General features: G+C 52.1%; 676 protein-coding genes, 3 tRNA genes, 3 rRNA genes, 17 pseudogenes and 4 riboswitches (2 of these 703 cut by a window edge). Of the genes and pseudogenes, 526 read left to right on the forward strand and 173 right to left on the reverse strand.

Annotated elements, in window-relative coordinates; all coding sequences use genetic code 11:
- The 4 genes from cysK to ACKGJP_RS05895 form a co-directional block, all read left to right on the forward strand.
- Positions 1 to 897 carry the 3' portion of a cysteine synthase A gene (gene cysK, locus ACKGJP_RS05880; protein WP_409344752.1) on the forward strand. Its footprint begins 24 nt before the window's first position, so only the last 897 of its 921 coding nucleotides appear in the window; the start codon falls outside the window, past its left edge; it ends in the stop codon at positions 895 to 897.
- Between the two features lie 285 nt (positions 898 to 1,182).
- Positions 1,183 to 2,091 carry an ABC transporter permease gene (locus ACKGJP_RS05885; RefSeq protein ID WP_409344753.1) on the forward strand — a complete coding sequence of 303 codons (909 nt, stop codon included), beginning with the start codon at positions 1,183 to 1,185 and terminating at the stop codon, positions 2,089 to 2,091.
- Between the two features lies 1 nt (position 2,092).
- Positions 2,093 to 2,968 (forward strand): carbohydrate ABC transporter permease, encoded by an 876-nt coding sequence (locus ACKGJP_RS05890; protein WP_409344754.1) that lies wholly within the window; start codon positions 2,093 to 2,095, stop codon positions 2,966 to 2,968.
- Positions 2,969 to 3,017: 49 nt separating this feature from the next.
- Positions 3,018 to 4,568, forward strand: a complete 1,551-nt coding sequence (locus tag ACKGJP_RS05895; protein ID WP_409344755.1) for an extracellular solute-binding protein — start codon at positions 3,018 to 3,020, stop codon at positions 4,566 to 4,568.
- Positions 4,569 to 4,900: 332 nt separating this feature from the next.
- Here the strand turns inward: ACKGJP_RS05895 and ACKGJP_RS05900 are convergent, their stop codons facing one another.
- From ACKGJP_RS05900 to ACKGJP_RS05910, 3 genes are all read right to left on the reverse strand, one after another.
- Positions 4,901 to 7,240 (reverse strand): AraC family transcriptional regulator, encoded by a 2,340-nt coding sequence (locus tag ACKGJP_RS05900; protein WP_409344756.1) that lies wholly within the window; start codon positions 7,238 to 7,240, stop codon positions 4,901 to 4,903.
- A gap of 212 nt (positions 7,241 to 7,452) precedes the next feature.
- Positions 7,453 to 7,728: a MoaD/ThiS family protein gene (locus ACKGJP_RS05905; RefSeq protein WP_409344757.1), complete on the reverse strand. Its 276-nt coding sequence runs from the start codon at positions 7,726 to 7,728 to the stop codon at positions 7,453 to 7,455.
- 1 nt (position 7,729) lies between these two features.
- The gene (locus tag ACKGJP_RS05910) at positions 7,730 to 8,830 is read right to left on the reverse strand and encodes a WD40/YVTN/BNR-like repeat-containing protein (protein ID WP_409344758.1); all 1,101 of its coding nucleotides are present in this window, start codon (positions 8,828 to 8,830) and stop codon (positions 7,730 to 7,732) included.
- Between the two features lie 373 nt (positions 8,831 to 9,203).
- On the opposite strand from ACKGJP_RS05910, the gene ACKGJP_RS05915 reads away from it, so the two are divergent.
- The 28 genes from ACKGJP_RS05915 (at position 9,204) to ACKGJP_RS06050 (ending at position 47,535) form a co-directional block, all read left to right on the forward strand.
- Positions 9,204 to 10,364, forward strand: a complete 1,161-nt coding sequence (locus ACKGJP_RS05915; protein WP_409344759.1) for a DUF4062 domain-containing protein — start codon at positions 9,204 to 9,206, stop codon at positions 10,362 to 10,364.
- Positions 10,357 to 10,554, forward strand: a complete 198-nt coding sequence (locus ACKGJP_RS05920) for a hypothetical protein (RefSeq protein WP_409344760.1) — start codon at positions 10,357 to 10,359, stop codon at positions 10,552 to 10,554. Before ACKGJP_RS05915 ends, ACKGJP_RS05920 begins: the two co-directional genes overlap by 8 nt.
- Before the next feature lie 180 nt (positions 10,555 to 10,734).
- Entirely contained in the window at positions 10,735 to 11,607 is an 873-nt protein-coding gene (locus tag ACKGJP_RS05925; RefSeq protein WP_409344761.1) for a polysaccharide deacetylase family protein, read from the forward strand.
- 71 nt (positions 11,608 to 11,678) lie between these two features.
- Positions 11,679 to 12,251, forward strand: coding sequence for an RNA polymerase sigma factor (locus tag ACKGJP_RS05930; RefSeq protein ID WP_409344762.1), 573 nt, complete (start codon positions 11,679 to 11,681; stop codon positions 12,249 to 12,251).
- Positions 12,248 to 13,765, forward strand: a complete 1,518-nt coding sequence (locus ACKGJP_RS05935) for a DUF4179 domain-containing protein (RefSeq protein WP_409344763.1) — start codon at positions 12,248 to 12,250, stop codon at positions 13,763 to 13,765. The genes ACKGJP_RS05930 and ACKGJP_RS05935 overlap by 4 nt, the downstream gene beginning before the upstream one ends.
- A 478-nt stretch (positions 13,766 to 14,243) precedes the next feature.
- The gene (locus ACKGJP_RS05940) at positions 14,244 to 21,611 is read left to right on the forward strand and encodes a lamin tail domain-containing protein (protein ID WP_409344764.1); all 7,368 of its coding nucleotides are present in this window, start codon (positions 14,244 to 14,246) and stop codon (positions 21,609 to 21,611) included.
- 602 nt (positions 21,612 to 22,213) lie between these two features.
- Positions 22,214 to 23,932, forward strand: coding sequence for an endonuclease MutS2 (locus ACKGJP_RS05945; RefSeq protein WP_409344765.1), 1,719 nt, complete (start codon positions 22,214 to 22,216; stop codon positions 23,930 to 23,932).
- A 146-nt stretch (positions 23,933 to 24,078) separates the two neighbouring features.
- Entirely contained in the window at positions 24,079 to 24,267 is a 189-nt protein-coding gene (locus ACKGJP_RS05950; RefSeq protein WP_409344766.1) for a hypothetical protein, read from the forward strand.
- Between the two features lie 145 nt (positions 24,268 to 24,412).
- Positions 24,413 to 28,114 (forward strand): Npt1/Npt2 family nucleotide transporter, encoded by a 3,702-nt coding sequence (locus tag ACKGJP_RS05955; RefSeq protein ID WP_409344767.1) that lies wholly within the window; start codon positions 24,413 to 24,415, stop codon positions 28,112 to 28,114.
- A gap of 200 nt (positions 28,115 to 28,314) precedes the next feature.
- Positions 28,315 to 29,472 carry an N-acetylglucosamine-6-phosphate deacetylase gene (gene nagA, locus ACKGJP_RS05960; RefSeq protein ID WP_409344768.1) on the forward strand — a complete coding sequence of 386 codons (1,158 nt, stop codon included), beginning with the start codon at positions 28,315 to 28,317 and terminating at the stop codon, positions 29,470 to 29,472.
- Positions 29,473 to 29,667: 195 nt separating this feature from the next.
- Positions 29,668 to 30,159: an Lrp/AsnC family transcriptional regulator gene (locus tag ACKGJP_RS05965; RefSeq protein ID WP_409344769.1), complete on the forward strand. Its 492-nt coding sequence runs from the start codon at positions 29,668 to 29,670 to the stop codon at positions 30,157 to 30,159.
- Between the two features lie 15 nt (positions 30,160 to 30,174).
- Positions 30,175 to 31,356, forward strand: coding sequence for an aminotransferase class I/II-fold pyridoxal phosphate-dependent enzyme (locus ACKGJP_RS05970; protein ID WP_409344770.1), 1,182 nt, complete (start codon positions 30,175 to 30,177; stop codon positions 31,354 to 31,356).
- A 299-nt stretch (positions 31,357 to 31,655) separates the two neighbouring features.
- A complete protein-coding gene (locus tag ACKGJP_RS05975; protein WP_409344771.1) occupies positions 31,656 to 31,937 on the forward strand; it encodes an aspartyl-phosphate phosphatase Spo0E family protein in 282 nt (93 codons plus the stop codon).
- A 253-nt stretch (positions 31,938 to 32,190) separates the two neighbouring features.
- Positions 32,191 to 32,745: a hypothetical protein gene (locus ACKGJP_RS05980; RefSeq protein ID WP_409344772.1), complete on the forward strand. Its 555-nt coding sequence runs from the start codon at positions 32,191 to 32,193 to the stop codon at positions 32,743 to 32,745.
- A gap of 154 nt (positions 32,746 to 32,899) precedes the next feature.
- Positions 32,900 to 33,092: riboswitch (cobalamin riboswitch) on the forward strand.
- A 213-nt stretch (positions 33,093 to 33,305) separates the two neighbouring features.
- Positions 33,306 to 34,355: an ABC transporter substrate-binding protein gene (locus ACKGJP_RS05985; RefSeq protein WP_409344773.1), complete on the forward strand. Its 1,050-nt coding sequence runs from the start codon at positions 33,306 to 33,308 to the stop codon at positions 34,353 to 34,355.
- Between the two features lie 14 nt (positions 34,356 to 34,369).
- The gene (locus tag ACKGJP_RS05990; protein ID WP_409344774.1) at positions 34,370 to 35,404 is read left to right on the forward strand and encodes a FecCD family ABC transporter permease; all 1,035 of its coding nucleotides are present in this window, start codon (positions 34,370 to 34,372) and stop codon (positions 35,402 to 35,404) included.
- A 25-nt stretch (positions 35,405 to 35,429) separates the two neighbouring features.
- Positions 35,430 to 36,212, forward strand: a complete 783-nt coding sequence (locus ACKGJP_RS05995) for an ABC transporter ATP-binding protein (RefSeq protein ID WP_409344775.1) — start codon at positions 35,430 to 35,432, stop codon at positions 36,210 to 36,212.
- Positions 36,213 to 36,337: 125 nt separating this feature from the next.
- The gene (gene cobT / locus ACKGJP_RS06000; RefSeq protein WP_409347084.1) at positions 36,338 to 37,384 is read left to right on the forward strand and encodes a nicotinate-nucleotide--dimethylbenzimidazole phosphoribosyltransferase; all 1,047 of its coding nucleotides are present in this window, start codon (positions 36,338 to 36,340) and stop codon (positions 37,382 to 37,384) included.
- Positions 37,385 to 37,425: 41 nt separating this feature from the next.
- Entirely contained in the window at positions 37,426 to 37,989 is a 564-nt protein-coding gene (gene cobU / locus ACKGJP_RS06005) for a bifunctional adenosylcobinamide kinase/adenosylcobinamide-phosphate guanylyltransferase (RefSeq protein ID WP_409344776.1), read from the forward strand.
- Between the two features lie 50 nt (positions 37,990 to 38,039).
- A complete protein-coding gene (cbiB, locus tag ACKGJP_RS06010; protein ID WP_409344777.1) occupies positions 38,040 to 39,026 on the forward strand; it encodes an adenosylcobinamide-phosphate synthase CbiB in 987 nt (328 codons plus the stop codon).
- Positions 39,005 to 39,856: an adenosylcobinamide-GDP ribazoletransferase gene (cobS, locus tag ACKGJP_RS06015; protein WP_409344778.1), complete on the forward strand. Its 852-nt coding sequence runs from the start codon at positions 39,005 to 39,007 to the stop codon at positions 39,854 to 39,856. Before cbiB ends, cobS begins: the two co-directional genes overlap by 22 nt.
- 23 nt (positions 39,857 to 39,879) lie before the next feature.
- The gene (cobD, locus tag ACKGJP_RS06020; protein ID WP_409344779.1) at positions 39,880 to 40,962 is read left to right on the forward strand and encodes a threonine-phosphate decarboxylase CobD; all 1,083 of its coding nucleotides are present in this window, start codon (positions 39,880 to 39,882) and stop codon (positions 40,960 to 40,962) included.
- A gap of 120 nt (positions 40,963 to 41,082) precedes the next feature.
- Positions 41,083 to 42,711 (forward strand): cobyric acid synthase, encoded by a 1,629-nt coding sequence (locus tag ACKGJP_RS06025; RefSeq protein WP_409344780.1) that lies wholly within the window; start codon positions 41,083 to 41,085, stop codon positions 42,709 to 42,711.
- Positions 42,712 to 42,967: 256 nt separating this feature from the next.
- Positions 42,968 to 43,534 (forward strand): cob(I)yrinic acid a,c-diamide adenosyltransferase, encoded by a 567-nt coding sequence (locus ACKGJP_RS06030; RefSeq protein WP_409344781.1) that lies wholly within the window; start codon positions 42,968 to 42,970, stop codon positions 43,532 to 43,534.
- Positions 43,534 to 44,625 carry an RluA family pseudouridine synthase gene (locus ACKGJP_RS06035; protein WP_409344782.1) on the forward strand — a complete coding sequence of 364 codons (1,092 nt, stop codon included), beginning with the start codon at positions 43,534 to 43,536 and terminating at the stop codon, positions 44,623 to 44,625. The genes ACKGJP_RS06030 and ACKGJP_RS06035 overlap by 1 nt, the downstream gene beginning before the upstream one ends.
- Positions 44,626 to 44,704: 79 nt before the next feature.
- Positions 44,705 to 45,067: a Spx/MgsR family RNA polymerase-binding regulatory protein gene (locus tag ACKGJP_RS06040; protein ID WP_409347085.1), complete on the forward strand. Its 363-nt coding sequence runs from the start codon at positions 44,705 to 44,707 to the stop codon at positions 45,065 to 45,067.
- Positions 45,068 to 45,256: 189 nt separating this feature from the next.
- Positions 45,257 to 46,267, forward strand: a complete 1,011-nt coding sequence (locus tag ACKGJP_RS06045) for a site-2 protease family protein (protein ID WP_409344783.1) — start codon at positions 45,257 to 45,259, stop codon at positions 46,265 to 46,267.
- A gap of 80 nt (positions 46,268 to 46,347) precedes the next feature.
- Positions 46,348 to 47,535, forward strand: a complete 1,188-nt coding sequence (locus tag ACKGJP_RS06050) for an aminotransferase class I/II-fold pyridoxal phosphate-dependent enzyme (protein ID WP_409344784.1) — start codon at positions 46,348 to 46,350, stop codon at positions 47,533 to 47,535.
- Positions 47,536 to 48,179: 644 nt separating this feature from the next.
- On the opposite strand, the pseudogene ACKGJP_RS06055 reads toward ACKGJP_RS06050, so the two are convergent.
- Positions 48,180 to 49,094 (reverse strand): annotated as a pseudogene (locus ACKGJP_RS06055) (phosphotransferase family protein).
- Positions 49,095 to 49,281: 187 nt separating this feature from the next.
- Between ACKGJP_RS06055 and ACKGJP_RS06060 the strand changes: the two are divergent.
- The 8 genes and pseudogenes from ACKGJP_RS06060 to ACKGJP_RS06095 all read left to right on the forward strand — a co-directional run bounded on the left by ACKGJP_RS06060 (position 49,282) and on the right by ACKGJP_RS06095 (position 60,577).
- Positions 49,282 to 49,491, forward strand: coding sequence for a hypothetical protein (locus ACKGJP_RS06060; protein WP_409344785.1), 210 nt, complete (start codon positions 49,282 to 49,284; stop codon positions 49,489 to 49,491).
- A 167-nt stretch (positions 49,492 to 49,658) separates the two neighbouring features.
- On the forward strand, positions 49,659 to 50,417 hold the full coding sequence (gene map / locus ACKGJP_RS06065) for a type I methionyl aminopeptidase (protein ID WP_409344786.1): 759 nt from the start codon (positions 49,659 to 49,661) through the stop codon (positions 50,415 to 50,417).
- 142 nt (positions 50,418 to 50,559) lie between these two features.
- Positions 50,560 to 51,120, forward strand: a pseudogene (locus ACKGJP_RS06070) (5'-3' exonuclease); the annotation flags it as partial.
- 338 nt (positions 51,121 to 51,458) lie between these two features.
- Entirely contained in the window at positions 51,459 to 52,859 is a 1,401-nt protein-coding gene (locus ACKGJP_RS06075) for a hypothetical protein (protein ID WP_409344787.1), read from the forward strand.
- Entirely contained in the window at positions 52,825 to 56,217 is a 3,393-nt protein-coding gene (locus ACKGJP_RS06080) for a hypothetical protein (protein WP_409344788.1), read from the forward strand. Before ACKGJP_RS06075 ends, ACKGJP_RS06080 begins: the two co-directional genes overlap by 35 nt.
- On the forward strand, positions 56,195 to 58,009 hold the full coding sequence (locus ACKGJP_RS06085; protein WP_409344789.1) for a hypothetical protein: 1,815 nt from the start codon (positions 56,195 to 56,197) through the stop codon (positions 58,007 to 58,009). Before ACKGJP_RS06080 ends, ACKGJP_RS06085 begins: the two co-directional genes overlap by 23 nt.
- Position 58,010: 1 nt before the next feature.
- A complete protein-coding gene (locus ACKGJP_RS06090; RefSeq protein WP_409344790.1) occupies positions 58,011 to 59,633 on the forward strand; it encodes a deoxyribonuclease IV in 1,623 nt (540 codons plus the stop codon).
- Between the two features lie 74 nt (positions 59,634 to 59,707).
- Complete coding sequence (locus tag ACKGJP_RS06095) at positions 59,708 to 60,577, forward strand: 5'-3' exonuclease H3TH domain-containing protein (protein WP_409344791.1); 870 nt, start codon at positions 59,708 to 59,710, stop codon at positions 60,575 to 60,577.
- 264 nt (positions 60,578 to 60,841) lie between these two features.
- Here the strand turns inward: ACKGJP_RS06095 and ACKGJP_RS06100 are convergent, their stop codons facing one another.
- The 3 genes and pseudogenes from ACKGJP_RS06100 to ACKGJP_RS06110 form a co-directional block, all read right to left on the reverse strand.
- Positions 60,842 to 61,066, reverse strand: coding sequence for a DUF5348 domain-containing protein (locus tag ACKGJP_RS06100; protein ID WP_409344792.1), 225 nt, complete (start codon positions 61,064 to 61,066; stop codon positions 60,842 to 60,844).
- On the reverse strand, positions 61,063 to 61,863 hold the full coding sequence (locus ACKGJP_RS06105) for an ExeA family protein (RefSeq protein WP_409344793.1): 801 nt from the start codon (positions 61,861 to 61,863) through the stop codon (positions 61,063 to 61,065). Before ACKGJP_RS06105 ends, ACKGJP_RS06100 begins: the two co-directional genes overlap by 4 nt.
- Positions 61,856 to 62,173: pseudogene (locus ACKGJP_RS06110) on the reverse strand (transposase); the annotation flags it as partial. The gene ACKGJP_RS06105 and the pseudogene ACKGJP_RS06110, both read right to left, overlap by 8 nt.
- Before the next feature lie 210 nt (positions 62,174 to 62,383).
- Between ACKGJP_RS06110 and istA the strand changes: the two are divergent.
- The 16 genes and pseudogenes from istA (at position 62,384) to ACKGJP_RS06190 (ending at position 80,169) form a co-directional block, all read left to right on the forward strand.
- Positions 62,384 to 63,268 carry an IS21 family transposase gene (gene istA / locus ACKGJP_RS06115; RefSeq protein ID WP_409347086.1) on the forward strand — a complete coding sequence of 295 codons (885 nt, stop codon included), beginning with the start codon at positions 62,384 to 62,386 and terminating at the stop codon, positions 63,266 to 63,268.
- Positions 63,219 to 63,985: pseudogene (locus ACKGJP_RS06120) on the forward strand (transposase); the annotation flags it as partial. The gene istA and the pseudogene ACKGJP_RS06120, both read left to right, overlap by 50 nt.
- A 579-nt stretch (positions 63,986 to 64,564) precedes the next feature.
- A pseudogene (locus tag ACKGJP_RS06125) lies at positions 64,565 to 64,669 on the forward strand (IS3 family transposase); the annotation flags it as partial.
- Positions 64,670 to 65,811: 1,142 nt separating this feature from the next.
- Positions 65,812 to 66,087, forward strand: a complete 276-nt coding sequence (locus ACKGJP_RS06130) for a PqqD family protein (RefSeq protein WP_409344794.1) — start codon at positions 65,812 to 65,814, stop codon at positions 66,085 to 66,087.
- A 98-nt stretch (positions 66,088 to 66,185) separates the two neighbouring features.
- Positions 66,186 to 66,512 carry a lasso peptide biosynthesis B2 protein gene (locus tag ACKGJP_RS06135; RefSeq protein WP_409344795.1) on the forward strand — a complete coding sequence of 109 codons (327 nt, stop codon included), beginning with the start codon at positions 66,186 to 66,188 and terminating at the stop codon, positions 66,510 to 66,512.
- Positions 66,509 to 68,314 carry an asparagine synthetase B family protein gene (locus ACKGJP_RS06140; RefSeq protein WP_409344796.1) on the forward strand — a complete coding sequence of 602 codons (1,806 nt, stop codon included), beginning with the start codon at positions 66,509 to 66,511 and terminating at the stop codon, positions 68,312 to 68,314. The genes ACKGJP_RS06135 and ACKGJP_RS06140 overlap by 4 nt, the downstream gene beginning before the upstream one ends.
- A 69-nt stretch (positions 68,315 to 68,383) precedes the next feature.
- The gene (locus ACKGJP_RS06145) at positions 68,384 to 68,608 is read left to right on the forward strand and encodes a hypothetical protein (protein ID WP_409344797.1); all 225 of its coding nucleotides are present in this window, start codon (positions 68,384 to 68,386) and stop codon (positions 68,606 to 68,608) included.
- Between the two features lie 52 nt (positions 68,609 to 68,660).
- Positions 68,661 to 68,888 carry a hypothetical protein gene (locus ACKGJP_RS06150; RefSeq protein ID WP_409344798.1) on the forward strand — a complete coding sequence of 76 codons (228 nt, stop codon included), beginning with the start codon at positions 68,661 to 68,663 and terminating at the stop codon, positions 68,886 to 68,888.
- Between the two features lie 442 nt (positions 68,889 to 69,330).
- Complete coding sequence (locus ACKGJP_RS06155; RefSeq protein ID WP_409344799.1) at positions 69,331 to 69,786, forward strand: hypothetical protein; 456 nt, start codon at positions 69,331 to 69,333, stop codon at positions 69,784 to 69,786.
- Positions 69,783 to 70,187: a MauE/DoxX family redox-associated membrane protein gene (locus tag ACKGJP_RS06160; RefSeq protein ID WP_409344800.1), complete on the forward strand. Its 405-nt coding sequence runs from the start codon at positions 69,783 to 69,785 to the stop codon at positions 70,185 to 70,187. The genes ACKGJP_RS06155 and ACKGJP_RS06160 overlap by 4 nt, the downstream gene beginning before the upstream one ends.
- 18 nt (positions 70,188 to 70,205) lie before the next feature.
- Positions 70,206 to 70,715: a MauE/DoxX family redox-associated membrane protein gene (locus ACKGJP_RS06165; RefSeq protein WP_409344801.1), complete on the forward strand. Its 510-nt coding sequence runs from the start codon at positions 70,206 to 70,208 to the stop codon at positions 70,713 to 70,715.
- A 23-nt stretch (positions 70,716 to 70,738) separates the two neighbouring features.
- Entirely contained in the window at positions 70,739 to 71,308 is a 570-nt protein-coding gene (locus ACKGJP_RS06170) for a TlpA family protein disulfide reductase (protein ID WP_409344802.1), read from the forward strand.
- Positions 71,298 to 73,118, forward strand: coding sequence for an ABC transporter ATP-binding protein (locus ACKGJP_RS06175; RefSeq protein ID WP_409344803.1), 1,821 nt, complete (start codon positions 71,298 to 71,300; stop codon positions 73,116 to 73,118). Before ACKGJP_RS06170 ends, ACKGJP_RS06175 begins: the two co-directional genes overlap by 11 nt.
- 457 nt (positions 73,119 to 73,575) lie before the next feature.
- A complete protein-coding gene (locus tag ACKGJP_RS06180) occupies positions 73,576 to 74,349 on the forward strand; it encodes an ABC transporter ATP-binding protein (protein ID WP_409344804.1) in 774 nt (257 codons plus the stop codon).
- Positions 74,342 to 76,972 carry an FtsX-like permease family protein gene (locus ACKGJP_RS06185; protein ID WP_409344805.1) on the forward strand — a complete coding sequence of 877 codons (2,631 nt, stop codon included), beginning with the start codon at positions 74,342 to 74,344 and terminating at the stop codon, positions 76,970 to 76,972. Before ACKGJP_RS06180 ends, ACKGJP_RS06185 begins: the two co-directional genes overlap by 8 nt.
- Positions 76,973 to 78,897: 1,925 nt before the next feature.
- Entirely contained in the window at positions 78,898 to 80,169 is a 1,272-nt protein-coding gene (locus ACKGJP_RS06190) for an IS110 family transposase (RefSeq protein ID WP_409344806.1), read from the forward strand.
- A gap of 462 nt (positions 80,170 to 80,631) precedes the next feature.
- Here ACKGJP_RS06190 and ACKGJP_RS06195 read toward each other — a convergent pair whose 3' ends face one another.
- From ACKGJP_RS06195 to ACKGJP_RS06205, 3 genes are all read right to left on the reverse strand, one after another.
- The gene (locus ACKGJP_RS06195) at positions 80,632 to 80,913 is read right to left on the reverse strand and encodes a hypothetical protein (RefSeq protein WP_409344807.1); all 282 of its coding nucleotides are present in this window, start codon (positions 80,911 to 80,913) and stop codon (positions 80,632 to 80,634) included.
- 508 nt (positions 80,914 to 81,421) lie between these two features.
- Positions 81,422 to 81,829, reverse strand: coding sequence for a hypothetical protein (locus ACKGJP_RS06200; RefSeq protein ID WP_409344808.1), 408 nt, complete (start codon positions 81,827 to 81,829; stop codon positions 81,422 to 81,424).
- Positions 81,830 to 81,928: 99 nt separating this feature from the next.
- Positions 81,929 to 82,198 carry a hypothetical protein gene (locus ACKGJP_RS06205; protein WP_409344809.1) on the reverse strand — a complete coding sequence of 90 codons (270 nt, stop codon included), beginning with the start codon at positions 82,196 to 82,198 and terminating at the stop codon, positions 81,929 to 81,931.
- A 342-nt stretch (positions 82,199 to 82,540) separates the two neighbouring features.
- On the opposite strand from ACKGJP_RS06205, the gene ACKGJP_RS06210 reads away from it, so the two are divergent.
- The 16 genes and pseudogenes from ACKGJP_RS06210 to ACKGJP_RS06285 all read left to right on the forward strand — a co-directional run bounded on the left by ACKGJP_RS06210 (position 82,541) and on the right by ACKGJP_RS06285 (position 104,177).
- Positions 82,541 to 83,092: a hypothetical protein gene (locus ACKGJP_RS06210; protein WP_409344810.1), complete on the forward strand. Its 552-nt coding sequence runs from the start codon at positions 82,541 to 82,543 to the stop codon at positions 83,090 to 83,092.
- Positions 83,093 to 83,365: 273 nt separating this feature from the next.
- Positions 83,366 to 84,120 (forward strand): annotated as a pseudogene (locus tag ACKGJP_RS06215) (M56 family metallopeptidase); the annotation flags it as partial.
- A 36-nt stretch (positions 84,121 to 84,156) separates the two neighbouring features.
- Positions 84,157 to 84,834 carry a hypothetical protein gene (locus ACKGJP_RS06220; RefSeq protein ID WP_409347359.1) on the forward strand — a complete coding sequence of 226 codons (678 nt, stop codon included), beginning with the start codon at positions 84,157 to 84,159 and terminating at the stop codon, positions 84,832 to 84,834.
- 520 nt (positions 84,835 to 85,354) lie between these two features.
- A pseudogene (locus ACKGJP_RS06225) lies at positions 85,355 to 85,939 on the forward strand (IS110 family transposase); the annotation flags it as partial.
- Between the two features lie 385 nt (positions 85,940 to 86,324).
- Positions 86,325 to 87,947, forward strand: a complete 1,623-nt coding sequence (locus ACKGJP_RS06230) for a restriction endonuclease subunit S (RefSeq protein WP_409344811.1) — start codon at positions 86,325 to 86,327, stop codon at positions 87,945 to 87,947.
- Positions 87,948 to 88,073: 126 nt separating this feature from the next.
- On the forward strand, positions 88,074 to 90,494 hold the full coding sequence (locus ACKGJP_RS06235) for an N-6 DNA methylase (protein ID WP_409344812.1): 2,421 nt from the start codon (positions 88,074 to 88,076) through the stop codon (positions 90,492 to 90,494).
- Positions 90,487 to 91,986 (forward strand): N-6 DNA methylase, encoded by a 1,500-nt coding sequence (locus ACKGJP_RS06240; protein ID WP_409344813.1) that lies wholly within the window; start codon positions 90,487 to 90,489, stop codon positions 91,984 to 91,986. The genes ACKGJP_RS06235 and ACKGJP_RS06240 overlap by 8 nt, the downstream gene beginning before the upstream one ends.
- A complete protein-coding gene (locus ACKGJP_RS06245) occupies positions 91,979 to 93,139 on the forward strand; it encodes a restriction endonuclease subunit S (protein ID WP_409344814.1) in 1,161 nt (386 codons plus the stop codon). The genes ACKGJP_RS06240 and ACKGJP_RS06245 overlap by 8 nt, the downstream gene beginning before the upstream one ends.
- 50 nt (positions 93,140 to 93,189) lie before the next feature.
- The gene (locus ACKGJP_RS06250; protein ID WP_409344815.1) at positions 93,190 to 96,099 is read left to right on the forward strand and encodes a type I restriction endonuclease subunit R; all 2,910 of its coding nucleotides are present in this window, start codon (positions 93,190 to 93,192) and stop codon (positions 96,097 to 96,099) included.
- 215 nt (positions 96,100 to 96,314) lie between these two features.
- Complete coding sequence (locus ACKGJP_RS06255; RefSeq protein ID WP_409344816.1) at positions 96,315 to 97,325, forward strand: macro domain-containing protein; 1,011 nt, start codon at positions 96,315 to 96,317, stop codon at positions 97,323 to 97,325.
- Between the two features lie 4 nt (positions 97,326 to 97,329).
- Positions 97,330 to 98,604 (forward strand): DUF262 domain-containing protein, encoded by a 1,275-nt coding sequence (locus tag ACKGJP_RS06260; protein ID WP_409344817.1) that lies wholly within the window; start codon positions 97,330 to 97,332, stop codon positions 98,602 to 98,604.
- Positions 98,601 to 100,439 (forward strand): DUF262 domain-containing protein, encoded by a 1,839-nt coding sequence (locus tag ACKGJP_RS06265; RefSeq protein ID WP_409344818.1) that lies wholly within the window; start codon positions 98,601 to 98,603, stop codon positions 100,437 to 100,439. Before ACKGJP_RS06260 ends, ACKGJP_RS06265 begins: the two co-directional genes overlap by 4 nt.
- 79 nt (positions 100,440 to 100,518) lie before the next feature.
- On the forward strand, positions 100,519 to 101,172 hold the full coding sequence (locus ACKGJP_RS06270; RefSeq protein WP_409344819.1) for a vWA domain-containing protein: 654 nt from the start codon (positions 100,519 to 100,521) through the stop codon (positions 101,170 to 101,172).
- 356 nt (positions 101,173 to 101,528) lie between these two features.
- Positions 101,529 to 101,891 carry a hypothetical protein gene (locus tag ACKGJP_RS06275; RefSeq protein ID WP_409344820.1) on the forward strand — a complete coding sequence of 121 codons (363 nt, stop codon included), beginning with the start codon at positions 101,529 to 101,531 and terminating at the stop codon, positions 101,889 to 101,891.
- Between the two features lie 10 nt (positions 101,892 to 101,901).
- On the forward strand, positions 101,902 to 102,909 hold the full coding sequence (gene ltrA, locus ACKGJP_RS06280) for a group II intron reverse transcriptase/maturase (protein WP_409344821.1): 1,008 nt from the start codon (positions 101,902 to 101,904) through the stop codon (positions 102,907 to 102,909).
- A 140-nt stretch (positions 102,910 to 103,049) separates the two neighbouring features.
- Positions 103,050 to 104,177, forward strand: coding sequence for a hypothetical protein (locus ACKGJP_RS06285; protein WP_409344822.1), 1,128 nt, complete (start codon positions 103,050 to 103,052; stop codon positions 104,175 to 104,177).
- A 261-nt stretch (positions 104,178 to 104,438) separates the two neighbouring features.
- Here the strand turns inward: ACKGJP_RS06285 and ACKGJP_RS06290 are convergent, their stop codons facing one another.
- Complete coding sequence (locus ACKGJP_RS06290; protein ID WP_409344823.1) at positions 104,439 to 104,633, reverse strand: hypothetical protein; 195 nt, start codon at positions 104,631 to 104,633, stop codon at positions 104,439 to 104,441.
- A 93-nt stretch (positions 104,634 to 104,726) separates the two neighbouring features.
- Between ACKGJP_RS06290 and ACKGJP_RS06295 the strand changes: the two genes are divergently transcribed.
- The 4 genes and pseudogenes from ACKGJP_RS06295 to ACKGJP_RS06310 all read left to right on the forward strand — a co-directional run bounded on the left by ACKGJP_RS06295 (position 104,727) and on the right by ACKGJP_RS06310 (position 108,820).
- Positions 104,727 to 105,887 carry a hypothetical protein gene (locus ACKGJP_RS06295; RefSeq protein WP_409344824.1) on the forward strand — a complete coding sequence of 387 codons (1,161 nt, stop codon included), beginning with the start codon at positions 104,727 to 104,729 and terminating at the stop codon, positions 105,885 to 105,887.
- 10 nt (positions 105,888 to 105,897) lie between these two features.
- On the forward strand, positions 105,898 to 107,685 hold the full coding sequence (locus ACKGJP_RS06300; RefSeq protein ID WP_409344825.1) for a hypothetical protein: 1,788 nt from the start codon (positions 105,898 to 105,900) through the stop codon (positions 107,683 to 107,685).
- A gap of 133 nt (positions 107,686 to 107,818) precedes the next feature.
- Positions 107,819 to 108,107, forward strand: a pseudogene (locus ACKGJP_RS06305) (IS5/IS1182 family transposase); the annotation flags it as partial.
- A 590-nt stretch (positions 108,108 to 108,697) separates the two neighbouring features.
- The gene (locus ACKGJP_RS06310; RefSeq protein WP_409344826.1) at positions 108,698 to 108,820 is read left to right on the forward strand and encodes a sigma factor-like helix-turn-helix DNA-binding protein; all 123 of its coding nucleotides are present in this window, start codon (positions 108,698 to 108,700) and stop codon (positions 108,818 to 108,820) included.
- Between the two features lie 652 nt (positions 108,821 to 109,472).
- Here ACKGJP_RS06310 and ACKGJP_RS06315 read toward each other — a convergent pair.
- The gene (locus ACKGJP_RS06315) at positions 109,473 to 109,649 is read right to left on the reverse strand and encodes a hypothetical protein (RefSeq protein WP_409344827.1); all 177 of its coding nucleotides are present in this window, start codon (positions 109,647 to 109,649) and stop codon (positions 109,473 to 109,475) included.
- Between the two features lie 97 nt (positions 109,650 to 109,746).
- Here ACKGJP_RS06315 and ACKGJP_RS06320 point away from each other — a divergent pair, with 97 nt between their 5' ends.
- Positions 109,747 to 109,941 carry a hypothetical protein gene (locus ACKGJP_RS06320; protein ID WP_409344828.1) on the forward strand — a complete coding sequence of 65 codons (195 nt, stop codon included), beginning with the start codon at positions 109,747 to 109,749 and terminating at the stop codon, positions 109,939 to 109,941.
- A 188-nt stretch (positions 109,942 to 110,129) separates the two neighbouring features.
- Here the strand turns inward: ACKGJP_RS06320 and ACKGJP_RS06325 are convergent, their stop codons facing one another.
- Complete coding sequence (locus tag ACKGJP_RS06325) at positions 110,130 to 110,459, reverse strand: helix-turn-helix domain-containing protein (protein ID WP_409344829.1); 330 nt, start codon at positions 110,457 to 110,459, stop codon at positions 110,130 to 110,132.
- Between the two features lie 306 nt (positions 110,460 to 110,765).
- Between ACKGJP_RS06325 and ACKGJP_RS06330 the strand changes: the two genes are divergently transcribed.
- The 7 genes and pseudogenes from ACKGJP_RS06330 (at position 110,766) to ACKGJP_RS06360 (ending at position 118,548) form a co-directional block, all read left to right on the forward strand.
- Entirely contained in the window at positions 110,766 to 111,254 is a 489-nt protein-coding gene (locus ACKGJP_RS06330) for an AsnC family protein (RefSeq protein WP_409344830.1), read from the forward strand.
- A gap of 90 nt (positions 111,255 to 111,344) precedes the next feature.
- Positions 111,345 to 111,824: a hypothetical protein gene (locus tag ACKGJP_RS06335; RefSeq protein ID WP_409344831.1), complete on the forward strand. Its 480-nt coding sequence runs from the start codon at positions 111,345 to 111,347 to the stop codon at positions 111,822 to 111,824.
- Positions 111,825 to 112,658: 834 nt separating this feature from the next.
- Complete coding sequence (locus ACKGJP_RS06340; RefSeq protein WP_409344832.1) at positions 112,659 to 113,012, forward strand: hypothetical protein; 354 nt, start codon at positions 112,659 to 112,661, stop codon at positions 113,010 to 113,012.
- A 646-nt stretch (positions 113,013 to 113,658) separates the two neighbouring features.
- A pseudogene (locus ACKGJP_RS06345) lies at positions 113,659 to 113,955 on the forward strand (5'-3' exonuclease H3TH domain-containing protein); the annotation flags it as partial.
- A 363-nt stretch (positions 113,956 to 114,318) separates the two neighbouring features.
- Positions 114,319 to 115,023: pseudogene (locus ACKGJP_RS06350) on the forward strand (SDR family NAD(P)-dependent oxidoreductase); the annotation flags it as partial.
- 158 nt (positions 115,024 to 115,181) lie between these two features.
- Positions 115,182 to 117,071 carry a family 20 glycosylhydrolase gene (locus ACKGJP_RS06355; RefSeq protein ID WP_409344833.1) on the forward strand — a complete coding sequence of 630 codons (1,890 nt, stop codon included), beginning with the start codon at positions 115,182 to 115,184 and terminating at the stop codon, positions 117,069 to 117,071.
- Between the two features lie 37 nt (positions 117,072 to 117,108).
- Complete coding sequence (locus ACKGJP_RS06360; protein ID WP_409344834.1) at positions 117,109 to 118,548, forward strand: N,N-dimethylformamidase beta subunit family domain-containing protein; 1,440 nt, start codon at positions 117,109 to 117,111, stop codon at positions 118,546 to 118,548.
- 548 nt (positions 118,549 to 119,096) lie between these two features.
- On the opposite strand, the gene ACKGJP_RS06365 is transcribed toward ACKGJP_RS06360, so the two are convergent.
- Positions 119,097 to 121,352 carry an AraC family transcriptional regulator gene (locus ACKGJP_RS06365; protein ID WP_409344835.1) on the reverse strand — a complete coding sequence of 752 codons (2,256 nt, stop codon included), beginning with the start codon at positions 121,350 to 121,352 and terminating at the stop codon, positions 119,097 to 119,099.
- 239 nt (positions 121,353 to 121,591) lie between these two features.
- Here ACKGJP_RS06365 and ACKGJP_RS06370 point away from each other — a divergent pair, with 239 nt between their 5' ends.
- The 10 genes from ACKGJP_RS06370 (at position 121,592) to ACKGJP_RS06415 (ending at position 139,343) form a co-directional block, all read left to right on the forward strand.
- A complete protein-coding gene (locus ACKGJP_RS06370) occupies positions 121,592 to 122,515 on the forward strand; it encodes an ABC transporter permease (protein ID WP_409344836.1) in 924 nt (307 codons plus the stop codon).
- 227 nt (positions 122,516 to 122,742) lie between these two features.
- Complete coding sequence (locus tag ACKGJP_RS06375; protein ID WP_409344837.1) at positions 122,743 to 123,420, forward strand: carbohydrate ABC transporter permease; 678 nt, start codon at positions 122,743 to 122,745, stop codon at positions 123,418 to 123,420.
- A gap of 61 nt (positions 123,421 to 123,481) precedes the next feature.
- Complete coding sequence (locus tag ACKGJP_RS06380) at positions 123,482 to 125,020, forward strand: ABC transporter substrate-binding protein (protein WP_409344838.1); 1,539 nt, start codon at positions 123,482 to 123,484, stop codon at positions 125,018 to 125,020.
- A 48-nt stretch (positions 125,021 to 125,068) separates the two neighbouring features.
- Entirely contained in the window at positions 125,069 to 131,248 is a 6,180-nt protein-coding gene (locus ACKGJP_RS06385) for an S-layer homology domain-containing protein (RefSeq protein WP_409344839.1), read from the forward strand.
- 164 nt (positions 131,249 to 131,412) lie between these two features.
- Positions 131,413 to 132,972, forward strand: a complete 1,560-nt coding sequence (locus ACKGJP_RS06390; protein WP_409344840.1) for a right-handed parallel beta-helix repeat-containing protein — start codon at positions 131,413 to 131,415, stop codon at positions 132,970 to 132,972.
- On the forward strand, positions 132,953 to 134,080 hold the full coding sequence (locus tag ACKGJP_RS06395) for a discoidin domain-containing protein (protein WP_409344841.1): 1,128 nt from the start codon (positions 132,953 to 132,955) through the stop codon (positions 134,078 to 134,080). Before ACKGJP_RS06390 ends, ACKGJP_RS06395 begins: the two co-directional genes overlap by 20 nt.
- 217 nt (positions 134,081 to 134,297) lie before the next feature.
- Positions 134,298 to 135,446, forward strand: a complete 1,149-nt coding sequence (locus ACKGJP_RS06400; protein WP_409344842.1) for a Gfo/Idh/MocA family protein — start codon at positions 134,298 to 134,300, stop codon at positions 135,444 to 135,446.
- A gap of 15 nt (positions 135,447 to 135,461) precedes the next feature.
- A complete protein-coding gene (locus ACKGJP_RS06405; RefSeq protein WP_409344843.1) occupies positions 135,462 to 137,195 on the forward strand; it encodes a dihydroxy-acid dehydratase in 1,734 nt (577 codons plus the stop codon).
- 45 nt (positions 137,196 to 137,240) lie between these two features.
- Complete coding sequence (locus ACKGJP_RS06410; protein WP_409344844.1) at positions 137,241 to 138,404, forward strand: M20 family metallopeptidase; 1,164 nt, start codon at positions 137,241 to 137,243, stop codon at positions 138,402 to 138,404.
- Between the two features lie 123 nt (positions 138,405 to 138,527).
- Positions 138,528 to 139,343, forward strand: coding sequence for a DUF2935 domain-containing protein (locus ACKGJP_RS06415; RefSeq protein WP_409344845.1), 816 nt, complete (start codon positions 138,528 to 138,530; stop codon positions 139,341 to 139,343).
- 129 nt (positions 139,344 to 139,472) lie between these two features.
- On the opposite strand, the gene ACKGJP_RS06420 is transcribed toward ACKGJP_RS06415, so the two are convergent.
- Positions 139,473 to 139,841, reverse strand: coding sequence for a DUF4180 domain-containing protein (locus ACKGJP_RS06420; protein WP_409344846.1), 369 nt, complete (start codon positions 139,839 to 139,841; stop codon positions 139,473 to 139,475).
- Between the two features lie 150 nt (positions 139,842 to 139,991).
- On the opposite strand from ACKGJP_RS06420, the gene ACKGJP_RS06425 reads away from it, so the two are divergent.
- The 10 genes from ACKGJP_RS06425 (at position 139,992) to ACKGJP_RS06470 (ending at position 150,316) form a co-directional block, all read left to right on the forward strand.
- Entirely contained in the window at positions 139,992 to 140,621 is a 630-nt protein-coding gene (locus ACKGJP_RS06425) for a YhcN/YlaJ family sporulation lipoprotein (RefSeq protein ID WP_409344847.1), read from the forward strand.
- Positions 140,622 to 141,310: 689 nt separating this feature from the next.
- Positions 141,311 to 142,851 (forward strand): 16S ribosomal RNA (locus tag ACKGJP_RS06430).
- Positions 142,852 to 143,027: 176 nt separating this feature from the next.
- A 23S ribosomal RNA gene (locus tag ACKGJP_RS06435) occupies positions 143,028 to 145,946 on the forward strand.
- A gap of 169 nt (positions 145,947 to 146,115) precedes the next feature.
- Positions 146,116 to 146,192: transfer RNA gene (locus tag ACKGJP_RS06440), tRNA-Met, on the forward strand.
- Positions 146,193 to 146,195: 3 nt separating this feature from the next.
- Positions 146,196 to 146,312, forward strand: a 5S ribosomal RNA gene (gene rrf, locus ACKGJP_RS06445).
- Together the 16S, 23S and 5S rRNA genes with 1 tRNA gene alongside form the textbook arrangement of a ribosomal RNA operon.
- A gap of 388 nt (positions 146,313 to 146,700) precedes the next feature.
- Entirely contained in the window at positions 146,701 to 147,999 is a 1,299-nt protein-coding gene (locus ACKGJP_RS06450) for a M20/M25/M40 family metallo-hydrolase (protein ID WP_409344848.1), read from the forward strand.
- Positions 148,000 to 148,054: 55 nt separating this feature from the next.
- Entirely contained in the window at positions 148,055 to 148,438 is a 384-nt protein-coding gene (locus ACKGJP_RS06455) for a RidA family protein (RefSeq protein WP_409344849.1), read from the forward strand.
- Positions 148,439 to 148,459: 21 nt separating this feature from the next.
- Positions 148,460 to 149,212 carry an SDR family NAD(P)-dependent oxidoreductase gene (locus ACKGJP_RS06460; RefSeq protein ID WP_409344850.1) on the forward strand — a complete coding sequence of 251 codons (753 nt, stop codon included), beginning with the start codon at positions 148,460 to 148,462 and terminating at the stop codon, positions 149,210 to 149,212.
- A 34-nt stretch (positions 149,213 to 149,246) separates the two neighbouring features.
- Positions 149,247 to 149,711, forward strand: a complete 465-nt coding sequence (locus ACKGJP_RS06465) for an alanine racemase (protein ID WP_409344851.1) — start codon at positions 149,247 to 149,249, stop codon at positions 149,709 to 149,711.
- Positions 149,712 to 149,821: 110 nt separating this feature from the next.
- Complete coding sequence (locus ACKGJP_RS06470) at positions 149,822 to 150,316, forward strand: hypothetical protein (RefSeq protein WP_409344852.1); 495 nt, start codon at positions 149,822 to 149,824, stop codon at positions 150,314 to 150,316.
- Between the two features lie 74 nt (positions 150,317 to 150,390).
- Here ACKGJP_RS06470 and ACKGJP_RS06475 read toward each other — a convergent pair whose 3' ends face one another.
- The 5 genes from ACKGJP_RS06475 to ACKGJP_RS06495 form a co-directional block, all read right to left on the reverse strand.
- Entirely contained in the window at positions 150,391 to 151,950 is a 1,560-nt protein-coding gene (locus tag ACKGJP_RS06475) for an MDR family MFS transporter (RefSeq protein WP_409347087.1), read from the reverse strand.
- Between the two features lie 107 nt (positions 151,951 to 152,057).
- Positions 152,058 to 152,537: a MarR family transcriptional regulator gene (locus ACKGJP_RS06480; protein WP_409344853.1), complete on the reverse strand. Its 480-nt coding sequence runs from the start codon at positions 152,535 to 152,537 to the stop codon at positions 152,058 to 152,060.
- Positions 152,538 to 152,765: 228 nt separating this feature from the next.
- Positions 152,766 to 153,899, reverse strand: coding sequence for an alanine dehydrogenase (gene ald / locus ACKGJP_RS06485; protein WP_409344854.1), 1,134 nt, complete (start codon positions 153,897 to 153,899; stop codon positions 152,766 to 152,768).
- Positions 153,900 to 154,052: 153 nt separating this feature from the next.
- Positions 154,053 to 154,967: an iron-hydroxamate ABC transporter substrate-binding protein gene (locus ACKGJP_RS06490; RefSeq protein ID WP_409344855.1), complete on the reverse strand. Its 915-nt coding sequence runs from the start codon at positions 154,965 to 154,967 to the stop codon at positions 154,053 to 154,055.
- Between the two features lie 181 nt (positions 154,968 to 155,148).
- Positions 155,149 to 156,390 carry a PucR family transcriptional regulator gene (locus ACKGJP_RS06495; RefSeq protein ID WP_409344856.1) on the reverse strand — a complete coding sequence of 414 codons (1,242 nt, stop codon included), beginning with the start codon at positions 156,388 to 156,390 and terminating at the stop codon, positions 155,149 to 155,151.
- 252 nt (positions 156,391 to 156,642) lie between these two features.
- Between ACKGJP_RS06495 and ilvD the strand changes: the two genes are divergently transcribed.
- Positions 156,643 to 158,313 (forward strand): dihydroxy-acid dehydratase, encoded by a 1,671-nt coding sequence (ilvD, locus tag ACKGJP_RS06500; protein WP_409347088.1) that lies wholly within the window; start codon positions 156,643 to 156,645, stop codon positions 158,311 to 158,313.
- 241 nt (positions 158,314 to 158,554) lie between these two features.
- Here ilvD and ACKGJP_RS06505 read toward each other — a convergent pair whose 3' ends face one another.
- From ACKGJP_RS06505 to ACKGJP_RS06520, 4 genes are all read right to left on the reverse strand, one after another.
- The gene (locus ACKGJP_RS06505; protein WP_409344857.1) at positions 158,555 to 159,445 is read right to left on the reverse strand and encodes a manganese catalase family protein; all 891 of its coding nucleotides are present in this window, start codon (positions 159,443 to 159,445) and stop codon (positions 158,555 to 158,557) included.
- 42 nt (positions 159,446 to 159,487) lie between these two features.
- Positions 159,488 to 159,703: a YuzF family protein gene (locus ACKGJP_RS06510; RefSeq protein WP_409344858.1), complete on the reverse strand. Its 216-nt coding sequence runs from the start codon at positions 159,701 to 159,703 to the stop codon at positions 159,488 to 159,490.
- A gap of 155 nt (positions 159,704 to 159,858) precedes the next feature.
- The gene (locus ACKGJP_RS06515; RefSeq protein ID WP_409344859.1) at positions 159,859 to 161,502 is read right to left on the reverse strand and encodes an S-layer homology domain-containing protein; all 1,644 of its coding nucleotides are present in this window, start codon (positions 161,500 to 161,502) and stop codon (positions 159,859 to 159,861) included.
- 15 nt (positions 161,503 to 161,517) lie between these two features.
- Positions 161,518 to 163,551, reverse strand: a complete 2,034-nt coding sequence (locus tag ACKGJP_RS06520) for a choice-of-anchor I family protein (protein ID WP_409344860.1) — start codon at positions 163,549 to 163,551, stop codon at positions 161,518 to 161,520.
- Positions 163,552 to 163,708: 157 nt separating this feature from the next.
- On the opposite strand from ACKGJP_RS06520, the gene ACKGJP_RS06525 reads away from it, so the two are divergent.
- Both ACKGJP_RS06525 and ACKGJP_RS06530 read left to right on the forward strand, forming a co-directional pair.
- Entirely contained in the window at positions 163,709 to 165,022 is a 1,314-nt protein-coding gene (locus tag ACKGJP_RS06525; RefSeq protein WP_409344861.1) for a phytoene desaturase family protein, read from the forward strand.
- Between the two features lie 53 nt (positions 165,023 to 165,075).
- Positions 165,076 to 165,945, forward strand: coding sequence for an RNA polymerase sigma-70 factor (locus ACKGJP_RS06530; protein ID WP_409347089.1), 870 nt, complete (start codon positions 165,076 to 165,078; stop codon positions 165,943 to 165,945).
- A 304-nt stretch (positions 165,946 to 166,249) separates the two neighbouring features.
- On the opposite strand, the gene ACKGJP_RS06535 is transcribed toward ACKGJP_RS06530, so the two are convergent.
- Together ACKGJP_RS06535 and ACKGJP_RS06540 are read right to left on the reverse strand one after the other, a co-directional pair.
- Positions 166,250 to 166,558, reverse strand: a complete 309-nt coding sequence (locus ACKGJP_RS06535) for a hypothetical protein (RefSeq protein ID WP_409344862.1) — start codon at positions 166,556 to 166,558, stop codon at positions 166,250 to 166,252.
- Positions 166,559 to 166,742: 184 nt separating this feature from the next.
- Positions 166,743 to 167,042, reverse strand: coding sequence for a DUF3055 domain-containing protein (locus ACKGJP_RS06540; RefSeq protein ID WP_409347090.1), 300 nt, complete (start codon positions 167,040 to 167,042; stop codon positions 166,743 to 166,745).
- A 371-nt stretch (positions 167,043 to 167,413) separates the two neighbouring features.
- On the opposite strand from ACKGJP_RS06540, the gene ACKGJP_RS06545 reads away from it, so the two are divergent.
- Complete coding sequence (locus ACKGJP_RS06545; protein WP_409344863.1) at positions 167,414 to 168,415, forward strand: HRDC domain-containing protein; 1,002 nt, start codon at positions 167,414 to 167,416, stop codon at positions 168,413 to 168,415.
- 144 nt (positions 168,416 to 168,559) lie between these two features.
- Here ACKGJP_RS06545 and corA (ACKGJP_RS06550) read toward each other — a convergent pair whose 3' ends face one another.
- A complete protein-coding gene (corA, locus tag ACKGJP_RS06550; RefSeq protein WP_409344864.1) occupies positions 168,560 to 169,495 on the reverse strand; it encodes a magnesium/cobalt transporter CorA in 936 nt (311 codons plus the stop codon).
- Positions 169,496 to 169,903: 408 nt separating this feature from the next.
- Positions 169,904 to 170,027, forward strand: a riboswitch (SAM riboswitch).
- A gap of 174 nt (positions 170,028 to 170,201) precedes the next feature.
- Here corA (ACKGJP_RS06550) and metA point away from each other — a divergent pair.
- The 14 genes from metA to ACKGJP_RS06620 all read left to right on the forward strand — a co-directional run bounded on the left by metA (position 170,202) and on the right by ACKGJP_RS06620 (position 184,223).
- Complete coding sequence (gene metA, locus ACKGJP_RS06555; RefSeq protein ID WP_409344865.1) at positions 170,202 to 171,119, forward strand: homoserine O-succinyltransferase; 918 nt, start codon at positions 170,202 to 170,204, stop codon at positions 171,117 to 171,119.
- 161 nt (positions 171,120 to 171,280) lie between these two features.
- Complete coding sequence (locus ACKGJP_RS06560; protein ID WP_409344866.1) at positions 171,281 to 172,435, forward strand: PLP-dependent transferase; 1,155 nt, start codon at positions 171,281 to 171,283, stop codon at positions 172,433 to 172,435.
- 320 nt (positions 172,436 to 172,755) lie between these two features.
- Positions 172,756 to 174,120, forward strand: coding sequence for an EAL domain-containing protein (locus tag ACKGJP_RS06565; RefSeq protein ID WP_409344867.1), 1,365 nt, complete (start codon positions 172,756 to 172,758; stop codon positions 174,118 to 174,120).
- 14 nt (positions 174,121 to 174,134) lie between these two features.
- The gene (locus tag ACKGJP_RS06570; RefSeq protein ID WP_409344868.1) at positions 174,135 to 175,076 is read left to right on the forward strand and encodes a helix-turn-helix transcriptional regulator; all 942 of its coding nucleotides are present in this window, start codon (positions 174,135 to 174,137) and stop codon (positions 175,074 to 175,076) included.
- 60 nt (positions 175,077 to 175,136) lie between these two features.
- Positions 175,137 to 175,679, forward strand: a complete 543-nt coding sequence (locus ACKGJP_RS06575) for a DinB family protein (RefSeq protein ID WP_409344869.1) — start codon at positions 175,137 to 175,139, stop codon at positions 175,677 to 175,679.
- 162 nt (positions 175,680 to 175,841) lie between these two features.
- On the forward strand, positions 175,842 to 176,975 hold the full coding sequence (gene mqnC / locus ACKGJP_RS06580) for a cyclic dehypoxanthinyl futalosine synthase (RefSeq protein ID WP_409344870.1): 1,134 nt from the start codon (positions 175,842 to 175,844) through the stop codon (positions 176,973 to 176,975).
- 146 nt (positions 176,976 to 177,121) lie between these two features.
- Entirely contained in the window at positions 177,122 to 177,379 is a 258-nt protein-coding gene (locus ACKGJP_RS06585; RefSeq protein ID WP_409344871.1) for a hypothetical protein, read from the forward strand.
- A gap of 116 nt (positions 177,380 to 177,495) precedes the next feature.
- Positions 177,496 to 177,939, forward strand: a complete 444-nt coding sequence (locus ACKGJP_RS06590; protein WP_409344872.1) for an OsmC family protein — start codon at positions 177,496 to 177,498, stop codon at positions 177,937 to 177,939.
- A gap of 303 nt (positions 177,940 to 178,242) precedes the next feature.
- On the forward strand, positions 178,243 to 179,793 hold the full coding sequence (locus tag ACKGJP_RS06595) for a helix-turn-helix domain-containing protein (RefSeq protein ID WP_409344873.1): 1,551 nt from the start codon (positions 178,243 to 178,245) through the stop codon (positions 179,791 to 179,793).
- Positions 179,794 to 179,906: 113 nt separating this feature from the next.
- Entirely contained in the window at positions 179,907 to 180,470 is a 564-nt protein-coding gene (locus ACKGJP_RS06600) for a nitroreductase (RefSeq protein ID WP_409344874.1), read from the forward strand.
- A 67-nt stretch (positions 180,471 to 180,537) separates the two neighbouring features.
- Positions 180,538 to 181,491 (forward strand): ABC transporter permease, encoded by a 954-nt coding sequence (locus ACKGJP_RS06605; protein WP_409344875.1) that lies wholly within the window; start codon positions 180,538 to 180,540, stop codon positions 181,489 to 181,491.
- Entirely contained in the window at positions 181,481 to 182,431 is a 951-nt protein-coding gene (locus tag ACKGJP_RS06610) for an iron chelate uptake ABC transporter family permease subunit (protein WP_409344876.1), read from the forward strand. The genes ACKGJP_RS06605 and ACKGJP_RS06610 overlap by 11 nt, the downstream gene beginning before the upstream one ends.
- Positions 182,425 to 183,183, forward strand: coding sequence for an ABC transporter ATP-binding protein (locus tag ACKGJP_RS06615; protein ID WP_409344877.1), 759 nt, complete (start codon positions 182,425 to 182,427; stop codon positions 183,181 to 183,183). The genes ACKGJP_RS06610 and ACKGJP_RS06615 overlap by 7 nt, the downstream gene beginning before the upstream one ends.
- Positions 183,184 to 183,233: 50 nt before the next feature.
- A complete protein-coding gene (locus ACKGJP_RS06620; protein WP_409344878.1) occupies positions 183,234 to 184,223 on the forward strand; it encodes a siderophore ABC transporter substrate-binding protein in 990 nt (329 codons plus the stop codon).
- A gap of 164 nt (positions 184,224 to 184,387) precedes the next feature.
- On the opposite strand, the gene ACKGJP_RS06625 is transcribed toward ACKGJP_RS06620, so the two are convergent.
- A complete protein-coding gene (locus ACKGJP_RS06625) occupies positions 184,388 to 185,167 on the reverse strand; it encodes a Cof-type HAD-IIB family hydrolase (RefSeq protein ID WP_409344879.1) in 780 nt (259 codons plus the stop codon).
- Between the two features lie 224 nt (positions 185,168 to 185,391).
- On the opposite strand from ACKGJP_RS06625, the gene ytxC reads away from it, so the two are divergent.
- The 6 genes from ytxC (at position 185,392) to ACKGJP_RS06655 (ending at position 193,054) form a co-directional block, all read left to right on the forward strand.
- Entirely contained in the window at positions 185,392 to 186,312 is a 921-nt protein-coding gene (ytxC, locus tag ACKGJP_RS06630; protein ID WP_409344880.1) for a sporulation protein YtxC, read from the forward strand.
- A 406-nt stretch (positions 186,313 to 186,718) separates the two neighbouring features.
- On the forward strand, positions 186,719 to 188,671 hold the full coding sequence (thrS, locus tag ACKGJP_RS06635) for a threonine--tRNA ligase (RefSeq protein ID WP_409344881.1): 1,953 nt from the start codon (positions 186,719 to 186,721) through the stop codon (positions 188,669 to 188,671).
- A gap of 331 nt (positions 188,672 to 189,002) precedes the next feature.
- On the forward strand, positions 189,003 to 190,934 hold the full coding sequence (thrS, locus tag ACKGJP_RS06640; protein WP_409344882.1) for a threonine--tRNA ligase: 1,932 nt from the start codon (positions 189,003 to 189,005) through the stop codon (positions 190,932 to 190,934).
- A 122-nt stretch (positions 190,935 to 191,056) separates the two neighbouring features.
- Positions 191,057 to 191,821 (forward strand): 3D domain-containing protein, encoded by a 765-nt coding sequence (locus ACKGJP_RS06645; protein WP_409344883.1) that lies wholly within the window; start codon positions 191,057 to 191,059, stop codon positions 191,819 to 191,821.
- 239 nt (positions 191,822 to 192,060) lie between these two features.
- Positions 192,061 to 192,192, forward strand: coding sequence for a hypothetical protein (locus ACKGJP_RS06650; protein ID WP_409344884.1), 132 nt, complete (start codon positions 192,061 to 192,063; stop codon positions 192,190 to 192,192).
- A 484-nt stretch (positions 192,193 to 192,676) separates the two neighbouring features.
- Positions 192,677 to 193,054: a hypothetical protein gene (locus tag ACKGJP_RS06655; protein ID WP_409344885.1), complete on the forward strand. Its 378-nt coding sequence runs from the start codon at positions 192,677 to 192,679 to the stop codon at positions 193,052 to 193,054.
- 210 nt (positions 193,055 to 193,264) lie between these two features.
- On the opposite strand, the gene ACKGJP_RS06660 is transcribed toward ACKGJP_RS06655, so the two are convergent.
- Positions 193,265 to 194,545, reverse strand: a complete 1,281-nt coding sequence (locus ACKGJP_RS06660) for an ammonium transporter (protein WP_409344886.1) — start codon at positions 194,543 to 194,545, stop codon at positions 193,265 to 193,267.
- Between the two features lie 292 nt (positions 194,546 to 194,837).
- On the opposite strand from ACKGJP_RS06660, the gene liaF reads away from it, so the two are divergent.
- Genes liaF through ACKGJP_RS06675 form a run of 3 tightly spaced genes read left to right on the forward strand, consistent with a single transcriptional unit; the run spans position 194,838 to position 197,554 of the window.
- The gene (gene liaF, locus ACKGJP_RS06665; RefSeq protein WP_409344887.1) at positions 194,838 to 195,833 is read left to right on the forward strand and encodes a cell wall-active antibiotics response protein LiaF; all 996 of its coding nucleotides are present in this window, start codon (positions 194,838 to 194,840) and stop codon (positions 195,831 to 195,833) included.
- Positions 195,834 to 195,843: 10 nt separating this feature from the next.
- Positions 195,844 to 196,869: a HAMP domain-containing sensor histidine kinase gene (locus ACKGJP_RS06670; protein WP_409344888.1), complete on the forward strand. Its 1,026-nt coding sequence runs from the start codon at positions 195,844 to 195,846 to the stop codon at positions 196,867 to 196,869.
- Positions 196,870 to 196,897: 28 nt separating this feature from the next.
- Positions 196,898 to 197,554, forward strand: a complete 657-nt coding sequence (locus ACKGJP_RS06675) for a response regulator (protein WP_409344889.1) — start codon at positions 196,898 to 196,900, stop codon at positions 197,552 to 197,554.
- 64 nt (positions 197,555 to 197,618) lie between these two features.
- Here ACKGJP_RS06675 and ACKGJP_RS06680 read toward each other — a convergent pair whose 3' ends face one another.
- Positions 197,619 to 198,089, reverse strand: coding sequence for a hypothetical protein (locus tag ACKGJP_RS06680; protein WP_409344890.1), 471 nt, complete (start codon positions 198,087 to 198,089; stop codon positions 197,619 to 197,621).
- 206 nt (positions 198,090 to 198,295) lie between these two features.
- Here ACKGJP_RS06680 and ACKGJP_RS06685 point away from each other — a divergent pair, with 206 nt between their 5' ends.
- From ACKGJP_RS06685 to aroF, 7 genes are all read left to right on the forward strand, one after another.
- The gene (locus ACKGJP_RS06685) at positions 198,296 to 198,709 is read left to right on the forward strand and encodes a YugN family protein (RefSeq protein WP_409344891.1); all 414 of its coding nucleotides are present in this window, start codon (positions 198,296 to 198,298) and stop codon (positions 198,707 to 198,709) included.
- A 183-nt stretch (positions 198,710 to 198,892) separates the two neighbouring features.
- Positions 198,893 to 200,491, forward strand: coding sequence for a S1C family serine protease (locus ACKGJP_RS06690; RefSeq protein ID WP_409344892.1), 1,599 nt, complete (start codon positions 198,893 to 198,895; stop codon positions 200,489 to 200,491).
- A gap of 213 nt (positions 200,492 to 200,704) precedes the next feature.
- The gene (locus ACKGJP_RS06695) at positions 200,705 to 201,397 is read left to right on the forward strand and encodes a response regulator transcription factor (RefSeq protein ID WP_409344893.1); all 693 of its coding nucleotides are present in this window, start codon (positions 200,705 to 200,707) and stop codon (positions 201,395 to 201,397) included.
- 1 nt (position 201,398) lies between these two features.
- Complete coding sequence (locus tag ACKGJP_RS06700; protein WP_409344894.1) at positions 201,399 to 202,877, forward strand: sensor histidine kinase; 1,479 nt, start codon at positions 201,399 to 201,401, stop codon at positions 202,875 to 202,877.
- A 46-nt stretch (positions 202,878 to 202,923) separates the two neighbouring features.
- Positions 202,924 to 203,868, forward strand: coding sequence for a 4-hydroxy-3-methylbut-2-enyl diphosphate reductase (locus ACKGJP_RS06705; RefSeq protein ID WP_409344895.1), 945 nt, complete (start codon positions 202,924 to 202,926; stop codon positions 203,866 to 203,868).
- A 126-nt stretch (positions 203,869 to 203,994) separates the two neighbouring features.
- Positions 203,995 to 204,588, forward strand: coding sequence for a DUF2062 domain-containing protein (locus tag ACKGJP_RS06710; RefSeq protein WP_409344896.1), 594 nt, complete (start codon positions 203,995 to 203,997; stop codon positions 204,586 to 204,588).
- 170 nt (positions 204,589 to 204,758) lie between these two features.
- Positions 204,759 to 205,817 carry a 3-deoxy-7-phosphoheptulonate synthase gene (gene aroF / locus ACKGJP_RS06715; protein ID WP_409344897.1) on the forward strand — a complete coding sequence of 353 codons (1,059 nt, stop codon included), beginning with the start codon at positions 204,759 to 204,761 and terminating at the stop codon, positions 205,815 to 205,817.
- A gap of 40 nt (positions 205,818 to 205,857) precedes the next feature.
- Here the strand turns inward: aroF and ACKGJP_RS06720 are convergent, their stop codons facing one another.
- On the reverse strand, positions 205,858 to 207,021 hold the full coding sequence (locus ACKGJP_RS06720) for an endospore germination permease (RefSeq protein ID WP_409344898.1): 1,164 nt from the start codon (positions 207,019 to 207,021) through the stop codon (positions 205,858 to 205,860).
- Positions 207,022 to 207,126: 105 nt separating this feature from the next.
- Here ACKGJP_RS06720 and ACKGJP_RS06725 point away from each other — a divergent pair, with 105 nt between their 5' ends.
- The 4 genes from ACKGJP_RS06725 to ACKGJP_RS06740 are packed head-to-tail and all read left to right on the forward strand — an operon-like array spanning position 207,127 to position 211,327.
- On the forward strand, positions 207,127 to 208,719 hold the full coding sequence (locus ACKGJP_RS06725) for a spore germination protein (RefSeq protein ID WP_409344899.1): 1,593 nt from the start codon (positions 207,127 to 207,129) through the stop codon (positions 208,717 to 208,719).
- Between the two features lie 59 nt (positions 208,720 to 208,778).
- The gene (locus ACKGJP_RS06730; RefSeq protein ID WP_409344900.1) at positions 208,779 to 209,981 is read left to right on the forward strand and encodes a Ger(x)C family spore germination protein; all 1,203 of its coding nucleotides are present in this window, start codon (positions 208,779 to 208,781) and stop codon (positions 209,979 to 209,981) included.
- Positions 209,982 to 209,987: 6 nt separating this feature from the next.
- Entirely contained in the window at positions 209,988 to 210,221 is a 234-nt protein-coding gene (locus tag ACKGJP_RS06735) for a hypothetical protein (RefSeq protein WP_409344901.1), read from the forward strand.
- Entirely contained in the window at positions 210,218 to 211,327 is a 1,110-nt protein-coding gene (locus tag ACKGJP_RS06740; protein ID WP_409344902.1) for an endospore germination permease, read from the forward strand. The genes ACKGJP_RS06735 and ACKGJP_RS06740 overlap by 4 nt, the downstream gene beginning before the upstream one ends.
- 81 nt (positions 211,328 to 211,408) lie before the next feature.
- On the opposite strand, the gene ACKGJP_RS06745 is transcribed toward ACKGJP_RS06740, so the two are convergent.
- Complete coding sequence (locus tag ACKGJP_RS06745; RefSeq protein ID WP_409344903.1) at positions 211,409 to 212,923, reverse strand: HEAT repeat domain-containing protein; 1,515 nt, start codon at positions 212,921 to 212,923, stop codon at positions 211,409 to 211,411.
- A 340-nt stretch (positions 212,924 to 213,263) separates the two neighbouring features.
- Between ACKGJP_RS06745 and glnA the strand changes: the two genes are divergently transcribed.
- The 3 genes from glnA to ACKGJP_RS06760 all read left to right on the forward strand — a co-directional run bounded on the left by glnA (position 213,264) and on the right by ACKGJP_RS06760 (position 216,681).
- Positions 213,264 to 214,688: a type I glutamate--ammonia ligase gene (gene glnA, locus ACKGJP_RS06750; protein WP_409344904.1), complete on the forward strand. Its 1,425-nt coding sequence runs from the start codon at positions 213,264 to 213,266 to the stop codon at positions 214,686 to 214,688.
- Positions 214,689 to 214,946: 258 nt separating this feature from the next.
- Positions 214,947 to 215,222 carry a helix-turn-helix domain-containing protein gene (locus ACKGJP_RS06755; RefSeq protein ID WP_409344905.1) on the forward strand — a complete coding sequence of 92 codons (276 nt, stop codon included), beginning with the start codon at positions 214,947 to 214,949 and terminating at the stop codon, positions 215,220 to 215,222.
- A gap of 214 nt (positions 215,223 to 215,436) precedes the next feature.
- Positions 215,437 to 216,681 (forward strand): Gfo/Idh/MocA family protein, encoded by a 1,245-nt coding sequence (locus ACKGJP_RS06760; protein WP_409344906.1) that lies wholly within the window; start codon positions 215,437 to 215,439, stop codon positions 216,679 to 216,681.
- Between the two features lie 296 nt (positions 216,682 to 216,977).
- Here ACKGJP_RS06760 and thpR read toward each other — a convergent pair whose 3' ends face one another.
- The 3 genes from thpR to ACKGJP_RS06775 form a co-directional block, all read right to left on the reverse strand.
- Positions 216,978 to 217,682 (reverse strand): RNA 2',3'-cyclic phosphodiesterase, encoded by a 705-nt coding sequence (gene thpR, locus ACKGJP_RS06765; protein WP_409344907.1) that lies wholly within the window; start codon positions 217,680 to 217,682, stop codon positions 216,978 to 216,980.
- A 261-nt stretch (positions 217,683 to 217,943) separates the two neighbouring features.
- Positions 217,944 to 218,894 (reverse strand): glucosamine-6-phosphate isomerase, encoded by a 951-nt coding sequence (locus tag ACKGJP_RS06770; protein ID WP_409344908.1) that lies wholly within the window; start codon positions 218,892 to 218,894, stop codon positions 217,944 to 217,946.
- A 39-nt stretch (positions 218,895 to 218,933) separates the two neighbouring features.
- Positions 218,934 to 219,644: a PIG-L deacetylase family protein gene (locus ACKGJP_RS06775; protein WP_409344909.1), complete on the reverse strand. Its 711-nt coding sequence runs from the start codon at positions 219,642 to 219,644 to the stop codon at positions 218,934 to 218,936.
- Positions 219,645 to 219,814: 170 nt separating this feature from the next.
- Here ACKGJP_RS06775 and ACKGJP_RS06780 point away from each other — a divergent pair, with 170 nt between their 5' ends.
- The 9 genes and pseudogenes from ACKGJP_RS06780 (at position 219,815) to ACKGJP_RS06820 (ending at position 236,693) form a co-directional block, all read left to right on the forward strand.
- On the forward strand, positions 219,815 to 220,708 hold the full coding sequence (locus ACKGJP_RS06780) for a helix-turn-helix domain-containing protein (RefSeq protein WP_409344910.1): 894 nt from the start codon (positions 219,815 to 219,817) through the stop codon (positions 220,706 to 220,708).
- A gap of 171 nt (positions 220,709 to 220,879) precedes the next feature.
- Positions 220,880 to 221,968 carry a 3-phosphoserine/phosphohydroxythreonine transaminase gene (gene serC, locus ACKGJP_RS06785; RefSeq protein WP_409344911.1) on the forward strand — a complete coding sequence of 363 codons (1,089 nt, stop codon included), beginning with the start codon at positions 220,880 to 220,882 and terminating at the stop codon, positions 221,966 to 221,968.
- A 444-nt stretch (positions 221,969 to 222,412) separates the two neighbouring features.
- Positions 222,413 to 223,005: pseudogene (locus tag ACKGJP_RS06790) on the forward strand (metal ABC transporter permease); the annotation flags it as partial.
- Between the two features lie 200 nt (positions 223,006 to 223,205).
- Positions 223,206 to 224,813 (forward strand): response regulator, encoded by a 1,608-nt coding sequence (locus ACKGJP_RS06795; RefSeq protein ID WP_409344912.1) that lies wholly within the window; start codon positions 223,206 to 223,208, stop codon positions 224,811 to 224,813.
- Positions 224,810 to 226,540: a histidine kinase gene (locus ACKGJP_RS06800; RefSeq protein ID WP_409344913.1), complete on the forward strand. Its 1,731-nt coding sequence runs from the start codon at positions 224,810 to 224,812 to the stop codon at positions 226,538 to 226,540. Before ACKGJP_RS06795 ends, ACKGJP_RS06800 begins: the two co-directional genes overlap by 4 nt.
- An 81-nt stretch (positions 226,541 to 226,621) precedes the next feature.
- On the forward strand, positions 226,622 to 227,632 hold the full coding sequence (locus ACKGJP_RS06805; protein ID WP_409344914.1) for an ABC transporter permease: 1,011 nt from the start codon (positions 226,622 to 226,624) through the stop codon (positions 227,630 to 227,632).
- Positions 227,633 to 227,731: 99 nt separating this feature from the next.
- Complete coding sequence (locus ACKGJP_RS06810) at positions 227,732 to 228,535, forward strand: carbohydrate ABC transporter permease (RefSeq protein ID WP_409344915.1); 804 nt, start codon at positions 227,732 to 227,734, stop codon at positions 228,533 to 228,535.
- Positions 228,536 to 228,771: 236 nt separating this feature from the next.
- Complete coding sequence (locus ACKGJP_RS06815) at positions 228,772 to 230,697, forward strand: hypothetical protein (RefSeq protein ID WP_409344916.1); 1,926 nt, start codon at positions 228,772 to 228,774, stop codon at positions 230,695 to 230,697.
- A 92-nt stretch (positions 230,698 to 230,789) separates the two neighbouring features.
- On the forward strand, positions 230,790 to 236,693 hold the full coding sequence (locus tag ACKGJP_RS06820; RefSeq protein WP_409344917.1) for an Ig-like domain-containing protein: 5,904 nt from the start codon (positions 230,790 to 230,792) through the stop codon (positions 236,691 to 236,693).
- A gap of 257 nt (positions 236,694 to 236,950) precedes the next feature.
- Here ACKGJP_RS06820 and ACKGJP_RS06825 read toward each other — a convergent pair whose 3' ends face one another.
- On the reverse strand, positions 236,951 to 239,278 hold the full coding sequence (locus tag ACKGJP_RS06825) for a TIM-barrel domain-containing protein (RefSeq protein WP_409344918.1): 2,328 nt from the start codon (positions 239,276 to 239,278) through the stop codon (positions 236,951 to 236,953).
- A gap of 168 nt (positions 239,279 to 239,446) precedes the next feature.
- On the opposite strand from ACKGJP_RS06825, the gene ACKGJP_RS06830 reads away from it, so the two are divergent.
- Positions 239,447 to 242,368: a TIM-barrel domain-containing protein gene (locus tag ACKGJP_RS06830; RefSeq protein ID WP_409344919.1), complete on the forward strand. Its 2,922-nt coding sequence runs from the start codon at positions 239,447 to 239,449 to the stop codon at positions 242,366 to 242,368.
- A 144-nt stretch (positions 242,369 to 242,512) separates the two neighbouring features.
- Here ACKGJP_RS06830 and ACKGJP_RS06835 read toward each other — a convergent pair whose 3' ends face one another.
- From ACKGJP_RS06835 to ACKGJP_RS06860, 6 genes are all read right to left on the reverse strand, one after another.
- Positions 242,513 to 242,947, reverse strand: a complete 435-nt coding sequence (locus ACKGJP_RS06835; RefSeq protein ID WP_409344920.1) for a sugar phosphate isomerase/epimerase family protein — start codon at positions 242,945 to 242,947, stop codon at positions 242,513 to 242,515.
- Positions 242,948 to 243,316: 369 nt separating this feature from the next.
- The gene (locus ACKGJP_RS06840; RefSeq protein ID WP_409347091.1) at positions 243,317 to 243,529 is read right to left on the reverse strand and encodes a transposase; all 213 of its coding nucleotides are present in this window, start codon (positions 243,527 to 243,529) and stop codon (positions 243,317 to 243,319) included.
- A gap of 386 nt (positions 243,530 to 243,915) precedes the next feature.
- A complete protein-coding gene (locus ACKGJP_RS06845) occupies positions 243,916 to 244,089 on the reverse strand; it encodes a hypothetical protein (protein ID WP_409344921.1) in 174 nt (57 codons plus the stop codon).
- A gap of 393 nt (positions 244,090 to 244,482) precedes the next feature.
- On the reverse strand, positions 244,483 to 245,367 hold the full coding sequence (locus ACKGJP_RS06850; protein ID WP_409344922.1) for a carbohydrate ABC transporter permease: 885 nt from the start codon (positions 245,365 to 245,367) through the stop codon (positions 244,483 to 244,485).
- Positions 245,368 to 245,478: 111 nt separating this feature from the next.
- Complete coding sequence (locus ACKGJP_RS06855; protein ID WP_409344923.1) at positions 245,479 to 246,375, reverse strand: ABC transporter permease; 897 nt, start codon at positions 246,373 to 246,375, stop codon at positions 245,479 to 245,481.
- A gap of 49 nt (positions 246,376 to 246,424) precedes the next feature.
- Positions 246,425 to 248,134 (reverse strand): extracellular solute-binding protein, encoded by a 1,710-nt coding sequence (locus ACKGJP_RS06860; protein WP_409344924.1) that lies wholly within the window; start codon positions 248,132 to 248,134, stop codon positions 246,425 to 246,427.
- A gap of 276 nt (positions 248,135 to 248,410) precedes the next feature.
- On the opposite strand from ACKGJP_RS06860, the gene ACKGJP_RS06865 reads away from it, so the two are divergent.
- The 18 genes from ACKGJP_RS06865 (at position 248,411) to ACKGJP_RS06950 (ending at position 276,674) form a co-directional block, all read left to right on the forward strand.
- Positions 248,411 to 250,633, forward strand: coding sequence for a helix-turn-helix domain-containing protein (locus ACKGJP_RS06865; protein ID WP_409344925.1), 2,223 nt, complete (start codon positions 248,411 to 248,413; stop codon positions 250,631 to 250,633).
- Positions 250,634 to 251,938: 1,305 nt separating this feature from the next.
- A complete protein-coding gene (locus ACKGJP_RS06870; RefSeq protein ID WP_409344926.1) occupies positions 251,939 to 252,997 on the forward strand; it encodes a Gfo/Idh/MocA family protein in 1,059 nt (352 codons plus the stop codon).
- A complete protein-coding gene (locus tag ACKGJP_RS06875) occupies positions 252,994 to 253,851 on the forward strand; it encodes a sugar phosphate isomerase/epimerase family protein (RefSeq protein ID WP_409344927.1) in 858 nt (285 codons plus the stop codon). Before ACKGJP_RS06870 ends, ACKGJP_RS06875 begins: the two co-directional genes overlap by 4 nt.
- Positions 253,852 to 254,142: 291 nt before the next feature.
- A complete protein-coding gene (locus ACKGJP_RS06880) occupies positions 254,143 to 255,006 on the forward strand; it encodes an ABC transporter permease (protein ID WP_409347092.1) in 864 nt (287 codons plus the stop codon).
- 11 nt (positions 255,007 to 255,017) lie between these two features.
- Complete coding sequence (locus tag ACKGJP_RS06885; RefSeq protein ID WP_409344928.1) at positions 255,018 to 255,920, forward strand: carbohydrate ABC transporter permease; 903 nt, start codon at positions 255,018 to 255,020, stop codon at positions 255,918 to 255,920.
- A 26-nt stretch (positions 255,921 to 255,946) separates the two neighbouring features.
- Entirely contained in the window at positions 255,947 to 257,608 is a 1,662-nt protein-coding gene (locus ACKGJP_RS06890) for an extracellular solute-binding protein (protein WP_409344929.1), read from the forward strand.
- Between the two features lie 39 nt (positions 257,609 to 257,647).
- Positions 257,648 to 259,861: a helix-turn-helix transcriptional regulator gene (locus tag ACKGJP_RS06895; protein WP_409344930.1), complete on the forward strand. Its 2,214-nt coding sequence runs from the start codon at positions 257,648 to 257,650 to the stop codon at positions 259,859 to 259,861.
- 43 nt (positions 259,862 to 259,904) lie between these two features.
- On the forward strand, positions 259,905 to 260,396 hold the full coding sequence (locus tag ACKGJP_RS06900) for an S-layer homology domain-containing protein (protein ID WP_409344931.1): 492 nt from the start codon (positions 259,905 to 259,907) through the stop codon (positions 260,394 to 260,396).
- A 262-nt stretch (positions 260,397 to 260,658) separates the two neighbouring features.
- A complete protein-coding gene (locus ACKGJP_RS06905; RefSeq protein ID WP_409344932.1) occupies positions 260,659 to 260,805 on the forward strand; it encodes a hypothetical protein in 147 nt (48 codons plus the stop codon).
- A 63-nt stretch (positions 260,806 to 260,868) separates the two neighbouring features.
- Positions 260,869 to 261,879, forward strand: a complete 1,011-nt coding sequence (locus ACKGJP_RS06910; RefSeq protein WP_409344933.1) for a DUF4432 family protein — start codon at positions 260,869 to 260,871, stop codon at positions 261,877 to 261,879.
- A gap of 109 nt (positions 261,880 to 261,988) precedes the next feature.
- Positions 261,989 to 262,570, forward strand: coding sequence for a DNA-3-methyladenine glycosylase I (locus ACKGJP_RS06915; RefSeq protein ID WP_409344934.1), 582 nt, complete (start codon positions 261,989 to 261,991; stop codon positions 262,568 to 262,570).
- Positions 262,571 to 262,646: 76 nt separating this feature from the next.
- Positions 262,647 to 262,851: riboswitch (cobalamin riboswitch) on the forward strand.
- Between the two features lie 218 nt (positions 262,852 to 263,069).
- Entirely contained in the window at positions 263,070 to 265,352 is a 2,283-nt protein-coding gene (gene metE / locus ACKGJP_RS06920) for a 5-methyltetrahydropteroyltriglutamate--homocysteine S-methyltransferase (protein ID WP_409344935.1), read from the forward strand.
- Between the two features lie 365 nt (positions 265,353 to 265,717).
- Positions 265,718 to 268,000 (forward strand): ribonucleoside-diphosphate reductase subunit alpha, encoded by a 2,283-nt coding sequence (locus ACKGJP_RS06925; RefSeq protein ID WP_409344936.1) that lies wholly within the window; start codon positions 265,718 to 265,720, stop codon positions 267,998 to 268,000.
- A 609-nt stretch (positions 268,001 to 268,609) separates the two neighbouring features.
- Positions 268,610 to 269,668, forward strand: a complete 1,059-nt coding sequence (locus ACKGJP_RS06930) for a ribonucleotide-diphosphate reductase subunit beta (protein ID WP_113029931.1) — start codon at positions 268,610 to 268,612, stop codon at positions 269,666 to 269,668.
- 187 nt (positions 269,669 to 269,855) lie between these two features.
- Positions 269,856 to 271,139, forward strand: a complete 1,284-nt coding sequence (locus ACKGJP_RS06935; protein ID WP_409344937.1) for a hypothetical protein — start codon at positions 269,856 to 269,858, stop codon at positions 271,137 to 271,139.
- Positions 271,140 to 271,162: 23 nt separating this feature from the next.
- On the forward strand, positions 271,163 to 272,143 hold the full coding sequence (locus tag ACKGJP_RS06940; protein ID WP_409344938.1) for a 2-hydroxyacid dehydrogenase: 981 nt from the start codon (positions 271,163 to 271,165) through the stop codon (positions 272,141 to 272,143).
- Positions 272,144 to 272,724: 581 nt separating this feature from the next.
- Positions 272,725 to 275,160 (forward strand): RNA polymerase recycling motor HelD, encoded by a 2,436-nt coding sequence (gene helD / locus ACKGJP_RS06945; RefSeq protein WP_409344939.1) that lies wholly within the window; start codon positions 272,725 to 272,727, stop codon positions 275,158 to 275,160.
- 17 nt (positions 275,161 to 275,177) lie between these two features.
- On the forward strand, positions 275,178 to 276,674 hold the full coding sequence (locus ACKGJP_RS06950) for a DHA2 family efflux MFS transporter permease subunit (protein ID WP_409344940.1): 1,497 nt from the start codon (positions 275,178 to 275,180) through the stop codon (positions 276,672 to 276,674).
- A 152-nt stretch (positions 276,675 to 276,826) separates the two neighbouring features.
- Here the strand turns inward: ACKGJP_RS06950 and ACKGJP_RS06955 are convergent, their stop codons facing one another.
- Complete coding sequence (locus tag ACKGJP_RS06955) at positions 276,827 to 277,684, reverse strand: AraC family transcriptional regulator (protein ID WP_409344941.1); 858 nt, start codon at positions 277,682 to 277,684, stop codon at positions 276,827 to 276,829.
- A 151-nt stretch (positions 277,685 to 277,835) separates the two neighbouring features.
- Here ACKGJP_RS06955 and melA point away from each other — a divergent pair, with 151 nt between their 5' ends.
- From melA to ACKGJP_RS06970, 3 genes are all read left to right on the forward strand, one after another.
- Positions 277,836 to 279,161: an alpha-galactosidase gene (melA, locus tag ACKGJP_RS06960; protein WP_409344942.1), complete on the forward strand. Its 1,326-nt coding sequence runs from the start codon at positions 277,836 to 277,838 to the stop codon at positions 279,159 to 279,161.
- 448 nt (positions 279,162 to 279,609) lie between these two features.
- Entirely contained in the window at positions 279,610 to 280,140 is a 531-nt protein-coding gene (locus ACKGJP_RS06965) for a hypothetical protein (RefSeq protein WP_409344943.1), read from the forward strand.
- A gap of 50 nt (positions 280,141 to 280,190) precedes the next feature.
- Positions 280,191 to 280,727 (forward strand): GNAT family N-acetyltransferase, encoded by a 537-nt coding sequence (locus tag ACKGJP_RS06970; RefSeq protein WP_409344944.1) that lies wholly within the window; start codon positions 280,191 to 280,193, stop codon positions 280,725 to 280,727.
- Between the two features lie 91 nt (positions 280,728 to 280,818).
- Here the strand turns inward: ACKGJP_RS06970 and ACKGJP_RS06975 are convergent, their stop codons facing one another.
- Positions 280,819 to 285,294, reverse strand: a complete 4,476-nt coding sequence (locus ACKGJP_RS06975) for an AAA family ATPase (protein ID WP_409344945.1) — start codon at positions 285,292 to 285,294, stop codon at positions 280,819 to 280,821.
- 576 nt (positions 285,295 to 285,870) lie between these two features.
- Here ACKGJP_RS06975 and ACKGJP_RS06980 point away from each other — a divergent pair.
- Positions 285,871 to 285,946 (forward strand) — tRNA-Phe (locus ACKGJP_RS06980).
- A 345-nt stretch (positions 285,947 to 286,291) separates the two neighbouring features.
- Here the strand turns inward: ACKGJP_RS06980 and ACKGJP_RS06985 are convergent.
- Positions 286,292 to 286,477, reverse strand: a complete 186-nt coding sequence (locus ACKGJP_RS06985) for a hypothetical protein (RefSeq protein ID WP_409344946.1) — start codon at positions 286,475 to 286,477, stop codon at positions 286,292 to 286,294.
- Positions 286,478 to 286,996: 519 nt separating this feature from the next.
- On the opposite strand from ACKGJP_RS06985, the gene ACKGJP_RS06990 reads away from it, so the two are divergent.
- From ACKGJP_RS06990 to ACKGJP_RS07005, 4 genes are all read left to right on the forward strand, one after another.
- Positions 286,997 to 287,095: an ATP-binding protein gene (locus ACKGJP_RS06990; RefSeq protein ID WP_409344947.1), complete on the forward strand. Its 99-nt coding sequence runs from the start codon at positions 286,997 to 286,999 to the stop codon at positions 287,093 to 287,095.
- A 483-nt stretch (positions 287,096 to 287,578) separates the two neighbouring features.
- Positions 287,579 to 287,725, forward strand: a complete 147-nt coding sequence (locus ACKGJP_RS06995; RefSeq protein ID WP_409344948.1) for a hypothetical protein — start codon at positions 287,579 to 287,581, stop codon at positions 287,723 to 287,725.
- Between the two features lie 412 nt (positions 287,726 to 288,137).
- Positions 288,138 to 293,939 carry an S-layer homology domain-containing protein gene (locus tag ACKGJP_RS07000; RefSeq protein WP_409344949.1) on the forward strand — a complete coding sequence of 1,934 codons (5,802 nt, stop codon included), beginning with the start codon at positions 288,138 to 288,140 and terminating at the stop codon, positions 293,937 to 293,939.
- A 226-nt stretch (positions 293,940 to 294,165) separates the two neighbouring features.
- On the forward strand, positions 294,166 to 294,771 hold the full coding sequence (locus ACKGJP_RS07005) for a TetR/AcrR family transcriptional regulator (RefSeq protein WP_409344950.1): 606 nt from the start codon (positions 294,166 to 294,168) through the stop codon (positions 294,769 to 294,771).
- A 65-nt stretch (positions 294,772 to 294,836) separates the two neighbouring features.
- On the opposite strand, the gene ACKGJP_RS07010 is transcribed toward ACKGJP_RS07005, so the two are convergent.
- The 3 genes from ACKGJP_RS07010 to ACKGJP_RS07020 all read right to left on the reverse strand — a co-directional run bounded on the left by ACKGJP_RS07010 (position 294,837) and on the right by ACKGJP_RS07020 (position 295,641).
- The gene (locus ACKGJP_RS07010; RefSeq protein WP_409347360.1) at positions 294,837 to 295,196 is read right to left on the reverse strand and encodes a hypothetical protein; all 360 of its coding nucleotides are present in this window, start codon (positions 295,194 to 295,196) and stop codon (positions 294,837 to 294,839) included.
- Positions 295,135 to 295,275, reverse strand: coding sequence for a CapA family protein (locus tag ACKGJP_RS07015; RefSeq protein ID WP_409347093.1), 141 nt, complete (start codon positions 295,273 to 295,275; stop codon positions 295,135 to 295,137). The genes ACKGJP_RS07010 and ACKGJP_RS07015 overlap by 62 nt, the downstream gene beginning before the upstream one ends.
- A gap of 93 nt (positions 295,276 to 295,368) precedes the next feature.
- The gene (locus tag ACKGJP_RS07020; RefSeq protein WP_409344951.1) at positions 295,369 to 295,641 is read right to left on the reverse strand and encodes a GNAT family N-acetyltransferase; all 273 of its coding nucleotides are present in this window, start codon (positions 295,639 to 295,641) and stop codon (positions 295,369 to 295,371) included.
- 250 nt (positions 295,642 to 295,891) lie between these two features.
- Between ACKGJP_RS07020 and ACKGJP_RS07025 the strand changes: the two genes are divergently transcribed.
- Positions 295,892 to 296,683, forward strand: coding sequence for a pirin family protein (locus ACKGJP_RS07025; protein ID WP_409344952.1), 792 nt, complete (start codon positions 295,892 to 295,894; stop codon positions 296,681 to 296,683).
- Positions 296,684 to 296,829: 146 nt separating this feature from the next.
- Here the strand turns inward: ACKGJP_RS07025 and ACKGJP_RS07030 are convergent, their stop codons facing one another.
- On the reverse strand, positions 296,830 to 298,236 hold the full coding sequence (locus tag ACKGJP_RS07030; protein ID WP_409344953.1) for an MFS transporter: 1,407 nt from the start codon (positions 298,234 to 298,236) through the stop codon (positions 296,830 to 296,832).
- A 192-nt stretch (positions 298,237 to 298,428) separates the two neighbouring features.
- On the opposite strand from ACKGJP_RS07030, the gene ACKGJP_RS07035 reads away from it, so the two are divergent.
- Positions 298,429 to 299,397: an AraC family transcriptional regulator N-terminal domain-containing protein gene (locus tag ACKGJP_RS07035; protein WP_409344954.1), complete on the forward strand. Its 969-nt coding sequence runs from the start codon at positions 298,429 to 298,431 to the stop codon at positions 299,395 to 299,397.
- Positions 299,398 to 299,569: 172 nt separating this feature from the next.
- Here the strand turns inward: ACKGJP_RS07035 and ACKGJP_RS07040 are convergent, their stop codons facing one another.
- Positions 299,570 to 300,916 (reverse strand): DUF5050 domain-containing protein, encoded by a 1,347-nt coding sequence (locus ACKGJP_RS07040; RefSeq protein ID WP_409344955.1) that lies wholly within the window; start codon positions 300,914 to 300,916, stop codon positions 299,570 to 299,572.
- A 199-nt stretch (positions 300,917 to 301,115) separates the two neighbouring features.
- Here ACKGJP_RS07040 and argC point away from each other — a divergent pair, with 199 nt between their 5' ends.
- The 5 genes from argC (at position 301,116) to ACKGJP_RS07065 (ending at position 306,289) form a co-directional block, all read left to right on the forward strand.
- On the forward strand, positions 301,116 to 302,084 hold the full coding sequence (argC, locus tag ACKGJP_RS07045) for an N-acetyl-gamma-glutamyl-phosphate reductase (protein ID WP_409344956.1): 969 nt from the start codon (positions 301,116 to 301,118) through the stop codon (positions 302,082 to 302,084).
- Positions 302,085 to 302,711: 627 nt separating this feature from the next.
- A complete protein-coding gene (locus ACKGJP_RS07050; protein ID WP_409344957.1) occupies positions 302,712 to 304,169 on the forward strand; it encodes a PLP-dependent aminotransferase family protein in 1,458 nt (485 codons plus the stop codon).
- Positions 304,170 to 304,274: 105 nt separating this feature from the next.
- Complete coding sequence (locus ACKGJP_RS07055) at positions 304,275 to 305,210, forward strand: DMT family transporter (protein WP_409347094.1); 936 nt, start codon at positions 304,275 to 304,277, stop codon at positions 305,208 to 305,210.
- Positions 305,211 to 305,364: 154 nt separating this feature from the next.
- A complete protein-coding gene (locus ACKGJP_RS07060; RefSeq protein WP_409344958.1) occupies positions 305,365 to 305,838 on the forward strand; it encodes an NUDIX hydrolase in 474 nt (157 codons plus the stop codon).
- Positions 305,839 to 305,884: 46 nt separating this feature from the next.
- Positions 305,885 to 306,289 (forward strand): NUDIX hydrolase, encoded by a 405-nt coding sequence (locus ACKGJP_RS07065; RefSeq protein ID WP_409344959.1) that lies wholly within the window; start codon positions 305,885 to 305,887, stop codon positions 306,287 to 306,289.
- Positions 306,290 to 306,772: 483 nt separating this feature from the next.
- On the opposite strand, the gene ACKGJP_RS07070 is transcribed toward ACKGJP_RS07065, so the two are convergent.
- Positions 306,773 to 306,919, reverse strand: coding sequence for an S-layer homology domain-containing protein (locus ACKGJP_RS07070; RefSeq protein ID WP_409344960.1), 147 nt, complete (start codon positions 306,917 to 306,919; stop codon positions 306,773 to 306,775).
- Positions 306,920 to 307,183: 264 nt separating this feature from the next.
- Between ACKGJP_RS07070 and ACKGJP_RS07075 the strand changes: the two genes are divergently transcribed.
- The 6 genes from ACKGJP_RS07075 to ACKGJP_RS07100 all read left to right on the forward strand — a co-directional run bounded on the left by ACKGJP_RS07075 (position 307,184) and on the right by ACKGJP_RS07100 (position 315,249).
- On the forward strand, positions 307,184 to 308,152 hold the full coding sequence (locus ACKGJP_RS07075; RefSeq protein ID WP_409344961.1) for an ABC transporter permease: 969 nt from the start codon (positions 307,184 to 307,186) through the stop codon (positions 308,150 to 308,152).
- A gap of 25 nt (positions 308,153 to 308,177) precedes the next feature.
- Complete coding sequence (locus ACKGJP_RS07080) at positions 308,178 to 309,056, forward strand: carbohydrate ABC transporter permease (RefSeq protein WP_409344962.1); 879 nt, start codon at positions 308,178 to 308,180, stop codon at positions 309,054 to 309,056.
- 88 nt (positions 309,057 to 309,144) lie between these two features.
- On the forward strand, positions 309,145 to 310,746 hold the full coding sequence (locus ACKGJP_RS07085) for an extracellular solute-binding protein (protein WP_409344963.1): 1,602 nt from the start codon (positions 309,145 to 309,147) through the stop codon (positions 310,744 to 310,746).
- Between the two features lie 76 nt (positions 310,747 to 310,822).
- A complete protein-coding gene (locus ACKGJP_RS07090) occupies positions 310,823 to 312,712 on the forward strand; it encodes a hypothetical protein (protein WP_409344964.1) in 1,890 nt (629 codons plus the stop codon).
- Positions 312,709 to 313,758, forward strand: coding sequence for an alpha/beta hydrolase family protein (locus ACKGJP_RS07095; protein ID WP_409344965.1), 1,050 nt, complete (start codon positions 312,709 to 312,711; stop codon positions 313,756 to 313,758). The genes ACKGJP_RS07090 and ACKGJP_RS07095 overlap by 4 nt, the downstream gene beginning before the upstream one ends.
- A gap of 54 nt (positions 313,759 to 313,812) precedes the next feature.
- Complete coding sequence (locus tag ACKGJP_RS07100) at positions 313,813 to 315,249, forward strand: extracellular solute-binding protein (protein WP_409344966.1); 1,437 nt, start codon at positions 313,813 to 313,815, stop codon at positions 315,247 to 315,249.
- Between the two features lie 127 nt (positions 315,250 to 315,376).
- On the opposite strand, the gene ACKGJP_RS07105 is transcribed toward ACKGJP_RS07100, so the two are convergent.
- The gene (locus tag ACKGJP_RS07105; protein ID WP_409344967.1) at positions 315,377 to 315,856 is read right to left on the reverse strand and encodes a MarR family winged helix-turn-helix transcriptional regulator; all 480 of its coding nucleotides are present in this window, start codon (positions 315,854 to 315,856) and stop codon (positions 315,377 to 315,379) included.
- 273 nt (positions 315,857 to 316,129) lie between these two features.
- Here ACKGJP_RS07105 and ACKGJP_RS07110 point away from each other — a divergent pair, with 273 nt between their 5' ends.
- The 12 genes and pseudogenes from ACKGJP_RS07110 to ACKGJP_RS07165 all read left to right on the forward strand — a co-directional run bounded on the left by ACKGJP_RS07110 (position 316,130) and on the right by ACKGJP_RS07165 (position 340,651).
- Positions 316,130 to 317,503, forward strand: a complete 1,374-nt coding sequence (locus ACKGJP_RS07110; RefSeq protein WP_409344968.1) for an MFS transporter — start codon at positions 316,130 to 316,132, stop codon at positions 317,501 to 317,503.
- Positions 317,504 to 317,616: 113 nt separating this feature from the next.
- Complete coding sequence (locus tag ACKGJP_RS07115) at positions 317,617 to 319,077, forward strand: MDR family MFS transporter (RefSeq protein WP_409344969.1); 1,461 nt, start codon at positions 317,617 to 317,619, stop codon at positions 319,075 to 319,077.
- Positions 319,078 to 319,252: 175 nt separating this feature from the next.
- Positions 319,253 to 320,254, forward strand: coding sequence for a LacI family DNA-binding transcriptional regulator (locus ACKGJP_RS07120; protein ID WP_409344970.1), 1,002 nt, complete (start codon positions 319,253 to 319,255; stop codon positions 320,252 to 320,254).
- 183 nt (positions 320,255 to 320,437) lie between these two features.
- Entirely contained in the window at positions 320,438 to 321,277 is an 840-nt protein-coding gene (locus ACKGJP_RS07125; RefSeq protein ID WP_409344971.1) for a phytanoyl-CoA dioxygenase family protein, read from the forward strand.
- A gap of 219 nt (positions 321,278 to 321,496) precedes the next feature.
- Entirely contained in the window at positions 321,497 to 323,803 is a 2,307-nt protein-coding gene (locus ACKGJP_RS07130) for a helix-turn-helix domain-containing protein (protein ID WP_409344972.1), read from the forward strand.
- A gap of 180 nt (positions 323,804 to 323,983) precedes the next feature.
- On the forward strand, positions 323,984 to 324,967 hold the full coding sequence (locus ACKGJP_RS07135; protein ID WP_409344973.1) for an ABC transporter permease: 984 nt from the start codon (positions 323,984 to 323,986) through the stop codon (positions 324,965 to 324,967).
- A 2-nt stretch (positions 324,968 to 324,969) separates the two neighbouring features.
- Positions 324,970 to 325,899: a carbohydrate ABC transporter permease gene (locus ACKGJP_RS07140; protein ID WP_409344974.1), complete on the forward strand. Its 930-nt coding sequence runs from the start codon at positions 324,970 to 324,972 to the stop codon at positions 325,897 to 325,899.
- Between the two features lie 139 nt (positions 325,900 to 326,038).
- Entirely contained in the window at positions 326,039 to 327,640 is a 1,602-nt protein-coding gene (locus ACKGJP_RS07145) for an extracellular solute-binding protein (protein ID WP_409344975.1), read from the forward strand.
- Positions 327,641 to 327,733: 93 nt separating this feature from the next.
- Positions 327,734 to 329,473 carry a hypothetical protein gene (locus tag ACKGJP_RS07150; protein WP_409344976.1) on the forward strand — a complete coding sequence of 580 codons (1,740 nt, stop codon included), beginning with the start codon at positions 327,734 to 327,736 and terminating at the stop codon, positions 329,471 to 329,473.
- 530 nt (positions 329,474 to 330,003) lie between these two features.
- Positions 330,004 to 334,626: pseudogene (locus tag ACKGJP_RS07155) on the forward strand (DNRLRE domain-containing protein); the annotation flags it as partial.
- A 243-nt stretch (positions 334,627 to 334,869) separates the two neighbouring features.
- Positions 334,870 to 335,451 (forward strand): annotated as a pseudogene (locus tag ACKGJP_RS07160) (chitinase N-terminal domain-containing protein); the annotation flags it as partial.
- A gap of 31 nt (positions 335,452 to 335,482) precedes the next feature.
- Entirely contained in the window at positions 335,483 to 340,651 is a 5,169-nt protein-coding gene (locus ACKGJP_RS07165; protein WP_409344977.1) for a DNRLRE domain-containing protein, read from the forward strand.
- 141 nt (positions 340,652 to 340,792) lie between these two features.
- Here the strand turns inward: ACKGJP_RS07165 and ACKGJP_RS07170 are convergent, their stop codons facing one another.
- The gene (locus tag ACKGJP_RS07170; RefSeq protein WP_409344978.1) at positions 340,793 to 341,605 is read right to left on the reverse strand and encodes a helix-turn-helix domain-containing protein; all 813 of its coding nucleotides are present in this window, start codon (positions 341,603 to 341,605) and stop codon (positions 340,793 to 340,795) included.
- 187 nt (positions 341,606 to 341,792) lie between these two features.
- Here ACKGJP_RS07170 and ACKGJP_RS07175 point away from each other — a divergent pair, with 187 nt between their 5' ends.
- The gene (locus tag ACKGJP_RS07175) at positions 341,793 to 343,097 is read left to right on the forward strand and encodes an FAD-dependent oxidoreductase (RefSeq protein ID WP_409344979.1); all 1,305 of its coding nucleotides are present in this window, start codon (positions 341,793 to 341,795) and stop codon (positions 343,095 to 343,097) included.
- A 343-nt stretch (positions 343,098 to 343,440) separates the two neighbouring features.
- On the opposite strand, the gene ACKGJP_RS07180 is transcribed toward ACKGJP_RS07175, so the two are convergent.
- On the reverse strand, positions 343,441 to 344,154 hold the full coding sequence (locus tag ACKGJP_RS07180; RefSeq protein WP_409344980.1) for a response regulator transcription factor: 714 nt from the start codon (positions 344,152 to 344,154) through the stop codon (positions 343,441 to 343,443).
- A 220-nt stretch (positions 344,155 to 344,374) separates the two neighbouring features.
- Between ACKGJP_RS07180 and trmL the strand changes: the two genes are divergently transcribed.
- The 5 genes from trmL (at position 344,375) to ACKGJP_RS07205 (ending at position 347,723) form a co-directional block, all read left to right on the forward strand.
- Positions 344,375 to 344,839 (forward strand): tRNA (uridine(34)/cytosine(34)/5-carboxymethylaminomethyluridine(34)-2'-O)-methyltransferase TrmL, encoded by a 465-nt coding sequence (trmL, locus tag ACKGJP_RS07185; protein WP_409344981.1) that lies wholly within the window; start codon positions 344,375 to 344,377, stop codon positions 344,837 to 344,839.
- A 158-nt stretch (positions 344,840 to 344,997) separates the two neighbouring features.
- Positions 344,998 to 345,258 carry an AbrB/MazE/SpoVT family DNA-binding domain-containing protein gene (locus tag ACKGJP_RS07190; protein WP_409344982.1) on the forward strand — a complete coding sequence of 87 codons (261 nt, stop codon included), beginning with the start codon at positions 344,998 to 345,000 and terminating at the stop codon, positions 345,256 to 345,258.
- A 68-nt stretch (positions 345,259 to 345,326) separates the two neighbouring features.
- Entirely contained in the window at positions 345,327 to 346,067 is a 741-nt protein-coding gene (locus ACKGJP_RS07195) for an ATP-binding cassette domain-containing protein (protein WP_409344983.1), read from the forward strand.
- The gene (locus tag ACKGJP_RS07200) at positions 346,064 to 346,807 is read left to right on the forward strand and encodes an ABC transporter permease (protein WP_409344984.1); all 744 of its coding nucleotides are present in this window, start codon (positions 346,064 to 346,066) and stop codon (positions 346,805 to 346,807) included. Before ACKGJP_RS07195 ends, ACKGJP_RS07200 begins: the two co-directional genes overlap by 4 nt.
- 148 nt (positions 346,808 to 346,955) lie before the next feature.
- The gene (locus ACKGJP_RS07205) at positions 346,956 to 347,723 is read left to right on the forward strand and encodes a stalk domain-containing protein (RefSeq protein WP_409344985.1); all 768 of its coding nucleotides are present in this window, start codon (positions 346,956 to 346,958) and stop codon (positions 347,721 to 347,723) included.
- Between the two features lie 336 nt (positions 347,724 to 348,059).
- Here the strand turns inward: ACKGJP_RS07205 and ACKGJP_RS07210 are convergent, their stop codons facing one another.
- Complete coding sequence (locus tag ACKGJP_RS07210) at positions 348,060 to 349,133, reverse strand: phosphodiester glycosidase family protein (RefSeq protein ID WP_409344986.1); 1,074 nt, start codon at positions 349,131 to 349,133, stop codon at positions 348,060 to 348,062.
- Complete coding sequence (locus tag ACKGJP_RS07215) at positions 349,130 to 349,576, reverse strand: hypothetical protein (RefSeq protein WP_409344987.1); 447 nt, start codon at positions 349,574 to 349,576, stop codon at positions 349,130 to 349,132. Before ACKGJP_RS07215 ends, ACKGJP_RS07210 begins: the two co-directional genes overlap by 4 nt.
- Positions 349,577 to 349,892: 316 nt before the next feature.
- On the opposite strand from ACKGJP_RS07215, the gene ACKGJP_RS07220 reads away from it, so the two are divergent.
- Positions 349,893 to 351,131, forward strand: coding sequence for an MFS transporter (locus ACKGJP_RS07220; RefSeq protein WP_409344988.1), 1,239 nt, complete (start codon positions 349,893 to 349,895; stop codon positions 351,129 to 351,131).
- Between the two features lie 54 nt (positions 351,132 to 351,185).
- On the opposite strand, the gene ACKGJP_RS07225 is transcribed toward ACKGJP_RS07220, so the two are convergent.
- The gene (locus tag ACKGJP_RS07225; RefSeq protein WP_409344989.1) at positions 351,186 to 352,025 is read right to left on the reverse strand and encodes a metallophosphoesterase family protein; all 840 of its coding nucleotides are present in this window, start codon (positions 352,023 to 352,025) and stop codon (positions 351,186 to 351,188) included.
- 191 nt (positions 352,026 to 352,216) lie between these two features.
- Here ACKGJP_RS07225 and ACKGJP_RS07230 point away from each other — a divergent pair, with 191 nt between their 5' ends.
- The 3 genes from ACKGJP_RS07230 to ACKGJP_RS07240 all read left to right on the forward strand — a co-directional run bounded on the left by ACKGJP_RS07230 (position 352,217) and on the right by ACKGJP_RS07240 (position 356,810).
- The gene (locus tag ACKGJP_RS07230; RefSeq protein ID WP_409344990.1) at positions 352,217 to 354,721 is read left to right on the forward strand and encodes an O-antigen ligase family protein; all 2,505 of its coding nucleotides are present in this window, start codon (positions 352,217 to 352,219) and stop codon (positions 354,719 to 354,721) included.
- Between the two features lie 142 nt (positions 354,722 to 354,863).
- Positions 354,864 to 355,823 carry an acetylxylan esterase gene (locus ACKGJP_RS07235; RefSeq protein ID WP_409344991.1) on the forward strand — a complete coding sequence of 320 codons (960 nt, stop codon included), beginning with the start codon at positions 354,864 to 354,866 and terminating at the stop codon, positions 355,821 to 355,823.
- A 222-nt stretch (positions 355,824 to 356,045) separates the two neighbouring features.
- Positions 356,046 to 356,810, forward strand: coding sequence for a sulfite exporter TauE/SafE family protein (locus ACKGJP_RS07240; RefSeq protein ID WP_409344992.1), 765 nt, complete (start codon positions 356,046 to 356,048; stop codon positions 356,808 to 356,810).
- Positions 356,811 to 356,897: 87 nt separating this feature from the next.
- Here ACKGJP_RS07240 and ACKGJP_RS07245 read toward each other — a convergent pair whose 3' ends face one another.
- The 3 genes from ACKGJP_RS07245 to ACKGJP_RS07255 form a co-directional block, all read right to left on the reverse strand.
- A complete protein-coding gene (locus ACKGJP_RS07245; protein WP_409344993.1) occupies positions 356,898 to 358,850 on the reverse strand; it encodes a collagen-like protein in 1,953 nt (650 codons plus the stop codon).
- 36 nt (positions 358,851 to 358,886) lie between these two features.
- A complete protein-coding gene (locus ACKGJP_RS07250) occupies positions 358,887 to 361,268 on the reverse strand; it encodes an invasin domain 3-containing protein (protein ID WP_409344994.1) in 2,382 nt (793 codons plus the stop codon).
- Between the two features lie 270 nt (positions 361,269 to 361,538).
- Positions 361,539 to 362,357, reverse strand: a complete 819-nt coding sequence (locus tag ACKGJP_RS07255) for an AraC family transcriptional regulator (protein ID WP_409344995.1) — start codon at positions 362,355 to 362,357, stop codon at positions 361,539 to 361,541.
- Positions 362,358 to 362,486: 129 nt separating this feature from the next.
- Between ACKGJP_RS07255 and ACKGJP_RS07260 the strand changes: the two genes are divergently transcribed.
- Positions 362,487 to 363,758 carry an alpha-L-fucosidase gene (locus tag ACKGJP_RS07260; protein ID WP_409344996.1) on the forward strand — a complete coding sequence of 424 codons (1,272 nt, stop codon included), beginning with the start codon at positions 362,487 to 362,489 and terminating at the stop codon, positions 363,756 to 363,758.
- 184 nt (positions 363,759 to 363,942) lie between these two features.
- Positions 363,943 to 364,878, forward strand: a complete 936-nt coding sequence (locus ACKGJP_RS07265) for an NAD(P)/FAD-dependent oxidoreductase (RefSeq protein ID WP_409344997.1) — start codon at positions 363,943 to 363,945, stop codon at positions 364,876 to 364,878.
- 63 nt (positions 364,879 to 364,941) lie between these two features.
- On the opposite strand, the gene ACKGJP_RS07270 is transcribed toward ACKGJP_RS07265, so the two are convergent.
- On the reverse strand, positions 364,942 to 366,135 hold the full coding sequence (locus ACKGJP_RS07270) for an MFS transporter (RefSeq protein WP_409344998.1): 1,194 nt from the start codon (positions 366,133 to 366,135) through the stop codon (positions 364,942 to 364,944).
- Between the two features lie 292 nt (positions 366,136 to 366,427).
- Here ACKGJP_RS07270 and ACKGJP_RS07275 point away from each other — a divergent pair, with 292 nt between their 5' ends.
- The 4 genes from ACKGJP_RS07275 (at position 366,428) to ACKGJP_RS07290 (ending at position 368,897) form a co-directional block, all read left to right on the forward strand.
- The gene (locus ACKGJP_RS07275) at positions 366,428 to 366,784 is read left to right on the forward strand and encodes a hypothetical protein (protein WP_409344999.1); all 357 of its coding nucleotides are present in this window, start codon (positions 366,428 to 366,430) and stop codon (positions 366,782 to 366,784) included.
- 122 nt (positions 366,785 to 366,906) lie between these two features.
- Positions 366,907 to 367,191: a hypothetical protein gene (locus ACKGJP_RS07280; RefSeq protein ID WP_409345000.1), complete on the forward strand. Its 285-nt coding sequence runs from the start codon at positions 366,907 to 366,909 to the stop codon at positions 367,189 to 367,191.
- Between the two features lie 133 nt (positions 367,192 to 367,324).
- The gene (locus tag ACKGJP_RS07285) at positions 367,325 to 367,813 is read left to right on the forward strand and encodes an NUDIX domain-containing protein (RefSeq protein ID WP_409345001.1); all 489 of its coding nucleotides are present in this window, start codon (positions 367,325 to 367,327) and stop codon (positions 367,811 to 367,813) included.
- Between the two features lie 181 nt (positions 367,814 to 367,994).
- Positions 367,995 to 368,897, forward strand: a complete 903-nt coding sequence (locus ACKGJP_RS07290; RefSeq protein ID WP_409345002.1) for an NAD(P)/FAD-dependent oxidoreductase — start codon at positions 367,995 to 367,997, stop codon at positions 368,895 to 368,897.
- A 1,078-nt stretch (positions 368,898 to 369,975) separates the two neighbouring features.
- On the opposite strand, the gene ACKGJP_RS07295 is transcribed toward ACKGJP_RS07290, so the two are convergent.
- Together ACKGJP_RS07295 and ACKGJP_RS07300 are read right to left on the reverse strand one after the other, a co-directional pair.
- Positions 369,976 to 370,104, reverse strand: coding sequence for a hypothetical protein (locus ACKGJP_RS07295; protein WP_409345003.1), 129 nt, complete (start codon positions 370,102 to 370,104; stop codon positions 369,976 to 369,978).
- A gap of 166 nt (positions 370,105 to 370,270) precedes the next feature.
- Positions 370,271 to 371,155, reverse strand: a complete 885-nt coding sequence (locus ACKGJP_RS07300) for a helix-turn-helix domain-containing protein (RefSeq protein WP_409345004.1) — start codon at positions 371,153 to 371,155, stop codon at positions 370,271 to 370,273.
- A gap of 135 nt (positions 371,156 to 371,290) precedes the next feature.
- Here ACKGJP_RS07300 and ACKGJP_RS07305 point away from each other — a divergent pair, with 135 nt between their 5' ends.
- Together ACKGJP_RS07305 and ACKGJP_RS07310 are read left to right on the forward strand one after the other, a co-directional pair.
- A complete protein-coding gene (locus ACKGJP_RS07305; RefSeq protein ID WP_409345005.1) occupies positions 371,291 to 372,298 on the forward strand; it encodes a Gfo/Idh/MocA family protein in 1,008 nt (335 codons plus the stop codon).
- Entirely contained in the window at positions 372,295 to 373,281 is a 987-nt protein-coding gene (locus ACKGJP_RS07310) for a Gfo/Idh/MocA family protein (RefSeq protein WP_409345006.1), read from the forward strand. Before ACKGJP_RS07305 ends, ACKGJP_RS07310 begins: the two co-directional genes overlap by 4 nt.
- Positions 373,282 to 373,314: 33 nt before the next feature.
- Here ACKGJP_RS07310 and ACKGJP_RS07315 read toward each other — a convergent pair whose 3' ends face one another.
- On the reverse strand, positions 373,315 to 374,418 hold the full coding sequence (locus tag ACKGJP_RS07315) for a polysaccharide deacetylase family protein (RefSeq protein WP_409345007.1): 1,104 nt from the start codon (positions 374,416 to 374,418) through the stop codon (positions 373,315 to 373,317).
- Between the two features lie 162 nt (positions 374,419 to 374,580).
- Positions 374,581 to 375,288 (reverse strand): DUF2161 domain-containing phosphodiesterase, encoded by a 708-nt coding sequence (locus ACKGJP_RS07320; protein WP_409345008.1) that lies wholly within the window; start codon positions 375,286 to 375,288, stop codon positions 374,581 to 374,583.
- Positions 375,289 to 375,654: 366 nt separating this feature from the next.
- Here ACKGJP_RS07320 and ACKGJP_RS07325 point away from each other — a divergent pair, with 366 nt between their 5' ends.
- On the forward strand, positions 375,655 to 377,550 hold the full coding sequence (locus tag ACKGJP_RS07325) for a PrkA family serine protein kinase (RefSeq protein WP_409345009.1): 1,896 nt from the start codon (positions 375,655 to 375,657) through the stop codon (positions 377,548 to 377,550).
- A 191-nt stretch (positions 377,551 to 377,741) separates the two neighbouring features.
- Here the strand turns inward: ACKGJP_RS07325 and ACKGJP_RS07330 are convergent, their stop codons facing one another.
- The 4 genes from ACKGJP_RS07330 to ACKGJP_RS07345 all read right to left on the reverse strand — a co-directional run bounded on the left by ACKGJP_RS07330 (position 377,742) and on the right by ACKGJP_RS07345 (position 382,761).
- Positions 377,742 to 378,635, reverse strand: a complete 894-nt coding sequence (locus ACKGJP_RS07330) for a helix-turn-helix domain-containing protein (protein WP_409345010.1) — start codon at positions 378,633 to 378,635, stop codon at positions 377,742 to 377,744.
- Between the two features lie 777 nt (positions 378,636 to 379,412).
- A complete protein-coding gene (locus ACKGJP_RS07335; RefSeq protein WP_409345011.1) occupies positions 379,413 to 380,624 on the reverse strand; it encodes an ROK family protein in 1,212 nt (403 codons plus the stop codon).
- Between the two features lie 49 nt (positions 380,625 to 380,673).
- The gene (locus tag ACKGJP_RS07340; protein WP_409345012.1) at positions 380,674 to 381,987 is read right to left on the reverse strand and encodes a M20/M25/M40 family metallo-hydrolase; all 1,314 of its coding nucleotides are present in this window, start codon (positions 381,985 to 381,987) and stop codon (positions 380,674 to 380,676) included.
- A 24-nt stretch (positions 381,988 to 382,011) separates the two neighbouring features.
- A complete protein-coding gene (locus ACKGJP_RS07345) occupies positions 382,012 to 382,761 on the reverse strand; it encodes an SDR family NAD(P)-dependent oxidoreductase (protein ID WP_409345013.1) in 750 nt (249 codons plus the stop codon).
- Between the two features lie 297 nt (positions 382,762 to 383,058).
- Here ACKGJP_RS07345 and ACKGJP_RS07350 point away from each other — a divergent pair, with 297 nt between their 5' ends.
- Entirely contained in the window at positions 383,059 to 384,582 is a 1,524-nt protein-coding gene (locus ACKGJP_RS07350) for a DHA2 family efflux MFS transporter permease subunit (RefSeq protein WP_409345014.1), read from the forward strand.
- Between the two features lie 200 nt (positions 384,583 to 384,782).
- On the opposite strand, the gene ACKGJP_RS07355 is transcribed toward ACKGJP_RS07350, so the two are convergent.
- The gene (locus ACKGJP_RS07355) at positions 384,783 to 386,108 is read right to left on the reverse strand and encodes a Gfo/Idh/MocA family protein (protein ID WP_409345015.1); all 1,326 of its coding nucleotides are present in this window, start codon (positions 386,106 to 386,108) and stop codon (positions 384,783 to 384,785) included.
- A gap of 253 nt (positions 386,109 to 386,361) precedes the next feature.
- Between ACKGJP_RS07355 and ACKGJP_RS07360 the strand changes: the two genes are divergently transcribed.
- Positions 386,362 to 386,757 (forward strand): carbohydrate binding domain-containing protein, encoded by a 396-nt coding sequence (locus tag ACKGJP_RS07360; protein ID WP_409347095.1) that lies wholly within the window; start codon positions 386,362 to 386,364, stop codon positions 386,755 to 386,757.
- Positions 386,758 to 387,322: 565 nt separating this feature from the next.
- Here the strand turns inward: ACKGJP_RS07360 and ACKGJP_RS07365 are convergent.
- The gene (locus ACKGJP_RS07365) at positions 387,323 to 389,662 is read right to left on the reverse strand and encodes a helix-turn-helix domain-containing protein (RefSeq protein ID WP_409345016.1); all 2,340 of its coding nucleotides are present in this window, start codon (positions 389,660 to 389,662) and stop codon (positions 387,323 to 387,325) included.
- A 166-nt stretch (positions 389,663 to 389,828) separates the two neighbouring features.
- Here ACKGJP_RS07365 and ACKGJP_RS07370 point away from each other — a divergent pair, with 166 nt between their 5' ends.
- From ACKGJP_RS07370 to ACKGJP_RS07390, 5 genes are all read left to right on the forward strand, one after another.
- Complete coding sequence (locus ACKGJP_RS07370) at positions 389,829 to 391,508, forward strand: extracellular solute-binding protein (protein WP_409345017.1); 1,680 nt, start codon at positions 389,829 to 389,831, stop codon at positions 391,506 to 391,508.
- Between the two features lie 104 nt (positions 391,509 to 391,612).
- Positions 391,613 to 392,470, forward strand: coding sequence for an ABC transporter permease (locus ACKGJP_RS07375; protein WP_409347096.1), 858 nt, complete (start codon positions 391,613 to 391,615; stop codon positions 392,468 to 392,470).
- 41 nt (positions 392,471 to 392,511) lie between these two features.
- Entirely contained in the window at positions 392,512 to 393,390 is an 879-nt protein-coding gene (locus tag ACKGJP_RS07380) for a carbohydrate ABC transporter permease (protein WP_409345018.1), read from the forward strand.
- A gap of 31 nt (positions 393,391 to 393,421) precedes the next feature.
- Entirely contained in the window at positions 393,422 to 395,377 is a 1,956-nt protein-coding gene (locus ACKGJP_RS07385; RefSeq protein WP_409345019.1) for a family 10 glycosylhydrolase, read from the forward strand.
- A gap of 116 nt (positions 395,378 to 395,493) precedes the next feature.
- Positions 395,494 to 397,419, forward strand: a complete 1,926-nt coding sequence (locus tag ACKGJP_RS07390; RefSeq protein ID WP_409345020.1) for a family 10 glycosylhydrolase — start codon at positions 395,494 to 395,496, stop codon at positions 397,417 to 397,419.
- A gap of 421 nt (positions 397,420 to 397,840) precedes the next feature.
- Here ACKGJP_RS07390 and ACKGJP_RS07395 read toward each other — a convergent pair whose 3' ends face one another.
- The 3 genes from ACKGJP_RS07395 to ACKGJP_RS07405 form a co-directional block, all read right to left on the reverse strand.
- On the reverse strand, positions 397,841 to 398,725 hold the full coding sequence (locus ACKGJP_RS07395) for a carbohydrate ABC transporter permease (protein ID WP_409345021.1): 885 nt from the start codon (positions 398,723 to 398,725) through the stop codon (positions 397,841 to 397,843).
- Between the two features lie 15 nt (positions 398,726 to 398,740).
- Positions 398,741 to 399,637: an ABC transporter permease gene (locus tag ACKGJP_RS07400; protein WP_409345022.1), complete on the reverse strand. Its 897-nt coding sequence runs from the start codon at positions 399,635 to 399,637 to the stop codon at positions 398,741 to 398,743.
- A gap of 66 nt (positions 399,638 to 399,703) precedes the next feature.
- Positions 399,704 to 401,371 carry an extracellular solute-binding protein gene (locus tag ACKGJP_RS07405; protein WP_409345023.1) on the reverse strand — a complete coding sequence of 556 codons (1,668 nt, stop codon included), beginning with the start codon at positions 401,369 to 401,371 and terminating at the stop codon, positions 399,704 to 399,706.
- A gap of 289 nt (positions 401,372 to 401,660) precedes the next feature.
- On the opposite strand from ACKGJP_RS07405, the gene ACKGJP_RS07410 reads away from it, so the two are divergent.
- The 9 genes from ACKGJP_RS07410 to rocF all read left to right on the forward strand — a co-directional run bounded on the left by ACKGJP_RS07410 (position 401,661) and on the right by rocF (position 415,484).
- Complete coding sequence (locus tag ACKGJP_RS07410) at positions 401,661 to 403,895, forward strand: helix-turn-helix domain-containing protein (protein WP_409345024.1); 2,235 nt, start codon at positions 401,661 to 401,663, stop codon at positions 403,893 to 403,895.
- A gap of 43 nt (positions 403,896 to 403,938) precedes the next feature.
- Positions 403,939 to 404,247 (forward strand): hypothetical protein, encoded by a 309-nt coding sequence (locus ACKGJP_RS07415; RefSeq protein WP_409345025.1) that lies wholly within the window; start codon positions 403,939 to 403,941, stop codon positions 404,245 to 404,247.
- Between the two features lie 96 nt (positions 404,248 to 404,343).
- Entirely contained in the window at positions 404,344 to 405,354 is a 1,011-nt protein-coding gene (locus tag ACKGJP_RS07420; RefSeq protein WP_409345026.1) for a hypothetical protein, read from the forward strand.
- Positions 405,355 to 405,440: 86 nt separating this feature from the next.
- Complete coding sequence (locus ACKGJP_RS07425) at positions 405,441 to 406,400, forward strand: alpha/beta fold hydrolase (protein ID WP_409345027.1); 960 nt, start codon at positions 405,441 to 405,443, stop codon at positions 406,398 to 406,400.
- Positions 406,401 to 406,815: 415 nt separating this feature from the next.
- A complete protein-coding gene (locus tag ACKGJP_RS07430; RefSeq protein ID WP_409345028.1) occupies positions 406,816 to 410,715 on the forward strand; it encodes a DUF4838 domain-containing protein in 3,900 nt (1,299 codons plus the stop codon).
- Positions 410,716 to 410,803: 88 nt separating this feature from the next.
- Positions 410,804 to 411,751 (forward strand): carbon-nitrogen hydrolase family protein, encoded by a 948-nt coding sequence (locus tag ACKGJP_RS07435; protein WP_409345029.1) that lies wholly within the window; start codon positions 410,804 to 410,806, stop codon positions 411,749 to 411,751.
- 354 nt (positions 411,752 to 412,105) lie between these two features.
- Positions 412,106 to 413,095, forward strand: coding sequence for a lipoate--protein ligase (locus ACKGJP_RS07440; protein ID WP_409345030.1), 990 nt, complete (start codon positions 412,106 to 412,108; stop codon positions 413,093 to 413,095).
- Positions 413,096 to 413,329: 234 nt separating this feature from the next.
- Entirely contained in the window at positions 413,330 to 414,523 is a 1,194-nt protein-coding gene (locus ACKGJP_RS07445) for an ornithine--oxo-acid transaminase (protein WP_409345031.1), read from the forward strand.
- A gap of 46 nt (positions 414,524 to 414,569) precedes the next feature.
- On the forward strand, positions 414,570 to 415,484 hold the full coding sequence (gene rocF / locus ACKGJP_RS07450; RefSeq protein WP_409345032.1) for an arginase: 915 nt from the start codon (positions 414,570 to 414,572) through the stop codon (positions 415,482 to 415,484).
- A gap of 275 nt (positions 415,485 to 415,759) precedes the next feature.
- Here the strand turns inward: rocF and ACKGJP_RS07455 are convergent, their stop codons facing one another.
- Positions 415,760 to 417,283, reverse strand: coding sequence for a sulfatase (locus tag ACKGJP_RS07455; RefSeq protein ID WP_409345033.1), 1,524 nt, complete (start codon positions 417,281 to 417,283; stop codon positions 415,760 to 415,762).
- A gap of 226 nt (positions 417,284 to 417,509) precedes the next feature.
- On the opposite strand from ACKGJP_RS07455, the gene ACKGJP_RS07460 reads away from it, so the two are divergent.
- Positions 417,510 to 418,466: an AraC family transcriptional regulator gene (locus ACKGJP_RS07460; RefSeq protein ID WP_409345034.1), complete on the forward strand. Its 957-nt coding sequence runs from the start codon at positions 417,510 to 417,512 to the stop codon at positions 418,464 to 418,466.
- 1,482 nt (positions 418,467 to 419,948) lie between these two features.
- On the opposite strand, the gene ACKGJP_RS07465 is transcribed toward ACKGJP_RS07460, so the two are convergent.
- A complete protein-coding gene (locus ACKGJP_RS07465) occupies positions 419,949 to 420,089 on the reverse strand; it encodes a YqzM family protein (protein WP_409345035.1) in 141 nt (46 codons plus the stop codon).
- A gap of 378 nt (positions 420,090 to 420,467) precedes the next feature.
- On the opposite strand from ACKGJP_RS07465, the gene trxA reads away from it, so the two are divergent.
- The gene (gene trxA, locus ACKGJP_RS07470; RefSeq protein WP_409345036.1) at positions 420,468 to 420,779 is read left to right on the forward strand and encodes a thioredoxin; all 312 of its coding nucleotides are present in this window, start codon (positions 420,468 to 420,470) and stop codon (positions 420,777 to 420,779) included.
- 235 nt (positions 420,780 to 421,014) lie between these two features.
- Entirely contained in the window at positions 421,015 to 422,934 is a 1,920-nt protein-coding gene (uvrC, locus tag ACKGJP_RS07475) for an excinuclease ABC subunit UvrC (protein WP_409347097.1), read from the forward strand.
- Here uvrC and ACKGJP_RS07480 read toward each other — a convergent pair.
- On the reverse strand, positions 422,864 to 424,501 hold the full coding sequence (locus tag ACKGJP_RS07480) for a CPBP family intramembrane glutamic endopeptidase (protein WP_409345037.1): 1,638 nt from the start codon (positions 424,499 to 424,501) through the stop codon (positions 422,864 to 422,866). The genes uvrC and ACKGJP_RS07480 overlap by 71 nt on opposite strands.
- Before the next feature lie 366 nt (positions 424,502 to 424,867).
- Positions 424,868 to 425,038: riboswitch (cyclic di-AMP (ydaO/yuaA leader) on the forward strand.
- A gap of 119 nt (positions 425,039 to 425,157) precedes the next feature.
- Between ACKGJP_RS07480 and ACKGJP_RS07485 the strand changes: the two genes are divergently transcribed.
- The 5 genes from ACKGJP_RS07485 (at position 425,158) to ACKGJP_RS07505 (ending at position 429,884) form a co-directional block, all read left to right on the forward strand.
- Positions 425,158 to 426,513 carry a TrkH family potassium uptake protein gene (locus ACKGJP_RS07485; protein ID WP_409345038.1) on the forward strand — a complete coding sequence of 452 codons (1,356 nt, stop codon included), beginning with the start codon at positions 425,158 to 425,160 and terminating at the stop codon, positions 426,511 to 426,513.
- A 12-nt stretch (positions 426,514 to 426,525) separates the two neighbouring features.
- Positions 426,526 to 427,188 (forward strand): potassium channel family protein, encoded by a 663-nt coding sequence (locus ACKGJP_RS07490; RefSeq protein WP_409345039.1) that lies wholly within the window; start codon positions 426,526 to 426,528, stop codon positions 427,186 to 427,188.
- An 18-nt stretch (positions 427,189 to 427,206) separates the two neighbouring features.
- Entirely contained in the window at positions 427,207 to 428,475 is a 1,269-nt protein-coding gene (locus ACKGJP_RS07495) for a cation:proton antiporter (RefSeq protein ID WP_409345040.1), read from the forward strand.
- A 239-nt stretch (positions 428,476 to 428,714) separates the two neighbouring features.
- Positions 428,715 to 429,092, forward strand: a complete 378-nt coding sequence (locus tag ACKGJP_RS07500) for a VOC family protein (RefSeq protein ID WP_409345041.1) — start codon at positions 428,715 to 428,717, stop codon at positions 429,090 to 429,092.
- Positions 429,093 to 429,128: 36 nt separating this feature from the next.
- Entirely contained in the window at positions 429,129 to 429,884 is a 756-nt protein-coding gene (locus tag ACKGJP_RS07505; RefSeq protein WP_409345042.1) for a class I SAM-dependent methyltransferase, read from the forward strand.
- A 277-nt stretch (positions 429,885 to 430,161) separates the two neighbouring features.
- On the opposite strand, the gene ACKGJP_RS07510 is transcribed toward ACKGJP_RS07505, so the two are convergent.
- The 3 genes from ACKGJP_RS07510 to ACKGJP_RS07520 all read right to left on the reverse strand — a co-directional run bounded on the left by ACKGJP_RS07510 (position 430,162) and on the right by ACKGJP_RS07520 (position 431,440).
- Positions 430,162 to 430,458, reverse strand: coding sequence for a BTAD domain-containing putative transcriptional regulator (locus tag ACKGJP_RS07510; RefSeq protein WP_409347098.1), 297 nt, complete (start codon positions 430,456 to 430,458; stop codon positions 430,162 to 430,164).
- A gap of 354 nt (positions 430,459 to 430,812) precedes the next feature.
- A complete protein-coding gene (locus tag ACKGJP_RS07515; RefSeq protein ID WP_409345043.1) occupies positions 430,813 to 431,013 on the reverse strand; it encodes a CDGSH iron-sulfur domain-containing protein in 201 nt (66 codons plus the stop codon).
- Positions 431,006 to 431,440: a DoxX family protein gene (locus tag ACKGJP_RS07520; RefSeq protein WP_409345044.1), complete on the reverse strand. Its 435-nt coding sequence runs from the start codon at positions 431,438 to 431,440 to the stop codon at positions 431,006 to 431,008. Before ACKGJP_RS07520 ends, ACKGJP_RS07515 begins: the two co-directional genes overlap by 8 nt.
- A 143-nt stretch (positions 431,441 to 431,583) precedes the next feature.
- Between ACKGJP_RS07520 and ACKGJP_RS07525 the strand changes: the two genes are divergently transcribed.
- Entirely contained in the window at positions 431,584 to 432,045 is a 462-nt protein-coding gene (locus ACKGJP_RS07525; RefSeq protein ID WP_409345045.1) for a MarR family winged helix-turn-helix transcriptional regulator, read from the forward strand.
- A gap of 63 nt (positions 432,046 to 432,108) precedes the next feature.
- On the opposite strand, the gene ACKGJP_RS07530 is transcribed toward ACKGJP_RS07525, so the two are convergent.
- Entirely contained in the window at positions 432,109 to 432,945 is an 837-nt protein-coding gene (locus tag ACKGJP_RS07530; protein ID WP_409345046.1) for an AraC family transcriptional regulator, read from the reverse strand.
- 228 nt (positions 432,946 to 433,173) lie between these two features.
- On the opposite strand from ACKGJP_RS07530, the gene ACKGJP_RS07535 reads away from it, so the two are divergent.
- The 13 genes from ACKGJP_RS07535 to ACKGJP_RS07595 all read left to right on the forward strand — a co-directional run bounded on the left by ACKGJP_RS07535 (position 433,174) and on the right by ACKGJP_RS07595 (position 450,587).
- The gene (locus ACKGJP_RS07535; protein ID WP_409345047.1) at positions 433,174 to 434,460 is read left to right on the forward strand and encodes a Gfo/Idh/MocA family protein; all 1,287 of its coding nucleotides are present in this window, start codon (positions 433,174 to 433,176) and stop codon (positions 434,458 to 434,460) included.
- Between the two features lie 110 nt (positions 434,461 to 434,570).
- The gene (locus ACKGJP_RS07540; protein ID WP_409345048.1) at positions 434,571 to 435,554 is read left to right on the forward strand and encodes a LacI family DNA-binding transcriptional regulator; all 984 of its coding nucleotides are present in this window, start codon (positions 434,571 to 434,573) and stop codon (positions 435,552 to 435,554) included.
- Positions 435,555 to 435,701: 147 nt separating this feature from the next.
- Positions 435,702 to 437,039 carry an ABC transporter substrate-binding protein gene (locus tag ACKGJP_RS07545; protein ID WP_409345049.1) on the forward strand — a complete coding sequence of 446 codons (1,338 nt, stop codon included), beginning with the start codon at positions 435,702 to 435,704 and terminating at the stop codon, positions 437,037 to 437,039.
- A 124-nt stretch (positions 437,040 to 437,163) separates the two neighbouring features.
- A complete protein-coding gene (locus tag ACKGJP_RS07550) occupies positions 437,164 to 438,042 on the forward strand; it encodes a carbohydrate ABC transporter permease (protein ID WP_409345050.1) in 879 nt (292 codons plus the stop codon).
- Entirely contained in the window at positions 438,035 to 438,865 is an 831-nt protein-coding gene (locus ACKGJP_RS07555; protein ID WP_409345051.1) for a carbohydrate ABC transporter permease, read from the forward strand. The genes ACKGJP_RS07550 and ACKGJP_RS07555 overlap by 8 nt, the downstream gene beginning before the upstream one ends.
- Before the next feature lie 5 nt (positions 438,866 to 438,870).
- Positions 438,871 to 440,157, forward strand: coding sequence for a Gfo/Idh/MocA family protein (locus tag ACKGJP_RS07560; protein WP_409345052.1), 1,287 nt, complete (start codon positions 438,871 to 438,873; stop codon positions 440,155 to 440,157).
- An 11-nt stretch (positions 440,158 to 440,168) separates the two neighbouring features.
- Complete coding sequence (locus ACKGJP_RS07565) at positions 440,169 to 442,001, forward strand: amylo-alpha-1,6-glucosidase (RefSeq protein ID WP_409345053.1); 1,833 nt, start codon at positions 440,169 to 440,171, stop codon at positions 441,999 to 442,001.
- A gap of 205 nt (positions 442,002 to 442,206) precedes the next feature.
- The gene (locus ACKGJP_RS07570; protein ID WP_409345054.1) at positions 442,207 to 444,072 is read left to right on the forward strand and encodes a hypothetical protein; all 1,866 of its coding nucleotides are present in this window, start codon (positions 442,207 to 442,209) and stop codon (positions 444,070 to 444,072) included.
- Between the two features lie 69 nt (positions 444,073 to 444,141).
- Positions 444,142 to 446,166 carry a right-handed parallel beta-helix repeat-containing protein gene (locus ACKGJP_RS07575; RefSeq protein WP_409345055.1) on the forward strand — a complete coding sequence of 675 codons (2,025 nt, stop codon included), beginning with the start codon at positions 444,142 to 444,144 and terminating at the stop codon, positions 446,164 to 446,166.
- Positions 446,167 to 446,214: 48 nt separating this feature from the next.
- Complete coding sequence (locus ACKGJP_RS07580; protein WP_409345056.1) at positions 446,215 to 447,267, forward strand: alpha/beta hydrolase family protein; 1,053 nt, start codon at positions 446,215 to 446,217, stop codon at positions 447,265 to 447,267.
- A 51-nt stretch (positions 447,268 to 447,318) separates the two neighbouring features.
- Positions 447,319 to 448,863, forward strand: a complete 1,545-nt coding sequence (locus tag ACKGJP_RS07585) for an FAD-dependent oxidoreductase (protein ID WP_409345057.1) — start codon at positions 447,319 to 447,321, stop codon at positions 448,861 to 448,863.
- A gap of 121 nt (positions 448,864 to 448,984) precedes the next feature.
- Entirely contained in the window at positions 448,985 to 449,590 is a 606-nt protein-coding gene (locus ACKGJP_RS07590) for a pentapeptide repeat-containing protein (protein ID WP_409345058.1), read from the forward strand.
- Positions 449,591 to 449,867: 277 nt separating this feature from the next.
- Positions 449,868 to 450,587 (forward strand): hypothetical protein, encoded by a 720-nt coding sequence (locus ACKGJP_RS07595; protein ID WP_409345059.1) that lies wholly within the window; start codon positions 449,868 to 449,870, stop codon positions 450,585 to 450,587.
- 23 nt (positions 450,588 to 450,610) lie between these two features.
- Here the strand turns inward: ACKGJP_RS07595 and ACKGJP_RS07600 are convergent, their stop codons facing one another.
- A complete protein-coding gene (locus ACKGJP_RS07600; protein ID WP_409345060.1) occupies positions 450,611 to 452,698 on the reverse strand; it encodes a LuxR C-terminal-related transcriptional regulator in 2,088 nt (695 codons plus the stop codon).
- A gap of 127 nt (positions 452,699 to 452,825) precedes the next feature.
- Between ACKGJP_RS07600 and ilvB the strand changes: the two genes are divergently transcribed.
- Both ilvB and ilvN read left to right on the forward strand, forming a co-directional pair.
- Positions 452,826 to 454,565 (forward strand): biosynthetic-type acetolactate synthase large subunit, encoded by a 1,740-nt coding sequence (gene ilvB, locus ACKGJP_RS07605; RefSeq protein WP_409347099.1) that lies wholly within the window; start codon positions 452,826 to 452,828, stop codon positions 454,563 to 454,565.
- A 3-nt stretch (positions 454,566 to 454,568) separates the two neighbouring features.
- Positions 454,569 to 455,048, forward strand: a complete 480-nt coding sequence (gene ilvN / locus ACKGJP_RS07610; RefSeq protein WP_409345061.1) for an acetolactate synthase small subunit — start codon at positions 454,569 to 454,571, stop codon at positions 455,046 to 455,048.
- An 8-nt stretch (positions 455,049 to 455,056) separates the two neighbouring features.
- Here ilvN and ACKGJP_RS07615 read toward each other — a convergent pair whose 3' ends face one another.
- A complete protein-coding gene (locus ACKGJP_RS07615) occupies positions 455,057 to 455,956 on the reverse strand; it encodes a LysR substrate-binding domain-containing protein (protein WP_409345062.1) in 900 nt (299 codons plus the stop codon).
- A 468-nt stretch (positions 455,957 to 456,424) separates the two neighbouring features.
- On the opposite strand from ACKGJP_RS07615, the gene ACKGJP_RS07620 reads away from it, so the two are divergent.
- The 3 genes from ACKGJP_RS07620 to sdhB are packed head-to-tail and all read left to right on the forward strand — an operon-like array spanning position 456,425 to position 459,622.
- The gene (locus tag ACKGJP_RS07620) at positions 456,425 to 457,081 is read left to right on the forward strand and encodes a succinate dehydrogenase cytochrome b558 subunit (protein WP_409345063.1); all 657 of its coding nucleotides are present in this window, start codon (positions 456,425 to 456,427) and stop codon (positions 457,079 to 457,081) included.
- A gap of 13 nt (positions 457,082 to 457,094) precedes the next feature.
- On the forward strand, positions 457,095 to 458,855 hold the full coding sequence (gene sdhA / locus ACKGJP_RS07625) for a succinate dehydrogenase flavoprotein subunit (RefSeq protein ID WP_409345064.1): 1,761 nt from the start codon (positions 457,095 to 457,097) through the stop codon (positions 458,853 to 458,855).
- Positions 458,856 to 458,857: 2 nt separating this feature from the next.
- Positions 458,858 to 459,622, forward strand: coding sequence for a succinate dehydrogenase iron-sulfur subunit (gene sdhB, locus ACKGJP_RS07630; protein ID WP_409345065.1), 765 nt, complete (start codon positions 458,858 to 458,860; stop codon positions 459,620 to 459,622).
- A gap of 502 nt (positions 459,623 to 460,124) precedes the next feature.
- Here sdhB and ACKGJP_RS07635 read toward each other — a convergent pair.
- The gene (locus ACKGJP_RS07635) at positions 460,125 to 460,784 is read right to left on the reverse strand and encodes a hypothetical protein (RefSeq protein ID WP_409345066.1); all 660 of its coding nucleotides are present in this window, start codon (positions 460,782 to 460,784) and stop codon (positions 460,125 to 460,127) included.
- 152 nt (positions 460,785 to 460,936) lie between these two features.
- Between ACKGJP_RS07635 and ACKGJP_RS07640 the strand changes: the two genes are divergently transcribed.
- The 4 genes from ACKGJP_RS07640 to ACKGJP_RS07655 all read left to right on the forward strand — a co-directional run bounded on the left by ACKGJP_RS07640 (position 460,937) and on the right by ACKGJP_RS07655 (position 465,573).
- On the forward strand, positions 460,937 to 462,289 hold the full coding sequence (locus tag ACKGJP_RS07640) for an N-acyl-D-glucosamine 2-epimerase (protein WP_409345067.1): 1,353 nt from the start codon (positions 460,937 to 460,939) through the stop codon (positions 462,287 to 462,289).
- A gap of 361 nt (positions 462,290 to 462,650) precedes the next feature.
- A complete protein-coding gene (locus tag ACKGJP_RS07645; protein WP_409345068.1) occupies positions 462,651 to 463,604 on the forward strand; it encodes a hypothetical protein in 954 nt (317 codons plus the stop codon).
- Positions 463,601 to 464,707, forward strand: coding sequence for a hypothetical protein (locus ACKGJP_RS07650; protein ID WP_409345069.1), 1,107 nt, complete (start codon positions 463,601 to 463,603; stop codon positions 464,705 to 464,707). Before ACKGJP_RS07645 ends, ACKGJP_RS07650 begins: the two co-directional genes overlap by 4 nt.
- A gap of 203 nt (positions 464,708 to 464,910) precedes the next feature.
- Positions 464,911 to 465,573: a YheC/YheD family protein gene (locus ACKGJP_RS07655; protein WP_409345070.1), complete on the forward strand. Its 663-nt coding sequence runs from the start codon at positions 464,911 to 464,913 to the stop codon at positions 465,571 to 465,573.
- Between the two features lie 14 nt (positions 465,574 to 465,587).
- On the opposite strand, the gene ACKGJP_RS07660 is transcribed toward ACKGJP_RS07655, so the two are convergent.
- Positions 465,588 to 466,478 (reverse strand): EamA family transporter, encoded by an 891-nt coding sequence (locus tag ACKGJP_RS07660; RefSeq protein ID WP_409345071.1) that lies wholly within the window; start codon positions 466,476 to 466,478, stop codon positions 465,588 to 465,590.
- A gap of 127 nt (positions 466,479 to 466,605) precedes the next feature.
- Between ACKGJP_RS07660 and ACKGJP_RS07665 the strand changes: the two genes are divergently transcribed.
- From ACKGJP_RS07665 to ACKGJP_RS07675, 3 genes are all read left to right on the forward strand, one after another.
- On the forward strand, positions 466,606 to 468,594 hold the full coding sequence (locus ACKGJP_RS07665; protein WP_409345072.1) for a glycosyltransferase: 1,989 nt from the start codon (positions 466,606 to 466,608) through the stop codon (positions 468,592 to 468,594).
- A 112-nt stretch (positions 468,595 to 468,706) separates the two neighbouring features.
- Positions 468,707 to 469,783 carry a Gfo/Idh/MocA family protein gene (locus ACKGJP_RS07670; protein WP_409345073.1) on the forward strand — a complete coding sequence of 359 codons (1,077 nt, stop codon included), beginning with the start codon at positions 468,707 to 468,709 and terminating at the stop codon, positions 469,781 to 469,783.
- A 357-nt stretch (positions 469,784 to 470,140) separates the two neighbouring features.
- Positions 470,141 to 471,331, forward strand: coding sequence for an IS256 family transposase (locus tag ACKGJP_RS07675; protein ID WP_409345074.1), 1,191 nt, complete (start codon positions 470,141 to 470,143; stop codon positions 471,329 to 471,331).
- A 671-nt stretch (positions 471,332 to 472,002) separates the two neighbouring features.
- Here ACKGJP_RS07675 and ACKGJP_RS07680 read toward each other — a convergent pair.
- Positions 472,003 to 472,875: a carbohydrate ABC transporter permease gene (locus tag ACKGJP_RS07680; protein ID WP_409345075.1), complete on the reverse strand. Its 873-nt coding sequence runs from the start codon at positions 472,873 to 472,875 to the stop codon at positions 472,003 to 472,005.
- Positions 472,876 to 472,890: 15 nt separating this feature from the next.
- Positions 472,891 to 473,841, reverse strand: a complete 951-nt coding sequence (locus tag ACKGJP_RS07685; RefSeq protein ID WP_409345076.1) for an ABC transporter permease — start codon at positions 473,839 to 473,841, stop codon at positions 472,891 to 472,893.
- A gap of 144 nt (positions 473,842 to 473,985) precedes the next feature.
- Between ACKGJP_RS07685 and ACKGJP_RS07690 the strand changes: the two genes are divergently transcribed.
- From ACKGJP_RS07690 to ACKGJP_RS07700, 3 genes are all read left to right on the forward strand, one after another.
- Positions 473,986 to 475,821, forward strand: coding sequence for a sensor histidine kinase (locus tag ACKGJP_RS07690; protein WP_409345077.1), 1,836 nt, complete (start codon positions 473,986 to 473,988; stop codon positions 475,819 to 475,821).
- Positions 475,802 to 477,418, forward strand: a complete 1,617-nt coding sequence (locus ACKGJP_RS07695) for a response regulator (protein ID WP_409345078.1) — start codon at positions 475,802 to 475,804, stop codon at positions 477,416 to 477,418. The genes ACKGJP_RS07690 and ACKGJP_RS07695 overlap by 20 nt, the downstream gene beginning before the upstream one ends.
- 99 nt (positions 477,419 to 477,517) lie before the next feature.
- Positions 477,518 to 479,203 (forward strand): ABC transporter substrate-binding protein, encoded by a 1,686-nt coding sequence (locus ACKGJP_RS07700; protein ID WP_409345079.1) that lies wholly within the window; start codon positions 477,518 to 477,520, stop codon positions 479,201 to 479,203.
- Positions 479,204 to 479,375: 172 nt separating this feature from the next.
- Here ACKGJP_RS07700 and ACKGJP_RS07705 read toward each other — a convergent pair whose 3' ends face one another.
- Positions 479,376 to 480,320: a cation diffusion facilitator family transporter gene (locus ACKGJP_RS07705; RefSeq protein WP_409345080.1), complete on the reverse strand. Its 945-nt coding sequence runs from the start codon at positions 480,318 to 480,320 to the stop codon at positions 479,376 to 479,378.
- Between the two features lie 217 nt (positions 480,321 to 480,537).
- On the opposite strand from ACKGJP_RS07705, the gene corA (ACKGJP_RS07710) reads away from it, so the two are divergent.
- Positions 480,538 to 481,488 (forward strand): magnesium/cobalt transporter CorA, encoded by a 951-nt coding sequence (gene corA / locus ACKGJP_RS07710; protein WP_409345081.1) that lies wholly within the window; start codon positions 480,538 to 480,540, stop codon positions 481,486 to 481,488.
- Positions 481,489 to 482,346: 858 nt separating this feature from the next.
- Here corA (ACKGJP_RS07710) and ACKGJP_RS07715 read toward each other — a convergent pair.
- Positions 482,347 to 483,630: an IS110 family transposase gene (locus ACKGJP_RS07715; RefSeq protein WP_409342688.1), complete on the reverse strand. Its 1,284-nt coding sequence runs from the start codon at positions 483,628 to 483,630 to the stop codon at positions 482,347 to 482,349.
- Between the two features lie 789 nt (positions 483,631 to 484,419).
- Here ACKGJP_RS07715 and ACKGJP_RS07720 point away from each other — a divergent pair.
- The 13 genes from ACKGJP_RS07720 (at position 484,420) to ACKGJP_RS07780 (ending at position 507,153) form a co-directional block, all read left to right on the forward strand.
- On the forward strand, positions 484,420 to 485,409 hold the full coding sequence (locus ACKGJP_RS07720; RefSeq protein WP_409345082.1) for a Gfo/Idh/MocA family oxidoreductase: 990 nt from the start codon (positions 484,420 to 484,422) through the stop codon (positions 485,407 to 485,409).
- An 89-nt stretch (positions 485,410 to 485,498) separates the two neighbouring features.
- A complete protein-coding gene (locus ACKGJP_RS07725) occupies positions 485,499 to 486,338 on the forward strand; it encodes an HpcH/HpaI aldolase family protein (RefSeq protein WP_409345083.1) in 840 nt (279 codons plus the stop codon).
- Positions 486,335 to 487,117 (forward strand): SDR family NAD(P)-dependent oxidoreductase, encoded by a 783-nt coding sequence (locus ACKGJP_RS07730; protein WP_409345084.1) that lies wholly within the window; start codon positions 486,335 to 486,337, stop codon positions 487,115 to 487,117. The genes ACKGJP_RS07725 and ACKGJP_RS07730 overlap by 4 nt, the downstream gene beginning before the upstream one ends.
- A gap of 30 nt (positions 487,118 to 487,147) precedes the next feature.
- Complete coding sequence (locus ACKGJP_RS07735) at positions 487,148 to 487,918, forward strand: SDR family oxidoreductase (protein WP_409345085.1); 771 nt, start codon at positions 487,148 to 487,150, stop codon at positions 487,916 to 487,918.
- An 18-nt stretch (positions 487,919 to 487,936) separates the two neighbouring features.
- Complete coding sequence (locus ACKGJP_RS07740; RefSeq protein WP_409345086.1) at positions 487,937 to 488,866, forward strand: aldo/keto reductase; 930 nt, start codon at positions 487,937 to 487,939, stop codon at positions 488,864 to 488,866.
- 61 nt (positions 488,867 to 488,927) lie between these two features.
- Positions 488,928 to 491,228 (forward strand): helix-turn-helix domain-containing protein, encoded by a 2,301-nt coding sequence (locus tag ACKGJP_RS07745; protein ID WP_409345087.1) that lies wholly within the window; start codon positions 488,928 to 488,930, stop codon positions 491,226 to 491,228.
- A gap of 136 nt (positions 491,229 to 491,364) precedes the next feature.
- Positions 491,365 to 492,246 (forward strand): carbohydrate ABC transporter permease, encoded by an 882-nt coding sequence (locus ACKGJP_RS07750; RefSeq protein ID WP_409345088.1) that lies wholly within the window; start codon positions 491,365 to 491,367, stop codon positions 492,244 to 492,246.
- 17 nt (positions 492,247 to 492,263) lie between these two features.
- Positions 492,264 to 493,091 carry a carbohydrate ABC transporter permease gene (locus tag ACKGJP_RS07755; protein ID WP_409345089.1) on the forward strand — a complete coding sequence of 276 codons (828 nt, stop codon included), beginning with the start codon at positions 492,264 to 492,266 and terminating at the stop codon, positions 493,089 to 493,091.
- 34 nt (positions 493,092 to 493,125) lie between these two features.
- Positions 493,126 to 494,277: an N-acetylglucosamine-6-phosphate deacetylase gene (locus tag ACKGJP_RS07760; RefSeq protein WP_409345090.1), complete on the forward strand. Its 1,152-nt coding sequence runs from the start codon at positions 493,126 to 493,128 to the stop codon at positions 494,275 to 494,277.
- Positions 494,278 to 495,052: 775 nt separating this feature from the next.
- Positions 495,053 to 496,480: an ABC transporter substrate-binding protein gene (locus ACKGJP_RS07765; protein WP_409345091.1), complete on the forward strand. Its 1,428-nt coding sequence runs from the start codon at positions 495,053 to 495,055 to the stop codon at positions 496,478 to 496,480.
- Positions 496,481 to 496,937: 457 nt separating this feature from the next.
- Positions 496,938 to 497,729 (forward strand): IclR family transcriptional regulator, encoded by a 792-nt coding sequence (locus ACKGJP_RS07770; protein ID WP_409345092.1) that lies wholly within the window; start codon positions 496,938 to 496,940, stop codon positions 497,727 to 497,729.
- 656 nt (positions 497,730 to 498,385) lie between these two features.
- On the forward strand, positions 498,386 to 504,619 hold the full coding sequence (locus tag ACKGJP_RS07775) for a glycerophosphodiester phosphodiesterase family protein (RefSeq protein ID WP_409345093.1): 6,234 nt from the start codon (positions 498,386 to 498,388) through the stop codon (positions 504,617 to 504,619).
- A gap of 1,142 nt (positions 504,620 to 505,761) precedes the next feature.
- Entirely contained in the window at positions 505,762 to 507,153 is a 1,392-nt protein-coding gene (locus ACKGJP_RS07780; protein WP_409345094.1) for a sulfatase, read from the forward strand.
- A gap of 548 nt (positions 507,154 to 507,701) precedes the next feature.
- Here ACKGJP_RS07780 and ACKGJP_RS07785 read toward each other — a convergent pair.
- Positions 507,702 to 507,833: pseudogene (locus tag ACKGJP_RS07785) on the reverse strand (GDSL family lipase); the annotation flags it as partial.
- A 5-nt stretch (positions 507,834 to 507,838) separates the two neighbouring features.
- On the opposite strand from ACKGJP_RS07785, the pseudogene ACKGJP_RS07790 reads away from it, so the two are divergent.
- A pseudogene (locus ACKGJP_RS07790) lies at positions 507,839 to 507,955 on the forward strand (GDSL family lipase); the annotation flags it as partial.
- A gap of 152 nt (positions 507,956 to 508,107) precedes the next feature.
- Here the strand turns inward: ACKGJP_RS07790 and ACKGJP_RS07795 are convergent.
- Positions 508,108 to 508,983: a helix-turn-helix domain-containing protein gene (locus ACKGJP_RS07795; RefSeq protein WP_409345095.1), complete on the reverse strand. Its 876-nt coding sequence runs from the start codon at positions 508,981 to 508,983 to the stop codon at positions 508,108 to 508,110.
- A gap of 240 nt (positions 508,984 to 509,223) precedes the next feature.
- Between ACKGJP_RS07795 and ACKGJP_RS07800 the strand changes: the two genes are divergently transcribed.
- From ACKGJP_RS07800 to ACKGJP_RS07875, 16 genes and pseudogenes are all read left to right on the forward strand, one after another.
- Entirely contained in the window at positions 509,224 to 513,537 is a 4,314-nt protein-coding gene (locus ACKGJP_RS07800) for a DUF4838 domain-containing protein (protein WP_409345096.1), read from the forward strand.
- Positions 513,538 to 513,653: 116 nt separating this feature from the next.
- Positions 513,654 to 514,283 carry a transposase gene (locus tag ACKGJP_RS07805; RefSeq protein ID WP_409347100.1) on the forward strand — a complete coding sequence of 210 codons (630 nt, stop codon included), beginning with the start codon at positions 513,654 to 513,656 and terminating at the stop codon, positions 514,281 to 514,283.
- 233 nt (positions 514,284 to 514,516) lie between these two features.
- Positions 514,517 to 514,699, forward strand: a pseudogene (locus ACKGJP_RS07810) (TatD family hydrolase); the annotation flags it as partial.
- 402 nt (positions 514,700 to 515,101) lie between these two features.
- On the forward strand, positions 515,102 to 516,415 hold the full coding sequence (locus ACKGJP_RS07815; RefSeq protein WP_409345097.1) for a Gfo/Idh/MocA family protein: 1,314 nt from the start codon (positions 515,102 to 515,104) through the stop codon (positions 516,413 to 516,415).
- Between the two features lie 512 nt (positions 516,416 to 516,927).
- Complete coding sequence (locus ACKGJP_RS07820; RefSeq protein ID WP_409345098.1) at positions 516,928 to 517,932, forward strand: LacI family DNA-binding transcriptional regulator; 1,005 nt, start codon at positions 516,928 to 516,930, stop codon at positions 517,930 to 517,932.
- A 310-nt stretch (positions 517,933 to 518,242) separates the two neighbouring features.
- Complete coding sequence (locus ACKGJP_RS07825; RefSeq protein ID WP_409345099.1) at positions 518,243 to 519,565, forward strand: ABC transporter substrate-binding protein; 1,323 nt, start codon at positions 518,243 to 518,245, stop codon at positions 519,563 to 519,565.
- Between the two features lie 107 nt (positions 519,566 to 519,672).
- Entirely contained in the window at positions 519,673 to 520,551 is an 879-nt protein-coding gene (locus ACKGJP_RS07830) for a carbohydrate ABC transporter permease (RefSeq protein WP_409345100.1), read from the forward strand.
- Complete coding sequence (locus tag ACKGJP_RS07835; protein ID WP_409345101.1) at positions 520,544 to 521,374, forward strand: carbohydrate ABC transporter permease; 831 nt, start codon at positions 520,544 to 520,546, stop codon at positions 521,372 to 521,374. Before ACKGJP_RS07830 ends, ACKGJP_RS07835 begins: the two co-directional genes overlap by 8 nt.
- Positions 521,375 to 521,666: 292 nt before the next feature.
- Complete coding sequence (locus tag ACKGJP_RS07840) at positions 521,667 to 521,894, forward strand: hypothetical protein (protein WP_409345102.1); 228 nt, start codon at positions 521,667 to 521,669, stop codon at positions 521,892 to 521,894.
- Between the two features lie 537 nt (positions 521,895 to 522,431).
- Entirely contained in the window at positions 522,432 to 523,553 is a 1,122-nt protein-coding gene (locus tag ACKGJP_RS07845) for an N-acetylmuramoyl-L-alanine amidase (protein WP_409345103.1), read from the forward strand.
- A 91-nt stretch (positions 523,554 to 523,644) separates the two neighbouring features.
- On the forward strand, positions 523,645 to 524,223 hold the full coding sequence (locus ACKGJP_RS07850) for an RNA polymerase sigma factor (RefSeq protein ID WP_409345104.1): 579 nt from the start codon (positions 523,645 to 523,647) through the stop codon (positions 524,221 to 524,223).
- On the forward strand, positions 524,220 to 525,116 hold the full coding sequence (locus ACKGJP_RS07855) for a DUF4367 domain-containing protein (protein WP_409345105.1): 897 nt from the start codon (positions 524,220 to 524,222) through the stop codon (positions 525,114 to 525,116). The genes ACKGJP_RS07850 and ACKGJP_RS07855 overlap by 4 nt, the downstream gene beginning before the upstream one ends.
- Positions 525,117 to 525,131: 15 nt before the next feature.
- Positions 525,132 to 525,539: a hypothetical protein gene (locus ACKGJP_RS07860; protein ID WP_409345106.1), complete on the forward strand. Its 408-nt coding sequence runs from the start codon at positions 525,132 to 525,134 to the stop codon at positions 525,537 to 525,539.
- Positions 525,540 to 525,714: 175 nt separating this feature from the next.
- Complete coding sequence (locus ACKGJP_RS07865; protein WP_409345107.1) at positions 525,715 to 526,806, forward strand: AI-2E family transporter; 1,092 nt, start codon at positions 525,715 to 525,717, stop codon at positions 526,804 to 526,806.
- Positions 526,807 to 526,866: 60 nt separating this feature from the next.
- A complete protein-coding gene (locus ACKGJP_RS07870) occupies positions 526,867 to 527,046 on the forward strand; it encodes a hypothetical protein (protein WP_409345108.1) in 180 nt (59 codons plus the stop codon).
- A gap of 68 nt (positions 527,047 to 527,114) precedes the next feature.
- On the forward strand, positions 527,115 to 527,705 hold the full coding sequence (locus ACKGJP_RS07875; RefSeq protein WP_409345109.1) for a DedA family protein: 591 nt from the start codon (positions 527,115 to 527,117) through the stop codon (positions 527,703 to 527,705).
- Positions 527,706 to 528,002: 297 nt separating this feature from the next.
- On the opposite strand, the gene ACKGJP_RS07880 is transcribed toward ACKGJP_RS07875, so the two are convergent.
- Positions 528,003 to 529,046 (reverse strand): SIS domain-containing protein, encoded by a 1,044-nt coding sequence (locus tag ACKGJP_RS07880; protein ID WP_409345110.1) that lies wholly within the window; start codon positions 529,044 to 529,046, stop codon positions 528,003 to 528,005.
- A 340-nt stretch (positions 529,047 to 529,386) separates the two neighbouring features.
- Between ACKGJP_RS07880 and ACKGJP_RS07885 the strand changes: the two genes are divergently transcribed.
- On the forward strand, positions 529,387 to 529,839 hold the full coding sequence (locus ACKGJP_RS07885) for a MarR family winged helix-turn-helix transcriptional regulator (protein ID WP_409345111.1): 453 nt from the start codon (positions 529,387 to 529,389) through the stop codon (positions 529,837 to 529,839).
- A 3-nt stretch (positions 529,840 to 529,842) separates the two neighbouring features.
- Positions 529,843 to 533,022 carry an MMPL family transporter gene (locus ACKGJP_RS07890; protein ID WP_409345112.1) on the forward strand — a complete coding sequence of 1,060 codons (3,180 nt, stop codon included), beginning with the start codon at positions 529,843 to 529,845 and terminating at the stop codon, positions 533,020 to 533,022.
- A gap of 169 nt (positions 533,023 to 533,191) precedes the next feature.
- On the opposite strand, the gene ACKGJP_RS07895 is transcribed toward ACKGJP_RS07890, so the two are convergent.
- Both ACKGJP_RS07895 and ACKGJP_RS07900 read right to left on the reverse strand, forming a co-directional pair.
- On the reverse strand, positions 533,192 to 534,298 hold the full coding sequence (locus tag ACKGJP_RS07895) for a Gfo/Idh/MocA family protein (protein ID WP_409345113.1): 1,107 nt from the start codon (positions 534,296 to 534,298) through the stop codon (positions 533,192 to 533,194).
- Complete coding sequence (locus tag ACKGJP_RS07900; RefSeq protein ID WP_409345114.1) at positions 534,295 to 535,377, reverse strand: Gfo/Idh/MocA family protein; 1,083 nt, start codon at positions 535,375 to 535,377, stop codon at positions 534,295 to 534,297. The genes ACKGJP_RS07895 and ACKGJP_RS07900 overlap by 4 nt, the downstream gene beginning before the upstream one ends.
- Before the next feature lie 526 nt (positions 535,378 to 535,903).
- Between ACKGJP_RS07900 and ACKGJP_RS07905 the strand changes: the two genes are divergently transcribed.
- The 11 genes from ACKGJP_RS07905 to ACKGJP_RS07955 all read left to right on the forward strand — a co-directional run bounded on the left by ACKGJP_RS07905 (position 535,904) and on the right by ACKGJP_RS07955 (position 552,311).
- Entirely contained in the window at positions 535,904 to 537,085 is a 1,182-nt protein-coding gene (locus ACKGJP_RS07905) for a bis-aminopropyl spermidine synthase family protein (protein ID WP_409345115.1), read from the forward strand.
- Positions 537,086 to 537,183: 98 nt separating this feature from the next.
- Positions 537,184 to 538,221 carry a M14 family zinc carboxypeptidase gene (locus ACKGJP_RS07910; protein WP_409345116.1) on the forward strand — a complete coding sequence of 346 codons (1,038 nt, stop codon included), beginning with the start codon at positions 537,184 to 537,186 and terminating at the stop codon, positions 538,219 to 538,221.
- A 131-nt stretch (positions 538,222 to 538,352) separates the two neighbouring features.
- Entirely contained in the window at positions 538,353 to 540,752 is a 2,400-nt protein-coding gene (locus tag ACKGJP_RS07915; RefSeq protein WP_409345117.1) for an AraC family transcriptional regulator, read from the forward strand.
- Positions 540,753 to 540,941: 189 nt separating this feature from the next.
- Positions 540,942 to 542,573 (forward strand): ABC transporter substrate-binding protein, encoded by a 1,632-nt coding sequence (locus ACKGJP_RS07920; RefSeq protein ID WP_409345118.1) that lies wholly within the window; start codon positions 540,942 to 540,944, stop codon positions 542,571 to 542,573.
- Positions 542,574 to 542,597: 24 nt separating this feature from the next.
- Positions 542,598 to 543,596, forward strand: a complete 999-nt coding sequence (locus ACKGJP_RS07925) for an ABC transporter permease (RefSeq protein WP_409345119.1) — start codon at positions 542,598 to 542,600, stop codon at positions 543,594 to 543,596.
- 14 nt (positions 543,597 to 543,610) lie between these two features.
- Entirely contained in the window at positions 543,611 to 544,492 is an 882-nt protein-coding gene (locus ACKGJP_RS07930) for a carbohydrate ABC transporter permease (RefSeq protein ID WP_409345120.1), read from the forward strand.
- Between the two features lie 55 nt (positions 544,493 to 544,547).
- The gene (locus ACKGJP_RS07935) at positions 544,548 to 548,741 is read left to right on the forward strand and encodes a heparinase II/III family protein (RefSeq protein WP_409345121.1); all 4,194 of its coding nucleotides are present in this window, start codon (positions 544,548 to 544,550) and stop codon (positions 548,739 to 548,741) included.
- 272 nt (positions 548,742 to 549,013) lie between these two features.
- Entirely contained in the window at positions 549,014 to 549,397 is a 384-nt protein-coding gene (locus ACKGJP_RS07940) for a response regulator (protein WP_409345122.1), read from the forward strand.
- Between the two features lie 198 nt (positions 549,398 to 549,595).
- Positions 549,596 to 550,732 (forward strand): DUF3900 domain-containing protein, encoded by a 1,137-nt coding sequence (locus ACKGJP_RS07945; protein ID WP_409345123.1) that lies wholly within the window; start codon positions 549,596 to 549,598, stop codon positions 550,730 to 550,732.
- A 186-nt stretch (positions 550,733 to 550,918) separates the two neighbouring features.
- Positions 550,919 to 551,077 carry a hypothetical protein gene (locus ACKGJP_RS07950; RefSeq protein WP_409345124.1) on the forward strand — a complete coding sequence of 53 codons (159 nt, stop codon included), beginning with the start codon at positions 550,919 to 550,921 and terminating at the stop codon, positions 551,075 to 551,077.
- Between the two features lie 301 nt (positions 551,078 to 551,378).
- Positions 551,379 to 552,311: an Rpn family recombination-promoting nuclease/putative transposase gene (locus ACKGJP_RS07955; protein WP_409345125.1), complete on the forward strand. Its 933-nt coding sequence runs from the start codon at positions 551,379 to 551,381 to the stop codon at positions 552,309 to 552,311.
- Between the two features lie 105 nt (positions 552,312 to 552,416).
- Here ACKGJP_RS07955 and ACKGJP_RS07960 read toward each other — a convergent pair whose 3' ends face one another.
- Together ACKGJP_RS07960 and yhbH are read right to left on the reverse strand one after the other, a co-directional pair.
- Positions 552,417 to 553,838: a SpoVR family protein gene (locus ACKGJP_RS07960; protein ID WP_409345126.1), complete on the reverse strand. Its 1,422-nt coding sequence runs from the start codon at positions 553,836 to 553,838 to the stop codon at positions 552,417 to 552,419.
- Between the two features lie 9 nt (positions 553,839 to 553,847).
- Complete coding sequence (yhbH, locus tag ACKGJP_RS07965; protein ID WP_409345127.1) at positions 553,848 to 554,996, reverse strand: sporulation protein YhbH; 1,149 nt, start codon at positions 554,994 to 554,996, stop codon at positions 553,848 to 553,850.
- 531 nt (positions 554,997 to 555,527) lie between these two features.
- On the opposite strand from yhbH, the gene ACKGJP_RS07970 reads away from it, so the two are divergent.
- The 5 genes from ACKGJP_RS07970 (at position 555,528) to ACKGJP_RS07990 (ending at position 564,175) form a co-directional block, all read left to right on the forward strand.
- Positions 555,528 to 556,697 carry an exonuclease SbcCD subunit D gene (locus ACKGJP_RS07970; RefSeq protein WP_409345128.1) on the forward strand — a complete coding sequence of 390 codons (1,170 nt, stop codon included), beginning with the start codon at positions 555,528 to 555,530 and terminating at the stop codon, positions 556,695 to 556,697.
- Entirely contained in the window at positions 556,694 to 559,786 is a 3,093-nt protein-coding gene (locus ACKGJP_RS07975; protein WP_409345129.1) for an AAA family ATPase, read from the forward strand. The genes ACKGJP_RS07970 and ACKGJP_RS07975 overlap by 4 nt, the downstream gene beginning before the upstream one ends.
- A 201-nt stretch (positions 559,787 to 559,987) precedes the next feature.
- Complete coding sequence (locus ACKGJP_RS07980) at positions 559,988 to 560,407, forward strand: ester cyclase (RefSeq protein ID WP_409345130.1); 420 nt, start codon at positions 559,988 to 559,990, stop codon at positions 560,405 to 560,407.
- A 912-nt stretch (positions 560,408 to 561,319) separates the two neighbouring features.
- A complete protein-coding gene (locus tag ACKGJP_RS07985; RefSeq protein WP_409345131.1) occupies positions 561,320 to 562,585 on the forward strand; it encodes an ABC transporter substrate-binding protein in 1,266 nt (421 codons plus the stop codon).
- Between the two features lie 54 nt (positions 562,586 to 562,639).
- A complete protein-coding gene (locus tag ACKGJP_RS07990; RefSeq protein ID WP_409345132.1) occupies positions 562,640 to 564,175 on the forward strand; it encodes an N-acyl-D-amino-acid deacylase family protein in 1,536 nt (511 codons plus the stop codon).
- Positions 564,176 to 564,270: 95 nt separating this feature from the next.
- Here the strand turns inward: ACKGJP_RS07990 and ACKGJP_RS07995 are convergent, their stop codons facing one another.
- The gene (locus ACKGJP_RS07995; protein ID WP_409345133.1) at positions 564,271 to 565,062 is read right to left on the reverse strand and encodes an IclR family transcriptional regulator; all 792 of its coding nucleotides are present in this window, start codon (positions 565,060 to 565,062) and stop codon (positions 564,271 to 564,273) included.
- A gap of 92 nt (positions 565,063 to 565,154) precedes the next feature.
- Here ACKGJP_RS07995 and ACKGJP_RS08000 point away from each other — a divergent pair, with 92 nt between their 5' ends.
- The 20 genes from ACKGJP_RS08000 to ACKGJP_RS08095 all read left to right on the forward strand — a co-directional run bounded on the left by ACKGJP_RS08000 (position 565,155) and on the right by ACKGJP_RS08095 (position 590,289).
- Positions 565,155 to 566,435: an ABC transporter substrate-binding protein gene (locus ACKGJP_RS08000; protein WP_409345134.1), complete on the forward strand. Its 1,281-nt coding sequence runs from the start codon at positions 565,155 to 565,157 to the stop codon at positions 566,433 to 566,435.
- A 23-nt stretch (positions 566,436 to 566,458) separates the two neighbouring features.
- Entirely contained in the window at positions 566,459 to 567,337 is an 879-nt protein-coding gene (locus tag ACKGJP_RS08005) for a carbohydrate ABC transporter permease (RefSeq protein ID WP_409345135.1), read from the forward strand.
- A complete protein-coding gene (locus tag ACKGJP_RS08010) occupies positions 567,334 to 568,170 on the forward strand; it encodes a carbohydrate ABC transporter permease (protein ID WP_409345136.1) in 837 nt (278 codons plus the stop codon). Before ACKGJP_RS08005 ends, ACKGJP_RS08010 begins: the two co-directional genes overlap by 4 nt.
- Positions 568,171 to 568,194: 24 nt before the next feature.
- Complete coding sequence (locus ACKGJP_RS08015) at positions 568,195 to 569,034, forward strand: amidohydrolase family protein (protein ID WP_409345137.1); 840 nt, start codon at positions 568,195 to 568,197, stop codon at positions 569,032 to 569,034.
- A gap of 16 nt (positions 569,035 to 569,050) precedes the next feature.
- Entirely contained in the window at positions 569,051 to 569,821 is a 771-nt protein-coding gene (locus ACKGJP_RS08020) for an SDR family NAD(P)-dependent oxidoreductase (RefSeq protein ID WP_409345138.1), read from the forward strand.
- 20 nt (positions 569,822 to 569,841) lie between these two features.
- Entirely contained in the window at positions 569,842 to 570,939 is a 1,098-nt protein-coding gene (locus tag ACKGJP_RS08025; protein ID WP_409345139.1) for an alanine racemase, read from the forward strand.
- Positions 570,940 to 570,961: 22 nt separating this feature from the next.
- Positions 570,962 to 571,429, forward strand: coding sequence for a RidA family protein (locus ACKGJP_RS08030; RefSeq protein WP_409345140.1), 468 nt, complete (start codon positions 570,962 to 570,964; stop codon positions 571,427 to 571,429).
- Between the two features lie 21 nt (positions 571,430 to 571,450).
- On the forward strand, positions 571,451 to 571,927 hold the full coding sequence (locus tag ACKGJP_RS08035) for a GNAT family N-acetyltransferase (RefSeq protein ID WP_409345141.1): 477 nt from the start codon (positions 571,451 to 571,453) through the stop codon (positions 571,925 to 571,927).
- Between the two features lie 92 nt (positions 571,928 to 572,019).
- The gene (locus tag ACKGJP_RS08040; RefSeq protein ID WP_409345142.1) at positions 572,020 to 572,946 is read left to right on the forward strand and encodes a U32 family peptidase; all 927 of its coding nucleotides are present in this window, start codon (positions 572,020 to 572,022) and stop codon (positions 572,944 to 572,946) included.
- A 19-nt stretch (positions 572,947 to 572,965) separates the two neighbouring features.
- On the forward strand, positions 572,966 to 574,429 hold the full coding sequence (gucD, locus tag ACKGJP_RS08045) for an alpha-ketoglutaric semialdehyde dehydrogenase GucD (protein WP_409345143.1): 1,464 nt from the start codon (positions 572,966 to 572,968) through the stop codon (positions 574,427 to 574,429).
- A 32-nt stretch (positions 574,430 to 574,461) separates the two neighbouring features.
- Entirely contained in the window at positions 574,462 to 575,208 is a 747-nt protein-coding gene (locus ACKGJP_RS08050) for an SDR family NAD(P)-dependent oxidoreductase (RefSeq protein WP_409345144.1), read from the forward strand.
- 11 nt (positions 575,209 to 575,219) lie between these two features.
- Positions 575,220 to 576,680 (forward strand): NAD-dependent malic enzyme, encoded by a 1,461-nt coding sequence (locus ACKGJP_RS08055; RefSeq protein ID WP_409345145.1) that lies wholly within the window; start codon positions 575,220 to 575,222, stop codon positions 576,678 to 576,680.
- Positions 576,681 to 577,168: 488 nt separating this feature from the next.
- Positions 577,169 to 582,124 carry an immunoglobulin-like domain-containing protein gene (locus ACKGJP_RS08060; protein WP_409345146.1) on the forward strand — a complete coding sequence of 1,652 codons (4,956 nt, stop codon included), beginning with the start codon at positions 577,169 to 577,171 and terminating at the stop codon, positions 582,122 to 582,124.
- Positions 582,125 to 582,394: 270 nt separating this feature from the next.
- Entirely contained in the window at positions 582,395 to 584,017 is a 1,623-nt protein-coding gene (locus tag ACKGJP_RS08065; RefSeq protein WP_409345147.1) for an extracellular solute-binding protein, read from the forward strand.
- 76 nt (positions 584,018 to 584,093) lie between these two features.
- Entirely contained in the window at positions 584,094 to 585,005 is a 912-nt protein-coding gene (locus ACKGJP_RS08070) for an ABC transporter permease (RefSeq protein ID WP_409345148.1), read from the forward strand.
- Positions 584,999 to 585,868 (forward strand): carbohydrate ABC transporter permease, encoded by an 870-nt coding sequence (locus ACKGJP_RS08075; RefSeq protein ID WP_409345149.1) that lies wholly within the window; start codon positions 584,999 to 585,001, stop codon positions 585,866 to 585,868. Before ACKGJP_RS08070 ends, ACKGJP_RS08075 begins: the two co-directional genes overlap by 7 nt.
- A gap of 88 nt (positions 585,869 to 585,956) precedes the next feature.
- Positions 585,957 to 588,233, forward strand: coding sequence for a helix-turn-helix transcriptional regulator (locus ACKGJP_RS08080; protein WP_409345150.1), 2,277 nt, complete (start codon positions 585,957 to 585,959; stop codon positions 588,231 to 588,233).
- A gap of 454 nt (positions 588,234 to 588,687) precedes the next feature.
- A complete protein-coding gene (locus ACKGJP_RS08085; RefSeq protein ID WP_409345151.1) occupies positions 588,688 to 588,837 on the forward strand; it encodes a hypothetical protein in 150 nt (49 codons plus the stop codon).
- A gap of 25 nt (positions 588,838 to 588,862) precedes the next feature.
- Complete coding sequence (locus tag ACKGJP_RS08090; RefSeq protein ID WP_409345152.1) at positions 588,863 to 589,636, forward strand: MerR family transcriptional regulator; 774 nt, start codon at positions 588,863 to 588,865, stop codon at positions 589,634 to 589,636.
- Positions 589,630 to 590,289, forward strand: a complete 660-nt coding sequence (locus ACKGJP_RS08095; protein ID WP_409347101.1) for a GAP family protein — start codon at positions 589,630 to 589,632, stop codon at positions 590,287 to 590,289. Before ACKGJP_RS08090 ends, ACKGJP_RS08095 begins: the two co-directional genes overlap by 7 nt.
- Positions 590,290 to 590,697: 408 nt before the next feature.
- On the opposite strand, the gene ACKGJP_RS08100 is transcribed toward ACKGJP_RS08095, so the two are convergent.
- The 6 genes from ACKGJP_RS08100 to ACKGJP_RS08125 form a co-directional block, all read right to left on the reverse strand.
- Positions 590,698 to 593,073, reverse strand: coding sequence for a DUF4838 domain-containing protein (locus ACKGJP_RS08100; RefSeq protein ID WP_409345153.1), 2,376 nt, complete (start codon positions 593,071 to 593,073; stop codon positions 590,698 to 590,700).
- A 41-nt stretch (positions 593,074 to 593,114) separates the two neighbouring features.
- On the reverse strand, positions 593,115 to 593,735 hold the full coding sequence (locus tag ACKGJP_RS08105; RefSeq protein WP_409345154.1) for an SGNH/GDSL hydrolase family protein: 621 nt from the start codon (positions 593,733 to 593,735) through the stop codon (positions 593,115 to 593,117).
- 151 nt (positions 593,736 to 593,886) lie between these two features.
- Positions 593,887 to 595,452 carry an extracellular solute-binding protein gene (locus ACKGJP_RS08110; protein WP_409345155.1) on the reverse strand — a complete coding sequence of 522 codons (1,566 nt, stop codon included), beginning with the start codon at positions 595,450 to 595,452 and terminating at the stop codon, positions 593,887 to 593,889.
- A gap of 42 nt (positions 595,453 to 595,494) precedes the next feature.
- Positions 595,495 to 596,376, reverse strand: coding sequence for a carbohydrate ABC transporter permease (locus tag ACKGJP_RS08115; RefSeq protein ID WP_409345156.1), 882 nt, complete (start codon positions 596,374 to 596,376; stop codon positions 595,495 to 595,497).
- 27 nt (positions 596,377 to 596,403) lie between these two features.
- Positions 596,404 to 597,342 (reverse strand): ABC transporter permease, encoded by a 939-nt coding sequence (locus ACKGJP_RS08120; protein ID WP_409347102.1) that lies wholly within the window; start codon positions 597,340 to 597,342, stop codon positions 596,404 to 596,406.
- Positions 597,343 to 597,584: 242 nt separating this feature from the next.
- Complete coding sequence (locus ACKGJP_RS08125; RefSeq protein ID WP_409345157.1) at positions 597,585 to 599,912, reverse strand: AraC family transcriptional regulator; 2,328 nt, start codon at positions 599,910 to 599,912, stop codon at positions 597,585 to 597,587.
- 377 nt (positions 599,913 to 600,289) lie between these two features.
- Between ACKGJP_RS08125 and ACKGJP_RS08130 the strand changes: the two genes are divergently transcribed.
- The 9 genes from ACKGJP_RS08130 to ACKGJP_RS08170 all read left to right on the forward strand — a co-directional run bounded on the left by ACKGJP_RS08130 (position 600,290) and on the right by ACKGJP_RS08170 (position 614,829).
- The gene (locus tag ACKGJP_RS08130; protein WP_409345158.1) at positions 600,290 to 600,856 is read left to right on the forward strand and encodes a histidine phosphatase family protein; all 567 of its coding nucleotides are present in this window, start codon (positions 600,290 to 600,292) and stop codon (positions 600,854 to 600,856) included.
- 315 nt (positions 600,857 to 601,171) lie between these two features.
- Entirely contained in the window at positions 601,172 to 601,864 is a 693-nt protein-coding gene (locus tag ACKGJP_RS08135; RefSeq protein WP_409345159.1) for a DUF3888 domain-containing protein, read from the forward strand.
- Positions 601,865 to 603,101: 1,237 nt separating this feature from the next.
- Complete coding sequence (locus tag ACKGJP_RS08140) at positions 603,102 to 603,959, forward strand: ABC transporter permease (protein ID WP_409345160.1); 858 nt, start codon at positions 603,102 to 603,104, stop codon at positions 603,957 to 603,959.
- 23 nt (positions 603,960 to 603,982) lie between these two features.
- A complete protein-coding gene (locus tag ACKGJP_RS08145) occupies positions 603,983 to 604,867 on the forward strand; it encodes a carbohydrate ABC transporter permease (protein ID WP_409345161.1) in 885 nt (294 codons plus the stop codon).
- A 26-nt stretch (positions 604,868 to 604,893) separates the two neighbouring features.
- The gene (locus ACKGJP_RS08150) at positions 604,894 to 606,504 is read left to right on the forward strand and encodes an extracellular solute-binding protein (protein ID WP_409345162.1); all 1,611 of its coding nucleotides are present in this window, start codon (positions 604,894 to 604,896) and stop codon (positions 606,502 to 606,504) included.
- 74 nt (positions 606,505 to 606,578) lie between these two features.
- Complete coding sequence (locus ACKGJP_RS08155) at positions 606,579 to 608,789, forward strand: helix-turn-helix domain-containing protein (RefSeq protein ID WP_409345163.1); 2,211 nt, start codon at positions 606,579 to 606,581, stop codon at positions 608,787 to 608,789.
- Positions 608,790 to 608,819: 30 nt separating this feature from the next.
- The gene (locus ACKGJP_RS08160) at positions 608,820 to 609,656 is read left to right on the forward strand and encodes a hypothetical protein (RefSeq protein ID WP_409345164.1); all 837 of its coding nucleotides are present in this window, start codon (positions 608,820 to 608,822) and stop codon (positions 609,654 to 609,656) included.
- Positions 609,657 to 609,678: 22 nt separating this feature from the next.
- Positions 609,679 to 614,253 carry a carbohydrate binding domain-containing protein gene (locus tag ACKGJP_RS08165; RefSeq protein ID WP_409345165.1) on the forward strand — a complete coding sequence of 1,525 codons (4,575 nt, stop codon included), beginning with the start codon at positions 609,679 to 609,681 and terminating at the stop codon, positions 614,251 to 614,253.
- 402 nt (positions 614,254 to 614,655) lie between these two features.
- Complete coding sequence (locus ACKGJP_RS08170) at positions 614,656 to 614,829, forward strand: amidase family protein (RefSeq protein WP_409347103.1); 174 nt, start codon at positions 614,656 to 614,658, stop codon at positions 614,827 to 614,829.
- Positions 614,830 to 615,628: 799 nt separating this feature from the next.
- On the opposite strand, the gene ACKGJP_RS08175 is transcribed toward ACKGJP_RS08170, so the two are convergent.
- Positions 615,629 to 616,522, reverse strand: a complete 894-nt coding sequence (locus ACKGJP_RS08175) for a helix-turn-helix domain-containing protein (protein WP_409345166.1) — start codon at positions 616,520 to 616,522, stop codon at positions 615,629 to 615,631.
- A 93-nt stretch (positions 616,523 to 616,615) separates the two neighbouring features.
- On the opposite strand from ACKGJP_RS08175, the gene ACKGJP_RS08180 reads away from it, so the two are divergent.
- The 9 genes from ACKGJP_RS08180 (at position 616,616) to ACKGJP_RS08220 (ending at position 630,767) form a co-directional block, all read left to right on the forward strand.
- A complete protein-coding gene (locus ACKGJP_RS08180) occupies positions 616,616 to 617,719 on the forward strand; it encodes a Gfo/Idh/MocA family protein (RefSeq protein ID WP_409345167.1) in 1,104 nt (367 codons plus the stop codon).
- A gap of 193 nt (positions 617,720 to 617,912) precedes the next feature.
- On the forward strand, positions 617,913 to 618,740 hold the full coding sequence (locus ACKGJP_RS08185; RefSeq protein ID WP_409345168.1) for an AraC family transcriptional regulator: 828 nt from the start codon (positions 617,913 to 617,915) through the stop codon (positions 618,738 to 618,740).
- Positions 618,741 to 618,978: 238 nt separating this feature from the next.
- Complete coding sequence (locus ACKGJP_RS08190) at positions 618,979 to 619,200, forward strand: hypothetical protein (RefSeq protein ID WP_409345169.1); 222 nt, start codon at positions 618,979 to 618,981, stop codon at positions 619,198 to 619,200.
- Between the two features lie 14 nt (positions 619,201 to 619,214).
- On the forward strand, positions 619,215 to 619,691 hold the full coding sequence (locus tag ACKGJP_RS08195) for a glycosyl hydrolase family 28-related protein (RefSeq protein ID WP_409345170.1): 477 nt from the start codon (positions 619,215 to 619,217) through the stop codon (positions 619,689 to 619,691).
- Between the two features lie 29 nt (positions 619,692 to 619,720).
- The gene (locus tag ACKGJP_RS08200; protein ID WP_409345171.1) at positions 619,721 to 621,283 is read left to right on the forward strand and encodes a glycosyl hydrolase family 28-related protein; all 1,563 of its coding nucleotides are present in this window, start codon (positions 619,721 to 619,723) and stop codon (positions 621,281 to 621,283) included.
- Between the two features lie 28 nt (positions 621,284 to 621,311).
- Positions 621,312 to 625,988 (forward strand): S-layer homology domain-containing protein, encoded by a 4,677-nt coding sequence (locus ACKGJP_RS08205; RefSeq protein ID WP_409345172.1) that lies wholly within the window; start codon positions 621,312 to 621,314, stop codon positions 625,986 to 625,988.
- An 82-nt stretch (positions 625,989 to 626,070) separates the two neighbouring features.
- Positions 626,071 to 627,720 carry a hypothetical protein gene (locus ACKGJP_RS08210; RefSeq protein ID WP_409345173.1) on the forward strand — a complete coding sequence of 550 codons (1,650 nt, stop codon included), beginning with the start codon at positions 626,071 to 626,073 and terminating at the stop codon, positions 627,718 to 627,720.
- 172 nt (positions 627,721 to 627,892) lie between these two features.
- The gene (locus tag ACKGJP_RS08215) at positions 627,893 to 629,005 is read left to right on the forward strand and encodes a response regulator (RefSeq protein WP_409345174.1); all 1,113 of its coding nucleotides are present in this window, start codon (positions 627,893 to 627,895) and stop codon (positions 629,003 to 629,005) included.
- Between the two features lie 13 nt (positions 629,006 to 629,018).
- On the forward strand, positions 629,019 to 630,767 hold the full coding sequence (locus ACKGJP_RS08220; RefSeq protein ID WP_409345175.1) for a sensor histidine kinase: 1,749 nt from the start codon (positions 629,019 to 629,021) through the stop codon (positions 630,765 to 630,767).
- Between the two features lie 188 nt (positions 630,768 to 630,955).
- Here the strand turns inward: ACKGJP_RS08220 and ACKGJP_RS08225 are convergent, their stop codons facing one another.
- Positions 630,956 to 631,156: a hypothetical protein gene (locus ACKGJP_RS08225; protein ID WP_409345176.1), complete on the reverse strand. Its 201-nt coding sequence runs from the start codon at positions 631,154 to 631,156 to the stop codon at positions 630,956 to 630,958.
- Here ACKGJP_RS08225 and ACKGJP_RS08230 point away from each other — a divergent pair.
- The 6 genes from ACKGJP_RS08230 to ACKGJP_RS08255 all read left to right on the forward strand — a co-directional run bounded on the left by ACKGJP_RS08230 (position 631,143) and on the right by ACKGJP_RS08255 (position 638,146).
- On the forward strand, positions 631,143 to 632,624 hold the full coding sequence (locus ACKGJP_RS08230; protein WP_409345177.1) for an extracellular solute-binding protein: 1,482 nt from the start codon (positions 631,143 to 631,145) through the stop codon (positions 632,622 to 632,624). The two genes, ACKGJP_RS08225 and ACKGJP_RS08230, sit on opposite strands and share 14 nt — an antisense overlap.
- 69 nt (positions 632,625 to 632,693) lie before the next feature.
- The gene (locus tag ACKGJP_RS08235) at positions 632,694 to 633,647 is read left to right on the forward strand and encodes an ABC transporter permease (protein ID WP_409345178.1); all 954 of its coding nucleotides are present in this window, start codon (positions 632,694 to 632,696) and stop codon (positions 633,645 to 633,647) included.
- An 18-nt stretch (positions 633,648 to 633,665) separates the two neighbouring features.
- Entirely contained in the window at positions 633,666 to 634,547 is an 882-nt protein-coding gene (locus ACKGJP_RS08240; protein WP_409345179.1) for a carbohydrate ABC transporter permease, read from the forward strand.
- 233 nt (positions 634,548 to 634,780) lie between these two features.
- Positions 634,781 to 636,769, forward strand: coding sequence for a hypothetical protein (locus tag ACKGJP_RS08245; protein WP_409345180.1), 1,989 nt, complete (start codon positions 634,781 to 634,783; stop codon positions 636,767 to 636,769).
- Between the two features lie 27 nt (positions 636,770 to 636,796).
- Positions 636,797 to 636,922, forward strand: a complete 126-nt coding sequence (locus ACKGJP_RS08250) for a hypothetical protein (RefSeq protein WP_409345181.1) — start codon at positions 636,797 to 636,799, stop codon at positions 636,920 to 636,922.
- Positions 636,923 to 637,696: 774 nt separating this feature from the next.
- A complete protein-coding gene (locus ACKGJP_RS08255; RefSeq protein ID WP_409345182.1) occupies positions 637,697 to 638,146 on the forward strand; it encodes a hypothetical protein in 450 nt (149 codons plus the stop codon).
- A 116-nt stretch (positions 638,147 to 638,262) separates the two neighbouring features.
- On the opposite strand, the gene ACKGJP_RS08260 is transcribed toward ACKGJP_RS08255, so the two are convergent.
- Positions 638,263 to 638,412 (reverse strand): LysR family transcriptional regulator, encoded by a 150-nt coding sequence (locus ACKGJP_RS08260; RefSeq protein WP_409345183.1) that lies wholly within the window; start codon positions 638,410 to 638,412, stop codon positions 638,263 to 638,265.
- 116 nt (positions 638,413 to 638,528) lie between these two features.
- On the opposite strand from ACKGJP_RS08260, the gene aroC reads away from it, so the two are divergent.
- The 7 genes from aroC (at position 638,529) to ACKGJP_RS08295 (ending at position 647,475) form a co-directional block, all read left to right on the forward strand.
- Positions 638,529 to 639,587, forward strand: a complete 1,059-nt coding sequence (aroC, locus tag ACKGJP_RS08265; RefSeq protein ID WP_409345184.1) for a chorismate synthase — start codon at positions 638,529 to 638,531, stop codon at positions 639,585 to 639,587.
- Positions 639,588 to 639,843: 256 nt separating this feature from the next.
- Entirely contained in the window at positions 639,844 to 640,548 is a 705-nt protein-coding gene (locus ACKGJP_RS08270) for a TetR family transcriptional regulator (protein ID WP_409345185.1), read from the forward strand.
- Between the two features lie 258 nt (positions 640,549 to 640,806).
- A complete protein-coding gene (locus ACKGJP_RS08275) occupies positions 640,807 to 642,546 on the forward strand; it encodes an ABC transporter ATP-binding protein (protein WP_409345186.1) in 1,740 nt (579 codons plus the stop codon).
- Positions 642,543 to 644,303: an ABC transporter ATP-binding protein gene (locus tag ACKGJP_RS08280; RefSeq protein ID WP_409345187.1), complete on the forward strand. Its 1,761-nt coding sequence runs from the start codon at positions 642,543 to 642,545 to the stop codon at positions 644,301 to 644,303. The genes ACKGJP_RS08275 and ACKGJP_RS08280 overlap by 4 nt, the downstream gene beginning before the upstream one ends.
- A 462-nt stretch (positions 644,304 to 644,765) precedes the next feature.
- Positions 644,766 to 645,716 (forward strand): metal-dependent hydrolase, encoded by a 951-nt coding sequence (locus ACKGJP_RS08285; RefSeq protein ID WP_409345188.1) that lies wholly within the window; start codon positions 644,766 to 644,768, stop codon positions 645,714 to 645,716.
- A 267-nt stretch (positions 645,717 to 645,983) separates the two neighbouring features.
- A complete protein-coding gene (locus ACKGJP_RS08290) occupies positions 645,984 to 646,826 on the forward strand; it encodes a tyrosine-type recombinase/integrase (protein WP_409345189.1) in 843 nt (280 codons plus the stop codon).
- Positions 646,827 to 646,977: 151 nt separating this feature from the next.
- The gene (locus tag ACKGJP_RS08295; RefSeq protein ID WP_409345190.1) at positions 646,978 to 647,475 is read left to right on the forward strand and encodes a hypothetical protein; all 498 of its coding nucleotides are present in this window, start codon (positions 646,978 to 646,980) and stop codon (positions 647,473 to 647,475) included.
- A 379-nt stretch (positions 647,476 to 647,854) separates the two neighbouring features.
- On the opposite strand, the gene ACKGJP_RS08300 is transcribed toward ACKGJP_RS08295, so the two are convergent.
- Entirely contained in the window at positions 647,855 to 648,454 is a 600-nt protein-coding gene (locus ACKGJP_RS08300) for a transposase (RefSeq protein WP_409345191.1), read from the reverse strand.
- A gap of 232 nt (positions 648,455 to 648,686) precedes the next feature.
- Positions 648,687 to 649,025: a transposase gene (locus tag ACKGJP_RS08305; protein WP_409345192.1), complete on the reverse strand. Its 339-nt coding sequence runs from the start codon at positions 649,023 to 649,025 to the stop codon at positions 648,687 to 648,689.
- Between the two features lie 315 nt (positions 649,026 to 649,340).
- Between ACKGJP_RS08305 and ACKGJP_RS08310 the strand changes: the two genes are divergently transcribed.
- The 3 genes from ACKGJP_RS08310 to ACKGJP_RS08320 all read left to right on the forward strand — a co-directional run bounded on the left by ACKGJP_RS08310 (position 649,341) and on the right by ACKGJP_RS08320 (position 651,909).
- A complete protein-coding gene (locus ACKGJP_RS08310; protein WP_409345193.1) occupies positions 649,341 to 649,898 on the forward strand; it encodes a hypothetical protein in 558 nt (185 codons plus the stop codon).
- On the forward strand, positions 649,858 to 651,048 hold the full coding sequence (locus ACKGJP_RS08315) for an IS256 family transposase (protein WP_409345074.1): 1,191 nt from the start codon (positions 649,858 to 649,860) through the stop codon (positions 651,046 to 651,048). Before ACKGJP_RS08310 ends, ACKGJP_RS08315 begins: the two co-directional genes overlap by 41 nt.
- A gap of 381 nt (positions 651,049 to 651,429) precedes the next feature.
- Positions 651,430 to 651,909: a hypothetical protein gene (locus ACKGJP_RS08320; protein WP_409345194.1), complete on the forward strand. Its 480-nt coding sequence runs from the start codon at positions 651,430 to 651,432 to the stop codon at positions 651,907 to 651,909.
- Between the two features lie 546 nt (positions 651,910 to 652,455).
- Here the strand turns inward: ACKGJP_RS08320 and ACKGJP_RS08325 are convergent.
- Positions 652,456 to 654,528, reverse strand: a complete 2,073-nt coding sequence (locus ACKGJP_RS08325; protein WP_409345195.1) for a hypothetical protein — start codon at positions 654,526 to 654,528, stop codon at positions 652,456 to 652,458.
- A gap of 283 nt (positions 654,529 to 654,811) precedes the next feature.
- Between ACKGJP_RS08325 and ACKGJP_RS08330 the strand changes: the two genes are divergently transcribed.
- The 6 genes from ACKGJP_RS08330 (at position 654,812) to ACKGJP_RS08355 (ending at position 667,670) form a co-directional block, all read left to right on the forward strand.
- Positions 654,812 to 656,440 (forward strand): ABC transporter substrate-binding protein, encoded by a 1,629-nt coding sequence (locus tag ACKGJP_RS08330; RefSeq protein WP_409345196.1) that lies wholly within the window; start codon positions 654,812 to 654,814, stop codon positions 656,438 to 656,440.
- 93 nt (positions 656,441 to 656,533) lie between these two features.
- Positions 656,534 to 658,822 (forward strand): AraC family transcriptional regulator, encoded by a 2,289-nt coding sequence (locus ACKGJP_RS08335; protein ID WP_409345197.1) that lies wholly within the window; start codon positions 656,534 to 656,536, stop codon positions 658,820 to 658,822.
- Between the two features lie 89 nt (positions 658,823 to 658,911).
- On the forward strand, positions 658,912 to 659,796 hold the full coding sequence (locus tag ACKGJP_RS08340) for an ABC transporter permease (RefSeq protein WP_409347104.1): 885 nt from the start codon (positions 658,912 to 658,914) through the stop codon (positions 659,794 to 659,796).
- Between the two features lie 24 nt (positions 659,797 to 659,820).
- Positions 659,821 to 660,714 (forward strand): carbohydrate ABC transporter permease, encoded by an 894-nt coding sequence (locus ACKGJP_RS08345; protein WP_409345198.1) that lies wholly within the window; start codon positions 659,821 to 659,823, stop codon positions 660,712 to 660,714.
- A gap of 264 nt (positions 660,715 to 660,978) precedes the next feature.
- The gene (locus ACKGJP_RS08350) at positions 660,979 to 667,038 is read left to right on the forward strand and encodes an S-layer homology domain-containing protein (RefSeq protein WP_409345199.1); all 6,060 of its coding nucleotides are present in this window, start codon (positions 660,979 to 660,981) and stop codon (positions 667,036 to 667,038) included.
- 209 nt (positions 667,039 to 667,247) lie between these two features.
- Positions 667,248 to 667,670 (forward strand): DoxX family protein, encoded by a 423-nt coding sequence (locus ACKGJP_RS08355; RefSeq protein ID WP_409345200.1) that lies wholly within the window; start codon positions 667,248 to 667,250, stop codon positions 667,668 to 667,670.
- Between the two features lie 294 nt (positions 667,671 to 667,964).
- Here ACKGJP_RS08355 and ACKGJP_RS08360 read toward each other — a convergent pair whose 3' ends face one another.
- From ACKGJP_RS08360 to ACKGJP_RS08380, 5 genes are all read right to left on the reverse strand, one after another.
- Entirely contained in the window at positions 667,965 to 669,524 is a 1,560-nt protein-coding gene (locus ACKGJP_RS08360) for a response regulator (protein ID WP_409345201.1), read from the reverse strand.
- Positions 669,521 to 671,185, reverse strand: coding sequence for a sensor histidine kinase (locus tag ACKGJP_RS08365; protein WP_409345202.1), 1,665 nt, complete (start codon positions 671,183 to 671,185; stop codon positions 669,521 to 669,523). The genes ACKGJP_RS08360 and ACKGJP_RS08365 overlap by 4 nt, the downstream gene beginning before the upstream one ends.
- An 86-nt stretch (positions 671,186 to 671,271) precedes the next feature.
- The gene (locus ACKGJP_RS08370) at positions 671,272 to 672,159 is read right to left on the reverse strand and encodes a carbohydrate ABC transporter permease (protein WP_409345203.1); all 888 of its coding nucleotides are present in this window, start codon (positions 672,157 to 672,159) and stop codon (positions 671,272 to 671,274) included.
- Between the two features lie 17 nt (positions 672,160 to 672,176).
- Positions 672,177 to 673,118 carry an ABC transporter permease gene (locus tag ACKGJP_RS08375; RefSeq protein WP_409345204.1) on the reverse strand — a complete coding sequence of 314 codons (942 nt, stop codon included), beginning with the start codon at positions 673,116 to 673,118 and terminating at the stop codon, positions 672,177 to 672,179.
- A 40-nt stretch (positions 673,119 to 673,158) separates the two neighbouring features.
- The gene (locus tag ACKGJP_RS08380) at positions 673,159 to 674,694 is read right to left on the reverse strand and encodes an ABC transporter substrate-binding protein (RefSeq protein ID WP_409345205.1); all 1,536 of its coding nucleotides are present in this window, start codon (positions 674,692 to 674,694) and stop codon (positions 673,159 to 673,161) included.
- Positions 674,695 to 674,899: 205 nt separating this feature from the next.
- Between ACKGJP_RS08380 and ACKGJP_RS08385 the strand changes: the two genes are divergently transcribed.
- From ACKGJP_RS08385 to ACKGJP_RS08420, 8 genes are all read left to right on the forward strand, one after another.
- Positions 674,900 to 675,646, forward strand: a complete 747-nt coding sequence (locus ACKGJP_RS08385) for a sugar phosphate isomerase/epimerase family protein (RefSeq protein WP_409345206.1) — start codon at positions 674,900 to 674,902, stop codon at positions 675,644 to 675,646.
- 241 nt (positions 675,647 to 675,887) lie between these two features.
- Positions 675,888 to 676,049: a hypothetical protein gene (locus ACKGJP_RS08390; RefSeq protein ID WP_409345207.1), complete on the forward strand. Its 162-nt coding sequence runs from the start codon at positions 675,888 to 675,890 to the stop codon at positions 676,047 to 676,049.
- A gap of 552 nt (positions 676,050 to 676,601) precedes the next feature.
- Positions 676,602 to 677,126 carry a hypothetical protein gene (locus ACKGJP_RS08395; RefSeq protein WP_409345208.1) on the forward strand — a complete coding sequence of 175 codons (525 nt, stop codon included), beginning with the start codon at positions 676,602 to 676,604 and terminating at the stop codon, positions 677,124 to 677,126.
- A 309-nt stretch (positions 677,127 to 677,435) separates the two neighbouring features.
- Positions 677,436 to 678,572 carry a response regulator gene (locus tag ACKGJP_RS08400; RefSeq protein WP_409345209.1) on the forward strand — a complete coding sequence of 379 codons (1,137 nt, stop codon included), beginning with the start codon at positions 677,436 to 677,438 and terminating at the stop codon, positions 678,570 to 678,572.
- Between the two features lie 8 nt (positions 678,573 to 678,580).
- Positions 678,581 to 681,634 (forward strand): ATP-binding protein, encoded by a 3,054-nt coding sequence (locus tag ACKGJP_RS08405; RefSeq protein WP_409345210.1) that lies wholly within the window; start codon positions 678,581 to 678,583, stop codon positions 681,632 to 681,634.
- Between the two features lie 332 nt (positions 681,635 to 681,966).
- Positions 681,967 to 688,254, forward strand: coding sequence for an Ig-like domain-containing protein (locus ACKGJP_RS08410; protein ID WP_409345211.1), 6,288 nt, complete (start codon positions 681,967 to 681,969; stop codon positions 688,252 to 688,254).
- Between the two features lie 570 nt (positions 688,255 to 688,824).
- Positions 688,825 to 689,385, forward strand: a complete 561-nt coding sequence (locus ACKGJP_RS08415) for a hypothetical protein (protein ID WP_409345212.1) — start codon at positions 688,825 to 688,827, stop codon at positions 689,383 to 689,385.
- Positions 689,386 to 689,634: 249 nt separating this feature from the next.
- On the forward strand, positions 689,635 to 690,450 hold the full coding sequence (locus ACKGJP_RS08420; protein WP_409345213.1) for a glycosyltransferase family 2 protein: 816 nt from the start codon (positions 689,635 to 689,637) through the stop codon (positions 690,448 to 690,450).
- Between the two features lie 370 nt (positions 690,451 to 690,820).
- Here ACKGJP_RS08420 and ACKGJP_RS08425 read toward each other — a convergent pair whose 3' ends face one another.
- Together ACKGJP_RS08425 and ACKGJP_RS08430 are read right to left on the reverse strand one after the other, a co-directional pair.
- Positions 690,821 to 693,652, reverse strand: a complete 2,832-nt coding sequence (locus tag ACKGJP_RS08425; protein WP_409345214.1) for an HAD family hydrolase — start codon at positions 693,650 to 693,652, stop codon at positions 690,821 to 690,823.
- A 208-nt stretch (positions 693,653 to 693,860) separates the two neighbouring features.
- Entirely contained in the window at positions 693,861 to 694,367 is a 507-nt protein-coding gene (locus ACKGJP_RS08430) for a hypothetical protein (protein ID WP_409345215.1), read from the reverse strand.
- 247 nt (positions 694,368 to 694,614) lie between these two features.
- Between ACKGJP_RS08430 and ACKGJP_RS08435 the strand changes: the two genes are divergently transcribed.
- The 3 genes from ACKGJP_RS08435 (at position 694,615) to ACKGJP_RS08445 (ending at position 697,169) form a co-directional block, all read left to right on the forward strand.
- Positions 694,615 to 694,917, forward strand: a complete 303-nt coding sequence (locus ACKGJP_RS08435) for a hypothetical protein (RefSeq protein WP_409345216.1) — start codon at positions 694,615 to 694,617, stop codon at positions 694,915 to 694,917.
- Positions 694,914 to 695,282 carry a DUF423 domain-containing protein gene (locus ACKGJP_RS08440; RefSeq protein ID WP_409345217.1) on the forward strand — a complete coding sequence of 123 codons (369 nt, stop codon included), beginning with the start codon at positions 694,914 to 694,916 and terminating at the stop codon, positions 695,280 to 695,282. Before ACKGJP_RS08435 ends, ACKGJP_RS08440 begins: the two co-directional genes overlap by 4 nt.
- A 126-nt stretch (positions 695,283 to 695,408) precedes the next feature.
- Positions 695,409 to 697,169: a putative bifunctional diguanylate cyclase/phosphodiesterase gene (locus ACKGJP_RS08445; protein ID WP_409345218.1), complete on the forward strand. Its 1,761-nt coding sequence runs from the start codon at positions 695,409 to 695,411 to the stop codon at positions 697,167 to 697,169.
- 97 nt (positions 697,170 to 697,266) lie between these two features.
- Here the strand turns inward: ACKGJP_RS08445 and ACKGJP_RS08450 are convergent, their stop codons facing one another.
- Positions 697,267 to 697,806 (reverse strand): hypothetical protein, encoded by a 540-nt coding sequence (locus ACKGJP_RS08450; RefSeq protein ID WP_409345219.1) that lies wholly within the window; start codon positions 697,804 to 697,806, stop codon positions 697,267 to 697,269.
- A 300-nt stretch (positions 697,807 to 698,106) separates the two neighbouring features.
- Here ACKGJP_RS08450 and ACKGJP_RS08455 point away from each other — a divergent pair, with 300 nt between their 5' ends.
- The 9 genes from ACKGJP_RS08455 to ACKGJP_RS08495 all read left to right on the forward strand — a co-directional run bounded on the left by ACKGJP_RS08455 (position 698,107) and on the right by ACKGJP_RS08495 (position 707,064).
- A complete protein-coding gene (locus ACKGJP_RS08455) occupies positions 698,107 to 698,409 on the forward strand; it encodes a YunC family protein (RefSeq protein WP_409345220.1) in 303 nt (100 codons plus the stop codon).
- A gap of 163 nt (positions 698,410 to 698,572) precedes the next feature.
- Positions 698,573 to 699,430 carry an EamA family transporter gene (locus ACKGJP_RS08460; RefSeq protein WP_409345221.1) on the forward strand — a complete coding sequence of 286 codons (858 nt, stop codon included), beginning with the start codon at positions 698,573 to 698,575 and terminating at the stop codon, positions 699,428 to 699,430.
- 37 nt (positions 699,431 to 699,467) lie between these two features.
- The gene (locus ACKGJP_RS08465) at positions 699,468 to 700,304 is read left to right on the forward strand and encodes an alkaline phosphatase family protein (RefSeq protein WP_409345222.1); all 837 of its coding nucleotides are present in this window, start codon (positions 699,468 to 699,470) and stop codon (positions 700,302 to 700,304) included.
- A gap of 317 nt (positions 700,305 to 700,621) precedes the next feature.
- Positions 700,622 to 701,296, forward strand: a complete 675-nt coding sequence (locus ACKGJP_RS08470) for a chromate transporter (RefSeq protein WP_409345223.1) — start codon at positions 700,622 to 700,624, stop codon at positions 701,294 to 701,296.
- A gap of 32 nt (positions 701,297 to 701,328) precedes the next feature.
- The gene (locus tag ACKGJP_RS08475) at positions 701,329 to 701,865 is read left to right on the forward strand and encodes a chromate transporter (protein ID WP_409345224.1); all 537 of its coding nucleotides are present in this window, start codon (positions 701,329 to 701,331) and stop codon (positions 701,863 to 701,865) included.
- 180 nt (positions 701,866 to 702,045) lie between these two features.
- A complete protein-coding gene (locus ACKGJP_RS08480; RefSeq protein ID WP_409345225.1) occupies positions 702,046 to 703,269 on the forward strand; it encodes an ROK family protein in 1,224 nt (407 codons plus the stop codon).
- Positions 703,270 to 703,403: 134 nt separating this feature from the next.
- Positions 703,404 to 704,594, forward strand: a complete 1,191-nt coding sequence (gene purT, locus ACKGJP_RS08485) for a formate-dependent phosphoribosylglycinamide formyltransferase (protein WP_409345226.1) — start codon at positions 703,404 to 703,406, stop codon at positions 704,592 to 704,594.
- A gap of 360 nt (positions 704,595 to 704,954) precedes the next feature.
- Entirely contained in the window at positions 704,955 to 705,590 is a 636-nt protein-coding gene (locus tag ACKGJP_RS08490) for an SGNH/GDSL hydrolase family protein (protein ID WP_409345227.1), read from the forward strand.
- Positions 705,591 to 705,669: 79 nt separating this feature from the next.
- Positions 705,670 to 707,064 carry a sialate O-acetylesterase gene (locus tag ACKGJP_RS08495; protein WP_409345228.1) on the forward strand — a complete coding sequence of 465 codons (1,395 nt, stop codon included), beginning with the start codon at positions 705,670 to 705,672 and terminating at the stop codon, positions 707,062 to 707,064.
- A gap of 656 nt (positions 707,065 to 707,720) precedes the next feature.
- Here the strand turns inward: ACKGJP_RS08495 and mtnA are convergent.
- Positions 707,721 to 708,797 (reverse strand): S-methyl-5-thioribose-1-phosphate isomerase, encoded by a 1,077-nt coding sequence (gene mtnA / locus ACKGJP_RS08500; RefSeq protein WP_409345229.1) that lies wholly within the window; start codon positions 708,795 to 708,797, stop codon positions 707,721 to 707,723.
- Positions 708,798 to 708,851: 54 nt separating this feature from the next.
- Positions 708,852 to 710,054, reverse strand: coding sequence for an S-methyl-5-thioribose kinase (gene mtnK / locus ACKGJP_RS08505; protein ID WP_409345230.1), 1,203 nt, complete (start codon positions 710,052 to 710,054; stop codon positions 708,852 to 708,854).
- 274 nt (positions 710,055 to 710,328) lie between these two features.
- On the opposite strand from mtnK, the gene ACKGJP_RS08510 reads away from it, so the two are divergent.
- From ACKGJP_RS08510 to ACKGJP_RS08565, 12 genes are all read left to right on the forward strand, one after another.
- A complete protein-coding gene (locus ACKGJP_RS08510; RefSeq protein ID WP_409345231.1) occupies positions 710,329 to 710,511 on the forward strand; it encodes a hypothetical protein in 183 nt (60 codons plus the stop codon).
- 52 nt (positions 710,512 to 710,563) lie between these two features.
- Entirely contained in the window at positions 710,564 to 712,285 is a 1,722-nt protein-coding gene (locus tag ACKGJP_RS08515; protein WP_409345232.1) for an alkaline phosphatase, read from the forward strand.
- Positions 712,286 to 712,424: 139 nt separating this feature from the next.
- Positions 712,425 to 713,138, forward strand: coding sequence for an ABC transporter ATP-binding protein (locus ACKGJP_RS08520; RefSeq protein WP_409345233.1), 714 nt, complete (start codon positions 712,425 to 712,427; stop codon positions 713,136 to 713,138).
- A gap of 45 nt (positions 713,139 to 713,183) precedes the next feature.
- Positions 713,184 to 714,392 (forward strand): ABC transporter permease, encoded by a 1,209-nt coding sequence (locus ACKGJP_RS08525; protein ID WP_409345234.1) that lies wholly within the window; start codon positions 713,184 to 713,186, stop codon positions 714,390 to 714,392.
- Between the two features lie 10 nt (positions 714,393 to 714,402).
- The gene (locus tag ACKGJP_RS08530) at positions 714,403 to 715,224 is read left to right on the forward strand and encodes a hypothetical protein (protein ID WP_409345235.1); all 822 of its coding nucleotides are present in this window, start codon (positions 714,403 to 714,405) and stop codon (positions 715,222 to 715,224) included.
- 305 nt (positions 715,225 to 715,529) lie between these two features.
- Positions 715,530 to 716,123 carry a DUF1802 family protein gene (locus ACKGJP_RS08535; protein ID WP_409345236.1) on the forward strand — a complete coding sequence of 198 codons (594 nt, stop codon included), beginning with the start codon at positions 715,530 to 715,532 and terminating at the stop codon, positions 716,121 to 716,123.
- 268 nt (positions 716,124 to 716,391) lie between these two features.
- Positions 716,392 to 717,180 (forward strand): Fe-S cluster assembly ATPase SufC, encoded by a 789-nt coding sequence (gene sufC, locus ACKGJP_RS08540; RefSeq protein ID WP_409345237.1) that lies wholly within the window; start codon positions 716,392 to 716,394, stop codon positions 717,178 to 717,180.
- Between the two features lie 174 nt (positions 717,181 to 717,354).
- A complete protein-coding gene (sufD, locus tag ACKGJP_RS08545; protein WP_409345238.1) occupies positions 717,355 to 718,656 on the forward strand; it encodes a Fe-S cluster assembly protein SufD in 1,302 nt (433 codons plus the stop codon).
- Positions 718,653 to 719,876: a cysteine desulfurase gene (locus tag ACKGJP_RS08550; protein WP_409345239.1), complete on the forward strand. Its 1,224-nt coding sequence runs from the start codon at positions 718,653 to 718,655 to the stop codon at positions 719,874 to 719,876. Before sufD ends, ACKGJP_RS08550 begins: the two co-directional genes overlap by 4 nt.
- Positions 719,863 to 720,285: a Fe-S cluster assembly sulfur transfer protein SufU gene (gene sufU, locus ACKGJP_RS08555; protein ID WP_409345240.1), complete on the forward strand. Its 423-nt coding sequence runs from the start codon at positions 719,863 to 719,865 to the stop codon at positions 720,283 to 720,285. The genes ACKGJP_RS08550 and sufU overlap by 14 nt, the downstream gene beginning before the upstream one ends.
- Before the next feature lie 507 nt (positions 720,286 to 720,792).
- Positions 720,793 to 722,190, forward strand: coding sequence for a Fe-S cluster assembly protein SufB (sufB, locus tag ACKGJP_RS08560; protein ID WP_409345241.1), 1,398 nt, complete (start codon positions 720,793 to 720,795; stop codon positions 722,188 to 722,190).
- A gap of 934 nt (positions 722,191 to 723,124) precedes the next feature.
- Positions 723,125 to 723,259: a hypothetical protein gene (locus ACKGJP_RS08565; RefSeq protein ID WP_409345242.1), complete on the forward strand. Its 135-nt coding sequence runs from the start codon at positions 723,125 to 723,127 to the stop codon at positions 723,257 to 723,259.
- Positions 723,260 to 723,290: 31 nt separating this feature from the next.
- On the opposite strand, the gene ACKGJP_RS08570 is transcribed toward ACKGJP_RS08565, so the two are convergent.
- Positions 723,291 to 725,582: a helix-turn-helix domain-containing protein gene (locus ACKGJP_RS08570; protein ID WP_409345243.1), complete on the reverse strand. Its 2,292-nt coding sequence runs from the start codon at positions 725,580 to 725,582 to the stop codon at positions 723,291 to 723,293.
- Positions 725,583 to 725,943: 361 nt separating this feature from the next.
- Here ACKGJP_RS08570 and ACKGJP_RS08575 point away from each other — a divergent pair, with 361 nt between their 5' ends.
- The 5 genes from ACKGJP_RS08575 (at position 725,944) to ACKGJP_RS08595 (ending at position 737,248) form a co-directional block, all read left to right on the forward strand.
- Positions 725,944 to 727,575 (forward strand): extracellular solute-binding protein, encoded by a 1,632-nt coding sequence (locus ACKGJP_RS08575; RefSeq protein ID WP_409345244.1) that lies wholly within the window; start codon positions 725,944 to 725,946, stop codon positions 727,573 to 727,575.
- 20 nt (positions 727,576 to 727,595) lie between these two features.
- On the forward strand, positions 727,596 to 734,228 hold the full coding sequence (locus ACKGJP_RS08580) for a lamin tail domain-containing protein (protein ID WP_409345245.1): 6,633 nt from the start codon (positions 727,596 to 727,598) through the stop codon (positions 734,226 to 734,228).
- Between the two features lie 114 nt (positions 734,229 to 734,342).
- The gene (locus ACKGJP_RS08585; protein ID WP_409345246.1) at positions 734,343 to 735,479 is read left to right on the forward strand and encodes a HupE/UreJ family protein; all 1,137 of its coding nucleotides are present in this window, start codon (positions 734,343 to 734,345) and stop codon (positions 735,477 to 735,479) included.
- Between the two features lie 439 nt (positions 735,480 to 735,918).
- Positions 735,919 to 736,056, forward strand: coding sequence for a hypothetical protein (locus ACKGJP_RS08590; RefSeq protein ID WP_409345247.1), 138 nt, complete (start codon positions 735,919 to 735,921; stop codon positions 736,054 to 736,056).
- A gap of 403 nt (positions 736,057 to 736,459) precedes the next feature.
- Positions 736,460 to 737,248, forward strand: a complete 789-nt coding sequence (locus tag ACKGJP_RS08595) for an alpha/beta hydrolase (RefSeq protein WP_409345248.1) — start codon at positions 736,460 to 736,462, stop codon at positions 737,246 to 737,248.
- 120 nt (positions 737,249 to 737,368) lie between these two features.
- Here ACKGJP_RS08595 and ACKGJP_RS08600 read toward each other — a convergent pair whose 3' ends face one another.
- Together ACKGJP_RS08600 and ACKGJP_RS08605 are read right to left on the reverse strand one after the other, a co-directional pair.
- Positions 737,369 to 738,472 carry a ThiF family adenylyltransferase gene (locus tag ACKGJP_RS08600; protein ID WP_409345249.1) on the reverse strand — a complete coding sequence of 368 codons (1,104 nt, stop codon included), beginning with the start codon at positions 738,470 to 738,472 and terminating at the stop codon, positions 737,369 to 737,371.
- Positions 738,469 to 739,302: a molybdenum cofactor biosynthesis protein gene (locus tag ACKGJP_RS08605; protein WP_409345250.1), complete on the reverse strand. Its 834-nt coding sequence runs from the start codon at positions 739,300 to 739,302 to the stop codon at positions 738,469 to 738,471. The genes ACKGJP_RS08600 and ACKGJP_RS08605 overlap by 4 nt, the downstream gene beginning before the upstream one ends.
- 415 nt (positions 739,303 to 739,717) lie before the next feature.
- Between ACKGJP_RS08605 and ACKGJP_RS08610 the strand changes: the two genes are divergently transcribed.
- From ACKGJP_RS08610 to ytvI (ACKGJP_RS08645), 8 genes are all read left to right on the forward strand, one after another.
- Entirely contained in the window at positions 739,718 to 740,110 is a 393-nt protein-coding gene (locus ACKGJP_RS08610) for a molybdopterin-dependent oxidoreductase (protein ID WP_409345251.1), read from the forward strand.
- A 43-nt stretch (positions 740,111 to 740,153) separates the two neighbouring features.
- The gene (locus tag ACKGJP_RS08615) at positions 740,154 to 741,590 is read left to right on the forward strand and encodes a bifunctional metallophosphatase/5'-nucleotidase (RefSeq protein WP_409345252.1); all 1,437 of its coding nucleotides are present in this window, start codon (positions 740,154 to 740,156) and stop codon (positions 741,588 to 741,590) included.
- A gap of 153 nt (positions 741,591 to 741,743) precedes the next feature.
- Entirely contained in the window at positions 741,744 to 742,553 is an 810-nt protein-coding gene (locus ACKGJP_RS08620; protein WP_409345253.1) for an undecaprenyl-diphosphate phosphatase, read from the forward strand.
- A gap of 215 nt (positions 742,554 to 742,768) precedes the next feature.
- Positions 742,769 to 743,872: an HD-GYP domain-containing protein gene (locus ACKGJP_RS08625; protein ID WP_409345254.1), complete on the forward strand. Its 1,104-nt coding sequence runs from the start codon at positions 742,769 to 742,771 to the stop codon at positions 743,870 to 743,872.
- Between the two features lie 222 nt (positions 743,873 to 744,094).
- Positions 744,095 to 746,296 carry an MMPL family transporter gene (locus ACKGJP_RS08630; RefSeq protein ID WP_409345255.1) on the forward strand — a complete coding sequence of 734 codons (2,202 nt, stop codon included), beginning with the start codon at positions 744,095 to 744,097 and terminating at the stop codon, positions 746,294 to 746,296.
- Between the two features lie 137 nt (positions 746,297 to 746,433).
- The gene (yfkAB, locus tag ACKGJP_RS08635) at positions 746,434 to 747,585 is read left to right on the forward strand and encodes a radical SAM/CxCxxxxC motif protein YfkAB (RefSeq protein WP_409345256.1); all 1,152 of its coding nucleotides are present in this window, start codon (positions 746,434 to 746,436) and stop codon (positions 747,583 to 747,585) included.
- A 34-nt stretch (positions 747,586 to 747,619) separates the two neighbouring features.
- Positions 747,620 to 748,948, forward strand: coding sequence for a hemolysin family protein (locus ACKGJP_RS08640; protein ID WP_409345257.1), 1,329 nt, complete (start codon positions 747,620 to 747,622; stop codon positions 748,946 to 748,948).
- 59 nt (positions 748,949 to 749,007) lie between these two features.
- Positions 749,008 to 750,057 (forward strand): sporulation integral membrane protein YtvI, encoded by a 1,050-nt coding sequence (gene ytvI / locus ACKGJP_RS08645; RefSeq protein WP_409345258.1) that lies wholly within the window; start codon positions 749,008 to 749,010, stop codon positions 750,055 to 750,057.
- A gap of 281 nt (positions 750,058 to 750,338) precedes the next feature.
- Here ytvI (ACKGJP_RS08645) and ACKGJP_RS08650 read toward each other — a convergent pair whose 3' ends face one another.
- From ACKGJP_RS08650 to ACKGJP_RS08665, 4 genes are all read right to left on the reverse strand, one after another.
- Complete coding sequence (locus tag ACKGJP_RS08650; RefSeq protein WP_409345259.1) at positions 750,339 to 751,256, reverse strand: exopolyphosphatase; 918 nt, start codon at positions 751,254 to 751,256, stop codon at positions 750,339 to 750,341.
- Positions 751,257 to 751,403: 147 nt separating this feature from the next.
- A complete protein-coding gene (locus ACKGJP_RS08655; RefSeq protein ID WP_409345260.1) occupies positions 751,404 to 752,204 on the reverse strand; it encodes a peptidylprolyl isomerase in 801 nt (266 codons plus the stop codon).
- Positions 752,205 to 752,382: 178 nt separating this feature from the next.
- Positions 752,383 to 753,129 carry a DUF3600 domain-containing protein gene (locus ACKGJP_RS08660; RefSeq protein WP_409345261.1) on the reverse strand — a complete coding sequence of 249 codons (747 nt, stop codon included), beginning with the start codon at positions 753,127 to 753,129 and terminating at the stop codon, positions 752,383 to 752,385.
- On the reverse strand, positions 753,119 to 753,694 hold the full coding sequence (locus ACKGJP_RS08665; protein WP_409345262.1) for a sigma-70 family RNA polymerase sigma factor: 576 nt from the start codon (positions 753,692 to 753,694) through the stop codon (positions 753,119 to 753,121). Before ACKGJP_RS08665 ends, ACKGJP_RS08660 begins: the two co-directional genes overlap by 11 nt.
- 204 nt (positions 753,695 to 753,898) lie before the next feature.
- On the opposite strand from ACKGJP_RS08665, the gene ACKGJP_RS08670 reads away from it, so the two are divergent.
- Positions 753,899 to 754,351 carry a GNAT family N-acetyltransferase gene (locus ACKGJP_RS08670; RefSeq protein WP_409345263.1) on the forward strand — a complete coding sequence of 151 codons (453 nt, stop codon included), beginning with the start codon at positions 753,899 to 753,901 and terminating at the stop codon, positions 754,349 to 754,351.
- 325 nt (positions 754,352 to 754,676) lie between these two features.
- Here ACKGJP_RS08670 and ACKGJP_RS08675 read toward each other — a convergent pair whose 3' ends face one another.
- Both ACKGJP_RS08675 and ACKGJP_RS08680 read right to left on the reverse strand, forming a co-directional pair.
- Positions 754,677 to 755,942: a Glu/Leu/Phe/Val family dehydrogenase gene (locus ACKGJP_RS08675; RefSeq protein WP_409345264.1), complete on the reverse strand. Its 1,266-nt coding sequence runs from the start codon at positions 755,940 to 755,942 to the stop codon at positions 754,677 to 754,679.
- A gap of 377 nt (positions 755,943 to 756,319) precedes the next feature.
- Positions 756,320 to 757,111 carry an IclR family transcriptional regulator gene (locus ACKGJP_RS08680; RefSeq protein ID WP_409345265.1) on the reverse strand — a complete coding sequence of 264 codons (792 nt, stop codon included), beginning with the start codon at positions 757,109 to 757,111 and terminating at the stop codon, positions 756,320 to 756,322.
- 307 nt (positions 757,112 to 757,418) lie between these two features.
- Here ACKGJP_RS08680 and ACKGJP_RS08685 point away from each other — a divergent pair, with 307 nt between their 5' ends.
- The 6 genes from ACKGJP_RS08685 (at position 757,419) to ACKGJP_RS08710 (ending at position 767,967) form a co-directional block, all read left to right on the forward strand.
- The gene (locus tag ACKGJP_RS08685; protein WP_409345266.1) at positions 757,419 to 758,258 is read left to right on the forward strand and encodes an amidohydrolase family protein; all 840 of its coding nucleotides are present in this window, start codon (positions 757,419 to 757,421) and stop codon (positions 758,256 to 758,258) included.
- A 333-nt stretch (positions 758,259 to 758,591) separates the two neighbouring features.
- Complete coding sequence (locus ACKGJP_RS08690) at positions 758,592 to 761,678, forward strand: heparinase II/III family protein (protein WP_409345267.1); 3,087 nt, start codon at positions 758,592 to 758,594, stop codon at positions 761,676 to 761,678.
- Positions 761,679 to 761,782: 104 nt separating this feature from the next.
- Entirely contained in the window at positions 761,783 to 764,050 is a 2,268-nt protein-coding gene (locus tag ACKGJP_RS08695) for a helix-turn-helix domain-containing protein (protein ID WP_409345268.1), read from the forward strand.
- Positions 764,051 to 764,306: 256 nt separating this feature from the next.
- Entirely contained in the window at positions 764,307 to 765,920 is a 1,614-nt protein-coding gene (locus ACKGJP_RS08700) for a hypothetical protein (RefSeq protein WP_409345269.1), read from the forward strand.
- Positions 765,921 to 766,165: 245 nt separating this feature from the next.
- Positions 766,166 to 767,065: an ABC transporter permease gene (locus tag ACKGJP_RS08705; RefSeq protein ID WP_409345270.1), complete on the forward strand. Its 900-nt coding sequence runs from the start codon at positions 766,166 to 766,168 to the stop codon at positions 767,063 to 767,065.
- A 29-nt stretch (positions 767,066 to 767,094) separates the two neighbouring features.
- Positions 767,095 to 767,967 carry a carbohydrate ABC transporter permease gene (locus ACKGJP_RS08710; protein WP_409345271.1) on the forward strand — a complete coding sequence of 291 codons (873 nt, stop codon included), beginning with the start codon at positions 767,095 to 767,097 and terminating at the stop codon, positions 767,965 to 767,967.
- 115 nt (positions 767,968 to 768,082) lie between these two features.
- Here ACKGJP_RS08710 and ACKGJP_RS08715 read toward each other — a convergent pair whose 3' ends face one another.
- The gene (locus ACKGJP_RS08715; protein WP_409345272.1) at positions 768,083 to 768,544 is read right to left on the reverse strand and encodes an Lrp/AsnC family transcriptional regulator; all 462 of its coding nucleotides are present in this window, start codon (positions 768,542 to 768,544) and stop codon (positions 768,083 to 768,085) included.
- A 172-nt stretch (positions 768,545 to 768,716) separates the two neighbouring features.
- Here ACKGJP_RS08715 and ACKGJP_RS08720 point away from each other — a divergent pair, with 172 nt between their 5' ends.
- The 13 genes from ACKGJP_RS08720 (at position 768,717) to ACKGJP_RS08780 (ending at position 777,900) form a co-directional block, all read left to right on the forward strand.
- Entirely contained in the window at positions 768,717 to 769,868 is a 1,152-nt protein-coding gene (locus tag ACKGJP_RS08720) for a serine hydrolase domain-containing protein (RefSeq protein ID WP_409345273.1), read from the forward strand.
- A gap of 73 nt (positions 769,869 to 769,941) precedes the next feature.
- A complete protein-coding gene (locus ACKGJP_RS08725; RefSeq protein WP_409345274.1) occupies positions 769,942 to 771,174 on the forward strand; it encodes an MFS transporter in 1,233 nt (410 codons plus the stop codon).
- Positions 771,175 to 771,463: 289 nt separating this feature from the next.
- Positions 771,464 to 772,258, forward strand: a complete 795-nt coding sequence (locus ACKGJP_RS08730; RefSeq protein WP_409345275.1) for an S-layer homology domain-containing protein — start codon at positions 771,464 to 771,466, stop codon at positions 772,256 to 772,258.
- A 171-nt stretch (positions 772,259 to 772,429) separates the two neighbouring features.
- Positions 772,430 to 772,720 (forward strand): hypothetical protein, encoded by a 291-nt coding sequence (locus ACKGJP_RS08735; protein ID WP_409345276.1) that lies wholly within the window; start codon positions 772,430 to 772,432, stop codon positions 772,718 to 772,720.
- 49 nt (positions 772,721 to 772,769) lie between these two features.
- On the forward strand, positions 772,770 to 773,171 hold the full coding sequence (locus tag ACKGJP_RS08740; protein ID WP_409345277.1) for a hypothetical protein: 402 nt from the start codon (positions 772,770 to 772,772) through the stop codon (positions 773,169 to 773,171).
- 69 nt (positions 773,172 to 773,240) lie between these two features.
- Entirely contained in the window at positions 773,241 to 774,200 is a 960-nt protein-coding gene (locus ACKGJP_RS08745) for a hypothetical protein (protein ID WP_409345278.1), read from the forward strand.
- Between the two features lie 393 nt (positions 774,201 to 774,593).
- Positions 774,594 to 775,079, forward strand: a complete 486-nt coding sequence (locus tag ACKGJP_RS08750) for an SMI1/KNR4 family protein (protein WP_409345279.1) — start codon at positions 774,594 to 774,596, stop codon at positions 775,077 to 775,079.
- Positions 775,080 to 775,282: 203 nt separating this feature from the next.
- Positions 775,283 to 775,540 carry a hypothetical protein gene (locus ACKGJP_RS08755; RefSeq protein WP_409345280.1) on the forward strand — a complete coding sequence of 86 codons (258 nt, stop codon included), beginning with the start codon at positions 775,283 to 775,285 and terminating at the stop codon, positions 775,538 to 775,540.
- 226 nt (positions 775,541 to 775,766) lie between these two features.
- A complete protein-coding gene (locus tag ACKGJP_RS08760) occupies positions 775,767 to 776,141 on the forward strand; it encodes a hypothetical protein (RefSeq protein WP_409345281.1) in 375 nt (124 codons plus the stop codon).
- Between the two features lie 148 nt (positions 776,142 to 776,289).
- On the forward strand, positions 776,290 to 776,601 hold the full coding sequence (locus tag ACKGJP_RS08765; RefSeq protein ID WP_409345282.1) for a hypothetical protein: 312 nt from the start codon (positions 776,290 to 776,292) through the stop codon (positions 776,599 to 776,601).
- 185 nt (positions 776,602 to 776,786) lie between these two features.
- Positions 776,787 to 777,026, forward strand: coding sequence for a helix-turn-helix domain-containing protein (locus ACKGJP_RS08770; protein ID WP_409345283.1), 240 nt, complete (start codon positions 776,787 to 776,789; stop codon positions 777,024 to 777,026).
- Between the two features lie 5 nt (positions 777,027 to 777,031).
- On the forward strand, positions 777,032 to 777,547 hold the full coding sequence (gene def, locus ACKGJP_RS08775; RefSeq protein ID WP_409345284.1) for a peptide deformylase: 516 nt from the start codon (positions 777,032 to 777,034) through the stop codon (positions 777,545 to 777,547).
- Between the two features lie 194 nt (positions 777,548 to 777,741).
- The gene (locus ACKGJP_RS08780) at positions 777,742 to 777,900 is read left to right on the forward strand and encodes a hypothetical protein (protein WP_409345285.1); all 159 of its coding nucleotides are present in this window, start codon (positions 777,742 to 777,744) and stop codon (positions 777,898 to 777,900) included.
- A gap of 226 nt (positions 777,901 to 778,126) precedes the next feature.
- Here the strand turns inward: ACKGJP_RS08780 and ACKGJP_RS08785 are convergent, their stop codons facing one another.
- The 7 genes from ACKGJP_RS08785 to ACKGJP_RS08815 form a co-directional block, all read right to left on the reverse strand.
- A complete protein-coding gene (locus ACKGJP_RS08785) occupies positions 778,127 to 779,257 on the reverse strand; it encodes a YheC/YheD family protein (protein WP_409345286.1) in 1,131 nt (376 codons plus the stop codon).
- 15 nt (positions 779,258 to 779,272) lie between these two features.
- Positions 779,273 to 780,451 carry a YheC/YheD family protein gene (locus ACKGJP_RS08790; RefSeq protein WP_409345287.1) on the reverse strand — a complete coding sequence of 393 codons (1,179 nt, stop codon included), beginning with the start codon at positions 780,449 to 780,451 and terminating at the stop codon, positions 779,273 to 779,275.
- The gene (locus ACKGJP_RS08795) at positions 780,452 to 781,819 is read right to left on the reverse strand and encodes a YheC/YheD family protein (protein WP_409345288.1); all 1,368 of its coding nucleotides are present in this window, start codon (positions 781,817 to 781,819) and stop codon (positions 780,452 to 780,454) included.
- Positions 781,820 to 781,839: 20 nt separating this feature from the next.
- Positions 781,840 to 782,988, reverse strand: a complete 1,149-nt coding sequence (locus ACKGJP_RS08800) for a YheC/YheD family protein (RefSeq protein WP_409345289.1) — start codon at positions 782,986 to 782,988, stop codon at positions 781,840 to 781,842.
- Positions 782,989 to 783,095: 107 nt separating this feature from the next.
- The gene (locus tag ACKGJP_RS08805) at positions 783,096 to 784,478 is read right to left on the reverse strand and encodes a YheC/YheD family protein (protein WP_409345290.1); all 1,383 of its coding nucleotides are present in this window, start codon (positions 784,476 to 784,478) and stop codon (positions 783,096 to 783,098) included.
- A 301-nt stretch (positions 784,479 to 784,779) separates the two neighbouring features.
- Positions 784,780 to 785,253, reverse strand: coding sequence for a hypothetical protein (locus tag ACKGJP_RS08810; RefSeq protein ID WP_409345291.1), 474 nt, complete (start codon positions 785,251 to 785,253; stop codon positions 784,780 to 784,782).
- Between the two features lie 59 nt (positions 785,254 to 785,312).
- Positions 785,313 to 785,726, reverse strand: a complete 414-nt coding sequence (locus ACKGJP_RS08815; protein WP_409345292.1) for a hypothetical protein — start codon at positions 785,724 to 785,726, stop codon at positions 785,313 to 785,315.
- A gap of 166 nt (positions 785,727 to 785,892) precedes the next feature.
- Between ACKGJP_RS08815 and ACKGJP_RS08820 the strand changes: the two genes are divergently transcribed.
- Complete coding sequence (locus ACKGJP_RS08820) at positions 785,893 to 786,183, forward strand: hypothetical protein (RefSeq protein WP_409345293.1); 291 nt, start codon at positions 785,893 to 785,895, stop codon at positions 786,181 to 786,183.
- Positions 786,184 to 786,858: 675 nt separating this feature from the next.
- Positions 786,859 to 788,214, forward strand: coding sequence for a DRTGG domain-containing protein (locus ACKGJP_RS08825; protein ID WP_409345294.1), 1,356 nt, complete (start codon positions 786,859 to 786,861; stop codon positions 788,212 to 788,214).
- Positions 788,215 to 788,376: 162 nt separating this feature from the next.
- Here ACKGJP_RS08825 and ACKGJP_RS08830 read toward each other — a convergent pair whose 3' ends face one another.
- The 5 genes from ACKGJP_RS08830 to ACKGJP_RS08850 form a co-directional block, all read right to left on the reverse strand.
- Positions 788,377 to 788,670, reverse strand: coding sequence for a YtpI family protein (locus tag ACKGJP_RS08830; protein ID WP_409345295.1), 294 nt, complete (start codon positions 788,668 to 788,670; stop codon positions 788,377 to 788,379).
- Positions 788,671 to 788,725: 55 nt separating this feature from the next.
- Positions 788,726 to 789,220, reverse strand: coding sequence for a hypothetical protein (locus ACKGJP_RS08835; protein ID WP_409345296.1), 495 nt, complete (start codon positions 789,218 to 789,220; stop codon positions 788,726 to 788,728).
- Positions 789,217 to 789,549 (reverse strand): YtrH family sporulation protein, encoded by a 333-nt coding sequence (locus tag ACKGJP_RS08840; RefSeq protein ID WP_409345297.1) that lies wholly within the window; start codon positions 789,547 to 789,549, stop codon positions 789,217 to 789,219. The genes ACKGJP_RS08835 and ACKGJP_RS08840 overlap by 4 nt, the downstream gene beginning before the upstream one ends.
- A 722-nt stretch (positions 789,550 to 790,271) precedes the next feature.
- Positions 790,272 to 791,174: a DMT family transporter gene (locus ACKGJP_RS08845; protein ID WP_409345298.1), complete on the reverse strand. Its 903-nt coding sequence runs from the start codon at positions 791,172 to 791,174 to the stop codon at positions 790,272 to 790,274.
- 151 nt (positions 791,175 to 791,325) lie between these two features.
- Positions 791,326 to 792,363 carry a metallophosphoesterase family protein gene (locus ACKGJP_RS08850; RefSeq protein ID WP_409345299.1) on the reverse strand — a complete coding sequence of 346 codons (1,038 nt, stop codon included), beginning with the start codon at positions 792,361 to 792,363 and terminating at the stop codon, positions 791,326 to 791,328.
- Positions 792,364 to 792,876: 513 nt separating this feature from the next.
- Between ACKGJP_RS08850 and ACKGJP_RS08855 the strand changes: the two genes are divergently transcribed.
- The 7 genes from ACKGJP_RS08855 to ACKGJP_RS08885 all read left to right on the forward strand — a co-directional run bounded on the left by ACKGJP_RS08855 (position 792,877) and on the right by ACKGJP_RS08885 (position 802,897).
- Positions 792,877 to 796,833 carry a DNA polymerase III subunit alpha gene (locus tag ACKGJP_RS08855; RefSeq protein ID WP_409345300.1) on the forward strand — a complete coding sequence of 1,319 codons (3,957 nt, stop codon included), beginning with the start codon at positions 792,877 to 792,879 and terminating at the stop codon, positions 796,831 to 796,833.
- 862 nt (positions 796,834 to 797,695) lie between these two features.
- Positions 797,696 to 797,884: a glutamate decarboxylase gene (locus tag ACKGJP_RS08860; protein ID WP_113036195.1), complete on the forward strand. Its 189-nt coding sequence runs from the start codon at positions 797,696 to 797,698 to the stop codon at positions 797,882 to 797,884.
- An 89-nt stretch (positions 797,885 to 797,973) separates the two neighbouring features.
- Entirely contained in the window at positions 797,974 to 798,834 is an 861-nt protein-coding gene (gene accD, locus ACKGJP_RS08865) for an acetyl-CoA carboxylase, carboxyltransferase subunit beta (protein ID WP_409345301.1), read from the forward strand.
- Positions 798,824 to 799,789, forward strand: a complete 966-nt coding sequence (locus ACKGJP_RS08870; protein WP_409345302.1) for an acetyl-CoA carboxylase carboxyltransferase subunit alpha — start codon at positions 798,824 to 798,826, stop codon at positions 799,787 to 799,789. Before accD ends, ACKGJP_RS08870 begins: the two co-directional genes overlap by 11 nt.
- Positions 799,790 to 799,961: 172 nt before the next feature.
- Complete coding sequence (pyk, locus tag ACKGJP_RS08875; RefSeq protein WP_409345303.1) at positions 799,962 to 801,716, forward strand: pyruvate kinase; 1,755 nt, start codon at positions 799,962 to 799,964, stop codon at positions 801,714 to 801,716.
- A gap of 140 nt (positions 801,717 to 801,856) precedes the next feature.
- Positions 801,857 to 802,372, forward strand: coding sequence for an acyl-CoA thioesterase (locus tag ACKGJP_RS08880; protein WP_409345304.1), 516 nt, complete (start codon positions 801,857 to 801,859; stop codon positions 802,370 to 802,372).
- Between the two features lie 129 nt (positions 802,373 to 802,501).
- Positions 802,502 to 802,897 carry an FxsA family protein gene (locus ACKGJP_RS08885; protein WP_409345305.1) on the forward strand — a complete coding sequence of 132 codons (396 nt, stop codon included), beginning with the start codon at positions 802,502 to 802,504 and terminating at the stop codon, positions 802,895 to 802,897.
- A gap of 126 nt (positions 802,898 to 803,023) precedes the next feature.
- On the opposite strand, the gene ACKGJP_RS08890 is transcribed toward ACKGJP_RS08885, so the two are convergent.
- Positions 803,024 to 803,947 carry a DNA-3-methyladenine glycosylase family protein gene (locus ACKGJP_RS08890; protein ID WP_409345306.1) on the reverse strand — a complete coding sequence of 308 codons (924 nt, stop codon included), beginning with the start codon at positions 803,945 to 803,947 and terminating at the stop codon, positions 803,024 to 803,026.
- A gap of 138 nt (positions 803,948 to 804,085) precedes the next feature.
- On the opposite strand from ACKGJP_RS08890, the gene ACKGJP_RS08895 reads away from it, so the two are divergent.
- Positions 804,086 to 804,661 (forward strand): bifunctional transcriptional activator/DNA repair enzyme AdaA, encoded by a 576-nt coding sequence (locus ACKGJP_RS08895; protein WP_409345307.1) that lies wholly within the window; start codon positions 804,086 to 804,088, stop codon positions 804,659 to 804,661.
- A 1-nt stretch (position 804,662) separates the two neighbouring features.
- The gene (locus tag ACKGJP_RS08900) at positions 804,663 to 805,178 is read left to right on the forward strand and encodes a methylated-DNA--[protein]-cysteine S-methyltransferase (protein WP_409345308.1); all 516 of its coding nucleotides are present in this window, start codon (positions 804,663 to 804,665) and stop codon (positions 805,176 to 805,178) included.
- Positions 805,179 to 805,217: 39 nt separating this feature from the next.
- Here ACKGJP_RS08900 and ytvI (ACKGJP_RS08905) read toward each other — a convergent pair whose 3' ends face one another.
- Positions 805,218 to 806,339 carry a sporulation integral membrane protein YtvI gene (ytvI, locus tag ACKGJP_RS08905; RefSeq protein ID WP_409345309.1) on the reverse strand — a complete coding sequence of 374 codons (1,122 nt, stop codon included), beginning with the start codon at positions 806,337 to 806,339 and terminating at the stop codon, positions 805,218 to 805,220.
- 241 nt (positions 806,340 to 806,580) lie between these two features.
- Between ytvI (ACKGJP_RS08905) and ppk1 the strand changes: the two genes are divergently transcribed.
- Entirely contained in the window at positions 806,581 to 808,677 is a 2,097-nt protein-coding gene (ppk1, locus tag ACKGJP_RS08910) for a polyphosphate kinase 1 (RefSeq protein WP_409345310.1), read from the forward strand.
- On the opposite strand, the gene ACKGJP_RS08915 is transcribed toward ppk1, so the two are convergent.
- Complete coding sequence (locus ACKGJP_RS08915; RefSeq protein WP_409345311.1) at positions 808,643 to 810,181, reverse strand: Ppx/GppA family phosphatase; 1,539 nt, start codon at positions 810,179 to 810,181, stop codon at positions 808,643 to 808,645. The genes ppk1 and ACKGJP_RS08915 overlap by 35 nt on opposite strands.
- Positions 810,182 to 810,762: 581 nt before the next feature.
- Here ACKGJP_RS08915 and citZ point away from each other — a divergent pair.
- The 3 genes from citZ to mdh all read left to right on the forward strand — a co-directional run bounded on the left by citZ (position 810,763) and on the right by mdh (position 814,328).
- Positions 810,763 to 811,875, forward strand: a complete 1,113-nt coding sequence (citZ, locus tag ACKGJP_RS08920; protein ID WP_409345312.1) for a citrate synthase — start codon at positions 810,763 to 810,765, stop codon at positions 811,873 to 811,875.
- Positions 811,876 to 812,066: 191 nt separating this feature from the next.
- Positions 812,067 to 813,362: an NADP-dependent isocitrate dehydrogenase gene (icd, locus tag ACKGJP_RS08925; RefSeq protein WP_409345313.1), complete on the forward strand. Its 1,296-nt coding sequence runs from the start codon at positions 812,067 to 812,069 to the stop codon at positions 813,360 to 813,362.
- 24 nt (positions 813,363 to 813,386) lie between these two features.
- Positions 813,387 to 814,328, forward strand: a complete 942-nt coding sequence (mdh, locus tag ACKGJP_RS08930; protein ID WP_409345314.1) for a malate dehydrogenase — start codon at positions 813,387 to 813,389, stop codon at positions 814,326 to 814,328.
- A 292-nt stretch (positions 814,329 to 814,620) separates the two neighbouring features.
- Here mdh and ACKGJP_RS08935 read toward each other — a convergent pair whose 3' ends face one another.
- Positions 814,621 to 816,231, reverse strand: a complete 1,611-nt coding sequence (locus ACKGJP_RS08935) for a response regulator (protein ID WP_409345315.1) — start codon at positions 816,229 to 816,231, stop codon at positions 814,621 to 814,623.
- On the reverse strand, positions 816,212 to 818,020 hold the full coding sequence (locus ACKGJP_RS08940) for a sensor histidine kinase (RefSeq protein WP_409345316.1): 1,809 nt from the start codon (positions 818,018 to 818,020) through the stop codon (positions 816,212 to 816,214). The genes ACKGJP_RS08935 and ACKGJP_RS08940 overlap by 20 nt, the downstream gene beginning before the upstream one ends.
- Positions 818,021 to 818,201: 181 nt before the next feature.
- Here ACKGJP_RS08940 and ACKGJP_RS08945 point away from each other — a divergent pair, with 181 nt between their 5' ends.
- The 3 genes from ACKGJP_RS08945 to ACKGJP_RS08955 all read left to right on the forward strand — a co-directional run bounded on the left by ACKGJP_RS08945 (position 818,202) and on the right by ACKGJP_RS08955 (position 821,338).
- Positions 818,202 to 819,086, forward strand: coding sequence for a carbohydrate ABC transporter permease (locus ACKGJP_RS08945; protein ID WP_409345317.1), 885 nt, complete (start codon positions 818,202 to 818,204; stop codon positions 819,084 to 819,086).
- Complete coding sequence (locus ACKGJP_RS08950) at positions 819,086 to 819,922, forward strand: carbohydrate ABC transporter permease (protein WP_409347105.1); 837 nt, start codon at positions 819,086 to 819,088, stop codon at positions 819,920 to 819,922. Before ACKGJP_RS08945 ends, ACKGJP_RS08950 begins: the two co-directional genes overlap by 1 nt.
- A gap of 117 nt (positions 819,923 to 820,039) precedes the next feature.
- The gene (locus tag ACKGJP_RS08955; RefSeq protein ID WP_409345318.1) at positions 820,040 to 821,338 is read left to right on the forward strand and encodes an ABC transporter substrate-binding protein; all 1,299 of its coding nucleotides are present in this window, start codon (positions 820,040 to 820,042) and stop codon (positions 821,336 to 821,338) included.
- 157 nt (positions 821,339 to 821,495) lie between these two features.
- On the opposite strand, the gene ACKGJP_RS08960 is transcribed toward ACKGJP_RS08955, so the two are convergent.
- Both ACKGJP_RS08960 and ACKGJP_RS08965 read right to left on the reverse strand, forming a co-directional pair.
- Positions 821,496 to 822,830: an FAD-dependent oxidoreductase gene (locus ACKGJP_RS08960; protein ID WP_409345319.1), complete on the reverse strand. Its 1,335-nt coding sequence runs from the start codon at positions 822,828 to 822,830 to the stop codon at positions 821,496 to 821,498.
- A gap of 28 nt (positions 822,831 to 822,858) precedes the next feature.
- Positions 822,859 to 823,398 carry a peroxiredoxin gene (locus ACKGJP_RS08965; RefSeq protein WP_409345320.1) on the reverse strand — a complete coding sequence of 180 codons (540 nt, stop codon included), beginning with the start codon at positions 823,396 to 823,398 and terminating at the stop codon, positions 822,859 to 822,861.
- Between the two features lie 275 nt (positions 823,399 to 823,673).
- On the opposite strand from ACKGJP_RS08965, the gene ACKGJP_RS08970 reads away from it, so the two are divergent.
- Together ACKGJP_RS08970 and ACKGJP_RS08975 are read left to right on the forward strand one after the other, a co-directional pair.
- Complete coding sequence (locus ACKGJP_RS08970; RefSeq protein ID WP_409347106.1) at positions 823,674 to 824,225, forward strand: DedA family protein; 552 nt, start codon at positions 823,674 to 823,676, stop codon at positions 824,223 to 824,225.
- 126 nt (positions 824,226 to 824,351) lie between these two features.
- Positions 824,352 to 824,774 (forward strand): hypothetical protein, encoded by a 423-nt coding sequence (locus tag ACKGJP_RS08975; protein WP_409345321.1) that lies wholly within the window; start codon positions 824,352 to 824,354, stop codon positions 824,772 to 824,774.
- 105 nt (positions 824,775 to 824,879) lie between these two features.
- On the opposite strand, the gene yfbR is transcribed toward ACKGJP_RS08975, so the two are convergent.
- Together yfbR and ACKGJP_RS08985 are read right to left on the reverse strand one after the other, a co-directional pair.
- On the reverse strand, positions 824,880 to 825,497 hold the full coding sequence (yfbR, locus tag ACKGJP_RS08980) for a 5'-deoxynucleotidase (protein ID WP_409345322.1): 618 nt from the start codon (positions 825,495 to 825,497) through the stop codon (positions 824,880 to 824,882).
- 85 nt (positions 825,498 to 825,582) lie between these two features.
- Positions 825,583 to 826,785 (reverse strand): polysaccharide deacetylase family protein, encoded by a 1,203-nt coding sequence (locus tag ACKGJP_RS08985; protein WP_409345323.1) that lies wholly within the window; start codon positions 826,783 to 826,785, stop codon positions 825,583 to 825,585.
- Positions 826,786 to 827,107: 322 nt separating this feature from the next.
- On the opposite strand from ACKGJP_RS08985, the gene ACKGJP_RS08990 reads away from it, so the two are divergent.
- The 5 genes from ACKGJP_RS08990 to ACKGJP_RS09010 all read left to right on the forward strand — a co-directional run bounded on the left by ACKGJP_RS08990 (position 827,108) and on the right by ACKGJP_RS09010 (position 834,401).
- A complete protein-coding gene (locus ACKGJP_RS08990) occupies positions 827,108 to 828,649 on the forward strand; it encodes a fumarate hydratase (RefSeq protein WP_409345324.1) in 1,542 nt (513 codons plus the stop codon).
- Between the two features lie 112 nt (positions 828,650 to 828,761).
- Entirely contained in the window at positions 828,762 to 829,652 is an 891-nt protein-coding gene (locus ACKGJP_RS08995) for a bile acid:sodium symporter family protein (protein WP_409345325.1), read from the forward strand.
- Between the two features lie 210 nt (positions 829,653 to 829,862).
- The gene (gene pnpS / locus ACKGJP_RS09000) at positions 829,863 to 831,659 is read left to right on the forward strand and encodes a two-component system histidine kinase PnpS (protein ID WP_409345326.1); all 1,797 of its coding nucleotides are present in this window, start codon (positions 829,863 to 829,865) and stop codon (positions 831,657 to 831,659) included.
- Between the two features lie 62 nt (positions 831,660 to 831,721).
- Positions 831,722 to 832,438, forward strand: coding sequence for a response regulator transcription factor (locus ACKGJP_RS09005; protein WP_409345327.1), 717 nt, complete (start codon positions 831,722 to 831,724; stop codon positions 832,436 to 832,438).
- A gap of 289 nt (positions 832,439 to 832,727) precedes the next feature.
- Positions 832,728 to 834,401: a DUF4855 domain-containing protein gene (locus ACKGJP_RS09010; protein ID WP_409345328.1), complete on the forward strand. Its 1,674-nt coding sequence runs from the start codon at positions 832,728 to 832,730 to the stop codon at positions 834,399 to 834,401.
- 96 nt (positions 834,402 to 834,497) lie between these two features.
- On the opposite strand, the gene ACKGJP_RS09015 is transcribed toward ACKGJP_RS09010, so the two are convergent.
- Positions 834,498 to 835,643 carry an alpha-hydroxy-acid oxidizing protein gene (locus tag ACKGJP_RS09015; RefSeq protein ID WP_409345329.1) on the reverse strand — a complete coding sequence of 382 codons (1,146 nt, stop codon included), beginning with the start codon at positions 835,641 to 835,643 and terminating at the stop codon, positions 834,498 to 834,500.
- Between the two features lie 248 nt (positions 835,644 to 835,891).
- On the opposite strand from ACKGJP_RS09015, the gene ACKGJP_RS09020 reads away from it, so the two are divergent.
- Positions 835,892 to 836,728, forward strand: a complete 837-nt coding sequence (locus ACKGJP_RS09020; protein WP_409347107.1) for a DUF92 domain-containing protein — start codon at positions 835,892 to 835,894, stop codon at positions 836,726 to 836,728.
- A 246-nt stretch (positions 836,729 to 836,974) separates the two neighbouring features.
- On the opposite strand, the gene ACKGJP_RS09025 is transcribed toward ACKGJP_RS09020, so the two are convergent.
- Positions 836,975 to 837,847, reverse strand: coding sequence for a helix-turn-helix domain-containing protein (locus ACKGJP_RS09025; RefSeq protein WP_409345330.1), 873 nt, complete (start codon positions 837,845 to 837,847; stop codon positions 836,975 to 836,977).
- A gap of 146 nt (positions 837,848 to 837,993) precedes the next feature.
- Between ACKGJP_RS09025 and ACKGJP_RS09030 the strand changes: the two genes are divergently transcribed.
- The 3 genes from ACKGJP_RS09030 (at position 837,994) to ACKGJP_RS09040 (ending at position 840,819) form a co-directional block, all read left to right on the forward strand.
- Entirely contained in the window at positions 837,994 to 839,076 is a 1,083-nt protein-coding gene (locus ACKGJP_RS09030) for a Gfo/Idh/MocA family protein (RefSeq protein ID WP_409345331.1), read from the forward strand.
- Between the two features lie 155 nt (positions 839,077 to 839,231).
- Positions 839,232 to 839,786 carry a sigma-70 family RNA polymerase sigma factor gene (locus ACKGJP_RS09035; protein WP_409345332.1) on the forward strand — a complete coding sequence of 185 codons (555 nt, stop codon included), beginning with the start codon at positions 839,232 to 839,234 and terminating at the stop codon, positions 839,784 to 839,786.
- Positions 839,779 to 840,819 carry a DUF5643 domain-containing protein gene (locus ACKGJP_RS09040; protein WP_409345333.1) on the forward strand — a complete coding sequence of 347 codons (1,041 nt, stop codon included), beginning with the start codon at positions 839,779 to 839,781 and terminating at the stop codon, positions 840,817 to 840,819. The genes ACKGJP_RS09035 and ACKGJP_RS09040 overlap by 8 nt, the downstream gene beginning before the upstream one ends.
- Positions 840,820 to 841,598: 779 nt before the next feature.
- Here the strand turns inward: ACKGJP_RS09040 and ACKGJP_RS09045 are convergent.
- The 4 genes from ACKGJP_RS09045 to ACKGJP_RS09060 all read right to left on the reverse strand — a co-directional run bounded on the left by ACKGJP_RS09045 (position 841,599) and on the right by ACKGJP_RS09060 (position 848,539).
- On the reverse strand, positions 841,599 to 844,529 hold the full coding sequence (locus ACKGJP_RS09045; RefSeq protein WP_409345334.1) for a DEAD/DEAH box helicase: 2,931 nt from the start codon (positions 844,527 to 844,529) through the stop codon (positions 841,599 to 841,601).
- Positions 844,526 to 846,085 (reverse strand): SWIM zinc finger domain-containing protein, encoded by a 1,560-nt coding sequence (locus tag ACKGJP_RS09050; protein WP_409345335.1) that lies wholly within the window; start codon positions 846,083 to 846,085, stop codon positions 844,526 to 844,528. The genes ACKGJP_RS09045 and ACKGJP_RS09050 overlap by 4 nt, the downstream gene beginning before the upstream one ends.
- Positions 846,086 to 846,386: 301 nt before the next feature.
- A complete protein-coding gene (locus ACKGJP_RS09055; RefSeq protein WP_409345336.1) occupies positions 846,387 to 846,524 on the reverse strand; it encodes a hypothetical protein in 138 nt (45 codons plus the stop codon).
- Positions 846,521 to 848,539 carry a methyl-accepting chemotaxis protein gene (locus ACKGJP_RS09060; protein ID WP_409345337.1) on the reverse strand — a complete coding sequence of 673 codons (2,019 nt, stop codon included), beginning with the start codon at positions 848,537 to 848,539 and terminating at the stop codon, positions 846,521 to 846,523. Before ACKGJP_RS09060 ends, ACKGJP_RS09055 begins: the two co-directional genes overlap by 4 nt.
- 311 nt (positions 848,540 to 848,850) lie before the next feature.
- Here ACKGJP_RS09060 and ACKGJP_RS09065 point away from each other — a divergent pair, with 311 nt between their 5' ends.
- From ACKGJP_RS09065 to ACKGJP_RS09090, 6 genes are all read left to right on the forward strand, one after another.
- Positions 848,851 to 849,774 carry a phosphate ABC transporter substrate-binding protein gene (locus ACKGJP_RS09065; protein ID WP_409345338.1) on the forward strand — a complete coding sequence of 308 codons (924 nt, stop codon included), beginning with the start codon at positions 848,851 to 848,853 and terminating at the stop codon, positions 849,772 to 849,774.
- A 446-nt stretch (positions 849,775 to 850,220) separates the two neighbouring features.
- The gene (gene pstC / locus ACKGJP_RS09070; RefSeq protein WP_409347108.1) at positions 850,221 to 851,150 is read left to right on the forward strand and encodes a phosphate ABC transporter permease subunit PstC; all 930 of its coding nucleotides are present in this window, start codon (positions 850,221 to 850,223) and stop codon (positions 851,148 to 851,150) included.
- Complete coding sequence (gene pstA / locus ACKGJP_RS09075; RefSeq protein WP_409345339.1) at positions 851,147 to 852,007, forward strand: phosphate ABC transporter permease PstA; 861 nt, start codon at positions 851,147 to 851,149, stop codon at positions 852,005 to 852,007. Before pstC ends, pstA begins: the two co-directional genes overlap by 4 nt.
- Before the next feature lie 2 nt (positions 852,008 to 852,009).
- Complete coding sequence (gene pstB, locus ACKGJP_RS09080) at positions 852,010 to 852,768, forward strand: phosphate ABC transporter ATP-binding protein PstB (protein WP_409345340.1); 759 nt, start codon at positions 852,010 to 852,012, stop codon at positions 852,766 to 852,768.
- Positions 852,769 to 852,819: 51 nt separating this feature from the next.
- Positions 852,820 to 853,479 (forward strand): phosphate signaling complex protein PhoU, encoded by a 660-nt coding sequence (gene phoU / locus ACKGJP_RS09085; RefSeq protein ID WP_409345341.1) that lies wholly within the window; start codon positions 852,820 to 852,822, stop codon positions 853,477 to 853,479.
- A 35-nt stretch (positions 853,480 to 853,514) separates the two neighbouring features.
- The gene (locus tag ACKGJP_RS09090; RefSeq protein ID WP_409345342.1) at positions 853,515 to 855,302 is read left to right on the forward strand and encodes a GGDEF domain-containing protein; all 1,788 of its coding nucleotides are present in this window, start codon (positions 853,515 to 853,517) and stop codon (positions 855,300 to 855,302) included.
- Positions 855,303 to 855,373: 71 nt separating this feature from the next.
- On the opposite strand, the gene ACKGJP_RS09095 is transcribed toward ACKGJP_RS09090, so the two are convergent.
- Positions 855,374 to 855,985: a TetR/AcrR family transcriptional regulator gene (locus ACKGJP_RS09095; RefSeq protein WP_409345343.1), complete on the reverse strand. Its 612-nt coding sequence runs from the start codon at positions 855,983 to 855,985 to the stop codon at positions 855,374 to 855,376.
- 202 nt (positions 855,986 to 856,187) lie between these two features.
- Here ACKGJP_RS09095 and ACKGJP_RS09100 point away from each other — a divergent pair, with 202 nt between their 5' ends.
- Positions 856,188 to 857,663, forward strand: coding sequence for a DHA2 family efflux MFS transporter permease subunit (locus ACKGJP_RS09100; RefSeq protein ID WP_409345344.1), 1,476 nt, complete (start codon positions 856,188 to 856,190; stop codon positions 857,661 to 857,663).
- An 898-nt stretch (positions 857,664 to 858,561) separates the two neighbouring features.
- Here ACKGJP_RS09100 and ACKGJP_RS09105 read toward each other — a convergent pair.
- Positions 858,562 to 859,308, reverse strand: coding sequence for an HAD family hydrolase (locus tag ACKGJP_RS09105; RefSeq protein WP_409345345.1), 747 nt, complete (start codon positions 859,306 to 859,308; stop codon positions 858,562 to 858,564).
- Between the two features lie 340 nt (positions 859,309 to 859,648).
- On the opposite strand from ACKGJP_RS09105, the gene polA reads away from it, so the two are divergent.
- From polA to ACKGJP_RS09130, 5 genes are all read left to right on the forward strand, one after another.
- Positions 859,649 to 862,303, forward strand: coding sequence for a DNA polymerase I (gene polA, locus ACKGJP_RS09110; protein WP_409345346.1), 2,655 nt, complete (start codon positions 859,649 to 859,651; stop codon positions 862,301 to 862,303).
- A 172-nt stretch (positions 862,304 to 862,475) separates the two neighbouring features.
- The gene (gene mutM / locus ACKGJP_RS09115; RefSeq protein WP_409345347.1) at positions 862,476 to 863,342 is read left to right on the forward strand and encodes a DNA-formamidopyrimidine glycosylase; all 867 of its coding nucleotides are present in this window, start codon (positions 862,476 to 862,478) and stop codon (positions 863,340 to 863,342) included.
- 142 nt (positions 863,343 to 863,484) lie between these two features.
- Positions 863,485 to 864,159: a sporulation membrane protein YtaF gene (gene ytaF / locus ACKGJP_RS09120; protein ID WP_409345348.1), complete on the forward strand. Its 675-nt coding sequence runs from the start codon at positions 863,485 to 863,487 to the stop codon at positions 864,157 to 864,159.
- Between the two features lie 22 nt (positions 864,160 to 864,181).
- Entirely contained in the window at positions 864,182 to 864,778 is a 597-nt protein-coding gene (coaE, locus tag ACKGJP_RS09125) for a dephospho-CoA kinase (RefSeq protein WP_409345349.1), read from the forward strand.
- A complete protein-coding gene (locus ACKGJP_RS09130; protein ID WP_409345350.1) occupies positions 864,775 to 865,350 on the forward strand; it encodes a lytic transglycosylase domain-containing protein in 576 nt (191 codons plus the stop codon). The genes coaE and ACKGJP_RS09130 overlap by 4 nt, the downstream gene beginning before the upstream one ends.
- 66 nt (positions 865,351 to 865,416) lie before the next feature.
- Here ACKGJP_RS09130 and ACKGJP_RS09135 read toward each other — a convergent pair whose 3' ends face one another.
- Positions 865,417 to 865,635: a small, acid-soluble spore protein, alpha/beta type gene (locus tag ACKGJP_RS09135; protein WP_409345351.1), complete on the reverse strand. Its 219-nt coding sequence runs from the start codon at positions 865,633 to 865,635 to the stop codon at positions 865,417 to 865,419.
- Between the two features lie 130 nt (positions 865,636 to 865,765).
- Between ACKGJP_RS09135 and nrdR the strand changes: the two genes are divergently transcribed.
- The 11 genes from nrdR to ACKGJP_RS09190 all read left to right on the forward strand — a co-directional run bounded on the left by nrdR (position 865,766) and on the right by ACKGJP_RS09190 (position 876,464).
- The gene (gene nrdR / locus ACKGJP_RS09140; RefSeq protein WP_409345352.1) at positions 865,766 to 866,239 is read left to right on the forward strand and encodes a transcriptional regulator NrdR; all 474 of its coding nucleotides are present in this window, start codon (positions 865,766 to 865,768) and stop codon (positions 866,237 to 866,239) included.
- An 86-nt stretch (positions 866,240 to 866,325) separates the two neighbouring features.
- Positions 866,326 to 866,401: transfer RNA gene (locus ACKGJP_RS09145), tRNA-Ala, on the forward strand.
- Positions 866,402 to 866,800: 399 nt separating this feature from the next.
- Positions 866,801 to 866,914, forward strand: a complete 114-nt coding sequence (locus tag ACKGJP_RS09150) for a sigma factor-like helix-turn-helix DNA-binding protein (protein WP_409345353.1) — start codon at positions 866,801 to 866,803, stop codon at positions 866,912 to 866,914.
- Positions 866,911 to 867,138, forward strand: a complete 228-nt coding sequence (locus ACKGJP_RS09155) for a hypothetical protein (protein ID WP_409345354.1) — start codon at positions 866,911 to 866,913, stop codon at positions 867,136 to 867,138. Before ACKGJP_RS09150 ends, ACKGJP_RS09155 begins: the two co-directional genes overlap by 4 nt.
- A gap of 426 nt (positions 867,139 to 867,564) precedes the next feature.
- Positions 867,565 to 868,710, forward strand: coding sequence for a Gfo/Idh/MocA family protein (locus tag ACKGJP_RS09160; protein WP_409347109.1), 1,146 nt, complete (start codon positions 867,565 to 867,567; stop codon positions 868,708 to 868,710).
- 118 nt (positions 868,711 to 868,828) lie between these two features.
- On the forward strand, positions 868,829 to 869,803 hold the full coding sequence (locus ACKGJP_RS09165) for a Gfo/Idh/MocA family protein (protein ID WP_409345355.1): 975 nt from the start codon (positions 868,829 to 868,831) through the stop codon (positions 869,801 to 869,803).
- Positions 869,804 to 869,842: 39 nt separating this feature from the next.
- Positions 869,843 to 870,694, forward strand: coding sequence for a sugar phosphate isomerase/epimerase family protein (locus ACKGJP_RS09170; RefSeq protein WP_409345356.1), 852 nt, complete (start codon positions 869,843 to 869,845; stop codon positions 870,692 to 870,694).
- Positions 870,695 to 870,759: 65 nt separating this feature from the next.
- The gene (locus ACKGJP_RS09175; RefSeq protein ID WP_409345357.1) at positions 870,760 to 872,376 is read left to right on the forward strand and encodes an extracellular solute-binding protein; all 1,617 of its coding nucleotides are present in this window, start codon (positions 870,760 to 870,762) and stop codon (positions 872,374 to 872,376) included.
- Between the two features lie 100 nt (positions 872,377 to 872,476).
- Positions 872,477 to 873,424 (forward strand): ABC transporter permease, encoded by a 948-nt coding sequence (locus ACKGJP_RS09180; protein WP_409345358.1) that lies wholly within the window; start codon positions 872,477 to 872,479, stop codon positions 873,422 to 873,424.
- 20 nt (positions 873,425 to 873,444) lie between these two features.
- Positions 873,445 to 874,326: a carbohydrate ABC transporter permease gene (locus ACKGJP_RS09185; protein WP_409345359.1), complete on the forward strand. Its 882-nt coding sequence runs from the start codon at positions 873,445 to 873,447 to the stop codon at positions 874,324 to 874,326.
- A gap of 44 nt (positions 874,327 to 874,370) precedes the next feature.
- Positions 874,371 to 876,464 (forward strand): glycosyl hydrolase family 28-related protein, encoded by a 2,094-nt coding sequence (locus ACKGJP_RS09190; protein ID WP_409345360.1) that lies wholly within the window; start codon positions 874,371 to 874,373, stop codon positions 876,462 to 876,464.
- 145 nt (positions 876,465 to 876,609) lie between these two features.
- Here ACKGJP_RS09190 and ACKGJP_RS09195 read toward each other — a convergent pair whose 3' ends face one another.
- Entirely contained in the window at positions 876,610 to 877,647 is a 1,038-nt protein-coding gene (locus ACKGJP_RS09195; protein WP_409345361.1) for a LacI family DNA-binding transcriptional regulator, read from the reverse strand.
- 138 nt (positions 877,648 to 877,785) lie between these two features.
- On the opposite strand from ACKGJP_RS09195, the gene ACKGJP_RS09200 reads away from it, so the two are divergent.
- Both ACKGJP_RS09200 and ACKGJP_RS09205 read left to right on the forward strand, forming a co-directional pair.
- Complete coding sequence (locus ACKGJP_RS09200; RefSeq protein WP_409345362.1) at positions 877,786 to 879,333, forward strand: FAD-dependent oxidoreductase; 1,548 nt, start codon at positions 877,786 to 877,788, stop codon at positions 879,331 to 879,333.
- 194 nt (positions 879,334 to 879,527) lie between these two features.
- Positions 879,528 to 880,256: a helix-turn-helix domain-containing protein gene (locus tag ACKGJP_RS09205; protein WP_409347110.1), complete on the forward strand. Its 729-nt coding sequence runs from the start codon at positions 879,528 to 879,530 to the stop codon at positions 880,254 to 880,256.
- Positions 880,257 to 881,247: 991 nt separating this feature from the next.
- Here the strand turns inward: ACKGJP_RS09205 and ACKGJP_RS09210 are convergent.
- Positions 881,248 to 882,120, reverse strand: coding sequence for a sigma-70 family RNA polymerase sigma factor (locus ACKGJP_RS09210; protein WP_409345363.1), 873 nt, complete (start codon positions 882,118 to 882,120; stop codon positions 881,248 to 881,250).
- A gap of 284 nt (positions 882,121 to 882,404) precedes the next feature.
- On the opposite strand from ACKGJP_RS09210, the gene ACKGJP_RS09215 reads away from it, so the two are divergent.
- Positions 882,405 to 883,046: an NAD(P)H-dependent oxidoreductase gene (locus ACKGJP_RS09215; RefSeq protein WP_409345364.1), complete on the forward strand. Its 642-nt coding sequence runs from the start codon at positions 882,405 to 882,407 to the stop codon at positions 883,044 to 883,046.
- Between the two features lie 136 nt (positions 883,047 to 883,182).
- Here the strand turns inward: ACKGJP_RS09215 and ACKGJP_RS09220 are convergent, their stop codons facing one another.
- The 3 genes from ACKGJP_RS09220 to ACKGJP_RS09230 form a co-directional block, all read right to left on the reverse strand.
- On the reverse strand, positions 883,183 to 883,584 hold the full coding sequence (locus ACKGJP_RS09220; RefSeq protein ID WP_409345365.1) for an ester cyclase: 402 nt from the start codon (positions 883,582 to 883,584) through the stop codon (positions 883,183 to 883,185).
- A gap of 71 nt (positions 883,585 to 883,655) precedes the next feature.
- The gene (locus tag ACKGJP_RS09225) at positions 883,656 to 884,003 is read right to left on the reverse strand and encodes an ester cyclase (protein ID WP_409345366.1); all 348 of its coding nucleotides are present in this window, start codon (positions 884,001 to 884,003) and stop codon (positions 883,656 to 883,658) included.
- 114 nt (positions 884,004 to 884,117) lie between these two features.
- On the reverse strand, positions 884,118 to 884,678 hold the full coding sequence (locus ACKGJP_RS09230) for an NADPH-dependent FMN reductase (RefSeq protein ID WP_409345367.1): 561 nt from the start codon (positions 884,676 to 884,678) through the stop codon (positions 884,118 to 884,120).
- A gap of 188 nt (positions 884,679 to 884,866) precedes the next feature.
- Here ACKGJP_RS09230 and ACKGJP_RS09235 point away from each other — a divergent pair, with 188 nt between their 5' ends.
- The 3 genes from ACKGJP_RS09235 to ACKGJP_RS09245 all read left to right on the forward strand — a co-directional run bounded on the left by ACKGJP_RS09235 (position 884,867) and on the right by ACKGJP_RS09245 (position 887,233).
- Positions 884,867 to 885,652 (forward strand): ArsR/SmtB family transcription factor, encoded by a 786-nt coding sequence (locus ACKGJP_RS09235; protein WP_409345368.1) that lies wholly within the window; start codon positions 884,867 to 884,869, stop codon positions 885,650 to 885,652.
- Positions 885,653 to 885,866: 214 nt separating this feature from the next.
- Positions 885,867 to 886,520 carry a TetR/AcrR family transcriptional regulator gene (locus ACKGJP_RS09240; protein WP_409345369.1) on the forward strand — a complete coding sequence of 218 codons (654 nt, stop codon included), beginning with the start codon at positions 885,867 to 885,869 and terminating at the stop codon, positions 886,518 to 886,520.
- A gap of 68 nt (positions 886,521 to 886,588) precedes the next feature.
- Positions 886,589 to 887,233 (forward strand): formylglycine-generating enzyme family protein, encoded by a 645-nt coding sequence (locus tag ACKGJP_RS09245; protein WP_409347111.1) that lies wholly within the window; start codon positions 886,589 to 886,591, stop codon positions 887,231 to 887,233.
- Positions 887,234 to 887,361: 128 nt separating this feature from the next.
- On the opposite strand, the gene ACKGJP_RS09250 is transcribed toward ACKGJP_RS09245, so the two are convergent.
- Positions 887,362 to 888,249 (reverse strand): fructose bisphosphate aldolase, encoded by an 888-nt coding sequence (locus tag ACKGJP_RS09250; protein ID WP_409345370.1) that lies wholly within the window; start codon positions 888,247 to 888,249, stop codon positions 887,362 to 887,364.
- A gap of 301 nt (positions 888,250 to 888,550) precedes the next feature.
- Here ACKGJP_RS09250 and ACKGJP_RS09255 point away from each other — a divergent pair, with 301 nt between their 5' ends.
- The 10 genes from ACKGJP_RS09255 (at position 888,551) to ACKGJP_RS09300 (ending at position 911,121) form a co-directional block, all read left to right on the forward strand.
- Entirely contained in the window at positions 888,551 to 889,114 is a 564-nt protein-coding gene (locus ACKGJP_RS09255; RefSeq protein ID WP_409345371.1) for a SiaB family protein kinase, read from the forward strand.
- Positions 889,111 to 889,503, forward strand: coding sequence for a DUF1987 domain-containing protein (locus ACKGJP_RS09260; RefSeq protein ID WP_409345372.1), 393 nt, complete (start codon positions 889,111 to 889,113; stop codon positions 889,501 to 889,503). The genes ACKGJP_RS09255 and ACKGJP_RS09260 overlap by 4 nt, the downstream gene beginning before the upstream one ends.
- Positions 889,500 to 891,380, forward strand: a complete 1,881-nt coding sequence (locus ACKGJP_RS09265; RefSeq protein WP_409345373.1) for a SpoIIE family protein phosphatase — start codon at positions 889,500 to 889,502, stop codon at positions 891,378 to 891,380. Before ACKGJP_RS09260 ends, ACKGJP_RS09265 begins: the two co-directional genes overlap by 4 nt.
- On the forward strand, positions 891,377 to 893,011 hold the full coding sequence (locus ACKGJP_RS09270; RefSeq protein WP_409345374.1) for an HD domain-containing phosphohydrolase: 1,635 nt from the start codon (positions 891,377 to 891,379) through the stop codon (positions 893,009 to 893,011). Before ACKGJP_RS09265 ends, ACKGJP_RS09270 begins: the two co-directional genes overlap by 4 nt.
- Before the next feature lie 1,650 nt (positions 893,012 to 894,661).
- A complete protein-coding gene (locus tag ACKGJP_RS09275) occupies positions 894,662 to 903,628 on the forward strand; it encodes an InlB B-repeat-containing protein (protein ID WP_409345375.1) in 8,967 nt (2,988 codons plus the stop codon).
- 732 nt (positions 903,629 to 904,360) lie between these two features.
- The gene (locus tag ACKGJP_RS09280; protein WP_409345376.1) at positions 904,361 to 905,368 is read left to right on the forward strand and encodes an ATP-binding cassette domain-containing protein; all 1,008 of its coding nucleotides are present in this window, start codon (positions 904,361 to 904,363) and stop codon (positions 905,366 to 905,368) included.
- Positions 905,365 to 906,180, forward strand: a complete 816-nt coding sequence (locus ACKGJP_RS09285) for an ABC transporter permease (RefSeq protein ID WP_409345377.1) — start codon at positions 905,365 to 905,367, stop codon at positions 906,178 to 906,180. Before ACKGJP_RS09280 ends, ACKGJP_RS09285 begins: the two co-directional genes overlap by 4 nt.
- A 291-nt stretch (positions 906,181 to 906,471) precedes the next feature.
- Positions 906,472 to 909,150, forward strand: coding sequence for a LuxR C-terminal-related transcriptional regulator (locus ACKGJP_RS09290; RefSeq protein ID WP_409347112.1), 2,679 nt, complete (start codon positions 906,472 to 906,474; stop codon positions 909,148 to 909,150).
- A 110-nt stretch (positions 909,151 to 909,260) separates the two neighbouring features.
- On the forward strand, positions 909,261 to 910,187 hold the full coding sequence (locus tag ACKGJP_RS09295; RefSeq protein WP_409345378.1) for an NAD(P)-dependent alcohol dehydrogenase: 927 nt from the start codon (positions 909,261 to 909,263) through the stop codon (positions 910,185 to 910,187).
- 160 nt (positions 910,188 to 910,347) lie between these two features.
- Positions 910,348 to 911,121, forward strand: a complete 774-nt coding sequence (locus tag ACKGJP_RS09300) for a CAP domain-containing protein (RefSeq protein ID WP_409347113.1) — start codon at positions 910,348 to 910,350, stop codon at positions 911,119 to 911,121.
- A 115-nt stretch (positions 911,122 to 911,236) separates the two neighbouring features.
- Here ACKGJP_RS09300 and ACKGJP_RS09305 read toward each other — a convergent pair whose 3' ends face one another.
- Entirely contained in the window at positions 911,237 to 911,617 is a 381-nt protein-coding gene (locus tag ACKGJP_RS09305; protein WP_409345379.1) for a flavodoxin domain-containing protein, read from the reverse strand.
- A 323-nt stretch (positions 911,618 to 911,940) separates the two neighbouring features.
- Here ACKGJP_RS09305 and ACKGJP_RS09310 point away from each other — a divergent pair, with 323 nt between their 5' ends.
- Together ACKGJP_RS09310 and ACKGJP_RS09315 are read left to right on the forward strand one after the other, a co-directional pair.
- Positions 911,941 to 912,492 (forward strand): MarR family winged helix-turn-helix transcriptional regulator, encoded by a 552-nt coding sequence (locus ACKGJP_RS09310; RefSeq protein ID WP_409345380.1) that lies wholly within the window; start codon positions 911,941 to 911,943, stop codon positions 912,490 to 912,492.
- A gap of 82 nt (positions 912,493 to 912,574) precedes the next feature.
- Positions 912,575 to 913,519, forward strand: a pseudogene (locus tag ACKGJP_RS09315) (MFS transporter); the annotation flags it as partial.
- A 25-nt stretch (positions 913,520 to 913,544) separates the two neighbouring features.
- Here ACKGJP_RS09315 and ACKGJP_RS09320 read toward each other — a convergent pair.
- On the reverse strand, positions 913,545 to 914,597 hold the full coding sequence (locus tag ACKGJP_RS09320) for a serine hydrolase domain-containing protein (protein WP_409347114.1): 1,053 nt from the start codon (positions 914,595 to 914,597) through the stop codon (positions 913,545 to 913,547).
- Between the two features lie 223 nt (positions 914,598 to 914,820).
- Between ACKGJP_RS09320 and ACKGJP_RS09325 the strand changes: the two genes are divergently transcribed.
- Positions 914,821 to 915,333, forward strand: coding sequence for a MerR family DNA-binding transcriptional regulator (locus ACKGJP_RS09325; RefSeq protein WP_409345381.1), 513 nt, complete (start codon positions 914,821 to 914,823; stop codon positions 915,331 to 915,333).
- Between the two features lie 156 nt (positions 915,334 to 915,489).
- Here the strand turns inward: ACKGJP_RS09325 and ACKGJP_RS09330 are convergent, their stop codons facing one another.
- Positions 915,490 to 916,158 carry a TetR/AcrR family transcriptional regulator gene (locus ACKGJP_RS09330; protein WP_409345382.1) on the reverse strand — a complete coding sequence of 223 codons (669 nt, stop codon included), beginning with the start codon at positions 916,156 to 916,158 and terminating at the stop codon, positions 915,490 to 915,492.
- Between the two features lie 280 nt (positions 916,159 to 916,438).
- Here ACKGJP_RS09330 and ACKGJP_RS09335 point away from each other — a divergent pair, with 280 nt between their 5' ends.
- The 3 genes from ACKGJP_RS09335 to ACKGJP_RS09345 are packed head-to-tail and all read left to right on the forward strand — an operon-like array spanning position 916,439 to position 919,477.
- Positions 916,439 to 917,281 carry an SDR family NAD(P)-dependent oxidoreductase gene (locus tag ACKGJP_RS09335; protein ID WP_409345383.1) on the forward strand — a complete coding sequence of 281 codons (843 nt, stop codon included), beginning with the start codon at positions 916,439 to 916,441 and terminating at the stop codon, positions 917,279 to 917,281.
- Positions 917,278 to 918,288 carry a zinc-dependent alcohol dehydrogenase family protein gene (locus tag ACKGJP_RS09340; RefSeq protein ID WP_409345384.1) on the forward strand — a complete coding sequence of 337 codons (1,011 nt, stop codon included), beginning with the start codon at positions 917,278 to 917,280 and terminating at the stop codon, positions 918,286 to 918,288. The genes ACKGJP_RS09335 and ACKGJP_RS09340 overlap by 4 nt, the downstream gene beginning before the upstream one ends.
- Positions 918,289 to 918,322: 34 nt before the next feature.
- A complete protein-coding gene (locus ACKGJP_RS09345) occupies positions 918,323 to 919,477 on the forward strand; it encodes an SMP-30/gluconolactonase/LRE family protein (RefSeq protein ID WP_409345385.1) in 1,155 nt (384 codons plus the stop codon).
- A 139-nt stretch (positions 919,478 to 919,616) separates the two neighbouring features.
- On the opposite strand, the gene ACKGJP_RS09350 is transcribed toward ACKGJP_RS09345, so the two are convergent.
- From ACKGJP_RS09350 to ACKGJP_RS09370, 5 genes are all read right to left on the reverse strand, one after another.
- Positions 919,617 to 920,288: a zf-HC2 domain-containing protein gene (locus ACKGJP_RS09350; protein WP_409345386.1), complete on the reverse strand. Its 672-nt coding sequence runs from the start codon at positions 920,286 to 920,288 to the stop codon at positions 919,617 to 919,619.
- Positions 920,273 to 920,773, reverse strand: a complete 501-nt coding sequence (locus ACKGJP_RS09355) for an RNA polymerase sigma factor (RefSeq protein ID WP_409345387.1) — start codon at positions 920,771 to 920,773, stop codon at positions 920,273 to 920,275. Before ACKGJP_RS09355 ends, ACKGJP_RS09350 begins: the two co-directional genes overlap by 16 nt.
- A gap of 213 nt (positions 920,774 to 920,986) precedes the next feature.
- On the reverse strand, positions 920,987 to 921,262 hold the full coding sequence (locus ACKGJP_RS09360; protein ID WP_409347115.1) for an Ig domain-containing protein: 276 nt from the start codon (positions 921,260 to 921,262) through the stop codon (positions 920,987 to 920,989).
- Between the two features lie 76 nt (positions 921,263 to 921,338).
- A complete protein-coding gene (locus ACKGJP_RS09365) occupies positions 921,339 to 922,061 on the reverse strand; it encodes a hypothetical protein (RefSeq protein WP_409345388.1) in 723 nt (240 codons plus the stop codon).
- 113 nt (positions 922,062 to 922,174) lie between these two features.
- Positions 922,175 to 922,746, reverse strand: partial view of an ATP-binding protein gene (locus ACKGJP_RS09370; protein WP_409345389.1) — the end only. Its footprint extends 847 nt past the window's final position; the window shows 572 of its 1,419 coding nt (coding positions 848-1,419); its start codon lies beyond the right edge, outside the window — the gene reads right to left on this strand; it ends in the stop codon at positions 922,175 to 922,177.

The following is a 922,746-nucleotide window of genomic DNA, read 5'->3' on the forward strand; positions in this document are numbered from 1 at the left end:
ATCACGGAGCTTATCGGCAACACGCCCGCAGTTCGTATCAATAGGCTGGTTGGGCCGGACGATGCGGAAGTGTATGTGAAGCTGGAGTATTTCAATCCCAGCGGCAGCGTGAAAGACCGCGCCGCTTTTAATTTGATCGAACAGGCGGAGAAGGACGGCAAGCTGAAGCCGGGCGCGACGATCATCGAGCCGACGAGCGGCAATACGGGAATCGGTTTGGCCATGAATGCGGCAGCCAAAGGCTACAAGGCTATCCTGATCATGCCGGACAACATGACCAAGGAACGGATCAACATTCTTAAGGCATACGGCGCGGAGGTCGTACTGACGCCGGCGGCGGAACGGATGCCGGGCGCCATTCGCAAAGCGATCGAGCTTCAGCAGCAAATTCCGGGCAGCTTCATCCCGCAGCAATTCGAGAATAAAGCGAATCCGGACATTCACCGCGTAACGACGGCGCTCGAAATCATCGAGCAAACCGAAGGACGGCTTGACGCGTTCGTCGCCACGTCCGGCACGGGCGGAACGATAACGGGAACGGGTGAAGTATTGAGCGAGCGTATTCCCGGCATTCAGATTTTCGTCGTCGAGCCGAAGGGCTCGCCGGTTCTGTCCGGCGGGCAGCCGGGACCGCATAAGCTGGTCGGCACGAGTCCGGGTTTTGTGCCGCAAATTTTGAACACGAGCGTTTATGACGAAATCATCCAGGTTGCGGACGAAGACGCGCTGCAGACAACGCGGGATTTGGCGAGCAAGGAAGGTATTCTAGTCGGTCCATCGGCAGGGGCGGCCGTCTGGACGGCTTTGCAGAAGGCCAAGCTGCTCGGTAAAGGCAAGCGTGTGCTTTGTATCGCGCCGGATACCGGTGAACGGTATTTGAGCATGGACATTTTTTAAGAACGGGCTTCATGGAGAAAACCTCCGGTATCCGCTTTGATGCGGAAGCCGGGGGTTTTGTTTTTGCAGGAGAGACTGCAGGCGGCGGAAAAGGCTTAACGGCGGGCTTTATAAGCGTATTTTGAATAAAAGACGATAGCGGGAAATCGTTTGACCGAAGTGCTATATGCGGAAATCGACGTTAAAAAAATGAACGATTGCCGGAAACGCTTTCCGCTTTTATGCTCGGAATTGTCGACAAGCGAACAGGTCGGCGTGAAACCAAGCATAGAAAGGAAACGCGCTATGAGAGGCAGATTATGGTCAGACTTACTAAGAGATAAATACTTGTTTTTGCTCGCGTTGCCTGGGATCGCTTATTTCATCTTATTTAAGTATTTGCCGATCGGCGGGCTATTGATCGCCTTTCAAAACTACTCGCCTTATTTCGGCATCTTGAAAAGCGAGTGGGTCGGGTTGGCTCATTTCCAGCGTTTTTTCAGCAATGACGATTTCTATATGCTGCTGCGCAATACGCTCGTGATCAACTTGCTTAACCTGACGTTCTTTTTTCCGTTTCCGATCGTGCTGTCGCTGCTGCTCAACGAGCTGAGAAGCATGGCGTTCAAAAGGACCGTACAGTCGATCATTTACATTCCCCATTTTATGTCGTGGGTGCTGATTTCGGGCTTGACGTATTTAATGCTGTCGCAGTCCGAGGGAATGGTCAACAAGCTGCTTGCTTCGCTCGGCCTGGATACGATCGATTTCTTGACGAATTCGAATTATTTCTGGGGCCTGATTACAGGGCAATCGATGTGGAAGGAAGCGGGCTGGGGGACGATCATTTTCCTGGCGGCGATAGCGGGCGTGGACCCGCAGCTGTATGAGGCGGCCCGGATGGACGGGGCGGGGCGGCTTCGCTCGATGTGGCACATAACGCTGCCGGCGATTCGCAACGTGATCATGATTTTGTTCATTTTGCAGCTGGGCTCGATCATGGACACCGGCTTCGAACAAATTTATTTGATGATGAACGGCGCCGTTTCGGAGGTAGCCGACGTGTTCGACACGTATGTGTTCCGCTCCGGCATTCAGCAAGGGCAGTTCAGCTACAGCACGGCGATCGGGTTGTTCAAATCGGTCATCGGCATCGTGCTCGTGACGGGCGCCAACTATTTGGCGAAGCGCTTCGGCCAGGAAGGGGTGTATTAGGATGAAGGAAAGCTTGAGCAGTCGAGCGTTTAATGCGCTCAACATCGCCTTCTTGCTGCTGGTCGGCTCGTGCGCCTTGTTCCCTATCTATTACACGTTCGTTTTATCGTTCACCGATCCGACGGAATACTACCAGAAGCCTTTCATTTTATTTCCTACGATGTGGACGCTGGACGCGTACCGCTACCTGCTGTCGGCCAAAACGTTCATGAGCTCGCTCGGCGTCAGCGGATTTCTGGCGACCGTCGGCACGCTGCTCAGCTTGTTCGTGACGTCGGGACTATCGTATGCATTGTCGCGCAAAAGGCTGCGTTTTCGGCGGGCGTTGATGTTCATGATTATGTTTACGATCCTCTTCACGCCAGGACTCATTCCGGCTTACCTGATCGTACGTCAGTTCGGGCTGATCGATACGATATGGGCGCTGATCGTTCCTGCGATTACGAGCGGCTGGTACGTGCTCCTGATGAAAGGCTTCTTTGACAGCATTCCCGACGGCCTGGAGGAAGCCGCCCGCATCGACGGGGCGAACGAAATCGGCATCTATTTCCGTATCGTGCTGCCGTTGTCGCTGCCCGCGCTCGTGGCATTCGGTTTGTTTTTCGCCGTCGGGTACTGGAACACCTACTTCAGTGCGGTCATGTACATCAACGATTCGCACAAATGGCCGATGCAGGTGCTTCTGCGCAATCTGCTCATCGATCCGATGGCGTCCGCCAGCGACAAAGCCGCCGCGGCGCGGGTAGACAAGCCGATGCCTACGGAAACGCTCAAAATGGCGGCGGTCGTCATCGCGACTGTACCGATCATGCTGGTGTATCCATTCCTTCAAAAGCACTTTGCCAAAGGTGCGATGGTCGGCTCGATCAAGGAATGATCACATATCGCTCTCATTACCGTTCATTTGAAAAGGGAGGAAACAGAAAATGAAGAGAACGAAGAAATCGCTTCAACTGACCCTGGCTTCCGCAGTGTCGCTTTCGCTCGTGCTAACGGCATGCGGAGGCGGCAAAGAAGGTTCCGGCGGAACGGACAATGGCGGAACGTCGTCCAAACCCGATGCGCCCGCCGAAATTTCGATGGCCGTACTCGGTCTCGGGACGGGTGCCGGCTTTCCGGATAGCGACAATCCGCTTCTGAAGGAAATGCAGAAGCGGACGAACACGAATTTGAAGATCGAATGGATTTCGGAAAGCACGTACGACGACAAAATCAACGTGCTGCTCGCATCGGGCAAGCTCCCGGACATGGTGTTCATCGAGAACGCCGATACGGCGCAGGTACGTACGCTGGTCGATCAAGGCGTCTTCTGGGATTTGTCGCCGTTCATCAAGGATTACAAGAACTTGTCCCGGGCCGATCTGAAGGAGACGTGGGAAACGTCCAAAATCAACGGCAAAACCTTCTCGATTCCGCGCTACTACGCCAGCTTCGGGGGCGGCGTGTTCCCGCAGCTGCGCAAGGACTGGCTGGATAAGCTCGGCCTCAAGGTGCCGGAAACGATCGACGATTTCTATAACGTCCTGAAAGCGTTCAAGGAGAAGGATCCGGACGGCAACGGCAAAAACGACACGATCCCGTACGCTGCAAGCGCGGACTATATCGGCTGGGTAACGGCGCTGTTCAATGAAACGGTAGGCTCGTGGAAGCTGAAGCCGGACGGCAAAATTACGCCGGTCATAACGGAGCCGGAATCGCGCGAAGCGCTTGTCTGGATCAAGAAAGCGTACGAGGACGGCCTGTTCCCGAGCGACTTCGCGATTCTGAAGCTGTCGCAGCTCGGCGATCTGGTGAAAAGCGGCAAAGCGGGCGGGGTAGGCTGGTCGATGCCGCAGGCATGGCCGCTTACGGAAGCGGCGCGCAAAACCGATCCGAAAGCGACGATGCTGCCGCTGCCTTACATGATCAGCCCGAAAGGGAATAAGTATACCCACTCCGGCACGCCGTTCTATGGCGAATATTTCATTCCGAAATCCGTTTCGGAAGCGAAGGTGAAGAAGATTCTCGCCTTCATGGATTACGGCTACAGCCAAGAAGGCAACGACCTGGCGTTCTGGGGCGTCAAAGACGTCCACTACAAGGAAGAGGGCGGCAAGAAGGTGCCGACCGAGCAGGCCAAGACGGATAAGGTGGCGGAGAGCGGCGCAACGGCGTTGTGGGCGACGATCGATCCGGAATCGAATATCAAGGTCAACGGCATGCCGGACGACTATTACAAGCTGATGCAAAGCGTGCTCGCGGAACGCAGCAAGGTCCGCATTTACAACCATGGCGAGCGCACGTATTCGCAGGCGAACATTACGCAATTCCCGGATTTTTCCAAGAAAATCGCGGATATGCGCACGAAGGTCATTCTCGGCCAAGAGAAAATCGAGGCGTTTGACGAGCTGGTGGCGAAAATCAAGGCGGATGCGAGCTTCCAGAAAATCATTACGGAGATGAACGATTCGTTCGCGAAGCGTCCGGATCCGAAGTAACGGAATAACTGAGAAATGTGGGCAGCTACGGATCGGGATAACGGCCTCCAGCCTTCCATTGAACTCGCGTTCCTGGATTTGATTTTATGGTAGAACGCGGAGTCAAAGGCGGCCCGTAAACTTTCCAGCCATTATTTCATCTTCCGCCCACGTTGTTTCTACAAGGGGACACGCTAATGATTTACTGGAAATAATAAAAAAATAAGGGCATTCCCGAAGTCGTACCTAGACTTTGCGGGAATGCCTGTTTGTTTGGGGGAGGCTCTTTTAATCGCCTATCTAAGGGAAGACAGGGCATGCCGCGAAACGATCGCGCATAAGGCGTTGCCCCGCTATCCTTGCTTCAGCTCCATCTTTTCCCGGTACTGGCCGGGCGTCATGCCCTCGCCCTTTTTGAAGACGCGGATCAGGTAGGAGGGCTGGTAGCCGAGCTGCTCGGCGATATCGTTCACCTTCAGATCGGTGGTGACGAGCAGCTGCTTGCATCTGTCCAGCCGCTTCTGCGTAACGAGGTCGATAAAGTTGAAGCTGGTCGCCTGTTTGATCGCTTTTCTCAGCTTATAGGGACTCGTCTTGTATTCTTCCGCATACGCCTCGATAGAGACGTCCTGCGCATACTCGGTGTCGATTCGACGGATCACCTGCTCCAGGATGCTCTTCAGCTCCCGGTCGTCCGTATCCGTAATCGTCTGAATGAACGGACGGATCAGCTCATGCTGGAACCAATGGACCATTTCCTCCGGATCGTTGATCTGCAGCAGCCGTTCGTAGAGATGAGCGCCCTCGTACAACACATACGGGTTTTCCTCAGCCCGGAGCACGACGTCGAAAATGCTGCCGAGCAGCTTCATCATCCCTTGATGCACCATTAGCTCGGTGCTGGCGTCGCTTTGGAGCGCGCGCACGAACTCGCGGATATGCTTAACCGCCTCGTCTTCGAGGCCGATGCTGATCGCATGTACGATTTTGCGCTCCAGCTCGTACGGAAAGCGGACTGGCTGGCTGCCCTCCAGCATGAAGTCGTCCATGTCCAGCAGCTGATTGTCCGCATCGGGATCGCGGAACCGGAGCGCGCTGCGCGTTTGTTCCAGCACGCCCGGCGTGTCGACGAGGAAGTCGCTCATTTTGCTGACGACAAGCGTCGTTTTCATCCGCATGACGTTGTTGACCGCCGTGACGAAATCTCCCCCGAACCGGGTTAAATCAAGCTTCAGCTCGGTTTTCGGCTTATCGTTGTCGAGAACGACGAGCAGCTCGATGCAGAGCCCCTGCGCATTGATCAGATGAACCATCGAGTAGTGGGATTCGAACAGCTCCGTCATGATGTTGGAAGCGGCGAACGTGGCGAGCTGCTTGTCCTTGTCCGAGAACGCCGCCTGTGTAGCCGATATACCGTGCAGCTGAGCGACGATGATGGCGAAGGCTTTGCCTTCGATGTCCCAGTCGAGCTGTTTCATTTTGTCCCGAGCGTCGCTTTCCGTCAAGTAGTGCAGGTTTCCTTGCAGCAACTGGAGCAGGAAACGGCCGCGCATCGCCGGCAGCTGCTCCTTCAGCCTGTCCTGGAGCAGCAGCTTCTCCGTCAGCAGATGCTTCCACTCGTTCTCGATAAACTGGATTTCGTCCCCGGAATGGGGCGTTTCTTTAAATGCGTGAAGCAGCTTCGTGAGCCTGCGGATCGGATCGTAAATTTTATTGGAGACGAGCCAGGCGAGCAGCAACGCAACGAGCAAGCCGAAGCTGCTGACCATCACAATCAGCTTGGACATGGCCGTGACGGGCGCCATAATATGCGTAAGCGGCGTCGCCGTGACGTAGGTCCATCCGGCCCCGATGCCCCCAAGCCGCGGAAGCATCCCGTAGGAAAGCGAGAAGCTTTGCCCGTTCCATTCGTATACGGACGTTCGGGCATCGGATCTGTCTTGCTGCCGCAAGTAGCTGCGCAGATCGTTGGCCAGCTTCCTGCCGTTCGAATCCTCGTTCGGAAGCGTCGTAATGAACGAATTGTCGTCGTCGATAAGGAATGCGACTCCGGACTTGGGCGTCAGCTTCTGAACCAGCTGATTGAGCGCGTTCTGATTGATATAGATGACGAAGGCGCCGAACGGCTGGTAGCGGCTGCCGCCCGGAAGCTTGACGACTACGGCCGGTTTAGGCTCATCGGGCTTATCGATCTCGGAGAGTGCGTTCAGCCAGTAGATCGGGGTTCCTTCGGCAAGCAGATCGGCAAAAGCCGAACGATCTTTCCCGGGTTCGATCGTGCGTACGCCGTTCGAGTCGCCGATCAGCTTGTTCGCAGCCTTCAGATATAAGTAAACGCTGTCAATTAACGGGCTCGTTTCCTTCATCAGACGGAGCGTCTTGATCAGATCATTCGTTTGCTGGAACTGCCGGGCAAAATCGAGGCTGGCAAGCGACTCGTCGAATTCGGGGTTAAAGCCGAGCTGCGCGGCGTAAAGCTCCAGCTGCGTCAAATAATCGTCAAGCCGCTGAATCGACTGATGCAGCTGTATTTGATGAGCGCCGTTCACTTCGCCCACGATCCGGTCGTTTCCGGCATAATAAATGACGATACCGATCAGGCTTACCGGCAAACAAGTAATCAGGAGCACCAAAGCCAGGCTTTTACGGAAAAAGGAACCGCGTTTGGTTAGCGTCGGTTTGGGTAATCTCATGGTCGTTTCCATCCTCGCGATTCGTAATCTTGTTTCTATAATAGTGGATTACTGGAGGAAAACCAATTAAAAATAACGAAAGTCACTTTGAAACCGTTGAAAATGATTTGGGTGGCTGAATGCGAACATCATTTTGCTCACATTCCGATCGCAATAGAAAAAGCTTAAGCGAGTGTCTGCGCTTAAGCTTCACCTATCGAATGTTTACTAGTTCAACCGCCGGAAACGGATTGCAGGACGATAAGCCGGTCTCCCTTCTTCAGCGGGATGTCCAAGCTGTCCAGCCAAGCGATGTTGTCGTCGTTGTAGTAAAGGAGCACGTGCTTGCGGGTCTCGCCGGTTTCCGTAAAGAGGTGGATACGGAGCAGCGGGTACGTCTCGAGCAGGACGCGGATCGCATCCTCGAGGGTTTCCGCCTCGATCGTAAAGCTCGCCCGTCCTCCCGTACAGTCTTTCAGCAGGCCGGGCACATTGACGTCAATGTGCATGCTAGTCCTCCACGATCCAAGGCTTCACGCTCATAATGTGGGAAAACTGCCCCGGGAGTCTGTCCCAGCTGACGCCGCGGTCGAGCGAGCAAAATACTTCGCCGGAGGTCGTCCCGAAATAGAGGCCGTACGGTTCGAGCGCATCTACGGACATGGCGTCGCGCAGCACGTTGACATGCCGCTGCTCTTCCGGAAGAGCGTCGCCGATCGGCACCCAAGCGTCGGCGTCCTTCTCCCGCCGCCAGATGAGCAACTTGCCGCCCCGCACGCTGCGCTGCTCGCTGCTCTCAAGCGGAAGAATGAATTGGTCGCTGTTCTTGGCGACGGCGAAAGGAAAGCCGAACAGCCTCGTCTCTCCATCCACAATCAAGCCTTCCTCGATCGGGAACCAGTTGTCTCCCGCATCCGTCGTCATGAACACGCCGCCATGCTCCTGCATGTACAGAACGTCCGGATTATTCGGATCGCACGCCACTTTGTGGGCGCAGAAGCCGATGCTCTCGTCCGGCTGCCCGGTAGGAACGCGGTTCAGTCCTTTGTTGCATACTTTCCATGTCTCGCCGCCGTTATCGCTGCGGAATACGCCGACCGACGACATCGCGACCCATATCCGTTGCGGGTTGCCCGGATCGACAATGATCGTGTGCAGCCCCATGCCGCCGGCGCCCCCGATCCATTCCGGACGGGTCGGATGCTTGGTGAGCGCGTCCAGCTCCCGCCATGTCTCGCCGCGGTCATGGCTGACGAACAGGCCGGCTTCTTCAGCTCCGGCGTAGAACGTATCCGGCTCGGACGGCGAGCCCGGCGCGATCTGCCAGATGCGGTTGAGTGAGAATCCGCTTTCTTCCGTGTAGCGGGGACCGTTTTCGATTTGCCGCCAGCTTGCGCCGAAGTCGTCGCTGACCCTAATCGTCGCGCCGTATGCGGCATGCGAAGTTCCGGCAAACAGGCGGTTGCCGTTCCTGCTGTCTCCCAGCACGCTGTAAACTTCCCACCCGCCGAGGTAAGGGCCGCTCAGCTTCCATTCTCGTCTGCTTTCGTCGCTCTCGTAAACAAACAATCCTTTGTTCGTGCCAACCAGAAGCTTGACGACTTTGGCCATGAATGTGGTCTCCCATTCCATTTGAATTGGTATTATTGTTATATAATACCACGTGTTCGAGTGATTTGGGAATATACGTTCTGTTTTATTGCGGGTTTTCTTTCGCGCTTATTGGTCGGAACCGCTTCGGAGAAGTGCCGCGTTCTCCCTTCGAATCGCTCTTCGCGCAGCTGCAGGCCGTCGCACATGGCGTAGGAGAAAGCGGAAGCGAATGCAGGCTAGGCTAGCGGTTCTCGGCTTTCCCCACGTCCTTTTAGGCGTTTGTCCTTATGGTACAGGCCGGAAGGGGCGTGCTATAATAATGGAACGATTCGCCAATTACGGAAGAGCTGGGAAGCTAGACAACGCAGCAGTACGAGGGAGTGGTTGCCGCTTGGCTTCGCGTGCCAAAATATTCATAAGCTCGGTCGCTCAAGATGAGTTTACAGCGCTCCGCAGAGACGTGTTCGGCAAACTCAAGGAGCTGGGCCACGAGCCGCTCATGTTCGAGGAGAACTTCGGGCCATGGCCTTCGCATGCCGATCCGGTGCGCAAATGCCTGGAAATCGTCGAGGAATCCGACATTTTTCTGCTTTTTATCAAAAACAAAGCGGGCACTTACTTGAAGGCATCCGAGCGCACGGTGACGCACTTGGAGTTTCTGCACGCCAAAAGGCATAAGAAAACGATACTTGTATTTGCGGACAGCGGCATTCTTGCCCACTATTTCAAGGAGGGGCAGAAGGCGATCGGCGATTACGCCGCGATGTTCGAATCGGACCGCAAGCGGCCTCCGCGCTATGCGGAGCTGGTCGACCTGCTGCGCGGCAGCCGGACGCTTCCGGATCACATCGACCCCTACATATGGTTGTTCCTCCACGATCTCGTGCAAAAAGGCGTTTACGTCGAAGGCCTGACGACCGGCGTCGGCGTCGACTGGGCGGCGTACTTCAGCAGCTTGCTCCGGCGGGGCGCCTTGCTGCTGCCGGAGGCGGAAGCGATGGAGCATAACGCGAGAATGGTCGAGCGATATGCGGACTATCACGGTCTGCTGTCCTCCCTTGTCCCGGTAATCGAATGGAGCGGCTTCCGCGATGCGGACAAATTTCTTTCCTACTTGCAGGGCAGGGCGAAGGGCGGGGCGATTGCGGCCCGCTATGCCGATTATACGAGCGAAGAGCTCGGCAGCATGAAGGATTGCTCGGCCGTGACGCTGTACTTGAAGAAGAACGGCGCGATGCATATCGTCGGCAGAACGGCGGCTGCGACGGGCAAAGACGTCATCGACCTCGCGGATCCCGATTCGTACGTCGCCCAGACGCACCATAATCCGGGGCGGGAGCCGATGCTCTTTTTCCGCGAAGACAAGCATATGCTCTATTTTTGCCTGGCGGTGCAGGACTACGTCGTCACGTTTCATTTTCCGGCGGACCGGATGTGGGATGCGCAGAAGTTTTGGCTCTACAATCAGGAAGCCATTCATGCTATAATGGAAAAAAACTTCATGTTGATGGAACTGGTCCAACTGCTGCTGGGAGGGATGAGCCGTGGATAAAGGAACGGTATACGTGATTAAGGACGGACATATGCAGGTCGCCGAAACCGGGAATCAGCCGAAGAACGCGCTCCTGTTCGCCGCCTCGGGCAAAAGCCTGGCGCAAATGGTCCGCGAGCATACGGAGCAGCTCAAGCAGAACAGCGAAATGCTTCGCTCCCGCTTGGCCGCCGCCAGCAAATGGGATTGACCTGCCGATGTCGCTAGGGACAGACACGATAAACCGAGTCGTACGCTTGCCGCGTACGGCTTTTTTGTATGGCCGTTAGAGCAGCGCCTCGGACAATTTTTGCAAAAAGAGTGAACCTTCTTCGTTTCCGGTACGCCTATAAAGGGAACGCGCGTATCCGGGCTTGAGAGGTTAGAAGCAATGAGGATGTATGTGTATGTGATTTATGGCATTCTGTTGATCGGTTTGACGTCTGTCGTCATGGGTTTGGAAGGGAAGAAGGAAGCGGCGGCTCCCGTTTATTATAAGGACAAAGCGTTCGTGCTGCTGTATCATGACGTCCGTCAAACGCTGCCTGCCGGGAAGGCGGGGGCGTCTACCGTAAGCGCGGAGCAGCTCGCCGAACATTTGCGGATGCTGAAAAACCGAGGATTCCGGATCGTCCCGATGGACGAGTTTACGGCATTTATGACCGGCGGCGGCAAACTCCCGCCGAATGCCGTCGTGCTTACGTTCGATGACGGTTACGAATCGTTCTATACGGAGGCGTTTCCGGTACTGAAAGCGTTCGGCGCCCGAGCCTCCAATTTTATCGTCGGCATTTCTTCCGATTTGTTCAACCCGGATGCGGATCCCCATATGACTTGGGAGCAGTTGCGCACGCTGAAGAAGCACGGGATGGGCATATACAGCCATACGTACGATTTGCACCGGATGGTTCGAACGAAGCCAGGCGGTTCTCCGGCGCCTGCGCTGACTGCCGGTATGTTTATGGAGCAAAAAGTTCAGCCGGAATCCGAGGCGGCCCACCGCCGGAGAATATCCAGCGACATCGCGTTCATGGAGAAGCGGCTGGAGCAGGAAACGGGCGCGCATCGTGCGCTGCTGGCGTTTCCGTACGGCGCTTACGACGAAACGGCGCTTGAAGAAGGACGCAATGCGGGGATCGAACTGTTCTTTACGGTAGAGGAAGGGACGAATGCTCCCGGCAGCAGACTCGTTAAACGAATTAACGCCGGAGAGCCTTACATGACCGCAGATATGCTGTGGGATCGGCTCAATGAATTTTTTTGATCAAGCTGCGAAAACTTTGAACCGTTTGCCGGTCTCTTACGCCTATATAGAGAGACGAGGGGGGAAGAAGCGTGGATTTGGAAAACGAAAGGCGCTTGCTGGAGGAAATACGCAGGGGGAACCAGGAATCGTTCCGGACTTTGGTGAACCCGTTGATCGCCAAAGCGTACCGGTCCGCCTTGACGATACTGGGATCGGCGCAGCTGGCGGAGGATGCGGTGCAAAACGCGCTTATCGAGTCGTATTCCATGATTATGAGCGGGAGAGAAATCCGCCATTTTCAAGGATGGTTCAGCCGCGTCATTGCGCACCGGGCGCTCGATACGGCAAGGAAAGAGAAAAATTACAAGTACAGCTTCGATATTCAGGAGCTGGACATTCAAGATACATCGGACTCTCCGCTCGACAACATGCTGAAAAAAGAGCAGTCCGAACGGCTGATCGAATCCGTCATGACCCTGGAGCTGGAGCAGCGGGCGGTCGTGGTGCTGTTTTACTTCCAGGAGCTCAAAATCGAGGAAATAGCCGAGCTGCTGGGCTTGAAAGAAGGAACGGTGAAATCCCGGCTTTACCACGCCAGACTGAAGCTGAGCCGAAGGCTCCATGGCGATATGCAGCCGCAAGCGAGGGAGTTGACGATATGAAACGGGAAGAGCATTTGAAACGCCAAATCGAGCGGACCATGGACCATATACCGGTTCCCGAATCCTTGTACCGCTTTGCCGCCGAAGTACCGGAGCGGTTTGCGAAGGGCGAGACGAGCTGCGAGGCCGCGCCTCTGCCGGCCGTACGCCGGAGGAAGCCGCGCTTCTTGTTCAAAAGCGCTGCGGCCGCAGCGATTCTGCTGTTTTCTTTTGCTGCCGGCGTCAAAATGTCGCCTACCTTCGCCGCGCTGGCCAAGGGGGTTCCCGGCATCGAAATCGCCATGGATTGGCTGAGCCGGGTAAGGGAGCTGGACGGCGTCCAAACGGCGGTGAACCATGGCTACATGCCGATCGAGCCGGTTACGAAGCAGCTTGGAGGGACGACGATCACGATCGGCGACATCTATTTGACAGATGAAGAGCTGCTCTTCAAAACGTTTATGCAGTCGGAAGATTTCGATGTGGCGGACGAGCGGGGTACGGTCCATTTGTTCGTGGCTCCCGAAAATTTGGAGGGGGGCGGCTCGACGACCGCTGCTTCGATCTCGACGACGACGGACGGCAGCGGCAAGCAAGTGCTCCAAGAGACGTATAAATTTCAACTGACGGAAGGCGCGGCCCAATCGTTTTTGACCAAGGGCGAGGCGCTGCGGCTGACGGTGAGAAAGCATACCTGGGACCGCGATTCGAAGCTTTCCGAAACGAAGTCGCTCGGACAGATCGAGGTGCCGATCGAGCCGGGCAAGCTGCTGCATAACCGGGTGCTGGAGCCGAAGCTGTCGCTGTCTTTCGACGATCGGGACTGGAAGGGATTGACTCTGGAGAAGCTGACGATTCAGCCGACGACGATGAATGTCATTCTGAACGGACTAAAGGGATGGAATTACGACTTTCCCAGAGAAGATGAAACGGCTCCGTACTTAGAAGACGATAAAGGGAATGTGTACCGTTACGATCCGTCCGGCCCCGGCCTTATTCTGGAAGAGGGCAAGCTGCAGCTGCCGTTTTCGTCTTCCGTTTTCTTCGATCCGGATGTCCGAACGCTGACTCTGCATATCGGAGAGCTGGTTGTCGGCGAATGGGAACCGAGCGGCCGGTTTGAGGTAGACTTGAACGGCTCTTTTCCGCAACGGGTGTCGTTCAAAGGCCGCGAGCTCGTGATCGCAGGAGCCGACTATGTTCCGGAGGGGTATCTCCGTTTGAAAATCAGCAAGGAGAATCCCGAACAACGTTTCATGGAAGGCGTCGCCTTCGACATTGCCGAAAAAGAGGATTTGACGGCGAGGTTCGAAAATGAAAGTACGGAAGCGTATGACGAATATGTACGAAAGCAGGGTGAAGACAGGGAAACGTTCAACGTGAGCGGATTCGGAAGCGCCGAGGACTATAACCAAAGACCGTACCTCAGCGTCTATATTCCGGCGCCCAAGCTTGACCGGTATACGGTCACCTTGTCTCGCGCAGGCGATACGATCGTCGTCGACAAAGACTACGCGATTCCGTTGAAGCAGTAGCGCGACGGGATGAAGCGACTTAGGCAAGCCTGCCGGCCGCAGTTCGGCATGGCTTTGGCCGCACGCAATCAGCGTGCGGTTTTTTTGTTTTGTCCAGCGATATAAGAGCCTTTGGCGTCGTCTAAATCGCAGTTTTCTTGGACATTTGGGAAAATAGGAGTCTCGAAAGACTTCTAAAGGTCCTCGATAGGCGGTTCTAGTCGGTTACGAGCGAAATAAGAGCCTTTGGCGTCGTCTAAATCGCGGTTTTCTCGGATATTCGGGAAAATAGGAGTCTCCAACGTCTTCTAAAGGTCCTCGATAGGCGGTTCTATCCGAGTGGAGACGGCGGCAAAGGCGTCAACCGTTTTGGAAAGCTCGTCTGCCGACGGTAAGCCCAGTCCCTTCTTTACAAACTCTTCATGTTCCCATAACAATTCCCAAACACTCCTTCATTACGATAATTCCGTATGGAACTCAAGTACAGCAGGAGGATAACATGAAGGGGAACATCAGAAAGATAGCGATTTCCACGGCAGCCGTCATCAGCGTGATGGCAAGCCAATTCAACGGTTTGCTGCCGTCCGCTCCAAAGGCATTCGCGACGTCGGCGCCGGATCTGCTCATTACGGAACTATCGCCGAACAATGCGGGTGCTGACGATTATGAATTTATCGAGCTCTATAACCGTTCCGACCGCGATCTGTCGCTTTCCGGCTATTCGGTTGTTTACCGGGTGCCAGGAACGCCGCCGACGGACAGGCAGCTGACGCTGCCGGCGAAGTCGATCCGCCCGAACGACTCGGTCGTGCTTTGGTACAACAAATCGGCCAAGTCGGCCGCGGACTTCAACGCGCAATACGGCGTGAATTTGCCGGATGACCGGTTAATCCCTTTTACCGCTTCGACGCCTGCCGGTTTTTCGGGCATGGCCAATACAGGGAGCCGTTCCTTCATCGTTAAGGATGCTGCGGGCAACGAGATCGTCTCCGCCGATTATAAAGACGGGGAGACGAACGACAGCGGCATGGACGTCCATTATAAAATGCCGGGCGACGGGTATACGGCAATGGCGAGACTGGCCGTACTTGCTCCTCCAACGCCGGGTACGGTCGATCCCCGCCAGGTGTCCGCCAACTTGCCTCCGGTTATCGCGCACACGCCTCTATCCGGCGGAAGCGCCGATCAGGATGCGCGCATTTTAGCCGATATCGCAAGCGACGACCAGATGCAAGCCAAGCTTTACTTTCGTACGGCTGCGGATATGCAGTACCGTTCGGTCGCGATGACGAGCGTAACCGGCAGTACATACGAGGCCGTGGTGCCGAAGGAGCTGCTGTGGACGCAATCGCTGCAGTATTATATCGAAGCGACGGACAACGCCAACCCGGCGGCTTTCGAGCATACGGCGTCGGCGCCGGTCTCGGCGGCGATTGCTCCGAGCGCGACGGTACCCGACTATAACGCTTTACCCAAACTGCTTGTAACGGAGCTGGTTCCGGACGGTGCCAATGTCGGAGGCTCCGACGCTTATGAGTTTATCGAGGTGTACAACAATACGAACAAACCGGTCCGGATGAACGATTATCAGATTCTGTACCGGTATCCGGCTGCCGACAATAAGGCCGACGTGAAGCTCGACCTGACGGAAGACAAAGTCGTCGGCCCGCAGGAAAGCTTTGTCGTTTGGACGAAGCCGTCCGGCTCGCCTTCGTTGACGCTTGCGGATTTTAATGCGGCCTACGGCACCTCGCTGGACGAGGGACATGTGACGGCCTTGAGCTGGGCCGGCATGCACAATACGCAAGAGCGTACGATCGTGATTGCCGACAAGCTGGGCAACGAGCTGTCGTCCGCGCGGTATTTGGAGTCCGGAGATGCCAAAGAAGTGGCGGAGGGCAAAGGCATTCTCTATAAATATCGGAATGGCGGCACGGCCATGATCAAGCTGGGTACGATGGAATCGGCAACGCCGGGTCGCGTACTGAACGGTCAAGCGCCTGCTGTGCCGGTCGCCGTTCCGGATGCGCCGAACCCGGCTCCGGTCATCGATCATACGCCGATTACGAAGGTTGACGGCGATCGCGACCTGACCGTTTCGGCCCGCGTAACGGACGATGAGCCGGCTGCGCAGGTCAAGCTGTTTTATCGTCTCGATCCCCTGGCAGCCTATAAGTCCGTCGCTATGACGACTAAGGGCGGAGGGGTGTATGAGGGCAGCGTGCCGAAAGCGGAGCTATGGTCGAACGCCTTCTCGTATTATGTGGAAGCGAGAGACGCGGCCAACCGGGTGACGGCGCCCGCGGACGACAGCAAGCCGTTTATCGCGGCTATTACGCATGAGGGCGACCAAGTCGATGCGAATAAGCTGCCCAAGCTGCTGATTACCGAGCTGGTGCCGGATACCGTCAACATAGGCGGCTCCGACGCTTACGAATACATTGAGGTATACAACAACACGAACAAGCCGATCAATATGAAGGATTATCAGATTGTGTACCGTTATCCGGCCGCCGATCAGAAAGCGGACATCCGGATCGACTTGACGGAGAACAAACAAATCGGTCCTCAGGAAAGCTTTGCCGTGTGGACGAAGAACGATAAAAATACGGCTTTGACGGTTGCGGATTTCAATGCCAATTATCAGTCTTCGCTCGATAGCGGGCATTTGACCGGTGCGGCGTGGGACGGGATGGCGAACGGCTCGGAGCGCACCGTAATCATTGCCGACGATTTCGGCAATGAAATCGCGGCTGCCTCTTATAACCAAGGCGCTACAGACGTTGCCGAAAACAAGTCGATCGTCTATAAATACCCGGCCACGGGGAACACGATGGTTAAGGTCGACGCGATGGCGCCTGCGACGCCGGGGGCGGTTCTGAGCGGACAAGTACCGGCCAAGCCGGTTGCGGGCGGGGAGGATGCGGAATCTCCGGTTATTGCGCATGAACCCGTTTCCGCGGTTGCAGCCGGCGCGAAAGCCGTCTTTACGGCGAACGTGACCGACAACGGCAAGGTGGATCGCGTCACGCTGTTTTACAAGCAGGATACAGGCATGCAGTTCGAAACGACGGCGATGAAGGCAAGCCCCGATCAACCAGGCGCGTTTCAGGCGGAGCTGCCGGCCAAGTCGCTTTGGTCCAAGGAGCTGACCTATTACATCGAAGCTTCGGACGGCGTTAATCTGGCCAAAACGGCCGTATCGACTGCCGCCGTTGCGCACGGGGAGACGGATTTCGCGAAGGTGCCGCAGCTCCTCGTTACGGAAATCGTGCCGGACTCCGTCAATGTCGGGGGATCCGACGGTTATGAATTCATTGAGATCTACAATAATACCGATCGCGATTTGAAGCTGGACGATTACAAGCTCCAGTACCGCTACCCTGACGAAGGAGCGGCGGGCGATCTGATCTGGGCGCCCGACACGGAAGGCCTGATTTTGAAATCTCAGAAGACCATGGTCTTCTGGATTATCAACGGCCCTAACGAGAGTAAAACGGTAGCCGATTTCAACGCCAATTACGGAACGAATCTGGTCGCCAACACCGACATCGTGCGGATGCACAATAACGGCATGGCGAACGACAGCCCGCGGGGCATCGTCGTGGCGACCAATATCGGCAAAGAGCTTTCCAAAGGCTTTTATTGGGACGAAAAGATCGACGACACGAAAGAAAACAAAGGCATCTTGTATAAATATCCGGTTGACGGAACGAATAATTTGATCAAAATCAGCAGCGGCACGCAGCCTGCGACACCGGGGAGCGTCCTTGCCGGACAGGTTCCCGCTGCGGCCGTCAAGCTGGCCGACGATACGATTCCGCCGGTCGTGACCGACAAAACCGGGCAAACGGAAGCGGACGAGACGGACAACATCCGGCTGACCGCTGCGGCTCAGGACGATGTCGCGGTCAAAACGGTTACGTTGTACTACAAAGCAAACGATCAAACGGCATTTACGAAGGCTAATCTTCGTCAGGACTACGACGACAAGCTGTACTACTACACGATATATTCGCCGGAGCTTCTCGGCAAGACCGCGATCACGTACTATTACGAGGCTGGAGACGGCACGAACGTTACGAAGAGCGCGACCAAAACGATCGCGATCCGTTCCGACCGCAGCGAGGAGCCGTTAAGGCTGAACGTCAATAAGGATCAGGTCGTAACGGGCGCAACGCTGCTGAAGGGAACTTCATCGCTGACGGCTCCGGAGGCGCTTGAGCTGTATGTGGACGGCGTTAAGCAGACCTCCACGTACGGCGCTCTCGAAAGGGAAGCTTACTTCGCTTTTGAATTGAAGAAGACGAACCTCTTTTTCAAAAACGGCGTGACGATGGGGAACGACATCCTGAAGGTTTATGACGATGAAACCGACCAGTATACGACCTTGTCGGTACCGGTGCAGCCGGAGCGCCTGATCAAAGGGCAGCGCAACGTCATCTCGATCCGTTCGGGAACGAAGGTATCGCCGTTCGATAACGATTCGGAGGAGAACCGCGACGATTTCTATGTGCGGAACGTACGGCTGGTCCTCGCCGACGGTACCGTCGTTAGAGATGCGATATATGCCGACCCGAATAAGGAACTGTCCGTAGGGGACGGAACGGGCGCTATGCCGGTTGTGGATTTCGGCTTTACGATTCCGGACGAGAAATTCAATTCCAAAGCGTATTTGTGGGATACCAAGAACGCGGCCGAGGGCTCTCATACCGTCAAGATCGTCGACCCGACTCAGCAGCCGATCGCGGAGTCCGTTACGAACGTTTACGTCGATAATACGGCTCCCGTAATCATTCCAGGCCTGGTTGAAGGGCGCGAGTATAAGGGACGCCTTGTAATCGACGCGGAGGCGAGCGACGCAATAGCCGGAATCGGCAGCGTAGAAGCGAAGCTTGACGATAAGGCCGTCACGCTGCCGATGCAGACTTCATCTGCGCTGCTGGCGCCGGGCAATCACAAGCTGACCGTCAAGGCAATCGATAAGGCCGGCAACGCTGCGGAGGTTGCGGTAAACTTCCGTGTTGTTGAAGAAATGCCGCACAAGCCGGAGCTCGTTTCTCCTGCAACTGACGAGAAGCTTTCCGGGACTGCCGCCACACTTCAGGTAAAGGTGACGGATCCGACCGGCGATGCGATGGATGTGTCGTTCTATCAGGGCTTTCACTACGATGTGAACGACCGGCCAGGCGTCAAGGCGTTTGCGAACGCCGTAGACCGCGAGCCGCCGCAGCAGCAGCGGCCGGAGGGAGAAGCCGCGTTTACGGATGAAGAGTACCGCAAGGTGCAGGCGCTTGACGGTAATTATTTGGTCAGCGATTCGATGACCCAGTTTCCGTACCAGCGCTTCGAAGTGAAGCTCGACCCGGCTGTGGATGCGACCGATGACGTCGAGCTGGTGTGGAAGGGCAAATCGCTGGAAGGCCGCAAGGTGACGATGTACGCCTGGAATCATAAAGAGGGACGCTGGTCCGTTATCGATCATCGCGTGGCCGGTACCGAAGATTTCACGCTTCAGGGTCATGTGCGGACGGAAGATTTTGCTCGCGAACAGACGATTAACGTCATGATCCAGGATGAAATTCCGAGCAGTCCGGAGCAGTACGACTATACCTTCGTGTGGATGTCGGATACGCAGTATTATTCGGAGAGCTATCCGCACATTTACCGCAAGGAAGTTGACTGGATCAAGGACAACAAAGAAGATTTGAAAATCAAGTACGTCTTTCATACGGGAGATATCGTCGACAAAAGTTATCAGGAGTACCAGTGGGTGAACGCCGACGGCGACATGAAGGTGCTGGACGAGGCGAACATTCCGTACGGCGTGCTTGCCGGAAACCATGACGTTAACCATAAGGACGAGGACTACACGAAATATTCGCAATATTTCGGGGAGGACCGTTTCAAAGACAAGCCGTATTACGGCGGCTCCTACAAAAACAACCGCGGCCACTACGATCTGATTTCGGCCGGGGGCAACGACTTCATAATGCTTTATATGGGCTGGGGCATTACGGACGAGGATTTGGTTTGGATGAACCAAGTGCTGGCCGACCATCCGGACCGGAAGGCGTTCCTGAACTTCCATGAATACCTGCTTGTGTCGGGCAACCGCAGCCCGATCGCCAACCGCATTTACGAGAAAGTGGTGCTGCCGAATCCGAACGTCATCGCGGTGCTCAGTGGTCATTACCATGACAGCGAGATGAAAGCGGACGAGATCGACGACAACGGCGACGGCACGGCGGATCGCACGGTGTATCAGATGCTTGCCGATTACCAGGGCGGCCCGGAAGGCGGACAAGGGTACATGCGTTTGCTCCATTTCGATACCAAGAACAACAAAATTATCGTCAACACGTACTCGCCGTACATGAACGATTACAATTTCTACGATACGGATCAGTATCCGGGAAAAGACGAATTCACGATTAACGTCGACCTTCAGCCAAAGCTGAAGCGCGTAGCTACCGACTATTTTGCGGTAAACGTCTATACCGACACGCTGGTCGGCAAAGCGAAGCAAACGGCTAGCGGCGCCATGGCGTCGGCGAATTGGAGCGGGCTGACGGCGAATAAGGAATATGAATGGTACGCCATAGCGGCAGACGGCTTCGACGGCTCCGCCCGTTCGGATATTTGGAGCTTCCGCAGCGGAAGCGGTAGTTCGAGCGGCGGTTCGAACGGAGGCACAGGCGGAGCAACGGATAGCGGCGCGAAGCAGCCGGATTCGAAGCCTTCGGACAAGGAAGCGGCGATTCGCGTGGACGACAAAGCGGAAATCGCCAAGCTGGACGGGGCGACGAACGGGCGGCATGTCATTAAGCTGGACGCGGAAGTTTCTGCGAATGCCAAAGCGCCGATCACCGTCGAAATCGGGACGTCCGTCCTGAAGCTGGCAGGAGAAAAATCCGTCGACGTCATCTTCCATGCAAACGGCCTATCGATTACGATTCCGGCTAACGCCATTCCGGCCGACAAGCTCGGAGCGGGAACGCTGACGCTGAGCATAGACGCGACGAGCGCGAATGCCCAGGCGCAAACGGATATCGCCAAAGCGGCAAGCCAAGATCCGTCATACCGCCCGACCGGCAGCTATATCGACCTGAAGCTGTTTGCCGGTTCCGAGCTCATTAGCGGCTTCGTCAAGAAAGTGACGGTCGAAATCGGGCTGAGCCAGGATACGCTAAGCGGGTTGAATCTTGATTATGCCGGAGTTTACTATGTGAACGGCGGTCAAGCGGAGTATGTCGGGGGCACGTTCGAAGGCAATAAAGCGATTTTCCAAACGAATCATTTCTCGACCTACGCGGTTATGGAATACGAGAAGCAATTTGCCGACATGGCGGGACAGTGGGCGGAAGGCTATGTCAAAAAGCTGGCGGCCAAGCATATTGCCCAAGGGATGACCGAGCAGGCGTTTGCGCCGAACGAAACGGTTACGCGGGCGCAGTTCGCGACTTTCCTGATGCGTGCGCTAGGTTACCCGCAGTCCCTTGCTTATGCCGGTGAATTCCAGGACGTGAAAGCCGGCAGCTATTACGCGGGATATGTGGCTGAAGCGGTGAAGCTTGGCATTATTCAGAAGGATACGGCATTCCGGCCGGATAGCGACGTCACCCGCGAGGAAGCGGTCGTTATGCTGATGCGCGCCTACGGGCAGCTCGTTCAGCATCCGGCAAATGCGAAAGGAACCGCCTTTGCGGATCAGTCCTCGATATCCGAATGGGCGAAAGAAGCTGTGAGCCTGGCAAAAGCGCTAGGCATTCTGGAGGGAAGAGAAGACGGGGCATTCGCGCCGAAAGCATCGTTAACGCGTGCCGAAACAGCCAAGCTGATCATCGAATTGCTGAAGCAAAAATAACGGATCCATAGCTTGCGGCCCGCAGAGCGTTTCTGCGGGCCGTTTTTGACGGATTGCCTTACATTTCCTTGCATTTTCGGACGGCAGTGGAATGTTTGCCTATAACGATAGTCGCCGCTTGATTTCGATTTGCGGCTTCGGCTAAGATGAACGTAACCACATTAACGGGGGAATTTTGATGTCTGCGTTGGTTCTTAACTAATTCAATTTCATAGGTTGGCGCGGTTTGATCCTGTTTGAAGCGAGACAACGGCTCCTTAGGAGCTGAGGCTGCAAAACGGTTGACGATGCGAATGGCGCGGCAAGGATTGTGTGCCGGCGATTTGAAAATGTTCCGTTTTACCTGCCCTTATTTGTCTATGTCCGATAACGTTCTGCGCCGACGGAAATTAGTTAAGAATAACGGTTCATGACGAAGCCCAGGATATGTCTATCGTGAGCTAGCCGTGCGTTCTTTGCGCACGGCTTTTTCTGTTTTCCGCGGGATAGTTGCGTCCTGCGGAGCGATTGACGTTCCCCCAAACAGGCAGAGGATGAATGCTGTTCATCTTTCTGTCTTTTTTGCGTTCCCCCAAAACTATATCCGTAGAGGAGCATGCAAAGTGAACGAAAATACGATGAAACGTTTGGAATACGACAAAATCAAAGAAAAGCTGGCCGATTACGCCATGTCTTACCTCGGAAAAGCTCATGTTTCGAATATGCACCCGCTCGGCGACATAAAGCGAATCGAGCGGATGCTGAACGAAACGGACGAGGCGCGAACGATCATCGACCACGGGGCAAGCGTGCCGATTCCTTCGCTGGAAGGCTTGGAGCCGGTTATGCAGCTGGTCGGCACCGGATATGTCCTGAGTGAAACCGAGCTTACGCATATAGCCCGGCTGGTCGAAAGCACGGGACAGCTTATGAGGTTTATGGAGAAGCGGGAACCGGTCGCGCCGACGGTGAGCGGCTACGCCAAGTCGCTCCATGAGCTGAAAGGGCTGCGGCAGGAAATCGAGCGGTGCGTCCGTCATGGGCGTGTCGATGATCATGCCAGCAAAGAATTGGCCAAAATCCGCAGCAAAATCGCGATCGCCGAGGAGCGGATCAAGAAAAAGCTGGAAAGCGCGATGAACAAGTACCGCTCCTATTTGCAGGAAACCGTCGTGAGCATGCGGAACGGCCGTTACGTGCTGGCGGTCAAGAAGGAGCATCGCAGACAGGTGGCGGGTACCGTCCTGGACGAATCGGCCAGCGGGCAGACGGTGTTCATGCAGCTGCACGACATCGCCGGCCAGCAGCTGGAGCTGGCGGAGCTCCGCGCCGAGGAGGCGGTGGAGGAGGGCAAAGTGCTCGGCATGCTGACGGGCCTGGTGGAGGATAGCAAGCATGAGCTGGAGGTCAATCTGGAGACGATCGGCCACTACGACTTCCTGTTCGCCAAAGCCAAGCTGGCCAAGACGTACGAAGGACGCAAGGTAGCGCTTAATACGGAGGGACGCATCGCGATCAGAAGCGGAAGACACCCGCTGCTCGGCAGCAAGAGCGTGCCGCTCGATTTCAGGATCGGCGGCGCCTACCGGTCGTTAATCATCACCGGACCGAATACCGGCGGCAAGACGGTCAGCTTGAAAACGATCGGCCTGCTGACGTTGATGGCGCAGTCCGGGCTGCTCGTTCCCGTCGGAGAGAACAGCAAGCTGGCGATTTATACGAACGTGGCAGCCGATATCGGCGACGGGCAAAGTATCGAACAGTCGCTGAGCACGTTTTCGTCGCATATCCGCAATGTGATCGATATTTTGAAGACGGCCGGTCCGTCCACGCTCGTGCTGCTCGACGAGCTCGCGACGGGCACCGATCCGGGCGAAGGCGTCGGATTGTCGATCGCCGTGCTGGAGGAGCTGCACCGGCGCGGGACGACGGTCGTGGCGACGACGCATTATAACGAGATCAAAAATTTCGCGGGACGCACGCCGGGTTTTCAGAACGCGCGAATGGAATTCGACACCGAAACGCTGCAGCCCTTGTACCGGCTGCGGATCGGCGAGGCGGGACAAAGCTACGCCTTCTTCATCGCGCAGAAGCTCGGCATGCCGGAAGCGATCGTCGAACGCTCGCGGCAGATTGCGGACGGCCGGCGGCTGCGAAAAGGGATGCGGATGACGCGCTGCAGCCGTTTGGCGCGGGCGGGAAGCCGGAGGGGGATGAGGCCGACTCGGCCGCAGGCGAGCACGCTATCCTCTCGGACGATGAGCAGGAGGACGGCGAAGCCGGGGAAGGAAGCGCCGAATCGGCGAAAGAAACAGAAACAGAAGCAGGAACCGGAGCTGTAGCCGGAGCTGAGAAAAGCCCCGCTGAACAAGAGTCGCCTGCCGGCAACCGGCCTCTCCGGAAGGGCGACTGCGTCTGGATCCATTCGCTCGGCCGAACGGGCATCGTCTGCGAGCTGCCCGACGCGCGCGGCAATGTGACCTTGCTCGTGCAGAAGCAGCAGGTCAAAGCGAACGTCAAGCGGCTGTCCCTTTACATCGAGAGCAGCAAGCTGTATCCGGGCGAAGATTACGACATGGACATCGTCTTCGAATCGAAGGATGTCCGCAAGAAGCGCAAGTTGCTAAGCCGCAAGCATGTGGAAGGGCTGACGATCGAGAAGCCCGGCGGCAATTAACTCCATCGTAAAGAGGAAAAGAAATTTTTATAGGTACCCGGCAGGATTTAACGGCTCTTTTCGTGAATTGGTATAGCTGTAAGGACATGGGACTGGAGTCCCGTGTCCGGCAATGTCATGTTCACGCGGGAGTCGATCATCGTCCATGAAAGCATCCGTCTTCGAAGCGCCCTTACAAGCCTTCTTGCAAAAATTTGCGGCCGACCGGGAGGAATACGTCAAAGTATTTCTCCTGTTCGGTTATTTGTTCTGCGTCGTATCGGCCTCGACGATCGGCAGAACCGCTGCGGATACCTTGTTTTTGAGCCATTTTGACGCATCGCGGCTGTCCTTCATGTATTTGCCGCAGTCGGCCGCGCTGCTGCTTGCGGGAGTCTTGTATCAGAGGTTCTGCTCCAAGCTGCGTCCGGACCGGCTGAATGTGTCCGTGATCGCTTCGGTATCGGTTCTTGTCGTCGTGACGAGGCTGCTGGCGGGTTTCGGCTTCCAATGGATATATCCGGCTATGTACATCGGGTACGATGTGTTCAATTTTCTCATGATCGTCTGCTTCTGGCAGTTTGCGACGTCCGTCATGGACCAGCGCAAGGCGAAACGGATGATCGGACTCGTCGGAAGCGGCGGGATCGTCGGCGGCATCGTCAGCGGCTTCGGCCTGAAGGCGCTCGTTCATCCGCTCGGGACCCTGAATCTTATATTCGTGTATGCCGCGCTCCAACTGCTCTGCCTAGTCTGGGTGCGCTTGCTCGTGAAGCGGCTTTCCGATCCGGCTGCGGCTTTCGCCGCGGGGGCGAAGCCGAGAGCCCCGGGACAGGCGGGGAGCAAACGGAAACGGGAAGAGACGGGCGGTTTGTTTCGCAGCGCACCGCATCTTAAATATGTCGCAGTCATCGCAGCAACCGTCGTGCTGTCGCTGACGATCATCGATTACCAGTTCAAGGTCGTCATGCGCGGCACGCTGCAAAATGAAGCGTTGGCCGGATTTATGGGCAATTTTTACGGGATATCCGGTATTTTAGCCCTACTCGTGCAGTTGTTCGTCTCCGGTAAAATCATTTCCAGGTTCGGTGTGATGACCGCTTTGCTCCTCTTTCCCGCCGTTCTGTTTGCGGGAGCCTCCGCATTCCTGTTCCTTCCTGCATTGGCCGTTGCCGCGGCCGTCAAGGGAAGCGACAAAGTGGTGGGAGACACCGTTTATTCATCGGTCAGCCAGCTCGTGATGTTCCCGGTTTCACCGGAGCATCGCAGCCGGGCCAAAGGCTTTCTGGACGGCATCGTCCGTAACGGGGCGAAAGGGATCGCAGGCGTCAGCTTGATGATCCTGCCTCCGTTTCTGCAGATTCACCAGTTCAGCTTCATCGTGCTGGGCTTGCTCGCGCTTTGTATCGCTGCTGCGGTTAAGGTCAAGCAACCGTATATGCAGACGCTGCTTTCTTCGCTCCAAACGAGGGAGCTCGATTTTCAGGAGACGGGCGTCGATCTGATGGATGCCGCCAGCCGTAAAGTGCTGACCGATGCGCTGCAGAGTCCGGATCCCATTCAAGCGGCGTATGCGTTAAAAATATTGCAAAGCATCCATGCGTTCGATTTGACGCCTTACGTACCGGGTCTGCTGCGTCATCCGGCGGCCGAGGTTCGCGTAGAGGGCTTAAAATGGATTCAGCGGCACGTGCCGCAGGGGATGGAACCGCATATTGAAGCGGTATGGCAGTCGTTCGATACCGGCGTCAAACCGTACGCCGTACTTGCTATGGCGGCGTACGCCGACGCGGAAAATTTGGAAAGGATCGCCGGCCTGTTGGAAGAGCGGGACGTGAAGGTGAAAGCGGCGGCAATCGCCGGACTAATCAAATATTACGGCATCGAGGGCATGTTCCGCGCTGTCGGGCCGTTTCGCTCCATGTTGGAAAGCGAGCGGGAGAAGGAGCGGATCGAGGTTGCGCTTATTTTCGGCCAAATCGGCATTGCCGGCTTCTATAAGCCTCTCCTCTCGCTTCTGGAGGACCGCTCTCCTCACGTGAGGAATGCCGCGCTGGAATCGGCCGGCTTGCTGCAAGTTCCGGAGCTGGTTCCGGCGATCGTCCCTATGCTGAAGCCGAGCGAAACGCGCGAGCAGGCTGCGCATGCGCTAGCCGGCTATGACGAGAATAAGCTGCTTCCGCTTCTGGAGCCTTATTTCCCGTCGAATGACGAGACGGCCGCTGTCGAGCAAACGGAAGGGGCTGCCGCCCATTTGCCGGGCGTACTGGAGCGTGTCGGGACGCTGCGCGCCTTCGAGCTGTTGATCGGCCGCTACGAACAGGCATCGGCAGACTTGCGTTCCGTCTTTTTAAGCGCCTTGGCGCGCATGTTCCGCCGAGTGAACGGGATCGACCGGGGAGCCGTCGAGCGGCTCGTCCTGCACGAGGCTGACTTGTTTGCCCACTACGCCGAGCAGGGCGAAGGCTTGCAAGGGATAGAAGGGCTTCGTTACGCGAATGAGACGATTCAAACGATCCGCACGCAAACGGTTCGCCGCGCCTTCCAATTGCTCGCGCTTCTCTACGATTCGAAAACCGTTCAAGCCGTTTATGCCGGCTGGGAGGAAGGAGATGCCCGCAGGCAGGCGAATGCGGCCGAAGTGGCGGATCAGCTGCTGCAGGGCGCCGTTCGAACGGAGGTTCTTAAAATGATGGCCTTCGTGCCTGCAGCAGCGCACCAGCCGCCAGCCAAGGCTGTCGATAGCCGCCTGGTCCGGCTGTATGAGCGGGACGGCGAATGGCTGCGAGCGTGCATCGCATACGGCGTTTACGTCTCGCCCGGCAGCGGCGCCTGGCCGGAGATAGCCAAGCGTGTGGAACGGCTGCCGCAAGGAAGCCGGGAGCGGATATGCGAGCAGGTCGAGCAGGTGGTTCTTCTGCGGAATATAGGCATTTTTGCCGGCTTGCAGGGGAAGGATTTGTCGGTCATCGCGTCTTATTTGCAGCAGGTGGATGTGTTAGCGGGAGAAGCCGTCATCCGCGAAATGGAGGAAGGCAGCTCGCTGTATGTGATCCGGGAAGGGAGAGCGGTCGTTTCCAAGGGAGGAACGGCGCTTGGGGCGCTGCAAACCGGCGATTGCTTCGGCGAAATGGCGGTACTGACGCAGAGCGTCCGGACGGCTACCGTACACGCCGAATCGAATTTACGGCTCTGGCGGCTGGAATCCGAAGCGTTCTACGAAATGGCCTTCGACAAGACGGAAATTGCGCTTGAGCTCATGCGGCTCCTATCGCAAAGGCTGCGCAGCGTCAATCAGAAATACGGACGAACGCTAAGCGCCGATATGCCCGGTTATACGGCCGACGGCTCCTATGCGGCAGCCGCAAGGGAGGAAGGGATGGGTGAAGGCGCGAACGCCGGCAACCGCGAACGGCCGACCGGACAAGAAGAGCCGGTGCAAACGAATAGCGGGATATTGCTGCGGCGCATGCTCGTCCTGCAAAAGATCGATCTGTTCGCCCATGCATCGCAGGAAGACGTCATTCGTCTGGCGCATATGGTAGACGAGACGGTGTACGAGTCGGGCGAAACCATTTGCGCCGCGGGCGACGAAGGCGATGCGCTGTTCGGCATTATCGAAGGCGGCGTCCGCGTGCACCGCGGGGAGGAAACGCTCGCGATGCTGGAGGTCGGCGCTTGCTTCGGCGAAATGGCGATCATCGACGACGAGCCGCGTTCCGCCGACTGTACGGCCGAAGGCCGGACGGTATTGCTGAAGCTCACGAAGGAGCAAGTGCTGGGTTTCTGCTTCCGCCATACCGGCGTGCTGAGAAGCATGATGCGCGTACTGGCCGAGCGGCTCAAGGATACGCAGTCGCGCGGCTGAAAGGATCAAAGACCGCCGAAGCGAAGGGGGATCTCCCGCCGCCTCGGCGGTTTTTCCATGTGAAACCCAATCCGCCGTAAATCTGCAGCGAGTGCTTTTCAGGCCGCTTGGCTAAGGGAGACGGCGGATTCTAGAAGTTGTAAGGGCCTGACGCCTTATAGTAGACTGAAAATCACGAAGCACGCTAAGGGGGAAATGAGATGTCCACCATACTTATCAGCAATGTGTTCATAGCCGAAAAAGACCGTACGGCTGAAGCAAGCATACTCGTACGTGACGGACGTATCCGATCCGTGCATATAGGTTCCGATTCGAAGGTTGCGGCGGCGGATGCGGATTCCTTCCTTGACGGCGGAGGTCGACTGCTCATTCCCGGCATGATCGACGTTCACATTCACGGAGCCGACGGCTTTGACATGATGGACGGCACGGTCCGCAGCGTGGAGGCCGTTTCGGAAGCTTGCGCCAGAACGGGCTGCACCTCGTTTCTTGCGACTTCCGTTTCTTCCTCGCTCGAGGATCTGCTTGCCATGATCGGGAACGTAAGCCGTGTCGCCGGCAAAGAACCGGGCGCGCTCATCGCGGGTCTGCATCTGGAAGGCCCGTACTTGAACGTAAAACGCAAGGGTATGCAGAACGAACGGCATTTGCGCCATCCCGACCGCGAAGAAATGGAACGCATCCTCCAGCAAGCCGGTCCGCTAGTCAAAATGGTCACCTTGGCTCCGGAGCTGCCAGGAGGGCTCGACCTGATCCGGATGCTCGCGGAGCGCGGCATTATCGCGGCCGTAGCTCATACGGACGCGACTTACGAGGAGGCGAAGGAAGCTTTCCGCACGGGGGCGAGTCACGTTACGCATTGCTGCAACGGCATGCGCCCGATCCATCATCGCGATCCCGGGCTGGTCGTAGCCGCCTTCGAGGAGCCTCATGTCAGCGTGCAAGCGATCGTCGACGACGTTCATTTGCACCCCGCCATGGTTCGCCTGCTCTATAGGGAGAAGGGCGCAGAGCGGATGGTGCTCATTACGGATGCGCTTCAGGCCATGGGCATGGGCGACGGCGAATACCGTTTCGGCGGGCATGACGTCCGCGTCTCCGGGGGCGTCGCGACGCTGAAAGACGGTACGCTGGCTTCGAGCACGGTGACGATGAACGAAGCGCTCGCCAAAGCGGTGAAAGCGGGCATTCCCCTGCACGATGCCGTTCGAATGGCGACGGAAACGCCTGCCGAGGTGCTGGGCCTTGCGAATAAAGGAAAGCTGGCACCGGGAGCGGATGCGGATCTTGTGCTGCTGAACGAACGATTCGAGGTCGTTTGGACGATGATCGGAGGAAGAATCGCGTTTGCGCGATAATTCGTATGCCGGGAAGCGGCGCATCCGCTTCATGACGCATTATTTGGCGCTCATGAAAGGAAGCGTGCTTCTCGTCCGAATGCCGCATGTTTTCTTTGCACGATCTTGCAATTTGGGTGTATAGTGGAACAAGGAACTCGGTATGCCGCCAACAAACCGGTCCGTATTTCAATAGCCACTGGGAGGTTTTACGAAATGACTGAACTGAAGATGAAAATTCTTGACCTACTCAAGGAAGACGCACGCAGAAGCGCGGATCTGATCGCGACGATGCTGGGCGTGGATCGAGCGGAAGCGGCGGCGGCGATAGCGGAACTCGAACAAGATCACGTCATTGTCAAATATGCGACGGTTGTAAACCAAAGCAAGGTGGACGACGAGAAAGTAACCGCTCTGATCGAAGTGCAAATTACGCCGGAACGCGGACGCGGCTTCGACGCGATTGCGGAACGCGTTTATTTATATCCGGAAGTGAAATCGGTCTATCTGATGTCAGGCGCGTACGACCTGCTCGTCGAAGTGGAAGGCAGAACGTTGAAGGAGGTCGCTTCGTTCGTTTCCAACAAGCTGTCTCCGATCGATCGCGTTCTTTCTACCAAAACGCACTTTATTCTCAAAAAATATAAGCAAGACGGCATCATCTTCGAGGATCACGAAGAAGATCACCGGATGCTCATCACGCCGTAGGGGGGATAAAGGGCCATGGAAAAAACGAAAACCATGCAGGATTACTTATCCCCGCTCGTTCGCGACATTCCGCCTTCGGGGATCCGGAAATATTTCGACTTGGCCAGCGGCAGCAAGGATATCATAACCCTTGGCGTCGGCGAGCCCGATTTCGCAACGCCATGGCACGTCCGCGAGGCGGCGGTTTATTCGCTCGAACGCGGCATGACCAAATACACGTCGAACGCCGGGATGATCGAGCTGCGCGAAGAAATTTGCGGATATTTGAATAATAGCTTCAATGTGGCATACGACCCTGCAAGCGAAGTCATCGTCACGGTCGGCGGCAGCGAAGCGATCGACCTGGCGCTTCGCGCGCTCATCGAGCCTGGCGACGAAATTTTGATTCCCGAGCCGTGCTTCGTGGCGTACTCGCCGATTACGGCGATCAGCGGCGGCGTGCCCGTCGGCATCGAAACGTTCGCCAAGGACGGCTTCAAGCTGACGCCGGAGCTGCTGAAGGCGCATATTACGCCGCGCTCCAAAGTGCTGCTTCTCAGCTACCCGAGCAATCCGACCGGCGGCATCATGACGTACGAGGATATGCTGCCGATCGCGAAGCTGGTCGAGGAGAACGACCTGATCGTCATCTCCGACGAAATATACGCCGAGCTTACTTACGGCCACAAACACGTAAGCTTCGCGGCGATGCCGGGCATGAGAGACCGGACGATACTCGTCAGCGGCTTCGCCAAGGCGTTCGCGATGACGGGCTGGCGTCTCGGCTATGCATGCGGACACCGGGACATCCTGTCGGCCATGCTGAAAATTCATCAATACACGGTCATGTGCGCTCCCGCCATGGCGCAGGTGGCAGCTCTCGAGGCTTTGCGCAACGGCAGAGAAGAGAAAGACCGGATGATGGAGTCTTACAACCAGCGCCGCAGGCTTGTGGTCAAGGGCTTTCGCGACATCGGACTCGAGTGTCATGAACCGGAAGGCGCCTTCTATGCGTTTCCTTCGATCGAATCGACGGGCCTCAGCTCGGACGAATTCGCCCAGCGCCTCATTTTCGAAGCGAAGGTAGCGGTCGTACCCGGACATGTTTTCGGCCGCGGCGGCGAAGGCTTTATCCGCTGCTCGTATGCGTCTTCGGTCAGCCAGCTGACGGAAGCGATCGACAGAATGGGTAATTTTTTGAGGAGGTTGGGCTCGTAATCACGATAGCGCGCAATCGTATCTGCACTTTATAAGAATCATCAAAGACCTGACATCGCCCCCGAAGGGCAGTCAGGTCTTTTTTAATGGATGTGAGAATAAGTAAAAAATAACATTTATCAACAAATATCTACTTGAAATTTTTCGTATAATTGGCTTTTTGACTCATATTCTGGCATTAATTCCGGGAAAATGATAGAATAGTCATAGGACAAGCTAAATTCACATCGAACTTTTGATGGAACTGACGGAATTACGGTTTGCTCGCTCTGTACAAAGTGATTAGGGAGGGGATTGCGATGGCTTTGGTCCAGCATTACGTTACAGGTTCCAAGTATGTTCCTCTCATCCGCGAGAATGACCCTCAGCCGCCCAGCTTGTACAGCAATGCCGCCAAACGAACGCATGAAGCGCTCTTGGAAGAGGAGCTCGACTATCTTCGCCGACAGCTCGAGAAGATGATCCGCCAGGAAAACTCGCTTACGTCCGATGCCGTTGTTGAAATGAGCAGAATGCTTGATAGAAAGATCAACGAGTACAACCAATATATAACGAACATGCGCACGAAGAAAGCCGAATAGGCATAACCGAGAGCCCGCCGCGAGGAAGGGCTTTTTTATTTGCGCAGTCTGCAGCGGTCGCGGCGCACAGGCCGGAATCCTTTCCCCGGAACGTTTGCTATTATTATGCCGGATTATGAACCTGCGGCCGTTCCGGTACGTATGAATAGGTGCCGGGAAGCCAATGCGGGAAGGCTTAGATTGATTGGCGGCAGAAAGCGGTTTTATGCTATTCTAGAGGTACGGAAATTGAGGAGAAGGAGAGCTAACAGAGATGAGAAAGAAATGGCTGACGGGGTTTATGCTGCTTGCCGTTTTGGTTGTGGCGCTTGCCGGGTGCGGCGGCCCTAAGGCGGATGTGATCGTTTTCGTGATGACCAACAACGTGCCGATCGACGGAGATAAAATGGCGGAGGATTTGAAGGCGAAGGTAGGCGAAACGCCGACGACCGACGTTCTGACAAGCCCGATGTTCTCGATGGACAAGCTGTTTGTCGAACTGGCTGCCGGAGACAGCGATCTGTTCGTCGTTCCGAAGGAGCAGTATGAAGCCTTTGCGAAGCAAGGCGGACTTGTGATTCTGGACGAGCTGTTCAAGCCGGAGGACTATCCGGGGGGCGTCGTTGAAGCGCCGGTCGATACGGGCAGCAAGGAGAAGAATCAGGAGCCGAAGCTCGAAAAGCATCTGTATGGCATCCCGATGAACGAGACGAAGTGGTTGAAAGACAGCGGTTACCGCGGCAAGGAAGAAATGTATGCGTTCGTCCACCCTCGTTCGAAGCAAGTTGAGGAGACGAAGGATATTTTGAAAAAACTGTCCGAGAAATAAAGGCCGGAACGTACCCGAAATCCTTGCGGCATGCGAGGAAGCTTAGCGTTTGGGCGGCCTATTCATGAAACAAGCTGTGAAAATAATCGTTGTCACCCACCGGGAAGTGTCCTATAATCGGGGATGAAGATTGGACGCTTGAAAAGCAGTTGAATAGCGATTGTCGCCGATAGGTGCGCAGCAGCCGCATGGTTGCCGCGTTAAAAGGGAAGCCGGTGTAAGTCCGGCACGGTCCCGCCACTGTAATACGGGGACGCCTCACGACGCCACTGTTCGTAACGAATGGGAAGGCGAGGCTGTCAGCAAACCCGTAAGTCAGGAGACCTGCCTATTGGAGCTAGCTTGCGAAATCCTTCGAGGAAAAGGATCCGGCTTAACGGAAAGTCGCTCATGGCTTCAGCAATACGCCATGCCAGTAACTTTATCCCTGTTTTGTCGTTCCCTCTGTCCTGCCGGATGGAGGGTTTTTCGTTTATATGCTCATGAACGTTCGCGCGCATTCAAACGCTTGTCAGGCTCCTCTCGCAATCTAGGAAGCAGAGAAGGGGAGAAATGGCGACATGCAAGAGAATACTCGGGTAACTAAGCAGCAAGAAAACCGCAAACAAGAACGCAAGGGTTGGAATTTCGGAAAAGCCGCCATGACCGTTATGCTTTCCGTCGTTTTGGCGCTGAGCCTGTTCGGCTGCGGCAGCAAGGAAGAGGCCAAAGGGCAGGTCAGCTCGCCAGGCAAGTCCGAAGGAACGTCGCAAAGCCCGTCGCCTAGCGCATCCGTGAAGCCGGCTGCCGCTCAAACGAAATATCCGCTAACGATTAAGGATGCCACGGGAACGGAAGTAACGTTCGAGAAGGCGCCCGAGAAAATCGTTTCGCTCGCGCCGAGCGAAACGGAGGTTCTCTTTTCGGTGGGAGCGGGAGATAAGCTGATCGGCGTCGATAAATTCAGCAACTATCCGGAGCAAGCGAAATCGAAGCCGCAGGTCGGCGACACGAACACGAACCTGGAAACGCTGATCGGCATGGCGCCGGACGTCGTATTCGCGAACTCGATCAACAAGAAGGTCGTGGAGAAAATCCGCGAGCTGAAAATTAAAGTGTTCATGGCCGATCCGAAAACGCTCGACCAAACGATCGCACACATCGAAGAAATCGGCACGATTATGAACAAGCAGGATGAAGCGAAGAAAACGGCGGATAAAATGCGCACCGACAAGCAGAAAATCGTCGATGCCGTAAAAAATGCTCCTAAGAAACGGATTTACATGGAATTTAATCCGGGCTGGACGGTCGGCGACGGCGAGTTTATGGATGAGCTCGTGAAGCTGGCGGGCGGCGAGAACGTAGGCGCAGGCAAATCGGGCTGGTACAAAATCGATTCCGAAGCCATCATCAAGAAAAATCCGGAGATTATCGTATATTCGTCCGGCGGCAACGTGAAGGATACGGTGCTGGAAAGCATTAAGAACCGTCCGGGCTGGGATCAGGTCGACGGCGTCAAAAACAAGAAGCTCGTTCCGATCAATGAAGATATCGTTAGCCGCGTTGGCCCTCGTTTGACGGACGCGCTGCTCGAAATTGCTAAAGCCGCACACCCGGATCTGGTGAAATAACGGTTGGTGAAAAGATGAAAAGAAAGCTGTTTATTTACGGAGGAGCCGCTATTGCGCTCCTCTTGTTTTCCATAGTGGTCAGTTTATCGCTTGGTTCCGCCAACTTGCCCGTAGCCGAGGTGTGGCGTATTTTGCTTCATAAAATTCCCGGCCTGAGCGGGCTGGTGACCCCCGACTGGCAAGCGAGCAGCGAAACGATCATCTTGAAGGTCAGACTGCCGCGGTTAGCGCTCGCCTTCGTTGTTGGCGCAGCGTTGGCCGTTGCGGGAGCCGGCTTTCAGGGCGTGCTTCGCAATCCGCTGGCCGATCCGTATACGCTGGGGGTGGCCACAGGCGCTTCAGTCGGCGCTTCGGTCATTATATTGACAGGAATGCAAACCGCCATGGGACAGTGGACGATACCGCTAGTGGCTTTCGTAACCGGTATGCTTACGCTTATTGTCGTGTTCAGGCTTGCCGGTACGCAAGGAGTCATGCGGCTGGAAACGCTTATTTTGTCGGGCGTCGTCGTGCAGGCGTTTCTCGGGGCTTTCGTTTCGTTCATGGTAACGTTATCCAAAAGCGTCGTGAATGAGATCTTATTCTGGCAAATGGGCAGCGTGGCGATGCGAGGCTGGTCGTATTCCGGCATCGTGCTGCCTTACTTGGTCGTGGGTACGGCGATCCTGCTCTATTTCGGACGTTCGCTGAACTTGCTGGCGCTGGGGGAACGGCAGGCGGCGCATCTGGGAGTCAACGTTTCGCGAACCCGGCTGGTCGTGCTGGTCGTTTCTACGCTGATGACGGCGGCAGCCGTTTCCGTTTCGGGCGTCGTCGCTTTCGTCGGCTTGGTGATTCCACATCTCGTCCGGCTGATCGTCGGACCCGATTACCGGCTGATCATTCCGCTTTCCACAATCGTAGGCTCCGTCTATTTAATATGGGCCGATACGCTGGCGCGTCTCGTGCTCAGTCCGAAGGACATTCCGCTCGGGATCGTGACGGCGCTGCTCGGCGCTCCGTTCTTCGCCTACTTGCTCAGCAGGCAGAAAAAACGGTTAAGCGGATAAGCAGGATACGAAAGGAGGGGAACCGATGATTACGTTTCGCGAGGTGTGTAAATCGTTCGGAGGCCGTTTAGTGCTTGCCGGCGTTAGCTTCGAGGCGAAGCAGGGAGAGATGCTCGGCATTATCGGACCGAACGGCGGCGGCAAATCGACGCTTCTTCGTATCATGTCCGGAGTCGATGAAGTGACGGCGGGCGAGGCGGAGCTGGATGGAAAGCCGGTAGGGCGATACAGCCGCAAGGAATTGGCGCGCTGGCTTGCCGTGCTGCAGCAGGACGCGCTACCGCCGGTAGGATTTACCGTTCGCGAGGTGGTGGAGATGGGGCGCTATCCGTTTCAAAACTGGCTGGGCGAGGACGAGCGCGACGCTGCGGAATCGATCGATCAGATCATAGAGCGGCTGGGGTTGTCCGCGCTGGCGGAGAGAACCCTCGAGCATTTGAGCGGCGGGGAGAGACAGCGGGTGGCGCTAGGCAAAGCGATGGCGCAGGAGCCGAAGCTGCTGCTGCTCGACGAGCCGACGACGTATCTCGATATCGGATATCAGGTGCAAATGATGGACTATATCCGCAGCTGGCAAAAGACGACGGGTTTAACCGTAATTGCCGTGCTGCACGACCTGAACGTGGCGGCGCAATATTGCGACCGTCTGCTGGTCTTGCACGAAGGTGCGGTGGCCGCTCTGGGAGCTCCCGCCGAAGTGCTGGACGCTCCGCTCATCGCCCGCGTGTATGGGACGGAGCCGCTGATCGTGCCGCATCCGGTAAGCGGCGTACCGCAAATTTTGCTGCAATCGAAGCTAATGGCTTAAAATAGAAGCGGGACTATGCTAGAATGTCTTGTCTGCCTGATTCAAGTTGATCGGGAACGTCTATTCGCCCCGTTGACGACAGTAACGTAATGGTTCTCGCGGGGAGTAGCTTGGAGGTATCGATGATGAATATAGAAGAAATGATTGCCCGAATCCGCCCGCTAGACGAGCAGGCGATGGCTGAAGCAGCGAAGCATGCGGATCAATTGACGAAGCCTCCGGGAAGCCTCGGGAGGCTGGAGGCGGTAGCCCGTCAGGCTGCAGGCATTACGGGAGAGAAAATTCCCGCGCTCGATCGTAAAGCGGTCATTGTTATGGCGGGGGATCACGGCGTTTGCGAGGAGGGCGTCAGCGCGTTTCCGGCAGAGGTGACGGGGCTGATGATGATGAATTTCCTGAATGGCGGCGCCGCCGTTAACGTGTTTGCGAGACATGCGGGGGCGGATGTGGTGTGCGTCGACGTGGGCGTCAACGCGGACGTGGAGCATCCACAGCTCGTCTCTAAGAAAGTAAGGCGCGGAACGGCCAATATGGCGCAGGGACCGGCCATGTCGCGGGAAGAGGCGCTGCAGGCGATTCAAGCCGGCTGCGATATTGTCGGCGGATTGGCTGACGAAGGCTATCGCCTATTCGCCACGGGCGAAATGGGCATCGGCAACACGACGCCAAGCTCGGCTATTTTGAGCGTGCTTGCGGGCACGGACGTAGCCGTAGCCGTCGGCAGGGGAACCGGAATCGACGACAAGCGCTGGAATCACAAGCAGGATGTAGTACGCCGGGCTATCGCCGTCAATTCGCCGGACGCAAGCGACCCGCTTGACGTTCTGGCCAAAGTCGGCGGCCTCGAAATCGCCGGGCTTGTCGGCGTTATTCTGGGCGCGGCGGCCAGACGCTGTCCGGTCGTCATCGACGGTTTTATTTCTACGGCGGCCGCGCTAGTGGCAACCCGTCTTGCGCCGCAATCGGCGGCGTACATGATTCCTTCGCATTTGTCGAACGAGCAGGGGCATGCGGCTGCTCTTGAAGCCATCGGTCTTGCCCCGATGATCCAGTTGGATATGCGGCTAGGCGAAGGCACGGGTGCGGCCTTATGCTTTCTTTTGGTGGAAGCGGCTTTGAAAATGATGCGCGAAATGGCAACGTTCGAAAGCGCCGGCATTCCGGGGGCATAAGCGTTGCGGCGAAAAGTCGGGAATTGCCGGGAGGTTTACCTATGCTTGTTTTAATAACGGGAGGCGCGCGCAGCGGCAAAAGCTCGTTTGCGGAGCGCTATGCCGCTCATCTGGGCTCCACAGGCACCTACATTGCAACCTGCCAGCTGTATGACGACGAGATGCGGGACAGGGTGAACATGCATAAGCAGGACCGCGAGGCGAGCGGCTTTCCTTGGACGACGCTGGAGGAGCCTTACGAGCTGCCGGCATTGCTTGACGAGCTGAGCGCCGGCGTCTCCGGAGCGTCTCCGATTGTGCTTGTGGATTGCTTGACGCTTTGGTTGTCCAATTGGCTGCTGTCCGAGGAGAACGAATCCAAGGCCGAGACGACTGCCGCGAAAATGAGGGAGCTCGTTGACGCAGCCGGACGTTTTGACGGGATTTTGCTTATGGTAACGAATGAGGTAGGGAGCGGGATCGTGCCCGAGTACAAGCTTGGCCGGGTGTTTCGGGATTTGGCCGGGCAGTTGAACCGCCGGCTCGCCGAGGTAAGCGATCAAGTGTTCTTGGTCACAGCCGGTATTCCTTTGGAAATCAAAAGCCGGGCGTTCACGTTCGGGTGATCGTCAGTTAAGCAAGCGGATTTATCGAACAAAATGGGGAGTGGCGGCGTGTGCTGTTGTTTGGATGGAATGAAATCGTATGGATGACGGCAGCCGCCATCGCGATCGATTGGCTCGTTGGCGATCCTCGCTGGCCGACGCATCCGGTCATTTGGATCGGCAGGCTGATCAAATGGCTGGAGAAGCGGCTGCGGCGAAGCTCTTCGGACGAAGCCGATATGCCCCCATCCGTCCTTCGCCGGAAAGGCGTCGTTCTTACGGCAACAACCGTAATAGGCTCCGGGGCCGCGATGTGGCTGCTCGTTTGGCTGGGCACTTTGCTGCATCCATGGGCCGGTTACGCGATCAATACCTGGTTTATCTCCACGACGATCGCCATTAAGGGACTGAAAGATGCCGCCTATTTGGTCTATCGCCCGCTGAAGGAAAATCGTCTGGAGGAAGCGCGCAAGTACGTCGGCTATATCGTCGGACGGGATACGGAGAAGCTCGACGAACCGGAAATTACGCGCGCCGCCGTCGAGACGGTTGCGGAAAACATCGTCGACGCCGTCGTATCTCCTTTATGCTTCGCCTTGCTGGGCGGGGCACCGCTGGCGATGGCCTACCGGGCGGCGAATACGCTCGATTCGATGGTCGGGTACAAAAACGACAAATACCGCTACTTCGGCTGGTGTTCCGCCAGGCTGGACGACGTTCTCAACTGGCTGCCCGCCCGTCTTACCGGCGTTTTGCTTACGGTAACGGCCTTTTTTGCGCCCAGGTTAAGTTCCGGACGTGCGTGGCGGGCCGTTCGCACGTTTGCGCGCCAGCATCCGAGCCCGAACAGCGGCATCCCGGAATCCGCGGTTGCCGGGGCGTTAGGCATCGAGCTGGGCGGTCTCAATGTTTACGGCGGCGTCGTCAGCGACCGCGCCCGTATGGGCTGGCCGCTCACGCAGCTGAACCGCGGGCATATCGTCATGACGGTACGGCTTCTGTACGGAGTCAGCTTTTTGTTTATGGGGGGATTGTTGTGCGCGCTGCTGCTCGGATAAAACAATGGCTGCACGCAGCGATCGCTGCCTTTCAGCTGCTGACGAGGCTGCCGCTGCCGATCGCGATCGATTATACGGATGCGGTGTTCCGGCGAAGCGTCGTTTTTTATCCGTTTGTCGGGGCGGTACTCGGATTGCTGCTGGCTGCCGCGGGAACGGGACTTCCTTATGCGCTGCCGGCTTTCCCTGCGGCGGTGCTGCTGCTCGGCATGTGGATCTACGCGACGGGAGCGCTTCATCTGGACGGTTTGATGGATACGGCGGACGGCCTATTCAGCAACCGCTCACGCGAGCAGATGCTGGAGATTATGAAAGACAGCCGCGTCGGCGCAATGGGCGTTGTGGCGGGCGTTTTCGTGCTGCTTCTGAAGCTTTCCCTGCTCGCGGCTCTGCTTGACGGAGATTGGAGACAGGCCGCGCCCTATATATGCTGCGTTCCTTTGTGGAGCCGCGCTTTCCTTGTCGTTTCGATACGATGCTGGCCTTACGCTCGCCAAGGATCGGGCATGGGCTCCTATTATCGGGGCGTGGGGACAAGACATACGGTTGCGGCGCTGCTGGTCGCAGCGGTTCTGACATTCGTCTTCTCTATCGCGGCACAGAGCATGGATACAGCGGCATCGACATGGACAGCGGCGGCTGCGGCTGCGGGGCTCGTCACGCTCGGGTTCGCACTGGTCAGCTTTGCATTCGGCACGCTGCTGAACGGAAGGATGTCCGCCAAGCTGGGCGGGCTGACAGGCGATACGTACGGTGCGGTTAACGAGCTGGTGGAAACGGGGCTGCTGCTCGTTTTGGTTGTTTGCCTACGGCAGGGCTTTGGCATTTAGATGGGAGAAGGGGGCGGCGGCTTATGCTGGAACGATACGGCCATGGCGGCGATTTGCTTACGGCAGCCGAAACATTCGGCATGCAGGCAAACGATTTTCTGGACTACAGCTCGAATATGAATCCGTTCGGCCCGCCGGCGGCGGTAAGAACGATATTTCAGGAGCGGTGGACCGATATCGTCAAATATCCCGATCCTGCCGTCAGGGAGCTTCGCCTCAAAATTGCGGAGCGGTACGGCGTGCCGGTGGAAAGCGTGCTGGCCGGGAACGGTGCGGCGGAGCTCATCGACCTTGTCGTCCGTATGCTTCGTCCGGGTGTAACGGCGCTCGCGCGGCCCTCCTTCGTCGAATATGAGGAAGCGGTGCATAAAGCGGGCGGCGGGATTACGGATATTCCTCTATACGAAGAAAACGGATTCGAACTGTCGCAAGAAGCGCTTTCGGAAGCCGCAAGCCGAGCCGATCTCTTGTTTCTCGGCCATCCGAACAACCCGACGGGACGGCTTATTCCGCAGGCTGTGCTGGAAAGCGCCGTCGGTTCGGGCAAGCGCGTCGTGCTGGACGAGGCGTTTATCGATTTTTGCCCGGAAGAAGAGGACAGGAGCTTTATCCGGCAGGCTGCCGTTTCGGAGAGTCTGTTCGTGATCCGGTCGATGACGAAATTTTTCGCGATTCCGGGAATTCGGCTCGGGTTTATCGTTGCCCATCCCGATTGGATCGCGAAGCTGCGGGCGCTTCAGGTGGCCTGGAGCGTGAATACGCTGGCTCAACTGATCGGCGCGGAAGTGCTGGCTGACCGCGAATACGCGCAGAAGACGCTGGACTGGCTGCAGGCGGAGCGTCCATGGCTTGCTTCTAAGCTCGAATCGCTGGGCGTCCGCACGTATCCGAGCGATACGAACTTTATGCTGCTGCGTTTGCCGAACCCGGAGAGGCTCGATGTGAAGCAGCTGCAGCGGACGCTCGGGGAACGCGGCGTGCTGATTCGCGACGCATCGCGGTTTCAAGGACTTACGTCCGCATACTTGCGCATCGCCATAAGACTTCGCGGCGAAAATGAACGACTTGTTTCGGAGCTGGAGAGGGCGTTCAGCGGAATGCGCTAACAGGAGCTGCCGAATATGCTGTAAGAGGATCATTGCCATGTGAGGCTCCCCGCAAAGTACTTGGAATAAGCTGCGAAGGCTCGCTTCACTTTGTGGGGAACTGAGAGGAGGAGGATCGGTATGGAAACGGAACGCGCCAAGCGCCGCGGTCGGACGCTGATGGTTCAAGGGACGGCTTCGGATGTCGGCAAAAGCATCGTCGTCACCGCGCTCTGCCGAATTTTATTGCAGGATGGACGCAGGGTTGCGCCATTCAAATCGCAGAACATGTCGCTCAACTCCTACGTGACGCCTGACGGCAAAGAAATCGGGCGCGCGCAAGGCATGCAGGCGGATGCGTGCCGCATTGCGGCGACAACCGACATGAATCCGATTCTGCTCAAGCCGACGAAGGAAATGGTCTCGCAGGTCGTCGTCCATGGCAAGCCGCTGCGCGATTACGACGCCAGGACATACCGCGAAAAGTATTTGCCGCAAGCGGAGGGCATCGTCAAGGATGCGCTGGAGCGGCTGCGCAGCGAGTATGACGCGATCGTGATCGAAGGGGCGGGTAGTCCGGCCGAAGTGAATTTGAAGGACCGCGACATCGTCAATATGCGGCTGGCGGGCTGGGCGGATGCGCCGGTTGTGCTGGTGGCCGATATCGACCGGGGCGGCGTCTTCGCTGCGATCGTCGGAACGCTAGACATCTTGGAGCCGGAAGAGCGGGACCGCGTCAAGGGCTTCATCATCAATAAGTTCCGCGGGGATGTCAGCTTGCTGCAGCCGGGTCTGGATTGGCTCGAGCAGCGTACGGGCAAGCCTGTTCTGGGTGTCATTCCTTATTTGCGGGATCTGGGACTCGAGGATGAAGATTCCGCTTCGCTGGACGCCAAGCGGCAGCGCGGCTTGAAGGACGGCAACCGGAAAGCGGCGGCGACGGAAGGCGGACCGGATGCGGATTATACGGAGACGGATGCTTCCGCCGAACGCCTGCTGGACATCGCGGTTATCAGACTGCCGCGGATTTCGAATTTTACCGATTTCGATCCGCTTTTTGACGAGACGGATGCCGTAGTCCGTTACGTTTCTGCACCGGGGCAGCTGGGGAACCCGGATGCGATTATTTTACCGGGCAGCAAGAATACGGTGGAGGATTTGCTCTTTTTGCGCGAAAACGGGCTGGAAGCGGCCATTTTGGCTCATGTACGGCGAGGGGGACGGCTTGTCGGGATTTGCGGAGGCTACCAAATGCTCGGCCGGACGCTATACGACCCCCATCGGGTCGAATCGTCGCACGAGTCGGTAACCGGCCTACGCTTGATTCCAGCGGAGACCACGTTCGCTCAAGACAAAAAAACGGAGCGCGTAACCGGCTTTGCCGACGGCTGGCGGCCGACCGACGAATCGCTGCCTATTGAAGGCTACGAAATTCATATGGGCGAAACGCGCTTCACGGAGCCGGTCAACCATCCGTTTCGGGTGGGCCTGGAGCGTGATTCGGACGCCGAACGATCGCTTCATCCGGAAGGCTGCATATCGGAGGACGGCAAGGTATGGGGCACGTATGTCCACGGCATTTTGCATAACGATGCGCTGCGCAGGGATTGGTTGAACCGGCTTCGCGCAGATAGAGGCTGGGAGCCGCTGGTTTGTTCGCTTTTTTACAGGGAGAAGCGCGATATGGCTTTCGACAGGCTGGCGGATCATGTGCGAAGCCATTTGGATATGCCGCGTATTTATGCGATGATGGCAGAAGGAACGCCGTAGACGAAAAGGAAACGCGAGATCCGAAAGAGCAAGAAACCGAAGAGCGAGCGGCGTTTAGGCAAACTCTCTTAAATGAGCACCAGCAAGCTTTCTGAAGGAAAGCTGCATCGGAAGCATGACCATTCGAAGCAAAAAGCAAGATTCGATGTCGAAGTCGCTTCAGGATAAATCTCGCGATCAAAAGTGACTTTTTAAACGGCTTCTATTCAGGAAGCTTCGCTGGAAGCCGATTATTAACCTTGGGAGGGTGTTGGCTTTGAAAATATATACGAGAACCGGCGATGCCGGCAAAACCGGCATTATTGGCGGCCGTGTGGATAAAGACGACGTTCGGGTGGAGGCCTACGGTACCGTTGACGAACTGAACTGCTTCGTCGGTCAAGCCATGAGCTTTTTGAACCCCGATACGAACGCCGACCTGCTGGAGGATTTGCTGCAAATTCAGCATGAGCTGTTCGACTGCGGCCACGATTTGGCAATCGCCAAAACCGGGATACGCGAATATAAAGTGTCGGCCGAGATGACGACGAATCTGGAGACGCTGATCGACAAGTACGACGCGATGACGCCGGACATTACGAAATTTATTTTGCCCGGGGGTACCTCCGCCTCCGCATCGCTGCACGTTTGCCGAACCGTATGCCGCAGAGCGGAACGCTGTGTCGTGACGCTGGCGCGTACGGGCGATATTAATGAAGACGTCCGCCATTATTTGAACCGGCTGTCCGACTTGTTCTTCACGGTAGCGAGAACGGCCAATCATCGCGAAGGTGTCGCTGATGTGAGCTATGCGCGAAGCAGCGACGTGTTTAGGCGGAAATAATGGATTATTACGCTCCCTTATCCTACCTCGTTCCGGCTGAAGATGACGGGGTGCTGCTGCGAACGATTTTGCAAAACCGGCTCCAGGTTTCCCGCAAGCTTCTGTCCCGGCTCAAGCTGACGGAGCGGGGCATTACCGTGAACGGCGAACGGAAATACATTACGGTTCGCGTTCAAGCGGGAGACCTCGTCGAAGTGAGGATGGAAACGGAAACGTCGGAGGACATTTTGCCTCAGGCTATCCCGATCGATATCATCCATGAGGACGAACATGTATTGATCGTCAACAAACCGGCCGGTATGATCGTTCATCCGACGCATGGCCATTACGTCAACACGCTTGCCAACGCGGTCGTGCATCATTGGAGGGAACGCGGCGAGGACGTCCGGTTTCGGCCGGTCCATAGGCTCGATCAGGAAACGTCCGGGGTGCTGGCCATCGCCAAAAACCCGTATGTCCATCAGCAAATATCCGAACAAATGCAAGAGAACAGCGTCACGAAGGAATATTTGGCACTTGTACACGGCCGCTTAGAGCAAGAGGCGGGAACGATCGAGGGTCCGATCGACAGGGATCCGGCCGCTCCTTACTACCGGATTGTGACGCCGGACGGCTATCCGGCTGTAACGCATTATTGGACTATGGAACGGTATGCTGCCGCCTCGCTCGTCAGACTGCGCCTCGAAACCGGCCGCACGCATCAAATTCGCGTCCATATGCAGCATATCGGCCATCCGCTTCTCGGCGATAAAATGTACGGTCCGGGCGCGAGAGAACATGCCATGGAAGCTGCGGCGAACGAAAACGGCGACCCGGCGGCAATGGACAGCCCGGAAGCTTCCCTAACGCAAACGGGCGAGGCAGGAGTACGCTCGGGCGGCAGATTGGAAGAAGCTGGAGGCAAGTCGAAGGCTGTGTGGACGGACCTCGGCTCTGAGCTGGGACTTGATCGTCATGCCCTGCATGCGTCGATGCTGGCGTTCGTGCACCCCGGGACGAAGCAGTCTGTCACGTATATCGCGGCGCTTCCCGCCGATATGCAGGGGGCTGTCGATCAGTTGCAAAACCGTGCGGAAAGCAGGCTGAAATAGTCGGCCGTACACTTGACATTGGATGACGGATAGCACAAAATGGATAGAGTTTGAAGGGAACGTAAAGGAGCAGTCAGTCATCATGAAATTGAAAATGTACGGATATCCCAAATGCGGAACATGCCGCGACGCGCTGAAATGGCTGCAAAATAAAGGTCATGAGGTCGATATGCACGACCTTTTTCAAGAAGCGCCGCCGGTTTCCGTGCTGAGCGATCTGGTCGAGCGCAGCGGACTGGACGTACAGAAGTTTTTCAATACATCCGGCGAAGTATATAAAGAAATGCAGCTGAAGGACAAAGTGAAGCAAATGCCGCTAGACGAAAAATTGGCGTTGCTCGCTTCGAACGGAAGGCTGATTAAGCGTCCGATTATCGATGACGGAAAGACCGTGACGGTCGGCTTCAAAGCGGCCGATTACGAGAACGTCTGGAGCCGGTAATCGGCCGTTTGTCCAAATGTCAGAAAGTGCAGCTCCGCTGATTGTTCCATTTCTCGGCAAACGTCTGGCATCTAAGACGCCGAATGCGTTTATCCTTGGGGACGGAGTGGAAAGGGTCGATTGAGAAAAGAACGCAATGCAAAAAAGAAGAAGCCCTTTTGGGTGCTTGGTGCCGTAGGCGCCTTTTTTTTGACGAAAATTAAAACGCTTATGCCGCTTATGAAACTCGGTACCGTCGGCGGAGCGGTTATCAGCATGCTGGTTTCCGTCGGGGCTTACGCTTTGATCGCGCCATTCCAACTGGCGGTCGGTTTTGTCATTCTGGTATTGATTCACGAGCTCGGACATGTTTTCGCCGCGCGGCAAAAAGGACTGCCGACCTCGGCGCCGGTCTTCATCCCGCTGATCGGCGCCATCGTCAATATGAAGCGGCATCCCCGTGACGCGGAAACCGAGGCTTATATTGCAATGGGCGGCCCCGTTCTCGGCAGCGTCGGCGCGCTCATTGCCCTGTGGATCGGCTGGCAATGGGACATCCCGCTCTTTATAGCGCTGGCGTATATCGGCATTTTGCTCAATTTGCTCAATCTGCTGCCCATTCAGCCGCTTGACGGCGGGAAAATCGCGATTGCGGTAAGCCGATGGCTTTGGCTGTTCGGCCTCGTTGCGGGCATCGTCGTGATCGTGTGGATGAAGCTCTACTTTTTGTTTTTGTTGTGGGCGTGGTTCGCTTGGGACTTGTACCGCAAATACATAGCCAGCCGAGGCGGCAAAAAAGGCCATTCCACTTGGGCCAGCTTCGAGCTGCCTGCCTCCCATATCGAAGAGAACGGCGGCTTCTTGCCGGGAACGGATCATCGGCGGGATCTCGCCTTTACGACATACTCCGAACTGGATGGCAAGCAGAAGGTAGTGCTTTACTGGGAGCAGATCGGCTTTCGCGGACTTGTGCCGCTCCCCGAGCAGGGGCTCATCACGCAGGCGTTCGTGCATCGGGTTGACCGGCGCAAAAAGGACGGCAAGCTAATGCTGGTCATCCGCGTCCAGGTTGATTACGAATCCTATGAGAACGATGCGTACTACGAGGTCCCTGTGGCGTCGCGGTGGAGATTCGGCTGCGCTTATGCGCTGCTTGCAGGTATTTTGCTGGTGCTTATGTACGTGGTGGCCGGGATCGGCATGCCTCTTGTAAGAGGGTAGACAGTGGCGAAGCAATGGCAATGGGTATAGCAATGACTAAGACTAAGGTGCGGAAACAATAAAGAACGGGAGTGTAAACGATGAAGGTTGTCGAATCGAAGCGTCTGCAGCGGCTGGGCTCGGCCATTTTCTCGGAAATGGCGGGATGGAAGGCCGAGGTGCGGCAGAACGGGATCGACATCATCGATCTTGGCATCGGAAGCCCTGACAAGCCGCCGTCGGAAACGATCGTCAGGGCGCTGGAACAAGCGGTGCGAGTAGGCGCTAACTACGGCTATCCGACTTCCGAGGGCAGCCTCCGTTTCCGCGAGACAGTTGCGCGCTGGTATAAGCACCGATTCTCGGTAGAGCTTGATCCGGAGAGAGAAGTACTGGCGCTGATGGGATCCCAAGACGGGCTTTCCCATTTGGCGTTGTCAATTACCGATCCGGGCGACATTGCGCTTGTGCCGGATCCGGGCTATCCGATCTACGCCGCGAGCCTTGTCATTGCGGGAGTTACCCCGTATATGATGCCGCTGCGCGCGGAGAACGGCTTTTTGCCTAAGCTGGAAGACATTCCTGCGGAGGTAGCGCAGCGCGCGAGGTTTATGATGCTGAATTACCCCGGCAATCCGTTGTCGGCTGTTGCGGATCGCGCATTTTTCGAGCGTGCTGTAGCCTTTGCTCGTAAAAACGACATTCTGATCGTACATGATTCGGCTTATTCCGAAATGGCGTTCGACGGCTATGTGCCCGAAAGCATTTTGCAGGTCGATGGGGCGAATGAAGTCGCAGTCGAATTCCATTCGCTTTCGAAGGCGTTCAATATGGCCGGCTGCCGCCTTGCGTTCATGGTGGGCCACCCCGAGGCGGTCGGGGCGCTGCGTACGCTCAAGTCGCAGATTGACTATGGCGTTTTTCTGGCGGTACAGGAAGCTGGCATTGTCGCGTTAGAAGAAGATATGCGTGCACCGGATGTCGAGTCGAAATCGAAAGTGTACGAGCGCCGCCGGGATATCGTGATCGAGGGCTTGCGCGAGTACGGCTGGGACATTCCGAAGCCTAAAGCGACCATGTTCATATGGGCGCCCATTCCCGAAGGATGGACGTCTCGACAAATTTCCCGGGAAATCCTGTATAAAACGGGCGTAGTCGTCATTCCGGGCGACGCGTTCGGCGCCGAAGGTGAAGGGTACGTGCGCATCGCGCTCGTGCAGGATGAAGAGAAGCTCCGCGAGGCGGTGCGGCGGATCGGGACGTTTTTGCAGGGAAGAAGAAGCCGATAGCGAAGTCAGTCGCTACCGGCTTCTTTTTTGTTTTGGACAAACTCGCGCGTGCGACTTTCCGCGTGGGGAGTAGTGGACTTGGGGAGGGCGAGTTCAGGTAAGCCATTCGACGCTCCGAGAGGTAACATTAACTTTAAGCTGATTCGTGAGCCAAAGGGCAGTCCTGAGAGGTACAAGTGGAGCGAGTTTGGTTCATGAGTTGGAAGCTCTGAGAGGTAACAATAATGGAAGTTGATTCGTGAGCCCAGAGGTAATCCTGAGAGGTAACCATAGAACTAAAGAAGCACCTAAACTACAAACTGGCTCTGAGCGGAAATAGTGAATCTACGTTCACTATTAGTGAACCAAAGTTCACTAACTCCCTGTCCCAAGAACAAAAAAGAAGAAGTAGTGAATCTACGTTCACTATTAGTGAACGTGAAGGTCCAAATAGTACCATATGGTTCACTAAAGGTGGAAAAGGCTCACATTTGCACCGGAATAGTGAACTTAAGTTCACTACTAATGAATCTAAGTTCACTAAACTCAAACAGCTGGTTTTGAGAGAGAGAACATGCATCTCGCACATTGTTAGGTAGAGTATACAAGGCAGAGCTCGGAGGAGCGACGTGGGCCGCTTAACCAATTTAATCCTCAAGCCCGCTTTAACGCTTGTACCACACCGGTATGTGGCTTTCGAAGCATCGATGATCGTCAAGCACCGTGCGAATGCGGGCCATCATCGAATAGAGCTGCGCCGGCACCACCTGGAGCGTCCATATAATCGTTCCGAACATGATTAGTGCCGAGTATAGCGCATACAGCTTCCAAAATGTCTCCGGAACATCCCCGCCAAAATATCCGTCGATTTGCCCGATCGAGAACGGAATGCTGATCTCGCGACTGAAATACGCGATTTTCAGAAAATCGTGATAAGGGTCACCCCAGTCGTAGCGGTTGAAGTCGATCGCAGCCGCATAAGCGCCGTCACGAACGAGCAGATTGCCGGGGTGAAAATCATCATGCTGAAACCGGTTCGGGCGTCCTTACATCAGCGGCAAATGCGCCTCGATAAAGGCAAGAATCGCAGCCTCCTCCGGCAGCCTGACCCCGCAGCTTCGATAATCCGCCAATTGGCGGTTGTACTTGGCAATCCTGTGCGTTGACCAAGCCTCCATTTCCGCCGGGGCTTCCACCTCGTGCATCATAAGAAGTTCGCGCCCGGCTTCCACGCCTACGCGGTACTGTTCGTTATCCGTCATAAGCGGCAGTCTTTCGGAAGCATCCTCGCCCTCGACAAAGCGTAAAACCATGTAGCATAAATCAAGCGCCTCGACCGTACCGAAGGCAATCGGCTCCGAGGTGCGGACACCGAGCCCATGAATGCGGCCTACCGCTTCAAATTCCCGGCGTTTGCGTTCGGCCTGTGTGAAAGGCGCAGTGCGAAGCACGTTAACCGGCCTGTCGCCGCCCTCGTAAACGAGATATTTCCCGTCGAAGGAAAACCCTTTTTGAATCTTGGAAATCTCCCGTGCCCCCCGCAAAACAGGAATATGCTTCAGAACATCGGCTAGAAGCATCTTATCGCTCCTCTCAAATCAGTTTTCCTGTTGGACTATATTCTATCACATGGGTTCCGCCAGACAGGAACTATTCGGGAGAGAGTCAACGCGAGCTTCCCGACACCGTTAGTCTACCGTTGTTTCTAGCGGCCACGTACCCTTTTCTATCAACCTTCATAGAACGATAGAGAAAGGGGGGATTCCGATGTCCAATAGAAATGAGTTCTGCAAATGGATCGGCAAGCCGGTAGGCGTTGCATTGGTGAACGGACAAGGCGTTGCGGGCGTATTGTGCGATATCCGGAACGGCGAGATATTTCTGCTTCAGTTTCTGAACGGCACCCAGTTCGCGACTTTCCATTTTCCGCTGAGACGAGTGCGCACGATTACGCGGTTCCCGAGCTGCAACCGTTAACGGAAGGAAGATTCATCATAAGAAGGAGCAGCCCGGCGTTTACAGCCAGCTGCTTTTTTTTTGCCATGGCAGGAGCCTCCGCTCATCATTTTGCCTTTTCGGTATAAGTGTAATAACATGGGACTTAAACACACGTTCCCGTGATTTTATGAAAACGGAGGTTCCCTATGACCATCGACTCCCCTAAAGATATCGAGGGCTTGAAACGGATCGGCTACATTGTGGCTTTGACGATCGAGGAAATGAAAAAGCATGCGAAACCCGGCATGACGACGAAGGAATTGGACGCGATCGGCGACGAGGTGCTGAGCAAGCACGGAGCGACGGCGGCGCCGCGTAAGCTGTATAAGTTTCCGGGAGCTACTTGCATCAGCTTGAACCATGAGGTGGCGCATGGAATCCCGGGCAAACGCAAGCTGAAGGGCGGCGATCTGATCAATATCGACGTTTCGGCCGAGCTGGACGGCTATTATGCGGACAGCGGACACTCCTTTCAAATCCCCCCGTATGTGGACCGGATCGTCAAGCTTTGCGACGACACGCACCGGACGATGATGCAGGTCATTTCCCAGCTGAGAGCAGGCGTCAAACTGAATCAGGTCGGCAGAATCATTCAGGCCGAAGCGCGTAAGGGCGGCTACCGCGTCATTCAAAATCTGTGCAGTCACGGCATCGGCCGAGCTTTGCATGAAGAGCCCGATCAAATTTTGCCCGTATTCGATCCGAATGACCGCAGAGTTTTGAAGGAAGGACAGGTGCTGACGATCGAGCCTTTCCTATCGACAGGCGCTCATTTTGCCGTAGAACAGCCGGATGGCTGGACGCTTTCCGTACCGGACCGCAGTTTTGCCGCGCAGCACGAGCATACGATCATCATCACCAAAAAAGAGCCGATCATCGTCACTACGACGGCGGCCGGGTTTTAATCTTCTAACGAGCGCCTTGCTAGCCCCGGCTGGCAGGGCACTTCTTTTCCCAGTAAGCCGGATGGCCGGATTATGCTATAATAGAGCCAAATTGACTTTTTGGGAGTTGGAAGAATTGCAATCGAGCGCACCGCAAAGCGTCATGCTTGTCGACGGAATGGCTCTGCTGTTCCGGGCTTACTATGCGTCCGCTTATAGCGGCTATATTAAAAAAACGAGTACCGGCGTGCCGACGAATGCCGTTTACGGCTTCGTCAAGTATTTTTGGGACGCCGTCGAGAAATTCCGGCCCAGCCATGTGGTCTGCTGCTGGGATATGGGAAGCAAGACGTTTCGCACCGAAATGTTCGGCGACTACAAAGGAAACCGCGACGAAGCGCCGGAGGATCTCATTCCCCAGTTCAGTCTGGTGAAGGAAGTGACGGAAAGTCTCGGCGTACCGAACGTCGGCCTTGCCGGTTACGAGGCGGACGACTGCATCGGAACGCTTGCCCGTACATACAGCGAGCATTCGCGGGTACTGATTTTGACCGGCGATCACGATATGCTGCAGCTTGTGGACGATAACACGGATGTTATTATTATGAAAAAAGGCCAAGGCAACTACCAGGTGTACACCCCGGAGACGCTTTTGGAGGAAAAAGGGCTGAGCGCGCAGCAAATCGTCGATCTAAAGGGACTGACCGGCGATACGGCGGGGAACAGGAATGAATTGAGAAATTTTAAATATGCATCCTAAGAAGCAAGTAAAATGGCTATAAATAAGGAAAAGTAAGTTCGAAATAATTTCCCAAAAATTAAATTGGGAAAATAATACTTGACGAGGAATTATAACATCTTTATAGTTTGATTCAGATAGTTGGATAGATTATACTATCGAATTCGTGCCATTGAGTGTCATGAATTTCATAATGTTCCCGTCAGGCGATAGGAATTCTGTTTCATAGGTGAAAGCAAAACATTGCTATTATTAATGTTTTGGTTTGATTTATGTAAATTGAGTTCCTTTTTTATTTACTCAAAAAAGGACGTGATGATCATTTGTTAATTGAAAGTGATAATAAGTTATTTCAACCGATTACAAATGTTCACTACAAAAAAGACCAGAAAAGATACAATTATAGATTTGTGTTAAGCGAAATTAATAATGATACTGATAAATATCCACATCACTCAGATGGCTTTTTAATTGAATTGAAACACTTAAAAACAGGCTATTGTGAATATCACCCTATTTCAGATTTCTTATATGAGGATACTAAGAGAGGGCTTAAACCTGGAACATTGAGGCAGTATGGTCTCGTTGCTGAAAGTTTTCTAAACCATGTATTTATTGATTATGCAGATCACTACCAATTGAATTCCCTAAATGAACTTAGATTTGAACATGCGACTTCATTCTTAAATTACTTATTATTCATTAAGAAGAGAAAAAAGAGTGAAAAGTTAGCTTCAAATCAAGTTGACTCAATTATAAAAAAGAAACAGAGACTAATTAATTTTATACATTATCTTGCAAGAAATTATGAGTTGAAATATATCTCCCTAGACAAATTTACAGTTGAATATAACCAATATGGTATCCAGTATATATTAGCTCCAGTAAAACCTGAAATTGCTAGTGCAAAGGAAGCGATGAGTAAGCCGGGAAGTTATGCCAAGGTGCTGCATGGACTCCCATTCGATAAAATACCACTATTTTTGCGAGATACAATTAAAAGAAAGCCTGAACTAGCTCTTGCTGTGTACTGTGGGATTTTTGGAGGAGTTAGGTTAGGTGAACTTTGCAATACTAGACATCAAGATATCGTTAAATCATTTGGTGATCCATATGGGAAAGCCGGATTTACGATGGATTTATTTAATAAACCATCTATGTATGGGCCAAAGGGGAATATTATTAATCAAGGAAAAGTTAAAAAGCCGCGAGAGCAAAGAGTATTCAATATTAATGGGATGTTAGAATTTTTATATATAAGGCATCTTAAATTATTAACAAAGTGGTATCCAGATGGCAAAATTGATAATTCACATGCTTTGTTTATAAATCAACACGGTAAACCGTTCAATGCCAACACGTTAACAAAAGCTTTTAATGAAGTAAAAGAATATTTTATAAATATTAGACTTCGTTTAAGTGCCGATGAAAGTGATATACAACTTGCTTCTAATCTTGAAAGAAGCAAGTGGGCTTTCCATATTACACGTGGAATGTTCTCAAATATTGTGGCTCGATCGTCTGCGAATCCACTTGATCTAATGTTTGCACGAGGTGATTCATCACTATTATCATGTTTGCCATATATTCAAGGTTCGGGAGTCACGACCGAGAAAATCGAGAATACGTTAAATAGAATCGATCAAAAGTTTATTAAGCTTGGTAGTTTTAAAGTTTTGGAGGGTGGTGATGGTTATGTTAATTCCTTTGAAGGAACTTTCTAAGAAAATTAAGTACATTGACCAAACTATAAAAAAATGGGTCATAGACGAAAGCCTTAGCCCATTTTATATACTATTTAAAGTGTCATTCATCAAAATAGAAAATGAATATTATATAAATGAATCATCTGTAAATGAATTAAATAAGTGGTTGAATGAACATTATACATCAAAAGAAGCCATGGCTAGGCTCAATGTAAGCCAGTTTACTTTAGGGACTGAAAGGTTTGCTAAACACAAATTCTTTTTACTAGGTGTTAACTACTATCCGAAAGTTTTGATAGATCCAATAGCGGAATATGAAACAAAGATTAGAGACGAGTGGGTAAGCGCAAATCAAATAATAAAAATGCTGGGGCATGGTAGCCAAAAATATTTCGAAGAGAATGACAAAGTACAAATTGGTATTAACGTTTATTACAACCCGAATGCTGTTGAGCGAGTTACATCTAAGTATTTCCCTTATATTGATGACGAGTACGTTGAGATTTCTGAAGCGGCTGTTGAGTTAGGAATAAGTACGTATAGAATTAGGTCCATAATGCGTTCAGAGAGCTTAGATTTTAAAGTGCAATCAAAAACAAAACATTTTATTGATAAAGCAACTTTATTACTAGTCAGTAAACAAATAATTGATCGAGATTTATTCATAAACCAGCAAGAATTAACAAACTATTTAGGAATACCAACAACTCAAATTAGATATTTAGTTAGCATCCATGTATTAGAGCAACATCAGATACACACTGGGACTGAAGTACTATATCACAGGAAAGAGATTGACGATTTAAAAGCAAAGCATTTTTATAATACAGAAAAATGGATGAATATATATGATTTTTGTAAGAGTACAAAACTACATTTTGCACCTGTTTACAGCTATATATTAAAATATTTAGATAACACACAATATGAAGAGAATACAATTTATAAGCTAGTAATCGAGTGTGAAGTCGCGAAAAAGTTAAGTTTAGAACTTACTTTTGACGCAAATGCATATTTCACACTAAAAGAAGCTTTACAGTTTAGCGGATTTCGTAGAATTGTAATGGGTACTTTAATTAGGGAAGAGAAAGTATCTGCTACGCCAAACATAAAATATGAATATTTGGTTTTAAAGAGCTCACTAGAAGCAGTGATTGAAAAGTATAATTATTTTAAGAAGAATGGCTACTCAATTGATGACATTACTTCGTTACTTGGTTTTGGTAGGAAAAGAGTATTGAATCTTATTCATTCCAATGAATTTGGGGAAATTTATTATAATTTCAACAATTCTTATGAATTAATACTAGAAAAATCTAAAGTAGATGAATATCTTATTAATTTACAACGAATTAAAGATGAGTATTATAAACAGAATGAGATTAAGGAATTATTTGGTCCGTTTGTTGCGAAGCAATTAGAAAAAAAGTTGTATGGTAACAGTGACCTAACCGTAGTTGAACAATTACCCGGCGAAGAGGCAATGTCAAAATTATACCTAAAAAGTGGGATTCATGATTACATTAAGAATTTGTGGGGGGACCCATATCTCCGAATCAGCACTAATGATCGATATAAAATCAAAACAGCGAGTGATGTGTTTAATTTATCGATATCAGAGGTAAAAGTTGAAGAAAATGTAAAAAGAACTATTAACTTATACCAAAGTTTTTTTGATGAAATGAATTCTAATTCACTAAATAAAGATTGGAGATCACTAGCTCGGCAGTATGCTATTTTATTTCTAAAGTTATTTAAACAAGATTATATCGGGACCAGAGAGGTTGATATTCTTCCTTTAAAGAAAAACTTATCCGATTACATTAGCCACGAAGTTGACCTATTAATTGGTGTATTGAATAATGGCGATATAATTATTTTTAAGCAATTTCTGGATTATTGTGCAAATCAAGATGGTTTCAAATGTGATTACAAAGAATCAAGTTGGTCAGTTATTCATGTGAAAGATAAAAGCCCAGTGGTGAAGATATTACTTCCGGAGTATTACTTGGAGTTAATGAGGTTTGCGATAGAAATGAATAAGCAAAAACATAAAGTGAATGCTATTTCCGATAGTAATTATGCAAGTCACTGGCTATTTTTACTTCTTCATTTCAATGTTGGATGGAGAAAAGGCGATATGCTGAATCTTTTTGCTCCAGACATAAGTAATCTCATAGGAAATGGAGAACAAGTAACCTTTGAGTATTTAAGCTCTAATACCTTAACGTATGCACAGGCTTTACGTATACAAAAACAGTTCCACTACACTGATATGAGAGCACATAAATCACTGAATAGTTCAAGCAAAGGAAACGAGCTTGTCTTTAGTGCTAGACGTTCAAATTTAATATCATTGATTACGGCAATCGTGATATGTAGGCTTCACATGCTTGCAACTGGTAGGGATAAATTAATTAGTTATTCAAATAGGTCGAATGGAGAAATCACATTAGATTCTTTTAGAAAATTTCTGCAACCTGTTCTTTCTAATAAAAGTAATGATGAAATTAAATTAGTAAATTCTACATCAATTACCAATACCTTTTTGACCCACTTGATATATGATAACGGCAATAGTTCATCATCAGACACATCACTTATTTTAGCTCAATCTGCAAGAGCTCATACTCTTAAGGGCAACACAATGATAATGCACTATATTGCACATCTAAAGGATGGTCCATGGCACAAGTTAGTTGTTAGTTTGTGTGAACATGAGTTCTTTGGCGGAAACAAATTGAAAATTTTAGAAATTATGTGCACCCTTAATGGGAATAGGGATCAACTTACATATACTGAGAGAAGTGAAATGCTAGAATTGATGAAACCAATCTTTCCTCGGGTAAGAGATGTTGAAGACTTTGCGGGTTTACTTACGAGTAATTTTTCTCAGGATCATAGTATCGCCGTGAAAATTATTAACAAAGAGATAAACGAGATAGATAAGGATGACTTTACAAGTGTTGTTGTGAAGTTAATCAAAGGAGAAATGCCAGCAAAAATTCGTGATGCCCAGTGTTTGGCAGGTGGTTGTCATCGATGTCCCTTTTCAAATTCTCAAGATTGTAAATCATGTGAATTCGTTATTCCTAGTAATATGATTCTAATAAGTTTAGGTCAAGAACTCAACGAGAGAGCATATAGAATGGCAACAACGACAAGTCTAGGAAGAATCCAAAAAGAAAATATATGGATTTCTAGAATAACGAAATTAATAGGTGAAGCAATGGATGAATTTGGTGAAGAAGCGATTATAGCCTTGATACCGGATTATGATTTCATTATTGAAAAGTTAAAGTTGGCTACAATGAATATGAAAACTTTACAAATAGAAGAGGGGTTAAAAGAAAATGAAAGGACTAGTAGAAAGTGAAAAAATAAAAGACTTCGGTCCTAACAAGGTGTTGGCAAAGTATACTACACGTATTTTTTATGTTAATGATCAACAGTTTTATCGAGAACTTTTTAATCGTAAAGATATTAAATGTAATTTAGTGGATGGGGAATATAAATTAGATTTATGGATTTATCTAAGTATCGATGGAGTGAGGAGAAAAAACAGGAAATATGATTTTAGTAATATAAAGGATGGCCTACTTAAACAAGCATTAAAGGCCTTCACACTTATTCTACTGACTTCCAATAAGCATACATATACCAATAAAAAATTTGTGAAGATCAAGAACTTTTTAGAAAAACAAAGTATAATTAACGAGAAAAATATTGGAAATATTTTTAAAAAGTATTTATTATTTGACCCAGAGACAGGGAAAACAAGATCTGACAATACGCAATATGAGATTGCAATTGCCTGGATAGAGTTCTTAAATTTTGCTCAATTAGAGAATGAATTAAGCGATATTTTAAGTATATCTAAACACATTGTTGAGACTGATTTGCGAAATAAAAACATCAGAAAGCTTCCTAAGTATACAGATGTACTGATATTCGATGAAGCAATTAGGAGACATCGGAAAGTTTGTGATCAGAAATCTGATCTAGGTGATGATGATCATTTAATTCTGTTTTATCCTCTTTTTCTTTGGTGGAGAATAAGTAATATCATTCCAATGAGATCAACTGAGTTCTTGCAACTTAAAAGAAACTGTCTTGATAGGATTGATGGCACAGATGTTCTTCAAATAGAACGAGAAAAAGATCCGAATGAAGTTATTACTCAAATACCTGTCGAGAGTAAGATCCCTATTTCAAATGAATTGGCGAACGACATCGAAAGATATATTAATTTAACAAATTCACTTCATAATCAAAGCGTTAATCAACTCTGTTCTTACTTGAACTATTACCATATTATGAGAAAGTATGGCTTCTGCCGAGTACATAGAAAAACTGTGAATATTGATGAATTAATGTTTAATGATGCCCATATGGCAAAGTTATTTGATGTCTTTTACAAATTAATTGAAGAAGAATATAAAGATTTATTAATACCAGAAATAGAAGATGGTAAATTGCGCTATTTGCCGCTTGATAGGCTTACACTTGGCGACACAAGGCATTTCACCATATACCAACTACGAATGAAGGGGCTTTCAGCACTTACCATTGCAAGACTTGCTGGTCATACTAAAATTGAAACTCAAGAGAAATATTTGCAACACAGTGAGTGGTTCGCTCAATCAGAAGTAAAGGTACTTGAGGAGAGGCTTTTTATGGCCCTAGCGTATATAGAACAGAATATGGATATAAACTTTACTGATTGGTTGGAGTTTGAGGATGGAAAAGCCATCGAAATTAGTTTGAGAAGGAGCAATACCACTAATATTGAGGAATTGCCGGTTGTTGATGAGCTGTGTGGTGTGAAAATAAGATGTCTTGATGACCCTAAAAGCTGTCGTTTTGGAGGGGAGTGCTGCAAATGTACATTCTCTTATGTTTTATATGAAGACTGGAATGATGAAATTCGGCGTTACTTTATTAATAATTCCAATGATTTAAAGAAAAGAATGTTAGAAGTTATCGATTCTTTGCAAATGTTAGCAAAATCAATGAAATTTGATTTTAAAAATTTGACTAGCAAAAGTCCTTGGGAGGAAGCCAGGTTAAAACAGCTTGTACATGAAAAGAAAGCCTTACAGTTTCAACAAGCCGTAATAAATGCTAAATTGCGAAAGTACTCACAATTCATTGAGTTGGAGAATTGATATGACACATAGCAAAAAAATGGATCAACAAGAAATATTGAATTTTTTTCTGGAGTTCAAAAGAACAATACCGTTAAAAATAAACCCTCATATTTTTACAAAATGGCTGTTTGATAAACACCAAATTAAAATTGATCGCAAAACAGTTGTTTCGAAATTACAAAGTGAATTTTCAAATGAAAAAAAGTCGTTTGAGCCCAAAGATTCAAATGAAAGCAATACTAATGTAGAAGTTAGAAATGTTTTATCTCTAATTGAAGAGAATATTAATAAGCCAGAAGAGTTAAGGAAAATAGGAAATCAGCTTCAGCATAGTAATGAATTGCACTATAAAGTTGCAAAGGAGAAGTTAAGTTTAGAGCAAGATAATAAAATCCTTCGAAAGCAATTGGATGAATTAAGAGATACGGTAATGAAGGATAAGAAGCTAATTTCTAAGCTTAATGACAGTGTTGAGGAATATCGCTTAGCATATCAGCAATTGATAGCATTATCTACTAATCCCATTTATTTTGATGCGAAAGAAAATATAGTTAGAATACTAAAAGCCTCTGCTACAGATTTTTATCCTCCGCAATTAAAAGTCATTGAAACGGCTTCTGACAGAAGAGTGGTTCAATCTGACGATAAAAAAATAACAAGTATTGAAAAACTTATTAGTCGAACAAATCGGAATGGAAGTAAAGAAGTCTTAAGTCCTTCTCAAAAAAGTACTTTTAAAAATAACCTTCTCATTGGTGGCGCTTTCGATCAAAAAAACTTGCTTATCAATGCAAAAACATGTCTCAATAATGAATTAGAAGCTGCAATGATTTATTTAAATATTGATTTCATTCGAGGTTTCTCAAGCAAATATCTTAGACAGATCGAATTACTTGATGGTTTCCAATTCATATCAGAGAACTTCAGTGAAAATTTTGAGATTATTTTACACGGTATTATTCATCCATTTAACTTGGCAAATTTGGGTAATAAAGGAATAATAGACGCATCAATAAAAGTACTTAGAAAACAAATCGAGATTGCAGAAGGATACTATTCTGCAAAACAACTCGTTATTCACCCTGGTAGTTATATTAATCTTGGTGAACAGGAAAAAGGTATAAAACGTCTAATAAAGTCATTAAATGAAGTTATAATGCCATCTCAATCAATTACTATCAGTATTGAAATGATGGCAGGCCGCGGTACTGAGCTTGGAAGATCTTTTGATGAAATTGCAAAGATACTTGATGGTGTCGTTAATAATGATAAGTTAAGTGTTTGTTTGGATACCTGTCATCTGTGGGATGCAGGGTACGATATAAAGAATGATTTAAATCAAACATTAACATCTTTTGATAAAATTATTGGAATGGATAAAGTAAAAGTTCTTCACATAAATGATTCAAAGAATAACATTGGCAGTAGAGTAGACAGGCATGCCAATATTGGCGCTGGTTTTATTGGACATAAGGCATTGCATGAATTTTGCAAGCTTGCTAACTTTTCAAAAATACCTAAAATATTAGAAACACCAATGATTGGTACAGACATTGGTTTTAGAAAGGAAAAAGATATCCTGGTGAGTGGAGATTTACCAGAATTTTGGCTGGAAAGTATTGATAAAGGAATTTTGGTATAATACTATTCCAAAAAATATAAAGGTCTGTTATGTTTAGAGTTGTATGTTAATTAATAAATATTATGGAGTGTAAAATGGATAATCAAAATCGTACATTGATTGTAGACGGAATGGCCTTGCTGTTTAGAGCATATTATGCACAATCATTTGGAGGAAGTATACGGAGAACGAGTAGCGGTATCCCCACAAATGCGATTTTTGGTTTCATACACTATTTATTCGATGCAATTAGAGAATTTAAACCTACTCATCTTCTATGCTGCTGGGATTTAGGTAGTTCAACTTTTAGAACAGAAATGTTTGCATCTTATAAAGCTAATAGAGCAGATGCACCAGAAGACTTGATTCCACAGTTTTCTCTTATTAAAGATGTCGTGGATTCGCTAGGAATTCAAAATTTTGGACTCTTGGGTTATGAAGCAGATGATTGTATAGGTACGCTAGCTAATCAAATTAGTTCGGAAACAGAAGTGTTTATTTTAACCGGTGATCACGATATGCTTCAACTAATTACGGATAGAATTTCGGTTATCATCATGAAGAAAGGTAAGTCCAATTATCAGGTCTATACACCTGATGCGTTATGGGAAGAGAAGGAGTTAAATCCTTCTCAAATTATTGACCTTAAGGCATTTATGGGGGACACATCTGATAATTACCCTGGAGTTCGAGGAATTGGCGAAAAAACAGCCCAAAAACTAATAAAAGAATATGGTTCTGTTCAAGGTGTAATAGATAATATCGAACAACTCTCGGTAAATATTAAAACAAAGATTGAAAATGATTTGGACATGCTTTACTTATCGAAAGACTTAGCAACAATTAAAGTGGATGTGCCTATCCAATGTGTATTTGAAAATTGTCATTGGAAGATTAATAAGAGCTCAGCACTTCAAAAATTTGAAGAACTTGAATTCGGTAGTTTAGTAAAATTGATAGGTTAGATTGTAAATAGGGATAAAAAAACCACGAATGTGAATTAATTAACTTTCGTGGTTTTTTTGATATTCAAAAAACGTAACTACTTAGGTCCACGGTCTGGCGCTTAGAAGGAAAAATGACCACGCATGAATAAGTTAATGCCAATTGAGCCATCGTGTTACTGACGCTTCAAATCGTCCAGCAACTGACGACGTCTTTTGTCCAATTGTTGACGGAGATGCTGACCAAAACGGGAAGCGAATTTGTTCTTTCGCTTCCCGTTTCCGTTACATTTCAACCTCGTAGGTATCCCTCTTACGCAAGATGAATCTTGCTCCTCTCGTCACCACATACCAATCGTGATCCAGCTCCATTCGGCAAGGAACCCCCATATCCCCCAGGCGCATCTCGAACCATTCACCGCAATGAAGACCATACGTTTGGCCTCCCAGATGAACGACCCACCGTTCCCCTTCCCGATCATACGTCATTTTTGACCATTTATGCTTCATGGCAGTTCACCTTGGATGACGTGCTTCACCATGTGATCGTCAATAATCCGGCGTTTATGCTGCGCGCCATAGATTAAACTGTGGGTACAAACCTTGTTAATCAGCCGCGCTGAGCCGCTGGAGAAGCGGTAAACTTCATCGACAGCTCCGTCAGAAAAAATGTCATGCTGCGTGCCGGCATACGCCAAATGCCGTTTCACGTATTCTCCGGTTTGAGCCCGGTCATAATGTAGCAGTTTGCATTGTAGATCGATTCGCTGACGGATCGCCGCGTAAGCTTGTAGACGAAGCCGTTCCCAGAGTTCGCTTTGTCCGACCAGGATCAGTGCCATGGGACTTTGCGCATCCATTTTGAAGTTCAGGAGGAACCGCACCTCTTCGAGCATTTCCCGATCCAGCAAGTGGGCTTCGTCCACGACAACAACCGGCAGCAGACGATGAATACCGCGCATGAGTTCAATCTCCCGGTGCAATTGCCGCTTGGCGTCGCCGCGGTAGAACTTCGACTCGCACCCGAGTTGCTCGAGCATCCCTTTGTAAAAGTGGCGAGGCGTTAACTTGGAATCCGACAAATACAAGATTTTGTACTTCGCTGCATCAAGCGCCGACGTAAACCGGCGAATGGTCGTCGTTTTTCCAGTTCCGCAATCGCCGGTGATGACGGCAAAGAGTTGACGTTCCGCAGCGTACTCAAGTCTTCCCAGCGTTTCCTCCAGCATGACCGACGGGTAGAGCTCCTCGGTGGGAATATCCCGCGAAAAAGGGGTTCGGCTGAGCTCGTAAAACGACTCAAACATCGCGGTTCCCCTCTTTCCGAACCGTTCGGTAGGACACGGCGGGAGCCTGCTGTTCATAACGATGCTTTTCATGACGCTTGGCTCCGCGCAGAAGACGCGAGGTGTCCGCCGGTTCTTTCTGCATGTGATCCGGCAGCGACGGGCGCTTTCCGGATCGTTCCCCGATGACTAGCTCGCGGGCCTTCCAAGGCGTGTGTCCCTCGGATTCGATCGTTACTTCCGTGATGTCTGCAGGGTCATAGACCACCTGAACGGTTCGCCCGATGAACAGGATGCCGACCTCATATTTTTTGCCCATAAAGCTGATGCATCCGGCTTTTGAATATTTTAATGCTAGAGAGCCACTGAGTTAATCGTTGAGAGCCACCGTGTTAAAAAATAGAGCCACGATGTTAATTTCGAGAGCCACCCCTGTTTCTATTCGCTAGAATGGAGAGATGTGCCGCTGGAAGCAGCGCACAAATACACAGTGGGAGGTCACAGAATGACCAAGTATCGAGAAATCATCAGGCTAAGCAGCATGGGCTTAAGCCAGCGAAGCATTGCATCTAGTTGCCAGTGTTCGCGAAACACCGTATCAGAGGTGTTGACCCGTGCAAACCAGAAGGAGATTACATGGCCGCTACCAGAAGACTTGCTGGAAGCGGACTTGCAGCTTCTGCTATTCCACGAAAAAGCGCAAGCCTCATCGCATTCAAGGAAGCTACCGGATTGCGAGCATATTCATCGTGAGTTAGCCAAGAGTGGTGTTACCCTTAGCCTGCTTTGGAGCGAATATTGCGAAGTGTGCCGCTTAAATCAGGAGATCCCCTTAAAGTACACCCAATACTGCAATTACTACCGAAAGTATGCTGCCGTTACTAAGGCGACGATGCACATTCAAAGAAAACCAGGTGATCAATTGGAGGTCGACTGGGCCGGTCAGACGGCTCAGATTGTAGATAAGGACACCGGAGAAATCCTTCCTGTCTACGTTTTCGTTGCCGCTTTATCGAGTACCCAGTATGCCTATGTGGAAGGCTTCCTCTCCCAGAATCAAGAGTGCTGGATCGCTGCCCATGTGAACGCATTTAACCACTTCGGCGGAGTCCCCAAAGTCTTAGTGCCAGATAACCTCAAAACGGGTGTGGATAAGGCTTCTTGGTACTCGCCCGTGATCAACAAAACGTACCATGATATGGCAGAGCACCACGGAACTGCCGTTGTACCTGCTCGCGTTCGCAAGCCGAAGGATAAGCCGACTGTAGAAGGAATTGTGGGTAACATCTCAACCTGGATTATCGCCGCGTTACGGAACCAAACCTTCTTCACGCTTTCTGAATTGAACGTAGCCATATCGGACAAGCTGAATAGTTTTAATAGCCTCTACGAAGTCGCAGATCAATGGCATCACAGAGGGAATTGACAAACGCACCATCGGCTATAAGCGCCGCGAAGAAGCGTTACTCCCGGCTCCGCAAGTGATTGCGTCCGTGCCATTGCCGCTGGTGTCTCAGCCTCTTATGCCTTAATGGACAGTTGGTTTACCCATGCCCCGCTCATTAAGGAAATCCTGAATCGTGGACTTCATGTCATCGGCATGATTAAAAATGACAACAAGCGATACCTCGTGAACGGAAGTCAGCTATCCCTGAAAGAGCTGTATTTCGCGGCTCCGCGAGTAGAAGGAAAGAACACCAACATCCTTCGATCGATCCGGACAGAGTTGGTTCCAGGTATCCCTGTCCTCGTGGTGTTTATTCGGCATCGTACGAAAAAGAATGAATGGCTGGCCATTCTCTCAACAGACCTGACCTTAACGGTCGAGAAAGTCATCCAGATCTACTCCACGCGTTGGGACATCGAGGTTTTCTTTAAGTGCGCGAAATCCTTGTTGCGCTTGCAAAAGGAGTTTCAAGGGCTCTCGTATGACTTGCTCGTTAGCCATACGACGATTGTATTTTCCAGGTACATTCTGCTTGCGTGGCAGCATCGGCAAAGCACCGATCAGCGCACACTTGGCGGTTTGTTTTATTTGTTATGCGATGAGGTCAGCACCTTGGACTGGGTGGTAGCCTTAAATCAACTTTTCGATTTAATCAATGAAGTAGCCACAAAGGCAAACAGGAAGTTCTCAAAACTAGGACTGTAACTCCCTCTGTTTCAGTAGCTCCTGGTATTTCGGGCTGGTGCTATGACTCCCCTAATCCGAATGAATGAAAGCATCCTCGTGCGCCTCTGACCTCTTGGTCCATGAGTGCGTCAATCGTGTCAGTACCACTAGCCAGAGAGAGCCGATTGGACAGATGACAGAATATCGCCTGTCGAGACATCCTGTATGGTCGACAAATAATTCATCTCTGTTCGGCCATATGAGAGATAGGTGATATCCGTAAGTAACGCGAGCCCAATCAGTTTACTTTATTGGCCACTTTTCTTTTTGGGCTAAAGAAGAAATCGTCTTCTTTAGCCCAGTTTTGATGGTACAGTCCATTTGGCTCGGTTCACCTAAAAAGTAATCGATTATAAAACAATTTCTTCGATTGCATGACTTACATATTTTTATAATTAGTTTTAATAACTCAAACTTCGCAGCTTGAAATAGGCAGATAAGCCTTAAGATAACTGGGCAAACCTGCGATCCATTGTTGGAGTTGACTTTTAACCATGTTCAGACGCGGGAACGGTTGGGCCCCCCCCCCCCCCCCAAGAATCGTTTTTCGACCACATGAAGGACCACGTAAATAATGGCTGTTTTACATCTTTGCATGAGCTACAACGTGAGAAAAACCGCTACATCCATTATTACTACAACAACCACAGGTAGGTATCAATGGGGATTACAAAGAGGCCCCTTGTTCAATACAGGAATCATCTTTCGTCGGCCGTCTAGATGTTCATTAGCACTCTTTTTTTAAGTGTCCTTGACAAAGGAGCCAGTTCAATTTGTGCCACTGTCCGAACGACTTTTTTCTATTATCTCAAAATGGGTATGTAGAAGTAGCCATCGGTGCCTCGCCTTCACACTTCAAACCCGAACTCTCCTGTTAAAAACGAATATGTGTGTCAAATCCGCGATTGAATTTGGTCTGGCTAGCCTCTTGACTAGTTCAAGATACGCGGGAAACGAAGCTGCGATTTAGTCACCATAGTCCATGGTACCGCATTTATATGTGCAGTCCGTCTTAAAGGTAGATCCGATAAAGGACTGGGCTAAAAAGCTCCCCAAAATGAGCAAGTATGTTTACACCTAATCATTTCCACTAGACAATGATTTTTCATAGAATCAGGAGCACGTGATGTATTCAAACATGCGCTTCCAAGCTTGTCCGCTCGTCGTAAGCTTCCTTCTTCAGAACGCTATGGAACATTCGATATACAAATTTGTCGTAATGACAGTCTTTGGCTTTCTTAGCTACCTGCAATGACACGGAACAGGGGCTGCGAACCTCCCTTGTCTATGAGGATTTTGAATAGGTTGGTTCACTTCTTGAAAAACAACCTGAAGCAAGAACATTGGAAGTGCATCCAGCCTTCTCGAGAGGCCGGGTACCGTTGATGGATATCAAACCAGTAACTGTTTCTGTAATTCTTTTTCAGAGACGAAGGTGTTCCTCAATTTCTTTAGGGTTGAGATGCTGGGACAACTGCATTGATTTTATATAAGAGTGGAGGAATATGGAATGTGGTCGGCAGCGTCCCTGGCATTACAAGGAGCTACCTGAGTGATGTTGTAGGGATTAGATCTCATCAGGTTGAAAAATGATTGTTTTTTGTGAATGTAACAGTCGTAACTAATACCAAAATTATGCTGTCATTATATATTACTAGGTTAAATGCTATTAATAAATAATATAGTTAATAATATACAATAAATATATATTGTAGAAAATAATTGTTTACAAAATGAGTTATTATGGTATATATTCTATTTTGTTATATATTTTACATATTAAGTATAAATAAGGGGTGGTTAATATAAAAAAGGATTACTTAGTTTCTTCTTTTGCTAGATCTTCAATCGATCAAGGTGAGTTCATCATACTCAATATGAAAACTGGTAAATTCTTTGGCTTAGATTCTGTTGGTTCAGATATGTGGAGACTCCTTGAATTAAAGTTTGGTACACAAAAAATAATAGAACAATTGAAGTTAGAATATGATGTACCTGAAGAAACGCTCAATAAAGATATTATGGAATTATTCTTAAAAATGGAAAAAGAGGAGCTAATTTATAGAGTATGATATATTCAGCAAAATGGTCTTTTCAGTTTATAAGAGTGTACTTATCTCTCATATATTTTGATATTATGCTACGAAAAAAAGGTTTCGAATGGTTATTTATGAAGTATACAAAAATCTATAGTAAAAATAATGATGTCACTATTTCTCCAAACAATAATCAGGATGTAATTAAACTATTAATCCTAATAGATAAGATCTGTACAATGTATCCTTTTGAAGCGCAATGCTTACATCGATCATTTTTAGGTTACAGGTATATTAGAAAACAGTTTGGGATACCGGTGGACTTGGTAATTGGAGTTAGAAAGTTTCCGTTCTATGCACATGCATGGTTAAAACTACGAGATAAAAATGTTAATGAATCAGATGAATTTACGAGAGATTTAATAGTAATTTTGTCTTCATCTGAAGGAGAGAAGCGATGAAGTGTTTTATTTGTACCTTTAATTTAAATGGACAAAAAATGGAAACGCATGATTTAAAAAAAATGGAAAATTCGGTTGAGTATGCTGGCACATACTCATTGAAGGTAGATAGTTTTATGGATGAAAACGGAGGGATGGTTGTCTCTTCTCCAAGTCATTTTAATGAAACTACAAAAATATATAAAATTAACAGTTTATGTATAGTTGGTGATATTCGAATTGACAATAGATATGATGTTGTTGAAGTTTTTAAGCTAACCGAATATTGGAAAGTTAAAAGTGATGAAATGATATTTCTACATCTATATGATTTGTATGGAAAAACTTTTCTTTCAAAAATAGTTGGTGAGTATTCATTTGTGATCTGGGATTCAAATCAACAGCATATATTTGCTGCGCGCGATCAAATGGGAATAAAAACACTTTACTGGATTAAAAATAATGATGAAGTTTGTATTGCTAGTGATATAGCCTTATTAAAGGATAAGTTCTCACCATATAATATAAACAAAGAATACTTTTATGAATATTATCTTTGCAATGGCTCCATCGATTCTTTTATTACTCCTTTCAAACAGGTTAATCGGCTGCCAAGTGCAAATTGGATGACAGTAAAAAACGGTGAATTGAAAGTAGAACAGTACTGGGATATTACAGAGAATAATTCAGAAATCTCTTATCCTACAGAGCGACAATATGAAGAACAATTTCTACAACTATTAGAAAAGTCCGTTGAATGTCGACTAGACAAGTCGAGTGAGAATGCGGTGTTAATGAGTGGAGGTTTAGATTCGACTTCTGTATATGCAATAGCTAACTCTCTTCTAAAGAAGAACTATAGCAAGGCAACAGTTTATCCTGTTTGTGGTATTTTTGATAAATACTTAGAGTGTGATGAAAGGGAATATATTACCCCTATTCTTAAGATGCATAATCAAGAAGCTGTCTATCATATTTGTGATGAAAATATTTCTTTCAGAGATTTTCCAGACGATTCACCATGGAGTTACGAACCGTTTGTAAATTCTGCTACATTTGCATTTACAAATTCATTAATTCATAGAGCTAAAATCAGTGGTGCAACTAATATATTAACAGGGTATGGAGGGGATCATGTACTTGGAGGAACCGAATTGGTAATTGCGGATCTTGTTGGGAAATATAGTATAGTGGAGGCGTTAAGACATTCAGCGGATTTTGCAAAAAAATGTAGGTTTTCTGCACTTCATATTTTTTGGAATAGAGGGCTAGCACCGCATTTCAAGCGAGGATTTTACAAAGAAATTATACAAAACCGTAATCAGGAATTTATTCATAAGCTCGATCAAGTGGAATCATTTAATCAAAAGGAATTTATTAGGCAAATTATTGGGACAAGAGCAAGGTTGTATACAGAAAGAGTTATAGCCCCTATTGATGGCGTGAATATACAAAATCCATTTCTTGATCGGAGACTAGTTGAGTATTTATTCCGTATTCCAGGATGGACGCGTTGGGTAGGAGGGAGAACAAAATATATTCTTAGAAAAGCCATGGTGGATTACCTTCCTCCTGAGGTTCTATGGCGAGTCAATAAAACGCGTCATGTACCTCTTACATATAAAGGGATTCAAGATGGTTGGGCTAATTTATATTCAGTGCTAAAAAAAGGAAGAGTTACTGAGTTTGGTTGGATCAATAAAGATGACTGGTTAGATCTATTGCATCGATGGCGTCAAGGCCAAGAGATAAGAGATGACACATATCTATTGGCCGCAATTGAAATATGGTTATACCGTTTGGAGAATCATCTGAATAAATGAAATATCTGTGAAATATCTAATGATGATTATAATTTTGTGTACCTGAGAGAGAAAACCTGGAGGATTAAAATGAAAAAATATGAAGCGCCAATTATTATTGAATATGGAAAGTCAAAGGATCTTATTAAAGGTAACTGTAGTTGGGGAGCAGAAAATTGGACACTAGATTTGACTGATTGGTATCACTATGACTGGTATCATTGTTATATGAATAATTGTGTTGTAGACACTCTTTGTGTTCCATTGGGTCACGGAAATGAAGACACTTGTGCAGTTCATAATGACTGTAATTAAGACTACATCTTCTGGTTAACTGTGAATCAATTATGAAAAGGAGGTGAGAAAAATGAAACAATATGCGACTCCACAATTGGTTGAATATGGTGCGTCAAAAAGCCTCATTAAAGGAAACTGTAATTGGGGTAACGAAAATTTCGCTCTGGATAAATCTGGATACTGGCAGTATGATTGGTATTATTGCTATTTTAAGAATATGTGCCACGTCACGACATTATGTGTTCCACTTGGAGGTGGAAATAATGATGAGTGTTCTGTAGATAGTGACTGCAAATAGTTTAGGAAGGAAGGTTTAGTCAAATGAAAAAGTACATGTCGCCAAAGTTAGTCCAATACGGAAGTTCAAAAGATTTAATTAAGGGAAATTGCAGCTGGGGAACTGAAAACGTTTCATTTGATAAAACTGGGTATTACGAGTATCTCGCTTGGACTTGTATTCCGGGTTACCAAATATGTGATGTACTAGATCATTGCGCTGCTAGCAGGCCAGCCGATGAGTGTGTCGAATACCGGATAGATTGCGTATAGCTTAACTTGTTTTAGATTACAACTAAAACTAAAACTAAAACTAAAACTAAAACTCTCTCTCATGTACACAGTTATTCAATAGCACTTCTTTATTTGGCGGTATAGGATATATACCACCAAATATGAGGGGTGCTTTAATTGTGATTTGCATAGTTGTATTCATACGAAATTACTTGAAGGAAGGCAAATAAATGATCTTCGGTCTGATTATTATTATATCATTAATAGTTAGTTGTATATTATATAACAACCTTAGAAATGAGGTTAGTGAACAGATTAACTTTATAGATAAATTAACGAGTGGTAACGAAGTGAGGAATCGCCTTAGAGAAGCATATACCGGTTATATAATGTGTTTGGATGTAACACATCAACCGAAAACAAGAAAAGAAGTGAAAGATATAATAAGTTTCATGTCATCTATTGAACAAAATTTTTTAGTTTTCGATGGATCCTCAGCATTTCTCGATGATCCTCAATTGGTAGTTGATTTAAAAACTCAAACGCTACCATCGATTATTGCTCTAAAGAATGGTGTAATTATACAACAACCAATAACCCTATCTTACCATTCATTAAGCAATTCACAAATAGTAGATAAAGTTAAAAATTTTGTGGGTTCTACTATAAGAGAGGTTTCAATATGAATATGATTTGGATAAATTGGCTTCTTAGTGCGTTTGTATTTTTAATTTACTATAAAAGTGGTGTTTTAAAACTTAGAAATCCATATGCTTTTGTTCAAATAGTAAACGACTATAAAATATTAAAGTGGAATAAAGTGATATTCGTTGCTCCATTACTTTCGGTAATTGAAGTTTTAGTTGCCTTTTGGATTATAGTGCCACAAACGAGGCTGTTTGGTGTTTTTTTTGGTAGTATATTACAAATCATTTTCATTGGAGTACTTTATAAAAATCTTGGAAGGAAATTTGTTCGAGGTTGTGGTTGTTTTGAGTTGAATGTTCCAAAAGAAATCAAAGTTAAAAACTTATTATTGAATTTCTCATTATTGATCCTTTTAGGAATAATCTTTATAACAAAATAACAAGACGGGAGGGTTTGAATGATTTATTTAGGCTTAATTATGAAATTAACTGTTGCTATTACACTATTGTTTTCGGGGATTGCAAAGACTCTGGATATTAAAACCTCTGCAAGAATTTCTGCTGCAGTTGATATTTTACCTAGAAAGCTAGGATATATATTCGGGTTATTGTTACCAATTATTGAAATTTTACTGGGAATCGCTTTATTGATTGAATTCAAAGTACCATTAGTTTTAAGTCTTGTATTTATAACTTTTGTAGTATTTTTTATTGTAAATCTGAAAATTATGATTAATGGTACGGACTTAGGATGTAACTGCTATGGTAAGGTGCTCTCTGGGAAGATGGGCAAAGGTGGATTGTTTAATAGTATAGTTTTAATATTTTATTGCTTTCTTATTATAATGTTGCCCAATATGAGTATGTCGGACTTTCTATCAGTAGCTACTAGTTTCGAGTCATTTTCAATAGTTTTACCTGTAGTAGGGCTGTTTGTAACGAGTTTGTTGACTAGGGCCATAGATTGAAAATATAAACATGAGGTGATTGGATGTTTTTGGAAGCTAGTCAGATTTCTATTTGGATTATCATCGCAATACAAACTACTTTGATTATAATTTTGATTCGGCAATTAAAACAAACACATCTAAAGAGCATTGGTATTGCACCTGGCTTATCTTTACCGAATTTTGAAGTAAGATCTTTACAAAAAGATAGTAATATCAAGTTAAGCGATATTATAAACATAAACACGACTACAATGTTATGTGTAGTTAGTCCTGGTTGTAAATTCTGCAAAGAGATAATTCCTGAATTGGATAGAGTAGTAGAAATGTACCCGCTGTTTAAAGTTAATATACTCGTGGTAAGTGAAGTTGAAAAAGCTCAAAATATGATCAAAGACTCCCTATCAAAAATATCATCTTATTCAATATCACAAGACATTGCTGTGAACAAAATGAAAATTACATCATTTCCATTCGGTATGCTTGTAGATGATAGGGGGGTCATATTGCGTCGGGAAATTGTAAAAAAGGAAAATATTACAAATTGGTTAATTGATGTTCCTCAATATGCAGAATCTCTTTCAAAAAAAAGGAGCAGAGTTATTGAATACTAAAGATCATAAACAAAATTCATCATTTGCTCTTACTTTACGTAATATATGGAAAATGACGCGAATTATATGGGAGGAACGACCGTTTGTTGCAACGTTTTGGTCGTTAATTTTATTATTATCTACAGGGGTCCCTTCTCTGCAAATTTGGTTGCAAAAATTAATGATAGATTCCATTAATGTTATGAATCAAAATGAGTCGATTTTGTTAAAAGTGATACTATTGGTATCCGCGACTTACCTCCTCAATTTACTTATGATGATAATCAATGTGTTCGAAACATTTTTGGTTTCTCTTATTAATCTTGATGTGAACTATAGATTGAAAAGGGCTATTATTGAAAAATCATTAGAACTTCCACTTACTTATTTTGATCAATCTAGTTTTTATGATCGAGTCCAACTAGCGTTAGAATCAGTTAATCGTAATGGTGTTGAAATAGTTCAGAATGTTTTTAATCTAGTAAGAATTATTATTTCTATTGGATCAATATTTCTTATACTTACATATACTCATTGGACTCTGCCTGTTGTACTTGTATTTTCTGCAGTTCCTGGGGTAGTGTTGCTTTTAATATTTAAGAAAAATAAATATAGAAAAACTGTTGAGACAACACCACTAGGAAGAGAGATGGATTACACATTTAGATTACTAGTAAGACGTGATTCTGCAAAGGAAATCAGGATATTCAATCTAGGTAAGCATTTATTAGAGAAATGGAGAGATCTTTTTTTTCAGGTAAGACACATACAATTAAGACAATCAATTGTAGAAGGTGTTATTGGTGCAACAGGTAACTTGTTTCTTACAATTGCTTCTCTTTCTGTTGCATTAGTTTTAGTCTGGCAAATTAACGCTGGTAAATTAACATTAGGTGATTATGTTGCACTAACCGGAGCGGTTATTACTGTTCAGGGTTTTATCGGTAGCTTTGGAATGACATTAGGTCAAATTTATGAAAAAAGCCTTTACTTAAATAACCTCGATCATTTCTTAAATAAAATTGAAGTTAAAATAGAAAACGGTGGTGAGAGTCCTTTTCCTAAAGGTAATTACTCAAAAATATACATTAATAACCTAACTTTCTCATACCCTGGCCAGGATAGAATTATTCTTGATAATATCTCCCTCGAAATAAAAAAAGGGGAGCGAATTGCAATAGTAGGGGAGAATGGTGCGGGGAAAACGACATTTGTGAATTGTTTGTTAGGTTTGTATCCTACAAATTTAGGACAGATTGTTATTGGCGATACTGCACTAAATAATATTGACAAAAAATCATATCGAGAACATGTGGTTGTTGTGTTTCAGGATTTTGTAAAGTACTTGTATGGTATTAGGGAAAACGTGGGTTTTGGTAATGTAAGTGAGTTAAACAATGATATGAAGATATATTCATCTTTAGAAAAAGCAGGATTGAAAGATGCACTAAGTTTTTTTAAAAATGGAATTGATACCAATCTGGGACTGGAACTTAAGGGAGGGCATGAATTATCCGGAGGTCAATGGCAAAGAATGGCGATAGCTAGGGCGTTTATGAGAGAGGCAGATATTGTAATTCTAGATGAACCTACATCTTCACTTGATCCTTTAGCGGAGTTGGACATTTTTTCTCGATTTCTTGAATTATCGACTGGGAGAACAACAATTATGGTATCACATCGTTTAGGCCCGGCAAGACTTGCAGATAAGATTTTAGTGTTGAAAAATGGAAAGTTAATAGAGAAAGGCAATCATGATGAATTAATGGGTATACATGGTGAATATCGGAATATGTTTCAATCACAGGCAGAATGGTATCAAGCAAAATAATCCTGAATCCGTGAAAGATGTCGCTGGGTTGGTAGGCAAGAAATTTATAGATAGGAATGGCCTGAAGAATGAACCGATGTCAGCGGCTGAGAGTTTAGAAGGGTGGCGCAAACCAGAACTTCACAATTTAGAAATCGTAGCTTCGATTCCCTAGCATTTTGAACCAAACGGGGGCAGCCATATGAGATTCTCAATCACGGTTCGTCCTCGCCAGCGCCTTTGCCTTCGTTTTCGCGGGGTCATCCGACTAGCACCAAATCATTGGTCGTAAACTTGCCTGACGGCAAGCGCTCCAGATTCAAATCCGGATTGAGATCAGCTATGAAAATATTCGCCTTGCGAGGGTGCATACGTTAGTGTCGTCCAATAGATCTCTGCTTCCACGATTGATGTAAGAAGCTACTGTAATTAGTTTTAAGGATTCAGGATATTGATATGGTAAATAAGGGAGAAATATATGGAGACAATACTAAATATACGGTCACTTGAAAAGGTTTTTGGTATTAATGAAACGAAAGTAGCTGCACTAAAATCTATTGATTTTGCTCTTAAAAATAATGAATTTGTAATCATTATGGGACCTAGTGGTTCGGGAAAGTCAACCCTTCTGCATATTATTGGAGGAATGGAGGAACCGACATCCGGAGAAATATATGTTAAGGGAATAAAAATCGATAATTTATCCAAAGAACCTGATGCGACATTTTATCGTAGAAACAATGTAGGCTTTGTATTTCAATCTTTTAACTTGCTTTCTGCTTTATCTTCAGAGGAAAATGTTGGACTTCCTCTTATTTTATCAGGAAAAAGTAAACGTGAAGTGACACAATCAGTTGAAGAAATTTTAAAACTTGTTGGATTATATGATCGACGAAAACACCGTCCAAGCGAACTTTCAGGTGGCCAACAGCAAAGAATAGCAATTGCAAGAGCACTAATTAGTAGGCCTAAAATATTATTAGCAGATGAACCAACAGGAAATCTTGATACTAAGACTACAACCGATATACTCAAACTTTTAATTTCGATGCGTAATAAATTAAATCAATCAATAATTCTCGTTACACATGACCCTATGGTTGCAGCTTATGCTGATCGTGTTGTGTTTTTACGAGATGGAGTTGTAGCAGGTGAATTAGTAAACGACCGATCAAAGGATTTAGCGGAAAATACTCAAATAATACTCGAACAACTTCGTAGGATGTCGGGAGAGGATTTCAACTATGTCTAGTTTGTTGGGAATAACAGTGAAAACCTTGTGGAAGAAAAAGACAAGGACTCTCTTTTCTATTTGTGCATTCACTTTGGGAATTGCTTTGCTCTGTAGCATGTTGATCTTGCAGGAAGTAATGGATAAATCAATAAAGTATCAGATACATAAAAAATATGGCGATACAGATTTAATGGTTGGGTATCGTCAAAGTATTGATAATATAGAATCAGTCAGAAATCCAAAAGCGCTTGATAATATTGCTATACAAAAGATAAAAGAAACGAAAGGGATATTGGAAACAGGGTTGGCATTAGCCAGTCCAGAACAATATAAAAAAAAAGAACAATCATCAGTTAATCTTACCGGAATTCATTACGTTGGTGTAGACAATAGTGAATTAACAAAGTCTATTTATAGTTTTTCTAATTCATTAAGTAGTGATGAGGTTGTACTTTCGGCAAAACTTGCAGAACGTTTACACGCAAAGTTATTTGATTTTGTGGAAATTCCCTTTAGAAACGGGGACAGTTACAACTGGAGAGTATCTGAAATAATTCCCGATAAACAAGGTTTACAAATCGCTTCACCTGAAATTGCTTTGTTTCATTTGGAGACTCTTCAACATTTACTTGAACTTGAGAGTTCGGTCAATCAAGTTATGATAAAGCTAGCTCCCAATATTGATAAAAATAAAATTGCCTATCAATTGACAGCTAGACTAGGGGATGACCTGAGTATCGATCTATTGGATAGTATGGACAAAGAAATAGATAACGCTGCTAGTTTCCAAATTTTTGGATATTGCATGGCGATAATAACATTAGCAACAAGTATCGTATTAGTTCTTAGTAATATTAATAATTCTCTTCATGAAAGAATAATTGAGCTGGCTACAATTAGAACAGTCGGAGGGAGTAAAGGACAACTACAAAGATTAGTTATATATGAGGCATTAGTTCTGGGGTTAATGGGGAGTGTAAGTGGCGTTCTACTCGGTGTTTTCCTAGGTCAAGAACTTTCAAGATTTATTTCCAGAATGTTAAATTTTGAAATGATTATTTTGTCAACCAACTGGTATAAGATATTATCAATAGCATTACTGGGTTTCTTTTTTTTGATTATAATGTCTTTATTTATTGCAGCCAAGACTTTACGAATATCACCCTTAGAGGCCTTTAAAGGTGTACCATCTGTTGATTTGCAGCATGATGGCAAACAGATTATCATGCCATCGATTTGTTTTGGTTTTGGGGTTGTGATATTTATATGCAGTTATTTGTTTAGTACGGATACTGCTGGATTTCTTCGGGTGCTATTTAGTGTATGCGGAGGAGGATTAATAATATTTAGTATATTCAAAGGGAATTTCTTTATAGTAAAGCCATTTTTATCTTTACTTTCCATGATGATGAATAAATATGGGTATAGAGAGACAGTAATTGTGATAAATAATCTAATCTCGGAAAGGAAAAAAAGTTCACTGATAATTACAGTAATAGCTCTTGGGCTAACGCTTTTTGTTCCAATCTCAACACTATTAAATTCTGTGAAAAATGAAATGCAAAAAAATATTGATGAAAAATATGTAACAGAATTCGTTATTTCTAGTTCAAAATTAAATCGTTCAACTCTACCAATTGAACTGATTGAAAATATTGAGCAGATAAATGGTGTGAAAACAGCAATTCCAATGAATCTTTCATATCAACTCAGGCTTAGTAATTATGATTTTAGTCGTAGTGAGAAAAGTTGGATAGAGAGAAATAGTCAAACTGATAGAAACTCAAAATATCAAAAACGGGAATTATTAAATTACGTATTAACAGACCTGAAAAAGCTTAGAGACCTAAACTTAATTCCTGACTTCTCGATTTCTCAGGAAAAGGTCATTGTTATTACAAAACAATACTCGATTGATTTAGGAGTGAAGACAGGGGATCAGATAGAGGTAGATACAGGTTTAGAGAAAACGCTATTGACTATAGGAACAGTTGTTGAAAAGTTACCTGGTTACCCAATTGGAGATCGAATTATTTTAGCTGATTTTAATAATCTAATTCTACAGAATCCGGTTAATCTAACTAACCCTAGGTTGCCTGTTGAAAAAGGAAAAGCAGAAATGTTTTTAGTTAAAATAGATAAACAGCACCGAGACGAAGTCGTAAATGGATTGGAAAAACTGCAACAAAAATATCCAGAAATAAGGTGGGGGGACAAACAAACTTCAGAGATGGAGTTGAGTCGTGACTACTACCAGCGCATAGGTATATTATACGCAGTTATTGGTGTTATACTACTGATTGGTATAATGGGGATGACGAATACACTAAGTTCAAGTATATACTCAAGAAGAAGAGAATATGCAATCCTAAGAGCTATTCATCTGACACCAAAGCAAATGCTAAAAATTGTGATGATACAGAGTCTAGTTTTTTCATTAGTGGCCGTTTTTTTAGGATTGCTGACAGGGTATGTATTGGCATTCTCATTCATACATGCCCTTGAAGCCGACTTTGTTACTCCATGGAGAGGGCAAATCATAAGTATAGTATTGATTTTAGCTTTTTCTCTTATCGTGTCATTACCTATGGGAATAAAATTATCGCGAATGTCGATATCCAAAGCATTAGCATTTGAATAAGTATTTTTAAACTGATGCCTTAAGTGTCAGTGCTCACGTACTTTGTCGGTGAGAGAATCGCCGTTAATGGCGTGAGAATTTGTGCGTCAGGCACCTCACGCCGATCACTCTCAGCTGGCGGAAAACGGTAAGTTAACCTGCCGTCCCTCGTCGCCGTTCCATGTCCGTAAGCACAAGCCAATATGCATAAACATGAAGTATTACCTCCTTGAATTTGGTATTCTTAAAAACAAATTCCTTACTCACCCGTATGGTAGATCTGATAGTGCTCTCCCAGGTGTCATCTGGAATAGACATTTCAGCTTGCAAAGCAGCCTGCTCCTAAAGGTAGTGGAGCCACATCGCTTCTTCTGCTTCCTCTTGGAATTGACGCTGAGCCTCCCAATCGACTTCATCCCAAACAGAATGCTCAGGAGAAGGACTGGAATCACGACGACTAAACAGAGCGGACACAGCGAGTAGAACGTGTCTGATAAGACTGAGTACGATTTGGAACATGCTAGCCCCTCATTTCCTCATAATTGGTATTTCGGCATGTGTCGGAACAATCTGAATAAGCGATAAGAACACAAAAACCGATCCCCATAAAAATCAATGGAATCGGTTCACAATTCATATCACTATTTCATTCGTCCTACGCGGCAGCGTGCCTAGATTCTTACGATGGAACACCCTAAAGGTGCTCTTACCTCCTTTCTTTGATTTTGGGATATGGTAGGTGCAAAATGCAAAAAAGCACCTTTCCCAATGAATGACTGCCAGAAGGCATAAATCACCACAAAAAAAGTTGTGTGTGGTGTCATTCACTCGGAAAAGTGCTTTGTTTACGGAACGGTTCTATGGCGCGTGCGAGAACCTGAAAGATATCAATGATTTACTCCAATATCGTACCATAGCATTCTGTTAGACTCAACCCATCGGATGTGGACGGCCCATCCAGTGAATTCAGACCAGAAAATAATTGGAATATGAAAAACCATCTCTCTCATATACTAGGTATAGAAGTATGAGATTGAAAAATGATGATGATGGATTGAAATCCGACATATCTCTGTTGTAACTGTTTTTAATACAATAGATCTATATTTTAGATGTTTAAAGACTTTTAAATGATTTAGAGAGCCACGGCCCCTTTATATTAGGGGCTTTTTGGGCTATAGAGGCAACAAAAACAGGACAAATGGCAACATTTACAGGAACAAAGGTAACAAAAGAAGGAGTTACCATAACAATTTCAGGAATCAAAAGGTAACAAAAAAAGGAGCAAAGATAACAAGAAGGGGATGGAATTGAAGAAGTATAACAATTTCGGGAAACATGGCCGCCTCCCATACCAACGGTAACAAAAAGGGGACGTGAAATGGCTCGATAACCATCATAGGTAACATTTTCGGGAAAAACTTGATACAAAAGCTGCAAAGGTAACAAAAACAGGGCCGATTAGGGCTCATCTGCAATCAATGGTCGCTCGTTGTTAAATCCCCATCAGGTGTGGCTTGGAAGCAGTGCCATGATGTTCCTTAAATTGTTCCCGATTTTGTTACCTTTGAAAGATCCACTCTGATTTCCTCCTGTTTTTGTTACCTATGTTGTGCGATGATCCATTACCTTCCCGAAGATGTTACCTTTAGCACGCCCCTTTATTCCCCTTTTTGTTACCTTTGTGTAAAAAGAAAATAAAGTATTAGACTGGATGTTAGGATCCGAATAATAAGTATTAGACTGACTCCAATATAAAACCAGCGGGGGTCTTGGACTGGAAAATAAAGTCCTAGACTCACGCTGGTTTATTTAACTAACGTTCCTCGTTAGCATTCCTGTAGATGGATTATTTTCGGCTTTGTAAAAATAAAAGCGCCTCGGTACGATAGGGTTGCGCACAGGGTCATGCCCCAAAAACCTATCATCCAGGAGGACGCTCTACTATGAAGTTTAAATCGCAAGCCAGACAAAATCAACTCATTGAAAACATTACCTCTTCTCATCTCGTCGTCGGGATCGACATCGCTCAGCAGTTACATGTGGCTCGAGCTGTAAACTTCCGCGGTATCATCGTAGGAGAGCCCTTATCGTTTACTAATGACGAAGATGGGTTCTGCAGTCTTCTTCATTGGATTCAAAAGCTGCAAACTGCTTATCACTTAAATTCAGTCATTGTAGGTATGGAGCCGACCGGTCATTACTGGCTAAACGTATCTCGTTGGTTGGCTCGGCGCCATTTTGAAGTTGTCCTTGTTAACCCGCACCTTGTGAAAAAGAACAAAGAAAACCGGGATAACACTCGCTCAAAAAGCGATAAAAAGGATGCTCTTGTCATCGCCGACATGGTGAAAAACGGCTACTACTCGACTAGACGTAACACACCTGAAGCATTTGAAGAACTGCGTGTTCTTCTTTCGAATCGCGATTTTGTGGTTAAACGCCTCGTTAGTACCAAAAACCAAATCCACCGATGGGTGGACGTGGTCTTTCCTGAGTTAAGACAAGTATTCAAGCACATTACTTGTATGGGTGCACTGGCAACGCTACGACTCTTCCCTACTCCGTCAGAGCTTCGAGAAAAGCAACCAGAGGAAGTAGTTCAAGGGTGGAAAACACTCATGAAGCGGCACAGTGGCTTACGAAAGGCTCAGGAACTCATTAGGTTAGCCAATCATTCGGTCGGTGCCAGGCACGCTGCATATGCTTTCCAGCTCCATTTAAAACAATTACTTGCAGAGTATGATCTCGCCTGTGAACAGCTCGAGGTCATAGAAAAGGAGATTCTATCCACATTGAAGTGTATTCCTTTTGCTGAGTCCATGCTTGCTATTAAAGGAATTAGCGCTATTTCTCTAGCTGGTATTCTCGGGGAAGCAGGTGACTTAAGCGGATTTACACATGGGAATGCCTTGCTTCGCCACGCCGGCCTTAACCTCACGGAGGCTAGTTCCGGCAAATGGTCCGGACAGATCGTCATTAGTAAACGCGGCCGTTCACGACTTCGCCGCTTCCTATTTATGGCCACGATGAGCATGGTCATGACAAATCCGGAATTCCAAGCCATGCATTCTTACAATGTTCAGACGAAGAAGCTAAAGAAAATGAGATCCATAATGAAACTATGTAGTAAATTGGCAAGAATCTTAGTAGGTATGGCCCGTAACAGTCAAGCTTATATTCCGCTAAAAACCTTGCCACAGCAAAAGGCAGCCTAGCACGTCACTGATTATTTCATCGAGAATTGGCTTATTCGCAGGAATTCAAAGAAAGCACGGAGTGCCGGATACATTCAACAAAAGGGCTCTGACCCGTTCCGTTAGCAAGACTGGCCTCCACCCCTTGGATAGGTGTAACGAAGGAATGAGAGGGCTCTGACCCGTTGAGACATGGGAGTGAAAACCTCCAGGGGCGGCGTGGAGATGCGTGCAGTATATGGAATAAATTAGGGTGGCGTCAACACCCTCTATTTCCGTACGCCCTCATGTTGCCTAGGTCAAGTCAACGGTCGTCCCCTCTGTCTTTTCTATTTTTAGACAAGGGTGAAATCCTGCGAATAAGCGAGCATTCGTGAGCAAACTAAATCAAAACGAGGGAGTTGAATGTTCACTTATTGGAATGAATCAAAGCACTTTTTATGGATGTTTTCAGCTGAAATTCATCCAACTTTTCTTACGTCGTTACTGCGCGGAAATCTCGAACTTCGTCCCGGCATCCCCGGCGAAAACAATCGAACCTCCCACGGGCAGTTCGACCTGATCCTTGCCTCCGATGACACTGAAATAGATGCATGTTCCCTTCGCATCATAAACGGCGAAGGAGGCGTTCGAGGACATGCTCACCTTAATGATCTTGCCCCCGTCACTGTCGCTTATCGTATACCACTCGGCGTAACCGCTCGACGAAATCGTAACGGACGACTTCTTAGCGACGTTGATGGGCTTCACGGCGTTCTCGTTCACTAAGAGGCTTCCCCCGACATTCAGGTACTCAACGCCGTCCTGCTTAAAAAACGTATAACCTGAGAGATCTCGTCCGTTAATTCTCGAAATTTCAATTCTGAGACGGCCGTATTCGGACCTGTTATTCGCTTATCCAACACGTACCCCGGCAATTGTTTCGACACATTCAATTGGAGAGGGTGCATCATCAAATATACGATCGACGAATACTTCTCATTCAGCGGATAATACTTCTTGCCGTCGCGCTGAGTCCATACTTCCATTGTCTCTGTTGGAATATCTTGGGGCTTTTGCTTTCTTTATTGCACCAACTAATTTAGCCTTTATGCGACCTTGTATCATTTGCGGCCCTCATCCATTAAATTGACTTACTCCATAATTCAACAATTAATCTTCTAATACCTCCCATCAAATCGACGGGATTCAACATAAAAAGAGCCAGTGCATTAGTTGTGGGATCTTGAAATTCGCGTAGGTCTACCCCGATCCGAGCAGCTGAGGAGCGAACCTACGCCATTCTGTTCCTTTCCAATAAGTCCTTACCGTAACGTTGATAAAGCTTTAGGAATCGGTTGTCGATATGCATATGGTTTAAGATCCCCATATAATCAACCCCAGGATCCGAGTGACGGTAATCTTGAGTAATAAAGTAAAGGTTGAAGTAAACATGATCGTCATCGTCCAATCTGCTGATACTGTCGAAAAGACCTTCAACATCGGCTCGGTTCAAGTATCTAAAGGTTTTTCTCTCCTCTATAATATAGAACGGATACGATAGTGTACTTATTGAAATGGTAGTCTGGAAATTCCTCAAATCTTCGGGAATTAAATTAAAGTATTCCTTTGCCGCTCCTTCATCTAGAAGGATGCCTGATATCCAAGTTCGTTTACCGTTGTAAGCTTCAATAATAAACATCTTCCTGCCCCCTCGATACATCATTGGTTTCCACTTGACTTTAGTTGTTATCTGTAATTGAACAGTCAATGAGACAGAAAGTCAAATGCTGATTCACACCTACCCTTCCTCGAACATAACGGAGAACTCCTTGCGTATCGCATCGTAACAGTGATCGCATACCATGATGTTCTTGTCGCCCGTACTGATTAGCTTTGCTTCGATACGATAATCTGTGTCGGGAAGAACCTCGGGCGGCATGAAGCTCGTACTACATACCCTGCAGGAACCGTGGAGCTTCATGTAATCCTCCATGCAAAGTGAACCCATATCATGGGTTAAATGATTGAACAGCATTTCGGCTTCCTTCTGACAAAATACACAACTCATCTACAACGCCTCCAAATTGTTATTGAACGCAAAAAGACCGCATGATCAAGTCAGACCATTCTTTGTGGTCCGCTTATCATGCGGTGCTTCCGCATTTCAACGTGATATTCACTTTAGCTAAATATATCTTAATCGGAGTGAATAGACAAGTAGATCCCCATATGCTTTCAGGAGGGGACTGCATATGGGTAGAAGGGATGATGAGAAGCGATATCGTGGAGAGGGCAATACCGTCTCTCACTTACTATAATTTTGAATGATAATGGATATCTTGATTCCCACTTATGAATTTTTCAATCTCATCACAATCCGTTCGGACATGAACCGCTGCAGGCCGCTGTTATGCCGGGCTCTCCGTTCGTATTCTCGAATACTACCGCCGGCCTGAATCCGGATAAACTGAAGCGGCTTGCCGAGATTTTGGACTGGTTATGCGGGAAGGAAGGATTTTTGCTCACCCATTACGGGCTGGAGGGTAAACATTACACGCGGCAGGGCAATACGATTACGCTGATCCCGTCCGGGATCGAGAACGATATCGTCAAGCAGGGCCGATTTCTCGATATATGGGGCTTTTTTACCCCGATGTCCCCTCAAGTTTTGGGCCTGAAGGTGATCGATCCGCGGATGACGGCAAGGGAGGAGACGATTGCCCGGACGATTGCCGGCATTCCCGTGCATGAAGGCGTCGGAACCACGCTGACGCCGCCGCTAGGCGTAAGCGTCGAAACGATGCGCGACAAGCAGAACGAGCTGCAGGTGCGCATGCTGTTTACGGACAAGTCGGGGAGAAACTGGCCGGAATACCGCAAGGAAATCATGCAAAACTACAACGGCGACGAAATATTCAGACAGTATGAAATCAAAATCCGCGAGGCACACGAAGGCAAATGAGTAGCAATATGGAACGAGGGAAGACATGCGCACGAACTGGTTCAACAGGCTGCTGATATCGTATCTTCCGTTTTTTTGGGCGATCAGTTGACGCTTCTGTCGCTTGCCTATTTGTCGTTGAACGAGATGTCCAAAAGCGCCGTGCGGGCGGCGCTTCGCTATCCAAGATTGACGATTGGATGTTTCGAACGGTTCTGACTAATACGACGATTAAGCGTTCCTATCAACCTGCAAGCCGTTATTACAATCCTTTTGGTTGTATGGATCGGCAAATTGACCGGTGAGCGGTATCGTACGCAATGGCGCTATTTTACTTGGCTTGCTTTAGCTCTACGCCTAGCTCTTCCTGTAGCATGGCAACTGCCACAAGCCGTCGCTGTGCTAACGCTACCAAACATCGTCGATCAGTTTACGCCCAATGCCGGTCCATCTGTTGCAAATATGCCTTTATCGGCGGTAACGTCAACGGAAACTAGCGGATCGGAGTCCGCTTCAAATACGGCTCCTTCCGGTTTTTCGCCGGATATTTTAACTATAGTATCTTGGATATGGCTGCTGGGAGCAGCATGCTATTTATCCTGGCGGCTTATCAATTATCGGCTTACATTGCGAAGTTTAAGGGCCTTCTCGCGACCAGTCGGTCCGCGTGAGCATGCACTAATGTCTGGACTGAAGGCAACAATGGGTTTGAATCGGCGCATCGACCTATATCAATGCCCGCTTGCTAGCAGTCCGATGTTAATCGGCTATATACGGCCTACAATCCTATTGCCTGATACCCGTCTGACAGATGAGCAACTTTCGCTGATCCTACAGCATGAATTGACTCATGCCCAGCGGCGCTCATGACATGGGTTGCTGCCTTGCACTGGTTCAACCCGTTCATCCATTGGATGGTCCGCATGTCTTATGATGATTTGGAAAAAATCTGCGACAGTCGCGTTATAAAACATGCTTATGTTCGCACTCGACAAGTTTATGCCAACACAATCATCCATTACATGAGAAATAAGATAAGTAAAGGTTCGACCTTATCTACTTCTTTCCTAGGAGGGGGCCGCATCATGAAAGAGCGATTTAAGTTGATTTTTCAATATCAACCCCAAAAATCGGCAACCTGGGTTTTCTGTCTCCTTTTGATCATGATCCTTGCCGGGGGTACCTTGGTGTCTTGCCAAAGCCAGTCGATCCAAAGCAATGGTAAAGGCAGTATTGCTAAGCTTTACGCCTTATTCGGTTCATCGGAACAAGATGTGTTGGCATCCTTGTCACTGAATACGGACCAAAATATCGAGAAAACGACTTTAAGCCCCAATAGCGTGGATTACCTGTTGAAGCAACCTGTTCAAGTACATGGCCATTCGAGCCAACTGCAGCTTGGCTTCTACAATAATATTCTCATGGCATTGCAATACCGGTTTGACAACCATAAAGATGCATTTGATGTCAGCAAAGCGCTGAGAGATGAACTGGTTAAACTGCTTGGTCAACCTAGCACAATTGAAGGTCATCCAAACCGGCTGAATACATTGACGGCCTTGCCGACCGGACGAACTTTGCCCGCGGAGTATTTGGAAGAATGGAGCATCACGGTGGAGCCGCAGGTTTTAGCTGATCTACTCGGAAATACAACCCTTTCCGTTAACCTAGAACTGCGACTCTCCTTGCTTGACGAATCCCATGCTTCCGTGTCCGTCCGCTACTCAATGAATCGAAATAGTTTGCAGCCGCCTCGTCCTTGAACGAAAGGTTAAAGTCGTAAGCTTCTTTAGACAAGTTAAATCATGGTTCTCAAACTGCACGGAAATTAAAAGCCAGGAATGTGAGAAGTAGCTGCTCGGTCTGGCCGTAGATTGACTTCAATAAACAGAATGGCAGCCTTGGATGAAAATAAAGTCCTAGGCTGCCCTTTTTATTTGAACTATCCTGCCCTTTAGTTTAATGAAGCTGCCGGGATCGCTCCTTGGCAGCTTCATGGTGGCGATATTGAACAATCGTATCCGTTAGCCACACATGCAGCGCAAGCGCCGCACCACAGATGATGAAAATGGGAGGCGGAATCCGTCAATACTGGTACTACGGCTGGGAGAGGAAGGTCGATAAGCTATGGTGCCTTAGAGCCCATCCGTTAGTCTGACTCCAACGATCACGGTGCATCACAGATTGTCGCTCCCTTTTGGGAAGCACTCATGGGAGATTAATCCTGCTCTGATTGTTGCACCAGCCTCTTGCCTAATAAGCCGTAGAGAGGGCGTATTAAGAATGGAAGTTGTCATTGAACGGGCATGCGGAATGGACATTCACAAGGATACTACTACTGCATGCATCATCACATCCATGGGAAAGGAGATCCAAACGTTTTCAACGAAAACTGTACATTTATTACAACTCATCGATTGGATTAAACAACATGAATGTTCCCACGTTGCAATGGAAAGTACAGGAGTATTTTGGAAACCTATCGTCAACCTGCTCGAAGCGGAAGGAATTGAATTTTTGGTGGTGAATGCCCAGCATATGAAGGCTTTACCTGGACGTAAGACCGATGTCAAAGATTCGGAATGGATTGCTAAGCTTCTCCGTCATGGCTTACTTAAAGCCAGCTTCATTCCCAACCGAAATCAACGAGAACTTCGAGAGCTTGTTCGGTATCGCCGAAGCATCATTGAAGAGAGATCCAGGCAGCACAATCGTATTCAGAAGGTGTTAGAAGGAGCGAACATTAAGCTCGGCTCCGTTGTTTCGGATATTATGGGTGTTTCTTCGCGAGACATGCTTCGTGCCATTGCAGATGGTGAAGATGATCCCGAAAAACTAGCGAGCTTCGCTCGACGCACTCGAAAGAAGATGCCTCGAACTTGCTGAGGGCATTTTAGGAAAATTTACGGGTTGGAGAAAATATATGCAGCGAGCTGGCGGTTCCACTGGCATTGGCAGCCACACTACGAATGGGCATTGCGCGAATCCGGCACGACATCGAATTTCGCCACGACAGGATGGATTAAGGATATATATCAAAGGAAAGCCCGATTTACCACAACGCCAATGTGGATTCGAGCTTTCCTTTAACTGTTTAAATACAACAAGCAATAGACATGAAAAAGTAGATAATAACAGCATATTTAATTTTGGTATTCACATACCAAAATTAAATATCATTTGACATGAATTATCTGCGGTGCTATATTTTATTTATGATAACAGTGAGTTGTTTTGCAAGGGGGTTATAAAGATGCGTAACGACAAGCGGATGAACCATATTTGGAATCGTTATAATGCATTGAGAGGATATACTGCTCAGTCGGAGTTGCCTGTTGCATTGTTTCTTTTGAAAAAGACAAAAGAGGAATTTGTATCAAATTCAAAAAAACCTACTGAGCAGAAAGCTTATGAGGTGATGCTTTCAATTTCGAATAGTTGCGGAATGAAAAATCCATATCCGGATTCAAAGGCGTTTTTTGGTGCTTTTATGGCTATGGATGATGAAGAAATTGATTGGGAAATGGCTCTTGCATCTGCAGATCATAAAGAGATGTTTTATATACCGAAAGTGCTGATTACCGAATTTGAAAAACACTTTAATCCAAACACTAAGACGGTATTGATTCCTGAAGCTGAGAAATTTGTACCTTACCTTACTGAATTAGTAAGCCGACATTCTGATTGCGAATTCTTCATAACTACCATGAATAGCGCGAGTAAAGTTCTTCTCGATGAAATGTTTAAGGAGCATGTGGATGTAATTGTCGAACAGACTAGTATTTATGAGTACGAGTTTTCAGCAAGGAAGTTTGATTTAATTCTGGCGGTACCTGTATTTGGAGCAAGAGAACGCGGCGAAGTTAATGGAGATTTCATTTGTAGGGAATATGAAATGATAGCTGTAGAGAACTTGCTCTTACACTTGAATAGTTCGGGTGTATTAGTAATTGTACTTCCAGCTAGAATAACTTTTGCTGCCGGCTCGGTTAAGGACTTAAGAGATTTTATACAAGGTATGTATAAATTGGAAGAAATAGCTGAGCTACCAACTGGGATATTTGCATCTACCGCTATTAAGACCTATATGTTTACGATCACAACTGGCCGAACAGAAGATGTAATGATTAAAAGGTATGATGCTGATACAAGCAACATCAAAAAAAATGGAATCAATGAGCTGGTTCTCCTTGATGATACGTTTGTTATGCTGGAAGAGCTAAGTGAAATGGGTTATTGGAATGTCGATCATATCTTTGCGATGGTGGATGAAGATTGGCAACGGTATCAGAACTCAAACATAAAAAAAGAAGAGTTAGGTAATATTGCCGAAGTTTTTCGAGGAAAGGCGATCAACAAAAAAGATACTAATGGTAGCATTGGAGTCGTAAATATATCGAATCTAAATGATTTTGACATTGATTATGAGGGCCTTGATCACATCGAAGAGGAAGAACGTAAAGTTGCAAATTACTTACTTAAAAATGGTGATTTATTATTGCCAGCACGGGGAACAGTGATCAGAATAGCAGTTTTCCAAGAACAGAAGTATCCTTGCATCGCGTCATCAAACATTATTGTAATAAGACCGGATGAAAAACTGCTTTTAGGGACGTACTTAAAAGTTTTCTTGGATAGTCCGATGGGGAACAAAGTCTTAGCAGGAAAGCAGCAGGGAACAGTCGTCATCAATATTAGCTATAAAGACTTGAAAGCGCTAGAAGTTCCGTTGCTTAGGGTTGAAGAACAAAAAGTGATCGCAGAAGAATATGAACGGGAGCGTTCCAGATATGTAGAAAGCATTCGTCTTGCTGAGAATAGATGGAATGAAGTAATGGAGCGTCTTCAAAATACTTTTTTGAATGTGAAGCAATAAAATATTTGACTTAGATAACTGTGATGTAATGGAAGAGTTATATAAATAGTCGGTAAAAAGGAAATCGTATGCTGAGACTGACTTCGCGGCGAAAAGTATCAGCCCGGCACCAGGGGAGGAAATTACATGATCGGAGCTATAATTGGCGATATTGTCGGTTCCAGATTTGAATGGGATAATCATCGCTCGAAAAGTTTTGGTTTTTTAACATACAAGTGTTGTTTCACTGACGACTCGGTGATGTCATTAGCGATATGTGATGCGCTTATGAACTGTAAACGTGATTATATAGACTTGGGCGACCAAGCTGTTAAATGCATGCAAGTTATTGGAAGACCCTATCCGAATTGCGGGTATGGAGGGAGATTCTATAAATGGATGTATAGTGATACCCCTGAACCATACAACAGTTTTGGTAATGGTTCTGCAATGAGAGTAAGCGCCTGTGGTTATGTAGCCACTTCCATCGAAGAAGCAAAATTACTTTCACACAAGGTGACAGTTGTAACACATAACCATCCTGAGGGGATAAAAGGCGCTGAAGCTACTGCGGTTGCAGTCTATCTGGCTCGTAGCGGGAAAAATATCTTAGAAATTCGCGATTACATTGATAAGCACTACTACCCCATGAATTTCTCGCTAGATGGAATCCGGGAAACGTATCAATTTAACGAGACTTGCCAAGAAACAGTTCCGCAAGCTCTTGTTGCATTCTTTGAGTCTTCCAATTTTGAAGACGCAATCCGGAACGCTGTCTCAATTGGAGGAGATAGTGATACGTTAGCTGCAATTACTGGAGGTGTGGCAGAAGCCTACTATGGAGTGCCGACACATATAAGGAAACATGCACTGACATTTCTTGATGAGAGGCTTCTGAGGATACTGCTTGAGTTCGAAAATCTGTATCCCGCAAAGATGGAAAAAGTACAGTCTTCAGGGAGCGTCAGCATTAAAGAAGAGTCAACCGGAGCCAAAATAAAAACAGGAGGTAGAGAAGAAATGATCCAATCAGCAATGGATGCTGCTGATGAAGCACTTAAAAACAGTACTTCAGAGCCAGAAGAAACAACAAGCCAAAAGCTATTTTCCCACCTGTTTGAAGCCTGCAACATTTTGCGAGGACCAATTAATCAGGATGAGTATAAAAGCTATGTAACGCCGATTCTCTTTTTTAAACGATTATCAGATGTCTATGATGAAGAAACTCAAGCCGCATTGGAAGAATCCGGGGGCGATGAGGAATTTGCTAATTTTCCAGAAAACCATCGTTTCATTATTCCTGATGGGTGCCATTGGCAGGACGTTCGTGAAGTTAGTGAGAACGTCGGAGTAGCAATAGTCAAGGCAATGAATGGAATTGAACGTGCCAACCCAGATACGCTTAATGGCGTATTTAGCAGCTTTGACGATGCAAACTGGACAGATAAAACAAAGCTGTCGGATGAACGATTGAAAGACCTTGTTGAGCATATGTCAAAAATCAAGGTCGGAAATAGTAACTATTCTGCTGATGTTATGGGCGACAGTTATGAGTTCTTAATTAAAAAATTCGCGGACTTATCAAAGAAGAATGCGGGCGAATTTTATACCCCGCGCTCAATTGTAAAGCTTCTGGTTATGCTCTTGGCACCACAAGTTGGTGAATCTGTATATGATCCTGCAGCTGGAACTGGAGGCATGCTCATTGAAGCTATCCATTATATGAAGGGTGATAAACTCACTTATGGCCGTATCTATGGTCAAGAGAAGAACCTTGCAACTTCGGCCATTGCTAGAATGAATCTTTTTCTTCATGGCGCAAAGGAATTTAAAGTTACTCAAGGCGATACGCTTCGGTCGCCTAATTACCTAGAAGGCGGCAAGCTGAAAACCTTCGATTGTGTCATTGCGAATCCTCCATTTTCTTTGAAGAACTGGGGTGCTGAGCAGTTTAGTTCTGACATCTACGGTCGCAATATATGGGGTTGCCCTACAGATTCTAATGGTGACTTCGCTTGGTTGCAGCACATGGTTAAATCCATGGATCCAAATACCGGACGATGTGCAGTTGTGCTTCCTCAAGGTGTACTGTTCCGTGGCGGAAAAGAAGGCGAGATTCGAAAGCTGCTCGTCGAATCTGATAAGTTGGAATGCATTATTACATTAGTAGGCGGTGTTTTTTATTCAACAGGTGTTTCGGCTAGTATCCTAGTTCTGAATAATAACAAACCGAATAAGCATAAAGGTCGAATATGTATGATTGATGCTTCAAGCATTTATACTCCTCAGCGTGCACAGAACATTATGACTGATAATGATATCCAGAAGGTGTTTGATTACTACACTGATTACAAGGATGTAATCGAACACGTGAAGATCGTCAATTTAGATGATATTCGCGGTAAGGACTATACGCTGGCAATCAACAATTATATTGAAAAGAAAGAAAGAGAGACTGTGTCGCCCGCTGAGGTTCGTAGAGAGTATTATGAAGCTTTTGACGAGATGGTTAAAGCAGAAGATAAAATGATGAAACTTCTCCTGGAAGGAGGATATGTCAATGAGTAAGCGTATCACAATTGAAGAATTGCAGTCCTACCTTTGGAACTCTGCTGTTCTATTACGTACAAATATCGATGCTGGAGCATATAAGCAGTACATATTTCCATTACTTTTCTTCAAGCGTATCAGCGATGTTTATGATGAGGAATGCGAACAAATTCTTGATGAATACGGTGGAGATGAAGAAGCTCTAGAGTGGGAGGAGAATCACCGTTTCATCGTGCCGGAAGGCGCTCACTGGCGTGATGTTCGAGCAGTATCAGAGAATGTTGGAGTTGCAATTGTGAATGCTTTCCGAAAAATCGAAAATGCAAACTCTGACAAACTGCAAGGCGTCTTTGGCGATGGAGCCTGGACAAATAAAAATCGTCTCCCTGATCGGTTACTGAAAGAGTTATTTGAACATTTCAGTACTAAAACACTCTCTATTAAGAACTGCCCGGAGGATGAGCTCGGTCAGGGATATGAGTATCTGATAAAAAAATTTGCTGATGACAGCGGCCACACCGCGCAGGAATTCTATACGAACCGCACGGTGGTACACTTGATGACGGAAATGCTAAAACCCGAATCCGGTGAATCCATATACGACCCTACATGCGGCAGTGCTGGTATGTTGATTTCAGCGATTGCATACTTGAAGGACCAGAAAAAAGAATGGCGTAATGTTGCGGTCTTTGGACAAGAGATTAATGCACTTACATCCGCCATTGGCAAGATGAATCTTTTTCTTCATGGTGTGAAAGACTTTGAAATCGTCAATGGTGATACATTAAAGACACCAGCTTTTATTGAAAAAGATAAGCTGAGACAATTTGATTTAATCCTAGCCAATCCACCCTACTCTATCAGCCAGTGGGATCGCGAATCATTCGCTAGCGATAAATTCGGTCGAAATATCCTTGGCGTACCGCCACAAGGGCGTGCTGATTATGCTTTCTTGCAGCATATAATCAAGAGCCTTAATGAGGAAACTGGTCGCTGTGCAATTCTGTTCCCACACGGCGTGCTATTTAGAAATGAAGAGAGCGCGATGCGCGAAAACCTAATTCGCAATGATATGCTTGAATGCATTATAGGGTTAGGACCAAATCTGTTCTATAACTCTCCGATGGAGGCTTGTATCATTATTTGCCGTATGAAAAAGCAACCAGAACGGCGTGGGCAAGTTCTTTTCATCAATGCAGTCAAGGAAGTTGAACGCAAAAATGCGCAGAGTTTTTTGGAGGAAAAGCACATCCAAAAGATTGCTAAAGCTTACGACGATTATAAAACGGATAGCGATTTCGCTCGTGTTGTAACAATTCAGGAATTGGAAGAAAACAACTTCTCTTTGAGCATTCCGCTGTATGTTAAGCATACGGGTCAGGATATCGAAGTAGATGAGCGATCTCTGCAAGAATGCTATGAGGATTGGAGAACCGCTTCAGAAATAATGAAATTACGCTATATGAAATTAAATGAAATGCTCGGGAAGAAGGTCGGAAGCAATGAGTAAAGTGCTCTTGGGTGATGTTGCGAAAGAACGTAGAGAAACTTGTAAGAGTAGTAAAGATGGGTATCCAATTGTAGGCCTTGAACATCTAACACCAGAAGAAATTACATTGACAGCCTGGGATGAAGGCAAAGAGAATACTTTTTCAAAACTGTTCCGCGAAGGGGATATTCTTTTCGGGCGTCGTAGAGCTTATCTCAAGAAGGCTGCAGTTGCTCCGTTTGATGGTATTTGTTCAGGAGATATCACTGTTATCGAAGCAATGCCAGAAAGTTTACTTCCTGAATTGCTTCCATTCATAATTCAAAACGATGCACTGTTTGATTTCGCCGTAGGTAAGTCGGCTGGATCCCTTTCACCTCGTGTTAAATGGGAGAACCTAATGAATTATGAATTTGAACTGCCAGAGATGGACAAGCAACGTGAGCTGGCGAAGATCCTGTGGGCTATAGACACAACTAAAAAGACTTACCAAAAACTGCTGCAGAAGACAGATGAGTTGGTGAAATCGCAATTTGTCGAGATGCTTGGTGACCCGGTGACGAACCCAATGGGGTGGGAGAAAAAGACCTTACAGGCGCTAATTGATAATGGATGTGTAATATATCATCTGGACGGCAATCATGGAGAATTATACCCACGTTCTGATGAATTTATTAACGAAGGTGTCCCTTACATTGGAGCAAACTGCATTAGCGACGGGCGCATTGAATATCATAACGCCAAGTATCTCACCGAAGAAAGGGCAGATGGGTTTCGTAAAGGCGTTGCCATAAGTGGTGATGTTCTATTTGCTCATAATGCAACCGTTGGGCCTGTCGCTATCCTTGAAACGATATTGCCTAAGGTAATTCTGAGTACGTCTTTGACGGCATATCGTTGTGATTTAGCCTTATTAAATCCATATTATCTGAAAGCATATATGGAAAGCCCGGCCTTTATTACGCAATATGAAGCTGAAATGGGGCAAACGACAAGAAATCAAGTACCAATCACAAAACAACGTAGTTTTCAATTTCTTGTACCCCCGCTCGGCCTCCAAAACCGCTTCGCCGACTTCGTCCGGCAGGCCGACAAATCAAAATTTGAACTAGAAGAAGCCCTTGCAAAACTGGATGCCACCTGCAAAAGAATTATTTCCGAGAACCTTGGATAGACTGGTTTCTTTGAATTTCTTAATTTTGTTGAAGATAGGAGTGACACTAGATGTTTAATGAAGACAACACGATTGAGCAAATGGTACTTACAACGCTCAAAATTAATGGTTGGAAGTATATCCCGGCCGATGAATTGCTACGTGAATACTCTGACGTAATGGTTGAGACTATGGTTAAAGAGGCGCTCATTCGTCTTAATCCTGAAATTGCTGAAGAACCATCTCGCGCAGATGAAGTTATCTATAAACTGCGTACGTTAATATTGACGGTTCAACCACATAATCTGGTAACGCAGAATGAACTGTTCAAGAAGATGGTTTTTGAAGAGAACTCTTACCCGTTCGGCAAAGATGGCCGTATGATTCCCATTCGTTTCTTTGGAACAATGACTAAAGAAGACTTAGCGCTTAACGAATATGTTGTCACAAACCAATGGGTATATCCACAAAAAGAAAATGGTAAAAGGCTTGATATTGTACTTCTGATTAACGGATTTCCTATGGCAATTGGTGAGTTGAAAACGCCCGTTCGTAATTCAATAACATGGTTGGATGCTGCTGGAGACATAACTGCATATGAAAAGAGCATACCAGGCATGTTTGTAACTAACATATTCAATTTTGCTACAGAAGGCAAATGTTACAGATATGGTTCTGTTTGTATGCCAATTGGAATGTGGGGTCCATGGCATACTCCGGATCATAAAAGTGAAGGAAGTCTTGCTGATGTGAAAATCAGTATTGAAGATATGATTACACCTGAAAAGGTCATGGACATTTTTCAGTTCTTTACAGTATTTGCAACAGATAAAAAGTACCGCAAATATAAAGTCATATGCCGTTATCAACAATATGAGGGTGCGAATCTTATTGTGGAACGCGTAAAGGCTGGATACCCAAAACAAGGTCTTATCTGGCATTTTCAAGGTTCTGGTAAATCATTGCTGATGGTTTTTGCAGCACAGAAACTCAGAATGATGCCTGAATTAAACAATCCAACAATAGTTATAGTTGACGACCGAATTGACCTAGAGACGCAGATAACTGCAACATTTAATGCATCAGATATTCCTAATCTCGTCAGCCTTGGTTCAAAGGACGATTTAGAATCCTTTTTTTTAGGGGACCAGAGAAAGATTGCAATTACAACAATCTTTAGATTTGGTGATATTAAAAAGGAACTAAACCCTAGAGACAATATCATTCTTATGGTTGATGAAGCTCATAGAACTCAGGAAGGCGATCTAGGGAGTAAGATGCGACTTGCTCTTCCGAATGCGTTTTTCTTTGGCCTTACAGGTACACCGATTAATCGTATTGATAAAAATACTTTTAATACATTTGGTGCAGTTGAGGATAAGAGTGGATATATGAGCAAGTATTCCTTTTCGGATTCAATCCGTGACAATGCGACACTACCATTGAATTTCGAACCGGTACCAGTTGACCTGCATGTTGATAGAGAAAAGCTCGATGCTGAATTTGAAGCATTAACAGAAAATTTATCTAAAGAAGATAAAGCAGAGTTATCTCGAAGGGTCAACATGAAAGCAATTATGTATGACCGCAAGCGTATTAGAAAGGTATGCGAGCATATATTCAAACATTACCGGGATAAAATTGAACCGAATGGATACAAAGGTCAGGTTGTTTGTTATGACAGAGCGTGCTGTCTTATGTATAAAGAAGAACTTGATAAATTGCTAGGTCCGGATGCAACTACAATTGTTATGGACACAAACAATGACAAGGAAGACAAATATAAAGCATATAGACGTGATAGGGACGCAGAAGGAAAGATTTTAGATAGATTTAGAGAACCTAACGACCCACTGAAGCTTGTTATAGTAACGTCAAAGCTTCTTACTGGTTTTGATGCACCTATATTGCAGGCTATGTATCTTGATAAGCCAATGAAAGATCATAACTTGCTGCAGGCCATCTGTCGTACTAACAGAACCTATGATGAAGGTAAGACACACGGTTTGATTGTTGACTACATAGGTATTTTTGATAATGTAGCAACAGCTTTGGACTTTGATGAATCGAGTATGAAAAAGGTCATTTCGAATATTGAAGAGGTTAAAAAGCAGATCCCTGCACTAATGCGTAAGTGCTTGAGTTATTTCATGGGAGTAGACCGTACAATAGATGGTTGGGAAGGTTTGATTGCTGCACAAGAATGTTTGCCAAATAATAAAATCAAAGACGAATTTGGAGCCGATTATAAAGTGCTCAATAGAGCGTGGGATGCGCTTTCGCCAGATCTATTTCTGAATCCAATGAAATACGATTTTCAATGGCTGACAAGAGTATTCGAATCGGTGAAGCCTACTGATGGAAGAGGCGGGTTGATTTGGGCAGCACTCGGAGCGAAGACATTGGAATTGGTTCACGAGAATCTGCAAGTGGGAGAAGTACATGATGACATGGAAATTCTTACGATGGATGCAGATTTAATCGATGCATTCATTGAAAAACAAAAGGATCTGAGAAAGACAACGATAAAAGTTGAAATTGATTTGGTCGCGAAAATTCGAAAACACAGTAATGATGTTAAATTCGTTAAGTTGGGAGAAAAACTTGAAAATCTCCGTGAGAAACACGAACAAGGGCTCATAACCAGTATTGAGTTTCTAAAACTGCTATTAGAACTTGCGCGGGAAGCGGCAGAAGCTGAAAAAGAAGTAGTGCCTGAGGAAGAATTAGACAAAGGCAAGGCAGCATTGACAGAGCTTTTTGATGGGGTGAGGAATTCAAAGACGCCAATCATAGTCGAGCGAATTGTTAGCGATATAGATGATATCGTTAAGATTGTACGTTTCGATGGTTGGCAGGGTACAACTGCAGGAAAACAGGAAGTGAAGAAAGCTCTTCGGAGTGTTGTCTGGGTCAAATACAAAATTAAAGACAAAGAAGTCTTTGATAAAGCTTATCAGTACATTGAGCAGTATTACTAATGTGGAGAAGTAAAGATAGAGAAAATGTGAACTGCCCTTATTGTGGTGAAACAGATCATTCAGTGATGATCAGTGGTGTTGTTATTGAAAAGGTCGAAAATTAATTGATCCGGCAAATAAGGGGCTGGAAGAATCTGGTGTATCTCAATGTCTTCCGAGTAATAAACATTAATCATCACTGACTGATAATCAAATCATCAGAGGTATTTTAAAATATGCCATTTACCATAGTTAGACAGGACATTACGAAAATAAAAGTTGATGCTATCGTCAATGCGGCGAATACCACGCTCCAGATGGGAGGCGGCGTCTGCGGAGCCATATTCAAAGCCGCGGGAGCATCCGAACTTCAAGTTGCTTGTGATAAACTCACTCCGATTCAGACTGGTGAAGCTGTTATTACTCCAGGGTTTCAGCTTCTGGCGAAGTATGTTATCCATACGGCGGGACCCGTCTACAGTGATGGTAACCACTGCGAAGAGGGACTACTCCGTTCTTGTTATACCAATTCCCTAAAACGCGCCGTGGAAAACAGTTGTGAGAGCATTGCTTTCCCGCTGTTATCAAGCGGTATCTACGGTTACCCGAAAGCGGAAGCTCTCCGAGTTGCCACCTCTGCAATTCAGGACTTCCTTGCCGATCACGATATTGAAGTATCGCTTGTGATGTTCGACAAGGCTGCATTTGATGTGAGCAACAAACTACTCGGTGAGGTCAAGGCATTCATAGACGAAAACTACATAGACGACTATGTTGATTCGCGCCGCCAAAATCAGTTGTTACAGGTCGAGATGGACGCTTTACAGACGGCCGAGGCTGATGCTCCAAAATTTATAATCTTCGAAGAGATGAAGACCGGCGGGCTTGAGGATTTGGTCGGTGATCTTGACGAGCCGTTCGCCCAGACACTTTTGCGACTGATTGACTCCAAGGGCATGACGGATGTTGAGGTTTATAAACGGGCGAACCTCGACCGTAAGCTGTTCTCAAAAATCCGAAACAACAAGGGTTATATGCCAAGCAAGCGTACCGCCATAGCCCTTGCTGTGGCCTTGGAGTTGTCGCTTGATGAAACGGACGACCTTTTAGAGCGAGCGGGGTATGCTCTCTCCAGAAGCCAGAAGTTTGACGTTATTATTCAATATTTTATTAAGAGCTCCAAATACGACATTTTCGAGATTAACGAAGTGCTGTTCAGCTATGACCAGCCACTGTTAGGAGGGTGAAGAGTTGTTTGAACATCCTGAAATTGTATCAGTTGATACGGTTCTTCAACTGAAAAATCTTCATTTGCCTAACTATCAGCGTCCATATAAGTGGAGTGTCAAAAATGTGTCCGCTCTTCTGGATGATCTTGAATTTGCAATAGATCAGACTAACAAATATCCTGATTTCAAGTATCGCGTTGGGACGATTATTCTCCACAACGATGAAACCAACGGAGCGTTTGATATCGTTGATGGGCAACAGCGAATTATTACGCTGGCCCTTATTTGCAAGGCTTTGGATGCATCAGGTAATGTGTCAGTATTAGAGACGAAACTCTCTTCCAAAGTATCAGAAGAGAATATCAGATTTAATTTCTTGGCAATTAGGACTTATTTTGCAGAGAAAAACCCAACTGAAAAAAAGCGTTTTATTGAAGCGGTATCGAGTGTTTTAGAGTTTGTAGTTGTCGCCACGAAAAGTCTCTCCGAAGCATTCCAACTTTTTGACTCGCAGAATACGCGTGGCAGGGCTTTGGCTCCTCATGACTTGTTAAAAGCGTTTCATTTGCGGGAAATGCGCGACCACCCAAATGAAATGAAACACACGGTAGAAAAATGGGAGAGAACAGACCCAAAAGAAATTCATAGTCTGTTTCAAAATTACCTGTTCCCCATTAAACATTGGATTGAAAAAGATAAAGGTCATAGGTTCACATCCGCCGATATTGACGAATTCAAAGGCGTCAGCTTCGATTTACAATACTACTATGCCATGCGAACGGTTAAGGCGATGCCGATATTTCAAATTGACCAGACCTTTGTATCAGGCAAAAACTTTTTTGAATACGTAGAGCATTACCTGAATATGCTTTCGGATGTTAAGGCCGCTGTTTCAAAGGCTGAACTTGACCTTTTCCTGAATGGGGCAGGCGTTGGATTCTCTTATGCCAAACAACTGTTTTTTTGTGTCGTGCTGTACTACTGCGATAGATTCAGGAATCTTGACGACCGTGTTATCAAACGGCTGTACGCTTGGGCTTTTATGGTTCGCTTGCAAATGCAGAAGTTAGGCTTTGATACAGTGCGAAATTACGCCATTGGCGAAAAAGTGGGTGACAAAGAAACTATACCAATATTCTATTTGTTGCAAAAATGTATGAAGGAGTCGGATGTATTAAGAATAATGATTCCTATGTTGTCTTCGGAAGACATAAGATATTCTCCCAGCAACGACGATAAAAACTTTCTTTTAAACGAAGTGCAGAAAATATTGGGTTTGCCGGGAGGTGTTGAATGATGGCGAACAACGTCCGCAACATCAAAATCGTTTTCGCGGGAGGCAAGAATATTTTCAGCGAGAACAAGTACATAATACCGCTTTATCAAAGGGCGTTCGCATGGGAAGATAAAGAAATTGAGCAGTTGATTGATGATATACTAAACTTCGAGACGGACAACTACTATCTTGGTAACCTCATTGTGTTCGAGCGCAAAGACGGCAAGTTTGAGGTTATCGATGGTCAGCAGCGGTTGACGGCTCTATACCTTTTGCTGACCGCACTGGGTATTCAGTTTGAGGGAGATGCTGTCTCTTTCGAATACCGCCCGAAGTCCGATAATACACTGGCGAGGTTGGCAAACATTGATGAGGTCAGCTGGCGTCAAAATGCCGATAGCGGTATACTGTCAGGTTTTGATGTCGTATCAAAGAAGATTCTCGGTAAAGTTGAGGGTTCGTCAAGAACTCTTAAAACTGACGAATTAAAGCGGAGACTGGAAAAGGTCAGCCTTGTGAGAGTAATCGTCCCGCAAAACACCGATCTGAACAAATATTTTGAAATCATGAACAATCGTGGAGAGCAACTGGAGCAGCAAGATATCGTAAAGTCCAGATTGATAGAGATGATAACCGATGGTAAGAAAAGGGATGCTTTTGCTCGAATATGGGACGCTTGCAGTGATATGGAGGGTTATGTGCAAATGCACTTTGACGTAGCCGAGAGAAGGTACTATTTTGGAGAAAACTGGGATTTATACCCCGACGATTCTGATGGGTATTATTTGGTAAGCGGCAAAACCGACAGCACAGCAATGCGTTCAATAAGCGAGATTGCCGATAGTGCAGACGTTACATCAACGAATACACCGCGCCTCGATAAATCAGATGAGGACAATATACGTTTTGAGAGCTTTTTAACATTTCGGCATTTTCTTTTGCACGTATTAAAGCTTTTTGAATTAGAGGAAAATGGAACTGAAGTGGTCGCTAAAAAAGTGTGGAGTGGAGAACTGATTGACGACAAAAAACTCATTCAGCGTTTCGAAGCAGTATTTCCTCGCAAACAGCACGTCGGCGAATCGGTTGAGCGTTTCGGGCTATGCTTGTTGAGATGTAGATTTTTGTTTGATAATTTTATGCTCAAAAGGGAATTTAACGGCGATGATACGGAAGGAAGATGGAGTCTTAAAACACTCAAGGTTTCTTGGAGCAATAGCAAGAAATATGCTAAGAGGCAACCAAAAGCGTATTATGCGGATGTTAATGACTCAATCGCAAGTCGAATGTTGCAATCCATGTTAAGAGTAACATATACATCCCCGCTGGTAATGCATTGGACTACAGAGTTCCTTGCGTGGCTCTATTTTGATATGGATGGTTATGACCCGAACGAACATTCTGAAAAGCTAGAAAACATCGCAAAAGCGGCAGCGCGTGCATATATGAACGATAGCGAGTTCTCCGCAGGACTAATCACTCCGCACATTGTGTTCAATTACTTGGATTACTTGTTGTGGCAAAAAACGAAGCAGGATTTCCAATTTGAATTCCGAAATTCTGTGGAACATTGGTATCCGCAGCATCCCATCGACAGCAATGTCAAATGGGTCGAGCAAGACCTGAATCATTTCGGAAACCTCTGCCTGGTTTCAAGCGGATTAAACTCTAAGTTTTCAAATAATCTGCCACTTGCTAAAAAGGCGAATTTTCGCGATGGGATTGGTAGACAAAGCCTGAAACTAAGGAGGATGGCTGACTCAACCACCGATGCCAACACATGGACGGAAGAAGTGGCAATCGCTCATGGAGAAGAGATGTTGGACTTAATAAGGTCAGCACTTGACTTGGTTTGAATGTCGCTCCTCAAGCGACCTTATACCAATTTAGAAATGTTATCCTTAAGTCATAATAAAACTTGAGGAGGACATTTCAATGAAAAAGGGATTAACTGAGTTAGTATTAATAATTGACAAGAGCGGTTCGATGGGAGGTTTGGAGAAAGACACCATCGGCGGCTATAACTCAATGCTTGCCAAACAACAGGCTGTCGAGGGTGAGTGCCATATTACTACCGTATTATTTGATAACAACTATGAACTGCTCCACGACCGCATCGACATTAAGGCAGTCAGCACGATTACCGAAAAGGAATACTGGGTTGGGGGCTCGACCGCTCTCCTTGACGCAATCGGCAGGACGATACACAAAATCGGCAATGCACAGAAACATACCTCCGACGATTACCGCGCTGAAAAGGTGATGTTCGTCATCATTACGGATGGTGAAGAAAACTCAAGCCGCGAATACTCAGCAGAAAAGATCAAGGCACAAATTGAACGTCAAAGGACAAAGTACGGGTGGGAGTTTATTTTCCTTGGAGCAAATATCGCAACAGTCGAGACCGCCGGGCGTTTCGGCATCTCTGCAGATCGCGCCCAGAACTACCACGCAGACAGTCAAGGCGTTGAACTGAATTTTCGTGTGATGAGCGAAGCGGTTGCAACATTCCGCGAATGCTCCGCAATGCCAGAAGACTGGAACGAAGAAATCCAAAAGGATTATAAAAATCGCGGAGGGCGGAAGTGAATCTTAGACTTGTTTCCGAGAACGGAGTAAAACTATTTTAAATATGAAGATATAGTTTCCAAGAACGGATAATTTCATAAGAACCGCTATCGACCTATTCCCAAGAACAGAAAAATAATAAAATACCGGGAATAACAGACCTGCATAACTAAGCTCTTGTGTTCGGTCTTATTTGTCATTTTATTTTTACAAAAAAACCAGCAAACCCTTGAGTTTGCAGGAGCAAAAGGCACAGGCAAGTGCACTGAACCATGAGCAGCTTAAAGATTTACGATCGATTATCAGAATTTACAAGAGGAATTCCGTTTTGCTAGGATAAACATCAAATGGTTTGTTTGAGGAAGGGCAGCGCTATTATGGATTACTTGGAATTCAAAAACCTGTATATGAAAACGGGAAAATGGAGTCATCAATGGGATCCAGAGACATTGAATAATGAAAGAAAGAAGCTCAATGGCTTATTAAGAAAGCTTAAGAGCCATGCTGTATATCAAGCACTCCCTTTCGATCGATTGAATGAAGAGGAGAAGTGCAAACTTCTATATCATCTTCTTTATCATACTTCAGAGAGAGAAATCATTGCGAATATGCAAAAGAGCGATATTAATCGAGATTACACTCAGTTCATTATGCCATCCACAGAGGACTGGACATCTGAGGAGGAAGGTCATGCAGATGTTAAGATAAGGGAAATGATGTATCGGAACAGAGTGGGATAGGCTGGTACAAATGGCAGTGAAAATGGTCTTAGAGGCGATTTTCGAGGCAGACTTCAAGGATTGCTCGTTTGGATTTCGACCGAAGCGAAGCGCAAAGCAGGCAATTGAGCGGATACACAAGACGGTGAACTACGGGAGAGTGTACTGGGCGGTGGATGTAGACATCACCGGGTACTTTAACAACATCCCGCATGACAAATTGCTCAAACTTGTGGAACAACGCGTGAGTGACCGAAGAATGTTAAAACTTATTCGAAGCTGGCTGAAAGCCGGCGTCATGGAAGAAGGCCTGTTCCATGAAACGGAAATCGGCAGCCCCCAAGGTGGAGTTATCTCCCCATTACTGGCGAACATCTACCTAAACTATCTCGATTCGATATGGGAGAAGCAGTTCTCCCATATCGGCACACTAGTGCGTTATGCTGATGACCTCGTCATTTTGTGTAAACAAAAGACCCATGCTTTTGAAGCCATCCAAGTGCTCAAGGCTGTTTTCAAGAAATTGGAACTGACGATGAACACAGACAAGTCCAAGTTAGTGAACCTATGGTTGGATAAAGAGGGATTCGACTTTCTGGGATTCCATCACCGCCGAATGCGAAGATTACTTAAATCGGGGAAATTCTATGACCTTCGTAGTTTCCCATCATCCAAGAAAGCGATGAAGAAGATGCGAGCCAAAGTGAAGGAAACAACCGCACCCCGCTCAGTACTCTACTGGTCGCCTAAACAAATGGTAGACAAGCTCAATCCCATCATACAAGGCTGGCGGAATTACTATGGTAGCGTAGATCCAGGCATGAGCAATAAGTTCCTGTCAAAAGTGGGCTGGTATATCATCGGCAGATTGACACTGTATTGGAACAAGAAACATAAACGAAATCATTTGCACCCGAGGAAGGTAGCAGAGGTTCTCGGACGTACAGGACTGAAACGAGTTAGTGCTTGGGGTAGTTATATTGCACAAGGTGAAGAACATCGGAAAGCCGTATGCGGGAAAACCGCTCGTACGGTTTGATGAGGGGGGACTGGGGAACCAGCCCTCCACTCTACAACATATAGAAGTGTAGCCTGCATGCTGGCTTCGATTTTCCCATCTAACGGTGTAACATAATTAACCTCACGTCAGAACAGAAAGTCATTCTAGATGTTTTGATTTTGGACTTGCAAGAGGGGAAATTAACAAACTGGAATAATAATATCAATGAGAACCTGGGTGGTAATAATATGTATTTGGATACTATGTTTCAACGGACAATAATTCATAGCTTATTATATGCGAGACGCAAAAAAATTGATAAAATAGCATGCTCAGAAAATATTCTTAATGATTACAACAAATTGATTGATACAATTAATCTTATTCGATTAGACGATTTGCGTTTGGAAAGAAAGTTAGAGCAGACAGAGCTCAATTTGAATTTGATTTTAGACGGAACAAATAGGAACTTCACTAATGATGAAGTAAATTCTGTCAAAAAGATTAATGAATGTTTTCAATGGAAGAAAGAGCGATTTTCTGATTTTAAAAAAGATAGATTAGAAAGGGAGTCATATCTAAAAGAAATTCTTTCTTGTAATCATGATTTCACAAGGAAAATACTTAGCCATTTAGATAGAGATGATGAGGATTTTTTACAACGATATGAAACATATTTAAATTTTCAATATGATATTGAAGACCCTCTTGCAAAAATTACATTAAGGAAGTGGGAGGATCAACTCACAAAACCCAATGAGTATCGACGCGGATATAAGTTTAAATTTCTTGTTCATGCTATAAGCACAGATACTGAAAATGCTCTTCAAAATGCCAAGAGTAAGCAAATCATTTCTACAAGTCTAATTACTGACGAATTTCAAGGGACTTATAAAAAATCGAGAATTGGGTTTGTTTATCAACCTAATAAGAAGAATGTATTGCTCATCAGCAACTCTGATTGCTATGCGAATGCTCTTCATTATACTGAAAAATATGTCAAAGCCGAATATTTCTCTCTTACTTATACACCGCTAGGTGCAGACAGATATTTACATTATAGCGACACTTATGCCTGCAAAACAATGCACATCGAAGAAATTGAAAAAAGATCAAAAGAATTACAGAAATGCGTTGCTGAGGAAATCGATGGGAGTAATGCATATAACGAAATTGTGTTAATTAATGACCCTACTACAAATCCTATTGCAGTCTTTATTATAGAAACAGAAAATTCAAATGAATCAACGGTTGGTCAGGCGGAAGAATTAGCCACAAAATTGAACCTGCCTTTACTAAGAATTTAAGCATTGACATGAGGCATGATTCAATGATCTACCTAATCGAACAGTAGAGCTTAAATTTAACGAGACTAGCGGAACAACGGCAGTGTAAACGGCCCGTTATAGGCTTCCGGTAAAAAACGGCAACGCTGCGGCTCTCGACGGAACCAACGAATATGTTTCACTTCCGACAAGTTTATGTGTCGACAAAGAAGGAGAAAAGTTCCATTTTGTAGAAGTAGTCAACCATATTCAAAAAGAAGCAGAGAACCTTCTATTCTTATGTTAGGTCCAATGTTCAATATCGTTATTAAGTATAATTCGAATGTCTTGCTCAATTAGAAGGCGTTGTCCGTACTGCAAGCCCATATAAAAGCTTTTTTCAATTAAACACTTTTCTCTGTCGGTAAGTGTTGTAAGTGTGTCGGATTCATAAAGGTCAATCATACGTTGGGCCAATTGTGGCAAAGATGTTTGCATATATACTCCTCCAAGTCTTTTTGCTATTGTATGCGCGAAGTACCATTTTATTTAAAAAATTTATATAAAAAAATATCCAAGGGAGAAGAGACGATGTTAGTTGGGCTTAGAAGTGAAATTACACAGAATTCGTTAACGTTGAATAAGTTTTATTATGCATATTGCGAAAAAAACCCGAATACGCTTCACTTTTCGCATGTCTTGGATTGGTCAAATGTTCAGAAATCTTTAGGAGCAATCATTTATAAGCAACTCCAATTTCTAGTTTGCAAAGGAAAACTGCATGAACAAAATTACAAAAGTGATCACACAGGTACGATTTTACCGCTCGATAATTCGATAATAGTCCCGAACGGATATGTATTTCCCATTGATAATTCTGTTCTTAACACATTAGCGTCTTTAATATCTGGAACATTATCGAATGCCGATGTCCAACAAAAGGGCGATTTACTGGCATTAAAGTTCCTTACTGCTACTAAGTCTAGAACAAGTGTATATGGCATGATTACATTTAGTGCAAATCTAAATGGATCCACACAAAATTTTGTTTTTATTACACTTTGTGACCTTGAAAAGGAGTTTGAAAACTTAAGAATTGATGAAAGTAAACAGGAGTTAATATGGGAATTAATAAAAAATACGTTTAAAGAAAAGAATCTGACAAAAGGCTTGTTGTTCCCTTACGTCGATCTTTCATCCACCGACGTGAGCAATTTTGTTCTTTTTGATAAAGATCAAACACTTTACTGGGCCGAAGCGTTTGAATGCAAATCAAAATTCACATCAGCTATTGAAAAAGAAGGGTTCCAAACGATTCTTAGAGAACAGATCTTTAATCATGAAAAGCAAACGGACGAGATTTGGGCAAAGATTGGACAAGAGGTGTTTAACGACGAGAATGGACCAGTTAGGATCGTCACTAAAGATCACATGAAAAAAGTTGTACAAGGAATTAGCAAACAAGAATTTGTAGATGACAAGTTTGATGAACAGTGGAGAGCTATTTTCAAAGATGATGGGTACTCGCTCTCTGTGGAAAACTTACAATCTGAGAAAATGAAATTATCAGTAAAGATGGACAAAGTCGAAATTAATGCTCCTTTGTCTGAAATGCGAAAAATGAAGCAATTCAAACATAACGACAAAGTATATTTAATGATAAGCGGTAATGAATTGGCTAAAGTAAAAGAAATGAACTCAGAAATAAGTGAAATTACTTGGGAAGAGTTTAAAGCACTAGTTGATGAATAAGGGGATTTCAATGAATATTGAGAGCCTAGGGCGTATTATCTCTAAAGCAATTGAGCATGCGGATGCGAGTAATGAAACGGGAACAATTATAACATCTGAGACTTTTGAAATATCAACTTTAACCAGTGATCATGAAGAATTTTATTTTAAGGAATTACAGTGGGATCAAAATCAATCATTTTTTGAATTGAACATAACAGAGGACTCAACGGGGAAGGAGTACCCATATAAGGATTCTGAAAGGGATTTTGTTATTCAAGAACCCTTGTTGTTTTTGTGTGAACAACACGATAGCATTTATAGGCAATTGCTTGAAGAAAAAGATAATGTGATTGATCCATTTCGGCGATTTGAACTGTTAAAAGATATTCATTGCTGCTCGAACTGCATGTTTCAATTTAAATTGATATTTAAAGTAACTAAAGAACAATTGTTACGCAAGTGGTTTGCTGATAAAGGAATCAATTATGCACAAGATATTGATCTTCATTTTTGGTCATCTCTAATCGAGTTTAAGAAACAATTTAATCTTTTGACTTTCATGAAAAAGAAGCCAAAACCTCAACTTCTTCTTTTATTAAGTGAAGATACGTTGAACTCTTCAGGTTTTATTAATTTTGTTGGATTAAATTCAACACAAAACCGAGATAAAATAAAAGACATTGTTGAGAATCTTGTAATTAAGAAAAAAGAACTTGATAAGAACATTGAAAAACAAAATAAGCTTACTAAGAAGAGCGAAGGGATTTTTTATTATCCTCCAGAGTTTTGGCTGGAAGAAAACACACTGGTGCTCTCTTCTTTCTCTGAATCCAAAAAAGAGATTTTTCAAGTACATATCGGCTTTCTAATTTCTCTATGGCAAGTTGTCGCTGACAAAATATTCATCCATGAAAATGGGCTAAAATTTACTTTGGATAGGGAAGTAAAGATACAAACTCAAATGCAATATATCGATCAAGCTTGGAAATTGGATGAACAAGAGCTTGAATTAGAATCAGAACAAGAAGCACAGCAAATGGAGTTTTATGAGAAATGTATTTATTCAAAATATGCAGAGTCCAATTATAAATTATTAAGAACAACTATTATACTTGCTGGAGATGAATCCCTCTTAAGCATTGTTTATAATACGGGAAAGTTAATTCGCTACTATTCTTATCAGTTTGAAAACCTAATGAATGACAAGCTTAAAGAGCAATCTGAGGTTGTTAAATCTCTCGTAAATGCAACACAAGCCTTAAAAAGTAAGTTAATTCAGGGTATCGATGATATTAATAAAAATATGACAAATGTGATTACTGTTTTGTTAGGTATTTTAATCTCCTATGCAACCATCTACGGAAAAACCACATCAGCTAACGGATATGAGTTTATCATCTCAGTTTTTGTTTTATTTTCTCTAGTTTATATACCCATACATAAATATAGGGTTATTCATTGTATAGAGATGGGGAACAAAAACTTGACTGAATTTTATAACGATATTGCAATAATTTATAAAATTTATGATTATGATTTTCAAGATATGATCAAAGTAAAAGAAAGCAACTTGTTAGCAGAGAAAAAACTAAAAAATGCTGCTCTGATTAATTTCCTCATATTCATCGTAATGAGCGTAGTTGTATATCTATTTACAAGAAAATTACTCAATAGCCATTATAAAAACACGGCTTTCAACGGTTATTTACAACTAGATGAATTGTTTTGGATCTATAATTCCTTGCTTTGTGTAACTACAATAGGGCTCATTATCTATTTTGTTTTGCAAAAAAGATCAATTAAAAATCATAAATAACTAGCTAATTAGGCTTGCTGAACAAACAAAAACACAAGTAATAACAAGGATTTGAGTCCTGTTTTGTCGAAGTAAGATACAAGGAAACCGGTAGCCAGTCCGGTAAAAACCGTGCATCTGGAGGACGAAATTCATGTTCCAACGCAGTGAAGGCCAATTGGTTATGCCAGGCGATTTTTTCTTGCCGTTCGGCGGTAAGCTGAGCGAAGACAACCGGTGAGTCTTGCTCGCCGCGATGATTCCGTGGGCGAAGGTCGAAGAGAAGTACGCGAAGGCATTCAAGAAGAGTTTGAAAGGGCAGAAAGCTGTGCCTGTTCGTATCGCACTGGGCGCCCTCATCATTCAAGAACGTTTAGGAACGGAAGGATGACCGTGAGACCTTGCAGCAGATCCTGGAGAACCCCTACGTGCAGTACTTTATGGAAGAATCAAAACGACATTCATTGGCAATTCGATGCGATCTTCCGGGAACTGCGTCTGTTCAACAACAAGATCCAATTGATAGACAAGTGCTTAAACAACACGTTAGCGTCGGATCCGATATCCAAGCCGAATTGGAACGGTACGCTGAGACATTAATGGGCTCCGACATCGTCGAGATGGGTTATGTCCTCGTCATGAAGGGACATGAATTGGCAATCGGCTCTGCATTGCATTCGGCATAATACGGACATAAGGGGAACTTTTATGCAAAAGCAGGGCGTGCTGCGAACATAATAATGGATTTTGTTCTCGTAAAGGACTGGACGAATCGGAAGTCACAGTACTTAACAGCCTAGATGACATCATCAGTGACCTCAATTACTCCCTAGAATGGATGCGATCTGGCCGGCGACCGGGGAACCGCCGGGGGATTGAACGCAGAAGTGTGTATCAAAGAACGGCACTACTAGATCCAGAACTCTTTCCTTCACTGGACTTAGAGCTTCAGGAACGTATTATAACGGATGACGATAAAAGAATAATCGTAGATATGTTGTGGAAGCTTTCCAGTCGAGAACGGTAGTGTTACTTGCTGCACATATCATATGGAATGAGCTATGCAGATATAAGTCGTGAGCTAAAGATCTCTAGAAGCACGGTACAAAAGTTTATTGAGAGAGCAAAAGCGAAGGTCATGGGAAAAGGGGCATAAAAAATGCCCCCAGAGTGTCGAGAAAGTCCTCAGGACTTTTCGGCACTTTAATTTTTATGTGGTGACTCTCATCTTTAAAAAGAAAAATCAATTTAAAACGATCTGAGAGTCAAGTTTTTAGGGCAAAATCAGTTGATTATTGGTAGGCGCAAAAATATGTGAATATTTCGATGTCTTAGAGCCACCATTCCGGTGAGTAGTGAGCCAGCCCTCCGGAAAAAATGAGCCAGCCTTCCGGTGACGGGAACCACCCTACTTCTCAAGAAAAGTCACTTGCATTTTAGAAGAAGATATGGTGCGGGAATCAAGGGCGAGCGTAGCGAGTTCATCTTGACCCTTGAATCCCTTACCAGCCTCAAATCCTATCATTGGTGGTCTTAGCTAAGACCACCTGCCCTCCGGCGAGGACGGGGGTTGGGGCAGAGCCCCAAGAGTCAGTTCCTGGTTTGATATTCATTTTGTCGGTGGCTCTCTGAACCGGAAGGGTGGCTCAAAAATACCGGAGAAGTGGCTCTCACATTCCGGAACGGTGGCTCATTCTGCTCCGGAGTATTCAATATGGGGTTTCTCTACAGCCTGGGGCATAAAAAATGCCCCTTTTGTTTCAATTTTGTTGTGCAAATGTCGTACAGTTGCCAATTAGAGGTGAAGGCTATGCTCGAAATTCGCAATTTTCTCTTACGTACATCATGTTATCAATTGTTCTGATAACCTCACTGTTGTAATCAGTGAGCATTCCGCTACCGATGAGTTCACCATCTTGGTAAATCTCAATTTTATCAAACATGGCAGCCATAAAGTCGTGGTCATAAACTAAGATCTTGGTCATCAATGCATCTCTCCTTTTCAAGGTTTCTTTCTTCGACATGTTTAGAGTGAATTCCTTCCTTATGTCGAATAGTGATTGCGGGAAGGAGGTGTACTAATTGGTGACTTTAGAAGTTTTAATAAACGAAGGCGAGGTTGTGAAACGAGAATGCTCGCAACAAGGTATGACGGGAGTTTATGTAACTGGAGAGAGGTATGAGCTATGGATTGCAAAGAGCATACTGTTCCTCGAAAAATACAAAACTAGCCAGATATTGAAAGAACGTTTACTGAAGCTGCAAAAAGAGCAGTAGGAAATAACGATAGTCATCTGGATACAATGATGGGTATCCTTAAAGCTTTGAAAGAGTCTGAATAATTGTAACGAAGCAAGCACCCTAGTGGTGCTTTTTTATATTGATCAAAAACGCCCCCTACTCCACAAGCAACCCCCTTTTCAATGATTTGAAAAGGGGGTTGCTTGTAAGTTGCCAATCTACAGTTAATGCGAATGATATAACTCTAAAAATTGTAGGAGAATTTCTTTTTCCTCTAGAGTCATGCTATCGATTCTCTTTTGTATCATCACATTCGTAACATCTAGTGTATCTGAGTTAGGGAAAATCATCTTAAAAAATTCTACTAAATTCAGATTCAAAACAGAAACAATTTTATCCAAGTTTTCAACGGAGGGACTTATTTCTCCGCGTTCGATTTTGCCAATATGAGTAGAGTGAAGCCCGCTCAAGTATGCCAGTTCTTCAATAGTATGATTACGGCGCTTCCTTACAGTTCTAATGACATTTCCAACAGATTTTTTCGATATCTCCAAGAGCTACACCTCAAAACAAACATAGCGTAACAGAGATGTACCACCAAGAGATTAAGTGGTATTTGAATATACCAAATTTGGTTTATTTCTGGTATGATATAGTTTATATCAGAGAAGTGGGAAATGTATTTTATGAAAATTTGTGGAGGCAGGTCATGTGCTCCATGGGGCTAGTCCGCACTTAATAGACTTACTCAACAAATACAGGACAATATTATTATTCCAGCAGACCAGGTGAGTGCATTGAATCATGAGGCCCCAGGTACGTGTAAGTTCATAAAATCATAGTGCGGTAGGAGAATGCGCATGAAACCAACCCACCTTGAAACTAACAAGCTGGATTTCTTTTGCATTTATAATAAAGATTTTGACAGCGAACGATTATTCCAAGTAGGCAAGCATGAACGTGTGGAAGTGAAAATCCATAGTGTGCGGTTCGATGAACTCGACAGGCACATTTTAATGACAATCTTGAATAAAGGAGAAAAGGAACTCGGTTACGACGAAGTTAGTTGCCGAATACCAGCCCGGGTATTAATGAATCTGGTAGGACTTCATGAAACAGATCTTTACGAACGGATGCGGAAGTATCTAAGCCTCTGGTTAGAGACATACACGGATCTGGCAGATTCTGAATTCAGTCTTTGCAGCATTCGAACTTTATCAGAAAATAGTAAGCCAGTCGTATTTGAATTGACGTTTCATCATTACAAAGTGCTCCTTAAGTATTTTAATGAGGCTTTTATCGAATTATTAATGAATGGTATAGATGCTGGTCTGCCAAAAGTGCATTAATTCGAGGCCAATGATGCTTTGAGTTGTACTTTCAAATCATTAGGGGCGAACGAGTTGCGCACTTCAGAAAGCTTAATACGAGACGAAGAGGTGAATACGATGCTGCCAGGGGTTTATAAACTGAACTTTTTGGATATTTTTAGCTCAGAATATGCGAAAGAAAATATCGCTGTTGGAGTAAACGAGGAAGTCACCATTACAATTAAAAGCCCAATGGTAACTTTATTGGACAAAGACGTGCTAATAGGTATATTTAATTATGGAGAAAAAACCGATCTAGATGATAACATTGTATGCACAATCAGCGAAGATTTGTTATACAGCCATGTTCCGATTGAGCTTGATGTTTTAGAAGAAGCGTTGGGACGATTGTCTCGTATAAAAATTGAGGTTAATTATTCCTTTAACGGTGAACGCCATCAAATCCTACATAATTTATTTGACGTGCAAGAATCAATAGATGCCGTTGGAGAACTGAAATTTGTTACAATAGGTGTAAGATCTGCAAGTATTATGAAGTGGTTGTTTGCTAATAATTTTATGAAACTAGCAGATGTCAAATGTGGCTAAATGCATTTTCATAGGAGTGGTTTGGTGACTCGATTGAAATGAAAACTTAAGACAATGTTGCTTATGAAATAATACCGTGAGTTACTAAAAATGCGTCTGGATGCGGAAGAAAGTATCAACTCGAGGTGAAGTTTAGCACTGTTCAAACCAATTTATTTGAATCAGAAAAGAAAGCGATTTGCGATCTAGAACGGTTGATGGATATCTATGCAAAATATCATGAGAGTAGCAGCGAGATTGAGCGTTCGGAGATTTATGAGCAAATCAGGGAGAAATACAATTGAGATACTCTAATTTAACCAATGAACTTAACTAATTGGTTCGCATGTCCATTCCGATAACTCCTCGATGTCATGAAAAGCTCCTATCCGTCGTAGGTACTCATGGCCTCCATCTACGCCGACGGCACCACAGCTACAAAACTTACATTCATAAACGAGCGTCGATTCAACGATATTTAGACAGCGTTTGCAGCGGATTTTATTTATTAATATTTGTTTTTTTTCCATATTATCCACCTCGTTCGTATAGATGAAAAGTCCTGAATCAGTGGATTCAGGACTTTTCTATCCATTACGGATATTTAGAAGCATATTCCAAAAGATGCTCATTGCGAGCTTGAATGCTCTCATTGTATAGCATTATTTCAAGTGCAGTCAAGCGATGGAAGAGAATATTTTGATTACTGTGTAAAAGAATAATGGCTTCAAATTCCAAGTGACTGGAGGATATAAAGGTACATTCGCGTAATTCGCAACTTATAGAAAATGGAAATTATTTGAACTGGATAAGAGGATTCCTCTGTTTGATTTAAAGACGAGGGGGTAAAAACTATTGTATAAATCAGTTATTATACAAGACAAATTTCTAGTTATTGTAACTGATGGAGTTTTTGATACGCCTATAATTGAGCTGCCTACAGAAGAGCTTGCTGATAGAGTGGCTTATGAACTACAAACCGCTCGTGATGAAGGTGAACTCTGGGGAGCAGATCAAATCCTCAATGAACGATATGGTGAGAAAGTTATAAATGAAACTAGAGAAGCGCTAAAAAAGGTAAGGTCTATGGATAACGAGGAAAGAGAATTTTATCTTGAAAAAATACGTCGTCGCCACGAAAGGGTTCAAAAAGTTCAACAAGCACGAAGGTGGAAAAGTGTATTAAGTTGGAAGAAAAAGCATAATTAAAAAGCACAATCTATCGGCAAAGGCAGCTTGATTGGTTCTATGAGAATGGAATTAGTTCGCTTTCTTTAATGCATTACTAATGGCTGTTATAGTGTTCATATACGTCTTAGTAAATCCAGTCTAATGGAATCAATAAGCAAAAAATTGAGTGAATGACATGTTATCAAAAGGTAAAGAGCTATTGGAGTATCTAAATAAGGCCGCCGAGCAAGCAAGAAGAGAAGCAAAGCAAGCTAGGGCATCCATTTATTATATTCGCGACAGCATAAGAATTCGTGAAGCGTCGGACGGCCAGAAATTTGAGATTCAGATAGATGATTCAGGAAACCGAACTGAACGGGTCTTACATTGATGAACCGCGACACAGATTCCAGTCGATAAACTAGAAGTGCTATTTGCATCGTAATAAAGCACCGGGAAAATGGGGCTAGTTCTAATCAATCTTCTACGAAAAAGAAGGGTCAGCTTTATTGAAGCTGAGGCATATTGGAGACATTTTATTAGATAGCAGTGATATTTCCCAAAGTTTTTAATTGCTGACTTAAAAAAATGGGAAATCGAAAAAGTTCCCTCTGATTCTTATGGGTACTATTAACATTATGGAAAGGTTAAAAATTAACTTTTCCCAATATTTTTCAAGTTCCCCTCAGACAACTACCCGGGTGTAAAAGGGATCGGCGAAAAAACGGCCGTCAAGCTGCTCAGCGAATTCGAGCATATCGAAGGCATTCTCGAGAATCTGGCCCTGCTGCCGAAGGGCGTAAGGGCTAAAATAGAAGCCGAGCTCGACATGCTCCACTTGTCGCGCGACCTCGCACGTATCCGCTGCGACGTGCCGGTTGCCTGCACGATGGAGGAATGCTTGCTGGACGTGGACCGGAACCGGGTGAGAAGTAAATTCGAAGAACTTGAATTTAAAGGGCTTTTGCAATTATTCAAATAGCTGAACGCAGGACGTGTCCATGATCTTCATGGGCGCGTCTTTTTTTTTATGTCAGAAAGTATATCCTCCGCTGATTGTTCCATTTCCCGGTAAACGCGCTCGTCTTACAGGACGGCGAAGCCGTTTATCCTTGTCCTGAAAATGCACTTATCGAGCATCCTTAAGTCGGCACAACGGGCCGGGTACGCTGGAGAAGCACTAATTTCAGAACTAAAGGTGGCTTTGAGAACTTTCATTTTCCTTGAAACAGAACTCATGCAACGTTTGAGGACTGGTGGTTTGAACTAGTGATAAATAAGATGGAGTCATGGAACGGCAAAGCTTTCAAGACGACTTACAGCATGAGGCGGAGGGAGTAATAGAATGGTACGATTTCGAAACAAAACAGCTTTAGTAACCGGCGGAAGCCGCGGAATCGGTAAGGCGATCGCCGAACGTTTCGCTGCCGAAGGCGCAAAGGTGGCGATCGTCTCCAATTGTGCGGAGGAGTTGAATCTGGCGGAACGGCAATATAAAACCGCGGGTTACGACATGTTGCCCCTACTAGCCGACGTTTCCGATGCCGGCCAAGTCGAGAGAGCCGTCGAACGTACGGTTTCGGAATGGGGCCGAATCGATATTCTTGCCAATAATGCCGGAGTCGCTTGGGAAGAAGATTTCTTGGAGCTAAAGGACGAGAATTGGCGCAAAATGCTGGACATCAATCTGAGCGGCATGTTCTATACCGCACAGCGGGTATCCCGCCAGATGGTCAAGCAGGGGGAGGCGTCATTATCAATATGTCCTCCACCAACGGGATTGTGGGCGAGGCCAAATACGCGCATTATAACGCATCGAAGGGTGGCATTGTTTTGTTGACCAAAACGATGGCGTTGGAGCTGGGAGACCGAGGCATTCGCGTGAATGCGGTTTGTCCGGGTTATATTCGGAGCCCGATGTCCGAAGCGATCGACAGTCCCGAATTTGTAGAAGCGTACATTCGAGCCAAAATCCCGTTAGGCAGAGCGGGAGCGCCTGACGATGTAGCGGGAGTATTCGCTTTCCTTGCTTCCGACGATGCGGCTTTTATAACGGGCACAACCCTTGTAGTCGATGGCGGACAGCTCGCTTTTTAAATTTTTCAGAAAGTATATCGTGGAAGTCACCTAAATCTCGGTAAACGCGCTTGTCCCTAAAAGGACGGCGCAGCCGTTTATCCTTGTGGTTTGACGACGGGAGGCATACAAGTGAACTTGAACTTTATTTTGGAAGATTCCGATTTGGAGCCCGGCATTCGGTTATTTGCTGAGGAATTCCGATTCTCCGTAAGCGAAGAGGGCATGCCTGTTCAAGTAACGCGCAAAAACGAAAATATAATCGTCGTATCGAAATCGGGGGATAAGGCTCACATTCAATACGAGCATAAGCATCAATTTTTCCGGGCGCTCGGATTGCTTTTGGAAAGCTTGCAGCACGAACAGAAATTCCATATAACGGAAACGCCTCAATTCAGCACGAACGGCCCGATGATCGACGTCTCTCAGGGAAATGCGGTACTGCACGTCGAGACGATTAAACGGTTAATCACAAAGATGGCCGCCATGGGACTTAATATGCTGATGCTGTACACCGAGGATAGCTACGAAGTCAAAGAGCAGCCTTACTTCGGCTACATGAGAGGCAGGTATACGCAAGAGGAGATTCGGCAGTGCGACGACTTTGCCCATCTGTTCGGAATCGAGCTTATTCCTTGCATTCAAACCTTAAGCCATTTGAGAGACGTATTGAAATGGGAGTGTTTTGCGGGCATCAAGGATGACGGGGATACGCTGCTCGTGGGAGAAGAGAAAACTTACGCGTTTATCGAGCAGATGATCGTAGCGGCGACGAGTCCCATCCGGTCGAAGCGCATCCATATCGGCATGGATGAAGCTTTGAAGCTGGGTCAGGGGAATTACCTGATCCGAAACGGATTGCGCTCCAAATTCGAAATCATGAACGAACACTTGGCCAGGGTGCTGCAGATCACGGGAAAACTCGGTTTGAAGCCGATGATATGGAGCGATATGTATTTTCGGATGGGGTCCGGGCTGGAGGATAATTACGACCGAAATAGGATCCTGCCTGACAACATTTCGGAGATCATGCCCCAAAATTTGCAATATATTTTCTGGGACTATTACCACTACGATGAGGAATTTTATCTCGATTTTATTCGGAAGCACAAGCAATTCGGTTCCACTCCTATTTTTGCCGGCGGGATTTGGAACTGGAAAGGGTTCTGCTTGAACTATGGCGCAACTTTCGCATCTACCGAAGCGGCCATGGCTGCCTGCAAAAAAGAAGGCGTGAAGGAAATCATCGCTACGCTATGGGGCGACGACGGAACGGAGTGCCATATTTATTCCGCCTTGCTCGGCTTACAGCTGTTCGCGGAACACGGGTATGCGGAACGAGTGGATGAACGCAAATTGAAGCGAAGGTTCGAATTTTGCACAGGCGGCCGTTACGAGGATTTCATGGAGATCCGTCTTGTCGACGAAATTCCCGGCACTTCCGAAGGGAACCGCGAAATGGCGAATCCGTCCCGTTACCTGCTGTGGCAGCAGGCGTTAATGGGATTGTTTGATAAAAATATCGACGGGCTGCCGTTAGCCGAGCATTATGCCAAGTTAGCCATTCAATATGAGCAGGCGACTCAGCGCAATGGAGAATGGGGTCAAGTATTCGAGATTTTACAAAAGCTATGCCGCGTGCTTTCCGTCAAATCGGAGATCGGCTTACGAATTACGCGCGCCTATAAGGCTGGGGATAAAGCGTCTTTGCATGATTTCGCACAGGTGGAGCTGGCTGATCTGATCGGCCGGGTGGAACAATTACGGGAGTGCCATCTGAGCCAGTGGCATCAGTTGTACAAACCGTTCGGCTGGGAGGTCATCGATTTCCGTTACGGCGGGCTTATGGCAAGTCTTAGAACGGCGATCCGGCGACTAAACGATTATGTCGGCGGAAGGATCGATCGTTTGGAAGAGCTTGAACAGGAACGTCTGCCGTATCAAGGACAGGAAGGTATCGTGGACTGCTACTGGTATAAGGGAATGCCGACGGCAAGCAGGCTTGTTCAGTTCGTGGACTAGGACTCTTTCATTACTTAGACATTTGGAGTGAACGTTGATGGAAAACCTTACGGTAAAAGAAAATGCGCTGCCGGGTACGCTGAATTGGCAGCTTACCCAATACGAGTTCGAATATACGGAGAGTCCTCAAGGAACCGAGCTGATCCATGGAGCCCGTTCCGCCGCGATCGAGGGATATGCTTCCCGTACCAGCGTCTACCCGGGAGAACGTATAGATTTCATGGTGAGCACGTCCCCTGCCTGCCCGTTCAGCGTGGATATTTACCGGCTAGGGTATTACGACGGTACCGGAGGGCGACACGTGCTGCATCTCGGTCCGTTTGAAGGAGAAGAACAGCCGGTACCGCCGGAGACGACGGAGCGGCTGCGGGAATGCAAATGGCAGCCAAGCGTAACCCTTCAGATTCCTGATGATTGGGTCAGCGGCGTTTATCTGGCGAAGCTGACTAAGCAAGCATCCTTGCGTGCCCAAAGTTACATGATCTTTGTAGTGAAACAAAGAAGGAAGACGGAAATTCTCGTCCAAGTGAGCGATCTGACGTGGCAGGCTTATAACAAATGGCCCGCCACCAGCTCGCTTTACGATGACGGAGCGAACGCCTGGTTTACCGGCCCCCATGTCCGGGTCGGCTTCGATCGGCCGTACAGCAAATACTTTCAGGTTGTCGACTCGCCTTTATCCTGCGGCTCCGGCGAATTTCTCCTGTGGGAGTTCCCGCTCGCCTACTGGCTGGAAGCGGAAGGCTACGATGTCACGTATTGCTCCAATCTCGATCTTCACGGAGACCCCGGTTTATTGGAAACCTGCCAAGTATTCATTTCCGTAGGACACGATGAATATTGGACAAGGGAAATGTACCAACATGCAACGGCCGCTCGCGATAAGGGAGTCAGCTTGCTCTTTCTTTCAGGGAACGCCGTCTATCATGAAATTATTCCCTATGACGATAACGTCGCAGCCGCCCCGTTCCGTTCATTCGCCCGAAAACAAAGGTTTTGCGACGAGCAACAATTGATGGGAACCGCCTCGTTTGCTTCGGGGTACGGAGACTGGACGGTGGCAAAGCCGGAGCATTGGGTGTTTGCGGGCACAGGCATGAAGGCGGGCGACAGCATTCCCGGTTTGATCGGCTGGGAATATCACGGGTTGCCGGCCAAGGAAATAGCAGGCCTGGAAATATTGGCCCATAGCGATTTGGTAGGGCATCAGCCTGAAGCTCTGGAATGCGCGGATGGCACTCTTCGAGTGGGCGACGGGAAGCATGCGGCCGTCATCTACCCGGGTCCGCGCAATAACTGGGTGTTCAACGCAGGGACGATCTGGTGGGCCGAAGGATTAAGCAATCCGCCCGGTCACATTCCGGCGTCGGGCACGTTCGGCCGGGTGCTGGGACCCGACTCAAGAGTCCAGCAAATGACCCGAAATTTGTTGGCCCGTTGTTTAAGAGCTAACTCGGATAAGCCGGTTGCGGACTAAGAGTGCGCTTGAACGCGCTCGTCTTAGCGCTTATGCCGATGAAGTCTACTATCGATTGATCAATAGCGGGTAGTGAATGACGTTGATAGTATGGATGAAGGCGATCCTGAGGTGATGTCGCTGTTTGTGAATGTGATATGCGGCGGAGAGATGTATCCGGTATATGATAACTATGCTCAAGCTTAGGAATAGTGCGCTTGAACGCGCTCGTCTTAGCGCTTATGCCGATGAAGTCACTCAAGCTTAGGAATGCCGTTTGAAAAAGACGTGACACAGAGCACTGAAGCTGAACAAGAGGGAATGGGTATGGGCTGGAAAGTTTACGGGCCGCCTTTGAAATCGTGTTTCTACCTCGTAATAAGTTCAATGAAACACGATTTCAAGAGCGGTTGAAAGCCTATACCCATTGCCTCGCCCACGCGCGAACGTAGATCTCTACACGTAAGAACACGATTTCAAGAGCGGTTGAAAGCCTATACCCATTGCCTCGCCCACGCGCAAACGTATATTGTACACTAAAGCCGCCGCAAGGCGGTTTTCTTCATTCATCATCCACCCTCATCGCCCTTGAGAAGCTTGGCATTGCTCCTGTATTGAACGGGCGTTACCCCGTAAACCTTTTTAAATAGTGTGAAAAAGTGGCTTCGGCTTAGAAAACCGCAGCTTTCCATAATCGTATTGATCGCTTCGTCCGAGGTTGCGATGAGATCCCTCGCAGACGAAAGCCGAATGTCGTTGATGTAGTCGGTTATCGAGATCAGGCGGTGCTTCTTGAACAGCTTCCCTAAATAGGAAGGAGATAAATTCACCTTTTCGGCAATGGTAACCAAGGATAAGGCCGGATTGGCGTATTCTTTTTGAATAATATGAGTCACGTCATCGAGCAGCTTGATATATTTATTGTCTTTCTTCGACTCCAGTTCAATCGATAGCTTCTCGAACAAATCCGCAAAGTCGGATTGTATCTTTTCCAACGTTTCAATCTTTTGCACCTTGGCAAGATAAATATTGAAATTGAAATTGACGTTGATCGAATGGTTGGCCTCCAGCACTTCGATCGCGTGCCGAATGGACAAAAGCAAGCGAATCAGTACGGAATTCAGAATAGTCAAGCTGTGCTTGGAAGCATATTGGATAATCGCGGACAATGCTGCCTTGGCGTCGTTTAATTGGCCCTGGATCAAGGCGTCAGACATCTTTTTATCTTGGTCTTGGGGATACTTGAAATCGTCTGCAAGGATAGGCAAGTTCTCGTTGAAAATCAGCGATCGATGCCCGAAGACCAAGCGGTAGAAGGAGAGATCCAGCGTTTTCAAATAATGTAGGTTAAGACCGGATAACGGTTCAAAACGTTCGCTGAACGTAACGGTAATCGAAAGATTCAAGTATTGGCTTACATGATCTTGAATTTTAATGAACGAATCCGTTAGCTGCTCATTTGCTGAAGGCAAGTCCGCCGAGCTGTAGCTGATCAAGACAAGTATCTGATCTTCATCCATATCGATGCATTCATGCGTATAAACGCCGGCAAGCAGCTCCGAGACGATATTGATGACGCCGTATTTTAACAAACGGCGATCGGTTATGTTGTATTTGGCGCAAAATTCGGCATAGTTATCGATTTTGATGAGCATGACCAAAAAAGTATCGGAAGGCTTGAGCGCAATATGGTATTTGGTAAACTGCGTCTGAAAAGAGTCGATCGAAACGGAATCGTCCGAAACGACCATTTTCCGCAGAAACTCCTGCTTTTTGGACTGAAAATCATTCCGCTCAAAAATATTGTAGTTCTGAATCACCAATCGCATGGGCAAGTACAGCTTTCGCGAAAAGTAAAGCGATAACGCAATGCTTCCAATAATGAAGCAAGCCACCAGCAAATAGGTTTTTTGTTTCATGTTTTCTATTTCTTTAACGATTTCGGAATACGGGGTAATGCTGATCAATTTCCATCCGAAAACATCGGTAGCAGCAAAGGTCACGAAGGAATCTACGCCGTCGACATCGATTCGAACATTTCCGCTGCTTTCAGCAGAGGCGTTTATCATTTGAATATAGTCTTTGTCTTTTAAATCGCTTTGCAACGGATGGACCGAATCGCTGGACAAAAGAATCCCGTTACGGTCGATCATGAAAATGCGGTTTTTTGTGTCGTCCGAAGAACCGATGCTTTGTCTCAGCCATTCCTCGGATATATTCAGGACGATGGCTTCGCTGACTTTGCCGCTTTGAACCTGAGAATCAAAAAACAGATAGGAATAGACGTAAATGAAATCGCTTGCATTCGATGTTAAATCGGCTAATGGGTTAGGGATTTTTCGAAGGACAATGCTATGCGTTCGATTGTTCTGAATGTCATCCAAAATCGTGAAAATGCCTTTATCGTCAAAGGTGTTACGGTCGAAAACAAAGCCCATGCTGGGTACCGTATGAATGTTATGGCCGTTATAAATATAAATCGATTGCAGGAACGGATAAATGTTTTTGTACAATTCCAATTTCCTTTGATATCTTCTGTAGTCTTCCGAATGGATATCCGAATACAAGAGATCTTGAATGCCTTCGTCAAAAAAGGCGCTGGTCGCAACCGAATTGGCGCTTTTCTCCATGAGACTGATGTTTCTGCTCGTATTTTGGAGGTCCGTTTGTTGCTGGTTATATACCATCTTGAGGGCGAACTTCTCGAATATACGTCCTTGAAAGGAGAATTGAACGAAGATCACCAGAAGCGTGCTCAATAAAAATGGCAGCAGGATCGTTAAAAAAAGCTGGAACGGATTTTTTAAAATGAACTTTTTTATCATAGATGCCCCCCCCCCGATCTAAAGTCTAACCTGAAAAGCGAAGGCGAATCAATCGTCCTAGGCGCATTAAGTGTAAAAACGCTAATTTTAGAACAAAAGTCCGCTTTGAGAACTTCGATTTTACGCGATACAGAACCGATAAAACGTTTTAGAACTGGCGGTTTTGGCATGCAAAACCTACTATGGAGCCAAGGAACGACAAACCTACCTAACACCAGGCGAAAGGAGTATCCCATTCCGTGAAGAAGCAGCAAGGAGTATTACGCACTCAGTCTTATAAGAAGAATATACAATTACTAATTTTGGCACTTCCGGCAATCCTGCTTATCTTTGTCTTCTCGTATATTCCGATGGCTGGCGTCTTTATCGCTTTCAAAAACATCAACTACGAGAAAGGCCTGTTTCACAGTCCGTGGGTCGGATTCGACAACTTCAAATTCTTTTTTACTTCCAACGATGTTTGGCTCGTCGTAAGGAATACGCTTTCCTACAATATCCTGTTTATAGCAGTCGGGACATTGCTTTCCATCGTGTTCGCGATTCTCTTGAACGAAGTCTTAAGCAGAAGATTGGTTAAAGCTTATCAAACGATCTTTTTCTTCCCTTATTTCTTTTCATGGATCATTGTCGCGTATATGACCTATTCCTTTATCGGGCCGTACGGCGTGTTAACCTCATTATTGGAACGGGCAGGGATAAATTTCGATTTCTACACCCAAACCTGGGTTTGGCCCATCCTATTAACCTTAGTGAACATTTGGAAGGGTCTCGGATACATGAGCATCATTTTTTATGCGGGGATCATGGGCATTTCGCAAGAATATTTTGAAGCTGCATCGATTGACGGGGCCACGAAGTTTCAAATGATCCGCAAAATCACGATTCCGCTTTTGATGCCGTTAATCACGATCATGACGCTTCTATCCATCGGCAAAATGTTTTATTCGGATTTCGGCTTGTTCTTCTTCGTTCCGAGGGAGATCGGACAGCTGTACCCCGTCACGCAAGTCATCGACACGTATGTTTATCGCATGCTGAAGGTTTCTGGAGATCTGGGCATGTCCTCCGCCGTAGGATTGTTTCAATCCGCGATGGGCTTCATCGTCGTTCTGCTCAGTAATTTCGTCGTGAAGAAAGTGAATGAAGAAAACAAGTTATTTTAATAAAGCGCAAAGGAAGTAGGCACATGCCGTTCAAGAAAATAGGGCCGCAGGTATTCATCAACCTTTTGTTCCTTTTGTTTAGTCTTGCTTGTATTTTTCCTCTTGTCGCGATTCTCTCAATTTCTTTCAGCAGCGAATCGGACATCATAAAGAACGGGTATCGTTTATTTCCCGCGATGTTTGATTTCTCTGCATACGCTTACATCTTGTATAGGCCTTTGCAGATCTTGAATGCTTTTAAAGTATCGTTATTTGTCAGCTTTTTCGGTACAATTGTTTCTTTGTTGGTTACGGCCGGCATCGCTTATGCGCTGTCGCGCGAAGATTTTAAGCTGAAAAACAAGCTGAGCTTTTACGTTTTTTTCACGATGCTGTTTAATGGAGGCTTGGTCCCGACCTACATGCTGATTAACAATTATCTTCATTTAAGCAACACGATCTGGGTGCTGATTCTTCCTTATTTGGCCGTTCCTTGGTTTATCTTGATTTTAAGGTCCTTCATGCAGAAAATACCGCATAGCATCATCGAATCCTGCATGATGGACGGAGCAAGCGAGTTCAGAATCTTTTTTCAAATCATTCTCCCGCTCGCCAAACCCGGTCTTGCTACGGTTGCGCTTTTTACGCTGCTGCAGTATTGGAACGATTGGTGGCTGAGCCTGCTCTATATCGAGAAGGAAAGTCTCGTGCCTCTGCAATTTATGCTTTACCGGATGATGAATAATATTACGTTTCTTACCAATTCCAGCAATGCGATGCCACCTGGAATGAGAAATGTGGTACTTCCGTCGGAGTCCGCCCGAATGGCGATGGCGATCGTTGCTGCGGGACCCATGCTGCTCGTTTTCCCGTTTTTCCAAAAATATTTCGTTCGGGGGCTTACGGTCGGCGCGGTAAAAGGTTAGCTTAAATATGGGGTAACCCCCAGTTTAAGATAGATGAACATACGAAAGAGGAGGGTTACAAATGTTTAGACATTTGAAATGGACCAAAGCGGGGATCGTCGGTGCGGCCATGGTGCTGCTAGCTTCTTGCGGGACTCCGAAAGACAAGCCGAGCGAGGCGTCGACCAAGCCGACGGCGGACGTATCGCAAAAGCCGGAAGCAAGCTTGCCGGAAGTCAAATTGACCTGGTATTTTCCGGGCAGCTTTCCTCAAGCCGATCAGGAATCGGTTTTTGCCGAAGTGAATAAAAAGCTGAAAGAGAAAATCAATGCCACAGTAGATTTTAAACCGTTAGGCTTCGGCGAATACGATCAGAAGATGCAAGTGGTTATCGCCTCGGGTGCGCCTTACGATATCGCTTTTACGTCCAATTGGCTCAACAACTATAGTCAGAATGTAGCGAAGGGGGCCTTCCTGCCTCTGGATGACTTGCTTGCCCAATATGCGCCGAAATCATTTGCTTCCGTCCCAAAATCGTTCTGGGATGCTGCCAGAGTCAAGGGGAAAATTTACGGATTTGTCAATGAGCAGATTGCCGCAAGGACACCGGCGGTAGTCGTTCCGAAAGAGGAAGCGACGAAATACAAGCTGGATATCCCGGCAATTAGCGGGAAGCTGACTCCGGATACCTTGCCTTTGCTCGAGCCGTACCTACAAAACGTAAGGAAGGACTTTCCGCAAAAAGGCTTTGTGACTTCGCTGGTTCAATTGGACGGGTTATTCTTCAATCTTGAGCCTATTGCAGGGATTCAGATTCCGGGCGCCGTCGATTTCTCGGATTCCACGCTTAAAGTAGTGAACCAGTACGAAACGGATGGAGTCAAAAAGTATGCGGCTCTGATGAGAGAGTGGAATGCCAAAGGGTATTTGAACGCGAACGAACGTATTGCCAAAAAAGCGGATGACGGCACGGATGTCAAGGCCGGCAAGGTTGCCGTAGGGATCGGCGGGTCTTATAAACCGGGCGGTGAAGTGGAGTTATCGGCGGAAGTCGGATACGAAAGACTTCAGTTACCTTCCGGAACGGCGCGTCTGACCACGGGCGGAATCATTGCTACGATGCAAGCCATAAACCGGAATTCCAAAAATCCGGAAAGAGCCATGATGCTGCTTGAACTGCTGAATACGGATAAAGAGCTTTACAATCTATTGAACTTCGGCATTAAAGACAAACACTTCAAAATAGATGCGGACGGATTCATGGTCAAAGAAGGCGATGCGGGCAAAGCATATGCTCCGACTGTGCCTTGGATGTTCGCTACCAATTTCCTTGCTTATGTTGAAAAAGGTATGCCTAAGAATGTATGGGAGGAAACGAAAAAAGTGAATAAGGAAGCTACGCCTTCCAAATTGTTAGGATTTACCTTCGATGCCGAGCCGGTGAAGGCTGAAATCGGGAAAGTCAGCGCACTCTTTGACGAATATTCCAGAGCGATTGATTTAGGGGTCAGTACGGAAGCCAAATATAACGAATTTTTGACCAAACAGAAGGCAGCCGGATCCGACAAGATCATAGCCGAAATGCAGAAGCAGATCGATGCGTGGAAAGCTGCGAAGTAATGGTTGCACTCCCAACCCGAGCGGAATCGGGTTGGGAGTAAATTGGGATTGGAGGAATTGTATCCGATGAAGGGCTATTGCGGGAAAATAAGCAAGGTATTGCTCAGCTTGATGCTTGGCTTTTCCACTTTATTATTGTCCGTTTCCTCGTTTCCGCAAAGTGCTTATGCAGCCGCAACAACTCTTTTCGCCTCTCCTGCCGGGAGCGGAAACGACTGCACGATAGATGCTCCTTGTTCGCTTTCCGATGCTCAAACGAAGGTTCGCACGCTGAATGCGAGCATGACGGGAGACATTATCGTTTATTTGCGCGATGGGACCTACAACTTATCGTCGACCATCGAGCTTACTTCGGCGGATTCCGGGACAGGAGGCTTTCAAGTCATTTATGAAGCCTATCCGGGAGAATCGCCGGTGCTAAGCGGCGGGCAAACCGTCACAGGCTGGAGCTTGCATGACAGCGGGCAGAACATTTACCGTGCTTTCGTCGGCACGGAACTCAATACGCGTCAGCTCTATGTGGACGGGGTTCGGGCGTCGCGAGCCCGAGGCGCCGACAACCCTGCCGGTTTTACGAAAACGTCCACGGGTTATACCGCTCCGGATACTAGCATGTCCGGCTGGGGCAATCAAAGCAACATAGAAATCGTCGGCTTTAACGCATGGAAAAGCTTCCGTTGCCCGGTTTCATCGATATCGGGAACGGCCGTTGCCATGCAAAACCATTGTTGGAACAACTCGCAGTTAAGCGGTACGCCCGGCTTGAACGCGATAGCTTGGATTGAAAATGCCTATGAGCTTCTGGATTCGGAAGGCGAATGGTATTTGGACCGGACAGCCGGATACCTCTACTATAAGCCGCTTGCCGGACAAAATATGGCGACAGCCGTTGCTGTTGCGCCAAAGCTGCAAACGCTGCTTAGCGGAACGGGAACGCTGGATGCGCCGCTTCAAAACGTGCAAATCAAAGGCCTTACGTTCGCCTATGCCACATGGCTGCAGCCGAGCACGAGCGATGGTTACGTACCGCTTCAAGCGGGGTTTACCTACACCGGGTTTCATGCTGCCGCTACCCAAAACTTAACGAAGACCGTTGGTAACGTTACCTTCCATGCAGCCAAATCCGTGCGGCTGGAGCGCAACAGGTTTACCCATCTGGGAGGAGCCGGCCTCGTTTTCGAATACGGAAGCCAGAACAATACGATCATCGGGAACGTTTTCGAAGACATTTCCGCGAGCGCCATCCAGATCGGCGATGTGACGCCAAGCCATGTCAACCCTGCCGACATCAGGGAGCGCAATACCCATAATACCGTTCGGAGCAACTATATTTCGCATGCGGGAGCGGAATATTTCGATTCGCCGGGTATTTTCGGCGGGTATACGAGTTACTCGACCATCACGCACAATGAGGTGGCGAACCTGCCCTATACGGGCATTTCCCAAGGCTGGGGCTGGGGCACCAATTCGTATGCGCAAAACAATCAAATCACGAACAATTACATTCACGATGTGATGAAAGTGCTCGGGGATGGAGGCGGAATCTATACCTTAAGCGCACAGCCGGATTCCACGATTAGCGGCAATCATTTGCAAAGCATGTACGGCTCTTATGGAGGCTGGGGAATTTATCCGGACGAAGGCAGCGCTTATTTTACGATTACGAACAACGTGGTCGAACAAACGGGCAGATGGATTTCGATGTGGACGGGCACGATTCATGACAACATCGTTCGGCATAATTATTCGGATACGTCCAGCATGGCCAATGCATGTACGAATTGCACGGTAATTGACAATACGACGGTAAAGAACGGAAGCTGGCCGGCTGAAGCGCAAACCATCATGAACCAAGCGGGCCTGGAACAAGCTTACTGGGATTTATCGCCGCTTACCCGTCGTCTGGATAGCCCATGGCCGGCATGGGATCAAGACGGAAAGGCAAGCAAGGAATGGACGGCGCCGACGCGAGGTTATGTAAGACTGGCGGACACGGTAAGCAGCGCTAACGCCACTGTCAATGGAAGCGTTTACAAAAATAATGACGTTATTTGGGGACCGCAAACCGTCTTGCAGGGAGAAGCGAAAAGCTATCAGTTCAATTTGAAAGTGCTTAAGGGAGACAGCGTACGGTTTGTCGTTTACGGCGACGGTAACCCTGATTTGAACACGATCAGCTGGAATCCGGTCCTTAAGTTCGATGCCGTTCCCGCAGCTTGCGAATTTATTAAGTTCAATGTTCCGGGACAACTGCAATCCAAAATCAATACAGGCACGAGAGAAATTTTTGTAACGGTACAAGAGGATACGGATCTTACCAATCTGACGCCCGACGCGGAACTATCGGAAGAATGCCGCAGTATTCCCGGTATTGCGGACGCAAGGGATTTCAGTCAGACGGTAACTTACGACCTCCAGGACGATGAAGGCACGTTCAGCAAAACCTGGAAAGTGTTCGTTACCAAAATGTCGGCCGCAACCGGCATTAGAGGGTATAACATCAATCAAGCGATAGGCGATGCCGACAATTGGCTTGCCGATGGAAGCTCCTTGAAGGATGCGCGGGAAGGAAGCATCGCGATAAGCAACGGCTCTGCCGCTTACAAAGGAAGGACGTTCCAAAACGAGCTGCTGGAATTCGAGATGAAATCCGATTCGGCAGGCGGAGTGGAATGGCCGGCGATCAGCATCAGGCAAAAAGCAGCGGATAAAGTGCTGTGGGATCCGGCGAACGAGGGGTATATCCTGGTTTTCAAGCCGGACGTCATCGAGCTGCAAAGATTCAACGGCGGCGTGCGCACGGTATTTTACGGCAACATCGACGGCATCGTAGGGAGCGAGGGACAGTTGCCCAACCATGTATTCGAAATGGGCAAGAAGCACCTGGTGCAGTTCGGTACCCTGAACACGGCGGAGGGTGTAAGACTTGCCGTGTATGTAGACGGCAAGAAGGTTATCGATTATGTCGATAACGGAAGCGGTAAAATTACCTCGGCCGGGTATATGGGGATATACGCCTATTCCGCGCCTGTCACCTTGGGAACGGTACCTGTCGTTCATAACCTCAGTCAGGCAATCGGCGATGCCGGCAACTGGGCTGCCGACGGAAGCTCCGTGAAGGATGCGCGGGAAGGAAGTCTTACGATCAGCAACGGTTCGTCCGCTTATACGGGAAGGACTTTCCAAAACGAGCTGTTGGAGTTCGAGATGAAATCGGATTCGGCAGGCGGAGTGGAATGGCCGGCCGTCAGCATCCGGCAAAAAGCAGCGGATAAAGTGCTGTGGGATCCGGCTAATGAGGGGTATATTTTGGTGTTCAAACCGGACGTCATCGAGCTGCAAAGGTTCAACGGCGGCGTACGCACGGTGTTTTACGGGAACATCGACGGTATGGAAGGAAGCGAAGGGCAGCTGCCCAACCACGTATTCGAAATGGGCAAGAAGCATCTGGTGCAGTTCGGTGCGTTGAACACGGCGGATGGCGTAAGGCTTATCGCGTATGTAGACGGCAAGAAGATTATCGATTATGTCGACAGCGGAAGCGGGAAAATCACTTCTGCCGGCTACATGGGGGTATATGCGTATTCGGCGCCTGTTACCTTGGGAGCGGTGCCGGTCATTCTTAACCTCAATCAAGCAATCGGCGATATCGACAACTGGGCTGTTGACGGAAGCTCCTTGAAGGAAGGGAAGGAAGGGAGCATTTCGATCAGCAATGGCTCCTCCGCTTATAAAGGGAGGACATTCCAAAACGAACTGCTGGAGTTCGATATGAAATCGGATTCGGCAGGCGGAGTGGAATGGCCGGCGATCAGCATCCGGCAAAAAGCAGCGGATAAAGTGCTGTGGGATCCGGCGAACGAAGGGTATATCCTGGTGTTCAAACCTGACGTCATCGAGCTGCAAAGGTTCAATGGCGGCGTGCGCACGGTATTTTACGGCAACATCGACGGCATTGAAGGAAGCGAGGGACAGCTGCCCAACCATGTATTCGAAATGGGCAAGAAGCATCTGGTGCAGTTCAGCGCACTGAACACGGCAGATGGGGTAAGGCTTGTAGCGGTCGTAGACGGCAAAAAAATAATCGATTTTGTCGACAGCGGAAGCGGGAAAATCACTGCAGCCGGTTATATGGGCGTATACGCGTATTCGGCGCCTGTCGTATTGAGCAGCGTGTTTGATACGAACCAAGGAACGGCAGGCCCGACTCCGACTCCAACCCCGACGCCAAAACCGACACCGAGGCCGGGCGAAAATTTGGCATTAAACCAGTCGGCGACCGCGTATTACGCGGACGGAAGCAGAGCCAGCATGTGGTCCGGGTTCGAGGCGGCAAAAGCCGTTGACGGAAACGACGCGACGTTTGCGCTGGCGAATGAGAAACACCTCTGGCAGTTGCAGGTGGATTTGGGCTCCAATCAGATCATTGACCGAATTGTCGTGAAAATGCCTGAGACCCTTTACGCTACCGAGTTCGATATTAAAACGTCGACGGACGGGGCAGCCTTTACAACCGTCAAGCAGGTAACGGGATTCGCCTCGGGAACAAGCGACAATAAAATTGAAAAGACAACGGCCAAGTATGTCCGTGTCGTTGCCGTCAAACCGGATGGTCCTTATCAGACGGGGATCGAAATGGCCGTATCGGAGTTGGAAGTATATAATCCGATTCCAACGCCGACTCCGACGCCAACGCCGACACCGACACCAACGCCGACACCAACGCCGACACCGACACCGACACCGGACCCGACACCGAGTCCGACACCGGACCCGACACCAAGTCCGTCACCGGATCCAACGCCGGACCCGACACCGAGTCAGTCACCAAATCCAACACCGGACCCGACACCGAGTCCGTCACCGGATCCAACGCCGGCTCCGACAACGATGGCCGTTCCCGCTCTGGAACCTGGCGTTGCTGCTGCGGTTAAGCGTGAATGGGAAGCGGCGCTCGTCGGTTTGATTAACGGAAAACCTGAAGGCGAGGATGCCCAAACAACGCAAAGAAGGGCAACAAATGCCGCAGCGATGGCAATCGAGAAGCAATCCGAAATCAAGCTTAACCGTTTTGTGATTGCAGAAGGCGATACGGCCGTATTGGATTTGGATACAAGTCAATTCAATAGCGTATTTGCCGCAATCACAAGTCACGCAGCCGAGGTAAACGCTATATTAGCCAAGCTTGAACCGGGTGCCGAGCCTGCTGCTGTTACGGCAACGCTCGATCTGGGCGAACAGTCCGCCAAGCATGCCGAAATCAGGATTAGCGCGGAATTGGTTCAAAAAGCTAAAGATGCCGGCGTTGCTGCTATCGCCGTCAAGATTAACGGAGTATCGTTAACGATCGATGTGAATCAGCTGCATGGCGATACGACGCTGCGTGTATCCAAGCAAGTGCCGTCCGCTATAACGGATGTTACCCGTCTAAAAGCGGTTTCGGATGTATATGATTTTACATTTACGAACGCTGCGAATGGCAAGGTGACCTTTACGAAGCCAGTCATCGTCAAAATGCCGATTGCAAGCACAGCGGGCGTTGATACCGACTTACTGACGCTTGCCAAAGTGGTTGACGGGAAATTAGCGTTTTACGGCGGCCGGTACAACCCGGCAATGAAATATTTTGAAGCCGAGCGAAGCTCGTTCTCCACCTATGCGGTTGTTGAAAACAAGGTGGCTTTCAACGATACCGCAGGTGTGGAGGCTTGGGCGGGCCAAGCGATCCGAATCGCAGCTGCCAAGGGAATTATCGAAGGCCGCGGAAACGGCAATTATGCGCCCGACGACAAGATAACCCGTGCAGAGTTCGCAGCCATGATCGTAAGGATGTTCCATTTGGAAGACAACACGGCGGCTTCTCCATTCCGCGATGTGAAAGCGGACGACTGGTTTCATTCTACGGTAGCGGCAGCGGCTAAGGCCGGCATTATTAACGGACGTACCGCTGAAACCTTCGCACCCGACGAAACGATCACCCGCGCCGAAATGGCAACCATCGCCGCCAGAGCGCTAATGATTGTCAAGGGCTTTAAGAAAGCAACAGATTCAATTGCGGCACTGCCGCCATTCGATGATGCGGACGAGATTCATGAATCTTTATCCGACGGAGTTGCGTTTGCCTTTAATGAAGGAATCGTCGTCGGATCGGGCGACGGCTTTCAGCCTAACCGCTCGTCTACACGCGCTGAAGCGGCTGTAGTGATTTCAAGATTGTTGACGAAATAAACCCAGCTGCTAGCTCATTTACCCTTCCTCTCCTTACCTGTGCGTACAAGGGGAGGAGGGAAACTGGGCTTATGCATGCGGGCGGATTGAGGACAGACACGGATTTCAAGCGATTACGAATTCATCTCCATGATTCTAAATAGGAATTGGAGGAATAGTGTCCGATGAAGAAAAGATCCGGAACTTTTAGTAGGGTGTTGCTCAGCATCATGCTTGGCTTTTCCGCTTTATTATCGTCTGTTTCCTCATTTCCGCAGCATGCGGCTGCAGCAGCAACATCGCTTTACGCATCGCCGGCGGGCAGCGGAAGCACATGTACCTTGGAAGCTCCTTGTTCGCTTACGGGCGCTCAAGCGAAGGTCCGCACGCTGAATGCGAGCATGACCGGAGACATCATCGTTTATTTGCGCGGCGGTACGTACAACTTGACGTCGACCTTCGAGCTTACTTCGGCGGACTCCGGAACCGGAGGCTTTCAGGTGATTTATGAAGCCTATTCGGGAGAAACGCCGGTTCTCAGCGGCGGGCAGTCGATCGCAAGCTGGAGCTTGTTCGACAGCGGGCAGAACATTTACCGTTCGAATGTCGGCACCGGCTTGAATACGCGGCAGCTTTACGTAAACGGGGTTCGGGCGACGCGAGCGCGAGGCAATGACAATCCGCTTGGTTTCACGAAAACGTCCACGGGTTTTACCGCCCCGAATTCGAGCATGTCCGGCTGGGGAAACAAAAGCAATATCGAGATCGTCGGCTCTCACGCATGGAAAAGCTTCCGCTGCCCGGTTTCCTCGATCTCGGGAACGGCCGTTACCATGCAAAACCATTGCTGGAACAATTCGCAGCTAAGCGGCACGCCAAGCTTGGATTCGATAGCATGGATCGAAAATGCCTACGAGCTTCTGGATTCGGAAGGGGAGTGGTATTTGGACCGGACAGCCGGGTACCTCTACTATAAGCCTTTTGCCGGAGAAAATATGGCGACAGCCGTTGTCGTTGCGCCAACGCTGCAGACGTTACTCAGCGGAACAGGAACGCTGGATGCGCCGCTGCAAAACGTGAAAATCAAAGGCCTTACGTTCGCCTATGCCACATGGCTGCAGCCAAGCACGAGTGACGGCTACGTGCCGCTTCAAGCGGGGTTTACCTACACCGGGTTTCGTGAAGCGGCTAATCAAGATTTAACAAAGACCCTCGGTAACGTTATCTTCCATGCGGCCAAATCCGTAAGGCTGGAGCGCAACAAGTTTATCCATTTAGGCGGAGCCGGCCTCGTTTTCGAGTACGGAAGCCAGAACAATATGATCATCGGAAACGTGTTCGAAGACATATCCGCGAGCGCCATCCAGATCGGCGATGTGATGACTGCCAACCCTGCCGACATCAGGGAGCGCAATTCTCATAACACCGTTCAGAGTAACTACATCACAAATGCGGGAGCAGAATATTTCGATGCGCCGGGCATTTTTGGCGGGTATACGAGCTATTCGACCATTACGCACAACGAGGTGGCGAATCTGCCCTATACGGGCATCTCTCAAGGCTGGGGATGGGGCACCGATTCGTATGCGCAAAACAATCAAATCACGGGCAATTACATTCACGATGTGATGAACATACTCGGGGATGGAGGGGGGATTTACACCCTAAGCGCCCAGCCGGATTCCACGATTAGCGGGAACCATTTGCAAAATATGTACGGCTCCTATGGAGCTATATCCGGATGAAGGCAGCGCCTATTTTACGATAACGGGCAATGTGGTGAGACAAACGGGAAGATGGATATCGATGTGGACGGGTTCGATTCATGACAACATCGTTCAAAATAATTATTCGGATACGGCGGAAATGGCCAATGCGTGTCAGAGCTGTACGGTATCAGGCAATACCGTGGTAACGAATGGCACCTGGCCGGCCGGCGCGCAAACGATTATGAACGATGCCGGAATCGAAGCGGCCTATCAAGATATCAAACCGATAGCCGCACCCAATCAGAATTTGGCCTTGAACAAAACCGCAACCGCGTATTTCTCGAACGGTAGCACGGCGACCATGTTTGCAGGTTATGAGGCGGCAAAGGCCGTTGACGGAAAAGCGTCTACGTATGCGCTGGCGAACGGCCAGCATATTTGGCAGCTGCAAGTGGATTTGGGAGCGGCTCAAAGCATCGGCAGAATTGTCGTGAAAATGCCTGCGAGCCTGTTTGCCACCGCCTTCGATCTGAAAACGTCGACGGACGGGACGAACTTTACAACAGTAAAGCAAGTAACGGGATTCTCTTCCGGAACAAGCGACAATACGATTTCCGTGACAAATGCCAGATATGTCCGAGTCGTTGCCGTCGCGCCGCACGGTCCGAATCAAACCGGGATCGAAATGGCCATATCGGAATTGGAAGTATACGCGCCGGCGCCGAATCAGAATTTGGCCTTCAACCAGGCCGCAACCGCTTATTTTGCTAACGGCAGCACAGCAACGATGTGGTCGGGCTTCGAGGCGCCAAAAGCCGTTGACGGAAACGCCGCCACGTATGCGCTGGCGAACGGTCAACACGTATGGCAGCTGCAAGTGGATTTGGGCTTCATTCAAACTATCGGCAGAATCGTCGTGAAAATGCCGTCGAACCTGTACGCTACAGCATTCGATATCAAAACGTCGACGGACGGGGTAACGTTTACGACCGTCAAGCAAGTAACGGGCTTCGCTTCGGGAACGAGCGACAACACGATTGCTGCGACAAATGCGAGGTATATCCGCGTCGTTGCCGTGTCGCCGAACGGACCGAATCAGACGGGGATCGAAATGGCCATATCGGAATTGGAAGTATACAAATGAACGACTATTACTAGGGCGTGTCTGAAAACCCACTCAGGGTCATCTTTCACCGCCTTTTCGCCCCCTGCTTCGTTCCGTTTGCTTGACGTACCCCCGGTACGCCTTCACAAACGCGCCTTGCATGGAACGAAAATTCGGCAAAATCTGCTCCCCTCGGAGTTTCCAGACACGCCCTAGAGATAAAATAGCTTTACTAGGATGAGAGGAGAAATATCAAATGACCATCAAAGTAGGAATTGCCGGCGTGAGGGGCCTTAGCATGCTGACCGGCTTTAAATCCATTCCGGATACCGAAGTGGTAGCGCTCTGCGATCTGGATGAAGACTATCTTCAGATGCAAGCCAAGAAGCACGATATCCCCCGCACGTATAGAATTTTTGAAGACATGCTCGCCTCGGATATCGATGCCGTGGTCATCTCAACGCCGATGCAGCTGCACGTGCCGCAAACCATTCAAGCGCTCCAAAGCGGCAAGCATGTGATGTGCGAGGTTACGGCCGGCGTAACGATGGATGAGCTTTGGTGGTTGAAAGAAACCGTGGAACAATCCGGGAAGGTTTACATGCTGGCCGAAAACTACTGCTATATTCCGCAAAACCAGCTCATCGGCAGCATGGTCAGGAAGGGAATGTTCGGGGAGATTTATTTCGGCGAAGGCGAATATTTGCACAATACCCGCGAGCTTGCTTATCGGTTCAATCGCCCCGGCGCCGGAGAGAGTGCAACTCCTACGTGGCGCAAATACTGGCAGCTCGGCAAACGCGGCAACTTTTACCCGACGCATAGTTTAGGGCCGGTCATGCAATGGTTTCAGGGCGACCGCATTCGATCCGTCTCCACCTTCGCGACCGGCTGGCATACAGACAAACGCTTTAGACAAGAGGATACGTCCATTACGCTGTGTCAGATGGAAAGCGGGAAGCTGATCAAGCTCCGGATGGACTGCATATCGAACCGTCCGCACAACATGAGCTACTATACGCTTCAAGGGACGAAGGGCAGCTATGAAGCGCCGCGCGGACTCGGGGATCAGCATAAAGTGTACTTTGCCGCGGACGGTGAAAACCCGGATCATGCCGAATGGCGGCCGCTCAGCGACTTTAACGAGTATTTGCCCGAAAGATACAAAAACGTAACCGAGGAGCAAAAATCCGCGGGTCATTGGGGCGGCGATTTCTTCATTGTCGAAGATTTCGTCAACGCCATGAAGGGGCTGCAGAAACCGGCGATCGATGTCTATGACGCCTGCGAATGGACGGCCGTGGCGCTGCTGTCCGAGTTGTCGGTCATGAACGGCGGGCGGACGATGGAAATGCCCGATTTTCGCAAAAATTCCACGTACGGCGAGCAGATCGTCAAATTGTGAGAAAAGGAGAAACCGATGAAATTACGCAGCAGCGAGTGGTTCGAAAACGACAACGCCGAATTGACCTTCCAGCATCGTTCCGCGATGCGGGCGATGGGGCATAATCCCGACACCTTCGTCGGCAAGCCGATTATCGGCATTTTTAACGCTTGGAACGATTTCAACAGCTGTAATTATCCGCATAAGGAATTGGTCGAATACGTCAAAAAGGGCGTGCTGCTTGCGGGCGGTTATCCGATCGAGCTGCATACGATTTCCACGCCGGCCGACTTTATGAAGCCGTCCGACCTGCTGTATCGGAACCTGCTCTCCATGGATCTGGAGGAAAGCATCCGGTCGCAGCCGATTGACGGCGTCGTGCTGCTGTGCGAATGCGACAAAACGGTGCCCGCCCAGCTGATGGCTGCGGCGAGCTGCGACCTGCCGGCCCTGCAATTGGCCGCCGGCCATCGTTCGTCGGGCAGCTTTCGCGGCAAGACGGTCAATTACGGCACGGACCTATGGAAGTATTCGGACGACTATAAAGCCGGACTGCTGTCCGATGAAGAATGGCGGGAGCTGGAGACATCCATCTCCTGCACCTTGGGCGGATGTCCGGTCATGGGATCGGCGTCGACGATGAAAAGCTTGTCCGAGATGCTTGGCATGATGCTTCCCGGCACGTCCAGCATTCCGGCTACCGACGCCAGGCGCAAAATAGCGGCCGAAGCGACCGGTATGCGAATCGTCGAGATGGTGCGGGAAAACCTCACGCCTTCCCGCTTAATGACCGAGCCTGCTTTTCATAACGCGATCAAGCTGCTGGCGGCGATGGGCGGCTCTACGAATGCGGCGATTCATTTGACGGCTATCGCGGGAAGGTTCGGTATCCGGATCCCGATCGAGCGATACGCGGAGCTGACGGAGTCGGTGCCGCTCATCGTCAACCTGCAGCCAAGCGGATCGTACAGCATGGACGATTTCCATCGGGCAGGCGGATTGCAGCGGGTCATCCATAATCTGATGCCGATGCTCAACCAAGATTGCCTGGGCTGTACCGGCGAAACGATCGGGCGCATCTACGGCTCGGAGATGCCGGAATACGAGACGACGGCGGAAGTTATCGCCGCGCTTGGGGCACCGTTCAAGGAGCGTGCCGGCTTGGGCATTTTGAAAGGGAATCTTGCGCCGCAGGGGGCGGTTATTAAGAAGTCCGCCGTCTCTCCTCATTTGGTAAAGCACCGCGGGCAAGCCGTCGTGTTCGAAAGCTACGGGGATATGCTGGCGCGGATCGACAGCGACGAGCTGGAGGTGACGGCGGATCACGTGCTGGTCTTGAAATATTGCGGTCCGGTGGCGATGGGGATGCCCGAGTGGGGCTCCATTCCGATTCCGGCGAAGCTGCTGAAGCAGGGCGTGCGAGATATGGTGCGGATCAGCGACGCGCGGATGAGCGGAACCAGCTACGGTGCGGTTGTTCTGCATGCCGCGCCCGAAGCGGCGGTCGGGGGTCCCCTTGCCATCGTGCAAGAAGGCGACTGGATCGAGCTCGATATCGAGGCTTCGACGATTCGCCTGATGCTGGACGACAGCGAGATCGAAGCCCGGCTGGCAGCCTGGCAGCCGCCGGAAGCGCAGCATAAACGCGGTTATCCGCGTCTGTTCGCCGAGCATACGCTGCAAGCGCCGGAAGGCTGCGACCTGGACGTGCTGCGTCCCGATAACAAGGAGGAAGCCGTCTTCGTCCCGCCGATCGTCGGCAGAGGGTAAGCTGCTTCGTTCATCAACACAGCGGAGAAAGAAGGGGAAGGCACAATGTCGCTTTCGCGGATACTGGAACAGGTGAATGTACGACGCGTCGCAGATGATACGCTCGAGCTCGTCAGGATGGAGAGCGTGACCGGCGACACCCGGCGAATGGCGGACCGTTACGAGCAAATGCTGATGGAAGCCGGCTGCTCGGTGCAGCGCTATGAATGGATACCGGACAATCCGACCTTGGTCGCCGTATACGGGAAGGATAACGGAGGCCCGACGATTTTGTTCAACGGCCATATGGACGTGGTTCCGATCCCCCATGACGCTGCGGAAGAACGGGACGGCCGCGTGTATGGAAGAGGAGCCTGCGACATGAAGGGTTCTCTTGCCTGCGTGCTTGAAGTCTTGCGGTGTTTGCGGGAAACGGGTACCGAGCTGCCGGGACGGCTGCTTATCGTTGCGAACAGCCTGCACGAAAGTCCGGGGGGAAGAGGAGAGGATTTGTACGCTCTCCTGGAACGAGTCCGGATCAAGACGGACGCAGTCGTCGTCATGGAAGGGGCCACAACGGATTGCACGGTAGCCCAGCTCGGATCGGCCACGTTCGAAATCGTGGTTGAGCGGGAGGGGGAGCCTTGCCATCAGCTGTATGCGCCTCCGAATACGCCTCATCCGATCACCGTCGCCTCCGAAGTCATCGGTCTATTGAACCGATGGAATCTGGAACTCCGGAACCACCGGATCGAAGATATCGGGTACGCTTCGTATTTTTTGGGATCGGTCCATAGCGGGCAATTTTATAACCAGCTGCCGAACCGGTCCGTTCTTGTCGGCGTTAGGCGGTATGATCCGCTGCAATCCTACGAGGAAGTGGAAAGCGAGCTTCGGAACGGCTTAAACGAGCTTGCCGGAAGGCTCGGCGGCAGTATCCGTCTCGAGATGAAGAAAGTAAGGGACGGTTACCGCATCGATAAAAACAGCCCGGCAGTAGAGGCGCTTCAGCGTGCGGTAAGAGACGTTAGACAAATCGAGTTCCCGCCGGTCGGCAAACAGGTCGTCACGGACGCCGCAATTTTTGCCAACGCCCTGGGCGTTCCTGCATTATGCCACGGACCGGATCAGCAAACCGCGCATGGAGAAGTGGAATACGTCGAAATCAGAGAGCTAGAATTAACGGTCAAAGTGTATTTGCAATTCATTAAGGAATTTATGGAAATATAATAAGGTAAGATGACGTGTCCAAGCGCAACATTGGGCACGTCTTTTTTCGCATACACTGGCACCCAAGCCCCGGTCTGTACATACGTTGCAATAGCGATAACAGATGAAGGAAGGCAGGGGGTTATGATGGCAACCGCCAAAACGACGCAAGCCGCTCTTTTCGAACACCGGTTTTGGCTCCAGCTGATGGGCGATCATGCCAGGATCATCGCGGATAAGCTGTCCCCGAAGGAAGAGGAAAGCTTTCATGCCGCGCAGCTCTATGTCCAGGCATTCGATGAACTGCTCGACAGCTCCCGCGGTCCGGACGCGGAATCGAATGTTGACGAGCTGAATCAGCAGGCGTATACGATGACGATTCAATTGCGCGCATTCAAGCTGGATTTGCTGGCCAAACGGCTGCTGGGCAAAGTGGAGGCCGGTCTTCCGCCGACGATGCTTAGTCATATGGTGAATGAACTCGAAGAGTACGTCCGCATCCTGCAGGCGCTTTCCGCAGGCAAATCGGTTCCCGTGTTCGATGCGCTTCATCACGACATGCTCTGGTTATCGAGCGCCTCCGGCCACGCCTCCTTCCTGGCAGGTGAAATGGATCCCGTCGAAAAACGGTTGATCAAGCAGTGCCGCCAATTTGAATCCCAATTTCAAGAGCATTATGTGAAGGGGGTCGAGCTTGCCGGTTACACTAGAACGCAGCTTCGGGATTATCCGGCAATGCGGCGGTTCCATCAAGAGATCAACAAGGAGATGAAACGGTTTATCGGCTTGCTTAAGGAGCTGGAGGAATTAGAGCATTCGTCGGAAGCGATCGGCCGCTTAAGTCCGTTGATGCCGGATCACGTGCTGAGGGAGGCTTACTACTACCTGCATAAGCTTGCGATGTTCGAAGCGGTTCCAAAGCCGGACGGCGACCCAACCAAACCGAGAACGGCAACCTAGAAGCCGGAACGAAACGAACGTCAAAGAAGCCCCCTGGGAAGAGGCAGCTTTCGTAATATTAGGTCAACCAGAGATTTCTGGTTGGCCTATTTTTGGGTAAACGTTTGAACTGCTGTTGATTAGTGCGGATTATGCGATGCCGTGCAGAGCTGCAAGCGCAGCCTGTTCGTCTTGTAAGAAAAACACCTGCTTGCCTTGATTGCACTCATAAATAAAATCCTTCAAGCTCTTGCTTTCGTATCCGCCAAAATCGCCGACAATGGCGATCTTTATTTGGTAGTTCGTATACTTTTGCAAAATTTCGCCGGCGAGGCGTGTGCTTAACTGGAAAAACTCCTCCGTAATGTTGGCTTTGCGGATCAGGATTTTATCGCATCCGTCGTTATACCAGACCGAAGCCATCAAATCCAATGCTCCTTGAACATCTGCGATTACGATATCCGGGCTTTCTATAATGGCAACCTTAGAGTTGCCTTGTTGGTTCATGGTTATTTTCATTTTTCTCTCCGCCTTTCTTTTTTTATGGGAAATCTGTTGATTATCTTATTTTACCGGAATTCGGCACCGAACATAAGAGCCCGCGCGGATAATTTGACTTCTCCCGACAGATGCTAATGGTTGATTCTAGAAATGAAGGGAGATCGACAAGTGAACCTGACGCGCGCAGCCGCTCTACTCCTTGCGGGCTGTATCGGGCTGTCCGTTACCGCCTGCGCCGCAAATAAGCCAAGTCGCGATATGGAGAAAAACATGAGGGAGTACGGTACCAAGACGACGAGCGACACTCGGATGCTTGAGACGGATCAACCTCCGCAAAATCGGATCGGGACGTCCGAGCAGACGAACCGTCACAACAATTCGAAGGTCGGGCAGGATCCCCAGCTTGCGGCTCGAATCCGGACGGTAAGCGGGGTGCAGCAGGCTCAGACGGCCGTCACGGACCGCAATGTTTATGTAGCCGTTCAACTGAGCGATACCGGATTAAAGAAAACGCAGCACGGCAATCCGGGCAACAAAGGGAAGCTCGGACCGAACTCCGTTCCCGACAACCGGGACAGTACGGGGCAAGCCTATCAAGGGCTGTCGCTCGATGTCAGTCAGGCGATTACCGATATGGCTAGGGCCGCCTTTCCGGACAAGAGCGTTTTCGTAACCGCGGATCAGGCGTTTTATGAAAAGCTGAATCCGGCGAACGGGCCGATCGTGAACGTCGACGATTTCAACCGGCTTGCGGAGCTCGTCTTCCGGACGAACAATAACTACCGGATGGGCAGGTAACGGAACAACATAAGCATGCCTGAAGCCACCCCGCCGCGGACGGGGTGGCTTTCGTACAAATTTCATGCTTAACCCCTCCCTCCGTCTTCCCTCGGTTTGGCGTTCTTTCCATAGGTCACCTGTAAGAATTCCCAATGTGTTTACCGATTATCCGAACACGCGCATCTCGTCTCCGCTTTGTTACGTTCCGGCAACCGACTGCTTGCTGACGGAGTATGGCTTACGGAAGTGCCGCAGCAATCAATAGATAGGGAGAAGCGTGACGCTGGCCTTGTATGCGGCTTTCTCGCCGTATATAGCACCGCTATATATGGAAACCGGGGCTTACCGTATCGATGGGGCGGATAGGCTATCTTTTGGAAACGAAAAAGAATGTTGAATCATGTCGAAAAAAAGCTTGACCATCTCCTGTTACCGTGCTATTCTAAGGTTCCTGCTTCGGACAACACCTTTTGAAAGAGAGGAAGAGAACGAAGCGAGGAAAAAAGATTTCAAAAAAAGCTTGCAAAAAGATTTGAAACATGATAATCTGTAATTCCGGCCGAGAGAGACAAGCGGTTGGGACGCAAAAGCGAGCAAAACGAATTGTCCTTTGAAAACTGAACAATGAGCGATAAAGCCAGCAAAACAAAGCAACAAATCGCATGAGCAAGTCAATATCGAAATAAAACGAAGCCTTGGCTTCAACTTTTATGGAGAGTTTGATCCTGGCTCAGGACGAACGCTGGCGGCGTGCCTAATACATGCAAGTCGAGCGGATCTTTCCTTCGGGAAAGGTTAGCGGCGGACGGGTGAGTAACACGTAGGCAACCTGCCTGTAAGACCGGGATAACTCACGGAAACGTGTGCTAAGACCGGATAGTTGGTTTCTCCACCTGGAGAGATCAGGAAAGACGGCGCAAGCTGTCACTTACAGATGGGCCTGCGGCGCATTAGCTAGTTGGTGAGGTAACGGCTCACCAAGGCGACGATGCGTAGCCGACCTGAGAGGGTGAACGGCCACACTGGGACTGAGACACGGCCCAGACTCCTACGGGAGGCAGCAGTAGGGAATCTTCGGCAATGGACGAAAGTCTGACCGAGCAACGCCGCGTGAGTGATGAAGGTTTTCGGATCGTAAAACTCTGTTGCCAGGGAAGAAGGGTGAGGAGAGTAACTGCTCTTCATTTGACGGTACCTGAGAAGAAAGCCCCGGCTAACTACGTGCCAGCAGCCGCGGTAATACGTAGGGGGCAAGCGTTGTCCGGAATTATTGGGCGTAAAGCGCGCGCAGGCGGTTGTTTAAGTCTGATGTTTAAACCCAGGGCTCAACCTTGGGTCGCATTGGAAACTGGGCAACTGGAGTGTAGGAGAGGAAAGTGGAATTCCACGTGTAGCGGTGAAATGCGTAGAGATGTGGAGGAACACCAGTGGCGAAGGCGACTTTCTGGCCTATAACTGACGCTGAGGCGCGAAAGCGTGGGGAGCAAACAGGATTAGATACCCTGGTAGTCCACGCCGTAAACGATGCATGCTAGGTGTTAGGGGTTTCGATACCCTTGGTGCCGAAGTAAACACATTAAGCATGCCGCCTGGGGAGTACGCTCGCAAGAGTGAAACTCAAAGGAATTGACGGGGACCCGCACAAGCAGTGGAGTATGTGGTTTAATTCGAAGCAACGCGAAGAACCTTACCAGGTCTTGACATCTGGATGCAAGCGTTAGAGATAGCGCCCTCCTTCGGGACATCCAAGACAGGTGGTGCATGGTTGTCGTCAGCTCGTGTCGTGAGATGTTGGGTTAAGTCCCGCAACGAGCGCAACCCTTGATCTTAGTTGCCAGCATTGAGTTGGGCACTCTAGGATGACTGCCGGTGACAAACCGGAGGAAGGTGGGGATGACGTCAAATCATCATGCCCCTTATGACCTGGGCTACACACGTACTACAATGGCCGGTACAACGGGCTGCGAAACCGCGAGGTGGAGCGAATCCTAAAAAGCCGGTCTCAGTTCGGATTGCAGGCTGCAACTCGCCTGCATGAAGTCGGAATTGCTAGTAATCGCGGATCAGCATGCCGCGGTGAATACGTTCCCGGGTCTTGTACACACCGCCCGTCACACCACGAGAGTTTACAACACCCGAAGTCGGTGAGGTAACCGCAAGGAGCCAGCCGCCGAAGGTGGGGTAGATGATTGGGGTGAAGTCGTAACAAGGTAGCCGTATCGGAAGGTGCGGCTGGATCACCTCCTTTCTATGGAGATCATGATGGCTGTAGGCCGTCGGATCAATAAGCTGGTTTTACTCGCTCATGTTCAGTTTTGAAGGGTCAATTTATTGGCTTTTCAACAGTTTGTTCCTTGAAAACTAGATAGCGAAGCAATGCAAAACATCCTTAGTTTTTTTGTAGCGATCTCGAGAGAGATCATTGGTTAAGCTACTAAGAGCACACGGAGGATGCCTAGGCGCTAGGAGCCGATGAAGGACGTGGCGAACAACGAAATGCCTCGGGGAGCCGTAAGCAGGCGTCGATCCGGGGATGTCCGAATGGGGGAACCCGCACGTGGTAATGCGCGTGTACCATACAGTGAATACATAGCTGTATCGGAGGCATACCCAGGGAACTGAAACATCTAAGTACCTGGAGGAAAAGAAAACAATAGTGATTCCGTCAGTAGCGGCGAGCGAACGCGGATTAGCCCAAACCAAGGAGCTTGCTCCTTGGGGTTGTGGGACGTCAATGTGGGAAAAGTTCGTTAGGTGAAGCGGTCTGGAAAGGCTCGCCATAGCAGGTAACAGCCCTGTAGCTCAAAACGAACGTATCCCTAGACGGATCCCGAGTAGTGCGGGGCACGTGAAACCCCGTATGAATCCGGCAGGACCATCTGCCAAGGCTAAATACTCCCTAGCGACCGATAGCGAAGCAGTACCGTGAGGGAAAGGTGAAAAGAACCGCGGGAGCGGAGTGAAATAGAACCTGAAACCGTGTGCTTACAAGAAGTCAGAGCCCGTTAATGGGTGATGGCGTGCCTTTTGTAGAATGAACCGGCGAGTTACGTTCACGTGCAAGGTTAAGCTGAAGAGGCGGAGCCGCAGCGAAAGCGAGTCTGAATAGGGCGAATGAGTACGTGGTCGTAGACCCGAAACCGTGTGATCTACCCCTGTCCAGGGTGAAGGTGCGGTAACACGCACTGGAGGCCCGAACCCACGAATGTTGAAAAATTCGGGGATGAGGTGGGGGTAGCGGAGAAATTCCAATCGAACTCGGAGATAGCTGGTTCTCCCCGAAATAGCTTTAGGGCTAGCCTCGGAATGAGAGTAGTGGAGGTAAAGCACTGATTGGGTGCGGGGCCCGCCAAGGGTTACCAAGTCCAGTCAAACTCTGAATGCCACATACTTCTGTCCGGGAGTCAGACAGTGAGTGCTAAGATCCATTGTCAAGAGGGAAACAGCCCAGACCATCAGCTAAGGTCCCCAAGTGTGTGTTAAGTGGGAAAGGATGTGGAGTTGCAAAGACAACCAGGATGTTGGCTTAGAAGCAGCCACCATTTAAAGAGTGCGTAATAGCTCACTGGTCGAGTGACTCTGCGCCGAAAATGTAACGGGGCTAAACACGCCACCGAAGCTATGGCTACAGCAGCAATGTTGTTGGGTAGGGGAGCGTTGTGTATAGGTTGAAGGTCGATCGTAAGGACGGCTGGACAGTACACAAGTGAGAATGCCGGTATGAGTAACGAAAAGACAAGTGAGAATCTTGTCCGCCGAAAGCCTAAGGGTTCCTGAGGAAGGCTCGTCCGCTCAGGGTAAGTCGGGACCTAAGGCGAGGCCGAAAGGCGTAGTCGAAGGACAACAGGTTGATATTCCTGTACCACCGTAGCCGTTTGAACGACGGGGTGACGCAGAAGGGCAAGGACGCAGACGGATGGAAGTGTCTGTCCAAGCAGTGAGGCTGATGTGTAGGCAAATCCGCACATCGAAAGGCTGGGCTGTGATGGGGAGGGAAATTTCGAAAGTACCGAAGGTCTTGTACTCATGCTGCCAAGAAAAGCCTCTAGTGAGGCGAAGGTGCCCGTACCGCAAACCGACACAGGTAGGCGAGCAGAGCATGCTAAGGCGCGCGGAAGAACTCTCGTTAAGGAACTCGGCAAAATGACCCCGTAACTTCGGGAGAAGGGGTGCCTCGGTAGGGTGAATAGCCCGAGGGGGCCGCAGTGAAAAGGCCCAAGCGACTGTTTAGCAAAAACACAGGTCTGTGCGAAGCCGCAAGGCGAAGTATACGGGCTGACGCCTGCCCGGTGCTGGAAGGTTAAGGGGAGCGGTTAGGGGCAACCCGAAGCTGTGAACCGAAGCCCCAGTAAACGGCGGCCGTAACTATAACGGTCCTAAGGTAGCGAAATTCCTTGTCAGGTAAATTCTGACCCGCACGAATGGCGTAACGACTTGGGCGCTGTCTCAACGAGAGATCCGGTGAAATTTTAATACCTGTGAAGATGCAGGTTACCCGCGACAAGACGGAAAGACCCCATGGAGCTTTACTGCAGCTTGATATTGGACTTGGGTACGATCTGTACAGGATAGGTGGGAGCCTTAGAAGCATGAGCGCCAGCTTGTGTGGAGGCGACGTTGGGATACCACCCTGATCGTATCTAGGTTCTAACCTACTCCCGTGATCCGGGAGAGGGACCGTGTCAGGCGGGCAGTTTGACTGGGGCGGTCGCCTCCTAAAGCGTAACGGAGGCGCCCCAAGGTTCCCTCAGAATGGTTGGAAATCATTCGAAGAGTGCAAAGGCATAAGGGAGCTTGACTGCGAGACAGACAAGTCGAGCAGGGACGAAAGTCGGGCTTAGTGATCCGGTGGTACCGAATGGAAGGGCCATCGCTCAACGGATAAAAGCTACCCTGGGGATAACAGGCTTATCTCCCCCAAGAGTCCACATCGACGGGGAGGTTTGGCACCTCGATGTCGGCTCATCGCATCCTGGGGCTGAAGTAGGTCCCAAGGGTTGGGCTGTTCGCCCATTAAAGCGGTACGCGAGCTGGGTTCAGAACGTCGTGAGACAGTTCGGTCCCTATCTGTCGCGGGCGCAGGAAATTTGAGAGGAGCTGTCCTTAGTACGAGAGGACCGGGATGGACGTACCGCTGGTGTACCAGTTGTTCCGCCAGGAGCATCGCTGGGTAGCCAAGTACGGACGGGATAAGCGCTGAAAGCATCTAAGCGTGAAGCCCCCCTCAAGATGAGATTTCCCAGTATGTAAGACCCCTTGAAGACGACGAGGTAGATAGGTTCGAGGTGGAAGTGCAGCAATGCATGCAGCTGACGAATACTAATCGGTCGAGGGCTTATCCAACATCTTTACATCGACAGGTGTAAGGACTACGAAGGAACAAGGATGAATAGCAAACACTTCGCATCTAGTTTTCAGGGAGTAAACCTATGCTTGAATGTGACTAGTGCACGGTAGAGCGTAGCAAGACCGCATTTGGCGATGCGGACGACCTGAATAGTTTGATCATTGACGCGGGGTGGAGCAGCCCGGTAGCTCGTCGGGCTCATAACCCGAAGGCCGCAGGTTCAAATCCTGCCCCCGCAACCAACGTTTGGTGATGATGGCGGAGGGGAACCACACGTTCCCATACCGAACACGACCGTTAAGCCCTCCAGCGCCGATTGTACTTGATCCGCAGGGATCTGGGAGAGTAGGACGTTGCCAAGCACAAAAAAGCAACCATCTTAGGATGGTTGCTTTTTTGTGCTTATGAAAGGATTGCAAAATAAGGATAACGAATTATTTGGGGGGTCAGTGTACCCGTTTTCGAACTTGAAGGAGCTGCTATTCCAAATGGAAAGCAGCTCTTCTCTATTCATGAGTCTGCGTGGAGCACATAACAATTGTATACAGGAAATCTTTAGTTCAGCCAATTGACTCTTGTTTTGAATTTTAATTTTTGTGATTACCGCTACCCCTTTCCTCATATGGTAAATGAGAAAAAAAGAGTTCGATTGACAGTAAAGTGGTTTCTTATTACACTGAACTTAGTCCAACATATAAAACTTGTATTGAACGTGTATTTATTTTTGGCGAACCGAAGGGAGAGGTTACAGTGGTACCGCAAGCGGATGCAATCGCCGAGCGCGTTAAACAGTGGGCAGGCGCCAACCGGGAACGGATCGTACGGCAGGTTATCGATTTGATCGAGTTCGATACGGTCAACCAAGTAATTACCGGCAAGGAGGAGCGCTGTCAGCACCATTTGAAAGGCGTACTGGAAGCGCTGGAGATGGAAACCGACTTGTATTCTCCTGAGGAGATCTCCGGCTTTCGGGAGCATCCCGCCTACTTCCCGGGCAAAGATTATACGGACCGGCCGAATGTGATCGGTACAAGGAAGGGAAGCGGTGGGGGAAAGTCGATCATCTTTTCCAGTCATATCGATACGACCGTAGTCGCTCCCGGCTGGAGCCGCTCGCCCTGGGAGCCGTGGATCGATGGAGACAGGCTGTACGGTCTCGGCTCCTTCGATATGAAGGGCGGTCTGGCCGCCTCCATCATGGCGGTGCAATGCCTGAGCGAGCTGGGAATCCGGCTGAGGGGCGATGTGATGATCGAATCCGTCGTAGATGAAGAGTTCGGCGGAGCGAACGGAACGCTGGCCGGCCGCATACGCGGCGGTCATCCGGATGCGGCGATCGTGCCGGAGCCGACGAATCTCGCCGTTTGCCCGGCATCCAAGGGCGGCGCTTTGTGGCGCATTACGTTTCGCGGCACGACGGGGCTTGCGTTCAGCGGAGAGACGATCGTGAATCCGGTTTACGCCGCAAGCGCATTCATGAGCTTCCTCGAAAGGTTCGAGCAAGCAAGGTGCGAGCAGCCGGGGCCGGCGCCTTGGTACGAGAACGACCGATATCTCCCGGTGGTGATTACGCGCGTGGAAGCAGGCGACATGACGGCTCCGCTCTGTGACTCCGGGCCGACGGTATGCCATGTCGACGTATGGATCGAGTGTTACCCGGGCACGGATGAGGAGCAGCTGAAGCAAGAGCTTTTGCAAGCATTTGCGCGGGACGGCGGGGAGAAGATTGTATCGGGACCGTATGCGCCGGAGTTCGGTAAAATGATCCGTTTTTTGCCCGGGTCGGAAATAGCGCCGGATTTTCCGCTTATCGGACAGCTTGCAAACGAGGTGGAACGGGTTACGGGTGAACAAGCGACCGTTCAGGGGGCGCCTTTTGCCTGCGATGCGTTCATGTTTAACCTCCATAGCCCGACGCCGGCGATCATCCTGGGACCCAAGGGTGCCAATGCTCATGCGCCTGACGAATATGCGGAAATTTCTTCGCTGCTCCAGCTTGTGGAAATATATGCCATGACAATGGTGAATTGGTGCGGTACAGAAGAATAACGGAATTAGAATAACGGAGCGGAAAGACTTCATTTGACAAGAGGAGCGATGGGAAATGAGAAAAGCGGTATATACGGAAGGATCGTCGAAGGGCGACGGCCCCTATTCGCAAGGAATCGTATCGGGAGGCTTCGTTTGGGTATCCGGGCAAGGCCCGCTTGATCCGAAGACGGGAGCGGTTGTCGGCGGAACGATCGAAGAGCAGGCAAGGCTTACGATGGATAACATCAAAGGCATAGTGGAAGCGGCGGGCAGTACGATGGACGAGGTCGTCAAAATAACGGTTTATTTAGAGCGGATGAGCGATTTTGCAGCGTTTAATCGCGTGTACCAGGAGTATTTCAGTCAGCCGTTTCCGGCGCGTACGTGCGTGCAGGCGGGGCTGGACGATATTTTGGTGGAGATCGACGCGGTTGCTAAAATTCCGGACAACGCATAAACGGACTAGTGGAGGTTGACTATGAAAAGATTCTCGGGGCAAGTCGTACTAGTAACAGGAGGCAGCAAGGGCATCGGAAGAGCGATCGCGAATCGTTTTGCCTCTGAGGGGGCTAGGCTTGCCGTACTCGATTACGATCGGGAGGAGCTGGCCAAAGCCGAGCTCGAATGGAAGGAAGCCGGCTGCGAATGCGTGACGTTCCCGGTCGACGTTAGCGATCAGGCACAGGTTGAGGGCGCGGTGGAGCAAACGATAAGCGCACTCGGCAAAATCGATGTTCTCGTCAACAACGCGGGAATCGCTTGGGAAGAGCCGTTTCTGGAAATCAAGGCGGACAACTGGCGAAAAATGCTCGACGTCAACCTGAACGGGATGTTTTATGTGGCGCAGCGCGTGGCCGCCGAGATGGTGAAGTCCGGAGGCGGAGCGATTATCAATATGGCTTCCACAAACGGGCTTGTCGGCGAAGCCAAGTATGCGCATTACAACGCTTCCAAGGGCGGGATCGTGCTTCTGACCAAAACGATGGCGCTGGAGCTGGGCGCTCACGGCATTCGCGTCAATGCGGTATGTCCGGGATATATCCAGACACCGATGTCCGAGGCGATTGACAGCCCGGAATTCATAGCGGACTATATCCGCACCAAAATCCCGTTAGGCCGCGTAGGCAAGCCGAAGGACATTGCCGGCGTATTCGCGTTCCTGGCATCCGAGGACGCCGCCTTCATCACAGGCGAAACGATCGTCGTCGACGGCGGTCAGCTGGCGTTCTAGCATTATTGACGTTTACTTAGGAGGACCTACACACATGCGCAAGCAAGAGCTGGACACCCCATATGTCATTATCGATTTGGATAAAACGGAGCGAAACATCGCGGCTATGCAGGAAGTCGCCGACAAATCCGGCATCGGCCTCAGGCCGCACGGAAAGACGCACAAGCTGCCGCCGATCGGCCGCATGCAGATTGAGGCAGGCGCAGTCGGCCTGACCGTCGCGAAGCTTGGAGAGGCCGAAGTGATGGCCGACGCGGGTATACGCGATATCCTGATCGCGTATCCGATCGTCGGCGAAGCGAAGCTCGCGCGGCTCGTTCGCTTGGCGCAGCGCGCCGACGTGACCGTCGCGCTGGACAGCCTCGACGTCGCTGCGCCGATGTCCCGCGCGGCGGAAGCCGCGGGCGTGAGCATCGGCGTCGTCGTCGAGCTGGACAGCGGCTTCGGCCGCGTCGGGCTGTCGCGCAGCTTCCCGGGCTGCGCCTGCGCGGCCTGCTGACGTTCGCCGGCCAGTCATACGACGCCGCCGATGAGGAGGCGCGCCGCGAGGTTGGCCGCGCGGAAGGCCGCGTCGCCGCAGATACGGCTGCACAGCTGCGCGAGCTCGGCTTGCAGGCCGATATCGTCAGCGTCGGCTCCACGCCTTCTTCGCGTTATGCGGCGCAGGTTGCCGGCGTGACGGATATCCGGCCGGGTACGTATGTGTTCGGCGACCTGACGCAGGTTAGCCTTAACGCGCACGCGCTGGAGAGCTGTTCGCTGACCGTTAAAGTAACGGTCGTCAGCCGCCCGGCTCCGCACCGCGCCGTTATCGACGCCGGCACGAAGGTGTTCACAATGGACGGCGACGACTCGCCGATCGGCACAGGCCGCGGATACGTGGTCGGCCGTCCCGGCATTCGCGTCGCCTGGTTTACGGAGGAGCACGGCATGCTGGAGCTGTCGCAGGAGGAGCAGGACCTCGGGCTCGCCGTAGGCGATACGCTGGAGATTATTCCTTGCCACTGCTGTGCCGTCATCAGCATGTTCGACGAAGTGGCGGCCGTACGCGGGGATGAAGTGGAAGCGATATGGCCGGTCGCAGGCCGCGGTAAAGTACGTTAAGAGGCAGGAACGTAAAACCATAAAGGGAGATGCCCCGCCGGCTATCAAGCTGCCCGGGGCATCTCCCTTATGCTTTAATGCATGCTTACTTCCGGCTTCTTCTCCGCTTTGGTATCGGAAAGCTTAATTTTCCCGACGAACAGGCTAAGCACGGCCCCTGCAAGAACGAACACCAATCCGCCGATAAAGACGAGATGCAGCGAATCGACCAAGGCGGTTTTAAGGATCGGCGCCATTTGCTCGATAAACTCCTTCGGCATTTGCTCGAGAGCCTTCGGGTTGAGCAGCATGGAGTACAAACCTTGCGGATCGTTGTGAATGCTGGTCGTAATTTGCTCCTTGAGCGCGCTTGCCTGCTCGGGAAGCTTGTTGACGACGGGAACGAGCTCTTCGTTCAGAAGAGTGCTCGATTTGTGATTCATCATCGCACCGAGAATGGTCATCCCGAACGTTCCGCCGATCGAGCGGAAAAACTGGCTGGACGACGTCACGACGCCTAGATCCGATTTTGGGAAGCTTTCCTGCAGCGCCAAGGTCAAGATCGGCATCACGAGCCCCATACCGAGCCCGATGACAACCATATAGCTGGAAGCAAGCAGCTTCGAAGTGTCGGCTCCCATCGTCGCAAGAAGCACGAACCCTCCTGCCATAACGATCATGCCGATCACCATTTGCGTGCGGACACCGATTTTTTGCACGACTTGGCCGCCGATAATGCTTGCGACGATCATCGTAATCATCATCGGCGTCATGACCGTTCCGGATGCGGACGCGCTTACGCCTACAATGCCTTGCATGAAGAGGGGAACGAACATGATTGCGCCGAACATCCCTACGGCCATCAGGAAGCCGATGCCGTTCATTAAAGTAAAGGTTTTATTTTTGAAGAAGCGTACCGGCAGTATCGGCTCTTCCGCTTTCGTTTCGATGATGACGAAGCCGGTCAGCGAGACGACGGCGATAACGAACAGGCCGATGATTTGCCAGGAGCCCCAGGCGAAATCTTTCCCCCCGAAAGTCAGTGCGAGCAGGAGGCTGACCACCCCGACGATCATCGTAACGATGCCGGGAATGTCAAACTTCACTTTTCCGGAAGCTTTATGCTTTGGAAGTCCCATGGCGATCAGGAAAGTGGCGATAATGCCGACAGGCAGGTTAATGTAGAACACCCAGCGCCAATTGGCCGCGTCGACGATCCATCCGCCGACCTGAGGTCCGATTACGGACGAAAGCCCGAACAAAGCCCCGAACACGCCCTGCCATTTGGCACGCTGCTTGCCCGTAAACAAATCCCCGATAATGATCATCGCCATAGGCATCATGACGCCTCCGCCAAGCCCTTGCAGACCGCGGAACAAAATGAGCTCGGTCATATTCTGAGCCATGCCGCACAGCGCCGACGAGACGATAAAAATAGTAAGGCCCGTCACATAAATAACGCGGCGTCCGATTAAATCCGCCAGTTTCCCCGCAATCGGCACGACGACCGTAGAGGTCAGCATATAAGCTGTCGTAAGCCATGCCATAAGGCCGAGTCCGCCCAGCTCGCCGACGATCCTCGGCATCGCCGTACCGACGATCGTACCGTCGAGGGCGCCGAACAGCATCGCGATAACGAGACCGGTCAGCAGCATGCCTTTGTGCTTAACGACAGACTGTACGTCGACCGCCGCCTTTTCCTGTATCATTTCCAAACCAACCACTCCTTATTTTCTGTGTTTATATAAACGCCAAGCGTATTTTATCGATTTTCTTCGGCGGCCAAGCGGGCTATCTTCTCCAAGCTATTGGTGAACGCCTCCAGCTCGGGCAGATCAAAATGAGCCAAGAGACGCTGCATCATCTCCCGGCGGATTCGCCGGGCTTGCTCGAACGCTTCGCGGCCTTTATCGGTGAGCTGCACCAAAACGACGCGGCGGTCTTTATCGTCGGAGCTGCGCATAACTTGACCCGATTGGACGAGCCTGTCGAGCATGACCGTAATCGCGCTAGGCTTTACTTCCATTTGCTCCGCCAGTCTTGTTAATTTGCAAGGCTCCTGCTCGTTGATCAAGTAAAGCATGTAGAACTGCGGCATGGTCAACTCGAGCTGCTGCTTGGCAAGAAGGCTTTGAAACACGTTGCCGAGAAGACGTTTGGACGTTTCGGTGGCCGTAAGAATGCGGCGCATATACGCATAGATTTCTTCATCCGAAGCCATTCGTACACCTGCTTTCATCATGCCGCTTTCCTATGGCATATAGTTAAATGGTGAAAAATTTAAATAGTATAATAGTTAAATGGTTTAAATAAATAATACGACTGTTAGGCGATGCCGTCAACATGAAAAAATTACGCCTTCCACCAGCGCTTCGGGCGAGCCGCATACCCCACCCGATTGGTTTAGGACCGTGCGAGCAGCAGCAAAAAGGCCTCCCGCAAAGGGAAGCCTCATCATTAGCTTATCGGTTCAGGAAACGGCGAGTTTCTTTTGCCACACATGGTCTACCGGCACATAGTCCGCTTTCAGATCGCGCGCCACCGGCTCGTAAGTAATAAAGCCGTTTGCGGTGTTTACGCCCAGCTTGAGCGCCGCATTGTCCTCAATCGCCTGCAGAACGCCTTTATTGGCGATTTGCAGCGCATAAGGCATCGTGACGTTCGTGAGCGCATAGGTCGACGTAACGGGCACGGCCCCCGGCATGTTGGCGACCGCATAGTGGACGATTCCGTGCTTGACGTAAGTCGGGTTGTCATGCGTCGTTACATGATCGGCCGTCTCCACGATGCCGCCTTGATCGATGGCTACGTCCACGATGACCGAGCCGGGCTTCATCGTTTGCACCATCGCTTCGCTTACAAGCTTCGGCGCCTTCGCACCCGGAATCAAGACGGCTCCTATAACCAGATCCGACTCGGCTACCGCTTGCGCGATATTATGCGGATTGGATACGAGCGTTTGAATGTCTCTGCCGAACCGGTCGTCCAGAACGCGCAGCCTTTCGGGATCGAGGTCGATGACGGTGACGTCCGCGCCAAGCCCGACGGCAATTTGGGCAGCGTTCACGCCTACGACGCCTCCGCCGATTACGGTAACCCGTCCGCGCTTGACCCCGGGAACTCCAGCCAGAAGCAAGCCTTTGCCGCCATGCGGCTTTTCAAGAAACTGGGCGCCGATCTGCGCGGCCATTCGTCCGGCGATTTCGCTCATCGGCACGAGAAGCGGAAGCGTTTTGCCGACGGCTACGGTTTCGTAAGCGATCGCCGTAACCTTCTTCTCGGTCAGCGCTTTAGCGAGCGCTGGCTCGGCCGCCAAATGCAAATACGTAAACAAGACGAGCCCTTCGCGGAAGTAGCCGTATTCCGAAGCCATAGGCTCCTTCACCTTCATCACCATATCGGCAGCGTTCCAAACGTCAGCAGCTTGCTCCAGCAGCTCTGCGCCCGCCTTCTCATAGGCTTCGTCGGCAAAGCCGCTGCCCGTTCCGGCATTTCGTTCTATAAGTACCCGGTGTCCGGCTTTGACGAATGCGCTTGCACCGGCCGGCGTCAAAGCGACGCGGTTTTCATTATTTTTAATTTCCTTCGGTACGCCGATGATCATGTGAAACCCCTCCATGTTTTAGCCCGCTTCGCTTGCGGCGACGCTAATAGCTTTCTAAGAAAAGTATAGAGCATGAAGGGGGACGGCTTCCTCGTGCGTTTCCATGAATTGTCCGGGAACGGTTTGTGTTTTTCTACAAATGAAGAGCAGCCGTCAACCTTGCGTCAGCTTCTCCACGATGAATGCAAGCTGGGCTTCCAGTGAGACCGGATCGTTGTAGTAAGCGCCTTTGGGCTCCAGCTGGTACACGCGCTTGTTCGCTACGGCCGGAAGTCCTTTCCAAATAGAGTTCCCATATACGACCTCCGGATCCGACGTATCCCCCGACCACGGACATGTGAAAATAATATCGCCCGCAAAATCAGGCAAGCTTTCAAGCGAAAGATTCGCCCATCCTTTTCCGCTGTCGATCGCTTCCTTCTGAACCATTTGAGGCGCCTTCAATTGGAATTCGCCATAAATGATTTCGCCGCCTCTGCCGTAGTTATGGCCGAACGCATAAATGCCTTTGGCATACGGATTGAGAATGGACACCGTCTTGCTTCCTACAGCCGCCTCAACCTTCGGCTTCGCTTCTGCGATCTTTTTGTCCCAACTTGCAATCCAGGCATTTGCTTGATCGACGCGATTGGTTATTTTACCGAACTCGAGCAGCTGTTCTTTGAATGTTTTTTTGCCGTAGTCGATCGCCACGGTCGGCGCGACTTTGGCAAGCTGATCAAGGTAGTCGATGCCGTTGAACGTAATAATCAGATCGGGCTTCAGCTCCAAAATTTTCTCAACCGACTTGGTGTCCCCTATGCTTTCGATGCCGTCGGTTTTTCCTTTGAAATACGGGTTTTCCAAAGCTGTAGAGGAAACGCCTACCGGTTTGATTCCAAGCGCCAAAAAATCGCCTACATAGCTGTCTGCCAGAACGACGATGCGCTTCGGATTTTTGGGCATCTGCACTTCGCCGTTAGCCGCCTTATAGGCAACCGTTCCTCCGGAATCGGATGGAGCGGCGCTGGGGGAAGTGCCTTTCTGATCTACGGCGGCGCTGCCGCAAGCGGATACGATCGCCAGCATAATTAGTAATAATGATTATCATTATCAATTATTAGAATATCACGTTTACGTTCAGATGACAAGAGAGCAAGCGAGCGCTAACCAAAGATTGTTTAGGCCGGTTTCCTTTTCGAGCTCACGAAAAAGACCTTCATGCGGAATGAAGGTCCGTCGAATGACTAAGTTTGCACCTTACGCCGGCTTATGACCGAAGCTTTCCGTATTTCTCCGCTTGCAGCTCCAGATAAACGGCTATTTTCTGATCCGCGTCGTCCAAATCGATGCCGCCGATCTCCGATATGCGCTTGAGCCGGTAGGTCAGCGTATTGGTGTGTACGTGCAGGGAGACGGCTGCTTCCTTGGCATTGCTGTCGCAAGCCAAAAACCGCTCCAGCGTTTCCGTCAGACAGCCGTTGTTGTACCGGTCGTACTCGCGAAGCTTCGCGAGCCCTCGATGCTCGAAAGGATGCTTTTCCTTGTGCTGCCAGATGCCGGGCAAATACCGGTAAAGACCAAGCTCGTGATAGACGTGAACGCTTCGCAGCTTATCGAAAAAGGCGGGCTTCATGTCAAGCACCGTCAACGCTTCCCGGTATCCGGCCTCCACGAGCGCATAGCTGCTGTAGAAAGAACCGGCGCCGCCCGTCACCTCCGGTTGTCCCGCCAGACGTTCGCTGAATTGCGCGGTTAGCGCTACGATAAATCCGCCGACGGTCTGTTCGGGGTTCGGCTCCTTCTCCACGCCAAACAACAGGATTAGCCGGTTCCGGTCGACCGCCCGCAGCACGACCCGCGCATTAGGGCGAACCGCCATCATATCGTAAAGCTGCTGCTGGATGTCTCCTACATCCTTGCTGAACTGCATGACGATGACGGTGTAAGCTCCCGGTAGCGCTAACCCGAGCTGTTTGGCTTTATCGCGAATCGTTTCGTGATTATTCAGATGGCCGGTCAGCATTTGCCAGAAAAACTCTTGGCGGCCTTCCTCTTCCTGCCGAGCCAGCATCCGGTGGTGGAGCAGCTTCGTCCGCACCGCGAGAGCCGCTTTGGACAGATGGCCGAGTGCTTCCGCATCGAGCTCACGTTCGTTCTCCATGACCCAAATATAGCCGAGCACATCCTCGTTTTTGCGCACCGCAACCGCCACCCGGCGGCCGAGACCGACATTGTCGATCGGCTCGATCTTGACCGGCTCCGGGCTTTGGAGCAAACGATGCATGATGCCGCCCTGCCAAAGCGATTGAATGACGTGCTCGGGAACGCGTCTTCCCACGATGGTAGCCGTCCGTGCCGGGTCGATCTGGCGGTCGTGCGAGCTGTAGGCCAACAGACGGTGACCGGCGTCCTCGATCGTGATCGGACATTGCAGCACTTCGCTGATCGCATCCGCAAGCGTTTCCAGGCTGTCGAAATGCCCGTCGAAAACATTTTTCCTTCTATTCATCCGTCTCTCTTCTCCGTTCATGTTGACGGTCTTCTACCGAAATTAAAACGCACCGGAGAACGGATTGTCAATCGCTTTTCTGAAGGCGATCTTTAATTCGGCCGAATCCCGGCAAATACAGGGACTGGCTTGCCAAAGAGAGGGATGTGCACTACAATTTAAAGCAGTAAAGTAAACTTCGCTCTCATATTAAATGTGAACGATAACATTTTTCCGCTCAGGAGGGGTATCATGACTACAGCTAAAGGCAAAATGCGCAGCGACATGATCAAAAAAGGCTTCGACCGCGCGCCTCACCGCAGTTTGCTGCGTGCAGCCGGCGTTAAAGAAGAAGATTTCGGCAAACCGTTTATCGCGGTCTGCAACTCGTACATCGATATCGTACCGGGTCACGTTCATCTTCAGGAATTCGGCAAAATCGTCAAAGAAGCGATCCGCGAAGCGGGCGGCGTGCCGTTCGAATTCAACACGATTGGTGTCGACGACGGCATTGCAATGGGTCATATCGGTATGCGTTACTCGCTTCCGAGCCGCGAAATTATCGCCGATTCGCTCGAAACCGTCGTTGCGGCTCACTGGTTCGACGGCATGGTTTGTATCCCGAACTGCGACAAAATTACGCCGGGCATGATGATGGGCGCGCTTCGCGTCAACATTCCGACCGTATTCGTCAGCGGCGGACCGATGAAGGCCGGTAAAGACTCGAACGGCAAATCGATCTCGCTATCGTCCGTGTTCGAGGGAGTAGGCGCATACCAAGCCGGTAAAATCGACGACAAAGGGCTTCTCGAGCTTGAACAATATGGTTGTCCGACATGCGGCTCTTGTTCCGGGATGTTCACCGCCAACTCGATGAACTGTCTGGCCGAAGGACTGGGCCTTGCGCTCCCGGGCAACGGTACGATTCTCGCGATCTGGGAAGAGCGCAAAGAATTCGTTAAGCGCTCCGCCAAGCAGCTGATGGAACTGATCAAAACCGACATCAAGCCCCGCGATATCGTGACGATCGACGCGATCGACAACGCATTCGCGCTGGACATGGCGATGGGCGGGTCGACGAACACCGTTCTGCATACACTGGCTTTGGCGCATGAAGCGGGCTTCGAATACCCGATCGAACGCATCAACGAAGTGGCCAAACGCGTACCGCATCTGGCCAAAATCGCACCGGCCTCCGATTACCATATCGAAGACGTGCATATGGCGGGCGGCGTCAGTGCAATCATCAACGAAGTGCTCAAGAAGCCGGGCGCGATGAACGGCGACTGCATCACCGTAACCGGCAAAACGCTTCGCGAAAACGTAGCGGGCTGCGATATCCTGAATTCCGACGTTATCCGTTCGATCGACAATCCGCACAGTGCGGAAGGCGGTCTTTCGGTCCTGTTCGGCAACTTGGCGCCTAACGGCTCGATCATTAAAGTCGGCGCGGTCGACAAATCCGTCGGCGGCCGTCACGTCGGTCCGGCTATCTGCTTCGACTCGCAAGAGGAAGCGTTGGAAGGTATCGCGAACGGCAAAGTAAAAGAAGGCCACGTCGTCGTTATCCGCTACGAAGGACCGAAGGGCGGACCGGGCATGCCGGAAATGCTTGCGCCAACGTCCCAAATCGTCGGCATGGGCCTCGGAGCCAAAGTCGGTCTGATCACGGACGGCCGTTTCTCCGGCGCATCCCGCGGCATCAGCATCGGCCACATTTCGCCGGAAGCGGCTGAAGGCGGACCGATCGCATTCGTCGAGGACGGCGATATCATCGACCTCGATCTGGCCAACCGCAAGATCGAGCTGCAAATCAGCGACGAAGAGATGGAACGCCGCAAAGCCAACTGGAAAGGCTTTGAGCCGAAGGTAAAAACCGGCTATCTGGCCCGTTATTCGAAGCTTGTCACATCCGCCAGCACGGGCGGCGTTATGAAAGTATAGTCATATGATATACGAAAACTCCCAGACGCAATCAAGCGGCTGGGAGTTTTTTTCAATAGGCAATACCTAAGCGAGCGAGCATAGCATTCAAAATGCTGCACATTTTGCAACATGCGAGCCTCTAATCGGACTGAATGCGGCTAAGTGTTTTACAGCATACAATAATAATCAAAATGCTTCGTTTCTGCTCATTTACAGCCGAATTGTTGTAAAAAATACAGCATTCCGTTTGTATGCGGCTCTACTGACTATAACCAAGCCGCTTGGCGATTTCGGCATAGTGATCCTTCGTGATCCCCGGCGCGAATTCCTCCGGCAGGTCGCTCAAATCCGGAATCGGATGCCCTTGCGGCGCGCCGTATACCACTTGCAGCGGCTGGCCGGTGTCCGGGTTCGTTCCCTTCCAGATCCGATCGATATCCCGGTATTCGGTTTCGCTCCACGTGTATAAAATATTGTCCAGACCCTGTGCGATATACTTGCGCGAACAATCGAAGCAGGAGTTGTCGAGGTTCGGAATCGGCAGCATCTTGGCCAGATCGACGTCGGTGACAATCTCCAGCGCTTTGGCATAGGCGAGTATATGTACCCCGCCGCGAACGAGCAAATAGCCGATCATCTCCCGCGCCGTCGGGTGATCGGTCATTTCGTAAACGCGCATTTTATGCGTGCGCGCGCCTATCTCCAGAAAGAAATTATGCAGCAAATCAAGCGTAAGATTTCCGCTGTTGAATACGTAATCTCCGTTCCATGACTTGCCCATCGAATCGCCGGGCATCGAGGTTTGGGCCGTAGCGATGAAATGGTACGTATTCCTTTTGTTCAGCCCGTTCTGCAGCGGAGTGACGTCGGGCGTTCCGGGAAACGTCGTTTGTGTGGTCAGCAGGTTGATCGTATTCGAGACAAGCTCGACATGGCCGAACTCTTCGGCGGTTATGCTGGCGACAAGGTCGTAAAACGGTTTGAATTTGCTTTTGTTGCGGAAATTGAACGACTGATACATATAGTTGTTGAGCGTGGACATTTCGCCGAAGCGTCCCCCGAGCAGCTCTTGAACCGCTGCGGCAGCGTTGGCGTCCCCGTGGGCGGGGACGGGCAAATCGATCGCCAGCTTATTGATTCGTTTAAACATCGCCTCTCCTCCAGTCCGTTAACGGCTTCCTGCCGGTAGACGTCAGCATGGCGTAACCCAGACGATTTGAGCGGTCCGGATAAAGAACGGCACGCCGCTAACCTCGACGACGATATGATCGGGTGCTGCGCTCTTCAACAGCCCGCGTACGCTGCCGGCGGCGGTTTGCACGACGATTCCGCCTCCGACGGCGCTTTGCAGCGTCTGATAAAGATAAGGCTCGAATGAGCCCGCGGCAGACATCGATGGATTGTACATGTGTAACACGCCCCTTTTCCCAAGGTATCCCCATGCATATATATGAAGAAGCAGGCATGTCTCATGTTGAGAAGTTGCTTGGCGATGCCGCAAGGAGCGGAATGAACGGAAAAGAACCGCCGGAGACTGGATCTCCAGCGATTCTTATCGCAAGCTTAACGGTTTATAAATTCGGCTTTAATCAAAAACCTTCTGACCATTGCGGCGGTTTCCGCGCGCGTCGCCTGTGCCTTTCCTTCGTAGCGCCCTTCGGATTTGCCCTCCGTGACGCCTGCATCGACGATGGCGGCGACTGCATCGCGCGACCAGGCGGATAGCTCGCCGCGGTCTTGGAAAGCCGTCAGCAGCTGCTCCGTCCGGCTGGCGTCGCCTTGCTTGCCGGCGTAGCGCAGCGCACCGCTCATCAGGACGGCCAGCTCTTCGCGGGTGATGGGGGCGTTCGGCCGGAAGGAGCCGTCCTCATAGCCGGAGACGAGTTCCGCCTCGGCCGCTGCGGTTACCGCACCGCTATACCAATCGGCCGCCGCAATATCGCGGAAGGAGCTGCCGCTTTGCTCGGACAGGCCGAGAGCACGGACGATAATGGCGGTGAACTGCGCCCGTGTAATGCCGGTATCGGGCTGGAACGTATCGGCGGTTGCGCCCTGCACGATCAGCTTCGACGCCAGCAGCTCGACGTCGGCCTTGGCCCAGTGGGAGTCCGTGTCGCGAAACGATTTGCGGTTCTCGATGACCGTGTACAGGCTGTTGCCGGTTCGCTTCAGCTGAGCCGTCCATTTGCCGTTCTCCTGCTTGAAGACGGAAGGGACGAAGAGCAGGCTGCCCTTAGGGCCGATCATGACGCCGGTTGCGGCGTTCGGATCGACGACGTTCGGCATAGGAAGCGTCCGGTTGATATATGCGCCGCCGAATTGCACGACCGGCACGGTTTGACCGTTATATACGGCTTCTACGGCGAAATCGACCGCTTCCGCTGCTTGCTTGGCGCCTAGGCCGGCGATAGCGCCGGCCGTGTCGGCATTTTGCTTAGTGTCCGCCTTAGCCAGCTTGATCCGAATTTCGAGCTTATCCGTCGTCGTTTGAAGCTGCTTTGCCAGACTGTCGAGATCGAGCGTTTGCAGCGGCAGCTCGTAGGAGGCAAAGGAGACGGCTAAGTTCAGCTTCGCTTCCTTCACGCTGCTCATTGCCTGCTTAAGCGCCTGAGCGGACACGCTTGCAACCGCAATATCGGCTGATCCCGTATCGGCTGTGACGGTAATGCTGCCGCTATGCTTCAGCGCTGCAAGCAGATCTTCCGATTGCAAGGCCATGCCGGCAACGGTTCGGCCGTCCGGCGTTTGGCTGAGCGCCGGCTTGATCGTAATCGTGCCGCCGTTAACCGTCGCTGCAGGCGATGGCGCGGGCGTCTGGGACGGCGCCGGAGACGGCTGGATCTCCGGCCCGGAACCGGCACCGGCGGTTTTGATGGCGATCGTGAGGGCGGACACATCTGTGCCGGACCCGGTCTGTACGTTCAGCTTTCCTGGTGATGCGGATGCGGGCACGATAAAAGCGAACCGGTAACGGCCGTCGGCATCGGATTTCGCGCTATCGAACACGACGATCGATTGCCGCTCGTCCAAGACGCGAAGGACAATCCATGAAGAAGCGGGGGCGGTACCCGTCACTTTCACGGTTTCTCCGTAAGCCGCCTCTTGACGGTCCGCTTGAATGGACAGCGGAGCGGCGGACGACGTAGCGGGAACTAGAAAAACCGCTAAGATCGAGAGAAGATATAGCATGATAATCGGTTTACGCATTGGTTAGGCACCCCGTCATTTCTGTAAAAGGTTCGGCAGCTTCGCCGGGTCGTTAGTAAGCTCGTCTACGACATACACTTCAACCACGTCGCCGGCGGCTACGTTAAACGACGCTTGCGCCTCTATGGCAGCCTGATCGAAATCGGCGCGCACGGCGGTCAGTCCGATCTGTACGCCGCCTCGAAGCTGCTTGAAGACGGCCGTTTCTTTCCCATAGTGCGCTTCGGAGGACGCTATGCGGGCGGTAAACGTACGCAAGCCCGTAACGCCCGGCTTGACCGTCATGGTCGGAATGCCGTTCTCTTTGGCGCCGATCGTGTACGTTGCAGCGTCTTCCTCCGGGGTTGCGGCATAGCTTCCGGCAACGGTAATCTCATAGGCCGCAAGCGTCCCCGACACTTCATTGGCCGCGAGCAGCATCGGCTTGCCGGTCGGGCTTTTGTCCGCGGAGATGAATTGCAGGCCTTCCGGTCCCAGCTCGTTCTTGGTGTAATCGGATTCTTGGAAGTCCCGGTGGTTGATGTAGGTCACCAAACGCGGAGCAGCCGGATTCGTCACGTTGTAGACGACGATGCCGCTCATGCGCTCCAAGCCGACGAATGCGTACGTTTCGCTGCCGATCCGTCCGATTTTGACGTCTTCTGGTTCAGGGCCTTTGCCGGAGCTCCGGTTGTCGAACTTGACGCTTTCATGATCCGAGTTGAAATAGGCGGGCAGCAGCTGGGCCGTAATCTGCTCGAAGGCATCCCCGCTGTCAAAAACCGGACCCGCTTTGATGTTGTCCGCGTCCCAAATCGAGAACGAGCGGCCTCCGAAGCTGTATAAAGCGTCGTAATAGACAGCGCCAGTCACGTTATAGACGGCGTTCGAAACCTTGAGCCTTCCCAGCTTTTTGTCGTCCGTAAAGGTGCCGTCCGTTTTCATCAGATCGAGCTGCTCTTGCGTAAAGCCTTTAAGTTTGGCGGCATCCAGCTTGATTTTGGAGGCGATATCCTTTACACGCACTTCCTCGCTGTAGCCTTTCCCGCCATCGTTCCAATCCGCACGCGCATCGCCTTCGTTGGCGGTCACGAGATAGGTTTTGCCGCCGCTTTGGTAAAGGGACATGCCGTCCGGCATATAGGCGCCGAGCACCGGCCATGGCTGGATATTGATTTTGCCGTCTTTATCCGAAGCGTCAAAGCCGCTGCCCGTCTGCGAATGGTCCTTGTAGCCAAGCCCGGAAACGCGGGTAAACGTTTTGCTGACCAGATCGAGTTTCGCTATGGCGTTGTTCTCCTGAAGCGTTATGTAGGCCGTGAGGCTGTCCGGCGAAACGGCTATATACTCGGGCTCGAAATCGATTTTCCAGCCTTGTTCCATCGCTTTTCCTTTAGGGAAAATGCGCACGCTGCTATCGATGTCCTCCGCTTTAAGCGCCGAAAAATCGATATCCGTCACCTTGGAAGGATCGGCGAGCACGCTTTGTACGCCTTCCGCAACGTCGATTATGGTTACCGAACCGGGCGGATCGTCGGAATAGGAAGGGTTCGGCTCGCCCTCGTTAGCGACGAGGAGCTGTTTGCCGTCAGGCGTAACGGTGATCATATCCGGATGATAGCCGGCTGGAACGCGGCCGATATAGTCCCCGTTCTTGGTGAAGAAGGCGACAAAGCCGCGATTCGGCTTGGCGGCGGGCACCGCTGCTGCGATGAAGTCCTGCGTCGGATGCGCCGTCACGCTGGTCACGTCGTCGAAGCCGGCATAGACGCTGGAAATAACCGTCTTTTTGACGGGCTTGATCGTTCCCGCGGTCAGGTCGAGTATTTCAATCGCTTTGTCATAGCCGTTTACCAGGAACGCTTTTTTGCTGGCGGCGTCATAGCTGACGATTTCCGCACCCGTTCCTTCTTTTGGGGCTCCTGTGGCATAATGACCGGTTTTTTTCACCGATAGCTCCTGCGTTCCCGGGTAAGCCGGCTGAGCGTCTGCTGCACGAACCGTCTGAGGCGCCAGCATGGCTGCCGTGGAAACGACCAGGACGGCTGCAGCCTTGTTCCATGATTTCACCTGAAATCCTCCCTTGACTTGTCTATTCCGATTTACGATACCAGCGGAGTGTTATCGGGAAATGAACGGCATGTTAAGAAAATATTTAGCCTCGCTGTCACAGCCTGCGCACCCTGATCGTCTTATTAGCGACAAACGGAACGGAGGCGGAACGGATATGAAAAAGGTAGATGCGGCTATAATCGGCGGAGGGCTTGCGGGACTGATTGCAGCGAACGATTTGGCGGAAGCGGGGAAGCGGGTCGTCCTGCTGGAGAAAGCGGGCAGAGTGGGCGGCAGGGCCGTCACGAACGAGAGGAACGGCGCGCGGTTCAACCTTGGGGGGCATGCGTTATACAAAGAAGGGGAGCTAAACGCGATATTGAACGAATACGGCATTCGCCCGGAGGGAGGAAGCCCGCCGGCAAGCGGCTTTGCGATATGGCGGAACCAGGCGGTACCGCTGCCCGGCGATCCGTTCAAGCTGATTTTGTCAAAGCTGATGTCCTGGTCCGGCAAAATGGAGCTTGGCCGCCTTATGCTGGCGCTGGGCAAAATCGACGCCGGGTCCCTGCCGGCCTGCAGCTTGAGGGAATGGGCGGAGAAGGAAGTCCGCGATCCGATGGTTCGCCATCTTTTCTATGCCTTATGCAGGACGGGGACGTATACGTACGATCCCGACCATCAGCTGGCCGGGCCTGCGCTCAAGCAAATGCAGCGGTCGCTGAAAGGCGGAGTGCATTATGCGAACGGAGGCTGGCAGACGATTGCCGACGGGCTGCGGGAGCGGGCTGTCCGCTTGGGCGCAGACGTCCTCTGCGGAAGCGGCGTCGCGGAAATCAGGCATGACGGCGGAGCCGTTCGCGGGCTTACGCTGGCGAATGGGGAAACGCTGGAGGCAGGGCATGTCCTGACGGCCATGTCCCCGGCAGAGGCGTATAGGCTTGTCCGGGGAGTCGAGCATACGGCCCTGCGGCGCTGGAAGGAAGAAGCGCGTCCGGCGCTCGCGGCGTGCTTGGATCTTAGCTTGAAGCGGCTTCCTTCGCCGAATTGCCATTTTGCGATCGGGATCGATCAGCCGGTATTTTTCACGAATCACTCACGGGTGGCAAAGCTTTCCGACGATGGTACAATGGTGGTGCATCTGATCAAATATAACGGAACGGGCGAACAAGATCCCAAAGCCGACGAGCGTCTGCTCGAGCAGACCATGCATCTGCTCCATCCCGGGTGGCAGCGGGAGGTCGTCGCGAGGCAGTATTTGCCGAACATGACGGTCGTGCACGACTATCCGCACATCGGGCGGAACGGTTCTCTGCCGGGACCGGCCGTGCCGGAAATACGAGGGCTGTATGTCGCAGGTGACTGGGCCAGCCACGGCGAACTGCTGGCGGACGCTGCGGCGGCGAGCGGCCGAAGAGCGGCTGCCAGTATCGTGAAGGAACTGGACGCGGCAAGGAGCTTAAGCGTGCAGGGGGCAGCGCTCGTATAGAGGTTCTACTCTGTTTGCATAAGACCAAACGAGGTGTGCGTATGGAAGAGATCATGAAGGCGGAAGAGCTCTATGTAAAATACAAGACGCTGCTGTTTTCGCTTGCTTATCGGATGCTCGGGAGCGTAATGGACGCGGAGGATATCGTGCAGGAGGCGTTCATCGCGTTGAATGGCGCGGCTCCGGAGCACGTTCGGAGCCAGAAGTCGTATTTGTGCAAAATCGTCACAAACCGCTGCCTGGACCGGCTGCGTTCGGCGAGCAAGCAGCGCGAGGTTTATATCGGGCCATGGCTGCCGGAGCCCGTAGTGGGCGGAGAGGAGCCTGACGGCGATCCGGTGCGCCGCTACCTGCGGAAGGAATCCGTATCTACCGCTTATTTGCTTCTGCTGCAGCAGCTGACCTCCGTGGAGCGTGCCGTCTTCCTGCTGCGGGAGGTGATGCAGTATGAGTACGATGAGATCGCGGAAATCGTCGGCAAGAGCTCGACGAACTGCCGGCAAATCTTTCACCGGGCCAAACGCGGACTGGCGAGAACGGACGAGGCGGATAGTCCGCGGATTCGGGAGCAGGCTGCCGGACTGGTCGAGAAGTTCGTAAGCGCGCTGGCCGCAGGCGACGTCGGCATGATGATGCAGGTGCTGGCAGCCGATGCGACGCTGTATTCCGACGGAGGCGGCAAGGTGACGGCTGCCGTTCATCCGATACTCGGCGCCGAACGGGTTATCCGCTTTATGGCCGGCATTTTGGCTAAAGCGCCCGACGATTTCTCGTTTAGACTAACCGAGGTCAACGGCCTCCTGGGCATCGTAACGTATGCGGGCGGTCAACCGGCGGGCGTTCTCTCTTTCGGGACCGAGCGAGAGCGCATAATGGCGGTTTATATCGTCGTCAATCCCGATAAGCTGAGCCATGTCCGCTAAACGCAAAAGAGACCTCCCGATTCGGCTGTAAAGCCGGGTTGAGAGGTCTTTTTTGAATGGGAGAGGCGGATCGCGTTTCAGGGCTAGGAAACCGGTAGCGGTGTGCCTGCCTGAGGCGTTTAGACGACGCTAGAGACCGCTATTTCCGCGAAAATCCGGAAAAACGCGAAAATAAGCGACGCCAAAGGCTCTTATTCGGCTGGAAACTGGCCTCAGGTGCCTACCTGAGGCGAATAGACGACGCTAGAGACCGCTATTTCCGCGTAACTCGGGAAAACGCGAAAATAGATGACGCCAAAGGCTCTTATTCGCCTGCTTCGTCATGCAGGTCGTGATCGCCCGGATGCACGCGGGGCAGGCCGGCGTGAAAATCGCGGTTTTCGTACGTAAATGCGCTTAGCGGGCGCTGGGTATCGCGCCATGGCGTGCTTTTGCCAAGCGATTCACTCACGAGTTCGGAGCCGTAGGGTCCTTCCGGAAATTCCTCCGGAACCAGATCGTTGCGCTGTGATTCCACGGTGGCAAGGTCCGCGGTGGGCTGCTTGTCTTCTTTAAGGAAATCGGACACCGAACTCCCTCCTTTAGGCGGAATAAAATTCATGATCGCTTCCATGGATGCTCGCCGGAGGGACTGCCGCAGCTAAAGAGAAAGCCAGTCCGGACGAGGGGTTACCTCCATTTTACCCGGCTGGGATTCCTTTTATGTACCGCAGGGGGTTCCAAAAAAACAAAGGGAAAGCCTCCGTTCGCACCGGCATTATGAGCGGTACGAATGAAGGCTTTTTTAAGGATTGGACTTAAATATCGGTAAAGTTGACCGTACCGACAACTTGTTCGAGAAAAGAGGTCAATTCAGCCGCTTCTTCTTCCGTGAGCTTGAACACGTACTCCAGGTAGCCTTCTGCAGCCAAATCGTCAGGACCGATGATAGCCGTTTTGCCCATTTGGATATCCGTTACCAGTTGTTTGCCGTAAAACCGGTTCGAAGACGTAATAGCCAAATCAAACCGCTTCATGCTATCGCCGACGAAGGAGACGAAACGCGTCTTGGTTTCCTCGCTCGTATCGTATAAAAAATCAAATTCATTGACGTCCATCGCCTTGCTCACATCCATTCCTTCCATGATACCGTTCAGTTTAACACAAAAGCGGGGCGGTTTGGAAACCGTTTTGCCGAAGGGCAGCATTAAAAAAATGGAATGATGCTTGCCAGTCTATGTATCCTGTGCTACAATTCAGGTAATATCAGGGAACGGGGAAGCACCTCTCTTGCTGCAGCAGGAGGGGTGCTTTTTTTTGTGATTCAGAAGGGGGATGTCCGTATTCGGCTTTCTGGATCATCATGAGATACGGCTCTAGTGTAACAGGAATCGGAGCCTTCTCTTGGTTGCCTGAAACGAGCGTCGGGAATAGCAGCCTGCGCTTGCCATAAAAAAGGGCGTTTCCCGGAAACGCATGAGGAGGAGCAATGATGAACCTTATTTTCATGAACAGCCTGGAAAAGAAAACGGACGAATCCGTCGTCAGCAAGGCGCAGGTGTCAATCAGCGAGCATCAGGGCAGCTGGATGGTCGTCTGGCACGAGCCGAAGGAAGACGGCAGGGGGAAGCAGCAGGTTTGGTACGAGGGAAACGCATGGAACGACATGCTGTCGCAATTCCGGACAAGGCTCCGCGACCAGATCGACCAGGGCTTCGTGCCCTTAATCGATGACGGCCGCGTCAACCGGCGCCAATCCGCTTCCGCCAGAGCGACAGCGATCCTGCATTGCTACAGCGAACGTCACGCCAATGCGGAGCTGTTCGCCAAATTGCGCGACTGGCGTCGGGAGCAGGCTGCGAAGGAGGCGAAAGCGCCGTTCATCATAGCAGGAAACCGGCTCCTCTATATGATCGCGTCTTTCTTTCCGCATACGGAAGAAGAGCTGCTTCAGCTCCCCGGCTTCGGAGGAAACCGCTTGAAGCTGTATGGCGAAGCGATTCTGGCGATCACCGGCACGTTCGACAGGAATACCGGTTTTCCGCTCGACTGGGTGGAAGGAGCGGTGGAGCAGAAGCAGTTGGACGAGTGGCTGGACCGGCAGCAGGAGCTGAAGGATCAGCAGGACGAGCAGAAGCGCCAGACCCGCCGCAAGCTGCTTGAGGGGATCGATCAGGGCGCCACTCTCGACGTACTGGTCGAAAAAACCTCTCTGAGCAGGATGGACTTGGTGGCCGCCATAGAGCAGTTGGATAAGGACGGCTACGATGTCGAGCTGCTCGTGGACCGGGAGCTGAAGATGATGCCGGAGAACGAAAAGATGGAAGCCGAACTGTTGTTCGCCGAGCTGGGCGACCGCTTTCTGAAGCCGGTGCTGCAGCGGCTCTACTCGCCCGAGCGCTTGAACGAGGCCGGAACCGGCGTCTTGTACGAGCGCCTGCGCTTCATTCGTCTGAAGCTCCGCAAAGAGAAGGCGGCCGTTCGCGCTTGACGCTGTATTTCCTTAAGACAAGCCCTGAGCTCCTTACCGATCGAAATACCTTTTAGATCGTCAAGGCGGGCTGCATCATGCCGCAAATACCAAAAAACGCCTCGAACCTTAACGGTCCGAGACGCTGCGCTTATGCCGAAGCTATTATAACCAATCCTTTTTGCGAAACAAGTAAAACATCGAAAGGCCGACGACGATCATGCCGCCGATTACGATAAATTCTCCGCCCGGAAATTCCTTGCCGGGCAAGTAGTCGAAGTTCATTCCGTAGATGCCAGTGATGAACGTCAGCGGCATGAATATCGTCGTCAGCGCGGTAAACACGCGCATGATTTCGTTCGCCCGATTGGACAGGCTAGACTGGTAAGCCTCTCGCAAGTTGCCCATCAGATCCCGGTACGTATCGAAGGTCTCGGCGATTTTTACGGCGTTCTCGTAGATGTCGCCGAAATATTTTTGCAGCTGATTGTTGATCAGCCGGAGTTCTTTCTTGTGCAGCGTGGCGACAAGGTCCTTTTGCGGGCCCAGCACCTTCTTCAGCCATAAAATTTCGCTTCGCAGTCCGATAATTTCGTTCAGATGCGATTTCTTCGTATGCATGAGGATGTCTTCCTCAAGCTTCTCGATCTTGTTCTCGATCCGGTCGCCGACGCTCAAATAATTATCGACGACAAGGTCGACCAGATGGTAAAGGAAGCGGTCCGGGGAATTGACTTCCTCGTCCCACAGAATCGGCTTGAGCGTACGGATTTCATTGATTCTCTGACGCGTAACGGTAATGATGAAATGCTTCCCTAGAAAAATGTTCAGTCCGCGCAGAAAAATTTCCTCGTCGTCAAACCGGATGCTATTGATAACGATAAAATAGTGCGAATCGTACAGTTCGATTTTGGGCCGCTGCTCTTCCTCGCTCAGGCAGTCTTCGACAGCCAGGTCATGCAGGTGAAACAGCGATTGCAGCAGTTCCAAATCCTCGGTAGCCGCATCGATCCAATAAAAGCCGGTTTCCGGCGGTACAAGCGTTTCAGCCACCTCATCGATAATCGTGAACTGGCCGTTCTGAACCAATCGTGCCTTCATGTTCTCACTCTCCTTATTGGCGCAAAAAGGTACAAGGAACCAGCACCCCTTGCAAAAGTTGGCGAGAACAGCCGGCACTTCCTATGTCAACGCATGTCGACAGATGCCGGGTATCCGACTGCTCTCACGAATTGCCCGTATGCGGTTATTGACGCACCCACGGGGTCGGTCTCCGTCCATCCGATCGACACTTCCTTTCTTTCTTGTGATGAATCACTCGAATAGTATACATCTCCGGCATGTTTCCATCAAGATAGGCCTTGCATTCTTAACATAGAGTATGGCACGGCATATCGAAGGGTTCCGGTCCGATCGTTTCCCTGGACCAATTGCTTAGATCAGCCACTTGACGATGACCGCGATTTCCTTTACATTAAAAGCATACCTTTTAATTGAATAATGCAGTTACTCTTATCAAGAGTAGGTTGAGGGACTAGCCCGATGATACCCGGCAACCGACATCCTTGCTTTGCGGCAGGATGCACGGTGCTAATTCTTGCAGGAGCGTTTTACGCTTCCTGACAGATGAGAGAGGACATGTTGCGTTTGCTATGGCCTTTCTCATGCGTGGAGAAAGGTCTTTTTATGTTCTTTCTCCCGCTTTTTAGCCCTCGGAGGCTTTGTTGTCGTTCGGTTTCGCGGTAAACGCGCGGCTTACAGGCGCGATGTTTATCCAAGACTATTTTTACCAAAGGAGTGAAGCTTCATGCCGATCAAAATTCCCGACAATTTGCCCGCCAAGGAAGTGCTGGCGAGCGAGAACATCTTCGTCATGGATGAAAGCGTCGCTTTTCATCAGGACATTCGCCCGCTTCGCATTGCGATTCTGAATTTGATGCCGACGAAGGAAACGACGGAAACGCAAATTTTGCGTTTGCTGGGCAATACGCCTCTCCAGGTCGAATTCGTTCTGCTGCATCCCAAAACGCACACATCCAAAAACACGTCGGCCGAGCACTTGGAGACGTTCTACAAGACGTTCGACGACGTCAAGAACGAACGCTTTGACGGAATGATCATTACCGGAGCGCCGGTGGAGACGCTTGAGTTTGAAGAGGTCAACTACTGGGAAGAACTGAAGCAAATTATGGAATGGAGCAAAACGAACGTGACGTCGACCCTGCACATCTGTTGGGCGGCGCAGGCAGGCTTGTTCCACCACTTCGGCGTACCGAAATATACGCTGGACGAAAAGGTTTTCGGCGTTTTCCCGCATACGGTCAATCAAAGCAATGTGAAGCTGCTCCGCGGCTTCGACGAAATGTTCTTCGTACCGCAATCCCGTCATACGGAGGTTCGCCGCGAGGATATCGAGAAGCTCGAGGGCGTGGACATCTTGTCCGAGTCCGACGAGTCCGGCGTTTATCTGGTCGCCACGAAGGACGGCAAACATATTTTCGTGACCGGTCATTCGGAATACGATCCGCTTACCTTGAAATGGGAGTATGATCGCGACGTCAACAAAGGGATGGAGATCGCGCTGCCGAGAAACTACTTCCCTAAGGATGATCCTTCGAGGCTGCCAAAATCGCAATGGAGAGCGCACGCGAACTTGCTGTTTTCCAACTGGTTGAATTATTATGTATATCAGGAAACGCCTTACGACTGGTCCTGGAACCTGTAAGAAACCGAGAATCGCAAGAAGCGGCAACGTTACGGACGTCCGCTCCAGATCCGCTTGCTTCCGCAAGCGGATCACTTGTAGACATAAATTCTGCTTTCCCGATAGGATTAAAGCGTTCATCTTGCGTTTCAGCCGAAACGATCTGGGAGGATTACTTCTAAATGAAAATTGAAAGCCGTTTGGCGCAGATCGGCTCCGTTTCCGAGCCGGTAACCGGAGCCGTCAGTTTTCCCGTTTATCAAGCAACCGCTTTCCGTCATCCCCAGCTTGGACAAAGCACAGGCTTCGATTACGCGCGGACCAAAAGCCCGACCCGCACGATTCTGGAGCAGGCGATCGCCGACCTCGAGAGCGGGGATGCCGGGTTTGCCTGCAGCTCCGGGATGGCCGCCCTGCAAACGATATTCGCATTGTTCAGCCAAGGCGACCATTTGCTCGTATCGCTCGATCTCTATGGCGGAACTTACCGGCTGCTGGAAAAGATCATGTCCCGTTTCGGCGTGACGGCGACATACGTGGATACGGACGATCTGGATGCGCTGGAGGCTAACCGCCGTCCGTCGACGAAAGCGGTGCTGATCGAGACGCCGACCAATCCGCTGATGATGATTACGGATATCGAGAAAGTTACCGCATGGGCCAAAACGCACGGTCTGCTGACGATCGTCGACAACACGTTGCTGACGCCTTTCCTGCAGCGTCCGATCGAGCTTGGCGCCGATGTGATCATTCACAGCGCGACGAAATATTTGGGCGGCCACAACGATGTGCTCGCCGGTCTGATCGTCACGAAAGGCAAAGAGCTTTCCGAGCAGATGGCTTTCCTGCACAATTCGATCGGTGCGGTGCTCGGTCCGCAGGATTCGTGGCTGCTTATGCGGGGCATGAAAACGCTGGCTCTTCGCATGGAGCGTCACCAGTTCAATGCCACGCAAATCGCGGAGTTTTTGCTTGGTCATCCTATGGTCGCCGAGGTGTTCTACCCCGCGCTGCCGGATCATCCGGGCTACGGCGTGCAGAACCGGCAATCCTCTGGCAATACGGGCATCTTCTCCTTCAAGATGAAGGACGCCCGTACGATCGAGCCGATCTTGCGCCATATCCGGTTAATCGCCTTCGCGGAGAGCCTGGGCGGCGTGGAGTCGCTCATGACCTATCCGGCGGTGCAGACGCATGCGGACATTCCGGAAGACATTCGCCGTGCGGTAGGAGTAGACGACAGATTGCTCCGTTTTTCCGTCGGCATCGAGCACGTGGACGATCTGATTGCGGATTTGACGCAAGCGTTCGACGCGGCAAAAGCGGAGCTTGAATAAGGGATTTCTCTTGGTGCGGCAGTTTTCGAAGCGCGGCGGTGACGTATGCGCTGGGAAGGGTGCCGTACTTCTTTTTATTATTTGAACGACGTTTAAAAAATGAGAAGGATGGGCCCGAAGTCGCTTGTTTTATTCCTTCCCTGTGCTAAACTAGTAGAAAAACGGTGACAGGCCGCGCATAAGGGAGAAATGCTGGGCATTTCCGACTATTTCGCGGCTTTCGTGTAACTTTCCATCATCAGAAGACGGCGGTACGCTGTACGGAATAGGGATGGGCATCACGATTCGGTTAATCTTGCGACTCGGGGAGGCAAATCGGCTTGCTGGATGTAAAGTCTCTGCTTAAATGGAAGAAACGCTTGAAGACGATTACGAAGCTCGCGCTGCCGAGCCGTTCGTTGAAATATTTCCCTCCTGCCTTCACGCTCCGGGATCCCATTTTATCGCTCGTGCATCGGAACCGCTTGAACGGGAACAGATGCGCGCTCTTCTTGTTCCACTTGGAGCAGGCGCCATTCCTAAACGCCGCCTCGGCAGAAGACGAACGCGTCTTTTATTTGAAGCTTCAGGCTCTGTTCGAGCATACCGTACGCCGTTTCTTGCGTGAAGAAGACATCCTCGGGATGAAGTCTCTGCGCGCCGGCGATATTGCGGTGTTCGTCCGTTTTCGCCAAGATGCGGACTATGATCACATTCATTTCGAATTGTCCGCGATGACCCGCAGGCTGGAAGAGACGATGATAAAACAGTCCGGCAGCCATTCTCTTCTCGCTTTTGGTACGGGCGCCGTCCTGATCGACAACGAGACGGTAGACATGCAGGAGGCGATGCTGTCGGCATTCGACCATGCGACGGCAATCGCGACCAAGCGAGTGTCGACCCATTTTGCCCTGCACCGCGAGCTTCTTATGGACATTATCCGGAACGAGTCGATATCCGTCGTGACGCAGCCGATCATGTGCTTGCGAACCGGCGAGGTGTTCGGCTGGGAGCTGCTGTCCCGCGGTCCGAGACATTCGCCGCTGCATGCCCCGACCGATCTGTTTGCGCTCGCTCATGAAGCCAATCAGCTGACCGAGATCGAAGCGCTCGTCATCAAGAAGGCGCTGAACGAAATCGCGGAACGGCACATTCAGGAGCAGGTGTTTATCAACATTACGCCGGTTACGCTTGGCGACCCTCGGCTGCTGGAGCGTATTCTCGAATGGATGCAGGCCTATCCGCAAATCTCGCCGCAGCAGATTATTTTTGAGATAACGGAACGGCAGGCGGTGAACGACTTTACGCAGATGGCGGCGATTGTCGCGGCATACCGCGCGCATGGCTTTCGTTTTGCCGTGGATGACGCCGGGGCGGGCTATTCCAGCCTTCAATCGATAACGGAGCTGACGCCCGATATGATCAAGATCGACCGATCCGTCATCCAAAATATCGACAGCGCCTCCGTGAAGCAAACGCTGCTGCAGGCGCTCGTGTTTTTTGCCAAGGCGGTCAACTGCAGAATTATTGCGGAGGGCGTCGAGCGCGAGGAAGAAGCGAATGTGCTGTTTCGGAATGACGTGCATATGGGCCAAGGCTACTATTTCGCCAGACCGGAGCCGATGCCGAGCGGGGACAGCAGGGAACGCCATTACGCAGGCGCCAAGGAAAAGGTCATCCGTCATTTGCAGGCCAGCAGCGCATAAGCGGACGGTCGCCCATGAACAAAACCGACAGGATGCTCGCGATCGTGCTGGAATTGCAGCGTAAAGGCATGCGGCGTGCGGAGGATTTGGCCGCTGCTTTCGAGACCAGCGTTAGAACGATCTATCGCGATGTTCAAGCTTTGAGCGAAGCGGGAGTCCCCGTCGTGGGCGCCCCGGGTCAGGGCTATTCCTTGATCGAAGGCTATTTTTTGCCGCCGGTTAGCTTTACGACGGATGAAGCGACGGAGCTGCTGCTCGGTCTCGATTTCGTGAAGCGGTATTTGAACGCAGGCCATCCCGGCAAAGGCGAGTCGTCCAAAAGAAAGCTCGAAGCGGTCTTGCCGGAGCCCGTACGCCGGGAGACGGAACGGAATAGAGCCGGTATGAAGCTGCTTGCCGCCGGATTGCCCGAAAGCGTGCCAAGCCAAGCAGAGGAGCTGGCTCTGCTGCGCCGCGCGGTACTGGAAGAACGGCAGGTACGCTTTCGGTATATCGTCCCCCGCGCTGACGGCAAGCGGGAAAGCGTCCGCACGGTGAACCCGTACGGACTGGTCTATGCAAACGGCTCATGGGCGATGCTCGCGTTTTGTCAGCTGCGGCAGGAGCTCCGCCATTTTCGGGTGAATCGCATTAGCGAGTTGACGCTCTTGGATGCAAGATTTACGCGCCCGGCGGACTTTCATTTAAGTACGTACAAGCCGGTTGACGACCGCAGCATGATTGTACGGGTTTTGATGCGTCCCGAGCTGTCCGGTAAGCTGAAGGAAGACAGCTTTTTTTATAAGGAAGCGGTGGAGCCGTCGGCCGAAGGCTTGATCGTTACGCTTCGGGTCCGCAGACACGAGGAAGTGCTGGCCTGGCTGCTCGGCTGGGGGGCCGGGGCGGTTGTGCTGGAGCCCGAGGCGCTGAAGCAGCGGGTTCGTCAAGAAATCGAAAGCATGCTGGAACGCTACTGACATCCTGTTGTCAGTAGCTTTTTTGTATAGTAGGGATCATAAACCGAAAGGAGACTTACTATGACCGATACGAAACAATCGCTGCAACGCCTAGAGGAAATTGCCGAACACTATATTCGGGAGCTAGACCGCTATGACTTGGAGCAGCTTACCCGCCAGCCGAACGAGCAGGAATGGTCGCTCGGACAAATGTACGTCCATTTGATCAACTCGGCGCTGTTCATGCAGCTTCGCCATGTGGAAACATGTCAAAACCAGTTCGAGCCTGGCGCTCGGCATGCGGCCGAGAAAACCGCAGAAGGAGCCGCGGTCTTCGCCCTGGGCGGCTTTCCCCCGATCAAGATTCAAGTGCCGGCTTCCGCAGCGTACACCCCTCCTCAGCCTGAAAGCAAAGAGCAGCTTATTGACGGCATCAGGCAAGTCATTCGCCGCATGGTAGAGCTGGAGCCGGCGCTTGACGCTGTACCCGAGGAGCATAAGGTTCCGCATCCCCGTCTCGGAGCATTGAACGCCAAGGAGTGGTTCGCACTAGTCGGCATGCATTTTCGCCATCACCTTCTGCAAAAGGAGAGGTTGGACGCCTTTCTCGAGCAAGGGAAATAAATCTCTTATATCCGCTGACGAGAATAGGTTAACGATTATGGACTCGGGCTACCGCCTTGTTGGAAGCCTATTCCGGTAATGAAACTCCCGGCCGTTTGTGGTACGATAGCGGTATAGTGTTAATCGCTGCGTTCTGAAACGAAGTAAGGGAGTGGGGAAAGAATGAAACCGATCGACCGCATTTTAAATAAAGCGTTGTCCGGCCGCCGCATCGATGTGGAGGAATGCGTCACGCTGTTCGAGTCCGACCAGATCGAGAAAATAGGCGACACCGCCAACCAGATTATGCTCAAATGGCATCCGGATCCGATTGCGACCTTCGTCGTCGGACGGAACATTAACTATACGAACATTTGCGACGTCTATTGCCGGTTCTGTGCTTTCTACCGGGCGCCGGGCAATAAAGAGGGCTATGTGCTCGACAACGAAACGATTTTCCGCAAAATCCAGGAAACGATCGACGTTGGCGGCACGGAAATTTTGATGCAGGGCGGCACGAATCCGGATTTGCCGTTTACGTACTATACCGATCTGCTCAAAGAAATCAAGAAGCGCTTTACGATTCAAATGCATTCGTTCTCCCCTGCGGAGATTATGAAGATGAAAGAAGTTTCGAACGGTTTGTCGCTGGAGGAAGTCGTCCGTCAAATCCATGAAGCGGGACTGGACTCGCTGCCGGGCGGCGGCGGGGAAATTCTCGACGACCGTACGCGCCGCAAAATCAGCCGGCTCAAGGGCTCGTGGCGCGATTGGATGGATGTCATGCAGACCGCCCACAAAATCGGCATGAGCACGACCGCCACGATGGTCATCGGCTTCGGCGAGTCGTTCGAGGAGCGCGCGCTGCACATGCTCCGCGTCCGCGACGCCCAGGACGACGTGAAGATTCACGGCTACAATACGCCGGGCTTCCTTGCCTTCATCCCATGGACGTTCCAGTCGGAGAACACGAACATGAAGGCCGATCCGGTTTCGCCGGAGGAATATTTGAAGACGCTGGCGATCAGCCGCATCATGCTGGATAACGTACCGAACTTCCAAGCCTCCTGGGTGACGATGGGGCCGGAGGTCGGCAAGCAGACGCTGTCTTACGGCTGCAACGACTTCGGCAGCACAATGATCGAAGAGAACGTCGTATCGGCGGCGGGCACGACGCATAAGGTCAACATCGAGAGCATCCTGCGCCTCATCCGCGAAGCGGGCAAAATCCCGGCGCAGCGCAACACGCGCTACGAAATTTTGCGGGTGTTCGACGAGGAGTCGTCGATCGAGAAAGATTTTGTGATGCAGAACTAGAAGGAATTAGCCTTTTGGATGACAACGCTTGTCTATGATTAATCCGGTCGGGATTAATATGGATAAGCGTTGTTTTTGGTTTGAGTCGGTTAAACAAGCAGGAATGGAGTATTCGCACATGCTGCTCTTGTTCGGAAAAGGCGATCATGATCGTTACGGCAGGAAATCAGAAGGACGATTTGGAAATGAAGAAGTACATAGAATCGATTGGCGGACGCATTATCCATATAGAAGAAGTCGATTCGGAGAGCACGCCTTTCCTGCCCATTCATAGGCGGTTTGGTAAACATTACAAAATCCAATACAGCCGCAACGGGAAAGAGCATGTCGGTTGGTTTCGGGGGGATCGAGCGTTTATTCAGTCACCCGAGCCTTCTAGTAGCGAGAAGTGGATTTTGGATTGAGGACTGGGATGTTCCGTTTCACTTTACCTCCGATTTTCCTTGTCAAAGGATGTCGAACCGCGGAAGAATATGGTATCCTAACACTAGTCCGTTATTAAACTAGAGGAGTGTGTACCATGCCTGTTGAAACATTTAAAGCGTCCGCCCATTTACAGAAGGGGCTCGTGGTCAAGGCGACTTCCAGAAATTTTGAAATGATGATCGATGAGCCGAAAAGCTTGGGAGGAACGGATACGGCGATGAATCCCGTTGAAGCGGTACTCTGCGCACTGGGATCTTGTCAGTCGATCGTGGCTCGGGCTTATGCGAAGAAGTTCAATATCAATCTTGAGGATTTCCGCGTGGAAGTGGAAGGCGATCTGGATACGGACGGCTTCTTGAACAAATCCGACGTGCGTCGCGGGTACTCCGATATTCGCTACACGTTCCATATCAAAACCGATTCGCCTAAAGAGCAAGTCGAAGAATTCATCCAATTCCTGGAGCGGACATGCCCGGTGGGCGATACGATCGCCAACCCGGTCAACCTTACGCTGAACGGCATTGTCATTGAGAAATAATCCATTTCATTCAAATATCTCTTGAAAAGAACCGCCGGATTTCGGCGGTTTTTTCCATTCATAAATTGCCCTTTATCGAAGTAAATCCATCGAGCAAATCCTTTTCGCCAGGCTCTCTATAGAGATTGTCGTACGCAGCGTTGCAGATTTTACAACATTTTAGCGTCAAAAGGGGGTTGGATGAACGATATGTTGTACGTTTTGCAACAAGTTCGAGGAGAAAGGGGGGAAACGATTATTGAGACGGATTATCATTATCATGTATAATTGTAGGGGTCTTCCCAATAGGAGGGAGTAAATCAAATGGATTCGCCTCGACGTTTCGATTGGTTGACACTGCGCTATACGGATACCCATGAACATAAAATCGATAATCGCCAAAGCGTGCACATAGAATCGAGCGAGTACGCCGTATTCGGTTTCGTCCGCAAAGAAAGCGTGAAGGTGACGCTGAAAGACGATCAAGCGCAGCGGGCGGGAAACGCGGCGGCAGGCGAATTGTTTTTCGTTCCGGCAGGCTGCCGATGTTCGATTCAGAACCGGGAGGGACATGCTTCCCACGTCGTGCTGATCCGTTTTCAGTGGGAGGGAGCCTCGGAGCAAGCGCCGGCCGGCAGACCGCTCGGTTACGGTCTTCGCACCTTCAAAATTCCCCATATCCGCAACTGGATACAGGACTTTCTAGCCGACGACGGGAATCGGGAGCCTGCTTATTATTTTCTGCTACAGGCCCATCTCTACGCGATGGCGCACGCATGGGTGTCTGCCGCCGGCAAGCCGAGAAACGCGGTCGAAGATGGCCTGACCGAATATGTGGAACAAATGAAGCAAACGATGCTCACCCGTTATACTACGGCTATGGATATGGAAGAGCTTGCGCGCATGTCCGGCGTTAGCGTCAGCCGTTTTTACCAAGCGTTCCGCACGCATACGGGGCTGACCCCGCATAAATTCATTACGACCGTAAGGCTGAACGAGTCGCTTCGCCTGCTCGCGAGCGCGCCGGATACGATCATGGAGGTTGCGCATGCCGTGGGCTACCCCGACGAGCTTTATTTCAGCAGACTGTTCAAGAAGCATATGGGCATCTCGCCCACCGAATATATCAATTACGCCAAAATCCGGATCGCCAATTTGTCTCCCGTTTTTCAGGGGGATTTGGCCGTGCTCGGCATTACGCCGGTCCTCTCGCTAAAGCGAGGCTGGATGGACGATCCGGAGCCGTATATCAAGCAGATCGAGCTCAGTCAGCCGGAATTGATTATGACCCCGCCCGTGTCGGAAGACGTGCATCGTGCTCTATCCCGAATCGCTCCCGTTTACGTATTCAAATGGAAGGGGAGAGACTGGAAGGAGCGGCTCGCGCTCATCAGCGACAAAATCGGCATTCCGACGGTCGCCGAACGGTGGCTTGCCTATTATGATATCAAAGCGGAGAATGCGCGTTACCATATCCGGAAGCATTTGCGGGACGAACCTTACCTTGTGATCGGAAAACATACGGGCATATACCGCGTCTTCGGCATGCAGGTTAAGAAAATGAGCGATCTGTTCTACGACGAGCTGCAAATCGCGCCCCCCGCCGACGTCAAGCAGCTCGTCTTTCTGGACTCCCCCGCGCTGGACGAAATCGCCAGATTGGCTTGCGACCACGCGATTTTCCTGGTGCCGTACGCCATGACGGAGGAGGAATGCGGCGAGCTGACCGAACAATGGAGAGAGCTCAAGAGGAACCCGCTTGCGAGAATTTGGTTCATCCGATTCGAGGAACCCCTCCTCTATAACCCCTCCATACACGAAAACATGATCGATCAACTCGTGAATCTGCTGATGCACGGCGGCGAGCCTAGCTAGAAAAGTCCATGTCCAAAAAAAGAATGTCCATTCCAGCCCGCGCGAATATGTGTAAAATAGATAAAAGTGATAATGATTATCAATTGCGAAGGGTCTGAATAGGAGGAACTGAAATGGAACTTTCTCAGCTCATGATGGAACGCCGTTCCGTGCATATGTTCGAAAATCGTCCGGTATCCGTCGAGCTTGTCAAAGGCTTGCTGAATACCGCTGTCTGGGTACCGAATCATAAAATGACGCAGCCATGGCGCTTCGTGCTCGTACATGGCGACGGCCGGAAAAAGATCGCCGAGGTCAGCCGCGCGCTCAACGAGAGACGGGAGCGGGATCCGGAGAAGGCCAAGGAAATCGGCCAAAAGTTTTACGATAAGCTGATGGCGGTGCCGATGTTCTTGCTTGTAGTCGTGAAGGAGAACTCTCATCCGGTCGTACGGGAAGAGGATTACGCATCCGCCAGCTGCCTCATTCATAATTTCAGCCTGCTTGCTTGGGAGCAAGGACTCGGTCTCGTCTGGGAAACGTATCCGATGCTGCATGAGCCGTCCTTCCGCGAAGCGCTTGGCATACAGCAAGGGGAAAAAATCGTCGGCAGCCTGCATGTGGGATACCCGGCCAAAGTGCCTTCGGCGCAGCCGAGAATTCCGGCGGAACAGCTGCTTACGGTTATCGAGGCGTAATTTTTTTTGACCAATTAGTGAGAATGATTATCTTTACTATATATAGCCGAACGGATAAGGAAGGCCTATGAAAAAAAGATATTTGATCGCGGCGCTTATTCTCCTGTCCGTCGCATCCTTGTTTATCGGCGTGAAAAACATTTCGCCCCGCGATATGTTTCACTTGAGCGAAGAGCAGATGGATATTTTGACGATCAGCCGCATCCCGCGTTTGATCAGCATCCTCATCGCCGGGGTGAGCATGAGCATTGCGGGTCTCATCATGCAACAGCTGACGCGCAACAAATTCGTATCCCCGTCGACGGCCGGAACGATGGATTCGGCCCGGTTCGGCGTGCTCGTCGCCATGCTCCTATTCACGTCGGCCAGCCCGATGCAGAAGATGATCGTCGCGTTCGTATTCGCGCTCGCCGGCACCTGGCTGTTCATGAAAATATTGGACAAAATCAAGTTCAAGGATACGATTTTCATTCCGTTGGTCGGACTGATGTTCGGCAACGTCGTCGGTTCGATCACGACCTTCTTCGCTTACCGGAAGGACTTGATCCAGAACATTTCATCTTGGCTGCAGGGCGATTTCTCGATGATTCTCAAAGGACGCTACGAGCTGCTGTACATCAGCATTCCGCTCATGATCGTCGCTTACCTGTACGCGAACCGGTTCACGATTGCCGGAATGGGGGAGGATTTCTCCGTCAACCTGGGGCTGAAGTACCGGCAGGTCGTCAATATCGGCCTCGTCATCGTGGCGATGGTAACCGCCGTCGTGCTGCTGACCGTAGGCATGATTCCGTTCCTCGGGCTGATCATCCCGAATATCGTGACGATTTATCAGGGCGACCATCTGAAGAAGAGCTTGGCGCATACGGCGCTGCTCGGGGCGATCTTCGTGCTGGCTTGCGACATTTTTGGCCGCGTGATCATTTTTCCTTACGAGGTTCCGATCGGACTAACCGTAGGCGTATTCGGCAGCGCGATCTTTCTTTATTTGTTGATGAGGAGAAAGGCACATGAATCATAAAGTCAAGCTAAGTCTTCTGGCCGTTCTCGCACTAGCCCTGATCGCCCTGTTCATGTTCATTAACGCCGGAGGAAACTGGAGCTACGTTCTGCCGAAAAGAGGCGTGAAAATTCTCGCAATAGCCGTAACGGGCGCCGCCATCGCCTTCTCGACCGTCGTATTTCAGACGATTACGAACAACCGTATTTTGACGCCCAGCATCATCGGCTTGGACTCGCTGTATATGCTGCTGCAGACATTCATCATTTTTTTCTACGGATCGATGAACATTGCGGTCGTGAACAAGAACTTGAATTTCGTCTTTTCCGTCGGGCTGATGATCGTGTTTGCGCTTCTGCTTTTCAAATGGCTGTTTCGCAGGGAAGGGCAAAACATTTATTACCTGCTGCTCGTCGGCATCATTTTCGGCTCGTTGTTCGGCAGCTTGTCGACGTTCATGGAGGTGCTGATCGATCCGGTCGAATTCCAGGTCGTACAGTCCAAAATGTTCGCCAGCTTCAATAACATCCAGACGGGCCTGCTGAAGATATCGATTGCCGGGCTGCTGCTAACGACTTTGTACTGCTTGAGGTTTATCAAATATTTGAATGTCATTTCGTTAGGAAGAGATCAGGCGACCAATCTGGGCGTTCCTTATGATTATGTAGTAAAAAGGCTGCTGATCGCCGTTGCCGTCTTCATCTCGATCGCTACCGCGCTTGTCGGGCCGATTACGTTCCTCGGCTTGCTGGTCGTGAACGTCGCCTATCAAATGTTCCAGACATACCGGCACGGCATTCTCATCATCGGCTCCATCCTGATTGGCATCATTGCGCTTGTCGGCGGACAGCTCATCGTCGAAAGGATCTTTACTTTCTCGACAACGATCAGCGTCATCATCAATTTTGTCGGCGGCGTGTACTTTCTGTATCTTCTGCTGAAGGAGAGAAAAGCGTGGTAGAGGTCAAGAACGTTTCCAAAACATACGGCGGCAAAAACGTAGTCGATCATGTGAGCTTGAAGGTCGGAAAGGGCAAAATCACCTCCTTCATCGGGCCGAACGGAGCGGGCAAAAGCACGCTGCTCTCGATGATCAGCCGTCTTATTCCGAAGGACAGCGGCGACATCTTTATTGACGGCAAGAACGTTTTCGAAACCAAAAGCCAGGAGCTTGCCAAAACGATCTCGATTCTGAAGCAAACGAATCATATCAATATCCGGCTGTCCGTAAGGGAGCTGGTCAGCTTCGGCCGCTTCCCGTATTCGCAGGGACGGCTCAATGACGAGGACTGGAGACGGGTCGACGAGGCGATCGCTTACATGGATCTGGAATCGATGCAGCACAAGTTCCTCGATCAGCTGAGCGGCGGCCAGAGGCAAAGGGCTTACATAGCCATGGTGCTTGCGCAGGATACCGAATATATTTTGCTCGACGAGCCGTTAAACAATCTCGACATGAAGCATTCGGTGCAAATCATGAAGGTGCTGCGCCGTCTTGTCGACGAGCTGGGCAAAACGATCGTACTCGTGCTGCACGACATCAATTTTGCTTCCTGCTACTCCGACCATATCGTGGCGCTCAAAGACGGGCGTGTCGTCAAGGACGGGCCAACGGAGGAAATCATCGATCCCGACGTCCTGCTGGACATCTACGATATGGATATCCACATCGAAACGGTCGACGACCATAAGATTTGCATTTATTTCACTTGATGAAGCAACGTTTCAGCCTATATCAAAATTTTCTTATGAGGTGAATGGAAATGAAGAAGAAGCTGATGTTACCCGTATTGACTCTGATTGTAGCCCTTGCGACGTCCGCGTGCGGCGCAGGTAAAAGCGAGACGCCGGCGAGCAACGCGGCAGGAAGCCCGAGTCCGTCGGCTGCGGCATCGACCGCCCCTTCTCAAGCGCCTGCCGAAGTGACGATCAAGCATAAGCTTGGCGAAACGAAGGTCAAAACCAATCCGAAGAACGTCGTCGTATTCGACTTCGGCATTCTCGACTCGCTCGACAAGCTGGGCGTAGAAGTCACGGGCGTACCGCAGGCGAACATTCCGCCATACTTGAGCAAATACAAAGAGTCGAAATATAAAAATACAGGCAGCCTAACGGAGCCGGATTTCGAGAAAATCAACGCGCTGAAGCCGGAGCTGATCATCATTTCGGGCAGGCAGCAAACCGCTTACGACGAGCTGAAGAAGATCGCGCCAACCGTCTTCCTGGGCGTCGATACCACCAAGTACATGGATTCTTACACGGAAAACACGAAGATTTTGGGCACGATTTTCGGCAAGGAGAAAGCGGTCGAAGAGGAGCTGGCGAAGGTGTCGGCATCGGTCAAGTCGCTCTCGGACAAAGTAAAAGCGATGAATAAAAACGCGCTGATCGTCCTCGCCAACGAAGGCAGCCTGAGCGCATACGGCGCAGGTTCCCGTTTCGGCATCATCCACGACGTGATCGGCTTTAAGCCGGCCGATGCGAACATCAAGGTGTCCACGCACGGAGATCCGATTTCTCCGGAATACATTTTGGAGAAAAACCCGGATTACCTGTTTGTCGTCGACCGTACGGCGGCCGTAGGCGGCGAATCGAGCGCGAAGAAAACCGTCGAGAACGAGCTCGTGAAGAAAACGAACGCCTTCAAGGACGGACATATCGTGTACCTTGATCCGAACTACTGGTACCTGTCCGGCGGCGGACTCCTTTCCGTAGCGGAAATGGTGAAAGAATTAGATAAAGGCGTGAAGTAACGACGGCATGCAAGCAGCTTACCCGAAGGGTAACAATCATGGGCAGACGTCTAAGCGGACATCGTTCGAGAAAGTAGGAAACGTCGGCGACTGCAACGGACGCATACGAAAAAACTACGCGGCAAGGAAACCCTTGCTGCGCAGTTTTTTTGCTTTTCACAGACCTACGACCCCAGCAATCCTACCAGGTGCAGCCCTTTCCAAATCCCGTCCTCCGAGCTGGATGCGGTAACCAGATTGGCGGCGTTTTTAGCCTCATGAACCGCATTGCCCATCGCGATGCCGACGCCGGCGGATGCCAGCATTTCCACGTCGTTCAAGCCGTCCCCGAACGCAAAGCAATTCTCGTTCCGAATGCCCAGTATGCGAAGCATCTGCTCGATGCCGACCGCTTTCGAGCTATCTGCGGGAAGAACGTCTACCGCAAACTCATGCCAGCGGACGAAGCGAAGCTGCGGGAACGTTTGATCATATAAGGCCTGCTCCTCGCGGTTGATAAACAGATACCCTTGATAAACCGGTTCGTTCCGATGAAACGAAGGATCGACCGGCGGATGCGGCAGATTGATCGCTGCGAAGCTGTTGCGGATGTGCGGGTGTTCGGCGGCGAGCGCTCTGACCTTGCTTTCGTTACAAGTAGCCAGTGCATGGCCGCTTGCGGAAGTAAGGCTCACGAGCTCCTCAAGCGTGCCTGGATCGATCGGATTGGCATAGACCGGCTTCCCGTCATGAACGACATATTGCCCATTGATGGATACGAAGGAATGAATGCCGAGCTCTTCCCTGACCCACTCGAACATGGCAGGCGTCCGGCCCGTTGCTATGGCGGTTGCGATCCCTTTATCCTGAAGGGCCCGAACGGCTTTCTTCGTCGATTCCGGAATTTCGTTCCTGTCGTTCAGCAGCGTGCCGTCAATATCGAAAAAAACGATCTTCTTGTCCATTCGCAGTACCCCCTTTTTTTCTTTTCCCTTTCCTCATCCTAAGCTATGAAATGCTTTTCATGTCAACCTTTAATTTGCCGGACAGGGGGGAGAAGCGACATTTAGAGGACGTGCAGATGGCTCCTTTTTCCGAAGCGGTTCCTTGTATATCTGCTTTTGTTAAACCATATACTTGTAAGGAAACGACTCGCACGACAAATGGCTTTAGCGAGGGGAGTGAGCATATGGACGGGATTACGATAACGGTAATGGCTTCAAAGGAGCATTCGGCAAGTGCGCTTCAAGCCCATGTTGAGCGCCTGCTGAAGGCGTACGCCGGCAAAATCCGCCTAGAAGCGGAGCACTTCGGTGAATTTGCGCAAATCCGCTGCGAGCGTCCGGCGAAAACCGCATGGAACCAGACGTTTCGAACGATCATCCGGGACAAAATCGGCTCGGCAATTGCCGCTTATATTGTGCAGGAAGAGGAACAAGAGCTGCTCCGCAGCATCATTATGGCGGATTTTGCTTATGAGGACGAAGAGGAAATTGCCAAAATCATGCAATACTGCGGGGGCATGATCGGCGCCGAAGACGATCCCGAGCTCACGACCGACCACAGCCGTCAGCGGAGAGAGCAGCTTATCGCCCACGAAATCAGCGGTTTCCTGAAGGAAAGCGGCAAGATTAACGTACATGGCCTTCTTCAATTCCGGCTGCAAAGCTATTTGGAGGAGCTGCGCGAGATCGTTGAATATGCGGTTGACGAATATTTGATGGATAAGCAATATCAGGAATTCATTTCTTTGCTTAAATATTTCGTTTTTATCCAGGATACCAAAATTCCGGAAGCCCACTTGATGCACAAGGGCGGCAACGAATTCGTTATTCTGAATGAACAAATGGTGCCGATTACGGCCGACGACATCGATGAAACGCTGTCCGTGGAATGGCTGGATTCCGACTTTAATTTCGAGGATTTAATCGTTAGCACGCTTATTACGGTTGCGCCGCAGCACATCTATATCCATACGCGCGAGCCGGACGTACCGGTAATCCGGACGATCGTGCAAATATTCGAGGACCGCGCCAAATTATGCAATTATTGCCGGGTTTGCAAGCCGCTGCTTGGCGAACGCAGCAAACAGGATCAGCTGTCCCCTTGACCGGCGCTGCCGGCCTGTTTATAATAGACGTAAATTAACAAGTTAGGCGATTATCGAAGACATGAGTTCGTACGGAACCGGCCCAGAGAAGGAAGCCATGGCTGCAAGCTTCTTACGTAAACCGGACGAATTTACCCCTTTGTAGCCTTGGCTTGGAACGTCGTCGCTCTAAATGAACGTTCATACATTTTGTTGAACGACCATTTGCCGACCGATCAGTACATGCCGACGGGTCATTCCCGATATCGGATGCCTGAGGATTTGCTTGTCTCGTTTCGGCTTCATGCCGGCGGAGAGCGGTCGAAGTAGGGTGGAACCACGAGCTGAACGCACTCGTCCCTAGTGGGAGAGATGCGTTTTTTTTGCGTTCAAAAATAACAATACGTCAAGGGAAGGCTGATCACAAATGGCAGTAAACGTAACATTACCGGATGGCGCGGTACGCGAGTATGCGCAAGGAACCACAATCGAGGATATAGCGGGATCGATCAGCTCCGGGCTGAAGAAAAACGCGATCGCGGGCAAAGTAAACGGCAAGGTGGTCGACCTGAACACGGCGCTGCAGGAAGACGCGAAAGTCGAAATCATCACGCTCGACAGCGAGGACGGGCTTGAAGTATACCGTCACAGCACCGCGCACTTGATGGCGCAGGCCATTAAACGTATTTTCGGCGAGAAAACGGTAAAGCTCGGCATCGGGCCGGTCATCGAGGACGGCTTTTACTACGACATCGATCTGGAGACGCCGCTTTCTTCCGACGACTTGAGCCGCATTGAGAAAGAAATGGAAAAAATTACGCAGGAAAATGTCGCGATTTCCCGCCGAGAGGTTAGCCGTGAAGAAGCGGTACGCATTTTCAGCGAGCTCGAGGATCCGCTTAAGCTGGAGCTCATTCGCGATTTGCCTGCGGATTCGGTTATTACGATTTACGATCAGGGCGAGTTTTTCGACCTGTGCCGGGGGCCGCACTTGCCGTCGACCGGACGGATCAAAGCCTTCAAGCTGCTTAGCGTAGCGGGCGCTTACTGGCGCGGCGACTCCAAGAACAAAATGCTGCAGCGTATTTACGGTACGGCTTTCCCGAAAAAAGCGCAGCTTGACGAGCACCTTCACTTGCTTGAAGAAGCCAAAAAGCGCGATCACCGCAAGCTCGGCAAAGAGCTGAAGACGTTCACGTTCTCCCGCGAGGTCGGGCAAGGACTTCCGCTATGGCTGCCGGCCGGCGCGAAAATCCGCCGTACGATGGAACGCTATATCGTGGACCTGGAGGAAAGACTCGGCTACCAGCACGTGTACACGCCGGTGCTGGCGAACGTCGAGCTGTACAAAATTTCGGGTCACTGGGAGCACTACCAAGAGGATATGTTCCCGAAAATGACGCTGGATAACGAAGAACTCGTACTTCGTCCGATGAACTGTCCTCACCATATGATGGTGTACAAGAGCGAAATGCGCAGCTATCGCGACCTGCCTGTACGGATCGCGGAGCTCGGCACGATGCATCGCTACGAAATGTCCGGCGCTTTGACGGGCCTTCACCGCGTACGGGCAATGACGCTGAACGACGCTCATATTTTCTGCCGTCTGGATCAGATCAAGGAAGAATTCGGCCGCGTCGTCAAGCTGATTCGTCAAGTATACGAGGATTTTGGCATCAAGGAATACCGCTTCCGTCTATCGTACCGCGATCCGAAGGATACGGAAAAATATTTCCAGAACGACGAAATGTGGGAAACCGCACAGCGCATGCTGCGCGAGGTCGTAGAGGAGCTCGACTTGCCGTTCTACGAGGCGGAAGGAGAAGCGGCGTTCTACGGTCCTAAGCTTGACGTCCAGATCAAGACTGCCTTGAAAAAAGAAGAAACGCTGTCCACCGCACAGATCGACTTCCTGCTTCCTGAGCGGTTCCAGCTCGAGTACACCGGCGACGACGGCCAGAAACACCGTCCGGTCGTCATTCACCGCGGCATCATCAGCACGATGGAGCGGATGACCGCTTATTTGCTGGAGAACTTTGCGGGGGCGCTGCCGACCTGGCTGTCGCCCGAGCAGGCGCGCATCATCCCGGTTTCGCCGGCTTTCGAAGCCAAGGCGAACGAGCTTAGAGAGCAGTTGCAGCTTGCGGGTATCCGCGTAGAAGCGGACGTGCGCAACGAGAAGCTCGGCTACAAAATCCGCGAGGCGCAGCTTGAGAAAATCCCGTACATGCTCGTCATCGGCGAGAACGAAGTGACGAACGGCACGTTCTCCGTCCGCAAACGCGGCCAAGGCGATATCGGCGCCCACAGCGTGGAAGCGACCATCGCGATGATCGCGGACGACATCCGCAACAAATCGCAGGATCAGCAAGAAGCATAAGCGATAGCTATAATCAGAGACATGAGTCAGCCTAAGCGCGGTACAGAGAGAGGGGTTCAAGCTGAAAGCCCCTTCCGTCAGCCCGGCCGATTTACCGCTTTGTAGCTTTGATGGGGAACGGCGCATGAGGGCGGTCGGCGAAGGCAGCCGGCGGTCCGCCAGCGTCCAGTATCGATCGACGGCTCATCTCCGTTACCGGATGGCTGAGGATTCGCCGTGCATAACGGCGGGTCGAATCAGGGTGGAACCACGGGTTTAAACGCACTCGTCCCTTACGGGACGGGCTGCGTTTTTTTGTTTTTTACATTTAAAATGATTAGGAGGAATTACTATGGAGAACCAAAATGAGATTAGCGTTATACTGCCGGACAACAGCGTTAAGAAGGTGGCGGCGGGAACGACGCTGGCACAGCTTGCGGAAGCGATCAGCCCGGGGCTGCGCAAGAACGCGGTGGCCGGCAAAACGGACGGAAAGCTTGTCGATTTGAACGCCCCGCTGTATGAAGGCGCGAAGACGGAGATCGTCACGCTCGACAGCGAAGACGGTCTTGCGGTATACCGCCACAGCACGGCTCATCTTTTGGCGCAGGCGCTCAAACGGATATATGGGCAGAAAGCGGTCAAACTCGGCATCGGGCCGGTAATCGAGGACGGTTTTTACTACGACGTCGATCTGGTATCCCCTATATCATCAGACGATTTGAACCGTATCGAGAAGGAGATGGAGCGGATCGCGCAAGAGGATCTGCCTATCCTTCGGCGCGAGGTCAGCCGGCCCGAGGCGGTGCGTATTTTCAGCGAGCTGGAGGATCCGCTTAAGCTGGAGCTTATCCGCGATTTGCCGGAGGAGGCGGTTCTCAGCTTATACGATCAGGGTGAGTTTTTGGACCTGTGCCGCGGGCCTCACTTGCCGTCGACGGGGCGAATCAAAGCGTTCAAACTGTTAAGCGTGGCCGGCGCCTATTGGCGGGGAGATTCGAACAACCGGATGCTTCAGCGCATTTATGGAACGGCGTTCCCGAAAAAATCGCAGCTGGAGGAACATCTGCACCGGCTGGAGGAAGCGAAGAAGCGCGATCACCGGAAGCTTGGCAAAGAGCTCGGTTTGTTCATGTTCTCCGAGGAGGCGCCCGGCATGCCTTTCTATTTGCCTAAGGGCATGATCGTCCGTAACGAGCTGGAGGCTTTCTCCCGGGAGCTGCAGAGCGAGGCCGATTATGAGGAAGTGCGCACGCCGCTCATGATGAACAGGCGGCTATGGGAGCAGTCGGGACACTGGGATCATTATAAAGATAATATGTATTTCACGAATGTGGATGAAGCGGCCTTTGCGCTCAAGCCGATGAACTGCCCGGGCCATATGCTGATCTATAAGAATGACCTTCATTCGTACCGCGAGCTTCCGATTCGCCTCTCCGAGTTCGGTCAGGTGCATCGGCATGAGTTTTCCGGAGCGCTGAACGGGATGATGCGGGTCAGAACGTTTTGCCAGGACGACGCCCATTTGTTTGTCCTCCCCAGTCAAATCGAGGAAGAGATTGCCAAGGTAATCTCCTTGATTGACCGGATGTATAACGTCTTTGGCTTTGAATATCGAATCGAGCTGTCTACGCGTCCGGAGGATTCGATGGGATCGGATGAGCTGTGGGAGCAAGCGGAGACATCTCTGCGGAACGTGCTGGAGTCCCAAGGAATCGCCTACAGACTGAACGAGGGAGATGGCGCCTTCTATGGACCGAAGATCGACTTCCACATTTATGACGCGCTCAAGAGAAGCTGGCAGTGCGGGACGATTCAGCTGGATTTTCAAATGCCGGAAAAATTCGATCTGTCCTATGTAGGGGAAGATAGCCAAAAACATCGTCCCGTCGTCATTCACCGGGCTGTTTACGGGTCTGTCGACCGGTTTATCGGCATTCTGACGGAGCATTATTCGGGTGCTTTCCCGTTATGGCTCTCGCCGGTGCAGGCCGTGGTCGTACCGGTATCCGATGCGCAGGCGGATTACGCGCTCGCGGTGCGAAAGCAGCTGCAAAGGGCCGGCATCCGCGCGGAAGCGGATGTTCGAGGCGAGAAGCTCGGCTACAAAATTCGTGAAGCGCAGCTGCAAAAAGTGCCTTATATGCTCGTTGTCGGCGACAACGAAAGAGATGCCCGCGCCTGTTCGGTAAGGAAACGCGGACAAGGCGACATCGGCGTACAAGGTATCGAAGAGACGATCGAAATGATTTTGCAAGAAATCCGGAGCAAATCGAACGAGTAGATAAAGATATCGGTGCATAACGTTCCGTCCTTTTGGGTACCTTACCTGTTAATATGCCGTTTTTGGCGTATAATCGCATGTCAAACAGGACACCCTCATTGTAGGGGGAGGTAGTCAAAAAGATGATGGAAATGGCTTTTAGTCAGTCAAAATGGATTGGCGTCCTAACGATGTGGATCGCCATGATTTTTGTCGGACCTGTGGAACAAGGGGGCGGACAGGTGCTTGAGCCCGTCTTTCAAACAGCGGAGCATGCTGCAGGATCCGCGCAGCCCTCAATCATTACGCCTATTGCGAAAAAAAATGAAGCGCAAAATGTAAAGCTGGGCCTGGTTGCTTCCGGCAGCATGAAAACGGGTGGTTCGTCAAGCAAACGGCTAGCGGCGGCGGAGCCTGAAGCCGGGCCTCCTGCTGGGCCGGATATAAAGAGTATGGAGGAAAGCGCGATTTTTGCCAATTTGGATAAGCTGCTGGATCGCTTCGATTCCGTTGAGGTCGTTGCTACGGGTTATTCCGCAGGCAAGGAATCGACCGGGAAAACGCCGAGCCATCCGGAATACGGGATCACGTACTCGGGCGTAAAAGTGCGCAAGGATACGTTCTCGACCATTGCAGCCGATCCGAAAGTGTTCCCGCTGGGCACCGTACTCTACATTCCGGGCTACGGCTATGGCGTTGTCGCCGACACCGGAAGCAAAATAAAAGGCAATAAAATCGACTTGTATTTCAAAACGAAGGATCAAGTGTACCAGCAATGGGGCAAAAAGACAGTGCGTGTTTACGTCTTGATCCAGGGCGAAGGCAAAGTGACGGAAGCGATGATGGACCGTCTGAACTCGCTCAAAACGGTAGCCGTCGAGCAGCCCGCTTCCGTCTCTACGAAGTAGCGGTAAGCAGCCCTTTACCTTATCAACAGGTAAGGGGTTTTATTTTGTTGCGTATGAGCGTTCAGGGCGACTGGCACGGTTTGCGGCTAGCACGCGTCGGTCCCAGCGACGCGGCCTATCCTTTACGAGCGGCACTGCGACGCAGACTTCGTTCTCCCTATAGGGAAGGCGGTATTCAAATTATGGAGGGAATAAATTCGCCGCCTCTACAAAAAATAAAGACGTGGAGGTGATAACCAATGGCGAAGAACAAAAAGAATAATAACAACAAATATAACGCCGAGTTTGCGGAGGAAGTCGTTGCGGCAAACAACAAGCAGGCTGCGCAAAACTCGCCGAGCGAAGGCGCAAGCAAAACCTCTAAGAGGTAATCTTCACACATAGGAAACGAAGAGGTTGTCTCGAAAGCCATGAAGTTGGCGGAGAGACGGCCTCTTCGTGCTTTTTAAATGGCGGTAGAACCAAACTGAGGATTTACGGTAAGGATAGTGAACCCAAGTTCACTATTACTGAACCTATCTTCACTATCGGGCTCAAAAACGTGCTTCCATGCGAAATAGTGAAGAAAAACTCACTAATAGTGAACTTCTCGGCCAAATAGTCCCGTTTGCTTCACTATCCGCCCGAAAAAGGCAAGTACAAGTGGAACTACATTCACTCGGGACCTGACCGTCCTTTTTGCGAACATCAAGCAAAGGCAGAAGGTAGGGGAGAGGATTTTCCAATCGGAAGGTACATGTTTATCGCGGTCTTCATCCGAGGCTAATCGCAAAAAATTCTATTCTCAATCCGTCAATTCTGTAGTACACTATCTATGTGTTATAAATCATAACATGTAAAGATAGGTGATCTGTCATGGAAGAAGCGCTATCGAATGAAAAGCCGGTTCCCGCAAGGAAGAAGAAGTTTGCCGACATTTATACGTTTCTTGAAGCCTATATCGCCAAACGGGAGCAGCAAATCGCCGAAATCATGCAGGTGGTCGAGCGTTACGAGAAAAAAAGGATGGTGGAGGAACGGTCCTACCAGTCGATGTCGCCGCTTCGCCGCATTTTTTCCGGGAAGAAGCCGGATCACCATGTCGCAGTAGAGTACATTCATTATGTCAAAAAGCCGCTGGAGCAGGTGAAGAAGCTGCGCGGCGAAATTGACGAGGTGCGCGCCATGCTGCGTAAATCGCAAGCCGGCGAGCCCGTCGAGTTGACTGCAGAGATGGAACGAGAGCTTACATGATAGACCGGTTCAGGAGAACTGGTCTTTTTTTTTGTATGCATTCTCGGCTTAAAGTCAACGTCGAGGGCTCTTCGTTGCGTCATGAAAACAATATCGCGGACCATAATGCAAGCTTCGAGCGGCTTGAGATCTATGTTGCGAGCTGTATTTTTAGCAGAGGCCTATTAAGCTTGCGATTATGACCTGTAAAGGGTGCGGCAGCTCCGAATATCACTTAGTCGGAATGATGAAATCATGCTCTTGACTGTATGCGGGTACGCCATGACTGCCTACATCAAGCCCGATCAGCTCCTCGTCGCGGCTGACGCGGACTTTGGTCACGGCGTTAATCAGCTTAAGGAACCCCCATGTTAGCGCGAATCCCCACACGATGATGACGGACAGCCCTAGAGCTTGAACGCCAAGCAGCTTCCAGCCGCCGCCGTAAAACAATCCGGCATATCCTCGGCCTACACCTTCCGACAGCTCCGGTACGGCAAAAAGCCCCAGGGCAAGCGTGCCGATGCTTCCGCTTACGCCGTGTACGGCAAACGCCCCGACAGGATCGTCGATCCGTTTGGCCTCCAGGAGTTCGGTGGCAAAAACCATCGCGATCCCGCACACCGCTCCGATCAAAATCGCGATTCCGTCCGTCACGAACGCACATCCGGCGGTGATGCCGACAAGTCCGGCCAGCGCTCCGTTGATGACCATCGGCGGATCGGCCTTCCGGTAGCGAAACATCGTAAACAGAATGCACGCCGCGCCGCCTGCGGCCGCGGAAAGCATCGTCGTCACCGCGATGTGGCCGATGGAGGTGTTCGTGGCGCTGAGCGTGCTTCCTGAGTTGAAGCCGAACCAGCCGAACCATAAAATAAAGGCGCCGACGGAAGCGAGCGGCAGGTTGGACGGCGGTACGATATTCGATTGGCCGTCGGCACCGAATTTGCCGATTCTCGGGCCGATGAACAGAGCTGCAGACAATGCCGCAAAGCCACCAAGGCCATGGATGACGGCAGAGCCGGCAAAGTCGATCATCCCGAGTTTACCGAGCCACCCGCCGGCTGCCCAAACCCAATGTCCGGCAACCGGATAAATGAGACCTGTCATTGCAATGGTATACAAGATGTAAGCTTTAAAGCTGATGCGTTCGGCGACTGCGCCCGATACGATCGAAATAACGGCAATGACGAACGCGCATTGGAACAGCCAATAAGTATCGTGTGAAATAGAGAGCGCGATATGCGCCAGATCTCCTGACAGCGCGAAGCCGGAGGTGCCGATGAAACCGCCGGCATCCGCGCCGTACATAAGGGCGAAGCCGAAAAAGTAAAAGACAAGCGCTCCGAACGAGATGTCGACAAATACCTTCATAATAATGCTCACCGCATTTTTTTGCCTGACAAAGCCGGCCTCCAGCAAGGCGAAGCCGCCTTCCATCAGCAGAATCATCGCGGCGGTCAAGACAACCCATACGGTATCCAAACCGGCCGATAGCTGAGTGATATCCATTTCGGTACGTCCTCTCTACATAAGGTGATAAACAGCCCAAAAAGGGTGGTTTAGTACATATTTGTGGTAATCTACGAGCTATTATAAGGATCGTATGAGAACTATGTCAACGATTAATGTGAGGAAAAATAACATTAATGTTATGGATGATGATAACTTTCTTGCTATCCTATCCATTTATCTCCATCGCCTCCGTCTCGAGACCGATAGCATGTTCATCCCGCCGCCTCTTTCATAGACGGCTTTTATTGATTACACTGTAATCAGAACTTCACCGATGGAGGAATTGCTGATGAAATCTTCGTTTATGAGCCGCGCGATGATCGGACTTATGCTCATTGCAATCGGCGTTTTGTTTATGCTGGATCAAATGAACCTGTTCGAGTTTGATTTCGGGTCTCTCTTCTCGACTTATTGGCCGGTCATGGTCATTTTCGTAGGCTTGCACGGCGCGTTCTCAAGCCGGCGTTACACGGAAGGCTGGGGCGGCGGCGGGGTATGGAATGCGTTTATCGTACTGCTCGGCGTTATGTTTCTTTTGGATAATTTGGATATCTTCGATTTTACGTTTCAGATGATATGGCCGGTCGCGATTATTTTCGCGGGACTCAGCTTCCTGTTCGGAAGATCGGGCGGCAGACGGAATTGGAAGGAGCAGCCGCCAAAGGAAAACGGGGATAGCGGCTATAAACCGAATCAAGACGCAATACCGCCGAACTACGATCCGACGTTTACGTACGGCTCCAGTTTCGATAAACAGCAAGCGGCGAACGCAACCGCGGAGAATCCGGGCGCCGCGAACGGCGAAACCAAGCACAACGGCAATCCGAAAAGCCAGTCGTGGGGCTCTCATAACCACGGAAAACATAAGCATTACAAGCAGCATTGGAACTGGAATATGCCCCAGGATTCGATCCAGCGCTCCAGCTTTATCGGCGACGTGCATCTGGGAGTCGATTACTGGGAGCTGAAGCCGACCCAGGTATCGCATTTTATCGGGGACACGATTATCGACTTGACGAAAGCGAGCATTCCTTACGGCGAAACGAACATTGTCATTTCGGCGTTCATAGGCGACGTGAAGGTGTTCGTGCCGAACGACGCGCAAGTGGAGGTACGCGTATCGACGTCCGCGTTCATCGGCGATCTGAACGTGCTGGACCGGTACGAAGGGGGCTTGTTCAAATCGGTGCAGCTGGAAACGCCGTTTTACGCCGATGCGGACAAAAAAATATTCATTAACGTCAGCTCGTTCATCGGCGACGTTAGCGTGAAGAAGATCGGATGAGGCTGCATTTATGATGGATCGGATTAAAAACGCCAAGTGGCGGACGCCCATTTATCATTTTGCCGGCGCTTGCCTGACGCTGGCGCTCGGATTGCTCGGCTGGATGTATTTGCCTCTGCAGGCGATGGCGGAGGACAAACCGCTGCTGCTGCTGGCCCTCTTGTTTGCTCTTCTCCTGATCGGTCCTTCGATCGGGTTTTGGGCGGCTAGGGGCGTTCAGCGCGATGTCGACAGACTCCATTTGGCGATTAAGCAAGCGGGAAAAGGGAATTTGTCGGAGCGTATACCGTCATCCGGAAGCGGCGGATTCGAGCCGATTTTTCGCGACTTCAACGAGATGAGCGAATCGCTTGAGGGACGAATTAAGCTTCTCCGGAAGCTTGGCGAGGAGCATGTCATGATTCAGGCGCAGTCGAATGAAGCCGCTGTGCTGGAAGAGCGGAAACGGCTGGCACGGGATCTGCACGATACGGTAAGCCAGCAGTTGTTTGCCATCCATATGTCGGCCTCTTCGCTTGTCAAGCTTCTTGACGTAAGACCGGAAGCCGTCAAGACGGTCGTGGATCAGCTCGTGACGATGTCCCAGCATGCGCAGAAGCAGATGCGCAGCCTAATCGCCCAGCTGCGTCCGCTCGAGCTCGAAGGGAAAACGCTCCATACGGCGCTGGATCAATGGTTCCCCGTATACTGCTCGCAGAACGAGCTGCAAGGGGAGCTTGATTTGCGGATCAAAGGCAAGCTTTCCGATGCGATCGAACACCAGCTTTTCCTCGTTATTCAGGAAGCGATGGCCAATGTCGTCAAGCATGCGCGCGCACGTCGCGTCTTGCTGCTGCTTCACGACGCAGGACGGCAGATCGTTCTTCAGATCGACGATGACGGCATCGGCTTCGAGCCGGGAGGCGCCGAACGTTCTTCTTACGGTTTATCCACGATGAAGGAGCGTGCTCAGCGACTCGGAGGCGATGCGGAAATCCGCAGCCTGATCGGCAAAGGCACGACCGTTAAAATATCGATCCCGAAATTTGTTTCATAGACGCAGCTTGAAAGGGGAAGCAGCCAGTATGGGAGCGGAAATGAAAGTCATGATCGTCGACGATCACGACATGGTTCGTCTAGGCTTAAAAACGTATTTGCTACTGGAATCGGATATCCGGGTCGTGGGAGAGGCCGCGAACGGAAAAGAAGCCGTCGACTTGCTCGAGCGAAGCGATTTTGAGCAGCCTGACGTTATTTTGATGGATCTGATGATGCCTATCATGAACGGCGTAGAAGCGACCGAGCGCATCGTCGCCAAACGGCCGCAAGTGAAAATCGTTATGCTGACCAGCTTTTTGGAAGAGGAGAAGGTGGTTAAAGCGATTGAAGCGGGAGCGGTCAGCTATGTATTGAAGACCATCTCCTCCGAGCAGCTTGTGCATGTGATTCGCGGTGCCCATCAGGGGATGCCGGTGATGAATTCGGAGGTGTCCCAGGCGTTAACGCGCGGACTCAGGCAGCGCTCCGTTCAGCAGGACGAGGACGAAGGTTTTACGCTTCGGGAGAAAGAAGTGCTGCTTCTTATCGCGGAGGGCAAATCCAATAAGGAAATCGCAGACGAGCTGCACATTAGTATTAAGACCGTCAAAACGCACGTCAGCAACCTGCTGATGAAATGCGAGATGGAGGACCGTACGCAGCTGGCCATATATGCCCATCGCAAAGGGTGGGCGGCGAAGTGAGCCGCTGCAAAATAAACAAGAAGGGAAAGGCTCTGAGTAAACGAGCCGTTCCCTTCTTGCCTTTTTAATCGAACAGTGCCTTTACATCGTATTTTTTCACGAAAGGCTTCAGCTTATGCTTGAACGTAAACAGCAGCGGCTTGCCGTCCGGAGCAAAAATGAGCAAGTACGGCTTGGCGTCCGGCTTTTCCAAAAAGACGAAAACGACGTTCGCCGGGCCTTTGAACCATTGGTTGTCGACCTGGATCGGCGGATTAAGCGGCACCTTCCATACGATGCCTTGCGCAGGATTGATGACTGCGTTCGAAACCAGACCGTCGATCGATTTGAGCCACTTCTCGGCTTCTTTGTATGCCTTTTTCTCCAGAGGAACTTGCTTCACGACTTTGCCCTGCTTGACGTCGAAAAATTCGACATCGTTCGGTCCTTTCGCTTGAGCGTGTGCCGGGAAGCTTCCCAGAACGGTTGCGGCGAGGAAGAGAAGCAGTAAAGAATAAACGATACGACGATGGCGGTTATCTCTTCGATGTCCCAAAAGGACACCTCCTTCGGTTTGGTTTTGAACTGTTCCTTGTGCAGCGCCGAATCGGGTTCCCGCAAAGTGCGCGGTAGCGGTGACGGTCATCTTCCCATTGTGGGGATGCTTTTAGCTTTCCCTTCGTTTGAATCGTTAGCATTGCCACATAAAAACATCCCGCTTGGTTCATCCTAGGGGAAAATGGCAAAGCAAGGAGAGATTCCATGATTCCGTTATCTTCAAAGCTGGAAAATGTAGAGGATGCATTCGTTAACGTTTATGCCTATTTGGGGGACGAACAATTTTCGCTAGGCGGCAACTGGGATTATGATCACGGTTTTTTTGACCGGAACCTGGACGAAGAGCAGAAAGTATGGCTACGGCTGCCTTTTCAAGTGACGCACGGCACGATGGAAGGGGAGAGCGATCAGTCCGACGCGGTCATTAAGTTCGGCCAGCCGTTCGTACTGAAGCATGTCTATAATGAAGGCTTGGACAATAGGGCCGAAGCGAAGGTGCTCGGAGCGCTAGTCGATCAATTTCAGAAACCGGTAGATTCGGACGCGGAAGTCGAACCGGGATGGGTCCGCCAAGCCGAAGATGTGCTTCGGGAAGTCGAAAAGGGGATGCTGCAATAACATTTTTGCAAAAAAGTCGCGATTTTAGCTCCATTTTAACGTTTTTTAAGGTTCATTTAAGGTTAGGCGTGCATGATAGGGACATGAACGATAGCCGCTTGCAAACGATCGGCTGACCCTACTGCCGGCGCCATGCAAACGGGCCTGACAATGACCGGGTCTTAAAATGGAGGAGGAATCATCATGGATCAAAACAAAAAAGATTATAGCGACTTTTTCAAAAATACGAACGATCCGCAGGATCGACATAATGAGCAAGAGCGTGACACGGATATCGAACCAAAGCAGGAGAAGCCGTCCTACTACTATTCCTACGGCCCCTATAAATCGTCGATGCACGAGGAAAAGCAGCCCGAACCGAGAGCTTCCTACCCGGCCGCTTCCGATGCCGGAAGCCAAGTGGAGATGACGCCTCCCCGGCCGATTCGTCCTTTCGGACTTCCGCAGGATCCGTCCTCGGTGCAGCAGCCTACGGCGTCGTGGACAATCAGCACTCCGCCGCGTAAAGGCAGCATGTTCAAATCCGGATTTGCCGCTTTTCTGGCAGGCGCAGTCGTAGTAGGATCGCTAATGTTCGCCTCGGACAAAATGAACTTGTTCAGCGGTGGAGGAGCAAGCGGCGTCATGACGTCGAACGGAAGCGGATCGGGCTCCGCTCCGGCTTCGTCGAATGCAGGCGGTACCAAGAACGTTGCGCTCGATATGGGGCGTCCCGACAATATTTCATCGATCGTTCAAAATGCGAGTCCGGCAGTCGTCAAAATCGAGACGTTCGTCAAAACCCAATCCCGCTCGCGTAGCGGAAGCTCGATCACGGACGACCCGTTCTTCCAATATTTCTTCGGCGACGGCGGCAAGCAGACGCAGCCTAAGTCGAATAGCGGCGGGACGGACAACAAACTGCAGGAAGCCGGCATGGGCTCGGGCTTCATCTTTCAGAAAGAAGGCTATATCCTGACGAATCAGCACGTGGTGGACGGCGCCGATGAAATTCAAGTGACCGTACAAGGCTACGATACCCCGTTCAAAGCGAAGCTGCTCGGCAACAGCTATGACCTTGACCTTGCGGTTCTCAAAATCGAAGGCAACAAAGAATTTCCGATCTTGCCGATGAGCAAGCAGGAAAGCGACGTTAACGTCGGCGACTGGGTCGTTGCGATCGGCAACCCGTACGGCTTCGATCATACGGTTACGGTCGGCGTACTAAGCGCCAAGGAACGTCCGATCAGCATTCCGGACAGCAAAGGAACGCGCGATTATCAGCACTTGCTGCAAACCGACGCATCGATCAATCCGGGCAACTCCGGCGGTCCGCTGCTTAATCTGAACGGCGAAGTGATCGGCATCAATACCGCCGTCAGCTCGCAGGCGCAGGGTATCGGATTCGCCATCCCGACCAAAACGGTGGAAGAAGTGCTCGACAAGCTGATCAAAAACGTAGAAATTCCGAAGACACCGGATCCGTACATCGGCATTACGATGGGCGAAATCGACCAATCGTACTTGAAAGACCTGAAGATCGATTCGACGGACGGCGTTCTCGTCGCGAATGTGGACCTCGGCGGTCCGGCCTACAAAGCGGGTCTCCGCAGCTACGACGTCATCCAATCGATCAACGGCACCGCGGTGAAAAATCCGACGGAGCTGAAAACGAAGGTGCAATCGTTCAAAGTGGGCGATAAAATCACGCTCGGCGTCGTCCGCGACGGCAAGAAGCTGGACCTCGAGGTGACGATCGGCAACCGCAACGATGTGCAGCAGCAGCAGCAAAAAACGCAGTGATCGTTCGGCTGCAACCAGCCGTCATGGGAAGAAGCAGTCAACTCGGCTGCTTCTTTCTTTATGGTATGGGGCTCAATAGGCTCGTCTAGTTGAAGGAGAATCGGCAAACAAAACGAGTGGAGCTTCACCGGAAGGTATTTTATCGGTATTGCGAGACATTTTTTGCTAAAATAGAAGGACAGGCCCTATAAACCATGAAGGATGTGAACGGCATTGCGGGAAAAAATATTGGTGGTAGACGATGACGATAAAATCATTTCGATGCTGCGCCGCAGCCTCGCTTTTGAAGGATATACGGTATTTACGGCGGACAATGGTCAGGAAGGGCTTAAACAGGTGCTGGAGCAGGAGCCCGATTTGATCGTGCTTGACGTTATGATGCCGAAGGTCGACGGCTGGGAAGTCGTGCGGCGGCTGCGCGAAGGCGGAGCGGATACGCCGGTCCTGATGCTGACGGCCAAAGACGAAGTCGGGGACCGGGTGAAGGGGCTCGATCTTGGTGCGGACGATTATTTGGTCAAGCCGTTCGCGCTTGAGGAACTGCTGGCGCGCGTGCGCGTCCTCCTGCGGCGCAAAGCGCAGCGCTCCGAGCAGGCGGCGAGCAATCGGGTTTCTTACGAGGACATCGTCATGGATCTCGATACGCGGGAGGTGTTCCGGAGCGAGAAGCGGGTGGAGCTGACGACGAAGGAATTCGACTTGCTGCATTTGTTTCTGCAAAACCCGAAGCGGGTGCTTTCGCGCGACCTGATTATGGAAAAAATATGGGGTTACGATTACAGCGGCGAATCGAACGTGCTTGAGGTGTACATCGCTCTCATCCGCCAAAAGACGGAGGAATACGGCGGCAAACGCATCATTCAAACGGTGCGCGGCGCGGGATATGTGCTGAGGGGTGATTCATAGCATGTCCATCCGGTTACGGCTGACTTTATGGTATTCGGGCCTTCTTGCGGTAACGCTGCTCGTATTCGGCATCGTTCTGTACGGAGCCCTGAACGTCATGCTGTACAGCAACCAGAGAGATCAAATGAAGAAAATCAGCGATGAAATTCGGCAAAAAATTACGGTTAGCGGGATTACGGTAAACGGTCAGACCCAATACATTGTCAACGGGCTGAACCGTCTCGACCAATTCCGGTATTCCGGCTATTTCGTTCAGGTTTCGGATCAAAACGGCTCTATCGTTAAAAAGATGATCGAATATGAATTCTCGACCGAAGGCGCCGTAAAAGCAGCCCAAAAAGGCCAAGCGCTTGCAGAAAGAATGAAGGTCGAGAACGAATCCATCTACATGTACAATATGCCTTATCCGTTCTCCGATAAACAGAACAACAAGGAAATAACGGTCGTTCTGCAGGTAGCCACTATCGTCAATAATATTGACAATCAGATGAGAATTCTCATGTACGTGCTTGCCGTGCTCTTCTTGATCACGCTTCTGATCGCCGTCACTTTCGGGCTGTTTCTCGCAAGGCAGGCTCTTAGGCCGATCGATACGATTATATCGGCCACCGCCCAAATCGAGAACGGCGCCGATCTCGGCAAGCGCGTCGACTACCACGGCCCGCCGGATGAAATCGGCAAGCTCACTTCTACGATCAACAGCATGCTGGACCGTATCCAGCTGATGTACAACGAGCTGGAGGAGTCGAACCGGACGCAGCGGAGGTTCGTATCCGACGCTTCGCATGAGCTCCGCACGCCGCTTACGACGATTCGAGGCAATGTCGACCTGCTCGAAAAAATGTGGAGACAGCAAGAGAACGCCGCCGCCCAGCTCAGCGACCAGGACAAGCTGGACATGTCGCTTGAAGCGATGCAGGATATTGCCGGAGAAGCGTCGCGTATGAGCCGGCTTGTCAACGACTTGCTTTCGCTTGCCCGGGCCGACGCCGGTTTGCAGTTCGCCAAAGAAACGCTGCCGATGCTGCCGATCGTCGAAACGGTCGTACGCAAAGCAGGCATGCTGCCGAAGTCCGTCGATTTTATCGTCGGTGATTTATCGTCTCTCGAAGGCGCTGCGGTGAACGGCAGCCGTGACTATTTGCAGCAGCTTCTCTTTATTTTCATAGAGAATGCATTCAAGTACACGAAGGAAGGTTATGTCCGCATCGATGCGCTGAAAGGAGCCGACCAGATCGGCATCCGGATCAGCGATACCGGGATCGGAATGGATAAAGAGGAAGTGCCGCATATATTCGAACGCTTCTACCGCGCCGACAAATCCCGGGGACAAACGTCAGGTACGGGGCTCGGCCTTTCCATCGCCAAATGGATCATCGACGAGCACGGGGGCTCGATCGAGGTCGCCACGCGCAAAGACGAAGGAACGACGTTCGTCGTCTGGCTTCCGACGAGTCGCTTTCCCGCGATTATGGAATAAGGTATAATGATGAAAGTACGATTAATTCGTAACGGGGAGGACAGACATGGAAGTCATCAAAATATCACCGCGAGGCTACTGCTATGGGGTTGTCGATGCGATGGCGCTGGCGATGCAGACGGCTAAAAATATTAACCTGCCCCGGCCGGTATATATATTAGGCATGATCGTTCATAATGCGCATGTGACGCAGTTTTTTGAGGAAGAAGGCATCATTACGCTCGACGGGGAAAACCGCCTCGACATTATAGATCAAGTGGATAAAGGCACCGTTATTTTTACCGCTCACGGCGTGTCGCCGGAAGTGCGCAAACGCGCAAGGGACAAAGGCCTGACCGTTGTCGACGCTACATGCCCCGATGTGACTCGGACGCACGATCTCATTCGCGAGAAGGTGGCGGAAGGTTATTATATTATTTATATCGGGAAGAAGGGGCATCCCGAACCCGAAGGCGCTATCGGCATTGCGCCGGATCATGTGCGGCTGATCGAGAGGCTCGAGGAGATCGAGAGCCTGGAGCTGGACACAGAGCGTATTATTATTACGAACCAGACGACGATGAGCCAATGGGACATCCGCCATATTATGAACGCCCTGATCGCCAAATTTCCTACGGCGGAAATCCATAACGAGATTTGCCTGGCTACGCAGGTGCGCCAGGAAGCGGTCGCCGAGCAAGGAAGACAAGCGGATTTGGTGCTTGTGGTCGGCGATCCGCGCAGCAACAACTCCAACCGCCTGGCGCAAGTGTCGGAGCAGATTGCCGGCGTGAGAGCTTACCGGATCGCCGACATCGGCGAGCTTCAGCTGGAATGGCTTAAAGGAATCCGCAAAGTAGCCGTCACCTCGGGAGCATCGACGCCGACGCCGATCACGAAGGAACTGATTACGTTCCTGGAGCAGTACGACCCTGCCGACGAAAACACTTGGGAGATTAAGCGAACCATCAATATGAAGAAGCTGATCCCTTCCGCCAAACAAAAGAGTTGACCCGAATCGGCCCGTTTTCGCCCTACCCTCGCCGCAAAATGCCCGAAGGCAGGTAACGTGACGAGGGTATTCCCGTCGACACTACAAGAACGATTTTGCTATATGCCAGAGGATGGGGTAAGCGATATGGAAAAGCAGCCGAATGAACGCACGGAAGCACGGGCAATGGGCAGCGGCGGGGCGCTTGCCAAAGCGGACAAATCAAAACGCAGGACGCTTCACGTCCGCATAGCGGGCACGCGCCGCTGGTTTAAATTCAAATATTTGATGCTGCTGCGGGCTAAAGGCGGTCCGGCTAAGGTGGCGAAAGGCTTTAGCATCGGGCTGTGGGCGGAAATGTTCACTTTGCCGACTGCCGGCCTTGCCGCGCTGCTGATTTTACCTGTGGTTTATTTAATGCGGGCAAGTCTTCCCGGCGCTTTGATCGGTTTCTTGTTCGGTAAAATCATCTACATTCCCATGTCGTTCCTCAACATGAAGGTTGGAAAATGGCTTGTCCCTAAACATTTCGGAGACTACCTGTATTTTCTGCCCGATAAAGTCGAAAAAATCGTCAAAGGGGCGTTTCAGCTTATTGTCGGAGGGATGGTCGTCGGCGCGGTTCTCGGCGTTGTGGCATATTTCCCGTTGAAATGGCTGCTTGAAGCCTTTACCGCAAGACGCAAAGAAAGACGCAAACGGCGGAAAGCGCAGTTAGTGACGAACGAAAGCAACACATAGAGTAATGGGGAGGCGCCGGCTGAGCGAAATCAGGTGGCGTTTTTTTCCGTTTACAGGCCTCTTGACGGTATGTGCCTTTTCCTGTATAGTTGCTTTAACGATTAAAAGCGTATAAGCGTTGAAGCGAACAAGCGTCGAAGCGCGAATAATAAATCAGGGGAGAGATTATCATGATCGTAGTGACATCCAATAAAGTATCCGAAGAGCGTGTAGCGGAGATTGTACAATATATCGAGAAGCACGGCGTGCAAGCGCATATTTCGAAAGGGGTGGACCGGACGGTCATCGGCATCATCGGCAAGTTCGAACCGACTTTATCGGAACATTTGCGCCAAATGAACGGCGTGGAACAGGTGCTGAAAATCTCGAAGTCTTACAAGCTAGCAAGCCGCGACTTCCATCCGGACAATACGGTGATCAAAATCAAGGACGTGGAGATCGGCGGCGACCAACTGGTTATCATGGGAGGACCTTGCGCGGTGGAGTCGCCTGAGCAGATCGACGAGATCGCTCGCTTGGTCAAGAAGGCCGGCGGCCAAGTTCTGCGGGGCGGGGCGTTCAAACCGAGAACCGGGCCGTACAGCTTCCAGGGCATCGGCGTGGAAGGGCTTGCGATGATGGCCGAAGCGGGCAAGAAGCACGGTCTTCTGACGATTACCGAGGTCATGACGCCGGAATACGTCGATGTGTGTGCGGAGTACGCCGACATTTTGCAGGTCGGCACGCGGAATATGCAGAACTTCGATCTATTGCGCAAGCTGGGCACGATTCAGACGCCGGTTCTGCTGAAGAGAGGGTTCAGCTCCACTTACGACGAATTCCTGAACGCGGCGGAATACATTCTTGCGGGCGGCAATCCGAACGTGATGCTTTGCGAACGCGGTATCCGCACATTCGAAACGTACACGCGTAATACGCTGGACTTGGCGGCGATTCCGGTTCTTCAGGGACTCAGCCATCTGCCGGTTATTTCGGATCCGAGCCACGGCACCGGCCGCCGCGAGCTGGTGGAATCGATGTGCAAAGCGTCCGTCGCCGCCGGGGCTAACGGCCTGATCGTCGAGATGCATACCGATCCGGACAATTCGATGACGGGCGACGGCGTCCAGTCGCTCTTCCCGGATCAATTTGCCAACCTGCTGTCGGATCTCGAGAAGCTGGCGCCGCTATGCGGCAAACGTTTCGACACGCCGAAAGAAACGATTGAGCCGGGCTCTTGGAAAAAGTAAGAAGTAAGCGCGCCGCTCCGCATAACAATCCCGTTCTCCTTCAGGAGAGCGGGTTTTTGTTGTTTCCCCGATATTTCATAATGGCCGCTACAAGCAGAAATGCCGGCAGCGCTAAGCCCAAGCATATCGTGTAGCTCCACCACGTTTTCCAGATGATAAGGTTAAAATAGGCGACATTCGGAATGAAAACGAGCGAACCGACCACGACCATAACGGCAATCGGCAAGGTAAGCGGCTTGACGTCTTTCATGCCGAGCAGCTGCGATGTCCCGAATACGGCTGCATAGAAGCATACGAGAAGCTTGAAAAAGAGCGTAAAAAACCAGATGGAAGCCATGAACACTTCGATGCGCTCGAGGAAATGGCCGATGCTGATTTTCTTCGCCAAAACGTAAGAGGTAAAGATGTTGAGTACCGTCAAACCCGGTCCGAGCACCAGAATGCAGAGAGAAATCGTTATCGCCAGAACCGTGCTGCCAATCAGCATGCCCGTTCGGTACGCGCCGCCGTTTCCTTTGCTGCCGCGGACGTGGGGGAACAGCATCATCAAGATGAAAGATTCGAAGTAATACCCCATCAGCTCCAAGGATCCCCGTATAACGGGATTCCATCCGTTTTTTAACACGGGCTGCATGCGGCGGAAATCGATTTGCGGAGCAAGGAAGAGCACCAGCAAAACAAACAGGAAGATGACCCAAGGGAATATCGTTTCGGCGGCTCGCGCGACCGTAACGATGCCGAAACGGACGCCGATCACGACGGCCAGGAGAAAGAGGATCAGAAACGATTGGATCGGCGTTTCGAGCATAATGTGGGTGGCCATAAAGTCCCCTACCTGCCATAGCACGATCCCGGAATCCACATAGTAAAAAAGTACGAGAACGATCCCCGCAAACGTACCGAGCCAGGAACCGAAGAGCCGGCGGCATATGTCCACAGGCGTCATGCCGGGGAACCGTTTGCCGAGCGCACTGTAGAGGGATACCGCACAAAGTCCGACAGCCATGGCCAATAACGCCGACAGCCAAGCGTCTTGTCTGCTTTCGAAGGCTACATTGGCCGGTACATAAAGAATGGTATCGCCGATGACGAAGAGTGCGGCAAGCATAATAAACTGCCGAGTTGAAATCGTACCGTTTTGCAGCTGAAGCTCCTCCCTCTCATTCTTATGGGTCCGTATCCATTCATGGCTCGATATTCCCACCTCTCAATTTTTTTCCAAAACCGGCTCAGTTATTCCGTTCGCATAATTTGGATGATCGGGGAAAAACTGAGAGGAAGACATTTCGATCGGAGCTGAAGGATCCGTATGCGTTCGTTTCTCCACAAATTGCTGGGCAAGCCTGCGGCATCCGCCAATCCGTCAACCTCGCCCAATCGGCCCCATGCAGCCGCGAGCAGGCCGTTAAGCCGGACGCTCGCGGAAAATATCGCATATATTCGGGAGAATCTTGGCCGCAGCGGCGATCTGACCGTCAGGGAATTCCAAGCGAGCCCGGTGCGGGAGGTCCGGGCCGCGCTGATTTATATGGAGGGGCTGGCCGATAAAGATACGATTCTAGTCCTGCTGGAGTCGCTTCTTATGCGAGTCGCCGGCGGTTTGGAACCGCAGCTAGGCGGAGAGAACGACATAGAAGCCATTTTGGGGCAGCTACCGATAACCAGCGTATCGTACCGAACCGACATCAATGCGATTCTCGACGCCCTTTTATCGGGGAATACCGTTTTTTTGCTTGACGGCTCGCTCGAGGCGGCGGCAATCGGCACGCGGGGAGGGGAACGTCGAAGCGTCTCCGAACCGACCGCGCAATCTGTCGTTCGGGGTCCGCAAGAAGGGTTCACCGAAGACATTCAGACGAATGTCGCCATGGTCAGAAGAAAAATCAAGGATTCGAAGCTGTGGATGGAGACGAGAACGATCGGCCGGGTTACGAAAACGGCTGTGACGATCATGCATATCGAAGGGATCGCAAAAGCGGACCTTCTGAACGAATTGCGGGCCAGACTGGATCGGATCGATATCGACGGCATTCTGGAAAGCAACTATATCGAGGAATTGATCCAAGATTCGACCTTCAGCGTCTTTCCGACCGTTAACAACACGGAGCGTCCCGATGTGGCGGCCGCCGCTCTGCTGGAGGGTAGGGTGGCCATCTTTGTGGACGGAACGCCTTTTGTGCTGCTCGTTCCCGCCTTGTTTACCCAATTCCTGCAAGCTCCCGAGGACTATTATCATCGTTCCGATTTCGGGCTGCTCCGGCTGCTTCGGTATGTAGCTTTGCTGATTTCCTTGCTTGCCCCGTCGCTGTATATCGCACTCACAACCTATCATCAAGAAATGCTGCCTACGACGCTATTGATCAGCTTGGCCGCTCAACGCGAAGGAATCCCGTTTCCGGCTTTTATCGAAGCCTTGATTATGGAAGTGACCTTCGAGTTGCTGCGCGAAGCCGGCATACGCATGCCGAAAGCGATCGGGCCTGCGATTTCCATCGTAGGAGCACTCGTGCTCGGGCAAGCGTCCGTGGAGGCGGGACTTGTTTCTCCGGCCATGGTTATCGTCGTTTCGATTACCGCGATAGCCGGATTTATATTTCCAAGCTTCGAGCTTGGGATTTCGATCAGGATGCTTCGCTTCGCCTTTATGGTGATCGCCGCGTCATTCGGCTTTTTTGGCATTATCGTGGGGATGATCTTGCTCGTGCTTCATATGTGCCACCTGGAATCATTCGGTACTCCGTTCTTGGCTCCGATTGCGCCGATGCGTCTTTCCGATCAGAAGGATACGATTGTCCGCCTTCCTTGGCGGTATATGTATACGCGTCCGAAGATCGTTCAGGAGAACAACGAGACCCGGCAATCCGGGGCTTCGGCAGGTCCGCGGGAAGATCCGCAAGCATAATCGCTTACGGCCGCGGGAATTTAACACAGCGTCAGATCGACAAAGGGGCGATGAACAACATGCGCAAGCTTGCGGTATTGGCCGTCGTCATGGCACTTGGGACGATGCTGTTGGCCGGTTGCTGGAGCCGGAGGGAATTGAACGATATTTCGATTGCGGTAGGCGTAGGGGTCGACAAGCGGGACGGGCAGTACGAGGTTTCCGTGCAAGTCGTCAACCCCCAGGAAATCGCCGCCAAGAGAGGGACGCAGTTCGCACCGGTTACGATGTATCAGGAAACGGGACAAACGATCATGGGAACCTTCCGGCGCATGACGACCCATTCGCCTCGCAAAATTTATTTGGCCCATTTGCGCATCATGGTCATCAGCGAACAATTGGCTAGAGAAGGAATCAAGCCGATTCTCGATTTTTTTTCCAGAGACCATGAATTGCGCACCGATTTTTACGTCGTCGTGGCCAAAAACAATCGTGTAGATCGTGTACTGGCCGTTTTGAGATTGTTGGAAAAAATTCCGGCTACCAATTTGTATAAAATATTGGAAAACTCGGAAAAGTTTTGGTCTCCAACTTCCGGCGTTTTTTTGGACCAGCTGATTTCCGATATGATTACGCCGGGCAGATCGCCGGTGTTATCCGGAGTCGAGGTGGAAGGCGACATCAAGGAGAGTGATAGCCTCTCCAATCTGGACAAAACTCTCGGAAACGCTTTTCTCAAATATTCTTCGATCGGCGTTTTTCGCAAAGACAAGCTGATCGGATGGTTAAACGAAGAGGAGAGCAGAGCATTTAACTTTATCCAGAACAAAGTAAAGCGGAGTGTCGGTGAAATCGCTTGCCCGGGAGGCGGGAAACTGGCCTTGGAACTCATTCGGTCGAAAACGACGATTAAAGCGGTAATGAAGAACGGAAAGCCGGAGATCGAAATCGCGATCCGTTCCGAAGGAAACGTGGCGGAAGTGCAGTGCGACATCGACCTGACCAAGCTCGAAACGATTGCACAGCTTGAGCGGCTCAGCAATCAAAAACTGAAAGCGATGATCGATAAAACGGTACACAGGGTGCAAAAGGAGTACAAAGCGGATATATTCGGCTTCGGAGAAACGATCAACCGCTCTCATCCAAACGTCTGGAAAGAGCATGAATCCGATTGGGAGGAGGCGTTTGCGGCACTGCCGGTCCACGTGAAGGTCGATTTTAAAATTCGACGGACCGGAACGCAGACAAATTCCTATCAGACGGAGATGGACAAAAAGGAGTGACGCGTCATGTTGGCCGTAATTGGTGTGTTGGCGGCGATCGCCCTGCTGACCCTATTCGAATTCCCGTCGCTGGTGCGGCAAAAAAGAAAGAAGGACGCGGCCGTGTTTGCCGTATTCATGGCGGTTGCAGCGGCATTCGGAATCGCCAAGAGCTTGCGGATGCCCGTTCCGAATCCGCTTGAATGGATCAGGTACGTATTCGAACCGGTCGGCGAATACGTATTCGGGTGGCTGCCATGAGCAAGCCCTCCGTAACCGTGCGCCAGTTCACGTTGCTTGTTGCGTTATTCACCATCGGCAGCTCCATCTTGTTCGTGCCGCTTGGCGCAATCCAATCCGCCAAGCAAGATGCATGGATCTCGATTTTGGCGGGAATGGGAGGAAGCTTGGCCGTCATTTGGCTGTATGCGGCTTTGGCTCGTGCCGAACCGCGCCTGACGTTTGTCGAGATGGCCCGCAAGCGTCTTGGCCCGTGGCTGGGTACGGCCGTTTCGCTTCTGTTCATCTTCGTTTCGTTTGCCGGCGGCGCGTGTTCGAATCTTTTTTATGTTGGCAGCTTCGTTGCGACGCAAATCATGCCGGAAACGCCGATCGTCGCCTTGAACTGCCTTTTTGCGGTTGCGGTGGTGGCAGGCTTGCGCCTCGGTCTTGGTACGCTGGCCCGCTCGACGGAGGTTCTGTTTATCTTTTTTGCCGTTTTGTTCGTATTGATGGTCTTGTTCGTTATCCCCGAGATGAAGGGTGCGAAGCTCCGGCCCGTTATGGTGTCGGGCTTCTTGCCGATCGTAAAGGGAGTATTGTCTTATATGAGCTATTCCTCGTTTCCGGTCATTGTGATGCTGATGGTTATCCCGTCGACGGCGATGGAGCCTAAGCGAGTCTGGAAAGCATTTTGGCAGGGGAACCTGCTCGGCGGCATGTTTTTATTCACGTTGACCGTGGTTTGCATCTCGGTGCTGGGCGCGGAGATGACGGGGCAACTGTCTTATCCGAACTATGTGCTCGCGCAAAAAATCAATATCGGCAGCTTCATAACCCGCATCGAGGTGTTCATGGCTACGATCTGGATGATTTCCCTGTTTATCAAGCTCAATCTGTATTTTTATGCGTCTCTGAAAGGGCTCGGGCAACTGCTTAGGCTGCGCGATGACAGCATTCTGATTTATCCCCTCGGCGTTCTTATGGTCGTATGGTCATTGATCATTTATCCCGATACCGTCTATCAGGCGAAGTGGGATGAAAACACGTGGCCTCCCGCTATTTTCACAGTGGGCTTGATTGTTCCGCTGATTGTCCTGATTTCGTCGGCTTTGGCCAAAAAAAAGGCGGGGATGCGGCCGGGATAGCGGTCTCTTAGTTAAAAGAAAAAAACATCCATCCGGCGGCATCTGCTGCGGATGGATGTTTGGCGTTAGAGAACGGCGGCATTACGGATAAAACGTGCTTGCCGGCGTCGTCGTCGGGCACCAGCGGGCGGAGCGCAGGAAGTCCAACAGCGCTTCCGACGATTTCGGCGTGCCGATGTAGTAGAGTGCTTCGGCGGCATGCGCGCGAACGTAACGGTTGTCGTCCTCCAGCGCTTCGATCAGCTGCGGAATTGCGGCTTCCGCTCTGGAGCCCAGCTTGCAAAGCGACAGGCCGGTCATGAACCGTACTTGCGCGTCTTCGTCCTTTAAGCATTTGCCTAGCGCGACGACCGAATCGATACCCGGGTCGCCGATTGTTCCTAGCGCTTCCACGGCGACGCGGCGAATCGCCTCGGACGGACCGTCCAGCAGACGAATAAGGGCAGGCAAGGCGGACGACGCTTTGCTTTGCAATTCACCAAGCGCGAACACGGCGAGCGCAACGGTTTGCTCGTTTTCACTTTGCAGCGCTTCGGTCAAGCCTGCGACTGCTTGCTCGCCTGCGACGGACAGGCCGTAAGCCGCCGTGCGCGCAACGTGCTTGGAGTCGTGGCGCAACGCTTGGAGCAGCGCCGATACGCCGGCTTCGCCCATGCGGGCCAATCCGTAGGCGGCGTTGAGCGCTGCAGGCTCGAACGGCTCCTCCAGCACGGCGGCAAGCGCCGGTACCGCTCCGGCGGCTGCGGCTTTACCGCCAAGCAAGGCCAATTGGTCGGCCGCTTTTGCTTTGGCTTGCTCATCTCCGCTGCGAAGCTGTTCAAGAAGCGCCGCCGTGTCGCCCGTTTCCGCCGTGTATACGGCATGCTCGGATGCCTCGCGGCCGGACAGCCAGTTCCATGAATCCCGCCAAAGCGCCTCATGCGGCACAATCGGCGTACTGAAGGCGGCAGGCGTGACCCATTCGGACTCCCGGTTGTCCCATGTCGGGGCTGCCGGCGTTTGCGTGCGCATGAATTCGAACTTCAGCATATAACGGTCGAGGCCGGCGGTGTTGGCGGTGGAACGGTGCCAAATGTCGTAATGGATGAGGGCGAATGTGCCTGCCGCTCCTTTGGCGGTCGCTTCGCCTTCGGCTTCGTCGGATTTGAACGTGCGCGATTCGTAGTATTGCGTGCCCGGCATGACGCCTGTCGGTCCGAGTTCTTGCGGCGTGTCCTGTGGGAAGTACATGATCATCGCCCACCACGGCCGGATGTTGCGTGTGCGGTTGTAGCCCCAGTAGCTGTCTTTATGCCAGCCGCCCGGTTTCGGCGAATTGTTATAGTGCCCGTGACGATGCGCATGGAGCATGTAGTCCGGACCGAGAACGCTTGTCAATGCGCCTTTCACAACCGGGTGATCGAACACTTTTTGCAGCTCGCGGACACGCGGCAGCAGGTTGTTGCCGGGATTGCCCTCTTTCTGATAGACGTGATTCAATTTTTCCAGCAGCTCATCGTGGAACGCTTTCGAGAAGTCGGTATTTAGAATAAGAAATCCTTCGGTGATGAAACGTCTCATTTGCTCGTCGGTCAATAAACGAAGCGTGTTTTCCATCTTAATTCCTCCAAACATGTTTTGGTTGGATGAAGCTGCTCATTGCTGAACTTACTTCTAATTATAGGGAGAGCGGAGGAAAGTGAAATGAAGGAAACTAACTATGATTTGCACAAAACTAATCTCTATTTTTGGGGTTAAGGTTGTCAAATACAACAAAAAGGTTATAATGCCATAAATTGGTCATAAAATGTCAACATACCTCACATGAGAGTAAAAAATAGCTGACATAAGTATTGACGCCTCTATAACGGACGGATTATAATAAGCTCAAGATAAACAAAACTTGAACAATGATCGTCGAAAGCACGGTGAATGTTCGGAATTAGGAGGAATTATCATGTCTGCACAACACGTATTGAACTTAATCAAGGAAAAAAGCATCGAGTGGGTAGATTTCCGTTTTGTCGATTTGCTGGGCAAAGCGCATCATATTTCCGTACCGGCTGTAGAAGTCGACGAGAGCACGTTCGTTAACGGGGTAGCATTCGACGGATCCTCGATTACAGGCTTCAAAGGTATTGAAGAATCCGACATGGTTATGATGCCGGACACCGAATCCGTATACGTAGACGCCTTCACGCAACATCCGACATTGATCGTTATGTGTAACATCTATACGCCGGACGGCGAACGCTACGACCGCGATCCGCGGGGCATCGCTCAAAAAGCGGAAGAATATATGCAACAAGCAGGCGTAGGTACGGCAGCTTACTTCGCTCCTGAATCCGAATTTTTCATCTTCGACGAAGTTCGTTACGAAACGGGCATCAACAAATCGTACTTCGAAGTCGATTCCGAAGAAGCGTTCTGGAACTCGGGACGTAAAGAAGAAGGCGGCAACCTCGGTTTCAAAGTCGGCCACAAAGGCGGCTATGTTCCGGTTGCTCCGACCGACACGCAGCAAGACATTCGCAGCGAAATGTGCCGCTTGATGATGGAAGCGGGCCTGCGCATCGAGCGTCATCACCACGAAGTGGCGACTGCCGGCCAAGGCGAAATCAACTTCCGTTTCGACACGCTGACGAAAACAGCCGACAACCTGATGAAATACAAATACATCATTCACAACGTAGCTCGCCAGTGGGGCAAAGTGGCAACCTTCATGCCGAAGCCGCTGTTCGGCGACAACGGTAGCGGAATGCACGTTCACTCCTCGATCTTCAACGGCGACGAGCCATTGTTCTACGAAAAAGGCGGTTACGCGAACCTGAGCGAATTGGCTTTGCACTACATCGGCGGTATTTTGTACCACGCTCCGGCCCTGATCGCGATCACGAACCCGAGCACGAACTCCTTCAAACGTCTGGTTCCAGGCTATGAAGCGCCGGTCAACCTCGTGTTCTCCAAAGGCAACCGTTCCGCAGCCGTTCGTATTCCGGTTGCAGCCGTAACGCCTAAAGGCTGCCGCATCGAGTTCCGTACGCCGGACTCCACGGCTAACCCGTACCTCGCGTTCGCTGCCATGCTGATGGCAGGACTTGACGGTATCAAGAAAAAAATCGATCCGCGCAATTTGGGCTACGGGCCGTTCGACAAGAACATCTATGAGCTGTCCCCAGCCGAGCTTTCCGAAATCCGCAGCGTGCCGGCAAGCCTTGACGAAGCGCTTGACGCCCTGCAAGCGGATAGCGAGTTCTTGACTGAAGGCGGCGTGTTCACACCTGACTTCATCAGCAATTATATCGATATTAAGCGTTCCGAAGCTAAAGCGGTATCGATCCGTATTCATCCGCACGAGTATTCGCTTTACTTTGACTGTTAATTGCGCCTCGCATCCAACGTTGTATGCGAACCTCCAGGCCTCCTGGAGGTTTTTTTTGAAAATCTCAGAGGATATGGCTTCGCTGATTGTTCCATTTACCGGTAAACGTGCGGCCTTTGGAGTTGCCGTAAGGCGTTTATCCTTGTTGAATACCGATCAGATAGGTTGTCTGTCACTTGTCCGCACGGATATTTCGACGCGAAACGGATTCTGTCATCAAAGGACGGCGAAGCCGGTTCCGGTTGGGAGGAGAAGCAGTTGATTAATTGGAGTGAAGCAGGTGCATTGCCGAATGAAGCAAGCGAGAATGCGGAGATTACCCCGCAGCTGGCAGCCAAAATCGTAGCCCGCCGTCACGAGCTTGGGTTGACGCAAGCGCAGCTTGCCGAACGCGCAGGCTTGAAGCAAGCCGCGATCGCAAGGCTGGAAAGAAGCGGTGTCATCCCGCGGATCGATACGCTCCAAACGGTGGCGAGGGCGATGGGCTTAAGGCTGGATCTTGTAACGGATGACCATTCGGCTGCTGCCATGTAACCCATGCAGGGCGGACGACGCTTAGCGTTGTCCGCTCTTTTTTGCGTCCAATCTCATATGTCTGTTCCCGTTTCAGCTCGACCGGCAAAGTGGCGTTTTTAAGGATATCAAGAAATGTTTATTTCTCGTTCGGAAGGTTTAAGCTATGATGGAATAGTGTCTTATAAGGAAGAAACAAGCTAACATCCGCGGAAATCAGAAAGGAAGGAAATCGATGGAACCAAGGCAGAAGATTGTAAAATTGGGTGTGATCGGGCTCGGAGGGCGCGGTAGAGGGCTTCTTTCGCTTCTTCTGGAGATGGAGGATGTGGAAATAACGGCTGTCTGCGATCTATATGAGGAGCGGCTGCAGTTGGGAATGGAGCTGGTCGCTCAATCGGGCCGGCCCGCAGCGGAAGCGTATGGAGATTATAAAAAGCTTCTCGCCCGCGAGGATCTGCAAGGCGTCATTATCGCGACGACGTGGATTACGCATGCCGAGATCGCTATTGCGGCTATGAAAGCGGGCAAATACGCCGGTATCGAAGTGGGCGGGGCGGCATCCTTGGAGGAATGCTGGGATCTGGTCCGCACTTCGGAGCAGACCGGAGTGCCTTGCATGCTGCTCGAGAACTGCTGTTACGGCCGCGAAGAGCTCGCGGTGATGAATATGGTGAAGCAAGGGCTGCTGGGCGAGCTGATCCACTGCCAGTGCGGCTACGAGCATGATTTGCGCGACGAAGTGGCGCTTGGCGAACAAAATAAGCATAACCGCTACCGCAATTATTTGCACCGCAATGGCGAGCTTTATCCGATACACGGACTGGGTCCAGTCTCGAAGACATTGAATATCAACAGGGGCAATAGACTCGTGTCCTTGACTTCGATGGCTTCGAAAGCCCGCGGGCTCAAGCAGTGGGCGGCGGAGCAATTCGGAGAGAACGATCCGCTCGCGAAGACGGAATTCGCCCAAGGCGATATCGTAACGACGATGATCAAGTGCGCAGGCGGCGAAACGATACATATTATTCACGACACGACCCTGCCTCGGCCATATTCGAGAGCGGGAAGAGTGCAGGGGACCAAAGGGCTCTGGATGGAAGACAACAACTCGGTTCATATCGAAGGCAGAAGTCCCGCGCATACGTGGGAGTCTTTCGATCCGTACCGCGAGGAGTACGAGCATCCGATCTGGAAAGAGTACTTGAATATGGGGGTTCGCGGCGGGCATGGCGGGATGGATTATTTGGTGCTCCGCTCCTTTGCGGAAAGCGTGATGAACGGGACGCAAACGCCGATAGACGTATACGATACGGCCGTATGGATGGCGATTACGGTATTGTCGGAGGAATCGGTCGCGCTCGGAAGCGCGCCGGTCAGCATACCGGATTTCACCAAAGGCAAATGGATCAGCCGGGAAGAGGCTCCCGTAAGCCGCTATTCGCTGGATGCGATCCGTGACGAGCTGTTTAACCGGTAAAATGCCGCCTTGTTGCGGCATCGCGGCGCAGTTTGTCTCGGCACCGGAAGATCCGGTTCGGCGAAGAGTGAATCTTCGCAAAGTTTTCTTTTGTTTAACGTGCCCGAAACAGGTATAATCATAGGTGGCTTTCGAAAAACTGTCGATCGACTCGGCAGTTTTTTGTTTGAGTGAAACGACTCCTAGGGGTATGGGAAAGGAAATTGCGCCAAAATGAAAAGTAAAGTTTTTATCGTCGTTATGCTTGTTATGCTTGCGATCGCCATGGTTTCTTATACGATTTCCATAGTCCGGAACTACGGGAAAACGAAGCCGCCCGGACAGGAAGCGTCTTCAACGGAGTATGCTTTGAATGATGCGGCCGGTACGGGGGCGGTTTGATTAAGAGGGAAGGTTTCGACGATCTCGTACATCGGTGTTTTGCCGAGATGGCTTACATACAGCACAACATCGGAAGCCTGCCAAGCGAGCGGGCTTTTTGGCGTTTCTATCGACGGTTCAATGTCACGCCGTTCGACCGTCCGCGAAAGCGCGATCGCGTCCTCTTGCCGTGCCAATTCGTCCCGTTCGAGCGGATCCGTTCCGGCATACCGGCGGGCGAGACTGATATGAGGCTTGTAGGCCTTCTCCTCGGCGGCATATCCGGCTTTGGCCAGGGAGATATCGACGGCTTGCTGAAGCTTATGCAGCGCGGACTTGTCTCCCTGCACGCCCGCCCATAAAATTTTCGGAGCGGCCGGAGGCCCGAATGCGCCGAGGCCTTCGAGCGAAAGCGGGAAGGGACGGACGGCTCGAGCCGCCTCGCGCAGCGCGTCCGTAAGCTTGGCGGCTTGCTGCGGCGGAGTGTCGCCCAGAAATTTTAGCGTAATGTGATAGTCGTCGCGGTGAACCCATTTCTGAAATGACAGCCGTGAGCGAAGCGCCTCGCATTTCTCCTGCAAAGCGCGTTTCGTCGTATCCGGTAGCGGCAGCGCGACGAATAAACGTAACATGTCCGGCATAGGAAAGCCTCCTTAAGTAGTTTGCTCCGCAAAGCGAAGTGCCTAGCCAAGCTAATCGTTCATGAGATTGATAGGAACAACAATGAGATAGTGTTGCCCTTGCGAATCGCGAATATTCGGCGGAATGCGAAAAAGCCGCCTATCGAGTCCTTGCGGATTCCTAGGCGGCTATGAATCGATGCTCGTTAAGTAGTTGCTTTTATTGCAGGATGACGCGGAAACATGCCGCCCCTTCGTTGCAAGTGACGTCTCGGATGAAATTCAATTGATTTCCGCAGACAAAGGTCCGGCCAGCTCGTTTAAATAGAACAGTTTGCCGGGGAGAGTCGGCATGAAGGTGGAAGGCAGCCACATATCCGGCCCGTGCCGAAGCGTCGTCCACAATGAAAGTCCCTGCCACTGCATGCCGCGGCCCAGCACGCCGTCGCAGCCGCCGATGATGCGGTCGGATCGGAGAAACAAACCCGGCCCGATCGTATTCGCGTAACAAGGTACCAGCGTCGTCCGGCTCTTGAAGCTCGTAATCGCGTTCTGCTCGACCGTCAGCGGATGCAGCTTCGCGCCGATGCGGCAAGCCTGCTCGCGCCACTGCGCTTCATTCTCGTATTCCTCGGCGAAATGCGGCTCCCAGAAGGCGATATGCAGCATTCGGCCGATGCCGAACACGGTGATCAGCTCCGCTCCCTCCGCTTGGAGCGCAGCGATTTTCTCCGAATAGGTCGGGAGATTGTCTTTGGTGGCAAAATTGCGCTGATTAGCGGGGACGGTAAGCGGTCCGAGCGGACCGTAAAACGCTTGTTCCATGGCATACTGGAACGAGCCGGGATTGTCGGACGGCAGCGTTCTTCCTTCGCTGTCGCTCCATTCGTCCATATTGAAGCCGTGCACATGGGAACAATCGACTTGCCATTGCTGCAGAAAATAAACCGCCCATTTGTACATGCCCATCGGCCCGGCAGGCAAAATGATCGCGAGCTTACGTCCCGCTTCCTTCGCGCCGCGGATTTGCAAAGCGATTTCGTGCCCCATCTTCATATCGAACTCCGGCACCAGCTCGCAGGCGACGGTCTCGAATCGGGGGTGCCAGAAAGACTGCCGCTCGCTTATCGTCTGGGGATCGTTTGCGCAGCAGGCATCGATTTTGCCCAAGTCCCAGCCTCGGGGATAAAATCCTTCCAGCATCGAACCGCCGACCGTTTGCATAAAATTCATCGACCAGTCACTCCTTCTATATAGGCTTTCGACTGCCTGCTAAGGCAGCAGCCGTTCTGTCGTCAATCTCGGCCATGCTTGGCACTGTTTGAATCCTTCGGCATAAGGCTTGCCGCATTGCAGGCCGCGGAACTTGGAGACGGTGCGCACGAAGTCGAGAAAATCGATGCCGTCATGCTCGCGAAGCCATTTGATCTGGCTTTGGTGACAATCGTTCATGCGAATTTTCAGGTCCATGAAGGCTGAAATGTCGACGTATTCGGTCGGCAGGAAGCCGACGCCGGCCAGCGTGTCCATATAAAAAATCGGCGGAACCTTGCCGTAAGAAGGAGAGCTTCCTTCCGCTTCATAATGAGGCACCGAAGCCGCAAAGCTGGCGTCGAATACGGCCTTCGACACTTCCATATGATCCTTCATGTAATCTTCCGGCGGATGCGTAATGATATAGTCGGGCTTCGTGTCGCGGATAACGCCGGCAAGCTTGCGGACGAGCTCGTCATGGTCGCATTTGACCGTCAGATCGGGGATATCGAGACTGATAACCGACGCCCCGATCAGCTTCCCTGCTTCCGCCGCTTCTTGTTTCCGAATCGCTCTCAATTGATCCGGCGGTATGACCGCATGGCCTTTATTGCCGTTCGCCACATGAACCATGGTCACATGATGGCCCTGGGAAGCAAGCTTCGCCAGCGTCCCGCCGCAGCCGATCTCCAGATCGTCGGGATGGCAGCCGACAGCCAGTACATTCATCTTGATCCCCTCCCAATCTTGTACCGGAATTCGCCGCCCGGCACGAATCAAATTTTATTTCCTGTCTTGTGAAGATTGTATTTCAAACCGCCCCGTTTTTCTTTATCATAGAATCCATATCCTTTATCATAACGTCCATGATTGATTCGATAGGAGGCCCGGTCGACGCGATGGCCATGATCCGTTTTCCCAAAACGAAGCTTGCCGAATATCTCACGGTGAAACAAATCGTCTCTTTGCATTATTTTGAATTTTCCAAGGATTTTATTTTTGACGGAGAGAAGCATAACTTCTGGGAGTTCGTTTACGTGGACAAGGGCGAAGTGCAAGTGATCGCGGACAAGGAGATTTATTTGCTGAAGCAAGGGGACATTATTTTTCATAAACCGAACGAGTACCACAACGTATGGGCCAACAAGAAGATCGCGCCGAACGTGATCATCATCTCCTTCGTTTGCCGTTCGCCAGGCATCCGCTTCTTCGAGAACAAAATTTTTTCGCTCAACGCCGACAATCAGCAGCTGCTCGTGCAGATGCTCAAGAACGGCTTTGCCGCTTTCTTCCCTCCGTTCGACGACCCGCGCAACCATACGCTGCGGAGACGGCCCGACGCTCCCGCGGCGGCGGAGCAGCTGCTGCGCATCCATCTGGAGCTGCTGCTCATCCGCTTGCTTGGATACGCCGGCAGTTCCGTCAGCAGCCATCGGCTATCGGGTGCCGCCAAGGAACAAAGCGACAACGACTGCGTGAAACAGATGTGCGCTTTCATGGAACAACACGTCTATCAAAATTTGAGCATCGAGCGGCTCTGCCAGGCGTTTACTATTAGCAGAAGCTACGCTTTTGCGATCTTCAAGGAGAAGACCGGCCAAAGCGTGATGCAGTATTTTCGTACGCTGAAGATCGATCGGGCGAAACGTTTGATCCGGGAGGAGCGGCACAATATCACGGAAATAGCGGAGCTTCTGCAATACAGCAGCGTCCACAGTTTTTCCAGGCAATTCAAATCCGTTGTCGACATGTCGCCCACCGAGTACGCAAGAACGGTCAAAGCCAAGATGTAACGGGAGCGCAGCTTGTCCGGATCGAAACGTTTTGGGAGCAGCTGTACATGCTTGTGTCACAGGTTGGCCGATTTTTGGACAAAAGAGACAAAATAACGCTTTAATCGCTTGAAGCGCCGCAGGAAACTTGCTATCATAGCGATATTACGTACAAGCGAAGGTGGTTTACGAATGACGAAACGGGCATACAATTTCAACGCGGGGCCGGCAGCGCTGCCGCTTGAAGTGTTACAGAAGGCGCAGCAGGAATTCGTCGATTTCAAAGGAATCGGCATGTCGATCATGGAAATTTCCCACCGCAGCAAAGAATACGAGCAAGTGAACGGCGAAACGCAGCAGCTGCTGCTTGAGCTGCTCGGCTTGCCGGCCGGTTATAAAGTGCTCTTCCTGCAAGGCGGAGCGAGCACGCAGTTCGCGATGATCCCGATGAATCTGCTTACGGCGGACAAGGTCGGCGCCTATGTGATGACCGGCAGCTGGGCGGAGAAGGCTTATCAAGAAGCTCAGCTGTTCGGGGAAGTCGTTATCGCCGCCAGCTCGAACGAAAGCGGTTTGCTGAACATCCCGGCGCTAAGCGACATCCGCGTGCCGGATAACGCGGCGTACCTGCATGTGACGTCAAACGAGACGATCGCGGGCACGCAATACCACGAGTTCCCGAATACAGGCGGCGTACCGCTGATCGGCGACATGTCGAGCGATATTTTGTCGCGTTCGTTCGATGCCTCCAAATTCTCGATGATTTATGCGGGCGCGCAAAAAAACCTCGGGCCTTCCGGCGTAACGGTCGTCATCGCGCGTGAAGACTACCTGAAGGATTCGCCTAAGCACGTGCCGACGATGATGCGCTACAGCACGCATCTGAAGAATGATTCGCTTTACAATACGCCGCCGGCGTATTCCGTATATATCGTCAATCTGGTGCTGAAATGGATTAAGGAGAACGGCGGCCTTTCCGTGATGGAGCAGCGCAACCTGGAAAAAACGGCGCTCGTGTACGACACGATCGACGGCAGCGGCGGCTTCTACGAGGGACTGGCTGCGAAGGACAGCCGCTCGATCATGAACATCACCTTCAAGCTGCAAAGCGAAGAGCTGGAGAAGGCGTTCATTAAAGAATCCGAAGCGAACGGCTTCGTCGGCTTGAAGGGCCACCGCAGCGTAGGCCATTTGCGCGCATCGACCTACAATGCCGTACCTTACGATAGCTGCAAGGCGCTCGCCGATTTCATGGCCGATTTCCAAAAGCGGAATGGGTAATGAGATTGGTAGAAGAATGACAAAAAGAGCAGCCGAATCCGGCTCAATGTCATTAAGTTAAGCTCAAGGACAAGACCGGGAATAAAAATGGAATCCGAAACGGCATGGGAAAAAAGCCCTGTGCCGTTTGTTTTTTTGGTGCAAGCAAGGAAAAAGCGTACAGCAAACAAAGCGGATGGAATATCCGCTTAAAAAAATGTTCATGTGAACCGAATTATGCTACTCTGTAGACGAAGTTAACAGCTGATTTCCAGCGGATTTTGCGCGTATTCTTCTGCCCCGGGATGGGTCGAATCGGCAAAATGTTTTTGCGAATCAGCGCTTCAACATTGGGCGGGGTTCATCGTCCCTTGAGCGCAGGAAATGTCTACAAACGTGAACGGCGACCGTGAAGTTGACTTGGTATTGGTGCCGTTTATCCATTTGGGAAATGACTACGTGCCGTCGTTGTTTGCCGTCGGCATTTTGCTGATCAGCTTGTTTGCCAGGCAGGTTGATCTTGACCTCGACTGCGTGCTGTACGGGGAAATCGCCTATGTCGGCTGGGATACGATGGAGATCGGCGGCGTCAATGTAGGGCCGAAGGCCGTATGGGCGCTGGGCCTTACCCTTCTGCTGGTCGTGTGCATCGTCGGGTTGTTTTATAAGCAGTTCAAGCTGTGTGCGTTCGACCCGGCGCTCGCTGCGGCTCTCGGCATACCGGTCCTCCTGTTCCATTACCTGCTGATGGGGCTCGTTTCGATAACGACCGTCGCATCGTTCGAAAGCGTCGGCGTGCTGGTCGTCCCTGCTGCGACGGCTTACCTGCTTACGGATAAGCTCGGCAGATGATCGCGTACAGCATGGTCATCGGCGTTATTTGCTCGACGGCCGGCTATTATGCCGCCGTGCTGCTGGACGCTTCGATCGCAGGCTGCATGATTTCGGTAGCCGGCGCGCTGTTCGTGCTAGCCTTCTTGTTCTCGCCGACCCAAGGCGTCGTCTGGAAGAAAAGACGCCAGCGCCGCAGCGCGCTTGCAGAAGCGGCGGCAATTTAGGCGGCGACGCCGAATAGCGCCTTCACAGTCAGCGGTCGGCTGATTGCGGAGGCGCTTTTTCGTGCAAAGACATTCATTTCCTTGCTCCGGATGTGCTATAGTACAATAGCAGCGAACCTGGATTGCGATGGCGCTTGAGCAAGGCACGGAATACTGTTCTATAAATGAAAGCGCTATCATTATATGAGGGGGATACGCATATGATTACCATTCTTATTGTTGATGATAATCCATCAGATCGAATGGGTATACTTGGTTTGATTGACTGGTCTTCTCTCCAAATCGAAGTGGTTGGGCTTGCTGTTAACGGGTTGGATGGCTACAGACAAGCTGTTGAGAGAAAGCCTGATTTTGTCCTGACGGATGTCTCGATGCCTGTTCTGGATGGAATTAAGATGACGCAGAAGATTAAAGCTGAGCTGCCGGAAACAAAGTTTATTTTTATGAGCTGTTTCGACGACTATGAATATTTAAAAGGCGCGATTGATCTGGAGGTTTATGGCTATATTTTAAAGCCGATCGATTTGCAGGAGTTAACCCAAACCATTGAAAAGGTAAAACATATAAAGCTGATGGAAGCCGAGAAGGAGCAAAACGAACAAAGGCTGAGACAACAGCTTCAAGAAAGCATGCCCCTTCTTCAGGATCAATTAATCCGGGATCTGTTATATGGCAAATTAGAGGATGAACAGGATATAAGGGATCGTATGAAATATCTGGGTATGGATTTTGCGAATAAATATGTTGCGGTGCTCTTTTTGCAACTTGATAATTTTGATGTTTTATATACGGAACTTTCCATAGAAGACAGACAAATGATGATTTACAGTATACAGAAGTGTGTGGAAGAAACGGTTCTACAGGACATTCAGGGCTACGTGACCAATCAACAGCATAACAGTCTGGCGATCATTCTTATGATGCAGGATGCAAACCGTGAGGAAATGCTTACTACCATAATCGATTCAGCCAACAGATGCAAAGAAGCGGTTAATCAAAAAGGCTTGCATATCACGATCGGCATCACAGAGTTTTCCAGCAGCCTGAAGATGCTGCCTGACTTATTCCAAACGGCAGAATATGCGGTAAAATCAAAGTTTTTTGGCAGTGGCAACCGCATTATTATGGCATCAGAAGTAAAGGAGCCCGATACCGGGTTTCAATACAATATACTGGAAATCAAACGGAGTATGGAACGGCTTGTTGAAAGTGGAGAGGAAGAGGGAGTTGCTGCGTTTCTGGATGATTATTATAACACAGCGGTGTTATATCCCGAGACGTATGTAAAAAGCCTGGCATTTTCGATTATCAATGTGGTACAAACGATTTTGATCGAGCGAAATGAAAGCTATGAGAGCGTTTTCGGGTATGATCTGGATGTCTGGAATAAGCTGCAACGGTTTGAAACCATGATGGATATCAAAGGTTGGTTGTTTAGCATGATTAACACCGTCAGAACATTTCTCAACAAAGCGGCAAATGGACGCTACCAGAAGGTAGTGGAGGAAATTAAAGCGATTATCGATAAAGGATACACGGAGATCGACAATGTGAGTCAAATCGTCAGCTCACTCTATATTAGCGCAAGCCATGCCAACTTCATCTTCAAAAGTCAAACCGGGCAAACGATCTTCGATTATTTGATTATGCGAAGAATGGAAGCTGCTAAAGGGATGCTGTTGAATCCCGAGATGAAAATTTATGAGATTGCCGAGAAGTCGGGGTATAAAACGAACTCTTATTTTGCATCTGTATTTAAAGAATATACCGGATTATCACCTAAGCAGTTCAGGGATCGGCACTTATGATAACAAAGCTGATTCGATCGTTTTTACCGACTTCCACGCTGAAAAGCAGAATTTTCAAAAATCTGATTGTATTCACCATGCTTCCCTTTGTGCTGATTGCCGTCATCATTTGTATAAATACGTATCAAGATATTACGAAAAAATATACAGATCATGTGAGAGAGCGTATCAATGAAAGCAGCAACTTCATCAATGAAACACTGGGCAAGTATATTGATAAAAGCAGCTCGATTATTACCAATCAGTATCTGATTACTCATCTTCAAAAAGATTACGGCGATGATCTGGAGCAGATGATCTATTTCATGGACAATATAAACGCGATGATCAGTGAGCCCTTTAGCAGTCATATCAAGAGTCCGTACATCATTCATACTTCCAACCAGTCGTTATATGAAGGCAAGTTTGTCCATGTTACGGAAGGAACAAGCACGAATGAATGGCTCGTCAAAGCCGCGAGCGCACCAGCCACAGAAATTTTGTGGGAGCAACAGCTGACGCTGAAAAACTCGCAAAGGTATGTCACCTTTTATCGTAACATAGTAGACTTTAATATTTCTGTTGGTATTCTGGAAGTGAATATCCCCTATACGGTATTGGAAGCCATCATAAACAATAGCGGGTTTCAGGAGAAAGCATTGATATTTTTAGTGAACGATCAAGGGGATGTCTTGCAATTTACCAACTATTCCAAGGTAATGGTAAACAACGTCCATGACATTACACCTGAACATTTTGTGATGCAAAGCGAAACATTAAAAAACGGGCATACCTTAACCGTAGCTCTCCCCAGAAAAGAAATATATAAGCTAACCTTGACGACCCTGTTGCTATTATCGGTGTTTTTTTTCGTGTATGTAGCGCTTATGCTGCTTGCTTCCCATTTCACCTCCCGGAAAATTACGCAAAGTTTGCAAAGCTTTATTACCCAGATCAAGCAGAAGGACAACCTCCTGCTGAATGAAGATTTGATCGAGATCGAAGGGGATGACGAGGTTGCGATCATCAAACAGAAATTTAAAACCCTCATAAGCAGAATGAATGAGATCTACCAGCATAACAATGCACTGGAAATCGAGCTGCTGCAATCGCGAATCAACCCGCATCTTCTCTATAATTCTTTGTCTGTCATTAAATGGACGGCATCCTGGAACAAAGATCAGAAAACGATTGATATCGTCAATGCCTTAACCAAATATTACAGGACGGCTTTAAATAAAGGGAATCAAATCATTCAAATAAGCGCCGAGCTGGAAATGATCAAGGAATATGTGAAGATTAACGTTCATTCGCATTCTTGCGATTATCGTCTGGAGGTTGAGCTTGAGGAAGGAATAGCCGAGTATTATACGTTTAAGCATTTGCTTCAACCGATTGTAGAAAATGCCATCCTGCATGGACTCAACGGGAAGGAAGAGGACGCAAGAATTACGATTAAGGGATATTGGAAGCAAACGGATATTGTATTCGAGGTTAGCGATAATGGGCGAGGAATGGAGCAGGAAACGATTGTGAATTTGATGAACGATACGTATTCGGCATCGGCAAGCTTTGGCGGGTACGGAATGAGGAATGTAAGGAGACGGCTGCAAGCTTATTATGGCAATAGTTATATCATCCAGATTCAGAGCGGAATTGGCGAAGGGACGAAGGTTTTGGTTCCAATAGCGGCTCTGAATGAACAAGAATTGACGGATCGCAAGAAGAGCGGGACGGCTTCGTTGTGACGAACCTAACCTGCCATGATGCGCCACTGCAACTACGTTGCAGTGGTTTTTTCAGTTTTCAAGCAAATAGTGATAGTTTTCATGAGATTGTTGTCTGGAAACGGTTCCGGCAATTCCATACAATCAGAGTGTGCCGCAAGATACAAGTACACAAGCAAGTACAACAAAGAGAAGGGAGACCTACTTATCGTTATCGACAAAATTATTCGGTACAGGTTTTTATACCTGCTCATTTCGGGGGCATTTATCTGGACAGTTATTTTTTGCTACCTGCCCATGATCGGGATTATCATGTCGTTCCAGGATTTTAACATTTTCAAGGGTTTTTGGGGAAGTCCATTCGTCGGGTTGGAGCATTTTGTGACGATTTTCACGGATCCGATGTTTTTGAAAGCGATTGGCAATACGCTTTGGTACAGCTCGCTTATTCTCGTTCTCGGTTTTCCCCTGCCGATTATACTCGCGTTAATGTTTAACGAGCTGAGAGGGAAATATTTCAAAAGGGTCGTGCAAACGATCAGTTATTTGCCTTATTTTTTGTCCTGGATTTCGGTAGTTGCCCTGTTCTACAGCTTTTTCGAAATGAGCGGTCCCTTTAATGATTTGAAGGTTTACCTCTTCGGAGAGGGAACGGAACGGACGAATATTCTCATGGACCCCGACAACTTTGCAGGTATTCTCTTCGGATCGCATCTCTGGAAAAATGTTGGCTGGTCGTCTGTCATCTTCCTTGCAGCTATTGCCGGAATCGATTCTCAGCTTTACGAGGCGGCCGTAGTGGATGGAGCCAGCAGATGGAAGCAGATTGTTCATATCACGTTACCTGGAATAATGCCAACGGCGATGATTATTTTTATTCTCAATTCCGGCGGCCTCGTTACGGCGAATTTTGAACAGGTTTTCGGATTCCAAAATCTTTACACCGTAGAGCAAACGCAGGTTGTCAATACGTTGGTTTACAAACTGGGTGTGCAGCAAGGGAATTATTCGTTGGCTACAGCTTTTGGCTTGGCGCAAGGCATCGTCTCTTTCCTTATTGTCTATATCGTGAACCGGGTATCCAGGAAAGTAAGCAGTGTTAGTATTTGGTAAAGGAGCAGGATCGTGAGACAGAGCGTAGGCGTTCGAATGTTCAATGTTTATAATATCATGTTCATGATCTTCTTAAGTGTGATTACGATCTATCCCTATTTGAACCAGCTTGCCGTTTCTTTGAATGATGGGGAGGACACGATATTCGGCGGTATTACGTTATTTCCAAGAGTATTCACCTGGGAAAATTATCGTACGGTTTTTACGAATGCGGGTTTTCTTGATTCCTTGATGATTTCTTTTCTCCGAGTCGTCTCGGGAACAGCTTTAGGGATTCTGTTAATAACAGGCGCGGCTTATGCCTTGACGAAAAAAGATCTTCCTGGCAGGAATTTCCTGATTAACTTTCTGATTATCCCGACCTTCATTTCTGGAGGGTTGATCCCAACGTATATGTTGTACCGGTATTTGTATTTGATGAATAATTTTCTTGTTTATGTGATTCCGATGGCTTTTGTTTTTTACTATATGATCATCGTTCGCACCTATTTTCAGTCGATACCGAAAAGCCTGGAAGAGTCAGCGTTAATCGATGGCGCCAATGAAATGCAGATTATGTTTAAAATTATGATTCCGCTTTCAATGCCGGTTATGGCGACGGTGACGTTATGGCTGGCTGTGGCGCACTGGAATGACTGGACGACCTCGCTTTATTTTATAACGAAAAAAAATCTCTACACGCTGCAATTTATTATGTACAAGGTGGTCAAGGAAGCGGAGCTTGTGAATGAAATGGCAAAGGCAAGTGCAATGTCCGGAGGCGGCGCGCAGTCCTTTAAGGTTACCGCAGAATCCGTGAAGGCTGCCACCCTTATTGTGGCAACGCTTCCTATCGTCTTGCTCTATCCCTTTCTGCAGAAATATTTTATCCAAGGTATCATGATTGGCGCCGTTAAAGAGTAGGTTGCGCTGGATATAACACCTCAAGGTGTTTATCATATTTCAGGGCGTGTCTGAATGCTCCGAGGGGAACAGATTTTGCCGAATTTTCGTTCCATGCAAGGCGCGTTTGTGAAGGCGTACCGGGGGTACGTCGAGCAAACGGAACGAAGCAGGGGGCGAAAAGGCGGTGAAAGATGACCCCGAGTGAGTGTTCAGACACGCCCTCAATAAAGGAAATGGAAAGGGGAAGGGGTTCAATGGGTTCTATGAAACGAAGCTTTGCCAAACCGGTTGGTCTGTTTCTTGCTGTCGCCATGATGGGCAGTCTGTTTGCAGGCTGTACGTCAGATGGAAGCAAAAAGGAGGGGTCGCCGTCACCATCAGGTTCATCAACAAGCCCACAAGCATCTGCGCCTGCGGGGTATACGCCTACGAAGGAGCTTCAGCTTACCATCTGGAATACGCAAGGGACGGATGTGCAGGCGGTCGAGAAACCGAAGGAGGATATTCCCGGCGACTGGCTTGCCGCAAAAACAAAGGTGAAAATCAAAGAGTTTTACGGAAATGGCGGGCAGCAGTGGGAACCGAAGCTGACGGCGCTTGTGGCCGGCGGCAATTTGCCGAACCTCGTGCTCACCCAGTCCAAACAAGGACCGGCTCATCATGCCAAGCTGCATGAAGGCAATTTGAACTGGGAGCTGACGCCGGAGATGCTCCAGAAATACGCTCCCGACGTATGGAAGTCGGTTCCGAAATATATTTGGGATTCGATCAAGATAGACGGCAAAATATATGGTGTTCCTTTCAATCTGACAGTGGATAAAGAGATAGATGCGACATTAAGCGATAAATTTGTGGATTCATTCTCGTCGCCGAAAGAGCGCTTGACTTGGTCGGGCAACGGAAGCAGTGGCATGGCCATCAGAGATGATATTCTGAAAAAGCTTGTACCAACGGCAAAGGATTATTCGGAAATTATGAGTCTGATCAAAGCGAATAATGCGCCGATCGGAGACAAGATGATCTTGCCGATCAAATCAACGGCAGAGTACAAGAAGCTGATGTATGACATCCGGGATATGGGGCTTAAAGAAGGGAACAAGCCGGTCTATTCCTTCGGATACGACGGCGGCGATAACTGGTTGGCTCTGTCTGTGCTCGGAGCGGAAATGTTAGGGTATAAAGGCGAGTATTACTATTCGGGGTTTATGAATATCCCGAAGAAGAAGATGGAATTCGGTTATGAGAACCCTGTCATCAAGCAAGCAGGGAGCATCAATAACCAGATGATTAACGATAAGGTCATTGATCCGGAGTCACTGGTGCATAACTCGGAAAAGTTTAAAGAGAAGGTCATGACCGGTCAATATGCGATTATTGTCCCGGCCTGGGTAGGCGGGATTGATAAGGTGAACCAAGAGTTGGAGAAATCCGGGAAAACCTATCATTATGTTCCTTTCTTTACGCAGGTTCCACAGCTTCCGGAATTTCCGGCGTTTAAGGAAGGACCGCCTACGTTCAATGAAACGTTATCGTTATTGAAAACGTTGAAGGAAGATGAAGTCCCGCAGGTGCTGAATTGGATCAACACGCAGTTCACCAAGGAATGGGAAGAGATCAGGTTCTGGGGGACCAAGGAAGCGGCGTTATATACGAAGAACGCCGATGGCACACGGACGTTCAAAGATGAGAACATGCAAAAGCTTTTGGTCGATGGGGATTTGAAGGCGATGGATTGGCGGGACGCGAAAGGCCTGAATTTCAACAATAAGCCTTACTCCGGCGGCACGACAGGTTTCTGGACAGGCATTGTGCATTGGGGGAACTCGGCAAGCGATTATTCTCCGGCGTACCTGAATAACAAAATCAGTTATCAAACATTGTCAAGAGCGATGAGAATTTCTTCAAGCAGCGAGTGGACCAAAGGCTTCGTCTCCGTTCCTAATATCCAGATATGGTCGGCTGAATATGCCAACATTCCGGAAGTGAAGAAGTTTTGGTCGTCGCGCGCATCCTGGGATGATCCGTTCAAGGTTACGCTGACAGCCAAAAATGAAGAAGAGTTCAATAAGAAATGGGATGCGGCGCTAGACAATGCACGGAAAGTCGTAGATATCGATAAAATGCTGGAGGAGCAGACGAAAGTTGCCTTGCCTTTGCTAGAGAAGCGTGCTGCCAAGTAGTGGATAATGGTTCTCAGGAAAGATCGTATTGATCTTTCCTGTTGATTTTCTTAACCCGAGTACAATACGAAATGGGCGGAGGCATAGTAGAAATGAAAAAAATGGTTGCCGCTTTTTTGATGATTGCCTTGCTGCTTTCCTGTATAAGTCCAGGCCTTGCTTTTGCCGCAGGAGAGCCTGTAAGCCTTTCAAACAAAACCAAAACAACCGTTGCGGGATATAATTATGCGCGTTCCAGCGGCGGAATTGTACAAGAAGCTCAATATCTTAGCTTTCGGACCAATCAGTGGGTGGAATATGACGTCGTAGCGCCGACAGCCGGGAATTACAATTTGTTCATGACCGTAGGGATGCCGAGCGACAAGGAGGTTACTGTGCTTGTAAACGGTACCGTTTCGAGTAACGTATACCTTCAGGCAACCGGAAATTATACGCCTACCCAAACAAGATTTGCGGTGACGATGGCACTGAATGCGGGGAACAATACCGTTCGTATTACCAACGTGGTTGGCGGCTATTATCTCGAATCGGTCAGCTTTGCCGCCGACAAGCCGATCACCCTTTCCAATGAAGCCACAACTACCGCCCCGGCCTACCGCTACTCGGATGCCAGCGGCACCATCGTACAAGAAGCCCAATATCTTAGCTTTCAGGGCGGCCAATGGGTCGAGTATGACGTCATAGCGCCAGCAGCCGGCACGTACAATTTGAGGATGAAAGCAGGGTTCCCGTCAGGTCCTGCAAGAAAAGTAACGGTACAGGTGAACGATACCGATCGTTTCGAGAATATTATGCTTGAGCCAAATGGAACTTACGTGCCTGCAGCGGATCGAGTGGTGGCAACCTTGCAACTCAAAGCGGGGCGGAATACCGTCCGTATTGCCAACATGGGCAGCGCCTTTTACTTCGAATCGGTAGGCTTTGAGCCTGTTGATAGCATCACCCTTTCGAATGTTACCAAAACGACTGTTGCGGGATATAAGTACACGCGTTCCAGTGGTGGAATCTCACAAGAAGCCCAATATCTTAACTTCCAGACCGGCCAATGGGTGGAGTACGACGTGATGGCGCCAGCAGATGGAGCTTACAAATTGTTCATGACAGCAGGTGTGCCAAATGCCGAAGGAACCAAAGAAGTCACTGTACTTGTAAACGGTACCAATAGTTATAGCGGATTTCTTGAGCCAACAGGGGGGTATCAGACTACAGCGTCGAGACTTGTCGCAACGACGTTGCTGAAGAAAGGAATCAATACCATTCGCATGACGAATGTGATTGGCGGCTATTATTTTGAATCCGTAAGCTTTGAGCCTGTTGAGCTAATCAACCTTTCCACCAATGCCAAAACCACCGTTGCAGGATATAAGTACGCGCGTTCCAGCGGAGGAATCGTACAAGAAGCCCAATATCTTAGCTTTCGGACCAATCAGTGGGTGGAATATGATGTCGTAGCTCCGACAGCCGGGAAGTACAATTTGCTCATGAAAGTAGGGATGCCAGGTGACAAAGAGGTTGCTGTACTTGTAAACGGTACCACTTCATATAGCGGGCACCTTCAGTCAACCGGAGATTACTTTTCTACAATGACGAGATTTGCGGTAACGATGGAACTGAATGCGGGGATCAATACCATTCGGATTACCAACGTGGTTGGCGGCTATTATCTCGAATCGGTCAGCTTTGTTGCAGACAAGACGATTCCCCTTTCCAATGAAGCCATAACCACCGCTCCGGCAAATCATTACTCCGATTCCAGCGGCGGAATCGTCCAAGAAGCCCAATATCTTAGCTTTCAGGGCGGCCAGTGGGTGGAGTATGACGTCATAGCGCCGGCGGACGGAACGTACAATCTGCTCATGAAAGCAGGGATGCCAGGTTCCGCAAGAAAAGTAACCGTACTGGTGAATGATGCCGATCATTATGAGGGTACGCTTGAGCCAACGGGGGATTACTTTTCTACAATGACAAGACTTGCGGCAACCATGCAACTCAAAGCAGGAAGAAACACCATTCGCATAACCAACGTGATTGGCGGCTATTACTTTGAAACGGTAAGTTTTGAGCCTGTTGAACTCATCAATCTTTCCAATGAAGTGACAACTACCGCCCCGGCAAATCAGTACTCGGATTCCAGCGGCGGAATCGCACAAGAAGCCCAATATCTTAGCTTCCAGACCGGCCAGTGGGTGGAGTACGACGTGATGGTGCCAACGGATGGAAATTACAAATTGTTCATGACAGTAGGTATGCCAAATGCCGAAGGAACGAAAGAAGTCACTGTACTTGTAAACGGTACCAATAGTTATAGCGGATTTCTTGAGCCAACAGGGGATTATCTGACTACAGCGCCGAGACTTGCCGCAACGACGCTGCTGAGGAAGGGTAAAAATACCATTCGCATAACCAACGTGATTGGCGGCTATTCCTTCGAATCGGTAAGCTTTGAGCCTGCTGAGAACCCTGTATACATGAACTTGTATGTCAGTGATAACGGGAATGATACAAATGCGGGCGAGCAGAGCAGTCCTTTTAAAACCTTATCACGCGCCAAGCAGGAAGCAGCTGCATTAAGCAATGCGATGACAGGCGATATTGTCGTTAACATCATGCCTGGTTATTATCAGCTTAGTGAAACGGAACGGTTCGACGAGACGCATAGCGGCAAAAACGGTTTTAACATCGTGTATCGCGGTGTAACTAAAGATTCACCGCCGCTCATTAGCGGAGGTAAGAAGGTAACGGATTGGGAGCAGGTAGATGGTTCCATCTGGAGAGCTAGCCTCGATCAAGAGGAAACGGTAAGAAATTTATATATAGACGGGTTTCCGGCGGTGCGTGCAAGAAGTAAATACACCTATACGTACAACGAGGATTATAAAGTGGCAGGCAGCGCAAATGAAAACGATGGATTTACGACATCTGCCATCAACTTTCCCAAAAATGTAACCCATGCGAACGATATTGAGCTGGTTTGGGATCTGGAATGGGCATCGCAGCGAACGCTTGTCGAGGATATGGCAGTGGAAGGCGATCAGGTCCATTTTATCATGAAGCAGCCTTATTGGTCGGGCAAAAATACACCTGGTACGCATGTTACTACCGTTTCTCGCGGAAAACATTTCTACATTGAAAATGCAAAGGAACTTTTAGATGAGCCGGGTGAGTTTTACTACTCCAAGGATGAAAAGTATATTTATTACTATCCTTACACGGAGCAGAATTTGAATGGCAGTGACATTTTTGTAGGCGACTTGGAGTTCATGTTCCGAATTGAAGGCAGCAGTGCCGCCAATAAAGTTTCCAATCTTGTCTTTGATAATCTTGATATTCGCTATGGTGCCTGGAATGAAGTAAGTACCACAGGGCTAATTCAAGTTCAGGCTGATGCTATTCAGAATATTAACGACAAATCGTCCTTGTTATCAAACTTGATGATGCCTGCGCAGTTTGCTGTGAATAAGGCAACGAATATAAAAATTTTGAACAGCAGCTTTTCCAACCTCGGCTCTGCGGCAATCAGTATGGTAGATGCGGTAAATAACTCTAAAATTGAAGGCAATGTCATCAGAGATGTCAGCGGAAGCGGCATCATCATTGGAACATGGGAACATCAAAATGTGAAGCCGGGAATGGAAACGGTTAAAAACGTGACGATTAAAAATAATGTCATCCGGCGCGCAGCAAACGAATATCGCGGCACGGTAGGGATCAGTGACTATTATGAATATGGCATTAGTATTACGCACAACAGTATTATGGAAATGCCATACACCGGCGTAAGCGTTGGTTGGGGCTGGGGCGCTTATGATTCGAGGACAGCCGGGAACATCAATGTGTCGTATAACTATTTTGAGGATGCCGTGCATTCCTTGAAAGATGGCGCGCATCTGTACACATTGGGGTCCAATCCGGGAAGCGTGATTTCCAATAACTACTTCAAGAAAAGTGGGCCGGGCGCCATGCCATTCGGCGGTGTGTATACTGACTCGGGCAGCGGATATTTCAACATACAAAGCAATGTGTTTCAAGATACGCCAACGATGTGGTTTGTAGGTCTGAATAATACACATGATTTAGTTGCGGATAACAACTATGTAGAAGTAGCAAAGAATATCGTGCTTCGATCGCCTACAAATAAGCTCACGAACACCCACGTAATCAGCAATGGCGAATGGCCTGGGGAAGCGGTAGCCATCATGCAAAATGCCGGCGTGGAAGCGCCATACCAAAACCTGCTTGCTAAAGCGGAGTATCCTTCCTGGATGAGAAGCGTAACGAAAACCGTCCCCAAGCAAGCCTTCAAAAGCAAATACAGTGGAAATACGTGGATGGAAGCAGAGGATTTTATGGAAGGCGGCCAAAATGTCGGCTACTATAAGATCGTCGAGAAGCCTTTTAATAACACCTACAGACCTGACGGCGTTCCGCTTATTGCAAGTCTTCCTCTGGGCAACGGATATGTCGTACACGAAGATTTCGCGGGCGAGTGGCTGAAATACGAGCTAGAAATCGCTCAGGATGGTCTGTATGATTTGGACATTAAGGCATCGCACGCATGGCCGGCTGGTTCTCCTCAACCGGGCGTGAAGGTGTATATTGACGATGTTGAGGTGCTTGCGGCGCCGATTCCGTATGCACAAGATTGGTTTGCGCTTACACGTTATACGTTAGGAAAGGTTAACCTTACTGCAGGTAAGCATACAGCCAAAATAGAGTTTGTAAATAACGGCTTCTATTTTGATGCGTTCCGATTCATTGAAGAGAACGGAGTGGAAATACCTCAAGACGATCCTGATTTTGATGATGGGATTATTCCTGTAACGGGAGTAACGCTCGATAAAACGTCCGAAGTGTTGAATATCGGTGATTCTACTACGATTACAGCTACCGTGAGTCCTAACAATGCCATAAACAAGACAGTGACATTTGCCTCAAGCGACAGCTCGATCGTATCGGTAACCAATACGGTGTATCATGCCGTAGACGGTACGACTACTGTGACGATTAAGGCGAACGGCATCGGGACGGCAACCATCACGGCAACGACGCTGGAGGGATTGAAAACGGCTGTCAGCACGGTGCAAGTGCAGGACCCGGATGCCGTCATGGTTAAATTGGTTGACAGTAATGGCAATCCGTTGAGCGGAGGAACGGTCAAGTATTATGATGGCGGATGGAAAAATGTCGGGGTAACCGATGCTGCCGGCTTCATAAGTATGAGTTTGCCCGATAAAACGTACACGTTCAGCGTATCTTACTTAGGAACTTATAAGGAAATCACACAGAATACAGGTGTTAATGCGACGGTGGTGTTCCAGACCGTCAACACGACAGTCCAGCTTAAGGACAGCTTAGGGAATCCGCTCGACGGCGGAATCGTGAAGTATTATGCCGCCGGATGGAAAGAATTCGGGACGACGGCCGAAGGAACGGCAAGCAAGGAACTGTTGCCGGGCAACTATACGTTTAGCACGTCTTATCTCGGAACCTATAAGGAAATCGTGCAGAACACGAGCTCGGATGCGACAGTAGTGTTCCAGACCGTCAACACGACAGTCCAGTTGAAGGACAGCTTGGAGAATCCACTCGACGGCGGAATCGTGAAGTATTATGCCTCCGGATGGAAAGAATTCGGGACGACGGCTGAAGGAACGGCAAGCAAGGAGTTGCTGCCAGGCAACTACACGTTTAGCACGTCTTATCTCGGGACCTACAAGGAAATCGTGCAGAACACGGGCTCGGATGCGACGGTAGTGTTCCAGACCGTCAACACGGCAGTCCAGTTGAAGGACAGCTTGGGGAATCCGCTCGACGGCGGAATCGTGAAGTATTATGCCGCCGGATGGAAAGACTTCGGGACGACGGCTGGAGGAACGGCAAACAAGGAACTGCTGCCGGGCAACTACACGTTTAGCACGTCTTATCTCGGAACCTATAAGGAAATCGTACAGAACACGGGCTCGGATGCAACGGTTGTATTCCAGACGTCGCAATAACGTAGTCGAACAACTGCCTCTGGAATGCCAGCGAGTCTTTATACCGGTCCGGCCGTGATGATGGCGGGTTTCGCCAAAACTACCTCGATGCTCTCTGGCCAGCGCTATCGCCTTGCAGCAGCTTTGGAACGCAGGAAGCTAAGAAGATTTAGAAGACAAAGTAAAAGCCAACCTCGATACTCGGGTTGGCTTTCTTTGATTATGGACAAAACCGATACGGTCATCGCCGCATCGGTCTGCTGCCGCTGCTTATTACTTCAAGAAAGAACTACGATTTCTACAACGTCTTTCTTCCGTTCATCTTCCTCGGCAATCAGCCGAACTGTACGCATGTTTTGATCGTAACCCCAGCCTTCTCCCTCGACGCCGCAAGAGGCATCGTCCTGATTACTCTTCTCCGCTCGTTCCGGCAGCTTCGCCCCGTTGATTTCCACGCTGACGGGCTTCCTATCCGAATGGATCAGGATGTCGTAGCTGCGTTTCGCCGGCATTCCCTCGTACATTCCGGTTCGCGGACTTATTCGCAGGACGACGGCATTCTGTTGTTGTCGGCATTCGATACGCGTCTCGGCAACGTTCCCCTCCTCATACAGAAAAGTCGTCCCGTCGTCCTCATACAGCGTAAAGTTGCTGTCGCCATGCGGGTAAACATGCACCCCTATACGTTCAACGGACTTCTCTCCAACGTAGTCCATTTCGGGCCATTCGGGGATGATCGCTCCGGCGCGAACGAACAAAGCACCTCCCGCATAAGCGGGAATGTTGCAGGCGACGGTTTGCGGGCCCGTGTACCGCTCCTTCGTCCAATAATCGATCCACTCGCCTTCCGGCAAATAGACTTGGTCCGTAAAAGCGGCGACGAGGAAGGAATCGCCGAACATATACTGTTCGAGCAGGTCGTCAGACTTCGGATCGTTCGGATACGCGAGCGGCATAGCACGGACAATCGGCATTCCCGTACGAGCGGCAACATGCGCTGCGGAATAAATGTACGGCAGAAGGCGATACCGCAACTTCGCGTACATCTTGAACATAGCCAGCATCTTCTTATCCAGCAACCACGGATGGCGCCAGTAGGCCCAGCTATTCACCTGCGACCATGGCTGCAAAAACCCGAAGTGGAGACCGGCCGGAGTAAACACCTCCATATCGCAGCTTGTATTGGCATGTCCGGACAACCCGTGATTCAGCAGCGATACGAGCGGCTTCGGCCCTCCGCCGGTGTCCCCTGCCCAAGTGGCCGCATATTGCTGGATGCCTGCAAATCCGCCTGCCGTATAAATCATCGGTCTGCGTCCCGTCTGCTCCTTAAAGCCGTGATGCATCTGCTTAGCGAGCAAAATCGGATACAGATTGTGCATTTCTTCGTCGATCATTCCATTGCCCCAAAGCCGGTCGGGGTGGTCGAGAACTTGCTGGGCGCCGTCCAGCTTGAACGCGGAAACGCCCTGCCTCACAAACTTGCTTAAATGCGTGTACCACGCCTCGTCGCGCTTCGTGACCCTATCCATATAGATGGGGTGCTGTAGCTTCGTATCTTGTTCATAATCGTCCGGATGCGCTCCTTGGAAGCCGTCTCCCTCCCCGCTCAAGCCGCCATCGACATTTTCTTTCTCCCGGATTAGCTGCTCTTCATGCAAACTCATGTCGTAGTCGGCGCATAGCCACAAACTCATTTTAAAGCCGAGTCGTTCCAATGCGCCGAAGAAAGTGGCAGGTCCGCCGTCCGGCATCCACTGCGGAATCGCAAACCTCTCCGGATGCCAGTTCTTATTCACCGAATAATCGTAATGTTTTTCCATCCAGCCCGGTTCCAGTCCGATCAAGTCGCAAGGGATGCCTTCACGGCGAAAGTTCAGCGCATCGTCGATCATCTCTCTCGCATTGGCCTGTTCATTGCACACGAAAGTAAGGCCGTATGCCCAGATCGGGAGAACCTGCGGCTTGCCGGCGACGGACGTGTAGCTTTGAAGCAGATCGGCAAGCGTTTCCCCCGCGAACAAGAAATAGTCCAGTTCGCCGCGGCCGCCCCAAAATCGCAGCCGATCATTCACCGCGCTGCCGACATCTACGGCGTGTCGCCATGTCGTGTTAATAAGGAGCCCCCATCCTTTGCTGCTCATAAGAAACGGAATCGGAGCATAAGCTTTCACATTCGCCACCCACATGTTCGCCCGATGACCGCGTTTTTGAATTCGTTCACGCGTTTCGTCGCCCAAACCGTACACCCGCTCCTGTTCGGCCAGCAGAAATTCCGCGCCGAACCCCCGCTGCGGATCGGACCACGCCGGTATCGCATGGCGTGTCAGCATTTCGCCTCGTGCATTCATAAGTTCGATGCGGCCGCTGCTTTTCTCCACTCGAAGCTGCGCTCGTTCCGTACGGATGTCCAGCACATCCTCCCGGTCGTTAACCGTACAAACGGCATCCCTTTGCCCGCTATCCAATATGCCGTAACGGATCAGCGCGGGTTCGCGGAAATCGTCGGCCGCACTTAAGCGGATGCGGAACGTATCCGGCGCAACAACTTGAATGCGCATATGCCCGCCGCCTTGCAATGTAATGTTCAGAAATTTATTATCCACGCTTACACCTCTTCTCCGGGTTATGTGCCTGTTTCGGCTTTGCCTTATTGCTTTCCCTGCTTTCGTGGAATTACAATCATTATATATGGGATCGCATACACTTCGTAGGACGATCGATTGCAACCAATAGTCTATCGATGACTGTTTTGGAGAAGGAGGCATAGCGAGTTGTACGCAAAATCGAACGGTATCGTATTTGAAATTGCCAGTGGCGGATATTTGCGCGTAGATTCGGTATCCCCCGGTACGCTGCGGATTCGCCTTCATGAAACGGACGACTTTCCGGAAACCGCCCTCGAACGCTACGGAATCGTCTTACATCGCAGCTCGTGCGACTACGCGCTCGAATACGACGGTCTTACTTGCACAATCCGAACGGACAAAGCGGCGCTTACTGTCGATACGCGAAACGGCTGTCTTTCTTTGTGCAATGAACGCGGCGAAATGCTGACGTGCCAAGCCGAACGCCCCTGGTCCGATGCCGCCCAAGGATTCGGAGCTCATTTCATGCTGGTGGACGGGGAGCGGATATATGGGCTCGGCGATGTGAAGAGAGATCGTATTCAGCACCGGGGACATCGCGCCGAGATGCGGATCGAGAATGTGCACCGCTACGCCCCCGTTCCATTTATGATGAGCAGCCGCCGATGGGGGCTTTTCATAAACACGACTTGGTATCACGAGATCGATATCGGTCATGCGGAGCGCGACTTGTTGACATTCCAAGGGACCGGCGGGATGCTGGACTTCTTCCTGTTTGTCGGCGACTCCTATGCAGAGTTGCTGAATCGCTATACCGACGTGGTCGGAAAGCCGGTATTGCTGCCCGTTTGGGCTTATGGCCTGACTTACGTATGCCACCAACAAGTCAATGCGCGCGAGATGGTGGACGATGCGCTCAATTTCCGCCGGGCGGGTATTCCCTGCGATATGATCGGGCTCGAACCGGGCTGGATGGAAAAAAATAACCATTATTCGGTGGATAAGAACTGGCATCCGGAACGATTTACCCTCCCCCCTTACTCCAAAAAATCCGATACGTTTATCGGCGCGCTGGAAAAGCTCAGCTTTAAGCTTAGCTTATGGCTGACCTGCAGGCATGACTTGAGCATAGAGGAAGAACGTTTGGCGTTGTCGGAGTCGGCTTCGAGCGCAAACCCGACGCTTACCGAAGCGCCCTGGTACGATCATTTGCGGAAGTTTGTCGATCAAGGCGTGAGCGCATTCAAGCTGAGCGGTGCGCCCTTCGGGCTGGAAACGTCCGGACGAAGGTGGGGCAACGGGATGAGCGACGATGAGATGCACAATCTGTATCCGATTTTGTTCGCCAAGCAGCTGCACCTGGGGTATAAAGAGCAGACGGGTCTGCGGTCGATGATCTATATGGCCAACGGGTACACCGGTATGCAAAGATACGCCGCCACATGGGCCGGAACGTCCGAACAGCAGCCGGCTCTCGTCTCCATGCTCAATCACGGAATGTCCGGTCATGTCCATACTACCGACGACATGGACGTCTCTACTCCGGAGGGCATCCACTTCGGTTTTTTGCAGCCGTGGTCGCAGGTGAACAGTTGGGCTTACTGGCGCCATCCTTGCTTGTTGGAACATGACCTGCTGCAAACTTTCCGAACGTATGCCAAATTGCGCTACAGTCTGCTGCCCTACATTTATTCGGCCGCTCACAACGCTGCCCGCACCGGTATGCCGATCCTTCGCGCCATGCCATTGGCATTTCCCGATGATCCGCATTCGGACGAGCTGCTGCATCAGTATATGTTCGGGGATTCGCTTCTCGTAGCCGCATATACCCGTGCCGTTTATTTGCCGGAAGGCGTCTGGATCGACTATTGGACCGGCGCACGGCATAGGGGGCCGAAACAGTTGGAATATGCGGCAGTTGCGCCGGCCGGTGGACCTCTGTTCGTCAAAGCCGGCGCCATCATCCCCGTTTGGCCAGAGCAGAGCCATATCGGGCTGAAGCAGCCGGAGATCATCGGTCTCCACCTGTACCCGTACGGTGAAAGCGAATATGTTCTTATGGAAGACGATGGGGTGACTTACGGGTATTTGGAGCATCGGATCGCCGAAACGAAAATAAGTTGCCGGACGACGGATAAACGAACCACGGTTCAGATCGGTACCCGGAAGGGTCACTATGAGGGAATGCCGTGCAGACGCGGCTACGATGTATACATTCATGTTCCGGCCAAGCCGCTGCAAGTTACGGTAGACGGAAGCTTGGCCGAGGAAACGGTCCATCCGCCGGAAACCGGTTCGGCGCGCAACGGCTGGTATTTTGACCGGTCATCCCGGATCGTTCGCCTCCGACTTGGCGCACAAGAGCATGCGGATAAACTGGAGGACGTGACGATCGAAGTATGCTACGACGCCACTTTTCACCGAGAGAGCCAGGCGAGGCATTTACGTCACGATACACCCGATTCGACCGGAACGAACATGCATTGGGAGACGGAACTGGAAATCGGTCTGGAGACGGGGGATCGCGCCAAGGCGTTTGCGGCGCTCGAGGAATGGTGGGTCGAACGGATCGAGCGGATTCCGAACCTGGACGAAGCACGCGTAAACATGCTTATTATTTGCGGATTGTTCGTTCGCGTCTGCAATCGCCAAGGATGGAACGTACAGACCGTACTCGACGGCGTATACGACGCTTTCGTAAATATACAAACCGTTTTCAAGAAAGAACATGGTTATGACCTCATGCGGCGAGCGGTCCAACAGGTTATCGATTACCGGCGTTCCGCCAAAATGTCCGATATCCACCCGCTGATCAAACAAATAACCGATATCGTGGAAAAAGAGATCGACGGCAATATGACGCTTCACACGATGGCCGATCGGCTGCACGTCAACTCCTCCCACTTGAGCCGGATGTTCAAGAAAGCCGTCGGGCAATCGTTCACCGATTACGTGATGATCCGGAAAATGGAGCGTGCCAAATCGCTGCTCGTCGCAGGCAGCAGCGTCTCGGAAGCGGCATTGCGGCTCGGCTATAAAGATACGAGTCATTTCATTCGGGTGTTTCGCAAATATTGGGGGGTAACTCCCGGCGAATTAAAAATGTAATGAAACCCACAAAGTGAAGCCCTTTCTTCGAAACTGATTCCAATTACTTTGCGGGGGCCCCGAATATATGTGCAAAAAAACCGACACGGTCATCGCCGGGGCGGTTTCCTTGCCGATTCGATGGCTACGCGGAAACGGTGTTCCTTACGCCAGCCCGGCGGCCGCGTATACGTTGCGGTAAGCGTCGGCGGAGCGCCGGAGCAGCTCTTCGCTGGTTTGGGCCGGCGCTTGCCGCGTCAAAAATTCTTGCGCGACCACGCCTTTGTAGCCGATCTGGCTGATCGCCTTCAGGAAGGAGGCGAGATCAATCGCGCCTTCGCCCGGATACAGCCGGTCGTTGTCGAGCACGTCTTCGACCGGGATCGGCTTGGCGTCGTTAATATGCACATGCACGATCTGCTCCGGCTTAAGCGCGAGCAGGTCCTCGACTGTGCCGTCCGTCGTGTACCAATGGTACGCGTCCAAGAGCAGCCCGACGTTCGGCTCGCCGATCGCGGCGATCCAGTCGAGTGTTTCGCCCATCGTCCAGATGAACGGGTTTTTCCAGGCCGCGCAATTGATACGGGCCGACGAATTCAAGGCCGAGACGGATGCCGAAGGCGCCGAGAATTTGCGCGCAGGTCCGCAGCCGCCGTGTGGCGATGGCCATGAAATGCGCCGCCTTGTAGTCGGTCGCAGGCAAAATGTACGTGCAGCAAGCCGTACAGCCTAATTTTGCCGTCACCTCCGCGTCGCGGGCAAATCCGGCGATGTCCGCGAGAAAACGCTCCTCGGACTGCCGCCATTCGACGGACAAGCTGATTGAGCCGATCCGTATGCCATTTTCTGCAAGGAAAGCTTTCGCCCCATCCTCGCCCCGCTCCTCGATCTGAAGCGCGTACGGATGGATGTCGAGCTGATCCGCAAGATGCACGAAATAGCCGTCGAGTACGATACCAAATCAGCGCTTCAACATCGGGGATGAGCCTTGACCTCTTTGGTTTGTTTTTTGGTGAGTGTCAGATGAACGACAATATCAAACTCTCCGCTAGAGGGCAAATGCAAGCCCGAAAGAATACCATTGGAATCCAAATCCTTTACCCGTATGACGTAGTTCCACCCTTTGCGTTCAATATGCGCGAAATTGTTGTAACTTTCATAACCTCTATCTGCGGTAACAATGGTTTCCCTTTGATGGGGGAACGGTCAACCATATCTGCCAGTGCCCTTCCCTCGTTGCACAACCTTCGTGGCTGAACAATGGCATCCACGTAAAGTCTGTTGCACAAGTCATAGGCTGCGTTCAAATGCAGAAGGTTATAGCCTTTCGTGTTCGGTTGACTTTGAAAATAGGTGTCCGTGTCCGCAGAGTCCGTTGCGATATGCAAATCCGAACCGTCAACGGCAAGTAATCGATACCCTCGGTAGTACTTGATATCCGTATACGATTGCGTAAATTCGTGAAACAAGAATTCCACAGCAGACGGCAGGATTTTATTCCTCTGTTGGACAAAAGCAGACGTGGTTGCGGTGTTTACGTCATAGCCCTGCGATTCCAAGAGTTCCTTCTATATGCTGTTGCCGCCCATGGAGATCAGGAGTTGCATAACCGTTTCAAAGGGCAGCTTTTTCTTTCGGGTAAAATCTTTTTCAGGGTTTTTGACATAAGGTGCTAGTGCGGCTGACATTTCTCGTATGAGGGATGTCAGCGTTTCTTTTAGCGAATTCGCGTACTCATTCATTGGCGTAACCTCCTCGTTTTTCCAAGGGGCTTCGCCATACATTTCCATCCGCTTGTCAAGTCCTGTTTTTCTTTTTCGTGCAAAAAAAAGAGCGGGCTATCTTTTCGATAACCTGCTCTTACTCTTGATTTTTGGCCCTTTGCCTTAACTTAATGACATTGGCCATGTGCTCCCTATTTTTGTTAGAGGAGAAAATGCTCGAAGAAATGGAAAATCGAATAATACACGGGGACTGTATGTAAATCATGCCGAAGCTGCCTGATGAAAGCATAGACATGGCTCGAATCCGTCGCACAAAATGTTGTTCTTGATGCAACCAGCCTAAATACCGGACAGCCCGCACGCTTTTGATGCTCCTTGAAATCACCCCCTTTCGTCGGCAAATGCAATCCCTTACCCTTTCACGCTGCCCAGCACGATCCCGCTAATAAAGAAGCGCTGGAGGAACGGATATACGATCAGAACAGGCAACGCGCCAAGCACGAGCTGCGCCGCGCCGAACGTTTTGTTGGATATTTCCTTGAGCAGCTTTTGGTCGCCGACTGCCATAGAAGCCAAATCCTCTTGAACGACCACAGTTTGCAAGTAGCTTTGCAGCGGATACTTTTCGGGCGAGTGCATATAAATAATGCCGTCGAACCACGAATTCCAATGACCGACAATCGCAAAAAGCACAAGCGTCGCCATTGCCGGCATCGAAAGCGGCAAATAAATTTTCCAGAGCACCGTCAAATGGCTCGCCCCGTCGATAAAGGCCGACTCCTCCAACTCCTTCGGCAGCCCGCGGAAAAAGTTGAGCATCAGAATGACACTGAACACCGGCACCGCGTTAGGAATGATCAGCGCCCAGAGCGAGTTCATCAGTCCGGTGCTCTGAACGACCATGTAGGTCGGGATCAAGCCGCCGCCGAACAGGACGGTAAGGAAGAACAGCCATACGTATACGGTTCGCATCCGGAACGCTCCCGTTTCTTTGGATAACGGATAGGCGGCCAGCACGATCATCAGCATATTGACGAAAACGCCGAGCAGCACTCTTTCGACCGAGATGAGCATGGAACGAAGAAACTGCTGCTTGTTCAGCACGTATTCGTAAGCGCTCGTATTGAACTCCACCGGCCACAGCCTGACAAGCCCCGATCCGGCGGCTGAGCTTGAGCTGAACGATATCGCGAGCATTTGCACGAGAGGCAGGAGACATAGAAGCGCCAGCCCCGCTAGAAAGATATAGTTGCAGGTCAGAAACATTTTTCTGGAGAACGACGGTCTCTCTACCATACATTCGTCTCCCCTTCCCCAAGGATAAACGGCTTCGCCGTCCTTTGGGACGCGCGCGTTTACCGTTGAAATATAAGCACTTGATAGGTGAAACATTTAAAATCTTATATTTTAAAAAATCCGGTAATTGGCAAAGCGGTAAGCCAGCCAATACGACAAGCTGATCAAAAGCAGCGAAATGACCGATTTAAACAAGCCTATTGTCGCCGCCAGACTGTACTGCGATTGCTGCAAGCCCATCCGGTATACCATCGTGTCGATAATATCGCCTGTTTCATATACTTGCGGACTGTACAGGATAAATATTTGATCGAACCCGGCATTCAGCACACTTCCGAGACTGAGCGTCAGAAGCAGAACAATGATAGGCCGCATGCCGGGCAGCGTAATATGCCAAGTTTGCCGCAGCCGTCCCGCTCCATCCATCACAGCCGCTTCGTATAAGGACGGATTGATGCTGGTCAGCGCTGCCAGGTAAACAATCGTACTGAAGCCGAACTCCTTCCATTCGTGCGAGATCGCCATGACGAAAGGAAACCAGTTTTTGTTGCCGAGAAAATAAATCGGTTCTACGCCGAACCACGACAGCACTTGATTGACGATCCCTTGCGACGGCGACAAAACATCGATTAAAATACCTCCCGCAATGACCCAGGACAAAAAATGCGGCAAATAAATGAGCGTCTGCACCCCGCGCTTGAACGCCGCTTTTCTTACTTCGTTCAGCAGCAGCGCCGTTGTAATAGGAACGATCTGACCGGCAATGATTTTCATGACCGCGATCACAAGCGTATTCCGAAACACCTTAAACGTATCCGGCAGGCTGAACACATAGGAAAAATTGTCCCATCCGACCCATTCCGAGCCGCGCAGGCCGAGAGTAGGAACGTAATCCTGAAACGCCATCGCGATGCCAGCCATCGGACCGTAATGATAAATGACGAGAATTAACAGTCCCGGCAGGATCATCAGATGCAGGGGCAGCTCTTTTTTGAAATGTCTAATCATAGTTCGATCCTCCGTTCAGGCGGGAAGAAGGGAGACAAGCTCCCTTCCGTCATTTGTTCTTAAACCAGTCGTTGACTTCTTGCGTAATTTCGTCGCCGCCCTGCTTCTTCCATTGTGTGACGAACGAATCGAACGTATCGAGCGAATCGCCCAAAATGATTTTCGTGAACGTCTCCAGCTCCAGCTTGTTGAGGTTCGCCTGTTTTTGCACCATTGCTTGCGTCGGCGTGCCGAAGAATTGGTCGGCCAGGAATTGATTGTTTTTGCCATAGCCGGTAATAATGCTTCCGGAGCCGCCCAAATCGCTGCGGGAAGCCCAGCCCCATAAGCTCATATCGCCCTTTTTAAACTTCTGGATGCTGTCGTATTCCTCGCGCTCTTCCGGAGTAAGCTTGGCCAGTTGATCGGCGGTCGCGGCAGCTCCGCTCTTCAACAGCGATTCCAGATGCACGGAAATTTCCGCATTTTTGAACGATTTGAACATTTTGACCGGTGCGTTCATCCAGTACGAAATTTTCGTGTCTTTGTCATAGTTATACTTCTTGAACAGGTCGTCGGACGAATTCAGGTAGAACAGCTTGATCCATTCCTCCGCCATCTTCAATACCGCTTCCGGATTTTTCGTGCCTTTCTTCACGACCCAGTATCCGTAATTGATATTCAGCGGATGCTGGAGCAGCGCAGGCTTCGCATCAATGGATGGAACCGGATATGGAATCCATTTGGCGTCCTTCGACAAGTTATTGGCAAGTGGCGAAATCCCGTTGTTCATCGTGCCGTAGAACATGCCGATCTGGCTGGCGCCGATGTTTTCGTTCACTTTCCCCATATTTTTGACGCCGAATTCTTTGTCGATCAAGTTCGCTTTGTACATCTCCTGCAGCTTGGCAAGCGCAGTTTTCATTTCCGGCTGGATGCTGCTGTACGCCAACTGGCCGCCCGCATCTTTGATCCACATGCTTTTGTAGGCGTGGAAACCGTTCATTAGCCCAACCGTTTGCCCCAAATCTTTATCGAGCGCATAGCCGAACGTATCGTTCTTGCCGTTACCGTCCGGGTCTTTGGTAGCGAATGCTTCCGCGATAGCGAACACATCCTGCAGCGTTTTCGGCGCGGGCAGGTTGAGCTTCTTCATCCAGTCCTCGCGCACCCACAGAACCGGCACCGATTCTTTCGATACGCCCGTAAATGGAAGTCCCATCAGCTTTCCTTTGATCGTCGCCGATTCTACGACTTCTTTGCCAGCTTCTTCGACCAGCTTCTTGACGTTTTCCGGTGCGTTATTTTTGTACACATTGGTCAAATCTTCGATTAGGCCGGCTTTCTCAAGCTGCACGAGCTGGGTTGGCGTCGCCAGGAAAAAGTCAGGAATGTCGCGCGAAGCGATCATCAAATTCGTTTTTTGCTCCAGCTCCGCAAGCGGCACTTCCCATAACGTTTTGACCGTGACGCCCAATTGATCCTTCAAATAACGCGACCACGCATTGTTGTTCAAATCGTCGCCGCTCGCGTATTTGGCGGAAGCGTTGTACGTGAAATTGACTGTCGTCAGCTCGATCGGCGGATCGTACTTGCCTCCTTTTCCTGCTTCTTCGGATGCTTTCGGTTGAACGCTTTGCCCTGCCGACGGGCGGGTCGTCGGTTTCGACGTCTCCCCAGTTGTTCCCCCTTTGTCCGTACTGCAGCCGGAAATGACAGCCGTCAAGGCTAATGAAGCTATCATTGCCGCTTTGCTGATTGTACTGATGCATTGTTTCATGCCCCTGCACGCTCCTCTTTATAGTTGACCGCTGGCAGCCGCTTGCGTCCGGCACCGCGATACGCTTACAATAACCGATCATCCGCCGCAGCGAAATTCACACTTTCTCACTTCTTGCCCACCGCTTGTGAATGGCTATAATCGAATATTTTCGGATTAATTGCATATTGCCCGCTTGCTGACGGCTTTCGCGCCCTGTGCTACAATGACACTACAGTTTTGGGCGCGTATGCCGCATTCGTTATGAAGGAGATGGCTTGTCTGAAATCACTTCCTATGCCGCTGCACAAAAATTCCTTGTTCACCAAGCTGTTGACCGGCTTTATTACGATTATCGTCCTGCTCGTTTCATTCAATTTCTATTCGTTCTCTTTTTTCAGCCGCAACGTTCAGCACGAAATCATCGGCAACAACGAGCAAAACCTCGCCAACACGGTAGAACGTTACGAAAATCATATCCGGATTATTCAAGGCGTCGTGACCCGGCTGTTTTTCACCGACAGCGTCATTCTGCTGAACGAGCTTGGCAACGGCAGCAAATTCGATCCGGTCAACCAAATTATCGCCGAAATCAAAAACATCATGAACAACGATCTGCTCTTTCTCGATAATATCATCCTGCAATTTCGCAAGAACGAGTTTGTGATAGACAAGAACGGCACCGGCACCGCCGGCATCTATTACGTCAAAAACAATGCCAGCAAAGATTATAGCGTCGATTACTGGAAGGAACAACTGGAATTGAAATTCCCGATGAAAATCGGCAAAACTTCCGAGTTTTTCGACAAGTTCAACGGCCGCAGCAACGGTCTGCTCTTGCCGATTATTTTCAAGAACGAGCTTTACGAGCAGTTGTTTATTGCCGTTATGCTCGATCCGGCCAAGATGCACCAGGCTTTCCGCAACTCCAATCAAAGCCGGTTTTACCTGCTTAACGACGCCGGGACGACGCTGTACGCTTCCGCTGCGGACCATTTGACCCCGCTCCCGCCGCTGCCGGCGGATAAATCGTACGTTCAGCAAGACGATCATTATTATTTCTATAAAAAAGGAAGCTTAACGGGGCTTACTTATTTGGCCGTCATTCCGAACGGCAACATCGCGCAGCAAGTATCACGGATCAATTATATCCTGATCGCCTTGCTTGTTCTGGCCGTCGCGCTCAGCGTCGTCATTTCGGTTATTCTCAGCATCAAATTCAACAGCCCGATCCAGAAAATGATGCACGCCCTTCAGCGCATCCATCCGGTCGGTCCGTTAAGCAGCAATATTCGCGAATACAATTACCTGTACGACAATATTAAACGGATCATCCACGTCAACCGGGAAATCCATACCGACCTCGACCAGAAGAACTACCAACTGAAGCATTTGCGGTATTTGTACAAGCTGAAAAATATTTACCATACGCTCGACTCCGGCGAAGAGATGCAAAAATCGTTTTATTTGATCGTCTTTCATCTGACCATGACGCCGCGATTTTATCAGCTTGTCGCCTTCGAGCAGGACCGTGCCACCTATTTCGTCAAAGAATTTGTCAGCATCGCACTGGACGAAAAATACGCGGATACCGTCACGATGCAGGTCGAGCAGGATCAAATCCTCTCGCTCGTCTTTGACGAGGACGGCGATGCCGAGCGTATGGTCGAGACGCTGCGCGAGCTGAAGCGGGTATTCGATCAGGACAAGGAATATTGCTACTTGACGATCGCCATGCGTCCGACATTATGCACGCTTGCGGAGTTTTCGCAGGCGTATGAGGAAACATCGGCGATGGTCGACAAGCGGAGGCCGAAGCGCGAGACGCAAATTATCGCCGAGCCGCTTGTCGAGCCTGCGGATGCGGGCTTTACCCCGGCCGAGGAGCAGGAGTTTCTCGTGCAGCTGCAAGCGGGCAATCGCGCGAATGTGCTCGACACCGTCTCCCGCATCATGAAGCGGATGGACCGCCGGGAAGCGTCGGCCGGCCAATATGTCAACTTCGCGAAGGAGATCGTCGCCAAGACGGTGAAAGCGCTGATCGCCATGAACCTGGACATCAGCGAAATGCTTGAGCGCCATGTTCCATATCAGCGAATCAAGGAATGTTTTACGCCGGAGGAGTTTGCGGATTTTTGCGAGTGGTTTCTGACGGAAGCGTTGCGGATGATCCAGGACAAGAAGGAAGGCAGCGATCCGGCGATCCGGTTTGTGACGGACTACATGGAAAACCATTGCGGCGAAGACATTTCGCTGGAGATGACGGCCGATAAAATCAACATGTCCGCGAACTATTTCTCGAAATATTTCAAGGAGAAAACCGGGATGAACTTCTCCGACTATTTGACCGAACTGCGCATCCGCAAAGCCAAAGTTTTGCTGGTGGAGTCCGACCATAAAATTCAGCATATCGCCGAACAAGTCGGCTACGTCAATGTCAATTCCTTCATTCGGATGTTCAAGAAGGTGACGGGAACGACGCCCGGAGAGTATAAGCGGCATCATCAGATGGGAAGATAGCGTTAATCTGAATTCGACAGCAAAATCAAAAGCTGACGTCCTGTCTTGGGACGTCAGCTTTTCGTTTACCGTGGTAAACGACTTCCTGACGAAGTGGCTTTAAGCCTCAATTGCGATTGTTTAATGGAAAGACGGTACAGCCCGCAGTCGTACCGTCTTTTCTTTGTCACCTATTGTTCAAACAATAAGCCTTTTGCTACAATAAATATTATATATAATATAAAATTTATTACCTAAACGGGCCTGTATTGTTATCGATATTAAACATACGCGGAGGTAACTATGTTGTATCCCGGCTATGCAGAAAACAAAGATGTCGAACCGCTGAGTCTCCCCCATTTTCCAACCGTTCAGCAAACGGTGGTATGGCGCAATTGGGAGCGGCATATTCTTCCCTACAATCAGCTGCTGGACTTGAGACGAAGGCTTACATGAATATGGCATTCAATTACCGACAATGGTGAATACCACATCTTCGTCGGCGCCCGCCGCGAGGAACTCAACGTTGTCGGGATTATCGGGTATCAGTACGGCCTATATCTGCAGCGCTTCCTCGGTAGAGAACAAGATCATGAGGAAGCCGTCGCGTTTGCCAAATATGTTACTGCACAGTCGCCCAAATATCCAAAAGACCTGCTGAACACGGTACACGAAGCCACCAAACCACGTTAAACGTTCCACTTCTCACTTTTATTGGTTAACTCCTCTTATCCTTGTGCAATTCGGGCGCTATTGATCCTCTGCTAGTTGGGCCATTTCCCATCAGTAATACGGAATCCCTTTCCTTAAGCAATCACGGCGCGATTCGCGTGCAGAGCAAGCCGGGCGAAGGAGCCGCTTTAGCGTGACGCTGTCTTCGACTGAGGACAGGGCTTGATCTTAAGCCCTCCCAGGCGACGATGAGCGGATGCAACGTTACATTACGCGCAGCTATCGGTGCGCACTGTGACGCTGCATGACGGCGATCCGCCGGCATTGCCATATTATCCGGCGGAATATAATCGCTGCGTCAACAATTTTGTACAGGTGCCGACTAGAGCGTGTCTTCAAACCTAATTTAACCATAACAAAATAGAGGCCAGCGATAAAAAGGCCGCAAAAGTACAGGTGAGCTTATCGTAACGAGTAGCTAGTCTACGATAGTGTACCAGATCTACTAAAGCCTTGTCCGGCGCGGAGAAAATATTGCGCAACCGGGCAAATTATGTTTGTGGCCTCCGCTTCGGACGCTCCCTTATGATAGGCAGTAGCTGTCCGGCTTCATGGAGAAGCAGGCAGCCATCAAACATAAGGAGAGTGGGGAGTTTGAAGCTGGTTCGAGTCGGCGTGATCGGTACGGGTTCCATTTCGGCCTGTCATCTGAGCGCTTACCGGAAAAACAGCCGCACAATCATTGCGGCGGTTTGCGATTTGAACGAAGAGCGCGCCCGGAAAGCCGCAGATCAATACGACGTGGAGCAGGTGTATACCGACTACCGCGAGCTGCTGGCCAATCCCGAGATCGATGCCGTCAGTATCTGTACCTGGAACGACACGCATGCGGAAATCGCGATCGCCGCGCTGCAAGCCGGCAAGCATGTGCTTGTGGAAAAGCCGATGTGCCGGACGGTAGAGGAGGCGCTGCGCATGGAAGAAGCGGTGCGCAAGTCCGGCAAGCTGCTGCAGATTGGGTACGTGCGGCGGTTCGATCCGAATGCGCGCATGCTTGAGGAATTTGCCAGGAAGGGCGAATTCGGCGATCTCTATTACGCCAAAGCGACCAGCGTCCGCCGTCTGGGCAATCCCGGCGGATGGTTCGCGGACGTCGAGCGGTCCGGTGGCGGTCCGCTGATCGATATCGGCGTTCACATTATTGATTTGAGTTGGTATTTGATGGGCAAGCCCAAAGCGGTATCCGTCAGTGCCAATACATACCGGAAGCTGGGCAATCGCGCGCATATCCGTAATCTTTCATTCTATAAGGCTGCGGACTACGAGGCTTCGCAGAACACGGTGGAAGATATGGCGAATGCGCTCATCCGCTTCGAGAACGGCGCATCGCTCATGGTCGACGTCAGCTTCTCGCTCCATGCCAAGCAGGACGAGACCGTCTTGAAGCTGTACGGAGACAAGGGGGGATTCGAGGTCGAGCCTAGCGTCGTGATCGTCACCGAGAAGCATGACACGATTTTGAACGTGTTCCCGCAAACGGATCACCCTGGTTTCCAGGGCGAAGCGGCGTTCCAGGGGGAGATCGACCACTTCGTTTCCTGCTTTATCACGGGCGAGCAGCCGCTCAGTCCGGCGTCGGACGGTGTGGAAATGATGAAAATACTATGCGGCATTTACGAATCCGCAGCAAAAGGCGAGGAGGTTCGGCTATGAAGCTCGGGGTAAGCACCTATTGTTTCGCGCAGAACATGCAGACCGGCGCGATGAGCATTCTCGATGCGATCGACTGCATCGCCGACATCGGCGGCGAGCATGTCGAAATTGTGTCTGGCGTCATCGAGCTAGCGAAGACGCCGGAGTTGATTGCCGCGATCAAGAAGCGGGCGTCCGGTCGCGGCCTCCCGCTGTCCAACTATGCGATCGGCGCACAGTTCGCCGGTCTGGACGATGAAGCGTTCGAGCGGGAAATCGCCCGCGTCAAGCGGGAGGTGGACATCGCCGCCGAGCTCGGCGTCAAACGGATGAGGCACGACGTCGCCTCCTCGGCGGATCTTTCGGACCGGCAGTTCGCCTCCGATCTGCCGCGTCTTGTGAAAGCCTGCCGGGAAATCGCCGATTATGCGGCGCCGCTCGGCATTACGACGAGCGTGGAAAACCACGGCTACTATATACAGGCCAGCGCTCGTGTGCGCGAGCTCGTTCAGGAGGTCGGCCGGGACAATTTCCGGACGACGATCGACATCGGCAATTTCGTCTGCGTCGACGAAGAGCCGGTTCAAGGCGTGCGGAACAACATCGCTCTCGCATCAATGGTGCATGTCAAAGACTTTTACCGCAGGCCGGCTGACCTCGACCCCGGCGCAGGCTGGTTCCGCTCCGCGAATGGCACTTATTTACGCGGCGCAATCGTCGGCCACGGGGATCTCGATATTCGCGCCGCTCTGGCGAGCGTAAAGCATTCCGGGTATGACGGCGACTTGTCCATCGAATTTGAGGGGCTGGAGCCTTGCGTACAGGCGACGAAAATGGCGCTCGACAACGCACGGCGGTTTTGGGCGGAAGTTTGAGCCACGCCCGCCCCTGTACCCGAGCCCGAGCCCGCACCCGCATGCGCCAAAGCGCCGCGAACGGCGCCAAATCAAGCGTAAAATCGCCGTAAATACCGGCTCGAAAATATTGCGAAGCCGAGCAAATTATGTTGCTTGCTCCGCTTTGCAAGGCTCCTATATGATTAGCATGCGGACCGGGCCCGGATAACCGCAATCGCCAAGTGAAAGGGGGAGATCGACATCGCAAGCAGTCAGCCGAATAAGCCTTCGCTTTTTCGTTTTCGCGAGAATGTACAGCTTTACTTGATCATGCTTCCTGTTTTGCTGCACATCTTTATTTTTAGCTACATCCCGATGTACGGAGTTGTAATCGCTTTCCAGGATTATTACCCGGGAAAACCGTTTCTCGCGTTCGATGGAAGTGTCCATTGGGTTGGCTTCAAGCATTTCGTCGATTTTTTCAACGGTCCGTATTTCATGAGACTGATGCGCAACACGTTTATCCTGAGCTTCTACTTTTTTGTCTTCGGCTTCTGGGTGCCGATCCTGTTTGCCCTGCTCATGAACGAGCTGAAGAACGGCGTGTTTAAAAAGTTTGTGCAAACGGCAAGTTATTTGCCCCATTTTATATCAAACGTCGTCGTGGCGGGTATGCTGCTGTCCTTCATCAATATGGACGGGGTCGTCAATGCGATCATCAAGATGTTCGGCGGCGCGCCGATTTCGTTCACGACAGAGCCCGGCTATTTTCCGGCGATTTATACGATTACGAGCATATGGAAGTCGTTTGGCTGGAGCAGCATCCTGTATTTATCGGCGATGTCAGCGATCGACCCGAGCTTGTACGAGGCCGCCAAAATGGACGGCGCCAACCGTTTCAAGCAGATGCTCCATGTAACGCTGCCGTCGATTCGGCCGACGATCTTTATTCTGCTGATTTTTGCTGTCGGCAGCCTGCTTTCGGCGAATAGCGAATTTATATTGCTGATTTACAATCCCGCACTCTACGAGACCGCGGACGTCATCGGCACGTACTTGTACCGTGGCGGCTTGCTCGACGGCAATTTCAGCCTCGGCACGGCGGTTGGCTTGCTGATCGCGGTAATCAATTTTACACTGCTGTATATCGCGAACACGCTAAGCCGCAAATACGCCGATTACGCACTGTGGTAAGGAGGGAAACGATGGCCGCCGTGGTCAAAAACCGCATCAGCCAAGGCTCGACCGCAGTCGACGTCATTCTGTACGCGCTTGCGCTCGTGATTTGCATTATCACGCTGTATCCGTTCTATCTGGTTATTATCCTGTCTGTCAGCTCGCCGATGGAAGTAGCGGCTATGAACGTTTTCTGGTATCCGAAGGGCTTTTTTCTCGGGTCATACGAGCTGATTGCGCAAGATGCCAAAATGTGGTGGGCATATTCCAATACGTTAATTTACGTGGTCGTCGGGACGCTGCTGAATTGCCTGATGGCCATATTGGGCGCCTATCCGCTTACTGTTCGCAATTTGAAGGGGCGCAAATGGGTGATCGCTTTTCTCTTGATCCCCATGTATTTCGGAGGCGGGTTAATCCCGAGCTACCTGCTTGTCAATAAGCTGGGACTATATAATACGATGTTCGCGATTATTATTCCCGGTGCGGTCAGCATCTGGAACATCATTCTGGTCAGAACCTATTTTACAACGATACCGGAAGCGATCCGGGAATCGGCCAGCGTGGATGGCGCCTCGCATTGGCAGCTGCTTTTCCGGATTATCGTGCCGATCTCGAAGCCGATTATTGCGGTTATCGCGATCTATACGGTCGTAGGCATTTGGAACAGCTGGTTTGACGCGCTTGTTTATTTGCCGAACGAGAAGCTGCATCCGCTGCAAATGTACTTGTACCGCGTTGTCGTGCAGCAGACGGTAGATTTGAAAACGTTGACGATGGAAGACGCCAAGAACGCGGCTTACGCCATGCTTTCTAACATTCAGTTGAAGTATGCGATTATCGTGTTTACGACGCTACCGGTTATTTTTACGTACCCGTTCTTCCAGAAATATTTCATAAAGGGCGCGCTTCTCGGTTCATTAAAGGAATAACGCCCTAACTTGAGGAGGAAGTCTCTATGAAACAGTGGAAAAAATCGATTTTGCTCTCGCTCGCGACTGTAGTACCGCTTGCCGCCGTTACGGCATGCAGCAACGACAATACGGGCAAAAAAACAGAGCCAAGCGCAAGCGCGGCAGGCTCAAGCTCAAGTGCGCCGTCGCCCGCCAAACAGGCAAGCAAGCTGAAGCTTCTCGGTCCGGCGAACGCGAATAAATTTATCAAATTCGAAGACCGCGACAAATACCCGGTGTGGAAAGAGATTGACAAGCTGCTTGGCGGTGCGGGCTTGCAGCTTGACTACGAACTGGTTCCGCCGGAGCAGTACAACACGGTGATCAAGACGCGGATGGCGTCGGGCAGCAGTCTGCCCGACATCGTGAATATTTCCGCTCTTGATAACACAACGGTGCTTAATCTGGCCAAACAGGGCGTTCTGCTCGACTTGAACCCGCTGATCGAGAAGTACAGCAACGGCAATATTAAAGCGATGTACAACAAGGAGTTTGCCTTCGCCAAGCAAGCGACGACGACTCCAGACGGCAAAATGTACTGGTTCAGCAATCTCCACAAAAAAACGTATCAGGAAAAAGATCCGGCTCCCGTCGCTTTGACGATGATGCTGCGCAAAGACTGGCTCGACAAGCTGAAGCTGCCGGCGCCGACGACGGCCGAGGAATATTTGCAAGCGCTGAAGACGATGCGGGACTCCGATGCGAACGGCAATGGCCAGAAGGACGAAGTGCTCGTATACAACCCAGGCGACTTCACCGGCCCGATCGCCCAGTGGTTCGGACTTGGCACGGATATTACGGCTGTCGATGTGGAAAACAAGAAGATCGTCTCCCCGTGGTATCAGAAAGGGGTTAAAGACTACTTCCTCTATTTGCAGCGGCTCGTGAAGGAAGGTCTTCTTGATACCAGCTTGATCGCCGTGAATGGTGAGCAGATCCAGCAAAAAATGTCGGATAACAAAGTAGCCTCCGTAAGTAGCTATAATATGGAAAGCTGGCTGGAGCCGACGATCAAAGGAGGCGGCGAATTCCTCCCGCTGATGCCGCTTCAGGCCGTAAATGGCATTACTCCTGCCGCCCAACTGGAGCCGCCTTTCCTCGTATGGTCGAAGTACGCGATTACGAAAGACGCCAAAAATGTCGAAGCGGCGATCAAATTTTTCGATGTCGTCTATTCGCGGCAATACTCGGATCTGATGACTTGGGGTATAGAAGGCCAGGCATATAAAAAAGAAGCAAACGGCGTAAAAGTGGGGATCAATAAAGGGTCGGACGAGGAATTGGCAAAATCGGGATATTTCGGGGGGAACAAGCTGCTCGGGGATACGGTTTATCCGCGCGTGCAATTCGCCAATCTGGAGACAGAACTGGCTTCCGCGCCGAAGCATAAGACGGACCACGAACTGAGCATGTTGACATACAAGCCGTATTTCGTCAATATGAATTTTATCTATTTGGCTATTCCGGACGAGAAGGAGCTCGAAGCGAAGACGAAAATTTCGACGAACCTGAACACGTATTCAACCGAGTTGGCTACCAAGCTGGTGTTAGGCCAAAAATCGCTCGACGACTGGGATCAATATATTTCGGAGCTGAAAAAGCTTGGTCTCGATCAGCTTATCGAAATCGATCAGCAGCTGCTTGACCGCTATAATAGCATCAAGTAACCCGAATCCCGGAATCCCCAAGTGAAGGAAGGTGCGCATTTGCGAAACATAAGCTTCAGAAGCAGAACGTTTCGAAAAACGTTTCTTTCCTACACCGCCATCCTGCTGATCCCGATCATCGTGTTCAGCGTTCTGAACGTGCAGCGGAATGTGACGGAACAGAAACGGAAGATGGTTGAGAAGGTTCATGCGGATGCGAAACGGATTGCGGACATCGTGGACAACAAATTAAATGAACTGAAAAACTTGGGCAAAGCGCTCGGCGAAGAAGCGTGGGTCAGCAAGCAGATGTCGAATGCGAATGTGTACGAACGGGAATTCGACTTCACCCGTATGCTCGAAATTCGCAAAAGCTTTCAAAACGCGATTGGCGGCCTGAGCATTCTTTCATTCGGAGCGGTTATGTATCCGGAGAAAAAGCTTGTCTTTACGCCGTGGGGTGAATACGCGGAGGACGTATTTTTTACGTCCGTCGCTTCGTTCGACGAAGCGACGCGGCGGCATTTCGCCGAGTCTTTGCCGCAATACGCCTACTATTCGGTCATGCGGCCGGTCGACATGAGGTTATGGGATAACCCGATACGGGTTATCCCCGTCTTCCAAAGCCTCGAGGTCGTCAACAACCCGCGCGCGGTTCTCCTGTTGTTTATCGACGTCGCGTATTTTGCGGATTATTTGCAGCGCTTCAGCGGCGGCGATTACCGCGAGATCGTCATTTCGGATCGCGATGCGCCCGTTTACCAGTTGAAGCATCCGGCGGCAGGCGAAGTGAATGATTCCGACAAGACGCTCGCAATCTCCGTCCCGTCTCAGGCCAGCAATTGGCAGTATACGGTTACTTACCCAGATAATAAAGTGCTCGGCATGCAAAATTTGCTCGGCTCTCTGCTCGCCATTCTGATTTCCGTCCCGCTAGGAGCGGTTATGGCGTTCTGGCTGGCCAAAATCAGTTACCGGCCGCTGGCGGCTTTGCTGCGCAGTTTGTCCGTCGCCGTGCGCAGCGACGATGCGGGATCGGAATACAAGCTGATCGAGAAATCGTTCGACCGCTTGATGACGGAGAATCACCTGCTCCAGCAAGCCGTCGAGGATTACGAAAGCGCTGCCAGATCGAATCTGCTGATGCGCTTGTTGAAGGGGTATTTTACGGATGTGCAGCATGGGAACGGATTGGATAAATTCGATCTGGGCTATACGGAGGACATGTACTATTGCTCGATGCTGATCAGCTTCCATGCGCATCGCGACATGAACGATTTGGAGGCGATCCGCAAGATCGAGATCGTCACGATCATGGCCGCGGATAAGGCGATGAAGCGCCATCGGCTCCGGCATGAGCTGTTTGAGGTGACGAACGCGGACAAAGCGCTGATTGTCTCGTCCGTTCAGCCTCTTGGCGACGGCGTCATAGAGCGTATCGTTTCCGAGATTGCCGGGCAAATAACGGAGGCATGCGGCTTCCGGCCCGACATTTTCCCCGGAGCGGTCGAAACGGGGCTGGTCGGCATCAGCAAATCGTATTATTCGGCCAATGAAAGCTTGCAGGTAGCGCTCTTCTCGCGCGGGCATCTCCATGCAAGGGAGGAAGAAGCGTATATTCCGGATGTGGATTACTACTACCCGACGGATTGGGAAGTGCAGATGATCAATAACCTGAAGATCGGCAATCTGGACACGCTGACGCATATTTTGGACGAAATCGGCGCGGAAAACCGGAGGCGGCAGCTTCCCGACGCGAGTATGGTGAAGCTGACGACCTTGCTGATGGAAACGATGCTGCGTGTGCTGCACGAGCTGAATATCGACGCGGGCATTTATGCCCGGCAGTTCGAGAGCAGGCTCAAAGCCGGAAACGTCGATGCGATGTGGGATTACATGGCTGAAGTGGGAACGCTGATCTGCGAAAGGGTTCGTTATTCGAACACGCCTTCGACGATGGAGGCCGGCGGCAAGCTGCTGCAATATGTGAACGAGAACTATACAAGCGCGGACGTGTCGCTAAAAAGGCTTGCGGAACTGTTTCACATGTCGGTTTCGGGCGTGTCGAAGCTGTTCAAAGAAGTGACGGGCATCAACTTCTATGACTATTTATGCAGGCTGCGCATGGAAACCGCGAAGGAGCTGCTCCGGGACAAAAACAGCGTCGACGATGTCGCGCGCCGCGTCGGTTACGAAAATGTGTACTCGTTCAAACGGGCTTTCGTCCGCTATGAAGGCATCAAACCTGACGAGTATGCGCAGTTAGGGCAATAAGCGGTTATTAGGGCATTGGGCTGAACATACGGTGGAACGCTGGATGAATCAAAGTATTTCCGGACAAGAGGAAACGGAAGTGCCGGAGTATTCAGACGCAGGGTTGATTGCGGGCTGGAGCAGGGCGGCGATCGCAAAGCTGGAAAAGCTCGGCATTATGAAGGGCTATCCGGATGGCGGTTTTCATCCGCTGCAAACGATGACCCGCGCAGAGGCAATCGTGTCGATGGACCGTATGCTTGCGCAGCTTGAACAGGACTATACGATTGACAAACCGGGGGTATACGATTTCTCGGATATTCAGCATGCGCTCAAATGGAACATCATCGTTACCGTTCCGGGGGTGACGCTTCGAAATGTAACGGTAGAAGGAAATATTGTTCTCGGCGGAGGGGTCAAGGAGAGCGATGGCGATGACATATTGATTTATGTCGGCTATATCGGGGCTTTTTCTGATAGCGCTTCCATCGATCAGAGATTGATGAATTTGGATGATGACGGTTTCGTTATTTTTCCGGAGAAAGAAGCTCTATAGTCGCAACTTCTCCGAGGCTGTCCCAAAAGTTGTTTTTCCATTCTCACGCCAACTAAAAGCGCTATTATAGCACAAGAAAAGCTTCCATACCCAGTTTACCAGTGGTTTTGGAAGCTTTTTTGTGTACATTTTGGGACTGGCCCATTCGACTCTGCCCTTTTGGGACAGCCCCTTCGTTTGGACGTTCGTTTTTCTTGAAATATAAGACTTTATATGTCTCACCTATTACGAAAAATGCGAAAATGAAGGGGAGATCCGGAGATTGGCTATTTTGACGGGCATCAGCTTCTACGATTATTTGTGCCGGCTTGCCGCTCTTTTAATAGGAGAGCAGCAGGCGTTTTTGGAATTACAATTAAACCGTCAACCGGCGCTATTTATGTACTTGTCGCCGCCATCAGCTATGTGACATGATAGAGCGTAGCAAGATCAATGCCAGAATCATACAAAGGGACGGGAGAAGGAGAGACTCATGGGAGAACAAAAACAGGTGCCAGGCTGCAAGCTTACACAGCATACGATGGACGGGCATTGCGTGCTGACGCTGGAAAACGACGCGATTCGCGTCAGTATCGATGTGGATCATGGCGCTCATCTATTCGAAATGACGGATAAGCGCACGAACATCGACGTGATGTACAAAGACCCTAAGGGATTATCTTACGACGTCGGCGGCTGGTACGAGCTGTTTCCGAATGCGGGTACCGGCTGCAGCTACAAGGGGAGCGACGTCCCCGGACACGGCGATGTGCAGCATTTGCCATGGACATTCATGATCGAGCAGGAGAGCGAAGAAGAAATCCGCGTGCATCTGCGGACGGAGAGTAAGGTGCGGCCCTTTGCTTTGGAGAAGACCGTTGCGCTCAAAAAGGGGCAAGCGAGTCTCCATATCGCGGAGAAGATTACCAACCTCAGCGGCGAGGCGGAGCCGTACTTGTGGGGACATCATGTGACGTTCGGAGCCCCGTTCGTGAGTCCCTACAGCCGCATCGATCTTCCGGGCTGCCGCGTATTCGATCAGCCGGATTACCATCCGAATAACAGCAGGCTGCTGTCCGGAGCTTCCGGGACGTTGGACCGTATGCCCGGCAAACGGGGAGAGAAGGTGGATAACACGTATTTTGCGGCGGAGCCCTTCAATGAAATGTTGTTTATCGACGAATTGCAGGAGCATTGGTACAACGTATTTAACGAGCAGGCGGGACTCGGCTTCGCGCTCGCATGGGACGGCGTCGTATTTCCTTACCTCTGGCTGTGGCAGGAGCATCACTCCGAGCAGGAGGAGCCGTTCGGCGGTCAACTGTATGCCATGGCGCTGGAGCCTCAGGCATCCAACGCGCCGACCCTGTCTAAGGCCGTGTCGAAGGGGCAAGCGCCGGTTCTGGAAGCGGGCCAAAGCGCGGAAACGTGGCTGACGGTCGTCATGCACGCGAACCGGGACCGGGTGAAGTCCGTTAACCGGGAAGGCGGCTTGACGTTCTGAGGATACAGGGCGCACTACCGGGCCCGGCCGGCCTTATGGCGGCTTGCTTATGCCGTACCGGATATGCTAGAATGGAACAAATGTTCGCATTATTTTGGGGGGCTATGCAATGACGGAAAGATGCGGCTGGGTCAATGATGATCCGCTTTATATCGAGTACCACGATAAGGAGTGGGGGGTACCCGTTCACGACGACCGGAAGCTGTTCGAGATGATCACCTTGGAGGGGGCGCAGGCGGGGCTGAGCTGGTATACGGTGCTGAAGAAGCGGGAAACGTACCGGCAGGCGTTCGACGGCTTCGATTTCGAGAAGGTGGCCTCCTATGACGAAGCCAAGGCGGCTGAACTGCTGCAGAACGAGGGTATTATCCGCAACAAGCTGAAAGTCGCCTCGGCGATCGGCAACGCCAAGGCGTTCATTCGTGTCCGCGAGGAATTCGGCAGCTTCGACCGCTATATTTGGGGTTTCGTAGGCGGCAAGCCGATCCTTAACCGCTTCCGCGAGCTGAAGGAGGTGCCGGCGCGCACCGATATTTCCGACGCGATGAGCAAGGATCTGCAGAAACGGGGCTTCAAGTTCGTCGGCAGTACGATCTGCTACGCCTTCATGCAAGCGACGGGGATGGTCAACGACCACGTGGAGAGCTGTTTCTGTTACGAACCGGGCGCGGGAGCCGAGGTGTCGGTTTAACGATTCCGGATTTCGGAGCCTAAAAACCAAGTTGCTTAATCGGGAATTTCGCTGTATGATGAAGGGGTCAATTTCATAAGTTCTGTGGGAATAAGGTGCCGCGATGCGTTGCAATACTTCGCCGGCTTAAAAGGGAATCCGGTGCGATACCGGAGCGGTCCCGCCACTGTAACAGAGGAGTTCGCAGCCCAAGCGACAGCCACTGGTCGAAGAGACCGGGAAGGCAGGCTGCGTGCGTCGATTCTGGAGCCAGGAGACCTGCCTGTTCTGACGACACAAGAATACCTACGGGAGATAGGTGGTGTTGGAGACGAGTCCGGTAACGTGTAGATCCGAGGCTTCTTTTCCCCATTTCCTTTATTCGGATTGGGGCGGAGAAGCTTTTATTTCGTGGTCCTGTGCCCCCTGACGGCAATCGGTTCTTAGCATTAGCTATAGGCCGCCGGCATGACAGGGTTCAACCAGGAAACGAAATAATAAATCGGAAGAAGGTTTTCATATGAATAATCACTATGTCATCAGTAATTTGGGATATCCGCGCATCGGCGAGAACCGCGAATGGAAAAAGCTGCTCGAATCGTTCTGGGCGGGCAAAACGGAGGAAGCGGACTTCGAAGCCGAAATGAAAAAAATCCGTCTGCAGCGCCTGCTAAAGCAGCGGGAGTTAGGCGTCGAGCTTATCCCGGTCGGCGATTTCACGCTTTACGATCACGTCCTGGATACGTCGGCGATGTTCGGCCTCGTTCCGTCCCGCTACGGCTATGCCAGCGGCCCGGTATCGCTTGCGGCGTATTTCGCGATGGCCCGCGGCAGCAAGGAAGCGCCCGCATGCGAGATGACGAAATGGTTCAACACGAACTATCACTATATCGTACCGGAGCTGGGCGAAGCGGCGCCGAGGCTGGTCGAGAACAAGCCTCTGGCCGCCTATCTGGAAGCGAAGCGGGAGCTCGGCATCGACGGCAAGCCGGTACTTGTCGGACCGTTTACATTCGTTAAGCTGGCCAAGGGCTATAAGCAAGAGCGGTTCGGCGAGCTGGTCGGTCAGCTCGTTCCGCTGTACGCGCAGGTGCTGCGCGAGCTGGAACAAGCCGGAGCGGGCTGGGTGCAGATCGACGAGCCTTCGCTCGTAACCGACTTGACGGCAGCGGAGCTTGACGTGCTGGAGAGCGCCTATAAGCAGCTCGCTGCTGCGGCTCCGGGACTGAGCATTCTCTTGCAGACGTATTTCGAAGCGGTTTCGGGCTATGATAGAGTGATCGGCCTGCCGGTCCAAGCGATCGGGCTCGATTTCGTCCACGGCCGCGAGGGCAATCTGCGCGCGCTCCGCGAGCACGGCTTCCCTGCGGGCAAAACGCTTGCGGCCGGCGTTATCGACGGACGCAACATCTGGCGCGCCGATCTTGCCGAGAAGCGGCAGCTTCTTGAAGAGCTTGCTGCCGTCGTGCCGGGCGACCGTCTGATCGTGCAGCCTTCGTGCAGCCTACTGCACGTGCCGGTCAGCCTTGCCCGCGAGGGGAAGCTGGAATCGACGCTGCTCGGCGCGCTCGCCTTCGCCGGCGAGAAGCTCGGCGAGCTCGCGCTGCTGGCGCAAGCGGCACGCGGAGACGGCGGCGATGCCACCGCTCAAGCGATTGAGGCAAGCACGCGCGCGGTCGCGGCGCTGAACGCGTCTCCGGCGCGAAGCGGCGGCGGAGCGGTTGACGCGGCGGCTGCCCGGACGAGCCGGGCGGTGCCGTTCGCGGAGCGCCAGCAGCTGCAGCAGGCGCGCTGGCAGCTGCCTTTGCTGCCGACGACGACGATCGGCAGCTTCCCGCAGACCGCCGAGGTGCGTAAAGCCCGGCAGCTGTGGCGCAAAGGCGAATGGACGGAGGCGCAGTACGACGCGTTCGTGCAGGAGCAAATCCGCGTCTGGATCAGCCTGCAGGAGGACATCGGGCTCGACGTGCTTGTGCACGGCGAATTCGAGCGTACGGACATGGTCGAATTTTTCGGCGAGAAGCTGGTCGGCTTTGCGTTTACCCAGAACGGCTGGGTACAGTCGTACGGCTCGCGCTGCGTCAAGCCTCCGGTCATTTTTGGCGACGTCCGATTCAGCGGACCGATGACGGTCAAGGAAACGGTATATGCGCAGTCACTGACAGCCAAGCCGGTGAAAGGCATGCTGACCGGCCCGGTTACGATCCTGAACTGGTCGTTCGTTCGCGACGATATTTCGCGCAAGGATGTCACGTACCAGATCGCGCTTGCGCTCCGCGAGGAGGTTGAGGCGCTGGAGAGCGCCGGCATCGGCATGATTCAGGTCGACGAGCCGGCGCTGCGCGAAGGCTTGCCGCTCAAGAACGCCGACCGCAAATTCTACCTGGATTGGGGCGTGGAATCCTTCCGGCTGGCTACGTCGACCGTGCAGGATACGACGCAAATTCATACGCATATGTGCTATTGCGAGTTCCACGACATGATCGACGCGATTTCGGCGCTCGACGCCGACGTGATCTCGATCGAAACGTCGCGCAGCCACGGCGAGCTTATTTCCGCATTCGAAACGGAAACGTACGACAAAGGAATCGGTCTTGGCGTATATGACATTCACAGCCCGCGCGTACCCGATAAGGCCGAGATGCTCTCGATGATCGAGCGCGCCCTGCGCGTGCTGCCGGGACGGCTGTTCTGGATCAATCCCGACTGCGGCTTGAAGACGCGCGGTCAAGCGGAAACGGTCGCGGCTCTGCGCAACATGGTAGCGGCGGCGAGCGAAGCAAGACTGGAATTGCAACAATAATAATTGACAAAATAAAGTGCAGGCGATAAATATTATTTTTTGTTAAGCATGTATGAATCAAGTGCGCCCCGTAAAGCTAAGGAATCCTTCATGGCCCATTCCTGAATCTTTGCGGGGTTCCTTTCATTGCTGACTTATTCGGGCTTCGGCTTGAAGATTTCCGATTCCCGGCGGCGCTTTATGCGCTGCTTTTCCATCGATATTCAACGATTGCGATGCGGGAATCCGACAAACAATCTCCAAAAAAAACTAGAAGTCAAGCCTTGACTTGTACTATATGTTGATATAAATTTTAATAACGGCATCAAGATGTAGTGAATTACCGATTCATGGGAATGGAAAAGCCGGTTAAGGGGAGATACGTTGTGCAAGTAATTAAACGTAACGGACAAGCAGCCGAGATGGAATTCAGCAAGTTCAAAAAAGTCATCGATTTTGCAATAGAAGGTATCGGACTTAACTCGCTTGAGCTGGAGCAGGCGCTTTTGCCGCAGCTGAAGGACGGGATGCGGACGAAGGAAATCCAGCGTATTTTGATACAGACGGCAGTCGAAAAGGTCACGATTCAGGAGCCGAATTGGGACAAGGTCGCAGCGAAACTTTACATATACGATCTGTATAAAGAAGCTGGCATTAACCGCGACTATAGCAAAAAAAGCTTCGGATACGGCAGCTTCTACAAGCTTCTCAAGCTGTTGACCGACGAAGGCTTGTACGGCGACTATATTTTGAAGGGCTACAAGAAGAAGGAAGTCGACGAGCTGGGCGAGTACATCAAACCGGAACGGGATTACCTGCTGACGTATGTCGGCGTTAAAACGTTAGCCGAACGCTATTGCGTGAAAGGCTTTAATAAAGAAGTGTACGAGCTGCCTCAGGAGGCGTTCATGGGCGTGGCGATGGCGATTGCGCTGGCCGAGAAGCCGGAGGATCGCGTGCACTGGGCGAAGCAGTTCTACGACGTGATGTCGCTGCTTCAAATGACGGAAGCGACGCCGACGATGTCGAACGCGCGCAAGCCGTTCAACCAGCTGTCGAGCTGCTTTATCGGGACGATGGACGACTCGTTGGAATCGATCTTCCATATCGTCGATCTGTTCAGCCAAGTGAGCAAATACGGCGGCGGCATGGGGATTTACATCGGCAAGGTACGGGCGACCAACTCCGACATCCGCGGCTTCAAAGGGACAAGCGGCGGCGTCATTCCGTGGATCCGGATCATCAACGATACGGCAATCGCGTGCAACCAGCTCGGCGTTCGCAACGGAGCGGTCAGCGTAACTCTGGATATTTGGCACCGCGACATTTGGGAGTTCCTGAACCTGAAGACGAACAACGGCGACGAGCGCCGGAAAGCGCACGACATTTTCCCGGCCGTCTCGATCCCAGACGTGTTCATGCGTCAACTCAAGAAAGAAACGCGCGTTCGCGACGGCAAGTTCTACCTGATGTGTCCGCATGAGGTTCGCCGCGTAATGGGCTGGAGCCTGGAAGATTCGTTCGACGAGGCGGAAGGCGAAGAAGGCGAATTTTCGAAGCGCTACTGGGCTTGCGTCGATCATCCCGACATTCCGAAGGAAGAAGTCAATGCGATCGATCTGCTTAAGGCGATCATCAAGTCGGATACGGAAACCGGCACGCCGTTCCAGTTTTTCCGTGACACGGTCAACCGGATGAACCCGAACAAGCACGCGGGACGCATCTACTCCAGCAACCTGTGCATGGAGATCAACCAGAACATGTCCGTCAACAGCGAAGTTACGCGCAAAACGCTGAAGGACAAGGACGGAAACGAATACGTCGTCGAGACGCGCCAATCCGGTGACTTCGTCGTTTGTAACCTCGGGTCGTTGAACCTGGGCCGCACGAATACGGAAGAAACGATCGCGGAGGTCGTGCCGGTCGTCGTACGGATGCTTGACAACGTTATTACGATCAACAACCTGCCGGTCAAGGAAGCGGAAATCACGAACGCCAAATACCGGGCAATCGGTCTCGGCAGCTTCGGCTATCATCACATGCTGGCGATCAACGGCATCAAATGGGAATCGGACGAGCATCTGGAAATGGCCGACCGGATTTATGAGCTCGTCAACTACCATGCGATTAAAGCCAGCTGCGAGCTCGCAAAGGAAAAAGGCTCCTACGCCTTGTTCGAAGGCTCGGAATGGCAGACGGGCGAGTACTTCAAGCGCCGCGACTATACAAGCGACAAATGGCAGGAGCTCGCCGCAGAGGTTTCTGCGAACGGTCTGCGCAACGGCTATCTGATGGCGGTCGCGCCGAACGGCTCGAGCTCCCAGTACGGCGGTTCGACGCAGAGCATCGACCCGATCTACTCGAAGTTCTACATGGACGAGAAGAAAAATCAGGTCATCCCGATCATCGCGCCGGATTTGAACCCGACGACGTTCTGGTTGTACAAGGAAGCGCACAAAATCGACCAAACGTGGAGCATCAAGGCTTGCGCTGCGCGCCAGCGCCATATCGACCAGTCGCAAAGCTTCAACCTGTACATTACGCCGGAAACGAAAGCGACCGAAATCGCCCAAATGTATATTTTGGCATGGACGCTGGGCGTCAAAACGCTGTATTATACGAGAAGCCGCAGCGCTGAAGTGGAAGAGTGCGCAGCTTGCTCGGCGTAACGATTGCGTTGTTGGCGGTGGCGTTACGGTAGAGCGGACAAGGCGATGCAAAGTAGTAGATCAGCAATAAGCAGTCTGCGCTGCAAGTGTAAAGGTAGTCCCCTCCCGCTCAAACATCTTGTTTTGGATTCCTTTCTATTAGAAGCCCTGCGGGGCACGGTAGGAATCCAAAGCCAAAACTCGCCGGGGACCACCTTTACACTCTCCGCTCCGCCTGCAAGCTGATCGAAATGCATCCCTCGCAGCTCTGCCGGTTTAACGCCTGCCCGCACAACAAGCGCGCTCGAACGCCGGAGCAAGAGAAATAAAGAAGTAGAAAAGCAGGGAAACCTGCTTTTTTGCCGCGTCGAGGACGCGGCGGAGTAACCCAAGCACCAACCAGGAGCGTGTCTATCCCAAAGGGATAGACGAAAAGCGGCCCGCCGCACGGAGTCTCATCGAGGAGCTGCCTATCGACATACTGCGTGGTTGCTTGCGGGTGGCCGGAGGGCGGCGAGCCCTTCGGGGTCCTCCCCTTGGGAAGGGGAGGATTTAGGAGGGGTCGGAACTCTTTTAGGGGGATCGAAGCTCTCTTGGAGAATAACCATTTTATTGAAAGAAGGAATTCACGTGTCTTCTCTAACGCAAAAACCGTTATTTAATCCGACTGCCGATACGAGCTACGAAAAACGGATGCTGATCGGCGGCGAAACGACGAATCTGATGATGCTGAGCAACAACAAATACAAATGGTCGTACCCGCTTTACAAAACGATGATGCAAAACTTCTGGATTCCGGAAGAAATTTCGCTGGGTCAAGACAAAATGCATTATGAGCGTCTTGAGCACGACGAGCGCGAAACGTTCAACAAAGTCATTTCGTTCCTGGTCTTTCTGGATTCCCTGCAAACGGTCAACTTGCCGAACATCAACGATTACGTGACATTGCCGGAAGTGAATCTGCTGCTCAACATTCAAACGTACCAAGAAGCGCTCCACTCGCAAAGCTACGGCTACATTTTGGAGAGCATCGTCGGCGCGGAGAAGCAGCAAGAAATTTATGATATTGCCATCAAAGATCCGTTTCTGCTGAAACGGAATAAATATATCGCAGACTGCTACCAAGAGTTCATCGATCACCAAACCGAGGAAGGCTTTGCCAAGGTCATGATGGCGAATTACATTCTCGAAGGCATCTACTTCTATGCAGGCTTTAGCTTCTTCTACAACCTAGCTCGTTTCGGCAAAATGACCGGCGTAGGAACCGAAATCAAGTACATCAACCGCGATGAACTGACGCATTTGGCTCTGTTCCAAAACATGTTCCGCGAGCTGAAAAAAGAGCGTCCGCATATTTTCACCAAGGCGTTGGAGGAAGAACTGCGCGAAATGATGCGTCAGGCCGTTGAGCATGAAGTGGAGTGGGGCGCATATGCGGTAGGCGACCGGATCCAAGGGCTGAGCGCAAGCCTGATCGATCAGTATATCCGTTACCTGTCGAACTTCCGCCTCGATGCGATCGGACTCGATCCGCTCTACCCGGAAATTACGGAGGATCCGCTTCCGTTCATCAAGCAATTCACGAACTTCAACCAGACGAAAACCGACTTTTTCGAGGAAAAGGTTATCAATTACGCCAAAGGCGGCTCCGACCTCGATCTCGACGGCTTGGACGATCTGGATCTGTAATCGCATAAGACTGCTCATGCCCGACACGACAAGCGTGTCGGGCTTTTTCGTGGCGTGAAGGAACGGCAGGCAGATCGTTTACTACTAGGTAAGGACACGCCGGCTATTTTATAGTAGAGTAAGTAGTAGCTTTTAACGGGCGTTCCAGCATCAAAAATAAATTTTGCAATGTACGGAGGTGGCTGCCTTGCATGATCATCCTTCCAAACGTTTGAGCAAATCGTACGGGACAAGCTCGCGGATGCAACCGGACAAACACGTGCAGCAGCAAGGAAACGAACCGCCGCTGCAGCGGGCGCTCGCATACGGCCAGGCGCTTACTTCCGCCCATATCTTACAGCTTCAGCGAAGCGTCGGGAACGCCGCCGCCGCACAGCTGGTCAGATCCCGGCAACCTTCCGCGCCGCCGGATGGGGATGAGGGAGGAGCTGTGCAGCGCAAGGGCATCGCGAGCCATGAGGATCTGCCTGTTCAAAGAGCGGAATCCGAAGAGGAGCGGGAAGGCGGGGAAGCGGAGGAAGAAACGGTCTCGTTGAGTCCGGAAGAAGCGGACATGTTCGAATCGGTCATGAACGAGCTTTCCGACGAGGAGCTGGAGAAGGGCCTTGAGTCGGAACTGGAGGACGAGCAGAAGCTGGATGGTGAGGCGGCCGTTCAAGCAAAGCCGGACCCGAGCGGGGCAACCATACAGATGGTCAAACTGGTATCGTCCATTTCTTCCGAGAAGAATCCTAATCTGGCGCTTGCGGGCAGGCTGGAAAAGAACAATTCCAGAAAACCACGGCTTGTACCCGTGACGCGTTGGAGACGCATCAAGGCCAAATACAAGCAAAGAGGGTACCGCAAATACGCGGCTATATTCCACCAAAACCTGCAGAACGATGCGGGCACGGCCGATCTCGTTCTGTTGCTTCGCGTTAACCGTCGCATCAAGGCCGGTGCCCGGTTGGACAAGCATTACGCCTCGATCGAGAAGAAATCGTCGCAGAAGAGACAGACGGCGCAGACGCGTACGGAGCTTCTTGGAGAAGCCGTAACTTCGATTCGGATGGAAAACTATGCGGGCGGCGATTGCAAAATGCTAATCGGATACGCTTCCGGACCGGGAATCGATCAGCTGTGGGTGAGCCATTCTAAAAAAACGTACTATGTGGTTGAAGCCAAAGGACCGGGAGCCAAGCTCAAGGTGGATCGGTTCGCAACGCGCGGAGCGAAGAAGGGCGGAGGCACGCTCAAGCAAATGTCGCAAGCCTGGATAGAAGACCGTGTTCCCCGCTTGAAAACAAGCTATCCGAACGAATTGCAGCAGTTATTGGACGATTGCAGTCTCAAGGTGCATAACGGGAGACTCGTGGACGATCCGAATGGCAACGGAGCGTACAAGCTCGAAGGGATTGTCATTACGGCCAATTGGAAAGAAGCGCAAGGTGACATCGGATCGAGCTTTTCAAAAGAAACGTACACGTTTTAATCCATGATGAAGGAGTTCGCGAAATGAAACCATACAACATTGTCATGACGGGAAAACTGTATCCGGAGGGGCTTGCCGCGATCGAGGCGCAATGCGAAATCAAACGATGGGACGGTCCGGGACCGATTCCGCGCGGACAGCTGCTCGAGTGGCTGAAGGAAGCGGACGGGCTAGTCAGCTCGGGGGACGTGAAGGTCGACGGGGAGCTGCTGGATGCCGCTCCGAAGCTTCGCGTCATAGCGCAATCTTCCGTTGGGTACGACAATGTGGATGCGGCGGCTTGCACGGAGCGCGGCGTGCCGTTCGGCAATACGCCGGGCGTGCTTGTGGAAACCGTGGCGGATTTGACATTCGGCTTGCTGCTTTCCGCCGCCCGCCGCATTCATGAAGGATGGGAAATGGTGAAACGCGGGGCCTGGGTCAAAGGGGCGGCCGTGCCGTTCGGCGTCGACTTGTACGGCAAAACGGTCGGCATCGTCGGCATGGGCGATATCGGCGGCGCCGTGGCGCGCAGGGCGCAGGCAAGCGGGATGAACGTCATCTACTATAACCGTACGCGACGGAAGGACGAGGAGGCGCTGAAAGCCAGATACGTGCCGTTCGAGGAGCTCCTTGCGGAAGCCGATTTTATCGTTATGCTTGTTCCGCTGTCCCCATCCAGCAGAGGCATGTTCGACCGCGAGCAATTCGCCCGGATGAAATCGACCGCTTATTTCGTCAATGCGTCACGAGGCTTGATCGTGAACACGGACGCGTTATACGATGCCCTCCGGACAGGGCGCATCGCTTACGCCGCGCTTGACGTGACCGACCCGGAGCCTCTCCCGGCAGATCATCCGTTGCTGTCGCTTCCGAATGTTTTGATTACGCCGCATGTAGGGAGTGCAACGGACGAAACGCGCAATCGGATGTCCAATTTGACGGCGGACAACCTGTTGGCGGGACTGGCCGGCAAGCCGATGCCTGCTTGCGTGAATCCGTCGGTGCAAGTGCGGAAGATTTGATATTGAATGGTTGTTGCGACGGAAGGCAAGAACATGCTCCGATAAAAAGGACGACAAGACCTCGTATCAAAGTGCAGTTCGTTACACGCTTGACGTCGTATTCTCTCCAAAACCCGATCAGAAAAGCAATTTCCTGATCGGGTTATTTTTATTTTCCCGATTTTCATATGGGCCCGGAAAGACTGTCTTTCAGCCGACTGCTGCTGAGAGAAAATATAGTTCTTTAATCAGCCGAAGTTAGGGTACCCCTGAAGAAGTTCGAGCACGCGTCTCATCTTACAAAATATCCCATTACAATTCAGAGCCAGTGGACATAAAAAAGATGACCCTGATAAATGCAAGGGTCATCTCTTGGCAGCTTAGCTCCGCGGTGGTGTGTTTAAACCATCCACAATGGGTGACAACAAAAAAAATAAATTGAACACGAATTAACGCTATGATATAATCGATAGCGTAATTGACAAATTTCAATAAGGAGTACATCATTTTTATTCCCACTTTAATTGTACATCTGGAACTTTGATTTGTCAATGCTCTTTTTTATCCCAAATAAAAGGAAAAAGGAGTGTGTTCAGGGAGAGATGGAAGCGAAGGATTGGCGGCAGGAACAGGAGCGGCTGGAATGGGTCAGGAACAAGCTGCAGGCGAGAATCGCCGAACTGGAGCCGGAGGTTGCCGGACTGCGCGATCAGGCTACGGACATCCGCAAGCGGTTTTGGGAAGAAGTTACGATCAACACAAGCACGCACGAAGATTTCGAAGAGACCTTCTACACGATTAACCAGCAGTCCGCGGTATTGGCCGAACGGGAGCGCGGCCACAAGCTGTTGACACAGCAATGGAAAAGCATGAACCGTCTGCTCCCGTCTCCTTATTTCGGACGAATCGACTTTCAAGAGGATGGCCTGGACCTCAACGAGCAAATCTATATCGGCGTATCTTCCTTCGTCGACGAAGACGGATTGAGCTTTCTGATCTATGACTGGCGTACGCCAATCGCGAGCCTGTACTACGACTACTCCCCCGGCCTGGCGTCTTATGTCACGCCGGCCGGACGAATCGAAGGGACGATGGAGCTCAAACGGCAGTTTCAGATTCAAAACGGGCAAATCCGCAACATGTTTGACGCGAGCGAAACGATCGGAGACGAATTGCTGCAGCAAGTGCTTGGCAAAGGTGCGGACTCGCAAATGAAGAGTATCGTGGCAACCATCCAGAAGGAACAAAACGCCATCATCCGCAATGACAAAAGCCGGATGCTTATCGTACAGGGGGCGGCCGGCAGCGGTAAGACCTCCGCGGCACTACAGCGGGTGGCATACTTGCTGTATAAACACCGCCAGACGATCAGGGCCGATCAGATCGTTCTTTTCTCACCGAATCCGATGTTTAACAGTTATATCTCCACCGTCCTTCCAGAGCTTGGTGAAGAGAATATGCAGCAGACGACTTTTCAAGAATATCTCGACTATTGGCTAGGTTCCTCGTTACGGCCGGAGGCTCCCTTTGATCAGATCGAATATGTACTGACCGCACAAGGAACGCCGGGGTATGAGGCTCGTCTTCAGGGGATCGAATATAAAGCTTCCGAGGCTTTCCTGCAAGCCCTGCAGAACTATGGAATGTGGTTGGGACTGGAAGGTATGCGATTCAACGGTATTCGGATTCGGGACCGCGATTTGATTACCGCGGAGCGAATGAGAGCGAAATTTTACGGTTATGACCGTTCCCTGCCATTGCTCAATCGTGTCGTTCTCGTGCAGGAATGGCTGCTGAATGAACTGGCTTCGCTGGAACGCTTGGAACGGGAAGCGCCTTGGGTACAGGAAGAGTTGAATTATCTCGACACCGAGCAGTACGCGGAAGTTTTCGGAATGCTGCATAAAGAGAGGGAAGTATTCGACATTGCGGAACAATACGCCGCAGTTCGCGAGAAAGTGAACAACAAGCGCCGGGAAGATGAAGGCGACTTTGACTTCGCCCGGAGGGAGGAAGATCTGATCCGCCGAAGGATCGTGAAAGAAAGCTTTAAACCGCTACGGAAAAGTGTGAATAAACTCTCGTTTATAGATATCCAAGGCATATATGGCCAATTGTTTGTCGACGAAGCCGCTTATCGGGAGAAAACGAATGGAGCCGTCGTCCCTCCGCTGTGGCCTGAAATATGCAGGCAAACCAAGGAAGCGCTGCTCCGGAACGAGTTATTGTACGAGGATGCGACTCCGTATTTGTATGTAAAAGAACTGATCGAAGGCGTCCGGACGAACACGGAAATCCGGTATGTGTTCGTTGATGAGGGTCAGGATTATTCGCTGTTTCAATATGAATATCTAAAAAAGCTGTTTCCCCGTGCCCGGATGACGGTGCTCGGCGATTTCGGGCAAGCGATCTTCATGCAGGCTACAAGTTTGGACGCATCCGATTCGCCGCTGGTCCGCCTTTTCGGGGAAGCCGAAACAAGCCTTATCCGCCTGGTACGCAGTTATCGTTCAACCAAAGAAATTGTTGAATTTACGAAATCGATGCTTCCAGGCGGGGAGGAAATTGCACCGTTCGAGAGGGGAGGCCAAAAGCCCCTTTTGACGAGACTGGACGGCGGGGAGAAGCGTGATGCGCAAATTCTGGCAGACATCGCGGCGCTCAGGGCCGAGGGCTTCGATTCCATCGCCGTCATTACGAAGACCGCAGCCGAAAGCCGGGAGGCCCATGAATCGTTACGGATTCATGGAGGCGAAGCACTGCAGCTCATTACGAAGGAGACGCAGGGCTTTGAAAAAGGAGTGATGGTCATTCCCGTGTATCTCGCCAAGGGTGTCGAGTTCGATGCGGTCTTGGTCTATGATGCTTCGCCCGAAGCTTACGGCCGGAACAACGAACGCAAGCTTCTTTATACGGCCTGTACGCGGGCCATGCACCGACTTCATCTTTACACGATGGGCGATTGGTCGCCGTTCGTGCAGGCATTGCCTGCAAATTTGTATGACAAAGCAACATTTCATCCATACACCGCTCGATGAGCAGAAAGCAGGGACCAATGTCAGCTCCTACGCAAACAAAACCGAAAACAGCCGGCGGGGACGACTTCTCGTTGAAAGCCATTCTCCCGCCGCTTATGGCGATTATTGTCGGCATGATCATGGTTATTCTGGACAGCACCGTCGTTAATAATGCCATTCCGAAGCTCGTTGAATACTTCGACACCGATCTGAAGACGATCCAATGGACCGTCACCGGTTATACGCTGGCCTTATCCGCCGTTATCCCGCTTGCAGGCTGGATGACCGATAAATTCGGCTCCAAGCAAATTTTCATGATTACGATCGCCCTGTTCACGATCGGCTCCGTGCTGTGCGGCATCGCGCAAACGCCGGAACAGCTTATCATTTACCGCATCATTCAAGGCTTGGGCGGCGGCATGGTGGCTCCGATCGGGATGGCTATGGTGTTCAAACTCGCGCCTCCGGAGCGCCGCGGATCCATCATGGGCGTACTCGGCATCCCGATGCTGGTGGCGCCGGCGTTCGGTCCGGTGCTATCCGGCTGGCTGGTCGATTCTGTCAGCTGGCATTGGATTTTTATCATCAATCTGCCGATCGGCATTCTCGCTTTCATTCTCGGGTATAAATATTTGCCGAAATCCGACCGCCATGCGGCGCCGCATCTGGACGTTATCGGCATGTGCCTCGCGCCGGTCGCTTTCTCCATGCTGGCGTACGGCGTAAGCGAAGGCGGCACCAGCTGGTCCTCCGCTTCGACGATCACGGGCTTGAGCGTCGGCGGCATTGCGCTCATCCTTTTCATCTTCGTGGAACTGGGACAGAAGCAGCCGCTGCTGGAGCTGAAAGTGTTCAAGTCGTCCGACTTTACACGCAGTATCATCTTGACGTGGATCGTACAGCTCGCGCTGTTCGGCGCCATGCTGATCGTGCCGCTGTACCTGCAAGGCGTTATGCACTACACTGCGCTTGAAACGGGCTGGATCCTGATGCCGCAGGCGCTATGCGCGGGAATCGGCATGCCGATCAGCGGCCGGCTGTTCGACAAGATCGGCGCGCGTCCGCTCGCCTTCGCCGGTCTAACCGTCATATCCGTTTCCCTATTCATCTTGTCCGGCATATCGGTTGACACTTCGCTGTGGGTGATCATCCCGTGCATCTGCATCATGGGGCTCGGCATGGGCTTCTCCATGATGCCGCTCAACACGCATGTCCTGAACTCTGCGCCTCGCCGTCTGGTGAGCCGCGTCACGCCGCTGACGGCGGCAGCTCAGCAAGTCGTCGTCTCGTTCGCGGTCGCGGGCTTGACGGGTTATCTGACGTCGCAAATCACTTCCCACGCCGCAAGCGCGGGAGCAAACGCGAATCCGCTGAGCGCCGTCGTCGCGGGTTACGGCGACACGTTCTTCCTGTCCGCGTGCATCGTGACTGCAGGTGTCGCATTGACGCTTCTTCTGCGTAAACCGAAGCTGCAGGGGGAAGACGGAACCGCCGGCGGGGACAATCCGGACCCGGCGATGATGATGGGTCACTAATCGCTAGAAATAAATACATGCGGCATGTAGAAGCTCGATTGGGAAGCCGTTTGCTGGCTGACGGAGGACCATTTCATTGAAGTAACGGGACACAAGAGTTCAATAAAACAGCGGCAGTCTAGGACTATTTTTTTCGTCCAAGGCTGCCGCTCTTACTTGTAGCGAGTCAGTCCAAGATCGGCGCGTTCCGCTTGCTTGCGGTAGTCGCGAGGGGACATGCCTTTCAGCCTGGCGAACATTTTGGAAAAGACGAGCGGGTCGTCGTACCCGACCGAACGCGATATGTCGCCGACGGAGAGCGACACGTTCTCGAGCAGTTCGCAGGCCCGCTCCATCCGGTAGCGAATCAAATACTGCTGAGGCGACTGTTGCGTCTCCTCCTTGAAAATGGCGCATAAATAACTGCGGTTGAGACCGATATAAGCGGCAAGCTCTTCAATGGACATGCGGCGGGAGAAGTTTTTCTCCATAAACGCGATCGCCGCTTTCACGTATAGCTCCCGCGGCTTCGTCTGCGGCTGTGCATGCTCGCCTGCCGCAGCTTCCAACAGACATGACAAAAAGAAATACACGCCCCCGGTCAGCCGCAGCTCCCGGCCACCGGACAGCTTTTTGGCATCTTCCAGCATTTCGAAGCAAGGCAAAATATTTACGTGCCTTGTGAGCGCCATCACCGGCGAATCCGTAGTCAGGTTCGCCTGACGCAAACAGGAAGCCGCCTCCAGGCCGTTGAAACCGACCCAACTGTAATGCCACGGATCGGCGAGATCCGCCTGGTAATAGGTTACCTCGCCCGGGGTGATGAGAAAGATTTGCCCCGCCCGCAGCGTATGCTCCGTGCCGGATGCGCGGAATTTGCCTTGGCCGCTCCTCACATAGTGAATCAAATAATAATCGCGAACCGCCGGGCCGTATGAGTGTCCGGGCGCGCACCGCTCCGAGCCGGAATGGTAATAAACCAAGTCGGCCTTAACTTGATGTTGATAAGGTAGCTCGAGCTTTTGGGCCATCTGCCGCCGCCTCCAATCGTAATTCCGAATCGATCACCTCACATTATGACATATTTATCTCACCCTGGGACATTCTTTTTCCGCACCGTACAGCTATGATGAAGATAGTAGATCGAACCTATTTCCAAATCGTTGCGGGAGGGATTTTCAAATGAAAAAATTTGCGTTTATCGGAGCGGGCAGCTTCGGGTTTACACGAAGTTTGGTGCGGGACATTTTGTCGTTTCCGGCGTTTGCGGACTGTACGATCGCATTGATGGACGTCGATGAGGAACGTCTCGGCTTCATCAAGCAGGCCGTGGACAAAATTGTCGCCGCCGGCAACTACCCGGCGAAGGTGATGGCGACGACCAACCGGGCCGAGGCGCTGCAAGGAGCAGACGGGGTCGTATGCACGATTCTCGCGAACAGCATCGATGTCTGGCGGCATGACATTGAAATTCCGAAAAAGTACGGCGTCGACATCAACGTCGGCGACACGCGCGGGCCGGCCGGCGTGTTCCGTGCGCTGCGTACGATTCCGGTAATGCTGGACATTTGCCGCGATATCGAGAGGATTTGCCCGGACGCGGTGTTCCTCAACTACACGAATCCGATGACGATGCTGTGCAATGCGATGCAAAATTATACGAAGGTGAACGTCTTCGGCCTGTGCCACAGCGTACAGGGGACCGCGGATATGCTGGCGGACTGGATCGGCGCGGAGACAAAAGACATCAGCTATTTGTGCGGCGGCATCAATCACCAGGCTTGGTTTCTCGAGTACAAGTGGAACGGCAAGGACGCCATTCCGCTCATTCGCGAAGCGATTACGAACCGGCCGGAAATTTACAACGCGGAGCTGGTCCGCAACGAGATGTTCCTGCATCTCGACTATTACGTTACCGAGTCGAGCGGGCACAATTCGGAGTATAACGCCTGGTTTCGAAAACGGCCGGATTTGATCGAAACGTACTGCACGCACGGCACGAATTGGAATCCAGGCGTGCATGCGTACATTCTCAACGCATACAAGAGCCGGCAAACGACATGGAAGGACGAAATCGTCAAATGGCTGAACGAAGCGCCGATCGATCTGAATCGCGGTCATGAATACGCAGCAAGCATTTTCAATGCAGTGTTCGGCGACGGCGCGATGTTCAAGTTTTACGGCAATATCCGCAACCGGGGCTATATTACGAATTTGCCGCAGGACGTTTGCGTGGAGGTGCCGGTGCTCGCTTCCAAATACAGTTTCGAGCCTATTCACGTCGGCGCGCTGCCGGGCCAGTTGGCTGCGCTCAACACGGTGAACGCGATCAACGAGCAGCTTGCAGTCGAAGGTTCGATGACCGGCGATCCGCGCAAAGTGTTCCACGCCATCGTGAACGATCCGCTCACTGCCGCGGTGCTGAGCTTGAACGAGATCAAACAGATGGTCGACGAGATGTTTGCCGCCAATCGCGACTATTTGCCGCAATTCAAGCATGTGAACTAATTCGGGCCGCCGCCGGGCATCTTCAGGGATGCCCGGCGGTTTTTGTGACCGGGATAATCAGAAAAAATACGAACCGGATGTAAGTTCGGACATATGGATGGAAAAGAAGAGAAAGATACCTCTTTTTAGGTATGTATGTGCAGACAGAATTGTACTATCATGTCGAAGCAGGGAAACCTAGTACAAAGGAAAGGGGTGACATCCATATGTTTCCACCAAGAAGCGGTCTTAACAATAGAGGCGGTAGAAACCCTCTGCAATTTGTTCTAAACTTGCTTGTGAGCAGCGAGCAATCGAGAACGGCACCTGCTAAATAAGCTTTCGGTATGGGCAAAAGCTGCACCTAAGTCTTTGGACTTTAGGGGCAGCTTTTCTTGTAAATGATCACATTCTTGTGACGAGTAAGAGGTAGAGCAGATTTGCCGCGCAAAGAAAGGGAATCGATCAGATGAGCTTTTATTTTCAAGTCTGCAGCTCAGAGAGCTATCAGGATCAATATCTAATATTTTTGCTAAAGCATTACAAGGAATTGAATCTACCCTATTCTTTCCCGGTCTCGTTAAGCTTTTTGGCAAGCCCCGTACTGCTTCAGAAGGAAGCATTCCTGTGTTTTAACGAAATGGATGAAATTGTCGGGACGTTTAGTTATATTTGTGGAACGGCGGAAAATCAATATGAGGATTCGCATGTTGCACAAATCCAGATTGTTTTCTTCGTGGAGTCTTATCGGCAAGGTCGGCTTTTTCTAAAAAGCTTGCAATATTTGGTGCAATATATTGCGCAACTGCCAGATTCGATTACCGAGCTCCGCTTTTGGGTTCCAAGCTGTCTCCACTTGCATAAACTTCTATCCAAGCTTGCAGTGAGATTCGCTATTTGGGATACAGCACAAGGCGGGATTGAAGAATATCGTGCACAATTCAAGGATTGGCTAACGTTTGCAATGAAATTCCGTCATGATGCGTATTTCACTCCATAGTGTTTGTTTTTTGGATCCGATGATCATCAAGCTCAACAAAAGGATAGGGGGTGGGGCAGCCGATGCTTGCCCAATACCGGAATTGCCAAAGTGATGATGATTATGCACAGTTTACGCTCTATTTTATTTGCAATCGCAAGAATTTTAATCATCAGTTTTCATTGGCGGACGCACTTGTACATGTATTGGAATCGATTCCCAACTCTCGCATTGTATTGATTACGGACAAGATGGGGGTCATGATAGGGTGGGGGCATTATCGCTATATCAATGCCGAGAATGAATTTGATCCTGCTGGTGAAATCGTTTTTGTCAACTCTGTCATCGTCCACCCTTCCTATCACAGCAGCCTTATCTTTGCGGAGGGGTTCCGCCATCTGGTACAACAAATTGCCGCAGAGAATAGTTGCGTCAACTACTTACAATTTTGCGCGCAAATCGACAACGAGTACTTAAACCGATTGTATAGGAAGTTTTCCCGTATTATTGGACAAAGAGAAGGCTACTATGGGATAGAAAATGTTTTTCAAGCGAATTTTGAAGAGCTGCTTCAATATGTAAAGCGGTTTGAAAGACGAGGGGATTGAAATGATCTAGTATACCCAAGCGATATAGGGATGTGATGCAAGGTTACCACATCCTTATATTGATTGGGATTTACTAGAAGTAACGCAGATGTCACGTGCTCTGACCGATCAGTCTAAGTTCCTTGGCCTGTGCTATCGCTTTGGTGCGTCGATTAACCTTTAATTTGGCAAAAATATTTTTCACATGAACCTTCACGGTACCGATGGCGATGATCAGTTGATCGGCTATTTCCTTATTGGACAAACCCGCCGCTAATAATGCAAGCACCTCTAACTCACGATCCGTGAGCGGTTCCTCCATTCGAATAGGCAATGGTTGCGATTTTTCATCTGCACCTGGTTCTGTATAAGCTTGTTCCGTAGAGCTTTGCAGCACGCACATCAAAACTCCTTGAGAGGCCATAGCCAGAACAACAGCCTTGCGATCATCGGAGAACACGCCGCCTGCAAGCTTGTTTTCAAGGTAAAGAACGCCAAGCATAGTGCCATGAATAGTTAAGGGTATGCATAGGACCGATTGAGGCCGCTGCTTCGCCACATACGGGTTATGAATCAGCCAAGTCTCCGCTCCTCCGGTATAATCGATCTCCTCTTGTGTACGAAAGACATATCGGATAATCCCTTCAGGCAAGAGGGAACTGTCAATCATTTCTAAAGGAAACGGGACAGTCTGCGCATCTGAATCCGCATATACCTGAATATAAAGTGCTTCATTGTCGCCCGTCAGCAGTGCGCCCTTACTTGCACCTGCATACTTCATGATGGTATTCAATATTTCTGCAAGAACAGCATCCGTGTCCATCTGATTCGTTATCGCCTGAGTTGTTTTTAGGATCGCCGCGAGATCAACGCTGTCAACGGGATTGGACTCGCTCCTAAATGCAGATGCTCCTGCCGCTTGCTCCGCATCGTTCCGGCCAACCGAAGTTTGTTCTTCGCATTCAATTGTTTGATCAGCATCCTCTTGCTGCCGCCAATGCCCTATCAGCTTCTCCAATTGAATGACCTTCACAGATACTTCCCATTGTTTGTATCCCTCAACAGCCAATTGCATATAAAAGAAAGCCGTTTTTTTCTTGTCGCTTCCCCAATAGTAGCTGGCAGCGAGTTCGCCTGCAAGGCTTGTCACCTGTATATCATTTTGCTCCCTCGCCTCGCGGATGGCTTTGTCATAGAGTGCCTCGGCCTTAATGAATTCGCCGGAGGCACGCGCAAATTCGGCTTGAAGGAGATCGTACCTAGACTGATAATTAGCCGGGCTCCATGCCGCCCATTTTCTAAAACGATGAAGATTGCGATTCAATTTTTTTTTCGTAGTTGACCATTTATGAGATGGTTTATGAGCAGCCAATACGGCAAGTGATTCATAAAAAAGGCATTCGGGCAAATGAGGTAAATGAGTGGCATACGCCTGATAGGACTCCGCTTGCCAAGCCCAGTGGATAGCTTCCTCATACTTACCCAACAAATAGCAAAGCTGAGTCTTATACGTGCTAAATTGAAATAAAGTGGTGGCAGAAGTCTCCTCTTTGCGAATCCGGTTCAAAAACTCCTCTTCTTCAAAGCCGGAGCCGCTGAATGAATCTGGCGCAGCCGTTCGACCTTGAAGGGCGAGAATAAATTGCTGATACAGGTAAAAATTTTGTTTCACGAATTCATCATTTGTTGTATCTAGCACCACCATATAGTCGGCAATCGTTTTGGCTAATTCACTTAGCGATGCTCTCGTGTACAAGGAATTGATATGCGCGCCAATGGCATAACTGGCAAACACATAGTCCCCAGAATCCATGCCGAAATGTAGAGCTTTTACTAAATAAGCGTCCCCTTCGCGGGCATTTCCGGCAAATTGGCAAAGTACTCCACCGAACATCGTATAGGTTTTACTTTTAATTGAACTAATGTTGTAATGCTCGGAAAGCTCCAGACCTACCTTGCTCATTGTGTAGCCCTTATCGACTTTGCCTAAGGCATTCCCCAAAAGCATGCCATATGAGGAATAAACGGCGGCGGAAACAGGCGTGTTTCCATATTTAAGCGATAGCTGAATGGCTCTGCACATCAACAGAAAATAGACCTTCTTATTGGTGAAGAAGGTGGAAGGTGTAATCGCAAAAATCAGATTCATCGCGGCAATTCCATCTCGATCCGACATTTCCTCCAAATGAGCGAGTCTGTGGTATCGATTACGAAGCAAAACTTCAATTCGCATCCCTTCAAGCAGGAGCACAAAGTTTCCTGGATTGGGCGAAATGATAATTTGATGCTCCTTCAGGCATTCCAGGCCGAGAGCAGTTCCTTCCAAATATTTTCCTTGATTGATGTACTGCATAATTCTAATCATTTGCACCCTGCTACGCTCAACCGAACTGCGAGCATGACGGAGCAAGAAATCCATGTCTTGCTCCGAGTGCTTATAATTGCCGCATAAATATTCGCATTCCGCTTTTTGAGCATGCAATTCGAAGCAGAGCTCGAACTTCTTGTCCCAATCATCCGCCGACAGCAGCTCTACCCCTTTTCTAAAATACCCCAACGCAATATCGTAGGCGGAGGAGGCCTTGGCAAGGTTTCCCGCATCCAGATTCAACTTTACGAGCTGTAGGATCTCCTGTACGTCCGCTATTCTTGCAGAGCCCTGATTGAGATGGTTGACAACATCAAAGGAGTTCTCTCCATATCCAGCGGCCTTGCCGTTCATGCATCTGCCTACTCGGAGATGAATAGTCTGTTTCGTTGTATCATCGATTCGGCTGTATATCAGCTTCTGTATGTTATCGTGAGCAAAACGAAACTTATCGGCTTCAACCGCCAAAATGAGCCCTTCGGACTCTATCATTGACCATTCTGGAATCAGATCTTCTATTTCCCGATTCGAAACGAGAGCTATCAAATGCGGGTGGAATATGCTTCCTACACAGGCGGCAATATTAAGCAGCTCTTGCGCATCACCAGAAAGACGGTGCAGCCTGTGCACGATCAAATCATTGATAGCATAGCTCGGTTCCTGCTCGATAATCTGTCCCAGATTCCATTGCCAGTATCGCTTCTCATGGTTGTACAGGAGAATGCCATCGTCCTGCAGGCGGAGCAATATTTGCTTGAAATGAAACAGATTCCCCTGTGATTTATGAAGCAGCAATTCCGTCAAGGAAAGAGTAAGGTCGGCATGGCTATTTAAAGTCTCCATAACGATACGGTTCATTTGCTCCAAGCCCAGCGGTGAAAGACGGATATGACGGACAACGGCTTGATCGGTAATGCTTCCGTCCGTTTCGTATCCCGGCAGCTTGCTCAGGTCTGTTTCCGTATGGCGATAGGCGCAGACAACCATCAAATATTGACATTCCGGATCGCATAGCAAAGCATGAATTAATTGAAGAGAAGAAGAATTAGCCCATTGCAAATCATCGATAAATAGGACGAGAGGATGTTCTTTAGAAGCCAGCGCTTGCACAAATTTGCGAAAAACATAAATGAACCGTTTCTTCGATTCATTGGCTGGAAGCTCTTCCACTGTCGGTGTAACGCCCAATAGCAGTTCGGCTTCAGGAATAATCGCTGTAATGACGTTGGCGTTCGAGCCCAAAGCTTCTTGCAGCTTTCGTTTCCATAGCTCCGACTGATCCTTTCGTTCCCCTAGCAAATGACGCATTAAACCGCGAAATGCCTGAATAATCGGAAGATAAGGGCTTTCTTTTGATAGTTGTTCGAACTTTCCCGTGATATAGAAAAAATCCCGTGAATGCTGTTTTTTACGAAACATCTCATCGATTAAGCTTGTTTTACCGATGCCGGCTTCGCCCGAAACGTAAACCATTTCTGTTGACCCGAAGCAAGCGGAATAAAAGGCCTGCGTTAGCATTGACATTTCATGCTCTCTGCCGTGAAACCTCGGTTCCATGAAGAACGTATCGTGAGAACGTCCTATTTTATCTAAGTCAGCTATCAAAAAACCGGCATTCTGGTAGCGATTATCCGGATTTTTTTCCAATAGCTTCATGACGACCGCTGTTAGATCGTCGGGTAAATGCGTTCCTTGATTCGTCAGTGGCGGGGGGCTTTGCGCTAGATGCATATACACCCATTCGAGCGGATTGTCGGTTAGAAAAGGAAGGCGGTCAGCCAGCATTTCGTAAAAAATAACGCCTAAAGAATATAGATCGCTGCGCTCATCTACAGTTCTTAGCATCCTGCCGGTATGCTCGGGTGAGCAGTAGGGCAAGCCTGCTTCGAAGATGCCATAGCCAGCCGGACGGACATACCCATCATCCGAGCGAGGTACGGCGCAGCCTGAATCGTGCAAGTAAGCCTCATTTCCATTTGAAAGAACACCTATCCGCTCAGGCCGCAAATCGAGATGGACGGTCTGCTGCTGATGAAGTTTCCCGACACAGGTTGCTATCGCTCTGGCAAGTGTGAGAAATACATCCGGCCTCATACTTGTTTGTCCATTCATAAATTCCCTAAGCGTGATGCCAACTTGATGCTCCGGCGTCAAATCAGAGTCATGTATGTCAAGCCCTAAACGGCCGGTTTGACTCTCGATAGGATGGTTTGCTTTCATTTTTGAACACCTCAAACGTATACGATACATCTTATTCTAATTGAAAAGCCGCCCGTATTACAGACGAAAATGACAGAATCCGCCATTCATTTATGTATTGCTGTTCACCGAAGCAGCATCAACCCAGTACACCTATAAGGAAGATTTTAGAACATCATGTATCGGAAGCCTCGTTGTGAAACTTGTTTAGTCGATAACCATTTTATCTCCAGTTATTGACTTCTTATGGTTCTTAACGTAAAATAGGGAAAATTGCATAACACTATAAATGCTTTGATGGAGAAAAGTAATTCAATACCTCCTTACAATGAGGAAACGCCGAAGATTGAGAGCGTTTCTGAGGAAAAGGGATGAATGAAGTTCGCTCCGGAGCAGTCCCTTGAAACCATTTTTGGTAAGTAGAGGTGTACCGGTTTAACCGTTATTTATTAAAGTGAGAGCATTTCTGTTTTTTCACAGGAAGGTTCTAATTTAGGGTGTACCGCGGCTCCTCGTCCCTTTCGGATGAGGGGCTATTTGTATTTTCAAGCAGTATTTTGTGTCGCAGTTTCCATTCCGTCTCGACCACAACAGTAAGGCTCGGTAGCTCAGTTGGTAGAGCATAGGACTGAAAATCCTAGTGTCGGCGGTTCGATTCTGTCCCGAGCCACCACAACATTTTCCTTTGGGGTTGAAGTTATTACGGTGGGGATTACTAGCAGTGGTAAGCGATATCCTGGCGCACAGATCTATTGAACGGAGAATGAGAGCTCAATAATCAACTAAGACGAGGCTGCCGGCACTTATCGGCAGCCTCGTTGTGATAACGGGTAGTAACTTAAAGAAAGCTTATAAAAATGAAGAGTGACCGACAGACAGTTTTTCGTAAGGGTAACGCAGACATTCAATGGTGTTGTTGATTAGCCCTTGCGTTGCGTTTGAAAGGGGGAATCTGCTCACGTCTTCCCGACAAAAACAGAGGGCTGCCATTCGGTAGCCCTCTAACTTCACTTTTCGTTCAACGAATAAATTCGACTGAGGAGTCTCGGGCGGATTCGAGTAAAATCCCATCGTCTGACGTGAATACGAGCGAGATCGGATCCGCCACTTCCAGCAGCAGGCGGCCTGAACCGTCCAGCAGTACGACGCCGTAGTCATCGTTTTCGCCAAGCCGGCATACGAGCCGGTCGTTCAACACTTGCACACCGGCGACCGGCTTTGTCCATACAAGCGGGTCTTCCCCCTTCGGGTCGGCCTGGTATAGTGTGAAATTCCATAATTAATTAGAATTGTTTCATAAATCATTAGACAATTTGTTGACAAAAGAGGGAGTTGAAGAATTTAAAAAACTTACATATCATTGAACGAAATTCTAAAAACATACGGTTTGCTTAACCCTAATCATGCACTGAATGCGTTACTGAATAATAATATCCATCCGGTAACTGGCCCCAGAGTAGATAATTGCAAAGGGCATTTATTCCTTAGAAAGGATCAAATACACATTGATATGTTATTCAATTCTAGGATAGGCAATAAAAGTGAGTAAAGATTCGATTGATTTGTTTTTAAATGAAGTGTGAGTTTTAATTTATTTTATCGTTGGGTTTGGATATTAAACGTCGCAGGCTCGTTCCCAGATGTTCCTGCCGACCTCCAAGAAAAATGGTATTGATGCTAGTATTATTGAAGGAATAATGTTAACCGGAAGAAGGTTTGAAAGATGGGTGTTACCGTTGTTTCAATTAGTGGGCCATCAGGCTCAGGTAAAAGTAGCTTAGTTAAAGCCATTGTTACTCTGCTTCCGAATTCTTGTTCGTAGATTCCCTGAAGATTTATCCAAGTGGGAAAATGCCGGTTTCAATCCAGATGAAACTCCAAAAATGGTCGAGGACCTGAAATCTATTGCCTTTGCCGTATTCACGGCTTTGATTGTCTGGTTTTTGCGTCAATTGTCTCAAGCTTATAAAAATTAGATGAATAGGACGGAAGGCAGCCGACCGGATGGAACGGCTGCTTTTGCTTATCCGCAGGGTAGTTGTCAATAATGAAATAATGCCGGAGCAATCCATACATGAACCGGTAATTAGCTGTTTCCGGTTCTTTTTTCTGTTGTCTTAAATCGATACGAATCGTTCTCTTGACGGGTGGCAATTTTATCCATTACAATACATACTGTTGTGAATGTATTTAAAATTTGAATTTAATATATCAAATTACTCTTTAGCAGGATTCCATCACTCTAATGGAGTTTACTATTTTCATAGAGCGATTCAATTGAGAAAAAAACAAGTTTAAATGGACCGTGGTGCTGGCCGAATTCTATCAACAAACGAAACGGGATTCGGAAATTCAGAACAAGCTTAAGGAGAAGTACAGGGAATGGATTGCGGGGATTGAAGAGTTAATCGTCGTGCTGCAGGAGCAAGGAGCAAGGATGGATTGCCCGTGACCGAGATACCCTTCAGATTGCGATTTTTACGGTTTTATTCGAAGGTACAGACGAGAAGGCGCTTAATTCTAGGAATGGCCAAGCTTATGTCTTGACGACGCGATGTGCAATAGCAGCCCAACCTGGGATGGGGGGATGATGTTTTTTATGCTGCGACGGATAATGAGATCGTTGTATTTTCTCAATCGATTGGCTGTAAGGTAACACCGTTTAAATTAACTCCACTCTTGGAGTAGCGAACATGCCATGATCCTATTTGCCAAATCTTCAAGTCCTGCAACATTGCGTATTGGGGATTCGGCAAAAGGTAAATCCAAGAAATCTCTTTCCAAACGATGGAGGCTCATGCCGATTCCGCTTTTCGGAAAGTTTAGATAGTTAAGGTGTTTTACATGGGGAGGAAAACTGAATAATGAGAAGAACGATAGTATGCGTCTTGATGGTTATGTTTGTTCTTCAGACGGTGTCGATTTCCGTCTGGACGAGGGAAGCTTATGCGGCACCGAGCGGCGGGGGAAGCGGGACGTCGGCCGATCCTTACATCATACTAACGCCTCAGGATTTGTCCGATGTTCGCAGCAATTTGTCCGCACACTACAGGCTGGGGGCGAATATCGATTTGGCGGGCTACGACTTCGACGGATCCGGTCCGGATACCGGAGGATGGATGCCGATCGGTAGCACGAGTAGCACCCCTTTTAAAGGCACGTTGGACGGGAACGGATATGCGATCCGTAACATAACGATCAACCGTCCATTTATACGGGTCGGGCTTTTCGGGGCCATAGGCACTAATGCTCAATTGATGAATGTTCGTTTGCTCGATATCAATGTGACCGGCAGTGGTGCGCCTAGTATCAGTGCGCCTGGCGGCGCCTTGGCGGGCAACCTCTTATCCGGCAGTACGATTCGAAACTCGATTGCAACCGGCAGGATAAGCATGAGCGGGGCTGATGCTGCCGCCGGCGGTCTGGTGGGCATCAACGCAGGCGGTACGATCGAGAATTCGCATGCGGTCGTTCATGTAAGCGGGGCGGCAATGAGGCATGGCGGCTTGGTGGGCACGAATGCCGGCACGATCCGGAACTCCTATGCAGCGGGCAACGTATTCGGGGACCAAGAAGTAGGCGGCTTGGTAGGCTACCACAATTCAGGTTCTATCGAAAATTCATATGCGGCGGGCAATGTAACCGGGATCTCTGGGGTTGGTGGCCTGGTGGGCCGGAATGATACCGGCAACACTTTCCCGGACTCGTACTGGAATATGGAAAATTCCGGCCAATTAACCAGTTACGGTGGAACCGGGGTCACCACGGAGGGCATGAAAGATACGAACACCTTCGCAGGTTGGAATACCTCGATTTGGGGCTTTCGCGACAGGGAAACGTATCCGTATCTGCTTGCGTCTAAGCTCGGAATCGGTGTCAATCCGCTTGCCGGGGCGACGTATAGCCTCCATCCCGGTCAGGATGCGTTGTCGGTGACGGGAAACGTTTATCATGAAACAAACGGGGAACAAGTCGCCGTCAAATATGACATTCGGGACGGCTCGAATGTCACCGTTATTAGTGCAACATATAACGAAACTTCCGACGGCGGCAGCGCTCAAGCGATCAACCGCAGATTGCCGCTGGCCGGATTGAATAACGGAAACTATACATTAATCGTTACTGCTTCGGACGCCCATAACATGGTAGTCGGCGCGATGCTTGCTTTTAAGGTAGATACTGCGATTCTGCCTCCTCCATCGGTCAGCTTAGGGACGAATGGCAACGAGAACTGGTCGCAGTCGGCATCGACGGCGGTGACCGTGAGCGACAGCGGAGGAGGCGTGAACGACTCTACGCTGCAATATGCGTGGTCGGCTGAACTGTCAACCCCGATTGCGGGCTGGACTGCGTTCGCGAGCGGGGATACGCTGACGAAAAGCGGAGCCGAGGGAGATTGGTATCTGCACATTCGGGCGAAGGATGCCGGCGGCAATACGGCGAATGTGGTATCGGGCCGATTCCGTCTGGACAATACGAACCCGGCAATCAGCTTCGGAACGAGCGGCAGCGAGATGTTTGCGCAGTCGGCATCGACAACGGTGACAGTCTCGGATAACAGTAGCGGATCAGGCGTGAACGCATCTGCACTGCAGTATGCCTGGACGACCGACACCGTGACGCCGGGAGCAGGCTGGTTGTCGTTCATGAGCGGAGATACGCTGACGAAAAGCGGAGCCAACGGAGACTGGTACTTGCACATTCGGGCTCAAGACACGGCCGGCAATACCGTGAACGCGCAGTCGAACCGTTTTCGGTTGGATAATACCGCGCCGACGGTCAGCTTCGGAACGAACGGCAGCGAGACGTGGGGGCAGTTGGCATCGACGGCGGTGTCGGTTACGGACAACGGTAGCGGGGTGGATGCAACAACTCAGAAGGAGTATGCGTGGAACGCGGATACCGCGACGCCGGCTTCGGGCTGGACTTCGTTCGCGAACGGGGATACGCTGACGAAAAGCGGAACTGACGGGGATTGGTACTTGCACATTCGAGCTCAAGACAAGACCGGCAACACCGCAAACGCGCGATCGAACCGCTTCCAGCTGGACAATACCGCGCCGACGGTCAACATCGCGATGACAACAGGCGACGGGAACGTATACTCGGACAATACATGGACGAATCAGAACGTCGCCGTGAGCGTAAGCACATCGGATTCGAGCAGCGTAACCCCGTCGCTCACGTACTCGCTCGACGGCGGAGCGACATGGAACCATTATGCTTCGACTATAGAACTGCAAAGCGACAGCGTGTATTCGCTCTCATTCAAAGCCAGCGATCAGGCAGGCAATGAAACGGTCGAACAATGTACGGTGAAGATCAACAAAAGCGGGTTAAAGCTGACGCCTACGCTGGTTAAAGCGGACGGAAACGCCTACACGAGCGGCTCATGGACGAATCAGAACGTCACGTTGAGCGTCTACGCCGAGGCGGGCGCGAGCGGGATTGCTTCACTTACCTATGTACTGAACGGAGGCGCGGCACAGGCATATGCGTCCGGAACGCCGATTACGTTCGATCAGGCAGGAGCACATGCGATAACTTTTCAAGTGACCGATATGGCCGGCAATACACTCTCCGCATCGTTGGCGGTGAACATCGATAAAACGTCGCCATCGGTCACCTTCGGAACGAACGGCAGCGAGACATGGACGAATTCGGCTCAATCAACGGTGATGGTAACGGACAGTGGCAACGGGGTGAACGCCTCCACGCTGCAATATGCGTGGTCGGTCGATACGTCGATTCCGGCAGCAGGCTGGATGTCGTTCATGAGCGGTGATACAGTGACGAAAAGCGGAGCCGACAGGGACTTGTACTTGCACATTCGGGCTCAAGACACGGCCGGCAATACCGTGAACGCGCAGTCGAACCGTTTTCGGTTGGATAATACCGCGCCGACGGTCAGCTTCGGAACGAACGGCAGCGAGACGTGGGGGCAGTTGGCATCGACGGCGGTGTCGGTTACGGACAACGGTAGCGGGGTGGATGCAACAACTCAGAAGGAGTATGCGTGGAACGCGGATACCGCGACGCCGGCTTCGGGCTGGACTTCGTTCGCGAACGGGGATACGCTGACGAAAAGCGGAACTGACGGGGATTGGTACTTGCACATTCGAGCTCAAGACAAGACCGGCAACACCGCAAACGCGCGATCGAACCGCTTCCGGCTGGACAATACCGCGCCGACGGTCAACATCGCGATGACAACAGGCGACGGGAACGTATACTCGGACAATACATGGACGAATCAGAACGTCGCCGTGAGCGTAAGCACATCGGATTCGAGCAGCGTAACCCCGTCGCTCACGTACTCGCTCGACGGCGGAGCGACATGGAACCATTATGCTTCGACTATAGAACTGCAAAGCGACAGCGTGTATTCGCTCTCATTCAAAGCCAGCGATCAGGCAGGCAATGAAACGGTCGAACAATGTACGGTGAAGATCAACAAAAGCGGGTTAAAGCTGACGCCTACGCTGGTTAAAGCGGACGGAAACGCCTACACGAGCGGCTCATGGACGAATCAGAACGTCACGTTGAGCGTCTACGCCGAGGCGGGCGCGAGCGGGATTGCTTCACTTACCTATGTACTGAACGGAGGCGCGGCACAGGCATATGCGTCCGGAACGCCGATTACGTTCGATCAGGCAGGAGCACATGCGATAACTTTTCAAGTGACCGATATGGCCGGCAATACACTCTCCGCATCGTTGGCGGTGAACATCGATAAAACGTCGCCATCGGTCACCTTCGGAACGAACGGCAGCGAGACATGGACGAATTCGGCTCAATCAACGGTGATGGTAACGGACAGTGGCAACGGGGTGAACGCCTCCACGCTGCAATATGCGTGGTCGGTCGATACGTCGACTCCGGCAGCAGGCTGGATGTCGTTCATGAGCGGTGATACAGTGACGAAAAGCGGAGCCGACGGGGACTTGTACTTGCACATTCGGGCGTCGGATGCGGCAGGTAACCAAGTGAATGCGGTGTCGAACCGCTTTCGACTGGACGCATCGGCAGCGGAGTTGAGCGGATTGTCGCTCTCGGCGGGTACGATGAGTCCTGCATTTTCGGGAAATACGATTAGTTACTCGGCTCATGTGTCTAACGGCATATCCGGAATAATGGTTACGCCTATTACCGCAGACACATCAGATGCGGTAACAGTGAGTGTAAACGGCGGCTTACCGCAGACGGTGACGAGCGGTACGAAGAGCGGGACTCTCGCGCTACACGAAGGGGCGAACACGATTACGGTTGCTGTCACTGCTCTGAACGGGGCACAGAATTCGTATACCGTTACCGTGAACCGTGCAGATCGCCAGTCTGACAGTCCGCAATCGGGTACAAACCTTGCCCCCGATTCCATTGATCCCGAGTTTATTCTGGACTCATCAGGCGCAGTGAAGCTGATCGTAGACCCATCAATGATCGATAAAATCACTCAGCCGGATGGCTCCGTCATCGAAATAGTCAAACTCGATGATAGGATGCTGACTCAATCGTCGGAATTGTTGAAAAAAGCCGGCAGGCCGATCTTGACCATTGAAGTGAACGATACTGAACAGGCCGTGAAGGTACCGATTCCCGCTTTTTGGATCTCCTCTGTTGTCAATTCCGTTCCGAATGCAATCATTGAAGTAGAGCTGAGCGGTTCAAGCTTCCAGCTCGTCATCAGTGTTCTTGATCTGGAAGGGTTGGCTGCACAGCTCGGCGTCGAGCTCAAAGACTTGAAGGTGAATGTAACCATAGAGCAGGTGAGCGGACAAGTCAGGAAGGAACTCGAACAAACCGCAGCTTCCCGAGGGGGAAAGGTGATCGGTAGCGCCGTCGATTACAAGGTAACGGTCGAGGCAAACGGGCGATCCGGAGAGGTTCGCGATTTCGGCGGGACGTACATGTCCCGAGCGATTGTGCTGGACGCGGATGATGCGGGTAAGGTTATTATGGCCGTCCTGTACGATCCCGCCACCCGAACGATCTCTTTCGTCCCGTCTGTTCACGCTGTCCGAGTCGATGACACACGGGAAATTTCCATGAGCGTGCCGCATAACAGCATCTACGCCATCGTGGAAGCCGACGGCAAAACGTTCGCCGATCTGATCGGCCACTGGGCGAAAGCGGACGTGGAGCTGCTGGCGTCGAAGCTGATCGTGCAGGGTGTCACAGACAGCCGCTTCGATCCGAATGCCGACGTCACTCGGGCCGAATTCGCCGCACTGCTCGTTCGTGCTCTAGGCCTGTCGATGAACCCGCAAGCGGCAAGCTCGAGCTTTGCGGATGTGGCGACGAGTGCTTGGTACGCGCCTGCGGTGGAAGCGGCGGTGAAAGCCGGACTGGTGGGCGGAACAGCGCCGGACCGCTTTGCGCCGGGCGAGCGGATTACACGCGAACAGATGGCGGTCATGCTTGCCAGAGCGTTGACGGTTACAGGCAAACAAGCGAGCGCGGCAGATCTAGAGAGCGGGCGGCTTGCCAAGTTTGCGGATCGGGCATCGATATCCGTATGGGCGCTGGCATCCGTAGACCAAGCTGTGGCTGCTGGTATCATCAAGGGCATGACTGACGATACTTTTGCGCCGTCGGAATATGCCACCCGGGCTCAGGCGTCCGTCATGCTGAAGCGGTTGCTGCAGCATGTGCAGTTTCTCGATTAATGAGACTAACGGCATCATTCCGCATTCCATACATGCTCTAATTGCCGATGAGGTCAACCCTTGGCTCCGTGTGTGGAGCCAAGTTTTTTTGTATAAGCCCCCTCAGTTCGACTGGGGGCAGGAATACTTATAGCTATGAGTAGTCAATTGAAAGCTGATACAATTGAAGCTGGGAATTCCGTCTTGAGGACCTGCAGTTATCAATTTGTTTACGGTGGTGAAAGCTTTGAAAAAAAATAAATTTCAGCAAAAAAGAGAAGAGACTTTTCAAAAGCTCATTGAAGCGGCGGATACCTGTTTTTTGGAAAAGGGATTCGCAGCGACGACGCTGGGGGATATTGTGGCGCTTACCGGGCATACGAGAGGCGCTTTTTACACTCACTTCAAGAGCAAAGAAGAGATATTCCTCCATATTCTGGACTATCGTCAGCAGCTAAGCGGCGGCTGGACCGAAACTCCGAAACAATATCGTCCCGAAACCACAACGCTTGAAGAAGTCGTCACAATGAGCGTCCTGAAGCTGCAAGAAATGTTGAAGGGAAGTGAAAACTTCAAAAACTGGATCCTCGTTCTGGTCGATTTTTATTTACAGACGAAACACGATCCGGAAATGCGCAACGTTATGAAAAACAAGTACCTAGAGTGGGTTGCCGGTATCGAACGCTTTGTTGATACGTTGAAGGAACAAGGGTGGGTATCGCCGGATAAAGACAATCATCGTATCGCCAAGCAAATACTTGCCTATAACGACGGCTTTTCCGTAAATTCAGTCTTATTTGAAGGTCCCGATCCGAGTTCCTATATTCAAGGCTTGGTCAGGCTGTTATCTTAATTGTAGCCACCTTATTTGGCAAGAATACAAGTTCGATTGCCGATCGCTCACAAAATCAGGAGGGTTCAACAATCCGCGAAGCTGCGGCCCTTTTTGATGCAAACGATTAGGCTTTTGTCGTTGCCCGGCATAAAAGCTCTCGGGCATACGAAGCGCTTGCTCGATCGGCAAAACATTCCTTCCTTCGCGATACATACCCATGTCGGTATGTATTCGACGCCTTTGAGCAGAACGGAACCGCGGGATGATTTTTGAATGTTGAGACGAACGATAACACCGATTAAGGCGTCATCCATGTTGTGCAGCCGAGTGGAAATAAAATTGCCCAGCGAATAGAGCGCGAACCGTTTTCTCCTACGGCCCTCAATATCCTTCACAGTGCGGCAGGCATACCGCCGGCTGAAGCACATGCGGATGTGCGCCAAGAACCAGATCGGCTCCGTGATGAAAAAGGAATCGGACCAGCTCTTTTTGGTGCGCGGGCTGGAGTCCGGTGATATTCATATCCGCAATGGACGCAAACAATGATGTAATCCAAAATGGCGGAAGGCGATTGCCTTCCGCTAAGCATCGTGATAAGGGTGAGACGTTCGGTTCTTACGCTAAAACGTCATGGTATTCCGAGTGACGATCAAACTGACTTTTTGCAAACGGGCAAAGAGGTACGATCTTAAGCTGTTCCTCTCGGGCGTAATCAACGATGCGTTTCACAAGCGCATTCCCGACTTTCTGGCCTCGTAGGCTCTCGGAAACGAACGTATGATCCACGATAATTAGGTTATTTCCGTTCGGTACAAAGTGAATTTCGGCTGTTTTGTCACTTGCTTCACCGACATAAAAAGAGTTCTCGTCTTTTTTGATCTCCAACATAGTCCGTATCTCCTTCGTTCAGTTTTTTTGCATCCAACCACGTATCCCCGAAGTTCGACAATTGATTATACAAGCGTCATTATCGGTGCATACTTAAACCGATTGCATTGTAAGGTTAATCATAATTTGATAATGTGTCCATAGATTGAGGGAATGTGTATCGTTGTTCTATGATCATGTTATCATGCGACAAGAGACACAGGCAACTTTTTGGAAGGATCTAGAGGATTCTTGAGGGAGGATGATTGTGGTGACAATTCGGATTTATTCAGTTGATGAACAAGCTTCTGGACAATTCGATGAAGGTAAGATTGTGGAGCAAAAACCGATCGGGTTTCCCGGGGAAGGGTCAGCCGTTGATCGCGTTGGAACGTTGTTTTACTGGGCGTGGTTTCGCGCAAAGGAAGAGGCAAATCTCCCTATGCACCCCCATCGTGGATTTGAGATCTTGTCCTATTTGCTAGCGGGCTCCGTTCATCATCGGGATACGCTTGGGAATGAGCGATCGATTCAAGCGGGTGGTTTGCAACTTATGCAAACGGGCACCGGGGTTCAGCATGCCGAAAAGTACGGGAAAGAAACCTCCGGGTTTCAAATCTGGTTCGAGCCCTTTATGGGTGAGGCAAACAATACAACGCCAACTTATGCGGATTATGAAGATCGGGATTTTCCTGTTCAAATCCGAAACAAGGCAAGAATCAAAACGATTCTAGGTGCAGGCTCCCCGGTTCGAATGGTAGCTGACGCCCAAATGTGGGATCTTATACTTCCTGCCGGGCAGTCGTTTGAGCATGTGATTCCCGAAGGATATTCTATTGCGGGGCTTGCCGTAGAGGGTGAGTCCACTTGGCAATTTGGGATCGATTCGCATCAAGTAAGCGCCAATGAGTTCACAGTCTGCGAAGCGGAAAACACGCAAACCTTGCAAATAAAGTCCAAGGAACAGGCGGATTCACGGATCATTCTCATTCAAGTCCCTAGCATTCTGCCTTATGCTTCCTATAAAGAAGTTAAAATTCGCTTAGAGTCGAAACGTAAGTAACGAAGGGATACAATAGCAATGCTTAAAAGTCGCGTAGTTGCGGCTTTTTTTTGTTTTAACGATATATGTTCTTGTCAAAAACCAATGACAAGAACATATATCGTTTGCCGATTGAGGAGTATTACGTACATTATACCGGCCCTGTATCAAGAATCAGTTAATACTTGTTTTCGAGCAGGTTGGCGTGCCGGAAGAAAACAGAAAAGCGTCGTAACAAGGGCTGCTGTAATAAATACCACTGATCCCAATATGGAGTTCGATATAGCTTGAGCAAATTGCATCATTGAAGGTTGATCCGTATGAACCGTTACATTAAATACGGTAATGAGAACAGCCAAACCTAACGAGGAACCGCTTTGATGCGCGACATTAATCAGACCCGAAGCTGCACCGTTATCTTGAGGATCCACACCTGAGAGCCCCAGAACGGTAAGTGGTTGGAAAACCATTCCAGCCCCAATGCCCATGATGGTCAAGAGGATGAACATTTGCGGAAAGAACTGAGCTTGCCCGGAGACGATTCGGCTCATCCAGAGTGTACCAATGATGGCAAGTAGCAAACCGGCCATCAGGACTTTCCTATTTCCATAACGTTGCACTAACCCAGGTATTAGATACATCATCCCGAACTGGGCGACTGTAAACGGCAGGAAGGCTAAACCTGCTTCAAGCGAGCTGAAACCAAGGACGTTTTGCAAATATTGAGGGATAAAGAAAAAGAGTGAAAAATTCCCGCATACCATTAGGAACCTTCCAAGATAAGCCCCGGACCGCTGGCGGTTCGCAAACAATCGGAGAGGGATGATCGGCTCAGCCGCTCGAGATTCAATAAGAACGAATGCCGCTAATAAAACAATCCCGGCTGCAAGTGAAATCCATGTTTCGGGTTTCCCCCAACCGTGATCCGCAGCTTGAACAAAGCCGTATACCAACGCGGTCATGCCGATTACGGATGTCATCGCACCCCAAAGATCAAAACGCCCGGTTCTCGTATCAGTTTTCTGTATAAACCTCTTTACCAAATACAGCAAAGCAATCCCAATGGGTACATTGATAAACATCCCGACGCGCCAGGAAATAAAATCAGTGAAAAATCCGCCAAGAAGGAGACCGACACTGCCGCCTCCGGCCGAAACTGCGCTGTACATCGCGATTGCCCTAGCACGTTCCTTGGCCTCTACAAAGCTCGCTGAAAGCAATGCTAGTGCAGCAGGTGTTGCCAAAGCAGCCGCAAAGCCTTGGAATGCACGGGAGACAAGCAAAAATTCGGCTGTCGGCGCCAAACCTGCCAGCATAGAAGCAAGCGAAAATAATCCAATGCCTACACTAAGCATTCTTCTGCGCCCTAAAAGATCCCCTGCCCGGGCACCGAGCAACAAGAAACCGCCGAACGGCAAAATGTAGGCATTTTGGACCCAAGTCAAGCTGGTTGCCGTCATATGCAGCGATCGACCGATTTGAGGTATTGCCGTTACCATAATGGAGGCGTCAAGCACAACGATAAGTTGACATGCGATGATAATGGTTAAAATGATCCATTTTGACTGATGCATAATCATGCTCCTTTCCTTTTTTAAAGATAGTGTTCTGAAGAATATTATGGATGGAATCGGCGGAAAGAAGTAGACCGTTCCTGCTTAAAACTTGCCTAAAACTGCAAGTCGCTGTTTTTTATTTCGTTCAATTGCATTGCAATCTTTTCCAATGGCTTTATAATTTATATAAGGATGGGAGGAATGGAATTCATGCCGGAACAAAGATTGGATAATCACGCTATCATTGGAAAGAGTGTTTCTATTCATAAGAAAGCGCTGGATCAACTCATTGCCATGACGGATCGGATTACCCCCGCAGACGGACGGACACCAACCATTGTTCCGTTTCTTTCCATAGTCAGAAGCAGTCGCGAGACACAGCGAAGTATAGGTGTATTGACTCCTTCTTTTTGCCTGATCCTTCAAGGGACTAAGAGACTTTACCTTGGTCAAGAGATTATTCATTACTCAGCGGGTGATTATTTGGCGTCGCTGATCGATATGCCGGCTTCAGCCCAAGTCATCGGCGCTACGAAAGAATCGCCTTACATGGGGTTGCGCATCGATTTTACGACGCAAGAAATAGCTTCTGTGGCCATGGAGGCACAAATCGTCACGGAGCCAAAAGAGAATGATCTGAGTGCCGGAGCCTTTATCGGAAAAGCGGATGCCGAGCTGCTAGATATATTTTTCCGGTTACTGAAGCTAATCGATAAGCCTAAAGAAGTTCGATTTCTGTCCGAACTGATCAAAAGGGAAATGATTTTTAACTTACTGTCAGGTGATTTTGGGCACTTATTTTTCCAAAAGGTGCTCTTTGATCAAAGAGCGGATGGAGTCGGAAAGGCGATCCATTGGATCAAAGAAAATTACGCACGTTCTTTTACCATTGAGGAACTCGCAAAATCCTGCAACATGAGTACCTCCGGACTGCATCATAAATTCAAAGCGATCACAACAATCGGGCCTTTGCAGTATCAAAAGCAGCTCCGCCTTCAGGAAGCCAGGCGCCTGATGATGAGCGGTCCCATGGGGGCAACGATGGCAGCTATGACAGTAGGCTATGAAAGTCCTTCGCAATTCAATCGGGAATACCGGAGGCTTTTTGGTCTTCCTCCTCTGCAAGATATTAAAGCGCTGCGTAAAACTTCTTACGCTGGGGGATTCGAGGATAGTTAGTGATGGATGTCATCCCGAAGGAACGAGTTAACGGTAATAAAATTTTTCTAACGAATTCTGTAACAAACAGCCATTTTCGCTGCGGCTTTGTGCAGATTCTAACAAATTCTGAAACAACTAAAACGGAGCCACGCGGGTTTGCGTGCTCCGTTTTCTAATTATTTCTGGAATATCACAATAGCTCGAATCGGTTCGCTTCCTTCTTTGTTGTGTAAAAGACGTTGCCATCGATGCTGTCAAACCATGATACAGCATGGTCGGACAGTTTCATCTCGCCCGTCCCGTCTAGCGCGGACGAATATAACGCGTTGTCCTCGTCTTTTACATAGTATACCTTGCTGTCGATAACCCGGAACCAGTTGACGCTCGAGCCCACGATCTTATCACTCTTATTCGTTTTCAGGTTGATTCTGTAAATGTTATTTGCGTCAGAGTTGCTGCGTGAAGCAAGCACGTACACATCGTCTCCGATGACGGCTATGAAAGGAGCAGCGTCACGTCGGACTCCTAACGAGCTACCGCCCGACGTAACAGCGTACATCAGATCCGGGTCGCCAATACCCTTGCGGTTCGCCCCTGCCTGGCCCGATGGCGACAAATACAAGTTGCCGCCTTCGAACGCTGAAGCACCCAGATTGATGATTAATGTTCCGTACGGCGTATCACGGAAATCGAGATACCCTTGATGTAACAGCTGCGCTTTCCCGTCGTCGCCTATTTTTACGAACTCATCGTGACCCATGATACCTCCCCCGAGGTGATAGGTAAACCACAGCGTGTTGTCACGGATTTGAAAGGATACATGCTTTTGCAGCCCTTCGGAGGTTTTGATGGTATAGGAATAAATCTCTTCCTTGTTGGACGGTTGTTGCACGGGAGCTCGATATACATGGTTCGTCGTGTCTGTCGTCTCGACGAAATAATAATACTCCTTGAACAGGGCGATATCGTTCTCCCCGGCATATTCGGGAAGGCCGACCGTTTGCAGCTGCGGGTTATGAGACGCGATGCTAAGGCCGTCGGTATCGTCCCACCGGTAATCCCATCCGAATTCGTCGTGTGCGAAACGCCATGTCAATGGAAAATACGTCACATCCCGGAAGCTTAACAACGGATATTCTTCTTTGGAATTGTCGATCGTCTTGCCGTTGATCGTGACGGCCGATGCGGGAACCTCAGCCGCTAAGGAGGCCGCGTTGCGACGCTCGGACTTGTATGGCACATACGAGGAGGTCACACGGCTTTGCATGATGTTCAAGCCGTCGTCCGGCGACCAATTCGCCTCCAAACCGAGCAGTCTGGTATCGTACCACGTCATCGGAAAATAGGTGATATCGTGATAAACCAGAAGCGGGTATTCGCGGTATTGATTTTCCACCGTATGACCGTTCAGGTTCACAGCAAAATCCGGCAGCGTAACCCTCACGCTCATATCCGCGGCTCGACTGTACCCCGCAGGCGCCAATAAGCTCATGCATAACGAAAAAACGACCGTATATCCGGCCCATTTTTTTCTCATCGTTGCGTCATCCCTCCTCCGTTGATTTAAACGCAGGATCGTGGTGAAAAGTTACAGATCGCCTTCGCTCACCTCCCTCGGGCAAGAAAGTTGATCGGTTATCGTTATAAAATTGCGAATGAAATTTGATTAAAATGAAAGAGTTATGTATAATTATTCATAATATTGAAATTATATGCGTTCATGAGGGGGAGGTTTAATGAAATACAAAGTATTTATCGACGGACAAGAAGGGACGACAGGTTTGAAGATCTTTGAGGATCTGTCAAAACTATCGGACATAGAAGTTCTCCGGATTGACTCCGACAAAAGAAAAAATACGGAAGAACGAAGTAAATTCCTTAGTGAGGCAGATATCGTTTTTCTTTGTCTTCCCGATTCGGCTGCAAAAGAGTCAATTGGGCTTGTGAAAAATGGAAAAACAAGAATCATTAATACCAGCACAACCTTTAGAACGGATAAAAATTGGATTTATGGTCTGCCTGAGTTAAAAAACCAAAGGGAATTCATACGGTCCGCATCGAGAGTCTCCGTTCCAGGTTGTCATGCAACCGGTTTTATTCTTACTATCAGACCACTGATTGAAGCCGGCATTCTTCAAAAAGATTATCCCATTACGTGTTTTTCCGTGACTGGCTATTCCGGAGCTGGAAGAAGCGGGATAGAAGAATATGAGCATTCATCATTACATGCTTCAAGAAAACTCAATGTTCCAAGACATTATGCGTTGCACCACAATCATAAACATATACCTGAGATGTTAATGTATTCAGGGCTTTCATATGAACCGTTATTCACGCCTATTAAAGCTAATTACGCACAAGGACTAGCAATGTCAGTGCCGTTAATTAGTAGGATTTTGCCCAAAAACTCTTCTGCAAAAGATGTGCATGAAGTATTATCAACGTATTTTGAATCAGAGCGTTTTGTTCATGTGATGCCGTACGATTCAGAAGCATACCTTGATGAAGGACATTTCATGATTTCTGAATGCAATCATACGAACCGACTGGAGATTTTTGTTTTTGGACAAAACGACAAGATAACTATTATTTCAAGATACGATAATTTAGGTAAAGGTGCATCAGGTGCTGCAATACAAAATATGAATCTCATGCTTGGATTCGATGAAGGAAATAGTTTGGTGAACGAAATCGGATTACACTAGAAGTTCTCCGCTGACGGATAACGAGAGCTTAATAAACAATAAGGATGAGGCTGCCGGCAAGGATCGGGCAGCCTCGTTACGCTATAGGGGGATATAACGCAACTTTCCAACCACTGGAAGCGTTAAAATTAAGGGCTGTAGCTTGGAAACAATACATTTAGAACGTCGTGTAGGAAGAATAAATGATCTTTAGAGATGGAGGAATCGTTATGGAGACGAAGGATAATCATTCAATTGATAGCACTGTGGAATCAATCAAAAGCTTATCAGAAAAAGATGCGAAGACTTTCTTGAACCTAATATATGCAATTTTGAAAGAAAACGAGATTTCGAGCGAACAATTGATTTCAAATGTATTATCCATTTATGAGAAAAAGATCCCGAGAGTAGTTAGATCAAGACAGGAAAATGAATAATTAATCATCAGTTGCAATAAGACGTTATGCAGAAAAGATATCTGAAGTTGCACTATATATGTATTCCCTGTCTCTCCCAGTACGATTTGAGAAATGTATAAATGGTTACCTTCCCAATTACTTCGGAACCACACCCCGGCAAAAATTCCCGAGGCGTGGTTCTTTCTTTTCCCTCGCTATCTGTGCCATCATGAATTTGGGGGCGATGAACATGTTTAATGACTTTAAGCTCACGGATGACCGACCGCTCTATATCCAGGTGAAAGATTACTTGAAACGTCTGATTATAAAAGGATCCCTGCAAGCCGATCAGAAGCTTCCTTCCACCCGCGAGCTCGGCTTGCTGCTCGCCGTCAGCCGCAACACCGTTATTTCCGCCTACGCCGAGCTGGAGGGAGACGGCTTCGTCTATGCGGTTCAGGGGAAAGGCAGCTATGTTGCTGCAGTTTCCGCTCCGCCCGGCGCAGCCGCCCCATCCTGCGAAATCGATTGGCAATCGCGTATAAACGAATATGCGCGGCAAGCAGTAGAGCTGGACCGGATGAAACGCGGCATTCGAGCAGATAAAAGCGTCATCTCGTTTACCAGCATTGCACCCGACGAGAAGTTGTTCGATCTGGACAATGTAAAGCGCGCTTTTCTAGACCGAATAGCGGAGGAGGGGGGCGTACTGCTGAATTACGGATACGCGAAAGGGTATAAACCGCTTATCGATTATTTACTGAAATATATGGAGCAAAAGGGCGTCGATCTGAGCGGGAAAGATTTGCTGATAACGAACGGCTTCACGGAAGCGTTCGATATCGTGATGTCCGCTTTTCGCAGGAAAGACGGCGGATCGGTCATTTGCGAAAACCCGACCCATTACACCGCCATCAAAAACTTGAGACTGAACGGCTTCGACATTACGGGCATTCCGATGGAGCGTGACGGCATCAATCTGGCCGAGCTAGAACGTGCATTGACGGAACGGGCTTACGATTGTGCATATTTGATCCCGTCCTACCATAATCCTACTGGCATCGTAACGTCCCCTGAGAAAAGACTGGCGATCATGCAGCTTATGGCCCGTCACCGCATCCCAGTCATCGAAGACGGCTTCAACGAGGAACTGCGTTATTCGGGTTCGCATGTATCCCCTTTAATCGCAACGGCCGGACAAGGCAATGGGGTTATTTATATCGGCAGCTTCTCCAAAGTGCTCTTCCCTGGTCTCCGAGTTGGCTGGGTACTGGCGGACCGCCGGCTGATCGATTGCCTGGAAAGCATCAAACGGGCCCGCAGCATTCACACCTCGACGCTTGATCAATCGGTGCTCTTTCAATATCTCTATAATGGCAATCTGGAGAAATATTTGAAAAAAGCCCGTGCTCATTATAAACGAAAATACGAGTGGACGAAGCATTGCTGCAAAATGCACCTCCCTTATAAAAGACTGTCGGGAGACGGAGGCCTGCATCTGTTTGTCGAATTCGACGAGTGTTTCGATACGACGGCACTGCTTAACGAGTGTTCCGGCCAAGGGGTTATTTTTACGCCAGGGGATATGTTTTACACAGACGGGGGAGGAAGGCATACGATGCGGCTCGGATTCTCGAGAGTGCCGGATGATGATATCGGCAAAGGGCTTGAAATTATCGGACGGACGGTCAAACAACACATGAGATAACGAGGTGCGAACATGAAAGTCGGCGTCAGTTGGGGAGGCATATCGTCGGAACGTTACTTAAAGTGTCGAATGCATTTTCGTATTAACTATTTTGGGGAGATTGTAATGAACAACAAAACGACAAGCGGCTGGATCAATGGTTTCCTGGGTGTACTCATCTTCAGCGGCTCGCTGCCCGCAACACGCGTGGCTGTAGTGGATTTTGATCCTTTGTTCCTCACCGTATGCCGCGCCGCCATCGCTGGGGTGCTTGCAGGAGCGCTTCTCCTCGTCTTCCGGCAACAAAGACCTGTTCGAAGCGACATCGTTCCGCTATTGGTGGTAGCACTCGGCGTGGTAGTGGGTTTTCCGCTACTGTCAGCCTTGGCGCTACAGTATGTCACATCCGCGCATGCCATTATGTTCATTGGACTTCTGCCGCTTGCGACGGCAGTTTTCGGGGTACTACGCGGCGGTGAACGCCCTCGATCAATCTTTTGGATCTTCTCAGCTTTAGGCAGCTTCCTTGTGGCAGGATTCGCTCTAACCCAGGGGTTTACATCTTCGCCGGTCGGCGATGCGTTCATGCTGGCTGCTATCATCGTGTGCGGTCTCGGTTACGCTGAAGGGGCGCGGCTCTCACGGAGGCTAGGGGGTTGGCAGGTGATCTCCTGGGCGCTCGTTCTGTCGCTTCCCGTTATGTCACTGCTCTCGTTCTATTACATGCCGGTCTCGTGGGCGGGTATCGGTCGTTCCGCTCTCTTTAGCCTTGCTTATGTCTCCCTGTTCAGCATGCTCATCGGCTTTGTGTTCTGGTATCGTGGTCTTGCCCAGGGCGGCATAGCGGCGGTCGGACAGTTACAACTTCTCCAGCCTTTCCTTGGCTTGCTGCTTGCATCTCTCGTTCTACACGAGCCAATCGGTTGGCCTATATTTACAGTGAATATCGCTGTCGTACTGTGCGTGGCCATCGCACGGCGGTTCACAGTCAACTCCGATATCGAAGTGAAAGGACAAATCTTTCATCAAGGGCGAAAGAAACAGTACACTAATGGGAACTAGAGTTCAACATCCAAGAGAACGAGGCTGCCGAGAAAACGATCGGCAGCCTCGTTATGCTATGGGGCAATTATCATGAATTTATTAGGATTAAATCAGCTATTAAAAAGAGATAAAATGGTATATTTGGATTAACATACTTAGGCGGTGATAGTGTATGGAGCATGAACAACCTAAACATTTCATTGCGGTTTCAGCTTTGGTGAAAAACGAAAAAGACGAAGTCTTATTACTTAGAACTCATTGGCGATCGGATACATGGGAAATGCCGGGAGGGAATGTCGAGACAGGGGAACCGTTAGACGAGGCTGTTCGAAGGGAGTTTCTTGAGGAGACGGGGATTTTAATCCGTCCCCTTGGCATAACAGGGGTGTATTATAATGCGACGAGGCATGTTTTATCAGTAGTGTTTAATGCGGAGTACATCAGCGGCGATATCAAAATTCAACCAGAGGAAATTCTAGAAGCGAGGTATATCCAACTAAACGAATCGAACATTGACCAATACATAACTCGCCCGCAACAAAAGTCTCGTACACTTGATGCTATGAAAGCAAAGTGTTTTGTTCCATATGAAACTTGGGAAGTAAGTCCACAGTATAACTTATTGTCCAGATTACACAATGAATAATGATAATGAAGAACGAGAGCCTTGATGGAAGAATGGGGGCAAAAAGGTGGTTCCTAAGCATATTATTTCTGCGGCAACGATTGTAATAAATGAACGTAACGAAATTCTATTAATAAAAGGCCCTAGGAGAGGGTGGGAAATGCCGGGGGGGCAGGTTGAAGAAGGCGAGTCGCTGAAAGATGCGGCGATTCGGGAAACAAAGGAAGAGAGCGGTTTGGATATAGAGGTGACAAAATTTTGTGGCGTTTTTCAAAATGTAGGTGAGTGTATTTGTAACACTTTATTTTTAGGCAGAGCAGTCGGAGGAGAATTAACAACGACCCCAGAGTCTTTAGAAGTAGGATTTTTTCCATTAGAAGTAGCCTTAGAAATGGTAACCTGGAAAAATTTCAGGCAGAGAATAGAGCTTTGTTTGAATGAAGAACGGCATCCTTTTTATGTTGAATTTTGATAAGTGAATATAAACACCTTTAGGCGCTGAAAGCCGGATAACCCCAATCAGAAAAGCAATTTCCTGATCGGGGTATTTTTATTTTCACGATTATTTTTTTCTTTTCATCGCTTCAATTGCTGCGAATCAGTAGGCGTTTTCTCGGAAACTGAAAGTATTCTTCGAAAACCGTAGAGTAGTTGCAGGTGTATCGGATCTGTTGATTTACCGGTATCGACTGCTGCCTTATGATGACGATGGAAGGAGGGGAGATAGTAATTGTAAACGGTTACAAAATGTCGAGAATAAACGGCTTTGCCGACTTTTTGGCGGTGCGTTTACCGAGAAGTCGAACTATCAGCGGAGGGTATGCTTTCCGAGATTTTCAAAAAGGGACGGTGTGTTCATGGTCAATCGCAGGTGGCAGCGTAGAACGGCTATTTCAATCGTATTCGCAATGGGATTCAGTCTGATACTAAACTTGTTTTCGTTTCAAATCGCGCATTATACGTCGTGATCGACGCCTTGCACGATATGCTTGGCCGCCAGCTTTTTAATAGAAGTTTCGGCCCAATGACCGATGACGTCCGTAAACGGCTTCTCGTACTCCAATACGGCAAAAGTCGAGAAGTGTCCGGTTTCGAAACGCACTCGGCCGTATTTCTCGCCACAAGCAGCTTGTAAAGTCTGAGGCGATTTCCAGCTAATCCTAGCATCCGGCATAGATACAGTCAAGTAGCCTACCAGTTTGTAAGCGCATAATTTTAGTGTTGACACATTCATTCGAGGGAGGTATAGTTGTTTCTAAACTGGTAGGCAACCGGTATGTAACAAGTGATCGACGAAAGCAGGGGGCTCTATAGCACGAGAACGGCTATGAAACGAGTATCGCAAGATCATCAACAGGGGAGGCATATGTCGAATATGAAGGATTTGCTCGTTATGGGGCAAGAAACACGAACGGTTCCCGGACGATGGGAGAAGCTGAAACGGAGAATGTGGCGCGAACGATTCGTGTATTTGCTGCTGCTTCCCGGAGCGCTGTACTATCTCGTCTACAAATATGTTCCGATGGCCGGTCTTATCATCGCCTTTCAGGATTTCAACCCGTTCAACGAAAGCATTTGGGCGAACGAATGGGTAGGTCTTCATTATTTCGCTAGAATTTTCGAGGACGCGGAAGTCGTCAAAGTCATTTGGAATACGCTGCAGATCGCTTTTCTGCAAATTTTCATGGCGTTTCCGATATCGATCGTACTTGCGCTCATGCTTAACGAAGTAAAGAACGGCACGTATAAGCGGATCGTCCAATCGATGGTGTATTTGCCGCATTTTCTGTCGTGGGTCGTAGTCGCCGGTATTTTCGTCGTTTTTCTGCGCGGCGAGGGCTTGATCAACACGTTTCTGGTTCAGGAGCTGAAATGGGATCCCATTCCATTCCTGACCGACCCGGCTTTGTTCAAGCCGGTCATCATTTTGCAGATCATTTGGAAGGAGTCCGGCTGGAGCACCATCATTTTTCTGGCGGCGCTGGCGGGCGTCAATCCTTCGCTTTACGAAGCGGCGGTCATCGACGGGGCGAACCGCTGGCGGCAGCTGTGGCATGTTACGCTTCCGGCGATCCGCAGCGTCATCATTATCCTGTTCATCCTCCGTCTGGGGAATGTGCTGGATACAGGCTTCGAGCAAATTTTCCTCATGCTGAATCCTTTCAATATGGAGTCCGGGAACGTCCTGGATACTTACGTGTACTATAAGGGCATTCAGCAAGGCGACGTCAGCTTCGCAACCGCAGTCGGCATGTTCAAGGGACTGGTCGGACTGGTGCTTGTGGTGCTGGCCAACCGAGCTGCCAAACGGTTCGGCGAGGACGGCTTATACTAGGACGAAAAGGTGTGACACACAGAGGATGAACAATCGATCCGTATCCGAAAAAATAACCGACGGCATCAACGTCGCGCTGCTGCTCGTTATCGCCGCTTCGATGCTGTTTCCTTTCATTCATATTTTTGCCGTATCTTTCTCTTCGCTTAAGGATGTGCTGGAGCGGGACCTGATCATGTGGCCGCGGGAATGGGTGACGGACGCGTACGCGACCATACTGTCATCCAAAAATTTTATCCGTTCCCTTGGCGTCACGGCCTACGTTACGATCGTCGGAACGCTGGTCAACTTATTTTTCACATCGACGATGGCTTACGCGCTTACCCGCAATGCGCTCGGACAACGCACCATGTTGATGCTGATCGTGTTCACGATCTTATTTTCCGCAGGCATGATCCCGACGTATTTAATCGTCAAAGAGACGGGACTCATCAATTCGCTATGGGCATTGATCATTCCGGGGGCGATCAGTTCCTTTAACCTTATCGTCATCCGGCAGTTTTTCCTAAGCATTCCGAACGAGCTGAACGAAGCCGCGCTTATCGACGGCGCCAACGAATTGAGAACGTTTTTCTCGATCATTTTGCCTCTATCCAAGCCTTCGCTCGCCGCATTCAGCCTGTTCTACGCGGTAGGCCACTGGAACACGTACTTTGCCGGCATTCTCTATTTGAGCGATCCCGCCAAATGGCCGATTCAGGTCATCTTAAGGCAGATCGTCATCGTGAACGAGCCGACGGCCGCGCTCGGCCAGGAAGTCATGATGATGATGGAGGAGCCGCCGCCGCCGATTACGATTCAGATGGCCGCGATTTTGCTGGCGACGGTCCCGATTCTGATCGTTTACCCGTTTCTGCAAAAGCATTTTGCCAAGGGGGTGATGCTGGGCTCGGTGAAAGGGTAAAGATCGCCGATAGCGGAATGCGCAGCATGAAGAGCCTAATGACGAACGTTATTGCTTGATGGACGAACATTTACGGAGGGGTGTCGCAATGAATAGGAAAAAACTAGGGATTATGCTTATGGCCGCTTCCATGGCGCTTGCAGCTTGCAGCTCGGGAGGCAAAGACGAGCCCAAATCTTCGCCGGGGGGCGGAAGCAGCGCAGCGCCTTCTCAGAGCCCTGCGGCCAGCAGCAATAAAAAGCATGAAATATCGGGTATTACTTACGTGTTCGGCAATCCTGCGCCGGTGGGCGGACCCGGGCAGAAGGCGCTGAACGAGAAATTCAACGTCGATTACAAAGTGGAGAAAGTGCCGCAGGAAAATTTCGTTGAGAAGCTTACGGCCGTTGTGGCCGGGGGGCAGACGCCGGATATGATCGGCTTCCGTCCGAACGATCTGACTTTGTTCCAGAAATGGGCGAAGCAAGGCGCCTTCCTTCCGATCGACGATGCGACGATCGCCAAATATCCGACGCTTAAAGCGGTGCCGAAGGAAGTATGGGATCAATTCAAAGTGAACGGCAAAATATACGCGATCCCGTCCTGGGCGCCGATCGAAGGCAATTCCTTCATGATCCGCAAGGATTGGCTCGATAAATTGGGGCTGAAGGTGCCGACCAGCTACGAAGAGCTGAAGCAGGTCGCCATAGCCTTTACGAAGAACGACCCGGACAAAAACGGCAAAGACGATACATACGGTCTTGCCATGGGGCAAAATATCAATCCGGATTTTGCGATGGGCCCTTACTGGCAGGCCGGCACGTGGTATCATAAAGATAAAGACGGCAATTTCATTCCCGGCATCATGTCCGAGGGACGCAAGCAGCTCGTCCAATTTTTCGCCGACCTGAACAAAGAGAAAGCGGTTACACCCGATTTCGCGGTACTGAACTGGGCCGATACGAACGCGCAGTTCTACTCCGGCAAAGCCGGCGTATTCCTCGTCGCGCCGCGCGGCATGTCGCAAGCGTACATGGAAGGGCTGTTGAAGCTGAATCCTGGCGCGGAATTCGCCGTATTGGCGCCGTTCAAGCAGCCGGACGGCCATCAAGGCTTTACCGCCGGCACCGGCTATGCGCGCTTTAACGCCCTGAACGCCAAGCTGGCCAAAGATCCGGAGAAATTGAACAAGGTGCTGGAATTGCACGATTTCTCCCGGACCTTCTATCCGTCTGCGCAGCAGAACGCGGCCAACAAAAATTTCGACTTCTTCTACGGCGGCGAGGGAGCCGGCTACAAGATGGAGAACGGCAAGCGCGTCATGTTGAAGCCGCAAGAAGGCCTGGATCCTTCCGTATACTTCCAGGATAATACGAACTGGGTGCCGGCCGGGACGGATCCGGAATTCGATAAGGCGTATACGGAGCCGAAGCTTATCCAGGCAACCAAAGATTTAATGGCGCTTAATAAGGATATGAAGCATTTCTACCCGCCGAATTTCGGCATCATCTCCGAGACGGAAACGACGAAAGGCGCCGAGCTGACCACCTTCATGATGAACGAGCAAACGAAGATGATCGTCGGGCAGCGTCCGATATCCGATTGGGACGCCCTGGTGCAGGAATACCTGAAGCGCGGCGGAGCGCAAATCATCAAAGAAATGAACGACGGCATTAAAGAGCGGGGCTATAAAGACTTGCTTTGGAAATAAGAGAGAAGTCGTATCGGAATCGGTTCGGGCTGGCGGTAAGCAGCCCGAACTTCTTCTCTTTCGGAAAGGGTGGAATATGATGAACAACGGCAATGGCGGGACGTCGTCCCGGTTTCATCGCGTGGGGGTACCCGTGCGTGCGGACGAGACGAGATCGGCCGCGGTTTGCAGGGACAAGTCCGGAAGGGAGCGAATCGTGATCGTCGCGCGCGGATATGCGCTGATCGTCGATCCCGTGTCCGGCGCTTGCCGGCAGCTGGAGTTTGAGGAAGGGAAAAGCGAATATCCGTACGCCGCAATGAGCGGCCGGACCGGTTTGTTTTATACCGGCGCCGGGCCGCTGCTTGCCGTATTGGATCCTTTTCGCGAAACGTTCGTATCCCGGCAGGAGCCGGTTCCCGGGGAAGTCGTATGCGGGTTTGCCTTCGCCGAGGACAAGGACAGGACCGTTTATGCTACGACGTATCCGAGTGTGCAATTGCTACACCAGGATCCGGCATCGGGACAATGGGAAACGCTCGCCCAGCTGGACCCGGCGCAAAAATACGCGATGTCACTTGCAGCCGGCGATGACGGCTGGGTGTACGCGGGAATCGGGACGGCATCGGCGGGCATCGCCGCCTGCCGCGTGTCGGACGGCGCCGTTCTGGCTTTGTGCAAGGAAGATCGCGAGGTGCGAGGAAGCGGGCACGTACACGTCGGCGCAGACGGGGACGTGTACGGCAGGCTACCCGCAGACGATGCGGATATCGGCGACGACGCTTCAGGGCTTCCGGGCGCCCGATGGTTCCGGCTCCGCGGGGGCAAGGCGGAGCCTGTGGAGGAATCGGCCGTTTCCCCTTCCGCGTACCAAGGCTCGGGCTACCGGAAGCTTCACAAGGAGCTGAGCGAGGGCAGACGGATCGCGAGCTACGAGCTCGCGGACGGAGAGCTCGTCATCGAGGAGCCGGACGGCACCCGTACGGCACTCAAGCTGAACTATCTAGGGGGAGGCGCCACGCTGTCGCCGATGGCGATGGGACCGGACGGCAATCTGTACGGCACGTCGAACCACCCGCTTCATCTATATCGTTACGATCCGGCGGAGGACAAGCTGCAAAACTTCGGCGGGAAAATCGTCGAGCGCGGCGGCGGAGGCAACATTTGCGCTTATGCTTCGCAAGGGCCTCTTTTGATTGGCGCGGCTTATGCGGGAGGCATTCTTCATGTGCTGGACACGAGGCTGCCGATGTGCGGCGAGCCGGGCCCGACGCGCAATCCGAGGCTGGTGCATGCGGACGACCGCATTCACAGGCCGCGTTGCGCTCTTGCGCATCCGGACGGCGAACACGTCCTATATGGCGGGTTTCCCGGCTACGGCTCCGTAGGAGGGGGGCTCGGCATATGGCATATCCCTTCGCAGACCGCGAAGCTTTACGAGCACTTGGATGTCGTCCCCTATCAGAGCTCGCTCGGCCTAGCTGCCCTGCGAAACGGCGACGTCATAGGCGGAACAAGCGTCGAAACGCCCGGCGGTGCCGACCCGATCGCGGGGGAGGCGAGGCTGTACCGCTTTTCGTGGACGGATAACCGCGTAACGGAGCGGTGGACGCCGATTCCGGGAGCCAGGGAAATTTCGCTGCTGACGGCGGATGCGAACGATCAAGTCTACGGGATCACCTCGGCTGCGACGCTCTTCGTATTCGATCCGCATGCGGGGACCGTTCTCCGCCGGCAGGACTTGTCCGCTTGGGGATCGATTGTCAGGAACGGCCTGATCCTGACTAGTTTAAGAGGGAAAACGGCAGTGCTCGGCTTGCTTAGTCGCGCATTGTTCACGATCGATCCTGCGACTCTGGAGGCCGAACTGCTTGCCGAGCTGCCGAAGGAAGCGAGCAGCGGAATAGCGGTCCGCGAAAACAGCGTTTATTTCGGCTGCGGTTCCGAATTATGGAAATTTACATGGGAAGAGGGGGAGGAACAATGAAATACGTACTCTCGAGCTTGCATGCGGACAACGTTCCGGGGCTGCTGGACGGAGTGGATACGAGGGAAGCCTGGGAAGCCGAACGCAGTCGAATCATGAGCGAATGGAAACGGTTGCTCGGTAATCCTCCTGTCGAGGGTCTGCACGATAAAAGGGGCAGCGGCGGCGGCTTCGAACGGCTTGCCGAAACGCAAGAGGAGAACCACCGCCGGCTGAAGATCGCTTACGACAGCCTGGACGGCGACCGGATCACGGCCTATCTGCTCCTGCCGAACCGCTCCGGCGTGGAAACGGGCAAGCGTCCCGCCGTTCTTGCTCTTCATCCAACGTCGCCGAACGGGAAGGACGACGTCTCGCTGGCTTCAGGCAGGGAAAACCGGACGTACGGACTGGAGCTTGTGTCGAGAGGCTATGTCGTGCTGGCCCCTGATTCCATCACGGCCGGCGAACGGATTTATCCCGGGGCCGAGGCCTATCAGACGGCGCCGTTCTACGCGCAGTATCCGGAATGGACCGCCGTAGGCAAAATGCTGGCCGATCACATCCGGGCGGTCGACATTTTGGCGTCGCTTCCGGAGGCGGATGGCAGCCGAATCGGCGCCATCGGCCATTCGCTCGGCGGCTACAACGGCTGGTTTCTTGCCGGCGTGGATCCGCGGGTTCGGGCTGTCGTATCGAGCTGCGGCTTCAGCATGTTTGCCGGCGATCCCGATCCGAACCGCTGGGGGCAGCGCGATTGGTTTTCGCATTTTCCGGTTGTAACGGGGATGCTGGGCGAGGGCCGCATTCCGTTCGAATGGCATGAGATCGCCGCGCTTGCCGCACCCGTGCCGCTGTTCATGTGGAGCGGTATCGGCGACCGCATCTTTCCGAATTGGTCGGCGATAGCGGCGGGGATGGCCGACTTGGCCGGCTTGTACCGCTTCTTAGGCCAGGATGAGCGCTTCGAATTTTGGATGGGGCCGGCAGGTCACGATTTTCCCGCGAAGGTACGCCAAATGGCATACGAATTCCTGGACCGGCATTTATTGACAAAGCCCTCCTAACGAGTTGGCAGATATGGTATACTATACAATTATGTGTCACTAGGAGCGGTTTTTGTGTTAAAAAAACGCACAGAATTCGATGATCGTTACCAGAAATTCCGCAGCGAAATCCGCAATCAAATTATCAGCTCCGCGCTGAAGCCCGGAGATTTTCTCCTCTCGGAGGTAAATCTCAGCAAGATGTACAATTTGAGCCGGGATTCCGTACGCAAAGTGCTGGCCGAGCTGGAACTGAGCGGACTCATCGAGAAAATACCCGGCAAAGGAAATATCGTAACCGAAACGGAGCAGTGGAAGGAAGAAACGGTATTAAAGCTCGTTTGCTTCGACGATTCGTACGAGAGATCGACGCTCCTGCAGCTGATCCCGTTATTCGAGAAGGAAAACCCGAGAATTCGCGTGGAATTCTCAACCGTGAACGAAAACGGATACGGCGAATACCTTGCCGATAAATTAAGGGAAGACGAAGCCCAGGATATGATGATCATATCCGACTTGCATTATCGAAAATTCGCGGATGCCAATCTGCTGGACAAGCTGCTCTCAAGCGATCCTTCCGAGTGGGCGCGCCAAAACGACATGTACCCGGAAGCGGTGAGCTTGTTTATGGACGGCGAGCATTTGAAGGCTGTCCCTTTCGTTTTTTCCCCTGTCGTGTATGTCGTCAATAAGAGCCTTGTGCCGGATGCGGATCGCTTATCGATTAACGATTGGACGCAATTGTCCGAATTCGCAGTCGCCCATACGATTAGAGACGAGCACGACACGATTAAACAATACGGCTTCGGGTTCACCATATCCAACAACCGCTGGCCGATGTTCCTCCTGCAAAATGGCGGCGGCATACTCGATGCCGAGAAGCGGTCGCTCTTCGGCAGCAGCGAAACCGTGGAAGCTTTCCGTTTTTGCTTGGATCTCATGTTTAATCGCGAGGCTTCTCCCGCGTCGATCTACGGGGGAACAAGAATCGTGGAAGACCTGTTTATGAAACAAAAGGTTGCGATGATTATCGGCACCTATCATTATATGAATGAATTCGGCGCTCATTTTATGGATTGGGACGTTGTCCCGGTCGTGCCGGGGAACCGTACGAAAGCGACGCTTCTTCTGGGAGGCGCGCTTGCCATTAATGCGGGCAGTCCGAACCTGACGGCGGCCAAGCTGTTCGCACAGTTTCTTACACGTTACGACTCTCAGAAAACGTTTAAAATGAACGGCTGCACGATTCCCATTCTGCGAAAGGTTGCCGAGGATCAAGCGATATTCAATCCGGCGATCCATCCCAAAAATTATCATGCATTCGTCGATATGCTGCCTTATTCGCATGCCATCCAGAATCTCGGCATCGGCCAGCAGGACTTGGACCAAATACAGAAGGAACTCGTTCTGATGTGGATGAAGATGGAGGACCCGGAAGTTTCGGTCAAACGAATCGAAGAACAAATGCTTAACGAAAGGGCGGTAGCTCTTTTAGGAGATCGTTTGATGTAAAGGTCTTGATACTCGAGGAAGCCCCCGCGGCTTCTTGAACGGCTGCCGCTCGGCAGCCGTTTTTTTGCGTTAGCTGGCGTCAATCCCGCGGTTTACCTGATGCGCCTTCGCTTTATCCTCCGCGTCGTTAACTCAAACCGTCCTCGCAAGGATGGGAAAGATCCTTGTCTTCATTCAAAACAACAAGCAGCTGAAGCAGCTGCTTGCGCTGTTCCGGCGAAAGATGCCCCAATAGTGTCTCCGCGATTTCGGTCTGAACGGCAAGGATCCGGCTAATGTTGGCTTGCGCCAATTCCGTAAGCTGGATCAGGGTGGCGCGGCGGTCGGTCGGGTCGGGAGTTCGGACAAGCAGGTTTTCTTTTTCGAGCGCATCCACAAAATCGGTTACGGTGCGGGCTTTAATCCCCAACTTGGCTGCCAATTCGTTCATGCGGATTTTACCCGATTCCGATACGACGGACAGCAGGCGCAAGCGCGGACCCGATATTTGAAAAGGCATGTCGAGCGCGGTAATTTGCTCCTTGAATTCTCTTTGGAGAGCATGGGTGGATCGAACCAATACATGGATCACGTCTATCGCTAAAGGATTATCGGTAAGATCAATCATCGTTGTGGCTCCTTGATATGAAATAGCTTGAAGATGGCGTTGCAAATGCATGCCGGCGCTTTCGTTACTTCCATTATAGCCTGACGAGTCTGCTTAAGCCATCGGCCGTCTTCGAACGCTGCCGCTGCTTACCCGCGAGAATCGCTGCTTGTCAGGATTGTGCTTGACGTTCCGTTAAATGCTGTGTATCCTCAGTAATATATACAGAGTAAACTCACTAAGTGGTAAACTCACTTAATTTCGAACGTCTTGTGTAGAAAGGATGAAGCAAACATGAACGAAACGGCGATCCCCAATAGCGACAAGCTGCTGCGCGTGCTTGTTTTCGCATTGATATTTTCCGTGATGAACGGTACGATGTTTAACGTCGCGCTGCCGGTAATCGGCAAGGAATTCCAGCTTGCGCCATCTCAGTTGAGCTGGATCATGACCGGGTATATGGTTATTTACGCGATCGGCTCGATCGTGTTCGGGAAGCTCGCGGACAAATACCGGCTTAAGGATTTGCTGACGTTCGGACTTCTTCTCTTTGCGGCAGGTTCGATCGTCGGCATGGCTGCTTCCGATTATGGTATGATTATCCTGGGGCGGGTCCTTCAGGCGGCCGGCGCCTCGGTTCTTCCCGCAACGGCAATGATCATTCCGATCCGTTATTTCGCGCCGGAATTAAGGGGGAGGGCGCTCGGGACGTCTGCGATCGGCCTTGCTCTCGGCAGCGCCTTGGGACCGGCGGTCGCAGGATTGATTGCAAGTGTCGGCAGCTGGAGGCTATTATTTCTGTTTTCCTTGCTTTCTTTGGCTACGCTGCCCTATTTTCGCAAATATTTGGACGACGAGAGGGGGAACGCGGGATTTATCGATTATGTCGGCGGCGGACTGCTGGCTGCGTCAGTAGCGCTCTTCCTGCTGGCGATAACGCAGAGCAGCTGGATGCTTTCGGCCGCCGGGCTTGTCCTGATGGGCTTGTTTATCGCCAGGATCCGTACCGCTGCAGATCCGTTTATTCAACCGGCTATATTCCGCAATACAAACTTCACGGTCGGGCTCCTTATGGCCTTTCTTGCGACGGCGATGAACTTCGGCTTAACGTTCATGACGCCGCAATATTTAGCGAAGCTGAACGGCCTTTCACCCGGGAGCATAGGCCTCGTTCTGTTTCCGGCAGCTATCGCCGCCGCAGTAATGGGACGCAGAGGAGGGAGGCTGGCCGACGAACGCGGCAATCCGTTTCTCGTAGCTGTGGCGTCCATCATGATGCTTCTATGCTATGCGCTTCTTTCCACTTATGTCGGGGCGTCGCCGTATTGGATCGCTGTCCTGCTGATAGCGGGCAACGTAGGCCAAACCTTCATGCAGATTGCGATGTCCGGCACGATTTCGCGGACGCTGGCGAAGGAACAGGTTGGGGTAGGCATGGGCCTTTTCTCCATGTTGAATTTTATTTCCGGGGCGGTATCCATGAGTGTCATCGGCAAGGCGCTCGACAATCCTTCTTCTTCCTTGCAGCTCAACGCGTTCGCATGGAAGGAAGGCGCCAATACTTACAGTAATATTTTCGTCGTCCTATGCCTGTTAACCGTTGTGATCGCCGGCGTTTACCGGTTTCAGTTCGGAGCCGCGCGAACAAGGGCCAAAATGGCTCCCTGACTGGTTCAGGGTGAGGACTTCTTGCAGGATTTTCATAATTTTGCGGGAAGCGGGAAACATAAAAGCTAGTAAAAAACGATAATCTCTTATAGATAAAAGGAGAGGAACCGAAAGTGAATACGGCTGCAGCGTCTACCGCTCAAGCTTCACAAGATTTCAGTAACGTGAAGAAACTTCCGATACTGATCTCGCTAATGATCGGGGCTTTTTTCTCGATACTAAATGAAACGCTGTTAAATATTGCTTTCCCGCAACTGATGATCGAGCTGAGCGTATCCGCTTCGACGCTGCAATGGCTCGCAACGGGCTATATGCTTGTCGTCGGCGTGCTGGTGCCCGCCTCGGCTCTGCTGGTGCAATGGTTTACGACGCGTCAAATGTTTCTAGGAGCTATGCTCTTATTCACGGTCGGTACGCTTGTCTGCGGGATCGCGCCGCAATTTTCTTTCTTGCTGGCCGGGCGCTTGCTGCAAGCCGCCGGAACCGGTTTAATGCTGCCGGTCTTGATGAATACGATTCTTGTGCTGTATCCGCCGGAAAAGCGGGGAGCCGCAATGGGGAGCATCGGCCTCGTCATCATGTTCGCCCCGGCGATCGGTCCGACGCTTTCCGGACTTATTCTGGAATCGCTGGAATGGCGTTGGCTGTTTTACCTCGTACTGCCGTTTGCCGTATTTTCCGTCATTTTCGCGTTCCTTTACTTGAAGAACGTGTCGCAGCCGACGAAGCCGAAGGTGGATGTCCTATCGATCGTTTTGTCTACGATCGGTTTCGGCGGTATCGTGTACGGATTCAGCAGCTCGGGTGAAGGACACGGGGGCTGGACGAGTCCGCAGGTATACGGAACCGTTCTGGTCGGAGCGGTCGGCCTGCTGCTGTTCGCCTTGCGTCAATTGCGCTTGAAGGAGCCTCTGATGGATCTCCGGGCGTTCAAGTACCCGATGTTTTCGTTGACGACCGTCCTATTGATCATCTTGATGATGACGCTGTTCTCGGCCATGTCTCTGCTGCCGTTCCTGTTTCAAGGCGCGCTTGGCCTGACGGTGTTCGCTTCCGGGCTTCTGCTGCTGCCGGGCAGCTTGCTGAACGGACTCATTTCCCCGCTCACGGGCAAGCTGTTCGACAAGTTCGGGCCGCGGGCGCTTGTCGTTCCCGGAATGGTTTTCCTGGTCGTCATCATGTGGTTCTTCACGCAAGTGTCCGTGGAAACGACCAAAACGACGTTCGTCATCCTGCACATTTGCATGATGGTTTCCATTTCGATGATTATGATGCCTGCGCAAACAAACGGCTTGAATCAGCTGCCTCCCCGTTATTACCCGCACGGTACGGCGATTTTGAACACGCTGCAGCAGGTTGCGGGCGCAATCGGAGTGGCCTTGTTCATCAGCGTCATGTCCTCGGGACAGCGCAAGTTTCTGGAGCAGTCTTCGGATCCGGCTGCGCCTGCCCAAATGGCGCAGGGAATGGTTGCGGGCGTCCATAACGCCTTCGTAATCGGCTTCGGTCTTGCGATCGTTGCTTTGGTTCTGTCGCTGTTCGTCAAGCGCACGCAATCGCCTGCGAAAGAGTGAGCCAAGTGTTGTAGGAAAAGAGAGGAATTACGCCAGTCCCTAGCTAACCGCGCTAGGGACTTTTTGACATGCCGCTTCCAGATCACACGATGTCAAGAGCGGCTGGACAAATCTTGACATCGTTTGCCTATGAGGCTATCGTTGACCTTACATAGGACAGGCAAGGAGAATGCCGATGGTAACGAGAAACGATGTGGCGAAGCATGCGGGGGTATCCGTTGCGGTCGTATCGTACGTGATGAACAACAAAGACAACGTGAAGGAAGCGACGCGGCAGAAGGTGCTGCGGGCGATCGAGGAGCTCGGGTATAACCCGAATTCGGCGGCGCGAAGCCTCAAGACCAAAAGGACGAGCCAGTTCGGCGTGCTGTTCAACAACCTGGGCAATCCGTTCGAGACGGGCATATCCCTCGGTCTGGAGGAGAGGGCGCGGCAGTTCGGCCAATCGCTTATTTTTCAAACGTATGTGCGATCCGAAGAGGATAAGTTAAGAACGATCTTCATGGGGCGGACGGACGGACTCCTTTTGATGGGCCAGAGTCTGAAGAATGAAACGATCGACCACTTTACCAAAATGGGCGTTCCGATTTATTCGGTTACGGCGCCGGTCAAGTTCCATTCCTCCGTGCGCTGCATCGATATCAACTGGTACGAGGCGATGCTAAAGCTCCTCCTCCATCTGAAGGAGCAAGGGCATGCCCGGATCGGTTTCATGGCGCATTCGGTGCGGGAGCTGCACCATCATGTGCGTTACCTTCATTTCCGGAAGGCGGCGGAGGCGCTGGGACTCGAGTTTCAAGAGGAGTGGCTGCTGCAGGCGGAAGGCAGGCTGGAATCGGCTTATCTTCACATGTCCAACCGGATCAAGGAAACGCCGGACCTGCCCTTTACCGCGATCGTTTGCGCCAACGATCTGATGGGAATCGGCGTGCTGTCGGCCTGCAAGGACAGCGGCTTGTCGGTCCCGAAGGCCATATCGGTGGCCGCTTGCGAAAATATTTTGATGGCGTCCCATACGACGCCGGCTCTAACGACTCTTCATTATCCGCGAAGGGAAATCGGCTTCATGGCGATCGACATGATCATGCAGCAGGTTAACGGCGGCAATAAGCCGGTCGATTGCACGGTCGGCTTCGAACTGATCGTCCGGGATTCGACAGGGGTCGCGAGAGTCTGATAGAAGGCACTCGCACCAAATCAAACAGGCTGCCGTCGTAACGGCAGCCTGCAGGGTAGATGGAAAATAGTTGTTGAAATTAATAATCTACACGTGTAAAATTAAATCAACGAGCAGAGGAAACAAAACCTCGTCCTATTTTTAAATCAAAATCTACACGTGTAAATTTAAGGAGGAAATCGAATGACGGATGCTAAGCTTGATATTCCCTCGCTGGCAAGACAGTTTGAGCAGGACGGGTATTTGCTATTGCAAAATATGCTGTCCGATGTGAAAGTAAAGGAGCTGAATACCGCGATCGACCGGATCGTCGCGGAGGAACCCGAAGCGCTTGCCTACAACGTGTACAACAGCGTCGAAAGAGACCCGTCCATCCTGTCGCTGATCGATCACCCGCAGCTCCTGCCGCTTATGGTCAATCTGATGGGCTACAACATTCAACTGCACATTTCCCATTTGACCGTGCGAAAGCCGAATCCGGACGACGTAAAGACGGCGACGAGCAGCTTCATCAATTGGCATCAGGACGGCCCGCATCCGCAGTTTCCGAAGATCGGCGGTCTTACCGCGACGTATTACATTAAAATCTGTTTTATCCTGAGCGATATGTCCGAGCCGAACCGCGGCAATACGAAAATCATCCCCGGCAGTCACCGCTGGCCCGATTTCCACCCGGTCCAAACTGACGTTAACGTGCCGCTGGAAGGCGAAATGCAGGTGTGCGGCAAACCCGGGGACGTGTTCATTTTCGCTCAAAACTTATGGCATGCCGGCTCCCCGAACCGTTCGGCGGATTTTGAGAGACGCCAGCTATTTATCGGCTACAGCCCGATCTGGATTCGGCCGATCGATTATCACCGGGCTTCTCCCGCATTGCTGGAGGGAGCCGACCCGATCCGGCGCCAGCTGCTGGGCGATATTAGCGCCAACTGCTTCAAATATTACGTTCCCGAAGCCGAGATGGTACCTCTCAAGCAATATTGGCAAGGCGGCGCCGCAGCCGAAAGCGCCTATCAGAAATAAATTTGGCCTTATCCCGGAACCCTTGCCGATCAAGGAAACCAATTCTCTTCTTATCCGTAAATGCCGTCCGAAGCGACGGGATTTGCAGATGGGGAGGGAATTTTTCTCTTTTTTCCCCTATTTTATTGCCTTCATAGAATGATATAGTGAAATACACGGCGCGAAAAGACTTCTTATGTTCAAGGAAAGCTTGCCATAGATTGCTGCGGAGGGGATTCCATGCGGTTCAGTATTTCGGGTAAGGTCATGATTATTTACGGCTCCATCTTCATCGCTATCATATTCTTAACCTTCGGCTTGTCTTATTACGGAACGGTAGGCCGTCTGGAGCAGGATTTGAAAAATACGCACATCGCGCTGCTCAAGCAAATCGACGATAAGATCGAAATCGTGTTCCGCACGACGGAGAAGGACTTGCTCAACCTGTCGCAGGAGCTCGAATACGTTTATTTCATGTATGACAGCTATGAGGACGCTTCTCAAAAATACGCCAATTTCTTCGGGTTATCGAACAAATTGAAGACGATGGTGCATGCGAACGAGCAATTTTCGTCGGTCTTCGTCTATTCGAATGTGAACGGAGACGTCATGACCGATAAAACGTTTCTCCAGCGGAACGAATCCGAGGACAATTGGCTGGCGGATTATATCGACATGGACGGATATTCCAAGTGGATTACGACCCACAAGGTTTGGGACGGGTCCAAAGAGCAGGATGTCGTTACGCTCATTCGCCCGTACCCGCTGATCAGCAGTCCTGGATACAGGAAGGGACTCGTCGCCGTCAACATTACGGAAGACGTTCTGTACCGCATGATTAGCGACGTGTACGATGGCGACCAGCAGAGCGGGCATACCTTTATCATCGACGACAAGGGCGGCATTGTCACGCATGACGATAAATCCCAATTATATAAAAACATGAACGACGTTCCTTACATCAAGCGGATATTGGACGAGAAAGGAAGCGGGCAATTTACGGCCAAGTCGAGCGGGGACAAGCTGTCCGTCTTCTATACGGCATCCGATTACACGGGCTGGCGAATCGTCAGCGTCATCCCGCAAAACCAGCTGTATCAGCCGCTGGAATCGGTCCGCAACCTGATGCTCGCGATTGCGGGCTTTATGATCGTGCTGGCGCTGTCCGTTCTGTTCTACGTGAACCGGCGTACCTTCAAGCCGCTTGACCGGCTGGCAGGCAAAATGTCGGGAACGTTCCGGCCGGCTCAGCCGGGACAAGCATCGGGTCTCGGGTATTTGGAGACGGTGTTCGATCAGATGTTTACGGACCGCGAGCAGCTGGAGAAGCGGGTCCGCGATTCGAAGCCGGTACTGAAATGGCGGATCGTGATGGACATGCTGACGGGCTACCGGACGGATTACGCCTCCGTAAGCAGGCAGCTGGAATTTACGGGGATCCGCTTCCTGCCGGAAATGTTCGTCGTCTGTACGGCCGAGTTCGGCAAGGAAGAGGGCATCAGCCCCAAGGACGAAACGCTTTACGCCTATGCGCTGTGCAATGTGGCGGAGGAAGTGATCGACATGGAACACGCAGGCGTCGCGGTCGATTTGGGATCGGGCTCCGCCGCGATCATTTTCAGCTTTGCGGAGGGCGACGAGGAGCAGAACCATCTTCGGGCACTGGCCATACTCGAGCATATTCTGGACATTATGAAGCGCCAATTCGGGCTTCTCGTGACGGCGGGCGTAGGCAGATGCTACAGGGACCTGAAGGATATCCCCAAATCGTACGACGAATCGCAGCGGGCGCTTCAATACCGCATGGTAGTCGGCAGCCATTCCGTCATTTCCGCCCTGGATCTGATCGGCTCGGACAATCAGGACTACTACCGCATCATCAAGATGACGGACCGGATACTCGAAGCTTTGCGGCAGACGGAACACGGCAAGCTGAATGACTATGTGTCGCTGATGTTCCAAGAAGCGGTCGGCGGCGGCTTGTCGCCGGAATTGATCCGGCAGCTATCCTACGAGCTGGTTATGAAATCGCTGCAGGCGGTCGCGGCCACGGGCATCGATACGGAGGAAACGCTTGCCGGCATGGGCAATCTCCATGAACGGATCAACCGCTGCAACGACTGGCAGGAGGCCGAACGGATCGTGCAAACCGCGCTAGGGGAGATGGCGAGGAAGGTCGAGGACAAGCGCTCGCAGCGGGGCAGCAACAAAGCGATCGAGAAAATGCTCGCCTTCATCGAGGAGCATTACAGGGAAAGCGCATTTTCCCTCGACCGGCTGGCCGACGAATTCGAGTTAAGTCCGACCTATATAAGCAAGCTGTTTAAGGAGCATACGGAGAAAAACTTCATCGACTACCTGATCGAAATCCGGATTAACGCCTCGAAGGAGCTGCTGGCCGACAAGAACCGCAAGATCAACGATATCGCCGAAGGGGTCGGTTATACGAATACGCGGAGCTTTCTGAGGGCGTTCAAGAAATATACGGGAATGACGCCGACGGAATACCGGGACTGGGTGCTCGGCTCGAAAGCCGCGCCGGAGTAGGCGTTCCGGATTTTCTATAACATATAAGTACACCTATCGCAAGAAATGTAACCCGCCGTTTTGCAAGAAAAGACACCTAGCGCATAACGCGTCTCTTTCCACACGGAGCCGGCTTCCCTACAATCAAAATCGTACCACACGACAAGATTGGCACGGCACGATACGAAAGGGTGAGGCGTTATGAAGGGGAGTATCCCGGCAGCGAAGACGGCGGAATGGCAGACCGGGACGCAAGGGGCAAGACAGAGAACGGCCAGGCAAGCGGCTTGGAGAAGAATAACGCGGGATAAACATTTATACTTGATGCTTTTGCCCGTTGTCTGCTTTTATTTTCTATTCAAATACGTTCCGGTCGCCGGAGAGATTATTGCTTTCAAAAATTACAGGTTCGCGGATGGTGTATTCGGCAGCCAGGGGGTCGGCCTCAAGCATTTCCGGATGATTTTCGCCAGCCCGGATTTTTGGAGAATCTTACGAAATACGCTTGTTCTGAACGTATACAGCCTTGTGTTCGGATTTCCCGTACCGATCGTACTTGCGCTTCTCTTAAACGAAGTACGCAGAAACTGGTACAAGCGCATCGTGCAAAATATGCTGTACATCCCCCACTTCATGTCGTGGGCGGTACTCGGCAGCATCGTCGTGGCGGCGCTGTCGCCGAGCACGGGAATCGTCAATCTGGTGCTGAAGAAAATAACGGGCGGAGAAACCGTTTATTTCATGGCCGATTCGTTCTGGTGGCCGGTTGCCTATACGTTGTCGGGCATTTGGCGGGAAGCGGGCTGGGGCACCATTCTGTATTTGGCAGCTATGGCTTCGATCGATCCGCAGCTCTACGAGGCGGCCAAAATGGACGGCGCCGCCAAGCTGCGGCAAATTTGGCACATTACGCTGCCCGGCATACGGGGGACGATCGCCATTCTTCTTATCCTAAGAATGGGACAGATGATGGACGTGGGACTTGAGCAAACGCTCGTTCTCCAGAACAATTCCGTGCTGGACGTAGCGGACGTCATCAGTACTTACGTGTACCGGGTAGGTCTGCAAAACATGAGCTACAGCTATACGACGGCGATCGGCTTATTCCAATCGGTCATCGGCTTGATACTCGTCCTTGGCGTCAACCGGCTCATCCGAGTATCCGGGGAACGGGGGCTGTGGTAACGATGAATAAGACGAATCGAAATCCCCAAACGGAAATGCCGAAAGCCGGCAGGAAGGCCGGACTTTCGCGGGAAAAGGCTTCGCACCGGATCGTTTCGGCAAGCGCTTACATCATACTGGGCTTCTTATCGCTGCTGACTTTGTTTCCTTTCTGGTATGAAATTACGGCATCGTTCAGCAGCAGCAGGGCGATCACGTCGGGCGAAGTTTTCTTATGGCCGATCGAGTTCAATACCGTCGCATACGAACGGCTGTTGGACGACGGACAGCTGCTCAAGGCGATGCGCAACACCGTCCTTGTTACGGTTGTCGGGACTCTGCTTAACATGGTCATGACGATTTTGGCGGCTTATCCGCTGTCCAGACGCAGATTGTTCGGCCGAAGCGGACTGCTCGTGTTCATCACGATTACGATGCTGTTCGTTGCAGGCATGATTCCGAACTTTATTTTGATGAAATCGCTCGGACTGATGAATTCTTACTGGGCCGTTTGGCTGCCTGGCTTGATCAGCACTTATAACATGTTTGTTATGAAAACCTTCATGGAAGGGCTGCCCGAGGAGATCGAAGAGTCTGCGTCGATCGACGGGGCGGGCGATTGGCGGATTTTGCTGCAAATCTTCATGCCGCTATGCAAGCCGATTTTGGCCGCGCTTTCGCTGTTTTATGCCGTCGGCTGGTGGAACAGCTATTTCAACGTCATGCTGTACATTACCAAATCGAGCAAGCTGACCCTCATGGTCAAACTGTATCAGATGGTCAGCAAGGTGGACGACAATCTGCTTAACAATGCGGAGGAGCATATTCTTTTGACTCCGGAGGGCATTAAAGCGGCAGCCGTCGTTATTGCCGTCACGCCGATCCTGTGCGTTTATCCGTTCCTTCAGAAATATTTCGTCAAAGGCGTACTGATTGGCTCCGTCAAGGGCTGAAAGCCGGATATCACAGAGCTTCGGCTCTTGATATAGAGATGTCCGGCGAATAAGAAGCGGAGCGATCGGAGACGGATCCGACGGCACAGCGGCACTTCTTCGCCGGAATAAACGATCAAACATTTAAGGGGATGAAACGATGAAGAAGATGAAACACGCAGGAAAAGCGGCGCTGGCCGCAACGATGGCTATGTCGATGCTTGCCGCATGCGGCGACGGCAATTCTTCCAAGGAGCAGCCGAGCGGCTCGCCGAGCGCTTCCGCAGGAGCGGCAAGCCCAAGCGCCAGTACGGGGCCGAAGAAGGAGATCAGCATTTCGATGTTCGACCGCGGCACGGTGGCGACGGAGGAAGGCACCTACGAGAGCAACCGGTGGACGAAATGGATCAACGAGAAGGCGCCGGTCAACGTCAAATGGGTTCCCGTTGCCCGCAACCAGGCGCAGCCGAAGCTGAACGCCCTCATCGCATCCGGCGAAGCGCCCGATCTGATCTGGGAATACGACCGGAACTACATCAGCCAGCTGGCCAATCAGGGCGCGATTCAGCCGATCGGCGACTACATCAACAAATACAGCACGACGTACAAATCGTATCTGGAGAAGCATCCCGAACTGAAGCCGTACTTGAACTTTAACGGGCAAGTGTATGCGATCTCGTTCGCACGCGAAACGGTCGCCAATCACGGCATGTGGATTCGCAAGGATTGGCTGGATAAGCTGGGCCTTAAAGCGCCGACTACGGTAGAGGAATTGATAGAGGTTGCCCGCAAGTTCAAGGATGGGGATCCGGACGGCAACGGCAAGGCGGATACCGTGCCGATCGCCCTGAGCACCAGCGCCAGCACCATTTACCGTTCATTGTTTTTCACCAGCGAAAACCAGTGGTATGTGGAGGACGGCAAGCTGAAATTCGGCAGAACGCTCGATCGGTTCGCGGATTCGCTGGCTTTCCAGAAGCAGCTCTTTGACGAAGGACTCATCGACAAGGAATATATTACGGATACGAATTTTCAGCGGTCCACGCAGCTGCTGACGACCGGCAAGGCGGGCATTTATTTCGGCAACTGGGACATGGAGACGCAGTATCGCGAGCTGATCAAGAACGATCCGAAGGCGCAAATGGCGCCGCTTGAATCGGTCAGCACCAAGTACGGCAAAAACGGTTTGTACCAAGAGGCGCCGCCAAGCATCTTTACCGCCTTCAACAGCAAGATGAAGGAAGAGCAGATCAAGTCTGCGATTCAGTTTATCGATTGGATGCTGAAGGACGGCTGGACGACGCTCAAATACGGCGAGGAGAATGTTCACTTTAAGATGGTGGACGGCGTCAGACAAAAAACCGACCCGGAGAAGATCAAAAAAGAGCTCGCCTACGCGTTGGAATATCCGATCGTCATGGATTCGGTTATCAAGCCGGAGCAGTTCCCTGCGATGGCGGCCAAGGACGAGTTTTCCCAAAGCTACGCTAAACTGAAAGGGACATCCTTGGAGCTGGCGCTCAAAAACAAATACCGGAGAGATATTCCGTTCAGCCCGGATTTCCCTGAGCTGACTCAATTGATCGCAACCTTCAACCCGATCGCTCAGCAGATCGAAGCGAAGGTGATTACGGGAGGCAAGTCGATGTCGCCGCAGGAAGGGCTGGCCGAATTGCGGAAGGAATGGAAACGGCTTGGCGGGGACAACGTGGAGAAGCTGGCGCAGGAATGGTATGACAAAAATAAAAGCAATTTGAAATAACCGAGCAAAAATCCAAAACCGTTTAAGGGGGGCTTGTTCCGGTGTCCGACCGGGCCCGGAGTAAGCCCCCGCCGGTTTCACAAACGAGGTGCGATGATGACTACCAGCATGACGTACGGAAGCGTTCTGGAGGCGGATTCCCGATGGCTTCCCCGCTTCAAGCAAACGCTCGAGGGAAAGCATCCGAATTACAACGAGGAAATCGGAATGGTTCGCAAGCCGTTTTCGAGTCCCGGGTACCATACGACGATCAAGGAAGCGGACTTCGTTCACCCGATCCGGGAAGCGCTCGACTACGCGCTGGCCATTCTGGACTGCGGCGAAGAGGAGTATCGGGGAAGGGCGTTTGCTGTCCTTCGGAACATCCTGGCGCTTCAGGATCGGGATCCGGCTTCCCCGACATTCGGCATCTGGTCGTGGTTCTGGGAGGAACCGCTCGCCAAGATGTCTCCGCCGGATTGGAATTGGGCCGACTTCATCGGCAAGCGCCTGCTGCTGCTCTTGATCAGGCACGGAAGCTGGCTCCCGGATGACCTGGTCCGGTTGACCGAGCAAGCCGTTCGGAACAGCTGCGAGGCGATCATCAAACGCAATGTCGGGCCGGATTATACGAATATCGCGATCATGGGCGCTTTCGTGACGCTGATTGCAGGGGAGTTCATGGAGGAGCCCGTCTATTCCATTTACGGCTTGGAACGATTGAAACGGTTATATAAGTATTCGATGCAAACGGGGGCGTTTCTGGAATATAACAGCCCTACCTACAGTACGGTGGCCATTCTGGAATTGTCCTCTCTGGCTACCTATACGAGGTCGGAAGAGGCGAGGCGCTTGACGAACGAGCTGCTGGACGCGACCTGGCAAATGGTAGCCGAGCATTTCCATCCCCTGCTGAAGCAGTGGTCGGGTCCGCATGCCCGCTCGTACCATACGTTCCTGGCGCCGATGCATCTTTCGTTCTTGCATATGGCTTGCGGGGGCAAAGTGCCGTTCATGAGCGAGACCGAGTTCGTATACGATCCCGAATGGTACGGTCAAGGCGTGGCATGCCCGCAGCGGCTGTACGGATTGTTTACCGGCATCGGCGAGCGGGAGCTGAGGCAGGACTTGCCGCCGTATCGCGAATTCCGGACACGAACGGCTTATACGTACATGACGCCCGAATATTCGCTCGGGACGTTCAATCATAACGTCATGTGGAATCAGTGCCGGAACTTGCTGGCTTTCTTCCGGGAGGGGGAAGGGCAGAGCGGCTATATGCGGCTTCGGGTCCTGCACGACGGCTACGATTTCTGTTCCGCGGTGTTTAAGGGCGAGCAGAAGAAAGCCTCTGTTCTGTACGGCATCCAGTTTGCGCTGGACGGCGGGGACACGCATGTGAATTTGGACCCGATCCGCGGACGCATAAAGGCTTCCGATTTGCGGATTCGGCTCGAAGTCGGCTTCAATGGGCAAGCGCCCGCCTGGAAGCGGCTCGGCGAGGATGCGTTCCAAACGGCGCTCGGTCAAACGACGTTGTCGGTTCGCGGCTTGTACGGCGCGATGGACGGCTGCGGACCGTTCCGCTGGGAAACGAGCGCTGACGGCGCAAGCGCCTATCTAGATTATGTGCTGTACGAGGGAGAATCGTCGGAAATCGACTTCCATGCGATGGAGGAGGCGCTGTTCGTGTTCGCCCTGACGCTCGCGGAGCAGGACGACGAGCTGTCTGAAGCGCCGCCGGTCATCTTGCGGGAGGATGCGATAGAGGCGTCGCTGATGACGCCGGAAGGGCCGCTCACGCTGACGCTCGCGAAAAAACCGGCCGATCGCGCCGTTCTACTTCACGGCTAGGGGCGGGGCTGCCGGCTAGGGCAACGCGTGACTCCGTTACATAATGGATTTTGGAGGCGCTATTCATCGGGGAATCGTCAAACGGCGGGAGCTAGCGGATTTTGGAGGCGTTATATCTCCAAGTTCAAGTTCCGGCAGGAGGACTTTTCACGAATAAAGCCTTCAAAATCCGCTAATCCTCCGGATATCCAAAGGCGGGAGCAATAACGCCTTGAAAGTCCGTTAATGGATTTTGTGCGTCCCATTTTTGCGCGGAGAAGCGCACTCCAAACATTCGCGGTTTGCTGCAGATTGACCCGCTATGGAGCGCGGCAGCACGCTCCGCCGAGACGAGCGTTACGATTTTGTTGGAAGCAGCCTACCTGTTTTCGAACAGAGCCGCTTTGAATTCGAATGTAAACGCTTACAACAAAGTCGTTAACCAATAAAATAACGAAGGAGGTTCCAGATTGAGTCCACATGCCATTTTTCATCGGTATGCCAGAACGAGAATCGCAGGTCTGCTTTGTTTGGTCTTGGCTTTCACAAGCTTGTTCGGCGGCGTTGCGCATCGCGCCGCCGCAGCGTCTGCCGCAGAGTTCGCGGTACCGTCCGCAGAAACGCAGTCGCCGGTAACGGTTCGCATCTATGCGTCCGACGATGCGTTCGTCAGAGGAGGTTCCCATGCCAACACGAAATTCGGGGCCACAACGCCAACCGCGCTTCAGGTCAAAAACTATTCCGGTACCAATGCGGTCGATAAGCGGGAAGCGTTTATCAAGTTCGACCTAAGCGGTATTCCGGGAGTCATTACGGGCGCAAGCCTCAATCTGTACGGAGCCGTAACCGACGGCGCACAGCCGGGAGGCAAGCCGGTAAGCCTCGCTGTTTACGGCGTGCCTAACGACAATTGGACCGGAACGGAAATCACGTGGAATGCAAGTCCCGCTAAGGGAAATGCGGTTGCCGCTCCCATCGCCATGCTAAACAACAAACCGGCGAACTGGTATGCCGCCGACGTAACGGCATACGTCGCCTCCGAGCAATTGGCCGATCTGACGGCAAGCGTTGCACTTGTCGACGCCAGCCTGGCCAATTGTTTCGTGAGTCTGCACAGCCTCGAGGCAGCCAACAAGCCCTACCTATCGGTCACGTATATGCCTGCAACCCCGGCGGATTCGGAACCTCCCGTCTGGCCGGAGGGGACATCATTGACGGGCGTTCTGACAAGCCCGACTTCCGTGCGGCTGAATTGGTCCCCTGCCCAAGATGCTTCGGGCATATTCTCGTACCGGATCTACGCGAATGGCGTGCTGCTGGGCAGTGTCCCGGGAACGGTCAACAGCTATGAAGCGGTTTCCTTGATTCCGGGCGAGGTGTATGAGTTTCAGGTTGAAGCGGCAGATACCGCTTTACGGTGGTCGACTAACGGCCCGAACGTCCGGGTAACCGTTCCCATAACGGAGCAAAAGCTGTTTCCGACGGACGATACCTATGTCAACGCGGGCGCCAAAGCGGATGTAAATTACGGCAGCGATGCGTCGCTGCTGGTCAAGAAAAACTCCGTCGATCTGACGCGGGAGAGCTTGCTGAAATTCGATCTTGGCTCCGCGATCGAAGATATTGGGTCGGCTGTATTGTACGTCTATGCGGTAACGAATGACGGAGGCGGGACGACGGTGACGAATGAGCTGTTTAGCGCGTCGCCCGAACAATGGACCGAAGCCGCTGCAACCTGGAATACGAAACCGGAGGCCCGCGATTTTTTGCAATCGTTTACGGCGGACCGGACGCCAAAATGGTTTGCGCTCGACGCGACCGCCTATGTCAAGGGGCAGGCCGAAGCCGGGAAAGCTGCAAGCTTCCTGATTAGCCAGAACGTACAGAACGGCATTAACGTGATCATAAACAGCAAAGAAAACGCCGCCAACAAGCCGTATCTGCAAATTGCCAAGTCTAGGATAAATCCTGAAGCTCCCGTGTGGGCCGCTTCTTCACAAGTTACGGTTACGCATGAGGGAGAGGACGAAATCGGCGTAAGCTGGACGCCCGCTACCGGGGCGGATGCGTATAACGTGTATGCCAATGGCGTACTGGCGGGTACGGTAAACGGCAGCACGTACGCCTATACGTTAACCGGTCTGGCGATAGGCAAGCCGTATACGATTAAGCTGGAGGCCGGAAAAGCCGGCAAGTGGAGTACGGACGGTCCGTTCGCCACTGCCGGCACCCGGGAGACGAAGTTCGCTCCGTCCCAGCTCGGCAACGTCTACTTAAGCAGCGAGGAGCTGAGCATGAAGCTCCTGACGGGCAGAACCTCCGTCTCTTGGACGATCAAGGATGTGTGGGGCTCGCAGGTGGCGTCGGGCGTCGCAGTACCCCATAACGGAGAAGCGCTGATCGCGTTTCCGGCATCGCTGCGCGGCTACTTTTCGCTGGAGGCCTCAGCCGTAGCGGCTAACCGCGACCCGATCACACTCCAGACGGCGTTCACCGTCTTGACGCCTTATGACGTTAGCCAAATCGCCGATTCGCCCTTCGGCGTCAATACGCATCTGACTTGGGCCCCCAAAGGGTGGATACCGGACTTGACTGGGCTCATCGCCAAAGCCGGGATCAAGAATGTGAGAGAAGCGTCTGAATGGAACTCCGTGGAGAAACAAAAGGGCGTCTATACCGTTCCCGCATCTCCTGTCGCGGCGGAGTACATGAACGATATGCGGAAGCAATCGCTGGATCAGCTTTGGGTGGCCGCTTACACCAATCCGTTCTATGATTCGAACAGCACGCCCTATACGGATGAAGGCAGAGAAGGCTTTGCCAATCATGCGAAGGCCGTCCTGGACGGCTACAACGGATCGGACTACACATCGCCGGCATATACCCCATTTTTGAAATTTATGGAGGTGTACAACGAATTCAATATCGGCTTCGGCGACCGCGGAACGGGACCGGCCGATTCGAAGCCGGATTATTACTATCCGCTCTTGAAGAAAACGTACGAAACCGTCAAAGCCTCGCATCCGGATACGGTCGTTACCGGCATGTCGACGGCAGGCGTTCCTTTGTCCTGGCTGGAATCCGTCATGAAGCTGGGCGGCCTGAACTATATGGATACGATCGCCATTCATCCGTATGTGTACCCGAAGGACCCCGAGATGATGGTGAAATCGTTCAAGGACGTAAACGATTTGGTTAAAAAATACAACGGCGGGCAAACGAAGCCGCTCTGGATAACGGAGGTCGGCTGGCCGACCCATAACACGCTCTCCGGAGTAAGCGAGAAGAAATCGGCCGACAATTTGGTGCGCGGCTACGTCCTTTCCTTGGCGAACGGCGTTGAGAAAATATACTGGTACGATCTCATGAACGATGGAACGAACAAAGCGCATAACGAGGATAACTTCGGCCTTATTCGCAATAAAGCCGATCAGCTCGGCGCTTATACGCCAAAGCCGGCTTTCACGGCTTACGCCGTGATGATCCGCCAATTGTCGGAAGCCGATTTCGACGCCGACCTTTCTGTGACAGGTTCTTATTATCACTATTTGTTCAAGAAAGGCAGCGAGGATGTTCGCGTCGCCTGGGCGGTAGAGCCGACGCCTGTCGTCATTCGTACGCAAGCGCCGGTCCGTATCGTTGATTTTATGGGCAACGAAACCGTCTATACTCCTGTCCAAGGCAAGATTTATATGACGTTGAACGGCGAAGCGGTCTACATGCACGGACAGATCGAAGGGATCGATAAGGATCAAACGTTCGTGCTGACCGGCGAGGCTTCTCTTGTCCATGAGGACGGCAAGCTGAAGCTGACGGTCGCTAACGCGGCGGACGTTCCTTTGTCGGGTACGCTCGAATTGGGCGGAATGCTCTATCCGTTCGAAGCGGCAGCCGGTTCGGAACAGAGCCTTGCGATCCGCGTTCCCGGATTGGACCGGGAAGGCGTCGTATCGGTTCGCGGCAAGCTTGCTTCCGCAGCCGGCAATCCGCTCGGCATGGTGTATGCGGACGTTCCGTTCCGCAAGCCTTTTACCGTAGACGTAAAGCCGTCTATTTCGTCCACGCCGGGCGAAGCGCCGTCCGTGCAAATCATCGTCGAAAATCACGCGGTCGAAACGCCACTGGTCTTGAGCGGGATCGATTGGTCCGTAGGCGAATTAAGCGGCACGGTCGCGTCCCGAACGATTGCGCCATCCACCGTCTTAACGGAGTCCATCGCGCTGCCGGGCTTTGCGGAAGGAAAGTCTTATCCTCTGGATATCACGGTCGCGTTGGAAGGCTACGATCCCGTTCACATCGTCAGTTCCATCGACTTTAATCGCGTGGCTTACAGAGGGGGAACCGCCGAACCCGTTGCGATCGATCTAGGCTCCGGTACGAACCGGATCAAGGCCGACGCTTACACGGGGCCGGATGATTTAAGCGGAAGCTTCGAGCTGACCTGGGACGAGACGAACTTCTATATGGACGCGGATATTGTAGACGACGTATTCCAGTATCCTTTTGTCGGCCAGGAGAGTTACAAGAATGACGGCATCCAGTTCGGCATGGCGGGAGGGATCCCCGGCAGCGTCACCTACAATTATGAGATCGGAGTCTCGCTTACGGCGCAGGGGCCGCAGATTTACTTCTACAACGCGCCGCAGGGCATCCCGCTCGGCATTCACGACAACGGCGACATCGATCTCAAGGTGACCCGGGACGAAGACCATAAGGTAACGAAGTATCGGTTGAAAATGCCATGGCGAGAGTTCGAGCCGATCTTGCCGGCTGCAGGGAATGCGATCAGCTTCTCGATGCTGGTCAACGAGAACGATGCCGGAAGCCGCGACGGCTACATCGAGTGGGGAAGCGGAATCGGCAGCGCGAAGGATCCGACGAAATACCGGACCATTCTGCTGATGGATGCCGGCGGCAGCGCCGATCATACGCCGCCGGCGACTGTCGCGGTACTGGAAGGCACGGAACGGAACGGCTGGTACGTGACCGGCGTTCAGGCAAGCTTGAGCGCGACGGATGAAGAATCCGGCGTCGCATCGACTTCGTATAGCTTGGACGGCGGGACGACTTGGCTGCCGTACGAGGCGCCTCTGACGTTCGAGCAGGACGGGAGCTACAGCATCGCTTATCGCTCGACCGATCAGGCAGGCAATACGGAAATTGTGCAGACGGCCGCGTTCCGCATCGACCGGACGGCACCGACTGCCTCGATTTCTTACAGCACAACCGCACAAACGAATCAAGCCGTCGTCGCGACGATTACGCCTAGCGAGCCGGTAACGATTACGAACAATGGGGGAGCAAACGCCTTTATGTTCCTGGCGAACGGAAGCTTTACTTTCGAATTCGCCGATGAAGCGGGCAATCCGGGTTCTGCTACAGCGGTCGTGAACAATATCGTTTCAAGTGCAAGCGGGGCGCCGGGCAAGCCTTCGCTTTCCGATGACAACGGTCACGATACGGGCCTTTTGGACGGCAGCTACCAGGTGAAGATGAACCTGTGGTGGGGGAACAACGGCATGATTTACAAGCTGTACGAGAACGACGTTCTGGTCGATACGCAAATGTTAGCCGATCGCTCGCCGAATGCCCAATCGGCCGTCACGTCCATTTCGCATAAGGCCAACGGTACATACCGGTATGTCGCGGAGCTGACGAATGCATTCGGCACGACGCGAAGCGACGTGCTCACCGTACGCGTGACCGATGCGTCCCCGGGTAAACCGGTGCTCTCGAACGACAACTGGGATCGGGACGGGAATTTCAACGTCAGCATGAATTTATGGTGGGGCACCAACGGAAAGACGTACCGGCTGTACGAAAACGGCGTTCTCATCGATGAACAAACGCTCGCAAGCAGCTCGCCTCAATCGCAATCGGCCGTAACGGCCATTCATGGCAAAGCGGCAGGCACGTACGAATACCGATGCGAGCTGGTTAACGAAGCCGGAATCACATCGAGCCAAACGATGATTGTGAAGGTCGTTCTCCCAAACTAAACCGTACGAGGTGAAAAGGATGTTCAAAATCTTGCGATCGAAAACAGCCATCCGTATCTTGGGATTGTCCTTATCGGCAGTGCTGCTGAACAGCCTTATCATACCCGCCGTCCCGCGCTGGAGCGCGGGCACGGCGGCAGCTGCAGCGGATGCCGGGATTGACCAGGCGGCTGAACCTGTTTCCGAATCGAACGGCACGAATCCAATCGCAGAACCGGCGGTGAATCCCGCTCCCGGTTCAACCGTAAATCTAGCCTCCACCCCGGCCGTTACCCAATTGAACCCGATTGAAGATACGTACGTGAACGCCGGGGGCAACGCAAGCAAAAATTTCGGCTCCTCGAACGTGCTTGCCGTCAAGAATTACGATATAGACGTCAACCTGCGCCGGCAGGCGTTTATGAAATACGATCTGAGCTCATTCACGGGCGAGATCGGCTCGGCCAAATTGAAAATTTATGCCGTCGACGGCGAGAATTCGACGATCGGCGTTCAGGCGTACGGCATGGAGGACGATTCCTGGCAAGAAACTGCGGCGACGTGGAACAACAAGCCGGCTTACGAGCACTATTTGGCGGAGCTTAACGTAGGCAAAACCGCAAGCTGGTACGAGATCGACGTGACGGCCTTCGTGAAAAAGCAAAAAGCGCTGGACGGAAAGGCAAGCTTCGCCTTTATCCAGCAGGCGGCCAAAGGCCATGCGGTAACGATCAACAGCAGAGAGAATACCGCAAACCGTCCGTATTTGGAGCTTTCGGCAGAACGCGCAAACGGAAGCGCACCAAGCTGGCCGGCCGGAAGCACGTTTAGCGCATCAAATGCAAGCGCAACGAGCCTGCAGCTGAACTGGACTGCGGCAACGGATCCGGCGGGCGTGACCGGCTATACCGTTTACCGGAACGGCAGCGCCGTCGGAACGGTGGCCGGAACGGCGACCTCTTATACGGTGACGGGACTGCAGGCCGACAGCAGCTATACGTTCAAGGTGGAAGCGGGGAACGCGCCCGACGGGTGGAGCAGTGACGGGCCGTATCTTACGCTGACGATGCCGAATCCGAACCGTACCGTTTTACCGCCGGCCGAAGACACGTACGTGCAAGGCGGAGGGAATCAGAGCAAAAACTTCGGGGCGCAACCCACGCTCTTGATCAAAAATTTCAATGCGGACCAAAACCTGAACCGGCAGGCGTATATGAAGTACGACCTTAGTTTGTTCCCGGGCGAGATCGGTTCGGCCAAATTGAAGATGTATGCCGTCGACGGCGAAAATTCGACCATCGGCGTCCAGGCGTACGGCATGGAGAACGACACCTGGAAGGAGCTAACGGTGACTTGGAACGATAAGCCGGCAATCGACCATTACATGGGCAGCGTCAATGTGGGCAAAACCGCGGCTTGGTACGAATACGACGTGACCGCCTTTGTGAAGCGGCAAGCGGCATTGGACGGAACGGCCAGCTTTGCATTAGTCGAGCAGGCGGCGGCCGGACACGCGGTTTCGGTCAACAGCCGGGAAAATGGGGTGAACCGTCCGTATTTGGAACTCTCGGTCAACCGGGCGAACGGCGGCGCACCGTCATGGCCGGGAGGAAGCGCGATTAGCGTTTCCGATATAACGGAGACGGGCTTGCAGCTGAATTGGTCCTCCGCGGCCGATCCTGCAGGCGTGACCGGTTACACCGTTTATCAGAACGGAAACGTCATCGCGGCGGTCGGCCCGGCGGCAACCTCCCTTGCGGTGACGGGACTGCAGGTCGGCCAGCGCTATACGTTTAAAGTGGAAGCCGGGAACGCCTTGAACCAGTGGAGCAACGACGGTCCGTTCGCGACGGCGGAGACGCCGACGACGAAGCTGATCCAGGTTCGTCCGGGTAACGTATTTACGGATGGCGAACCGATCGGATTCAAGGTGCGCACGGCGAGGCCGGCCGTTACCTGGGCCGTCTATGATTACCAGGGGGCCCTCGTATCGGAGGGAGCGGCGCCATCGGTTCAGAACGAAGCCGCATGGACGGTACCTTTCACGAAATACGGATACTTCATGCTGCAAGTAAAAGCCGAGCTTACGGGAAGCGAGCCCGTTTCGATCAAGTCGCCGTTCGCCGTGATGCCTCCGCTTGACCCGTCCGGAAACGAAGGCTCGCCGTTCGGCATGTCCACGCATCTGCATCGTTTTCCGACAACGATGACCGCCGATATCGTGAACTTAATGAAGGAAGCCGGCATGCGTTTGGTGCGGGGAGGCTTCGAATGGCCGGGCATCGAGAAACAGCCGGGCACCTATACGTTCGGTCCGCAGCCCGACTATTATATGAACATGCTGGATAGCGAGTATTTTGATTTTCTGTACGTATCGGGATACACGAATCCCAACTACGACAATAACAGCACGCCGTATACCGATGCCGGCCGGGAAGCCTTCGCCAATTATATGAAAGCCTATGTGGATCATTACGAGGGCCAGATGGATGCCTTAGAGGTGTACAACGAATTTTACGGCAGCTTCGGGGACCGCGGCAACGGCCCGGCCGATTCGAAGCCCGAATACTACTATCCGCTGCTGAAGAAATCGTACGAGACGATCAAGGCCGCCTACCCCGACCTGCCGGTACTCGGCACATCGACCGTGGGGGATCTGAAATGGATCGAAGACGTGCTCAAGCTCGGCGGCATGTCCTACATGGACGGCTTCTCGATTCATCCTTATTTGTACCCGAATGCGCCGGAAGGATACGACAGCCTGATCGACAACGTGAAAACCTTGATCCGGACGTACAACAACGGCAATTTGAAGCCGATCTGGATCAACGAAACCGGCTGGCCGACGCAGCTGGACGCCCGCGGCGTGGATGAGAAGACGCAAGCGGACTACTTGATTCGCGCTTATGTCGTCGCTCTTGCGAACGGCGTGGAGAAAATCGTTTGGTACGACCTGATCAACGACGGGCTTACCAATGTGAACGAAGACAATTTCGGTCTCCTCCGGAATCCGAACGACAAGCTGGGCAGCCTGACGCCGAAGCCCGCTTATTCGACCTATGCCGCGATGACAAGGAAGCTGAACAATGCGAGTTTCGTCCGTCGGGATGCCACCGATAGCGATATCCGAAGCTACCTTTTCGACAAGAACGGCGAAGACGTACGCGTCTTATGGACGACCAGCCCGTCCGTTCCGGCCGTCATTCGAACCTCGAGTCCGATCCGGATTTCGGACATGATGGGCAATACGCATACGTACGTGCCCGATAACGGCAGCGTCTATGTCACGTTAAGCGGCGAACCGTATTTCGTGGAAGGCGAGCTTACCGCAATCGAAAAGGATGCCACATTCGTTTTGACCGGCCAGTCCGCGCGGGTCGGCGATTCCATGACTTTTGCTTTGAAAACGGACAATGCGTCCTCCTCGGCCTTTACTTATAGCCTGGATGTGGAGGGCGAGCTTTATCCGGTCGTGACGGCAAGCGGGCAGCAAACCGTGCAAACGATCGACGTGTCGAACGCAAACCAGCCGGGCACCCGCCAAATGACGGGCTTTCTGATGAAAGGCAGCGACAAAATCGGTTTACTCCGGAGCTCGGCCAAGGCGCTTCCGCCTTACGAAGTCCAAGTTCGTCCCGTTATTACCGATCCGGACACGTTAAGCAAATCGCTTCTGGCCGGAATCAAGAACGAGTCTCAAACGAAGCCGCTGCAAGTAAAAAGGGTGGAGTGGAGGTTCGGGACGCAATCCGGTACGAAGGAGCTTAACGCTGCCGTTCCCGCCGGCTCGTCCGTTTTAGCGGATATTCCGCTTACCGGTTTCGGCCTTGGCGCAAGCAGTACGATCAAGGTGACGGTATACTTTGACGGCTTTGAACCGTATACCTATGAGGGAACCGCTGAGTTCAATCCCGTTCTCCCAAGGACCGTTACGGTCGACGGAGCGCTTGATCCGGAAACGGCAGCAGTCTCGCCATCGATCGACCTGTCCAAGGGAACGGTAAAAATGACCGGCTATCAAGGAGCGGGCGATTTAAGCGGCAGCGTCTGGCTGAACTACGATTCGAGCCATCTGTATCTTACGGCAAAAATCAAGGACGATACGTTTTCGGCGACTTCCTCGGGTGCGGACATTTGGAAAAACGACGCCATTCAATTCGCCATTGCGAGCGGTCTTCCGGGCGAAAGTCCGTATTGGTACGAATACGGCATCTCGCAAACGCCGGAAGGTCCGCAAATTTACCGCTGGATAACGCCTCCGGGCGTAGCGAAAGGAGCGGTGACAAACGGCCGGCTCTCCGTAACGAGAGAGGAAGCGCAGGACTATACGATTTACGAGCTTGCGCTCCCTTGGTCGGAAGTAGCGCCGGCCAAAGCGGCAAAGAACGAGGTTATGAGCTTCTCGATCGTTGTCAACGACAATGACGGGACCGGCAGGAAAGGTTGGATCGAATGGGGCGGAGGAATCGGCGACGGCAAGCTGTCCTCCAAATTCCGAACGTTCCAGTGGATCGTCACCGACGACATCCCTCCGACGACCGTCGCCGCCATCGAGGGGGCGCAGCGGAACGGCTGGTATGTTTCCGACGTCACGGTTAAACTGAACGCAACGGATGACAAGTCCGGGGTGACGGAAACCGTCTATAGTCTTGATGGGGGAGCGACATGGGCGGCGTACCGGGGAGCGATTGCTTTCAAAGAAGACGGCGTCCGCACACTAACGTTCCGCTCGACCGATGGCATGGGAAATGCGGAGCAGCCGCAAACGGCCGCTTTCCGGATCGATCGTACGGCACCGACCGTTCTTATCAGCGGAGGAGGAACGTATGACATCGATCAGCATGTTACGGTCACCTGCACCGCCGCGGACACCGTATCCGGCGTCGTCTATAGCTCCTGTTCGGCTCCTTTGGTGAACAGTCCGGCCTATCGCTTGAACATCGGCGACAATCCCGTTTCGGCCGGCGCAACTGATGCGGCCGGCAACTCGGGGACGGCGGAAACGACCGTTACCGTTAAAGTCACTTTGGAAGGCTTGATCCGGCTTATCAAGTCCTGGATTACCGGCAACGGCAGCCAAGGTATCGTCAATTCGCTAGAGACGAAGCTTCGGCATGAGCAATTCCACGCCTTCGCGAACGAAGTACGAGCGCAGAAAGGCAAAAAGATTCCCGAAGAAGCCGCCGATATTTTATTGAAGCTGGTTGATATAGGGAACTAGACGCTATAATCGAAACCGCGCAGAAGCTTGCTTCTGCGCGGTTTTCCGTGTTCTCCCGAATTTATCGGAGCAGATGGTATCATGCTAGCTCAAATATGCTCTTTAGATCTGCAGAGAGCGCCTGTTTGATCAGGAATGACCCTACAAACGATGTTCCTTCCGATACTGCTTCGGGGTCACCGAGCAACTGCGTTTAAATACGCGGCTTAAGTAAAACCCGTTCTGGTAGCCGCAGCATTCCGATATTTGATCCAGCGTCAAATTCGTTTCGACGAGCAGCTTCTTGGCCTTCTCGATACGAAGGGCGGTGAGATATTTGATCGGAGTCGTTCCGAACTCGTCTTGGAACTTCTGGCATAGCTGCACTCTGCTTATGCCGAGGGAAGAGGCGATGGAGGTCAAGCTAAACCGCTCGAACGCTTGCGCCTGAATGAGCTTGGTCGCCATCTGCACAAGCGGATCCGACGTGGGGGAAGCCTCTACGGTCGGCAACGCTTCCGCTTCTTCGCAATACAGCAGCCAAATATGGTGCAAATAATGGTTTCGGATGACCATGCTCCACTGCTCGTCAAGAAAATGGGGCTGCTTGAAAGCGGCGTAATCCGCGAGAAGCTTTTCCGTATTGCGCAAGCTGACTTTACCGATCGGAAGAACGTCGGATTGCAGCGGATCGACTTCATTGCCTTGATCGTCCCTCCACTCCATCCGGAGTACAAATAGCGTAACGGGAGAAATAACGACCCTACGAAACGCGACGCCCGGCGGACAGAAGACGAGATCGCCGAAAGAAGCGGTTGCGCGGCGGTTTTCGATTTCAAAATAAAACGAGCCGTCCTCTACGGCAAACAAGAGCCATTCCTTCTGAATGCTCTCATATTCAAAAAAACGTTCCCGTCGAACCACGTGCCGAAAATATTTTAACCGCGGGATATGCCCGAGTAAAGGAACAGGCAATGGGGGCGCCCCCTTCCGTATTGTCTACCGCTAACGGCCTGTTCTCTGCCGAATGCCGGCGCCCTAGCGATCATTTGTATATTCCTCAGCTTACAAAAGTGCATGGAGAATGTAAATCGCTTCCGCCTACAATAAAAGAGGGAAGCAGGCCTGCATATCCCGAAACATAACAAAGGGGATTATTTCTATGGGGAAGACCGAGTTTACTGCTGGACTGGAGCTAATCGCCGGACCGCTGGCAGGCATTACGGTTCAAGAAGAATATGACATCATGGTTTTCGGCGGCGGATCGGCCGGATGCGTGGCGGCGATTCAAGCGGCGCGGGCTGGAAAACGAACGGCGCTGGTTGAAAAGAACGGCGTACTCGGCGGAACGGCGGTCGTAGCCTCGGTAAATTTCCCGGGTCTGTTTCACGCTTGGGGCAAGCAGGTGATTCGCGGAATCGGCTGGGAAATCATCGAACGCACTGCAGCGCTCGGAGGAGCCGAGCTTCCGGATTTTTCCGTTATCCCTCCGAGGCATTGGATGCATCAGATAGGGGTTAACCGGTTTATTTATTGTTCGGTGCTGGATCGGATGTGTCTTGAAGCAGGGGTGTTTCTGAGATTGCATGAAATGCCGGCGGCCGTCGTGAAAGGAGAAGACGGGAACTACGTAGCGCTGGCCGGAAAGTCGGGCTTGAAGTGGTTCAAGGCCGGCAAGCTGATCGATGCGACAGGCGATGCCAATGTAACGGGAATGATGGGATATTCACGCAAGAAAGGGGAGCAGCTTCAGCCGGGTACGTTGATCCATGATATTGACGGTTACGATCTCTCGAAGGTGAACGAGGAGGAGCTGAATCGGCAATACGAGGAAGCTTATGCTAACGGGGAAGTCGGCCGCAGCCGTAACAGTTTGTACCATGACCTTAAGTCGGGACGCATTCACATGCACGTGCAGGGGATCGACGGATCGGATTCGGAGTCGAAGACGCTCGCGGAAATCCGGGCGAGACAATATTTGCTTGAAACCGTAACGATGCTGCGCCGGGTACCGGGTTGCGAAAAGCTGGAGGTCCGATATTTTGCGAACGAATGCGGCATTCGCGAAACTTGGCGCATCGAAGGCGAAGCGGAAGTGGACGAAGCGTCTTACGTGTCCGGATATGTATGGCCGGATGCGGTGTGCAACAGCTTCTATCCGATCGATCTGCACCATCATAGCGGGTTTCATATCGAGCAAAAAATGATTGCGCCGGGAGTCGTGCCTACGCTGCCTTACCGGGCATTAATTCCGAAAGGAAGCGACGACCTGCTCGTTGCCGGACGCTGCGTTGCCGGCGACAGGCTGGCCAATTCGGCATTTCGCGTTCAGGCCAGCTGCATGGCTACCGGTCAGGTGGCGGGAATGGCGGCGGCGATTGCGGACGAAGAGCATAGTTCGGTACGAGACGTTCCGATCGCGCGTCTGCGCCGGGAATTGGAACGGTTCGGCGCCATTGTTCCGTAGAACGTCAGCAGAATGGGCTTCAATGAGGAATGAGCGGAACGTCAGTCCCGTATTTCATAAAGTCTCAAAAAGTATACGTTCCGTATGGACAAGGATAGAGGTGTTCATGGCAATGAATACCGGCTGGAAGACCGGCAGGGAACCAAAAGCGTAACAGAAAGCAGGGAAGGTGAGGAGAGGGGACGGGTATGGGGGGAAGAGCGGCTGGAATCCCATACCCGTCCCCTCTCCCACGCGTCGACGTAAGGCTTCGCACAAAAAGCCTGACGGTTTTTCTTACCGGTTGCAGCCAAAAGCACCTATTCGTCGTCGGACGGATAGGTGCTTTTCGTATCGGTTTCGCTTAAGCGAACGATTCTTTCATTGCGGGCTCGGTCAGCTTATAGCCGACGTTGCGTATCGTCATGATATATTCCGGATTGCGCGCGTTCCCTTCGATTTTGTCGCGGAGGTGGCTGATATGCACGTCGACGATGCGGGTATCGCCTAGGAAATGATAGTCCCATACGCCGTGGAGCAACTGCTGACGGCTGAGCACTTTGCCGCGGTGGCGGCACAGAAACAGCAGCAGTTCGAATTCCTTGGGCGTCAGCTCGACCGGTCTGCCCTGAACTTTAACCTCGCGCTGCGCCGGCTGGATATGCATATGACCGATTTCAATCGCGACCGTTTCCGCTTCTCCCGGCAAAATTTGCGTTCTTCGCAGAATCGCTTGAATGCGCGAAACGAGCTCCTGCGGACTGAACGGCTTCGTCATGTAATCGTCGGCGCCATTATCAAGCCCGGCTATTTTGTCCGTCAGATCCTGCATCGCCGTCAGCATGACGATCGGAACCATATTGTTCTGACTGCGCAGCTTGCGGGTCACCTGGATACCGTCCATTTTGGGCAGCATCAGATCAAGCACGATCAGATCGGGACGAAACGAGGACAGCGTTTCGAATACGGCTTCCCCGTCATATACGCATTGGACCTCGAAGCCGACCAGTTTCAAATTAAACTCGAGCAGCATGGAGATGGAAGGCTCGTCGTCAACGACCAAAATCTTTTTTCTCATGGTTGTATCCTCTCCTTTATGAAATCCATTTATGATTAGTGTCGGCCTAGGGACATGGCGGCTTTCTTTTCATTTCATAGATTCATTGTCGCAGAAGTCTATCAACCGAATATTAATGAAAGGTAAAACGAGTGTTAAATTTCATCTCGCCGCCTCTTGTTGTATAATAAAAGCTGTTCTTAGCCAGACGAGTGTACCGAAGAAGAGGAGATCTAACATCATGGCCTTTCATATCGTGCTTGTCGAACCGGAAATTCCGGCAAATACGGGCAATATATCGCGCACATGCGCGGCGACCGGAACGCATCTGCACTTGGTGCGGCCGCTCGGTTTTCTGACGGATGACAAAACGCTGAAGCGCGCAGGGCTGGATTACTGGCACGCGGTCAAGCTGGAATACCATGACTCGTTCCAGGAAGTGAAGGACAAGTACCCGCAGGGCCGGTTTTTTTTCGCAACGACCAAAGCGCAAAAGCTGTATACGGACTTCCGGTTTCAGGACGGCGACTTTCTGGTATTCGGGAAAGAAACGAAAGGGCTGCCGGATTTGATTCTGGACGATCATCCTGACTCGCTTATTCGGATGCCGATGACCGGCGACGTCCGTTCGCTCAATTTATCCAACTCCGCGGCCGTCGTTCTTTACGAAGCGCTGCGTCAGAACGGATTTTTAGACTTAAGCTGACGGTTCTGGTTTGTATCGTCGAGAGAGTTGAAGCAGGGCTGCGGATATTTCGACAAGAAAAGCAGGAAATTTACTCGAAATATCGAATTATTATAGAGATAGCTCGACGTAGACGGTTGCTTCATGTGAAATTTTATTAGGTGAGAGGGTGAAATAGGATGAAACCGGCGGGGGTTGTTCGCAAAGTGGATCAATTGGGCAGAATTGTGCTGCCTAAATCCCTTCGTAAAAGATACCAAATGAACGAAGGCGATCCAGTGGAAATATTGGTGCAAGGAGATCACATTATCCTGGAACGGTATCGGCCTAGATGTGTATTTTGCGGATCGATGGAGCAGGTAACGGACTTTCGGGAAAAGCACTTGTGCGCCGAATGCTTGAAGGAATTAAAGCCTCAAGCGAGCCAAAGCAATTCGTAATCATCGAATGAACAGGGGATAGCGCCCCTGTTTATTTTTTTGCCTTACTGGAAATGGGGATGAACGACATGAAACCGATTTTAAGCATCGATCGTTTAGGCAAAACATTGCCGGATGAAACGCAGACGCGTTTATTTTCGGACATTACCGCACAAATCGGCGAGCCGGCCATCGTGGCCGTTCTGGGCGCATCGGGCCAAGGCAAAAGCACGCTGCTGCGAATCGTCGCTTCGCTGGATGTGGCCGACGAAGGCGATATCTTCTTGCACGGAATGGCGCAGAAAGAGTGGAAGCCGGAGGAATGGAGAATGAAGGTGTGCTATGTAGCCCAGCATGCCGTCATGCTCCCGGGTACCGTTGAGGATAATTTGCGAATCGTCAGCGTCCTGCACCGTACGGCTTTCGACCGCCCGCTAGCCGAGCGGCTGATGTCGCGCCTGGGACTGGAGGGAGCTTGGCGCAAGCAAGCCGGCGATCTGTCGGGCGGGGAAAAGCAGCGTGTAGCGCTTATTCGTTCCCTGCTGCTGCGTCCTGAAATTTTGCTGCTGGACGAAGTGACGGCTTCGCTCGATATGCATAGCAAGCAAGCGGTGGAAAGCCTTCTCGCAGACTGGCATCGGACGGAAGGAACGACTGCCGTCATGATTACGCACGATTTGGCACAGGCTGCGGAGCTAAGCGGCCGCATCTGGTTCATGAGCGAGGGAACGCTCCTTGAAGACAACGTGGCGGAGCTTTTCTTTCGCCAGCCGAATACCGAAGCGGGACGAAGGTTCCTGCAATTGCCCGCTGGAGGGGAAACGTCATGACAACCGTAGCGCTCGGTTTTACGCTGCTTTTCGTTCTCATAACCGTCTTTGTATCCATCCGGCAAAAGCTCGGGCTAGAAAAGGATATTTTGATCGGATCCGTGCGCTCGGCCGTGCAACTGCTTCTGGTCGGGTACGTGCTTCAGTTCGTGTTCGATACGGAACGGACCGCGTTTATCGTTCTTATCTTATTGACGATGATCATGGTTGCTGCTTTGAATGCCGGTAAACGGGCAAAAGGGCTTGCCGGCATACGCCGGAGAATCGGCCTCGCAATCGTTACGACGGAGCTGCTCTCCATGGGCTTGCTGATCGGACTCGGCATCATCGAAACGAGGGCTCAATTTATCATCCCCATAAGCGGCATTATTATCGGCAACGGCATGCTGGTTTCGGGATTGTTTCTCAACCATATGCAGAGGGAGCTGCACACCGCGCGCGGAGAAATCGAGACGCTGCTGTCCCTCGGTGCGACGGCCAAGCAAGCGATTCAGGGATCGGTTAAGCGATCGCTGAAGTCCAGCATGATTCCGACAATCGACAGCATGAAAACGATCGGACTCGTCCAGCTTCCGGGGATGATGACAGGCATGATCGTGGCTGGAGCGAGCCCGATAGAGGCGGTGCGCTATCAAATTTTGATCGTGTTCTCGCTTACCTCCTCTGCGGCCATTACGGGCATTCTTCTCAGCATGATGAGCTACCAGCTTTGGTTCACCCGGGATTTGAGGTTGCGGTAAGGTGTTCCATTACCGGCAAACGTCTGGCTTCAAAGACGCCGAACGGTGTTTATCCTTGGTTACTATTTGGAAACTTTTCCTTGTTTTTGTGGTATATAGGAGTGGTATTCCAATACCAGAGCCTGGGACTACGCTTAGGAGGATATGCATGCAAAAACGATCATGGTGGATCGCTTCGGCGGCTGCGGTGCTGGCGTACACGGCTGTCGCAGCATCCGAATCGAGCTTGTCCGCGGCTGCCGAGACGGTGAAGGCGGTTTTGTTTCCTCATACGATCACGATTAATGGACAGTCGGCACCGCTAAGGGAGGGGCTGGAGATTCTGAATTACGAAGGAGCGACTTACGTCCCGCTGCGTTATTTAGCCGAGCAAATGGGAGGGAGGGTTCGCTATGACGGTGCGAACAAGACGATCTCGATCGACACGTCCGTTCAAGAATCCGCTAAAGCGGCGCTCAGCTCCGTCAAGCGGGAGGATTCCTTTGCGCTGTCCCTTCATTCGGAGAAAGCGGAATACCGGGAAGGAGAGCCGCTGCGCATCTGGGGCTCGCTGCGTAATGCCGGAGATTCCGATGTGACGATCGGCCATGGTCTCCCCGTCTTGTATTTCTCGATTATGGACGGGAAAGGACGAATTATGGGCGGGCTCCAGATGCAGCCTTTAATCAAGGATACCATGAAGCCCGGCAACGAGTTCGCCGGAACCCTTCCGTTCGATGTTGTTCAATCGGCACCTTCGTATAACGAGGATTGGACGGAAGAACTGCCGGAGGAGATGAAAGAGGCGACCTGGCTGCTTCCCGCCGGCCACTATACGGTTAAGCTGTCGAGCGATTTCAGCGTATACGGAGAAACCGGCGAGAAGACCGGCGAAAAAAAGCTGAGAACCGCCATTCAAATCGATGTGACCAAATAGCAAAAGACCGTCTATTTCAGCGCCGAAGCGTTGGAACAGACGGTCTCGAAAGGCTTTTAATATGCAATCCCTCAACGTTTTTCGAAGCTCCCCGCAAAATACTAGGAATAACCTTCGAAGAATCGCTTCCTTTTGTGGGGACTCTTATAGGCCTTTTGTTTTATCGTCGTTATAAGATGCCGTCAAAATCGCACCGATGAAAAGCGCGAATACAGTGATGGTAATCCAAAATGTCATGGACATGAGCGCACCTCCCCTTATCTATACTATAACCAAGCAGCCGTCAAAAGAAAATGCGAAATTGTGAACATTTCGCAAACGGACGTTCACAAAGCGTTACTTGAAAAACAAAAAGTGCGTCGGCAGCGTGCGCATGCGTCCGTCTGAAGGACTGTTGACCACTTTCCCGTCGAATACGAGCGTCGAAGAGCCGCCCCCATCCAGGTTGTATGCGTCTTGGATGCCGACCTGCTGCATCTTGTCCTGCAGCTCCGCTAGGGTCGAGCCGGAGCCGCCTCGTTCGTCGTAGCCGTCGGTGACGATAACGAGAACCTGATCGTTCTTAAAGTTGCCGATAACCGTGCGCGGCGCCCGGAACGGCGACGATGCCCACTGGCTCGGAATATCCAGCTTGCTCCCGCTTTTGAGCAGCTGGGGAACGAACGTGGCGCCGAACGTCGGTTTTAGCTTGTCCAATTCCGCCTGACGGTAAAACTTCCCGCCGATTAATTTGCGGTCGGCGTTCAAGCCGAAGAACGAGTAGTTGTCCTCGGAAGGGAAGAAGCCGTAAACGTACTTGCCGTTGTATACGGTCGTTCCTGTAGGATACCGACCGGATTTGTCGTCCGCGAAGCCTCCGGCGTTGACGCCGGCTACCGCACCGTAACGGTTCGCCGCGGACAGCGTCGTTTCGCTGCCTCCGATCTTGTCCTTGCCGAGTATCATTTGCATCGCTTTATCCGACTTCAGATCGGCTTTCAGCGCATAGCCTTTGTAGTTCTTGTCCGAGAAAACGTACAGCTTCAGATCGATGTTGCCCGTATTCACCTGCTTGGTCGGCTTGCCGAACACGCCGCTCAGCCGGCTGTCGAATATTTGCGTCGGTCGGCTTACCTGGTCGGCCGCAAGCTTGACCATGGCGTTCGCTTCCGAGCTGCTTTTATCGTATAATTCATAAAATTTCTCGATCGTGCCCTTGAGCGCTACGGTTTCCGTATTCGCCGACGTCAGCTTCTCGCCGATGGAGACGGCATCGTTATGTATGGAGAAATCGGCAGCTGCGGCCGCGGCGATGGTTTCCAGCTTCGGTATGACGACCGCCAGTTGGGTGTACAATAACCACATCAGCACGCCGAGAAAGGGAGCCGTCGCGAGTAAAAAGAATCGGTTGACCTGCTGCTTCGGGTTCATTTCAGCACATCCAAATTTTTCTGCAGCTCTTCCAGTTTCTTCTTGACGTCGTTCAATTGCGTATATAACTGGTTGCTGTTGTCGGTTTTATTGCTAGCGCTGTCCTTCGTGAAGGCAAGCAACTGATTGAGCGAATCGACTTTGCCTTGAAGGTCGGTCATATCGGCCGTAATTTTCGTCTGGAGGTCGCCGATCTGTTTCTGGTAGTCCAACTGGATGGCGTTAAGCTGATCCTGCGTCTGTTTGGCGATGTCCGCGCTCATGTCCTGCTTGATATGGTCGGTATACAAATACGCCCCATACGCCCCGCCGGCAATTAACAGCACCCAAGCGCCGAATAACAGCTTGTATGTGTGCTTGCCTTTCGTTCCGGCAGCTTTGGCCGATTTGGCGGAACGCGCCGCCTGCTGCTGATCGGCTATCACTTCTATCGTTTTGCTCATGAAACTCACTTCCAATTCAGAGATTACATAATGATACCCGTTTCGACATCTTTTTTCAACAAGCCAAAGGCCTGCCTGTCAGCATCTATTGTAACAAATCAGGGTTCTCCGATGCCACTCTGCAGGATCCTTCCTTTCTTGGCTGCCTTCACAGGCTGATGGGACAAAACCTGTTGTGCTACAATGAAACCAAAGGATAAACGCTTTCGCCGTCTTTTTGCGGCGAGTTTACCGAGAAGTCGAACGATCAGCGGAGGATATCCTTCCTGAGACTTTGACAAAAAGCGGGCTCAGCCTGCAATCGGAGGATTCGGTCGTGGCGCTCATCAGTCATATGCGAACGTATTGGCAAAACAGGCCTCAAATACCTCAAGAAATGCGGCTGTCGGCGGATGCGAAAATGTCGCTGCTGCTGCATGGCTCGTTCCAGTTCGGCGCATCGATGTCCGGGCTGTTTCTTAATCTTTATTTGTGGCGGCTTACGGAAAGCTTGTGGGTGAACGGCCTTTACAACATTATCGTGTATGCGATTTCTCCCTTTGCATTCGCCTTGGGCGGCTGGATCGTCAAGAAAAAAGACCGTATGTACACCTACCGGATCGGGGTCATGCTCATCGCGCTTTTCTATTTGGCCGTCGTCATCGCCCAGGAAAACGTCGCGGAATTCTACTATTTATTCGCCATATGCAACGGCATCGCCAGCGCCTTTTATTGGAGCGCCTACTTGACGCTGATGTACGACGTATCGACCGAGCAGAACCGGATCCGTTATTTGGCTTTCAATATGATTTCGTTTACCGCCGCAGGGCTCGTCGGACCGGCTCTTGCCGGGTTCGTCATCAGCAAGAACGACGGGCTGCAGGGCTATATTATCGTGTTTACGCTGGCGTTCGTTATGTTCGTGCTGACGACGCTCGGCAGCTTCCGGATCAAAGCGATCGCATCCCGGCACAAGGCGTATTATTTAAAGCTGGCGGGCATTATGATGAAGCGCAATAAGGCGTGGCTGCATTCGCTCTTTGCGTTTTTCGTGCTGGGGCTGTTTCAGGGGATCATGCTGTTCCTGCCGAACATCATGCTGTTCCAAACGATTCCGCGCGAGGATTGGGTCGGCTATTTCGGCGTGCTGTTCTCGTTCGTGACGATCGTCGCGGGTTATCTGATTTCCCGTTTCGCCAAATCGCATCTCGGCCGGCTGTACTCCTTCATCGCGGCATGCGGCTTCGTGATAGGCGCCTTGCTGCTGTTTTGGCAAATATCGCTGTTTACCGTCGTGCTGTTCATGGTGATGTACTCGCTATGCAACCCGCTGCAAGGGAATTCGATCACGTCGTATTATTACACGATGATCGGCAAGCTGCCGCTCAAGGGGCATTTCCGCGTCGAGTCGGTCGTCGCCCGGGAATCGTTCGTGAATGCCGGAAGGGTTATTTCGATCTTCGCCTTCATCTGGCTCGTGCCGGACATGACGGGGTATTGGCTGCCCGGCGTGCTGCTCGTCTGCGCGCTTGCGCAATTTGCGATCGTCTTCCTGTTGAAAAAGGGCGGCGTCTAACGGATGCTAGTTGTAAGAAGAGACCCCTTCGGCTGCGAAGCGGTCTCTTGGCGTTTACAGCTCGATGAGCCGATTCCGGTCGGCTTCGCTTCCTTGCGCTTTGGCGCCGTCTACGAAATAAAACCCGGTAAATCGCGACTTGAGCGTCTCCCAGCCCTTGAGCAAGTCCTCATGCAGGACGGGAATCTCCTTCACGCTAACGTACCCGTCGTCCACTTCGATCAGCTTATAGGACGGATGGCATAGAACGGCCGCCGACTGCACGAAATGCCATTGTCCCGACTGCACGATGGAGTTGACGTGATTATGCCCGTTAAAATAAACCCCAGGACCGTCTTTGCCTGCCAGAACATAGCGCAGTCTGTTCTCCGGATGAATGCTGAGCCATTTCTCCGTCGAATCCGCCGTTGTGCCGTATACCGGATGATGGGCAAAAACGAGCAGAGGCTTCGAGCCGGTGTCGCGTACGACGGTCTCAAGCCAAGCGAGCTGCTCCTCGCCGACTTCGCCTTCCCAGTTGGCCGGCGACATTTCTTTGGCCGTATCGAGAAACGCAAGCGTCGCTTCATTCGTATGCACGACGTCGTAGGCGGGCGCGCCGGTCAGTGCGGCGATTCGCTCTTTGGGAAGAGAATCCGTATCGTGGTTGCCCGGCGCCAAACGGAAACGAACGCCTTTTTCCTGCAGAAGCAACTGTAGAGCCTTGAATTCTTCCTCATGTCCTCTATTTGTCCAATCCCCGATCGAAATGTGCCAATCCGCTTCGCAGTCCAAGAAAGCCCGCAAATACGTATGGAAAAACAGGTTCCGGCCTTCCTCCAGCTCTTCGGCCCCGGGTTGTCCTTCTTCCACCCGGAAATAATGCAAATCTCCTGCCAGCGCGATTCGCAGCATGCCTTTTCCCACCTTTTTTAGGACGCCGAAAGGCGTTTTTTCTCGTTGGTTCTTGTTTCACGATACCATATGTATGTAAATAGAGTATGAAATAGATGTAAAGAATGGCTCGGCGACTGAAAAAAAGATGAAGCCTCTTATTATTTTTGATAGTATGGAAGATATTGTAGAAAAAAGGAGAAATAGAGGAGATGGAGAGTAAAACGCAAAAGGGATACCGGCCGCACACACAAGCCAAATCGAAAACGGCGGACGGGCAATCCTTGCTTTTTTGGCTGGCGATAGCGGGCCTCGCGGCTTTCGTGGCCACGCAATCCTTTCGCACGGCGTTATTTAACGGGGGGGCCTGGACCTACGAAGCGCCGATCAATACGGCCGTTATATGGGCGGCTTTACTGCTCTTGATCGTTTCGATACGCGTGTTTCCGGCATGGCGGTTTACCGATTCGCGGGATTTGATGACCGCAGCGGTTTGGGTCATTCCGCTCTTTTACCTGATTTCGCTGACGCAAGCGGCTTCCTCTCATTTTGCCGGCCAGATGGCGCTGATCAGTACGCTTTACGCCGCTTTCTTCGTGGCGGGCAACGTGCTGGCAAGAGAAAAGCCGGGGGCAGCCTTTATCCAGCAGGCCATAGTCGTTACCGGATATATCGTCGTGGTATACGGCTTCGTCAACATGTTCGGAAACGACTATTTCCATCATGCGGTCATGATCGAGTATAACGGATTACGGCTTACATCGGTCTTCCAATATGCCAATGCTTATGTGGCGTATTTAATGGCCCTGCTTGTCGCCTGTCTGTTCCTGACGGTCAGCGCGCGCAAATGGTATTGGATCGCTTTGCACGCATCGATGCTGATTCCGATCATGGCTTCGTTCTGGCTGACGCAGTCAAGAGGCGGTTATGTGCTGCTGCCGCTCATCCTGGTGCTCGTGCTCCCTTTTCTTTCGGTAGTCAGACAAATCATGATGTGCGTTTACTTGGGCGGGGCGGCACTGCTTTCGATCACGCTGACGGAACGGTTCGTCGACATTGCGAAGCCGCTCCGGGAGAAATTCGTCGCGTTTTACGAGCAAACGGGCAAGAAGCCCTCCGATCTGCTGTCGGTGTTCGACGCGGCTTCATGGAGCGGCTGGAGCAGACTGCTGCTGTACTCGCTTGCGTTCGCTGCCGCGGCAGCGCTGATTCAAGCGTTCGTGTATCCGCTGCTTGAGAAGAAGCTGCAAAAGGTCAGCGGATTCAAGTACAGCGGCGTCCTGTTTCCGCTGGGGCTTATCGTGCTTGGCGCGGCAGGCGTATACGTTTTGCTCGGTACGACTTGGGTGACGTCGCTTTTGCCGGACATGCTGAGAACCCGAATCGAAAACATCAATTTTCAACAGCACAGCGTACTGGAACGAGGAACGTTCTACGAGGATGCATGGAAGGTTATCCGCGATTATCCGCTGCTTGGCAGCGGTGGCGGAGGCTGGATGGCGTTATGGGAGAAATACCAGAATAACCCTTATATAAGCCGGCAAGCGCATAGCTTCATTTTCCAATACGCCATCGATGTGGGACTTATTGGAGCCGCGCTGTTCCTGCTGCTGCTGGGCACGATTTATTACCGCTATGTCCGAAGCTGCATAAAAAAAGGCGAATCGGATCGCACCAGTCACCTGATTTTCTATATCGTTTCGATAGCGCTTCTTATTCACAGCATGATCGATTTCGAGATGAGCTATGTGTATATCGCCGCGCTGCTGTTTCTATGTCTCGGAGGGGTGACGGCGGGGACGGCGCCGCACAGGTACGGCTGGACGCGCAGGATCGGCGATAGCCGCTGGCGGATGGCGGTTCCTGCAGCCGTTTGCGCGATCGCCGTGGCGGTGTTCATCGTCGGGGCGGTGAAGCTGCGTGCGGATCAGCATTACCGGAATGCTTTGACTGCGATAAATGAGCAAAAGACGTTCGAACAGATGCTGGCGCCGCTGGACGCTGCGCTCTCGCTGCAGCCGAACAATCCGGCCTACGTCCTGACGAAAGCGAATTTGATGGATCAAGCGTATCAGCAGTTGAAAGACGAGAGCTATTACGAGGCATCGTTCTCGCTCATCGACGGACTGGAAGCGAAAGAGCCCTATAACCGCTCCGTTCTGGAGAAGCGGTACAGCCAGTACATCGTGAAGCAGAATTACGACGCGGCTCTCGGCCAGATCAAGCACATGCTGGCGTTATTTCCGTGGGACACGCCGGACGAAGAGAAAAACCCGCGTATTCCAAGCTTTTACGAACGGGGAATCGATCTTTACGTATTTCTCGCCGACAAGGCGGGGAAAGAAAACAATGCCGAGCTCAAAAACCGGTACGAGAGCGATGCGCTGAACCTGCTGCAAACCGTCATGACCAAAACGGAGCAGCTGGCAGCGCTGCCTAAGGGGCAAATGCAGGGCAGAGCGTTCGGCGTTACCCCGCAAATGCGGCTTACGATCGGGCAGACGCACTACAGAAACGGGAAGTACAAGGAAGCGGCCGACTTGCTGGGACCGGCAGTTAAGGAAGATCTGAGCAAACCCGCAGACCGCTATATTGTACGGTTCTATCTAGCTTCGCTGCAGAAGCTGAACCAGAACGACCAGAAGCTGTACGACCGTCTGGTGGCAGTCGATGCGAACGAAAAGGCGCTGCTGGAGCAATTGAAGGCGGCGAATTGAAAAAGTCTTCGGCATTCGTAAAAAAGTTGGCTACATCGCCAAAATTCCATGTTAAAATATGGGGGTGACGCGGCGCTTCTCCACATTGGCGCGGCGCCGCAAGTTCGGAATCGCAACCAAACGAAAAGAGGGAGAATGAATCATGCCTTTGTTAGACATGCCGCTAGAGAAATTATTGGCGTATGAGGGACGCAACCCGCGTCCGGCCGATTTCGACGAATATTGGGAACGCGCGCTTGACGAGATGCGTGCGGTAGACCCCGCCGTCGAGCTGGTGCCAAGCGCATTCCAGGTACCGGGAGCGGATTGCTTCGATCTGTATTTTACGGGAGTGCGCGGCGCGCGTATTCACGCGAAGTATGTCCGGCCTAAGAACGCGGAGGGCAAACATCCCGCCATCGTTCAATTTCACGGTTATTCCGGCAGCTGCGGCGAATGGGCGGACAAGCTCGTTTACGCCTCGCTCGGCTATTCGATGGTATCGATGGACGTTCGCGGACAAGGCGGATATTCGGAAGATACGGGCGGTGTAAAGGGAACGACGCTTAACGGACATATTATCAGGGGACTTAACGACCACGAGGACAACTTGCTGTTCAGGCATATTTACCTCGATACGGCGCAGCTGGCGGGAATCGTCATGAATTTGCCGGAAGTCGATCCCGACCGTGTCGGCGTCATCGGAGGCTCGCAGGGCGGAGCGCTGACGATTGCCTGCGCGGCGCTTGAACCGCGCGTGAAGCGGCTTGCCCCGGTTTATCCATTCTTGTGCGACTACAAACGCGTTTGGGAGATGGATCAGGCGGCGAACGCTTATGCGGAGCTCAAAACGTTCTTCCGCAACTTCGATCCGCAGCATAAGCGCGAAGACGACATTTTTACGCGGCTCGGTTATATCGATCTGCAATTTTTGGCAAACCGGATTCGCGGCGAAGTGATGATGGGCGTAGGGCTGATGGATGCGGTATGCCCGCCATCCACGCAATTCGCGGCCTTCAACAAAATGACGGCGCCGAAATCGTATGAGATTTATCCGGATTTCGGTCATGAAGGCTTGCCTGGCTTCACGGATAAAACTGTTCAATTCATGCTCGGTTTGTAATCATCGATTCGATTAATAATAAACGTCCGCCCGCTTATGGGAGGACGTTTATTTCATTTTGGAAACAAGTTAAAACCCACTTTACAACTCGGCTTTCCCTCACTTATAATTCCTATATAAATAATCGGAAATAAAATTCAAAATGAAATCATGTTTGTCGCTCTTGCTAAGAACGCATGGGCCTTATGTTGAATATGTAGGTTATTGGGGTGGGTGTTCGGGATGGAACTGGGAATCGGCTTGCTTGGGCTTTTCGTCGGGTTGTTGGTTGGCGCGACCGGAGTAGGCGGGGCGTCGCTGTTGACACCGTTGTTGATTATGTTCGGTATTAACCCCTCCATAGCGGTCGGGACGGATCTGCTCTATAACTCGGTAACGAAGCTGTTCGGTGCTGCCCAGCACTTTAAGCAGAAAACGATCGATATGCAAATGGTGAAATATTTCGCTTACGGCAGTATCCCCGGAGCGGTTGTAGCGGTATTGTCGCTGCATTTTCTGAACTCCTTCTTCCATAATCAAGAGCAGTTGATCAAGCATGCGCTAGGCGTGGTGCTGATCATCACGGCGATCGCGACGCTGTACCGCCAGCTGTTTCAGCATAAGATCAAAGAAAACCGGATTCAGCTGCTGCCGCTTGAGCAGAAGCGCGGCATGACGATCGCCATCGGCGCGCTGCTCGGGTTTATCGTCGGCATGACGTCGATCGGCTCCGGCTCGCTCTACGCGCTTGCGATGATTTATTTGTACCGGATGAACGCTTCCAAGGTGGTCGGAACGGATATCGCCCATGCGTTCCTGCTCGTCACGGTAGCCGGCGTCCTGCATGCCGGTATGGGCAATATCGATTATAGTTTAGCGCTTAACCTGATGCTCGGCTCCATACCGGGCGTTCTGATCGGCAGCAAGCTCGCCGTCATTTTGCCGTCGCGCCCTCTGCGCACGGTCATGGCGACGCTGATCCTGATCAGCGGCTTGAAGCTGATATGACAGGCGAAGCTGCTGTCCCCGATAGTTGCCAAAAGAACCTCCAAATCCACGGTAAACGCGGATCCGGAGGTTCTTTTTTTGATACGGCTATTTTACAAACATTTGCTCAGGGGAAGGGGTCACGGTTTCGATCGTGTGTCCTGGCTGTCCTGGCTGACTCGCAATAGGACTCGCCGTGGTACCGCCGCCGCCGTCGCCCCCGCTGCCGCCGCTTGCGCCGCCGCCGCCGCCGGCATTTATCGTGCCGGTGCCAGCCACATTGGCTCCGCCAGCCCCGCCGTTTGCCTGCAAAGTTCCTGTAATGCTCGGAGAACTGGAAGAGATAAGATGAATAATACCGCCGCCGCCACCGCCGCCGCCGGCTTCTCCGTTTCCGCCATTGTCGTCAAATCCGATAGAGCCGTTTCCTCCATTCGCTCTGATCGTGCCTGCAATAGTCAGCGACCCTTTGGCTCCAATGACCACGACCCCGCCGCCGCCGCCGCCGGTTCCTGCGATACCTTGGCCTGCCGTTTGCGGATTTACGCCATGTACGCCGTTTGCGTTAATCGACGCCCCTGTGCCTAGTCTAACATTTCCTTTCCCGATCAATACAAGCGATCCTCCGCCCTCGCCGCCTGAGGCTGCGGGAATACGATTTCCCGCGCCTCCGGCTGCCGCTCCCGGCAAAGTGATTTGAGCCGCTTGCAGATAAGAAAGTCCTATCCCGCCGTTCGTTGGACCGGCTTCAGCCAAGGAAATGCCGGGATGCGGATTGCCGCCGCCGCTATCCTGCGCGCCTGGACTGACCGTGATCGTTCCGGTGATGGTGATATCCCCCGAAGATCGCAACATGGTACCGCTCGGGAGAATGAGATTTCCTGTAATCGTAATGCTGGAAAATTGAAAGTTGGCTTTATTGGGTAATGAATTTACACCGGTTGTCGTGGTCAAATCCAATGTGTTACCGGCACTTACGTTTAGTGAACCCGCTGAACCGTCGCCATACATGCTGGCACCTTCACCTTGCGGACCTTGCGGACCTACCGGACCTATGAGACCTGCCGGACCTATGAGGCCTTGCGGCCCTGCCGGACCTTGTGGACCCGCTGGACCTGCAACACCGGCGGGCCCGGTCGCTCCTGTATCGCCCTTCGCGCCCTGCGGCCCCGTTGCGCCGGCCGGCCCGGCCGCTCCGGTATCGCCCTTCGCGCCCTGCGGCCCCGTTGCGCCGGCAGGTCCGGCCGCTCCTGCATCGCCCTTCGCGCCCTGCGGTCCCGTTGCGCCGGCCGGCCCGGTCGCTCCTGCATCGCCCGTGTCGCCTTTCGCGCCTTGCGGACCTTGTTGACCCTGAGGTCCTGCCGGACCCGCCGGACCCATCGGACCGATCGGCCCTGCGGCTCCCGTAACGCCTTGGTCGCCCTTCGCGCCCTGCGGACCGGTTGCGCCAGCGGGGCCAGTCGCTCCTGTATCGCCCGTGTCGCCTTTATCTCCCTTCGCGCCTTGCGGGCCCGTTGCGCCGGCCGGACCGGTCGCTCCGGTCGCTCCTGCATCGCCCGTGTCGCCTTTCGCGCCTTGCGGACCTTGTTGACCCTGAGGTCCTGCCGGACCCGCCGGTCCCATCGGACCGATCGGCCCTGCGGCTCCCGTAACGCCTTGGTCGCCCTTCGCGCCCTGCGGACCCGTTGCGCCAGCGGGGCCAGCCGCTCCTGTATCGCCCGTGTCGCCTTTCGCACCTTGCGGACCTTGCGGACCTTGTTGGCCCTGCGGCCCCGTAGGCCCCATCGGGCCTATCGGACCTATTGGGCCTATGGGGCCTGCCGCCCCTTGTTGACCCTGCGGACCAGCCGGTCCTTGATCGCCTTTAAGCATCAGCGTATACATTCGCTCGTTAATTCCGCAACTGCCTCCCGGAGCCAAAAGCTTCATTTGACCGCTGGAGCTTACACAAACATTAATGGAATCCAGCAAGGTTGTTGCGGCCTGCGCCGTATTCCCGTGAAAGGTGAAAGCGACGGACGCCATTACTGCAGCCAACGCTAGTTTGCCGATAGTTTTCATTGCCAATCTCCTCTAATCGAAATGAGTATCCTAAACTTATATAAATTGAATAAGCTTTAGCATCCGCTTGAGCATGGTAACGGCTTCGGCGCGGGAAGTGTAGCTTCCTGCCCGAAACGCCCCGTTCTCATCCCCTTCAATAATTCCGCTTTGCATAGCAAACCGAACATCGTCCAGAGCCCAACGGGAAATGGCCGGTTCATCGGTGAACGATTTATGCGAAGAACCGCTTCCGGCTGACTGAACGGCGGTATACTGCATAGCCCGTACAAGCACACCGACCAGCTCTTCTCTAGTGATCCGCTGCATAGGCCGGAAAGTGCCGTCTTCATATCCGGAAATCAAACCGGCCTGATAGGCTGTGCTGACCGCCTTCTCATACCAGCCGCCTACCGTGTCCGGGAACGGGCTTTTTTCTTCCGAATCATTCAACCCGAGCGATCTGACGGCGAGCGCCGCAATTTCCGCCCGCGTGATGGCAGCGTCCGGATCAAACGCTTCCTTGGTGCGTCCTTCTACAATCAACTTGGATGCAAGCAGCTCAATATCCGCTGCGGACCAATGACCCTTACTATCCTGGAAAGATACGGGCCGGTCGATAACGGTATAAATGCTGGCGCCTTGTCGTTTCATGACCGCCGACCATTGTCCGTCCTTCCATTCGAAGAAAGTGGGGACAAACTTGAATTGACGGGTCTCCGGCACCCAACGAACACCGGTTGCCGTTGCCGGGATCGGACCGCTCCCCATAGGCAGGGTACGCGAAACGAATCGGTTAAAGGAGCTAATGAAAACCTTTTGGTTGCTCGCGCCGGTCACCAGGACTTCGAACTCCAGGGGAGGGGTTAATAAACGAGCCTTTATGTCCTGTCCCGACTGCTGAATGGCCTCGGCAACAATCGGTTCGGGCTCGCGAATCATGATTTCCAGGCGGATAGAGTCTTCCGGAAATCCGAATTTTCGGCTAAACGCTTGCAAATCCAGCTCCGAAACGGGAAGTATCATCGATGATCGACCAGCCTGGATTTCCAATACAGCCTGTTCGTTGATCGCTTTCAATTGTTTTAAGTTCGCTGCCGTAATATTGACTTGTCCGCCTGAAGGCGCCGTGCTCAGCACGATGACGCCCTTTTTGACGTCTTCCAAGGATATTCCTTTCTGTCCGCTCTGACCGCCTTTAGGAATGACCTCGATAACGAGTCCAGGGGGTGGCGTGGAAGGAGGCGTCGAATCTCCCGGATTCGGCGGAGGGTTGTCGATGTTTCCATGGTTGTCTGTTTCTACAATAATTCTGGTCTCGGCTGCAAACCCGCCGTATGTCGCGGTCAATACCGTTTGTCCGGCAGTATGGCCTTGGACCTTCCCGCTGCTGTCCACGGAAGCGACAGAAGGGTTCGTCATGGTATAGGCAGCGAATACGGAAACATTCCTGACGTCGCCATTTGAGTATGTAGCCTCTAAAACCGTGGAAAGCTGCTGTCCGTTTTTCATGGAATAAGACGGCTGGGTGAAATTCAGTCCCGTTAAGGCATCTTGCGAGCTTGCTTCCGTAAAGGCCACATAAGCGCTTGAGCCAATAGGCGTACCGTTTATGCTTCCTTTAATTTCGGCAATTCCTGCGGATAAGGGAGCTGTCAAAATCGCTTTATATACGCCATAGGTTTCATAAGTAACGGAAAGAGTTGCCGGGATTCGGCTGTTATTGGGGGTACTTGTCAGGAGGGTTTCCTGCTCGAAGTCGATCTCCAAAGGGTTAGTTGAACCTGGATTTTCCGTCAGGCGCGCCAGGCTCCCATAGACAGGCGAAACTAGCTTCATTTCGTAATGTCCGTAGGTTTCATGCGTCACGTCGCTTAGCTGCCCCAATGTGGTGGACAATTGAAGCGAATCCGCCTTAGCGGCTATGGCATTGCCATGGCTGTCCTTCAGAAAAACCGAAATTACGGTCCGGCTGAAGCCGTTCGCCGGCAGCGATTGATGGTTTGCGGCGATAACCGTGTGGGTAGGCGAAACCGCGCCTGGTATAAAATTTACCCTGGCCATATCAGGAATCCAGATACCATCGACTTCGGCGCTAATAAAAGCGACGCCTGCAGCAAGTGGAGCTGTCAGTATAGACGTATACTGTCCGTAAACGGAGGCGGAAACCTGCGGGTCTAAGGTGCCCAAAGAAGTAGTTAACTTTACTTTTTCGGGGGAAATGGATAAATCGTTGCCGTTTGGATCTTTCAGATGCACAGTTACGACGGTTTGGCTTGTCCCGTCTGCAGGAATCGCCTCGTCATGAACTTGGACGGTTCCGGTGACGGACTGACCCGCCGTGGAAATGCTCGCGGCCGCAGCATCGGCGAGAGCGGCACTGGTTGAAAAGACCAGCAGAAGTACAACAATCATGATTTGGGATATGATTTTTTGCATTAGCCGGGTATTCCGGAGTTTCCCATTAGACATTCTGATTAGACCTTGTCCTCTCTATTCTATTTTTTGTCTGCCTCTATTTTGACGGCTCCCATCCCCATTTCTGGAATAATTGACTGATCGTCTTTGCAAAAACGAATCTATGTTTTTCCAATAGTATTAATTATACATGATGGTTATTTACTAGGAAAGAAATAAAACCCCCGATACCGGAGGCATTGTCGAGCTTATATCCACATGGGAAGTTGCTAGGGGGGGGATTTCGGTCTATCACTCTCTCAACGTCCGATAAACGGTAGGGGACATGCCGGCCGCCTGCTTGAAAAGCCGCGAGAAATAATGCAAATCCATCCCCGTAGCTTCGGCGATTTCTTTGATGCTCAGGTTTGTCGTACGGAGCAGCGTTTTGGCGTGATCGAGCTTGCGTTTGTTGATGTATTGAATAGGGGAGTCGCCGAGGTGCGCTTTGAAAAATTTAATGAAATAATTCGGATGCAGGTGGGCCAGCTTGGCAAGTTCCTCCACGGAAACGGTTTCGGTCAAGTGCGAGTCGATATGCCGGAGCACGGCGGTCAGCTTTTCGACGGAATCGGTTGCGGCAAGACGGATGTTCTCGATCACCGTATGCTCAAGGAAATACGAAAGCAGCTCGAGCATCGTAGCTTTCGTGCGCAGCATGCCCGTCACGCCGGGGCTGCCGAACTGCTGCGAGAGCCTCTGGAACAGCGCCGTCACGTGCTCCGGGTCGCGAACCTCGATGAAAAACGGGATTTTGAGGATTTGGAACAAATGCATCTCGCCGATCATGGCCGTAAAATGGCACCAATGCTTCGCGAACGTGTCGTCGCTAATCGTTGAGTAAGACTGCTTGACCCCCGCAGGCATCAGGAAAAGCTGGCCCGGCTTCGGATGAAAGACTTCGCCGTCGATCGTCAGCCGTCCCTCTCCCTCCACGATATAATAAAACCGATTAATGGACGGGATAAACTCGGGAGCTTTCCAGTTGATGTTGACCTTCGTATAGTGCGCATCCGAGACGTCCACTTGCATATTGGACAAGTAGCTTTTAAGCAGCTTCGTTTTATCCATGGCGAATCACCTGTAGGAAGTTAGTATTGTGCAAATGTAAGTGAATTCCGTGTATCCCTATTATACAGGATCGTAGCGTATGATGGACGTGTAGGCTGCTATTAAATTTGGGATACGGGGTGTAGGCGGATGATGAGCAGGGAAGAGCGGACGCGGTGGTTTTTGCAGGACCGGTTCGGCATGTTTATTCACTGGGGCTTGTATGCGATTCCGGCAAGAGGCGAATGGGTCAAAAGCAACGAACGGATCACGACGGAAGCGTATCAGCCGTATTTCGACGAATTCAATCCGACCCGTTACAATCCGCGCGAGTGGGCGAAAGCCGCCAAGGAAGCGGGCATGAAATATGCGGTTCTTACGACAAAGCATCATGACGGTTTCTGTTTGTTCGACAGCAAGCTGACTGAATATAAAGCGACGAATACGCCGGCGGGCCGCGATTTGGTTCGCGAATACGTCGATGCGTTCCGCGAGGAAGGACTTGCTGTCGGCTTCTACTATTCGATCATCGACTGGTACCACCCGGATTATCCGGCTGTCGGCAACCATCCGATGAGGGACAATGATGCGTATAAAGCGAAGCCGGTCCATTTTGACAACTATCTGGACTATATGCACGGCCAAGTGCGGGAGCTGCTGACGAACTACGGGAAAATCGACATCATGTGGTTCGACTACTCGTTCGAGGATATGACGGGCGAAAAATGGCGGGCGACCGAGCTCATCAACATGATGCGCAGCATACAGCCGCATATCGTCATCGACAACCGGCTCGGCGGAAATATTAAGAAGCGGGAGCCGGAAGTATACGCCGGCGACTTCTATTCGCCGGAGCAAATCATTCCGCCCGGCGGCATCGTGAACGAAGCCGGCGAGCAAATTCCGTGGGAGGCGTGCATTACGCTGAACGCGCACTGGGGCTATCACGCGACGGACAAGGAATACAAGTCGCCGAAGCAGGTCGTGCGCGCGCTCGTGGAATGCGTCAGCAAGAACGGCAATTTGCTGCTTAACGTAGGCCCTGACGCCAAGGGCGAAATCCCGCGGGAGTCGCTGGACATTCTTGCCGAAGTCGGCAAGTGGATGCGGCGCAACGGCGACAGCATATACGGCTGCGGATTGGCCGACAAGCCGAAGCCGGAGTGGGGGCGCTATACGCAGAACGGCAACAAGCTGTATGCGCATATTTTGGACCGCGGCATCGGGCCCGTTTACTTCCAGGGCTTGAAGGGCAAAGTGCGTAAGGCGCGGCTGCTGGCGGACGGCGCGGAGCTGAAGGTGGAGGTGCCGTGGATGGCCGATCATTACGGCGATACGGCTACAGGCGCTTTCATCAGCCTGCCGATCAGTCTGCCCGACGAGGCGGACACGGTTATCGAGCTGGAGCTTACGGAAGAGTAAGCGGCAGTTGCCGATTTCATAATAAGAGGAAATAAAAACCCACTTCAATTTGAGGTGGGTTTTTACATATACTCGTACCAACGCTTTAGTCGGATCACCGACATCATAAGCGAAACATGAATATGCAAAAATTGGTTACACTAACCGCTGACGAAACGCTTCCAGGTTAGAAGGGGGACTTAGGATGCTATACGATTGCATCATAGTCGGAGGCGGCATTGCCGGATTGCAGGCCGCCATTCAATTGGGCCGATCGGGCCGCAGCGTGCTGGTCGTCGATGCGGGACACGGCCGTTCCACGATGTGCAGGAGATACCGCAATGTGCTCGGTTGGCCGGACGGCATTTCCGGACCCGAGCTGCGTAAGCTCGGAAGAGAGCAGGCAGCCGGATACGGCGTTCGCTTCGAGGATGACATGGCCGTGTCGGCTAGCAGGTCCGAAGACGCATTCGAGGTTCGCGGAGCGAAACAAAGCGGCGCAGCCTTTCGGGGACGTACGCTGCTGCTGGCAACGGGACTGCTCGACCGGATGCCGGATTTGCCGGGACTATCGCCTTGTCTCGGCTTGACGGTGTACGTTTGCCCGGATTGCGACGGGTATGAGGTGCAGGGAAGACGAACGATCGTAATGGGGGCGGGCGACGTCGGGGCCAATATGGCGCTTGCGATTTCGTCCCGTACCCGGGACGTCGTTTACATCAATCACGAATCCGATACTCGTCCGATCTCACCCGCGATTGCGGATAAGCTGAAGGAGCGCGGCATCGAAGCCGTCGGAGAAGCGATAGCGGCCGTTCGGACAGAAGGCGACGGGCAAATAACCGGGGTTGTGCTTGCAAGCGGAACGGCGATCGACGGCGAGAGGGGATTCATCGCCTTCGGCGGCAACGAGGTGCGCACGGGGCTTGCCCTCCAGCTTGGCGTGGAGCGATTGGAGAACAAGCATATCGTCACCGACCCCCGCACGAAAATGACGAACGTCCCTAACGTATGGGCGGCCGGCGACGCCGGTGTTCACGCCGAGCAGGTGACGATCGCAATGGGAGAAGGCGCGATGGCCGCTATCTGGATCCATAAGACGCTTAGCGCGGAGGAGCAAACGGCGGGCGATGGAGGCTGAGCTTTCGCTCGGCCTCTGAGCATGTAAGCGAGCGCTGCGGTCAGCGATACTTCGCCTTAAGTGCTAGGTTTGCTCTGCGGCGGTTGACGCCGTTTCTTTTTTGCCGTACAGGGCGAAGGTTGCCAGCAAAGCGGCAATGAACAATGCGGCGAAGCCCGCAACCAACCAAAGCGCGGAAGCCGTGCCGGTATGGTCCATCGAGTAACCGACGAGGGCGGGTAGGACGGCGCCGCCGAAGCCGGCAAGACCGGTTATGTAGCTTGTCACAAAACGCTCCGATCCGGGAAACGTATGGTTGGCGAAAACCATCGTGATCGAATAGACGCCCGCCATCGTAAAGCCGAGCAGCATAACGAGCGCATAGCCGGCAGCGGCATGATGCAGCAGAATGAAGAGGATAAAGCCGGCGAGCGTCCCAATCATGCTCCATAGCAGAAAGCGGCCATAGGACATTTTGCGGATAATCCATCCCGTCGCCGCCCGTCCGATTACCATCGTCGTCCAAAAAATGCCGATGCTGAGCGATGCGTAATAAGGAACCTGATCCAAGTAGGCAATGAAGACGGAGGAGAGGAAATTGTTCAAGCTCCCCTCCATGCCGGCATAGAGAACGATCATAAGCCCGAAGAGGGAAAGCAGCTGCCATTTTTTACGCGGCGTCATCGTCTGTGGCGGAGGTTCGCTGGCGTCAAGCCGTTTGCTGACGTCAACCTTGTCTTTGGCGATCGCGATCATTCGCCAGATGAGCGTCATGACAATCGCAAGCGCTCCGGTGACGAGAAACGAAAAGCGCCAAGCCCCGTTAGCGATAAGCAAGCTGGCGACGATCGGCATCAGCAAGGCGCCGAGCCCGAAGGACACCTCCAGATAGCTCATGACGACGGCGCGGCGTCCGATGAACACTTCCATCATGAGCGTGGCGACGATCGTTTCGAGTGCGGCTACGCCGACGCTGTTCATGAAGTTGAACGCCGAAACCCATCCGAAAGGCGGCAGCGTATACATGCCGAGCTGAGCGATAGCGATGAGCAGGGCCGCAATCGACAAAATGCTTTTTTCATTCATCCGGCTCATCAGATAGGAAGAGAGCGGCACGCCGAGCAGGAAGCCTACGGAACCGAGAAAAACCAATCGTCCGCCTTCGGTGTACGACAACTCGTAATGCGCAAGCAGCTGGGGCATGACGGAACCGATGGTCGTAATGACCAGGCCGGACAGAAAGTATTGCATATAGGAAGTAAGGGCGAACGATCTCACTGCGTAGTCCTCCGAATGCTTTAGTAGGGGGATGCCTTCGTTATCGTAACACAAATCGTCCGGATCATATACCAAAGCCCCATTGAAGGGTGTTCAAATCGGGATACTCGATGATTATTGACATTTTTCATTGACAATGGTGTGGGCAGATGGTATTTATCAATAGAGCAAAAAGGAGATTGTACGTGTGATCGTTGCGGCTCCGACTCACCGGTTAACCGATTCGTTCGGAGCATTCGTCTAGCGCATAATAGAGAAGCACAACAAGTTGAACAGCAAAAGGGGAGAGATCATGGACGAAAAAACCTTGAGGCGGGCAGTGCAGCGTACCCCGTTTGCTTATCCGCTCTTGCAAGGGGCTGCCATCAATCGTAAGTCGACCGATCCGAAATTGCATACGAAATGCTCGTATTTGACGGTCGTGCCGCTCAATCCCGCAGAGCATACGTTTCGAGAGGTGTTCGTCAAGCCGGACATGATGTTTTTGATTGCGGACGCGGTATACAACTACGGTCAAAGCGATTTTACCGTACAGCGGGAGATCGTAAACGATTCCGTGCCGTATGCGAAGCTGGCCGAGTTCATCGGCGAAGAGAACGTAAAGCTTGTGGACGAGCGTATTTATCACTATTTTATTACGTCTTTATAAAATGACGCTGGCAGCGACGGTTGCCGGCGTTTTTTTGTCGTGCTGTGGTCGGCAGTATGAGTACGGCGCGAGGTCAAAAGCAAGGTTAAACAGGATCGACTCAGGAAAGGAATAGGCACATCATGAATAAATCGATTCGCATCAGTCCAGCGATTATGGAGATATGCAAAAAACAATTAATGATCGCGGAGGATACCTCTTTTACGCTGCACGCTTTGAAACCCGATACGTTTTTGAGTGAATTTGAGGATGTACAAAAATCGTTTAAGCAGCTCTCCGGATTTGCTTCCAAATGGGAGTCGTCGGTATCAACAAGGACCGAAAATAAATACGCAAATGACGGTTACGTTGGGAAACTTTGGGGAGGAGGAGCTGCACGGCGGTTTCTCTTTTTGTTTTCTGAATAAGGGTAGCTTAGCGGCATAAGACTAGTTTATCAGATTTATTATAGGTGTATTCTATTAAACGATAGATCATTGATATTTTGATCCAATAACTCGCTTGTGATAGGATCCTATTAAATGGTATTGGGGGGATAGCATGAAAGTGATTTGTTCGGCTGGCGGACTCATTGTCAAAGACGACCGTGTACTGCTTGTAAAGATTACGTACGGGGCAAATAAAGATTACTGGATGATACCTGGCGGATTGGTCGAGGAAGGAGAAACGATCGAGGAAGCGGCAGTACGGGAAGTTGAGGAAGAAACGGGTATTAGCGCAAGGCCTAAAAGGCTTATCGGAGTAAGAACAGGAACAAAAGAACACGGCAACGAATTCGAGCTCGGCATCCATTTCTTTTTTGAGATGGATTTGATTTCCGGCGAGGCAACCGCCGATGGTTCGGAGATATCGGAAGTTCAATATAGACCGATCGATGATGTGCTCATGGATTCGCAAGTTGTCGGCTTGACACAAGAAATCTTGCGTTCATATAAAAGCGCTTTGCCTAACTCGGGGCTATACAAGACAGAGAACGCTATCCAAACCAATAACAAATATTTCAAGTATGACGTCTACACTTTAGCGTAGCCGTACTAGCTCTCCGGCATATTTTTGATTATACGTTCTCCCATTGCCCAAGGCCGTGCATACAATGGAGTATTTGAGTAGAGCCGCAACGAATGACGGCATCGTCCAAAGGCCGGATAAACGGAAGCGCCGGCTTTGGTTTTCGTAGGCCGGAATCGGCATGGATAGAGGAGTGAGGGATATGACGTTCGACTGCGCGATCGTCGGCGGAGGACCTGCAGGCTTGAATGCGGCGCTTGTGCTCGGCAGAGCGAGACGGAATGTCGTTCTATTCGACGACGGCAATCCGCGGAATGCCGTTACCCGGGAGTCGCACGGCTTCATTACGAGAGACGGCATCGAGCCGGGCGAATTCAGGAGAATCGCCCATCGGGACATAAGCAAGTATAGCTCGGTTCAAGCCCGGCGAGCGACGATCGTTTCGATCAGCCGCGCTTTTCCGGCGTCGTTCCAACTGGTGTCGCAGCAGGGCGAACTGTTTCAAGCGCGCAAAGTTATTTTGGCGACCGGTCTGAAGGAGGAGCTTCCCGCCGTGAGCGGGCTTCGCGACTATTACGGCAAGAGCCTGTTCAATTGTCCGTACTGCGACGGATGGGAGCTTAGAGATATGCCGCTGATCGTGATTTCCGAAGGCCCGCAAGCTTTTCATATGGCCAAAACGCTGTTCAACTGGAGCAAACGCTTGGCGGTATGCACAAACGGGCAAGCGGCTGTGACAAGAGAGCAGAAGGTGCTTTTGGAGATGAAAGGCATTGCGGTCTTCGAACGGAAAATCGACGAATTGTCCGGCTCGAATGGAGCTCTGGAGAAGGTCGTATTCGAGGACGGAGTCGAATTTGCCTGCAAAGGAGGCTTCGTAACGCCAAGATCGGTGCTGGTCTCTTCCTTCGGACAATCGCTTGGCTGCATGACCAACGCGCTCGGCGGGATTGTTACGGACGAATTTGGCCGAACGAATATCGAGGGCGTTTACGCGGCGGGCGATGCATCGGTCGTCGCTCCTTCGCAAGTGATTATCGCGGCAGGCGAAGGAAGTAGAGCGGCGATCGGCGTCAATTCGGATTTGACGAATGAGGATTTTTAGGAATCGATACGAAAGCTTAGGAGGTAGGGCGAGTGAGGAGGGTGAGAGGGTGAGAAGGGAGGGTGAGAAGGGTGGAGTGATGAGTGATGAGTGAGGAGTGAGGGATGAGAAGTGAGGATTGAGGAGTGAGGAGTGAGGGATGAGAAGTGAGGATTGAGGATTGAGGGATGAGGAGTGAGAGGGGAATGCCGAGGAGCGGCGTTCGAGACGGATCCGTCTCGTGTAAGCGGTCGATGTCCTGTACGATCCGCTAAACCGGCTCGTTAACTGTAAAACATACAGTTATTATTTTGTTTGCAAACTGCTTCACTTCTCTAACTGGAAAACCTCCAGTATATTGAGCCGAATATGTTATAGGATTCGAGAAAACGGCGAAGGAGATGGAGTTTTTACAGTTAGAAAGTGCAATTTTGATGTGTTTGTTGGAAATACATGCAGGTTTTCCAGTTAGTTAACGAGATTCCTGAATTCGAGCGAACAAGCGACGTGGAGGAACGGCCCCGTGCTTGAAGCTAGCACTCAAACCCCTATGCTAATACGATTGTTGCTCATCTCAAACGATCACTACGATAGTTGTTCTTCCCAATTGAGCGCATAGTCTATTGCTCGTCCCAAGGCGCCCAAACGATTGTCATCTGCGCATGCACGCATCCCGGCCTACGCTCATTCCTTCGCCCCACCATTTACGCATGCAAGCATCCTGGCCTACGTCATTCCTTCGTCCCGCGATCTGCGTATGCAAGCATCCCGGCCTACGCCCATTCCTTCGTCCCGCCATTTACGCATGCAAGCATCCCGGCCTAGGCCCATTCCTTCGCCCCGTCATCTGGCATGCAAGCATCCCGGCCTAGGCCCATTCCTTCGCCCCGTCATCTGCGCATGCAAGCATCCCGGCCTACGCCCATTCCTTCGTCCCGCCATTTACGCATGCAAGCATCCCGGCCTACGTCATTCCTTCGCCCCGCCATTTACGCATGCACGCATCCCGGCCTACGCCCATTCCTTCGCCCCGTCATCTGCGCATGCAAGCATCCCGGCCTACGCCCATTCCTTCGTCCCGCCATTTACGCATCCCGACTTACGCCCATTCCTTCGCCCTGTCATCTGCGTATGCAAGCATCCCGGCTACGCTCATTCCTTCGCCCCGCCATTTACGCATGCAAGCATCCCGGCCTACGCCCACTCCTTCGTCCCGCCATCTGCGCATGCAAGCATCCCGGCCTACGCCCATTCCTTTGCCCCGTCATCTGCGCATGCACGCATCCCGGCCTACGCCCGTTTCTTGGTCCCGCCATCTGCGCATGCACGCAGCTAATCCGGCATCCGGCCAGGCATTTCTCCACCGTCCCATCATCCAGCGCATCCGGGGTTCATCACCCGCCCGCGTTCATTTTTTGGATAAAGCGTTTCGGCGTGCAGCCGTTAAAGCGTTTGAACATTTCGTAGAAATGGGCCATGTTCTCGATGCCGATCGTTTCGGCAATCTCCGTGATCGTCAAGCTGCTGGTAAGCAGCAGCTGCTCCGCGCGGAATATCCGCTTCCGGTTGATGTATTCGGTAAACGTAAGCCCCATCGTTTTTTTGAAAAATTTGGAGAAATAAAAATAGCTCATATTAGCGAGCTTGCTGACCTGCTCCATGTCGATCTTTTCGCTCAAATGCCGCTCGACATGCTCCAGAATGGGCCGCAGGATAATCGCGCCTTCCGCATCGTTCGCTTGGAGAAGCTCCTTCTTATCCCCCCGCAGCAGCGCCAGCAAAATATGCCGGATATAAATGCCGGCCGCGATCTCGTACCCTTTGTTCTTTTCCTCGATCTCGTCATGAACGCGCGTAATATAGCCGGCTACTTCTTCCCGGAGACGATCGTCCTCCCGGAACATGTCGTTCAGCATTTCCAGCGGGTGGCGCACCTCCGAAAAATGCGGATAGTACATCATCATCGGAGGATCGAAATACGGCTGCAGGTCGACATGCAGCACGATGTAGACCAGGTCTTCGTCGCTTAGCTTGCCGCCGTAGTGGAGCTGGTTGGAGCCGAGCACCATGACGTCGCCCGGATGCAGCACGTATCGCCGATTGAGCGTGTTGATGCCGTGTACGCCGGATCGTATATAGAGAAATTCGACTTCTTTATGATAGTGCCATGTCGGGTTGGAAGGAAAACAGGAGGTTACGCTGTGGGTAGCCGTAAACTCCTTCACTTTGATATAAAGAAGCGGGTTCTGATAATGGATGGGCTCTTCGAAAATATTCATCGCGGTTCGCTCCTGCACGGCCCTAGCCGGCAAATTTGGATAGTAATTCAGCAAAACCTGTCATACAATAACGCTGCTCCGGACGGTATGTTGAAGCTAGCACCATTATACAACAATCCGAGAAGAGGGATAGAGATGAAAGTAGCGATTGTCGGCTGCGGCGGACTGGGCAACGTTCACGCGGACTGCTACGCCAATATTCCCGGCGTTACGGTAGTCGGGGTATGCGACATTATTGAGGAGCAAGCGCAGAGGACGGCCGCCAAGGTGGGCGCCAAGGCGTACGTGTCCTTCCGCGAAATGCTGGAGCAGAGCGGCTGCGAAGTGGTGAGCGTCACGCTTCCAAGCTATATGCACAAAACGTTCGCGATCGAAGCGGCGGAGGCGGGCAAGCATGTCATCAGCGAAAAGCCGATCGCACTCAATCTGCAGGATGCCGAAGACATGATCGAGGCGTGCCGGCGCAACGGCGTCCGCTTGTTCGTCGGACATGTCGTCCGTTTCTTCCCTGAATATGCGCAGATCAAAAGGCAGATCGACGGCGGCTCGATCGGCAAGCTCGGCGTGGCGCACGCGAAGCGGGTGGGCGGCCATCCTGGCGATGTTCGCTCCTGGTACCTGGAAGAGGACAAGAGCGGCGGCGTCGTACTCGATCTGATGATTCACGATATCGATTTCATGCGCTGGGCGGGAGGCGAAGTCCGATCTGTGTTCGGGCTCCGCACGCAGAACGGTCAAATGGACTACGCAACGGCGACGCTCGTATTCGAAAGCGGAGCTGTCGCTAATCTGGAAGCGCATTGGGGATATCCCGGACCGTTCATGACGGCAGCGGAATTTGCCGGAACGGGCGGCGTCGTCCGCTGCGACAGCTCGAAAGCCAAATCGCTGCAAATCCGCAAGCAGCAGACGTCGACAAGCGGCGGCCAATTCGTGGAGGTGCCGCAAAGCCCCGGCTACGAAAATCCGTATTTGCTGGAGCTCCGTCATTTCATCGACTGCATTCGCGACAACCGGGAGCCCGTCGTAACGGCCGAGGATGCGTATAAAGCGCTGGAAATCGCCTTGGCGGCAGTCGAATCCGCCCGGACCGGGAAAGCGGTCCTGATCGGGCAAGACACGCGGGAGGTATCGCCATTATGAAAACATTGAAGGTTGCCATGATCAGCTTCGCTCACGGTCACGCTCATTCGTACGTTCACTCGCTTCTGGCACTGCCTGAAGTGGAAATCGTCGGTATCGCCGATGAGGAGAAAAGCCGGGTGGAGGCTGTAGTAAACAAGCACGGAATCCGCTATTACGAGGACTACCGCGAATTGCTGAAGACGGATGCCGACGCCGTGGTCATTTGCTCGGAGAACGTCAAGCACGCCGAGCACGTTATCGCTTCCGCTCAAGCGGGCAAGCACGTGATGTGCGAAAAGCCGCTCGGCGTCTCGGTGGCCGAGATGGAGCGGATGATCGAAGCTTGCGATTCGAACGGCGTACAGCTGATGACGGCGTTTCCGTGCCGCTACCTGGCCTCGGTAGTGAATGCGAAGAAAGCGGTCGAAAGCGGTGAAATCGGCGATATCGTTGCGATCAAGGGGACGAACCGCGGTTCGATGCCGGGCGGCTGGTTTACGGAGCCGAGCCTGTCCGGAGGGGGAGCGCTGCTGGATCATACCGTTCACGTAATGGATTTGATGAACTGGTTCACCGGCTCGAAGGTGACCGACGTATACGCCTACGCCGCGACGTTGTTCCATGAGGGGCTTAAAGTGGACGATGCCGGCATGATTCATGTCAAATTCGCGAACGGCGCGTTCGGGGTGCTCGATACGAGCTGGTCGAGACCGAAGTCGTTCCCGACATGGGGCGACGTGACGATGGAGATTATCGGCACGAAGGGCCAGATGTCGGTCGACGCCTTCGCGCAGAGCAACGAGCTCTACAGCGACGCGACAGGGAAAGGCGTATGGAGCTTCTGGGGCGACGGGATGGACGAGTACATGGTGAAAGCGTTCGTTACGGCGCTGCTCTCGGGAGAACCGGTACCGATCTCGGGAACGGACGGCTTGCGTTCGGCCGAAGTTGCGCTTGCCGGCTATCAGTCGGTCAAGCAGGGACAGTCGGTTTCGATATAAACAGCTTGCCAAAAAAAGCAGAGATTGCCGGCATTATTTGCCGGTCAATCTCTGCTTCCATGTTTTTAGGGATTCTTCGCCGTTGACGAAGATGCGCTTCAATTGAAATTTGGGCTGCGACGCATCCGTGCGGCCTTGTTGGATCGTGAAGGCGTAACGGAAGCGATTGTCCTCAAGGATACGTAACGTATCGCGATTGAACTCCCCATACGGATAGCAGAAGACGACTGCCGTTCCTCCCAGCTGCTCCTCGATTTGCTTGCGCGCCTCGGTGATCTCGCTCGCCTGTTCCTCCGCCGTCAATCTCGGCAAATGCGGGTGGGTCATGCCGTGGGGCTGAATGTCCCAGCCCGCTTCCTTCATTTCCTTGGCTTGCTCCCAGTTGACGTACCAATCCTGCCCGATCATGCCGGGCGACATGAACATCGTGGCGGGAAAGCCGTATTTTTTCATAATCGGCATTGCGTTCTTATAATTGTCGGCATAACCGTCGTCGAAAGTCAGGAGCACCGGTTTGTCCGGGGGCTCCAAGCCGCCCTCGAGAATCAAGAAGAAGTCGTCCAGCGTAAGCGGCTCGAAGCCGTTCTCCGCGAGGAAAGCCATCTGCTCATCGAGCTTCTCCGGCGTGATGGCGACGATGTTGCCGGGATCATAGTCCACGCTGTGATAGTTGAGCACCGGAATGGATACGGTGCGTCCTTTGTATGTGGCCGCCGTGACGGTGACCGGCTTTTTGACGGCCGCTGCCAGCGGCGCAACCTTGGCGGCAGCCTCCGCTGCGCTCGGCTGCTCTGCAGGCGGCGCTTCGAGCTCCGCCGGTGCGGCCGCGGCTATGGCACTCGCGTCCGTAACCGCGGCCGCGTCTTCGGCGGGGCCGCTTGCGCCGCCGCCGTCTGCCGAATCGCCGCCCGAAGCAGCGTCGGCGCCGGATTGCGCATCCGGAAGGCGCGGTACGGCATCGTCAGCCGGGCTCCGGCGCGCCGTGAAATAAACGCCGGTCCCGAATTCCACGGGAACGGAACTTAAGGCAATGCCTTCTCCGGCAGCGGGCGCTTTCTCGAATGCAGCGTGCGAAACGGCAAGCATGCCCAGCAGCAGCGCCGCAAGCATGGAGCCGAATACGAACCTTTCCTTCATCACCATCACCCTTATCGTTAGCGTATGCTTACAATTAGCTTGCCCACAGGAAAGCGTTCGGGATGTGTTTGATCGATGATGTCCATTGTGAAATGCCGTTCGTTCTCGCTATTCGGAATGGCTAGCGGAGCCGCTGCAAGCGATTGCCCGGATCAACGGGCATTATGTACCTGACGGCGAATCGCCGATAACGTGCGCGAAATCGCCCAGCTCGGCGGCGCCGCGTGCGGTCAGCTTATACGTGCCGCGTTCCACGCGCTCGAACCAACCGTAATAATTATCCTGCAGCATGGTCGTCGCCTTCGGATTGGCGGTCTGCTCTCTCAGCTGGCGCGTGCTGAGCGGTCCATGCGTCTTCAGCAGGTAAGCGAGCTGAAGCGATTTTTCCCGGTAAGCGGTTACGAGCTTTCGCCTGGTGCTGCCGCCTACGTTATAATCGCCGCTTCTTTCCTTGAACTCGCGCAGCAGCATGGCTGTTTTGAGAGCGCTTTTGCGCGGCGTATAAGGCGTCGGGTCGCACATCATGTCGACTCTCGGCTTCCGCGATTTGTAGAACCGGACGGTCATCAGGCCAAGCCCGAGCATGCGGGTCAGCCGCACGAGATCGTTCCAGCCAAGCCCATGCGGCGCACGGCCGTGATCCGGCATTTCCACCGCCATGTAGACATTCGGGGTATGGGCCAGCCTGTCGATCGCTTGAATGAGCAGCGGCAGGTTGAACGTCTTTTTCAGCTCGACGATAACAGGAGGCTCCTCGCCGCGGACGGCCACGAGATCGCAGTTCTTCACTTCCCCGCGGACGGTGTAGCCCTGCTGCTCGAGAAACGTTTTGACCGGCATATACAGATCGGTTTCATGTTGAATCGGCACGGTCGGCGCTCCTTTGTCATCTTCTATCAAAAGCTACCGTTTGAATGACTTCATTATAGCATATTGCGCGGAAAATGAAACAATTTGTATCAAAAAATCGAGCCAAGCAACAGTAAAATGCCGTCCATGTCATTTTTATGCCGGATCTTACGGACACATGTCACAATTCATTAATTACCACTAAGAGAACATTTATGTTATACCCGATAGGAATACTTTTTTTGGTCTGCCGTAAAAATCCGTAAACTTATCCTTCGAGCCTGCATAGGTATTTAATACGCTTCTTATTTCGTTCACCTTGGAAGGACATCCGGAGGATGCTTCATGACACGCAAAGGGGACACGAGCAGATGGGAGGAGGCAACCATGGACATATTCAAACGCATTTCCGAGCATAGGGCGGAAAACGAACGGTTGGCATGGAGCGGAACGTTCAGGCAGTATATCGAAAAGGTTCGGCAGCAGCCAGAGCTCGCCATGACCGCGCATGCGCGTGTCTACCGGATGATCGCGTCGAACGGTGTCACGGAGGAGAACGGACATGTGACCTATTCGTTTTTCGAGAACGATATATTCGGACTCGACCGTACGCTGGAGAAGCTGGTAGAGGAATATTTCCATTCCGCCGCTAGAAGATTGGACGTCCGCAAACGGATCCTGCTGCTGATGGGACCGGTGAGCGGAGGCAAGTCGACGATCGTCACGCTGCTCAAACGGGGACTGGAGCGCTTTTCGCGTATGGAGGAAGGCGCGGTGTTTGCCATCAAAGGCTGTCCGATGCACGAAGAGCCGCTGCACCTTATTCCCCAGGAGCTGCGCGCCGACGTGGAGCAAGAACTTGGCGTCAAAATCGAAGGCTCGCTCTGTCCGTCCTGCCAGATGCGGCTGAAAACCGAGTATGAAGGCCAGATCGAGAACGTAATGGTCGAGCGTGTCGTTCTGTCCGAGGAAACCCGTACCGGTATCGGAACGTTCAGTCCGTCCGACCCGAAATCGCAGGATATCGCCGATTTGACGGGAAGCATCGACTTTTCGACCATTACGGAGTTCGGCTCGGAATCCGATCCGCGCGCCTACCGGTTCGACGGGGAACTGAACAAAGCCAATCGCGGCATCATGGAATTCCAGGAAATGCTCAAATGCGACGAGAAGTTTTTGTGGAACCTGCTGTCGCTTACGCAGGAGGGCAATTTCAAGGCGGGACGGTTCGCGCTTATTTCCGCTGACGAGTTGATCGTGGCGCATACGAACGAATCCGAGTACAAAGCGTTCATTGCCAACAAGAAGAACGAAGCGCTGCAGTCGAGGATGATCGTCATGCCGGTTCCTTACAACCTGAAGGTGTCGAAGGAGGAAAAAATATACCACAAGCTCATCGGCCAGAGCGACATGAGCCATATTCATATCGCCCCGCACAGCCTGCGCGCGGCGGCTATTTTCTCCATACTTACCCGCTTGAAGGAAACGAAGAAACAAGGCATGGATCTGGTCAAAAAAATGCGCATGTACGACGGCGAAGCGATTGAGGGTTACAAGGAAGCGGATCTGAAGGAAATGCAGAACGAATATATGGAGGAAGGGATGACGGGCATCGATCCCCGCTACGTCATCAACCGGATTTCGAGCGCGCTCATCCGTCACGACGTCAGCTGCATCAACGCTCTGGATGTGCTTCGTGCGATCAAGGACGGACTCGACCAGCATCCTTCGATCACGAAGGATGAGCGGGAGCGCTACTTGAACTTCATTTCGACGGCGCGCAAGGAGTACGACGAGCTGGCGAAGAAGGAAATCCAGAAGGCGTTCGTTTATTCCTTCGAGGAGTCGGCGAAGACGCTGTTCGAAAACTACCTCGACAACATCGAAGCGTACTGCAACTGGGGTAAGCTGAAGGATCCGCTGACCGGAGAGACGATGGACCCGGACGAAAGGCTGATGCGGTCGATCGAGGAGCAGATCGGCATTTCCGAGAACGCGAAGAAGGCGTTCCGCGAAGAAATTTTGATCCGGATGTCGACGTATTCGCGCAAAGGGAAGAAGTTCGACTACAACACGCATGAGCGGCTGCGCGAAGCGATCGAGAAGAAGCTGTTTACGGACCTGAAGGATATCGTCAAAATTACGACCTCGACGAAAACGCCGGACGAAATGCAGCTGAAGCGGATCAACGAAGTAACCGCAAGGCTGATCGACCATAACGGCTATTGCCCGGTATGCGCCAACGAATTGCTGAAGTATGTGGGAAGCTTGCTGAACAGATAGTAACAGGCGCTGCAGGAAGAACACGCCCGGTTGCGGGGGAAATGCATGGCTTGGCAAGGCATGTGAATGACGAACGGAGAAGTATGCGCCACCAACCTTTCGGTTGGTGGTTTTTTGCCGTTGTTTCGAAGCCCCGCAAAGGAACGGAATCCTGATTCAATCGCAGCTTGCAGGGTGACCGAGTCATCCGTTCAGAACGATTTGCGGCTCGACGTCAGCCGCGCTTGTACGGTACGGGCGTAGTCGGTCGGCGTCATGTCCGTCGCTTTTTTGAAATCGGTGGAGAAATAATGGACGGTGCTGTAGCCGAGCCGTTCGGCGATTTCCGTTATGTTGTGCGACTCCTCGCGGATGAACGCTTTTGCCCGTTCGATTTTGAGATGCTTCCAAAATTCCAGACAGCTGCGGCCGGTTTTCTTTTTGAAAAGCGTTTTGAGCTGCGTTTTGCCGATCGAGAACATTTTGCATAGCTCGTCCAGCGTATGGTTTGCCGCTATATTCTCCTCCATGAAGCTGATGATGCTTTGGGCAAGATCGGCTTCGGTATTTTCGCGCATGGCGGAAGAAGGCTTGGCGTCCCCTTGGCTATCGCTGCTTACGGCGTTTTTGCAGATCAAGCGGATCAAGAAGATTTCGAGGTAGTTTTTGATCAGCTGTTCGCCCCCGAAGGGGCCGTCCTCGCGTCCGGTCAAGTACGGGATAAACCATTTGATGGGCGGATCGAACGCCTCCATCCCCTCCCGCACCATCTCCGCCAGAATGAGCCTGTCGCTTTCATCGAGCCGAAACCGCTTATTTTCGAAAAGCGTCATGCACGGAGAGCGGCTATCGAAGGACAGGATGATCAAATTCGTGGCTTCCCGCGAGTTCGCTCCCCCCCTGTGGAACAAATTCGGCTTATAGAAAAACACCTCGCCCTGCGTCAGCCGGTACTCCCCGAAATCCGTATAAATATGCATTTCGCCTTTATCTACATAGATGAACTCCCAGAAATCGTGCTTCTCGCCCGTCGAGTAAAAGTTACGGGATAACTCGAAATAGTGGAACGTATACAGATTGTCGATCGTGAGGTCGCTGCGAAGCACGTACTTTTTTCTGGCAGCGTAGATTCGTTAGTGTTAGGGAAGAGGATCGGCAGGGGCTGAAGCGAGGCACGCGTGAGTTAACGGCAGTGCGGTAGGTAGACGTTGACGTATAGAGAGTAACAGTAAGGGCTGCCTGGGGTGAGGCAGCAAGTTTAGGTTAGTTAATGTGAGAAGCGCGGAAGTCGTGCGAGTTAAGCGGTGGTGCGGTGTTGAAACGTTGGTGCAGGGAGAGTAACAGTAAGGAGCTGGCTGGGGTGAGGCAGTGAGTTTAGGTTAGTTAATGTGAGAAGCGGAAGTTGTGCGAGTTAAGCGGTCGTGCGGCTGCTGAAACGTTGGCGCTGGGGAGAGTAACAGTAAGGGCTAGGGAGCTTCCAGTCTGCTGGCTCCAGCCTTAGTGAACCCGGATTCACTAATAATGAACCTAAATTCACTATTTATGCCCTCAATGCCAATTGCAGAGTCGATAGTGAATAGAGGTTCACTAATAGTGAACCTTAGCGTAGTTTAGGGACGTCTGATTCACTAAACGGTGGAATTCCCCTTCCCGGCATGGCAAATAGTGAACATTGGTTCATAAATAATGAACCTAAGTTCTATTTTCCATACGGGGTAGATCGGACGCCTGCTCAGGCGACTTTCGTTTTCTTCACCGCTTTACAACGCCGGAATTTATGTTTCCCGCCGGCAAGCGCCCTCCCCGCAGATTGACACTCCACTATGAGGCTCCGGCTAGACGGAGCCACTTATAGCAACGGCCGGTGCCGGTGCCGCTGCTTGCTACGGAAACAGCAGCTCCGGCTGGTCGAACGCCTCTTTCCAGGCAAGCGATCCGGCGCCGATCAGGTTGGCGTGTTCGCCAAAGCCGGTGAAGCGGATTTCCGCGCGGCTGGCCGCTGCGGGAAGCGCCTTCCCCTGCATGCTTTGGCGAACGCGGCCCAGCAGCCGCTCCCCGAGCATCGTCATTTCGCCATGGATGACGATGAGCTCCGGGTTAAACAGATTGACGATGTTGCCGAGGCCGACCGCCAAATAATCGCCAAGCTCGTCAATCGCCGCCAGCAGAGCTCCGGCATCGCCATGCTCTACAGCCTGGGCGACAAGCCGAACCGTCAGCGGTTCGCCGTCCTGCACGCGGGCGTTCAGCCAATTGGAACCGGGCAGACACTCCCGTACATTCGCGAGCAAGGCGTCGGAGGACGCGTACGTCTCCCAGCAGCCCCGATTTCCGCAGCGGCAAGGACGGCCGCCCATTTGCACAACCGTATGGCCGACCTCGCCGAAGCTTTCGTCCATACCGCGTACCATATGGCCGTCGATCAGCAGGCCTGCGCCGATTCCTCCGTCAGTGAACAAACTGATGAAATTTCGCTTCCGCTTGCCGAGCCCGAACCACTGCTCCGCCAGCGCCGAGTTTCGGCACTCGTTGTCGATCCAAACCGGGAGTCCGAACGACTCCAGTTCGCGGTCGATGCGCAGTCCGTTCACCTCCGCGAAATTGACTGCGGTCGTCGAGCCTAAATGCCGGACTACAAGCCCGGGTAAGCCGACTCCAATGCCGACGACCGGCATGCCGGAGCCATGTGCCAGCTTCAGCACGCGGCCGGCGACTGCCGCTAGCGTCGAGCCTACCGTTTGCTGCGACGGATGTGGCGGCAAAGGCTCTGCGATCCGGTGATGCAGGCCGCCGAGCAGGTCGACGACGGCCCCCTCCACTTGGCGCGCGCCGATGTGGAGAGCGGCGGCGAACCGGCCTACGGGGTTAACCGTAATGAGCTTGGGCTTCTTGCCGCCCTGCTCGGTTGATGCGCCGACGCCGCTTATTTTCAGAAAACCTTCGCCGATCAACTCGTCGACGAGACTGGAGGACGTCGGCATGCTGATGCCGAGCGTCTTCGCAAGTTCGGGCTTCGTCGTTTCTTCCGCGTGCCTCGCCAGCTGCAAAATATTCAGTTTGTTTGTCCGTTTCGAGTCGTTTCTTTTGAGCAGCATGCCGCAACGTACTCCAGTCTATGGTTTGTATCTTGGAAATTTATTTAGTTCAGGCCGTAACCTCAGCAACGCCGCACCAGGCGACCATCGTTTGCGCGAACATTTTGACCAGATTCAGAAAATCCTCGATATCGATAAATTCATCGGGCGCATGGGCGTTGCCGCCTTTCGGCCCCCAGACGATAGCCGGGGTGTCGCTATGCAGGTTGAACATGAACGAGTCGCAGGCGAAGGCCGCGCCGCGAACCGGAAGTCCCTGCTCATAATAGCGTTTTCCGATCGCGCTGGTCAACGGCAAAATATCGTGACCGTCCGGGATACCGCTTCCCGGCAGGAAACGGATCAGCTTTTCGTAGCGGATATCCGTACCGGATAGAAGCTCGTCGGCTTCGCTCAGCCGCGTCATGAAGCTCACGAAGTCGTCAAACAGCTCGTCTTCGCCGGTTTCGGGATAGCACTGGATCCAGACGTCGATGGAGCATGTGCCCGGCGTCCGGTCTTGAAGCGGCACGTGGACGGCGCCGGCGCGAACGCCCTGAATATACGAGGTCAGCCCGGGATCGTTCGAAAACCATGCGGAGGCGGGCTTTTTCAGAGCGTGTGCGGCTTGATACTCGCGGAACAGCAGCAGGAAGCGCGCCGCCGCGAAAACGGGGTTGACCGGCTCCTCGCCGCTGAACGACCGTCCCGCTTTGCCGTGAAACGTGATGCGGTACATACCGCCGCCCTGATTTTCCGGACTAACGGTCAAATTCGTCGGCTCCGGCACGATCGCAACATCCGCCTTATATCCGCGAAGTCTCGCCGCAAGCGTACCGTTCGCTCCCCCGTATTCTTCGTCGACGACCGTCTCGATCAGAACGTCGCCGGCCAGCCGGATGCCGAGCTCGTCAAGCGCTTGAAGCGCAGCGATCGCCGCAACCATGCCGCCCTTCATATCGAAGATGCCGAGTCCGTACTGCTTGCCGTCCCGAACCTCGCCTGCAAAAGGATCGACGGACCACGGCTCGTCCCCGCGCGGAACCGTATCCATATGTCCGGAAAACAGCAGCGACCTTCCAGCTCCGGCGCCTTTCTTCCGGCCGACTACATTGAATCGGTTCTCGTAGTGGCGCCCTGCCAAATAAGCCGGATGCTCCTTGATCCCGGCAACCTCGTCCGGCGTAAAACGATCCATCTCGCAGCCGAACCTCTCCAAAAGGCCGTATACGACCTCCTGCACGCGCGTTTCATCCCCGTAAGGCACGCGGTTTTCGCTTGGAACCGAAACGAGCGAGCGGTTCAACTGCAAAATATGCTCCGCTTTCCCGTCGACCCAGCGGTCGATCCGGTCCTCGATCTCCATGTTTACGTTAGCCGTCATCGTTTTTCTCTCCCTATGGACGTATTATTCCTGGCATATTTGGCCGCCGTCGACAACAAGCTCCGTACCGGTAATAAATGACGCTTCGTCGGAAGCGAGGAAAGCGAACGCGTTCGCCACTTCCTCGGTCGAGCCGCGGCGTTTGAGCGGGATTTTGGCCAAATATTGCTGCAGCTCTTCTGCGGGCTGTCCGCCTTCCAGCGCCAAGTCCGTTTGAATCGCGCCCGGGCATATCGAGTTGACACGGATGCCGTACGGGGCTAGCTCGATCGCCATCGTCTTGCCGAGCAGTACGATACCGGCCTTGGAGGCGTTATAATGAGCAAGCGCTTCCTCGCCGAGGATGCCGTTCGTCGACGCCATGTTGACGATGACGCCGGATTTTTGCTTCGCCATGACGCGCGCTGCGATCTGCGAGACGATGAACGTGCCGGTCAAATTGACGGCCAGCGTATCGTTCCAGTTCTTGTCTTCAATCTCAAGGAACGGCTCGAAACGGGCGATTCCCGCGTTGTTCGCGAGGATGTCGATCCGTCCGTATTGCCGGACCGTTTCGTCGATCATGGCCTGCACATCCTCGCGCTTCGTAACGTCCACCGCAAAAGGCGTAACGGTTCCGAGGGCCGCCAGCTTGCCGGCGGTTTCCTCAATGCGCGCCTTCAGCGCGTCGCAAATGACGACGGTCGCCCCCTCCAGCAAAAATTTGCGCGCGATGGATTCGCCGATTCCCCGTCCCGCGCCGGTGACGATCGCTATTTTGCCTTTCAAACGCATGGTTGCCATGCCTCCCGCATTTAGTTAATTAAGTTATTTAACAAACTAATTCACAACCATTATATGTCACGGCGCAACTGCGTACAACACTTATTTAGTCGTTTTTGGATCAGTTGTATGGGAGAGTGCTCTTGTTCCGGATCTATGTGAGATTTGCGGATAATGGGTATAGGAATAATCGCGCATCGGTCTGGAGACCGAAATGCATTTACCGCGTGGGGCGGAAGTAACCGTATATTTTTTCCATTATGATAGAACAAGGTTAAAGGCCGAGGCCGAAGGGAGAGATCACGCAACATGCAAGCAAGTAAACAAAACACCGGACTGATCGTCCTGTCGATGGCGCTGGGGCTTCTGATGTCGTCGCTGGACAATACGATCGTTTCGGCTTGTATCAGCGATGTCATTAAGGACATCGGGGGCTTCGATAAAATGACGTGGATTTTCACGGCATATATGCTCGCGGCGACGAGTACGATGCTCATTTTCGGCAAAATGTCCGACCTGTTCGGCAGAAAGCTGTTTTATTTGATCGGCATCGGCTTGTTTTTGCTCGGTTCGGCTTTATGCGGGATGGCGCAAACGGTCGATCAGCTGATCTGGTTCCGCGTGATACAGGGAATCGGCTCGGGGGCGCTGTTTCCGATCAGCTTCACGATTATTTACACGGTGTTCGGCGATCCGAAGCAGGCGGCGAAGTTATCCGGCGTTTTCGGAGCTATTTTCGGCTTATCCTCCGTGGCGGGTCCTCAGCTTGGGACATTCATCGCCGAGCATTGGAGCTGGCGCTGGTGCTTTTACGTCAACGTTCCGATCGGCATCGCTTCGTTTCTCATTTTGCTGTTCGCGCTGAAGGAATCGCGTTCCGAAGCGAAGCCGAAAATCGACTACTTGGGTACGGTGCTGCTGATCGCCTCTACGGTCTCGCTCATGCTCGCGCTCGAATGGGGAGGCAAGGAGTATGCCTGGTCGTCGTGGCAAATTTTGACGCTGTTTACCGTGGCGGGCGTGTCCGGCGTCCTGTTCATACCGGTCGAGCGGAGAGCCAAAGAGCCTGTGCTGCCGCTGCATTTGTTCAAAAACCGGATGGTTGCCGGCACCAGCATCGTCTGCTTCTGTCAGGGTGCGATTATGTTCTCCGCGGTGACGTATTTGCCGATTTTCTCCGTGGCGGTGCTGCAGCAGGCGAACTCGAACAGCGTACTGACGCCGATGATGGCTTCCGTCATCGCCGGTGCGATGGGCTTCGGCTTCCTGCAAACCAAATTTGCGTTCCGCACCTTGATGCTGTTTTCGATGGCGATGGGCGTTCTCGTCTCGATCCTGCTGGCGACGGTCGGGGTGGATGCGGGCAAGGGCTACATGATTCTGCTTATGATCATCCTTGGCTTTGGCGCGGTAGGTCCGATGATGAGCGTAGCGCAAAATGCCGTCGCGGCGAACGTCGAGGCGAAATATATGGGCATCAGCTCGTCGGTCGTCGGCTTCTGGCGAAGCATCGGCGGCGTGCTCGGCGCATCGATCATGGCGACGATCGTCAACAACGATCTGAAGCAACGGATAACGGACGAAGCGGCGAAGCAGCAAATTCCGGCCGAGCAAATCGACAAGATGGCCAATCCGGAGCTGTTGATGCGCGCCGGCGACAGCATCCCGCCGCAAATGCACGACTTCCTGCGCGACGCGCTCGGAACGGCGATCAATCACGGCTTTATCCTGTGCATCTGCGTAGCGGGAGTCGGCATCGTGACCGCTATGTTCGTCGGGCCGGGCCGTCTCGACATGACGAAGAAGCAGGAAGGCGTCGGACACGCGGCGTAACGCATTGGATGTTAAAAAGCCTGCAGGCACCTATAGGACATAGGGCTTGCAGGCTTTTTGAGGCTTCGAGGCGCTTGGTCGCGGCTCGATCGCCGCATCGCCGAAGCCTTGCAGCGCGTTCCTCTAACGGGGATTCTTGCCTCTGGCAAGCGCCGGCAGCAGAGCTTTTTCACTCGGCCCCCGGAAGCCAGGCTTCAGCCTTACGATTGCAGTGCGGCGATTTCCGCGATCCGGTTCTCAGCCCGCGAACGCTCCGCGGCGAAGCCGATTTGATGGCCGTATATGGATTTCTCCAAGGATGTGGAGGACAGGGAAGGAGTCCCGCCGCGCAATGCGCTCACGAAATCCGCTACCAGCCGCAGGTCGCCGCCGCCGTGCATATCCGCGGATACGCTCAGCTCGATCGTCTCCTCGGAATAGGTTTGTCCCGGGCTGTCGTCAGGATGCCGGATAACATAGCGGCCATCCTCCATCGTGCCCGAAATTTCGCCCTTCGTTCCGGTGATGTGGATCGTGCGGCTCGGTTTGGCGGTGGCTCCCGTGAGGCTGTGCGATGCGGTGCTGCCGTCCTCGAATTCGACGATGACCGACTGATGATCGACGACATCGTTGTCGCAGCGCCATACGCAGCGGCCGTAAGGATTGATTGTGCGCAGCGATTCGAGTTTGCCGGCAATGTCGTCCTTGTCGAGGTTCGTACGGTCCCACACATAGGCGCCCCATAAATTTTGCTTCACATATAAGCGCTTGGCCGAGTAGGAGCAGTTTTCTTCGATCGGACAGTCGGCCAAACATCGCGTTCCGGCGCCTTCGGGCGCTTTTTCCTTGCGGAATTGAGACAGGCCGCCGAAGCTGCTTACCTTTACCGGACGAATGCCGCCCTTCAGCCAAGCGATCAGGTCGAGATCGTGGCAGCATTTGGCCATCAGCATGGGGGAGCCGCAGTTTTCGACGCTGTTCCATTTACCGCGGACGAAGGCGGTTGCCATATGGTGATAGCTGACGTTTTCTTCGGTTTGAATGGCGACGATGTCACCGATCACGCCGGATGCCAGCCGCTCGCGGATATCCGCGTAGAACGGCGCATATCGCAGGACGTGGCAAATCATGACGGTTCTCCCGTGTGATGCGGCGGCGTTATGGAGCTCCAGCACTTCTTCTTCGCTAACGCCGATCGGCTTCTCCAGAAGGACGTCATAGCCCGCTTTCAGCAGCGGCAGAGTAGTTTGAACGTGCAGCTGATCCATCGTTCCGTTGATCGCGGCATCCGCTATTTTCGGGCGGTCAATCAGCTGCTCCACCGATGCGAAGCAGTGATCTTCTGAGAAACCAAAGCGCTCCGCGGTGGAGTTGCGCCGTTCCGGATCCGGGTCGACGACGCCGACGATTCGGAAGTTCTGCGGATGCGTCTCGGCATAAGTGGCGTACAGCAGGCTGCGATGGCCGGCCCCGACGATTACCGCAGTAATCGGCTGTGAAACGGAGCGGCTTGATTGAGCGTTTTGCGAATCTGAGTTCGTCGACATGGAGAAACCCCTTTTCCGAAACATATTTGGAGGATAGCCGGTATAAACAAGGATGAAATGTAATCGATTTCTATAATCAGATTACAAGGAGGCGGGGTGCAAATCAACAGTAAAGTACAAAAAAACCGATTACTTTTTTTTATTCCGGAAGTGCCTATTATTTTAGAAAGGGATATGTTACACTTTTTTATAGAAATCGATTTCTTACGTAAACAACTCCGTAAATGCTGCCGTCAGACCGGACGGCTGGGGGCTGCGAGCGGGGGAATGGGATCGGTCGGTCGCCCGCAGCGGACAGTCTTCCGTCAAGCTGAATCCGGACGCGAACAATACGTGGAACGTTCTGAATACGGAGCCGAACAAAGAAATTGCAGTCGTGCCCGGCAGCAAATACGTGCTTACCGGCTGGGTTAAAAACAGCGCAACTGCCGGATCGGCGGCTCTGGGTATCAGACAGATCGACGCGAACGGAGCAAGCGTCACCTATACGTGGACGGAATCGGCGAAAAACAGCGATTGGACGAAGCTCACCGTCGCTTTCACCGAACAGCCGCTTACTAAGCGGGTATCGGTATTCTTCAAAGTGGATCAGGCCGCGAACGGTCCGGCATGGCTGGACGATCTGGAATTGCGGGAAGTACAGCCTTAAGCTTAGGCAGTCAGGCAAGGCGAATTAGGATAGCAAGTAGGGAGTGGGGCAAGCTGCTCTAGTAAGCAAGAAGGATGGTTATTTCGTTAAAAGGGTTGAGCACCGGATGATTCCGGCTCAATCCTTTTTTTTCGATCATCCGCCTGTCTATAGTGAACAGGGGTTCACTATTTATGAACCTAAATTCACTATTTTCACTCGATCTCCCTTATTGGAGCGGATAGTGAAGCAAACGAGACTATTTGGCCGTAAGGTTCACTATTAGTGAAGTTCTCTTCACTATTTCGTATGGAGGCGCGTTTTTGATCCCGATAGTGAAGAAAGGTTCAGTAATAGTGAAGAAAGGTTCACTATTCCTATACTGCCTGAAGAAGGGCTATGCGGTTTGGCGGTATCTCCTTTCGGTCACTCTTGTGTTCAGGAAATTTGGATTGGAATCCGCATGATTGCGGACATTCCCGAACACAAAGGCGACCGCTTACGCTCCTTCAGGTGACACTCGCCATCCCTATAGCGTTCTTCTTTAGCTTTCTCACAAATTGTACGGGGTGTCTTCGAACCCCGTTTATTGCATTTCCGCGACCACGACGCGTCTCTCCCGCCTATATTCGCCCGGCGTTACGCCGGTCAGTCTCCGGAACATTCTCGTGAACGAATTGGCGTTCTGATAGCCGACCTGGAGGGCGACTTCATGTATTTTGCAGTCCGTCGCTTCCAGTATTTCTTTGGCCTTCATGATCCGGACGTCGTCCAGACAATCGCCGAACGTTTTGCCGGTTTTGTTTTTGACGTACTTGCACATGTAGCCGGTCGACAGATTCAGCTTCTCCGCAACGGCGTCCGGACCGATGTCCTCTCCGTAATGCTGCTCCATATAAGCCAGGACGTATTCGATAATCGGATCCTTTTCCATTCGTTTCTCGTTCATAAGAGCGGACGCATAACCGATCAAGCTTCGGAAGAAGTCGTCGTATTGCTCCTCCGTAACAAACTCTTTGATCTGTTCGTAGGGTGACAGCTCCTCCTGCAAATCCCCCGCATTAATATTTTGCAGCATGAGCGCCAGCAGCGTTTTGGAAACGACCTCGCCGGCTAGCTGCCTGTATTGCTCGGCCGTACCGTTCGAACGAAGGCGGTTCATCATCCGTCCGATCATCAGCATGATGTCCGCTTCGTTGCCTGCCGCGAGGTGCGCGGTAAACTCCTTCTCCTCCGACGGCGTCAAATGAAAGTCCGGTTGCGGACTGGCGCAGTCCGTGACGATCTGGGTCTCGCCGTTCAGCTTGCGGCGTCGAACCATCTCGCGCGCCTCGTCATAAGCCGCCGTAAAGCCGCTCGGGCTGTATTGAACAGGATTGAAGGCGATGGTGACGTAATAATATTCGCTGTCCGTGTCGAATACATGCTTCATGGCACCCAGCGCATTCCGCAAAGCGCCCGAGGCGTCGGGCTCGGCAAACACGATCGAGAAGATCAAATCCTTCTCCGACTGCACCGTCTCCGATTGCGGGAAAGCCTGCTGGACGTTCAATTGGATAAATTCGAGAATATGGGATTTTTTCTGCTCCTCGGTGATCAGCTCGTGGAAGCGGCGAGTGAAATGGATATGGAACATGACGAAAAAATACGGTCGGGACGTATCGATCAAATTTTGCACGTCGCGGCTGCCGATCGGGATGCTTTTCACCTTGTTCCAATAGCCGTATTTTTTGAGCAGCGTGTTTTTGTTCTGCAAATCCTTATGAATGCTTCGGTTGGAGGCGATAATGGTCCGCAAGTTTTCGACGATCATGTTGAATTCGTTGATTTTGCTGCCGAGCTGGATGTTCGGATTCATTTTGTACATCGAATCGATGATTTTCTGGATCGGGCTCTTGAACCGGATGCTCAGCAGCACGGAAATGATCAAGCTCAAAATCAACGAAAGCGCCAGCAGCACGATCAGGACGACGCTCAGGCTGTATATTTTGGAAGCGATGTTCTGATTCGGGATGACGTTGACGTAAGTCAAGCCGGATTTCTCGCCCTTGGCATAGAAGTAGTAATTGTTGTCTTTCGTAAAATAAGGCTTGGACGGGTCGAACGCGAGCGGGGATAACGCTTGTTCCTGTTCGCCCGAGCTGTAGAAGACCGTTCCGCCGCCGTCCGTCATATAGAAAAGGTCGGAAACGGATAAATGATACTTGCGATAGATCGCGGACGCATCAAGCAAGGCGGCGATGTAGTACTGCTTTTGCAGCTTGCTCTTGACGATCACGGGGAACAGACTGCCGGCAGGCTCTATGGAGCCGTTGAAATTTCTTCTCGTGAAATCCGCAGCGGGGAAAATACGCATGTAATAGTCCTCATCGACCTGCTTCGCCCAGAATGTGGCGTCATACGCAGGACTGATGTACTGATTGGCGAACATGTCGTTTTCCTTCATCAAGCCGCTTTTGTCGACGAGGAAGGAATGGCGGCCGTTGTAGAGAAACATATTATCCAAGCCGAGATTTTTGTAATTCGTGACGAGCGACGTAAATTCCTTGGCCAAGTCGTTCATCGCAAAAAAGTTGGTGTTATCCCGATTGAGAACGATTACATTTGCATTGTTATAAAAATTCGCGGCCACTTCCTCCATCACTTGAAAATGCTCCTCGTATTTGGATACCGTGTTGCTCATATTCAATTTGTTATACGTAATCACTTCTTCACGAATGCTTCCCGTAAAAAAGTTGAAAGAGAGCGCATTGAAAATGAACGAGATTACAATGATGACGATAAAACCGAGAAGCAGCTTCGTAAATAACGAGTTCCGTTTAACCCGCAATCCGTCGATCATCGCCAGCACTCCTTGCTTCATCATTTTGTTTCTTCCATCATAGACGATTTTGGAGTTCATCGGGAACATCCAATTTCGGATCATTTATTCATTCCCGGACATTTGCCGGCGGAAAGGCTCGAAACGGAATAAAGCAGCGAAAACGGAAGCTTTTCAGCGGACGGCAACTGCGGTTACGCTTCAAATGCAGGCGGCGTCATACGGCGGCTTGCCGATTCGCAAACCAAACATTTGAAGGGGGAAAGCAGAAATGAAACGAGCTCATCTTCTATCTGTAACGCTTTTATCCGCATTGTCGCTAGCCATTTCCGGCTGCAGCGGCAGCGTGGACAAGGGGCAGCCGAAAGACTCCGCGAAGCCGCAAGACAGCGTAAAGCCGCAGGCCAGCGGAACGGCCGCAAACGGCATGAAGGACGGCAAATACGACCCGCCGATCACGCTGACGACCGTTCGCGCGCAGCAGACGACAGTCAAATTTGCGCAAGGCGATTCCATTGAGAATAACGTATGGACCCGAGCATATGAAAAAGAATACGGCATTAAATTGAAGACGCTCTGGGCGGTCGATCCGAATCAGCTCGAGCAAAAAATGAATTTGACGATCGCATCCGGCGATATCCCCGACTTCTTTCAGGTTAATGCGACCCAATTCAAGCAGCTTGCCGAAGCCGGTCTGATCGCCGATATGACGGAAGCCTACAACAAGCACGCGTCGGAGGGCGTCAAGAAGCTGATGACCGAGGGCGGGGAAAAGGTGCTCCAATCGGCCACGATCGGCGGCAAGCTGATGGCCATCCCGTTTACCTCCCCTACCCAGGAAGGCTCCCAGATGGTTTACGTTCGGACGGACTGGCTGCAGAAGCTGAACCTGCCCGAGCCGAAGACGATGGACGATTTGCTTAAAATCAGCGAAGCGTTCACGACGAAGGATCCCGACGGCAACGGCAAGAACGATACGTACGGACTCGCCGTGGACAAAGATTTTTCGATCCTGCTCGGCTTCTTCAACAGCTTCCATGCCTACTACGGCATCAACATCAAGGACGCGAACGGAAACCTGGCGTACAGCACCATTCAGCCGGAGATGAAAACCGCGCTCAAGAAGCTGCAGGAGATGTTCAAGGCGGGGCAAATCGATCCCGAATTCGGCGCCAAAAACGCAACCAAAACGTACGAGATGATCGCGAACGGCAAAATCGGCATGTTTTATAACGGGCCGTACGCCGGCTTATATCCGCTGCAAGCGGCGAAGGACAAAGACCCGTCGATGGAATGGAAAGCGTTTCCGCTCGCTTCGGTGGACGGGAAGCCGGCCAAATCGCAGGTTGAGTTAGGCGTAGCGGGCTATTGGGTCGTCAAGAAAGGCGTCAAAAATCCCGAGGCCGTGCTCAAAATGCTCGACTTTTGGCTGAAAACGTTCTACGAAAACAAGTCGGACGATATTTACAAGGAGTTTAATACTTCTCCGACGGACAACAACCAGGTATGGCTGCTCAATGCCGTATCCGCTTACAAATCGTTCAAGAACGTCGACGAAAGCTTGCGCATTATCGAGGCGCTCGATACGAAGGATATGTCGAAGCTGACGCCCGAGGATAAAGGCGTATACGAGAAAATTCAAAAGTTTCAGGCCGGCGACCGCAGCAACTGGGGCTGGAATCTCATTTTCAACAAGGGCGGCTCGATGTCGGTTGCCGACCAATACCGGAAAAACAATCTGTATCTCAGCAACGAATTCATTACGACGCCGCTGACGTCCATGATCGAGAAAGGAACGGCGCTAACCAAATTGGAGTCCGAGGCGCTGACGAAAATCATTTTGGGCCAATCGTCCATCGACGAGTTCGACAAATACGTGGAGCAATGGAAGAAGCAGGGCGGAGACGAAATCGTCAAGGAAATTAACGAATGGTACAAAACGACCAAGTAAGCCGGTTGACGGGCGGGGGAGAACAATCGCTCCCTCTCCCTCCTTCTCCACTCCACGGGAGGACGCGCCTTCGCAAGAAGCTGGCGAACTGGCCGCTGCACCTGATGATCTTGCCGGGACTTCTCCTGGTGCTCGTTTATAATTACGGTCCGATGTTCGGGATCGTGATCGCCTTCCAGAAGTATATACCGGCCAAAGGCTTTTTCGGCTCCGAATGGGTAGGGCTTAAAAATTTCCGTTACGTGATGAGCTTGCCCGATACGCTCGAGGTGCTGAAAAATACGGTCTTTATCGCGCTGATGAAAATTGCGGTCGGACTGGTCGTTCCGATTACGATCGCTCTGCTGCTCAATGAGATCATGGCCAAATTCGTCAAGCGCGCCATTCAAACGCTCATTTATTTGCCGCATTTCCTGTCATGGACCATTCTCGGAGGCGTGCTGATCGATCTGCTGTCCCCTTCCGTCGGCATTGTCAATTCGATCATCGGTTTCTTCGGGTTCAAGCCGATCTATTTTCTCGGCAGCAACGATTGGTTCCCTTACGTGCTGGTCGTCACGAACGAGTGGAAGGAGTTCGGCTTCAGCACGATCATTTATTTGGCGGCGCTTACGAGCATCAACCCGTCGCTCTATGAAGCGGCGATCGTCGACGGCGCCGGAAGGCTGCGCCAAACGTGGCACATTACGCTTCCGGGGATGCGGCCGATTATCGTGCTGCTGGCAACATTAAGCCTGGGGAGCGTATTGAACGCCGGATTCGATCAGGTATTCAACCTGTACAATCCGCAAGTGTATGAGAGCGGCGACATTATCGATACGTACGTATACCGGATGGGGCTGATCAGCGCCCAATACAGCCCGGCTACGGCAATCGGACTGCTCAATTCGCTCGTTTCCTTCGTGCTGATTTCCGTCGCCTATATACTGGCGTACCGGTTTGCCAAGTACCGGATTTTTTAGATCCGCGTCACTTTGTGGGGATATAGAAAGGAGGAGGTGCGATGCGGGCATCCGGCTGGAGATTCGGCTTCAATCTATTCAATTATACGTTCCTGTGCCTGCTGGCCGTGCTGTGCTTGCTGCCGATCGTTCACGTTCTCGCCGTATCGCTTAGCGCGAGCCATGCGGCATCGGCGGGAATCGTCAAGCTATGGCCGGTCGGCTTCAATACGACGTCGTATGCCTACGTGCTCGGCAAGGAAGAATTTGTCCGTTCGCTGCTCGTGTCTTTGAAGCGGGTGGTTCTCGGTACGACGATCAATCTGCTGATGACCGTGCTGCTTGCGTACCCGTTATCGAAGGAATCCGCGAAGTTCAAATCGCGTACGTGGTACGTATGGATTTTCGTTGTCACGATCTTGTTTAGCGGGGGGCTTATTCCTTACTACATGATCATTAAAGCGACAGGCCTGCTCGATACGATCTGGGCGCTCGTCGTGCCTGGCGCAGTGCCTGTATTCAGCATCATTTTGCTGCTCAATTTCTTCCGCGGACTGCCGAAGGAGCTGGAGGAGGCTGCTTTTATCGACGGAGCCGGGCATCTGACTACGTTGTTCCGGATTTTTCTGCCGCTGTCGCTGCCGGCCTTGGCGACGCTTCTGCTGCTGACGATGGTCGGTCATTGGAACAGCTGGTTCGACGGTTTAATTTTTATGAATTCCCCTGAGCATTACCCTCTGCAAAGCTATTTGCAGACGATCGTGATCCAGAAGGATTTTTCGACGCTGACGGATTTGAATTCGGAGGCGCTGCGGCAAGTATCGGACAGAACGGTGAAAGCGGCGCAAATTTTTATGGGCGCGCTGCCCGTGCTCGTGGTATACCCGTTCCTGCAAAAGTATTTCATGAAAGGCATCGTGCTCGGAAGCGTGAAGGAGTAAGCTTCCGGTCAACGTTCGGAGGGAGATAACGATGAGATTCAGACAAATTCATCTTGACTTTCATAACCATGCAAATGTGCCGATCGGCACCCGCTTCTCGAAGCGGCAGTTTCAAGAAATGCTGCAGCTGGGCAACGTCGACTCGATCACCGTCTTCGCCAAATGCTTTCACGGGTGGGCCTATTACGATACGAAGAAGTTCGATAAGCATCCGGGCCTGCAGTTCGACCTGCTCGCCGAAATGATCGAGGCGGCCCACGAAATCGGCGTGAAGACGCCGGTGTACATCAACGTCGGGCTTGACGAGCAGCTGGCAAGACGCCACCCCGAATGGCTGATGCGCGACGAATTGGATCGGACGACTTGGGATGCGGGCTTTAAAGAGCCCGGCTTTCATGTGTTTTGCTTCCATTCGCCTTACTTGGAGCATATTGTGCAGCAAATTGAAGAGGTCGTTCATGGCTACGATGCGGACGGCATCTTCCTCGATATCGTATATCCGAAGGCTTGCTACTGCCACAATTGCCGGGCGACGCTGCTTGCCGAAGGGAAAGATCCGCACGACGAGAAGGCGGTCATGGAGCTGGCGGAGCGGGTTTATGCGAACTATACGGCGCAGGTTAACGAGCGGGTGCGGGCGATCAAGCCCGATATGGCGGTTTTCCACAATAGCGGGATTCGCTGCGGACGCCGAGATATCGCTGCGATGAACAGTCATCTGGAGGTGGAATCGCTCCCTTCGGGCGGATGGGGCTACGATTACTTTCCGATATCGGCAAGGTACTTGCAGCAGATCGAGAAACATATCGTAGGGATGACAGGGCGCTTCAACAAAAACTGGGGCGAATTCGGCGGCTACAAGCATCCGAACGCGTTCCGCTTCGAAGCGGCGTTAAGCCTGGCGCACGGGACTCGCTGCTCGGTCGGCGATCATCTTCATCCGGACGGTGTTATGGATCCGATCGTCTACAAGTCGGTGGGAGGCGCCTATCGGGAAGTGGAAGCGAAGGAGCCGTGGTGTGCGGGAGTCGAAAACGTGGCCGATGTCGCCGTTCTGGCGGTCGAGTCGCTCGGTCCTGCGGAAGAACGGATGGGGCGATCCGATATCGGCGCGTACCGCATTTTGCAGGAAGGGAACGTGCTGTTCGACTTTATCGACACGGATTCGGACTTCGCCGCCTACAAGGTCGTCATCTTGCCGGATAAGGTGCGGATTACGCCGAAGCTCGCCGTTAAATTAGAGCGGTTTTTCGAGAACGGCGGCAAGGTGCTGGCTACCGGCGAATCGGGGCTGAACGAGGCCGGCGATGCGTTCGCGATCGACCTCGGTGCCAGCTGGATCGGCGCGAATCCGTTCCAGCCGGATTTTTTCCGGCCTCATTTTGCGACGCGCAGCTTGGGAGAAGGCTCGTTCGTTTTCTATGCGCAGGGGCAAAAGGTGGCGCTCGGCGCGGGCGGTACCGAGCTCGGCGTCCGGGAAGACCCGTATTTCAACCGAGGCGCGAACGCCTATTATTTCACCCACACGCCGAATTGCCGCAACGATGCGGGACCGGGCATGGTCGAAAGCGCGAACGGCATTTATCTTGCCTGGAACGCGTTTCTGGACTACGGCGAGAACGCCAGCCTGTTCGTGAAAGAGACGATCCTTCATGCGCTGGATCTGCTGCTTGGGGCCGGCAAAACGCTCGAGACGAGCTTGCCTGCGCAAGGCATCGTTTCGCTGCAGCATCAGCCGCACGAATCGCGGTACGTGAACCATCTTCTGTATGCGTTCCCGGTAAAGCGAGGCAAAGAAATGGAAATCATCGAGGATATCACGCCGATTTACGATATCGACGTTACGCTGAATATAGCAGGACGCGTGAACCGGGTCTACTTGGCGCCGCAGCTGGAGGAGCTTCCTTACGAACAAGAAGGCGCAACGATCCGTTATAAGGTACCGGTTATCGATTGCCATCAGATGGTTGTCATCGACTGTCAATAGCCCGATTAAGGGCAAGCGGGCAATACGGTAACTGATGCCTACTGCTATACGGTCAAGAAGAATGCGGCTGGGGATCAGTTCGGCATATTCATCAAATGACGACAGGAGAACAGACGATGAGACTGATTAAAAGGGCCGTTCATATCGATTTTCATACGATGCCGGATATTCCCGATCTGGGGGCCGGGTTCGATGCCAAAGCGTTCGCCCGAACGCTCAAGGACGCGCGCGTCGACTTTATTAATGCATTCGCCAAATGCAACATCGGCTTTGCGTATTATCCGAGCGGAATCGGGATTCCGCATCCGCATCTGAAATTCGATATGCTGGGGCAAATGGTCGAGGAGTGCCATAAGCTCGGAATCGGCGTGACGGCCTATTTCAATGTCGGACTCGATCATGAGATGGCCCGCAAGCACCGGGACTGGTCGATCGTCAACAAGGAAGGCCAGGTCATATACGGCGACAGAACGGCCAACTTTTTTCGCAACATGTGCTTGAACTCGGGCTATCGCGACTATATGCTCGGCATGATCCGCGAAGTGGTCGAGCGTTACCCGGTAGACGGTGTCTTCCTCGACTGCATCCTGGTCAATCCGTGTTACGGCGACGAATGCTGCGAGGGGATGAAGGAACGCGGCAGGAACCCGCTCGACGACGACGACGTGCGGGCGTATGCCAAAGAGACGCTGATGGAGTTTTGCCGGGAAGTGAAGGACATTGTCGGGGATGAGCGGTTTCTGTATTTGAACGGGATCGAAACGCCGGATACGGAAGGGCTCAACACGCACGGGGAGATCGAATGCTTGCCGAGCGGATGGGGGTACGATTTCTTCCCGGCCCAAGTAGCCTATACACGCAACGTGAGGCCGCAGACGTTCTACATGACGGGCCGCTTTCAGACGAATTGGGGCGATTTCGGCGGCATTCAGAGCAAGGCTTCGCTCCTGAACGATTGCTGGGATGCGATAAGCAATGCGTCCGCAACGTCCATCGGCGATCATATGCATCCGAGGGATGGGCTCGACCCGGTCGTGTACCGGCTGATCGGCGAGGTGTATACCGAGCTGGAGCGGCTCGAGCCCTGGACGGACTATGCCAAAGCCGCCGCGGATATCGCCGTTCTGACGCCGGAAAGCGGAAGGCTCGGAGACTGCCACTCCGGCGCTGTCCGCTTGCTGGGGGAGCTGAAGTACACGTACGATATCGTGAACGAGCGGCTCGACTTATCCAAGTACAAGGTGCTGATCCTGCCGGACGAGGTAACGGTATCGCCGCTGCTTAAGGAGAAACTGAAGGCCCATCTGGCTAAAGGCGGAGGGATCGTCAGTTCCGGGGAATCGGGCTTGAATCCGGACAAAACGGCGTTTGCGCTGGACGAATGGAACATGACCTATGAAGGCCCCGATCCATGGAACGCCTCCTATTTCAAAATGCTCGAGGATACCGGAGGCCAAGTACCGGCTATGCTGCACGCGATGTACGAGCAAGGCATCCTCTTGCAGGTGCGGGAGGGAGCAAGCGCCGTCGCCGACTACTACCAGCCGTATTTCAACCGGAAATGGGACGGATTTCACGGCTACTTCTACACGCCGCCAGAGAAATACGCCGGCCGGCCGGCGCTTGCAAAATCCGGGCGCATTTATCAATTTTGCCACCGGATCTTCACCGATTACATTCGGAAGGCAGCGCCCATGCACAAATATATGGTCGCGCATTGCTTGAAGCAGCTGCTTCCCGAGCCGCTCGTCATCTGCGAACGGATTCCGGCCTCGGCGCGCGTTACGGTGACGGAAAAGGAAAACATGCAGATGATCCACGTCAAACTGACGCATCCGGAGCCGCGCGGCACTTATAATATCATCGAGGATTTTCCGGTACTGACGGAAGGCGTCGTCAGCGTACGGGAGGACGGGATAGCGGTCAAGGCGGTATACGCCGCTCCGTCCCGGGAGCCACTGCCGTATACGTCGGATAACGGGTATATCCGCATCCCTCTGCCGAGGGTAGAAGGGTATCTGATTGTGGTTGTGGAGCGGTAGCTCCATTGCGGTTGCTGGTCGTGTATACGGTTCCCCGGCCTTATGAGACCGGGGAACCGTTTGCTTTAGTTCGCCCGGACGGCGTCCGGGTCAAAGCGAAGTCCGGGTACCTTATCGGGTCCCCGGACTTTTTTTGGATAGGAAAGAATAAAGAAAGCTCAGCATATTCAGAGATTGTCTCATCATCATCTTGCACGGTATACAACATATTAGCATCAGGAGGAGTGGGGATGAAAGGAATGCTGTAGATTTTACAACATTTCGCAGAAAAAGGGCCGATAAGGGCAAACTTTTGTTCAGAATGCTGCAGTTCATACAACACTTTGCTTCTTGGGCAAAAAAAATCATGAAAAAGCTGTACAATATGCAATAAGCGACGAAGATGCCGCTATATAAACGGTGTGACCGTCGTATCTCGATCCTACTCTTTCACGCTGCCGACGACAATACCTTTAATAAAAAACCTCTGCAGAAACGGATAGACAAGAAGAATAGGCAGAGCGCCAAGAAAGATTTGCGCCGCGTTGATGGTGCGGTTGGAAAGTGTCTTCATCAGTTCGGCTTCCTCAGGGCTTGCCGCCGAGAACGATTTGTCGATGATGACGGTTTTCAAATAGCTCTGCAGCGGGTAATTGTCCGGAAGATTCATATAAATGATGCCGTCAAACCAGGAATTCCAATGTCCGACCATGGAGAATAAAGTCAGCGTCGCGATCGACGGAGCGGATAAAGGAATGTAAATGCTCCATAACGTACGGAAAGGCGTCGCTCCATCCATTTGCGCGGATTCCTCCAGCTCCTTCGGCAGCCCGCGGAAAAAATTCAGCATCAGAATGACGCTCGTGACGGGCACGATACCGGGCAAAATGAGCGCCCAGATCGTATCGATCAGCCCGGTCGTTTTGACGGTCATGTACGTCGGGATCAGACCGCCCGAGAACAATATCGTGATCAGGAAATACCAGGCGTAATAGGTGCGCCACTTAAAGACGGAAGCTTCCTTCGAAAGCGGGTATGCGGTGATGACGACCATTATCATATTAAGAGCGGTTCCGAGGATTACGCGCTTGACGGATATGCCGAACGATTCAAGGAAAGCCGCTTTGCCGAACACGAACCGATAAGCCGACGTCGTCCACTCGACCGGCCACAACGTCACCTTTCCCGCAGCCGTAGCTGCGCTGGAACTGAAAGAAACGGCCAAAACATGAATAAGCGGGAACAGGCAAAGAAAAGCCAAGAAAGATAAAAAAATATAATTAGCGACAAGGAATGTTTTGCGCCCTATTGACATGCTCTGAATCAATGTGTCGTCCTCCCGCTAAAAAATGCGATATCTTGCGAACCGGTAAGCCAAGTAATAAGAGACCGAAATAAATACGAAGGAAATGATCGATTTCAAAAGCCCGACCGTCGTCGCATTGCTGTACTGGGCGTTCAAAATGCCCATACGGTATACGTAGGTGTCGATAATGTCTCCGGTCTCGTAGACGAGCGGATTGTACAAATTAAATACTTGCTCGAAGCCCGCGTTCAGAATGCCGCTCATGCTCAAGGTTGCCAGCAAGACGATAATCGGCCTCATGCCCGGAAGCGTAATATGCCATGTTTGTCTCAGCCGGCTCGCACCGTCCATAACCGCCGCCTCGTAAAGCGCGGGATTGATCGAAGTGAGCGCCGCCAAATAAATAATGGTGCTGAAGCCGAATTCTTTCCACTCGTTCGTGACGACCAGCAAATAAGGGAAAATATCCTTGTTGCCGAGAAAGAAAATCGGTTCGAAGCCTACCCATTGGATAAGCTGGTTCACGATACCGTCCGACGGGGATAAAATATCGATCAGGATGCCGCCAAGCAGCGTCCAGGAAAGAAAATGCGGAAGGTAGACGATCGTTTGGACTCCCCGTTTGAAAACTTGCTTGGATATTTCGTTTAATAGCAGGGAGGTGCAAATCGGTGCGACCAGGCCCATGACGATTTTCATCGATGCGATGAATACGGTGTTCCAGAATACGCGGCCCGTTCCGGGCAAGCTGAACGTATAATAAAAATTTTGCAAGCCTACCCATTCCGAACCGAAAAAGCCTTTAGTCGGCACATACTGCTGAAAAGCCATGACCAAACCGAACATGGGAATATACTGATACACGAAAACGAAAAGAAATGCCGGTAAAAGCATCAAGTGAAGATAGCCGTTATAGGATAAACCTTTCTTCATGAAGCCGTCCCTCCGATTGAAGCGGAGAGGAGAGGAATGGATGCGCCCTCTCCAATCCGGTGAAGATTATTTTTGCGTGGCGAACCAGTCGTTCACTTCTTTGGTTATTTCATCGCCGCCGAGTTTTTTCCATGACGCGACGAAGTTGTCGAACTCGCTTACCGGAGCGGTGCCCATAATGATTTTGGTGAACGTTTCCAGCATCATCGCCGTCAGATTCGCTTGCTTGCTGACCATGGCAGTGGTAGGCGTAGTCGTAAATTGATTCGGCATGAACTGATCGTTTTTCAGGTACTGCTCGAGTATTCTTCCCGACCCTTCGGAACTATTTTGGGCGCTTTCCCACCACAAGGACTGGTCGCCGGCTTTATACTTCATAATCCTATCGTATATGGCGCGCTGCTGCGGAGTAATTTCCGCCAGCTTCTTTTTGCCGCTCAGAACGGCATTGACCTGCTGGTAGGAGTCGAGATTGTTTAACGGCCGATACATTTTGGCCGGCGCCAGGAACCAAACCGGATTCGGATCTCCCGGCGGCGCGATAAACGTTTTATAATCTTCGTCCGAAGTCGTAAAATAGAACTTGTCCAAAAACACATCCAATATTTTTAAAAGTGCCTCCGGGTTTTTGCTTCCTTTTTTGACAACCCAGTAAAAACCATAAACATTCAAATCATGCTGCAGCTTGACAGGTTTATCGTCGATGGAAGGTACGGGATAAGAATTCCATTCCACGTTCGGCAAGCTCGTCGATGCGGGATAGGCGGCTCCGCCTCTGTCGGAGAAGAAAATGCCGACTTTATTCGCGCCGATCGTTTCGATCGCTTTTTCGCCGTTTTTCACGGCAAATTCAGGGTCAATATGTCCGGCTTTGAAGATTTCTTGCAGCTTGCCGAGCGCGGTTTTCATCTCGGGCTGAATGCTGCTGAACGCCAGCTTTCCGGAGGCATCTTTTGTCCAAATATTGTTGTAAGCATGAAAACCGTTCAACAAGCCGGTCAAATAATAAAGGTCTTTGTCCAGCATGATTCCGAACGTATCTTTCTTATTGTTGCCGTCCGGGTCCTGCTCGACGAATGCCGCGGATATTTTCAGTAGATCGTTCATCGTTTTCGGCTCCGACAAGTTCAGCTTTTTCATCCAATCGCTCCGAATCCATACCACCGGCACGCTTTCCCGCTGCAGTCCCGTCCAAGGGATGGCCATCAGCTTGCCGTCGATCGTCGCCGATTTCAGCACCTCCGGCCCGGCTTCCTGCATCAGCTGCTTGACGCGCTCCGGCGCGTACTTCTCGTATACTGCGGTCAAATCCTCGATTAATCCAGCCTGGCTAAGCTGTTTGAACTGCAAGGGCTCCGCTGCAAAAAAATCCGGGATATCGCCCGATGCGATCATCAGGTTCGTTTTTTGCTGGAGCTCCTCTCCCGAGGTCGTCGCCCACTTTCTTGTCACTTTGATGCCTAGCTTATCTTGGATGTATCTAGTCCACATATTGTTGTTGATGTCGTCCCCATTCGCGAACTTGACCAGCGAGGTATAGTTGGATACGGTCGTCACTTCGATCGGCGGATCGTACTTGGACGAGCTTCCCGGATCGGTCTTCGGCGGCGGGCTGCTTTCGGCTGCTTCCGGTTTTTTGTCGGAGCTGCACGCTGCCAGTACGGTTGACAAAGCGAGCAGTAGCGCCAGCCCCTTGACCGGTTTGCGGGTCAATCGAATACGTCTTTGTTTCATTCTCAATGGGCCCCCTCTTTGATTGGATGTTGCACGTTCACGCCGGGTGAAGCTTGCGGCGGCTCGGTGCTGATTCTTAATCTAGCCCAGTATGCAGGCTGATAGTAGATGCAATTTTTCATATCGTAATAAATAACGGCCGGGCATGAAAAATGGAATACAATATGAATTATAAGTGATGTTAAAGCCGTTGAAATCCTGCTATATTGTTCGGACAAACACCATAACCGCTCGGAGGGCCCGATCGCCAATGTGGAATATTTTTCTCTCAACCTTTAGGAAACAGTCCTTGCTGAATCGGCTGATCATGAGCTTCCTGCTCGTCATCGTATGTCTGGCGGCGTTTCAGTTTTTGTCTTTCTCCTTTTTCAAAAAGAAGGTTCAGCAAGAGATTGTGAAGTTCAGCAGTCTCAATTTGAAGTATGCCGCGGAAAGCTATGAGAAAAATTTGGAGCTCATCGACACCACCATTGCAACTCTCTATTTCGACGAGAAAATGAGCCTTATTATAAACGACCGGTCGGCCGGCAATTTTAAAATTTTAAATCTTTTCGCGTCCCAGCTCCAGCGGCATGTAAGCGGCGGCCAGCTTTACGCGGATGATATTGTCGTTTATTTCGGCGACACGGGAACCGCAATCAGCAAAGAGGGGATACGCAGTATCGGGGATTTGACAAGCATCGAATTAATTAGCGACGCTTACCCCGCCGCATTTTGGGAGGAGCAGGTCTCAAACGCGTATCGCTACAAATGGTTTCCCGCCGCCGAATTTAAACGGAGAACCTTGGACAAGCAGATCGTTTCCAGAGGTGAGCAGTTTCCGATTATTTACAAAAACAGTCTTAATCCGCAAATGTATTTCCTCGTCTTGCTGGACGCCCGTCAAACTTTTAAGGCATTTTATCGCGGAATCGAGGACGATTTCTATATTGTCAATGAAGAAGGCGATGTTCTATTCTATACGGATCCGTCGCATTTGCCCGAAAAGGAGGATTTGCAAGCTTTTGCAGGCGCGGATGAGGGGAACTGGAGTCAAGGAAGCAATTTGCATTTCTACACGAAAGGAAAGCATTCGGGTCTGATCTATGTCAGCGTTGTGCCCAACAGTACGATCACTGCCCAGCTCCAGCAAATGAATATCGTGCTGCTGGTCATACTCGGAGCGGCCGTTGTCGTCAGCATTGCGATCTCCGTGTTCCTGAGCTGGAGATTCCATCATCCGGTACAGCAAATCATCAAGCTGATCCAGAAGCCGAACGAGGCGCTTCCAACGGGGAGCAGCATTAACGAATTTAATATCATCAGCGGCAAAATCGGCGACATGATGGTGATCAACGAGGAAATCAGCAACGATTTGAGCAGGCAAAACTCGATCATCAAAAAATACAACTATATTAACAAGATGAAACGAATCTATTCGAGCTACGATAAGGTAGAGGAAGATTTGCTCGAGTCGGGCAATCCGTTCTATTTGGTGCTCTACTCCATGACTTTCACGAATAAGCTCCATAAGTTTTCACCCGAGGATCAGACAAGAGGCATTTACTACATGGATCAATATATACAAAGAAGCCTGATGGACGATTTTTCGGACGCCGTAACGATTCAGATCGAGAAGGATCAGATTTTATCGTTGGTTTTCGTGAAAGGGCAAGATCAAAAAGACGAACTTCTGGCAAACCTGCAAGGCTTGAAAACGATTTTCGACCGGGACAAGGATTATTGTCTCGTCACGATTGCGTCCGATCTTGTCTTGCGCGATTCCACCGAATTTACGACGGCCTATGAGGAAACTTTGGAGATGCTGCAGCTGCGTAAAATGGTGCCGGGCACCCAGCTTATCGTCGAGCCGGTGCCGGAAAGCGCCCATGTATTGCGCGTTCCTTCGCTCGATCAGGAATTCGCCGCTCATTTGCAGGCGGGGAACGAGGCGGCGATCCAGACCGTTGATCGCTTGCTTCGCAAATTAGCGGGCAATGAGGCGAATCTGTATCAATTTACGCATCTTTCCAGAGAAATCATTGCCGCCGTTATGAAGGCTTTGACTGCCGCCAATATCGATGCGGACGCCATACCGGGGAAAGAATCGCCTTACGAGAAGCTGAAAACATGCGCTGTCGCCGAGGACTATTTCGTCTTTTTCCATGAGTTTTTGGAAGCGTCACTGTATTTGATCCGCGAGAAGAAGGCTGTGCAGGAGCCATTGAAGGATTCGATTCTAAACTATATCCACCGCAATTACCATAAGGATATATCGCTGGAAACGGTAGCGGACAAATTCAATTTGTCCAGCGGCTACCTGTCCCTCTTCTTTAAGGAAAAGACGCAAACGAATTTTCTCTATTATTTGAACGAGCTGAGGATCAACAAAGCGAAGGAGCTGCTGCTCGAGACGAATATGAAAGTGCATGACATAGGCGAACAGGTCGGCTTCCAAAGCGCGAATTCGTTCATTCGTTTGTTCAAAAAGTTCACGGGTATCCCGCCGGGCGCATTTCGCCGGATGAATCATAAATTGGAATAGGTTTGCGGATACATCGATATAAGATTGGGGGAGACAATCGGAAATGAAGCATTTGACACTTGTCGAGCATGGCCGCAGCAGGGCGTTCGTAAGTGTATCTTCCTTGGAGGACGGGGGGCTATGGTCCTGGATCGATCTGGAGGTGGCCGCCGCCGACCGGAAGCTGCTTCATGATTGGGAGCGGGCCGCTACTTTAACCGGCTGGTACGATTACATTTACGGAAATCCTTATATGGTGCCCCGTATGTATTTGCACCAAGCGGCGGACAACTATCGCTATGCACTTGAACACGGTGTCGCGGTGCAGTACGCAGAGTTATATCCGAATTGGGGAGAGGGGCCGAAGCCTTGAGTTACCGCCAAGCTGCTCTGGGATCCGCATGCCGATGTTGACGCGCTGCTTGGAGAATGGTACGAGCGTGCAGTCGGACTTGAAGCGGCGCCTTATTTGGCGGCCTATTACGAGCATTGGGAGAAGTTTTGGACCACACGTATCCGGGATTCGGCATGGTTCCGCAAAGGTAAGGATCTGATCTACCTTTTGTTCAACGATCCGCAGTATCTGGATCTCATATGCGACGAAGAGATGTCGGCTTGCAGAAACCTGCTGGAGCTTACCGTCATGCATGCGGCTACGGACAAGCAAAAAAGCCGGGCGCAATTGCTGCTAAACGCATTCGACTATTATGAAGCGAGCGTGCTCAGTTATCCGCGTAACGCACAGCCCGTGACGGATGCCCGGACTGCGCTTTCGATGCTGCAAGACGGCAGTATTGCCAGAAGAGTCGAGCAGGCGCAAGAGCGGGTGAAAATTGCCGAGAAGCTGCAAATCGATCCGATTTTGAAGCATCCCATCGATATTTACGGCTGTCTGGCTTACGGACTTCGTATTTGGAGCGGGTGGAATTCCTCGCAGTTTTGGAGTCTGGCGGAATATATGAGAGAGCGGGAGCAAGCCGGCGGACCGGTTCGCGAACGGGTCAAGGAGCTGGCTGAAGACGAAGCATCCGGCAACATGAAGGAATATGCGCAGCTGCTCCAAAATGCGACGAGCGGCTCCTCTCCGCTGTTTGCTTTCGATGCGGGACGTCAAGTGGAGGCAAGCGCGGCGGAAAACGGCGCTGCGGATGCAGGTACGCTGTTGGCTAGCGATGCATTGACTCTCAGCAGAGGGCTAATTGCGGGACGAGCAAAATGTTATGCGCCTGAGGGTACGACGAAGGGAACGGTTGAGCTCATTTTGCGCGGATTGAATTCGCAAGGCGAAGCTGTGGTTGAATTGCGCTCCGCAGTTTTGTCCTTAGCGGCTGCCGCAGGAGGGTGGTCTTCGCTTGACATTCTTGAGGACGCATCCCAGTCCGCAGACTTGGCGAGCGTGACGCAAATGCAGGTCGTCGTGAAAACGGGCAATTATGCGCCGGGACAATCCGTTAAGCTGGGCCGGTTGGAAATCTATTAGCGGCCGGCCGCCGTCATGATGTGAAGCGCCGCCTCTAAGAGCTTCGGGTGGTGCAATAATCAGATTAGTTGAGAGGAAGAGATGAAATGCCATTGATCGATATGCCTTTGGAAAGCTTGAAGAAGTATGAAGGAACGAATCCGCGTCCGGAAGACTTTGATTCCTATTGGGAACGTGCTTTAGCGGAAATGAAGGCGACGGACGGGCAGCTTGAGCTCGTGAAAAGCGAATTTCAGGTTCCTTTTGCCGAATGCTTCGATTTATATTTTACAGGCGTTCGCGGAGCGCGCATCCACGCCAAATATATCCGGCCTAAGCGTGTGGCGGAGCCTCATCCGGCCATCGTGCAGTTTCACGGTTATTCCGTAAATGCCGGAGATTGGTCGGATAAATTGATTTATGCGCTGTTGGGGTTCTCGGTTGTGGCGATGGACTGCAGGGGGCAGGGCGGATTATCCGAGGATACCGGGGGCGTAAAGGGGACAACTCAGAAGGGGCATATTATACGGGGCTTGGACGATCACCCGGATAACCTGTTGCTTCGGCATATTTTTCTGGACACGGCTCAATTGGCCGGTATCGTGATGAATTTGCCGGAGGTGGACCCGGATCGGGTCGGGGCAATGGGCGTGTCGCAAGGCGGCGGGCTGACGCTGGCCTGTGCAGCCCTGGAGCCGAGGATTAAACGGCTAGCGCTCATGGTGCCGTTCCTTAGCGACTATCAAAGAGTGTATGAAATGGATTTGGCAAAGGATGCCTACGAGGAGCTTAAGCTATTTTTCCGGAATCATGATCCTGAGCATGCAAGAGAAAAAGAAATTTTCACGAAGCTCGGCTATATCGACGTCCAGCATCTGGCCGGGCGAATACGAGGCGAAACGATGATGGGCGTAGGACTGATGGATACCGTCTGCCCGCCGTCCACGCAATTCGCTCCGTTCAATAAGATTACGGCGCCTAAAACGCTGGAGCTTTACCCGGACTACGGGCATGAGATTTTGCCGGGCTTCGGGGACAAGACGGTGCAGTTTATGCTTGGTTTATAAGCTATTTTTCAAGCGCTTATATTTTAATGGTAAAAGCGCCAGTCCTTTAAAGGACGGCAAAGCCGTTCATCATCCCTACGATGCCGCCATTAAGGATGCTGTAGTCCGAATTAGCCCACTTGGAGCAAGGAATGGAGGTTCGCCTTACACTGGAGTCCGATTTTGCCGGCTTGGAGAACGGATTCACCATTTTGCCGAGCAAAATACTCGCTGCAAGTAAGCGTTTTCGGACTACAGGCGGGGAAAGGTAGCCGTACTCGCATCCTCGTATTCCATTTTTCATGTCATGCAAAATGGAACACGTTATGCAAAATGGCATATGGCGTTCGGCGTCTCCGGTTTCTATGATGAACCCAGGCCGCTTATTCGGCGACAGCCGTCCGGAATGCGGTTCCAAAAACATGGAGGTGAAAGAATGGCAGGTTTCAAACGTCAAAGAGTCATACCGCTGCTGCTGCTGATCTGCATGCTGTTCAGTACGGCAGCGGGGAATGTCGCCGCTGCAAATCCGGCGAAAACGAACGGAAGCTACGAGGGAATTGCCGGGCATTGGGCGAGCGAGGAGCTGCTTCAAGCGATTGACAATGGGGTCATTCAAGGAGATGTTTCCGGCTCGATTCTGCCTGACCGTACGATTACGAGAGGCGAATTTATGGCTATCGTCAACCGCTCCTTCGGCTTCACGGAAGAAGCGTCCATCGATTTCAAGGATTTGCAAGCGGGCGACTTGGCGTATACGGAAGCGGCCCGAGCTGTCAAGGCTGCCTATATCCGGGGCTATGAAGACCTCACAATCGGCATCGACAAGCAGGTCAGCCGCGAAGAAGCGGCCGTTATGCTGAACCGGATCGTTCAACTGGCGGCACCTTCCGGCGGAGGCGGCGCGAGAAGCTTCAAGGATGCCGGCGATATCGCTTCGTGGAGCATGGACGGGGTCGACGCGATCGTCGCTGCGAACGTGATGAGCGGGTACGAAGACCGTTCCTTCAGGCCGAAAAACCCGATCAGCCTCGCGGAAGCCGTTGTTATCGCGAGCCGCGCTAAAGCTGCCAGGGGACAGGATGTTTACGACAAGCCCGGTACATATGGTCCTGCCGCAGGCATTCAGTCGGTTGGCAAAAATATCGTTGTTGCCGTACCTGGCGTTACTTTGCAGAACATGCATATTAACGGCGATTTGCTGCTGGGCGAAGGGATCGGCGAAGGGAACGTGACGTTGAGCAACGTTACTGTAAAGGGAAAAACGATCGTAGAGGGCGGAGGAGCCAACAGCATTCATGCAGCCGACTCCATTCTTCTTACCGTGGTTGTGAACAACAAAAACAATACGGTGCGCATCCATGCGTCGGGTTCGAGCACGCTGTCCTCCGTTACGCTTCTGACTCCGGCAATATTGGAAGGAAGCGGTTTTGCCGAGGTTGTGATCGGCGAGGAGCTGCCTGACGGATCGATCGTGAAGCTGCTCGGCTCTTTCCAAACTGTAAGCGTTTACTCTGGCGGAGTTACCGTCGATTTTGCGAAGGGGGCCATTAAACAGCTTCGTGTATACGAAAGTGCGTTAGGCGTAAGCGCCAATATCGGAGAAGGAGCCGTCATCACCCGGCTTGAATTGGAAGCAGCAATTAAGACTGCGGGAGCAGGCTCAATTTTACTTGCCATCTTGGGTACGAAGGCGAAGCAATCTTCGTTCGAGAAGCCGCCGGCTAAGCTGGAGCAGTCGGGTACCGTACAGCTGCCCGGGTCGACAGCATCGCCGGCGTCGGAATCAACGTCGTCGACGCCGACACCGACACCGACACCGACACCGACACCGACATCGACGCCAACGCCGACATCAACACCTACAGCGACACCGACACCTGAGCCGACAACCTATGCGGTTGTAAATGAAGGCACCGGCCAAGCGGTCATCGTGCACGCCGCTAATGCCGATCAGCGTGTTATACAAGCCGCCGCCAAAATTGCCGGCTATGTGGAGCAATCAACCGGAGCGAGGCTGCCGATCATGGATGAGTTCGCATGGATGAGCAGTAACATAAGCGATAAATTGCCTATCTATGTAGGCAGCACCGCTCAGTTAAGTGCGAGCTCGCGAAGCGCTTTGCCGTCAATGGACGATGAAGGCTTTATTATCGAAGCTGGTAACGGCGGAATGGCGATTGCCGGGAAAACATCTGCAGGGACAGAACACGGCGTATATGAGTTTATCGAGCGTTACGTCGGGGTTCGTTGGCTGCTGCCGGGACCGGATGGAGCGGATGTTCCGCAAAAGTCCTCCATTCTAGTGCCCGGCGGGACAGTAAAACAGGAGCCGGCTTTTATGTCCAGGATCTTAAGTCCGATGACGATGCCTACCAATCAAACAGGTCCCGTTCAGTTTGAATGGGCGCGGGAAAATCGTCTGCCTTGGCGTTTTAACGCCTATCACAATATGTATTTGATGTTTCCGGGAGCGAAATACGGAACGAGCCATCCGGAGTTTTATCCGATCATCAACGGACAAAGGTTCATTCCGTCAGCTCAGGATATTTCCGGATGGCAGCCTTGCTACTCCGAGCCCGCTACGGTGACGGAAGCCGTGAAGACGATCGTCAAGTTTTTCACGGACAACCCGGATCAAGTCAGCTATTCGCTCGGCGTGAACGATTCGGGCGGCTTCTGCGAAGAGAACCCGAATCATCCGATGTATACGGGGAAAGTCAATTCCAAAGGGTTTCACGACATGTCGGACATTTACTACAATTGGGTTAACCAGGTGGCCGAAGAAGTATTAAAGGTGTTCCCTAACAAATGGTTCGGCGTGCTGGCCTATGAAAACGTCATCGATCCTCCGTCATTCGCGCTGAATCCACGCGTCGTACCCGTTCTGACGAAAGACCGGATGGCTTGGCTCGATCCGCAGGTGGAAGCGGCTGACGATCAGTTGATGGAGCAGTGGAGCGAGGTTGCAACGAGCACGGGATGGTACGATTACATTTATGGCACCCCATATGCCGTACCGCGGATTTATTCTCATCTGATGGCGGACAACTACGCGAAAGCGAAGCAAATGGGCGTATCGGTACAGTACGCGGAAATTTACCCGAACTGGGGAGAAGGTCCGAAAGCATGGCTGTCCGCCAAGCTGCAATGGAATCCGGATCAGGATGTCGATACGCTCCTGCAGGAATGGTACGAAAGAGCGGTAGGTCCGGAAGCTGCGCCCGATTTGGCCGCATATTATGCGCATTGGGAGGAATTTTGGACACAGCGTATCCCGAACTCGGCATGGTTCCAGAAGTATAAAAATAGCATCTATTTAATGTTCTCCGACCCGATCTATCTCGACTTAGTCACCATGGAGGATATTGCGGTCAGCAGGCAGCTGCTGGAGTCGGCGCTGGCCAAAGCCGTGACGGATAAGCAAAAAGCGCGTGCCGCGCTGTTACTGCGGGCATTCGAATACTACGAGGCCTCGGCCGTCAGTTATATGTATTCCAAAGCAAATTCCGGCTCGGGCGGGGATATAAACCTAGCGATCGAGCAGCTATTCAGCGAAGAAGATGCCGGAAGCGAGTGGACCGAGAAACGCATACAGCTGCTTGAATCCTTTAAAAACGATCCTGTTCTGCTGCATCCCCTCGACCCGCGCATTTTCGGGCTTACGTGGAGCGGGACCCCGAATCTTGCCGGTCAATTCTGGAAAATAGTCGATTACGTTAAACGGAATGAGCCTTCAGGAGGGCCGATTAGCGACAGGCTTCATGGCTATACGGAAAGCGCGGATCCAAGAACGAAGCAAATCGCCCAAACGTTGGAGAAGATCCTTGCCGGGCCGCCTTCCCTTACCGTGAACGGTTCATTTGAAACGGCAACGAATCAGATGCCGAATGGTTGGGCGGAATGGCTCACCGTCGCGAAGCAGAGCACCGTTACGGAGCATGTGTACTCCGGTCAAGCCGGTGTAGGCATTCAGCTTGCAGGCGGCGGCAGCATGGGGGGCGTCTTGCAAAATTTGACGACCAAACCCGGACCGCTCGCTGGAAGGCTTTACTTTAAAGTGCCGGAAAATACAGTGACGGCGAACGGCACGCTCCAATTGATTTTCCACTACCGCCTGAAAAACGAAACGACCGTTTTCTTCGCCTTACGTTCCGAATCCAAACGATTGGCGGACTATGCGGGTAAAGGCTGGGAATCCATTGACCTTTTTGGCGAAATCCCCGAGACCGTAAACGGCTTCGAAATTGATTACGCGCAGCTTGTCGTGCTGATTGAAGGGCTGCCTGCGGAAAGCAAGATTTATATTGACGATGTGGAGATTTATCAGTATTAGAGGAATTTAAAAAGTCCCTTTTATTCGGACTCATCCAACCTTCGCGTTTCTTGAAAAGAACCTGGTTTGTTTCGAAGGAGGAATATTCATGTCGAGATTTGCGAAAATCAGCTCGATCGGCTGCGACTACAAGGAAATCGACCCGAGTTTGAATATGCGCGAAGCCGTTGAAGCGATGAAGGAGCATTTGCGCGGCAAGCTGAGCCGGGTTTTGCCCGACCGCCCCGATCTGATCGTGCTTCCCGAGGTGTGCGATATGCCGCGCAGCTTCATGGGGGAGCGGCTCAAGGAGTTTTACGGATGCCGTGGGGATTCCATTTTGACGATGATGCGCGAAACGGCCAAGCAGCAGAGCTGCTACATCGCGTATCCTCGCCTGCGGCAGGTGAAAGACGGAACCTGGCGGAATTCCGTGGAATTGATCGGCAGAGACGGGGAGATCGTCGGGATCTATAACAAGAACCATCCGGTCGATATCGAAATCTCGGTCGATGGGGTATTAGGCGGCAAAGACGCGCCGGTTTTGCAGTGCGATTTCGGAACGGTGGCATTCGTCATTTGCTTCGATCTGAATTTCGACCGCTTGAGGGAAATGTACGTGAAGGTAAAGCCGGATTTGCTCGTCTTCGTCTCCATGTATCATGGCGGGCTGATGCAGCAGTACTGGGCGTATTCATGCGGATCGTTTTTCGTCAGCGCGATCAGCCAGTCCTACCCGAGTCAGCTCATTTCTCCGCTCGGTCAAGTACTCCGGACGAATACGAACTATTTCGACAGCTTCACGGAAAAGGTTAATTTGGATTACGTGCTCTGCCACCTCAACGGTCACTGGGAAAAACTCACCGCCATGAAAGAAAAGTACGGGGAACAGGTGCGCATTGTCGAGCCGGGTTATGTCGGAGCGGTCCAAATATCGAGCGAATCGGAGTCGCTCACGGTCAATCAGCTGGTGCAGGAATACGAGCTGGAAACCTTCTGCGATTACTTAAAGCGGTCGCTTGCTTTTCAATCTTTGCCGGGCAATGTTGAGCCTTAAAGCAAGCGCTAAATTGGGAATTGATGAAAGCATAGAATAATTTCGCGATTACCGTTACCGTTTGGAAATCGATCTGCGTGACCGCCCCGCCGTTTAAGATCTTGTAGGTACGATACGTACGTTCGAGGCGGATTGACTTCTGACGGTAACCAGGCCCGAATTGCCGGAGGCGTCAACGTTATTGGAAAAGGATACTGCGTAGCTTGCGGTAGGATAAGCAATCGACGCCGATGCGCTGGGAGTCGAGCACGGTGCCTGGCACAAGTGGAAACCTTCCGTTCCAATGCGGTATAGTGAAGAGAGTCCGTCTGCTGACGGCAACTCAACACGAATAGGAACAAGGAGAACCTGCTTATGTTGTTTATCGACAATCGGGGCATGACCGATCCGGCGCTGAATTTGGCACTGGAGGAGTATGCGCTTAAACATTTCCCTGCCGGCGAAGACTATTTGCTTTTCTATATCAATGAGCCATCTATCATCATCGGCAAAAACCAGAATACGGTAGAAGAAATTAATGCTGCCTACGTTAAGGATAACGGCATTCATGTCGTGCGCCGCTTGTCAGGCGGCGGGGCGGTTTACCACGATCTCGGCAACCTGAATTTCAGCTTCATCACGAACGACGACGGCAAGTCTTTTCATAACTACCGCAAATTCACGGAACCGGTCGTAAAGGCGCTTCACGGGCTCGGCGTCGAGGCGGAGCTGACCGGACGGAACGACATTCAGGTCGGAGAACGGAAAATTTCGGGCAACGCGCAATATTCCACGAAAGGCCGCATGTTCAGCCACGGCACGCTGATGTTCGATTCCGAGATCGAGAATGTGGTTTCGGCGCTGAATGTCAATCCCGAGAAAATCAAATCCAAGGGCGTCAAATCGATCCGCAGCCGGGTGGCGAACATTTCCGAGTTTTTGCGCGAGCCCCTCACCGTCAGCGAATTCAGACACAAGCTGCTGGACTCGATATTCGGCGGAACGGACGTCCCCGAGTACAAGCTATCGGAAGCGGATTGGGAGGCGGTGCGCAAGCTGGCCGACGAACGATACCGAAACTGGGATTGGAATTACGGCAAATCGCCGGCCTTCAACATCAGGCATACGAAGCGGATCGAGGGCGTCGGCACGTTCGACGTCCGGTTGGACGTCAAGAACGGCCAAATTGCGGAAGCGGCCATATACGGCGACTTTTTCGGCGCTTTGGATTCCGAGGCATTCGCAGAAAGACTGGTCGGCTTGAAGTACGACGAGACGGCTGTGCGCGAGCTGCTGGATAGCAGCGATTTGACCCTGTATTTCGGTCCGATCACGAAGGAACAGTGGCTGGAGCTTATGTTTTGAGATTGTACCGGCGAGGCCCCCGTTTAGAGAAGCGGGGGTTATTCGGCTTTCCGGTTATTGTAAAAATGTTCCCGTATCGTTCGCAGACGACCGTGCGTATAATGAAAGTACATCGAATAGTAAGCGTTTACAGTCTGCGGGTTGTGTTTGTATAAGATTCCTCGTCAGTCTTCGCGGATCGTTCGATTTCTCGGTAAGGTATTTTGTTGTTACCTGTGAGAGGAGGATTATCGCATGACGAAATCGCAGAACATTATCGCTCGAACCTCAGCGCTCGGCGCAAAAAATTACAACCCGCTGCCGATTGTCATTTCCCGTGCTGAAGGGGTATGGGTCGAGGATCCGGAAGGCAACCGGTATATGGATATGCTGAGCAGTTATTCCGCGCTCAATTTTGGCCACCGGCATCTGGCGGTCGTGTCGGCGCTCAAGGAACAGGCGGATAAGGTGACGCTGACGTCCAGGGCCTTTCATAACGAAACGCTTGCCGAGCTGTACGAACGGTTGGCCAAGTTGACGTCGAAGGAGATGTTCCTTCCGATGAATACCGGCGCGGAAGCGGTGGAGACGGCGATCAAAGCGGCGAGACGCTGGGCGTACGACGTCAAAAAGGTGCCTGCTCACCAGGCTGAAATCATCGTTTGCGAAGGCAATTTTCACGGCAGGACGGTCACGATCACTTCGTTCTCTTCCGAAGAGGCGTACAAACGGGGCTTCGGTCCGTTCACGCCTGGGTTTCGAACAATACCGTACGGCGATGCGCGTGCGCTGGAGGAAGCGATCACGCCGGAGACGGCGGCGTTTCTGGTAGAACCGATTCAAGGCGAAGCGGGGATCGTCCTGCCGCCTGACGGATATTTGCGGGAAGCGGCGGCGATATGCAAGCGGAACGACGTGCTGCTGATGGCCGACGAAATCCAGACCGGTTTAGGCCGGACGGGCAAAACGTTTTGCTGCGATTGGGAGGACGTCGTGCCTGACGTCTATATTTTGGGGAAGGCGCTGGGCGGCGGCGTTTACCCGGTATCCGCCGTAGCTGCGAGTACCGAAGTGCTCGGCGTGTTCGAGCCCGGCTCGCACGGCTCGACGTTCGGCGGCAATCCGCTCGCCTGCGCGGTGGCGGTTTCCGCGATCCGGGTGCTGGAAGAGGAAGGACTGGCGGAACGCTCGCTGATGCTGGGCGCGTACTTGAAGGAAGGACTCGAGAGGCTGGAAAGCCCGCTCGTTCGCGAAATTCGCGGCAAAGGGCTGTTTATCGGCATCGAGCTGTACGAGAAAGCGCGCCCGTATTGCGAGCGTTTGATGGCGGAAGGCCTCTTGTGCAAAGAAACGCATGACCACACGATTCGCCTGGCCCCGCCGCTGACGGTGACGAAGGAACAGCTCGATTGGGCGTTGGAAAGGATAGCGGGCGTGCTGGCCGGATAGCGATGCTTTGCCGACAGACGATACGACCGATGGGGAGGCTGCCGCTATGAATGGACGGGTAGGGAAGGAATTGTCGATCATCGGGGTGCCGATGGATCTCGGAGCCGATCGGCGAGGCGTCGATATGGGGCCGAGCAGCATCCGGTGCGCAGGCGTGGAGCAGAGGCTGGAGGAGCTTGGCTTCAACGTCGCCGACGAAGGCGATCTGGTCGTCAGAAGAGCGAAGCATCATTCCGACGTGCCGGAATCCAATTTGAAATACTTATACGAGATCGTTAGGGTGAACGAGGAGCTTTGCGAAACGGTGGAAGGCGCTGTCGCCAGGGGCCGGTTTCCGCTGGTTCTGGGCGGCGATCACAGCATTGCTATCGGCACGCTGGCCGGTCTGCGAAGGCAAAAAGCGGATGTCGGCGTCATCTGGTACGATTCCCACGGCGACGTCAATACGGCGGAAACGTCGCCCTCTGGCAATATTCACGGCATGGCGCTTGCCGTCGCGATGGGCTACGGGCACCCGCTGCTGACCGCTATCGGAGGAGATCGTCCGAAGGTGAAGCCGGAACACGTCGTCATCATCGGCGCCCGTTCGCTTGACCCGGGGGAACGGGTATTTCTGAAGAAGCTCGGCGTAACGGTGTTCACGATGCATGAAGTCGACCGGTTGGGCATAACCAAGGTGATGGAGCGGGCGATCGAAATCGTGTCCGACGGTACGGACGGCGTTCACCTTAGCCTCGATCTGGATGGAGTGGATCCGAGGGACGCGCCGGGAGTGGGAACGCCTGTACCGTCGGGCATCAGTTTGCGGGAAAGCCTGCTCGCCATGGAACTGCTCGCGGACGCAGGGGTGGTGACTAGCGCCGAATTCGTCGAGGTGAACCCGACGCTCGACATCCAGAATCAAACGGCGAAGGCGGCGGTCGAGCTGATCGCGTCGCTTATGGGCGAGAAGATCATGTAGCCGTTAGGGCAAAGCAAGGCTGTACGGAAGCAAACGGTTTGCTTTCGTACAGCCTTCTTTTTATGATTGCCGGTCGAACGCGGTATTCTGCGGCTGCTGATTCCGGCGTATGGACAACAGCTGTTCGAATCCAGCTGTGAAACCGGTATGAATGCAAAATACATGACGAAGCAGAGAACAAACAGAACCAACTGCGCCATGCTTCTTCATGAAAAAAGACTGCTTCCGTCAAGGAAGCAGTCCGTTTAGCGGGGGCTTGGATTGTTGTCGAGGCTTTACGCCCCCCAGATCCGAGGCATCGGCATAGACTCTTTGCCTAGCTCAGCCCAGAGGAACTTGAGCATCAGTTCGCTCTTTATCCGGCTGTAATCCGCATCGTCCCATCGATTGTTCAGCTCTCCGGGATCCTCCTGAAGGTCGAACAGCTCGCCGTACGTTTGGTTGTAGTAGACCGTCAGCTTATAGCGGTCGTTTACGTACGTTTTTTGGTGGATGGTCGTCGGCTCATGACGGAATTCGCAGATCGCGTGATCGCGCGCTTGCTCCTGTTCGCCGAGCCATACTTTGCTTTGATCGAGTCCGGTCATCGCATGCGGAACGGCAATGCCGCACAGGCTCAGGAAGGTTGGCGCCAGGTCGACAAGCGACTGTATGGACGGGCTGACCCGCCCGGCGGGGACCTGGCCCGGATAGCGGACGATGAACGGAAGCTTGATTAGGTCCTCGTAGTGGAAGCCGCCTTTGGCCTGCAAGCCGTGCTGACCGAAGAAATGGCCGTGGTCGGTCGTAAATACGACAACGGTATTTTCCGAAAGGCCGAGCTCGTCGAGCTTGTCGAGAATGCGGCCGATATATTTGTCCATCAGGCTGATCATGCCGTAATACGTGGCTACCAGCCGCTTACGCTCATTTTCGTCGTCGATCAGATGCGAATGATAGCCGTGAATGCCGATTCCGGTTTCGCGCAAGTGGGAGAAGTCCGGCTTCCTCTCTTGGGTCATGCCGAAATGAGGCGGGTTGTTTACGTGCTCGCCCGGCGTTACCGACGGTATCGTCAGCTTGTCGGGGTCGTACATCGTATCCCATGGCGCTGGCGCCAGGTAGTCCGGGTGCGGATCGAAAAAGCTCGCCCACAAGAAAAACGGCTCATCCTGCTCCTTGTATCCTTCCAGCAGCGAATTGGATCGTTCGGCAATCCACGTATTGTAGTGGTAGTCCTCCGGAATCGGCCAGGAATGCTTGATCGAGCGATCCATCGTTCCGGTTGGCGCCAAGAAATAATCCCGCCAGTTCGTACAGCCCTTCTCCTCCATCCACAGCGCGTAATGCTGGCCGACATGAGCCTCATTCGTATGATTGCGCGCCAGTTCCGCACGCTCGAAGCCGTAGAACGGCCCTTCGAAGTCCCGCCAGTATTCCAAATCCTGCAAAAGCGGGTACGACTCCAGCGACGGATATTCGTCGGTTCCGCGCAGCGGCTGGAAATGCGCTTTGCCGACAAGCGCCGTCCGGTAGCCGGCTTTCATAAAATCCTCGCCGACCGTATGCCGGTCCTCAAGCAGCTTCGTGCCTAGCGTCCATGCGCCATGCTGGCTCGGATATTGTCCGGTTATGATCGAGGCGCGCGTCGGCATGCAGGTCGGGTTGGGGCAGTAGGCCCGGGTGTATGTCGTCCCTTCGCGGACAAGCCGGTCCAGGTTCGGCGTAGATAGCTCGGGGTTAAACGCCCCGATCGTATTCCAATGCTGCTGATCGCTTGTGATTAGCAAAATGTTCGTTTTTTTTGGTTTAGTCGTCATCGGGTGGCCTCCGTTTTGTTATACTATTCGTGCGCATTTATGTATTTATCATAATGGAACTGTCGCTGAGACAGAATGGCATTCGGTTTGGTTCGATTGTCATTTTGTTCGGTGATTGGTATAGAACGGTTAGTGCTGATGCCGGACGTTGCGGGAGGTAACGGAATGAGGATGAAGGAGAAAACATCGGCTCGGATGACCGGGAAGACGTGCGGGAGGTAGCGGAATGAGGACTAAGGAGAAATTTTCGGCGGAAACGGCCGGGATGACGGAGTACGGTCACGAGTTTGCGGAGCATCTGCTTTATGCCCCCTCCGGGTGGGAGAAGGATAGCGGTATTTGGCCGGTTCGGGCCGGAACGAATGTGGCCAAGACCAATTACCGGGTAGGGCCTAAAATTATCGAGTGGTACAGTCTGCATGCCGTCCGTTCCGGAAAAGTAAGCTTGTCCTTCGGTACGGAGACGGTTGAGCTGGAAAAGGGCGATATGTTCTGCTTGTTCCCGGGCGTGACTTACGATTACAAAATCGTGCCTTCCTGTGCGCCGCTTTTGCTAGGCTGGGCGGCGTTTAACGGAGGGCAGTCAAGATGGCTGCTCGAGCTTGGCGGGTTGAAGCCGCAGTGTCCTTATGCACGTTCGGCATATAAAGGGGAGGCCCGAGAAGCGTTCGAGGAGCTCCTCGGACAATTCCGTTGTTCCTTGCAGCGCGAATCCGGGGGAACCGGGAGCTATTTGAAGCTGGTGTCGCTGCTGTATCGCTTGTTCGACCGGATCGAGGCACAACGGCAGCATCCGAATACGGCACCCAAGCAGAATGAATGGGTGGAACGAAGCGAAGCCTTCATGCGCACGCATTTTATGGAAGGGATATCGGTAGATGATGCGGCAAAGCATGCAGGTGTTTCCCGCTCGCACTTTTCCGTCGTCTTTACGCGGCAGACGGGCGACTCGCCTATGCGCTTCCTGCAGAAGCTGCGGATGGAGAAGGCGGCGGGTATGCTGCAAGAATCGGCGCTGCCCGTAACGGAAATCGCGCTGTCGCTCGGTTACCCCGATTTATTTGCTTTTACGCGCGCGTTCAGCCGGTACTACGGCCTGCCTCCCAGCAAATTCAGAGAGAGTAATGAAAGCATTGCCAAGTATGAGGATGGCGAAAGCACAGAAAATTTTGCTGGTAAGTGAGGGAGAGCAGTTCGGTGGGGTATAGGGCATACAAATAAGGGGTTTAGGCGGGAAGAAAGGCGGAACGGGAGAACAAATGTGCAGGCATGCCTGGTGCGCTTGTTAAGTGCTTAGACGCATAGTAAAGATATGATAAAGCTGAGTCGAGGGTCAGATAAGCAGGAGGGGGATAAGGGCTGAGTAGTGTGCTAAGACCTGAAGTAGTGTGCAAAGAGCTGAGTAGTGTGCAAAGAGCTAAGCAGTGTGCTAAGACCTGAAGTAGTGTGCAAAGAACCTGAGCAGAGTGCTAAGAGCTGAGCAGTGTGCTAAGAGCTGAGTAGTGTGCAAAGAGCTAAGCAGTGTGCTAAGACCTGAAGTAGTGTGCAAAGAACCTGAGTAGTGTGCTAGGACCTGAAGTAGTGTGCTAAGAGCCTGAGTAGTGTGCTAAGAGCCTGTGTAGTGTGCTAAGAACCTGAGCAGTGTGCTAAGAGCAGCTGAGTGGTGTGCTAAGAGCTGAAGTAGTGTGCTAAGACCTGAGTAGTGCGCTATGACCTGAGTAGTGTGCTAAGAATGGAGTAGTGTGCTAAGACCTGAAGTAGTGTGCTAAGAACCTGAGCAGTGTGCAAAGAACTTGAGTAGTGTGCAAAGAGCTGAATAGTGTGCAAAGAGCTAAGTAGTGTGCTAAGACCTGAGTAGAGTGCAAAGAGCCTGAGTAGTGTGCTAAGAGCTGTTTAGTGTGCAAAGAGCTGAGTAGTGTGCAAAGAGCCTGAGTAGTGTATAAAAAACCTAAGTAGTGTGCTAAGACCTGAAAGTGTGCTAAGAGTTGAGCAGGGTGCTAAGAGCTGAGTAGTGTGCAAAGAACCTGAGTGGTGAGCAATGAAACTAGGGTACTGCGGAGCATTAAGCATTGAATGGTCGACTGCCAACACGTGTCGCCCCACCGCGCGCTGGGAGCTGTGCACCAGATTCGAGGCTCCTTCTGGCGAGGAACCGACTTTGACAAGCTGGTGAGTGCGATGCAGCACAGAGAACTGCTGTAGATGAGAGTTAGTGAATCTAGCTTCACTAATAATGAACTAAAGTTCATTATTTGAGCTGAATTGGGGTTTAATAAACCCGATAATGAACCCAGCTTCACTATTAGTGAACCTAACGGCAAAATAGCGACGTCTGGTTCACTATTCGCAGGTAAAGCTTATTTCTGCCCCGGGATAGTGAACTTTGCTTCACTAATAGTGAAGCAAAGTTCACTATGGAACGGAAATGCTCAACAACCCCTTCACAGCATCTGTGTGCGCAAAAATGCTTACCCGCTCTCACCCTCCGATTTCACGCCTCCGCACTCAAGCTCCGCACTCAAGCTCCACACTCACCCTCCGGACTCAAGCTCCCGCGTGTACGGCAAGCATAAACGTAAACCTGCCCGTTCAGCTGGCTCCCGTTCATAGCAAAAACCGCCGGAATGAATCCGACGGTTTCTTAAGCTCTCGAGGAGCTTTCCTTTTAGTAAAGCGTAATGATTGTGGCTACCACCGCAATAATCAGGCAAACGCCGAACATAACGCCAAAGCCAATGCCTACGTCTAAAAAGTCATTGCGCGGTTCTTCGTTTACGTGCAGTTCCGGATGTTTTGGATCGCTCATGGGATGACCTCCTAACTCCTGATCGGATAAAGATTGCTTCTAGGCACGCCGTAAAGCTTGCCGCTTTTGATCGTTTCGACAGGGCCGCTGGCAAAGTGCACCGGCCGACGCTGCTTACAAATACGCAGCTTTATAGGCGGCGAGCCGTCAAACCGCCGTTTCCTTAATGTTCTAAGGAGTAGTATACCCAACTTTCCGCCAAATTGTAAAGCATTCGGGCAGGGGAGTTGTGACAATTCTGAAACAAGACCGGAAGACGGCTGGGCTGGAATGAATTCGAGCTCATGAAATATACATTGGCGGGGTATACTTTACATGTTGATAGCTGCTATTGTATCATAAGGAAGATGACTGATTGATACGAATGGAGGAAGAACCATGGCTATAGTTAGCGTAACCGATCAATCCTTTAAAGGCGAAGTCGAAAGCACCGGTACGGTGTTGGTTGATTTTTGGGCTCCATGGTGCGGTCCGTGCAAAATGCTGGCACCGGTACTGGAAGAGCTGGATAAAGAAGTAGAAATCAAAATCGCGAAGGTGAACGTCGACGACAACCAAGAGTCGGCCGGACGTTTCGGCGTTATGAGCATTCCGACGCTGATTCTGTTTAAAGACGGACAACCCGTCGACAAAGTGGTCGGCTTTAAATCGAAGGACGATCTGAAAAACTTCGTAGCGCGCCACCAATAATTTGCAGCAAAGCGAACACATGTGCGAAAAGCTCTTTTTCTGCTATACTGTAACTTGCTAGGAAGCAAGTTGCAGCGCCCCTCGCGGGTGACGGCAGGAAAGGGCTTTTTCTTTGTTTTCCGCTCATTATTAGTTCATGGCAAAGGAAGCGTGATCGCTCGTGGGAGAGCAACATGTTCAGGATATAATTCGCCAGAAGCTGGCTCTGCTCCCGGAGAAGCCGGGCTGTTATTTGATGAAAAACGCCGAAGGGACGATCATTTACGTCGGCAAAGCGAAGGTGCTCAAAAATCGCGTCCGCTCGTATTTCACCGGGAGCCACGGTGCGAAGACGCAGCGATTGGTTGGGGAAATCCGCGATTTCGAATATATCGTAACCGCTAATAACGTTGAGGCGCTCATCCTAGAGTGCAACTTAATCAAGCAGTATCATCCCCGGTACAACGTACTGCTTAAGGATGACAAATCGTTTCCATATATCAAAATTACGAACGAGCGGCATCCGCGGCTGGAGGTGACGCGCAAGGTATACAAGGATAAGGGCAAATATTTCGGTCCGTATCCGAATGCCTTCTCGGCGCAGCAGACCAAGAAGCTGCTTGACCGGCTGTACCCGCTTCGCAAATGCAAGACGCTCCCGGACCGCGTCTGTCTGTACTATCACCTCGGCCAGTGCGTGGCGCCCTGCGAATTCGAGGTGGCTGCCGAGTCTTACGAGCAGATGGTGCAGGAAATAAGCCGCTTCCTAAACGGAGGGCATGATCAGATCAAGCAGGAGCTGGAGCGTAAAATGCTTGACGCCGCGGAGGAACTCAACTTTGAGCGGGCGAAAGAGCTGCGCGATCAGATCGTCCACATCGACGCCGTAATGCAGAAGCAGAACATTACGACCTCGGACGTCGTCGACCGCGACGTTTTTGGCTACGCCGTCGACAAGGGCTGGATGTGCGTGCAAATCCTGTACATGCGCCAAGGCAAAATGATCGAGAGGCGCGCGACGCTGTTCCCCTACTATGGCGAGGCTTACGAGGATTTCATTTCGTTCGTTACGCAGTACTACAGCGAAAATCCGGCTTTGCCGAAGGAGCTTGTCATCCCTTCGCCGGTTCCGGAAGAGAAGGCGGCATCGGAGGAACCGGCTTCGCTGTCGGCTGAATCCGCCTCACCAGCATCGGAGGAAACGACTCTGCTATCGGCTGAATCCGCCTCCCCGGCATCGGAGGAGACGACCCCGCTGTCGGACGAGGCCGAGAGGAATGCCGACGACGTGCGCGCCGCTCTCGCTTCTTGGCTTCACGTCAAGGTGCTGACGCCGCAGCGCGGGCTGAAGAAGCAGATGGTGGGCATGGCCACCGATAACGCGCGAGTGGCGCTGGAAGAGAAGTTCCGTCTGATCGAACGCGACGAGTCCCGAACGGTCAAGGCAGTCGAAAATTTGGGCGAATCGATCGGGCTCGGAACGATTCGGCGAATCGAAGCGTTCGATAACTCGAACATTCAGGGGACGAATCCGGTTTCCGCCATGGTCGTCTTTGTCGACGGCAAGCCGGACCGCAAGGAATACCGCAAATACAAAATCCGTACCGTAGAGGGTCCGGACGATTACGAAACGATGCGGGAAGTCGTGCGGCGCCGCTATGAGCGCGTACTGAAAGAAAACCTGCCGATGCCCGATCTGGTCATCGTCGACGGCGGCCGCGGCCAAATGTCGGCGGCGATCGACGTGCTCGAGAACGAGCTTGGACTTTATATTCCCGTAGGCGGACTGGTCAAAGACGCTAAGCACAAGACGGCCCAGCTCATGATCGGAGACCCGCCGGAGCCGGTTCACCTGCCTCGCGACAGCCAGGAGTTTTACTTGCTGCAGCGCATCCAGGAGGAGGTTCACCGCTTTGCGATCACCTTCCACCGGGAAACGCGGGCCAAAAGCATGGTCCAATCCAAGCTGGACGATATTCCGGGCATCGGCGAGAAGCGCCGCAAGCAGCTGATGAAGCATTTCGGCTCGCTCAAAAAAATAAAAGAGGCCGAAATCGGAGATTTCAAGCCTCTCGGTATAGGGGAAAAGCTGGCGCAAACGATCCTTACGTCGCTGCGGGGGGAAGAATCTCAGGCCGAGGCCGTTTCGGCTTCAGACGGGCATGAAGAAGCATAATCGCGTATCCGACAATGGCCGGCAGCGCGGCGTAGAATAAGCCGACAAACACGGAGGCCGCCGTATTTTCGCTCGCGATGTACGAGAAGGCCATCAGGATGCTGTCCATCGCCACATGCGCATAAATAGCCGTATAAAGTCCGTATTTCAAGAAAACATAGCCGAAAATAAAGCCAAGCAAGGTCACTTCGATCAATCTTGTGTAGCTCGGGTAGATCGTATAGCCGGTATGCCCCAGCGCCCAAAATACGTTCGGAATGAGAACGGCCAGGAACGTGTTGCGCAGCAGCTTTTTGAAAATGATAATGCCGAACAAGCGGAACAAGATTTCCTCGGAAATGCCGGCAAGCCAGGCCAGTGTCGGAAACAATCCCGGCCACAGCATATTGAGCGGAGATTGCATCGGATCGTTCACGCCGAATGCGTGAAAGCCTTTCTCGGCTGCGAAGAAAACCACCTGCTGAACGCCCATAATGAACAAGCAGATCAAGTAACCGCGGCCCATCGCGTACAAAATATGCTGACCGAAATCCGGTTCGCGCCAGCGCGGCCAAAGATGACGGTCGCGGTGCCGCCAGAGGGCGTCTCCCGCCAGCAGCGACATGTACAGGGAAGCGGCCGACAGCAGCACGAAGAGCAGCGATACGACAAGCAGGATAACCAGCATCATGGAATCCTGTTCGGCAGACTCGGTCTGCAGGGCGGGAATCATATTAAACGTTTGAACGACATAGCAGGCCGTATACACGAGCGTCATGACGATGCCGCGGGTGAACGAAATATGCCGGGCGTACATGATCATGTAAACAAGGGCGACAATGCCCATAATAATCGTAAAAGCGACATGCGCCAGGGTCATCCAGCTGGCGCTTTTTTTCTGCTTATCCAGCCAGCTCATATAGTCCGACGGAACCGAAAAGGCCGGCTTGAATGAGACCGTTTCGCCGTTTTGAACCTTGACTTGCAGCAGAAGCTTCGATTCGCCGATAGTCTTCCCGGTGCTTTCGAACGTATAAAACGTCGAATCCGGCTCTTCGCCTCGTCCTGTTTTATTATCCGGATTATAAACGAATTCCTCGGCTTTGTAGCCCATTTCGATAACGGCCGCCGCTGCGATCTTGGCACCGTCTGTCGCAGGCGGAGCTTTGCGCCCCGACGTCGTCTTCTGCCAGCCGGCGATCTCAGGCGTGTCCATTCCGACAAACACCGTGTAAGTCGTGCCGGACGTTCGCGTTTTCACCTGAACCTGCCAAAAGTCGAGCGGAAAGCGCTGATCGTATTTACTCTCGTACTCGTCATAGAGCCCCGATTTTTGCAAATAGCCGCTGAGCTCCTGATCGGACTGGTAGACGACGGTCGTCCCGTTCGGCGTTATCCCGGGAAACTTCGTCCGGACGAACTGCGACGCGGCATCGGCCGCAGCGGTTTTCGTAACGGCATGGAGCGAATAATCCTCCTCGACGGATGAAGGGCTGGCAAGCATGTTGTAGGCCATGATCGATACGTAGAGCACGATGCCGATCGCGGCGAGCAGAAGAAGGCGGCGGTTCAATTTATGAGGTACCATGGTTCACGCTCCTTAAAGACGGCTAAATGCGTAAGGCTTGCTGTCGGTGGATATGGAAAAAACGGGAAAGAAGGGTCGTCCTGCTTAAGCAAGACGGCTTCGAACGCGATGCTTCAAGTTGGGTTGTATCCAAGGTACCATATCGTGTAAGTCATTTCCAGCGTAAGCGTCCTGCTGCGATACGGCTTCCGGTGCGTAGAGATGGACATAAATAGAGCAAACGACGGAAAATGGATGAAAACGCAAGCGCGCACTACTCCTTCATGAAAAAAGACGATCAATTTTCAAAGAAATCCTCCGTTTTCCTCCAAATCCGCCTTTGTACATATACGGAAAGCAGGATATAATCGGAGTCGTTGAATTGAATAGCGTAACAAGCCGAATTTCTGAACGAAAACGGGGGAACCATGTAAGAAGGAGCCGGATGCGAATTATTGCCGCGTATCGGGCTTGGGGTGAATTTCGCCTTCATGGCGAATAGGGTGACTGCTGCACCCGAATCCGACAGCTAACCTCGTAGGCTTCGCAACAGGATACCATTAACCGTCAAAGGGCATTGGTTTTCCGATGCCTTTTTTTGTTGTTTAAAAATCATATGGCGGATTGTCCGAAGCAGAACAAGATTATTGCGGAGGAGAAAGAAAGGACGGTAGGGCATGAAAAAAACGTTTCGCCCGCTTCAGCTAACGCCCCCGCAAATATTGGTGCTCGGTTTCGCCGCAATTATACTGATCGGCGCGTTTCTCTTGACGCTGCCCTTTGCATCGACAAGCGGCGTTTCGCTGCCGTTTATCGACGCTTTGTTCACGGCAACCTCCGCAACATGCGTAACCGGTCTGGTCGTCGTGGATACCGGGAGCGATTACACCATTTTCGGGCAGATCGTCATCATTACTCTGATTCAAATAGGCGGTCTCGGCTTCATGACGATGGCCACGCTGTTCGCCTTCATGCTGAAAAAGCGGATTTCGCTGAAAGAACGGCTCATTTTGCAGGAGGCGCTTAATCAAGGGAGTATGGAGGGGATCGTCCGGCTGATCCGCAAGGTTATCCGGTACGCGCTTACCATAGAGGGCATTGCAGCCGTGTTTTTCGCGATTCGTTGGTCCGGCGACATGCCGCCCGGAAAAGCCTTGTATTTCGGGGTCTGGCATGCGATCTCGTTCTTCAACAACGCCGGCTTCGACTTGTTCGGGGGCCATACGGGGACGAAGTTTACTAGCTTGACGACCTACGTAGACGACCCGATCGTGAATATCGTGTCCATGCTGCTGATCATTCTCGGCGGCCTCGGCTTTATCGTCATCTCCGACGTACTCGATTTGAAGCGTACGCGGAAGCTTACGCTGCATTCGAAGGTGGTATTGACGACAACGAGCCTGCTAATCGTCATTGGCGCAATCGTCATCTTCCTGTTTGAGAACTCCAATCCGCTTACGCTTCAGCCTCTGAGCGGCTGGGGTAAGTTCTGGGGCTCGATGTTCCAGTCGGTTACGCCTCGAACGGCGGGGGCGAACACGATCGACATTGGAGCCATGCGCCAGGCGTCGCAATTTTTCATGATCATCCTGATGTTTATCGGCGCTTCGCCGGGGTCGACGGGCGGCGGGATCAAGACGACGACGTTCACGATTCTGATCGGAGCGATGATCGCCATGATTCGCGGCAAGGAAGATATCGTCCTGTTCCGCAACCGCTTGGCGAAGGATCGTATCTTCAAGGCGATTACGCTGACGCTTATCGCGCTCTTCCTCGTCATCTTCGTGGCGATGGTGCTGTCGACGACGGAGGATCACCATTTCTTGATGATTTTGTTCGAGGTCACCTCGGCTTTCGGAACGGTCGGATTGACGATGGGACTGACTACGCAGCTGACTATTGTCGGCAAAATCATGATCGCCCTCATGATGTTTATCGGCCGATTGGGGCCGTTGACGCTAGCTTACGCCTTGGGGCCGAAACCAGAAAAAGAGTTGTACCGGTACCCGGAAGGCAAAATAACGATCGGATAAGGAGCAGGGGAAATGAAAGGAAGTCAATACGCTGTCATCGGTTTAGGCCGGTTCGGCTCCAGCTTGGCCAAAGAATTAATCGAATTGGGCTTTGAGGTGCTCGGAATCGATCAGGACGAGGAAATCGTCGACGAGATGAGCAATGTTCTGACGCATACGGTCGTGGCCGATGCGACGGACGAGGAAGTGCTGAAATCGCTCGGCATCCGCAACTTCGATTGCGCGGTCGTGGCGATCGGCGACGACATACAGGCGAGCATCATGGCAGCCATTTTGCTCAAGGATCTCGGGGTCAAAAAAGTTGTGGCGAAGGCGCTCTCGGAGCTGCACGGCAAAGTCCTGAACAAGATTGGCGTCGACCGTATCATCTATCCCGAGCGCGATATGGGCATTCGGGTGGCGCATCAGCTCGTTTCGCCGAATTTGCTGGACTATATCGAGCTTTCCAAGGAATACACGATAGCCGAGCTTTCGGTGACGCGGCGCATTTCCGGGATGACGCTGAGGCAGCTCGACACGCGCAAGAAATACGGCTGCAGCGTCGTGGCGATCAACAAGCGGGGCGGCATCGTGATCGCGCCGACGGCGGAAGAAGTCGTAGACGAGCGCGATATTATGGTCGTCATCGGCACGAATGAGCAGATCGAGGATTTTCAGCAGTCGGTATCGAGCTGACGAAGGGGATGAAGCGCTGTGGATAGCGATAGCACCGTTCTGATTCACCATGTCCTGTACCTGCTCATATTCGTATGCGTGCTCGGCATGATTGCCGGAAAAATAGCGAGCCGGCTCCGATTGCCGGATGTCGCTCTTTTTTTATTCGCGGGGATGCTTGTAGGCCAAGGGCTGCATCTTATTAACGAAACGAGCACGTCCTTAACGAATCAGCTTATTTTGACGGCAGGCTCGGCGCTTATCCTGTTCGACGGCGGGCGCAATATCAAGCTGAGCGGTCTGCGCAAGGTGTGGCTGACGGTTTCGCTGCTCAGCGTTCCGGGCGTGCTCGTTACTTGCGCGGCGGTTGCTGCGGTTTCCCATCTGCTGCTCGGGCTTCCGTGGACGTATGCTTTCCTTCTCGGCGCAATTATTTCATCCACCGATCCGGCTACGCTCATTCCCGTGTTCAAGCAGGTGAAAATACGCGAGAAGGTGCGGGAGACCGTCGAAAGCGAATCGGCCTTCAACGACGCGACGGGTGCGATATTAACCGCTTCGGTGCTCGCCATCGTACTCGGCACGAAGGAAATTACGCTTGTTTCCGGCATCCTTGATTTCGTCAAGTCGGCGGTTGGCGGTATCGCGGTCGGCTGCTTGCTCGGCTTCGCCGCATCGTATCTGGTGGCTCATGCCAATCTGGGGGTGCTGCGCGATTATACGACGATCGGGATGGTTGTAACGGCGCTAGGGGCTTACCTGCTCGGCGACATCCTGCATGTGAGCGGCTTTATGGCGACGTTTGCCGCAGGACTGATCTGGGGCAATGCGGGCATGTTCAAGCTTAGTATGGCGGACAAGCAGCACGAAATGGAGCATTTTTCCGAAAATGTGACGGTCATCATGCGAATGCTCATTTTCATTCTGCTGGGCAGCCAAGTCAATTTTACGGTCATAGGGCAGTATTTGTGGCCGAGTCTCGGCATTATCGCGGTGTTTATGTTTGTTGCCAGGCCGCTTGCCGTTCTGGTTTGTACGCTGCCTGACCGAAGAGCGAAATGGACGTGGAAGGAAATCGTCTTCATGTTCTGGGTGCGGGAAACCGGCGTCATTCCAGCCGCGTTATCGGGCATGATTGCGGGAACGGGAATTGCGCATGCCGACGTTATCTCGTCCGTCACGTTCATGGCGGTCTTGCTGACTATACTTGTCCAGGCGAGCACGACGGCTTTCGTCGCCCGCAAGCTGGGACTGGAAGTCCGCAACGATGCTTCAGCGCTCACATCCAACGGAACGGAAGGAAGATAGAAGCGATTGATCTCTTCCTATAAAAATGGTTATCGAAAAAAGGCTGCCGGCTACTAGCTTGGCGGCCTTCAATCGTTCGTGCGTTTAACGGGGGAAGAAGGCCGGTCCAATGGCGGCCGCTCTAATAAAATGACTAGAAACGGCAGCTTGCCGATTGAATATTTGCCGGTATAGTGATATGCTGGTTGTATAATTATGAAACTTAATTTCATCTAATGAAACTTGAGGGGGCGATGGCCATGACATTCGAGTTTGCGGGGATTGACCATGTGCAGCTGGCTGCTCCGGAAGGCTGCGAGCAAGCAGCGAGAGCGTTTTATGCGGACTTGCTGGGCTGGAGGGAAATCCCGAAGCCGGAGAGCCTGAGAAATCGCGGGGGCGTCTGGTTTCAATGCGGCATTCATCAGGTGCATATCGGCGTACAGCCGGATTTCCGTCCGGCGGTGAAAGCCCATCCTGCTTTTCATGTTCGCCATATCGACGTTCTACAGGCGTATTTGACTTCGAAGATGCTCAAGGTGAGCGACGACGATGCGCGGGCGGATGAAGGCGTGAAACGCTTTTACCTGAATGATCCGTTCGGCAATCGTTTGGAGTTTCTGGAATGGATTTCGTAAGGCGAAACTATAACCGACTGGGAGCGTGATTCGCGCATGGACAGCAAGGAACGATTTTCAAACCGGGTCGATACGTATGTGAAGTACCGCCCGAGCTATCCGAAAGAAGCGATCGATCATTTGTACGGTGCGGTCGGGTTTAGCTCGAATAGCGAGATAGCGGATATCGGCGCAGGAACGGGGATTTTTTCGAAGCTGCTGCTGGAACGGGGGAGCCGCGTGACGGCGGTCGAGCCGAATGAGGCGATGCGGGAAGCGGGCGTGCAGGCTTTGGGTGGAGAGCCGAATTACCGCTCGGTTTCCGGGTCCGCGGAGGCGACGGGACTGCCGGATCGTTCTGTAGACGGGATCGTCTGCGCCCAGGCATTCCACTGGTTTGACCGCGATGCGGCGCAATCGGAGTTCCGCCGGATTTTGAAGGAGGGCGGGCAGACGGCGCTCATCTGGAATTCCCGGCTTACGCAAGGCACACCGTTTCTGGAAGAATACGAGCAGCTTCTCCATACGTTCGGCACCGACTACGCTAAAGTGAATCATACGAACATTACGCAGGAGATGCTCGTCTCGTTTTTTAAGGAAGGCAGGCTGCAGGAAGTACGTTTCAACTACGGACAGCTGTTCGACTTTGACGGGCTGAGCGGAAGGCTGCGTTCGTCTTCCTACACGCCCGCGCCGGGCCACCCGAGCTATGAACCGATGATGGCGGAGTTGCGGAAGCTGTTCGACCGTAATCAACAGAACGGCCAAGTTTCTTTCGATTATGTGACCCAGGTGTTCTGGGGCGAGGTATAACCTGCCTTTCACGATCGCCGGTATAGATAATTGCTCTGCCTTCGGTACACGGATGGGACGGATTAACGACCCAATCCGTTCCTTCTCGTCCGATTCTCTCCTCTTCAGCGAACAAGTCGCCTCTAACAGACGAAAAAAACTACCCCAGGCTGACGTCGGTTTCTACTGACGTCAGCTTGTTTTGTTTTAACTGAACTTTCTATGAAGTCCATTCATGGAGCCATCTTTTTCCGGCCGATACTCGGATTACTTTGGAATTGCTTCTATTTTGCAACGTTTAAGAAACGCTTCCTTGAAGACGCATCAGCAATTGATAATTTTCTTCCCGGAGCTGATCTTGTCCCAGCAATAGCTTGGCGTATCGGAGTGCTTCGTCATATTGACGGGTCAGCTCCAATTTGGATACGAGACGTTCCAAGGCGGATTGATACATTTGAGCAAGTCTATCCCGCTCCGGCTCGATCCAATCCTCGTAGCAGCTGGGCAATAATGGACCGCCGTATAAGGAAACGGCCTGTTTTATCTCATGGATGGACGAACTTTGCGCGGCTTGTTCAAATTTCGTGACATCCAGAACGGAGGGGAAGGAATGATTTCAACCTATCGTCAAGCTGTCTGACGTCAAGCAACGATCCAAATCTGGCAAAGATTGCTTCAAAAGAAGAAACAGCTTGCGTAAATTTGTCAATGAAACAACAGAAAGCCTGTTGAGTTCTCAACAGGCTAATAGGTTAGCGAATGATTGTGTTTGATGCTGTACCTCATCGGTAATGACAAAGGGCTGGATTTCTATATAAGTTAACGCAAAACAAGATGTTTGAAGCGGCAAGGCAATCCCTTTCGGAATGCAATGGACTCCCAACTCATTGGTTCAACTTATATAGTGAGGGACGTCAGCCATCCTCTCATCCCTGGATCGCTAGCGCGCTTATCTTGCCGCGGAAGCCTCTCTGAATCCGCACGTTTTATGAGTAGCATCGCAAAAAGGCTGTGTCTTGGATTGGCCGCAGCGGCAAACCGCTATCGTCTGGCCCGTTTGAAAAGCGGCTCCGTTACCGTCTACCAGATCGAAATCACCTTGAATCACATAAGGGCCTTCATCGTATTTTGTGATTTTTACTTTAGTCATGATTTAAGTCACCTCCTTTACGGGATATCCCCCAGACTTGCTTGAGTGAATTAGGGCTAGTCGCCATTACGTGCAAACTGACGATCAGCAGCAGCAGGTCGAACTCGTAGCCGGTTGCCGTATTCGAGATGAAACCGATAGCGAGCTTCACCTTAACGAGGGCGATTAGAAGAATAAGACTAAATACGGCGGCCAAATAACGAGTACCGACTCCAATAATCATGATGATGCCTCCAAGAAGTTCAATCCACGGAAGGACATGAGCGAATAAGGTTGCAAGCGGAAATCCCTGACCGTGCAGCCATTCCGATAAATGGGAGTACCCCCATACCAATTTGAATTTCCCGTGCATGATAAAAATGACTCCAACCAATAAGCGCAGAACGGTGTTGGTGTAAAAGCTCGTTTGGCACATGGCAACCATCATACTCCTTTTCCTAATTTGTTTCGAAATCAACAGTTGACTACACAACTAAAATTAGCACGATTAAGTTGCGCAGTCAACAATTATTTTGTTGATTATGCAACAAAAATGTTCTATATTGATTTTAACCGAATGGAGGATGGACGATGATAAGGGTGACGGAAAAGCAGCTTGCCGCTTGGCGCTTGTTTATTAAGACCCATGCCAAAATAATAGAAAGCATCGAGCTGGATTTGGCCGAACAGAAGAAAGTTCCGCTAACCACTTACGATGTTCTGATCGCTTTGTTTGAGGCGCCGGACCATAGGCTTCGCTTCGGGGAATTGAATCGGAAGGTAGTCTTGAGCAAAAGCGGCTTAACACGTCTGATCGACCGGCTGGAACGAGATGGACTGATTCAAAGGGAAAAAAGCGAAGAGGACCGGCGGGGAGCATACGCTGTTCTTACGCATGAAGGGGAAATGCAATTGCGTAAAGCGTGGCCCGTTTATGCTAGGGGGATCAAGCAGTATTTTGCCGATCCCTTGTCCGACGACGAAGTTGAATCTCTTATACGTACGTTCGAAGCGTTACAATCTAGGCAGCACAAAGAGGAAAAACAATCATGAGCAGAAGCAAGCGCTCCGACAACTCATTCCTGTATATACGTCTAAATAGGGTGCCATTCAGGATCAGGTAGCGGATTTTCCCAGCTCGGCATGCGCCCGGCGGTAATCGAGCGGATGCGTTCTGCTGATTGTTTTGAAGACGCGCCCGAAATGCCCTATGTTTTCGTAACCGACCTGCTCGGCTATGCGCGTCACCTTCCAGCTCGTCTCCCTAAGCAGCCGCTGCGCTTCCTTGATCCGTATACTGTTCACGTACTCGACGAACGAAAAGCCGGTTACCCGCTTGAATGTCCGGCTCAAATACGAAGGGCTGACGAAATGCGCCTTGGCGACGCTTTCCAGAGACAGCGGCTCGCCGAACGCCGTATTGAGGTAAGCCACGATCTCGGTTATTTTGCGGTGCGCCGGGCTTTCGTGCTCGAACCCGCCGGAGCCGCTATCGTCGCGTTGCATGAGCCGCGCGCACCGGACGAGGAGCCGCGAAAGCTGGGCTTGAAGCGCGATGCCGCTGCCCTGCTGGCCGGCTTTAGCCTCAAGCAGCATATCGTACAACACCGTTTCCACCCAAGCCCGTTCTTCAGGGGGGAGCGAGAGACGGCGCAGCTTGGCTTGAAACGGCCCGGACAGCATAGCATGAGCCGAGCAATCGAGAAATCGGTCGTCGAAATTGATCAAGATTCGTTCATGGCCGGGGAGACCCGCGTCGCCCGTTTTGTGCAGCTCGTATTTGTCGATGAAGACGATGTCGCCCTTGCCGATGCGGTAGGAGCAATCTTTAATGAAATAGAACCGCTCGCCCTCCAGTAAATAGTAAATTTCATATTGGTCGTGAAAATGATTGGTCGCCATCGTGTAATGGGCCGTCCGTTTGAAATGGTGAATGAAAAAAGGCTCCTTCACCGCGCTCCCTCCCCGCTTCTCGTTTCCGCTGCTTTCACTGTACCACGAATCCGATCCAAGATGAGCAAGAAATGTGCAGAAATTACCCATCCAGGCAATAAAACGGCAGATTCCTACGATATATTGCGGTAAAATGAAAGCGCATCAATAACGGAATGCCGGCACAGACCGAACCCCGCCGGGCGTTCCGCCCTTTCATCCACGATAGTCAAAAAGGAGCATAAGCACATGAAGCGAAAAAGGTATGCGCTCGTTGGAACGGGCGGCCGTGCCGAGTTCTTTTACGGCGCGCTGGCAAGCGGATTTCGGGAGCACAGCGAGCTGGTCGCGTTCTGCGACATCAATGCAACCCGGCTGGACTATGCGAATCGGCTGCTGCAGGAGAAATACGATCATCCGCCCGTACCCGTCTATAAGGCGGATCAATTCGATGCGATGATCGAGCGGGAAAAGCCGGATACGGTTATCGTCACCTCCATCGACCGTACGCATCATACGTACATTATCAGGGCGATGGAGCTTGGCTGCGACGTCATCAGCGAGAAGCCGATGACCGTCGACGAGGAGAAATGCAATCGGATCGTCGATGCCGTCAATCGTACCGGACGCAAGCTGCGGGTCACGTTCAATTACCGTTACGCCCCTCATAATACGAAAGTGCGCGAGCTGATTATGGACGGCGTCATCGGGGACGTGAACTCGGTGCATTTCGAGTGGCTGCTGGATACGCTGCACGGAGCCGATTACTTCCGCCGGTGGCACCGCGACAAGCGCAACAGCGGAGGGTTGCTCGTCCACAAGTCGACCCATCATTTCGATCTCGTCAACTTTTGGCTGGGAACGAAGCCGGAAACGGTGTTCGGGATGGGCGGTCTCATGTTCTATGGCAGGGAAAATGCGGAGCGCCGGGGCGTGACGAGCTTTTATCAGCGTGCCCACGGAAGCGAGGCGGCGCAGGACGATCCGTTCGCGCTTCATATGGAGTCGAACGCGCATCTGAAGGCGCTGTACTTGGACGCGGAGAAGGATGATGGCTACCAGCGCGATCAAAGCGTGTTCGGCGACGGCATCAGCATCGAGGATACGCTTGGGGTCATGGTGCGTTATGAGAGCAAAGCGGTTCTGACTTACTCGCTCAACGCCTACATGCCTTGGGAAGGCTTTAACGTCGTCTTCAACGGCACCAAGGGGAGAATCGAGCTGAAGGTGGTGGAGCGGGCGTATGTCAACTCCGGCGGCAAGAAGGAAGACGAAGGAGCGACCTCATCCAAACAGCTGACCGTGTATCCGATGTTCGGGCGCGCCTACGACGTGCCGATTGAGGAGCGTGCTGGCGGTCACGGGGGAGGAGACCCGATTTTGCTGAACGATCTGTTCGGCGTACCGGAGCCGGACCGGTTCAATCGCGCGGCATCGCATGTCGACGGCGCCGTATCGATCTTGACCGGAATTGCCGGAAACGTTTCGCTTCGTGCCGGCAGACCCGTAAGGATCGATGAGCTGGTTAAGCTGTAGCCGGATACCCTTCCGCAGAAAAGATTCAGGGATCGATATTCACGAATGCGAACACGTGTAATATAATCGGGCTATTGCTACATTCGTGAAACGGGAAGGACATCGATTCCATGAAAGTAACCATTAAAGATATCGCGAAGGCCGCCGGCGTCAGCCATCCCACCGTATCGAAGGCGCTTAACGGCGCGCCTGGGGTAAGTGAGGAAATCCGCAAAAAAATCGAGAAGATCGCCAAGCAAATGAATTACGTGCCGAACTTGGCCGCCAAACGGCTGGCCGACCGCAGGACGAATTCGATCGGCCTCATCTGGCCGAGGCTGGAAGGACTTTTCTTTTACCATCTAGGGCTGCGCCTCCAGAAGGAAGCCGCCGGGCTGGGGCTGGACGTCATTCTGTCGCTGGACGATCCGCCGCGCGCGCTGCGGGCGTTCCATAAGCATTTTGTCGATCAGATCGTGTTCTGGTGTGCTCCGAACTGGACGCCTTCCCTCGAATTTATGAGGCAGAAGGAGCTGTTTCACGGACAAATGCTGCTGATGGGCGGAGGACGATTGGAAGGGACGCACCGAATCGGCATCGACCGGAAAGGTGCGATTTACGAGGCGGTTCGCCACTTGGCGGATTACGGGCACCGTAAAATCACCTTCATCGGCGACTCCTCCGAGAAGCTGGCCGGCTTCACTCAAGGCGTGCTGGAGCAGAAGCTGGAGTACCATAGCGATTACCGGATAGAAACGAAAGAGGGAGAGCCGTTTCCGGAGACGAGGGTGGCGGAGCTGCTGGCCAAAAAGGACCGGCCTACGGCGTTTATCGTCGACAGCCAGACGTACGCTTTTGCGCTAATCAAGCTGTTCAAGGAACGCAACATTCGAATACCGGACGACTATTCGCTTATCGTGTACGACGATATACCGGAAATGGAAGGGATGGATATCCCGCTTACGACGGTAGGGCCTTCGGTCAGGCAGCTTGCGGCGGAGGCGCTCGCGATCGTCTCGGGAACGGGAGGATGGAGCGGCAGCCTATTGGCGGACTTGGAAGTCGGCTGCGAGCTGAACGTTCGAAGATCGACCAGGAGGATCGAAACGGTATAAAAGCCGTCGTTCGTTACGAACGCATGTAATAAGGTGTAGCGGTAATTCATTTTGAAATGGATTTATTCAAACAGTAGTGGTCGATTGATCCGTTTACGAACACGTGTAATTCATTTGCTGCTGAAGATGAAAAGGGAGGCCATAACCATGAAAACGTTGAAGACTGCGGGCATGCCAATCTTGATAGCGCTTTCGGTTGCCGCTTGCGCATCGGGCAATACAGACAAATCGCCGGCTGCAAGCGGAAGCGCGAGTCCGCAAGGCTCGCCGAGTTCCCAAGCGACGCAAGCGCCGCCGAAGGAAGTGACACTCAAAATCGGACTGCCCGGAAGCTACGATATTACGAGCAAGAAAATCATCGACGGCTTTCAGGCTAAATTCCCGCATATCAAGCTGGAAATCGACGAAGCGCCATGGGGCGATTTCACGAAGAAGATCGTAACCCGGATCGCGGGGAACAACCCGCCGGACATATGGCTGCAGGAGAACGCCGTCATTCTCGGCTACGGCCAGCGCGGCGTAGCCGAGAACCTGGAACCGTACATCAAGCGCGATCTGAAAACCGACGACTACGTGAGCGCGCTCCTGTCGGCCAAGACGCCCGAAGGCAAAATATACGGTATTCCGCACGGCATTAACGCAGGGGCGCTCGCCTTCAACAAGAAGATATTCCAGAACAACAACATCCCGTTCCCGACCGACAGCTGGACGTTTCAGGATCTGATCGACACCGCCAAGAAGCTGACTAAAGATACGGACGGCGACGGGAAAACGGATATTTACGGCTTCCAAGCCGGCAATAACATTACGCTGGGCTGGCTGCCGTGGATGAAGGCTTACGGCGGCTCAGCGCTCGATTCCTCGCTGGCGAAGGCCATGTTTACCGATCCCAAATCGGTTCAAGGCTTGACCGGCTGGGCCGACACGATCAATAAGCTCAAGATTAGCCCGACCCGCGAAATGGCGGCGACCGGCAAGCTGTTCGAGAACGGCAAAGCGGCGATGCTGTTCTTCCAATACTCGAGCCAGGTGGCGCTTAATAAGAACAAGCCGGATCTTGACTGGGACACGGTCAAAATGCCGATCGGCATGAACGGCAAACGCTTCGTGCCGATGGTCGTCAACCAGTGGGTCGTCTATTCCAAGGCGAAGCCGGAAGTGAAGGAAGCCGCCTGGACGTTCCTCAAATATTACTTGAGCGACGAAGCCCAGACGTTCCTATCGGAAAGCGGCGCCAGTATGCCGGTCAAGAAAACCGCGCTTGAGGCGCTGGACAAAATGACGACCAAGCCGCTCAACAAGAAGGCGTATACGAAAGGAATCGAGGAAGCGGGCTCGACGCTTGACGAGAATCCGTCCTGGAACGAATGGCGGGCTGCGGCCAATCCGATCCTCGACGATATTATGGACGGCAAGCGGACGCCGGAGGACGGCGCCAAAGAAATTCAGCAGAAGGTGCAAGCGATTTTGGACGAAAACAAATAACGATCCGGCATACAAGCACGCCGTACAACAACGCCGGACCTCCGGGCATCGACGATGTCCGGAAGTCCGGCGGAACCGACATTGCCGGCCGGTTCCGTACCGGTGAACGAAACGAGGGGTTTCGATGCGCAAGCAAGGCTGGTGGGGTTTTTGCTTCACGCTGCCGTTTGTTCTGCAGTTGCTCGTGTTTTTCTTATTCCCGTTCGTGTTCTCGTTCTATTTGACGTTCACGAAATGGGATTTGTTCAATGCCCCGGACTGGGTCGGCTTCCGCAACTGGACGCTAATCGCCAAGAACAAGGCGTTCTGGATGTCTCTGCGCAACGTCGGCTATTTTTCGCTGCTGTTCGTGCCGCTGCAAACGGGCGTCGCGCTCGTTCTCGCTTATTTGCTGAACTTGCAGATCAAGGGGAAATCGCTGTTCCGGATGGTCTATTTCCTTCCCGTCATAACGCCTTGGGTTGCCGGAGGCATGATCTGGCTGTGGATTTACCACTATGAATACGGCATTCTCAACTGGATTTTGGAAAGCTTCGACGTCAGCCGGATCGACTGGGTGCGCAGCGGCAAATGGTGGCTCGTCATCGGCTCAATCGCGCTGGTGAACGTATGGAAGGGCGCAGGCTACTCGATGGTGCTCATTTTGGCGGGGATGCAAAACATTTCCAAAGAGATGATTGAGGCGGCGCGGATGGACGGGGCTTCGGGATGGACGCTGTTTGCCAAAATTACCGTTCCGATCGTATCGCCGATGGTGTACATGGTCATGATTTTGTCGACGATCTCGTCTTTTCACGCGTTCGACGTGTTCCTGGTCATGCTCGGGGACATTACGGCGGTGGCCGACCGCAATATGGTGCCGAACATTCTGATCTACCGGGATGCGTTCATGAACTTCAAAATGGGCAGCGCGTCCGCGATGGCATGGGGCTTGTTCCTGATCATTCTCGCGATTACGCTCATGCAGAAGAAGCTGGAGAAGAGGTGGGTCCACTATGAATAAAACGTCATCGTCGCTGCAGTGGGCCGCTTACGCCATTCTGGGCGCGGGAGCCTTATTGATGCTCGTGCCGTTCTTTTGGATGGTATCCACCTCGCTGATGGCATCCGGAACCGAGCTGTCGCTGCCGCCGAAGCTGCTGCCCGATCCTTTCGAATGGGGCAACTACAAGAAGGTGTGGGTGGAGGTCAACTTCCTGCGGTATACGCTGAACAGCGTGTTCGTAACCGTGTTGGAGCTGCTCGGCATGGTTGCGTCGTGCGCGCTCGTCGCATACGGGCTGGCGTTTTTCGAATTCCGGAGTCGCAACCTGATTTTTCTTGCCATGCTGGGCACGATGATGCTGCCTTCGCAAATTACGATGATCCCGACTTATTTCATTTGGAAATCGGTCGGCGCTCTCGATACGTATTACCCGCTTATTTTGCGCAGCTTTCTGGGCGGAGCGTTCGGTATCTTCCTGCTGCATCAGTTTTTCAAAACGCTTCCGCGCGAGCTGTACGATGCCGCTTGGGTGGACGGGGCGAATCCGTGGAAAATTTTTCGGATGATTTATTTGCCGCTGTCCAAGCCTGCTTTGTCGGCGCTTGCCGTCTTCACGTTCATCAGCGCATGGAACAACACGCTGGAGCCGCTCATTTATTTGCAGAATAAAGATTTGTATACGCTGCCGCTCGGACTGCTGTTTCTGAAGAACGAAGTCGAGAACCGGATGACGCTCGTTATGGCGGGGGCGGTTATTACGATTTTGCCTGTGTTGGTCGTCTTTCTGTTCGCGCAAAAATATTTCGTCCAAGGCATCGCCTCGACGGGACTGAAAGGGTGAGAACGATGATTCGAGCCGTACTGATCGGCGCGGGGATAAGAGGGGCGCGGGCGTACGCGCCTTATGCCTTGACGCATCCGCATGAGCTGGGGTTCGCCGCCGTCGCCGAGCCGGACGAACGGAAGCGGCTTCATTTTGCGGAACGGCACGGCATTGCCGACAGCGGGCGTTTCGCCTCCTGGGAGACGCTGCTGAGCGGACCTAAGCTGGGCGACCTTGCGCTCATATGCACGCAGGATAACGAACATTTCGAGCCTGCCATGCGGGCGCTCCGCCAAGGGTACCACGTCATGCTGGAGAAGCCGATGTCGCCCGATCCGGTCCAGACGATGGCGCTGGCGGAGGAGGCGAGACGGCTCGGCAAAGAGCTGTTCGTCTGTCATGTGCTGCGCTATACGCCGTATTTTCAGACGCTTAAGCAGCTTGTGGACGACAACCGGATCGGACGGCTGATGTCGGTCCAGTGGAACGAGAACGTCGGCTACTGGCATCAGGCGCACAGCTATGTACGTGGGAATTGGCGGAATGCCGGTCTTTCCAGCCCGATGCTGCTGGCCAAAAGCTGCCACGATCTCGATCTGATCGGATGGCTGCTGGAGGAGGAGTGCACGCATGTTTCCTCCTTCGGCGATCTGTCCTATTTCAAGGAGGAACGGGCGCCGGCCGGTTCGACCGCCCGCTGTACGGACGGTTGCGCCGTGGAGGCGGAATGCTCTTACTCCGCGCTGAAATGGTATTACAACGAGAAGGACGAGTGGCCGCACAACGTGCCGAGCCTCGAGCCGAAGCTGGAGCAGCGGTGGAAGGCCATTACGGAGGGCCCTTACGGGAGATGCGTGTTCCGCTGCGATAATGACGTCGTCGATCATCAGATTGTGAACATGCGGTTCCGCAGCGGCGCAACGGCGGCCTTCACGATGACGGGCTTCACGAAGGACAGCTCGCGGACGTTTAAACTGATGGGCACCGAAGGCGAAATACGAGGGCATTTGGAGAAAAACGAGATCGAGCTTGCGTTATTCACGGGGCAGCGGGAGCTCATCGTACCGCCCAAGCTGGAAGGCGGACACAGCGGAGGGGATTACGGCATGGTGCGCGACGTCGTGAAGCGGATCCGGCAGGGGGAAGAAACGTTTGGACGCACTCACGGCATCGTTTCGGCGCTCAGCCATATGCTCGTTTTTGCGGCGGAGCAGTCCCGAGCGAGCGGTCAAACCGTGGCGTTCGGCGAATATATCCGTAGCGTTCGGGAGCAGGTCTCCGGCATGGAGCCTGTAAATGAGGTTTCTTAGGAGGAGAGGTAATGGATACGACCAGTCTGCTGTCCGTCTTTCCGAATATGCCGGATGTGTGGGGCGAAGGGCTGTTATTCGCTTTTTCGGGACTTGACGGGCAAACGGTTACGGAATCGCAGTTCGTAGCGACGGCCGCTAAGGAGCGGTTCGGCTTGCTGTTTCACACGCCGTCGCGCAGGGTGCTGCGGCTGCGGGCTGCGAAGGAAGAACGGGTGCGGATCGCAACGGGCGACGTGCTGCTGGCCGAAACGGCGGACGGTCCGCTGCTCGCGGTTTACCGGAGCTGGCATACGCTCGTCGGCCGGCTCCCGGCGAACGGCTCGGCCGAGCTGACGTTCGAGGATACGGAAACCGGAGAATCCGCTTCGCTTCGCGTGACAGAGCTGCCCGGGGACGGGATGCAGCTTGGGGAAGAAGAGTCTGCCGGGGCTGAGAGGACGAACGGCGGCGATGCCGGCTGCGGGACGCTTTGCCTAACCGAGGACGCTGCGAACGGGGATGTTATTGCGCTTTGGCGGAACCGAGCCGGCTGGGTGCTCGCCTACGGAAAGACGGCCGAAGACGCTCGTGCAAGAGTGAGGGAGGCGCAAACGGCGGACCCGTTCGAGACGGCTGCCGCGCGGCTGCGCATCTACGGCAAGCGAACGCCTTTAAGCGCGCCCGGCCGCGAACGCCTGTTCAACAAATGCGTTAGCGTCATGAAGGTCAATACCCTGTCTGCGGAGGGTGCGATCCGCCGAACATGGTCGACCCCGGACCGCGTGCCGCACCGGGCGATGTGGCTGTGGGATTCGGTCTTTCATTCGTTCGCGATGAACCGGATCGATGCGGACGTTTCCGCCGATCTGCTCAAGGCGGTGCTCGACGCGCAGCGAGAGGACGGGATGATTCCGCATATGTGCCGGACGGACGGCACCGCTTCGGCCATTACGCAGCCGCCGGTATTGGCGTGGGGCGTGCGGGAAAATTACCGCTACACGAAGCGCCGGTCGGATTTGGCGTATGCGCTCCCGCGGCTGGAACGATACATGGGATGGCTGCTCGCGAATCGCGACCGGAACGGCAACGGTCTGCTCGAATGGATGATCGAGGGGAATCCGCTGTGCCGTTCGGGGGAATCGGGGATGGACAATTCCCCGCGCTTCGACGAAGCGGCTGCGCTCGACGCCGTCGATTTCTCGGTCTATGCGGCCGCGGATATGAGGGCGATGTCGGCCATCGCCGAGGAACTGGGCGAGCGGGAGCGGGCAGCCGAATGGCGGAGCCGGTCCGAAGCGGTATCTGCGGCCGTTCACAGGGAGCTGTGGGACGAGACGGAGGGCTTCTATTTCGACCGTCATATGGACGGACGCATGTCTGCGGTCAAAGCGGTCAGCGGTTTTTTGCCGCTGCTGCTTGACGATCTGCCGCAAGTCCGGATCGATCGGCTGGTCGCGATGCTTCGCGATCCCCGCCATTTCGGCACGGCGTTCCCGGTGCCGACCGTCGCCCGCTCCGATTCTTCGTTCGGTACGGATATGTGGCGCGGGCCGGTGTGGATATGCATGAACTACATGATTGCCGAAGGACTTCGCAAGCACGGCAGGAAGGAGGAAGCGGAGCGATTGAGCCGGATGACCGTGGCGGCGGTGGCAAAGAACTACGAACGATATGGCGTTGTCTTCGAATATTTCGACGCGGAGGATCGCGTTGCGCCGCCCTCTTGCTATCGCAAAGGACCGCCGCGCGAGACGTACGACATCCGCCGCAAGCTGGAGACGATCCGCGATTTCCACTGGTCGGCGGCTTTGACCGCCTGTCTGCTGATGGATCCGGCGCCGGTGGCGGCTGGAGCCGGGTAAGGCTGCGGCTAAAGCAGGACGCAACGGCACTGGCGGCGAGACGAAGAGAGAAAGCAAGAAAGCAAGAAAGCAAGAAAGCAAGAAAGTAAGCAAGAAAGTAAGCAAGAAAGTAAGCAAGAAAGTAAGCAAGCCTGCAAGCGAAGGACAGCTTAGAGAAACCCGCATATGCATCCTGTTCCTAATATGACTAGTGGGAGGGGTTACGATGACGGATTCTCCGCTTCATGAGCAGGGCAGAAATCGGCAAGGGAATCAAAGGGACAACGGAACGGCAAAAGCGCAGGACGAGGCGCTGAAGTCGGACAATGGCACGGCAAAAGCGCGTGATGAGGAGCGGAAATTGGAAAACGGAACGGCAACGGCGCAGGACGAGGCGCTGAAGCCGGACAATGGAATGACGGCATGGCATGGCACGGTGCCGTCGCCAAGCCCAAGCCGGCCGATGACCCGCAGGCATGTGCTGGCGGCGATCGGTACGGCGGGCATGGCGATAGCCGGCGGCGGCTTGCTGCCGCTGCTCGCGCATGGCGCCGCTGTGTCAGCCGCCTCCGTCACGGACGCCGTCTACGGCGTCCCCGGCTTGCTGGCGGCAGCCGATCCCGGCTGGGTGAGCGTGCTCGATCACGGAGCCGCCGGAGACGGGACAACGGACGATACGGCGGCGTTTCAAGCGGCGGCTGCTGCCGGCAAGACGGTAATCGTCCCCAAGCCGGCTGCTTTCTATAAGCTGACGGGATCCGTTGTCTTGACGGGTTCGATCGTCGGCATCGGCATGCCGGAAATCCGCATGGACAGTCCGGACGGCTCGGTCGCCAAGCGGATGTTCCGGATCGAAGGGTATGCGGGAAGCGGATTGACCGTAACCGGACTGCATCTGAACGGCAGCTATGCGGGCGGCTCCGTGAACGAGCAGTCCCACCTGCTCCGCATCGTCAATTCGCGAAACGTATACGTCCATAACAACACGCTCGATGCCCCGTACGGCGATTGCGTGTATGTCGGGTCGGATTACATCGCGCCGAGCGAGAATGTCCACATCCGCGAAAATGTTCTCAGCAACCCGCGACGATGCGCCGTCGCCGTCGTTTCCGGACGGGGCATATGGATTTGCGGCAATGCGATCAGCGATCCGTTTCCTTATGTTGCGGCGATCGATCTAGAGCCGAATACATCGTCCGCGGGCACCGATATCGTGGAGGACGTGTGGATCGAGGACAACGGGTTTTACAGTGAAATCTATTTCGTCAATTCCTACAATCCGAACGCAGCCTTCAAAAATCAGCGTATTACGATCGCGGGCAACAAGGGCAAATCGCGGTACTTTTTCCGCTGCATTGCGGCGAGCGGCGATACGGAACACGTGGCGATCCGGGGCAACGAGTTTTACGGTTCGGTATCCGACGCCAGAATGATCCTATGCTCCAAAGTAACCAAAGGACTGGAGATCAGCGGCAACCGGGATTATGCGACGGGCGCTTCCGGCTGGTTGATCAGCAATTCGGCGGCACCGGTAATAAGAGATAACTGCATCGATTCCGGGCGGGCGATCGCCGTCGCCTTCACGGATTGCGAGGCTGTGCGCTTCGTCGGCAATCAGATCAAAGCGGTCAATTCCTCCTACGGCGCCGTCCGTTTTACCGGGACGCTTCCGACAAGCAGGCACCAAATCGCGTCCAACCAGCTGATCAATATCGGCAATGTCGGCTACTGGTTCGGGGCCGTCGTCAGCGGCGTTCTATTCGACGGCAACGTGACGGACTGCCAGAGCAAATGCATCCAGCTCGACGCGGCGGCGAACGGCTCGGACATTCGCATTACGGCGGACAACGTATTTGCGGGCAGCGGGACGCCAATTGCCGGAGCTTCGTATTTGCTCAAGTGGGCTTCCCCCGAAATGCAAGCCAAGGATGCCTTCGCCGGTTGGGCCTCAGCGGCGCCGACCGCAGGGAGCTGGAAGCGCGGCTCCGTCTTGTGGAACGTCCTGCCTTCCGTTTCGGCTCCGGCCGGGTGGATATGTGTTGCCGACGGGACGCCCGGCACGTGGGAGTCATTCTCAACGATCGGTTCCTAAGGCTCCGAGCAGCAGAACCCTTGTATGAACGACGTTTACCTAAACTTATGGTACGGAGGGATAACCAAAATGACCGACAACCATATCCACAATGAGCGCCGGGACGAACCGGTTCATACGGAGCAAAAAGAAGCCCGTGAAGCATCGGCAAGCATGATGACGAGAAGAAAGCTGCTTGCCTCGCTAGGCGCGGCGGGTGCCTTTTTGGCGGCGGAAGGGCTTCTGTCCGGACGTGCGGCCGGCGTAGCGTACGGGAAGGAAACGGGCGTTACCGACAGCGTTTACGGCGACCGCATAGAGATAGACAAATTTGACGATAAAAGCAAGCAGGATAAGAAACGCAAATGGAAGGATCTGCACGGGATCGGTCTGTGCGTAGCGACGACGATCGGCGAGCTGCGGAGCGAGTCCGACATTTGGCCGGAGGCCGCCTATTACGTAACCGATGCGGGAATGGAAGGTTTCTTTCTGGTCGACGAAAACGATACGGTTACCGCGGACAATACGGGTACCGTGCTTGTAGCCCCCGGGGGCAAACGGCTGAAGCGGGTGCATGACGGCAGGCTGAGCGTTCTCTGGTTCGGCGCCAAGGGGGACGGCATAACGGTGGATACGCAAGCGCTGCAAAATGCGCTGAATGCGGCTTCCGGCGGAAAGCTGTTCATTCCGAAACAGCGCTCCGGCTATTACTTGACCGGGCAGCTGTTCGTACGCAGCGGCACGGTAATCGAATTCGAGCCCGGAACCGTCGTTCAGGCGATCGATACGTTAAGCCGCAAGGCGCCTTACGAGCGGCTGATCCGCATCCTTAACGCGGATAACGTGCACATATGCGGCAACGGGGCGACCCTGCAAATGAATAAAGCCGCGTACAATTCCGGAGAACAGGCCCATATATTCGATATTAGCGGTTCGTCCAACGTCCTGATCGAGCGGATCAATGCCAACGACAGCGGCGGTGACGGCTTCTACGTGGGCGCATTCGAGGCTTCGCAGCCTTACTCCAGAAACATCGTCCTGCGCGAGTGCAGAGCCTACAATAACCGGCGGCAAGGCCTTTCGGTCATCACCGTAGACGGGCTGCTCGTCGAGAATTGCCGCTTCGAACGGACGGACGGGACGGCGCCGAAGAGCGGCGTCGATATCGAGCCGAACAACACGAACGGGTTGGAACGGTTGAAAAACATTCGATTCGTCGGCTGCACGGCGGAAGGCAATGTCGGGCGCGGCTTCCTGGTCACGCTGCTGAAGCTGACCGCGGCGAGCGAACGGGTCGACATCACGTTCGAAAACTGCCGGACGAAAGGCAATTCGTTCGGGTATTCGGTCAATTACGGCGGAGAAGGCGCGAAGGCGGTCAAAGGGGAAGTCGCCTTTATCGGCTGCACGGCCGAAAACGAGCAGTATGCCGGGTTTTCGGTCTTATCGAACTCCCCGGAAAGCGTTAAAACGACCTATGTCCGCTGCAAGGCGATCAACTGCAATACGGTCAACATGCCGGACGATCCGTACGGCTTCGGGGCCTCGTTCATCGTGACGACCGTTCCGCAGCAGCCGCGCTCCGCAATCGGCAACGTATCGTATATCGGCTGCGAGTCGATCGACGAACGGGCATCCGGGCTGGTCGTGCGCGGATTCGCGGTCAAGAAGAACAAAGACGAGGCGATCCGCAACGTGCAGCTGATCGACTGCAGCGCGCGAGGCGGCAGCCAAAGCGTTTACCATGTCGACCCGGTTGCGGAAGACGTGCATGTCCGCAACGCCGTTCAGCCCGTTAGGGCGGTCGCGGCCTCGGGACCGGTCAGCTTAGGCTGGATCGGTCACCGTATCCATAACGCGGGAGCGGCCGGCGATATTACGCTTACGCTGCCCGAGGCGAAGGCGGGCCGGACGTTTACGTTCGGCATCGAGGCCGCGCATGCCGTCACGCTCGTACCGCAGTCCGGCGGCGCGATCCTGAGGCCGGCCGGCGGCGGGAACGCGGTGAAATCGGCCAATCCCGGCGATTCGATTGCGCTGCTCGGCCGGGCGGACGGCAGATGGCAAATCGCATCGGCCGTCGGCAGCTGGTCCGAAGCCGCGGCGGGCGAATAAGCGGCGGAAGCATCGCTAACACATCCATAAGCGAAAAAGGTGACGCCGATGTTCGATATCTACGAAGACAAGATCCGCTTGGAAGCCTGCGGCCGCAGTACGGCTTTTGTTTCCCGCTATCAGGATTTCCGGTATTACGGGTCTTCGGTTACGCCCGGTACGGCACTTGCGATGAACGTGATCAAGCCGGAGCAGCCTTCGCCGATGCTGGTCCAACTGCACGGCTGGCATATGAGCATGCCGGAGCCTTGCAAGCGGGAGTCGCCCGTGGCCGGCTGCCGGTACTTGGTCGTGCAGGTCGATATGCGGGGGCGGGCCTTCTCGGAAGGCTCGCCCGATTGCAACGGACATGAGCTAATAGACATTTATGACGCCGTGCGGTTCGTGCGGGAACAGTACCCGGATTACTTGTCCGATCCTGGCATCGTTCATCTCGAGGGCGGCAGCGGAGGCGGAGGAAACGCACTTGCCATGATCAACAAATTTCCGGACCTGTTCGCGTCAGCGACGGCGCTGTACGGCATCTCCGATTATGCGGAATGGTATGCGGGGGACCGCGTAGGCGAATTCCGCGACGAGATGGACGTCTGGATCGGCAGTCCTCCGTGGAACGATGCGGAGCGGTATGCGGCGAGGAGCGGCGCGTATTTGGCGGCCAATCAATTGACGTCGCTGCTGATGGCCCACGGTTCGTATGACGAGCGGGTACCGGTCGGCCAAAGCCGGAGATACGTGTCGGCGGGGGAAAGGGCGGGCAAGGAGCCGTTGATCCGATACGTCGAATGGCCGGGCGTCGGGGGCTTCGAGCATACGGAGCGTCTGCCCGATGCAAGCCTGCAGGCGTTCGAGCAGGATAAAGAGAGGCACCGGTCCGCGAATGCGCGTTCCTTGGAAATTCCCCGCCAAGGCGTTTTCATGATCGGCGGGTATTTGTATACGAAGCATTTCGCCGTGCATATGGAGCATATCGATTGCTTCGCCCGTCTCGTTTACGATTTGGACGAGGGCTTGTTCCGGGTTACGGCGGAGCGCCCTTATTCGTTCCGCATCGAGCTGGCCGACGGAACGGTGAGGAATGGAACGGCTTCGGTTGAGGCTTAGAAAGAGGGTCCTGCAGAGAGAGAAACGGAACGTTGGGAGAGTGGGAACAGCATGGCGGATTTCAGCAAGCTTTACTACTATAAGCCTCATCGGCCGAACGGAAGTCCGGTACATATCCGCGCGGATTTGTGCATTTACGGCGCTACGCCGGCCGGAATCGCGGCCGCCGTGCAGGCGAGCCGGATGGGCGTCAAGGCCGTCATCGCCGAATTCGGCGGCCGGATCGGCGGCATGACGGCAAGCGGACTGGGCCGTACCGATATCGGCAGCAAAGAGGCGATTGGCGGCATTTCCCGCGAGTTTTACAGAACGCTAGGGAGCCGCTATGGCAGCGACGAGCCTGACGGCTCCGCATGGGCGTTCGAGCCGCATGCGGCGGAAGAAGTGTTTGCCGGCTGGCTGGAGAAGGCGGATGTGCCCGTTTATTTCCGGCAGCAGCTTGCGGCGGCGGACATGAAGAACGGCCAAATCGTCACGTTGACGATGGAGAACGGGAATACGTTCGAGGCGCCGATGTTCATCGACGCGACATATGAAGGCGATCTGCTGGCGCTAGCGGGCGTTTCTTACCATGTCGGACGGGAAGGGAATGCCGTTTACCGGGAAACGCTGAACGGCGTTCATTTCGGTCATCCGAAGCATCAGTTCTATGCATGGGTGGACCCCTATGTGCGCGAAGGCAAGCCGGACAGCGGGCTGCTGCCGGGCATCTCGGATGCGGCGCCGGGTTTCCAAGGCGAAGGGGACAAATCCGTGCAGGCGTATAATTTCCGCATCTGTCTGACGAATGTGCCGGATAACCGGATCGCGTTCCCGCAGCCGCCGGATTACGACCCCGGGCGTTATGCTCTGCTCGCCCGGTATATCCGCGCCGGCGTCTGGGATGCGCTGAAGCTGAACAAGATGATGCCTGCAGGCAAGACGGATTTGAATAATCACGGAGCCTTCAGCACGGATCACATCGGGGCGAACTACGACTGGCCGGATGGCGATTACGCGACGCGCGAAAGGCTGTTTCAGGATCATTTTCGTTATAATCTCGGCTTGCTGTACTTCCTGGCCAACGACGAAAGCATGCCGGAGCGGGTGCGCGGCGAGGCGCGTCAATGGGGGCTTCCGGCCGACGAATTCGAGTCGACGAACGGCTGGCCGCATCAGCTGTACGTGCGGGAAGGGCGGAGAATGATTGCGGACGTCATCATGACGGAGCATCATTGCCGCCGTTACGAGACCGTCAAGGATCCGGTCGGGCTGGCCGCCTACACGATGGACTCCCATAATTGCCGGAGGATCGTGCTGGACGGGCGCTGCGTGAATGAAGGCAACGTCGAGATCAGCCCGACGGGGCCTTACCCGATATCGTACCGCGCGATCGTGCCGAAGGAATCGGAGTGCGGGAATCTTCTCGTTCCGGTCTGTCTGTCGTCTTCGCATATCGCCTACGGCTCGATCCGGATGGAGCCGGTGTTCATGATTCTGGGGCAGTCGGCGGCTACTGCAGCCGTTCATGCGCTTGAGCAGGGATGCCGTGTGCAGGAGGTCGATTATGAGAAGCTGCGCAAGCGGCTTTTGCTGGACGGTCAAATACTGGCTTAAATGAAACGGTTCGGTTAGTCGGCGACCTAAAGCGAAGATGGATTGCTTTTGCCCCGGGAGTCTCCTATCCTGTTAGTAGCGGGCTTGACGCAAGTCGGGCCATCGGGGGGAGAGAAAACGAATGCATGAAACGACCGACCGGCATTACGAGGAGACGGATTTCGGCGGTGCCGAGCTGAGAGATGCGGAAATGAAAAATTGCACGTTCACGCGCTGCCGGTTTCGCGGTGCACATCTGGAGGAAACGTATACGATAGGCTGCCGCTTTATCGAATGCGATTTTTCGGGAGCGCAGTTGAATGCATCGGTACATACGGGCGGGGCGTTTACGAATTGCCGGTTCGCCGGGTCCAATCTGTTCGCAGCCAAGTTCGAGCAGTGCAAAATGGTCGGCTCCGATTTTACGGAAGCGCAGCTGGACGGCATCACGATCATCGGCGGCGACTGGTCCTATACCAATATGCGGTTCGCCAACTTGTCCAGGCAAAATTTGCGCCATATTCGGCTGGTTGAGGCGGACTTGTATGCGTGCAGCTTCGAGAAAGCCGATTTGCGCGATGCGGATTTGACGCGGGCCCAGCTCGGGAAAGCGAAGCTGCAAGGCGCAGACTTGCGCGGCGCGGTCATGGACGGTGTCGATTTCAAGGCGCTTGAGGTGAAGGGCGCCAGAATGGACGCGGCGCAGGCTGTGGCTTTCATGCGCTCGTTCGGGGCGAAGGTAGAGTAGGAACGCTGCAGGGGCCGTTAATCGTTATAGGTGAGATGTTTATAGAGAACGCTTCGTTTCGTTAACCGGGACGGGCGTTTTTTGCTATGCGTAAACCGTTGCGGCGCTTCGGTTTCCCGACTTTGCCGTTCGAAGCAATCTTTGCGATTCCCCTGCGTTTATTTCATCTTTGGCCCGTTTTGGCTTTTTTTATTCCGGATTGAAGGGGAGCGCCTCTTTTTTGCCGTCTAATCGGAAAATCGTATGGATGTACCGGCCATATAAGGAGAGAACGACGATGGTTGCTTGGGTGAAGAGCGGACTTGACGGTTTGCTGGGGGTGTTCGATTTGGACGTCATTTTCGGAGATTATCCCCTCACGGACAAAATCGAGGCGTTTTGGCGGATGGCGATGCTCGGGTTCGCTATTTATTTGTATGGCAGGTATTTACTGAAACGAAATACGGGCGGCGCTTGGACGCTGTTTCCGGCGGGGGTTTTGCTCGTATATGCGTTTCTGATCCGCTGGCTCGACGTGAACGGCTGGGAGCAGATCGAAAGACTGTGGCCCCTTTTTCTGCTGGGTCCAGCGCTTGGACTTATTCAGTGGTACGTATTCGGCGGGTGGTCGCGTTTCGTGCTTGTTCCGGCCGTTCTCGTCACCGGCACCGGCTTGTTTGCAACCGGAATGAACGCCGGCTCCGCCGTCCTTCCGGCATCCGAATGGTGGCCGGTGTTCCCTATGCTGCTTGCGCTAAGCATGCATATGGGCGGTTTAACGAATTCGCGCTGGGGCAGACTGCTGCTGATCCCGGGCGGGGCGCTGCTTCTTTACAGCGTAATGTTTTTGGCCAACTCGCTGATGGGAGTATCGTACGAGCGGATGTGGCCGCTGTTTCTATTCGGACCGGCCGTCGGGCTGCTTGCGCTGTATGCGCTCGGCGTCAAACGCTGGTACGTTACGGTTCCGTTCGCGGTCTTTGCCGTGCTTGGCTTTGTATTTCTATCCGTTTTTTAGCGGACGAAAGCCCGCGCCGAAGGTTAGTCCGGCACGGGGGTTTGGCCGATGATGGCGCCGGCGAGCTGCGTACGGTTTTTCAAACCGAATTTTTGCAAAATCGCATTGACATGCTTTTTAACGGCGGCTTCGCTTATATAAAGCGCAGCCGCTATTTCTCTGTTCGTGTGGCCGCGGACGAGCAGACGGGCGGCCTCCTTCTCCCGAGGAGTGAGTTCGGGCAGCCAAACGGGCTCCTCGGGCTGCCGTGCAGGAGCTGCGGCTGCGGGCGCTCCGGCCATTTTGGCGACGAAAGCCGGAAGCTTCTCCTTCCGCGTATCCAGCACATAGGTGGCGGTCGGCGTCCTGCCGTCGTAGTCCTGGTGGGAGGCCCCGGGAAGGGGATCGAAGCCGTAGCCCAAGTGGGCATCCCTGTAATAGGCCAGCGGCGGAGGGGAGGCGATCAGCAGGCGTCCCGATAAAATGAAGCCGAGCATAACATGCACGATGTCCGACCGCAATTCTTCCTTCTCCAAGTCTTCGACGTCGATTCCCATAATATAGAGAGCCGTCTGCTGCCCGTTCGGCACCCGCAACGCTTGCAGCTGCTGGGGCGTTAGGCTGCGGAAATAAGCCCGGGATATGGGCGAGCGAGTCAAAAAATCGAGCGTTCCTTCGTGAATCGGTACGACGGCCGACAGCCCGACCACGAGCCCCTCGCGGCTGCGAAGCAGCTTTACGGCATCGATATCCAGAGCGAGCAGCTCCCGAATCGGCAAGCCCGCAAGCCGGAGCAAGCCTTCCTCGGCCGACAGCGAATAACGGAACAGCGAGCCGCTCTCCGCGTCGGAGCAGCGTATTTTCGAAGCCTTCGGCTGGCTTTTCCTGCGCTGGATATAGGCTTCCGCCTCATGAGCATTGACCGGCGTAACCGACTCCAAATAGTTGCTGGAATGTCTGGAATGCCGAAAGTGGGCGCGCAGAATCGGATTTCCCGATTGGCGCAGCAGCTCCGCTACTTCCCAGGAGACGTCTTCTTTCCTTAATAGAGCGGTGCCGATTTTGGCATGCATCACGTCGGCGGATTTGCTGCACATTCGCTCGAAGGCTTCCGGTTTGCGCCGGCGGAAAGCAGCGCGAAGCGATTCGCGAATGCGTTCGTGAAGATGCCAGCCTCTCGCGCTTCGGCCGACAAACGAGAGGCGGGTCAAACGCTCGAACAAGGAGGGAGCGATCTCCAGTTCGGCTATCGACGCCAGCAGCTCCTGATTGAACGAGCGGGGAACGGAAGCGGCCAATAGCAGCTCGCGCAGCTCGTCGTCGGGCGCTTCCCGCAGCCACTCTTCCAGCAAAGCTTCGAATTCCGGTTCGTCTCTGGAGGCTTCTGCCGCCAGTAGCGGCCGCGGCCACGATCGATCGAAAGCGCGGGGAAGGGAGCATAATGACAGCGACAGCGGGTGCCCGAGCGTTTTGACCCAAATGGCGTCGATAGCGGCCTCGTCGGCAATGCCCTCGCGCTGCAGGAAGGCTCGCGTTTCCTCATAGCTTAATTCGGACAGGGGGAGCGGGACGATAAGCTTTCGCCAAGAGGTAGAGAAGCGCCAAGGCCCTTCAAGCGGAAAGCGCCCCGCTATGACGAGAAGCACATCCGCGCGAAGCTTCGGAAAAAAGCTTTCCCGCAGCCATTGGTCCATGCTCCCGATTTCCTCGAAATGATCGAACGCCAAGACGACGCGCTGTACGGCGGCGATTCGGTTAACGGCCTCCAGGCAGCGGACGTAAATAGGAGGTTCCCCTCCTTCTCCGCGAATGCCGAATCGATCCGCGAGAGGCGTCACGAGCGTTTCCGGCGTATGTCCGTAATCGCGGACGTCGATCTGCACAAACAGGGCGCCGTAATGGGCGGAGCGGCGGCGCAGCTGCTCCAGCAAAAGCGTTTTGCCCATGCCGCCCGTTCCGTATAGGTTGAGAATGCGCTCCGGCCGATCGGACGGACGAGACATAAAAGCATCGAAATAATGAAGCTCGAACGAGCGTCCGACAAAGCCCGTTTCCGATAGCCGCTCGATGAGCCGTTCTATCGTTTCAGGCGTTTCTCCGTATTCCGGATCAAGCGGATCATGCGGAACCATCGTTCACCCACCTTGAATTTTTATCCAAAAGTATACTACCAAAGTAATCGGTTGGGTAGTGTCCCCGTTCCTGCATCATGGTACGTTAACGATTAATCGTTAACGAATGGGGGAAGCAAGAATGGCTATGACAGACAAGCGCGCATTTGTGCTGGAGGAAGCGGAAAGGGAGCGCTTGAAAAAACAAGACCGGATTACCGGCTCGGAAATGCTGCTGCGAACGCTGCTGCTGGAAGGGGTCGAGTGCGTGTTCGGCTATCCGGGAGGCGCCGTTCTCTACATCTATGATGCGATGCACGGAAACGAGAAGTTCCGGCATGTGCTGACCAGACATGAGCAGGGAGCGATCCATGCGGCTGACGGTTATGCCCGCTCGACCGGCAGAACGGGCGTGTGCATCGCCACCTCGGGACCGGGAGCGACGAATTTGGTCACCGGGATCGCCACGGCGCATATGGACTCGGTTCCGATCGTCGTCATTACCGGGAACGTCGCGACGACGCTGATCGGAACCGATTCGTTCCAGGAGGCGGACATTGCGGGCATTACGCAGCCGATCACGAAACACAGCTACGTCGTCAGGCGGGCGGAGGATTTGCCGCGGATCGTCAGGGAGGCGTTCTATATTGCCGGCACGGGACGAAAAGGACCGGTGCTCGTCGATATTCCGAAGGACGTATCCGCGGACGTCGCCGAATTCGTCTATCCGGAGGAAATAGCGGTGAGCGGTTACGCCCCGTATCAGCCGGTCGATGCGAAGGAGCTTCACGCGCTCGCCGGCGCACTGGCTGCGGCGGAAAGACCGCTTATCCTGGCCGGCGGCGGCGTAATTCAGGCGGATGCCGCGAAGGAGCTCGAGCAGTTTGCCGGCAAGCTGGACATTCCGGTCGTCACGACGCTTCTCGGACTCGGCGGTTTTCCGAGCGGCCATGAGCTGTGGCTTGGAATGCCCGGCATGCACGGATCCTATGCGGCCAATCAAGCGCTTCTGCAGTGCGATCTGCTGCTGTCGATCGGGGCCCGGTTCGACGACCGGGTGACGATGAAGCTGGAGGGCTTCGCCCGTCAGGCGACTATCGCCCATATCGATATCGACGCGGCTGAAATCGGCAAACTGGTGCCGACCGCCCTACCGGTTACGGGTGACGCCAAGCAGGTGCTGGAGAGGCTGATCGCCCTTGTTGCGCCTGCGGGGAGGCGGGCGGAATGGCTCGGCCGGCTGAAGCAAGCGGAAGCGGCGTTCCCGCTCCGGTACCGGGATGCCGAAGACGAGCTGAAGCCGCAATACGTCATCGAGATGATGTCCCGGACGACGAACGGGGAAGCGTTCGTTACGACGGACGTCGGGCAGCATCAGATGTGGACGGCCCAATTTTTCCGGTTCCGTAAACCGCGTTCGCTGATCACCTCCGGAGGGCTCGGCACGATGGGCTTCGGCTTTCCGGCGGCAATCGGCGCGCAGATCGGCAATCCGGACAGCCTCGTTATTTCGATCAACGGCGACGGCGGCATGCAGATGTGCGCCCAGGAGCTGGCGATTTGCGCGATTCGCCGGATACCGGTGAAGATCGCGGTCATCAACAACCGGACGCTCGGCATGATCAAGCAATGGCAGGAGCTTATATACGACGGCCGTTTCAGCCATATCGACCTGTCCGGCAGCCCGGATTTCGTGAAGCTTGCGGAAGCGTACGGCGTCAAAGCGCTTCGGGCCCAAACGAAGCGGGAAGCCGAGACGGCATGGCAGGAGGCTTTGCGAACGCCAGGCCCGGTGTTGATCGATTTCGTGGTATCGCAGAGCGAGATGGTTTATCCGATGGTGCCGCAAGGGAAGGCGCTGGCCGACATGATGATGGGGGAGGCGTAAACGATGGCGAAGCATACGATATCCGTTCTCGTAAGCGACCGTCCGGGCGTTCTGCAGCGGATCGCCGGTCTGTTCGCGAGAAGGGGCTGCAATATGGAGAGCTTGACGGTCGGCGCTTCCGAGCAGGAGGGGATGGCCCGCATGGTCATCGTCCTGAACGATGAGGAGCGCATGCTGGAGCAGATGTGCAAGCAGCTTGACAAGCTGATCGATGTCATACGCGTCGAGCCGCTTCAGCGGCAGCGTATGGTCGCAAGGGAGCTGATGCTCGTCAAGCTGCGCGCCGAGCCTGCGGCGCGTCCCGAAATTTTCGGCATGATCGAGGCGTTCCGCTGCTCCGCCGTCGATGTCGGCCTGCGAACGGTCGTTATCCAGGTAGCCGGCGATACGGACAAGAACGATGCGCTGCTCCAGCTGCTTCGGCCTTACGGCATCTTGGAGCTGACCCGGACCGGCGAAACCGCGATGAATCGCGGAGAGTGAGGGGCCGTTTACTCCCCTTCCCTCATGAAATAATCTTTTGCTTTCCATATAAAAGGATTGATCGAAGCTTGTCCGGATGCATCGTCCGTATAAATGAGAGAAGTCGTCCGTTTCGTCTGCATCAGCTCCGGAATGTTGCGGATATGCAGGTCGCCGGTTTCCAGCAGGCTGCTGCGCAAATACGACATCGGCAGCAGGGTGGCGACGTTGCAGGTCGGGACGAGCCGGATAATCGCCTCGAACGAGTCGATTTCCATGCGAACGTTCGGGAATACCGCATAACGGTGGAACAGGTCGTCGGTCATAATGCGATACCACGTGCCTTTGGAAAATAAAATCATCGGCAGCTCGTTCATGTCGCTCATGCGCACGTGGGTTCGTTCGAGAAACGAGTGGCTCGGCGGCAGCACAAGGCAGAGATGATCGTCGAACAGCGGAACGCAGTGGATGCCGGGATGGTCGATCACGGAAGCGACCAGGCCGAGGTCCACTTTTTTTTCCTTCACCATCAGGACGATTTCGTGCGTCTTGCCGGTTAAGGCGAGTATTTCCGTCTGCGGATAGTCCTTCGTAAAGAGCGTGATCAATTCGGGCAGCGTCGATTGCAGCGTCGTCAGGCTGGCGCCGATCGTCACCGACGGCGGGATTTGACCGGAGGCGAACGGGCTAAGCGCCTGCATCAGCTCGCGGTTGAGCCCGCGCATTTTAACGGCGTATTCATAGCAAATTTGGCCCGCGCGCGTCAGCTCGAGCCTTTTTCCTTTGCGGTGGAACAGCTGTACGCCGAGCGCGTTTTCGAGAACGATCATTTTGCGCGACAGCGCCGGCTGCGACAGATTGAGAAAGGCGGAGGCGCGGTTAAGGCTCTGCTGCTCCACGACCGTAGCGAAAATATCCAGATCCGACATGGGAAGTCACTCCTCATGAGACGATTCGCGGTTGGCCGCTATCGATAGATTTTTATAAGGAAACAAAAAAATTGTTATATGCAAAAAAGTTATAACGATATATAAAAGATAAGCAATTCCATTATAAGCGAAACGGTAGTAACATAAAAGCAGTCAAGGAACGTTCACATTTCCGTTGTACCGGGTATAAAAGCATGCCGTTTCATGGAAAAATAGGCGGTAGAGGGTTGCCGGCCGTATTCCGCAGAGGATCGGAGGACGAGTCGGCGCGGCTGACGCAAGGAAGCCGATAGAGAGGAAAACCTATTTCTCCCATCATCGGTATTATTCCGAATAGGGTACCGGATTTCTTTGAAATTCGTTCGGTTTTCGTGTCGGAATTTGTTGACGATGCGGTGTGCCAAGGGTACAATGAGTAGTGGTTTGTTCAAAAAAGGTTCATATTTTATGAGGGAGGAACTGCCAAAGATGACCGGAAATTCGTATTACTTCCGCAAGATTCATTCTTTGCTCGGCGTCATTCCAGTCGGCTTCTTTTTAGTGGAGCATTTGCTGACTAACTACGCGGCATTTAATGAAGGGCATGCAGGCTTTATCGACAGCGTGCGCTGGCTCAACAACCTACCGCTCGTTCTTCTGCTGGAGATCGTTGGGATCTGGCTGCCGCTTCTGTACCACGGCGTTTACGGCCTTTATGTAGCTTACACGGCACGCAACAATGTAAGCAACTATGGCTACTTCCGCAACGTCATGTTTTTACTGCAGCGGGTAACCGGGGTTATCACGCTTATTTTCGTGGCGTGGCACTTCTTCGAAACACGCTTTCAAGTGGCGATCGGCAACACCACTCACGACGAGCTCGGCGTAGTCATGCACGGCATCGTGATGACGCCATGGGCATTTGCATTCTATGTGATCGGCGTCATTTGCGCATCTTTCCACTTTGCCAACGGCATGTGGTCGTTCCTCGTCAGCTGGGGAATCACGATCGGACCTCGCGCGCAGCGCATTTCCTCCATCATCTGGATGGGCGTTTTCGTCGTGATGGCCGTGATGTTCATTCTTTCTCTGACGGCATTCGGCGGTGCGGAATTCCAAGATACTTCTGTGTTGAAAAAAGCGTAAGGGGTGACAACGAATGGCTAATGCAAAGGTAATTGTAGTCGGCGGAGGTTTGGCCGGATTGATGGCGACCATCAAGGCCGCTGAAGCGGGCGTACATGTCGACTTATTTTCATTGGTGCCGGTTAAACGTTCTCACTCCGTGTGCGCACAGGGTGGAATTAACGGCGCAGTTAATACAAAAGGCGAAGGCGACTCTCCTTGGGAGCACTTTGACGATACGGTATACGGCGGGGACTTCCTCGCGAATCAGCCTCCGGTAAAGGCGATGTGCGAAGCCGCGCCTGGAATCATTCACTTGATGGACCGGATGGGCGTTATGTTCAGCCGTACGCCGGAAGGTCTTCTTGACTTCCGCCGCTTCGGGGGTACGCAGTACCACCGTACGGCATTTGCGGGCGCAACGACAGGCCAACAGCTGCTGTACGCTTTGGACGAGCAAGTTCGCCGCTGGGAGGCGGCCGGTCTCGTAACCAAATACGAGCACTGGGAATTCATGTCCGCCGTCATTGACGACGAAGGCATTTGCCGCGGCATTTGTGCGCAGGATCTGCGCAGCATGGAAGTGACCACGTTCGTAGCGGATGCGACGATCATGGCGAGCGGCGGGCCGGGGATCATTTTCGGCAAAACGACGAACTCCGTCATCAACACGGGAACGGCGGCAAGCGCGGTTTACCAGCAAGGCGTTTACTACGGCAACGGGGAATTCATTCAAATTCACCCTACGGCGATCCCGGGCGACGACAAGCTGCGCTTGATGTCCGAGTCGGCACGCGGCGAAGGCGGACGGATTTGGACGTACAAAGACGGTAAGCCTTGGTACTTCCTCGAGGAAAAATATCCGGCATACGGAAACTTGGTACCGCGGGATATCGCGACGCGTGAAATTTTCTCCGTTTGCGTCGACGATAAGCTCGGCATCAACGGCGAGAACATGGTTTATCTCGACCTGTCCCACAAAGATCCGAAGGAGCTCGACGTCAAGCTGGGCGGCATCATCGAAATTTACGAGAAGTTCATGGGCGACGACCCACGTAAAATTCCGATGAAGATTTTCCCTGCGGTTCACTATTCGATGGGCGGCCTGTGGGTAGACTACAACCAAATGACGAACGTTCCGGGCTTGTTCGCTGCGGGCGAATGCGATTATTCGATTCACGGCGCGAACCGTCTGGGCGCAAACTCGCTGCTTTCGGCGATTTACGGCGGGATGGTTGCCGGACCGAAAGCGATCGAGTACATCAAAGGCCTCAAGAAGCATGCGGCCGACGTTTCCTCTTCGGTATTCGAAGCCGAGAAGAAAAAACGGAACGATCAGTACGAGAGCCTGCTCAAAATGGACGGCACCGAAAATGCGTACGTCATTCACAAAGAGCTTGGCGAAATCATGACGAACAACATGACGGTAGTCCGCTACAACAAAACGCTGCAGGAAACCGACGACAAGCTCCAGGAGCTGCGCGAGCGTTACAAAAAAATCAACATGACGGATACTGCGCGCTGGAACAACCAAGGCGTCGCTTTTACCCGCCAATTGTGGAACATGCTCGAGCTTTCCCGTGCGATGACGATCGGCGCGCTTATGCGTAACGAAAGCCGCGGCGCGCACTACAAGCCGGAGTTCCCTGAGCGCGACGACGACAATTTCATGAAGACGACGAAAGCGAAATATACGCCGGAGCGTCCGATCATCGAGTACGAAGATATCGACGTATCGCTCGTTGCGCCGCGTAAACGCGACTACTCCACCGATAAGAAAAAGGGAGGGGCTTAAGCATGGCAGAGACGAACGTGCAGAACAAAACGATTCGCTTGATCGTAACCCGCCAAGACAGCCCGGACGGCAAATCGTACACCGAAGAATTCGAAGTGCCTTACCGCCCGAACATGAACGTAATCAGCGCGTTGATGGAAATTCAGCGCAATCCGAAAACCGCTAACGGCCAAGGAACGACGCCGGTATGCTGGGAATCGAACTGCCTGGAGGAAGTTTGCGGCGCTTGCTCGATGGTCATCAACGGCAAGCCGCGCCAAGCTTGCTCCGCGCTTGTCGACAAGCTGGAGCAGCCGCTTCGCGTCGCTCCGATGAAGACGTTCCCGGTTATGCGCGACCTCGTCATCGACCGCGGACGCATGTTCTCGGCGCTGAAGAAGGTCAAAGCATGGATTCCGATCGACGGCACGTACGATCTCGGACCGGGGCCTCGCCTCGCCGAATCGAAGCGTCAATGGGCGTATGAGCTTTCCAAGTGCATGACTTGCGGCGTCTGCCTCGAATCGTGCCCTAACGTGAACGACAAAACGTCGTTCATCGGACCGGCGGCCATCTCTCAAGTGCGTTTGTTCAATACGCATCCGACGGGTGAAATGAACAAGCACGAGCGTCTCGAAGCGCTCATGGAAGACGGCGGCATCGAAGGCTGCGGCAACTCGCAGAACTGCGTGCGCTCGTGTCCGAAAGGCATTCCGCTCACGACCTCGATCGCAGCGATGAACGCCGACACGACGAAGCAATTGTTTAAAAATTGGCTTGGCATGTAAGAAGGAAACGCAAAAAACTGACCTTTTCGGGGGTCAGTTTTTTTGCGTTTAGTAAGGGGTGGCGGGGGAATGGAGTCGCTGATCGAGAGTTGAGCAAACTTCACTGTTTACAAGCAGAATGAGGTTATTTCAACTATATAAGTTGAACTAAGACAAGGGAGACAGAATGAAATGGACTCCCCATTCATTAGTTCAACTAATATAGTCTAAATCCACAAACTTCATTATTTTCAGGCAACATGTGGTCATTTCGTCGAATAGTGAACCCAGGTTCACTAACAGTGAAGCAAACTTCACTATTTTCAGTCAAAAGCAAGTCATTTCATCGAATAGTGAACCAGACGTCGCTATTTTACCGTTACGTTCACTATTAGTGACGTTTGCTTCACTATCTCGCCAATGGACTCCATTCCCGGGTGAAATAGTGAATTTAGGTTCAGTAATATTGAATTTACATGCCTTATTTACGGAAGAAACCGGGATCAGAGGGCAACTCGTTCAGTCAATTTTTCAAGCTTCTGAAATGCTCCCCGTCCCTGACCGTAATATTCAGTCCATTTATACTCCCTGAGGAGGATACGACATCATAGCCGTCCGGCAGCTTTAATTGGAACGGGATGCTGAACGTTTTTTGCTCGCGCGGGGCGATTGTCAAACGCTGATGGCCGATGACATCCAAGTCCCCAACTAACGACGAGGGGGACGAAGAGGAATCCCTGAGCGAGACGTTGAAGCTTACTTCCGTTTGCCCGTAATTTTTGAAGGTAAACGTGCAGGCGCCTTCGATTGCACCTTGTTGAACTTTATAGTGGCAGCTGCTGTTATTACGCAATTCGAGCGCGTAGATGCCTTCCGCAAAAACGGATTGATAACCGGCCGCTACGGTTTGCGGAAGCATGGGGATGAGAATGAGCAGCGATATCGTTACAAGAAAGCGGTGTTGACGCATGGTTTTGTATAGCAGTACCAAACCGGAGAGGAACAATAATGTAAATATAATCCCGGGAAAGTAGAATCCGGAGGTGCCTTTTGACCACGGAGAGAATCCGGCGGTTCGAAAGGCAAGCTCCCCCAGCGTCACGTCATCAGGGTATTTCCATGCCATTGCCGCAGAAAGGCTTAGCAGCAGGATGGCTGTCAACAGCGATGCCCTTTTTGTCAAAGCGGTCGCTCCTTTCAGAAAAAAGATTAGATTTATTATACTAAAATAAGGTTAAGATGGATACCTTAGGCGGGTGTAATTGCCGAACGGGTCATGAAAAGCCGATTACATCTATATTTTATAAGGAAGCCGTTGCAAGCGGAGGGTTGGAAATGAAGCATAAAGCTGTATGGTCAGGGCCGTCCATTCAAATCGACCCTTTGTTTGCCTATTACACCGACAGGTCGGCGGATAGCATTGCGGAGGAAATCGAGCTGGCAGGCTATCGTACGGTGCATTATTTTGTCGTCAGCGAAAACAAGGTCAATCGAGAACTAATCGATGCCTTTCATGCAAAGGGAATTGCGGTATGGGCGCTCGTCATCGGGAACGGAACGTTCAGCACCGACGGTTATCCGGCGGAATGGCCCGGTTGGCAAATGGAGCTTCTGAAGCCTGCGAACGACGGATTCATAAGGCTTTCTCCATTCAGCGGCAGCTACAGGACATGGAAAAAGGCAGCCGTGGCTGCACTTCTCACAGACTATCCCTTCGACGGCATCGAGTTCGCCGAGCCATTTTTTCCGGAGTGGGACGGGATCCGCACGGGCACTTACGGGGATGTCGGACCGCTGGCGCAAGCCGCTTTTGAGCAAAGGTACCAGGAGGAAATCCCGGATTTCCGCAATCCCGGCTCGCCTAGGTACTATTTGTCGGATACGAAGCGGTATCGCAATTGGGTTGAATTCCGGGTGGAGGCCGTCAATGATTTCCTTGACGAGCTGTTGAACGGGGCGGGCGGTGCAAGGGACGTTCGTCCGGATATTGCCGTAGCCACTTGGTCGCTGGCGATCGACGACGGTCCTCGTTCCGTTGAACGCCTTAGAGAAATTCAGGGATTGGATGCGCCTGCCATGATTGCCAAGGTAAAGCCGGACATTCATGTGCTGCAGACCCATTGGCCGGACTGGACCAAGAGCGAATCCGAGCTCCCTCCGGACTATATCAAAGCGTACCGCCCTTTCGCCGATGCGATCCGAGCGGCGCACCCGGGCATGCCGATCGCCGTTCAGGCGGATATCGGGTCGGCTAAGCATATGCTGAAAAGTCGGGAATGGCTGAACGGATTTTCCCGCGCTGTCAAGCGATACGGCTATGCGGCCTGGACGGCTTATGAATATCATTTGGGAAAGTATATGTATGACGAAAAGCCGGTACCGCTCAAAGTGCAAAGGATAGGTGCAAGGGAGCTGGTCCTATCGTTCAATAAAAGAATCGACGGGGCGTCCGTTTTGATGCCCGGACATGTGCTGCTGGATACCGGCGGGCATGTGCGTCCTCTGTTTCCGGAAGCCGGGGCAAAGATCGACGGAAACCGCATAGTCGTATACGCCGAGCAGCTTCCCCGAACGTCATTCGAATTAGTCTTCGCTAACGTGACCGACACGCCTTCGCGCTGGTTGTTTAACGAGCATGAGCCGAATGCGATTATGGCGGGAACACATGTAGTTGTACCTGGGAGGTAAGCGGGGCGCCACAGACAAGTCGAGCAGGGACGAAAGTCGGGCTTAGTGATCCGGTGGTACCGAATGGAAGAGCCATCGCTCAACGGATAAAAGCTACCCTGGGGATAACAGGTATCTCAGGCCGTGAACCGGGCGGCTGCTGCATGTTTTACTGCCCGGGTTCCCGCAAGTGCGGCTGTGAAACGTATTTTCTGCATATAGCAGGAATGCGTTTTTTATTGTTGACAATCCACAAATGACTAAATAATTGTTGACAACGAAAAAGCGCTGACATATGATGGCGATGTAGCTTCATTCCATTTCTAGTGGACGGGCAAGCTGAACACCATTTCCTACTATTTTTGTTTGAAGGGGCGTATGTGTGGTGACGGAAAAAGACTATGTATTCGATCCGATCGTTCCTTTCTTATTCGTCAAGGAAAAGAAAGAAGATATGCTGAATGCCATAAGAAAACTGAATCGCGAAGCGGGCTTAAGGAGGTTTATCCTTGTTTTTCCGGTGTGGGACGGAGAAGCCAAAGGGCAAACCGTCATCCAGGCATTCGAGAAATTCGGCGACCTCCTTGGCGAGATAAGGAGGAGTTTGGCTGCAGACGGGATCGAGGTTGGATGGTGGTGTGCGCCAAGCTTATCCGTAGTGCCGCAGCTGCCTAACGGGGCCTTGCCTGTGCAAAAAATAGTCGGCATTGACGGCGCCGTCTCCAAGTCGGCTCACTGCCCGCTGGATAAGCAATTTGCGGCGTCGATGGGCACCTACCTTCAAACGGTCGTGAGAAGGGGCGCACCTCCTAATATTTTTTTCGAAGACGATTATCGATTGAGCAACCAAGATGTGGTGAAGTTCGGCTGCTTCTGTCCGCTGCACCTGAAGCGTTTTGCCGCAATAATCGGCAAAGAGGTTTCCAGGGAGGAGCTGGAAGCCGTATTTCGTTCCGGAGGCGAGCGATCCGCGAAATATCGCAAAGCATGGGCGGGACTGATGAAGGACTCCCTCGTGGAGCTGGCCCAAAGCATGCGGAGCGCCGTAGACGAGGTATCGCCGGACACCCGTATGGCGCTTTGTCAGCCAGGGGTCAGCGATTTGGAAGGAGACATCACGGAAGCGGTGGCCAAGGCTCTCGCCGGACGCACGAAGCCATTCGTTCGCTTGTTCGGCAGCGACTATAATAGAGATACTGCGGATAACTTCGCTTCTTTAACCTTCCATATGCTGCACTCCAAGGAGACGCTTAGCAAGGAAATCGAGCTCATTCATGAATCGGATCCTTTTCCTCATTCCCGATTTTTTTCTCGGCCGCTAAGCTGCGCGCCTTGATTACTTTGGCCTTGTTCTATGGTCTGGACGGTTCATTGTCATACGTGACCCAGTATACGGACGGACCTACCGAGGAAGAGGGCTACTACAGGATGATCGCTAAGAACAGCGCCTTTTTTACCGAATTGAGGCGTTCCGCTGCGGGTTTCCGAATGGCAGGACCGCGGATTATGTATCGTCCGCTCGCGCATGTTTACCGTCCTCTTGTCGGGAACGAGGTTCCTTTGCATGTGGCTACGCCTTGGGCATCCGTTCTGGGCAAGTCGGGAATTCCTTATTCGATTCATTCGGAGAAAGGGCCGGTAATGATCTGCGGGGAAGATATCCTTGATTTATCGGATGCGGAAATGAGCGAGATTCTTGGCAGCGGAGTATTTCTTGACGGGCTGGCGGCCATGTATGCTTGCCGGAGAGGCTATGGGGACCTGCTGGGTGTGGAGATTACGGAGCTCGAGAGTACGATCGGCGATACGATTGTCAGCGAGCAACTGACGGAGCTTACCGGGTGGAGGGAGTATACGTCGGGCTCAAGAATGTATTTCCACAATCTTTCCCTCGCCGTGCAGCAGCACTCCAGCGTGTTTCGCATTCATGCGAAGGATGAAGCCGTCCAGGTTTTGTCCGATTTCAGGGATGAAGACGGACAAGCCGTCGCTCCTGCCACCATTCTTTATGAAAACCGTCTCGGCGGTCGCGTAGCGGTCATTGCTTATGACCTGAAGCAAAATGTCTCGGCTTCCGTGTACAACTATAAGCGCAAGGAACAGATAAGAGGCATTGTGGAGTGGCTGAGCCGGAACAACCTGCCGGTTTATGCGGCGAAGGATCCGAATGTATTCGTGAGCGCACAAGAGCACTCGGAATCGGGAGATAAGCGGGTTGCCGTTTTTAATATGAGTTTGGATCCGCTGGAAAAGATAACGCTCACGATCGATGCAAGCTGGAATAAAAAATTTGCTCATTGCTTACAGGAGGATGGAACGTGGGTGACGCTGGATACGGAGGAAATGAACCGGAAGGAAGATAAGCTTACCCTACTGATCAATCGGTCATGCTTACCCTTACAGCCTTTGATCGTGCGTTTCACCGATCGATGCTTGTAACATCCCCCGGAAAACCGGAACCGTCTGATGCTGCCGATGCAGCCTTCAGGCGGTTTTGTTTTTTGAAGGGCGGCAATTATCGCGGGGGGTAGTACGCATTCGCCTTTTTCTGACAAATGGGGGTATCTGTACAGGCGGGTGCAAGCCCTTATGGATATTTTGGTAAAGAACGTTATCGTGACAAGTGCTGGAGGTGTGGACAATTGAGCAGGGCAATTGCAAGCAAATGGGTGAAACAGTCGGTGCTGCAAAAGAACGAAGCGGTTGCCAAACACATTCCGGAGACATGCTTTTACCGTCATGACCAGCTTCAGCTCATGCTTGACAAGCACGGTATGGTTGTCTTGAAGCCTGTTATCGGCACAGGCGGAGGCGGGCTCCTGCGCGTGGAGAAAAACGAAAACGGATATTTATGCTCGCAAGGCTCGCGCAACGTTACTCTGAAAAGCTTCGGAGCGGTCGTAGGATTCGTGAATCGGCGGCGCAGAAGAAGAAGGTATTTGATTCAGCAGGGCATTCATTTAGCCTCGATCAACGGCAGGCCGATCGACTATCGGGTGAAGCTGGTGAAGCTGCCGTCCGGCAAGTGGCAAATTCGGGCGATCGTCGGGCGGCTGGCGAGAAGAGGACTGTTCGTGACGAACCTGTGCAAGGGAGGCGAGCTGCTGAAATTCGCGAAGGCGCTAAGCGGTTCCCTGCCGGAGCAACCGGTGGCGGACAAAAAGCGCGAGCTGAAGACCCTCAGCTACACTTGCGTCAAGCTGATGGAGCACGCCTTTCCGGGCGTCGGCGAGCTTGGCTTCGACTTCGCGCTCGATCAGAGCGGGCAGCCTTGGCTGCTGGAAGTGAATACGCGGCCGCACTAGCCACAAAACTTGCGCTACAGCCTAACGCAGACGAGTCCGGCGAATAGGCAGGCAAGCGCGAAAGCTTGTAATCGCGTTAGGCGCTCTCGGAACAGTACGATGGAGCCGAGCGCCGTTACCAGGCCGTTCGTGGCGAATATCGGCGCCACAATGCCGGCTTTGCCGAGCTCCAGCGCAAAGGCGTACAGCTGCAGCCCGCCGTAGGAGAAAGCGCCTGCGGCCAGACCCCAGCGAAGTCCTACACGCGCCGCGTGCCGGGCTTCGCTGAGCGCAGCCTTTGGATCGAGCGCCGGACGGGTGCCTCTTGGCCGCCGGTCTATGCTCGTGGCAATAAACCAGACGAGTGAAAGCACATAACCGATGAGGAGCACTTGCGTATTGGCGAGGCCGAGCTCTTCCGTCACCTTAAGCCCGCCGTTTCGGAACGTAAACAGCAAGGTCGCCAGTGCGACGAGCAGAAACCATCTTTTCTCCGCAATCGATAGAGGCTCTTTCCCACGGATAGACAGCAGCACGACAGCTGCAAGCAGCAAGGCGATACCCGTCAGTTCGGCTATTCCGAACGTTTCGCCATACCAGAAGGCCGACAGGCCGATGACGAGAACGATATTCATATTGGTGAGCGGAGATGTCAGGCTGGCAGGCCCGTAATTCAGCGCCTTCATGAAGACGAGATTGCCCCAGGCGGATCCTAAGCCTACGGCAAGCCCTCCGATCCAAAGGGCGGCATGATCCCAGCCTGTCGGACTGTGAAATAAAAGGTTTATGAGAAATCCGGCAGAACCGGAAGCATACAGGCCGACGAGCAAGTGCGAAATCGAGCCGTTCTGCATTTGCGAAATCTTCATCAGCAGGCCGGCCGTGCCGAACAGAACGGCGCTTAGGACGGCAACGATAAACCACAACGAATCCAACTCCCGTTAAAGGATTATGACGAATGCGAAAGTGCAAGTACAACGCATTTTACAAAAATCGGCTGCCGTTGACAAGTTATTCGTGTGAGCCATGAATCGAGAAGAGGTGACTGATACGATGAATACGAACCGGCCTTCCACGAGCCTCCGTTTAAGCCGCAAGATGAATCGCGTGCTATTGTACGTTCCGCGCGTATCCGTGCCAGTTGTCCTGCTGCCACCGGATGACGAAAAAAAGGCGAAGCCGGCAGCGTCAAGCCGGCGCTCCGTTACGCCGCGCAACAGGATGGCGGCAACGCTGCGGCGGAAACCGGCGAATACGGCCGGGCCGGAAGCGAAGAAGGAAGCGGAGCCGGGCGCTGCGAGCGAAGCGCCGGCATCCGCTGCGGGACGCAAAGCGCCAAGCGAAGCGCTGGCATCCGCCGCGGGACGCAAGGCACCAAGCGAAATGCCGGCATCCGCCGCGGGACGCAAGGCGTCAAGCGAAGCGCCGTCATCCGCTGCGGGACGCAAGGCGCCGAGCGAATCGCCGGCATCCGCCGCGGGACGCAAAGCGCCAAGCGAAGCGCCGGCATCCGCCGCGGGACGCAAGGCGTCAAGCGAAATGCCGGCATCCGCCGCGGGACGCAAGGCGTCAAGCGAAGCGCTGTCATCCGCTGCGGGACGCAAGGCGCCGAGCGAAGCGCCGGCATCCGCCGCGGGACGCAAGGCGCCGAGCGAAGCGCTGGCATCCGCCGCGGGACGCAAAGCGCCGAGTAAACCGGCGGTTGAGCGTAGGCGGCGAATAGAATCGCCTGCGAGCGGCAAAGGCCGGCTTGAGCCGCTCGAATGGCCGAACGACCGGGCAACGCAAAGCGTTCCGCTCGCATGGTCGTCAGGCCGCAATCCGAAGGCCGAAGGGACGGCGACCGTTTCGAGCCGCAAGCAACAGGGGGGAGTATCTGCCGGATCGCGTTCGTCGGGTACGCGCAAGCCTTCCGGCGGAGCGAACGACGCTTGGCAGGAGCATCTCGAGCAGATCATGACGCAGGTTCCTCATAAGGGGATCGTGCTCATTCCGCCAACGACGGATTGGCGAGCTCCGCAGCTGCAAAGAGTCCATCATTTGGCGCAGGCGTTTGCAAGAGCGGACTATTTGACTTTCTTCATGACGCCGAATGACCGCTACGACCGGTATGCGGAAGGCTTTCACCGGATCGGCAGTCATTTGTATGTCTCCAATATACCGATGCGCGCGTTTCGCAGGTTGAATAAACCTATCATGTTTTTCAATCATCCGACAATCGGACACGGCATCATGAAACTGAATAATCCGGATGTGATCTACGATTTTCGCGACTATCCGGGTGAAGTCTTGTCGGGAGGAAATATCGACGCGTATACGGAGCATGCACATCGCTTCCTGCTAGGAGGGGCATCGCTCGTCCTCGCTTCCGACGATCAGCTGCTATGGAAAGCGAGGCAAAAAAGACCGGATACCGTTTATTGCCCGGACGGCATCGACTATCCTTTTTTTAGCCGCGTTACTTACCGGCAAGGTCTCGTTCCGGACGACATATCGGCAATCGTGTTCTCAGGCAGGCCGGTCATCGGTTATTTTGGGGGATTCGCCTCCTGGTGTGATTATGAAATGCTCCAGCATGCGGCAGATGCGCGTCCGAAGTATCAATTCGTATTAATCGGACCGGATATGGACGGAAAGCTTCAAGAGACGGAGCTGATCAAGAGGCCGAACGTTACTTATTTGGGAGCGAAGCCTTACGAGGAATTAACGAACTACCTGCCCTTCTTCGACGTCGGGACGATTCCTTTTCGAATCAACGAGTCGACGATTACCGCTTTTCCGCTCAAAATGTATGAATATATGGCCGCGGGACGTCCCGTCGTAACGACGGATCTGCCCAAATGCGCACAGCACCCCTACGTGCATGCCGCCAAGCAACCGGGACAGTTTGCCGTCCAACTGGATGAAGCGCTGCGCTTGACCGCGGATTCCCGGTATAGCGCCAAGCTGCGGGAGTACGCCAAATCGCATTCGTGGGATACCCGTGCAGCCTATATGATCGAAATGCTAAGGCGCTCCGGGCGCCTGTCCTTAATCAGATAGGCCACAATCGCATACAGCCAGGCCAATATCCCGTATCCCTATTTGTTTTCCCTTATGCTATGATTACACAAGCAGCTCATATACGTGTGGTCACGAACGAGGGGGATAACGGATGACGACGATAAGTAAAATCCGGATCGGGATAATTGGGGCCGGAAATATCGCCAATGTACACATTAACGACTATTTGAAGCTTCAGGACGAATGTGAAATTACGGCGATTACGGACGTAGCGCTGCCGCTTGCCGAGCAGAGAGCCAAGGAATACGGCATTCCGAACGTATACCGGACGGCGGAGGAATTGATTGGAAGCGACGAGGTCGATGCGGTGATCGTCGCGGTACCGAACAAATTCCATGCACCGCTCGCGGTCGCAGCTATGGAGGCGGGCAAGCATGTTTTGCTGGAGAAGCCGATGGGTCTTAATGCGGCGGATGCGAAGCAGATTGTGCGCGTGCAGCAAAAAACGGGACGTATCGTGATGGTCGGCCATCAGCGCCGTTTCGAGTATTTGGCCATGCAGATTAAGGAGCAGGTCGTACGGGGCGAATTGGGCCGCATCTATACGGCCAAAACCGGCTGGTACCGGCGGAAAGGCATTCCCGGCTGGGGGACCTGGTTCACCCAAATGGCAGTATCCGGCGGCGGTCCGCTGATCGACATCGGCGTGCATATGCTGGATCTCGCGCTTCATTTAATGGGCAATCCGAAGCCGGTTGCCGTCTATGGCGCCACATACGCGGAATTCGGACCGCAGCGCAAGGGCATCGGAAACTGGGGAACGCCGAACTGGGACGGCGTCTATGACGTTGAAGACTTGGCGACGGCGCTGATCCGTATGGAAGACGGCAGCACGCTGACGCTGGAAGTAAGCTGGGCCGTGCATATGAACACGGACAGCACGCCGTTCATTCACTTGATGGGCTCTGAGGGCGGCGCTTATTTGGCGGGCGATAACGGCAAATATTTGACCGAGAAGTTCGATAAAGCGATGGAAGTCGAGCTCGCCACGCCTGCTAACGACGAAGGCTCCCGCCGCCGGATGTGCAAGCACTTCCTCGAGTGCATTCGGACCGGCCAAGAGCCGCTTACGTCGGTTATGACGGGCCTCGCCAACAACTTGATTCTGGACGCCATCTATGAATCGTCGCGCACCGGCGGCGAAGTGAAGCTGGACTGGAACCTGTAAGTCGGCGCGGCCGATGTTTCGGAGTGATTTTCGTCTAGGGGAAAAAACAGAAGCCGATTAGAACTTTTCGATGTTCTAATCGGCTTTTTGGTTTTCAGTTTCGGCGAGAAGAGTATGCTCATCCTGCCTGTTCAGCGGATTCCCGTCAATTCCTCTGATTCTCCGTCCATTCGGCGGTTTCCCGCTGATCCCCGCAAAATTAGAGCCTTTGACGTCGTCTATTCCGTCGTTTTCTGGAGAATCGCGAATATAAGACGGTGTACAATTGTTTGTGTACCAAGAATTGGAGCCTAGTCAAGCAACAAAAAAGTAGGGTATTCTCGGGATTGCGACGTCACCAAGAAAGGAACCCTACTCATGGCAACTATACACGAAACAACCCTATCCGATCTATTTGAAAATCTTGTCACTCAGTTTGTTCAAGAAAATCTCGAGCGTATCATGAAAGCGGAAATGAATAGCTTCATGGACGATGACGAACGAGCTCAGCACAATAGCCGCAACGGGTATTACAAACGTTCTCTCCATACCAAGTTTGGGCATATCCAGGATTTACAGGTTCCGCGGGACCGTAACGGCGACTTCCAGACTCAAGTGTTTCAACCTTACCAGCGGCGTGACGGTTGGCTGGAGGAGGCGGTCATCCAGATGTACAAAAGCGGTATGGGTACCCGCGATGTTGCTCGTTTCATTGAAAGCATGTTTGGCAGCCATTACTCGCCTACCACCGTTAGTAACATTACGGCAACCGTACTGGAGGATATCCATGCGTGGCAGTCCAGGCCGCTCAAAAGACGCTACTCCGTCATTTACCTAGACGGCCTGTACGTCAAACTCAAGCGCAGCACGGTTAGCGGTGAAGCGATCTACTTTGCCATGGGCATCGATGAAGACGGACATCGGCAGATTCTCGGCTTTTACGTAGGCGGTCAAGAGAGTGCGAACGGTTGGCGCGACGTCTTGAAGGACCTGTACAAGCGCGGTGCTCAGGAAGTCTTGTTAGGCGTGTTTGACGGCCTTCCTGGGCTCGATGACGCTTTCCGTGAAACGTATCCGAAGGCTGACGTACAGCACTGTATAGTTCACAAGGTTCGGTCTACGTTTCCAAAGATTCGCGTGCAGGATAAGGTAGAATTTATCGACGATCTGAAAACAATCTACCACGCACTCGATCACGATCTGGCTATGGCTGCTTTCGATACCGTAAAGGCAAAATGGGGCAAGAAGTACCCGAGGGAAATGAAGTCCTGGGAGGATCAGCTTCCCACACTGCTCACCTTCTACAAGTACCCAGCGCTGATCAAAGAAGCCATTTATACCTCGAATCCCATCGAACGCATGAACAAAGAATTCCGGAAGCGGCTAAAACCAATGAACAGCTTAACAAACATTGACGCTGCCGAGAAGATCATTTATCTAGATACCATAGAGTATAATGAGCGCTTCGAGAACCGCGTCATTCGTGGGTTTGGAGATCCGGCGGTTAAGAAAAAACTGACTGAGATCTTTGAGGAACGCTATCCGGCTTCAACAGCTAAAGAGGAATAAAAAACCAGCTCCCGCGCCTTCGCTTGGGCTCTGTCCTCCTCCGCCAAAAAAATCGTCAGAACATTCAAACATTTAAAAAGCAAGTGATTATCCATCGTTCCGATGGATCCCCCTACAACCTTACACAAACTTCTTGACGCTACCGAATATAAGCGCCTCTAACGTCGTCTAATTGCCTCAAATAGGCCTTTCCCGCCGATTTTTTGCAATATAAGAGCCTTTGGCGTCGTCTAATTCGCGGATTTTTCGGATAATCGCACATTTAAGAGTCTCTGGCGTCGTCTAAATGCTCATAGGCAAAGCAGTGTGGCGAAGCTGTCGAGCGGTATGGTGACAGCGGAATAGCGGTAGCGGGCGACGACGGGCGACGGCGGGTAAGTGCTCCTGCAATCGCACCCCTGCAATCGCACCCCTGCAATCGCACCCCCGCAATCGCACCCCTCCATCGCACCCCGCAATCGCACCCCCGCAAACGCACCCCGCAATCACACCCCCGCAATCGCACCCCCGCAATCGCACACTTGCAATTACTCTGTATGCCGGTGCTTCCGATTGTAACGCCTCGCTCAATATCTCGTGACGTCCACGCCTCGCTCAATATCTCGCCTATCCCTCTAACGCCCACGCCGACCGCTCGACCTTTCCTTACCGCTAAAGCCAACCCCATTCCGTCACTCCTTGACGGCTCCGATCGCGATCCCTTTGACGAAGTACCGCTGCAGGAAAGGATACACGAGCAGGATGGGAAGGGCGCCGATAAAAATTTGCGAGGCCCGGATTGTTCGTTCCGAGAGATTGGCGACCATCGACTGATCGAACTTCGTCATATCCCGTTGAACGATGATGGTTTGCATAAAACTTGCAAGCGGAAGGCGCGAAGCATCCTTCATGTAGATCAAGCCGTCAAAGTAAGCGTTCCAATGTCCGACCATGGTGAAGAGCGAAATCGTCGCGATGGCCGGCAGCGAGATCGGCAGATAAATCATGACGAACGTCCGAAAATGGCCGGCCCCGTCGATAAAAGCGGCTTCCTCGAGATCCTTCGGGACGGTGCGGAAGAAGTTTAGCAGCAAGATGATGTTATAGACCGTTACCATTCCCGGCAAAATAAGCGCAAGCAAGGAATTCATCAAGCCGAGCTTAAGGATAAGAATATAGGTTGGAATCAGGCCGCCGCTGAACAGCATGGTGACGACAAAGTACCAAAGATACACGTTGCGGGCGCGAAAAACGCGCGTTTCTTTAGAAAGCGCGTAAGCGGCGACTGCGTTGACCAGCATGGCCAGCGCCGTGCCGATCACCGTCCGTTGTATGGAGACGCCCAGCGATGAAAGAAAATTGGAGTTGGTAAACGTTTTGGCATAAGCCTCGAACGTAAAGCCGATCGGCCAAAACGTAACCAATCCGGCATTGGCGGGAGCGGATGCGCTTAGGGATACCATCAGCAAATGGTACATCGGCAGCAGGCAAAGAATCGAAAGCGTAATCAGCACCGTGTTGTTAAGTAGGGTGAACATGCGATAAGACAGCGTTTTGTGGTACATGTCTTTGACCTCCTGCTAGAAGATGCGATACCCGGCGAACCGATAAGCGAGACGGTACGATATGGCGATTAAGATCAGGCTGATCACCGATTTGAACAAGCCTACCGCCGTAGCGAAGCTGAATTGACCGCTTAACAGACCTTCCCGGTAAACAAAGGTGTCGATAATGTCTCCCTGCTGGTAGATCAGAGGACTGTACAAGTTGAACACTTGGTCGAAGTTCGCGTTCAGCACGTTGCCCAGCGCCAAAGTTGCGACGACGATTGCAATCGGGACGAGGGAGGGCATGGTAATATGCATCGTTTGTTTCCAGCGGCTCGCCCCGTCGACTTCGGCCGCTTCGTACAACGCGGGGTTAATGCCCGCCAGCGCCGCGAGGAATATAATCGTGTTGAATCCGAATTCCTTCCACACATCGCTGAAGATGATCGTAAACCGGAACCAGCTGCCGTCGCCGAGAAAGAAAATCGGCTTGATGCCGAACACGTGGCTAAGGAACTGGTTGACGAGGCCGGTTTGGGCTAGCAGGTCGATCAATATTCCCGCAAGGGTGACCCAGGATAGAAAGTGGGGAAGGTAGACGAACGTTTGGATCGACCTTTTGAGCCCCATGTTCCGAACCTCGTTCAATAACAAAGCGAAGCCGAACGGAACGATCAGGTTCATCACGATTTTGGAGCAGGCGAAGAACAAGGTGTTCCACGTAATTTTCAAAAAATACTCATTCTCCAGCATATAGCGGAAATGCTTCAAGCCGACCCACGGGGAGCCGGTTATGCCGAGCGCAGCTTTATAATCTTGAAAGGCCATCACAATTCCCGACATGGGAAGATAAGAAAAAACGAAAACCAACAGAGCGGCCGGCAGAACCATAAGATGCAGCATCCATGGCTGCTTTCGGCTGTTTTTGCTTTTCCCGCTCCGGGTGGCTTTGAGAGATATTTGCTGTCTGGTATTCGCTTCCATCGCTCTCTCCCGCCTCCTAATCACGTATTTGTGTATTTTAAGAATCCCTGTTATATATAGTATCAGCGAGATCCGGCATTGAACTATAAGACATTGTTAGGATCGATAGGGTTTTGTTAGGGACATCATCAGGGGGGATCGGTCATGGAGCTGAGAAGGGGCTTTGCGTTTATGAAAAGAAGGGTGGGCTCGAGGTTTAGTTTGTTCGCCAAAATGAACGGCTTGCTCGTCATCTTGTTCATCCCGATCGTCATCGTGTTTACGTATTCCAACGGGACGGCATCCGACGTCATAAGCAAAGAGCTGCAAGTATCCAACATCAAACAGCTGTCCTTTCTGTCCAGTCAGATCGATTCGAGAATCAACCAAATGATGGATTTCGTCATTACGTTTTCGCGGGATCCGAACGTCCGGAAGTTCAACGGATTGAACATCTGGGACGACCGCTACGACCGGATGCAGACCAGGTACGTGGTGCAAGAAAAGATGGTGCTGCAGTCCGGGATTACGAATGTATGGCCGGTCCAATTTACGGTGTATTCCCAGCAGAACAAAGAAGCCATTTCCAATTCCAACAACGCGGTCGAATATGACGAAGACTATCTCGAACGGAACATGACGGGAAAATGGACCTACGGCGACGGCCAAACGGTCCCGCCAGGCCAGCCGAAGGCGTTTTATTGGTTTTATACCGATTCTTTCGGTCAGCAAGGCACGCTTACGGGAAGCAATCTGGTGGTTGAAGCCAGTTTTAGACATGAAAATATCCAAAATATGCTGGACACGTTCAAGGCGGGCGGACAAGGAAACCCGCTGTTTTACCACAAGGGAGAGACGCCGATCCTGAACCGCAGCGCTTCCAAGCCGTTGGCGGACGAATTGGTCCGTTTTTTGGACGCTCAAACCCTGGGAGATACGATGCAGAAGGTCGTCCGCTTGGAAAAGAAAAGCTATCTGGTCAGTGCCGTGAAATCTCCCCAATTGGAATGGTATCTGGTCGACCTCGTACCACTCGATCAAATATGGGGACCGATCTCGTCGAGCCGCAATTTATTTTATTTGTCGATGATCTTGCTTTTCGCAGTCGGGATTTCCGCATCCGTTCTGCTCTACAGGAACGTGCAGCGTCCGATCCGAAAGCTGATCCGGGGTTTGCAAAGCGTACAGCGAGGGGACTTCTCGGTGCGGATCAACCCGAATGTCCACAATGAGTTTGCTTTTCTGTTCCATCGGTTTAACCATATGTCCAGGCAAATTCAGGATTTAATTGAAAACGTTCTCAATGAGAAACTCCGAGCCCGGGAGGCGACGTTGAAGCAGCTGCAGGCCCAGATCAATCCGCATTTTCTATACAATTGCCTTGGTTATATTATTAACATGGCCCAGATGAAGGATGAGGAGGCCGTCGTTTCGATGGCCTACAACCTAAGCGCCTACTACCGGTACACCACCCGAATCGAGCGGCAAACGGCTACTTTGGACGAAGAAATTCAGCTGATCGTCAACTATCTGGATATTCAGAAGCTGAGGAACGGCAGAATTCATTACCATATCGATATTCCCGAAGAGATGCTGGGGCAGCATGTCCCGCGCTTGATGCTGCAGCCGATCGTCGAGAATGCGGTCATGCACGGAATCGGTAAATCGTACGCAGCGGGCGAAATCCGGATCAGCGGCGCCATGTCCGAAGGCTGCTGCAGGGTGTTTATCGATGACGACGGTCCCGGAATGGAGCCGGAGCAGCAGGATTCGTTAAACCGCAAAATGCGGGAGCCCTTGCAAGCGGAAATGGGCTGCGGCCTCTGGAATACGAACCAGCGGATCGTCCATCTTTTTGGCGGCAGCTCTTCACTTCATTTCACGAGATCGCTTCTGGGCGGATTCCGCACGGAGATCGTTTGGGAGCCCGACGGCGCCTCTGAACGCCCCCACTATGTAACCGGACAAGGAGAGATGAAACATGCAGATGATCATCGTTGACGACGAAGCGCATTGGGTTGATAACCTATCCATGCACAAACCGTGGCATACGCTCGGCATCGAGCAGGTGCATAGAGCTTATTCCGCGCACGAGGCGCTTCAGATTCTTGAAACGCATCCGATCGATATCGTCCTATCGGATGTTCTTATGCCCGAGATGACGGGGATCGAGCTGATCGAGCGAATTCGCGAGCGCGATAAAAGGATCAAATGCATTATATTGTCCGGTCATTCCGATTTCGAATATACGAAAGAAGCCGTCCGGCACCAAGCGGTGGACTACCTGCTCAAACCGCCGACGGATGCCGAATTGTTCGGCGCGGTCAAGGCCGCCATCGATCAATTGAAGCAGGAATGGGAAAGCGTCAGCTCCTATGAGCGCACCCAATTCACCCTGCGGGAGAATCTGCCGCTTCTGCGGGGCCAGCTGCTGCTGGAGGCTTTGCGGGGAAACCGGCTGACGGCCGACGAATGGAGCCGGAAACTCGACAATTACGGATTGCCGTTCCGGTTCGGAAGCTGCGCGCTGCTGCTCGTTCGCATGGAGGAGGAATTCGGCCAATACAAAAACAACGGGCAGCAGCTCATGGAATACGCGATCATCAATATGGCGGAGGAGATCATCGGGGAATTTACGGAAGTCTGGGGCGTCAAAGAGGAGCATGGGTATCTGGCATTTCTGCTCCAGCTTAAGGAAGAACGCTCCGGCATAGGGAAAGAAACGATCCTGGAGAAGCTTGCCATGCAGCTTCAGTCCAAGGTGAAGCAGTTTTTGAAAGGATCGCTGTCCATTGTCATTACCGAATGGTTCCGGTTCCCGGAGCAACTGCCGGACCGGTACCGCCAGGCTTACGCTTACTTCCGGCAAATCGTAGGGGAAGAGCGGGAATTCGTCATGCGGGTCGGCGATGTCGAGCAGCAGGCTTCCCAAGGAACGCTCGATGCGATCCATATGCCTCCCGTATTCATGAATCTGCTGGAGGCCGGACGCTGGGATGCGGCGGAGGAAAAGCTGGCGGCCGTTTGCGCGGAGCTCGACGAACGATGGTCGGAGTCTTGGGAGCACTGTATGGAGGCGGGCTTCGTCATCGCTTCTTCGTTTACGCATCTGGCGCATCGGAACGGCTATACGCTGGCCAAATTGCTCGGGTCGGACATGGACGATCTGCAGAGCGGAGAGGCCTTCTCCTCCATCGGCAAGCTCCGCAAATGGTCGATGAACGTGCTCGGCAAGCTGAAGGAGGGGACGTCGAACGAGGTCAAGGATATCCGTTCCCAGTACGTGAAGAAGGTGAAGGATTTTGCGGAGAAAAATCTGCATCTCGACGTTTCGCTGCGCGCGCTGGCCGATCATGTGAACCTGCACCCGACGCATCTGTCCAAAATATACAAGATCGAAACCGGCGAAGGCATAAGCGACTACATTTCCTTGCTCCGTATGGAGCGCGCTTGCCGTCTGCTGCGGGCGACCGACAAAAAGGTGTATGAAATCAGCATGGAGGTCGGCTATTTGGACCCGGCTTATTTTATCAAAGTGTTTAAGCGCCAATTCGGCGTCACGCCTCAGGAATACAGAGACGGCCATACAACCGCCTAACAGAGTCCTACGGAAACTAACATAATCCTATAGATACATTCCCCGGCAAGTTGGTAGAGTTACACATGTAGTGATCTTACACCGTAGGGGGAAAAAACAATGATTAGATCCCGCAAATCTTGGCTGCTGCTCGCAAGCAGCGCGCTTATCGCCGTAACGGGCTGCAATGCAAAGAATGCCGGCGACGGGAATGCGGCGGACGGCGGCTCCAACAGCGCATCCGCATCCATACCGGCACCCGCGCCCGGATTCGACAAAGGGAAATACGACCCGCCCATCGAGATCAGCACGGTACTTATGCCAAAGAAGTATACGAACGGCGATACGAAGGAAAATAACGTCCACGACCGCTGGATGCTGGAGCAGTTCGGCATCAAGCATAAAGATACGTGGTACCCGGCCGGCAGCGATCAATATAAACAGAAGCTGCAGCTTACGATTGCGTCCGGGGAGAAGCTGCCGGACTTCGTAGCGGTTCCGACCGATCCCGTGCTGACCAACCAATTGATCGATTCCGGACAGTTTGTGGCGATCGACGCGCTGTTCGACAAGTACGCCAACAAAGTTTGGAAAGACCATGCGGCGCAGCATCCGGAATTGTGGTACCCGTTCACGCGCAACGGCAAGAAGTACAATCTGCCTATCCTGGAGTACACGGACAATGACGATACGATGCTGTGGCTTCGGGAAGATTGGATGGAGAAGCTGCAGCTCAAAGCTCCTCAGACGATTGCGGAATTAGAGAACGTGATGGACAAATTCAAGAATCAAAATCCGGACGGACTCGCACCGAAGGATGTTTATCCGCTCGCGGTTTCCATGAAAAACAACACGAACACCTGGATGGGATCGCTCGACTGGCTGTTCGGCGCATACGGCACGATCCAGGAGCAGTGGAACAAAGACGCGAACGGCAATCTCGAATACGGCTCGATCAATCCGGGCTCCAAAAAAGCGCTGGAGAAGCTTCAGGAGTGGATGAACAAAGGGTATATCCACCCGGACGCGGCTCTGTGGGACGAAGGGAAATCCGCCGAAATTTGGACCAAGGGCAACGCGGGCGTCCTGCCGGGAGCAAACTGGGTTCCCGACTGGCCGGCTCCGGATTTGCTCAAGAACGTCAAAGGATCGAAGTTCAAAGCGTATCCGGTACCAGCGGGACCTGACGGAAAGATGGGCACCAAATGGCAAAATTCCGGCGTCAACAGCAGTATCATGATCAACAAGGATGCCAAGCATCCGGAAGCGATTTTCCTGTACTACAACTTCTTGCTGGATAACTTGGCTAACCCGTCCACAGGAAGCAAATACGAATTCGGCTTCGCCAAAGGGTACGACTGGGATGTCGTGGACGGACAGCCGACAAGCAACAAAGACAAAATCAAAGATTTCAACAACGACTTTCCGTTCCTGACAGGCCCCGCAAGGATTCCGGATCTCTACATGAAAACGCTGGTTAAGCTGGCGGACGGCAAAAAGCCGGAAACCCCTTACGAGAAGCAGCTCGCCGAGTTCCGGAAGCCGGAAAACTGGTATGCCGCGAAGGTCGTCATGTCGCAAATGAACGTCCGTAAGCAAAATTATTTTACGGGTGCGGCGACGACGACGATGATTGCGAAATGGAATCTTTTGCGCCAATCCGAAATGGAAACCTTCAATAAAATCATCTACGGCAAATTGCCGATCAGCGCGTTTGACGATTTCGTCACGAGCTGGAAGTCGAACGGCGGCGACCAGGTCACGAAGGAAGTCAATGAGTGGTTCAAGTCCGTGGCGAGCAAATAAACGGGCGCCAGGAACTCGTAAGGAATACAAAGAAGCAGCCTTCGCGGCTGCTTTTTTTTGTCGAAGTGCGCCCGGTATGAGCGTCATCTTTAGGGTGAAAGTACTGAACGGGGGATAGGCGCTCCCTTCTATTCGAGGAAGCCCCTGTGCCGGGGGGATTTTGGATTCTTACTTAATGAAGCCTTGCCATGTTCCGGTGCCGGAGAAACTGTTTGCCGTATTCTCCGTGCGGGTTGATGCCGGCATGCTCGATTTGAATCGTCGAATGCTCGATGCCGTATTTGGCTTTGAGCGTTTCGTTAATCGCGAGGATAACGCAGAACGGCTGAATGTTCTCGTTGACGAATACGTGAGCCGTCAGCGAGTAGTGGTCGGTCGATACGGCCCACAGATGCATTTCGTGCACGTCCTCGACGCCTTCGACCTTCGCGATGTCGCCGCGGATTTGGTCGAGATCGAATTTTTCCGGGACGGACTCCATCATGATCAGGTACGAGGCGCGGACGATTTTGGCTCCGCCCGTAAAGATGATGGCGCCGATCACCATACTGATGAGCGGATCGAAGATGCGGAATCCGGTGAAGTAGATGAGTACGGCCGAAATAATGACGCCGATCGAGCTCAAGAGGTCACCGATAAAATGCCAGAGGGCGCTCTGCACGTTCAGGTTGTCTTCTTCCTTCATGCTTCTGCTGAGGACGATCGTGAGTACGATATTGACGACGAGACCGATCGAGGCGATGACGATCATCGTTTGAAAGTGAATGTCCTCCGGCGTAATCATCCGTTTGATGCCCTCGATGAAAATGCCGATCGCAATGATGGCAAGCGCGAGTCCGTTCAACAGGGAGGCGATGATTTCGAAGCGCAAGTAGCCGAACGTAAAGCGGGCGTTAGGCTGCCTGGTCGCCATATAAATAGCCACCATGCTTAGACCCAGCGCAAGCACGTCGGAAATCATGTGCGCGGAGTCCGACAAGAGCGCAAGCGAATTGGATGCGAGACCGCCGATAATTTCGACAATCGTAAAAAACAGCGTCAGCACGAGCGTGATCCACAGCGTTTTTTTGGAGGTGGATTGTTCTTTGACGTGGCGTAGATGATGATAATCGTACATGGTAGCTCACCGCCTTCTCTAGATTAGAATAATTCTAAATAAGCTTCTTGATTGCATTATACGCCAATATGCGCCCGCCTGTAAATGCGTTTGCCTATATTTTCTGATATACTGGAAACGTTTGTTGCAGGGTGCAGGTTTGTGCCTTGAAGCAGCAAGCGGTTTGCTTGGAATGACGCCGTCTGGCGTTAACTTGAGAAAGGGCGGGAGATGCCGGATGATTCGAACGCTAGCTGTTACCGCAGACGGTCTGATCGTCCGCGATATTCCGCTTGAGCGGCTCCATGATGCGGATGTGAAATGGTACTGGGTCGATTTCGACAGTCCCGACGAGCAGGAGACGTCTTTACTGGACAGCTTTTTTCATTTCCACCCGCTGGCGATAGAGGATTGCATGCATTTCCTGCAACGCCCGAAACTCGATCATTATGACGACGCGCATTTTTTCGTGCTGCATACGCTCAATCAGGAGACGCTGCTTGCCGATGAGGTCGATTTATTCGTCGGGCCGAATTTTGTCGTGTCGTTTCATTTGAGGCCTCTGCAGGAGATGGAAGAAGTATGGAAGAAAATAAGCGCTCAAAAGTCGATCGCCCAAAAAGATCATATTTTCATCGTCTACTTGATTATGGATAAGCTGGTCGATTATTATTTTCCGAGCTTGATGCGGATCGAGGACGATCTGCTGCAGCTGGAGACGAATCCCGACGGGCAACTAATCGGGGAGCGGATGAATGAGGTATATGAATTGCGGGCCAAGCTCGGCAAGCTGAGGCGCACGGTATTCCCGATGCGCGATTTGTTGTATAGGGTTATCTATACGGAGAAGATTCAGGGGTTGAAAGGGCATATCGAATATTTTACCGATATTCACGACCACCTGCTGAAGCTTGCCGACATGATCGAGTCGAACCGCGAGATGTCGTCGGATTTGCGCGACAGCTATATGTCGATCAACGCCAACCGGATGAATGCGATCATGAAGACGCTGACCGTCATTACGACGATCTTCATGCCGCTGACGTTCATCGCCGGCATCTACGGGATGAACTTCGCGCATATGCCGGAGCTGGAATGGCCGGGCGGGTATCCGCTTGTGCTGTTCGTGATGCTGCTGATCGGCGCGGGCATGTTTATCTGGTTTTACCGCAAAGGCTGGTTTAAATGAATGGATTATGGCGCTACGGCTTCGGTTGCAATTTTGCAGCCGAGCCGTTTTTTTCTTGGCGCTCCTCGAATTGGCCGCCCAAGTACAACATCAGGATAAATAGGTCCAGGCATGTTCAAAAAGTACATACACGGCTATATACATAAGTATGTGGCAGGACCGAGCGCGCTCACCTTCCAACGGGCATTCCCCGACTTAACTTAACTGCTCTACTAGCCGACGAAGCGAGTCCCCACTGCCGAAACTAACTGCTCGATTGGCGACTTAGCGAGTTCCGATTACCTAATGTGCTTCTAGCCTACTCAGCGAGTTCCCACTCCAACCCCATTTAGCTACCCTTACTCCGACATATTGGCTTCCACTACCTAGTCATTTCTTTTATTGTCACTGTCCTCCGAACCATTCCGAAAATAATGAATGTAAATTCACTCCCTCTGTTCGTAGTGATTATCTCACGAATACTCGCTCATTCGCAGGATTTCACCATTCTTTGAAGCAGGCTTTCCGTAGAGGCAAGGACCTGACCCGTTGGGAGCATCATTTTGGGTATGCGGGAATAGAGGAAAGGCCTCAATCCCCAATCATTTCCGTTATGATGCACGTATACTCCACAATCGTCTTGGTGGTTTACCCTCCCAATTCTCAACGGGTCTTCGCCCTTACATTCCTTCGTTATACCTATCCAAGAGGTGGAGGCCGAAATGCTAGTGTAACGGGTCAGTGCCCTTTGTGAACCCACATTCGGTACTCCGTGCTTATGTGTTTTCCATCCTGCGAATGAGCCAAAATACGTACGCTAACCTTTGTGTTCCCATGCTACTTTCCTCTTGTGAAACATGTTGCCCAAGTGGGAGCCTCCTAGGCTGCAGCCTCTTGTACATCGTTCGCCCGAAAGGCTTCCCCTCGTTTTACCATACCTATCATGATCCGTGTTAGTTTACCGATCAGTTTAAAGACGGAGCGATGCTTTTTCATCTTCTTTTCTTTTACGTTTTGCTCGTGCCACCGTTTAAACTGCGGGTTATTTGTAATCAAGGACAAGGTTCCCAAATACAGATATTTGCGCAGCTGTCGCCTGCCTCGTTTTGAGATTCCTACTTTGCCTTCGTATTTCCCCGAGCTGTTATCCGTTAAGTTGAGACCCGCTTGGGAAAGGATCTGTTGTCCATGTGCATACTTGCTTATCTCTCCGCATCCGGCCAATAAAGCGGCTATGAACAGCGTGCTCAGCCCCTTTATGGTGCGAAGTAGGTTCACCACATCCGGTACCTGGGCAAGTAGGATGTCGAGCTCATGCTCCATCTCCTTTAGCCTTTCGGTTAACCGTTCATAGTCCTCTACAAGCCGCGCAATTTCTTTACGCGCTTCTTCACATCCAACCTTACTCCCAACAGAACTACGGGCTACAGCGAGGAGCCTGGCGGCCGTTTCTAGTCCTGTCTTCCCGCCTGCACGCTTCATGCCGCCTTCTTCCTTCCAGCCGGTAATCATCTGCTCAGCTGTCATCGGTGCGATATCTTCGGGCAGCGGGAAAGCCTTCAGCGTGGCGACTGACCGCGCAATCTCCCAGTCGGAAAATACCAGTCTGTACTCAGGAAAGTGAATATCCAGCCAGCGGTGAAGTCGGCCCTTCAAGCTTGTCAGTTGCTTGACCCAGTATTCGCGGTCGTTCATTACCATGCGCAACCGCCGATAGATGGCTGCGTGCCGATTGTAAGTGGTGTAATATCCACGGCTTACGGCATCGGCAATGACCAGCGCGTCTTTGATGTCGTTCTTGGATTGGCTGTTATCTCGGTTTTCCTTGTTACGTTTTGTGGTCAGGGGGTTAACGAGAACGACCTCATGGCCAAGGTCCATCAACCAATCGGCCAAGCTGAACCAATAATGTCCGGTCGGTTCAAGGCCGATGATGAGTGAGGAGAGGCCTTTCTGTTGTTGGAGTTGTCCGATCCATCGTAAAAGTTTCCCAAAGCCCTCTCCTTGATTCTCGAACGTGACAGGTCGGCCTATCTCTAATCCACGGTAAGTAACGGCACGAGCCACATGCCGCTCCTTGGCAATGTCGATACCGATAATGAGATGATTCGTAGAAATTCGTTCAATCCGTTGATTTTGTACGTCTCTTTGTTTAAACTTCATAGTAGAGCACCCTCCCATGTGGATCTGTTAGTCACTGCCCGTGACATGATCTACTATACAGAGGGTGCTCGTGCTTTACAAAGCCGATTTCTTAGCATCTACAGGAATGCTATTACTGAACCTAAATTCACTATTTCATCCGGAAATGGAGTCCAAAGGTGAAATAGTGAAGCAAACGTCACTAATAGTTCGTGTTTAAAAAGACCACTTTTCAGAACCGAGAAGGTTGGATGAATCCGAGGAACGAGGACACGGAGCGTAGGCAAAACCTACGTGAGTACCGCAGTTACCGGATGAATTCAAGATTCGATGTCGAATAACCTACAGTTCTGCTTCGTTATCAAAAGGGGGCTTTTTAAACAACCTCTAATAGTGAATGTGACGGTAAAATAGCGACGTCTGATTCACTATTCGAAGGAATACCTCCATTTTGCCTGAAAATAGTGAAGTTTGCTTCACTGTTAGTGAACCTGGATTCACTATTCGTCGACCTGCCCCCATTTTGCCCGAAAATGTTAGAAAAGTTTGCTTCACGCTTCACTATTCGCTACTATTCCCGTTTCTAGCGAAAACGAGGCTGCTTCTGCCAGCGCTGCCAGAACGAAGCTGAAGCCTGGCGATCATCTTCCGAAGATGAGCCCATTGCCGCAGCCAGGAATCAGGCTCTGCAGATTTCATATTTACAGCCCCTTGCAAGCTGGACTATAATAAACATGTAAATATAGATACGTTGTATCACAATGAGAGACGATAATGTAAAAATAATCGAAGAACGGAGTGATCGAACTCGTGACAGGAGTCAAAACATTCGGCGACTCGTACGGTTTGCCGATCGAGCGCGACACGATCCGGCTGGCCATGCTGGGCATGGTGGACGGGAACGGGCATCCGTATTCCTGGAGCGCCATGTTCAACGGGTACGATCCGGAAGAAATGAAGCATTGTCCGTATGCGGGCATCCCTGCTTACTTGGACAAAGAGCCGAAGGAGACGCTGCGTATTCCGGGCGCCGCCGTCACGCATATTTGGACGGACGATCCGGCCGATGCGATCCGGGTATCACGGGCAGCGCTCATTCCCAACATCTTGCATCGGCCAGAGGATGCGATCGGGCAAGTGGATGCGGTCATCGTCGCGACGGATAAAGGCCACGAGCACGTCGAGCGCTGCCGTCCCTTCGTGGAAGCGGGCATCCCCGTTTTCGTCGATAAGCCGCTTGTCGACAACGAACCGGATCTGCTCATGTTCGCCGAGTGGGTACGGCAGGGGAAAGCGATTTTGTCTTCCAGCTGCATGCGCTACAGCAAGGAGTTCGCACCGTTTCGCCTGTCCACGAACAATCTGGGGGACATCCGGTTCGCCACGATCACGACGCCGAAGACATGGGAGCGCTACGGCATTCATGCGCTAGAGGGGATGTATCCGATTTTCGGTCCCGGCTTCGTTTCCGTCCGCAATACCGGAACCTCGGAGCGGAACGTCGTGCATATGAAGCATGCTTGCGGAGCGGATATCGTGGCGGCTGCCCATGACAGCATGTACGGAGGCTTCGGCCTGCTGCAGCTGGTCGGTACGGCGGGGCACGCCTTCGTTCCTTTCCAAGACACCTTCTATTCGTTCAAAGCGCAGCTGCAAGCGTTTATCGATTACTTGCGGACGGGGGAGCGGCCGTTTCCCTTTGAGGAAATCGTTGAGCTGATGAAATTGGTCATTGCCGGCATACGCAGCCGGGAAGAGGATGGCCGTGAAGTGCTTTTGTCGGAGATCGCCCCGAATTGACGGGAGTCGGAGTCCGGACGAAAACAATCGACAGGCCGGAAAATGGTGGGAGTGCCCGTATGCGGGAGAGAGATGGAGGAGGATGAGCGATGACGGGAATGACATATGCGATGCGCCCGAGCCGGGTGCTGCAAAAGCTTAGAGCAGGGGAAGTCGCCTACTGCACGAAACTGAATTTAGCGGACGCGCGCGCAGCGGAAATCGCTGCGATGAGCGGGTTCGATTGCATTTGGACGGATATGGAGCATGTGGCGAACGATTGGTCGGTCATCGAGAAGCAGATTCTTGCGGCCAAGGCGCATGGCGTGGATACGATCGTTAGGGTGGCGCGCGGAAGTTATAGCGACTATATACGTCCGCTTGAGCTGGACGCGTCGGGGATCATGGTGCCCCATATCATGAGCGCGGCCGATGCCAAAGCCGTGATCCGCAGCACGAAGTTTCACCCGCTGGGCCTTAGGCCCGTGGACGGCGGAAACGCCGACGGCGCTTACTGCAACGTAGAATTCGCGGATTATTTGCAGCAGGCGAACGAGCAGCGCTTCAATATTTTGCAGATCGAGGACGTAGAGCCGGTGGAGGAACTGGAAGAAATCATTTCGCTTCCGGGTCTCGACATGATCTTCTTCGGCCCCGGCGATTTCAGCCAGTCGATCGGCGCTCCCGGGCAGATGGATCACCCGCTGCTGCTCGAGACGCGCAAACGGATCGCCGAGCTCGCCGTCAAGCACGGGAAATTCGCCGGCACGGTCGGCTCGACGGGCAACGCCGAGGCGCTTGTCGAGATGGGCTACCGGTTCATCAGCGTCGGAGCGGACGTCATTTCCCTGACGCAATATTACCGGAATATCGTCGGAGAGCTGCGCAAGCAGGATGTCGGACGGATTACAAGCGTATACTCGGACAAAGCGACGGAGGTTTCGCCATGAACGTGTTGAAATCGTTTTCTCTCGAAGGCAAAGTGGCGCTCGTAACCGGCGGAGCGGGTATGTACGGGCGGCAGATCGCCCTCGCGCTCGCGCAAGCCGGAGCGGTGACGAACATGACGACTCGCGACAGCGGACGGCTGTCGGAGCTCGAGGAGGGCTTTGCCACAGAAGGCGTCAAAGTTCACGCCCACTGCCTCGACCAGGAGCAGGAGGCCTCGATCCTGGAGCTGCGGGACCGGATACTGGCGGAGCACGGCCGTATCGACATTCTCGTCAACAACGCGGTGGCCCGCACGATGGGCTCGTGGGACGATCCGCTGGAAGCGTTCGACCGGAGCATGCGGATCAATGCCTCCGGATTGTTTGCGGTCACGCGCGCCTTCGGCGATCCGATGGCGGAGCAAGGCTCGGGCTCGATCATCAATATCGGCTCGATTCAAGGCGTCGTCGGCGCTGACGGCTCGCTTTACAAGGATATGGGCTTCCATGGCTTCGTGCCCGACTATTTCTTCCATAAGGGCGGGATGGTCAATTTCACCCGTTTCGTGGCGAGCTACTACGGCCCGCGCAACGTGCGCTGCAACTGCCTGAGCCCAGGGGGACTCGCCTCGCACCGCACGCCGGAGACGTTTGTCGAGCGCTACAGCGAACGCACGCTGCTGGGCAGAATGGCGGGCGACAGCGATTTGATGGGCGGCATCGTCTTTTTGGCGTCCGACGCTTCCGCTTATGTGACCGGAGCGAATGTGCCGGTAGACGGCGGCTATACGGCGAAATAGTTCGCAATAGCGACAAGGGGGAACGTGAGCATGTACGAATCGTTGTTTTCGATGGAGGGCAAGACGGTTGTCATAACCGGAGGGAACGGATATTTGGGAAGCGCGCTGGCGCTGGCGCTCGCCGACTTTGGGGCGAAGGTGGTCGTGGCGGACGTAGCGGTAAAAGAGTCCGAGGACGCGCGGCTGGCATCGATCGCTTGCGACGTGTCGGACACGGAATCGATCCGCCGTCTGTTCCGCACGACCGAGGAACGGTTTGGCGGCATCCACGTGCTGATTAACGGAGCGACGTACGGTGCGGGCTACGGACCGGACGGCAAGGTGGAGCGGATGAGCGACGAGGATTGGCAGAAGGGACTGGACGGTGCAGCCGGTACGGTTTTCCGATGCACGAGGGAAGTGATTCCCTATATGGAAAAGAACGGCGGCGGCAGCATCGTCAACTTCGCGTCGATGTACGGGATGGTTTCGCCCGATCCGTCGATTTACGGCGACAGCGGGGCGAACAACCCGGCCAATTACGGAGCCGGCAAAGCCGCGGTCCTGCAATTTACCCGCTACTGCGCGGCTCACCTGGCTTCCAAAGGCATACGCGTCAACAGCGTGACGCCGGGTCCTTTTCCGAATCCGCAGGCGCAGCAGAACAAACCGTTCCTGGAGCTGCTCGGCAAGAAGACGATGCTGGGCCGCCCGGGAAAGGCCGAGGAAATGATCGGGGCGGTGCTGCTGCTCGCTTCCGGCGCTTCCAGCTACATGACCGGATCGAATATCGTCGTCGACGGCGGTTGGACGGCTTGGTAAAGGAGGACGAAGAAGCCTATGAAAAGGAACGCCGGTTCGAATCCGACCAAGCTTACGCTTGGCACGGTACAGCTCGGTTTGCAATACGGCATTCGCAACCGTAACGGCATGCCGTCGGAGGAGAGCAGCTTCGAGCTGCTCCGCGAGGCTTGGGAGGGCGGCGTAGTATCCTATGATACGGCATCGGCCTACGGGAAGTCGGAATCGCTGCTGGGAGACTTTTTCGCAAATAAAGATCCCTTGATCGTAACGAAAATCCATCTTCATCCCGAGCCCGGCTCCAGCCGCGAGCAGATCGAACGGACGATGCGCGAGAGCATCGAAAGCTCCCTGCTGCGTCTGCGGTTATCCGCCATACCGGTATTGATGCTGCATAATACGGACGTTATGAAAGACTGGGGGGAGCAGATTACCGCGGCTTTCCGAACGATGCTCCGGGAGGGCATCATCGGGCAGGCAGGTATTTCCGTTTCGCACAACACGCAGGAAGAGTACGGGGCCTTGTGGAAATATTTAAAGGACGAAACGTATGAAACGGTCCAGATTCCGATGAACCTGCTGGATCACCGCCCTGTGCTTAACGGCTGTCTCGGGATGCTGAGCGAAGCCGGGAAGACGGTATATGTGCGCAGCGTCTTCTTGCAGGGGCTTTTCTATATGAAAGAGGAAGAGCTTCCCGCCGGTCTTCAGGATGCGCGCGAACCGATTGCCGCTTTGCGGGAATTGTCCGAAGCCTATGCGTTTCCGCTGGCGCAAATGGCCGTCTCGTTTATCCGCGATATGGAGGGCGTGCACAGCTTGGTTATCGGTGCCGAAACGAAGGAGCAGGTACGCGAAAATATCGCCTTGATCGGCGGACCGCCGCTGCCGGATCGGCTTAGGGCGGACATTATGACGCGCTTCCGCAGCGTTCCGGAGAAAATCATTACGCCTAACCGGTGGAAATAGGCTTTATTCGGCTGCAGGCTGGCCAGCGTTTCGGCCGATAAAAGGAAAGAGGAGGGTCCATATGCGTTTCCGCCGAGCGATAAGCCGGTTTCATGACATGACATTGGCGAAAAAAATGTGGCTGTCCGTCGCTTTCATATCGCTGCTCACGCTGGCTACGTTTGCCGCCTTGTCGTCCACTCAGATCAAGCAGCTGATTACGGACCGCGAAGGGAAGGTGATGGTGCAGCAGATCGAGTATTATACGAGCAGCATCAATCACTACTTCCAGAACATCCAGAAATCGGCGCAGGTGCTTCTATACAGTCCGACCATTCAGGAGCGCTTCAGCAGCAATATGTCGCAGCTGACCGGCAGCGAGCGAATACGCGCATATAACGAGATCTACGATCACCTGCACCGGATGTGGGACAATTTGTACGGCATCGATGCGGTGTACTTGATCGACCGTTATCAGAACGTGTTCAAGATCAGCGTGGAAGACGCCAATATGCCGACGTTCCTGACGGGAGCGGAATTCGCCAAGCAAGGCTGGTACGACAGACTGGGCAAATCGGACGGCTCCTCGTATTGGTCTTTCGTCCGCTGGAACGAGTCGAAGGCTTCCATCATGATGTTTAATGCGGTGTACGACAAATCCGATTTGTCGCTGATCGGCCATCTCGTCATTTCCGTATCGCCGCAGGTGTTCGACGGCTTCCTGTCGGCTTCGAACCTCGGGGCGGGTACGAACAGCATCATCGATTCCGCGGGAATCGCCTATACGTCCGGAAGCGGGATCGGGGGAGAAGCGCCGGTCGACGTTTCCACGCTCTCGGGCGAAAAGGGCTACGCATCCACCAGGCAGCATGACGAGCCTTACATGCTCGCTTACGCGAAAAACCGGCTCACGGGCTGGACGTTCGTCCATTCCGTCCCGCAGCGAATCGTGCTGAAGGACTTGAAGGATGTCAACGGGCTGTGGCTGTTGTTTCTCATCGTCTCGATTTTGCTGATGACGGTCGCCTCCGCCTTCCTCCTGCGAACGATCACGATGCCGCTGCGCAAAATGGTCAGACTCGTTCGCGAGGTCGAACGGGGCAGCTTGAGCGGACGCTTCAATGTCCTGCACAAAGACGAGCTCGGCAAGCTGGGCCATGCGTTCAACCACATGCTCGACAAGCTGCAGGACGGCATTCCGCTCATCCGCGAGAAATTTATCCGTTCCTTGCTGGAGCGAAGCATGACGGAGGAGGAGCTGCGGGAGTTCGAGCGTAGGCTGGATTTTCGTTTCGAGGGCTCTTGGTATCAGGTCGTGCTGGTATACGTTCGCGATCCGTCCGATGAAAGCGCATTAAGAGGGGCGGAGGCGGCGATTCGGGATATGGAGCTGCGCTGCCGGATGATTTCGGATACGCTGGCGGCCAACCAGTTTTGCCTTATATTCAATTGCCCGGAGGACGAGACGGTCCCCTATCTCGAGCAGCTTATCGGTCATTTGCGCGGGAGCCTGAATCTGCAGCCCTATGCGTTCATCGGGCATGCCTACGACGACCCGAACCTGGTCAAGACCTCCTTCGAGGAAGCGAAAACGCAGCTCAAATACCGGATCAGCGAGCAGATGGACGCGGAGCCGGCCATTTTCTTTCCGGGCGGCGCGTTTGATCACCAATATCCCGAATCGTACGAAAACCGGCTGCTGCATTACATCGGAGAAGGCGATTTCGACATGTGCGCGAACGTCATGGAGGAGCTGATCGCCCATACCCGGACGAAGCAGATCGCCCCTCCCGTCATGAACGCCGTGCTGGCGGCGCTGCACAATCATCTGAACAAACAGCTGATCAAGTTCGGCAATCCCGGCAGTCTTCCGGATGCGGACTGGCTCGCCAAGCTGAACTTGAGCCTCTCGCTCGAACCGTTCGAGAAGAACGGCCGCGATTTTATCGCGCTGCTTCGCGACCGGCTCGGTCCGCTTATTCAGAAGCAAGTCCGGTACAGCCCGAATATCGTCAAGGCGTTCCAACTGATCGGCGAGAAAAGTAGCGATCCCGATTTGACCGTCGATTTTGCGGCGCGAACGCTCGGACTCAACACCAACTATTTCAGCCAATTGTTCAAGAAGGAAGCGGGAGTCGGCTTTGCCGAATATGTAAGCGGTTTAAGGCTGGAGCATGCGCGGCGGCTGCTGCAGGAGACCGGTCTCAAAATCAAGGAGGTAGCCGAAAAGACCGGCTTTGCCGATCCGCATTATTTTGGCGTCTGGTTCAAGGACAACACCGGACTGTCTCCGTCCCAATTCCGGCGCGGCAGCAATCAGCAGCAGGAATTACCCGGCTTGCCGGAGGCCGGCGGCCCCCAAACGGTGAACAAAGCGCAATAATCGGGGACAGCTAATAAAATTCCCCGATTCCTGAGGAATTTCACCTATTTTCCCTTCCGCCGTCTGTGGTACTTTGAGGGCGTGGCGAACGATCGCCGCGCTTTGCAAATTACCGCACAGAGCAGGAGGGGCACAAATGGAAAAAGCGTGGAGTCTGAAGTTCCGGCGCGAACTGAGCGGCTGGCTGTTCGTATTGCCGATGCTGCTTTTTTTTATTGCGTTTGTCGTGTATCCGATCTTTTCTTCCTTTCGGAGCAGTTTGTATGCGTTTAACTATGCCGAGTATACGTTCGCGGGTCTGGACAATTACAAGCAATTGTTCGGCGATTCGCTGTTCTGGAAAGCGGGATGGAACACGCTCGTCTTCGTTCTGTATCTCGTTCCGTCCGTTACGATCCTCGCGCTGGTGCTGGCGGCGGTCATTCATGCTTATCCGAAAAAAATGCAGACGTTTTTCAAGGCGGCCTTCTACATTCCGGGCGTCACGTCCGTCGTCAGTCTGGCGATGGTTTGGGAGTATATGTACAACAACCAGTTCGGTCTCGCGAATTACCTTCTTAAACTGGTGGGGCTGCCTCCCGTCAACTTTCTCGGGTCCGGCTATGCGTACGGCTCGCTTACGGTCATTCTGATCACGATCACGATCGGAAGCGCGATCGTCGTGTTCAGCGCGGCGCTAAACGGCATTCCGCGCGATTTGTACGAGTCGGCATCGCTTGACGGAGCGACGGGAGTGAGCGCTTTTTTCCGGATCACGCTGCCCATGCTGAAGCCGTCCGTCCTGTATGTGGTCGTCACCTCGACGATCGGCGCATTCCAGGTGTTCGCGATTATTTTACTCATGACGGGAGGGGGACCGGCCTATAAGACGACGACGATTCTGATGCTGATTTACCGCGAGGCTTTCATTAACATGAACTTCGGCATCGCCAACGCCATGGGCATTCTGCTCTGTCTCCTCATCTGTCTGATCGCGTTCCTCCAGTTCAAGCTGCTGAAATCGGACATCGAATATTAAGAGAGGAGCGGATGCGAATGTTAAAAAAATGGCCCGTCGTTACGGGAAATGTTGTCATTTGGGTATGTACGCTGTTGTTTCTGTGGCCGTTCTATTGGATGCTGATCGGCTCGTTCAAGCAGTTGAAGGTTGCTTTGCAAATTCCTCCCCAGTGGATTCCGCTGCAGCCGACTCTGGAAAATTTCCGGATTCTTGTGACGGATTTCCCGTTGTTTCGCTGGCTGTATAATAGCATGTTCATCTCCGTCGTGGCGACGCTGCTCGTCATTACGGTCAGCTCGCTATCGGCCTACGCGTTCGCGAAAGTACCGTTTAGAGGCTCCAAATGGGTGTTCGGAGCCATGATCGCCTCCATGGCGATTCCGCATACGGTGCTCCTCATTCCGCTTTTTCAGATGATGAACAAGCTGGAGCTCACCAATACGCTTTGGGGCGTGCTGCTGCCTATCGTCGGCTGGCCGTTCGGCGTTTTCCTGCTGAAGCAATTCATGCAAACGCTGCCGAGCGCGCTGATCGAAGCTGCGAAGATTGACGGCTGCAACGAATGGCAGACGTTTACGAAAGTCATGCTGCCGCTGGCGAAGCCGGGAATTGCGGTGCTGGGCATCTTCACGTTCGTCAATTCGTGGAACGATTACGTCTGGCAGATGATCATGTTAAAAGACAATATGATGTATACGCTGCCCGTAGGCGTGAAAATCGCCAGACAGGTGCAAGAGGTCGACATCAATTACGGAGTCGCGATGGCCGGCGCGTTGTGCGCTACCTTACCCGTGCTGCTCGTATTCCTCTACTTCCAGCGCTATTTCACCGAAGGAGTTACGGCAGGCGCCGTAAAAGGGTAGCTCTGCCGCTGCGACGATTAACGGAGGAGATACGGTGAACGATCAAACGAAGGCGATTGTGAACGGCAGGCTCATCACCCCAAGCGGCCTTATCGAGGAAGGCGTTGTCATCATCGAGGGCGACCGTATTGCGGCGTGCGGCACAGCCGGAAGCGTCGATATTCCCGAAGGGGCTGTTCGGATCGATGCGGAGCGGCAGTATGTAGGCCCGGGGTTTATCGACATTCACTGCCATGGCGGCGGCGGGCACTGGTCCTGGGAGGAGCCGTATCTGTTTGCGCTCGCCCATCTCAAGCACGGAACGACCGGCATCCTGCCGACACTGGTTTACAACCAGAGCAGGGAAGAAATGGTTCAGGGCGTGAGCGCGATTTTGAATGTCGGGGATCGGGCCTACAGCTCCGCCTTATTGGGTATCCATATGGAAGGACCCTTCATCAATAAAAAATACGGGGCGATTACGTCTCCGATCCGGCCCGTTGATCCGGAGGAGTATAACGCGCTTCTGGAGCTGGCCGGCGACCGGATCAAAGTATGGACGTTCGCTCCTGAGCTGGAGGGGCAAGCGGCGTTTGCCGAGGCGGCGTCGAAGTACGGGATCGCCTTATCCGTCGGCCATTCGGAGGCGGAAGCGGAAACGATTTTTGCATTCGTCGACAAGGGATTGAAGCTCGGCTGTCACTGCATGAACGCGTCGGGAACGACGCCTTCTCCCTCCAGATTCGGCGGCACGAGGGAGGTTGGCGTCGACGAAGCCGTGCTCGTTCACGACGACATATATGCCGAGGTCATTCCCGATGCGCAGGGGCTTCACGTCAGGCCGCTCATGTGCAAGCTCATTCATAAGACCAAGGGAACGGACCGGGTCATCATTATTACGGATGCGATCGATGAAGCGGGCGTAGAAGGCGAACCGGGCGGGCCGTATGAGGACGTACGGTTTATCGAAGGCGTCGGGCTGTCCGGCAGCAAGCTGACGATGGACCGTGCCGTGCGAAACATGATGCGCCATACGGGCGCAAGCCTGTCGGATGCGTTCGTCATGGCTTCGTTGAATCCGGCTAAAGTGCTGAAGCTCGATCATCTCCTCGGAAGCTTGGAGCCGGGCAAGCTGGCCGATCTGATCGTAGTGACCGAGGACGTTGAGGTGCGGAAGGTGCTGCTGCGGGGGCGGGTGGTCGAGTAAGCGTGCGAAAGGTACTGCTGCAGGGGCGGCAGTTGGAGTAGGTGAACGGAAGGTACTGCTGCGAGGGCGGTTGGTCGAGTAAGCGTGCGAAAAAAGGGCTGGTCACCATGTCGGAAGCGGCAAGGGCGGCCCTTTTTTTTGTTGAAGGTCATCTCGGCAGCGTGCCGTCGACCTATTCGGTAATGCATTGTCGAGATATTCGTGTATAAACATTCGGCGTTGGATCGCGGGTTCCGCTTCAGCCGCGTTTTGCATGGAATAAGAGTCTCCAGCGTCGTCTAAATCTCCAATATCCGCGAAATTATCGAAATTAGAAGACGCTAACGTCTCTTATATACCGTGCCTGCTGCCTTTCGGCGATGTTTTGCATGGAATAAGAGTCTCTAGCGTCGTCTAAATCGGAGATTTTCCGCGATTTAACGAAATTAGAAGACGCTAGCGTCTCTTATATGCCGCTTCAGCCGTGTTTCGGCGCGACAGGGTGAATATTCGCAGCGCTTATCGGTCGAGCTTATCCGAGCGCCAGAATTTGCAGTCGAAGTACGCCTAACCAAAAGGGCGGAGCGGCCTAATCCTTGCCTTACCACCGTCGAAATCGACAGATTACGGGTCAAATGGACAGAAAATGCGTTATACTGAACAAAACAAACCTTTCCTGACGAATTTCACCTATAGGCTTCGGCCGTACTATGCTACTCTGACGTCAGGCCAATGACGGGATGCAGCATAGCCCGGGCTGAATTCAGAGCACCGTATGAAAGGGAGGGGTATAAAGATGAAAAGTTTCGTTACGGCAGGCAAGCGAAACGCGAGGCGCGGGTTGGCTTTGCCGCTCGTTATGGCATTAGCCGTCTTCATGTTCGGATGCAGTTCCGGTACCGGCGGGGGAGATCAGAAGGGCGCAAAGGAATCCGCCAAGCCGTCCGCAGCAGTCAATGAGCAGGACGAGAAGGTGGAGCTCACCGTCTGGATGACGCAGGTAGGCTCGCTTCGGTCGGGTCAGAAGCCCGGCGATTGGGTGAAGGAAGATCTGGTGCCGGAGTGGAACAAGTTGTACCCGAACGTCAAAGTGAACGTGGAAATGATTCCGTTCGACGGCATTAACGAGAAAATTACGACCGCCATCGCATCGAACACGGCTCCGAACGTGCTGCTGGATACGCCGGTGCGTACGCTTGCTTATGCACAGATGGGAGCCTTGGCTCCGCTCGACGACGTCATTCCTGCCAAGGATTTGGAGCAGATCAAGAAAAATCCCGACGTAATGAAGATGGTATCGGTCAACAACAATATCGTAACGATGCCGTATTCGGCTACGATTTCCGCGCTTATTTTGAACAAATCGCTGTGGAAGGAAGCGGGAGCCGAAAACCTGCTGCCGCAGGACGAATACCGCACGTGGACGCCGGAACAATTCAAGGCTGCTTTGAAAGCGGTTGCCAATAAAGACAAAGGCGTATACGGCATGTCGTTGTTCGCGCTCAACGAGCAAGGCGACCAATTGTACAACAATACGATGGTCGGATTCGGAGCGAAGCTGTTCAACGATGATTACTCGAAATATATTGCGGCAGACAATCCGGCTTCCGAGCAAGCGCTTCAATTTTTCAAGTCGCTCGTGGACGAGGGACTCGTACATCCGCATCCGGAGACGCTATCGGCGGTCAACGCGCTCGACTACTGGAAACAGCGGAAGAACGGCATGGTCGTTGCCGGCACCTCGCATTCGGATCTTGTGAAGAACGGGCTGAAGGACGGCTCGGTTACGGGACCGCATGAGTACATGTACGTCAATTACCCGTCCCCGACACCTGGAAAAGCCGCTCTGAAGATGGAGTTCGGATTCGGCGTCGTGTTTAAAAGCAAAGATCAATTGAAAGAAAAATGGGCGAAGAAATTCCTCTACTGGTCCCAAACCGGCAACCAGACGTATGCGACCGCTTCCAAAGCGTTCAACCCGTTCGGCGAAGCGCCGGCTTGGACGAAGGACGATCCGGAGCTGCAGTTCCTGTACAAGCTGACGACCAAAGCGAAGGAATGGCCGGTGGTAGACCCGGGCTGGGGCATCAAGGGATATCCCGAAATGCGCGCGGCGATGTTCCCGGAAATGCAGCGGATGTTCATCAAGGACGCTACGCCTAAGCAAACGCTCGACGCGCTCAACAAGAAGTTCAACGAGGTTATCAAGAAATACAACAAATAACAAGGCAGTCCTCCGTTCGTTTCGACCGGGGGACTTTTTTACGAACGGATTCATGTTCTTCCTGCCGTCCCCATAAACTGGAATAAAAGAAGAAACGCATGAAGGAAGCCGTCAACATGGGTTGTCCGAGACCGGGGCAGCCCTTTTCCGTTTACCGATGTTCGGCTTGCCCGAGTAGGAAAACGAATCATGTCCGTTTGTAGGGGAGGAGGAATGGACGCCGGTTTTCTTGAAATTTCTGAATGCAATCCACCACTGATTGTTCGATTTCTCGGTAGACTCGACTCGACTCGTCCCTGACAGACGGAGAAGCCGTTTTTCCTTGTCTATTTTGTTGGGCCATAATTTGATATAATAGATCGTACCGCAATACGAGACGGCGGAGTCGGATGTTGACGATAAGCAGCCGCGGCTCGATTCATCTAGCAATCAACTTTCCCGAGGAGACCGTGATCGGATGGAAACCAAAAAAACGGCAAAAGAAGCGCCTTATTTCATGATTCAGTCCGTAGACCGGACGCTGTCGATCCAGCAATGCTTTATTGAAGAGAGACGCCCTCTCGGCGTCAGCGAAGTGGCCCGCAAGCTGGGGCTGAACAAAAGCGTCGTGCATCGGCTCATGCTGACGCTGCTGACTCACGGGTATTTGCAGCAGCTCAAAAATACGGACAAATATATGGTCGGTCCGAAGGCGTTCGAGCTCGGCTCGGTATTTACGAATTCGACCAATCTGGTCGACGAAGGCAAGAAAGTTTTGATCGAATTGGTCGATCGGACCAGCTTTACGGCTCATCTTGCGATACTGGAGAAGGACTCCGTGCTCTATCTGGTCAATGTGGAGCCCGATCATTTGAAATATTTGTTCGGCGCCGTAGGGCAACGTCGGCCCGTCTACAATACGGCGCTCGGCAAATGCCTGACCGCATGGCTGCCCGAGGAGCACGTCGTCAAAGTGATGGAGGGCTGCGCATTCGAGAAAATGACCGACTACACGATCACTTCGCTGGATTCGTTCCTGAAGGAGCTGGAGCGGGTGCGCCAAGTCGGCTTTGCCGTCGATAACGAAGAATCGAGCTATGGCGTGCGCTGCTTTGCGGCGCCGGTGCTCGGCAAGGACGGCGACGTCATCGCCGCCATCAGCATTAGCGGCTACGGCGTAGCCGAGGAGAAGATCAACGAGCTGGGCATCACCGTAAAAAATCTCGCATCGCAATTGTCGCGCAGAATCGGGTATTTTGCCAATCCTTGAGCCACGTCCTCCGGTTAAAGCGATCGGAAGGTAAAACAAAGATTTTGTCCATAGAGCGGAAAGAAGCCGGAAGCCTCGACATTCGGCTTTTTCCGTATGTTTGCATGTCTTCAGATCGAAGACGGAACAAGTACAGAGATGATTCGAAAGTAAAGAAGCGATTATAGGAATACGCGAAGGATTGCATTTTGTAACACAAATGAAATATTTCTGTGATGTTCCCATAACATCGCCCAGTTAATATAATAAGCAAGACCCCCTTTTAATGATATATATCTTGCAGAGCCCACCCCGACGGTGCGGCTCTCTTTTTTTATGTCGACCTGGTAACGGCTTTACTCCTGTATCAGAAACGGACTAAAGAAATCGTTTTGTCAAAAAGCGCTGCTTAAGATGCTGATCGTCCTGCGTCTTGAGTGGCGTTTTTTTACATTCCGCAGAGGCCGGATACTTCGCATGGGTATAAATCACCAGGCTCTTGCACGCGAATGGATCGATTGCTAGGAAATAGGATCTGGATGGGTGGTTTGGAAGCTGCTTTGAGATGGTTTCGCTCCATAAAATCTTTACGCCAAGCTGATTTTCAGCTTACAAAACTAAGGTAACGTATAGCTGTGCTCTTTCAACTCCATTTCCGGAAAAGAGGAATGCCAAGCATGAAACGCGGTAAAAAAATGGTGTCTTCTCTGCTTGCTTCAGCTCTAATCATCGGCTTACTGCCGGTGCATGCGCAAAAAGCCGAGGCTGCGGAAGCGCGTAAGTCGCTGCCGATTCAGAAAACGTTAACGGAGCCGATCATCGACGGCAGTTTGGACGAGTCCGTATGGTCCGTCAATCAGGACGTTCAGAAGGTCTTGAACGGGGAAGGAGCCGATGCGCTTCGCTCCAAATTCGGCATGACATGGGACAGCAAGTATCTGTACATCGGCGTGGCGACGGAAGATAGCAATTTGGCGAATAGCCCGAATGTCGACAAGGACCCGGCTAATGTGGCGGGCGACTATTACTGGGATCATCCGAACGTAACGATTTTCCTCGATCCGACGCTGCATCAGTCTGAGCCTTATCAAGGCAAAGACGTGCAACTGGGTTTCGTGTACAAGCCGAATACGACGACGCCGTATTTCAGCTTCGGAGCGGCCGACACCAACAAGAATCGGGATGAAAAGCAAATTTTGCGCGCGATCAAGAAGACCGACAAAGGCTGGAACCTCGAAGCGGCCATACCCTGGAAATTCCTTGATTTCGATCCGCAGCTGATGAAGCAGCTTGGCATGGAAATGACGGTCGGAACCAGCTTTATTAAAGAGGGCGGGAAAACGGTCAAGCCTTCGCTTGCATGGAGCGCTTTTGAATCGCAATCATTCTGGAACGATACGCGCGGTTACGGAACCGTTAAGCTGGAGGAATCGAGTCCGGTATCGGGTCAGGTTAACGATATATTGCTAAACGAGAATTTCGACGGCTATGCGAACGGACAAATTCCGTTCGGATGGATTTCCAATGTGAGCGGCAGCAGTAAGCCTTTTGGCGTTATAAATGACGTGTATGGCGACGGACGGCTTGTTTTTGACGACAACGCGTCAGGCAAGCAGGCCCGGATTTTTGCTCCCGTGCAGTGGGACAACTACGTGGTGGAAGCCGATCTGCAGTTCCAGGGTGTAATCGACTCGGGGCGCTGGGCATCCTTGATGTTCCGTGCACCGTCGGCCGGTGTGCACCCTTACAACCAGATGGCCGTAAGGCAAAGCGGAGCTTTTGAGATTGCGCTGCGCAACGCTTCGAACGGCTGGGACGTGCCGGTAAAAGGCAATTGGGGAAAAGCGCTTGACCTAAACAAGGATTATTCGTTCAAGGTTAGAGTGTTCGATAATAATGTGAAGGAGTATTTGAAAGCGGCGGATAGCGCTACCTATGATTTGCTGACCGACAAATGGATGAACAGTTTTTTGCTGGAGCGGGGCAAAGTAGGCTTTCAAGCGGATCAAAGCAAAGTATCGGTCAAAAGCTTGAAGGTGACGCGCATTCGAGTCGAAAACTTGGATATTGCGCTGCCGGCCCAAGCGGAAGCGTTGACGGGGCCGATTGGCGTGCAGAACGAGGTGACTTTCTCCGACGGCATCAAAGAGGCGGTCCCTGCGGATCGGATTAAATGGTCTACGTCGAACGCCAACGTCGTCCGGGTTGTCGATAACCAGTTGGTTCCGCTCCAAGCGGGAACCGCAACGTTAACGGCGGTTTACGACAATGCCGTGGTCACCCGTCAGATCCAAGTAACGCCGTCGCTCCAAGGTAAGCAAGTCGCGTCTCTTCGCCATCACGCAGGTTATTTGCTGGCTAACGTTGACGAGGCTATGGATTTGAACGGTGTGGAGTTTCAGGCGGAGTATAACGATTTCTCGACAGGAACGGTAAAGGGCGGGGAGCTGACTTGGAACGCCGACAGCGGCATTGCTGTCATTAGCGGCGGAAAGCTGACCCCCAAGCAGAAGGGTATGCATAAGGTACGTGTTTCGTCCGGAAGCGGCGCAATCGATATGATCGTTGTGGCCAAACCGGCTGCCGAGAGTGAATATGTGCTGTATGAGCAGGATTTTACGAACCTGGCGGACGGCGCCTTGCCGGACGGCTGGAAAATCGTCGAGCAACCGGCCGGTACGACTGCAGGCGTAAAGAACGGTGCATTCGAAATCAACGCGACTGCAGCCGGGTCGGCTGTTCGCGTATTGCTGCCGGCGGAGCTGAAGCTGTTCGGCAACTACAAGATCGAAGCCGACGCCACTCATGTAAAAGCGAACGATGCGGCACGCTGGCATTCGATCATGTACCGCGTGCAAAATGATAATTATCCGTACTATCAGATGGCGGTCAGACAAAACGCGACGGCTTCGAACGGAGTGGAATTTGCCGAACGGACGCCGGCTAACGGCTGGAACGTCATGGAAGCCAAATCCTACAAGGAAGCGATTCAACCGGATAAGCTGTACCATTATACGGTGAAGGCGTATGGAGACAGGGTACAGCAGTTCGTTAACGATGAGCTGGTGGTAAATACGGGCGCCGCGCAAAGCTACCTGAAGGGCGGCATCGGCCTGCAGGCGAACGGAAGTCTGATGAAAGTGGCCCGCGTGAAAGTAACCTTGCAGCAGGAGGCGCTTCCCAAGCTGCCGGACAGCAGCTTCGTCAACGTCATGGAGCCGGCGACGAAAATAGCTTTGGCACCGACGGTAGTGGGCGCGATCGAAAGCGCGGATCAAGCTCTGGTCTTGAACCCGGCCAAGCTGCCGGCCACGGTGATGCTGCATGTGAACGAGGCGCTGCAAGTGACCGCTATGAATAAGGAGCAGATTTTGACTCCGCTTAAGGATGCGCTCTCGCTTTTGGGCGGTAAGGCGATTCCTGCCTTCTACGTGCATGATCAACAAACGGTCGTGAAACTCGTAGACTACTTGAGAACGGAAGGGATTGCCGACGCCTTCGTCGTCTCCGATCGGCCGGAGCTGGTCAAGCAGGCGCGCGTCGCTTATCCGATCGTTCGCGGCATTGTCGATTTCCCGCAAGCAGCGGCGGAATTGACGCATGAACAGCTGATGGACATCCGCAGAACGACCAACGCCAGTCTGGCGAAAATTGCGCTTTTGCCCGAGCGCGCCGCTTCCCCCGATCAAGTGGAGTATTTGCAGGAGCGGCTTATTACGGTATGGGCGAAGCAGGCGGAGCAAGCATTCGTGCCGGATGCAGTCTCTCATCACAGGCTGATTACGGCCGGAGTCAACGGCATCGTCACGCGTTCCCCGGAAACGCTAGTCGATGCGCTCGCCTTTTACAACCATAACACGACGCTCATTCGTAAACCGTGGATCATCGGTCACCGGGGAATTCCCGGGCTGGCTCCGGAGAATACGCTGGAGAGCGCGATTCTGGCCTATGAGAAGGGCGCGGATATCGTCGAGAACGACGTATATATTACGAAAGACGATAAGGTCGTCATCATTCATGACGATACGCTGGACCGCACGACGACGGGAACCGGGAAGGTCGAGGATTATACGCTTGCGGAGCTGAAGAAGCTGCTTGCGAACAAGCAGTTCCCGGATCAGTATCCGGCTGCCCGCATTCCTACGCTGGAAGAGTTTTTTCAAGAGTTCAAAGGAAAAGACTTGCTGCACTTCATCGAGATCAAAACCTACAATCCGAGAGTCATCGATCCGATGCTCGCATTGATCAAGCAGTACGATGTGGAAGACCAGGTCGTGATGATCTCGTTTATTCCGGATCAGATCAAGCGCATCAACGACAAGCTGCCGGGCATGTCCAACGGCTTGCTTACCGGCGGACAAGCCAACGATACGGATATAAGCCGATCTCTTTATCGGGTGTTGGATACCGTTCAGCCGCTTAATACGACGTTCAATACGAGCTATCCCGGCTTCGGCAAACCGTTCTTGGAAGCCTCCAAGCACCGGGGCATTACGGTATGGCCTTGGACGTACCGGGATATCAACGAATATAAAAAGGCTTTCGCCATGGGCGTCTACGGTCTGACGAACGATTACAGCCATTGGTCCTCCGACTGGGCCGACCGGATTCGTCCTGCCCAAGACAAGGTGGAACTGAAGATTGGCGGTCAAGCGGATTTGAAAGCAAGCGTGCGCACGTATAAGGGCGCAACGACCGTTATAACGCCGGAAGTCGCGGTGCTGAGCGGACATGACCTGATCGAAGTAAACGGCGGCACGGTGAAAGCCAAAAGGGGCGGAACCGCCTATGTGGCTTTGCGCTATACTCAAGCAGCAGCCGATTCTCCTGTTTACGACATGTACACGCAGCCTGTCGCCATTGAGGTGAAAGATCCCTATGCGCCGCTGCGCGCTCTGATCGAGGAGGCGCAAATTTCACGCGATACGGCAGTCGAAGGCGATGATGCGGGACAATATCCTGCCGGTGCGAAGGCGAGCCTGCAAGCGGCGATCAACAAAGCGAAAAACACGGCAGACCGGGAGAACGCAACGAGCGAAGAGCTTGCTGCCGCGGAATCGGAGCTGCTTGCAGCCCTGAAGCTCTTCAAGTCGCAAGCGCATGATTCATCGCCGAAATCGATTGCGATCGATCAGCCGACGGTAAATCTTCCGCTGGGTAAATCCGTCAAATTGCATGCGACGGTACAACCAAGTTATGCGTACGATAAAACCGTAACTTGGTCGGTATACAGCGCGACCGGCGATGAGGTGGTTAAGGTAACGCCGGAGGGCGAAGTGTCGGCTCATGGCTTCGGGACGGCCGTCGTCCGGGCGAAAAGCGTCGTAGAGAGCGTCTACGCGGACAGCACCATTACGGTAGATCATGCCAGCGAAGTGCAAGTCGAGGAAGTGAAGTTGGATCGGACGGCGGCGACGCTGACCGTTGGGGAGAAGCTGCAGCTGAAGGCAGAGGTTGTGCCGGGTGATGCCTTGAACCGGACGGTAGTCTGGTCCGTATACGGCTCTACGCCGGCAAATGCGGCCGCAGTGACGAACGGCGGCTTGGTAACGGCGCTGTCGCCGGGTACTGCCGTCATTCGCGCTGCAAGCGGCGGAAATGCGTCCAAATATGCGGAGATGACGCTTCAAGTGAAAGCGGCGGCTACCCCGGGGCCGGAACAGCCCGGCACAACGGATCCGGTACCTCTACCGGCGCCGACGACCAAACCCGCTGACAAAGCTCCCGAAATTTCAAACGGCCATGTTGTCGTGGAAGGGAAGCTGGAGCAGGCAAACTCAACCGCCAAAGCGGCAATTAACGCGGAAGAGTTTGCAAAGGCGCTGAAGGGCACCGAAACGGGCGAGGATGGCGTGAAGAAGATCCGCATTGAAGTCAAGGGCAGCCAAGGAGCGGCGAACGTCGAGCTATCCCTGCCGCCGGAGGCTTTTGCGCAAATGGAGATGAACCTTCGTATCGAAATCGTAACGGAGCATGCGGTCGTGACCTTGCCTTCCAATTTCCTGAAGAACGGGCAAGGAAAAGCCGGGGAAGCGGTCAGTCTGGTTGTAAGCAAGGTCGACCATTCGCAGTTGTCCCCTGCTCAGCAGCAGCAAATAGGGAGTAGCCCCGTCATCAATCTGGACGTGAAGCAGAACGGGCAGGTGCGCGCTTGGAGCAATCCGGAAGCGCCTGTGCAAGTGTCGATTCCATATACGCCTTCTGCGGCGGAAATGAAAAATCCGAACGGAATCGTCATCTGGTATCTGGGTGCCGGCGGCAAGGCTGAGGCTGTACCGAGCGGCAAATTCGATCCGGCAGCGAAATCCGTACGCTTTACCGTGAATCATTTTAGCCGGTATGCCGTTGCGTTCGTCGATAAAACGTTCGCCGATCTTGCCGCTCACGCCTGGGCGAAGGCTTCGATTGATGCGCTTGCCGCCAGGGACGTGATTCAAGGAATGGAGGCCGATGCCTATGGGCCGGCGCTGGACATGACAAGGGCGGATTTCGTGACGATCCTGGTCCGTGCGCTCGGCTTGCAGGCAGCTATCGGCGATAACTTTAAGGACGTAACTAGCAGCGATTATTATTATGAAACGGTCGGCATCGCTAAGAAATTAGGCCTTATTGAAGGGCAAGACGGCAATAGCTTCAATCCGAAGGGGAAAATCTCCCGGCAGGATCTGTTCACGATCGTGAGCAGAGCACTCTCGAAGACGAGCAAGCTTTCCTTGAGCGGAAGCGCAAGCGTGCTGGCGGGCTATTCGGACGGTTCGAAAGTGGCCGCATACGCGATTGACAGCGTGTCCGGGCTGATTGCCGCCGGACTGGTCGAAGGCTCAGGAAACGCGCTAAATCCGGAGGGCTTCGCCACAAGGGCGGAAACGGCCGTTATGATGAACCGCATCCTGAACAAGATTTACGAGTAATCTTCACCGGTAACGGCTGCTTGCCGGTCAGGCTGCAGCCTGCAACCTGTGGGCTGCGGGGTTAGTCCTAGAAGGGGCTTTCCTGAAAAGGAAAACTGCTTGGAAGTATGGTTTTTATCGCAAAAAGGGTTGAGCGGCATAGGATGCCTGCCCAGCCCTTTTTTTTAGCACGGCGCGCAGCTCCTTGTGTGCTGTGCGGCTTAGCATGGCGGCGGTTTGCCCGCTATTTTGTGGAGAGGTACCTTTTTTGTAAGAGGGGGACGAGAATCTGTTCATAGTGAACTAAAGTTCACTATGTATGAATCAATGTTCACTATTTTTACTCCATTTGCCCTTTTTCCGGCGGATAGTGAAGCAAACGGGACTATTTGGCCGGGAGGTTCACTATTAGTGAGGTTTTCTTCACTATTTCGCGTGAAGGGGCATTTTTGAGCTCGGATAGTGAATCTAGGTTCAGTAATAGTGAATCCAGATTCACTATCCTGCCGGTCTTCTGTTAGACCTGCTCGTTTTGTTGAGGCCAGTAAGAGGAAGCTAGTTTGGGGCTCAGTTGGAGGAGGCTAGCAAGAGGTAGTTAGTTTGGGGCTCAGTTGGAGGAGGCTAGCAAGAGGTAGTTAGTTTGGGGCTCAGTTGGAGGAGGCTAGAAGAGGAGGTTAGTTTGGGGCTCAGTTGGAGGAGGCCAGTAAGAGGAAGCTAGTTGGGGGCACAGTTGGAGGAGGCTAGCAAGAGGAAGTTAATCGGGGGCTCAATTGAAGGAGGCCAGTAAGAGGAAGTTAGTCGGGGGCTCAATTGAAGGAGGCCAGTAAGAGGAAGTTAGTCGGGGGCACAGTTGGAGGAGGCTAGTAAGAGGAAGCTAGTTGGGGGCACAGTTGGAGGAGGCTAGTAAGAGGAAGTTAGTCGGGGGCTCAATTGAAGGAGGCTAGTAAGAGGAAGCTAGTTGGGGCATAGTTGGAGGACTCTGCAAACGAATTATAGTTTAATGGAGGGATAAATCTCGCATATTCGAGCAAAAGTGGCTTATTTACGTGAGGGAATAGGTTCAGTATGCTTAGCAGGATAGTAAGGGGTTTCAAAAGACGGTGAAGAAGTCAGCCTCAACTCGATTCTTTCTCATAAATACTCAGCTGAAAGGAATAGACATCATGACAAAACGTAAGCCTAATGTGTTGTTCGTGTTTCCCGATCAATGGCGCAAGCAAGCGATCGGATTTCTTGGCGAGGATCCGGTGATGACGCCGAACGTCGATCGGTTTGCCCGGGAAAGCATGTTTCTGGACAACGCGATCAGTTGCTTTCCCTTATGCTCGCCGAACCGTTCCTCGATGCTGACCGGCCGCTATCCGTTATCGACCGGCGTGACGACGAACTGCAAGCTCGGCCTGAATGTCGCCATGAAGGCGAACGAAAAGACGATCGGAAATATGCTGAAGGATGCCGGGTACGCCACAGGATATATCGGCAAATGGCATCTCGATGAGCCGGAGCAAAATCGCGAGCAAAAGCCCTTATCGGGCGCCGCGCACTGGGACGCTTATATTCCCCCGGGAGACAGACGGTTCGGCTTCGATTTTTGGTATGCCTACAATGCGTATGACCGGCATCTCTCTCCCCACTATTGGAAGGACAGCCCGGAGATGATCGAGGTCGACGAATGGTCGCTGCAGCACGAAACGGATGTAGCCGCCGATTTCATCCGGGGCCGCGACAAGGAAAAGCCGTTCGCGTTGTTCCTTTCTTGGAACCCGCCTCATCAACCGTTCGATGAAGTTCCGGACAAGTATAAAGCGATGTATGCGGACATGGAAATTGACTTCCGTCCGAACATGCTCGAGGGGGAGGCCAAGCAGCAAGCGGTCGATCATTTGCGCGATTATTACGCTGCGGTAACGGGTATGGACGAACAGTTCGGCCGGCTGCTCGAATTGCTGCGGGAGGAAGGCATAGAAGACGAGACGATCGTCGTGCTGACGTCAGATCATGGAGAGCTGATGGGCGCTCACAACTGGGCGGAGCACAAAAACATTTGGTACGAGGAAGCCATCGTCGTACCGTGCATGTTCCGCTGGCCCGGGGCGATCAAGAACGGCGGAAGCGACGTGCTGTTCAACAGCGTCGACTTGGTCCCTACGCTGCTTGGCTTGATCGGTTTGGAGGTACCTTCCCGCGTGCAGGGGACCGATCTTTCTACGGTTATGCTGGAGGGAGAGGCGCCATCCGCCCGGCCGAAGTCCGCTTTTATTTGCCATTACCCGGGAGCGCTCCCGGAGCATGCGGAAGCGGCAAGGACCGGGCAGGACATAAATGCATATGGCTGGCGGGGGGTCAGGACCGCAAGCCATACGTACGTGGCCCAGAAAGCCTTCGGCTCGAATGTGCCCGAAAGGCTGCTGTTCGACAACATCACGGATCCTTTCCAGTTGTCGCCGAAACGGATCGCGGATCCGAAAGAAGATGAAATGGCTGAGGAGCTCGAAAAGGAGCTTCAGCAGTGGCTGGAACGAATCGGCGATCCGTTTTCGCTTAACGGCGCGTAATCCTAACGACTCGATAATAATAATGGCTCGGCGGAAAGCTTCCCGGATAACGGCCAGCACTTGGCTCCCTTGTTTCTTAATCCTTAATATCTATCCGTTCCATGATTTTCTTGGATATTCGTAATGGCATCGTACATAGTGCTAACCTTTGCGTAATATTGAGCGATTATCAAATCGATCACAGAAGATCACCTCTTAGGAGTATTGGACTTTTAAGGGATTCTCGAATGCATGCCGAACAGCTTTCTTTACATAATTTAGGACCTGCTCCGGATTGCCATACGCAATGCCACCGTCACTGTAACGGATCGGCCAATCGCAGAAGTACCCATCAGAGACGCACATATGATCACGATCACAATTGAATTCCTCCTGAGGAAGTATTATTTTGACAGACAAAAGGAACCGACAAAACGGTCCCCCTTCATCGGAAATACGCAGCGGAAACCGCTGTTTACCGATTCCTACATTGGTAAATGGCTATTCATCTGGATTATGAATAAAGGAAAGATCTTGGGAATCGACAAATATGCTTTCTCTTACTGATCTTTGAGCACTTCGTCAAAAGCCGCTTGCGTATCAACAAAAATTGCCCCGTTTTCTTCCGCTATTTTCACAATCGCTCCGTATTGATCCATTTTTTGACGCATTTTATCATTGCGATTTTCTTCGATATAGTAAGAAGAAGTATGCCGCAACTCTGGCCTGGGATCGTATGCATCCTTCCTATGCCGGACATATGGTATTGGCGCGCGCATTTTTGAATAAGATCGGATTTGATTGGTTAAGAAAAAACAGCTGATTCTTGGTTGCGTAATGTACAAGAGACCGTTACAAAAAGTCAGTTTTCACTAGCTTTTTGTAACGGTCTTTCTTACCACATAAGAAGTATAAGTTGTTTACTCGATTCTTCGGGTGAAAGTGCAGTACGGGCGTTTAATATTTGTTGAAGGATTATAGATCAAATCCCTTACGAAATTGCAATGGTGTGTATCCATTTTTTTGTTTAAAAACTTTACTGAAATGCCCTACATCGTAAAATCCTATTAAACCGGCAACTTCTGTAATGCTAATATTTGAATCCAATAGCAGTTGTTTGGCACGGTGTAAGCGAACATCGGTAACCATTTGCATAGGAGTCATCCCGAACAGCTTCTTAAACTCGCGTAAAAAATGAAAGGAACTCATGTTGGACTGACTGCTAATTTCCTCTAAATTTATTTTATTCGCATACTGTTTTTCTATGTAATCCACTGCTGGCTTCAACTTCGCGTATTGTTCAATATAGCGGATAGGACTTACATCTAAACTAATTTCAATAGCGTACATGCGTAAAATGGATACGATAAATGAATAGATCTCCGAAATAATTAACAATTCATAGCCAATAAGATTGGATGTATGTTCTTCCTGTACCGTTTTGAACCCTTCATTTAATTTAGGCCAAAGCTTATGGGCAGGCGTATAGTGGTTGCGGATTTTGCGATGTCCCAGCAAAGATGAAATCCATAGGTCTGTTTCCTGGTTTGCAATGGCGCGGTACAGCAAAACTCGATCGAAGAGCATGCCGTGGATCATCGGATCGACCTCTTCGTCTTTATTCATCACAGAATGAACTTGGCGGCTGTTAAAAAAGAAAATATCGCCTTCTTCACCGATGTAAGTTAGCTCGTCGACTTTAACTTGAACGGAGCCTGAAACAACTTGAATGATTTCCAGTTGTTCGTGCCAGTGCGGCAGGACGAGATAATTGTTATTCATCTGCTTTACTCGCGTTATTTTGAATGGGAATCGTTGGTTATAATCTATAGTCTGCCGTTGGGTTTCCATTTGATGGCCCCTCCCCCTTGCAAGCGCTTCCTCGGATACTATTCATTATACTCTATTTTTTGTAAAGCCGATGATGAACAGCAATAATATACAAAAAGACAGCAAGATGCCTCGTAGATTTCCTTTAACCCTCAATGGTAACTTTATAGGTAAGTTCGAGCAGAGGATTCGCATCAGACAAGTGGATGGAGAACTTACTATGTTCGAAGAAATCGATTTCTTTCTACGAGGAGGAGAAATATGTTGAAGCAAAAGTGGATGTTGTGGACGTTGGTTTTAGCCTTAGTCTTCACTTCAATGACAGGTTTGACTAAGAATGCCGCTGCGCAAGCACCGGACAGTCTGACGCTGAGCCAGATCAATCAGGTACAAACGTTGCTGGATTCGTTGATCGGATCAGGGGATGTTCAGCACCCGCTGTCCAAGCAGCTCGATAACGCATTGCAACAAGCCAAACATCAGTTAGAGAAAGGCTCGATTGAGCAGGCACGCAAGAAGATGGAAGATTTCCTGAAGCATCTTACCAACGAGGGTATGCAGAAAAATATATCCGAAGCCGCAAAAACCCAGCTGGGGAAAGCGGTTACAGCGGTGCTGGAAGGAGAGGAACCCACTTCGAATCCGCCGCAATACATTGTCCGTAACGGTCAAGCGAATGCGGTTATTGTAAAACCTGAACAGAGCGGCGCAGAAATCAATGAAGCAGCGAACGCGATGTCGGATTACATGGAGCGTTCTACAGGAGTTAAACTCCCGATCTATACCGTTGGTCAGCTTGGGAATCTAAATCTGGAGCCGTCGACAATCATGCTGCGGATCGGGGAAGGCTCTTATCCCGAGGATCAAGCGTTTGCTTCAGAAGTGGCAGCCCTGCATGCGGATGGCTTCATCGTCTCTCCATCCGGGACGCAACTAATCATTACGAGCCCCACATCGGTCGGGACACGTAACGGCGTATATGCCTTTTTGGAGAAGTATGTAGGCGTTACATGGTTATTTCCAAGTGATGAGTGGACAGATGTACCGCATTTGGATGAACTTGTGATGCCGGCGGAACGCTGGAAGGATGAACCAACTGCCTTTTCGTTGCGGCGATCCATGAATATGAGCGATGGCAATTATGGCGATGTCCGTTATAAGTGGCAGCGTGAAAATCGTACACTATCTGCGTCAGAAATCAAGCTTGGTCATAATATGTTTACCCTTTTCCCGGTTGCCAAATATGGAGATACGACAGCTTATCCGAACTTCTATCCGAATAATCGACCGCCTGCTCCCGGCGCGTACACAGGTTGGCAGCCGTGCTTTAGCAACCCTGCAACGGTCCAAGTAGCGATCGAAAATATTAAGGAATATTTCCGTAACAATCCCAATGAAGTTTCCTTTTCTCTTGTTGTGAATGATTCTAATGGCTTTTGTGAGATGAATCCCGCCCATCCCGGTTATCCTGCAAACCCTACAAAAAATTCAGTTGGTCTGCCACATATGTCCGAGATTTATTACAAATGGGTCAATGATGTCGTTAGCGGCGTAGTAGCGGACCCTCAGTACGCTAATAAATGGTTTGCGGTATATGCCTATGAAGCAGTCATGGACCCGCCTTCGTTTGCTTTACATCCGCAGGTCATTCCGGTTGTTACGAAAGATCGGCTAGCCTGGGTAGATGAGGAAGTCGAACAACAGGGAAAGGCACATTTTGATGCTTGGAAAGAGAAGGCGACAACGCTAGGCTGGTATGATTATATGGAGAGCTTTGCCTACCACGCTCCACGCGTTTATCCGCATCTGGTGAAAGACTTATATGATTACGCTGTCGATCATGATGTGAAATTGCATCATTGGGACATGCATCCTGTATTGGGGGATGGGCCTCAGCCATGGATTATTGCCAAGCTAGGCTGGAACGAGAATCAAGACGTAGACGTATTGCTCGATCATTGGTATCAAGCAGCGGTTGGTTCGAAGGCGGCTGCGGATTTAAAAGCGTACTTCGAGCTGTGGGAGACATTTTGGCGCACCGATGCAAAAGCATCCTCCTGGTTCCAATCCTCCAAAAATGATGTCTATTTAACGATGAGGAATAGTTCTTATTTATTGCTCGCTGCAGATGAATTTTTACAGGGCCGGACTCTGCTTGAATCCGTGTTAGCAAAAGCGGAAACACCCGAGCAAAAGCTAAGGGCTGAACAACTGTTACTTCAGTTCGAATATTATGAAGCATCTGCTTATTCCTATCAAAGTCAGCGTCAAATCAATAGACCTGACAACGAAGTCGAAGCTTTAGCGATATTGAATGAGTTAGATAACACATTGGAAAGTCGCTTGTCTGCTTCCAAACGCAGAGCGGAGTTTATTCAAGAATTCAGCAAAAATCCAACGCTCAAATATCCAGTTAATCCTGTAACCTATAACGAGGTATGGACGGGTTGGAATTCCAACGAATTCTGGTATACGAAGAGCTTTCTGGACGCCTGTGTAACATGTAATGAAAATAGTGAAATCATGAAAAAGCTGCAGCAATTTCGCCAAGATATTGCTCGTCCGAATCTTCGTGAGTTTGCAAATTTGTTGAATCGCATCGATCTTAAAAATTCCTTAGCCGATAATGCCTCTTTCGAAGATGGTACAGCCACATGGAATTTGTGGAAACCTGATGGTACAGCAACTATCGCAGTCACGGATCAAAACGCAAACAGCGGGTCCAAGAGTTTAGTTTTCACGAATGCCAAACAAGCGGGTGTTTGGAAAAACATTGATGTCAAACCAGGATTGTTAGCAAGCTCTGTTAAATTTTTCACCCCTGCCGGTACAACGAGTCAAGGTACTGTGCAAATTGTGATTGAGCTCCATACAGGAAAAGGGAAAAGCACGTATTTCTCCAAAGCAATGACGTTAGCGGATTATGCAGGGAAATGGACAGAGGTTACCTTTTTCGAAGAACTGCCTGCCCAGATTGATGGATACGACATCCAGAACATTTTAATCAATACGCAAATTAAAAATGCAACAGATGCAACCGTTTATTTGGACGATATTGGCGTCTATCAAGTGGAGTATGGTGCGGGCGACTTGAAAAATGTGGTTTATAACTACATTAGTGGAGGAAAATTAACATCCACCCAAGCTGGAGCCATGCTGCAGGCGCTGGAAGAAGCCGAGAATGATTTTAATGAAAATAAAATCGAGTCCTATCTAAGCTCGTTGGCTCAATTTATTGCCGAAGCAAAAAGGCTTCTCCTTGATGGCGTGATGACGAAAGTTGATTATGACAAGTTGGAGACGGAGGCGTATGCCTTAATTAATCGCTACCTTTCATTCGGTTCATTCGACAAGGTAATCCGAGCAACGCATCCCGGTACTTTAAAAGTTCCTGTTACCATCACAAACAATAAACCGTATGCCTTATCTGTCGATTTAACAAGTGCTGCAACGAATGGATTGACGCTTGTCTTTGAGAATCCTGTAACCGTGCCTGCTAACCAATCGGTTAGCGTAGAAGGAACATTGACGATTCCCAATCCATTAGCGGAAGATCATTATGTTATCGATGTGAAGTTGCAAATAGCTGGACAGGATGTATTAAGCACACCCATTGAGATCCTTTACAGTAAAAACTTACTGCTCAATCCCGGGTTCGAGCAAGTGACCAATTCGATCGCTACGGGTTGGCAAGGGGCATGGACGACTGGGGAAACATCCGTTACTTCAGAAAAATCCCATTCAGGTAGCAATGCGTTAAAAGTAATAAAAGCAGCAGATAGTGGAGGCACTTTGGTTAAACAGCTGGTTAATGTGATCGGCGGAGAAACCTATGATCTTTCAGCATGGTTAATGAGTGAAGTTGCTTCAGCAGGCAAAACTCAAATAAAAGTGGAGCTTTACAAAGATGTTACGGGAGCAAGTGGTTACGTCAGCGAATTCAATAGTCAGCCGTATTATAATGTTGCGGAGTGGCAAGAAGCGAAGATGCAGGTTAAGGTACCTGAGAATGCAAATTTAGCCGTTATTTACTTGCGTGTATTTGGCCCGGGTACGGCATATTTTGATGATGTGGTGTTGGAAAAAGTAGAGAGACCCCAAATCGTTAACTTGTTGACGAATCCCGGGTTCGAGCAAGTGACGAATTCGATCGCTACGGGTTGGCAAGGAACATGGACGACTGGAGAAACATCCGTTACTTCAGAAAAATCCCATTCCGATAACAACGCATTAAAGTTAATAAAAGCAGCAGCTATCGGTGGTACTTTGGTTAAACAGCAGCTTACTGTGATCGGCGGGGAAACCTATGATCTTTCAGCATGGTTAATGAGTGAAGTTGCTTCAGCAGGCAAAACTCAAATGAAAGTGGAGCTTTACCGAGATGTTCTTGGGGCAGCTGGTTACGTCAGCGAATTCAATAGTCAGCCGTATTATAATGTTGCAGAGTGGCAAGAAGCGAAGATGCAGTTTAAAGTACCTGAGAATGCAAATATAGCCGTTATTTACTTACGTGTATTTGGCCCGGGTACGGCATATTTTGATGATGTGGTGTTGAAAAAAGCAGACAGCCGATGACTCCTAATTCATGAATCCGGAATTCGAAGCATCAACATCAGCATGGTTCGATAATAAGAAACCAGAGATCATTGAGCTGTAATAGCTTAAGGAATTGACAGATACAGACTCAGTATATCAATGAAATGCTCAAACTTACCAGAGCTATCGATGTGTTGCCAGGTCGGAAGCTTACGGAACTGCGGGCGTATTCGGGGGCGCATCCGGACTTCCTTCTACTAAACCCGAAGGCAGTGGTCATGGATTTAGCCCAGGCGTATCACACCTGGATCCGGGAGTGTTTTCCGAACGCGATTCGCATCGCGGATCGTTTTCATGTTCACGGTTATGTGATCGAAAGCGTGCAGGAGGTTCGGAGAACCATTCAGAACACGCTGTCGCCGCGAGCTAAGGCGTATCTAAAAGCGAACCATCGATTGCTGAATCCGCCAGCGGAATCATTTAACGAAGACAGCAAAAAACGTTTGAAAACGCTGCTGAGTTACTCTCCGCTTCTGCGCAGCGTATGGGAATGGAAAGAAGCATTCACGACTTGGTACGACAGCTCCCCTACCTTCACTGTTGCGAAACAGGGATTTGAACGGTGGTTCGAGCAAGGGGATCGAATCAACCACGCCGCTGTTCGTAGTGCCCTCCTAGACATAAAAAGGTACGAATCCCGATTACAGAGATTCGTACCCTTTTATGCGATAAGACGAATAAAATCGTCGGCTGCGGTGCTCTCCGAAAGAAACAGCCATTTTTAAAAGAAAAAGCGAAGCGGGAATATCCGTATCCCTAGGGTCTAAAATTCAGTTGCCAGGGATCGTGCTTCATTTCGATCGAACGTTTCATACTCGAGCTGTAAACTATCGAGTATGTTGATGCAAGCTGGTCAGAAGAAAGAAGAACAGATTGAGCTCCGCCGCAACGTACGCATTCAATCTTCACCTCTCTTACCATGGTTAAACCCCCTGTGAGCGGACAGGACAAATGACGCAAGTTTCCCGGCAAGCTGTATACGACTGCGGGCATTCACCCCCATGATGCAAAAAGCTGCGACGCGGGGACGATCCCGAAGCTTCGCGAGCTTGCGGCGCTCCCGCAGGTTGTGGCCATCGGAGAGTGTGGCCTGGACTATAACCGCGACTTTTCACCGCGCGACGTGCAGCGAAGATGGTTCGAGGATTTTGCGGATGGAAATAAGTACTAACTTTTTCTAGTACTGCGGCGTGGGGGATTCTAACGGAGCTACGCGCCCTTATTTAGGCGATAATTGGGTTTTCTGATTTCTAACGGTTGCCAGGAGGTTGTCTATAAACAGCATGAGCATGCTCTCCTTATCGCTATTTTTCGCATCGCGCACAATTAACGGCGCACGATGTCTAGCTGCATGACGGCGGTCGGTCCCCGCATGGTTTCCGTTCCTTTTGCAGATACTCCTCCATCAACTATAGCGCACCAAGCGAGTAATTTCTATTGATCTACGGGTGGTTTTCCTGTACGCTTAGTTTCAGAAATCGATTACTTTGTTATTCCATTGCGAAAGTCGAAAGTCATACTTATCACAGAAAAGAGGGGCACCATGTCCAACTCAACAACGTCAAACGTCTCCGGTCACACATCTTCGCAGCCGATTACGGCCGTTATTGTCGGGGCGGGTCACCGCAGTCTGCTCTACGCCTCGTACGCCGAAATGAATCCGGAGCAGTTCCGCATCGTCGGCGTCGTCGATCCCGATCCCGAGCGGCGGCAATCCACTTCGGAGCGCTTCGGGTTTCCGCCCGAGCATTGCTTCGCCTCAGTTGAGCAGCTAACCGCCGTTCCAAAGCTCGCGGATGCTGCGATCAACGGTACGATGGATCAGCTTCACGTCCAAACGACGCTTCCGCTGCTGAAGGCGGGATACGACGTTCTTCTGGAGAAGCCGATCGGCGTCAGCGAAGAGGAAGTGCTGGAGCTTCATCATGCAGCCAAGTCGCACGGGAGAACCGTGATGATTTGTCACGTCTTGCGCTATGCTCCATTCTATGCGACGATTCGCGAGAAGCTGGAGCAAGGGGTAATCGGGGACATCATCGCCATCCAGACGGAGGAAAACGTCAGCTACCATCATATGGCGACCGCCTTCGTACGTGGCAAATGGAATAGTATCGAAAATTGCGGCTCGCCGATGCTGATGGCCAAATGCTGTCACGACCTCGATTTGATCACTTGGCTGAAGAACGGCGTTCGCCCGGTGAAAGTAAGCAGCTTCGGCAGCCTGTCTCAATTCCGCAAGGAGAAAGCGCCGGAGGGGGCGGGAACCCGTTGTTTGGCGGACTGTCCGCTGGAGGAAAGCTGCACATACTCGGCCAAACGGATGTATATGCAGCAAAATTTATGGGGTGCTTACGTCTGGGACCGCACCGGCCTTGCCGAAGACGACATCACCGGGAAGCTCGAGTCCCTTCGCACGACCAATCCATACGGCCGCTGCGTCTGGCGCTCCGACAACGATGTCGTCGACCATCAGGCTGTCATCGTCGAATTCGAAGACGGCAGCACGGCGTCGCATAACTTGATCGGCGCGACCGCGAGACCAAGCCGCACGATCCACCTTACCGGTACGAAAGGCGAAATTGTCGGGACGATGGAGGAGGGATACTTCGTAATCCGTCGCCCAAGCGACGCGCCGGGGCAAACTTATACCGACGAAAAGGTCGAGCTAAACGTATCGGCGGATATGCACGGCGGGGGCGACCTGCGCCTTGCCGCAGATTTCGTAAGAACGCTTCGCGGCGAAACGCCTTCTTTGTCCTCCACCTCGCTGGAGAAATCCATCTATGGCCACCAGATCGGCTTTGCCGCCGAACGTTCCCGGATGGAAAACAGGGTTGCAGTAATTGCGGAATTGTAACCATAATTGCCGCCCGGCAGTACGCCGGGCGGCTCTTTTTATGCCTGGCCATGGCCGGGCCCGGTCGCAGGTGATTCTAACGGCGCTATTCGCGCTTATTTTGCTCTTTTGTCCCGAAAAACGGCTTTTTCGCGAAAATAGCAGCTCCGTTACAATTTCAAAACTGCTTTTTTCGCCGAAATAGTGGCTTGTGGCAGCCGTTAGAGAAAAAAACGCGAGTTATGTGGAGCGGCGGAGGAAAGGGAGGCTGGCACAAACTAACGGATACAAAAAAAGAACCCGCAAGCAACGGGCCTGCGAGTCAAATTTATATATAATCAAAAGGGGGTCGTCTTTTATTATAGGCGGGCATCATTAAAAGAAGATGAATGGAATGTTTCATTTGTGTAACAAATATCCGTCCAGGAATCGTTTCGTTTCAAAATGCAGATTGACGAATGTTAGAAAAGTCATGTAATCTTGAAATTAGAACTAACGCAACGTTAATTGTAGTTAATGGAAGGTGAGCAGGAATGGCTGTTACAAAAAAAGAAATCGCCGAATATCTCGGGATTTCGCGATCGGCGGTTTCGTTTGTATTGAACAATACGCCTAATGTGAAAGTATCGGAAAAAACAAGGGCCCAGGTTATGCAAGCGGCTCGCGAGCTGGGGTATTGGGATAACGATAACGAAGTCAGCCCGAAGATCTGCTTCGTTCTGTACGACCGGGACGATGACGATCCTCGTTATATTTCGCTTTTGAAAAGCGCCGCAGATGCGGCGGGAAAGTATCAATACCAGCTTTTGTTCAGGAGTGTGAAGGCGAATCCGGAGAGTTACCAGCAGCTGGAGTTGTTTCTGAAGGAGCATAAGGTGGCCGGCCTGATTGTGACCGGGGCCGTGGATGAGTTGTTCGTCGATATGATCGTTCAGACCTCAATCCCTTCCGTCTTTTTTTGGGGGACGAATCGAACCGATCTCAATATTATCATGCCCGATCATGCGAAAGTGGCTTACGAAGCGACACGGTATTTGCTTTCATTGGGTCATAGAAGAATCGCTTTCTTAAGCGGCTCCCTTGAGCTTGCCACGCATAAAATTAATTTGCAGGGGTATAAGCTGGCTTTGGAGGAAGCGGGAGTCGCGCTCGATAAAAGCTTGATTCAGGTAAGTAAAGAAGAAAACGGCTACGAGCTCTGCGATCGGATGGAAACGCTTGAAATCGACTACACGGCCGCCTTCTGCGTAAATTCGGTCATCCAGTTTAGCGTGCTGCATCGCTTAAAGGAACGAAGGGTTGGCGTGCCGAGCGAGGTTAGTCTGATCGGGGTGGAGTTTACCGAATTTGTGAAAGTCAGCGTTCCGCAGCTTACGGTTTTTTACCAGGACCCGGATGAGCTGTTGCTGGTTATGAAACGTCTCATCGACATCATCAGACACAAAGACGGCGAGCCGCAGCGGATCCTGTTGTCGAAGTTTAGTTTATTCCAGGGGGGCAGCGTAGCGATATGTAACGAGGATAGGAGGGCCGAATAACGGGGAAAATACGGGCAACGAATCCTTGACGGAAACGGAGGCTCGTTTTTTTAATAAATTATCATACGTTAAGTTATTTACATTTAAATTAACACGTGTTATTATTGGGTTGTAAATTACCATCTAGAATGAAGACGTAGAACTTATTTGTAGAAATCGATTACTATAAGGGGGAAGCAAGCTTGTTTTTAACCGGATTGGCAAGGATAAAGTCCTCGTCAGCCACAGCCAACAAAGGCTTGCAACAGGGGTCAGTTTTGGAACTTAAAGCATGATCAAGTGCGGTTAATCCAAAAGGGAGGGTTTACGAATGAAAAAAGGTTTACTTTCAGTATCCGTATCCATGTTAGCGCTGTCTTTGGCTGCCTGCGGAGGCGGCGATAAAACACCGGCAGGTTCAAGTCCGAGCGCAAAGCCGAGTGATGCGTCCAAAGCGCCGGAAGCTTCGAAGGCTCCTAAACAAATGACGCTCAAGATCGGTCTTCCTGGAGCGTACGACGTCACGAAGAAAGAAATTATCGACGGCTTTATCGCCAAGTTCCCGAACATCAAAACCGAGATTGTCGAAGCGCCGTGGGGCGATTTCACGAAAAAGATTCAAACCGAAATCGCGGGCGGAACGGCTCCCGATGTCTGGTTCCAGGAGAACGCTGTCATTCTAGGCTACGGCAAGAGCGGTGTTGCGGAAGACTTAAGCGCTTACATCAAGCGGGATTTGAAAGACGATGATTACATCTCGGGGCTGTATGCGGCGAAATCGAGCGACGGCAAAGTGTACGGTGTGCCGCACGGCATCAACCCGATCGGGCTTGCGTACAACAAGAAAATGTTTGCGGACGCCAACGTGCCGCTTCCGACCAAAGACTGGACATACCAGGACATGATCGACGCTGCGAAGAAGCTGACGAAAGCCCCGGACCAATACGGATACAGCGCTTCCAGTGCGATCACGACGGGCTGGTATCCGTGGACGCGCTCCAAAGGCGGCCAGGTGCTCGACGCGACGAAGACGAAGGCGATGTTCACTGATCCGAAATCGCTCGACGGGATCAAAACATGGGTAGGCCTGGTCAAAGACGGCATTAGCCCGGACGGCGATTTCATCAAGACCAGCGGCGGCGAGTGGAAAGCGTTCGCGAACGGCAAGCTCGCCATGTTCTTCATGCAATATAGCAATGCTACGCTGATCAACAAGGAAGCGCCGAACCTCGATTACGACACGATTGAAATTCCGAAAGGATTTGACGGCAAGCGTCTCGTTCCGATGGTGACAAACAGCTGGGTCATGTTCTCGAAAGCGAAACCTGATGCGAAAGAAGCGGCCTGGGAATTTTTGAAGTATTATTTGAGCGAGGAAGCGCAAACGATCCTGGCGAAGAGCGGCGCGTCGCTTCCTGTCAACAAAAAGGCGGCGGCTCAGCTTGACACGTCCGTCAATCCTAAGAACAAAAAGGCGTTCAGCGACGGCATTGCCGAAGGGGGCGTCACGCTCGACGAAAACCCGAGCTGGAGCGAATGGCGTTTGGCGGCACAGCCGATTTACACCGATATTTTCTCAGGAAAGCTGACTCCGGAAGAGGGCGTGAAGCAACTGCAAGAGAAAGTGCAGAAGGTGCTCGACGACAATAAATAACAACACTATGCGATCGGCGCAGGGTTCCTTTGTGATACAAAGGAACCCTGCCTTCTTCCGACAAAACATGGTGATCCTCGGGTTTGGCCCGAGAGGGAGGGAATCCTTTGCATAAACAAAATCGTTGGGGCTATATTCTTACGCTCCCGTTCACGATTCACTTTCTCGTATTTTTCGCATTTCCGTTCATTTTCTCCTTCTACCTGACATTTACGAAGTGGGATATGTTCAATGCGCCGGACTGGATCGGGATGAAAAACTGGACCAGACTGATGACGGATAAGCCTTTTTGGTACGCCATGCGGAATGCTGCGCTATTCGCAGCCGTATTCGTTCCGCTGCAAACGATCTTCGCGTTGATCCTTGCCTTTTTTCTGAATCAGGCGATCCGGGCGAAGGCGTTTTACCGGGTTATTTACTTCCTTCCGGTCGTCACCCCGTGGCTCGCAGGAGGCACGATGTGGAAGTGGATGATGAACAAAACGTACGGTTTGGCGAATTATGCACTCCACCTGTTCGACATACCGCCTGTTAATTGGCTCGACAGTAAGCATTGGTGGATTCCGGTCACGAGCGTGGCGCTGGTTAACGTGTGGAAAGGCGTCGGTTCCTCTATGATTATTTTGCTCGCCGGTATCCAGAGCGTGTCGAAGGAGCTTTATGAGGCCGCTTCGCTGGACGGCGCGACCCGGTGGACCCTGTTCTGGAGAATCGTTTTCCCGATCGTATCGCCGATGATTTTTCTCGTGCTCGTCCTGTCGACGATTTCCTCGTTCCAGGCGTTTGACGTATTCCTCGTCATGTTCGATTCGCCCGATATCGTCTCGGATCAGAAGCTGATGCCGAATATTCTGATTTACAAGGACGCCTTCCTGACATCGAAAATGGGCTATGCTTCCGCCATGTCCTGGGCGTTGTTCGCGCTGATCATCTCGGTTACGCTCGTGCAGAAATGGTTTGAGAAGAGGTGGGTTCATTATGAGTAAACGGATTTCCTTGAAGAACGGAATCATTCATATTCTGTTGATCATGGGCGGGCTCGTGATGCTGATGCCGTTTTATTGGATGGTCGCCACCTCGCTCAAGTCAGGTGGCAACGTGACGAAGCTGCCGCCGCAGTGGATTCCGAATCCGATCGATTGGAGCTTCTATTCAACGGTATGGATTAAGGTGGACTTTGCGCGCTATACGCTCAACAGCTTCCTCATCGTCACGCTTGATATTATCGGCACCCTGCTGTCTTGCGCGATGGTTGCTTTCGGTTTGGCGATGTTCAACTTTATGCTGAAAAAACCGCTCTATCTCGCGATGCTTTCGACGCTCATGCTGCCAGCGCAGGTGACGATCATTCCGGGCTATTTCATTTGGAAATCGCTTGGCGGGCTTGACACGTATATGCCGCTTATCGTTCCGAGCTTCCTGGCCGGCGCGTTCGGCATTTTCCTGCTGCATCAGTTTTACAAAAGCGTGCCGAGAGAGCTGTTCGAAGCGGCGACGATCGACGGCTGCGGACCTTGGCGGGTGCTGTGGCGTATCTATTTTCCATTGTCGCGTTCGGCCTTGTCGGCGCTCGGGGTATTTACGTTTATGGGTGTTTGGAGCAATACGATGGGGCCGCTCTTGTACCTGCATGACAAGAAGATGTTTACGCTGCCGCTTGGCTTGCTCACCCTGAGCAACGATGTCGGTGTTCAGCCTCAGCTGCTAATGGCCGGCGCGGTGATTGTAACGATCCCGGTCATTATTATTTTCATCATCGCGCAAAAGCAGTTCGTAGAGGGGATCGCTTCTACCGGTCTGAAAGGGTAAAGCGTTTCCGATGAAAACAATGCTCCGCTTCGTGATGCGATCGGAAGCGTAATAAGGAGTGCGGCTCCAACATGCCGCGGCCTTATATGGTGAGGCTGGATAACGGAGCAGGCACCGATTTGCTCGGAATCACGACGGGAAGGGACGGTTGGAACTGGCATGTTTCCTGCCGAAATACGCAGCGTCCAGGCTGGTGTTATGCGTTGTTTGCCAGCGAATGGGGAGAGGACCCTATAACCGGAACGGTCTATGCTTATGTTGCCGAGATGCGGCCAAGAGTCTCACGTTCACGGTGCCAACCAACACGGCCAAAATCCGGGTATATGCGAGCACCAAAGTAACCCTCAATCAAGGCGTATATTTTTATGCGGACGAGATTAAATTGACGGAAGCGGAGAATGTGCTGAAGAACGGAAGTTTTGAGAACGGGATGACGAGCTGGGCCGTGGACGATGCGTCCACGGTTTTTTCGTGTTTATCAGCAAAGCATATCCTGGAAACAGCTCTAAACTTCCGGTAAACGCCAGAGTCAAAGAGCCGCCGGTAGGCGTTTTTTACGAAAATGGCGTGCCCAGAGGCACGCATCTTCTAGCCGGTGAGAGTCCGGTCGCGGGAGGGGCCAAGCCCCCGTGTAGCTAGGATGCCTATGTACAGCGAAATCTGTACATAGAAGCGCATCGACGAAAGTACCTGACAGAGTCAGGGCGAGCGACATGCCAGGCCGTAACATCAAGTGAATCCTGCCGCGTCGTCAAAAAGGCCTCGTAAGAGGGAAAAGAGGAAGCTGAGCCCGGATAACGTGGGGCTTTTTTGGCCGTTGGATCCCTTCGCGAACCGTTTAAGGCGATGAAGCGTATAACTTAATCATGAAATGACGGAAGGAGTAGACGCAGCTTATGCCGTCCGGAAATTTTGTGGTATGCTCTATCCAGCTGGAGGATGATGGGGTGGGCACATTCGAGACAGCTGGATACCGACACGCATTTTCAATTGTCCACCGATAGGGTAAAATGGGAAAATAAGTGAATGGTATCAACCCAAAGCAGAGGTGCAGCTAGTGAAACTACACCGTTCCATTTTTCGCCGAATTGCTGCGGCTGTCACAGCGGTCGGCTTGCTTATGCCTGCGGCCGGTCCAACGATGGCGCAGAGCGAAACCGCGCCGGTTGTCGCGATCGATGCCGGTCATCAACGGAAGGCCAATATGGAGCTTGAGCCCGTCGGTCCGGGAGCAAACGAGAAAAAAATGAAAGTTGCAGGAGGGGCGACAGGCGTCGCTACCAAAAAGCCGGAGTATATACTGACGCTCGAAGTATCGCAGCTTGTCCAAAAGAAGCTGACCGACCTCGGCTACCGGGTCCTCATGACCCGTGAAGCCAATGAAGTCGATATCAGCAATAAGAAACGAGCGGAGCTCGCCAACGAAGCGAACGCCGAACTTTTCGTGCGCATTCACGCGGACGGCGATACCTCTGCCGCGACTAAAGGCATTTCCGTGCTGTACCCTTCGGCTTCCAACCCGTATACGGCTGCCATCTATGAAGACAGCAAGCGGGCTGCCGAAGAGATGCTGGCTGCGCTGGTCAAAGAGACGGGGGCGCGTTCTCGCGGAGCCGTCCCCCGCGACGATTTGTCGGGCTTCAACTGGTCGAAGGTACCGACCGTGCTCGTAGAGATGGGCTTCATGTCCAATCCGGACGAAGACAAGCGGATGTCGGAGCCCGCATACCAGGAGAAGCTTGCAGACGGTATGGTGGAGGGCGTCGTCGCGTATTTGGCGGCCAAGGGGAGGGCATTGCAGCCCGAAGCCGCCGATGAAACGATGACACTGCTCGCGCAAACGGAGCTGTACGGCAAGGAAGGCGTTCGCTACGTCAAAACGGGCGTCCTCCTTTCTCCCCAGCAAGTGCGCGTCTTCGAGAAGCTGGGCCGCTGGGCGCATATCCGGACATGGCTCGGCGACAGGTGGGTGCCGACCGAACGGGCGCTATCCGGTGAGGTCATACGTAAGGATGGGCAATACGAACTTACCGGGACGACTCCTTTCTACGCGTGGCCGTCGGCGGATTCGGCGCCTCTGGGGGAGCTTGCCCCGCAAAAAGTCGACATGATCGCTGCGTGGCGCGGTTGGCTTTGCGTTCGAACATGGCTTGGCGAGTCGTGGATCCGCACGGAATGAACGTAAGATACGTAACGTAACGAAGCGGCACGCCTTGCGGCATGCCGCTTTCCGTGACGTCGTCGGGAAACGGTTGATTGGGGGGGAGACGGTGCACGATATTGATTTTCAGCTGTTCAGGTCGAATATTCACGGGCTTGATACGGAGCTGCAGCGCCGGCTGTTTCTTTCCTTCCGCGAGCTCGTTTACCGGGACCTGCTGATCCTATTGAACGACCACGCCTTGACGGAGGATGTGATCCAGGAGTCGTTTATGAAAGCGATCCGCAGCGGACCCAAAACGCGCGACGGCTCCAACATGAAGGCTTGGCTCAGGCTGCTTTGCCGCAACACCGCGTATGACTTATTAAGAAAAAATAAAAAATACCGTCAGATTTGCGGTGTTGGACTCGTTAATCATGATGAAGAGGATAACCTGGCGGACCCGCAGTCGGAACGTGTCGATCAACTGGTCGAGCGTCACATTCGCAACGAAACGCTGCATGAGGCGCTTAGGGAGCTGAAATACGAATACCGGGTCGTCTTATATTTGCATTATATAATGGAGCTTAGCTATGCCGAGATCGTAAAGGAGTTAGGCGTTTCGGAGCAGGTTCTTACGCAGCGATTGGCTAGAGCGCGCAAGAAGCTGGCGGGCTACTTTAGCGAGAAATGGGGTGATGCCCGATGACGCAACAGCCGCAAGATCCGCAAGATCCGCATAAGCTGGATGCGGCATTGACCGAAGCGCTGCGCAGCGCGTTCGACAGCATCCCTATTCCCGAAAACAAAGACGTCTGGTCCAGCATGCAGAAACGACTGGCCGCAGATCGCCGCCGCCGGGCCTGGCTAAGGCTGGCTAAAATGTCGGGAACGGCTGCAGCGTCGATGATCTTGGCCATTTGCCTGGCTGCCGGTACGTTTAATCCTGTTTTTGCCTTTACTAGCCTCTATTCGATGGTCGTGCATAAATCGAAGGATGGCGCGGCTATCAGCATTACGTTCCGATCCAACGAGGGACGGGAAAAAGGAGCGCTAACGGCCCCGCCGCCGGACGAGGACCAATTCGGCTCCGTGCAGACGGGATCGCCGCCGGGCAGTCAACCTCCGCCGCTTACTCCGCCGCCTTCCGATCCGAGCGGCGGCAGGGAGGGGGAGACAATCGAGGTGGAGAAGGTCAAGACGACGGTCGAGCAGGCGCGCAAGGAACTTGAATTTCCGCTGCTCGTACCTACCGAGGTTCCGGAGGGCTTCGTCCTCGAATCCGTCGAGCTGAATAGGCTGCCGGGCAAGAAGGCCGATTCGGCTATGATGACCTACAAGAATCGGGACAGCAATCCCGAAGGTTTTATTGCCATTCGGGCAACCAAGCTTGCCGGAGAGCGGGCATCGACTTTCGGTTCCTTCAGCGGAGAAAAGCCGGCTGTTAAGGAAATCAACATTCTAGGAGACAAAGCCGTTATGGTCGTGACGAAAAGGACCGTACATCTCGAATGGAGCACCGGAGCGGCCTATTACGACATCACGACGTCGATCGGCGAAGAGGCGTCCGTCAAGCTGGTCAACTCCATGAAAAATAAATAAAAAAGATTTTATGAAATGCGTAAGGAAATGCGGCAATCGTTCGTTTATAGTTACGAAGGGAAACGGGGGTGGCTGAGCGTGGGCGAGGAGTGGGAGAAAAACCGCCGTATGGCGGATATAGAAAGAGCGGCGCTGGAGAGAGCGGAGATAACCTGTTACCGGGTTGCCTATTATTTGCTCAATATAGAAGATGCGGCAGTCCGTGCAGCTCGATGCGCCTTGCTTGAGCTTTACCGGGACGACCGGTTTTTCGACAAACCGGAAAGCGCCCAAACCAAGCTAGCGAAGGCGGCTGCGATTAAAGCGTCCCTTAGCGAGAAGCAGCAGCTGCTGCTTCGCAAGCAGGCGCGCGCGGGTGCGTCGGAGGCTGCCGCAGGCGATAGCGATGCCGCCCGTTTCCCCTTGCGTCAAACCGCCCGCTAACGCATCCACGGCTACTAACTTAACGACGATGAAGCATGAAGAGCGGACTGCTGCGGCAGTCCGCTCTTTTATTTTGCCGCCCGTTCCGGCCTGCTCATTCGTCACGTCACGAAAAGGAATTATTGCCGGGGACGGCGAATTCTTTATGCATGTCAAGTGCAAGGAAGGTGAGGGTATGCCGCAGGGAAAATATTTTCGCATAGGGTACGGCATTGCGCTCCTATTGCTTATCGTTTTTCTGGCAGCAAAGGTTGATTTTCTGTTTCATCCGATCGGGGTGGTCTTTCGAACGCTGTTCTTTCCCCTATTCGTAGCGGGCATCCTTTACTACCTTCTGCGTCCGGTGGTGAAGGGGCTCATGCATTTGAAGATCCCCAAGCCGTTATCCATCCTGCTTGTGTACGTTGCGGGCTTCGGCCTTATCGCGCTGGTCGTCGTACTGGCAGGCCCGACGATCGCAAGCCAGTTCCGGTCGCTGATCGTCAACGCACCGACGTTGATTTCGGCCGTTCAAGATCAATTGCAAACGCTGGAGCAGAACGAATGGATCGCGCAATATTTGCAGCAGAACCATATCGATTGGAGATCGACGATCGGCGAGTATTTGAACCGGGCATCCACGGCGGCGCTGAGTTCGGTCCAGAGCATACTGGGCTTTCTGACAAACATTTTTATCATCCTGACGACGGTACCGTTCATTCTCTACTACATGCTAAGCGAAGGGGACAAAGTGCCTAAATTTATCCTTCGACTGCTCCCCGACGAGCGCGACGAAGACGGCATCGGTTTATTGCGGGAGATGGACAATGCCCTCAGCGCTTATTTGCAGGGTAAGGTGCTGGTAAGCATTTGCCTCGGCGTCCTCCTGGCAATCGGCTATTCGATAATCGGCCTCCAATATACGTTGATTCTCGCGATATGCGCCATGGTTCTGAATTTAATCCCTTATGTCGGGTTGTTCATCGGCATCATTCCTTCCATTATCGTGGCTTTCATCGACTCGCCGTCGATGATCGTGAAGATGCTCGCGGTGGTGCTGATCGCGCAGCAGATCGAAAGCAACTTCCTATCTCCTCAAATCATGGGGAAAAAGCTGAACATCCATCCTCTCACGATTATCCTGCTCTTGCTTGTGGCCGGAAGCTTCGGCGGGCTGCTCGGCATGTTTCTGGCGGTACCGACGTTTGCCGTCGCCAAGGTGATCGCAACTTATTGCTACAGGCTGTACGCGCTGCGCGCCGAACGACTGCAAAAACGCGAGAGCTGAGAGGTTCTTATTGCTTATCTAGTCTCATATATGATCGTTATCTTATGGAGGGGGATTCGGATGAAGCGAAAGCAAACGTTCAAGAATATCGGATTTATTGTGCTGGGCATTACATTGTACGGCTTCGTGATCAGCATCCGTTTCGATACGGTCGAAAGCATCATTATGGCCGAGACCGGGTCGGCGCTCCTGCTGGCGGGCGGTCTATGGTTTCTGGTAAATATGAAAGGAAGGGTTTGAAAATTCGAAATGATCCCGCCGTTTTGTCGGTTTTTTGGAAATAATAATCGGCAGAAAGGGGGATATTGATGCATATCCACGTTCATGAGCTGCTGGCGCATTACGGATACTGGGGCGTGTTTTTCCTTTTGATGGCGGAAATGATCGGTATTCCTTTTCCCGCGGAAACCGCATTAGCGATTGCCGGAATCGGCTTATCCGACGGTACCTTTTCGTTCTTCCCGCTCTTTGCCGCCGCCCTTCTCGGAAACATAGCAGGATCTACGATCGCTTATTGGCTCGGACGAAGGTTCGGCCATGCCGCTCTTCTGAAATACGGCAAGGCGTTCGGGATCACCGAGCAAAGGCTGGATAAAGCGGAGCGGAAGCTGCTCAAATACCGGCTGCCGGTCATTTTTTTGTCGAGATTTATTGCCGGGTTAAGAGTTTTTGTACCTTATCTTGCGGGGATCAATCGGCTGCCGTTTAACATGTTCGCGTTTCATAATACTTGCGCCGCTGCGATTTGGGTGACGGCATTCTTATTTCTTGGCCGCTATATGCATGCCGCATGGAGCAGAATTCATATGCATATGCACGGCGGTATGCTCCTGCTGCTGGGCGGCGTCTTAGTAATCGCGGTTGCCTTCAAGCTGATTTGGCAAACCAAGAGAGCTTGAAGCCGGTCGCCGCCCAGTAGAGATAGTTCATGCGGAACGTCAGAAGTCGGCAAATAGCGCACTATAGTTCCGCTACATCCTCTTGAATAGACGAAAAGACGACCCTCAACCCCAAAAAACGGGACAGAAGGTCGTTTTTTTATTCGTTCCTCTTCACTGATCCGAAAAGCTAGAAGTTTTTCAGTGGCCTCAGCCGAGGCTAAGGTTCCTTTTCTAATTGGTCTATTCTCTCACAAATCGCCTCATGTCGGAAAAGGCTTCACGGTGTCAGGGAAGCGCTTCTCGCAGCTCGTGCTCCTACAGCTTCACCCAAGCGGTAAGGCCGTCCGGCTGATCCGGATTGAAGCCTTTGCGTTCCGCGCTGACGAGTGCGACGATCTGCGGGATGAAAATGAACGGAATGCCTTGCGCCGCGATATCCAGCTCGCTTTCCGTAACGACCGCGAGATCGACGTCGGCTGCCGGTACGCCGGCTGCACGGTCGCCGAAGGCGATTACTTTCGCGCCGCGCGCGCGGATGTCTTGCATCAGCTTGCGCTGATGTCCGGCAGGATCCTCCGTCAGAACGGCGATCACCAGCGAGTTCGGTCCGACGGTGACCATTGGGCCGTGGCGAACGTCCAGCAGATGGTGAGCGTGCGATTCCGCTCTGGCGATTTCGGTAAGCGCGATCGCGCCTTCCGCAGCCAGACCTTGCAGCTCGCCGTCCGCGAGAATGACGGAGTGCGTCCAATCGAAGGCAGCCGCGTCGCGGATCGATTGCTCCACGCGCGCCATGTAGGCTTCGCCTTGGGAGATCGCTTTGCCGATATCGGCGATCAAGGCTTCGTCGTTGCCGAGGAAAGCCGCGATCAGCAGATTGGCGACATACAGGTTGGTGACCGTACGCGTTTGGCAAACGCTATGGTCGAACGCCCATGGAAGCTCAAGCGCGAAATCGGCTTTTTGCGACAGCGGGGAGTCCGTCACGCAGGAAAGCGCCAGCACCGGTACGTGCTTCTCCGCTTGAATCAGACGAACGGCTTCAACGACCTCGCTGGTGCTGCCGGAACGCGACGGGGCGACGAGCAGCGTATTTTCGAGCAGCGGGCGGTAACGCTTCGGGTTGAGCATCAGATCGCCGCCGGCAAGGGCGATGGCGGGAAGACCTGCGCGCAGCCTTACGGAGAAAGCGGCCGATTCACTAAGCGTGTAGCTCGAGCCGCAGCCGACGAAGGCGATGGATGTAGCGGATTGTGCGCTTGCAAAATCGGCGATTGCCGATCTTTTGGAAAGCATGTAGTCATAGGTTTGCTGCAAAGCATCATATTGTTGTTTGATCTCGCTATAGGTTAAGCTCATGAAAATGTGGCCTCCTCATATTCGAATAGTTGCGGGTAACTGTCAATTCAAGCACATAATGAAAGTTTAAATCATTTATTTGATTTTTTCAATCATTTTTGTGATTACTTCAATAAAGGATATGCCTTCTATGGTTAGGATCGCAAAGAGCATGGAAAATTATCCATAGCAACGGATTGACTTCATCCGGCCGATTAAGATATAGTTCAAATATGAAATAGTTCATCAGTAGAACAATTCAATCGTTGAATGGTTCTTGAATCGAACTGTCCACGTCTCGAACGGTTCTTAGGATGAACGATACGCATACACTTTTGAAGGAGAAGGAGGAGACACGGGATTGAAAGCCGAGAAGCTGCAGCAATGGATAGAGCGATACACCGAATCATCGTTTACCGTCAATAAACGGCTTAATGCAACCATTCGAGAAAAAATTGGCGGAGATTTGACGCTGGAGCAGCTATCCATTTTACATTATATCGACGCTCGAGACACCTGTACGTCAACCGAGCTCGCCGATACGTTCTGCGTTGGCAAAAGCGCGATTACCGCAATCATTACTCGCTTGGAGAACAAAGGCTTGCTTGAGCGCTTGAGGGATAGCAAGGACCGAAGAATCGTTTACCTGCGTCCGACCGAAGCGGGAAGATCGATGCACAAGGTCGGCGAGGACGGCATCCAAAAGGTGCTCTCGCCCTATTTGATTCATTTTACCGAGCATGAAATCGAGACGTTCATTACCAGCTTCGAGAAGCTGGCGGCACTAATGGTGAAGGACGGAGGGAAGGCATAACCGATGAAATGGGTGTTGAAATCTCGCTGGTACTTATTGATCGCTTGGATTGCCATAGTGGCCGGGCTAGTGTTGACTGCGCCGAATATGGCCGATTTGGTTCGGGATAAAGGGCAAATCAGCATCCCGGACGGATATTCGTCTTCGCTTGCGTCCAGCATTCTGAATGAAGCGGAGCAACAAGGCGAAGAAAAGAGCTCGAGCGACACGGTGCTCGTGTTCCATGATCCGAACGGGCTCGGCGCTTCCAAGCTGGCGGAAGTGAAGCAGGGCCTCGAGAAGCTGGACAAAGAGAAGGGGAAGTACGGCATTACGGCGATTACTTCGCATTTTAACCAGACGGAGCTTGAGAAGCAGCTGGTGTCGAAGGACGGCAAAACGGTGCTTGTCCTCGTAGGCGTCGACTGGTCCGGCAAGATGCCGGCCGAAGTCAGCAAGCAGCTGTACGATTCGGTGGCGGACATCAAAGTCGAGCACTATTTTACGGGCAGCAAGCTCATTGACGAGGATGTCATGACGAGCTCGCAGGAAGGCTTGAAGAAGACCGAGCTGATTACGGTAGCCTTCATTCTGACGATTCTGTTCGTCGTTTTCCGTTCGGCTGTCGCGCCGCTGGTTCCGCTTCTTGCCGTGGGCATCAGTTATATTTCCGCGCAGTCGATCGTTGCGTTTCTCGTCGACCGGTTCGACTTTCCTCTATCCAATTTTACGCAAATTTTCATGGTCGCGATCATGTTCGGGATCGGAACCGATTATTGTATTTTGCTGATCAGCCGCTTTAAGGAAGAATTGGCGCACCGCGGGGACGTGTGGGAATCGATCGGCGCTACGTACCGGACTGCGGGCAGAACGGTGTTTTTCTCCGGGCTTGCCGTTATGGTCGGTTTTGCTTCCATCGGGTTTTCCACGTTTATTTTGTACCAATCGGCCGCGGCCGTTGCCGTCGGCGTCGGGGTGCTGCTGATTGCGCTCGTGACGCTGGTGCCGTTCTTTATGGCGGTGCTTGGCAGCAAGCTGTTTTGGCCGTCCAAGGGCTCGATGGAGCACAGCCAAAGCAAAATCTGGGGCTGGGCGGGACGCTTTTCGTGGAAAAGACCGCTCCTTTCGCTGGGAATCGTGGCGGTGATTGTCGCTCCGCTCTTATTCACATACGACGGCAAGCTTTCGTACAACTCGCTGGATGAGATCGGCGACAGCTATAACTCGGTTAAAGCGTTCAACATCATTTCCGACAGCTTCGGGCCGGGGCAATCGCTTCCCGCCAAAATCGTGCTGAAAAGCGATAAAGCGATGGACAACGCCGATTCGCTGGCGCTGATCGAGAAGATCAGCCGCGAGGTCAGCAAGGTCGAAGGCGTCGAAGCGGTGCGCAGCGCTACGCGGCCGGTAGGCGAGGAGCTGAAGGATCTGCTCGTAACCGAGCAGGTGAAGCAGGTGGACGACGGGCTGGGCAAAGGCACCGACGGCCTGAATCAGATCCGCGACGGGCTTGCCGAGGCGAGCAAAGGACTGAGCGCTTCAGGGCCGGAGCTGTCCAAGGCTGCAGACGGCGCAGGCGAGCTCGTGAAGGGCACGAATGCGCTGAAATCGGGCATGGCGGAGCTGTCCGGCGGCCTGCAGCAAATCGAAAGAGGCTTGCGCGACGGTACGGCAGGCGCCGGCGATTTGAAGCAAGGGCTCGAGCAGGCGAAGGCGTCCGCCGAGCAGCTGGCTGCGGCAAGTAAAGAGCTGCTCGGCGGTTATCGGCAGATCGAAACGGGCCTCGGCACGTTTACGGAGAAATATGCCGAAATCGAGAAGGGGCTCGCCGACCTGCCTCAGGCGCTTGGCGGAGCTTCCCGTAATATGGATAATCTCGCGGCCAAATATCCGGAGCTCGCCAAGGATGCGGACTTCCTCGCAGCCCGGGATACGGTTAGCCAAGTGCAGCAGGGCGTCTCGCAGCTGTCCGGCGGCTTGCTGCAGCTTAACGCGGAGCTTGCCAAGCTCGGTCCTTCCCTGCAGCAGGCGAACGGAGGACTGGAGCAGGCGGCCGAAGGGCAAACGCAGCTTGCCGCGGGACTCGGCCAAATCGTCGAAGGTCTCGAAAAGCTGCAGGCAGGCATCAGCCAAGCGGCAGACGGTCAAGGGCAGATCGTGGCCCGGATTCCGTCCGTCATCGACGGCTTGCAGCAGCTCGCGGGCGGCCAGCAGGAAATTCAACAGGGCTTCTCCAAGCTGGACGGCCAATTGGCGGAGCTTACCAAGGGTCTGAACGACAGCGTCGGCGGGTTATCGCAGGTGTCCGGCGGCCTAAAGTCGGCGCAGGATTATTTGGGCGGTCTGGCGGCTTCGCCGGACGACAAGATGGCGGGCTGGTTCATTCCGGAAGAAGCGCTCCGGAACGCCGACTTCCAGCAAGTATTCGATACGTATATGTCCAAAGACCGGAAAATCATCACGTTCGACGTCGTCTTTGCCGGCAATCCGTATTCGACCGAATCGCTCGCCAAAATCGACGATATCCAGGCGGCAGTCGAACGGGGTACGAAAGGAACGGCTCTTGAGAAGGCTACCTTCGGCATCAACGGGGTAACCGGCATGTATGCCGATTTGGGCAAAATTTCGAATTCGGACTATTCCCGTACCGTCGTTCTCATGCTGATCGGCATCGCAATCATCTTAATCGTGATGCTTCGGTCGATCATCATGCCGGCTTACCTGATTTTGTCGCTCATCTTGACCTATTATACGTCGATGGCGATTGCCGAGCTTATTTTCGTCAACCTGCTCGGGTACTCGGGCATCAGCTGGGCGGTTCCGTTCTTCGCCTTCGTCATTCTCGTGGCGCTGGGCGTCGACTATAGTATTTTCTTGATGGACCGCTTTAATGAATACAAACATTTGTCCGTCGGAGAGGCGATCGTCCTTTCCATGAAAAATATGGGCACCGTCATTCTTTCCGCCGCGGTTATTCTCGGCGGGACGTTCGCGGCGATGCTGCCCTCAGGCGTTATGTCGCTGCTTCAAATCGCCACCATCGTCATTTCGGGTCTTTTCCTGTACGCGGTCGTTTTCCTGCCGCTGTTCATCCCGGTAATGGTGCGCACGTTCGGTTCGGCCAACTGGTGGCCGTTCCGCACGGGGGAAGGCGAGCAGACGAAGCGTCATGAGCCGCACGGAATTTCAGCGGTAGCGGAATAAAACGCGGGTATGTATGAACGAAAGCCAGCATGTGCGGTTCCACCGCATGCTGGCTTTTTGTTCAGTTGCCGCCTTTTTTCGGCCTAGGCTGTTCATGGGGGGAATTCCGACGTTCGATGTATAGTACAAGCGGTTCGGGGGCGGGAATCCGCAATTGCATCCGGTTCCGTTAAACCGTGACCCGCCGTCCCAGCCGGGCGGAAGTTTCAATCGCATGCAGCACGAGTTGGTTGCGCAGCCCGTCCTCGAAGCTGGGCGACGGCTGAATGCCGGTCGCGATCCCCCTGATGAACTCGGAGACGAGGTTCACGAACGTATGCTCATAGCCGAGAATGTGGCCCGGCGGCCAGTACGCTTGAGCGAACGGATGCGCTTCCTCCGTGCAGGTAATGACGCGGAACCCTTGGCAGCCGGGAGGGTCGTCCTCCAGATAAACATGCAGATTGTTCATGTTCTCGAGATCCCAGCGCAAGGAGCCCTTGGAGCCGTTGATCTCGATCCGGTTGCCGTTCCGGTTACCTTTGGCGAAACGGGATGCCTCGAACACGCCGACGGCGCCGCCGTCAAACCGCGCCAGGCAGGACGCCGTATCGTCCACATCGGCATGCGGACGGAACGACGCCATCTGGGCGGTCACGTCCCGGATTTCGCCCACAAGGAAGCGCGCCAGATCGATCGAATGCGCCATCAGATCGCCGAGCGCGCCGGTGCCGCTCACTTTTTTATCGACCCGCCAAGATGAGGCCTCCTTCTCATTCGCTAGCCAGTCCTGCAGGTACACGGCCCGGAAGTGATAGATGTCGCCGAGCGTTCCTTGCGCGATCAGCCGTTTGGCAAACTGAACGGCGGGCGCGAAGCGATAGTTGAAGCAGACCATATGGATGACGTTCGCGGCTTTGGCGGCGCGCAGCATGCTCTGCGCCTGCTCCACGCTCAAGGCCAGCGGCTTCTCGCACAAAATATGCTTGCCCGCCTGGGCGGCAGCCAGTGCGATGTCGTAATGCGAGCCGTTCGGCGTACAAATATCGATGGCATCGATGTCGTCGCGCTCGATCAAACGGCGCCAGTCCGTCTCGGCATCATGCCACCCCATTCCTGCAGCGGCGGCGGTCAAGCTTTGCGCGTCTCTGCCGGAGATCGCCTGAAGCACCGGCTCTGCGCCTGTATCGAAGAAATAGGGCATGCTGCGATAGGCATGGCTGTGCACTTTTCCCATGAACTTGTAGCCGACAAGCCCGATGCGGACGGATTTCCCGTTCGCCCGATTCGCGCTCATGGCTTCACGGCAACCAGACGGCTGATGATCATCCGGTACAGCTCCAGATCCTGCACGTAATCTTCCGCCGTCGCAACCGGATCCGCGCCTTGCGTGACGACGTCGTACCAATGCTCAAGCTCCTCTACATACGCATCCTTGAAGGTCGGGCGAATCGCGGTCTCGTTGTAGCTCTCTCCGACGGTTTCCTGGATATGCAGGGTGGTCGGCAGCTGGCGGATGTAAGGGGTATTGTACTGTACTTTAACCGTCTTCTCGGGTCCGAAAACCTCGATAAACGCATCGAATCGCCGCTGCTTGTCGCCGCCGACCTCGTAACTGGCCAGAAAGCTCCCGTAATCGAACACGACATGGAGAAAGTTTCCGCCGACCGCGCTCGACACGACGCCTCTCGGCATGCCAAGCAGCCCCCGCATGGCGGACAAGTCATGACAGCACAGGCCGTGCAGCATGCCGTACAATTGCTTGGCCTCCGGCGGCGCCTCCGGTCCTAACGCCTCCAGAAGCTGGGCGTCGTTCGCAGCTGCGCGTTCCTTCCAAAGATGATCGGGAATGTCGCCGGGACGGTAAACGTTGCTGCTTTGCTCGATAAACAGCTGGTTGCCGCCGATAATATCGCGGATGTGCACGTAGTTGATGGTTTCCAGCTTGTTCACTTCTTCCAGGGCAAGGCGGTATGCGGGCGCAAAACGGCGCATGTACCCGACCATGACTTGCCGGCCCGCTGCATGTTTCTCCCGAATGATGGCTTCGGCATCCTGCATCGTGAGGCACATCGGCTTCTCCACCAGCACATGCTTGCCTTCGCGCAGGGCGGCGACCGTACAGTCCTTGTGCAGCTCGCTGCTGTTCAGAACGAACACCGCATCGAGGTCGGGCTGCTTGACCAGCAAGCGGTAATCGCTGTATCTGCAAGCCTCGGGAACGCGGTATTTGTCTCCCATGAGGGCGATCAGGCTGTCCGAAATATCGCATATCGCGGCAATCTCGTACTTGTGGCCGAGCATCTCCAGGACAGGCAGGTGAATGATTTGCGCAACTTCGCCAAGCCCGATTAACCCGATTTTCAGTCGTTTCATCGTCAGATTCTCCCTTCCGTATTCTGTATTCATTCTAGCGAACGGGCCGGCCGGGTGAACATGGCATTTCTATACGAAAAGTTATCACTTCTTTAGGATATCGAGAGGAAAACGCATTTGAATTTCATGTCTGATTGCTGTATAATACAACCTACTTTACCAAATAGGGGATGTCTTGATGTCTGCGTGCGTTCTTAACTAATTAACTTTATACGGTTCGGTTCATTTGCAGCGGTGCGCGAAATCCATTTTCGGGTGGTTTCTTTGGGCATGTGCGGATGGGACGGCCAATTAGTTAAGAACAACGGGCATCTACCATATCTCTGGTTGACTGCGAACTAGCCGTGCTCTTATGCACGGCTTTGTTTATTTGTAACTTCCTTCGGGATCTGCGCATACATGCTGCGCTTATTTGAATCCGAATGCGAAGCCGTCGCAGTGAACACCCCAAAAGGGCAGAAGATGGACGATACGTTCATGTTCTGCCTTTTTTGTTTTTCCCAAAAACAGGTGCGGAGGGATCGGAATGAGAAACTATATCGAAGAAACAAGCGGACGCGTGCACCTTCAAGAGGGGAAGCGGGCAATCGAGCAGCTATTGTTGGAATGTTATGTCAAACCGGGCATCTCGACGAAAGAGCTGGCGCGAAAAACGCTTTTGCCGGTTCCCGTTGCGGCGGCAATCAAGAAGGAGCTGATCGGCGCGGGCGCGCTTGCGCAGGATAGCGGCGTCCGCTGTACGGCAGAAGGAAAAGCGTATATCGAAAAAGAGAGGGGATACGGCGGGATCGACAAGCGGCTGTATGCGAGCCTGATGGCCGAGGAAACGGCTTGGCGTACCGAGCTGGCCGATCTTTTGCCGATGCTCGAACGCGTATTCGATTCGCGGCCGCAAGCGAATGTGCAAATCGATCAATCGAAATGCACGGCGGAAACCAGTCTCGCAAGGGCGGTTCTATGCTTGCGGGAGCATGCGCTGATCGGAAAGCAAGCGTTATGCGTAGGGGACGACGATTTGGTCAGCGTTTCGCTCGGCTTTCTGCTCAAGCGGCTGTTTCCGGATGCGCGCGAACCGAAAGCGTCGATCTGCGTCGTCGATGTCGACGAACGGTTTATCCGCTGCATTCGCGAGATCGCGGACCGGGAAGGGCTGCCGATCGAATGCCGTCATGCCGACTTGCGGCAGCCTTTGCCCGATGAGCTTCAAGGGCGGTTCGACTGCTTTTTTTCCGATCCGCCTTATACGCTGCAGGGGATGAGCCTGTTTATTTCCCGGGGCATAAGCGGCTTGAAGTATGAGAAGGGGTTGCCGGTCTTCTTGTCGTTCGCTCACAAATCGCCCGATTTCTCGCTCGCCATGCAGCGCGAGTTCGTCCGGATGGGCCTCGTGGCCAAGGAGGTCATCCCGCAATTCAACGCGTACGAAGGGGCGGAGATGATCGGCAATCGGAGCCAGATGATCATCCTTAGAACGACGGAGCGGACGGCTCCCGATATTGCCGGCGAGTTCGAAGATGCGCTGTATACCGGCGAGATCAAACGAACCGAACGCACATACCGCTGCAAACGATGCGGCGAATCCGTCGAAGTCGGTTATCGGCATGAGGTCGTTACCATCGAACAGCTGAAAAACGAAGGCTGTCCCGTATGCGCGAACGATACGTTCGATCTGACCGGCAAAAGGAGCGCCGAATCGGGTGGGACGTAAAAATAAGCCACCGATCGTAAAAATGAGCCATGTCTGCGCAACCGTTCGTCTGGCACCATTAGCTTGATGATAGTAACGGCAAAGGAGACACGCGAATAATGGAAAACAAAACGATGCCGCAGCGGCAGCGTCCGCCTTTTTGGCTGACGTCTTTGGATGAAATCGGGGAGGCGCTCGGCAGTCTCTCGAACGGTTCGTCGCGGATACTTGGACATTCCGCTGGAGGAAGGCCGATACCCATCGTCGAATACGGCGAACGTGAGCCTCTGCAAGGACGGGCGAACTACAGCTCCGCGTGCGGGGCGGGGAATCCGGATTATTACGCGGACAAAAGCAAACGGACGAAGCCGGTGCTGCTCATCGTCGGGGGGATTCACGGCGGCGAGCTCGAAGGGATCGCGGGTATTCTCAACTTGATTCGGGTGCTGGAGACGGGGCGCGATTGCCGCGGCGTCGCCTGGGAGCATCTTCACCGCAACCTCGGCCGCTTCCGCCTGCTGCTCGTGCCTTGCGCCAACCCGGATGGCAGGGCGCGGATTCCGCACGATACGATGGCCGGCATGAGCTTCGAGGAGCTGCGCTATTACGTGCAAGGAACGTGGAAGGACGGCACCTTGTGCGGTTGGCCCGACTGCAAAGCCGTTCATCCGATGCTCGGTCATGTCGACCGGCTCGGGGGCTACTTCAACGACGACGGCGTCAATATGATGCACGACGACTTTTTCACGCCGATGGCCGAAGAGACGAAGCTGCTGCTGCGGCTTGCCGCCGAGGAGGCGCCCGATTTCACGGTGCAGTTGCACGGTGGGACGAACTGCGTCAACCAGATCTTGAACACCGCTTATGTCCCCGCTTTTATCCGGGAGCGGCTGCAAGCGTTTGACGAGCGGCTGGCCGCAGATTGCGGGCGGCGCGGCATGCGCTACGTCCGTACCCTTATGTCCGATGTAAGCAACGGCTATCCGCCGCCGTCGTTTAATCTTGCTTCCGCGATCCACCACGCATGCGGAGGGGTAAGCGCGGTATACGAATCGAATATGGCGCTGGATTACGGCGACACCGTTTATTCGTATGATGAAATGCTGGACCACCACCTGGTGCTGTTCGACAATCTGTTCCGTTTTCATGCGGGTTGAACGGTCTGCCGCAGCGTCATCGGAGGGTGACAGGCGGAGCAGGCTTGTATTGACGGGCCGAAACGGTCGGATGTATGGTAAATATACGCATTTTGGTTACGAACAGACAACGCGGGGGGAGCGATAGGGCTATGACGGAGGCAAAACGGCTGTTTAGGCGGCGCAGTATTTTCGTTACGACATTTCTGTCTTTGCTGCTGCTGCTGCTTTTTCCGGTATTGGCGCAGAGCGTGCTCTATAAAAAAATGGAGGCGGTCATCGGGGACAACGTCGACCGTTCCAATCGCGCGATGCTCAATCAGATGAGCCAGGCGGTCGACAGCCGGTTGAACGATGTCGAGCAGTTGGCCAGAACCGTTTCGTTCCACCCGAAGCTGCAGTGGCTGCTTAGCGGTCACGCCGCAGAGCATCCGCTCCCCGCGTACGATTATCTCGAATTTACGCGCGTTCTCAAACAATTCGGCAAAGGAAACGGGACGAGCTACCCGTTTTTCGTTTATTTGGACGGCTCCGGGCTCGTATTGACGCCGGAGGTGAAGGTCGATTCCCCGACCTTCGCATCCCAATATTTTCGCTATGAGGGCGTAAGCTTTGAGGAATGGCGCAAGCTTCTGTTGCAGGGCGGCGAAAGGTATTTGCCCTCGATGGACGTTCCGCAGCAAAGTGCGGGCAAAGCAGAACCCTATTTGACCTTTATCCGCTCTTTGCCGTACGGGGAAACGGAAAACGTGCAGGGTGCGGTCGTCATCCCCATTCAAACGTCCTTGATAAGCGGACTGATCGATGGCCTGGATTGGAGCAACCGAGGCGACATCTACATCTTCGACAAGCAAAAGCGGCTGCTCATGACGACGGCTGCCGGCCAGGCGGCCGGCACCGACTTTGCTTCGCTGTTCACCGAGCGGACAGCCGGCGGCAGGATCGGGTTTAAAGCGGACGACCGTTCGATGATGGTTTCCTCGTCGGAGTCCGGCCGGTCCGGATGGACATACGTATCGGTCGTGCCCAAGGCGGTTTACTTGGACAAAGTGCACACCGTTCAGAAATGGGCGCTCACGCTGCTTGCCGTCGTGCTGATCATCGGGCTTTCGGGCGCATATGCGCTCGCTCGCCGCCAGTACGGGCCGGTGAGGGAAATCGTGCGGGCGATTACCCGGAACGACGGGGAAGAAAACGGCGGATGGCAGGGCATTCGCGAGGAGGGCAACGAATACCGGTTCATCGAGAAAGCGCTTAAACGGACATGGGACGCCGAAAAACGGTCGAACGACATCGTCGCCGCGCAGACGCCCGACGTTCGCGCGCATTTTTTGAACCGGCTCGTCAAAGGATTCGTCGAATCGTCCGCCGTTACGCCGCAAGCGCTGGACTTTATGGGAGTCGCGTTCGGCTCCGATCGGTTTGCCGTCGTGATCGCCGATGCCGACGACCGCTTGACGTTCGGCGAAGAAGCAGCGGGCGATTCGTCCGAACGTCATGCCGCCATGGTTCGCTTCGTCATTGCGAACATCGGGCAGGAATGTTTGGGCGCGAGGCATACGGCCTATGCGATCGAGCTCGACAAGAGCAGGCTCGCTTTTCTGATCAATGCGGCGCCGGAGCGAATGGCGGAAGCGGCGGCAGACATGGAGACGGCCGTCCGGGAGATGAAAGGATGGATCGAGTCGCGGTTCCGGCTGCCGCTCAGCATCGGCATCAGCGATATACACGAAGGGGCGGGCCGCATCGGGGTGTGCTACGGGGAAGCCGTACAGGCCGCCGAGTACAACATGATGAAGGGCAAAAGCTCCATTACCCTTTACCGGGAAATGAGCCATGCCACCGATCATTTTTATTATCCGATCGATATGGAGCTGCAGCTCATCAACCTGATCAAAGCGGCGGACGGCGACAAGGCGGCCGCGCTGATCGACCGCATTTTCCACCTTAATTTCGAATCGCGGACCATTCCGCTTGAACTGGGCAAATGTTTGTTTTTCAATATGATGGGCACGCTCGTCAAAGTGTTGAATGAAGTCTCAGACCGGTACGATGCGGTGTTCGGCGAGAAGTTCGATCCTGTCAAGCGGCTTGCGGATTGCCGGACGACGCACGAGATGCGGGACGAAATGCATCATATTTCCGCCGCCATCTGCCGGTATATCCGGGAGAGCCGCTCCGACAGCGGGAAACGGCTTGCCGAGGAAATCACCGGCTACATCGAAGCCCATTATCCGGATCCGATGCTCAGCCTCCAATCGATCGCAGACCGGTTTCAGCTGACGCCGCATTACTTGTCCGCCTTCTATAAGAAGCATTCGGGGGTGAATTTGGCCGACATGATGGCGCGTACCCGCGTACGGGAAGCGAAACGGCTGCTTGAGAGCGAAAGCCTGACGATCAATCAGATCGCGGCTCAGGTCGGGTATGCGAACGATGCGGGCCTCATTCGCCTGTTCAAAAAATACGAGGGCGTTACGCCGGGCAAATACCGCGAATCGCAAGCGGTCCGGCAGCAGGCCGAGCAAGCGGAGCCTTCTTACAAGCCGTGAACCGGCATATCGGCGAGGCGAACGGAACAATCGCAACAACGAACCGTTGACGGGAGAACGGGAAACCGCGAATCGTAACAAATGCGCATCGTTCGTAAAGCTGGAGCATGGTCATATTTCCGCCGGTATGCGAGCATGGGAACCGACGGGAAGACGTCGAATCGACTTGATCATGGGGAGGAAACAAAGATGAGAAATAACCGGAAACGAACCGCAGCAGCCGGCATGGCCGTGCTGTTGTCCGCTGCGGTCGCGGCGAGCGGCTGCGGCAAATCGGGAGGGAATGCGCCTGCGGACGCAAAAGGATCGGCTGCGCCTAGCCCGGCTGCGGAGAGCGCGAAGCCGGCCAAGAAGCTGGAGAAGCTATCGTACTGGGTAAGCATGAATGCCAATTCGGCGGCGACGATGAAAAGCTACAGCGATTTGGCCGCATACAAGAAGCTGGAGGAAGCGACCGGGGTGAAGGTCGATTTCAAGCATCCGGCGGGCGGGCAAGCCGGAGACCAGTTCAACCTGATGATGACCTCGAACGATATGACGGACGTCATCGAATACAACTGGCTGAACGTGCCGGGCGGACCGGAAAAGTACATCAAAGACGGCAAGATCGTCAAGCTGAACGAATACATCGACAAATATGCGCCGAACTTTTCCAAGCTGTTGAAGGATCGGCCGGATCTCAAAAAAATGATCAGCACCGACAGCGGCGCCATCTATGTGTTTCCGTTCCTGCGGGGCGACGATTTCCTGCTAACGTACATGGGGACCGCGCTGCGCAAAGACTGGCTCGAGCAATTGAAGCTCGACATGCCGACGACGATTGACGAATGGTACGCCGTTTTGAAAGCGTTTAAGGAGAAGGATCCGAACAAGAACGGCAAGCCGGACGAAATTCCGCTGCTGCTCAATTGGGGGGAATGGTCGACGAGCAACGCCTTTATGGGGGCGTGGGGCGTCAGCTCGGCTTTTTATCAGGAGGACGGCAAAATCAAATACGGCTTGCTCGAGCCGGGCTTTAAGGAATTTATCGCCACGCTGCAAAAATGGTATAAGGAAGGGCTGATCGACGCCGATTACGCGACGACCGACGCCAAACTGCGCGACGCGAAAATAACGGGTGACCGGCTCGGCAGCTTCGTCACTTACACGCTTGGCCGCCACGCCCAAATGATGGAGGGTAAACATCCGACGTTCGCTCTCGCAGCGGCTCCTTATCCGGTCTTGAAGAAGGGCGACAAGCCGGTGCTGGGGCAGAAGGATACGGCGTTCAGCGGCATCGGCGCGGCCATTACGACTTCGAACAAAAACATCGAAGAAACGGTCAAATGGCTCGATTACAAATACGGCCAGCAAGGGCATATGCTGTTCAACTTCGGCGTCGAGGGCGACAGCTACAAGCTGGACAACGGCTATCCGAAGTTTACCGACATGGTGCTCAAAAACCCTGACGGGCTGCCGGTCGCCCACGCGCTGGCGAAGTACGCGCTCTCCAATTCGAGCGGGCCGTTTCTTCAGGATAAGCGGTGGATCGAGCAAAATGCGGCTGCGGCGCCGGGCGGACGGGAATCACTGGACGTTTGGATGAAAGCGGAGAACAAAAAACAGCTACCGCCGATCACGCCGACGCCGGAAGAAAGCTCGCAGTACGCTTCTATTATGAATGACATCAATACGTACAAGGGCGAAATGCTCGACAAGTTCGTCATGGGCGTCGAGCCGATGACCGGCTACGACAAATTCGTCTCTACGATCAAGAGCATGGGAATCGATAAGGCAATCCAAATCCAGCAGGCTGCGCTTGACCGTTACAACAAACGGTAAAGGCTGCGGAAAGGAAGGCCAAAGATGCGAACGAATGCGAAACCAACCGCGGCGGCTGCCGCCGCGGTTTTCCCGGGCGGACGTCCGGCGGTTCCCGGCCTCGGCAAGGAAGCGGGCTTCCTGCACAGGCTGGGCAAAGATCTGCTGCGAAATCGGCTTCTTTATGCGATGCTGCTTCCGGTCGTCGTGTATTATGTCATTTTTCATTACGTGCCCTTATACGGCTTGCAAATCGCGTTCAAGGATTTCAGCGCGACGAAAGGGATTTGGTCCAGCCCGTGGGCTGGCCTCAAGCATTTTGCCGCGTTCGCGGACGGCTTTTATTTCTGGAGACTGATCCGCAATACGTTTCTGATTAACGTGTATGAGCTTGTTTTCGCTTTTCCGGCGCCGATCCTACTCGCGCTTCTGCTGAATGAGCTTAGGCGGATGTGGATGAAACGGTTCGTGCAGACGGTGTCCTATCTGCCGCATTTCATCTCGGTCGTCGTCGTGGTCGGGATGCTGGCGGACTTTCTGGCGAGAGACGGCTTGATCAATCAGCTGACCGAATGGTTAGGGATGGCCCCGGTTTCTTTCATGCAGAAGGCGGAATGGTTCCGTACCGTGTATATCGCTTCCGGCATATGGCAGGGCATCGGCTGGGGATCGATCATTTACCTGGCGGCGATTGCGAACATCGATCCGACGTTGTACGAGGCGGCGACGATGGACGGCGCGGGCAGGCTGCGGCAGGCGCTGCACATTACGCTTCCCGGCATCATGCCGATTACGATCATCCTGTTTATTCTGCAAATCGGTTCGATGATGAGCGTCGGCCACGAAAAAATATTGCTCATGTACAGCCCGGTCACGTACGAGACGGGGGACGTCATCTCCACTTACGTGTACCGCAAAGGGATTTTGGAGGCGGATTACAGCTACAGCGCCGCCGTCGGGCTGTTCAACTCGCTCATCAATTTCGCCCTGCTCGTTATCGCCAACCGGATTAGCCGGCGCGTGACGCAGACGAGTTTGTGGTAAGGGGGGCAGCTTACATGCGAATGAAAAAATCGCCCGGCGAGCGGCTTTTCGACGCGCTGAACGGGCTGTTCATGATCGCGCTCGTTATCGCCACGCTGTATCCGTTCGTCTACGTGCTGATGGCTTCCTTCAGCGAGCCCGGACGCTTGATGGCCCACCGCGGCATTTTGCTTTGGCCGGCCGGCTTTTCCTGGGAGTCGTATAAGCTGGTGTTCGATAACGAAATGATCAAAGTCGGATATTTTAATACGCTGTTCTATGTGATTGCCGGCACGTTCCTCAACATCGTCATGACGAGTCTCGGGGCCTATACGCTTTCCCGCCGGAACGTCATGCTTGCGACGCCGGTCATGCTGCTGGTGACTTTCACGATGTTTTTCAGCGGGGGACTTATTCCGTCTTATCTGCTCATGCACGATTTGCATCTGCTCGATACCAGGTGGGCGCTTGTCATTCCCGGCGCAATCAGCACATGGAACTTGATCATTATGCGCACATCGTTCCAAGGGGTGCCCGTCAGCCTGGAGGAATCGGCGCGGATTGACGGGGCGAACGACTGGACGATCCTGTTCCGCATCGTGCTGCCGCTGTCGCTGCCCGTGCTTGCCGTCATGGTGCTGTTCTACGCGGTGGCTCACTGGAACGGTTACTTCGGGGCGATGATTTATTTGCGCGACCGGGAGCTGTTTCCGCTGCAACTCGTCCTGCGGGAGATTTTGCTGACGAACAGCGTCGAGAGTATGACCTCGTCGGTAAGCGGAATCGACAAGTATTTTATCAGCGAAACGATCAAATATGCGACCATTATGGTTGCGACGCTGCCGATTTTGTTTCTGTACCCGTTCTTGCAAAAGTATTTCGTCAAAGGCGTCATGATCGGTGCGATCAAAGAATAGCCGTACCGGCTGCCGCCTACCTGAAGCTCGATTCTTGCGGGGGAAGGTGTAAGGGATGAAACGAATACGAGGTAGGCTGGCCGGTTGGATCGCCGCGATGCTGGTCTTTACGGCGGTTCCAATGGGAGATGTGAGCTATGCGGCGGTACAACCGCTTATGCAGGAGGCCGCGGCGCCAAGCGCCCCGGTCTGGCTGTCGTCAGGAGGGAATAACGTGCTTAGCAACTCCGGGTTTGAAGAAGGCGCTGCCGCGGGAACGATTCCGGGTTGGGAAACGTGGACGCCGTCAGGCGACGCGGTCGTAGCCCACGTATACGGGGAAGCGAGGAGCGGACTCCGTTCGGCGCGCATTTCCGCTACGACGACGGACAGCGTCGGCATGCTGACGCGAACGGTTCCGGTCCAAACGGGGAAAACGTATGTGCTGCGGTACTGGGCGAAAGCTAGCGACGTGCGCTTCTCAGCAGGAGGCGCGGCGACCGTTCGCGTGCAGTTTCGGAACGCTGCGGGCCAATCGTCCGGTGCCACGATCTATGCCGGCGCGGTAGCGCCGAACGGCGGGGAATGGGCTAAGGTTGTGCAAAAGCTGACGCTGCCGCCCGGCACGTCGTCGATCAAGCTCGAGCCGATGCTGTATCGGGGCTCGGGGACGATATGGTTCGACGATGCGGCGCTCTTCGCATTCGATGCGGCCGAAACGCCGGCTTTGTTCGATTTCGAAGCGGCAGCTCTCGATACGGGAACGGTCCGTTTGGAGTGGATTGCGTTCCCGGGAAACGCCAAGCCGGTCAGTTATGCGGTCTACCGGGCCGGGGACAGCGGTTTCCCGCTTAATGAACAATCGCTTGCCGGCACGTCGGAGGTCGAAAGGTTTTATGATCGAGCGGTTGCTTCCGGCGCCGATTACCATTACCGGATCGTCGCCAAATATGCGGACGGAAGCCTATCGGTGCCGACCGAGGAGCGTCAGGCTTCGATCCCGGTTCAACTGCCGCCGGTCGAGCCGGTTCGTTCCTTGAAGGCGATGGCGGCCGTGGACGGCAAAATCGCTCTCTATTGGACGCTGGGCGATGAGCAGCGGGCGGCATCGATTCGTCTCTACGCTTCGGACGAACCGATTACCGAATCGAATAAAGGGGAGGCGGCGGTAATCGCGGCTGCCGCTTCGGTAACGGAAGCCGTTTACCGGATCGACGCGGCCTTGCATCCCGAATGGAACCGGCGTTATTATGCAGCCGCCGTCACGGACGGGGACGGCAGCGAATCGGCCGTGACCGGAGCCGAACCGTATTCGTTCCTGCCCCGGCTGAAACCATTTGCCGTTATGCAGCATCCTTACTTGTTCGCCGAACGCCAGGAGATCGACGCCGCACTGACGAACATGGACGTCTACCCGTGGTTGAAGGCCGCCCGCGACAGAGTCGTTGTATCCGCTGATGCCGCGCTCACGGGTTATGCCGCGGTACTTTCTCCTTTTCCCAAAAACGACGCGCGCCATCTTCCCGCCGCAGAAGCCGCCCGCACGCTTGCCGTGGCCTACGCACTGACCGGAGACGAACGGTATGCGGACATGTCGCGGAGATTGCTGCTGCTATACGCGTCGTACTACGAGCAGTACGATTATGTGTTCAATCAGAGCAAGGATGACGGGTACATGGTCGTTCCGCTCGCATGGGCTTACGATCTGGTTTACGGAAGCTTGGGCATGACCGGGCAAGATCGGCTGCGCATCGAGAACGGCTATTTTCGCGAAGCCGTCCGGAGGCTGCAAGCATTGCCGAGAGGGAGACTCAACAACCAGGGCGTAACGAATGCCGCGATCGGCGTCGCCGGATTTTTGCTGCAGGATCAAGATTACTTGAATTACGCATTTGATCGCGACGGCTACGGCATGAAATACAACATGATCAACGGCATCAACGACGACGGCTATTGGTGGGAGCAGACGATGGCTTACCACGAGGAGCGACTGAGGTATATTACGCTGCTGGCGGAAGCCGCTTATCATAGCGGATACGACTATTACGGCTATTTGCTGGACGGGGAGCGGGATACGGCGTATCGCGGATCCGACGTGCCTCCGCCAGTGGAAGGACGAAGCGTGACCGTGGAAGACAAGTCGATCCGCGAACTGTACGACGCCCCGTTCTATTTTCTGTTCCCGGACATGAGCCGTCCGGTGTTCGGGGATGCGGATCCGACGCAGTTGACCGGAGGCTATTCCTATGAGATGGCGTACAAACGGTACGGCGATTCGAAATACGCTTGGCTGCTCGGCTACGCTTACGGGGACGGCCGCTTTACGACCGGCACCGGCGCGGACTACGGCCTTTTTCAGACGTCGCCCTTGCCGGCTTCGGCAGGCGAATTCCGGATCGGCAGCGGATATTTCGCCGATAAGGGCTACAACAAGCTGGGCAGCTCGGTCTTCGCGGACAGCGGCGCCGCATTCCTTCGTTCCGAAGGGGATTATATGACGTCGACGAACGTCGCGATGCCCTGGAGCCCGTTCGGGACGTTCGCCCACTATCATGCCGATAAGCTCGGCATCGTTCTGTACGGACTCGGCAAAACCATTCTCGCCGATCCGGGACGATACGGGTACGGAACGGCCGGCCATAAGGAATTTGCGAAGCATACGATCGCGCATAACACGCTCGTCGTGGACGAAACGTCGCAGTATCCGCAAGGAAACAGCAACGAGGAATGGAAGGCGGACAATTCGAACCGGTCTTCTGCAGGTTATTTGTCCGCGCTGACGATCGGGCCGGTATTCAAGCTGATCGAAGCCGGAAACGACAATGTATATGCCGACCGGGGCGTGAAGCTCGGACGTACGGTAGCGGAAATCGGGGATTACGTCATCGACGTATTCCGTGCGGACAGCGAGTCGGCGCACCGGTACGACTATCCGCTAACGATTGACGGCGAGCTTGTTGAGACGAGCGTCCCGCTGTCGCCGCTCGATCCGCAAACGCCGCTAGGTTCCGGCATCGGTTACAAATATGTCAAGCAGCTTGCCAAGGGGGACGCGGGAGGATCGGCCTGGAGCACCGTGTGGCAGATCGGCGACGGGCGGCAATTCCGGACGACGATGCTCGGCACGGACATTACCGAAGTGTATCAAGGCTCGGGACTTTCCAAAAACGGTACGTACGGCAACCGTATGCTCATTGCGAGACGGGACGGGACATCGGCAACGAGCTTCGTCACCGTCATGGAGCCTGTTCGTGACGGCAACTCTCCGAGGACGATTGCGGAGCGGCCGGTGCAGGGCACCGGATTGACCGGCGATGCATATGCGGTGCGCGTAGAGTCGCAGGCGGCAAGTTCGACCGATACGTTCATGACCGGCGGCGGCCGGGCGCTGAAGCAGACCGATGCGCTGCAAAGCGACGGCACGACGGCATTTCTGCGTACCGTAAACGGCGAAGAAACGGTGCTGGCTGTCGTGTACGGAGCATATGCTGCCGGCGGCACGCTATCGCTTACCATGACGGCGGCAGCCACTGCGCAGCTGACCAAAGCGGCTGAGGAGGCGTATCGGTTCGATTATGACGGCCGCGTTTCTTCCGAGGTTGCGGTTGGCGGACTGCCGGATTACGCGGTATATGAGTTCGCGCTGAAGGACGTTAATGAGCTGACACCGGCTGCTTCCGTATATTTGAACGGGAACATCCGCTTTACCGCCGAGCCGGGCAAGACGTATGTTTTGGCGAGCGTGTCCGGCGCTGCAGCCCTGCCCGCTCCGGCATCGGTTCCGATCGGCATCCCGATTGAGCCGTCGATCCCGGGCAAGGCGACGGTTACGAGCGAAACCTATATCGGGCCAATCGTGGAGGCCGAGGATTTCTCGTATGAGGACGGCGGCAAGGTAACCATCGCGTTCAAGGGCGGATCGCATACGTCGGGCAATCCGCAGGGAGACGCCTTCTTCGGCTGGGACAACCGCGGGCATTCGCTCGAATGGGCGTTCGACGTGCCGGAGTCCGGCGAGTACCGGATCGTGCTGCGCTATGCGACGATGGCCGACAATTCCTTCCGCACGCTGAGTGTAGACGGGGGGCCCGCGTCGATGTTCCATTTTGCGCAGACGCCGGGCTGGAACGACCGCCGCAATGCGCTGCTCCAGGATGCCGACGGTAACGATCTGGTGTTTCAGCTGCAGCAGGGACGGCATACGATCCGAATGACCAACTTCAGCGGTGCGCTAAATCTTGATTATGTATTGCTATCATCCATGCCGTAACCCTTGTAAGATCGCGGGTAGCTGATGATGAATTTAGAGGTCGGCAGAACTCGGCTTCACGCACCGATTTTTTTAATGCATCAGTAGCGATTGGGGCTTTGCCGCGGCGGCCTTTCTCCCTGAGAACGAATCGTTCTGGGGAAGGGAATGCGCTTGTTTGAGGGGATGGCGAGCATGTTCAGAAATTGTTCAGTAGCGTCTGGTACAATTTTCCCGAGAGAACATGTTCGGATTTTCAAGCAAACGAAGCTGCCGTTAAAAGAGGGATCGATATGTATACGGTCATGATTGTGGACGATGCTGCCTTTATGAGGCAAATATTGCGCGGTTTTTTCGAAACGATGGGCTTCCAAGTCGTGGCGGAGGCAAAGAACGGCGAGGAAGCGGTAAAGCATTACAGCCTGCTGCGCCCCGATCTTGTGACGCTGGATATTTCCATGCCGGAAATGGACGGCTTCACCGCTGCGAAAAAAATGGTTGCCCTTAACGGGAGCGCCAATATTATCATGTGCTCGGCGCTTGGCAGAAAGGAAATGGTCATGCACGCCATTGCTTCCGGAGCCAAGGACTTCATCGTCAAACCGCTGATCAAGGAGCGGCTTGAGCAAGCCGTCTACCATCTGTTGCCGGAAGCCGAGCATGTCGAGCATGCCTAGCGCTTGCTGCGCCGCCATTCGTCCGCCTAACGGACGGAAGGCGGCTTTTTTTATTCCCTTCGGCGCCGCGGTTCCTTATTATTTTTATCGTTAGACGGCTTCGCCTCAGCGGCAAATCTGATATACTGGAAGGCGGCGCCGCGAACCGCAGAACAGACTGCATCGCGTGTGGCGGAAATTGGGATAGGGAGCGTCAATATGGATTTTTCGGTGCAGTTTCTTTCCTTTATCGTCATTCAAACGGAGGGCCAAGACGCCCAAACCAAGAACTATAAGCATTATCAGACGCTGGATCGCGAGTCTTATTACGAGAGCGAAATCAAGCAGTTTCTAGACGGCGAATTCGCGCGCATTTGCAAACGTAAGGTGGAGAAAAACCCGAATACTGAGAACGCGCCGACGAAGATCGGTCGTTTCATCGTCGAGCCTGGGCACGAACTGACGAGCAATCCGAACTATAATCTGCTCCAGCGGCTTCGGGTGGCCGATTCGAAAGAGCAGTTCCATACGTGCAGCGACGATCTGGTCCGCGCATACATGGAAACGAGCTCGGTTCGCGGCGGGGCGTTCGTCGTGGCGTCCGCCAAGCTGAACAAGTATTTCGACGAGCCGTTCGTCTTCGTGATGAAATGTGACTTTGAGCCGAAGATCGCTTCGATCTCGGACGAGCGCAGTTTGATTTCCAATGTACAAATGGCGATCAACGCCCGCAATATTAAATCGATCCAATACCCGCATATGCCGGAGGAAGGCACGCTGGAGGAGTGGGAGCTGAAAATTCATCAGGCGTCCCATGCCAAATATTTCGAGGATTTTCTCAAATTTATCGATTACGAAAAGCCGATCCCCGTCATTGTAAACGAGCACGTCATGACGATGGTGCAGGAATATATGGAGGACAAATGGCAGGGTACGCATAGCGAGGAGCGCCAGCAAGAGGAGCAGGGGCTCGAATTTTGGGCGGCCAGCGAGAAGCGGGAGCTGCAGGAGAAATGGACGCACGATACGGTCGTCGAAGCGACCCAGCGCATCATCGAGCATAAGCCGGATATCGAGATGGCGTTCAAGCTGGACGGCGTCGCCATAAAAGGGCAGATGGCGCAATTCGGCGAAAATGTGTTCATTGCGCGGCTGAACGGCCGTTACGCGGCGATCGTCGTCGGTGACTCGCTGCAATTCGACAGAGGCGTATCGCCGATCGAGCTGCTGCATCCCGACGATCTGGAGGACGTCGTCAAGCATATACGCGAGAGAGACGACAAAGCCGCCGTCAATCGCTATGCGGACGGCGACGACGGAGGCGGAGGCGGTTCGGACGACAGCCCGCCGTGGTAAGATACGATTCCAAGCAACGCCCCGGACCACGCTTGCCGCGTACCGGGGCGTTGCACGTTTTATGGAGAGGCTAGGACCGGGCGGGGTGAAAAAAGTTCAACCTCCCGCTTTTTTCCAATTGAACGTATACTTTGAATTGTGGTAAGGAAACACAAATCAATTGTAAATTTCAAGGAGGAATTCGTTATGAAAAAACGTTTTGTCGTATCCATGATTTTGGGCACATGCTTGGTGCTCGCAGCGGCTGTTCCGGCAGCTGCAAAACCGGAGGCGAAGCCGGAAGCGGCGAAAGCCGGAGCGAAGCTGCTGCTCGCGGCCAAAGCGGAAGCCAAACCGGAGGTTTAAGGGATAAGCCGGGACAAAGACGGCTTGGGCGGTTGGTTCGAAGGCGAAGTTCGAGCGTATGTGTACACGCGGCAAATGCGAATTTGAAAAGCGCCCCCCATTAAGCAGGACATTCCGCTTAATGGGGGGCGCTTTTTTTCTGCTAGAGAGAAGGTTTCGATTTTGCCGCCAAGTTTACGCGAAAGTGTAATGATAAAGGAACATATGTTTGGTACAATATCCCTATGGAAAAATGACTTTCAGCGGCGGCATGTATGTATGAGGGTTCTGAAAAATGATATAATGAAAGGGAGAATCTCTGATGAATCGAAAGCGGCTGAAACCCCAGAACGATTTTATATTCAAGCGGCTGTTCGGGGAAACGGAAACGAAGGAATTTCTTATTCATTTGCTCAATGCGATTTTTAAGGAGTCTGGCGGTAAACCGATCGTCGATCTCAACATTATTGATAATAAAGAGCTGAGCAAGGAGCTCATAGACGATAAAACAGGTAGGCTCGATATCCGCGCCGAGACGGCCGAGAAGGAACAAATCAACGTCGAAGTCCAAGTTGCCGAACAGAAGCATATGGAGAAGCGGTCATTATTTTACCTGGGGAAAATGTTCGTCGAATCGATCAAAGCCGGAGAACAATACGACAACTTGAAAAAGACTATCACCATAAATATCGTTAACTTTTCCTTTTTGCAGACTGACCGTTATCATAGCTCGTTTCATCTGTACGAGGATTATGACAAAGCGGTGATGCTGACGGATATAATTGAGATTCACTTTATCGAATATCCGAAATTTCGCAAAATGACGAAGGATTTACAAAATCCGCTTCATCGATGGCTGATGTTTTTGGAAGAAAAGCTGTCGGACGACCAATTAGAGGAGTTGATCGATATGGATCCGGTAATCAAAAAAGCGGAAGAACGGCTGGAATGGCTGAGCGCCGACGAGGATACCCTTCGTTTGTATGAAGCCCGGGAATTTTCCAAGTACGAGCGAAACAGCATTATTTCCTCTGCAAAAGAGACCGGCCGCGAGGAAGGTCTGGCGGAAGGGCGTAAAGAAGGAATCAAAGAGGGAATCAAAGAGGGAATCAAAGAAGGAATCAAAGAAGGAATAGCAGAGGCTAAAACAACTGTTGCGCTAAAATTGCTTGAACTCGGCGTCGAGCTTAACAAAATCGCGGAAGCGACCGGGATGACTGAGGAAGAAGTGAAAGCATTGAGCAAGAACGATTAGCGGATACGTTCATAATGCGGAAATCTGCAAAGGCTGCAACGCCTAAATGTTCAATAATAAAGGCTATCCAAGAGCAGAAATGCTCCGGATAGCCTCCTTTTTGATCTACAAAAACTTCCGGTTATGCTTTTTCCCGTCGTAGCTGAACAGCACGGGCTTATCTTCGACTACGGATTGCAGGTAGACGGTTTTGCGCCACAGCTTTTGCACGAACGGAAGCGTTTTTTCAACGTATTTCAAATCAAGCTCAATCCCCTCGTAATGATGCTTCAAGTAGAGCTCCCCGTTGTTGTCGTAATCGCCGTCCTCGACGACGATGTAAGGAAAGCCGCCGTTGATGCGCGAGTACACGAGCTGATCGCGGATCGATTCCCAGGTCTTGTCGGTAATTTTCCACTCCGCGCCCTTTTTCTCGAACACGTACAAGTCGAGATCCTCGACCAGCTGCTTCGTCAAATAGCTGCGGACGAACGAGGTATCCGAGTCGAATTCGCGCACCTCGAACATCTTTTTGCGTCCGTCTCCGCTTACCCGGCCGAACCGGCCCTGCTCTTCCTTCGTCGGCTCGTTCCAGCGCTTCTCGATGTCTTCGAATATTTTGAGGCCGAGGTAATACGGATTCAAGCTGTGGCGGGACGGCTGCACGACGCCGGAGTTGAGCTTGGAGAACTCGATCGTTTCCTCTGGCGTCAAATCGAGCTCGCGCATGATGCGGATGTGCCAGTACGAAGCCCAGCCTTCGTTCATGATTTTCGTTTCCATCTGCGGCCAGAAGTACAGCATCTCATCCCGCAGCATCGTCAGGATGTCGCGCTGCCATTCCTCGAGGTGAGGCGAATATTCCTCGATGAACCAGAGCAGGTCTTTTTCGGGCTTCGGCGGGAAACGTTTGACTTCCTCCTCGCCGCTGTCCTCGGACGCGTCAAGGTCCCATAGGTCCTCATAACCGGTTAACGGCAAGCCGTTCCGGTTCGTATCATGAACGTCCTCAGGCCGGCTTTTGCGCTCCGCATAGCGGTAAGGCTTAAACATGCTCGGATCCACATGCTCCTGAATCGCGAGTACGGCGTCCAGGAACGATTCGACCTGCTCGGCGCCATATTTGATTTCGTATTGGCGTATGCGTTCGGCCGTCGCGGACATGCTTTCCACCATGTTGCGGTTCGTGCGGGAGAAACGGGCATTGTTTTTGAAAAAATCGCAGTGCGCCAGCACGTGGGCGACGATCAGCTTGTTCTGGATCAGCGAGTTGCCGTCCAGCAAAAAGGCGTAGCAGGGGTCGGAGTTAATGACCAGTTCGTATATTTTACTTAGGCCGAAGTCGTACTGCGTCTTCATTTTGTTGAACGTTTTGCCGAAGCTCCAGTGGCTGAAACGGGTTGGCATGCCGTATGCGCCGAAAGTATAGATGATATCCGACGGGCAAATTTCATAGCGCATCGGGTAAAAGTCGAGGCCGAAGCCTGTGGCGATTTCCGTTATTTCGGCGATGGATTTCTCCAATTCCTTAATTTCGTGCGGATACATGCGTCCACCTCAATTCGCTTCCGTTTTGACGAAAAATGTTCGGAGGGCTTTATACACCTCGCCCTTCTCGCGGATGATGCAGTATTGGAACTTCGGATTATGAATGCCGCGGTAGGCCGACATAAGCGTGCTGCTGCGGTTGTATTGGTTCACTTCGCCGTAGCCGAACATATTGCTCGCTTCGAGCAGGCGGTCGATCAGCTTGACGCAGCGCTCGTTGTCGGAGGTCAAATTGTCGCCGTCCGAAAAATGAAACGGGTACACGTTATAATTAAGCGGGTTATAGCGGGCTTCTATAATATCAAGCGCTTTCTGGTAGGCGGATGAGCAAATGGTGCCCCCGCTTTCGCCTCTTGTGAAAAATTCGTCCTCCGTCACTTCCTTCGCCTCGGTATGATGCGCGATGAAGACGATGTCGACATGCTCGTATTTGGTGCGCAGGAAGCGGGTCATCCAGAAAAAGAAGCTGCGCGCGATATATTTCTCGAAGCTGCCCATCGAACCCGACGTATCCATCATGGCGAGAATGACGGCGTTGGAATGGGGCTTCTGCACTTCCTCCCACGTTTTGAAGCGCAAATCCTCGGGGGTAATATGGTGGATGCCCGGCTGGCCGGAAAAAGCGTTTCGGCGCAAATTTTCGATGATCGTGCGCTTTTTATCGATGTTGGACATGATCCCCTTCTTGCGGATATCGTTGAAAACGATGTCGGAGGTTTGCATCTTTTCCTTTTGCTTTTGCTGCAAGCGAGGCAGCTCCAGTTCCTCGAACAGCATCGTTTGCAAATCTTCCATGCTGATTTCGGTTTCGTAGTAGTCGTCACCGGGCTGATCGCCCGCGCCCTCTCCTTTGCCCGCACCGGGTGCAGGCTGCGGATCGACACCGAGCACATCCCCGACTTGGCTTTCGCCGTCCCCCTGGCCTACGTGTTTCGCCTTGTTATAGTTGTAGCGAAACCGGTATTCGTCCAAGCTTTTGATTGGCACCTTAACGATTTGCTTGCCGTCCGACATGACGATGCTTTCGTCAGAAACCAGATCGGGCAAGTTTTGCTTGATGGCCTCGCGCACTTTTTGCTGGTGGCGCGTTTGGTCCTGATAGCCTTTGCGATGAAGCGACCAATCTTCACGGGAAACGATAAACAATGGATCTGTCATGCGAGACACCTCCTGAAGCGTTTCTAGGGGAAACGCAGCTTCGTAAGCGGCAAGTCGAAGACTTGCTACTTCGGTTTGCGTAAGCAAAACGGCTTCGCAAGCATAAGCTGGCGTTTCTAGGGGAAACGCAGCTTCGTAAGCGGCAAGTCGGAGACTTGCAGGAACGTTTGCGAAAGCGAAACCTCTTCGTTTTGCCTAAAGCAAATGCAGCGTTTCTGCGTTATGAAAATGAAAGGATGGTCATCGGAAAGGAACGGTCGGGACAGCGAAAAAAAAGTGCTTGTTATCAAATATATTCACCGCGGACGGGGATATGTGAATGTAAGGGGCGCCTATTTTGTTTCCGGATGCCGTTACAACAGGTTTGTTATTGCGGAGGCGGAAGGCAGACGGCACCTGCGCAACGCAAAATTGGAAGAATTATAGTACCCCGGAACGGTTCGTTTTGGCAGGACTTGCGGCGTTAGAAATCGAACTAATAGGACAGAGCATTTAGAGGAATCGCGGTAACGGAGAGGGGAAAAAGTCGCTATGAAGTTTATCCATACGGCCGATTGGCATTTGGGGAAGCTGGTCCAGGGCGTCTATATGACCGAGGATCAGCGGCATGTACTGCAGCAGCTGGTCGAGACGGTTGCCGAGGAACGGCCGGACGCCGTCGTCATCGCAGGGGATTTGTACGATCGGGCGGTGCCGCCGACCGAGGCGGTCGACCTGTTGGACGAGCTGTTCGAGAGAATCGTCATCGATCTGAATACGCCGGTATTGGCGATATCGGGCAACCACGACAGCCCGGACCGGCTGGACTTCGCCACAAAAATCATGGAAGGGCGAGGGCTGCATCTCGCGGGGCAGCTGCGCGCCGAGCTGAAGCCGGTCATCTTGCGGGACGCCGGGGGCGAGGTGCATTTTCACCTTGTTCCTTATGCGGATCCGGCGCAGGTGCGTTATGCGTTCGGCGACGAAACGATTCGTTCGCACGACGAGGCGATGCGTGCCATCGTGGAGAGGATCGAGGCTTCGATGGACCCTGATGCGCGGCACGTCTTCGTCGGGCATGCGTTCGTAACGCCGGCAGGCGAGCCTGAGGCGAATACGAGCGATGCCGAGAGACCGCTGTCGATTGGCGGTGCGGAGTACGTCCGCGCCGAGTATTTCAAGAAATTCCACTATACGGCGCTCGGGCATCTGCATCAGGCGCACTACGTTGCGCAGGATAACATTCGCTATTCCGGATCGCCCCTTAAATACTCGGTTTCCGAAGCAAGCCACGATAAAGGCTTTTATATCGTTGAAATCGACGCGGTAGGCGCGGCAAGCATACAAAAACGCGGCCTGCGGCCGCTTCGCGACATGCGCCGTTTGGAAGGAACGATCGAGGAACTGGAGACGCACGCCGTCTGCGACGATTATGTATTTGTCACGCTGCTCAATGAGAACCCGGTGCTTTTCCCGATGGAAAAGATAAGGGCAGTATACCCGAACGCACTGCACGTCGATCGGAGAGCGGCAATATCCGGCGGTTCGTCCGGTAAGGACGGCGAGGAGAAGAGCTCCTCCGGCCGGAGCCGCACGGAGCCGGCGGCGTTGTTCGCGGCATTTTATCAGGAGATGAAAAACGCCCCGCTTGACGAAGCGAAGAAACGGTTGTTTGAAGATACATACGCCGAGGTGCTGCGTGAGGAAGGAAGTGCCGTATGAGGCCGCTTAAGCTGACGATGACCGCTTTCGGTCCATACCGGGACGAGGAGACGATCGATTTCAGCCTGCTCGAAGACCGGCGGCTGTTCGTGATTTCGGGCAATACGGGAGCGGGCAAAACATCGATTTTCGATGCGATCTGCTTCGCTCTGTACGGCTTCGCAAGCGGAGAAGACCGCTCCGAGCCGCGGATGCTGCGCAGCCATTTTGCGGAGGAAGGGACGCATACTTCGGTGGAGTTCACATTCGCCGCGGGACGGCGAACGTATCGCGTGTTTCGCCAAATGCCGCACCGCAAAGGGGATAACAAAAGCGAAACCGGGGGAAAAGCGGAGCTCTACGAGACGACGGACGGGCAGGATGTGCCGTGCGTGGATCGGTTTACCGTGTCGGACGTCAATACGAAGCTCGAGGGGATCATCGGACTGACCAAAGAGCAATTCAGCCAGATCGTCATGCTCCCGCAGGGGGAATTCCGGAAGCTGCTGACGTCGGATACGGACAATAAAGAGGAAATTTTGCGGCGTATTTTCCGGACGGGGCTCTATCGCAGGCTGGAGGACAAGTTCCAGCAAAAAAGCCGGGAGCTCAAAGATTCGCTCAAGGCCGCGCAATTTGAGCTGGATGTGTACATGAAGCAGCCACAATCGGCTTTGCCGGAGCGCGAGGAAAGCGCGCTGCACCGTACGCTGCGGCAGGACGCCTATAATGCGCTGCAGGTCGCGGAAGGGCTGGCGCAGGAGGCCGTCCATTACCGGCAGCTTGCCGGCGAGGCGGATACGCGGAAGGCGGATTTGACCGCACGGCGCGACGAGAAAGAGGCGCAGCTGCGCGCCGCCGCCGCGCTGAACGCGCGCTTTGCGGAGCTCGGCCAGCGGCGCGGGCAGCGCAGCGAGATGGAGCGCCGGCAAGCGGAGGTAACCGAGCGGGAGCTGCGGCTCGGGCTGGCGGAGCGGGCGGCTCAGCTTGCGCCGTACGAGGAGCAGGCGGGCCGGGCGGCGCAGAGCGAAGCGCTGAAGCGGCAGCAGCACGATGCGAAGCGGCGCGACGCGGAGGCGGCAGAGCTGGCGTTCGCGCAGGCGCAGCGGCGTCACGGCGAGGAAGCCGCGCGCGAAACGGAGCGGCGAGAGGCGGAGCGGGAGCTGCAGCGGCTGGCGGAGCTCGAGCCCGCCGTGCGTACGATGGGCGCGCAGCGGCAGGAGGTGGAGCGGCTGCAAGCCGAGGAAGCGGCAGGAGCGGCGCAGCTGAAGGCCGCCGAGGCGAAGCTGGCCGAGGAACGTGCGGCGAAGCTGTCGCGCGGCGAGCGCATCAAGGCGCTGGAAAACGATACGGCCGCTCTGCCGGAGCAGAGAGAAGCGCTGCTCCAGGTCGAGCGCCAAGGCAAGCTCATCAAGGAGCTGCTCGAGCTCGAGACGCAGCTGGGCGGCTTGTCGCAGCTGGAGGCGGAGAAGGAAAAGGCGCTGCTGCGGGCCCAGGCCGAGCATGAGAGGCTGGAAACGCTCTGGATTGAAGGGCAGGCGGGTCTGCTCGCGGCGCATCTGCACGATGGCAAGCCATGCCCCGTATGCGGCGGCACGGATCACCCGCATAAAGCGGCTGCTGCGGAGTCGCTACCGTCCAGGGAAAAGCTGCAACAGGCCAAGGAGGAGCTGCGGCATTTCGAGCGGGAGCTGAACGAGGCGAAGCTCCAAGCGGCTGCGGCGCGCTCGGGACGGGAAGGAAAAGCGGCTGATCTCGCCGACCAGGGTATTCCATCCGAAAGGCTGACGGAAAGGCAGACGCAGCTGCGTGCGGAGTGGAAACGGCTGAAGGAGCGGACGGAGCAGCTGGATAAAGACCGCGGCGTCCTGCAGAAGCTGAAGCAGGAAGCGGAAGAGGCGGAGCAGCTTGCGGAGCGGATTCTGCAGGAGAAGGAGCAGCTGACGCGGAAGCTTCAGGACGTTACGGTGCAGCGCCATACGAAGCAAGAGCTGCTTGCCAAAGACATCGAGCGGATCGCGGAGGAGTTGCGCTCGCCGGAGCGGCTGGCGCGGCGCTTGAACGAGCAGCGCGCGCTTGCCGAGCGGTTGAACGCGGCCTGGAAGGCGGCGCAGGATCAGCTGCAGCTTACGCAGACGCGTCTTGCCGAAGAGAAGGCGCACGCCGTGCAAACCGGGCGGCAGCTGGAAGAGGCGGAGGAGCTGTTATGCCAGGCGAATGGGCGCTTCGGCGAGGAGATGGCGAAGGCAGGCTTTGCGGCGGTGTCCGATTACCGGGAAGCCAAGCTGGACGATGCGGTGCGCCAAGCGGCCAAATCGGAGATCGAAGCGTTCAAGACGGCATTTGCCGCCCTAGCCGGGCAAATAGCCGAGCTTGAGCTGGAGCTGGCCGGGAAGACGGCGGCCGATCTGGAAGCGCTGAACGGAGAATTGGCTCAGCTCCGGCAGCAGCTGGAGGACGCGGCCGAGGAGCAGCGCCGGGCTGTCCGCTATGCGGATGAAGCCGAACGGCTGCAGGCGGCTATCGCTGCAGCGAACGGACGGGTTAAGGAGCAGGAGGCCGTTCTTGAGCAAATGTTGGACGTGTATCATATGCTGAAAGGCGACAATCCGCTGAAAATATCGTTCGAACGCTACATTTTGATCGAATTTTTGGATCAGATTCTGCAAGCGGCGAACGAGCGGCTTCGCGATCTGTCGAACGGACAGTTCGTTTTGCAGCGGAGAGAGGGACTTGAGACGCGCGGCAAGCAGAGCGGTCTCGGACTCGACGTATATGATGCGTATACGGGGCAGAACCGCGACGTCAAGACGCTGTCCGGCGGCGAGAAGTTCAATGCTTCGCTCTGTCTCGCGCTGGGCATGACCGATGTCATTCAAGCGCATCAGGGCGGCGTTTCCATCGAGATGATGTTCATCGACGAAGGGTTCGGCTCTTTGGACGAAGATGCGCTTGGCAAGGCGATCGGCGCGCTCGTCGACCTGCAGCGTTCCGGCCGGATGATCGGCGTCATCTCGCACGTGCAGGAGCTGAAGCAGGCGTTCCCCGCCGTGCTGGAAGTCCGGAAGACGAAGGAAGGGTACAGCCGGACCGGTATTCTTTTGAAATAGATAAACGTTGGTAACTATACAATAAAGTTGGTAACTGGTTTGCAAACTTTAAACGCCGCGCTCCTTCTTTCGAGGGGCGCGGCGATTATTGATTAATATGACTTCTACAAGAGCATTAACGGGCAGTTATGTGCGGGTAACGCCTGACTAACTGACTGTGTTACAAATAAGATATTATTTTTTTAACAAGGAGAATTCATTATGTCAGCAGAAGAAGTAGTGCGAAAATTTTTTGAGAAGGTTCGTTCTGGCCAAGAACCGGATGAGGCACACCAGTTAATGGCGGAACGAGTTTTGGCGCATCAGATTACTTCGGAAAATGAGGTGACCGTCGAAAGGTCACCAGCCAATTACGCGGATCATGTTCGCGAAATGATAGAAATTTACGGAACATTCAGTTTAACTATAAAAGAATTTTTAGTGCAAGATGATCGAGTTTATGTACGTTGGAAACAATCTGGAATCCATATTGGAGAAGTAGACGGATATACACCGACTAACAAACCCGTCGTAGAGATCGCAAGTGCAGTCTATCGTGTAGAAAATGAGAAAATCGTAGAATATTGGATACAGATTGACCGCGAAGGAATTCGTATTCAACTGGAGCGCAACAAGGAATAACAGTTGAATCATTGAACTAATACGACGGGCACGATAGCTCAATATTCAACCAGAACGAGGCTGCCGATAGGAATCGGCAGCCTCATTGCGTTAATGAGCTGGATCAATGGCGAGTGATCAGGAATGGGATAGAGTTCTTGTCATTTATAACGTCAAGTTCTTGTCAACCGACAGAAAAACAACAGGAGCATGTGTCGGGTGACAAGAACATTATCTCATTACGAACCGCGTAAATCGCGGTTTTTTTGTGTTATGGGATAAAGTTCTTGTCAAATTTGAATGAAAAGTACTTTATCCCATTCCCGTTTTCGGCAAGCGTCAGGAGATGTATTCTGTTCAGCACGGCCCGTTGTCCTTTTGAGGCGACGAAAAGAAGAAATCTCTTCAAACTCAAAAAAGCAGAGGTTGTCGATGAAAGCGGCGGACCTCTAGTATCCTTAGACACCACTATCTGTAAATAAATGAGTTAAATGAATGCAATCCGACTGTCGTTCTCCCTATAGGGAAGCAATTGAACAGTGAGTATATTGACAACAACCGGTCTCGTGTACTAATATTTACTTATACAAAACTAGTGTTTAATATACAAAACACAAATAGGGGGTTTTTATGTCCGGTCTATGGGCATGTGTCCATGAGGAAGCAAAAAATATCACGGAAGAGCTTATCGAGATTCGTAGAGATCTGCATCGATACCCGGAGCTCAGCTTTCGGGAGCTCGAAATTCAACCTGAACGAAGCGTGTCTTCCGATCGGCTCGGCCATGTTTGCCGGCCTTGCTCTTCACCGGCTGCTAGACTAAAGGAAAAGTATCCCGTGTGAGTATTCAATTGCTCAATTGAAAGCGCTTATAGGAAGCGCTTCCCTCGAACCGCAACAGAACATTCAAACACATCGGAGGCTATACGCGAAATGAAAACATCTAAAACCGCGATTTGTTGTCTAAACTTGATTTTGCTTTCCGGTCTTGCGGCAGCATGCTCGAATCAGGATGCGGAAAAAAGCAACGGTAAAATCGAACTGTCTCTCCTGTATGCCGAATCGTTATTCGGCGACAATCCCGACAAATGGTTCAAAGAGTTTGAAAGCAAATATCCGAATATTAAGCTGAAGGTCGAAACATTGCCGCCAAGCAGCATTTTTGAAGCTTTGCGGACGCGGATTTCCGCGGGAGAAGTGCCCGATTTGTACCAGCTTAACATCGGACATGTAACGACCGGATTGGCCGATCAACAAGGATTGATCTATGACTTGAGTACGCTTGAGGCGAGCAAAAATTATTCGGATTCGATCAGGAAGGCGACTTCGATCAACGGCAAACAGGCCCTGTTCACGCTGGGCATCGCCATGCTCGGTTTACCCTACGATAAAGCGATGTTTGCCGAGGCCGGCTATAACGAACCGCCGAAAACATGGGAACAATTTATCGATGCAGGCAAAAAGCTGAAGGCAAAGGGAAAAGAACTGCTCGTCTATTCCTCGAAATGGGAAACCGGTATCGGCAACGTCTTTCACTGGACATTCGGAACGCATGCTCTGAAAGACGAAGCGTTCAAAAAAGCCTATTTATCCAACTCCGTAGACTGGAGCAAGCCGGAATATCGTGAAATGTTGAAGGAAGGGTTCAAACGCTTCAAAGAGATGAACGACTTAGTACGCGTAGGGAGCTTTACGAATGAATACGCGATCGCCCAGCAGTCGTTCGTGAACGGAGACAGCGCCGCGACGCTCGGAGGGACTTGGGAGGCGGGCACGCTTCGCAAGCTGAACCCGAAGCTCGAACTCGGATTCATGAATATGCCGTACGAGCAGGACGACAAAAATGCATATGTTTTTGTTCCGGAGGACGGTATTGCCATCAATGCCAAAGGAAAACACATCGAAGAAGCCAAAACGTTTTTAAACTGGCTTTTCAGCAAAGAAACGTACGCAGGCATTGTGGATGCGAAAGGTTCATTCTCGGCGCAGCCGGGCGTAGGCAAACTAGACGATTCGTATAAAGATGTGCCGCGATGGCTCGAAACGAACCGGATGGTTCCATTCGCCAACACGGGCCCGATTCCCAGCTCCGCCTGGATCGCTCTCGGGAATGCGGCGCAGGAATACACCTTCAAGGGCAATATCGACAACGCGATCGATAAATTTATCGCCGAGTATAACAAGTCAAAAGCAAAATAAACGACTTCTTGCAGCGGTTAGATCGACTTTTACCTTACGGAGGAGATGCCTGCGATGATGCTGGATATTTTGATTAAAGACGGTTTTGTAGTTGACGGAACGGGATCCCCGGGAAAACGATGCGACGTCGGCATCGTCGGAGACAGGATCGAAGCGGTCGGCGATCTCGGCGGGGCTGTAGCCAAGCAGGTGCTTGAAGCGGCAAACAAGGTCGTATGCCCGGGCTTTATCGATGTGCATGTTCATTCGGAGCTGGCTTTGCTCGGCGGACCCGATCGCTATGCTCCGCTTCGAATGGGCGTGACGACGCAGCTTGCCGGTCCTGACGGCTTTTCATGGGCCCCCATGTCCAAAGCGAGATTGCAAGAACAGAAGGACTACCTTCATGTGTTTTACGACGATCCTCTTATCGATGCGAGCGGCGACATGACGATCGACAGCTATTTGGGCATGTTTCGCGGCAGATTGCCGTCCAATCTGGCGCTTCAAGTTCCGCACGGCGCCATACGCGTCGAGGCGATGGGATGGGCGGGGAGGCCGGCTTCGGAGGACGAACTCGTACGAATGGAGAAGATGACACGAGCGTGGATGGAAGCCGGGGCCGTATCCTTTTGTACGGGGCTGGAATACGAACCGATGCGGCATGCCGGATTGGACGAGCTTGTACGCCTCTCCAAAATTGCAGCGGAATACGGGGGGATTTATGTTGCTCATCAGCGAGGATATGCGGATAAAGTGAAGATCGGCTGCCGCGAAACGTTTGCGATAGCTGGGCAAGCGAACATTCCCGTACACATTTCGCATCTTGCCGTGGACGATGCTGCGGCCGAGCAGCTGGAATGGGCCTGTTCCAGGGGAATTGACGTCACTTTTGACATGTATCCGTATCCGGCCGGCTGTACCCATCTGTTAATGGGCTTACCAGAAGCGCTGCAGCTGGGCTCCCCCGAACAAGTGAAAGCAAGAATCGGTCAAAAGAGCGTTCGCCGCCAATATGCCGACCAGCTGGCAAACGCATTTCCTCTTGATCGGGTCGTATTCGCCGCTGTCGGAACTTCGGAACCGACGGGATGGGAAGGCAAAACGTTAGGCCAGGTTCAACAGGAAATGCAGATGGATCTGCCCGATGCGATTTGCGAAATTTTGCTAAGAACGGATCTTCAAGCGCTTATGGTCTACCATTGGCCGAAGGAACGCCATTCGTGCCTGGAAAGCACGTTCAAGCATCCGTCTCACATGATCGGTACGGACGGCCTCTATGTCGGTCTCAAACCTCATCCGCGGGGATTCGGTACCTATCCAAAGGTGTTGGGACAATTCGTCCGGGAGAACAAGTGGGTAAGTCTGGAGCAAGCCATTTACAAAATGAGCGGCTTTCCCGCCCGAACGTTCCGGATCAAAGACCGCGGGATCATTGCCAGAAGCCATTTTGCGGATATCGTCATTTTCGATCCGGACGAGGTGGACGGTCCCGCCACATTTGCCGAACCGCGCCTGAACCCGACGGGTATCGAAAAGGTAATCGTCAACGGGCAAATCGTCGTAAATGATGGGGAAATCGCACAAGGACTTTACGGACGAATTTTGTAATTCGGCGAGAAGACACACAGCGTTGCGCGAACGCGAAAAGAGCCCTCGTGCACTCGATCCGGTCGGATCGTTCGGGGCTCTAATCAAGGGGCAAATTAAATGAAACCATTTCTTTTTCCGGAATATCCGAGCTGCTGCGAAATGCTTAGGGCTGCCGCTTTCACTTTCGCCCCCAACTCGTCAAGGGCGGCATCCGGCAGGTCCGCTCGTAGAGAAGTGACGCCGACGGAAGCAACGACCTTGCTTTCATGATTGAAAATGGGAGCGCCGACACATCGGATACCGTATTCCGCATCTTCATCGTCTATGGCGTAGCCCGTCTGGCGAATTTTTTCAATAGCCGCCTTAAAGTCGGCGACGGAGGTGATTGTTTTCTCAGTAAAGCGGGGCAATCCCCGTTCTTCCATAATCTCATCGAGCTTGGACTCCGGCAAAAAGGCGGCGATCGCTTTGCCGATTGCCGAAGCGTGGATCGGATTACGCTGGCCGATGTAGGTCGAAACCTTAATAAAGCCTTGCTTGTCCACCTTGTCGATGTACACGGCCTCGCCTTTCTCGACAATGGCCAGATGAACCGTCAAGCCGGATTCTTCGAGCAGCTTTTGCATAAAAGGTTTGGCAACCGCGCGAATGTCGAATTTGTTTAACATGTTGATGCCGATGGACATGAATTTCGTGCTCAAATGGTATTTGCCTTCCTGGTTTTTAACGATGTAATCCATTTGATCGAGCTTATTCACAATAAAAAAAACGGTCGTTTTCGGAAGTCCGAGTATTTTGCACAACTCCGTTATACCGAGCGGCTGATCTTGTCCGGCAAGCGTTTCAATAATGGCAAATGCCTTATCGAGCGCCGGAACATTGTATTTTTTCGTCGTTTCGCTCAAGCCAATACCTCCAATGATCTATCCATATTTTTTATTATACAAAACAACTGTTTAATATAAAAAATATCAAAAAAACGAGGAGGAAGCAACTCATGCTGCAAGCGGCAAGGAAATCGATGCTTAGAGCTATCCCCTTATTGTCGGCAAGCGTTCTATTATTGTCAGCGTGTTCAAAGAGCGACGACGCGAAAACGGACAAAAAAAATGTCACCATCTCCATGATGTTTCAGCAAACGCAATTCGGAGATGCGCATGAGCAATTCATTAAAGAGTTTGAAGCGGCGCACCCCCAAATCAAAGTGAAAATGGAAGTCATACCCGATGCGGGCTATCCCGGTACTTTGCAAACGAGAATTTCAACGGGAGACCTGCCGGATATTTATCAATTGAATGTAGGGATCGATAGCGCGAAACTGGCCAGCAAAGCCGGGTATATTTATGATCTGGGACAGCTTCAAGCAAGCAAAAACTATACCAAATCGATGACGGGGGCATCTACGCTCGACGGTAAATTTGCATCGTTCTCGAACGGAGTAGCCGTTCTGGGTTTGTTATACAACAAAGACCTGTTTCGCGAAGCCGGTTATACGAAGCCCCCGGCAACCTGGAACGAACTGATCGATGCGGGGCAGAAGATCAAGGCGAAAGGAAAAAGTCTTCTTGTATACGCTTCGAAATGGGAAACGGCTGCGGCCTATTTGTTTCATTGGGTGTTCGGCGATTATGCATTCAAGCATGACGATTTCAAACAGAAGTATTTGGCTCGAACGGTGGACTTCAACAATCCCGAATATAAAAAGATGCTGGAGGAAGGCTTTGTCAAGTTTAAAGAGCTGAATTCCTTTGTCCGTCAGGGCAGCTTTACGAACGAGTACGCCATTGCCCAGCAATCTTTCGCAAACGGGGAAAGCGCGATGCTTGTCGGGGGGACCTGGGATGCTGCGAGCATTCGCCAACTGAACCCGAAATTCGAGCTTGGTTTTATGAATATTCCGTACAGCTCGAGCGAGCAGAACAGCAGCTATATCGTCATTCCGGAGGACGGCCTTGCCTTGAACGCCAAATCCAAGCATCTGGAAGAAGCCAAAACGTTCATGGAATGGATGTACAGCAAGGAGGTCTATGCGAAGCTAAATAAGATTTTGGGCAATATGTCCGGGATGGAAGGCGTAGGCGCGCTCGATCCGGCTTATGCGGACGTTCCGAAATGGGTGGAACAGACCGATCGCATGATGCCTTTCGCCAATACGGGGCCGGTTTCGAGCACCGCTTTCGTCGAACTCGGCAATGCGGCGCAGAAGTTTACGTTCGACAATGATTTGAACGCGGCCACGGACATTTTTATCAAAGAATATAACAAGACCAAAAATTGATAGACAGGAAGAGAGGATACAATTTGCATAAGCGATTGCTGGTTACGGGTATCGTATTCTTACTTCCCGCTTGCGCCTTTGTTTTTGTTTTCTTGCTGCTGCCTATCGTCCAGTCGTTCTACTATAGTTTGACGGATTGGAAGGGAATAGGCGAGTACCGGTTTATCGGCTTGCAAAATTATATCGATATCAGCCGCGACAAGCTGTTTACCGAGTCGTTAAAAAGAACGCTGGGCATCGGCATTTCGGCAGCAGTCCTAGCCAACGTGATCGGTCTCGGTCTTGCGATCATTCTCGATCAAAAGCTGAAAACCAAAAAATGGCTCAGAGCGCTGTTTTACATTCCCAACATCATCCCGATTGTAGTAGCCGCCTTCGTTTGGCGCTATATTCTGGATGCCAATAGCGGACTTTTGAACAAGTTTCTATCAGGCGTCCTTCACACATCCGTGACGGTGCCTTGGATCGATTCGCCCGCATACGTCGTTTATGCCATTATCTTGATTACCGTATGGCAGATGATGGGGCCGATCATTATCGTCTATCTTGCCGCTTTGCAGGGCATTCCCCATGACTTGATCGAAGCCGCCAAAATAGACGGAGCGAAAAAAATTCAGGGCTTCTTTAAAATAACGCTGCCGATGATCGCCCCCGGCATCACGATCAATTTGCTGCTCGGACTCGCAAACGGCCTGAAGCTGTTCGACCTCCCTTACGCGCTAACCGGAGGTGGCCCGGCCAATGCCAGCGAAACGTTATCGATCAAAATATACAGGTATGCGTTCAATTCCGGACAAATTTCGTACGGAATGGCAGCGTCCTTTACGCTCACGCTCGTCATTCTCGTCATCACGCTGTTTTTCTTGAGCTTGAGCAGCAGGTATGAAAGGAGCAGCAGATGACAAAACACAATAAGCTGGGCATGTTCCTATTCGAATTTGCAGTAATCATCATGGCGCTGATCGTCTCCGTTCCTTTATATTTGGCTGCTATCAACACGTTCAAGACGCATAAGGAAATCGTTACGAAGCCGCTTGGTTTGCCGGAATTCACAATCGGGTTCGCCAATATTGCAAACGCATTCGAAAGAATGGATATTGTTCGTTCTTACAGCGTCAATATGACCATTGCCGCCATAACGCTGATTACGGTCGTATTCGTCTCTTCCTTGGCGGCCTATTCGGTTTCGCGTATCCATCACAAATTCATGAAATGGATGTATTGGTTTTTCGTCTCCGCGATTTTGCTGCCGATCGAGTCTGCGATGATTCCTGTCGTATTCCTGTTAAAAGATTTTCACCTGCAAAATACGCTCATCGGAATCTCGTTCATCTATATCGCGATTTTTACGCCGTTTTCCGTATTTTTGTATTCGGGTTTCATGAGAGGGCTTCCGTTTGAGTTGGAAGAATCGGCTTATATGGAGGGGAGCGGTCCGGCCCGCACGTTTTTTCACATTATTTTTCCACTTCTGAAGCCGGTAACGGCAACGTTGATCATTATGCTGTTTATCGGCATGTGGAACGATTTGTTACTGCCGCTGGTTCTGCTTAACAGCGCGGACAATCCGACGGTCAGCATCAACTTGTATAAATTTTTCGGCTCGAGAGGGATGGCCGATCTCAGCTTATTATTTGGCGGAATCACATTGACTTTGCTGCCGACACTCATCCTGTTTATTAGCTTCCAGCGCTTTTTCGTCAAAGGACTGGTTGCCGGAGCCATCAAAGGATAGGGCAGTAACGGGAGGGGATCATCCATGATTTTTGATTGTCACACGCATTTATTCGGTCCCGGACAGGTCGGCGGACCGACCTTCGAAGCGCTAAACCGGATTTGGGGAAACGGCAAACAGTTGATCGCTACGCCGGAAGACCATTGGAAGCAGTATGAGAACGCGGACGGAGCCATCGTCTTGGCGGTTGACGCTCCGGCAACCGGCATTGTCGTGCCGAACGAATACGTAGCGGAATATGTCTCCAAGCACCCTGGGAAGCTGTTCGGGTTTGCCAGCGTGGACCCTAATAAACCGCATGCCGACCGTCTTTTGGAACATGCGATAAGGGAATATCGACTGTCCGGCCTGAAGCTTGGACCGATTTATCAAAATTTTTACCCGGGAGATAAGAAGCATTTTTCCCTCTATGCAAAGGCGAACGAGCTGAATATTCCGATTTTGTGGCATCAAGGCACCTCCTATGTGCCGGAAGGCTATTTGGACGCTTCCCGTCCAGCCGATCTGGACCCGATTTCAAGAGCGTTTCCGGAGCTGAAAATGATCATTGCTCATATGGGACATCCGTGGATGGAGGAATGCATTTGCATCGTGCGCAAAAACAAAAACATGTACATGGATTTGTCCACGCTCATGGCAAGGCCTTGGCAATTTTACAATGCTATGGTGCTAGCGATGGAATACGGCGTGCTTGACAAAATCTTGTTCGGCACCGATTTTCCTCTGTTTACGGTACAGCAGACGATCGACTCGCTACGAAATGTAAATGTTCTTGCGGAAGGCACCAGTCTCTCACGGATACCGGAAAGGGCGATTGAAGACATTATTCACCGCAATACCGTTGAATTATTGGAACTGGACTAGAAGCGGAGGGAACGATATGCGATTACACGGCAAAAGAGTCCTGATTTCCGGAGGGGCGAGAGGAATAGGTAAAGGAATTGCCCGGCGTTTTGCGGAAGAGGGCGCATATGTTTACCTTCTGGATAAGAGCGAGAGGGAGCTTGCCGATACTTGCGCGGAGCTTTCCCAGGCTTATCCCGGATTTATTGACGGTATTTGTTGCGATGTTAGCGATCTCGAACAGATGGAATCCTGCATGACGAAAGCAATGAACCGCTGGAGCGGCGTTGACGTCTTGGTCAATAATGCCGGCATCGCGATCAGGGAGTCCTTTGTCGATATCTCCTACGAGCACTGGGATACCATGATGAACATTAACCTGAGGTCGATGTTCGTTCTCAGCCAAATGGCGGCCAAACAAATGATCAAACAAGGCAGCGGCGGAAGCATTGTCAACATGAGCTCGAAGAACGGTGTCATGGCCAGCTCCCAGCTATGCCATTATAACGTTTCGAAGGGCGGCGTTATCCTCCTTACGCAGTCCACTGCGGTCGAACTCGCTTCATACGGGATTAGAGTCAATGCGGTTGCGCCGGGCTTCATCGAAACCCCGATGGATCGCGAGCTGAAGATCAAGGAAGGCATCGATCCGTCCTTCATATCGCCGAGAACGCCGATGAAGCGGATGGGGACGATTGAGGAAGTGGCCAACGTGTTCCTGTTCCTGGCATCCGACGAATCGTCTTACGTAACGGGGACGACGATTACTGTGGACGGCGGACATCTTGCCAATGCAAGTGAAATATAAGGGAACGGAGGGAAGCGGGCATGATGATCAAGGATGACGAGCTTCTGACGGATACGCCATTTGTGGCTATCGATTTGGACATTATGGAACGCAACATGAGCGGCATGGCCAATCTGGCCAGAAAAGCGAACGTAAAGCTGAGGCCGCATACGAAAACCCACAAGAGCCCCGATCTGGCGAAGCTTCAGCTAGATTATGGCGCAAGGGGAATTACGACGGCCAAGCTTGGAGAGGCCGAAGTGATGGTTGAGCATGGAGTGAGCGACATTCTCATCGCTTACCCGCTCATCGGGAGAAAGAAGCTGCAGCGGTTTTATGAGCTTCTGCAGAAGGCCGAGCTGACGGTAGGACTCGACGACATTGCCGTAGCAAGAGGGATTTCCGATGTAGGGAATGTGCTAAAAAGAAAAATTCCCATTTATATCGACGTTGATACGGGCCTTCATCGGATGGGAAGAGAGGCGGCGGAGAGCGTCGACTATATCGCGGAAATCGCCAAATTGCCGTTTATCGATGTAAGAGGTCTCATGAGTCATGCGGGGCATGCGTATATGAAAGCGACGGACGAAGAAAGAAAACAGGTTGCGATCGACGACGCGGCGCTAATGTACCAAACGAAAACAAGCCTCGCCAAGCTTGGAATCGAGGTGCCGGAAATAAGCGTAGGGGCGACGGCTACCGCCAGGTTTATTTTGGACACGCCGCATGTTACGGAAATGAGACCGGGCATGTACGTATTTAACGACCGGAACGTGATGGCGGCGGGAGGGGTGACCGAAGCGGAATGTGCCGCAACGGTGTTTGCGACGATCGTGTCGCGTCCAGATAAAAGCAGGTTGATTATGGACGCAGGAAGCAAAACGTTGTCGCAGGACGCGTGCAGACTCGGTGGCCACGGCTATATTAAAGGCTATCCGCAGCTGACGATCAAAGCGCTTTCCGAAGAGCATGGCGTTATCGAGGTAAATGGCGAACACGATCTGCAGGTGGGCAGCGTGATCGAAATCATTCCGAACCATATTTGTCCCGTCATCAACCTTGCGGACCGGCTTTATGGCTTTCGTGAAGGCGAGCTGGTCAAGACGCTGCCGGTTTTGGCCCGCGGCAAAAACACCTAAACAATGAAAGTGGGAGGATTACATGAATCGGGAAAAATATGCGGCAATTCAGCAATCACTCGGATGGAAAACAACGCCTGTCGATTTCACGACGAAACCGTATACGGGGGTACGGGTGCACGGCAACTTCGCCTTTGTTTCGGGCAGTTTGGCTTATTCCGGGGGAGAACTGTTGTATCGGGGAAGAATCGGGGAGACGGTATCCGTTGACGATGCGAAAAAATCGGCCGCGCTGTCCGTCATCAATTGTCTGGATTTGATCGATCAGAGTATCGGTCTGGAGAAGGTCGAAGCTGTCCTGAAGCTGACCGGATACCTCAGCTGTTCGGAGGAGATCGGGGAACACCCGGTCATCCTGAATGCCGGCAGCGAGGTGCTAATAGAAGTTTTCGGAGAGGCCGGAAAACATGCAAGGGCGGCACTCGGCATTCATACGCTGCCGTTCGGCGGATCCGTCGAAGTCGAAATGGTTGTTTCTTTGAAAGAGTAGCTAAGAAAAGGGAGAGAAAACATGATGAACCACGTACATGACAAGCTAGTCATACGCAAAATGGAAGAAAACGATATGGTTCCTTACGATTTGTTGACTTTGGCGGACCCGAATCTTTATCTGGTTAAGAGCTATATGAAGCGTGGCGTCACCTACTTGGCGCAACTGGAGGAGGAGACCGTCGGCGTATACGTATTGATCGATACGAGGCCGGAAACGATGGAGCTCGTCAATATCGCCGTAGACGAAAAGTTTCACGGAATGGGCATCGGGAAGAAACTCGTGCTGCATGCGATCGAATCGGCCAAGTCGACCGGCGTCAAAACGCTTGAAATCGGCACCGGCAACTCCAGTCTTTCGCAGCTCGGCTTGTATCAGAAGTGCGGGTTTCGGCTTACCGGAATCGATAAGGACTTCTTCGTCAGACATTACGACGAGGAAATATATGAGAACGGCATTCAATGCGTGGATATGGTGAGACTCGGCATCGATTTCTGATAACGCAGTTATTTCTCCGATCGGTATAACTTAATGGTACTAAAAATATTTATTTCGTTTCAATAATCTCGGTATGGGAGTGAAGAGTAGCGATGATGAAATCGGCGACTTTTTTTGAAAGCATGGGTTTGCCCGTTCGGGACGGTTATGAGCTGCTGCCTTCGGGCAAAACGTTTGCGGACGGCGCGCAATACCGGATCGAAATCCCGTCCGTCGAAGGACCGGGCGTTATGGAGGCCGTGATCAAGGAAGCAAACCGTTTCGGCATCACGGTCAACAGAGTTTCCCAAGGCAGCGGCATCATGCTGCAAACGGATGACGAAATTCGAAGCATGGCTGAAATGGGAAGAGACAGCCACATCGAAGTTTGCTTGTTTATCGGGCCCAGAATGAGCTTCGATACCAGCGCTCTGGTCCAAGCGAATGGGGGAAAGACGCTTGGCTGGAGGCATGGGGGGATGGATCAAGTCCTATATGCGATGGAGGATGTTTACCGTGCCGTCCATTTGGGGATTCGCAGCCTGCTGATCGCCGACGAAGGCTTGCTCTGGTTAATCGATCAAGCGAAAAAAAGAGGCGAGCTGCCGCCTGATTTGGTATTGAAAGTGTCGGCATCGATCAGCCCTGCCAATCCTGTGAGCGTGCGCGTTTATGAAACTATGGGAGGAACGACCGTCAACATCCCGGGGGATTTGTCTTTGCCGCGAATTTCATCCATTCGGCAGGTAGTTGACTGCCCGCTGGACATGTATATCGAATCGGCCGATGACATGGGAGGTTTCGTCCGTCACTATGAAATTCCCGAAATCGTTAAAATCGCAGCCCCCGTCTATTTGAAATTCGGGCTGCGCAATGCCGCCGGCGTTTATCCGTCCGGTATGCATGTGGAGAATGCCGCCGTCTCCCAATGTAGAGAAAAGGTTCGGCGCGCCTATATCGGCGTGGAAATGTTAAACAGATACAGCGTAGATGCGAGACAAACGGTCGGAAAAGCGGCCGATCTCGGAGTCCCTAACTAATCGGACGGAGGACAGCGATATGACCATGCAAGCGGAAGTTGCAACTTATCTCAATTATATAAACGGAAAATGGGAGCAAGCCGGAAACACTAGCGTAGCCCAAAGCATAAATCCCGCGGATCGGTCCCTTGTCGGTTACATTCCGGATTCGGGTGCCGAAGATGTGGATTCGGCAGTCTTGTCGGCCAAAAGTGCTAAAGATGCGTGGCGAAAGCTGAGCGGTGCCGAAAGAGGAGGGTACCTCTACAAAACCGCCGACATCATGGAGAGACGCTGCGACGAAATTGCCCGAACGATGACCCGCGAAATGGGAAAAACGTTTCCGGAAGCGAAAGGCGAAACGATGAGGGGAGTCGCGATTTTGCGCTACTATGCAGGAGAAGGCATGCGTAAAGTCGGCGATGTGATTCCTTCCACGGAAGCGGGAAGCTTCATGTTTACGACGCGTGCGCCATTAGGCGTAGTAGGAGTGATAGCCCCGTGGAACTTTCCCGTTGCCATCCCGATTTGGAAAATGGCGCCGGCGCTTGTTTACGGCAATACGGTCGTATTCAAGCCGGCTCAAGAAACGGCGGTAACGGCGGCGCTAGTCATGGAATGCATAGCCGAGGCGGGTTTTCCGGACGGTGTGGTAAACATGGTAACCGGCCGCGGTTCGATTGTCGGACAAGCGCTGATCGAGCATCCGGATCTGAACGGCATTACGTTTACCGGCTCCAATCAAGTCGGGAAACAGATCGGTCAGTTGGCACTGGCCAGAGGAATCAAGTATCAATTGGAAATGGGCGGGAAGAATCCGATCATCATTGCAGACGATGCAGATTTGGATTTGGCTGTTGATGCCACCATCTCCGGCGGTTTTCGCTCTACGGGTCAAAAATGTACGGCTACAAGCAGAGTTATTGTCATGAAAAACGTGTACGAGGTTTTCAAGCAAAAGCTTCTGGAGAAAGCCCAGACGATAACGGTAGGAAACGGCCTGGAGCAGGGAATATGGATGGGGCCATGTGCCAGCGAAAATCAGCTTCGCACCGTCAAACGCTATATTCAGACAGCGCTGGACGAAGGTGCCGAATTGTTGCTCGGAGGCAAGCCGCCGCAAGGCGCCGGTTTCGAAAACGGTTTTTATATCGAGCCGACTATATTCGGACAAGTCACCGGAGATATGACGATCGCGAAGGAAGAAATATTCGGTCCCGTGCTTGCCTTGATCTGTGTCGGTACGATGGAAGAAGCGATCAAGGCAGCCAATGACACGGAATTCGGTTTAAGCGCTTCGATTTTTACAAAGGATATCGGAAACATATTGACCTTCATGAACGAGATGGATGCGGGGCTAGTACGTATCAATGCCGAAACGGCGGGCGTGGAGCTGCAAGCCCCCTTCGGCGGCATGAAAAATTCGAGTTCGCACTCCAGAGAGCAGGGCCAAGCGGCAATCGAGTTTTTCACATCCGTTAAAACGGTTTTTGTGAAAGCATAAAAACGGCGATACCAAAGGAAAGGTGCTAAGCGATGTCACGTTTACGGGATAAAATATGCGTTGTAGTCGGCGGCGCTTCCGGTATTGGCGCCGGCGTTGCCAAACGTTTCGCCAAGGAAGGCGCATTCGTCGTCATTGCCGATATCCAAGCCGAAGGCGGCGAGCGGGTAACGGAGGAGATTCGATCGGCAGGAGGTCAGGGAGAATGGCATGCTGTCAATGCAGCCGATGAGCGGCAAATGATCGCGCTATTCGAGCATGTCGGCCGGCAGTACCGCAAAGTCGATGTGCTGCAGACGAATACGTTTTGGGCGGAAGCCAAAAATGCCGAGGAAACGACGCTCGCGGAATGGAACAAATGCATGGACGTCACGCTCACCGCTCCTTTTTTATGCAGCAAATATGCCATTCCGCTCATGAAAAACGGCGGCGGGTCGATCATTCATACGGCTTCGGTAGGGGGAGTCGTGGCGTTCCGCAATCATGTCGCTTATACCGTAGCGAAGGCCGGGCTGATTCATTTATGCAAATCGATCGCAGTCGATTTTGCGGAGTACCATATACGCTGCAACGCCATATGTCCCGGCATTATCGATACGCCTGCTACTCGTGCAAACGATACGGAGGAGCTGCGTAAAGTGCGGATGAGCAAGACGCTCTCCGGGCGTTACGGGACACCCGATGATATAGCTGCCGCAGCCGTATACCTTGCGGGGGATGAATCCTCATTCGTAACAGGAACTGCGATGATGATCGATTCGGGCTGGTCTATCATTTGAGGGAGGTTGACATGAACCATACGTTAGGCGGCAAAAGCATCATTTTGCGGTTGGAGCTTCAGACCGAACAGTTGCATTTTGGCCAATTGATCACGGTCATTACAGAAAGCGGCGGCGATGTCGTCGCCATAGACGTCATCCAAACCGGAGCGGAACGGACCGTTCGCGATATAACGGTGACGGCGTCCGAGCAAGGGCAGTTGGAAGCTGTCTTAGCTAAAATAAAAGAATTGAGCGGCGTTAGGCTCCTGCACGTGTCCGACCGGACGTTCCTCCTGCATCTCGGCGGGAAGATCGAGATGAAACCGAAGGCGCCGATCCAGAATCGGGACGATCTGTCCCGCGTGTATACGCCTGACGTAGCCAGAGTTTGCATGGCCATACATGAAAAGCCGGACAGTGCCTTCAAGCTGACGATCAAGCGCAATACGGTAGCCGTAGTATCCGACGGGAGCGCCGTGCTCGGACTAGGCAACATAGGGCCGTATGCGGCAATGCCTGTCATGGAAGGCAAAGCGATGCTGTTCAAGCAGTTCGCCGACGTCGATGCATTCCCGATTTGTCTGGATACGCAAAATACCGATGAGATCGTAGCGGCGGTCAAACATTTGGCGCCTGCTTTCGGCGGTATCAACCTGGAGGATATTTCGTCGCCGAGATGCTTTGAGATCGAACAAAGATTGCGAAACGAGCTGGACATCCCGGTGTTTCACGACGATCAGCATGGAACGGCCGTTGTCCTGTACGCGGGATTGATCAACGCTTTGAAAGTCGTCGGCAAACGTATCGAAGACGTCAAGGTCGTCGTTTGCGGAATCGGTGCCGCAGGCATCTCCTGCTCGGATATTTTGCTTGCGGCCGGCGTCAAAGAGCTGATCGGGGTCGACCGGGAAGGTGCGATCGTGAGCGGTACCGATTATAGCAACCCCGCGTGGAGCCGGTTTGCGCGGCAGACCAATCCGAACCGGAGACAAGGTTCCTTGCATGATGTGATCGAGGGGGCGGACGTATTCATTGGTTTGTCCGCTGGGGGCGTCCTGAAGCGTTCCGATGTTGAGCGGATGGCGGAAAGTCCGATCGTCTTCGTCATGGCGAATCCGACTCCGGAAATCAATCCAGGCGAGATTGAAGATATCGCAGGCGTTATCGCTACAGGAAGATCGGATTTCCCGAATCAGATCAACAATGTGCTTTGCTTTCCGGGCATTTTCCGTGCCGCCTTGGATTGTCAAGCATCCGAGATCAACGAGGAGATGAAGCTGGCGGCCTCGGCCGCCATCGCTTCCGTCATTGCGCCGAACGAATTGAATAAGCTATATATCATTCCGAGCGTGTTCAATCAGGAGGTCGTGCGGCGCATCCGCGAAGCCGTCATCCATGCAGCTATCCAAACGGGCATGGCGCGCAGAATTCCGCGCGAGTTTCGTTCCTTCAATCTGCAGAATCGTATGATTTCGTTGGAGCAAAAATAGGAATTGGTGTTCAAATCCCCGGGCGCGGTTTGGCGACGGGGATATTTCTATGACTGCGCCAATAGGATGGGCTATAATCAATTGCGTCTTATGGCCAGATGATTGAACGGGCAGTATAACGGAACAAAATCGATTGAAGTAACGGGCAGAATACTTCCAATATGTGTTAGTATAGAAATCTAATAGAGAACACTTCGGCGAAATATCATATAGCCCCCGCTTTGGCATGCGCCGGAGCGGGGTGTTTGTTTTTTCGGCGGGCCTCGCTTGCATCATGATCCTGCTTCAGATCACATATGAGCTTTTTCCTGCGGATGAGCTTTTTCCGGGTGGTTGCAAGTGGCGAAATAACAAGAAAGCGACTGTTTGAGCTTTTAATCGAACGGAAAAAGATCACACGAAATGAAAACGTTATCTTTAATTGACGGGCCGCTATGTTCTATAGTGAGGGCGTCTTTCTAATTTGCCAAGAAAGGGGCTTGCTACGAATGTCGGAGCGTGAATGGAAAAAATGGTTTCGCAAACGATTGGCCGCTATTCTGTGCCTGACGATGATCGGGACGATGCTGTCCGGAGTCATCTCTGTCCGTAAGGGAGAAGCTGCGCTTCTGCAACTGGACAATCCGGGATTTGAATCGGGGTTGACGGGCTGGACGCAAATTTCAGGCAGTTCTTCTATGGTGTCGTCCGTAACATCGGTCGTGTATGAGGGGACGAAAAGCCTGAAGATCGTCGATAATGTCTCGACATCAGGCGCTATGCTGGAGAGCGGGAAGCTAAACGCCCTGGAAGGCGTCACCTATACCGCATCTGCGAAGTTTTACCAGGTTGGCCGAACGGCCGGATATGCCAAGCTATCGATCGCCTTCTATGGGGCGAATCAAACGCTCATCGAACCCGTGAAGGAAACGAGCGCAACAACCGGCAATAACGCATGGCAGGATGTAAGCGTGTCGGGGGTCGCGCCAAGCGGAACCGTGTTCGTCAGCGTACGAATCGGAACCACCTCCTCTTATATGAGTACGGCAGCTTATTACGACGACCTTACACTTTCCGCTTCAGACCGCGACATGCTAAATCAAGACAAGCAAGCGCTCGCCATCGGCTTTGCTCCGGGTGAAGATGCATCTGCTGTCAAACATGCGTTAACTCTGCCTGCAACCGGACTAAACGGCTCCGTCATCTCGTGGCAATCCAGCGATCCGTCGATCATCAGTCCTTCGGGAGCGGTGTCCAGGCCGTCGCAGCCGGAAGGCGATCAGACGGTTACCCTAACAGCCAATATGATCTACGGCATGGAATCGGATACCAGAACGTTCATCGTTACCGTCAAAAGCTGTTGGGAGACGCTGTCCAATCCAGGCTTTGAAACCGGCAATTTGAGCGGCTGGTCTCAATTATCCGGGACGCCTGCCAATCTGGCGTTCGATCAGTCGCGGACGCACAGCGGCGCCTATAGCCTGAAATTCAACGATTCCAGCGATACTTCCGCAGTCGGAGTGGAAAGCGAAAAGCTTGACGCTGTGGAAGGCATAAGCTATTCGGCAGCTGCGCAGGTCTATATCGAGAGTGGAAACGCAAGCATCTACCTCCGCTTTTATTCCGCAGCCGGAGGACTCATCAGCCAATTCTCCGCAGGATCGACGACGCGAAACAAGTGGACGCCGGTAACGGTATCGGCCCTTGCGCCTTCCGGCGCCGAATATGTTTCCGTCGTGCTGTTCTCCAGCTCCGCGAATATCGGCGTCAGCTATTACGACAGCGTCGTCCTGCAAAGAACGGGACCAACCGTAACGAATGTCGAACTTCCTCTGACGAATCCGGGCTTTGAAGCGGATATGACCGGATGGACGATAGAGTCCGGCTCGATGTCCAGCGTAAGCGTCGATTCGACCCGCGCTTACTCCGGGACGAGAAGCCTGCTGATTAATGACGCCAACGCAGCAGATTCCTTTGCGGTCGTTGGCACGGCTGAGCTTGCGGCGGAATCGGTCACCTATACGGCGACAGCCAAAGTTTATCAGAAGAACAGGGAGAACAGCCGCGCTTACTTCTACCTATACTTTTATGATGAAGGCCGCCGCGTCATCCAAACGCAATCCGCAATCGGCCCGTCTACGAATAACAACGGTTCCGCATGGTCGGACTTGTCCATCGAGGCCCAATCGCCTGTTGGCGCGAAGTATGTAAGCGTAGGGATCAGCACGACTTCCACATACAAGGGGATGCTATGGGTTGACGACATCAAACTGATCGTGCGAACAAAGGCGGCTGCCGAGCTCCCGACAGACGTACAAGCTGTAACGGCCGACGCGGCTTCCCTGTCTATCGGATACATCGGCGGCGATCACGCTTTATCGGTTACCGGCAATTTGAACTTGCCCGCGACAGGGCCTCATCAGACGGTTATTTTATGGAGCGCGGACCGGCCGGATCTTGTAGGGAGAGACGGAACGGTGATCCGGGCGCGGAGCGATGAAACGGTTCATCTGACCGCCGAACTGATACGCGGCGAACAGCGGACGACGATAACATTTACCGTCCGCGTAGTAAGCCGTCTGCCTGAGATCACGACTATCGGCGATCAACTGCTCAATTCGGACTTCCAGGGTGGCTTGACCGGCTGGAAGCAAGTTCTTGGCTCTTCAGAAGCCGTCGGAGCGGACGGGGACGGATACGAAGGCAAGGCAATCCGGATCAGCAATAACGGCGTCCTGGGTGTCGTGGTACAAAGCTCTGCCGTTAAGGCAGAGCGGACGATGGAGTATACGACGACCGCTCGCATCAAAGTCAACTCCGGCGCGGCAAGGGTAGAATTACGCTTCTATGATGAACAGGACAACTTCCTGCTGGCGAAGCCGCTCGTACAGGGCGAAACGTCGAGCGCCTGGAAGTCTGTCGGTATCCGGGGCGAAGCTCCGGAGCACACTCGCTACTTGCGTGTGGTCATCGTGGCGGAAGCAGGCGGTGCTGCCGACTTCCTGCTGGACGAGATCGAGGTCAGCGGCGGAGACTTCGTTCAGAACAATCGCGGATTCGAGTCCGGAATGCTCGAATGGTCGGCGCTGCCGGGGAACGGAGCGATCGAGCTGGATACGAGCAACGTTTTCAAAGGGAACCATTCGCTGAAGCTCACCTCCACGACCGGGGCTGCTCCGCTCGTGACAAGCGTATCGAGATTCGCTGCAGCCGGAGAATCGTTCGCCGCCTTCTCCAAAGTGCTCGTGGAAAGCGGCAAGCCTGTTATTACTATTGCGTTTTATGACGATGCGGGGCAAGTTCTGGCCAGTCATTCGAGAACGATTGACACACCGCAGCCGGAATGGACGGATCTGGGCGTGAAAGCGGCCGCTCCTGCCGGCGCGAAATCCGTTTCGTTTACGCTCACGGTTGAGGCGAACAGTCAAGCCTCGTTTGACGAAGCCTATCTGACGAAGGAGTTTACGTATTTAGGCGTACCGATCAAGCTGGAATACATTCAAAGCTCGGCTTACGGCAAAAGTCCGGACGGCCGCGATCTCGCATACTCCGTCGTCGCGAACGAAGACAGAGGGAGCCAATTTGTCGGGGTCGATCTCGATACATCGGAGCTTGTCGTTCAATTGCCGATCGCTGCATCGAGCGGAGCGTTTACGACGCTCGCCGGATCAGACAACAATATTTATGTGGGCAGCTACATAGACGGTAGGGTTTACAAGTATGTGCCTGGCGCATCCGGGATGATCGATCTGGGTATCGCGGTTCCCGGGCAAAACACTCTGTTCGGATTGACCGATGGCGGCAACGGTGTTTTCTATGGCGGAACCTTCGATCAGGCTTATGTATTCAAATACACGCCAGGCACAGGGTTCACCGCTCTCGGACCGAATGGAGCGGGAAACCGTTTTGACGAGAATGAAGCCTACGTGCGGGGAATGACCATCGACACGGAAGAAAACGTGTTGTACGTCGGCATAGGCAGCCACGCCAAGCTGATCCGCTATGAGCTGGATACTGGCGCCGCGCAATCCATCCTGCCCGAAGCGTATGCGGACAGCACCTTCGTCTATCATCTGAAGCAGACAGGCGGCAAGTTGTTTGCGACGGTTACGCCGAACAACCAGGTGCTCGTCCTATCCGTCGAGAAAGCTGTGTACGGATCGGTAACCGCTTCTGTCGATGCCGTGCTTGAGAATACGTTCGCCGTGTCGGATGCCGTAGACGGTAAAGTCTATTATGTGACTGCCGATCAGGTGCTTCATGTGTACGACATTGCCTTACGCAGCTCCAGCGTTGTCCTATCCGGCGGCCTGCCGGCCGTTGCCGGCGTTGCTCCGATGACGTTGTCTGTAATCAGCATGAGCAATCAAACGGCGTATCCCGGTTATTCTGTCGTTGGCTTCGGCTCCGTTTACAAAGGGAAAACAGGAACTTTCGTCTATAATATTCAAACGAACGCAATGAAAAGCTTAGCCGTCGACCTGCCCGCTGCCCATTACGGACCGCGAAGCTTGATGCTGGGACCGAACGGAGATATTTATTCGTCCAACCATCTGGGCGGAGGAACCGGTATCTATCATCCGCTCGGCGGCGCAACCGGCATGGAATACGGGCTCGGGCAAGCGGAGAACGGCGTCGCGCTGGATGGGAAAATGTACTTCGGCACGTATACGCATGCCAGGATCATGGTTTACGACCCTTCACAACCGTGGAATCTTCATCAGGGTGGCAGCAATCCGCAGGAGGTCTTTGAGCTGAACAGCGAATACAGGCAGGATCGACCGTTCGGAATGGCTGCCGGCGACGGACTTCTCTTCGTAGGAACCGCACCCGATTACGGGCTTCTCGGCGGCGTGATCGCGATTTATGACCCGCATTCCGGCAATAAGCCGACTGTCGTGACGGATGTGGTCTATAAGCAGAGCGTCGTCACGCTGGCTTATAAGGACGGAATCCTCTACGGAGGCACTTCGGTCTGGGGCGGGTTGGGCGTAGACCCTGAGGAGGAATCGGCCAAGTTTTTCGCTTACGATGTGGCCAGCCATACCAAATTGTTCGAGATAGTAATTGCGGCCGGGAAACGCGTCATCACCTCGGTCACGGTCGGATCGGACGGTAAATTATGGGGGATGTGCGAAGGATATATTTTCGTCTACGATCCTGTGACAGGGACCATTGTTTATAATGAGAACCTGTTCCCCGAGATCAACTACGCCGAGAAAATAAACCCCGTACTATACGGAGGCCAGTTGATCGCCGGCGACGACGGTTATATGTACGGGAACACGACCGGAAAGTTTTTCCGTATCCACCCGGTGACCAAGCAGAAGGAAATTTTAAGAAGCAGCTCATCGATCTTCATCGAGAAAGACGACTTAGGCAATATCTATTATTCCGATTCCAAAGGAGTATGGAGATATGCGTACTTCGATACGGCCGATCAGGCGGCAACCGAAGCGAACTAAGCGCTGGCTCCTCCTCCGGCAAACCGGGGCGTATATGAGCATTTTCGTGCAAGTGACGAATTTCCGTTGCCTGCAAACGCTTGCTGCGCCTCGTTTTATCGGAATTTCAGGGGCCGGAGGACAGCGATTGAAACTTGGCTGGAATTTGATTTCTATACGGGTACGCAGGGTTTGCCTAACATAAAATTTGTGCAGCGTATATTCGGTCTACGGTCTCATAACATGCTGCGCGACGGGTCAAGCATACAGCATATAGGGAGGAATAAAGAGATGAGAAAATCAACACTAGGCGCCACACTGGCCATCGCCATGATGCTGCCAATGCTGGCGGCTTGCGGAGGGAGCACGGAGAGCGGCGCTTCAAGCAGCAGCCCGAGCAAGGCGCCCTCGCCATCCGGCGATGTGAAAGCGCCAACAGAACAAGCGGCTTCGGCATATGGCGACACTGGCGGCCTGAAACTTCCGCTAGTCGATAAGCCGACGAAAATTTCGTGGATGGTTGTCAGCGAAACCCCGGTGAATGAGAAATTGATTGCGCAGGAGATTAAAAAACGGACGGGAATCACGGTCGATTTTCAAGCCTATCCCAAGTCCACGTATCAAGACAAGTTGCGAGTCATCCTCGCGTCCGGCAAAATCCCGGATATTTTCCACGGCCTCAATGCGGTTGATCTCAAAAAGATGGGTAAACAGAAAGTCGTCGTAGCCATTAACGAATTTGGCAACCAACTGCCTAACTTCAAGAAGCTGTACATGCAAGAGAACGCATGGGTTCTCAAATCTTACGGGGACGAGAACGGAAATTTGTATACATGGCCGATCTACAACATGAACCGCGACGTCAATCACGGGTTCCTGTACCGTAAAGATATTTTTGACAAGAACAACATTCCTGCGTGGACGGACACGGAAGGATTTTACCAGGCGCTCAAGAAGCTGAAAGAAGTTTATCCGCAAAGCTATCCGCTCTCCTCCAAAACGAATGTCGGCATCTTCAGAGACTACGCATACGGCTGGGGCATCGGCGGGGCTAGCTATCCGATGTATTTTGACGAATCGAAGAAGCAATGGAAGTTTGCGCCAACCCAGCCGGAGAACAAAGCGATGCTGGACTTTATGAAGAAGCTGTACAATGAAGGCTTGCTCGACCCGGAATTCATTACCTCCACCGCCGACTCCTGGACCTCGAAAATGACGACAGGCAAATCGTTCGTCACATTCGACTGGATCGGCCGACTGGACCTGTTCTACAATCAGGTTCGCGCCAGCAATCCGGATTACAACCTGCGTTACGCGTATCCGGTAGGGCCGACAGGGCATGTCCGGACGCTGGCTAAAATCGACACGAGTCTGAATATCGCGGTAGCCAACAACGAAAACAAAGAAATAGCACTAAAATTGTTGGATTACATGACCAGCCCTTCCGGCTCCCAGCTGATGTCGCTCGGCGTTGAAGGCCAGACCTTTACCCTCGACAAAAACAACAAGGCGGTTTATCCAGAGCTGAAGGATGTCCCGCTGGTCGACATTACGGTTCTTAACGACAAGTATGGACTATGGCTTGAAGGTGCGACGCTGCGCCCGGATAACCGAAGCGTGTACTTCAACTTTACCGAGAAAGAGAAGGAATCGCAGGACTTGATCGTATCCAAAAATCTGCTCGAGCCGGCTGACCCGGTTCTGAATTTCACGGATGAGGAGACGGCCAAGCTGGCGGAATTGCAAGCTTCTCTGCAAAAAGCTGCCGAGGAGTTCGATTCCAAATACGTCATTGACAAAGCTGCCGGCGAGAAGGACTGGGAAAACTGGAAGGCCGGCATGGAGAAAAACGGGGCGTCCGCGCTGGAAGCGATCTATAACGCCGCCCAATCACGCCTGAATCGCACAAACTAAGCATAAGCGAACTTACGGCGCCATCGCTCCGGCCGACATCGGCGGGAAGCGGTGGCGCCGGGACTGGAGGAACCCGATGCGCGCCCCGACGCTTGCCAAGCGAATCGCACTGAACAAACAACTGCTGCTTTTATTTATTCCATGTATTCTGTTCTATGCGATATTCCGATACGGCCCCTTGTACGGACTGATTATCGCTTTTAAAGATTACAATGTATTCACCGGAATTATGGGAAGCGAATGGGTCGGACTGAAATATTTCCGGAAATTTTTCGAGGGGCCCGACTTTATCATGCTGTTCCGCAATACGCTGCTGCTAGGCTTCTATACGCTGGTATTCAGCTTCCCGTTCCCGATTCTGCTTGCCGTCCTGCTGAATGAGGTCAGAATCGTCCGATTGAAGAAAATCGTTCAGACGGCGAGCTATTTGCCGACATTTTTGTCCATCGTCATTATCAGCAGTATGATCATCGACTTTCTGTCGCCGAACAACGGCATTATCAACCAACTGCTCGGTATGTTCGGCTTGAAAAACACCTATTTTCTCGTTGATCCGAATTGGTTTCGCCCCATCTATGTAACGTCGGAGATTTGGACGCATACCGGCTATGAATCGATCATCTATTTGGCGGCAATTGCCGGCATCAACCCGTCGTTATACGAAGCGGCAAGAGTCGACGGCGCCGGCCGGTTCCGCATGATGTGGCACATTACGCTCCCTTCGCTGCTGCCCACGATTCTGGTCATGTTCGTTCTCAAGACGGGCGCGATGATCCGCATCGGATACGAGAAGGTGCTGCTTCTCTATAACCCGATGACGTACGGGGTTGCCGACGTTTTTTCGACCTATGTATACCGCAAAGGACTGCTTGAATCCAATTACAGCTATGGCGCGGCGGTCGGTATGTTCGAAGCGGTCGTAGCGATGATTATGCTGCTGGTGGCCAATCTGATCAGCAAACGGTTAGGGGGGAACGGACTGTGGTAGGAGTAGGACAACGCAAGCTGTCGCTGTTCGCCATTTGCAATACCCTTCTGCTACTGGCCGTGGCGGCTGTTTCGGTATTCCCGATTGTTTATGTCCTGGTCGTTTCGGTCAGCGATACGTCCAGCGTCGTGCAAGGCGACGTATTCTTGTGGCCGAAAGGATTTAATATCGACGTCTACAAGCAGCTGCTGACTGACGCTAAAATTCCGCGGGCGTACTTGAATACCATTTTTTATACGTGCCTCGGTGTCAGCATCAATCTTACGTTTACGGCAATCGCTGCCTATCCGTTGTCCAGACCCGACTTCATCGGCCGCAAATACTGGATGTTCGCCATCCTGACGACGATGTTTCTGCAGCCCGGCATCATTCCCAATTATCTCATCGTGCAGAAGCTCGGATTGATCGATTCCGTGTGGGCCGTCGTGCTGCCAAATGCGATCTGGACTTTCGAATTGCTGATTCTGAAAAGCTTTTACGAGAACATCTCCCATCAACTTCGCGAGGCTGCCTTGCTAGACGGGGCGTCAGAGTATAGAATCTTATTTAATATCGTCATCCCGCTTTCCAAGCCCGCGCTTGCTTCCATCGGACTGTTTTATTTCATTGGACACTGGAACAGTTATTTCATCCCGATGATCTATTTGAATGACCAAACGCTGTATCCGCTGCAAGTGGTCTTGCGAGGCATGCTGATCTTTAGCGAAGGAAACGGACCGAACCTGGTCGATGCCGCCGCATTGGCGCCGCAAGCGTTGAAGAGCGCCACGATCGTCGTGTCCATGATTCCCGTTTTGATGGTGTACCCGTTTGCTCAGAAATATTTTGCCAAAGGCGTTATGCTGGGAGCGGAGAAAGGATAAGAGGCAGGGAACGCAGGAAAGACCTGTCGCGCAAAAAAAAGCTTGAATGAAGCGGATGTCGACGTCGATCAGCAGGGGGTACAAATATATGAAACGTTGGATCACCAATTTGGGCTTAATCCAAATATTCTGCTCCTTGCTGATAGTGATTTTGACGATGTCCGCATCTACTTATGCGATCTACCGGAAATCGATATCCGGCATCTACGAGAAGGTTACGCAAAATAACCATCTGGCGGTTCAATCCATTGTTCAAGCCTATGACAACAGCTTCCGCACGATTGATTCTATCATCCATTCCATTCAGACATTGGCGCCCTACGACAATCTGGTTGCGGTCGACAATCGCAGTTTGGATATGGTGAAAGTGCAGACCGTCGTCGAAAATTTGGCGGCGCTTGTTTCGTCGGTGGAATATATTGAAGATGTCGTCGTGTTCTACGATTTTTCCGATCTGGCAATTACATCGAAGGGGACAAGCAGCCTTCCGTTTCTCTTCGATCACAAATATCGGCATGACAGCTATAACGCCAATTACTGGCGCTCCTTCGCGCTGACGAAGCATCCGTTCAAGCTGTTTCCGGCAGACCGGTTCCAAATTTTCTCGGATGCGAACCAACAGTCGAAGTCGGCGGAGCTGCTGATCGCCTTCTCGGGAAACAAGGTGGAAATATCCAGCAAACGGATTATGGTTATCATCGACATGAGCACGTTGTTGAAGCATGTGAATCAGCAGCCGACGATCCCCGGCTCCTCCTTGATCGTTCTGGATCAGGAGCAGAATGTGGTCTATAGCACGGAGCCGCAGATGAATCTGATGGGAATTTTGAGCGATGTGTATTTCAATGCCGACAACGAAGCCTCCGTGACGCGGGAAAATTACAAATATCGTTTTTATCGGTCGTCATACAACGACTTTATTTATATCGACAAAGTGCCTTATCAGTTTCAAAATATCGATTCGGTCTCGGCAGCTAATCGCATGATCATGCTATCGACGATAATTTGCGCCGTTTTGCTTGCCGCGGCGCTCAGCTTTTATTTGCAAAGGCCCGTGAAACGCATTCTCCGGCAGTTGGGCGTCAGTCATGCGCTTGGCAACGATTTCCGCCATATTCTCGATGGCATCGTCCGCTTGCAACAGGAGAACGGCGCCTATCAGGAGAAATTAGGGGCCGTCGACAAGGTGGCGCGGAGGAGCGCCTTCCTTCAGGCCGTGGACAACGGCGTGCCTGCGGAGAAGCATGATCGCGCCCTGCATCTTTATTTCGACGAGTTCTACAGATACAAGCTGTTCGCGCTTGTGAGGCTGCAGCTTTACGAGCATGCTTCGGAAGAGCTGTCCCGGCGAACCTCGCAGCAGATCACCGAAGCCCTGCAAGCCCGGTTTGACGCGGCTGTGCGTGATGCGGCCGTGTTTTACGACAAGAACGCCATGTGGATCGTATGGGTCGGGATGAATGAGCCGCGGGAGCGGGAATCGCTCTTGAAGCGATTGAAGCCGATGATCGCGTCGCTGGAGAAAGAAGAGCTGCAAGCCCACCTGCTGCGGGCGAGCGTCAGCGAATGCTACGATGCGGAAGCGGTCTTCCTGCCGCGCGCCTATCAGGACGCCGTGAACGGCATGAAGTACCGCTCCAACGATCGCGCGCAAAAGGTCCATGACGCGCTGGAATTGGGTGGCGGCGGTATGGCGCCGTTTCAATGGGAGAGCGCGGAGAGACTTTCCCATTACGTTGCGGATGGAAAGTGGGATCAGGCGAAAACGGCCATCGCGGAAATGATGCAGCGGAGCGGCGCCAGCCAAACGAGCCTCCATGAGCTGGCCCATATCGCGCGTACAATTTTCTATGCGATACTGAGGCAAGCGGTAAGGGTATCCGGCAAAAGCAAAGAGCTGCAAGAGCTGGAGATCGACGTGATGCGGCAAATCGAGAACGCGTATAACGATCGTGTTATGGAACAGGCTTTATTCGATGCGCTGGAGGCCATTGCCAAACAGTCGGCCAAGCAGTCGGTACGGTCCGGCAAGCCGGACCCGGCCTATATATTGCGGTATATTGAACAGCACCATTCGCAGGACTTGAACCTCGATCAGCTCGCCGAGACCATGGGAATTTCGCCAAAATATTTCTCCCATTATTTCAAGAAGACATTCGGCGTTAATTTTATCGAGCATCTGAACATGGTCAGATTGTCCCACTCCAAAAAGCTCCTGAAGGAAACGGCATTAACCGTCGTAGAAATATCGGAGAAGATCGGTTACTTGAACTATTCCACGTTCACGAATACGTTCAAAAAATATTTTGGCATTACTCCAAGCGAATACCGGAGACAAACAGCGGATAGTTCGAGCGAGGAGTGACTCCCATAGACCAGAGGTGGCTTCTTCAGTGATCATGAATCAACCAAAAATCATAAGTGAAAAATTAAACGATATTATTACACAGACTAAATATAAATTAAAACTGGTGTAGACTTTCCATAAAAGAGAAGTTCTATCCAAAGAACCACTCCATTGTCAGGAGTGGTTTTTTCTTATGTAATGATGTAAATATTGTGGTCAAAATGTACTTTGTGTTTAGATATATAGCCTTTCAAAATTTTTTTATTTAATCTTTATATCTCCAGAAGTTGTTTGGAGATGTACATAAAATGAGCCATCCCCCGTTTGTCCCTGTGTCTTTCTGTTATTTTTTTTGAGAATCATAAAAACACTTGAAAGTGACGTTGCGTCATTTTGTATAATCAAGCCAATGGTGTTACAGCGTGGGAGCATGGAGCCACCCGTCAAGGCTATATAAAAGGGGATAGAAGATATGAAACAAGGTGATATCTTTATTTATGCATGTGTCATTATAGGAGCAGGGGTTGGACTTATGCTGGATCAAGCATTTCCTGGAGTATTAGTCGGACTAGGATTGGGGTATCTAATCAAATATTCTGTATATAAAGATAATGAAAATTAGCATCCATCGTCGGAGGTGTCTGTAATTGATTCATATCAAAGAAGTTGCGAAACAAACTAAAATCACGGTCAGAACACTTCGGTACTATGATCAGATTGGATTATTGACGGCTTCATCCAAAACAGAAGGGGGACATCGTCTATATTCAGAAGAGGAACTGAAGAAGCTTCAATATATCCAATTTTTAAAAGGAATGGGTTACAACTTGCAAGATATTAAAGATATGCTATCCGACTCTAATTGGAATTGGTTGAACAGTTTGAAAAGCCAGTTAGCTTATATCCTTGTAGAGCAAGAAAGATTAAGGAGTATAGAGTCGTCTCTGCGGGAATTGATAAATGGGATTGCAGTCGAAGGCGGGGATGAACGGGTTGCAATACAGAAACTTATTCAGTTATCGAATCAACATAAAAAAAGATTGCCGACCATCAAGGAGAACGTGTTTAACGATAAGGAAATGAAGCTTTGGACAAAGCTCCCAAAAATGAGTGGAGAAGACCCTGATTCTATGGAGTGGATTGCTTTGCTAGGTCAGATAAAACGATATACGAAAGATGATCCTGCTTCATCACGAGTGCAAAACATAATACGGCGTATGATAGTAAAGCAATTGGAAGAATTCAAAGGAGAAGACGAGTTTGTGAATAAATTATGGGATCTGAGGAAATCCCCAAAGCAATCTGAGAGTCTCGGACTATATCCTATAGACAAGGAAGTTCTTGATTTTATGGAGCGAGCCTATGACATTCACATTTCTTCAATACAGAACTCTTCCATGGAGCAAGGAGGAGAATCGTGACCCTTGAACTCCTTTTTATGGTAGGGGGACTAGCCTTATTAGATACGCTTAGTCCTGCAACATTGGGGGTGACGGTATATTTGCTGTTAACGGAGAAGGAGCGATTAAGTTCACGCTTAATGATTTATTTAGTGACAGTCGCAGCATTTTATTTTTCAGTAGGCGTTGCTTTCATGTTAGGCCTGGATGCGTTACTGGCTACGTTCTCTTCCATCTTTCAAAATCGGATTGTGAGTTGGGTTATGCTGATCATTGGGGGAATTCTGTTTATAGCTAGCTTTTACTACCCAAAGAGTAAAAAATCGGATTTGCCACGGCCAAAGTCAAAAAGTAAGACATCCATGATTGCACTCGGTGTCACGACATCTTTGATTGAAGTAGGTGCAGCATTTCCGTATTTTGCTGCGATTGGTCTTATGACTACCTCAAATTTAGCAGTTTTTCAGTGGTTCCCAATTATAGTTGGTTATAATTTCATAATGGTTCTACCGCCATTAATCCTGTTTACATTGCATTTATTATTAGGGGGAGTGATGCAGAGACCATTAGAAAGGCTTCAAATCAAGCTTTCGAAGCATTCAGGATCGGCTGTTTCGTGGGTCATGTGTATCGTGGGGTTGATATTGGTTTTTAATAGTTTGGATTATCTGTAGAGAGTTTTATAGTAAGCGGATTTGTATCGTAAATCGAGTTCTTTCGGAGAACCGTATCTTACATGAAAGGTCATGTCATTACGCTAACGGGTAACAAGAGTTGAATAAGACACCACGACGGCAGCCGGCCAGAATGACCGGCTGCCTTTGTTCAACTAGCACGCTGTAATCCTCAATAACAAGAGGGCGCCGAAAGGCAATACCCCACTTCGTTCACGGGATATCAAGGCACCCTCTGTCTTGCGGCTAAGGAAAACCCAAAGGTGGATGTGGATCGAAGTATAGCAAACCGTTTCCTTGCTCGATACCTAATCATCCTTCCCTATTCAATTTTAACAAAGCGGAGAGCCGATTATCGTCTCCCCGCCTTGTACTTCCTTACTCGCCGACAATTTCCGTCAAATCGTTTCAGTTTTCAATCTTTGTCAGGACACTTACCGTAACGCTATTTGCCGATAAATTCATATTTTTGTCAAACGCTCTTACTGTATACTTGTAGGTTGTTCCCATGTTCAGATTGATATCCGTGAATGAGTTTGTGTCAACCCTTCCGATCAGAATGGAGTTGCGATATATCTCGTATCCAGCAACACCCACGTTATCTGTCGATGCAGACCAGCTCAAACTAATTTCGCTGCCCGAAACGGCAACACCGCTCAAATTCAATGGAACTGTCGGTGCAACCGTATCCGGCTCTGTGATAACTTCCCAAAGCATGACAGGACCAACGATACCGCCTGAGCCCAGTTCATCAAGAACCTTATTGCCTACATCGACAACGATCACATTAGGCTGGTCAAATTTAACCGCTTGGGTAGCGTCAAATTCCCAAGGGATAGCAAATGAACCCTTCTTTAATAATGGAAGCTCTTTGCCGTTCATCCAAACTCTGGCCGACTCGTCAATACTGCTGAACCAAAGCCGAATCGGGTTCCCTCTGTTAAATTTCTTGCTGACATCGACTGTCGTTCGATACCATGCATGGCCCATGTAATAACGCAACCCCTGATCAGACCACGATTCGGAATAAGTTTTCAGCTTCATCCAAGATTCGGTTCCAAGCTCCGGCTTCCAAAGTCCCATTTCGGCTCCCGACGAGTTGGGAAAGAGCATGACGCTCCATTCGTCAGGCATTTTGGCGACAATTTGGTTGCCATCCGTTACACGGTTATATCCTTCCACGATTCTAGTGCCCCAGAAACGTTTGATGTAGTATTGAGCAAAAGGGTTTAAGATTACCGGGGAATGGGAGATCGCTTCTAATGACAATTCATTGACCCGGTCCAAATGCTCCTTCGCTTTGACGAAGTCGTGTTTGTTGTTCGCCTCGAGCATATTAAGGAAATGATCGCCAAAATCGAAAGCTGAATCCACTAGGGGTCCTTTTGTACGAGTCTCCGCTTTCTTTAGGGATTTCTCCAGTTCGCGCATAACCTTATCGGTTAATATATGCGGAGTGTCTATTGCGCTGCCTGCAAAATAGTCGGCTTCATCATAAGCTTTCTCCAACAAGGTAAAATGCTTGCGCATATCCTCGGCCGCAGGGCCGTAAAACTTCTCAAAATAATCAGCCAGAACCGCCTCGGCGTCGAGCGTCGGATCCCACATCATTTTTGCGGCCAGATATAACCCAGGTCCGTGGTAACCCCAGGCAGGCGCGGTTTCAACCCGAATCCGCTCGATGCCTTTTTGTTTGAAGTAGGCAAATTCCGATTTAATCTGGGATGTAATGGAGAAGGGGAGACCCGGCTCGGCCAGATTATACAAATATCCCCGATACATGATTTCATTTACGCCTAATGCTTCCCAGCCTTCGATAATATCTTTTAAGTACTGTCTTTCCCAAGTCAGCGGATTATCGATACTATGAATGCGATCAAATGCGATCGGGGCAAGAATAGGCATGAGCTTAGGATCAGGTATCTCTCGTACCGGCGGCCGATAATCCAAGCTGTAAGCATAGAACGCGATGCCTACATCCGGAAATTCCTTATTCACCTCGGCAAGCACCATATTATAAAACTTGACATAACGGTCAGTAACCGATATTTTCCCGTTCATCGGGTCAAAATCGTCTGCATCCCACTCGGTTTCTCCGAATCCGTGACCGTCATTAGGCCCCATACTAATATAATTCAACGTCGGATTTTCTCTTAGCTGCTTCAGTGAACCTTCCACCACGCAAGCCAGAACCTCGGGATTGGTTACATCGAATTGAATGGTAGTGACTCCTTTTTCTTTCATGTACAAATCCGGTCTATCCGTATTTTTATATGTGCATGGTAATCCATGCTTACCGAAGTTATCTCCCCCTTGCCGCGTATACCGATACCAATCTGCGCCTTCCGTCGGATTATAGACTAACGGAATTGTGGCATGACGCGGATAGTTGTCCGTAACGGCGAGAATACGTGTTACATAACCGGGATGTTGGATAGTGTCTTGAAGCCGGAGCTTTACGCTATTTAACGCCGGTACGACCGTACCGAGCTCTCCGGGCATGAACCATCTCACGCCAAGTTGTTCAAGCAGCTCGTAGACGGCGTAAAGCGTTCCTTGATCCGTCAATCCGACGAATTGGGCGGATTCTTCCGTGACATGCAGACGGAACGACTCCGGCTGCTCTCCGCCTGCGCTGATCCGATCAAGCTCGGGATTGGGAGCTGCCGATCCTATGAACAGCTTCTTGCCATCTACTCCATATACTTCGTCAGTAACGCTAAGCTCTAACCCCGACATCTTCAAAATATAAGTCTGTAACTCCTCAGCCGCTTGTTTCTCCAAAATTACTCTTATCGTTATTTCCCATTCGCAGAACTGTCATTTCAGAGTATTTCAGCAAGCTTTACAGCGATAAAATCAGCCTGCAATTTCCTTATCGAATCATTGAAATGCACATGGTCGCAATACAAGTTGCCCCCTAACGACGCAGTATAGCCGTTCAAATCAATAATCGCTACATCATTTTCCCTCATTATTTTCTCTGCTGCATGGTTATAGGCAATAACATCTGCATGATAACGGGTTATTCCACCGTTTTCTTTAAGGAAGGAGAAATGGATTTCATCGTCTACCGGCGTGGTGTTTATAAAAATCGGCATCACCCGATGAGCACGCGCCAGTTTGAGTATTTCTCTCAAATTAGCTTCATAGGCAGAAAGCTCAACTTGTATCTCCATGGTTTCATATATGCGCTTAATGTCATGTAGTCCGCTGTTAAACAACAAAACATCATAATTGAGCCTTTCTTCATCCTCCTGAGCTTTAAGAAAACCCAGCACCCTGGCGCTATCCCCGCCGTTACCGCCAATCGGCATATTGATATTCTGCAAGGCTTCTTTTATACCCTCGCGTGGAACGAGCTCATAGCGTTCCTTAATTAACGCTGATAAATAATCACTGTAGTGTACGCTTATGCTGTCGCCAATTAAAAAAATCTTTTTCATGTTTATAGACATTCCTTTCGCTTCGAGCACGATGGAGGGTAGAGAAATCTAACGGAGCTATTTTCGCCGAAATAGATACAAATAGCACCGTTAGAATCTGTGGGGTCAGCACATGCGGCTCATGACCGCTATGGTGAAATTACTCTTATCGTTATTTCCCATTCGCAGCATACAGCTCATTCATTTCTTTGATCAAGTCTTCGCCGCCGCTCTTCAGCCACAGCTCGTTGGCCGCCTTCAAGCCTGCTTCGTCAATTTGACCGACAATGAATTTGGTTCTGGCGTCATTCGCAATATTATCCAATTGCGCGCCCTTTTGCGTATAAACGGTCGATACGAAACCAGAAGTCGGGTCCGGAACGACGAATGCTTCATTCTCTTTCTGAACCTTGAGTACTTTCTCCTTAAGCGGAGTCACCACAGCCTGAAGCGCCTTATTTTCTGGAATGTTTGTTGCTACTTGGGACAAATCAGCCTTTTCCACAAGCAGTGCTTTGTCCGTCGTCACTTCAATCCCATTCGCCGTTTTTGTAAAGTGTCTGCCTTCAATTCCGTTGTACATCAAGTTTTGTATATCGGCATCGCTCAGCTTGTCCAGGAACGCCAATACGCGTTTCAGTTCCGCTTCTGTTTTTACCGTGGATTTGGAAATGTGGACCATACCTGCATAGCCCGTTGTCGGCAAGTTTCGGATTCCCTTAGGCCCGGCAACATCGCCGAAAATATCGAGGTATTGCCGATCTTCCTTGTTCAATTTTTTCATCGCTTCCACAACCGAGTTATTAAAATTCACGACAGCGTCCGCCTCGCCAAGCACAACACCGGCCTGATTGTTGGCAAGCGGTTCTACCCATTTCGCCGAATCCATGACGGCAAAGTCCTGATTGATCAGCTTCTCGTCATACAGCTTTTTGAAAAAGCGAAGCGCATCCATATATTCCGATGTAAAATGAACGGGCGTCAGTTTGCCATTGGCATCCACTCCCCATTTATTCGGAGCCCCAAACCACGTTTGCATCATCTCCCACGGAAGATTGTATTTCGTAATGACCATGCCGTACGTATCCGCCTTCCCATTCTTATCCGGGTCTTGCGTGGCAAATGTTTTCAGCATATTGTAAAAATCATCGATCGTTTTTGGGGGCTGCAAGCCGACATTTTCGAGCCAGTCTTTGCGAATCATCATCCCGTTTCTGCCGAGCGGACGAGTACGATAAAGACCATATATCTTACCGTCGACGGAAGAGTTTTTCAACGTGATCGGGTTCGCTTTGCTTAAGTTCGGATAGTCCTTCAAGTAGGGTCCAAGCTCCCAAAAAGCGCCCGATCTGGCTGCATTCACGAAGCTGGCCGTCTTGCTCTGCACGACCATGATCGCAGGCATTTTGCCGGACGCCAACTTAATATTGTACTTGTCCGAGTAGGACGAATTGGGCGCCCATTCAAAATGGAGTTTGGTGTTTGTCGCCTTTTCGAGCGCTTGAATGACCGGACTGTCCTCCTTCGGGCTCTCGGTTCCAAAGGAAGGAAGCATAATATCGAGATTGAGTGGCGGTTGCGTAGTTGGCGATGCGCTATTCGCGGCAGGTGACGTACTGTTCCCGGCCGGCTCCTTGCTAGTCCCCCCGTTTGAGCATCCGATCATCCCGGTGAGACCTACTGCTGAAACAAGCGCCAGGGCAATCCCTCGTTGTAGCGATTTCTTGTTCGTTGCCATTATTGCGTCATTCCTCTCTCTGTTTTGTTAGAATCCAGACGATTATCCTTTAACGGAACCAAGCAGTACCCCTTTGGCAAAATGCTTTTGCAGGAACGGATACACGATCAGAATCGGAACGGTGCCAACTACGATAGCCGCCATTTTCACGGCTTGCTCGGGAGGCTGTACGAACAACTGGTCCATTTGCGCCGAATCCCCCAAGCTCCCCTGCGACAGCAAGACGATTTGCCGAAGTAATACCTGCAATGGCCATTTCTCGGGCTGGTCCACATAAAGCAGCGCGGTGAAGAAATTATTCCAGTGACCGACCGCGTAAAACATGCCGAATGTAGCCAAAACCGGCTTGGATAACGGCAGCACAATTTTCCATAATACGCCGATTTCCGTACAGCCGTCTATTCGGGCCGCTTCTTCCAGCCCTGGAGGAAGCTCCTGGAAAAAATTTTTCACGATGATCAGATTGAATGCGCTTATCGCGCCCGGCAACATCAAAGCCCAATAGGTGTCGAGCAGACCCAGGCTTTTTACGATCAGGAAGGTAGGGATGAGTCCGCCGCTAAACAGCATGGAAAACACAACCAGGTTAAGAATGGTATTCCTGCCATGCAGCGTTCTGCGTGCCAGCGGGTAAGCCATCGTAACGGTAAAAAACAGATTGACTATGGTACCTACTACAGTCACATAAATCGAGACCATAATGCTGCGGATCAGCGTATCCGATGAGAAAATATACGTATACGCATTCAGGGAATACTCCGTCGGAATCAGAAAAAAACCTCTGGCAGTCAATTCCGCCTCCGTAGCAAAAGAACCGCCAATAATATAAAGAAAAGGGATGATGGAGCAAAGGGCGAACAACGCCAGCAAGAAGTAGTTGAACCCATCGAATATCCTTGCGGATACGGTGTACCGTTTTCCCATATGATTTTCCTCCAACCATAAATCAACTCAATAAATGCCCGATTGCCCGAATTTCTTCGCCAGGTAGTTGCTGGACAATACGAGAATGACGCCTACGATCGATTTAAACAAACCGACTGCCGTACTGTAGCTGAAAGCTCCCCCTCTGATCCCGGTGTCATACACATACGTGTCGAATACATCGGCCACATCGCGATTGAGCGCATTCATCATCAAATAAATGTGCTCGAACCCGTTATCGAGAACATACCCCATCCTGAGAATGAGCAGAATGACGATTGTGCTTCGGATGGCCGGCAGCGTAATATGCCACATCTGACGCCATCTTCCCGCACCGTCGACGATCGCGGCTTCGTACTGCTCTACACTGACGCCCGCCAGCGCAGCCAAAATAATAATCGTCCCCCACCCGGCCTCTTTCCATATCGTTTGTAAAATGATCAATGGCCGGAACCAATCGGGGTCGGACAAGAAAGCGATCTTCGTGCCCGTATACTGCTGCAACAGCTCGTTGACGATCCCGCCATCGGTCGTTAAGAACACGTAGGTAATGCTGACCACGATGACCATCGAGATGAAGTGCGGGACGTAAATCAGCGTCTGAATCGTCCGCTTGACGATCGCAATTCTAACCTCGTTGAGCATAAGCGCGATAAAGATAGGGGCAGGGAAATAAAAGATAATATTGTACAATGACAGCAATAGCGTATTGCGAAGCAGTTTGATGAAATCGGGATTTTGAAAAAAGATGGTGAAGTGTTCCACTCCGACCCACTTGCTCTGCCAAAACCCTAAAAACGGCTGGTAATTCTGAAACGCAATGAGCACTCCCCACATCGGGATGTACTTGAAAACAAGGAAATACAGAACCCCCGGTAACAGCAGCACATACAACCACTTGTCTTTCTTTACATGACGAAGCCAATTCGTCTCCGTTCGGCCTGCCGGTTTCGCGCTCGACAACATTTTATCCATCGGTATCTCCTTTCGGATGTTCCTCCTTTCTGCATGAGGTGTATTCGCAACTGAATCATAGGGCAGGATCATTTTGCAGGCAATTATACATTTTGGATGGAGGAGCAACGGCCGCGACAGAGCTGGTTTTGCACTTTTTATCCACATTAGACTATCTCGCCGTATGCCAGAAAAGCCCTCAAACGCCTAAATAACAGACGTTGAGGGCAACAATGAATCGTACGGCGTACTGATCATACGGTTGCATCACGGCTTTTATCCCGATACTGGCCTGGCGTAATGCCTTCCTGCTTCTTAAAAATACGGTTGAAATACGTCTGCTGGTACCCGACCGCTTCCGCGATGTCATTCATTTTCATATCCGTTTCCCGCAACAATTCCTTCGCCTTGTTCAATCGCAAGTCCGTCACATAATCAATAAAATTGATTCCTGTTACTTGCTTGAACGATTTGCTCAAGGTAAATGGATTCGTCCCTAATTGATCCGCGCAGCTATCCAGCGAAATATCCTTCGCATAGTTCGTTTCCATATAGCGGATCGCTTGTTCGATAATCTTCTGCACCTGGGTATTCGATCGCTCTGCCATCGCCTCGATAAACGGATTGGCCACTTTCGTGCAGATAAGCTGAATGATCTGCTCCCGCTCCCGGGTTTGCAGCAGGCTTTCGAATACATTAGCACCCTCTAACGGCGTTTTCACACGAATCCCCGATAGCATAATCATATGCTGCATACTGCCGACCAGAAGAAGCATACTTTGCTTCACAACCGCTTCTTTGTTCCCTCCGTCCGCCACTTCGTTCAGAAACTGCTCGAGCAGACGCTCGACATCCCTCTGCTGCCCCATTCGCATCGATTGTACGATGTCCCGTTCCAGCGCGAACGGGTATTGGAAGGCGCCGGGTTCAAGTGCAGCATCAGGCTGCTCCATGTCGATGATCTGATTGGCGTCTTTCATTATGCGAGCCCACGAAACCTGGCTGGCCTCTCCGAATATAGCCGGGATATTCCGCACCACATCCGTCGGCTTGCCAATCGTAATCGTCACGCGGACGTAAAGGATCTGATTGATCGTTTGCGTCAGCTCTTTGCTCATCGCAAGCAGTTCCATTCTCGCTGAAGCCGCATCGGAGGCGAATACGAGCAGGCCGATCGACGAATCGTGAAAGTTAATGACACTGAATTCCTTCAAGCGCGATGCCGCCAGCTCCTGGATGATATTGGCCGCCGCGAACGTGGCAAGTCCTCTGTCATCATGAGTAAATCGCCCATCCGATTGCGAAAATCCGGTTAATTGCACATTGGTTACGATAAATTGCCGGCCGTCGGTTTCCCAACCGTACTGCTTCATGCGATTCTTGAGCTCCTGTTCGGAATAACGATTCAAGTATTGATGGAACAGCTGCAGCAGAAAACCCTCTCTAATATGAGGCAGTTGTTCCTGAAGCTTGCTCTGTAGGAGGCTGCTTTCCCGCGATAAATGCCCCCATTGTTTTTCAAGAAGCTGGAATTCGTCGAGGTTTCGGCTCAATCCCCCGGCCTTTCCTCCGGCAAGCACATTCATCAGCCGCATTACCGGCGAATAGATGCGATTGGAGGCGAACCACGACAGCGCCAATGCCAAAGCAAAGCCGGAAATACTGAAGAGGAGTATCAATTGGGATACGAAAATAATCGGCGAGGTGATGGCCGAGATGGGAGTGGCAGAGACATAAGTCCACTCGGTATCGATTCGCGGCAGCTTGCCGACTGAAACCGAATAATCGTCACCGTTCCATTTGAACGAGAAAGCCCTCTCGACGTCTCCCGCTTGCATGACGGCTTCCTTAATGGCCGCTTCAAACTCGTTCGGTGAAGAAGCTCCACTCTGGACGGCTGCGAAAATGTCATGTTGCCGATTCATCAGAAAGGTTGCGCCTTTATCGTAGGGATTCAGCACCTTCAACATGTTCTCGACTTTCTCGCGGTTCAGCGTGGCGACCAGGACACCGAACGGGTTTTGGTTCATATCCATGATCTTGTGGACCAACAAGGCTTCATTCGAAGCGGATGGTTCGGCGACTTGAGACGCATTCGTCCAGTAGGCCGTGCCCCCTTTGCTCAGCAATTGCTTGAAATACGTAATCTGGCTCTGGTCGTTGGGTGGATTGTATTCCGGGTTGAACCGCACAGGCGACGGCCTGTCAATAAACAGCTCAACCCCTTTGATGAGCGGATGAGAGCCCTGCATCACGAGCAGCGTCTTGTAGATGTCCCTTGTTTCCGCAAAATGATAGACAAAATCAAGCGTTTGCAAGCTTTCGCCAAAACGCGGCTCGAAGGCCCAGTGACTCAAGGTCAATTCCAAATAGTTTAATTGCTCGTCCATATTTCGGGACTGCTCCAAAATTTGTTTCTGATGCGATTCAATCAATGCGGACTCGATTTTAGCGGATACGATCCAGTAAACGCTTCCACCAATGACAAGCCCGGGAATGCTCGCGCTGAGCAGAATGAGAACGAGACTTTTTCTGTAAAAGTTTCCTTTGGAATATTGAAAGAATCGGTGCCATTTATTCATCTTTTCTCACCCGTCGTTTTGGTTTCGGCAGAAGTAGTATACCCTATAGCCGTTTTTTTGGGTACCGGTATGCGAATAAATTCATGCGTCTGCCAGGTAGTAGTACTTAAATAAATCCAAAGAACTCGTGCATTACCATTTAGACAAATAAATAGACTATGCGATCTTTGCTTTGAAGAATGAAGAGAATGACGAGCATAAAGATAAAAAGCTACATCACGAGGCTGCCGCAGAGATGAACAGCACCTCGCTCCGAACGGGCAGGATTGTTCAATTGTTTCTCGAATATTTTCTGAGTTGGATAATTTTATAAGTGAATATAACGTTATGTGTAATCACTGTGTGATATTTAATGAAAGCATCTAAAGGAGGCCTGTATGAAGACAATTATCTATATGGTTAGGCATGGAGAATCACCATACAATGAAGGAAATGAAAGAACAAGAGGGCTTACCCCAAAAGGAAAGATCGATATTGAAAAAGTAACGAAGTTACTTATAGGTGAAGGAATAGATATGATTATATCAAGTCCTTATACTCGAGCAATTCTTAGTGTTGAGGGATTGGCCGAGCACTTAAAGTTAGATATTAAAGTATTTGAAGATCTTAGAGAACGTCATTTTGCATCTTATATTATTGAAAATGCAGAGTTAATGTCTAGTATCAGAGAGAGTTTTAATGACCCTAATTATACCTTTCCGGGTGGAGAGTCTAATGCTGATTGTCAGAAAAGAGCAATCTCAGTTCTAAAACCCATATTAAAAGAGCACAGAGGGAAGAAAATAGCAATCGGGACTCATGGTCTTGTAATGACTTTGATGATGAATCATTTTGATTCAGCTTTTGGCTTGGAGTTTTTGAATCAATTAAAGAAACCAGATATCTATAAAATGCAATTCGAGGACTTAGAATTAGAAGAAGTAACAAGAATGTGGAATGATTAGATTTTATAAGGTTTATCGAAGAGGACTGTGACATCACACAACACCATATTAAAGCATTGGGGCGATCGCCCCTCGGTCTGCCCGAGGGATCTCGGAATTAAGCTAAAGGGTACGATAGTGCAAATATCAGGGTGCAGATCACTGCGGCGACTGCTCCCTGTTTCTGTTGAAGTAACGGGCAGAATAACGCAACTATCCATTCCCTTGAGTCGCATGTATGTTAGCGGTATTTAGTTTATACGTGTTTGGAACAAACAGTACATTTGCTTCGTCTATTAGATAGAATAATTTTACATTTGAAGAGGAGAGGACGAATTGAAGAAACATTTTATTGCTGGTGTGTTGTGTGGTGCCTTCTTAATGGCAACAACTTCTGTATTTGCTTCAAGTGTAATTGATGCAACAATCTTTCCAAGTAAAGTTACTTTTTTTCTAGCTAACGGGCTCTCCAAAGAAGTACAACTACAGGAAAGTGAGGAGGTGCTTAACTATAATAACAAGGCATATGTACCTCTTCGTTTATTCGCTGAGGGCAGTGGTGCTCTAGTAGAATACACACAAGCCTCTCCTGAGACGGATAACAAACATAAAATAGATGTTCACTATATTGCTGAAGAGGCTCTTTCAGAGCAAACTTCAAATGCAGATGGTAATAAGCCGCTTGAAGACTCAAGGGAACTGCAGCTACAAGATATGCTTGTTTTAATTCTACTTCCACATATGCAGGAGAAAATTACTGGGGTATACGCAGATGTAATTACAGTACCACCAGTTATTCATCCGGATTATGTAAATGTGAAGAGCATTGAAAGGGTAGCTGCTTTTCGTGGTTTTGATTTTTTAATCACATTAGATGCTCAGCCCATAGTCGGTCCTCATATCCCTGTCGGCGAAGATGTACTTACATATCGGATCTCGTCGGCAGGTGTTGAGCTTAAAAATTTTGAACATCTTAGAGGACCCGATAAGGATGATTTCCTCCCCAATTACCAAAATCTTTTGAAGTAACGGGTAACGATAGTTTAACAACAATGCATGCTGTCACAAAATTAGTGGCAGCATGCATTGTTGATTTCGGAAATTCTAAGAAACTCTACATGTTCTTATGTATGCTTTAATTAGAACGTTTATTTGAAAATTTGGAAATCATATAGCTTTAAACGGCATGCTAGCATTTGTTATTTTTGATCTTAAGAACTACATTAATAACGACGATCAGGAATCTTTTCTGATCGTTTTATTTTTATTGATCCATTTTTATAAAAGAAAGAAAAGCAACCGGAACGTCGCCGCGGGAACTAAAATAAATATATTGATTTCCAAATCAGTGATTGGATTGTCAGTGAAGGCAGCACCAATTTTCTCATTTGTCGGACGACAAGAACATAGCCCGATTCAAACCCGCATAACTGGGACTGTCGACAAAGCACGGTTAGGGATTAAATTCCCTAGCCGTGCTTTAGCTTTTGGCGTATTTCCTCTTGAATTATTATGATTTTCGATGGCTAACTTCCCCCTTATACCGCTCTTATCATACGTTTTATGTTTAAAGCCAATGCGGAAAAAAGGCAATATTCGGTGGCGTTCCGAATGCCTTTCTTGTAGGTCTGCGTGAGGTTGTGACATCTTTATGCTGGTAGGGGCTTGTTTTTTGTTTTAAGCGCTGAGTAGCCTATGTAAGCCTGCGTTTTTCCGCGGGTTCTTTGGCATGCTTGTAATTTGGAGGAGCAAGGAACGGCTAACGGAGTCTCCTTCGCGAGAATGTGATCGCCTTTGAAATCATGTGAAGGCCGCAGGCGGCATCTCATCCAAGATCAAAAATACTCCGCACCTCTCCGCGTTAACGTATATCCTTCTCCAAAACACGCCGTTTTTCTTGTTATTTCCGCATTTATACGATGCATCGAGGCATTTTCGCCATTCGGTTTGTGACTGGGAAACAGTTTATTGACGTATTTTTGCGGTTCGGATTAAAGTAAGCCTACAGTCAATCGGCGATGCGAAAGGGATGGCCACTCGATCGCTCATCGTGCCGGATGCTGAAATGATGAAGCTGGAATCGTAAAGGTAAAATGCAGCGAGGAGGAATCATCTTGGCAAACAAGCGCTAGCTGGCAGCGCGTATTGAAAACAAGGGAGAGAGAACCCAGATCCTTGGATCGTACAAAAGAGGGTTCGGGAAAGGGACTAAAGCATGAATACTGTACTCGGCAGAAGGTTGTACCGTCATAGGTGGTTGTATGTCATGATGCTGCCCAGCTTGGTTTACTACATTGTATACAAGTATATTCCCATGTTTGGGCTGGTTATTGCCTTTAAGGATTATAGAATTATGGATGGCTTGTGGCATAGCTCGTGGGTAGGGCTGGCCCATTTCAAAGAAGTGTTCGGCAATCGCGACTTTGTTAGTCTGCTGCGCAATACGCTTGTGATCAGCGGCTACAAGATGGTTTTCGGCACCTTACCGGAACTCTTTCTTGCCCTGCTGCTAAATGAGGTGCGTGTTCGCTGGTATAAGAAGACGGTACAAACGATTGTCTATTTCCCCTATTTTTTATCGTGGGTCATCATTTATGGGATCTTGCTGATGTTTTTGTCTCCAAGCACAGGGCTCATCAATGATCTCTTAAAAGAGTGGGGATTAAAACCGATTAGTTTCTTAACATCGAACGATTGGTTCAGAAGTATTCTGGTTTCTTCCGAAATATGGAAGGACGTCGGATTTGGCTCCATCATCTATTTGGCCGCAATTGCCGGTATCGATCCGCATTTATACGAAGCGGCGACGATGGACGGTGCGGGCAGATGGCGGCGAATGTGGCATATCACGGTGCCTAGCATCATGAATGTGTTCGTCCTGCTCATGATTTTGAAAGTGGGGCATATTCTTGATGCGGGCTTTAGTCAAATCTATGTGTTGTACAATTCGCTCGTTTACAAGACAGCGGATATTATCGACACCTGGGTATTTAGAAGAGGATTGGAGCAGATGCAGTATAGCTATGCGACAGCCGTAGGGTTGTTTAAATCCGTTGTCGGGTTGATCTTGATTTTTGTAACCAATAAGATAGCCAAAAAATTCGGACAAGCGGGTATCTGGTAACGTGAGGAGGTGAGAGACATCAAATGACAACTGACAAATCTTTACGTACGAGAATGGGGAATATGGGGATTTACTTACTGCTGGGGCTTGTCGCCTTTTCCGCCTTGTTTCCGCTTGTGTATGTATTCGTCGTATCCATTACACCCATGTCGGAGGTAGCGAGGAACGGCGGATTCAACGTATTTCCCCACGAGGTAAACTTTCAGGCCTATAAAGCCGTATTTTCTAGTCCGCTTGTCCCAAAGGCGCTTCAAGTCACCATTACGGTCACCGTCCTCGGCACATTGGCTAATTTGCTATTTACGATGCTGATGGCTTATCCGTTAGCGACGAAGAGCCTGCCGTTTCGCAGCACGATACTTATGTTTCTGGTGTTCACCCTTTTATTTGGCGGCGGGTTGATCCCAACCTATCTGGTGGTACATGCTACCGGTCTTATTGACACACTTGGGGCTTTGATCGTTCCCGGGCTGATCTCGACGTTTTATTTATTCATCATGAAAACCTTCTTCGAGAATTTCCCGGAAGAATTGATCGATTCGGCGAGAATCGACGGAGTCGGCGAAATTCGATTGCTGTTCTCGATCATTTTGCCGCTGTCTAAGCCGGTTATTGCAACGTTGGGACTGTTTTATGGGGTAACTCACTGGAACGACTTTTTCTCCGCTATTATGTATATCAACAATCCGGATCTGATGCCGCTGCAAGTCGTTCTTCGCAATATGCTGGTTGGTTCGACAATGGCCAGCGATCTGCAGTTGATGAGTCCGCAGCTGATGGCCGAAGTCCCGGGCGAGACGTTCAAGATGGCGCTCGTGATCGTCTCCACCATCCCGATTATGCTGGTCTATCCGTTTCTGCAAAAATATTTGACACAGGGCATGCTTTTAGGTGCCGTTAAAGGCTAATCGACGAACAATAGGGGGCATTCCGAATGAAAAAAAAGGTTAAATCTGCGCTGATTATGACGCTGGTTCTTGCCACGGGCGCAGTTTCCGCTTGCAGCACGAAGAAAGATACCGATACGCCGCAGCCGCAGGGCAATGGTGCCGCTACGGCAACCCCTGCAGCAACCGACAGCGGAAAACGGGAAACCATTGAAATTTTCAGCAGCAACCCAAACGCGAACAGCGCACTCCCGCCTGAGAGCGAAGATTTCGTTAAGCAGGCGATCGAAAAGAAGTTTAACGTAACGCTGAAATTGACTTACAATATGGTAGAGGGCACAGACCGGTACAACAAGCTTAATGTTCGCCTCGCATCGAACGATTCGCCTGACATTATTGTCAGCGGGGGCACACCAGCGCTCGATTACAAAAAGAACGGGGTACTGGCGGATATAAACGAATTTGTCAGTCCGGAGAAAATGCCGAATTATTTCAAATGGACGACACCGGAAGTCGTATTTAAACGATATTCAATGGACAAATCGAAGCCGGAAATTCAGCGGATTCCGATTCCTGTCGTGAAAAGATCGCTTGTATCCTATTACATCCGTCAGGATTGGCTGGATAAACTCGGCTTGAAGGTTCCGACCAATCTGGATGAGTTCATGAAAGTAGCGCATGCGTTTACATTCAACGATCCGGATGGCAACGGCAAGAACGATACGTACGGATTTTCCGTATCGGCCGGCGGAAACGGGACGGGGGTCGATTGGCCGCAATTTGCGGCAAATGGGCTCGAAGGCGTGCTCTATACGAAGGACAACAAAGTTGTTCATTATCAGATGGATCCGCGGACGGAAGCCGTGCTGCGTGATATCAACAAGATGGTCAAAGACGGCTCTGTAGATCCGGACTGGTTCCTGCAAAAAGGGACTGCGCACATCGATAAAGCCGTGCAGGGGAAAGTTGGCATCATCCGTGATGCAAGCGGAAAGTTCGGATTGGAGAGCGTTCCGACTTCAGGAGCAAGCCGCAGCAAGGAAATTAATCCGAAAGCGGCCTGGACGGCATTTAACCCGAATGAAGGGATTCCGTTCTGGCAAGAAAATCTTCCTGGTCCCGGATTCCTGGTTACGAAAACAGCAGCCCAAAATCCGGCTAAGGTACAGAAGGCTTTCCAAATCATCGATTATTTGTCGAGCGAAGAAGGCTACTTGCTGTCGCATTACGGCAAAGAAGGCGTTCATTACACCCGCAAAGGAAATGTAATCACGATCATGCCCGAGAATGTAAAGAGGGATATCGAGGACAAAGGAAACTGGCTTGGAATCTATCAAGTGTTCAATCAGGATGAAGCGCGAACGATTGGTTTGGAAGTCATCGATCCAAGAGAAACGGATAAAGACAGAGAGATCATCAAGAAGCTCAGAAGCTACCCGATCTCGACGAGTATTGGAACGAATGTAGCACCGCCCCAAGGTGTGGATCTCCCGGCGCAGTCTAAGCTTGAGAATGAAACGATGGCCAAAATTGCCTTGGGCGAATTGCCGCCGGAACAATGGAAAACGACGCTCGATAAGATCATGAATGAATTGGGCGGCAAAGCTCTTCTCGATTCGTATACGGAACAAGCAAGAGCGGCCGGCGTCATTAAATAGCCTAGGGACACCTTACAGTTCCTTGAGCCGCCGCTGCTCTTGGAAAGTCTTTCATCGTATAAGGGGGAATCCGGTTGTACAGAAATTGGTTTTACCGGCTGCTGCTATCCTACTTGCCCGTGTTTATCATCATCGTTGCAGGGTTGCTGCTGATCTCCTTTATGGTCGTGAGCGATCTTTCCAAGAGAGCGGCTTCCAAAGCTAACGAAGCATTTATCAGGGATGTGCTACAGACCGTCGACAAGCCATTGCGGGAAATCGACCAAGCCCTGACGCGAGAAATTCTTGCAAACCGCGATATTCATCATTTTATTGTTGCGGGAAGGAATACAGGCTTTTCCTCTTACGATGTAGCACTAAAACTAAGGCAGATCAGAGAAGAATACCCGCTAATCGAATCCGTCTATGTCGTACGCGATCCGGAGCATATGGGCGATGTGGTGCTCGAAAACTCCGTTTTGAAAATGAACCTTTTCAGCGACCGGTCTTTCCTGGAAGGACTACTGCAGGACAACCGTCCCTATAACTGGTCGGGCTTAAGAGAGTTTGCCGAGATGTCCGATCATTCGGTCAAGGTCGTTTCTTTGGCAAGAAAGATCAATTTATCGCCGCCCGGTTTTATGGTTGTGAATGTAAATGTGGAGCGGCTGCAGTCGCTGATCGAGGAGATGTCCGGCTCGCCCCTTAATTATGTGAGCTTATTCGACGCTCAAGGCAAAAAAATAATGGCGGCCGGTCTGGACCCGAAGGATGATTCTTCACGGGATGACTTAACCCGCCTGACTTCGCGATACACTTCCTTTGAAATTCGCGGCGGGTTTAAGTATATCGGGCTGCTTGGCTCCATATCGGCCTTCACCTATGGGGCTATAATGATCGGGCTGATTTCCGTTGTTTTCGGAATTGTCTGGATCGTTTTCATCAGTCGCAGGAACTACAAGCCAATGGAAAGAATATTGGACCGGCTGCATGCCATCAAAAAGCCCCGGGAAGGCTATCAAACAAACCTTGACGAATTCAAAACGATCGAATCGGCCATTGTCACGATGACAGAGGAAACGAACAGATTTGAAAAGCAGGTGGAAGAAAGTTTGCTTTATACGCGGCATGCGATCTTCCTTGATCTTCTGGCCGGTAAGCAACCGATATTGACGGAACAATTGGGAGAGTTTCGCGAAGGTACCGTACCGGATTTTGGACGGAAAACAACGGCGGTAGCGGTAGCGGAGATCGACGGCTACACGGCATTTCGTTCGCGTTTTTCTGTCGAGGACCAAAATCTGTTCAAATTCGTTGTGGAGAAAAGTCTGGGCGAGCTTGCCGAGGATGTTGCGGTCTCCATCTGGATGGAGTGGATTGACGATCATCGCCTGGCAATGATTTTACAAGCCCCCGAGTCAGGGAGCAGCCGGTTTGCCCGACTGTGCGAGCTGGCTGGAAAGTGGATGAAAACTAGGCTGCCGTTTACGGCTACTTTCGGCATGGGCGCCGATGTAGAAAATATTAATCAGGCCTCTCTTTCTTATGAATCCGCACTTTATTGCCTCAAATTCAAAGCTTCCTTGGGCAAAGACCGGGTCATTGCATCACAGGATATGGATCGCAGCTCACAAGGGGAAATGTTCAATTTTAACCATGTGCTGGTTGTCCAGTCGTTTGTGCAATCGTTTAAGAGGGGGGAAGCGGAGTGGGCCGACAAATGCCGGACACTCTTTGACGAAATTGGCAACAGCGTGTTTACGAAGGATGATTTGAACAACTTGATCAACTACACCGTATTCTACATTCGTCGCGTCATGATGGACCTATCCGCAGAATGGTTAAAGAAATGGGAGCAGGAAGTCATGCCGAACGTACTCGATATGATGGATTCGGCCGAAACGCTTGAAGAGGTTGCGTCCGGTTTCATGCATCTGCTTAGCGATCTGTGGAATCAGATGGAATTGGACCGTACGCGGAAAAACAACTATAGCTTTTTGATAGAAGTCAGGCGGTTTATCGAACTTCATTATGGAAATCCGGATCTCTCACTCATTTATTTAAATGATAAATTCGGGATAAGCGGAAAGTATTTGAGCCAGTTGTTTAAAGAGGAGTTTGGAGAAAGCTTTATAGATTTTCTGGTTCGGATCAGAATGGAGAATGCCAGAAAGCTTTTGCATGAAAGTAATGATTCCATTCAGGAAATTGCCAACAAGGTAGGGTATACCACTTCCATTGCTTTTATCCGGACTTTCAAAAAAACGTTCGGATCAACTCCAGGGGATTATCGGAAACAAGCGTAGCCATGTGAAAGTGAAGGGAGCTTCGATCGTATGAGTAAGATTTGTTTGCCAACCAACTATTATCAGCAGTTCGATGCCGACTTCGATCGGGACGTGCCTGGCGAAGGCTTCGGCGGCTGGAAGAAAGCGAACTTAACCCTCAACCTCGAACGCACGGCCGTCGTCGTTATGCATGCATGGGACTGCGGGACACAGGAGCAGTTTCCGGGCTGGCACCGAGCGGTCGAATATTTGCTGCGTTCTTACGACATTTGCGAGAAGGTATTTCCGGAGCTGCTGACGGCAGTCCGCAGCAGTCCGCTCAAGCTCATCCACGTCGTGTCGAGCGGAGATTACAGCTCTCATTACCCGGGGTATCGGCTTGTCAAAGAGCTGGCTGGTGCCGCGCCTGGTATTGAGCGTGTAGAAGCGGACGAAGTACTCAAGGAACTGAGTGCTTTCCGTGCGGCCAACGTATTCCCAGGCTCTAATAATCAACCCGATATTACCAAAGGGAGAACGATGATGAAGTTTGCGCGGGAAGCCGAGCCGGTCGGCAACGAGCTGATCACGGAAACGTCCCATGAGCTCTTCCGCTTGTGCCAGCACTTCGGCATCAATCACCTCATTTACACCGGCTTTGCGATCAACGGCTGCCTTTGGACTTCCCCTGGGGGGATGTACGACATGATGCGGCACGGCATCATGTGTTCGGCCATTCGGCAGGCGGTAGCGGCCATAGAAAACAAAGAAACAGCCAGAGAGGAACGCGCCAAAGAAATCGCGCTATGGCAAGTAGCGCTGCTATATGGTTTTGTTTACGATTCCGACGACTTCATAACCGCCTTGCGTGATTCCGGAAGTGAACGATTGACCATACATGATTAATAAATTCAAGGGAGGAGAAGTCATGAACCGATTGTTCAAAATTTCAATTGTAAGCGTATTCATTTTTATTTTGCTCGTTCCCCAATCGATTTATGCTGCCAATGAAAATTTGGACCTTTTGCGGCGTTTCGATCAAAAATTTAATAATGGCCAAGTCGGTACGGTGTATTCCGAGGGAGAAAACCTTGCCTATACGGAAGGCTATCAACTCAATAACTATCTTCTTGCCTATAACAAGTCGGGGGATACTTATTGGCTGGACAAGTACACATCCCATTTAGATGCGGTTCAGGGAAAGGCGCAGGATCTGGACGGGGACGGGAAATTGGGCTGGTATTCCTCATTGACGAGTCTCAACCTGATGGGGAATGACAGCTATTTTACGCTAGGTCCAGACTACAATGCAAGCGAGCTCGTGACGAATGGCTCGATGGAAACGACAGGAACGGGCAATACCCCAGACAACTGGTTTTGCGGGGTGAAAAATAACGACGGAAGCGAAGCGGCGTGCGACGTTTCGACAAGCAGCAAAGTGACCCGCACGACCGAACCTGATTCATTCCATGCTGGAAGCGCTGCCTTGAAGCTGGAATCCTATAACGGCATCAATATGATGGCGACACAGACATTGCCGGCATTGGAGCTCAAAAAAAACTATTATCTTTCCTTCTACGGTAAAACCTCCGATATAAAAGATTCCGCCTTTGTTGAAGTGTACGATGCGACGGCGAACAAAACGATCGTAACGAGCCCGCCTGTTTTTGATTCTAAATGGAAGCGGTACAACGTAGCTTTCGGCATTACGGATATCACCCATCAGTATAAATTGCGCTATTACTTCAACGATCCGCTAAGTTCGTCCATAACCGCCTTTCTTGACGATGTGAGTGTGAAGCAACTACGATATGAAGCGCCGCTTTATGGAAGCGACAAATCGGTGAACGGAGGATTCGAAACGGCTGACGCTGCGGATGCGACGCTGCCCGACGGATGGGCCCGATGGAATACAGTAAACAATTCGACTGTTTATCGGTCGACCTATGCGCCGGATGTATACGACGGTACGTCGAGTCTGGTCATCACAGACCGGAATAATTCCTGGCAAGTGCTTGAACAGCAAATCAGTTACATTCCCGGAATGAGGTATACGGTTTCCTTCAATGCCAGAACGAATAACGTCAGCGGTACGAATGCTGTGGGTAGGGTGGAAGTGTACAATTTTACAGATTTGAAGTTTTTGAATCCAAACGGGGCTGCCGCCTTTACGTTTTCCTCTACAGATTGGAACAACTATTCGTTTGATTTCGTCGCTCCCGATATACCGGGCAGAACGGTCAAGCTGCGGCTAATGCAGCAATCGTATACGCTTCACGGCGGCAAAATTTATTACGATAACATTCGTATTCAGCCGTCGCCGGTTACGCGCGGGGAGCAAAACTTCCTTGTCAATTCCAGCTTTGAACAAGCCGATTCACCTGCCAACGGACTGCTGCCTTACGGTTGGTCAAGATGGAACGGTGCGACGGAGCTTTCCATCTATCGTTCGGGCACTTCAGGCGACTACAGCACGGGGGCTTATGGCGTTGTCGTAAAAAATGACGATCCCGGCAAATGGAAGGTGCTCGAACAACAAGTCGACTATATTCCCGGCAACGTGTATATCTTGTCGGCGCGAGCGAAAACGAATGTCGCGGCCAACGGAGCTAAAATCGAAATCTATGATTATACCGATTCCAAAGTGCTTAAATCCCAAACGACGACGAGCACGGCTTGGACGACGATTTCGACGGACCCGTTCGCGATGCCGGCAATTGCGGGCCATAACGTGAGGGTTAGACTGTACTACCAATCGTTAGCAGGCGGGCCTTCTCAAGCTTCATTTGACAATGTGGAGCTGAAATTAGGCGGCAGTTATTTGGACGCCATCGTCAATGGCACAGCGGAATTGGCCGCTGCCGGTGACGCGACGCTGCCATATTTGTGGACAAGGGGCAATACGACCACGTCAGGCAAAGCTTACCGATCAAATGCGAATACGCTGTCTACTTCAGGGTCGTACGGATTTGTAATCGGATCGGACGGCAATACGCAACATGAGCAGATGTTGCAGCAACGAATATACCTTGTACCGGGCGCCAAATATATGTTGACGTTCCAGGGGCGGATGAATTCTACCAAGGCTAACGGTGTCGTCGAGATCTATGACGAAACGACATCGGCCGTAGTCGGCCAATCGACGATTTCGGGCAATGTTTGGAAAAACTATCGCTTAAGCTTTACAGCGCCTTCGGCCGCAGGCGACAAAATATATGTGCGCCTAAAGCTGCCAAGTTATAACGACAGTAGCTGGGAAGCGTATGTTGACGATCTGGCGATTACGCCTCATTTTACAAGAAATATGGGCGGGTGGCAGCTCCAGTCGCTTACACCGGATATGGCTTACGCGGACCTTAACCCGGACATTACGTTCGATGCCTCTCCGTATTTGGTCATAAACAGCAACGGGACGACGCAAGGATACGTGGAATATCGGGTGGAAGGGTATGATCCCGGTGCTCCATATCTATTGAAGTTTTTGGGGAAAACGAACAAGGCGGATGCTTTCGGGAAAGTCATCGTATACAACGAGACTGCGCAGCAGGAAATAGCAAGCGCCGAATTCAATAATACGAGTTGGTCGGGATTCGATCCGGATAATCCGTTGACACTTTATCATAATCTTTCGTTCGGCACTCCAGCCAACGGGACAGACGTGATTACTGTAAAGCTCGGGTTAAAAAGCTATTCGGACGCGACTTGGAAAGCATATTTTGACAGCGTTCAGTTTGCCAGAAATGCTGAATATCAAATCCATGACACCATGTTGGGTAATGCGGCGATGGGCTTTGTAAAAACGGTAAACAAGGATCCAAGACTTGCAGCTTATGCGGCAAAAGCGAATACTTACCGGGCTTACGTCGTGGCAAACGTCTACGAGAAATGGCAGCCTTACTATGTGGAGCTATCGCCGACGGAAGCTGCGTATAAGTCACCGGCCAATGCGGGCACCGCGCTCTTGCAAGATATGAGCCTGCCGAAAAACCAGTATGAGAATATGGCTGTCGTCATCCTAAGCCTCGCGGATACGGAGAGCGATCCCGTCAAAAAGCAAGCCTATCTCGATCAGGCCGTCAAGATCATGACCACGGTGAAAAATCATCTCGGAATTAGGGACGGCAATCCTGGCGATCAAAAATATTTGTATTGGAAATATTGGGACAGCCTGACGGCGGACGATGCGAAGCGCCCCTATGCCACAGCGGTCCCGTATGCCGAGGATACAAGCCATGCTAACGTTACCGTCGATGCCATCCTGCAATTTTACAATCGAGGTCTCGTTTTTGACGACAGCTACCCGCGCAAGCTGGTCAATAACTTCAAAGATAAAATATGGAACGGATCGCATAGCGTCCCGCTGCTCAGTTATTCGATGTGGGGCGAAAATATAACGAATCCGTCCACAAATTGGTCGCAGTATACGCCGGTGCTGTTCGGTTGGGGAAATTTGGTCCAGTTCGACAGCAGTTACGATATTTACCGGGTCGGGGAAGAAATTTGGAAAACGAATCCGTACGTTCGTTATTACACGTTAGGTCCGCTTGTCGCCTGGGGGAAACAAAATTTGATGAACAACGGGATGGAAACCGTTAATCCGGACGACACGAGCCTGCCGGTTGGCTGGGAGACCGAGCCTGGAACGGTAGCCGGCAGTGTCTACAGAGATTTGTCCCAAGCGTATGCCGGCGATGCAGGACTAACCCTGAAAACCGACGGGGCCACGCCTATTTATGCCCAACAGCAGTTTACCTATGTGCCTAATTCCGACTATGTCTTGTCCTTCTACGGAAAGGCGGAAGATTCGGGAGCCGGAAAGGTGAACGGCTACGTGGATATTTTCGACAAAACGGCCAATACCGTCGTTGCAAGTACCTATTTTACGGATACGGCCTGGACAGCGTATACCTTGAACTTTTCTACCCCATCTGTCGCGGGGCATGAAGTTTATGTCCGCTTATCGGGAACCGACTGGACGATTCCGGATAAACGGATTTTCTTTGACGAGGTAAGAATCGTTCCGGATTTATCCGATTCGGAAACGGCGAACAGCGGATTCGAAACGCCCGATTATGCTGATCCGACGCTTCCGTTGTACTGGAATCGCAGCGGGAATGCCAGCGCCTTCACGGTATCGCTCGATTCGAGCGAGCAGGTGAAAGGCGCCCAATCCGTCAAACTAGCAACGAATCCGGTCAGCGGGGAGCAATCCTTGAGCTATGATCTGAACGGGTTGCAGGCGGGCGAAACGTATCGTCTTACGTTCTACGCCAAGACCAACGGTTCAGCCGCGCAAGGGAAAGTGTCGGTCACGAACAGCGGCACCGCATTGTTTGCGCCGATTACGATCAACAGTACGGCTTGGGCCCAATACCAGACTACTTTTGTTGCACCGAGTCAAAACTTTTATGAAAACAATCTAAAGCTTATATTGACTCATGCCAATCCGGTAGTGGCGGGCGGAACCGTTTGGTTCGATCAGGTAGCAGTGACCGTTCAATAGATTGCATACAAAAACGCCGTCGCGATGACGGCGTTTTTTGTATAAATCACCGCGGTCGGACCGGGGGCGTCAGTTCATATAATACGACATATCCAGCGGATTGTTTGATCAGGCCGGATTATTTGAGCTTGCGGAAACAAATAGTTTTTTTTATTGGACCGACACGACAACTGTCGGCTGACAAGAAAATTATAACATTAAGAGTCGCGTATATCGCGGCTCTTTTCATTTATGTTGTCATGTTCTTGTCTTGGGTCAATGACAAGAACTCGACAACTTGCCCCGCAGGTGACAAGAACATGACAACATACTCCACAGATTGATTTTGTTTCTGAATTCTTACGTGGTGGCCGTCAGGCCAAAAAGCGGCATTTACAATTATGCCGTCTCTCTATGTCAATCATGTTTACTACATCATGGGACTTAGAAAAAACTTGCGGGGGATCGAGCGGTGGAGAAGGCGCATTAATAGCCGTTGGCGGGGCAGCGGTTGGCAGGAAAAGATCCTATAAAGGAATGGCGACGGAGTTGCATGTGAGAAATGAAAGAATTATAGGGACCGTTCTCTGCCTGTGATCTGAGAGGATCTAGGAGGAGCTCGTTTCTTAAACAAATTTTGTTAGATTGGAGAGCTCTAGTTAAATGACATACGGTCTGCATGACAATATCGATCCGTCAAAATTTCATGACTTACTATCTATTTTAAGAGCCGATAATGAAGGAAATGAAGTAAAGTTCTATGCTGATGTATATTTCAATGTTAGTAGGAATATAGTTTTTGATGGTGGTTTAAATACGTTTGTATCGATTGTACAGTCCGGGGGGGAGTTAATTTTTACTAACTTGCAACTACGTGATTAGAGAAATTTTGAGAAAATAATTAAAAATTTAAAAGAAACATCGTGGCGCCTCGGTGGGTTGTGGTCTACGATAACATTACAGAGATTTATAGCTTATTCTGAAATGGAATTATTATTTGAAAGATTAGGTTTTTACCTTGGAAGAGAGGAACATTATAAATTACAAGGTGAAGGATACTATGGATGCTTCGGCGGATTTGTAGTCGTTTTCGGATAGCCGCATTGGGGATTTGTGCATTTATAAGCTATATTCCAAGCTTGAATGACCCCGTTTAGGGTCGAGATATTCTTCTTCCAGGCGGTATGGCTTCGCTTTAAAGTAGTCCCGCAATGAGGGCAGTTTTGCATTTCAGTGCGAAAGTATATTTTCTTTTCAGGTACGATTCGATTTTTAGGTAAGGACATAAAAAATACCTCCGTCAAAGTCCTGTAGATTACTTCGACAGAGGCATTGGAAATCCTTGTTAGTTAATTGGTCAGTCGTAGTTTTTTTTCGGTTTCCCCTGCCGCAGTCCTTACTCGATGCGCGCGCCAACGGTTCGGGCGTATTCGGACGGCGTCGTTCCCGTGGCTTTCTTGAAATGACGGGAGAAATAGTGGATGCTGCTGTACCCGAGCGTATCGGCGATTTCCGTAAAATTGCGCGTCCCTTCGCGAATCATCGTTTTGGCTTTGTCGATTTTCAAACGCTGAAAATATTCGATGATCCCGAGTCCGGTGGCGGCCTTGAAGCCGGTTTTCAGCTGCGTTTTGCCGGTTTGAAAGACGGCGCAAAGCCCGTCCAGCGTCAAGCTGCCGCCTATATGCTCGTTCATGTAGGCGATGACATGCCGGGTCAAGTCATGGCGGTTCGTTTCCTGCGCAAGCGAGGAAAGCTTATGACGGACCCGCTCGATGGACTGCCCGCGGCGGAACATTTCGATAAGCAGTATTTCCAAATAGTTTTTGATCAACTGCTCGCTTCCGAAAGGCGCTCCTTCTTTCCGTCCGAGTATTTGTGAGCGTTTCCACGCGTCGATCGGCGGATCGAAGGCGTCGTACGCCTCTTTGACGAGTCTGGTCAAAATGGCGCGTTCGCCGTCCTCCAGGAGGAATTGCTTGCCTGCGAAAAAGGACATAGCCGGCGCCTTGCACTCGAACGAAATAATAATGACATTGGGCGCATGCCGCGAGCTCGCGCGGCAGCTATGAAATTCGTTCGGGCTGTAGAATACCATGTCGCCCTGCTTCATCGCGAACGAATGGCTGTCGGTGACGATTTCGATCTCGCCTTTATCGACGTACAGAAACTCCCAGAAGTCGTGTTTTTCGCCTTCGAAGTAGTAGTTTTTGCGCAGCTCGTAAAAAAAGAAGGTGAACAGCTCGTCAATGACGAGCTCCCGCTGCAGCTGAAATCGGTCGTAAGTCATGCGGCCTCTGCCACCGTCCGTTCGTGCAAAAAGTTCGACTTTTCGGATAAAGCCATAGCCGGTTATCCCCTCTATTATAGAGGCAAGGAAGCAATGAAGAAAAGAGAAGGAGAGCTGAACGGGATGACGAAAATCAGAATGGGCATCATCGGCTGCGGGGGCATGGCGGGCACGCATTTTCGCGGATATGAGGAATTGGCGGATCGGATGGAGGTTACGGCGGTTTGCGACATTATTCCGGAGCGGGCGGAGGCGGCGGCAAAGCTGCTCGGCTGCGGGCTTGCCGTGACCGATTACCGCGACATGCTTGACGTCGTCGATGCGGTGCTCGTCGTATTGCCTCACGATCTGCATTACGAGGTCGGGATGACTTGCCTGAAAGCCGGCAAGCATGTACTGATGGAGAAGCCGCTTGCCAATACGGAAGAACAGGTCATCGACCTGATCGAGGCTTCGGAGCGGGAAGGCAAAGTGCTGATGACGGCTTATCCAGTACGGTTTTGGCCGCTCATCGTCAAGCTCAAGGAGCTGATCGATTCCAAAGCTTACGGCGACGTTTTTCAGCTCTCCATTTGGACGGAGCAGTTTACGAAATACGAGGACGGCCACTGGGCGCATAGCGCAGAAAGGCTCGGTGGCGGGCAGTTTTTCAGTCACGGCTGCCATTATGTCGACCTGATGCTCTGGATGCTCGGCAAGCCGGTGCGCGGCACGCATATCGGCACGAACACGGGCACGCCGTGGATGGAGCAGGAAGGCACAAGCAACGTGACGATCGAATTCGAGAACGGCGTGCTCGGCTACCATTTCGGGACGTGGGGAGCGCGCGGCTCGCGGCTCGGCTACAGCATTCACGCGCATTGTACGGAAGGGATGCTGGAAGCGGATTTCCGCAGCTGGAAGCTGTACGCGCATACCGGAATGAGCCGGGAGAAGGCGAATTTGGATACCGAATCGCGCACGAAGCTGCTTTTCGAAGCGCCGCAGAACGGCAAAAACACCCATCATGAAATCGGGCATTTCCTCGATTGCATCCGTTCCGGCGCGAAGCCGATGACCGACGGGCCGTCCAGCCTGCAAGGCTTGCGCATTATATGGAGGCTGTACGAAGCGGAGCGGAACGGAACGATTGCCGATCTTCGCGGACTCGGGCTGGAGGACGATTGGAAGAGCGTTCCGGCGGTAACTGTCGGATAAATCGTCATAAAAACCGGGAATCCGCTGCTGAAATATTGTCCGATAGCCGACAAGCCCGCGACGTTTTCGATTTAGCGTGAGAACTTATACTTGATTGCAGAACGATTCCGGGTTGACAAAGAACAATCACCGCGAATAAGATCAAACTACCAATAGATGTATAGGATGCTAAATAGTAGTAGGAGGGAGTTTCGTGCATACGCCCCAATCTATTATCGAATTTTTCGCTTATCGAATGGCGGACCGCATCGTGCGATTTTTGCACTCGCATCCTGAGTACGAGTTGATCTACATTCACAGCGGCTGGTGCAACTATTTTGTCGGAGTTCACAGCTTTACGTTGACGGAAGGCGATCTAATCATCATGAACGGGTTAAGCCTGCATGGGCCGATGATGAAGGATAGCTGTCTCCGAACCGACATACGCTTTAGCGAAGCGGATGTGAAGCCTCTTACAACACTTCCGGATTCCGTCGATGTATTGAAACCGTTCAGGGATTTCCAATATTATCGATGGCATCTTGAACAGAGCCAACGACAGGAGATCGAACAGCTTCTGTTGAATATTAGACGCTTCTATTACGTTGGTTCTCCCGATTTAACCTCCTATAACCGTTTGCGAGCCGTATTCCTGGAGCTCTTGTTGTTTGTTTACGATTGCAGTCTGACACCGATGGAGGAGAAGGGAAGCGTTCCTGTTCATAAAGAAATACACGTCAGGAAGACGGTTACGTATATTGAAGAGCATTATATGAATGACTTGACGCTGGATGAGCTGGCGGAAGGGGTGCATCTGAGCAAATTTTATTTGACCAGAATTTTTAAGGAACTGACGGGCTTGACCGTTTTCGAGTATATCAATAAGCAGAGGATCAAGGAAGCCAAGCTGCTGTTCATGTCGGACAGAAATCCAACGGTTACGGAAGTTTGCTACAAAGTCGGGTTTAACCATCCTCCCAATTTTTCAACGGCGTTCAAACGGCTGGTTGGCGTAACACCGGAACAGTTTCGCAAATACTAGGAAAGCCAAAACTCGGATAGCGGATGTCGTGAGCCCCACTAAGGTGGAGAGCACGGCAGCCGCTTTTCGCATGTTCCGGAGTATCTCACATTCCTATTCGTTCGAGCAAGCCAATCTGGAATAACAAATGACAGGCAAACACGGCAATATACAAGAAGCAACCATTCCGGTTTGATGTTACTTTGATGTTGTAAGCGCATTCCATTATTCTGTAAGGGCAAATACGAGGGGGATTTCGATGAAAGCAGGAAGAAGAGCACTTGTGAACGAAATGGCGTCGTTCGGAGCGACAGATCCGACAGGAGGGACATCGTTTTTGAAGGAGAGAAGCCAATCAAGAGTCGGCGGGTTGCTCTGCGGAAAATGGGGCATTATGTTTCCCGCGATCAGCGCGCTGCGAGAGGCGGAGGAAGCAGCTAATCAAGCTTACCAGCAATTTTTGTCTCAAAAATCCAAATAAGGAGGAGAGGTTACATGGAAAACCAAACGCGTATCAGCAGAAGAAAGCTTCTGGCCGCAATTGGAATCGCTGGCACGGCCGTTGCAGTTAAAGGGATGCTAACTGCCGCCCCTGCTTTAGGTATGGAAGAAACGGTCACGAATCGCGTGTACAAAGAAGAGGACAAACTGAAATCCCGGCCGTTTGCCGAGCCGGATTGGTACAATGTTAAGACACAAGGGTTGAAGGGAGACGGGGCGGCCGACGATGCGCCGGCGCTGCGAGGGGTTTTGCAGCTTGTTTCCCTAGAAGAGGCGACTCTTTACGTACCGAAAGGCATGTATCGGATCGCAAGCGATCTTGCTGTACCGGCGAATGTTCACTTCGTAATGGACAGAGGAGCGAAGTGGGTTCCGGATGCCGGAATTACGCTCACCTTTCATGGTTCGATCACGGCAGGCTCTTATCACATTTTCGCGGGGCAAGGCACCGTTTTGCAAAAATATCGATAAGGCAAACATTAGAAAGGGATGAGAATAAGATGATCTTTGATGTGATGCAATATGGAGCAGTTGGCGACGGAGTAACGGACGACACGGCTACTATTCAGAATGCGATCAATTCGGCTATCGCCGCCGGGGGCGGTATCGTCTATTTCCCGCCGGGAATGACTTATATGGTCTCGATGTTGAATATCCAGCACGGCTTAATCATCGACGGATATGGGGCAACCGTCAAACGGCTTCTCAATCAAACCAAATGGACACGGACGTTTACGACTTACCACGGCACATATCAAGGTTACAAAGGTCCGGAGGATTCGGCTCCTCTAATCATCAGGGGACTCACGCTCGACGGGAACCGGGCAAATCAGGGAAGCTACACCAATTACGAATTGGAGCAAGCGCATCTGGTGTTTCTGAGCGGACATCCTGCGGAAAAGGGGAAGCTTCGCGTCATTATCGAAGATTGTCTCTTCAAAGAATGCGTGGCGGATGCGGTCAGCGTCTGGAAAAATACGTCGGTGAAAATATCCAACTGTACGTCGGAAAACTGCTTTCGCGGCTCTGTGGTCGTTACAGGCGGGTATTCGGATGTCCAGGTGACAAATTTGAAAGCATATGGCGATGTGCACCCAACCGGTATCGACATCGAGGTTGACAGCGCCGGCTACGGATCATCAATGCGGACCGAGATCACGATGGACAACATTTATTTGGAAGGCGATTTCGATGTCGCGATTAAGGAAGGCTCGATGTTTCTTGGCTCGAAAATCATATGCAAGAGCCCGCCGTTTAATTTGTACGCAGTCGATTCCATGGTGAAAATATCCGATTCCGTCTTTCATGTCGGCGTCAGAACCGGTACGGCCAACCGGTTGTTTGCTCCGCATGATGTGACGTTTGAAAATTGCACGTTCTATGCGGACGATGTCTCTTCGGACCCTAGCGGGACGTGGGTGGCAGGAGACCATGAAATCGCCTGCATGCATGTTTATCCATACGGCCGTACGAACCAAACGTTAAAATTGCTCAACTGCGACTTTAAAGCGGCCGCCAGCGTGGAAGCAACCGACACGTTATACGCTGTTTACTTGGAAGCCGATCTGCTTCAATCTAACAACCGGATTATTTTGGACGGCTGCTCGGTGTCAGATGCATTCGATTATGGAGTGCATATGAAGCAGGGCGGCAATATTACCGTCAAGAACTCAAGGCTGGCAGCCAATACGAGCTTTAATCTCGGTCTTTCCAGTTATGGCTACGACTTCAATGTTGTGCTGGACGGGGTTGAGGCGGTAAATCCTGTGACTTTACTCCAAATAGCGAGCAGCCTGCCCACCAGCAAATTGACCACGTCAAATGTAATGATAGATGAATCGTTCAATCTGCTGAAGACGACCTACGGACTGAAAAACAATGTTTATGTCGGAGGACGAACGATACTGGGGAACAGTACGCCGATAGGACGATCGGTTCCAGGGCTCTTGAACGACGTGTTTCGTCTGAAAAGTCCGGTTCCCGGACAGCCGTTTGAATGGATTTGTACGGACTCTCATCATTTGGCTGCTACGTGGAAGGTGAAAACAACGATCGGAGCATAATGCTGATTAGTACAGGGGAGGAAATGTAATGAAAAAGGTACGTGTTAAAGGATTGTCACTATTTCTGTGCTTAGCGATATTTGTGGCTTGTTTACCGCAAATGGCATTCGCTGCAACAGCGATTGAAGAAGAAAGTGCAATATTTCTGGAGAATGAATATCTAAAACTTAAGATTGTTTCCCACGGCAAAGAGGGTGGAGTAAACAAGGGCGGAGTTATTTCAAGTCTTATCTATAAGCCTACAGGGCTCGACTTAACCGGTATGGTAAATGCGGACCGAGGAGGGTTGTTAAGGGAACGGATACCGCCGATTTCAGATTTATGGGCTGAGTTGACGTACGAAGCGGAAATCGTTGTAAATACTGAGGATAGGGTTACCGCTTTGGTTAAATCGATACCCTCCGATAAAAGTAAAGGGGTAGAGACAAAGAAATACATCACGCTGCGCAAAGGGAGCACTTCCATAGAGACGAAGTGGGAAATTACGAATAATGGGAGTAAAAATTTCTCCATCACGCCTTGGCTTTGGAATAACGTGATCCCAGGTAAAACAGACGCAGCAAATTATTATTTTCCAACTAATAAGGAAGGCTTATATAAAAATGCTCCGAGTTTATCTAAGCCGCCCACTCGTAATTGGCTTGGAGCAATAGATGAAAAAAATGGCATAAGTATCTCTTTTATTGCGGATTACAATAAACTTGCCATGAATTACACGTGGTTGGGTCGTTCTGCCGGCTATACGACGCAAGAATGGCTGTATACGACAATTGACTTGGCACCCGGTGAAAGTTGGGATACCACCTTTTATACAAATATAGTGCCTTTGCAAAAAGAAAATGACCTTGCCTATGCATCACCGGAAGTTACCGTTGGCATAAAGAAATGGAAGGAATTAGAGGCGGGAAAAGAAAACACCCTTGAAATTGTATTAAGTTCAGTTGAGGCTATGGGCAATGCGGAAATGGAGATCGAAATAACAGGTCCTGACGGTTATACATTTACAACTCCTGATAAATTTAACGTGAACCTCAGTAATGAAACCCCGGCTAAGATTAATTGGACTTGGACGCCTCCTCAAGAAGGGGTTTATCTACTAAAAGCCGGTCTATATAAAGGCGGAATAAAACAACAGTTAGGTCAATCACTACAAAATCCATCCCCCGATATTGAAATTCCATTGGTCGCAGGTACATACGCTGAGGATACGATTTTATTCCCTGCATGGCCTCGAAATAGTAGTGGAGGCGGGGAGTTCGAACAAAGGAAAATTTCCGGTGCTATCTTATCGAAAGAAACAGATATGGTTGTTTGGAGCGTACCCAGTTTAGAGAAAATATTTATGGACGATATCGTGGATTTGGAAAATAGCCCGGTCAAAGAACAGTTAACTGTTGATTTGGCCAAGAGAGAACGAGAAGCCGTTCAGGTAGTGCTTTCTCCTGAGAAAGGTAAAGATTTTAACGGTAGCTATGTTACTTTTGGTGAATTTAAGAATGAAAAGGGGGATCTTTTACCTGAAGGAAGTCTAACATATAATCCTGTAGGTTATGTTCGCACAGAATTAGGTTCCCGTTTTGACCCGAAAATACGTACAGGTTATTGGCCTGATCCCTTATTGGAGACCAACAATTTTGATGTAAAAGGCGGACAGAATACGCCAATTTGGATTACGGTTTATGCTGCCCCCGACGTTGAAGAAGGTATTTACGAAGGCAATTTGACAATAAAGACTGACGCAGAGACAATCATTACCTTGCCCATGAGCATCAATGTGTGGTCTTTTTCGCTGCCTGAAACGCCTAAGCTTAAAACAGCTTTGGATATTAGAAATATACCTGTTGAGCAGATTGATTTATATATAGACAATTTCCTCGAACATAGGATTACTCCCAGAATAGCATTGCGTTACCCTTCAGTTGCAAGCTTAAAACAGGATACTGATTTTGTTCAGTTCGATGCTAAAATGGAGAGCTTATTAAAAAAAGGCTTGAATACTCTTAGTGTTGGTAGAGATCTATACACCGATCCGGAATTAGCCAAAAAGTTTGTTGAACACCTAAAGGCAAAGGGCTGGCTGGATATGGCTTATGTTTATTTGACGGATGAACCTACGGAAGAGACATTTCCCGCAGTGAAAGAGCTGGCAGCAAAATGGAAAGCTGTTGTGCCGGAATTGAAAATCATGATTACCACTTATCCAAAGGAAAAGTTGGTAGGTTCGGTAGACTTATGGACTGTACCTGGCATGAATGATGACCCTGAAGAGGCCAAAAAGGCTTTGGAACGAGGCGAAGAGCTGTGGTGGTATCATACAGACCCTCTGCATCCGCAGGCTAATTTTTTAATCGATATGCCTGCAGTAGATGCGAGAGTGGCATTTTGGCAAAGTTGGCAAGGATTTTTAAATAAAGGCTATACAGGGTTTCTTTATGCGTGGTCTACATGGGCTGGCAAGGAAGATCCCTGGAAAGTAACCGGTCCCTTCTTTTATAGAAATGGGCTCGAATCCCAGATTTACCCCAGTCCTAACGGTCCGGTAAATTCGATTCGCTGGGAAGTGATGAGGGATGGTATAGAAGACTATGATTATTGTTTTCTACTTTGGGAATTGCTGCAGAGGGTAGAGAAAGAAATGCCGGGAAAAGTAAAGAAAAAGGAAGTTGTAAAGGCAAAAAACCTTCTGGAGTTCCCAGTTCCGTTAACCGATTATGTAGGGAAACAAAACATTGTTGAGGAAACGGGGAAGTGGCGAAAAGAGGTTGCGGAGTCTATCATTTCTATAACCGCTTTGTTGGAGACGGACACCTACACGGCTATCTTCAACAGTAACGGAGGCAGTGAGGTGGATGATATCGATGTTCCTTCGAGCGGCAGCACAATCACAGCTCCGGCAGCACCAACAAAAGAAGGGTATATCTTTGAAGGTTGGTATAAGGAAGTCGGGCTAGAAAATAAATGGAATTTTGAAACGGACATGGTGACTTCTGATATAACGTTGCATGCAAAGTGGATGGAAGGAGAGGCTCCCGGCGGCTCCACCATCAGTGCAATGTATGATGGAAGCAATATCGCCAGCGGTACCGTGGTTCTCGCCGGCAAAGAGCTGGTCATCACCGTTGTGGGTAAAGGCTCCGACTCCTATACCTACGCATGGAGCGGTGCAGGTACAAGCGGACAAACTACGGATTCAATCACAATCAATCCCCTTGACCGCAAGGTTGATGCAACCGTTATTGTATCTGGTTTGAAACTTGAACCAACGCCAACACCAACGCCAACACCAACGCCAACACCAACGCCAACACCAACGCCAACACCAACGCCAACACCAACGCCAACACCAACGCCAACACCAACGCCAACACCAACGCCAACACCAACACCAACGCCAACGCCAACGCCAACGCCAACGCCAACACCAACGCCAACACCAACACCAACGCCAACACCAACACCAACACCAACACCAACGCCAACCCCAACCCCAACCCCGGTGTCTGAAACGAAGGTTGAGGAAGGTCAGGTGACTACAAAGATACCCGTAAAAGTCACAACAAACACAAACGGAAGGGCTGTTGCAGCTATAACCGAAACCCAGCTGGCTGATGCCATCGCAAAGGCAATAGCAGAAGCGGCAAAGCAGGGTGATCATACAGCAACAGCCATCAGAATTGAAGTAAGTGCGACTGCAGACAGCAAGGCAGTAGGTATTCGTTTACCGGCGGAAGCTTTGAAAACATTCGTAGAAAGTAAAGCAGATACATTAATCGTCTCCACATCCTTCGGAATCATGACCTTTGACAAAAAAGCCGTAAAAGGCATTTTCGCACAGGCAGCAGGTATTATTACCATCACAGCGGCAAAGGTCGAAGCATCCGAATTGACGGATGAAATCAGGGATAAGGTCGGGGACAGACCTGTTGTGAGCTTTGAGGTTACCGACGAGGAAAAGGAAATATCACAGCTTGGCGGTAAAGCGGAAATCACGATTCCGTATGTACGCAAAGCGGGTGAAAATCCAAACGCAATTGTAGCATACCATATCAATGCGGCAGGAAAACCAGAGGTTGTAACCGATTGCAAATATGATTCGACAGCCGGAACACTGACATTCAAGACAGAGGATACCTCAATGTTTGCAGTAGGATACAACAAGCTTGACTTTACGGATGTAACTCAGAATGCGTACTACTACGATGCCGTTACGTTTGCTGCTGCAAGAGGAATTACCCTCGGAACAGGCAACGGAAGCTTTGGTTCGAACGACAACGTAACCAGAGCACAAGCATTAGTCATGATCATGAGGGCATTTGGCATCAATCCTGACACAAACGACGATAACAATTTCAGTGATGCAGGGAATACCTATTACACTGGATACCTTGCGGCGGCAAAGAGGCAGGGAATAGCTGCAGGGGTTGGCGATAACAGGTTTGCACCCGACAAAGAGGTGACAAGACAGGAATTGTTCGTATTGGTATACAATGCGCTCAAGAACATGAATGAATTGCCAACCGCTGCCACAGCCAAAGGCTTGGCGGACTTCAAGGATGCAGGAAATGTTGCCGATTATGCCAATGAAGCCGTTGAATTATTTGTAAAGACCGGAATCATCCAGGGGAGCAACGACAACATCCTGCCGGACGATTCGGCAAGCAGGGCACAGTTTGTGCAGATTCTTTATACCATCATGACTAATTGATGCTAAAGATTTAACTTCCGATAGATCTTTCGGTAAAAGTAGGGCGGGGAGCTGCTCCGCCCACAATGGAGGTAATGAGTATATGAAACGAAAACTAACATGGCGAACATGGGCACTGGCGCTATCCATATTTTTGATGTTGGGCATGCTGCCGATTTCAGCGGCGGCAAATACGGTTGAACCGCTGGCGGGCGAGCCTCTGGCGACGGCCTCTGGCTCTGCAACGAAGAACGATTGGTCCTGGATGACTGTGAACGGTACCAAAAACAACACCACTGTGATCTATTTTGCGGGCAGCGAGTGGTATGTGGTTGGATATAACGGCAGCGGTGTTGCGACTGCTCCCGATGCAATCACGCTTTTTTCCGTCAATGGATTTGGAGCAAACGCTAAATATAATAATTCGACCGTCGGTGTGCAGAACCAATACATGACCAGCAATTTGAGGACGGAGTTGACAACAGGGACTCGATTCACCGCAATTGATGAACGGGAGAGGTCGGTGATGGTTAGTCGTTTGCTGGATGGGGTGGCAGGCACACAGCCCACTGATCCATTATGGGCGTTGAGCACGGATGAAGCCAACTCTTTGAACACGGATTTACGAATAGATAGCACCGGCTGGGGGCTCCGGTCGGCAGGCGCCAACAATTACAGTGCGATGGTTGTCAACAAAGTGAATCAAATGATCTCGACCTATGTTACTACTGCTTTTGCGGTTCGCCCTGCTTTCCATTTGAATCTGGCGTCCGTCCTCTTCACATCTGCCGCTGAAGGCGGTAAACCAGCAGCCGCAGGGCAGGAGCTGTCGGTTGCGGCAGCATCGGTGGGTAAGGCTAATTTGACGGTGGTGGATCGTAATACGGACAATCTGAGCCTTACCGTGACACAGGAGGTCTACAATGGAATCGAGAGGAATACCTATGCCCCCGGCAGTACAGTGGAAATTGCTTACAGCGATGCAAAAACCGGCGCAAACAAATATGTTTCTTGTGTGATTATGGACAGCAACGGCAGGGTTACGCATTACGGTAAGTTGTCCGACCAGGCAAGCGGCACAGCCACGTTTACCGTACCCGCCCTTGCGGACGGCAGTTACACCATCAAGTTGTTCAATGAGGAGTATAACGGCGATAAGAAAACGGACTACGCCAGTGAACCTGTCGAAATGATCATGACTGTAGCAAAACCTGTAGAAACAAGCTTCAACGTAACCCTGCCTGCCGGTACGGGATATACGGCCGCTGTACAGAGCGGCAGCAGCAGTCCGGTGGACCGGGACGGCAGCTACAGCTTCAAGGTGGAGCTGGCTCCGGAATACAACCTTTCCGTTATTACTGTAAAAGCAAACAACAAGACCCTTACACCTGATGGCAACGGCGTGTATACCATCAGCAATATTACGGAGCACCAGATCATCACAGTGACAGGCGTTAAGCATAACTCCACCATCACTGCCACTGCCAAACTGAATATCCAAAAGGATGATGCAGGTTGGAGCGGTCATGGGAAGAGCTTCACGCTGAAGCTGAGTACAGACGAAACGATAACAGCAAGAATGACCGGCACAGACGGAACGGTAAAGGCATCTGTCCATAACGGTACATGGAAGATATATGAAGGTTCAGCCTACACCGGCATGACAATCACAGTTGACAACACAGGCGGGACAGCGACGCTGAACTACTATACCGTCAAGTTCTCTGTTATTGATGCGGACACATCAAAGTAAGGAAAAAACTGAGACTCGTTCCGAACATGGGGCGGGTCTTTAACGCCGTTAACGATCGCGAATCCTAGTAGACTGCCCCAAGTTCTTGGCGACATCATCTGTTGACAAACAAATGGGGTTACACTAAAGTCGGTAACGAAGGCGAATTCGCAAGACATGGGGTGGAAACGCAATGTTGAAGGTGCTTATTGTCGATGACGATAAATTGGTGCGCAAGGGCTTGATGCTGACGATGCCCTGGGCTGAGTTCGGGATGGAAGTGGTTGGGGAGGCGAATAACGGCGTCAAGGCGCTCGAGTTTCTAAGCAGCTATGAAGTCGACTTGCTTGTGACCGATTTGGAAATGCCGGCGATGAGCGGCATGGAGCTGATGAAGCAAGTAAAGGGTATGTATCCGCATATATGGATGGTCGTTCTAACGTTCCATCAAGATTTCGAGAGCATCCAGCAGGCGCTGCGAATGGGCGCCATTGACTATATTGCGAAGGTGCAGCTTGAGCAGGAGCGGATGGAGGAGGTGCTCGGTCGCATTGTGTGCCGGATTCGCGATGAACGAATGCAGGGCGAACGGCAAAGTTTGTTCTACGACTACGAGCCGGGACGAAGTGAGTACGAGATTGCAACCGATAAGCCGAGCAACGACGGATCGCTAATGCCCGTCGACGCCGATATGCAGCAGCTGCGGGAAAGCTGGTCGGCGCTGTTCTGGGTAACAGATGATGCGGTTTACGAGCAGCTTCTGGAGGAGACGAAGCGGCTTCGTCCTTCCGTGTCGTGGCTGGAAAGTATCTTTTATTCGGCGGCGGCGGAATGGAAGCGCATTCTGCCGGATTCAGCGATTCCGTCGATCGGCTCGCAACGGCCTTTCGCCTACTGGGCGAATGCGGTGGAATGGCTGCGTGTAGTCAGGCTCGAGCTGCGCGGCAAGCTGCGCAAAACGTATTCGGACGAGGTTCTGCAAAGTGTCGTGAAAGCGGTGTCATATATTCGCGAGCATTTCAATCAGGAGCTGCGGCTGGCCGATGCGTCGCGGGAAGCGAATATGAGCAGAAGCTATTTCAGCCAGTGCTTCAAGGATATCGTCGGACAATCATTTAACGATTATGTGCGGAGTTTACGTATCGCCCATGCCGAGGTGTTGCTCCAACAAACGGCGAATCCGATCTATTGGGTGGCGGAGCAATGCGGCTACGAGAACGAAAAATATTTCAGCCGGGTATTTTGCGAGCGAATCGGCATACTGCCCAGCGAGTACCGCCAGCGGCAGCGGCTCAGCCCGAAGTGAGGTGCGGACGTACATGATGAAGGGACTCGAAGCAGCCACTTCCCGCCCGAGGCCGTATTTATTCTACACGCTCAGAAGCAGGGTGATCGCGTTGCTTCTGCTTAGCTCGCTCGTGCCGCTCATTCTGATCGGTAGCGTTTCCTACTACACGATCGCTTCGATGCTTGGTAACAAGGTCATGAATGGCGTACGTAGCCAACTGGAGCAAGCCGCTTTTTCGCTGAACAAGGAGATGCAGAGCTTGAACCATGTCGCCATGCAGCTATCGTTCGAGGGCGGCGTCGGCCAGGAAATGAAATCGTATTTATCGTCTGCGGACATCTATGAAAAATATATGTTGGAGCAGTCGATTCAAAACTATATCAACCTGATTACCTATACGAATCCGAATGTCGGTCTTGTTCACTATTATTTCTCCGATACGGGCAAACAAGCATTCCGGAATTACGGGATAACTTCTGATTTTCGGCCGGCGGACATTCCGAAGCTGTACACGTTCAGCGGAATAACGTACCATGCCATTCACAAATCACTTAAACTCGGCGTTGATTCGCTCGTTTTGTCCATTGACCGGCGCATCTTTATACCGGAGTACGGAACTCTCCATGTGTACGTCGAAACGAATCCACAGCTCGTATCCCATATTCTAGGTGCGGGTCAACTCGGTATGGAAAACTCCTTTTTGATGGCCGACGAGCATAACCGCATCGCATACAGCCAGAAGGAAGATGAGTTCCCTGCAGGCCAGGAATTCGCGCCGGTACTGTCGGACAAGCAAACGAACGAAACGCGAAGCAGCTACTTGTTTACCGAGAAAGCGGGTGACTGGACGTGGGCGGCTATCATTTCGAAGAAGGATTTCGACAGGGAAAAATATAGTTGGCTCCGCCAATTCGCGATTTTCGGGACCATATCGCTGGCGGTGGCGCTCGGCTTCGCCTCGATGCTGTGGAGGACGGTGTATAAGCCGCTGGACGGCTTCAATAAGGAAATCCGCTTGCTGCAAAACATCGGCTTTCATTCCGCTCTGAAGTATCCGCGCATCGCCGAATTCGATTATGTGCTGGATCGCTTCGAGGAGATGCGGCAGCGCATCTGGCAACTGCTCGAGGATGTCAGACGGAACGAGAAGCGGAAGGCGGAGCTTGAGGTGGAGAAGCTGATGTTCCAGATCAATCCGCATTTTATTCACAATACGCTGGATACGGTGCGCTGGCTTGCGCGGCTGAACGCACAGGATGAAATCGAACGGCTTGTCGCAACGATCAACAAGGTGCTTTATTACAATATGGGCAAAGGCGGGACTGCGACGATTGGCCAGGAAATTGCCCTTTTGAACGATTATGTGACGCTGCAGCAAATCCGTTACGATTTTCATTTCGAAATCGACATCAAGGCGGGGGACGGACTGATGGACGTGCCGATTCCGCGCTTTATTCTCCAGCCGTTGGTAGAAAACGCGCTTTACCATGGACTTGGCGACGAAGGCAAGATCGAGGTAAAAGCTGCTTTCGACGAAGACAAGCTTATCCGCATCGAGGTGAACGATAACGGAGCAGGAATGAGCGAGGAGGAGATCCGTCAGTTGTTCGAAGCCGAGGCGGGGAATCGCAACAAACGGGGAATGGGAATCGGCATCGGATATGTCCGCCGGATGATCGCGGCGCGGTACGGGGACGACGCAACTCTCGATATTCACAGCAAGCCGGGCGAAGGCACGTCGATCGTGCTACGTATTCCTGTCGAGAGAGCGGAGGGGTGAATATATTGGTGAGGTAGGGTGTATAATCGTCCGGCAGAAGGAATCATTTCGTCCGAAAGTGCTCTAAGAGGTCATACGAAATGATGCGATCGTGCTCTTCATTCAGGATGATCGTGACCTCTCAAATCGCCCTTTTTGTTCTATGCTGGTAATAGACTCCGGAGAGTGGGTCACTGTTTACAAAAAGATCAAAAAGGAGCGTGTCGCTTAATGAGTAGAAAGAAAGCGATTTCAACAATGGTTTCGGCTGTCTTCATGTCGAGCGTCGTTGTAGCCGGCTGTTCCGGGAACCAAACCCCCGCACCGTCGTCGTCAACGAGTTCGGGTTCCGCTTCAGCCTCTGCATCCCCGAAGGCGGAAGAAAAGAAGTTGAACATGAAGATGTTCATGGGCAACTCCGGTATTCCCCACCCAGAGGGCGTTGACCCGAGTAACAATCCGTACATCAATATTGTCAAGGAATACGCGAACGTTGATCTGGAGCTTGAAGTGCCGAATAGCACGGATTTCAAGACCAAGTTCAATTTGATGCTCTCTTCCGGCAATTTGCCTGACATCGTGCATACGTTTTATCCGACTGAAGCTTATCAACGCGCGGATGAAGGCGCATTCATCGATTTGAAATCCTATTATGACAAGTCGCCTGTCGTCCAGAAATACATCACCCCGGAAATGATGGAGATAGCCAAGTCCACAAGCGGCCACTATTACCGCATCCCGATGTCCTGGGCTTCCGTGCCGCAAGGCGACGGCGTTATTATGCGTTACGATCTTGTCAGTAAATACAATAACGGCAAAATACCGGAAACCGTCGAGGAATGGATCGAGCTGTTGCGCAAAATCAAGAAGGCGGAGCCGGATTCGATTCCGTTATCGAACCGTGTCGTTAACGAGATGGCGATTACGTACACGGGCTTGCCGTTCTTCTACTGGTACGGAGCCAAGCCTTTTACGTACAGGGTTGAGGGCGGCAAGGCAGTGAGCACCTTCACGCTGCCGGAATATAAAGCAGCCGTTCAAGTGATGAAGCAGCTTTATGACGAGGGCATCCTGGACAAGGAATTCGCGACGACAGATACACCCAAATATGTGGACAAGCTGAAAAACCGCAACGTTGTGTTGAACGTCAACGCGGCGGATCAGATGATCCCGACTGGAGCACCAAAGGAGGCAGGGTACGAGCATCAAGAAGAACAGTTTGTACCCCAGCTCAAGCAATATCCTTCCGTGCTGAAGGACGTCAAATATGCGCAGCCGAAGATGGCGTTCCCGATTACCGATCACGGTCTCTACATTTCGGCCAAAACGAAGGACAAGGACCGGGCGTGGAAAGTTATCGAAGGCTTCGCTTCGCCGAAGCTGCATGAAGCGATCTTCTGGGGCAAGGAAGGCGAAGACTACAAGGTAGAGAACGGCAAGAAGTCACCGATTGACGGACAGGGTCTTGCAAACAAAAAAGAGAAATATTACAAGCTGCAACTCGCTGTGATTTTCGGCTTCAACGACAGGAAGGAGTCCAGCATTGCGGCCGCCGAGAAAGCGATGAAGAAGGACGAATTTACGAGACGGATCGACGGCATGAAGCAGGTCGAGGACGTGGCGAGGAAAAACGGCATGCCGCTGGAGCCGTTCGTGAAGCTTTCTCCGGAAACTTCCGCCAAGAAGACGGAGTCGAACCAATTCATTTCACAGGCCACGGTTGAAGCGATCATGGGCAAAATTACGATGGAGCAGTTCGATCAGAAGGTCGAGGAATACAAGAAGAAGTATGGCTTCATCTACGACGAATATACGAAATATATGAATGCCAATAAAGATCAATTGCGGAAGCTTGGCGTCAAAGAGGTAGAGTGGTAGGAGGAAAGCTGACTTGCGGTGTCCGAGGACACCGCAAGTCGTTTATCGAAAAAAAGGGAGGGATAGACCGTGAGCGTAACCGCACAGACAAGAGCAAACGGCAAGCGGCCCGCTATGCGGACCAAACGCCGGGTGTACAGGAAAACGGTATTCGCCCTGTATTTGATTTTGGCGCCGACCTTGCTGCTGCTGCTCGTGTTTAAATATATTCCGTTGTACGGGATTTCAATCGCCTTCCAGGACTTCTCGCCGTTTCGCGGCGTCACCGGAAGCCCCTGGGTCGGGATGAAGCATTTCGCGAAATTCATTCAGGATGAAACGTTCTGGCAGGTGATGCGAAATACGCTGATTATTAACTTTTACGATCTGCTGTTCGGATTTTCCGCCCCGATTGTGTTTGCGATTCTGGCCAACGAGCTGACGAACGGTATGTTCAAACGGGTAACGCAAACGATTTCCTATTTGCCGCACTTTCTTTCGTGGGTTGTTGTGGCAGGGGTGTTTTATCAAGTTTTATCGCCTACAGACGGGCTTGTGAACGAGATGCTCGGCTGGTTCGGTAGGGAACCGATTTATTTTACGACAGAGAAAGAACTGTTCCGCGGCATCGTCGTATCAGCGGGAATATGGAAGGACGTCGGCTGGTCCGCGATTTTGTATTTTGCGGTGATCGCTGGCATCGATTCAAGTCTGTACGAAGCGGCGAAGGTCGACGGCGCCAGCAGGCTCCGGCAAATTTGGCATATTACGCTTCCCGGCATGGTACCGATGATCATCCTGCTCTTGCTGCTGCGCTTGTCGCATATGTTCGAAATCGGTTTTGAGCGCCTGTTCGTCATGCAGAACCCGCTTGTGCTCGACGTCTCCGACGTGATTAGCACCTACGTATACCGCATCGGTCTGGAGAAGTCGCAATACAGCCTCACGACCGCCATCGGCTTCGTGCAAAGTGTGCTCGGCTTCCTGATGCTGATCACCGCGAACAAGCTGTCGAAGAAGCTGTCGGGCATGGGACTTTATTGACGGAGGGAGAGAATACGCATGCTGCACCGGAGTACGACCGGACGGATTTTCGACATTTTCAACGTATTATTGTTCATCGTGTTCTGTATTTCCATACTCGTTCCGTTCATCAATGCGATCGCGATTTCACTAAGCAGCTATAAGGCGGCGTCGCTAGGCAATATTGGACTTTGGCCGAAAGGCTTCAATCTCGAAGCGTACTATAAGCTTGCCTACAGCAAGCAGTTTTTGCGGACGTTCCTGAACACCGTGTTTCTGACTGCGGTCAATACGGTGCTCGTCATCGTCCTGTCGCTTTCGGCAGGCTATGCGATGGCGCATAAGCATTTGATCGGGCGCGGCTTCCTGTTTATCGTGCTGATTATTCCGATGTATTTTAGCGGCGGGCTTATTCCGTTTTATTTACTCGTCAACCAAATTGGCTTGAACAATACGTATGCGGCGCTAATTTTGCCGAGCGTCATCAACGTCTTTTACATTATCGTATTCCGCAATCAGATTAACCAACTGCCCCAGGAACTGATCGAGTCGGCGGAAATCGACGGGGCGAGCGAAATGCGGATTTTGTTCCGCATCATTTTACCGCTTGTGCTGCCGATGGCGATGGCTTTCATTGTATTCAGCGCGGTAGCGTACTGGAATGAATGGTTCGGCGTTCTGCTCTTCGTTCGCGAGAAGACGATGTGGACGCTGCAATATCAACTCAGAGACATCCTGATCAATTCGACACTGATCGATTCGGAGACGCAGAAATCGCTCGTCAACGATGAGCACACGATCCATCCGAACAATTTGAAGATGGCTGCGCTCATGCTGACTATTTTGCCGATCATTGTGATTTACCCTTTTGTGCAAAAATATTTCATCCACGGCCAGCTCGTTGGCGCAGTGAAGGGCTAATGCGACGACAGGCTGCTTTCGGAAAGGGGAAACAGGATGGACGAAACAAGGCGATCAGCAACAATAGGCGTCATCGGATTGGGGGGAGCGGCGTCTCTGGAAGAGTGCTGGGAGGTTTGGGGAAATAATTCATCGACTGGATAATTTGAAATAAATATTTCCGAAGAGAAAGAATTAATAAATTTTGTATAAGAATCACAAAAAAACGATCAGGATGGAGTCGATGCAAATACATGAAGGCAATTGAAGCGGAGAGATGGCGAGGAGAAATAAAACGGGCAGCTATTCCGTACGGAAGGGATCCGTTTATCAACACCCCAATGCTTCCGATAGGGAAAGGAAGCGACGGAGAAGAACGGTTTTGGATCAGCTCCTGGAACAGCGTCAGCGGCACCATGGGCATAGTCGTCACCGAGTCCGGCAAAGAACGGATTTACCGTTTTCCGTCCATCCATTCCGGATTTTACAGCGCCGCCCAGGAGGACGGCGACACGCTATGGCTGTGCGGGGACCTCTCTCGCGTCGTTCGGCTGACGCTAAGCACGGGCGAGATCGAATGCTGCGAAACCGGCGCGCCGTCCGCCCTTGTTTTTCAAGGAATGGCGCTCGATCAGGCGACAGGGAAGCTGTTCGCGGCCGCGTTTCCGCCGCCGTCGACAGCGGCGTTCTCCTTCGATTATCGGAATCGAAGGCCGGTTAAACAGTATTCGGAAGTATGTCGGGAGCACTATATGCGGGCGGCATTTGCGAACGGCGACGGCACGTTCAGCATCGTGATCGATAACCCGGACGTCGCGCTGCTGCAGTGGGATCCGCGGAAGGAAACGGTTGAGTCAGTCGTGCTGGGCGAAATAGCCGGACATATCCCGAGCCCGTCGCAAAGAAGAGAGCATGTCAAACGTTTGATCCGCAGCGAGGAAGGATGGACGTATTTCCCTTACTGCGGCTGGTACGACCCGCTAACGAGACAAATCGTAAACGGCGCTCCGCTCCCCGAGCGGGAAATGGACTGGTTCGCCAGAAGAGGGAGCCGGGTGATGGGCGTGCATACCGATTTTCAGAATGCTTCCATAGCGGTTTGGAATATGACGACCGGCCGCGTAACCGAAATTTGCCGTATTCCCGACGCGAGCGCCCTCAGCGTAAACCTTACCGTTTCCGGGGATATTGTAGCCGTCAATCTGTACGGGGAATTTTACCGGTTCGACGGAGAGACCGGCGCGCTTCTCGTATCGAAGCGGCTTCCGGCAGAGTCGGTTGCGCACGTCGATTGTTTATGCCGGATCAATCGGGATCGGCTGCTCGGCACCCCCTTCATCACCCAACGGTTTTGGGAAATCGATTTGAGGACGGATAAAGGGACCGACTGCGGCAGAGCGGCCCCGGGAGTCGGAGAAATATTGCTTACGTGGAACGTCCGGGGAAAGGTGTATATGGCCGCCTACGCGGGAGGAGAACTCGTCGAATACGATCCCGGGCGGCATCCCCGTTTTCCGGAAAACCCCCGCGTGGTCGCCGATCCGCCGGGGGGCATGCGTCCGGTTGCGGGCGCCGTCGACGGCCATCTTGTTTATTACTCCTGCAGTCATAAATACGGCATTTTGGGGTGCGTGCTGACCCGATACGATACGGTTTCCGGTATCGCCGCTTACAAGGACGACCCCGTCCCTGGACAAATGATACGCAGCCTTTGGCATGACGGCGAAACGCGCGGTCTGATCGCAGGTACGACGATGGATGCCGATTGCCAAAGCTGCCCGCCCGCCTCGCCGGCTTGCTATTTCGTCCGTCTTGACGAGCGCGACCTTTCCGCCGTGCGGAAAAGCCCAGCGCCCGCGGGAACCCGGATCGCGACGGTATGCGGTCCAATGGGACGGGGGCGTTACTTGTGCACCGTATCCGGCGATTTTTCCGGAGACGCCCGTACCCGGATGTTCGTGCTCGACGCGGAACGGATGAACGTTCCCGGGCTGGACGAGATGGATATAGTTTCCGGGCATACGCGCAATATCGTCGCAGCAGGCATACCGGGTTTGTTCGTGATGTGGAATGGCGACGCTTTCGAATTGTGGGATATGAATCTGCATCGGCGTTTGCAGCTTCTGCATGAAGAGGCGGATGCGTACCATTGCTTCGTCCAGGACGATTCCGTCTATTTGGTGACTCATGGAGAAGTCATCATTCTCGAAGGCTGCCTGTCGTCCTTCCGGGAAACCATCTAAATCGAGGAGAGAGAAAGGGGAAACAGCATGTCTACATTCAAACGAAAAGCGGCGCTCGGGGGACTGGCGCTTATGATGACTGCGGCTTTCGGCGCGAAGTTTCGGAGAAAGGAGCTGCTACCGCCGGGCCAAAAGCGACGCTGCATCTGCTGACATCGCATGCGGGCGCCGCCTATGCCAAAGGAGTGAGAGTGGCCGACGACCCGTAACCGCACAGACAAGAGCAAACGGCAAGCGGCCCGCTATGCGGACCAAACGCCGGGTGTACAGGAAAACGGTATTCGCCCTTAAGAAATTTTGTATAAGAAACATAAAAAAACGATCAGGGATGAATCCTGATCGTTTTTTTATGATGACAAGCGGGTCAAGTTCTTGTCGTCCGACAGAGACGGAAAGGGGAACATGTAACATAATCGGTTGAATGACGAAGTGTGCATGACGAATGAGAAGTAAGAAAAAGAAGTTTGTCGGCTGACAAGAAAAATATAACATTAAGAGTCGCGTATATCGCGGCTCTTTTCATTTATGTTGTCATGTTCTTGTCTTGGGTCAATGACAAGAACTCGACAACATGCCCCACAGGTGACAAGAACATGACAACATACTCCACAGATTGATTTTGATTCTTACGTTGTGGCCGTCAGGCCATGGTTGACATTCTGGGAGGACAAGAACATACATTCAATGAAAGTTGCGGCTTTTTATTTTTTTATGTGTAAGTTCTTGTCCTTTTCGCTGGACAAGAACTTACATCGTTACCCGAATTGGGACAAGAACATCCTTAGCCGCGACTGAACAAAAAACGGTTGAGGGAGGGGGGGGGCTTAAACTGGAAATGGAACGGGCAGATTAGTTTAATTATGCGTTCTGAGAATTGTTCTTCAGATTCTGAGCAAAATAAACCAAAAATTGAATTGAGGTTAAGGAATGAACATGTTTCTCTTATCCATAATGATCTTGACCGTTACTAGCTCATCAATAATTCCATTGCTTAAGGGCGATGATGTTACATCCATGCAGGTTGTTAGAAACATGCCTGGAGAGTACGAGCAAATGTATAAAAATACTGATGGATCAGGAAAAGACAGAATAACAAAAGTGGTCGGGTGGATCAACAGTTCAAAAATTGTTGGTGGAATGGCTGAGTTTGGAAAGTACTCAATGCTAATAAAAATACAAATGAATGACGGAAGATTGATTACAGTTTCACAAGCGTATAAATGGGTTCATGGAACAATGCCAGATGGGAGCGGTATTTCACACGCTACTCCTATAAAAGGCGATATCGTGATAAGGACCGGTTTGAAAACGATTCGCGCAAGTTCGCCAGAACTATATGAGTGGATTCAAGAAGACTGTAAACAAGAACTGCACTAACGGGTACTAGAGCTCAATATCCAAGACAACGAGACTACCGAGGAAACGATCGGCAGCTTATATTTTAAGGACTACCGGTAAATTATCGGTAGTCCTTTGAACATTATGGCCAGTTTTTAAGGTTTACGACGGAAAATTGTCAATTCAGCGAGTTGCTTGAACGCGTAGCTCACGGAAGGCTGCGTCATATGGAGGCTTTGCGCGGTTTTGGTCAGATTGGAAGTCTCAGCGATATGCAGGAAAACGCGGTACCATTCTGTGTTCATGATTATTTGCTATCGATCCATTCTATGACAGTTATTGAATATTACGATTTCATTTATTTCAAGTATACCCCTAAACTGAAGTAGAAGGAATTCTGATGAATCGGGGGTGCATGGACATGGCTGGAAACACATTCGGAGAGCGGTTGAAAATGACCACGTTTGGGGAATCCCACGGAGAGGCGGTAGGCGTCATCGTGGAGGGCATCACGCCGGGCGTCGAGCTAGACGAAGCATACGTCCAGATTCAGATGGACCGCAGAAGGCCGGGGCAATCCTCAGTTACGACTCCGAGGAAGGAATACGATAAGATTCGCATCTTATCCGGCCTCTTCGAGGGCCGTACGACGGGGACGCCGCTGTGCATAATGCTGAACAACACCGACATGCATCCATCTGCTTACGACGACATCAAATTTATGTACCGGCCAGGGCATGCGGATCTCACTTACGAGAAGAAATACGGGATCCGCGACTACCGCGGCAGCGGCAGAGCTTCAGGCAGGGAGACGGCCGCGCGAGTGGCTGCAGGAGCGGTGGCGCGCAAGTTGCTGGAACGGCGGGGTGTCTCAATCCTGGCTTATACAACCGAGATCGGCGGCATCCAATGCGAGACCTTTGATGCTGATTCCATCGAACTCAACTCGGTGAGGGCCTGCGATCTCGCGGCCGCAGGGCGCATGATCGAACGGATCGAACGTTTAGCCGCAGAGGGCGACAGCTGCGGGGGCATCGTGGAATGCCGGATCGGTGGAGTTGCGGCGGGGCTGGGGGAGCCAGTTTTCGATAAGCTAGATGCGGAGCTGGCGAAGGCGATGCTGTCCGTCGGCGCGATCAAAGGTATCGAATTCGGGGCAGGTTTCCAAGCGGCTTCGATGCGGGGAAGCGAACATAACGACCAAATGGACGCGAGGGGATTTCGGACCAACCATGCAGGCGGGATTATTGGGGGCATCAGTACCGGGTCGGACATCGTGTTCCGAGTCGTCGTCAAGCCGACTTCATCCATTTCCGTTCCGCAGCGGACCGTCGACTCGGACGGCAATGAACGGGAGATCGCAACGATTGGCAGGCACGACCCGTGCATCTGCCCTCGCGTCGTACCCGTGATAGAAGCGATGGCGTGCATGGTGATTGAAGATCATTTCAAGCGAAAAGCTGCTTTGTTGGACGAATAGAAACCACTTACATTTGATCGTTCTAGGCTTCAATACTGCAAGGTTACAGCCTGCTTATCATTAACCTAACGGGATACGATTGCTCAATAGAGGAGAAGTGACGACAGCTTATATAGGGATTGCCGTTTTTCTAAATTAACGAGGTTACGTTAAAATTGTTCCCCCTATAAAAAATAAAGATAAGAAAGCAATTCATAAGAAAAATAACTTGTTTTGATTGGATAGGATTGACAACCGACATCTACGTGTATAAAATATGAATGAATCATTCATTTCGAGGTGTGACATGGCTGACGCAAGACTTCAAAGCATCTATTTTCATGCGGGCAGGCTTTTCAATACTAAACATTACGCGAATACAAAAGTATCTGAAATTGCTGCCGCGGCTGGTGTCGCCACCGGCACGATCTACAATCTGTTTACAAGCAAGAAAGCCATCCTGACCTTTGTCATCCGCGCGTCATTGGAGAAAGACTATCTTGACTCCGATATTGTGCTGCCGGTCGAAGAAGCCGACATGAACCATTTGAATGAGCTTAACGTGAAGCTCCATGACCGGATCTTCAATGATATTCTGCGCATTGCGGACGCAAACGGATCGATCATCAAGCGCTTCGAACAGATGGTATCTGATATTTTCGATATGAGCGCGGACATCCTTCTTGCAACCGGAAATATCGAAACGAACGCGAGTATCCTTCGTGAATTGGCAAACGCCTTTTTCCCGGCGAAGGATAAGTTCTTCCAAGTTTTCGAGCATAACTTGACGATCTATATGGATTCCGGCGAAATTCGGAAACTCGATTACCCGCGTGTGCACGTGCAATGCATCAACGATATTTTGACGTGGTGGGCAATGAACGCGAACATCTTAATGCCCGACATCTCAGTACCCCGCGATGCAGCCCGTGAAATCGCCGTCGATCTCGTGGCGAGGGCTTACTCAATCGACCGCAAGTGACATAAACTATAATAATGCAGGCACGCTTAGGCGTGTCTAAAATAAATGAATAAAATTGAGTGAATTGTTCATTCGCTGAATAAGGGGGATAAACGTCCGATTTTAAGTATGAAAATAACGTTGGAATTAAACAGGAGACATGGAGCGGTCCAAATCGACAACACTACCGGTATTATGGCCTCAAACTCGGCACGCCTTGGCGTGCTATAATTCATGAATAATATTGAATGAATTATTCATTCATAAGGAGATGGGCAAATGAACACAGGCATTATGCCGGTTACGCATGAAGCAACCCCAAGCACAATACAAGTCATGCAACGTTATTTGTCAGTCAATGCGAATCACGCCTCGTTTCTCGCATCAACGATCTTATTCTCATTGTTAACGTCTGCCATATTAAGCGTCATGACGCAGTGTCTACATGCAATCATTGATAATTATGGTACAACGGGCTCGATCGTTAACAAGCAGACGGCACTTCTCTTGATATCGCTCGCGGTATTTATTCCATCGCAATATTTGCAACAATTTCTCGGAATCAAATACAGCGAACTGTGCGACCGCACGATGCGCGACAAAACGTTTGCGATCGTGTCCCGGATCGACAAACAGACCCTTGATGCCCAACGGTTGGGTGACATCCTATCTCGCGCCAATAGCGATTTAGGCCAAATCAACGGGGCTTTGCAAAATTATTTCTCGGTGCGGCTGCCGCAACAAATCATCGGCCTCGTGGCACTTATCGTATCCCTCCTTATAAGCTGGCAATTAACGCTATTCTCGCTTGCCATTGTGCCGCTTATCGCGATACTGCAAGTGAAAATCTCGGCTCCATTAACCCGCTTCGTACTACAGTGGCAGCAAGCGGCCGGCGAATCGCTTTCCATTGCGAATAATATGATGGGCGGCTACGAAGTCGCAAAGGCGTACAATATGGGTGAACGATTGCGCCACCGTTACGACGCGGCAGTGGATCGAGCGGCCGATAGCGGAATCAATGCCAACCGCGCGACAATATTGCTCACCCCGTTAGGGCAGGTATTGTTCTTCCTTCCGCAAATCATCATCTGCGGATTCGGCGTCTATTTGGCAAGCATCCATCACATCACTTCCGGCGGCGTCATGTCAGTCATTATATTGAGCGTTTTCATCAGAAACCCGATCGGAGATTTTTCATCCGTCCTCTCCGCATTCAAAACAGCGCGCGGTTGCGCCTCTCGCGTATTCGAACTGTGGGATCTGTCGTCTGAACCGACGGGCGGAACGGAAAGGAATCCGGAAGGAGACGCCATCCTGTTCGATAACGTAGTGTTCTCCTATCCGGATAAGCCGCCCGTATTAAACGGGTTATCCTTCTCCGTCAAGCGAGGCGAGCATATTGCGCTCGTCGGCGCAAGCGGTTCGGGCAAGTCAACCGCGATCAAATTGCTCATGGCGTTATACCGTAAGCATGGAGGCGATATCTCGCTATTCGGCCATGCCATAGAGGGGTGGTCGACGGACGCGCTTCGCGAACACATCTCCTATGTGGGGCAGGAGACGTATCTGTTTGCCGGAAGCATATGGGACAATGTGGCAATGGGAAATCGAGTCGCAACGAACGAGCACATTCAAGCCGCGATCGACGCCGCGCTGCTGAACAATATCGACGCGAAGCGTGAAATCGGCGAACTCGGGCTTCGTCTTTCCGGCGGACAGCGGCAACGGGTCGCGATCGCACGCGCGATGGTGAAGGACGCTCCGCTTCTCTTGCTTGACGAACCTACCTCCGCGCTTGATACGCAAAGGGAAGCATTGGTGTCCGAAGCGCTTCGACGACTCATGCAGGGACGCACCACGATCGTTATAGCGCACCGGTTGTCTGCCCTTCGTAATATCGACCGCGTATTATGCCTTCAAGACGGCCAAATTGCGGAAAGCGGTACGCATGAACAACTGATGAAGTTACAGGGCGTATATTATCGACTCTATAAATCGCAGGAGGCGGACACATGAAATCAGCGATTGACAGCATCCGGCACACGTTTCGAATGATGGCATGGTCTTGGCGGTTCATTCGGTCATGGCGAACGCGCTATCTTCTATGCTCCGTGATCAGCATCCTGCAGAACGCATGGATGTCGATCACCTCCGCCTATTTAATCGGACAGACGACGGCGCATGCCGCAACGGGCAACTTTGCAGCGATGCTGGATACGATCGGCATTGTTGCCGTCATTGTACTTGTAGGCATCATTGTCATATCGGCCGTTAATTACCATACCTCACGAATATACGTCCTTGGGCTTGCACAGATACGCAAGGATCTGTTCGCAAAGTTGACCGCGATGCCTGCGGCGGAGGCGGATCGGCAATTGTCCGGCGATTTGGCCGTTCGCATGAGCTTGGATGCGGAACGTACCGCCGCGTTTTTCGGATCCATGATGACCGGTGATCGCAGTTTATTCGCCATCCCTGTCAGCATCCTGATATCCACGATCATTTGTATCGTGAAGCAGCCTGCCATCGGCATGATGAATCTCATATTTGTATTCATCAGCATCTATGCAAGCCTGGCTTGCATTCGCAGAGAATACACGTGGCATACGAAACGAATGGGCATCATGTCGGCCCTGACCCAGCGAATGATCGACATGATTGCAGGCAGCATCGTCGTGCGTATGTTCGGGCTTGCTTCGCATATGCGGGAACAATATGAGACCGATTCCGGAACCGCTTATTCCTATGCGATGAAAGGCGCTAACTATAACGCGATGCGTTCATCGTCAAGTTCTGCCATACAATGGAGCGCGATTGTTTTTACGCTTATCACGGGCAGTGTGTTCGTTCACATGGGAATGACCGATTTAGGTACCGTGGTGTTCATCGTGCTCATGCAGTCGCAAATCAATAATGACGTGTTGATGATGACCAACTCGTACCATCAGCTGCAATACGCAACGATTGCCGCGGTGCGAGTTAAGGAAATCTTTGACCGTCCCGAAGAGCGAGTGCGAGAAAATACAGCAAATCCGGATGCAAATGCGGAGCATGCGATCGATATGCGATGCGTCACGGTGTCGTACGATACCGATTTGCCCGTTATTAACAAAATGTCCTTACAAGTCAAAAACGGCGAAAAGCTGGCGATTGTTGGCGGCAGCGGCGGAGGCAAGACGACGCTGATTCGCTATTTGATGGAGCTCGCGGAAGCGGACAGTGGGGACACTCAAATATTTGGGCAGCCGCGTGAGCGGTATTCACAGGAAGCGGTACGAGGGCTTATCGCGTATGTACCTCAAAACTGTTATCTATTTGACGGCACGATTCGAGAAAATATCGCATGGGGCAATATCAAGGCAACCGATGAAAGGATTTGGCAAGCCGTGCGCGAAGCGGGTTTGGAGGAATTGGTCCATCGGTTACCCGACGGTTTGGATACGCGTGTCGGCGAACATGGCACACAATTATCTGGCGGACAACGCCAGCGTATCGCCATTGCGCGCGCAATGGTGAAGGATGCACCGCTGTTGCTGCTTGATGAAGCTACATCCGCGCTAGACGGCGAATCGGAGGAACTCGTTCAACAAGCATTGGAACGGCTATTGGAGGGACGGACCGCGATCGTGATCGCGCATCGTTTATCCACGATCCGCAATGCAGACCGTATTATCGTCATGGAGAATGGAGAAGCGGTGGAAGAAGGAAACCATGAGCGTTTGTTGGCGCGTTCCGGCCGGTACGCACAGCTATATCGGTTGCAATATGCGTAACAAACGAAGTCCGCGGAAACCGCGGGCTTTTTTGCAGTTACCGCGCAAATAAAAATTGAAAGCAGTGGCTGTACGCGGGAATGGGATTCTTGTTGTGCAGCGACACAAAACTAATCAAATAAAATCACTTAAAAAGAGTATGTTAATCGAATTTAATTAAGCACACTTATGTCGCATTAAAGCGACACAAGTGTGCTTAATTAAAGGGCACGCGACACAAAGATACTTGAATATTACTCGGGACGAATGAGGCGGTCGTTGAACTAACGGGCAATTTTGCACAGTTGTTGCATTTATAATAAAGTTGTTAATTTGAGAATAAAGTAGTTTAAAACTATGCCATGGTAACTCTACAAACGGGAGATTCGTAAAATAAATAAGTGGAACAAACTGGAAATGATTTTTGGGATTATGGTATTATGAAATATAATTCTTTTATCAATCAAGAGTAGGTGTAAATAAGTGATCTTCTTATTTTTCCATGTATTAACCCATCTAGTTGGAGGTGTTTTACCTACCATTTTTTTAGTGCGAAAATATAACATTAAAGGAACTGGCAACTTGTTGCTTGTTTTTTTGGGCGCTTTAGCTGGGATGCTCCCAGATATATATGGAGGAAGAGATGTGTCCCCGTGGAGTCATTCGATTATTTTTGCTCCCTTAATGGTCATTCCATTAGCTATCATTGCAAAACTACTTCAAAAGTGCATCCCCTTTTTATTTTTACTTCTTGCCCTAACACTATCCCTACTAATAGGACATTTACTTTTTGATTTACTAGGACATGAAGTACCGTTGTTTTACCCAATAATTAATGGGAATTATTCGTTAGACATGATATTACTCGGCGATCCATGGATTCCAATTCCTCTTGTTATAGGAGCAATTCTTTACTGGTCCCGTAAAATTAATAGCCGATTTGTAATAATTCCGCTAATTTTTTGTTTGCTATATTTAGGAGTAAGATTCTCAACCAAACCACTTGTAGAACAGTATGTTAAAGATAACTATTTGCTGTCAAAAGAAGCGGTAGTGCATGTGTATCCTCCAGGGGAAAACATGATACATCCATTGAATTTGTTCGATTGGTTCCAATGGTCATATGATCTAATCGATATTCAAAGAGTGGTTAGAGCAAATATTCCTCTTATAGGTGATTACAGCAAGGGTGTCAATGTGAATTATTTCTACGATAAGCCATCAAAAATAATGACCGAGAGTGGCGTTTCTTATAGAAAACCAAAAGAAGGGGAGAAGGTCTCTCAGGTAATCAAAGAATTGAAAGATACTAACGGTACTCCGATCCTTATCTCCAAGGCGTCAGGTGAAAATTTTGTTTTTCACTTTATTGACGGTTGGAGTGAATTAACAGGATTACAAAGAGATTATTTTTTAAAGGAAAATGGTTTATAATTTCACATCAATTAATGGAAATTGGTTACCAGTCTTTGTTGGTATTTTCAACCGCGTCGTAAGTAGTGCCAGATTTACTGCGTTTTTAGCTTCAGTTTTAAACGACTTTATTATCAGGCAACAACAGTGAGATCTGAGAACCGATTTGGTGTCCAATCATGAAACCTTGTATATTACGCTAACGGGTAACGCTAACATAATCAGATTAAAACCTTCCAAAAGAAGCAAACTAGAATTATTAGCGCTTTTTATGGGAGGTTTTTATTTATGATTTTAAGTGAGTTATGGCGACTGTATGAAGCTGATAAACGTATCCAAGGGTTTAGTCCGAGTACATTGAAAGCCTATGTCCTGCAGTTCAAGATGCTGACACGAGAACTAGGTGACCTGGATATTTCTGAGGTTACTTTGAACTTGTTGAAGGAATACTTGGCAAAGCAGTCCGATCGGTTGAAACCCAGCGGCCTAGGACATCGCATTCGTTTCGTTCGTTCACTATTCCGCTTTGCCTATGAAGAAACATACTTAACCTCGAATCCTTCTTTGAAGTTATGCGAGCCCAAAATGGATAAACGCATTCCTAAGTTTTTGATCGAGGAAGATGTCATTCACTTAAAAATCTCTTGTCAGTCCCTGAAGGAAAGGGCTCTTTTAGAGTTCCTTTACAGTACCGGTTGTCGAATTGGAGAAGTGGAAAAGTTAAACGTAGAAGACCTGAACTTTGAGAATTGCTCCGCAATTGTAAATGGAAAGGGTTCAAAACAGAGAGAGGTTTACTTTACAACCGAGTGTAAAGTGTGGTTGAAGAAGTATCTCACGAGCCGTGAGGACTCTTGCAAGGCCTTATTTGTAACCGATACACATCCTACAAGACGAATGGCTATTCCGACGATTAGGTGGGCTTTAAAACGGCTTGCTAATCGGGGAGAGCTCAAAACAAATGTATATCCACATCGTTTTCGTCATACCTATGCGTGCCAGCTCCTTGATAACGGAGCACCATTAGATTTCATTCAAGGCATGTTGGGGCATGAAAAAGCATCAACCACTCAAATATATGCCCAGCTGCGCGGGGAACGCCGGCGAGAACTTTACCGTCGGTACTTTTAGCATACTGCACGATAGTGGAGCAGTATGTCGCGGCAACTGCTCCACTTTTTGTTAAACTAAAGGGCAGTTTAGTGGAATTAAATGGAGGGCTTGGAATGTCGGTGTCGAATTTAAACGAAAGCTAAAAATTTCAGAGGGAGTGATTCTAATAATGAATGACGTGAGTAATTTTGAGGCAGTACGTGTAAAAAGAAATGAAATTAAGTTAGTTGGTATCCCATTTGTTGGAGGAAGGCCTTATGCTGATAAGGGAGTTAGTCTTTTCAATGTAGCCAAACATAGCCTTCTAACGGCAGCCGAGCACTTTCCTGGTTGGATTAATAGGGACATTGTTTATGCAGTTCTCCCATCGGGTGAAAAACAATTACCAGACACGTTTTCCGTTATCGTAGCGATAGAGATTGAGAATGATGAAATGGTGCCTGAATGGTTTACTAAAATCAACATCCCACCAAGCGAATATGGACTTGTCTCTGACATCCCAATTGCTGATGAACGTCAGGGCTATCAAGCCATGGATCGTTTTTTTGAAACTTCTATGCGAGTTCCAGAAATGGTCTATGGACATTTCGAAGTGAACGATGCAAACAAACCTGGATTTTTTGAATTGTATACGGCAACCAGACCGTTAAGCTCCCTCAGAGAATAAGGATTTTCTTACGAATGCTCGCTCATTCGCAGGATTTCAATATGCATGTTAAATAGGAGTTCAGGTGTTTGGGTAGTGTGGGGCAGGCAGTTCCGTTAGAGCGTATGCGGGAACAGAAGGTGCTGAACATTTTTACAACATCTTCCATAAAAATGGTATGCTGCACGCTTCTCTCCACAAGGTCCTTGGGGATTCACTCTCCCAAATCTCGACGGGTCTTTGCCCTCACATTCCTTCGTCCTATCTATCCAAGGTGTGGAGTCCGATCAACGTTAACGGAACGGGTCTATGCCCTAAAGCGTAAAAATCTCGGTACTCCGTGCTTTCTTTGTCAGATCCTGCGAATGAGCCAATCTACGTGTCTGGGTTACGATTTACTTTATGCTGCAAACGGTGGCTGGGCCTTATCCATGGAGAATGTTTGTCCTTCTCTCGCCATGGCTACAAGCATCCGGGCCAGTTTCCCAATCAGCTTCATCATGGACTGCATTTTCGTCATTCGTTTCACTTCGGTATTGTGCGCATGCATGGCTTGGAACGCTCCATTGAAAGATAACAGGTGAAACACAGTGAAGTACAGATGCTTACGCAGTAGTGAGTTGCCTCGTTTGGTGAGCTTGATTTGCCCCTTATACTTGCCGGAACTTCGTTCTGCTAAGTTCAATCCTGCCTTTCGCAATAACTGATTTCCGTGAGACAGCTTACGTAAGTCCCCGCCAAATGCTAATATGGCAGCCGTTGCAGGAACGGAAGCACCGACAGATCGAACGAGATCTGAACAAGGAATTTCAGGCAGTATTTTTTCAATCATCTCGTCCGCTTCATCAATGATTCGGCAGATTCTTTCATACTCTTCGATGAGGTGCCTTAGCTCCCATTTGTCTTCTTCAAGGGCAGTAGTGTCTCCCACGCTATGTCTAGCGAGTGATTGAAGCTCCATTGCCTTGTTCTTACCTCGCACCCCGCCAGGTCTGGCCATGTACTCACCCCAGATCTGTACCATTTGCTCCGGAGTTAGCAGCAATAGGTCAGAAGGGGCTGGGAACCGACGCAAAGTGGCCAAAGAACGATCGCTAAAAATGTCATCAAATGCTTGTCTGTATTCTGGAAACCGGATATCGAGCCAGCGGTGGATTCTGTTCTTAATCCGTCCTGATTTAACAACCCAGTGCTCTCTATTTGTAACTATAACCCGTATGCGGCGGAATGCTTCATCCTTTGGAGCGAAGGGTGTGTAGAACCCGCGACTCATCGGCGATGACCAGAGCATCCTTTGGGTCATTCTTGGAAGGTGAGTTATCTCTGTTTTCCTTATTGCGTTTGGTTGTCATTGGATTGACAAGAGCCACATCAATTCCTTGACCCACCAACCAGTTGGCAATATTGAACCAGTAGTGACCGGTGCTCTCCATTCCCACAACGACGTCATTCATGCCGTGCATCTTCTGTAATTTCCGAATGCTATGTTCTAAATGCTCAAATCCAGCAAGGTCATTCGAAAATAGAATAGGGCGCTTGATGAGGACAATACCTCGAAAATTCCTTGGCAATGTCGATGCCTATAACCAGAGTGGTAGTGCAGATTCGTTCTACACGTTGATTTTGAGACTTAATTGGATTAGACTTCATGATAACGCCTCCTAAGGTGAGTTCTGAGGGCTGCAACCCAGTACATACTCATCGTAGCGAGGCGTACTTTTTTCTGCAAATTCAATCTGCTAACACCTACAGGAATGTTAACGGGCACGATAGTTGAATAACAAAATAAAGAGCAGGTGCCGCGGCAACCTGCTTGTTTTATTAAACTAAAAGGTAGGATAGCTCAATTACTTCGCGAATTTCCAGTAAAGAGTTGGGGGGATTTTTTGGATAATTCAATTATTTTAAGAGCTTATCTTGTTAATTTAGAGATTTCTTTTTGCAGGTTGGCAGGAAATTCCTTGATACTATACCTTAATTGTCAACCTGGTGAGGATAAAGGCTTCATAATTTGGATTGAACCAACTTGGCATTTTGCTAATCAAACTGAAGTATTGTTGGGATCAAGACAAGCACAAGTAGAGACTGACGAAGAATTACAAGAAGTTTTTGAACCATTAAAACAGCTGTTAGGGAAAAAAATTAAAAACTTAATTATTGAAGTAATAACAAATGATTTGACAATACAATTTGATGAATTTTCTATAAAGTCATTTGTTGCTGATCCGACGGATGACCATACTTGGCATGTTATTGATAACGAAAAGAGAAGAAGGTTTAAAGCAAACCCAAAAGAGATGACGGTGTACAATTGTTTGTGTACCAAGAATTGGAGCCTAGTCAAGCAACAAAAAAGTAGGGTATTCTCGGGATTGCGACGTCACCAAGAAAGGAACCCTACTCATGGCAACTATACACGAAACAACCCTATCCGATCTATTTGAAAATCTTGTCACTCAGTTTGTTCAAGAAAATCTCGAGCGTATCATGAAAGCGGAAATGAATAGCTTCATGGACGATGACGAACGAGCTCAGCACAATAGCCGCAACGGGTATTACAAACGTTCTCTCCATACCAAGTTTGGGCATATCCAGGATTTACAGGTTCCGCGGGACCGTAACGGCGACTTCCAGACTCAAGTGTTTCAACCTTACCAGCGGCGTGACGGTTGGCTGGAGGAGGCGGTCATCCAGATGTACAAAAGCGGTATGGGTACCCGCGATGTTGCTCGTTTCATTGAAAGCATGTTTGGCAGCCATTACTCGCCTACCACCGTTAGTAACATTACGGCAACCGTACTGGAGGATATCCATGCGTGGCAGTCCAGGCCGCTCAAAAGACGCTACTCCGTCATTTACCTAGACGGCCTGTACGTCAAACTCAAGCGCAGCACGGTTAGCGGTGAAGCGATCTACTTTGCCATGGGCATCGATGAAGACGGACATCGGCAGATTCTCGGCTTTTACGTAGGCGGTCAAGAGAGTGCGAACGGTTGGCGCGACGTCTTGAAGGACCTGTACAAGCGCGGTGCTCAGGAAGTCTTGTTAGGCGTGTTTGACGGCCTTCCTGGGCTCGATGACGCTTTCCGTGAAACGTATCCGAAGGCTGACGTACAGCACTGTATAGTTCACAAGGTTCGGTCTACGTTTCCAAAGATTCGCGTGCAGGATAAGGTAGAATTTATCGACGATCTGAAAACAATCTACCACGCACTCGATCACGATCTGGCTATGGCTGCTTTCGATACCGTAAAGGCAAAATGGGGCAAGAAGTACCCGAGGGAAATGAAGTCCTGGGAGGATCAGCTTCCCACACTGCTCACCTTCTACAAGTACCCAGCGCTGATCAAAGAAGCCATTTATACCTCGAATCCCATCGAACGCATGAACAAAGAATTCCGGAAGCGGCTAAAACCAATGAACAGCTTAACAAACATTGACGCTGCCGAGAAGATCATTTATCTAGATACCATAGAGTATAATGAGCGCTTCGAGAACCGCGTCATTCGTGGGTTTGGAGATCCGGCGGTTAAGAAAAAACTGACTGAGATCTTTGAGGAACGCTATCCGGCTTCAACAGCTAAAGAGGAATAAAAAACCAGCTCCCGCGCCTTCGCTTGGGCTCTGTCCTCCTCCGCCAAAAAAATCGTCAGAACATTCAAACATTTAAAAAGCAAGTGATTATCCATCGTTCCGATGGATCCCCCTACAACCTTACACAAACTTCTTGACGCTACCAAAGAGATTGTTTTAACTCAAGAATAGATAGCGGTTTTTGAGCTAAACGGATACGAGAGTTCAATAAATCACCACGAGGCGGCCGGCATGATCGGCGGCCTTTTTCTCACCTAAAGGGGAATTTAACGCAAATGGTAAAACATGAATTATGATAGTTTTTTCCGTTGACCTCAAAAGCCCTGACTGTTTATGATTTCTTTGAACGAACTATACCCAATCGCACTATAAAGGAGAATTATGGACCCGCAAATTAAAAAGCTTTTCGGAGACAAGAGCACAGCAGAAGGCGCAGCACGTTTTGGGCTGCACACGGAGGAACTGTCCTTTATTGGCGGATTTCAAAATTTCATTTTTTCCTATACGCGTGAAGGGTGCAAATACATTTTTCGTTTTACGCCGAGCACGTTGCGTTCCCCAGCAGGTTTGGCAGCCGAATTGGAATGGATTCGGTATTTGGCCGCAAATGGCATGAGCGTCTCCGAACCGATCCCTTCCGCTAATGAATTAGACGTCGAAAGTATCCCTGGAGAGACGATTTCTTTTTACGCGACCTCATTTAAGCATGCACCGGGCCATAAAATCGGTTACCCGGAATGTCTCGATAATCCCTTTTGCGTAATGTCTCCCGATTCTCCGTGCAACTGGTCAGTCCTGCGAATAAGAACCAGGGAGCAGTTTGCCGTGGGCAAACCGCTCCTTGTTTTATTTAGCTGTTGAGCAGAGTTAGTTGACTTAAGCACCAGGCTTCTTAACGACAGGGACCCAAACTTCAATTTCGCACATGTTGTTGCCTCGATCGTAAGTCATTTCAAATTCGGGGCCGTTTGCGAATTCGTAATTAGAGCTCGGGAACCATTCCCCCAAACTCGGATACACACTTGGCCCAAAATTTAGGGATCTCAACAAATGGTTGCTCTAAGAAATCTTCATCGGCTTGACTACAATCGAAACGCCGAACATTTCAAACCCTTGTTTTTCCTCGGTTTTGTAGTTCATCTCCACATCTCCTCGAATCGAAATATGAAAGGATAACCGAGGATAGGCCTTAAGTGCAATGCCTATTTCGCGCGCAGACATTGACATTACACCATGCATTTTTTTGAACGCTCTGGAAAATGCCTCGGGTGATTCGTAACCATACTTTAAAGCGGTGTCAATTAGGGCGTCGATTACTTTGACGGCCTTTTGTGACGTGAGACGTGTTTTTCAAAACGTGTCCGTACGGGCATGAGCCGCAAAGATTGCTGCTGCCCTTAGGACTCGTCAACCTTTGGAGAACCGGATCACCAACGGCCTTAACGTGGAGCATGACTTAGGGATCGTCAAGCGATAGTGCCCCTTATCGTCTTCCTTCCAGAAAGCGTTGCCAACCGCTTGCCATACGCCGTGATCGTCAAGGAACTCGATGTTCTGCGAATACCAGGCTCGATCGGTCACAAGCTGGATGCTGGAGGCTTCGTCGAGACTCAAGTTAAATAGGGCAGCCATTCGCATTCCGTTGTCGGGATGCTCCAGCGCCGCGACGAACAGGCTTGGTTGTACTGCATAGATCGGCAGAGATTGGCGTCCCAGCCACTCCAGGATGCCTCTGAACTGCTCTTTGCGTTTGTAGTTCAGAACGGATTCGTTGCGATTGGCTTGCAAATTAAAGGCCAAGACGGCGATGCGCCCCTGCAACCGATTGGTGTACGACACAACCGAAGGTGAGACAACTTCCCGGTTTTCACTCACAAACTGCGACAGGACCACCGCATCGGCCAGCGGTTTCAGCCGATAGGCGCCCGACTCTTCCCGGGTGCCCGCCTGATCCGAAAAATACATGCGCGTGCCTTCCGTATTTTCGCGCCATATGTTCGCCGGCGTAACCCGCTCGTGGCCGATATTCCGCAGTTCATCGGGTCCCAGCTCGGTCACTTCGGTGCCGATCAGCTCCCCGTACCCCATCCGGCATAAATAGGAAGCCGCAAGTCCGTCCAGGAACACGCTCCCGCTCAACATAGACATAATTTCGTTCGGCGAAAGCTCCAGCACGTTCTCGCCGCTTACGAGCAGGGGAAGGGAACCCGCAGTGTCGGAAGAAGTATACGGCGCGCAAGGAATGCCGAATTTCCCCAGCACCTGCGCCCAAGCGGGCGTTGTGCGATAACTGCCCCGTCCATGCTGGATGTGCCCATGCACATGCGCAAGCGGCCGATAAAGCAGCCGCGGGCCGGCCAGGCGGAACCCCTCGACGGAACGCCGCAAGGAAGTAAAGAAATTGCGGCTGTCCTTGATCATGGCCGTGTACCCTTTCTCCTCAAGCGGACCGTCCGTATATTGGGTAATATACGACAAAGAGCCGTCAAATCCGTAAAACATCGACAGTGCAATCAATGCCCGCAGCTTAGTCGCGGAGAAGAAGAAGCGCGAATGGGGGTAAGGATCGGACTCGTGGATGATTTCGAAATCCTCGGGCAAGGCAAGCTTCGAGTAAAGCATGTGAAATGTAATATCCGGGAAGGTGTCCGCATGGTCGAATCGGTACGAAGTTCCCCAGAGGCGTACGAGCGGTTTGGTCGTTCCGGCGAAAGCGCGGGCGACAGGTCCGGTCATGTCGCCGTCGAAATCGGACATGCCGGGCTGACAGAGCGCCATGCGCGTATCGGGCGCGACTTCGTTAACCGTCGAACGCAAGCGGGCCGCCAGCTCGACCAGGGAATCCCGCATCAGCTCGGCCCATAGCCTGCGGTATTCCACGGCCTGTTCGCCCCCGGCGCAGAAAAGCGCTGCGAGTTCCTCCCTTGAGGCTTGTCTCCCGATCCTGGATGAGAACCGCTCCAGATGCCGCGGGCAGAAGCACCCGTATCCGACCCCGTAATTGGAGCTCAGCCGGTAATCGTCTTCAAACAAGATGATGGCAGGACGAGCTCTCTCTGCGATCGTCCTTACATAAGAGCTGAATAAGCGCTGGTAGTCCGGATCGATCGGGCAGCACCCCGACTGGGAAACGGTTCCGTCCAGCCCGACGATAGGTTGGAGGCGGAGGGAATCCGCTTCCATTCGGTCTGCGTCCGGTCCCAGCGTTAGCGTAGGCGCGCACCACCAGCCAATCTCCATGCCGTCGTTTGCCAGATGCTGTTTGACTTCGTGCAGCAAGTCGCCAAATTTTTCGTATGCCAGATAAGCCGACGGTCCTTTGGCCTCTCCATTCCATACCGGGAAAACAAGCAATACTCTTCTGATTCCGGTTTCATGCCGCAATTTGCGCAGCGCCGCCAGCATGTTCTCCTTGTCCTCCTCGATAAACAAGAAGGGGACAATCGGGTCAAACTCGTAGTCCGTGTGCGTACCGTCCATGTTTTCGCTTCCTTTCTGCATAGGGAAACTTGCTAACGTCCCCATCGTACTGAAGGGCCCCCGGGAAGTAAATGGTCATTATTTATGGCAATTTGCTTTTCTTGACGCTTTTTCTTTACCCGTATATTGTATAGCTATCTGCTGAAGCCGCTTATTTGAACATCCGGCGCATGTCAAAAAAAACAAAGTGCGCAAAAATGAATGCGTTTACGGATACCGACTGCACTCCTTATCATGAAGAAGTCAAACTTGAACCAATCAAATTAGGGGAGGAATGTGCAAGATGAGCAGCAAAGCCAGATGGTATACGGGGCTGGTCGCAACGGCAGTAGGGTTGGCAGCAATAACGGGTTGTGTCTCCAACCCCAAAAACGAGGGGAAAGACGCCCCTTCTCCAAATACGGGGTCAACAAAGCCTGCTTCAACGAGTCCAAATGTAAACGATTCCAATCTGAATCCATCCGGTTTTCCAATCGTGAACAACAAAATCACCGTCAAGATGGCAGGACTGCAAGGCGCGGGAAATCCTCCGCTGGATCAGATGCCGGTCTATAAAGAATACGAGAAGATGACCAACATTCATATCGATTGGACGTCTATCCCTTCGGAGAACGCCGCAGAGAAGAAATCGCTCCTTTTTGCGTCCAACAATCTTCCGGATGCGCTCACAGTGGGTCTGACCGATCAGGAGGTACTGGCAAACGGAAGCAGCGGGACCTTGATCCCCCTGGAAGGCTTGATCGACAAATACGCGCCCAATCTGAAGAAACTGTTTGAAGCGCATCCCGAATACCGCAAGCAGCTGATGACTCCGGAAGGACATATTTACACCTTGCCTAACATCAATGAATTTTCAAGCGCGGAAACGGTGCTGATGTGGATCAATCAATCGTGGCTGGATAAACTTCATCTGCAAGCTCCGCAAAACAAAGATGAGTTGTACAAGGTGTTGAAAGCGTTTAAAGAAGGCGACCCGAACGGAAACGGCAAGCCCGACGAGATTCCTTTCTCATTCATGAAAGAGGACTTGAATCTGTTTATCGCCAACGTATTCGGACTGCTGAACTATAAAAATATTGCAGTCGGGGTTGACGGCAAAATGATACCGACGGCGATGGATCCCCGGTACAAGGAAGCTCTGCAATATCTGAACAAGCTATACGCGGAAAAACTGATCGATCCGGAAATGTTCAGTATGACCTCGTCGCAGCAAAATGCCAAAGGGGCCAACGAGCAATTGGGCGCGTATTTCCACTGGAGCATCATAACGGCCGGGGCGAAATTGGAAAACCAATACGTCGCTTTCGCCCCGATGGAGTATAACGGCAAACGAGCGACCTATTTGAGTTCTCCGCTTGGCCGCGGGCATTTCGCGATAACGAAAGCGGCCAAATCGCCGGAAGCGCTGATTCGGTGGGCCGATTATTTCTTCTCGTCGGAAGGCACGAAAATGGCGGAATTCGGTCCCAAAGGAACCGGATATGTCGACAATGCGGATGGCACTTGGGAGCAAGCGCCCGTACCGCAAGGGATGACTTCCGTGCAATTCCGTCTATCCATGACGCCGTCCGCCGGAGGATCGATGCCATATTATTATTCCAGCAGCCTGCTGGATGCAACAAAGCTGAACGATTACGACAAGAAGGTTGTCGCGTCGGCCAACAAATATAACATGCCTTACGCGAAGATGGCGTTTCCCAATACGTACATGACGGAAGACGAGCAGAAGAAGGTGGCTTCCATTCAGACCGATATCGCCAATTATGTGACGCAGATGGAGGTCAAATTTATTATGGGGGACACTTCCTTCGATCAGTGGGATAAATTTACGGATACGCTGAAGAAAATGCAAATGGATGAAATGGTGAACGTGTACCAAAAAGTGTACGATCGCTACCAAAAAAGCAATTAATGGCTGCCGCTTGGTCCGCGCTACAGTGTTTTTCTGCGCTGTAGCGCGGAATGTAAGCATCGATCAGACGGAAGAATCGGGGGGGTAAGCGGATTGAAGGAGCTGTTGATTAGAAATAAAACCTTCTTCAAATATCTTTTATCTTACTTGCTCCTGCTCATTTTGCCGCTGGCGGTCATGTCTTATTTGATTTTTAAAAATATCGTGGTGGAAATGGAACGGCAAATTGTAACGGCCAATATGCAGATGCTTGCTCAGGTCCGCAATACACTGGATAAGAAGCTGGCAAGTTTGGACAAAATTGCAGTGGAAATTTCGTTAAACCCGCAATTGACGCCCTACCAGGTATCCCAATCCAGCTACAGCCAATATCAGACTTACCTGGAGCTGAAGAAATACGCCAATAGCGACGGGTTTATTTATCAATTATTTCTTTGCATGAACAAAGACCCTGTCATCTATTCGTCAACAGGCAACTATTCTATGGATGGTTTTCTAACCCAGTCATTCACTTTTGCGCGTCCTGTCCAGGATCAACTTGCACAGACGCTTCAATCTCCCGGAAGCCGCTGGGTGACCCCCGCGCCGAACGTGATGATTAACGGATTGCATGCCAGCAAAAATTTTATCCTGTTCGCCTATCCGCTTCCTCCGGATAAAAATTATGTCTACGGAACTGCGCTGTTTTTTGTCGCTGAGTCGGAAATAAAGGCGATGATCTTCGATATACTGGCGGATTACGGCGGAACGACCGTTATTCTGAATCAACAAGGCGAATTGATCGCATCCTCCAGGGAAATCGACGAAGACGATTTGGCTTCCATCCGAAATTTGTCCGTTATGCAGCCGGAGCATACGGGCAATACGGCCAACCTGATATATGACAACAAGGCGTATATCGCCAATATTGTCCATTCCGGTTTCAATGATTGGTCGTATCTTACCCTCGTGCCGAAGGAAAAGTACCTGCAAGAAGTGCTTAGTATCAAACGCTCGGTCTATGAGGGCATTGCGATCGTCGTGGTGGCCGGAATTTTGGCTGCCTTCTCGTTTCTGCTATTGAACTATGTGCCGATTCGCAAGTTAAGAAATATTTTGGAAGGCAACCAGGCTTCGCCCTCATACGGTTACAAAGACGACGTTTCGTTTATTCGCCACGCGATTCAAAATGTCGCCCAATCCAATCAAGAGCTCGTGGACCGGATCGGGCAGCATAAGCAGTACGTTCGGAGCCATTTGCTCCTCATGCTGCTGCGGGGACACATCGTGGATGAAAACGAATGGAGATTCCTTCTAAAAGAAAGCGATTTGCACTTCACGCTTCCTTATTTTCTTGTCGTTATCATAGCCGCCGATACCTCCAAAAAAGCGTTAATGGACGTACCCGATTCCGAGATGAAATGGACCCGGCCCGGGAAAATGGACATCTACCGTGTCGAGGGATTCGATGACCGCAAAGTGGTCTATATTTTGAATATCGTTTCGGATACGGGCCACATTCCGTTCATTGAATCGGGCATAGCGGAAATCAAAGCGTATATGGAAGCGCAATCGGGGCTAAAACTGAGTGCCGGCGTTGGGAATGTATACGACAGCTGGAACGATATTTCCAAATCAATGGTGGAAGCTTCCTCGGCATTGGACTACCGGTTACTGCGGGGAGGCGGGCAAATTATCCACTATGCAAAGATCGCCGACTCGACACCGTCGAACTGGCAGCCTTACGAAAAGCTCCACATGATGAGCATCAGCATCGAATCCGGGAATGTTCAACAGATGGAATACATGCTTACCGAAGTTACCGAACAACTGAGCCAGCAAAATATCCCGCTCTATATGGCGCGTTATTATTGCTTTGAGATTATCAATACCTTGATGAAAGTCGTGCGCGATTTGAATATCAGGTGGGAGCATTTGCCCGGGGGAATGCCGGATTTAACCAAGCTCGCCCAATTCGAGACCGTGGAGCAGTTGAAAACGAATGTGTATGAAATCGGCATTAACATTTGCCACTACACAAGCAAGAGGATCGGAAGTGCGGACAGGGATTTGGTGGAAGAGATCAAAGAACATATCGCGTCCAATTTCCGAGACCAAAATTTCAATTTTAGCGACATGGCGGAAGCGATCGGGATGTCCTCGCCCTATTTGAGCCGGTCTTTCCGGGATAAAACCGGACTAACGATGATGGATTATTTGACGGAGCTGCGGATGAAGGAAGTGTGCGATCAGTTGGCGAACAGCGACAAGTTGATTAAAGATGTCATTCATGATGCGGGTTATTTTGACATTGCCAGCTTTAATAAAAAATTCAAGAAACTATACGGCACCTCTCCCAGCAACTACAGAACACTAAGGAGAACGATCAGGAATGAATCATAACCGCGGAGCAGGAGGGGATTCAGTTGAAAATCGCTAAGACGGAATTTACCGCTCCTCCATTATTGTGGACGCACAAATTATGGCGCAACATGCGAGAGCATTACCAACTCTATTTATTAATAGCGCCGGCTCTGATCTATTATGTAATTTTCCATTACGTCCCTATGTATGGCATACAAATTGCGTTTAAGGATTTCGTGCCCTCGCTGGGGATCTGGGGAAGCAAGTGGGTAGGGCTCGAGCACATGAGGCAATTTTTCCGTTCCTATCAATTTTGGAACGTGATCCAGAATACGCTGGGGATTAGTCTGTACGGGCTGGTCGTCTCGTTTCCGATCCCGATCGTATTGGCCTTGATGCTCAACGAGGTGCGCCATAAGAAGTTTAAAGCTTTCGTCCAAACCTTGACGTATGCGCCGCATTTCATTTCGATGGTGGTTATGGTCGGCATGATGTTTATTCTGTTTTCGCCATCGACAGGGATTTTTAACAAGATTATCGTTGCGTTAGGCGGAAGTCCAGTCTATTTCATGGGGAGCGCCGGGCTGTTTAAGACCGTATACGTTTTTTCAGGCGTATGGCAGGGTATGGGCTGGGGTTCGATTATTTATTTGGCCGCTCTGTCTGCCGTCGATCCGCATTTATATGAAGCAGCTTATATGGACGGTGCCTCGAAACTGAAAAAAATCATTCACATCGATTTGCCCGCCATCGTGCCGACGGCCGTCATCCTGCTCATCCTGAACGTCGGGAGCATCATGTCCGTTGGATTCGAGAAAGTGTTTCTTATGCAAAATCCGCTTAATTTAAGCGCGTCTGAAGTGATTTCCACTTATGTTTACAAGATCGGCTTGCTGCAAAACAATTACAGCTACGGAGCGGCTATCGGCGTGTTCAATGCGGTCATTAATTTCATCCTTCTGATTTCTGTGAATACGATCGCCAAGCGCACGAGCGGGTCCAGCTTATGGTAGGAAAACGGACGGGGGGCTGCTATCATGTTCAAACGACAATCGCTCCACGATAAATGGTTCGATGTGTTCAATTACGCCGGTCTCATCGGCATTGCCATCGTTGTGATGTATCCGTTAGTATTCATCGTCAGTGCATCGTTCAGCAGTCCGGAAGCGGTCAACCAGGGCCTCGTATGGTTATGGCCAAAAGCTTTTACGCTGAAAGGCTACGAACGGATCTTTGCCAGTGCGACCATATGGCGCGGCTATGGCAATACGATTTTGTACACGGCTGTCGGGGTTACGATCAATTTGGTTATGACGATCACTGCGGCCTATGCGTTATCTCGAAAGCATTTTATGCTGCGAAGAGTCGTTTCCGTTCTTTTCGTGTTTACGATGTTTTTTGGCGGCGGGCTTATTCCGACTTATTTGCTTGTGAAAAGCCTGGGCATGCTCGACTCCATCTGGGCGCTGGTCATCCCCAATGCGGTTAGCATGTTTCAAATCATCATTACGCGCACGTTTTTTGAAACGAGCATCCCGGACGAACTTCGGGAATCGGCGATGATCGACGGATGCAGCGATATCAAATATTTGCTCCGGATCGTCGTGCCGCTATCGATGCCTATTATTGCCGTGCTGGCGATCTTTTACGGCGTGGATCATTGGAATTCTTATTTTAGCGCCTTGATTTATTTGAGCGAACATTCCGCCTATCCGTTGCAATTGGTATTGCGTCAGATTTTGATTCAAAATCAGATTTCCGGTGAGATCATGGGTCTGGACGACGTTTATTTAGCGGCCGAAAAGCAGCAGATCGCGGATTTGATGAAGTTTGGCATCATCATTGTGTCCAGCTTGCCGATCATTATGGTTTATCCCTTTCTGCAACGGTATTTCGTTAAAGGGATGATGATTGGGGCCATCAAAGGGTAATCGCTTAGGCATCGAGCCGAGCCGAAGGAATCCGAAGGTGCCGGTGTGGTCGGGATCACAGCCCCTTAATTCCATAAAATGAAAACTGTGCGACAGAGGACCGTCCGATATAAGGACGGTTTTTTCTTTTTTCGGATGTTCTGTCCTTACGATCTTAAACCAATCTTAAACAATCTCATCTATAATTTTGACGGTTATGAAATTTTGAGAGAACACAATGGCAGTGTTTTTCTACAGTATTTTCTGAATGAAGGGAGAAATATCATGTATCATACAATTTGGAGGAAGCGCATAGCCCTGATGCTGGCGATTGCGCTTGTCGCGACGCTGTTTGGGCCTATGCGGAATAGGGCCGGCGCCGATGCCGCTCCGCCGGAAATTAGCACGCCTTCTGTAAACAATGCTGTTATTTCCATTTTTATCACTCCGTCTGTGAAGGACGACGGCAGCTACCAACCGGAAGACTTTGCCGTGAAGGTGAACGGACAAGCCGTGAATGTCGTGTCTACAAGTCCTTTTATTGACAGCGACGGTTTTATCTCTTTTATGTTTTTATTCCTGGAGCGCTCCCTGGTGAAGGAAGAGACGGTGACGGTCGCCTATATCAACACGAACAATCCGCTAAAAGATGAGTTTGGCAACGCGCTAAGTCAGGGAGTCGTGCCTGTTAATAACATGACGCCGGGAAAGTTTGGGGCCCCGCCTTCGCTAAGCATGCCGGGGAAGGTGAAGTATAAATTCAGGGCAAACGCCCCAATTGTGTCGTTCAGTCCAACCGGCCAAGCCAACCGGATTCAATTTACGTTTCCGAGTGAGGCGGGGAACGATGCCTGGACCGAAGGAAACTCAATCATTCATACAAAAAGCGATTATGTCATTATTAATAATACTGATTCCACTGTCCTCCGCCCCCATATTTTATTCAATAACCCCGGTATGGTGATGGTGGACTTGATTTTAAAGCCAGGCGATTATATGGAGGAAGGCAAGTCTTATACGCTTGCCATGTCGGATACGGCGGGTGGAAATGAAGTCAGGCTACCGTTAAATCCGACAAGCTCGGCCCAAGCCATGATCACGCTTTTTTTGGATGATCAATCCGGATTTTCTATAATCGACGACTATGCCTTCCGCAACGTACAACTTGTAGCTAGCGGAAACATGCCGCCGTCGCCGAAGCAAAACCTATCCGCGGTACTGAGTCTAGGAGATCCGGAGGTAACGTATCGTGCTGATCAATTGGCGACCGATGCCAATGAAGACAACTTGACGTTGTCCAATCCCCGTTCTTCTAATACGAACATCGTTTTGGCTACGCTTGACAAGGGGAAATTGCTGATAAAGCCGGTCCATGCAGGTACGGCTCAAGTTTCCGTTGACGTCAGCGACGATTTCGACGACGCGACGATCGATATTACGGTTGAAGTGATCGCGCAAAAGACGGATACCCTGTCCCCGAGCGGCATTTCGATCATCAATAACGAGAACGGCAACGATTATGTAATCATAAGCTCCGTGCAGTCAGGATCGACCGTCAAGGTGTATGATGCGTCCGGCCATGTTATCGCTTTAAATACGCAAGGCATGAACGGAAGCATGACGGTGCCTGTAATTGGCGGGATTTCCGATAACAAAGTGTATGTGACGTTAACCGAACTCAACAAAACGGAAAGCGAAAAAGCGGAAGTAACCGTCGCTCCGGTCGTGGATAAACAATCGCTCTCTTATGCCGTTGGTCAGGCACAGCGGAGGTATGACCTTGCGACTGAAGGAGATGCGAATGGCCAGTACGCGGTTGGCTCGAAAGCGGCGATGCAGTCGGCAATTGATGCCGCGAACGCCGTGATCAGCAGTTCTACGGTGAACCAAGCGAGCGTTGACGCGGCTTTAATCGCGCTCAATGAAGCGGTGGCCGTTTTTGACGCCGCGATGGTTCGTGTGGATCGCAGCGCCCTCGAAGATGCGGTCTATGCTGCGAGAGACCTGCATAACGGTGCGGTCGAAGGCTTGGGATCGGGCCAATATGCGCCCGGTTCAAAGGCGGTTTTGCAGGGCGTCATATATCAAGCATTTGCAGTCTTGGACACCGCATTGGTGACACAGTCACAGGTGGACACGGCATTGGCAGCGTTGAATGCAGCGGTGGCGGCATTCGAAGCGAGCAAAGTTGGCGTCGACAAGACGCAGCTGGCGATGGCTATCACGGCGGCACAGGCGAAGCATGACGCTGCGACGGAAGGTGCGGCGGACGGCCAGTATGCGCCCGGCTCAAGGGCGGCGCTGCAGGTGGCGATCAACGCAGCGGCAGGGGTAAACGCCAATGTATCAGCGACGCAGACGCAGGTGGACGCGGGATTGGCAGCGCTGAATGCAGCGGTGGCGGCATTCGATGGCGCGAGGGTTAGCGTTAACAAGGCGCAGTTGGCGGCAGCCATCATGGCGGCGCAGGCGAAGCATGACGCAGCGACGGAAGGTGCGGCGGACGGCCAGTATGCGCCGGGCTCGAAGGCGGCGCTGCAGGTGGCGATCAATGCAGCGGCAAGCATACGCGCCGATGAACGGGCGACACAGTTGCAGGTGGACGCGGGATTGGCAGCTTTGAATGTTGCGGTGGCGGCATTCGAAGCGAGCAAAGTTGGCGTCAACAAGGCGCAGCTGGTAGCAGCCATCGGATCCGCGCAGGCGAAGCATGACGCTGCGACGGAAGGCGCGGCGGACGGCCAATATGCGCCGGGCTCAAAGGCGGCGCTGCAGTCGGTGATCAACGCAGCGGCAGGGGTGAACGCCAATCTATCAGCGACGCAGACGCAGGTGGACGCGGCATTGGCCGCGCTGAATGCGGCGTCGGCGACGTTCGACGGCGCGAGGGTTAGCGTCAACAAGGCGCAGCTGGCGGCAGCCATCATGGCGGCGCAGGCGAAGCATGACACCGCGACGGAAGGTGCGGCGGACGGCCAATATGCGCCGGGCTCAAAGGCGGCGCTGCAGGTGGCGATCAATGCAGCGGCAGGCGTGAACGCCAATGTATTAGCGACGCAGACACAGGTGGACGCGGCATTGGCCGCGCTGAATGCGGCGTCGGCGACGTTCGACGGCGCGAGGGTTAGCGTCAACAAGGCGCAGCTGACGGCAGCTATCACGGCGGCGCAGGCGAAGCATGACGCCGCGACGGAAGGCGCGGCGGACGGCCAGTATGCGCCGGGCTCAAAGGCGGCGCTGCAGTCGGCGATCGATACAGCGGCAGGCGTGCGCGCCGATGAACGGGCGACACAGTTGCAGGTGGACGCGGGATTGGCAGCGTTGAATGCAGCGGTGGCGGCATTCGAAGCGAGCAAAGTTGGCGTCAACAAGGCGCAGCTGACGGCAGCTATCACGGCGGCGCAGGCGAAGCATGACGCCGCGACGGAAGGCGCGGCGGACGGCCAGTATGCGCCGGGCTCAAAGGCGGCGCTGCAGGTGGCGATCAATACAGCGGCAAGCGTACGCGTCGATGAACGGGCGACACAGTTGCAGGTGGACGCGGGATTGGCAGCGTTGAATGCTGCGGTGGCGGCATTCGAAGCAAGTAAAGTTGGCGTCAACAAGGCGCAGCTGACGGCAGCTATCACGGCGGCACAGGCGAAGCATGACGCCGCGACGGAAGGCGCGGCGGACGGCCAGTATGCGCCGGGCTCGAAGGCGGCGCTGCAGGTGGCGATCAATGCAGCGGCAAGCGTACGCGCCGATGAACGGGCGACACAGTTGCAGGTGGACGCGGGATTGGCAGCGTTGAATGCAGCGGTGGCGGCATTCGAAGCGAGCAAAGTTGGCGTCAACAAGGCGCAACTGGCAGCAGCCATTGGAGCCGCGCAGGCGAAGCATGACGCCGCAGTGGAAGGCGCGGCGACCGGCCAGTATGCGCCGGGCTCAAAGGCGGCGCTGCAGTCGGCGATCAACGCAGCGGCAGGGGTGAACGCCAATCTATCAGCGACGCAGACGCAGGTGGACGCGGCATTGGCCGCGCTGAATGCGGCGTCGGCGACGTTCGACGGCGCGAGGGTTAGCGTCAACAAGGCGCAGCTGGCGGCAGCTATCACGGTGGCGCAGGCGAAGCATGACGCCGCGACGGAAGGCGCGGCGGACGGCCAGTATACGCTGGGCTCAAAGGCGGCGCTGCAGTCGGCGATCAATACAGCGGCAAGCGTACGCGCCGATGAACGGGCGACACAGTTGCAGGTGGACGCGGGATTGGCAGCATTGAATGCTGCGGTGGCGGCATTCGAAGCAAGCAAAGTTGGCGTCAACAAGGCGCAACTGGCAGCAGCCATTGGAGCCGCGCAGGCGAAGCATGACGCCGCAGTGGAAGGCGCGGCGACCGGCCAGTATGCGCCGGGCTCAAAGGCGGCGCTGCAGTCGGCGATCAACACGGCGGCAGGCGTGAACGCCAATGTATCAGCGACGCAGTCACAGGTGGACGCGGCATTGTCAGCATTGAATGCTGCGGTAGCGGCATTCGAAGCAAGCAAAGTTGGCGTCAACAAGGCGCAACTGGCAGCAGCCATTGGAGCCGCGCAGGCGAAGCATGACGCCGCAGTGGAAGGCGCGGCGACCGGCCAGTATGCGCCGGGCTCAAAGGCGGCGCTGCAGTCGGCGATCAACACGGCGGCAGGCGTGAACGCCAATGTATCAGCGACGCAGTCACAGGTGGACGGGGCATTGTCAGTGTTGAATGCAGCGGTGGCGGCATTCGAAGCGAGCAAAGTTAGCGTCAACAAGACGCAGCTGACGGGAGCCATCATGGCGGCGCAGGCGAAGTATGACGCAGCGACGGAAGGCGCGGCGGCCGGCCAGTATGCGCCGGGCTCGAAAGCAGCGCTGCAGGTGGCGATCGACACAGCGAAAGCGATTGAAGGCGAACATCTAGCTACACAAATGAAAGTGGATGAGGCGATCAATGCTTTGAAGCTGGCCGTTATAAAGTTCGAAGACTGGAAAATTTCGAACGAAGGCGGCGGCAACGGCAACGGCAACGGAAGTAGCGGCGGCAGCGTTTCGTTGCCGCAACAAGATGCAATCAACATTGATATCGTGAGCAAGGAAACTGTTGTGGGGACGGTTGCCCTCAAGCGGTCCAAAGACGTCGCAGGACGCAGCATCTCAGCGATCGAGATGGGCAAAGAGCTTGTCGCAGGCTTGATTGGCCGCCTGAAGTCCATTGGAAGCAACGTGTTCAGCCTTACCGTTACGGAAGGCAGCAATGCATCGGATGCGTTTATCTTGACGATTTCGCCAGAAGCGGCGGATTTATGGTCCGGTTCCGGTCTGTCCGCCCGTTTGATGGTGAACGGTGTAGGCATGGACATTTCTGCCGAATTGCTCCAAGGCGGACATCAGGTCAAAACTAAAATCGAACCGAATAAAGGGCAGTCGGATATCGATAGTGTTCAGAAGCGAGCCCAAGACAATGCGATCGTCAGACAGGCGGCAGGGAATGGCGATTTGCGGATCATCGGCTTGCCGGTGACAATTGAAACGAATATGCGGCAGCTGCCGGTTTCCTTGTTTTTGCCTTTGGCGAACAATAGGATTGCCGGCGAACAGTTGGAGGACACGGGAATTTACGTAGAGCATGCCGACGGTACGCAGCAATTAATTCGGGGAACATTCTTACCGGGTTTAAGCGCATGGGGCTTGCCGGGTATCCAATTCGACGCGACGGGATTCAGCCTTGTAACCGTAGTACAGATTGACGGTTGGAAGAAGTTCCGCGACGCATCGCAGATCGAACAGCCTGCCCGAGGTTATGTATCGGGCTATCCCGACGGCAACTTTAAGCCGGATGACAACATGACGCGCGCGGAACTTGCGGCGCTGTTGGCCAAGGCCGTTCATAGGGATGGGACCCAGACGACCGGCAAGTTCGACGATCTGCCGGATTCTCATTGGGCGTTTGCGGCAATCGGGCGAGTGGCAAGTATGGGGCTGATGACCGGCTATCCGGACGGCGGTTTCCGACCGGACGCACCGGTAACGCGGGCGGAAATGGCGGTTATCGCGGCCAAACTCACGGTAGGCAAAGAGTCTGCCAGACAAATTTCTTTCCCGGACATAACGGGCCACTGGGCAGAGAACGCAATCCTTGCGGCCACCGTCGCCGGCTACCTGAACGGTTACGAGGACGGAACGTTCAGACCGGAGAAGAGGCTCAGCCGTGCCGAAGCTGTTGTAATCATCAATAAGATGCTGAACATCGCACCGGATAAAAAAGGGAAAGCCGGCTATCTGGACGTACCGCAATCCCATTGGGCGTTCGGCGACATCCAAGCGGCTTCGTCAACACGATAGCTTAAAAACACAGGTCCTGTCGTACGACAAGAACATAATAGCCCGCTTCAAACCCGCATAACTTGCGGGTTTTTGTTTTGTTGTTGACACGACACCGAATGGTGTCCTATAATCAAAGTGTCACCAAATGGTGTCCGATTGGGAACGAGTCATTTGGGAAATTGGAACTTAAAAAATGATCACTGAAACTATGATGAGGAGGAAACAAAATGAGTACGATGATCGGTGCGGAAACAACCGCGAAACTAGAAACCCAGCTCCGAGGAAAAACGATTGCTTATTGGACAGTCACATTACTACTCGCAGCAGCTGTTATGTTAAGTGGTATCGGGCAACTGATGCAATTTGGGGGAAACATCGAGTTAGTGACGAATCTTGGTTACCCATTATACGTCTTGACCATTCTCGGGATTTGGAAAGTGCTTGGAGCCATCGCTCTCGTCGTGCCAGGTTTACCTCGGCTTAAAGAATGGGTTCACGCTGGTATCTTCTTTTTAATGACTGGTGCGTCTTTATCCCACGTGTTTGCCAACGATTATGGTGATTACGGGTTTGCTATCATCCTTCCGCTTTCATATGCTGCACTAAATATCGCCTCGTGGGCGTTGCGTCCGAAGAGCCGCAAACTTTAGGGAGGTGGTGAAATTAACGGCTGTTCCTACGTGCCACCAACAGAAATCATATTTAGGAGAGGGTGTTGGGCCAGCGGAGGGGAGAAGCACACGGTCACCTGGACGCTGCAGGATTTAGGTATGGAGAACAAGAAAATACCCGACTGCCGTCTTCGTGCCGGCGCTGGCCGGACGGAAACGGCGGAGTTGAGTAAAAGTCTTATTAGTGAGGCCGACCCAGCCGTAATGGCCCGCAAAATAGCAGCTGCCGCCTAGCATGGCGTCGCGGTGGAAACTCGTACTATCGCCAAGAAGTCAACTTTTCTGCTGGCGATACTCTATCGGAGCGAGACCGCAATATTTTTTGAATACCTGCGAGAAGTACGAGAAGTTGGAGTAGCCGACCTTTGAAGCGATAAGATGGACGGGAATGCTCGTGTTCGTCAGCAGCGACTTGGCGATTTCCATCTTCTGCATCGCGATATAGTCGTTAAGTGAGATGCCTTTGACTTTCTTGAACAGCCGAGACAAATATTCCGGATTGATATAGATGGCTTCGGCGATTTCAGCCCGGCTGCAGTTTTTCTCAATGTTCTGATTGATGTAGGCGATGGCACGTCCGACGGAATCCTGGACATGATGCGCGCCTACGGCGTTCTCTTCCACGTAATTCAGTACGAAATCGACCAGATCGAGCATCTTGTCAAGCGAAGTATAAGACTGAATATAGTCGGCGTAGCCGTATCGTTCGAAGAAAATTTCGCTGGCGTCCTGCTCCATCTGTTTGGTCGCCGTCAAGAACACCTGGATGAAGTCCTGGTGAAACCGGGCAAGAAATTCGGCGGTAATCACGCCGAGCTGCTTCTGCTGCTGCAGGTAACGGTGAATTTCGTTGCGCACGGTTTTGCTGCTGCCATGGGCGATGAGCATGGCCCAATTTTGCATATCCGGAATCGAGTATGCGCTTTCCTTGAGCTGGTTCATGTGCTGCATCGTGAACACTTTGCTGTATAAAGCCACATTGTGCTGGCGCATCCGGCAGAGCGCTTGATAATGCTGCTTCAGTATAGGGGCTTGTCCGATGTCCGATACGTAGCAAGCGATAAAACAGGCAAGCTTATTCTGAACGGCAGCCATCAGCTGATTCACGATATTCTCTACTGGAGCGCCGAACGCGCCCTCCGTGTACAAAAGCGCCAAATAATTGACGCCGTCAAGCTGGACCAACAGCGATTGCAATCGGTACGGCTCTGTAAAATGCGCCAATTCCTGCTTCAATTCCTCTTTGCCTGCCTGATCGCTTGGCTTCGTAAGCTGAATGAGCACGGAGCGAAACGAGGTTTGCGGCGTTACGCGGATGTCCAGATTGTTCAAGTCCCTCAGCAATTGCTCATGATGCTGCCCGGAATCGGCGAGGAAGCTGCGGATGCAGTTATCCAGCAGATACTCTTTGTTTTCCCGCCAATACGCTCCGTATTCAGAGAGCTGTCGCATCTGGGCGTTAGCAAGGATTTTGTGTATGGCGCGCTCAATCGACGCCTGGATCGCCATGTAGCTGGCCGGTTGCAAAATGTAATCGAAGCAGCCGAGCTGCAGCGCTTCTTGGGCGTACTCAAATTCGGAGTGGGCGGACAGGAAGATGCATTGCAAGGCCGGGTAAGCGTCCCGCACCCATTTGAACAATTCCAGCCCGGTCTCCATCGGCATCTCGATGTCGCACAGCAGAATATGAATGTCTTTCTCCCCAAGCAGCATTCTCGCTTCGTCCGCGCTGTAGGCGTGATAGACGCTCTCGATCCGCAGCGCCTGCCAGTCTACGCCGGCTTTCACGCCCTGCACCACATCATATTGATCGTCTACGACCAGAACGTTCATTCGGTTTCCTCCCCCTTCAGCCGGGAACTGATCGGCAAAATGATTTCGGCGACCGCCCCTTCTTCATTATTAAAAAAGGCAAGCCAAGCCTTTTCTCCATACAGCATAGACAACCGGTGACGCACATTGCTCAAACCGACGTGAATATCCGTGTAGATCGTGGAATCGCCGCAGTTCAGCTCCTGCAAGATCGAAGGGTCGAACCCGCTGCCGTTATCCTGAATCGTAATATCCGCATAGTTCCCGTCATCGCTTTCCAGCAAAACGGCTTTGATCCGGATAAGCAGCTGCTCTTGCGGCTTCGTCGCATATTTGACGCTGTTTTCCACGAAGGTTTGGATCGACAGCGGCGGCAGAGCAAAGTCCATCAGCGCCGGGTCGACATGCCATTCGCATAGCGGCGGGATATGATGGGCGATATGCTGAATGCGCATATAGTTCTGGACGTGGTCCATTTCCTGGCGAAACGAGACAAGCTGCAAATTATCCTTGAAATTGTAGCGAAGATGATTGGAGATGGCGAGAATCATTTGCTGAATGCGCTCGAAGCTTTGTTGCTGCGCCATACCATACAAGCTCTTCAAGCAGTTGAGAAAGAAGTGCGGGCGAATTTGCAGCTGCAAATGCTGCAGCTCCGCCTTCTGCCGCCTGATCTCTTGCTCGTAAGCGACGATTTTCAACTGATTGATTTCATTCGACATTTGAGTAAAGGCCGCATCCACCTGCTTAAACTCTTCGATCCGATAATCTTCGAGCTGCTGCGGCTCGGAGCCTCTGCCGATTCGGAGAACCAGGCGCTGCCACGGCGACAGCACGGAACGGTTCAACAGGACGAGACGGATCAGAACAAGCAGGACGGTCAGCAAGGAGAGGGTGAACAAAATGGCGAATCCGCCTTTGAATACACCGGGCTTAGGCACGGCAAACATCAATTGAATTTCGCTGTTGGCGATCGGCGCGCCGACGACCGTATAGTGATCGTTGGTCCACAGGCGGTTTTCCTCGACAAATTGCCTGTTCGTCAGCGGAGTTCTATCTTGTGTGGCATAGATGACCTCAATGCCGTCATGAACCAGATCGAGCGAATACATATGTGCAAAGTCCACCATCACGGCCGCGTAAGTGCCATTTTTGCCCATCAGCCGAAACAAATAGTATTTGTCTCGCACCTCATAGGCTAACCAACCGCTGTAATAAAAATTGTCGCGCGTGTCCGCCAAACGATGCATTTGACTCCGAATGGCTTCCTTTAATTCATAGGAATAACCGTCCGCAAAAATATCGCGATACGTATTGTTGTTTGAACTGTATATAAAAAAGGCGTCGGCAACCTTATAGGAGCTCAGCGCCGCATTCAACTGGATCATAATTTCGTGAGACGCCACATGGGCCTGCAAAGCGTCAACTGGGTTGTTTAGCAGGCGGAAGTTGTCGTCATTCGCGGCGATATGCGTCAGAAACGTATCCAGCGCATTCAAGTCGATCTGCATATTCCGTGCGTATAACGCGAGGGACTGCTGGTTGGATTCAACGAACTTGGCGTTAAACGTATAGTAAGAAAAGATGTTGTAGGCAGACAGCAAGCCGATCAGCGGCAGCGTGATCAAAAGCAGGTTGCGGAATACGTTCATTTTGAAGGAGACGCTGATTTTTCTTTTCATCTTGTCGATCACCTGGTCCGGGAATGATTAGCTCGCACTATAGCAAAAGGCCACCACGGAGAACTTCTCCATGCTGGCGTCTATGCTTAACCTTTGACTGCTCCAACGGTTATTCCTTTAACGAAATATTTCTGGAAAAACGGATATACGATCATAATCGGCAAAGCGCCGACAACCGCGATCGCCATTTTGATGCCCACGCTTGGCATAGTGGCTGCGATTTCACTGGCATTGCTGCCGGCTGCGCCGCTGGCCAGGAAGCGGACGTCCTGAAGCATCGTGTTGAGCATATTCTGAACGCTGAACAAGCTGGGGTCCGTCAAGTAATACAGACCGTTCCTCCAGTCATTCCAGTAGTTCAAGCCGATCAGCAGGGACAGGGTGGCGACCATCGGCAGCGACATCGGGAGAACGACGCTGAACAGAATGCGGAACTCTCCCGCGCCGTCTATCCTTCCCGCCTCGATCACTTCATCCGGAATGCTGGTCATAAAATACGTACGCATCATTATGACATAGAAAGCATTCAGCAGCAATGCCGGAACGATGAGCGCCCAAATCGTATTGTCGATGTTCAGATACCGGGTCCACATAATGTAAGTGGGAACCAGACCGCCGTTGAACAGCATCGTGAAGAAAACGAAAAAGGCGAATGTTCCCCGATGCGGCAAATCTCTTCTGGACAAGGGATAAGCGAGCAGGAGCGTCAGGATCATGCTGCTCAGCGTACCGACCACCGATACGAAAACCGTAACGGAGTAGGCTCGCGCGATCGTTTCCATTTTTTTGAACATGTAAGCATAGCTGTCCGTGCCGAACTTCTCCGGGAACAGCGAGTAGCCATTGCGAATGAGCGTGCCCTCGTCCGTAAAGGAGGAAACGACAAGCAGCGCAAACGGGAACAAGCAGAAGATCATCAAAGCGAACATGATGGCGTTTGCCATAATCGGAAAAGCTTTGCCATTCTCGACCATTGCCGACTCTCCTTTCCTTAGAATAGGGCGTTCTCTTTACTGAACTTGATGACAATCCGGTTGGCGATAAACACCAGGATAAAGCCGACTAAAGATTGGTACACGCCTGCCGCAGAGGACATGCCTACATCGTTCAGCTTGATCAGGCCGCGATATACATAGGTGTCGATCGTGTTGGTTACATCGTACAGCGGACCGGAATCCATCGGAACCTGGTAGAACAAGCCGAAGTCGGAATAGAAGATCGTTCCGATGGCAAGCAAGACGAGCGTAATCATCGTGGCCTTGAGCCCCGGCAGCGTAATGTGAATGATCTGCTGCCAGCGGTTCGCGCCGTCGATGACGGCCGCTTCGTAATAACCGCGGTCAATGCCGACTAGCGTCGCATAGTAGATGATACAGCTGTATCCGAACGTTTTCCAAATATGTACCGCGGTCAAAATATACGGCCAGTATTTCGGCTCGGTATACCAGGTCACATCGCCCAGTCCCAGCGGTTCGAGAATGCTGTGATTGACAAATCCGTATTCGGAGCTGAACATGGCGAACACCAAATAGCTCACAATGACCATAGAGATCAAATACGGCAGCAGGATAATCGTCTGGTAGAGCTTCTTCCAAAACTTCGAGCGAATTTCATTCAGGAGGATGGCCACTGCGACTGCAATGACCGTCCCCAAAATGATAAAGACCACGTTATACGCAATGGTATTGCGGGTGATCACCCATGCTTCCTTCGTCTTAAACAGGTACTCGAAATTGCTGAAGCCTGCGAATGGACTGTCAATAATGCCTTTGTTCCAGTTTACGTGCTTGAAGGCGATGATAATCCCGCCCATAGGCACGTAGTTGTTGATCAGCAAATAGAGCAGACCCGGAAGCATCATCAGGTACAAAGGGATAAACCGCTTATAGTTATGTTTGTGCTTAAGTCTGTGCGCCTTTAACGCAACGCTCATTAGATGTTCACCTTCCTCATGATTGCAAGGCCGTATCCGATTACTTCTTATGCTTCGCAGCCCACTTGTCAAGTTCTGACTGCTTGGCGGCGATAATGTCGTCGATGCCCGCAGCCTTCAGTTCCTTCTGGAACACCGGCAGCGTCGTTTCCGGATCAAGCATGCCGTTCATCAGCGCTTTATGGTATTTCGCTACGACATTCGACGTTGCCGTCATTTGGTTGCGAACGCGGCTCGAATCGAACGTGAAGCCGTATGCCGCCGAAGGAACAGCCGTTTTGTTGAACTCGGTTTGAACTTCCCAGTAGTTAGCCGGGTTGCCTTTCCACACGTGACCGATCGTTTGGTTCGGCCACAACCAGCCGCTGCTAGGTCTGTAACCGGTGTTGTTGCCATTCAGTCCTTGCGGATAGTCTATGATCTTCTGTCCGTTCGCTGCGTCGCCTGTTTCCACGTAGTGCTTGTCCTTGATGCCGTAGATCATCAGGTTGACCAATTCCGGGTCCGTGTACATGAGGTTCAGCAGCTTCATCGCCGCTTCCGGATGCTTGGTGCCGTTGCTGATCGCCCAGGTCGCCATTTGGACGTCGGACGTCGTTTTATAGGCCGGAACGATTTCCGAAACGACGATTTCAATGCCATTGTTTCTGGTTTCCTGAACGTCAAAGCCGGGCTTCAAGTTCACGAATCCGCCGAATGCGTTGCCCGCTTTCATCAGCGTGCCTGCGTTTTCGGTGTTGTTGATCGCATCCTTCATGATCAGACCGTTCTTATACCATCTGTTCATGCGCGTAATGAATTCCTTGTAGAAGGCCGTTTCGTACAGGTTGACGACTTTCAGCTCTTTGCCGAAATCCATCAGGACGCCGAGGTTGGTGATATCGTCGCCCAGCGTATCCCAGCCCCAGTTGCGAACAAGCTCGCCATTGGAAGGAACGACCGGGATGATGTTCGGCTCGTTTTTGTGAATGGTCATCAGCGCTTCTTCCAGCTGATCCAGCGTTTTGATGTTCGCATAGTCGATCTTGTACTTGTCCGCGAGGTCCTTTCTCATTTCAAAGCCATAGGCTTTGGCCAGATCGCGGCCTGTCGTAATGCCGTAAATATCGTCGCCGATGCGACCGCTTTCAATATACTCAGGGCCGATCGCTTTCACAAGGTCTTTGCCGTACTTGTCCAGCAGCTTCGTAAGCGGGAGAATTTGCCCGTTGTTCGCCATCGTAGCCAGCGGCGTCATATAGATAGGCAGCAGGTCGACACCTTTGCCGGAAGACAGCATCATCGTCGTTTGTTGGACGTAGTTGCCGTAAGCGATGAACGTCAGATTCACTTCAACGTTCAGCTTTTTTCTCGTGATTTCGTTAATCGCTTTCGTAACTTCTTCTTTGTCGTCTTTATTTGTGCTCATCATGGCGACATCAAGCTTGACAAGCTCTTTCTCTCTCAAGTCTCCGGAAGCGGTTTCAGTTCCAGCAGCTGAAGGACTGTTCGTTCCTTTGCTCTCCGAGTTTCCGCAACCCGCAACCAGCGCCCCGCCCATTGCTGCAACCAGTAAGCCTGACAACACTCTTTTCATGTATAGTGACCCTCCTCAAATTGATCTGGACCTATCTTAGCAAATAAGGCGAACTCATTTCTGTAAAAATAATGTCTTATCCCATCAGAAAAATGACTTGTTGTCGTTTTGGGCCGCTTATCGAGGTTTATAGGGGATTGGATTATGCTATGATAGGTGCTGCACTTCAGGCAAAACCATACATCAAAGAATGAGGCGATGGCACATGACGAATTTGAAGGTAGCCTTACAACTGTATACGCTGCGCGACTATGATAAAGAAGATTTCGCAGTTAAGCTGGGGAAGGTACGCGAGGCCGGCTATGACGGCGTCGAGTTTGCAGGCTTTGCGAATATTTCCGCCGCAGATATGAAAGCGACGCTGGACAGCCTGCAACTTACCGCAATGGGCAGCCATACGCGGATCGAGGAGCTGCTCGGCGATCTGGATAACGTGATTGCTTACAACCGGGTCATCGGTTCTTCCTATATCGTCATTCCTTATTATGAGATGAAATCGGAAGAACATGTGCAAACGTTGATCGGAATCGTGAAAGAGATCGGGCCGAAGATTAAAGCAGCCGGCATGGATCTGTTGTACCACAACCATTACCACGAGTTTATCAACGACTTCGGAGACAAGCCGATTCTGGAGACGCTGAGAGAGTCGACAACCGAAGGGGAATTGAATTTCGAGATCGACATGTTCTGGACGACTCATGCCGGACGTGAGCCGGTTCGTGTCATGGACGATTTCGGCGCGCGCTGCAAGACGGTTCACCTGAAGGATATGGTGAATAAAGAAGAGAAGGAAATGACCGAGCTGGGGACGGGCATCCTCGATCTGGCCGGCATTGTAGCGAAGGCTAAGTCTGCGGGGTATGAATGGGTTGTTGTCGAGCAGGATCGGATTAAGATCGACGGCTACGAGAGCGTTAAGTTGTCGCTCGACAATGTGAAGGTGCTGCTGTAGGGCAACCAAGGATTAACGCTAGGCTTCGAGTACTCAACGACAAGAACATAACCCTATTAAACCCGCATAACTTGCGGGTTTTAGTTATTAATCGGACAAGTTCTTGTCGCGGTATTATTCCGTGTGGAATCATGATTATTTGGAATTTTTAGTAGAGCGGGTTTGGAAAATAACTAAGCCTGTACATATCGTTGACTTTGGCTGTGGGATTGGTTTCATGGGTATGGGCGCGGGAGCAAACATGAAAATCGGAAAGCAGGTGACCGCCAATTTTTCCGGAGAAGGCATCAATTCGGCGATTGACGAATATACGAACTTCAGCGGGACCGAGGCTGACATATATATTTTCTGGTACTATACGGAAAATCCGGATAAGGAGCCAAGGATCAAGTTGAACGGTTAAAAATGAAGGGGAGCAGCCGCGCGCTGCTCCCCTTCATTTTTACAGATAAAGTAACTCCTGTCCGACAAGTTTGCCGGAGCCGCTGGCTGGCAGCCGTCCGGAGGGTGCCGCCGCTCGCTTGACTCCGACAGAGCTTCCGAGCGTAACGACGTGTATCGTTGAACGATAGGGCAGGATAATGACAATCACATATAGAAATTCATGGTTAAATACGTGTTTTAACTTTATTGATGTCAGGGGAAGTGACTATGGGATATACTACTAGATTTGTTGGTCATTTTATGCTCAATAGGGAGCTCGATAATGAAACATTCAATTTGCTGTATAACCTCGCAAACACTAGGAGGGTTAGTCGGGATATTTCAGTCCTAGCTCGAATAGAGAATATATCTAAACAAGATGCTCTTGAGAAATACGGAAATGAAGAGCAATTGTTCAGCGTCTTCCGAACCAATACTGGAAAATAATGAAGAGTAATGCCGTTTATTGAGTATTGAGTATTATTGACGGAACAAACACCAAAAAGTGATTCTTGGTTGAAGGGGGCATTGAATGCGTCGCAAAAAAGTATTCATTTTAACTTTTACGGGATTTTTAACTTTACTGGCAGTATTCATTTATTTAACTCCTTTTGCAGGAAACCTTGTAGCGAATACAAGATTTGAAGGATACGCCAGGAACGTTGGTATTAGAATTATAAAAAAATCTCCGCCTCTACCCAGTATTACTTCGGGGCAAACACAAATTCCAGTTATCCAAAGTAGTTATTGTTGGGGCAATTTAGGATGTGCAGATTATGCAGGAGGAAAATCAATGTTAGAAGGGGTTACTCCTTCTGCGGTAACTTCTGAAGCGGACATTAAAGTTTCGTTTGCTTATAAACCAGTACCTAATGAGTTGTACATTCAGCAATTTGGGGATGATACAACGATACAAATTCCTTTGAAAAATGGCTCTTTTAATGCCCCAAAAGAAAAAGGTATTTATTACTACGGCATTTCAGCATTCTGGAGAACCGATGATGGTAAGTATTCGAAAGGTGATACATCATCAGTTTTTGTTATTGAAGTTAGATGAGTTTTAACTAACGGGTTAGAAACTGAGATGCGGCAGGCTCGCTAAAGATAGATGTATCGAGGCACAAGGCATGTGGCATGCATGGTAGGAATATGTCGCGTCGATACTGAATGGGCACCTGTGCGGTACAATTTTGTTCATTCAGTTTACCCTATTATTTTGGAGATATTACTTTATCATCGTTGGTTTTTGAGGGTTTAAGCGCTAGGCGCTTTCTTTTTATAGCAATCAGATTTATAGTAAATATTTGAATTTGTGTTCTCCGTGCAGAAAGGGATACTTGCAATAAGATTAAGGAGACAAGAGCCGATGATTCGTGTAATGCTCATTGATGATGAAGAAGATGCGCTGGATTTGTTGGAGATTTTGCTCGAAAAAATTGGGAATGTCAAGGTTGTTGGGAGATATATCAATCCGATTCAAGCGATTGAAGCTTTAGGCAATTCCTCTGTAGATGCAGTGTTTCTGGATAACCAGATGCCGGGAATGAAGGGCACGGAAGCTGCCAGAAAAATCAGAAGCATGATCCCTCAGATGCCGATCGTATTCACAACGGCATATGCGGAATACGCTGTCGAAGCGTTTGAAATTCAATCGACCGACTACCTGCTGAAGCCATTTACGATAGATAGATTGCAGAACACGGTTGCGCGCATTCAACCATCCTTATCCGAGTCCGTCATTCAGGCGCGTCAGAGCGCAAGCATCACTCCGACCGTACATTGTTTGGGAGGCTTCCATATTGGATTGCCGGGTGACGCGAACAAGGTGCTGACCTGGAAAACGAAGAAGGAAAAGGAGCTTTGCGCGTTTCTGATCCATTATGCAGGAAAGTCTGTGAGTACCGCATCGATCATTGAGGCAATATGGCCGGAGTACGATCTGAACAAGGCGAAAACCTATTTGTATACGTGCCTGTCCTATTTAAGGAGAAGCTTGGCGGAACATCATATTCCGATCCATATACGCAAAGCGGAACAAGGGTTCGTCGCTGCATTGGATGGGTTGACGGTCGATGTAACCGAATTTGAACAGTTGCTGAGCAACACATTGGCCGAAGAGGAGATGGATGCAAGGTTATACGACAAAATGAACCGGATGTACAAAGGCGAATATATGGAAGCTTGCGATTTCGGTTGGGCTACCGCCAGGCAGTTGGAGATCAAAGCCTCGTATGTCCGCGTGCTTCGTAAAGGGTATGCGCATTTTCGAAGTCAGGGCAATCTTCCGCTTGCGGTGGGCAGCATGCAAAACCTATTATCGCTTGCCCCCGATTCCGAGTTCGACGGACGCGAGTTGATCAAGTTGCATCTGGAGATGGGCAATCGATACGAGGCGTATCGTGTCTGCTTGCAATTGGAACATGCCGTCCGCTTTCAATTGGGAACCGAGCTGGAGGAAGAGACCTTGCGGCTATTCCAACAGACGAAAGACAAGACAGAGTAGCAAGGCCGATGAGAAAAAAAGTCGCGGCGGCGCTTATCACGTTCTCTCTGTTGGTTGCAACCTACGGGATTCTATTGACTTACTTCTCTATCCATAAGAAGCCTATGCCTGTAGCGGTGAATGGAACCATGGACTTAACCGCATGGAAATTCGAGGAGGACGGAGCCGTTCGGCTGGATGGGCAGTGGGAATTTTATCCCAATCGACTGCTCACCCATCAGCCTTCCCTCTCTACTGCCGCTGCAGGAGGATTAACACCTGCGACGATTCAGGTGCCAGGATCCTGGTCAAAGAAGATGGATACGATTGGCTTGGCGACCTATCGATTGCAGGTCCAAATCGGCGATGCAAGCGCGGTGTATGGATTGAAAACGGCGTCTATCCTGATTTCCAATCGGCTCATCGTCAATGGCCAAGTCGTCGGATCAAGCGGGAATCCGGCCGAGAAGCCGCATTACCAAGCGCTTAACAAACCATATGTCAGCTACTTCACGTTGCAGCCGGGCTGGAATGAAATTCTGGTTGAGGCGGCCAACTATGAATTTCGAGTAGGCAGCGGGATCGGCGAATCGCTTCTCTTGGGCAAGGCCGATCAGATTGCCGGGCTTCGCGATCGAGCCACGGCTCATGATTGGATCGCGTTAACCGCCTTCCTGATCATGGGATTATATTTTATCGGTTTATTTTCCCAACGCAGAAACGATTTTTCGCTTGCGGTATTTGGCGTCGTTTGCTTATTTATCGCTGCGTTCACGAGCGTCAGCGGCGAGAGAGTCCTCTTTGATGTGGTCGGCCCGGTTCCGTTCTGGCTTTATTTCCGCATCCAGATGGTTTCGACGGTCGGTGTGGGCGTTGGATTTTTCCTTTATGTATATACCGCTTTTCGGCCTTACTGCTTCAAATGGCTCACTCGAGGCGGGCTGGCCGCGGGGGCGATCCTTGCCGTGCTGAATTTCGGCTTCGCCGTCCAGCTTGCGACAGGGCCGTTTCGTCAATTGACGTCGTTATACGTGACGTTCGCGTTGCTGTACGCAACGTATGTCTTCGTCTATACGGCCCTGCACAAAGTAGCGGGCAGCGGGTATTTGGCCGTGGCGGCCATGGCTTTGAATGTGCTGATACTGAACCAGAACATGAACGTTTACTTCGGCGTGCCGATCTATTCGCTTGCGCCGATCGAACCTTTTCTTGTTCTGTTGATGCTTGCCCTGCTGATGTCGCTCCGGTTCTCGAACGCATTTCAAAAAATCGAGGAACTGTCCGGGCAATTGATGCAAGCGGACAAGCTGAAGGATGATTTTCTGGCCCGAACCTCGCATGAATTCAAGACGCCGCTTCACGGCGTGATGAATATTTCCCGGTCGATGCTGGACGATGCCGCGCAACCGCCGACTGCCGAACAACGGGAAAAGCTTCAGTTGATTACCGACATTACGCGGAAGCTTTCGCAGCTCGTTTACGACATTTTGGACTTATCCAAGCTGAAGCAGGGAGAGCTGAGAATCGTTCCGGCGCCGATCGACGTTCGTTCGGTCGCGGAGGTACAAGTGCGCTTCTATTCCTATCTGTGCACGGAAAACCATATTCAACTGGTGAACCATGTGCCTGCTCAATTGCCTTCCGCTTTTGCCGATGAAATCCGCCTGAGCCAGGTGATCGGAAATTTGCTGGACAATGCGATCAAGCATACGGAGAACGGAAGGATCGTCATTACCGGGAAGGAGCAGGGAGGCAGGCTCGAAATTGCGGTGCAGGACACAGGAAAAGGCATTGAGCCCCACGACATTCCATTCATTTTTGAACCGTTCAAATCGCTCGAGGGAGCACCGCACCGCGGCTTCGGATTAGGGCTGCCGATCGCGAAGCAACTGGTCGAACTGCAAAAGGGTACGCTTTCGGTTGCTTCTACGCCTGGAGTCGGTTCGACCTTTACATTCACGCTTCCGATCGCCGGCCAGCGAAAAGAAGCGACATTGTCCTTGTCCTATTCAAGCTCCCAGATCATGCCCAAGGAAACCGAATATTCCTTCGCTACGCCGTATCATACGAACCAGGGCGGCAAGCATACGGTTCTTATCGTCGACGACCAGTATGTGAACCTGAAAGTCTTATTGGATTCGCTTCAAGCCCTCGATTATTGCGTGATCGCGGTCAAGAACGGGTACGAAGCACTGGAGCAGATCGATCGATCTGGCAGGGTCGATCTCGTCATTCTCGATCTGATGATGCCGGGCATGTCGGGCTACGAAGTGTGCCAGGAGATTCGCAAACGATACTCGCTGCTGGAACTGCCCGTCCTGATGGTGACGGCGGCCATTCAGCCCCAAGATAAGGTGGCAGCTTTTCAAGCGGGGGCAAACGATTACTTGCCGAAGCCGTTCGATCGGGAGGAGCTTAAGGCAAGAATCGGCAGCTTGCTTGCGATGAAGGAATCGCTCGGCCGAGCGGTCCATATGGAAGTGGCATTTTTGCAATCGCAAATCAAGCCGCATTTTTTGTATAACGTGCTGAACAGTATTGTGGCATCCAGCTATACGGATGTGGAGCGTGCGCGGAAAATGATTGCCGATCTCGCCGATTACTTGCGCGGAAGCTTCCGGTTCAGCAACGCGGAGGAACGCATCGGGTTTGCTGAAGAATTCAGTCTCGTTCGAACGTATGTGGAGATTGAGAGAGCCCGATTCAAAAATCGTATTCGCTTTGACTATGATATCGCAGAGGCCGCTTATAGTTTGCGCATGCCGCCGCTTCTGCTTCAGCCGCTTGTAGAGAATGCGATCCGTCACGGCATCGGCGATCGCATTGAAGGCGGCACGGTGACGGTGACGGTGGAAGAGTCGGATGGGAAATGGCGGTTTGTCGTGGCTGACGACGGCGTCGGGATCGCGCCTGAACGATTGAAGACGCTTCTCGATCGAGCAGACACGGATGAGTCGCAAGGAGTCGGTTTGAGGAATATTAACAAACGGTTGAAATACGAATACGGGATTTCGTTAGAGCTGGAAAGCGAGCCGGGACGTGGTACGAAAGTGACCATACGCATCCCTGCTTCTCTGGCTTAAAACAGACTGTGCCAATTGGCGTAACAGGTTCTCATCGATTGACGATGGGGCCTGTTTTGATATGGGGAAAAATGTCGGTTTTTAAGGTTTCTTTAAGGTGTCGTCGGGTATGCTGGGCTAGAAAATGCGGGCTAAGCGACAGAATGTTAATTCGGAAAGGAAGATGCAGGTTGGTCCCAGCAAGGAGTCAAGGAAGGATAAAGAAAAACGGGAGAATCCGAAAAACGGTACAGTTCCTGCTAGCCGTTACGCTTTTTATACCGCTTTTATTTAGCGGAGGTACGGCTTGGGCCGCAGCCGGTTGGCCGCTCATAGATGGCGGCGGGTTGAACGTGAACTCTTATAGAGCAGCAGACGATCCTTCATTAGCTGTATTCAACAACGAAGTCTATGCGGCGTGGCGGGAAACGGACGGAACGAACGGGACGAAATTTCAAATTCGCGTCAAGAAGTATAACGGCACAGGCTGGATGAGCGTCGACGGGGGCGGTCCGAACGGATTGAACATAGATGCCTCAAAAGCGGCGGACACCCCTATTATGGCCGTGTTCAAGGGGGATTTGTATATTGCGTGGCAAGAAATGGGCGCACCTTATTATCAAATTAAAGTCAAGAAGTATAACGGCGGCTCAAGTTGGACGAGCGTCGATGGAAGTCCAAACGGATTAAATATCATTGCTTCAAGTGAAGCAGGTGGCCTTGCTTTGGCTGTATTCGACAATACGCTGTATGCGACGTGGCATGAAAAAAATGGGAGTAACATTCCACAAATTCGAATCAAGAAGTATGATGGAATCACTTGGACGAGCGTTGATGGAGGTGGTTCGAACGGTTTGAACTTAAATCCATTACAGAGTGCAGTATTTCCCTCAATGGCTGTATTCAACAATTCCTTATATGTGGCATGGAGTGAAACGGCGAGCGGAAGCACTGCAACTCAAATCCGGGTTAGGAAGTATGATGGCACGAGCTGGACGACCGTTGATGGTGGCGGTGCGACTGGTTTGAATATAAACGCCGCCAAAATCGGAGTCAAACCGGCCTTGGCTGCGTTCAACAATGCCTTATATCTGGCTTGGGAAGAACCGATCGAATCACTTGATTATCAAATCCGAGTCAAGAAGTATGACGGCGACGTTTGGACAAGCGTTGACGGCGGCGGTACAAACGGGTTAAACATAAATGCTGCTCTCAGAGCAGGCGAATCTAAATTAACGGTATTCAACAACGAATTATATCTGGTATGGCAAGAAGTTAAAGCATCGACTGTTTTCTTTCAAATTCACGTCAAGAAATATGATGGTGCAAGCTGGACGAGCGCCGATGGGGGCGGTGCCAACGGTTTGAACGCGAATGTTGGAGTCACCGCACTTTATCCTGCGGTAACCGTACTCAATAACGATATGTATGTGGCATGGCAGGAAAAGAGCGGTAGCGCGAATCAAATCCGTTTGGCCAGATATACGGCTCCGGCCATCAACAGCGTAAGCGTGATTCCGAGCAGCGTAAGCGTTGCGCAAGGCGGGAACAAGCAGCTCACGGCTTCGGTAGATGCGGTGGGAGGAGCGGCGACGACGGTCACATGGTCGAGCAGCGATACCGGAAACAAGGTGACGGTGAGCAGCACGGGGAAAGTGACTGTTGCGGCGGATGCCCCGCTCGGGATTTATACGATTACGGCAACCTCGACGGTGGATACAAATAAAACCGGAACAGCGACGATTACCGTCACGGAAGCTCCGGCCATCAACAGCGTAAGTGTGATCCCAAGCACCGCAAGCGTTGTGCAAGGCGGGAACAAGCAGCTCACGGCCACCGTAGATGCGGTGGGAGGAGCGGCGACGACGGTTACGTGGTCGAGCAGCGACGCCGGTAACAAGGTGAAGGTGAACAGCACGGGGAAAGTAACCGTCGCGGCGGACGCCACGCCGGGGGATTATACGATCACGGCAACCTCGACGGCGGATACCGGTAAAAAAGGAACAGCGACGATTACCGTCACGGCGGCGCCGGCCATCAACAGCGTAACCGTGATCCCAAGCGCAGCAAGTGTCGTACAAGGCGGGAGCAAGCAGCTCACGGCTTCGGTAGATGCGGTGGGAGGAGCGGCGACGTCGGTCACATGGAAGAGCAACGACGCCAAGGTAGCGGTGAGCAGCACGGGGAACGTAACCATCGCGGCGGACGCCACGCCGGGAGATTATACGATCACGGCAACCTCGACAGTAAATAACAGTAAAACCGGAACAGCGACGATTACCGTCACCGCAGCGCCGGCCATCAACAGCGTAAGCGTGATCCCAAGCACCGCAAGCGTCGTACAAGGCGAGAGCAAGCAGCTCACGGCTTCGGTAGATGCGGTGGGAGGAGCGGCGACGACAGTCGCATGGTCGAGCAGCGACGCCGGTAACAAGGTGACGGTGAACAGCACGGGGAACGTAACCGTCGCGGCGGACGCCTCGCCGGGAGATTATACGATCACGGCAACCTCGACAGCGGATACTGGCAAAACCGGAACAGCGACGATTACCGTCACCGCGGCGCCGGCCATCAACAGCGTAACCGTGATCCCAAACGCCGCAAGCGTCGTACAAGGCGGGAGTAAGCAGCTCACGGCTTCGGTGGATGCGGTGGGAGGAGCGGTGACGTCGGTCACATGGAAGAGCAACGACGCCAAGGTGGCGGTGAGCAGCACGGGGAACGTAACCGTTGCGGCGGACGCCACGCCGGGGGATTATACGATCAAGGCAACCTCGACGGTGGATACCGGCAAAACCGGAACAGCGACGATTACCGTCACCGCAGCGCCGGCCATCAACAGCGTAAGCGTGATCCCAAGCACCGCAAGCGTCGTACAAGGCGGGAGCAAGCAGCTCACGGCTTCGGTAGATGCGGTAGGAGGAGCGGCGACGACGGTCACATGGTCGAGCAGCGACACCGGAAACAAGGTGACGGTGAGCAGCACGGGGAACGTAACCATCGCGGCAGACGCCACGCCGGGGGATTATACGATCACGGCAACCTCGACGGTGGATACCGGCAAAGCCGGAACAGCGACGATTACCGTCACGGCAGCGCCGGCCATCAACAGCGTAACCGTGATCCCAAGCACCGCAAGCGTCGTACAAGGCGGGAGCAAGCAGCTCACGGCTTCGGTGGACGCGGTGGGAGGAGCGGCGGCGACGGTCACGTGGTCGAGCAGCGACGCCGGCAACAAGGTGACGGTGAGCAGCACGGGGAACGTAACCGTCGCGGCAGACGCCACGCCGGGGGATTATACGATCACGGCAAGCTCGACGGCGGATAGCGGTAAAAAAGGGACAGCGACGATTACCGTCACCGCGGCGCCGGCCATCAACAGCGTAAGCGTGATCCCGAACAGCGCAAGCATCATGCAAGGAGGAAGCAAGCAGCTCACGGCTTCGGTAGATGCAGTGGGAGGAGCGTCGACGTCGGTTACGTGGTCGAGCAGCGACGCCGGCAACAAGGTGACGGTGAGTAGCGCGGGGAACGTAACCGTCGCGGCGGACGCCACGCCGGGGGATTATACGATCACGGCAACCTCGACGGCGGATACCGGCAAAAAAGGGACAGCGACGATTTCCGTCACGGCGGCGCCGGCCATCAACAGTGTAATCGTCAATCCGAGCACCGCAAGCGTTGTACAAGGCGGGAGCAAGCAGCTCACGGCTTCGGTAGATGCGGTGGGAGGATCCGCGACGACGGTTACGTGGTCGAGCAGCGACGCCGGTAACAAGGTGACGGTGAGCAGCACGGGGAACGTAACCGTTGCGGCGGACGCCACGGCTGGGGATTATACGATCACGGCAACCTCGACGGTGGATACCGGTAAAAAAGGAACAGCGACGATTACAGTCACGGCAGCGCCGGCCATCAACAGCGTAACCGTGATCCCAAGCGCCGCAAGTGTCGTACAAGGCGGGAGCAAGCAGCTCACGGCTTCGGTAGATGCGGTGGGAGGAGCGTCGACGACGGTCACATGGTCGAGCAGCGACACCGGCAACAAGGTGACGGTGAGTAGCGCGGGGAACGTAACCGTCGCGGCGGACGCCACGCCGGGGAATTATACGATCACGGCAACCTCGACGGCGGATACCGGCAAAACCGGAACAGCGACGATTACCGTCACGGCAGCGCCGGCCATCAACAGCGTAACCGTGATCCCAAGCACCACAAGCGTCGTACAAGGCGGGAGCAAGCAGCTCACGGCTTCGATAGATGCGGTGGGAGGAGCGTCGACGTTAGTCACATGGTCGAGCAGCGACACCGGTAACAAGGTGACGGTGAACAGCACGGGGAACGTAACCGTCGCGGCGGACGCCACGCCGGGGGATTATACGATCACGGCAACCTCGACGGCGGATACCGGCAAAAAAGGAACAGCGACGATTACAGTCACGGCAGCGCCTACCTATACGATCGGTGCAATCACGGATCAAACGTTATCGGCACTTACTCAGGGATACGAATCAGGTACCCAAGAGACTAGAACCATTCCAGTTATGAATATCGGTACTGGCAATTTGATGAACCTGTCGGTGACGCTTAGTGGCGCAAACGCTAACGATTTTGTAATGACACAGCGGGATTCTACCTTAGCCAGCAACGCAACAACAAGCTTTGACATTCATGCAAAAGACGATTTGCCGGCAGGCACCTACACGGCAACGGTTACGGTATCTGCGGATCACATGACACCTGTAACGTTTATCGTAACGCAAGCAGTGAACTTGCCGAATGCTCCTGCAAATCCACAAAATTTTGCGGCTGCTGGCGGTGACCGTCAAGTTACTCTGAGCTGGAATACTGTATCGGGTGCTACGTATTACCGTATTTATATGGCAACGGATGCAAATCAAAATAACAACGTTGAAGTTGCGACGGTCACTTCATCTACTTACAACGTACCAAACCTGGTTAACGGCACTACCTATTACTTTGTGGTAAAATCAGAAAACTCGGGGGGCTTGAGCGCTGCATCGAATCAAGCAAGCGCGACTCCGTCAACCATCCCAGGAATGCCAGCCAATGTGACGGCAGTCGCGGGTGACGGACAAGCTATCGTTACGTTTACGGCTCCTATCGATAACGGTGGAAGTGCGATTACAGAATATGAAGTGACCGCTTCACCGGGAAATGTGGTCATGATCGGAGGAGCCAGCCCAATTACGCTTACAGGCTTGACGAATGGAACGAGCTATACATTCACGGTAAAAGCGATCAATGGTGCGGGAAGAAGCACGGCTTCCGCACAATCGAACGCGGTCATCCCGAGATCATCATCCACCGAAAATGGTAACCCTACGCCATCTCAGCCTTCCGCTCCAACGGCTCCGGAAGCTACGGACACAGGTGTGGACATCCTTATTAACGGGAAAGTCGAGAATGCAGGGACCGCCACGGTCACAAAGCGAAACAATCAAACCGAAATGACGGTAGTTGTGGATCAGAAAAAGCTGAATGATAAGCTCGCAGCGGAGGGGCAACATGCCGTAGTTACGATTCCGATCAACAAAACATTCGATGTCGTAGTTGGCGTACTGAATGGTCAAATGGTGAAGAACATGGAGGACAAGCAAGCCGTTCTGGAGTTCAAAACCGATTTTGCGACGTACACGCTTCCAGCGCGACAAATCAACATCGGCGCTATATCCGAGCAACTCGGTGAATTACTAGCCTTGCAAGACATTAAAGTGCGGATTGAAATTGCCGTCCCGACACCGGATTCGTTGAAGGTTGTGGAGAATGCAGCAGCCGAAGGCCAACTCACGCTTGTCGCCCAGCCGCTGAGCTTTACAGTGAGAGCCGTTTATGGAAATAAGACCGTCGAAGTAACGACGTTTGACGCCTATGTGGAAAGAACGATTACGATTCCGGATGAGGTGGATCCGGGCAAAATTACTACCGGCGTTGTAGTTGAGCCGGATGGGACCGTACGTCATGTTCCGACTAAGGTCCGAAACATCAATGGGAAGTATGAGGCCCAAATCAACAGCTTGACCAACAGCACGTATGCGGTCGTATGGCATCCGCTTGAATTTAGCGATGCGGCGAAGCATTGGGCGAAAAACGCCGTTAACGACATGGGATCTCGGATGATCGTCGACGGAACGGGGAATGGCATGTTCAGTCCGGACCGAGAAATCACCCGCGCCGAATTTGCAGCCATCATCGTTCGCGGATTGGGACTCAAGTTGGAGAATGGAGCAACGCCATTCTCGGATGTGAAGTCTTCAGATTGGTACAGCAGCGCGGTCTATACGACTTATGCTCATCGGCTTATCAGCGGCTTGGATGACGGCACGTTCCGACCGAATGACAAGATTACGAGAGAACAGGCAATGGTTATTCTGTCTAAAGCGATGGCGATTACCGGTCTGAAAGCCAAACTGCTCGAACAGTCGGCAGATTCAACGCTTCGTCCGTTTGAAGATGCTGCGGGAGTGTCCTCATGGGCGCAAAGCAGTGTTGCGGACAATGTGCAGGCTGGCATTGTATTCGGAAGAAACGGGGCTGCACTTGCGCCGAAGGGTTACATGACCCGGGCCGAAGTTGCATCTATGATGCAGAGACTATTGCAAAAATCGGGTCTGATTTAAGAGTTTAAAGTTACATGCCCCATTAAGATCGGAAAAGCGGAACGCAGGCTGCCAAAGCCGGGCGCTCCGCTTTTTTATTCCAGACTCACCCTTCATCAGTTTGTAAAAGTCGGAGGGCTTGTTTTCTCTTGCAGAGGTCAATTAATCTTGAAATGGTATAAGCGTAGGACGTACTTAGAAGGCGGCTTGTTTGCCGCAGTTGAAGCGGCACGTCTCCCCTCATCACGATAATAAATAAAGGCATGCCATTGCGATAGAGCGTGTATTCAAATCCTGAAGTCGACCAAATCATGGAAGTGTTAACGTGTCTTACCCCATACATGTGGAGTGCTGTTCACTATTAGTTTGGAACGGAAAAAAAGGAATGAGAAGTTAATGTGGGATGGCCCTCTCTTCACTGAGAGGGCATTTTTGTTTTTATTCGGAGTGGGAGCAGGAGCTGGATGTTTCAAGATAGTGGGGGGATAGTTTACATCCAAATTACTTTTTGTCTATGCTAGGTAGGCAAGTACACATCTTCTCGGCAACTAGAAGAGAATTTTGCGATACGAAAGAAGGATATTCCAACACATGGTACAATATAATTGGAATCTAGTTGAAGGTCGTGACTATAAAATGATAGATTTTCTCAAGAAGATGGGAATAAAGGCCTTTTACGAAATATTGGAGATAGCAGAACATCCAAATTTACTGTTCTCAAACGATAAGGAACAATACTTTGCTGAGGCTCGTTATAACCAATACACCATCCAAATATTGAACAAACTTATTAAAAAGAACCGTACCTCGCTGAACGAACTACAGCAGGTTATTGGCTTTATTGAAACTTCTTGGTCTACATATTTGAGCAAGTACTATAAAGGGAAGTCCTTTGTCTTTTATTTTTGGTGTGATTTTCAAATTCCTGCAATCCGAGTTTCTGTAGTTTCTTATTACGAGGGGGTAGAACTACCTTTCGGATGTGTTTTGAACATGGTAAATGATAAGAGTGAAGTTCTATCCCTATACGTAAATAAGGCTGATTTTGATGGAATGACAATCATTGAGTCAGATGGAGCAGAAGAAGTCAGTAATTTAGAGTCAGACAACGGCTATACGCTCACGGTTTATTCCAAGAAGATAAATTGTTGAAATACTAAGGTTTAGGCGGGACGATACATGAAGGATGTAGTTAGAGAAGAGATAGCTAAGGTCATTTTGAAAATGCATTCGTAAGTTGGAAAGGACGTTCTTCCTATTGGTTATTCCAAGTTATTGGTGAATCATTTGCCGATATTAATGGAATCGATTTATCAATTTAAAAAGGAAAAACCCCTGATTTTACTGGGTTTGACCTATATTCCGTAGGTACCGACTATTGGTTAGAAAGGAAACGTGTCTATGCGTCCTCTTGTTTCGGTCGTCATTCCGACTTATAACAGACTAGGCGAGCTAGGAGAGTTATTGGAGTCGTTGAGCCGTCAAACATACCGCAATCTGCAAATCGTTATCGTCAATGATAACGGCGTGTCCGTCGACGGGCTTTGTGCATGCTACGGGGAACTTCGCATTCGTGTAGTCGATTTGGAGAGCAACGGCAAGCATGTACATGCCCGTAACAGAGGGATTGAAGCAGCGGAAGGCGACTTCATTTTGCTGTGCGACGACGACGATCTGCTTATGCCGGTACATATCGAGAACATGCTGCACGAGATCGAAGGCTTCGATCTTGTTTACTCGGATGTGGAAATCGTCGATTTCGTCTGGGACGGCGGCGTACGGCAGCCGCTCAGCCGGAGGACGTTCGCTTATGAGCATGACTTGGAGGCGATGCGCAAGTTTTCGACTTTCGTACCGTCCGGCTGCTTGTACAGGCGCACGATCCATGATGCGATCGGCTTGTTCGATACCGACGTTTATCACTACTGGGATTGGGACTTTTTTCTGCGGGTATCGGAAGCGTTTCGGGTCAAAAGGGTCCAAACCGCAGGCGTATTATATGCCTTCTCCCAGGGAGGCGGGAACTTGTCCGGCCAGCTTGAAGACATGAGGCCGTATTTGGATCGGCTGTCGCGCAAGCACGGGCTCGGCGAGCTGCCGACCAAAAATTTTTTCCTTCTCCTGGAGGAGGAGGATGTGAGAAGAAGGGAAGCCGAGACGAAGCTGCTCTGGGACGGAAAGCCTTTTCGGTCGCGCTATTCGGCGTTCGTCGATTAGGGGGGAGAGAGAAAAGACGCCGCAAGGCGTCTTTTTTCTTCCCTCTACTTTGACTTATTGGACAGCTTATTCTCTGCGCCGGGCTTGCGTTACATAGTTATGTTGTAAAATATGCAGCATTTCGCCCTCATTTTGCGGCTTGGTCGGCTAATGTTGTAAGGTTTACAACAATTTCTTCGAATCTCAGGAAGAAAACAGTATTTTCGGCCGAATTGTTGTAAAAATTGCAACACTACTGAGTGTGAACCGCATTTTAGCGTTGAAATGTTGTAAAAAGCACAACATGACGCATCGCCGCCCTCTTCCGAATGTCTCAAAACAGTATGGTGCAGCGAGATTGATCGCCATATCCTGAGCAATCGGGCTCGTACTATGCAAACGGCTCGAACAACTGCGGAACGATGTCTGGCCGGTGCCGGGCATACCAATCGAGAATTATTGTCTTGTATTCCGCTACATCCGTCAGGCTTGCAATGACGTAAGCATGGGTTTCGTTATCCGCGGCGGCTTCTTGAAGCGATACGGGCTCGAGCGGTTTGCGCGGCGCCGACGAAGGCATGGCAACCGGATCGACAACGCGGCGTACGCGAATGTCATGAAGCATAGCCTCGTGGGTCAGCGTATCGGCGACGGCTCCGGTTCCGAACAGATGAACCTTACGGATGGCGTTTTCTGCGAGGCGGTTCATCACGTTGAACAGCAGGATTCTGCTGCCGAACGAGTCGCCCAGTCTGGCGAAAGCGCGGTACGTATGGTACGGCTCGTGACGTGCCGCCGTTCCTTGCGGCCACAGTACGCTCCAGATTTTGGGCCCGAAGTTGCTCATGTCGAGCAAGAAATCGGCTCCTTTTCCCCGCCATTCCTGGGGGAGAGGCGCGCAAATGGGGTATAGGTTCACCCCGCCGAAATTGTCTTGCTGGGTTAGACCGCCTAAATGCTCCGCTTCCTCTGGTGTCGGGAAGTCGATCGGGCGATGCATCGTTTGGCTCCATTCGCGTGCCGAGCCGGCTTCGATTAGCGATGGCTTTCGGTCCAGGAGATAACCGTAATACCGCTGAAACGCAAAAACCCCTTCTTGGCACGCGCGTTTATACCGGAATTCCTCCGGCGGATGGTAGAGCTTGGCCAATACGGGAACCACTCGGCCGTCCTTACACTGCTCGTAGCCGAGGGTGGAGCCGAAATCGCCCATCATGAGCTCTTCCATGAAGCCGGGGCTACGGACGAAGCGCTTAGCGAGATCGGCGTTCTCCTCGCTGCCGATAAAGCAGCGCAAATCCATCCCGCTCTGCTGATGCTCCGCCGCTTTGCCGGTACCGACGGCCATCAGATGAATGGCGTCGCGCGTGATGCCCTCCAGGTCGAGCGCCGCTTGCAGCGCCGCCTGTATCGTACCGTTAAAGCCGATATCGACGGTAAGCAGTTTGCCGGATTTGCCTTCGTTTTGCTGACGAATGTGCTCGATGAGCAGGCGTCTTTGCACCGAGATGGTCCGGCGAATTTGCACTCTCGTATCGTCACGCAGCAAAAAGTGCTTTAGAGCTTCCAGAACGGACAGGCTTGTCCCGGATACCGCTTCCTGAGTAGAGGAAGTGGCGGGAAAAGGGATGCTGCCGCACTCGGAAACAGGCAAAGTCATAAAAGACGCAAACAAGGAAAAAGCGCTCTCCCCCTGCAATGTCTCGCCAACTTGCTCGTTCGACTCCGCCTGCTCCGCCAACGCCCGGCCACCACGCTCGCTCAACACACCAAGGTCAACCACCGCTCCGCCAATATGCTCGTCCCAGACGGCTGCCCTCGCGAAACCTTCACCGCGCTCGTTCAACTCGGCCTCCGTCTCGCCAACTGGCTCGTTCGACTCCGCCTGCTCCGCCGACGCCCGGCCACCACGCTCGCTCAACTCGCCATGCTCCGCCATCGCTCCGCCAACATGCTCGTCCCAGACGGCTGCCCTCGCGAAACCTTCACCGCGCTCGTTCAACCCACCGGGCCCCGTCGCGGCTCCGCGAGCCGGCTCTTGACGCTCCATCCAATCGCTCGCTTCGCCGGGGATCAGGCCGAGCAGCTGGAACAGCTCCTGGAGCGTAATGCCGTCCAGCGAGAGCACCTTGTCCAGCTCCTTCGCCGTAAAATCGCTCATCGCGGCGAGCAGTGTCGCTTGCCGCGACACGTAGAGCGGTGCGACTCTCAGCTTCATCCCCCGCATGGCGGCGCTGCGCTCCAGCATCGGCCCGAGCAGGTGCGCTTCGCGCATGAACGGGTGAATGGCGGTACGGCCTTCCGCCGCGCAACTATCGAGTACCCAATGGCAAAAGCCCTGCAAAAACGGGCCGAACACGGCAGCGCCGAACCGGTAAAAGAAAGCCTCCTTCTCGTCGTAAGGTTCGGGTACGGAGGCGGCTGCCAGCTTACGCAGCGAACGAAGGGCAGGCAGCACGTCGCCGTGACGGACGGACTCCCAGTGCAAGGGGCTATGGAGCGTTTCCGGCACGATGCTGTAATACAAGGATGCGATGCCCTTCCTTGCGGCGCCGTCGACATCGGCCGTCCGATTGTCGCCGATATGGACGATCTCTTCGGCACGTATGTCCGGAAACGACTCAAGCAGCGCGTCATACAGATGGCCTTGGGTTTTGCCGCCATGCTCCGCCGAGGAGACGAGCAGGGCGTCGAGCAAACCCGGCTCGAAGCCGTTCGCTTCCAGCAGCGAGCCCAGCTGTTCGGGCGATATGTACATATCGCTGACGAGCGCTACCGGGATACCGCGGTTCTTGCAGAACCGGATCAGCGAAGTCATGTGCGGATTCACGTAGCAGAGCTCGCGCTCGCTCTCCAGCTCCAGCTCGAGCGCCCGCTTGGCATTGGTGCAAACATGCGCAGGAATGTGCGCGTAAATATCCTCTAACGTGATTTCGTCCACTACCGACCGGTTCGCTTCCCACGCCTCCTTTTCGGCGGCCATGCGTATCGCGCGGAACTCGCGTGGGGTGGTGCCTCGGGAGAGAAGTCCCTCCTGCTTGGCCTTCACTCCCGTCAGAACGAAGAGGTCGTTCGGATGCGTACAGCACCGAAACAGCAGCGTATCGAACACGTCTACGCTCAATAATCGGATCGTATCCATTCTGGCTTCCAGCTGGCGCAGGCAGGCGTCCGCTTTCCAAAGCTCCGGATCGTCCGCCAGCCAATTATCGTCGGGCCGCATGATTTATCCTCCCTGAATGTTACTCTTACTTATTAGTCTAGTTTTGCGGGAAGACAGAAGCAAGCGCGATTCGATACGCCAATGGAAAAAATAGACAACTATCAAACCTAAGTCGAACACAGCAAAACCGCACGCGGAGCAGTGTCGTACTGCTCCGCGTGCGGTTCTTTACGTTCCTATAGCCGGTTGGCGTGGCGGCGTCAAGCCGTTAGCCACCCGCCGCTGCAAGGCCGATCAGCATGATGAGGCCGATAACGCCGACGAATAATCCGCTGAATACGGTACCGAGTATGGCGAATACTTTGCTGCGTTCCTTCTGCGCCAGCCCGATGATGCCGAGCACGAGCGCGACCAGTTGTCCGAGTCCGACGGCAAGGAAGCCTAGGCCGATCAAAGCGAAGGAAGGCGTTTTTTCCATCAAGCTTTCGACGTCGCTCGGATCGAACGATCCGGTAGCGGGATCGATAATGTCTTTAACCGTTACGACCGCGCCGACGAGCAGGAGAACGCAGACGAGGTACATCGCCAGCGACACGATAAACGAAGCGATGCCGGGACCGGAATGCTTGCGGCGCACCGGCGTTTCGAACGGCGAAGCTTGCGGTGGCGGCGTAAAGAAAGGCTGGTTGGAACCGTAAGGCGTTTGCTGCCTTTCCGTGTCGTGAGCCCCCGTTTCCGCAGGCGGCTTGTTTTCATTCTGATGATTATTTTCCATTGTTTCACACCTCATTCGTTTGGTAGGTTGTTCATACGTAATTGGCGCCCCTTTGGTTTCTTCCATATTCCCCCACATTATTCGACGCCTGAAAGAGATATTCCTTCTATAACGCTTTATGTAACGGAATCGCCAATAAAAAGTAGGGGCGGCACCTGCTTTTTTAGACAAAATATGATATTATTTTTACAGGAACATACAAATTTCGGCAAATTTCTCGCGGGACGAACAATGGAGGAGGGAATTTATGAAATTCACCTTATGTCAGACAGTAAAGATTGTCGACATGAATGACGAAATTATTCACGAGGTTCTTTTTGAACACGGGGAGGTGCAGTCGCCGGTTCCTTCGATCGGAGCTTCCGTCATTACCCACCAGCTTGGCTTGCGGCAATTCGAGGTCGTATACGACAAACGGGCGGGACAGACGAAACGCTCCAAAATTATCGATATCGAAATCGATCTGCTCGGCGACGGAACGACCGTACGCGTTTATTTGGAGCCGGTCACGCTGATCGTAGGCCAACATGACGTGGGGCTGGTCGGATGAAGAAGCTGATGATTGCCGGAGCCGTCAACGGGCTGCTAGCGGTAGCGTTAGGCGCTTTCGGCGCTCACGGTCTCAAGGAAAAGCTATCCGCCGATATGCTCGACGTCTTTAAGACCGGCGTTCAATACCACATGTACCATGCGCTCGCATTGCTGGTAGTGGCGTTAGCTGCGGCCAAATTAGGCGACGATGGCGTCAAATGGCCGGGAAGGCTGTTTATGACGGGGATCGTGCTGTTTTCGGGAAGTCTGTACGTGCTTAGCATATCCGGCGTGAAATGGCTTGGGGCGATTACTCCTTTTGGGGGCGTGTGCTTTATCCTCGGCTGGTTCTTATTTGCGCGAGCCGCATACAAAAAGCTGTAGTCTGCGCCGGCTGCGCCCAGCGGCATGATCGCTTGAACCGCCGGCTCGGCGGATGGCGGAAGCATCCGGGCAATTTGTCGCAGCGCTCAGCGTACAAACCGTCTTTCGTGAAAGGAAGTTGTGCCTTTGGACAGCCAAAAGCCGCTCGGGAAACGTCGAAATTCGACCAAACCGGCTTTGGCCTCTGCCGAACATAAACGGATCAAGCAGAGGTTGCGCGATTCCGAGCAAATCTTTCATTCCTTGTTTGCGTTTAACCCGAACGCGATTGGCGTTTTTAGTCCAAGCGGGATATTGGTTCGTTCCAATCCTACCGTCACGGAGCTTACCGGCTACAGCGAACAGGAGCTGCTCGGCAAGTCGTTTTCTTCTTTTCTCGCTCCGGAACAAGTATTGCACGGTATGAGCCAATTTAAGCTAGCGAGGAACGGAATGCCCCAAACGTTCGATACGGTGCTGCTTCATAAGAACGGCTACCAGATCGAAGTGAACGCAACGTCGGTGCCGATTTCGAACGGCCGCAGAATGACGGGGTTCATCGTCATCTGCCAGGACATTTCGGAGCGCAAACGCAACGAGAACCGGATCCGCCACATGGCGTACTACGATGATATGACCGGATTGCCGAACCGGCGGTATTTCAAGGAAAAGCTCGCTGAAGCGTTAGCCGCGGCAAGCCCGGAAAAAATCGCCGTTTTCTATATGGATATCGACAGATTCAAGCTGGTCAACGACAGCTTCGGGTACGATTACGGGAACATGCTGATGCTGCAAGTGGCGGAACGGCTTACCCGATGCATTTCGGCGGATGATTTTCTTGCCCGTACGGAAGGGGACGAGTTTGCGATCGGCTACACGGGCGTCATGTCGGCGGAGGAGCTCCGGCGGCGCGCCGATACGATCGCCAAATTGCTGGAGCAGCCTTTCGTCGTTGGCGGGGATTCGATTCATTTGTCGACGAGCATCGGCGTTTCCTTGTTCTCCGGTGCGGAAGAGGAAGATGCCGAAACGTTGATGAAATATGCGGAAATCGCACTGTCCCAATCGAAGGAAAGCGGGAAGAACAATTACCAGGTGTTCAACCAGGCGATGAAAACCGGCTCGATGCAGAGGCTCAAAATGGAAAGCGAGCTTCGAAGGGCGCTTCTTAACGAAGAGTTCGAGCTGTTTTACCAGCCGCAAATGGAAGTAAGCAGCGGCAAAATCGTAGGAATGGAAGCGCTGATCCGCTGGATGCATCCGACGAAGGGGCTTGTGCCGCCACGGGAGTTTATTCCGGTTGCCGAGGAAAGCGGCTTGATCGTGCCGATCGGCGAATGGGTCATCCTTGAAGCGTGCAGGCAGAACAAAAAGTGGCAAGAGGAGCAGCTTATTTACGTGCCCGTTTCGGTCAATTTGTCCGTGCGGCAGTTTCTTCAGCCGAGCCTGAAGGATAAAATCTCGCATATTCTGGAGATCACCGGTCTCAATCCGGAGTATCTCGATTTGGAAATTACCGAGAGCATGACGATGGACGTGGAAATCGCCACAACGAATCTCCTCGAGCTGAAGCATCTCGGCGTTCAAATCAGTATTGACGACTTCGGGACGGGCTACAGCTCCTTAAGCTACTTGAAAAAGTTTCCGATCGACAAGCTGAAAATCGACTATTCGTTCGTGCGCGACATAATGAGCGATCCGAATGACGCCGCTATAGTAGCGACCATCATTTCCATGGCCCATCACCTTCATCTGGAGGTCATTGCGGAGGGCGTGGAAACGAAGGAACAACTGAAGTTTCTGGATCATAACCGCTGCAATCACATTCAAGGCTACTGGTTCAGTCCGCCGGTTAACGTTGCGCATATCGAAGAACTGCTGCGCAGCCGGCCCAGCGAAGTTTCGTGAAGCCGTTCGCCATACATATCCTAAAGAATGCCCAACAAAAAAACGAGCCCATCGGCTCGTTTTTTCGTCTGGGTGCAAGTTTCTGCATAAAAGGTTTCTATGATCCGGTCACATGGAAATCTTCGATTTCGCTCATGTGGAATTGATACACTTTCTTCTCGTCCACATGATAAACCGTGACGAGCTGGGCACTCGAGTCAAAGCTTAAAATCCGGCAAGGAATGCTGAGTTTTACCCCTTTTCCCTTGAGAGCGGACAAGCGGACGAGCGAATTCGTCTTCTGGTATTCCTGGAGCAGGTTCAGCACATTGTTCAGATCGGCTTTGCCATCCGGCTTCGATTCGTGACTTCCAGAAGGCGGCTCAGCAGCCTTTTGCTGCGTCTTGGCGGTTGACGAAGAGGGTTTATTCGCTTGCTGCGATTTCGAAACGCTTTCGTTCTGCTTATGGCGTTCTGCCAAAGAGGCATCGATGATTTTGCCGAGCTCGATCCCCTCATTGATTTTGTAGTCGATAATCTTGTCGGCGTTCAAAAGGCGCAGCAGCGATTCGAGCGCCATGCCGTTATTGTAGCCGTCTACCAAAATGCTGACGTTAAACAAATAACTCTTCTTGCCTTGTTCCTTGGATTCCTTCATCTGTTCATGCCTCCGACTAAACTAGTCCTTTCTCACTATACCATGAATGAATGCCCAAAAGTAGACTTTATCGATAAGAAATCGTAGTGCTAAAGGGATATATATTAATGAAATATTTCCGGAAATTGTTGGAAAACTTTGCGTCGAAGATAAATGGGTCTACACGAGCATGTCTGGAGTACCGGGTCGCCGCTATTTTTTTTGCAGACTAAGCTTGTACGAGCATGAAACCAACGGGCATTATCCTACATATGCTATAAGGTAGCCGATATGCATGCTAAGGAAAGGAGATGCATAGCCTTGATGCAGCTTAAACCGGTGGAAATCGACGGCCGGACGGCGCTTGCGATCGAAGTGCTGCTGCCCAAAACGACGCTCCTGGCTGTGACGACCGACAAGGGGTACATTATGTGCGGCGCGCTCGACGTTCAACTGCTGAACGACCGGCTGAAGGACCGGCGGATCATCGCGGGAAGAGCGGTTGGTGTCAAAACGATCGAGCAGCTGCTTGACGCTCCTCTGGAATCCGTGACCGACGAAGCGGTGGCGCTGGGCATTTATCCCGGCATGAAAGGAAGCGAAGCGATTCTACGCATGCTGTAAAAGCGTCTCCTGAAATAAAGTTTTGTTATCGCATTGTTAAACTGCAACATAAAAGCAACTATGGCAAATGCTATTTGTTGTTTTTATGTTGTTTTTGTATTGACAGGTGTGCCGGCTAAGCGTAGGATGGAAGCATGACATCCGAGAGGGGACGGTGCTGCACGTGACTGCCGCTGTTATGCTGGTGCTTTGTTCCGGCCTGACGCATGCCGTGTGGAATTTATTCACCAAGACATGCTTAAACAAAAGCGCTTTTTTGTGGTTGATTCATGGGGTCTCGCTATTTATTTTCTGGCCATTCTTGATGAACGACTTGCTGCATAACGATATTCCGCCGCAAGGTTATTTGTTTATGTTGTTTTCGTTTGTTTTGCAGGCCGCATACGGTTTGCTTCTTGCCAAAGTTTACTCGTACGGCGATTTGTCGCAGGTTTATCCCCTTATGCGGGGGACGGGAGCGCTGCTAGTTCCTGTCGTAAGCGTAGCCGCTTTCGGCGAATCGCTGTCAAGCATCGGTTGGATTGCCCTTATCGTTATCGTCGGGGGCATGTTTATGATTAGCGGGCTGGGTATGAAGCGGCCCGAAGGTATGGATGGAACGGTGTTCCGCAAAGCGCTCGGTTATGCGCTGCTAGTCGGCTTATGCATCACTTGTTACGTTATTGTGGACAAACAGACGCTTTCCTATTTATCGCCGCTGGGGCTTATCGAAATATCCAATTTCGGGGTTGTGGTAGCGCTGACCAAAATCTCTTTGCAAAAAGGGCTTGTCAAACGCGAATGGCAGGTCAATTGGCGAAAAGTGCTAATAGGGGCGGTATGCGCGCCCGGGTCTTATTTATTGTTCTTATTTGCGATGGAAATTGCGCCGCTTGCCCACATTTCCCCGATTCGCGAGATCGGCACGGTGTTCGGAACGGTGCTGGGCATTTTGATTCTGAAGGAAAACCAGGGTGTCAGGCGTATCGTAATGTCCACCGTCATTGCAGGCGGCATCATTTCGCTTGGTCTCTGGGGGTAAAGCCGGCTTTTTACATAGTTCATGATGGGGTGATGGGATGCAGGCCAAAAACAACCGGGTATTCGTAATTGGCATGGACGGGGCAGGAAACTTTATTAAAGATACGGAAACGCCGAACATTCATGCGATTTGCCGAAACGGCGTTCTGACGTATGACGCGCAAACCGCTTTTCCGTCGATCAGCGCGCAATGCTGGGGGGCGCTCCATCATAGCGTCGATCCGCAGAGGCACGGCTTGGACAACGATATCGTCAGCGACCGCAGCCGTAAGTTTCCTGAGGATTCGCCTTATCCTTCCTTTCTCAAGCTGATTCGCCAGGCATACCCCGAGAGCAAGCTGGCTGCGTTCAGCGAGTGGTGGCCGATCAATCACGGCATTATCGAGGCGTCGGCGGAGGTGCATCAGGTTTCGCTGCCGGATGACGAGCTGGCTGTCGCCGCTGCCGCCTATATACGCGAGAATCCGGACGTCAAAGCGATGTTCATCGAATTCAGCAATCCCGATTATGCCGGTCACAAGCATGCTTACGGCACCGACTCGAAGCCTTATCTCGAGTGCATTACCGAAACGGACCGGCTCGTGGGAATCGTGCTGGATGCGATCCAGGAAGCCGGCCTGCTCGAGGGCAGTTTGATTATTTTTACGACCGATCATGGCGGCGGCGGAGCGCATACGAACGGTCACGGCAGCGACGATCCGCGGGACATGACGATATTCTGGGGATGCGTCGGACAAGGGATCGCCCCGGGCGCCGCCTTGAAGGAGCCGGTCCGCATTATCGATACGGCGCCTGTCATCGCCTATGCGCTGGGCTTGACGCCTCCTCGGGAGTGGGAAGGCCGGGTTCCGGCAGGACTATTTGAAAATCAATAAAGGATCTTATGAATCCGTTCCGAGCAGCCGCTGCTCGGAACGGATTTTTTTGTTGCGGAAGAGCAACGAAATGTCTTACAATCGAGAACTAAAAACCAAAAAGAAATAAAGAGGGTCGGTATCGGTTGGTAAAAAGGGTGAATTACTCGGATTTATCGAGATGAATGCCTATTTTTACGCGGAGAAACGGGGGAGGTCCAAAAATTGATGAAAATGTTTATTTCAAAATGAATTAAACTCTAGTATAATGAACGTATACAAGGAATGTCCGACATCTATTTATGACTTGAGGCATCGAAAGATTGGGGGGATGACGGATGGGGAAGCATTCCGGTACGACGGATTGGCGGCTGCTTGCGGACATCTTTTGGTCGTTCTTCAAAATAGCTCCGGTCACGTTCGGCGGCGGCTACGCGATGATTCCGGTCATTGAGCGTGAGGTTGTGGAGAAACGGCGGTGGATCAGCGAAGAGGAAATGGTAGACGCGCTTTCGATCGCAGGCTCTGCGCCAGGCGGCGTAGGCGTCAATGCGGCGACGTTCATCGGATTTCGCACGGCCGGCGTCAAGGGAGCGATTGCCGCCGTTATCGGTATTACGCTGCCAACTTTTCTGATCGTGCTCGGGCTCAGTCTCGTTTTCATATGGCTGGAAGGCAATGAGAAAATGACGGCGGCGTTCGAGGGGATCAAATCCGCGGTCGTGGCCATGATCGTCTATGCCGCTTATCGGATCGGCCGCAGCGCGGTATTCGATAAAGCGACGCTAGCCACGGTAATCGGAGCGGTCGTTATTCTGCTCTTCGCCAAGCTGAATCCGGTGATCGTTATGGCGCTCGGCGCACTGCTGGGCATCGGCCTGATCAAGCTGAAAGAGAAGCTGGGCATGGCCGTCCGTTTGGAAAAGCACGAGAAACAGGCAGGCGGCGGACAAACGGAGACGGCGAAGCCGTTCTACCGGTACGACGACTATTACATCGGGGAAGGCATTTAATGCTTCATACATCTTAGAGAGGGGGTGGGCGAATGCTGTTCCAGTTATTTTGGACATTTTTCAAAGTAGGGCTTGTCTCGTTCGGCGGCGGGTATGCGATGATTCCGATTATCGAAAACGAAGTTGCCTCTCATGGCTGGCTCACCCCCGAGCGGTTTGCCGAAGTGACTACGCTTGCCGGTATGTCGCCGGGACCGATTGCCATGAACAGCGCCATATACGTAGGGTTCCAAACGTCGGGACTGGCGGGCGCTACGGCAGCGGCGTTAGGTATCGTCTTGCCTTCGCTTATTATCGTCGTGGCTGCAGCCGCGTTCTTCTATAAGGCACATCAGCATAAGCTTGTCAAATCGGCTTTCTACGGGCTGCGTCCGATCGTAACGGGACTTATCGTTTATGCGGCGATTCGTTTCGCGAGCGTAAACGGGGTTTTTGGCGGCTTGAACGTGCATACCGCCTTTACGTTAGGCATTTTCGCTTTCGCACTCTATGCGATCGCCAAGCTGCGCATGCATCCGGTTTATGTCATCCTGCTGTCCGGCGTAGCGGGTGCCGCCGTGTTCGGCTAGCAAGTCTGGCTTAGGAAACGTGAGCTTTTCCGGCTCATGGAATGGCGGCGGTCGGATCCTCTTCCTAACGATAAAAGATTCCTGCAACCGAAGGTTGTCCAAAGCGAACGCTTTGACGGCTTCGGTTTATTTCTTTTGGGCAAATTCTCCATGATCCTGTATAATAGATGCGAAAGAAAGATGGCCGGGAGGGCGGAGCGATTGACGTTATCGGAGCGGATTACAAGCCGGAAAGCCAAACAGATTTATGCGCTGATCCGCCGGCAGGGAACGGTGTCCAAGCTTGATTTGCTGAATCAGAGCGAATTGACCGTCAGCACGTTGACGCGCATTTTGGACGACCTGGCTTCGCAGAAGCTGATCGTCGAAGTAGGCTTCGGCGAATCGACTGGCGGCAGAAGGCCGATCCTATACGAGACGAATGCTTCCTACAGCTATGTGTTCGGTCTGGATATTTCACGTTTTTACTCGCGTATCGTGCTGTGCGACATGCACCTGAACAAGCTCGAATCGCGAAGCTGGAGCATGACCGCGAATATGACGCCCCAGGTTGCGGTCGAGCTGATCGTACGGGCGGTTGCCGATCTTATGGGTCGCCACGGCATTACGCGGGAGAACGTGCTCGGCATCGGCATCGGCGCCGTAGGACCGGTCGATCGCCATCGCGGCATCATCGTGGAGCCGCTTTACTTCCCGGCATCGGGCTGGAGCAATGTGGACATATGCCGCATCATGGAGGAGCAGCTTGGATTTCCGGCAACGCTGGATAACGGCGCGAATGCCGCGATCGTCGGAGAATACTGGGCTGACGGCGGACAAGCTTACGATGATTTGCTATACGTGCATGCCGGGATCGGTCTCCGTTCGGCGATGATGACCGGCGGTCAGCTCGTATACGGGGCTTTTGACATGGAGGGCTCCGTGGGCCAAATGATCATCCAGACGGACGGGGTGAGGCACCGGGAAAAGGGCGGCAATTACGGCTGCCTGGAATCGTATGCGTCTATCTACGCGCTGGAGCAAGCCGCGCAATCCCGGCTGAAGCAGGGGCGCGATTCCCGTGTGCTGGAGCTTGCCGGCTCGCCGGAGCAAGTTGGGTTCCCGCATTTGCTGCAGGCGCTGCAGGAAGGCGATTTGCTCGCGATTGAGCTTTTTACGCAGACGGCTACTTATTTCGGCATCGGTCTCGCCAATTTGCTGAATGTGCTGCATCCCCAGAAGGTCGTGCTCGGCGGTCCGCTTGTCAGCAGCCATGAGCTGTTTTTTCAGGTGGCGACCGAGATCGCTTTGAAGAACGCCTACCACTATCCTTCCTACCAAGTCGTGTTCAGCAAAGGCAAGCTCGGCGAGGACGCGCTGGCGGCGGGTGCGGCGGCATTGGTCATCAATAAGCTGACGGATTGAAGAACCCTTGCAAAATCGTAGGGAGAACCGCAGCGATTATGCTATAGTGAACCTTAGGGAATGGTAGGGAACGTTAAGGAATGTTAGGGAGTTATGGAACGCTATGCACATCTTAGAGACAAGGGGTTGATCGGATGTACGGGGCTCCGTTATCCACTCATGCGAAAAAAATGATGCTGCTCGGCTCAGGCGAGCTGGGGAAAGAAGTCATTATCGAAGCGCAGCGTCTCGGCGTCGAAACGATTGCCGTCGACCGTTACGCGAACGCGCCGGCCATGCAGGTTGCGCATCGCCATTACGTGATTAACATGCTGGACCCGCAGCAGCTGCGGGAAGTGATCGAACGCGAGAAGCCGGATGTAATCGTGCCGGAAATCGAAGCGATCGCCACTAGCGAGCTTGTCGAGTTGGAGAAGGAAGGCTACCGCGTCATTCCTTCGGCGAACGCTTCCCGATTGACGATGGATCGGGAAGGCATTCGCAGACTGGCGGCCGAGACGCTACAGGTGCCGACGGCGAGCTATGCTTTTGCGGACAGTCTGGAGGAGCTGAAGCAGGCGGTTGCGACAATCGGGCTTCCGTGCGTCATTAAGCCGATCATGAGCTCTTCCGGGAAGGGCCAGAGCGTATGCCGGTCGGAAGCGGAGATCGAGACGTGCTGGAATTACGCGATGGAAGGCGGCCGCGCCAAAAAGACGCGCGTCATCGTCGAAGAGTTTATCCGCTTCGAATCGGAAATTACGCTGCTGACGGTACGCTCCGTATCGGGCACTTCCTTTTGCCAGCCGATCGGGCACGTGCAGAAGGACGGCGATTACATCGAATCGTGGCAGCCTCATCAGATGAGCGCGAAGCAGCTTGAAGAGGCGCAGAGAATCGCCGGAACGGTGACGGACGCGCTTGGCGGCTACGGCATTTATGGCGTAGAGCTGTTCCTCGGGCAGGACAAAGTATATTTCAGCGAAGTTTCCCCTCGTCCTCACGACACGGGGCTTGTTACGCTCGTCAGCCAGGATTTGTCCGAATTTGCGCTGCATGTTCGCGCTATTCTCGGGTTCCCTATACCGACGATCCGTTTGCTTACGCCGGGCGCGACACACACGCTGAAAGCGACGGAAGAGCATGCCGATTACCGGATCGAAGGTATAGGCGAAGCGCTTTCCGTGCCGAACACGCAGGTGAGGGTTTTCGGCAAGCCGGAAACGAAGGTCGGACGCCGGATGGCCGTTGCCATGAGCTCGGCGGATGATACCGACCAGGCGCGCGAACGGGCGCATCAAGCGGCCGGTGCGCTGCGTATCGTTTATCCGGGTGTGGAAGGGTAAGCAGGCTGGTTTGGCTATTTAAACAGCGTTTATTCATGCTGGCGCTGCAGGGCGATGAAGGCTGTCGGAGGAGGCGCTCTTGAAGCGCTCCTTCCGGCCGTTAGTCGCTTTACTGTGTGCAGTAAGCGCTTGCTTTTTTGATCGTTTTACGCGATTAAGTGAAAGTCGAAGATGGTAGGACTTGGCCGCTTCTTGGTTTGGAATAACGTTTTTTTTCAGCTGAACGGATGGAACGGTTGACTGAAGGTCCGCTTTTGTCGTTATCCGTTTTCAACAGCCGGGGTTCACTTCATAGAAGGATTGCGAGCGCAAGGCCGACAGCACCGATGACCATATACTTTTTCGAGGGGGCTTATTTTCATGGGAGCACTGCTTACGAAAGGCGATATCGTACTGTTTCAAGGAGACAGCATTACGGATGCCGGCCGCATCAAGGAGAACGGAGCGGATCTTGGGCGCGGGTACGCGTTAATGACGGCGGGGCTGTACGGTTCGAGACACCCCGAGAATGGGGTTGCGTTTCTGAATCGCGGGATTAGCGGCAATCGCGTAAAGGATCTGCAAGGGCGTTGGCAGGAGGATTGCATCGACTTGAAGCCGACGATCGTTTCCATTTACATCGGAATTAACGATACGTGGCGGCGTTACGACCGTAACGATCCGACATCGGCGGAGTCTTACGAAGCGGGCTATCGGGAATTGCTTACGCGTACCAAAGAGGAACTCGGCGCTAAGATCGTCTTGATCGAGCCGTTCGTGCTTCCGGTACCGGAGGATCGCCGGACATGGCGCGAGGATTTGGATCCGAAAATTACCGTCGTTCGCGAGCTGGCCCGTGAATTCGGCGCCCTTCTCGTTCCGCTCGACGGGTTGTTCGCACAGGCGTCGATGCACGAGAAGCCTGCTTTTTGGGCGCCGGACGGCGTTCATCCGTCACCGGCAGGTCATGCGCTGATCGCCAAAGCTTGGCTGCAGGCTGTAGGCGTGGAACTGTAACTTGAAAGAAACCGCTGCAGGGGATGCGGCGGTTTCTTTGTTTATGCTCCGGTTGCCGGAGAGAAAAGGAGAAACAGCGATGGCGGATTGGTCAAAGCGCGTTCATGCTTTACCCGGGGTTACCATTACGGACGGTCCGAGCGATTGGACCATCGTGCAGAGAAAGGCGGACGGCACAGCCGATATGACGATAGCCGGCACGTGGCTGACGCCGGAGAACGATTTTTCCGTGCAGGTCAGGGTCGTTGACGAAGCTACGCAAGCGCCCGTTACCGCCAAGCTCGACTGGCACGATGCGGAACTGGATCGGGAAGCAGGCACATTTCTAGCCCGGATATGCAACATCCCGCAAGGGGGATTGTACAGGATCGAAACGAGAATCCGCCGGCCTTTTGCCAAGGATCCAAGGGCGACGAGAGGCGACTGCATTCATCATCTGGGCGTAGGGGATTTGTATGTGATAGCCGGCCAGAGCAACGCTTCTGGTACCGGGAAGGGAACGGTTAACGACGGACCCCAGCTTGGCGTTCATCTTTTTGGAAACGACGAACGGTGGCGACTGGCTACACATCCGCTTGAAGATGCCACCAATACGCTGCATCCGATCACGGTGCACGGCGTATTTCATGGGCACAGCCCATGGCTTGCGTTCGGGAAAGCGATAGTTGCGCGTACGGGTATTCCGGTCGGTCTCATTCCCGCGGCGCTGGGCGGCAGCCCCGTCCGCAGATGGACGGGACCGGGACTCGAATTGTTCGACAATATGGCGGACATGATCGCCAAAGCGGGAGGGCGCATCGCCGGTATCCTTTGGTACCAAGGAGAGACCGATGCCGCTTCGCATGAAAGAACCGAAGCTTACGCGGACGCTTTCCGGTCCTTCGTAGCGGCAGCTAGGGAAATGTGCGGCGATGATTCATTACCTGTGTTGACAGCACAGCTGAACCGGAAAACGAGCTGCGACGCCGCAGCGGACCGTAACTGGAGCGCGATCCGGGAAACGCAGCGACAGCTGGCTGCCGAGATCGCGGATCTACACTTGATTGTGACGATCGATTGTTCATTATCCGACGTCATTCACAACAACTCCGCATCGAATGTCGCGATCGGGGAACGGTTCGCCGCGACGGCGCTGGAGCATGTGTACCGGCTGCCGGCGGATAGCCGGTATCCGGCCCCGGCGGAGGTTACGGCCGAAGGCGAAGATCGAAGCCGGATTCGGGTTCGATTCGCAGATCTCTCGGGCGACTGGACGCCGAGCGAGCAAATCGGCGATTTTACCGTCGAGGACGAAGCCGGCTTCGTGGAGCTGGAGAGCGTTATTGCAGAAGCTAATCATGACATCGTCATTCGGCTTGCTCGCCCTCCTGTCGGCAGGACGACGCTGCATGGGCTTTACGGTGCCGATCCCGTCATCTCTCTGCGAGACGACCAATGCCGCTGCATCGTGCCTTTCTCTATCGTTGTTGCTTAGCGGCAAAATATAGCGCACGCCATAAAGGCTGACCAGACGTAACTAGTCGCGGGTCGGCCTATTGGCGTGTGACGATCTTACACCTCATACCGGTACAACCTAGAAGCAGACTTCCAACCAACGAGCCCCCTCCAATCGTATGAACCGCCAACTAAATACAAAGCGGATGCCCGATGATGCTTAATCCGTTCATGACTACAAGACGTCCAGACATTCGCCGCAAGATAACCACCAGTAACTTTAATGGTCAGTTTTTCCGTTTGCCAGAGGTATGTTCTGAGTAAAGCCTGTAATTAGTGAACCTTACTTCACTATTACTGAACCAAACTTCACTATTTCACCAGAAAATTCTCATATATCGAAAATAGTGAACGAAACTTCACAAATAGTGAACGTCGTGGAAAAATAGCGACCGCTGGTTCACTATCCATTGGAAATGCCGCCATTCCATATGATTTAGTGAACTTTGGTTCACTAATACTGAACCTAGGTTCAGTATTTCCGCTTCTATGTCCAACGGTCCCCTCCTGCCCAGCAAGAGCAAGTTACCTGTACATATAGGTTCTGCATAGAGAAACGGTCGGCGCACTAAGCAAACATGCATACTAAAGCAGACAAAAACAAACCCCCGTGCCAAGGCACGGGGGTGAAGTTATTTACTCGAACAGCTTGCGCAATCCTTCTTCGTAAGGTGCGCGGACGATGCATTTTTCGGTGATGATCGCCGTGACATACTCGTTCGGGGTAATGTCGAACGCCGGGTTGAACACTTTGACGCCCTTCGGCGCGGTGCGTTTGCCGAAGCCTTGGGTGATCTCGTCTTCATGCCGTTCTTCGATTGGGATTTCCGCTCCGGTCGGCGTGTTCAAGTCGATCGTCGAGAGCGGGCAGGCTACATAGACGGGGATACCGTGGGCTTTGGCCAGCACGGCTACGCTGTAAGTCCCGATCTTGTTGGCGACGTCGCCATTGGCTGCAACGCGGTCGGTGCCGACGATGACGGCTTGCACCCAGCCTTTGGACATGACCATGCCGGCCATGTTGTCGCAGATGAGCGTTACGTCGACGCCCGCCTGCTGCAGCTCAAACGCGGTCAAGCGAGCGCCCTGCAGAACCGGTCGCGTTTCGTCCGCGAATACTTTCAGGTTCATGCCGCGCTCTTGAGCCAAATACATCGGCGCCAGCGCCGTGCCGTACTTCGCCGTGGCAAGCCCGCCCGCGTTGCAGTGCGTCAGCACGCCCATGCCGTCCGTAAACAGCGTCAGCGCATGCTCGCCGATCATGCGGCAAGTCTCTTCGTCTTCCGCTTGAATCTGCTTGGCTTCTTCAAGCAGCGCTTCTTTCATGGCTGGGACGTCGCCTGCTTCCGCAGCCAATTCCCCGGCGCGGCGCTTCATCCGGTCGAGCGCCCAGAACAGGTTGACAGCCGTAGGCCGCGAGGTAGCCAAGTAGTCGGCGACTTTAACGACTTCGGCGGCAAGCGAGCTGCGGTCGTCCGCTCCATTCCCGCGAATGCCGAGATAGACGCCGTACGCAGCCGAGATGCCGATCGCGGGCGCGCCGCGCACCGTCAGGTTGCGAATGGACTCCCAAACCTGCTGGGCAGTTGTGAGGTCCAGAAATTCGATAACCTCCGGCAGCAGCCGCTGGTCGAGCATTTCAACGTGATCGGCGTTCCAACTGACGGAAACGAGACTTCCCGTCGCTTGTGTTGCAGCTTGATGTTCACTCATTGTATTCCACTCCTGTTGTCGACAGCGAAGCCGGAGCGTCCGGCTCGCTTGATGTTATTGGATTTGTTTGTTCGCGATAACCAGCACATCGTCGATCGACGAGGCGTTCCGGTTCAGCTTAATCAGCGCCGTGCCGATGGCCAAGGCGATACGTTCCGCTCTTGCGCGAGTTTCCCCGTCGGCGATTTTATCGATGTCCGCTACGTGAGCCAGCCCGACGATGCGGCGGACCATTTTGCAGCCGGCATAGCCGATCGTATCCTGCAGCAGCCGCTGCATATAGGATTCCTTATAGCCCGGCGTATGCGCGATCCGGTCGACGAGATGCCGGTCCCATAGGGCTCCGAACTTCTGCTCGAACTGCTCCCATACGTCCTTGACCGTACGCAGCAGGTAAGCGCGGAAATCTGCCCGGCGCGCCTCGTCCTCGATCCAGCCCTCTTGACCGGCGAAGTTCAGCAGCAGGTTGGCGATAACGGCGCCGATATCGAAGCCCATCGGTCCGTAGTACGCGAATTCCGGGTCGATCACCTTCGTCGATTCCTTCGTGATGAAAATGCTTCCCGTATGCAGGTCGCCGTGCAGCAGCGCCTGTCCATGCGTCAAAAACTTCTCGCGGAGCAGCGCCACTTCCAGTTGCAGCGCGGTATCCTCGCGAAGCGCGGCCGCATCGTCCTGGATTAGCGCATGAATGTTGTTGTTCGGCGAGTCGGTGTACGGATCGTCAAAAATAAGATCTTCCGTTATTTTGCACAATTCCGGGTTAATGAACTGGCCGACGCGCAGCTTTTTTTGCTGCTGATTCATGCCGAGATCCGAAGTGAAGAACAAGGTGTTCGCCATAAATTCCGAAATATGTCCGGCGAACAGCGGATATTCGTTGCCTTCGATTAAGCCTCGGCGCATGATGACGTGATCGCTCAGGTCTTCCATGACGGTCAGCGCTAGCTCAGCGTCATATTTATATACATGCGGGACAAGGCCCGGAGCGAGCGATTCTTGGGTCATGAGCGCTTCGCTTTCGATGCGGGCGCGGTCAAGCGTGAGCGGCCAAGATTCGCCGACGACTTTCGCATAAGGGAGCGCCTGTTTCATGATAATGGTTTTGCCGTTCGCCACATCGGAAATGTGAAAAACGAGATTCAAGTTGCCGTCGCCGATTTCACGGCTTGTCAGTTCGGCATTCGGGGAGAAAACATTTTCGAGACCGCGCGCATAAGCAATCGCTTGCTCTTCGGTTAACGGATGATAGGTCATGTATAGGCCTCCTCGGTTCAATGAATAGGATTGGAATCCGGCATATTCCGGAATTCTGATGCGGATTGTCAGGTTTATGTCCTTACGGCCGCACTAACCATGCTTTCCTTAGTATATGATACTTTTTCCCCGCAGGGAATAGCCAGCTTGAGCCAGCTTCCAGAGGCGGGAGCCGAGACTCTTTTACAAATTCTTAAAATGAGGAAAATATCTCGTTAACGTTCGGCTAGTATGCTTAACCATGTAAACAGGCACCAAGCGGGGGGAAACCCACATGAAAACGCAGCTATTGAAGCTGCTGCTTATTGCAGCCGTAAGCCTCACGGTGGCCGCATTTGCCGCTGACCGGCCGATCGACCCGCAACGGGACAGCGCCGGCACGCATTATCGCGATCCGAATCCGATGAAGGCGAACGCGGAACAATACAAGCGAATTCAGCCCGCTGGTGCGAGGTGACGGCATTTCGCATGCCGCATGAAACTATCATAACCTTTTGGAGGGGAAAGCGTTGAACAAAAAAACAATTACAGGGGTACTCGCATCGGCACTTGCCATCAGCCTCGTTCCTGCAAGCTTCTCGAACGCGGAAGACGGAAAGCAAGACCAGAGCGGCAAAGCGCCTTCCAAAAACCTGATCGTACTGATCGGCGACGGCATGGGCCCTGCCCAAGTTTCGGCCGGCCGGATTTATTCGAAAACCTTTTTGGGCAAAGAGCATCTGAACCTGGACAGCTACTATGTCGGACAAGCGACTACATACGCGGACCGCGGAGAAGACGGCGGCGTGATCGTATCCGGTGTCGTAACGGATTCCGCTTCGGCCGGAACCGCTTTTGCGACGGGACATAAAACTTACAATGCCGGCATCAGCGTTTCGAACGAGGACGTGTCGAAGCCGTTTGCATCCGTGATCGAAGCATCCGAAAAAGCGGGGAAAGCAACGGGGCTCGTCACAACCGCGCGCATTACGCATGCCACGCCGGCCGTATTCGCTTCCCACGTGCGCAGCCGCGACAACGAGAACGCGATCGCTTCGCAATATTTGGACAGCGGCGTAGATGTTCTGTTCGGCGGCGGCTCGGACTTTTTCCTCAGCAAGGAAGAGAAAGGCAAGCGCACGGACAAAAGCATCATCGGCGATTTCGAAGCGAAGGGCTACAAGGTAGTGAAAGATTCCTCGGCATTGAACGCGCTGACGGCCAAGAACGACAAGGTGCTCGGCTTGTTCGGCAAATCCCATGTCGCCTATGTGCCTGACCGTACGGCGGATATTCCGAACCTTGCCGCGATGACCGAGAAAGCGATCAATATTTTGTCGGCCAACGAGAAGGGCTTTACGATGATGATCGAAGGCGGCCGTATCGACCATGCCGGACATGCGAACGATTTTCCGACGACCGTTCAGGAAATGCTCGATTTCGATGCTGCCGTTAAAGTTGCGATGGATTTCGCCAAGAAGGACGGCAACACGTCCGTCGTCGTAACGGCCGACCATGAAACCGGTGGCTTGTCCTTGTCGCGCGACAACATTTACGAGATGAACATGGATTTGTGGAATAAGCAGAAGAAATCGTCCGAGGTGCTCGGGCCGCTGCTGAAAAACGCCAAAACGATCGAAGACGTGAAAAAAATCGTCGCCGACAATACCTGGATTACCGATCTGACCGACGAAGAAGCGGCTTTCATCATGAAGGGAGACGGTTCCTCTTACGCTCAGGAAGGCGGCTTTAACGCAGTCGTTTCGAAGCGGCTGCTGATCGGCTGGTCGGGACACGGCCACTCCGGCGTAGACGTAGGCGTATGGGCATACGGACCGATCGCCGACATGGTCAAAGGGCAGGTAGACAATACGGATATCGCCAAATCCGGCGCCAAAGTCATCGGCGTGGATCTGGAAGCGGCCACGGCGGACATGCAAGCCAGCCACTTATATCCGAAATTTAAAGTAACCCGCGAAGGAACGGTTCTGTACCCGGCACGAGCGCTGGCAACCGCACTCGGCGCTACGACGGCTTGGAACGAAGCGACAGGTACCGTAACGCTTGCGAAGGGCGACAAGAAGCTCGACGTACAGCTCGCCGCGAAAACCGTGCAATTGAACGGCCAGGCAATCGATGCGAAAGCGGATATCGACAACGACAAGCTGTATTTGCCGCTTGACGCATTCAATAAACTGACGGGCGCCGCAATGAAATGGGATGCTATCTCGGAACGGATCATCCTCAAATAAGAGATGCCGGCGGCACGCAAGGCTGCCCGCTTTGACAGGAGAACTGCGTTCTCCTGTTTTCTCTTGATAGGGGAGATACGGTTGCTTCTTATAAGAAAAAGGAGAACGGATATTTTCGATTCCATGAGGGGGGATTCGGTTGATACGCGTACGCGGACTTACGAAAACGTTCCAGACCGCCGAAGGCTTAGTACCGGTTCTGGATATTCCGGCATGGGATGCGGCGAGGGGGAGCAGGCTGGCGATTGTCGGTCCCAGCGGCTGCGGGAAGAGCACCCTGCTCCACATGCTGAGCGGCATGGTCAAGGCGGACGCGGGCGAAACGGTTGTCGACGGACAGCCGCTCCATAAGCTGAAGGAGGCGGAGAGGGACGCGTTTCGCGCCAGCCGGATCGGCTATGTGATGCAGGACTTTCACCTTCTGCCGGCTCTGACGGCCAAGCAAAATGTAGAGCTGGTGATGGAGCGTTCGAGCTCCGGCGACAAGAAAAAGCGGCTGGAGCAGTGGTTCGAGAGGATCGGGCTTGCCGAACGGATGAACCATCTGCCTTCGCAGCTGTCCCGCGGGCAGCAGCAAAGAGTGGCCGTCGTCAGGGCGCTGATCAACAGGCCCCCGCTTGTTCTGGCTGACGAGCCGACGGGAAGCTTGGATTGGGAAACCGCGAACGACGTGATGGCTTTGCTGCTGAGTCTTTGCAAGGATGATGGGCTTACCTTGATTACAGTTACCCATGATCTTCATTTGGCGAAACGGTTCGACGGCTGCGTGTCCATGGACGAGATCAACAGGCTGCATAGAACAGCTGGAAAGTCGTATAGCGCCTCGGAGATGAGCGTCGTCAGCGGGTCATAAGGTACGGCTATCATGAAGAACAGATGATGGAAGGATGCGGTTACTGTGGGGCTGGTTACGCTTATATGGCGGCATATTTGGTACCGTAAGGCGCTCTCCTTGCTGACGGTCGTTTCCGTATCGATAACGGTCGCACTGCTTGTCTTTTTGCTTCTGTGCCGGACGGGAGTGGAACAGGGAGCGGAAAAAGGCTACGGCCCGTTCGATGTCGTCGTGGGCGCGGACGGCAGCGTCTCGCAGCTCGTGCTGAGCACGTTTTATCATGTGGGGGCGCCGACCGGAAACATTCCGCTAGACGTGTTCGAACGGTTGTCGAAAGACGCTCAGGCGGATGCGGCTTTCGCCATGACGGCCGGCGATAACCTGAACGGTTATCCGATCGTCGGCATCGATCCGAACTATTTCGCAGTCCGCTACGGCGACCGCAAGCTTTCTAGCGGCAAGTTGTACGGGAAGCTGGGCGAAGTGACGATCGGCTGGCATGTTGCCCGCGCTCTCGGGCTTCGCGTCGGCGATACGTTCAAAGGCGCACATGGATTGGTGCACGAAGCGGGCCATGCCATGGAGGAAGAGGAAGGGCAAGAAGTACATGACGAGCATGACGGCTTCGTCTATACGATAGCGGGTATTCTTCCGAGACTGAATAGTCCGGACGACCGCGCGGTGTTCACGACAATGGATTATGCATGGGCGGTTCACCGGGATCAAACCGGCTCGCATCGTCAAGTGACGTCGATTCTGGTCAAGCCGAAATCGTTGGCCGGCGCGCAAGCTCTGAAACAAGAGTACGATAAGCTCGATAATGTGCAAGCGGCTTTTACAAGCAAGGCGGTTGCGGATGTCGTCAATATGGTGGATAGGGGCGCGGATTTGCTTACGGTCGTTACGCTGCTGTGCGTTGCGCTTTCCGCCGTGACGATTTTGCTGTCGCTTGTTGCCGCCATTAAGGAACGTCAGAAGGATGTCGGACTGCTTCGGCTGATCGGGAAAAAGCGTTCTTTTATCGGGGCTGCTTTAATCGGGGAAGGCTTGATCCTAACGGGGATCGGATTGATTATCGGGATGTCGGCCGGACATTTGGGAGCGTCGCTCGCAAGCGGGGCGCTTTTCGATGCCACAGGCATACAGGTCGGCAGCTTTGCGTTCGAGGAGTTTTATGTCATTGCGGGTACGATGGCGGCAGGGTTGCTCGCGTCGGCAGGACCGTCATTCCGCGTGTACAGAGTCAATCCGTTACAGTTGTTTCGCGCATAGGGGGGGTATTGTGAACAAACATCGATGGTTCGCCGCGGCGGTGCTGCTCGTCCTTTCCGGATGCGCGGCGGCCGGACAAGAGAGCGGGGCGGGGACTTTCGCCATGGCGCAGCACGCAGCGTCGGAATCCGTTAACTCGGCACAGTCAAGCTCGGGGGCAAAGGAAGACGGAAAGCCGACTGTTCCGCAGCAGGCTACGCCGAATGCGGCTGCGAGCGCAAGTCCCGCTGCGGGCGACAAGCCCGAACCCGCGATTACATCGCCGGCTGATGCGGCTCCGGCGGCAAGCGTGCCGTCAGCAGCGGAGGAGAAGCCCCTCGAAGGCAAAACGCCAGCCAAGCAAACACCTAAACCTGCGGCTCAAGCAGGGCCCGAAGCCCAATCGCCTGCGGTGCCTGCTGCAGCGGCCTCAGAGGGAAACGGCGGTACCGCAAGCAAGGAGCAAGCGGCTGCGCAGACGGCCGGCGATCCGGCGATCAAGTGGTCGGAGTTTTTCGATGACGAGAAGCAGAATACGCCGTCCGACAAGTTTTGGGACCTGCAGGGGAAGACGGTTACGATAAAAGGGTACATGGGCGAGGTTTTGTCGTTCGAGAAGCATTGGTTTCTGCTCATTCCGGAGCCGGGTGCCGAATGTCCTTTCGACAATGGGGACGAAACGTATTGGAACAAAATCATGATCGTTTTCGTGCCGGATAAGGAGAAACTCCGCTACACGTCCGGTCCGCTGCGCATTACCGGAAAGCTCGACGTAGGGATCAAGATTGACGAATCGGGCTACAAAACGATGTTCCGCCTCTACGACGCCAAATTCGAAAAAATAAAAGAATAAGCTCGTGCGGACGGGCTTTGGGTGACCGTATCTTTTTGCCGGCCGCATCGAGATTTATTCTCCTGCGGTCGGTTTTTAACAAAGCAGAGAACCGGGGCTTCCCGCCATGTAACGGATTGGTTTCAAGGACCGCACGTCATTTTGCGGTTTTTTGGGTTGTATCCGCCGACGACTGGCACAAGTCTCATTAGGTGCGGCTTTATTACGGTTCGCTGCGGCTTCGGGTAAAACCGCTCCGTTTCATGTATAATGAAATGTATTGCGTTATTTGCCTAAGGGTAATAATGGAATGGGGAGGGAGAACCTTGAGTAAGCCGGTTGCGTTAAAGGAATGGGCGGTTGCCGTCAAGGCGCTGCTGGAAGGCAAGCAGATCATCATTATGCGCAAAGGCGGAATTGCAGAGGAAACACGCGATTTTCAGCTTCAGAGCAAAGCGTTCTATTTGTTTCCGACATACGAGCATCAGAAAAAACATTTGATCAAAGACGAATACGCCGATTCGCTGGATCAAACGCTGCAAGCGTGGGAGCCGGGGCAGCAAACCGTACCGATCGCATGCTACGCCGAAGCGGTGGAGGATTTCGAAGTATTCGATCAAGCTGAGCTGGACAAGCTGAGCGGGCTGCACATCTGGACGGACCGCTTTGCCGAGGAACGGCTTAAGTGGAAGCGCAAAAATCCGCTGCACGTGATCGCGCTTCGCGTTTATGCTTTGGACGAGCCCCAATCGATCGCCAACCTTGCGGATTATGCGGGCTGCACGTCTTGGATCGAGCTGGAAGAGCCGTTGGCTGCCGGTAGCGCCGCTGTCGGTAAGCCTGGCGGTCTCAAGCCTGTGTTGGATGATGAAGGGTTCGAGAGCCGGCTGGCCGCCTTGAAGCAAGCTCTAGGCCGCTGACGGCTGCTCTCTAGCCCCTTTTTGGCCGAAAACCGTTGCCGATGAGAGGAAGCAAGCATCCGGGAAGGATGCTGCGAGAACTCGACGACCCGACGACGAAACGGGTTGTTTTTTGCGTGTACCCTTTTTTTGAGGCAAAAACCGGACTTTCTTGCTTTTCTATAGTGCGTTATAATAAAATATAGTGAGAATCAGTTGATAATCATTCTAAAATGATTACAAATAAAAAAAGCTTCTAAATAACAACACGTTGGAGGGTATGGACAAGATGGCTAATTCACCAAAATTCGTCATAGACGGTTTGCGGGCTTCCATTGAGGACAAAGAAATTTTGAAGGGTCTCAGCTTGACGATCAACGGCGGCGAAGTGCACGCGATCATGGGACCGAACGGAACGGGTAAAAGTACGCTGGCTTCCGCTCTGATGGGGCATCCCAAGTATGAAGTGACGGACGGAACCGTAACGCTCGACGGCGAAGACGTTCTGGAAATGGCAGTCGACGAGCGCGCGCGCGCCGGCCTGTTCCTGGCTATGCAATATCCTAGCGAAATCGCTGGCGTTACGAATTCGGACTTCCTGCGCAGTGCGATCAACGCACGCCGCGGCGAAGGCAATGAAATTTCGCTGATCAAATTCATTCGTCAAATGGAAGGCAAAATGAAAGAGCTCGAAATGAATACCGAGTTCGCTCACCGCTATTTGAACGAAGGCTTCTCCGGCGGGGAAAAGAAACGTAACGAAATTTTGCAAATGATGATGCTTGAGCCGCGTCTTGTCATTCTCGACGAGATCGATTCCGGTCTCGACATCGATGCGCTCCGTATCGTTGCCAACGGCGTTAACGCCATCCGCAGCGAAGACCGCGGATTCCTGATCATTACCCACTATCAACGTTTGCTGAACTATATCAAACCGGATTACGTTCACGTTATGATGCAAGGCCGCATCGTTCGTTCGGGCGGACCTGAGCTTGCGGAGCGTCTGGAAGCGGAAGGCTACGACTGGATCAAGGAAGAGCTCGGCATCGTCGACGAAACGGTCGGCCAAGGCGCTTAATCTACAAGTTTATAAGCCGGCCGTATGACACCGGGAAGATCGCGTGAAACTAGGCGGCTTATCGAATTGAACTTTTAGAGCGTCTTCTGCGTTTCCGAACGATAGCACGACTTCAAGCGACAATTTAACTATTTCGCGAACCGCGCGTTCGCGATTGGTCAGGAGGAACCAAGGATGAGTACACCTACGATTCTTCCAATCGACCGCAATTCCGTCGCCGAGCTTTCCCGTACCAAACAGGAGCCGGAGTGGATGACGAGCCTGCGTCTGAAAGGGCTGGAATTGGCGGAGACGTTGGAACTGCCGAAATTGGAAAAAACGAGAATCGACCGTTGGGACCTGAGCGCCCACGGTTCCTATGTAAAGCCGGAGCCGATCGCTTCGGTAGGCGATCTGCCGGAAACGGCGAAATCGCTGCTGAACGAAGAGCATGCGAATAATTTGATCGTCCACCGCAATTCGGGCGCGGTATACGCGAAGCTGTCCGATGAATTGGCGGCACAGGGCGTCATTTTTACCGATTTGGAGTCGGCGCTTGCGAAGCATGCAGATCTGATCAAGCCTTATTTCATGCAACTGGTCGCGCAGGACGAGAACAAGCTGACGGCGCTTCACTCGGCCGTATGGAACGGCGGAGCTTTCCTGTATGTGCCTAAGAACGTGCAAGTCGACGTGCCGGTTCAAGCGCTCTTCGTTTCCGATGATGCGAGCGCATCGTTTACGCCACACGTGCTGATTGTCGCGGAAGCGAACAGTTCGGTCAGCTATGTGGAAAATGTAGTGTCGTCAGGCGAAGGGTCGCTTGTCGTGAACGGTGTCGTCGAAGTGTTCGTGAAAGCGAACGCCAGCGTCCGTTTCGCAACGGTTCACAACCTCGGCGAGTCGGTCACCGACATTTCCTACCGCCGTGCGAACATCGAGAACGACGGGCGCGTAGAGTGGATCGTCGGCGAAATGAACTACGGAAACGCGATGTCCGACACGACTTCGATCCTGAAGGGCAACGGCTCGTTCTCCGATACGAAGGCGATCGCCGTAGGCACGGCCGAGCAAAAGCTTAACTATACGACGCGCGCCGTTCACTTCGGCAAGCATTCGTCCAGCGATATGATTACCCGTGCGGTTATGCGCGACTCCGCGTCCGCCATCATCAACGGCATTACCAAGATCGAGAAGGGCGCAACCGGCACGAACGGCCAGCAAACGGAAAAAGTGCTGATGCTGAGCCCGAAAGCGCGCGGCGACGCGAACCCGATCTTGCTCATCGACGAGGATGACGTTAAAGCGGGTCACGCGGCCAGCGTCGGACAAGTGAATCCGGAGCAGGTTTACTACCTCATGTCGCGCGGTATTTCCCGCGAAGAGGCGGAGCGTCTGATCATTTACGGTTTCCTTGCACCGGTCGTTTCCGAAATCCCGATCGAACAGATTCAGGGGCAGCTCCAGCAGCTGGTGGAAAGGAAGTTGGGACAATGAACGTGTCCGTCATTCGCGAGCAGTTTCCGATTCTACATCAAGAGGTAAACGGGCATCCGCTCGTTTACTTCGACAGTGCCGCATCATCGCAAAAGCCGGCCTCGGTTATCGAGGCCGTCAAGCGTTACTACGAGCATGACAATGCGAACGTCCACCGCGGCGTGCATACGCTCGGCTCGCGGGCGACGGACGCATACGAAGGCGCGCGGGAGAAAGTGAAAAGGTTTGTGGGTTCGTCTGCGGCTGAGGAAATCATTTTTACGCGCGGCACGACGACTGCGATCAATCTGGTGGCTTCCAGCTACGCGCGCTCGGTTTGCAAGGAAGGCGACGAAATCGTCATCACGCAAATGGAGCATCACAGCAATTTGATTCCGTGGCAGCAGGTCGCGAAAGCGACCGGCGCGACGCTCAAATATATCCCGATGCAGACGGACGGTACGATTCGTGTCGAAGACGCGGAAGCGACGATAACCAGCCGAACAAAAATGGTTGCGATGGCCTACGTCTCCAACGTTCTCGGCGTGGTGAATCCGGTTAAACAAATCGCCGAAATCGCCCATCGCAACGGCGCCAAGATACTTATCGACGGTGCGCAAAGCGCCCCTCACATGAAAGTTGACGTCCAGGATTTGGATTGCGACTTTTATGCGTTCTCCGGCCACAAAATGTGTGCGCCGACCGGAATCGGGGTACTGTATGGGAAGAAGGCGATCTTGGAAAACATGGAGCCGATCGAGTTCGGCGGCGAAATGATCGATTTCGTCGACCTGTACGAATCGACCTGGAAGGACCTTCCTTATCGATTCGAGGGCGGCACCCCGATTATCGCCGGCGCTGTGGGACTCGGTGCTGCAATCGACTTTCTCGAAAGCGTCGGGCTGGACAACATCCACGAGCATGAGAAGCGGATTACTTCGTACGCAATGTCGCGGATGAAGGAGATCGAAGGCGTTACGATCTACGGGCCGCAGGAGCGTGCCGGACTCATTACGTTCAATCTGGGCGATGTCCATCCGCATGACGTAGCGACCGTACTCGATGCCGAAGGCGTGGCGATCCGCGCCGGTCATCACTGCGCGCAGCCGCTTATGCGCTGGCTGAACGCGTCGTCGACGGCACGCGCCAGCTTTTATTTGTACAATACCGAGGATGAAGTCGACCGTTTCATAGCCGCCTTACTAAAAACAAAGGAGTATTTCGGCCATGCAATTGGATGATTTGTACCGCAGAGTCATTATGGATCATTATAAAAGTCCGCGCAACAAGGGGAAATTCGAGGACGGCGGCGTTTCGATCGACTTGAACAACCCGACCTGCGGCGACCGGATCACCCTTCAGATGAAGGTGGAAGAAGGCGTCGTCCAGGATGCGCGGTTTGTCGGAGAAGGCTGTTCGATCAGCATGTCGTCGGCATCGATGATGACCGACGCGATCAAAGGCAAAACGCTCGATGAGGCGCTCCAAATGGCGGAAAACTTTTCCGGTTTGATGAAAGGCGAAAGCGTCGAATTCGAATACGAGGACATTGAAGCATTGTCCGGCGTCAATAAATTTCCGGCGCGCATCAAATGTGCCACGCTCGCCTGGAACGCGCTGCGCAAAGGCGTCGAGCAGGCGAAGCAGTAAGCCCAGGCTGAAAGCGAGTGTGGGAAGCTGAGGGTTGAAGGCTTGAGGGCTAAAGGTTGAAAGCCGGAGCTGAAAAGCCGGAGCTGAAAAACGAAAGGACGGAAGCTGTCGCCACGGGTAAATAGCCGAAAGCGGCAGCTGAAGGTCGACGCTGGAGGCGAAAGCTCGAAGGCCAAAGCTCGAAGCCCAAAGCTCGAAGGCCGATAGTGAAGCTAGGTTCATTATTAGTGAACCAAACTTCATTATTTTGGAGTAATGCGCCGTTTGGGAGCAATAGTGAACCAAACTTCACTATTAGTGAACTTCCCGCAATAAATAGCGAACATTTCTTCACTAACGCTTGTAAATGGCGTCGCAGCCAACTAAATAGTGAAGTTAGGTTCATTGTTAATGAACTTTGCCTCACTATTGACTATAATAGAAGTAAGTGTCGCTGTCCGGTTGAGATCTGTATTGTTGCAATGCCTCACTTCACGAGGTGGGGAAAAAGAATGAGGAGGGATTACGATGGCTAAGAAGATGCCCGAAATGGAAGAGTACAAATATGGCTTCCGCGATGAGCATAAGGCGATTTTTCAGTCCGGTAAAGGCTTGACGCCCGAAATCGTTACGGAAATCTCGCGCATGAAGAACGAGCCTCAATGGATGCTCGACTTCCGCTTGAAATCGCTGGAGCAGTTTTTCAAAATGCCGCTGCCAAGATGGGGCGGAGATCTTGACGATCTGGACTTCAACGACATTCAATACTATGTAAAGCCTTCCGAGAAGCAAGGTAAAACGTGGGAAGAAGTTCCTACGGAGATCAAGGAAACGTTCGATAAGCTCGGCATTCCGGAAGCGGAACAAAAGTTCCTGGCCGGCGTATCCGCGCAGTACGAATCCGAGGTTGTTTACCACAGCATGCAGAAGGAGCTCGAGGATCAAGGCGTTATTTTTACCGATACCGACAGCGCGCTTCGCGATCACCCGGAAATTTTCAAAAAGTTTTTCGGCACGATCGTTCCGCCGGCCGACAATAAGTTCGCCGCGCTGAACAGCGCCGTTTGGTCCGGAGGAAGCTTCATCTACGTGCCGAAAGGCGTAAAATGTGAAGTTCCGCTGCAAGCCTACTTCCGGATCAACTCCGAGAACATGGGACAATTCGAGCGTACGCTCATCATTGCCGACGAGGATAGCTTCGTGCACTACGTAGAAGGCTGTACCGCGCCGGTATACAGCACGAACTCGCTTCACAGCGCAGTCGTTGAGATCATCTGCCTCAAAAACGCCCGCGTTCGTTACACGACGATCCAGAACTGGGCGCCGAACATTTACAACCTTGTTACGAAGCGTGCGGTTGCCGAAGAAAACGCGACGATGGAATGGGTCGACGGCAACATCGGCTCCAAGCTGACGATGAAATATCCGGCAGTCGTGCTAAAAGGCCGCGGAGCGAAAGGCATGGTTCTTTCCATCGCGGTTGCGGGTAAAGGCCAGCACCAAGACGCGGGAGCGAAAATGCTTCATCTGGCTCCGGATACGACCTCGACGATCGTATCCAAGTCGATTTCCAAGCACGGCGGCAAAGTGACGTACCGCGGTCTCGCTTCGTTCGGACGCAACTCCGAAGGGTCGAAAGCGAACATCAAATGCGATACGCTCATCATGGATAACGAGTCGACGTCGGATACGATTCCGTACAACGAAATCATGAACGACAACATTACGCTCGAGCATGAAGCGACGGTATCCAAAGTATCCGAGGATCAGCTCTTCTACTTGATGAGCCGCGGTCTCAGCGAAGCGGAAGCGACGCAAATGATCGTCATGGGCTTCATCGAGCCGTTCACGAAAGAGCTGCCGATGGAATACGCAGTTGAAATGAACCGTTTGATCAAGTTTGAGATGGAAGGCTCTATCGGTTAATCGTTCAAGTAAGCTTTCCTGTTAAATAAGTAACTCTCATGGAATCCGTATATTTTTATACGGGTTCTTTTTTATTTCTCGCTTCTTTCTTACTGATGGTGTCGGAAAGAACCATAACCGAAGCTGCAAGCCGTCCTACGGATCTAAAAAACAACTCGAAGAAAATACCAGTTGTGAAGGTTAAGTGTCGAGGAAAGGGACAGAAACGGCCGGTTGCTCGGTTCTGCGTATAACTTTGCCGTACCGTTAAGGGAATCATTGACTTCCGCTACGGAGAGCTTCTTGCTTACGTACTCCCTATGCAATAAACGAGGAGCTTAATGAACCGGATAGCGGCTTTGATTGCCAATGTACGCGTAGCAGACGGTATTAGGGGTATTTTGGATGCTAGTCATGGCAGCTGCCTCTTGATTCTGACAGGTCTACTGCCGAGAGGATCTCTTTTCGGTTCATAAGCGCCCGGCCGCGAAAATCAAAGCCTTTATAGCGCAGGACATCAAATACCAGGAAATTGCCATTTCGAAATCAATCGCGCCCGTTTGCGGATCGGTACATGCGACTTCACCGTCACATTGCAGGCTACGAACTACTATTCGCGCTTCAAAGCCGCAACCGCACACACCAACAATCATTATCTACAAACCTAAGTGGAAGGTGTGACGGGCAGCATGAAGGTGAGCAAACGAAGGAGCTTCGAAGGTATAGGCTGGTTTAGATAACGTTCTTGAATATGATGATGAAGGGGTTACGCAGAAATTTTTCAACTGCCCTACCCAAACGAAACTACGCCATGCATTGATTTTGAGCGCCAAGGAACAGAACTTGTTTCGGGCTCCATAACATTAGAGGAGGCATTGGTTTGTCGACGTCTCGGGCCGGTCACGCCAGCCTTTACATCTTCATTTCGCAACCGGCGTCATAGAGCGGCTACTGCTTGCCGCTGCTGGTCAAAGGCATTAAGCCGGCCATATTCTATATTCCGTCCATGCTGCTCGTCATCTCGATCTGCTTGATGGCAGGGGTGCTGCTTGCCGAAGCCCGTCGGAGCAAGGGAGCTTCCTGGGCGTGAAGCATCATCCGCCGGCGGCTACCGGCAGCTTTTATGGCAGACCCGCCGCGTGCTCGCCGGTCAGACGCCGTTTCCGGTACTCTCCGGGGGAGTATCCGGTGCTTTTTTTGAACATGCGATTGAACGAAGTGATATTCCGGTAGCCGACCGTCGAACCGATCTCCTGTATGTTAAGGTTCGAGCCGGTCAGCAGTTCGACGGCTTTGCGAATCCGGATATCGTTGAGATGGTCGCTGAAGTTGCGTCCCGTCTTCTCTTTGATATAAACCGACAGGTAGGCGCTGGTTAGATTAAGCGCCTCGGCCGTCGCATCGAGTGAAATATCCTCTCCGTACCGCGTATTGAGCGTCTCCATCACGAAGGTGATCACGGAGTCGCCTTCTTCCTTTCTCTCCAAAATCATCGCCGAAACTTGCCACAAGAGCGCCACGAAGCTTTCCTTATACTCTTCGATCGTACAGCATTCCTTTACCTGCCGGACAAGCGGCTTGAGCGTCCAGGATACGCTTTTCGGAATTTTGTACATCTCCATGAACTGCCAGACCTTCCATGCGATCGAGTCGGCGAACCAGGCAAACTGGCTGACACTCGCCTCACGGGCGAGCATCTCTTCGAGAAAACGGTGGACGAGCGCGATCGCTCCCCCGGAATCTCCTGCTTGCATATAAGCGTTCAACTGCTGGTCCCGGTCGGGATCGAGCGTGAATGTGGACGTCAATGCGCGGCTCTCCAGCAGGATTTGCGTCCGCTCTTCCAGCTTCGCCTGCTGCACGAGCTCCAGAACTTGCCGGTAAGCGTAGTTCATCTGGGTCGAGTGCTCGAACAGAGCGCTTACAGTGACCGTCACGATACAGCGGGATCTGTTCGCGTCGAACGATTCGCCGAGCCGCTCCAGAAGCGGCATCAGAGCAAGACGGTCCGCGTCCCGGATGACGGTACAGATCTGCACCGTCTCCATCTGGAAAGTATGAGCGTTCCAATCTCGGTCGGCGAACATGCGGTCGATCGATTCGATGATGAGTTGGGTCAGATGATCCTGCTGCCACGGGGACTGCTCGGACTCTCGCAAGGACGTCCGGAAGCGGAGATTGAACAATACTAGCACGAAGTTGGTCGCGTCCTCCGCGCCGCGTTCCGTGGAACCGTTCAGTCCGTGGTTAATGCTTTTCAGTTGATCGATGTATCGGTAGCGGGCCAGCAACGATTCCTTGGTGGACAGCTTGCGTTCAACGTCGCCTTTTGCGCTAAGCAGATCGGCAATTTTGTTCTGAATAAAAGCGAATTCGGCAAACCGGCCGGCTTGGCCGGTCAAGCGGTCCTCGGCGAGCGAATCCAGAAAATCCTGAACGGGGCGGCGTATCCGCCGCTGATAATACGCCAGTCCTGCCGCACAGACACCGAGTGAGAGGGTGAACAGCATGCCGATGAAGACCGTTAGCCGCCGCGCCTGACCGTAGAGATGCCCTGCGGAGGCGACCGTCATGTAGATCATGCCCTTCTCGTCGCGATGGCGGAAGTAGTAATAGTCGCCGGCGCGCATGTACGGTTCATCGCCTTCGAACTCGGGCAGTTCGCTGGGGGTGTCCATGACGAGATCAGGGCTGCTTCGGTACAAAACCTCCCCGGAATCGTCCATCAGAATAAACGTCTGCTTCGTATTGCCGCCGAAGTAAGCATCGTGCATTTTCCCGATGTCAAGAAAAGCCGCGATCATTTCGCTTCGTCCTGGCTTCTTGTACGTAATGGGGAGCAGCTCTTTCCCATAATCGGGATAAGGAGCGGAGCCGAAAGAAACGGCGGGCAAAAACGTGAAATTGGCTGCACTCTCGGCGAATTTGTGCCAATAATCGTAGCCGTAACGTTCACCGACCGGATACACCTCGCTCCAGAACAACCGGACAGGGCTTGTTCCGCCTTTGTCCAGCGCCATGTCGTCCCGGTTCAGATTTAACTGAACCACAAGGTTGTCCACATACATGCGCGGATCGGACGTTTCGTCACGAAGCGCCGATAGGAGATTTTTGGCGGCCGAGTAGTCGCGTTTCTCCGTCGCCGACTGGGCCATTTGAGCGCGGAATGACGAGAGATCGGGCCGCTCGTACGTCTTGAGAAGCAGCATTTTTACTTGTTGGAATAGCGCATGGTAGCGTTCAGCGGCGTTGCTCAGCATCTGTTGATTGCCCCGCACGAGCTCGTCCGTGTAAGCGGTCCGGAACAGAGAGAAAGCGAGCCAGGTTAATGACGAAAAAATTACGATAACGGCGGTGAAGCCGATGAGGAATAGCTTGAGCAGCGAAGGAAAGGTTTGGTTGTCTCGTTTCATGTCGGATCCTCTGTCGTTGGAATGTAGTCCCCTCTATTGTACATGAAGGAGCCGTCCCGCAGACAGTATACGGCTTTTTTGATTCTTGCCATTTTTTTTGATTCCGGGCCAAGGGCCAGAAACAAAACAAATGTCAATGGATGCGCGGAGGCTTGGCCGATATGATGGGGCGGAAAGGCTGGATTGACTTGGGAGCGAGGAAGGTGAGGGCTGAGGACCGATAAAAATGTTCCGAATTTCATCGGAGTCCCCCGCGTGCGATAATTCTCCGTTTACATTGCCGTGCTACGATCGTACAAGGCCCGTTCTGAGGATAGGCATTTTGCGTCGTCGGGCGAGGACCGGCAAGGGGGCTACCGGTTTGCGAAAGAAACGGAATACGCGAAAAAAACTTCTATATGGATGGATCGCGCTGACGGCCGTCATCCTGCTGCTTGCCGCATGCAGCGATAAGCATGAGGAAGCGGGGATGGCGATTGAAACGGAGACAAGCATGCCGATCGCCCGGGAGCCGCTCAAGCTGCGTTTTTTTACCGGGAAATCAGATTCCAACGGCGACCGTTTCGAGCAGACGATGGTTTGGCGCGAATATGCGCGGATGACGGGCATGGAGGTCGAGTTTGACCTTGTGCCTTTCGCTCTGCTCGCGGAACGCAAGAAGCTGATGCTCGCCGAGGGCGATTATCCGGATGCCTTTTACTCTGCCCGGCTGTCCCGAGACGAGCTTGAGCAGTACGCGAAGGCGGGCATCCTGCTGCCGCTCGATCCGCTGCTAGACCGGTACGCGCCGAACTTCAAACGGCTTCTGGACGAACGGCCGGAGCTGCGCGGGGCTTTAACGATGCCGGACGGTCACATCTATTCGTTCCCGTCGTATTACGACCCGGCGTTCGTGTCGATGCTCATCGGCACGCCGCTGTGGATTAACCGCGACTGGCTGGATCGGCTCGGACTCCCGGAGCCGCGCACGACCGAGGAGTTGCACCGTTACTTGCGCGAAGTGAAGGACGGGGATCCGAACGGCAACGGTTTGGCCGATGAGATTCCTTATTCAGGCGCGGGCTACGGCGTGCTGCTCGACCAGCTCAAGGGCGCTTGGGGGCTCGGCAACCGGGGGCTGGGCCATAAATACGTGGATGCGGACCCCGATACGGGCGAACTGAGGTTCATCAAAACCGACCCGAAATATAAGTCGTTGCTGGCTTACGTCCGTCGGCTGTACGCCGAGGAACTGATCGACAAGGAATCTCTTACGATAAACACGAAAGCTCTCTATGCCAAGGGAGAATCCGGCGTACTGGGAGCGACGATCGTACCGAATCCGGAGGCTCAGATGAACCGCCAGGAGTATGTCGGTCTCGGCGCGCTGGTCGGACCGGACGGCGACCGGCTCTATTCGCACATCAAGGTGCCGATGGTGCATATCGGCGCTTTTGCGGTAACGCGGACGAACCCGGCTCCGGAAGCGACGGTGCGCTGGATGGATTATTTTTTCGGCGAGGAAGGCGCAACATTCTTTTTCTTGGGACGCAAAGGCGAGACCTATATGGAGAACGAATCGAGTCAGTTCGAATACGTCAAGGAGCTGACCCGCCATCAGCACGGACTCAGCCTGGATCAGGCGCTTAGCCGGTATTTCACATGGCTCGGCGGGAGCTACCCCGGATACGTGCGCGAGCGCTACTTCCGGGGGTCGGAATCGCTGCCCGGCGCGCTCGCTGCAGCGGACAAGGCGAAGCCTTACGCGGTACCGGAGATCTGGTACCCGTTTCCGTTCTCCCCGGAGGAAGTACGGGTGATGGACGGTATCGGACGCGATATTCAGACTTATGTGAACGACATGGAAAACAAATTCATTACGGGAGCCGTCTCTCTCGACCGGTGGGATGAATATGTTGCCACGGTGCGCGGCAAAGGGCTGGATGCTTACATGAAGGCGTATGCGTCCGCATATGCTCGCTACAAAGCGGGAGGGGAAACGGCGAGCCCGTAATCGCAAAGGATGGAGAAAGATTGAACAAACGCATACGCAAATGGATGGCAGGCTGTCTGGTGGCTGCCGTGGCATGGACTGCGGCGGGACCGGCCATGCCGCCGGTTCGCGCAGCGGAATTGCCGCCCGGCGCCACAAGCGCGCCGGCATATCCGCAGCTCATGATTACGGAGATTGTCTTCAATTCGAAGCAAGCTCCGGTTAACACAGGCTCAGAAAGCTACGAGTACGTGGAAGTCTACAACAACGGAGATACGCCCGTCGATCTGAAGGATTACCGTCTGATCTACGGATATTGGAACAACGTGACGCCCGTGCCGATCGACATCACGCAAAGCTATGTGCTGCAACCGAAGCAGACGGCGGTGCTGTGGAACTACGTCCTCGGCAACAGCGATACGCTCGAGAACTTCAACTCGACTTACGGAACCTCGTTTACGAACGAGACGCTTGTGACGGTTAATCCGGGCTACGGTTTTATCAACACGGGCGGACGCGAGATCTCGATCGCGGCCGACAATGGGACTGTGTTGTCGTCGGCGCGTTACAACGACGCGAACGGCTATAACAAGGACGACAGCTCGGACAGCAAGGACCATACGGGTGTCGTCTATCAGTACGATCCTGCAGGCGGTACGCGCATGGTGAAGATGGCGAGCAAGCAGGCGCCGACGCCGGGAGTTCTCCTCCCGAACCAGGTGCCGGCCGCACCGCCGGCGCCGAGCGTCAATCTCGCGCCGACGATCTCGCATACGCCGGCGGGCACCGCGACGCAGCCGCGCGACGTAACGGTTACGGCGGCGGTCTACGACGATACGGGCACGACGTCGGTTAAGCTGCACTATAAAGCGGCGGAAGCCGCCGAATACACCGTCGTCGAAATGACGTACGGCACCGATGTCGCCGGCACCCGCGATTATTCGGGGGTTATTCCGAAGTCGGCAATGGCCGGCACGGGCGCGATCCGGTATTACCTGGAAGCGACGGACGGCACTCACGTCACGCGTCATCCGGAGCAAGCGGATCAGACGCATACGCATCAAGTGCTTCAGGGCGGCGGAAAGGGTCCGTACCTTCAGGTAACCGAGATCGTGTTTAACGCCAAAAATGCCCCGGGAGCGGCGGCCGAGAGCTTCGAGTTCGTCGAGCTGTATAACGCCGGCAACCGGCCGATTCCGCTGGGCGAATACAAGCTGCTTTACGGGTATTTCAACTCGACGCCCCCCGTGCCGCTCGATCTCGTGACCGACAAAGTGCTGCAGCCGGGCGAAACCGCCGTGGTGTGGAACTGGGTCGAGCTGGGGAGCGGGACGCTGGACAATTTTAACGCCAACTACGGTACGTCCTTGAAGGAATCCGACGTTATCCGCTACATGCCGGCCTACAACTTCGCCAATACGGGCGGACGGAATATCTCGGTGGCGACGGATACGGGCACGATCGTCTCCACGGCGATCTATAACAATGACAACGGCTATGACGCGGCCGACCAGAGCGATAACCTCGACCATCGGAGCAACGTATATAAGGCCGCTCTGGACGGTTCCCCGACGATGGTCAAATTCGCCAAGAAGGTGACGGCGACGCCGGGTCAACTGCTGCCTGAGCAAGTTGCAGGCCTGCCGATGGAGCTGCCCGAGGACTTCCTGCCGCCGACGATCTCGCATTCGCAGCCGTTTGCTTCGACGCAGCCTAAGGACGTTGCGCTGGAGATTCGGGTTCGCGACGATCAGCGGGTGACCGGGGCGAAGCTCTACTACAAGAAGGCGGAGCAGTCCGCATACACGTCCGTCGACATGACGGCCGGCGCGGGCGGCGTCTACACCGGGGTGATTCCGGCGGCCGCTTTCATGGGCTCGGCGAAGGTGCAATATTATTTCGAAGCGAGCGACGGGTTCCATACGGTTCGGAATCCGAACGATGCGGCGGCGATCTATGAGATGCTCGTCTATACGACGGAGCCGAAAAATATTCCGCCGATCCTGATTACGGAGCTGCTGCCCGACAGCAAGGGCGCGGACGCTTATGAGTTCGTCGAAGTGTACAACAATACGGATCGCACGATCAATTTGGAAGATTACCAGCTTGTGTTCGAATCCCGGTACGGGGCAACGACGAGCTGGGATATTACAAACGACTTGCTTCTCGGTCCCGGTCAGACGGGCGTTATCTGGGTACAATCTGCGGCAAGCAAAGGGAAGCCGGTCAGCGAATTCAACAAGCACTTCGGTACGAGCCTGACGGATTCGCAGGTCGTGTCGCTCGTCTCGATGGGGATGCCCAATGCAGACGAGGGGCGTATTCATATCGCCAAGGACGCCGCTTATCCGGTGCATCATATGGGCGACGTCATCGCGCAGGCATGGTTCAGCGTCGAGCAGGACGAAGCGTCGGACGACGGCAAGTCGGTCGTCTACGAGTATCCGAAGGACGGCACGTCCCGTATGCTGAAGCGGGCGTACGGCCAGACGGCGACGCCTGGCGCGCTTATTCCGGGACAAGTGCCTCCGGAACGGGAGAAAGTCGCGGCGGATACGGCGAAGCCGACGATCGCGCATGTGCCGGCGACGGAGCCGCAGCCGCGCGCAGATCTGCAGATAGAGACGGCTGCAGCCGACGAGACGTCTGTGCATCAAGTCATGCTGCATTATAAGCCGGAGGGAACGGCGGCGTACATGCAGCTGCAAATGATTCGAAACGCCGAAGGACGTTATGTTTCCAACAAGGCGGTGTGGCAAAATTTCCCGAACGCCGCTTACGTAGATTACTATATCACGGCGTCGGACGGTACGAACGAGACCTCTACGCTGGAGATGACGGGGGGCGCGCCTTACCGGTTGACGTACGTTCCTAACGACAACGGACCGGTATGGCTCGACCTGCAGCACAATCAATTCCTGCGGGGCGAAGCGGTTATCGGGGCCAGCAGCCGGACAGGCGGGCAGGCGATCGAGCTGACGATGGACGGAGCAGCGCAATCGACGGCTCCTTCGCTCCAAGCATTTCTGATGTTCGAGGCGAATGACATGCAGAAATCGTTCAAGAACGGACTGTTCGTGAACGGCCAGTTGGCCGGTCTGCTGCCCGACGGCCAGAACTTCGAGCCGAAAGTCGTTGAAATTCCGTCGCACCTGCTGAAGCCGGGCGATAATATCATCGAGCTGACTGTCGGCAACGGCGTCGGTCCGACCGAGCAAGAGGGCAACAATGACGATTACACGGTGCAGAACGTCTATGTTATGCCGTGGAACGGCGTCAAGCAGCCGGTCTTGTCGGCACGCGTCCTGAACGCGAACGGCACGTATACGAATATCGCCGTGCCGGACGGCCCGATCGCGCTCGGAGACGGCAACGCGACAGACGCGACCGCCAAGCAGCGGGTCGAGTATGTCGTCCATATTCCGGCGGACGCGTTCCGCAGCGTTCATCACAAGCTGGATACGACGAAGGTCGCGGACGGCATTCATACGTTCGAGGCCAAGCTGGCGAGCGGCGAGAAGGCGTCCGTGAGCGTGATCGTGGACAACACGGCGCCTGTAATCGGCGACCTGCCGGTGGCGGAAGGCCAAACGGTGCGCGGTAAGGTTGAATTTACTGCTGCAGCCGTAACGGACGCCGTTTCCGGCATCGCTGCCGCCGAGGCGTGGCTGGACGGCGAACCTGTCGCTCTGCCGGCTGCCTTCAAGGCTGCCGATCTGGGACCGGGCTCGCATACGTTCAAGCTGCGGGCGGTCGACGGAGCGGGCAACGAAACGGTACGCGAAGTGAACTTCCTCGTAGGCGAGGAGCATCCTGGCAAGCCTTCCGTGGAGAAGCCGGCTTCGGGAACGACCGGTGTCGACAAGGGCAACGCGGAGCTGAGCATCAAGCTGACGGACCCGAACGGCGACCCGATGGATGTGACCTTCTATCAGGCATACCAATATGATTTTAGCGGATCGGATGAGAAAAAAGGCTTCGCGAACACGACGGACCGCGAACCTCCGCTGGAGCTTGTGCCTAACGGCGAGACGGGCTTCGGACCGGAAGCGATCGATGCCATGAAAGCCGATGACGGCGCATACTATGTTACCAACTCGGACGAGCAGTTCCCTTACCACCGCTTCGACTTCAAACTGACGCGCGAGCTTAATGCCGAAGATGAGGTAGAGATCGTTTGGGAAGGACATTCGCTGCCCGATCGTCAAGTTACGTTATATACGTGGAATCACAACACGCTTCGCTGGGAGCCGGGCGCACGCGGCATGGGTGCGGAAGACTTCACACTGAAGGCAAGCGTGAATGCGGGCGACATGGTGCGCAACCAGACGGTTAACGTGCTGGTGCAGGATTTGGTGCCGTCGCCGGAGGAGACCGACTTCACGTTCGCGTGGGTCAGCGATACGCAATATTATGCGGATTCATACCCGCAAATCTACAAATCGATGATGCAATATATCGTCGACGAGAAAGACAAACAGGACATTATTTATTCAATTCATACGGGTGACATCGTTGACGATTGGGATCGTCCGGATGAATGGGCGGTCGCGAACGAGAGCATGAAGCTGCTCGATGATGCGGGCATGAACTACGGTATCGTTGCTGGCAACCATGACGTAAATCATGCTGCCGCGGACTACGCCGAGTACTACAAATATTTCGGACGCGACCGGTTCGAGAAGCAGCCGACGTACGGCGGCGATCTGGCCAACAACCGCGACCACTACGACCTCGTGTCGGCCAAAGGGCATGACTTCCTGATCATGTATCTCGGCTGGAGCGTGAAGGAAGAGACGATTCGCTGGGCCAATGAGGTGCTGAAGCAGTACCCGGACCGGTACGCGATCATCGCGACGCACGAGTACATTACCCCGACAGGCAAGTACAACGGGGATGGAGAAAAAATTTGGACGGATATCGTCGCGCCGAACAAAAACGTGTTTATGGTGCTCTGCGGCCATCACCACGGGGTAGCTTACCAGGTGAAGCACGCGCCGGACGGACGAACGGTCGTCGAGATGCTGGCGGACTATCAGTCCGGCCGCGAAGGCGGCGGCGGCTATATTCGCATGCTGAAGTTCAATCTTGACGAGAGCAAGATTCATGTCGAGACGTATTCGCCGTACAAGAACGATCACAACTATTTTGACGAGCCGGGCATCGACGAGTTCGACATCCCGATTCAGCTGAAGCCGGTCGGCAAGCGGGTCGCCACCGATTATATCGGGGTGAATGTGTATACGAAGCGGGAGATCGGCAAGCGGGAAGGCGTCGCAAGCGGCGAGACGGCTTCCGTCAAGTGGAACGGGCTGTTCGCCGGCCAGACGTACTACTGGTACGCCGTCATGAAGGACGCGTTCGGCGGCGTCACCCGTTCGGATGTCTGGAGGTTCGGCACAAAGGCGGAGGATTCGAACGGCGGTGGCAATGGAAACGGCAATGGAAATGGAAACGGCAACGGCAACGGCAACGGCAACGGCAACGGCAATGGCAATGGCAATGGCGGCACCACGGGGCCGGGAGTGCCATCCAAGCCTCAAACGCCGGAAGGAACGATGGAAATCGATCCTGGCAAGCTGAAGGATGAGGACGGTGACGGCCGCATCGAGATCGAACTCGCGAAGGACGCAAATAGCGTCGTACTATCGGCCGAAGCGCTTAAGAAGCTGGCTGAAGGTTCGGCGGCGGTCATTCGCGGCAGAGGCGGCGAGATTACGCTGACGAAGGAGACGCTTGCGAAGCTGCAGGCGGGGCTAAAGCCGGACGACCGGCTATACGTGGCGGCCATGGAGCCGAAGAGTCAAGCTGTTTCCGAGGCGCTGCGGAAGTTCGAGCAAGTTCGTGACGCGCGGCTGAAGCCGGCCGGCGGTTCGATGGAGCTGGCGGTCAGCGTAATGGACGCGGCAGGAAAGCTCGGCAGTTCGGTCAAACTAGAATCGACCGTGACGATTTCGCTGGTTGGCGGCGTTGTGCGTAATCCACGGCTGGCATCCGTTTACTTGATCAAGCCGGATGGAGAAGCGTCGCGCGTGGACAGCGTCTTGAAGGACGGCGTATGGACGGCGAATGCGAACGGACCGGGAACGTATGCGGTGCTTGAGTACAACAAGCCGTATGCCGATTTGTCCGACCGCCACTGGGCGTATGACGTCGTGCAGGAGCTGTCGCTGGATGGCGTCGTAGAGGGGACGGAGAGCGGCCGGTTCAGTCCGGAGCAAGCGACTACCCGCGCCGAGTTTGTGACGTTGGTTGTACGCACGTTCGGGCTGAAGGGCGACAAGGACGGCAAGGACGGCCGATGGACCGATGTGTCCAAGGACAGCTGGTATGCGGAGTACGTAGCCGCTGCTGTGGCATCGGGTCTCATCGAGGGAACCGGCGAAGGCGTATTTGCGCCGGATCGGACGATTTCCCGCGAGGAAATGGCCGTAATTCTTGTCCGCGCCTACACGAAATTGTTCGGAGCGCTGCCGGACGGCCAATCGAAGGATACGACATTCTCGGACGAATCGTCGTTCAGCGGATGGGCGCGCGATGCGATCGCCAAGGCGGCTAAACTCGGTCTTTTGGAAGGACGCGAAGACAACCGGTTCGTACCGGGCGTATCCGCGACTCGCGCAGAGAGCGCTCAGGTGCTCTATCGCATGCGCAGCAATCAGCAGAAGCCGTAAAACCGTTAGGCGACGATTTGCAGATCTGCGGGAGGGCCGGAGACGGCTCTCCCATTTTTGTGAAAGCGGCTGGCTTTCATTCATTTCTTTACGGATAGGGGCAGGAGCAAGAACATGATTACTACCATATGGCGCCACGGTTTTGCAGTTCTGTTGGCCTTCCTCCTCCTTTGGCCGTTCGGAGCAGATAAGGCCGAAGCCCATCTGTCGACAATCGGTTACTCCGACATCACGATCCGCGACCGCGATATCCGGTATGAGCTTTTTCTGGATCCGCAGGAGGTCGGTCAGTGGATCGACAGCCGATCCGGGCAAAGGGTGTTCGTCATCGATCCGAAGGCATCGCAGCGGAAAGAGGGCGAGACCGGCTGGAAGAAGGAAGAGATCGAGCGTCTGGTTGGCGAGGGTCTGACGGTCAAGAACGGCGATTTCGCAGCAAAGCCCGATGTTAGTGACGTTTCGGTCCGGCAGCGGGGAGACCGACAATTCGTGCGAATGGAGCTCAGCTACAAGTTCCCTGCCGAAGTGGATGCCTACTCGATCAGCTATGACCTTTTTTTCGACGGGCTTGATCCGCAGCATCAGAATTTCGCCAAAATTCGAACGGAAGCAGGGACGATCGACACGGTATTCCATAAAAATAACCGGCTGGCTGCGGACAAGGTGGAAGGGACGGCGCCAAATATGACAAACGTAGAGGTACCGAGCTGGCTCGCCACGCTACTTGAATATCTATGGGTGGGCATGCAGCACATTTGGACGGGCTACGATCATTTGCTGTTTCTATGCGCACTGATCATACTGCCTCAACGCAAGAGAGAATACCTAGCTACGCTGACCGCATTCACCGTCGGCCACAGCGTTACGATCATACTGTCGGCGCTTCGAATCGTCGTCGTGCCGGCAGCCGTCGTGGAACCGCTGATTGCACTGTCGATCGTTTACGTGGCTGTGGAAAATATTTGGATGAAGCAACTGAGATGGAGATGGACGCTTGCGCTCGGTTTTGGTCTTATACACGGGCTGGGCTTCGCCCAAATATTGCGCGACGCTACGGTCGAGCGGTTCGTACTTGCACTATTCTCGTTCAATGTGGGCGTCGAGATCGGACAGATCGCCGTTCTGGCCGTGCTGCTGCCGGTGTTGCTGCTAGCCGCGCGGTGGAAGCAATACCGCATGATGGCTTATGCCATCTCTGGTCTGATCGTAATGATAGGAGGGATATGGTTTGTACAACGGGTTTTCTTATGACCCGGAACGGAATTAAAATGGAACAGGGAGAATGCTGGCAAATTTCCGGCATGCTCCCTGATGAAGAAAAGGTTGGGAAACATTATGAAAAGTGACTTGCTTAAAATCCGTCTATATAATGAAGAAACAAATAAAATGATGCAGTGTGAAAGCTGAAAATGATCAAGTTCGAAATGGAAGGCTCTATCGGCTAACTCTTGCGCCACAAGGGTTTCCGGCTTCGAAAAATAGATTGCTTCAAATCGTCATCTTCGATTTTCTTGGTGACGTACCAATACGTGTCCGTTGTGACTTTCACGCTTGCGTGTTCAGTCTCTCGGGCACGTATTTTTTTGTGCCGGTTTCGAGGCATGATTGCAAATCGGCTCCGAGTTCGTGACTACGGGAGAACGGGTACTCGGCGGCCGTGCAGCCGGACTTGCTGACGGAGTCTCTGCTAATGGGGAAGGCATACAATGCAGACCAACTCGACTGGAATTGGATGCAGAAGATCGTCGACCAAGACGATGACCGCTGCGGAACACGCCTCCTGAATACGGTGTTAGACGGTCGGATCGATCGGAAACTAGACGTATAATGAAATCCCCCCCCCATCAAAGGCTAGTGGGGGTTTTGTTTTCACTTTCCTTCAGGATTATTTTTTAGACCAATATTTTCTGACTATGTAAAATAGAAAAACAATAATCAAAATTAGTATTCCTAAGTTTATAAAGGGCCATAGCATCAAGAGCAGTTTTATTGTTTTCATCTCCTTATCATAAATAACAGTTTATAAAAAAAGGATATTTCATACAATTTTAACTTATCGAGGATTCTGCGGCAAACCTGCTACTCTTACCCGGAATCCGCCGGGAATTTATGGTATTCATGTCAAGCGCGATTTGGTAGAATGGTGCCATAGCTACTGCTAAATTGACAGCGTGAGGATGGAGAGCTAAGTTGGGTCAGATCTCTAGCTTCAAAAGGAAGGGATGGCAATCATGAAAAGCTTGCTTTGGCCGGAAGGGGCGCCTTTCGCACAGGGGAACGGAACGGAAGATTGCCCCGCCATAACGCCATACTTAATTGACTCGAAGGAGCCTGCTCCGGCTATTGCCGTGTTTCCGGGTGGCGGATACGGCGGCAGGGCACATGGAGAAGGAGAGCCGATCGCCCAATGGCTGAATACGATCGGAATTTCGGCGTTTGTCATCGATTATCGGGTGGCTCCGTACAGGCATCCGTGTCCGCTGCTCGATGCTCAGCGAGCGATTCGTACGATACGCAGCAAAGCGAAGGAATGGAATGTTGACACGAACCGTGTCGGGGCGCTGGGCTTCTCCGCCGGCGGCCACCTTGTCTCTACGCTCGGGACGCAATACGACGCTGGAGATGCCGATGCAGCCGATCCGATCGAGCGCGAGAGCTGCAAACCGGATGTGCTGGTGCTCTGCTATCCGGTCATTACTTTCGGCGAGAAAGGTCACAGCGGCTCAAAGCGCAATTTGCTCGGCGAGCAGCCGGACGAGCAGCTGGTGAAGGCGCTGTCCAACGAAAACAACGTCACCGGCCAAACGCCGAAAACGTTTCTATGGCACACGGCCAATGACGAAGCCGTTCCCGTTGAAAACAGCTTGCTATTCGCGCAGGCGCTGTCGGCGAACAATGTGCCGTTTGCTCTCCACGTTTACCCATACGGGCGCCATGGCATGAGGCTGGCTGAGGATGACGAGCAAGTTCGGCTGTGGCTTAAATCTTGCGAGCTGTGGCTGCGCGACGAAGGCTTCTAGGCTGTAACGCGAAAGCACGAAAAGCACTAAATCACTGAAAGCCGCTCTATGCAGCGGAAACGCCAAAACACGAAAGGGGATCCCCGTGAGGATCCCCTTCGTGTTTTAATCCGCAGAGTCTTACATGCCGATATAGCGGCTGTAGAGGCTCTTGGCGGCGGTAGCATCGTCCGTTCCCTGTATGATTACGCGTCCGTCCGGAAAGAGGACCAGCGTATGCTCCGCGTCCGGACGAAATTTGAGCAAAAAAGGATTATGCTCGGTTTCCCCAAGCGCTCTGAATTTATCCGCCCAGTCGGTCAGCACGAGTTTGCGCGGGACAATGGGATGGATTTGTACGGAATTTCGGCCGCATAAGGATTGGATCGTTTCCCCTTCGTACTCGGCATCCAAGTATTCGTACCGGTGGTGTCCGCAGGCCGGACAATCCGCTTTGCGTCCTTTGGAGACGTCGACCGCCGCATGCTGATTATGCCAGAGGTCAAAGTGCACCATACGTTTGTTCAAACTGTCGCGATCGCCGACGAGCAGCTTAAGCGCCTCGGTCGCTTGATAAGACGCTACCACGTGAATAATGGGTCCGATGACCCCTGAGGTGTCGCAGGTTTCCGTGGTACCCTGGGCCGGCGCTTCACCGAACATGCAGCGCAGGCACGGCGTTTCGCCCGGAAGGACCGTCATGCTGACGCCGCGAGAGCTGACGGCTCCGCCGTATATCCAGGGAATGCCCTTCTTGATGCTTACGTCGTTCACGAGAAAACGCACGGCGAAATTGTCCGAGCCGTCCAGAATGAGATCGACGTCCGCCAGCAGCGTCTCCGCGTTCGTCGGATTCAAATCGACGACATGCGGCTCGATCTCGACGAGTCCGTTGGTCTGGCGCAGACGTTTGGCGGCTGCCGCCGCTTTAGGGGCGGACGTACGGGCGTCTTCTTCATCGTAGAGCATTTGCCGCTGCAGATTGCTCATTTCGACGAAATCGCGGTCGATCAACCGGACATAGCCGACGCCGGCGCGCACCATATGATTGGCCAGCACGGTTCCCAGCGCCCCCATGCCGACGATAGCGACGCGGGACTGCATGAGCTTTTGTTGTCCACGGGTTCCGATAGGCGAAAATAAGGTTTGTCTGGAGTAGCGGGAATCGACGGTACGCCCGTCCGCGGCCGTCTTTTCTTGCAGACTCCCGTCAGGCGTGCGATCAGTGGGTTCAAGAGTTGTCATGATGCGGAGTTCGCCTTCCTTTCGTCATTCTCGCTTGTCCGATCGTCCGGTTGCGGCGATTCCTGCGCGGAATTCGCCGTCCCTTTGTTTGCGGCTAAAGGATTCCACGGTCCTAATTGATGGCCCTTCCATTCGGAGCCGTCCTCCCATACTTCTTTCTTCCAAATAGGGACGATCTGCTTCAGTCTCTCGATCGCGTAACGGCTCGCTTCATAGCAAGTCGCCCTGTGGGGAGCGGAGACGGCGATCACGACGCTGATTTCCTTGATCTCGACAAGGCCGAGGCGATGCGTTATCGCGCACCGGGTGCCAGGCCAACGTGAGGCAATTTCTTCGCCGATTTGCTTCATGGTCGCCAGAGCCATCGGGGCATACGCTTCATATTCCAAACGGACGGTACGAAGCCCTTCCGTAAATTCCCGCGTCGTTCCCGTGAAGGTGATAGCAGCACCGTGATGGGGATGCAGCACTTTGGCGGTTACGTCTTCAACGGAAATCGCGTCGTTCGTTAAGAGGTAGAGCTCCTCGGCTTGAGGAAGCTCGGGGGAGGCATTCGGCTGCGCCAAGTCCTGTCCTCCGGATACCGGCGGGATGAGTGCAATTTCGTCCGTTTCGGCAACAATGACATCTTCAGCCGCATACGCTTGATTAACCGCAACGAAGCTGACCGCTAACAAATCGGCTGCTTGAGGGTATAGACGGGCAATCGTTTCTTTAACCGTGCTGGTCCGAAACGGCTCTCCGTCCGCCTTAGGCTCAAGGTTAAGCACAATGCGCGAGGCGCCGATCGCGTCTGCGAGGCCGGCAAACAAATGTATGGTAATCGCCAAAGTTGATCAGGCTCCTTTTCTATTAAGCTTTCTTCATTCATGATAGTGAAACCGCGCGAGAAATACAATAAGCGGACCCCGCATGCGGTCTGTCTATCCGTACGCCGATTCGGTCTGCTTTGTTCATCTTAGCATTCCTTTTTGGACGTTGAACAGCATAAATTGAAGAACCGGGGAGTTTGGGAGGGAACGGCCTCTATAATGAGAAGGCGTCTTCTGGAATTGGAAATATATCCTAACGGTCGGCGTGTTTTTTTGCGAGAAAAGGCCCCGCCATTATATAATGGATAAATGAGTCGGCACAAAGACCGGACCAAAAGGCAGAAGCCGAAAGCAAGGAGGAGGGCTAATTCTGGACATTCTCATTACGGAAGGGAAGCGAACGGAGCGTTGCACCGTACGGCAGCTGGCAGAAATGGCCGGCGAATATTTGGAAATCGGCGATCGCGTACCGGAAAGTGAAGGGCGCGCATTCGATTTTCAGGCATGGTACAAGGCTTGGAAAGACGCGGGCAAGGAACGGATTGAGGAAATGCCTACCCATCTGAAGGTGGAGGCTGCCGACGAATTTGCGGCGACGATCCCTTGGGCAGAGCTTGGTCATGCGGCGTTTGTGTACGAGGTGAACGGTGAGCCGCTCTCCAAAGGGTTTCCGCTTCGGTTATACGTCCCCGACGGCAGCAGCAAATGCTTGAATGTAAAAAGCGTCGTTCGCATAACGCTCCTGCATGATAATCAAACGAGCGGGGAAGCGACATACGGCTTCATGAACCAAATTAATCCGGACGATCTCCGAATAAAAAGGTGAACCAGCGCCCTTACCTTAACCTAGCGTCCGGAGGTGCGTCTATATGACCGATAACGTGCAAAAAATAACGCTGCTCCATACGAATGACATCCACAGCCATTTCGAGGAAATGCCGAAAATCGTTTCCCTGCTTCAAAGGCTAAGAGCCGGATTGGACGAACACTGCGTGTGCACGCTCGACGTCGGCGATCATATGGACAGGATGCGGATCGAAACGGAAGGGACGAACGGACTCGCCAATATAGCAGTCATGAACGAAACCGGCTATGAAGCGGCCGTTCCGGGAAACAACGAAGGGCTGACGTTCACAAAGCAAGCGTTGGCGGAAGCGTACGGCAAGCATGCCGGGTTTCCCGTCGTATGCAGCAATCTTCTGGAGCCGGAAACCGGGGCTCCGCCCGCATGGATGCTCAGGTACACGCTTTTGCGTAAAGGCGAGCTGACGATCGGCATATTTGGTTTAACCGCGCGCTTTACGGAGTTTTACAGCTTGCTCGGATGGGACATTATCGATCCGTTCCGCGCGGCAGCCGAGACGATTGCGCTGATAGGGAGACAAGCGGACATCGTCGTTGCGCTCTCGCACCTCGGATATGCAAACGATCAACGGCTTGCGGCGGAAGTGCCGGGAATCGACGTCATTTTGGGGGGCCATACGCATCACCTCTTGCCCGAGCCTGTTCGAATCGGCGATACGTATATATGCGCGGCGGGCAAGCATGGCCAATACGTCGGCGAAGTCGATATTTGGTACGATACGGCAAATAGGAACGTGCGAAGCGTATCGGGACGCTGTCATCCTGTCAGAGAAGAAAAGGCTGCGCCCGAAATGGCGAGGTTGATAAGCGAGCACCGTACCCAAGGCGAAAAGGCGCTTAGCCGCGTCATAGCGACTCTTGAGCAGCCGCTGCCGATTGAATGGGAACGGGAATCGGGCCTCGGCAATTTGCTAGCGATTGGCGTCAGACGCTGGACGGAAAGCGAAATCGGCCTCGTCAACGCAGGCCAGCTGCTGGGAAGTCTTTGCGCCGGCGATGTGACGAAAGAAACGCTGCTTCAAATTTGTCCTTCGCCGATTAATCCTTGCCGGATGCGGCTGACAGGGGAGCAGATCGTCCGGGCGCTCGAGGAGTCGCTGCTGCCTGAATTTATCGATAAGGCGCTTATGGGCTTCGGCTTCCGCGGCAAACGCCTCGGAACGCTCTGCCTGGACGGCCTTACGGTCAGCTATGCGCCGGATGCGGAGCCTTACCGCAAGATCAGGGAAGTAATCGTGAACGGCGAGCCTCTCGAAGAACAACGGGTTTACACCGTCGGTACGCTGGATATGTTTACGTTCCGGGTGGGGTATTTGTCTTTGAGCGAAGGGCAGGACGTCAGCTATTGCTTGCCCGAGTTTATCCGGGATGTGCTGGAAGAGCAGCTCCGTGACAAGGAGGCGCTGATCGGCTGTCGCGAGCCGCGATGGCGGCCGCTATAGTTGCTTCTTGTCTGCTTGCGCTTTGCAGGTTAGAATGAAAAAGGCCGGTCCGCATAAGATGGTAGAAGCTTGACCGTCGGAATAAGCTGCATAAAAGCTTCGCTTCACTTTGCGGGGATTGAATTTGGGGAATAAGTAGTCGGGAGGACATTCATGCTAGAGATATGGAAATCGATTATTATCGGAATCGTAGAAGGACTGACTGAATTTTTACCCGTTTCGTCAACGGGGCATATGATTTTGACGGGACATTTGATCGGCTTCACCGGGGAGAAGGCGGATACGTTCGAGGTCGTCATCCAGCTTGGAGCGATCTTATCCGTCGTCGTGCTGTACTGGCGTCGTCTGCTGCGTTTGTTCGGCATTCAAGATGCCGCAACGAAAGCGAAGCCGGGCCCGAAAATGAATTTGCTTCATATTTTCCTTGGTATTTTACCTGCCGGATTGTTAGGATTCGTTCTGCATGATTATGTGAAAATGCTCTTTATGCCGGAAACCGTACTAATCGGTCTCGTCGTCGGCGGGATTTTCATGATGGTAGCCGAAAAAATCCAGCCTAAGGTGGAAGCCGAGGATATGGATGCCATTACGTACAAGCAGAGCTTCTTTATCGGCGTTGCACAGCTCTTGTCGCTATGGCCCGGGTTTTCGCGTTCGGGCTCGACCATCGCCGCAGGTATGCTTGCGGGGACAAGCCGGGCAGCTGCAGCCGATTTCACCTTTATTATGGCGATACCGATCATGGTCGGGGCCAGCGGAATCGACATGCTCAAAAACTATAAATTGCTCACCTCCGACGACCTTCTTTTCTTCATAGTCGGGTTTGTCGTTTCGTTTATCGTCGCCTTGCTTGCCGTCTCCACATTCATCAAGCTTGTCGGGAAGCTGAAGCTAACTTATTTTTCGTATTACCGTTTCGCTCTTGCGGCTATTATGCTGATTTTCATTTGGATGGGCATGTAAAACATAATGGAACGGCGGCTGAGTTTGGAAGCTGCGCGTTCCGCCTAAGGCTCCGGCCGGCAATTTGTGTGCAAGCACAAAGCATTGTCGGGTCTCGGAGTTTTTTGTTGGAAATTGTCGGAATGTGAAAGGGAAGAGTGTTGCTCTTTTATCTATTATCCTTTACATTTAAAGTGGTATGACTTTACTTCTACTTACAGATTGCGGGGCATGTTATGCGTTTGTTACCGATCGGGATGTGTCAGCCGGGCATGCGACTCGGCAAATCCATCTATAACGAAGAAGGCATCGTGCTGCTCGGCTGCCATGTCGAATTAACACAATCGCTGCTCGAACGATTAATGCGCTATGGCATCGACTTTCTATACATAGACGATCCTCGGACAGATGATGTGGAGATTAGCGAGCTGCTCAGCGACGAAACGCGGCTGAAGGCGATGCAAACGATTCGCGGCAATTTTCGCAAAGTGTTGGAAGAGTCGACGAGACGCTCCACGTTTCATTCGTTCCTCGGCAAAGAATTCGGCAAGCTGATCAACTTGCTGGTCGACGATTTAAGCGCAAGCAAAGCGGCAATGATTATGCTGACCAATATGCAGCTGCGCGATCATTATTTATATCAGCATTCTTTGAACGTTTGCATCTATTCGACGATGCTGGGCATGTTCCACGGCTACTCGCGCGACGAATTGACCGTGCTCAGTCTGGGGGCCATCCTTCATGACGTAGGAAAAGTCCACGTTCCTCTGGACATTCTGCAAAAGCCGGGCAAGCTGACCGAACAAGAATTCGATTCCATGAAGCAGCATACGGGGATCGGCTTCAAGCTGCTGAAGGAAGAACCGAACATACCGCTGCAGGCCGCGCATTGCGCCTATCAGCATCATGAACGGGTGAACGGAAGCGGGTATCCCCGCGGATTGAAAGGGAGGGACATTCATGAATACGCGCGTTGGATCGGGATTGCCGACTCCTACGACGCGATGACGACCAGCCGCGTTTACCGCAGGGCGATGCTGCCCCATCAAGCGCTGGAAACGCTGTTTACCGGCTCGGATACGCTGTACGATCATGACAAGGTGGAGACGTTCCGCGATAAAATTGCGATCTATCCGATTGGCGTTACGGTCACCTTAAATACGGGAGAGAGCGGCGTCGTCGTCGATCTGAACGCAAATTCCCCGCAGCGCCCGATCGTCCGGATTCTTCATAACGAAGCGGGAGAAGACTTGACGGTTCCTTATGAAATTGATCTGTCCAAGAAGCTGAATCTGGTCGTTACCTCCGTATTCGACGCCAAAGTTCAGTTCGAGCAATAATCCGAATTGCCTGCATCTTCAACCGGGTCAGCCGTAAGGGGCTGGCTTTTTTTGATTTATCTGAAAGTATATCGTGGAAGTCGCTCTAAATCTCGGTAGACGCGCTTGTCCCTAAAAGGACGGCGTAGCCGTTTATCCTTGCGTCGGTCCGACATTTGCGGTGCCGCTGGAAAAATGGGACAATAAGGATATAAAAGAAAGACGGAAGCGGTGGTAGCAAACGTGAGACAAAAGGCGGATATCGGCTTGTTTTGGCACTGGGGGAAAGGAATATACCGTTTCCGCAAGCTTGTCGTTGCGTTATGGGTAGTCCTGTTTGTTGGACTTGTCATGTTTGCGCAGAAGGCTCCGGAGCTGTTTACGGACAACGGCTTTACGCCGAAAGGCAGCCATTCGGATAAAGGGATGGTCCAGCTTCAAGAAAAATTAGGCTTTCCCGCCACAAATTTGTCTCTGGTGTATGTCGGCGAACAAGCCAAGCTGACCGATCCCGGAGAGCAGCAGCGGATTATGGCTTCTCTGGAGGAGCTGCGGAAGCTGCCTTTCGTCGCAGACGTGCAGCCTATCGCTGCGCCGCGCAAAGAGGCGGAGGGCGGCGAGCACGTGCTTGCGGTCGGCGTTACGTTTCATTTGACGACGGATGAAGCGCTGGCCCGTTATCCGGAGGTAAAGGGGCTGATTAGCGCTCCAGAGGGCATGAAGGTATATGTGACAGGCGGCACGGCGATTATGTACGACATGCAGCAGGCAAGCAAGAACGATATCGCCAAGTCGGAGATTATCGGATTGCCGATCGCGCTGATCGTACTGCTCATTATTTTCGGGACGGTCGTCGGCGCGATGCTGCCGCTGATCGTAGGGGTAACCAGCGTAACGGTTACGCTCGGGATTACCTATTTCATCGCAAAGGAAGTTTCGCTTTCCAATTTCTTGCCCAATATGGTAACGATGCTCGGTCTAGCCGTAGGCATCGATTATGCGCTGTTTCTGGTAAGCCGTTTTCGCGAAGAATTGAAGAAACGGGGCGATGTAGGCGAGGCTGTAGCGATGACTTCGCAAACGGCCGGTCAGTCCATCTTTTTCTCCGGTCTCGCGGTTCTGATCGGTTTGTTCGGTATGCTGTTCATCGACTTGTCCTTATTCCGGTCGCTCTGTCTTGGCGGTGTCATCGTGGTGACGGTATCGGTTGCGGTAGGCAATACGCTGCTACTGGCGCTGCTCGGCTTATTCGGGCATTCGATCAACAAGTGGCGGGTCGTACCGGCCCGTTTCGCGAAAACCGGCGGTTCCCGGATGTGGGAAAAAATCGCTTATGCGGTCATGAAACGACCGGCGGTGCTTGTGCTTATCACAAGCGCTGCGCTTGTGTGGCTGATGCTGCCGATCGGAAGCATGAAGCTCGGCGTTCCTGGAGCCGATGTGCTCCCGCCAAGCTACGAGTCGCGCTACGGCTCGGATCTTATCGATAAAGCATACGATTCCCGGGAGCTGAGCCCGATTCAAATCGCAATTCAAACGGAGGGCGAGATATGGGAAGAAGATTCGATTGCCGAGATTGACGCTTATACGGCGAAGCTGAAGCAGCTCCCCGGCGTCAAGGAAGTGAGAAGCTTTCAGAGCGTTCTTGGCAATCTCTCCGCAAGCCAGACGGCGGAGTTAGTCAAGCAGGATGGGGTCCGCAGGCAGCTGGAAGAGCAGAGGCTGGCTAAGGACCGATACGCCGTCATAGCCGTCGTTCCGGAATGGGGACCGCGTACGGAGGAAACGGAGAAGCTTCTGCGCGACATCCGCAAGCTGGACGTAGGATCGCTGCATACGCTGGAGACAGGGGAAACGGGCTACAGGGTAGACATTTTGGACAAGATCGTGGAAGGTTTGCCCTATGTGGTCGGCTTCGTCATGATCGTCACTTACTTTGTGCTTCTTGCAGCGTTCCGTTCCGTCCTGCTGCCGCTCAAAGCGGTACTGATGAACGTGCTGAGCCTAGGGGCGAGCTTGGGCATTGTGGTTACCGTGTTCCAGCACGGCTTTATGGCCGATATTCTACAAATTACGTCAACCGGCTACGTAACGAATACGCTGCCTGTTATTATTTTTTGCGTGGTATTCGGCATATCTATGGATTATGAAGTGTTCCTGATCTCGCGGATCATTGAGGAATACGAGGAGACGGGCGACAACGAGCACAGTACGGCCACCGGGCTTAAGCTGACGGGAAGTCTCATCACGAGCGCGGCTTTTATTCTGGTTGTCGTCGTCGGCGCCTTTATTTTTACGGATATCGAAATCATTAAAGCGCTTGGACTCGGATTATCGTTCGCGGTGCTGATCGATGCGACGATCATCCGCATATTGGTCGTACCGGCGCTTATGAAGCTGCTCGGCAAAGCGAACTGGTGGGCGCCTTCCTGGCTCAAACGGTAGCCGTGCGTTTTCTTTTGGCCGGACATACGTTACAATAAAACGTATCCCCATGCAGCGGCGAGCTTCTCCGCCCGGTGGGGGCCCGATCCGGACTCGAACGCGCCAGGTCGGGGAAATCAGACAGTCAGGTGTGAGCAATGATGAGGAATGAATCAACGAATCGCATAGCGATGCAATCTTTGGATACGTTAATACCATTAAATCCGGCATACGATCCTTGGGATCCGCTGCTTTCGCTCCGTAAATACGGCCGTCACGTGCTGACCAGCGTGGAAATGACGGTTACGAATCTGTGCAATATGCGGTGCGAGCACTGTGCGGTCGGCGACGCCCTTGTGATGACGGAGGGACCGAAGCTTCCGCTTAGCCTTATGCTGAAGCGTCTTGACGAGGTCGAACATCTCGAAACGATCAGCATTACCGGCGGCGAGCCTTCCTACCAGGAAAAAACGGTGAAGGAGTACATCGTTCCGCTGCTGAAATATGCGCGGGAGCGCGGCGTCCGTTCGCAGATCAATTCCAATATTACGCTGGATTTGGCCAGATACGAGCTGCTTCTGCCTTATTTGGACGTCATGCATATATCGTTTAATTATTTGACTGCCGACGATTTCCATCAGGTCGGCTTTGCCAATTCCGGCCGTCCGGTCGGACGCGACTCCGCCGCGCGGCTGTACGAACGGATGATGGACAACGCGCTGGCCTTAAGCAAAGCAGGCATGTTCGTCTCCGCCGAATCGATGATCAACACGCGCACGCATGAGAAAATCGTCGGCATTCATAAGCTGATCGAGGAGATGGGCTGTAAGCGGCACGAAGTGCACCCGATGTACCCGAGCGCCTTCGCGTCACATTTGCCGATGGTTACGCTGGAGGAGCTGCGCGCTTCCATTCATCGGCTGCTCGACGGACGAAATCAAGACATGTGGATGCTGTTCGGCACCCTGCCGTTTTTCAGCTGCAGTCCGGCGGCGGAAGACCGCGAGCTGATCGCAAGGCTGCGCCGCGAGCCGAATGTGACGGTACGCAACGACCCGGACGGACGCAACCGGCTGAACGTCAACCTGTTTAGCGGCGATGTGTACGTAACCGATTTTGCCGACTTGGCGGCCCTGGGTTCGATTCACCGCGACCGGCTCGACGGCGTATTCGTCCGGTGGCTGGATCATCCGCTGAACGATACCGTCAACTGCTATTGCCCGGCTGCCGATTGCTGCGGACCGAACCTGCTCGTCGCCCATTCCTATTACAAGGATGTCGATTTCAAACAACGCAAAGCGCTGTTGTAGAATCCATTAGCGCTTCTGTAAAGGAGAGTACCCATTGAACGCGCCCCATTTTGACATCGCTGCCATCATATGGAATGTACTGCTCGTTGTTGTGCTTGTGTTCTGTAACGGTTTTTTCGTAGCGGCGGAATTTGCCCTTGTAAAAGTAAGGCAAACCCGGCTGCAGGAGATGCAAAATGACGGAAATGCCCGCGCCAAGTATGCGCTCAAGGTGACGCGCCAGCTGGATGCTTACTTATCGGCTACCCAGCTCGGCATTACGCTTGCTTCGCTTGGTCTTGGCTGGGTCGGGGAACCGGCGATTTCCAAGCTGATCGTGGAACCGGTGTTTGCGAGCTTCGGCTGGGAGCATGCCGCCTTCAGCGAGCCCGTTTCCTTCTTGATCGCGTTCTCGATCATCACGTTCATGCACATCGTGCTAGGCGAGCTGGCGCCCAAATCGCTGGCGATTCAAAAACCGGATTCGACCTCGCTATGGCTGTCGCAGCCGCTGCTTTATTTCTATAAGGTGTTCAAGCCCGCCATTTGGGTATTGAACGGCACGGCGAACCGTCTGCTCCGCTTGATCGGCATCCAGCCGGCGAGCGAGCACGAAGCTGCCCATACGGAGGAAGAAATCCGCATCCTGATGAACCAAAGCGCACGCAGCGGGATTATCGACAAGGATGAAATGGCGCTGTTCGATAATATTTTCGAATTTTCCGACCGGCTCGCCCGGGAAATCATGCTGCCCCGCACCGACATGGAATGCTTGTACGCCAACTTGTCCTTCGCCGACAATATGAAGCTGGTGTATGCAACGAAGCATACGCGGTATCCGGTGGCGGAGCGGGACAAAGACCAGATTATCGGCTTCGTACATATAACCGATCTGTTGACGGCGGATCCCGACGACGAGCACGAGCTCGCCCATTTTCTGCGCCCCATTCTCACGGTTCCGGAATCGATGGAGATTAGCCGGGTGCTGAAGCTCATGCAGCGCAAACGCTCCCAGCTGGTCATCGTAATCGACGAATACGGCGGGACGGCCGGCTTGCTAACGGCGGAAGATATTTTGGAAGAGATCGTCGGGGAAATCCAGGACGAATTCGACAACGAACGGCCGATGGTCGAGGTCAAAGGCAGCACGACTTCCGTGGACGGACGCGTTCTGATCGAAGAGCTGAACGATATGCTCGATATGTCGATTGAAGACGATGAGGTCGATTCGATCGGCGGCTGGTTGTTCAAGAAGCTGGAGGGAGCGCCAGTCAAAGGGAAGAAAATCGACTCCGGAGGGTTTGTGTTCGAGGTAGCCGAAGCGGAGAGGCTGAGGATCGTGCGCATCCATATTTACAAGGCCGATAAGCAGGCGAACAGCTAGTTCGGGCAACTTCATATTGATTTGCAGCAAGCATAACCGGCATAAGGGAGGAAGCTTGCATGTCGCTCAAAACCGTCCTCATCATGGTGCTCAGCATGGCTTTTCTGTATGCTCTGTTTACCGTAGGCGCGCCTTTTTTGCTGGCGATCGTGATTGCCATCTTCCTGGAGCCGGCTATTAAGCTGCTCATGCGAAAAGGGCGAATGAACCGGCTTGCGGCTTCCACCCTCGTTTGCTCGCTGTTTACGCTTCTGCTGCTTGGCCTTTCGTACTGGCTCGGGGTAAAGGTCATATCCGAAACGATCGATTTTATGAAGAACGCTCCCGCTTATTTTAACGAAGCCAACAATTACGTCCAGCAAACGATGGAACGAACGCAGCTGTTCTACAATTCGCTGCCGCCGGAGCTTGCGGAGCAAGCGCAAACGTGGCTGGAGACGATGCTCAAGACGCTGACGGATACGCTTAACGGCATCGTACGATCGATATCCGGCTATTTCTTCAATATAGCGGTCATGATTCCGAATATGTTCATTTTCTTTACCGTATTCTTCGTATCCATTTATTTGTTTTCGATGAATTTAAACCGGCTTAAAGCTTCGTTCCTATCGCTCTTTCACGAGCAATCCGTAGAGAAGGTCGAAAAGGTGCTCGTCAATCTGCGGCAGGCGATTTTCGGCTTCATTTTCTCGCAGGTGATCATGAGCGCGTTGACCTATGTACTGGTGTTTGCAGGCTTCGCACTGCTCGGCGTATCTTTCCCCCTCGCTCTGTCGCTGCTGGTCGTGGCGGTTGACATTCTTCCCGTGCTCGGCGTCGGATCCGTTCTCATCCCTTGGGCGGTTTACAATTATATCGTAGGAAACTCTTATCTCGGTACCGGTCTGATCGTCATGTTTCTCGTCATTCTGGTCATACGCAGGGTGGTCGAACCGAAGGTGCTCGGCAATGCGGTCGGAATAAGCGCGCTATCGGCGCTCGTCAGCTTGTACGTAGGCTATCAAATCGTCGGCGTCGTCGGACTGTTCCTTGGGCCGATCGTCGTCATCGTGTATGAAGCGATGCGGAAGGTAGGTTTGCTGAGCATCAAAATCAAGCTCGAGGATTAGCGACGGCTGGAGTTGGACATGTTGAAGCCGGCCGGGACGAGGAGGGGGAAGCCTCTGTTCGATGCGGGCTGACGAATGGATGCGCAAGAGCGCAGGATAGGAGCGAGTTGGCGTTTCCGGTCTCACTGAAAAATGATTCCCCCAGTTGCTTTGTCGGGATGCAAAAAACGTCCTTACCGCTGATATATGCCTATAACGAAAAAAGCGATCCGCCATGCCGTTCAGCATGATGGACCGCTTTTTTAGCTTTTAAGTACCATTATTTCCCCGGAAATGGCCGGTTAGCCGTTCCTTTTCATCGTGTCGATCAGGTCGGCGAGAACTGTTTCCGCGCTGTCGTATGCCACTTGGCAGGTGCCGGCCGCTTGGTGGCCGCCGCCGCCGTGCTTAAGCATAAGCGCGCCGATGTCCGTTTGCGAGCCGCGGTTGAGGATGCTGTGGCCGCAAGCGAAAACGCAGTTTTGCTTATCTTTGCCGTCGACGATCCAAATCGAAACGTTCTGCTCCGGATGAAGCGCATAAATCATGAACCGGTTCCCCGGATAGATCGTCTCCACGCCGCGCAGATCGGTAATGACGACATTGCCGTCCGTCCGCGTATACTGACTCAGCATGCCGCGGTATTGCCCGTCGAGCTCGAAGTAGCGGCGTACCCGTTCCTGGACGTCAGGCAGCTGCATAATTTCGTCCACCGTCATCTTGGCGCAATAGTCGACCAGCGCTTCCATCAGCTGATAATTGCTGATCCGGTAGTCGCGGTAGCGGCCAAGTCCCGTTCTCGCATCCATTATGAACGACAGCAGATCCCAGCCTGTCGGCTCCAAAATGTCCTCCCGCGAAAACTGTGCGGAATCGGCCTTATCGACGCCGGCCATGATGTCGTCAAGCTCGCTGCCGAATTTGTCGCGTCCGCCGTAATAGTCGTATACGACGCGTGCGGCGCTAGGCGCGATACGCGTTTCTCCCGTAAAGGAGACTTTCTCGCCAAGCCGCGTCAGCTCGCTGGAATGATGGTCGAACCAAAGCCCGCATCCGGGCACATAGGGAACGTTGGCCAAAATATCGTTCTCCGTCACGGCAATGATTCCGTCCTGCATGTCTTTGGGATGGACGAATTTCATATCGTCGATCATGTTCAGCTTTTTGAACAGCATAGCGCATACGAGCCCGTCAAAGTCCGAACGTGTAATGAGTCTCACTGCTAATTCCCCCTGCGAATGGATTCCGATTTCCGTTTCTTATGTAGTACTAAAGTCTCACGGTAACATTCGACAAAAAGGGGGAAATTCCTTCCTGCTTATCCGCTTGCGTGGTGAAAAACGGAATCCATTCTTGTCCTTCCGCCGTCATTGCACCTGGATCGTTACTTGCTTCATTTTGATTTCCTCGGTCGGACTGCTCTTCTCGCCTGTTTGCTCGTTTGCTTTAACCGAAGAGGAGGCGATGGCCTGGACGACATCCATGCCTTCCACGACTTTTCCGAATATCGTGTAGTTCGGCACGCCGTTCAAAAAGTCGCTTTCCGCACCCGTGCAGATGAAGAACTGGCTGCCGTTCGTATTCGGCCCTGCATTGGCCATCGCGACGATACCCGGCTCGTATTTGAAACCGTTTTTCAGCTCGTCTGCAAATTGATATCCCGGTCCGCCGCTTCCGGTTCCCGTCGGATCTCCCGTTTGAATAACGAAGTTTTGCAAAATCCGGTGAAAGGTCACGTTGTCGTAGAAGCCTTCACCCGCCAAGAAAACGAAGTTGTTGACCGTTACCGGGGCCTTATTTGCGAACAACTCGATCGTTATCGCGCCTTTAGTGGTTTCTATAACCGCGCGGTACGTCTTTTTCTGGTCGATGCTCATTTGCGGGGCTTTGTTATAGCGGTTGCCGACCCATATCGTTTGATGCTTGTCGTCATATTGCACGAACTTGCCGATGGACTCGCTCATGAAGCGAATCGGCACATAGGTTGTCCCTTCGTAAATGAAAGACGTGCCTTCGGTTATTTTTTTCTCCGTCCCGTCAAACATGAAGCGAAGCTCCTTAAAATAGACTTCGATCTGGTTACCGGCGGCTCCATAGACGGCGATGGAAGTGGACAGCAAGGCTCCGACTATGACGCCTATGGCTAAATACTTGATCTTTTGTTTCATGGTTTCCTCCCGTAAGGACTGATTTGGCGTAAAATGCCATTCTATTGCATTATAAACGACAGAATTCGAGTTGAACATATGCCGGAGCCAGCAAATAGGGACCAATGTAAGGAGGGGGCCTGACGGGCTGCGAAGCAAAAACGCCGAAACCCTAATAGGGGCTCGACGTTAGCGTAGGTTACTTTTTCGAGGAGTGGCTGGTTAGCGGTTCCGATCGGGGTGCCCGATCATAGGTTCTTTTGGTCATTTCGCGCATCGTTTCTCTTGCTCGATTCAGATCCGTCTGCAGTTCTTCGGACAGCTTCTGCACATCGGGAGGGCCATTGCGCGTGTCGGTTTTGCTTTTGGCCATAACGGTCTGCCACAGCATATGCGCTTCGATGTATTGGCGGTATTCTTCCGGCGTCAGGTACTCCTTTTTGGAGGGGCTGCGATTAAGGCGGTCAAAATATGGCTCTTGCTCGGAAAATAGCTGGACAAACTTCTCATAGTCTTCCTTTGAAAGCGCTGAATAGTCTACCATACCGTTTGCATCGGCGTATTGAAGGCTCAAAGCGGTCAGCTTTTTGTTTATAGCTTCGAATAAGGGATAATCGTCACCAAGTTCTTTTTGAATGCCGCTGAACTTCAAGTTAAGCTTGGCATACTGCGCCTTCGTGATGTTCACCCCTTTGTTCACGATCTTCTCGTAGGATCCGTAGATCCTGTCGGCAAGGTCAGGGAACGCAAAGGCGGTAACCGGCAATGCAAGGACAACGGCGAGACCTGTGAGAAGCAGGCGTTTGCGTAGGCGTGTAAAGGAAGAGCGTCTTATTTGGCGGACCTGGCGCACATTCCCAAGCACGAGCCGATCGATTTCGTTGTCGAACGGGATGGAGCCGGCGTGAGCTTTTAGGCTTTGCTGCAGCTGGCGTTCAATAGACATAAGGGTTTTCCGCCTTTCTTTCGTGTAAGGGATCCATAACGTTACGTAGTTGTCGTAAGGCGAGATGTTGTCTTGATTTTACGGTGCCGATCGGGATCTGCAGGAGAGCGGCGATTTCCTCGAGCGAGTACTCGTGAAAAAACCGTAAAATGATAACGGCGCGAAGCTTGTACGATAACCGGAATACATGCGCAAGGAGCTCGTCGCGTCCTTCCCGGCGCAGCAACTGGTCGTCGTTCATACCCGTCGCGATCGGCATATAGGCTTTTTGCTTCTCGAATAGACGGAAGGTTCGCCAGCGGCCGCGGCGGTAGTGGCCTACGCGGCGAAGCGCCAATCCGTGGAGCCAATACCGGAACGGCTTGGACGTATCGTAGCTGCCGATCGTCTTCCATACGTTCATGTAGATGTCGCTAACGATGTCTACGGCATCGTACCGGTCGTTAACTAGAAACAGTACGGTTCTGTATATATCTTCGCACGTCATCCTGTAAACGGCTTCAAAGGCGTCCGGATCGCCGTCAGCCATTCGCTTAATCAGTTCTGATACATCCTCCTGAGTCAATGGGGGGCCCTCCCTACAAAGAAATCACCCTATATTCGCTTGATCGGACGAAAAGGTTCGCTAAAAAAGAAATAAAACATGCAACCTTTTTGCGGATTCGCGCAAAGGCAAGCAGGAGTTTTTTACATTTAGTTAATTTCTCCATTGAATCAGACAATCCTTGGAAGGTATGGTGGTAAAAAAGGAAAATGGAGGAACCGATCATTGATTCGCTTACAAGAAGTTACCTGCAGCGATTGGTATGCGTGCGCCAAGCTTGAGGTTATGGAGGAGCAGAGGGGAGTTTCTCCCGCTCCGGTTGTTTATTGGCTGGCGGAATCGAGGCTCGAGAAGCATTTGGTGCCGCTCGCGGTTTATCTTCAGGCGTCGCTGATCGGCTTCGCCGTTTACTCGGCGAAACCCGACGAGCAAGGCCGTTATTGGATCATGGGGCTCATGATCGGCCGCCGTCATCAGAGACGAGGCTACGGAAAAGCAGCGCTCGCGGAGCTGGTCTCCCTGCTGAGCGAAACATACGGCGCTCGTGCGATCGCCATCGGCCACTGCGAGAACAATACGGCGGCGGCGAAGCTTTATGAAGCAGCCGGCTTCCGCGAGGTAAGTGCCGAGGACGGGGAAATCGTACGCTGCTTGGAGGTTCCGGTGACATCGGCGTAGGCGGATGCGTCGACGATTCTGTTATTATCCCATCCCTCTTCTTCGTTCGGATATAAAAAAACGCAGCGCGCGGCTGCGTTTTTGGATGGGGCTGGATTATGGCATTTATGAATAATGGCTTGCAATGGGGGTGGCGGGTATCCCTTGGAGCAGCGTAAGCGTTCGCCTTTGAGTTCGGGAAATATCCGCTAAATAGCGGCTTCCAATAAAATTTCCTGAACTCAAGAGCGAGCGGAAAGGGATACCCCCAACCTATATTGCCTGACATTTCTTGATTGCCACTTCCATGGGCCTTCCTATCATCGCAGCTCGCGCCGCGTTTTCTTTAGATCCAGCCTCTTGCTTCCATTGCCTCTTTAATGCGCAAAAGCGAGATCATATAAGCAGCCGTCCGAAGATCCGTTCCATACTGGTCGGCAATTTTGCGTACCGCTTGGTAGGAGCCTACCATTTTGACTTGGAGTTTCTCGTTGACTTCCTCTTCGCTCCAGTAGTAGTGCATCAGGTTTTGTACCCATTCGAAGTACGAAACGGTTACGCCGCCTGCATTGGCCAAAATATCAGGAATGACGATAATGCCTTTGTCTTTCAGTACTTTGTCGGCGTTCGGCGTAGTCGGGCCGTTAGCGGCTTCGGCAATAATTTTGGCTTGGACGTTGGCGGCGTTCTTGGACGTAATCACGTTCTCAAGCGCAGCCGGGATCAGGACGTCCACGTCAAGCTCAAGCAGTTGAGCGTTGCTGATGTGATACTGCTCGCCATATTCAAGAATCGACGACGTATCTTTCAAGCGGTCGATTTCGTTGATGTCGAGGCCGTTCGGGTTGTGAATTCCGCCGCGGGAGTCGCTGACTGCGACGATTTTGGCTCCGAGCTCGCTAAGCAGCTCAGCCGCAATGCGTCCGGCGTTGCCGTAGCCTTGAATGGCGACAGTCGCCTGGTCGACCGGCAGGTTGATTTCTTTGAGCGCTTCGAGGATCGTAAATACGCAGCCGCGGGCAGTCGCTTCTTTACGTCCGAGGGAGCCTCCGATAATGATCGGTTTGCCGGTAATGACGCCTGGCGTGTTCGCGCCTTGCAGACGGCTGAACGAGTCCATCATCCAACCCATAATCTCAGGTGTCGTGTAAACGTCCGGAGCCGGAATGTCTTTGTCGGGACCGACGATCGCTGCGATCGCTTCGAAAAATGCGCGGCTAAGGCGTTGAAGCTCGTTCTTGCTGAGCGTATGCGGATCTACGATGACGCCGCCTTTACCGCCCCCGTACGGCAAGCCTACGACGCCGCATTTGAAGGACATCCACATCGAGAGCGCCTTAACTTCGTCGAGGGTGACGTCAGGGTGAAAGCGGATGCCGCCTTTGGTAGGCCCGATCGCATCGTTATGCTGGGAACGGTAGCCTTCGAAAACTTTTACGCTGCCGTCATCCATTTTAACCGGGAAGGTTACGGACAAGACGCGCATCGGCCGTTTAAGAATTTCGACGACATGCTGCGGAAGGTTCAAAAGAGCCGCCGCCGTCTCGATTTGCTTTTGGGCGATTTGGAACGGGTTGAGCGTTTCGACTGGTGCTGCTACTTGCTGGGTCATTGGACGATCTCCTGCCTCTGCTAAGAATGAGTTAAATCAGGTTTATAAAAACCTCTTTTCGCTAGCAAAAAAAGATAACGAAGCATTTGGCATCATACCTATTGCGGAAAAGCGGCTTTTGTAAACTTGAGTATAACATTATTATTATAATCGAAAACGATAGGCGGAAAAAGCACCTTCTGTGAAGGAAATCAAAAAATGAGCATTGACATGGAAAAAACGGAACAATTGACGGAATGATGTTTTTCTATATCGAATGAATTTTTGTAATACCGTTTAAGAGAGGCGGCGAATAGTTTCCATCTTCAAATAAAGTAGGGGGGACCGGCGCGTGAAGCTAGCGAAGGAGCGCTCCATTCAGAAAAGCGACAAGCCCGCTACGTAACCGTAACGGACTTGTCGTTGTCTTCGAAGCCGAGCTGTCTGGAGATAAAAAGCGCGGACTCCTGCAGCTTGCTGCCGATGGCTTGAAAAGCGATGCTGGGCAGCTCGTTGCGCAGGGCGGTTACGCTTAAAGCCGCCGCGATACGGCCGAGGTTGTCAAAAACCGGCGCAGCCACGCAGCGGATGCCGAGCTCGCCTTCCTCGTCTTCGATCGCAAAACCGGATTCGCGGACGCTCGCCAAGAAGTCGTGAAACGCTTCCGGTGTCGTAATCGTGTTCGCCGTCGAGGCGGACATGCCGTTTTGCTGCAAATAAAGCTCCAGCGTATCCTTCGGCAGGTAGGCGGCCAGCGCTTTACCGACGCCGGAATTATGAAGATGAAGCGTTTGTCCGACTTCGGTGGAAAACTGTACGAAGCCCGGACCTTTTACCTTCTCGATATAAATCGCTTTGCCGTTCTCGAGCATGGCCAGATGTACGGTGAAACGCAAGTCGAGGGCCAGCTTCTCCATGACCGGGCGGGCGATGCCGCGAATGTCCAGCTTGGTGAGCGTCGCCATGCCGGTATTGTAAAGCTTCAGGGTCAGCCTATATTTGCCGTCTTCCACCTTCTGCACGTAGTTCAAGCTTTCAAGCGTCGTCAAAATCATGAAGATGGTCGATTTCGGAATTTTGCTAACATCGTACAGATCGGTTACGCCAAGCGGCAGCTCCGCATGAGCCAGCAGCTCGATAATGGAAAGGCCTTTCTCCAGGGCGGGAACGGTATATCTGCTTTTTTTCATAAGTTTCGTTCTCCTCTTGGTATTACAAAAAAGGATGTGGAGATGCGATTCCATTTAAACACAGATAAGGGTAAATATCAAGGTTATTCGCCGGTTTAAAGCCATTTATCCCCCTCTATTCGAGTTGACTGAGGTAGGTGTGAATGATATATTTGTTAGGTATTTGATATACCGAAAAACAAATTAACATACCGCAAAAGGATAGGTATTCCATGGGGTAAAAAAGTTTTTTATCGCCTGCATCCGTAACGTTTATCGACTCGAGGAATGAAGACTACTACTCAGACACAAGAAAGGAAGATGAACGATGATTTTCGATTGCCATACTCATTTATTCGGACACGGTCAAGTCAAAGGACCGACGCAAGCCGCCGTTAAGCGGTCCTGGGGCCCCGATCATGAAATGATCGCGACGCCCGAGCAGCATCAAGAAGCTTTTGCCGATTCGGACGGCGCCATCGTCCTCGCTTTCGACGCGCCGGCTACCGGCATCGAAGTGCCGAACGAATATGTAGCCGAGTACGTGGCGAAGCACGGCAGCAAGTTTATCGGCTTCGCGAGCGTCGACCCGAACCGCGAGAACGCTCCGCGATTGCTGGAGGAAGCGATCCGAGGTCTTGGCTTGAAGGGCTTGAAGCTGGGGCCGATTTATCAAAACTTTTATCCGGATGCCAAGGAGCATTTCGATTTATATAAGAAGGCTGACGAACTGAACATCCCGATCCTGATTCATCAGGGCACGTCGTTCGTACCGGAAGGCTTCCTCGATGCATCCCGTCCGGCTGCTCTCGATCCGATCGCGAGAGCGTTCCCGAACCTGAAAATTTTGGTCGCGCATATGGGTCACCCCTGGGTAGACGAGTGCATCTCCGTCGTTCGCAAAAACACGAACATGTACATGGACGTTTCGGCGCTCGGCAGCCGTCCGTGGCAGTATTACAATGCGCTGGTGTCCGCGTGCGAATACGGGGTTACGCACAAAATTTTGTTCGGCTCCGACTTCCCGTTCTTCACGACGCAGAAAATGATCGACGCGACGCGCAACATCAACCACCTGGTGGAGGGCACGAACCTGCCGCGCGTTCCGGAAAAAGTGATCGAAGACATCATCCACCGCAATACGCCGGAGATTTTGGGCCTGGTTTAAGCGATATCGTCACAAAGGGCTTGCCGATTGGCAAGCGTCTGGTTTATAATTGCCGCAATTGGAAAGTAGAGCGTGTCCGTGGGTTTGTTTTGAGCAAATCCATGGACGAAAGCGGCTTTCGGCACGTAGTATCTTCAATAATCTACAGAAGCGCTTTCCGCGTGTTTGCTTCCGGGTGTCCAGAGGGCTGGCCCTTGGGGTCCTCCCTGGCAGGGAGGATTTAGGAGGGTGGAAACTCTTTAGGAGGGTTAAGACTCTCTATGATTGGAGACTCTCTATGATTGGAAACTCTCTAGGAGGGCGGATCTCTCTTAGGAAGGGTGGAATCTACGAATGAAAACGCGCAGCACCGTATACACGCCGGATAAGGTGGCGGCTGCGAGACGAAACGTGCAAATATACGATTGGGCGCGAACGCTGAAGGACGAAGCCGTACGCAAAGCGGAGCGGTATATCGCGTTAGGCCATGAATTTCTATGGCGGCTGGTTCCGCCGCAGACGCTTCCGAGAAGCTACGGGGTCAACCAGAAAGCGGGAAGTCCCGTTACCGGAAAAGCGATCGACCGATTCGGCAATTATCCGTATACCGGCGATCCGGCTTCGGCGCCTTGGAAAATCGTCGATCCGAGCAGCGGATTTACTTTCCCGACGAATGATTTTGCCGCGTATTATGAGAGCGGACTTGACGAGCAAGCCGTATTCCGGCCCGAGCTGGCGGACAGAACGCTGCTCATTAACGAACTTTATCCCGAAAAGGGTCCGCACTGGGGCGTCGACGACGGCTTCGGATGGGTAGACGAACAAGGTAACCGGTTCACGTTTATTGCGTATTACGTGCACTGGTTTTTATGGCACAATGAAAGTACCGGTATGATACAAGAATCAATAATCCGACTGCGCGATGCTTATCTTTACACGGGCGATACCCGCTATGCCCGAGCCGGAACGATTCTTCTCGACCGGGTTGCGGATATTTACCCGGAGCTCGATGTTTCCGTTTACGATAAAACCGTCTACCTCAACTCGCACGGCGGGGAGACCGGACGGGGCAAGGCGGTCGGTTCGATATGGGAATCGGCCTTGGTGAAAGATTTTGTAAGCGCTTATGACGCTTTTTTTCCGGCGATGGACGATGGCGAAGCGATTCGCTTTTTGGCGGATAAAGCAGCCTCCTGCAAGCTTGCGAATGCGAAGAACAGCGCGGAAGCCATCCGCCGCAACATCGAGGACGGCATCGTCCGGCAAATATACCCTGCCGTTCGGACAGCCGCGATCTACGGCAATACGGGCTTTCATCAAAGCGCGCTGGCTCTTGCGGCCGTCGTATACGACACGCTGCCGGAAACGCGAGAGTGGCTGGATTTCATGCTGCAGCCGGGCGGACGGGAGAGCGAGCCTGATTGGCATGTGACAGGCGGCAATCTTGCGGCGGCTCTCGTGGGCGACGTGGACCGGGACGGGCACGGCGATGAGGCGGCGCCGCATTACAACAGGCTGTGGCTGACGTCTTTTCAAACCGTGGCTGACATTTTGCAAGGCTACGACCGTTGTCCGGAGTTCGATCTGTACCGGCACGTCAAATATAAAAAAATGTACGCCGCTCCGTATCCGCTCCTGTTAAGCGGCAACTATACGGCGCAGATCGGAGATTCCGGCAAAACCGGCAATCCGGAGGCACCTACCCGGATACGCGAAGCGATCAAAGCGTTCGAGGCGTATGGCGATCCGATTCATGCGCAGATGGCTTATTTCCTGAACGGAAACAGCCTGGACGGTATCCATGGCGATGTATTTGCCGCCGATCCGGAGAGCATCGTCCGGCGGATCGATGAAGTGATCGGTTCACACGGTACGCTTCATTTGCCTAGCGTCAATCTGACCGGTTACGGCTTTGCCGCGCTTCGTGACGGCGAAGCCGCCACGGCACATGCAGCCGCCGGGCCCGGATCGAATCAGCCGAGCCCGCATACGATGCGCGACCTATGGCTGTATTACGGCAGAAGCTTCGGCCACGGCCACCGCGATACGCTCAATCTCGGGCTGCATGCGTTCGGACTGGATTTGGCGCCGGATCTCGGCTATCCGGAATTCGCGGACAGCAAGGACCGTCATCGCTTCGAATGGGTCCACAATACGATCAGCCATAACACGGTGACGGTGGACCGCAGCAAGCAAAAGGCGCAGTGGAGCGGGAAGCCCCTTTCTTTCGACGACGGGACGCTCGTTAAGCTGATTGACGTCGAAGCGTCCGAGGTATATCCGCAAACCGGCCTTTATCGGCGAACGGCGGCGCTGATCCGCATTAACGGCGAGCACTCGTATATCGTCGATCTGTTCCGGGTTAAGGGCGGAGCCGAGCATGTTTACAGCTTTCACGGTCCCGAAGGGGAAGCGTCTTCGGAAGGACTGACGTTGCAAGCGCAGCGTTCCGGAACGTATGCCGGTCCGGACGTGGAGTATGGGGTTCGGCCGGATAGTAAGGAAGGTCCGGGTTATGAAGGCAGCGGCTTTCACTATTTGCATCAAGTTCGCCATGACGAGGCGCCGGGCGACACGTTCGCCGTGGATTGGACCGCGGTCGACACTTGGGGGATGCTGGAGCGGCCTGGGCCGGTTCATCTGCGGTTGACAATGCTTGGGGACTATGACCGCGTCTCTCTGGCGGAAGGCATTCCGCCGCGCAACAAGCCGGGCAACCCGCAAAGCCTCACCTATGTGCTAGCGAAGCGCCATTCGGGAGAGACGGCTCTGGAAAGCCTGTTCTCGGCGATTATCGAACCGTATCGCGAGCAGCGCATGATCCGCGCGGTTCACGCGCTTCCCGTTCGAGAAGAAGAGAGTGGAAGGCTGCCGCAGGAGCTTGAGATCAGAGCCGTTTGCGTCGAGCTGGCGAACGGACGGATCGATATTATCGTCAGCGCCCTGCATGAAGACCGTACGTACCGAATAGGAGATAAGCTTGTTTTTCGCGGCAGCTTCGGCGTTTATAGCGAACGGGAGGGCCGACCGGTGCAAGCTTACCTTCATGACGGAACCTTGCTCGGCCCTGCCGCTTCTCCAGTCGTCAACGAGCAGACCTCTCGTTTGGAAGGCATCGTCTCCGATTTTACGAAGGAGCTTTCCGATAAGAACGAGATCGTCGTTCGCATGAATACTCGGGGCGTGGAGCCGGGGAAGCTTGCCGGGCGAACGATTTATGTGACCGGCGGCGTGCCTCAGGCAGCCTACGAAATCAAGGGCGCGGCTTATGCCGGTATCGGGGAAGACGCGGAAAGAACGATCCGGCTGGATATTGGCGATGCCGTCCTGGTTCGCCGGTATGCCGACAGCCGGGACATGGAGAAGGGCTTTCTTTACGATATTGCCGAAGGCTCGCCATTTCGCATTCCGCTGACTTATGAGGCTGCTTTTGACGCGTGACAACGCAAGCTTGACCGTTTAATATGGATGTACGTGCCCGATGCCGCAGGCGGATCGGGTTTTTCCTACAAACCTGATCCGACACCCTAGAGGAGGGGCCAACGATGCGCATGCGGCTGTCGAGGCTGACGTTTAAGCAGAAATTGATCATATTTTCGGTCATTATCAGCACATTACCCGTGCTCATTTTAGGCTTGTCCTCCTCGTACATCGTTCAGAAGAGCATTCAGGAAGAGGTCGATACGAACCATCAGACCGTCCTGAAGCAAATCGAATTCCAATTGAACAATTTCGTGAAAAACCTGCAAATATCTGCTCTGTCCATCGCCTCGGACAAGACGATCGAGAAAGCGATGCAGCTGCCTCCTCCATCGGACAATCTATCCCAAACGCTGGAAATGACCGACGTGCTGATCAAGCACCAGAGCTTCTCATCGATTCGTTTCACCGCTTCCCTAATCTACAAAAAGTACGATTTCGCTTTCTCCAACAAATCGCCCCGTTTTTTTTATGAAATTATGGAAAAGGTACAGCCGCAATTCAACGCGACGTTCATGGTTACGCCGAATACGTACGTCAATCAGGACGAGCTGCTGTTGTTCTCGCCGGTGCCTAGGCATACTTACTACACGGACGGCATTCTTGTGCTGCACGTCACGATTCGGGAGCTTACGACCTTTCTTGAGAAACTGACGTTCGGCCATCGCAGCAAGGTGTTTATCGTCGATGAAACCGGACGCATTATCGTCAGTCAAAATAAAGACGAAATCGGAACGAAGCTTGCCGATACGAACGACCTGTATCATTTTTGGAAAGACCCGGAGGGCTTTCAGGGATCGTTCGTGCTTAAGGGCGAGAACTATAAACTGACGGCGCAAACATCCTCGCTCAATAACTGGACGTATATAGCGATGACGCCGATCAGCGAGTTTACCGAAAAGTCGGATAATATCCGGCATCTGACCTGGCTTTTGTTCGCGGGCATTGCCCTTGTTTGGACGGCGATCGCCTTTATCGGCTCAAGCCGGTTGTATTTCCCGATCGAACGGATGCTCCGCCGGTTTACGGACGAGCATAAGCTGGACCGGACGGGCAAGGAAGGGCTGGAGGCGATCGATTCGATGATGAAGCAGATGGCGCTGAACAATATCGACTTGCAAAAAAAGCTGAATGAGCATATGCCCTATTTGCGGGAAAGCTTGTTTCATCATTTGCTGCGCGGCGAAATGTCCGAGAAGGAGTTTATGCAGAAGACCGAGCAGCTGGACCTTCCGTTCACGGGCTCGCATTTTGCCGTTTGCGTCTCTACCGTGGACGATTACAACCTTTTTATTCAAACGTATCCGCAAAAGGACCGTTCGCTGATTCATTTTGCCCTTCGTAAAATATTGGAGGAAACCTGCGAGAACGAGCTGCCGTGTTTGACGTTCAGCTTCCAGCCCGGGCAAGTGACCGCCCTGTTCGGGTTGAAGGCGGATACCGAAGGCGTCGAGCAGAAGCTGGTCATGTTGATGGATCGTTTCCGCGAAAACGTACGCGAATATTTCCGGTTCACGGTGAGCGTAGCGATTAGCCGTCCGCGTATTGGCTTCGGCGGAACGCAAGCTTGCTTCCAGGAGGCGGTCGGGCTGCTGGGGCACCGGCTGCTGCTGGGCTCCAACGTAACCATTATGGACCGGCAGATCGCGCCGTCCATGAAGCAATCGGGCCGCGCGCTGGTGCAGGGAATGAAGGACATGGCGCACAGCCTGCTCAACGGCAAAACGAGCGATGCGATCGATCAGCTTGATTCGCTCATCGCAACGGTCGCCAAAGGAGCATACAGCTCGGAGATGGCAACCGGTCTGTTTTCCTATTTGCTCGGCGAGCTTGATTATTTCATGAACGAGCTGGATTGCAGCTTGGACGATTTCTTTCAAGAAGATCTCTATAAGCGGCTCACCTCGCTGAACACGCTGCAGGAAGTGCGCGACTGGCTGGCCGGGACGGTGTTTCCGGAAATCGTCAGCAAGCTGGAAACCTACAACGTTTCCAAGCAAAAGCGGCTGATTCAGCAGGTGCTGATCGACATCCACGAGCATTTCGAGACCGATCTGTCGCTGCAGCAGACGGCGGAGCAGTTTCAGCTTCATCCGTCCCAGCTTAGCCGCATGTTTAAAGAAGTCACCGGCATGAATTTTATCGATTATTTAATTCAATTCCGGATGCGCAAAGCAGCCGAATGGCTGGCGCATAGCCAGCTCCCGATCAAGGACATCGCCGATCGGCTTCGTTATTCGTCGGTGCAGAACTTCAGCAGGGTATTCAAGCAAATCATCGGGGTGCCGCCGGGCGAGTACCGGAAGCAGCATCAAGCTTCAGCCGAAACATAGCAAACATTGGCGCCGGCCCGTTCCGGCGTCATCCAATTGTCCGTGTCGCGCGATCGGCGAGGACTGCATTGTCGTTACAAGTAGGGAAAAGGCCGCCGTTGTGCGGTTTTTGCTTTTTCTTTGTATGACAAATCTTTATCCATGTTTGATTGCGCCGTTAAAAACGGAACATTGCGCGTATAAAAACGCTTTCACTATAGTAAGGGCAGATAAGTCGATCAGCCTTATCGCAAACGAGAACGAGAGGGGTAAAGCTATGAAATCGATCAACAAAAAGATGATGCTGGTTTCGCTTAGCACGACGCTTGCGGCGGGAACGCTGCTTGCTGCTTGCGGAGGCAAGGATTCGGGAACGACCGGTGCAAGCGGCAGTCCGAGCGGCAGCGCGAGCACTTCGCCTTCGGCGGCTCCGGTCAACAAGAATATTAATATTCTGTTGTCCAATGCAGGTGCCAAGTACCCGCAGGAGATGAAGGAAGACGACAAGTACATTAAAGAATTGTCGAAGCAGTCGGGCTACAACCTGAAGTTCGATTTCCTTAACCACCCGGAATACAAGCAGCAGTTGACGGTTCGTTTCGCTTCTGGCGATCTTCCTGATCTGATCCGTACGGACAGCATTACCGACTCGGCTCATCCGGGTGCCGTAGAGCAAGGGGTATTTAAAGAACTCGGACCGCTGATCGACAAATACGGACCGAACATTAAGAAGAAAATCCCTCAGCAAGCATGGGATAGCCCGAGCGTATCGAAGGACGGTAAAATTTACGCAATACCGGCGCTCGCCCAATTCATGTCGAACCGCGTCATGTACATTCGCCAGGACTGGCTCGATAAGCTCGGCATGAAGCAGCCTAAGACGCTCGACGAATGGGTCAAATATTTCGAAGCGATCAAAGGCAAGGATTTGAACGGCGACGGCGATCCGAACAACGAGTACGGCTTCTACGTTCGCGAGAACATGATTTACGGCGATGTGTTCTTCTCCGAATTCGGCGCGCATCCGGGCATGTGGTATAACGTAAACGGCACGATGACGCCTGGGATGATCAAGCCGGAAATGAAAGAAGCGATCAAGTTCTGGAAGATGATGTACGACAAAGGCTACGTCAACCCGAACCTGTTTACGAACAAAGGCGCGGACTGGGTCGCAGGCATCAAGAAGGGGCAAGCGGGCTCTTGGAAGTATGACATCACCAGCTATCCGACAACGTGGACGCCCAGCAACTTCGTCAATCAGTCGAATGTCAAAATCGATGTCGTAGGCGCCCCGCAAGGTCCGAAGGGCGGCGGACTGGAGACGGAAAACTCGCAAATCAACTTCGTTTGGGTGATCCCGAACAAGTCGAAGCAAGCGGAGGAAGTCATCAAGTTCCTGAACTGGGCATGGTCGGACGAGGCGGAGAACTTCTTCTCCTTCGGGATCAAAGGCACCAACTATACCGAAGAAGCCGGTAAAATCAAATGGGATCCGAAAGCGGATGTCAACAACGAATCCGGTCCTGCAGGCTCGTCGACGTTCTACCAGCTGATCATCAACCCTCGCGGCGACGGCCGGATGTCCTCGAAGCTGATCGACATCAATCCGGAATCGGAAATGCTGAAGAAGGGCGTCAAAATCGCTTCCGAGAACATCCTTAAAAACGACGGCTTGTTCATGCCTTCTCTGCAATCGCTGGCTACAAAGCCGGAGCTGTCGATCGGCTTCCAAGCGGGCAACATGTTCCTCGATATGTTCGCCAAAGCCGTTACCGGCAAGGAAGATGTCGACAAAGCGTTCGATACGTTCGTAGCCGAGTGGAAGAAGCGCGGTGGCGAAGCGGCGATGAAGGAAGCAACCAACTGGTACAACAATAAGAAGAAAAAATAATAATATCTCGACTTCGCAAGAAGCGCCCGGAATGCCGGCCCGGTCAGCGGGCCGGCATTTCTTAAAGTCTCAGTATATCCCCCGCTGATTGTTCGACTTCTCGGTAAACGCGCCGTCAAAAGACGGCGAAGCCGTTGTTCCTTGGGGGGCTTGTATAGACATGCCCATTTTTACTCTGCGCTCATTGTAAATAACCAAGCATCACGTCACTTTGCAGGAATCAGTTTTTTGAAGGAGGAACCATCATGCAGCGGAAATTCCAGTTAGGCGACAAAGTGATGCTTATGCTAATCGCCCTGCCGGGCATTCTTCACTTTATCATCTTTCGCTATATTCCTCTCGGAGGGAATATTATCGCGTTCCAGGACTACAACATGTTCACAGGCTTTCTTGGAAGTCCGTTCGTCGGGTTTAAGCATTTTGTGACGATGTTCACGTACGACGAGTTTTTTCAAATTTTGAAAAACTCGATTCTGCTCAGCCTATATTCGATCATATTCGGCTTCCCGGCGCCGCTCATTCTTGCGCTTCTGCTCAACGAGGTGCGCGGTATGTGGTTCAAGCGGCCGGTGCAGACGTTGTTATATATGCCGCACTTTTTGTCCTGGGTTATCGTAGGCGGGATTTTCATCAATCTGCTCGCTACCAAAGGCTTCGTCAACCAGTTTCTCGGCTTGTTCGGCCTGGGGCCGTACGATTTTGTGACGATGCCGGAGTTTTTCCGTCCGATTATCATTTCGGTGTCGATCTGGAAGGAAATCGGCTGGGGGACGATCCTGTTCCTAGCTGCGCTTACGGCGATCAATCCTAGCTTGTACGAAGCCGCAATGGTCGACGGCGCAAACCGCTGGCGGAGAATGTGGCATATTACGCTTCCCTCCTTGCTGCCTACGATCATGGTGCTGTTCCTGCTCCGGATCGGCAGCGTACTCGAGGCGAACGTCGAGCAAGTGCTCATTTTCCAAAATCCGCTGAACCGGACCGTTGCGGAAATTATCGATACGTATGTATACCGCGTGGGTCTGCTTAGCGCGCAATTCAGCTTTTCCACGGCGATCGGCATGTTCCAGGCGCTCGTCGGCTTTATTCTAATTATGCTGCTCAACCAAGTGAGCAAACGAACGACCGGCGAAAGCATTTACTAGCGGATGGCACGAGGAGGGAAAAATCAACCATGATCACCTATAAATCCGATCGGCTCTTTCAATTTCTGAACGGACTGTTTCTGGCCGTCACCAGTATATCCATGGTGGCGCCGCTCTTTCACCTGCTAGCGGTGTCGCTCAGCTCGCCCAAATATGCGGATGCCAAGCTCGTCGGGTTCTGGCCCAAGGAAATGCATTTCGGCGTGTACCGGGAAATCCTCCAATTGGATTCGCTGTGGCGGGCGCTCGGCGTCAGCGTGTACATTTGCGTTGTCGGCACGACTCTCTTCCTGTTGTTTACGACGAGCTTCGGCTATGCGCTGTCCCGTTCGATCATGCCCGGGCGAAAAATCATCCTGCGGCTCGTTCTGGTTACGCTGGTGTTCTCGGCCGGCTTGATCCCGAATTACATGGTCATCAAATCGATCGGCTTCGAGAATACGCTTTGGGCGTTGACGGTGCCTTCCGCGCTCAGCGCTTTCTACGTCATTATTATGAAAACGTTCTTTCAAGGCATCTCGTCAGAGCTGTTCGATTCCGCAAAGATCGACGGCGCAGGGGAATTCCGGATCTATTCGCAAATCTCGATTCCTCTGTCCGTCCCGATACTTGCCACGCTCAGCCTATATAATGTGGTCTCGCTGTGGAACTCTTATTTCAACGCCCTTATTTTCATCCGCGACAAGAAGCTGTACCCGCTCCAGGTCGTGCTGCGCAGCTTGATCGTCAGCGACGATACGCAGGCCTACGGAAGCAACGCTTCCGATATCGCGATGGTGGCGACGCCGGAAATGATGAAGGCGGGCATCATTTTGTTCGCAACGGTGCCGATTCTGCTTGTGTACCCGTTCATTCAGAAATATTTCGTGCAGGGGACGATGCTCGGTTCGTTGAAAGAGTAGAGGGGATTCGAATCCTTTGCGTATAAGGAAAGCTTCTAACGGCCCCCAAATATATCTCTAATACAGTGCGAGGAATCCGGGTTGATGCCGGATTCCTTTTTTTCATTCAGCCGCGTTATCCCAACTCTTCCAGCATATTTGCCTTTTCCAGCGAAGGGATTAAAAACTTTTGCTCAATCGGCGATGACATCACGATCAGAATCGTATACGTCCCGTATGAATCGCATTGATTGCCGAACTCCTCGAGAGACCGTGTGGAGTCGGTCATTACCTTCAATAAGTAGTTGTGCTCGCCGCTGATACGGTAGCATTCGACGACATCGGGCGAAGCGCGGCAAAAATCCAGGAATGCATAACAATCTCTTGTGCGAAACAGGATGTAGGCGGCTGCTTGTTTCCCGACTTTTTCCGGGGAGATTACGGTGCGATAGTGTTCGATGATTCCTTTTTCCTCCATTCGCCTTACCCTCTCCGTTACGGCGGGTTGCGATAGCCCCACGTTTTTGCCTAGCTCCGTCATGGAAATTCTCGCCTGGTCTTGAAGATAGAAAAGGATTTGCTTATCGATATGATCCATCAGAATTAGCTCCTTTTAATGTAAGGATTTTTATAAAAACTAACTTGTTTTCCTTCGTAATAGGACGGATATAACTTGAATGCCTTATGTAAAGTAAAGCACTCTATTTATATAATAAACTAACGATAGTAAAGTGATCAAGACTTACCTACTGAGAGAGGATGAAAACAACATGAAGCCGGGACGTTTACAAGCACGCATGGATCAAGTCATCGATCGTACCCTTGCCGACAAAAGGCTGGTGGGAACTGTCGTTAAAGTGGCGATGGACGGGAAACTGGTATATAACCGAGCTGCCGGGTTTGCCGATCGCGAAAACAATCGCACGATGCAAGAAAATGCCCTATTCAGGCTCGCTTCCGTATCCAAACCTATCGTTTCAACCGCGGCACTAGTCTTGGTGTCACAAGGGCGCCTGCGGCTGGAGGACCCTGTCGAGCGCTGGCTTCCAGCGTTTAGGCCGCGGCTGCAGAACGGCGAACCCGCAGCCATGACGATTCGGCATCTAATGACGCACACGGCGGGGCTGACTTACCGCTTTTTTCAAGAGGAGAATGGTCCGTATCAACGCGCCGGGGTATCGGACGGGATGGACAGCGCCGGGATTACGCTGGAAGAGAACTTGCTTCGCATTGCCTCTATTCCGCTCCTCTACACGCCAGGCAGCCAGTGGAAATATTCGATCGCCACCGATGTGCTCGGTGCAGTGATTGCCAAGGTAACAGATACTCCGCTTAGCGAAGCCGTTCATACGCTGGTGACAAAACCGCTTGCCATGAACGATACGGGATTTACCGCAGTCGATCCGGAGCGACTGGCTACAGCATACGCCAATGATGTTCCGGAGCCGCGGCCCATGCGCGATCCGGATAACATAGCATTCGTGGAAGGAACGTCGGGCTTCCGGCTTTCCCCTGGGCGGGCACTCGACAATATGGCCTATCAATCGGGAGGGGCAGGAATGGTGGGAAGCGCGGGAGACTTTTTGCGGATGTTGGAAGCACTGCGTGAAGGCGGAGCTCCCCTGCTGCCGGAGAGTATGGTGCGAGAGATGGTCACCAACCAGATCGGGGATCTGCCGATGGCCTACTGGCCAGGGCGCGGCTTTGGTCTTGGATTTACGCTGCTCAAGGATCCTATCGCCGCAAACACTCCCGAATCGCCCGGTACCTGGCGCATGGGCGGCACGTATGGCCATTCGTGGTTTGTCGATCCCGAGCGAAAGCTCAGCGTTGTGGCGTTTACCAATACGGCGCTGGAAGGGATGTCGGGCCCGTTTACCGTTGATCTCTGCGAAGCCGTTTACGACGGAATCGCGGAGTAAAGCATGAGCACAATGGGAGCCTTGGTGCGGTTCGAACCGGCAGGGCTCTTTGTGTAACAGGATACTTTTGGGAGTGGTCAATTTGGTTCAAACCGGTTCTACCAGCAGAATACCAATAACCCCCATTTTCTTTATAGCTCTAGGCTTATTCGGCGTGTACACCATTGAGTTCGGCGTTGTCGGGATACTGCCTGCCATCATGGAACGTTATGACGTCAGCACGTTTCAAGCGGGAATGCTGGTTGGGACGTTTGCGCTTGTCATTGCGCTGGTTGGTCCCTTTATGGTGCTGCTGCTTTCCAAATATAACCGTAAAAACGTTATGATCATGTCTCTGCTCATCTTTGCCGTGAGCAGCTTATGTTCAGCTTATGCTCCGAATTTCTATGTTTTGCTTGCGTTTCGGATGATCCCGGCTTTGTTCCATCCGGTCTATTTTTCCTTGGCCTTCGTTGCCGCCGGCTCGCTGTATCCGAAGGAGAAGGCCACCCAAGCTTCCGCCAAAGCTTTTGTCGGCACGGGCATGGGGATGGTGCTTGGTATTCCTATAACCGCTTATCTAGCAAATCAATTCTCGTTCGAGGCTTCTTTTCTATTCTGTACCTTCGTAAATGCCGTTGCGGGCGGCGGGATCGCTATCATGCTTCCTAATACGGCGAAAGCCAAGAAAGTATCCTACAAGGAGCAGCTAGGCATCTTGCGTAAGGTCCCCCTCTGGATAAATATCGGCGCTGCGACCTTTCTTTTTGCCGCCATGTTCTCGGTCTACAGCTATTCTGCCGAATACTTGGAACAAGTGTTAGGGATGAACAGAAAAACGGTTAGTGTCATGCTTGTCGTGTTCGGTATCGGGGGCGTAGCCGGCAACTTGCTTGCAGGAAGATTGATCGGGATAAACATGGTGAGAACGACTGTGTTCCATCCGATCGTATTGGCCGTTTCTTTCTTGCTGCTATATTCAGGAGAAGCTGACTTCGTGCCTGTCTTGGTCATCATGGTTTTGTGGGGAGCGGCTCATACCAGCGGGCTCATTGTCACCCAGGTGTGGTTAACCTCGGAGGCGCCGGAAGCTCCCGAGTTTGCTACCGGGCTTTACATTTCCTTCATCAACCTCGGCGTGTCCATCGGTTCGGCGGCAGGCGGGTGGTTTATCGCTGCTTCCGGCATGAAAGGCACCATATGGAGCGGATTTCTGTTTATTGTGCTCGCACTCGCTTGCGTAGCAATAAGAATAGTGCACGATAACCAAAAGCGAAGGAAGGGAAAAGCTATTCGGAACGAGCAGAAGCCGAATGAAGCCTGTTAAAGCGTTTGCTAATCGAACTTCATACCGCAAGACCTTTTGGCGACGTTATATAAGACTTTAACGGAAGCCAGCCAGATCAAATTCTCTGAACTGGCTGGTTTTCTGTTGTTCTTTGGGGGTCTATTTTTCGTCAGCTTCCGACTCTGTTTGAGGCTTGTGAGATTTTTGTGAGCGCGCGTCAGTAGAATGGTGTCAGAATGAATCGTTTTAGTTGTCGTTCATCGACAATTAAGGAGGGCTGACATCATTTGAAGAAAAGTAAATTATTTCCTGTAATCGCGGACTTACCGTGCACGTAGACAAATTCCAAGTTTATGTGCAACGGGAAATTCCGCTGCCGCAAGGTGCGGATGCAAGCAAAATTACGACGGCCATCGTCTTGGACCAAGACGGAACGGTTCGGCATGTACCGACCTATGTGACGAAGCGCGACGGAAGTGCATATGCCGTCGTAAACAGTTTAACCAATAGCAGCTATTCGCTAATCTGGCATCCGATGACATTCGCTGACGTTGAGCAGCATTGGGCGAAGGACGCCGTGAACGATATGGCATCGCGTCTTGTAGTGAACGGCGTGGATGAAAGGCGATACCAGCCTGACGCGCATATTACGCGTGCAGAGTTCGCTGCTGTCATCGTACGGGCGCTCGGCTTGTCCGATCGCGGGCAAACCGCTGGATTCACCGATGTAAAGCCGGGCGACTGGTACGCCGGAGCAGTGGCTAAAGCACATGAATACGGAATCATACAAGGCTACGAGGATGGAACATTCCGTCCGTTGAACCCCATTACCCGGGAAGAAACGATGGTCATGATTGCTAGAGCCATGAAGCTTGTCGGGTTACGGACAGAGATTGGCTGCGAGGATGCGGCGCAAGCCTTAACTTCTTTTGCCGACGGTCAATCTGTGAGCGAATGGGCGAAGCAAGCTGCAGCAGCCCTCGTGTCTCAGGAACTGGTAAAAGGTACGGAAGCGAAACAATTGCTGCCGTTATCCTTTATAAGCAGGGCCGAAACGGCAGCCGTCGTTCAGAGAATGTTAATAAAAGCTAACCTGATTGATATCAATCATTCCAAGTATTAGTAGATAACCTTCCTTCGGCTATTTTAGTGAAGGGAGGTTTTTTACTGCGGTGAAGGAAAAGTGGCCGACATAATTTTACTCTAAGATGCTTATTTAAATATCCCAATATATGGTATACTTTCGGAGAGTTAGCAGGAAGTGATGCAAAAACAATGTCTCGGAGTTTACAAAATGAAACAAACGCGTTTGCTGCTTATAGAAGGTCTTCCGTCAACGGGAAAGTCGACGAATTCGGGAATTGTTTTCAGACAGCTGGAGAGAAACGGTTTCCATGCCAGATGGATTCATGAAGTGGTGAGACCGCATCCCACTTTGTTTTTCAACGAGGCTTGGTTAGAGCCCGACGAGTATTCCGATTATGTTTCTCGATATCCGGACGCAGCTACAGTGACGGATCCGCTTATCGTGAAGCATGGAAGTGCATTTGGATTGGATCTGCTCGAGATAGAGTGGAAGGGATAAGGCGCGGCCTTATTATGTAAATCGTCCTCCTGGAGCTGACGGATATAAAATGTTCCTGAGGGATTACGGCAAATATGCGAAGCATCTGTTCGATTCCGCGCCGTTAACCAAGCTTCCGTTAGAAATTACCGAAGAAAAATGGACGGAATATGTGCAGACAATGATGAACTTTATGAACCTCTCCTACGTCGACTCGCCGGAAGCGGCCTTCCCAAGCGGGAGATATTTCAATGCCGGACTGAATCAATATGTGGAAATCGTGCAAGACCGGTTCATGACGCCAAGCGGAGGAGATAAACAACTAATAGCGAAATCGGCGAACGAGTTTTATTTGGATGATCTGCCTGTTATGCTCCGATACGATAACGATCGCCTGACAATAGCAGGCGAGCAATTATGCGAGAAATGGACAACTAGAGGAACCGTTTTTATTAGGGTAAACATGGATTAGCGGGACAATGTTTTAGGAAATCTCAAAGAACGGCGTTTTCCAGCAAAAACGGAACGGGAGTGAATCGCCTTGAAAAAATTCGTTGCAGGCATCGTCGCAGGCATACTGATCGCAGCGGGGACGACAGCCATTGCCGAATCGACGGTAAAAAGTATGCTTTTTCCGGTAACGTTTCTTTTTAATGGGGAGCAAAAAGCATTGCCTGACGGCTACGAGACGCTGCATTACAACGGGCATGTATACGTGCCGATACGTTATGTGGTAGAGCAGATGAAAGGCGGTATTGCCTATAATGAAGCAACCCAAACCGTTTCGGTTGTTTACGATGAAAAGGAGAAACCGCTTATTCGGGCTGCGTCCGATAACGGCAATGTTTATCTCACGAATGTTGCTCTGGAACAAAAGAACGGAACGAGTAACCTAACAGGCGATATTGTGATTGATCTGAGCGAGAATGCGATGACCCATGAAGAGCTTCTCTGCGTGTTTGACCTTGCCTTCATGGATAAAGACGGCAATATCGTCGATACGATACCCGCTATCACGCAAACGGTTAACCAGAGGGATTACGGCAAGTCTATCAAGCTTGAAACATTTGTACCTAGAGTACTGCCAGCCTACGATTCCGTCCGTATGAAAGTCCAATTCCTCGATTTGAATCCCGTTCGGGGCGAGGCGCCTCCTCCGGCTTCCATTCAATCGGAAATCGGAAAAATAAATGCCGTTCAGGGAACTTACTGCTGGAAGGGCTGCTATGACTATGCACCCGCTGCACAATTATTGAAACTCGCGGGTTACGTTCCTTCCCTAGTGGGGAGCGGGGAAACGATCACGATTGCATTCGACTACGACCCTCAGCCGTCTTCGATCCGTTTATATGAAATTACCGGCGATGGCGAAACACCTGTTCCACTGGAGAGTAACCGCTTTTCGGCTCCTGGCGGGCAGGGCAATCATAAATATAGAGTAGACGCTTTCTGGTTCGGCGGCGGCGAATCCAGCAGCGCGTTTGCGATTGAAGTGAAGTAACCGTTCGTTTATCCATCTGACTAATTGAAAAAGAGATGAATGAGGTAAGAATATGAAAAGTAAACGAAATGTGATTTGATCATTATTGCTGTGCTATGTATAGTTATTTTTCACTATGCTGGAAAAAAGGCCTTAAGTGAGAAATGGTTTGATTTGGAGTAGAGTCTACTTGTGATATCTCTGGTGATGTCAAGGGCGAGAATATAACTATAACACTACTCCAGTCTTAATCTCTTTCCATAAGTATTCTTCTCCTCATTTCGTGGTAAAGAATTCACATTCTTGCCGTTCATCGTAAGAGAAATCACAACACAAACCTTAATTTCAAAAAATTTGATTACATTAGGTAAATCACCTTTGAGGAGCAATTTCATTTAGTTTAGGGGGGCATTTGTGAGCAATCGTTATGTTGAGAAATTGATACAGAACTACGGAGAGCAAGGTTTTTTTACTGGAGGGACAACGAATGAGGAAATTATGGAAATCGAAAGAGTCTTAAACACGAAGCTTCCAGAGAGCTACAAATGGTTCGTTATGAATTATGGCTATGGCGGGATATCAGGACGCTGCATTGAAGGAGTTGCAAAGAGTGGACGTTTAACTGTAGTAGATGAAACTCTTCAGCATAGGGAATACGGGTTACCGCAACAATTCGTCGTAATTGAAAGCTGTGATGAATATGTGAGTTGTTTGGACTTATCTACCATAAAAAATGGTGATTGTAAGGTTGTATCATGGTCGCAACATGATGAAGACGGAATTGTACCGCAGACATCATCGTTCTACGATTACTTGTTGTATGTTTTTTACAATGAGGATGGAATGGATGATGACCAGTTATATAAAGAATGGTTAAGGATTTTTGATGAAATGAAATGACAATTTATAATCTCACAGAAGGGCGAAGCAACTGAAGAAGACAAGTCTTCAGACGGGAAGAGCGCCGGCGATCTTTTCTTTTTACGCAGATTTCCCCGCAACAACCGCATCCTTTCACCGACTGGCATATCCGCCCGTTTAAAGGTAAACTTAGGGAAGCTTGGCTTTACGAAAAACGGAGCCTACGGAAAAGGGGACCTCGCTTGAATAAGGATATGTTGAATAAATTTTGCGTGAAGACATTCGGTTCTCCCGGCATTATTACGGAAATCGGGAAAATCAGCAAGGTAGCAAGCCGGACCATCCATGTCGATTGGGGCAAGAAAACATGGGTGTATCAAAATAAGGATTTTCGCTGGATTCCGTTAACGAAGGAAGAGCTTGAAGCCAAATATAAGAAAAGCAGGTTTACCGAGGACTCCCTTAACCGGGCCCAGTCTTTAGGTTTAGATATCAAATAAGGACGAAGCTGCGGCTTAGAGAGGAAGAGACAGGAGAAAATTCCTGTCTTTTTTAGTTGCGCGTTCGCCTGGCGTTCGCATATACTGATAGCAAACATACGTTCGATATCGGGGGCGGGGAAGATGCGAAGCAGGAAAGAACCATGCGCCGATTGCGGTCTGACAGCCGCCGCGCAGCGCCGCAAAAGTCGTTCGGCGGCTATAACGGTAGAAGGGGAGAAAAATCATGTCTTCCATTAGCCCCAATCTAACGACGCAGGATGAACGGATCGCCATTCGCAATACGATTTTGCTGCCGCTTATGGTGACAATCTGCGAAAACAAGGTACAAGAAATCGAGCGTTCCAAGCATACGTTAAAGAAGCTGTACGCGGCAGCTACGGAGCTGCTGATGAAGCAAATTGCCGCAGACCTGGTCAAGACGAGAAGGTACCTGGCCGAACAGAAGATCAAAGTGTTTCCCGATCAGGAAAATAAATTGAAATGCGAATACAGCTTCAGAGGATATCGAGAGCGGATGGAACTGCTTAGAGACCTGGCTAAAGCCGAAATCGAGGAGAGGATGGGGGAATACGTCGCCAGGGTGATGAAGTTGCAGTAAGTACGGCTGTTATGTGGAAGTCCAGGAAGGATGAATGAAAGGTAATTCGATATGTTCAATAAGCCGCGTTTTTAATTGCTCTTTCACCCACAATCCTACCTACCTTCAAACATATACTAGTTGAGAGGCTAGAAAGGGGGTTGTGTAGATGTCCTACTATTACCATCGCTGCAGAGAATATCTCGATCGTGAAGTTGAAATCACGACGAGACATGGGAAGTATAGGGGGACGATCGTGAAGGTCGATCGGAATACGGTGCAGCTTAGATCTCGTCCAAGAGGCGGAGACCGCTACAAAGCGCGTACATCCTTCTTCTTCTTTCCGATTATCACACTTGTTTTATTCGATCTGCTCGCCATTGCATTAATAAGCGGAGGCGGCTGCGGTTGCGGCTGCGGCTGCGGAAGACGCGGCTGTTTCCGCTGCGATCGGTGCGATCGCTGCCGGAACCGGTTCTAAGGATGGAGAGCTTTTCTGGAACGCAGGCGGTCTTTCGCCTGTGTTCTTTTTTTGTCTTGACGAACGCTTGGACTACGAATCGGATACGAACGAAGCTGACTCCGCTTTCCTTTCCGCCTTGACTTTGATATATTAGGTATTACCTAATAATTTTAGGCATAGCCTAATGGTGGAGGAATGGCGTTATGCTTGTATGGATGCTCCGGGAGAAGATGGCCAAAAGAGGAATTTGGACGGGAGCGGCGCTTGCCCGGCTGCTGCTCGAGAAGGCAGGCTATAAGCTGTCCGCGCCATCCGTCCACGCGTTGTTAACCGAGCAGCCGAAGCAGATGAAGGCGGAGACGCTTGATGCGTTATGCACCGCATTGGATTGCGCCCCGGGCGATTTGTGGGTACATACGCCAACTCGTGTGAAGGGAGCGTGAGGCATGTGACGGTAAAAACCATTGTTCCGTTCGGGGATCCGATTCTTCGCTCGAAGGCGAAGGCGGTAACGGAACTGAACGACAAGATTTTCAAGCTGCTGGACGATATGGCCGAGACGCTTTATGCGGCAGAAGGACGTGCAGGGCTGGCCGCTCCGCAGGTTGGCACGCTGCGAAGAGTTATCGTCATGGACTGCGGGGAAGGCCTGGTCGAGCTCATTAACCCGAAGATCGTCGACCGTTCGGGGGAACAACTCGGTCCGGAAGCTTGTCTGTCGTTTCCCGGCTACGTCGGCTCCGTAAAGCGGGCGAACGAAGTGACCGTCGAAACGCTGAATCGTCAAGGAGAGACGGTTACGCTGAAGGGCGAAGGATTTCTCGCACGCTGCATGCAGCATGAAATCGATCATCTGGACGGGGTGCTGTTCATCGATCATGTGAAGGAGCATTATTTGTATCACGAGGTGACGAATAAACGGATTGCGCTGCTGGACGTTCTTCGGGTGGCGAAGGCAAAATAACGAGGGCGCCTCATGAATTTGAGGCGTCTTCGTTTTGGGTAAACCTGGCTGCCGGTACGATAGGATGACTATCCCGATGACAGGGATTATCCTTGTTCATTCTGAAGTTTGGCGCAGCCTGTCCGCTTGAATTGGCATCGTTTTCATAGAAGGGCATAAACTGTAGTATCACGGCTCGAAAGGGGCGGGCGGACATGGTTTTTGCCATCCTGTTGATTGGCGGCATGATGCTATTTTTTGGAATCGTTTGCTGGCTGGTGGCCATCATGGTGCGTACGGATACGATTGAATACGACATGACCTTTCTATGGAACCGTTACGGCATTAACCGCAAGATGATCGAATACAGATAAGCGATGCGCCGCCTTGAAAAGGATCCGCTGATCCATAGTAAGCCGATGGCCGGGAGCGCGATGCTTCCGGCTTGACCGTTCGTCCTGCGTACGGCATATGCGCGCAAAAAAACGCCGGACCGAAAGGGGCGGCGCTTGATGCGGAACGAGAAACGCGAGTCTCACCGCCCCGCACCGCGACTACAGTGACGGCTTACGGCCAGACAAGAACGGGGGACTGTGCGGGTCACCGACGGAGAGACGCCAGCTTCGCCGTTTTGGCTTGCTTCCTCTGATCCAGCATCCACTCCGCGTATTCAAGCGGTCTGACGATCGCCTTCTCGTAGGTTTCCGTCTCCTTAATGCGTTGGAACACTTCGCGCGCGGGCTTCGGATTCATTTCGAGCAGCCAGACGCCGCCGTTCGGATCGACCGCGATATCGAGCGCGATTTCGCAGAGCGGACGGAACTGCTTCTCGCAATGATGCGCGACATCGAAAGCAAGCTGCTCCATCGACGCCTTCACCTTGGCGGTCTTCTCTTTGTCCTTCGATCGCAGCTGCAGCAGCTTTTCCATCGGCACCGCGCTGCCGCCGCCGTGCAGGTTGGACGTGATGCTGCGTTCGGGACCGATGCGGCCTGCGCAGCCGGTGACTTCCCACTTGCCCTGGCCGTTCTTCTGGATCAACAGCCGGTAGTCGTGAACGCGTCCGTCCTTCAGCGTAATGGGAATGCCCTGCTGAATCAGATATTGACCGCTCAGCTTCCAGTTGGAGAGTCTGCCTGCGATTTCGCTCCGCTTGGCGCGAAACGGGGTCAAGATGCGCCGCTGTCTGTCTCGCCCTTGAACCAAATACTCGTCCTCGCCGACCCGCTCGATTCGGATAATTCCCCTGCCTCCCGTGCCGTCCGACGGTTTCATGTAGACGAGATCGAACCTCCGCAGAAATTTAAGCAGGTCGCCGGACCGCTCGTATTTGACCGTGACGGGCAAATATTTGCGAATCGATGCGCTTTTGACGAGCTGTTGAAACATTCCCCATTTATGCGGCATCGGATAGTTCATGAAAGGGATGCTCCGGTAACGGACGCGAAATTGTTTAAGCCGCTCGAAGCGTTCGGATTTCTGATAGCGGCCCCGGTCGTAAATAATGCTTGGAAAGCTGCTCCATCTGCGTTCCCATTTCTGTTTTTCCGAATCGTAAAACAGGCCGTTGATCATGTTTTTTTGCGAGCTCACGTCGTCCGGGGTAAAAACCATTACCTCCATTCCCCGTTTTTCCCCTTGCAAGCACAGCTTTTTGAAAAAGTCCAGTTCCTCCAGATGCCTGTTATTATCAAAATATACGGCCAGAACGCCGACCTTGGGTCGGGACATCGATTCCACCCCCTTTTACTTTTTCTTTCTTGATTTGATTAGAAACTGGCTGTATTGAATGATCCGTTCAAGCGATTTTTTGCGGATATCCGGCTCGTCGAATTTCATCGGCCGAGAGTTTGCCTCGAAGAACCAAATTTGTCCGGCGCCGTCGATCCCGAGATCCATCGACATTTCGCCCAGCAGATGTCCGGAGGCTTTCTCGATTTGCCGGGCGATCGCAAAAGCCGCCGTCCTCACCCTTACGAAAATGCTTTTGGTCAGCTCCGGCCCGAACACGGAATTCAGCAGCTTCTCCGGCTCGTCGATCCGGCCGCCGCGCGGAACATGCGTCGTGATGCTTTGCTTACCGGCGACGCGCGCGCCGATACCGGTAAGACTCCACTGGCCGAGATGGTTTTTTTGCACCAGCACGCGCAGATCGAACGGCCGTTTGTTGAAGCTGGCAAGCGCAATGCCTTGCTGCACGATATATTCTTCACTGTTCATCATCGTCTTCAATTTGTTCCACAGATGCCCAAGATGCGGATGACGGGTAATCATGCTCGCTTTGTCATTCTGCATCGTAAGCAAGTAGGGCATCTTCGTTCGGGCTCCGATTCGCTCGACCTTCATGATTCCCTTGCCGGCCTTGCCGCGCACCGGTTTTAAATAAACGATCGGATGCTGCTGCAGCAGCGAATCGAGCTCGACCGCTTGGGACAGGCGCCTCGTTGCGGGGATGAATTTCTTCGTCGTCTTCGCTTTGCTGAGCCATTCGAACAGCGTCCATTTATTGAAAAAGGATGGATTGAACAACCGGATCTGCGAACTTCGAAGGCAGGCTTCGATCGTTTGCTGCACCTCAGGCTGCAGTTCGTCGGTGCGCGTCGGAATCCGGTTGTAGACGACTTGGGGCAGCGGCATCAGCTGCTGCGACCAATTTTTCGTCTCCATGTCGTACGTATAGCCCGGTACCCTTTTGCCGCTTATTCGCATGTCTTTTACGGTAACGACGTATACGAAAGTGCCCAGCTCTTTGCCTTTGGCAATCAGATCGATGAAATTCAGATGATTGCCCTTGAACGGTCTATCCTCGTCGTGTGTGGTCAGGATGGCGAGCGTGTGCTCCGGAGCCTCTTGTACGGCAAGGTAAGAGGCTCCGGCTGCTGTGTAAACGGGATGATTGTTCGCATTGTGTCCGGTTGCATTCACTTACCCCTCCCTCCTCACCCGAAACCGGCTCAGGTAGAAGCAGTGGTCGACCAGATTTGAAATGGATGCCTTTCCTTGCGCTTTCAAGGACGGGTGCTTGAATATCGAACGTCCCGGTTTGGCGTTCGCTTCAAACATCCAGACATCCTCGTTCGAATCGATCCCGATATCGAAGCCAAGTTCACCGAGCGGATGCGGATAACGGCGCTCGATGGCCTCCGCCAGCTGGATGGCAACCTCCTTCGTATGCTCCAGCACTTGTTCGGCGCGCTTGCCGAACAACTGAGTCAACACGTACTCGGGTGTCATCAACTGTCCGCCTGTGCGAACATGGGTGGTGACACTGCCGCGCCCGGCCTTCTTGGCGCCGATTCCAGCCGGTACCCATTCGTTCAGTCCGTTCTTGGTCATGTGGAAGCGGAAGTCGATCGGACAGCTATCCATCTCGATCAGGCGGATCCCTTGCTGAAGCACGTAACCTTCCAGACGGATATTATGCCGGTTGAGCATCTTCATCAGCCCGTCGAAACGGGGGAAGCGGATTAGCGTATTGCTGCCGTTCTTACGGAATCGGGCAAAGTAGCCCTTCTCGGGATTGTAGGTGAGCCGATAAATGCCGATGCCGAGACTGCCGTTCGTCGGCTTCAGGAAGACGAAGCGATGCTTCTCCATCATCTTCTTGATTTCCTCAGGAGAAGGATCGATGACGGATTCCGGCACGTATTTGGCCGCGTCTTCGCCTTCAAGCAGCCGGTAAACATCCCACTTGTCGAAGAAGCTCCAGTTGAACAGCGGAATTTTGCGGCGGACGAATTTATCTTTGAAGCTTTCCATACTAATGGTCTTTTCCGCTTTGCGGCTGGAAAGACGGTTATAGACGACGTCGGGAAGCGGAAGCGTCTTGCGCACCCAGCCGCCTTCGTCATCGGGGATTAAGCCTGTTACGACGCCTTCGTTCCAATTCACTTGCTGCGGAGAGAAAGCATAGTAGAAAGCTTTGTTCGTGCCTGCCCGCATAAAGTCCCGGACGAATGGCGTCAACGAACCGAAAGGCTGCTGAGGATCGCTGGTATTCATAGCGAGAACCCCAACGAGCGGACCCAACTGAATATCGTCGCCGTTAGCGGAACGGATCTGACACGACCCCGTCCAAGGGAGCTTTAGCATCGAGGCGACCGATTGGGGCAGCGAACAGACGCTCCCTTTGCGGTTCATGATTTTGAGCGGTACGGTTACCGATTTGGATCCCAATCTGACCGTGATCGTCTTAGTCGGGTTTATCTTGAGCGTTTTGGCCAGTTCGCGCGAGAGCGTGACCGTGTTGACAAATTGCTGGGATACGAGCACGGTGCATGTTGTCGAACTCATCAGGTGACCCTCCTATATTGTCAAGGCTTTCGGGAAGCCTGTGTCGTTAGCATTGGCCAATGCGGTCTGGATAGCGTGGCGGAGTCGAGCAGGAACCTCGCATAGGCAATCGGATTGCGCACAGCCGAAGCCGCCGACCGTTCATCCGCTATTTGGGCAAACACCGCCCTGCCTGGTTTGGAATTGACCTCGATAATCCACACGTTGCCGCTGCGGTCGACGCCAAGATCGATACCGAGCTCGGCTAACCGGCCGTAATGTTCTTCCAGTGTTTCGGAAATGCGTAAAGAAAGCTGGTGAAGCTTGAGAGCGAGCGACTGGGCGGTTCGAGAGCCGAATTCCGATTGCAGAAAAGGAAGCAGCTCCTCCGCGTGACCCCCGCCATGAAGGTTGGACGTGACGCTGCCGGGCTGCCCGCGTCTGACCGCCATTCCGGTAAGCTGCCAGCGTCCGGTGCCGTCCTTCTGAACAAGCGAGCGAATGTCGAAAGCGTCGCCGCTTTGCGAAGCAAGCGTCAAGTATTGTTGGATTAAATATCGGCTTCCTACTGTCCGGCGGCCGATATGCTCGAGCAGCTTCGGCAAGGTGCCGAAGCCTTCGCTTACCACCCGGTTGTGCCGGTCCCTGCCGGTCAAAAGGAAGCGTCCGTCATCGCATGCGGAAACATGCAGCGCCCCTTTGCCATGCGTCCCGGCATCCGGCTTCAAAAATGCTTCGCCGCGATCGTTCAGCCAGCCTTCCAGCTGGTTCATCGAGCGCAGCCTTTCGGTCTTGGGCAAATGGGGCCTGAGAAGAGGGTCCGCTGCCAGTGAACGCTGTACCTCCCATTTGCCGGAAAGTGACCGACCGAGCAGCTTGATCGGCGACAATCGCTGCAGTTCGTGGACGGCCGTTCGGTGGCGTACGTATTGGCTGCTGTCCGTATAGAAGGAACGATCGTAAACGAGCTTCGGCAGAGCAAGCTTCCGCCGCGACCAGGTTTGCGAAGGAAGATCGAACGTAAAGCCGGTAACCGTACCGCTCGCCGGATCGAACCGGCCGGGCGAGAAGACGAACACGCCTACGCCGAGAGCCTCACCTGCCGAGCACAGCTTGGCGTAGAAGCTTTTGTCCGCAAAAGGAGGCTCGCCTTCCATTTCGCAAACCATAATGCCGATCGATCGTTCCATTCTAGCTCCACCTCACAAGCCCCGGCTTTGTGCGGAGCCCCGTATTTTTCCCCGCAAAGTGTCGGAAAAGCGCAAACGCATGCCGGGTACTTTGCGGGCCCGCAGCATTACCTGAACTTCGCCAAATGCTGCGAATAACGGACGATTTGTCTGACGGAAGGGCGGATTTTATCGGGAGCAGCAGCCGCATGGAGCGGCGAATTGTCGTCTTTCGACGGCTTCGAGTTCACTTCCAGCAGCCATACCTTGCCGTACGGATCGACGGCCAGGTCGATGCCGAGCTCGGCGAAATGAGCGTCGATCTGCGTCTCGATTCCTTTGGCGATTTCCAGGGCGGCTTTGTTGATGCGTTGCGGCACCGCCGCCTTGTGGGTGGAAATCAGATTGGTTTTCATGATAGCGTCCTGCACGGGGCTTAACGTGCCGCCTCTCGCCAGGTTCGAAACGAACGTTTCGCTTCCCGCAATGCGGGCTACCGTCGAAGTGATCTCCCAATCGCCTGTTTTGCCTCGCTGCACCAAAGCGCGAAAATCGACGGGCCGTTCGCTCACCTCCAGCAGCTTCAAGCCCTGCTGAATTTGGTAGCTGCGCGTTTTCATTTTGCCGGATATGCTGCTGTAGAGCGGAGCAAGCTTGGGGAACGATTGTTTGCGGATGCCGGCCATTCCCGCGTAGTGGCACTGGTAAGTGCTGTTTGGCAGCTTGGTAATGCGTATGATGCCTTTGCCGAGACTCCCGGTAACCGGTTTGAGAAAGACCGTTCCGTATTTGCCGCACATCTTCTTAAGGGTCAAGTAATCTTTGAACAGATGCGATTCCGGTAAATACGACTGCAGCGCGCCGTCTTTCTGCAGAGCCTGGAACACTTCCGTCTTGTTCAAATACTTTTCGTTAAAAATGATGGTGGCAAACCGGGATTTGGCTTCCCGCATGAATTGCTGCACGCCGGGACTGTTTTCCAGCTTTCGCGTGGTCAGCCGGTTGTACACGATATCCGGGATCGGAAACGATTTGCGGGTCCATTTGTCCGTATAGACCCAGCCGAGTATCGAATGCGCCGATGCCGGTATATCCTCGGGCGTAAAAAAATAGACGAGGCCGCCGTAAGCTTTACAGGCACTCGTCAATTCCCTGCAAAAGGAGGAAATGGGCCCGAACGGCTTTTCTGGATCGCTGGTGGTGCGGCTGACTAGGACGCCGACAATCGGTCCGACACGAAGGGTTTTCGTTTCGGGTGAATAGCTGATGCACAACCTAGCGCCCTGGTGAATGCCGAGATGACTGGCTAACGCTTCGTGAAGCCGCATGGAAGTGATCTTGGCGGCGGTAACGACGGACACCGTTTTACGCTGTGAGCCGTAATGCAACCCGATTTCGCTGCCCGTAGGAATTTTCCACCGTTTCACGAGCGCTGCGTTAAGCACGACGGTGCGATCATCCGGGAGAAAGCTGCCGTTTTGCACATGAATGACGATTTTTGTTGCAGCCATCGGGATCTCCTTCCTTGCTTCCACTGTTGCTTTTTTCTTTGTCATCCAATGACTACTCCCATCATATGAGGACATATATCCCTTGGTGATTGCAAAATGCGCGCCCAATCTGGGAAAAAAACGGGTCGGCGCATGTCCTTCGGGGGTGCTTCGCAAGCCTAGGAGCGAGGGGAACCGACGATTTGCCGACGGGTTGGAGAAGACGCGCAGCATGAGGGGAATCGTATGTTAGCGAATTCGGCCGTATACGAAAAAGCACCTCGAACCGAATCGGTTCGGGGTGCTTTTTGGGCATTATCGGTTATGAAAGCCTGATGAGGAACAGAGGCTTACCAAGAGTCTTTGCGGCTTTTCTCGCATTTGCACTCTTTGTGGCTCTTTTCGCATTTGCATTTGCGGAAGCTTTTCTCGCACTTGCACTCGCGGTGGCTTTTTTCGCATTTGCACTTGCGGAAGCTTTTGTGCTCCTCTTTGCATTCTTTGCGGCTTTTCTCGCATTTGCATTCGCGGAAGCTTTTCTCGCACTTGCATTCCTTGTGGCTTTTTTCGCATTTGCATTTACGGAAGCTTTTGTGTTCCTCTTTGCATTCTTTATGGCTTTTTTCGCACCGACATTTCTCAAAACTTTTTTCGGATTTACAGCCGGAACTTTTTTTGCTGCTGGAAAAACTATGGTGAGTTTTCTTTCTGCCTTTAGACATTCTATCAATCCCCTTTCGATTTGGCATACTACAGAGTATGACCCGAATGGTAGATTGATATAGTTTCTTAACATATACGAAATGCCTGATTTTGAGGAGCCGTCAGCGGCGAGGATGACCGGTGCGCTGCCCGCTACGGTTTGTTTTTCCGATAGAGATCCCAAGTCCATAGAAAGCGGCTGATATCGTCCTTAGGCGGGTGGTGGGCTTTCTTTTTATGGGTGGACTTATCCTTTTGGCCGCTCCTCTGCCTTTTCCGGCTTTTATCGGCGGCGGTGCTGCGTTCGTGCGATCCCCTTTGTTTCTTGCGGCGATCTTTGCCGCTAGTATTGTCCCGGTCGCCCGAATCGTTGACCGGCTTGGATAAATTTCCGGGAACAATCGGATTGTCCGGATTGCTCTTATGGTCTTGATTTCCCTGATTCCCCAAGTTGTCAGGCTGCAGGTCGTCCCATGTCCATAAAAAAGGGGAAATGTCGGTACCGAACAGGTTTCCTTTTTTGACGGTGCGCCGGCTTCGCTGCTTTTTGCGGTTTGCGTTAGACATCTATCATTCTCCTTATTTTGGTTGACATACTACCACAATATGATTGAACGCAGACGATTGACAGGAATTGCGCAATGCATATTAGCCTGTTTGTTGGCTCGATAGACATAAGCGGGCTGTCCGAAGCATATCTTGTACTACAAACGCTGCAGAGGAGTTGTGGACGATGAAGGGGCTTAAACATGTCATCTACATGAGTGTCGCTTTGGGCATGCTCATATTTGCGGTTCCCCAACTGCAGGTTGGCGGCGGCTTGACGCTTCCGACCGTATTTTCCATCGTGTGGATCTGCTTTGCCATTCTGATCGTAGCGGCGAACCTGCATGAAATATTGGGCGTCGACGAGGAAACGAGGGCCGAGCTTACGAAGGTAAAGCGGATGAAACGCTGGCAGCAGCAGCAAAGGCTGCTTGGACGCAAACGGGTACATGAAACGGAACGGACGCGGCGCGCATGATGAAAAACGGCCTATTCGGCCGTTTTTTGCTTTTTATAGGGACAGTTCACTGCAGTGGGAGCGCGTGCTGGAGAGCGGCGAGAGGGGCAAGCGGGGTGAGGTAGCAAATTGGGGGTGTTGGGTAAGAGGAGGTTAATTTTTGTGAGGAGCGAGATAGGCAAAGCATGGTGAGGTATGGCAAATTGGGGTGTTGGGTAAGATGAGGTTGCTTTTTGTGAGGCGCGAGAGGGGCAAGAGGGGTGAAGTATGGCAAGTTGGGTGTGTTGGGGAAGTCGGAGGTTGCTGGGAGTTGTACGTTATGCAACATTTTCACACTGGGATGGGCGAAGGAGGATGCATTGTTGTACATTATGCAACAAGATCGCCGTCAAAGAGCGAGAAGGATGGCTTTTTCGTTAGAAATGCTGTATTTCCTGCAACATAGGGGCGTTCTACGCGGCAACAAAGGCGGATTTGTTGTATAAAGTGCAGCATTGCGGCCGCCATGAGACGAAAAGGAAGCGATGTTTTCTCGCTCGTTACGTGGGCTATCATACAGCACCGACGCCGAATGAGCGGAGCTGCCGTAACCTGCTTTTGGCTGTAGGGATGGTAGTTCTTTCTTTTTAAGGGGATTGTACTATAATAGATGTTACAGAGTAGTACAGATCGTTAGTGGGAGAAAGGATCAAACCAATGGATGATACGTTTACGAGCCACAATCTTGAATCGCTTACCAAGCACGAGCAAATATTGAAGCATATCGAAGGGCTGCAGGTCGGCAGCAAAATATCCGTAAGGAAAATCGCGAAGGAGATGGAGGTCAGCGAAGGAACCGCGTATCGCGCGATCAAAGAAGCGGAAAACCAGGGCCTTGTCAGCACGAAGGAACGGATCGGGACCGTGCGCGTCGAGAAAAAACAACGCAACAACATCGACAAGCTGACGTTCGCAGAGGTTGTCAACATCGTGGACGGCCATGTGCTGGGAGGTGCGGACGGACTGTCCAAGACGCTTAATAAATTCGTCATCGGCGCGATGGAGCAGGAAGCGATGCTGCGGTATATCGACGCGGGCAGCCTGCTGATCGTCGGTAACCGCGAGAAAGCGCATATTTGCGCGCTCGAGCAAGGGGCGGCCGTCCTCATAACCGGGGGCTTCGATGCGAGCGGCGACGTCAAATCGCTTGCGAACGAGCTGGATCTGCCGATTATCTCGAGCAGCTACGATACGTTTACGGTCGCTTCGATGATTAACCGGGCCATTTACGACAGATTGATCAAGAAAAAAATTATGCTCGTCGAAGATATTTTATCCACGCAGTCGGCCGTCCACGCGCTGAAAGGAACGCAAACGGTCCAGGAATGGCGGACGCTTGCTCAAGAAATCGGCATCAGCCGATTCCCCGTGGTCGACGAATGGAACCGGGTTATCGGCATGATCACATCGAAGGATGTCGTCGGAGCGGTGCCCGAGCAGACGATCGATAAGCTGATGACGCGGAATCCGATTACCGTCCATGCGCATACGTCGGTGGCATCGGCCGCTCATATAATGGTATGGGAAGGAATCGAGCTCCTTCCGATCGTCGACAACAACCGAAAAATCGTCGGCGTCATCAGCCGAAACGACGTGCTCAAGGTCATGCAGTACATTCAGCGGCAGCCGCAAATCGGCGAAACGTTCGAGGATTTGATATGGGCGGGCTTCGAGGAAGAAACGGACGAGCACGGCAAGCGGGTGTTTCGGGGACAAATTACCCCGCAAATGACGAACCATCTCGGCTCCGTATCGCCGGGCGTCCTGATGACGCTAATGACGCAAGCCGCCTACAGCGTCGTACAAGGGTACAAAAAAAGCGACATGAATCTCGTGATGGACAACATGTCCACCTATTTCCTGCGTCCTGTACAGCTGGAGCGGGAAGTTGAGATTCGTGCCGACATTATTGAGATCAGCCGGAAATACGGCAAAATCGATGTTGAAATCTATCACGACGGCGCCTTGGTCGCCAAGGCGATGATGACGGCGCAAGTTTTCGACCAGTCATAAAGAATCCCCGCAAAGGTAAGCCTTGCAGCTTATTCCGAGTACTTTGCGAGGGAGCCCGAAAACCGAATCCCCGCAAAGTGAAGGTAAGCCTTGTTGCGTATTCCTAGTACTTTGCGGGGAGCGCTACCTTATTCCGGCCACTGTGCCGCATACGGCATGCCATTACCTTTTTAGCGCCCGGAAATGGCTTTGGTTACGCAGGCCGGCGAACAGGTTGAACAGCCCGATCAGAAGCAGCACCGCGCCGATCACCAGCCGAACCGTGTTCATTTCAAACAAAAACAGCTGCACAAGCGCTAGAGAAATGAGCAGAATACCCATCCATATATTCATTCGAGCTGCATAAAGCCCTCGGGCTTGCGGCTCTTTTTGCATGCGGTAGCGGAAGCTGTAGAAGACGGAAAAGCCGAGCGAAGCGACGATAACGATCGTAATAACGAATTGGTACCAGGCCATAAAGCCGATCATCCTTTGCTGTTTTTCTCTACTGTACCGATTTTGCCGGCGAAAATCAATTTCGGACCGGATCCCTCACGGCGATATAGAAGGTCAGCTCGGATTGAATAACGAGGACGGATTTAACCTCCACCATGTAATCCCTTTCAAAAACACCTACATACACTTTATTGTCGATCAGCTTCCGATATATCGGCAGATCCTCTTTTACCCTTGCAACGGGCTTGCCGCGCAGCGCAGAGAGATCCTTTCGGACGCTTTTGATGATTTCGCCTTCGGTCTTGATATCGATGGGATGCTTTTCGTTCTGTTCGATTACGATATCGATCGAGCTGATGTAAGCTTGCCGGTTTTTGACGTTGTTCATGTTCTCCAAATTTTTTTGCAGATCGTCCTTCTCCACCTTCAGTCTCTCTTTCTCCGCATGTACGAGGCTATAGCTGTATTGATGCATGCTCATATAGACCGCACTGCCCACGACCATGCCACACAGAAACAAGCCAAGCCCAGCGAGCCCCCGGCGGTACCGCTGAAAAACGGGGATTCTCACGATTCCGCTCCGCCCTTGCAGATCCATTCGATGAGCGAAAATCCGGCATGGGCGCCGATAAAGGCGCTGATGAAATACAAGATTTGCTTGACGGCCGGGGACAGGTACCCTTCCGTTATGTTGCTTTCGATAACCCGAAGCGGATCGATCGTTCCGCCTACCGCGGCGACCATCGCCCATATTTTAATGTTGCCGGCAATCCGCATCATCCAAACATCCGGAGACTGGAGAATAAGTACCGCACCGATTCCGCCCAGCATGCTGCCCCCGAGCACGATGCCGAACGCGATGAAGAAATCCATCGTCATTTTCTCCAAAAAAGCGGCCATGCGCTTCCCGCCTTTCGCAACGGTTTGTCCTTCTTTTCTCTATAGTTATATGTGGAAGGGAGAGATGATAGAAGCGGGAGAGGCAAACTTTTTTTTGCAAGTTTACAAGGCGGCTTCGAGAGGAAATAGGCAGCAACAGTAATGTTCGAGCTTATATTCGGATGATCATGTTTCGGCTACCAAGGTTTCTTTGCTTAAAAAGACGAAAAATAGGGTTATATTCAAAAATTATCCAAATAATAGGAGTCAGCCCTATAATTTACGCTTGCGAGAGGGACTCTATTATGTTCCCGAGTGAACCTAAGTTCACTATTTATGAGCCTACGTTCACTATTTTACCTCCATTTCTCCTTTTTACCGCGGATAGTGAAGCAAAGAGGACTATTTGGCCGTAAGGTTCACTAATAGTGAAGTTTCCTTCACTATTCCGTATAAAGGCATGTTTTGGGAACCGGATAGTGAAGTCAGGTTCAGTAATAGTGAACTTATCTTCATTATTTTGTCCTGACATGGAGCTAGACTGAAAATGGACACGCCGTTATTGAGGACACTCTTTCTGCACCGTGCGCAGCTCCCAGCACGCGGTGGGGCGATACGTGTTGGCGTCAACCACAAGGGAGGGGCTAATGAGAGGTTTACTGTGAGGCTCTGTTTGCGGCGTAAAAAAAGCGGCCGTCCCTCCGCCATTTTAATGGCTTTCGAGTCGGCCTTGTTCTTGTGAGTTATTTAGCGATCGGCTGGATGGTGTTCTGTCTTTGCAGGTTTCTGTTCGAAACGGTGACGCCTATCAAAATCAGCACGCCTCCCGCCAGCTGCGACATTTGGATGGCATCTCCCAGCACGAAGTAGGCGACGATAATCGCGACGAACGGAGGGATGTTCATAAACATGGAGCTGGTAGAAGCACCGATCTCCGAAATGCCCCGATTCCACCAAAATCCCGCCAAGCCTTGGCCGAATACCGCAACGCAAGCGAGAATCAGCCACGTGGCGATGTGCGGGCTCATATGCATATGCCCTTGGCTGGCTTCCCATACGGCCGCGGGCGTCATCAGCACGGTTCCAATTACCGTAGCCATAATGGTAATGTCATACGAAGGCATCGTCACCGTCAGCTTGCGGATAAACTGGAGACTGACCGACAGAGCCAGCATGGCCATCAGCAAAAGAATATCGCCTTGCGATATACCGAGCGACTTTCCGCCGAACAGCACGATCAGCACGACGCCGACGAGCGCGAGACCTGCGCCGACCAGTTTATGTGCCGTAATCGTTTCGCCCAGGAACAGGCGGGCCAGGAAAGTCGTCGCGACAGGCGACAGAGCGATGATGAGCGCGGCGTTTCCTGCCGTGGAATGCTGCAGGCCAATGAAATAAAAAAATTGATTGAACAGCGTGCCGAAAAGTCCGGCAAAGAGCAGGATGATCCACTCTTGCTTCGTGGGACGCCGTATTTTTTGGCTAATCAGCGCGACGGTGACAAGGAAGACGGAGGTCAGCACCAGACGCGAATACGATAAGAAAATAGGAGAAAAATCCCTCAACAAATAAGCGCTTGCGACATAGTTGCATCCCCATAGAAGGGATACGCCCAGCAAGCGCAATAAGACGCCCCGATTGGACAAAGCGGATCGATTCCTTTCGATTACGGTTCAAAGCTCCATCATTATAAGCAGGGATAAGCTTTGCCGTAAAGCGGGGGATCGGAGGAAAAACGGGTGTTTTCGCCCTTCTCATCCGTTGACGAGAACGCAGTTCGGGCCGATCGTAAAATACCTAGTCCAATTCGAAACTTGCCTCCCGAATCCAGCCGCCGTTCTTGAAGTCGCGTCCGCGAACGACAACGCGTTTGCCATACGCTTCCACATAAAGTCCTTCGCTTGCCCCTTGCTCAAGCGCTTGATCCGTAGCGGAAAGCGGATCGGCAACGGAAGAAGAACCGATCATGGCGAACTTGCCTTGCACGAACGTTTTGGGCAGCTTCAGCTCCCGGTGCGTATGACCGGAGAAAAGGACGGCCTGAGCATAATCCGCCAGCGCGCGCTCCAGCTGTTCGTGCTGAACGACGGCCCGCGTGTTGGCGCAGCATTCGTCCGTACCCGAAACGGTATGCGGCAGCGGCTGATGCAGGAAGACGAAAATGCGCTTGTCCGCAGCATGCTTTCGCAGCGACGACCACAGCCAGTCCAGCTGCCGCTGCGATAAAAAAGCGTCCTCCCCGTTGCTTGCATCCGACTGCCGATACTGCTCCGAACCGAGAAAAAGAAACGGGTACCCGTTTACCGTTTTCTCGTAATAGACGAATTTTTCCCCCGTCAGCTTCAAAAAGCGGGAGATCGAATCGCCTTCCGACTCCCCATGCGGAAACCCATCCTTGTCAAACTTGCCGCTGCTGCCGAACCAGGCTTTATAGAATTCGTGGTTGCCGATCGTATAAAAAGGCCGCCAGGGGTGCGGAGTCGCCGTCATAAGCTCAGTAAGCTTCGCATAGTCCTCCGGCTGCCCGTTCGTTAAATCGCCGTTCACGACCAGCGCGTCGGCATGCGGATTAATCGTATGCAGATCGTTCAGTGCCGCTAGCAGCTTCCGATGCGAGGGCTTGTGCCAGGCTTGAATATGAATGTCGCTTATGACCGCAAAGGACAAATCCGGTTTATCCGCTTCGGACGCCGGTACATGCCGGATCGTTGACGGTTCGGACATCGCGCCGGTCAAGGAACTGAAATTCGGCATCGCACAACGCTTTTCGGGCTCCGGCCAAACGAACAACGCAGCTATCAAAAGAACGGCCTTCAGAAACCGGATCGTCGTCATTTTCTCAACCTCCATTAATCTTGTGCGTTCTGAGGGGAGTTGGCCGGCGTAACGGAAATGCCATGTGCTCATTCGTATAAATAGAACGCTTGGCGTTATTTTGGCATTTTTCCGGCAAAGCGATACGGGGGGCGGCGGTATGATTTCATGTTGAAATTACGGGCTAATAGAACCGGTTCAGGCGTTAATCCGTTTTGAAGGGCCGGGCTTGCGGGTATTGCCATTTTGTTAGAAGGCGATTGAAGGGATGAAGGGAAAGGGGAAACGGTTTGCAACGAAACCTCACCCGGGAGCGTCTAATGGAGTAACGAAAAAGGGTGGAAGAAAAGTCGCTCCGGAAGCCGCCGGTCATAAGAGGAAGCTCGTCAAAAAAAAGAGAAATCGGAGTCGTAAACGATGCGAATGTGAGTTCGCCTTTTGAGGCGTAATGTGCTACAATAATGGGAACGGACGGTGCGCGGCAGACGTTTCCGTCACTATGCATACAGAGGCAAGCAGGAGGGGGAACCGAACATGAGCGAATTTGTGCATCTGCACGTACACAGCGAATACAGCTTGCTCGACGGCGCGGCACGTATAGAGGATATGGTGCGGCGGGCGTCGGAGCTCGGCATGAAATCGTTGGCGCTTACGGATCACGGCGTCATGTACGGAGCGATCCCTTTTTATAAAGCCTGCGTGAAGAACGGCATCCGGCCGATTATCGGCTGTGAAATGTACTTTACGAGCGGCTCCTTGCGGGTCAAGGGCACTCGCCAAGACCAGCCGATTTATCACTTGATCCTCCTCGCCAAGAACGAAACCGGCTACCGCAACCTAATGAAGCTGTGTTCGATCGCGCATTTGGAAGGCTTTCATTATAAGCCGCGGATCGACCGCGAGCATTTGGCGCAGTATGCGGAAGGGCTTGTTTGCTTGAGCTCGTGTCTCGGAAGCGAAATTTCGCAGCATCTGCTGCACGACCGAAATGACGAGGCCAAAAAGGCGGCATTAGCCAACAAGGAAATTTTCGGCGAAGACTTTTTTCTTGAGCTGCAGGATCACGGCATGATCGAACAAAAGAAGGTCAACCTGGCGATGATCAAGCTGAGCAGGGAGACGGGGATTCCATTAGTCGTAACGAACGACGTCCATTATGTGGACAGTGCGGACCATGCGGTTCAGGATATCCTGCTGTGCATCGGTACAGGCAAGACGGTGGAAGACGAGGACAGGCTCCGGTTCGGCTCGACGCAGCTCTACTTGAAAAGCGGGGAAGACATGTCCCGCTTGTTCGCGTATGTGCCGGAAGCGGTAGCTAATACGGCACTTGTCGCCGATCGCTGCCGCCTCGAAATTACGTTCGGCCAATCGGTGCTGCCTCAATTTCAGCCGGTTCCGGAAGGCATGACGGCGGGCGCTTACTTGGACGCGTTATGCCGAAAAGGACTGGAGGCGCGTTACGGAGGTCATGGCGAATGGCAGGAGCCGGCCTATCGCGAACGGCTGGAGAACCGGCTGCAGTATGAGCTGGGCGTCATCGGCAGTATGGGCTTTTCCGATTATTTTCTGATCGTGTGGGACTTTATCCGGTTCGCACATGAGAACGGTATCGCCACCGGGCCGGGGCGGGGATCCTCGGCGGGCAGCCTGGTCGCTTACGTGCTGCGGATAACCGACGTCGATCCGATCCGCTACAACTTGCTTTTCGAACGGTTCTTGAACCCCGAGCGGGTGACGATGCCGGATATCGACATCGACTTCAGCGACGAACGCCGTGACGAGGTCATCGATTACGTTGTCCGCAAATACGGCAAAGAACATGTCGCCCAGATCATTACGTTCGGGACGATGGCGGCCAAGGCGGCGATCCGCGATGTCGGTCGGGTGATGAATCTTCCGTACAACGAAGTGGACCGAGCGGCCAAAATGATCCCGAATCATCTGCACATCACGATCGCGGAAGCGAAGAAGATGAACCCCGACCTGCAGGCGCTGAGCGACAAGCAGCCGAAGACGGCCGAGCTGCTCGCCATGTCGGAAAAGGTCGAGGGCATGCCGCGACACGCTTCGACACATGCCGCGGGGATCGTCATATCCCGCGAACCGCTCACGCAGTACGTGCCGCTTCAGGAAGGCGCGGAGCAGTCTGCGCTTACCCAGTACACGATGGAACATTTGGAAGCGATCGGCCTGCTCAAGATGGATTTCCTCGGGCTTCGCACGCTATCCATTATCGAGCGCACGCTGCGCTGGATACGCGAGCAGACCGGCAAGACCGTCGACTTCCAGCAGCTCCCGTTCAACGATCCGCTTACTTACGGGCTCATGTGCCGGGGGGACACCACGGGCATTTTTCAGTTGGAGTCGGCGGGCGTTAGACGCGTGCTGAAGGAACTGAGGCCCTCGGAGTTTGAGGATGTCATCTCCGTGCTTGCGCTTTACCGGCCGGGTCCGATGGAGTTTATACCGAAGTATATACAAGGAAAGCACGGGCAGATCGCCGTCGAATACCCGCACATGGCGCTCGAGCCGATCTTGAAGGATACGTACGGCATCATCGTTTATCAGGAGCAAATCATGCAGATCGCCTCGAAGATGGCGGGGTTTTCCCTTGGCGAAGCGGATCTATTGCGGCGTGCGGTCAGCAAGAAGAAGCGCGAGGTGCTTGACGAGGAGCGGGCGCATTTTGTCCGCGGCAGCTTGAAGCAGAGCTACACGGAAGAAGAAGCGAACCGGGTATACGACATGATCGTCCGCTTCGCCGATTACGGCTTCCCGCGCGCCCATGCGACGGCATACGGCGTACTGGCTTTTCAGACCGCCTACTTGAAGGCTCATTATCCGGAGCCGTTTATGGCGGCCATGCTGACGGCCGTGATGGGGAATCACAGGAAAGTCGCGGAATATGTGGACGAATGCCGGCGGATGAACATTCCGGTGCTCCCGCCCGACGTCAACGAAAGCGGAGTCACGTTTACCCCCGTTGCCAGAAGACGAACGGACGGAGACGGCGGCGCGGCGAGCGTCGGTCAGATGGCGGGAGAGGGCTTGCCGGAGGCGAATGAAACGATGACGGCCGATGGACGCATGCCGAGTGCCGGGGAAGAGAATGCCGCCGGCATAGGCCTAGTGGCCGAGCGCGCGGAGCCGTATCGCGCCGAACAGGCGGCAGGCTCGGCGGCGATCCGTTTCGGACTTGGCGCGATTAAGAATGTAGGAACGCAGGCGATCGATACGATCATTCGCGAAAGGAAGGAACGGCCGTTCGACAATTTGCTCGATTTTTGCCGCCGTGTCGATTTGCGCGTATGCAATAAACGAGTCATCGAATCGCTCATCCAAGGCGGAGCGATGGATCGTTTGTCCGGACACCGCGCGCAGCTTCTGGCGATGCTCGACGAGACGGTCGAAGCGGCGCTCAAGTGGAAGAAGGAGCGCGAGGAGCTTCAGCTGCATTTGTTCGGCTTCGACGAGGAAGTGAACTGGACGATCGAGTACCCGGACATCCGCCCGTTTACTCCTATGCAGCAGCTTGAGCTGGAGCGGGAACTGCTCGGGATGTTTTTGTCGGGGCATCCGCTCGATGCGTTCGAAGACCTGCTTGCGGAGGCGGAAACGGAAGGGATTCACGAGCTGGCGGAGCTCGCGGACGACAGCGATGTGGTCGTAGCCGGAATGGTCGTATCGTGCAAGACGATCGTCACGAAGAAAGGCCAGGCGATGGCGTTCATCGAGCTGGAGGACCGGATCGACCGGGTCGAAGTGGTCATGTTCCCCGAAACATGGCGCAAGTATGGGGAGCAGGCCGACAAAGGCAAGCTGCTTGCCGTAGGGGCGAAGCTGCAGCAGCAGGACGACGCGGCGAAGCTGCTCGCCGAGCAAGTCGTCCCGCTCGACGCCGCGCTGGCGCCGCAGCAGCTGCGCGCGCTGCGCCGCCGCTCCCGCGGCGCTGCGCCCGCCGCCGGCGGGCCGCGGCCGGCGGCGCCGCAAGGCGCGGGGGCGCCCCGCGCGCAAACGTCGGCGTCCCCGCCGACATTTGCGCGCTCGGCCGCCGCAGGCCCGAACGAGCCGCGCGATGGCGCGTCTCGTTCGGCGCTTGCGGCCGGCGCCCCTGCGCCCGGCGCAGCCGGCCCTGCGCGGCCAGCCGGCGGCTCAGCCGCGGCAGGCGCAGGCGCTGCCGCGCAAGCCCGCGAGCGCGCGGCCGTGCCGCAGCCGCCTGCGGGCGGGGCAGCGGCGGCTGGCGCTAGTCCGCGCCAAGCGCGGCAGCGCGTCTTCATCAAGATTGCCGCGCGCGTGGAGAACGCGGATACGCTGACCCGGCTGAAGGCGCTTCTCTCGCAGCATGCCGGGCCGCTGGAGGTCGTTCTCTTCTACGAGAACGGCCAGAAAACGATCGCCTTGAGCGACGCCTACCGGGTGAAGCCTTCGCCGGAGCTGATCCATCAGATCGAGGAACTGCTCGGCGCCGAGACGGCTAAAGTAAAATAACGCATGGCCGGGCTGCCCTTCGGCGTTCGGCCGTTTTTTTTAAAATGTGTATCCTCCGCTGATTGTTCCATTTCTCGGTAAACGTCAGGCATCCAAGACGCCGAATGGCGTTTATCCTTAGACCGGGAACATTCCGTTCTCCGGCGCCGCAGGAGCCGAAATCCTTCGCCCAATCGCGCCGCAGCGCCTTCCTGCGGCTGTTTTGCTTTGTTGCGGTGAAAAGCAGAGTTGTGATATATTTGATGGGATAATAACTGACAACGGACCTGCTGTATCCGTTACCAAGGCGTATCATGCCGCCATTCGCTTACATTCTCGACCTGACAGGTTGAAGAGAATAGCGCCGGCGCCGGCAAGCATTGGTACAAATGCGGCTTTGAAGAACGTCGGCAGACGTTTTTCTTTAAAATCTCAGAAAGCAGTAACTCCGGGTATTGTTCGATTTCTCGGAAGTCGTTTTCTGCGAAAACGTTTAGAACGCTGAAAGCCGTTTTTCCTTGACTATCGGCACGAAACGGTTGGTTCAGCTTGAATGTCGGCAAGCATTGCCTGGCTGGTTTTCCTTGGGCCTGATGCTCGACATGCGAGAAGTCGGTGCCGGCTGTTCAACTCAAGCTGCCGATTCGTCCGACAACGGACAACGGGAGCCGTCTTTTCATTCCGGCGGAAACCGTTTATGCTTGTTTTACCGGATGTTGCGAATGAGGCCTATGCTGCTACAGCGGGCAGTTGAACAATGGACAAGCGTTCCTTGGGCAGCCTCCGTGAAGTAGGAATCATGCGGGCTTACGGGCGTACCGCACAACAATCGGCCGTTTTGCGGCGGATTGATCAAGCTTACGGTTAAGGAGGGTATTCGCAAATGTGGACGGTCATCTATATTGCGCCGACTGCCAAAATTGCAGACCGCATCAAGACCAAGCTTACGGAGGAAGGATTTTTGGTTCAAGTTCGTCCGATCAACGTAACGAACAACCAGTTTGAAATATTGGTGCCCGAAGGCGAACTGGAAGATGTTCAGGAAGTGCTGAACGGCATCTTGCACAGGTAACGCGATTAACGTTTGCTAAGGCTCATCCAACCTTCCCGGTCAACACAAGGGATAGAAGCCCGGACTATTAACGCCAGTGAGGTGTGAATGTGTTATTTCAAAAGAAACGTAAATACGCGACGATTCCTTCGACAGCGGCCAAGCGCGAGATTCCCGAAGGCCTAGCGAATAAGTGCCCGAAATGCGGCGCTATCCAGTTCAGTATGGAGCTGGAAAAAAGCTTGAAGGTATGTACGGCATGCGGCTATCATTTTATGCTCAACGCGGCGGAACGCATACTGATGACGCTTGATGAAGGGCGTCTTTTTGAGTACGACAGCGACATGATTTCAGAGGATCCGCTTGGATACAAGGGCTACCCCGAGAAAACGAAAGCTACCATTGAGAAAACGGGCTTGAAAGACGCAGTCGTGACCGGCGAAGGCACGATCGGAGGCTTTCCTGTCGTCATCGGCGTGATGAGCTTTGAGTTTTTCGGCGGAACGCTTGGCAGCGTCGTCGGGGAGAAAATCGCCCGTGCCATCGAATCGGCCGCACAAAAAAAATATCCGCTCATCTTGTTCTCGACATCGGGCGGCGCGCGCGTTCAAGAATGTATTTTTTCGCTTATGCAGATGGCGAAGACGAGCGCCGCGCTCTCCAAATTGCATGAACAGGGCGGTTTGTTTATTTCCGTGCTGACCGATCCGACTTATGGAGGCGTAACGGCAAGCTTTGCGATGCTGGGTGACTACATACTTGCAGAGCCGGGCACTCGCATAGGATTTGCAGGCCCTACCGTTATCGAGCAGACGATCCGTCAGAAGGTGCCGGAGAACTTCCAGAGCGCCGAAAACAACCTGAAGCACGGTCATCTGGATTTAGTGGTACACCGCAAAGATCTAAAAGCGATGCTGACCAAAATCATGGACATGCACGTAAGCAAGGAGGAAGCCGCATATGGTAGGTAAGCTGCCTTTTGAACAGCCGCTTGCCGAGCTGCGTGCCAAAATCGACGAACTGCGCAAGTTCGGTACGGATAAAAACTTCGATTTTACCGATGAAATCGCACGTCTTGAAGAACGGTACGCTAAAGCGGAAGCAGAGTTATACGGGAATCTGACGGTGCATCAAAAAATTCAAATCGTCAAATCGCCTAGCCGCCCGACGACGCTTGAATATATCGGGTCGGTATTTACCGACTTCATAGAGCTGCACGGCGACCGCATGTTCGGCGACGATTTGGCGATCGTTGGCGGCTTGGCCAAGCTGAACGGCTTGCCGGTAACGGTTATCGGTCATCAAAAAGGGCGCGATACGAAAGACAATATCGCCCGTAATTTCGGCATGCCTCATCCCGAAGGATACCGCAAAGCGCTTCGTTTCATGCAGCAGGCGAACAAATTCAAACGGCCGATCATCACGATGATCGACGTGACGGGCGCTTATCCCGGCATTACGGCCGAGGAGCGCGGCCAAGCGGAAGCGATCGCCCGCAATTTGCGTGAAATGGCTTCGTTCGGCGTGCCGATTATCTGCATCGTAACGGGAGAAGGCGGCAGCGGCGGCGCCCTTGCGCTGGGCGTCGGCAATCGCGTGCTCATGCTCGAGCATGCGGTCTATTCGGTACTGTCTCCGGAAGGTGCGGCGGCAATCGTGTACAAGGATGCAAGCAGAGCTCCGGAGCTGGCGGAAGCGATGAAAATTACCGCCCAAAACTTGAAAGAGTTCGGCGTTATTGACGATATCGTGCCGGAACCGAAAGGCGGCGCTCACCGCGATCCTGAGCAGCAGGCGGATGCGATTCGCGAGGCGCTGTGGCGGCATTTAACCGAGCTGAGCGCGATGACGCCGGATGAGCTGCGCGAAGACCGGTATCAGAAATTCCGTGCGATCGGCAGATTTACCACTTATTCGCATTCGTAAATCCGGACTCATTTTCTTTTCTGAACAAAGGATATATGGTTCCGTTAATCATTGGAGACGCCCGGCATATGCCGGGTTGTTTTCGGCAATTTTTCAATTTGCCAGAGGTTAATTACGAAGTGCAGGCCCGTTTCATTGGGGCGGGAATCAAATGAAGAAGGAAGGTATACCCATGCGTAAAGCCAAAATTGTTTGTACGATCGGACCGTCCAGCGAATCGCCGGACATGCTGAAGAAGCTGATCAATGCCGGGATGAACGTGGCCCGTCTTAATTTTTCCCATGGCGATTTCGAGGAGCACGGCAGACGGATTCAAAATATTCGTCAAGCCTCCGGCGAGCACGGCAAAACCGTTGCGATTCTGCTCGACACGAAAGGCCCGGAAATCCGCACCGGCAAACTGAAGGAGGAGCCTATCGAGCTTGTGCAGGACGAGCATATCGTATTGACGACGGAAGAGCTGCTGGGCGACAAAAACCGCATCTCGGTTTCTTATAAAGAGCTGCCGAAGGACGTTCATGTCGGTTCGACGATCCTGATCGACGACGGCTTGATCGGACTCTCGGTCATCGAGGTTCGCGGTACCGAAATCGAATGCCGCATTATCAACGGCGGACCGATCAAAAGCCGCAAGGGCGTTAACGTGCCGGGCGTCAAAATTTCACTGCCCGGTATCACCGAGAAGGACGCAAACGACATCGTGTTCGGTATCGAACAGGGCGTAGATTTTATCGCAGCCTCCTTCGTCCGCAAAGCGAGCGACGTGCTCGAAATCCGCGAGCTGCTCGAGAAGCATAACGCGAAGCATATTCAGATCATTTCCAAAATCGAGAACCAGGAAGGCGTCGACAACCTGGATGAAATTTTGGAGGTATCCGACGGCCTGATGGTTGCCCGCGGCGATCTCGGGGTGGAAATTCCGGCAGAGGAAGTGCCGCTCGTCCAGAAGAAAATGATCCGCAAGTGCAATTATGCGGGCAAGCCGATCATTACGGCTACCCAGATGCTCGATTCGATGCAGCGCAATCCTCGCCCTACTCGCGCAGAAGCGAGCGACGTCGCGAACGCGATTTTTGACGGCACGGATGCAATCATGCTGTCCGGCGAAACGGCTGCGGGCAAATACCCGGTCGAGTCGGTCGAAACGATGGCCCGTATCGCCGAGCGTGCGGAGTCGGCTCTGGAATACCGGGAAATTTTCATAAAGCAAAGCAAAGAGCAGCAAACGTCGGTTACCGAGGCGATCAGCCAGTCGGTCGCCAACTCCGCTCTCGACCTGGATGCGAAAGCGATCATCACGCCTACGGAGAGCGGGTATACGGCGCGCATGGTGTCCAAATACCGGCCGAAGGCGCCGATTATCGCAGTTACGCCTAATGAACAGGTCATGCGCCGCTTGTGCTTGAGCTGGGGCGTCATTCCGATCCGCGGCGAAGAAGCCAAAACGACGGACGAGCTGTTCGAGCTTGCTGTCGACACTTCGATGAAGCATGACCTCATCAAGCTTGGCGAGCTGGTTGTCATTACGGCGGGCGTACCGGTCGGACGCTCCGGCTCGACGAATCTGATCAAGGTGCACCAAATCGGCCAAATGATCGCCAAAGGGCAGGGCATCGGCACGCAAACGGCCGCGGGTAAAGTCGTAGCCGCCCGTACGCCGGAGGAAGCCGTTTCCAAGATGACGGAAGGCGGCATTCTCGTCGCGATCACGACCGACAAGGACTACATGCCGGCGATCGAGCAGGCTTCGGCGATTATTATCGAGCAGGGCGGCATTACGTCGCATGCGGCGGTCGTCGGGTTGACGCTCGGCATTCCGGTCATCGTCGGCGTAGAGAACGCGCTTGAGCTCATCCCTGACGGCAGTGAAATATCGGTTTATCCGGAAGTCGGCGTCATCTATTCCGGCAAGGCCAAAGTGCTATAACAGCAGTAAGCGTAAGTCGTCCCGAACGCGGAATGCTCCGCCGACAGGACGGCTTTTTTGTTTGGAGTTTCCGTGCCTTCCCCGGCAAGAAGGTTTTGTGAGGGCTACCGGTTCCCTGCTATAATGGGGAGGAAGCAGCTGTGAACGAGCGGAGGTCGAAAGAAGCGATGAGCGAAGCAAAATGGTACAAGCATACGATTCGGGTACGCTATCAGGAAACCGACCAGATGGGCGTCGTCTATCATACGAATTATATGAATTGGTTCGAATGGGGGCGGACGGAGCTGATCCGGGCGATGGGCATGACGTATAGCGAGATGGAAACGAGAGGACTCCTGCTGCCGGTTACCCATGCGGAGCTTGTCTTCAAGCAGCCTGCGCGGTATGACGAGTCGATCGGGATCTTTACGCGGATTGTGGAATATAGCGGCTTGAAGCTGCATTTTGAGAGTGAAATCAGACGGCTGTCTTTCGGAGAAGGCGGTCCGGATAGCGGAGCTGCAGAGGATTCCTGCGAAGGACCGTTCGACGTGCCGCAAGGCGAGCTGCTCGTTAGCGGCGGGACTCGTCACGTATGGGTGAACCGCAACTGGAAGCCCGTGCGGATCGACAGGGAGGCGCCCGATTTATTCCGGCTTCTGCAGGATCGCGCCTGAGAAAGCGTCCAGAATAAGGAATGAAACGCGAAACCTGCTTTTGCGTATAACAGGGATAGAGGAATGGAACCGCCTCTTGCGATTGCAAGCAGCGTTATACGAATAGCAACTTTTACGGGAGGTGCGGCGATGCTGAAATGGCTTGTTGCTGCTTTTATAGTCGTCCCGGCACTTGAAATTTGGGGACTGTTCGAAATGGGCCGTTTAATCGGAGGCTGGCAAACGTTCGGTTTGCTGCTGCTGACGGGATTTCTCGGCGCTTATTTGGCCAAGCGGGAAGGACGCAAGGTATTGCGAGACGCCCAACAGCAAATTTCCTTCGGGCAAATGCCGGCGGGTTCGATTTTGGACGGCATCTGCATTTTCCTCGGGGGCATACTGCTCATGGCTCCGGGTTTTATAAGCGATATAGTCGGTTTCCTGCTCGTATTTCCGGTAACGCGTCCCGCATTCAAGGCGCTGATCCTGCTTCTTATCCGCAAACAGATGGCGAAGGGCAATCGTATCATGTATTTTCGCAGATAAAACGAATAAGGGACGTTCCTTCCTTGGTGTATCTCGTAACGAACCTATCCCAGATAGATCGAATAAACCTCCAAAGCCGCCGAGAATGATGCGGAAGGAGGTTTATTTTTGTATGTGCGGCAACCGTCAGTACAGACAGCGCCATAAATAAAAAGTGGCGTAAGCTTCCCAGCCCGTCCAATCTGCCGCGAGCCGCCTGACTTCCTCGAGAGTCGGCTTACGGTCGAGGCCGAGAAGATGTTTGATCGCGTTGTGCAGGCCTACATCTTCAAGGGGAAATGCGGAAGGGATGCGTAAGCATCGCATGAGGACGTAATTGGCCGTCCAAGGCCCGATTCCCCGAATCGCCACAAGACGTTTCTCCGCATGTTTCAGTCCGCCGTCGCCGAGCAGCATCGCTTTGGTTATTTTCCCTTCCGCAAGCAGCCGGGCGGTGTCGATTAAATATTCGGCCTTCTTGGTCGTCATTTGCAGAGCGTAGAGCTCGGGAACGGTTAGCTGCGCGATACGATGAGGAGATGGAAACAGCCAATAGTTTCGTCCGCTCCACTCGACGCTATGACCGAACGATTCTACGAACCGCCGTTTCAGCGTATAGGCAAAAGGCAGGTTGATCTGCTGCCCGATAATGCCCCAGCACAGAGCCTCAAACAGATCGGGAATCCCCATGATACGGAGTCCCCAGAAGCGGTCGATCACCTGCCTGAGCAGAGGATCGCGGCGAGCGAGGTCGCAGTAAGGAGTCAAATCGGTGTCCAAATCGAACCAATCTCTCACATAGCGGCCGATGTCCTCAAGCGTTTCCCTGCTTACCCCGTTTGGCTGTTCCAGCAGCCGTATCCGGATACCCGCCGCTCCTGCATCGCTAATTTCCGTCATCAAGCATCGTCCGCCGGCCGGAACGGCCTTATAGATGCTGTCGTTTTCAATATGGTACATGCATTCGTTTTGGGAACGGGCCAAGTAATTGATGTTTTCGGAAAAGCTGAACGGGTCGGGCACGGTCAGTATCATTTCATTCTGGGCTTCTTTCCGGGATTCAGGACTCATCCATGTTCTCCTTTCGACGTTGTCATACTTCAGTTGTATCATATCGAGCCCGAGTTCGCTTTTGTAATCTTGCTTTCTCATTCCGGCAGGCTTACGCGGTGACGCTGTCTTGGGTATACTGGGGGTGGAGGCGAGCCTATGATCATGAACGATAAAATGTGGCAGGCGATTGTGGACAACGATTCGTCGTATGACGGAATCTTTTATTACGGTGTGCAGACGACCGGCATTTTTTGCAGGCCATCCTGCAAGTCAAGAGTCCCGATCCGAACGCATGTGCTTGTCTTTCCGAACGCGGGTCAGGCGTTGTCCGCCAATTTTCGCCCGTGCAAACGATGCAAGCCCGAGGGGAAGCGTCTGCCCGATGAAGAATGGGTATCGCAAATAACGGCATGGATAGAGGCTCACTATGCCGAGAAATTGACGCTTGGGACGATTGCGGAGCTGTTCCACGGCAGCCCGTATCATTTGCAGAGAACGTTCAAACGGATTCATGGGATAACGCCGGCCGAATTTATTCAGCGTACAAGAGTTGAGAAAGCCAAAAGATACCTTTGCGGCGGCAATCAACCGATAACGGAGATCGCAGCTGCTGTGGGCGTTCCGAATGCGGCGCATTTTGCCACGCTGTTTCAAGCCAGAACGGGATTATCGCCTTCGGCGTATAGACAATCGAGCGCAAGCGCGACTCATCAAGGGAATGGAGAGGATTGACATGACAGGGAACGATGACTTCACGATTTACTGGACGTTCGTGGAACAAGAGGGAAGAAGCATGTATATGGCGGCTACACAGGAGGGGCTCTGCTTCGCGGGATCGTGGAACGCGCCCTTCGAGGAACTGGAGAAGTGGGCGAAGACACGACTTCCTAAGCATCGCTTGCTACGTGAGGACGGTAAGCTTAGTCCTTATGCCGAGCAATTTGCGGAATATGAGAAGGGCAACCGCACTTCGTTTGAATGTCAGCTAGACCTGCGCGGCACGCCGTTTCAGATGGCGGTTTGGGAAGCCCTATGCGAAATTCCATACGGAAGGAAGAACTCGTACAGCGATGTGGCGGAGCGCATCGGCAAGCCGAAGGCCGTCCGTGCGGTTGGCGCAGCCATAGGCTTGAATCCCGTGCTGGTCGTCGTTCCTTGCCACCGGGTGATCGGGAAGAACGGCAGCCTGACCGGCTACCGGGGAGGACTCGCGATGAAGGAAGCGCTGCTGAAGCTGGAAGGGCAATGAGGCTGGACGCTATCCGTCGGCGATCGAATAGCGGAGCCTCTATTTCTCCGCCCTTCCTTCTTTTACGTACAGATAGATATCCCGGAACACACCGGCGCGCTGAAAAGCTCCGAATATAATCAGCGTGCCGGGACCGTAAATCAAACCGAGCACCCCGAATAGCTTGAGACCGACGAACATCGAGATCAGGAGCGGAAGAGGCTCCAGTCCGATGCTGGTTGCAAGGACTTTCGGCTCGACGAGCTGTCTCGCGACTAGAATGACCCCGTACAAAATACTCAATCCGATACCCAGGTACACGTCTCCTTGAATGAAGGTAAACAAGATCCACGGTACCATAGCCGCGCCCACCCCCAAATACGGGAGAAGATCGACAAAGCCGATCAAAAGGCCGATCGTAATCGCGTATTCCACATTGAGAATCAATAAGCCGACGATAACGACGATTGCCGTAATGGAAATGAGAATGAGCTGCGCCCGCAAATAACCGAACAGCGCCTTTTGCAGATCGGCCCAAATCGTCCGGGTCGCTTTTTTGACGACTTCGGGAAACCAGCCCGAAATGCGCGTGACCAGCCTGTGCCAGTCTTTGCTTATAAAAAAGGCGGCAAGCAGCGCGATGATGGTGAGGGTCGCCATATTCGGCAGCGACGCAATAATGCCGACAATCGTATTCAGCACGCCTCCTACGAATGCCGATCCCAAATCGGCCAGCGTTTTGGCGGTTGAAGATAAATTGTTATTAATGGTGTTTTGATACTGCGGGTTCTCCGCATAGAATGTATTCAGCTTGTCGATGATGCCTTGAATCCAATCCGAGTTGACGAACTCGAGGACCTGGTCTTTCCATAATTGAATTTGTCCCTGAATGAGTTCGGACAACTGGCCGATTTCAAGCGCAATGTTCGTAATCAGCACGGTGATGATCCCGATAGCGGCGCTCAGAAAAACGATAAGAGAGATCGTTACGGCAAGCCATCTGGGCATTCGGGCGCGCTTTTGCAAAATATTGACGAGCGGATTAAGCAGATAGGCGATGACCCAACCGAAAAGGAAAGGGTACACTAATGGCGTCACCCAATAGAGCGCCATTACGATGGCTATAATGATGATGGCTACCCAGACGCCGCGCAGCAGCCGTTTTTGAATCGTTTTGTCCAAGGCGCGTTCCCTCCCATGGTTTGACGCGTAATTGGCTCCTTCACGTGGCCGAACCTTCATTCGTTCCTTTTATTGTAGCATGACGATGGCCTTTTCCCAAAATGCGGCATAACGCGACAGGCGGCACTGGTCAAATGTTTACGGAAAATTTACAATAAGTTTACTTAACCTTGACAATGCCGATGGCAAAGCGGTTTACAATGAAAAAGAGATCGAAATTTGTCAACATGCGGAGGAACGAATGGACGTGAGCAAAACGGGGAATCACGTAGCTTCGAATTACATAAACCGGGACTTGAGCTGGATCGAGTTCAATTGGCGCGTGCTGGAGGAAGCGCAGGATACGGCCACTCCCTTGCTGGAGAGGATGAAGTTTCTTGCTATCGTCTCCAGCAATCTGGATGAATTTATGAGCGTCCGGGTCGCGGGGATCAAGGATCAGCTGAAGGCTGGCTACAATAAAAAAGATTTTACCGGATTTACGCCGGCGGCGCTCCTTAAACGGGTGATGAAAAGAACGCTTCGGATGGTGACGGAGCAGTACAAAACGTTCCGGGAAATATCGCGTCTGCTAGCCAAGGAAGGCGTCGTATTCAGCGAATACGAAGAGCTGACGCCGACTCAGAAGAAGGCGATGGATGCGTACTTTCACGACATCGTGTTTCCGGTACTGACCCCGATGGCGGTCGACCAGAGCCGGCCTTTTCCGCTCGTTCATACGCAGTCGCTGTATCTAGCCGTCGTCTTGCAGCGGGAGGGGGACGATCCGGAGGACGAACCGTATTTTGCCATCGTCCAGGTGCCTGCCAATTTATCGCGGCTTATACCGGTGCCGGCGCGAACGAACAGCAAGAAGCAGGACTATATTTTGCTGGAGGATTTGATCGAGCAGCATATCCGCACACTGTTCAGCGGCTACGAACCGTTCGCCGTGGGCGGCTTCCGGCTGACGCGGAACGCCGATCTGACGCTTAACGAGGAAGGCGCGGAGGATTTGCTGGAGGAGATCGAGAAGGAGCTTAGACGGCGCCGTTGGGGGGCTCCCGTGCGGCTGGAGGTACAGAAGGGGCTGCATCCGTACGCGCTCGACATGCTGAAGGATGAATTCGAGTTTACCGAGAACGAGCATATTTTTGAAATGGACGGTCCGCTTGATCTTACGTATCTGATGAAGCTTGCGGGATCGCTTCCGAATCACGGCCATTTGCGCTTCCAGGAAATCGAGCCGGAATATCCGGAGGAATTCGATATCGACGAAGACATGTTCACGGTGCTCCGGCGCAAGGACGTGCTCATTTACCATCCGTACGAATCGTTCGAGGCGGTCGACGATTTTGTGACGGAGGCTGCGAACGACCCGCATGTATTGGCCATCAAAATGACGCTCTACCGCGTCAGCGGCAATTCGAAGCTGGTGGAGGCGCTTGCCGAGGCTGCGGAGTCCGGGAAGCAGGTGACGGTTCTGGTCGAGCTCAAAGCGAGGTTCGACGAGGAGCGGAACATCGCTTGGGCGAGGAAGCTGGAGCAGGCGGGCTGCCACGTCGTATACGGGCTGGTAGGGCTGAAGACGCATGCCAAAATAACGCTGGTCGTCCGGCAGGAGAAAGACATGCTGCGGCGGTACGTTCATGTCGGTACGGGGAACTACAACGGCAACTCGGCCAAACTGTACACGGACGTCGGCTTGTTTACGGCAAGCCAGGCGATTGGCGAGGACGCCTCGTCGCTGTTCAACGAAATTACCGGGTATTCGGCGCCGGTTCATTTGAAGGCATTCGCCGTAGCGCCGACAACGATGAAGGATCGGCTGTTCGACTATATAAGAAGAGAAGCGAAGCACGCGGCGGAAGGGCGCCCTGCCCGTATCGTGGCGAAGTTGAACTCGCTGTCGAACAAGGAAATGGTCGACGAGCTGTACGCTGCGTCGCAAGCGGGCGTCAAGATCGATTTGATCATACGCGGCGTTTGCTGCTTGCGTCCCGGCGTTCCCGGGCTTAGCGAGAACATTGCGGTCCGAAGCATCGTAGACCGGTTTCTAGAGCACTCCCGGATTATTTATTTCGAGAATGGGGGGGAGCCGGAGGTTTGGCTGTCCAGCGCGGACTGGATGACGCGCAATCTGACGCGGCGGATCGAGCTGATGTGCCCGGTTAGGGATGAACAGCTGCAGCAAAGCGTGATCCGCATGCTGCAAATGAGCCTTCGGGACAACGTGAAAGCGAGGGAGCTTCAGTCGAGCGGATTGTACAGCCGCGTGGCTGCGGGAGAGAAAGCATACCGCAGCCAATTCGAGGCGATGCAGATTACGTCGTGGAAAGAACAGTCTCCTCGTGTGTAAGACCGATCCCCCATATTTTGCGGAAGTCACGCTCGAGCGATTCGATCTGCCGAAGCTCCACTGACGGGGAGTGGGCGCAGGAAAGCCGGAGCTTGAGCGTTCTTTTGTCCAATTCCGTTTGCATGGCGCTTATCGGCTGCGATTGGCTGCGGTCAAGCGCCGTAGCAAGCTGGACGAGCGCTCCGAGGCGGATGGCCAGCTGACTGTCGGCCTCGCTAAGCAGATCGCGGTGCTGCATGGAGGCTTGGCGCGTCCGGTTTCTCGTCCGGTAAGACGCGATCAGAGCGCAAAGGATGATCTCACGATGGGACAATCCGTCGATCCGGGAATGCGCCATCAGGTAGAACGTATGCTTTTCATAGTTGTAATAATTGACCGTTACGCCGATCCGGTACAACAGCGAGGCGACATGCACGTAAGTGCGGCATCGCTGCTCGAGCCCATGAAGCTCCTGCAAGCCGTCGAACAGAGCGAGCGCTAGTTTGTTCACCTGGACGACGTGGGGGAGAGGAACGGCCGGATGCAGATTAAGCAGGTTGTTCACGCTATGCTCCAGCACGTTGTCGAACATCGGCTGCTTCGAGAAAGCCGTCTCGTAAAAAATGCCGTCCCGGAGTCCCGAGCCGCTGATTACATAATGGGAGCAGCGCGTATACGCATAAACGGTTTGCAGAATGAGCAACCCGGGCACGATGATGTCCGCGCGGTCTTTGGACAGCCCGTCCACCTTTTTGCGCTGTTCGACGCTCATCGCGGCAAGCTCGCCGGTCAACCGCTCAATGGTTGCGCCGTCCAGCTCGTAATTATGCGCCAGCGGAAGCGAATGCTTCGACTGCCGAAGCACGAGCTTGGCTGCGCTGCGGATGGTGCCGCCAAGTCCGATTAGCGGCAAGCCCGGCTCCGCGGAGCGAATCCAAGGCTCGCAATCCAATGCCGCTTTGACGAGCGATTGGATGCGTTCGATATCTTGCTGCTGCAGATGACCGTTGTCGCTGAACCGTTTGGTCGTATTGACCGAACCGAACGGGAAGGAAACGCTGTTTACGATGCGGCGGTCGCGGAACAGCGTCACTTCCGTGCTTCCGCCTCCGATGTCGACGAGGAAGCCTTCGCGCACGTCAAGCGCGTTCATCGTACCGAGAAAGCCGAGACGTGCCTCTTCTTCGCCGGAGAGCACCTCGATATGGAGGTTCGTATGCCGCTCCAGATAATTGACGATGGCGGCCGAATTTTTGGCATTGCGTATGGCGGCCGTGGCAACGGCCCGTATTTTGGAAGTCCGGTGGGACTGGCACAGCTTTTTGAAATGATTGAGCGTATCGACGATCGACTGCATTTCTTTTTCCGGAAGAACGCCGTCGCTCCCTATCTTCTCGCTTAAGCGTGCCGCTTCCTTGCTTTCATCGACCACGCGGTGCGCCTTGCGGTCCGTTTCTTCATAAATAACCAAACGAATCGAGTTCGATCCGATATCGATAATGCCGAATTTGCGTTCTGCTTTCATACGGAAGTACCTCCTGAACAAACGTACACTCTGCGTCGAGCCGTGTCGATTTACGGTTCCTCTTATTTTACCATTGAATGAAGGGCGAGCAAACCGGCGCGATAAAAAGAATGCGGACGGCCTCTCCGAGGTTGAAATTATCGGCGATTTGCGCAGACGGACAACTTCTAGACACAATTAAAGGAAAGAAGTCCCTTTACGCCGCTTCCTATACTCGCTATAATATTATGAGAATCATTATCATTTTGTGCATAAGGATACTCGGATTACTTTATCGTCCGGATTTACCGACATTACTGCGCCGCTCAAGGCTTTGCAGCCGCTTAGGAGAGGGCGGTTACTTGCGAAAACTTTGGACAAGCCGGAATAAATGCGCCCCAAAAAGGAACACTTTCAAGAGTGATCTTCTGTGCGTATTGCGCCATTGGGCGGATAAACAAAAATCTTTATTGTACCGATAATGAAGTTTTATGCCGCATTTTGTTCACATCAACCTCAAAATACTTTATTATTAAAGTATTGCTTGATGATAAAACTTCCTTATTAAGTCACCCCATTCAATTATAAAGGAGAGAAAACTGATGACCGCAACGAAAGGTTTGGAAGGAATCGTAGCTACTACGTCCTCAATCAGCTCGATCATCGACGGCGTATTGACTTACCGTGGAATCAACATCGACGAGCTCGCCGAGAAAGCGTCGTTTGAAGAAGTCGCATATCTGCTCTGGTTCGGCAAACTGCCGAATGCAACCGAGCTTGCGCAATTGCAGCAGGATCTGGGCAAAGCAGCCGAGGTTCACAGCAGCGTAATCGATCAGCTTAAGCTGTTCCCTAAAGATGCAAACTCGATGGCGGTACTCCGTTCCGCTGTTTCCGCTCTTGCTCTGTATGACGTGGAAGCGAACGACATGAGCAAAGAAGCGAACGTGCGCAAAGCGATCCGTTTGCAAGCGCAAATTCCTACGGTTATTGCCGCTTATGCCCGCATTCGCGAAGGCAAAGAGCCGATAGCTCCTAAAGCGAACGTATCGATCGCCGAAAACTTCCTTTATATGCTGACAGGCGAAACGCCTGAGCGCATCGCCGTAGAAGCGTTGGACAAAGCGCTTGTCCTGCACGCCGATCACGAGCTGAACGCTTCCACATTCGCAGCCCGCGTTACCGTGGCTACCCTGTCGGATATTTATTCCGGCGTAACGTCCGCAATCGGCGCTCTCAAAGGACCACTGCACGGCGGAGCGAACGAAGCGGTTATGGCTATGCTTGAAGAAGTCGAAACGCTCGACAATGTAGAAAGCTACGTTGCACGCAAGCTCGAGAACAAAGAGAAGCTGATGGGCTTCGGACACCGCGTTTACAAGAACGGCGATCCGCGCGCGAAGCATCTTCAAGTGATGTCCAAAGAGCTTGGCAAAATCACCGGCAACATGAACTGGTATGACATGTCCGTCAAAATCGAAGAGCTGGTAACGGGACAAAAAGGTCTGAAGCCGAATGTCGACTTCTATTCCGCTTCCGTATACACATCGCTGCGTATTCCGCGCGACCTGTTCACGCCGATCTTCGCAATCAGCCGTGCATCCGGATGGACGGCGCATATTCTGGAGCAGTACGACAACAACCGTCTGATTCGTCCGCGCGCCGAATACACCGGACCTGCCAGCGCGTCTTACGTGCCGATTAGCGAACGCTAATCGCCATTCGTTAGAAAGTCCGCAGCGTACTGCGAAGCTTTCGCTTACGAGGAGTGTTTTGCGGAGAGCTCTATCTAGGGCCGCCGCAAAATACCCGGACTAAGCCGTAGAGCTTCGCTTCCCTGTGTGGGTATCGCTTTAGCGGACTCCCCGTATGACCAAAACCATTTATCATTAGGAGGATTTCTTAGATGGCTCAGTTTGAATCTTACGCACAGCCGGCTTCCGGCGAAAAAATCACAATCGAAAACGGCAAGCTTCAGGTGCCTAACAACCCGATCATCCCTTTTATCGAAGGTGACGGAACGGGCCGCGACATTTGGAAAGCTTCTGTACGTGTACTTGACGCCGCTGTAGAGAAAGCTTATAAAGGCGAGAAAAAAATCGCTTGGTACGAAGTATTCGCCGGCGAGAAAGCATACAATACTTACAACAACTGGCTGCCTAACGACACGCTGACGGCTATGCGCGAATATATCGTATCGATCAAAGGACCTTTGACGACGCCTATCGGCGGCGGGATCCGTTCCTTGAACGTTGCGCTTCGCCAAGAGCTTGATCTGTACGTTTGCTTGCGTCCGGTTCGTTACTTCAATGGCGTGCCTTCGCCGGTTAAACGTCCTGAGCTCGTAGACATGGTTATTTTCCGCGAAAACACGGAAGACATCTATGCCGGTATCGAGTATCAAGAAGGTTCGGCAGAAGTGAAAAAAGTATTGCAATTCCTGCAAAACGAAATGGGCGTTAAAAAGATCCGCTTCCCGGAAACGTCCGGTATCGGCATCAAGCCGGTTTCCAAAGAAGGCTCCGAGCGTCTGATCCGCGCCGCTATCGAGTACGCTATCGTGCATGGCCGCAAGAGCGTTACGCTTGTTCACAAAGGCAACATCATGAAATTTACAGAGGGCGCGTTCAAGAACTGGGGCTACGAGCTGGCTGAGCGCGAGTTCTCCGATAAAGTGTTCACTTGGAACCAATACGATGCGATCAAAGCCGAACAAGGCACAGACGCTGCGAACGCTGCTCAAAAAGCTGCCGAAGCGGAAGGCAAAATCATCGTAAAAGACGCAATTGCGGATATCGCTTTGCAGCAAGTTTTGACTCGTCCGAAAGATTTCGACGTCATCGCGACGCTGAACCTGAACGGCGACTATCTGTCTGACGCACTGGCAGCACAAGTAGGCGGAATCGGTATCGCACCGGGCGCTAACATCAACTACCTGACTGGCCACGCGATCTTTGAAGCTACGCACGGTACGGCTCCTAAATACGCTGACCTTGACGTCGTTAACCCAGGCTCCGTTATCCTGTCCGGCGTTATGATGCTTGAGCACCTGGGCTGGCAAGAAGCGGCCGACCTGATCTACAAAGGCATGGAAACATCGATCAACAACAAAACCGTAACATACGATTTCGCACGTCTGATGGAAGGCGCAACCGAAGTGAAATGCTCCGAGTTTGCTAACCAAATCATCAACAATATGTAAGGCACTTAAGGAGGAACCATTACCATGGGAATCCAACGCAAAAAAATTACCGTTGTCGGGGCAGGCTTCACAGGTGCTACTACAGCATTGATGCTGGCACAAAAAGAGCTGGGTGACGTCATCCTGCTCGATATTCCGCAGCTTGAGAACCCGACAAAAGGTAAAGCGCTCGACATGCTCGAAGCTAGCCCGGTTCAAGGCTTCGACAGCAACATCGTCGGCACTTCCAACTACGACGACACGGCTAGCTCCGATATCGTCATCATCACTGCAGGTATTGCACGTAAACCGGGCATGAGCCGCGACGACCTCGTGAGCACGAACGCCGGCATCGTGAAATCCGTTTGTGAAAATGTAAAAAGAACGAGCCCGGAATCGATCGTTATCATCCTTTCGAACCCCGTTGACGCTATGACTTACGCGGCTTACCAAACGCTCGGTTTTCCTAAAAACCGCGTTATCGGCCAATCCGGCGTCCTGGATACCGCTCGTTACTGCACATTCATCGCACAAGAGCTCAACGTATCCGTTAAAGACGTTCGCGGATTCGTTCTTGGCGGCCACGGCGATGACATGGTTCCGCTCGTTCGTTACTCGAACGTAGGCGGCATTCCAATCGAGAAGCTGATTCCGGCTGACCGCATCGAAGCCATCGTACAACGCACTCGCGTCGGCGGCGGCGAAATCGTCAACCTGCTCGGCAACGGCAGCGCGTACTACGCGCCGGCTGCATCGCTCGTGCAAATGGCGGAAGCGATCATCAAGGACCAAAAGCGCATCATTCCTTCGATCGCTCTGCTGGAAGGCGAGTATGGCTACGACAACTTGTTCCTCGGCGTACCGACGCTGCTTGGCGGCAACGGCATCGAGAAAATTTACGAGCTTGAGCTTACGGCTGAGGAAAAAGCAGGACTTGATAAGTCCGCTGATTCCGTACGCAACGTAATCAAAGTCGTGAACGGCTAATTCGTTTTCTTTTACAAAAAACCGTCAATCGGTTGCTCCTGGGAGCAGCCGGTTAACGGTTTTTTTATTGCACGACTATCGGGTTTTAGGCAGGGCGGGGGCGTTCCGTTTTAAACAGCTTAGGGGAATGCTCCCAGTGGCGGTTCGGCGTCGAGCAGCAGCAGGGTAAGGTAACCAATCCTGTCTAACCAGATGTTACTCTCGGTTGTTGTACGGCGTGCAACATTTTTGCGTTTGTAGAGCTATTTTCATCGGAATGCTGCTGCAAACGGAAATTGCACCGAAACAACCCCTACAGCTGTTGTTTCCGGTACTCTCCGGGAGATAGCCCTTCGGCTTTCTTGAATACCTTGCTGAAATACTTTTCATCCCGATAGCCGACCATTTCGGCCACTTGGGCCACTCGCAGATGAGGGCTCTGCAGCAAAAGCTTCGCCTTCTGAAGGCGGATCCGCTCAATGTAGTCGGACAAATTTTCGCCGAACGCCTGCTTGAATTTCCTCGAAATATGTTCGCGGCTCAAATAAAAACGATTGGCGATATCTTGTAGGGCCAGCTCGTTCTGATAGTGGTTCTGAATATATTTGGCCACCTCATAAATGGCGTGATCGTCCTTCCGCTGGCGGAGCGTATGACGCGACAAGTCGAGCATCCCCTGCGTCCATTCCTGCTGCCAGAGCTCCACGGAAAGGTTCCCCTCATCGTCCAGCGGGATAAGGCGAACTGCCGTTTCCAAAGACTCCTGCCATTCGTTCGCCGTTTCCTCGGGGAACTCCTTCAAATAACGGGCACGCAGTACGCTGTATTCGTGCCGCCACAGCTCCAGATTTTCCAGACTGATCGAGGTCAGCCTGCGCACCGCATCGAACCAAGCCTCCGTTGCGCTCCGAATCCGCTCCTCGATACCGCTCCGGAGGGCGAGGCGAATGGCTTCCTCAAAGTCGCTGAAATGAAGAGCTGGGGGCTTGGCCGAATGCTTGGTCGAGAACTCGTGGATCCATGCTTGCCTCCGAAGCAGGTTTCGCTGAAGCAATGCCGCACCCGCCTCGTGAAGCGATTGCGTCAAACCGCCGGGAAACGGTTTAACCGTTCCGAGGCCGATATCGAATTTTGCCTTCAAGGCGCCGGCTATCCCTTCGTTGATCGAATGGAGCAGCTTTTGCGCCGCATCCGTCTCCCGCCAGAACAGCAGCATGATGTCGCTGGAGCTGTTCCAGTACCGGAAGGCGTAGCCCGCGTTGCGCTTGCGCAAGTATTCATTGCAAATGTTGACCAGAGAAAAGAAGAGCAGGTCGGCGGAGGCGGCAAACTTGTCGCGGATGCCCTTGTCCATCGTGTCGATATTGAGTATGGCGATGCGGCAGTCCGTATGCTCCCGGGTCAGCCCGAATTCCTGCTGAAGACTTCCATAGATCGATTCCAAATAGGACGGCTCCGCAATGAGATTGGAAAACATTTTGTCCCAGTAAACCGGCTTGATCTGGTTCATTTCGATGTTCCGCTGGTTGGAATGCAGCAGGGCGCGGTCCTCTTCGCACCGCGCCTCTGATGCCTTTCGCATCGCTTCCTCGAGCTCGGCCGGGTCGATCGGCTTCAGGATGTAATCCATCCCCCCGTATTTCACGGTGTTCCGGACAAACTCGAAGTCGTCATGGCCGCTGATGACGATCGATTTGGTGCGCGGGGCGTTGGCTTGGAGCCATTCAAGCAGCTGTACGCCGTTTTTGCCCGGCATCATCATGTCCGTGAAGACGAATTCAGGCTGTTCCTCTTCGACGATCCTCACGGCGGATTCGCCGTCGCCCGCTTCCAGAATCGTTTCGATCCCGTAGCTCTGCCAGTCCAGGAGAAGCCTGATGGCGTCGCGAACGTGCTTCTCGTCGTCAACGATCAATACCTTCAACGCCAATCCCTCCTTTTGTCTGCGGTATCCATAATACGACTTTCATCCCGTGAGGGATCACGTTCTCCAGCTGCATTTCCACATAGTCGTTGAAATACAGCTTAAGCCGGGCCAGCACGTTCAGCAAGCCGATGCTTTCCTCGCCTTCGAAGCGCGTTTGCCAGCCTTTGTTCAGCTTCTGCTGCAGGACGGCCAGCTTGTCCGGAGGCATGCCCCGACCGTTGTCCGACACCTCGATACGAAGCCGGCCGTCCTCCGCGAATAGAGCCGCGATCAAGATACTGCCGTCCCGGTCAGGCGAGTCGAAGCCATGCTTGAAGTAGTTTTCCACGATCGGCTGGAGAATCATTTTAGGCACTAGCGCTGCGGCAGCTTCCTCCGTCAGCTCGAAGCGGTATTGCAAGCCTACGTCGAAACGCTGCTTTTGCAGCTCCAGATACGCCTTAACGTAATCGGCCTCGACCGAGAGCGGCACGACCGTATCGTTCGTATTCATGCTGTACCGCATCATTTTGCCGAGCGAGGAAATGAGCGAATAAATGTTCCTCTGGTTCTGCTGCAGGGCGAGCGTTCCGATCGATTGCAGGGCATTGTTCAGGAAATGGGGGTTGATCTGGGCCTGCAGGGCTTTCAATTCATTCGTCTTGTTCGCCAGCTCCAGCCGGTATTCGCGCAAAATCATATTGTTGAGCGTTTGCATCATGAGCCGAAACCTGCGGGCGAGAACGCCGAATTCGTCGCCGCCGGTCAAGTCGATGGCAACGTTCAGATTGCCGCTCTGAATTTTATTGATGTAGCCGATCAGCTTGCGGATCGGATTCGTGAACCGGATCGAAATATAGACGGTTGCGGCAATCACGACGATAAGAAACAGGGAATAGACGAGACTGTTGATCAAGGTGATTTGACGGGCGTTCCGGTACAGCACCTCGTTCGAAATGCGCTTGACGAGCGTCCAGTTCATATACGGCGTCGACATCCGTTCGTAAAGCTGGATACCCTTGAACGCATCCCCGTTCCATTCGAAGCTTCCTTTCGGTTCGGACAAGCCCATCATGTAGCCTACCCACTGATCCTCCAGGACGCGGCCGAGCTGCTCCGTACGCGGACCGTAAATAACGGTCCCTTTTTCATCGAGAATGTAAAGCTCTTCGCCGCTCTTCGTATAGAGCTGTTCGCTGATCGACGCAATGACGTCAAGCGAAACGTCGATGGACAAGCTGCCTAGCACCTGCTTCGTCGGCACGTCGTAGATGGAGCGGTGCAGCGTGATGACTTCGGTAGGCGGCGCATATTCGGGCGTAAAAGGATTTAACCCGTAATCATGGCTCATATGAGTCGGTTCCAGCTTGACCTGGCCGGGCTCCAGCGCCGGGACGTATCGAGGCTCGAGCGTTTCGACACGCTGCCGCTCGTTTACCATCAGGTGCGAACGGTTGCTTTTGGCCACGTGCAAATAGACCTGATAGATCTCTTTAACCGAATGGGACAGCACCTGCATGCCTCGGTACACTTCTTTGTCGCTCAAATAATCGGTCAATCCGGACTCGACGGTTTCGAACAGATCCCTGTCGTTGTAAATCGACAAAGAAGCCTGCTGGATAACGTTCAAGTAATTGACGAGGTTCGTCTTCCCTTGATAGATGAGGCTGGAATTCGTGCTCTTGGTTTCATTGATGACGGTCTGCTTCGTGTAATAGAACGTGATGATGATGGACGTGGTGATGGGGACGATCGTGGCGGCGAGCAAAAACAATACGAGCTTGTTGCGGATGCTGCTTCTTATCATACGGCGCCTCATCTCGCTTCTTCATAGGTTCGAATGGTAAATCCCATTGTAGCAACTCAGATCAATAAATTCCACCTTTGTGGTCATCAGGGTCGGTGTTTCGCGAATTCGGGCTGATTTATACTTGGAATACCGAAATCGTTATTACGGCTTTCGAATTTTCATAAAGGAGCTGGTGTCCGTGAGCGGCAGAACACAAGCATCGAAATGGCTGCAGCAGTCGGTATTCGTCGGTCCGGCCGTCTTGTTTTTCGCCATAGTCGTCGTCATTCCGTTCCTCATGAGCATCTATTATTCGTTTACGGAGTGGAACGGAGTTTCCTCCCAGATCAAATGGGTGGGGCTCGCCAATTTCAAGCAGCTATTGTTCCACGATCCGGATTTTGGCAAGGCGTTCTGGTTTACAATCCGTTTCTCGGTCGCCGAGGTGGCGCTGACGAACGTGACCGGCTTTTTGCTCGCGCTTCTGCTAACGAAAGCGCTTAAAAGCCGCAATATTTTGCGGACGGTTTTCTTCCTGCCCAATGTCATCGGCGGTTTGCTGCTCGGCTTCATTTGGCAATTCATTTTCGTCAAAGGGTTTGCGACGCTCGGTCAGCTGACCGGCATCGGATTTTTCGAACTTCCGTGGCTGGGCGACGCGCCGACCGCGTTCTGGGGCATCGTGATCGTCAGCGTATGGCAGGGGGCCGGCTATTTGATGGTCATCTACATAGCCGCCTTGACGAACGTGCCTAAGGAGCTCCTCGAAGCCGCGCGCATTGACGGCGCGAGCCGGTTGCAGATGCTTCGTTCGATTACGATCCCGCTTATTATGCCGGCGGTTACCGTCTGCATGTTCCTGACGATTTCCTGGGCGTTCAAAATGTTCGACTTGAACCTGTCGCTGACGAAAGGCGGACCGTTCAACTCCACCGAGTCGGTGGCGCTGAACATTTACCAAGAAGCGTTCCGCAACAACCGGTACGGTCTCGGCACGGCGAAAGCGGTCATCTTCTTCATCGTCGTAGCGCTCATTACGATCATCCAGGTCAGATACACGAAAGGAAAGGAGGTTGAGGCGTGATGGAAGCCGGAAACCGTTATACCTTCCGGACGTTCGGCTTAGAACTGATCGCGATTGCGGTGGCGCTTTTGTTCCTTGTCCCGTTCTATTTCGTGCTGGCGAACTCGTTCAAGAGCTTCGGCGATCTGCTAGCCAATTCGGCAAGCCTGCCGAAATCGTTCCAGCTCGACAACTATACGAAGGTCTGGAGCATCATGAAATTTCCGAAAGTTTTCGCGAACTCCCTCATGATCACCGTGCTCAGCAACGTCGGACTCGTCGTCATCAGCTCGATGGCCGCTTACAGACTGGTCAGACATCCCGGAAGGCTGAACAACATTTTGTTCGCTTGCTTCGTAGCTGCAATGGTGATTCCGTTCCAATCGATCATGATCCCGCTTGTGCGGGTGGCGGATCAATTCGGACTGATGGACAGCATCCCGGGTCTGGTCATCTGTTATTTCGGCTTCGGGGTTTCGCTTAATCTGTTCTTGTACCACGGCTTCATCAAGTCGATTCCGCGGGAAATCGAAGAATCCGCAGTCGTCGACGGGTGTACGCCATACGGCGTGTTCTGGCGGATCGTTTTCCCGCTGCTGAAGCCGATGAGCGTGACGATCGTGCTTTTGAACAGCTTGTGGATATGGAACGATTTTTTACTGCCGCTGCTTGTGTTGAACAGCCCCGAGCTGCGGACGATCCCGCTGGCCACGTATTCGTTTTTCGGCCAGTACACGAAGCAGTGGGATTTGGCGCTGGCGGCGCTCGTGCTGGGGGTGACGCCGATCGTTCTCTTCTTTCTCGCCATGCAGAAGCACATCATTGAAGGAATTACGGCAGGCTCAGTGAAAGGGTAACGAACGAGATCAATAACTTGCACCTTTTCGCGCAACATTGTCGGTGCCCAATTCCATTACATTTTTTTAATATTAGCTTGTAAGCGGTAAATCATAACGATAAGGGGTGTTGTTTACATGAAAAAAATAGCTGCCTTCGGTCTCGTACCCGCTCTTCTGCTTTCGCTGGCGGTCGGATGCGCGAACAAAGAGGATGTTAAAACGGAAGCGGGCGGGGAGTCCGCTAAACCTGCCGATAAGCAGAACGTCACGATTAAAATGTTCCAATTCAAGGTCGAAATCGCCGATCAGCTGCAGAAGCTGGTTACGGAATACGAGAAGCAGACCGGCGTTAAAATTCAAGTCGAGACGGTAGGCGGAGGCGCCGATTATGGCGCAGCACTAAAAGCGAAATTCAACTCGGGCGACAAGCCGGATATTTTCAATAACGGAGGAAACGCGGATCTCGATCTGTGGGCGGAGCATTTGGAAGATTTGACCGATCAGCCATGGGTGAAGGATATGGTGAACGGCGCCAAGGATCCGATGACGAAGGAAGGCAAGCTGTACGGCATGCCGCTGAACCTGGAAGGCTACGGCTATGTGTACAACAAGGACTTGTTCGCGCAGGCCGGCATTACCGAGCTGCCGAAGACGCTGAGCCAGCTTGAGGAAGCCGCGAAGAAGCTGCAAGCGAAGGGCATAACGCCGTTCGAGAACGGCTACGGAGAATGGTGGGTGCTCGGCAATCATTTCGTGAACCTTCCGTTCGCCCAGCAGGCGAATCCGGATAAATTCATCAGCGATCTGAACAGCGGCGCGGCAAAAATAACGGGCAATCCCGCGTTCGAGAACTGGGTGAAGCTGTTCGACCTTACCGTCAAATACGGCAACAAAAACCCTCTGCAAACCGACTACAATACGCAGGTGACCGACTTTGCGACCGGCAAAGCGGCGATGATGCAGCAGGGGAACTGGACGCAGGTGCAAATTACGAAGACGAACCCGAATATCAAAATCGGCTTCCTTCCGATGCCGATCTCGGATGACGCGGCAGCCATGGATAAGCTTGCGGTAGGGGTACCGAACAACTGGGTCATCAACAAAAATTCCGCCGTCAAAGACGAAGCCAAGAAGTTTTTGAACTGGATGGTGACCTCCGACATCGGCAAAAAGTACATTACGGATGAATTCAAGTTCATTCCGGCGTTCAAATCGATTTCGGCCGACGAAAGCATTCTCGGACCTTTGGCCGCCGACATCATCAAGTACAGCAAGGAAGGAAAAACGCTGAGCTGGAACTGGTTCAAGTTCCCGGGCGGCGAATCGTCCAGCAAAAAGTTCGGCGACGCGATGCAAGGCTATGTCGGCAAACAAAAAACGAAAGAGCAAATGCTCGACGAATTCCAGAAAACGTGGGATAGCCTGAAAAAGTAAGCTTTCGTACACGCGAGCCGGAGAAGCAATGTCATAAAATAGAGGCATACAAGCAAAAACGGAGCCGATTGGCTCCGTTTTTGCTTGTACAAGTTTTGCGCTCCCTGTATGCGAGAGGCTTGCTCCTGGAACATATCCCCTTCGCTTAGCGGGGCATTTATGCGTATTGCGCGCGGATATTTTCGCGGTGATGAATATGGCGTTCCGCACCAAGAGCGGCGATGCATCCGTCAGCGGCGGAAATGACCGCTTGCTTTACCAGTGTACGGCGCGAATCGCCGCCTGCATAAACGCCTGCTATGCTGGTACGCAGCTGGTCGTCTACCCGTACATAGCCTTCATCGTCCAAACGAACGGCATCCTTCAGGAAAGCGGTGCCCGGCTTCAGTCCGGACAAGTAGAGGAATACCCCGTCGATCGGCCAAACTTGCTCTTGTCTGGAATCATCTTGGATGACGACTTCATTGACGCTGTGATCGCCCTTGATCTGCTTCACCCTGTACTTCTTGTAGATCGTGACGTTCGGCTTGGCGGCAAGCCGCTCCAGATCGTACTCGCCTCTTACGATGGCCGTAGGCATCAGCACCTTAACCTCGCGGCAAAACTTGGCGAGCGCTTCGGCTTCCTGCAGCGCTTCGTCGTTATCCCCGGCGACTACGACCGTGCGGTCCTGGAAGAAGGCGGCGTCGCAGGTCGAGCAGTAGCTGACGCCGCGCCCGATAAACTCGTTCTCGCCGATAATGGAGCTGGAAGGAGCTTTCGCGCCGACCGCGATAAAGACGGTACGCGCTTGAATGGTTCCTTCCGGCACTTGCAGCTTCTTGACCGCAGGATCGCTGAAATCGACGCTAAGCACATTCGTTTGGACGAATGTCGTGCCGAAATCCTTGGCTTGCCACTGCATTTCCTTCAGCAGCTCGAGACCGGTCAATTCGCCGCGTACGCCCGGATAGTTGGCGATTTTGTGCGTGGTCGCAAGGGTACCGGCAGTCGGCGCTTTATCGATGACCAGCGTATCCAGCCTTCCGCGGCTTGCGTATACGGCAGCCGATGCGCCGGCAGGGCCGCCGCCGATGACGACGAAGTCGAATACCCGTGCCAGGATGTTATCGTCCACAGGCTGGAACAGCTCGTCCGCTTCGGTTTTTTCGCTATCCGAGACCGCTGCAGGCTCTTCTGCGATTGCAGCGGCAGCGTTATCGGCGGCCGCGGTTTCAGCCGCTTCCGGAGACGGGGAATCGTTTCCTCCGAATGCGCCGATCGCCTCCAGCTCCTGCTTCAGTCGAGCCTCTTGGTAGCCAAGGACGATTTTCGACCCGATGAACGTTGCCGGCGTGCCGAAAATTCGGTTGCTTTGCAGCTCCTTAAAATATTGCTCGCTCTCGGTAACATTCCGCTCCTCGAACGCCACATTCCATTCCTTCAGCTGCCGCTTTACCTCGTGGCAACGCGGACAGCCTACGCTTGTATAGACGATAACCGGTGCTGACATCGATATCCCTCCCTGATCCTTTTCTCTCTTACAACGTGTTGTCGCCTGGTTTCCAGTTAGCCGGGCACAGGCCGCCGGATTGCAGGGCTTGCAGCACGCGGAGCGTCTCGTCTACGCTGCGGCCTACGTCGTTATGGTTGACAACCTGGTATTTCAGCTCGCCTTCCGGATCGATAATGAACAGTCCGCGCAGAGCTACGCCTTCCTCTTCAATGAGTACGCCGTAATCGCGGGCGACCTGCTTGGTCAAATCGGCGGCAAGCGGGAAGTTCAGTTTGCCGAGTCCGTTTGCCTCTTTAGGCGTATTGATCCAAGCGCGGTGCGAATGCTTGCTGTCTACGCTGACCCCGACGATTTCCGTGTCCAGACGCGAGAAGTCTTCCGCGGCTTCGCTAAGCGCCGTAATTTCAGTCGGACATACGAATGTGAAATCGAGCGGATAGAAGAACAGGACGAGCCATTTTCCTTTATAGTCGCCTAGGGAGACTTGACCGAATCCTTCGCCGTTGCCCAGAGCCGTGTCCATCGTAAAATCAGGTGCTTGTTTACCTACCAATCGAGTTGCCATTGTAAAATTCCTCCCTGTGTGGTTGTTTATGAGAATGATTATCAAAATCTATAACCTAGCTTAACAGGCACCTAAATTAAAGTCAATACTAATTTATAATAATTATAAATAAGAGTCAAATCGAAGCCGAGACATGTTTTTTAAGTAAAATAGTGGTAATATATACAGGTGTCACATTTGCTTAAACCGGCAGGTTGGTTGGGGGAGAAGCGCGGTTGGAATATATCGAGAGGCTCTTCGATGCCTATGGTTATTTTGTGCTTTTCTTCGGCTTGATGCTGGAATTCATTGCGCTGCCGTTCCCGGGGGAAACGACGATGGCCTATGCCGGATACCTTTCTTACGCCGGAAGCTTGAATTGGATCGTCTGCATGCTGTTTGCTGTGCTTGGAACGACGATCGGCATGACGATTACGTATATGATCGGCTATTTCCTCGGCATGCCTTTTATCAAGAGGTTCGGCAAATGGGTGCTGCTTTCGCCGGAGAAAGTGGAAAGAACGCGGAGAAGCTTCGGCAAATACGGAAACGTGCTGCTCTTTGTTGCCTATTTCATTCCCGGCGTTCGTCATCTAACGGGTTATTTCTCGGGGATCGTCCGGCTGCCCTTTCGAACATTTGCTTTATACGCTTATTCAGGAGCCGTGTTCTGGGTCATTTTTTTCGTTGGGCTGGGTAAGCTGTTCGGCGCACACTGGGAGGAGCTCTTCCGGTCGTTCGAGCATGATATGCCGTATGTTGTCGCAGGAGCGGTTGCATTGGCGCTGGCGTACGGAGCGTATTACTATCGGCAAAAGCTGAAAGCGCTGCTCAGCAAGCGGAAATAAGTTGTCCGCCGACCATGGATTCGCTATACTTGAGTTGGACGGACGAGCAATCCGTGAAACGGTTTCGTACATAAGAAGGTTCGTTTCGCATAGTTAGCATTTAGAGGATCGGGAGGTCAACGTTCAATGGTGAGGTTTATCTTATTTTTGCATTTGCTCGGCGGCATCGGAATGGGCTTCTATTTGCTTCTTCCTTTTCTCGCCATGCGCGTTTCGTCGCTCAGCGCGACGGTTCGCGAAGGCTTTGTCAACAGTCTGCACTCGGCCAACCGCATCGGTCAAATTTTGTTGATTGTGCAGTTCTTGACGGGGGGCTATTTGATCAGCAAGTCCGACGTTTCTACGCCTTGGATGGTACAAGTGATCGTTCTGTTTGTAGCCATCGGCGCGATTACCGGCATGCTTGCCAAGCCGATGAGGCTGTTACAGCAGCAAGCGGCGGGCGGAGGAGAGACGGACGCATCCGTAACGAACCGCTTCGTCGTATTCAGCTCGATCGCGGGCGTGCTGTTCCTGGCTCTTATCGTGCTCATGTACTACCGGTTTTAAACGAAAAGAAAATCCCCGCATGCGGCGTTTGCTGAAGAGCTTACGCTGCGCTGCGGGGATTTTTTTGACATGTTATCCATGAAGGTAAGGCGATTGTTTAAAGGACTACAGCTCTTCGGAAAGCTCGTCGAGCGTTTTTTCCATACTCGGCGCCAGATGCTCCAGGAAATAAGCGACCTCGGGCATTTGCAGCGCTTCGATGGATTGCTCGATCTGTTTTTTGGCAACCGCGAATTCGCGGTTGCCGGCGGACAGCTCGGTCACGCATTTCAGATAGGCGTCAAGCAAATCGGCCGCTTTTACATAGCTCTTCCGTTCGGTTTCAGCCGGATCGTCCGGTTGTCCTTCTCCGTGCGGCGTTCCTTTCACTAGCGGTTCATAGACGGAACGGAGCTGGTCCGGCACCATGCCGACCAGACGCTCCGCAGCCAGCTGCTCGATGGAACGGAAGCTGTTCAAAATGTGCGGGTTATGATGCTTGACCGGTGTCGGAATATCGCCGGTCAACACCTCGGTCGTATCGTGAAACAGAGCCAGCGTGACCGCTTTATCGGTCGCAACGCCCCGTCCGAACACTTCGTTCGCGATCGTGCACAGCATATGGGTCAGAAGCGCCACATGGAACGAATGCTCGGCCACGTTCTCCTCGACGACGTTGCGCATGAGGCTCCACCTTTTGATATACCGAAGACGGTACATATAAGCAAAAAAATGATGATCCATGGCTCAAGGTCCTTTCGGAATAAAGGGAAGCCCCACGTTGCCGGAATCGGCGCTTGCGACGAGGGGCTTTATCCTATTCGTTTCGTTATTTGGCGCCGGACTTGCCGGATGCCGCCTGGCTGCTCGGGGACTCGGCGTCACTGGCGCTCTCGTCGGGCAGCGTCGTCGTATAGGTCTGGGAGTCCGAATTAAACGCGATCGGCTTGCCGATCAGCATCTGCAGATCGTCGAGACCGATGAATGTCCGGTTGCCGATAACCTTCAGCGGTTTGGCCAGAGGGATTTCGACGCCGCCTTTGAACGCTGACTTTGAACCGGGCCGCACCTTCCACTGCTCGCCGTTGTAATGAATGACCGTGCTTCCGTCGTCCTTGTCGACCGTCAGCTCGCCGCCGATCTGCTCCACGGTGTCCCTCAGCACGACGCTGTCGCGGGGGTGGCTCACCGAAGTCACACGGCGCATAATCATGTTATGCAGCCCCTCCGGCGTAATGTACGGGCTGCCCGCATTGATGCGCGGAATTTTGAGCGGGTCCGTGCTGCGAGTCGTCATTCTGGGCAAAATCGTGAACGCATATTGCACGCCGGCATCATGAACGATGGATGCTGCGGTTTTGTTGTAAATGCCGAAAGGGTAGGCGAGCGAGTCGATCGGCGCCGGATACAGGCCTTTCAGGCTGTTCAAGCACATTTTCGTGTCGTCGAATATGCGCTGCTTGTATTGCTCCTCGCTTTCCGTCACGCCCTGGCTGTTCTTGATCCGTCCGGTAAGGGCCGCAACGCCTCCGATTTTCTCGTGCAGGCCGTACGTATGGCATTGCAGGTCGATCGTGCTCATCTGAGCCGTCATCGCCTTGATTTCGTCGCGGGACATGGACGGTATGTAACTGGCTTTCGGATCCTCCAAATCTTTCGTGATGACGAAGTTGACCGCCGGAATGTCCATCTCCTTCAGAACGGGGAAGGCATTCGTGTAAAAGCTTTCGTACCCGTCGTCAAAAGTGACGAGCACGGCGTTCTCGGGGACGGCAGAGCCCTTCATAAACTGCTTGAGGTCGTTCAGCGTAATGAAGTTATAGCCTTGGCTTTTCAAATAAGCCAGTTGGTCGCGAAATAGTTTGGTCGTGATGGTGCCGGAGCTCTGCGCTTCGTCATGCACATGGTGGTACATGATTACGGCAACCTGGTCGCGGTACATTTGTTTGGGCTTGAACATGCTTAGCGAGGTCATAACCGTCGTCAGAACGGCTGCGCAAATGAGCAAGCTTTTGATTCCGTTACGTATCATTCCGATCCTGCTTCCTTCCAAAATTACGAATAATTGATGATATAAAGACGAATAAAAGAGAGTAAATCAAGCAAAAACGCGCCTTAGCGGCAGGGCCGGACTCTATCGGGAAACTGTACTTTTTCGGCAGGTAGCACTATAATGAAGGATAGAATCGGCCAACAAGCTTGCGCCGTTGTTTTTTGCTGATGATCGCCGGTATCCGCCTGCGGCCGGGATTGTGAGTAGGATGTCCCCGTTCGTTTGAGGGCGCCGTGTTGAACTATGTTTGTTATTATAAGTTTTTATTTGAGCCATGACAATTGAAAGGGGCATCTACATCATGCAGCAATTCCAAGAAAGTGTTTACAAGCTGATTGTGGAAACATCGACGAACCTGCCGGCAGACGTTCGCAAGGCGATCAACGAAGCGCGTCTTCTGGAGGACCAAGGCACGCGAGCGGCATTGTCGCTGTCTACGATCGCCAATAACATTGAAATGGCGGAAACCAACGTTTCGCCGATCTGCCAAGATACGGGAATGCCTACGTTCATTATACACACTCCGGTCGGAGCGAACCAATTGATCATGAAAAAACAAATATTGGCGGCAGTCAGCCAAGCGACGAAAGACGGCAAGCTGCGCGAGAATTCCGTCGACTCGCTGACGGGAGCCAACAGCGGGGACAACCTCGGACCCGGCACGCCGGTTATCCACTTCGAGCAATGGGAACGCGACGATATCGAAGTGAAGCTGATTCTTAAGGGCGGCGGCTGCGAGAACAAAAACATTCAATACAGCCTGCCGGCAGAGCTTCCGGGTCTCGGCAAAGCGGGTCGCGATCTCGACGGCATCCGCAAATGCGTCATGCACGCGGTCTACCAAGCGCAAGGACAAGGCTGCAGCGCCGGCTTTATCGGCGTCGGCATCGGCGGCGACCGGACGAGCGGCTACGATCTCGCGAAGCAGCAGCTGTTCCGCGAGGCGGACGACGTCAACCCGAATCCGGAGCTGCGCAAACTGGAAGAGTACGTAATGGACAATGCCAACAAGCTCGGCATTGGCACGATGGGCTTCGGCGGACAAGTGACGCTGCTCGGCTGCAAAGTCGGCGTCATGAATCGTTTGCCGGCCAGCTTTTTCGTCTCGGTTGCTTATAACTGCTGGGCATTCCGCCGTCAAGGCGTCGTGCTGAATGCCGAAACGGGTGAAATTACAGGCTGGGCTTATGACCGGGGAACCGATATTTCGATGAAGCAGGAAGAAACGGCTCAAGCCGCTGCGGCACCGGCTGCGGAACGCCGCGAGGTTGTGCTCAATACGCCGATTACGGAAGAGCAGATCCGAGAGCTTCGTGTAGGCGACGTCGTCGTCATCAACGGTTTGATTCATACGGGCCGCGACGCCCTGCACAAATATTTGATGGACCACGATACGCCGGTCGACCTGAACGGCTCGGTCATTTACCACTGCGGACCGGTTATGGTGAAGCATGGGGAAGACGACTGGGAAGTGAAAGCCGCCGGACCGACGACGAGCATCCGCGAGGAGCCGTACCAAGGCGATATCATCAAGAAATTCGGCATTCGTGCGGTTATCGGCAAAGGCGGCATGGGAGCGAAGACGCTGGCTGCGCTTAAGGATCACGGCGCCGTTTACTTGAACGCAATCGGCGGAGCGGCGCAATATTACGCGCAATGCCTCAAAAAAGTGGAAGGCGTCGACTACATGGAATTCGGCATTCCGGAAGCGATGTGGCATTTGCAGTGCGAAGGCTTTGCAGCCATCGTGACCATGGATTCGCACGGCAACAGCCTGCACGCCGAAGTGGACAAAAACTCGATGGAAAAGCTCGAAACATTTAAAGAAACGGTTTTTAAATAACGCACTTATGCTTACCCCTACGAGAAGGGCGCAGGCCGGACTGCGCCTGAACGGTTTTTTTGAATCGTATATGTTCGTTTTCGTTCCACTATCGCTGATAGTGGGCTTTCTTTTGCCCGCGCCGCTTCGCGGCTATACGGAATGGGCGCCCTATCTGTTCGCATTCATGACGTTCGTCATGGCGATGGGCTGCAGCCCGCAGCAGGTAAAGCAGGCGATGCGTATGCCGCTGGTCATGCTTGTCACACTTCTGCTCGTGCATATTGCCGCTCCTTTGGCTGCATACGGGCTTGGTGCCGCTGTATACGGTCCCGATTCCCCTTATGTGATCGGCTTCGTCCTGTTTGCGATTATTCCGCTCGGCGTTTCCTCGATCCTGTGGGTCGGCATGGCGGAAGGCAACATTCCTCTGGCGCTTACGCTCGTCGTGCTGGACTCAGCGTTAAGCCCGTTCGTCGTGCCGGCGGAGATCGCCTTATTTTTCGGTGCGGACATCTCCTTCGACCACACCAAGGTGATGGGCGATTTGCTTATTATCGTCGTCATTCCGACCATACTCGGCGTGCTCGTGAATCATTTCAGCCGATCCCGGGCCAAAAGCTGGTCCGCTCCGGTCGCAGGCCCTGCATCGAAGCTCGCGATGTATGCGGTAGTGGCGATCAATGCGGCGGCAATCGAGCCGTATATGAAGGATTTGAAAGCGGATCTGCCGCTGATGATTCCTCTAGTGGTCTTCCTGGTGGTCGTTTGCTATGTGCTTGGCTTTGCGGGGGCGTGGCTATTCCGCAAGCCGGAGCTGACCGTGACGCTGCTGTATGCAGCCGGGATGCGCAACATTTCGCTCGGCATCGTGCTTGGACTCGGCTATTTTGAACCGAAAGCAGCCGTTCCCGTCGTGATTTCGACGCTGATTCAACAGCCGATGGCAACGGTTATGCATAAGCTGGTCGCGCGGCTCGGTATCGGGCGCAAGACGGGCGTACAGCAAACAGCGCGAAGATAAAGCTTTCCTGCGGCGGATGCTCGTCTCGCAAGTTTTACACAACGTTTACATTCCGTTTACGTATTGCGCTGGATTTTTGCATAACGTACAGGTACGATGTAGGGGAGCGGCACGGAGCGTGCCGTTTCTTTTCGACCGATTCCGCTGACGGCAGCCCTTACGGGAATGCCGGAAGCCAAGCGGCTTACGATTGCATCTACTGGAGGGCCTATGAGAAAATTCCGGACGCGCGTTTCTTTCATCTTTATTTTATTGATCGGCTTGTCCGTATTGGGCGCCGGCCTGATTACGGCCAAGCTGCTCGAGAACACGTATATTTCCGCCCTGAAGGATAATATGGAACGCGAAATTCGCATCATCATGGCGGCGATCGATTGGTCGAAAAGCGGCAGCGATAATGAACTGACGCAATATTTCAGCGGTCAGGCGAGGTATTTGAAGGAATCCGCCGGCGCCCGCGTAACGTTTGTCCGCAAGGACGGCAAGGTGCTCGGGGATTCGGACCATGAGCCGCAGGCGATGGATAACCATCTGAACCGTCAAGAGATTCTATTGGCCAAAGACAAAGGGGTCGGCTCGTTTATCCGCCATAGCGATACGCTCAATCAGAACATGCTGTATGTCGCGATCCGCGTAGAAGCGCCGGGCGACAACCAGCTCGCTTACATTCGGCTGGCCATGGGCCTTGCCGGCGTTGAAGAGAAGGTCAGGCAGCTGTGGATGCTGCTGCTCGGCGGCTTGCTCGTGCTATTCGTCATTGCGGGGATCATCAGTTACCGAATCGCGCATAATTTGACCAGGCCGCTGGAGAAAATTACGCGGGTCGCGCATCAAATATCGAATATGAACTACAAGTCGCGCGTGACGATTCGCAATCGCGACGAGATCGGTCAGCTGGGCCAAGCGATCAACACGATGGCGGACAGTCTGCAGCTGCAAGTGAATCGGATATTGGAAGACGAGGGCCGGTTGAAAAGCGTGCTGGAAAATATGTTGAGCGGCGTCGTCATGATCGACAGCGAGGAGCGAATCGTCCTGCTCAACCGGTCGGCAGAGGAGTTTCTCGGGTTTTCCTCCGAGGAGCTGCTCGGGAAGCCTTACGATCAAGCGAAGCAGCAGTTCGAATTTACGCAAATGATCGGCGAGTGCATCGACTCGCATGAGCATGTACGCGACGAGATCATTTTTTATTATCCGGAGGAACGTATTCTTGAAGTGAATCTGAGTCCGATGTCCCATGTGGACGGGGAATGGGCGGGAGTGCTGATCGTGCTGCACGACATCACGGCGATGCGCCGTCTGGAGAGAATGCGCAGTGAATTCGTCGCTAACGTTTCGCATGAGCTGAAGACGCCGATCGCGGCCGTCAAAGGGTTTGCGGAGACGCTGCTCGCCGGGGCGCTGAACGACAAGGAGACGGCAAAGTCGTTCCTGCAGATCATTTTCGACGAGAGCGAGCGGCTCAACCGGCTGATCGGCGACATTCTGGAGCTGTCCAAAATCGAATCCAAACGGATTCCGATGAACTTCTCTCCGGTTGAAATGAAGAGCTTCGTCGAGAAACAGCTCCATATGCTGAAGGCGGAGGCCGACAAAAAGCATATCGAGCTGAGCATGCAGGTAGCGGAAGACATTTATATTGAAGCGGACGAGGACAGGCTGCGGCAAATCGTCATCAATCTGCTGTCCAACGGCATTTCGTACACGCCGGAGGGCGGGAAGGTGAAGGTGATGGTCGAGCCGGTGGCGCCTCAGCCGGACGGAGACTACGAGCGGGTTCGCATCGTCATCTCGGATACGGGAATGGGCATTCCGAAGAAGGATCTGCCGCGCATTTTCGAACGGTTCTACCGCGTCGATAAGGCAAGGTCGCGCAGCTCAGGCGGAACGGGCCTCGGGCTTTCCATCGTCAAGCATCTCGTGGAGCTCCATAAGGGATCGATCGCGGTGGAAAGCGAAGTGGGCCTAGGCTCGCGGTTCATGATCGAGCTGCCGGTCATCCACTAGACGGCAAAGCCCGATTATGTTAGGCTTGTCACTGTAAGATGATCAAACGTTGGGGGTTACCCATGGCGCAAAACATTCTTGTTATCGAAGACGAACCGACGCTTGCCCGCCTATTATCGTATAATTTGGCGCAGGAAGGCTATGAAATCAAGGTCATCGATCACGGCGGCGAAGGGCTGCAGGCCGCGCTTCAGGTCGTATATGATCTTATTATATTGGACATTATGCTACCCGGGATGAACGGATTCGAAGTGCTTTCCAAGCTGCGGCAGAAGGGCGTCAAGACGCCTGTCATTATTTTGACGGCGCGCAACGCCGAGGAGGAAGTCGTGCAGGGGCTTCGCTATGGAGCGGACGATTACATCACGAAGCCGTTTGGCGTAGCCGAGCTGTTGGCGCGGGTATCCGCGGTGCTTCGCAGAACGCAGCCCGAAGAATTTAACGCCGATACGAGCGGGAACGGCGACAAGGTGATTATGGTCGGCGATTTGCGCATCTATCCGGAGAAGTATGAGGTCATGCTGGGCGGAGAATCGATCCCGCTGCGGCCGAAGGAATTCGAGGTTCTGCTGTATCTGGTGCAGCGTCCGGGCGTCGTCGTCACCCGGGACGATTTGATGAACATCGTATGGGGCTTTGATTACATCGGCGGGCAGCGGACTGTCGACGTGCACGTCAGCTCTTTGCGCAAGAAGCTGGAGATGAACCAGCAGTCGGTTCAGATCGATTCGATTCGCGGCGTCGGCTACAAGCTTGTTACAAATACGGTCAAAAGATAAGGAGCAGCCCGCGGGCTGCTTTTTTTTTGCTTGGAAGTAAGGCTTGCGGACATTTATCTTAAGTCATGTGAGGAAGCTCAAGAGCTTATGATGATCTTTCGGCATCCGTTGGAGCAGCATCTTCGACTCGCTGATTTCGTATCATTTTCGGATGATAGATCAACTTCGATGAACAATATTGAAAGCGTTTACCACACTCTGGCGTCTATAATGGGGGCAAGCGGCATGGGGCCACTAGCGGCGTTTGAACGGAAATCCCCAAGAATCGCACGCTATGAAGGGAGACGCAATGATGAAGAAATGGAAACGGCAGTTCTTACCGGCTATTGCCGCGTTAACGATACTGTCCTCGTTTCAGCCGGCGCTTGCCGCAAAGGAGGAACCTGCTCAAATGAGAAATTTGGCAAGCGGTCTGTCTTACCGGTATTCCGATCCTCCCTCCGAGAATTATCCGGATAGCGGCACTAAGCTGACGGACGGCAAATATGCGGATCCCTCCGCGTTCTGGGATGCGAATTGGATGGCGTTCCTCCGCGGAAAGACGCGGGAAATTACGTTCGACCTCGGCGAAAGCAAATCAATCGGCCGCATCAATGCGCATTTTCTATACGATCATGCGGCAGGCATCTATACGCCGAACATTGCTTCTTTCTATGTATCCGAGGACGGTACGAACTGGGCTCCGGTAAAGCATATGAACTCGCCTATGCCGCTTTGGACGCCGAGTACGGCCGCCGGATACGACTATTCGTGGAACGGGGAAACGGACGGCGTCCCGCACGGAGACCAGCATGCGACGATGGCTTACGCGCGCTATGTGAAAATTGCGGTTACCACGCAAATCTGGGTTTTCATGGACGAGGTGGAGATTTGGGGAGCGGACGGCAAGGCGAAGCATGCCAAAAAGCTGAAACCGGAAATGCCTGCCTATTTGCAGCCAGGTGAGTCTACAGCGGGAATACGTGATCTTGTCCTGCTGTACAACGGCTTTTACGAGAGCGGAGCAGGCAATTGGAAGAAAGAGGACATCATTCCGTACATCAGCTATACGGACAAGAACGGCTCTCCGAAGGATTGGTTTTATGACGGCGTACTTTACCTAGGCCTTAGAACGAGCGATAATGCGCGGGACTTCGGCATCAATTCTTTGTTCAGCGACTGGCAATGGTACCTGGACAAGACGTTCGCGGAGTCGGGGGATATGCGGCAGCTGAACGAAGCGGTGAAGGAAGCAGGGGCGAAGCTTGGCGATAACCGCCATAAAGTGAAGGTGGTGCTGATGATCCCGCTGGCCGCCGATACGGTTGCCGATTTCGGAGATGTAGACGGGGACGGCGTATCGGAAAACTTCGTCGCCGCCCAGGTAGGCGAAGAAACGGCATATGCCAACCGCCAAAAGGCGATTCGCTGGTATATGAACGAAGTGAAGAAGCGATGGTCCGCAGGCAATTATGACCGGCTGGAGCTCGATGGCATGTACTGGCTGTCCGAGGGCATCTCTCACGGCGACCGGAGCGAGCCTAAGTTGATCCAGGAGACGCGCGATAGGGTACACCGCGAAGGCCAAAAGTTTTTCTGGATACCCTTCTTTGCCGCCAATATGAATTTCGCTGCAAGCGAGCTGGGCTTTGATGCCGCGGCGCTTCAGCCGAATCATTTCTTCGATGGAACGGATCCGATCCGGATCGAAGACACGGCCTATTTGGCGCGGCACCATGGGCTGGGCGTCGAGATGGAAACGGATGAGCGGATGAATACGGACGAGGCCTTCCGTGCTAGATACATCGATTATTTGAACGGCGGCGTCGATTTCGGCTACATGACCGGCGCTTTCAAGGCTTACTACCAGGGAAATACGGCACTGCTGCAGAGCTCTCGCAGCGACAATGCAAGAGTTCGGGAGCTATATGACTGGATGTATCAATTCGTCAAGGGGACGTATCAGAAGCAGAGCCGCTCGTAAATGGGGGAAGGCCGGTTCGGTTAAAGAAGGGATACCGTTAAGGAGAAGACGAGGGCTCGAGATCCGGTATGCCGGGTCGAAGAGACCTCGTCTTTTCTATGGGGAAGGGATAAAGAGCAGATCGTCCCGGCTGAGCGATTGCACATCCCGATGGCCGGCGATGCCCATCGTCAAGTCAAAATCTGCTATCATATTTTCCAGTACGTGCCGCACTCCCTTCTCGCCGGCAAGGGACAGTCCGTATACATACGGGCGTCCGAGGAGCAAGAAATCGGCGCCAAGTGAAAGCGCCTTAAACATATCGGCTCCGTGCCGGAGGCCGCTGTCGAATAAGACGGGGACGGCGCCCTTCACGGCGGCCGCAACGAGCGGCAGCATGTCTAACGTAGCGGCCGCTCCGTCAAGGTGACGTCCGCCGTGGTTCGAGACGACGATTGCGTCGGCGCCGGCTTCGATCGCTTTGGCGGCATCCGCGGGATGCGAAATTCCCTTGATGATCATGGGAAGATCGGTGACGGAACGCACGAAAGCCACCCCTTCCCAAGTCGTACCCGGGTTAACGGTAATCCGCTGCACCGATTCGGATGACAGCGGAAGATTGTACTTGCGCAGGACGACGGGATCGGTCACGAGATTGCCTACCCCTTCCGAGGAGGTGAAAGGCTGTACGGCGTTGAATAAATCTTTCTCCCGCCAGCCGATCTCGGGCCGGTCGAAAGTGAGCACGATCCCTGTGAAGCCGGCGTTCTCGGCTCTGCGAATAATGCTTGCAACGACTTCCAGGTCATGTCCCAAATAAAGCTGCATCCATCTCGGCGCGCCGGTCCCTGCAATATCCTCCAACGAGCGGGAGGCGACCATGCTGTGAATATAGAGGACTCCCATGGAGGCTGCAGCCCTGGCGGTTGCCACTTCGCCTTCGGTATGAAATAACGATTGCCTTCCGATCGGGGCTACGCCGACCGGAAAAGGATAAGTTTGATTCAGCAGCGGAAGCGACAGGTTACGATCGGCGACATCCACGAGAATCCTTTGAACAATCCGCCAATGCTCGAAGGCATCTCGGTTGGCCCGCATCGTGGCTTCGCTGCCCGCTCCGCTCTCCGCGTAATCGAATGCCTGTACGGTCAGCTTTATACGAGCCTGAGCCTCCCAATCAGCGAACGATATCGGCAAACGATCGCTTCCCGGCAGCTGCTGCTCGTTTGTCCGGAGCTTGCGGATTTTGGTTCCGTAGTTCATCCGATCACCTCTAATGGAAGTGTATGAGACGGCGGAGCGGGATAGATCATCTCCATTTGAAAATGTAGGGGGAAAACGGATAAGATAGCAGCAGGGAGTGCGTAAAAGCGATTGAAAGCCGATCGGCTTTATGAAGAGTAATGAAAGAAAAAAACATGACGAGGTTTATGGAGGACAAGTGAACAAGTGGCATGAAGTAGAGTAACAAAGAAGAAAAGCGGAGGGCGGGAGATGATAATATGGACGGGATGCAATGGGCGATCGGGTTAGCCGGCAGTCTGGCGATTGCGGGAGCGGCATATGCCAAACGTTCGCTTTCGATATCCGGCGCGGCGGCGGCGGTCGTCACAGGAGCATTACTGTACGGGGGGGGAAGCCCGGCTTGGTTCGGTACGCTGATCGCGTTCTTCCTCTCCTCTTCGCTGCTGTCCAAATGGAAAAAAGCCGCGCGCGGCGAAGCGGAAAGCGGCTATGAGAAGGGAGGCCGCCGGGATGCGGGACAGGTTGCCGCAAACGGCGGGCTGGCGCTGCTGCTGTGCGCAGCCGACCGGCTGTGGCCGGATCCGCTGTGGCTGGCCGCTTTCGTAGGCGCGCTTGCCGCCGTCAACGCAGACACTTGGGCTACCGAAATCGGCGGCCTCAGCCGCAGCAAGCCCCGGTCGATCTTCACCGGGGCTCCCGTCCCGCCCGGAACGTCGGGCGGGATAACGCTTCTGGGCCTAGCCGCTTCGGCTTGTGGCGGCCTGTTTATCGGCGCGGCGGCGTACGCGCTGCTGATGGCGACGCCTGCGGACGGCCGCCTCGCGGCGGACGCCGGCGTGCAAGCCGCCGGCGCGCTGCCGCTGCTGCTCGCGGCGTTCGCCGGCGGTATGATCGGCTCGCTCGCCGATTCCGCGATCGGCGCCGTCTGGCAGCGCATGAACCGCTGCGCCGTCTGCGGCAAAGAAGTCGAGCGGTCGGTTCACTGCGGCCAGCCGGCAGCGCACAGCCGCGGCCTGCGCTGGATGGGCAACGACGCGGTGAACGCGCTGTGCTCGATTGCCGGCAGCGCAGCCGCGGCTTGCTTATGGTTTCTAATATCTTAGCTTATTCTCGGTCCGGCACAACCAGGAGCTTAACCTTGCAGCGTTGCCTGCTGTTTTCCCCTCATAGTGAGGCGCATTCTACTACGACGCACAAATCCCCCGTTTGGTTTTTTCGCGAAACCAAACGGGGGATTTGTTTGATAACATCGTGCATCAGACGGCCGTCGCACGCATGGATAAGAGGTCTCCGTTGTTCCTAGCCGTTTCATCGCCAGTCGAAGCATTCAAGTAGCATAAGCGCAGGGATTACTGCGTCCATTCCGCCATTTTTTTGCGGTAGTCGTGCGGAGAGCAGTCGTTGTACTTGCGGAACATTTTGTAGAAGTGCGCCATGTTCGGCATGCCGACCTCTTCGCCGACCTGGGCGACGTTGATTTCATTCGTGAGCAGAATGCGTTCGGCGCGTTTGATTTTTTTGTAATTGACGTATTCGAGGAACGACATACCAAGCACTTTTTTGAAATATTTGACGAAGTAATAGTAGCTCATATTGGCGATGCGGCTCGCTTCATCGACTTGAATTTTGCCGCATACGTTCTGCTCGATGTAATCGAGAACGGGACGAAGGCGCAGTAAATCGTTATTTTCCCTGTGGTGGGGGAAATGCTGCTTATCGCTGCGAAGCAGGGTGAGCGCGATTTTCTTGATCAGCAGGCTGACGGCGATTTCGTACCCTTCCTGCTTGGTTTGGGCTTCTTGGAAAATTTGCTTTACGCTGTCGACTATCGTTTCCTGCGCCAAACGGTTTTGTTCGAAAATATAATTAAGCTTGCTCCACGGATAATCGGTTTCGGAAAGAAACCGGTAATAAGGCATCGTGCTTTGTTCGAAGTAGTCGTGAATATCGAACTGGAGCACGTAGTATCTCATCGTGCCTTCGGTGACATAGGAACGGTCGCGGTGAAGCTGGTTGGCACCGATTATCACGAGCTCTCCCTCGCGGAGCATGTATTGCTCGTCCTCCACGAATACGTGCAGCACGCCTTCGGATACGACGAGAATTTCTACTTCCTTGTGATGATGCCAAGGGGATATCGCATCGACATCACGACGGGCGGCAAATATTTTCATGCTGAGAAACGGATTCTCAAAGCGGATGTCTTCTTTATAAAACTGCACCTTTTTGCATCTCCCGAATGACAAAATCGCATATAAGGATAACCATATCCGTCATATCTTTTTGACGGGCTTGTATCTATACTATCATTGTAGTATACCGAGACATACATTCAAAGGTTTTTTACGTTAAAGGAGGAACCGTTTCCATGTCCAAGAAAGTCAAAGTGGCTATTATCGGCTGCGGAGGTATTGCCAACGGCAAGCATTTGCCAAGCCTAGCGAAGCTTGATACGGTAGAACTCGTCGCGTTTTGCGATATTGTGACGGAGCGCGCAGAGAAGGCTGCTGCCAAATTCGGCACTGCGGAAGCCAAAACATACGAAGATTACCGTGAAGTGCTCAAGGATGCTTCTATCGAAGTCGTTCACGTCTGCACGCCGAACGACTCGCACGCCGAAATCGCCATTGCCGCGCTGGAAGCCGGTAAGCACGTCATGTGCGAGAAGCCGATCGCCAAAACGGCAGCCGACGCCCGCCGCATGGTAGAAACGGCCAAACGTACAGGCAAAAAGCTGACCATCGGCTATAACAACCGCTACCGTCCGGACAGCCTGCACTTGAAAAAGGTGATCCAAGACGGCACGCTTGGCGACATTTACTTCGCCAAAGCGCATGCGATCCGCCGCCGCGCGGTACCGACATGGGGCGTGTTCCTTGACGAAGAGAAACAAGGCGGAGGCCCGCTTATCGATATCGGCACCCATGCGCTCGATATGGCGCTTTGGATGATGGACAACTACGAGCCGAAGGTCGTGCTCGGCACGTCCTACCACAAGCTGTCGCAAAAAGAAAACGCGGCGAACGCTTGGGGCCCTTGGGATCCTAAGAAATTCACCGTGGAAGATTCCGCTTTTGCGATGATCACGATGAAGAACGGTGCAACGATCATCCTCGAATCCAGCTGGGCGCTGAACACGCTGGACGTGAAAGAAGCGAAGGTTTCGCTTAGCGGTACGGAAGGCGGCGCGGACATGAACGACGGCCTGCGTATCAACGGCGAAGAGCACAGCCGCCTGTACACGCACAGCGTCGATCTGAAATCCGGCGGCGTAGCTTTCTACGAAGGCAAATCCGAGAGCGATGCGGACATCGAAGCGCGTTTATGGATCGAAGCGGTCCTGAACGACACCGAGCCGGTCGTTACGCCGGAGCAAGCGCTTGTCGTTTCGGAAATTCTCGAAGCCGTATACGAATCCTCGCGTACGGGCAAAGCGGTTTACTTCGAATAACAGGCATTATCAATAAAAGCCGGCGGGGCATTGTCCTGCCGGCTTTGTGTTTTGTAATACTCTGCCGTATCTACGGACTTCGAATATTTTTGTTCCCCAATGACCCTTTTTGCCGTGCTTAAAGCGTATTAGATAGGGAGGTGAGGGGAAGTCGTATGTTCCATTCCAAACTGGCCATAGATGCAAAAATAAAATCCGCAGAGCGCGGAGGAGAAGCCTTAATCGAGCATTTAATATCGGAGTATCAAAGCGAGCTGCTTCATCTGGCTATGTCTTATTTAAATGATTACCAGCTGGCGCAAGATTGTGTTCAGGAAATTTTTATGACGGCCTATAATAAAGTCGATCCCGATAAGGATCAGGCTTCTCTGCGCAAATGGCTCAAAGTATGTACAGTCAACCGCTGCAAAAGCATGCTCAGGTCTGCCTTTTGGCGAAAAATGGTGTTTTGGGAGCACGATCGGATGAAATCAGTATCTGCAGCAACAAAGGATGAGTATTCCAAACTGGATGACACCGGAGTTCTGGACAAGGTGATGCGGCTGCCTGTTAAATACCGCGAGATGATTGTGCTTCACTACTATCAGGATATGACTTTGCAGGACATTTCCGTTGTGCTGAAAATAAGCCATGAAGCGGTTAAATCGCGTCTCCGCAGGGCAAGGGAACAGCTGAGGGTCATGCTGGAAGGGGAGGATAGTAATGAGTAATCAGCTTGATGAGCTCTTGAAACATAGTACCAACAGATTGAACCGACACAGGCTCGTGTTGGAGACAGAGCCGAGAACCCTAGCACCTGCAGGGAGGCGTTACCGAAAACGGATTGTCGTGAGCTGCATGTTTCTGTTCATTTGTATGAGTACCTTGATGCTCCCTTCATCATCCAAAGTGTTGGCTTATGTAGTCAACCTGTTACGATCAGAAGGATTTCAGCAGGTCGTGGAAAAGGGCTTAAGCACCCCTGTGGGTCAAGAGTCGCTACAGCAAGGTATCAAACTCAGTGTGGAAAATTTATATGTGGACCAAGGCGAACTTATTTTCGAAATGGTGCAGTCGTTTGCGGAAGATGCGGCTTCGAGATCAATGTTGAACACGAACGACGTTCAATTGTTTATTGATGGGAAAAAACTGGCCTTTCACTCCGGAGGCGAATTTCATGATCTACAGGATGGCCGGTACGGGGGTATTATTTATTATCAAAGTAACTATGGATATGAGGAGGGGCTCGGTGGCCTGCTGCCTGAGCAATTTCAGTTAACGATTAAGGTAAATCGGATTGGAGACATCCAAGGAAATTGGTTCCTCGAGCTGCAGGTATCCCGTGAACTTTCGGATCAGGCGACCCGAACTTTTGTACCGGGGATCTCTCACGAGGTAAACGGGATTACTATTAACGTAGCACGAGTTGTGATGACACCGCTTAGTGCGAAGATCGACTACGAAATGACCGTGCCCGAGAATTACTCGTTTACCGATCCGTTTGCCATCAGCAGTATTCAAGTGAAGGATGATAAGGGCTATATTATGGGGACGGGCTTTGTTGGCGGCGAAGGTGAAGCGGTTGAAGGCGATCGGAGGAAATACCGGTTTACGAGCGAACATTTAAGCACGCCGAAGGAAACGCCGGAGGCACTCGTTATAATCCCACAGCGCAGTGTAATGGAAAGACAGGATGAATGGGGGACCTATTTCCATGGAGAAGCGCTTGAACCTTACGTGTTTCATGTTCCCTTGCAAAAATAACCGAGCATAGAAGCAAGAGTAGCTTATCTAAACAATCCTGTAAAGCATAAGAAATGGGCTTTGTCACGCGTATTCAGAATTTGATGGAGTCCAGTCATTGTATGAGGAAGTTGTAGCTAAGGAGCCGTTATTGCTTATGTTCCACAAGTTGAAGATATGGGGAGTAACAAGTGGAAGGAGTTAGCAATTAAAGATTTAGATGGTTATGTCATTGTGGTTGGTGGTAGTAATTAAGTATATTCTTAGAAGAACAAAATGAGTGAGGGAAATTACTCAAAGGAGAACGTTAGTTGTGTAAATGTAATAAGAAAGAAATCTAAAGTACATATGGCTTTAATGAATCAAGCCTATAATAAAAAACGACCCCCTTTAAAATATATAAAATTAAGGCCCACAGTCCGTTGCTGTGGGTCACTTTTTTGGTTATTGAAGTAAAGGGCAGTTTGATCAGTGACGGTTAAGGTGTATTCCGTAGTTACCGACTATCATGTCAGCCAATACGGCGGAAGATAAGAGTCCCTGAAGGCTTCTAATTTCCGGAATTTCGCCGAAATCTCCGAATTAGATGACGCTGGAGACTCTTATTCCGATCGAAACCGGCTGAAAGAGGTCACCGGCGGAAGATAAGAGCCTCCGGAGGCTTCTAATTTCCGAAATTCCGCCGGAAACCCCGGAATAGACGACGCTGGGGACTCTTATTCAGCGGGAATCAGCCGAGACCGCCTACTTGAGGCAAGTAGTCAACGTCCGAGGCTCTGATGCCTCCTATTACCGGAGCATCACCAAGCCTGGCGAAGCGTAAACAGGTCGCGCAGATCATCGTTCGAGAGCTCCGTGATCCAGCTTTCGGAGGTGGAGATGACGTTCTCGCTCAAGCTCATTTTGCTCTCCAGCATCTCGTCGATCTTCTCCTCCAAGGTGCCGAGAGAAATGAACTTATGCACCTGCACGTTGCGTTTCTGCCCCATCCGGTAGGCGCGGTCGGTGGCTTGATTCTCAACGGCCGGATTCCACCAGCGGTCGAAATGGAATACATGGTTCGCCGCCGTCAGATTGAGGCCGACCCCGCCGGCTTTCAGCGAGAGAACGAAGATGCCGGCTCCCTCCGCCCCCTGGAACATGTCGATCATCCTGTCGCGTTCCGCCTTGGGCGTGCTGCCGTTCAGGTACAGCACGGGTTCGCTCCGATGCGCTCCCAGGATGTCGGCCAGCATGCGGCCCATGCCTACGTACTGGGTGAAAATCAGGCAGGAATCTCCCTCGTCCCGGAGCTCGTCCACCATGGCGACGATCCGCTCCAGTTTCGCGGAACGCGTGACGAATGCTTCCCGGTGCTCATCGGACAGCAGCATGTCTTCCGAAAGAGCGGATTCCTTCGTCAACAGCACGGGGTGATCGCATAGCTGCTTAAGCCGGGTTAAGGCGGAAAGGATGGCTCCCTTTCGCTCAATGCCCTCGAGGTTTTTCATCTTCTCCAGAAGCTCCTTGACGGCCTGCTCGTAGAGCGCTCCTTGCTCGGCCGTAAGGTTGATATACACTTTCATTTCTTGCTTGTCCGGCAAATCCAGCTGGATGGCAGGATCCTTCTTCTTGCGGCGCAGCATGAATGGTTTGACGAGCTTCTGCAGCTGCGCCGTTCGTTCCTCATCCTGATGCTTCTCGATAGGATTGGCAAAGCGAAGCTGAAACCCGCGCTGGTTCCCCAGGTAGCCGGGATTGAGGAAATCGTAGATGGACCATAGCTCCGACAATCGATTCTCAATCGGCGTCCCCGTCAGGGCGATGCGATGCGACGCTTTGAAGGAACGGACCGCTGCGGATTGCTTGTTCTGCGCATTCTTAATGTTCTGAGCTTCGTCCAGACAGAGCGAATTCCACCGGATTTCCTGCAAAGTCTCTTGATCCAACAGCGCAGTCGTATAAGAGGTGATGACAACGTCCGTATCCTGCAAAGCCGCATAAAGCGCCTCGCCGCTTAACCGTCCCTTCCCGTAATGAAGCCTAACCTTCAAGCCGGGAGCAAAACGGGCAAGCTCCTTCTGCCAGTTGCCGAGCACGGATGTCGGACAGACAAGCAGGGCGGGAGAGGAGGTCTCCTCCTTGTGCTGCAGTAAATAAGCGATGAATTGAACGGTCTTGCCGAGCCCCATGTCATCGGCCAAACAGGCGCCAAGCCCGAATTTTCTTAGAAAGCTCAGCCATGTGAAGCCTTCTCGCTGATAGCCGCGCAGGGTAGCCTGAAGTCCTTCAGGCACGGCAAGCTCTTTCAGTTCGGACGGCTGTCCCAGCTGACGGAGCAGCGACAAGAGGTGGGCGTTCAGCTCAACCTCCAGCTTGATCCGTTCTTCGTCTTCCGCTTCGTCGTTGGCTGCGCGACCGCCGGTCTGGGACGGCTTCTCTTGCTCCAATTCTTTCAGCAGATGCAGTTGAAGAACATCCTGCAAGGACAAGCCTTCTTCCTTGTTCACACTTTCCATGAGCTTTCGAATCTGCTCCAGGAGAGCGGGATCCAAGTAGACCCATTCGCCGCGGAAGCGGATAAGCCGTTCCTTGCGGCTTAGCAGCTCTGCGAATTCGGCTTCGTTCAGATCCGCATCGCCGATGGCAAGCCGCCAGTCGAAGTCGACTATGGCGTTTAGCCCGAATAACGACGGCCCTCTGCCGCCAGCTTCCGAGGTAACCTGCGCGCGCAGACGAGGCTTCCGCTTCGAGGCGGCCTCCCACCAGCCGGGCAGCATGACGCTCCAGCCGTCGCTCAGCAATCGGCGGCTGTCCGCGGTCAGGAACCGCCAAGCGGCTTCGTCGCTTAGCGGCTCGGCGAAGAGCATGCCGCCGTTATGCTCGTCCGGAAGTGCCGCCGTCAGCCGAGCTGCCCATCCGGGAGAGCGCTCCCGGATATAAGGGCTCCAGTCGCTCGGCCATACCCCGGACGCCTGTCCGTCTGCTGCAAGGCGAATAGGCGTGAGTGCGGCGCCTTCTTTTTTATCCTGCAGCACCAAACAAAGGCGCCAATCATATTGCTCGTCGTCAGGCTCCAGCAATTGCAAAGCAGGGCGGAAGGGGGCTGTGTCCGGCTTCCAGCCGAGCGCGGCGAGCCACTCTTCCTCCGTAAACGCATGAGCCGGGGCGTTTGCCGTCCGGGACTCCTGAAACAGCGCCGGATAATCCCGCCGAAGATCGGACATGGCGGCTTCGTCCGCATAGTGCTCCGCGGAAACGGAGGCCGAGAAGGCCGAGCGCAACCCGGACATATCCTCGCCTAAGACGTCCGCCCTTTTCAAAGTATCCCAGTCCAGCGCTTCCAGTCCTTCGGCTCCGGCCTCCCACGTCCACTCCAGCTTCTTCCCGTTCCGGAAGGAAGCGTAGCTCGGCGAGTAGCGGCCTGCCGAGGCTTCGCGGAGCAGGAGCGGCGCTGCCTCAAGCAATCCATTAGCGACTTCATTCCCGCCTTCCCACCGAAGGATGTCCATGAAATTCGGTTCGGCGAAGAAGGGGAGAACCATTTCCGCAGGGAGAACCGTCACCGTTAGCTCCCCGGCTTGCTGCAGCTCCAGCGTCGTACCGTAGCAGGACGGCTCGTGCCAAGCGAACAAGAGTTTGCGGAATTTATCGCCGGGGACATCCTTGCCGTCCTGCAACCCCCAAAGCAGGGCATCCCCGCTGTCGGTCAGAATGGCATACAGGGTCATGTCGTTCATTTTTGTGCTCATTCCAACAGCTTCCCTTTCTTTAATTCCTCGTGCAGCGCCCGCAGGCGGCTATGCCGGTCGGCAAAGTCTATGAAGAAACGATCCCACCGCTCGCTTTGCTTCATTTTTTTGTACACCTTTTCGAGTCTTTTGAGCAGCTTGACTGCGGATTTGTAAGCATGCCGGTTTTTAAGGGCGACATAATGCTGGATTGCTTGATGGTAGTAAGGCAGAAGGAGCTCCGGCGCTTCCTTCTCGATCGGTTGCAGTACGCCGACACGGTGGTAGAGGGGGTCAAGCTCTTGAAGAATTTGCATTTCCAGCCAAGGCTTCCATTTGCGCCGTTCGTACAGCATATCCTCAATGATCACAGAGGAATGGGGCAGCAGCCCTTCCAGAACGCTCCACATCGGCTTCTCGGCATCGGGTATATGGGAGACGGCATCGTTCCAAAAACGCATATAGGCTTCGAGTTCATTCTTCTTCTTTCCATTGAAGAAAGCGGCTGTCCTTATCAGCCAATCCGTTAACGTTTCCCAATCCTGAGAATCGGAAATACGTCCGAGGAGAGAGAGAATCAGGCTCCCCGGCGCATTTTGCAACATTCCGCCTTTTTCCAACGCCGCCCATGCCTCGCTGCTTCTGGATTGATGAAGATACAAGAAGGCCTTCGCCGCCGAGAGCGATGCGGACAAAGAATCGGTTGTCAGCCTCTCCAACTCTTCAATCTCCTGCGCTGCCCAAAGGCCGGCTTCGGGATGGGGAGCAATCCAATACTTCCACAGAGCCGTATACAGGCCGAAATCCAGAAATTTATTGCCGGTTTCTTCTGCCATCTGCCGTCTGCTATATTCCAGCGTTTGTTTCAGACGCGCTTCCGATGAAGGGAACTTGAAGAGGCCCGCTTTTTGCCGCAGCCAGGCATGAATGTCATCGTACATCCGATAAAGCGCAAAGGACGTGTAATACGTAACCCCGCCTTGAGCGCTCTGCCCTTTAATTTTTCTCAAAATAAACAGTTCTTGATGCAGCTCGAAAAATACCTCGTCAATCGCCGAAAAGGGGATGGATCCCTTCCGGATATTTTGCAGCGGGTATCGTAATGCATCCGTATACATTTTCTGATCAAAAGCCGGTTTCACGTGGGCCGTAGCTTGCTCCATGAAGGCGTGCCATTTGAAAACGTCCATGCCGGGCAATTCGTCCAGCACCGACTTCGGAGGGGAAATCGCAGCGTTTCGCTTGAGGTGGTGCTTGGCATTCACAATTTGCGAAGCCGGATACCCAAGCCGGTCGGCGAGCTCCATAATAACCGCCGCCAGATGCTTGCAGTAGGTTCCTACCGGGCAAGTACAGGAGCTGGATCTGAACTTGTCTAATCGAAGAGTAACGGTATAGTTTTCCGAGCCGGTTACCTTCCCCCGAATGGCTTGATCCTCCGAAATGCTGAGGGACGTCACAAACTGCTGTTTAAAATAATTAAAGCCCCGGCTAAGGGTAACCTCATTAAACGTTTCGGCTACTTGCTCAAGCAGCTTCAGCCATTGCTCGTCGTTTAAAGCGGGTAAAGAACGCATCGCTAAGCTCCTTGGTGAAATATAGGGATTGTATGGACAACTAACAAGTCGACTTTATAAACACCTACTATTATAGAACGATATGATGCAAATTACGAAACTTTCAAGTGCAGTGGCTCTACTAGACAGCGGAAAAGTTGAAAAGAAGACGTCATGGCTCTATCTAGATCATCCTCGGCATTGAAGGTGTTTAGGGTAAAAGGCACACAAAAAACCGCCAAGGGAAGCGCTACGGTTCCTTGACGGTTTTTGGCATGGGTAAGTTAATGCGCGCTTGCCGCTGCGAGTCCTACTTTTTCGATCAGCAGACGGCTTTCTTCATGACGGCGTTCTTGTTCGCCTGCTCGTATTTGGCCAATACCTTGGCGATTGCCGTAACGGCGGAATGATCCCGTACATGCGGATGCGTAAAGTCGATGACAGTCTTGCGGCTCGTCATACCGTGACGAGCTTTTTCTCGTTTTCAGCCTTTTTCCTCTCGCTTTCGCGTTCAGAATCGCTTGTAGCGGAGGATTCCGGAGGGGTCTCTTTAGCCGCTGCGTCCCTATTTTCAGGCTGTTCGGACCGCTCCTCCGTCATGCCGCCGCCCGTTTCGGAGCGAGAGTTTGCAGGCTGAACCGGAGCGGGGGCGGGGGCTCCGTCTTCTAGCTTGGTCTTGCCTTCGGTCGGAAGCCCCGATTCCGTAGAAGAAGCTTCGGGATCATACTGATCCGACGCCGGCGCATTTCCGTTCGGCTGCTGCGGTTCGATACGGAACTTGTTGATTTCTTCGAACAGCAACTGCGAGAGCCGGTTCATATCGTCGGCTTGTCCGGCGATGAGACGAATCGCGGCATCCTGCTGATACGAGGTCGAATTGACCTCTTCAACGCTTGCTGCCGTTTCTTCCGCGACGGCTGCGACGAAATGGACGGAGTCCATGAGCCGCTTGTTCTGCTCCTGCGCGTTCCCGATCATGCCGCCGATCCGGTCGATCTGTCCGCCAATGTCCTGCATCGATGACCGTATCGCAGAGAAGGAGGTTAGGGTCGCGCCCACTTTGGCGTTCTGCTTGGACAGTCCGCTCCGCGTTTCCTGCATGCGGGTTTCCAGCTCAGCAATTTGTTTTTGCAGTGTCACGATAAGCTCCCCGATGCTCTTCGACGATTCGTTCGTTTGCGCTGCGAGCGTGCGAACTTCCTCCGCGACGACCGAAAACCCTCTGCCGTGGACGCCCGCACGGGCCGCTTCTATCGCGGCATTCAGCGCCAAAATATGCGTTTGCGTCGATATTTCAGTGATGGCCTTAACGATGCTGCCGATTTGCTTCGAGCCTGCCGACAGCGTATGCATCGCATCGACGGCCTGATCGATGATCGCTTCCGTCTGCCTTGACGTTCTGCTTAGCTCCTGCACCGAAGCTTCGCCAAGCTCCGTTTTCAATTCCGCCTCTGCGCTCATCTGCTGCATATGACGAGCCGCTTCCCAAACCGCGCGAACCTCTTGATCCAGTTCGCCGATAATGTGTGCGCTTTGCTCCGTCCGCTGCGCTTGCTGATCGGCTCCCGCCGAAATTTCCTCGATCGCCTTCAATATATCGGCGTTCGCCGACGCGGTCGTCACCGACATGTGCCGGAACGATTGCGAATGACCGGACAACGACGAGGCGATTTGCTGCGTCGAACCGAGCATATGCCGCACTTGATCGATCATTTTATCGAAGCTGTGGCTAAGTTGTCCGAGCTCGTCGTTGGATTCGGCATTGATTTTATGACGGAGGTCGCCTTCGGAAATGAGCGCAACCGCCCGCTGCAGCCTGCCGATCGGCCTTACGAACGAACGGATGAGCAGGAAGGCGATTCCGCTTCCGACGAGCAGGATCATGGCGGCTGCGCCGATCATGACGGAGACGGTGTCATCCATTTTTTCGTTGGAGGCTTGAGTCGCGGCATTCGCATCGTCCATATAGATCCGGTAGAACTTGTCCACCAGGTTGAAAATAAGGTCTCTCTGCTGCTGTGCCTGGTTATAGAGGGATTCCGTATTTTTAAGGATGTCCGTCTCGCTGTAGGACGTATCCTGAATGACGCGCACGGCGCGGTCGAACACTTCCATATACTCCGATGTGGCGACGATCAGCTGGCTCCTCAGCTGGATTTGATCCGGCGTTGCAGCCGTGCTCCCGATTTTCTGCAGCAGCTCGTTGTATTCTTTCCGTTTGACGTTATATTTATCGACGAACTCGAGCTTGCGGGAGATCATCAGTCCGGAGGAGATATCCTTCAAATCTTGTACGAGCACCTTCAATTCCAAGGCCATTAATTCGTAGGATACTTTCTCGTTCTGCACGCCATGTTGGGATTTGATGTCTCGCACCTGCGTCAGATTAAAATAGGCGACCGCGAGAAAGACGGCCAGCATGCCCGCAAAGCTTGCGATCAGCTTGATTTTCATGGATACGTTCCGTTTCCCCATATAAGGTTCCTCCTCAGTATCGTTTGCAGAAGTCCGCCGCTTCTATTAGATGAAAGGATAAGCGGAAATTCGACAAAACTTTCTATATGCTGACAAGTATAGGGATGAACTATTAACGGAATAGAGTCATTTTGTTAATAACATGTAAATTTTTCTAGTCCCTAAGGCTGAACGGAACGGCTTATTTACTTGTTTCTATTTTTAACATTCCCTTTACGTTTTTCGGGTTTGTTCTTTACAATTGCTTGTTACGATTACAAACGTGGACGAAACGAAATCATACAAACACATTAAAGGGAGGACATTTTACAATGTTCAAGCACATGTCGAAAAAAGCAATGAGTCTCGCACTGGCATCGATTCTAATCGCTGGGGTAGCAGCCGGCTGCGGCAACAAAGAAGAGAAGAAAGATAACGCCGCTTCGCCATCCGCTTCCGCTTCGACAGCACCTAGCGCATCGGCTTCGACGGCGCCTTCCAAGTCGCCCGAAATTACAGGTACGGTAACGGCTTCCGGTTCCACTGCGCTTCAGCCGCTCGTACAGCAAGCAGCAACCGAATTTATGAACAAAAACCCTAAAGTGACGGTACAAGTAACAGGCGGAGGTTCCGGTACGGGCGTGAAAAACGTTGCCGACGGCGTATCCAGCATCGGGAACTCCGACGTAGAAGCCGACGCTCAATATAAAGATAAGCTTACCGAGTTCGTAGTCGCGATCGCGCCATTCGCACTGATCGTCAACAAAGACGTTAACGTGGATAACCTGACGAAGCAGCAAGCAGCCGACATCTACAGCGGCAAAATTACGAACTGGAAAGAAGTTGGCGGCGCCGACAAAAAAATTCAGCTGATTCACCGTCAAGACAGCTCCGGCTCCCGTAAGCTCGTTGGACAAATCATCATGGGCGGCACGGCGTTCTCCAAAGAAGGCGTAACGCAGGATTCCAGCAAAACCGTTGCGGAAGCCGTAGGCACGACAGGCGGTTCGATCGGTTATGTCGATACGCCGTACATCACGGACGCGGTTAAAGCGCTCAAAATCGACAACGTCGCTTACTCCAAAGATGCGATCAAAGACGGCAAATACCCGCTTTACGGCGTAGAGCGTATGTACACCAAAGGTCAACCGGATGCCGCTACCAAAGCGTTCCTGGACTTCATCCTGAGCAAAGAATTCCAAGAAGGCCAAGTAGAGAAGCTGAAATTCCTTCCTGCCAACCTGCTGAAAAAATAATAGTTTCGTAAAAGTAGAGCGGAACGCTGGTATCCGCTCTTTTTGCGTTGTTTGTTTGACTCTCTAAATAGGTCTTATGTTGTATTTTTTGCAGCATTTCAGGCGCATGAAGAAGAGAAACCAGTCTAGTGCTGCACATTTTGCAACATTTTCGTTCAAAATGCGCGATTTCGGACCGGAAATTTGCAAAGTGCTGCAAAATCTGCAACATTTCTCTGTTCCTGCAACGGGAAAGAGAAATATGCTGCATAAAGTACAACATCCCGGTACGGACCGGTTAGGAATGCTCTTGCCGATCCCTAGCGAAAATTCGAAGAGTAATTTTACATTCCCTTTACAATCGGTCGCAATTCTTCTAACAAATAGGTCCTATGATAGAGATAAGTCAAACGGCATTTACAAATCGTTATTGTCAGATTCGATAGGGAGGGGTCACGGTGTCATCGATGGCCGAATTGATAGCAAGGAATGAGAAAATGGAAAAACGCGTAACCAAATGGACGAAAGCGCAAAACCGCAAAGACGGCGCCATGAAGCTGCTGTTTATCGGGAGCGCGGGGCTTGTCGCCATCGTCATTTTTTCGATAATCGCGTTCGTCGGCCTGCAAGGGTCCAAAACGTTCGCAGACGTATCGATCATGGAATTTTTCTTCTCGACGGACTGGACGCCTTCATCGGAAAGCGCGCCGAGCTTCGGTACGTTTCCGTTTCTGTACAGCACGCTGCTGCTGACGCTGTTGTCGGTCTTGCTGTCCGTCCCGCTCGCGCTGTCCGGAGCCGTGTTTATGGCCAAAATCGCGCCGAGATGGATGCGTGAAATTTTACGCCCGGCCGCCGATCTGTTCGTCGGTATTCCGTCGGTCGTATACGGACTTATCGGCTTGACGGTCATCGTTCCGGCGCTCGGTAAAATTTTCGGAGGCGTAGGCTACGGGATTTTACCTGCGGCGATCATTTTGGCGGTCATGATATTGCCGACGATCATGTCCATCTCCGAGGATGCGCTCCGCTCGCTGCCGGGCCGGCTTGAAGAGGCTTCGCTGGCGCTTGGCGCCACGCGGTGGCAAACGATCTGGCGGGTGCTAATTCCCGCGGCGCGCCCCGGTATATTGACCGGCGTCGTACTCGGCATGGGACGCGCGATCGGCGAAACGATGGCGGTGTTCATGGTAATCGGGAACTCCCCGAAAATGCCGGGCTCCCTGCTCGATTCCACAACGGTTCTGACAACCGCAATCGTGAAGGACATGGGACACATCGCCTACGGCACGACTTGGAACAACGCTTTATACATGATGGCGCTCGTCCTGCTGGTCGTATCGCTGCTGTTAATCTTGATCATCCGCGTAGTGGCCAGAAGGAGTGAACTGAAATGAGAACAAGCAAATGGACCGATAAAGCGGCGACCGTCTACTTCTGGGCCGCAGGCATTACCATCATTCTTATTTTGGCCTGGTTTCTCGTAAAAATTCTCGGCAGCGGACTCGGTCATTTATCGTGGAGCTTTCTCACCGGAAAGCCGTCCGAAATCGAGGCGGGAGGCGGCGTAGGGCCGCAGTTGTTCAACTCCTTCTATATCCTGTTCTTATCGCTGCTTTTCTCGCTGCCGATCGGGATCGGCGCAGGCATATACTTAGCCATTTACGCCCGCAAAACGAAATTTACGGATCTGGTCCGCATTTCCGTCGAAGCTTTGTCCTCGGTTCCGTCCATCGTATTCGGTTTGTTCGGGGCGCTCTTATTCGTCAAGCTGCTCGGCTTGAAGTTCTCGATTCTCGGCGGTGCGGCAACCTTGGCGCTGCTTAACCTGCCGGTGCTCGTACGGGTAACGGAGGAGGCGATCCGCGCCGTTCCGGCATCGTACTGGGAAGCGTCGCTCGCTCTCGGTTCGACCCGCTGGCAGGCGATACGGAGCGTGCTTTTGCCGGCTGCAATGCCGGGCTTGATCACGGGCATTACGCTGGTGGCCGGCCGTGCGCTAGGGGAAACGGCCGTGCTTATCTTCACGGCGGGCACGTCCGCATCGCGCATATTCCCTGACTTCGACGTGATGTCAATGGGAGGGACGTTGGCCGTTCATCTGTGGTATGTCGGCTCCGCTTCGCTGGCACCCGACGCCAAGCAAATCGCGCAAGGCAGCGCAGCGCTGCTCGTGCTGGTCGTCCTTATTTTCAACCTCTTAATCGCGATTCCAAGCCGTATTCTGCAGAAGAAATTATCCGGGGGGAAATAACCGTGGAAAAACATAAAATCAAAGTCGACAACTTGAACTTGTACTACGGCGATAACCGGGCGCTGCACGATATCAAACTAAACATTCGGGAAAACTCGATCGCGGCGCTCATCGGACCGTCGGGCTGCGGCAAATCGACGTTCCTGCGGACGCTGAACCGGATGAACGACTTGATCGACAACGTAAAAATTACCGGGAACGTCGTCGTCGACGGCCAAAGCATTTACGCTCCTGAAACGGACGTGGTTTCGCTGCGCAAGCGGGTAGGCATGGTGTTCCAGCGCCCGAATCCGTTCCCGATGTCGATTTACGACAACATCGCTTACGGACCGCGTATCCACGGCATCAAGAAAAAAGCGGTCCTCGACGAAATCGTCGAACGCTCGCTGGTGCAGGCGGCTCTATGGGAAGAGGTAAAGGACCGGCTTAACAAGTCGGCGCTCGGCCTGTCGGGGGGCCAGCAGCAGCGGCTATGCATCGCAAGATTGCTTGCGGTCGAGCCGGATGTGCTGCTCATGGATGAACCGACCTCCGCGCTCGATCCGATCTCGACGCTGAAGGTCGAAGAACTGACGCAAACGTTGAAGGACCGCTACACGATCATTATCGTGACGCATAACATGCAGCAAGCGGCGCGTATTTCGGACTACACGTCGTTCTTCCTGAACGGTTTTCTCGTGGAATCGGACAAGACGGACAAAATTTTTACCACGCCGAACGATCAACGGACGGAGGATTACATTACCGGGCGTTTCGGTTAAGCGGAAGAGCATCATTTTCAACCACTATTCATGGACAAAGGAGCTTGAGGAATGGACACCAGAGCGAATTACCATCAGGCGCTGCAAGGATTGCAAACGGCGCTTCTAAAAATGGGAAGCGACGTCGAAATCCAAATACGCGATGCGGTCGAAGCGCTTCGGCTATTGGATGAACCGATGGCGAGAGCAACGGTTGCGCGCGACGATGAGATCGACGATCAAATGCTGCGTATCGAGGAAAAATGCTTCAGTCTGATCGCCCTCCAGCAGCCGATGGCCAGCGATCTGCGGACGATCGGGATGGCGCTGAAAATCGCCGTCGACCTGGAACGGATCGCGGACCATGCCGTCGATATCGCGAAGATTGCCATTCGTTTGAACGGAGAGAAGCTCGTCAAGCCGCTTATCGACATTCCGCTCATGGCTTCCATCGCCCAAACGATGCTGCGAGACAGCTTGCTGGCCTATACGGAACGGAACGTGAACCGGGCGGCATCGCTTGCCGACAAGGATGACGAGGTCGATAAAATTTACAGCACCGTCGTCCAGCATTTGACCGAACTGATGGGCATGGACATTGCGACGAACCGCCAATTGACGCATCTGCTGATGGTTGCGCATTATTTGGAGCGCGTTGCCGACCATACGACGAACATCGGCGAAGGGGTCATCTATATGGTCGCAGGCAAACGGAAAGATCTGAACGTCTAATCGGCGGATAGGTTCCGCTTGGGGCAGGGATCAGCATGAGCAACAGTGTATACCGCGAATCGATTGGGGCAGCCGGCATCCAGGATGTCCGTCTGCCCGAATTTACAAGTATCATCCGAGAGCAGAGGCTCCATTCCGTTTACCAGCCGATTCTGTCTTTGATCGACGGAAACGTATTCGGCTTTGAAGCGTTGACGCGGGGGCCGGCCGACAGCACCTTCGGTTCCCCGGTTACGCTGTTCGAATATGCCAAGACCGTCGGCCAGTTGTATCCCCTTGAGCGGGTAGCCCGCGAGAAAGCGATCCGCGGCGTGAAGCTTCAGCATAACAAGCAGATGCTGTTCCTTAATGTTTCCTCCGAAATCATCGTCGATACCCATTTCATGCCGGGCCAAACGCTTGAGCTGCTTCAGCAGCACGGACTCACACCGAATAACGTCGTCTTCGAGATTACCGAGCGCAGCTCGATCGAGGACTTTTCGCTGGCCAAAAAGGTGCTTGGCCATTACCGCAGCCAAGGCTACAAGATCGCCATCGACGACGCGGGCGCCGGTTACTCTTCCCTTCAGGCGATCGCCGAGCTGCATCCCGATTTCATCAAGATCGACCGTTCTCTCATTTCGGGTATCCATCGAGATAAAATTAAAGAATATATCGTCGAAACGTTCGTAACGTTCGCGCAAAAAATGAACATTTATTTGATTGCCGAAGGAATCGAGGAGCTTGAAGAGCTGCTGAAGCTGACCCGGATGGGGGTTCATTACGCTCAGGGATATTTGATCGGCAGACCCGCCGCAGGTCCGGGTCCGATTGACGAGAAGCTGATAGCAGGCATCGACGAGCACCGCATGAGGTATCCGAACAACGCCATGTGGACGATCGGTCATTTGGCTGCGCCGATTCAGCAATTTCAGAAAAACGTGCTGATCTCCGAAGCTGCACGGTATTTCAACGAGACCGAAACGGCTGCCGGAGCGGTCGTGGTGGACGGAGATGTGCCGGTAGGATTGGTCAATCGGGACAGACTGTTCCAGCAGCTTGCGGGACAATACGGCTTTTCGCTCTTTTGGCGCAAAACGATCGATTATGTCATGGACGCCATACCGCTCATCGTGGATGAGACGCTGCCCGTTGAGGAAGTGTCGCAAATGGCGATGTCCCGGGAGAAAAACAAGCTGTACGATCTGGTCATCATAACGCGTCACGGGAAGATGGCCGGAGTGGCTTCGATACGCTCCATACTCGAATACATAACGAATGTCCGCATGGAATCGGCGCGGTTCTCGAATCCGCTTACCGGTCTGCCCGGAAATACGCCGATCCATAGCGAGCTCAGCAGAAGGCTGACGGCGGCCAAGCCGTTTTGCGTCATTTATGCGGATCTCGATTACTTCAAGTGGTTCAACGATACGTACGGGTTTCAGAAGGGCGACCAGCTGATCCAATACACGGCCGACGTCATTCAGCACACGGTCAGCGTATGCGGGCATCCTCTGGATTTTGTCGGGCATATCGGCGGAGACGATTTTATTGCCATATCCGCGTCTGCAGATCCGGAGAAACTGTGCCGGGAGATCATCAGACGGTTCGATCAAGGCGTGCAGACGATGTACGAGGGAGATATCATATGCGTGCTTGATCGCGGAGGCAACCGGGTAGCAAGCTCGGGCGTGACCCTATCGCTTTCGCTGGTCGTCATCGACTGTTCGAGCAGCAACGTGACGCTCGAGGATGTATCAAGCATGGCCGCGACGCTCAAGAAGAAATCGAAGGCGCTTGAAGGCAGCGTTTACAGCTTTCATTATTTTCACGATCCTATGTAAAGACAAACGGCATGCACCGGAGCGGATCCGAGGCATGCCGTCTGTATTTGCGGGGAAACAGCCGAACCCGTTCAGCTTGTCCGCTTAAATAAAGGGTCGATGAAAGAGGTGCAGAAATGTTCTGCGATTTGCTCGGTTGTATAGCCGCAAACCTTACGCAAATGCAGATGGACAACGGGAGACAGGCAAGAGATGAACATATGAGCGACGAACGGAGACTCCACATGAGACGACTCTCCGCTTTCCGCGGCTTCGTCGAATAGCGAGCACAGAGTCTTAAACATGTAAACGTAGGGCGGCGACTCGAAAAAATTCAAGCGGTCCGAGGAGCAGGAGCTGGACGATTGAATGGTCGCGATCCAATCGGCATCCTTTTCGACAAAACGAATGAGCATGCTCATGATGGCGCGGAGCTGTTCGGCGACCGGCACGTCTTTATGCCGCTCGAGATAGGACGTCCATTCCTCGGATAAATACCGGAACCGGTCCTTCATCAAGTCGAGACATAGATCGCCTTTATTGGCGTAACGGCGATATAGGGTGCCTTGGCCGATGCCTGCGGACTTCGCGACCTGATGCATACTGACGGCTTCTACGCCATGTTCTTCGAATAACGATCGGGCGGTGTTGAGAATCATCCCGCTAAGCTGCTGGGCATCTTTACGTTTATCGTCAATAGACATTAATTTCACAACTCCATTCATTGACAACCGGACAATTGTCCGCTATCATTCAGAGATGCGGACAATTGTCCGGTGAATGTGCGGCATTACCTTTTGACTTCGAACATGTTATATCTTATCGCTTCGGAGAGAGATGGTCAATTCGTGTTTGCGGTGTTCACGGGATTTTGGTCGGATAGAGAGACAGGAGGAGAGAAATCATATGTCTTCACAAGCAACAAAAACGGGCGCGGCCTTGCAGCAGCCATTGTCGATGAAGCAAATCATCGCGCCGCTTGTCGCCATTATCGTCGGGATGTTCATGGTAATTTTGGACGGTACGGCGATGAATGTCGCGATGCCGAATCTGGTTAAGGATTTCGAAAGCACGATCGGCGTCGTGCAGTGGACCGTAACGGGATACGCGCTGGCTCAATCGGCCGTTATTCCGCTGGCGGGATGGCTGTCCGACCGTTTCGGGGCGAAACGAATCTTTTTGCTTTCCGTCGTGCTGTTTACGCTCGGATCCGGGCTCTGCGCACTGGCTACGAATGCCAGCGAACTGATCGCTTACCGGATCATTCAAGGCTTGGGCGGCGGTATGGTCGCTCCGATCGCAATGGCGTTTACGTATCGGCTCAGCCCTCCGGGGAAAGTCGGAGCGGTTATGGGCATGATCGGGATTCCGATGCTGCTTGCACCGGCGCTTGGACCGGTTGTCGCAGGCTGGCTCGTCGATTACGTTACCTGGCACTGGATTTTCTTGATTAACCTCCCGATCGGCGTTGTTGCCGTTATCGTCGGCCTTCGCACGCTGCCGAAGCTGGATCGGCAATCCGTACCGGCTCTGGACTTCCTCGGTATGCTATTCGCTCCGATCGCGTTCGCCGCTTTGGCATACGGCGTCAGCGAAGGAGGCACAAGCTGGACTTCGGCCAAAACGATAACCGGCCTCCTTATCGGCGGTATCGCGCTTATCGTGTTCATCATTGTTGAGCTGCGCCGCACACAGCCGCTTTTGGAGCTTCGCGTGTTCAAATCCGGCAACTTTACGCGCGGTATCGTCGTACAATGGGTATCGCAGATTGCGTTGTTCGGTACGATCTTCATGGTTCCGCTATTCCTGCAGCAAGCCAAGGGCTACACGGCCTTCGAAACCGGCTTAATTATGCTGCCGCAGGCGATTGCCGCGGGCGTGTTTATGCCGATCGGCGGACGCTTGTACGACAAGCTGGGCGCAAGACCGGTCGTCATTACAGGCTTGTCGCTGATTACTGTCGCAGCTTACGTCTTGTCGACGATTACGACGGATACGAGCCTGACCATGCTGATGCTTCCGCTCGCCATGATCGGAGCGGGAATGGGCCTCTCGATGATGCCGTTGAACACACACATCATTCAGTCGGCACCGCCCGAGCTGGTTAGCCGCGTAACGTCTTTGACCGCAGCGGCTCAACAAGTTATGAGCTCGTTCGCGGTGGCGGGTCTGGCTACGATGCTAACCTCCCGCGTAGAGCACTATATGGGCGAAAATCCGGCGGATCCGTTGGCCGTCATGTCGTCGTCCTACGGCGATACGTTCTTCATTCTCACCGGCATTGCGATCTTCGGCGCGGCCGTCGCACTGCTGCTTCGCAGGCCGAAGCAGCAGCCGCAAACGGCGGAGAAGCCTGACGTGTCCATGATGATGGGACACTAATATAGAAGGAGCAAGAACCGTCCGGCCGGACGGTTCTTGCTCTTTTTTTTGCGGCTGCACTGCTGCGGCTGCTTGTCGGCATAGCGGAAATGCGGCCGGCGGGGAGGCTGGAGATGGCGTCACTATTGCTGTTAGAGATTAAGACTTATCATACCGTTGACATCTTTTTATCCGCATGTTTCTCAAACGAACTAACGAATATTTGCCGCAGTGTGCGGACGAATGATGATCCTTTGACGCGCCGGCGTAACTAATAGGAGAAAATAGCTAAGCTAAATGATAAAAAACTAAATGGAAGGACCGAGGCTGCTGTTTGTGAAGCGGGCGGAGGTAATTAGATGGTCTGAGGTTACTGTTGGTCAAGAGGCGACGTAATACTATCGGCTCAAAGTGTGCTGATGAAAACCTACATAGCTCTGCACCGCACGCAGCTCCCAGCGCGCGGTGTGGTGACACGTGTTGGCAGTCGACCACACAGCACGGGAACGAGTGGCGAAATGGAAAACATGCAGTTAAAATCGACTGAAGCGAGTGGAGGAAAAACTAACTGGAAAAGTTACAGCTGTTTTTGGCTCTACTATGCTTTTTGAGATAAAATGGCAAAAACAACTGGAGGAAATCCAGTTAATGGTGGTTAGTTTGGTCAAAATGGAGAAAATAACTACAGGTTTTCCAGTTAGCTTGCTCCACGCTCGTCACCCTGCGAGCCATGCCTGTGGCTCCGTGCCCCGCGCCAGTGCGACGGCACTCCGCGCCAGGTGCCACGGCGCCCCGCACCAGGTGCGACGGCGCTCCGCACCAGCACCAGGTGCCACGGCACTCCGCGCCAGCGCCACGGCGCCCAGCACCAGGTGCCGCGCGTCGGCGCCGCAAAAAAAACGCGAACCGGCGGTTCGCGTTAAAATACATTCAGCAAAATATCGATTTTGCGTACGATGATGACTTTCCGGTTCCTAAGCTTGCGCTGGGAGCTTTTTTTGCTGTGGCCGGGATGGAGCCAGACGGCGTCAAGCCCCGCGCCGACAGCTCCGAGCACGTCATTCTTCCACGAATTGCCCACCATGACGCCTTGCGACGGGGCGATGCCAACCCCTTGAAGCGCCTGCTTGAACAAAGCGGGGTTCGGCTTGCGAACGCCTCCTTTTAAGGTCGCGAATACGCGCTCGTTCGGAATAAGGCTGCTCAATTCGAGAATGTGCAGCTGCGATTCGACTTTCTCTTTATTGCCGTTGCTTATGATGGCTAGCTTGTAGGTGGCCGCCAGCTGCTCAAGCGTATCCCGCGCTCCGGGTACAAGGGTGGGCGTACGCGTTTGTTTGTCCTTGATCCGGTTGAGGAAGGTGCGCAGGAACGCTTCATTCAATGTAAAAGGAAGCGGGTCGAGCGCGATTTTCAAGCAGGCCAGCCGAATTTTATCGCGATTGACGGCATTCATCCGTTTTTGCGTGATCTTCTTCCGCCATTCGTCCCAATACCGCTCGACGATGCCCTGCTGCGTCCACTCGCCGTCGCCCGACCAGCGGCCGGTATATTCGCCCAGCACGTCGAGAAAACTGTCGTAGAACGACTGGTGCGGATCGATTAACGTATGGTTCATATCGAAAAAAATGACTTTGGTTTGCTCGGGAGCGAAAAACCGTTTCATAACCCTCACCTCGGGTAATTTCCTGAATATCGGCGGCGGCGAAGCGATTGAACGGCAGTTGACGTTCGCATGCCCGTTACGGAAAGGAGTCGATTTGGAGTGCTGGAGAAAGGGGGAATTCGCCTTCTTCATATGTATGCGCAAGGGGGCTTTTTTATTGCCTCGGATAAGACGGGGAAGCAATTTTCGTAAAGAAGGGACACGTCTCGCGCAAACGGAAGCGAATCCCGGACCGATCTTGCTTTTTTGAAGGGCTCAGGTTTCAACCGGGCGCACTCCTATGCTATGATGAAAGGTAATGAACGAAATTCCCTGAGAACCTATTGGAAAGAGGTGGACTATGAGCAAGCTGATTGTCATAGACGGAAACAGCATTGCATATCGCGCTTTTTTTGCGCTGCCGCTTTTGAGTAATTCGCAGGGGCTGCATACCAATGCGGTTTACGGATTTACGACGATGCTTCTGAAGCTGATCGAAGAACAGAAGCCGACCCATTTTCTAGTGGCTTTCGACGCAGGCAAACAAACGTTTCGACATAAAGGATACGCGGAATATAAAGGCGGGCGCGAAAAAACGCCTTCGGAGCTATCCGAGCAGTTTCCCGTGCTCAAGGATCTGATTAAGGCTTTCGGCATTTCGCAATTTGAGCTGGCCGGTTATGAGGCCGACGATATTATCGGCACGCTGACGCGAGTGGCGGACGAGCGCGACGACATGAAGGTTATCGTCGTTTCAGGCGATAAAGATATGCTCCAGCTGGCATCGGACCGGGTAACGATCGCGCTCACGCGCAAAGGCATCAGCGAGGTCGACCTGTACGATCCGCCGGCGATTCAAGAAAAATACGGTCTCGAGCCGAAGCAAATCATCGATTTAAAGGGACTGATGGGCGATGCGTCCGACAACATCCCCGGTATTCCGGGCGTAGGCGAGAAAACGGCGCTCAAGCTGCTGCACCAGTTCGGCTCGGTGGAAGGTGTGCTCGAGCATACGTCCGAAATCGCCGGCAAAATGCGCGAGAAGGTCGAGGCGCATGCCGCCGACGCGAGGATGAGCAAGGAGCTTGCGACTATATATCGCGAAGTGCCTATGGAGTCCGAGTGGACGGCGCTTGCTTACGGCGGTTATGAAGGACAAGCGCTCGCCTCCATGTTCCGCAAGCTGGAGTTCAAGTCGCTGCTGGACAAAATGGATTTCTCCGGCGGCGACAGCGAAGGCGAGAAAGAGCAGGAGGAGACGTTCGGCTTCGAGATCGTGAACGAGGAAAGCTTGTCCGCTTTCTCCCGAAAGCTGAACGAAGTGGATGCGGTGAACGTCGAGGTGATCGGCGACAATCCGCATATGTCGGACGTGCTGGGCGCTGCTTTCCACACGCCGGATATGGTGTATTACGTGCCTTTCGGTCTGTTTGGATCGGATGCGGCCAAGCCTGTGACCGATTGGCTGAGCGACGCAGGGAAGCCGAAAACGCTCTACGATCTGCACCGCGCGGAAGCCGCCCTTGCCTGGAAAGGGATCAAGCTTGCGGGATGCGATTTTGACGTGCTGCTTGCGGCTTATTTGCTCGATCCGACCGAAGCGAGCCACACGCTGAGCGCACTTACCTTTAAATACGGCCAGCCTCCGGTCAAAGAAGACGAAGCGGTGTTCGGCAAGGGCGCGAAGTTCCGGGTGCCCGATACGGCTACAACCGGCGAGCATTTGTGCCGCAAAGCGCTTGCGATCAGCAGGTTGGCGAAGGTGCTTCGCCGGGAGCTGGACGAGAAGGAGATGAGGTCGCTCTTCTTCGAGCTGGAGCTGCCGTTGTCTACCGTGCTTGCCGGCATGGAGCTGAAAGGCATCCGCGTTAACAAGGACGAGCTGAAGCAGCTCGGCGCCGAGCTCAGCGTACAAATCGACAAGCTGATGACGACCATCTACAATTTGGCGGGCACCGAGTTTAACATCGGCTCCCCTAAGCAGCTTGGTGAAATTTTGTTCGAGAAGCTGGGTCTTCCCGTCTACAAAAAGACGAAAACCGGCTATTCCACCGACGCCGAGGTGCTGGAGTGGCTGGCGTCCAAGCACGAGATCGTTACGCATATTTTGCAGTACCGGCAGTTGGCCAAACTCCAATCGACATACGTGGAAGGACTGCTGAAGGAAGTTCGCGAGCAGACCGGCCATATTCATACGTATTATAAGCAGACGATTGCGGCGACGGGGCGGCTGAGCAGCCAATACCCGAACCTGCAGAACATTCCGATCCGGCTTGAAGAAGGCCGCAAAATCCGTAAAGTATTCGTGCCGTCCGAACCCGGCTGGTTTATGCTGGCGGCCGACTACTCGCAGATCGAGCTCCGCGTGCTTGCGCATATATCGCAGGACGAGAAGCTGATCGAGGCGTTCCTGCACGACATGGATATCCATACCAAAACGGCGATGGACGTGTTCGGCGTCGCTCAATCCGATGTGGATGCGAATATGCGGCGTCAGGCAAAGGCTGTCAACTTTGGCATCGTGTACGGTATCAGCGATTACGGCTTGTCGCAAAACCTGGATATTACGCGCGGAGAAGCCGCCAGGTTTATCGAGCAATATTTTGCCGTGTTTAAGGGCGTTCGCAAATATATGGACGATATCGTGCTGAAAGCGCGCATGGACGGCTACGTGACGACGCTCCTGCAGCGCCGCCGGTATTTGCCCGAAATTGGGGCATCGAACTTCAATCTCCGCTCCTTCGCGGAACGGACGGCGATGAACTCGCCGATTCAAGGCACCGCCGCGGATATTATCAAGCTGGCTATGGTGCAGATGGCCGAGCGCATGCGCGAAGCCGGTCTTCGCAGCCGCATGCTGCTTCAGGTACATGACGAACTTGTATTCGAAGTGCCGGAGGAAGAACTCGAGACGATGCGCAAGCTCGTTCCCGAGGTCATGGAGAGCGCGCTGAAGCTCGATGTTCCGTTGAAAGTCGATGTCAATGACGGCATCAATTGGTACGAGGCGAAATAGCGTACGGCAGGAAACAATTGGCCGGCTTATGAGGGGCCTGTCATGCTGGCGCTTGAGGACGAGTTCCTGTAAGATGCATAGATGAACGTTCCTGTCATCCGGCAGGAATCGCTTAAGAATAACGCCGTCCGCATGAATAAATTCTTGGGGCGGTATGCAAGAGGTGAAGGCAATGCCGGAATTACCGGAGGTAGAAACGGTTAGACGAACGCTCAATGAGCTGGTAGCCGGAAAAACGATCGAAAGCGTCTCCGTTCATTTGCGGCGCATTATTCAGCGTCCTGAGGAACCGGAGCATTTCGCGGCACTTTTGCAAGGGCAAACGATTCAAACCGTCGAGCGGCGCGGGAAATTTTTGCGCATTTTGCTGGACGACCAAGTGCTCGTTTCGCATTTGCGGATGGAAGGCCGTTACGGCGTTTACGGGAAGGACGAGCCGGTCGAAAAGCATACGCATGTCGTGTTTCATTTTACGGACGGCACGGAGCTGCGTTACAAGGACGTCAGACAATTCGGCACGATGCATCTGTTTGGGACTGGCGAGGAATTCCTTCTGCCGCCTCTGCATAAGCTTGGAATAGAACCGCTAGATGCGGGTTTCACGAAGGAAGCGTTTCGCAAGACGATTGCGGGACGGACGACCAAGATCAAGCCGCTGCTCCTCAATCAGGAGTATATCGTCGGCTTGGGCAATATTTATGTAGACGAAGCGCTGCATGCCGCCGGCATTCATCCGGAGCGGGAAGCGGACAAGCTTAGCCGCGCCGAGACCGACCGCTTGTTCGAGTCGATTGTACGGACGCTGCAGGAGGCTGTCGATGCCGGAGGCTCCTCCATCAAATCGTATGTGAACGGCCAGGGAGAAATGGGCATGTTCCAGCAGCAGCTTAAAGCTTACGGGCGCAAGGGCAAACCATGCGAGCAATGCGGCCATCTGATCGAGAAAACGGTGCTAGGCGGACGCGGGACGCATTTTTGTCCGAAATGCCAGCCTCTAAAGGCCAAAACCAGGCAGTCAAAGCGTGCGGTTTCAGGTTAAGTTGTAACCATGCACTCTTCTACGGCACCCTCCATATGTTAGAGAGACGAATGCGCCCAGACGGATATGGAAGCTCGGCTCCGCGCATAAGTTAGGAGGGCGGGTTTGCGGCGATGCCGCACCCGTAGGGGAGGAACGGACAATGCTGCCGGTCGTATCGCTGTTGATTCTCGCGTTTGCCGTTAGCCTTGACGGCTTTGGCGTAGGAGCCATGTACGGGCTCCGCAAAATCAAAATGCCTGCTCTGTCGCTTATGATTATCTCGCTGTTGTCGGGAACGGTCATTTTCGTTTCGATGCATATCGGTTTGGTGGTTGCGAACTTGTTTTCGCCCCGACTGGCATCAGCGATCGGAGCGGTCATTTTGATCGGAATCGGGATATGGGCTTTATTCCAAATGTTCATGCAAAAGGATCAGGAAGCGGAAGAGCCGAAGGAACTGCCAGAACGGGTCGCCGAGAAGGCAGGGGAGTTCAAAAAACTTGTTTCGATCGAATTGAAACGGCTTGGCCTGGTCATTCAAATATTAAAAACGCCGTCCGTCGCCGATGTTGACCGGTCCGGAAACATTTCGGCTTCGGAAGCGATGCTGCTCGGGGTTGCGCTTTCCCTTGACGCCTTCGGCGCGGGCATCGGAGCAGCGCTTATCGGCTTAACGCCGTGGCTTACGGCTACGATCATCGCAGCTGCAAGCGGAACCTTTCTGTGGCTCGGCTTGCGTATCGGTTTCCTATACGCCGATCTGCATTGGGTAAGGCGGTTGTCGATATTGCCGGGTTGCATCTTAATCATGATGGGAATTATGAAGTTAATGTAGGGAACGGGGAGAGAAGGCTTCGATGCATATTGGATTGACAGGTGGAATCGCCTGCGGCAAAAGCACCGTAGCCGACATGCTCGTGCGCCGCGGAGCGATTCTTATCGATGCGGACCGGTTGGCCCGCGAAGTCGTAGAGGCTGGAAGCCCTGTGCTTGACGCCGTCGCAGCCCGCTTCGGGCAAGACGTGCTGCTCCCTGACGGATCGCTGAACCGGAAACGGCTCGGCGAGATTGTCTTTCAGGATAAAGCGGCGCGGAAGGACCTCGAAGCGATTTTGCATCCCGAAATAAGGAAGCGGATGTTCGGACGAATGGCGTCGCTGCAGGCGGAACAGCCGGACAAGCTGGTTGCGGTCGATGTCCCGCTCATGTTCGAATCCGGACTTGAAGGACATTTTGACGAAATTATGGTCGTCTATGTGCCGCGAGACGTTCAGGTACAGCGTCTGATGGAGCGTGACGGACTTAGCTTGGAGCAGGCGGAGCTGCGGCTGGCGGCTCAAATGCCGATCGAGCAAAAGAAATCGCTGGCCGATATCGTCATCGACAATAGGGGAAGCGTGGAGGACACGGAACGTCAAGTGGATGACTTTTGGCGCGGGAAGGGGCTTTCATGAATCGTTTGCGCAAAAAACGATGGTTTGCTCTCGTGTTGGTCGTCGTTCTGCTGCTGCTTTTCTACAACAGCACTTGGCTTGGCAAAATGATGTATCCGATTCATTACCGGGACGGGATCGAAGCGAGCGCCAAAAAGCATGGAATCGATCCGCTGCTGGTAGCCGCCATCATACGCGTCGAATCGAATTATAAAGCGGAGCCCCGCTCCAAGAAAGGCGCCGTCGGCATTATGCAGATCATGCCGGACACGGCGGAATGGCTGTTCGAGCGGGAAGGCTTCCGGTCCTTCTCTCTTGCGGATCTCGACGATCCTTATAAGAACATCGAAGTCGGGACCAAATATCTGGATTTGCTCAGCCGCCAATTCAAGGACAAGTTGCCGCAAGTTATTGCAGCCTACAATGCAGGTCCCGGCAATGTAACCAAGTGGCTGCAGAACGGCACATGGGACGGCGAGCTTTCGCATAGCGCACAGATTCCTTTTTGGGAAACGCGTGGCTATGTGGACAGGGTATGGTATTATTATAAGAAATACATGAATATCTATGCGGACGACGATAACGCCATATAAACAAAAAGAAGCGTTGGACAAGCTCTTAGGGAGCTGTCCAACACTTCCTGCTCTGTTTAGAGAGCATTATTTTCCTGCGAGTTGTTGTTCTGCGATTTGCACCAGACGGCGAGTAATGTAGCCACCGATTGCGCCAGTGTCGCGGGTAGCCATGTTACCGTAGTAACCGTCTTGCGGAATCGCAATACCCAATTCTTGTGCCACCTCGTACTTCAGCTGGTCGAGAGCTGCGTTTGCTTGAGGAACGACCAGGGAGTTGCTGCTGCGGGATTGTCCTCCTGCCATGTCTGTTCACCTCCTTGTCGGTTGGTAATCCTATTATGCTCGGTTTCGGAAGGTTCATAACAGGTAACCATTGGTAAAGTCGATATTCCGATGCTGCGAACCATCACACTTACAACGAGGAGAGATCCTGATGAAATGCCCGTTCTGCGACTACTCCGGGACGAAGGTGCTGGACTCGCGTTCAGCCAATGAGAACAAATCGATTCGCCGCCGCAGGGAGTGCGAGCAGTGCGGGAAACGGTTCACGACATTCGAAACGATTGAGGAGACGCCGCTGATCGTCATCAAGAAGGGCGGCAGCCGCGAGGAATTCAGCCGGGAGAAGATGCTCCGCGGCTTGATTCGTGCCTGCGAGAAGCGTCCGGTTTCCATGGAGAGGCTGGAATCGATCGTCTCGGAGGTGGAACGCCAGCTTCGCAATACGGCCAATTCCGAAGTCGAGAGCCGTGAAATCGGCGAAATCGTCATGGAGCAGCTGTACCCGGTCGATGAAGTCGCTTACGTCCGTTTCGCTTCCGTTTACCGGCAATTCAAGGACATCAACATGTTCATGCGCGAGCTCACGCAGATGCTGGTGAAGCATCAAGACGGCTCGGATTTGTAGGGGCGGATAGACCCTTGAATCAAATTGAAACTTAGTGTTGACAGCTAGTCTGTCTCCGTGTTATTATCGATTTTGTCACTACAAGAGGGGCCTTAGCTCAGCTGGGAGAGCGCATCGCTGGCAGCGATGAGGTCAGGGGTTCGATCCCCCTAGGCTCCACCAAATAAAAACATCAAGCAGCCAATAGGGCTGCTTTTTTTATTTGGTGGTACCTAGGGCAGGGAGAACCCCTGAGGGTTCGTCCCGCGCGGACGGAGCGATTGAAAAAGCATCTTTGATAAGGCATCAAGTGGAGGGGCACGGCGTCTGAATCTACCGCTGCGATTTACTTGGGCGAGTCAGCTTCGTCAGCAGGTTAAATCGAGATTCATACATCCCCCTAGGCTCCACCAAATAAGACATTACACGCAACCTAATAAAGGTTGCGTTTTTATTTGGTGCCGACCTCCGGTTAAATCCATGTCGGTTGAGATTCTCGCTGATGAGTGAACGTACCGTTATATGGTTGCCCTCTGCACGAAATACGTTTTTATTGTTTGAGCTACCTCCCCGAAGAGCCGCATGTCCGTCGATGAGATAGCGTCGGCATTGTGGATTCCGCCGGGTACAGTTAAAAGCAGGCTTTACCAGGCCCGAAGGGTCATGAAAAAGATATTGGAGGTTGAGTCCCCATGAATGATTCCGAGAAGTGGGACCGACTGCTCAGGCAAGCCCTTGCTTCGGCAGCGGAGCCAGAAGAGAATTTGAATATTAAAGGCCGGAAACCGTGGCAGGTAAACATCGTAACGATGAATGGCGGTTACAGTGAGGTGGTGTTGGACGGAATTATGTACAGACTGATTGATTCGACGGAGTGGAAATATTCGCCGACAGATTATAGAACCTATCGCCGCTGCTGATAGCCAAACCCTTTCGGCAGAATTATTAAATGGAATTAGGATGACTCACCGGTAAAAGCGATGCTGCTTTTGCCGGTTTTTTCATGGTGAAGCGACTCCGCGACGCACGTCATGCAGGGGATTCCCGTACCGGATGAGAAGACCGGGTCGTCTGCTTCAGTATGCTAGCCAGCGGTCATGCAAGCTGGTATAAGACCCAAAGCCTTGTCCTTATTGAGATGGAGCTTTATTTATGTGCGGTCAATTCGTTGGATGAGGCGCAATCATCCGATCACCTCTACTGGGAGTGTATGAGGCGGTATAGGCTAAAAATAACAAAAAGTCATGATGAAATGACAAAGAAGCGGCCCTTCAATGAAGCTATAATAAACTACGAATCGTTTCATAGTTAACATTTGGGAGGGATTTAAAGTGGCTGCAAGTCGTATGAAGCCAATTAGAATCGGTATGATCGGACTCGGAAACAGGAGTGTTTTGGCAAACTATTGGCATAAGCCTAATGGACGGTCAGTCATTGTAGGAGTCGCTGATCTGAACCATCTTCGTTTGGAGCGCTTCAAGGAAAATGTAAACGGTGAGGCGTTTGTGACGGACGATTATAGGGAGCTGCTAACGCGGGAGGATATCGATGCGATTGCCGTAACATCGCCCGATTATTGCCATGAGGAGCACGCCATTGCCGCTTTGCAGGCGGGTAAGCATGTGTTCTGCGAGAAGCCGCTAACGATTACGACAGAAGGGTGCGATCGGGTGCTGAACGCTTGGAAAGCGTCTGGTAAACAGCTGATGGTCGGCTTTAATATGCGTTATATGAATATGTTCCGGACGATGAAGGAGATTGCAGACTCTGGCGCTATCGGTGAAATAAAGGCGGTATGGGTACGGCACTTCGTTGGTCACGGCGGCGATTATTATTATCATGATTGGCATTCGACACGGCAAAACGGTAATTCCCTATTGCTGCAAAAAGGATCGCATGACATCGATATCATTCATTGGATAACCGGGAAGTACACGAAGAAAGTGGCAGCTTTCGGGAGCTTGGACGTTTACGGCGGAAGTCGCTCTAACGATCTAGTTTGTTCGGCCTGTGAGGAACGGGACACCTGCAAGGATGCATTATTTTATGAAGGGCAGGATCGGTGTGCCTTCAGGAGCGAGGTGGACGTTGAAGATAATAATATGGTCATTATGGAACTGGAGGGAGGGATTAAAGCTTCTTATATGCAGTGTCACTTTACACCGGATTATCATCGAAATTACACGTTCATCGGCACGGAGGGGCGGATGGAAAACTTTGAATTGGAAAAGCTGGTGCGTGTGAAGACTCGCCGATCCAATAGTTGGAGGGAATATGCAGACCGTACCTATGAAATTAAAGCTTCTGCAGGTACTCATTCGGGAGCCGATCCGGTTATTTGCAGCGATTTTCTCGATATGATCGAATTCGGCAAAGAGCCGCTTTCTTGCCCGATAGCAGGCAGGATGAGCGTAGCGGTAGGTTGTGCGGCGGCTGAATCGATGCGTGACGGAGGACGTTCGATAGAGATCAGTCCGCTGCCGGTTTGGTGATATTCAAACGAACCGGAGAAGCAGAAAGTATAAATAATCGCGATATGAGTACAAAGATTTTGACAATTGGCAGTGCTAAAATAACTTTGTAACAAAAGGATAAAAAGGGGGAGATGAGTTGGCTAAAATACGTACGGCAGTGGTAGGGCTAAACTTGGGAAAAAGTCATGCCCACGCGTATCGAATGGCGGAACATGCGGATTTGCGTTATGTGGTCGATTTGAATGAGGAAGCGGCTCGAAAGCTAGCGGCGGAACTGGACTGCGGTTACGCTTCGGATTGGTTGGCCATTTTGGATGAGGTTGATGCGATAAGTATTTGTACGCCTCATCATTTACACGCTGAACAAACATTGAAAGCGATTTCGGCGGGGAAACACGTTTTGCTGGAAAAGCCGCTTGCCACTTCTAGAGAAGACTGTCATAAGGTACTTGAAGCTGCGGAACGGCAAGGAGTCACGTTGATGATGGCATATCCTCTTCGATACATGCCGCTTTTCCGGAGGCTGAAGGAGGTTATTAAAAGCGAACAATTCGGTAAGCCGTTCAACGCTTCGTGCTGGATCGAAAGCTATCTGCAGCCGAGACCAGGCTCCTGGTTTGCTGACAAACAAACGCTGGGTGGAGGGTCGTTGTTCAGTCACGGTTGTCATTATATCGACCTTCTTATCTGGCTTTTCGGCAAGCCGGTCAAGACCGCATTTCTCGGAACGCGTAACGGAACGGAATGGATGGAAGGGGAAGGGACGTCGCACAGCACTATGAAATTTGAAGGCGGTGCGCTTGCTCATTTGGTTTGCAGCTGGGGAATGAAGTTTGCCAGCCCTCCGGCGCTCTTTCACATTCATACGCCAGAAGCACTGATTTCCTTAAGCGGAGGGAAGCTGGAAGCGATTACGGCTGAAGGCCGAAGTATCTTGTTCCAAAATGAAGAGTCGGAAGAACCGAAAATTGGCGGAAATATGCTTTGGGAAGTAAATCACTTTCTGGAATGTATTTTATCGGGGAAGCAACCGGAAACGGACGGGCACAATGCGATGCTTTCGCTTGAAGCGATTTGGTCTATGTACGCCGCAGATGAAGCTACAGCGTAACGGCTAACCGTCATTGGCAACCAGAAGGAGAAGATAGGAATGCTTCAATTGACTTGTTTAACTTGGCCTTATTCGCGATTTAGCTTTGAAAGGGCCTTGCAAGGTATTTCAGCTGCAGGTTACCGGTATGTCGCTTTTGGTCTGCCCCATGAGGGTCATTCTTTACCGGATGAATCCGATGAAAACGCCGCAGCTCGTATACGGTTGCAACTGGAGAAATACCGGCTCGAGCCGGTTCTGCTGGTAAGTACGGAGCAATTGAGTGTCGATCAGCCTATTGAACGGACACGCCGAAGGATGGAGTTCGCTAAGTTACTTGGAATAGGCGAGTTGTTGAGTCTTGGAACGTCAAGTTATCGAATGTTCCCGGACATTCCGATCCCTGAAGCGGAAATGAACGTCATCAACCGGGCGTTCGCAAGCAAATTTCGCAGAGTAGCCGAAGAAGCGGAACGTTATGGCGTCCGAGTAAGTATAAAGCCGCATACCGGCAATTCGGGAAGCGCGGAACTATTGAAGCGAACGATTGCTGAAATCGGTTCCCCCTTTATTAAAGCGAGCTATGACCCCGGCAATGTCCGGTTTTATGAAGGGATCGATCCTGTTGCAGATTTCCCGCTGATCGCCGGTGAAACGATTTCCTTCGTCACGAAAGATCATTGCGGCGAGCGGGGGAATGCAAGCTTTCCGTTGCCGGGCGAAGGCGAAATCGATTTTAGTCGGCTGCTAACGACGTTGCAATCCGTTCATTTTAACGGCCCATTGATCGTAGAACGAGTGGATGTTCCTAACCGCTTGCCGCTTCTAGCGGAGGAAATCGACGAGCGAATAGCGAAAGCGAGAAAAAACTTGATTGTTTTACTGGAGCGAATCGGTTATCGCTATCAATAATCGCGATCACATATTGTAAGCGCTGACATATAGGTTTTGTGAAAAAAAAAGGAGGTCAAATAGACATGCATCAAAAAAGAAAACTTCCGTTTTATATGCTGGCTGGGTTGGGATTGACGGTTGCGGTTTCGGGTTGTGCCGGGAATCAAGGAGGAGGAACCGCTTCGACGGCGGGGAAGCAGGAGACGAACAAGCCGGAAGAACGAATCAAGCTAAAGCTGTTTATGAGCGATTCCGGCGTTCCGGTGCCAAACGGCACGGACCCGAGCAACAACGAATTTATTAACGTTGTGGAAAATTTGGCAAACGTCGATTTGGATGTGGAGATCCCCAGCTATGCCGACTTCACGACAAAGTACAATCTGATGCTTTCCTCCGGAAACATTCCCGATATCGTACACGGAACGGATACGAAAGTTACCGATTTACGCGGAGATGAAGGCGCGTTTCTCGATCTGAAGAAATACTACGACAAATCGGACAAGATCAAGAAAGTGATCACCCCGGAGATGATGGAGCTGGCAAAGTCGGATAGCGGCCACTATTACCGGATCCCGATGAACATGACCAACCAGCCGCAAGGACGCGGAGTCGTAGTCAGATACGATCTGCTGGTCAAGTATAATGAGGGCAAATGGCCGCAAACGATTGAGGAATGGGTAGAAATGATGCGCAAGCTCAAAAAAGCGGAGCCCGAATCCGTGCCTCTGTCCAATCGACTTGAAGGAGAGAGAGCGTTCGGCGGGGGCGGCAAAACGGTCTTTTTCTGGCACGGCGCGATGCCCTTCGAATATCGGGTACAGAACGGCAAAGTGGTCAGCACGTTCCAGCTTCCCGAGTATAAAGCGGCGATTGAGCTGATGAAGCAATTATACGATGAAGGACTTCTCGACAAAGAATTCGCTACAAATGACAATACCCGATATGCGAGTAAAAAGTCGACGAAGAATACGATGTTCGAAATGACAAGCTCCGATCAATTGGTGCCGTCGGCCGCGGCAAAGCCTAAAAATGCAGAATTTATCGAATGGCAGTGGTCGCCTGCATTGACCAAATATCCTTCGGTCCTGAAAGATCCCAAATACGCTCTTCCGTATAAGGGAAGTCCGATCGGCGAATCCGGGCTTTACATCTCCAAACAGTCCAAAGATCCGGACCGCGCGTGGCGGGTGATCGAAGCATTCGCTTCGAATGAGCTGTCGGAAGCCATCTTTTGGGGAAAAGAAGGCGTAACCTATGAAGTGAAGGACGGAAAGCGCGTTCCTATACCGGAAGCGCTGCGCAAACAATATTGGGCGATTAATCTCGCGCTGGTATGGGGATTTAACGGCCGGGTGGAATCCAATATAGCCGCAGCGGCGCAATTTTTGAGCAAGGAAGAGCTGTCCAGAAAGCTTGACGGTATGAAAATGCTGCAGGAACAGGCGATACAGAAAGGCGCCTCGCTCGAAACGTTCGTTACGCTTACGCCGGAGGCGGTCAAGAAAAAGTCCGAAGCGGACGCTTTCATTTCGAAGGCTTCCGTAGAAGCCATCATGGGGAAAATCAGCATGGCGGAGTTCGATAAAAAGGTCGAAGAGTTTACGAAAAAATTCGGCTTTATCTATGACGAGTATACAGATTACATGAAGAAAAACAAAGACAAGTTAGAGAAATTCGGTGTGAAAGAAGTGAATTGGTAGTCGGGTTTAGCCATTCCGTACGATCGCCGGGGAGCCTTGCGAGGCTCCGGCGATCGGCACGGTTGCCTTGTCGAACAGGGGAACGGGAGGATTGCCTGCAATGAATGCGAATGTTGAAAGTCATCATGCCATAAAAACGCGTAAACGGGGAAAACGGGTTTACAAGAAAACGCTCTTCGCCTTGTATTTATTATTTACGCCGACCTTTCTTACGCTCTTCGTGTTTCAGTACATTCCGATGTATGGTGTTCTTATTGCGTTTCAAGATTTCTCGCCTTTTCTGGGCGTTACGGAAAGTCCGTGGGTCGGGTTCAAGCATTTTATCTATTTCGCACAGGACGATACGTTTTGGAAGGTACTCAAAAATACGCTGATTCTTAATTTCTATGATCTTGTATTCGGTTTTACAGCTCCGATCGTATTTGCTCTCTTGGTAAATGAAATATGGAGCAAGTGGTTTAAGCGCGTTGCGCAAACGATTTCCTATTTGCCGCATTTTCTTTCCTGGATCGTCGTTTCCGGGGTATTCTATCAAATGCTCTCTCCAACTACGGGAATGGTAAATGCATGGCTGGATGGGCTCGGAATCGACCCGATTTTTTTCATGGCGGAAGAGAAGCTGTTCCGGGGCATTTTGGTCCTTGCGGATATATGGAAAAATGTCGGCTGGTCCGCTATTTTGTATTTTGCCGTCATCGCGGGCGTCGATTCCAGTTTGTATGAGGCGGCTATGATCGACGGCGCGACGAGGCTTCGCCGGATTTGGCACATTACGCTTCCCGCTATGGTGCCGATGATTGTTTTGATGCTGCTAATGCGGATTTCATCCCTATTCGAGGTCGGTTTTGAACGGATTTTCACCTTGCAAAACCCGACCGTACTTGAGGTTTCCGAGGTCATCAGCACCTATGTATACCGGCTGGGGTTAGTGAAAGCCGAGTATAGTCTAACGACGGCTATCGGATTAGTGCAAGGAATTTTAGGATTTCTCATGCTGATTACGGCGAACCGAATATCCAAAAGGCTAGTCGGAATGGGGCTTTACTAAATGCAGGGGGACATAGCGTAATGGAATATAAAACGGCATCGCGAAGGCTCTTCGAGATTTTTAATTATTTGTTCCTGACCGTATTTTGCATCTCGATCATCGTACCTTTCGTCAATGCTCTCGCTATATCGTTCAGCAGCTACGATGCGATTGCATCGGGAAGCATCGGGTTATGGCCGAAGAAGTTTACATTCGACTCCTACGTGAAGCTGGTGAACAGCAAGCAGTTTATGCAGTCGGTGTTGAATACCGTGTTTCTGACCGGCGTGAAGACGGTTCTTGTTATCATCAATTCATTGGCGGCGGGCTACGTGCTGTCACATAAACATTTGCTTGGCAGAAGTACGGTGTTCGTCTTTCTGATGATTCCGATGTTTTTTAGCGGCGGGTTAATCCCGACCTATTTGCTGATGAACAAGATCGGCTTGTACAACACTTACGGTGCGCTCATCCTGCCGGCTATCGTTAACATTTTTTATGTCATCGTCTTTCGCAATACGATCAATCAGCTTCCGCAGGAACTGCTGGAATCCGCCGAAATGGACGGAGCAGGCGAATTGAGGATCTTGTTCAAAATCATCCTGCCGCTTGTTCTCCCGATGACGATGGCATTCGTTGTTTTCAGCGCAGTCGCCTTTTGGAACGAGTGGTTCAACGTATTGATCTATATACGCGACAGGTCGATGTGGACTTTGCAGTACCAGCTTAGGGATATTCTGCTGAACTCTGCGCTTATCGATCATGAGACGAAAAGATCGCTTGTATCCTCCGAACCGCAAATTCATCCCGACAACTTGAAAATGGCCGCATTGATGGTTACGGTATTGCCGATTATCGCGATTTATCCTTTCGTGCAGAAATATTTTATTCACGGCCAGCTTGTGGGCGCCGTGAAAGGATAGCGGTTGGTTTTACAAATCCATTTTGATAAATGAGGTGGCAGGGGATGAAAGAGCCAATGGACAACCTGAATGCGCAGGATCGTAACAATGAAGAGCGGGAAACGGGAATCAGTCGACGGAAGCTGCTTGCTACGATTGGCGGTGCTGGAGCTGCAATGGTCTCGCTCGGAATGTTAAGAGGGATTTCAGCGAATGCGATGGGAGGGCAGGGCTCTGTCCAGGATTCCGTTTATGGAGGAGGGCACGGAGGCGGCCAGCTTGGACCGAATCCGAACTCGAGCCCCTCGATTAAAGTACGGTGGTATGATGTGCAGGATTATCATGTAAAGGGAGATGGCGTGACTGACGATGCTGCTGCGCTGTCCGCGCTTATAACGAATCGGATATCCGGACGGGAGAGTACGCTGTATTTTCCGGCAGGACAATACCGGTTTGGTGCGGATCTCGTTTTTCCGGATCATATCAGGCTGATTCTGGATAAAGGGGCGCTGCTTTCTCCCGATGCGGGCGTGACGATTACGATTCAAGGTCCGATCGAAGCGGGGCTTTATGCGGTTTTCGGAGGAAACGGGAAGATTATTCCAGAAAATACGGATGTTTATAATCCGGTTCATTTCGGCGCTGCAGGTGACGAAGCGACCGATGATACGGCAACCATCCAAAAGGCCATCGATGCTGCGGTGGCTGCGGGAGGGGGCGTTGTCTGGTTTCCGCCCGGACGCACTTACATGGTATCGACGTTAAACGTGCAATGGGGGCTGACGTTCGAAGGATATGGTGCTATCGTGAAACGGTTGCCGAATCAGGGGAAATGGACGCGAACGTTCACAACGCCGACAGCTAATGCGTACATAGGGCTGGAAAATTCGCCGCCGCTCATATTCAGAGGACTGACGATCGACGGGAATCGCCAAAATCAAGGGGATTACGACCGCTATCAGCTTGAGCAGGCACATCTTATTTTCGTAATGGGGAGCCGCACAAGCAAAGGGAGACTCTGCGTATGGGTAGAGGATTGTCATTTCAAAGACGGCGTTGCCGATGCGATCAGTGTCTATAACACGGTTTCTGCCAAAATCTCGAATTGTACGGCGGAAAACTGTTTTCGCGGAGGCGTGGTCGTTACCGGAGGCTATACCGATGTAGAAGTGACGAATTTTAAAGCGCATGGGTCCGTTCACTCTACCGGAATTGATGTGGAAGTTGACGGTTATGGATACGAACAATCGTATGCAGTCGATATTATGGTGGACAATCTGTTTTTGCCTGACGGCGAGTTTGATGTTGCGATCAAAGGCGGCTCCACCTTCGTTGGCAATAACATCATCGTAAGTAGGCCGTTATTTAATCTGTATGCCGACAAGTCTACGGTGAAAATATCCAATTCCGTCTTTCATATAGGCGTCAAAACAGATGTGGCAGACCGCATCATAGCGGCAGCTGACGTTACCTTTGAAAACTGTACCTTCGTTGCCGACGCTTCGCGTGCCGCTGCCGGATCTCCGCGAACGGTTGCCTGCGTGCATTTCCATCCGTTTTTCCGGAAAGACTGCAGGATCAAGTTTTATGATTGCGATTTCAAGCTCCATTCCTCGATTCAAGAGGGGGACACCGTATATGCCGTTTACTTCGTAGCCGACAAGCTGGAGAATAACAACCAGATCGTACTGGATGGCTGTCACATTGCGAAAGGGTTTGATTATGGTCTCTACATGGCGAAAGGCGGCACATTAGTCGTAAAAAATTCGACAATCGATGCGGATACCGGTTTTTATCTGAACAGTACGGACGGCGGATTCAACCTGGATGTAACGATCGACGGTTTAACGGTTAATAACGGAGCAGCATTGTTCGATTTTGGCTCCTATCAGTCCACGACCAAGCTGATCACTAAAAATTGTCTATTTGAAGAAAGCAAGAACGTGTTTAGGACCCGATACAATTTAGCGAATAACGCCTTTCTCGGAGGAAGGGTCATTGTAGGAGATCAGCCGCCTGCGGGTCGTTCCGTGCCTGGACTGGTCAATGATATTTTCCGGCTGCGTAAACCCGTACCGGGTTCCGTACTGGAGTGGGTATGCATCGAATCGAGCGCAACGTCGGCGATATGGAAGACAATGACGACCTTGGGCTCTTGACGAGAAGGGGATAAACTGGCGAATCATTAGGACGACGTAGCCGTTTGCTTTTAAAGTCGAACAAACCTCCACCCCTGTTTGAAGCGGGTGGAGGTTTGTTTTCATTCATTCATACATATTTCAAAATCAGAGTCAGCATGTCATATCATATGCGTTTCACAGTGCCTCCTTCGAACAGACCGCCCTGCAGGAAAATGTGCTCATACTGCAAGTGCGGGTTCGCCAGCCTCCACAACATCTTTTCCGCTGCCCGGATACCTGCTTCCCTAATCAGAAAAATCGGCCGCGTCAACTCGGTCAAAAATTCGTTTTCATTATGTGCGAAGCTAATTAAAGAGTAATCCTCCGGAATCCGCTTGCCGAGCAAACTGCATGTGTGATAGATCCATGCCGGATCGTAGCCAAGCGCGCACAAAATAGCGGTCGGCTTATATAGTTCCAGTTTCCGTGCCGTGCTATCGATCCAATCCCGTTTATTTTGTACTTTGTCCGTTACGTGATTCTCTGGATCAACTTGTATCCCTGCTTCCTCCATGGCTTCGACAAACGCCTGCCACCGCAGGCGAAATCCCCGGTAATCTTGAATATTTCCGATATACATGATGTTTCTGTGCCCCATCGATAGCAGGTACTGGACGGAAAGGTGGACGGCCGTGCCGACATCCCAAACGACGCTGTCGGCCTGTGCGGCAGGCGGTGGAAAGTTGATCACGATTCGAGGAATCGGTAGGGAAAGGATCATGCTCTCCTGATGCGTTTCGATCAATGGAGTTATGAAAATGCCGTCTGCATACATTAAGTTGTTTTCTTCCGTCCAATTATCGAACAGCTCCCGATTCACAATCGTATCCGGGATGATGATCGTTTCCACAACATGTCCATATTCGCTTAATTTCTCTTGAATTCCGCTTAGTATAAGATGATTGAGAGCGGAGCCCAGCCGGATCGGGAAGATCAGCTTGAAACGGTGCTGCTTGGATGAAAAAAGAGGAATGTGTTCCATTGCAAGGCTGCGCTCCTGATCTTTAGTACGGTAACCCATCTTACGAGCCGTTTCAATTACGGCGTGACGAGTCTCTTCGGACATGCCGGGCATTCCTCTCAATGCCTTCGATACGGTATGGACGGTTAAGCCTAGTTTGGCCGCCAAATCACGCAAAGTGACGTTTTTTTTATAAGGCATTTGCCTTTCCTCCTCATTAAATGAAACAATTCATGTAACAATAATAATATTAAATGTGAAACTAAAATACAACTAAAAATGTAATTATCCTCACTATATAATAGAATAAAATACATGTTCATTTAAGGAGAGAACCCTATGATCGATTTTCAAAAGATCCATTATTACGTTCCGCAGCCTCCTAACCCGTTTCCCCAGCAGACGTTAGAGGCCGATTTATGCATCTACGGGGGCACGTCGGCGGGTATTGCCGCAGCGATCCAGGCTCATCGCATGGGGGCGAAAGTTATCATCGCCGAGTTCGGCGGCCATCTTGGCGGGTTGACGACAGGCGGCTTGGGCGCAACCGATATCGGCAATAAAGCGGCAATCGGCGGTATTTCACGTGAATTTTATCAATTCGTTGGAGCTCATTACGGTAAACAGGAAGGGGATGGGACGCAATGGACCTTCGAACCGCATGTGGCGAAACGGATCTTTCAGGATTGGCTTGAAGAAGCGGGAATCATCGTACACTATCATCAGCAATTGGCTCGAGTCGAAATGAACAACGGGCGAATCGCACGGCTGGTTATGCATAACGGCAATATTTTCGAAGCCAAAATGTTCATCGATGCCACCTACGAAGGCGATTTAATGGCCGGTGCCGGAGTGGCGTATCATGTAGGCCGAGAAAATAATACGGTCTACAATGAGACGTTGAACGGCGTCCAATTCGGCTCGCCCCATCATATGTTCAAGACCTGGATCGACCCTTACATCTTCGAAGGCAAGCCGGATAGCGGCCTGTTGCCGGGGATTGCCGTAAGTCCTTTGCTTTACCAGGGCTGCGGGGACGCAAGCGTTCAGGCTTATAACTTTCGTATCTGTTTGACCAACGTGCCGGCCAATCGCATAGACTTTCCGGCTCCGCCGGGGTACAGCCCGGAGCGCTTCGAGCTTCTGCTGCGCTACATTCGTTCAGGCGTTTGGGATGCGATGAAGCTTCATGTGCAAATGCCGAATGGCAAAACCGATCTGAACAATCACGGGGCGGTGTCGACCGACCATATCGGCGCTAACTATAAATGGCCGGATGGCGACTATGAGACGAGGGAGCAAATTTTTCAAGATCACTTGCAGTACAATCTCGGTATGCTTTACTTTTTGAGCAACGATGAAAGGGTGCCTTCGCACATTCGCGATGAAGTGAAGCAGTGGGGATTGCCGGCGGACGAGTATGCCGATACGGGATTATGGACGCCTCAGCTATATATTCGCGAAGCAAGACGGATGGTGTCCGATGTGGTGATGACGGAGTATCATTGCAGAAAATTGGAGCAGGTGAATGATCCGGTCGGACTCGCCGCCTACACAATGGATTCTCATAACAGCCGCAGATTGGTTATCGAAGGACGTGTTGTCAACGAAGGCAATGTAGAGATTCCGGCAGCTTCGCCGTACCCGATCTCCTACCGCTCTATCGTCCCGAAGCTCGGGGAATGTTCAAACCTTTTCGTGCCCGTATGCTTGTCGGCATCCCATATCGCATTCGGTTCGATCCGGATGGAGCCGGTGTTTATGATCCTTGGCCAATCGGCGGCAACGGCGGCCGTTCAAGCAATCGAAGATAATTGTTCCGTTCAGGATGTTGATTATATCAAGCTGAGAGCAAGATTGTTAAACGACAAGCAGGTATTGGGGTAGAACTGATTTTTTTTGATATGCGATTAGCCAATAATCGATCAAGAAAAGGCGGTGCAAATCGGATGACGACATTTGGGGCGAATATGAAGAAGGTGATCGAGATCGGCAGCATTACCAGATTCGAATCGAAGGACGTCTCGAATGACAGGTTCCTGAAGGAAAGCGGGGAAACATGCTGGAGAATGATTTACGTGATGAAAGGGGAGCTTCAGAGCGAGGAGCCGCTTTCCGGTAAACGGTTGCAGCAGGGGGAGCTGATTTTCCTATCGCCCGGAGAATCCTTGACGGTATGCGGAGGCTCGCGGACGACTGTATTGAGAATTACTTTTGTTAGCTTCTCGACAGCTTTAGATTCATTTCGAACAAAATGTTTCTCCCTGGGAGAACACGAAAGACGTATGGTTACGGATATGATCATGGAGCGTTTACAATCTGGAATTGGATGCGATCAACTGCTAACAAGTTATTTTGAGATATTTCTGATCCGGCTTCTTCGCAGAGGTACATTTTTCGATATCGACAACAAGATATATTCGGGGCATAGAGAAACTGTTAAAGGGGACATCTCTAAAAATATAATCGAATACATTGAAAACAACACGTCAGATGTTTCTATGGAAAACATATGCAGATTTTTCTCCTACAGTAAATCCCGCATCAGTACTTTGTTTAAGCAAAGCACGGGATACAGCGTCATGGAGTATACGAAAAAGCATAAAATCGAGAAAGCAAAAGCGCTGATTCGGGAAGGCAAATACAGCTTTACAGAAATTGCGGAGTATCTCGGTTACAGCAGCATTCATTACTTCTCTAAGGATTTCAAGAAGTTTACCGGGATGACGCCTTCTGTTTATGCGAAGTCCGACAAGCCGGAAAAAGTGTTCGAGTACAGCTTCCAGTTTGTCGACAGAATATCGGGGTAACATACCGTCCCATCCATCAGAAAGCATCAACAGTCCAAGAACTTGTTCCGGTTGTTAATCGCGATAAGAAATCAGTAAAGAATCAGAAAAGCAGAAAGCTGATCGGGACCGGGGAGAACCCCCTGGCGGGTTCGTCCCGCGCGGACGGCGTGCTCTTGGGGTCCCGCAAAGTAATCGGAATAAACTTCGAAGCTTTGCGTCACTTTGTGGGGGGCGAAAACGGCGTCTGAATCTACCGCCGCGATCTACTTCGGCGAGTCAGCTTCGTCAGCAAGTTAAATCGAGATTCATACATCCCCCAGGCTCCCGCCAAAACAGAAAAACCACTTCATGCGGAGTGGTTTTTCTGTTTTGGTTTGCCTAGAATACCATTTCGATGGCTACGTTTTTTACTAAATGGAGATCCGAAAGGGGGTAAACCGGGTTTGCTACGCACGCTTGGTCGGACCAACCTAGAGGATCACCTGATTATGCTCCAACGGAGGGCAAGGTCCGTTAAAAGAATAGGCATCATTGTCAATCCGGTAAAGCGACATTCAATCAAGCGGAAATTCACAACGCTGATCTGGAAAAGGGGTAATGGTCCATGTTCGTTCTGCTTTCTTTCTGCTTCTCGAGCGACAACCCCTATAATCAGGCCATGGAAATATTAGTAACGCAGATGAATTATTTTCGTAAGTATAGCAGTCATTGGAGTTAATGAGTACATCCATAAATACGATAATCAAGCAGTCCATATTTTCTGGCTTACCAGTCCATTCCAATAAGCCCTTTGACTAGCCATGAAGTAAAGAATAGATGCTTCGGCGAATCAGCATCGTCAGCAAGTTAAATCAAGATTCATACATCCCCCCAGGCTCCACCAAATATAAAAAAAAACACGCCTGCATGGCGTGTTTTTTGTTTGCAAGGGTTCTGAAGGGGGAGTGGGCCCCTCAGGTTCGTCCGCATGAAGGGGGCTGCAGGATACCTTAATGCACTTGAAGGATGATCAATCGCCTAACACCGCCAAGTCGAGCCGGCGTATACGTGAGGGGTCGGATATCAAGTCGACCTCGGTGATTTTTCCGTTCCTGATTGTAAATTGGAGTACGTAGGCCAGTCTTCCGCGCGGAGCCGCGATGACCCCTACTGATCCGTTCACGAGAGCCGATTGTGCAGCTTGAGCACGTCCCGAAACTTGTTTGGCCAGAGCTATCGCGCCTCGAGTCACTCTTGAGGCTCCTGTCTGGCGATCGTCCCGGAGCACAACGTCCGGATCGAGCGCTGCTACCAGCTTATCGAAATCACCGGCGTGCGCCGCGGCGAGGAAAGCATCGATAATTTTCCGGTTACGAGCAAGATCGGTCAAAGACCCCGCTACCTTCCCCGCTCCCTGCACCCGGCGGCGGGCACGGCTTGCCAGTTGTCTTAGAGCGACCTCGGATTTTCCCGTAATAGGAGCAATTTCGGTAAAGGACATGGCGAATATATCGTGCAGCACGAACGTGACGCGCTCCGCAGGATTCAGAGTGTCGAGCACGACCAGCAGCGCGAGACCGACTGATTCAGCGAGCAGCGCTTCTTTTTCGGGATCGCTTCCCTCCTTATTACTCGCGAGCTTCTCGGGCAAGGCCGTTTCTATCGATTCTTCGCATCTTGATTTTCGTGACCGCAGCATGTCGAGACACACCCGCGAAACGACTGTGGTCAGCCATCCCCCTAGGTTCCCGATATCGCTCGTATCCGAACGGTTGAGACGCAGCCAAGATTCCTGCACCGCATCCTCCGCCTCGCTCAATGATCCAAGCATTCGATACGCCACCGCCTGCAGATGATTCCGGTGCGTTTCGAATCGCTCCGCCAAACCTGTATATTCGCTCATCGTTCCCATTCCTTCATAAATATAAAATTGGTCTTATAGATACTGACGAATGAAAGTCAGCAGATGTGACAAGGCGCCTAATATTTGTTCATTTTCCCGCTGCATGTCACACTCGCGAGTTTTGATCCGTCATCGTAGTGAAAGGTCGAATCTTCGGCACCGATTACCAAAATGAAGGAGTGTTTCCCATGAAGTCCAGAATGATATGCCCGCTATGATCCTATCCGAATAAGGGCGCTCTTCGCTTTTGTTTTTCCCGATAATGAATTGGAGGTAATGTAATTATGGCTAAAGTATTATATATCACCGCACATCCGAGCGATCATGAAACGTCTTATAGTATGGCAGTAGGGAAAGAATTCATACAAGCATACCACTCCGTAAATCCTAAAGATGAAGTTGTGCAACTAGATCTCTATCGAATGGACATTCCGCAGCTTGATGCCGATGTTTTTAGCGGTTGGGGCAAACTGGGGGCAGGTTCTCCTTTTCAAGATTTGACCGATGCAGAGAAAGCGAAGGTCGGTCGTATCGGTGAATTGGCAGATCAATTCGTTGCTGCGGATAAATATATATGGGTAAGTCCGACATGGAATTATTCCTATCCGCCCGTTATGAAAGCGTATATCGACTCCGTTTGCATACCGGGCAAAACCTTCAAATATATTCCGGGTAAAGGTCGAGTCGGCTTGTTGAGCGATAAAAAAGCGGTTCACATTCAAGCTAGCGGAAGTTTCTTGTCTCCAGGCTCAGTAGACGCAGACATGGAAATGGGCCATCGCCATTTGCAGATCATTATGGAGTTCCTTGGAGTTCCTAGTTTCGAACGTATTTTTGTAGAAGGCATGGCCACGGATCCCGATCAAGCACCGGAGATTAAAGGAAGGGCGATCCAACAAGCGCGCGAAGTTGCCCGGACCTTCTAGCTCTATAACGCAAAAAGACCCTATTCGTCTAGAGTAGGGTCTTTCTACGTAATGCGGCAGCTCAGCTTGGGGAGAGAACACCTAACGAATGAGCTCGTTCCGCTTGAACGGAGTGAAGCGAGTATATACGAGGGAATCAGTTGCCCCGAATCTGGTGCCACATCGTGACCATATCGATCCAGCCGCGATGCTCGGTAATTTTGCCGTCCACAACGCGATATTGCCGGTACAGCGTGACATCAATACGATTACCCGTGGGCGTGGTTCCGAAGAACATGCCTTGATGCGTGCCTTTCACTGTCATTCTTACAAGCACCTTGTCCTCTTGTCCGATGATCTCTTCTACGGTGTAGCGTTTATCGGGAAATGCCTCCAAAATCGTTGCTGCGAATTGTTTCAAGCCTTCCTTGGACCGGTAAGAGAGTTCTTGATAATCGGCTGACAGAAGTCGATCCACGCATTCCAATTCGCTTTGATTCCAAAATGCCTCGATAAATTCACTTACCGTTTCCATGTTGCTCTGTTCCATCGTTTTCATTCTCAACATCTCCTAATCAGTTAGTGGTAGGTTTGATCTGTCTACGCATGTCGCTACTATACTTCATGCCGTTAGTGAGCTTGAATTTGGGGTAACAGTGTGGCCGTATCGAACCAGCCGCGGTGTTCGGCGATTTTCCCGTCGATGAAGCGGAATTCGCGGAATTGAGTCGCCTTCACGGTTTTGCCTGTAGGTGCACTTCCTGCAAAATGGCCAGAATGTACGGCTGTCATGAAAATTTTTGCGATAACCTTCGCTTCTTGGACGAGGATTTCATCCACGGTATACCGCCGATCCGAAAATGCCTCCACGAATTGCGGAATAAAAAATTGATCGGTCTTCTCCAAAAGGCTCCGATTCGCAATGTCCTCTATAAAGGCGGTCACCGTTTCTACATTTTTTCGTTCCATCGTTTGCATACAAAATATCTCCTTTTATAGTTGTTTAAACCGGTTATACTTGGGCAAACCGATTTAGAAAACATTACGTTACCGTTTGGTAACATAATGGCGATAAAAAAGTGACTTGCGCAGTTAGTTTACAGCCGCCGCGGTTGCGGTTAGTTTCCAGGTCAGCTCAACGAAACGGTTGACGGCATCTCTAACCCTGTTTTTCATCCCCTCGTCTAACGGAGCGCCGTCGGGACCGAGCGTATTGGATCCATACCCGATCGAAATCCACTCCGGACAGTTAATCCCATGCAAATTACGCACAATCGTCTGCAGATGCAAAAGCGAGCTTACTCCGAGCGGACCGCCTGCGGAACTTACGGAAAGCACCGTCTTGCCCGCAACCTGGCCTGCGGTTACATAGTCCAGGGCATTTTTAAGCGCGCCTGATATGGAGCCATGGTACTCTGGAGTAGCAAGGATCACACCGTCTCCATCTGCGAGTGCTTCCAATACACGCTGGACGTTCGGATGAAAATCCCAGTTGTCGGGTGAAAAAAGCGGCAGCTGCAGCTCCGATAAATCGATGAATGCGACCGAAATGTGCTGGGCTTTCAAAAGATTTTCGAGGTGCTTGAGAAGGGACGTGCTTGTTGCGTTTGCGCGGTTGCTTCCCGCGATCAAGGTTACTTTCATCTTCAACATCGCCTTTCATTTCAAATGGTTGGTTGGGGCCAGAAGGACTTGCATGTCGCCGGCTGACAAACAAATCTGTTTGTGTTAATATGTGACTATAAGGTCACTTTTTATGATTTCATCATACGTTACTGATTGGTAACATGTCAAGCAATTCAAACCATTTGTTTCAGATCGTCATGGAGGAGGTGTTACGATTGGAAAATGACATATTCAAAGCGCTAGCGGATCCCAGCCGCCGTACGCTTTTGGATCTGCTTCACGCCTCGAACGGACGGACGCTGAATGATCTATGCGCGCCGCTCGACATGTCCCGATTCGGCGTCATGAAGCATCTGAACATACTGGAGGAAGCCGGGCTCATTACCACGAGAAAAGCAGGTCGTGAAAAGCTACATTATTTGAACGCGGTGCCCATACGTCAAATTTATGAGCGATGGGTGAGCAAATACGCCGAACCATGGGTGATCGGATTAACGTCTCTTCAAAACGAGTTGGAGTGTGAAACGAATATGGAAAACAAACCCCGGACTATAAACCGGATAGCGATTAAAGCCATGCCCGAACAAGTGTGGCAAGCTCTTACGGATCCGGACAAGACGTCGAAGTTTTGGTTCAATTGCGCCATCCGATCTACCTGGGAAATCGACTCTCCATTCGAACTATGGAACGGGGAAGAGAAAAAAGCGGAAGGGATCATTCTCGAATGGAATCCTCCGAATAAGCTCGTAATGAGCTGGCGCTTTATTTCGTTTCCCGGCACGGAGAGCGACACCCCGTCGCGCATTACGTGGGAGATTGCTGCCCATACCGAGCTTCACGGCGTGACCCTTGTAACCGTTGTGCATGATGAATGGGAACAATCTGTCGGCACCGCCAAAATTCTCGAAAACGGGTTGCCGATTGTGCTTTCGGGCATGAAGACGTTGCTTGAAACCGGGAAGATGCTCGCAAGCGATAATAATGAAAAGTCTGGCGAATAGCGATAAATCGTGTTTCGGTCAACCACGCCTGTAGAGGCGTGGTTTTTTGGTGCGGGAAAAGCGGAACCCGGTTCGTCTGCGCGGAGTAAGGGTATCCGTTCACTTCGAAATTCAAACCGTGTGTATCTTCATTTGACAATGCGGGCAACCATTATGTACACTTTATTTATTCCGACTGTTCAGTATAAAAAAATATGGGGAACAAGGTGAGAGCATGCCCAAATTAGGAATGGAACCGAAGCGCCGAGCGGCTGTCATAAACGCTACATTAACCTGTATTAGCAATCACGGGATTGATGGCATGACTCTGGATAAGGTTGCGGAGTATGCGGACTGCTCAAAAGGAGTTGTCACTTACTATTTTAAGAATAAAGATAGCCTGACGATCGAAGCTTTCAAGTCGTTCCTGGCCTATTATGGTCTAAAGATCGAATCGGAAATTGCAAACGGAATGACGGCCGGGGAAATGATGGGCGTTACGTTGAAACATATTTTACCGCCATACCGTGATGATACGGAGAAGAAGATTAATGTTTCGTCGCTAGATGGAATTGAAACGATGTTTATCCCGCATGAAGATCAAGCAAGGCTATTTCTGCAGTTTTTCTCGAAAGCCGTGATGGACCGCGATTTGCAGGAAGTCGTATCAAAGAGCTATATGGCTGATCTTCATGGCATAGCCAAGATTTTCGATTACGGTAACATGACGGGGCATATGTCTGTAGAAGATTCCCACAGTGCTGCATATGGGCTGCTGGCAATGGTAGTAGGTCTGAGCTTCTTTAGAGTAGCGAACATCCCGCCGATCAATGGCCAAGATAACCGATACCTTTGTGAGGATTATGTGGGAAGGTTCACAAACAAGTGATTGAAGTACAAAAGGGAACGGGAGGAAGATAGGTGTCAAAACCAGGAAGCAGTCATGCGGAGTATCCCATGGTGAAAATTTCTGCAGGTGAAATTGAATTAAGGGACGATCGCGTAAAGACCACATGGACGGTAGAAGTGAATGCTTTTTGGCTTGCGCCGGTTCCTGTGACGAAAGCGTTATATTTCTCGATCTTGCAAAAAACATTTGGACCTGAAGACCATCCTGAAGCACCGGTTGTGGAGGTGTCATGGAATGATGCGATCTCATTTTGTAATTTGCTATCCCGGCACTCCGGTCTGAAGGAATGCTACACGGTAAGCGATGATGGCGAGAGCGTCGTCTGCAACTGGGGAGCGGATGGCTATCGTCTTCCTACGGAAGCGGAATGGCAGTATGCGTGCAGAGCCGGAACAACCGGGTACCGATACGGAGAGCTGGATGAAATAGCTTGGTATGATGAAAACTCCGGGGGCATGGTACATGAGGTGGGGAAAAAGGAGCCGAATGCATGGGGGCTCTACGATATGTTGGGTAATGTTTGGGAGTGGTGTTGGGATCTATACGATGTGAAAGTATACGGCTCCTACAGAGTTTTCCGCGGCGGAAGCTGGGCGGAAGAAGCTAGAGGCTGCGGGGCCACGTGCCGCCGCCGAAGTCACCCTACGTTTCGAATTGAGGATCTCGGCTTTCGTCTTGCCAGGTCCCTGTAAGGTGGGAGAAAAGGCATATTCTCGGTAAAAGTGCATTTTCCATAAAAACAAGGAAGGTTAGCTTTACGCTAGCCTTCCTTGTTTTTTTGCGTTTCATTTACTCGGGATCGATGATCGTCCCGGAATCTTTATTTGACGGAGGCTTCATAAATGTCCTGAATGGATTTGGACAGCATTGCATTGAATTCGTCGTTTGTTTGCCCTGCGGTGAGTCCCTGCGATAAGGCGCGCGAGAAGCTTGCGATCAAGCCGTGATTATGGGCCAGCTTTTCGTTTGCTTCCGCTTGCGTGTAGCCGCCTGATAAAGCCACAATCCGTACAACGTGCGGATCTTCCATTAAATCGCTGTAGAAATTGTTTTCCGTCGGGATGGAGAGTTTAAGCATGATCTTCACGTCTTTGCCTAGGGTAGACAATTGAGCGGAAATTTCATCCTTTAGTATTTTTTCGGAAGTTGCCTTATCCGCGCTGTAGATATCGACTTCCGGTTCGATAATCGGAACCAGTCCCATCTCTACGATTTGGTTACCGATGGCAAACTGTTGCTCAACGACTTTTTTGATTCCGGCTGGATTGGCCTCCTTAATTAGCGAGCGCATTTTCGTCCCGAAGATGTTTCGGTCAACCGCCCGTTTCAGCAGGTCGTTTAAGCCGGAGATCGGCTTCATGAGCTGAACCCCGTCTTCCAGATCGGCTAGCCCTTTATCCACTTTCAGAAAAGGCACAATGCCTTTCTTTTCCCAAAGATAATCGGCGGTAAATTGTCCGTCAATGAAACGATCCATCGTGTTCTCAAATAAGATCGCACCCAAAATGTACTGGGAATCGAACGAAGAACTCTTGATAATACGCGTTCTCATCTCGTGAACCAATGCATACATCTCTTCTTCATTGGAGTAGCTGTTTTCCTGAATGCCATACTGCTGGAGAGCCTTAGGCGTGCTTCCGCCGCTTTGGTCCAAGGCCGCTATAAAGCCTTTTCCCGTACGGATTCGATCCAATTGATTCGTATTCATGAATGTTTCTCCTTCCTTTTCGTGGACTGAATGACATCTAGAATTCTTTTATTATAGCACTTTATTCGCGGGCATCCCAAGCATATCCGAATTTCGGCAATAAGATGCATGGTCCGGAACAAGCTTGGGCCAATTGATGGCAGTGGCTTCTTGCTGCAGGGTGCGCCAGGCAATCTAAAACAGCTTATTTGGCAATAGGCAACCGGATTCCATGTCGAAACGGGAAGGAAACATACGTGCCGATGTCGAATAGCAAATACTGTCGAATAGGAAATCTGAAATCAAGGGAATGAGCGGCCAAATGATGATCGACGTGCTAGAAGTACAACAGGCGTTGCGTTCTCGCGGCATCCTGATCTGCTTTTCCGGAAAATTGACGCAGTCGCTTATAGCCGAATACGGAGAAGCGGTCAAGTCGTACTTGGAAACAGAGGATCGCCCTCAGAATGAAGTGTTCAATATTTTTTCCTTGTTTATCGAACAAACGCAAAACATCAACAACTACAATGCCGTCAAATCCGAAAGCCCGAGCTACGATGCTTTGCTACAATCCAGCATTGTAACGATCGGCAAGACCGATGAGGTCGGCTACGTTGTCAGTTCCGGTAACTTGATCGAGAACGAAGATGCGGAATGGCTGAAATCTTATATAGACGCGCTTATTCCGCTGGATAAGACAGAGCTTAAGGCGCTGTACAAAGCGAAACTGAAGGCGGATCTTGCACCAGGGGCGACGGGCGCGGGCCTCGGCATCATCGATATGGCGCGAAAATCTTCCTCGCCGTTGCAATACTCGATCGTGAAACAGAATGATCAGCTATCCTTCTTCACGTTAAAGGCCACTGTACGAGGAGTGTCATCATGATATTGTTACATGTCGAAGCCACCAAGACCACGCCGGAAGTGCGGTTCGATCCGGAAGCGGGAACGCTGTCGATTGCCGGACAGTCGTATCCTGAGAATGCGTTCAGGTTTTATGAGCCGCTGCTTAGCTGGCTGGACGACTATTTGATCCAATTGAATCACGATACCGTTGTATCGATCGAGCTGCACCTGCCTTACATTAATACGAGCAGCACGAAATGTTTTATGATGCTGCTGGAAAAGCTGGACGAAGCGTTTGGCGCCGGCAAAGCCATCGAGGTTCGCTGGTATTGCAATGAAGAGAATGAAGCGGAGCAGGAATGCGCCGAAGAATTTATGGAGGATCTGAATGTGCCGTTTGCCATCCTACCGCGAGGTAGACAAGCGTGATCGGCAAAAAGGAGCGACAGCCTGCGTCTTACGCGATGTACGACGCGAAGATGGATGCCGGCTTACAAAGGGTGATTGTGCTCGCAAGCGCATTGATCGCCCTGTCCATCGTTCTGATCGGTTCGTTTGTGTATGCGTTCACGGAGCGAGCGGCTTTACACAAGTTGAAGTCGCGCGATTTACTCACGCTTGCCAAATCGATCTCCGCACAGGTAGACGGGAGAATCGAACGCGCGGTCGAGACATCGTTGGTTTTATCCCATGATCCCATTTTGCTGGAATGGCTGGCGAGCGGGGAGCGGGACGAGCGGCTTGGCCGGATGCTTCGTGAGAAGACCGGCTATATACGCGGGGAGCTTGGCTACAGCGCAACGTTCATCGCGGGTGCGGCTACCCGCAATTATTGGGATTATGCGGGTAATCTGTTGTCACAAATAGACGAACGGGACCCTGCGGATGCCTGGTTTTTCGAGACGCTGGCAGCCGGAAGGGAAGTTTCGATCAACTTCGATTATAATAGGGAGCTTGGCGGAACCTTTGCATTCGTGAACGTCTTAGCCGGCGACGATCCGAGCCGGCCGCTCGGCATCGTCGGCGTAGGCATGAAGCTGGACGAGCTGTCTGCGGAATTCGCGTCGTACAAGGACGGACAGGGGATCAATCTGTGGCTGGTAGGCGGCACAGGCGATATATATTTATCCGACGATGCCGGGAACAACGGCAAAAATATAAGCGAAATATTGCCCGCATCGGCTCGGAAACAATTGGCCGAAGCAGACGGAAACGAACCGTTCACCCTGGAATACGATATGCCGGGCGAAGGCCGGATGGATCTGATTCGCGAGCCGCTGCGATCGACGGGATTCCAGCTTCTCGTTGAAGTGGAACGGCGGAAGACGGTCGGATTCCTGCAATCGATCCGCTGGAATACGATGCTCGCCGCATTGATTACGATGCTGGTGATCGTTTTTTTCTTCTTTTATGTCTCCCGCAAGATTGCGAACCCGTACAAGCGGGCGCTCGAAATAAACCGGCGGTTGGAGGCCGAAGTCGAGCTCCGGACGAAGGAGTTGTCGGAGCGTAATCAGGAAATGCTCGACAGTATGAATTATGCTCGGCTGTTGCAGCAGTCTGTGCTGCCGATGCCCGGGGAGCTGGAGGGCGCATTGCTTGAGCCATTCGTCATTTGGCGGCCGAGGGACGTTGTAGGCGGAGACTTCTATTGGGTGAAGCGGCATGGAGAACGGGTGCTTGTTGCGGTCGGCGATTGCACCGGACACGGCGTCCCGGGAGCGTTCATGACGATGCTGGCGTTGTCATCGCTCAACCGGATCGTGGAGACCGAAGGCGATTGCGATAATAGCCCGGCAGGCATTCTGGAAGAGCTGCATCGGTTGCTGAAGGCTACGCTGCATCATGGGAACGAGGACGGCGTGACGGATGACGGCTTGTCGATCGGCTTGTGCGCCATTGGGCCGTCGGGCGATGCGGTATTCGCCGGCGCTTCCTGCTTGATTTATCGGCTGGACGGTGAAGGTATGCAATCGTGGAAGGGCGAACGCCACGGTATCGGATACCGCCGCACGCCGACCGATTACCGTTATACGAATCATCTTCTGCCGGCCGGGGACGCGAGAATCTATCTTTCAACAGACGGATTCGTCGATCAGAACGGCGGAGAGCATGATTACTCGTACGGGCGAAAACGATATGAGGGGCTCCTCCAATCCATGCGTTATCTGACTCCGTCGGAGCAGCGCGAGAAGATGATTGAATCGCTTGAATCTTATATGCAGGGGGAGCGGCAGCGCGACGACATTACGGCGCTGTCGTTCCGCCTTGGCGGCGATCGCTTGAAGACGGAGGGGAGCGAATGAACGGACAAAAGGATCACCAGGCCGTTTACCGGCATGAGCTTGGCGTGCTTGAACGGAGCAGGCTGGAGCTTGGACGTCCGGATGTGACGAGCGACAGCTTGAAAGCAGAGTACGTAACGTTGCTGAACGAATACGAGAAATTAATGAAATGGTCCAAAAAAATTGCCGCAATCAGCGATACGCAGGCGAAGATTCTGCGACGGCGCGAAACCGATATCAAGAGCCTGCTCGATCATACCAATCAAGGCTTTCTAACGTTTGGCCCAAGCTTGCGTGTCAATCCGCAGTTTAGCAAGGAATGCGAACGTATATTTGGGAAAAGTGTATCAGGGGCCGACGTTGTTGAGCTGTTATTCGCGGCGGAGGCTGCGGATCGAGACGGTTTTTGCAATTTGCTTCGGCATGCGTTCCGTGCAAGCGTCTCCTTGGAAGAAGCGGTAGTACTATTGTCGAAATTGCCTGAGAGAGTCGTGATCGGCAATAATAGCGTCGTGCTCGAATACCGGCCGATCGTCGATGAAATAACCGAGGAAAGGCTCGTGCTGCTCATCGTAACGGATGTGTCGGAGAGACTGGCTTCGGAAGAGCGTATCAACTATTTGAGTTTTCGTGACGCGCTGACTGCGCTTTACAATCGCAGTTTTATTGAACCGGTGCTCCAAGTGCCGCCTGCACCTGAGCTGTTCCCGGTCAGTTTGCTCGTCATCGATCTGAACGGCTTGAAGCTGGCAAACGACGTGTTCGGTCATCGTGAAGGCGATAGGCTGCTGATTCGCGGCGCGGAGCTGCTGCGGACGATGTTCGGGGAAGACGTAACACTGGCACGCTGGGGCGGAGACGAGTTTGTGGCGATTCTGCCGCATACGGATAAAGAAGCTTGTGAGGCGGCGGTAGCCCTGCTGAAGGCGGGATGCGAGCAGTCGGCTATCGATCCGGTGAAAGTTTCGATGGCGATCGGCGCCGCGACGCTAACGAATGCGGATCAGTCATTGTCGGCAGCTTTCATCGACGCCGAGAAGCAAATGTATAAGAACAAGCTGCTCGAGAGCAAAAAGGTTCGTGCCGAAATGATGCAAAGCGTCACAACAGCGCTGATCGCAAGAGGTGTCGAGCGAAACGGACATCAGCAGCGGCTGAGCGATCAGGCGCTGCCGTTCGCGCAACAGATCGGATTGCTGCCGAACTCGCACGAAATGAATTTGCTGCAATCGCTGATCCGCATGCACGACGTCGGGTATTTGGCACTGCCGCACGATATTTTGCTCAAGTCCGGTTCATTAAGCGAAGAAGAGTGGGAGCTCGTCAAAAGCCATAGCGAGATCGGTTATCGGATGGCGTCCTCCATCGGCGAATGGGCGCTTGCCGAAGCGATCCTTGGCATGCACGAGCACTGGGACGGCGGAGGCTATCCATACGGGATATCACAGGAGCAAATCCCGTTCATATCCCGGCTGCTTGCGATTGTGGAAGCTTTCGATGTCATGACGCACGAGCAAGTTTATAAACAAGAGGTATCCTCGGAGGAAGCGTTACACGAGATCGAAACACAGGCCGGGAGGCAGTTCGATCCGCTTTTGGCTGCTGCTTGGGTTGATTTCGTGCGGGCCGCGGAAGCGGGCGGACGCGAATAGAAATATCCGGAGCGGCATGGAATGTTGCTGGGGATACGCCACTCAAGTCGAAGAATTGCCTGCCCTGAGAACAGAGTACGATGGATGAGTATAGCAAATTGTTTGAAAAGCGTTCCAATATGAAAGGCCCGGGTTCTCTTACGGAAGCCCGGGCTTTTTGGCGTTTCCGGCGGTAGGAGGAGGTTTTTCGACAGCAGGAAGTCCTCTTTTTTTGCATCTATCTGATCCGAATCGCCAGATTTCGAGTTTTTGTGAGTTTTTTGTGAGAACGGTTCGGTAGAATGGATGCATTATTTATGAAATAAAAAAAGGAAAAGGATGGAAAGTTTTTGTTGGGGCGATTGGCAGGGGACTGATAAGGAAAAGCCGCGCGCCGGAAAGGGCATGCGTCGTTTAACGAGAATCTGTTGAGCGTCTTTAACGCAGACCGGAGATGTACGATATTACTTTGGGAAAGTGAGGCAGTACATAATGAGAAGCGGATTTAAAAGGTTCATTTCCGTTTGTTTGGCAGTGGTTCTTGCGTTGTCAGGTGTTTTCCATGGCAAAGCTGCGGCGGCGACTAAGATGGAGTGGCAGTTGTTCCATACAATAGAAACGGAGGCTCCTATTGGAAGTAGCAGCGGGCAGATGATCAAAGATAACGGAAATTTATATACCTTGTCAACGGAGTGGGAGAAGCCTCCGGCCGTACATAAGTACGACTCCGTCACCGGCCAATGGGAAATACTCGGGCTCGGCGGACTCACGGATATTAAGTCAAGGGTTGCCGCAATTTATATGGACAGAGGCATTCTTTACGCTGCCTTTTCAAACCTGGACGCAGACATGATACAAGGAACCGTTGTCGTCATGAAGTACGACAAGGGAACCGATACTTGGGCCAAAGTAGGCGATGTGGGTCTGAGCGGCAAAGAGGTAATACGATTCTCTCTGTTTGCGGACAACGGCGACATTTATGTTGCAACTACTTGGGATGAGAAACGAGAAGGCAAGAGCGAAGTAATGAAATATGATAAAGCTAGCATGAAATGGTCCAAATTGGGCGATACGCTAACCGTGATGAGAGATCAGTATGCGGTCGGGATCGCAACACCCAAAGCGCTGACTATGTATAATGGTACATTATTTTATGGCTATACGGCGTACGGTCCAACTGATAGATGGGACGTATGGGACCGAGCGGTAACTGTATCTAAGTATGATAAAATCACCAATAAGTGGATAGCTGTAGGGCAACCTGCGACCTATGCCGAAAAAGTAGGCGACTATGTTTCTTTATTTGTAAGCGGAGGAAACTTGTATAAGCTGAGTCGGATGCATTTGGGAATGTCGAAGGTTGCTAGGTTAGAAAAATATGATTCATCGAAGGACACGTGGGTCGGGGTAGGAAATGGGCCTATCACGAACTATCCCGGCTATGTGCATGATGGAAACGCCAATTTTATTTCCGCGGATTTCGATAACGGCACTCCATATGTGTACTATTCTGGCTGGGATCCATATGATCAAAGAAAGCTTTACATTGGGGTTCGCAAACTGAATGCCCAAAACAATTGGGAGAATATAGGCGATCCAAGGGAGTATTTTACCACCGATGGAAGTCCTTTTTTCACAACTGAACCTACTCTTATCGTTGACAAGGGAAAGATGTATATATCTCATTCCAGAGAGAAAACCAAAATTATCACTTACGGGCCTGATATAACTCCGCCTAAAGCGACTGCATTCAGTCCGATAAATACGGCTACCAATGCAAGTACCAACTCGTATATGAGCATTCAGTTTAATGAAGATGTCATGAAGACGGCGGCGACAGGCAAAAATATTACGATCAAAAAAGAATCGGATGACAGCATTGCCGCGACGGCCGCTTCCATCAGTGCCTCGGGAAAATCAGTCGGCTTTTATCTGAGCAAATCACTGGAGTATAACACGAAGTATTACGTTCAGATCGATGCAGGATTGATTGCGGACGTTTCAGGAAATGCATATGGGGGATTTGCCGACAAGACGACATGGAGCTTTACGACGGGCGACGTGCCTGATACGACGCCTCCGGCGGTAACGGCTTTCTCTCCTGCGAACGGCACGAAAAACGTTGCGCTCGATTCGCCATTAACGCTGACGTTCGACGAGAACGTATCTGCGGCGGCGGGCAAAAATATCGTGATCAAAAAAACGTCGGATGACACCGCTATAGAGACGATTCCGGCCAACGATACCCGGAACGTGACAATATCGGATAAAACGGTGACGGTGACGCCGTCTAACAAATTATCCTACAGTACAGCATACTATGTACAGATCGAAAGCGGATCGTTTAAGGATAAGGCGGGCAATGTGTACGCAGGCATCGCGAACAAGACGGCGTGGAGCTTTACGACCGTTTCCGAGCCTGATACCACAGCGCCGACATTGACTGCGTATACCCCTGCCAGAGAAGCGGATAATGTCAAAGCGGATTCGAATTTGACGTTGACGTTCAGCGAGGATGTAACGGCGGGGGCAGGTAAAAACATTCACATTTTCAAACCCCGAAGCGCGAAAACGGACCCATCGGGCAGTGTGGTCGAAGAAGAGCAAGAGGTTGAAACGATTCCGGCAACCGATTCGGATAGAGTGAAGATATCAGTCAATACGGTGACCGTCGATCCGAAAAATAACTTCCAAAATAATCAGTACTATTTTGTACTGATTGACAAGGACGCCTTTCTCGATAAGGCAGGAAACGGCTTCAACGGTTTGTCAAGCCATTTGACGTTGTTTGAAGGGGGGCCGGTAGAACCGGACCTAGCTACAAAAGGCCCGTCATGGTATTTCAAAACGGCCTCCGCATATACGGTGAGCTTCGATTCTCGGGGAGGCAGCGCGGTATCGGCTATAACGAACGTAGCATCGGGCTCGGCGATCGCCGAGCCGACGGCGCCGACCCGCGCAGGATTTACGTTCGAAGGCTGGTACAAGGAATCGTCGCTAACGACCGCGTGGAATTTTGCGACGGATAAAGTGACTGGCGACACCATGCTGTATGCGAAGTGGAAAGCTACGAGTACGGCCATGCTTTGGGTTGAATTTGCCGCGAATGGCGGAGAATTTGAGTGGGGAAGTGAAGCAGGGCAACTCGTCAAGTATGGAACCAAACTAACCGAACCTTCTGTGTACAGGAATGGTTACACATTTATCGGCTGGTATACGGACGAAACCTATTCGCGGCGCTGGGTGTTCGACTCGGACACGGCAACGGAAGAGTTTACGATGGTTGCCAGATGGTCGAAAGGCGGGGACCCGAACGCGCCCGTTGTAACGTCCTATTCGCCGCCTGACAATTCGAGAATTGTTAAACAGCCGGATACGAAATTGACCTTGACGTTCAATAAGAATGTCAAAGCGATAAAAGGCGGCAAGATTAGGCTGAAAACGCCAGTTTACAATTTTTTTGGTTCACTGGTATCCGGCGGTCAGGAAATTAGCATTGATGCCGGCGACACGTCTAAAGTAACGGTAACAGGATCGAAAGTCGTGATCGACATGATCGACATCCCTGCCGATGAGTATTATGTCAATATTGACGTAGGGACCTTCCGCGATGAGTCGGACATCGATTATGCCGGACTATCTGGTGATGTTACCTATAACGAGTATACAGATGGATCTACTTCTACTTCCATAAAAGAAGATTCAAGCGATTGGGATTTTAAGATCATTGAGTACCGGGTAAATTTCGATACGCAAGGCGGCACTCCGGTTCCTCCTCCGCTTCGTAACGTCACCCCGGGATCGAAGATTACGGAACCGACGGCGCCGACCCGCTCAGGCTATACGTTCGGAGGCTGGTACAAGGACAAGCAATATACGAATGTTTGGAATTTTGCGACAGATACCGTATCGGGCAGCCTCACTCTGTACGCGAAATGGATTGGATCGAGTCCGACGACGTACACGGTCAGCTTCGACTCGCAGGGCGGCAGTGCGGTAGCGGCTATTGCGAACGTGGCATCGGGTGCGACTATCACTGCACCGACAGCGCCAGCCCGTGCAGGACATACGTTCGTAGGCTGGTACAAGGAAGCATCGCTGATGAATGCGTGGAATTTTGCGACGGATAAAGTGACGGGTAATGTTACGCTGTATGCGAAATGGACTGCTGCAGGATCGACGATGTTTACGATCAGCTTCGACTCGTTGGGCGGCAGCACGGTAGCGCCGATTGCCAACGTGGCATCGGGCTCGACAATTAGCTCGCCGACGGCGCCAACCCGCACAGGGTACACGTTCGCAGGCTGGTACAAGGAAGCATCGCTCGCGACCGCATGGAATTTTGCGGCGGATAAAGTGACGGGCGATATGACGCTGTTTGCGAAATGGATAAGCAACGGGCCGATACCTGCCCCTGGCTTCCAGCCTTCTCCTGAACCGCGTCCAGGCGACCGTCCGGGAACACCGGGCATCCCGAACGTGCCTTATGGTGCGGGAAACCATTTGCTGGTAAAAGTGTCGTCCAGCCTGATCGCTACGCCAAATGTAGGCGATGCGGTACCTAGCGGAGCGGGAGTCATCGATCCGTATATTTCGGGCAGCGATATCCCGGGAACAGACCCGAAGGTCAACCGCTATATCGGCCTTTATGAAGTCGACAGCAGCAATAAAGTTGTGAAATTCACATTGATCATTCTGAATCCGGAGGACATCAGGCCGGGAGGAACACCGGCGCCCGGCTTCGATCCGAAGCCGGAGCCGCGTCCCGGCGACGCTCCGGGTACACCGGCTATCCCGGATGTACTGTATGGATCTGGGAATCATTTGCTGGTAAAAGTGTCGTCCAGCTTGATCGCTACGCCATATGTTGGCGATTCGGCGCCTAGCGGAGCCGGAGTTATCGATCCGTATATCGCAGGAAGCGACATCCCGGGAACAGATCCGAGGGTCAATCGTTATATCGGGCTTTACGAAGTCGACAAAGACAATAAAGTCGTGAAGTTCACATTGATCATTCTGAATCCTGATGACATCAGACCGGGAGCTCCTTCGCCAATACCGGCGCCGGGCTTCAATCCGAAGCCGGTACCAAGGCCGGGCGACGGTCCGGGAACCCCCGGCATCCCGGATGTAAATCATGGAGCGCTCAATCATTTGCTGGTAAAAGTGTCATCCAGCCTGATTGCTACGCCAAATGTAGGCGATGCGGCGCCTAGCGGAGCGGGAGTCATCGATCCCTATGTTAAGGGAAGCGACATCCCGGGAGCAGACCCGAAAGTCAACCGCTTCATCGGTCTTTACGAAGTCGACGGCACGAATAAAGTCGTGAAATTCACTTTGATTGTTTTGAATCCCGAGGACGTGAATCCGGGAACGCCTTCGCCAATACCGGCGCCGGGCTTCTCGCCGAAGCCGGTACCGAAACCGGGCGGCAGTCCGGGTACACCGGCCATCCCGGACATCATCCCTGGAACCGGCAACCATTTGCTGGTGAAAGTATCGTCCAGCCTGATCGCTACGCCGAATGCAGGCGATACGGCGCCTAGCGAAGCGGGAATCATCAATCCGTATATCGCGGGTAGCGATATCCCGGGAGCGGACCCGAAGGTTAACCGCTACATCGGCTTTTACGAAGTCACCAGTGATAATAAAGTCGTGAAGTTCACTTTGATCATTTTGAATCCTGACGACTTCAACCCGGGAGTGCCTTCGCCAATACCTGCGCCGGGTTTCAATCCGAAGCCGGTACCGAAACCGGGCACCGGCCCGGATACAACGGACATTCCGAACGTATCGCCGACAGGAAACAATCGTCTGCTGGTGAAAGTATCGTCCAGCCTGATTGAAACACCAAACATCGGAGACGTGGCGCCAACCGGAAACGACATCATAGATCCGTATACGGGCGGGAATATCCCGGGCGTGGACGCGAAGGTCCAGCGCTACATCGGCCTTTATGAAGTCGACGGCACGAATAAAGTCGTGAAGTTCACATTGATCGTTCTGAATCCCGAAGATGTGAATCCGGGAGCGCCTGATCCGACACCGGCGCCGGGCTTCCTGCCGAAGCCGGTACCGAAGCCGGGCACCGGCCCGGATACAACGGACATTCCGAACGTATCGCCGACAGGACACAACCGTCTGCTGGTGAAAGTGTCATCCAGCCTGATTGAAACGCCGAAAGCCGGGGACGCGGCGCCGACAGGCGACGGAGTCATCGATCCGTATACGGGCGGAAATATCCCGGGCGTGGACGCGAAGGTCAAGCGCTACATCGGCCTTTACGAAGTCGATGGCAACAACAAAGTCGTGAAGTTCACATTGATCGTTCTGAATCCCGAAGATGTAAATCCGGGAGCGCCTGATCCGACACCGGCGCCGGGCTTCCTACCGAAGCCGGTACCGAAGCCGGGTACCGGCCCGGATACAACGGACATTCCGAACGTATCGCCAACAGGAAACAACCGTCTGTTGGTGAAAGTGTCATCCAGCCTGATTGAAACGCCGAAAGCCGGGGACGCGGCTCCGACAGGCGACGGAGTCATCGATCCGTATACGGGCGGAAATATCCCGGGCGTGGACGCGAAGGTCAACCGCTACATCGGCCTTTATGAAGTCGACGGCACGAATAAAGTCGTGAAATTCACGTTGATCGTTCTGAATCCCGATGATGTGAATCCGGGAACGCCTGATCCGACGCCGGCGCCTGGCTTCTCTCCGAAGCCGGTACCGAAGCCGGGCACCGGCCCGGATACAACGGACATTCCGAACGTATCGCCGACAGGAAACAACCGTCTGCTGGTGAAAGTGTCGTCCAGCCTGATTGAAACGCCGAAAGCCGGGGACGCGGCGCCGACAGGCGACGGAGTCATCGATCCGTATACGGGCGGAAATATCCCGGGCGTGGACGCGAAGGTCAAACGCTACATCGGCCTTTACGAAGTCGACGGCAACAACAAAGTCGTGAAGTTCACATTGATCGTTCTGAATCCTGAAGATGTAAATCCGGGAGCGCCTGATCCGTTACCGGTACCGGGCTTCTCTCCGAAGCCGAAGCCGCAACCGGGTACCGGCCCGGATACAACGGACATTCCGAACGTATCGCCGACAGCGGGCAATCGTCTGCTGGTGAAAGTGTCCAACAGCCTGATTGAAACGCCGAACGTTGGAGATACGGCTCCGACAGGCAGCGGCATCTTCGATCCGTATTCCGGAGGAAATATCCCGGGCGTGGACGCGAAGGTCAACCGCTACATCGGTCTTTACGAAGTCGACGGCACGAATAAAGTCGTGAAATTCACTTTGATTGTTCTAAATCCTGAGGATGTTACACCGGGAGCGCCTAATCCGGAACCGGTACCGGGCTTCAATCCGAAGCCGAAGCCGAAGCCGAAACCGGGGACCAAGCCGGGTACAACGGATATTCCGAATGTAACCCCGGCTGAGGGCAACCGTTTGCTGGTGAAAGTATCCTCCAGCCTGATTGAAACGCCGAGCGTCGGAGATATGGCGCCGGCAGGCAGCGGAATCATCGACCCGTATACGGGAGGAAATATCTCGGGCGTGGACGCAAAGGTCAATCGTTACGTCGGCTTCTATGAAGTCGATAGCAGCAATAAAGTCGTGAGATTCCGGCTAATCGTTCTGAATCCGGAAGATATAAACCCTGGAATGGACGACCTGAATAACGACTTTGACAAGCTCGGCATTACGTATCAGGAAGGCGATCATGCGGAGCATGTAACCAAAACGCTTTACTTGGCTGCGAAAGGCCAATCGGGGCGCACGACCGTTACATGGATGTCTAGCAATCCCGAACTGATTAAACCGAACGGACGTGTAACGCGTCCGGGCGTGGACGATCAGGATGCATACGTCATCTTGACTGCGACGATTAAGGACGAGGCGACGGGAGCTCAATCCGTCAAAACCTTTACCGTCAAAGTAATCCGGATGTCGGATGAAGATGCGGTCCGCGAGGCGGCAAAAGATCTGACCGTAGACAAAGCATTTACGTTTGCTCCGGGAGACAAATGGGAGTCCGTTACGAGCGAGTTTTTGATGCTGGACAAAGGACTTCACGGCACGTCCATAACGTGGACATCGTCAGACTCCAGTACGATTGACATTACCTCCAAGGACGGGAAAACGAACGGTTCCGTCAAACGTCCGGAAAGCAGCGACGACAATGTGCTCTTGACGGCAGTGATCAAAAAGGGAAATGCTACGATCACCAAAACGTTCCTGATCATCGTGAAAAACAAGACGGTTAGCAAGGAAGAGAATCAAACGAGGCAGCCGACTGCAAAAAAGGCGGAAGCGACGGTCAATCCGGACGGTTCGGCTAGCCGTGACGAGTTTACGATCTTGAGAACGACGCTAACGAACGGCTCCAAAATCGACACGGTCATCGTCGACACTGCGAAAGTGGAAGGCTTGACGGACGCCATCAATCCTTTAGCGGAGGACGAGAGCAAGCGCACGGTTACGCTTTATGTGAAACAGCCGTCGACGGACAAAGCGGACGAGATCGCCATCGAAATACCGGCACACGCAGTAGCCGCCATGGCGGACAGAAACGCGCTGCTGGAGATCAAGACGGATGAAGGCAGCGTCTTGATCAGCGCCGAAGCATTGAAGGATTCCGCGGAGAAAGGCACGGATTTGTACTTTAGGCTTGTTCCAGTCAAGGACAGCCAAGAGCAGTCCGAAGCTAAACGTAAGCTGGTCGGCAACAGTACGGTGCAGCAAGAAGCGGCCGGAAAACCGATTAACATTTTAAGCATACCGAGGAAGATCGAAACGAATTTCACGGGCTTCGCTACCAAAGTCATTATTCCGCTTTCCGGTGTTTCGGTGCCGGAATCGAATAAGCAGGAATTCCTGAACTCGCTGCGCGTATTCATCGAGCATTCCGACGGCACGACAGAGCTGCTTGCGGGCGTCTTCCAGTACGAGAACGGCAGGCCGACGGGCATCGAAATCGAGATCAACCGGTTCAGCCGGTTCCAAATCGTAAGCTTCGCCGGCAACGGAGGCAGCAACGGCGGCAGCTCGAATGAAAGCGGCAATGAATCGGCGGCTGAATTTGTCCCATCGCCTTCGCTCAAACCGGGAAGCGCGTATGGAACGACCAGCGTCAATGCAAGTCCTGCCGGAGCAGGAAACCGGATTGTGATTCGCGTATCGTCCGGCACGATTCCGGTTCCGAATAAGGGAGACGCCGCTCCAACGGGAGCGGGAGTGATTGATCCTTACGTATCGGGAAGCGATATCGACAGCGTAGATGCAGAAGGAAACAAGTATATCGGCATTTATGAAGTGGACGGCAACAACCGGATTGTGCGCTTCAAGCTCCTGCTCGTATCGAAGAGCGACCTTCGCTTGATCGACTTACTCGTCAATGACGACGTACAGAAAAATACGGCTAAGCTTGATCGGAAAAAAGCTTCCGATGCGGAAGAAATCTTTATCGTCGTCGATAACGAAGCCATAATCGGCAAGCTCAGCAGCGAGAAAGCGGGAAGCGTGTTGACGGTTCCGCAAGTATCGTCGGCGAAACGCGTCGAAGTGGCAATGAACGGCCAGCTTCTGAGGCAGATGCTAGAAAAAGCCGGCGTGTTCCGTTTCGAAACGGAAGCGGCTATCTACATCGTTCCTGCAGCTGCGTTAGATGTGAACGGACTTCTCGAACAACTGGGCACACCGGCAGATTTGAGCAAGGTGACTTACAAGATTTCCGTAGCATTCGCCGATAAAGCGTCCTCCTCGCGGATGGAAGAGCTGGCGAAGAACGGCGACGCCAAGTTGTATGGAAGCCCCGTACAGTTCTCGATAGCAGCCGAATACGGCGGGAAGATTGCAAAGGCAGACAAATTTGACCGGTATGTGGAAAGATGGATTCGTCTTCCGAAAGACATCGATCCATCCCAAGTAACGACAGGCGTGTCAATCGCGACTGACGGAAGCATGCTTCATATGCCGACCCGTATGGAAAGCGATAACGGAACGAACTATGCCGTTGTAAGCAGCCTGTATAACGGCCAGTTTGCCCTCGTGAATCATAAACAAGCGTTTGGCGATACCGAAGGCCACTGGGCGGAAGCGGCGATTAACGAGCTGGCCTCAAGAACGGTAGTCAACGGTACGGGAGAACGCAGCTTTGCGCCGGACACAGACATGACTCGCGCGGAATTTGCTGCGATAATCGTCAGAGCGCTCGGTTTGAAGCTAGGTAACTCGGGCAAGCGTTCGTTCAACGACATTCACGAAACGGATTGGTATTTCAGCTATGTAACGACGGCAACCGAATTCGGTATCGTAGAAGGCTATGAAACGGGCGATTTCGGACCGACGGATCGCATCACCCGCGAACAGGCGATGGTCATGATCGCAAGAGCGATGAGCATTACGGGCTTGAAGACGGGGCTCCAAGCGGGCGAAGCGGACAAGCTGCTTGCAGCGTTTGGAGATTCGGAAGTGTCCGCTGAATGGGCACGCGAAAGCATTGCGGCAAGCGTCAAAGCGGGTCTCGTATCGGGCAGAAGCGACGGAACGATCTCGCCGAAGAACGAAATAACGAGAGCCGAGGTAGTGAAGCTTGTAACGAAGCTGCTGCAGCTGTCGAAATTGATTTAACCGATAGAGAAGAAACTCCGGATTCCGGAATAACTTCTAGTTTTCGGACCCGTTAAGAGGTACGAATAAAAACGACCTTCTATCCCATTTTCGGGATGGAGGGTCGTCTTTTTCTAGAAAAGGTACCGTCTCCTCCGTTTTCTTGAGGGACAGTACCTTTTCTAGCAGCAAGAAACTTTTTCAGCGGCCTCGAATTAGAGGTAGGGGGCTGTTTACTCCTTCTTTTCCGTTTGACGGAACTATGGTGCGCTATTTACCGGTTTCTCTTTGGATTTCGAGACGATGCGGAACTCCAGTACGCTATTAGGACGATTTGCTTTGAAAATCACCCCATTTTATGCAAATAAGGAACTCTAGTTCCGACAACCGCCGATAAACAGGCCTGCCGCTGGGAATAAAGCACTGACGTTCCGCCTAACAACAGGGAGAATCCTTTTGACCCTGTTGCCACGGCCGCCAAGTGAGAAGTCTCACGTTTAGGCGGAGTTATGGCGCGCGAAATTGCCGGTTCCAATCAGCGGCTTGGATGAGAGGGACAAGAAAGCAGAAAGGGAATCTCCCAAAAGTCATATGGGGGCTTTGAAGATTCCCATATAGAGACGAATACAGGGTCAGTCCGAGGGGGCGAATGGAGAGCTAACAACGTATTCATCTTAGTTTACATTAGTTTACATTCAGTTTATAAAGATAAGTTACCATCACTAGGTAATCAGTTATCTAGGAGGAATCGCAATGGAATATGCATACAGGGAATGGGCCGTCGAAGCGCGCGGGCTCGTCAAAGCTTTTGGCGACAACCACGCGGTGGATGGCGTAGATTTGAATGTGCGCGCCGGTACGATCTACGGCGTGCTTGGCCCGAACGGGGCAGGCAAGACCACGACAATCAGAATGCTGGCGACCTTACTTCGACCTGACGCGGGTTCGGCGAGAATTTTCGGGCATGATGTGGTGAAGGAGTCGCAGATTGTCCGTCAATTGATCGGGGTAACCGGCCAGTACGCATCGGCTGACGAGTCGCTTAGCGCAACCGAGAACTTGATCATCTTCTCCAGGCTGCTCGGGCTGGGGCGCGCAGAGGCGCGGCGTAAAGCGGAGGAGTTGCTTGAGGAATTTGGTTTGACGGAAGCCGCAAAGCGGCCGTTAAAAAATTTCTCCGGCGGTATGCGCCGCCGGCTGGATTTGGCGGCGAGCCTCATTGCACAGCCGCCGCTCATCTTCCTGGACGAACCGACTACCGGGCTGGACCCTCGCACGCGAGCGCAGATGTGGGAAACGATCCGCCGGTTGGTGAAGACGGGGTCAACCGTGCTGCTAACAACGCAATATCTCGATGAGGCGGATCAGCTGGCTGACCGGATCGCGGTTATCGATCGCGGCCATGTCGTCGCAGAAGGGACCGTGGATGAACTGAAGGCGTCGGTAGGTACCTCGTCGTTGCACTTGAGAGTCCAGAATCCTCAGGATATGGAGAATGCGCGTCAGATCATAGAACAGGTGCTCAGGGTCCAGTCAAGCGTGTCGTCGGAAGCCGGTAAAATGACGGCACCGATGGCGAACGTCGACCGGGTCACGGACCTCCTTATCGCGCTTCGTGCGGCGGGAATTCACTTGTCCGAGATGAGTGTGCAGAAACCGACACTCGACGAGGTCTTTCTAACCATTACCGGACATGGCGTGAAGGAAGACACGGCTCGAACGTCCCATGAATCGAACGAAGCGGAGGAGGCAAGAGTATGAGAAATACTTCCATTAAGCACGGGGCCGATCTTCAGTTGAAAAATTACACGAGCTTCGGCCAGTCGGTACGCAACTCGTTGACGATGGCCTATCGAGGTCTGCTGAAGCTTCGGCGTACACCCGAGCAGTTGTTCGACGTCACGCTCCAGCCCATTATCTTTACCTTGATGTTTACCTACATCTTCGGCGGGGCGATTTCCGGCGACGTACAGAGCTATTTGCCCGTCATCATTCCCGGCATTCTCGTGCAGACCGTTATCACGACCTCGATTGTCACCGGCGTTCAACTGCGCGAGGACATGGATAAAGGCGTGTTCGACCGGTTCAAGTCACTGCCAATCGCACGCATCGCACCGTTGGCCGGTGCTCTATTGGCGGACACCATCCGGTATACCATTGCGACAGTGCTTACGTTTACCATGGGGTATATTATGGGCTACCGGCCGGACGGAGGCTTCGATCACGTCGCCATCGCCGCGGTACTTGTGATTTTCTGCTCCTGGGCAATCAGCTGGATTTTCGCCTTCTTCGGCGTAATTGCCCGTACCGCCTCAAGCGTACAGGGGATATCGATGATCGTGTTGTTTCCGCTCACGTTTCTTTCCAACGCATTCGTACCGGTGAAGACCATGCCCGGCTGGCTTCAGTGGTTTGTTAACATCAATCCGATCTCCCATCTCGTCTCTGCCGTCCGAGATCTGGCCAACTCCGGTACCGTAGGTTGGGATCTCGTCATTTCCCTCATCGGCGCCGCCGTCATTGTGGCGATCTTTGCCCCCCTTACCGTGCAAGCCTATATGCGCCGGACATAGTGCAAACATACGCTGTACGAAGCTGAACGATATGGCATTTCTCTACCAAAAAAACGCCTTCATCCCCGCTTGCATTAGCGGTTTTGGGGGCGTTATTTCGCGTTATAGGGGACTCACTCGCTCACTCGACGAACCCCTTTTGGGAGAGCCCTTTCTGTTTTTTGACACAGATTGCAGCAGCTCACCGTCCTGTTGAAAAAGAATGCAAAGGGAAATACATGTACCTGTCGAACATAATATTAATATTACGTATCAAAACGCTGCAATCGGCGGCGTAGAACGGTGGTTATGATGTCTATCCTAATAGTATCCACTAAACTTTATATCCCCCCGCCACGGCCTAAAGTTGTCCTTCGCCCCCGCCTGATCGATCGTCTGAACGAGGGGATGCACCGCAAGCTGACCCTCATCTCCGCTTCCGCCGGCTCCGGCAAAACTACGCTTGTCAGCGAATGGCTTGCCGATTGCTCGCAGCCAGCCGCCTGGCTGTCACTGGAAAAGGGAGATAACGACCTTGCAAGTTTTTTGAGATATTTTATAGCTGCTCTGCAAACGATTGGGACGAATCTTGGTGAAGGCGCGATTGGTTTGCTTCAATCTCCTCCTCCGCTGCCAACCGAATCGATTATGACGGCCTTGGTCAATGAAATCACCGCCATTCCGGACCATTTCGTACTCGTCCTTGACGATTACCACGTCATGGATGACAGAGCAATCGACAATGCCCTCGCCTTCCTGCTCGAGCGAATGCCGCCGCAAATGCACCTGGTCATCGCCACTCGCGAAGATCCTCGTCTACCTTTGGCAAGGTTACGCGTTCGGGATCAATTGACTGAAGTGCGCGCAACGGACTTGCGCTTTACCTCCGCCGAAACGGCCGAGTTTCTGGACGAGGTGATGGGGCTGAACCTTTCATCGGAAAACATCGCTCTACTCGAGTCCCGCACGGAAGGCTGGATTGCCGGCTTGCAGCTAGCCGCGCTTTCCATGATTGGACATAAAGACCCCGCCGGCTTTATCCAATCTTTCTCAGGCAGCCACCGTTACGTGCTGGACTATCTGGTTGAAGAAGTGCTGCAGCAGCAATCCGTAAGCATGCAGACTTTTTTGCTGCGTACGTCGATCCTGGACCGGTTGTGCGGCCCGCTGTGCGATGCCGTTCTTCGCAGGGGTGTCGCTGAAGACCCCCCCGCGCTCTCTGCTTCCGGTCAGGAAATCTTGGAATATCTCGAACGCGCCAACCTGTTCATCGTCCCGCTTGACCATGAACGGCGGTGGTACCGCTACCACCATCTCTTTGCTGAATTGCTGCGGAAACGGCTGCACCAGAGCATCGCTTCGAATACGGGGGATGATGAGAAGGGGGTATCTGATTTACATGTAAGCGCGAGCATATGGTATGAAGAAAACAGCTTTGCGATTGAGGCTTTTCACCATGCCGCAGCCGCCAAGGACATCCAGCGTGCCGCTCGCCTCATGGAGGGAAGGGGGATGCCCTTGCTCTTTCTCGGGGCGGTTGCCCCTGTAAGGAACTGGCTCGATTCCATGCCAAGCGTTGAACTGGATGCGAGGCCCTCGTTGTGGGTGATGTATGCTTCTACCTTGCTGATGACGGGCCAGCTGACCGGCGTAGAGCATAAACTGCAAGCCGCTGAAAAGGCGCTGCAAGGTGCCGAGCGAGACGACAAGACCCGAGATCTTATCGGTCATATTGCCTCCATACGCGCCACGCTAGCTGTCACCAAGCACCAGGCGGAAACCATCATTGCCGAGTCGCGTCGCGCTCTGAACGATTTGCACCCGGACAATCTGCCTGTCCGCACAGCCACTGTCTGGGCGCTGGGATATGCTTACCAGCTTCAGGGAGATCTTGCTGCGGCCGGCAAGGCCTATGCCGAAGCATTATCGATCAGCCAGATGATCGGTCATATCATAATCGCCATTATGGCTACACTCGGCCTTGGGAACATACAGGAAGCGGAGAACCAGCTTCATGAGGCGGCGGAGACTTATCGGCGCGCTCGGAATATGGCAGGCGACCCGCCGCTGCCGGTTGCTTGCGAAGCGTACCTGGGCTTAGCCCGTATCTATTATGAATGGAACGACTTGGATGTCGCCATGCAGTACGCTCAACAGTCCGTCCAACTGGCGAAGCAGTTAGAACGCACGGACAGAGCCGTTGCGGCCGAGGTGCTTCTCGCAAAGCTGCAGCTTGCGCGGGGAGAGGCGAGCGGCGCGGCCGCTACTTTAGTTAAGGCTGACCAGTTTGCCCGCCAGCAAAAATTCGTGAATCAACTGCCCCATATCGCTGCGGTGCATGTCCTGACGTTGCTCCGCCAGGACAATCTGGCGGCAGCATCTCAACTGGCGCAGAAGCACGAGCTTCCCGTCGGCCAGGCCCGGGTATTCCTGGCACAGGGAGATGCATCCGCAGCACTGGCGGTGCTGGGGCCGTTGAGAGAGCAGGCAGAGGGGAAGGGTTCGGAGGATGAACGCCTTAAGGTAATGGTTCTGCAAGCGGTTGCTCTGCATGCGAACGGCCAAAAGCTCAAGGCCGTGCAACTGCTTATAGACGCTCTGACGATGGCCGAGCCAGGCGGTTTCATCCGGACTTTTGTCGACGAAGGGACTCCGATGTTTAGGTTGTTGCGTGAAACGGCGTCCCAGGGAAGAATGCCAAGCTATCTAGGCAAGCTGCTGGCTGAATTCGAAGCTGAGGAGCTGCATGGAGAAGGCCGATCCGATCAGCGCTTTGCCGAGCCTGCCAAGCCCCTAATCGAGCCGCTGAGCGGGCGGGAGCTGGAAGTCCTGCGCCTCATAGCTCAAGGACTCTCGAATCGGGAGATTAGCGAGCGGCTATTCATCGCGTTGACTACGGTGAAAGGGCATAACCGGATTATCTTTGACAAACTGCAAGTAAATCGGCGCACCGAAGCTGTAGCGCGTGCCCGCCAGTTAGAACTGTTGTGAAGTTTACCCGCTTACCTGATCGCAGCATGTTTAAAACCATACTTTAGTATCTATAAGTCAATATGGAGTTGCGGCTATACTATTTGCAAAATGAGGTTTGGAGGAAACCCATGAAAGCGATAGTATGCACAAAATACGGATCACCGGATGTTCTGGAGCTCAGAGAGGTAGCAAAATCCGCTCCCAAAGACAATGAAATCCTGATAAAAATTTATGCGACGACCGTAACATCAGGGGACTGCAGAGTTCGAGGGTTCAAGAGTCCTATCCTGTACTATATCCCGATGCGACTATTCTTAGGCATCAGAAAACCAAGAAAACCTATTCTTGGGGTGGAGCTGGCCGGGGAAATCGAAGCGATAGGCAAAGATGTAAAGCGATTTAAGAAAGGCGACCAGATTTATGCATTGAATGGAATGCGTTTCGGTGCCCATGCCGAGTACACCTGCCTCCCGGAAGACGGAGTAGTGGCCCTAAAACCGGCGAATGCGACCTATGAGGAAGCCGCAGCCATTCCTTTTGGGGGAACTACGGCATTGCATTTTCTTAGAAAGGGAAACATCAGGAACGGACAAAACGTTCTTATTTATGGAGCTTCCGGAGCGGTGGGGACTTCCGCGGTGCAGCTTGCCAAGCATTTTGGTGCGGAGGTTACCGGTGTATGCAGCAGCGCGAATTTGGAATTGGTGAAATCCCTGGGAGCCGCTAAAGTCATCGATTACACGAAAGAGGATTTCACGAGTAAAGCGGAGCGTTACGATATCATTTTCGATGCGGTAGGGAAAATCTCGAAATCCAATAGCAAGAAAGCACTGGCGCCGAACGGGACATTCGTGACCGTTGAAGGGCAGGGGATTGCGAAGGAACGCTCGGAGGATTTAGTTTTCCTCAAAGAGCTTATGGAGACGGGAAAAATCATACCGGTCATCGATCGGCGCTATCCGCTGGAGCAAATTCCCGAAGCTCACCGATATGTGGAAAAGGGGCGCAAAAAGGGAAATGTAGTAATCACGGTTAGATCAGATAACAAAATGTAGCAGCCCTCGGTTTCATAACAAAACGGCAGCCGATGAGGCTGCTTTTTTATTTGCCGAGTTGTTAACTTTAATTGTTAATGACCGTCCGAATAAAGCAATGGCGGTTTGCAAAAACTTTGTTCGATAACATCATACTTAGACTGACCGAGGAGGGATTATCATTAAAAAAGTTATCGTTATTGCTGCACTTTTAGTCGCTGCAGGTTGTTCGAGTAATCATATTACAAAAAAGCAATCGACTCCCAATCAAACAAAGATTGTAACGCCATCCCCTAGTCCTGCTCAGCCGTCAAACTTAACGCAAGCATCATCCGTTTCTACAGCGGGCGATGGGAAAATTACGGCGAATCAAGTACCGATTGACGCTTCGAATTGGATGGAATGGTTCAAACGCATTAATGAAGGAAAAAATCCGGTGGATCCGTCTTTATTTCCGCAACTGCCAGTCAATCCGCAGCATCCGGTAACGCAACCGGCGAATCCGCAACAACCGGCTACTCAGCCGGCCAACCCGGCACAGACGGCCAAACCGCAGCAACCGGCCAACCCGCCACAGTCATCCAATTCGTCCCAATATGCGCAGCAAGTATTGGATCTGGTGAATCAAGAAAGATCGAAAGCAGGCTTAAAGCCGCTTAGTATGAGTAGCGGTCTTACGAAAGTAGCCATGGCCAAAGCGCAGGATATGTACAACAACAATTATTTCGATCATCAATCTCCGACTTACGGGTCCCCGTTCGATATGATGAAGTCATTCGGGATTACCTATAACTCGGCAGGAGAAAACATCGCCAAAGGCCAGTCGAGCCCGGCGGAAGTGATGAACCAATGGATGAACAGTCCTGGGCATCGCGCCAATATCCTGAATAGCAGCTTCACGCAAATTGGAATAGCTTATTATAACAGCGAGTGGGTTCAAGAATTCACGGGCTGATGCAAAATGCAAAAAACACGCCGCACATTCGCGTGTTTTTTGCGTTCCTTTCTTTACTGCGTGAGTTCTTTAAACTTTTCAGAAAAAGCCTTTATTCTTTCCACGAAGATTCCTTTTAGTTGGTTGGAGCCTTCCTTTGGTGCAGCGTAAGCCTTATAGCCGCCAAACGATTCCATACAAATAGCTGCTTTTTTAAGATCGTCAGGAAAATTTTCATCCATGATTTCCTCCGTTTTCTTTGGCTTTTCGTTACAAATATAGTATCCCATCCTTTTTTTAACAACTCGGGTTGATTCTTTTTAATAAAGTCGCGAATCGGTTTGTATATTTTTCCGTCTTTAACTCCGGCGCCTAAAATAATACGATCGAATTTCTCGATATCCGGCTTTTCTAAACCAATATTACAAACTGTGCAAGCTGGAAGCTCTTCCGATAATAATTTTGCACATTGCTCCGTTGCTCCTGATTTCGTAGCGTATAGAACGAGTATTGCCACGGTTTCTCACTCTTTTCAGCTATAATTTTATACTGCTATATTTAGTCGAATGCTATCTTTAACGGTATTTGCCATGGTTAAATGAGGCGACATTGATCATCTAATCGAGAATCTTATATTTCTAATATCTTGATTAATGAGATAATCAACATTTTAATGAGAGAACAATTCTTTGTCAAGCAACCATGTTCTAAAGGGGAGTTTAACGCCGGACATAGGGATATGTGGCTGCCGGCTTCTCCAGCATAAAGGAGTTGCATTCTCGAAATCATTCCGTTATATTGAACATAGTTAGATAATCTAATTATTTACGAGGCGAGATCATGAGCAGAAAAAACAACAAGGAGCATACGTCCGATCCATTGCCGAAGCTGGGCGTTAAGCCTTATTTGGAGCTTATGGACCAAACGGCTTCGGAAGAGACGGATCGCCAAGCTGCCCATCTGGGGTTATTGATGCTGTGGCTTGGAGATAACGTCTTGGATGCGATCGACCTGGATTTATCGCCGTTCGGCATTACGGAGAGCAAATTGGACTTGCTGCTGCTGCTTACGCTTCATGACGGCAGAGAACTTGTCACCCCGTCTTCGCTTGCAGACAGGCTGGGCATCAGGCGTGCTTCCGTTACGGCCTTATTGGATTGGCTGGAAAAAAGGCACTGGATAGTCCGGGAGCAAAGCGACTTGGATCGCCGGATGATCCATGTGAAGATTTCGCCGGAAGGCCGGGAGCTGGTTAATCGGGCATTGCCCGCTTTTTGGTCGACCTGTTCCTCGATTATAGGCGACATGGACGCCGAGGAGCGAATGGTAGTGGAAAAATTACTGGTCAAGCTGAATACTCGTGTAGAAAAAAGACTGGGGGTGGGAAGATAAATTTTTTTGCGTATATAATTAGATTATCTAACTATAATCCATATCCTATATATTAAAGAGGTGTCCTATGCCGCAAATCGTTATGTTCAACAAAAATCAAAGAAACTACTCGGTCATGACCATCATCCTATGCTGGTCCGGATTGGCTGTCATGTCAAGTCTATACGTGACCATTCCGCTTATCTCTTTGTTCGCCGAACATTTTGACATCACATTGACGCAAGCTGCGGCAGCAGGAAGCGTATTTTCGCTAGGCTTTGCCATCGGTTGTCTGATTTATGGAGCGTTATCCGACAAATACGGACGCAAGAAAGTCATCTTTATCGGACTTCTAGCTCTAACGTTCGTTTCTTTCCTGCTTGGAACGGCGGATCAGTTTCCATGGATTCTTGTACTTAGAGGCTTGCAAGGCGCCGCTGCGGCCACGTTCTCGCCTGTTGCCCTCGCTTATGCGGTCGAAATGTTCCCGGCGGAAAAACGGGTGACGACGATCGGATTTATCAGCACGGGATTTTTGGTAGCGGGGATCGTTGGCCAGGTCGTCAGCAGTCTGATTAGCCAGCAATATGGTTGGAACGCCGTATTTTATCTGCTTGCTGCGGTCTACGCTGTGACGTCGCTTCTGGTGCTAAGATTTTTGCCGAAGGGCGATATTCAACATGCGCACGCCAGCATTTTAGCTCCCCTAAAGCAAATTGGAACCTTGTTTACGCAAAAAAATCTTGTTCTAAGCTACGCGGTCGCATTGGTATTGCTTATGTCATTTGTCAGCATGTATACCGTCTTGGGCAGTTATTTGAGCGGTCCCGAATTCGGTCTGGGGAAACAAGAGATCCTTTATGTGCGATCGATCGGCGTTCTGGGGATGCTGATCTCTCCATTCGCGGGTAAGCTTGCAAAGCGGTTCGGCGTGCGACCTGTACTGCGCGGGGGATTATGTTTAGCGATTGCAGGTCTAGCCTTCATGGGCGCATTCTCGAACTTGCCTCTTCTGATTGGGATGAGTTTGCTATTTGTTGCCGGACTTTTGCATGGATGAACAAATATAAGCATTACTTGTCGCCAGCTGCAAACAGCTTTTTCGACAGAATAGAGGCTAACTGATCCACAGACATCATCCGAATACCGATCATGGGTGCGAGCTGACTCCAAATCGTAGAGCCGTTGTTCGATAAAATAACGAATCCGGTTTCTCTCTCGCGGTTAAACGACATAAATGAACTCGATCCATATGTTCCGCCGTTGTGCCAATGCGTAGTCGAGCCGTCTTTTTCTTTGAACATCATCCAGCTGTAACCGACTCCGATGCCTCTGCTCGGCATAATGGCATAATGCTCCTGCAAGCATTCCGAAATCGCAGGACTGAGGGGATGATAAAAGGGATGTAAATACGCCTCCAGGTAATTCAGCATATCGGTCATCGTCGAACGGACCGCCCCGGCGCCTTCCAGCGTATCAAGGAAGTCCCAATGCGGGACGGGTTTGCCTTTAGCGTTATAAACGGGAAGTAGATGTCCGGACGGTTGCCGGCTCACGCCGATTCCGGCATTCGTCATGCCGAGAGGCTTGAATATGTGTTCAGCCAGCGCCTCGTGCAAGCTGGTGCCCAATCGTCTGGAAAGCAGCCAGCCAAGAAGGCCAAAGCCGTAATTCGAATAGCGATGCTTGCTTTTTTTCTTGGGACTCTCCGATAAAACGGCTTCGATTAAGCGGACATCATCATATTCCGCATAAGGATTCAACCGATCGGCGATAGCGGCTTTAAAATTCCCAGGTACGACAGGCAGACCGGAAGTGTGCGTAACAAGATCCAACAGCGTGGTTCGGTTCGCAAACAAGCTGGAAGACCATTCCGGAACGAAAGCCGATAGCGGATCGGAACGGTTCCATATTCCGTTCTGCTCTCCGATTGCGAGCAGTAGGCCGGTCATTGTTTTGGTAATCGAGCCGATCTCGTAAATAAACTTCGAGCTGTCAACGCCATCGGACTGTTCCGTAGTCCATATCGTACGTGCGGATTTATGGAGCAAACCGACCGTTACTTGATGGGAAGGGCGATTCGCCCACCGGTGAATCGGTTTTTGCGACAGCAAATCAGCAATCACGGTATCCAAGCTGCCAGCACCTCGCTTCTATCATTTCGATATTACGATGATATCACTTATAGTAATTAATGGCAATTTTTTTTTTGGCTGCTGCTATTCCTCGTCAAGAATACAGCGTATAGCCTCCTGTAAGGGGGGAGTCAATCGCACTTATTTTCAAGTCAAGGATTGACTCTCCTCTAAGGGGAGCCCTTATAACTCAATTAGGAAGGAGCGAGCCGATATGCACTATACGGTAAGGGAAGTATCCTCAATATCGAACGTAACCGTCAAAACGCTTCACCACTACCACAAGATCGGTCTTCTCTTGCCATGCGAGATCAGTGAAGCCGGGTACCGGTTATATTTGGAAAGCGAGGAAGATTGGAAAGAGGCGATGAAGGAGCAAAACGAGCATTTGAAAGAAACATATGACTTTGATTTGCTCGATTCGGTTCAAATGGACATTCGGAACATGAACGATATGGCGGCGGAAGCAGCAGCATTTATGGCGGGCATGGCAGGCGCTTTAACAGGCGGGGTAAAGCATGATGACGAGAAAATCTTTCATTTGCTTGCCAGCCATCTGGCGTTTCTGAATAAGCAGGGACTTGCGATAACCGCCGCTGATTTTGCTTTGCAAACGCGGTTCTTCCTGGGCGACGACTTCCATCTTCGCATGCTCGAAGCTCAGCAGACCGGGCTGGCGTATTATCTTTCGGCAGCGGCGGATTCCTATGCGGCAAAGGCTCAATAAGGGGAATACGGGTGAATCCATGAAAGCTGTATGTCAGCTTTCCCGCCCATCGGGAAAACGTCAAATAACCTCCAGCTTATGAAAAGTTGGAGGTTATTTGACGTTTATTGCATCCATCGCTTACGGTCCTCGGCGAACAAGCAGATCAACACGTGCTCATCCCTTTTTGACGCCGGGATTTGGAATCAACGAGCTGATGATCAAAGATAACGTTTGCTTGTATACGCCATGGGCTGCTTGTACGTCTCCCAAGTGTCCGCCCATGTAAAGATGAATGACGCCATGGAGGGAAGCCCAGACTATGCGGGTAACGGATTCAGTGTCATACTGGCCGGGAATGAGACCTTGCTTCTGCGCATTGTGGATCAGCGTCAATAATTGGTGCATGGCCGTTACGGTACCATTGAGGCTTTCCTCGTCCGGTTTGAAATCTGCGAATGCGCCTCCGAACATCAATTTATAATAACTGGAGTATCGCTGACCGAATTGCCAATAAGCTTCGCCTAAATTCAGAAAATGCTGCACCGGATCGGCAGCATGCGGCGTTCTCTCGAATTCGCTAGCGAGAAGCTTACAGCCGTCCAAATACAACTGCTGAGCCAAGCCCTCTTTATTGACAAACAAGCTATAAATGATTTTTGTCGAGCAATCCATTTTCTGCGCTACTTTACGCACCGTAACGGCTTCCGGGCCCTCTTCCTGCAAAAGCGTTGCCGCAGCGTCAACAACGAGCTTGCGGAGATTTTCAGTATTTTGCAAGCGGGCTTCTTGGTAGGTTTTCAACTTTCGCGTGCCTGCATGAGGGGAAATATCTTGGTCGCTCATAGTCATCACCTTGGTTGTTGTGTTTTCAACAGGAAACATAGTTTCCGTTTCTCATACAAGGGATTTTATATAGTTGTTGAGCAGTTGTCAATGTGACGTCAGGTGTTCAAAAAATATATTGACTTTCCAGAATAGGGTGGTTACAATGAGTCACAACGGTAACAGTGTTACCAAAATGCGCGATGATCCTTAGCTTTCATTGGAAGGAAGGATTAGGTTTGGTTATTTGGTAACATTGTTTCTAAATAAAAACACAAGTATTTGAAAGGGGAGTAGCGCAATGACCATGCAAGGAAAATGGGCGCTCGTCACGGGAGCTTCCTCCGGTATAGGAGAACAATTCGCGAGGCAACTGGCCAAACAAGGAAGCCATCTGGTTCTTGTGGCGCGCTCGGAGAGCAAGCTTGAGAGTCTGGCATCGGAGCTCAGAAACAAGTACGGCATTAAAACCGAGGTTATTCCTAAGGATCTTTCGAAAGAGGGCGCACCCAGCGAGTTATATCGGCAATGCGGATTTCTGAACGTGGATATCGAACTGCTGGTCAACAATGCTGGCTTTGCTACGCATGGTTTATTTGATCAAGTGTCAGGAGTTCGTCAGCACGAGGAAGTCATGCTCAATGTTGCAGCGCTTGTAGACTTGACCCACTTGTTCTTGCCGGACATGTTGCGCAAAAGCTCGGGGGCAGTTATCAATGTTGCTTCAACCGCCGGCTTTCAACCGCTTCCTTATATGGCCGTATATGGGGCGACGAAAGCTTTCGTCTTGTCGTTTACTCAAGCGTTATGGTGGGAGAACCGCAACCGCGGCGTCAAATTTTTCGCGCTTTGTCCCGGTTCGACGGATACCAGCTTCTTTAATGTCGTTGGAGCGGAGGAAGCATCCGTCGGAAAGAAAGACACTCCCGAGAGAGTCGTCGAGGTTGCGCTTCGCGCGTTGAAGGAAGGGAAGCTGTACGTCGTTCCGGGTGTGCAGAATTATCTCGGAGCGCAGGTATCGCGATTCCTCACGCGCAAGCAAGGTCTTCGTCTTGTTGGAGGCATGCTTCGTCCGCGCAAAGGATCCGGTAATGATAGGAATTCAGGCAGTCAATCTGATCTTGCAGGGGGAACCGTACGATGAAAGCGATACAACTGACAAACGGCTTTGGCTTTGAGGAATTGACCTTGACGGAGCTAGGCATACCGGAGCCGGGCCCTCAAGAGGTGCTGATCCGCATGAAGGCAGCTTCCCTTAATTACCGGGATCTCGTGATCCTGAACGGACTTATGCCGATCGATATCCAATTCCCCTTCATTCCTTTATCGGACGGAGCGGGCGAAATCGTAGCCGTTGGCCAAGGTGTAACAAGGGTTCAAGCAGGACAACGAGTAGCGGGCAATCTGCAGCAGCGATTCCTTGCCGGCAACCCGAGAGCGGAGGTATTAAGGGACAGTTTGGGAGGTCCGTTAAACGGAGTTGCGGCAGAGTATGTCGTTCTGCATGAAAACGGAGTCGTTCCTATTCCCGATCACCTCACTTGGGAGGAGGCCGCCACCTTGCCGATCGCGGCATTAACCGCGTGGAGCATGCTAATCGAATACGGTGCGCTGCAAGCGGGCGATACGGTGCTGCTGCAAGGAACAGGCGGTGTTTCCATCTTCGGCCTTCAATTCGCAGTTATGACCGGAGCGCGGGCCATCGTCACATCGAGCAGCAACGCCAAGCTGGAACGAGCCAAAGCTTTAGGCGCATGGCAAACGATCAACTATTCGGAAGTTCCCGACTGGGATAAGGCGGTGTTAGAGCTGACCGGCGGCGTCGATCATGTTCTAGATGTTGGAGGAGCGGCGACGATGGCGAAATCCATCAATACGCTTCGCATTGGAGGGACATTGAGTATGGTCGGGTTCTTATCGGGATTGACCATTCCGGAATACGATGTCACCGGTATTTTGCAGAAAGCAGCAACGATTCGCGGCAGTCAAGTCGGCAACCGGGAACATTTCGAAAAAATGAATCGAGCCATTGCCCATCATCGTTTACGTCCCGTCATCGACCAAGTATTCCCGCTGAACCGAATACGCGAAGCATTCGCACTCTTGGCCGAAGGAAAGCAGTATTTCGGTAAAATCGTCGTCCAAATCTAACATCTCTTACTTACATGGTCCAGGAGGCGCTATAATGCCCAATACATCTCATTTATCCGCGAAAGACATGAATCATCCGAAACGATCGCCAAAAAAAAGAATACGAAGAGCGGGAGCGGCGATTCTTGCAGCGATCATTCTTGGAGTTATTATTTTCTTGCTCGTACCCTCACCTGTCGAACCGGTAAAATGGATCGCGCCGACTCCCCCCTCTTTTAAGGAACCGGGTCCATGGCAGCAGAACAACAAACTCAGCTCGGCTCAGCTTGTTACGGGTGCCCCTAAATCCCCGGAATTCATTACCTTCGATAAGGAAGGTAAGCTGTATGCGGGAGATTCCGACGGTAAAATTTACAAGGTTGGTTTCGACGCAGGCGGCAATCCGCAAGAGGCTCAAGTGTTTGCAGACACCAAAGGAACGCCCAACGGACTTAAGTTTGATGCGAGTGGAAATCTGATTGTGGCCGATATCAAGAGGGGACTGCTTTCCATAAACCCATCCGGGACCATAGAGGTATTGGCCGATCAAGTGAACGGCAAGCCGATCTATTTAGCAAACGAGCTGGATATTGCGAAGGACGGTTCCATTTATTTTACAGACACTTCGAACTATGGCCGCGTAACGTTCAAAGAAATGGCCGAGAACAAGCCGCATGGGCGTTTGCTGAAGTACGATCCGGCAACCAAGCAGACGAGCGTCCTGTTGGAAGGGCTCTATTTTGCAAACGGCATTGCTTTGTCCGGCGAAGAGGATTTCGTGCTTGTGGCGGAATCGTATCGTTATCAGTTGACCAGATACTGGCTTAAGGGGTCAAAGCAGGGGACGTCCGATCTTTTTGCAGACAATCTCGCAGGCTTTCCGGACAACATTTCACGCGATGAGCAAGGTCATTTCTGGGTCGGACTTTTCACGACTCGCATTTCCTTCGTAGATCAAATGCATCGCAGTCCGCGGTTAGCCGGTATTATGGCCAAAGTGCCGGAGTCGCTGCTAAGCGGCGCAAGCGCACCGGCGAAGCATGGGCTTGTTGCGAAGCTCGGTCTGCAGGGGGAGGTTATCGAAAGCTGGCACGATCCGGAAGGCTCGCTGTATGGCGTAACTACGGCTGTAAGCCATAACGGCTATTTATATATAGGAACGGCACCGGGAGGCAGCAGCGGCATTCATCGCCTGCCTTTAACGAAATAACGGAGGAGGCAGAGGAGCAAGGCGCTAAATGCCGCCTCTAATGGAAGGGAGCCGGAGGAGGAAAATCCGGCTCCCGCTTATTAAACGGAATAAGCAGCGAAGAAGCTCCAGCATGTACGGGAGTCCGCAGGACGAGATGCTACTTTTCTTTCTTTTCGATTTTATTTTTATAGTTGGCCTCTTGCTCGGCGGTCGCTTTAGGAATAGCCGCGCCTTTTTCCCAAATGGTAATTCTGTCGTTCTTATCTTTCCCCTCGTAATAGATGCCCGTTTTTTCTTTACTCGAATTCGAATCATGGAGCGACGACCATTTCTCGTGCTCGGACACAATCGTTTTGGATGGATTGGAACCCAAACGCCTGCGCTCATAGACCCGGGCAGTCTCCGAAATTCCGTTACTATAATTGGTTACGCGGCCTACGTAGCCGTTCACCTTGGCCGAGATTCGATAATGAATGGAACCGTCGTTCATTTGATACACGTCGCTGATCGTTACGTCGCTGCTTGGAATGGGGAAGTCTCTGTAACTGAAAAAGTAATAAGCGCCAAGCAAAATCATGACGGAAGCCGCCACGCTGATACCGGCAATTCTCCATTGTCTGCGTTTGATTTTTTTTAGAAAATTTATTTGTTTCGGAGGGACCACTTTCATCGCCTGCGTTTCTTTTGTCATGCTATCCAATGCCTTCCTGCACTCGCTGCAGGTAGAAAGGTGTTCTTGGACGGCCTTGTTCGTATAGTCGCTTGTCAAGCCTTCAATATAGTTGGGGAGGAGATCCTGCACGAAATGGCAGCTTAATTTTTGTTCCATTCCGATCTTCCTTTCATCATTTTTTGTTTGCCGCGGTAAAAGGTCACTCGAGCCCAAGCTTCGCTTTGACCCAAAATGTCGCCGATTTCAGCAAAACTCAACTCGCCGGAAAGGCGCAGATACATGACTTCTTTTGTCTTCTCGTCCAATCGGTGCAGCATTCGAAACAGAGAAAGCTTTTCCTCGTTGTGCAAAACATCGGCTTCTAGATTTTTTTCGGCGCGTATAGGGACATCGAACGCTTCCATCGAAACGGATTGCGTTTTTTTATTTTTATGGAGTTCTTTATACCACGCTCGTTTCGCGATCTGGCATAGCCAAACCGATATTTTGCAATCGCCGCGGAAGTTGTGGATGGCATGCATCGCTTGGTAGAACGTTTCCTGAGTAAGCTCTTCGGACAAATCGGCATTCTGCGTGATGCTGAATAAATATTTATAAACCGTTTGAGCATACGCTTCATAGAGCTGCTCAATCTTTTCCATTCATGCACCTCCCTCTATATAAGTACCAAAAAACATGATTTCGTTACATGGAGATATTCAATATTTTATAGGCGTATAATACCCTAGCACTGGAAAACGGTAAATGGCTTAGGGAGGGATTTCTACATCCCCACAAGCTCCATTAAGCCAAACAAGACGTCACCGTCACGGTGGCGTCTTGTTTGGAGAACAGGTATTGCTCAATCAACTTGATCAGGGAGCGACGACAAGGGTGAAGCTTTGACTCGCGCTCGCCGCTTGGCTGTCCGACACCCGGAGGGTGAACGTGTATGTGCCTGCTACCGTCGGCTTACCGGAGAAAATGCCTGCCGACGAGAAGGAGATTCCAATCGGCAGCCCGCCGCTTAACAGGGAGTACGAACGCGCGCCGATTCCGCCCGCGCTCTCGAACGTCAGCGCGTAAGTGCTCCCCGCCTTCCCGCTCGGTAAGTTTGCCGTGACGAACTCGGCAGAACCGCAACGGCGTATAGCCGCCCTTGCTCGGTCGCCTTTATGGAAGCTTCAGCCGCCTTGAACGGTGTGTAGGGGGGCTATGGAATGGTTCTTATTTGATCTCGATCGAAGCGATGCTGCCGTTAGTTTTGAAATCCGTCGTATAGGCGATGGTTGCAATTGCGGTAATTTCTCCGTTCGGCCCCGTAATCTTTATAGTTGGCGCCGAAGAATAGCCGGAGCCTGCATGCTTTATCGTGACTCCGGTCACGACACCGTCCTTCGTCGTTGTGGCCAGCGCAGCGGGCGTTCTTTTCCATACCTCGCCTTTGACGCCGTTGTATCGATAGTAGTTGGATACTTCATCCAGGCGTTCGTTGGTGATGCCGTAGGGTGCGAGTACTTTCATTAAGGCGGCTTTGTTCGATTGCGCTTGTTCCGAAGTGGGGCCGGAGCTTCCGGCTCCCGCAGGCGTTACGCCGCTGAAGGCTTGTCTGAATACTTCCGGCTTTACGCCGAGCGCAGCGGCAATGAGCGCGATCGGTCTGCCGTGATCCTGAAGGTCCGTATCATAGCCTCCGGATATGACGATGGAATAACCGTTCTGATCGGTTGCGCTGCTGACGGTTTCGGTCGCCGGCTTGGAGGGAGACTTTGATGCATCTGCACGGGCAGGCTTCTTACCCGATTTCTCTCGGGCTTGAACTTGAACGGCTGCTGCTTCCGCGCTGGTCTTGTTCTCGGATTGGGTGCCGCAAGCGAATGCCAGCGGGACGGCGACGGCGCTAAAAGCTAAAAGTACGGTTGCCGCAACGAGGACTTTTTTTGATTTCATGGTTGGGATCTCCTCTCGAATAGGGAATGATGGTGTAAGAACTAGATTCAGAATAATACACCAATGTGTCAGGAATGCGTTCAGACCCTAATCGGCAAAAAAACTTTCAACGCCTATTTCCGCTTGGGCAGCAATAGCTGGAACGCGGTGCCTTCCGGAGAACTGCTTTTCAGATTCAGCTGTCCTTTCATTGCAACGGCAAGCATCCGGCTATAGGTCAGACCGAGTCCGAGGCCGCCGACGGAAAGTTTTTTGCGCTCGCCTCGGAAGTACCTCTCGAAAATATCGGCTTGCTCCGCTTCCGGTATGCCGGGTCCGTTGTCTCGAACGCTGACTTCATAGACTTCTTCCGAATGTTCCGATAGCGTTATGCGAATACTTCCCCGACCTTCGAACGCTTGTCTGCTATTGTTCAGAAGGTTCACCACTATCTGCTGAATGCGGCTGGCGTCTCCCACGGCCATCAAAGTCCGATCGGATATATCGACAATGATCTCAAGCCCTTCTTCCTGATAAAGATGGCCCCACTGATAAGCGATTTCGCTCAAAAGCTTGCCCAGCTCGATCGGGTCCTGCCGGACGCTGATATTGCCAGAAGCGAAGGCATTGAAGTCGAGCAGGTCGGTAACCATATGCTGAAGCCTGCGGGTCTGCTCCAGGGAGATGTCCAGAAACTCCTCCGCTT

This window comes from Paenibacillus litoralis (assembly GCF_046244365.1).
In the GTDB taxonomy this organism is placed as follows: Bacteria; Bacillota; Bacilli; order Paenibacillales; family NBRC-103111; genus Paenibacillus_V.

What these genes read in the sequence shown, in the direction of transcription:
- ACKGJP_RS05885 (WP_409344753.1), top strand. Translation starts at nt 1,183, where the DNA reads ATGAGAGGCAGATTATGGTCAGACTTACTAAGAGATAAATACTTGTTT.
- ACKGJP_RS05890 (WP_409344754.1), top strand. Translation starts at nt 2,093, where the DNA reads ATGAAGGAAAGCTTGAGCAGTCGAGCGTTTAATGCGCTCAACATCGCC.
- ACKGJP_RS05895 (WP_409344755.1), top strand. Translation starts at nt 3,018, where the DNA reads ATGAAGAGAACGAAGAAATCGCTTCAACTGACCCTGGCTTCCGCAGTG.
- ACKGJP_RS05900 (WP_409344756.1), bottom strand. Translation starts at nt 7,240, where the DNA reads ATGAGATTACCCAAACCGACGCTAACCAAACGCGGTTCCTTTTTCCGT.
- ACKGJP_RS05905 (WP_409344757.1), bottom strand. Translation starts at nt 7,728, where the DNA reads ATGCACATTGACGTCAATGTGCCCGGCCTGCTGAAAGACTGTACGGGA.
- ACKGJP_RS05910 (WP_409344758.1), bottom strand. Translation starts at nt 8,830, where the DNA reads ATGGCCAAAGTCGTCAAGCTTCTGGTTGGCACGAACAAAGGATTGTTT.
- ACKGJP_RS05925 (WP_409344761.1), top strand. Translation starts at nt 10,735, where the DNA reads ATGAGGATGTATGTGTATGTGATTTATGGCATTCTGTTGATCGGTTTG.
- ACKGJP_RS05935 (WP_409344763.1), top strand. Translation starts at nt 12,248, where the DNA reads ATGAAACGGGAAGAGCATTTGAAACGCCAAATCGAGCGGACCATGGAC.
- ACKGJP_RS05940 (WP_409344764.1), top strand. Translation starts at nt 14,244, where the DNA reads ATGAAGGGGAACATCAGAAAGATAGCGATTTCCACGGCAGCCGTCATC.
- ACKGJP_RS05955 (WP_409344767.1), top strand. Translation starts at nt 24,413, where the DNA reads ATGAAAGCATCCGTCTTCGAAGCGCCCTTACAAGCCTTCTTGCAAAAA.
- nagA (WP_409344768.1), top strand. Translation starts at nt 28,315, where the DNA reads ATGTCCACCATACTTATCAGCAATGTGTTCATAGCCGAAAAAGACCGT.
- ACKGJP_RS05965 (WP_409344769.1), top strand. Translation starts at nt 29,668, where the DNA reads ATGACTGAACTGAAGATGAAAATTCTTGACCTACTCAAGGAAGACGCA.
- ACKGJP_RS05970 (WP_409344770.1), top strand. Translation starts at nt 30,175, where the DNA reads ATGGAAAAAACGAAAACCATGCAGGATTACTTATCCCCGCTCGTTCGC.
- ACKGJP_RS05975 (WP_409344771.1), top strand. Translation starts at nt 31,656, where the DNA reads ATGGCTTTGGTCCAGCATTACGTTACAGGTTCCAAGTATGTTCCTCTC.
- ACKGJP_RS05980 (WP_409344772.1), top strand. Translation starts at nt 32,191, where the DNA reads ATGAGAAAGAAATGGCTGACGGGGTTTATGCTGCTTGCCGTTTTGGTT.
- ACKGJP_RS05985 (WP_409344773.1), top strand. Translation starts at nt 33,306, where the DNA reads ATGCAAGAGAATACTCGGGTAACTAAGCAGCAAGAAAACCGCAAACAA.
- ACKGJP_RS05990 (WP_409344774.1), top strand. Translation starts at nt 34,370, where the DNA reads ATGAAAAGAAAGCTGTTTATTTACGGAGGAGCCGCTATTGCGCTCCTC.
- ACKGJP_RS05995 (WP_409344775.1), top strand. Translation starts at nt 35,430, where the DNA reads ATGATTACGTTTCGCGAGGTGTGTAAATCGTTCGGAGGCCGTTTAGTG.
- cobT (WP_409347084.1), top strand. Translation starts at nt 36,338, where the DNA reads ATGAATATAGAAGAAATGATTGCCCGAATCCGCCCGCTAGACGAGCAG.
- cobU (WP_409344776.1), top strand. Translation starts at nt 37,426, where the DNA reads ATGCTTGTTTTAATAACGGGAGGCGCGCGCAGCGGCAAAAGCTCGTTT.
- cobD (WP_409344779.1), top strand. Translation starts at nt 39,880, where the DNA reads ATGCTGGAACGATACGGCCATGGCGGCGATTTGCTTACGGCAGCCGAA.
- ACKGJP_RS06025 (WP_409344780.1), top strand. Translation starts at nt 41,083, where the DNA reads ATGGAAACGGAACGCGCCAAGCGCCGCGGTCGGACGCTGATGGTTCAA.
- ACKGJP_RS06035 (WP_409344782.1), top strand. Translation starts at nt 43,534, where the DNA reads ATGGATTATTACGCTCCCTTATCCTACCTCGTTCCGGCTGAAGATGAC.
- ACKGJP_RS06050 (WP_409344784.1), top strand. Translation starts at nt 46,348, where the DNA reads ATGAAGGTTGTCGAATCGAAGCGTCTGCAGCGGCTGGGCTCGGCCATT.
- ACKGJP_RS06060 (WP_409344785.1), top strand. Translation starts at nt 49,282, where the DNA reads ATGTCCAATAGAAATGAGTTCTGCAAATGGATCGGCAAGCCGGTAGGC.
- map (WP_409344786.1), top strand. Translation starts at nt 49,659, where the DNA reads ATGACCATCGACTCCCCTAAAGATATCGAGGGCTTGAAACGGATCGGC.
- ACKGJP_RS06080 (WP_409344788.1), top strand. Translation starts at nt 52,825, where the DNA reads ATGGTTATGTTAATTCCTTTGAAGGAACTTTCTAAGAAAATTAAGTAC.
- ACKGJP_RS06085 (WP_409344789.1), top strand. Translation starts at nt 56,195, where the DNA reads ATGAAAGGACTAGTAGAAAGTGAAAAAATAAAAGACTTCGGTCCTAAC.
- ACKGJP_RS06090 (WP_409344790.1), top strand. Translation starts at nt 58,011, where the DNA reads ATGACACATAGCAAAAAAATGGATCAACAAGAAATATTGAATTTTTTT.
- ACKGJP_RS06095 (WP_409344791.1), top strand. Translation starts at nt 59,708, where the DNA reads ATGGATAATCAAAATCGTACATTGATTGTAGACGGAATGGCCTTGCTG.
- ACKGJP_RS06100 (WP_409344792.1), bottom strand. Translation starts at nt 61,066, where the DNA reads ATGAAGCATAAATGGTCAAAAATGACGTATGATCGGGAAGGGGAACGG.
- ACKGJP_RS06105 (WP_409344793.1), bottom strand. Translation starts at nt 61,863, where the DNA reads ATGTTTGAGTCGTTTTACGAGCTCAGCCGAACCCCTTTTTCGCGGGAT.
- istA (WP_409347086.1), top strand. Translation starts at nt 62,384, where the DNA reads ATGGGCTTAAGCCAGCGAAGCATTGCATCTAGTTGCCAGTGTTCGCGA.
- ACKGJP_RS06135 (WP_409344795.1), top strand. Translation starts at nt 66,186, where the DNA reads ATGAAGTATACAAAAATCTATAGTAAAAATAATGATGTCACTATTTCT.
- ACKGJP_RS06140 (WP_409344796.1), top strand. Translation starts at nt 66,509, where the DNA reads ATGAAGTGTTTTATTTGTACCTTTAATTTAAATGGACAAAAAATGGAA.
- ACKGJP_RS06145 (WP_409344797.1), top strand. Translation starts at nt 68,384, where the DNA reads ATGAAAAAATATGAAGCGCCAATTATTATTGAATATGGAAAGTCAAAG.
- ACKGJP_RS06150 (WP_409344798.1), top strand. Translation starts at nt 68,661, where the DNA reads ATGAAACAATATGCGACTCCACAATTGGTTGAATATGGTGCGTCAAAA.
- ACKGJP_RS06155 (WP_409344799.1), top strand. Translation starts at nt 69,331, where the DNA reads ATGATCTTCGGTCTGATTATTATTATATCATTAATAGTTAGTTGTATA.
- ACKGJP_RS06160 (WP_409344800.1), top strand. Translation starts at nt 69,783, where the DNA reads ATGAATATGATTTGGATAAATTGGCTTCTTAGTGCGTTTGTATTTTTA.
- ACKGJP_RS06165 (WP_409344801.1), top strand. Translation starts at nt 70,206, where the DNA reads ATGATTTATTTAGGCTTAATTATGAAATTAACTGTTGCTATTACACTA.
- ACKGJP_RS06170 (WP_409344802.1), top strand. Translation starts at nt 70,739, where the DNA reads ATGTTTTTGGAAGCTAGTCAGATTTCTATTTGGATTATCATCGCAATA.
- ACKGJP_RS06180 (WP_409344804.1), top strand. Translation starts at nt 73,576, where the DNA reads ATGGAGACAATACTAAATATACGGTCACTTGAAAAGGTTTTTGGTATT.
- ACKGJP_RS06185 (WP_409344805.1), top strand. Translation starts at nt 74,342, where the DNA reads ATGTCTAGTTTGTTGGGAATAACAGTGAAAACCTTGTGGAAGAAAAAG.
- ACKGJP_RS06190 (WP_409344806.1), top strand. Translation starts at nt 78,898, where the DNA reads ATGAAGTTTAAATCGCAAGCCAGACAAAATCAACTCATTGAAAACATT.
- ACKGJP_RS06200 (WP_409344808.1), bottom strand. Translation starts at nt 81,829, where the DNA reads ATGTTTATTATTGAAGCTTACAACGGTAAACGAACTTGGATATCAGGC.
- ACKGJP_RS06205 (WP_409344809.1), bottom strand. Translation starts at nt 82,198, where the DNA reads ATGAGTTGTGTATTTTGTCAGAAGGAAGCCGAAATGCTGTTCAATCAT.
- ACKGJP_RS06210 (WP_409344810.1), top strand. Translation starts at nt 82,541, where the DNA reads ATGCCGGGCTCTCCGTTCGTATTCTCGAATACTACCGCCGGCCTGAAT.
- ACKGJP_RS06220 (WP_409347359.1), top strand. Translation starts at nt 84,157, where the DNA reads ATGAAAGAGCGATTTAAGTTGATTTTTCAATATCAACCCCAAAAATCG.
- ACKGJP_RS06230 (WP_409344811.1), top strand. Translation starts at nt 86,325, where the DNA reads ATGCGTAACGACAAGCGGATGAACCATATTTGGAATCGTTATAATGCA.
- ACKGJP_RS06235 (WP_409344812.1), top strand. Translation starts at nt 88,074, where the DNA reads ATGATCGGAGCTATAATTGGCGATATTGTCGGTTCCAGATTTGAATGG.
- ACKGJP_RS06240 (WP_409344813.1), top strand. Translation starts at nt 90,487, where the DNA reads ATGAGTAAGCGTATCACAATTGAAGAATTGCAGTCCTACCTTTGGAAC.
- ACKGJP_RS06245 (WP_409344814.1), top strand. Translation starts at nt 91,979, where the DNA reads ATGAGTAAAGTGCTCTTGGGTGATGTTGCGAAAGAACGTAGAGAAACT.
- ACKGJP_RS06250 (WP_409344815.1), top strand. Translation starts at nt 93,190, where the DNA reads ATGTTTAATGAAGACAACACGATTGAGCAAATGGTACTTACAACGCTC.
- ACKGJP_RS06255 (WP_409344816.1), top strand. Translation starts at nt 96,315, where the DNA reads ATGCCATTTACCATAGTTAGACAGGACATTACGAAAATAAAAGTTGAT.
- ACKGJP_RS06265 (WP_409344818.1), top strand. Translation starts at nt 98,601, where the DNA reads ATGATGGCGAACAACGTCCGCAACATCAAAATCGTTTTCGCGGGAGGC.
- ACKGJP_RS06270 (WP_409344819.1), top strand. Translation starts at nt 100,519, where the DNA reads ATGAAAAAGGGATTAACTGAGTTAGTATTAATAATTGACAAGAGCGGT.
- ACKGJP_RS06275 (WP_409344820.1), top strand. Translation starts at nt 101,529, where the DNA reads ATGGATTACTTGGAATTCAAAAACCTGTATATGAAAACGGGAAAATGG.
- ltrA (WP_409344821.1), top strand. Translation starts at nt 101,902, where the DNA reads ATGGCAGTGAAAATGGTCTTAGAGGCGATTTTCGAGGCAGACTTCAAG.
- ACKGJP_RS06290 (WP_409344823.1), bottom strand. Translation starts at nt 104,633, where the DNA reads ATGCAAACATCTTTGCCACAATTGGCCCAACGTATGATTGACCTTTAT.
- ACKGJP_RS06295 (WP_409344824.1), top strand. Translation starts at nt 104,727, where the DNA reads ATGTTAGTTGGGCTTAGAAGTGAAATTACACAGAATTCGTTAACGTTG.
- ACKGJP_RS06300 (WP_409344825.1), top strand. Translation starts at nt 105,898, where the DNA reads ATGAATATTGAGAGCCTAGGGCGTATTATCTCTAAAGCAATTGAGCAT.
- ACKGJP_RS06315 (WP_409344827.1), bottom strand. Translation starts at nt 109,649, where the DNA reads ATGACCAAGATCTTAGTTTATGACCACGACTTTATGGCTGCCATGTTT.
- ACKGJP_RS06330 (WP_409344830.1), top strand. Translation starts at nt 110,766, where the DNA reads ATGAAACCAACCCACCTTGAAACTAACAAGCTGGATTTCTTTTGCATT.
- ACKGJP_RS06360 (WP_409344834.1), top strand. Translation starts at nt 117,109, where the DNA reads ATGGAAAACCTTACGGTAAAAGAAAATGCGCTGCCGGGTACGCTGAAT.
- ACKGJP_RS06365 (WP_409344835.1), bottom strand. Translation starts at nt 121,352, where the DNA reads ATGATAAAAAAGTTCATTTTAAAAAATCCGTTCCAGCTTTTTTTAACG.
- ACKGJP_RS06380 (WP_409344838.1), top strand. Translation starts at nt 123,482, where the DNA reads ATGTTTAGACATTTGAAATGGACCAAAGCGGGGATCGTCGGTGCGGCC.
- ACKGJP_RS06390 (WP_409344840.1), top strand. Translation starts at nt 131,413, where the DNA reads ATGAAGAAAAGATCCGGAACTTTTAGTAGGGTGTTGCTCAGCATCATG.
- ACKGJP_RS06395 (WP_409344841.1), top strand. Translation starts at nt 132,953, where the DNA reads ATGGAGCTATATCCGGATGAAGGCAGCGCCTATTTTACGATAACGGGC.
- ACKGJP_RS06400 (WP_409344842.1), top strand. Translation starts at nt 134,298, where the DNA reads ATGACCATCAAAGTAGGAATTGCCGGCGTGAGGGGCCTTAGCATGCTG.
- ACKGJP_RS06405 (WP_409344843.1), top strand. Translation starts at nt 135,462, where the DNA reads ATGAAATTACGCAGCAGCGAGTGGTTCGAAAACGACAACGCCGAATTG.
- ACKGJP_RS06410 (WP_409344844.1), top strand. Translation starts at nt 137,241, where the DNA reads ATGTCGCTTTCGCGGATACTGGAACAGGTGAATGTACGACGCGTCGCA.
- ACKGJP_RS06415 (WP_409344845.1), top strand. Translation starts at nt 138,528, where the DNA reads ATGATGGCAACCGCCAAAACGACGCAAGCCGCTCTTTTCGAACACCGG.
- ACKGJP_RS06420 (WP_409344846.1), bottom strand. Translation starts at nt 139,841, where the DNA reads ATGAAAATAACCATGAACCAACAAGGCAACTCTAAGGTTGCCATTATA.
- ACKGJP_RS06455 (WP_409344849.1), top strand. Translation starts at nt 148,055, where the DNA reads ATGAGAAAAGCGGTATATACGGAAGGATCGTCGAAGGGCGACGGCCCC.
- ACKGJP_RS06460 (WP_409344850.1), top strand. Translation starts at nt 148,460, where the DNA reads ATGAAAAGATTCTCGGGGCAAGTCGTACTAGTAACAGGAGGCAGCAAG.
- ACKGJP_RS06465 (WP_409344851.1), top strand. Translation starts at nt 149,247, where the DNA reads ATGCGCAAGCAAGAGCTGGACACCCCATATGTCATTATCGATTTGGAT.
- ACKGJP_RS06475 (WP_409347087.1), bottom strand. Translation starts at nt 151,950, where the DNA reads ATGCTGCTGACCGGTCTCGTTATCGCGATGCTGTTCGGCGCCCTCGAC.
- ACKGJP_RS06480 (WP_409344853.1), bottom strand. Translation starts at nt 152,537, where the DNA reads ATGATGAAAGCAGGTGTACGAATGGCTTCGGATGAAGAAATCTATGCG.
- ald (WP_409344854.1), bottom strand. Translation starts at nt 153,899, where the DNA reads ATGATCATCGGCGTACCGAAGGAAATTAAAAATAATGAAAACCGCGTC.
- ACKGJP_RS06490 (WP_409344855.1), bottom strand. Translation starts at nt 154,967, where the DNA reads ATGCTGGCGATCGTATCCGCTTGCGGCAGCGCCGCCGTAGATCAGAAA.
- ACKGJP_RS06495 (WP_409344856.1), bottom strand. Translation starts at nt 156,390, where the DNA reads ATGAATAGAAGGAAAAATGTTTTCGACGGGCATTTCGACAGCCTGGAA.
- ilvD (WP_409347088.1), top strand. Translation starts at nt 156,643, where the DNA reads ATGCGCAGCGACATGATCAAAAAAGGCTTCGACCGCGCGCCTCACCGC.
- ACKGJP_RS06505 (WP_409344857.1), bottom strand. Translation starts at nt 159,445, where the DNA reads ATGTTTAAACGAATCAATAAGCTGGCGATCGATTTGCCCGTCCCCGCC.
- ACKGJP_RS06510 (WP_409344858.1), bottom strand. Translation starts at nt 159,703, where the DNA reads ATGTACAATCCATCGATGTCTGCCGCGGGCTCATTCGAGCCTTATCTT.
- ACKGJP_RS06515 (WP_409344859.1), bottom strand. Translation starts at nt 161,502, where the DNA reads ATGCGTAAACCGATTATCATGCTATATCTTCTCTCGATCTTAGCGGTT.
- ACKGJP_RS06525 (WP_409344861.1), top strand. Translation starts at nt 163,709, where the DNA reads ATGAAAAAGGTAGATGCGGCTATAATCGGCGGAGGGCTTGCGGGACTG.
- ACKGJP_RS06530 (WP_409347089.1), top strand. Translation starts at nt 165,076, where the DNA reads ATGAAGGCGGAAGAGCTCTATGTAAAATACAAGACGCTGCTGTTTTCG.
- ACKGJP_RS06535 (WP_409344862.1), bottom strand. Translation starts at nt 166,558, where the DNA reads ATGGAAGCGATCATGAATTTTATTCCGCCTAAAGGAGGGAGTTCGGTG.
- ACKGJP_RS06540 (WP_409347090.1), bottom strand. Translation starts at nt 167,042, where the DNA reads ATGGACGTCAATGAATTTGATTTTTTATACGATACGAGCGAGGAAACC.
- ACKGJP_RS06545 (WP_409344863.1), top strand. Translation starts at nt 167,414, where the DNA reads ATGATGAACCTTATTTTCATGAACAGCCTGGAAAAGAAAACGGACGAA.
- corA (WP_409344864.1), bottom strand. Translation starts at nt 169,495, where the DNA reads ATGAAGGCACGATTGGTTCAGAACGGCCAGTTCACGATTATCGATGAG.
- metA (WP_409344865.1), top strand. Translation starts at nt 170,202, where the DNA reads ATGCCGATCAAAATTCCCGACAATTTGCCCGCCAAGGAAGTGCTGGCG.
- ACKGJP_RS06560 (WP_409344866.1), top strand. Translation starts at nt 171,281, where the DNA reads ATGAAAATTGAAAGCCGTTTGGCGCAGATCGGCTCCGTTTCCGAGCCG.
- ACKGJP_RS06570 (WP_409344868.1), top strand. Translation starts at nt 174,135, where the DNA reads ATGAACAAAACCGACAGGATGCTCGCGATCGTGCTGGAATTGCAGCGT.
- ACKGJP_RS06575 (WP_409344869.1), top strand. Translation starts at nt 175,137, where the DNA reads ATGACCGATACGAAACAATCGCTGCAACGCCTAGAGGAAATTGCCGAA.
- mqnC (WP_409344870.1), top strand. Translation starts at nt 175,842, where the DNA reads ATGAAACCGATCGACCGCATTTTAAATAAAGCGTTGTCCGGCCGCCGC.
- ACKGJP_RS06585 (WP_409344871.1), top strand. Translation starts at nt 177,122, where the DNA reads ATGATCGTTACGGCAGGAAATCAGAAGGACGATTTGGAAATGAAGAAG.
- ACKGJP_RS06590 (WP_409344872.1), top strand. Translation starts at nt 177,496, where the DNA reads ATGCCTGTTGAAACATTTAAAGCGTCCGCCCATTTACAGAAGGGGCTC.
- ACKGJP_RS06595 (WP_409344873.1), top strand. Translation starts at nt 178,243, where the DNA reads ATGGATTCGCCTCGACGTTTCGATTGGTTGACACTGCGCTATACGGAT.
- ACKGJP_RS06600 (WP_409344874.1), top strand. Translation starts at nt 179,907, where the DNA reads ATGGAACTTTCTCAGCTCATGATGGAACGCCGTTCCGTGCATATGTTC.
- ACKGJP_RS06605 (WP_409344875.1), top strand. Translation starts at nt 180,538, where the DNA reads ATGAAAAAAAGATATTTGATCGCGGCGCTTATTCTCCTGTCCGTCGCA.
- ACKGJP_RS06610 (WP_409344876.1), top strand. Translation starts at nt 181,481, where the DNA reads ATGAATCATAAAGTCAAGCTAAGTCTTCTGGCCGTTCTCGCACTAGCC.
- ACKGJP_RS06620 (WP_409344878.1), top strand. Translation starts at nt 183,234, where the DNA reads ATGAAGAAGAAGCTGATGTTACCCGTATTGACTCTGATTGTAGCCCTT.
- ACKGJP_RS06625 (WP_409344879.1), bottom strand. Translation starts at nt 185,167, where the DNA reads ATGGACAAGAAGATCGTTTTTTTCGATATTGACGGCACGCTGCTGAAC.
- ytxC (WP_409344880.1), top strand. Translation starts at nt 185,392, where the DNA reads ATGGACGGGATTACGATAACGGTAATGGCTTCAAAGGAGCATTCGGCA.
- thrS (WP_409344881.1), top strand. Translation starts at nt 186,719, where the DNA reads ATGGCAGTAAACGTAACATTACCGGATGGCGCGGTACGCGAGTATGCG.
- thrS (WP_409344882.1), top strand. Translation starts at nt 189,003, where the DNA reads ATGGAGAACCAAAATGAGATTAGCGTTATACTGCCGGACAACAGCGTT.
- ACKGJP_RS06645 (WP_409344883.1), top strand. Translation starts at nt 191,057, where the DNA reads ATGATGGAAATGGCTTTTAGTCAGTCAAAATGGATTGGCGTCCTAACG.
- ACKGJP_RS06650 (WP_409344884.1), top strand. Translation starts at nt 192,061, where the DNA reads ATGGCGAAGAACAAAAAGAATAATAACAACAAATATAACGCCGAGTTT.
- ACKGJP_RS06655 (WP_409344885.1), top strand. Translation starts at nt 192,677, where the DNA reads ATGGAAGAAGCGCTATCGAATGAAAAGCCGGTTCCCGCAAGGAAGAAG.
- ACKGJP_RS06660 (WP_409344886.1), bottom strand. Translation starts at nt 194,545, where the DNA reads ATGGATATCACTCAGCTATCGGCCGGTTTGGATACCGTATGGGTTGTC.
- liaF (WP_409344887.1), top strand. Translation starts at nt 194,838, where the DNA reads ATGAAATCTTCGTTTATGAGCCGCGCGATGATCGGACTTATGCTCATT.
- ACKGJP_RS06670 (WP_409344888.1), top strand. Translation starts at nt 195,844, where the DNA reads ATGATGGATCGGATTAAAAACGCCAAGTGGCGGACGCCCATTTATCAT.
- ACKGJP_RS06675 (WP_409344889.1), top strand. Translation starts at nt 196,898, where the DNA reads ATGGGAGCGGAAATGAAAGTCATGATCGTCGACGATCACGACATGGTT.
- ACKGJP_RS06685 (WP_409344891.1), top strand. Translation starts at nt 198,296, where the DNA reads ATGATTCCGTTATCTTCAAAGCTGGAAAATGTAGAGGATGCATTCGTT.
- ACKGJP_RS06690 (WP_409344892.1), top strand. Translation starts at nt 198,893, where the DNA reads ATGGATCAAAACAAAAAAGATTATAGCGACTTTTTCAAAAATACGAAC.
- ACKGJP_RS06700 (WP_409344894.1), top strand. Translation starts at nt 201,399, where the DNA reads ATGTCCATCCGGTTACGGCTGACTTTATGGTATTCGGGCCTTCTTGCG.
- ACKGJP_RS06705 (WP_409344895.1), top strand. Translation starts at nt 202,924, where the DNA reads ATGGAAGTCATCAAAATATCACCGCGAGGCTACTGCTATGGGGTTGTC.
- ACKGJP_RS06710 (WP_409344896.1), top strand. Translation starts at nt 203,995, where the DNA reads ATGGAAAAGCAGCCGAATGAACGCACGGAAGCACGGGCAATGGGCAGC.
- aroF (WP_409344897.1), top strand. Translation starts at nt 204,759, where the DNA reads ATGATCGTAGTGACATCCAATAAAGTATCCGAAGAGCGTGTAGCGGAG.
- ACKGJP_RS06725 (WP_409344899.1), top strand. Translation starts at nt 207,127, where the DNA reads ATGCGTTCGTTTCTCCACAAATTGCTGGGCAAGCCTGCGGCATCCGCC.
- ACKGJP_RS06730 (WP_409344900.1), top strand. Translation starts at nt 208,779, where the DNA reads ATGCGCAAGCTTGCGGTATTGGCCGTCGTCATGGCACTTGGGACGATG.
- ACKGJP_RS06735 (WP_409344901.1), top strand. Translation starts at nt 209,988, where the DNA reads ATGTTGGCCGTAATTGGTGTGTTGGCGGCGATCGCCCTGCTGACCCTA.
- ACKGJP_RS06740 (WP_409344902.1), top strand. Translation starts at nt 210,218, where the DNA reads ATGAGCAAGCCCTCCGTAACCGTGCGCCAGTTCACGTTGCTTGTTGCG.
- ACKGJP_RS06745 (WP_409344903.1), bottom strand. Translation starts at nt 212,923, where the DNA reads ATGGAAAACACGCTTCGTTTATTGACCGACGAGCAAATGAGACGTTTC.
- glnA (WP_409344904.1), top strand. Translation starts at nt 213,264, where the DNA reads ATGTCTGCACAACACGTATTGAACTTAATCAAGGAAAAAAGCATCGAG.
- ACKGJP_RS06760 (WP_409344906.1), top strand. Translation starts at nt 215,437, where the DNA reads ATGGAACCAAGGCAGAAGATTGTAAAATTGGGTGTGATCGGGCTCGGA.
- thpR (WP_409344907.1), bottom strand. Translation starts at nt 217,682, where the DNA reads ATGCCGGACATGTTACGTTTATTCGTCGCGCTGCCGCTACCGGATACG.
- ACKGJP_RS06770 (WP_409344908.1), bottom strand. Translation starts at nt 218,894, where the DNA reads ATGAATTTTATGCAAACGGTCGGCGGTTCGATGCTGGAAGGATTTTAT.
- ACKGJP_RS06775 (WP_409344909.1), bottom strand. Translation starts at nt 219,644, where the DNA reads ATGAATGTACTGGCTGTCGGCTGCCATCCCGACGATCTGGAGATCGGC.
- ACKGJP_RS06780 (WP_409344910.1), top strand. Translation starts at nt 219,815, where the DNA reads ATGGCCATGATCCGTTTTCCCAAAACGAAGCTTGCCGAATATCTCACG.
- serC (WP_409344911.1), top strand. Translation starts at nt 220,880, where the DNA reads ATGACGAAACGGGCATACAATTTCAACGCGGGGCCGGCAGCGCTGCCG.
- ACKGJP_RS06795 (WP_409344912.1), top strand. Translation starts at nt 223,206, where the DNA reads ATGATTACCATTCTTATTGTTGATGATAATCCATCAGATCGAATGGGT.
- ACKGJP_RS06800 (WP_409344913.1), top strand. Translation starts at nt 224,810, where the DNA reads ATGATAACAAAGCTGATTCGATCGTTTTTACCGACTTCCACGCTGAAA.
- ACKGJP_RS06805 (WP_409344914.1), top strand. Translation starts at nt 226,622, where the DNA reads ATGAGATTGTTGTCTGGAAACGGTTCCGGCAATTCCATACAATCAGAG.
- ACKGJP_RS06815 (WP_409344916.1), top strand. Translation starts at nt 228,772, where the DNA reads ATGGGTTCTATGAAACGAAGCTTTGCCAAACCGGTTGGTCTGTTTCTT.
- ACKGJP_RS06820 (WP_409344917.1), top strand. Translation starts at nt 230,790, where the DNA reads ATGAAAAAAATGGTTGCCGCTTTTTTGATGATTGCCTTGCTGCTTTCC.
- ACKGJP_RS06845 (WP_409344921.1), bottom strand. Translation starts at nt 244,089, where the DNA reads ATGAATGAGTACGCGAATTCGCTAAAAGAAACGCTGACATCCCTCATA.
- ACKGJP_RS06850 (WP_409344922.1), bottom strand. Translation starts at nt 245,367, where the DNA reads ATGGTAGAGAGACCGTCGTTCTCCAGAAAAATGTTTCTGACCTGCAAC.
- ACKGJP_RS06855 (WP_409344923.1), bottom strand. Translation starts at nt 246,375, where the DNA reads ATGATTAGACATTTCAAAAAAGAGCTGCCCCTGCATCTGATGATCCTG.
- ACKGJP_RS06860 (WP_409344924.1), bottom strand. Translation starts at nt 248,134, where the DNA reads ATGAAACAATGCATCAGTACAATCAGCAAAGCGGCAATGATAGCTTCA.
- ACKGJP_RS06865 (WP_409344925.1), top strand. Translation starts at nt 248,411, where the DNA reads ATGCCGCTGCACAAAAATTCCTTGTTCACCAAGCTGTTGACCGGCTTT.
- ACKGJP_RS06875 (WP_409344927.1), top strand. Translation starts at nt 252,994, where the DNA reads ATGAAGCTCGGGGTAAGCACCTATTGTTTCGCGCAGAACATGCAGACC.
- ACKGJP_RS06880 (WP_409347092.1), top strand. Translation starts at nt 254,143, where the DNA reads ATGCTTCCTGTTTTGCTGCACATCTTTATTTTTAGCTACATCCCGATG.
- ACKGJP_RS06885 (WP_409344928.1), top strand. Translation starts at nt 255,018, where the DNA reads ATGGCCGCCGTGGTCAAAAACCGCATCAGCCAAGGCTCGACCGCAGTC.
- ACKGJP_RS06890 (WP_409344929.1), top strand. Translation starts at nt 255,947, where the DNA reads ATGAAACAGTGGAAAAAATCGATTTTGCTCTCGCTCGCGACTGTAGTA.
- ACKGJP_RS06900 (WP_409344931.1), top strand. Translation starts at nt 259,905, where the DNA reads ATGAATCAAAGTATTTCCGGACAAGAGGAAACGGAAGTGCCGGAGTAT.
- ACKGJP_RS06910 (WP_409344933.1), top strand. Translation starts at nt 260,869, where the DNA reads ATGGGAGAACAAAAACAGGTGCCAGGCTGCAAGCTTACACAGCATACG.
- ACKGJP_RS06915 (WP_409344934.1), top strand. Translation starts at nt 261,989, where the DNA reads ATGACGGAAAGATGCGGCTGGGTCAATGATGATCCGCTTTATATCGAG.
- metE (WP_409344935.1), top strand. Translation starts at nt 263,070, where the DNA reads ATGAATAATCACTATGTCATCAGTAATTTGGGATATCCGCGCATCGGC.
- ACKGJP_RS06940 (WP_409344938.1), top strand. Translation starts at nt 271,163, where the DNA reads ATGAAACCATACAACATTGTCATGACGGGAAAACTGTATCCGGAGGGG.
- helD (WP_409344939.1), top strand. Translation starts at nt 272,725, where the DNA reads ATGGAAGCGAAGGATTGGCGGCAGGAACAGGAGCGGCTGGAATGGGTC.
- ACKGJP_RS06950 (WP_409344940.1), top strand. Translation starts at nt 275,178, where the DNA reads ATGTCAGCTCCTACGCAAACAAAACCGAAAACAGCCGGCGGGGACGAC.
- ACKGJP_RS06955 (WP_409344941.1), bottom strand. Translation starts at nt 277,684, where the DNA reads ATGGCCCAAAAGCTCGAGCTACCTTATCAACATCAAGTTAAGGCCGAC.
- melA (WP_409344942.1), top strand. Translation starts at nt 277,836, where the DNA reads ATGAAAAAATTTGCGTTTATCGGAGCGGGCAGCTTCGGGTTTACACGA.
- ACKGJP_RS06965 (WP_409344943.1), top strand. Translation starts at nt 279,610, where the DNA reads ATGAGCTTTTATTTTCAAGTCTGCAGCTCAGAGAGCTATCAGGATCAA.
- ACKGJP_RS06975 (WP_409344945.1), bottom strand. Translation starts at nt 285,294, where the DNA reads ATGAAAGCAAACCATCCTATCGAGAGTCAAACCGGCCGTTTAGGGCTT.
- ACKGJP_RS06990 (WP_409344947.1), top strand. Translation starts at nt 286,997, where the DNA reads ATGGGTGTTACCGTTGTTTCAATTAGTGGGCCATCAGGCTCAGGTAAA.
- ACKGJP_RS07000 (WP_409344949.1), top strand. Translation starts at nt 288,138, where the DNA reads ATGAGAAGAACGATAGTATGCGTCTTGATGGTTATGTTTGTTCTTCAG.
- ACKGJP_RS07015 (WP_409347093.1), bottom strand. Translation starts at nt 295,275, where the DNA reads ATGAATATCACCGGACTCCAGCCCGCGCACCAAAAAGAGCTGGTCCGA.
- ACKGJP_RS07020 (WP_409344951.1), bottom strand. Translation starts at nt 295,641, where the DNA reads ATGTTGGAGATCAAAAAAGACGAGAACTCTTTTTATGTCGGTGAAGCA.
- ACKGJP_RS07030 (WP_409344953.1), bottom strand. Translation starts at nt 298,236, where the DNA reads ATGCATCAGTCAAAATGGATCATTTTAACCATTATCATCGCATGTCAA.
- ACKGJP_RS07035 (WP_409344954.1), top strand. Translation starts at nt 298,429, where the DNA reads ATGCCGGAACAAAGATTGGATAATCACGCTATCATTGGAAAGAGTGTT.
- ACKGJP_RS07040 (WP_409344955.1), bottom strand. Translation starts at nt 300,916, where the DNA reads ATGAGAAAAAAATGGGCCGGATATACGGTCGTTTTTTCGTTATGCATG.
- argC (WP_409344956.1), top strand. Translation starts at nt 301,116, where the DNA reads ATGAAATACAAAGTATTTATCGACGGACAAGAAGGGACGACAGGTTTG.
- ACKGJP_RS07050 (WP_409344957.1), top strand. Translation starts at nt 302,712, where the DNA reads ATGTTTAATGACTTTAAGCTCACGGATGACCGACCGCTCTATATCCAG.
- ACKGJP_RS07055 (WP_409347094.1), top strand. Translation starts at nt 304,275, where the DNA reads ATGAACAACAAAACGACAAGCGGCTGGATCAATGGTTTCCTGGGTGTA.
- ACKGJP_RS07060 (WP_409344958.1), top strand. Translation starts at nt 305,365, where the DNA reads ATGGAGCATGAACAACCTAAACATTTCATTGCGGTTTCAGCTTTGGTG.
- ACKGJP_RS07075 (WP_409344961.1), top strand. Translation starts at nt 307,184, where the DNA reads ATGTCGAATATGAAGGATTTGCTCGTTATGGGGCAAGAAACACGAACG.
- ACKGJP_RS07080 (WP_409344962.1), top strand. Translation starts at nt 308,178, where the DNA reads ATGAACAATCGATCCGTATCCGAAAAAATAACCGACGGCATCAACGTC.
- ACKGJP_RS07085 (WP_409344963.1), top strand. Translation starts at nt 309,145, where the DNA reads ATGAATAGGAAAAAACTAGGGATTATGCTTATGGCCGCTTCCATGGCG.
- ACKGJP_RS07090 (WP_409344964.1), top strand. Translation starts at nt 310,823, where the DNA reads ATGATGAACAACGGCAATGGCGGGACGTCGTCCCGGTTTCATCGCGTG.
- ACKGJP_RS07095 (WP_409344965.1), top strand. Translation starts at nt 312,709, where the DNA reads ATGAAATACGTACTCTCGAGCTTGCATGCGGACAACGTTCCGGGGCTG.
- ACKGJP_RS07105 (WP_409344967.1), bottom strand. Translation starts at nt 315,856, where the DNA reads ATGATTGATCTTACCGATAATCCTTTAGCGATAGACGTGATCCATGTA.
- ACKGJP_RS07110 (WP_409344968.1), top strand. Translation starts at nt 316,130, where the DNA reads ATGAACGAAACGGCGATCCCCAATAGCGACAAGCTGCTGCGCGTGCTT.
- ACKGJP_RS07120 (WP_409344970.1), top strand. Translation starts at nt 319,253, where the DNA reads ATGGTAACGAGAAACGATGTGGCGAAGCATGCGGGGGTATCCGTTGCG.
- ACKGJP_RS07125 (WP_409344971.1), top strand. Translation starts at nt 320,438, where the DNA reads ATGACGGATGCTAAGCTTGATATTCCCTCGCTGGCAAGACAGTTTGAG.
- ACKGJP_RS07130 (WP_409344972.1), top strand. Translation starts at nt 321,497, where the DNA reads ATGCGGTTCAGTATTTCGGGTAAGGTCATGATTATTTACGGCTCCATC.
- ACKGJP_RS07135 (WP_409344973.1), top strand. Translation starts at nt 323,984, where the DNA reads ATGAAGGGGAGTATCCCGGCAGCGAAGACGGCGGAATGGCAGACCGGG.
- ACKGJP_RS07140 (WP_409344974.1), top strand. Translation starts at nt 324,970, where the DNA reads ATGAATAAGACGAATCGAAATCCCCAAACGGAAATGCCGAAAGCCGGC.
- ACKGJP_RS07145 (WP_409344975.1), top strand. Translation starts at nt 326,039, where the DNA reads ATGAAGAAGATGAAACACGCAGGAAAAGCGGCGCTGGCCGCAACGATG.
- ACKGJP_RS07150 (WP_409344976.1), top strand. Translation starts at nt 327,734, where the DNA reads ATGATGACTACCAGCATGACGTACGGAAGCGTTCTGGAGGCGGATTCC.
- ACKGJP_RS07175 (WP_409344979.1), top strand. Translation starts at nt 341,793, where the DNA reads ATGGGGAAGACCGAGTTTACTGCTGGACTGGAGCTAATCGCCGGACCG.
- ACKGJP_RS07180 (WP_409344980.1), bottom strand. Translation starts at nt 344,154, where the DNA reads ATGAGAAAAAAGATTTTGGTCGTTGACGACGAGCCTTCCATCTCCATG.
- trmL (WP_409344981.1), top strand. Translation starts at nt 344,375, where the DNA reads ATGGCCTTTCATATCGTGCTTGTCGAACCGGAAATTCCGGCAAATACG.
- ACKGJP_RS07190 (WP_409344982.1), top strand. Translation starts at nt 344,998, where the DNA reads ATGAAACCGGCGGGGGTTGTTCGCAAAGTGGATCAATTGGGCAGAATT.
- ACKGJP_RS07195 (WP_409344983.1), top strand. Translation starts at nt 345,327, where the DNA reads ATGAAACCGATTTTAAGCATCGATCGTTTAGGCAAAACATTGCCGGAT.
- ACKGJP_RS07200 (WP_409344984.1), top strand. Translation starts at nt 346,064, where the DNA reads ATGACAACCGTAGCGCTCGGTTTTACGCTGCTTTTCGTTCTCATAACC.
- ACKGJP_RS07205 (WP_409344985.1), top strand. Translation starts at nt 346,956, where the DNA reads ATGCAAAAACGATCATGGTGGATCGCTTCGGCGGCTGCGGTGCTGGCG.
- ACKGJP_RS07210 (WP_409344986.1), bottom strand. Translation starts at nt 349,133, where the DNA reads ATGAACCCGAAGCAGCAGGTCAACCGATTCTTTTTACTCGCGACGGCT.
- ACKGJP_RS07215 (WP_409344987.1), bottom strand. Translation starts at nt 349,576, where the DNA reads ATGAGCAAAACGATAGAAGTGATAGCCGATCAGCAGCAGGCGGCGCGT.
- ACKGJP_RS07225 (WP_409344989.1), bottom strand. Translation starts at nt 352,025, where the DNA reads ATGCTGCGAATCGCGCTGGCAGGAGATTTGCATTATTTCCGGGTGGAA.
- ACKGJP_RS07230 (WP_409344990.1), top strand. Translation starts at nt 352,217, where the DNA reads ATGGAGAGTAAAACGCAAAAGGGATACCGGCCGCACACACAAGCCAAA.
- ACKGJP_RS07235 (WP_409344991.1), top strand. Translation starts at nt 354,864, where the DNA reads ATGCCTTTGTTAGACATGCCGCTAGAGAAATTATTGGCGTATGAGGGA.
- ACKGJP_RS07240 (WP_409344992.1), top strand. Translation starts at nt 356,046, where the DNA reads ATGGAACTGGGAATCGGCTTGCTTGGGCTTTTCGTCGGGTTGTTGGTT.
- ACKGJP_RS07245 (WP_409344993.1), bottom strand. Translation starts at nt 358,850, where the DNA reads ATGAAAACTATCGGCAAACTAGCGTTGGCTGCAGTAATGGCGTCCGTC.
- ACKGJP_RS07250 (WP_409344994.1), bottom strand. Translation starts at nt 361,268, where the DNA reads ATGCAAAAAATCATATCCCAAATCATGATTGTTGTACTTCTGCTGGTC.
- ACKGJP_RS07255 (WP_409344995.1), bottom strand. Translation starts at nt 362,357, where the DNA reads ATGGATAAAACGAAGCTGCTTAAAAGCTACTTGTCCAATATGCAAGTG.
- ACKGJP_RS07260 (WP_409344996.1), top strand. Translation starts at nt 362,487, where the DNA reads ATGATGAGCAGGGAAGAGCGGACGCGGTGGTTTTTGCAGGACCGGTTC.
- ACKGJP_RS07265 (WP_409344997.1), top strand. Translation starts at nt 363,943, where the DNA reads ATGCTATACGATTGCATCATAGTCGGAGGCGGCATTGCCGGATTGCAG.
- ACKGJP_RS07275 (WP_409344999.1), top strand. Translation starts at nt 366,428, where the DNA reads ATGGACGAAAAAACCTTGAGGCGGGCAGTGCAGCGTACCCCGTTTGCT.
- ACKGJP_RS07280 (WP_409345000.1), top strand. Translation starts at nt 366,907, where the DNA reads ATGAATAAATCGATTCGCATCAGTCCAGCGATTATGGAGATATGCAAA.
- ACKGJP_RS07285 (WP_409345001.1), top strand. Translation starts at nt 367,325, where the DNA reads ATGAAAGTGATTTGTTCGGCTGGCGGACTCATTGTCAAAGACGACCGT.
- ACKGJP_RS07290 (WP_409345002.1), top strand. Translation starts at nt 367,995, where the DNA reads ATGACGTTCGACTGCGCGATCGTCGGCGGAGGACCTGCAGGCTTGAAT.
- ACKGJP_RS07295 (WP_409345003.1), bottom strand. Translation starts at nt 370,104, where the DNA reads ATGCGCAGATGGCGGGACGAAGGAGTGGGCGTAGGCCGGGATGCTTGC.
- ACKGJP_RS07300 (WP_409345004.1), bottom strand. Translation starts at nt 371,155, where the DNA reads ATGAATATTTTCGAAGAGCCCATCCATTATCAGAACCCGCTTCTTTAT.
- ACKGJP_RS07305 (WP_409345005.1), top strand. Translation starts at nt 371,291, where the DNA reads ATGAAAGTAGCGATTGTCGGCTGCGGCGGACTGGGCAACGTTCACGCG.
- ACKGJP_RS07310 (WP_409345006.1), top strand. Translation starts at nt 372,295, where the DNA reads ATGAAAACATTGAAGGTTGCCATGATCAGCTTCGCTCACGGTCACGCT.
- ACKGJP_RS07315 (WP_409345007.1), bottom strand. Translation starts at nt 374,418, where the DNA reads ATGAAGGAAAGGTTCGTATTCGGCTCCATGCTTGCGGCGCTGCTGCTG.
- ACKGJP_RS07325 (WP_409345009.1), top strand. Translation starts at nt 375,655, where the DNA reads ATGGACATATTCAAACGCATTTCCGAGCATAGGGCGGAAAACGAACGG.
- ACKGJP_RS07335 (WP_409345011.1), bottom strand. Translation starts at nt 380,624, where the DNA reads ATGCTGCTCAAAAGAAACGACTCGAAACGGACAAACAAACTGAATATT.
- ACKGJP_RS07340 (WP_409345012.1), bottom strand. Translation starts at nt 381,987, where the DNA reads ATGACGGCTAACGTAAACATGGAGATCGAGGACCGGATCGACCGCTGG.
- ACKGJP_RS07345 (WP_409345013.1), bottom strand. Translation starts at nt 382,761, where the DNA reads ATGCGTTTGAAAGGCAAAATAGCGATCGTCACCGGCGCGGGACGGGGA.
- ACKGJP_RS07350 (WP_409345014.1), top strand. Translation starts at nt 383,059, where the DNA reads ATGCAAGCAAGTAAACAAAACACCGGACTGATCGTCCTGTCGATGGCG.
- ACKGJP_RS07355 (WP_409345015.1), bottom strand. Translation starts at nt 386,108, where the DNA reads ATGTCGACGAACTCAGATTCGCAAAACGCTCAATCAAGCCGCTCCGTT.
- ACKGJP_RS07365 (WP_409345016.1), bottom strand. Translation starts at nt 389,662, where the DNA reads ATGATCCGAAATTGGATGTTCCCGATGAACTCCAAAATCGTCTATGAT.
- ACKGJP_RS07370 (WP_409345017.1), top strand. Translation starts at nt 389,829, where the DNA reads ATGAAACGAGCTCATCTTCTATCTGTAACGCTTTTATCCGCATTGTCG.
- ACKGJP_RS07375 (WP_409347096.1), top strand. Translation starts at nt 391,613, where the DNA reads ATGATCTTGCCGGGACTTCTCCTGGTGCTCGTTTATAATTACGGTCCG.
- ACKGJP_RS07380 (WP_409345018.1), top strand. Translation starts at nt 392,512, where the DNA reads ATGCGGGCATCCGGCTGGAGATTCGGCTTCAATCTATTCAATTATACG.
- ACKGJP_RS07385 (WP_409345019.1), top strand. Translation starts at nt 393,422, where the DNA reads ATGAGATTCAGACAAATTCATCTTGACTTTCATAACCATGCAAATGTG.
- ACKGJP_RS07390 (WP_409345020.1), top strand. Translation starts at nt 395,494, where the DNA reads ATGAGACTGATTAAAAGGGCCGTTCATATCGATTTTCATACGATGCCG.
- ACKGJP_RS07400 (WP_409345022.1), bottom strand. Translation starts at nt 399,637, where the DNA reads ATGAAGAAAGGTTTATCCTATAACGGCTATCTTCACTTGATGCTTTTA.
- ACKGJP_RS07405 (WP_409345023.1), bottom strand. Translation starts at nt 401,371, where the DNA reads ATGAAACAAAGACGTATTCGATTGACCCGCAAACCGGTCAAGGGGCTG.
- ACKGJP_RS07415 (WP_409345025.1), top strand. Translation starts at nt 403,939, where the DNA reads ATGAAGCATTTGACACTTGTCGAGCATGGCCGCAGCAGGGCGTTCGTA.
- ACKGJP_RS07425 (WP_409345027.1), top strand. Translation starts at nt 405,441, where the DNA reads ATGCCATTGATCGATATGCCTTTGGAAAGCTTGAAGAAGTATGAAGGA.
- ACKGJP_RS07430 (WP_409345028.1), top strand. Translation starts at nt 406,816, where the DNA reads ATGGCAGGTTTCAAACGTCAAAGAGTCATACCGCTGCTGCTGCTGATC.
- ACKGJP_RS07435 (WP_409345029.1), top strand. Translation starts at nt 410,804, where the DNA reads ATGTCGAGATTTGCGAAAATCAGCTCGATCGGCTGCGACTACAAGGAA.
- ACKGJP_RS07440 (WP_409345030.1), top strand. Translation starts at nt 412,106, where the DNA reads ATGTTGTTTATCGACAATCGGGGCATGACCGATCCGGCGCTGAATTTG.
- ACKGJP_RS07445 (WP_409345031.1), top strand. Translation starts at nt 413,330, where the DNA reads ATGACGAAATCGCAGAACATTATCGCTCGAACCTCAGCGCTCGGCGCA.
- rocF (WP_409345032.1), top strand. Translation starts at nt 414,570, where the DNA reads ATGAATGGACGGGTAGGGAAGGAATTGTCGATCATCGGGGTGCCGATG.
- ACKGJP_RS07455 (WP_409345033.1), bottom strand. Translation starts at nt 417,283, where the DNA reads ATGACGACTAAACCAAAAAAAACGAACATTTTGCTAATCACAAGCGAT.
- ACKGJP_RS07460 (WP_409345034.1), top strand. Translation starts at nt 417,510, where the DNA reads ATGAGGACTAAGGAGAAATTTTCGGCGGAAACGGCCGGGATGACGGAG.
- ACKGJP_RS07465 (WP_409345035.1), bottom strand. Translation starts at nt 420,089, where the DNA reads ATGAGCGATCCAAAACATCCGGAACTGCACGTAAACGAAGAACCGCGC.
- trxA (WP_409345036.1), top strand. Translation starts at nt 420,468, where the DNA reads ATGGCTATAGTTAGCGTAACCGATCAATCCTTTAAAGGCGAAGTCGAA.
- uvrC (WP_409347097.1), top strand. Translation starts at nt 421,015, where the DNA reads ATGAAAAACGCCGAAGGGACGATCATTTACGTCGGCAAAGCGAAGGTG.
- ACKGJP_RS07480 (WP_409345037.1), bottom strand. Translation starts at nt 424,501, where the DNA reads ATGGTACCTCATAAATTGAACCGCCGCCTTCTTCTGCTCGCCGCGATC.
- ACKGJP_RS07485 (WP_409345038.1), top strand. Translation starts at nt 425,158, where the DNA reads ATGAAAAAAACGTTTCGCCCGCTTCAGCTAACGCCCCCGCAAATATTG.
- ACKGJP_RS07490 (WP_409345039.1), top strand. Translation starts at nt 426,526, where the DNA reads ATGAAAGGAAGTCAATACGCTGTCATCGGTTTAGGCCGGTTCGGCTCC.
- ACKGJP_RS07500 (WP_409345041.1), top strand. Translation starts at nt 428,715, where the DNA reads ATGACATTCGAGTTTGCGGGGATTGACCATGTGCAGCTGGCTGCTCCG.
- ACKGJP_RS07505 (WP_409345042.1), top strand. Translation starts at nt 429,129, where the DNA reads ATGGACAGCAAGGAACGATTTTCAAACCGGGTCGATACGTATGTGAAG.
- ACKGJP_RS07515 (WP_409345043.1), bottom strand. Translation starts at nt 431,013, where the DNA reads ATGACTAAAGTAAAAATCACAAAATACGATGAAGGCCCTTATGTGATT.
- ACKGJP_RS07520 (WP_409345044.1), bottom strand. Translation starts at nt 431,440, where the DNA reads ATGATGGTTGCCATGTGCCAAACGAGCTTTTACACCAACACCGTTCTG.
- ACKGJP_RS07525 (WP_409345045.1), top strand. Translation starts at nt 431,584, where the DNA reads ATGATAAGGGTGACGGAAAAGCAGCTTGCCGCTTGGCGCTTGTTTATT.
- ACKGJP_RS07535 (WP_409345047.1), top strand. Translation starts at nt 433,174, where the DNA reads ATGAAGCGAAAAAGGTATGCGCTCGTTGGAACGGGCGGCCGTGCCGAG.
- ACKGJP_RS07540 (WP_409345048.1), top strand. Translation starts at nt 434,571, where the DNA reads ATGAAAGTAACCATTAAAGATATCGCGAAGGCCGCCGGCGTCAGCCAT.
- ACKGJP_RS07545 (WP_409345049.1), top strand. Translation starts at nt 435,702, where the DNA reads ATGAAAACGTTGAAGACTGCGGGCATGCCAATCTTGATAGCGCTTTCG.
- ACKGJP_RS07550 (WP_409345050.1), top strand. Translation starts at nt 437,164, where the DNA reads ATGCGCAAGCAAGGCTGGTGGGGTTTTTGCTTCACGCTGCCGTTTGTT.
- ACKGJP_RS07555 (WP_409345051.1), top strand. Translation starts at nt 438,035, where the DNA reads ATGAATAAAACGTCATCGTCGCTGCAGTGGGCCGCTTACGCCATTCTG.
- ACKGJP_RS07560 (WP_409345052.1), top strand. Translation starts at nt 438,871, where the DNA reads ATGATTCGAGCCGTACTGATCGGCGCGGGGATAAGAGGGGCGCGGGCG.
- ACKGJP_RS07565 (WP_409345053.1), top strand. Translation starts at nt 440,169, where the DNA reads ATGGATACGACCAGTCTGCTGTCCGTCTTTCCGAATATGCCGGATGTG.
- ACKGJP_RS07570 (WP_409345054.1), top strand. Translation starts at nt 442,207, where the DNA reads ATGACGGATTCTCCGCTTCATGAGCAGGGCAGAAATCGGCAAGGGAAT.
- ACKGJP_RS07575 (WP_409345055.1), top strand. Translation starts at nt 444,142, where the DNA reads ATGACCGACAACCATATCCACAATGAGCGCCGGGACGAACCGGTTCAT.
- ACKGJP_RS07580 (WP_409345056.1), top strand. Translation starts at nt 446,215, where the DNA reads ATGTTCGATATCTACGAAGACAAGATCCGCTTGGAAGCCTGCGGCCGC.
- ACKGJP_RS07585 (WP_409345057.1), top strand. Translation starts at nt 447,319, where the DNA reads ATGGCGGATTTCAGCAAGCTTTACTACTATAAGCCTCATCGGCCGAAC.
- ACKGJP_RS07590 (WP_409345058.1), top strand. Translation starts at nt 448,985, where the DNA reads ATGCATGAAACGACCGACCGGCATTACGAGGAGACGGATTTCGGCGGT.
- ACKGJP_RS07595 (WP_409345059.1), top strand. Translation starts at nt 449,868, where the DNA reads ATGGTTGCTTGGGTGAAGAGCGGACTTGACGGTTTGCTGGGGGTGTTC.
- ACKGJP_RS07600 (WP_409345060.1), bottom strand. Translation starts at nt 452,698, where the DNA reads ATGGTTCCGCATGATCCGCTTGATCCGGAATACGGAGAAACGCCTGAA.
- ilvB (WP_409347099.1), top strand. Translation starts at nt 452,826, where the DNA reads ATGACAGACAAGCGCGCATTTGTGCTGGAGGAAGCGGAAAGGGAGCGC.
- ilvN (WP_409345061.1), top strand. Translation starts at nt 454,569, where the DNA reads ATGGCGAAGCATACGATATCCGTTCTCGTAAGCGACCGTCCGGGCGTT.
- ACKGJP_RS07615 (WP_409345062.1), bottom strand. Translation starts at nt 455,956, where the DNA reads ATGTCGGATCTGGATATTTTCGCTACGGTCGTGGAGCAGCAGAGCCTT.
- ACKGJP_RS07620 (WP_409345063.1), top strand. Translation starts at nt 456,425, where the DNA reads ATGACCGGAAATTCGTATTACTTCCGCAAGATTCATTCTTTGCTCGGC.
- sdhA (WP_409345064.1), top strand. Translation starts at nt 457,095, where the DNA reads ATGGCTAATGCAAAGGTAATTGTAGTCGGCGGAGGTTTGGCCGGATTG.
- sdhB (WP_409345065.1), top strand. Translation starts at nt 458,858, where the DNA reads ATGGCAGAGACGAACGTGCAGAACAAAACGATTCGCTTGATCGTAACC.
- ACKGJP_RS07640 (WP_409345067.1), top strand. Translation starts at nt 460,937, where the DNA reads ATGAAGCATAAAGCTGTATGGTCAGGGCCGTCCATTCAAATCGACCCT.
- ACKGJP_RS07665 (WP_409345072.1), top strand. Translation starts at nt 466,606, where the DNA reads ATGAATACGAACCGGCCTTCCACGAGCCTCCGTTTAAGCCGCAAGATG.
- ACKGJP_RS07670 (WP_409345073.1), top strand. Translation starts at nt 468,707, where the DNA reads ATGACGACGATAAGTAAAATCCGGATCGGGATAATTGGGGCCGGAAAT.
- ACKGJP_RS07675 (WP_409345074.1), top strand. Translation starts at nt 470,141, where the DNA reads ATGGCAACTATACACGAAACAACCCTATCCGATCTATTTGAAAATCTT.
- ACKGJP_RS07680 (WP_409345075.1), bottom strand. Translation starts at nt 472,875, where the DNA reads ATGTACCACAAAACGCTGTCTTATCGCATGTTCACCCTACTTAACAAC.
- ACKGJP_RS07685 (WP_409345076.1), bottom strand. Translation starts at nt 473,841, where the DNA reads ATGGAAGCGAATACCAGACAGCAAATATCTCTCAAAGCCACCCGGAGC.
- ACKGJP_RS07690 (WP_409345077.1), top strand. Translation starts at nt 473,986, where the DNA reads ATGGAGCTGAGAAGGGGCTTTGCGTTTATGAAAAGAAGGGTGGGCTCG.
- ACKGJP_RS07695 (WP_409345078.1), top strand. Translation starts at nt 475,802, where the DNA reads ATGCAGATGATCATCGTTGACGACGAAGCGCATTGGGTTGATAACCTA.
- ACKGJP_RS07700 (WP_409345079.1), top strand. Translation starts at nt 477,518, where the DNA reads ATGATTAGATCCCGCAAATCTTGGCTGCTGCTCGCAAGCAGCGCGCTT.
- ACKGJP_RS07705 (WP_409345080.1), bottom strand. Translation starts at nt 480,320, where the DNA reads ATGTACGATTATCATCATCTACGCCACGTCAAAGAACAATCCACCTCC.
- corA (WP_409345081.1), top strand. Translation starts at nt 480,538, where the DNA reads ATGATTCGAACGCTAGCTGTTACCGCAGACGGTCTGATCGTCCGCGAT.
- ACKGJP_RS07715 (WP_409342688.1), bottom strand. Translation starts at nt 483,630, where the DNA reads ATGAAGTTTAAACAAAGAGACGTACAAAATCAACGGATTGAACGAATT.
- ACKGJP_RS07725 (WP_409345083.1), top strand. Translation starts at nt 485,499, where the DNA reads ATGACGGGAATGACATATGCGATGCGCCCGAGCCGGGTGCTGCAAAAG.
- ACKGJP_RS07730 (WP_409345084.1), top strand. Translation starts at nt 486,335, where the DNA reads ATGAACGTGTTGAAATCGTTTTCTCTCGAAGGCAAAGTGGCGCTCGTA.
- ACKGJP_RS07735 (WP_409345085.1), top strand. Translation starts at nt 487,148, where the DNA reads ATGTACGAATCGTTGTTTTCGATGGAGGGCAAGACGGTTGTCATAACC.
- ACKGJP_RS07740 (WP_409345086.1), top strand. Translation starts at nt 487,937, where the DNA reads ATGAAAAGGAACGCCGGTTCGAATCCGACCAAGCTTACGCTTGGCACG.
- ACKGJP_RS07745 (WP_409345087.1), top strand. Translation starts at nt 488,928, where the DNA reads ATGCGTTTCCGCCGAGCGATAAGCCGGTTTCATGACATGACATTGGCG.
- ACKGJP_RS07750 (WP_409345088.1), top strand. Translation starts at nt 491,365, where the DNA reads ATGGAAAAAGCGTGGAGTCTGAAGTTCCGGCGCGAACTGAGCGGCTGG.
- ACKGJP_RS07755 (WP_409345089.1), top strand. Translation starts at nt 492,264, where the DNA reads ATGTTAAAAAAATGGCCCGTCGTTACGGGAAATGTTGTCATTTGGGTA.
- ACKGJP_RS07765 (WP_409345091.1), top strand. Translation starts at nt 495,053, where the DNA reads ATGAAAAGTTTCGTTACGGCAGGCAAGCGAAACGCGAGGCGCGGGTTG.
- ACKGJP_RS07770 (WP_409345092.1), top strand. Translation starts at nt 496,938, where the DNA reads ATGGAAACCAAAAAAACGGCAAAAGAAGCGCCTTATTTCATGATTCAG.
- ACKGJP_RS07775 (WP_409345093.1), top strand. Translation starts at nt 498,386, where the DNA reads ATGAAACGCGGTAAAAAAATGGTGTCTTCTCTGCTTGCTTCAGCTCTA.
- ACKGJP_RS07780 (WP_409345094.1), top strand. Translation starts at nt 505,762, where the DNA reads ATGACAAAACGTAAGCCTAATGTGTTGTTCGTGTTTCCCGATCAATGG.
- ACKGJP_RS07795 (WP_409345095.1), bottom strand. Translation starts at nt 508,983, where the DNA reads ATGGAAACCCAACGGCAGACTATAGATTATAACCAACGATTCCCATTC.
- ACKGJP_RS07800 (WP_409345096.1), top strand. Translation starts at nt 509,224, where the DNA reads ATGTTGAAGCAAAAGTGGATGTTGTGGACGTTGGTTTTAGCCTTAGTC.
- ACKGJP_RS07815 (WP_409345097.1), top strand. Translation starts at nt 515,102, where the DNA reads ATGTCCAACTCAACAACGTCAAACGTCTCCGGTCACACATCTTCGCAG.
- ACKGJP_RS07820 (WP_409345098.1), top strand. Translation starts at nt 516,928, where the DNA reads ATGGCTGTTACAAAAAAAGAAATCGCCGAATATCTCGGGATTTCGCGA.
- ACKGJP_RS07825 (WP_409345099.1), top strand. Translation starts at nt 518,243, where the DNA reads ATGAAAAAAGGTTTACTTTCAGTATCCGTATCCATGTTAGCGCTGTCT.
- ACKGJP_RS07835 (WP_409345101.1), top strand. Translation starts at nt 520,544, where the DNA reads ATGAGTAAACGGATTTCCTTGAAGAACGGAATCATTCATATTCTGTTG.
- ACKGJP_RS07855 (WP_409345105.1), top strand. Translation starts at nt 524,220, where the DNA reads ATGACGCAACAGCCGCAAGATCCGCAAGATCCGCATAAGCTGGATGCG.
- ACKGJP_RS07860 (WP_409345106.1), top strand. Translation starts at nt 525,132, where the DNA reads ATGCGTAAGGAAATGCGGCAATCGTTCGTTTATAGTTACGAAGGGAAA.
- ACKGJP_RS07865 (WP_409345107.1), top strand. Translation starts at nt 525,715, where the DNA reads ATGCCGCAGGGAAAATATTTTCGCATAGGGTACGGCATTGCGCTCCTA.
- ACKGJP_RS07870 (WP_409345108.1), top strand. Translation starts at nt 526,867, where the DNA reads ATGAAGCGAAAGCAAACGTTCAAGAATATCGGATTTATTGTGCTGGGC.
- ACKGJP_RS07875 (WP_409345109.1), top strand. Translation starts at nt 527,115, where the DNA reads ATGCATATCCACGTTCATGAGCTGCTGGCGCATTACGGATACTGGGGC.
- ACKGJP_RS07880 (WP_409345110.1), bottom strand. Translation starts at nt 529,046, where the DNA reads ATGAGCTTAACCTATAGCGAGATCAAACAACAATATGATGCTTTGCAG.
- ACKGJP_RS07890 (WP_409345112.1), top strand. Translation starts at nt 529,843, where the DNA reads ATGAAATGGGTGTTGAAATCTCGCTGGTACTTATTGATCGCTTGGATT.
- ACKGJP_RS07895 (WP_409345113.1), bottom strand. Translation starts at nt 534,298, where the DNA reads ATGAGCGCGAATCGGGCGAACGGGAAATCCGTCCGCATCGGGCTTGTC.
- ACKGJP_RS07900 (WP_409345114.1), bottom strand. Translation starts at nt 535,377, where the DNA reads ATGAAACGACTGAAAATCGGGTTAATCGGGCTTGGCGAAGTTGCGCAA.
- ACKGJP_RS07905 (WP_409345115.1), top strand. Translation starts at nt 535,904, where the DNA reads ATGAGAAACTATATCGAAGAAACAAGCGGACGCGTGCACCTTCAAGAG.
- ACKGJP_RS07910 (WP_409345116.1), top strand. Translation starts at nt 537,184, where the DNA reads ATGGAAAACAAAACGATGCCGCAGCGGCAGCGTCCGCCTTTTTGGCTG.
- ACKGJP_RS07915 (WP_409345117.1), top strand. Translation starts at nt 538,353, where the DNA reads ATGACGGAGGCAAAACGGCTGTTTAGGCGGCGCAGTATTTTCGTTACG.
- ACKGJP_RS07920 (WP_409345118.1), top strand. Translation starts at nt 540,942, where the DNA reads ATGAGAAATAACCGGAAACGAACCGCAGCAGCCGGCATGGCCGTGCTG.
- ACKGJP_RS07925 (WP_409345119.1), top strand. Translation starts at nt 542,598, where the DNA reads ATGCGAACGAATGCGAAACCAACCGCGGCGGCTGCCGCCGCGGTTTTC.
- ACKGJP_RS07930 (WP_409345120.1), top strand. Translation starts at nt 543,611, where the DNA reads ATGCGAATGAAAAAATCGCCCGGCGAGCGGCTTTTCGACGCGCTGAAC.
- ACKGJP_RS07935 (WP_409345121.1), top strand. Translation starts at nt 544,548, where the DNA reads ATGAAACGAATACGAGGTAGGCTGGCCGGTTGGATCGCCGCGATGCTG.
- ACKGJP_RS07940 (WP_409345122.1), top strand. Translation starts at nt 549,014, where the DNA reads ATGTATACGGTCATGATTGTGGACGATGCTGCCTTTATGAGGCAAATA.
- ACKGJP_RS07945 (WP_409345123.1), top strand. Translation starts at nt 549,596, where the DNA reads ATGGATTTTTCGGTGCAGTTTCTTTCCTTTATCGTCATTCAAACGGAG.
- ACKGJP_RS07950 (WP_409345124.1), top strand. Translation starts at nt 550,919, where the DNA reads ATGAAAAAACGTTTTGTCGTATCCATGATTTTGGGCACATGCTTGGTG.
- ACKGJP_RS07955 (WP_409345125.1), top strand. Translation starts at nt 551,379, where the DNA reads ATGAATCGAAAGCGGCTGAAACCCCAGAACGATTTTATATTCAAGCGG.
- ACKGJP_RS07960 (WP_409345126.1), bottom strand. Translation starts at nt 553,838, where the DNA reads ATGTATCCGCACGAAATTAAGGAATTGGAGAAATCCATCGCCGAAATA.
- yhbH (WP_409345127.1), bottom strand. Translation starts at nt 554,996, where the DNA reads ATGACAGATCCATTGTTTATCGTTTCCCGTGAAGATTGGTCGCTTCAT.
- ACKGJP_RS07970 (WP_409345128.1), top strand. Translation starts at nt 555,528, where the DNA reads ATGAAGTTTATCCATACGGCCGATTGGCATTTGGGGAAGCTGGTCCAG.
- ACKGJP_RS07975 (WP_409345129.1), top strand. Translation starts at nt 556,694, where the DNA reads ATGAGGCCGCTTAAGCTGACGATGACCGCTTTCGGTCCATACCGGGAC.
- ACKGJP_RS07980 (WP_409345130.1), top strand. Translation starts at nt 559,988, where the DNA reads ATGTCAGCAGAAGAAGTAGTGCGAAAATTTTTTGAGAAGGTTCGTTCT.
- ACKGJP_RS07985 (WP_409345131.1), top strand. Translation starts at nt 561,320, where the DNA reads ATGAAAACATCTAAAACCGCGATTTGTTGTCTAAACTTGATTTTGCTT.
- ACKGJP_RS07990 (WP_409345132.1), top strand. Translation starts at nt 562,640, where the DNA reads ATGATGCTGGATATTTTGATTAAAGACGGTTTTGTAGTTGACGGAACG.
- ACKGJP_RS08000 (WP_409345134.1), top strand. Translation starts at nt 565,155, where the DNA reads ATGCTGCAAGCGGCAAGGAAATCGATGCTTAGAGCTATCCCCTTATTG.
- ACKGJP_RS08010 (WP_409345136.1), top strand. Translation starts at nt 567,334, where the DNA reads ATGACAAAACACAATAAGCTGGGCATGTTCCTATTCGAATTTGCAGTA.
- ACKGJP_RS08015 (WP_409345137.1), top strand. Translation starts at nt 568,195, where the DNA reads ATGATTTTTGATTGTCACACGCATTTATTCGGTCCCGGACAGGTCGGC.
- ACKGJP_RS08020 (WP_409345138.1), top strand. Translation starts at nt 569,051, where the DNA reads ATGCGATTACACGGCAAAAGAGTCCTGATTTCCGGAGGGGCGAGAGGA.
- ACKGJP_RS08025 (WP_409345139.1), top strand. Translation starts at nt 569,842, where the DNA reads ATGATGATCAAGGATGACGAGCTTCTGACGGATACGCCATTTGTGGCT.
- ACKGJP_RS08030 (WP_409345140.1), top strand. Translation starts at nt 570,962, where the DNA reads ATGAATCGGGAAAAATATGCGGCAATTCAGCAATCACTCGGATGGAAA.
- ACKGJP_RS08035 (WP_409345141.1), top strand. Translation starts at nt 571,451, where the DNA reads ATGATGAACCACGTACATGACAAGCTAGTCATACGCAAAATGGAAGAA.
- ACKGJP_RS08040 (WP_409345142.1), top strand. Translation starts at nt 572,020, where the DNA reads ATGATGAAATCGGCGACTTTTTTTGAAAGCATGGGTTTGCCCGTTCGG.
- gucD (WP_409345143.1), top strand. Translation starts at nt 572,966, where the DNA reads ATGACCATGCAAGCGGAAGTTGCAACTTATCTCAATTATATAAACGGA.
- ACKGJP_RS08050 (WP_409345144.1), top strand. Translation starts at nt 574,462, where the DNA reads ATGTCACGTTTACGGGATAAAATATGCGTTGTAGTCGGCGGCGCTTCC.
- ACKGJP_RS08055 (WP_409345145.1), top strand. Translation starts at nt 575,220, where the DNA reads ATGAACCATACGTTAGGCGGCAAAAGCATCATTTTGCGGTTGGAGCTT.
- ACKGJP_RS08060 (WP_409345146.1), top strand. Translation starts at nt 577,169, where the DNA reads ATGTCGGAGCGTGAATGGAAAAAATGGTTTCGCAAACGATTGGCCGCT.
- ACKGJP_RS08065 (WP_409345147.1), top strand. Translation starts at nt 582,395, where the DNA reads ATGAGAAAATCAACACTAGGCGCCACACTGGCCATCGCCATGATGCTG.
- ACKGJP_RS08070 (WP_409345148.1), top strand. Translation starts at nt 584,094, where the DNA reads ATGCGCGCCCCGACGCTTGCCAAGCGAATCGCACTGAACAAACAACTG.
- ACKGJP_RS08080 (WP_409345150.1), top strand. Translation starts at nt 585,957, where the DNA reads ATGAAACGTTGGATCACCAATTTGGGCTTAATCCAAATATTCTGCTCC.
- ACKGJP_RS08085 (WP_409345151.1), top strand. Translation starts at nt 588,688, where the DNA reads ATGAAACAAGGTGATATCTTTATTTATGCATGTGTCATTATAGGAGCA.
- ACKGJP_RS08105 (WP_409345154.1), bottom strand. Translation starts at nt 593,735, where the DNA reads ATGAAAAAGATTTTTTTAATTGGCGACAGCATAAGCGTACACTACAGT.
- ACKGJP_RS08110 (WP_409345155.1), bottom strand. Translation starts at nt 595,452, where the DNA reads ATGGCAACGAACAAGAAATCGCTACAACGAGGGATTGCCCTGGCGCTT.
- ACKGJP_RS08115 (WP_409345156.1), bottom strand. Translation starts at nt 596,376, where the DNA reads ATGGGAAAACGGTACACCGTATCCGCAAGGATATTCGATGGGTTCAAC.
- ACKGJP_RS08120 (WP_409347102.1), bottom strand. Translation starts at nt 597,342, where the DNA reads ATGTTGTCGAGCGCGAAACCGGCAGGCCGAACGGAGACGAATTGGCTT.
- ACKGJP_RS08125 (WP_409345157.1), bottom strand. Translation starts at nt 599,912, where the DNA reads ATGAATAAATGGCACCGATTCTTTCAATATTCCAAAGGAAACTTTTAC.
- ACKGJP_RS08130 (WP_409345158.1), top strand. Translation starts at nt 600,290, where the DNA reads ATGAAGACAATTATCTATATGGTTAGGCATGGAGAATCACCATACAAT.
- ACKGJP_RS08140 (WP_409345160.1), top strand. Translation starts at nt 603,102, where the DNA reads ATGATGCTGCCCAGCTTGGTTTACTACATTGTATACAAGTATATTCCC.
- ACKGJP_RS08145 (WP_409345161.1), top strand. Translation starts at nt 603,983, where the DNA reads ATGACAACTGACAAATCTTTACGTACGAGAATGGGGAATATGGGGATT.
- ACKGJP_RS08150 (WP_409345162.1), top strand. Translation starts at nt 604,894, where the DNA reads ATGAAAAAAAAGGTTAAATCTGCGCTGATTATGACGCTGGTTCTTGCC.
- ACKGJP_RS08160 (WP_409345164.1), top strand. Translation starts at nt 608,820, where the DNA reads ATGAGTAAGATTTGTTTGCCAACCAACTATTATCAGCAGTTCGATGCC.
- ACKGJP_RS08165 (WP_409345165.1), top strand. Translation starts at nt 609,679, where the DNA reads ATGAACCGATTGTTCAAAATTTCAATTGTAAGCGTATTCATTTTTATT.
- ACKGJP_RS08170 (WP_409347103.1), top strand. Translation starts at nt 614,656, where the DNA reads ATGTTTACTACATCATGGGACTTAGAAAAAACTTGCGGGGGATCGAGC.
- ACKGJP_RS08175 (WP_409345166.1), bottom strand. Translation starts at nt 616,522, where the DNA reads ATGACTTACGACCGATTTCAGCTGCAGCGGGAGCTCGTCATTGACGAG.
- ACKGJP_RS08180 (WP_409345167.1), top strand. Translation starts at nt 616,616, where the DNA reads ATGAAGAAAAGAGAAGGAGAGCTGAACGGGATGACGAAAATCAGAATG.
- ACKGJP_RS08190 (WP_409345169.1), top strand. Translation starts at nt 618,979, where the DNA reads ATGAAAGCAGGAAGAAGAGCACTTGTGAACGAAATGGCGTCGTTCGGA.
- ACKGJP_RS08195 (WP_409345170.1), top strand. Translation starts at nt 619,215, where the DNA reads ATGGAAAACCAAACGCGTATCAGCAGAAGAAAGCTTCTGGCCGCAATT.
- ACKGJP_RS08200 (WP_409345171.1), top strand. Translation starts at nt 619,721, where the DNA reads ATGATCTTTGATGTGATGCAATATGGAGCAGTTGGCGACGGAGTAACG.
- ACKGJP_RS08205 (WP_409345172.1), top strand. Translation starts at nt 621,312, where the DNA reads ATGAAAAAGGTACGTGTTAAAGGATTGTCACTATTTCTGTGCTTAGCG.
- ACKGJP_RS08210 (WP_409345173.1), top strand. Translation starts at nt 626,071, where the DNA reads ATGAAACGAAAACTAACATGGCGAACATGGGCACTGGCGCTATCCATA.
- ACKGJP_RS08215 (WP_409345174.1), top strand. Translation starts at nt 627,893, where the DNA reads ATGTTGAAGGTGCTTATTGTCGATGACGATAAATTGGTGCGCAAGGGC.
- ACKGJP_RS08220 (WP_409345175.1), top strand. Translation starts at nt 629,019, where the DNA reads ATGATGAAGGGACTCGAAGCAGCCACTTCCCGCCCGAGGCCGTATTTA.
- ACKGJP_RS08230 (WP_409345177.1), top strand. Translation starts at nt 631,143, where the DNA reads ATGAAGATGTTCATGGGCAACTCCGGTATTCCCCACCCAGAGGGCGTT.
- ACKGJP_RS08225 (WP_409345176.1), bottom strand. Translation starts at nt 631,156, where the DNA reads ATGAACATCTTCATGTTCAACTTCTTTTCTTCCGCCTTCGGGGATGCA.
- ACKGJP_RS08240 (WP_409345179.1), top strand. Translation starts at nt 633,666, where the DNA reads ATGCTGCACCGGAGTACGACCGGACGGATTTTCGACATTTTCAACGTA.
- ACKGJP_RS08245 (WP_409345180.1), top strand. Translation starts at nt 634,781, where the DNA reads ATGAAGGCAATTGAAGCGGAGAGATGGCGAGGAGAAATAAAACGGGCA.
- ACKGJP_RS08250 (WP_409345181.1), top strand. Translation starts at nt 636,797, where the DNA reads ATGTCTACATTCAAACGAAAAGCGGCGCTCGGGGGACTGGCGCTTATG.
- ACKGJP_RS08255 (WP_409345182.1), top strand. Translation starts at nt 637,697, where the DNA reads ATGAACATGTTTCTCTTATCCATAATGATCTTGACCGTTACTAGCTCA.
- ACKGJP_RS08260 (WP_409345183.1), bottom strand. Translation starts at nt 638,412, where the DNA reads ATGAACACAGAATGGTACCGCGTTTTCCTGCATATCGCTGAGACTTCC.
- aroC (WP_409345184.1), top strand. Translation starts at nt 638,529, where the DNA reads ATGGCTGGAAACACATTCGGAGAGCGGTTGAAAATGACCACGTTTGGG.
- ACKGJP_RS08270 (WP_409345185.1), top strand. Translation starts at nt 639,844, where the DNA reads ATGAATGAATCATTCATTTCGAGGTGTGACATGGCTGACGCAAGACTT.
- ACKGJP_RS08275 (WP_409345186.1), top strand. Translation starts at nt 640,807, where the DNA reads ATGAACACAGGCATTATGCCGGTTACGCATGAAGCAACCCCAAGCACA.
- ACKGJP_RS08280 (WP_409345187.1), top strand. Translation starts at nt 642,543, where the DNA reads ATGAAATCAGCGATTGACAGCATCCGGCACACGTTTCGAATGATGGCA.
- ACKGJP_RS08290 (WP_409345189.1), top strand. Translation starts at nt 645,984, where the DNA reads ATGATTTTAAGTGAGTTATGGCGACTGTATGAAGCTGATAAACGTATC.
- ACKGJP_RS08295 (WP_409345190.1), top strand. Translation starts at nt 646,978, where the DNA reads ATGAATGACGTGAGTAATTTTGAGGCAGTACGTGTAAAAAGAAATGAA.
- ACKGJP_RS08300 (WP_409345191.1), bottom strand. Translation starts at nt 648,454, where the DNA reads ATGGCCAGACCTGGCGGGGTGCGAGGTAAGAACAAGGCAATGGAGCTT.
- ACKGJP_RS08315 (WP_409345074.1), top strand. Translation starts at nt 649,858, where the DNA reads ATGGCAACTATACACGAAACAACCCTATCCGATCTATTTGAAAATCTT.
- ACKGJP_RS08320 (WP_409345194.1), top strand. Translation starts at nt 651,430, where the DNA reads ATGGACCCGCAAATTAAAAAGCTTTTCGGAGACAAGAGCACAGCAGAA.
- ACKGJP_RS08325 (WP_409345195.1), bottom strand. Translation starts at nt 654,528, where the DNA reads ATGGACGGTACGCACACGGACTACGAGTTTGACCCGATTGTCCCCTTC.
- ACKGJP_RS08330 (WP_409345196.1), top strand. Translation starts at nt 654,812, where the DNA reads ATGAGCAGCAAAGCCAGATGGTATACGGGGCTGGTCGCAACGGCAGTA.
- ACKGJP_RS08340 (WP_409347104.1), top strand. Translation starts at nt 658,912, where the DNA reads ATGCGAGAGCATTACCAACTCTATTTATTAATAGCGCCGGCTCTGATC.
- ACKGJP_RS08345 (WP_409345198.1), top strand. Translation starts at nt 659,821, where the DNA reads ATGTTCAAACGACAATCGCTCCACGATAAATGGTTCGATGTGTTCAAT.
- ACKGJP_RS08350 (WP_409345199.1), top strand. Translation starts at nt 660,979, where the DNA reads ATGTATCATACAATTTGGAGGAAGCGCATAGCCCTGATGCTGGCGATT.
- ACKGJP_RS08355 (WP_409345200.1), top strand. Translation starts at nt 667,248, where the DNA reads ATGAGTACGATGATCGGTGCGGAAACAACCGCGAAACTAGAAACCCAG.
- ACKGJP_RS08360 (WP_409345201.1), bottom strand. Translation starts at nt 669,524, where the DNA reads ATGAACGTTCTGGTCGTAGACGATCAATATGATGTGGTGCAGGGCGTG.
- ACKGJP_RS08365 (WP_409345202.1), bottom strand. Translation starts at nt 671,185, where the DNA reads ATGAAAAGAAAAATCAGCGTCTCCTTCAAAATGAACGTATTCCGCAAC.
- ACKGJP_RS08370 (WP_409345203.1), bottom strand. Translation starts at nt 672,159, where the DNA reads ATGGTCGAGAATGGCAAAGCTTTTCCGATTATGGCAAACGCCATCATG.
- ACKGJP_RS08375 (WP_409345204.1), bottom strand. Translation starts at nt 673,118, where the DNA reads ATGAGCGTTGCGTTAAAGGCGCACAGACTTAAGCACAAACATAACTAT.
- ACKGJP_RS08380 (WP_409345205.1), bottom strand. Translation starts at nt 674,694, where the DNA reads ATGAAAAGAGTGTTGTCAGGCTTACTGGTTGCAGCAATGGGCGGGGCG.
- ACKGJP_RS08385 (WP_409345206.1), top strand. Translation starts at nt 674,900, where the DNA reads ATGACGAATTTGAAGGTAGCCTTACAACTGTATACGCTGCGCGACTAT.
- ACKGJP_RS08390 (WP_409345207.1), top strand. Translation starts at nt 675,888, where the DNA reads ATGAAAATCGGAAAGCAGGTGACCGCCAATTTTTCCGGAGAAGGCATC.
- ACKGJP_RS08395 (WP_409345208.1), top strand. Translation starts at nt 676,602, where the DNA reads ATGCGTCGCAAAAAAGTATTCATTTTAACTTTTACGGGATTTTTAACT.
- ACKGJP_RS08400 (WP_409345209.1), top strand. Translation starts at nt 677,436, where the DNA reads ATGATTCGTGTAATGCTCATTGATGATGAAGAAGATGCGCTGGATTTG.
- ACKGJP_RS08405 (WP_409345210.1), top strand. Translation starts at nt 678,581, where the DNA reads ATGAGAAAAAAAGTCGCGGCGGCGCTTATCACGTTCTCTCTGTTGGTT.
- ACKGJP_RS08415 (WP_409345212.1), top strand. Translation starts at nt 688,825, where the DNA reads ATGGTACAATATAATTGGAATCTAGTTGAAGGTCGTGACTATAAAATG.
- ACKGJP_RS08420 (WP_409345213.1), top strand. Translation starts at nt 689,635, where the DNA reads ATGCGTCCTCTTGTTTCGGTCGTCATTCCGACTTATAACAGACTAGGC.
- ACKGJP_RS08425 (WP_409345214.1), bottom strand. Translation starts at nt 693,652, where the DNA reads ATGCGGCCCGACGATAATTGGCTGGCGGACGATCCGGAGCTTTGGAAA.
- ACKGJP_RS08430 (WP_409345215.1), bottom strand. Translation starts at nt 694,367, where the DNA reads ATGGAAAATAATCATCAGAATGAAAACAAGCCGCCTGCGGAAACGGGG.
- ACKGJP_RS08435 (WP_409345216.1), top strand. Translation starts at nt 694,615, where the DNA reads ATGAAATTCACCTTATGTCAGACAGTAAAGATTGTCGACATGAATGAC.
- ACKGJP_RS08440 (WP_409345217.1), top strand. Translation starts at nt 694,914, where the DNA reads ATGAAGAAGCTGATGATTGCCGGAGCCGTCAACGGGCTGCTAGCGGTA.
- ACKGJP_RS08450 (WP_409345219.1), bottom strand. Translation starts at nt 697,806, where the DNA reads ATGAAGGAATCCAAGGAACAAGGCAAGAAGAGTTATTTGTTTAACGTC.
- ACKGJP_RS08465 (WP_409345222.1), top strand. Translation starts at nt 699,468, where the DNA reads ATGCAGGCCAAAAACAACCGGGTATTCGTAATTGGCATGGACGGGGCA.
- ACKGJP_RS08470 (WP_409345223.1), top strand. Translation starts at nt 700,622, where the DNA reads ATGGGGAAGCATTCCGGTACGACGGATTGGCGGCTGCTTGCGGACATC.
- ACKGJP_RS08475 (WP_409345224.1), top strand. Translation starts at nt 701,329, where the DNA reads ATGCTGTTCCAGTTATTTTGGACATTTTTCAAAGTAGGGCTTGTCTCG.
- ACKGJP_RS08480 (WP_409345225.1), top strand. Translation starts at nt 702,046, where the DNA reads ATGGCCGGGAGGGCGGAGCGATTGACGTTATCGGAGCGGATTACAAGC.
- purT (WP_409345226.1), top strand. Translation starts at nt 703,404, where the DNA reads ATGTACGGGGCTCCGTTATCCACTCATGCGAAAAAAATGATGCTGCTC.
- ACKGJP_RS08490 (WP_409345227.1), top strand. Translation starts at nt 704,955, where the DNA reads ATGGGAGCACTGCTTACGAAAGGCGATATCGTACTGTTTCAAGGAGAC.
- ACKGJP_RS08495 (WP_409345228.1), top strand. Translation starts at nt 705,670, where the DNA reads ATGGCGGATTGGTCAAAGCGCGTTCATGCTTTACCCGGGGTTACCATT.
- mtnA (WP_409345229.1), bottom strand. Translation starts at nt 708,797, where the DNA reads ATGAGTGAACATCAAGCTGCAACACAAGCGACGGGAAGTCTCGTTTCC.
- mtnK (WP_409345230.1), bottom strand. Translation starts at nt 710,054, where the DNA reads ATGACCTATCATCCGTTAACCGAAGAGCAAGCGATTGCTTATGCGCGC.
- ACKGJP_RS08510 (WP_409345231.1), top strand. Translation starts at nt 710,329, where the DNA reads ATGAAAACGCAGCTATTGAAGCTGCTGCTTATTGCAGCCGTAAGCCTC.
- sufC (WP_409345237.1), top strand. Translation starts at nt 716,392, where the DNA reads ATGGCTAATTCACCAAAATTCGTCATAGACGGTTTGCGGGCTTCCATT.
- sufD (WP_409345238.1), top strand. Translation starts at nt 717,355, where the DNA reads ATGAGTACACCTACGATTCTTCCAATCGACCGCAATTCCGTCGCCGAG.
- ACKGJP_RS08550 (WP_409345239.1), top strand. Translation starts at nt 718,653, where the DNA reads ATGAACGTGTCCGTCATTCGCGAGCAGTTTCCGATTCTACATCAAGAG.
- sufU (WP_409345240.1), top strand. Translation starts at nt 719,863, where the DNA reads ATGCAATTGGATGATTTGTACCGCAGAGTCATTATGGATCATTATAAA.
- sufB (WP_409345241.1), top strand. Translation starts at nt 720,793, where the DNA reads ATGGCTAAGAAGATGCCCGAAATGGAAGAGTACAAATATGGCTTCCGC.
- ACKGJP_RS08570 (WP_409345243.1), bottom strand. Translation starts at nt 725,582, where the DNA reads ATGAAACGAGACAACCAAACCTTTCCTTCGCTGCTCAAGCTATTCCTC.
- ACKGJP_RS08585 (WP_409345246.1), top strand. Translation starts at nt 734,343, where the DNA reads ATGATTACTACCATATGGCGCCACGGTTTTGCAGTTCTGTTGGCCTTC.
- ACKGJP_RS08590 (WP_409345247.1), top strand. Translation starts at nt 735,919, where the DNA reads ATGGGGAAGGCATACAATGCAGACCAACTCGACTGGAATTGGATGCAG.
- ACKGJP_RS08595 (WP_409345248.1), top strand. Translation starts at nt 736,460, where the DNA reads ATGAAAAGCTTGCTTTGGCCGGAAGGGGCGCCTTTCGCACAGGGGAAC.
- ACKGJP_RS08600 (WP_409345249.1), bottom strand. Translation starts at nt 738,472, where the DNA reads ATGACAACTCTTGAACCCACTGATCGCACGCCTGACGGGAGTCTGCAA.
- ACKGJP_RS08610 (WP_409345251.1), top strand. Translation starts at nt 739,718, where the DNA reads ATGGCCGGCGAATATTTGGAAATCGGCGATCGCGTACCGGAAAGTGAA.
- ACKGJP_RS08615 (WP_409345252.1), top strand. Translation starts at nt 740,154, where the DNA reads ATGACCGATAACGTGCAAAAAATAACGCTGCTCCATACGAATGACATC.
- ACKGJP_RS08620 (WP_409345253.1), top strand. Translation starts at nt 741,744, where the DNA reads ATGCTAGAGATATGGAAATCGATTATTATCGGAATCGTAGAAGGACTG.
- ACKGJP_RS08625 (WP_409345254.1), top strand. Translation starts at nt 742,769, where the DNA reads ATGCGTTTGTTACCGATCGGGATGTGTCAGCCGGGCATGCGACTCGGC.
- yfkAB (WP_409345256.1), top strand. Translation starts at nt 746,434, where the DNA reads ATGATGAGGAATGAATCAACGAATCGCATAGCGATGCAATCTTTGGAT.
- ytvI (WP_409345258.1), top strand. Translation starts at nt 749,008, where the DNA reads ATGTCGCTCAAAACCGTCCTCATCATGGTGCTCAGCATGGCTTTTCTG.
- ACKGJP_RS08655 (WP_409345260.1), bottom strand. Translation starts at nt 752,204, where the DNA reads ATGAAACAAAAGATCAAGTATTTAGCCATAGGCGTCATAGTCGGAGCC.
- ACKGJP_RS08660 (WP_409345261.1), bottom strand. Translation starts at nt 753,129, where the DNA reads ATGTCTATTGAACGCCAGCTGCAGCAAAGCCTAAAAGCTCACGCCGGC.
- ACKGJP_RS08675 (WP_409345264.1), bottom strand. Translation starts at nt 755,942, where the DNA reads ATGACCCAGCAAGTAGCAGCACCAGTCGAAACGCTCAACCCGTTCCAA.
- ACKGJP_RS08680 (WP_409345265.1), bottom strand. Translation starts at nt 757,111, where the DNA reads ATGAAAAAAAGCAGATATACCGTTCCCGCCCTGGAGAAAGGCCTTTCC.
- ACKGJP_RS08685 (WP_409345266.1), top strand. Translation starts at nt 757,419, where the DNA reads ATGATTTTCGATTGCCATACTCATTTATTCGGACACGGTCAAGTCAAA.
- ACKGJP_RS08690 (WP_409345267.1), top strand. Translation starts at nt 758,592, where the DNA reads ATGAAAACGCGCAGCACCGTATACACGCCGGATAAGGTGGCGGCTGCG.
- ACKGJP_RS08695 (WP_409345268.1), top strand. Translation starts at nt 761,783, where the DNA reads ATGCGCATGCGGCTGTCGAGGCTGACGTTTAAGCAGAAATTGATCATA.
- ACKGJP_RS08700 (WP_409345269.1), top strand. Translation starts at nt 764,307, where the DNA reads ATGAAATCGATCAACAAAAAGATGATGCTGGTTTCGCTTAGCACGACG.
- ACKGJP_RS08705 (WP_409345270.1), top strand. Translation starts at nt 766,166, where the DNA reads ATGCAGCGGAAATTCCAGTTAGGCGACAAAGTGATGCTTATGCTAATC.
- ACKGJP_RS08710 (WP_409345271.1), top strand. Translation starts at nt 767,095, where the DNA reads ATGATCACCTATAAATCCGATCGGCTCTTTCAATTTCTGAACGGACTG.
- ACKGJP_RS08715 (WP_409345272.1), bottom strand. Translation starts at nt 768,544, where the DNA reads ATGGATCATATCGATAAGCAAATCCTTTTCTATCTTCAAGACCAGGCG.
- ACKGJP_RS08720 (WP_409345273.1), top strand. Translation starts at nt 768,717, where the DNA reads ATGAAGCCGGGACGTTTACAAGCACGCATGGATCAAGTCATCGATCGT.
- ACKGJP_RS08735 (WP_409345276.1), top strand. Translation starts at nt 772,430, where the DNA reads ATGAAACAAACGCGTTTGCTGCTTATAGAAGGTCTTCCGTCAACGGGA.
- ACKGJP_RS08740 (WP_409345277.1), top strand. Translation starts at nt 772,770, where the DNA reads ATGTTCCTGAGGGATTACGGCAAATATGCGAAGCATCTGTTCGATTCC.
- ACKGJP_RS08760 (WP_409345281.1), top strand. Translation starts at nt 775,767, where the DNA reads ATGTCTTCCATTAGCCCCAATCTAACGACGCAGGATGAACGGATCGCC.
- ACKGJP_RS08765 (WP_409345282.1), top strand. Translation starts at nt 776,290, where the DNA reads ATGTCCTACTATTACCATCGCTGCAGAGAATATCTCGATCGTGAAGTT.
- ACKGJP_RS08770 (WP_409345283.1), top strand. Translation starts at nt 776,787, where the DNA reads ATGCTTGTATGGATGCTCCGGGAGAAGATGGCCAAAAGAGGAATTTGG.
- ACKGJP_RS08780 (WP_409345285.1), top strand. Translation starts at nt 777,742, where the DNA reads ATGGTTTTTGCCATCCTGTTGATTGGCGGCATGATGCTATTTTTTGGA.
- ACKGJP_RS08785 (WP_409345286.1), bottom strand. Translation starts at nt 779,257, where the DNA reads ATGTCCCGACCCAAGGTCGGCGTTCTGGCCGTATATTTTGATAATAAC.
- ACKGJP_RS08795 (WP_409345288.1), bottom strand. Translation starts at nt 781,819, where the DNA reads ATGAGTTCGACAACATGCACCGTGCTCGTATCCCAGCAATTTGTCAAC.
- ACKGJP_RS08800 (WP_409345289.1), bottom strand. Translation starts at nt 782,988, where the DNA reads ATGGAACGATCGATCGGCATTATGGTTTGCGAAATGGAAGGCGAGCCT.
- ACKGJP_RS08805 (WP_409345290.1), bottom strand. Translation starts at nt 784,478, where the DNA reads ATGGCTGCAACAAAAATCGTCATTCATGTGCAAAACGGCAGCTTTCTC.
- ACKGJP_RS08810 (WP_409345291.1), bottom strand. Translation starts at nt 785,253, where the DNA reads ATGTTAAGAAACTATATCAATCTACCATTCGGGTCATACTCTGTAGTA.
- ACKGJP_RS08815 (WP_409345292.1), bottom strand. Translation starts at nt 785,726, where the DNA reads ATGTCTAACGCAAACCGCAAAAAGCAGCGAAGCCGGCGCACCGTCAAA.
- ACKGJP_RS08820 (WP_409345293.1), top strand. Translation starts at nt 785,893, where the DNA reads ATGAAGGGGCTTAAACATGTCATCTACATGAGTGTCGCTTTGGGCATG.
- ACKGJP_RS08825 (WP_409345294.1), top strand. Translation starts at nt 786,859, where the DNA reads ATGGATGATACGTTTACGAGCCACAATCTTGAATCGCTTACCAAGCAC.
- ACKGJP_RS08830 (WP_409345295.1), bottom strand. Translation starts at nt 788,670, where the DNA reads ATGGCCTGGTACCAATTCGTTATTACGATCGTTATCGTCGCTTCGCTC.
- ACKGJP_RS08840 (WP_409345297.1), bottom strand. Translation starts at nt 789,549, where the DNA reads ATGGCCGCTTTTTTGGAGAAAATGACGATGGATTTCTTCATCGCGTTC.
- ACKGJP_RS08850 (WP_409345299.1), bottom strand. Translation starts at nt 792,363, where the DNA reads ATGACGACGATCCGGTTTCTGAAGGCCGTTCTTTTGATAGCTGCGTTG.
- ACKGJP_RS08855 (WP_409345300.1), top strand. Translation starts at nt 792,877, where the DNA reads ATGAGCGAATTTGTGCATCTGCACGTACACAGCGAATACAGCTTGCTC.
- ACKGJP_RS08860 (WP_113036195.1), top strand. Translation starts at nt 797,696, where the DNA reads ATGTGGACGGTCATCTATATTGCGCCGACTGCCAAAATTGCAGACCGC.
- ACKGJP_RS08870 (WP_409345302.1), top strand. Translation starts at nt 798,824, where the DNA reads ATGGTAGGTAAGCTGCCTTTTGAACAGCCGCTTGCCGAGCTGCGTGCC.
- pyk (WP_409345303.1), top strand. Translation starts at nt 799,962, where the DNA reads ATGCGTAAAGCCAAAATTGTTTGTACGATCGGACCGTCCAGCGAATCG.
- ACKGJP_RS08885 (WP_409345305.1), top strand. Translation starts at nt 802,502, where the DNA reads ATGCTGAAATGGCTTGTTGCTGCTTTTATAGTCGTCCCGGCACTTGAA.
- ACKGJP_RS08890 (WP_409345306.1), bottom strand. Translation starts at nt 803,947, where the DNA reads ATGAGTCCTGAATCCCGGAAAGAAGCCCAGAATGAAATGATACTGACC.
- ACKGJP_RS08895 (WP_409345307.1), top strand. Translation starts at nt 804,086, where the DNA reads ATGATCATGAACGATAAAATGTGGCAGGCGATTGTGGACAACGATTCG.
- ACKGJP_RS08900 (WP_409345308.1), top strand. Translation starts at nt 804,663, where the DNA reads ATGACAGGGAACGATGACTTCACGATTTACTGGACGTTCGTGGAACAA.
- ppk1 (WP_409345310.1), top strand. Translation starts at nt 806,581, where the DNA reads ATGGACGTGAGCAAAACGGGGAATCACGTAGCTTCGAATTACATAAAC.
- ACKGJP_RS08915 (WP_409345311.1), bottom strand. Translation starts at nt 810,181, where the DNA reads ATGAAAGCAGAACGCAAATTCGGCATTATCGATATCGGATCGAACTCG.
- citZ (WP_409345312.1), top strand. Translation starts at nt 810,763, where the DNA reads ATGACCGCAACGAAAGGTTTGGAAGGAATCGTAGCTACTACGTCCTCA.
- icd (WP_409345313.1), top strand. Translation starts at nt 812,067, where the DNA reads ATGGCTCAGTTTGAATCTTACGCACAGCCGGCTTCCGGCGAAAAAATC.
- mdh (WP_409345314.1), top strand. Translation starts at nt 813,387, where the DNA reads ATGGGAATCCAACGCAAAAAAATTACCGTTGTCGGGGCAGGCTTCACA.
- ACKGJP_RS08940 (WP_409345316.1), bottom strand. Translation starts at nt 818,020, where the DNA reads ATGATAAGAAGCAGCATCCGCAACAAGCTCGTATTGTTTTTGCTCGCC.
- ACKGJP_RS08950 (WP_409347105.1), top strand. Translation starts at nt 819,086, where the DNA reads ATGGAAGCCGGAAACCGTTATACCTTCCGGACGTTCGGCTTAGAACTG.
- ACKGJP_RS08955 (WP_409345318.1), top strand. Translation starts at nt 820,040, where the DNA reads ATGAAAAAAATAGCTGCCTTCGGTCTCGTACCCGCTCTTCTGCTTTCG.
- ACKGJP_RS08960 (WP_409345319.1), bottom strand. Translation starts at nt 822,830, where the DNA reads ATGTCAGCACCGGTTATCGTCTATACAAGCGTAGGCTGTCCGCGTTGC.
- ACKGJP_RS08965 (WP_409345320.1), bottom strand. Translation starts at nt 823,398, where the DNA reads ATGGCAACTCGATTGGTAGGTAAACAAGCACCTGATTTTACGATGGAC.
- ACKGJP_RS08970 (WP_409347106.1), top strand. Translation starts at nt 823,674, where the DNA reads ATGCTGGAATTCATTGCGCTGCCGTTCCCGGGGGAAACGACGATGGCC.
- ACKGJP_RS08975 (WP_409345321.1), top strand. Translation starts at nt 824,352, where the DNA reads ATGGTGAGGTTTATCTTATTTTTGCATTTGCTCGGCGGCATCGGAATG.
- yfbR (WP_409345322.1), bottom strand. Translation starts at nt 825,497, where the DNA reads ATGGATCATCATTTTTTTGCTTATATGTACCGTCTTCGGTATATCAAA.
- ACKGJP_RS08985 (WP_409345323.1), bottom strand. Translation starts at nt 826,785, where the DNA reads ATGATACGTAACGGAATCAAAAGCTTGCTCATTTGCGCAGCCGTTCTG.
- ACKGJP_RS08990 (WP_409345324.1), top strand. Translation starts at nt 827,108, where the DNA reads ATGCAGCAATTCCAAGAAAGTGTTTACAAGCTGATTGTGGAAACATCG.
- pnpS (WP_409345326.1), top strand. Translation starts at nt 829,863, where the DNA reads ATGAGAAAATTCCGGACGCGCGTTTCTTTCATCTTTATTTTATTGATC.
- ACKGJP_RS09005 (WP_409345327.1), top strand. Translation starts at nt 831,722, where the DNA reads ATGGCGCAAAACATTCTTGTTATCGAAGACGAACCGACGCTTGCCCGC.
- ACKGJP_RS09010 (WP_409345328.1), top strand. Translation starts at nt 832,728, where the DNA reads ATGATGAAGAAATGGAAACGGCAGTTCTTACCGGCTATTGCCGCGTTA.
- ACKGJP_RS09015 (WP_409345329.1), bottom strand. Translation starts at nt 835,643, where the DNA reads ATGAACTACGGAACCAAAATCCGCAAGCTCCGGACAAACGAGCAGCAG.
- ACKGJP_RS09020 (WP_409347107.1), top strand. Translation starts at nt 835,892, where the DNA reads ATGCAATGGGCGATCGGGTTAGCCGGCAGTCTGGCGATTGCGGGAGCG.
- ACKGJP_RS09030 (WP_409345331.1), top strand. Translation starts at nt 837,994, where the DNA reads ATGTCCAAGAAAGTCAAAGTGGCTATTATCGGCTGCGGAGGTATTGCC.
- ACKGJP_RS09035 (WP_409345332.1), top strand. Translation starts at nt 839,232, where the DNA reads ATGTTCCATTCCAAACTGGCCATAGATGCAAAAATAAAATCCGCAGAG.
- ACKGJP_RS09040 (WP_409345333.1), top strand. Translation starts at nt 839,779, where the DNA reads ATGAGTAATCAGCTTGATGAGCTCTTGAAACATAGTACCAACAGATTG.
- ACKGJP_RS09045 (WP_409345334.1), bottom strand. Translation starts at nt 844,529, where the DNA reads ATGAGCACAAAAATGAACGACATGACCCTGTATGCCATTCTGACCGAC.
- ACKGJP_RS09050 (WP_409345335.1), bottom strand. Translation starts at nt 846,085, where the DNA reads ATGCGTTCTTTACCCGCTTTAAACGACGAGCAATGGCTGAAGCTGCTT.
- ACKGJP_RS09055 (WP_409345336.1), bottom strand. Translation starts at nt 846,524, where the DNA reads ATGACGAGCCGCAAGACTGTCATCGACTTTACGCATCCGCATGTACGG.
- ACKGJP_RS09060 (WP_409345337.1), bottom strand. Translation starts at nt 848,539, where the DNA reads ATGGGGAAACGGAACGTATCCATGAAAATCAAGCTGATCGCAAGCTTT.
- ACKGJP_RS09065 (WP_409345338.1), top strand. Translation starts at nt 848,851, where the DNA reads ATGTTCAAGCACATGTCGAAAAAAGCAATGAGTCTCGCACTGGCATCG.
- pstC (WP_409347108.1), top strand. Translation starts at nt 850,221, where the DNA reads ATGGCCGAATTGATAGCAAGGAATGAGAAAATGGAAAAACGCGTAACC.
- pstA (WP_409345339.1), top strand. Translation starts at nt 851,147, where the DNA reads ATGAGAACAAGCAAATGGACCGATAAAGCGGCGACCGTCTACTTCTGG.
- phoU (WP_409345341.1), top strand. Translation starts at nt 852,820, where the DNA reads ATGGACACCAGAGCGAATTACCATCAGGCGCTGCAAGGATTGCAAACG.
- ACKGJP_RS09090 (WP_409345342.1), top strand. Translation starts at nt 853,515, where the DNA reads ATGAGCAACAGTGTATACCGCGAATCGATTGGGGCAGCCGGCATCCAG.
- ACKGJP_RS09095 (WP_409345343.1), bottom strand. Translation starts at nt 855,985, where the DNA reads ATGTCTATTGACGATAAACGTAAAGATGCCCAGCAGCTTAGCGGGATG.
- ACKGJP_RS09100 (WP_409345344.1), top strand. Translation starts at nt 856,188, where the DNA reads ATGTCTTCACAAGCAACAAAAACGGGCGCGGCCTTGCAGCAGCCATTG.
- ACKGJP_RS09105 (WP_409345345.1), bottom strand. Translation starts at nt 859,308, where the DNA reads ATGAAACGGTTTTTCGCTCCCGAGCAAACCAAAGTCATTTTTTTCGAT.
- polA (WP_409345346.1), top strand. Translation starts at nt 859,649, where the DNA reads ATGAGCAAGCTGATTGTCATAGACGGAAACAGCATTGCATATCGCGCT.
- mutM (WP_409345347.1), top strand. Translation starts at nt 862,476, where the DNA reads ATGCCGGAATTACCGGAGGTAGAAACGGTTAGACGAACGCTCAATGAG.
- ytaF (WP_409345348.1), top strand. Translation starts at nt 863,485, where the DNA reads ATGCTGCCGGTCGTATCGCTGTTGATTCTCGCGTTTGCCGTTAGCCTT.
- coaE (WP_409345349.1), top strand. Translation starts at nt 864,182, where the DNA reads ATGCATATTGGATTGACAGGTGGAATCGCCTGCGGCAAAAGCACCGTA.
- ACKGJP_RS09130 (WP_409345350.1), top strand. Translation starts at nt 864,775, where the DNA reads ATGAATCGTTTGCGCAAAAAACGATGGTTTGCTCTCGTGTTGGTCGTC.
- ACKGJP_RS09135 (WP_409345351.1), bottom strand. Translation starts at nt 865,635, where the DNA reads ATGGCAGGAGGACAATCCCGCAGCAGCAACTCCCTGGTCGTTCCTCAA.
- nrdR (WP_409345352.1), top strand. Translation starts at nt 865,766, where the DNA reads ATGAAATGCCCGTTCTGCGACTACTCCGGGACGAAGGTGCTGGACTCG.
- ACKGJP_RS09150 (WP_409345353.1), top strand. Translation starts at nt 866,801, where the DNA reads ATGTCCGTCGATGAGATAGCGTCGGCATTGTGGATTCCGCCGGGTACA.
- ACKGJP_RS09155 (WP_409345354.1), top strand. Translation starts at nt 866,911, where the DNA reads ATGAATGATTCCGAGAAGTGGGACCGACTGCTCAGGCAAGCCCTTGCT.
- ACKGJP_RS09160 (WP_409347109.1), top strand. Translation starts at nt 867,565, where the DNA reads ATGAAGCCAATTAGAATCGGTATGATCGGACTCGGAAACAGGAGTGTT.
- ACKGJP_RS09170 (WP_409345356.1), top strand. Translation starts at nt 869,843, where the DNA reads ATGCTTCAATTGACTTGTTTAACTTGGCCTTATTCGCGATTTAGCTTT.
- ACKGJP_RS09175 (WP_409345357.1), top strand. Translation starts at nt 870,760, where the DNA reads ATGCATCAAAAAAGAAAACTTCCGTTTTATATGCTGGCTGGGTTGGGA.
- ACKGJP_RS09180 (WP_409345358.1), top strand. Translation starts at nt 872,477, where the DNA reads ATGAATGCGAATGTTGAAAGTCATCATGCCATAAAAACGCGTAAACGG.
- ACKGJP_RS09185 (WP_409345359.1), top strand. Translation starts at nt 873,445, where the DNA reads ATGGAATATAAAACGGCATCGCGAAGGCTCTTCGAGATTTTTAATTAT.
- ACKGJP_RS09190 (WP_409345360.1), top strand. Translation starts at nt 874,371, where the DNA reads ATGAAAGAGCCAATGGACAACCTGAATGCGCAGGATCGTAACAATGAA.
- ACKGJP_RS09195 (WP_409345361.1), bottom strand. Translation starts at nt 877,647, where the DNA reads ATGCCTTATAAAAAAAACGTCACTTTGCGTGATTTGGCGGCCAAACTA.
- ACKGJP_RS09200 (WP_409345362.1), top strand. Translation starts at nt 877,786, where the DNA reads ATGATCGATTTTCAAAAGATCCATTATTACGTTCCGCAGCCTCCTAAC.
- ACKGJP_RS09205 (WP_409347110.1), top strand. Translation starts at nt 879,528, where the DNA reads ATGAAAGGGGAGCTTCAGAGCGAGGAGCCGCTTTCCGGTAAACGGTTG.
- ACKGJP_RS09210 (WP_409345363.1), bottom strand. Translation starts at nt 882,120, where the DNA reads ATGAGCGAATATACAGGTTTGGCGGAGCGATTCGAAACGCACCGGAAT.
- ACKGJP_RS09215 (WP_409345364.1), top strand. Translation starts at nt 882,405, where the DNA reads ATGGCTAAAGTATTATATATCACCGCACATCCGAGCGATCATGAAACG.
- ACKGJP_RS09220 (WP_409345365.1), bottom strand. Translation starts at nt 883,584, where the DNA reads ATGAAAACGATGGAACAGAGCAACATGGAAACGGTAAGTGAATTTATC.
- ACKGJP_RS09225 (WP_409345366.1), bottom strand. Translation starts at nt 884,003, where the DNA reads ATGCAAACGATGGAACGAAAAAATGTAGAAACGGTGACCGCCTTTATA.
- ACKGJP_RS09230 (WP_409345367.1), bottom strand. Translation starts at nt 884,678, where the DNA reads ATGTTGAAGATGAAAGTAACCTTGATCGCGGGAAGCAACCGCGCAAAC.
- ACKGJP_RS09240 (WP_409345369.1), top strand. Translation starts at nt 885,867, where the DNA reads ATGCCCAAATTAGGAATGGAACCGAAGCGCCGAGCGGCTGTCATAAAC.
- ACKGJP_RS09245 (WP_409347111.1), top strand. Translation starts at nt 886,589, where the DNA reads ATGGTGAAAATTTCTGCAGGTGAAATTGAATTAAGGGACGATCGCGTA.
- ACKGJP_RS09250 (WP_409345370.1), bottom strand. Translation starts at nt 888,249, where the DNA reads ATGAATACGAATCAATTGGATCGAATCCGTACGGGAAAAGGCTTTATA.
- ACKGJP_RS09255 (WP_409345371.1), top strand. Translation starts at nt 888,551, where the DNA reads ATGATGATCGACGTGCTAGAAGTACAACAGGCGTTGCGTTCTCGCGGC.
- ACKGJP_RS09260 (WP_409345372.1), top strand. Translation starts at nt 889,111, where the DNA reads ATGATATTGTTACATGTCGAAGCCACCAAGACCACGCCGGAAGTGCGG.
- ACKGJP_RS09270 (WP_409345374.1), top strand. Translation starts at nt 891,377, where the DNA reads ATGAACGGACAAAAGGATCACCAGGCCGTTTACCGGCATGAGCTTGGC.
- ACKGJP_RS09275 (WP_409345375.1), top strand. Translation starts at nt 894,662, where the DNA reads ATGTATATATCTCATTCCAGAGAGAAAACCAAAATTATCACTTACGGG.
- ACKGJP_RS09280 (WP_409345376.1), top strand. Translation starts at nt 904,361, where the DNA reads ATGGAATATGCATACAGGGAATGGGCCGTCGAAGCGCGCGGGCTCGTC.
- ACKGJP_RS09285 (WP_409345377.1), top strand. Translation starts at nt 905,365, where the DNA reads ATGAGAAATACTTCCATTAAGCACGGGGCCGATCTTCAGTTGAAAAAT.
- ACKGJP_RS09290 (WP_409347112.1), top strand. Translation starts at nt 906,472, where the DNA reads ATGTCTATCCTAATAGTATCCACTAAACTTTATATCCCCCCGCCACGG.
- ACKGJP_RS09295 (WP_409345378.1), top strand. Translation starts at nt 909,261, where the DNA reads ATGAAAGCGATAGTATGCACAAAATACGGATCACCGGATGTTCTGGAG.
- ACKGJP_RS09310 (WP_409345380.1), top strand. Translation starts at nt 911,941, where the DNA reads ATGAGCAGAAAAAACAACAAGGAGCATACGTCCGATCCATTGCCGAAG.
- ACKGJP_RS09325 (WP_409345381.1), top strand. Translation starts at nt 914,821, where the DNA reads ATGCACTATACGGTAAGGGAAGTATCCTCAATATCGAACGTAACCGTC.
- ACKGJP_RS09330 (WP_409345382.1), bottom strand. Translation starts at nt 916,158, where the DNA reads ATGAGCGACCAAGATATTTCCCCTCATGCAGGCACGCGAAAGTTGAAA.
- ACKGJP_RS09335 (WP_409345383.1), top strand. Translation starts at nt 916,439, where the DNA reads ATGACCATGCAAGGAAAATGGGCGCTCGTCACGGGAGCTTCCTCCGGT.
- ACKGJP_RS09340 (WP_409345384.1), top strand. Translation starts at nt 917,278, where the DNA reads ATGAAAGCGATACAACTGACAAACGGCTTTGGCTTTGAGGAATTGACC.
- ACKGJP_RS09345 (WP_409345385.1), top strand. Translation starts at nt 918,323, where the DNA reads ATGCCCAATACATCTCATTTATCCGCGAAAGACATGAATCATCCGAAA.
- ACKGJP_RS09350 (WP_409345386.1), bottom strand. Translation starts at nt 920,288, where the DNA reads ATGGAACAAAAATTAAGCTGCCATTTCGTGCAGGATCTCCTCCCCAAC.
- ACKGJP_RS09355 (WP_409345387.1), bottom strand. Translation starts at nt 920,773, where the DNA reads ATGGAAAAGATTGAGCAGCTCTATGAAGCGTATGCTCAAACGGTTTAT.
- ACKGJP_RS09365 (WP_409345388.1), bottom strand. Translation starts at nt 922,061, where the DNA reads ATGAAATCAAAAAAAGTCCTCGTTGCGGCAACCGTACTTTTAGCTTTT.